The organism is Sphingomonas jatrophae, from assembly GCF_900113315.1.
Classification (GTDB): Bacteria; Pseudomonadota; Alphaproteobacteria; order Sphingomonadales; family Sphingomonadaceae; genus Sphingomonas_P; species Sphingomonas_P jatrophae.
Map to the genome: position 1 here is coordinate 1 of NZ_FOZG01000001.1, position 903,538 is coordinate 903,538.

At 68.4% G+C, this 903,538-nt stretch carries 846 protein-coding genes, 13 tRNA genes, 1 rRNA gene, 1 other RNA gene, 5 pseudogenes and 1 riboswitch (1 of these 867 cut by a window edge); of the genes and pseudogenes, 413 read left to right on the forward strand and 453 right to left on the reverse strand.

From position 1 onward, the window contains the following. Window positions 1–59 precede the first annotated feature (59 nt). Window positions 60–174 (forward strand): 5S ribosomal RNA (gene rrf, locus BM360_RS00005). 98 nt (window positions 175–272) lie between these two features. After that, window positions 273–349: transfer RNA gene (locus BM360_RS00010), tRNA-Met, on the forward strand. A gap of 502 nt (window positions 350–851) precedes the next feature. On the opposite strand, the gene BM360_RS00015 is transcribed toward BM360_RS00010, so the two are convergent. The 4 genes from BM360_RS00015 to BM360_RS00030 form a co-directional block, all read right to left on the reverse strand. Next, a complete protein-coding gene (locus BM360_RS00015) occupies window positions 852–3,503 on the reverse strand; it encodes a M14 family metallopeptidase (RefSeq protein ID WP_242653221.1) in 2,652 nt (883 codons plus the stop codon). 203 nt (window positions 3,504–3,706) lie between these two features. After that, window positions 3,707–4,849, reverse strand: a complete 1,143-nt coding sequence (locus tag BM360_RS00020) for an alkaline phosphatase (RefSeq protein ID WP_093309116.1) — start codon at window positions 4,847–4,849, stop codon at window positions 3,707–3,709. Then, on the reverse strand, window positions 4,846–5,895 hold the full coding sequence (locus BM360_RS00025) for a phytase (protein ID WP_093309119.1): 1,050 nt from the start codon (window positions 5,893–5,895) through the stop codon (window positions 4,846–4,848). The genes BM360_RS00020 and BM360_RS00025 overlap by 4 nt, the downstream gene beginning before the upstream one ends. Then, window positions 5,895–8,822 carry a TonB-dependent receptor gene (locus BM360_RS00030; RefSeq protein ID WP_093309122.1) on the reverse strand — a complete coding sequence of 976 codons (2,928 nt, stop codon included), beginning with the start codon at window positions 8,820–8,822 and terminating at the stop codon, window positions 5,895–5,897. Before BM360_RS00030 ends, BM360_RS00025 begins: the two co-directional genes overlap by 1 nt. 237 nt (window positions 8,823–9,059) lie before the next feature. Here BM360_RS00030 and BM360_RS00035 point away from each other — a divergent pair, with 237 nt between their 5' ends. Beyond that, entirely contained in the window at window positions 9,060–10,508 is a 1,449-nt protein-coding gene (locus BM360_RS00035; RefSeq protein WP_207544509.1) for a glycoside hydrolase 5 family protein, read from the forward strand. A 5-nt stretch (window positions 10,509–10,513) separates the two neighbouring features. Here BM360_RS00035 and BM360_RS00040 read toward each other — a convergent pair whose 3' ends face one another. The 3 genes from BM360_RS00040 to BM360_RS00050 all read right to left on the reverse strand — a co-directional run bounded on the left by BM360_RS00040 (window position 10,514) and on the right by BM360_RS00050 (window position 12,686). Continuing rightward, entirely contained in the window at window positions 10,514–10,930 is a 417-nt protein-coding gene (locus tag BM360_RS00040; protein WP_242653222.1) for an OsmC family protein, read from the reverse strand. 146 nt (window positions 10,931–11,076) lie between these two features. Further along, a complete protein-coding gene (gene msrB / locus BM360_RS00045; RefSeq protein WP_093309127.1) occupies window positions 11,077–11,523 on the reverse strand; it encodes a peptide-methionine (R)-S-oxide reductase MsrB in 447 nt (148 codons plus the stop codon). Between the two features lie 59 nt (window positions 11,524–11,582). Then, a complete protein-coding gene (locus BM360_RS00050; protein ID WP_093309128.1) occupies window positions 11,583–12,686 on the reverse strand; it encodes an L-dopachrome tautomerase-related protein in 1,104 nt (367 codons plus the stop codon). A 204-nt stretch (window positions 12,687–12,890) separates the two neighbouring features. On the opposite strand from BM360_RS00050, the gene BM360_RS00055 reads away from it, so the two are divergent. Both BM360_RS00055 and BM360_RS00060 read left to right on the forward strand, forming a co-directional pair. Continuing rightward, complete coding sequence (locus BM360_RS00055) at window positions 12,891–13,670, forward strand: Crp/Fnr family transcriptional regulator (RefSeq protein ID WP_165611155.1); 780 nt, start codon at window positions 12,891–12,893, stop codon at window positions 13,668–13,670. A 62-nt stretch (window positions 13,671–13,732) separates the two neighbouring features. Further along, window positions 13,733–15,346, forward strand: coding sequence for an FAD-dependent oxidoreductase (locus BM360_RS00060; RefSeq protein WP_093309131.1), 1,614 nt, complete (start codon window positions 13,733–13,735; stop codon window positions 15,344–15,346). 10 nt (window positions 15,347–15,356) lie between these two features. Here BM360_RS00060 and BM360_RS00065 read toward each other — a convergent pair whose 3' ends face one another. The 10 genes from BM360_RS00065 to BM360_RS19405 all read right to left on the reverse strand — a co-directional run bounded on the left by BM360_RS00065 (window position 15,357) and on the right by BM360_RS19405 (window position 25,955). Beyond that, a complete protein-coding gene (locus tag BM360_RS00065) occupies window positions 15,357–16,769 on the reverse strand; it encodes an FAD/NAD(P)-binding protein (protein WP_093309133.1) in 1,413 nt (470 codons plus the stop codon). 32 nt (window positions 16,770–16,801) lie between these two features. Continuing rightward, window positions 16,802–19,195: a DUF3772 domain-containing protein gene (locus BM360_RS00070; RefSeq protein ID WP_093309134.1), complete on the reverse strand. Its 2,394-nt coding sequence runs from the start codon at window positions 19,193–19,195 to the stop codon at window positions 16,802–16,804. 65 nt (window positions 19,196–19,260) lie between these two features. Beyond that, entirely contained in the window at window positions 19,261–20,307 is a 1,047-nt protein-coding gene (locus BM360_RS00075) for a patatin-like phospholipase family protein (RefSeq protein ID WP_093309136.1), read from the reverse strand. A gap of 78 nt (window positions 20,308–20,385) precedes the next feature. Then, window positions 20,386–20,808: a c-type cytochrome gene (locus BM360_RS00080; protein WP_093309137.1), complete on the reverse strand. Its 423-nt coding sequence runs from the start codon at window positions 20,806–20,808 to the stop codon at window positions 20,386–20,388. Next, the gene (locus BM360_RS00085; protein WP_093309139.1) at window positions 20,801–21,679 is read right to left on the reverse strand and encodes a cytochrome c oxidase assembly protein; all 879 of its coding nucleotides are present in this window, start codon (window positions 21,677–21,679) and stop codon (window positions 20,801–20,803) included. The genes BM360_RS00080 and BM360_RS00085 overlap by 8 nt, the downstream gene beginning before the upstream one ends. After that, on the reverse strand, window positions 21,667–21,975 hold the full coding sequence (locus tag BM360_RS00090; protein WP_093309142.1) for a hypothetical protein: 309 nt from the start codon (window positions 21,973–21,975) through the stop codon (window positions 21,667–21,669). Before BM360_RS00090 ends, BM360_RS00085 begins: the two co-directional genes overlap by 13 nt. Continuing rightward, entirely contained in the window at window positions 21,972–22,589 is a 618-nt protein-coding gene (locus BM360_RS00095) for a cytochrome c oxidase subunit 3 (protein WP_093313500.1), read from the reverse strand. The genes BM360_RS00090 and BM360_RS00095 overlap by 4 nt, the downstream gene beginning before the upstream one ends. Beyond that, window positions 22,586–24,469 (reverse strand): cbb3-type cytochrome c oxidase subunit I, encoded by a 1,884-nt coding sequence (locus BM360_RS00100; protein WP_093309143.1) that lies wholly within the window; start codon window positions 24,467–24,469, stop codon window positions 22,586–22,588. Before BM360_RS00100 ends, BM360_RS00095 begins: the two co-directional genes overlap by 4 nt. Beyond that, entirely contained in the window at window positions 24,466–25,455 is a 990-nt protein-coding gene (coxB, locus tag BM360_RS00105) for a cytochrome c oxidase subunit II (RefSeq protein WP_093309145.1), read from the reverse strand. Before coxB ends, BM360_RS00100 begins: the two co-directional genes overlap by 4 nt. After that, entirely contained in the window at window positions 25,452–25,955 is a 504-nt protein-coding gene (locus BM360_RS19405) for a hypothetical protein (RefSeq protein ID WP_165611156.1), read from the reverse strand. The genes coxB and BM360_RS19405 overlap by 4 nt, the downstream gene beginning before the upstream one ends. Before the next feature lie 159 nt (window positions 25,956–26,114). Between BM360_RS19405 and BM360_RS00110 the strand changes: the two genes are divergently transcribed. Then, the gene (locus tag BM360_RS00110) at window positions 26,115–27,662 is read left to right on the forward strand and encodes an MFS transporter (protein WP_165611157.1); all 1,548 of its coding nucleotides are present in this window, start codon (window positions 26,115–26,117) and stop codon (window positions 27,660–27,662) included. 21 nt (window positions 27,663–27,683) lie between these two features. Here BM360_RS00110 and BM360_RS00115 read toward each other — a convergent pair whose 3' ends face one another. After that, window positions 27,684–28,376 (reverse strand): TetR family transcriptional regulator, encoded by a 693-nt coding sequence (locus tag BM360_RS00115; protein WP_093309148.1) that lies wholly within the window; start codon window positions 28,374–28,376, stop codon window positions 27,684–27,686. 50 nt (window positions 28,377–28,426) lie between these two features. Between BM360_RS00115 and BM360_RS00120 the strand changes: the two genes are divergently transcribed. From BM360_RS00120 to BM360_RS00135, 4 genes are read left to right on the forward strand one after another with little or no spacing between them, the layout of a single operon-like run. After that, window positions 28,427–29,599, forward strand: coding sequence for an efflux RND transporter periplasmic adaptor subunit (locus BM360_RS00120; protein WP_093309149.1), 1,173 nt, complete (start codon window positions 28,427–28,429; stop codon window positions 29,597–29,599). A 6-nt stretch (window positions 29,600–29,605) separates the two neighbouring features. Then, entirely contained in the window at window positions 29,606–32,776 is a 3,171-nt protein-coding gene (locus tag BM360_RS00125; RefSeq protein ID WP_093309150.1) for an efflux RND transporter permease subunit, read from the forward strand. After that, window positions 32,776–34,275 carry an efflux transporter outer membrane subunit gene (locus BM360_RS00130; protein WP_093309152.1) on the forward strand — a complete coding sequence of 500 codons (1,500 nt, stop codon included), beginning with the start codon at window positions 32,776–32,778 and terminating at the stop codon, window positions 34,273–34,275. The genes BM360_RS00125 and BM360_RS00130 overlap by 1 nt, the downstream gene beginning before the upstream one ends. Before the next feature lie 56 nt (window positions 34,276–34,331). After that, window positions 34,332–34,607, forward strand: coding sequence for a hypothetical protein (locus BM360_RS00135; RefSeq protein WP_093309154.1), 276 nt, complete (start codon window positions 34,332–34,334; stop codon window positions 34,605–34,607). A gap of 10 nt (window positions 34,608–34,617) precedes the next feature. Here BM360_RS00135 and BM360_RS00140 read toward each other — a convergent pair whose 3' ends face one another. The 3 genes from BM360_RS00140 to BM360_RS00150 all read right to left on the reverse strand — a co-directional run bounded on the left by BM360_RS00140 (window position 34,618) and on the right by BM360_RS00150 (window position 37,717). Further along, the gene (locus BM360_RS00140; RefSeq protein ID WP_242653224.1) at window positions 34,618–35,385 is read right to left on the reverse strand and encodes a methyltransferase; all 768 of its coding nucleotides are present in this window, start codon (window positions 35,383–35,385) and stop codon (window positions 34,618–34,620) included. After that, a complete protein-coding gene (locus BM360_RS00145) occupies window positions 35,382–36,014 on the reverse strand; it encodes an alpha/beta fold hydrolase (protein WP_093309160.1) in 633 nt (210 codons plus the stop codon). The genes BM360_RS00140 and BM360_RS00145 overlap by 4 nt, the downstream gene beginning before the upstream one ends. A gap of 371 nt (window positions 36,015–36,385) precedes the next feature. Further along, complete coding sequence (locus BM360_RS00150; RefSeq protein WP_093309164.1) at window positions 36,386–37,717, reverse strand: MFS transporter; 1,332 nt, start codon at window positions 37,715–37,717, stop codon at window positions 36,386–36,388. A gap of 119 nt (window positions 37,718–37,836) precedes the next feature. Between BM360_RS00150 and cyoA the strand changes: the two genes are divergently transcribed. Genes cyoA through BM360_RS00185 form a run of 7 tightly spaced genes read left to right on the forward strand, consistent with a single transcriptional unit; the run spans window position 37,837 to window position 44,492 of the window. Next, window positions 37,837–38,952, forward strand: coding sequence for a ubiquinol oxidase subunit II (gene cyoA / locus BM360_RS00155; protein WP_093309167.1), 1,116 nt, complete (start codon window positions 37,837–37,839; stop codon window positions 38,950–38,952). 9 nt (window positions 38,953–38,961) lie between these two features. Then, entirely contained in the window at window positions 38,962–40,959 is a 1,998-nt protein-coding gene (gene cyoB, locus BM360_RS00160; RefSeq protein WP_093309170.1) for a cytochrome o ubiquinol oxidase subunit I, read from the forward strand. 3 nt (window positions 40,960–40,962) lie between these two features. Further along, the gene (gene cyoC, locus BM360_RS00165; RefSeq protein ID WP_093309173.1) at window positions 40,963–41,595 is read left to right on the forward strand and encodes a cytochrome o ubiquinol oxidase subunit III; all 633 of its coding nucleotides are present in this window, start codon (window positions 40,963–40,965) and stop codon (window positions 41,593–41,595) included. After that, entirely contained in the window at window positions 41,592–41,981 is a 390-nt protein-coding gene (gene cyoD, locus BM360_RS00170) for a cytochrome o ubiquinol oxidase subunit IV (RefSeq protein WP_093309175.1), read from the forward strand. Before cyoC ends, cyoD begins: the two co-directional genes overlap by 4 nt. Next, window positions 41,981–42,679, forward strand: coding sequence for an SURF1 family protein (locus tag BM360_RS00175; RefSeq protein WP_093309177.1), 699 nt, complete (start codon window positions 41,981–41,983; stop codon window positions 42,677–42,679). Before cyoD ends, BM360_RS00175 begins: the two co-directional genes overlap by 1 nt. Further along, window positions 42,676–43,965: an ATP-binding protein gene (locus BM360_RS00180; RefSeq protein ID WP_093309179.1), complete on the forward strand. Its 1,290-nt coding sequence runs from the start codon at window positions 42,676–42,678 to the stop codon at window positions 43,963–43,965. The genes BM360_RS00175 and BM360_RS00180 overlap by 4 nt, the downstream gene beginning before the upstream one ends. Then, window positions 43,962–44,492: a response regulator transcription factor gene (locus tag BM360_RS00185; protein ID WP_093309181.1), complete on the forward strand. Its 531-nt coding sequence runs from the start codon at window positions 43,962–43,964 to the stop codon at window positions 44,490–44,492. The genes BM360_RS00180 and BM360_RS00185 overlap by 4 nt, the downstream gene beginning before the upstream one ends. 7 nt (window positions 44,493–44,499) lie before the next feature. Here the strand turns inward: BM360_RS00185 and BM360_RS00190 are convergent, their stop codons facing one another. From BM360_RS00190 to hppD, 4 genes are all read right to left on the reverse strand, one after another. Then, entirely contained in the window at window positions 44,500–44,862 is a 363-nt protein-coding gene (locus BM360_RS00190; RefSeq protein WP_093309183.1) for a Rieske (2Fe-2S) protein, read from the reverse strand. Beyond that, complete coding sequence (gene maiA / locus BM360_RS00195) at window positions 44,859–45,494, reverse strand: maleylacetoacetate isomerase (protein ID WP_093309186.1); 636 nt, start codon at window positions 45,492–45,494, stop codon at window positions 44,859–44,861. The genes BM360_RS00190 and maiA overlap by 4 nt, the downstream gene beginning before the upstream one ends. After that, window positions 45,491–46,777, reverse strand: a complete 1,287-nt coding sequence (gene hmgA, locus BM360_RS00200; RefSeq protein ID WP_093309189.1) for a homogentisate 1,2-dioxygenase — start codon at window positions 46,775–46,777, stop codon at window positions 45,491–45,493. The genes maiA and hmgA overlap by 4 nt, the downstream gene beginning before the upstream one ends. Window positions 46,778–46,902: 125 nt before the next feature. Next, entirely contained in the window at window positions 46,903–47,976 is a 1,074-nt protein-coding gene (gene hppD, locus BM360_RS00205; protein WP_093309190.1) for a 4-hydroxyphenylpyruvate dioxygenase, read from the reverse strand. A 74-nt stretch (window positions 47,977–48,050) separates the two neighbouring features. Between hppD and BM360_RS00210 the strand changes: the two genes are divergently transcribed. Further along, window positions 48,051–48,533, forward strand: coding sequence for a MarR family winged helix-turn-helix transcriptional regulator (locus BM360_RS00210; protein WP_093309193.1), 483 nt, complete (start codon window positions 48,051–48,053; stop codon window positions 48,531–48,533). Here the strand turns inward: BM360_RS00210 and BM360_RS00215 are convergent. Continuing rightward, window positions 48,505–49,395 carry a LysR family transcriptional regulator gene (locus BM360_RS00215; protein WP_093309194.1) on the reverse strand — a complete coding sequence of 297 codons (891 nt, stop codon included), beginning with the start codon at window positions 49,393–49,395 and terminating at the stop codon, window positions 48,505–48,507. The genes BM360_RS00210 and BM360_RS00215 overlap by 29 nt on opposite strands. A gap of 98 nt (window positions 49,396–49,493) precedes the next feature. On the opposite strand from BM360_RS00215, the gene BM360_RS00220 reads away from it, so the two are divergent. From BM360_RS00220 to BM360_RS00230, 3 genes are read left to right on the forward strand one after another with little or no spacing between them, the layout of a single operon-like run. Next, window positions 49,494–51,569 carry a malate synthase G gene (locus tag BM360_RS00220; protein WP_093309197.1) on the forward strand — a complete coding sequence of 692 codons (2,076 nt, stop codon included), beginning with the start codon at window positions 49,494–49,496 and terminating at the stop codon, window positions 51,567–51,569. Next, window positions 51,569–52,102 (forward strand): gamma carbonic anhydrase family protein, encoded by a 534-nt coding sequence (locus BM360_RS00225; protein WP_093309200.1) that lies wholly within the window; start codon window positions 51,569–51,571, stop codon window positions 52,100–52,102. The genes BM360_RS00220 and BM360_RS00225 overlap by 1 nt, the downstream gene beginning before the upstream one ends. A gap of 50 nt (window positions 52,103–52,152) precedes the next feature. Continuing rightward, window positions 52,153–54,432: an NADP-dependent malic enzyme gene (locus BM360_RS00230; protein WP_093309202.1), complete on the forward strand. Its 2,280-nt coding sequence runs from the start codon at window positions 52,153–52,155 to the stop codon at window positions 54,430–54,432. Here the strand turns inward: BM360_RS00230 and BM360_RS00235 are convergent. The 13 genes from BM360_RS00235 to BM360_RS00295 all read right to left on the reverse strand — a co-directional run bounded on the left by BM360_RS00235 (window position 54,411) and on the right by BM360_RS00295 (window position 80,053). Continuing rightward, the gene (locus BM360_RS00235) at window positions 54,411–55,967 is read right to left on the reverse strand and encodes a DHA2 family efflux MFS transporter permease subunit (protein ID WP_093309204.1); all 1,557 of its coding nucleotides are present in this window, start codon (window positions 55,965–55,967) and stop codon (window positions 54,411–54,413) included. The two genes, BM360_RS00230 and BM360_RS00235, sit on opposite strands and share 22 nt — an antisense overlap. Before the next feature lie 12 nt (window positions 55,968–55,979). Continuing rightward, window positions 55,980–57,182: an MFS transporter gene (locus BM360_RS00240; RefSeq protein WP_093309205.1), complete on the reverse strand. Its 1,203-nt coding sequence runs from the start codon at window positions 57,180–57,182 to the stop codon at window positions 55,980–55,982. 92 nt (window positions 57,183–57,274) lie between these two features. Next, complete coding sequence (locus BM360_RS00245; RefSeq protein ID WP_242653226.1) at window positions 57,275–57,703, reverse strand: helix-turn-helix domain-containing protein; 429 nt, start codon at window positions 57,701–57,703, stop codon at window positions 57,275–57,277. Window positions 57,704–57,734: 31 nt separating this feature from the next. Continuing rightward, window positions 57,735–58,922 carry a beta-barrel domain-containing protein gene (locus BM360_RS00250; RefSeq protein WP_093309209.1) on the reverse strand — a complete coding sequence of 396 codons (1,188 nt, stop codon included), beginning with the start codon at window positions 58,920–58,922 and terminating at the stop codon, window positions 57,735–57,737. Beyond that, on the reverse strand, window positions 58,919–61,072 hold the full coding sequence (locus BM360_RS00255) for a type I secretion system permease/ATPase (RefSeq protein WP_093309213.1): 2,154 nt from the start codon (window positions 61,070–61,072) through the stop codon (window positions 58,919–58,921). The genes BM360_RS00250 and BM360_RS00255 overlap by 4 nt, the downstream gene beginning before the upstream one ends. Continuing rightward, a complete protein-coding gene (locus BM360_RS00260) occupies window positions 61,069–62,385 on the reverse strand; it encodes a TolC family protein (protein WP_093309216.1) in 1,317 nt (438 codons plus the stop codon). Before BM360_RS00260 ends, BM360_RS00255 begins: the two co-directional genes overlap by 4 nt. Window positions 62,386–62,503: 118 nt before the next feature. Continuing rightward, complete coding sequence (locus tag BM360_RS00265) at window positions 62,504–73,687, reverse strand: BapA/Bap/LapF family large adhesin (RefSeq protein ID WP_093309217.1); 11,184 nt, start codon at window positions 73,685–73,687, stop codon at window positions 62,504–62,506. A gap of 281 nt (window positions 73,688–73,968) precedes the next feature. Then, a complete protein-coding gene (locus BM360_RS00270; RefSeq protein ID WP_093309219.1) occupies window positions 73,969–74,289 on the reverse strand; it encodes a DUF6496 domain-containing protein in 321 nt (106 codons plus the stop codon). Window positions 74,290–74,347: 58 nt separating this feature from the next. Beyond that, window positions 74,348–74,875 (reverse strand): phosphoribosyltransferase, encoded by a 528-nt coding sequence (locus tag BM360_RS00275; RefSeq protein WP_093313502.1) that lies wholly within the window; start codon window positions 74,873–74,875, stop codon window positions 74,348–74,350. A 13-nt stretch (window positions 74,876–74,888) separates the two neighbouring features. Beyond that, window positions 74,889–76,277, reverse strand: coding sequence for a PepSY-associated TM helix domain-containing protein (locus BM360_RS00280; RefSeq protein WP_093309220.1), 1,389 nt, complete (start codon window positions 76,275–76,277; stop codon window positions 74,889–74,891). Between the two features lie 3 nt (window positions 76,278–76,280). Beyond that, window positions 76,281–78,635 carry a TonB-dependent receptor family protein gene (locus BM360_RS00285; RefSeq protein WP_093309222.1) on the reverse strand — a complete coding sequence of 785 codons (2,355 nt, stop codon included), beginning with the start codon at window positions 78,633–78,635 and terminating at the stop codon, window positions 76,281–76,283. 87 nt (window positions 78,636–78,722) lie between these two features. After that, window positions 78,723–79,127 carry a DUF2946 family protein gene (locus BM360_RS00290; protein WP_093309224.1) on the reverse strand — a complete coding sequence of 135 codons (405 nt, stop codon included), beginning with the start codon at window positions 79,125–79,127 and terminating at the stop codon, window positions 78,723–78,725. A 101-nt stretch (window positions 79,128–79,228) separates the two neighbouring features. Then, complete coding sequence (locus BM360_RS00295; RefSeq protein ID WP_093309227.1) at window positions 79,229–80,053, reverse strand: ABC transporter substrate-binding protein; 825 nt, start codon at window positions 80,051–80,053, stop codon at window positions 79,229–79,231. A gap of 95 nt (window positions 80,054–80,148) precedes the next feature. Between BM360_RS00295 and BM360_RS00300 the strand changes: the two genes are divergently transcribed. From BM360_RS00300 to cobS, 6 genes are read left to right on the forward strand one after another with little or no spacing between them, the layout of a single operon-like run. Then, a complete protein-coding gene (locus BM360_RS00300) occupies window positions 80,149–81,141 on the forward strand; it encodes a FecCD family ABC transporter permease (RefSeq protein ID WP_242653227.1) in 993 nt (330 codons plus the stop codon). Next, the gene (locus tag BM360_RS00305) at window positions 81,135–81,896 is read left to right on the forward strand and encodes an ABC transporter ATP-binding protein (RefSeq protein WP_093309233.1); all 762 of its coding nucleotides are present in this window, start codon (window positions 81,135–81,137) and stop codon (window positions 81,894–81,896) included. The genes BM360_RS00300 and BM360_RS00305 overlap by 7 nt, the downstream gene beginning before the upstream one ends. 31 nt (window positions 81,897–81,927) lie before the next feature. Further along, on the forward strand, window positions 81,928–83,880 hold the full coding sequence (locus tag BM360_RS00310) for a TonB-dependent receptor plug domain-containing protein (protein ID WP_093309236.1): 1,953 nt from the start codon (window positions 81,928–81,930) through the stop codon (window positions 83,878–83,880). Next, window positions 83,880–84,290: a DUF1636 domain-containing protein gene (locus tag BM360_RS00315; RefSeq protein WP_093309239.1), complete on the forward strand. Its 411-nt coding sequence runs from the start codon at window positions 83,880–83,882 to the stop codon at window positions 84,288–84,290. Before BM360_RS00310 ends, BM360_RS00315 begins: the two co-directional genes overlap by 1 nt. Window positions 84,291–84,294: 4 nt before the next feature. Next, window positions 84,295–84,849, forward strand: a complete 555-nt coding sequence (locus BM360_RS00320; protein WP_093309241.1) for a histidine phosphatase family protein — start codon at window positions 84,295–84,297, stop codon at window positions 84,847–84,849. Further along, window positions 84,846–85,556: an adenosylcobinamide-GDP ribazoletransferase gene (cobS, locus tag BM360_RS00325; RefSeq protein ID WP_093313504.1), complete on the forward strand. Its 711-nt coding sequence runs from the start codon at window positions 84,846–84,848 to the stop codon at window positions 85,554–85,556. The genes BM360_RS00320 and cobS overlap by 4 nt, the downstream gene beginning before the upstream one ends. Window positions 85,557–85,660: 104 nt before the next feature. Here the strand turns inward: cobS and BM360_RS00330 are convergent, their stop codons facing one another. From BM360_RS00330 to BM360_RS00340, 3 genes are read right to left on the reverse strand one after another with little or no spacing between them, the layout of a single operon-like run. Continuing rightward, window positions 85,661–87,109, reverse strand: coding sequence for a cobyric acid synthase (locus tag BM360_RS00330; protein WP_093309242.1), 1,449 nt, complete (start codon window positions 87,107–87,109; stop codon window positions 85,661–85,663). Then, window positions 87,097–88,035 carry an adenosylcobinamide-phosphate synthase CbiB gene (cbiB, locus tag BM360_RS00335; protein ID WP_093309245.1) on the reverse strand — a complete coding sequence of 313 codons (939 nt, stop codon included), beginning with the start codon at window positions 88,033–88,035 and terminating at the stop codon, window positions 87,097–87,099. Before cbiB ends, BM360_RS00330 begins: the two co-directional genes overlap by 13 nt. Continuing rightward, entirely contained in the window at window positions 88,028–89,020 is a 993-nt protein-coding gene (locus BM360_RS00340; protein WP_093313506.1) for an aminotransferase class I/II-fold pyridoxal phosphate-dependent enzyme, read from the reverse strand. Before BM360_RS00340 ends, cbiB begins: the two co-directional genes overlap by 8 nt. Window positions 89,021–89,119: 99 nt before the next feature. Beyond that, a riboswitch (cobalamin riboswitch) is annotated at window positions 89,120–89,337 on the forward strand. Between the two features lie 194 nt (window positions 89,338–89,531). Here BM360_RS00340 and BM360_RS00345 point away from each other — a divergent pair. The 9 genes from BM360_RS00345 to BM360_RS00385 all read left to right on the forward strand — a co-directional run bounded on the left by BM360_RS00345 (window position 89,532) and on the right by BM360_RS00385 (window position 101,766). Then, window positions 89,532–91,544, forward strand: a complete 2,013-nt coding sequence (locus tag BM360_RS00345; RefSeq protein ID WP_093309247.1) for a TonB-dependent receptor plug domain-containing protein — start codon at window positions 89,532–89,534, stop codon at window positions 91,542–91,544. Next, window positions 91,544–92,392, forward strand: coding sequence for an ABC transporter substrate-binding protein (locus BM360_RS00350; RefSeq protein WP_093309250.1), 849 nt, complete (start codon window positions 91,544–91,546; stop codon window positions 92,390–92,392). Before BM360_RS00345 ends, BM360_RS00350 begins: the two co-directional genes overlap by 1 nt. After that, a complete protein-coding gene (locus BM360_RS00355; RefSeq protein WP_093309252.1) occupies window positions 92,389–93,375 on the forward strand; it encodes a FecCD family ABC transporter permease in 987 nt (328 codons plus the stop codon). Before BM360_RS00350 ends, BM360_RS00355 begins: the two co-directional genes overlap by 4 nt. After that, the gene (locus tag BM360_RS00360) at window positions 93,372–94,139 is read left to right on the forward strand and encodes an ABC transporter ATP-binding protein (RefSeq protein ID WP_093309256.1); all 768 of its coding nucleotides are present in this window, start codon (window positions 93,372–93,374) and stop codon (window positions 94,137–94,139) included. Before BM360_RS00355 ends, BM360_RS00360 begins: the two co-directional genes overlap by 4 nt. An 11-nt stretch (window positions 94,140–94,150) precedes the next feature. Further along, complete coding sequence (locus BM360_RS00365; RefSeq protein WP_093309259.1) at window positions 94,151–95,119, forward strand: DUF6925 family protein; 969 nt, start codon at window positions 94,151–94,153, stop codon at window positions 95,117–95,119. Further along, window positions 95,116–96,147 carry a cobalamin biosynthesis protein CobW gene (gene cobW / locus BM360_RS00370; RefSeq protein WP_093309263.1) on the forward strand — a complete coding sequence of 344 codons (1,032 nt, stop codon included), beginning with the start codon at window positions 95,116–95,118 and terminating at the stop codon, window positions 96,145–96,147. Before BM360_RS00365 ends, cobW begins: the two co-directional genes overlap by 4 nt. Further along, window positions 96,147–100,076 (forward strand): cobaltochelatase subunit CobN, encoded by a 3,930-nt coding sequence (cobN, locus tag BM360_RS00375; protein WP_093309266.1) that lies wholly within the window; start codon window positions 96,147–96,149, stop codon window positions 100,074–100,076. Before cobW ends, cobN begins: the two co-directional genes overlap by 1 nt. Then, complete coding sequence (gene cobO, locus BM360_RS00380; RefSeq protein ID WP_093309267.1) at window positions 100,063–100,659, forward strand: cob(I)yrinic acid a,c-diamide adenosyltransferase; 597 nt, start codon at window positions 100,063–100,065, stop codon at window positions 100,657–100,659. Before cobN ends, cobO begins: the two co-directional genes overlap by 14 nt. 66 nt (window positions 100,660–100,725) lie before the next feature. Continuing rightward, window positions 100,726–101,766, forward strand: coding sequence for a sodium:calcium antiporter (locus tag BM360_RS00385; protein WP_093309269.1), 1,041 nt, complete (start codon window positions 100,726–100,728; stop codon window positions 101,764–101,766). A 17-nt stretch (window positions 101,767–101,783) separates the two neighbouring features. Here BM360_RS00385 and BM360_RS00390 read toward each other — a convergent pair whose 3' ends face one another. Continuing rightward, on the reverse strand, window positions 101,784–102,200 hold the full coding sequence (locus BM360_RS00390; protein WP_093309270.1) for a cupin domain-containing protein: 417 nt from the start codon (window positions 102,198–102,200) through the stop codon (window positions 101,784–101,786). Window positions 102,201–102,402: 202 nt separating this feature from the next. On the opposite strand from BM360_RS00390, the gene BM360_RS00395 reads away from it, so the two are divergent. The 3 genes from BM360_RS00395 to BM360_RS00405 are packed head-to-tail and all read left to right on the forward strand — an operon-like array spanning window position 102,403 to window position 108,394. Beyond that, a complete protein-coding gene (locus tag BM360_RS00395) occupies window positions 102,403–105,834 on the forward strand; it encodes an acyl-[ACP]--phospholipid O-acyltransferase (RefSeq protein ID WP_242653228.1) in 3,432 nt (1,143 codons plus the stop codon). Next, complete coding sequence (locus tag BM360_RS00400; RefSeq protein WP_093309271.1) at window positions 105,831–106,853, forward strand: nitroreductase family protein; 1,023 nt, start codon at window positions 105,831–105,833, stop codon at window positions 106,851–106,853. Before BM360_RS00395 ends, BM360_RS00400 begins: the two co-directional genes overlap by 4 nt. Beyond that, on the forward strand, window positions 106,766–108,394 hold the full coding sequence (locus BM360_RS00405) for a phenylacetate--CoA ligase family protein (RefSeq protein ID WP_131819137.1): 1,629 nt from the start codon (window positions 106,766–106,768) through the stop codon (window positions 108,392–108,394). The genes BM360_RS00400 and BM360_RS00405 overlap by 88 nt, the downstream gene beginning before the upstream one ends. 241 nt (window positions 108,395–108,635) lie before the next feature. On the opposite strand, the gene BM360_RS00410 is transcribed toward BM360_RS00405, so the two are convergent. The 5 genes from BM360_RS00410 to BM360_RS00430 all read right to left on the reverse strand — a co-directional run bounded on the left by BM360_RS00410 (window position 108,636) and on the right by BM360_RS00430 (window position 114,223). Next, on the reverse strand, window positions 108,636–110,714 hold the full coding sequence (locus BM360_RS00410) for a TonB-dependent receptor (RefSeq protein WP_093309274.1): 2,079 nt from the start codon (window positions 110,712–110,714) through the stop codon (window positions 108,636–108,638). A 106-nt stretch (window positions 110,715–110,820) separates the two neighbouring features. Next, window positions 110,821–111,855 (reverse strand): sulfate/molybdate ABC transporter ATP-binding protein, encoded by a 1,035-nt coding sequence (locus BM360_RS00415; RefSeq protein ID WP_093309276.1) that lies wholly within the window; start codon window positions 111,853–111,855, stop codon window positions 110,821–110,823. Between the two features lie 13 nt (window positions 111,856–111,868). Next, on the reverse strand, window positions 111,869–112,729 hold the full coding sequence (gene cysW, locus BM360_RS00420; protein ID WP_093309278.1) for a sulfate ABC transporter permease subunit CysW: 861 nt from the start codon (window positions 112,727–112,729) through the stop codon (window positions 111,869–111,871). Further along, the gene (cysT, locus tag BM360_RS00425) at window positions 112,726–113,529 is read right to left on the reverse strand and encodes a sulfate ABC transporter permease subunit CysT (RefSeq protein ID WP_242653229.1); all 804 of its coding nucleotides are present in this window, start codon (window positions 113,527–113,529) and stop codon (window positions 112,726–112,728) included. Before cysT ends, cysW begins: the two co-directional genes overlap by 4 nt. A 265-nt stretch (window positions 113,530–113,794) precedes the next feature. Continuing rightward, window positions 113,795–114,223, reverse strand: coding sequence for an RrF2 family transcriptional regulator (locus BM360_RS00430; RefSeq protein ID WP_093313510.1), 429 nt, complete (start codon window positions 114,221–114,223; stop codon window positions 113,795–113,797). Window positions 114,224–114,340: 117 nt separating this feature from the next. Between BM360_RS00430 and BM360_RS00435 the strand changes: the two genes are divergently transcribed. From BM360_RS00435 to BM360_RS00470, 9 genes are all read left to right on the forward strand, one after another. Beyond that, window positions 114,341–114,417, forward strand: a tRNA-His gene (locus BM360_RS00435). A gap of 78 nt (window positions 114,418–114,495) precedes the next feature. Beyond that, window positions 114,496–115,548 (forward strand): Glu/Leu/Phe/Val family dehydrogenase, encoded by a 1,053-nt coding sequence (locus BM360_RS00440; RefSeq protein WP_093309284.1) that lies wholly within the window; start codon window positions 114,496–114,498, stop codon window positions 115,546–115,548. Window positions 115,549–115,678: 130 nt separating this feature from the next. Further along, on the forward strand, window positions 115,679–116,398 hold the full coding sequence (gene ccmC / locus BM360_RS00445) for a heme ABC transporter permease CcmC (RefSeq protein ID WP_093309287.1): 720 nt from the start codon (window positions 115,679–115,681) through the stop codon (window positions 116,396–116,398). Next, on the forward strand, window positions 116,398–116,526 hold the full coding sequence (ccmD, locus tag BM360_RS19240) for a heme exporter protein CcmD (RefSeq protein WP_131819138.1): 129 nt from the start codon (window positions 116,398–116,400) through the stop codon (window positions 116,524–116,526). The genes ccmC and ccmD overlap by 1 nt, the downstream gene beginning before the upstream one ends. After that, complete coding sequence (gene ccmE, locus BM360_RS00450) at window positions 116,523–116,978, forward strand: cytochrome c maturation protein CcmE (RefSeq protein WP_093309290.1); 456 nt, start codon at window positions 116,523–116,525, stop codon at window positions 116,976–116,978. Before ccmD ends, ccmE begins: the two co-directional genes overlap by 4 nt. Beyond that, complete coding sequence (locus BM360_RS00455; protein WP_093309293.1) at window positions 116,975–118,894, forward strand: heme lyase CcmF/NrfE family subunit; 1,920 nt, start codon at window positions 116,975–116,977, stop codon at window positions 118,892–118,894. The genes ccmE and BM360_RS00455 overlap by 4 nt, the downstream gene beginning before the upstream one ends. Continuing rightward, window positions 118,885–119,424 carry a redoxin family protein gene (locus tag BM360_RS00460; RefSeq protein ID WP_093309296.1) on the forward strand — a complete coding sequence of 180 codons (540 nt, stop codon included), beginning with the start codon at window positions 118,885–118,887 and terminating at the stop codon, window positions 119,422–119,424. The genes BM360_RS00455 and BM360_RS00460 overlap by 10 nt, the downstream gene beginning before the upstream one ends. Further along, window positions 119,421–119,828: a cytochrome c-type biogenesis protein gene (locus BM360_RS00465; protein WP_093309299.1), complete on the forward strand. Its 408-nt coding sequence runs from the start codon at window positions 119,421–119,423 to the stop codon at window positions 119,826–119,828. The genes BM360_RS00460 and BM360_RS00465 overlap by 4 nt, the downstream gene beginning before the upstream one ends. Then, window positions 119,825–120,541, forward strand: a complete 717-nt coding sequence (locus BM360_RS00470; protein WP_207544510.1) for a tetratricopeptide repeat protein — start codon at window positions 119,825–119,827, stop codon at window positions 120,539–120,541. The genes BM360_RS00465 and BM360_RS00470 overlap by 4 nt, the downstream gene beginning before the upstream one ends. Before the next feature lie 31 nt (window positions 120,542–120,572). Here BM360_RS00470 and BM360_RS00475 read toward each other — a convergent pair whose 3' ends face one another. Both BM360_RS00475 and ald read right to left on the reverse strand, forming a co-directional pair. Next, window positions 120,573–120,785: a DUF3072 domain-containing protein gene (locus tag BM360_RS00475; protein ID WP_093309300.1), complete on the reverse strand. Its 213-nt coding sequence runs from the start codon at window positions 120,783–120,785 to the stop codon at window positions 120,573–120,575. 59 nt (window positions 120,786–120,844) lie between these two features. Beyond that, window positions 120,845–121,939, reverse strand: a complete 1,095-nt coding sequence (gene ald, locus BM360_RS00480) for an alanine dehydrogenase (protein WP_093309302.1) — start codon at window positions 121,937–121,939, stop codon at window positions 120,845–120,847. A 170-nt stretch (window positions 121,940–122,109) separates the two neighbouring features. Here ald and BM360_RS00485 point away from each other — a divergent pair, with 170 nt between their 5' ends. Together BM360_RS00485 and BM360_RS00490 are read left to right on the forward strand one after the other, a co-directional pair. Continuing rightward, entirely contained in the window at window positions 122,110–124,068 is a 1,959-nt protein-coding gene (locus BM360_RS00485; protein ID WP_093309303.1) for a potassium transporter Kup, read from the forward strand. A gap of 137 nt (window positions 124,069–124,205) precedes the next feature. Continuing rightward, window positions 124,206–124,925, forward strand: a complete 720-nt coding sequence (locus BM360_RS00490) for a Crp/Fnr family transcriptional regulator (protein WP_093309305.1) — start codon at window positions 124,206–124,208, stop codon at window positions 124,923–124,925. A gap of 22 nt (window positions 124,926–124,947) precedes the next feature. Here the strand turns inward: BM360_RS00490 and purC are convergent, their stop codons facing one another. Both purC and BM360_RS00500 read right to left on the reverse strand, forming a co-directional pair. Then, window positions 124,948–125,724 (reverse strand): phosphoribosylaminoimidazolesuccinocarboxamide synthase, encoded by a 777-nt coding sequence (purC, locus tag BM360_RS00495; protein WP_093309306.1) that lies wholly within the window; start codon window positions 125,722–125,724, stop codon window positions 124,948–124,950. 104 nt (window positions 125,725–125,828) lie between these two features. Beyond that, entirely contained in the window at window positions 125,829–126,716 is an 888-nt protein-coding gene (locus tag BM360_RS00500) for a DUF4349 domain-containing protein (RefSeq protein WP_093309308.1), read from the reverse strand. A 104-nt stretch (window positions 126,717–126,820) separates the two neighbouring features. Between BM360_RS00500 and BM360_RS00505 the strand changes: the two genes are divergently transcribed. The 6 genes from BM360_RS00505 (at window position 126,821) to BM360_RS00525 (ending at window position 132,407) form a co-directional block, all read left to right on the forward strand. Further along, a complete protein-coding gene (locus tag BM360_RS00505; RefSeq protein ID WP_093309309.1) occupies window positions 126,821–127,027 on the forward strand; it encodes a DUF5818 domain-containing protein in 207 nt (68 codons plus the stop codon). 61 nt (window positions 127,028–127,088) lie between these two features. Continuing rightward, window positions 127,089–127,559, forward strand: coding sequence for a GreA/GreB family elongation factor (locus tag BM360_RS00510; RefSeq protein WP_093309311.1), 471 nt, complete (start codon window positions 127,089–127,091; stop codon window positions 127,557–127,559). Window positions 127,560–127,613: 54 nt separating this feature from the next. After that, window positions 127,614–127,778 carry a hypothetical protein gene (locus tag BM360_RS19410; protein WP_165611153.1) on the forward strand — a complete coding sequence of 55 codons (165 nt, stop codon included), beginning with the start codon at window positions 127,614–127,616 and terminating at the stop codon, window positions 127,776–127,778. A gap of 401 nt (window positions 127,779–128,179) precedes the next feature. After that, window positions 128,180–129,889 (forward strand): MFS transporter, encoded by a 1,710-nt coding sequence (locus tag BM360_RS00515; protein WP_242653230.1) that lies wholly within the window; start codon window positions 128,180–128,182, stop codon window positions 129,887–129,889. Continuing rightward, complete coding sequence (locus BM360_RS00520) at window positions 129,886–131,034, forward strand: HlyD family secretion protein (RefSeq protein ID WP_093309313.1); 1,149 nt, start codon at window positions 129,886–129,888, stop codon at window positions 131,032–131,034. The genes BM360_RS00515 and BM360_RS00520 overlap by 4 nt, the downstream gene beginning before the upstream one ends. After that, a complete protein-coding gene (locus tag BM360_RS00525; protein WP_093309314.1) occupies window positions 131,031–132,407 on the forward strand; it encodes an efflux transporter outer membrane subunit in 1,377 nt (458 codons plus the stop codon). Before BM360_RS00520 ends, BM360_RS00525 begins: the two co-directional genes overlap by 4 nt. Before the next feature lie 3 nt (window positions 132,408–132,410). Here BM360_RS00525 and BM360_RS00530 read toward each other — a convergent pair whose 3' ends face one another. Then, window positions 132,411–132,908, reverse strand: a complete 498-nt coding sequence (locus tag BM360_RS00530; RefSeq protein ID WP_242653231.1) for a RidA family protein — start codon at window positions 132,906–132,908, stop codon at window positions 132,411–132,413. A 153-nt stretch (window positions 132,909–133,061) separates the two neighbouring features. Between BM360_RS00530 and BM360_RS00535 the strand changes: the two genes are divergently transcribed. Further along, a complete protein-coding gene (locus BM360_RS00535; RefSeq protein WP_165611159.1) occupies window positions 133,062–134,501 on the forward strand; it encodes a CYTH and CHAD domain-containing protein in 1,440 nt (479 codons plus the stop codon). A 7-nt stretch (window positions 134,502–134,508) separates the two neighbouring features. On the opposite strand, the gene BM360_RS00540 is transcribed toward BM360_RS00535, so the two are convergent. Further along, window positions 134,509–135,753 (reverse strand): cysteine desulfurase-like protein, encoded by a 1,245-nt coding sequence (locus BM360_RS00540; protein ID WP_093309316.1) that lies wholly within the window; start codon window positions 135,751–135,753, stop codon window positions 134,509–134,511. Window positions 135,754–135,821: 68 nt separating this feature from the next. Here BM360_RS00540 and BM360_RS00545 point away from each other — a divergent pair, with 68 nt between their 5' ends. After that, window positions 135,822–137,678 carry a diguanylate cyclase gene (locus tag BM360_RS00545; RefSeq protein WP_341350571.1) on the forward strand — a complete coding sequence of 619 codons (1,857 nt, stop codon included), beginning with the start codon at window positions 135,822–135,824 and terminating at the stop codon, window positions 137,676–137,678. Window positions 137,679–137,745: 67 nt separating this feature from the next. Further along, window positions 137,746–138,441, forward strand: coding sequence for a glutamine amidotransferase (locus BM360_RS00550; protein WP_093309319.1), 696 nt, complete (start codon window positions 137,746–137,748; stop codon window positions 138,439–138,441). A gap of 60 nt (window positions 138,442–138,501) precedes the next feature. Here the strand turns inward: BM360_RS00550 and BM360_RS00555 are convergent, their stop codons facing one another. Beyond that, window positions 138,502–138,792 (reverse strand): hypothetical protein, encoded by a 291-nt coding sequence (locus BM360_RS00555; protein WP_093309320.1) that lies wholly within the window; start codon window positions 138,790–138,792, stop codon window positions 138,502–138,504. Window positions 138,793–138,948: 156 nt separating this feature from the next. On the opposite strand from BM360_RS00555, the gene BM360_RS00560 reads away from it, so the two are divergent. Beyond that, entirely contained in the window at window positions 138,949–139,422 is a 474-nt protein-coding gene (locus BM360_RS00560) for an SH3 domain-containing protein (RefSeq protein WP_242653232.1), read from the forward strand. Between the two features lie 129 nt (window positions 139,423–139,551). Here the strand turns inward: BM360_RS00560 and BM360_RS00565 are convergent, their stop codons facing one another. Next, the gene (locus BM360_RS00565; protein ID WP_093309323.1) at window positions 139,552–143,001 is read right to left on the reverse strand and encodes a TonB-dependent receptor; all 3,450 of its coding nucleotides are present in this window, start codon (window positions 142,999–143,001) and stop codon (window positions 139,552–139,554) included. Window positions 143,002–143,322: 321 nt separating this feature from the next. Between BM360_RS00565 and BM360_RS00570 the strand changes: the two genes are divergently transcribed. The 16 genes from BM360_RS00570 (at window position 143,323) to gspN (ending at window position 160,231) form a co-directional block, all read left to right on the forward strand. After that, complete coding sequence (locus tag BM360_RS00570; RefSeq protein WP_131819139.1) at window positions 143,323–143,679, forward strand: hypothetical protein; 357 nt, start codon at window positions 143,323–143,325, stop codon at window positions 143,677–143,679. 53 nt (window positions 143,680–143,732) lie between these two features. Next, window positions 143,733–144,497, forward strand: a complete 765-nt coding sequence (locus tag BM360_RS00575) for a prepilin peptidase (RefSeq protein WP_093309326.1) — start codon at window positions 143,733–143,735, stop codon at window positions 144,495–144,497. Window positions 144,498–144,627: 130 nt separating this feature from the next. Beyond that, on the forward strand, window positions 144,628–146,238 hold the full coding sequence (locus tag BM360_RS00580) for a hypothetical protein (protein WP_093309328.1): 1,611 nt from the start codon (window positions 144,628–144,630) through the stop codon (window positions 146,236–146,238). 70 nt (window positions 146,239–146,308) lie between these two features. Continuing rightward, window positions 146,309–149,053, forward strand: a complete 2,745-nt coding sequence (locus BM360_RS00585; protein WP_093309330.1) for a TonB-dependent receptor domain-containing protein — start codon at window positions 146,309–146,311, stop codon at window positions 149,051–149,053. 132 nt (window positions 149,054–149,185) lie between these two features. Further along, on the forward strand, window positions 149,186–149,998 hold the full coding sequence (locus tag BM360_RS00590; protein WP_093309332.1) for a type II secretion system protein N: 813 nt from the start codon (window positions 149,186–149,188) through the stop codon (window positions 149,996–149,998). Further along, complete coding sequence (gene gspD / locus BM360_RS00595; protein ID WP_093309335.1) at window positions 149,995–152,304, forward strand: type II secretion system secretin GspD; 2,310 nt, start codon at window positions 149,995–149,997, stop codon at window positions 152,302–152,304. Before BM360_RS00590 ends, gspD begins: the two co-directional genes overlap by 4 nt. Before the next feature lie 4 nt (window positions 152,305–152,308). Continuing rightward, the gene (gene gspE, locus BM360_RS00600) at window positions 152,309–153,844 is read left to right on the forward strand and encodes a type II secretion system ATPase GspE (RefSeq protein ID WP_093313516.1); all 1,536 of its coding nucleotides are present in this window, start codon (window positions 152,309–152,311) and stop codon (window positions 153,842–153,844) included. A gap of 29 nt (window positions 153,845–153,873) precedes the next feature. Beyond that, window positions 153,874–155,091, forward strand: a complete 1,218-nt coding sequence (gene gspF / locus BM360_RS00605) for a type II secretion system inner membrane protein GspF (RefSeq protein ID WP_093309337.1) — start codon at window positions 153,874–153,876, stop codon at window positions 155,089–155,091. A 6-nt stretch (window positions 155,092–155,097) separates the two neighbouring features. Further along, entirely contained in the window at window positions 155,098–155,556 is a 459-nt protein-coding gene (gene gspG / locus BM360_RS00610) for a type II secretion system major pseudopilin GspG (protein ID WP_093309339.1), read from the forward strand. Between the two features lie 2 nt (window positions 155,557–155,558). After that, the gene (locus BM360_RS00615) at window positions 155,559–156,002 is read left to right on the forward strand and encodes a GspH/FimT family pseudopilin (protein WP_093309340.1); all 444 of its coding nucleotides are present in this window, start codon (window positions 155,559–155,561) and stop codon (window positions 156,000–156,002) included. Then, window positions 155,992–156,396 (forward strand): type II secretion system minor pseudopilin GspI, encoded by a 405-nt coding sequence (gene gspI, locus BM360_RS00620; RefSeq protein WP_093309342.1) that lies wholly within the window; start codon window positions 155,992–155,994, stop codon window positions 156,394–156,396. The genes BM360_RS00615 and gspI overlap by 11 nt, the downstream gene beginning before the upstream one ends. An 8-nt stretch (window positions 156,397–156,404) precedes the next feature. Further along, window positions 156,405–156,992 (forward strand): type II secretion system minor pseudopilin GspJ, encoded by a 588-nt coding sequence (gene gspJ / locus BM360_RS00625; RefSeq protein ID WP_093309343.1) that lies wholly within the window; start codon window positions 156,405–156,407, stop codon window positions 156,990–156,992. Then, window positions 156,989–157,969 carry a type II secretion system minor pseudopilin GspK gene (gspK, locus tag BM360_RS00630; protein ID WP_093309345.1) on the forward strand — a complete coding sequence of 327 codons (981 nt, stop codon included), beginning with the start codon at window positions 156,989–156,991 and terminating at the stop codon, window positions 157,967–157,969. The genes gspJ and gspK overlap by 4 nt, the downstream gene beginning before the upstream one ends. Then, window positions 157,966–159,054, forward strand: coding sequence for a type II secretion system protein GspL (gene gspL / locus BM360_RS00635; protein WP_165611160.1), 1,089 nt, complete (start codon window positions 157,966–157,968; stop codon window positions 159,052–159,054). Before gspK ends, gspL begins: the two co-directional genes overlap by 4 nt. Beyond that, window positions 159,051–159,530 carry a type II secretion system protein GspM gene (gspM, locus tag BM360_RS00640; RefSeq protein WP_093309350.1) on the forward strand — a complete coding sequence of 160 codons (480 nt, stop codon included), beginning with the start codon at window positions 159,051–159,053 and terminating at the stop codon, window positions 159,528–159,530. Before gspL ends, gspM begins: the two co-directional genes overlap by 4 nt. After that, a complete protein-coding gene (gspN, locus tag BM360_RS00645) occupies window positions 159,527–160,231 on the forward strand; it encodes a type II secretion system protein N (RefSeq protein WP_093309355.1) in 705 nt (234 codons plus the stop codon). Before gspM ends, gspN begins: the two co-directional genes overlap by 4 nt. 1 nt (window position 160,232) lies before the next feature. Here the strand turns inward: gspN and BM360_RS00650 are convergent, their stop codons facing one another. Beyond that, window positions 160,233–161,126, reverse strand: a complete 894-nt coding sequence (locus BM360_RS00650; protein ID WP_093309358.1) for an ROK family protein — start codon at window positions 161,124–161,126, stop codon at window positions 160,233–160,235. Next, window positions 161,123–161,602, reverse strand: a complete 480-nt coding sequence (locus BM360_RS00655; protein ID WP_093309362.1) for an Lrp/AsnC family transcriptional regulator — start codon at window positions 161,600–161,602, stop codon at window positions 161,123–161,125. The genes BM360_RS00650 and BM360_RS00655 overlap by 4 nt, the downstream gene beginning before the upstream one ends. Window positions 161,603–161,773: 171 nt before the next feature. Here BM360_RS00655 and BM360_RS00660 point away from each other — a divergent pair, with 171 nt between their 5' ends. The 4 genes from BM360_RS00660 (at window position 161,774) to BM360_RS00675 (ending at window position 165,557) form a co-directional block, all read left to right on the forward strand. Further along, window positions 161,774–163,423, forward strand: coding sequence for a sensor histidine kinase (locus BM360_RS00660; RefSeq protein WP_093309366.1), 1,650 nt, complete (start codon window positions 161,774–161,776; stop codon window positions 163,421–163,423). 15 nt (window positions 163,424–163,438) lie between these two features. Further along, a complete protein-coding gene (locus BM360_RS00665; protein WP_242653233.1) occupies window positions 163,439–164,494 on the forward strand; it encodes a polysaccharide deacetylase family protein in 1,056 nt (351 codons plus the stop codon). 10 nt (window positions 164,495–164,504) lie between these two features. Next, window positions 164,505–164,580 (forward strand) — tRNA-Ile (locus BM360_RS00670). 17 nt (window positions 164,581–164,597) lie between these two features. After that, a complete protein-coding gene (locus BM360_RS00675) occupies window positions 164,598–165,557 on the forward strand; it encodes a cation diffusion facilitator family transporter (protein WP_242653234.1) in 960 nt (319 codons plus the stop codon). A gap of 24 nt (window positions 165,558–165,581) precedes the next feature. Here BM360_RS00675 and lexA read toward each other — a convergent pair whose 3' ends face one another. Genes lexA through BM360_RS00705 form a run of 6 tightly spaced genes read right to left on the reverse strand, consistent with a single transcriptional unit; the run spans window position 165,582 to window position 170,327 of the window. Further along, a complete protein-coding gene (gene lexA, locus BM360_RS00680) occupies window positions 165,582–166,247 on the reverse strand; it encodes a transcriptional repressor LexA (protein ID WP_093309373.1) in 666 nt (221 codons plus the stop codon). Between the two features lie 58 nt (window positions 166,248–166,305). Then, the gene (locus BM360_RS00685) at window positions 166,306–167,487 is read right to left on the reverse strand and encodes a molybdopterin molybdotransferase MoeA (protein ID WP_093309376.1); all 1,182 of its coding nucleotides are present in this window, start codon (window positions 167,485–167,487) and stop codon (window positions 166,306–166,308) included. Continuing rightward, entirely contained in the window at window positions 167,484–167,954 is a 471-nt protein-coding gene (gene moaC / locus BM360_RS00690; RefSeq protein ID WP_093309379.1) for a cyclic pyranopterin monophosphate synthase MoaC, read from the reverse strand. The genes BM360_RS00685 and moaC overlap by 4 nt, the downstream gene beginning before the upstream one ends. Then, window positions 167,951–168,736 (reverse strand): indole-3-glycerol phosphate synthase TrpC, encoded by a 786-nt coding sequence (gene trpC, locus BM360_RS00695; protein WP_093313518.1) that lies wholly within the window; start codon window positions 168,734–168,736, stop codon window positions 167,951–167,953. The genes moaC and trpC overlap by 4 nt, the downstream gene beginning before the upstream one ends. 11 nt (window positions 168,737–168,747) lie before the next feature. Further along, a complete protein-coding gene (gene trpD / locus BM360_RS00700; protein WP_093309383.1) occupies window positions 168,748–169,743 on the reverse strand; it encodes an anthranilate phosphoribosyltransferase in 996 nt (331 codons plus the stop codon). After that, window positions 169,740–170,327 carry an anthranilate synthase component II gene (locus BM360_RS00705; RefSeq protein WP_093313520.1) on the reverse strand — a complete coding sequence of 196 codons (588 nt, stop codon included), beginning with the start codon at window positions 170,325–170,327 and terminating at the stop codon, window positions 169,740–169,742. The genes trpD and BM360_RS00705 overlap by 4 nt, the downstream gene beginning before the upstream one ends. Window positions 170,328–170,441: 114 nt before the next feature. Between BM360_RS00705 and BM360_RS00710 the strand changes: the two genes are divergently transcribed. Beyond that, entirely contained in the window at window positions 170,442–172,052 is a 1,611-nt protein-coding gene (locus tag BM360_RS00710; RefSeq protein WP_093309385.1) for a GGDEF and EAL domain-containing protein, read from the forward strand. A gap of 22 nt (window positions 172,053–172,074) precedes the next feature. Here BM360_RS00710 and trpE read toward each other — a convergent pair whose 3' ends face one another. Further along, window positions 172,075–173,580, reverse strand: a complete 1,506-nt coding sequence (gene trpE, locus BM360_RS00715) for an anthranilate synthase component I (RefSeq protein WP_093309387.1) — start codon at window positions 173,578–173,580, stop codon at window positions 172,075–172,077. Then, window positions 173,577–175,520: a peptidylprolyl isomerase gene (locus tag BM360_RS00720; protein WP_093309389.1), complete on the reverse strand. Its 1,944-nt coding sequence runs from the start codon at window positions 175,518–175,520 to the stop codon at window positions 173,577–173,579. Before BM360_RS00720 ends, trpE begins: the two co-directional genes overlap by 4 nt. A gap of 151 nt (window positions 175,521–175,671) precedes the next feature. Here BM360_RS00720 and tpiA point away from each other — a divergent pair, with 151 nt between their 5' ends. The 3 genes and pseudogenes from tpiA (at window position 175,672) to BM360_RS00735 (ending at window position 179,006) form a co-directional block, all read left to right on the forward strand. Further along, the gene (gene tpiA, locus BM360_RS00725) at window positions 175,672–176,433 is read left to right on the forward strand and encodes a triose-phosphate isomerase (protein ID WP_093309392.1); all 762 of its coding nucleotides are present in this window, start codon (window positions 175,672–175,674) and stop codon (window positions 176,431–176,433) included. A 126-nt stretch (window positions 176,434–176,559) separates the two neighbouring features. Further along, window positions 176,560–176,943 (forward strand): annotated as a pseudogene (secG, locus tag BM360_RS20155) (preprotein translocase subunit SecG); the annotation flags it as partial. Window positions 176,944–177,371: 428 nt separating this feature from the next. Further along, the gene (locus BM360_RS00735) at window positions 177,372–179,006 is read left to right on the forward strand and encodes a CTP synthase (protein WP_093309396.1); all 1,635 of its coding nucleotides are present in this window, start codon (window positions 177,372–177,374) and stop codon (window positions 179,004–179,006) included. 4 nt (window positions 179,007–179,010) lie between these two features. Here BM360_RS00735 and BM360_RS00740 read toward each other — a convergent pair whose 3' ends face one another. Both BM360_RS00740 and BM360_RS19415 read right to left on the reverse strand, forming a co-directional pair. Then, window positions 179,011–179,232 (reverse strand): hypothetical protein, encoded by a 222-nt coding sequence (locus BM360_RS00740; protein ID WP_093309401.1) that lies wholly within the window; start codon window positions 179,230–179,232, stop codon window positions 179,011–179,013. A gap of 173 nt (window positions 179,233–179,405) precedes the next feature. Then, window positions 179,406–179,555, reverse strand: coding sequence for a hypothetical protein (locus BM360_RS19415; protein WP_165611161.1), 150 nt, complete (start codon window positions 179,553–179,555; stop codon window positions 179,406–179,408). Window positions 179,556–179,942: 387 nt separating this feature from the next. Between BM360_RS19415 and proS the strand changes: the two genes are divergently transcribed. The 3 genes from proS to BM360_RS00755 are packed head-to-tail and all read left to right on the forward strand — an operon-like array spanning window position 179,943 to window position 183,170. After that, window positions 179,943–181,259, forward strand: coding sequence for a proline--tRNA ligase (gene proS / locus BM360_RS00745; RefSeq protein WP_093309403.1), 1,317 nt, complete (start codon window positions 179,943–179,945; stop codon window positions 181,257–181,259). Beyond that, on the forward strand, window positions 181,256–182,506 hold the full coding sequence (locus BM360_RS00750; protein ID WP_093309405.1) for a lipoprotein-releasing ABC transporter permease subunit: 1,251 nt from the start codon (window positions 181,256–181,258) through the stop codon (window positions 182,504–182,506). Before proS ends, BM360_RS00750 begins: the two co-directional genes overlap by 4 nt. Further along, the gene (locus tag BM360_RS00755; RefSeq protein ID WP_093309406.1) at window positions 182,499–183,170 is read left to right on the forward strand and encodes an ABC transporter ATP-binding protein; all 672 of its coding nucleotides are present in this window, start codon (window positions 182,499–182,501) and stop codon (window positions 183,168–183,170) included. Before BM360_RS00750 ends, BM360_RS00755 begins: the two co-directional genes overlap by 8 nt. 215 nt (window positions 183,171–183,385) lie before the next feature. Here the strand turns inward: BM360_RS00755 and BM360_RS19245 are convergent, their stop codons facing one another. The 4 genes from BM360_RS19245 to BM360_RS00770 form a co-directional block, all read right to left on the reverse strand. Continuing rightward, window positions 183,386–183,631 (reverse strand): hypothetical protein, encoded by a 246-nt coding sequence (locus tag BM360_RS19245; protein WP_131819140.1) that lies wholly within the window; start codon window positions 183,629–183,631, stop codon window positions 183,386–183,388. Window positions 183,632–183,736: 105 nt separating this feature from the next. After that, window positions 183,737–187,246 carry a DNA polymerase III subunit alpha gene (dnaE, locus tag BM360_RS00760; protein WP_278247378.1) on the reverse strand — a complete coding sequence of 1,170 codons (3,510 nt, stop codon included), beginning with the start codon at window positions 187,244–187,246 and terminating at the stop codon, window positions 183,737–183,739. 45 nt (window positions 187,247–187,291) lie between these two features. Next, a complete protein-coding gene (locus BM360_RS00765) occupies window positions 187,292–187,765 on the reverse strand; it encodes a hypothetical protein (RefSeq protein WP_131819141.1) in 474 nt (157 codons plus the stop codon). Beyond that, window positions 187,762–188,352: a peptidoglycan recognition protein family protein gene (locus BM360_RS00770; protein ID WP_093309411.1), complete on the reverse strand. Its 591-nt coding sequence runs from the start codon at window positions 188,350–188,352 to the stop codon at window positions 187,762–187,764. The genes BM360_RS00765 and BM360_RS00770 overlap by 4 nt, the downstream gene beginning before the upstream one ends. 226 nt (window positions 188,353–188,578) lie before the next feature. On the opposite strand from BM360_RS00770, the pseudogene dinB reads away from it, so the two are divergent. From dinB to BM360_RS00805, 7 genes and pseudogenes are all read left to right on the forward strand, one after another. Next, window positions 188,579–189,688 (forward strand): annotated as a pseudogene (gene dinB / locus BM360_RS00775) (DNA polymerase IV); the annotation flags it as partial. A 262-nt stretch (window positions 189,689–189,950) separates the two neighbouring features. Beyond that, window positions 189,951–190,658: an enoyl-CoA hydratase/isomerase family protein gene (locus BM360_RS00780; protein ID WP_165611162.1), complete on the forward strand. Its 708-nt coding sequence runs from the start codon at window positions 189,951–189,953 to the stop codon at window positions 190,656–190,658. After that, window positions 190,655–191,371, forward strand: a complete 717-nt coding sequence (locus BM360_RS00785; RefSeq protein ID WP_093309415.1) for an N-formylglutamate amidohydrolase — start codon at window positions 190,655–190,657, stop codon at window positions 191,369–191,371. The genes BM360_RS00780 and BM360_RS00785 overlap by 4 nt, the downstream gene beginning before the upstream one ends. Before the next feature lie 53 nt (window positions 191,372–191,424). Then, window positions 191,425–193,146: a dihydroxy-acid dehydratase gene (gene ilvD / locus BM360_RS00790; protein ID WP_093309417.1), complete on the forward strand. Its 1,722-nt coding sequence runs from the start codon at window positions 191,425–191,427 to the stop codon at window positions 193,144–193,146. Next, window positions 193,133–193,510, forward strand: coding sequence for a hypothetical protein (locus tag BM360_RS00795; RefSeq protein ID WP_093309418.1), 378 nt, complete (start codon window positions 193,133–193,135; stop codon window positions 193,508–193,510). The genes ilvD and BM360_RS00795 overlap by 14 nt, the downstream gene beginning before the upstream one ends. Continuing rightward, the gene (locus tag BM360_RS00800) at window positions 193,507–194,871 is read left to right on the forward strand and encodes an NAD(P)H-hydrate dehydratase (RefSeq protein ID WP_278247379.1); all 1,365 of its coding nucleotides are present in this window, start codon (window positions 193,507–193,509) and stop codon (window positions 194,869–194,871) included. Before BM360_RS00795 ends, BM360_RS00800 begins: the two co-directional genes overlap by 4 nt. Continuing rightward, window positions 194,868–196,046, forward strand: coding sequence for a class I SAM-dependent RNA methyltransferase (locus BM360_RS00805; RefSeq protein WP_093313524.1), 1,179 nt, complete (start codon window positions 194,868–194,870; stop codon window positions 196,044–196,046). The genes BM360_RS00800 and BM360_RS00805 overlap by 4 nt, the downstream gene beginning before the upstream one ends. An 18-nt stretch (window positions 196,047–196,064) precedes the next feature. Here BM360_RS00805 and BM360_RS00810 read toward each other — a convergent pair whose 3' ends face one another. The 3 genes from BM360_RS00810 to BM360_RS00820 form a co-directional block, all read right to left on the reverse strand. Further along, window positions 196,065–198,605 carry a TonB-dependent receptor gene (locus tag BM360_RS00810; RefSeq protein ID WP_093309420.1) on the reverse strand — a complete coding sequence of 847 codons (2,541 nt, stop codon included), beginning with the start codon at window positions 198,603–198,605 and terminating at the stop codon, window positions 196,065–196,067. A gap of 29 nt (window positions 198,606–198,634) precedes the next feature. Next, complete coding sequence (locus BM360_RS00815; protein ID WP_093309421.1) at window positions 198,635–199,687, reverse strand: glycosyltransferase family 4 protein; 1,053 nt, start codon at window positions 199,685–199,687, stop codon at window positions 198,635–198,637. A 139-nt stretch (window positions 199,688–199,826) separates the two neighbouring features. After that, window positions 199,827–200,756, reverse strand: a complete 930-nt coding sequence (locus BM360_RS00820; RefSeq protein WP_093309423.1) for a UDP-2,3-diacylglucosamine diphosphatase — start codon at window positions 200,754–200,756, stop codon at window positions 199,827–199,829. Between the two features lie 266 nt (window positions 200,757–201,022). Here BM360_RS00820 and BM360_RS00825 point away from each other — a divergent pair, with 266 nt between their 5' ends. Further along, window positions 201,023–201,679, forward strand: coding sequence for a class I SAM-dependent methyltransferase (locus BM360_RS00825; RefSeq protein WP_093309424.1), 657 nt, complete (start codon window positions 201,023–201,025; stop codon window positions 201,677–201,679). Further along, complete coding sequence (locus BM360_RS00830) at window positions 201,676–202,296, forward strand: hypothetical protein (RefSeq protein WP_242653235.1); 621 nt, start codon at window positions 201,676–201,678, stop codon at window positions 202,294–202,296. The genes BM360_RS00825 and BM360_RS00830 overlap by 4 nt, the downstream gene beginning before the upstream one ends. A 117-nt stretch (window positions 202,297–202,413) precedes the next feature. Here the strand turns inward: BM360_RS00830 and BM360_RS00835 are convergent, their stop codons facing one another. Then, entirely contained in the window at window positions 202,414–204,063 is a 1,650-nt protein-coding gene (locus BM360_RS00835; protein WP_093313528.1) for an aminotransferase class III-fold pyridoxal phosphate-dependent enzyme, read from the reverse strand. A 35-nt stretch (window positions 204,064–204,098) separates the two neighbouring features. Here BM360_RS00835 and asd point away from each other — a divergent pair, with 35 nt between their 5' ends. After that, entirely contained in the window at window positions 204,099–204,959 is an 861-nt protein-coding gene (asd, locus tag BM360_RS00840; protein WP_093309426.1) for an archaetidylserine decarboxylase, read from the forward strand. Between the two features lie 25 nt (window positions 204,960–204,984). On the opposite strand, the gene BM360_RS00845 is transcribed toward asd, so the two are convergent. Continuing rightward, the gene (locus tag BM360_RS00845; RefSeq protein WP_093309427.1) at window positions 204,985–206,646 is read right to left on the reverse strand and encodes an alkaline phosphatase D family protein; all 1,662 of its coding nucleotides are present in this window, start codon (window positions 206,644–206,646) and stop codon (window positions 204,985–204,987) included. 93 nt (window positions 206,647–206,739) lie between these two features. On the opposite strand from BM360_RS00845, the gene BM360_RS00850 reads away from it, so the two are divergent. Next, complete coding sequence (locus tag BM360_RS00850) at window positions 206,740–207,324, forward strand: cysteine hydrolase family protein (protein WP_093309428.1); 585 nt, start codon at window positions 206,740–206,742, stop codon at window positions 207,322–207,324. Window positions 207,325–207,447: 123 nt separating this feature from the next. On the opposite strand, the gene BM360_RS00855 is transcribed toward BM360_RS00850, so the two are convergent. Together BM360_RS00855 and BM360_RS00860 are read right to left on the reverse strand one after the other, a co-directional pair. Continuing rightward, on the reverse strand, window positions 207,448–207,768 hold the full coding sequence (locus BM360_RS00855) for a DUF2218 domain-containing protein (protein ID WP_093309429.1): 321 nt from the start codon (window positions 207,766–207,768) through the stop codon (window positions 207,448–207,450). Window positions 207,769–207,779: 11 nt separating this feature from the next. Next, the gene (locus tag BM360_RS00860; RefSeq protein WP_093309431.1) at window positions 207,780–208,346 is read right to left on the reverse strand and encodes a PadR family transcriptional regulator; all 567 of its coding nucleotides are present in this window, start codon (window positions 208,344–208,346) and stop codon (window positions 207,780–207,782) included. A 116-nt stretch (window positions 208,347–208,462) separates the two neighbouring features. On the opposite strand from BM360_RS00860, the gene BM360_RS00865 reads away from it, so the two are divergent. From BM360_RS00865 to BM360_RS00880, 4 genes are all read left to right on the forward strand, one after another. After that, the gene (locus BM360_RS00865) at window positions 208,463–209,773 is read left to right on the forward strand and encodes a replication-associated recombination protein A (protein ID WP_093309434.1); all 1,311 of its coding nucleotides are present in this window, start codon (window positions 208,463–208,465) and stop codon (window positions 209,771–209,773) included. A gap of 65 nt (window positions 209,774–209,838) precedes the next feature. Continuing rightward, a complete protein-coding gene (locus tag BM360_RS00870; protein WP_093309437.1) occupies window positions 209,839–211,035 on the forward strand; it encodes a toxic anion resistance protein in 1,197 nt (398 codons plus the stop codon). After that, window positions 211,035–211,772 carry a hypothetical protein gene (locus BM360_RS00875; protein ID WP_165611163.1) on the forward strand — a complete coding sequence of 246 codons (738 nt, stop codon included), beginning with the start codon at window positions 211,035–211,037 and terminating at the stop codon, window positions 211,770–211,772. Before BM360_RS00870 ends, BM360_RS00875 begins: the two co-directional genes overlap by 1 nt. A gap of 123 nt (window positions 211,773–211,895) precedes the next feature. Further along, window positions 211,896–213,203 carry an Nramp family divalent metal transporter gene (locus tag BM360_RS00880; RefSeq protein ID WP_242653236.1) on the forward strand — a complete coding sequence of 436 codons (1,308 nt, stop codon included), beginning with the start codon at window positions 211,896–211,898 and terminating at the stop codon, window positions 213,201–213,203. 34 nt (window positions 213,204–213,237) lie between these two features. Here the strand turns inward: BM360_RS00880 and BM360_RS00885 are convergent, their stop codons facing one another. Continuing rightward, on the reverse strand, window positions 213,238–213,423 hold the full coding sequence (locus BM360_RS00885) for a hypothetical protein (RefSeq protein ID WP_093309440.1): 186 nt from the start codon (window positions 213,421–213,423) through the stop codon (window positions 213,238–213,240). Between the two features lie 116 nt (window positions 213,424–213,539). On the opposite strand from BM360_RS00885, the gene BM360_RS00890 reads away from it, so the two are divergent. From BM360_RS00890 to BM360_RS00910, 5 genes are all read left to right on the forward strand, one after another. Beyond that, window positions 213,540–213,896: a hypothetical protein gene (locus tag BM360_RS00890; RefSeq protein ID WP_131819142.1), complete on the forward strand. Its 357-nt coding sequence runs from the start codon at window positions 213,540–213,542 to the stop codon at window positions 213,894–213,896. A gap of 69 nt (window positions 213,897–213,965) precedes the next feature. Next, a complete protein-coding gene (locus BM360_RS00895) occupies window positions 213,966–216,179 on the forward strand; it encodes a putative bifunctional diguanylate cyclase/phosphodiesterase (RefSeq protein ID WP_242653237.1) in 2,214 nt (737 codons plus the stop codon). Window positions 216,180–216,187: 8 nt separating this feature from the next. Continuing rightward, on the forward strand, window positions 216,188–216,877 hold the full coding sequence (locus BM360_RS00900) for a TorF family putative porin (protein ID WP_165611164.1): 690 nt from the start codon (window positions 216,188–216,190) through the stop codon (window positions 216,875–216,877). Continuing rightward, window positions 216,877–219,156, forward strand: a complete 2,280-nt coding sequence (locus tag BM360_RS00905; protein WP_093309449.1) for a TonB-dependent receptor — start codon at window positions 216,877–216,879, stop codon at window positions 219,154–219,156. Before BM360_RS00900 ends, BM360_RS00905 begins: the two co-directional genes overlap by 1 nt. A gap of 142 nt (window positions 219,157–219,298) precedes the next feature. Continuing rightward, entirely contained in the window at window positions 219,299–219,790 is a 492-nt protein-coding gene (locus BM360_RS00910; protein ID WP_131819143.1) for a DUF4440 domain-containing protein, read from the forward strand. Window positions 219,791–219,809: 19 nt separating this feature from the next. Here BM360_RS00910 and BM360_RS00915 read toward each other — a convergent pair whose 3' ends face one another. Together BM360_RS00915 and BM360_RS00920 are read right to left on the reverse strand one after the other, a co-directional pair. Then, window positions 219,810–220,688 (reverse strand): type 1 glutamine amidotransferase, encoded by an 879-nt coding sequence (locus BM360_RS00915; RefSeq protein ID WP_242653238.1) that lies wholly within the window; start codon window positions 220,686–220,688, stop codon window positions 219,810–219,812. Between the two features lie 83 nt (window positions 220,689–220,771). Further along, window positions 220,772–221,686 carry an NAD(P)/FAD-dependent oxidoreductase gene (locus BM360_RS00920; RefSeq protein ID WP_242653239.1) on the reverse strand — a complete coding sequence of 305 codons (915 nt, stop codon included), beginning with the start codon at window positions 221,684–221,686 and terminating at the stop codon, window positions 220,772–220,774. A gap of 147 nt (window positions 221,687–221,833) precedes the next feature. On the opposite strand from BM360_RS00920, the gene BM360_RS00925 reads away from it, so the two are divergent. After that, window positions 221,834–223,918, forward strand: a complete 2,085-nt coding sequence (locus tag BM360_RS00925) for a M3 family metallopeptidase (protein WP_093309455.1) — start codon at window positions 221,834–221,836, stop codon at window positions 223,916–223,918. 48 nt (window positions 223,919–223,966) lie between these two features. Here BM360_RS00925 and BM360_RS00930 read toward each other — a convergent pair whose 3' ends face one another. Both BM360_RS00930 and BM360_RS00935 read right to left on the reverse strand, forming a co-directional pair. Continuing rightward, window positions 223,967–224,344 (reverse strand): MerR family transcriptional regulator, encoded by a 378-nt coding sequence (locus BM360_RS00930; RefSeq protein WP_093309457.1) that lies wholly within the window; start codon window positions 224,342–224,344, stop codon window positions 223,967–223,969. Then, the gene (locus BM360_RS00935) at window positions 224,334–226,007 is read right to left on the reverse strand and encodes a long-chain-fatty-acid--CoA ligase (protein ID WP_093309458.1); all 1,674 of its coding nucleotides are present in this window, start codon (window positions 226,005–226,007) and stop codon (window positions 224,334–224,336) included. Before BM360_RS00935 ends, BM360_RS00930 begins: the two co-directional genes overlap by 11 nt. Before the next feature lie 135 nt (window positions 226,008–226,142). Between BM360_RS00935 and BM360_RS00940 the strand changes: the two genes are divergently transcribed. The 5 genes from BM360_RS00940 to BM360_RS00960 all read left to right on the forward strand — a co-directional run bounded on the left by BM360_RS00940 (window position 226,143) and on the right by BM360_RS00960 (window position 233,645). Beyond that, window positions 226,143–227,279: a thiolase family protein gene (locus tag BM360_RS00940; RefSeq protein WP_093309460.1), complete on the forward strand. Its 1,137-nt coding sequence runs from the start codon at window positions 226,143–226,145 to the stop codon at window positions 227,277–227,279. Window positions 227,280–227,281: 2 nt separating this feature from the next. Next, on the forward strand, window positions 227,282–229,609 hold the full coding sequence (locus BM360_RS00945) for a 3-hydroxyacyl-CoA dehydrogenase/enoyl-CoA hydratase family protein (RefSeq protein ID WP_093309462.1): 2,328 nt from the start codon (window positions 227,282–227,284) through the stop codon (window positions 229,607–229,609). A gap of 13 nt (window positions 229,610–229,622) precedes the next feature. Beyond that, window positions 229,623–231,422 (forward strand): acyl-CoA dehydrogenase C-terminal domain-containing protein, encoded by a 1,800-nt coding sequence (locus BM360_RS00950; protein ID WP_093309464.1) that lies wholly within the window; start codon window positions 229,623–229,625, stop codon window positions 231,420–231,422. A gap of 461 nt (window positions 231,423–231,883) precedes the next feature. Then, complete coding sequence (locus tag BM360_RS00955) at window positions 231,884–232,291, forward strand: DUF2147 domain-containing protein (RefSeq protein ID WP_423228893.1); 408 nt, start codon at window positions 231,884–231,886, stop codon at window positions 232,289–232,291. A gap of 49 nt (window positions 232,292–232,340) precedes the next feature. Next, the gene (locus BM360_RS00960) at window positions 232,341–233,645 is read left to right on the forward strand and encodes an OmpP1/FadL family transporter (RefSeq protein ID WP_093309467.1); all 1,305 of its coding nucleotides are present in this window, start codon (window positions 232,341–232,343) and stop codon (window positions 233,643–233,645) included. Window positions 233,646–233,731: 86 nt separating this feature from the next. Here the strand turns inward: BM360_RS00960 and BM360_RS00965 are convergent, their stop codons facing one another. Genes BM360_RS00965 through BM360_RS00975 form a run of 3 tightly spaced genes read right to left on the reverse strand, consistent with a single transcriptional unit; the run spans window position 233,732 to window position 236,722 of the window. After that, a complete protein-coding gene (locus tag BM360_RS00965; RefSeq protein WP_093309469.1) occupies window positions 233,732–234,937 on the reverse strand; it encodes a BaiN/RdsA family NAD(P)/FAD-dependent oxidoreductase in 1,206 nt (401 codons plus the stop codon). After that, complete coding sequence (locus tag BM360_RS00970; RefSeq protein WP_093309471.1) at window positions 234,909–235,088, reverse strand: hypothetical protein; 180 nt, start codon at window positions 235,086–235,088, stop codon at window positions 234,909–234,911. Before BM360_RS00970 ends, BM360_RS00965 begins: the two co-directional genes overlap by 29 nt. A gap of 17 nt (window positions 235,089–235,105) precedes the next feature. Next, complete coding sequence (locus tag BM360_RS00975) at window positions 235,106–236,722, reverse strand: NAD(P)/FAD-dependent oxidoreductase (RefSeq protein WP_093309473.1); 1,617 nt, start codon at window positions 236,720–236,722, stop codon at window positions 235,106–235,108. A gap of 108 nt (window positions 236,723–236,830) precedes the next feature. Here BM360_RS00975 and BM360_RS00980 point away from each other — a divergent pair, with 108 nt between their 5' ends. Both BM360_RS00980 and yghU read left to right on the forward strand, forming a co-directional pair. Further along, window positions 236,831–237,985, forward strand: coding sequence for an aminotransferase (locus tag BM360_RS00980; RefSeq protein WP_093309475.1), 1,155 nt, complete (start codon window positions 236,831–236,833; stop codon window positions 237,983–237,985). A 20-nt stretch (window positions 237,986–238,005) separates the two neighbouring features. Continuing rightward, window positions 238,006–238,878 (forward strand): glutathione-dependent disulfide-bond oxidoreductase, encoded by an 873-nt coding sequence (gene yghU / locus BM360_RS00985; protein WP_093309477.1) that lies wholly within the window; start codon window positions 238,006–238,008, stop codon window positions 238,876–238,878. A gap of 22 nt (window positions 238,879–238,900) precedes the next feature. Here the strand turns inward: yghU and BM360_RS00990 are convergent, their stop codons facing one another. The 3 genes from BM360_RS00990 to BM360_RS01000 are packed head-to-tail and all read right to left on the reverse strand — an operon-like array spanning window position 238,901 to window position 241,778. Then, window positions 238,901–240,040 carry an inositol-3-phosphate synthase gene (locus BM360_RS00990; RefSeq protein ID WP_093309479.1) on the reverse strand — a complete coding sequence of 380 codons (1,140 nt, stop codon included), beginning with the start codon at window positions 240,038–240,040 and terminating at the stop codon, window positions 238,901–238,903. Further along, window positions 240,040–240,954: a glycosyl hydrolase gene (locus BM360_RS00995; protein WP_093309482.1), complete on the reverse strand. Its 915-nt coding sequence runs from the start codon at window positions 240,952–240,954 to the stop codon at window positions 240,040–240,042. The genes BM360_RS00990 and BM360_RS00995 overlap by 1 nt, the downstream gene beginning before the upstream one ends. Next, window positions 240,951–241,778, reverse strand: a complete 828-nt coding sequence (locus BM360_RS01000) for a TIGR04290 family methyltransferase (protein ID WP_093309484.1) — start codon at window positions 241,776–241,778, stop codon at window positions 240,951–240,953. Before BM360_RS01000 ends, BM360_RS00995 begins: the two co-directional genes overlap by 4 nt. A gap of 172 nt (window positions 241,779–241,950) precedes the next feature. On the opposite strand from BM360_RS01000, the gene BM360_RS01005 reads away from it, so the two are divergent. Genes BM360_RS01005 through BM360_RS01025 form a run of 5 tightly spaced genes read left to right on the forward strand, consistent with a single transcriptional unit; the run spans window position 241,951 to window position 246,114 of the window. Further along, window positions 241,951–242,844, forward strand: a complete 894-nt coding sequence (locus BM360_RS01005; protein WP_242653240.1) for a glycosyltransferase family 9 protein — start codon at window positions 241,951–241,953, stop codon at window positions 242,842–242,844. Then, window positions 242,841–243,251: a DUF6165 family protein gene (locus BM360_RS01010; RefSeq protein ID WP_242653241.1), complete on the forward strand. Its 411-nt coding sequence runs from the start codon at window positions 242,841–242,843 to the stop codon at window positions 243,249–243,251. The genes BM360_RS01005 and BM360_RS01010 overlap by 4 nt, the downstream gene beginning before the upstream one ends. Beyond that, window positions 243,248–244,306 carry a polysaccharide pyruvyl transferase family protein gene (locus BM360_RS01015; RefSeq protein ID WP_093309486.1) on the forward strand — a complete coding sequence of 353 codons (1,059 nt, stop codon included), beginning with the start codon at window positions 243,248–243,250 and terminating at the stop codon, window positions 244,304–244,306. The genes BM360_RS01010 and BM360_RS01015 overlap by 4 nt, the downstream gene beginning before the upstream one ends. After that, window positions 244,303–245,694: a Coenzyme F420 hydrogenase/dehydrogenase, beta subunit C-terminal domain gene (locus tag BM360_RS01020; protein WP_242653242.1), complete on the forward strand. Its 1,392-nt coding sequence runs from the start codon at window positions 244,303–244,305 to the stop codon at window positions 245,692–245,694. Before BM360_RS01015 ends, BM360_RS01020 begins: the two co-directional genes overlap by 4 nt. Before the next feature lie 33 nt (window positions 245,695–245,727). Then, window positions 245,728–246,114, forward strand: coding sequence for a winged helix-turn-helix domain-containing protein (locus tag BM360_RS01025; RefSeq protein ID WP_093309487.1), 387 nt, complete (start codon window positions 245,728–245,730; stop codon window positions 246,112–246,114). Between the two features lie 3 nt (window positions 246,115–246,117). On the opposite strand, the gene BM360_RS01030 is transcribed toward BM360_RS01025, so the two are convergent. Then, window positions 246,118–248,721: a TonB-dependent receptor gene (locus tag BM360_RS01030; protein WP_093309489.1), complete on the reverse strand. Its 2,604-nt coding sequence runs from the start codon at window positions 248,719–248,721 to the stop codon at window positions 246,118–246,120. 96 nt (window positions 248,722–248,817) lie between these two features. Between BM360_RS01030 and cofH the strand changes: the two genes are divergently transcribed. Continuing rightward, window positions 248,818–251,124 (forward strand): 5-amino-6-(D-ribitylamino)uracil--L-tyrosine 4-hydroxyphenyl transferase CofH, encoded by a 2,307-nt coding sequence (gene cofH / locus BM360_RS01035; protein ID WP_479725487.1) that lies wholly within the window; start codon window positions 248,818–248,820, stop codon window positions 251,122–251,124. Between the two features lie 51 nt (window positions 251,125–251,175). Here cofH and BM360_RS01040 read toward each other — a convergent pair whose 3' ends face one another. Together BM360_RS01040 and BM360_RS01045 are read right to left on the reverse strand one after the other, a co-directional pair. Further along, window positions 251,176–252,228, reverse strand: a complete 1,053-nt coding sequence (locus BM360_RS01040) for a 1,9-bis(guanidino)-5-aza-nonane synthase (protein ID WP_093309491.1) — start codon at window positions 252,226–252,228, stop codon at window positions 251,176–251,178. Window positions 252,229–252,362: 134 nt separating this feature from the next. Next, complete coding sequence (locus BM360_RS01045; protein WP_093309493.1) at window positions 252,363–253,589, reverse strand: type III PLP-dependent enzyme domain-containing protein; 1,227 nt, start codon at window positions 253,587–253,589, stop codon at window positions 252,363–252,365. A gap of 175 nt (window positions 253,590–253,764) precedes the next feature. On the opposite strand from BM360_RS01045, the gene BM360_RS01050 reads away from it, so the two are divergent. Continuing rightward, window positions 253,765–254,721: a threonine ammonia-lyase gene (locus tag BM360_RS01050; protein ID WP_165611165.1), complete on the forward strand. Its 957-nt coding sequence runs from the start codon at window positions 253,765–253,767 to the stop codon at window positions 254,719–254,721. Between the two features lie 10 nt (window positions 254,722–254,731). On the opposite strand, the gene BM360_RS01055 is transcribed toward BM360_RS01050, so the two are convergent. Further along, window positions 254,732–255,964, reverse strand: a complete 1,233-nt coding sequence (locus BM360_RS01055; RefSeq protein WP_242653244.1) for an NAD(P)/FAD-dependent oxidoreductase — start codon at window positions 255,962–255,964, stop codon at window positions 254,732–254,734. 116 nt (window positions 255,965–256,080) lie between these two features. Here BM360_RS01055 and BM360_RS01060 point away from each other — a divergent pair, with 116 nt between their 5' ends. Further along, a complete protein-coding gene (locus tag BM360_RS01060; protein ID WP_093309499.1) occupies window positions 256,081–257,256 on the forward strand; it encodes an acyl-CoA dehydrogenase in 1,176 nt (391 codons plus the stop codon). 22 nt (window positions 257,257–257,278) lie between these two features. Then, window positions 257,279–258,283 carry a fumarylacetoacetate hydrolase family protein gene (locus tag BM360_RS01065; protein ID WP_093309501.1) on the forward strand — a complete coding sequence of 335 codons (1,005 nt, stop codon included), beginning with the start codon at window positions 257,279–257,281 and terminating at the stop codon, window positions 258,281–258,283. Window positions 258,284–258,287: 4 nt separating this feature from the next. Here BM360_RS01065 and BM360_RS01070 read toward each other — a convergent pair whose 3' ends face one another. Together BM360_RS01070 and BM360_RS01075 are read right to left on the reverse strand one after the other, a co-directional pair. Beyond that, on the reverse strand, window positions 258,288–259,943 hold the full coding sequence (locus BM360_RS01070) for a hypothetical protein (RefSeq protein ID WP_131819144.1): 1,656 nt from the start codon (window positions 259,941–259,943) through the stop codon (window positions 258,288–258,290). A gap of 13 nt (window positions 259,944–259,956) precedes the next feature. Continuing rightward, complete coding sequence (locus tag BM360_RS01075; protein ID WP_093309505.1) at window positions 259,957–261,723, reverse strand: ABC transporter transmembrane domain-containing protein; 1,767 nt, start codon at window positions 261,721–261,723, stop codon at window positions 259,957–259,959. A 188-nt stretch (window positions 261,724–261,911) separates the two neighbouring features. Between BM360_RS01075 and BM360_RS01080 the strand changes: the two genes are divergently transcribed. Continuing rightward, window positions 261,912–263,135, forward strand: a complete 1,224-nt coding sequence (locus BM360_RS01080) for a polyhydroxyalkanoate depolymerase (RefSeq protein ID WP_093309507.1) — start codon at window positions 261,912–261,914, stop codon at window positions 263,133–263,135. Next, window positions 263,122–264,672 carry a hypothetical protein gene (locus BM360_RS01085; protein ID WP_093309509.1) on the forward strand — a complete coding sequence of 517 codons (1,551 nt, stop codon included), beginning with the start codon at window positions 263,122–263,124 and terminating at the stop codon, window positions 264,670–264,672. Before BM360_RS01080 ends, BM360_RS01085 begins: the two co-directional genes overlap by 14 nt. Window positions 264,673–264,748: 76 nt before the next feature. Here BM360_RS01085 and BM360_RS01090 read toward each other — a convergent pair whose 3' ends face one another. After that, on the reverse strand, window positions 264,749–265,231 hold the full coding sequence (locus BM360_RS01090; protein WP_093309511.1) for a pyridoxamine 5'-phosphate oxidase family protein: 483 nt from the start codon (window positions 265,229–265,231) through the stop codon (window positions 264,749–264,751). 97 nt (window positions 265,232–265,328) lie between these two features. On the opposite strand from BM360_RS01090, the gene BM360_RS01095 reads away from it, so the two are divergent. Beyond that, window positions 265,329–266,492, forward strand: a complete 1,164-nt coding sequence (locus tag BM360_RS01095; protein WP_093313546.1) for a deoxyguanosinetriphosphate triphosphohydrolase — start codon at window positions 265,329–265,331, stop codon at window positions 266,490–266,492. A gap of 7 nt (window positions 266,493–266,499) precedes the next feature. Here the strand turns inward: BM360_RS01095 and BM360_RS01100 are convergent, their stop codons facing one another. Then, window positions 266,500–267,465 carry a TIGR03557 family F420-dependent LLM class oxidoreductase gene (locus BM360_RS01100; RefSeq protein WP_093309513.1) on the reverse strand — a complete coding sequence of 322 codons (966 nt, stop codon included), beginning with the start codon at window positions 267,463–267,465 and terminating at the stop codon, window positions 266,500–266,502. A 148-nt stretch (window positions 267,466–267,613) separates the two neighbouring features. Between BM360_RS01100 and argS the strand changes: the two genes are divergently transcribed. The 8 genes from argS (at window position 267,614) to tatC (ending at window position 273,953) form a co-directional block, all read left to right on the forward strand. After that, on the forward strand, window positions 267,614–269,341 hold the full coding sequence (argS, locus tag BM360_RS01105; protein ID WP_093309515.1) for an arginine--tRNA ligase: 1,728 nt from the start codon (window positions 267,614–267,616) through the stop codon (window positions 269,339–269,341). Next, entirely contained in the window at window positions 269,341–270,111 is a 771-nt protein-coding gene (locus tag BM360_RS01110; RefSeq protein WP_093309517.1) for an SPOR domain-containing protein, read from the forward strand. The genes argS and BM360_RS01110 overlap by 1 nt, the downstream gene beginning before the upstream one ends. A gap of 68 nt (window positions 270,112–270,179) precedes the next feature. Next, window positions 270,180–271,184, forward strand: a complete 1,005-nt coding sequence (gene nagZ / locus BM360_RS01115; protein WP_093309518.1) for a beta-N-acetylhexosaminidase — start codon at window positions 270,180–270,182, stop codon at window positions 271,182–271,184. Between the two features lie 28 nt (window positions 271,185–271,212). Further along, window positions 271,213–271,947 (forward strand): segregation and condensation protein A, encoded by a 735-nt coding sequence (locus tag BM360_RS01120; RefSeq protein ID WP_423228876.1) that lies wholly within the window; start codon window positions 271,213–271,215, stop codon window positions 271,945–271,947. Continuing rightward, a complete protein-coding gene (gene scpB, locus BM360_RS01125) occupies window positions 271,944–272,510 on the forward strand; it encodes an SMC-Scp complex subunit ScpB (RefSeq protein ID WP_093309522.1) in 567 nt (188 codons plus the stop codon). Before BM360_RS01120 ends, scpB begins: the two co-directional genes overlap by 4 nt. 29 nt (window positions 272,511–272,539) lie before the next feature. Continuing rightward, window positions 272,540–272,791, forward strand: coding sequence for a twin-arginine translocase TatA/TatE family subunit (locus BM360_RS01130; protein WP_093309524.1), 252 nt, complete (start codon window positions 272,540–272,542; stop codon window positions 272,789–272,791). A 26-nt stretch (window positions 272,792–272,817) separates the two neighbouring features. Further along, window positions 272,818–273,192 carry a Sec-independent protein translocase protein TatB gene (tatB, locus tag BM360_RS20090; protein WP_093309526.1) on the forward strand — a complete coding sequence of 125 codons (375 nt, stop codon included), beginning with the start codon at window positions 272,818–272,820 and terminating at the stop codon, window positions 273,190–273,192. Further along, the gene (gene tatC / locus BM360_RS01140; RefSeq protein WP_093309528.1) at window positions 273,189–273,953 is read left to right on the forward strand and encodes a twin-arginine translocase subunit TatC; all 765 of its coding nucleotides are present in this window, start codon (window positions 273,189–273,191) and stop codon (window positions 273,951–273,953) included. Before tatB ends, tatC begins: the two co-directional genes overlap by 4 nt. Window positions 273,954–274,013: 60 nt before the next feature. On the opposite strand, the gene BM360_RS01145 is transcribed toward tatC, so the two are convergent. After that, the gene (locus tag BM360_RS01145) at window positions 274,014–274,142 is read right to left on the reverse strand and encodes an entericidin A/B family lipoprotein (RefSeq protein ID WP_093313548.1); all 129 of its coding nucleotides are present in this window, start codon (window positions 274,140–274,142) and stop codon (window positions 274,014–274,016) included. A 24-nt stretch (window positions 274,143–274,166) separates the two neighbouring features. On the opposite strand from BM360_RS01145, the gene BM360_RS19250 reads away from it, so the two are divergent. Next, window positions 274,167–274,676, forward strand: coding sequence for a hypothetical protein (locus BM360_RS19250; RefSeq protein WP_131819145.1), 510 nt, complete (start codon window positions 274,167–274,169; stop codon window positions 274,674–274,676). A 32-nt stretch (window positions 274,677–274,708) separates the two neighbouring features. Here BM360_RS19250 and BM360_RS01155 read toward each other — a convergent pair whose 3' ends face one another. Continuing rightward, window positions 274,709–276,211, reverse strand: coding sequence for a sensor histidine kinase (locus BM360_RS01155; protein WP_093309532.1), 1,503 nt, complete (start codon window positions 276,209–276,211; stop codon window positions 274,709–274,711). 74 nt (window positions 276,212–276,285) lie between these two features. Then, the gene (locus BM360_RS01160; RefSeq protein WP_131819146.1) at window positions 276,286–276,528 is read right to left on the reverse strand and encodes a NepR family anti-sigma factor; all 243 of its coding nucleotides are present in this window, start codon (window positions 276,526–276,528) and stop codon (window positions 276,286–276,288) included. 247 nt (window positions 276,529–276,775) lie between these two features. Here BM360_RS01160 and BM360_RS01165 point away from each other — a divergent pair, with 247 nt between their 5' ends. From BM360_RS01165 to BM360_RS01170, 3 genes are all read left to right on the forward strand, one after another. After that, on the forward strand, window positions 276,776–277,573 hold the full coding sequence (locus BM360_RS01165) for a response regulator (RefSeq protein ID WP_093309535.1): 798 nt from the start codon (window positions 276,776–276,778) through the stop codon (window positions 277,571–277,573). 89 nt (window positions 277,574–277,662) lie between these two features. Further along, entirely contained in the window at window positions 277,663–277,800 is a 138-nt protein-coding gene (locus tag BM360_RS19420) for a hypothetical protein (RefSeq protein WP_207544569.1), read from the forward strand. Between the two features lie 89 nt (window positions 277,801–277,889). Beyond that, on the forward strand, window positions 277,890–278,528 hold the full coding sequence (locus BM360_RS01170) for a sigma-70 family RNA polymerase sigma factor (RefSeq protein WP_093313550.1): 639 nt from the start codon (window positions 277,890–277,892) through the stop codon (window positions 278,526–278,528). 57 nt (window positions 278,529–278,585) lie between these two features. Here the strand turns inward: BM360_RS01170 and BM360_RS19425 are convergent, their stop codons facing one another. After that, window positions 278,586–278,759, reverse strand: coding sequence for a hypothetical protein (locus BM360_RS19425; protein WP_165611167.1), 174 nt, complete (start codon window positions 278,757–278,759; stop codon window positions 278,586–278,588). A gap of 73 nt (window positions 278,760–278,832) precedes the next feature. On the opposite strand from BM360_RS19425, the gene BM360_RS01175 reads away from it, so the two are divergent. The 6 genes from BM360_RS01175 to BM360_RS01200 all read left to right on the forward strand — a co-directional run bounded on the left by BM360_RS01175 (window position 278,833) and on the right by BM360_RS01200 (window position 284,781). Continuing rightward, window positions 278,833–281,520 (forward strand): bifunctional [glutamine synthetase] adenylyltransferase/[glutamine synthetase]-adenylyl-L-tyrosine phosphorylase, encoded by a 2,688-nt coding sequence (locus BM360_RS01175; RefSeq protein WP_093309537.1) that lies wholly within the window; start codon window positions 278,833–278,835, stop codon window positions 281,518–281,520. Next, a complete protein-coding gene (locus BM360_RS01180; RefSeq protein ID WP_093309539.1) occupies window positions 281,514–282,008 on the forward strand; it encodes a peroxiredoxin in 495 nt (164 codons plus the stop codon). The genes BM360_RS01175 and BM360_RS01180 overlap by 7 nt, the downstream gene beginning before the upstream one ends. Before the next feature lie 45 nt (window positions 282,009–282,053). Continuing rightward, a complete protein-coding gene (locus BM360_RS01185; RefSeq protein ID WP_093309541.1) occupies window positions 282,054–282,872 on the forward strand; it encodes a ferritin-like domain-containing protein in 819 nt (272 codons plus the stop codon). A 99-nt stretch (window positions 282,873–282,971) separates the two neighbouring features. Then, window positions 282,972–283,610, forward strand: a complete 639-nt coding sequence (locus BM360_RS01190) for a M23 family metallopeptidase (protein WP_093309543.1) — start codon at window positions 282,972–282,974, stop codon at window positions 283,608–283,610. A 44-nt stretch (window positions 283,611–283,654) separates the two neighbouring features. Further along, on the forward strand, window positions 283,655–283,981 hold the full coding sequence (locus tag BM360_RS01195; protein WP_093309546.1) for a HesB/IscA family protein: 327 nt from the start codon (window positions 283,655–283,657) through the stop codon (window positions 283,979–283,981). 23 nt (window positions 283,982–284,004) lie between these two features. Continuing rightward, on the forward strand, window positions 284,005–284,781 hold the full coding sequence (locus tag BM360_RS01200; protein ID WP_093309548.1) for an exodeoxyribonuclease III: 777 nt from the start codon (window positions 284,005–284,007) through the stop codon (window positions 284,779–284,781). A gap of 42 nt (window positions 284,782–284,823) precedes the next feature. On the opposite strand, the gene wrbA is transcribed toward BM360_RS01200, so the two are convergent. Continuing rightward, window positions 284,824–285,423, reverse strand: a complete 600-nt coding sequence (wrbA, locus tag BM360_RS01205; RefSeq protein WP_093309550.1) for an NAD(P)H:quinone oxidoreductase — start codon at window positions 285,421–285,423, stop codon at window positions 284,824–284,826. A gap of 101 nt (window positions 285,424–285,524) precedes the next feature. Between wrbA and BM360_RS01210 the strand changes: the two genes are divergently transcribed. Further along, complete coding sequence (locus BM360_RS01210) at window positions 285,525–286,454, forward strand: LysR family transcriptional regulator (protein ID WP_093309552.1); 930 nt, start codon at window positions 285,525–285,527, stop codon at window positions 286,452–286,454. 194 nt (window positions 286,455–286,648) lie between these two features. Here BM360_RS01210 and BM360_RS01215 read toward each other — a convergent pair whose 3' ends face one another. The 3 genes from BM360_RS01215 to BM360_RS01225 all read right to left on the reverse strand — a co-directional run bounded on the left by BM360_RS01215 (window position 286,649) and on the right by BM360_RS01225 (window position 291,657). Then, complete coding sequence (locus BM360_RS01215) at window positions 286,649–288,199, reverse strand: 2-isopropylmalate synthase (RefSeq protein ID WP_093309554.1); 1,551 nt, start codon at window positions 288,197–288,199, stop codon at window positions 286,649–286,651. Between the two features lie 267 nt (window positions 288,200–288,466). Then, a complete protein-coding gene (locus BM360_RS01220; protein ID WP_093309557.1) occupies window positions 288,467–290,953 on the reverse strand; it encodes an ABC transporter permease in 2,487 nt (828 codons plus the stop codon). Continuing rightward, on the reverse strand, window positions 290,950–291,657 hold the full coding sequence (locus BM360_RS01225) for an ABC transporter ATP-binding protein (RefSeq protein ID WP_242653245.1): 708 nt from the start codon (window positions 291,655–291,657) through the stop codon (window positions 290,950–290,952). The genes BM360_RS01220 and BM360_RS01225 overlap by 4 nt, the downstream gene beginning before the upstream one ends. 2 nt (window positions 291,658–291,659) lie before the next feature. Between BM360_RS01225 and BM360_RS01230 the strand changes: the two genes are divergently transcribed. Next, entirely contained in the window at window positions 291,660–292,319 is a 660-nt protein-coding gene (locus BM360_RS01230) for an arylesterase (RefSeq protein WP_093309563.1), read from the forward strand. Between the two features lie 125 nt (window positions 292,320–292,444). Further along, on the forward strand, window positions 292,445–292,636 hold the full coding sequence (locus tag BM360_RS01235) for a hypothetical protein (RefSeq protein ID WP_131819147.1): 192 nt from the start codon (window positions 292,445–292,447) through the stop codon (window positions 292,634–292,636). 13 nt (window positions 292,637–292,649) lie between these two features. Here the strand turns inward: BM360_RS01235 and BM360_RS01240 are convergent, their stop codons facing one another. After that, window positions 292,650–292,868, reverse strand: coding sequence for a DUF2171 domain-containing protein (locus BM360_RS01240; protein WP_093309569.1), 219 nt, complete (start codon window positions 292,866–292,868; stop codon window positions 292,650–292,652). Between the two features lie 202 nt (window positions 292,869–293,070). Here BM360_RS01240 and BM360_RS01245 point away from each other — a divergent pair, with 202 nt between their 5' ends. Continuing rightward, the gene (locus BM360_RS01245; protein WP_093309572.1) at window positions 293,071–294,282 is read left to right on the forward strand and encodes a DUF2252 family protein; all 1,212 of its coding nucleotides are present in this window, start codon (window positions 293,071–293,073) and stop codon (window positions 294,280–294,282) included. A gap of 332 nt (window positions 294,283–294,614) precedes the next feature. Here BM360_RS01245 and BM360_RS01250 read toward each other — a convergent pair whose 3' ends face one another. Then, the gene (locus tag BM360_RS01250; protein ID WP_093309574.1) at window positions 294,615–294,827 is read right to left on the reverse strand and encodes a hypothetical protein; all 213 of its coding nucleotides are present in this window, start codon (window positions 294,825–294,827) and stop codon (window positions 294,615–294,617) included. Window positions 294,828–295,179: 352 nt separating this feature from the next. Between BM360_RS01250 and BM360_RS01255 the strand changes: the two genes are divergently transcribed. Continuing rightward, window positions 295,180–296,124 carry a hypothetical protein gene (locus BM360_RS01255; protein ID WP_093309576.1) on the forward strand — a complete coding sequence of 315 codons (945 nt, stop codon included), beginning with the start codon at window positions 295,180–295,182 and terminating at the stop codon, window positions 296,122–296,124. Between the two features lie 288 nt (window positions 296,125–296,412). Here BM360_RS01255 and BM360_RS01260 read toward each other — a convergent pair. Then, a tRNA-Gln gene (locus tag BM360_RS01260) sits at window positions 296,413–296,486 on the reverse strand. A gap of 164 nt (window positions 296,487–296,650) precedes the next feature. On the opposite strand from BM360_RS01260, the gene BM360_RS01265 reads away from it, so the two are divergent. Then, window positions 296,651–297,703, forward strand: a complete 1,053-nt coding sequence (locus tag BM360_RS01265; protein WP_093309577.1) for a Ppx/GppA phosphatase family protein — start codon at window positions 296,651–296,653, stop codon at window positions 297,701–297,703. Window positions 297,704–297,713: 10 nt separating this feature from the next. Further along, window positions 297,714–298,406 carry an RlmE family RNA methyltransferase gene (locus BM360_RS01270; protein ID WP_093309579.1) on the forward strand — a complete coding sequence of 231 codons (693 nt, stop codon included), beginning with the start codon at window positions 297,714–297,716 and terminating at the stop codon, window positions 298,404–298,406. 140 nt (window positions 298,407–298,546) lie between these two features. Here the strand turns inward: BM360_RS01270 and BM360_RS01275 are convergent, their stop codons facing one another. From BM360_RS01275 to BM360_RS01305, 7 genes are all read right to left on the reverse strand, one after another. Continuing rightward, the gene (locus tag BM360_RS01275) at window positions 298,547–299,725 is read right to left on the reverse strand and encodes a glycosyltransferase family 4 protein (RefSeq protein WP_093309580.1); all 1,179 of its coding nucleotides are present in this window, start codon (window positions 299,723–299,725) and stop codon (window positions 298,547–298,549) included. A gap of 51 nt (window positions 299,726–299,776) precedes the next feature. After that, window positions 299,777–299,853, reverse strand: a tRNA-Arg gene (locus BM360_RS01280). Window positions 299,854–299,926: 73 nt separating this feature from the next. After that, complete coding sequence (locus BM360_RS01285) at window positions 299,927–300,316, reverse strand: hypothetical protein (RefSeq protein WP_093309582.1); 390 nt, start codon at window positions 300,314–300,316, stop codon at window positions 299,927–299,929. A 32-nt stretch (window positions 300,317–300,348) separates the two neighbouring features. Continuing rightward, window positions 300,349–301,023, reverse strand: coding sequence for an endonuclease III (gene nth / locus BM360_RS01290; RefSeq protein WP_093309583.1), 675 nt, complete (start codon window positions 301,021–301,023; stop codon window positions 300,349–300,351). Beyond that, entirely contained in the window at window positions 301,020–301,757 is a 738-nt protein-coding gene (gene dapB / locus BM360_RS01295) for a 4-hydroxy-tetrahydrodipicolinate reductase (protein WP_093309585.1), read from the reverse strand. The genes nth and dapB overlap by 4 nt, the downstream gene beginning before the upstream one ends. Further along, complete coding sequence (locus BM360_RS01300; protein ID WP_093309587.1) at window positions 301,754–302,566, reverse strand: DUF72 domain-containing protein; 813 nt, start codon at window positions 302,564–302,566, stop codon at window positions 301,754–301,756. The genes dapB and BM360_RS01300 overlap by 4 nt, the downstream gene beginning before the upstream one ends. 46 nt (window positions 302,567–302,612) lie before the next feature. Continuing rightward, window positions 302,613–302,966, reverse strand: a complete 354-nt coding sequence (locus tag BM360_RS01305; RefSeq protein WP_093309588.1) for a glycine zipper 2TM domain-containing protein — start codon at window positions 302,964–302,966, stop codon at window positions 302,613–302,615. Window positions 302,967–303,109: 143 nt separating this feature from the next. On the opposite strand from BM360_RS01305, the gene fsa reads away from it, so the two are divergent. Together fsa and BM360_RS01315 are read left to right on the forward strand one after the other, a co-directional pair. Next, window positions 303,110–303,763 (forward strand): fructose-6-phosphate aldolase, encoded by a 654-nt coding sequence (gene fsa, locus BM360_RS01310; protein ID WP_093309590.1) that lies wholly within the window; start codon window positions 303,110–303,112, stop codon window positions 303,761–303,763. 29 nt (window positions 303,764–303,792) lie between these two features. Continuing rightward, window positions 303,793–304,698 (forward strand): tyrosine recombinase XerC, encoded by a 906-nt coding sequence (locus BM360_RS01315; protein ID WP_242653247.1) that lies wholly within the window; start codon window positions 303,793–303,795, stop codon window positions 304,696–304,698. Between the two features lie 4 nt (window positions 304,699–304,702). On the opposite strand, the gene BM360_RS01320 is transcribed toward BM360_RS01315, so the two are convergent. The 6 genes from BM360_RS01320 to rsmI all read right to left on the reverse strand — a co-directional run bounded on the left by BM360_RS01320 (window position 304,703) and on the right by rsmI (window position 309,994). Continuing rightward, window positions 304,703–305,299, reverse strand: a complete 597-nt coding sequence (locus BM360_RS01320) for a DedA family protein (RefSeq protein WP_093309591.1) — start codon at window positions 305,297–305,299, stop codon at window positions 304,703–304,705. A 61-nt stretch (window positions 305,300–305,360) separates the two neighbouring features. Continuing rightward, complete coding sequence (locus BM360_RS01325; protein ID WP_093309593.1) at window positions 305,361–307,385, reverse strand: calcium-binding protein; 2,025 nt, start codon at window positions 307,383–307,385, stop codon at window positions 305,361–305,363. A gap of 24 nt (window positions 307,386–307,409) precedes the next feature. Continuing rightward, window positions 307,410–308,384 carry a glutathione synthase gene (gene gshB / locus BM360_RS01330; RefSeq protein WP_093309596.1) on the reverse strand — a complete coding sequence of 325 codons (975 nt, stop codon included), beginning with the start codon at window positions 308,382–308,384 and terminating at the stop codon, window positions 307,410–307,412. Window positions 308,385–308,448: 64 nt separating this feature from the next. Continuing rightward, window positions 308,449–308,820 (reverse strand): YraN family protein, encoded by a 372-nt coding sequence (locus tag BM360_RS01335; RefSeq protein WP_242653248.1) that lies wholly within the window; start codon window positions 308,818–308,820, stop codon window positions 308,449–308,451. Further along, window positions 308,802–309,143 (reverse strand): hypothetical protein, encoded by a 342-nt coding sequence (locus BM360_RS01340; RefSeq protein WP_093309598.1) that lies wholly within the window; start codon window positions 309,141–309,143, stop codon window positions 308,802–308,804. The genes BM360_RS01335 and BM360_RS01340 overlap by 19 nt, the downstream gene beginning before the upstream one ends. Then, window positions 309,140–309,994 carry a 16S rRNA (cytidine(1402)-2'-O)-methyltransferase gene (gene rsmI / locus BM360_RS01345; protein WP_093309601.1) on the reverse strand — a complete coding sequence of 285 codons (855 nt, stop codon included), beginning with the start codon at window positions 309,992–309,994 and terminating at the stop codon, window positions 309,140–309,142. The genes BM360_RS01340 and rsmI overlap by 4 nt, the downstream gene beginning before the upstream one ends. 10 nt (window positions 309,995–310,004) lie before the next feature. Here rsmI and BM360_RS01350 point away from each other — a divergent pair, with 10 nt between their 5' ends. Further along, window positions 310,005–311,195: a penicillin-binding protein activator gene (locus BM360_RS01350; protein ID WP_093313556.1), complete on the forward strand. Its 1,191-nt coding sequence runs from the start codon at window positions 310,005–310,007 to the stop codon at window positions 311,193–311,195. Here BM360_RS01350 and hemW read toward each other — a convergent pair. Further along, window positions 311,192–312,346 (reverse strand): radical SAM family heme chaperone HemW, encoded by a 1,155-nt coding sequence (gene hemW, locus BM360_RS01355; protein ID WP_093309604.1) that lies wholly within the window; start codon window positions 312,344–312,346, stop codon window positions 311,192–311,194. The genes BM360_RS01350 and hemW overlap by 4 nt on opposite strands. A 32-nt stretch (window positions 312,347–312,378) precedes the next feature. Here hemW and BM360_RS01360 point away from each other — a divergent pair, with 32 nt between their 5' ends. After that, on the forward strand, window positions 312,379–312,948 hold the full coding sequence (locus tag BM360_RS01360; RefSeq protein ID WP_093309606.1) for a CAP domain-containing protein: 570 nt from the start codon (window positions 312,379–312,381) through the stop codon (window positions 312,946–312,948). A 10-nt stretch (window positions 312,949–312,958) separates the two neighbouring features. On the opposite strand, the gene rdgB is transcribed toward BM360_RS01360, so the two are convergent. Next, window positions 312,959–313,609 carry an RdgB/HAM1 family non-canonical purine NTP pyrophosphatase gene (gene rdgB / locus BM360_RS01365; protein WP_242653249.1) on the reverse strand — a complete coding sequence of 217 codons (651 nt, stop codon included), beginning with the start codon at window positions 313,607–313,609 and terminating at the stop codon, window positions 312,959–312,961. Next, window positions 313,606–314,322, reverse strand: a complete 717-nt coding sequence (gene rph, locus BM360_RS01370) for a ribonuclease PH (protein WP_093309607.1) — start codon at window positions 314,320–314,322, stop codon at window positions 313,606–313,608. The genes rdgB and rph overlap by 4 nt, the downstream gene beginning before the upstream one ends. A 104-nt stretch (window positions 314,323–314,426) precedes the next feature. Here rph and BM360_RS01375 point away from each other — a divergent pair, with 104 nt between their 5' ends. The 6 genes from BM360_RS01375 to BM360_RS01395 all read left to right on the forward strand — a co-directional run bounded on the left by BM360_RS01375 (window position 314,427) and on the right by BM360_RS01395 (window position 320,606). Continuing rightward, entirely contained in the window at window positions 314,427–315,773 is a 1,347-nt protein-coding gene (locus BM360_RS01375; RefSeq protein WP_131819148.1) for a hypothetical protein, read from the forward strand. A gap of 34 nt (window positions 315,774–315,807) precedes the next feature. Then, entirely contained in the window at window positions 315,808–316,845 is a 1,038-nt protein-coding gene (gene hrcA / locus BM360_RS01380; protein ID WP_093309617.1) for a heat-inducible transcriptional repressor HrcA, read from the forward strand. Further along, entirely contained in the window at window positions 316,842–317,372 is a 531-nt protein-coding gene (gene grpE, locus BM360_RS01385) for a nucleotide exchange factor GrpE (RefSeq protein WP_093309620.1), read from the forward strand. The genes hrcA and grpE overlap by 4 nt, the downstream gene beginning before the upstream one ends. 123 nt (window positions 317,373–317,495) lie before the next feature. Then, window positions 317,496–319,373, forward strand: a complete 1,878-nt coding sequence (locus BM360_RS01390; protein WP_093309624.1) for a hypothetical protein — start codon at window positions 317,496–317,498, stop codon at window positions 319,371–319,373. Between the two features lies 1 nt (window position 319,374). Then, entirely contained in the window at window positions 319,375–320,115 is a 741-nt protein-coding gene (locus tag BM360_RS19430; protein ID WP_165611168.1) for a hypothetical protein, read from the forward strand. Next, a complete protein-coding gene (locus BM360_RS01395) occupies window positions 320,112–320,606 on the forward strand; it encodes a DUF3592 domain-containing protein (RefSeq protein ID WP_165611169.1) in 495 nt (164 codons plus the stop codon). Before BM360_RS19430 ends, BM360_RS01395 begins: the two co-directional genes overlap by 4 nt. Before the next feature lie 25 nt (window positions 320,607–320,631). On the opposite strand, the gene rimO is transcribed toward BM360_RS01395, so the two are convergent. After that, on the reverse strand, window positions 320,632–321,978 hold the full coding sequence (rimO, locus tag BM360_RS01400) for a 30S ribosomal protein S12 methylthiotransferase RimO (RefSeq protein ID WP_093309629.1): 1,347 nt from the start codon (window positions 321,976–321,978) through the stop codon (window positions 320,632–320,634). Between the two features lie 19 nt (window positions 321,979–321,997). Between rimO and BM360_RS01405 the strand changes: the two genes are divergently transcribed. Continuing rightward, window positions 321,998–322,735, forward strand: coding sequence for a glycine-rich domain-containing protein (locus BM360_RS01405; protein ID WP_093309631.1), 738 nt, complete (start codon window positions 321,998–322,000; stop codon window positions 322,733–322,735). 6 nt (window positions 322,736–322,741) lie between these two features. Here BM360_RS01405 and BM360_RS01410 read toward each other — a convergent pair whose 3' ends face one another. From BM360_RS01410 to serS, 4 genes are all read right to left on the reverse strand, one after another. Then, a complete protein-coding gene (locus tag BM360_RS01410) occupies window positions 322,742–323,698 on the reverse strand; it encodes a potassium channel family protein (protein WP_093313560.1) in 957 nt (318 codons plus the stop codon). Window positions 323,699–323,784: 86 nt separating this feature from the next. Then, a complete protein-coding gene (locus BM360_RS01415) occupies window positions 323,785–324,876 on the reverse strand; it encodes a M23 family metallopeptidase (RefSeq protein ID WP_093309634.1) in 1,092 nt (363 codons plus the stop codon). Between the two features lie 50 nt (window positions 324,877–324,926). Beyond that, complete coding sequence (gene surE, locus BM360_RS01420; protein ID WP_093309636.1) at window positions 324,927–325,691, reverse strand: 5'/3'-nucleotidase SurE; 765 nt, start codon at window positions 325,689–325,691, stop codon at window positions 324,927–324,929. Next, entirely contained in the window at window positions 325,691–326,968 is a 1,278-nt protein-coding gene (serS, locus tag BM360_RS01425) for a serine--tRNA ligase (protein WP_093309639.1), read from the reverse strand. The genes surE and serS overlap by 1 nt, the downstream gene beginning before the upstream one ends. Window positions 326,969–327,079: 111 nt before the next feature. On the opposite strand from serS, the gene BM360_RS01430 reads away from it, so the two are divergent. The 5 genes from BM360_RS01430 to BM360_RS01450 all read left to right on the forward strand — a co-directional run bounded on the left by BM360_RS01430 (window position 327,080) and on the right by BM360_RS01450 (window position 330,455). Beyond that, on the forward strand, window positions 327,080–327,526 hold the full coding sequence (locus BM360_RS01430; protein WP_093309641.1) for a host attachment family protein: 447 nt from the start codon (window positions 327,080–327,082) through the stop codon (window positions 327,524–327,526). 95 nt (window positions 327,527–327,621) lie between these two features. After that, window positions 327,622–328,206 carry a hypothetical protein gene (locus BM360_RS01435; protein WP_093309650.1) on the forward strand — a complete coding sequence of 195 codons (585 nt, stop codon included), beginning with the start codon at window positions 327,622–327,624 and terminating at the stop codon, window positions 328,204–328,206. Window positions 328,207–328,371: 165 nt separating this feature from the next. Continuing rightward, window positions 328,372–328,992: a hypothetical protein gene (locus tag BM360_RS19435; RefSeq protein WP_165611170.1), complete on the forward strand. Its 621-nt coding sequence runs from the start codon at window positions 328,372–328,374 to the stop codon at window positions 328,990–328,992. Window positions 328,993–329,494: 502 nt separating this feature from the next. Continuing rightward, the gene (dksA, locus tag BM360_RS01445) at window positions 329,495–329,947 is read left to right on the forward strand and encodes an RNA polymerase-binding protein DksA (protein ID WP_093309657.1); all 453 of its coding nucleotides are present in this window, start codon (window positions 329,495–329,497) and stop codon (window positions 329,945–329,947) included. 142 nt (window positions 329,948–330,089) lie between these two features. Continuing rightward, window positions 330,090–330,455 carry a PilZ domain-containing protein gene (locus BM360_RS01450; RefSeq protein ID WP_131819149.1) on the forward strand — a complete coding sequence of 122 codons (366 nt, stop codon included), beginning with the start codon at window positions 330,090–330,092 and terminating at the stop codon, window positions 330,453–330,455. A gap of 42 nt (window positions 330,456–330,497) precedes the next feature. Here BM360_RS01450 and BM360_RS01455 read toward each other — a convergent pair whose 3' ends face one another. Further along, window positions 330,498–330,650, reverse strand: coding sequence for a DUF465 domain-containing protein (locus tag BM360_RS01455; RefSeq protein ID WP_093309662.1), 153 nt, complete (start codon window positions 330,648–330,650; stop codon window positions 330,498–330,500). Between the two features lie 212 nt (window positions 330,651–330,862). On the opposite strand from BM360_RS01455, the gene BM360_RS01460 reads away from it, so the two are divergent. Then, window positions 330,863–331,060: a YdcH family protein gene (locus BM360_RS01460; RefSeq protein WP_093309664.1), complete on the forward strand. Its 198-nt coding sequence runs from the start codon at window positions 330,863–330,865 to the stop codon at window positions 331,058–331,060. 84 nt (window positions 331,061–331,144) lie between these two features. Here the strand turns inward: BM360_RS01460 and BM360_RS01465 are convergent, their stop codons facing one another. Further along, complete coding sequence (locus tag BM360_RS01465; protein ID WP_093309667.1) at window positions 331,145–331,618, reverse strand: Hsp20 family protein; 474 nt, start codon at window positions 331,616–331,618, stop codon at window positions 331,145–331,147. A 235-nt stretch (window positions 331,619–331,853) separates the two neighbouring features. Between BM360_RS01465 and BM360_RS01470 the strand changes: the two genes are divergently transcribed. After that, window positions 331,854–332,324 (forward strand): DUF1465 family protein, encoded by a 471-nt coding sequence (locus BM360_RS01470; protein ID WP_242653250.1) that lies wholly within the window; start codon window positions 331,854–331,856, stop codon window positions 332,322–332,324. Here BM360_RS01470 and xth read toward each other — a convergent pair. The 3 genes from xth to BM360_RS01485 are packed head-to-tail and all read right to left on the reverse strand — an operon-like array spanning window position 332,321 to window position 334,035. Then, window positions 332,321–333,112, reverse strand: coding sequence for an exodeoxyribonuclease III (gene xth / locus BM360_RS01475; protein WP_093309669.1), 792 nt, complete (start codon window positions 333,110–333,112; stop codon window positions 332,321–332,323). The genes BM360_RS01470 and xth overlap by 4 nt on opposite strands. Beyond that, complete coding sequence (locus BM360_RS01480) at window positions 333,109–333,579, reverse strand: NUDIX domain-containing protein (RefSeq protein WP_093309672.1); 471 nt, start codon at window positions 333,577–333,579, stop codon at window positions 333,109–333,111. Before BM360_RS01480 ends, xth begins: the two co-directional genes overlap by 4 nt. 51 nt (window positions 333,580–333,630) lie before the next feature. After that, on the reverse strand, window positions 333,631–334,035 hold the full coding sequence (locus tag BM360_RS01485; RefSeq protein ID WP_093309676.1) for a hypothetical protein: 405 nt from the start codon (window positions 334,033–334,035) through the stop codon (window positions 333,631–333,633). Between the two features lie 97 nt (window positions 334,036–334,132). On the opposite strand from BM360_RS01485, the gene BM360_RS01490 reads away from it, so the two are divergent. Next, complete coding sequence (locus tag BM360_RS01490; protein WP_131819150.1) at window positions 334,133–334,837, forward strand: HAD family hydrolase; 705 nt, start codon at window positions 334,133–334,135, stop codon at window positions 334,835–334,837. On the opposite strand, the gene BM360_RS01495 is transcribed toward BM360_RS01490, so the two are convergent. The 7 genes from BM360_RS01495 to BM360_RS01525 are packed head-to-tail and all read right to left on the reverse strand — an operon-like array spanning window position 334,777 to window position 342,102. Continuing rightward, entirely contained in the window at window positions 334,777–335,493 is a 717-nt protein-coding gene (locus tag BM360_RS01495; RefSeq protein ID WP_093309684.1) for a dienelactone hydrolase family protein, read from the reverse strand. The genes BM360_RS01490 and BM360_RS01495 overlap by 61 nt on opposite strands. Further along, entirely contained in the window at window positions 335,490–336,557 is a 1,068-nt protein-coding gene (locus tag BM360_RS01500; protein ID WP_093309692.1) for a CgeB family protein, read from the reverse strand. Before BM360_RS01500 ends, BM360_RS01495 begins: the two co-directional genes overlap by 4 nt. Beyond that, a complete protein-coding gene (locus BM360_RS01505; RefSeq protein ID WP_093309695.1) occupies window positions 336,554–337,642 on the reverse strand; it encodes a CgeB family protein in 1,089 nt (362 codons plus the stop codon). Before BM360_RS01505 ends, BM360_RS01500 begins: the two co-directional genes overlap by 4 nt. Further along, window positions 337,639–338,787: a CgeB family protein gene (locus BM360_RS01510; protein ID WP_093309697.1), complete on the reverse strand. Its 1,149-nt coding sequence runs from the start codon at window positions 338,785–338,787 to the stop codon at window positions 337,639–337,641. Before BM360_RS01510 ends, BM360_RS01505 begins: the two co-directional genes overlap by 4 nt. Next, on the reverse strand, window positions 338,784–339,854 hold the full coding sequence (locus BM360_RS01515) for a glycosyltransferase family 4 protein (RefSeq protein ID WP_093313564.1): 1,071 nt from the start codon (window positions 339,852–339,854) through the stop codon (window positions 338,784–338,786). The genes BM360_RS01510 and BM360_RS01515 overlap by 4 nt, the downstream gene beginning before the upstream one ends. Window positions 339,855–339,871: 17 nt before the next feature. Next, complete coding sequence (locus BM360_RS01520) at window positions 339,872–340,942, reverse strand: SDR family NAD(P)-dependent oxidoreductase (RefSeq protein ID WP_093309700.1); 1,071 nt, start codon at window positions 340,940–340,942, stop codon at window positions 339,872–339,874. Beyond that, on the reverse strand, window positions 340,939–342,102 hold the full coding sequence (locus BM360_RS01525) for an NAD-dependent epimerase/dehydratase family protein (RefSeq protein ID WP_242653391.1): 1,164 nt from the start codon (window positions 342,100–342,102) through the stop codon (window positions 340,939–340,941). The genes BM360_RS01520 and BM360_RS01525 overlap by 4 nt, the downstream gene beginning before the upstream one ends. A gap of 156 nt (window positions 342,103–342,258) precedes the next feature. On the opposite strand from BM360_RS01525, the gene BM360_RS01530 reads away from it, so the two are divergent. Genes BM360_RS01530 through gloB form a run of 4 tightly spaced genes read left to right on the forward strand, consistent with a single transcriptional unit; the run spans window position 342,259 to window position 345,617 of the window. Continuing rightward, entirely contained in the window at window positions 342,259–342,855 is a 597-nt protein-coding gene (locus BM360_RS01530) for a histidine phosphatase family protein (RefSeq protein WP_242653251.1), read from the forward strand. Between the two features lie 40 nt (window positions 342,856–342,895). Continuing rightward, on the forward strand, window positions 342,896–343,861 hold the full coding sequence (locus BM360_RS01535) for an MDR/zinc-dependent alcohol dehydrogenase-like family protein (protein WP_207544556.1): 966 nt from the start codon (window positions 342,896–342,898) through the stop codon (window positions 343,859–343,861). Then, a complete protein-coding gene (locus BM360_RS01540) occupies window positions 343,858–344,859 on the forward strand; it encodes a Gfo/Idh/MocA family protein (protein WP_093309706.1) in 1,002 nt (333 codons plus the stop codon). The genes BM360_RS01535 and BM360_RS01540 overlap by 4 nt, the downstream gene beginning before the upstream one ends. Window positions 344,860–344,888: 29 nt before the next feature. Then, entirely contained in the window at window positions 344,889–345,617 is a 729-nt protein-coding gene (gloB, locus tag BM360_RS01545; protein ID WP_093313570.1) for a hydroxyacylglutathione hydrolase, read from the forward strand. Window positions 345,618–345,620: 3 nt separating this feature from the next. Here gloB and BM360_RS01550 read toward each other — a convergent pair whose 3' ends face one another. The 7 genes from BM360_RS01550 to BM360_RS01580 form a co-directional block, all read right to left on the reverse strand. Next, the gene (locus BM360_RS01550) at window positions 345,621–347,246 is read right to left on the reverse strand and encodes an efflux transporter outer membrane subunit (RefSeq protein WP_093309708.1); all 1,626 of its coding nucleotides are present in this window, start codon (window positions 347,244–347,246) and stop codon (window positions 345,621–345,623) included. After that, window positions 347,243–350,551, reverse strand: a complete 3,309-nt coding sequence (locus BM360_RS01555; protein WP_093309711.1) for a multidrug efflux RND transporter permease subunit — start codon at window positions 350,549–350,551, stop codon at window positions 347,243–347,245. The genes BM360_RS01550 and BM360_RS01555 overlap by 4 nt, the downstream gene beginning before the upstream one ends. A 4-nt stretch (window positions 350,552–350,555) precedes the next feature. Beyond that, window positions 350,556–351,761, reverse strand: a complete 1,206-nt coding sequence (locus BM360_RS01560; RefSeq protein WP_093309715.1) for an efflux RND transporter periplasmic adaptor subunit — start codon at window positions 351,759–351,761, stop codon at window positions 350,556–350,558. Window positions 351,762–351,946: 185 nt separating this feature from the next. After that, window positions 351,947–353,020 (reverse strand): PA0069 family radical SAM protein, encoded by a 1,074-nt coding sequence (locus BM360_RS01565; RefSeq protein WP_093309718.1) that lies wholly within the window; start codon window positions 353,018–353,020, stop codon window positions 351,947–351,949. Window positions 353,021–353,088: 68 nt separating this feature from the next. Further along, entirely contained in the window at window positions 353,089–353,616 is a 528-nt protein-coding gene (gene moaB / locus BM360_RS01570) for a molybdenum cofactor biosynthesis protein B (protein WP_093309721.1), read from the reverse strand. A 9-nt stretch (window positions 353,617–353,625) separates the two neighbouring features. Then, a complete protein-coding gene (locus BM360_RS01575) occupies window positions 353,626–355,494 on the reverse strand; it encodes a lytic transglycosylase domain-containing protein (protein ID WP_242653252.1) in 1,869 nt (622 codons plus the stop codon). Then, window positions 355,491–356,204 (reverse strand): uracil-DNA glycosylase family protein, encoded by a 714-nt coding sequence (locus tag BM360_RS01580; RefSeq protein ID WP_242653253.1) that lies wholly within the window; start codon window positions 356,202–356,204, stop codon window positions 355,491–355,493. The genes BM360_RS01575 and BM360_RS01580 overlap by 4 nt, the downstream gene beginning before the upstream one ends. A 140-nt stretch (window positions 356,205–356,344) precedes the next feature. On the opposite strand from BM360_RS01580, the gene BM360_RS01585 reads away from it, so the two are divergent. The 3 genes from BM360_RS01585 (at window position 356,345) to BM360_RS01595 (ending at window position 360,520) form a co-directional block, all read left to right on the forward strand. Then, window positions 356,345–357,991, forward strand: coding sequence for an electron transfer flavoprotein-ubiquinone oxidoreductase (locus BM360_RS01585; RefSeq protein ID WP_093309724.1), 1,647 nt, complete (start codon window positions 356,345–356,347; stop codon window positions 357,989–357,991). A 70-nt stretch (window positions 357,992–358,061) separates the two neighbouring features. Beyond that, on the forward strand, window positions 358,062–359,708 hold the full coding sequence (locus BM360_RS01590; protein ID WP_242653255.1) for a tetratricopeptide repeat protein: 1,647 nt from the start codon (window positions 358,062–358,064) through the stop codon (window positions 359,706–359,708). Beyond that, on the forward strand, window positions 359,705–360,520 hold the full coding sequence (locus BM360_RS01595) for a 4-(cytidine 5'-diphospho)-2-C-methyl-D-erythritol kinase (protein ID WP_242653256.1): 816 nt from the start codon (window positions 359,705–359,707) through the stop codon (window positions 360,518–360,520). The genes BM360_RS01590 and BM360_RS01595 overlap by 4 nt, the downstream gene beginning before the upstream one ends. 202 nt (window positions 360,521–360,722) lie before the next feature. On the opposite strand, the gene BM360_RS01600 is transcribed toward BM360_RS01595, so the two are convergent. From BM360_RS01600 to miaA, 7 genes are all read right to left on the reverse strand, one after another. Next, the gene (locus tag BM360_RS01600) at window positions 360,723–361,172 is read right to left on the reverse strand and encodes a nuclear transport factor 2 family protein (RefSeq protein WP_165611171.1); all 450 of its coding nucleotides are present in this window, start codon (window positions 361,170–361,172) and stop codon (window positions 360,723–360,725) included. 82 nt (window positions 361,173–361,254) lie between these two features. Further along, window positions 361,255–363,396: a penicillin acylase family protein gene (locus BM360_RS01605; RefSeq protein WP_093309731.1), complete on the reverse strand. Its 2,142-nt coding sequence runs from the start codon at window positions 363,394–363,396 to the stop codon at window positions 361,255–361,257. A gap of 158 nt (window positions 363,397–363,554) precedes the next feature. Next, a complete protein-coding gene (locus BM360_RS01610; protein ID WP_093309733.1) occupies window positions 363,555–364,166 on the reverse strand; it encodes a YceI family protein in 612 nt (203 codons plus the stop codon). 110 nt (window positions 364,167–364,276) lie between these two features. Beyond that, on the reverse strand, window positions 364,277–365,296 hold the full coding sequence (gene ilvC, locus BM360_RS01615; protein WP_093309735.1) for a ketol-acid reductoisomerase: 1,020 nt from the start codon (window positions 365,294–365,296) through the stop codon (window positions 364,277–364,279). 117 nt (window positions 365,297–365,413) lie between these two features. After that, window positions 365,414–365,929, reverse strand: a complete 516-nt coding sequence (gene ilvN, locus BM360_RS01620) for an acetolactate synthase small subunit (RefSeq protein ID WP_093309738.1) — start codon at window positions 365,927–365,929, stop codon at window positions 365,414–365,416. Window positions 365,930–366,036: 107 nt separating this feature from the next. Further along, entirely contained in the window at window positions 366,037–367,800 is a 1,764-nt protein-coding gene (locus tag BM360_RS01625) for an acetolactate synthase 3 large subunit (protein ID WP_093309744.1), read from the reverse strand. Window positions 367,801–367,876: 76 nt separating this feature from the next. After that, window positions 367,877–368,815: a tRNA (adenosine(37)-N6)-dimethylallyltransferase MiaA gene (gene miaA, locus BM360_RS01630; protein ID WP_242653257.1), complete on the reverse strand. Its 939-nt coding sequence runs from the start codon at window positions 368,813–368,815 to the stop codon at window positions 367,877–367,879. Between the two features lie 108 nt (window positions 368,816–368,923). Here miaA and serB point away from each other — a divergent pair, with 108 nt between their 5' ends. From serB to BM360_RS01650, 4 genes are all read left to right on the forward strand, one after another. Then, window positions 368,924–369,802, forward strand: a complete 879-nt coding sequence (gene serB / locus BM360_RS01635) for a phosphoserine phosphatase SerB (RefSeq protein WP_093309753.1) — start codon at window positions 368,924–368,926, stop codon at window positions 369,800–369,802. Between the two features lie 79 nt (window positions 369,803–369,881). Then, the gene (locus BM360_RS01640; RefSeq protein ID WP_093313578.1) at window positions 369,882–370,196 is read left to right on the forward strand and encodes an FtsB family cell division protein; all 315 of its coding nucleotides are present in this window, start codon (window positions 369,882–369,884) and stop codon (window positions 370,194–370,196) included. A gap of 108 nt (window positions 370,197–370,304) precedes the next feature. Beyond that, window positions 370,305–371,357 (forward strand): pyruvate dehydrogenase (acetyl-transferring) E1 component subunit alpha, encoded by a 1,053-nt coding sequence (pdhA, locus tag BM360_RS01645; RefSeq protein ID WP_093309755.1) that lies wholly within the window; start codon window positions 370,305–370,307, stop codon window positions 371,355–371,357. Window position 371,358: 1 nt separating this feature from the next. Further along, a complete protein-coding gene (locus BM360_RS01650) occupies window positions 371,359–372,810 on the forward strand; it encodes a pyruvate dehydrogenase complex E1 component subunit beta (protein ID WP_093309758.1) in 1,452 nt (483 codons plus the stop codon). A gap of 39 nt (window positions 372,811–372,849) precedes the next feature. Here the strand turns inward: BM360_RS01650 and BM360_RS01655 are convergent, their stop codons facing one another. From BM360_RS01655 to BM360_RS01665, 3 genes are read right to left on the reverse strand one after another with little or no spacing between them, the layout of a single operon-like run. Beyond that, the gene (locus tag BM360_RS01655; protein WP_131819151.1) at window positions 372,850–373,557 is read right to left on the reverse strand and encodes a TadE/TadG family type IV pilus assembly protein; all 708 of its coding nucleotides are present in this window, start codon (window positions 373,555–373,557) and stop codon (window positions 372,850–372,852) included. Further along, window positions 373,548–374,123, reverse strand: a complete 576-nt coding sequence (locus BM360_RS01660; RefSeq protein WP_093309760.1) for a TadE/TadG family type IV pilus assembly protein — start codon at window positions 374,121–374,123, stop codon at window positions 373,548–373,550. Before BM360_RS01660 ends, BM360_RS01655 begins: the two co-directional genes overlap by 10 nt. Continuing rightward, complete coding sequence (locus BM360_RS01665; RefSeq protein WP_242653258.1) at window positions 374,120–375,838, reverse strand: pilus assembly protein; 1,719 nt, start codon at window positions 375,836–375,838, stop codon at window positions 374,120–374,122. Before BM360_RS01665 ends, BM360_RS01660 begins: the two co-directional genes overlap by 4 nt. A 147-nt stretch (window positions 375,839–375,985) precedes the next feature. Between BM360_RS01665 and BM360_RS01670 the strand changes: the two genes are divergently transcribed. Together BM360_RS01670 and BM360_RS01675 are read left to right on the forward strand one after the other, a co-directional pair. Further along, window positions 375,986–376,591 (forward strand): squalene/phytoene synthase family protein, encoded by a 606-nt coding sequence (locus BM360_RS01670; RefSeq protein ID WP_093309765.1) that lies wholly within the window; start codon window positions 375,986–375,988, stop codon window positions 376,589–376,591. 57 nt (window positions 376,592–376,648) lie between these two features. Continuing rightward, on the forward strand, window positions 376,649–377,104 hold the full coding sequence (locus BM360_RS01675) for an EF-hand domain-containing protein (protein ID WP_093309767.1): 456 nt from the start codon (window positions 376,649–376,651) through the stop codon (window positions 377,102–377,104). A gap of 13 nt (window positions 377,105–377,117) precedes the next feature. Here the strand turns inward: BM360_RS01675 and trmFO are convergent, their stop codons facing one another. Beyond that, window positions 377,118–378,428: a methylenetetrahydrofolate--tRNA-(uracil(54)-C(5))-methyltransferase (FADH(2)-oxidizing) TrmFO gene (trmFO, locus tag BM360_RS01680; RefSeq protein ID WP_093309770.1), complete on the reverse strand. Its 1,311-nt coding sequence runs from the start codon at window positions 378,426–378,428 to the stop codon at window positions 377,118–377,120. Window positions 378,429–378,584: 156 nt separating this feature from the next. Here trmFO and BM360_RS01685 point away from each other — a divergent pair, with 156 nt between their 5' ends. Next, window positions 378,585–380,036 carry a VOC family protein gene (locus BM360_RS01685; RefSeq protein ID WP_165611172.1) on the forward strand — a complete coding sequence of 484 codons (1,452 nt, stop codon included), beginning with the start codon at window positions 378,585–378,587 and terminating at the stop codon, window positions 380,034–380,036. A 54-nt stretch (window positions 380,037–380,090) separates the two neighbouring features. Here BM360_RS01685 and BM360_RS01690 read toward each other — a convergent pair whose 3' ends face one another. The 3 genes from BM360_RS01690 to yaaA all read right to left on the reverse strand — a co-directional run bounded on the left by BM360_RS01690 (window position 380,091) and on the right by yaaA (window position 384,121). Continuing rightward, the gene (locus BM360_RS01690; RefSeq protein WP_093309779.1) at window positions 380,091–380,438 is read right to left on the reverse strand and encodes a DUF952 domain-containing protein; all 348 of its coding nucleotides are present in this window, start codon (window positions 380,436–380,438) and stop codon (window positions 380,091–380,093) included. Next, complete coding sequence (gyrA, locus tag BM360_RS01695; RefSeq protein ID WP_093309782.1) at window positions 380,435–383,212, reverse strand: DNA gyrase subunit A; 2,778 nt, start codon at window positions 383,210–383,212, stop codon at window positions 380,435–380,437. The genes BM360_RS01690 and gyrA overlap by 4 nt, the downstream gene beginning before the upstream one ends. A 138-nt stretch (window positions 383,213–383,350) precedes the next feature. Further along, window positions 383,351–384,121 carry a peroxide stress protein YaaA gene (gene yaaA, locus BM360_RS01700; RefSeq protein ID WP_093309783.1) on the reverse strand — a complete coding sequence of 257 codons (771 nt, stop codon included), beginning with the start codon at window positions 384,119–384,121 and terminating at the stop codon, window positions 383,351–383,353. A gap of 162 nt (window positions 384,122–384,283) precedes the next feature. Here yaaA and BM360_RS01705 point away from each other — a divergent pair, with 162 nt between their 5' ends. Then, the gene (locus tag BM360_RS01705; protein WP_093309787.1) at window positions 384,284–385,534 is read left to right on the forward strand and encodes a tetratricopeptide repeat protein; all 1,251 of its coding nucleotides are present in this window, start codon (window positions 384,284–384,286) and stop codon (window positions 385,532–385,534) included. Between the two features lie 78 nt (window positions 385,535–385,612). On the opposite strand, the gene BM360_RS01710 is transcribed toward BM360_RS01705, so the two are convergent. Continuing rightward, window positions 385,613–387,286, reverse strand: a complete 1,674-nt coding sequence (locus tag BM360_RS01710) for a TadG family pilus assembly protein (RefSeq protein WP_278247382.1) — start codon at window positions 387,284–387,286, stop codon at window positions 385,613–385,615. 4 nt (window positions 387,287–387,290) lie between these two features. After that, window positions 387,291–387,662: a TadE/TadG family type IV pilus assembly protein gene (locus BM360_RS01715; protein WP_242653260.1), complete on the reverse strand. Its 372-nt coding sequence runs from the start codon at window positions 387,660–387,662 to the stop codon at window positions 387,291–387,293. A gap of 277 nt (window positions 387,663–387,939) precedes the next feature. On the opposite strand from BM360_RS01715, the gene BM360_RS01720 reads away from it, so the two are divergent. Continuing rightward, window positions 387,940–388,827, forward strand: a complete 888-nt coding sequence (locus BM360_RS01720; RefSeq protein ID WP_242653261.1) for a PAS domain-containing protein — start codon at window positions 387,940–387,942, stop codon at window positions 388,825–388,827. A 231-nt stretch (window positions 388,828–389,058) separates the two neighbouring features. On the opposite strand, the gene rplI is transcribed toward BM360_RS01720, so the two are convergent. From rplI to rpsF, 3 genes are read right to left on the reverse strand one after another with little or no spacing between them, the layout of a single operon-like run. Continuing rightward, window positions 389,059–389,628, reverse strand: coding sequence for a 50S ribosomal protein L9 (rplI, locus tag BM360_RS01725; protein WP_093309796.1), 570 nt, complete (start codon window positions 389,626–389,628; stop codon window positions 389,059–389,061). A gap of 12 nt (window positions 389,629–389,640) precedes the next feature. Next, window positions 389,641–389,865, reverse strand: a complete 225-nt coding sequence (rpsR, locus tag BM360_RS01730) for a 30S ribosomal protein S18 (protein ID WP_093309798.1) — start codon at window positions 389,863–389,865, stop codon at window positions 389,641–389,643. A 15-nt stretch (window positions 389,866–389,880) separates the two neighbouring features. Next, the gene (gene rpsF / locus BM360_RS01735; RefSeq protein WP_093309801.1) at window positions 389,881–390,333 is read right to left on the reverse strand and encodes a 30S ribosomal protein S6; all 453 of its coding nucleotides are present in this window, start codon (window positions 390,331–390,333) and stop codon (window positions 389,881–389,883) included. 227 nt (window positions 390,334–390,560) lie between these two features. Between rpsF and fabD the strand changes: the two genes are divergently transcribed. The 6 genes from fabD to mltG all read left to right on the forward strand — a co-directional run bounded on the left by fabD (window position 390,561) and on the right by mltG (window position 395,511). Beyond that, the gene (gene fabD / locus BM360_RS01740; RefSeq protein ID WP_093309803.1) at window positions 390,561–391,493 is read left to right on the forward strand and encodes an ACP S-malonyltransferase; all 933 of its coding nucleotides are present in this window, start codon (window positions 390,561–390,563) and stop codon (window positions 391,491–391,493) included. A 37-nt stretch (window positions 391,494–391,530) separates the two neighbouring features. Beyond that, complete coding sequence (locus BM360_RS01745; RefSeq protein WP_093309806.1) at window positions 391,531–391,962, forward strand: GxxExxY protein; 432 nt, start codon at window positions 391,531–391,533, stop codon at window positions 391,960–391,962. Next, window positions 391,962–392,702: a 3-oxoacyl-[acyl-carrier-protein] reductase gene (fabG, locus tag BM360_RS01750; protein WP_093313584.1), complete on the forward strand. Its 741-nt coding sequence runs from the start codon at window positions 391,962–391,964 to the stop codon at window positions 392,700–392,702. The genes BM360_RS01745 and fabG overlap by 1 nt, the downstream gene beginning before the upstream one ends. A gap of 91 nt (window positions 392,703–392,793) precedes the next feature. Next, on the forward strand, window positions 392,794–393,030 hold the full coding sequence (locus BM360_RS01755) for an acyl carrier protein (protein WP_093309812.1): 237 nt from the start codon (window positions 392,794–392,796) through the stop codon (window positions 393,028–393,030). Between the two features lie 133 nt (window positions 393,031–393,163). Continuing rightward, window positions 393,164–394,420: a beta-ketoacyl-ACP synthase II gene (gene fabF, locus BM360_RS01760; protein WP_093309813.1), complete on the forward strand. Its 1,257-nt coding sequence runs from the start codon at window positions 393,164–393,166 to the stop codon at window positions 394,418–394,420. Window positions 394,421–394,500: 80 nt separating this feature from the next. Then, on the forward strand, window positions 394,501–395,511 hold the full coding sequence (gene mltG / locus BM360_RS01765; protein ID WP_093309816.1) for an endolytic transglycosylase MltG: 1,011 nt from the start codon (window positions 394,501–394,503) through the stop codon (window positions 395,509–395,511). Window positions 395,512–395,527: 16 nt separating this feature from the next. On the opposite strand, the gene argC is transcribed toward mltG, so the two are convergent. From argC to BM360_RS01795, 6 genes are all read right to left on the reverse strand, one after another. Next, window positions 395,528–396,454 carry an N-acetyl-gamma-glutamyl-phosphate reductase gene (gene argC, locus BM360_RS01770; RefSeq protein WP_093309818.1) on the reverse strand — a complete coding sequence of 309 codons (927 nt, stop codon included), beginning with the start codon at window positions 396,452–396,454 and terminating at the stop codon, window positions 395,528–395,530. Continuing rightward, on the reverse strand, window positions 396,451–397,368 hold the full coding sequence (locus BM360_RS01775; RefSeq protein ID WP_242653262.1) for a C40 family peptidase: 918 nt from the start codon (window positions 397,366–397,368) through the stop codon (window positions 396,451–396,453). Before BM360_RS01775 ends, argC begins: the two co-directional genes overlap by 4 nt. Beyond that, complete coding sequence (locus tag BM360_RS01780; protein WP_093309820.1) at window positions 397,298–397,624, reverse strand: MarR family transcriptional regulator; 327 nt, start codon at window positions 397,622–397,624, stop codon at window positions 397,298–397,300. Before BM360_RS01780 ends, BM360_RS01775 begins: the two co-directional genes overlap by 71 nt. A gap of 122 nt (window positions 397,625–397,746) precedes the next feature. Beyond that, window positions 397,747–399,132, reverse strand: coding sequence for a leucyl aminopeptidase family protein (locus BM360_RS01785; RefSeq protein ID WP_093309822.1), 1,386 nt, complete (start codon window positions 399,130–399,132; stop codon window positions 397,747–397,749). 66 nt (window positions 399,133–399,198) lie between these two features. Next, on the reverse strand, window positions 399,199–399,486 hold the full coding sequence (locus BM360_RS01790) for a hypothetical protein (RefSeq protein WP_093309825.1): 288 nt from the start codon (window positions 399,484–399,486) through the stop codon (window positions 399,199–399,201). Then, window positions 399,483–399,929, reverse strand: a complete 447-nt coding sequence (locus BM360_RS01795; protein ID WP_242653264.1) for a copper chaperone PCu(A)C — start codon at window positions 399,927–399,929, stop codon at window positions 399,483–399,485. Before BM360_RS01795 ends, BM360_RS01790 begins: the two co-directional genes overlap by 4 nt. Window positions 399,930–400,072: 143 nt before the next feature. Here BM360_RS01795 and dnaK point away from each other — a divergent pair, with 143 nt between their 5' ends. Then, window positions 400,073–401,968, forward strand: coding sequence for a molecular chaperone DnaK (gene dnaK, locus BM360_RS01800; RefSeq protein ID WP_093309829.1), 1,896 nt, complete (start codon window positions 400,073–400,075; stop codon window positions 401,966–401,968). 137 nt (window positions 401,969–402,105) lie between these two features. Next, window positions 402,106–403,227 (forward strand): molecular chaperone DnaJ, encoded by a 1,122-nt coding sequence (dnaJ, locus tag BM360_RS01805; protein ID WP_093309832.1) that lies wholly within the window; start codon window positions 402,106–402,108, stop codon window positions 403,225–403,227. 104 nt (window positions 403,228–403,331) lie between these two features. Here dnaJ and BM360_RS19990 read toward each other — a convergent pair whose 3' ends face one another. Together BM360_RS19990 and purB are read right to left on the reverse strand one after the other, a co-directional pair. After that, window positions 403,332–403,460: a hypothetical protein gene (locus BM360_RS19990; RefSeq protein ID WP_278247383.1), complete on the reverse strand. Its 129-nt coding sequence runs from the start codon at window positions 403,458–403,460 to the stop codon at window positions 403,332–403,334. A 206-nt stretch (window positions 403,461–403,666) separates the two neighbouring features. Next, complete coding sequence (gene purB, locus BM360_RS01810; protein ID WP_093309837.1) at window positions 403,667–404,977, reverse strand: adenylosuccinate lyase; 1,311 nt, start codon at window positions 404,975–404,977, stop codon at window positions 403,667–403,669. 185 nt (window positions 404,978–405,162) lie between these two features. Between purB and BM360_RS01815 the strand changes: the two genes are divergently transcribed. Together BM360_RS01815 and BM360_RS01820 are read left to right on the forward strand one after the other, a co-directional pair. Then, window positions 405,163–405,636, forward strand: coding sequence for a hypothetical protein (locus tag BM360_RS01815; protein ID WP_093309838.1), 474 nt, complete (start codon window positions 405,163–405,165; stop codon window positions 405,634–405,636). Then, the gene (locus BM360_RS01820; protein WP_093309842.1) at window positions 405,633–405,869 is read left to right on the forward strand and encodes a hypothetical protein; all 237 of its coding nucleotides are present in this window, start codon (window positions 405,633–405,635) and stop codon (window positions 405,867–405,869) included. The genes BM360_RS01815 and BM360_RS01820 overlap by 4 nt, the downstream gene beginning before the upstream one ends. 3 nt (window positions 405,870–405,872) lie before the next feature. On the opposite strand, the gene radC is transcribed toward BM360_RS01820, so the two are convergent. Beyond that, entirely contained in the window at window positions 405,873–406,559 is a 687-nt protein-coding gene (radC, locus tag BM360_RS01825) for a RadC family protein (protein ID WP_093309848.1), read from the reverse strand. An 89-nt stretch (window positions 406,560–406,648) separates the two neighbouring features. Between radC and BM360_RS01830 the strand changes: the two genes are divergently transcribed. From BM360_RS01830 to leuB, 13 genes are all read left to right on the forward strand, one after another. Then, window positions 406,649–409,768 (forward strand): intermembrane phospholipid transport YdbH family protein, encoded by a 3,120-nt coding sequence (locus BM360_RS01830; protein ID WP_093309853.1) that lies wholly within the window; start codon window positions 406,649–406,651, stop codon window positions 409,766–409,768. Between the two features lie 26 nt (window positions 409,769–409,794). Then, window positions 409,795–410,004, forward strand: coding sequence for a YnbE family lipoprotein (locus BM360_RS01835; RefSeq protein ID WP_423228877.1), 210 nt, complete (start codon window positions 409,795–409,797; stop codon window positions 410,002–410,004). Further along, window positions 410,004–410,378, forward strand: coding sequence for a YdbL family probable chaperone protein (locus tag BM360_RS01840; protein WP_093309854.1), 375 nt, complete (start codon window positions 410,004–410,006; stop codon window positions 410,376–410,378). The genes BM360_RS01835 and BM360_RS01840 overlap by 1 nt, the downstream gene beginning before the upstream one ends. A gap of 165 nt (window positions 410,379–410,543) precedes the next feature. Beyond that, entirely contained in the window at window positions 410,544–410,861 is a 318-nt protein-coding gene (locus tag BM360_RS01845) for an AtpZ/AtpI family protein (RefSeq protein ID WP_093309858.1), read from the forward strand. Window positions 410,862–410,928: 67 nt separating this feature from the next. Further along, on the forward strand, window positions 410,929–411,702 hold the full coding sequence (locus tag BM360_RS01850; protein ID WP_093313590.1) for a F0F1 ATP synthase subunit A: 774 nt from the start codon (window positions 410,929–410,931) through the stop codon (window positions 411,700–411,702). Window positions 411,703–411,734: 32 nt separating this feature from the next. Further along, window positions 411,735–411,962, forward strand: coding sequence for a F0F1 ATP synthase subunit C (locus tag BM360_RS01855; RefSeq protein WP_093309866.1), 228 nt, complete (start codon window positions 411,735–411,737; stop codon window positions 411,960–411,962). Window positions 411,963–412,023: 61 nt separating this feature from the next. Further along, on the forward strand, window positions 412,024–412,518 hold the full coding sequence (locus BM360_RS01860) for a F0F1 ATP synthase subunit B family protein (RefSeq protein ID WP_093309873.1): 495 nt from the start codon (window positions 412,024–412,026) through the stop codon (window positions 412,516–412,518). Window positions 412,519–412,523: 5 nt separating this feature from the next. Then, window positions 412,524–413,144, forward strand: coding sequence for a F0F1 ATP synthase subunit B family protein (locus tag BM360_RS01865; protein ID WP_093309880.1), 621 nt, complete (start codon window positions 412,524–412,526; stop codon window positions 413,142–413,144). Between the two features lie 461 nt (window positions 413,145–413,605). After that, window positions 413,606–415,522, forward strand: coding sequence for an excinuclease ABC subunit UvrC (gene uvrC, locus BM360_RS01870; RefSeq protein WP_093309883.1), 1,917 nt, complete (start codon window positions 413,606–413,608; stop codon window positions 415,520–415,522). Window positions 415,523–415,599: 77 nt separating this feature from the next. Next, the gene (locus tag BM360_RS19260) at window positions 415,600–416,526 is read left to right on the forward strand and encodes a polysaccharide deacetylase family protein (protein WP_131819153.1); all 927 of its coding nucleotides are present in this window, start codon (window positions 415,600–415,602) and stop codon (window positions 416,524–416,526) included. Beyond that, window positions 416,523–417,422: a GNAT family N-acetyltransferase gene (locus BM360_RS19265; RefSeq protein WP_131819154.1), complete on the forward strand. Its 900-nt coding sequence runs from the start codon at window positions 416,523–416,525 to the stop codon at window positions 417,420–417,422. The genes BM360_RS19260 and BM360_RS19265 overlap by 4 nt, the downstream gene beginning before the upstream one ends. A 31-nt stretch (window positions 417,423–417,453) precedes the next feature. After that, a complete protein-coding gene (gene recO / locus BM360_RS01880) occupies window positions 417,454–418,053 on the forward strand; it encodes a DNA repair protein RecO (RefSeq protein WP_093309886.1) in 600 nt (199 codons plus the stop codon). 59 nt (window positions 418,054–418,112) lie between these two features. After that, on the forward strand, window positions 418,113–419,156 hold the full coding sequence (gene leuB, locus BM360_RS01885; protein WP_093313594.1) for a 3-isopropylmalate dehydrogenase: 1,044 nt from the start codon (window positions 418,113–418,115) through the stop codon (window positions 419,154–419,156). 4 nt (window positions 419,157–419,160) lie between these two features. Here the strand turns inward: leuB and BM360_RS19825 are convergent, their stop codons facing one another. Both BM360_RS19825 and BM360_RS01890 read right to left on the reverse strand, forming a co-directional pair. Continuing rightward, window positions 419,161–419,289 carry a hypothetical protein gene (locus BM360_RS19825; RefSeq protein ID WP_242653265.1) on the reverse strand — a complete coding sequence of 43 codons (129 nt, stop codon included), beginning with the start codon at window positions 419,287–419,289 and terminating at the stop codon, window positions 419,161–419,163. Beyond that, window positions 419,271–419,744: a glutathione S-transferase N-terminal domain-containing protein gene (locus tag BM360_RS01890; protein WP_242653267.1), complete on the reverse strand. Its 474-nt coding sequence runs from the start codon at window positions 419,742–419,744 to the stop codon at window positions 419,271–419,273. The genes BM360_RS19825 and BM360_RS01890 overlap by 19 nt, the downstream gene beginning before the upstream one ends. Window positions 419,745–419,887: 143 nt before the next feature. On the opposite strand from BM360_RS01890, the gene BM360_RS01895 reads away from it, so the two are divergent. Further along, a complete protein-coding gene (locus BM360_RS01895) occupies window positions 419,888–420,106 on the forward strand; it encodes a hypothetical protein (protein ID WP_093309888.1) in 219 nt (72 codons plus the stop codon). Between the two features lie 4 nt (window positions 420,107–420,110). On the opposite strand, the gene BM360_RS01900 is transcribed toward BM360_RS01895, so the two are convergent. Continuing rightward, window positions 420,111–421,379 (reverse strand): MFS transporter, encoded by a 1,269-nt coding sequence (locus BM360_RS01900; protein ID WP_093309891.1) that lies wholly within the window; start codon window positions 421,377–421,379, stop codon window positions 420,111–420,113. Window positions 421,380–421,494: 115 nt separating this feature from the next. Between BM360_RS01900 and BM360_RS01905 the strand changes: the two genes are divergently transcribed. From BM360_RS01905 to BM360_RS01920, 4 genes are read left to right on the forward strand one after another with little or no spacing between them, the layout of a single operon-like run. Then, window positions 421,495–422,073, forward strand: coding sequence for a phosphatase PAP2 family protein (locus BM360_RS01905; RefSeq protein WP_093309893.1), 579 nt, complete (start codon window positions 421,495–421,497; stop codon window positions 422,071–422,073). A 44-nt stretch (window positions 422,074–422,117) separates the two neighbouring features. After that, window positions 422,118–422,687: a CDP-diacylglycerol--glycerol-3-phosphate 3-phosphatidyltransferase gene (gene pgsA, locus BM360_RS01910; RefSeq protein WP_093313596.1), complete on the forward strand. Its 570-nt coding sequence runs from the start codon at window positions 422,118–422,120 to the stop codon at window positions 422,685–422,687. Window positions 422,688–422,692: 5 nt separating this feature from the next. Further along, window positions 422,693–422,953, forward strand: a complete 261-nt coding sequence (moaD, locus tag BM360_RS01915; protein WP_093309896.1) for a molybdopterin converting factor subunit 1 — start codon at window positions 422,693–422,695, stop codon at window positions 422,951–422,953. Continuing rightward, window positions 422,950–423,393, forward strand: coding sequence for a molybdenum cofactor biosynthesis protein MoaE (locus tag BM360_RS01920; RefSeq protein WP_093309898.1), 444 nt, complete (start codon window positions 422,950–422,952; stop codon window positions 423,391–423,393). Before moaD ends, BM360_RS01920 begins: the two co-directional genes overlap by 4 nt. Window positions 423,394–423,397: 4 nt before the next feature. Here the strand turns inward: BM360_RS01920 and BM360_RS01925 are convergent, their stop codons facing one another. Further along, the gene (locus tag BM360_RS01925) at window positions 423,398–424,312 is read right to left on the reverse strand and encodes a hydrogen peroxide-inducible genes activator (RefSeq protein WP_093309904.1); all 915 of its coding nucleotides are present in this window, start codon (window positions 424,310–424,312) and stop codon (window positions 423,398–423,400) included. A 126-nt stretch (window positions 424,313–424,438) separates the two neighbouring features. On the opposite strand from BM360_RS01925, the gene BM360_RS01930 reads away from it, so the two are divergent. From BM360_RS01930 to BM360_RS01950, 5 genes are all read left to right on the forward strand, one after another. Next, on the forward strand, window positions 424,439–424,981 hold the full coding sequence (locus BM360_RS01930; protein ID WP_093309907.1) for a peroxiredoxin: 543 nt from the start codon (window positions 424,439–424,441) through the stop codon (window positions 424,979–424,981). Between the two features lie 139 nt (window positions 424,982–425,120). Next, window positions 425,121–425,642 carry an alkylhydroperoxidase, AhpD family gene (gene ahpD, locus BM360_RS01935; RefSeq protein ID WP_093309909.1) on the forward strand — a complete coding sequence of 174 codons (522 nt, stop codon included), beginning with the start codon at window positions 425,121–425,123 and terminating at the stop codon, window positions 425,640–425,642. Window positions 425,643–425,708: 66 nt separating this feature from the next. Continuing rightward, window positions 425,709–426,020: a DUF3297 family protein gene (locus tag BM360_RS01940; RefSeq protein ID WP_093309911.1), complete on the forward strand. Its 312-nt coding sequence runs from the start codon at window positions 425,709–425,711 to the stop codon at window positions 426,018–426,020. A 51-nt stretch (window positions 426,021–426,071) separates the two neighbouring features. After that, window positions 426,072–426,758, forward strand: coding sequence for a serine O-acetyltransferase EpsC (gene epsC / locus BM360_RS01945; protein ID WP_093309913.1), 687 nt, complete (start codon window positions 426,072–426,074; stop codon window positions 426,756–426,758). A 16-nt stretch (window positions 426,759–426,774) separates the two neighbouring features. Next, window positions 426,775–427,113: a DUF2794 domain-containing protein gene (locus BM360_RS01950; protein WP_093309915.1), complete on the forward strand. Its 339-nt coding sequence runs from the start codon at window positions 426,775–426,777 to the stop codon at window positions 427,111–427,113. A gap of 9 nt (window positions 427,114–427,122) precedes the next feature. Here the strand turns inward: BM360_RS01950 and BM360_RS01955 are convergent, their stop codons facing one another. The 9 genes from BM360_RS01955 to gph form a co-directional block, all read right to left on the reverse strand. Next, window positions 427,123–428,148, reverse strand: coding sequence for a hypothetical protein (locus tag BM360_RS01955; protein ID WP_093309917.1), 1,026 nt, complete (start codon window positions 428,146–428,148; stop codon window positions 427,123–427,125). A gap of 56 nt (window positions 428,149–428,204) precedes the next feature. Then, on the reverse strand, window positions 428,205–428,903 hold the full coding sequence (phoB, locus tag BM360_RS01960) for a phosphate regulon transcriptional regulator PhoB (RefSeq protein ID WP_093313598.1): 699 nt from the start codon (window positions 428,901–428,903) through the stop codon (window positions 428,205–428,207). A 5-nt stretch (window positions 428,904–428,908) separates the two neighbouring features. Further along, window positions 428,909–429,613, reverse strand: a complete 705-nt coding sequence (gene phoU / locus BM360_RS01965) for a phosphate signaling complex protein PhoU (RefSeq protein ID WP_093309922.1) — start codon at window positions 429,611–429,613, stop codon at window positions 428,909–428,911. Between the two features lie 20 nt (window positions 429,614–429,633). After that, window positions 429,634–430,443: a phosphate ABC transporter ATP-binding protein PstB gene (gene pstB, locus BM360_RS01970; protein ID WP_341350572.1), complete on the reverse strand. Its 810-nt coding sequence runs from the start codon at window positions 430,441–430,443 to the stop codon at window positions 429,634–429,636. 5 nt (window positions 430,444–430,448) lie between these two features. Then, complete coding sequence (gene pstA / locus BM360_RS01975; protein WP_093309925.1) at window positions 430,449–431,726, reverse strand: phosphate ABC transporter permease PstA; 1,278 nt, start codon at window positions 431,724–431,726, stop codon at window positions 430,449–430,451. Then, complete coding sequence (gene pstC / locus BM360_RS01980; protein WP_093309927.1) at window positions 431,719–433,086, reverse strand: phosphate ABC transporter permease subunit PstC; 1,368 nt, start codon at window positions 433,084–433,086, stop codon at window positions 431,719–431,721. The genes pstA and pstC overlap by 8 nt, the downstream gene beginning before the upstream one ends. Before the next feature lie 2 nt (window positions 433,087–433,088). After that, the gene (locus BM360_RS01985; RefSeq protein WP_093309930.1) at window positions 433,089–434,120 is read right to left on the reverse strand and encodes a substrate-binding domain-containing protein; all 1,032 of its coding nucleotides are present in this window, start codon (window positions 434,118–434,120) and stop codon (window positions 433,089–433,091) included. Window positions 434,121–434,227: 107 nt separating this feature from the next. Continuing rightward, window positions 434,228–435,409 (reverse strand): ATP-binding protein, encoded by a 1,182-nt coding sequence (locus BM360_RS01990; RefSeq protein ID WP_093309932.1) that lies wholly within the window; start codon window positions 435,407–435,409, stop codon window positions 434,228–434,230. 81 nt (window positions 435,410–435,490) lie between these two features. Beyond that, window positions 435,491–436,171, reverse strand: a complete 681-nt coding sequence (gene gph, locus BM360_RS01995) for a phosphoglycolate phosphatase (protein ID WP_093309935.1) — start codon at window positions 436,169–436,171, stop codon at window positions 435,491–435,493. Between the two features lie 62 nt (window positions 436,172–436,233). On the opposite strand from gph, the gene glmU reads away from it, so the two are divergent. The 7 genes from glmU (at window position 436,234) to BM360_RS02030 (ending at window position 445,633) form a co-directional block, all read left to right on the forward strand. Beyond that, window positions 436,234–437,607, forward strand: coding sequence for a bifunctional UDP-N-acetylglucosamine diphosphorylase/glucosamine-1-phosphate N-acetyltransferase GlmU (gene glmU / locus BM360_RS02000; RefSeq protein ID WP_093309938.1), 1,374 nt, complete (start codon window positions 436,234–436,236; stop codon window positions 437,605–437,607). 7 nt (window positions 437,608–437,614) lie between these two features. Then, complete coding sequence (gene glmS / locus BM360_RS02005) at window positions 437,615–439,438, forward strand: glutamine--fructose-6-phosphate transaminase (isomerizing) (protein ID WP_093309940.1); 1,824 nt, start codon at window positions 437,615–437,617, stop codon at window positions 439,436–439,438. 29 nt (window positions 439,439–439,467) lie between these two features. Continuing rightward, the gene (locus BM360_RS02010) at window positions 439,468–440,577 is read left to right on the forward strand and encodes an S-(hydroxymethyl)glutathione dehydrogenase/class III alcohol dehydrogenase (RefSeq protein WP_093309943.1); all 1,110 of its coding nucleotides are present in this window, start codon (window positions 439,468–439,470) and stop codon (window positions 440,575–440,577) included. Between the two features lie 13 nt (window positions 440,578–440,590). After that, the gene (locus tag BM360_RS02015; protein WP_093309953.1) at window positions 440,591–440,971 is read left to right on the forward strand and encodes a VOC family protein; all 381 of its coding nucleotides are present in this window, start codon (window positions 440,591–440,593) and stop codon (window positions 440,969–440,971) included. A gap of 11 nt (window positions 440,972–440,982) precedes the next feature. After that, entirely contained in the window at window positions 440,983–441,819 is an 837-nt protein-coding gene (gene fghA, locus BM360_RS02020) for an S-formylglutathione hydrolase (RefSeq protein WP_093309960.1), read from the forward strand. A gap of 18 nt (window positions 441,820–441,837) precedes the next feature. Further along, window positions 441,838–442,476 (forward strand): peptidylprolyl isomerase, encoded by a 639-nt coding sequence (locus tag BM360_RS02025; protein ID WP_207544512.1) that lies wholly within the window; start codon window positions 441,838–441,840, stop codon window positions 442,474–442,476. 79 nt (window positions 442,477–442,555) lie between these two features. Then, window positions 442,556–445,633 (forward strand): helicase-related protein, encoded by a 3,078-nt coding sequence (locus BM360_RS02030; protein ID WP_093313602.1) that lies wholly within the window; start codon window positions 442,556–442,558, stop codon window positions 445,631–445,633. Between the two features lie 94 nt (window positions 445,634–445,727). Here BM360_RS02030 and BM360_RS02035 read toward each other — a convergent pair whose 3' ends face one another. Genes BM360_RS02035 through purS form a run of 3 tightly spaced genes read right to left on the reverse strand, consistent with a single transcriptional unit; the run spans window position 445,728 to window position 447,228 of the window. Beyond that, the gene (locus BM360_RS02035; protein WP_093309976.1) at window positions 445,728–446,300 is read right to left on the reverse strand and encodes a peptidase S14; all 573 of its coding nucleotides are present in this window, start codon (window positions 446,298–446,300) and stop codon (window positions 445,728–445,730) included. 35 nt (window positions 446,301–446,335) lie between these two features. Then, window positions 446,336–447,001 (reverse strand): phosphoribosylformylglycinamidine synthase subunit PurQ, encoded by a 666-nt coding sequence (gene purQ / locus BM360_RS02040; RefSeq protein ID WP_093309982.1) that lies wholly within the window; start codon window positions 446,999–447,001, stop codon window positions 446,336–446,338. Beyond that, entirely contained in the window at window positions 446,998–447,228 is a 231-nt protein-coding gene (gene purS, locus BM360_RS02045) for a phosphoribosylformylglycinamidine synthase subunit PurS (protein WP_093309985.1), read from the reverse strand. The genes purQ and purS overlap by 4 nt, the downstream gene beginning before the upstream one ends. A gap of 122 nt (window positions 447,229–447,350) precedes the next feature. Between purS and BM360_RS02050 the strand changes: the two genes are divergently transcribed. From BM360_RS02050 to BM360_RS02060, 3 genes are read left to right on the forward strand one after another with little or no spacing between them, the layout of a single operon-like run. Then, on the forward strand, window positions 447,351–447,911 hold the full coding sequence (locus tag BM360_RS02050; protein ID WP_165611174.1) for a nucleotidyltransferase family protein: 561 nt from the start codon (window positions 447,351–447,353) through the stop codon (window positions 447,909–447,911). Window positions 447,912–447,939: 28 nt separating this feature from the next. Further along, window positions 447,940–448,491: a PRC-barrel domain-containing protein gene (locus BM360_RS02055; RefSeq protein WP_093309989.1), complete on the forward strand. Its 552-nt coding sequence runs from the start codon at window positions 447,940–447,942 to the stop codon at window positions 448,489–448,491. Continuing rightward, a complete protein-coding gene (locus tag BM360_RS02060; protein WP_093309991.1) occupies window positions 448,488–449,006 on the forward strand; it encodes a 2'-5' RNA ligase family protein in 519 nt (172 codons plus the stop codon). Before BM360_RS02055 ends, BM360_RS02060 begins: the two co-directional genes overlap by 4 nt. 16 nt (window positions 449,007–449,022) lie before the next feature. Here the strand turns inward: BM360_RS02060 and BM360_RS02065 are convergent, their stop codons facing one another. Next, entirely contained in the window at window positions 449,023–449,430 is a 408-nt protein-coding gene (locus BM360_RS02065) for a DUF3775 domain-containing protein (RefSeq protein WP_093309993.1), read from the reverse strand. A 141-nt stretch (window positions 449,431–449,571) separates the two neighbouring features. Here BM360_RS02065 and BM360_RS02070 point away from each other — a divergent pair. After that, window positions 449,572–449,648, forward strand: a tRNA-Met gene (locus BM360_RS02070). 241 nt (window positions 449,649–449,889) lie between these two features. Next, window positions 449,890–450,078 carry a hypothetical protein gene (locus BM360_RS19830; RefSeq protein WP_242653268.1) on the forward strand — a complete coding sequence of 63 codons (189 nt, stop codon included), beginning with the start codon at window positions 449,890–449,892 and terminating at the stop codon, window positions 450,076–450,078. Between the two features lie 102 nt (window positions 450,079–450,180). Here BM360_RS19830 and BM360_RS19835 read toward each other — a convergent pair. The 14 genes and pseudogenes from BM360_RS19835 to BM360_RS20095 all read right to left on the reverse strand — a co-directional run. Continuing rightward, window positions 450,181–451,236, reverse strand: a pseudogene (locus BM360_RS19835) (recombinase family protein); the annotation flags it as partial. A 173-nt stretch (window positions 451,237–451,409) separates the two neighbouring features. Further along, a complete protein-coding gene (locus BM360_RS02080; protein ID WP_093309995.1) occupies window positions 451,410–452,285 on the reverse strand; it encodes a hypothetical protein in 876 nt (291 codons plus the stop codon). Further along, on the reverse strand, window positions 452,285–453,148 hold the full coding sequence (locus BM360_RS02085; protein WP_207544513.1) for a phosphoadenosine phosphosulfate reductase domain-containing protein: 864 nt from the start codon (window positions 453,146–453,148) through the stop codon (window positions 452,285–452,287). The genes BM360_RS02080 and BM360_RS02085 overlap by 1 nt, the downstream gene beginning before the upstream one ends. Further along, entirely contained in the window at window positions 453,145–453,642 is a 498-nt protein-coding gene (locus BM360_RS02090) for an ASCH domain-containing protein (protein ID WP_093309997.1), read from the reverse strand. The genes BM360_RS02085 and BM360_RS02090 overlap by 4 nt, the downstream gene beginning before the upstream one ends. Continuing rightward, entirely contained in the window at window positions 453,642–453,932 is a 291-nt protein-coding gene (locus BM360_RS02095) for a DUF2312 domain-containing protein (RefSeq protein ID WP_093310003.1), read from the reverse strand. The genes BM360_RS02090 and BM360_RS02095 overlap by 1 nt, the downstream gene beginning before the upstream one ends. Window positions 453,933–453,944: 12 nt before the next feature. After that, window positions 453,945–454,142, reverse strand: a complete 198-nt coding sequence (locus tag BM360_RS02100) for a hypothetical protein (RefSeq protein WP_093310011.1) — start codon at window positions 454,140–454,142, stop codon at window positions 453,945–453,947. Continuing rightward, window positions 454,139–454,387 carry a hypothetical protein gene (locus tag BM360_RS02105; protein WP_093310018.1) on the reverse strand — a complete coding sequence of 83 codons (249 nt, stop codon included), beginning with the start codon at window positions 454,385–454,387 and terminating at the stop codon, window positions 454,139–454,141. The genes BM360_RS02100 and BM360_RS02105 overlap by 4 nt, the downstream gene beginning before the upstream one ends. Next, the gene (locus BM360_RS02110; RefSeq protein WP_131819156.1) at window positions 454,384–454,806 is read right to left on the reverse strand and encodes a hypothetical protein; all 423 of its coding nucleotides are present in this window, start codon (window positions 454,804–454,806) and stop codon (window positions 454,384–454,386) included. Before BM360_RS02110 ends, BM360_RS02105 begins: the two co-directional genes overlap by 4 nt. After that, window positions 454,796–455,206 (reverse strand): helix-turn-helix domain-containing protein, encoded by a 411-nt coding sequence (locus BM360_RS02115; RefSeq protein ID WP_093310028.1) that lies wholly within the window; start codon window positions 455,204–455,206, stop codon window positions 454,796–454,798. Before BM360_RS02115 ends, BM360_RS02110 begins: the two co-directional genes overlap by 11 nt. Continuing rightward, window positions 455,203–455,343 carry a hypothetical protein gene (locus tag BM360_RS19440; protein ID WP_165611175.1) on the reverse strand — a complete coding sequence of 47 codons (141 nt, stop codon included), beginning with the start codon at window positions 455,341–455,343 and terminating at the stop codon, window positions 455,203–455,205. Before BM360_RS19440 ends, BM360_RS02115 begins: the two co-directional genes overlap by 4 nt. 15 nt (window positions 455,344–455,358) lie before the next feature. Further along, complete coding sequence (locus BM360_RS02120; RefSeq protein WP_242653270.1) at window positions 455,359–458,061, reverse strand: toprim domain-containing protein; 2,703 nt, start codon at window positions 458,059–458,061, stop codon at window positions 455,359–455,361. Beyond that, a complete protein-coding gene (locus BM360_RS02125) occupies window positions 458,058–458,237 on the reverse strand; it encodes a hypothetical protein (protein WP_093310036.1) in 180 nt (59 codons plus the stop codon). Before BM360_RS02125 ends, BM360_RS02120 begins: the two co-directional genes overlap by 4 nt. Window positions 458,238–458,399: 162 nt before the next feature. Further along, on the reverse strand, window positions 458,400–458,882 hold the full coding sequence (locus tag BM360_RS02130) for a hypothetical protein (RefSeq protein WP_093310044.1): 483 nt from the start codon (window positions 458,880–458,882) through the stop codon (window positions 458,400–458,402). After that, entirely contained in the window at window positions 458,879–459,208 is a 330-nt protein-coding gene (locus BM360_RS20095; protein WP_093310050.1) for a transcriptional regulator, read from the reverse strand. Before BM360_RS20095 ends, BM360_RS02130 begins: the two co-directional genes overlap by 4 nt. An 84-nt stretch (window positions 459,209–459,292) precedes the next feature. Here BM360_RS20095 and BM360_RS02140 point away from each other — a divergent pair, with 84 nt between their 5' ends. Continuing rightward, window positions 459,293–459,958: an XRE family transcriptional regulator gene (locus BM360_RS02140; RefSeq protein WP_131819157.1), complete on the forward strand. Its 666-nt coding sequence runs from the start codon at window positions 459,293–459,295 to the stop codon at window positions 459,956–459,958. A 5-nt stretch (window positions 459,959–459,963) separates the two neighbouring features. On the opposite strand, the gene BM360_RS02145 is transcribed toward BM360_RS02140, so the two are convergent. The 21 genes from BM360_RS02145 to BM360_RS02240 form a co-directional block, all read right to left on the reverse strand. Then, entirely contained in the window at window positions 459,964–460,434 is a 471-nt protein-coding gene (locus BM360_RS02145) for a winged helix DNA-binding protein (protein ID WP_242653271.1), read from the reverse strand. Continuing rightward, window positions 460,431–460,958 (reverse strand): JAB domain-containing protein, encoded by a 528-nt coding sequence (locus BM360_RS19445; RefSeq protein ID WP_165611176.1) that lies wholly within the window; start codon window positions 460,956–460,958, stop codon window positions 460,431–460,433. The genes BM360_RS02145 and BM360_RS19445 overlap by 4 nt, the downstream gene beginning before the upstream one ends. A gap of 44 nt (window positions 460,959–461,002) precedes the next feature. Then, window positions 461,003–461,446, reverse strand: a complete 444-nt coding sequence (locus tag BM360_RS19450; RefSeq protein ID WP_165611177.1) for a hypothetical protein — start codon at window positions 461,444–461,446, stop codon at window positions 461,003–461,005. Window positions 461,447–461,494: 48 nt separating this feature from the next. After that, window positions 461,495–461,842, reverse strand: coding sequence for a hypothetical protein (locus BM360_RS02155; protein ID WP_093310059.1), 348 nt, complete (start codon window positions 461,840–461,842; stop codon window positions 461,495–461,497). 53 nt (window positions 461,843–461,895) lie between these two features. Beyond that, complete coding sequence (locus tag BM360_RS02160; protein WP_207544514.1) at window positions 461,896–462,489, reverse strand: helix-turn-helix domain-containing protein; 594 nt, start codon at window positions 462,487–462,489, stop codon at window positions 461,896–461,898. Between the two features lie 411 nt (window positions 462,490–462,900). Further along, a complete protein-coding gene (locus BM360_RS02165) occupies window positions 462,901–463,221 on the reverse strand; it encodes an Ogr/Delta-like zinc finger protein (RefSeq protein WP_093310061.1) in 321 nt (106 codons plus the stop codon). Window positions 463,222–463,293: 72 nt separating this feature from the next. After that, window positions 463,294–464,298, reverse strand: a complete 1,005-nt coding sequence (locus BM360_RS02170; RefSeq protein WP_093310062.1) for a contractile injection system protein, VgrG/Pvc8 family — start codon at window positions 464,296–464,298, stop codon at window positions 463,294–463,296. After that, window positions 464,295–464,693: a phage tail protein gene (locus BM360_RS02175; protein WP_165611178.1), complete on the reverse strand. Its 399-nt coding sequence runs from the start codon at window positions 464,691–464,693 to the stop codon at window positions 464,295–464,297. Before BM360_RS02175 ends, BM360_RS02170 begins: the two co-directional genes overlap by 4 nt. Next, a complete protein-coding gene (locus BM360_RS02180) occupies window positions 464,690–467,155 on the reverse strand; it encodes a phage tail tape measure protein (protein ID WP_242653272.1) in 2,466 nt (821 codons plus the stop codon). The genes BM360_RS02175 and BM360_RS02180 overlap by 4 nt, the downstream gene beginning before the upstream one ends. A 4-nt stretch (window positions 467,156–467,159) precedes the next feature. Continuing rightward, window positions 467,160–467,276: a GpE family phage tail protein gene (locus tag BM360_RS02185; RefSeq protein WP_093310065.1), complete on the reverse strand. Its 117-nt coding sequence runs from the start codon at window positions 467,274–467,276 to the stop codon at window positions 467,160–467,162. A gap of 8 nt (window positions 467,277–467,284) precedes the next feature. Then, the gene (locus BM360_RS02190; RefSeq protein ID WP_093310067.1) at window positions 467,285–467,611 is read right to left on the reverse strand and encodes a phage tail protein; all 327 of its coding nucleotides are present in this window, start codon (window positions 467,609–467,611) and stop codon (window positions 467,285–467,287) included. 32 nt (window positions 467,612–467,643) lie between these two features. Further along, complete coding sequence (locus BM360_RS02195; RefSeq protein ID WP_093310068.1) at window positions 467,644–468,150, reverse strand: phage major tail tube protein; 507 nt, start codon at window positions 468,148–468,150, stop codon at window positions 467,644–467,646. Between the two features lie 42 nt (window positions 468,151–468,192). Continuing rightward, window positions 468,193–469,353, reverse strand: a complete 1,161-nt coding sequence (locus BM360_RS02200) for a phage tail sheath subtilisin-like domain-containing protein (protein WP_093310070.1) — start codon at window positions 469,351–469,353, stop codon at window positions 468,193–468,195. Between the two features lie 14 nt (window positions 469,354–469,367). Further along, window positions 469,368–469,727 (reverse strand): GPW/gp25 family protein, encoded by a 360-nt coding sequence (locus BM360_RS02205; protein ID WP_341350573.1) that lies wholly within the window; start codon window positions 469,725–469,727, stop codon window positions 469,368–469,370. A gap of 5 nt (window positions 469,728–469,732) precedes the next feature. Further along, window positions 469,733–470,284, reverse strand: a complete 552-nt coding sequence (locus BM360_RS02210) for a phage baseplate assembly protein V (protein WP_093310078.1) — start codon at window positions 470,282–470,284, stop codon at window positions 469,733–469,735. Between the two features lie 81 nt (window positions 470,285–470,365). Next, window positions 470,366–472,117, reverse strand: a complete 1,752-nt coding sequence (locus tag BM360_RS02215; RefSeq protein ID WP_131819158.1) for an SGNH/GDSL hydrolase family protein — start codon at window positions 472,115–472,117, stop codon at window positions 470,366–470,368. Beyond that, on the reverse strand, window positions 472,060–472,428 hold the full coding sequence (locus tag BM360_RS02220) for a hypothetical protein (RefSeq protein ID WP_093310084.1): 369 nt from the start codon (window positions 472,426–472,428) through the stop codon (window positions 472,060–472,062). Before BM360_RS02220 ends, BM360_RS02215 begins: the two co-directional genes overlap by 58 nt. Before the next feature lie 18 nt (window positions 472,429–472,446). Further along, window positions 472,447–472,701: a hypothetical protein gene (locus tag BM360_RS02225; RefSeq protein ID WP_093310086.1), complete on the reverse strand. Its 255-nt coding sequence runs from the start codon at window positions 472,699–472,701 to the stop codon at window positions 472,447–472,449. 25 nt (window positions 472,702–472,726) lie between these two features. After that, window positions 472,727–474,583, reverse strand: a complete 1,857-nt coding sequence (locus tag BM360_RS02230; RefSeq protein WP_093310087.1) for a gp53-like domain-containing protein — start codon at window positions 474,581–474,583, stop codon at window positions 472,727–472,729. Window positions 474,584–474,597: 14 nt separating this feature from the next. Beyond that, window positions 474,598–475,146, reverse strand: a complete 549-nt coding sequence (locus BM360_RS02235; protein WP_093310089.1) for a phage tail protein I — start codon at window positions 475,144–475,146, stop codon at window positions 474,598–474,600. Next, on the reverse strand, window positions 475,143–476,042 hold the full coding sequence (locus tag BM360_RS02240) for a baseplate assembly protein (protein WP_093310090.1): 900 nt from the start codon (window positions 476,040–476,042) through the stop codon (window positions 475,143–475,145). The genes BM360_RS02235 and BM360_RS02240 overlap by 4 nt, the downstream gene beginning before the upstream one ends. Before the next feature lie 286 nt (window positions 476,043–476,328). On the opposite strand from BM360_RS02240, the gene BM360_RS02245 reads away from it, so the two are divergent. Continuing rightward, complete coding sequence (locus BM360_RS02245; protein WP_093310092.1) at window positions 476,329–477,414, forward strand: hypothetical protein; 1,086 nt, start codon at window positions 476,329–476,331, stop codon at window positions 477,412–477,414. 102 nt (window positions 477,415–477,516) lie between these two features. Here the strand turns inward: BM360_RS02245 and BM360_RS02250 are convergent, their stop codons facing one another. The 11 genes from BM360_RS02250 to BM360_RS02300 all read right to left on the reverse strand — a co-directional run bounded on the left by BM360_RS02250 (window position 477,517) and on the right by BM360_RS02300 (window position 483,774). After that, complete coding sequence (locus tag BM360_RS02250) at window positions 477,517–478,179, reverse strand: phage virion morphogenesis protein (RefSeq protein ID WP_242653273.1); 663 nt, start codon at window positions 478,177–478,179, stop codon at window positions 477,517–477,519. Further along, complete coding sequence (locus BM360_RS02255) at window positions 478,179–478,658, reverse strand: phage tail protein (protein ID WP_093310095.1); 480 nt, start codon at window positions 478,656–478,658, stop codon at window positions 478,179–478,181. The genes BM360_RS02250 and BM360_RS02255 overlap by 1 nt, the downstream gene beginning before the upstream one ends. A gap of 4 nt (window positions 478,659–478,662) precedes the next feature. After that, window positions 478,663–478,872 carry a hypothetical protein gene (locus tag BM360_RS02260; protein ID WP_242653274.1) on the reverse strand — a complete coding sequence of 70 codons (210 nt, stop codon included), beginning with the start codon at window positions 478,870–478,872 and terminating at the stop codon, window positions 478,663–478,665. 28 nt (window positions 478,873–478,900) lie between these two features. Continuing rightward, window positions 478,901–479,353, reverse strand: coding sequence for a hypothetical protein (locus BM360_RS02265; RefSeq protein ID WP_093310097.1), 453 nt, complete (start codon window positions 479,351–479,353; stop codon window positions 478,901–478,903). Then, complete coding sequence (locus BM360_RS02270; protein WP_242653275.1) at window positions 479,350–479,823, reverse strand: N-acetylmuramoyl-L-alanine amidase; 474 nt, start codon at window positions 479,821–479,823, stop codon at window positions 479,350–479,352. The genes BM360_RS02265 and BM360_RS02270 overlap by 4 nt, the downstream gene beginning before the upstream one ends. Beyond that, window positions 479,823–480,167 carry a hypothetical protein gene (locus BM360_RS02275; RefSeq protein ID WP_093310100.1) on the reverse strand — a complete coding sequence of 115 codons (345 nt, stop codon included), beginning with the start codon at window positions 480,165–480,167 and terminating at the stop codon, window positions 479,823–479,825. Before BM360_RS02275 ends, BM360_RS02270 begins: the two co-directional genes overlap by 1 nt. 2 nt (window positions 480,168–480,169) lie before the next feature. Next, window positions 480,170–480,385 (reverse strand): tail protein X, encoded by a 216-nt coding sequence (locus tag BM360_RS02280; RefSeq protein WP_093310106.1) that lies wholly within the window; start codon window positions 480,383–480,385, stop codon window positions 480,170–480,172. Then, complete coding sequence (locus tag BM360_RS02285; protein WP_093310109.1) at window positions 480,385–480,867, reverse strand: head completion/stabilization protein; 483 nt, start codon at window positions 480,865–480,867, stop codon at window positions 480,385–480,387. Before BM360_RS02285 ends, BM360_RS02280 begins: the two co-directional genes overlap by 1 nt. Before the next feature lie 153 nt (window positions 480,868–481,020). Continuing rightward, window positions 481,021–481,773 (reverse strand): phage terminase small subunit, encoded by a 753-nt coding sequence (gpM, locus tag BM360_RS02290; RefSeq protein WP_093310113.1) that lies wholly within the window; start codon window positions 481,771–481,773, stop codon window positions 481,021–481,023. Between the two features lie 50 nt (window positions 481,774–481,823). After that, the gene (locus BM360_RS02295) at window positions 481,824–482,876 is read right to left on the reverse strand and encodes a phage major capsid protein, P2 family (protein ID WP_093310116.1); all 1,053 of its coding nucleotides are present in this window, start codon (window positions 482,874–482,876) and stop codon (window positions 481,824–481,826) included. A gap of 43 nt (window positions 482,877–482,919) precedes the next feature. Beyond that, window positions 482,920–483,774: a GPO family capsid scaffolding protein gene (locus BM360_RS02300; protein ID WP_093310118.1), complete on the reverse strand. Its 855-nt coding sequence runs from the start codon at window positions 483,772–483,774 to the stop codon at window positions 482,920–482,922. A gap of 162 nt (window positions 483,775–483,936) precedes the next feature. On the opposite strand from BM360_RS02300, the gene BM360_RS02305 reads away from it, so the two are divergent. Continuing rightward, window positions 483,937–485,778, forward strand: a complete 1,842-nt coding sequence (locus BM360_RS02305; protein WP_093310121.1) for a terminase large subunit domain-containing protein — start codon at window positions 483,937–483,939, stop codon at window positions 485,776–485,778. Further along, window positions 485,775–486,836, forward strand: coding sequence for a phage portal protein (locus tag BM360_RS02310; RefSeq protein WP_093310124.1), 1,062 nt, complete (start codon window positions 485,775–485,777; stop codon window positions 486,834–486,836). Before BM360_RS02305 ends, BM360_RS02310 begins: the two co-directional genes overlap by 4 nt. Before the next feature lie 47 nt (window positions 486,837–486,883). On the opposite strand, the gene BM360_RS02315 is transcribed toward BM360_RS02310, so the two are convergent. Then, entirely contained in the window at window positions 486,884–489,175 is a 2,292-nt protein-coding gene (locus BM360_RS02315) for a tetratricopeptide repeat protein (RefSeq protein WP_093310126.1), read from the reverse strand. 58 nt (window positions 489,176–489,233) lie between these two features. Between BM360_RS02315 and BM360_RS02320 the strand changes: the two genes are divergently transcribed. Further along, entirely contained in the window at window positions 489,234–489,791 is a 558-nt protein-coding gene (locus tag BM360_RS02320; RefSeq protein WP_278247410.1) for a GTP cyclohydrolase II, read from the forward strand. Continuing rightward, complete coding sequence (locus tag BM360_RS02325; protein WP_093310136.1) at window positions 489,788–490,759, forward strand: hypothetical protein; 972 nt, start codon at window positions 489,788–489,790, stop codon at window positions 490,757–490,759. The genes BM360_RS02320 and BM360_RS02325 overlap by 4 nt, the downstream gene beginning before the upstream one ends. On the opposite strand, the gene BM360_RS02330 is transcribed toward BM360_RS02325, so the two are convergent. Together BM360_RS02330 and BM360_RS02335 are read right to left on the reverse strand one after the other, a co-directional pair. Next, window positions 490,756–492,090 (reverse strand): hypothetical protein, encoded by a 1,335-nt coding sequence (locus BM360_RS02330; protein WP_131819159.1) that lies wholly within the window; start codon window positions 492,088–492,090, stop codon window positions 490,756–490,758. The genes BM360_RS02325 and BM360_RS02330 overlap by 4 nt on opposite strands. Window positions 492,091–493,306: 1,216 nt before the next feature. Next, entirely contained in the window at window positions 493,307–494,446 is a 1,140-nt protein-coding gene (locus BM360_RS02335; RefSeq protein ID WP_131819160.1) for an acyltransferase family protein, read from the reverse strand. 250 nt (window positions 494,447–494,696) lie between these two features. On the opposite strand from BM360_RS02335, the gene trxB reads away from it, so the two are divergent. After that, window positions 494,697–495,671, forward strand: a complete 975-nt coding sequence (trxB, locus tag BM360_RS02340; protein WP_207544558.1) for a thioredoxin-disulfide reductase — start codon at window positions 494,697–494,699, stop codon at window positions 495,669–495,671. Window positions 495,672–495,678: 7 nt separating this feature from the next. On the opposite strand, the gene BM360_RS02345 is transcribed toward trxB, so the two are convergent. From BM360_RS02345 to BM360_RS02355, 3 genes are read right to left on the reverse strand one after another with little or no spacing between them, the layout of a single operon-like run. After that, window positions 495,679–495,855, reverse strand: a complete 177-nt coding sequence (locus tag BM360_RS02345) for a DUF4169 family protein (protein ID WP_093310154.1) — start codon at window positions 495,853–495,855, stop codon at window positions 495,679–495,681. An 11-nt stretch (window positions 495,856–495,866) separates the two neighbouring features. Continuing rightward, window positions 495,867–496,457 (reverse strand): NADPH-dependent FMN reductase, encoded by a 591-nt coding sequence (locus tag BM360_RS02350; protein ID WP_093310156.1) that lies wholly within the window; start codon window positions 496,455–496,457, stop codon window positions 495,867–495,869. A gap of 59 nt (window positions 496,458–496,516) precedes the next feature. Further along, the gene (locus BM360_RS02355; RefSeq protein WP_093310162.1) at window positions 496,517–498,298 is read right to left on the reverse strand and encodes an ABC-F family ATP-binding cassette domain-containing protein; all 1,782 of its coding nucleotides are present in this window, start codon (window positions 498,296–498,298) and stop codon (window positions 496,517–496,519) included. Between the two features lie 101 nt (window positions 498,299–498,399). Here BM360_RS02355 and BM360_RS02360 point away from each other — a divergent pair, with 101 nt between their 5' ends. The 6 genes from BM360_RS02360 (at window position 498,400) to BM360_RS02385 (ending at window position 503,293) form a co-directional block, all read left to right on the forward strand. Continuing rightward, window positions 498,400–498,738 carry a hypothetical protein gene (locus BM360_RS02360; RefSeq protein ID WP_242653276.1) on the forward strand — a complete coding sequence of 113 codons (339 nt, stop codon included), beginning with the start codon at window positions 498,400–498,402 and terminating at the stop codon, window positions 498,736–498,738. A gap of 104 nt (window positions 498,739–498,842) precedes the next feature. Next, window positions 498,843–499,508, forward strand: coding sequence for a response regulator transcription factor (locus tag BM360_RS02365; protein WP_093310168.1), 666 nt, complete (start codon window positions 498,843–498,845; stop codon window positions 499,506–499,508). Window positions 499,509–499,663: 155 nt separating this feature from the next. Beyond that, a complete protein-coding gene (locus tag BM360_RS02370) occupies window positions 499,664–500,986 on the forward strand; it encodes a sensor histidine kinase (RefSeq protein ID WP_093313620.1) in 1,323 nt (440 codons plus the stop codon). Further along, complete coding sequence (locus BM360_RS02375) at window positions 500,983–501,768, forward strand: hypothetical protein (protein WP_093310171.1); 786 nt, start codon at window positions 500,983–500,985, stop codon at window positions 501,766–501,768. Before BM360_RS02370 ends, BM360_RS02375 begins: the two co-directional genes overlap by 4 nt. Next, on the forward strand, window positions 501,768–502,529 hold the full coding sequence (locus BM360_RS02380) for a hypothetical protein (RefSeq protein ID WP_093310175.1): 762 nt from the start codon (window positions 501,768–501,770) through the stop codon (window positions 502,527–502,529). The genes BM360_RS02375 and BM360_RS02380 overlap by 1 nt, the downstream gene beginning before the upstream one ends. Continuing rightward, window positions 502,529–503,293: a hypothetical protein gene (locus BM360_RS02385; RefSeq protein ID WP_093310178.1), complete on the forward strand. Its 765-nt coding sequence runs from the start codon at window positions 502,529–502,531 to the stop codon at window positions 503,291–503,293. The genes BM360_RS02380 and BM360_RS02385 overlap by 1 nt, the downstream gene beginning before the upstream one ends. Window positions 503,294–503,304: 11 nt before the next feature. Here the strand turns inward: BM360_RS02385 and BM360_RS02390 are convergent, their stop codons facing one another. After that, window positions 503,305–503,589 (reverse strand): chorismate mutase, encoded by a 285-nt coding sequence (locus BM360_RS02390; RefSeq protein ID WP_093313622.1) that lies wholly within the window; start codon window positions 503,587–503,589, stop codon window positions 503,305–503,307. 104 nt (window positions 503,590–503,693) lie between these two features. On the opposite strand from BM360_RS02390, the gene BM360_RS02395 reads away from it, so the two are divergent. The 3 genes from BM360_RS02395 to BM360_RS02405 are packed head-to-tail and all read left to right on the forward strand — an operon-like array spanning window position 503,694 to window position 507,489. Continuing rightward, window positions 503,694–504,710 (forward strand): polyprenyl synthetase family protein, encoded by a 1,017-nt coding sequence (locus BM360_RS02395; RefSeq protein WP_093313624.1) that lies wholly within the window; start codon window positions 503,694–503,696, stop codon window positions 504,708–504,710. Window positions 504,711–504,735: 25 nt separating this feature from the next. After that, a complete protein-coding gene (gene hrpB / locus BM360_RS02400; RefSeq protein WP_242653277.1) occupies window positions 504,736–507,174 on the forward strand; it encodes an ATP-dependent helicase HrpB in 2,439 nt (812 codons plus the stop codon). Window positions 507,175–507,207: 33 nt separating this feature from the next. Then, a complete protein-coding gene (locus tag BM360_RS02405) occupies window positions 507,208–507,489 on the forward strand; it encodes an ETC complex I subunit (RefSeq protein WP_093310183.1) in 282 nt (93 codons plus the stop codon). Window positions 507,490–507,645: 156 nt separating this feature from the next. Here the strand turns inward: BM360_RS02405 and BM360_RS02410 are convergent, their stop codons facing one another. Genes BM360_RS02410 through BM360_RS02425 form a run of 4 tightly spaced genes read right to left on the reverse strand, consistent with a single transcriptional unit; the run spans window position 507,646 to window position 510,345 of the window. Next, window positions 507,646–508,188 (reverse strand): NUDIX hydrolase, encoded by a 543-nt coding sequence (locus BM360_RS02410; RefSeq protein ID WP_093310186.1) that lies wholly within the window; start codon window positions 508,186–508,188, stop codon window positions 507,646–507,648. Continuing rightward, window positions 508,185–508,856 carry a TPM domain-containing protein gene (locus tag BM360_RS02415; RefSeq protein WP_093310189.1) on the reverse strand — a complete coding sequence of 224 codons (672 nt, stop codon included), beginning with the start codon at window positions 508,854–508,856 and terminating at the stop codon, window positions 508,185–508,187. The genes BM360_RS02410 and BM360_RS02415 overlap by 4 nt, the downstream gene beginning before the upstream one ends. Next, entirely contained in the window at window positions 508,856–509,722 is an 867-nt protein-coding gene (locus BM360_RS02420) for a TPM domain-containing protein (protein ID WP_093313626.1), read from the reverse strand. The genes BM360_RS02415 and BM360_RS02420 overlap by 1 nt, the downstream gene beginning before the upstream one ends. A 5-nt stretch (window positions 509,723–509,727) precedes the next feature. Next, a complete protein-coding gene (locus BM360_RS02425) occupies window positions 509,728–510,345 on the reverse strand; it encodes a LemA family protein (protein WP_093310191.1) in 618 nt (205 codons plus the stop codon). A gap of 122 nt (window positions 510,346–510,467) precedes the next feature. Between BM360_RS02425 and mscL the strand changes: the two genes are divergently transcribed. Beyond that, complete coding sequence (gene mscL, locus BM360_RS02430; protein ID WP_093310194.1) at window positions 510,468–510,917, forward strand: large conductance mechanosensitive channel protein MscL; 450 nt, start codon at window positions 510,468–510,470, stop codon at window positions 510,915–510,917. A gap of 9 nt (window positions 510,918–510,926) precedes the next feature. Here mscL and BM360_RS02435 read toward each other — a convergent pair whose 3' ends face one another. Then, the gene (locus BM360_RS02435) at window positions 510,927–511,355 is read right to left on the reverse strand and encodes an RrF2 family transcriptional regulator (RefSeq protein WP_093310196.1); all 429 of its coding nucleotides are present in this window, start codon (window positions 511,353–511,355) and stop codon (window positions 510,927–510,929) included. A gap of 33 nt (window positions 511,356–511,388) precedes the next feature. On the opposite strand from BM360_RS02435, the gene ssrA reads away from it, so the two are divergent. Next, window positions 511,389–511,731: a transfer-messenger RNA gene (gene ssrA / locus BM360_RS02440) on the forward strand. 134 nt (window positions 511,732–511,865) lie between these two features. On the opposite strand, the gene BM360_RS02445 is transcribed toward ssrA, so the two are convergent. Then, the gene (locus tag BM360_RS02445) at window positions 511,866–512,633 is read right to left on the reverse strand and encodes a LytR/AlgR family response regulator transcription factor (protein WP_093313628.1); all 768 of its coding nucleotides are present in this window, start codon (window positions 512,631–512,633) and stop codon (window positions 511,866–511,868) included. A 35-nt stretch (window positions 512,634–512,668) separates the two neighbouring features. Next, the gene (locus BM360_RS02450; RefSeq protein ID WP_165611179.1) at window positions 512,669–513,643 is read right to left on the reverse strand and encodes a sensor histidine kinase; all 975 of its coding nucleotides are present in this window, start codon (window positions 513,641–513,643) and stop codon (window positions 512,669–512,671) included. Window positions 513,644–514,084: 441 nt separating this feature from the next. Here BM360_RS02450 and BM360_RS02455 point away from each other — a divergent pair, with 441 nt between their 5' ends. From BM360_RS02455 to modB, 5 genes are all read left to right on the forward strand, one after another. Beyond that, window positions 514,085–514,666 carry a Crp/Fnr family transcriptional regulator gene (locus BM360_RS02455; protein ID WP_341350574.1) on the forward strand — a complete coding sequence of 194 codons (582 nt, stop codon included), beginning with the start codon at window positions 514,085–514,087 and terminating at the stop codon, window positions 514,664–514,666. Between the two features lie 122 nt (window positions 514,667–514,788). Continuing rightward, on the forward strand, window positions 514,789–515,001 hold the full coding sequence (locus BM360_RS02460; protein WP_093313630.1) for a KTSC domain-containing protein: 213 nt from the start codon (window positions 514,789–514,791) through the stop codon (window positions 514,999–515,001). Between the two features lie 57 nt (window positions 515,002–515,058). Continuing rightward, on the forward strand, window positions 515,059–515,250 hold the full coding sequence (locus BM360_RS02465) for a hypothetical protein (RefSeq protein ID WP_131819161.1): 192 nt from the start codon (window positions 515,059–515,061) through the stop codon (window positions 515,248–515,250). A gap of 156 nt (window positions 515,251–515,406) precedes the next feature. Beyond that, complete coding sequence (modA, locus tag BM360_RS02470; RefSeq protein WP_242653278.1) at window positions 515,407–516,081, forward strand: molybdate ABC transporter substrate-binding protein; 675 nt, start codon at window positions 515,407–515,409, stop codon at window positions 516,079–516,081. Beyond that, complete coding sequence (gene modB, locus BM360_RS02475; protein ID WP_207544515.1) at window positions 516,078–516,755, forward strand: molybdate ABC transporter permease subunit; 678 nt, start codon at window positions 516,078–516,080, stop codon at window positions 516,753–516,755. Before modA ends, modB begins: the two co-directional genes overlap by 4 nt. A gap of 13 nt (window positions 516,756–516,768) precedes the next feature. Here modB and folE read toward each other — a convergent pair whose 3' ends face one another. Beyond that, window positions 516,769–517,386: a GTP cyclohydrolase I FolE gene (folE, locus tag BM360_RS02480; RefSeq protein ID WP_093313634.1), complete on the reverse strand. Its 618-nt coding sequence runs from the start codon at window positions 517,384–517,386 to the stop codon at window positions 516,769–516,771. Window positions 517,387–517,886: 500 nt separating this feature from the next. Here folE and BM360_RS02485 point away from each other — a divergent pair, with 500 nt between their 5' ends. Both BM360_RS02485 and BM360_RS02490 read left to right on the forward strand, forming a co-directional pair. Then, window positions 517,887–521,153, forward strand: a complete 3,267-nt coding sequence (locus BM360_RS02485) for a calcium-binding protein (RefSeq protein ID WP_207544516.1) — start codon at window positions 517,887–517,889, stop codon at window positions 521,151–521,153. A 714-nt stretch (window positions 521,154–521,867) separates the two neighbouring features. Further along, on the forward strand, window positions 521,868–525,386 hold the full coding sequence (locus BM360_RS02490; protein ID WP_131819162.1) for a hypothetical protein: 3,519 nt from the start codon (window positions 521,868–521,870) through the stop codon (window positions 525,384–525,386). A 337-nt stretch (window positions 525,387–525,723) separates the two neighbouring features. Here BM360_RS02490 and BM360_RS02495 read toward each other — a convergent pair. The 3 genes from BM360_RS02495 to moaA all read right to left on the reverse strand — a co-directional run bounded on the left by BM360_RS02495 (window position 525,724) and on the right by moaA (window position 527,663). Continuing rightward, a tRNA-Asn gene (locus BM360_RS02495) sits at window positions 525,724–525,798 on the reverse strand. Between the two features lie 78 nt (window positions 525,799–525,876). Beyond that, window positions 525,877–526,665 (reverse strand): NAD kinase, encoded by a 789-nt coding sequence (locus tag BM360_RS02500; protein ID WP_093310214.1) that lies wholly within the window; start codon window positions 526,663–526,665, stop codon window positions 525,877–525,879. Further along, window positions 526,662–527,663, reverse strand: coding sequence for a GTP 3',8-cyclase MoaA (gene moaA / locus BM360_RS02505; protein WP_093310216.1), 1,002 nt, complete (start codon window positions 527,661–527,663; stop codon window positions 526,662–526,664). The genes BM360_RS02500 and moaA overlap by 4 nt, the downstream gene beginning before the upstream one ends. Window positions 527,664–527,761: 98 nt before the next feature. Here moaA and BM360_RS02510 point away from each other — a divergent pair, with 98 nt between their 5' ends. Then, window positions 527,762–529,798, forward strand: a complete 2,037-nt coding sequence (locus BM360_RS02510; RefSeq protein WP_207544517.1) for a putative bifunctional diguanylate cyclase/phosphodiesterase — start codon at window positions 527,762–527,764, stop codon at window positions 529,796–529,798. A 13-nt stretch (window positions 529,799–529,811) separates the two neighbouring features. Continuing rightward, entirely contained in the window at window positions 529,812–530,234 is a 423-nt protein-coding gene (locus BM360_RS02515) for a hypothetical protein (protein ID WP_093310219.1), read from the forward strand. Here BM360_RS02515 and BM360_RS02520 read toward each other — a convergent pair. From BM360_RS02520 to BM360_RS02530, 3 genes are read right to left on the reverse strand one after another with little or no spacing between them, the layout of a single operon-like run. Further along, the gene (locus tag BM360_RS02520; protein ID WP_093310226.1) at window positions 530,231–531,721 is read right to left on the reverse strand and encodes a hypothetical protein; all 1,491 of its coding nucleotides are present in this window, start codon (window positions 531,719–531,721) and stop codon (window positions 530,231–530,233) included. The genes BM360_RS02515 and BM360_RS02520 overlap by 4 nt on opposite strands. A 51-nt stretch (window positions 531,722–531,772) precedes the next feature. Continuing rightward, window positions 531,773–535,240, reverse strand: coding sequence for a transcription-repair coupling factor (gene mfd, locus BM360_RS02525; RefSeq protein ID WP_242653279.1), 3,468 nt, complete (start codon window positions 535,238–535,240; stop codon window positions 531,773–531,775). Continuing rightward, window positions 535,237–535,503, reverse strand: a complete 267-nt coding sequence (locus tag BM360_RS02530) for an FAD assembly factor SdhE (RefSeq protein ID WP_093313638.1) — start codon at window positions 535,501–535,503, stop codon at window positions 535,237–535,239. Before BM360_RS02530 ends, mfd begins: the two co-directional genes overlap by 4 nt. Window positions 535,504–535,581: 78 nt before the next feature. Here BM360_RS02530 and recG point away from each other — a divergent pair, with 78 nt between their 5' ends. Further along, window positions 535,582–537,639, forward strand: coding sequence for an ATP-dependent DNA helicase RecG (gene recG, locus BM360_RS02535; RefSeq protein ID WP_093310231.1), 2,058 nt, complete (start codon window positions 535,582–535,584; stop codon window positions 537,637–537,639). A 20-nt stretch (window positions 537,640–537,659) separates the two neighbouring features. Beyond that, window positions 537,660–538,109: a DMT family transporter gene (locus BM360_RS02540; RefSeq protein ID WP_093310233.1), complete on the forward strand. Its 450-nt coding sequence runs from the start codon at window positions 537,660–537,662 to the stop codon at window positions 538,107–538,109. 9 nt (window positions 538,110–538,118) lie between these two features. Here the strand turns inward: BM360_RS02540 and tyrS are convergent, their stop codons facing one another. Next, window positions 538,119–539,321 carry a tyrosine--tRNA ligase gene (tyrS, locus tag BM360_RS02545; RefSeq protein ID WP_093310236.1) on the reverse strand — a complete coding sequence of 401 codons (1,203 nt, stop codon included), beginning with the start codon at window positions 539,319–539,321 and terminating at the stop codon, window positions 538,119–538,121. 33 nt (window positions 539,322–539,354) lie between these two features. Between tyrS and BM360_RS02550 the strand changes: the two genes are divergently transcribed. From BM360_RS02550 to BM360_RS19455, 3 genes are all read left to right on the forward strand, one after another. Continuing rightward, window positions 539,355–540,479, forward strand: coding sequence for an anhydro-N-acetylmuramic acid kinase (locus tag BM360_RS02550; protein WP_093310239.1), 1,125 nt, complete (start codon window positions 539,355–539,357; stop codon window positions 540,477–540,479). 32 nt (window positions 540,480–540,511) lie between these two features. Then, entirely contained in the window at window positions 540,512–541,600 is a 1,089-nt protein-coding gene (locus BM360_RS02555) for a catalase family protein (protein ID WP_093310241.1), read from the forward strand. A 132-nt stretch (window positions 541,601–541,732) separates the two neighbouring features. Further along, on the forward strand, window positions 541,733–541,888 hold the full coding sequence (locus BM360_RS19455) for a hypothetical protein (RefSeq protein WP_165611180.1): 156 nt from the start codon (window positions 541,733–541,735) through the stop codon (window positions 541,886–541,888). Between the two features lie 25 nt (window positions 541,889–541,913). On the opposite strand, the gene BM360_RS02560 is transcribed toward BM360_RS19455, so the two are convergent. The 7 genes from BM360_RS02560 to BM360_RS02590 all read right to left on the reverse strand — a co-directional run bounded on the left by BM360_RS02560 (window position 541,914) and on the right by BM360_RS02590 (window position 549,700). Further along, the gene (locus BM360_RS02560) at window positions 541,914–543,092 is read right to left on the reverse strand and encodes a vWA domain-containing protein (protein ID WP_093310244.1); all 1,179 of its coding nucleotides are present in this window, start codon (window positions 543,090–543,092) and stop codon (window positions 541,914–541,916) included. A gap of 6 nt (window positions 543,093–543,098) precedes the next feature. Then, window positions 543,099–543,515: a GFA family protein gene (locus tag BM360_RS02565; RefSeq protein ID WP_207544518.1), complete on the reverse strand. Its 417-nt coding sequence runs from the start codon at window positions 543,513–543,515 to the stop codon at window positions 543,099–543,101. Further along, window positions 543,512–544,354: an AAA family ATPase gene (locus BM360_RS02570; protein WP_093310247.1), complete on the reverse strand. Its 843-nt coding sequence runs from the start codon at window positions 544,352–544,354 to the stop codon at window positions 543,512–543,514. The genes BM360_RS02565 and BM360_RS02570 overlap by 4 nt, the downstream gene beginning before the upstream one ends. A gap of 68 nt (window positions 544,355–544,422) precedes the next feature. Next, the gene (locus BM360_RS02575; protein ID WP_093310250.1) at window positions 544,423–545,073 is read right to left on the reverse strand and encodes a DUF6975 family protein; all 651 of its coding nucleotides are present in this window, start codon (window positions 545,071–545,073) and stop codon (window positions 544,423–544,425) included. A gap of 177 nt (window positions 545,074–545,250) precedes the next feature. Beyond that, on the reverse strand, window positions 545,251–547,305 hold the full coding sequence (rpoD, locus tag BM360_RS02580; RefSeq protein WP_093310252.1) for an RNA polymerase sigma factor RpoD: 2,055 nt from the start codon (window positions 547,303–547,305) through the stop codon (window positions 545,251–545,253). A gap of 20 nt (window positions 547,306–547,325) precedes the next feature. Next, on the reverse strand, window positions 547,326–549,188 hold the full coding sequence (gene dnaG / locus BM360_RS02585; RefSeq protein ID WP_093310255.1) for a DNA primase: 1,863 nt from the start codon (window positions 549,186–549,188) through the stop codon (window positions 547,326–547,328). A 56-nt stretch (window positions 549,189–549,244) separates the two neighbouring features. After that, window positions 549,245–549,700, reverse strand: a complete 456-nt coding sequence (locus BM360_RS02590) for a GatB/YqeY domain-containing protein (protein ID WP_093310258.1) — start codon at window positions 549,698–549,700, stop codon at window positions 549,245–549,247. A gap of 133 nt (window positions 549,701–549,833) precedes the next feature. On the opposite strand from BM360_RS02590, the gene carA reads away from it, so the two are divergent. The 4 genes from carA to BM360_RS02610 all read left to right on the forward strand — a co-directional run bounded on the left by carA (window position 549,834) and on the right by BM360_RS02610 (window position 555,870). After that, entirely contained in the window at window positions 549,834–551,009 is a 1,176-nt protein-coding gene (gene carA / locus BM360_RS02595) for a glutamine-hydrolyzing carbamoyl-phosphate synthase small subunit (protein ID WP_093310261.1), read from the forward strand. Window positions 551,010–551,326: 317 nt separating this feature from the next. Continuing rightward, window positions 551,327–554,659, forward strand: coding sequence for a carbamoyl-phosphate synthase large subunit (gene carB, locus BM360_RS02600; RefSeq protein ID WP_093310263.1), 3,333 nt, complete (start codon window positions 551,327–551,329; stop codon window positions 554,657–554,659). A gap of 82 nt (window positions 554,660–554,741) precedes the next feature. Then, the gene (gene greA, locus BM360_RS02605) at window positions 554,742–555,218 is read left to right on the forward strand and encodes a transcription elongation factor GreA (protein WP_093310266.1); all 477 of its coding nucleotides are present in this window, start codon (window positions 554,742–554,744) and stop codon (window positions 555,216–555,218) included. A gap of 19 nt (window positions 555,219–555,237) precedes the next feature. Next, a complete protein-coding gene (locus tag BM360_RS02610) occupies window positions 555,238–555,870 on the forward strand; it encodes a rhomboid family intramembrane serine protease (protein WP_093310268.1) in 633 nt (210 codons plus the stop codon). Between the two features lie 11 nt (window positions 555,871–555,881). On the opposite strand, the gene BM360_RS02615 is transcribed toward BM360_RS02610, so the two are convergent. The 6 genes from BM360_RS02615 to BM360_RS02640 all read right to left on the reverse strand — a co-directional run bounded on the left by BM360_RS02615 (window position 555,882) and on the right by BM360_RS02640 (window position 559,013). Continuing rightward, window positions 555,882–556,109 carry a DUF4170 domain-containing protein gene (locus BM360_RS02615; protein WP_093310271.1) on the reverse strand — a complete coding sequence of 76 codons (228 nt, stop codon included), beginning with the start codon at window positions 556,107–556,109 and terminating at the stop codon, window positions 555,882–555,884. Between the two features lie 59 nt (window positions 556,110–556,168). After that, window positions 556,169–556,765 (reverse strand): MlaC/ttg2D family ABC transporter substrate-binding protein, encoded by a 597-nt coding sequence (locus tag BM360_RS02620; RefSeq protein WP_093310275.1) that lies wholly within the window; start codon window positions 556,763–556,765, stop codon window positions 556,169–556,171. A gap of 83 nt (window positions 556,766–556,848) precedes the next feature. Further along, on the reverse strand, window positions 556,849–557,367 hold the full coding sequence (locus BM360_RS02625) for a hypothetical protein (protein ID WP_093310283.1): 519 nt from the start codon (window positions 557,365–557,367) through the stop codon (window positions 556,849–556,851). A 10-nt stretch (window positions 557,368–557,377) separates the two neighbouring features. Beyond that, window positions 557,378–557,761 (reverse strand): DUF3618 domain-containing protein, encoded by a 384-nt coding sequence (locus tag BM360_RS02630; RefSeq protein ID WP_093310288.1) that lies wholly within the window; start codon window positions 557,759–557,761, stop codon window positions 557,378–557,380. Further along, on the reverse strand, window positions 557,758–558,108 hold the full coding sequence (locus tag BM360_RS02635; protein ID WP_093310291.1) for a phage holin family protein: 351 nt from the start codon (window positions 558,106–558,108) through the stop codon (window positions 557,758–557,760). Before BM360_RS02635 ends, BM360_RS02630 begins: the two co-directional genes overlap by 4 nt. A gap of 8 nt (window positions 558,109–558,116) precedes the next feature. Then, window positions 558,117–559,013 carry a hypothetical protein gene (locus tag BM360_RS02640; protein ID WP_131819163.1) on the reverse strand — a complete coding sequence of 299 codons (897 nt, stop codon included), beginning with the start codon at window positions 559,011–559,013 and terminating at the stop codon, window positions 558,117–558,119. Between BM360_RS02640 and eno the strand changes: the two genes are divergently transcribed. Further along, the gene (gene eno, locus BM360_RS02645; RefSeq protein ID WP_093310295.1) at window positions 558,961–560,235 is read left to right on the forward strand and encodes a phosphopyruvate hydratase; all 1,275 of its coding nucleotides are present in this window, start codon (window positions 558,961–558,963) and stop codon (window positions 560,233–560,235) included. The genes BM360_RS02640 and eno overlap by 53 nt on opposite strands. A gap of 14 nt (window positions 560,236–560,249) precedes the next feature. Next, complete coding sequence (locus BM360_RS02650) at window positions 560,250–561,017, forward strand: SDR family NAD(P)-dependent oxidoreductase (protein ID WP_093310296.1); 768 nt, start codon at window positions 560,250–560,252, stop codon at window positions 561,015–561,017. A 5-nt stretch (window positions 561,018–561,022) separates the two neighbouring features. On the opposite strand, the gene BM360_RS02655 is transcribed toward BM360_RS02650, so the two are convergent. Together BM360_RS02655 and BM360_RS02660 are read right to left on the reverse strand one after the other, a co-directional pair. After that, entirely contained in the window at window positions 561,023–561,433 is a 411-nt protein-coding gene (locus tag BM360_RS02655; RefSeq protein WP_093310299.1) for a DUF1810 domain-containing protein, read from the reverse strand. Beyond that, window positions 561,433–562,722: an MFS transporter gene (locus BM360_RS02660; RefSeq protein WP_093310306.1), complete on the reverse strand. Its 1,290-nt coding sequence runs from the start codon at window positions 562,720–562,722 to the stop codon at window positions 561,433–561,435. Before BM360_RS02660 ends, BM360_RS02655 begins: the two co-directional genes overlap by 1 nt. A 196-nt stretch (window positions 562,723–562,918) precedes the next feature. Here BM360_RS02660 and hfq point away from each other — a divergent pair, with 196 nt between their 5' ends. The 3 genes from hfq to BM360_RS02675 are packed head-to-tail and all read left to right on the forward strand — an operon-like array spanning window position 562,919 to window position 565,846. Then, window positions 562,919–563,401 (forward strand): RNA chaperone Hfq, encoded by a 483-nt coding sequence (hfq, locus tag BM360_RS02665; RefSeq protein ID WP_093310307.1) that lies wholly within the window; start codon window positions 562,919–562,921, stop codon window positions 563,399–563,401. Continuing rightward, entirely contained in the window at window positions 563,398–564,690 is a 1,293-nt protein-coding gene (gene hflX, locus BM360_RS02670; protein WP_093310310.1) for a GTPase HflX, read from the forward strand. The genes hfq and hflX overlap by 4 nt, the downstream gene beginning before the upstream one ends. Before the next feature lie 43 nt (window positions 564,691–564,733). Continuing rightward, on the forward strand, window positions 564,734–565,846 hold the full coding sequence (locus BM360_RS02675) for a GGDEF domain-containing protein (protein WP_093310317.1): 1,113 nt from the start codon (window positions 564,734–564,736) through the stop codon (window positions 565,844–565,846). A gap of 4 nt (window positions 565,847–565,850) precedes the next feature. On the opposite strand, the gene mazG is transcribed toward BM360_RS02675, so the two are convergent. From mazG to BM360_RS02695, 4 genes are all read right to left on the reverse strand, one after another. After that, entirely contained in the window at window positions 565,851–566,603 is a 753-nt protein-coding gene (gene mazG, locus BM360_RS02680; protein ID WP_242653281.1) for a nucleoside triphosphate pyrophosphohydrolase, read from the reverse strand. Between the two features lie 80 nt (window positions 566,604–566,683). Further along, window positions 566,684–567,289, reverse strand: coding sequence for a retropepsin-like aspartic protease family protein (locus tag BM360_RS02685; protein WP_242653282.1), 606 nt, complete (start codon window positions 567,287–567,289; stop codon window positions 566,684–566,686). Further along, a complete protein-coding gene (locus tag BM360_RS02690) occupies window positions 567,286–568,050 on the reverse strand; it encodes an MBL fold metallo-hydrolase (RefSeq protein WP_093310328.1) in 765 nt (254 codons plus the stop codon). The genes BM360_RS02685 and BM360_RS02690 overlap by 4 nt, the downstream gene beginning before the upstream one ends. Continuing rightward, window positions 568,047–568,823: a TatD family hydrolase gene (locus BM360_RS02695; protein WP_093313644.1), complete on the reverse strand. Its 777-nt coding sequence runs from the start codon at window positions 568,821–568,823 to the stop codon at window positions 568,047–568,049. Before BM360_RS02695 ends, BM360_RS02690 begins: the two co-directional genes overlap by 4 nt. A gap of 102 nt (window positions 568,824–568,925) precedes the next feature. Between BM360_RS02695 and BM360_RS02700 the strand changes: the two genes are divergently transcribed. Continuing rightward, the gene (locus BM360_RS02700) at window positions 568,926–569,369 is read left to right on the forward strand and encodes a hypothetical protein (protein WP_093310330.1); all 444 of its coding nucleotides are present in this window, start codon (window positions 568,926–568,928) and stop codon (window positions 569,367–569,369) included. A 32-nt stretch (window positions 569,370–569,401) separates the two neighbouring features. Next, window positions 569,402–570,256 carry an NYN domain-containing protein gene (locus BM360_RS02705; RefSeq protein ID WP_207544519.1) on the forward strand — a complete coding sequence of 285 codons (855 nt, stop codon included), beginning with the start codon at window positions 569,402–569,404 and terminating at the stop codon, window positions 570,254–570,256. A gap of 40 nt (window positions 570,257–570,296) precedes the next feature. On the opposite strand, the gene ettA is transcribed toward BM360_RS02705, so the two are convergent. Further along, window positions 570,297–571,976, reverse strand: a complete 1,680-nt coding sequence (ettA, locus tag BM360_RS02710) for an energy-dependent translational throttle protein EttA (protein WP_093310335.1) — start codon at window positions 571,974–571,976, stop codon at window positions 570,297–570,299. A gap of 99 nt (window positions 571,977–572,075) precedes the next feature. Here ettA and BM360_RS02715 point away from each other — a divergent pair, with 99 nt between their 5' ends. Together BM360_RS02715 and BM360_RS02720 are read left to right on the forward strand one after the other, a co-directional pair. Further along, on the forward strand, window positions 572,076–573,461 hold the full coding sequence (locus tag BM360_RS02715) for a M20/M25/M40 family metallo-hydrolase (protein WP_093310340.1): 1,386 nt from the start codon (window positions 572,076–572,078) through the stop codon (window positions 573,459–573,461). 12 nt (window positions 573,462–573,473) lie between these two features. Then, window positions 573,474–573,878 (forward strand): GFA family protein, encoded by a 405-nt coding sequence (locus BM360_RS02720; RefSeq protein ID WP_093310345.1) that lies wholly within the window; start codon window positions 573,474–573,476, stop codon window positions 573,876–573,878. A gap of 18 nt (window positions 573,879–573,896) precedes the next feature. Here BM360_RS02720 and BM360_RS02725 read toward each other — a convergent pair whose 3' ends face one another. From BM360_RS02725 to BM360_RS02735, 3 genes are read right to left on the reverse strand one after another with little or no spacing between them, the layout of a single operon-like run. Continuing rightward, window positions 573,897–574,664: a glutaminyl-peptide cyclotransferase gene (locus BM360_RS02725; protein ID WP_093313650.1), complete on the reverse strand. Its 768-nt coding sequence runs from the start codon at window positions 574,662–574,664 to the stop codon at window positions 573,897–573,899. Between the two features lie 41 nt (window positions 574,665–574,705). Continuing rightward, the gene (locus BM360_RS02730) at window positions 574,706–575,986 is read right to left on the reverse strand and encodes a glycoside hydrolase family 130 protein (RefSeq protein WP_242653283.1); all 1,281 of its coding nucleotides are present in this window, start codon (window positions 575,984–575,986) and stop codon (window positions 574,706–574,708) included. Between the two features lie 27 nt (window positions 575,987–576,013). Then, a complete protein-coding gene (locus tag BM360_RS02735) occupies window positions 576,014–578,284 on the reverse strand; it encodes a glycosyltransferase family 4 protein (RefSeq protein WP_093313647.1) in 2,271 nt (756 codons plus the stop codon). 236 nt (window positions 578,285–578,520) lie between these two features. Between BM360_RS02735 and BM360_RS02740 the strand changes: the two genes are divergently transcribed. From BM360_RS02740 to BM360_RS02780, 9 genes are all read left to right on the forward strand, one after another. Then, complete coding sequence (locus BM360_RS02740) at window positions 578,521–578,769, forward strand: hypothetical protein (RefSeq protein ID WP_093310348.1); 249 nt, start codon at window positions 578,521–578,523, stop codon at window positions 578,767–578,769. A gap of 231 nt (window positions 578,770–579,000) precedes the next feature. After that, on the forward strand, window positions 579,001–582,081 hold the full coding sequence (locus tag BM360_RS02745; RefSeq protein ID WP_093310351.1) for a CHAT domain-containing protein: 3,081 nt from the start codon (window positions 579,001–579,003) through the stop codon (window positions 582,079–582,081). After that, complete coding sequence (locus BM360_RS02750; protein WP_093310353.1) at window positions 582,078–584,084, forward strand: adenylate/guanylate cyclase domain-containing protein; 2,007 nt, start codon at window positions 582,078–582,080, stop codon at window positions 584,082–584,084. The genes BM360_RS02745 and BM360_RS02750 overlap by 4 nt, the downstream gene beginning before the upstream one ends. Then, window positions 584,071–584,820, forward strand: coding sequence for a hypothetical protein (locus tag BM360_RS02755; RefSeq protein WP_242653284.1), 750 nt, complete (start codon window positions 584,071–584,073; stop codon window positions 584,818–584,820). The genes BM360_RS02750 and BM360_RS02755 overlap by 14 nt, the downstream gene beginning before the upstream one ends. A gap of 177 nt (window positions 584,821–584,997) precedes the next feature. After that, window positions 584,998–586,836, forward strand: coding sequence for a ShlB/FhaC/HecB family hemolysin secretion/activation protein (locus BM360_RS02760; protein ID WP_242653285.1), 1,839 nt, complete (start codon window positions 584,998–585,000; stop codon window positions 586,834–586,836). Between the two features lie 11 nt (window positions 586,837–586,847). Next, window positions 586,848–596,936: a hypothetical protein gene (locus BM360_RS02765; protein ID WP_131819164.1), complete on the forward strand. Its 10,089-nt coding sequence runs from the start codon at window positions 586,848–586,850 to the stop codon at window positions 596,934–596,936. A 42-nt stretch (window positions 596,937–596,978) separates the two neighbouring features. Continuing rightward, window positions 596,979–598,499, forward strand: a complete 1,521-nt coding sequence (gene cysS / locus BM360_RS02770; RefSeq protein WP_093313654.1) for a cysteine--tRNA ligase — start codon at window positions 596,979–596,981, stop codon at window positions 598,497–598,499. 59 nt (window positions 598,500–598,558) lie between these two features. Then, complete coding sequence (locus BM360_RS02775; protein WP_093310361.1) at window positions 598,559–600,202, forward strand: acetolactate synthase large subunit; 1,644 nt, start codon at window positions 598,559–598,561, stop codon at window positions 600,200–600,202. Between the two features lie 47 nt (window positions 600,203–600,249). Further along, window positions 600,250–601,710 (forward strand): aldehyde dehydrogenase family protein, encoded by a 1,461-nt coding sequence (locus tag BM360_RS02780; RefSeq protein WP_093310364.1) that lies wholly within the window; start codon window positions 600,250–600,252, stop codon window positions 601,708–601,710. A 56-nt stretch (window positions 601,711–601,766) separates the two neighbouring features. Here BM360_RS02780 and BM360_RS02785 read toward each other — a convergent pair whose 3' ends face one another. After that, the gene (locus tag BM360_RS02785; RefSeq protein ID WP_165611181.1) at window positions 601,767–602,456 is read right to left on the reverse strand and encodes a cyclic nucleotide-binding domain-containing protein; all 690 of its coding nucleotides are present in this window, start codon (window positions 602,454–602,456) and stop codon (window positions 601,767–601,769) included. Between the two features lie 188 nt (window positions 602,457–602,644). Continuing rightward, window positions 602,645–603,571, reverse strand: a complete 927-nt coding sequence (locus BM360_RS02790; protein WP_341350576.1) for a phosphodiesterase — start codon at window positions 603,569–603,571, stop codon at window positions 602,645–602,647. A 144-nt stretch (window positions 603,572–603,715) separates the two neighbouring features. On the opposite strand from BM360_RS02790, the gene BM360_RS02795 reads away from it, so the two are divergent. Further along, a complete protein-coding gene (locus BM360_RS02795) occupies window positions 603,716–605,089 on the forward strand; it encodes a class II 3-deoxy-7-phosphoheptulonate synthase (RefSeq protein ID WP_093310378.1) in 1,374 nt (457 codons plus the stop codon). Between the two features lie 68 nt (window positions 605,090–605,157). Continuing rightward, a tRNA-Glu gene (locus BM360_RS02800) sits at window positions 605,158–605,233 on the forward strand. A gap of 54 nt (window positions 605,234–605,287) precedes the next feature. Here BM360_RS02800 and BM360_RS02805 read toward each other — a convergent pair. Both BM360_RS02805 and BM360_RS02810 read right to left on the reverse strand, forming a co-directional pair. Further along, a complete protein-coding gene (locus BM360_RS02805) occupies window positions 605,288–606,604 on the reverse strand; it encodes a chloride channel protein (RefSeq protein WP_093310384.1) in 1,317 nt (438 codons plus the stop codon). Between the two features lie 46 nt (window positions 606,605–606,650). Beyond that, a complete protein-coding gene (locus tag BM360_RS02810; RefSeq protein ID WP_093310390.1) occupies window positions 606,651–607,949 on the reverse strand; it encodes an SLC13 family permease in 1,299 nt (432 codons plus the stop codon). Window positions 607,950–608,157: 208 nt separating this feature from the next. Between BM360_RS02810 and BM360_RS02815 the strand changes: the two genes are divergently transcribed. Further along, window positions 608,158–608,919 carry a hypothetical protein gene (locus BM360_RS02815; protein WP_131819165.1) on the forward strand — a complete coding sequence of 254 codons (762 nt, stop codon included), beginning with the start codon at window positions 608,158–608,160 and terminating at the stop codon, window positions 608,917–608,919. Next, window positions 608,900–609,283: a DUF202 domain-containing protein gene (locus BM360_RS02820; protein WP_093310397.1), complete on the forward strand. Its 384-nt coding sequence runs from the start codon at window positions 608,900–608,902 to the stop codon at window positions 609,281–609,283. The genes BM360_RS02815 and BM360_RS02820 overlap by 20 nt, the downstream gene beginning before the upstream one ends. Before the next feature lie 268 nt (window positions 609,284–609,551). On the opposite strand, the gene BM360_RS02825 is transcribed toward BM360_RS02820, so the two are convergent. Beyond that, a complete protein-coding gene (locus BM360_RS02825; protein ID WP_242653287.1) occupies window positions 609,552–610,592 on the reverse strand; it encodes a calcium:cation antiporter in 1,041 nt (346 codons plus the stop codon). Window positions 610,593–610,764: 172 nt separating this feature from the next. Here BM360_RS02825 and BM360_RS02830 point away from each other — a divergent pair, with 172 nt between their 5' ends. Together BM360_RS02830 and BM360_RS02835 are read left to right on the forward strand one after the other, a co-directional pair. Beyond that, the gene (locus BM360_RS02830; protein ID WP_093310404.1) at window positions 610,765–611,178 is read left to right on the forward strand and encodes a CHRD domain-containing protein; all 414 of its coding nucleotides are present in this window, start codon (window positions 610,765–610,767) and stop codon (window positions 611,176–611,178) included. Window positions 611,179–611,569: 391 nt separating this feature from the next. After that, window positions 611,570–612,268 carry a Crp/Fnr family transcriptional regulator gene (locus BM360_RS02835; protein WP_165611182.1) on the forward strand — a complete coding sequence of 233 codons (699 nt, stop codon included), beginning with the start codon at window positions 611,570–611,572 and terminating at the stop codon, window positions 612,266–612,268. Between the two features lie 64 nt (window positions 612,269–612,332). Here the strand turns inward: BM360_RS02835 and BM360_RS02840 are convergent, their stop codons facing one another. Then, entirely contained in the window at window positions 612,333–615,104 is a 2,772-nt protein-coding gene (locus BM360_RS02840; protein ID WP_093310410.1) for a PAS domain-containing protein, read from the reverse strand. 298 nt (window positions 615,105–615,402) lie between these two features. Here BM360_RS02840 and BM360_RS19460 point away from each other — a divergent pair, with 298 nt between their 5' ends. Continuing rightward, on the forward strand, window positions 615,403–615,576 hold the full coding sequence (locus BM360_RS19460) for a hypothetical protein (protein ID WP_165611183.1): 174 nt from the start codon (window positions 615,403–615,405) through the stop codon (window positions 615,574–615,576). Between the two features lie 11 nt (window positions 615,577–615,587). Here the strand turns inward: BM360_RS19460 and BM360_RS02845 are convergent, their stop codons facing one another. Next, window positions 615,588–616,016, reverse strand: coding sequence for a response regulator (locus BM360_RS02845; protein WP_093310412.1), 429 nt, complete (start codon window positions 616,014–616,016; stop codon window positions 615,588–615,590). Continuing rightward, entirely contained in the window at window positions 616,006–617,037 is a 1,032-nt protein-coding gene (locus tag BM360_RS02850; RefSeq protein ID WP_165611184.1) for a histidine kinase dimerization/phosphoacceptor domain -containing protein, read from the reverse strand. The genes BM360_RS02845 and BM360_RS02850 overlap by 11 nt, the downstream gene beginning before the upstream one ends. A 231-nt stretch (window positions 617,038–617,268) precedes the next feature. Between BM360_RS02850 and BM360_RS02855 the strand changes: the two genes are divergently transcribed. The 6 genes from BM360_RS02855 to BM360_RS02880 all read left to right on the forward strand — a co-directional run bounded on the left by BM360_RS02855 (window position 617,269) and on the right by BM360_RS02880 (window position 620,756). Then, window positions 617,269–617,583: a hypothetical protein gene (locus BM360_RS02855; RefSeq protein ID WP_131819167.1), complete on the forward strand. Its 315-nt coding sequence runs from the start codon at window positions 617,269–617,271 to the stop codon at window positions 617,581–617,583. A gap of 236 nt (window positions 617,584–617,819) precedes the next feature. After that, window positions 617,820–618,353, forward strand: a complete 534-nt coding sequence (locus BM360_RS02860; protein WP_093310423.1) for a response regulator transcription factor — start codon at window positions 617,820–617,822, stop codon at window positions 618,351–618,353. Window positions 618,354–618,412: 59 nt separating this feature from the next. Continuing rightward, on the forward strand, window positions 618,413–618,766 hold the full coding sequence (locus BM360_RS02865; RefSeq protein WP_093310428.1) for a hypothetical protein: 354 nt from the start codon (window positions 618,413–618,415) through the stop codon (window positions 618,764–618,766). A 52-nt stretch (window positions 618,767–618,818) separates the two neighbouring features. After that, window positions 618,819–619,244, forward strand: coding sequence for a hypothetical protein (locus BM360_RS02870; RefSeq protein WP_093310435.1), 426 nt, complete (start codon window positions 618,819–618,821; stop codon window positions 619,242–619,244). Beyond that, window positions 619,169–619,819 (forward strand): JAB domain-containing protein, encoded by a 651-nt coding sequence (locus BM360_RS02875; protein ID WP_093310438.1) that lies wholly within the window; start codon window positions 619,169–619,171, stop codon window positions 619,817–619,819. The genes BM360_RS02870 and BM360_RS02875 overlap by 76 nt, the downstream gene beginning before the upstream one ends. Before the next feature lie 67 nt (window positions 619,820–619,886). After that, window positions 619,887–620,756 (forward strand): PAS domain-containing protein, encoded by an 870-nt coding sequence (locus BM360_RS02880; protein WP_165611185.1) that lies wholly within the window; start codon window positions 619,887–619,889, stop codon window positions 620,754–620,756. A 52-nt stretch (window positions 620,757–620,808) separates the two neighbouring features. Here BM360_RS02880 and BM360_RS19465 read toward each other — a convergent pair whose 3' ends face one another. Continuing rightward, window positions 620,809–620,976 carry a hypothetical protein gene (locus tag BM360_RS19465; protein WP_165611186.1) on the reverse strand — a complete coding sequence of 56 codons (168 nt, stop codon included), beginning with the start codon at window positions 620,974–620,976 and terminating at the stop codon, window positions 620,809–620,811. Between the two features lie 99 nt (window positions 620,977–621,075). Beyond that, entirely contained in the window at window positions 621,076–621,600 is a 525-nt protein-coding gene (locus BM360_RS02885; protein WP_093310449.1) for a hypothetical protein, read from the reverse strand. Between the two features lie 107 nt (window positions 621,601–621,707). On the opposite strand from BM360_RS02885, the gene BM360_RS02890 reads away from it, so the two are divergent. Further along, window positions 621,708–622,544 (forward strand): HpcH/HpaI aldolase/citrate lyase family protein, encoded by an 837-nt coding sequence (locus BM360_RS02890; protein WP_093310455.1) that lies wholly within the window; start codon window positions 621,708–621,710, stop codon window positions 622,542–622,544. Window positions 622,545–622,603: 59 nt separating this feature from the next. Beyond that, window positions 622,604–624,634: a transglycosylase domain-containing protein gene (locus tag BM360_RS02895; RefSeq protein WP_093310458.1), complete on the forward strand. Its 2,031-nt coding sequence runs from the start codon at window positions 622,604–622,606 to the stop codon at window positions 624,632–624,634. A 43-nt stretch (window positions 624,635–624,677) separates the two neighbouring features. Here the strand turns inward: BM360_RS02895 and BM360_RS02900 are convergent, their stop codons facing one another. The 3 genes from BM360_RS02900 to BM360_RS02910 all read right to left on the reverse strand — a co-directional run bounded on the left by BM360_RS02900 (window position 624,678) and on the right by BM360_RS02910 (window position 627,301). After that, the gene (locus BM360_RS02900) at window positions 624,678–625,622 is read right to left on the reverse strand and encodes a DUF808 domain-containing protein (RefSeq protein WP_093310467.1); all 945 of its coding nucleotides are present in this window, start codon (window positions 625,620–625,622) and stop codon (window positions 624,678–624,680) included. Window positions 625,623–625,719: 97 nt separating this feature from the next. Continuing rightward, on the reverse strand, window positions 625,720–625,902 hold the full coding sequence (locus tag BM360_RS02905) for a hypothetical protein (RefSeq protein WP_093310475.1): 183 nt from the start codon (window positions 625,900–625,902) through the stop codon (window positions 625,720–625,722). A 49-nt stretch (window positions 625,903–625,951) separates the two neighbouring features. Continuing rightward, on the reverse strand, window positions 625,952–627,301 hold the full coding sequence (locus BM360_RS02910) for an MATE family efflux transporter (protein WP_093310482.1): 1,350 nt from the start codon (window positions 627,299–627,301) through the stop codon (window positions 625,952–625,954). Window positions 627,302–627,406: 105 nt separating this feature from the next. Between BM360_RS02910 and BM360_RS02915 the strand changes: the two genes are divergently transcribed. Both BM360_RS02915 and BM360_RS02920 read left to right on the forward strand, forming a co-directional pair. Next, the gene (locus BM360_RS02915) at window positions 627,407–628,585 is read left to right on the forward strand and encodes a YihY/virulence factor BrkB family protein (RefSeq protein WP_106407383.1); all 1,179 of its coding nucleotides are present in this window, start codon (window positions 627,407–627,409) and stop codon (window positions 628,583–628,585) included. Then, the gene (locus tag BM360_RS02920) at window positions 628,582–629,523 is read left to right on the forward strand and encodes a methyltransferase (RefSeq protein WP_093310485.1); all 942 of its coding nucleotides are present in this window, start codon (window positions 628,582–628,584) and stop codon (window positions 629,521–629,523) included. The genes BM360_RS02915 and BM360_RS02920 overlap by 4 nt, the downstream gene beginning before the upstream one ends. Here the strand turns inward: BM360_RS02920 and BM360_RS02925 are convergent. After that, a complete protein-coding gene (locus BM360_RS02925; protein ID WP_093310487.1) occupies window positions 629,495–630,733 on the reverse strand; it encodes a dicarboxylate/amino acid:cation symporter in 1,239 nt (412 codons plus the stop codon). The genes BM360_RS02920 and BM360_RS02925 overlap by 29 nt on opposite strands. After that, entirely contained in the window at window positions 630,730–632,361 is a 1,632-nt protein-coding gene (locus BM360_RS02930) for a M28 family metallopeptidase (protein WP_093310495.1), read from the reverse strand. Before BM360_RS02930 ends, BM360_RS02925 begins: the two co-directional genes overlap by 4 nt. A 99-nt stretch (window positions 632,362–632,460) precedes the next feature. Here BM360_RS02930 and BM360_RS02935 point away from each other — a divergent pair, with 99 nt between their 5' ends. Continuing rightward, window positions 632,461–632,982, forward strand: a complete 522-nt coding sequence (locus BM360_RS02935; RefSeq protein WP_093310500.1) for a GNAT family N-acetyltransferase — start codon at window positions 632,461–632,463, stop codon at window positions 632,980–632,982. A gap of 47 nt (window positions 632,983–633,029) precedes the next feature. Beyond that, entirely contained in the window at window positions 633,030–634,052 is a 1,023-nt protein-coding gene (locus tag BM360_RS02940) for an ATP-dependent DNA ligase (protein ID WP_093310506.1), read from the forward strand. A 7-nt stretch (window positions 634,053–634,059) separates the two neighbouring features. On the opposite strand, the gene BM360_RS02945 is transcribed toward BM360_RS02940, so the two are convergent. Beyond that, the gene (locus BM360_RS02945; protein WP_093310512.1) at window positions 634,060–635,289 is read right to left on the reverse strand and encodes a threonine synthase; all 1,230 of its coding nucleotides are present in this window, start codon (window positions 635,287–635,289) and stop codon (window positions 634,060–634,062) included. Window positions 635,290–635,309: 20 nt separating this feature from the next. After that, a complete protein-coding gene (locus tag BM360_RS02950) occupies window positions 635,310–635,504 on the reverse strand; it encodes a hypothetical protein (RefSeq protein WP_093310515.1) in 195 nt (64 codons plus the stop codon). Between the two features lie 140 nt (window positions 635,505–635,644). Here BM360_RS02950 and BM360_RS02955 point away from each other — a divergent pair, with 140 nt between their 5' ends. Then, complete coding sequence (locus tag BM360_RS02955) at window positions 635,645–635,965, forward strand: WYL domain-containing protein (protein WP_242653289.1); 321 nt, start codon at window positions 635,645–635,647, stop codon at window positions 635,963–635,965. A 283-nt stretch (window positions 635,966–636,248) separates the two neighbouring features. Here BM360_RS02955 and ntrX read toward each other — a convergent pair whose 3' ends face one another. From ntrX to dusB, 5 genes are all read right to left on the reverse strand, one after another. Then, window positions 636,249–637,634, reverse strand: a complete 1,386-nt coding sequence (gene ntrX, locus BM360_RS02960; RefSeq protein ID WP_093310522.1) for a nitrogen assimilation response regulator NtrX — start codon at window positions 637,632–637,634, stop codon at window positions 636,249–636,251. Between the two features lies 1 nt (window position 637,635). Then, window positions 637,636–639,900 (reverse strand): sensor histidine kinase, encoded by a 2,265-nt coding sequence (locus BM360_RS02965; RefSeq protein WP_093310525.1) that lies wholly within the window; start codon window positions 639,898–639,900, stop codon window positions 637,636–637,638. 67 nt (window positions 639,901–639,967) lie between these two features. After that, complete coding sequence (gene ntrC, locus BM360_RS02970) at window positions 639,968–641,422, reverse strand: nitrogen regulation protein NR(I) (RefSeq protein ID WP_093310528.1); 1,455 nt, start codon at window positions 641,420–641,422, stop codon at window positions 639,968–639,970. Continuing rightward, on the reverse strand, window positions 641,419–642,507 hold the full coding sequence (locus BM360_RS02975; RefSeq protein WP_242653290.1) for a two-component system sensor histidine kinase NtrB: 1,089 nt from the start codon (window positions 642,505–642,507) through the stop codon (window positions 641,419–641,421). The genes ntrC and BM360_RS02975 overlap by 4 nt, the downstream gene beginning before the upstream one ends. After that, window positions 642,483–643,481, reverse strand: a complete 999-nt coding sequence (gene dusB / locus BM360_RS02980; RefSeq protein ID WP_093310532.1) for a tRNA dihydrouridine synthase DusB — start codon at window positions 643,479–643,481, stop codon at window positions 642,483–642,485. The genes BM360_RS02975 and dusB overlap by 25 nt, the downstream gene beginning before the upstream one ends. An 89-nt stretch (window positions 643,482–643,570) precedes the next feature. Between dusB and BM360_RS02985 the strand changes: the two genes are divergently transcribed. Both BM360_RS02985 and BM360_RS02990 read left to right on the forward strand, forming a co-directional pair. Further along, complete coding sequence (locus tag BM360_RS02985; protein ID WP_093310534.1) at window positions 643,571–644,710, forward strand: bifunctional 2-C-methyl-D-erythritol 4-phosphate cytidylyltransferase/2-C-methyl-D-erythritol 2,4-cyclodiphosphate synthase; 1,140 nt, start codon at window positions 643,571–643,573, stop codon at window positions 644,708–644,710. Continuing rightward, complete coding sequence (locus tag BM360_RS02990) at window positions 644,707–645,219, forward strand: CinA family protein (RefSeq protein ID WP_093310537.1); 513 nt, start codon at window positions 644,707–644,709, stop codon at window positions 645,217–645,219. Before BM360_RS02985 ends, BM360_RS02990 begins: the two co-directional genes overlap by 4 nt. Here BM360_RS02990 and BM360_RS02995 read toward each other — a convergent pair. Together BM360_RS02995 and lipA are read right to left on the reverse strand one after the other, a co-directional pair. After that, window positions 645,165–645,638 (reverse strand): type II toxin-antitoxin system RatA family toxin, encoded by a 474-nt coding sequence (locus tag BM360_RS02995; RefSeq protein ID WP_093310540.1) that lies wholly within the window; start codon window positions 645,636–645,638, stop codon window positions 645,165–645,167. The genes BM360_RS02990 and BM360_RS02995 overlap by 55 nt on opposite strands. Before the next feature lies 1 nt (window position 645,639). Next, window positions 645,640–646,590, reverse strand: coding sequence for a lipoyl synthase (gene lipA / locus BM360_RS03000; protein WP_093313660.1), 951 nt, complete (start codon window positions 646,588–646,590; stop codon window positions 645,640–645,642). 65 nt (window positions 646,591–646,655) lie between these two features. Between lipA and BM360_RS03005 the strand changes: the two genes are divergently transcribed. Beyond that, entirely contained in the window at window positions 646,656–647,291 is a 636-nt protein-coding gene (locus BM360_RS03005; RefSeq protein ID WP_093310544.1) for a carbonic anhydrase, read from the forward strand. 25 nt (window positions 647,292–647,316) lie between these two features. On the opposite strand, the gene metG is transcribed toward BM360_RS03005, so the two are convergent. The 6 genes from metG to BM360_RS03035 form a co-directional block, all read right to left on the reverse strand. After that, the gene (gene metG, locus BM360_RS03010; protein ID WP_093310547.1) at window positions 647,317–648,849 is read right to left on the reverse strand and encodes a methionine--tRNA ligase; all 1,533 of its coding nucleotides are present in this window, start codon (window positions 648,847–648,849) and stop codon (window positions 647,317–647,319) included. A gap of 5 nt (window positions 648,850–648,854) precedes the next feature. Beyond that, window positions 648,855–649,838, reverse strand: a complete 984-nt coding sequence (locus BM360_RS03015; RefSeq protein WP_093310549.1) for a DNA polymerase III subunit delta' — start codon at window positions 649,836–649,838, stop codon at window positions 648,855–648,857. Beyond that, window positions 649,835–650,461, reverse strand: coding sequence for a dTMP kinase (gene tmk / locus BM360_RS03020; protein ID WP_093310552.1), 627 nt, complete (start codon window positions 650,459–650,461; stop codon window positions 649,835–649,837). Before tmk ends, BM360_RS03015 begins: the two co-directional genes overlap by 4 nt. 8 nt (window positions 650,462–650,469) lie before the next feature. After that, the gene (locus tag BM360_RS03025) at window positions 650,470–651,633 is read right to left on the reverse strand and encodes a D-alanyl-D-alanine carboxypeptidase family protein (protein WP_093310555.1); all 1,164 of its coding nucleotides are present in this window, start codon (window positions 651,631–651,633) and stop codon (window positions 650,470–650,472) included. Between the two features lie 91 nt (window positions 651,634–651,724). After that, on the reverse strand, window positions 651,725–652,204 hold the full coding sequence (locus BM360_RS03030; RefSeq protein ID WP_093310557.1) for a septal ring lytic transglycosylase RlpA family protein: 480 nt from the start codon (window positions 652,202–652,204) through the stop codon (window positions 651,725–651,727). A gap of 8 nt (window positions 652,205–652,212) precedes the next feature. Continuing rightward, on the reverse strand, window positions 652,213–653,292 hold the full coding sequence (locus BM360_RS03035) for a lytic murein transglycosylase (protein WP_423228878.1): 1,080 nt from the start codon (window positions 653,290–653,292) through the stop codon (window positions 652,213–652,215). Window positions 653,293–653,342: 50 nt separating this feature from the next. Between BM360_RS03035 and BM360_RS03040 the strand changes: the two genes are divergently transcribed. The 3 genes from BM360_RS03040 to BM360_RS03050 all read left to right on the forward strand — a co-directional run bounded on the left by BM360_RS03040 (window position 653,343) and on the right by BM360_RS03050 (window position 654,875). Next, window positions 653,343–653,432: transfer RNA gene (locus tag BM360_RS03040), tRNA-Ser, on the forward strand. Between the two features lie 83 nt (window positions 653,433–653,515). Continuing rightward, window positions 653,516–653,875, forward strand: a complete 360-nt coding sequence (locus BM360_RS03045) for a hypothetical protein (RefSeq protein ID WP_093310560.1) — start codon at window positions 653,516–653,518, stop codon at window positions 653,873–653,875. Window positions 653,876–653,936: 61 nt separating this feature from the next. Continuing rightward, a complete protein-coding gene (locus tag BM360_RS03050; RefSeq protein ID WP_093310563.1) occupies window positions 653,937–654,875 on the forward strand; it encodes an XdhC family protein in 939 nt (312 codons plus the stop codon). Between the two features lie 86 nt (window positions 654,876–654,961). On the opposite strand, the gene rpmE is transcribed toward BM360_RS03050, so the two are convergent. The 14 genes from rpmE to BM360_RS03125 form a co-directional block, all read right to left on the reverse strand. After that, window positions 654,962–655,195, reverse strand: a complete 234-nt coding sequence (gene rpmE, locus BM360_RS03055) for a 50S ribosomal protein L31 (protein ID WP_093310565.1) — start codon at window positions 655,193–655,195, stop codon at window positions 654,962–654,964. A gap of 113 nt (window positions 655,196–655,308) precedes the next feature. Then, window positions 655,309–655,806, reverse strand: a complete 498-nt coding sequence (gene fabZ, locus BM360_RS03060) for a 3-hydroxyacyl-ACP dehydratase FabZ (protein ID WP_093310568.1) — start codon at window positions 655,804–655,806, stop codon at window positions 655,309–655,311. A gap of 4 nt (window positions 655,807–655,810) precedes the next feature. Then, window positions 655,811–656,422 carry an OmpH family outer membrane protein gene (locus tag BM360_RS03065; protein ID WP_093310571.1) on the reverse strand — a complete coding sequence of 204 codons (612 nt, stop codon included), beginning with the start codon at window positions 656,420–656,422 and terminating at the stop codon, window positions 655,811–655,813. Then, window positions 656,422–659,118: an outer membrane protein assembly factor BamA gene (bamA, locus tag BM360_RS03070; RefSeq protein WP_093310573.1), complete on the reverse strand. Its 2,697-nt coding sequence runs from the start codon at window positions 659,116–659,118 to the stop codon at window positions 656,422–656,424. Before bamA ends, BM360_RS03065 begins: the two co-directional genes overlap by 1 nt. An 85-nt stretch (window positions 659,119–659,203) precedes the next feature. Beyond that, window positions 659,204–660,334, reverse strand: coding sequence for an RIP metalloprotease RseP (rseP, locus tag BM360_RS03075; protein ID WP_242653291.1), 1,131 nt, complete (start codon window positions 660,332–660,334; stop codon window positions 659,204–659,206). Further along, window positions 660,331–661,503: a 1-deoxy-D-xylulose-5-phosphate reductoisomerase gene (locus BM360_RS03080; protein ID WP_093310576.1), complete on the reverse strand. Its 1,173-nt coding sequence runs from the start codon at window positions 661,501–661,503 to the stop codon at window positions 660,331–660,333. Before BM360_RS03080 ends, rseP begins: the two co-directional genes overlap by 4 nt. Before the next feature lie 2 nt (window positions 661,504–661,505). Then, window positions 661,506–662,306: a phosphatidate cytidylyltransferase gene (locus tag BM360_RS03085; protein ID WP_093310579.1), complete on the reverse strand. Its 801-nt coding sequence runs from the start codon at window positions 662,304–662,306 to the stop codon at window positions 661,506–661,508. 14 nt (window positions 662,307–662,320) lie between these two features. Next, window positions 662,321–663,073, reverse strand: a complete 753-nt coding sequence (locus BM360_RS03090; protein ID WP_242653292.1) for an isoprenyl transferase — start codon at window positions 663,071–663,073, stop codon at window positions 662,321–662,323. After that, window positions 663,070–663,627: a ribosome recycling factor gene (frr, locus tag BM360_RS03095; RefSeq protein WP_093310583.1), complete on the reverse strand. Its 558-nt coding sequence runs from the start codon at window positions 663,625–663,627 to the stop codon at window positions 663,070–663,072. Before frr ends, BM360_RS03090 begins: the two co-directional genes overlap by 4 nt. Next, window positions 663,611–664,366: a UMP kinase gene (pyrH, locus tag BM360_RS03100; RefSeq protein ID WP_093310588.1), complete on the reverse strand. Its 756-nt coding sequence runs from the start codon at window positions 664,364–664,366 to the stop codon at window positions 663,611–663,613. Before pyrH ends, frr begins: the two co-directional genes overlap by 17 nt. Before the next feature lie 174 nt (window positions 664,367–664,540). Continuing rightward, the gene (gene tsf / locus BM360_RS03105; protein ID WP_093310595.1) at window positions 664,541–665,494 is read right to left on the reverse strand and encodes a translation elongation factor Ts; all 954 of its coding nucleotides are present in this window, start codon (window positions 665,492–665,494) and stop codon (window positions 664,541–664,543) included. A 113-nt stretch (window positions 665,495–665,607) separates the two neighbouring features. After that, window positions 665,608–666,363: a 30S ribosomal protein S2 gene (rpsB, locus tag BM360_RS03110; protein ID WP_093310598.1), complete on the reverse strand. Its 756-nt coding sequence runs from the start codon at window positions 666,361–666,363 to the stop codon at window positions 665,608–665,610. Between the two features lie 415 nt (window positions 666,364–666,778). Then, entirely contained in the window at window positions 666,779–667,612 is an 834-nt protein-coding gene (locus BM360_RS03120) for a CDP-alcohol phosphatidyltransferase family protein (RefSeq protein ID WP_093310611.1), read from the reverse strand. Then, window positions 667,609–668,340, reverse strand: coding sequence for a phosphatidylserine decarboxylase (locus BM360_RS03125; protein ID WP_093310616.1), 732 nt, complete (start codon window positions 668,338–668,340; stop codon window positions 667,609–667,611). Before BM360_RS03125 ends, BM360_RS03120 begins: the two co-directional genes overlap by 4 nt. 137 nt (window positions 668,341–668,477) lie before the next feature. On the opposite strand from BM360_RS03125, the gene BM360_RS03130 reads away from it, so the two are divergent. From BM360_RS03130 to BM360_RS03140, 3 genes are all read left to right on the forward strand, one after another. After that, window positions 668,478–669,695: an NADP-dependent isocitrate dehydrogenase gene (locus BM360_RS03130; RefSeq protein WP_093310619.1), complete on the forward strand. Its 1,218-nt coding sequence runs from the start codon at window positions 668,478–668,480 to the stop codon at window positions 669,693–669,695. A 94-nt stretch (window positions 669,696–669,789) separates the two neighbouring features. Then, on the forward strand, window positions 669,790–671,403 hold the full coding sequence (locus tag BM360_RS03135; RefSeq protein WP_093310622.1) for a bifunctional GNAT family N-acetyltransferase/carbon-nitrogen hydrolase family protein: 1,614 nt from the start codon (window positions 669,790–669,792) through the stop codon (window positions 671,401–671,403). A 56-nt stretch (window positions 671,404–671,459) separates the two neighbouring features. Then, entirely contained in the window at window positions 671,460–672,161 is a 702-nt protein-coding gene (locus BM360_RS03140) for a L,D-transpeptidase family protein (protein WP_242653293.1), read from the forward strand. 9 nt (window positions 672,162–672,170) lie between these two features. On the opposite strand, the gene BM360_RS19840 is transcribed toward BM360_RS03140, so the two are convergent. From BM360_RS19840 to BM360_RS03155, 3 genes are all read right to left on the reverse strand, one after another. Then, on the reverse strand, window positions 672,171–673,358 hold the full coding sequence (locus tag BM360_RS19840; protein ID WP_242653294.1) for a DsbA family protein: 1,188 nt from the start codon (window positions 673,356–673,358) through the stop codon (window positions 672,171–672,173). Continuing rightward, a complete protein-coding gene (locus BM360_RS03150) occupies window positions 673,355–674,734 on the reverse strand; it encodes a M48 family metalloprotease (RefSeq protein WP_093310625.1) in 1,380 nt (459 codons plus the stop codon). The genes BM360_RS19840 and BM360_RS03150 overlap by 4 nt, the downstream gene beginning before the upstream one ends. Before the next feature lie 79 nt (window positions 674,735–674,813). Further along, window positions 674,814–677,654 (reverse strand): Rne/Rng family ribonuclease, encoded by a 2,841-nt coding sequence (locus BM360_RS03155; RefSeq protein WP_242653295.1) that lies wholly within the window; start codon window positions 677,652–677,654, stop codon window positions 674,814–674,816. 469 nt (window positions 677,655–678,123) lie between these two features. Here BM360_RS03155 and BM360_RS03165 point away from each other — a divergent pair, with 469 nt between their 5' ends. From BM360_RS03165 to metK, 14 genes are all read left to right on the forward strand, one after another. Beyond that, the gene (locus BM360_RS03165; protein WP_423228879.1) at window positions 678,124–679,392 is read left to right on the forward strand and encodes an N-acetylmuramoyl-L-alanine amidase family protein; all 1,269 of its coding nucleotides are present in this window, start codon (window positions 678,124–678,126) and stop codon (window positions 679,390–679,392) included. 66 nt (window positions 679,393–679,458) lie between these two features. Continuing rightward, window positions 679,459–681,948: a penicillin-binding protein 1A gene (locus tag BM360_RS03170; RefSeq protein ID WP_093310631.1), complete on the forward strand. Its 2,490-nt coding sequence runs from the start codon at window positions 679,459–679,461 to the stop codon at window positions 681,946–681,948. A 102-nt stretch (window positions 681,949–682,050) separates the two neighbouring features. Continuing rightward, window positions 682,051–683,178, forward strand: coding sequence for a peptide chain release factor 2 (gene prfB, locus BM360_RS03175; protein ID WP_093310633.1), 1,128 nt, complete (start codon window positions 682,051–682,053; stop codon window positions 683,176–683,178). After that, window positions 683,175–683,882, forward strand: a complete 708-nt coding sequence (locus BM360_RS03180; RefSeq protein WP_093310636.1) for a class I SAM-dependent methyltransferase — start codon at window positions 683,175–683,177, stop codon at window positions 683,880–683,882. Before prfB ends, BM360_RS03180 begins: the two co-directional genes overlap by 4 nt. 27 nt (window positions 683,883–683,909) lie before the next feature. After that, a complete protein-coding gene (locus BM360_RS03185; protein WP_093310639.1) occupies window positions 683,910–684,704 on the forward strand; it encodes a thymidylate synthase in 795 nt (264 codons plus the stop codon). Continuing rightward, window positions 684,701–685,189, forward strand: coding sequence for a dihydrofolate reductase (locus tag BM360_RS03190; protein WP_093310641.1), 489 nt, complete (start codon window positions 684,701–684,703; stop codon window positions 685,187–685,189). Before BM360_RS03185 ends, BM360_RS03190 begins: the two co-directional genes overlap by 4 nt. 66 nt (window positions 685,190–685,255) lie before the next feature. Beyond that, on the forward strand, window positions 685,256–686,188 hold the full coding sequence (locus BM360_RS03195; RefSeq protein ID WP_093310644.1) for a bifunctional riboflavin kinase/FAD synthetase: 933 nt from the start codon (window positions 685,256–685,258) through the stop codon (window positions 686,186–686,188). After that, complete coding sequence (gene ileS, locus BM360_RS03200) at window positions 686,188–689,109, forward strand: isoleucine--tRNA ligase (RefSeq protein ID WP_093310646.1); 2,922 nt, start codon at window positions 686,188–686,190, stop codon at window positions 689,107–689,109. Before BM360_RS03195 ends, ileS begins: the two co-directional genes overlap by 1 nt. Beyond that, complete coding sequence (gene lspA, locus BM360_RS03205) at window positions 689,102–689,614, forward strand: signal peptidase II (RefSeq protein ID WP_093313676.1); 513 nt, start codon at window positions 689,102–689,104, stop codon at window positions 689,612–689,614. Before ileS ends, lspA begins: the two co-directional genes overlap by 8 nt. Then, window positions 689,607–690,026: a DUF3035 domain-containing protein gene (locus BM360_RS03210; RefSeq protein ID WP_093310649.1), complete on the forward strand. Its 420-nt coding sequence runs from the start codon at window positions 689,607–689,609 to the stop codon at window positions 690,024–690,026. The genes lspA and BM360_RS03210 overlap by 8 nt, the downstream gene beginning before the upstream one ends. 96 nt (window positions 690,027–690,122) lie before the next feature. Next, on the forward strand, window positions 690,123–692,159 hold the full coding sequence (locus tag BM360_RS03215; RefSeq protein WP_093310651.1) for an autotransporter assembly complex protein TamA: 2,037 nt from the start codon (window positions 690,123–690,125) through the stop codon (window positions 692,157–692,159). After that, window positions 692,159–696,331, forward strand: coding sequence for a translocation/assembly module TamB domain-containing protein (locus tag BM360_RS03220; RefSeq protein ID WP_093310652.1), 4,173 nt, complete (start codon window positions 692,159–692,161; stop codon window positions 696,329–696,331). The genes BM360_RS03215 and BM360_RS03220 overlap by 1 nt, the downstream gene beginning before the upstream one ends. A 124-nt stretch (window positions 696,332–696,455) precedes the next feature. Beyond that, complete coding sequence (gene lnt / locus BM360_RS03225; RefSeq protein WP_093310655.1) at window positions 696,456–697,973, forward strand: apolipoprotein N-acyltransferase; 1,518 nt, start codon at window positions 696,456–696,458, stop codon at window positions 697,971–697,973. A 56-nt stretch (window positions 697,974–698,029) separates the two neighbouring features. After that, window positions 698,030–699,250 carry a methionine adenosyltransferase gene (gene metK / locus BM360_RS03230; protein WP_093310657.1) on the forward strand — a complete coding sequence of 407 codons (1,221 nt, stop codon included), beginning with the start codon at window positions 698,030–698,032 and terminating at the stop codon, window positions 699,248–699,250. A gap of 42 nt (window positions 699,251–699,292) precedes the next feature. On the opposite strand, the gene BM360_RS03235 is transcribed toward metK, so the two are convergent. After that, complete coding sequence (locus BM360_RS03235; protein WP_093313678.1) at window positions 699,293–701,452, reverse strand: catalase; 2,160 nt, start codon at window positions 701,450–701,452, stop codon at window positions 699,293–699,295. Window positions 701,453–701,603: 151 nt separating this feature from the next. On the opposite strand from BM360_RS03235, the gene trmB reads away from it, so the two are divergent. Further along, window positions 701,604–702,281, forward strand: coding sequence for a tRNA (guanine(46)-N(7))-methyltransferase TrmB (gene trmB / locus BM360_RS03240; protein WP_093313680.1), 678 nt, complete (start codon window positions 701,604–701,606; stop codon window positions 702,279–702,281). A gap of 3 nt (window positions 702,282–702,284) precedes the next feature. On the opposite strand, the gene BM360_RS03245 is transcribed toward trmB, so the two are convergent. From BM360_RS03245 to BM360_RS03260, 4 genes are all read right to left on the reverse strand, one after another. Beyond that, window positions 702,285–702,758 carry a hypothetical protein gene (locus BM360_RS03245; protein ID WP_093310660.1) on the reverse strand — a complete coding sequence of 158 codons (474 nt, stop codon included), beginning with the start codon at window positions 702,756–702,758 and terminating at the stop codon, window positions 702,285–702,287. A 185-nt stretch (window positions 702,759–702,943) separates the two neighbouring features. Continuing rightward, a complete protein-coding gene (locus BM360_RS03250) occupies window positions 702,944–703,183 on the reverse strand; it encodes a hypothetical protein (protein WP_093310661.1) in 240 nt (79 codons plus the stop codon). 121 nt (window positions 703,184–703,304) lie between these two features. Further along, window positions 703,305–703,733, reverse strand: a complete 429-nt coding sequence (locus BM360_RS03255; protein WP_093310664.1) for a hypothetical protein — start codon at window positions 703,731–703,733, stop codon at window positions 703,305–703,307. A gap of 198 nt (window positions 703,734–703,931) precedes the next feature. Further along, window positions 703,932–705,092 (reverse strand): PQQ-dependent sugar dehydrogenase, encoded by a 1,161-nt coding sequence (locus BM360_RS03260; RefSeq protein WP_093310666.1) that lies wholly within the window; start codon window positions 705,090–705,092, stop codon window positions 703,932–703,934. Window positions 705,093–705,287: 195 nt separating this feature from the next. Between BM360_RS03260 and rimP the strand changes: the two genes are divergently transcribed. The 18 genes from rimP to BM360_RS03345 all read left to right on the forward strand — a co-directional run bounded on the left by rimP (window position 705,288) and on the right by BM360_RS03345 (window position 721,062). Next, on the forward strand, window positions 705,288–705,875 hold the full coding sequence (gene rimP / locus BM360_RS03265; protein WP_093313682.1) for a ribosome maturation protein RimP: 588 nt from the start codon (window positions 705,288–705,290) through the stop codon (window positions 705,873–705,875). 2 nt (window positions 705,876–705,877) lie between these two features. Continuing rightward, window positions 705,878–707,485, forward strand: a complete 1,608-nt coding sequence (gene nusA / locus BM360_RS03270) for a transcription termination factor NusA (protein ID WP_093310668.1) — start codon at window positions 705,878–705,880, stop codon at window positions 707,483–707,485. Beyond that, complete coding sequence (locus BM360_RS03275) at window positions 707,485–707,715, forward strand: tautomerase family protein (protein ID WP_093310670.1); 231 nt, start codon at window positions 707,485–707,487, stop codon at window positions 707,713–707,715. The genes nusA and BM360_RS03275 overlap by 1 nt, the downstream gene beginning before the upstream one ends. Beyond that, complete coding sequence (locus tag BM360_RS03280; protein WP_093310673.1) at window positions 707,702–708,445, forward strand: DUF448 domain-containing protein; 744 nt, start codon at window positions 707,702–707,704, stop codon at window positions 708,443–708,445. The genes BM360_RS03275 and BM360_RS03280 overlap by 14 nt, the downstream gene beginning before the upstream one ends. 90 nt (window positions 708,446–708,535) lie before the next feature. Further along, entirely contained in the window at window positions 708,536–711,247 is a 2,712-nt protein-coding gene (gene infB / locus BM360_RS03285; RefSeq protein ID WP_093310675.1) for a translation initiation factor IF-2, read from the forward strand. Further along, window positions 711,248–711,397: a hypothetical protein gene (locus BM360_RS19475; RefSeq protein ID WP_165611188.1), complete on the forward strand. Its 150-nt coding sequence runs from the start codon at window positions 711,248–711,250 to the stop codon at window positions 711,395–711,397. Window positions 711,398–711,400: 3 nt separating this feature from the next. Then, complete coding sequence (gene rbfA, locus BM360_RS03290) at window positions 711,401–711,802, forward strand: 30S ribosome-binding factor RbfA (protein WP_093310677.1); 402 nt, start codon at window positions 711,401–711,403, stop codon at window positions 711,800–711,802. A 45-nt stretch (window positions 711,803–711,847) separates the two neighbouring features. Beyond that, window positions 711,848–712,699: an alpha/beta hydrolase gene (locus BM360_RS03295; protein WP_093310679.1), complete on the forward strand. Its 852-nt coding sequence runs from the start codon at window positions 711,848–711,850 to the stop codon at window positions 712,697–712,699. A gap of 4 nt (window positions 712,700–712,703) precedes the next feature. Further along, window positions 712,704–713,279, forward strand: coding sequence for a thymidine kinase (locus BM360_RS03300; RefSeq protein WP_093310682.1), 576 nt, complete (start codon window positions 712,704–712,706; stop codon window positions 713,277–713,279). Further along, on the forward strand, window positions 713,279–713,824 hold the full coding sequence (locus BM360_RS03305; RefSeq protein ID WP_093310684.1) for a GNAT family N-acetyltransferase: 546 nt from the start codon (window positions 713,279–713,281) through the stop codon (window positions 713,822–713,824). The genes BM360_RS03300 and BM360_RS03305 overlap by 1 nt, the downstream gene beginning before the upstream one ends. Continuing rightward, window positions 713,821–714,324, forward strand: a complete 504-nt coding sequence (locus BM360_RS03310) for an HIT family protein (RefSeq protein WP_093313684.1) — start codon at window positions 713,821–713,823, stop codon at window positions 714,322–714,324. The genes BM360_RS03305 and BM360_RS03310 overlap by 4 nt, the downstream gene beginning before the upstream one ends. Then, entirely contained in the window at window positions 714,321–715,235 is a 915-nt protein-coding gene (gene truB, locus BM360_RS03315) for a tRNA pseudouridine(55) synthase TruB (RefSeq protein ID WP_093310687.1), read from the forward strand. Before BM360_RS03310 ends, truB begins: the two co-directional genes overlap by 4 nt. A gap of 22 nt (window positions 715,236–715,257) precedes the next feature. Continuing rightward, on the forward strand, window positions 715,258–715,527 hold the full coding sequence (gene rpsO / locus BM360_RS03320; RefSeq protein ID WP_093310691.1) for a 30S ribosomal protein S15: 270 nt from the start codon (window positions 715,258–715,260) through the stop codon (window positions 715,525–715,527). A gap of 241 nt (window positions 715,528–715,768) precedes the next feature. Then, entirely contained in the window at window positions 715,769–718,129 is a 2,361-nt protein-coding gene (gene pnp, locus BM360_RS03325; RefSeq protein WP_093310694.1) for a polyribonucleotide nucleotidyltransferase, read from the forward strand. A gap of 182 nt (window positions 718,130–718,311) precedes the next feature. Next, on the forward strand, window positions 718,312–718,836 hold the full coding sequence (locus tag BM360_RS03330; protein WP_131819168.1) for a hypothetical protein: 525 nt from the start codon (window positions 718,312–718,314) through the stop codon (window positions 718,834–718,836). Next, window positions 718,833–719,093, forward strand: coding sequence for a hypothetical protein (locus BM360_RS03335; protein WP_093310699.1), 261 nt, complete (start codon window positions 718,833–718,835; stop codon window positions 719,091–719,093). The genes BM360_RS03330 and BM360_RS03335 overlap by 4 nt, the downstream gene beginning before the upstream one ends. A gap of 68 nt (window positions 719,094–719,161) precedes the next feature. Beyond that, window positions 719,162–720,265, forward strand: a complete 1,104-nt coding sequence (locus BM360_RS03340; protein ID WP_093310701.1) for a sensor histidine kinase — start codon at window positions 719,162–719,164, stop codon at window positions 720,263–720,265. Further along, window positions 720,262–721,062, forward strand: a complete 801-nt coding sequence (locus BM360_RS03345) for a LytR/AlgR family response regulator transcription factor (RefSeq protein WP_093310704.1) — start codon at window positions 720,262–720,264, stop codon at window positions 721,060–721,062. The genes BM360_RS03340 and BM360_RS03345 overlap by 4 nt, the downstream gene beginning before the upstream one ends. Window positions 721,063–721,107: 45 nt before the next feature. Here BM360_RS03345 and msrB (BM360_RS03350) read toward each other — a convergent pair whose 3' ends face one another. The 3 genes from msrB (BM360_RS03350) to BM360_RS03360 are packed head-to-tail and all read right to left on the reverse strand — an operon-like array spanning window position 721,108 to window position 723,813. Continuing rightward, entirely contained in the window at window positions 721,108–721,593 is a 486-nt protein-coding gene (msrB, locus tag BM360_RS03350; RefSeq protein WP_093310709.1) for a peptide-methionine (R)-S-oxide reductase MsrB, read from the reverse strand. Window positions 721,594–721,615: 22 nt separating this feature from the next. Next, window positions 721,616–722,881 (reverse strand): ABC transporter permease, encoded by a 1,266-nt coding sequence (locus BM360_RS03355; RefSeq protein WP_242653297.1) that lies wholly within the window; start codon window positions 722,879–722,881, stop codon window positions 721,616–721,618. After that, window positions 722,878–723,813, reverse strand: coding sequence for an ABC transporter ATP-binding protein (locus BM360_RS03360; protein ID WP_242653298.1), 936 nt, complete (start codon window positions 723,811–723,813; stop codon window positions 722,878–722,880). The genes BM360_RS03355 and BM360_RS03360 overlap by 4 nt, the downstream gene beginning before the upstream one ends. Before the next feature lie 93 nt (window positions 723,814–723,906). Between BM360_RS03360 and queG the strand changes: the two genes are divergently transcribed. Next, window positions 723,907–725,049 carry a tRNA epoxyqueuosine(34) reductase QueG gene (queG, locus tag BM360_RS03365; RefSeq protein ID WP_093310722.1) on the forward strand — a complete coding sequence of 381 codons (1,143 nt, stop codon included), beginning with the start codon at window positions 723,907–723,909 and terminating at the stop codon, window positions 725,047–725,049. A gap of 5 nt (window positions 725,050–725,054) precedes the next feature. On the opposite strand, the gene BM360_RS03370 is transcribed toward queG, so the two are convergent. Together BM360_RS03370 and BM360_RS03375 are read right to left on the reverse strand one after the other, a co-directional pair. Further along, on the reverse strand, window positions 725,055–725,426 hold the full coding sequence (locus BM360_RS03370) for a hypothetical protein (protein ID WP_093310725.1): 372 nt from the start codon (window positions 725,424–725,426) through the stop codon (window positions 725,055–725,057). Then, the gene (locus tag BM360_RS03375) at window positions 725,423–726,115 is read right to left on the reverse strand and encodes an EI24 domain-containing protein (RefSeq protein WP_093313686.1); all 693 of its coding nucleotides are present in this window, start codon (window positions 726,113–726,115) and stop codon (window positions 725,423–725,425) included. The genes BM360_RS03370 and BM360_RS03375 overlap by 4 nt, the downstream gene beginning before the upstream one ends. A 74-nt stretch (window positions 726,116–726,189) precedes the next feature. Between BM360_RS03375 and BM360_RS03380 the strand changes: the two genes are divergently transcribed. Continuing rightward, window positions 726,190–727,185 (forward strand): adenosine kinase, encoded by a 996-nt coding sequence (locus BM360_RS03380; RefSeq protein ID WP_093313688.1) that lies wholly within the window; start codon window positions 726,190–726,192, stop codon window positions 727,183–727,185. A 159-nt stretch (window positions 727,186–727,344) separates the two neighbouring features. On the opposite strand, the gene BM360_RS03385 is transcribed toward BM360_RS03380, so the two are convergent. The 7 genes from BM360_RS03385 to hisB all read right to left on the reverse strand — a co-directional run bounded on the left by BM360_RS03385 (window position 727,345) and on the right by hisB (window position 732,445). Further along, window positions 727,345–728,886, reverse strand: coding sequence for an amino acid permease (locus tag BM360_RS03385; RefSeq protein WP_093310727.1), 1,542 nt, complete (start codon window positions 728,884–728,886; stop codon window positions 727,345–727,347). A 137-nt stretch (window positions 728,887–729,023) separates the two neighbouring features. Continuing rightward, window positions 729,024–729,401 carry a histidine triad nucleotide-binding protein gene (locus BM360_RS03390; RefSeq protein WP_093310730.1) on the reverse strand — a complete coding sequence of 126 codons (378 nt, stop codon included), beginning with the start codon at window positions 729,399–729,401 and terminating at the stop codon, window positions 729,024–729,026. Between the two features lie 40 nt (window positions 729,402–729,441). Continuing rightward, window positions 729,442–729,756, reverse strand: coding sequence for a phosphoribosyl-ATP diphosphatase (locus BM360_RS03395; protein ID WP_093310732.1), 315 nt, complete (start codon window positions 729,754–729,756; stop codon window positions 729,442–729,444). Further along, the gene (hisF, locus tag BM360_RS03400) at window positions 729,753–730,514 is read right to left on the reverse strand and encodes an imidazole glycerol phosphate synthase subunit HisF (protein ID WP_093310734.1); all 762 of its coding nucleotides are present in this window, start codon (window positions 730,512–730,514) and stop codon (window positions 729,753–729,755) included. Before hisF ends, BM360_RS03395 begins: the two co-directional genes overlap by 4 nt. Next, window positions 730,511–731,242, reverse strand: a complete 732-nt coding sequence (gene hisA, locus BM360_RS03405; protein WP_093313692.1) for a 1-(5-phosphoribosyl)-5-[(5-phosphoribosylamino)methylideneamino]imidazole-4-carboxamide isomerase — start codon at window positions 731,240–731,242, stop codon at window positions 730,511–730,513. Before hisA ends, hisF begins: the two co-directional genes overlap by 4 nt. Next, entirely contained in the window at window positions 731,239–731,856 is a 618-nt protein-coding gene (hisH, locus tag BM360_RS03410) for an imidazole glycerol phosphate synthase subunit HisH (RefSeq protein ID WP_242653299.1), read from the reverse strand. The genes hisA and hisH overlap by 4 nt, the downstream gene beginning before the upstream one ends. Continuing rightward, window positions 731,849–732,445 carry an imidazoleglycerol-phosphate dehydratase HisB gene (gene hisB, locus BM360_RS03415; protein WP_093313690.1) on the reverse strand — a complete coding sequence of 199 codons (597 nt, stop codon included), beginning with the start codon at window positions 732,443–732,445 and terminating at the stop codon, window positions 731,849–731,851. Before hisB ends, hisH begins: the two co-directional genes overlap by 8 nt. Window positions 732,446–732,524: 79 nt before the next feature. On the opposite strand from hisB, the gene BM360_RS03420 reads away from it, so the two are divergent. The 4 genes from BM360_RS03420 to BM360_RS03435 are packed head-to-tail and all read left to right on the forward strand — an operon-like array spanning window position 732,525 to window position 734,944. Next, window positions 732,525–733,010, forward strand: coding sequence for an SspB family protein (locus BM360_RS03420; RefSeq protein ID WP_093310739.1), 486 nt, complete (start codon window positions 732,525–732,527; stop codon window positions 733,008–733,010). A 48-nt stretch (window positions 733,011–733,058) separates the two neighbouring features. Continuing rightward, the gene (gene fumC, locus BM360_RS03425; RefSeq protein ID WP_093310741.1) at window positions 733,059–734,450 is read left to right on the forward strand and encodes a class II fumarate hydratase; all 1,392 of its coding nucleotides are present in this window, start codon (window positions 733,059–733,061) and stop codon (window positions 734,448–734,450) included. Window positions 734,451–734,510: 60 nt separating this feature from the next. Further along, window positions 734,511–734,729, forward strand: a complete 219-nt coding sequence (locus tag BM360_RS03430; protein ID WP_093310744.1) for a hypothetical protein — start codon at window positions 734,511–734,513, stop codon at window positions 734,727–734,729. Further along, the gene (locus BM360_RS03435; protein ID WP_093310747.1) at window positions 734,726–734,944 is read left to right on the forward strand and encodes a hypothetical protein; all 219 of its coding nucleotides are present in this window, start codon (window positions 734,726–734,728) and stop codon (window positions 734,942–734,944) included. The genes BM360_RS03430 and BM360_RS03435 overlap by 4 nt, the downstream gene beginning before the upstream one ends. A 52-nt stretch (window positions 734,945–734,996) precedes the next feature. On the opposite strand, the gene BM360_RS03440 is transcribed toward BM360_RS03435, so the two are convergent. Beyond that, window positions 734,997–735,530 (reverse strand): DUF1697 domain-containing protein, encoded by a 534-nt coding sequence (locus BM360_RS03440; protein WP_093310749.1) that lies wholly within the window; start codon window positions 735,528–735,530, stop codon window positions 734,997–734,999. Between the two features lie 45 nt (window positions 735,531–735,575). On the opposite strand from BM360_RS03440, the gene gmk reads away from it, so the two are divergent. Together gmk and BM360_RS03450 are read left to right on the forward strand one after the other, a co-directional pair. Beyond that, window positions 735,576–736,256 (forward strand): guanylate kinase, encoded by a 681-nt coding sequence (gene gmk, locus BM360_RS03445; RefSeq protein ID WP_093310752.1) that lies wholly within the window; start codon window positions 735,576–735,578, stop codon window positions 736,254–736,256. 61 nt (window positions 736,257–736,317) lie between these two features. Continuing rightward, window positions 736,318–736,905: a hypothetical protein gene (locus tag BM360_RS03450; RefSeq protein ID WP_093310753.1), complete on the forward strand. Its 588-nt coding sequence runs from the start codon at window positions 736,318–736,320 to the stop codon at window positions 736,903–736,905. Here the strand turns inward: BM360_RS03450 and BM360_RS03455 are convergent. The 8 genes from BM360_RS03455 to BM360_RS03490 are packed head-to-tail and all read right to left on the reverse strand — an operon-like array spanning window position 736,888 to window position 741,678. Continuing rightward, the gene (locus BM360_RS03455; protein ID WP_093313694.1) at window positions 736,888–737,571 is read right to left on the reverse strand and encodes an ATP12 family chaperone protein; all 684 of its coding nucleotides are present in this window, start codon (window positions 737,569–737,571) and stop codon (window positions 736,888–736,890) included. The genes BM360_RS03450 and BM360_RS03455 overlap by 18 nt on opposite strands. Beyond that, a complete protein-coding gene (locus BM360_RS03460; protein ID WP_093310756.1) occupies window positions 737,568–737,801 on the reverse strand; it encodes a hypothetical protein in 234 nt (77 codons plus the stop codon). The genes BM360_RS03455 and BM360_RS03460 overlap by 4 nt, the downstream gene beginning before the upstream one ends. Beyond that, window positions 737,798–738,463 carry an HAD-IA family hydrolase gene (locus tag BM360_RS03465; RefSeq protein WP_093310758.1) on the reverse strand — a complete coding sequence of 222 codons (666 nt, stop codon included), beginning with the start codon at window positions 738,461–738,463 and terminating at the stop codon, window positions 737,798–737,800. Before BM360_RS03465 ends, BM360_RS03460 begins: the two co-directional genes overlap by 4 nt. Next, complete coding sequence (locus BM360_RS03470; protein WP_131819169.1) at window positions 738,460–739,062, reverse strand: FMN-binding negative transcriptional regulator; 603 nt, start codon at window positions 739,060–739,062, stop codon at window positions 738,460–738,462. Before BM360_RS03470 ends, BM360_RS03465 begins: the two co-directional genes overlap by 4 nt. Beyond that, the gene (locus tag BM360_RS03475) at window positions 739,059–740,144 is read right to left on the reverse strand and encodes an RluA family pseudouridine synthase (RefSeq protein ID WP_093310763.1); all 1,086 of its coding nucleotides are present in this window, start codon (window positions 740,142–740,144) and stop codon (window positions 739,059–739,061) included. The genes BM360_RS03470 and BM360_RS03475 overlap by 4 nt, the downstream gene beginning before the upstream one ends. Beyond that, window positions 740,141–740,509: a fluoride efflux transporter FluC gene (locus BM360_RS03480; protein WP_165611190.1), complete on the reverse strand. Its 369-nt coding sequence runs from the start codon at window positions 740,507–740,509 to the stop codon at window positions 740,141–740,143. Before BM360_RS03480 ends, BM360_RS03475 begins: the two co-directional genes overlap by 4 nt. A gap of 55 nt (window positions 740,510–740,564) precedes the next feature. Further along, a complete protein-coding gene (locus BM360_RS03485) occupies window positions 740,565–741,242 on the reverse strand; it encodes a hypothetical protein (protein ID WP_093310768.1) in 678 nt (225 codons plus the stop codon). Window positions 741,243–741,282: 40 nt separating this feature from the next. Beyond that, complete coding sequence (locus BM360_RS03490) at window positions 741,283–741,678, reverse strand: MAPEG family protein (RefSeq protein ID WP_093310771.1); 396 nt, start codon at window positions 741,676–741,678, stop codon at window positions 741,283–741,285. Between the two features lie 131 nt (window positions 741,679–741,809). Between BM360_RS03490 and BM360_RS19845 the strand changes: the two genes are divergently transcribed. Continuing rightward, window positions 741,810–742,445, forward strand: a complete 636-nt coding sequence (locus tag BM360_RS19845) for a hypothetical protein (RefSeq protein WP_242653300.1) — start codon at window positions 741,810–741,812, stop codon at window positions 742,443–742,445. Window positions 742,446–742,457: 12 nt separating this feature from the next. Here the strand turns inward: BM360_RS19845 and BM360_RS03500 are convergent, their stop codons facing one another. Beyond that, window positions 742,458–743,363, reverse strand: a complete 906-nt coding sequence (locus BM360_RS03500; RefSeq protein ID WP_093310774.1) for a peptidylprolyl isomerase — start codon at window positions 743,361–743,363, stop codon at window positions 742,458–742,460. Window positions 743,364–743,434: 71 nt separating this feature from the next. On the opposite strand from BM360_RS03500, the gene BM360_RS03505 reads away from it, so the two are divergent. Then, window positions 743,435–743,525: transfer RNA gene (locus BM360_RS03505), tRNA-Ser, on the forward strand. Window positions 743,526–743,777: 252 nt separating this feature from the next. Continuing rightward, window positions 743,778–744,332: an HNH endonuclease signature motif containing protein gene (locus BM360_RS03510; RefSeq protein WP_131819170.1), complete on the forward strand. Its 555-nt coding sequence runs from the start codon at window positions 743,778–743,780 to the stop codon at window positions 744,330–744,332. A gap of 516 nt (window positions 744,333–744,848) precedes the next feature. On the opposite strand, the gene BM360_RS03515 is transcribed toward BM360_RS03510, so the two are convergent. Continuing rightward, window positions 744,849–745,313 carry a hypothetical protein gene (locus tag BM360_RS03515; protein ID WP_093310779.1) on the reverse strand — a complete coding sequence of 155 codons (465 nt, stop codon included), beginning with the start codon at window positions 745,311–745,313 and terminating at the stop codon, window positions 744,849–744,851. A gap of 119 nt (window positions 745,314–745,432) precedes the next feature. Between BM360_RS03515 and BM360_RS03520 the strand changes: the two genes are divergently transcribed. Then, window positions 745,433–745,663 carry a helix-turn-helix domain-containing protein gene (locus BM360_RS03520; protein ID WP_093310782.1) on the forward strand — a complete coding sequence of 77 codons (231 nt, stop codon included), beginning with the start codon at window positions 745,433–745,435 and terminating at the stop codon, window positions 745,661–745,663. Between the two features lie 8 nt (window positions 745,664–745,671). Continuing rightward, on the forward strand, window positions 745,672–747,099 hold the full coding sequence (locus BM360_RS03525; protein ID WP_131819171.1) for an RNA-dependent RNA polymerase family protein: 1,428 nt from the start codon (window positions 745,672–745,674) through the stop codon (window positions 747,097–747,099). 652 nt (window positions 747,100–747,751) lie between these two features. Here the strand turns inward: BM360_RS03525 and BM360_RS03535 are convergent. Beyond that, the gene (locus BM360_RS03535) at window positions 747,752–748,318 is read right to left on the reverse strand and encodes a recombinase family protein (RefSeq protein ID WP_093310789.1); all 567 of its coding nucleotides are present in this window, start codon (window positions 748,316–748,318) and stop codon (window positions 747,752–747,754) included. Between the two features lie 312 nt (window positions 748,319–748,630). Between BM360_RS03535 and BM360_RS03540 the strand changes: the two genes are divergently transcribed. Beyond that, window positions 748,631–751,084 (forward strand): P-loop NTPase, encoded by a 2,454-nt coding sequence (locus tag BM360_RS03540; protein WP_131819172.1) that lies wholly within the window; start codon window positions 748,631–748,633, stop codon window positions 751,082–751,084. 278 nt (window positions 751,085–751,362) lie between these two features. Here BM360_RS03540 and BM360_RS03545 read toward each other — a convergent pair whose 3' ends face one another. Next, window positions 751,363–751,806 carry a very short patch repair endonuclease gene (locus tag BM360_RS03545; RefSeq protein WP_093310795.1) on the reverse strand — a complete coding sequence of 148 codons (444 nt, stop codon included), beginning with the start codon at window positions 751,804–751,806 and terminating at the stop codon, window positions 751,363–751,365. 50 nt (window positions 751,807–751,856) lie between these two features. Here BM360_RS03545 and BM360_RS03550 point away from each other — a divergent pair, with 50 nt between their 5' ends. Continuing rightward, a complete protein-coding gene (locus tag BM360_RS03550; RefSeq protein WP_093310798.1) occupies window positions 751,857–752,741 on the forward strand; it encodes a NaeI family type II restriction endonuclease in 885 nt (294 codons plus the stop codon). A 26-nt stretch (window positions 752,742–752,767) separates the two neighbouring features. On the opposite strand, the gene BM360_RS03555 is transcribed toward BM360_RS03550, so the two are convergent. The 3 genes from BM360_RS03555 to BM360_RS03565 form a co-directional block, all read right to left on the reverse strand. After that, entirely contained in the window at window positions 752,768–753,847 is a 1,080-nt protein-coding gene (locus BM360_RS03555) for a DNA cytosine methyltransferase (RefSeq protein WP_093310802.1), read from the reverse strand. A 251-nt stretch (window positions 753,848–754,098) separates the two neighbouring features. Continuing rightward, entirely contained in the window at window positions 754,099–755,715 is a 1,617-nt protein-coding gene (locus BM360_RS03560; protein ID WP_242653398.1) for a DUF6538 domain-containing protein, read from the reverse strand. A 105-nt stretch (window positions 755,716–755,820) separates the two neighbouring features. After that, window positions 755,821–755,910, reverse strand: a tRNA-Ser gene (locus BM360_RS03565). Between the two features lie 113 nt (window positions 755,911–756,023). Here BM360_RS03565 and hspQ point away from each other — a divergent pair. Continuing rightward, window positions 756,024–756,410: a heat shock protein HspQ gene (hspQ, locus tag BM360_RS03570; protein WP_093310807.1), complete on the forward strand. Its 387-nt coding sequence runs from the start codon at window positions 756,024–756,026 to the stop codon at window positions 756,408–756,410. A gap of 39 nt (window positions 756,411–756,449) precedes the next feature. On the opposite strand, the gene gatB is transcribed toward hspQ, so the two are convergent. Then, the gene (gene gatB / locus BM360_RS03575) at window positions 756,450–757,949 is read right to left on the reverse strand and encodes an Asp-tRNA(Asn)/Glu-tRNA(Gln) amidotransferase subunit GatB (RefSeq protein ID WP_093310811.1); all 1,500 of its coding nucleotides are present in this window, start codon (window positions 757,947–757,949) and stop codon (window positions 756,450–756,452) included. A 137-nt stretch (window positions 757,950–758,086) separates the two neighbouring features. Here gatB and BM360_RS03580 point away from each other — a divergent pair, with 137 nt between their 5' ends. After that, window positions 758,087–758,911, forward strand: coding sequence for a regulator of G-protein signaling domain-containing protein (locus BM360_RS03580; protein WP_093310813.1), 825 nt, complete (start codon window positions 758,087–758,089; stop codon window positions 758,909–758,911). 57 nt (window positions 758,912–758,968) lie between these two features. Here the strand turns inward: BM360_RS03580 and gatA are convergent, their stop codons facing one another. Further along, window positions 758,969–760,450, reverse strand: coding sequence for an Asp-tRNA(Asn)/Glu-tRNA(Gln) amidotransferase subunit GatA (gene gatA, locus BM360_RS03585; RefSeq protein WP_093313696.1), 1,482 nt, complete (start codon window positions 760,448–760,450; stop codon window positions 758,969–758,971). A 121-nt stretch (window positions 760,451–760,571) separates the two neighbouring features. Continuing rightward, a complete protein-coding gene (gatC, locus tag BM360_RS03590; RefSeq protein WP_093310816.1) occupies window positions 760,572–760,859 on the reverse strand; it encodes an Asp-tRNA(Asn)/Glu-tRNA(Gln) amidotransferase subunit GatC in 288 nt (95 codons plus the stop codon). Between the two features lie 128 nt (window positions 760,860–760,987). Between gatC and BM360_RS03595 the strand changes: the two genes are divergently transcribed. From BM360_RS03595 to BM360_RS03610, 4 genes are read left to right on the forward strand one after another with little or no spacing between them, the layout of a single operon-like run. Beyond that, the gene (locus tag BM360_RS03595) at window positions 760,988–762,103 is read left to right on the forward strand and encodes a DUF3089 domain-containing protein (protein ID WP_093310820.1); all 1,116 of its coding nucleotides are present in this window, start codon (window positions 760,988–760,990) and stop codon (window positions 762,101–762,103) included. 33 nt (window positions 762,104–762,136) lie between these two features. After that, window positions 762,137–762,607 carry a Holliday junction resolvase RuvX gene (gene ruvX / locus BM360_RS03600; RefSeq protein ID WP_093310823.1) on the forward strand — a complete coding sequence of 157 codons (471 nt, stop codon included), beginning with the start codon at window positions 762,137–762,139 and terminating at the stop codon, window positions 762,605–762,607. After that, complete coding sequence (locus tag BM360_RS03605; protein ID WP_423228884.1) at window positions 762,507–763,568, forward strand: aspartate carbamoyltransferase catalytic subunit; 1,062 nt, start codon at window positions 762,507–762,509, stop codon at window positions 763,566–763,568. Before ruvX ends, BM360_RS03605 begins: the two co-directional genes overlap by 101 nt. Further along, window positions 763,565–764,791, forward strand: coding sequence for a dihydroorotase (locus BM360_RS03610; protein ID WP_093310831.1), 1,227 nt, complete (start codon window positions 763,565–763,567; stop codon window positions 764,789–764,791). The genes BM360_RS03605 and BM360_RS03610 overlap by 4 nt, the downstream gene beginning before the upstream one ends. Before the next feature lie 51 nt (window positions 764,792–764,842). On the opposite strand, the gene BM360_RS03615 is transcribed toward BM360_RS03610, so the two are convergent. Next, complete coding sequence (locus tag BM360_RS03615) at window positions 764,843–765,349, reverse strand: GNAT family N-acetyltransferase (protein WP_165611191.1); 507 nt, start codon at window positions 765,347–765,349, stop codon at window positions 764,843–764,845. Window positions 765,350–765,478: 129 nt separating this feature from the next. Between BM360_RS03615 and BM360_RS03620 the strand changes: the two genes are divergently transcribed. Next, entirely contained in the window at window positions 765,479–766,078 is a 600-nt protein-coding gene (locus tag BM360_RS03620) for a TIGR02466 family protein (protein ID WP_093310844.1), read from the forward strand. Between the two features lie 54 nt (window positions 766,079–766,132). Here the strand turns inward: BM360_RS03620 and BM360_RS03625 are convergent, their stop codons facing one another. The 3 genes from BM360_RS03625 to BM360_RS03635 form a co-directional block, all read right to left on the reverse strand. Further along, the gene (locus BM360_RS03625) at window positions 766,133–767,464 is read right to left on the reverse strand and encodes an SPOR domain-containing protein (RefSeq protein ID WP_093310847.1); all 1,332 of its coding nucleotides are present in this window, start codon (window positions 767,462–767,464) and stop codon (window positions 766,133–766,135) included. A gap of 14 nt (window positions 767,465–767,478) precedes the next feature. Then, window positions 767,479–767,787 (reverse strand): hypothetical protein, encoded by a 309-nt coding sequence (locus BM360_RS03630; RefSeq protein ID WP_242653301.1) that lies wholly within the window; start codon window positions 767,785–767,787, stop codon window positions 767,479–767,481. Window positions 767,788–767,873: 86 nt separating this feature from the next. Continuing rightward, a complete protein-coding gene (locus BM360_RS03635; protein WP_093310864.1) occupies window positions 767,874–768,581 on the reverse strand; it encodes a ParA family protein in 708 nt (235 codons plus the stop codon). Window positions 768,582–768,768: 187 nt separating this feature from the next. Between BM360_RS03635 and BM360_RS03640 the strand changes: the two genes are divergently transcribed. Continuing rightward, window positions 768,769–769,749 carry an SPOR domain-containing protein gene (locus BM360_RS03640; RefSeq protein WP_093310871.1) on the forward strand — a complete coding sequence of 327 codons (981 nt, stop codon included), beginning with the start codon at window positions 768,769–768,771 and terminating at the stop codon, window positions 769,747–769,749. A 4-nt stretch (window positions 769,750–769,753) separates the two neighbouring features. Here the strand turns inward: BM360_RS03640 and BM360_RS03645 are convergent, their stop codons facing one another. From BM360_RS03645 to BM360_RS03715, 17 genes and pseudogenes are all read right to left on the reverse strand, one after another. After that, on the reverse strand, window positions 769,754–771,448 hold the full coding sequence (locus BM360_RS03645; protein WP_131819174.1) for a hypothetical protein: 1,695 nt from the start codon (window positions 771,446–771,448) through the stop codon (window positions 769,754–769,756). A gap of 65 nt (window positions 771,449–771,513) precedes the next feature. Beyond that, window positions 771,514–771,678 (reverse strand): hypothetical protein, encoded by a 165-nt coding sequence (locus tag BM360_RS19480; RefSeq protein ID WP_165611192.1) that lies wholly within the window; start codon window positions 771,676–771,678, stop codon window positions 771,514–771,516. Next, on the reverse strand, window positions 771,675–773,045 hold the full coding sequence (locus BM360_RS03650; protein ID WP_093310881.1) for a hypothetical protein: 1,371 nt from the start codon (window positions 773,043–773,045) through the stop codon (window positions 771,675–771,677). The genes BM360_RS19480 and BM360_RS03650 overlap by 4 nt, the downstream gene beginning before the upstream one ends. Continuing rightward, complete coding sequence (locus BM360_RS03655) at window positions 773,042–773,440, reverse strand: GtrA family protein (RefSeq protein ID WP_165611193.1); 399 nt, start codon at window positions 773,438–773,440, stop codon at window positions 773,042–773,044. Before BM360_RS03655 ends, BM360_RS03650 begins: the two co-directional genes overlap by 4 nt. Window position 773,441: 1 nt before the next feature. Beyond that, window positions 773,442–774,383, reverse strand: a complete 942-nt coding sequence (locus BM360_RS03660) for a glycosyltransferase family 2 protein (protein WP_093310887.1) — start codon at window positions 774,381–774,383, stop codon at window positions 773,442–773,444. Next, window positions 774,380–775,486 carry a GumC domain-containing protein gene (locus BM360_RS03665; RefSeq protein ID WP_093310889.1) on the reverse strand — a complete coding sequence of 369 codons (1,107 nt, stop codon included), beginning with the start codon at window positions 775,484–775,486 and terminating at the stop codon, window positions 774,380–774,382. Before BM360_RS03665 ends, BM360_RS03660 begins: the two co-directional genes overlap by 4 nt. Beyond that, window positions 775,483–777,495 carry an SLBB domain-containing protein gene (locus tag BM360_RS03670; protein ID WP_131819175.1) on the reverse strand — a complete coding sequence of 671 codons (2,013 nt, stop codon included), beginning with the start codon at window positions 777,493–777,495 and terminating at the stop codon, window positions 775,483–775,485. The genes BM360_RS03665 and BM360_RS03670 overlap by 4 nt, the downstream gene beginning before the upstream one ends. Before the next feature lie 135 nt (window positions 777,496–777,630). Then, window positions 777,631–778,635: an NAD-dependent epimerase/dehydratase family protein gene (locus BM360_RS03675; RefSeq protein ID WP_093310895.1), complete on the reverse strand. Its 1,005-nt coding sequence runs from the start codon at window positions 778,633–778,635 to the stop codon at window positions 777,631–777,633. A gap of 10 nt (window positions 778,636–778,645) precedes the next feature. After that, the gene (locus tag BM360_RS03680; protein ID WP_242653302.1) at window positions 778,646–780,385 is read right to left on the reverse strand and encodes a thiamine pyrophosphate-binding protein; all 1,740 of its coding nucleotides are present in this window, start codon (window positions 780,383–780,385) and stop codon (window positions 778,646–778,648) included. Beyond that, complete coding sequence (locus BM360_RS03685; RefSeq protein ID WP_093310897.1) at window positions 780,375–781,085, reverse strand: hypothetical protein; 711 nt, start codon at window positions 781,083–781,085, stop codon at window positions 780,375–780,377. Before BM360_RS03685 ends, BM360_RS03680 begins: the two co-directional genes overlap by 11 nt. A 5-nt stretch (window positions 781,086–781,090) precedes the next feature. After that, entirely contained in the window at window positions 781,091–781,795 is a 705-nt protein-coding gene (locus BM360_RS03690) for an aldolase/citrate lyase family protein (protein WP_165611194.1), read from the reverse strand. 44 nt (window positions 781,796–781,839) lie between these two features. Then, a complete protein-coding gene (gene rfbH / locus BM360_RS03695) occupies window positions 781,840–783,183 on the reverse strand; it encodes a lipopolysaccharide biosynthesis protein RfbH (RefSeq protein ID WP_242653399.1) in 1,344 nt (447 codons plus the stop codon). A 98-nt stretch (window positions 783,184–783,281) separates the two neighbouring features. Further along, entirely contained in the window at window positions 783,282–785,039 is a 1,758-nt protein-coding gene (locus tag BM360_RS03700) for an ArnT family glycosyltransferase (protein ID WP_093310906.1), read from the reverse strand. Continuing rightward, window positions 785,027–786,121 (reverse strand): CDP-glucose 4,6-dehydratase, encoded by a 1,095-nt coding sequence (rfbG, locus tag BM360_RS03705; protein ID WP_093313700.1) that lies wholly within the window; start codon window positions 786,119–786,121, stop codon window positions 785,027–785,029. Before rfbG ends, BM360_RS03700 begins: the two co-directional genes overlap by 13 nt. Next, window positions 786,118–786,885, reverse strand: a complete 768-nt coding sequence (rfbF, locus tag BM360_RS03710; protein WP_093310909.1) for a glucose-1-phosphate cytidylyltransferase — start codon at window positions 786,883–786,885, stop codon at window positions 786,118–786,120. The genes rfbG and rfbF overlap by 4 nt, the downstream gene beginning before the upstream one ends. 171 nt (window positions 786,886–787,056) lie before the next feature. Continuing rightward, window positions 787,057–787,230 (reverse strand): hypothetical protein, encoded by a 174-nt coding sequence (locus tag BM360_RS19485; RefSeq protein WP_165611195.1) that lies wholly within the window; start codon window positions 787,228–787,230, stop codon window positions 787,057–787,059. A gap of 23 nt (window positions 787,231–787,253) precedes the next feature. After that, a pseudogene (locus BM360_RS03715) lies at window positions 787,254–788,845 on the reverse strand (isocitrate lyase). A gap of 140 nt (window positions 788,846–788,985) precedes the next feature. On the opposite strand from BM360_RS03715, the gene BM360_RS03720 reads away from it, so the two are divergent. From BM360_RS03720 to BM360_RS03735, 4 genes are all read left to right on the forward strand, one after another. Then, window positions 788,986–790,392, forward strand: coding sequence for a helix-turn-helix domain-containing protein (locus tag BM360_RS03720; RefSeq protein ID WP_093313702.1), 1,407 nt, complete (start codon window positions 788,986–788,988; stop codon window positions 790,390–790,392). A gap of 96 nt (window positions 790,393–790,488) precedes the next feature. Further along, window positions 790,489–792,201 carry a type I secretion system permease/ATPase gene (locus BM360_RS03725; RefSeq protein WP_093310910.1) on the forward strand — a complete coding sequence of 571 codons (1,713 nt, stop codon included), beginning with the start codon at window positions 790,489–790,491 and terminating at the stop codon, window positions 792,199–792,201. Then, window positions 792,198–793,544: an HlyD family type I secretion periplasmic adaptor subunit gene (locus BM360_RS03730; protein WP_093310912.1), complete on the forward strand. Its 1,347-nt coding sequence runs from the start codon at window positions 792,198–792,200 to the stop codon at window positions 793,542–793,544. The genes BM360_RS03725 and BM360_RS03730 overlap by 4 nt, the downstream gene beginning before the upstream one ends. Before the next feature lie 75 nt (window positions 793,545–793,619). Further along, complete coding sequence (locus BM360_RS03735) at window positions 793,620–794,846, forward strand: metal-dependent hydrolase family protein (protein WP_242653303.1); 1,227 nt, start codon at window positions 793,620–793,622, stop codon at window positions 794,844–794,846. A 44-nt stretch (window positions 794,847–794,890) separates the two neighbouring features. On the opposite strand, the gene BM360_RS03740 is transcribed toward BM360_RS03735, so the two are convergent. The 4 genes from BM360_RS03740 to BM360_RS03755 are packed head-to-tail and all read right to left on the reverse strand — an operon-like array spanning window position 794,891 to window position 801,208. Then, window positions 794,891–796,318: an efflux transporter outer membrane subunit gene (locus tag BM360_RS03740; protein WP_093310918.1), complete on the reverse strand. Its 1,428-nt coding sequence runs from the start codon at window positions 796,316–796,318 to the stop codon at window positions 794,891–794,893. 11 nt (window positions 796,319–796,329) lie between these two features. Beyond that, a complete protein-coding gene (locus BM360_RS03745; protein WP_093310919.1) occupies window positions 796,330–799,503 on the reverse strand; it encodes an efflux RND transporter permease subunit in 3,174 nt (1,057 codons plus the stop codon). Between the two features lie 54 nt (window positions 799,504–799,557). Beyond that, a complete protein-coding gene (locus tag BM360_RS03750) occupies window positions 799,558–800,817 on the reverse strand; it encodes an efflux RND transporter periplasmic adaptor subunit (RefSeq protein ID WP_093313704.1) in 1,260 nt (419 codons plus the stop codon). 25 nt (window positions 800,818–800,842) lie between these two features. Next, entirely contained in the window at window positions 800,843–801,208 is a 366-nt protein-coding gene (locus BM360_RS03755; protein ID WP_093310921.1) for a hypothetical protein, read from the reverse strand. 110 nt (window positions 801,209–801,318) lie between these two features. On the opposite strand from BM360_RS03755, the gene BM360_RS03760 reads away from it, so the two are divergent. The 5 genes from BM360_RS03760 to BM360_RS03780 all read left to right on the forward strand — a co-directional run bounded on the left by BM360_RS03760 (window position 801,319) and on the right by BM360_RS03780 (window position 805,653). Continuing rightward, window positions 801,319–801,933 carry a TetR/AcrR family transcriptional regulator gene (locus BM360_RS03760; protein ID WP_093313706.1) on the forward strand — a complete coding sequence of 205 codons (615 nt, stop codon included), beginning with the start codon at window positions 801,319–801,321 and terminating at the stop codon, window positions 801,931–801,933. 85 nt (window positions 801,934–802,018) lie between these two features. Continuing rightward, window positions 802,019–803,110, forward strand: coding sequence for a sensor histidine kinase (locus tag BM360_RS03765; protein WP_093310923.1), 1,092 nt, complete (start codon window positions 802,019–802,021; stop codon window positions 803,108–803,110). Between the two features lie 120 nt (window positions 803,111–803,230). Next, on the forward strand, window positions 803,231–804,358 hold the full coding sequence (locus tag BM360_RS03770) for a DUF47 family protein (RefSeq protein WP_093310925.1): 1,128 nt from the start codon (window positions 803,231–803,233) through the stop codon (window positions 804,356–804,358). A gap of 10 nt (window positions 804,359–804,368) precedes the next feature. Further along, window positions 804,369–805,382 carry an inorganic phosphate transporter gene (locus tag BM360_RS03775; protein WP_093310927.1) on the forward strand — a complete coding sequence of 338 codons (1,014 nt, stop codon included), beginning with the start codon at window positions 804,369–804,371 and terminating at the stop codon, window positions 805,380–805,382. Between the two features lie 10 nt (window positions 805,383–805,392). Continuing rightward, complete coding sequence (locus tag BM360_RS03780; protein WP_131819176.1) at window positions 805,393–805,653, forward strand: hypothetical protein; 261 nt, start codon at window positions 805,393–805,395, stop codon at window positions 805,651–805,653. Between the two features lie 21 nt (window positions 805,654–805,674). On the opposite strand, the gene BM360_RS03785 is transcribed toward BM360_RS03780, so the two are convergent. The 11 genes from BM360_RS03785 to BM360_RS03835 all read right to left on the reverse strand — a co-directional run bounded on the left by BM360_RS03785 (window position 805,675) and on the right by BM360_RS03835 (window position 812,505). Continuing rightward, window positions 805,675–807,258, reverse strand: a complete 1,584-nt coding sequence (locus tag BM360_RS03785) for a Na+/H+ antiporter (protein ID WP_093310933.1) — start codon at window positions 807,256–807,258, stop codon at window positions 805,675–805,677. Window positions 807,259–807,343: 85 nt separating this feature from the next. After that, window positions 807,344–807,583: a glutaredoxin domain-containing protein gene (locus BM360_RS03790; protein ID WP_242653305.1), complete on the reverse strand. Its 240-nt coding sequence runs from the start codon at window positions 807,581–807,583 to the stop codon at window positions 807,344–807,346. Between the two features lie 5 nt (window positions 807,584–807,588). Then, window positions 807,589–808,140 (reverse strand): hypothetical protein, encoded by a 552-nt coding sequence (locus BM360_RS03795; protein ID WP_207544522.1) that lies wholly within the window; start codon window positions 808,138–808,140, stop codon window positions 807,589–807,591. A 12-nt stretch (window positions 808,141–808,152) separates the two neighbouring features. Further along, the gene (locus BM360_RS03800) at window positions 808,153–809,301 is read right to left on the reverse strand and encodes a zinc-dependent alcohol dehydrogenase (protein WP_093310937.1); all 1,149 of its coding nucleotides are present in this window, start codon (window positions 809,299–809,301) and stop codon (window positions 808,153–808,155) included. Between the two features lie 102 nt (window positions 809,302–809,403). Further along, window positions 809,404–809,859, reverse strand: a complete 456-nt coding sequence (locus tag BM360_RS03805) for a DUF2243 domain-containing protein (protein WP_093310941.1) — start codon at window positions 809,857–809,859, stop codon at window positions 809,404–809,406. Next, window positions 809,856–810,068, reverse strand: coding sequence for a hypothetical protein (locus BM360_RS03810; protein ID WP_093310944.1), 213 nt, complete (start codon window positions 810,066–810,068; stop codon window positions 809,856–809,858). The genes BM360_RS03805 and BM360_RS03810 overlap by 4 nt, the downstream gene beginning before the upstream one ends. Window positions 810,069–810,135: 67 nt before the next feature. Then, window positions 810,136–810,212, reverse strand: a tRNA-Arg gene (locus tag BM360_RS03815). 36 nt (window positions 810,213–810,248) lie between these two features. Next, on the reverse strand, window positions 810,249–810,671 hold the full coding sequence (locus BM360_RS03820; protein ID WP_093310948.1) for a DUF1178 family protein: 423 nt from the start codon (window positions 810,669–810,671) through the stop codon (window positions 810,249–810,251). Then, complete coding sequence (locus BM360_RS03825) at window positions 810,668–811,492, reverse strand: carbon-nitrogen hydrolase family protein (protein WP_093310955.1); 825 nt, start codon at window positions 811,490–811,492, stop codon at window positions 810,668–810,670. The genes BM360_RS03820 and BM360_RS03825 overlap by 4 nt, the downstream gene beginning before the upstream one ends. Next, window positions 811,492–811,749 carry a glutaredoxin 3 gene (grxC, locus tag BM360_RS03830; protein WP_093310960.1) on the reverse strand — a complete coding sequence of 86 codons (258 nt, stop codon included), beginning with the start codon at window positions 811,747–811,749 and terminating at the stop codon, window positions 811,492–811,494. The genes BM360_RS03825 and grxC overlap by 1 nt, the downstream gene beginning before the upstream one ends. Window positions 811,750–811,794: 45 nt before the next feature. Beyond that, window positions 811,795–812,505 carry a ComF family protein gene (locus BM360_RS03835; RefSeq protein WP_093310965.1) on the reverse strand — a complete coding sequence of 237 codons (711 nt, stop codon included), beginning with the start codon at window positions 812,503–812,505 and terminating at the stop codon, window positions 811,795–811,797. 42 nt (window positions 812,506–812,547) lie between these two features. Here BM360_RS03835 and BM360_RS03840 point away from each other — a divergent pair, with 42 nt between their 5' ends. Then, window positions 812,548–813,402: a class I SAM-dependent methyltransferase gene (locus BM360_RS03840; protein WP_093310973.1), complete on the forward strand. Its 855-nt coding sequence runs from the start codon at window positions 812,548–812,550 to the stop codon at window positions 813,400–813,402. Between the two features lie 7 nt (window positions 813,403–813,409). On the opposite strand, the gene BM360_RS03845 is transcribed toward BM360_RS03840, so the two are convergent. After that, on the reverse strand, window positions 813,410–813,808 hold the full coding sequence (locus tag BM360_RS03845) for a (deoxy)nucleoside triphosphate pyrophosphohydrolase (RefSeq protein WP_093310976.1): 399 nt from the start codon (window positions 813,806–813,808) through the stop codon (window positions 813,410–813,412). A gap of 72 nt (window positions 813,809–813,880) precedes the next feature. Here BM360_RS03845 and BM360_RS03850 point away from each other — a divergent pair, with 72 nt between their 5' ends. Next, on the forward strand, window positions 813,881–814,051 hold the full coding sequence (locus BM360_RS03850; RefSeq protein ID WP_093310979.1) for a Flp family type IVb pilin: 171 nt from the start codon (window positions 813,881–813,883) through the stop codon (window positions 814,049–814,051). 130 nt (window positions 814,052–814,181) lie between these two features. Further along, window positions 814,182–814,349 carry a Flp family type IVb pilin gene (locus BM360_RS03855; protein WP_093313708.1) on the forward strand — a complete coding sequence of 56 codons (168 nt, stop codon included), beginning with the start codon at window positions 814,182–814,184 and terminating at the stop codon, window positions 814,347–814,349. An 88-nt stretch (window positions 814,350–814,437) separates the two neighbouring features. Here BM360_RS03855 and BM360_RS03860 read toward each other — a convergent pair whose 3' ends face one another. The 5 genes from BM360_RS03860 to BM360_RS19490 all read right to left on the reverse strand — a co-directional run bounded on the left by BM360_RS03860 (window position 814,438) and on the right by BM360_RS19490 (window position 819,766). After that, window positions 814,438–815,898: a M48 family metalloprotease gene (locus tag BM360_RS03860; protein WP_093310981.1), complete on the reverse strand. Its 1,461-nt coding sequence runs from the start codon at window positions 815,896–815,898 to the stop codon at window positions 814,438–814,440. A gap of 70 nt (window positions 815,899–815,968) precedes the next feature. Next, entirely contained in the window at window positions 815,969–816,910 is a 942-nt protein-coding gene (locus BM360_RS03865; protein ID WP_093310984.1) for an acetyl-CoA carboxylase carboxyltransferase subunit alpha, read from the reverse strand. A 10-nt stretch (window positions 816,911–816,920) separates the two neighbouring features. Further along, window positions 816,921–817,814: a tyrosine recombinase gene (locus tag BM360_RS03870; protein WP_093310988.1), complete on the reverse strand. Its 894-nt coding sequence runs from the start codon at window positions 817,812–817,814 to the stop codon at window positions 816,921–816,923. Window positions 817,815–817,824: 10 nt separating this feature from the next. Then, the gene (locus BM360_RS03875) at window positions 817,825–819,648 is read right to left on the reverse strand and encodes a hypothetical protein (protein WP_093310991.1); all 1,824 of its coding nucleotides are present in this window, start codon (window positions 819,646–819,648) and stop codon (window positions 817,825–817,827) included. Next, a complete protein-coding gene (locus BM360_RS19490) occupies window positions 819,629–819,766 on the reverse strand; it encodes a hypothetical protein (protein ID WP_165611196.1) in 138 nt (45 codons plus the stop codon). The genes BM360_RS03875 and BM360_RS19490 overlap by 20 nt, the downstream gene beginning before the upstream one ends. Before the next feature lie 87 nt (window positions 819,767–819,853). Between BM360_RS19490 and BM360_RS03880 the strand changes: the two genes are divergently transcribed. Genes BM360_RS03880 through BM360_RS03890 form a run of 3 tightly spaced genes read left to right on the forward strand, consistent with a single transcriptional unit; the run spans window position 819,854 to window position 821,683 of the window. After that, entirely contained in the window at window positions 819,854–820,429 is a 576-nt protein-coding gene (locus BM360_RS03880; RefSeq protein WP_093310995.1) for a shikimate kinase, read from the forward strand. Next, window positions 820,426–821,541, forward strand: coding sequence for a 3-dehydroquinate synthase (gene aroB / locus BM360_RS03885; protein ID WP_093310998.1), 1,116 nt, complete (start codon window positions 820,426–820,428; stop codon window positions 821,539–821,541). The genes BM360_RS03880 and aroB overlap by 4 nt, the downstream gene beginning before the upstream one ends. Next, window positions 821,534–821,683, forward strand: a complete 150-nt coding sequence (locus BM360_RS03890) for a DUF2256 domain-containing protein (protein ID WP_093313710.1) — start codon at window positions 821,534–821,536, stop codon at window positions 821,681–821,683. The genes aroB and BM360_RS03890 overlap by 8 nt, the downstream gene beginning before the upstream one ends. Window positions 821,684–821,742: 59 nt before the next feature. Here the strand turns inward: BM360_RS03890 and BM360_RS03895 are convergent, their stop codons facing one another. From BM360_RS03895 to BM360_RS03905, 3 genes are read right to left on the reverse strand one after another with little or no spacing between them, the layout of a single operon-like run. After that, window positions 821,743–822,075 carry a DUF423 domain-containing protein gene (locus BM360_RS03895; protein WP_093311000.1) on the reverse strand — a complete coding sequence of 111 codons (333 nt, stop codon included), beginning with the start codon at window positions 822,073–822,075 and terminating at the stop codon, window positions 821,743–821,745. Continuing rightward, complete coding sequence (locus BM360_RS03900) at window positions 822,072–823,850, reverse strand: cation:proton antiporter domain-containing protein (protein ID WP_093311003.1); 1,779 nt, start codon at window positions 823,848–823,850, stop codon at window positions 822,072–822,074. Before BM360_RS03900 ends, BM360_RS03895 begins: the two co-directional genes overlap by 4 nt. Then, window positions 823,850–824,284 carry an iron-sulfur cluster assembly scaffold protein gene (locus BM360_RS03905; RefSeq protein ID WP_093311006.1) on the reverse strand — a complete coding sequence of 145 codons (435 nt, stop codon included), beginning with the start codon at window positions 824,282–824,284 and terminating at the stop codon, window positions 823,850–823,852. The genes BM360_RS03900 and BM360_RS03905 overlap by 1 nt, the downstream gene beginning before the upstream one ends. A 110-nt stretch (window positions 824,285–824,394) precedes the next feature. Between BM360_RS03905 and BM360_RS19995 the strand changes: the two genes are divergently transcribed. Further along, window positions 824,395–824,520, forward strand: coding sequence for a hypothetical protein (locus tag BM360_RS19995; protein WP_278247388.1), 126 nt, complete (start codon window positions 824,395–824,397; stop codon window positions 824,518–824,520). A 9-nt stretch (window positions 824,521–824,529) separates the two neighbouring features. Here the strand turns inward: BM360_RS19995 and BM360_RS03910 are convergent, their stop codons facing one another. Both BM360_RS03910 and radA read right to left on the reverse strand, forming a co-directional pair. Beyond that, a complete protein-coding gene (locus BM360_RS03910; RefSeq protein ID WP_341350577.1) occupies window positions 824,530–825,087 on the reverse strand; it encodes a CvpA family protein in 558 nt (185 codons plus the stop codon). Window positions 825,088–825,128: 41 nt separating this feature from the next. Further along, window positions 825,129–826,505 (reverse strand): DNA repair protein RadA, encoded by a 1,377-nt coding sequence (gene radA, locus BM360_RS03915; RefSeq protein WP_093311008.1) that lies wholly within the window; start codon window positions 826,503–826,505, stop codon window positions 825,129–825,131. 227 nt (window positions 826,506–826,732) lie between these two features. Between radA and BM360_RS03920 the strand changes: the two genes are divergently transcribed. From BM360_RS03920 to BM360_RS03975, 12 genes are all read left to right on the forward strand, one after another. Further along, window positions 826,733–829,015: a patatin-like protein gene (locus BM360_RS03920; RefSeq protein ID WP_093311011.1), complete on the forward strand. Its 2,283-nt coding sequence runs from the start codon at window positions 826,733–826,735 to the stop codon at window positions 829,013–829,015. A gap of 51 nt (window positions 829,016–829,066) precedes the next feature. Beyond that, complete coding sequence (locus tag BM360_RS03925) at window positions 829,067–829,396, forward strand: lipopolysaccharide assembly protein LapA domain-containing protein (RefSeq protein WP_093311014.1); 330 nt, start codon at window positions 829,067–829,069, stop codon at window positions 829,394–829,396. Beyond that, window positions 829,393–830,067 carry an orotidine-5'-phosphate decarboxylase gene (gene pyrF / locus BM360_RS03930; protein WP_093311016.1) on the forward strand — a complete coding sequence of 225 codons (675 nt, stop codon included), beginning with the start codon at window positions 829,393–829,395 and terminating at the stop codon, window positions 830,065–830,067. Before BM360_RS03925 ends, pyrF begins: the two co-directional genes overlap by 4 nt. A gap of 10 nt (window positions 830,068–830,077) precedes the next feature. Next, window positions 830,078–830,509, forward strand: a complete 432-nt coding sequence (locus BM360_RS03935; protein WP_242653306.1) for a GFA family protein — start codon at window positions 830,078–830,080, stop codon at window positions 830,507–830,509. 57 nt (window positions 830,510–830,566) lie between these two features. Beyond that, window positions 830,567–831,790, forward strand: coding sequence for an MFS transporter (locus tag BM360_RS03940; protein WP_207544524.1), 1,224 nt, complete (start codon window positions 830,567–830,569; stop codon window positions 831,788–831,790). A gap of 9 nt (window positions 831,791–831,799) precedes the next feature. Next, the gene (locus BM360_RS03945) at window positions 831,800–832,441 is read left to right on the forward strand and encodes a phosphoribosylanthranilate isomerase (protein ID WP_093311019.1); all 642 of its coding nucleotides are present in this window, start codon (window positions 831,800–831,802) and stop codon (window positions 832,439–832,441) included. Beyond that, on the forward strand, window positions 832,438–833,667 hold the full coding sequence (trpB, locus tag BM360_RS03950) for a tryptophan synthase subunit beta (protein ID WP_093311022.1): 1,230 nt from the start codon (window positions 832,438–832,440) through the stop codon (window positions 833,665–833,667). Before BM360_RS03945 ends, trpB begins: the two co-directional genes overlap by 4 nt. Then, window positions 833,664–834,488 (forward strand): tryptophan synthase subunit alpha, encoded by an 825-nt coding sequence (trpA, locus tag BM360_RS03955; protein ID WP_093311024.1) that lies wholly within the window; start codon window positions 833,664–833,666, stop codon window positions 834,486–834,488. The genes trpB and trpA overlap by 4 nt, the downstream gene beginning before the upstream one ends. After that, complete coding sequence (gene accD / locus BM360_RS03960; RefSeq protein ID WP_093311027.1) at window positions 834,485–835,339, forward strand: acetyl-CoA carboxylase, carboxyltransferase subunit beta; 855 nt, start codon at window positions 834,485–834,487, stop codon at window positions 835,337–835,339. The genes trpA and accD overlap by 4 nt, the downstream gene beginning before the upstream one ends. Before the next feature lie 38 nt (window positions 835,340–835,377). Continuing rightward, a complete protein-coding gene (locus BM360_RS03965) occupies window positions 835,378–836,709 on the forward strand; it encodes a bifunctional folylpolyglutamate synthase/dihydrofolate synthase (RefSeq protein ID WP_093311030.1) in 1,332 nt (443 codons plus the stop codon). A gap of 86 nt (window positions 836,710–836,795) precedes the next feature. Continuing rightward, window positions 836,796–837,227 carry a DUF6628 family protein gene (locus BM360_RS03970; protein WP_093311032.1) on the forward strand — a complete coding sequence of 144 codons (432 nt, stop codon included), beginning with the start codon at window positions 836,796–836,798 and terminating at the stop codon, window positions 837,225–837,227. A gap of 56 nt (window positions 837,228–837,283) precedes the next feature. After that, window positions 837,284–838,651: a lipopolysaccharide biosynthesis protein gene (locus tag BM360_RS03975; RefSeq protein ID WP_093311040.1), complete on the forward strand. Its 1,368-nt coding sequence runs from the start codon at window positions 837,284–837,286 to the stop codon at window positions 838,649–838,651. 10 nt (window positions 838,652–838,661) lie between these two features. On the opposite strand, the gene BM360_RS03980 is transcribed toward BM360_RS03975, so the two are convergent. From BM360_RS03980 to cpdR, 3 genes are all read right to left on the reverse strand, one after another. Next, the gene (locus tag BM360_RS03980; RefSeq protein ID WP_207544525.1) at window positions 838,662–839,165 is read right to left on the reverse strand and encodes a hypothetical protein; all 504 of its coding nucleotides are present in this window, start codon (window positions 839,163–839,165) and stop codon (window positions 838,662–838,664) included. A 430-nt stretch (window positions 839,166–839,595) separates the two neighbouring features. Next, window positions 839,596–839,670, reverse strand: a tRNA-Val gene (locus BM360_RS03985). Window positions 839,671–839,726: 56 nt separating this feature from the next. Continuing rightward, window positions 839,727–840,101 carry a cell cycle two-component system response regulator CpdR gene (cpdR, locus tag BM360_RS03990; RefSeq protein WP_093311050.1) on the reverse strand — a complete coding sequence of 125 codons (375 nt, stop codon included), beginning with the start codon at window positions 840,099–840,101 and terminating at the stop codon, window positions 839,727–839,729. A gap of 100 nt (window positions 840,102–840,201) precedes the next feature. Here cpdR and BM360_RS03995 point away from each other — a divergent pair, with 100 nt between their 5' ends. After that, window positions 840,202–841,047 (forward strand): N-formylglutamate amidohydrolase, encoded by an 846-nt coding sequence (locus BM360_RS03995; RefSeq protein ID WP_093311053.1) that lies wholly within the window; start codon window positions 840,202–840,204, stop codon window positions 841,045–841,047. Between the two features lie 161 nt (window positions 841,048–841,208). Here BM360_RS03995 and BM360_RS04000 read toward each other — a convergent pair whose 3' ends face one another. The 5 genes from BM360_RS04000 to hemB all read right to left on the reverse strand — a co-directional run bounded on the left by BM360_RS04000 (window position 841,209) and on the right by hemB (window position 847,304). After that, entirely contained in the window at window positions 841,209–841,760 is a 552-nt protein-coding gene (locus BM360_RS04000) for a cytochrome b (RefSeq protein ID WP_093311055.1), read from the reverse strand. Between the two features lie 4 nt (window positions 841,761–841,764). Beyond that, window positions 841,765–842,556: a SapC family protein gene (locus BM360_RS04005; RefSeq protein ID WP_093311058.1), complete on the reverse strand. Its 792-nt coding sequence runs from the start codon at window positions 842,554–842,556 to the stop codon at window positions 841,765–841,767. A 75-nt stretch (window positions 842,557–842,631) separates the two neighbouring features. Further along, window positions 842,632–844,047, reverse strand: coding sequence for an FAD-binding oxidoreductase (locus BM360_RS04010; RefSeq protein WP_093311061.1), 1,416 nt, complete (start codon window positions 844,045–844,047; stop codon window positions 842,632–842,634). A gap of 48 nt (window positions 844,048–844,095) precedes the next feature. Then, window positions 844,096–846,312: a fused MFS/spermidine synthase gene (locus BM360_RS04015; protein WP_341350578.1), complete on the reverse strand. Its 2,217-nt coding sequence runs from the start codon at window positions 846,310–846,312 to the stop codon at window positions 844,096–844,098. Beyond that, a complete protein-coding gene (gene hemB / locus BM360_RS04020; protein ID WP_093311064.1) occupies window positions 846,309–847,304 on the reverse strand; it encodes a porphobilinogen synthase in 996 nt (331 codons plus the stop codon). Before hemB ends, BM360_RS04015 begins: the two co-directional genes overlap by 4 nt. An 88-nt stretch (window positions 847,305–847,392) precedes the next feature. Here hemB and BM360_RS04025 point away from each other — a divergent pair, with 88 nt between their 5' ends. Then, a complete protein-coding gene (locus BM360_RS04025; RefSeq protein WP_093311066.1) occupies window positions 847,393–848,301 on the forward strand; it encodes a diacylglycerol/lipid kinase family protein in 909 nt (302 codons plus the stop codon). Here BM360_RS04025 and BM360_RS04030 read toward each other — a convergent pair. The 14 genes from BM360_RS04030 to BM360_RS04095 form a co-directional block, all read right to left on the reverse strand. Then, window positions 848,298–849,758, reverse strand: coding sequence for an MATE family efflux transporter (locus BM360_RS04030; protein WP_093311069.1), 1,461 nt, complete (start codon window positions 849,756–849,758; stop codon window positions 848,298–848,300). The genes BM360_RS04025 and BM360_RS04030 overlap by 4 nt on opposite strands. A gap of 138 nt (window positions 849,759–849,896) precedes the next feature. Then, the gene (locus BM360_RS04035; protein WP_093311071.1) at window positions 849,897–852,515 is read right to left on the reverse strand and encodes a valine--tRNA ligase; all 2,619 of its coding nucleotides are present in this window, start codon (window positions 852,513–852,515) and stop codon (window positions 849,897–849,899) included. Window positions 852,516–852,584: 69 nt separating this feature from the next. Next, window positions 852,585–854,201, reverse strand: coding sequence for a histidine kinase famiy protein (locus BM360_RS04040; protein ID WP_093311074.1), 1,617 nt, complete (start codon window positions 854,199–854,201; stop codon window positions 852,585–852,587). An 80-nt stretch (window positions 854,202–854,281) separates the two neighbouring features. Beyond that, the gene (locus BM360_RS04045) at window positions 854,282–854,779 is read right to left on the reverse strand and encodes a DUF2497 domain-containing protein (protein ID WP_093311076.1); all 498 of its coding nucleotides are present in this window, start codon (window positions 854,777–854,779) and stop codon (window positions 854,282–854,284) included. Between the two features lie 15 nt (window positions 854,780–854,794). Then, window positions 854,795–856,399, reverse strand: coding sequence for a TolC family outer membrane protein (locus tag BM360_RS04050; RefSeq protein ID WP_242653307.1), 1,605 nt, complete (start codon window positions 856,397–856,399; stop codon window positions 854,795–854,797). Between the two features lie 20 nt (window positions 856,400–856,419). After that, on the reverse strand, window positions 856,420–857,061 hold the full coding sequence (locus BM360_RS04055; RefSeq protein ID WP_242653308.1) for a protein-L-isoaspartate O-methyltransferase family protein: 642 nt from the start codon (window positions 857,059–857,061) through the stop codon (window positions 856,420–856,422). Window positions 857,062–857,215: 154 nt separating this feature from the next. Continuing rightward, window positions 857,216–858,094: an RNA polymerase sigma factor SigJ gene (sigJ, locus tag BM360_RS04060; protein ID WP_423228889.1), complete on the reverse strand. Its 879-nt coding sequence runs from the start codon at window positions 858,092–858,094 to the stop codon at window positions 857,216–857,218. Then, window positions 858,081–858,545, reverse strand: coding sequence for a carboxymuconolactone decarboxylase family protein (locus tag BM360_RS04065; RefSeq protein WP_093313726.1), 465 nt, complete (start codon window positions 858,543–858,545; stop codon window positions 858,081–858,083). The genes sigJ and BM360_RS04065 overlap by 14 nt, the downstream gene beginning before the upstream one ends. Window positions 858,546–858,628: 83 nt before the next feature. Continuing rightward, window positions 858,629–860,017 (reverse strand): alpha,alpha-trehalose-phosphate synthase (UDP-forming), encoded by a 1,389-nt coding sequence (locus BM360_RS04070; protein WP_093313728.1) that lies wholly within the window; start codon window positions 860,015–860,017, stop codon window positions 858,629–858,631. Further along, window positions 860,014–861,795: a glycoside hydrolase family 15 protein gene (locus tag BM360_RS04075; protein WP_093311080.1), complete on the reverse strand. Its 1,782-nt coding sequence runs from the start codon at window positions 861,793–861,795 to the stop codon at window positions 860,014–860,016. Before BM360_RS04075 ends, BM360_RS04070 begins: the two co-directional genes overlap by 4 nt. After that, the gene (otsB, locus tag BM360_RS04080) at window positions 861,792–862,559 is read right to left on the reverse strand and encodes a trehalose-phosphatase (protein ID WP_242653309.1); all 768 of its coding nucleotides are present in this window, start codon (window positions 862,557–862,559) and stop codon (window positions 861,792–861,794) included. The genes BM360_RS04075 and otsB overlap by 4 nt, the downstream gene beginning before the upstream one ends. 78 nt (window positions 862,560–862,637) lie before the next feature. After that, window positions 862,638–863,321, reverse strand: coding sequence for a Fe2+-dependent dioxygenase (locus BM360_RS04085; RefSeq protein ID WP_093311086.1), 684 nt, complete (start codon window positions 863,319–863,321; stop codon window positions 862,638–862,640). 56 nt (window positions 863,322–863,377) lie between these two features. Continuing rightward, complete coding sequence (locus tag BM360_RS04090; RefSeq protein WP_093311089.1) at window positions 863,378–865,771, reverse strand: TonB-dependent receptor; 2,394 nt, start codon at window positions 865,769–865,771, stop codon at window positions 863,378–863,380. A gap of 152 nt (window positions 865,772–865,923) precedes the next feature. After that, complete coding sequence (locus BM360_RS04095) at window positions 865,924–868,650, reverse strand: hypothetical protein (protein WP_093311091.1); 2,727 nt, start codon at window positions 868,648–868,650, stop codon at window positions 865,924–865,926. A gap of 214 nt (window positions 868,651–868,864) precedes the next feature. Here BM360_RS04095 and cobU point away from each other — a divergent pair, with 214 nt between their 5' ends. Continuing rightward, entirely contained in the window at window positions 868,865–869,395 is a 531-nt protein-coding gene (gene cobU, locus BM360_RS04100; protein ID WP_093311094.1) for a bifunctional adenosylcobinamide kinase/adenosylcobinamide-phosphate guanylyltransferase, read from the forward strand. Here cobU and BM360_RS04105 read toward each other — a convergent pair. Next, window positions 869,386–870,042: a sulfite oxidase-like oxidoreductase gene (locus BM360_RS04105; protein ID WP_093313730.1), complete on the reverse strand. Its 657-nt coding sequence runs from the start codon at window positions 870,040–870,042 to the stop codon at window positions 869,386–869,388. The genes cobU and BM360_RS04105 overlap by 10 nt on opposite strands. Before the next feature lie 114 nt (window positions 870,043–870,156). On the opposite strand from BM360_RS04105, the gene BM360_RS04110 reads away from it, so the two are divergent. Further along, entirely contained in the window at window positions 870,157–870,699 is a 543-nt protein-coding gene (locus tag BM360_RS04110; protein WP_093311097.1) for a hemerythrin domain-containing protein, read from the forward strand. A gap of 10 nt (window positions 870,700–870,709) precedes the next feature. After that, window positions 870,710–871,723: a lactonase family protein gene (locus tag BM360_RS04115; protein WP_165611197.1), complete on the forward strand. Its 1,014-nt coding sequence runs from the start codon at window positions 870,710–870,712 to the stop codon at window positions 871,721–871,723. A 4-nt stretch (window positions 871,724–871,727) separates the two neighbouring features. On the opposite strand, the gene BM360_RS04120 is transcribed toward BM360_RS04115, so the two are convergent. Genes BM360_RS04120 through BM360_RS04130 form a run of 3 tightly spaced genes read right to left on the reverse strand, consistent with a single transcriptional unit; the run spans window position 871,728 to window position 877,528 of the window. Further along, on the reverse strand, window positions 871,728–873,143 hold the full coding sequence (locus BM360_RS04120; protein ID WP_093311102.1) for an efflux transporter outer membrane subunit: 1,416 nt from the start codon (window positions 873,141–873,143) through the stop codon (window positions 871,728–871,730). Further along, complete coding sequence (locus tag BM360_RS04125; protein ID WP_093311105.1) at window positions 873,130–874,353, reverse strand: efflux RND transporter periplasmic adaptor subunit; 1,224 nt, start codon at window positions 874,351–874,353, stop codon at window positions 873,130–873,132. The genes BM360_RS04120 and BM360_RS04125 overlap by 14 nt, the downstream gene beginning before the upstream one ends. After that, a complete protein-coding gene (locus BM360_RS04130) occupies window positions 874,346–877,528 on the reverse strand; it encodes an efflux RND transporter permease subunit (RefSeq protein WP_093311107.1) in 3,183 nt (1,060 codons plus the stop codon). Before BM360_RS04130 ends, BM360_RS04125 begins: the two co-directional genes overlap by 8 nt. Window positions 877,529–877,679: 151 nt before the next feature. Here BM360_RS04130 and BM360_RS04135 point away from each other — a divergent pair, with 151 nt between their 5' ends. After that, window positions 877,680–878,582 (forward strand): LysR family transcriptional regulator, encoded by a 903-nt coding sequence (locus BM360_RS04135; protein WP_093311111.1) that lies wholly within the window; start codon window positions 877,680–877,682, stop codon window positions 878,580–878,582. 69 nt (window positions 878,583–878,651) lie between these two features. Continuing rightward, the gene (locus BM360_RS04140; protein ID WP_093311114.1) at window positions 878,652–879,284 is read left to right on the forward strand and encodes a 2-dehydro-3-deoxy-6-phosphogalactonate aldolase; all 633 of its coding nucleotides are present in this window, start codon (window positions 878,652–878,654) and stop codon (window positions 879,282–879,284) included. Window positions 879,285–879,450: 166 nt separating this feature from the next. Here BM360_RS04140 and BM360_RS04145 read toward each other — a convergent pair whose 3' ends face one another. From BM360_RS04145 to BM360_RS04175, 7 genes and pseudogenes are all read right to left on the reverse strand, one after another. Beyond that, entirely contained in the window at window positions 879,451–882,417 is a 2,967-nt protein-coding gene (locus BM360_RS04145; RefSeq protein ID WP_093311116.1) for a TonB-dependent receptor, read from the reverse strand. Window positions 882,418–882,830: 413 nt separating this feature from the next. Then, window positions 882,831–883,841, reverse strand: a pseudogene (locus BM360_RS04150) (glycoside hydrolase family 43 protein); the annotation flags it as partial. Between the two features lie 3 nt (window positions 883,842–883,844). Then, window positions 883,845–884,840, reverse strand: coding sequence for an arabinan endo-1,5-alpha-L-arabinosidase (locus BM360_RS04155; protein WP_093311118.1), 996 nt, complete (start codon window positions 884,838–884,840; stop codon window positions 883,845–883,847). Window positions 884,841–884,872: 32 nt separating this feature from the next. Next, window positions 884,873–886,447: an alpha-N-arabinofuranosidase gene (locus BM360_RS04160; protein ID WP_093311120.1), complete on the reverse strand. Its 1,575-nt coding sequence runs from the start codon at window positions 886,445–886,447 to the stop codon at window positions 884,873–884,875. 12 nt (window positions 886,448–886,459) lie between these two features. Next, window positions 886,460–887,386 carry a Gfo/Idh/MocA family protein gene (locus BM360_RS04165; RefSeq protein WP_093311123.1) on the reverse strand — a complete coding sequence of 309 codons (927 nt, stop codon included), beginning with the start codon at window positions 887,384–887,386 and terminating at the stop codon, window positions 886,460–886,462. 2 nt (window positions 887,387–887,388) lie between these two features. Further along, a complete protein-coding gene (gene araD1 / locus BM360_RS04170; protein WP_093311127.1) occupies window positions 887,389–888,381 on the reverse strand; it encodes an AraD1 family protein in 993 nt (330 codons plus the stop codon). Between the two features lie 61 nt (window positions 888,382–888,442). Next, window positions 888,443–889,996 (reverse strand): aldehyde dehydrogenase (NADP(+)), encoded by a 1,554-nt coding sequence (locus tag BM360_RS04175; protein ID WP_093311130.1) that lies wholly within the window; start codon window positions 889,994–889,996, stop codon window positions 888,443–888,445. Between the two features lie 100 nt (window positions 889,997–890,096). Between BM360_RS04175 and BM360_RS04180 the strand changes: the two genes are divergently transcribed. Then, complete coding sequence (locus BM360_RS04180; RefSeq protein ID WP_093311134.1) at window positions 890,097–890,864, forward strand: FadR/GntR family transcriptional regulator; 768 nt, start codon at window positions 890,097–890,099, stop codon at window positions 890,862–890,864. Window positions 890,865–890,910: 46 nt separating this feature from the next. On the opposite strand, the gene BM360_RS04185 is transcribed toward BM360_RS04180, so the two are convergent. Next, a complete protein-coding gene (locus BM360_RS04185; protein WP_093311137.1) occupies window positions 890,911–892,215 on the reverse strand; it encodes a sugar MFS transporter in 1,305 nt (434 codons plus the stop codon). Window positions 892,216–892,346: 131 nt separating this feature from the next. Here BM360_RS04185 and BM360_RS04190 point away from each other — a divergent pair, with 131 nt between their 5' ends. From BM360_RS04190 to BM360_RS04205, 4 genes are all read left to right on the forward strand, one after another. Next, on the forward strand, window positions 892,347–893,492 hold the full coding sequence (locus BM360_RS04190; RefSeq protein ID WP_093311140.1) for an aldose epimerase family protein: 1,146 nt from the start codon (window positions 892,347–892,349) through the stop codon (window positions 893,490–893,492). A 10-nt stretch (window positions 893,493–893,502) separates the two neighbouring features. Next, on the forward strand, window positions 893,503–895,299 hold the full coding sequence (locus tag BM360_RS04195) for an IlvD/Edd family dehydratase (RefSeq protein WP_093311144.1): 1,797 nt from the start codon (window positions 893,503–893,505) through the stop codon (window positions 895,297–895,299). A 26-nt stretch (window positions 895,300–895,325) separates the two neighbouring features. Then, on the forward strand, window positions 895,326–896,186 hold the full coding sequence (locus BM360_RS04200) for an SMP-30/gluconolactonase/LRE family protein (protein ID WP_093311147.1): 861 nt from the start codon (window positions 895,326–895,328) through the stop codon (window positions 896,184–896,186). 76 nt (window positions 896,187–896,262) lie between these two features. Then, window positions 896,263–897,501 (forward strand): MFS transporter, encoded by a 1,239-nt coding sequence (locus BM360_RS04205; RefSeq protein WP_242653310.1) that lies wholly within the window; start codon window positions 896,263–896,265, stop codon window positions 897,499–897,501. Between the two features lie 6 nt (window positions 897,502–897,507). Here the strand turns inward: BM360_RS04205 and BM360_RS04210 are convergent, their stop codons facing one another. The 4 genes from BM360_RS04210 to BM360_RS04225 form a co-directional block, all read right to left on the reverse strand. Further along, window positions 897,508–897,696 (reverse strand): hypothetical protein, encoded by a 189-nt coding sequence (locus BM360_RS04210; RefSeq protein WP_093311150.1) that lies wholly within the window; start codon window positions 897,694–897,696, stop codon window positions 897,508–897,510. A gap of 130 nt (window positions 897,697–897,826) precedes the next feature. After that, window positions 897,827–899,230, reverse strand: coding sequence for an NAD(P)H-dependent flavin oxidoreductase (locus BM360_RS04215; RefSeq protein WP_093311157.1), 1,404 nt, complete (start codon window positions 899,228–899,230; stop codon window positions 897,827–897,829). Between the two features lie 76 nt (window positions 899,231–899,306). Next, window positions 899,307–900,437, reverse strand: a complete 1,131-nt coding sequence (locus BM360_RS04220; RefSeq protein ID WP_093311163.1) for a glycosyltransferase family 4 protein — start codon at window positions 900,435–900,437, stop codon at window positions 899,307–899,309. Beyond that, entirely contained in the window at window positions 900,434–901,300 is an 867-nt protein-coding gene (locus BM360_RS04225) for an alpha/beta fold hydrolase (protein ID WP_093311171.1), read from the reverse strand. Before BM360_RS04225 ends, BM360_RS04220 begins: the two co-directional genes overlap by 4 nt. A 160-nt stretch (window positions 901,301–901,460) precedes the next feature. Between BM360_RS04225 and astD the strand changes: the two genes are divergently transcribed. Both astD and cobA read left to right on the forward strand, forming a co-directional pair. Further along, window positions 901,461–902,870, forward strand: coding sequence for a succinylglutamate-semialdehyde dehydrogenase (gene astD, locus BM360_RS04230; RefSeq protein ID WP_093311177.1), 1,410 nt, complete (start codon window positions 901,461–901,463; stop codon window positions 902,868–902,870). A 77-nt stretch (window positions 902,871–902,947) separates the two neighbouring features. Further along, window positions 902,948–903,538, forward strand: the 5' portion of a protein-coding gene (cobA, locus tag BM360_RS04235) for a uroporphyrinogen-III C-methyltransferase (protein ID WP_093311184.1). Its footprint extends 198 nt past the window's final position; only the first 591 of its 789 coding nucleotides appear in the window; the start codon lies at window positions 902,948–902,950; its stop codon lies off the right edge, out of view.

Genomic DNA, 903,538 nt, shown 5'->3' on the forward strand with positions numbered 1-903,538 from the left:
AGCTCAAGCATCAGGTGCATCGGTTTCTAGAACATCCTCGACACGCGCCGGCCTCATAGCTTGGTGGCCATAGCGTCCGTGACCCACCCGATCCCATCTCGAACTCGGCCGTGAAACCGGACAGCGCCGATGGTACTATCGCCTAAGTGATGGAAGAGTAGGTCGTCGCCAGGCTTTGACGCCGGCGCGTGGCACAAGGATAGCCCATTCACACGTCTCCTCCCCCAAAAGGGAGGATCCAGCCGCCCGACAAAGGCGGCTGTTCCAGTTGGCGCGGGGTGGAGCAGCCCGGTAGCTCGTCAGGCTCATAACCTGAAGGTCACAGGTTCAAATCCTGTCCCCGCAACCACCGCCACAAAAACGGCCCGGCCCCTACCCAGAGGCCGGGCCGTTTGTGCATCAGGCCCAGGTGGTCGATGACGCGAGCGGGGAGGCTAGGAGAGCTGCGAGCACAGCGTAAATAGTAGACTTCGGGTGCCCTCTCCGAGCTTCGCGCACGAGCGGGCGTATGATTAGAGCCAAGCAGGGCGATGCGCTGATCTGAGGGCAACGCAAACAAGGCGTAGTGCCGGCGGGACACCCCAAGCGGTGGGCGTTCACAGGGTGTCACGATGTCTTATTCGCCGCCTTTCTGCAGATCCGACGCTGAGTTGCTGAGCTCGTGACCCAGCGTATGTTCTAAGGCTGCACCACCCACCTGTCGCCCATGTGGGTAGACCCACTCGCATGTGAGTGACCTGAAAACGGCTCTCCAGCTTAGCTTCCGCTACGATCGGGTCAGTCCTGATCTCTCCTTAGCTCCGACATGCCGGCGGCCCTGCACCGGCAGAACTCCGGTGGAGGGCTGTGGCTTACAGCCCGAAGGTGGGCTTGTTGTAGAGGGCATCAAACAGCAGCTTGTACGTGCCGTGCGCCTGAGCCCGGTGCTGCGGGCGAAAGCCGATCAGGATGACCTCGCCCTTGCCCAGAGAGGCCGAGAGCATCGCGGCTTTGCCCTTGATCAGGTCGTCCCCAACCAGCCATCCGCTTTGCAAAACATCCTGGTCTGCATAGCGGGCAACGACCTGAACCCGCTCGTTGTGCATCTGGGGCGTAACCTCATAGACTTGGCAATCGGCGGTGAAGATGGCGAGCGCCTTGTCGGGCATGCCGAAGGCGAGCGGGTTCTTTGCATCTACCGCCATCCACAAGGTCGATCCTGGTGACCAGAACTCCTTCCCCGTCTTGCCTGCGACGACGTTCTTTACTGGCAGCTTGAACTTCTGGATCGGGAGGTCACCCGCCTGTCCGAAAGTAATCAGCCTGCCGCCAGCCCGGACGAACTCCTCGAGGGCCTTGGTGCCTGCCTCGCCGAAGCCGCTGCGATATTCGGGCGGTGTGCTCTCCAGGTTGCCGGCCTCCCAGCGAATCGGGGTTCCGGACGGAGGTGCTTCGCCGGTCATGTTCGACACGGAGTCCGACGGCAGCACAATCACGTCATACTTCTTGATGAGATTGCCAACCTTCAGGTCGGCATCCATCACGGACGTGTAGGTGAAATCATATTGTTCGAGCAGGAATCGCGTCCAGCCCTCGTCGATGTTGCCACCGCGATAGCGCTTCAGCATGGCTACGCGCGGCTTGGCGAGCGCGTAGCTCGCACCATCTGTCACATTTTCCGCAACGGCGAAGCTGACGCCCGTTGTCGCTGCCACGCCCTGCACGGCTGTGGACGAGACGCCTGAGACGATGAAGTCCCCTGCGCGAGCGTTGCCTGCGGCGGCGGTCACGCGCTTCACGGTTGCGCCGCTTTTCAGCAGCAGGTTGGCGGCGTGAAAGCTGTCGTTGAGCCTGCCGTCGAGCCGCCAGCTGCTGCCGTCAGCCACCGTGCCCGGCACCACCGCCGGCCCCGAGACGCCGACCAGACGTGCGGTGACGGGTTGCGACAGCGGATCGCTCTTAACGCCCATGAACTCGGTCATGGTGTCCGTCCCCATGTCGTAGGGCCGGATCGGTGCGCCGTCCTTGGTACGGGCGTAGCCGTCATCCGGGAACAGGGTCCGGCCGAGCAGGTAGCGGACCAGACCCTGATTGGGCTGGTTCATCGGCACCACATAGCTGCCGGCTGCGTAGGCCTTGCCCTCTTGCGTAAAGCCTTCGGGAGACTGGAAGACGTCCACCTTCTGCAGGAGCAGCGCATTGACCATCTTGCGTGCGGTGAGTGGATCATGCTGCTCCGCGCCGATCACATAGGCCTTCACCTCGGCCTCGGCGCCGCGCTGCACCTGCCGCTTCGCCTTGAAATACATGTTGCGGAGCAACAGCTGACGGTTCTTGGCGGCGAGATCGACGATCGACCATGAGGTCACCAGTTGCTGGTCGACGATGTCCCGAGGCCGCCACCAGCCGCCAAGCCACGGATCGGGCATGTTCATCTGCGGTCGGTTGTCGGGAACGTTGCGCTGGCCGCCCTGCAACTGATCGGGATGGACGTAGAGCGGCGACGCGATGTTCGCGCTGGCGGACTCGCCCAGCATGCCGGCGATGTTGTGGAACGGCGTGATCCAGTGGAAGCCGAAGTGGCCCCAGCCCGAATAGATGGCGCTGCCGATCCCGCCGGGCAGCCTTGCCGCATCGAGGTTATAGGCCATGTGAGACCCAAACCACGTCATCTCACGCCAGACAAGCGGATCTGCACCCGGGCGGATCGGATCGGCATAAGGTGGTATCGAGATGCGTGGCGTATATTGGCCCATCTGATGATGATCCATATAGGCCTGCGGTACCCACTCCCGGTACAGGATCTTGGCGATATTCTGGGACTCGGCCATGTTTAGCATGAAGGCATCACGATTATTGTCGTGGCCGACGTACTTTTGGTACATCCACGGCATCGGGCCGCCTTCGTAAGGCGTGCCGACATATTTCATGTACCAATCGTGGACCATGTCATGCCCATCGGGATTGAGCGACGGCATGATGATGGTGATGACGTTCGCCAGGACGTTCATCATCTCGGGATCGGTGCGCGTCACCATGGCATGGGTGAATTCGACGGCGGTCAGCGATGATCCGATTTCGCTGGAATGGAGATCGTAGGACTGCACGATCACGGCCTTGCCGTTCCTGACGATCTGATCGAGCTCTTCCTGGGCGACCCCGCGTGGATCGGCCAGTTTGGCGTTCATCGCTCGATATTCGTCGAGCCGGACGAGGTTCTCCGGTGCGGAGATGAACAAGGCGAGGTAGGGACGGCCTTCGGTCGACTTGCCGATCTCGACCAGCTTGATGCGGTCACTGGTTGCGGCCAGCCGCTGGTAATAAGCGACCATCTTGGCATAGGGCTCAAGCTTGCGATCGCTGCCCATACGGTGGCCGAACCAGCTTTCGGGCGTCGGCACCTGCGCCTGTGCCCCGGCGGGCACCGCGCCTGCGATCAGCGCGCTGGCTGCGAGCGCGATGGCGATGCTGCGTGATGTTCCTGCCAGCAGACGGGCCGCCCACGATCCGCTGCCTGCGCTCATCCTGTTCCCGACCATGCCCGTCCCCCGTTCAGCTTCCCTACGCCGCTGCTGTCCAGGACCGGTCTGGTCATGAACAGGGAGAAGCGGCGTTGCGCCGTCTGTCTCCGGTTGAGGAGCGTAGGGGGGAGGGGCCTAGTTGGATAGTCGTCAGCGTCTCAGGAAGTCGGGATATTAGCGCTACCATCGGGCATGCCGGACATCGATCAGCGGTCCGGTGTCCATCCATAGGCCTGCATCATCACGTCGAACAATTGCGTGTTCGGCACGAAGCCGTGCAGCTTCTCCGACCCGGGACCGGAGGCGACCGCGACGACCTCCTCGCCCGTATGCGTATCGTCGATGTCGATCAGCGGGTGCGGCCCGGCGGCTGGCTTCTGCGCCGCCGCATATTGCTGAGAGAGCGGCGTCGCGCGCAGGCCGCCGCGCAGCCGCAGGCCGAAGCTGTGATCGGCGACGAACAGGATCAGCGTATCCTTTCCCGCGATCGCGCTGACGCGGCGGATCATGTCGTCCATCTCGACCGCATGGCGCAGCCCGGCCTCGGGATCGTCGGTGTGCATGTCCCACTCGACCATCAGGAAATAGCCCTTCCGGTTCCGGCGGAGGCTGGAGATGGCAGCTTCGACGGTGGGTGTGGGCAGAAAGTCCTGGTCGCGCAGGATTGCCGAGCGCCGCACGTCCGCGGACAGGGCGGTCGGGTCATCGCCATAAAGGTAACCGGCGCGGGCGAACGCTGCAGCCGGGCTCTGCCCGAGCTTGGCGAAGGAGGTTTCGGCGTCTTTCCGGCCCTTGCCCACGAGGATGTCGACGCCGTCACCGAAGCGCGGCGCCAGCAACTGGTGGAAGATGTCGTCCCGGCCGGAGCGTGCCGCAACATGCGCATAGGTGGCCGCGGGCGTCGCGTCCCAGATCGCCTTGTTGGTGATGACGCCGGTGGAAAGACCACGCTGCTCGGCATATTCGAGCACCGTCTTAACCGGGTCCGTGCCCGAACCATCCGCGGTGGGCACGACGGAGACCATCGCGTTGTTGGTCTTCTGCCCGGTCATGATCGCTGTCATGCCCGCGCCGGAATCCGTCACCCAGCGATTGAGGGAAGATGTGTCGGACAAGGCCATGTGCGGCATCGTGTGAATGAACAGCGATTGCGGGCGATCATGCGCGAGGATGCCGGCCGCGTTGAGCGTCGGCAGACCGCCCGCATCGCCCAGGAACAGGATCACGTTGCGCGCCTTCTGCGCTTCCGCAGGGTTGGCGGCGAAGAGAGCGACCGTGCCGAGCAGGGCAGTGATCGCGCGGCGTGCGCAGGTGCGCAGCGAAACCGTGGGACGGACAGGAGGCGTCATTTCAGGTTCAGTGCCTTTGCGATGTCGCCCCAGGCGACCAGCTTGAAGTTCTGGGTGGCGGGCGCGTTGTCACCGTCCTGCGCCACCATCAGGCCGCCGGGGAAGGCGGGGCCGAAATTGCCGGGCATGATCTCGATCCCGTCCGTCTCAGACGTCGCCCCGTAGCGGCCCTGCGCAATGCGGAAGCGCCCGACGGGGGCGAGATCGGGCAGGCGCCACACGGCATAGGCATTATCGCCCTGGCTGGAGCCGATCAGCCAGCCGCCGTTCCGCCCACGTGGCGCGAGCGCGAGCCCCTCGGCATCCGCGACGAGGAAGCGTCCATCGACGCGCGGGCCGGGTATCGGCGCCGGATCCGCTGCGAAATCCGCCGCGAAGCGCCAGATGCCGACATCTTCTTCCGCCACGTAGAGCATGCCGGTGCGATCGTCGGCGACGCAGCCTTCCGATTGCGTGGTGAGACGAAGCGTGCGGACCGGCTGCGCGGTAGCGGTGCTGCCGCTCGCATCGATGCGGAACTGGTCGATGCGGCCATCCTTCATCACCACGAAGGCGAACACGGCCCTGTCGCTCGCCCGTCGCCACAGGCAGAGGCCATAGGCCTCACCGGTGCCCGCCACCGGACTGCCGAGCGGCTGCAACTTTCGGGCAGCGGGATCGAGCCGGTAGAGCGCGATCCGTGCCTGTGCCTCGTCAGACCGGTCGCTCGCCGCGACCAGGATGCCGCGACCGCCTGCCAGCATCACGCCATCGCGCAGATCGACATTGTTGAGCCGCGGCGAAGGCGCGAAATCGAGATGGCGGCCGGCCAGATCATAGAGATGCAGGCCGGCGCGCTTGTCGGTCGCGACGATCAGGCTTTCGGCGGGCCGGCGCGGATTGCGCCAGATCGCCGGATCATCCGCCGCATCCTCCCCCGTGCCGACGGGCGCGGTCTCGGCACGGGCGGTGACGTCCACCGTCCGGTCGGCCGGGAGTGGAGACGAGGATGGGGGCGCCCCCGCGCAGCCGGCGATGAGCAGCGCGAGGACAGGGGAGAGACGCATCAGAAGTTGAACCGGATACCGCCGGTGTATCGACGCCCGAACGTCTCTCGCTCAAGCGTCCGTGCACTGACACCGGCGAAACGGCGGCCGGGGCCGTTCAGCAGATTGGCGAAGTCGGCATAGACTTCAAGGTTCGGTGTGATGGCATAGCGGAGCGAGGCATCGAGCTCGTCGTCACGTGCCCAGAACTCGTCACCGCCGGTGGTGCCCCGGAAGACGCCGTTGGTCACAGCGAAGGCACCGATGGCATCGATCCACTTGGTCCGGTTCTGATAGGAAACACGCGCCGAGAAGCCGTATTTCTCGTAGAACAGGCTGGCGTTCATCACCCACTTCGACGTGCCGGGGAACATCACCTTGCGGCCGTCGGGCGTTTCGGCTTCGCTGTTGTTGTACGTGCCGTTGAGCAGGATGCCGAAGCCGCCCGTCCAGTCCGGCAAACCTAGATCCTGCTGATAGCCCTCGATCTGCTGCTGCAGGGCCGCCTCGAAGCCCCAGATGTAACCGTCGCCGCCATTGGCGATGCCGGAGAAGATGTATTGCGAACGATCGACGCCGTTCAGGTTGAGCGACTCCGAGCCGAACGGGCGTGTCGTGTTGAACAACGTGTCCTTCACGTCCTTGTAGAAGGCGCCGATCGAGAAATAGCCCTGCGGCTGCATATACCATTCGAAGTAGAGATCGACGCCCTTGGCCCGCTCGGGCTCCGCATCCGGATTGCCGCCGGAGATGGTCTGGTTGGCATCGCTGATCGTCAGGTTGGGGCGGAGCTGATCATAATCGGGGCGTGAGGCGCCCGTGTTGAACGAAAGGCGCAGCTTCTTGGTCTGATCCAGATCCCAGTTTAAGTGGAGGCTGGGATAGACGAGCGTCTGGTCACGCGGGATCGATACCAGGCTGGTGGTGGTGTTCACCGTGGCGAAGGCCGTGCTTTGGTTTTTGATATGCTCGACGCGGGCGCCGCCGACGATCGAGCCCCAATCCATCTTGGTCTCGAACATCGCGTAGCCGGCGAAGACTTCCTCACGCACGTTGTAGAAGTTGGCCGTGTTGGCGACATATTGCGCGCCGCCGGCTGCCGCCTGCTCGACCACGTCGATGGCGCGCTGCTTGCTGTGATACTGGAACAGGTAGCCGAGCGGATACTCGCCCTTGTAGGCCGGATTGCCCGGCACGGCGACCGCGGAATAGCTCAGCGGCAGTCCGTAAGGATTGGCACTGGCGCTGACGGGGATGTCCAGCAGCCGCTCGTTCGATTCCTTCTTCCGATTGTCGTATTGCGCGCCGAACAGGAACTTCGTCTCGCCGAACAGATCGGTGTCGTAGCTGAAATCGAGCTTGCCGGTGTAGGCGGTGGTGATGTCCTTGGCCTTCAGGCCGCGGACGCGGGTGAGTGCGTAGCCGGGCACGTCCTCCACCGCAGCGATCGCAGCGCCGCGGCCGAACGTGCCGTCTGCATTGCGGATCGTGCGGAACAGCGAGAAGCGCGGCTTCTGCTTGTCCGTCAGATCATAGTCGATCGTGACGCGGTTGGTGCCCGCAGTCGCGCCCGAGCCGAAGCCGGGACTGTCATAGTTGAGCTGCGCAGGCGCGGAGCGATCGTCGACCGAGCGGGTGTAGTTTCCCCGCCACCGCATCTTCAGCCGACCGAAATCGTGATCGCCGCCGACCGTGTTGGTGAAAACCGATTGGAGATACTCACGCACCAGAACGTTGGCGTTCAGGTCCACACCGTAGACAGTGCCCTGGAAGGGCGTGTTGCCGGTGCATACGTCGGCATAACCCGTCGTGCCCGAACGCGGTACAGGATTGATCGCGCACGCCGCGCTATCCGCCAGGATCGCAGCCGGCGTCGCTCCGCTGGCAAGGCGCGATTCCTGATCGTCCATGTCGACGATATAGTTGTTGCGCAGCTCGTCATCGGTGAAGGCCGAATAGATGGACGACACGAACAGCCGATGGTCCTGCGTCGGCTTCCACTCCAGCTTGCCCGAGGCGGAATAGTTGCGACGGGTCAGCCGATACAACTTGTTCTCGGTCTCGCGGGCCCAGACGCGATCGGCATTGCCCGGTCGGCGGTCCGTGGGGACGACCTCCCAGTCCGTCTCGGCATTGTCCGTCACCATGTCGCGCTGATAATAGCTGCCGGACAGGAGCACGCCGAACTCGCCGGCATCGGTATCCCAGCGGTCGGACACGACCAGCTGCCCCTCATATTCCTGCCGCTTGCCGAGTTCGACATAACCGCCGCCTGCTTTGCCGGCGACGTGGAAGCCGTTATAGTCGAATGCAGAGCGGGTGATGATGTCGACGTTGCCGGCGATGGTCTCGCCGGTCATGTTCGGCGTCACCGCCTTGCGCACGACGATCTGCGAGGCGATCGCCGACGGGATCGAGTCGAAGCGGGCGTCGCGGCCTTCGGGGCTGATGACGTTGATGCCGTCGAACGACAATGTGGTCCAGTTGATCGGTGCGCCGCGCAAGTTGATGTAGCGGGCCTGGCCCTGGTCGCGCTGTACGCCGACGCCGGGCAGGCGGCTGACCGCCTGGGCGACGTTCTGGTCGGGCAGGCGGCCGACAGCGTCCGACGCGATCACGCTGACGAGCGCAGGCGACTCCTTCTGGATGCGGAGCGCCGCGGCGACGGATTCTGCGATCGGGCGCGTGCCGGTGACCACGATCTCGTCTTCCGGGGTGGGAGTGTTCGGCGCGATCGAGGTGGACGCCGCGCTGCTGGCGGCGCTCGGCGTCTTCACCTCGGGCACCGGCCGATCGGACGTGGAGCCCGGAGGCGTTGCCGATGGCGTACCGATGATCTGCGTGGTCGCGGCATGCGCGCCCGACAGGCCGCAGGCGGTGGTGGCGATCAGCAGCGCGCGCAGCGAAGCGCGCCCGGCAACGTGCCGGGCGGCGGGATGGAATGTCATGATGTTGCCCCCAATCGGCCGCGCTTTGCCTCGCCGGCCGTTGTCGCGGCCACTATCCGGGCTCGATGACAGATCGGTTGCGACCGAATGACAGTTTGCCGAGGCGACCGAGTGGCGTTCTGGCCATTCCGGTTACCCCCGCATGCCGCTTCTCTGTCGCGCGTAGGCACTCGTAGAGGGTGTTGTCGCTGGCAGCACGGGCTGTAAGGAGCCGGCCGACAAGTAACGGAAATCTCTATGTATCTCGATCAAGCCGCGTCGCGGGAGATCTGGCCGTCAGTGCTCGGCACGCTCCCCTGGATCGAAGTCGCAAAAGGTTCGAGCTACTTCGCCGACGAGAACGGCCGGGCCTGGACGCCGATAGGCCATAACGATGCGATCAGCTGGCCGGAACTTGCCGGCCTGTTCCGCCGTCGTGATCTGCCCGCAGTCGAACGGCATCTCCGCTGGCTGGTGGATCATGGCGTTACCTGCCTGCGCCTGATGCTCGAATATGCGCAGGTGCGGCACCGCTATATCGAACGGCCGGCCGGGCGCTTCGTGCCTGCGATGGTGCAGCTCTGGGACGATCTGTTCGCGATGTGCGAACGGGTCGGGCTGCGCATCCTGCTCACCCCGGTCGATACGTTCTGGACGTGGCTGCATTGGCGCCACCATCCCTGGAGCCGTGCGAAGGGCGGCCCGTGCGAGCATCCGTCGCAGCTCCTGCTCTGCCCGGCGACACGCGAGGCGATCAAGGCACGGCTGGAGTTTGCGGTCCGGCGCTGGGGTGGATCGGGCGCCTTGTTCGCCTGGGATCTCTGGAACGAGATTCACCCAGCGCAGGCCGGCGACAGTGCCGATTGCTTCGACGAGTTCATCCACGATCTGTCGCAGCATGTCCGGCGGTTGGAGACCGAGCTTTACGGTCGAACCCATTTGCAGACCGTGTCGCTGTTCGGTCCCGAACTGGTGCTCAAGCCGCACCTCGACCTGCGCGGCCCGATCTTCCGCCACCCCGATCTCGATTTCGCGACGATCCACATCTACGCGACAGGCACGATCGACCACCCGCGCGACACCGTGGCGCCGGCGCGCGACATGGGGCGGATCGTGCGCGAATGCCTCGGCGAGATCCGCGATCACCGGCCGTTCCTCGATACCGAGCATGGGCCGATCCACAGCTTCAAGGACAAACATCGCACGCTGAGCGAGCCGTTCGACGACCAGTATTTCCGCCACATGGCATGGGCCCATCTCGCGTCCGGCGGGGCAGGCGGCGGCATGCGCTGGCCGAACCGCCATCCGCACGTCCTGACCGCGGGCATGCGGCGCGCGCAGGCGGCGATGGCGGCCTTCCTGCCGCTGGTCGACTGGACCTGCCTGCGTCCGCGCAACCTCAATGAGGAGACGGCGGCGCCCGGCTTCCACGCCTTTGCGTGCGGAGACGAGCGGCAGCTGATCGCTTGGCTGGTGCGTCGGGGTGGCCGCGATGCCAACGGCATGGTGCCGGCTGACGTGATACCCCGTTCGACCCGCATGTCGCTGCCCTGTGAGGTGGGAGGCACGTGGCGCTATCGCCTGTTCGACACGGTCCTGGGTGTCTGCGGTGACGAGACGGACGTCATTGCGACGGATGGTCGGCTGGACATCCCGTTGGCCGCCGCGGGTGCAGACGTGGCATTGGTTGCAAAGCGCCTGCGCTGACTTGCTCAGTCGGTCGTGGGCTCTGCCAACCGGATTGTCGCGGCATGACGCACCGGGAAGTTCACCGAGCGCGCGATGAAGCACATCGCATGCGCTTTGGCGTGGAGCGCTTCAGCCAAGTCGGGATCGCAGCCGGACGCAATCACCACCTCGGGCCGGAGCAGCACTTCGCTGAACTGCCCGGCACCGCTCGCGTCCTCGATCATCACGCCCTCGGCCTCGTCGCGATAGTGCTCCACAACGATGCCCGCACCGGCGCACAGGCCGAGATACCAGAGCTTGTGGCACGCGGAGAGCGAAGCGAGCAGCAGCTCCTCGGGGTTCCAGCGGGCGGGGTCGCCCCGGAAACTCGGATCGGACGATCCCGCGATCGGCGGCTTACCCGCCGCTTCGATCAGATGCGCACGCGAATAGCCGGCCATGGAACGCGTCCCCGCGCCCTCATTGCCGGTCCATTCAACGGTGACCGAATAACGATGTTCGCGACCAGCCATGCGCCTGACCCCGCTTCACTCCACGGCCGGACGTTATCAGTCCGACCTCCGCGATTGAAGCCGGGAGACGAGGATCAACGCGTCTCAACCTGATCCAGATACGCGCCATAACCCTGCGCCTCCATCTCGCTCTTCGGCACGAAGCGAAGCGAGGCGGAATTGATGCAATAGCGCAGACCGCCGCGATCGCGGGGGCCGTCGTCGAACACGTGACCGAGATGGCTGTCGCCGTGCGTCGAGCGGACTTCCGTGCGGACCATCCCGTGCGTGCGATCGGTCAGCTCCGCGACGTTTGCGGGCTCGATCGGCTTGGTGAAGCTCGGCCAGCCGCAGCCGGACTCATATTTGTCGGACGACGCGAACAGCGGCTCACCCGACACGATGTCGACGTAGATGCCGGCTTCCTTGTTGTAGAGAAGCTCGCCAGTGCCGGGCCGCTCGGTGCCGTTGCGCTGGGTGACGTGGAACTGCTCGGGCGTGAGGCGGGCGATCGCCTCTTCGGACTTCTGATAGCTGGGCATGTTCGGCTCCGGATGTTTCCGGTGAGATGGTCGTGCGGCATGGCCGCGGCAAGGTGCGGCTACTGCACCGGCGCAAAGGAGAATAATTCGGTGCGGATCGAGGGCGGAGCGCCCGGCGTGAACCACTGCGTGTCCTGAATGTGGCTGGCGGTGACGTAGATCCGTCCATCCGGCCCTTCGGCAAACGTGTCCGGCCAGCGCAGCCGCCGATCGGTCAGCACCGTCTCCACCGCCGATCCGTTCAGCCGCTTGATCGAGTAATCCGTCGGTGAGGTGAGATAGAGGACGCCCGCCTTGCTCATCCACAGGCCATCGGCGACATGCGTCTGCGTGACGACGCGGACCGCGGCTGCGCGCTTCTGCTCCTCGACATCCTGCGCCAGCAACGCAGTGTCGATGGCGTAGAGCGTCTTGCCCGTCAGCGCCTGATAATAGAGCGTCTTGCCGTTGTTCGAGATGGCGATGCCATCGGCCGCAAACATCGGCTGGCGCCCGTCCGGACGGCGCAGCGGCTTGCCGTCGAGCGTGACCGTCACCGTCTTGTCAACCTGCGTGGAAGAGTGGCCGTCCAGCGTCCGCCAGCTACGGCCGCTCTCCAGATCGACGACGATGATCGCGCCGCGCGTTCCGCTGTCGGTGATGTATCCGATGCGGCCATCGGGCGAGAAGCGGATGTCATTCAGGTATGTGCCCTGCAATGCCACGGTCTCGGGCACCGGGATGACCTTGCTGACCTTGTTGGTCTTAAGGTCGATCTTCACCAGCTTGGGCGCGCCCGGCAGAATTTTCTCGTTGCCCGGAGCGCCGGGATCGAGCACCCACAGATTGCCTTGCTTATCCGGTACGATCGACTGGACGCAGACAAAATGCTCGCCGACCGGCAGTTCGTTCGCGCGCGCATTGCGCCATGCATTCCACTTCGCGTCCGGATAGGGGCGGAGCGAGCCGTTCGGCAGAACTTCCGCGACCGAGATCGGCGCATCGTCCGTCCAGCGAGGGAAATTGACGAAGCGGCGCCCATCCGCGGCGACCGCGACGCCGGTCACCTGATGGTCGAACCGGGCGATCTGCGTCAGCGGCCCGGTGGCTCGCTGTGCGACGGCGGCACTGCCTGCCAGCGCAGCAAGCGTGGCAAGGCCGAGAAGGTGGCGTGTCTTCATCATCGGATTGCTCCTGTTTGGAGGAGCGCGGCCACGCGATGCGGCTGCACGTGGGGCACAGAACGGCCGCGAGGCCGGCAGGTTCACTCGATCGGAGGCGCGATCACATCGACTTAACCGACCCGCTCTGATGCGACACCGTGCCGGCTGTTGTTCCGCTCGCGAACTGGTCGTGTTACCCCGATGTTTCATAATGGGGGGGCATGGATGAGCGTAATGGAAGGATCGTCGGCGGCGACCGATGCGGCTCGCAATAACGAGAGCCTGGTTCGCCAGGCTGGCATCGGCAATCTTCTGCTGGCGTCGCTCAATCCCGACGACTTCGCTCTGCTTGCACCGCATCTCCAGCGTGTTCAACTTGAGCTGAACTCGGTCATCGCGCAGGCAGGTGCGCCGATCGACACCCTCTTTTTCCCCGAGGCCGGCGTGATCGGCTTCGCGGACGTGCTGAAGGATGGTCAGCGGCTTGCCGTGGCGCTGACCGGGCGTGACGGCTTCGTCGGCTGGCCATTGGTGCTGGGCAATGATCGTTGGCCGCACCAAGCCATCGTCCGAGCGGAGCGTGGCACCGCGCTTCGCATCCGCGCGGCGGATCTGGTGCCGATCCTCGCCGGCAATGAACGGATCCGCACGACCTTGCTGCGCTACGCCAGCAGCCTCGTCGCGCAGATGGCGCGCACCATCGTGTCGAACCTGATCCACCCGGTCGAATGCCGCACGGCGCGCTGGCTGCTCCTCTACCATGATCGCGTGCAGGGCGACGAGATCGCGATCACGCATGAGGAATTGGGCGTGATGCTCGGCGTGCGCCGCTCCAGCATCACCGATGCCCTGCACCAGCTGGAAGGCGCCGGCGCTGTCAGAGGCTATCGCGGCCGCGTGCTGGTGCGGGATCGCGCCCGACTGGAGGCGCTGGCGGGCGAGACCTACGGCTTTGCCGAGGCGGAATATCGCCGCCTGCTCGCGCCGACCGCTGCCCTCGCTTGAGGAGGACAGAGAGTTACGCCTGCGTTATGGACGGATGATCCGGGCGCGGGAGGGCGACACACGTGGAAACGATCGGGCGAGACCTGCGGGAGATGCAACGGACGCCGCTCGCGCCATCGCACGTGGCAGCGTTGCGGGCGGCGGGCACCGTCGAGACCTATCCAGCGGGCACCTTCCTCGCCCGCCCCGGGGAGCCGGCCGACCGCTTCCTCTATGTCGAGGATGGCGAGATCGAGGTGGTGAACGCGATCACGGGTGAGCGGCACCTGCCGTCCACGCTCGGCCCGACGCAGTTCATGGGGGAGATCGCCTTCCTCGACGGCGGAAATTGGACAATGCCGATGCGCGCCGCTCGGGAGACGCGCGTGATCGCGGTGCCACGCGCCGCCATGCTGAAGCTGATGGCCGAGATCCCGGAGATGTCGGACATCGTCATCACCGTCCTGTCCGCGCGGCGCAGACGGCAACTGGACGCGCATGACAGCACTCTGGTGCTGATCGGCGAGGATGAGGATCGGGAGGTCCGCCGTATCGCCGACTTCGCCAGCCGCAACCGCATCCCTTACGCGTCGCTGCCGCTCGGCAGCCCCGAGGCGGACGCCGCCGCGGCGAGCTACTCCACCCCGGCGGGCCGACCGGCGGTGATCTTCGGCCGCGAGCTGATCGACGCGCCGACGCCCGACAAGGTATCCCGCCTGCTCGGCTGCAACCGTGATCTGATCGACGATGAAGCATTCGATGTGCTGATCGTCGGCGGCGGCCCGGCGGGGGTTGCGGCGGGCGTCTATGCCGGTGCCGAGGGGCTACGCGCGCTGGTGGTGGAGGATATCGCCATTGGCGGGCAGGCCGGCACATCCAGCCGCATCGAAAACTACATGGGCTTTCCCACCGGCATCTCGGGCGCCGATCTGGTGTGGCGGGGCGAGGTGCAGGCGATGAAATTCGGCACCCGCTTCGCCATGCCGCGGCGCGTCGCCAAGCTCGAGGTGCTGGCGGAAGGGGGCTTTTGCGCCACGTTCGACAATGGCCAGCGGGTCCGCGCGGGTGCGGTGGTGGTGGCGGCGGGCGTGCAATATCGCCGCCTGCCGATCGATCGTCTGGGCGAGTTCGAGGGGGCGGGCGTCTATTACGCCGCAACCGAGAATGAGGCGCGCTATTGCCGCGGATCGGAGGCGATCGTCATCGGTGGAGGCAATTCGGCGGGGCAGGCGGCGATGCACCTCAGCCGATCCGCCGCGCATGTCCGCCTGCTGGTGCGCGGCGGGTCGCTGGCCTCGTCCATGTCCAGCTACCTGTCGAGCCGGCTGGAGGCCGACCCTGCCGTCACGATCGAATATGGCGCCGAGGTCGTTGCGCTGAGTGGCGCGGATACGCTGGAGGCGGTGACGATCCGCAGTGCTCGAGACGGGCAGGAGCGTGTCGTGGAGAGCTGCGCGATGTTCGTCATGGTCGGCGCCGCGCCGAACACTGGCTGGCTGGCGGACATGGTCGCGCTGGACGACAAGGGCTTCATCCTGACGGGCGATCGTGTCGGCGGCGGATCGCCCTATGCCACCTCGCATCCCGGCATCTTCGCGGTGGGCGATGTGCGCGCGGGCTCGGTGAAACGCGTGGCGTCGTCGGTTGGGGAGGGCTCCGTCGTCATCTCCGCCGTCTGGAGCTTTCTCAACCCCTGACCGGCCGGATCTACAGCCCTTCGCCTTCGACCCAGTGGGCGTTGGACAGGCGGCGCGCGACCGACCAGGTCTGCCGCCGCAGATCGGGCACCGCGACGATCTCCCAGAAGGCACCCCGCGTCATCGGGCCGAGCGCCAGCAACCGCGGATTGGCGCGGCCATTGACGTCGATCGTCTCCGCATTCGCCGTCACATCGATGCCCAGCCGGTGCGGATCGGCCCGGATCTGGCCGGAGGCGAGCAGCAGGCGCAACAGCGGCTCGCGCGTGCGCAGGACATCGCCCTGCGGGCCGGTGCAGTTGATCAGCCGGCGAACGCGAAGGTGACGGGCGGCGGTGAGCCCGCCACGCGGGACGAAGTCGACATCCAGGCCGCCATCCCGCGCCGCGCAGGCGGCGATGCGCCCGCCGGCAATCTCCAGCCGTCCATCGTCGATCAGCGTCTGCAGCCGTTCGGCGACGGCGGGCGCTAGGCGATGGCGATGCACGTCCCACCAGGGCCGCAGATGCCGCAGGAAGCGGCGCTGCTCCTCGACCGGCGCGGCCAGCCACATGCCCTGCGTGTGCGGCCGCAACTCGTCGACCGCCGCACGCCAGCCGATCGCATCGGCCCGGGCACGGACGGTGGCGAGCAGGTCCGCGCCATGACCGGCCGGGCGGGTGGCAAGGGGCTTCGGGACACTATCGGCATGGGCGCGCGGCATCAGCCCGCGCCGCGAAAGCGCAACGATGCGCCCGCCGAAGCCGGCTGAGTCGAGCGTCAGCACCGCATCGACCATCGTCAGGCCGGTGCCGAGGATCAGGACCGTATCGTCGACGCGGAGCCCGGCGGTGAGATCGTCGCTCCACGGATCGGCGGTGTAGAGGTCGGCGGGCAGCGCCGCCCCGTCCACCCCCGGCGGGTGATGCGGCGGCAGGTTGCCCAGCGCCAGCACGGCGGCGTCAGCCGTCAGCGTGGCGCCGCTGTCCATGCCGAGATCGACGCGATCGGGGCGGAGCGACACGTCGGTTGCGCTGTCGTGCAGCAGGGTCAACCGGCCGGGCGCTTTCTCCTGCGTCGTGCGCAGCAGTTCGGCGAGGTAATCGCCATAGTCGCGCCTTGTGGCGAAGCCGCCGGTGGTGCCGTGGCCGCGCGCCGCCAGCCAGCGGACGAAGTGATCGGGCACGTCCGGCAGCGCGCTCATGTTCGCCGCGCGCACGTTCAACAGGTGTGCCGGGTTCGGCGTGGAGTAAGCCACGCCGCGGCCGAACGCGCCGCGCCGCTCGATCAGGGTAACGCGCGGTCCATCGTGCCGCAGCAGGTTGATCGCCTGCAACGTGCCCGAAAAGCCGGCACCGACGATCGCGATATGATCGATCTTCGGCGGCGGCTCGCTCCGCGACGGAAACGGGATGACGCGCGCCGTCGGTCGATCTTCGCTCATGCGCGCCTGTTAGGGCAGGCGATCGGGGCGGCCTAGCCCTTCGATGTAGGGACAGGCGGCGTCGCCGTCTGCCCGGCCGGCAGCGGCAGCGCGACCGGTCCGGCAAGCTCAAGCCGTTGGGGCACGGTGCCGATGTCGATCTTCTCCTCGCCCAGACGGTGCAGCAGCGCGAACAGGATCGCACTGCGCGCGCCATAAGCTGCGCGGGGGCTGGCGACATGGGCGAAGGCGTTGAATGCTACCCGGTTGTCGGCGATGCCGTCGATGAACACGGCCGGCGCCGGCTCCGCCAGCACGTCCGCGTTCGTCGCGAACAGCTCGAGCAGGATCTCGCGCACCCGGTTCGCATCGGCGGTGATCGGCACCGCGAATTGCAGCTGGATACGGCCAAGCGGGCTGGCCAGCGTCTTGTTCAGGACGCTCTTGGTGATGAGTTCGGAATTGGGGACGATCAGCGTCGAGTGATCCGCCAGCTCGATCTCGGTCGATCGCACGCTGATCCGCTTCACATCGCCCTCGTCGGTGCCGATGCGGACGAGATCGCCGATCTTCACCGGCCGCTCCGCGAGCAGGATCAGGCCGGAGACGAAGTTCTGGGTGATCGCCTGAAGACCGAAGCCGATGCCGACCGACAATGCGGAAAGCAGCAGCGCGATCCGCTCCACCCCGATGCCGAGTGAGGCGAGCGCCCATAGCACTGCCAGGCTCAGCCCGACATAGCGGGCGACGAGGCTGACCGAATTGCGCGCGCTGCCGTCCAGCTCGGTCGTCGGCAGATAGCGGCCGTTCAGCCACCGCCCAAACAGCTTGACCAGGGCCAGACCGATGACGAACACGAGGATCGAGCGCAGCAGGCTCCATGGCGAGAGGCTGAGCGCGCCGACGGTGATGCCCTGATTTATAGCGCCGAGCCGGCCGAACAGGGTGCCGATGCTGGTGCCGAACGGATCGAGCATGGTCGCCAGCGCCAGGAGCACCAGCGTCAACCGGATGCCGCCCGAGAGCAGCACGCCGAACTGATCGATCGCCGCGGGGCGGATGCCGACACCGCGGTGCAGCGTCTCGCCAAACCGGCTCTTGGAGGAGAAAACGGTGGTCGCCACGTCGTCGGTGGCGGCGAGCAGCAGGTAGAGCGTGCCCGAAACCACTGCCGCCCACGTCATCGTCCGCACGATGAAGCGGGACAGGCCGACATAGCCGAACAGCAATGCGCCGAGCGCGACCAGCAGCGCGATCCATGCCGCCAGCGACAGGACCGCAACCCCGGCCCGCGCCGGCGCCTCCTCCGACCCCGCCCGCAGGCGGCCGATGGTGAATAATGTGCCGCCGAGCAGAACGATGTAGGCGAGCACCTCGACGATCGCGACCGCGGTGCTGCCGATGGTGCTGGCCCCGGCGGTGCGGGTGAAGGTGTCGAGGCAGGGAACGGCGAGCGCGAGCGCGGAGAGCAGCCAGCTCCATGGGCGCAGCCGCTGCGCGGTCGCATCGTCGATCGACAGCAGCCGCCACGAGGGCTGGCTGCGCAGCAGCAACGTGCCCGCCAGCGAATTGACGAAGGCGCTGACGAACGCCGCCACCACCAGCGTGTCGAGCAGCGGGGCGGCACGCTCGCTCACCATGTCGGACCAGCGCAGGCCCTGCGCGAAGATCAGCGCGGCGAACCCAGGCAGTGCGGTGCCCACCACCACGCGCCACAGCGCATAGGCCGAGCGGCGGACGCGGTGGCCGGGCACGCCCTGCGCGACCATACGGTTCCGCCCGGCGCGCCGCAGCGCCAGACGCGCGGGGAAGAGGAGGAGCAGGGCGACGGCGAGGCCTGCCGCGGCCGGCCACGGCACCTGCCCGCGAAAGCCACGGCCCCATTCGGCGCCGATGTCCGAAAGCAGCCGGGCCCCGCGACCAAGATCGCGCGGCAGGCTCTTCAACAGGCGCGACCAGAAGGCAGGCGAGACGGGGGAGGGGGTGCGCTGCGCGATCCGCTCGCCGATCTGCTCCGCCTGCGCAGCTTCGATCTCGTCGATCAGCTGCTGCGCTTCGATGCCAAGCAGCCGGCCTCGCTTGATCGCACTGTCGAGCCCGGTGCGCTGTTGCGCCAGCAGCGTGCGCTGATTGCGCAGCTCCGGCGTTTCTGCGGCGGCCGCCGGCCCAAGCTCGGCGATCCGCGCGTCGACGAGCGCGAGCTCGGCCTGCAGGCCGGTCGCAACCGCGGCCGCATCGGTCGCAGCGGCGGTTAGTTGCTGGCGGAGCGCGTCGCGTGCGGGCTCGTCCGTCTTGGCTTCCAGCGTCCGGTCCGCCCGCGCGATCTGCGACGCAGCGACGCTGAGGCGCTTGGCTGCCTCGGTCAGCTCCATCGCCGGCTGCGCGGCGAGATGCGCCACAGGCAACAGGAGGAGGAACAGCAACACGGCGCGCAGGCAGGAGATCATCGGCGGACGATAGACGATGTGAGTGCAAGCAGGCGACCGTTCAGAGGCGCATCGTCGTCCCCAGATCACGGCCCGTCGTGGCCGATCCGGTGAACGCGCAGGCCCGCCTCGCTCGACAGCCCGACATCGCACATGCGCCGGAGCAGCCGCGCCGCGTCCCGCGTGCCGACTGCCTGACGATCCCGAAGCGTGGCGCGCGACAGGTCATACGCCTTTTCGGAGCCCGCCTCGTGCGGCAGCGGGCGATAGCTGATGTGAAACAGGTCGGTGCCCGCCACCTCCGGCGCGATCCGTGCCTCGAGCGCACGCTCGCGCACCAGCGCTTCCAGCCGCAGCCGTGTCTGCATCGCGAACAGCAGATCCTGGCTGCGCGCGAGGCTCGCCTCCAGTGAGGTGGGGGCCGCATCGTCAGGCGAGAACAGATCGACGAGGATGACGAGCGGGGTCGATGGCTGGATCCGGTCGCTGGCAAGGAACGGCTCAAGCGGTGCATTCGCCGCAAAGCCGCCGTCCGCCAGCAGCCGCTCGCCCACCTGCATGGGGGAGAAGGCCGGCATCAGCGCGCCGCTCGCCAGGACATGTTCGAGCGCGATGACATCGCCCGCCGCCGTATCGAACAGGACCACCTCGCCGGCCAGCACGTCCGTGGTCGAGATGCACAGGCGGGGCCCTGCGGAGTTCAGGCGCGCGAAGTCGATCCGGTCGGCCAGCAATCGGCGCAGCGGCTCGTTGCTGTAGAGGGCTGGGCAGGGCCCGTCCTCCTCTCGCTCGCCCGGCCAGCGCGGGCGAAACATGTTCGCCACCCCCGCGGTGCGACTAGTCAGCGCGCTGCCCCAGTTGGCGAGGTGGCGCACCCCGCCCGCCGAGGGGAGGAAGGAATTGCCTGTCTCCCGCCCGACCGTGGCCCAGAATGCGTCCAGTGCGGCGATCCGGTCGTCCGGCGGGGTTCCGGCGATCAGCGCCGCCATGATCGCGCCGATCGAGGCCCCGCCGATCGCCTGGATGTCGAGCGTTTCGTCGGCAAGCAACGTCCGCACCGCGCCCGCATGATAGGCGCCGAGCGCGAGACCGCCGCCGAGGATCAGCGTGCAAGGACGTGGGGCGTCGGCCATGGCGTGGTCTCCGGGGCGATGCTTCTGCGGCGGGATGTCGGGGGAACACGCAGGCGCGCCGGGCGATCCCGCAGTGCGTCAATTCTTCGCGTAGAGGTACGCCGCCATGTCGCGCGCGTCTCGCTCGCTCACGCCCTGTTCGGGCATGCCGCTGCCGGGCGAGATGACCTGCGGGTGGATCAACCAGCGCACCATCGCCTCCGGATCGTTGCTCAGGCGACCGGCCAGCGTGGCGCGCCGTGACACCTGCGACAGATCGGGGCCGACCTGTCCGTTTGCCCCATCGATCCCGGCGATCACGTGACAGGCGCCGCAGCCATATCGGCCAATCGCCGCACGACCGGCCTCGACCGAGCCGTGCGTGATCGCTTCCGCGCGGACGCGGTCGGCGTGGCGGGTCTGGAGATAGATCGTCATCCCGCCGATCGCGGCCGCCATCAGCGACAGGGCGATCAGCCCGCCGAGCCAGACGAGGCTGGGGGACAGGCGCCGCTCAGCCATGCGCCGGCCGCAACAGGCGCCGCATGACCAGCAAGGCCGCGCCGGCATGGACGAGGCCGCCCGGCACCCACATCAGCAGCCCGGCAAGCTGCTGGTCCTCCGCTGGCGTCAGGCCGAACGGCGCCAGGCCGAGCCGGGCGTAACCGGCATACCAAGGGCTCGGCGCAAAGGCCATCAACGCACCCAGCGCACCCGATACGATGGAGGTCACGACGAGGCACAAGGCTGCCACACCCGCCGGCGTCCGCCGCCCCAGCATCGCCGTCCAGAAGAACAGCGCGGAGACGAGGAAGGACAGATGCTGCGCCGCATGCCAGCCCTCGCTCGCCAGCGCGAGATCGAACAACGCTGGCGCATGCCACAGCCACAGCGCGGCAGCCTGAAACAGCGTGGCGGTGACAGGCGCCGAGAGGAACAGCCAAGGCATGCGAACGACGTGGCTGCGCGCGAGGGCACCGATGCCGCGCCTCCCGCCGCCCGAAAATGCCCAGAGCATCACCGCCAGCGGCTCGGCCAGCACCATCAGCGGCGCCGCCACCAGCATGATCAACTCATGCTCGAACATGTGCGCGGCGAACGACCGCTCGCCCGCCTCGTGCAGGGGGGACACGAGCGCCGCCGAGAGGATCAGCCATCCGGCGCCGAACAGCCGCGCCCGCCGGACCAACGCCGCGGCGCCGGGGCCGGAGCGCGCCCGCAAGGCACGCCAGCCGACTGCGAACAGGCCTGCGGACAGGAGCAGGGGCGCGAGGATCCACGGGTCGAGCGTCCAGCCCGGCGGCTCGTCATGCGGCCGCCCAGTGTCGTGCGCCGCCGCCACGCTCGCCAGCGCAATCGCGAGCAAGGTGGCAAGCCGCCTCAGCCGACGCATGCGGGCACGATCAAGATGGCGAGTGTCTGAAAGGAGATGGCGAGCGCGAAGATGCCCGCCACTGCCAGTGCCAGCCGCGCAAGCCAGGGATCGGCCAGCTGCCCGCCTGCCGCGCGCGATCGCCACGCCAGCCGTGCGGCAAAGCCGCAGACCGCAAGACTGGCCATGCCCCAGGCGATCCCGATCCCGCTCCGCTGGCAATCCGCGTGGAGCAAGGCGGACAGGCCCTGCTCAAACAGGAACCACGTGACGGGCGGCATGATGAGTGCGGTCCAGGCGCGGTTGCGGATGCTCATACAGCTCTCGGTGCCCAGTAGATCAGCACGTAGACCGGCAGCCAGCAGACGACCACGAAGGTCCAGTAATTGCTGTTATCCTCCACGTCGGCGAACTGATCGTCACCGACCTCATGGGTGAACAGCCATGTGCCAATGACGACGGTGTCCGCCCAGTCGGTGATGACGTGCGTCGTGTGCAGCACGAGCAGGAGCCAGATGACCGAGCCATATGCGTCGCGGTGCCAAGGCACGCCGAGATGCGCGAACTCGAACCCGCGCGGCACCAGCAGGATCAGGCCGATCACCGCCATGGCGAGCACGCCGCGGCGAACACCGGCGACGTCCTTGTTCCGCGCACAGCGCAGCACCCACAGGTTCGGCAAGGCGCTTAGCAGCAGGCCGGCGGTAAACAGGCCGCTCCACAGCAGACCGGGCAGCGCATCGCCTCTCGGTGGCCACGCCGGCGCCTGCGTCATCAGGTAGAGATAGGCCGCAGCGGCCAGCGCGAAGCCGGTGCCTTCGATCAGCATGAAGCCGATATTGCCCCACCAGACGAGGTGGCGCGCGCCGCTCGCACTGGTCGGCAGGCGAGAAAGATCGCCGACGATCTCGATCTCGCGCGGGCCCGTCATGCCTTCGCCTCCGCGGCACCTGCGCGCGGGCGCGTCGGCCAGAACCACGCGGTCAACGCGGCCCCAATCGGCAGAGCGCCGGCAACGATCGCCCAAGGCGTGAAGATGCTGCCGATGAACATCGCCGTGGTGGCGAGCGCGGCGAGCAGCGGTGCGATGGAGGGCGGTGCACTCTTCTGGCGATAAAGCGGTGCCGCGTCCGCGACGGAGGTGACCAGCACCTCGCGCCGATCGAGCGCGAGGCCCTCCATCACCCTCAACGGGCCGTCGCGCCACATCGGCGTCAGGCTATCCACCCGCGGCGTATAGGGAAGGTTCCAGGCTGGCGTCGGGGAGGCGCTTGCCCACTCCAGCGTCGATCCGCCCCACGGATCGGGGCCCGACACGCGCCCGCGCCAATAGCTCCACAGCGCATTGCCGACGAAGACGAGGCCGCCTGCCACCGCGATCGCGCTGCCCGCGGTCGCCACCTGGTTCAGCGTCTCCCAGCCGAGCCCCGCGGGGTAGGTGTAGACGCGGCGCGGCATGCCGAGCAGGCCGAGCAGGTGCATCGGCGCGAAGCCGAGATTGAAGCCGCCGACGATCAGCCAGAAGGCAATCCGCCCCAAACGCTCCGACAGCAGACGTCCGGTCGCTTTCGGGTACCAGTAGCAGAACGCGCCGAAGAGCGGGAACATCGCCCCGCCGACCAGCACGTAGTGGAAATGCGCGACGACGAAGTAGGTGTCCGTCAGCTGCAGATCGAGCGCGGCAGACGCGGTCATGATACCCGACAGGCCGCCGATCACGAAAGTGGCGAGAAAACCGACGACCCACAGCATCGGCGTGTCCAGCCGCGGCCGCCCGCTCCAGATCGTCGCGATCCAGCAGAAGATCTGCATGCCCGCGGGCAGCGCGATCGCCATGCTGGCGGCGGTGTAGAAGTCATTGCCTAGCCGCGGCAGGCCGACGGCGAACATGTGGTGCACCCACAGCCCGAAGGCCAGCGCACCGATCGCCATGATCGACAGCACGATGGCATTGTGCCCGAACAGCGGCCGGCGCGAGAACGTCTCGACGATGGCCGAGACGAAGCCAGTCGCCGGGATGAAGATGATGTAGACCTCCGGGTGGCCGAAGAACCAGAACAGGTGCTGGAACAGCAGCGCATCGCCGCCGCCCGCTGGCGAGAAGAAGTGCGTGGAGACAAGCCGGTCGGCGATCAGCATGCTCGTCACCAGCATGATCGCGGGCATCGACAGGATGGTCATGATTGACGCGATCAGCATCGCCCAGAGGAAAACGGGCATGCGCGCCAGCGTCATGCCCGGCGGCCGCATCTTGAGGATCGTCGCCGCGACGTTCACGGACGCGGCCAGTGCCGCCACCTCGGTGAAGGTGATCATCTGAGCCCAGATGTCAGCCCGGTGGCCGGGCGAGTAGGCTGGGCCTGAGAGGGGCGGATATTCGAACCAGCCGAGATCGGGCGTCACGTCTGCCGCATGTGCCAGCCACAGGGTCAGCACGCCGCCGAGATAGAGCCAGAAGCTGAAGGCGCCCAATCGCGGGAACGCCATGTTGCGCGTGCCCAGCATTAACGGCACCAGCCAGAGCGCCATCGCCTCCATCAGCGGCACGGAGACAAGGAACAGCATCGTCGAGCCGTGCAGCGAAAAGCTCTCATTATAGAGCTGCGGCCCCATGCGGGTGTTTTCGGCGGTCGACAGCTGCCACCGCATGTCGAGCGCGAGCATGCCGGCAAGGAACATCAGCAGCAGCGCGGTGACGACGTAGCGCGCGGCGATCCGCTTGTGATCCACCGTCGTGAGGAAGCCCCACAGTCCGGGCGCATCGCGCCATGTCGCATCGAGTTGCGGGACGCGTTCGAGATCGGCGATCATCGCAGCGTTGTCAGATAGGAGGAGAGGGCGTCCGCATCGGCGGGCCGGAGCGGGACGGCGGGCATGGACGTGCCGGGCTTCAGCGCCTGCGGCTGTGCGATCCAGCCCTGCAGGCCGCCCCGGCTCATCGGCAACGTACCCGCGGCGATGGAGCGGCGGCTGGCGAGATGCGTCAGATCGGGTCCCGCACGCCCCGCAGCAGGCGTGCCGCGCACGGCGTGGCAGATGCCGCACGGGCCGGCGAAGACTGCAGCGCCTTGGGCCGCCCGCGGTCCCGCCGGTGCAGCCGCGGGGCGGCCCTGTTCGGCAAGCCAAGAGTCGAACGTGGTCGCATCCTCCACCTTCACGTCGAGTGCCATGTGCGCGTGCTGCGCGCCGCAGAATTCGGCACATTGGCCGCGGTACCAGCCAGCGCGCCGAGGAGTCAGGTCGAGCAGGTTGCGTCGCCCCGGGATCATGTCGATCTTGCCCGCGACGTTCGGCACCCAGAAGCTGTGGATCACGTCCGCCGAGCCGAGCAGCACGCGCGTCGTGCGGCCGAGTGGCAGGTGCAGTTCGTTCGCGGTTTCGATCCAGCGACCGGCCGCATCGCGATATTCGATCCGCCACCACCATTGATGCCCGGTGACGCGTACCTCCATCGCTGGCTGTGCGCGCGTGGCGAACAGCGCGCGATCGGCGAGGAAGCTGCCGACGATGAGCACGGTCAGGCCGGCCACGATGACGCCCGCCGTCACTCCGAGCCCGCGTCCGAGTGCCGCATCGCTCGGCTCATTGTCACCGGCGGCGGCCGGACGCCGCCGCCACAGGCTCCAGGCGAGGCCACCCAGCACCAGCAGGTAGATCACGCCGCACACCGCCACCATCAGCAGCAACAGGCCATGCAGCGCTGCCGCCTGATCGCCGGCCGGGGCCAGCGGCGACTGGATGCCGCCGCAGCCGGATACGAACACGCAGAGGAGCGAAACTCGGAGAAGTCGCTTCATTGCGGACCTGACCATGTCGCGCCCTGCGGCTCCGCCTTCTGGTCGCGCGCCGTGCGCATCCTCTTCTCCGCCTTATGCGCCGGCAGGTCGCGAACGAAGGCAGTGAGTTGCCACAGCACCTCAACCGGCACGCGGCGATCATAAGCGAGCCTGCCGTGTCTGTCGGCGATTGCGGTGAACAGATCGGCAAAGCCGTCGCCATGTTTCCACTGCGTGTCGCCAAGGTTCAGGACGCCCGTCGCACCTTCGGCATGGCAGCCGCCGCAGCCATACCAGCCGAAATATCGGCCGCCCTGCGCTACCTGGTAGACGTTCGCCTGATAGGCGGGGATGCGCGGATCGGCGTTGCTGATGGGCCGTGTCTGCGGCGCCGTCGGCCCAAGCTGCCGCGCCTCGCTGCTGCACCCGCCGAGCACCGCGACCAGCAGAGGGGCGGCCCAGCATGGTGCTCGCCGGGTCAGCGCGGGGCTGACAGGACCAGGCGGGCGGACGAAGATCATGCCAGAGGTCTAGGGCGCATAATTGCTGCGGAAAAGTCCGGAGCAGCCGATCTTGATCTGCTTGAATCACCTGGAGAATGTTCGCGCCACTCTGCTGCGGTGCGGGATCGCTCCGCCCGCAGGCACGTTGCCCCGCCGACCGTGCACCGAGGGTGGCCCATGACCAGCCTGTCTCCGCAACCCCATGTCAGCGACGAAGATCGTGAGCGCGGGTTGAAGCTGCTCGTCACGGAGGCGGCCTTCTCCGGCGGAGCGGCGGCGCTCACCACCGGCGTGATCCTTACCGCCTTTGCGCTCCACCTGCAGGCCTCCAACGCCATGGTCGGCGTGCTGGCGAGTGCACCTTTCCTTGCGCAACTCCTGCAATTGCCTGCGATCCTGCTTGTCGAGCGGCTGCGCGCGCGCAAGCGGATCTCGGTCTGGTCCAGCGTGGCGGGGCGGCTGACCCTTGCGGCGATGGCGGGCACCGCCTTCTTCACAGGCACGGTGCCGCTGGCGATCTTCCTCGCCGCGCAGATCCTGCTGTGCAGCATGAACGCGATCGGTGGCTGCGCGTGGAATGCGTGGATGCGCGATCTCGCACCCGAGGACCGGCTCGGCCGCGTGTTTGCCCGGCGAACCGCGTGGTTGACGGCGATCAACCTCCTGCTGGGGCTTGCCGCCGCAACCGCGCTCGACATGACGGCCGAAGGTTCACGCGCGCGCGACACGGTGTTCGCCGGCATGTTCGCGGCCGGGTGCGTCACCGGGCTGATCAGCGCGCTGATCGTCGCCGCCATGCCGGAGCCGCTGATGCCGCCATCGCCCGGGCCGGTGCGGCTGTGGCAGTTGCTCCGCCAGCCGCTGCGCGACGCCAACTTCGTCCGGCTGCTCCGCTTCGTCGGCAGCTGGCAGTTCGCGATCAATCTGGCGACGCCGTTCTTCACCGTCTTCATCGTCCGCCAGCTGCGCTTCGATGTCAGCTTCGTGATGGTGCTGAGCGTCGTCAGCCAGGCAGCCAACATCGTGTCTCTGCGCCTCTGGGGCGTGCTGAGCGACCGGCATGCCAACAAGTCGGTGCTGACGGTGTGCGCGCCTGCCTACATCTTCGCCATAGTCGCGATGATCGGCGCGTCGCAGTTCGACAATCGGCTGCTGGTCGCGGGATGGCTGATCCTGCTCCACCTGGTCATGGGGGCGGCAGTCGCCGGGGTGACGCTCGCCTCGACCAACATCGCGCTGAAGTTGTCGCCGAAGGGCTCGGCCACCGCCTATGTCGCGGCGAATGCGATGGTGACCGCGTTGGCGGCGGGGCTGGCGCCGATCCTGGGCGGTCTGTTCGCCGACTTCTTCTCCGCGCGGCGCCTGGAGCTGCTGCTCCGCTGGACGGGGCCGCGCGGCGATCTGGCGCTGCCGGTGCTGCTGACCAGTTGGGATTTCTACTTCCTGATCGCGGGCGCGCTCGGCCTTTATGCCATGCACCGCTTGTCGCTGGTGGCCGAACATGGCGAGATCGAACGGCGGGAAATGGTCAATCAGGTGATTTCCGAAACGCGCCGCACCATCCGCAACATCTCCAGCGTGGCGGGGCTGCGCGCGGCGACAGAGCTGCCCGCATCGCTGCTGCGCGATGCGCGGATCAGGATCCGTCTGGCACGGGCAAGGGCGCGAATCGAGCAGCGCAAGCGCGGCAGCCGCCAGGGCCGCAAGGTGAGCGGCCGGATCTGACCGCCCGCGCGTGCCCTTCGATCAGCCAGTAGAACGCGCGGAGTCGGCTTCAAGCCGATCCAGCTCGTCATCGATGAACTGGATGAACTTGCGTGCGAGCGCATCGTGCCCTTCGCCCGTAAAGCAGATCTGCCGATGCAGCATCGCGCCGCCGACGGTGAAGATCAGCTCGGCCAGCGTATCGCGCGCGGCGGCGCTCTGCTCGCCCGGCGCCAGCATGGTGAGCGCGAGGCGAAGGCTGTCGCGCAGCCGGGTCTGCGCCGCGGCGAGGATGGCGGCGGTGCGGGTGTTGCGCAGCGCGTCTGCGGCGATGTCGGCGAACAGGCGGCGGCCTTCCTCATCCGGCTGGCGGGTGATGAAGCCGGAGATCCAATCGCGCAGCCGGCGCGAGTCGCCGGTTGCGATCGCTTCCGTCAGGTTCGGATCGTCGAGCAATTCGGCAATATCCTGCTCGACGATCGCGGCGATCAGATCCTCCTTGCCGGCGAAATCGCGATAGATCTGGCCGACGAGAACGTCTGACTCGCGTGCGATCTGGGCCACGCCGGTGCCGTGAAAACCCTGCTGGGCGAACAAGCTACGTGCAGCCGCGACGATCCGCGTCCGCCGTTGTTCCGCATTGCGGCGCGGCCCTGGGCCGGTGCGCGCTTGCGCGCCGCTCGTTGTTGATCCCATCCTCTCCTTGACGCCTCCTGACGTTCGCAGTAGCAGCATTGTGAGCGAACGTTCACTCACAAGCAACAGCTAACTTTTTTGGGGTCTCCATGAACCGTTTTCGCCGCTCGGCGCCGATCGCGCTGGCGCTGCTTGCCGCGTGCGGCAAGGGCGGGGAGGGCACGCCGCCGCCGGCCGGGCCGCCCGAGGTCGGAGTCGTGCAGTTGACCCCGCAGGCAGCGACGCTGACCAGCGTGCTGCCGGGCCGGACAGCCGCTTTTGAAACGTCGGAGGTGCGGCCGCAGGTGAGCGGGCTCATCATCGAGCGGCTGTTCCAGGAAGGCGACAGCGTGCGGAAGGGGCAGCCGCTCTACCGCATCGATCCGCAGCCTTATACTGCGCAGGTGGCGAGTGCGCGCGCCGCGCTGGCCCGCGCGCGTGCGGCGATCGCGTCGAGCGCCGCCCTGCAGCGCCGCTACGGCGAACTGGTGCGGATCAACGCCATCGCCCGGCAGGATTTCGAGAATTCGGTGACCGCTGCGCAGCAGGCGCAGGCGGATGTCGCTGCCCAGCGCGCGGCGTTGCGCAGCGCCGAGATCGACGTGGCGCGCACCACCGTCCGCGCGCCGATTTCCGGACGGATCGGCCGCAGTTTGGTCACCACCGGAGCGCTCGCGACGGCGGGCCAGGCAGATGCGCTGACCACCATCCAGCGGCTCGACCCCATCTATGTCGATGTGCCGCAATCCAGCGCCGACCTGCTGCGCCTGCGCCAGCAGCTCTTGCAGGGTGAGCTGGCGCGCGGTGGCAGCGCCGCGCGCGTGCGGCTGCGGCTGGAGGACGGGTCGGTTTATCCGCAGGAGGGTCGGCTGCAGTTCGCCGACGTGACGGTTGATCCCACCACCGGCACGCAGACCATCCGGGCGATCTTCCCCAATCCGCGTGGCCTGCTGCTGCCCGGCATGTATGTCCGCGCCGAACTGGTCGAAGGCGTGCGTTCAGATGCGCTGCTGGTGCCGCAGCGCGCCGTTACGCGTAGCGAGCGGGGCGAGCCGACCGTGCTGGTCGTCGGGCCTGACAACAAGGTCGCGCAGCGCGTGCTCACCGCCCCCCGCACGGTCGGCGATGCGTGGCTGGTCACCGCCGGGCTGAGGCCGGGCGATCGCGTCATCGTGGAAGGCGGCCAGTCCGCCCGGCCGGGAACGTCGGTGCGCGCCGTACCGTGGCGTGGGCCTGCGGCGCCCGCTGCAACCGGCGGGCCAGCCGCGGCTCCGGCCCGGTAAGCCAGCATGGCACGCTTTTTCATCGATCGGCCCATTTTCGCATGGGTCCTCGCCATCCTGTTGATGCTGGCGGGCATTCTCGCCATTCGCAGCCTGCCCATCTCGCAATTCCCGGTCATCGCTCCGCCGGCAGTGGCGATCACGGCGACCTATCCGGGGGCGGACGCGCAGACGCTCGAGAACACGACCACCCAGATCATCGAGCAGCAGCTGAAGGGGATCGACAACCTTCGCTACTTCTCGGCCAATTCCTCGTCCGCGGGCACCGTAACGATCACGGTGACGTTCGAGCAGGGCACCGATCCCGATACCGCGCAGGTGCAGGTGCAGAACAAGCTGCAGGCGGCGATGCCGCTCCTGCCGCAGGAGGTGCAGCAGCAGGGCATCCGCGTGGATAAGTCATCGGCCAGTATCCTGCTGGTCGTCGGCATCTATTCCGAAAATGGGAGCCACACCGGTCTCGACCTCGCCGACATCGTCGCCGCGCGGGTGCTGGATCCGGTCAGCCGCGTGACCGGCGTCGGCCAGACGGAGCTGTTCGGATCGCAATATGCGATGCGCATCTGGGTCGATCCGCTGAAGCTCAACAGCTATCAGCTGACGCTCGACGATGTGTCCACCGCCGTCCGCGCGCAGAATGCGCAGGTCTCCGCAGGCCAGCTCGGCGCGCAGCCGTCCCCGCGCGAGCAGATGCTGAACGCCACCGTGTCGATCCAGTCGCGCCTGCAGACGCCGGAGCAGTTCGGCGCCATCCGGCTGAAGAGCGGGGTCAACGGTTCCGTTGTCCGCCTGTCGGACGTGGCACGGGTGGAACTCGGAGCCGAGACCTATGGCTTCGACCTGAAATATAACGGCAAGCCCGCATCCGGTTTCGCCATCCGTCTTGCGCCGGGTGCGAACGCGCTCGACACGGTGGAGACGGTGAAGGAGCGGATCGCCGAGATCGCGCGGGAATTCCCGTCCGACGTCAAGGTCGTCTATCCGTTCGATGCGACGCCGTTCGTGCGCCTTTCTGTGGAGCAGGTCATCCACACGCTGGTCGAGGCGGTGGTTCTCGTCTTCCTCGTCATGTTCCTGTTCCTGCAGAACTGGCGGGCGACGTTGATCCCGACCATCGCTGTGCCGGTCGTGCTGCTCGGCACGTTCGGCGTGATGGCGCTGGCCGGATACTCGATCAACACGCTGACCTTGTTCGGCATGGTGCTGGCGATCGGTCTGCTGGTCGACGACGCCATCGTCGTCGTCGAGAATGTCGAGCGCCTGATCGTCACCGAGGGGCTGAAGCCTCGCGATGCGGCCCGCAAGTCGATGGACGAGATCAGCGGCGCTCTGATCGGCATCGGCCTCGTCCTGTCGGCCGTGTTCCTGCCGATGGCGTTCTTCGGCGGGTCGACCGGCGTGATCTACCGCCAGTTCTCGGTCACCATCGTGGCTGCGATGATCCTCTCGGTGCTGACCGCGCTGATCCTAACGCCGGCGCTGTGCGCCACCATCCTGAAGCCCCACGATCCGAACAAGGGCCACGGCAACGGCCCGCTTGCCCGCTTCTTCCGCTGGTTCAACGACCGGTTCGATCGCGGCTCGGAGGCCTATGAGCGCGGCGTTAAGGGCACTGCGCGCCGCTGGAAGCGATCGCTGCTCGTCTATCTGCTGATCGTCGGCGGCGTCGGGCTGCTGTTCGCGCGCTTGCCGTCCGGCTTCCTGCCCGATGAGGATCAGGGCATGCTGTTCGCGCTGGTGCAGGGGCCTGCTGGCGCCACCAGCGCGCGGACGGACGCGGCGCTCGACAAGGTGCAGGATCACTTCCTCAAGGATCCGGCGGTCGAATCCATCTTCACGCTGAACGGCTTCAGCTTTGCGGGCGCCGGGCAGAATGCGGGCATCGCCTTCATCCGCCTCAAGGACTTCGAGGAGCGCTCGTCGGCGGACGTGCGCGCGCCGGCGGTGGTCGGCCGCGCGATGCAGGCGCTGGGCAGCTACAAGGATGCGATGATCTTCGCGCTAGTGCCCCCGGCGGTGCAGGAACTCGGCAACGCGACCGGCTTCGACGCGCAGCTGGTCGACAGCGGCGGGATCGGACACGAGCGGCTGCTCGCCATCCGCAACCAGATGCTCGGCATGGCCGCGCAGGACAAACGGCTGGCGCAGGTCCGCCCGCTCAGCCTGGAAGATGCGCCGCAGCTCAAGGTCGAGGTCGATCAGGACAAGGCGCGCGCGCTCGGTCTCGATCTCGCCTCGGTCAACTCCACGCTCGCGACCGCATGGGGTGGCGCCTACGTCAACGACTTCATCGATCGCGGACGGGTGAAGCGCGTCTACCTCCAGGCCGACGCGCCTTACCGGCTGCGACCGGAGGACATGTCCGCCTTCTACGTGCGTGGCACCAGCGGGCAGATGGCGCCCTACAGCGCCTTCTCGACCCAGTCCTGGTCGCTCGCGCCGGTCCAGCTCACCCGCTACAACGGCCAGCCGGCAATGCAGGTGCAGGGCTCGCCCGGCCCGGGCATCAGCACGGGCGGCGCGATGAAGGCGCTGGAGGAGATCCACGCCAAGCTGCCGCCAGGCACCGAGTTGCAATGGACCGGTCTCTCCTTCGAGGAGCGGTTGTCGGGCGGGCAGGCGCCGGCGCTTTACGGTCTGTCGCTGCTGATCGTGTTCCTCTGCCTCGCGGCACTTTATGAGAGCTGGACGGTGCCGATCTCGGTACTGCTGGTCGTGCCGTTGGGCGTCATAGGCGCGCTGCTGGCGGCGGCGATGACGGGGCTGAACAACGACATCTATCTGCAGGTCGGCCTGATCACGACCATCGGCGTATCCGCCAAGAACGCCATCCTGATCGTAGAATTCGCCGAGGAGCGAGTGCTGGGCGGAATGAACCCGTTCGAGGCGGCGGTGGAGGCGGCACGCCTGCGTCTCCGGCCGATCCTGATGACCAGCCTGGCCTTCGTGTTCGGCGTGCTGCCGCTCGCGATCTCGACCGGCGCGGGTGCGGGTGGTCAGAATGCGATCGGCCGCGCGGTGGTCGGCGGCATGCTGACGGCGACGATCTTCGCCATCTTCCTCGTGCCCATGTTCTTCATCCTGGTGCTGCGCCTGTTCGGCAAGGGCGGGGAGGCAAGACCTGCCGTGCATGACGAGCCGGACGGTGAGCCTGCGGTCGAGGGGAGGCGTTCGTGATGGGCAAGTCGATCCTGCCGCTGCTCGCCGGCAGTGCGGTGCTGCTCGCCGGGTGCGATCTCGCGCCCAAATATGTCCGCCCAGCTGGTGCGGTGCCGAGCACGCTGCCGCAGGGCGGCGCCTATCCCGCGCCGCGTGCGGATGGTGCGACGGATATCGCGCTGGTCGGCTGGCGCGACTTCTTCACCGATCCCCGCCTCGTCGGCGTGATCGAGACGGGGCTGGCGAACAATCGTGATCTGCGCGTCGCTGCCGCCAACGTGCTGCAGGCACGCGCCCAATATCGCGTGCAGCGGGCCGATCTGTTTCCGACAGCCACGGTGAACGGCAGCGCCACCTACACCAACAATCTGTTCGGTGCAGCCGGCGCGACGGGCGGGGCAGGAGCCGGCACGGGCGCGGGCACCGGCGTCGGCACAGGGGGCGGGACCGGGGCCGGCGGCGGCGGCGTCGGCGGCAGCTCGTCCGACATCCAGTTCTACTCGGTCAATGCCGGTTTCTCCGCTTTCGAGCTCGACCTGTTCGGTCGCATCCGCAACCTGACCCGCGCAGCGCAGGAGCAGTATCTCGCCAGCGAGGAAGCGGCACGATCGGCCCGGATCAGCCTGATCGCCGAGATCGCCACCGCCTGGACGACGATGGCGGCGGATCAGGACCAGCTGCGCATCGCCCGCGATACGCTGAAAACGTTCCAGGAGACGCTGAACCTCACCCGTGCGCAGTTCCGCATCGGCGTCGCCTCGGAGCTGGAAAGCCGGCAGGCGGAGACCAATTACGAGGCGGCGCGCAACGACGTCGCCGCGCTGACCGCCCGGATCGCGCAGGATCAAAATGCGCTGAACCTGCTCGTCGGAACGACGGTGCCGGCCGAGCAATTGCCTGCCGCCCTCGGCAATGCCGAGGTGACGCGCGATGCCTTGCCGGCGGACCTTTCGTCCACGGTGCTGCTGAAGCGGCCCGACGTGCTTCAGGCGGAGCACCGGCTAATTGCCGAAAACGCCAATATCGGCGCGGCGCGTGCCGCCTTCTTCCCGCAGATCTCGCTGACGGGCACGATCGGGACGATCGGCACGGCGCTTTCCGGCCTGTTCCGCTCGGGCAGCTACACCTACACCGCATCGCCCGCGATCGGCCTGCCGATCTTCGACGGCGGGCGGAACCGGGCCGGGCTGGATTATGCCCGCGCCTCGCAGCAGGCGGCGGTCGCCACCTATGAGCAGACGATCCAGACCGCCTTCCGCGAGGTGGCCGACGCGCTGGCGCAACGCGGCACCATCGTCGAGCAACTGGGCGCGCAGACGCGGCGGGCAGAGGCGGCGCGGGTCGCGGCGCGCCTATCCGATGCGCGCTACCGGGCGGGCGTGGACAGCTTCCTGACGGCGCTGGACGCGCAGCGGACCGCCTATTCGGCAGAGCTGCAACTGGCGACGACGCGGCTGACACGCGCCAACAACCTGATCGAGCTCTATCGCTCGCTTGGTGGCGGATTGCAGCCGTAAGGGGGCTTGCGCGGCGGCGTGGTTGCCATAATCTTCGGTCAAACGGGGAGGATAAGATGGCCAATCTGGACGCATTGCGCGCCGACGATGAGGATAGCGGGGACAAGAGCCTCGTCATCCTGCAGACTTTGCTCTGCCTGCTGCGCGAGAAGAACCTGCTGACGCGGGCGGATATCGAGGATCTGTGCGAGCGGGTCGCGGTTCGCGCCCAAGCCTCCAGCGCGCACGCTTTACCCTGCCGCCGCGACACTGCGGAGGCAGCGGCGGCGGAGATGGCGAAGATCGGCAGCTTCATCGGCTCCACCTATGGTGGCAAGCACCGCCGGATGTGAGCGGGGCGGCCTAGCTGCCGTTCAAGGGCCGGTCGAACCGGCATAGCGCCACTTCATAACGGGCGACGGCACCTGTCGCCTCGAACCGCCGCGTCACGCGCCTAAGCGCCGCGGGGCCGAGCGAGCGGTGGCCGGGGCGGGGCGTGCCGGCGCCGATGGCGCGGACCGAGCGGAGGAACGAAGCCGCGTCGCGATGCGGCTCGACGAAGGTGCGGGGCGTAATCGTGCCGCTCGCTCCCGCCGGCCGGATCGCGCTGAGGTTTTCCAGCGACGGGTAATCGGGCGTGCCCGGGCTCAAACCCTCCTCGGCATGAGCGCGCTGCCACTCGGCAAAGGTGCCCGCCATCAGGGTGGTGACAAGCAGGGTGCCGCCGGGCCGAAGCACGGCCATCAGTCCAGCGAGCGCGCCCGGCAGATCGTCGAACCATTGCGCCGCCAGACTGCTGCACACGAGGTCGAACGCCGCCTCATCCGGCAGATTCAACCGATCCCCCGCGGTAAGGCCGAAGCGAACACCGGGCTGCCCGCCGAGACGCGCCCGAGCGCGGGCGAGCATGCCGTCGGCGATGTCTGTCATCAGCCAGTCGACCCCGTCCAAACGGGGCAGCGCGGCGGCGGCGACGAAACCGGTACCGCATCCGACCTCCAGGATGCGCGCGCCGGATGCGGCAAGCGGGACCAGCGTGTCGGCCAGCCAGCCGGCAACCTCCCGCTGCACCTGCGCATGACGGTCATAGTCGGCTGCCCGGTCGAAGGCGCGGGCGACCGCGTCGTTCACGCCAGACCCTCCGCAAACGCCCGAATGCGCTCGGCGCACCATCGTGGGTGGCTGAGCGGCAGGAGGTGTCCGCCGTCCGGCAGCGTCTCGCGTCGAACGTTTCCCGTCTCGGCGAAGCTATTCTCGCGAAGCTCCGCCGGCAGGATCGGATCCTGTCCACCCTGCAGCAGCAGCACGGGCAGAGCGAGTGCGGCGGAAGCGGTACGCGCGTCGGCATAGCGTAGCAGCCGCAGGTCAGCGCCAAGGCGAGCAGCGTTCAAAGTTTCAGGCGGCGGAGGCGCACCACAGCGTGCCCGAAAGTCGGTGACCACCTCTAACGGGTGTTGGGCAAAGCGCGTGAGCATGCGATCGATGATGCGGGAGGGAACGCCGGGCCGACCGTCCATCGCGGCGAATCGGTCGAAGCCGTTGATGATGACTACGCCGCGGCAGCCGCGCGGCAGAGCTTGGAGAAGGTGCAGTCCGCCGAGCGAATGGCCGACTGCACAGGCGGCTTCCACACTCGGCTCGACCGCTGTTCCGAAGTAGCCACGATCTGCCGCGATGCAGCGAAAACCGTCCAGATGGACGATCATTTGCGTCCAAAACGATCGATCGAAGCCCCAGCCATGCGCCAAAGCTACGAGCATGCGTCGATGCTGGGGGCAGAGCTAGCGAGTGAGGTCCACAACACGCGGCCGCTGTAACCCTGGAATGCGTAGCGCGCCAGCCAACGATCATGCTCACGATTGCAGCTAATGCAGCTGCCTTCTCTCTTGTTGCACTTGCTAAATCGCTCGCTGCGTTGCACAACGCTCCTGCCTTTCAGGCATCCTCTCCTAGACTTTCGGGCTGGCTCTCGGGCTGGCCCTTTTTTTTTTGCGCGCATTCTGCTAATGTTCGCGCGCTGAACCGCCGATAAAAGTACAGAAAATCGGAGCGGAGCCGCCGGTCAGACCGGCAACGGCGGGGCAGCTGGGGGATCGAGGCGCCGGCGCGACTCTCCCCCACTCTCTCCCGATCAGTCCAGCCGGCGGGCCAGTTCCTTGTTGAGGCCGAGCGCGGCCAAGGTCGCCAGCGCGCCCGACAGCAGATAGGCGCCCGCCGCGACGATGCCGTAGGCCTGCGCCAGCACCAGCGCGACCAGCGGCGCGAAGCCGGCTCCGAACAGCCATGCGAGATCGGACGTGATCGCGGCCCCGGTGTAGCGTGCACGCTTCGGAAAGTTGCTCGTCACCGCGCCCGACGACTGGCCGAAGGACAGGCCGAGCAGCAGGAAGCCCGCGCCCATGAACACGATCTCGCCCATCTCCCCGCCTTCGAGCAGCTGCGGTGCGAAGCCCGAAAATACCGCGATGGCCGCTGCGGTATAGCCGAGCACCGATCGCCGTCCGATCCGATCCGCCAGCAGCCCCGATGCGATCATCGCCAGCAGGCAGATCACCGCACCCGCCATCTCGATCATCAGGAAGCGCGTCAGGCTCTGCTGCGTGAACAGCGCCACCCATGAGAGCGGAAATACCGTCACCATGTGGAACAGCGCATAGCTGGCCAGCGGGGCGAACGCGCCGATCACGATGTTGCGCCACTGCGCCTTCAACGTGGCGGGGACGCGCGAGGGGGTGAGCTCTCGGCTGCGGAACATCTCGTCATATTCCGGGGTCACGACGATGCGCAGCCGGGCGAACAGCGCGACAACGTTGATCGCGAAGGCGACGAAGAAGGGATAGCGCCAGCCCCAGTTGATGAAATCCGCCGGGGTGAGCGTACCCAGGAAGAAAGCGAACAGCCCGCTCGCCAGCAGCAGCGCCAGCGGTGCGCCGATCTGCGGCACCATCGCCCACCAGCCGCGCCGCTTGTCGGGCGCATTGAGCGCGAGCAGCGAGGCCAGCCCGTCCCACGTGCCGCCCCACGCGAAACCCTGGCCGATCCGCCCGGCAGCAAGCAGCACCGCCGATGCCGCGCCCACCGTCTGATGGCCCGGCAGGAAGGCGATCGCCACCGTGGACGTGCCGAGCAGCAGCAGCGCCATCGTCAGCTTCGCACCGCGGCCATAGCGCCGATCCAGCGCCATGAAGATCTGCGTGCCGATCGGCCGGGCAAGGAAGGCGAGGGGGAACAGGGAGAAGGACAGGATGGTGGCGGTCAGCCGGTCGAACGTCGGAAAGACCAAAGCCGGAAACACGATCACCGAGGCGAGCGCGTAGACGAAGAAGTCGAAATATTCCGACGTACGGCCGATCACGACGCCGATCGCGATGTCGCCCGGTCGAACATCATGGTCGCCTCGCGCGTTGACGCGGCGTGCATCGCGCTCATGCGGTGCGGAATTGGCGGTGGCGGCCTCGGCCATGATCCCAGACTTTCACGAGTTCGAACGTTCGAACGCTGCTCTACGCCCCTCGGGCGCAGCGGGGGATAGGACAAATTGTCCACTTCCGCCGCGCTGCGGCAAAGCCTAGCTCGGCGACGATGGCTCAGCCTCTCTTCCGTTCGCTCCGCCTGTGGCCGCTGGCGGCCATGCCGCTGCTCGGCGCGTGCAGCACCGTCGTGATGGATCCGGCGGGCGATGTCGCGCGCCAGCAGTCGCACCTGATCCTGTGGGCGACGGGGCTGATGCTGCTCATCATCGTGCCCGTCATGATCCTGACGGTGCTGTTCGCCTGGCGTTACCGCGCGACCAACGAGGATACGGATTACGATCCCGATTGGGACCACTCGACCGGGCTGGAGCTGATCATCTGGTCCGCTCCGCTCGTCATCATCGTTGCGCTCGGCGCCTTGACGTGGGTCGGCACGCACACGCTCGATCCCTATCGCCCGCTTGATCGGCTGGCGGAGGGGCGGCCTCTCACGCCGGCGGTGCGGCCGCTTGAGGTGCAAGTCGTTTCGCTCGACTGGAAATGGCTGTTCATCTACCCCGAACAGGGCATCGCCACGGTGAACGAGCTGGTCGTGCCCGTCGACCGGCCGATCCGCTTCCGCATGACATCCTCCAGCGTGATGAACACCTTCTGGGTGCCGTCCATGGCAGGCATGATCTACACCATGGCCGGCATGGAGACGCGCCTGCACGGCGTGCTCAACCGCACCGGCAAGTTCGAGGGGCGCTCGGGCAATTATAGCGGCGCCGGCTTTTCGGGCATGAGCTTCTGGACCTATGCTGTGCCCGAGACGCGCTTCGCCAGCTGGGCGGCGAACGTGCGGCGCCAGCCGCGACGGCTCGACGTGCCGACCTATCTGAAGCTGGAGCGGCCGAGCGAGCGGGTCCGCCCGATCGGCTTCGGCGGCGTCGATCCGCGGTTGTTCGAGCGGGTGGTGGCGATGTGCGTCCAGCCCGGTACGCCGTGCATGGATATGAGCGGACATGGCATGCAGAAGGGGGTCAACAATCGTGCACCCCGCCCCGGCGAAGCCGAAGGCGCATTAACCCGCGAGCCGCACGAGAAGGGATCGAGCCCGCATCTTTCCGCCCCTCCCGGGCCGGCCCCCGGTGCGCGCGATCCCGGTCACCGTGCCAACCGCAATCTCACCTGGGCGCTGCCGCCGCGCGGTCCCATCGCCCGCGCGTCGCGCGCCGAAGCCTGAGTTCACCCCATGTCCGATACGCTCCTCAAGACGATCTTCGGCCGGCTGACGCTGGAAAGCTTTCCCATCCACGAGCCGATAATCCTCGGCACGTTCATCGTGGTGGCGCTGGGCGGTGTTGCGCTGGTCGCGGCGCTCAGCTGGTTCAAGCTGTGGCGCTATCTTTGGACGGAGTGGTTCACCAGCGTCGATCACAAGAAGATCGGGATCATGTACATGATCCTGGGCACGATCATGCTGCTGCGCGGCTTCTCCGACGCGATCATGATGCGTTTGCAGCAGGCGATGGCGTTCAACAACGACGGCTATCTGAACGCGCATCATTATGATCAGGTGTTCACCGCGCACGGCGTCATCATGATCTTCTTCGTGGCGATGCCGTTCGTCACCGGGCTGATGAACTATGTCGTGCCGTTGCAGATCGGCGCACGGGACGTATCCTTCCCGTTCCTCAACAATTTCAGCTTCTGGATGACGGCGAGCGGGGCCGTGACCGTCATGGCCAGCCTGTTCGTCGGCGAATTCGCCCGCACCGGCTGGCTGGCGATGGCGCCGCTTTCGGGGCTGGATTACTCGCCCGATGTCGGCGTGGATTATTATATCTGGGCCTTGCAGATTGCGGGCGTCGGCACTTTGTTATCCGGCGTCAACCTGCTCTGCACCATCATCAAAATGCGTGCGCCCGGCATGGGCCTGTTCCAGATGCCGGTGTTCACCTGGGCGTCGCTCGTCACCAACGTGCTGATCATCGCCGCCTTCCCGGTGCTGACCGCGGTGCTCGCGATGCTGAGCCTCGATCGCTACGTCGGCACCAACTTCTTCACGAACACGGGTGGCGGCAACCCGATGATGTACGTGAACATGATCTGGATCTGGGGTCACCCGGAAGTCTACATCCTGATCCTGCCCGCGTTCGGCGTCTTCTCCGAGGTGGTGTCGACTTTCTCCAGCAAGCGCCTGTTCGGCTATACGTCGATGATCTACGCGCTGATCGTAATCTGCATCCTCGCCTATCTGGTGTGGCTGCACCACTTCTTCACCATGGGTTCGGGCGCCAGCGTCAACAGCTTCTTCGGCATCACGACGATGATCATCTCGATCCCGACAGGGGCGAAGATCTTCAACTGGCTGTTCACCATGTACCGCGGGCGTATCCGGTTCGAGCTGCCGATGATGTGGGCGATCGCGTTCATGCTCACCTTCGTCATCGGCGGGATGACGGGCGTGCTGCTGGCGGTGCCGCCGGCGGACTTCCAGCTGCACAACTCGCTGTTCCTCGTGGCGCACTTCCACAACGTCATCATCGGTGGCGTGCTGTTCGGGATGTTCGCGGGGATCAATTACTGGTGGCCGAAGGCCTTCGGCTTCAAGCTGGACAAGCGTTGGGGCACGATCAGCTTCTGGTGCTGGGTGGTCGGCTTCTGGGTCGCCTTCACGCCGCTCTATGTGCTCGGCCTGATGGGCGTCACGCGGCGGCTGCGCACCTTCGACGATCCCTCGCTGCAGATCTGGTTCATCATCGCAGGGATTGGCGCTGCGATCATCGCGGCGGGCATCGGCGCCATGCTGATGCAATTCTACGTCTCGATCCGCGACCGCGAGCGGCTGCGCGACACAACGGGCGATCCGTGGGGCGGGCGCACGCTGGAGTGGGCGACCTCGTCGCCGCCGCCGGCCTACAACTTCGCCTTCACCCCCGTCGTCCACGATCTCGACGCCTGGTACGACATGAAGTCGCGCAAGGCATCGCGGCCGACCGAAGGGTTCCGCGCCATTCACATGCCGAAGAACACCGCGACCGGCATCGTCCTGGCGGGCCTGTCCACCGTCTTCAGCCTGTCGATGATCTGGTATATCTGGTGGCTTGCGGCGATATCATTCGCCGGGGTCATCGGCTACGCCATCTTCCACACCTTCAACTATGACCGCGATTTCGACATTCCGGTGGACGACGTGCGCCGCTTCGAAGATGCGCGCACCAAGGCGCTTGCGGCGGCGGAGGTCTGATCGATGAGCGAGCAGACCGCCACGCCGCCCGGCGCGGAAAACCCCGTCTTTTACGACGTCGAGGATCACCCGCATCCGCCGGGCGCCAGCACGATGCTGGGCTTCTGGCTCTACCTGATGAGCGATTGCCTCATCTTCGCAATGCTGTTCGCCGCCTACGGCGTCTATGGCGGCAGCACCGCGGGCGGCCCGACCGCGAAAGAGCTGTTCGATCTGCCATTGGTTGCGGTGAACACCGCGATGCTGCTCTTCTCGTCGATTACCTACGGCTTCGCGATGATCGCGACGGACGAGAAGAAGCAGGGGGCGACGCTCGCCTGGCTGGCGCTGACCGGGCTGTTCGGCGCCGCGTTCATCGGCATCGAGCTGTACGAATTCTCGCACCTGATCCACGAAGGCGCAGGGCCGACGCGCTCGGCCTTCCTGTCCGCCTTCTTCACGCTGGTCGGCACGCACGGCCTGCACGTCACCAGCGGGCTGATCTGGCTCGCCGTCCTGATGGTGCAGGTGGCACGGCGCGGGCTGATCGCGGACAATGTGCGGCGGCTGCAATGCCTGTCGCTGTTCTGGCATTTTCTCGACGTGATCTGGATCGGCGTGTTCACCTTCGTTTACCTGATGGGAGTGCTGCGATGAGCGCGTCGGGCCACCAGACGCAGGGCCATGAGGCGCAGCATGGCGACGATGCGCCGCACGGATCGCGTCGCGGCTATGTGATCGGCTTCCTGCTGTCGGCGGTGCTGACGGCGATTCCGTTCGCGCTGGTGATGGGGGGCGCCTTCACCGACACGCGCATCACCGCGGGCCTGATCACCGTAGCCGCGGCGATCCAGATCGTCGTCCACATGATCTACTTCCTGCACATGAACACGAAGTCCGAGGCGGGCTGGACCGTGATGGCGCTGATCTTCACCGCCATCATCGTCGTCATCGTGATCGCGGGTTCGCTTTGGGTCATGTACAACATGAACGCCAACATGATGCCGCACATGATGACGGAAACGGGCAGCGGCGGCATGTGATGCGGCGCGGCCGCCTGCTCCTTGCCGCCTGCGCTGCGCTCGCGGCGCTCGTGCTGGCGGGGCTGGGCGTCTGGCAGATCGAGCGGCGGGCGTGGAAGCTGGCGCTCATCGAGCGGGTGGACGCGCGGATTGCGGCGCCTGCACGGCCGCTTCCGCCGCCGGCGGCGTGGCCGGCGCTCGCTCAGGACGGTGCCTATCTGCGCGTGCGTTTAGCGGGCGTCTGGAAGCCAGTCCGTCCGGCGCTGGTCAAGGCGGTGACCGATCTCGGCGGCGGCTGGTGGGTGATGAGCCCGCTTCAGACGGCCACTGGAGTGGTGTTGGTCAATCGCGGCTTCGTGCCCGATGCTCTGAAAGGCAGCATCGCGCCGGTGAGCGGACCTGCCGAGATCGAGGGACTGCTGCGGCTTGATGAGCCGGGCGGCGGCTTCCTGCGGCGCAACGATCCGGCCGCGGATCGCTGGTTCTCGCGCGACGTGCGCGCCATCGCGCACGCGCGCGGCGTGAGGGACCCGGCCCCCTTCTTCATCGATGCCAAGGCCGAAGGCCCGGGTTGGCCCCGCGGCGGCCTGACCGTCGTCCGCTTCCGCAACGCGCATCTCGTTTATGCGCTGACGTGGTTCGCGCTGGCGGGGATTGCGGCCGTGTTCGCCTGGGCCGTTGCGCGGCGGCCGCGCGGGGCGCAGGACGGGCGGCGATGACGGGCCTGTCCTTCCTGCCGCCCGAGCCGCTCGACGGCGATGCCCGCGCGCGCAACGTGCGATTGCTGTCGGTGCTGCGTTCGCTGGCGATCGGCGGGCAGCTGGCGACGATCCTGCTCGTGCGGTTCGGCTTCGGCGTGCCCTTGCCGCTGGCGCCGATGATCGCTGCCTTGGCAGTGCTGGTCGCGCTCAACCTGCTGATCGGCACCATCGCCGCGCGCCGCCAGATCGGTGATGCCGCCTTGTTCGCGACGTTGCTGGTCGACGTCATCTGCCTGACGGTGCAGCTTTACCTCAGCGGCGGCGTGACCAACCCGTTCGTCGGCCTCTATCTGCTGCAGGTGGTGATCGCCGCGGTGCTGCTGCCAGCCTGGGCCAGCTGGGCGCTGGTTGCGCTCACGAGCGTGCTGTTCGCCTGGCTCGGCGCGTCGCCCTTCCGCCTGCCGGCCGGGTTCGGCGCGGCGATGTCGCCGCCGCATATCGCCGCCGCGTGGGTCAGCTTCACGCTCGCGGCGATCCTGCTCGTGCTGTTCGTCACGCGCATCGTCCGCAATCTGGCGGAGCGCGAGGCCCGGCTGGCCGATCTGCGCCAGCGTGCGGCGGAGGAGGATCACATTGTCCGCATGGGCCTGCTCGCCAGCGGGGCCGCGCATGAACTGGGCACGCCGCTCGCCTCGATGGCGGTGATGATCGGGGACTGGCGGCACGATCCCGCGCTCAGCGGATCGCCCGCGCTGATGGCGGAGCTGGACGAGATGGCCGGGCAGATCGGCCGCTGCAAGGATATCGTCGGCCAGGTGCTGCTGGCGGCGGGCGAGGTGCGCGGCGATGCCCCGGTCCGCACCACGCTCCGCCACTTCGTGCGGGACGTGGTGGACAATTGGGAGAGCGCCACGACCCCGACTGTCGAGATTGACGACGCGCTGGCGCACGATCCGCCGATCATCGCCGACGAACCGCTGGCCCAGACCATCGTCAACCTGCTCGACAATGCGGCGGAGGCGGGCGCGACGTGCGTCCATGTCAGCCTGCGGCTCGAGGGAGAGACGGTGAGGGTGACGGTGCGCGACGACGGCCGCGGCTTTGCACCCGCCATCCTGCGTGATTTCGGCAAGCCTTATCGCAGCACCAAGACGCGCCACGGCGCCGGCCTCGGCCTGTTCCTCGCCACCAACGTGCTGCGCACGCTGGGCGGGCGCATCGAGGCGCGGGATGCGGCGGGCGGGGGCGGCGAGGTGACGTTGACCTGGCCCTTGTCGGCCGTGGCGGTGGAGTCTGCTTCATGAGCGAGGCACGACGCCTGTTGATCGTGGAGGACGATGCGGTGCTGGCCCGCACGCTCGCCCGCTCGTTCGAGAAACGCGGCTATGCGGTCGAGGTGCTGCATGAGCCGGCCGGGCTGGAGGAGGTCGCCACCCGCTTTCGCCCGACCCGCGCCATCGTCGACCTGCGCCTGGGTGGCGCCTCGGGCCTCGGCTGTATCCGCCAGCTGCACGAACTGAACCCGACGACCCGCATTGTCGTGCTGACCGGTTTCGCCAGCATCGCCACGGCAGTCGAAGCCATCAAGCTGGGCGCAACCAACTATCTCAGCAAGCCCGCCAACAGCGACGACATCGAGGGCGCGTTCGAGAAGGTGGATGGGGATGAGGGCGTCAATCTCACCACCCGGTCCACCTCGATCAAGACGCTGGAGTGGGAGCATATTCACCAGGTGCTGGCGGAAACCGACTTCAACCTGTCGGAGGCCGCCCGCCGCCTCGGGCTTCACCGCCGCACGCTCGCCCGCAAGCTGGAGAAACGGCACATCTGACGGGCGGTCAGGCGGTGACGATCGATCCGTCGATCACTGCGACCGGCCATGGTGTCAGCCATTGGCCGGCACACGGGCCACCTACGCAGAGGCCCCCATCCACGTCGAACAGCGCGCCATGCCAGCTGCACGCGATCAGCTGGCCATCGGGCGTGAGGTAATCGTCCAGCTTCTGCGCCAGCGGCACGCCCATGTGCGGGCACCGGTCGACATAGCCGACCACCGCATCACCGCGCCGCACGACAAAGCCGTGGAAGCGTCCGGCGCGAAGCTGCAACACATAGTTGCGCGCGCTCCCGTCCGCGATGGCGTCCAGCGGCCCCAGCCGCACGCCCGCCGGGGTGGCGGAGAGGCGCGCGTCGGCGCTCATCCGGCGTCCGGCTGCATGTCGGGGTGGGCAGCGGCGACCGCTGGTATTGCCCTGAGCCGTTCGGCCGCGGCGAGGAGATGCGAATAGGGCGTTACGTCCACGCCGAACCGATCGGCCGAATAAAGCTGCGGCACGAGGTAGCAGTCGGCCAACGTCGGCGTATCGCGATAAGCGAAGCCGCCGCCGTGGCGCGCGATCATCGTCTCCAGCGCGGCGAAGCCTTCGCCGATCCAGTGGGCGATCCAGCCATCCACCTGCGCCTGCGTCGCGCTGAGGTCGCCGCGGAGCGCCTTCAGCACGCGAAGATTATTCAGCGGGTGGATGTCGCAGCCGATCACCGCCGCCATCGCCCGCACCGTGGCGCGCGCACCGGGCTCGGGCGGCAGCAGCGGCGGATCGGGATAGCGCTCCTCCAGCCACTCAAGAATGGCCGGGCTCTGCATCAGCACGCCGTCCTCGCTCTCCAGCGCGGGCACGAGGCCTTGGGGTTGGAGCGCGAGATAGTCGGCCGCGCGCTGTTCGCCCGTCCGCAGGTCGTGCGGCACCTGCTCATACGCCAGGCCCTTCAGGTTCAGCGCGATGCGCGTGCGATAGGCGGTGCCCGATCGCCAATAGCCGTGCAGCCGCATCATGCGCCGGGCAGCTCCGCCTTGGCGAAGCCGGACCAGCACTCGTCATAGTCGAGCTGCATCGTCGGCGACTCCACCGCCCAGCGCGTGGGCGCCAGAACGTGCGCGCTCTCGAACATGAACGCCATCGTGCCCTCGATCCGGTGCGGGGCAAGCGGGGCGGAGACCGCCTTGTCATAGCTCGCCCGGTCCGGCCCGTGCCCGTTCATCTGGTTGTGCAGCGAGGCGCCGCCTGGCACGAAGCCGCCTTCCTTGGCGTCATAGGCGCCCACGATCAGGCCCATATACTCGCTCATCACGTTGCGGTGGAACCAGGGCGGGCGGAACGTATCCTCCGCCACCATCCAGCGCGGCGGGAAGATCACGAAATCGCAGTTCGCCGTGCCCGCGCGCTCCGAGGGCGAGGTGAGCACGGTGAAGATGGACGGATCGGGATGGTCGAAGCTGACCGTGTTGATCGTGTTGAACCGCGTCAGATCGTAGCGGCAGGGCGCGAGATTGCCGTGCCACGCGACCACATCGAACGGCGAGTGATCCAGCGTCGTCGTCCACAGCCGGCCCTGAAATTTCTGGACCAGCTCATAAGCGCCGTCGACATCCTCATACGCGGCGACGGGCGTCTCGAAGTCGCGCGGATTGGCGAGGCCGTTGGCGCCGATCGGCCCGAGATCGGGCAGGCGGAACGGGCTCCCGTGGTTCTCGCAGACATAGCCGCGCGCTGGCCCCTCGATCAGCTCGATTCGGAAGCGCACGCCGCGCGGGATGAGCGCGATCTGGAGCGGCGCGGCCTCGATCACGCCCATCTCGCTCACGATCCTGAGTGCACCCTGCTGCGGCACGATCAGCAGCTCGCCATCCGCATCGAAGAAGGCGCGCATCATCGAGACGGTGGCGGCGTAGAAATGGACGGAGATGCCGCTCGCCGCACCGTCGCCATTGCCCGCCTGCGTGACGAGCCCGGCGACGAAATCCACCTCCTGGTCGGGCAGCGGCAGCGGATCCCAGCGCAGCCGGTTGGGGGAGGGGGGCACCTCGTTGAACGGGGCGCCGCGCAGGTGCGGCGCGCCGGCATAGCAAGTGAAGGGCGGATGTGCCGCGCTCGGCCGCAGACGGTAGAGCCACGACCGGCGGTTCTCGGCCCGCGGTGCGGTGAAGGCGGTGCCCGACAGCTGCTCGGCATAAAGGCCGAAGGGCACGCACTGGGGCGAGTTGCGGCCGACCGGCAGCGCGCCAAGGACGGCTTCAGTCGCAAAGTGGTTGAGGAAGCCGGTCTGGTAGGTGGTCACGCTAAGCCTCCCGCCGCGCGTCGGTCGCGGCGAAGCCGCGCCCTATGCGCGGCTCGCGCGCGCCGGCCGGTCGATGGCGCCACCGATGTGCCGCATCCGGGCCGAAGCTTTGCTTCGTCCGCGGATCAGGCATCGACCTGGATCACGCCGCGCCGGATCTGATCCAGCTCAATCGACTCGAACAGCGCCTGGAAATTGCCGTTGCCAAAGCCCTCATTGCCCTTGCGCTGGATGATCTCGAAGAAGATCGGCCCGAACATCGTCTCGGTGAAGATCTGCAGCAGGATGCCCTCGCCGCGCTCGACGCTGCCGTCGACGAGGATGCGGTTGCGCTTCAGCCGCTCCAGATCCTCGCCATGGCCGGGGACGCGCTTGTCGACCAGCTCGTAATAGGTCTCGATCGTGTCCTGCAGGCTGACGCCGCGCTCGCGCAGCTTCTCGACCGTCGTGTAGATGTCGTCCGTGGTCAGGGCGAGGTGCTGGATGCCTTCGCCCTTATATTCGCGGATGAACTCCTCGATCTGGCTCTTGTCGTCCTGGCTCTCGTTCAGCGGAATGCGGATTGCCTTGTCGGGCGCGATCATCGCCTGGCTGAACAGGCCGGTCGCCTGGCCCTTGATGTCGAAATACTTCTGCTCCTCGAACCCGAACAGCGTGCGGTAGAATTCGCTCCACACCCGCATCTGGCCGCGCCGGACATTGTGGGTGAGGTGGTCGAGCAGGTCGAGCCCGACGCTGTTCGCCGCCTCCGCCTCGCGCCAGCCGGGGAACTCGGCCCAGTCGGCGTAGAGGTCCGCGCCGTCCTTGATGAAGTAGAGGTAGGAGCCGCCAATGCCGCGGATCACGGTATCGTCCTCGTCCGTCCGCTCCGCGCCGTGCGCCAGCGCCCAGTCGAGTGCGGCCTGCGGATCGGCGACACGGAATGCCATCGCACTGGCGGAGGGCCCATGCTCCCCGCGGAAGGCGGCGACGCGGCCGGCATCGTCGCGGTTGAGCATCAGGTTGATGCGGCCCTGCTTGTAGCGGGTGATGTTCTTGCGCGGGTGGCGGTGCGTCGGGACGAAGCCCATCGCCTCGAACTGGCGCGCCATCGCCTCAGGGTCGGGCGAGGTGAATTCGACGAACTCGAAGCCGTTGAGGCCGAGCGGGTTCGCCGTCGCCTGCGGCACCTCCGCCGTCTGCTGCCCGATATCTGCCATGCCGACCTCTCCAACTGGTAACAGATGAAACTATGTCGCGATTGCGCGGCGAGTGTCAAATGATACGATCAAGCATGGCAAAGCGTGCCCTCATCCTCGACGAATTCCTGCCGTATCGGCTGTCCTTCACGTCGAACCTCGTCAGCGAGGCGGTGGCGGGCGCCTATATGGCGCTGTTCGACCTGCGCATCCCCGAGTGGCGGGTGATCGCGGTGGCGGCCGAGCATGACGGGATCAGCCAGCAGGAGATCGGCCTTGCCACCCGCATGGACAAGGTGACGGTTAGCCGCGCCGCGATCGCGCTCACCGCGCGGGGGCTGCTGCTGAAGCGCCCGCATCCCGGCGACAAGCGCTCGCACCGGCTGAGCCTGTCGGCGGCGGGGCGCGCGCTTTACGCGCAGGTCGCGCCCAAGGCGCTGGAGCTGGAGGAGCGCATCTTCGCCGCTTTGCCGGAGGGCGAGCTGGACGCCTTCGTCGCGACGCTGCGCAAGATCGACGCGGTGGTGCTGCGGTGGGACGAGGACGCGCTCACCGCTCCCACGGCGCCGGCGGACTGAACGCCTCCGCCAGCAGCGCGGTGAAGGCAGTCACCGCCGCGGGGACGAGCGGCGTACGCGGGTGTACCGCCCAGATGCCGACATCGGCTGAACCCTCGACATCCTCCAGCACGCGGACGAGGCGACCGGCGGCAAGATCCGGCCCAACGTCCCACAGCGAGCGGAGCGCGATGCCGGTGCCGGCCAGCGCGAGCTCGCGCACCACCTCGCTGGAGTTGGTGCCGACGATGCTCTCGCCCTGAACGGTCAGCGGCCGTCCGCCGCGGACGAGCCGCCACGGCAGCTGTCCCTCCGCCGCGAGCAACCGATGCTGCGTCAGGTCGGCAAGGCGGGCGGGCGGGCCATGTTTGGCGAGGTAGGCAGGCGCGGTGCAGAGGATTCGGCGGCTGGTGGCGAGGCGCGTGGCGGCAAGGCTGGGCGGCACAGAAGCGGTGATGCGGATGGCGAGGTCGACCCGCTCCGCCACCAGATCGGTGAAGCCGTCGGACAGGTCCAGCTCGATACGAACATGCGGATGCATGTCGAGGAAGCGCGCGACCAGCGGCGCGACGTGCATCCGGCCGAAGCTGGTCGGTGCCGAAAGGCGAAGCGGTCCCGCAACGGCACGCGTGCGGCCCGCCACCTGCGCCTCCGCATCCGCCGCCGCCGTCAGGATCGCGCTCACCGCCTCGTAGAAGCGCGCGCCCGCCTGCGTCGGCTCCAGCCGACGCGTGGTGCGGCGGATCAGTTGCGCGCCCAGCCGCTCCTCCAGCCGCGCCAGCCGCTTCGACACCATGGCGGGGGACAGGCGGAGCGCGCGTGCCGCAGCGGAGAGGCTGCCGCCCTCGATGATCCGCACGAACAGATCATAATCGCGGTCCACCTGTTCCTCCAGCGATCGACTGCTGTGCCCTTTCCGCGCCTACCGGGCTGCGCTTCTCCGGTCTACATCGACCTGCGGAGACACGAACGAGGGCAGGCATGATCGAGCGCGCCGGATTGAACATCGCGGAACCGCTGGTCCGCTTCGTCGAGGAGCGGGCGCTGCCGGGTACCGGGCTCGATCCTGACGCCTTCTGGGCCGGCGTCACAGCGATCTTTGCGCGCTTCGCGCCGGAAAACGCCGCTTTGCTGGCAATACGCGATGCCTTGCAGGCGCAGATCGATGGTTGGCACGCGGCGAACCCCGCGCCGTTCGATCCAGCCGCCTACCAAGCCTTTCTGCGCGAGATCGGCTATCTCGTCGAGGAGCCGGCACCCTTCACCGTCGCCCCAGGCAGCGTCGATGCGGAGGTGGCGACGATGGCGGGCCCGCAGCTCGTCGTTCCGATCCTGAACGCGCGCTTCCTGCTCAACGCCACCAACGCGCGCTGGGGCAGCCTCTACGACGCGCTCTACGGCACCGATGCGATCCCCGGCACGCCCGCGCCTGGCCGCTATGATCCGCCGCGGGGCCGTGAGGTGATTGCCTGGGCCAAGGCATTCCTCGACGATGCGGTGCCGCTCGCCGACGGATGCTGGGCGGACTTTGCCGGTGGCGATCCGATGCTGGCCGATCCCGCGCAACTGGTCGGCCGCGCGGGCGAGACCCTGCTGTTCCGCCACAACGGCCTGCATATCGAGTTGGTGATCGATCGTGACCACCCGATCGGCCGCGACGATCCCGCCGGGATCGCCGACGTCGTCCTTGAATCGGCGCTCACCACCATCTGCGATCTCGAGGATTCGGTTGCGGCGATTGACGCCGAGGACAAGGTGGCAGCCTATGCCAATTGGCTCGGGCTGATGCAGGGCACGCTCACCGCCAGCTTCGACAAAGGAGGCCGCTCCGTCACGCGCACCCTCGCGCCCGACCGCACCTACACCGCCCCCGACGGCACCGCCTTCGCGCTGCCCGGCCGCAGCCTGCTCTTCGTCCGCAACGTCGGCCATCTGATGACCACGCCTGCGGTGCGGCTGCCGGACGGGACGGAGGCGCCCGAGGGTATCCTGGACGGCATCCTCACCAGCCTGATCGCGCTGCACGACCTGAACGGCGCCCGCACCAACAGCCGCGCTGGCTCGATCTACATCGTCAAGCCGAAGATGCACGGGCCCGACGAGGTCGCCTTCACCGATCGCCTGTTCGACGCAATCGAGGACCTCCTCGGTCTCGACCGCCACACGATCAAGGTCGGCGTGATGGATGAGGAGCGTCGCACCTCTGCAAATCTGGCGGCGTGCATCCATGCGGTGCGGCACCGCATCGTCTTCATCAACACGGGCTTCCTCGATCGCACGGGCGACGAGATGCACACATCGATGCGCGCCGGCCCGATGATCCGGAAGGCGGAGATGAAGGCGTCCGACTGGATCGCCGCTTACGAGGACCGCAACGTCCAGATCGGCCTTGCCTGTGGGCTGTCGGGCAGGGCGCAGATCGGCAAGGGCATGTGGGCCGCGCCCGATCGAATGGCGGACATGCTGGAGCAGAAGATCGCCCATCCGCGCGGCGGCGCCTCCACCGCGTGGGTGCCGAGCCCGACCGCCGCGACGCTCCACGCGACCCACTATCACCGGGTCGACGTGTTCGCCCGCCAGGCGGAGCGCGGGGCCGAGCCCGTGGCATCGCTAGAGCGGCTGCTGAGCCTTCCCCTCGCCACCGGCCGAAACTGGTCGCCGCAGGAGGTTCGTGACGAGCTGGACAACAATGCGCAGGGTATCCTCGGCTATGTCGTCCGCTGGATCGATCAGGGCATCGGCTGCTCCAAGGTGCCGGACATCCACGATGTCGGCCTGATGGAAGACCGCGCCACGCTGCGCATCTCCTCCCAGCATATCGCCAACTGGCTGGCGCACGGCGTCTGCACCGCAGCGGAGATGGAGGCCGCGTTCGATCGGATGGCCGCCAAGGTGGACGCGCAGAATGCGGGCGATCCGCTCTACCGCCCGCTCACGCGTGACAGCCTCGCTTTTCAGGCGGCGCGGGCGCTGGTGTTCGAGGGCGAGCACCAGCCGAATGGCTATACGGAGCCGCTGCTCCACCTTTATCGTGCGCGCGCAAAGCAGGAGGCCTGATGCCGCTCTACGAGATTGACGGGCAGAGCCCGACGCTGCCGCCCGACGGCTCCGCCTGGGTGGCCCCTTCGGCCGATCTGATCGGGGATGTGCGGCTGGGGGAGGGGGCCAGCGTGTGGTTCGGGGCCGCGATCCGGGCGGACAACACGCCCATCCTCATCGGTGCGCGGAGCAACGTGCAGGAGGGCGCCGTCATGCACTCCGATCCCGGCAGCCCGCTGACGTTGGGTGAGGAGGTGACCGTCGGCCATCATGCGACGCTGCACGGCTGCACCGTCGGCAACCGCGTGCTGGTGGGCATGGGGGCGACGATCCTCAACGACGCGGTGATCGGCGACGACTGCCTGGTCGGCGCGGGCGCGCTGGTGACGGAGGGCAAGGTGTTCCCGGCGGGCAGCCTCATCGTCGGTTCGCCCGCGCAGGTGAAGCGCACGCTTTCGCCCGAGGCGATGGCCGCCCTGCGCGCCTCGGCGGCGAGCTATGCGGAGCGCCAGCGCCGCTATGCGACGGGGTTGCGCCGAATCGACCGCTGACCTGTCACTTCGGGGTGGCCAGCGCGCGCCATCGGCCGCAAGAGGCAGGCATGGACGACGATATTCGCAAGGCCGCGCTCGATTATCACCGCCTGCCCCGGCCGGGGAAGCTTTCGGTCGAGGCGACGAAGCGCATGACGACGCAGCGCGACCTCGCGCTCGCCTATTCGCCCGGCGTCGCGGCCCCCTGCCTCGAGATCGCCGCCGATCCCGACAAGGCACGCGATTACACCGCGCGCGGCAATCTGGTCGCCGTGATTTCCAACGGCACGGCGGTGCTCGGCCTCGGCAATATCGGCGCGCTGGCGGGCAAGCCGGTGATGGAGGGCAAGGCCGTCCTGTTCAAGAAGTTCGCCGATATCGACGTGTTCGACATCGAGGTGGACACGCAGGATCCCGACAAGTTCGTCGAGACGGTGGCGCTGCTGGAGCCGACCTTCGGCGGCATCAATCTCGAGGACATCAAGGCGCCGGAATGCTTCGAGATCGAGCGGCGCCTGCGCGAGCGGCTGAACATCCCCGTCTTCCATGACGATCAGCACGGCACCGCCATCGTCGTTGCAGCGGCCGTGCGCAACGCGCTGCTGCTTCAGGGCAAGTCGCTGGGGGAGGTGCGGCTGGTCACCTCGGGGGCGGGCGCCGCGGCGCTGGCCTGCGTCGACCTGCTTGTCTCGATGGGCCTGCCCGTCGCCAACGTGACGCTGACCGACAAGGACGGCGTCGTGCAAGCCGAGCGCGCGGGGATGACGCCCAACATGGCGCGTTATGCCCGGGCGACCAACGCGCGTACCTTGCCCGAGGTGCTGGCGGGTGCCGACATCTTCCTCGGCCTCTCCGCCCCACGCGTGCTGAAGCCCGAATGGCTGGAGATGCTGGCGGACAAGCCGCTGATCCTCGCGCTCGCCAATCCGGAGCCGGAGATCCTGCCCGATCTGGTCAGGGCCGCACGGCCCGACGCCATCGTCGCCACAGGCCGGTCGGATTTCCCGAACCAGGTCAACAACGTCCTCTGCTTCCCCTTCATCTTCCGCGGCGCGCTGGATGCAGGCGCGACCGAGATCAACGAGGCGATGAAGGCCGCCGCCGCCGAGGCGATCGCCGCGCTCGCCCGCCAGCCGGCGCATGAGGCGGTGGCCGCCGCCTATGGCGGTCAGCCGCCCAGCTTCGGCTCCGATTACATCATCCCCGCGCCGTTCGATCCGCGCCTGATCCTCGAAGTCGCGCCCGCCGTCGCCCGCGCGGCGGCGGAGAGCGGGGTCGCGCGCCGCCCGATCGCCGACATTGCCGGATATGCCCGCGCTCTGGAGCAGCGCAGTTTCCGCTCCAGCACGCTGATGCTGCCCGTCTTCGCCGCCGCGCGCCGCGCCACCGCGCGGATCGCCTATGGCGAGGGCGAGGATGAGCGCGTACTGCGTGCCATCCAGTCGGTGGTGGACGAGGGGCTCGGCCGCCCCGTGATCGTCGCCCGTCGGCGGATCGTCGAGCGCAAGCTCGCGGCGCTGTCGCTGCGCTGGCGGCTCGATCAGGATGTCGAGATCGTCGATCCCGAAGAAGGCGGCGACATGCTTCGCGCGCTCGTCGCCCCCTATCAGGCGTTGTCGGGGCGGCGCGGTGCGACGCTGGAGGATGCGCAGCGCCGCATCTACCGCCGCCCGTCCGTCACCGCGGCGATGCTGCTCCACGCCGGCCATGTCGATGCGGCGCTGGTCGGCGGCAACAGCGAGTGGTGGAGCCAGATGCAGCTCGTGCTGCCGATCGTGCCGCGGGCCGAGGGCGTCGACCGCGTCTATGCGCTGTCTGCCGTCATCATCGATGCGGGCACGCTGTTCATCGCCGATACGCACATGATCCCCGATCCGAGCGCGGAGCAGATTGCCGAGTTGACGATGCTGGCCGGCGCGGAGGTGCGCCGCTTCGGGCTGGAGCCGCAGGCGGCTCTGCTCTCTCACAGCAATTACGGCGCCTCGAACAGCGACAGCGCGCGCAAGATGCGGCGCGCGGTGCAGCTGATCCGTGCGCAAAAGCCGGACTTCCGCGTGGATGGTGAGATGCACGCCGATACCGCTTTGTCGCAGCCGCTGCGCGATCGGCTGGTGGCGGACAGCCCGCTGACCGGCTCCGCCAACCTGCTGATCATGCCCAACCTCGATGCCGCCAACATCACGCTCACCGCGCTGCAGGCGGCGGCGAGCGGGCAGGTGGTCGGTCCGCTGCTGCTCGGCCTGTCCAAGCCGCTCCACGTCCTGACACCGGGCATCACCGCCCGCGGCATCGTCAACCTGACGTCCGTGGCGGCGGCGAGCAGCCGTCAGGCAGCGGGCGCCGGCTGAGGCGCCGCTCGCCCGCTCATCTCCGCGCCCGCGGCCGGATCGAAGCGGGCGTTGACGAACACCGCCAGCAGCGAGAGGCCGGTCACCGTCCAGAAGGCGGCCGAGAAGTCGGCGAAGGCCGGCTCCGCCCGTCCATGCGCCGCCATGGAGGCGTGCAACGCTGTCGCGCCGACGCAGATGCCGAGCGAGAGCATCAGCTGCTGGAAGGTCGAATAGAAGCTCGTCGCCGCGCTCATCCGCTCCTTGCCGATCTCGTCATAGGCGATCGTGTTGTAGGCGGTGAACTGGAACGACATGAGGAAGCCGGACAGCACCAGCACGGCGAACACCGCCGGCAGCGGCCAGCCCGGCCGGAAAAGGCCGCACAGTGCATAAGCGCCCGTTCCCAGCACGCCCATGACGATCAGGCTCTGGCGAAAGCCGAAGCGGTGCAGCAGCCGCCGTGCGACGGGCTTCATCCCGAACGAGCCGATCGCGGTGCCCACCGTCATCGCCCCGCTCTGCGCCGGTGACAGGCCGAAGGCGAGCTGCATCATCAGCGGCAGCAGGAAGGGCTGGGCGCCTTGCGTGATGCGCGTCAGCGATCCGCCGATCAGTGATAGACGGAAGGTCGTCACCCGCATCAGCGAAATGTCGAGGATCGGATGCGCCGCGCGCCGGGCGTGCATCAGATACAATCCACCCGCGATCGCGCCGACGCCGATCAGCAGGGCGGCGAAGGCGGCGCCATCCTCCCGGCTCGCCATCTCGAAGCCCGACAGCAGACAGCCGAGTGCGACGGCCGAGAGGAGAAAGCCGGGCAGGTCGAACGGCGCGGAGGACGGCTCGCGCACGTCGGCGATGAAGCGGCCGACCAGCAGGAAGCCGAGGATCCCGATCGGCAGGTTCAGCCAGAAGATCCAGCGCCAGTCCGCATAGCCGACGATGAAGCCGCCGAGCGGCGGCCCCAGGATCGGCCCGATCAGCGCGGGCATGATCAGCCACGACATGGCGGACACCATGTCCCGCTTGGCGACCGAGCGGAGCAGCACGAGCCGCCCGACCGGCAGCATCATCGCGCCGCCGATCCCTTGCACGAAGCGGGCAAGCGTCATCAGCTCCAGCGTTGGCGCCATGCCGCAGGCGAGCGAACCCGCCACGAACAGCAGGATCGCCGCGCGGAACACCGGCTTCGCACCGAACCGGTCCGCGATCGTGCCCGAGGCCGGGATGAAGACGGCGAGGGCGAGGAGATAGGAGGTCAGCGTGACGCTCATTTCCGGCGCGCGGACGCCGAAATCGCGCGCCATCGTGGGCAAGGCGGTGGCCAGCACGGTGGCGTCGAGCGACTCCATGAACATCGCGCAGGCGATGATCAGCGCCACCGTCCGGTAATTGACGCTGGCGCTGCCGCCGGCATGGTCGCCGGTCTGCGCGATGCCGTCCGCCGCCGGCACGATGCCGTCGCGCACCTCGGATGTCACCGAGGCGATGTTGCGCCGGCGCGGGCGCAGGTAGCGGCGCGGATCGAGGCTGTCGGGCAGATGCAGGTTCATCGGGGCCGACCGTTAGGCCGCCGGGCAGAGCTTGTCGCGCGCCGGTGTCCGGCGGCTCGCCAGCAACGCGACCAGCCAGATCGCGAAGCCGCCGAGCGCGAGACCGCAGCCGACCCAGCCGGTCGACGCCCAGCCATAGCCCGCCTGGATCGCCAGCCCGCCCAGCCATGGGCCGAGCGCATTGGCGAAGTTGAACGCGCTGTGGTTCAGCGCCGCGGCCAGCCCCTGCGCGTCCTCCGCCACGTCCATCAGCCGCGTCTGCAGCACGGTGCCGAGCGCACCGCCGAAGCCCACCGCCAGCACCACCGGCAGGATCGTCCACAGCGAATGGACCGCGACCGTGTAGAGCGCCAGCGACGCCGCACTCCACAGCAGCAGCCCGCCTGCCGTCGGCATCAGCGCGCGATCGGCGAAGCGGGGGACGAGCAGATTGCCGAGCGTCATGCCGACGCCGAACACTGCCAGCGCGATCGGCACCGCGGAGGGTCCGACCCGCGTCACCTCCATCAGCGTGGAGGCGAGATAGGTGTAGACGGCGAACAGCCCGCCAAAACCGATCGCGCCGATGCCGAGCGTCAGCCACACCTGCGGCCGCGCCAGCGCGCTCAGTTCACGCAGCGCGCTCGCCTGAGGATCGGGCCGGTCATGCGGCACGACCGCCAGCACCATCGCCACCGTAGCGGCAGCGCAAGCGGCGACCATGCCGAACGCCCAGCGCCAGCCGATCGCCTGACCCAGCCAGTTGGCGAAGGGCACGCCGATGATGGTCGCCACCGTTAGCCCAAGCATCACGCGGCCGACCGCCTGCGTCCGCCGCTCCTGCGGCACCAGCGACGCGGCGACCAGCGCGGCGATGCCGAAATAGGCACCGTGCGGCAGGCCGCTCAGGAACCGGAAGGCGAGCATCCAGCCATAGGTCGGCGCCAGCGCGCTCATGCCGTTGCCCACGGCGAACAGCCCCATCAGGATCACCAGCAGCACGCGTCGCGGCAGCTTGGCACCGAGCACCGCCAGCAGCGGCGCGCCGACGACCACGCCCAGCGCATAGGCGCTGATGACATGACCCGCCGTCGGCGCGTCGATGCCAAGATCGCGGGAGAAGAAGGGCAGCAGGCTCATCGTCGCGAATTCGGTCGTGCCGATCGCGAAGCCGCCGAGCGCGAGCGCGAAGTGGACGAGCCCGACGGGGCGCGGCGCGGGGGCGGGCGAGGGCATGCGGCGATCTCCGGCTTTGCTGCAATGCAGCGTGGCGGAGCTAGGGAGGTGAGCCGCGTGGTTCAAGCATGATGCCGGCCCTGGTTGCGCTTTCAGTCGCGCGGATGATGCGGCCGGAAGGTGGCGGGTCGGGCCGGCGCCTCCCGCGTCGCGGGAGGGTCGAACAGATGCTCCAGCATAGCCGCCATCGACGCCCAGCCCTGCGGCGTCAGCGCGACCCGGACGCGGCGGTGATCGGTGCGATCGACCTGCCGGGTGATGAGCTCCGATCCCTGAAGCCGGTCGATCCGACGCAGTGCGCTGGTCGAGCTTTCGCCCGAGAGCAGGATCAGGTCCTTGACGCAGAGCTGCTGCTTCTGCTCGGCCGCGATGAACAGCTCGAGCATCATGTCCCAGGCCGGATCGACGAACAGCTCACGGGGTCCCAGCTTGCTCATCGCCGCGCGCAGCTGGCGGGCCTGCTTGGCCTTTTCCAGCAGCGACGGATCGGATGGGGACAGGGCGTCTTCACGCGTCGCCATCATGCCCTCCATGCTTGAGCAGTGGGCACGCTCACCGCTCGCGCATCGCTTCGCGGGCGCGGTTGAACGGCTTCACCAGATATTGCAGCACCGTCTTCTCGCCGGTGTGGATATCGGCCGTCGCCACCATGCCCGGGGTGATCGGGAAGCGCCGGCCCGCCTTGTTCACCAGCGTATCCGCCGCGGTGCGGATGAAGACGCGGTAATAATGGATGTCGGGGTTCACCTCGTCCCGGATCGTATCGGGCGAGATGCTGGCGACCTTGCCTTCAAGCCCCCCGAAGATCGCATAATCATAGGCGGTGATCTTCACGCTGGCGCGCTGGCCGGGGTGGATGAAGGCAATGTCGCGCGGGTTGATCCGCGCCTCGATCAGCAGGCGATCATCGAGCGGCACGATCTCCATCAGCTTGCCGTTGGGTGGCACGACGCCACCGATCGTCGACACCTCGATATTCTTCACCACGCCGCGGACGGGCGAGCGCAGCGTCAGCCGCTTCAGCGTGTCGCTGCGGCCCCGCACCACCGGCGCCAGCGCCTCCACCTGCTCGCTGATCTTGGCCAGATCCTGCCGCGCCTCGATCATATATTGCGAGCGCAGATCCGCCTTCTTCAGTGCCAGATCCGCCTGCTGCCGCTTCAGCCGCAGCACCTCGACGCTGCTCGCCGCGCCGACCGAGATGAGCGACTCCCCGATCCGCACCTCGCGTCCGATCAGCGCGAGCGACTGATCCACCAGCGCGATCTGCGAGGCCAGGCTGCTCCGGCGCGTCTGATAAAGGCGCGTCTCGGACGCCTTGATCTCCGGAAAGGCGGCGAGTTCGGGCGAGAAGGTGAGGGGCGTGCCGTTCGCCTCCGCCTGCAATCGCGCCATGCTGGCCAAAGCGGCGCGATACTTGGCCTCGCTCTCCTCCACCGTCGATCCGGCCTGGGTTGGATCGAGCTGGGCGAGCAGCTGGCCGGGCTTGACGATGTCGTCCTGCCGCACCGCCAGCTTCGTCAGGATGCCGCCTTCGAGCGACTGGATCACCTGTTCGCGGCTGGTCGGCACGACGCGGCCGGTGCCCGTCGCCACCTCGTCCAGGCTGGCGAACGCGGCCCACAGGATCAGCGCGGCGAACAGCCCGCCCACGATCCACATCAGGCGCCGGGCGGCGTGCAGGCGGCCATCCGCCTCCTCGCCGAACAGATGATCGTCGGGGATTGCGAGCGCCGTCATGCCGCCTTGCTCCGTCCGGCCTGCATCTTGCGCAGGGCTTCGTCCTTGGGTTCGTCGAGGATGATGGTGCCGCCGTCGATCACGATCACGCGGTCGACCACGTCCAGCACGCGCATCCGGTGCGTCGCGATCACCAGCGTGCGATCCTTGCCCCACGCCTTGAGCTGCTGGAGGAACAATCGCTCCGTCGCCTCGTCCATCGCCGCGGTCGGTTCGTCGAGCAGCGCGACGGTCGGCTGGCGCAGCATGAGGCGGGCAAGCAGCAGCGTCTGCACCTGCCCGCCGGACAGGCCGGCGCCGCCTTCCTGCACCACATGGTCGAGCCCGTCGCGCAGGCGGCGGACGAACTCGATCGCGCCGACCGAGGCGAGCGCCGACACGATCTCGCCATCGCTTGCCGCAGGCGCGCCGAGGGTCAGGTTCTCGCGCAGCGTGCCGTGGAACAGCCGGCTGTTCTGCGTCAGCAGGCCGATGTCGCGGCGCACGTCGGCGGGATCGATCTGGTGCATTGCCAGATCATCGAGCAGCACCTCGCCGGAGAGCGGCTGGAGCATGCCCGACAGCGCCTGCAACAGCGTCGACTTGCCCGCGCCGTTGCGGCCGAGCAGCGCCACCTTCTCGCCCGCCGCAATGTCGAGCGTCGGCACGGTCAGCGCGGCGGGCGCGTTCATGTCGCCATAGCCGAACACGCCCGAGCGGATGGCGAAGCGACCCTGTACGGCCGCCAGGGGCACGCGCTGCTCCGCCTCCGCCGCATCCACCGGCAGCGCCATGATCTGGTTGAGGCTGCCCATGGCCACGCGGGCATGCTGCCACCGCGTCAGCAGCGAGGTGACCTGCGCGGTCGGCGCCATCATGCGCGAGCCGAGCATCGAGGCGGCGACGAGCACGCCCGTCGTGATGTCGCCCGCAATCACCATCGGCGCGCCGACGAAGATGATCGTCGCGTAAACCGCATTCTGGACGTTCTGCGTCCAGACATTGAGGCTGTTGGTCAGCCCGCGCAGGCGCAGCTGCGCCTCCCCCGCGACGGAATTGTAGTGGTTCCACTGCCGCTGAAAGCGCGTCTCGGCCTGCAGGGTCTTGATGTCTTCAAGCCCCTGCACCGCCTCGACCAGCATGGCGTTGCGCAGCGAGGATTCGCGCATCGACTCGGTCGCAAGCCGTCGCAGCCGCGGCTGCGCCAGGATGCCGGGCACCAGCATCAGCACCAGCGCGACGAGCGGCACCAGCGCGAGGATGCCGCCGATATACCACATCAGCCCGACGAACAGCAGGAAGAAGGGCAGGTCCGCCACCGCTGCAATGGTGGTGGAGGTGAGAAGGTCGCGCACCTGATCGAGATCGCGCAGCTGCGCGATGAACGTGCCGGTGGAGGCAGGCCGCGCCCGATTGCGCACGCGCAGCGCATGGCCGAAGACGAGGTCGGAGATGCGCAGGTCCGCCCGCTTGCCCAGCATGTCGACGATGTTGGTGCGCAGGCGCCGCAGCAGGAAATCGAAGCCGAGCGCGATCAGCACGCCGATGAACAGGATCGTCAGCGTCGAATAGGATTGCGCCGGCACGACCCGGTCATAGACCTGCATGGAGAACAGGATGCCGCCGAGGCCGAGGATGTTGGTGATCGTCGAGGCGATCATCACATGACCGTAGCTGCCGGCATCGCGCAGCAGGATGCGGCGCAGCCAATGCTCCTCGAACGGCTTGATATAGGCGTCTACCCGCGCGTCCGGCGCGGAGCGCAAGGGACGCGGCACGACATAGCCGATCGCCGCACGCTCGATCTCCGCCAGCGGCACGCGGCTGCGGCCGGCGTCGCCGGGCAGCGCCAGCTCCGCCATGCCGTCGGCGTCAATGCTGTCGATCAGCGCCAGTTCGTCGTCGGGCAGGCGCACGATGAGCGGCAGCCGCCACACGGTCGGCTTCAGCGCAGCTGCGGCCGCGAACCGGATGGAGAGGCCGCTCGCCCGCGCGATCGCGCGGATGCGGGCATCCTCCGTGCCGCCCGTCTCCCACAGGCCCGCCAGCTTGGCGCGCTGTTCGGAGACGGGCAGGCGGTGCGATCGTGCGACCTGGCCGAGCAGGTCGATCCACGCGCCCACCTGCGGCTTGGGAGTGACGGGCAGGCGGATGGTGACCGGGGCGTTCACAGCGTCACTCCATGGATGGACTGGCCGGTCAGTCCGAAGGACTCGCGTGCACGGCCGGTCAGGAACAGGCAGTCGATCTCCAGCCGGCGCAGATCGTGCGCGGTGTTGACCGCCTCGAAGCGGACCTGATGCAATTCCTGCTCGGCGTTGAGCAGGTCGACTAGCGTGCGCGTGCCCATTTCGAGATATTGCAGGCGGTAAAGCTTGCCCGTCTCGCGCATGCTGGTCTCGCGCGATGACAGCGTATCCACCAGTTGCCGGAGGCTGCCGATCTGCTGCTGCGCCTCGCTGAGCCGCTGGCCGGTGTCGGTCCGTGCCCGCTGCGCCGCCGCTTCCGCCGCATCCAGCGCGAAATTGGCCCCGCGCACGCGGGCGCGGGTGGCATTGCCGCTGAAGATGTTGCTCGAGACGCGGAAGCCGAAATTGTAGATGTTGCGCCCACCGCCCAGCGGCGAGACGAGATCGGTGGAGGCGTCGCCGCCCAGCGCCACGGTGGGATAACGCTCGGCCTGGCTGCGGCGCAGGTCGGCGGAGGCACGCTCCGCGCGCGCGTCCGCGGCCATAACCGCGGGCACGTCGGTCCAGTTTGGGCGCGGTCGTGCGCAACTCTCCATCACCCAGGCCGGCACGTCGGGCGCGACCGATTGCGGTGCTGCATCGCGGTTGAGCAGGAAGGCGAGGTTGCTCGCCCAGCGGCGCTGCTCCGCCTCGATCTGGGTCAGCGTCGCTTGTGCCGCCTCGACGCGCGCCTGCGCCTGCAGCGCGTCCGAGCGGGTCGAGGCGCCCTTGTTGGAGCGATCGGCGACGAGCTGGCTGATCTGCTCGATGCTGGCCAGCTGATCGCGCGCGACGATGCGGAGCGCAGCGGCGCGTTGCAGCTCGATCACCGCATAGCCCGTGTCGCGGATCAACGTGTCCACGGCCAGCAGCAGTTCGGCCCGGCCGATGCGCGTGCCGGCGCGCGCCGCATCGACGGCGCTGCGGACCTTGCCGAAGTCGAACAGCATCTGCTGTGCGCCGACCTGCGGGCGAGGCCGCCAGTCACCCCGCACGCGATTGTCGTAGCCGGAGCCGACACCCGCGCTGACCTGCGGCAGATAGCCGGCCCGCGCGGCATTCACCTCCTCGCCGCGCGCACCCAGAATGCCGGCGGCCTCGGTGACGGCGGGATGCCAGGCGACAGCCTCGCGCGCTGCATCAGGTAACGTGATCGGCCCGTCGCGCGTGGCGGTTGCGGCTGCGCCCGCGGTCGCCGCCAAGGCCACAAGCGCCAGCGCCGATCCTGTCCGGCCGATATCCCTGGGGTTGCCCATACCGTGGCGATCCTCCCTTGTTGCAGGAGCATCTTGCGGCAGGTCAGTTAAGGCGAAGTTGGGCGTAATCAGGCGCTTATCGGCGCCTGATTACGCATTTTACGCAGTCGCGAACCGCTTATCCGACGGGATTTGCGGCCTGTCCGTAACGATCCTGATCGTCCGGCATGACGAGATAGGAGAGCGGATCGGACGGCTCCGGCAGAGCGGCGATGTCCGGCGCGGTGTCATTTGCCGGTGCCGCCGAAGGCTCGGCCGCGGGTGCGGTGTCGCCCTGATCGGCAAGGTAGCGGCTCAGCACCGTCTCCAGATCGCCCTGGCCCTCGAACAGGTCATAGGCGAGCTGACCGGCGGACAGGTCCGCCGAAACCGACGCGTCCGGTGTCGCGACCAGTGCATCAAGCACTACCACGTCGGACTCCGCGCCCGACGACGCGGGGTCGGCGACGAACGCCGTGGCAGTCGGAAGCGTTCCATCCGCCGGCACGTCGATCGTCACGGTCAGTGTCGCGGTGGAAATTGTGCCGTTCGGCTGGACCAGTTGGTAGGTGAACGTGTCCAGCAGATCCGTCGTCGAATAAGGCAGATTGGCAAGCGGCTGGTAGATATAGCCACCGGCCTCGCTGACGGTCAGCGTGCCGTGATCGCCGACCACCGTCAGCGGGCTGTTGCCCACTTCGGCGAAGCCGTTTCCGGTATCCACCCGGATGGTCGCGAATGACGTATTTGCCGTATCGTTCGCCAGCAGGTCGCCCTGCGCGGCAGTGGTCGATGCGACGCTGTACTGGTTGGCGAAGGTGATGGATTCGCTGATGGCAACGGTGGTGCCGTAGGCCGTGCCGAGGATGTTCGTGCTCGATACGCTGTAGGTGTAGGTGCCGGCCGGCAGATCATCCAGGCGGAAGGTGGCGACCGCCGGCGCCAGCGGCAGCGTGGCGAGCGCCGTTTCGGTGATCCGCGCAACCTCCACATTCGCCGCATTTCGGACCGACAGCGTGTAGTTCGGCAGGATGGACAGGTTGCCGCCGCGGGTGGCGGTGATGGTGATATCCGACGTCGTGTTGGATGCGACGACGAAGCTGTCGGAGCCAGACCCGGTCCTGGGCGCGATCGGCAAACCAAGTGCGGTATTGAAGGAGAACTCCGTCGTCGGCGCCACATTGGTGACGACATTCTGGTAGGTCACCCGCGCGACGGCGGCATCATTCGCCGCCAGCGGCGCGCCGGTCACGTCCGGGCTGCCAATGGCGATCGATAGCGTGGCGCTTTCCAGCTCCCCATCCGCGGGGTCGAGCAACGTGTAGGTGAACACGTCGGTCTTGCCGATGGCGGCGGCGTCCGCATTGGGGGTGTAGGTGTAGGTGCCGTCCCGGTCGATCACCAGCCGGCCCCACGCGCCCTGAACCACCGTATCATCGGCGGCCACTGCGGTGGTGACGCCGTTCACCGTCACGCTCGCCACCCGCGTCTGCGGGCTGACGAAGTCGACCACCCCGCCGGGGCCCGCATCGGTGATGACGTTGCCGTCGGTCGCTTGCGGCACGACGCTCGCCACGTCGGTGAAGTCGGAGTCGGTGCCTGCCACGCTGAGCGTGCCGAGCAGGCCGACGCCCGCCGCGCCCTGGAAGGTGAGGAAGGCACGGTAGGTGCCAGGCTCGAACGTCTCTCTTGCGGTCAGATTGCCGTTCAGCAGGCCGAGCTGAAGGAGCGAGACGTCGCCCGGTCCTTCGGCGGCCACCCACTGGCCGTTGACCAGCTGCTGCACGACCACGCTGTAGCCGCTCGCCACGCCGATATTCGCCACCGCGTCATAGGTGAACACCGCATCCAGGCTGTGCCCGGGCAGGACGGTGAACTGGACGTTGGGGATGCCGAGCACCTGCGCGTCGAGATCGACGAGGCCGAGCGAGACGAGCGCGAGGTAGTTCGCCGTCCCGAAGTTCACCGGCGCGGTGAAGGGCACGAGATCGATGCCCGCCGTGTCCGTGTTCGGCTGTGCGACCACGTCGAACGGTGCCGCCACACTGCCCGGGGCGGACTGGTTGCCCGCCCCGTCGCGCAGCGTGACGTCCAGCGTGCCGCCTGCGGCCTGCGGCGGCACGAGGCCGACAGTGAAGCCGCCGCCCGCACCCACCGTGCCGCTGCCGACCAGCGTGCCGGCGCCGTTGCGCACCTCCACCGTCGTGCCTGCTTCGCCGGTGCCGGTCAGGCTGGTGCCGTCGTTGGTGACGGCGAGGCCCGTCGGGGCGGCAGGCGCAGTGATGTCGGGCGCCACGGCGTTGGTCGGTGCGGAAGGATTGCCCGCCGCATCGCGCTGGATCGCGGTCAGCGTCTCGCCATTCGCCTGCGGCGTGGTGAGCGTTGCCGAATAGCCGCCATTCGCGCCGACCAGGGCGGTGCCGAGCACCGCGCCAGCCGCGGTGGTGATGGTGACAGTGGCACCCGCCTCGCCCGTGCCGGTCACGGTGGTCCCATCCGGGCCGACCGCGGCGGTTGGCGCCGCCGGTGCCGTGATGTCGGGCGCGACGACCGGGATGGCGGGCGAGGCATTGCCCGCCGTGTCCGCCTGGGTGACGCCCAGCACCTCGCCATTGCGCTGCGGGGTGGTCAGCGTCGCCGTGTAGCTGCCGTCCGCCGCGACGGTCGCCGTGCCGATCACCGCGCCGCCCGGAGCGGTAACGGTGATCGTGTTGCCGGCGACGCCGGTGCCCACCACCGCCGTGCCGTCGGCCGTGACGCTCGCGGTCGGCACCAGAGGCGCGGTCCCGTCGGGCGCCACCGCGGTGACGGCCGGCGAGACGTTGTTGGCCGCGTCCCGCTGCGTCGCGGTCAGCGTTTCGCCGTCATCCTGCGGCGGCGTGAGCGTGGCGGCATAGGTGCCGTTCGCAGCCACCACCGCGCTGCCGATCACCGCACCGCCTGAGGCGGTGATGGTGACGGTGGCGCCGGGCTCGCCCGTGCCGGTCGCGGTGGCGCCGTTGGCCGAGATGGCGAGCGTCGGTGCGGCGGGCGGGGTTATGTCGGGCGCCTGCACGATCGATGTGGGCGACGTGTTGCCGGCCCCATCCGCCTGCCGCACGCTGACCAGTTCGCCATTCGCCTGCGCCGGGCTGATCGGCGCGGTGAAGCTGCCGTCCGTGCCGACCGTCGTCGTGCCGATGGGCGTGCCCGCGGCATTGGTGACGGTGATAAGGGCGCCAGGCTCACCCGTGCCGCTCACGCTGGTGCCGTCTGCCGACACCGTCGCCACCGGGGCGGCGGGCGCGGTCAGATCGGGCGCGGTGACGGGCACGGTGGGCGATGGATTGCCCGCCGGATCCGCCTGGGAGACGGTCAGCGCCTCGCCGTTCCGCTGCGCCGGGGTGAGCGCAACCGTGTAGCTGCCGTCTGCCGCCACCGTCGTGGTGCCGAGGCCGCCGGCTGGGCCGGTCACGCTGATCGTCGCGCCGGGCTCACCCGTGCCGGTGATGCTTGCGCCGTCGCCGGCGATTGTCGCAGTCGGTGCGGCGGGTGCGGTCAGATCCGGGGCGGTGGCGGAGGCGGTGGGCGAGAGGTTACCGGCGCCATCGCGCTGCGCGATGCCGAGCAGCTCGCCATTCACCTGCACCGGGTTGAGCGGCGCGGTGAAGCTGCCGTTCGCCGCCACCGTCGCCGTGCCGATCACCGTGCCGTCTGGGTCGGTGATGCTGATCGAGGCGCCGGGCTCGCCCGTGCCGGTCAGGCTGGTGCCGTCCGCCGAGACGGTGCCTGCAGGCGCCGCCGGGGCGGTCAGATCGGGTGCGGTGGTGCTGACCGGGGGCGAGACATTGCCCGCCGGATCGGTCTGGGTCGCGCCCAGCACCTCGCCGTTCCGCTGTGCGGGGTCGAGCGGCGCGGTGTAGCTGCCGTTCGCCGCCACCGTGGCGGTGCCGATCGGATTGCCGGCCGGATCGGTGATGACGATTGACGCACCGGGCTCGCCCGTGCCGGTCACCGCCGTGCCGTCCGCATTCACCGTCGCCGTCGGTGCCGCCGGCACGACGAGGTCGGGCGCGGTCGCCGTGGCGGCGGACGAGGGGTTCCCTGCCATATCCTCCTGCGTCGCGCTTACCAGCTCGCCATTCACCTGCGGCGTGGTCAGCGGGGCGGTGTAGCTGCCATCCGGGGCCACCACCGCAGTGCCGATGGGATTGCCCGCCGGATCGGTGATGGTGACGGTGGCGCCTGCCTCACCGGTGCCGGTCGCCGTCGTGCCGTCCGCGCTGATCGCCAGCGTGGGGGCGGCCGGTGCGGTGACGTCGGGCGCCAGGGTGGAGGTGGCGGGAGAGGCATTGCCTGCCGCATCCGCCTGTACCACGCTCAGCGCCTCGCCATTCACCTGCGCCGGCGCGATCGCCGCCGTGTAGCTGCCATTGGCGGCGACGGTGGCGGTACCCAGCACCGTGCCCGCCGCATTGCTGACGGTGACGGTGGCGCCGGGTTCGCCCGTGCCGGTGACGGCGCTGCCGTTGGCGTTCACCGTCGCGACGGGCGCGGCCGGCGCGGTCAGATCGGGTGCGGTGAGCGGGACGGCCGGCGACGGATTGCCCGCCGGGTCGGCCTGCGTTGCCGTCAGCGCCTCGCCATTCACCTGTGGCGGGGTAAGCGGCGCGGTGTAGCTGCCGTCCGCCGCCACCGTCGCGGTGCCGACCGCGGTGCCGCCTGCATCGCGGATGGTGATCGTGGCCCCCGGCTCGCCGCGGCCGGTGACGACGCTGCCATCGGCGTTGATCGCCGCGGTGGGCGTCGCCGGTGCGGTGATGTCGGGCGCGGTGACCGGCGTTGAAGGCGAGTCGTTGCCGGCCGCATCCGCCTGGACCACGCCGAACGTCTGGCCGTTCGCCTGCGCAGGGCTCAGCGCCACCGTATAGGTGCCGTTCGCCGCCACCGTGCCGCTGCCGAGGATTGCGCCGGCCGCATTGGTGACGGTGACGGTGGCACCGGGCTCACCCGTGCCGGTCACCGCGGTGCCGTTCGCATTCACCGCCGCAACAGGCGCGGCTGGCGCGGTTAGATCGGGTGCATTGGCCGTGGCGGTGGGCGACGCATTGCCCGCCGCGTCCGCCTGGCCTGCGGTCAGCACTTCGCCATTGGTCTGCGCCGGCGTCAGCGTGGCGGTGTAGCTGCCGTTCGCCGCGACCGTCGCCGTGCCGAGCACGGTGCCGCCCGCACCGGTGATGGTGATCAGCGCGCCCGGCTCGCCCGTGCCGGTGGCGAAGGTGCCGTTCGCGGCGACCGCGATGGTCGGCGCGGCCGGTGGCGTGATGTCCGGCGCGGCAAGCGGCACGGTGGGCGAGACGTTGCCCGCCGCATCCGCCTGCGTGACGGTCAGCGCGCCGCCATTGGCCTGCGCGGGGACGAGCGGCGCGGTATAGCTGCCGTCACCCGCCACGAGGGCGGTGCCGATGACCGTGCCTGCGGCGTTCCGCACCTGGATGGTGGCGCCCGCCTCGCCCGTGCCCGTCACGCTCGTGCCATTGGCGGCGATGGTGGCGGTGGGGGCAGTCGGTGCCGTGATGTCGGGCGCGGTCGCGGTGGCCGGGGCAGAGTCATTGCCGGCTGCATCGGTCTGGATGACCTGCACCGTGCCGCCATTCGCCTGCGGCGTGGTGAGCGTGACGGAATAGCTGCCGTTCGCCGCGACCGTGCCGGTGCCGAGCGGCACGCCGCCTGCACCCGTCACGCTGATCGTCGCACCCGGCTCACCCGTGCCGACCACGGTTGTGCCGTCGCCGCTGACGGCCGCCGCCGGGATGGCGGGCGGCGTGATGTCGGGGGCGGGTGCGGTCGTTGCGGGGGAGACGTTGCCCGTCGCATCCGCCTGCGTCACGCTCACCGTGCCGCCATTGGCCTGCGCCGGGGTCAGCGTCACCGTGTAGCTGCCGTCGCCGGCGACCGGCGCGCTGCCCAGCACGGTGCCGTCCGCTGCTCGCACGGTGACGGTGGCACCCGCCTCACCGGTGCCCGTCACGGTGGTGCCGTCGGCGCTGACCGTCGCGGCCGGTGCGACCGGCGCGGTGAGATCGGGCGCCGTGATCGCCGTCGCCGGCGATGGATTGCCCGTCGCGTCGGCCTGCAGCGCGGTCAACGGCTGGCCGTTGGTCTGCGGCGGCGTCAGCGTGGCGCTGTAGGCGCCGTTGGCAGCGACCGTCGCCGTGCCGAGCACCGTGTTGGCGGCATCGCGGATGGTGACGGTGGCGCCCGCCTCACCCGTGCCGGTGACGATGCTGCCGGTGGCGTCAATCGTCGCCGTGGGGGCAGCCGGCGCCGTCAGATCGGGAGCGACCGCCGTGGCGGGCGGCGAGATGTCGCCGTCGCCGTCCGTCTGCGTCACGCGCAGCGTCTCGCCGTTGATTCGGGGCGGGGTGAGCGCGACCGAGTAGCTGCCGTCGTCGAGCGCCACGGTCGTGCCGATAACGGTGCCGGTCGCATCCAGCACGCGCACCGTCGCATTGGCCTCGGCCACGCCGGTGACGGCGGTGCCGTCAGCGGAGACTGCAGCGGTCGGGGCAAGCGGATCGGTGTCGGGCACCAGATCGGGGGCGGGCGCGGTCACCGGCGGCGAGACGTTGCCGCTCGGGTCCGTCTGGCGGACCGTCAGCAGCTCGCCATCCGTCTGCGGGGGATTGAGCGTGACCGAGTAGCTGCCGTCCGGCGTCACGACGGTGGTGCCGATGACGACGCCCAGCGGATCGGTGACGGTGATGGTCGCGCCGGCCTCACCGGTGCCGGTCAGCGTCGCGCCGGCCGTGGGCTCGACCGTGGCGGTCGGGGCCGCAGGTGCGGTCAGATCGGGTGCGGTCAGCGAGGTTGCGGCGGAGACGTTGCTCGCGCCGTCCGCCTGGGTGACGGCCAGCACCTGGCTGTTCACCTGCGGCGTGCTCAGCACCACCGAATAGGCGCCTTGCGGATTGACCACCGCCGTGCCGAGCAGCGCACCCCCCGTGCCCCGGACGGTGACGGTGGCACCCACCTCACCCGTGCCGGAGACGATGCTGCCCGTCGCGTCGAGCGTGGCGACCGGCGCGGCCGGCGGCGTGATGTCCGGCGCGGTCAGCGGGATGCCGGGCGAGGTGTTGCCGCCCAGATCGCTCTGCGTCGCGGTCAACGCCTCGCCATTCGCCTGCGCGGGGGTGAGCGTCACCGTGTAGCTTCCATCGGCGGCGACGGTCGTGCTGCCGACGACGGTGCCGGCGGCGTTGGCGATGCGCAACGTCGCGCCGGGTTCGCCCGTACCGGTCACGCTGGTGCCGGTCGCGTTGATCGCCGCGGTCGGCGCAGCCGGTGCGGTGAAGTCGGGCGCGAGCGTGGTCGCTGCGCCCGAGGCGTTGCCTGCGGCATCGCTCTGCGTCGCGCGCAGCAGCTCGCCATTGGTCTGCGGCGGGTTGATCGTCGTGGTGTAGCTGCCGTCGGCGATCACCGTGGCGGTGCCGATCACCGCACCGCCGGGCGCGGTGATGGTGACGGTGGCGCCGGGCTCACCCGTGCCGCTGACGATCGTGCCCGCGCCGTTGACCGTGATGGTCGGCGCGGCCGGTGCCGTGATGTCGGGTGCGGCGACGGTTGCCGCGGGCGAGAGGTTGCCGGCCGTATCGGTCTGCGTAACGGACACGGTGCCGCCATTGGCCTGCGCCGGGCTGAGCGGCACGGTGAAGCTGCCGTCCGCGCCAACGGTGCCGGTGCCGATCACCGTCCCGCCGCTCGTCACGCTGACGGCAGCGCCGGGCTCGCCCGTGCCGGTCACGCTGCTGCCATCGGCGGCGATCGTGACGGCGGGCGCGGCCGGGGCGGTGATGTCGGGTGCAGGGGCGACCGCCGCGGGCGAGGTATTGCCCGCCGCATCGGTCTGCGTGACGGACAGGCTGCCGCCATTGTTCTGCGCCGGGCTGATCGGCGCGCTGTAGGTGCCGTCCCCGGCGATGATGGCGGTGCCGACGATGGCGCCGCCGGCCGTGATGACGGTGACGCGCGCACCGGGTTCACCCGTGCCGCTCACGCTGGTGCCATCCGCCGCGACAGTGGCGACGGGCGCGGCCGGCGCGGTGATGTCGGGCGCGACGACGCTGGTGGCGGGCGACGCATTGCCGCCGCCATCGGTCTGCACGACGGTCAGCGTGCCGCCATTCGCCTGCGCCGGGCTGAGCGGCACGGTGAAGCTGCCATCGCTGCCGACTGTGCCGGTGCCGACGGTGCCGCCCGGGCCCGTGACGGTGACGGTCGCTCCGGCTTCGCCCGTGCCGGTGACGGCTGTGCCGTCTGCCGTGACGGTTGCGACGGGCGCCAGCGGCGCGGTCGTGTCGGGAGCGGGAAGCGTGGTGGCGGGGGAGGGATTGCCCGCCGCATCGGTCTGCACGACGCTGACGGTGCCGCCATTGGCCTGCGCCGGGCTGAGCGGCACGGTGAAGCTGCCGTCCGCCGCCGCCGTTTCGCTGCCCAGCAGCACGCCGGCGGCGTTGCGCACCTCGATCAGCGCGCCGGCCTCACCCGTGCCGGTCACGCTGGTGCCGTCTGCCGCGATCGTCGCGACGGGTGCGGCCGGCGCGGTCAGATCGGGCGCGGTCAGCGAGGTGGCGGGCGAGCCATTGTTCGCCGAATCCGTCTGCGTGACGCTCAGCGCCTCGCCATTCACCGGCGCGGGGCTGAGCGGCGCGGTGTAGCTGCCGTCTGCCGCAACCGTGGCGGTGCCCAGCACCGTGCCGTCGGCCGCGCGCACCGTCACGGTCGCACCTGCTTCGCCCGTGCCGGTCACGCCGGTGCCGTCCGCAGCGATGGTGGCGCTCGGCGCCAGGGGCGCGGTCGTATCCGGCGCGGTGGTGGTGGCGGCCGGGGAGACGTTGCCCGCGGCGTCCGCCTGCGTCACGCTCAGCGTCTCGCCATTGGTTCGCGGCGTGGCGAGCGTGATCGAGTAATTGCCATTCGCATCGACCGGGCCGGAGCCGATCACCGTGCCGGCACCATCACGCACGGTGACGGTCGCGCCGGCCTCACCCGTGCCGCTGACGACGGCGCCGGTGGTGTCGATGGCGGCGGTCGGTGCCGCCGGGGCGGTCAGGTCGGGCGCGATGGCAGTGGTCGCCGGCGACACATCGCCGTCCGGCTGCGTCTGCGTGACACTCAGTGCCTCGCTGTTGATCCGCGGCGGGGTGAGCGCGATCGAATAGCTGCCGTCACCAGCCGCAACGGTGCTGCCAATGAAGCTGCCATCCGCGTTGAACGCGCGCACCGTGGCGCCCGCCTCGGCCGTGCCGGTGATCGCCGTGCCGTCCGCGGTGACGCTGGCGGCGGGGGCCGCCGGCGCGATGCCGTCGCTGGGGATGAGATCGGGCGCGACAGCGGTGGCAGGCGCAGAGATGTTGCCGGCGCCGTCCGTCTGCCGCACGCTCAGCTGCTCGCCATCGATCTGCGGCGGGGACAGCGTGACCGAGAAGGTGCCATCAGCAGCCACCGTGCCGGTGCCGACGATGTCGCCGAACGCATCGGTCACGGTGATCGTCGCACCCGCCTCGCCGGTGCCGGTCAGCGTCGCGCCGGTCGCCTGATCGACCGCTGCCACGGGGGCGGCGGGCGCGGTCAGATCGGGCGCGGTCAGCGCGGTTGCGGGCGAGACGTTGCCCGCGGCGTCGGCCTGCGTGACGGAGAGCGCCTCGCCATTCACCTGCGGCGTGGCCAAGGTGATCGAGAAGGCGCCCTGCGCATCGGCCACGCCGCTGCCCAGCACGGCACCGTTCGTATCCCGAACGGTAACGGTCGCGCCCGCCTCACCCGTCCCGGTGACCACGCTACCTGCCGCGTCGAGCGTCGCGGTGGGGGCGGCGGGCGCAGTCAGGTCGGGGGCGACTGCAGTCGCGGCACCCGAGGCATTGCCCGCGATGTCGGACTGGCGTGCGGTCAGCTGCTCGCCATTCACCTGCGCGGGGGTCAGCGTGGCGGCATAGCTGCCATCCGCCGCCACCGTGGCGGTGCCGATCACCGCGCCTGCAGGGCTGGTGATCGTCACCGTGGCGCCCGGCTCGCCCGTGCCGGTGGCACCGGTTCCGGTCGCGTTGATCGCCAGCGTTGGTGCGGCAGGGGCGGTGATGTCGGGCGCGCTCACCGTCGTGGCGGGCGAGGCGTTGCCGGCCGGGTCGCTCTGCGTGACGGTCAGGTTCCCGCCATTCGCCTGCGGGGTGGTGAGCGTAACGGTGTAGCTGCCGTTTGCGGCAACGGGCGCCGTGCCGATCACCGCGCCGCTTGCATCGCGGACGGAGACGGTCGCGCCGGGCTCACCCGTGCCGGTGACGGTCGTGCCGTTCGCCGCAACCGTCGCGGTCGGTGCGGCGGGGGCGGTGCTGTCGGGCGCGGTGACGGAGGTGGCGGGGGAGACGTTGCCCGCCGGATCGGCCTGCGTGACCGTCAGGCTACCGCCGTTCGTCTGCGGCGTGGTGAGCGGGACGCTGTAGGTGCCGTCCGCGGCGACGACCGCGGTGCCGACGACCGCCCCCGCGCCGTTGCGGATCGTGACCGTCGCACCTGCCTCGCCCGTGCCGCTGACACTTGCGCCATTGGCCGCGATCGTCGCGGTGGGGGCGGCCGGGGCGGTGATGTCCGGCGCGGTGACGGTGGTGACGGGCGAGGCATTGCCCGCCGGATCGGTCTGGACGACGCGGATGGTGCCGCCATTGGCCTGCGCCGGGCTGACGCTGACCGAATAGCTGCCGTTCGCGCCCACGGTTCCGGTGCCGATCGTCGCGCCGTTGCCGTTCGTCACGGTGACGGTGGCACCCGCCTCGCCGGTGCCGGAGATGGTGGTGCCGTTCGCATTCACCGTCGCGGTCGGAGCAGCGGGCGGGGTGCGATCGACCTCGGGCTCGCGATCGCCGCCGCCACCGCCGCCGCCTGCCGCCAGGGCCACGCCGCCGGCCGCCACTGCACCGAGCAGGATCGGCAGCGCCAGCGACGAGCCGCCGCCCGCCGCAGCGGCGCCCGCCAGCAGATTGTCCAGATCCTCGATCAGGGTGAAGCGGCCCGCGCCGACCGCATCGGGATGCGCCAGCCACAGGCTGTTGCCCGGCTCCTGGACGACGAGATCGCTGCCGACGCCGTTCTGGGTCTGGTAGAAATCGGCCAGGCGCACCTGCGTGCCATCGGCCATCCGCACGATCAGGTCATCGCCCTGCCGCTCCAGCGCGCTGATCTGCGTTCGGTCAATGTTCAATCGGACGACGCTGGGCGACTGGAGATCGATGCTGTCGAGAGAAACCTGCGTGGCGTTGCCGGTCGCCTTGTCGATCACTTCAACGTTCATCTTCAAACTCCCCAGCCGCATTGGGCATGACTGCCGACCGCGAAAGCCCGATCCTGTTGCCGGATCGGCGCTGTCTCACGGTATGCAGGCTGAAGTGCCGGGGTTAATGCTCCTATCCGTCCGCTCCGGAAGCGGAATCAATTCGGCTGGAGCGCTGCTATTCTAGGGTTTGTGGGAAAAGAGCGGACATAATCCGTTGCAAACCTGTGGTTCGCGCCCGCCTGAACACGCCGACTTGCAGGAATTACATAAGTGCGGGCAGACTCGCCCGCCCGTTCGGCTCAGCGCTTCAACGCTTCCGCTAGCTCCGCCTTGCTCATCTTCGAGCGACCGGGAATGTCCCGCTTCTTCGCCTGCTCGTAGAGTTGGGCGCGCGTGGGGCCGCTTTCGTCCGCCCGCTCGCGCGCCTTGGTCTGTTTCAGGCGCTTGCGGTTTTCGGCGGGTGTCTGCTGGTTGGAGGCGCCCGCTTCGCTGAGGCCGATGGCGATCGCCTGCTTGCGGCTTTTCACCTTTCGCCCGGCGCTGGTCTCCAGCTCGCCTTCCTTATATTCGTGCAGGACGCGTTCCATCACGTCCTTCTGCGCCTTCGACTGTTTGGCCATGGCTCGCATCCTCGGCAATCCTGCCGGGATCAACCGGCGAGGCTGGCGCCGGTTGCGCTCAGCCGAGCCGTTCGGGCACCGACAGCGCTTCCGCGACGATGGCGGCACGATCCTCCATGGCTTCCCACGGGAAGACGAACCAGCGCTTGTCCGCATGGCGGTCGATCGTCTCGGCGCGGTAGTCCACCGTGGCGGCCGAGCGGGCATTGTCGATCAGCACGGCGAAGCGGATCGCCGCCGCATCCGCCCCTTCCGCCGACAATGCGGTGCGCAGGCCCGCAATGGTGCGCCCGCTGTCGTTGATGTCGTCGACGATCAGCAGGCGCGTGCCCTCCCGGCTCATCGCCGCGAGCGGGCCGATCCGGTCTGCGGCAAAGGCCGCGACGCCTGCCGAGAGATCGACCGACAGCATCGGCCGCCCCAGCCGGTGCGCGAGATAGACAGCCGGCACCAGCCCGCCGCGGCCGACGCCGACGACATAGTCCGGCGCCCACCCGCTCGCCTCGACCGACCGGGCGAGCGTCGCGACCGACGTGGTAAAAGCGTCGTGCGCTATGTCGTGCAGCTGGGGAGCGGTGTCGGTCATCTCGCCGCTGCGGCTAGCCGGTCCGCCCGGCTGCCGCAATCGGCGGGGACAGGCCCAGCCACCGGCTTGCCGCGGGGGAGCGCCGCAGTACCAGCCGCTCGATCAGCAGCACCGCCACCAGCGTCGCGCCGAACAGGGGCAGCAACACGCCGAGCAGCACGATGCCCGCCGCCAGCCCCCAGCCGCCACGACGCCCCGTTACGGCAGGCGGCGCCCCCAGCACCCCGTCCGGCCGCCGCCGCCACCACAGGACCACGCTGCTGACGGAGACGAGCGCGAGGCCGATCGCGGTCAGCAGGTTGAGCAGCTGGTTCAGCCAGCCGAACGCCTGCCCCTCATGGATCGCCACACCCCAGCCAACCAGCCGGTCGACCAGCCGGCGCTGCGCGAAATTCTTGCGGGAGAGGATGGCGCCGGTTGCGCCGTCCAGCGTCAGGTCGGTCCGCAAAGGGCGGTTCGCCGCGTCCGACTTGGCGGTCCAGGGCGCATCCGGTCCGGTGGGCGGCGCGACCAGCACGGGGGCGGCGAGCGCGAGCGGCGTCACTCGGGCGACGATCCGGTCGAGCGGGCCATAGGAGGTGGGTGGGTGCGCCATCGTCATGCCGCCATGTTCGGCATGTTCCCCCATCATCGCACGTGTGCCTGCATCCGCCGCCGCCCGGCTGCGCAGCTCCGCTGTGTGGCCGCTGGACCAATCCTGCTTCGGTGCCTGGCCTTCCACGATCGCACGCACCGTGCCCAGATAGCCGCCCCAGCTCTTCGCCCAGGGCAGGCCCGAGACGAGCAGGAACAGCGCAAAGGCCGAGACCCAGAAGCCGCTGACGCCGTGCAGATCGCGCCAGAAGCGGCGCCCCCGGGCGCCCAGCCGCGGATAGACGACCCCGCCGAGGCCACCACCGCGCGGCCACCACAGGAACAGGCCGGTGACGATCATCACGATCGCCCAAGAGGCCGCCAGCTCGACCAGGTAGGAGCCGGCCGCGCCGGCCAGCAGCTCGCCATGCAGGCGGAAGACGACGCGCATCGGCCGCATGTCCTCATCCACCGTCTTCAGGATGGCGAGCGTTTGCGGGTGGACATAGACGCGCGTTTCCTGCGTGCCCCGTCCGACGATCACCTGCACCGCCTGGGCCGGCGTCTCCGGCAGTTGGTAGCGGTGCAGCACCGATCCCGGCACCGCCCGCACCGCCGCCGCGGCCTGCGCCGCCGCACCGGCGCTGCCGCCCCCTGCGGCGACATGCGCGTAGGGGCGGTCGAGCCACGCCTCCACCTGCGGGCGGAACAGGTAGATGGCGCCGGTGATCGACAGCCACAGCACGAAGGGGATGCAGAACAGGCCGGCATAGAAATGCCAGCGCCAGACAGTCGCGTGCGTCAGCCCGCGTGAGGGGGTTCGCTGCATCGCTCAGAACCTCGTCTTGACGCCGGCGAACAAGGTCCGCGGCTGCCCGGCATAGATGCTGCCCGTGATGTTGCGCAGCACGGCCGCACCATTTTCCTGTCCGGTCGCCGCGACGAAGCTGTTGGCGACGATGCCGGCGGAGCCGACATAGGTCTTGTCGAACAGGTTCTGCACCGAGGCGAACAGGCTGACCCGCGACCACCAGCCGTCGCCGCGAGGCGGATCGTAATGCAGGTTGAGGTTGACCAGAGTGTAGCCCGGCACAGCCAGCGCATTGGCATTGTCGATGTAATAGCGCTCGCGGTACGTCACCTCGGCAAAGCCGCCGAGACCGGCCAGCGGCCCCGCCGGCTGATCGTAAGCGGCGAGCGCATTGACGAAGGTCGGGATCACGCCAGGAATGGCATTGCCCTCCCGGTCGAACAGGCGCGACACGGTGCCGGCGGTCAGCCGCTCCTGAAAGTCGGTGTAATGGTGATCGTTATAGCTGTAGCTCGCCTGCACCCTCGCGCCGGGCAGCGCGCCCGGCAGGGGTTGCCAGTCGACGCCGATCTCGATCCCGCGATGCACCGAACGCGGCACGTTCGACGTATAGGCCTGCAGGTTCACGCCGGCAGACTGGCTAACCAACTCGTTGCGGAACCACTCATAATAGCCGGTGATCTCGGCGCGCAGCGTGTCGCCCAGCGTGATCTCGGCACCTACATCGACGCCGGTGTTTCTCTGTGCCTTGAGCGCGGTGTTGTTGCCGAACACGCCCTCCGGCGTGACGAACAGCTGGCCTGACTGCGGAATGCCGTAGCCGGTGCCGACCCGCGCATGCAGCCGCACCGGATCCAGCGCCTGCCAGACGAGCGCCGCCTCGGGCGCGACGTTCCAGAAGCGCCTGAGCGCCGGCACCAAGGTCTGCGTCGGGCTTGCGCCCAGCGGATAGGCGTAGCTCGTTTGCCGCTGATTGATGATCGAGCGTTCGGCGCCGATCCCTGCCACCAGCCGCAGCTTGGGCGTCAGCTGCACCTCTTCGCGCGCCCGCGCGCCCATGTTGCGCACGTCCCCGAATGTCGTGCTGACCAGCGCACCAAAGCCGTTGCGGCCGGCCGGCGTCTTGTTGAAGCTGAAGCTCTGATTGTCGAGATAATTGTAGAAGAGCTGGACGAAGCTCGTCGCCTCCAGCCCGAGCAGCGTGCCGCGATCGGTCACGTCCGACGTGATGTTATAGCTGTCCAGCGTGCCCTTGAACGGTGTCGCGCTGGTCGGCTGGTTGACGACGCGGCTGTCGAACGTCGCTTGCGTGCGCCACACCGTCGCCGGGCCGAAATCATGCTCGTAGCGGACCCCCGCAATCGTCCGCCGGTCATTGCGCGCGAGATCGCCTTCGGCTGCGGTCTGAGCGATGCGCGCGCCGTTCACGCCATTGGCGAGGACGGAGATCGTGCCGCAGCCCGGCGCGGCCGTGGCCGCCGCCTCGCAGCCGCGCTGATAGGGGTTTGCCAGATACTGGTTGAACGACAGGCGGGTGGAGAGGCGGAACTCGCCTTCGTTGTAGATGACCTTGGCGGCCACCCGGTCCCGCTCGCCGAGCTCGAACGTGCCGTAAGCGTTGATCGTGCCCGTCTCGTAGCCGGTGTGCCCGGTCGCGCCGTCCGCGCGCGCGAAGCTGCCGAACAGGCTGTATTCGTGCGTTGCGCCCGCACCACCCAGCGTCGCGTAGAAATTGGCATAGCCATCCCCGCCGGCATCGAAGCCCGCTTCCAGCCCGTCGATGTCGCGCCCACGCCGCGTGCGGAAGTTGACCGCGCCGCCCAGCGCATAATTGCCGTAGCGCGCGGACGAGGGGCCACGCACCACGTCCACCGCGCCGTACGCATGCGGATCGGTCAGGTCGAAGCGGGCGAGGCCGTCCGGCTGGGTGACGGGGAAATCGTCCTCGAACACCTGAATGTTGCGCGCGCCGAAGCTGTTGCGCGCATTCGATCCGCGGATCGATACGCCTACGTCGCGCGGGCCATTGCCCTGGATCACGGCGACACCCGGCGAGAGCTTGACGATGTCGGCGATCGTCGTCGCCGGCGTGTTGCGGAAGGCGCGGTCGTCCACCGTCGTCACCGTCTGGCCCTGCACCTGCGTCGTCAGCGACAGCGCCTTGGCGGTGACGACTACCTCTGTAGCAGGGGCGGGTGAGGGCGCCCGCACCGGAGCCGCCGCGACGGGCGTATCAAGCGCGCGCAATTGCTCATCAATCAGCGCGCGCTGCCGCAGCAGTTCGGCGCGCCGTGCCTCCGCCCCGTCGCCGACTTGCGCCGACGCGGCCGAGCCGAGCGCCGTCAGGGCGGCGCCCGCAATCATCCATTTCGTCATGTCATGTCCCTGTTGCGCCCGCGCGATCATGCGGGCAGCCGCGTCTCCGGCGGCGTGCGGACCGGCGCTGCCGGTCGGTCTGTCGGGTCAGACGAAGGCGGGTGGCGCGCGCAGAGGCGGACGCAGCCGCGCGCGGAGGCGCGGCGCGGGCGCAGAGGCTGGCCGCAGCGCGATGAGGAAGGCGAACAGCAGGGCCGCCGCCAGCAGCAGCGGATCGGCCGCGCCGAGCGAGGGCATCGACAGGCCGGCAAAGGCGCAGGGCTGCTCCGCCTTGGGGTGCTCGCCCGGTGTCTGCTTGCCGTGATGCATGCCGTGCATGACAGGCTCGGCCTTCACCGGCATCACGCCCGCGCACAGCTCCAGCCGGATGGTCCCGCCGCTGACGACGGGCATGTAGCCCACCGGCACCAGCAGGCGCAGCAGCATCGCGCAGGCGAACAGCGCCGCGGCGAGCGCCCGGTGGCGCAGGATCAGGGCGCGGGCCGCGTGCACGGGTGCCGCTCTAAGGCCGGGCGGGCGAGAAAGGAAGCATCATGCGGCGGCGTAACGATACCGGCGCCGATCCGCTCCGCAACGTAATGCAGATCAAGACGTTAGCCGCGCGTCGCTCGCACCGGCACCGCCGCCACCTGACGCGACAGGCTTGCCGCCGCGCGCACATAAGCGGGGCCGCCGCACACCGTCCACGCCTGTGGCAGCTTCAGCCGCGGCGTGGCGCCCAGCACTGGGTGGTGCAGCATCTCGGTGCCCTGATCGACGACGCGGTCGGTCGCGCTCTCGACGACGAGGAAGTCCGGCCGCGCCAGCGCCATCCGCTCCAACGGCACGCGCGCCAGCGACGAGGCATCCAGCCGCCCGGCCAAGTTGACGAGGCCCGTGCGCCGCATCAGCTCGTCCACCAGCGTGCCCGTGCCCGTCAGGAAGCCGCGCCGCTGGTAATAGGCCGCCACGCGCCCACGCCCCGTTGCCGGGATGCGCGCCAGCTGCGCATCCATCCGCGCGATCAGCGCGGTGCCGCGCTCGGGATGGCCGACCGCCGCCGCCACCTCGCGCACCTGCCGCTTGATGTCGGCATAGCTCTCCGCCGACGGCAGATCGAGCGTGGCGATGTTGCGGCCCTTCAAGCGCGCCATCGTCTCGCGCCGCCGCCCGGGGGTCGCGATCAGCAGATCGGGGCGCAGCGCCAGCACCTCCTCCGCCGTTCCCTTGGAAACGGGCAGCCGCGCCGCCGCCGCCGCGCCCGCCGACATCTGCGGATCACGCGCGAACTGCGTCAGCGCGGCGATCTGCCCCGGATCGGCCAGCGCCAGCAGATACTGGTCGGCACACAGGTTCAGCGACACGATGCGCTGCGGCTTCGGCGGCGGTGCGGCGCCCAGCAGCAGGGCGATCAACGGCAGACAGAGGAAGCGACGCATGATTTAGCCTTTGCATGGCGACGCGATCCTCCGCTAGGGGCCGCCCCGCCCGGGACGCATCTCGCGACGGGCAGGCCGGACGCGAAAGGCGAGGCGTGAACTTATTACGACGCTGGCGCTGGCCGGCGCTGATCCTGCTTGTCATCGTCTCGGCCACGCTGTCGATTGCGGTCGGCAGCGCCGCGATCCCGCCGGGGCGGGCGCTGGCAGCCCTTGCCGGCCATGGTGATCCCGTCGAGCGCGCGATCCTGGTCGAGCTGCGCCTGCCGCGTGCGCTGCTGGGGCTGATGGTTGGCGCGATGCTCGGCCTCGCTGGTGCTGCGCTACAGGGCTATCTGCGCAATCCCCTGGCGGAGCCGTCGGTGCTCGGCGCGTCCAACGGTGCGGCGCTCGGCGCCGTCGTCGCCCTCTATTTCGGACTAGCGGAGCTGCATCCCGCGGTGTTGCCGCTGCTCGCCGTCGCCGGCGCGCTGGTCAGCCTCGTCATCCTGTTTCTGCTGGCGGGCGGGGGCGAGAGCCCGCTCACCCTTATCCTCGCCGGTATCGCCATCTCCACAATGACGCTGGCGGGCATCAGCCTCGCCCTCAATCTCGCGCCCAATCCGTTCGCCGCGATGGAGATTACCAGCTGGCTCCTCGGCAGCCTTGAGGATCGCGCCTTCAGCCATGTGCTGCTCGCCGCGCCGCCGATCGTCATCGGCATGGCGCTGCTGGCGGGGCAGGGGCGCGCACTCGACGCGCTGACGCTGGGCGAGGACGGTGCCGCCGCCCTCGGCGTGGACCTTCGCCGCACGCGCGCGCGGCTGCTGGCGGGCGTCGGCATCGGCGTCGGCGGGGCGGTGGCGGTGTCGGGCTCGATCGGCTTCGTCGGCCTGATCGTGCCGCACCTCATCCGCCCGCTGACCGACCGGAGCCCGTCTGCCGTGCTGTGGCCGAGCGCGCTGGGCGGCGCGGCGCTGCTGTCGCTTGCCGACCTGCTGGTGCGGCTGGTGCCGACCGCCAACGAGCTGAAGCTGGGCGTCGTCACCGCCTTCCTCGGCGTGCCGCTGTTCCTCGTCCACCTGCTCCGCGCGAGGCGCCTGTGGTGAGCCTCGTCGCGGAGGATGTCGGTGTCACGCTCGGCGGGCGCGACGTCGTGCATGGCGTGTCCGCGCGGCTGGAGGGCGGCACTTTGGTCGGCGTGCTGGGGCCGAACGGCGCGGGCAAGTCGACGCTGATCCGCGCACTGGTCGGCCTGCTGCCCGCCCGCGGCCGCGTGCTGCTGGAGGGCGAGCCCGTCGCCGCCATGCCGCGCGCGCAGGTGGCGCGGACCATCGCCTATCTGCCGCAGGGCCAGACCTTGCACTGGCCGCTCGGCGTCGAGCGGCTCGTTGCGCTCGGCCGGCTGCCGCATCTCGGCCCCTTCTCGCGGATCGGCGAGGCGGATCGCGCCGCCGTCGCCCGCGCGATGGATCGGGCCGAGGTCACGCACCTCGCCGATCGCACCGCCACCGAGCTGTCAGGGGGCGAGCGGGCGCGGGTGCTGCTCGCCCGCGCGCTGGCGGTCGAGGCGCCGGTGCTGGTGGCGGACGAACCGCTCGCCAGCCTCGATCCCGAGCATCAGCTGCACGGCATGGAGCTGCTCCGCGGCGAGGCCGCCGCCGGGCGGCTGGTCATCGCGGTGCTGCACGATCTCGGCCTGGCCGCACGCTTCTGCGATCGGCTGCTGGTGATGGATGGCGGCCGGCTGGTGGCCGACGGGCCGCCCGGTGCGGTGCTCACGCCCGCGCTGCTCGCACAGGTCTACCGCGTGGAGGCGGCGTTCGAGGGCGGCGCCGTGATCCCGCTGCGGCGTCTCGGCTGACGCCATTTCTCGCTTTCAATCTGGGGGTTACATGAATCGTCTGGTCTATGCGTTCGGCTGCCTGCTCGCCGCGCCCGCCCTCGCGCAGGAGGCGCCGCGGCCCGATGCCGCCGCGTTGCCGGCGGGGGATGAAGCGGTCGTCATCACCGCCAATCGTGGGCCCGTCGCGGCGGACCGAGTCGTCGCGTCGGTGACGGTGCTGGACAAGGCGGCGATCGACCGGGCGGGCGATCTCTCGGTCGCCGATCTGCTGCTGCGCACGCCCGGCGTGTCCCTCTCGCGCAACGGCGGCTTCGGTACGACGACGCAGCTGCGCATCCGCGGGGCGGAGAGCGAGCAGACGGTGGTGGTGATCGACGGCGTGAAGCTGAACGATCCGGCCTCTGCCGGCGGCGGCTATAATTTCGCCAATCTGCTCACCGGTGACGCCAGCCGGATCGAGGTACTGCGCGGGCCGCAGTCGATCCTGTGGGGCAGCCAGGCGATCGGCGGCGTCGTCAATATCGTCACGCCGTTGCCGGACAAGAAGCTGGAAGGCAGCTTCGACGTGGAGGCAGGCAGCCGCGAGACGGTGAGCGGCCGGGCGGCCCTCGGCGGGCGAACGGGGCCGCTGGCGTGGCGCATCGGCGCGCAGGCCTTTGCGACAGACGGCATCTCCGCAATCGATCCGGCGTTCGGCGGGCGCGAGCGCGACGGCTATCGCAGCCAGAGCGCCACCGGCCGCGCCCTGCTCGATCTCGCGCCCGGCCTCAGCGTCGAGGCGCGCGGCTATTATTCGCATGGCCGGACGGAGATCGACGCCACCACCGGCGACAGCCTCGAATATGGCCTCAACAGAGAATTCGTCGGCTATGCCGGCGTCAATCTCGATCTGCTGGACGGGCGCCTGCGCAACCGCTTCGCCTATGGTTACACCGATACCGACCGCGACAATTACAACCCGACGCGCGCCCGCGCGCAGACGTTCGACAGCGCCGGCCGCACCGAGCGGCTGGAATATCAGGGCAGCCTTGCAATTTCGGACGGCATCGACGCGCTGTTCGGCGTGGAGGATGAGCGCAGCCGCTTCCGCAGCGTCTCGCCCCCTGCCAGCCTCGCCGCGGCGGTGCCGGCGCCCGCGCGCGGGAAAGCCGGCATCACCAGCGTCTACGGCCAGCTCAGCGCGTCGCCGATCGAGGGGCTGACGCTCACCGGCGGTGTCCGCAACGACGATCACAGCCGCTTCGGCAGCCGCACTCTGTTCGCCGGCGGTGCCGTCTGGACGCTGCCGACCGGCACGACGCTCCGCGGCAACTGGTCAGAAGGCTTCAAGGCGCCGACGCTCTACCAGCTCTTCTCCGAATTCGGGAACCGCGCGCTCGCGCCCGAGCGGGCCAAGGGCTGGGAGGCGGGGGCCGAGCAGCGGCTGCTGGATGGCCGCGCCGCCATCGGCGCCACCTATTTCGAACGCCGCTCAAATGACCTCATCATCTTCGCCAGCTGCACCGCCGCCAGCCGCAACCCGCTCTGCCTCGTCCCCGGCAGCACGACGCAGCGCCGTTCGGGCTATTACGAGAATGTCTCGCGGGCCTTTGCGCGAGGGATCGAGGCGAGCGCCAGGTTCGCGCTCGGCGAGCGGCTGACGCTCGACGGCAATTACAGCTGGACGCTGTCCGAGGATTGCTCACCCGGCTCCGCCAATGCCGGCAACCAGTTGCCGCGCCGTCCGCGCCACGCCTGGAATATCGCCGCCAGCTACACGCTGCCCGGCGGCGCCTCCCTGGGCGCGGCGGTGCGCTGGGCGGGCCTGTCCTACGACAATGCCGCCAACACCACGCGTCTGGACGATTACACTCTGGTCGACGTTCGCGCCGAACTGCCGGTGTCGCCGCAACTCCGCCTCTTCGTGCGGGCGGAGAACCTGTTCGACGAGTCCTACCAGACCGTCTATCGCTACAACACGCTGGGTCGCAGCGTCTATGCGGGGTTGAGGGGACGATTCTGATGGCGCTGAAGCCGGGGGCTGCCGGCGCGGCGGTGGTCGCGTGCAACACCTGCCGCTTCTCGGCCCACACGCAGGGCGACGCCGCGGGCGTGCGCGGCGGCGCGCGGCTGGCGGAGGCGCTGCGGGCGGTGCAGGCGTCCGATCCGGCCTATGCCGAGGTGGCGGTGGAGGAGATGCCCTGCCTGTTCGCGTGCAAGGATTATTGCACGATCCACCTGCGTGCGCCCGGCAAGGTCGGCTACGTCCTCGGCCGCTTCACCCCCGATGCGGACGCGGCGCGCGCCATTCTCGATTATGCGCGTGCCTATGCGGCGAGCGAGTGGGGGCAGGTGCCGTTTCGCGAGTGGCCGGAGGGGGTGAAGGGCCACTTCATCACCCGCACGCCGCCGCCGGGCCTGCTCGTCGAATAACCACGTGGGCAGCTTCCCGCTCTACCTGCTGCGCCACGGCGCGCCGCTCACCGAAGGCCGCCTGCTCGGCCATGGCGACGAGCAGGCGAGCCCCGCCGGCATCGCCGCTTGTGCCGCGCAGGCCGAGGGGCTCGGCCCGGTCCGCCTCGTCTCGTCCGATCTCGCCCGCGCGCGCGCCTGCGCCGAGGCGATCGGCACGCCGCAGCTCGATCCGCGCTGGCGCGAGCTCGATTTCGGCGCGTGGGACGGGCTGACCGCGGCGGAGGTGGAGCCTGCCGCGCTCGCCCGCTTCTGGGACGATCCCGATCTCTATCCGCCGCCGGGTGGCGAGGGCTGGTCCGCGCTGGCCGCGCGCGTTGCCGAAGCGGTCGCGGCGCTCCCGGCCGAGCCGACCTTGGTGGTGACTCATGGCGGCGCGATGCGGGCGGCATTGCACGGCCTGTGCGGCCTCTCCCTCGCGCAAACCTGGAGCTTCGAGCTGCCCTGCGCCTCGCTGCTCGCCTTGACCGTATGGGAGGGAAGCCCGCGCCGCGCACAGATTGCCGGGCTGTGGCCGTGAGGCGGCTGGCGCTCGCCTTCGCCTTCCTCACCCGCCTGCCCATGCCGCCCGTTACCCCGCGTGACGGGGATTTCGCCGCGGCGGTGCGGCTCTATCCGCTGGTCGGTGCCGCACTCGGCCTGCTTGTCGCCGGTGCGGGCTGGGCGGGTGCGCAGATCGACCCCTGGCTCGGCGCGCTCGCGGCGCTTGTCGTGTGGGTGTGGCTGACCGGCGCGCTGCACCTCGACGGCCTCGGCGACCTTGCCGACGGTCTCGGCGCGGCGCACGGGAATCGCGATCGGTTGCTGGCGGTGATGGCGGATCCGCACGCCGGCAGCTTCGCGGTGGTCGCGATCACGCTCCAGCTCGCCGCCAAGCTCATCGCGCTCCACCTGCTGCTGCCGCACGGCTGGCCCGCTGTGCTGGCCATCCCCGCCGCCGCGCGGATCGGGCCGCTCGTCTGGGCGCGGCTCCTGCCGCCGCTCAAGGCGGAAGGGCTAGGCGCCGCAATCACCGGTGCGGTGCGCGCGCGCGACCTGATCGGCTGGGGCCTGCTGCTCGCGGCCGCGTGCGTCGCCGTGCCCGCTCTGCTCGCCACGCCACTGCTGATCCTCGGCCTCGCCGCGTGGGTGCGCCGCCGGCTGGGCGGCATGACCGGCGACGTCCATGGGGCAGGAATCGAGCTGACCGAGACGGGCCTGCTGCTCGTCGCCGCCACGCTCGTTTGAAGCGGTTCTCGATCCGGTTGCACCGGATCGGAAGCCGCTCAAGTTAATGTTTGCTCGCCGCAGTCTCCGAGCCGCCAGGCGATTCCACCTGCCTCGAAACCGCTCTAGACGCCCGCAATCGCCAGCAGCGCGTCCACGTCGAGATGGCGCTCCAGCACGTCGGCAATCTCGTCCAGCGCCGCATCGACGTCGGCCGCATGGTCCGGCCCCGCCGCCGCCACCCCGATCCGCGCCAGCCACGCGCGCCGCTGCGCCGCCAGCCCCAGCAGCCCGTGGACGTAGCTGCCCGCCACCAGCCCGTCCGCGCTCATCGCCCCCTCGGGCGTGCCATCGCCCAGGTGGCCGAGCGGCCGCGCCCTATCGGCCCCGCGCGTCTCGCCGAGGTGGATCTCATACCCCGCGAACGGCACGCCCAGCGCGGTCCCCCGCACCTCACGCACCGTCTTGTCGCCACTCAACACCGTCTCCACGTCAAGCAGGCCGAGCCCCGCCTCGCTCCCCGCCGGCCCCTCGATCCCGTGCGGGTCGGCGACGCTGCGGCCGAGCATCTGATAGCCACCGCACAGGCCGAGCACCGGCCGCCCGCGGCGGTGATGCGCGAGGATGTCGATGTCCCAGCCCTGCGCCCGCAGGAAGCGGAGATCGGCGCATGTCGCCTTCGATCCCGCAAGCAGGATCAGCGCGGCCTCCGGGATCGGCTGCCCGGGCGGCACCATCACCAGCTCGACGCCCGGCTCCAGCCGCAGCGGATCGAGATCGTCGAAATTGGCGATGCGCGGCGTGATTGGGCAGGCGATCACCACCTTGCCATGCGCGGCAGCGGCAGGCCGCTCCAGCACCACCGCATCCTCGCTCGGCAGCCGCCGCGCCGCGCCGAGCCACGGCACGAGGCCGAGCGGCGCCCAGCCGGTCCGCTCGGCCACCGCCGCCATGCCGTCGGCGAACAGCGCCGGATCGCCCCGAAACTTGTTGATCAGGAAGCCACGGATCATCGCCGCATCGGCCGGGTCGATCACCGCATGCGTGCCGACCAGCGAGGCGATCACGCCGCCCCGGTCGATATCGCCCGCCAGCACCACCGGCACGCCCGCCGCGCGGGCAAAGCCCATATTGGCGATGTCGCCCGCACGCAGGTTGATCTCGGCCGGCGATCCCGCCCCCTCGACCAGCACGATATCCGCCTGGGCCTCGAGCCGCCCGAAGCTCTCCAGCACCTCCGCCAGCAAGCCGATCCGCCCCTCGCGCCAGTTCGCCGCCGCCAGCGTGCCGCGCACCTGCCCGCGGACGATCAGCTGCGACGTGCGGTCGCCCTGCGGTTTCAGCAGCACCGGGTTCATGTCGACGCTGGGCGCCACCCGCGCCGCCAGCGCCTGCGTCGCCTGCGCGCGGCCGATCTCGCCGCCATCGGCAGTGACGGCGGCGTTGTTGCTCATATTCTGCGGCTTGAACGGCCGAACGGTCAGGCCGCGATTGCTGAGGGCACGGCACAAACCGGCGACCAGCACCGACTTGCCGACGTCCGATCCGGTGCCCTGCAGCATCAGCGCGCCCACGCGACACCTCCCGCGATCAGCGCCAGCAGCCCGCACGCGCGCAGATAGATAGCGAGCGCGCGGCGCAGATCGCCCGCCTGTGCCGGGCGGCTGCCCGCGCCGATCCATGCCTTCGCCTGCACCACCCCATCATAGGCGACCGGCCCCGCTAGCGCGACGCCGAGCGCGCCCGCCATCGCCGCCTCGGGCCAGCCGGCATTGGGCGAGGCGTGCGCCCGGCAATCGCGCCACATCACCCGCCAGCCGCCGCCCCCGGCAAGGCACAGCAGCACGCCCGCAATGCGCGCAGGCGCAATGTTGAGCAGGTCATCCGTCCGCGCCGCCGCCCAGCCGAAGGCGCGCCAGCGCGGCTCCCTGTGGCCGATCAGGCTGTCGGCGGTGTTGATCGCCTTGTACGCCCACAGGCCCGGCAGGCCGAGCAGCAACAGCCAGAACAAGGGCGCGACCACCCCGTCGCAGAAGCTCTCCGCCAGGCTCTCGATCCCCGCCCGCGCCACGCCGCCGGCATCCAACGCCGCCACGTCGCGCCCGACGATCTGCGCCACCGCTGACCGCGCCGCCGCCATGTCGCCCGCATCCAGCGCGATAGCGACGGGCCGGACATGATCGAGCAGGCTCCGTGCCGCCAGCCCCGGCCACGCGAGCAACGCCGCCGCCACCCACCAGCCGGTGCCGAGCAGCGCGCGCGCCGCGGCTTCGAGCAGCAGGCCTGCCAGCACCGCGCCGCCGATCAGGCCGGTGACGGTCGCGACACCCGCCATCCGCCGCGCGCGCTCGCCGCGCTCGGTGCGGTTCCAGCGCCGCTCCGCCCAGCCGATGAAGCGCGCGAAGCCGCCCACCGGATGGCCGACCCGCGCATAGAGCCACGCCGGCCAGCCGAACGACGCCTCCACCGCCAGTGCCGCCAGCGCGACCGGCTCAGCCAAGCGCCGCGTCCAGCCGGCTCATCGCCGCCGCATCGCCGGGCAAGCCGAAGCGCAGCCAGCGCGGCTCGGCCGCAAAGGGGCGGACGAGGATGCCCGCTCCCGCCAGCCGCGCGAACAGCCCGCCCGCATCGTCATGCTCGATCAGCCGGAACAGCGGGCACTCCCCCCGCGCGGTCAGCCCGTGCCGCGCCAGCAGTGCGTCGAGTGCAGCCGCCTGCTCCGCGAGCCAGCTCCTCGTCGCGCCGATCCACGCCGCGTCCGCATAGGCCGCCGTACCCCAAGCGATCGCCTGCGCGGAGACCGGCCAATCCCCCAGCAACCCGCGCAGCCGCACCAGCACCGGCTCCGGCGCGATGACGAAGCCCAGCCGCACCCCCGCCAGCCCGAAGAACTTGCCGAAGGACCGGAACACCACAACCGGCGCATCGGCCCCGATCCGCGCGCCGATGCTCGAACCCGCCGACACGTCGGCAAACGCCTCGTCCACCGCCAGCCAGCCGCCCGCTGCCGCCTGCGCGTGCGCCCGCCGCAGCAGATCGTCCGCCTCCAGCACGCGCCCGTCGGGATTGTTCGGGTTGGCCAGCAGCAGCGTCCCCGCGATGCCGCCGTCCGCTAGCAGCGCCGCCGCCGGTGCCTGTCGCGCCGCAACCTCGACATGCGTGCCATAGCTCGGCCGTGCGCAGACGACCGGGCCGGGCAGGCCGATCGCACGGATCAGCCGCAGCGCCACCTCGCTCCCCGGCACCGCCGCGACCCGCTCCGCCGCCACGCCGAAATGCGCCGCCGCTGCCGCCTCAAGCGTCCGCAGTGCGGCGACGGTCGGCAGCGGACCGGGATCGATGGCCAGATAGGCGGGCGGCACCCACGCCACCGGGTTGATGCCGGTCGACAGGTCTAGCCACGGCCGCGGGGCGTGCGGCCACGCCCGCATCGCATCGTCGAGGCGGCCGCCGTGGCGGCTGAAGTCGGTCGCGGGCCCATCCATGTCGGCCGGCGCCTTAGCCGCCTCTCGCGGCATTGCACAAATCAGTTCCGCCGCGCCCCATGTTCCGCTAGAGGCCGCCGCGGATCGGGTCCGTCCCGGTCCGAGATGATCGCGCCGGTGCCCTCTCGGGGGCTTAAACGGGAATGCGGTGCGGGGGCGTTTCGCCCCTCAATCCGCGGCTGTCCCTGCAACTGTAAGCGGCGAGCATGATGTGCAGGCTCCGGAGCGATCCGGGGCAGCCACTGGGGAAACCTGGGAAGGCGTGCATCAGGCCTTGACCCGCGAGCCAGGAGACCTGCCGGCGTGCGTCGCTCATTGCTTTGGTCCAGGGGATGGCCGGGGCACGGAGAGATTCCGTTCGAGCGACTGAAGCCGCGCGGCCTTGGGGGCTGCAAGCGGCGCCTTGTGTCCGGCGCGCGTCCGCCGGCATGCGGCGCCGCCGGTTCGTCGCACGCCCGCGCCGAACGGCCCCGTCCGCGTCAGTCCGTTCGACGCGTGGGGGTTTTGTTCAGTGAAGTTCGCATCCATCTCGCTGCTGGCGCTCGCCGCCGCCGCGCCCGCCTTTGCCCAAAGCACGCCCGGGTCGCTCGACGCGCCCGACGATCGCGATGTGGTGGTCACCGCGTCGCGTTCGGGCGATGCGGTGCCGGCCAATATGATCGGCTCGTCGGTGACGGTGCTCGATGCCAAGGCGCTGGAAAGCCGCCAGACGCGCGTCCTGTCCGACGTGCTGCGCGATGTGCCCGGCGTTGCGGTCAACCGGACCGGCGGGGTCGGCGGCCAGACGCAGGTCCGCATCCGCGGCTCGGAGGCCAATCACGTCCTCGTCTTCATCGACGGGATCAAGGCCAGCGACCCGTTCTATGGGGAATATGATTTCGGCAATCTGCTCGCCGATGAAAGCGCGCGGGTGGAGGTGCTGCGCGGGCAGCAGAGCGCGCTCTACGGCTCCGACGCGATCGGCGGCGTCATCACCTACACCACGCTGTCGGGCCGCGAGGCGCCGGGCTATACCGCGCGGGTCGAAGGCGGCTCGTTCGGCACCGTCGCGGGCGCGCTCCGCGCCGCCGGGACGCTGGGTGAGACGGCCGATTACGCGCTCTCCGCCACCGGCCTCACCACGGATGGCTTCGCCACCGCCGAGGGCGGCGAGCGCGAGACGGGATCGGACAATGCCGCCGCCTCGGCCAAGCTCAACTGGGATGCAGCACCGAACCTGCGCGTCACCGCAGTCGCGCGCTACAGCTATACCAAGGCCGACACCAACGATCAGGACATTGCAGCGACGTCGCCCGTCGTGCTCGGCTATCCCGTCATCGCCACCGTCGACACGCCCGGCAGCTATTACAAGAACAGCGCCTTTTACGGCCTGCTCAGCGCGCAATTGTCGCTGCTCGACGGCCGCTGGACCAACGCGCTGTCGGCGCAGATCACCGACGCCAATCGCGACGGCTACAACGCCTTCGGCTACAGCTATGGCGATCGCGGCCGGCGCTATCGCGGCAATTTTGTCAGCGCATTCCGCATCGACGGGGGGCGCGCGAAGCATCGCCTGACGCTGGCGGTCGATGGCGAGCGGGAGGAGTTCCGCACGGTCGATCCGTTCGGCTTCGCCTTCACCGGGGAAAGCCACATCGATACGGTCGGCTTCGTCGGCCAATATGATCTGACGGTGGACGATGCGCTGGCCCTCGGCGCGTCGGTGCGGCACGATGTCAACAGCCGCTTCAACGATGCGACGACGTGGCGTGCCACCGCCAGCTACCTGCTGGACAGCGGCACGCGGCTCCGCGGCGCCTACGGCACCGGCGTGAAGGCGCCGACCTCCACCGAGCTGTTCGGCTATTCGGACGGGCAATATATCGGCAACCCCGATCTCCGCCCGGAAAAGTCGCGCGGCTGGGAAGCGGGCGTCGAGCAGAGCCTGATGGATCGGCGGCTCGTCCTCGGCGCCACCTATTTCCGCAACCGCTTCTTCGACCAGATCGAGACGGCCTATGTGTCGGTCGGTGGCCAGTTCCTGACGACCAGCCGCAACAACGATGCCGTGACGAAGCAGCGTGGTGTCGAGACCTACGCCAATCTGCGCGCGGGCGATTTCCGCGTCGATGCCAGCTACACCTATCTGAAGGCGCCGCAGACGCTGCTCGCGCTGGCCGGACCGGCGCCTGCGGGCGGCGGCTTCCAGTCGCCGGTCGTGGTCGGCGGGCAGGCGGTGCGCCGGCCGAAGCATATCGCCAGCCTCAACCTCAGCTACGCGCCGGAGGCCCAGCCTTTCTCCGCCACGCTCACAATCCGCTACAATGGGCGCCAGCGCGACTATGCGTTCAACAGCAGCTTCCAGCGGCTGATCGTCGGGCTGGACGATTATGCGCTGGTCAACCTCGCCGCCACCTACGACCTGACCGAGCGGCTGGAGCTGTTCGGCCGCGTCGAGAACCTGTTCGACGCCGACTATCAGGAGGTGTTCACCTTCCGCACGCCGGGCCGTGCCGCTTATGGCGGCATCCGGGCGCGCTTCTGATGCGCCGCGGGTCGGCGCTTCTGCCGGCCTGTCTCGCCGCCCTCGCGCTTGCCGGGTGCAGCGCGGGGGAGCCGGCGGTGCCGTCGCCCGGCGCACGGCCGCTCCGGGTGATGAGCCTCAACCAGTGCGCCGACCAGCTCGTGCTCGCGCTGCTGCCGCCGGAGCGCATCGCCTCCGTCACGTGGCTGTCGCGCGATGCCGGAACCTCCGCAATGGCGGCAGAGGCGGCGCGCGTGCCCGTCAATCACGGCCAGGCGGAGGAGGTGCTGGCGCAGTCACCCGATCTGGTGATCGCCGGCAGCTTCACCACGCCGGCGCTGCGCGGCATGCTCCGCCGGCTCGGCTATCCGCTGGTCGAGGTCGAGGATGCGGCGAGCTTCGCCGACATCCGCCGCATCACCCGCCAGATCGCCGAGGCGGTTGGGGAGGGCGCGCGCGGCGAGGCGCTGATCGCCGGCATGGACCGCGATCTCGCCGCGCTGGCCCGGCAGCCAACACAGGCCGTCCGCGTCGTGGCGTGGGATCGCAGCGGCTTTGCGGGTGGCGCGGGCACGCTTCAGAAGGCGATCCTCGATGCGGCGGGCGCGCGCAATGTCGCACCCGCGGACGCTCAGCGCCGCCCGGACATGGAAGCGCTCCTTGCCGCGCGCCCGGCGCTGCTGGTGCAGGGCTCCGCCGCACCCGCCGGCGCGAGCCTTGGGGACGACGTGACGAACCACCGCCTCGTCCGCCGCTTGTGGTCGGGGCGCACACTCGGCCTGCCGCAGGCCGCCTATGTCTGCGGCACGCCGGCCATCGCACGCGCGGCGCTCGGTCTGTCGCGGTCGCTGCGGGATCGCACGTCTTGACCGCACGCCTGCTCACCCCCGCGCTCGTGCTGCTGCTGATCGCGCTGGCCTCGACATCGCTGCTCGCCGGCACCGTCTGGCTCACGCCCGCGCAGGCCGCCGCGGCGCTCGTCGATCCGCGGGCCGATCTGGCGCAGCTGGTGATGGTCGAAGTGCGGCTGCCACGGCTGGTGCTGGCGCTGCTCGTCGGCGGCATCCTCGGCCTGTCCGGCGCGGTGTTGCAGGGGCTGCTCCGCAATCCGCTGGCGGAGCCCGGATTGCTCGGCGTCTCCTCGGGCGCGTCGCTAGGTGCGGTGATCGCCATCTATTACGGGTTCGCCGCGGGCTTTACGCTCGCGACGCCGCTGTTCGCGCTGGCGGGGGCGCTGGCAACCGTCGCGGTGGCGCTCGCACTCGGCCGTACGCGCGGCACGCTGTCGCTGATCCTCGCCGGTATCGCCGTGTCGGCGATTGCGGGGGCGGGCGTGAACCTCGCGCTCAACTTCGCGCCCAGCCCTTATGCCGCCTACGAGATCATGACCTGGCTGATGGGCTCGCTGGTCGACCGCAGCTGGGATCATGTCGCTCTCGCCGCCCCCTTCATCCTCGTCGGGAGCGTCCTGCTGTTCGCCACCGCCCGCGCGCTCGACGCGCTGGCGCTCGGCGAGGCGCAGGCGGAAAGCCTCGGCATCCACGTGCGGCGGACCTACCTGCTCGCGCTCGTCGGCACCGCGCTCGGCGTCGGCGCCGCGACGGCGGTGACGGGCGCGATCGGCTTTGTCGGGCTCGTCGCGCCGCATCTCGTCCGCGCCGCCGTCGGCCAGCGGCCGGGCGCGACCCTGCTGCCCGCCACGCTCGCCGGCGCGGCCATCGTGCTCGCCGCCGACATCGCCACGCGGCTGATCCGCACCGGGCCTGAGATCAAGCTCGGCGTGTTCGTCGCCGCGGTGGGTGCGCCCTTCTTCCTGTGGCTGGTGCTGCACGTGCGGCGGACGGGCGCATGATCGACCTTGCGCTGGAGGGCGTCACGCTTCGCCGCGGCGGTCGCACCGTGCTCGACCGGGTGGACCTGCGCTTCCCCGCCGGTCGCCTTACCTGCGTCATCGGCCCCAATGGCGCGGGCAAATCGACTTTGCTCGGCGTCGCCGCCGGCCTGCTTGCGCCGAGCGAAGGGAGCGTCGCGCTCGACGGCACGCCGCTGGCCGGGCTCCCCCGCCGCAGCCTCGCCCGCCGCCGCGCCTTCCTGCCGCAATCGCCCGCGGTCGAGTGGGGCATTCCGGTCGAGCGGGTCGTGGCACTCGGCCTCACCCCGCATCTGCCCGCCTTCGGCGCGCTGCCGGCGGCGTGGCAGGCCCGGATCGACGCCGCGCTCACCCGCTACGATCTCCACCAGCTCCGCCGCCGTCCCGCCACGCAGCTGTCCGGCGGGGAACTGGCGCGCGTCATGCTCGCCCGCGCGACTGTCGGCGATCCCGAACTGCTGATCATCGATGAGCCGACCGCCGGCCTCGATCCGCGCCACGCGCTCGATGCCGCCGCGCGGCTGCGTGCGCTGGCGGACGAGGGCTGCACCGTTCTCGTCGCGCTGCACGATCTCGATCTCGCGCTCCGTATGGCGGACGATGTCGTCGCGGTGAAGGGCGGCCGCGTTCTTGCCGCCGGCCCTGCGCTCGCCATCCTCGACGATGCGGTGCTGAGCGAGCTTTACGATACGCCCGCCCGCGTCATCCATGACAAGCATGGCGCCGCCGTCCGCTTCCTCGCCTGATCGGAGACCCTATGCAGCCCGCCCCCTTCGATCTCATCGCCGATCTCGTCGAGGATGCTGCGTGCGGCTTCAGCATCGCGAGCTTCGGCGTGGCGGGCGAGTTCCTTCGCGACGCGGACGAGCCGGTGGCGCTTCGCCGCGTGTCCGACCGGATCGAGATCTTCACCGCGCGCGGCGGCCTGCGCATCGTCGCCGTCGAACTGGCTGGGCTCGCCTGGGACAGCCTGTCGGCAGATGGCGAGACGTGGGGCCATGCCCTCTCGCTCTGCGTGCCGCGCCCTGCCACGCCGCCCCGCATCGTCCGCGCGCTCGGCCCCGATCTGGACGCGATCCGGGCTGAGGATCGCGATGGCCTGCTGTTCGACATCGGCGTCGGCTGCGGCGCGGTGACGATGGCGGTTCGCACCACGGACGCCACCCTGATCGCGGCGCTTGCCGCAGCGGAGGGGAAGCCGCTCCTCACCGCGCCCGGCCTCGTCGCGACCATGCTGGCGACCCAGCCGCACCGCGTCCTGCTTTCCCCCGCCGGGCGGATCGAGGTGTATCAGCCGATTCCGCCCGCCGACGGCAAGAGCCCCGAAGGCCCGCACACGCACCTGCTGCCGCAGCTGATCGACCGGGATCGACCCCACTCCGCCAACGTGCCCATCCCCGATGGCTGGCAGGCGGCGCTGACCGTCACGCCGCGCTCGCCATGGCGCAGCCCCGCGGGCGAGCGGCACCCTTATGACGCCGCTGCCGATGCTGCCTTCGGCCCGTTGTTCGATCGCTTCGGATCAACCGAGGACAAGGCGGTGGAGCGCGACCTGCTCGCCGCGCTGGAGGACGCGCCGGACTGGTGGCCGGCCGACCGCCGCGGCCGCACCCGCGCGCGCATCCTGCTGCGCCGGCTGCATGCGGCGGGCGATCCCGGCGTCGCTGCGTGGCGCGTCCGGCATGATCGCGCGCCCATCGAACTCGAAGAAGGAGAAGAAGCGTGAAGATCCCTGCCACCGTGATCACCGGCTTCCTCGGTGCCGGCAAGACGACTTTGATCCGTCACCTGCTCCAGAATGCGGGCGGCCGCCGCCTCGCGCTCGTCATCAACGAATTTGGCGATGTCGGCGTCGATGGCGATCTCGTGCGCGGCTGCAATGACGAGGCCTGCCCCGAGGAGGACATTGTCGAGCTGGCGAACGGCTGCATCTGCTGCACCGTGGCCGACGATTTCCTGCCGACCATGCAGAAGCTGCTCGATCGGCCGAACCCGCCCGAACACATCATCATCGAGACGTCGGGGCTCGCTTTGCCGAAGCCGCTGGTCAAGGCGTTCCAGTGGCCCGACATCCGCACGCGCGCGACGGTGGACGGCGTGATCGCGCTGATCGATGCCGATGCGGTCGCCGCGGGGCGCTTCGCCACCGACGAGGCTGCGCTCGCGGCCGCCCGCGCGGCGGACCCGAACCTCGATCATGACAGCCCGCTGGAGGAATTGTTCGAGGAACAGCTCGCCTGCGCCGACATGGTGGTGCTGAACAAGGCGGACCTCGTCTCGCCCGACAGGCTGGCCGATGTGGAGCGGCAGGTGCGGGCCGAGACGCGCGCCGGTGTCGGCATCGTCCGTGCGGATCACGGTGCCGTCGACATCGGCGCGCTGCTCGGCCTGTCCGCCGCCGCGGAGGACGATCTCGCCAGCCGCCCGTCGCACCTCGATGCGGGCGAGGAGCATGACCATGACGATTTCACCAGCTTCGTCTTCTCGGGGGGCGAGGTGGCCGATCCCGTGCGCTTCGCCGCCGGGCTGGAGACGCTGATCGCCGCGCATGACGTGTTGCGGATCAAAGGCATGGTCGCCGTCGCGGGCAAGCCGTCGCGCCTCGTTCTCCAGGCGGTGGGGCCCCGCATCCAGCAGTATTTCGACCGGCCTTGGGCGGCTGGCGAGCCCCGCGCGACCCGCCTCGTCGTCATCGGCCAGACCGGGCTAGACGAGGCGGCGATCCGCGCTGGCCTCGCCGCGCTCATCGGCTGATGCACCTCCTCGCCGCCACCCCCGGCACCGTCTCCAACGGCGATGAGGCGATCGACCTCGATCAGTCACCGGGGGATATCGTGCTGCTCACCGTCGCCGACAGCGATCTCGCCTGCTTCGCACATGCGGCGGCGACGGTGCGGGCGGGGGAGGCGGGGCGGCCGAGCGTGCGGCTGGCGAACCTGCTCCAGCTCAAACACCCTTATTCGGTCGATCTCTATGTCGAGAAGGTGATCGCGCAGGCGAAGTTCGTCTGCGTCGTCCTGCTCGGCGGCAAGAGCTACTGGCCCTATGGCATTGATGAAATCGCCGCTGCCGCGCGTGCCCGCGGCATCGCCTTCGCGGCCATCGCCGACGGGCGCGAGCCCGATCCTGCGCTCGCCACCGCCTCGACGCTGCCCGCGCCTGTCGTGGAGCGGTTGCGCGACTATCTGCGGCAGGGCGGCGTCGCCAATGCCGTCGCTTTCCTGCGCACCGCCGCCCGCACCATCGGCGCGGATCTGGGCGTGCCGGACGATCCGCTGCCGCTGGCGGACGCCGGCCTTTATCTCACCGGAGTCGAGCGGCCGACGCTGGCGGATGTGCGTGCGCGCTGGCTGGCGGGCCGTCCGGTCGTGCTGTTCACCTTCTACCGCGCGCTGGTTGCCGCGGGCACGCTGGAGGCGGTAGATGCGGTGGTCGCCGCGCTCGGAGAGCAGGGCCTCAACGTGGTCGCCGCGCACGTCCGCTCGCTGCGGGAGCCGTTCGCGCAGGATCTGCTCGCCGGGCTGATCGACGCGACCGTGCCCGACGTAATCGTCAACGCCACCGCCTTCGCCGCCTCCACACCCGGCGAGGCGCGTGTGGCCGGCGTGCTCGAGCGTGCCGACTGCCCGATCCTCCAGCTTGCCTTTGCCGGGATCGAGGAGGGCGAGTGGGCCGCCGCCGCGCGCGGGCTCGGCCCTCGCGATCTGGCGATGAACGTCGCGCTGCCCGAGGTGGACGGCCGCATCTTCACCCGCGCCGTCGCCTTCAAGGCGGCCGAGCGGTTCGACGCGCGTACCGAATGCGGCATCGTCGTGCCCCGCGTGCTGCCCGACCGAGTGTCGTTCGTCGCCCGCCTCGCCGCCAACTGGGCCACCCTCCGCCGCCCCCCCGCTGCCGACCGCCGCATCGCGCTGGTGCTGGCCAACTATCCCAATCGCGACGGCCGCATCGGCAACGGCGTGGGCCTCGACACGCCCGCCAGCGCCGCGGCGATCCTCTCCGCGCTGGCGGATGCCGGCTACGATGTCGGAGGCGCTCCGACCGACGGCGCCGCGCTGATGAAGGTCATGCTCGGCGGCGTCACGAACGACCTCTCATCCCTCGACCGTCATCCCGGACTTGTTCCGGGATCCACCGGGCGGCTGGACCCAGCCGCCGCAGGAGATGCCTCACGGTGGATGCCGGACCAAGTCCGGCATGACGAGGCAGCTTTATCGCTCTCAGACTATACCGCCGCCTTCGCCATGCTCCCCGCCACCGTGCAGGGCGCCGTGACCGAGCGCTGGGGTGCCCCCGCAGAGGATCCCTTCGTCCGGGACGGCGCCTTCCGCCTTGCCGTCCACCGCTTCGGCAATATCGCGCTCGCGGTGCAGCCGGCGCGCGGCTACAATCTCGATCCCAAGGGCAGCTACCACGATCCCGCGCTGCCGCCGCCGCACGCTTACCTCGCCTTCCACATCTGGCTGGAGCGCAGCTTCGGCGCGCAGGCGGTGGTGCATGTCGGCAAGCACGGCAATCTCGAATGGCTGCCCGGCAAGGCACTGGCCTTGTCCGAAACCTGCTTTCCCGAGGTCTGCGCCGGGCCGGTTCCGACGCTCTACCCCTTCATCGTCAACGATCCGGGCGAGGGCACGCAGGCCAAGCGGCGCATCGGCGCGGTGATCGTCGACCATTTGACGCCCCCGCTCACGCGCGCGGAAAGCTACGGTCCGCTCAAGCAGCTCGAAGCGCTGGTCGACGAATATTATCTGGCCGCCGGCATGGACCCGCGCCGCATCGACCATCTCCGCCGCGAGATCGTCGCGCTCGCCCGCTCGCAGGGGCTGGATGCCGATGCTGGCATGGTGGGCGAGGGGGAGGACGCGCTCGCCGCGCTCGACAATTATCTGTGCGAGCTGAAGGAGATGCAGATCCGCGACGGCCTGCACATCTTCACCCGTTCGCCCGAGGGCAGCCTCCGCCGCGATCTGCTGCTGGCGCTCGCCCGCACGCCGCGCGGTCATGACGGCGGCGGCCAGGCCTCGCTGCTCCGTGCCATGGCGGACGACCTCGCGCTCGGCTTCGACCCGCTCGACTGCCGCATGGGCGATCGCTGGAACGGGCCGCGGCCCGAGGTGCTGGCGGCGGTGTCAGGCGATCCGTGGCGCACCGCGGGTGATACGGTGGAGCGCCTGGAGCTGCTCGCGGCGGACCTCCTGGACGGTCAACCCAGCCACCCCCGTCATCCCAGCGAAAGCTGGGATCTCCGACTGACGAAGGGCCAGGCCGCACAAGATCCCAGCCTTCGCTGGGATGACGACGAGGGAAGCGGGCTCGGACCGAGAACCACCGCCGTCCTCCACGCCATCGCCACCGATCTCGCCCCCCGCGTCGATGCCTGCGGCTCGGCCGAGCGCTTGGCGCTCCTCGCCGGTCTCGACGGCCGCTTCGTCGCACCCGGCCCCTCCGGCGCCCCGACGCGGGGCCGGCCCGACGTGCTGCCCACCGGCCGCAACTTCTACTCGGTCGATACCCGCGCCGTGCCGACCGCCGTCGCGTGGGATCTCGGCCAACGCTCCGCCGCACTGCTCGTCGCCGACTATCTCCAGCGCGAGGGCGAATATCCGAAAGCGATGGCGCTCTCCGCCTGGGGGACCGCCAACATGCGCACCGGCGGCGACGACATTGCGCAGGCGCTCGCGCTCATGGGCGTGCGGCCGCGCTGGGAATGGACCAGCGGGCGGGTGACCGGCTTCGAGATCATCACGCTGGCGGAGCTCGGCCGCCCGCGCGTCGACGTCACCTTCCGCGTCTCCGGCTTCTTCCGCGATGCCTTCCCCGAACAGATCGACCTGATCGACAGCGCCGCCCGCGCCATCCAGTCTCTCGACGAGCCCGACGAGGACAATCCCGCCGCCGCCCGCGCCCGCGTCGAGGCCGCCACGCTGGTCGCCGAAGGGGCAGACGCCGTCACCGCCGCCCGCCGCGCCGGTGCCCGCGTGTTCGGGTCGAAGCCGGGGGCCTATGGCGCTGGCCTCCAGGCGATGATCGACGAGCGGCTGTGGCAGTCCCGCGCCGATCTGGCGGACGTCTATCTCGAATGGGGCAGCTATGCCTACGGTGCGGGCGTCGAGGGCGCGGCGGAGCGCGAGCTGTTCTCCCGCCGTCTCGCCACCGTCGATGCCGTCGTCCAGAACCAGGACAATCGCGAGCACGACCTGCTCGACAGCGACGATTACTACCAGTTCGAAGGCGGCATCGCGGCCGCGGTCGAGCATCTCTCCGGCCGCGCGCCCCGCGCCTATCACAACGATCACAGCCGCCCCGAACGCCCGCTCGTCCGCACGCTGGAGGATGAGATCGGCCGCGTCGTCCGCGCGCGCGTGACCAATCCCAAGTGGATCGCGGGCGTCATGCGCCACGGCTACAAGGGCGCGTTCGAGATCGCCGCCTCGGTCGATTACCTGTTCGCCTTTGCCGCGACGACGACGGCGGTGAAGGACCACCACTTCGACGCTGTCCACGCCGCCTTCATCGAGGACGAGGCGGTCCGCGCCTTCATGGCGGAGGCGAACCCCGCGGCGCTGCGCGAGACCGCCGCGCGGCTGGCCGAGGCGCTGGCACGCGGGTTATGGCGACCCAGATCGAACAGCGCGGGCGTCCTGCTCGCCGAGCTAGCCGGAGACGCCCATGCGCACCGATGAGGAACATGCCGCCAAGATGGCGAAGAAGAAGGCCGCGCACGATCGCATCGTCGCCGCCAAGCAGGTCGAGAAGGGGCTGCTGATCGTCCACACCGGCAAGGGCAAGGGCAAGACCTCGGCCGCGCTCGGTATGGTCGTCCGCGCGGTCGGCCACGGCAAGAAGGTCGGCGTCGTCCAGTTCGTCAAGGGCGCCATGGCGACGGGCGAGAGCGCGGTGTTCGAGCGGCTGGGCGTCGAGTTCAAGCCGATGGGCGAGGGCTTCACCTGGGACACGCAGGACCGCGCCAAGGACATCGCCTCCGCCCGCAGCGCGTGGGACGAGGTGAAGCGCATGATCGCCGATCCTTCGTACGAGATGGTGCTGGCGGACGAGCTCAACATCGTGCTGCGCTACGATTATCTGCCGCTGGACGAGGTGCTGGAGGTGCTTGGGCGCCGGCCAGAGATGAAGCACGTCATCGTCACCGGCCGCAACGCCCCCGACGCGCTGGTCGAGGCGGCCGATCTCGTCACCGAGATGACGCTGGTGAAGCATCCGTTCCGCGAACAGGGCGTGAAGGCGCAGCCAGGGATCGAATACTGATCCGGGAACGGCGCGCACGGCGAGGGCCGGCTGGAACAAGTGCAGGGCTGATCCCTTCCGGCCCAAATGCCTGATTTCGCCGATCTTCCGCTCTGGGCCATCGTCGCCGTCTTCCTCGGCGCTGCGGCGATGGTGTGGGCGGCGGGCAGCCGTCTGTCGGGCCAGGTCGATGCCATCGCGCGCAAGCTCGGACTCGGGCCTGCCTTTGCCGGGCTGCTGCTGCTCGGTGGCATCACCTCGCTGCCCGAGCTGGCGACGGTCACCACCGCGTCGCTCTCCGGCAATGCGCCGCTCGCGGTCAACAACCTGCTGGGCAGCGCCGCCATCGCCATGCTGCTGCTGGCGATCACCGACATGGTCTATGGCCGCGCCGCGCTGACCAGTGTCGTCGCCAATCCGGCCACGCTGATGCAGGGGGTGCTCGGCACGATGCTGCTCGCTGCCGTCGTGCTGGTGGTGACGACGGGAGACGTCGCGGTCGGCGGCACCGGGCTCGGCACCCTCGCGATCGCCGCCGGCTGCGCCTTCGCCATGCGCATCGTCGCAGGCTTCGAGCAGCGTCAGGTGTGGCAGCCCGCCGACGACGACGTGCCGACCGAGGAGGAGGCGGAGGCGAACGAGGCGGAGCGCCATCCGCTGCCGCGCCTCGTCGCCGTCACTGCAGCGCTGGCCGCCGTCGTCCTGGTGGCGGGCGTCACGCTGGCGAAATCGGCGGACGCTTTCGCCACGCGCACCGGCCTGTCCTCCGGCATCGTCGGCTTCGTGCTGGTCGCGGGCGCCACCTCGCTCCCCGATCTCAGCGCGCTGATCGCCGCTGCCCGCGCCAGGCGCTATGAGCTGGCGGTGGGGGACGTGTTCGGCACCAATCTGTTCAACCTGATGCTGCTGGCGCCGGCGGATGCCCTGTCGTCCGGCCCGCCCGTCTTGTCGGCGGCAGGCACGTTCGAGGCGGTCGGCGCGCTCGTCGCGCTGCTGATGACGGGCGCGTTCACCGTCGGCTTCCTCGAGAGGCGCGACAAGACCATCCTGCGGATGGGCTATGACGCCGCCGTGTCGATCCTGATCTTCGCTGGCGGAATGACGGTGATGGCGCGCTTCGCCAGTTGAAGCGCGCCACCTTGGCCTCAGCGGCCGACCGCTTCCTTCAGCTTCTTCGCCGCGCGTGACACGAAGCCTTCCTCCGCCGCCTCGGCTTCCGCCTTGGTCTTGAAGGCGACGCCTGCGGGCTCGGCCGGCGGCGCGTAGATGGAGTAGAGCTTCAGCGCGCCCGATCCCTTGGCCGTGATGTTGTGCTCCGCCCCCTTCGGGATGACGATCAGGTGGTTCGGGCCGACCTTGGTCTTGGCGCCGTCCACCTCGGCCTGGCCCTCGCCCGAGACGAAGAAGGTCGACTGGTCGGCATTGTGCGTCTCCATGCCGATCTCCTCGCCCGCGGGCAGGTTCATCAGCACGATCTGGATCTTGCTGTCGCGGTAGACCTCCTTCTGGAAGAAGTCGTTCTTCTCCGTCAGCTCAACGATGTCCTTGTTGAAAACCGCCATGTCGTGTCTCCTCAGCATGTTCGGGGGCAGGGACGAACGGCAGGCGAGGGCGTTCCCGTTCCGGGCAGAGAAGCCGGCGCAAGAAAATGAGTGCTGATCAGAAACAATATTGATCATCGATCATTTCTGTGCCACATGCGTCGCATCGCGACAGGGAAGGGCCGAACCCGGCTTTAACCCGTCCTGTTTATGAGGATCGGCCATGTCCGCACCCAGCTTCGGCCTGCTTGCCCGCCGCCGCTTCCTGCCGCTCTTCGCGACGCAGTTCCTCGGCGCCTTCAACGACAATCTGTATCGCTCGGCGATGCTGTTCCTCGTCTCGTTCAGCCTCTATCGCGGCGATGCGGACAAGGCGGCGATGATCGCGGTGATCGCGGGCGGCGTGTTCATCCTGCCTTACTTCCTCTTCTCGTCGCTCGCCGGCCAGCTCGCGGATGCCAGTGACAAGTCGCGCGTGGCGCAGGGCGTGAAGCTGGCCGAGGTGGCGATCATGGCGCTGGGCGCGGGCGCCATCGCTGCCGGTTCGATGCCGCTCCTGTTCCTGACTTTGTTCCTGATGGGCACGCACTCGACCATCTTCGGCCCGGTCAAATATGCGATCCTGCCGCAGCATCTGAACGGTCCGGAGCTGATGGGCGGCACCGGCCTGATCGAGGCGGGCACCTTCCTCGCCATCCTGTCGGGCCAGCTCGCCGGCGGCCTCATCCCGGCCGGGCACGCCACCGCGCTGATGCTCGGCGTCGCGGGGCTCGGCCTCGTCTCAAGCCTGTTCATCCCGTCGGCCAAGCCGGAGGGCGTGCCGCCCCGCATCGATCTCAATCTCGCTCGCGCCTCGGTCCGCATCGTGCGCGAGGCGGGCCGCACCCGCTCGCTCATGCTGGTGATCGGCGGAATCAGCTGGTTCTTCGCGTTGGGCGCCGTGCTGACGCAGCAGTTCGTGCCGCTGGTCGGCCACCTCAACGCCACCGCAGAGGTGGGCGCGCTGTTCCTCGGCTTGTTCTCGGTCGGCGTCGCGGTCGGCTCGATGCTCGTCGGCCGCTGGCTGAAGGGGGAGCTGTCCGCCCGCTACGTCCCCGCCGCCGCGCTCGCCATGGCGCTCGCCACGATCGATCTCGGCCTCACCGTCGCGGGCCTCCGCCCCTGGGCGACGACGGCCGGCGTGCGCGAGTTCGTGCGGGAGCCGGGCAGCTGGCACCTCATCGCCGATCTGCTCGCCATCGCGGTCGCCGGCGGCGTGTTCATCGTGCCCCTCTATGCTCTGCTCCAGACACTGGGCGATCCGGCCACCCGCTCGCGCGATGTGGCGGCGAACAACATCGTCAACGCCGCCGCAATGGTCGTCATCTCCGGCCTCGTCGCCGCGCTGCTGGCGACGGGCGCGGGCTCGGCCACCCTCTTCGTCGTGCTCGGTGTCGTCGGCCTCGCCGTCGCGCTCGCCGCCTGCGTGCTGCTGCCCGAGACGGTGTTCAAGGGCCTGATCCGCGGCCTGCTCCGCCTGTTCTACCGCGTCGAGCTGGTCGGTGCGGAGAACATGCCCGCGGCCGGCACGCGCGCGGTCGTCGTCGTCAACCACGTCTCCTTCCTCGACGGGCTGCTGCTCGGCGCCTTCCTGCCCGGCAAGCCGACCTTCGCCGTCCACACCCGCATCGCGCAGGCCTGGTGGATCAAGCCGTTCCTCAAGCTGTTCGACGCTTTCCCGGTCGATCCGACCAACCCCATGTCCGCCAAGGCGATGGTCAAAGCGGTGCGCGAGGGGCGGACGCTGGTGATCTTCCCCGAAGGCCGCATCACCGTGACGGGCGCGCTGATGAAGGTGTTCGACGGCCCCGGCATGGTCGCCGACAAGGCGGATGCGCCGATCGTCCCCGTCCGGATCGATGGCGCGCAGTTCAGCCCCTTCTCGCGCCTGAAGGGCAAGGTCCGCACGCGCTGGTTTCCCAAGGTCCGCCTAACCGTCCTGCCGCCCCGCCGCTTCGCCATCGACGGCGAGATGAGCGCGCGTGCCCGCCGTGCCATCGCCGGCCGCCGCCTCTATGACGAGATGAGCGCAATGATGTTCGCCACGTCGGACACCGGCCGCACCCTGTTCGCCGCGCTGGCCGATGCCGCCGCGCTCCACGGCCGCGACGCCAAGGTGGTGGAGGACGTCAAGCGCCAGCCGCTCACCTATGGCCGCCTGCTGGCAGGCTCGATCGCGCTTGGCCGCGTGCTGGCGCGCGAAAGCCGGGCAGGCGAGGCGGTCGGCGTGCTGCTGCCCAACGTGTCGGGCGTGGTCGCCACCTTCTTCGCGCTCCAGGCGGAGGGGCGCGTGCCCGCCATGCTCAACTACACGGCCGGGCTCGCCAATATCGACGCCGCCTGCCGCGCGGCCGAGGTGGAGACGATCATCACCGCGCGCGCCTTCGTCGAGCAGGCGAAGCTCGGCGATCTGATCGACGCACTCGGCGCCACCCGGCGCATCCTGTTCCTTGAGGATCTGGCGCCTCGCATCGGCGCCTGGGCGAAGCTCCGCGCGCTGATCGCCAGCCGCCGCGCGCGCGGCCCCGCCGTTTCGCCCGATGCGCCCGCGGTGATCCTCTTCACCAGCGGGTCGGAGGGGTTGCCGAAGGGCGTCGCGCTCAGCCACCGCAATCTGCTCAGCAACTGCCAGCAGCTCGCCGCGCGGATCGATTTCTCGCCGACCGACATTGTGCTGAACGCCTTGCCCGTCTTCCACAGCTTCGGCCTGACCGGCGGCACTTTGCTGCCCGTGCTGAACGGCATCCGCACGTTGCTCTACCCGAGCCCGCTCCACTACCGGATCGTCCCCGCGCTTGCCTACGATGCCAACGCGACGATCCTGTTCGGCACGGACACCTTCCTCGCCGGCTATGCCCGCATGGCGAGCCCCTACGATTTCTACTCGATCCGCTACATCTTCGCCGGTGCCGAGAAGGTGCGCGACACCACGCGCGCCACTTATGCCGAGCGGTTCGGCCTGCGCATCATGGAAGGCTATGGCGCGACCGAGGCGGGCCCCGTCATCGCGGTCAACACGCCGATGCACTTCCGCGCGGGCTCGGTCGGCCGCCTGCTGCCCGCGATCGAGGCGCGGCTTGAACCTGTCCCCGGCATCGACGACGAGGGCGGCACCGTCGGCCGCCTCGCTATCCGCGGTCCGAACGTCATGGCCGGATACTACAAGGCTGACGCGCCCGGCCTGCTCCAGCCGCCCGCCGGGGGCTGGCATGACAGTGGCGACATCGTCCAGATCGATGCCGAGGGCTTCGTCACCATCCGCGGCCGGGCCAAGCGCTTTGCCAAGATTGGCGGCGAGATGGTCTCGCTCCCCGCGGTGGAGGGCTATGCCGCCGCCGTCTGGCCGGGCTTCGACCATGCCGTCGTCACCCGCCCCGATCCGCGAAAAGGCGAGCAGCTGGTCCTGTTCACCACCGCGCCCGGCGCCGATGCCAAGGCGCTGCTCGCCTGGGGCAAGGCCAACGGCATTGCCGAACTCGCGCTGCCCCGCGATGTGCGCCCCGTCCCCGCGCTGCCGGTGCTGGGCACGGGCAAGATCGATTACGTGACTTTGGGCCAGATGGCGGCGGCGGGCACCACTGCCCCGGTGGAGGCGGACGAGGAGGAAGCGGCGTGAGCCCCTGGTCCGCGATCGGCGCCTCTGTCGCCCGCGCGCCCAGCCCGCACAACACGCAGCCCTATCGCCTGCGCGTGCTGGACGATGCGACCGCCGAGATCGTCTTCCTGCCCACCCGCGGCCTGCCGACGGCGGACCCGCACGGCCGCTTCACCTGGCTGACCGCGGGGATCGTCGCGGAGATTGCCAGCATCGCCGCGCACGGCCTCGGCCACGAGCTCGCCGTCGCATGGGATCTCTCCCCCATGTATCCCGGCGGCGACACCGAGACGCCGCAGACCGTCGCCCGCCTGACGCTCACCCCCGCAGGCGCCCCGGTCCCCGATCTCGATCCCGCGCTGATCCTCCAGCGGCAGACCTCGCGCCTGCCTTATGACGGCCGCCCGCTGGCGGCCGGGGTCGTCGCCGAGCTCAAGGTCGAGGCCGCCCGCCACGGCCATGCGTTCGAGGTGCGCAGCGACCCGCAGGCCATCGCCTCCGTCGTCGAGCTCAACAAGCGCGCGCTGTTCCACGATCTCGACGATGACGATCTGCGTACCGAGCTCACCCGCTGGCTCCGCTTCGACGCCCGGGAGGAGGGGCTGACGCGCGACGGCCTGTCCGCCCGCTGCCTCGGTTTCTCGCCCACGCTTCTGCGCAGCTTCTTCCTCCAGCACCGGTTCTGGACGCTGCCGGGGGTCCGCCATGTGGTCGGCCGTGTCTATGGTGCGACGATGCGCGGCATCGGCACGATCGGCTGGCTGCGCGGGCATTATACGTCTAGCGCCGACTGGATTGCCGCCGGGCGGCTGATGATCCGCCTCTGGCTGATCGTCACCCGCGCCGGCTGCGTCTGGCACCCTTATGGTTCGGTCATCACCAGCGAGGCTGCGCGCCGCGCGATGATCGACATGCTCGAATTGCGCCCGGAGCAGGGCGAGGAGGATATGGTATGGCTGCTGTTGCGCCTGGGCACGAGCCCGCGCCCGCCCGAGAGCCTGCGGCTGGACCAAGCCGAAATCCTGCTCTGCGCGCGCTGAAGCGGCTGCTCTATTACCCCGCGGTCGCGGCGGTCTACGCGCTCGACGGGGTGGAGTGGGCGTTGGCGCATATGGGCGGGCTCTATCGCCTGCTGCTCGTGCCGGGCTTCGAGGGCATGCGCTGGCGGCTGGGCATCTGGCGGGCGTGGCGTGCCTTCTATGCGGCGCATGCCCGCGTGCCCGCCTACCGCCATTATATCGACAGCCGCGGCGGCCTGCCCGATATCCATTTCGACCGGAAGGATATCACGCCGCTGCTGGCCGCGGTGCCGGAGATGGACAAGGCCAGCTACGTCAAGGCCTACCTCATTGCCGAGCAGATCGTCGGCGGTCGCCTGCCGCGCCGCGGCGTGATGGTGGACGAATCGAGCGGCTCCTCCGGCACGCCGACCAGCTGGGTGCGGGGCGCCACCGAGCGGCGCATCGTCAGCCGCATGATGCAGCTCAGCTACCGCGATAGCGTCGATCGCGCACGGCCCGTCTTCATCCTCAACGCCTTCGCGCTCGGCGCATGGGCGACGGGCATGAACGTGTCCATCTCGCTCACCGACAGCTCGATCCTGAAATCCACCGGCCCGAACATCGACAAGATCGTCGAGACGATGCTCGAATTCGGCCCCGGCTACCGCTACGTCGTGATGGGCTATCCGCCCTTCCTCAAGACGCTGGCGGACGATCCGCGGATCGATTGGCAGGCCTTCACCGTCGATGCCGGCTATGGCGGGGAGGGGATTTCGGAGGGGCTGCGGACCTATCTGGGCCAGCGCTTCCACCGCGTCGTCGGCAGCTATGGCGCGTCGGACCTCGAGGTGAACATGGCGCTGGAGAGCGACCTCGCCATCCGCCTGCGCCGCGCGATCGGCGAGGATGAGACGCTCAGGAAGTCGCTCATCCGCACCGATTACGGCGTCACGCCGATGATCTTCCAGTATAACCCTCTGGCTTATTACATCGAGACCAACGAGGCGGGCGAACTCGTCGTCACCATGTCGCGCCCGTTCCACATCGCGCCCAAGATCCGCTACAACATCCATGATCGCGGCCACGTGATGCGTTTCCCCGAACTGAAGCGGCGCTTGCTGGCGGCCGGCCGGGACGATCTGCTGAAAGACGTACGGACCGATCTGCCCTTCCTGTTCCTTTACGGCCGGTCGGACATGTCGATCGATTATTATGGCGCGAACGTCACGCCCGACAGCGTGCGCGAGGTGCTCTACGGCATGCCGGCGCTGGCACCCGTGCTCAGCACCTTCCGCCTGCTCTCCTACGAGGACGAGACGACGACCAAGCGGATGGAGATCGCCGTCGAGCTGGTCGAGGGCGCGCCGATGCCGCCCAACCCCGAGATGATCGAGGCGGAAGCATTCGTCCGCCTGACCGAGATCAACGCCGACTTCCTCAACGCCCTCCACCGCACCGCCAGCCCGGACAATCCGCCCCGGCTGACGCTGCACGCCTTCGGCACCGGCCCGTTCGAGGGCGGCCAGCGCAAGCTGAAGAACGAATATGTCGCGAGCGACGTGAGCTACGACAGGCTCTAGGCCGGTCCGTCATGCTGAACTCGTTTCAGCATCCACCGGGAGGCACGACCTGCGGCCCCTGGCCAGACCGCCCGGTGGATCCTGAAACAAGTTCAGGATGACGAGGCGCTAGAGCCGCACCCCCGACCCCAATTCGTCATGCCGGACTCGTTCCGGCATCCACCGTGCGGCGCATCCAGAAGCCGCCAAACCAGTCACCCGTCTCGCCCCAGCGTAAGCGCCGGGGTAACGAAGGACCCCCCTACAGCGAAAACCGGGCCGACAAGCGGAAGTCCCGCCCGGCCAGCGGCGCATAATCCTTCAGGAAGCTGGCGTGCCGCCGCGCCACCACGTCGAACAGGTTGTTCGCCGACAGCGTCAGCGTCGTCGCGCGGTTGCCCGGCAGCGGGTGCCACGCCACCGATGCGTTGACGAGCGTGAAGGACGGCGTCTCCGTCTCGAACGCGCTCACCCGGTCCTGCCGGTCGCTCCACTCCGCCTCGATCCGGCCGACCAGCGCGTCCGACTGCGCCTCGAGCCCGCCGAGCAGGCGGAGAGGCGGGATGCGGGGGGCGGGGCCGACCGAGCGGATGCGCGCCTTCACGTAATCCGCGAGGCCATCCGCCACGAACGTCCAGTCGCCGACTTTCGCCAGATCCAGCGAGCCTTCCACCTCGAAGCCCAGATAGCGCGCGCGGCCCTGCCGCTGCTGGAACACCGGCAGGTCATCCTCGATCTCGCCCGTCTGCGCCTCGTAGATATAGTTCTTGAACCGCGTCCAATAGGCGGACACGTCGAACGTATAGCCCTGCCCACGGCCGCGCAGCGTCGCCTCCAGCCCGTTGCTCCGCTCCTTGCGCAGCGTCGGGTCGCCCACCTCGAACGCCTGCGTGCCGGCATGCGGGCCGTTGGCATAGAGCTCCTCGGTCGATGGCGCGCGCTCGCTATGCGTCGCGTTCAGGCCGATCCGCCAGCCCGGTACCACCGCATAGCTGGCGCCGAGCGAGCCCGAGAAGGTGTCGAACCGGCGGCGGAGATCCGGATTGCCGATCTGCTCGTCCGCGTCCGCCTTCGTCAGCGTATGTTCGTAGCGCGCCCCCGCCTCGGCGCGCCACGCGCCCGCCTCGATCTGCTGGAGCGTGAACAGGCCATATTGTTCGGTCAGGTTGTCGGGCACGAACTTCTCTTCGCCGCGCACCCTGAACTTGCGCCGCAGCGCCTGCGCGCCCACTGCGCCGGACCAGCCCCCGCGCTTGGCCTGGACCAGCTCCAGCCGGCCTTCGCTGCCTTCGCTGAAGAAGCTCGTGCCGATCTCGCCCGTCTCCTCCAGCTCGTCGTGGCGGTAATCGGCATGGCCCGCGCGGAAGCGGACGGCCTGGAGGATGTCGCCGCCCGTATCCACCTCGGCGCGCAGGTCATAGCGGGTCTGGCGCAGATCGATCCGCGGCGCCTCCGCCTCGATGGCTGGGTCGAGCGAGTAGCGGACCGGCACGCCGTAGAGGCTGTCATAACGGGTGACCGATGCGCCGATGTTCACGCCCGGCGCCACATAGGCGAGCGCCCCCGCCACATCCCACGTCCGCGCCGCGCTGTTGGGCAGCTTGCCCTTCAGGTCCGCCAGCTCGGCAATCTCCGGCTCCGCGCTCGCCGCCGCCTGCGCCCGCAGCGGGCGGGAGAGGATGTAGCCGCCCGTGTCGAGATCGTCCGTCTTCAGATAGCTGCCGTCGACATGCAGGACGAGGCCGCCGCCCAGCGGCGCGTCCGCCGCCGCGCCGATCGAGCGCTCGTCCGCCGCACTGGCCAGCGTGCCCAGCGCGTCGACGTGGATCGCCTCGTCGGGCAGGCGGCGCGGGATGCGGCTGTCGATCACGTTGACGACGCCGCCGATGGCGGAGGAGCCGAATAGCAACGCGGTCGGCCCGCGCAGCACCTCGACGCGCTCGGCGGTCAGTGGGTTGATCGCGACGGCATGGTCGACCGACGCAGTCGAGGCGTCGAAGCTGCCGATCCCGTCGGTCAGGATGCGGATGCGGTCCCCCTGAAAGCCGCGCAGCACCGGGCGAGACGCATTCGGCCCGAACGAGGTGGAGGAGACGCCCGGCTGCCGCGCCAGCGTGTCGCCGATGGTCGGGCGCAGCTCCCGCGCCAGATCGGTGCCGGACAGCACCGTCGTGCCCGCCAGCGCCGAGCCCAGTTCGGTCCGCAGCGGCGCGGTGATGACGATCGTCTGCGCCTCCTGCTCGTGGAAGTCGCCCGGTGCCTGCCGGTCGTGCGGCGCGGCGGGGGGCGGGGCCTCGGCGGCGGACAGGCCGAGGAGGGCGGTAGCGAGCAGCAGGGTCAAGGGGCGGGCTCCGGTCGAAAGACCGGCACTGGCTAGCCAGCATGTTACATCATATCAAGCGCTGATGGTGCGATGCGGCGGGACTGTTGCCGAACCGCAACGCGCCTCAACGCCGGTCGGGGAATACCTGCAGGCGCGTCGGTCGCACCGTGATCCGCTCACCCACCGCCGGCGGCTCGCCCGGCAGGTCCAGCTCCAGCGGTGCGTCCAGCCCGTCCAGCGCCGCCTCCACCCGCGTCATGCCGGCGCGCGGGCGGGCGAGCGTCACCGTCGCGCTCAGCGTGCCTTCGCCGCCCAGCGCCGGCTCCACGTCGTGCGGGCGGAAGAACAGCAGGCCCGGCCCGTCCGCCGCATCGCCCGCGTCGAGCAGCGCGCTGCCGAACCGGGCCCGGCCGCGCTCCACCGTCACCGGCAGACGGTTCGATTCGCCGACAAAGTCGAACACGAAGGCGGAGGCGGGCGCGCGGTAGACCGCATCGGGCACCGCCACCTGCTCGATGCGGCCATGGTCCATCACCACCACGCGGTCGGCCAGCTCAAGCGCCTCTTCCTGATCGTGCGTGACGAAGATGGAGGTCAGCCCCATCCGGTCATGCAGCTCGCGCAGCCAGCGGCGCAGTTCTTTCCGCACCTTGGCGTCGAGCGCGCCGAAAGGCTCGTCCAGCAGCAGGATGCGCGGCTCCACCGCCAGCGCCCGCGCCAACGCCACGCGCTGCCGCTGCCCGCCCGACAGCTGCGCCGGATAGCGGCGGCCGAGATCCTTCAGCTGCACCAGCTCCAGCAGCTCTGCCACGCGCCGCTCGATCTCCGCCTTGGCCGGGCGCAGCCGCCGCGGCCGCACTGTCAGGCCGAAGGCGATATTGTCCGCCACCGTCATGTGCTTGAACAAAGCATAATGCTGGAACACGAAGCCGACGCCGCGCTGCGTTACGGGCCGGCCGGTCACGTCCTCGCCGTCGAACAGCACGCGGCCCGTGTCCGCCTGCTCCAGCCCGGCGATGATCCGCAGCAGCGTCGTCTTGCCCGATCCGGACGGCCCCAGCAGCGCGAGGAACTCGCCCGGGCGCGCTTCCAGCTCGATCGGCTGCAGCGCGGTGAAGCTGCCGAAGCTCTTGCTGACGCCCTCGACCGTAATGCCCATCAGTGCCCCATGCTCAATGACCCTGGCCGCGCAGGTCGTAGCGCCATTCCAGCACGCTCTTCAGCACCAGCGTGACCAGCGCCAGCCCGGCCAGCAGCGACGCGGTGGCGAAGGCGGCGACGAAATTATATTCGTTGTAGAGGATCTCGACGTGCAGCGGCAGCGTGTTGGTCTCGCCCCGGATGTGGCCCGAGACGACCGACACCGCACCGAACTCTCCCATCGCCCGCGCATTGCACAGCAGCACGCCGTAGAGCAGCCCCCAGCGAATGTTCGGCAGCGTCACGCGGAAGAACGTGCTGAAGCCCGATGCACCGAGCGACCGCGCCGCCTCTTCGTCGTCGCGGCCCTGCTCGGCCATCAGCGGGATCAGCTCGCGCGCGACGAAGGGGAAGGTGACGAAAACGGTCGCCAGTACGATGCCGGGCACCGCGAACACGATCTGGATGCCATGATCCCGCAGGAACGGCCCGAACCAGCCGTTCGCCCCGAAGATCAATATGTAGATCAGCCCGGCGACGACGGGCGAGACGGAGAAGGGCAGGTCGATCAGCGTGACCAGCAGGCCCTTGCCGCGAAAGTCGAACTTGGTGATCGCCCATGCCGCCGCCACGCCGAATACGCAGTTGAGCGGCACGCTGATCGCCGCCACCATCAGCGTCAGCCGCATCGCCGCGCGCGCATCCGGCTCCGCCAACGCCTCGGCGAAGGCGGCGGCGCCGCGGCGGAACGCCTCGGAAAAGACCGCCAGCAGCGGCAGAGCGAGGAAGATCAGCAGGAAGCCGAGCGCGGCACCGATCAGCAGCCGCCGCGCCCAGGCGGGCTCGCTCGTCGCATCCGCACTGTGCGGCACGGGTTTGGCTTCCTCGATCATCCCTGCATCCGCTTGCGCGTGGCGATCTGGAGCAGGTTGATCGCCAGCAGCATCGCGAAGGACGCGACCAGCATCACGCAGGCGATCGCCGTCGCGCCGGCATAATCATATTGCTCCAGCTGCGTGATGATCAGCAGCGGCGCGATCTCGCTCTCATAAGGCATGTTGCCGGCGATGAAGATGACGGAGCCATATTCGCCGATGCCGCGGGCGAAGGCGAGGGCGAAGCCGGTCAGCAGCGCGGGCGCGATCGCCGGCAGCACGACGCGGCGGAACGTGGTCACGCGGCTGGCACCCAGCGAGGCGGAGGCTTCCTCCACGTCGCGCCCGAGATCCGCCAGCACCGGCTCCACCGAGCGGACGACGAACGGCAGGCCGATGAAGACGAGCGCGATAACCACGCCCGCCGGCGTATAAGCGAGCTTCAGGCCGAGCGGCGCGAGAAACTGCCCGATCCAGCCATTGGACGAATAGAGCGCCGTCAGCGCGATGCCCGCGACCGCCGTCGGCAGCGCGAAGGGCAGATCGACCATGGCGGAGACGATCCGCTTCAGCGGAAAGTCATAGCGCACCAGCACCCACGCGATCAGCAGGCCGAACACCGCATTCACCGCCGCGGCCAGCGCCGATGCGCCGAAGCTCAGCCGGTAGGCCGCCAGCGCGCGCGGCGCCAAGGCCGTCTCGACGATGGCGGACGGCTCCGCCAGCGTGCGCACGAACACCGCCGACAGCGGGATCAGCACGATCAGCGACAGATACAGGATGGTGAAGCCGAGGCTCAGCCCGAAGCCTGGAATCACGGATCGTCGGGCGGAGCGCATCGCCGCGGGCATTAGCGGGTGAGGCTGCGGGGGGAAGGCAAGAAATATTCACCACCGGCGAAGTGGAGAATGGGTAAGCCAGAGCGCAGGCCGCTCGCCACCGCGTCTCCCGTCATCCTGAACTCGTTTCAGGATCCACCGAGCGCCAGGCCAACCGGCCGCTGATTCAGCCGTCCGGTAGATGCCCAAACAAGTTCAGCATGACGAGACCTGCGAAAGCCAGGCCAACCGGCCGTGCCGAACCTCAGTCGTCCAGCGCCGCCACTGGCACCCGCTCCGCCAGGCTAATCCGGTCGAGGATGTTCGCCGTCTCGTCGCGCACCTGCAGCATCACGTCGCGCAGGCGGCACTCCGCCTCGTCGACGCAATTCTCGCACGGGCGATGGTTCATCCGGCTGGCGCAGGGCACCAGCGCCAGGCTGCCACGAGTCAGCCGGACGATATCGCCATAGGTGATCGTGTCGGGCTCACGCGCGAGCCAGTATCCGCCTTCCTTGCCGCGTAGCGTCTCCACCAGCCCGGCCCGCTTCATCTCCGACAGGATCACCGTCAGGAACTTGGCCGGAATGTTCTGCGCGCGCGATATCTCGCCCAGCTGGACGGGGCCCTGGCCGAAGCGGTCGGCCAGGTGCTGGAGCGCGCGAGTGGCGTAACGGGTGCGTTGGGATAGCACGCCCGCCATTTGGGGCGGGCGGAGCGATGGTGCAACCTTTTCTCAATCCGGCAAATAGGAAAGCTTGCCGCCTTGACGAAGCGCCCGCCTCGGCGCAAAGGGCGCCCCTCGCGCATGGCGGTCGTAGCTCAGTTGGTTAGAGCATCGGTTTGTGGTACCGAGGGTCGCGGGTTCAAGTCCCGTCGTCCGCCCCACGCGCTTCCCGGCTGGTAATCCGCGCAAGATAATATTATTGCGCGGCTCCGTAATTTCCGAACAGCCGGAGCCCTGACATGACTGCCCCCTGGACCTTGCCGGATTTCGACGACCATGAGGGCGTCCACATCTTCCGCGATGCCGCGACCGGGCTGACCGGCATCGTCGGCGTCCACTCGACCACGCTCGGGCCGGCGCTCGGCGGCACGCGCTTCTGGCATTATCCGACGCCCGAGGACGCCGTGGTCGATGCACTGCGCCTGTCACGCGGCATGAGCTACAAGAATGCGATGGCGGGCCTGCCGCTCGGCGGCGGCAAGGCGGTCATCCTCGCCGGTCCCGATCGCCGCACCCGCCCCGAACAGCTCGCCGCCTTTGCCCGCGCGATCGAATCGCTCGGCGGCCGCTATGTCACCGCGCAGGATGTCGGCCTCACGCAGGACGACATGGCGACGCTCGCCGAACACACACGCTTCATCTGCGGCCAGCCGGGTGCCGAGAAGGGGATGGCCGGCGGCGATTCGGGTCCGCCCACCGCGCTCGGCGTCTATCTCGGCCTGCGCGCCGCCATTGCCCGTGCGCTCGGCAAGGACGATCCGCGCGGCGTTCACGTCGCGATCCAGGGCGTCGGTTCGGTCGGCGGCAATCTCGCCCGCCGGCTCGCCGCCGATGGCGCGCGGCTGACGCTCGCCGACGTCTATCCCGATCGTGCGCAGTCGCTCGCAGCGGAATTGGGGGCGGAGGCCGTCCCGGCGGAGGCGATCCTCGCCGTCGATGCCGATGTGGTCAGCCCCTGCGCGCTCGGCGCGGTGCTGAACGAGGGCAGCATCGCCGCGATGAAGGCGCGCGTGGTTGCCGGCGCCGCCAACAACCAGCTCGCCACCGCGGAGGATGCGGCCCGACTGCACGCCCGCGGCATCCTCTATGCGCCCGATTACGTGATCAACGCGGGCGGCGTGATCAACGTCGGCCTGCAATATCTCGGCGGCAATACCATGGCCGATGTCGAGGCCCGCATCGCGCAGATTCCCGCGCGGCTTGAGCAGGTCTGGGCCGAGAGCGCGGTCGAGGATCGTCCCGCCGCCGAGGTGGCCGACGACATCGCCCGCCGCCTCATCGGCCGCGCCTGATGTAGGGCGACCCGTCCGACAGGCGTCCTACAAGGGCGCCTGTCGGAAAAGGGCCTCTGTGTGTCAACTTCGTCAACTTAAGCCGACGCTTCCACCCGGGGCCTTCACCCTTTAAGGGCGGCCTCGGCCCATGCACGCTTTCGCCAATCCCGCCCGCTTCCTCCGCATCGCGCGCCCGCTGACGCCCTGGCTCGGCTGGAGCGGCGCGCTACTGGTCGCCGTGGCGCTCGGGGCTGGCCTCACCGTCACGCCGCCCGATTACCTCCAGGGCGAGAGCGTCCGCATCCTCTACGTCCACGTCCCCTCGGCATGGCTCGGCATGGCGGGCTGGAGCGGGATCGCGGTCGCCAGCCTGATGCAGCTCGTCTGGCGCCACCCGCTCGCCGCCATCGCCGCCCGCGCCGTCGCCGCGCCCGGCGCGCTGTTCGCGGCCATCTGCCTTGTTACCGGCTCGATCTGGGGGCGGCCGACCTGGGGCACGTGGTGGGAATGGGACGGCCGGCTCACCTCCATGCTGGTGCTGTTCTTCCTCTACCTCGCCTATCTCGCGCTCGCCGCCGCCGAAGACGATCAGGGCCCCGGCGAGCGCCGCCTCAGCGCCATCTTCGGCCTGACCGGCGCCGCCATCCTGCCTGTCATCCACTATTCGGTGCTGTGGTGGCGCAGCCTGCATCAGAGGCCGTCCATCGGCATCAAGGGCTCGTCGATCGACGGCTCGATCCTATGGCCGCTCCCCATCGCGCTGCTCGGCTTCACCCTGCTGTTCGCCGCCATCGTGCTGATGCGGATGCGGGCGGCGCTGGCCCACGCCAAGGTCGAGGCGCGGCTGCGCCGGCTGGCGGCGGCCTGATGAACCATTGGCCCTTCATCCTCGCCGCTTACGGCATCGCGGTCGCAGCCACGCTGGCGCTGACGATCGCCAGCTATGTCGCGATGCGCCGGGCGGAGGCGCGGGCGGACGCGCTCGGCCGGCGATGAAGGCGAAGAACCAGCGGCTCACGCTGGCGCTGCTGGCGCTGGCGGCGATCGTCGGCGCAGCCCTGCTCGCCGCCTCGGCGCTGCGTGACCAGGCCGCCTATTTCTACACGCCCGCCGACGCGCGCCGCCTTGGCGTCGAGCCCGGACGATCGGTCCGGCTCGGCGGCATGGTGGAGGGCGGCTCGATCCGGCGCTCTCCGGATGGCGTCACCATCGCCTTCACCGTCACCGACGGGCAGGCGACCGTTCCCGTCTCCTTTCGCGGCATCGTGCCCGATCTGTTCAAGGAACGCAGCGGCGTCGTCGCCGAGGGGCATTTCACGCCGACCGGCAGCTTCGTCGCCGACACGATCCTCGCCAAGCATGACGAGCGCTACATGCCACCCCAGGTCGCCGGTGCGATGCACGAATCGGACAGCCTCGACACGGACGCCAAGGTCCGCGCCAAGTGACCGCGGAACTCGGCCTTGCCGCTCTGTGGCTCGCCGCCGCACTGGCGCTGCTTCAGCTCGCTCTGGCAGCGATGGCGCTGGCAGGGCGGGAGGAGTTGCTGAATGGTGTCCGCCCGGTTGCGGTGGTGCAGGCTGTGCTCGCTCTGCTCGCCTTTGCCGTGCTGATCCGCCTGTTCGTGGTGGTGGATCTCTCGGTCGAGCTGGTCGCGCTCAATGACGCCTCGACCAAGCCCTTGTTGTATCGCTTTGCCGGCGCATGGGGAAACCACGAAGGCTCGATGCTGATGTGGGTGGCGATCCTCGGACTGTCGGGGGCGTGCGTAGCGCTGCTCGAGCGGCGCCTGCCTGAACGGACGCTCGTCGCGACGCTCGGCACGCAGGCGGCGATCGGTCTCGGCTTCTACGCTTTCCTGCTGTTCGCCTCCAATCCGTTCCAGCGGCTGGTGCCCGCGCCGGCGGAGGGGCAGGGGCTCAACCCGCTGCTGCAGGATCCCGGCCTCGCCTTCCATCCGCCGACGCTTTACCTCGGCTATGTCGGCCTCTCGATCGCCTTCTCCTTTGCGTGCGGCGCGCTGCTGACCCGCCAGGTCGATGCCGCGCTCGCCCGTGCGATGCGGCCGTGGGTGCTGGGGGCATGGGTGTTCCTGACGCTCGGCATCACCGCCGGCAGCTACTGGGCTTATTATGAGCTCGGGTGGGGCGGCTGGTGGTTCTGGGATCCGGTGGAGAATGCGTCGCTGATGCCGTGGCTGGCGGCGACGGCGTTGCTCCACTCGGTCGCGGTGTTGGCCACCCGTGACTCGCTCAGGGCGTGGACTGTGATGCTGGCGGTGGTCGCCTTTTCCATGTCGATGATCGGCACCTTCCTTGTCCGCTCGGGCATCCTGACGAGCGTGCATGCCTTTGCCGTCGATCCGCGGCGGGGCGCGTTCATTCTCGTCCTGCTGGCGCTGTATATCGGCGGCGCGCTCGCCTTGTTCGCTGCGCGGGCGGGCACCGTGCAGGAGGGGCGGACGTTCGAGCCGGTGAGCCGCGAAGGATCGCTGGTCGCGAACAACCTGCTGCTCTCCGCCATTCTCGGCATCGTGCTGGTCGGCACGCTCTATCCGCTCCTGGCAGAGGCGGTCACGGGTGAGAAGCTGTCCGTCGGGCCGCCTTACTTCAACGCGGCGGCCGGGCCGCTCGCCTTGCTGCTGGTCACGATCATGGTGGCGGGGCCGTTGCTGCGCTGGCGGCGGGACCGACTGGCGGCTCTTGGGCGGCGGGTGGCGCTGCCAGCAGGGCTGGCGCTGGCGGCGCTGATCGCGCTGCTGGTTGCGGCGCCGGGCGTGCGGCTGCTGCCGCTGCTCGGGCTGGTGCTGGCGGCGGGCGTGGCGCTTGGTTCGCTCGCGCCGCTCTGGGGCCGCAATCTGCGGCGCACGCCCATGTTTACGTGGGGCATGGTGATCGGCCATCTCGGTGTCGCCGTCGCGCTGGCCGGAATGGCGAGCGAGAGTGCCTTCACGCGTGAGACGCTGGTGGCGCTGGCACCAGGGCAAACCGCGCAAGTCGGTCCCTGGCGCATCCGCTTCGACGCGGTCGAGCCGATTGCCGGTCCGAACTGGACCGCGCTGGAGGCGACCTTGCAGGCGGATCGCGGCGGTGCGCCGCTGCTGCTCAAACCCCAAGCGCGCTTCTTCCCGTCGCCCCCGACCGAGACCAGCGAGGCCGCGATTGCGACGCGCTGGGATGGGCAGCTCTATACCGTGATCGGCAAGGGGGACGAGGCCGGGCGCTGGCAGCTGCGGCTGTGGTGGAAGCCGTTCGTGACCCTCATCTGGCTGGGCGGCGCGCTGATCGCAGTCGGCGGCGTGCTGTCGCTGCTGGGCCGGGTCCGGCGCGAACGGCGTGCGGCGGAGCGGCTGGCATGGCTTTGAAAACGATCCGCTGGCTGCTGTGGGTGCCGCTCATCCTATTCGTCGGATTTGTCGCCCTGGTGGCGAGCGGGCTGGTGACGCCATCGACCCACGAGATCCGCTCGCAGCTGATCGGCAAGCCGCTGCCTGACTTTGCCCTGCCGCCAGCTTTGCCTGCTAAGCCGGGGCTGGCGCGCGTCGAGCTGGGCCAGGGCAAGCCGCGGCTTGTCAACATCTTCGCCAGCTGGTGCGTGCCCTGCGCCACTGAAAGCGCGCAACTTGCTACGCTGAAGCGGGCGGGCGTGGAGATTGACGGCATCGCCATCCGTGACCGTCCCGAGGATCTGACGCGCTTCCTCGGCCGCTACGGCGATCCTTACGCACGGATCGGCGCGGACCGCGATTCGTCGGTGCAGATGGCGCTCGGCTCGTCAGGCGTGCCGGAGACGTTCGTCATCGACGGCGCGGGTGTGATCCGGCTGCAGCATGTCGGCGAGATCCGGCCCGAGCATGTCGCCGGCATCCTCGCCGCGGTCGAGGCGGCGAAGTGAAGCGGGCGGCCCTGCTCCTGTTGCTGACGGTGCCTGGCGCCGCGCTGGCGGATTCGGCGATGCCGGCCGCCGCACTCGCCGATACGCAGCTGCCTGATCCGGCGCAGGAGCGGCAGGCCAAGGCGTTGATGGAGACGCTGCGCTGCCTTGTCTGTCAGGGACAGTCGATCGCGGACTCGGATGCGGAGCTGGCCGGTGACATGCGCGCGCTGGTGCGGCGCCGGATCGCAGCGGGGGAGAAGCCGGAGGCCATTCGGGAATGGCTGGTCGCCCGCTACGGCGCGTGGGTGAGCTATCAGCCGCCGCTCGATGCGGTGACGTGGCCGTTGTGGGCGCTCCCCTTGCTTCTGCTGGTGGGCGGTGCGTGGCTGGCGCGCGGTCGTTTCCGACGGCGGCGTGCATGATCGCCTGGTTGCCCCCGCTGCTACTGGCAGCAGCGGCGTTGCTCGCGCTGTGGCGGCTCGGTCGGTTGCCGCGCGGCAGCGTCCAGCTTGCCGGTGCGGCGCTGTTCTTCGGCATCGCCGGCTATGCGTGGCAGGGCTCACCGGGCCTGCCCGGGCGTCCGACGCCCGCCCGTGCGTCGCCCCGCATGGAGGACGACCTCCTCACCACGACGCGTGGCACGATCACCGAGAAGATGGGTGGTGACGCGCAGGTGCTGGACACGGCCGCGGCCTTTCACCGGCAGGGTCTCGACGCTTATTCGGTCGGCATCCTTAAGGGGGCGATCTCCCGCCGGCCGCGGTCGGCGGAGTTGTGGCTCGGCCTCGGCAATGCGCTGATCCATCATGCCGGCGGCATGTTGTCTCCCGCTGCCGCCTTTGCGCTTGATCGCGCGCGGGCTCTGGACCCGAAACATCCCGGGCCGGACTTCCTGTCAGGTTTCGCGCTGATCGCCGGGGGCCAGGTCGAAGAAGGGGCGGCGCTCTGGCGGGCGCTGATCGCCCGCGCGCCGGAAGGGGCGCGCTGGCGCAACGAGGTGGCGGGTCGGCTTGCGATGCTGGAGTCAATCGCGCCGCAAGCGCGTCCCATCGAACGGCAGGCGACGGACGCGGCTGCCGGATCGCCCGAAGTTACCGGCATGGACCCGCTGCGTCCGCCAGCCGACAGGCGCTGACCCGCCGCGGGCAGGTCAGCGCTCCGCTGTGTTATTTGCCTCGGCCGGTTTCCTCCTGAAGCGCGTCGATGCGCTTGGAGGCCTCGGCCTTGCTCAGGTCCTCGTCAAACTCCTCATGCGCCTCTTCGCTCAGAGTCTTGAGGTAGCTGGCCTGCGCGCCGGTCATCGGCTCGTCACCGGTGGTCCAGTCATCCGGATCCTTGACGGCGTTCGAGGTCGGGTGGCTCTTCGGATTGTCGGTCATGATGCGCTCCTTCGCGGGTTGGAACGCATCATGTTCCCGACCTGTTCCCTTGTGCCCGCTCAGTTGAGCGGCAGGTCGAGCGCGTCCGCGACCGCCTTGTGGCGGATCTTGCCGTCGGAGACATTGAGGCCCGCAGCCAGATGCGGGTCCGCCGCCATCGCCGCTTCTGCCCCCAGGTTGGCGAGCTTGAGCGCAAAGGGCAGGGTGGCGTTGTTCAGCGCGAAGGCGGAGGTGCGCGCCACGGCGCCCGGCATGTTGGCCACGCAATAGTGGATGATGCCGTCCACCTCGAACACGGGGTCGGCGTGCGTCGTCGGGTGCGACGTCTCGAAGCAGCCGCCCTGATCGATCGCGATGTCGACCAGCACGCTGCCGCGCTTCATCGTCTTCAGCATCTCGCGCGTGACGAGCTTGGGCGCAGCGGCGCCCGGCACCAGCACCGCACCGATCACCAGATGCGCGCGCTCCACCGCCGCGGCGATCGCCGCCTTGGAGGCATAAGCCGTCTTGATCTGGTTGGAGAAGAACATGTCCAGCTCAGCCAGACGGGCGTTGTTGATGTCGTAGATCGTCACGTCCGCGCGCATGCCGACGGCCATCTGCGCCGCGTTGATGCCCGACACGCCGCCGCCCAGGATCGCCACCTTCGCCGGCGCCACGCCCGGCACGCCGCCCAGCAGCACGCCGCGGCCGCCCTGCTCCTTCTCCAGATAGTGCGCGCCGACCTGGACAGACATGCGCCCTGCGACCTCGGACATTGGCCGCAGCAGCGGCAGCGAGCCATCGCGTGCGGTGACGGTCTCATAAGCGATGCAGGTGGCGCCCGACTTCATCAGCCCTTCCGCCTGCGGCTTGTCGGCCGCGAGGTGGAGGTAGGTGAACAGCAGGTGCCGCGGCTCCAGCAGCGCGATCTCCTGCGGCTGCGGCTCCTTCACCTTAACGATCATGTCGGCAGCGGCGAAGACCGAAGCCGCATCCGGCAGGATCCTGGCGCCCGCTGCGATATAATCCTCATCGGTGAAGTCGATCCCAGAACCGGCGCCGGTCTCCACCACCACCTCGTGCCCGGCCGCCGCCAGCTCCGCGACGGATGGGGGCGTCAGGCCGACGCGATATTCGTGGTTCTTGATTTCCTTGGGAACGCCGATGCGCATGAACGAGCCTCCTCGGGCCAAATGTCTGATTGTCGCGCGGTTTAGCGAAGAGCTTTCGGCTTGTCGCGCCCCCACGGGGCGTGTTGCGGCGTCCCGGGGGAGGTGCTAGGCGCCGGCGGCCGCTCGGGGGGCGGTTCAACCATGGACGGATCGTCGATGCGGCGGCCCTTATGCTCGACCGGCGGCTCACGTTGAGCGTCGGCATCAACGGCGAAGCGACGGAAACGCCGCCCAATCCCCATGGCGGCCATCACGGCCCTGCCGAGGGGTTGCTGAAGCTGTCGCTCGGCGCGATCGGCGTCGTCTTCGGCGATATCGGCACCAGCCCGCTCTACGCCTTCCGCGAGACGTTCGCCGGACACCACCGGCTGGTGCCGGACGAGTTGCACGTGCTGGGCGTGCTCAGCCTCATCTTCTGGTCGATGATGTTGGTGGTGACGTTGAAGTACGTCACCATCATCATGCGCGCCGACAACAAGGGCGAGGGGGGCAGCCTGGCGCTGCTCGCGCTGATCAACCGCACCGCGCAGAACAAGCGCTGGACGAAGGGGATCGTGCTGCTCGGCGTGTTCGCCACGGCCCTGTTCTACGGCGACAGCATCATCACGCCGGCCATGTCGGTGCTGTCCGCGGTGGAAGGGCTGACCGTCGTCGAATCGCGCTTCGGCCCGCTGGTGCTGCCGATCGCCGTCGGCATCCTGATCGGCCTGTTCATGATCCAGAGCCACGGGACGGCCAAGGTCGGCCTGCTGTTCGGGCCGGTGATGCTGATCTATTTCGTCACGCTCGCGGTGCTGGGGCTCGTCCACATCGCCGCATCGCCGTGGATCCTGACGGCGCTCAATCCCTGGCATGCAGTGCTGTTCTTCGCCGACAACCCGCTCGCCGCCTTCCTAGCGATGGGCTCGGTCGTGCTGGCGGTGACCGGGGCGGAGGCGCTTTACGCCGACATGGGCCATTTCGGCCGCCAGCCGATCCGGCTGTCGTGGATGGCGTTCGTGCTGCCGTCGCTGATGCTGAACTATCTGGGGCAGGGGGCGATGATCCTCGGCCTGCCGGCGGATGTCGCGCTCAAGGTGATCGAGAATCCGTTCTTCCTTCTGGCGCCCGAGCAGTTTCGCCTGCCGCTGGTGATCCTCGCGACCGCGGCGACGGTGATCGCCAGCCAGGCCGTGATCTCGGGCGCCTTCTCCGTCACGCAGCAGGCGATCCAGCTCGGCTTCATCCCGCGGCTGCGCATCACCCACACTTCGGCCGGCGCGATCGGACAGATCTACATCCCGGTGATGAACTGGGGTTTGATGGTGCTGGTGATCCTGCTCGTGCTGAGCTTCCGCACCTCGTCGAACCTCGCGGCCGCCTATGGCATCGCCGTGTCGGGTGCGATGCTGATCGACACGGTGCTGATCGCCGTCGTGCTCGTCTACATGTGGAAGTGGAGCAAGCTGGCGGCGGGTGCGCTGGTGGCCGTCTTCGCGGTGGTGGACCTCGCTTATTTCGGGGCCAACCTGACCAAGGTGCCCGATGGCGGCTGGTTCCCGCTGCTGATCGGCCTCATCGCCTTCACGCTGCTGACCACATGGGCGCGCGGGCGATCGCTGATGATCGAGCGGATGCGCGAATCCGCAATGCCGATCGCGGTCTTCGTCAAATCCGCTGCGAGCTCGGCGACGCGCGTGCCGGGCACGGCGGTGTTCATGACGAGCGCGGCGGACGGTGTGCCGCACGCGCTGCTCCACAATCTCAAGCACAACAAGGTGCTGCACGAGCGGATCGTGCTGCTGACCGTGCAGATCGAGGACGTGCCTTATTCGGACGCGGATCGGCGCATCAAGCTGGTCGACCTGGGCCAGGGCTTCTGGCGGATGATCGTCCGCTATGGCTTCATGGAGGAGCCGGACGTGCCCGCCGCGCTTGCCGGCGCGACCGAGTGCGGCCCGGTGTTCAAGATGATGGATACGAGCTTCTTCCTCGCGCGCCAGACGCTGCTCGCCTCGTCACGGCCCGGCATGGCGATCTGGCGCGAGAAGCTGTTCGCGTGGATGCTGCGCAATGCGGAATCGGCGATGGAGTTCTTCAAGCTGCCGACGAACCGCGTGGTCGAGCTGGGTAGTCAGGTCGAGATTTGACCCTTTGTTGCGGTGGCGCAACTTGCGCTGATATACGGCGTTCGCCGAACCATGCCTGATCTCTGCATCGCATCGCAAACCAACGCGCAAGCCGCGCACGCCCGATCAACTGCCGCTAGCTGCGCAGGGCGCCTGGCATGATCGAGCGACACCTGATGAAGCTGCGCGCTCGCGACCAGATCGGCGTGGCCGAGGAGGCGGCGTTACGCGCCTTGCCGCGCGAGGTGATCGACGTGCCCGCGCGCAGGACGCTGATCCGGGCGGGCGAGGTGGTGCGGGACAGTACGCTCCTGCTCGACGGGCTGATGTGCCGGTACAAGGATCTGTCCGATGGACAGCGGCAGCTGACCGAACTGCATGTGGCAGGCGATTTCGTCGATTTGCACAGCTTCACGCTCAAGCGGCTGGACCACAGCATCATGACGCTGACGCCCTGCCGCGTCGCCCATGTGCCGCATGCACGTCTGGCGGAGCTGACGGAGCGCTTTCCGCACCTGACGCGCCTCTACTGGCACTCGACGAACCTCGACGCCGCGATCCATCGCGAGTGGGAGTTGTCGCTCGGCCGGCGCAGCGCGGTGCAGCGGCTCGCGGCTCTGTTCTGCGAGCTGTACGTGCGGCTGAAGGTGGTCGGGCTCGCGGCCGATCTGCGCTACGATCTGGCGCTGACCCAGGCCGATATCGGCGAGGCGATGGGCCTGACCGCCGTGCACGTGAACCGCACGCTGCGCGAACTGCGGGAGCGCAAGCTGCTCAGGTTCCGCTCGGGCAACGTGACCATCGTCGACTATGACAAGCTCGCCCGGCTCGGCGAGTTCGACATTGCCTATCTGTATCTGGAGTCGTTTCCGACCTGAGCCGCGCCACCGCGGCCCGCCGTCACTTGCCGCGGTTCTTGCGATGCTTTTCGAGATCCAGCACCGTGTCGGTTCCCTCGGGCAGCAGGCCGAGCCGACGCGCCACCTCCTGATAGGCCTCCACCTCGCCGCCGAGATCGCGGCGGAAGCGGTCCTTGTCCAGCTTCTCGCCCGAGGTCATGTCCCACAGGCGGCAGCCGTCCGGGCTGATCTCGTCGGCCAGGATGATGCGGCCGTAATCATTGTCCCAGATCCGGCCGAACTCCAGCTTGAAGTCGACCAGCCGGATGCCGATGCCGGCGAACAGGCCGCACATGAAGTCGTTCACGCGGATCGCCATGTCGGCGATGTCGTGCATCTCCTCCTGGCTGGCCCAGCCGAAGCAGGCGATATGCTCGTCCGCGACCATCGGGTCGCCCAGCGCATCGTCCTTGTAATAATATTCGATGATCGTGCGAGGGAGCTGCGTGCCCTCCTCGATCCCCAGCCGCTTGCTGAGCGAGCCCGCCGCGACGTTGCGCACCACCACCTCGATCGGCACGATCTCGACCTGGCGGATCAGCTGCTCGCGCATGTTGAGGCGGCGGATGAAGTGGGTCGGCACGCCGATCGCGCCGAGCAGCGTGAAGATATGCTCGGAGATGCGGTTGTTCAGCACCCCCTTGCCGTTGATCGTGCCCTTCTTCTGAGCGTTGAAGGCGGTCGCATCATCCTTGAAGTACTGGATGAGCGTGCCGGGCTCCGGACCCTCGTAGAGGATCTTGGCCTTGCCTTCGTAGATCTGGCGGCGGCGAGACATGGCGGCGGCCTTTCGGGCGTCAAAAGAGCAGCGCCCCGTACGCGGCATCGGGTGGATGCGCGGGCGGGGCGATGCCGGGGGCATAGCGGGTGCGGCGCGGGTTTTCAATCGGCCGCTGGGGCGTCGCCTGTCCCCCGCCGGCGCAGGCGAGGTGCGAGGACGCGGAATGCGGCCCAGCCGATCAGCAGCAGCAGCGCCCAAGGCAGCAGCGTCGCCACCAGGACGATCATCACCGCCAGCCCATCGACGATGTTGGCGCCCGCACGATCAAGGGCGACGAGCAGCGATGAGCGATCCTCGAAGCCGGGCACCAGCCGGCCGGAGCCGTAGTTGAAGGTGACGGGCGTGCGGGCCAGCGCTTCCTGGCCCTCAGCGCGATCGCGGGCGAGGGACCGCAATTGATCGCGCAGCTCGGACAACCGCTGCGCATCCGTGATGCGGGCGGGATCGCGCGGGGGGCGGCTGGTCTGCTGGCGCTCCAGCCGGGCTGCCTCCGCTTCGAGATCGGCCGCGGTGCGGCCGCCGTCCGCAAGGCGCTGGCCGACATCCTCGCCGGTGATCTCGCTCTCCACCAGCATGCCCTCGGCCTTGGTCACCTCGGCAACGCCTGCCTTGCCGAAGGCACGTGCATCGGCGGGCGCGAGCTTGAACGAGAGTCGCGCCTCGACATCGTCGGCGCTGCGCACGCGGTAGAGCATGCCGGTGATCCGGCAGCGGCTGACGCCCATCGCCTCGCATGCCTGTGCGTGCCGCTCCTGCACCGCGCCGATCCGGGCTGCCGGCAAGCGGAAGGCGTAGCGATAGTTGAACGCGACGCCCGGGGCTGCGGTGACGTTGACGTCGGGCGCCATGTCGGTGGCGGTGGCACGCGCGCTGGGTGCCGCCTCCATCTGCTGCTGCGTGCTTTCGAACCGATCTTCCTGCTCCGCCGGCTTGCTGCAGCCGGCGAGAAGAAGCGTGCTCGCGATGGTGAGCGTGATCCAGCGAGACATTGCGTGGCTTCCCCCCTGATGCCGTTGCAGCTTTCCACCGGAGCAGGACCGGTGCAAGCGGCTGACCCATGTTGTTGGCCCCGCAACGGGCAGAACATAAGGTCATGCATGTGACGATTGGCGAGCGGATCGACGAGACGGGCACCCTGCTGCGGGATGGCGGCGGCTTCGTGCTGCGCCGCGATTCGGGCGGACGATGGGCGCTCGATCTGCACCGCGTCCCGGTCGACCATGTCGAGAAGCGCGTCCGCGTGCGCGGCGTGCATGTGGGCGGCGGCGTGATCGATGTGGACGGGGTCGCCCCCGCCTGAACGGGCCGTCCGCTGGACCGCATGCACCATCTGCCCCATGCAGGCGCAAAGGAGACAGTCTTTGAGCGTAGCGTTCCGCCGCGAAAGCGACGAGGAGCATAAGGAACCCCGGTTCGAACTGCCCATCCCGCCAGGCCCGAACCTTGTCACACGGCGCGGTCTGGCGCTGACCGAAGCGAAGGTCGCCGAATTGGAAGCGGCTCTTGCAGCCGCCCCGGAGGCGGAGCGCGAGGATGTGGCACGCACCCTGCGCTACTGGCGGACGCGCAAGGCGACGGCGCAGCTGGCGCCCGACCCGGCGGGCGACGAGGCCGCCTTCGGCACGCGCGTCTTCTTCCGGCATGATGCCAAGGTCCGCACCGTCGAAATCGTCGGTGACGACGAAGCCGAACCGGCGGAGGGGCGCATCGCCTTCTCGGCGCCACTGGCCCGTGCGCTGATCGGCGTGGCGCCGGGCGAGCGGGCGCGCTTCGGGGGACGCGACGATGCGATCGAGGTGTTGAGCGTAGACCCGCTTGAACCGCTGATTTGAGGACAGGCAGGTCTGCCATGTTCCGTTCACCATCTTGGCGTAATCGGACAAGCGATGGATCAGGATCGTTATCGCAAGATCGGCCTTGCCGCGGTGGTGCTGCTCGCGCCCGGCGGCTTCATCCTGGGGGCGGGGCTGGCCGCCCAGTATCTTCGCCGCCGCCAGCAGGAGCGACGCGCCCGTGACGCGGCGGCGGCGGAGGCCGATCCGACGGTCTGACCGTGCCGCGCAATGCGCTCCATGGCTCCAGGCTTCTACGTCAGCGGCCGTTAGGCGGCGGAATGACGAAATCGGCATCGCCGCGGAGCGAGGGCCACATGCCGATCTGGAAGCGCTGCTTGGCGGCGCAGGCATTCACGGCTGCAAAACTCGAAAGGACCGTCGCGCGGGACGGGCGACACGGCAGGTCGCACCCGGTGCTGCGGCGTGGCAAGGGTGCGGCCCATGTTGGTAAACGGATAGGCCGCAGCCGGCGCAGTTGTGAACAGGGTGAGCTAGTCGACCGTGGATGCGATCAGGGTTTTCCAGCGCATGATCTTCTCCTCAACTGTTAAAACCGGTAATCCGCCGCGCTCGTCGGGCGGCGATCAGGAGTTAAGCACCGTTCAGTCGAACTCAAAGTGAACAGCGATCAGAACCATGCGGACTGGAGGGGGGGACGTCGGTTCGGCGCCGGGCGCCTGCTCGATCCGGTGCGTCGCTTCCTTGCAGAAGAGCAGTGGGAGTTCGCTGCGCATGAGCGGCCGGCGATGCCCGGCTCCCCAGGATCGCCCGAGCATCACGTCCGGCTGCGGATCGCGTTCGCGGCGGTCGGGGTGCTGCTGGGGCTCACCGGCGGGCTCGGCAATGCGCTGGTGGCGGTCAATACGACGGCGTTGCAGGGAGCGCTCGGCCTCGATCCGGCAGAGATTGCCTGGCTGCCGACCGCTTATGTGATGACCAATGCGTCCATAAACCTGCTGCTGATCAAGTTCCGCCAGCAGTTCGGCTTGCGTCCGTTCGCGATGATCTTCCTCATTCTCTATGCGCTGCTCACGCTGGCGCACCTGTTCATCCACGGTCTCGGGTCCGCCATCGCCGTGCGCGCCGCCAGCGGCATGGCGGCGGCTGCACTGTCCTCGCTGGCGCTCTATTACATGATGCAGGCCCTGCCTGCTGCGTGGCGGCTGAAGGCGATCGTCATCGGCATCGGCATACCGCAATGTGCGACGCCGCTCGCCCGCTTGTTCTCGCCCGAGCTGCTGGCCATGTCGCAGTGGCAGACGCTCTATCTGTTTGAGCTTGGCCTGGCGCTGCTGTCGCTCGCCGCGGTCAGCCTGCTCAGACTCCCGCCGACCGAGCGGCGACCTGCCTTCGAGCCGCTGGATTTCGTCACCTTCGTGCTGTTCGCGCTGGGTGTGGGCCTGCTCGCCGCGGTGCTGGGGGAGGGCCGGATCGTCTGGTGGCGGGAGGCGCGCTGGATCGGCTGGTCATTGGCGGCGTCGATCCCGCTGCTCGCGGGCGCGCTGCTGATCGAGCATAACCGGGCCAATCCGTTGCTCAACACGCGCTGGCTGGCGAGTGCGGACATCATCCGCTTCACTGTCGTAACGGTGATGGCGCGCATCGTGCTGTCGGAGCAGACCTTCGGCGCGGTCGGCCTGATGACCGCGCTGGGGCAGACCAATGACCAGCTGGTGCCGCTGTTTGCATTGATCTTCGTGGCGTCGGTGGCGGGCGTGGTCGCCAGCGCGGTGACGCTCGATCCGGCGAAGCTGACCCAATCGGTCATGCTCTCCATCGGGCTGGTCGCGGTGGCCGCCTTCTTTGATTCCTTCTCCACCAGCCTGACGCGCCCGCCCGAACTCTACGTCACGCAGATCATCATCGCCTTTGCGGCGACCTTCTTCCTCGGCCCGTCTCTGCTGTTCGGCATGACGCGGGCGCTGCAGCAGGGCACCGGCCACGTCATCAGCTTCATTGCGCTGTTCGGCATCATCAACGCGCTGGGCGGGCTCGGCGGCACGGCGCTGCTCGGCACCTATCAGGTGGTGCGCGAAAGGGCGCACAGCGCGACCATCACGCAGGCGATCGACCCGACCGACCCGATCGTCACGCAGCGGATCGGTGCCGGAACGGGCGCGGTTGGCCGCGTGATCGGTGATCCGGCGCTGGCGCGGGCGGAGGGCGCCGTGCTGCTCGGCCAGGCGGCGACCCGCGAGGCCAACGTGCTCGCCTATAACGACGTCTTCCGTCTGGTCTCTGCACTGGCAGCGGCGACCACCTTCTATCTCGGCTTCCTGATCTGGCGGCGCAAACGCCGCGAACGCCGTGCTATGGGGCTGCAATGACTGACGTACGCACCCCTTCTCCAGTCGCTGCCGGGCCTGTCACCGAGGAGCGCGCGGCGGAGCAGGCTGCGGCACCGCTCGGCTCGGGGTGGCGGCCGCCGCGGCCGGGGCGTGGCACGGTGCTGGTGGTGGCGCTGCTGGTGCTGGGCGGCATCGCCGCAGTGCTGGCGGCGTGGCGCCTGCCGCCGTTCGGGTCCGCCATCCAGTCGACCGACAACGCCTATGTGCGCGGCCGCACCACCGTCATAAGCCCCCAAGTGAGCGGGTATGTCGTCGCGGTTGCGGTGCGCGATTTCGAGCAGGTGCGACGGGGCCAACCGCTCGTCCGCATCGATCCGCGCATCTACATGCAACGGGTCGAACAGGCGCGCGCGCAGATCGCCAGCAGCGAGGCGACGCTCGAGAATAGCGAGCAGGCGGCGCGCTCCCGCGCGGCGAGCCTTGAGGCGCAGGACGCGGCAGTGGCCAATGCCCGCGCCCAGCTGATGCGCGCAGAGGCGGATATGCGGCGTGTCGAGGATCTCGTGACCGATCGGTCCGTGTCGCTGCGCGAGCGTGACCAGACGCTTGCCGCGCTACGTCAGGCGCAGGCACAGCTGCAGCAGGCGCAGGCGGCGCGCGAGATCGCCCGGCAGGATATCCGGACGGTGGAGGTGGGCCGTGGCGGCCAGCGTGCCGGCGTGTCGGGCGCCGTCGCGGCTGCGCGGCTGGCGGAGATCGACCTGGCCAACACGCTCGTCCGCGCACCCGAGGCGGGCCGGCTGAGCGAGGTGGGCGTGCGGCTCGGTCAGTATGTCACCGCGGGATCGCAGCTGATGTTCCTGGTGCCGCCAGAGACCTGGGTGATCGCGAACTTCAAGGAAGCGCAGACCGCGCGCATGGCAGTCGGCCAGAAGGCCAGCTTCACTGTCGATGCGCTCGCCAATGCACGCCTGACCGGGCGGGTGGAGCGTATCTCGCCCGCCGCAGGGTCCGAATTCGCCGTGCTGAAGCCGGACAACGCCACGGGCAACTTCACCAAGGTGGCGCAGCGTATCGCGGTGCGCATCCGGGTCGATCCGGGACAGCCGCTGGCGGAGAGGCTGCGGCCGGGAATGTCGGTGCAGGCGCATGTCGACACGAGCGGCGCATCGGCCCCGCGGTGAGGCGCAGTGCGATCCTTATCACCGCGATCGTCATCGCGGGCTGCGCCGGCGACCGGCCGCCATTGCCGCCGGCCAGTGCGGTAGCGCCGCCGAATGGATGGCGCACCGATCTCGGCCCCGGCGCGCCGATCGCGGCAGATTGGTGGTCGGCCTTCGGCGATTCCGTGCTGACCCAGCTGGTCGCGCGCGGACTGGCGAACAATGTCGATATCGCGGTCGCGGCCGAGCGGGTGGAGGAAGCACGGGCACAGCAGCGATTGGCCGAGGCGCAGCGGCAGCCGGGCCTCACCGCCGGTGCGCCGCTGACCGAGGCCCGCGCGCTGAACGCGTTCGGCGTGCCTGCCGTCAACACCGGCTTTCAGCCGGCTCTTCAGGCGAGCTACGACCTCGATCTGTTCGGACGGTTGCGCCAGGCGAGCCGCGCCGCCCGCGCCCAGCTGCTGGCGAGCGAGGGTGCGGCCGATGCGGTGCGGCTGGCTGTCGCGAGTGGCATCGCCTCAGCCTATATCACGCTGCGCGGGCTGGATGCGCGGCTTGCGGTGGCGCGGGAGACGTTGTCGGCGCGGGCCGAGGGCCTGCGCATCGCGCGCCGGCGGGCGGATGCAGGCTATACCTCGGCACTGGAGTTGCATCAGTCGGAGGCGGAATATCGCGCGGCGCAGCAGCTGGTGCCGCAGCTGGAGCTGGCCATTTCACGGCAGGAAAATGCGCTCAGCCTGCTGATCGGCGATCCTCCTGCGGGCATCGGCCGCGGCCTGCCGCTTGCCCGGCTGCGCACGCCCGCAATCCCGGACGGTCTTCCGGCCGACCTGTTGCGGCGGCGCCCCGATCTGTTCCAGGCCGAACAGACGCTGGTTGCCGCGGATCGCACGCTGGACAGCGCCCGCGCCGCGCTGCTGCCTAGCGTCAGCCTGACGGGCTCGGCCGGGCTGGTGCTGTCGACCGCTTTGTCCGATCCCGTCGGCGTGTTCTCGCTCGGCGGCAGCGTCCTTGCGCCGATCTTCGATGCCGGGCGCCTGCGAGCGCAGGTGGATGCAGCGGAGGCGCGGCGTGACCAGGCCGCCTTCAGCTACCGCCGCTCTGCACTGACCGCGTTCCGCGAGGTGGAGGATAGCCTGGCCGGTGTCCGCCGATCGGGTGAGCAGGCGCGCGCGCTGATCGGCCAGCGTGATGCGCTGGCGGCGGCACTGCGCAACGCCACCAACCGGTATCGCGCGGGTTATTCTTCCTATCTGGAGCAGCTCGACGCGCAACGTGGCCTGCTATCGGCCGAACTGGGCGCGATCCAGGCCGAAACCGACCGGCTGAGTTCCTACGTCGCGCTTTATCAGGCGATGGGCGGCGGCTGGCGCGGGGCAGCACCCGCGCCCTGACGGTTATTTCGTCTTGGCCGCCGTCGCTTCGATCTCGATCAGATATTCCGGAGCCGCCAGCGCGGCGACCTGCACGGTGGATCGCGCCACAAGGTTTGGATTGTCGCCGGTTCCGAAGAACAGGCGATATGCATCGTTGAACCCGGCGAAATCCATCCGTCCGCCGAGCTTCGGATCGCCGACGGCATAGACGGTCAGCTTGATCACGTCCGAAAGGGCATAGCCGCGCGCTGCGAGCAGGCGCTGGATCTTGTTGAACACGGAGATCGCCTGCGTCTTGGTGTCGCCGAAAGCGGGAGCCGTTGATTGCTGCGTGCTAGCGGCTGCGATCGGGTCGGCGACCTGCCCGGAAAGGTAAAGGGTCTCGGCACCGGCGGGTACGGTTACGCCCTGCAGAATGATCGCGGGTTTCGGACCCGGAGGTGCGGCGTGGCGGAGGATCTGCGCCGCGGACGGACTGGCGGTGAGGGCGAGCACGGACAGGGCGGCAAGGCGCTTCATCAACAATCTCCAGGGCAGGTGCCTCAGCATCTCCATCCTCGCAGCGCGTGGCAAGCTCGGATCAGCGAGCTGCCGCAACCGCGGCTTGGTGGGGCGTGCGGCACCAGCCCGGCCCAGCCGCGTTGCTCTTCTACGGATCGAAGGAAACAGCTGTTGGACGAGCCCCGCGAAATCGAACTGAAGCTGGACATTGCGGAGGCAGACCTCGCCGCCGCGCGTGACCTGTTCGGTGGAGGGGCAGACGTGGTGCGGCAGTGTTCGACCTATTATGACACACCCGACGGCGCCTTGGCTGCCGAGGGCGTGTCGCTGCGCGTGCGGGAGGCGAAGGGCCGGTTCGTCCAGACCGTGAAGACCGAGGGCGGTCGTGCCGCGGGCCTGTTCGCTCGGCCTGAGTGGGAGTGCGCGCTCGACACAGCGGACGTGCGCGTGGGCGCGGATACGCCGCTTCCCGCCTTGCTGGGCGCGGCAGTCGGAAGCATCGCGCCCCGCTTCACGGTGGAGAATGAGCGGCAGACCTGGCAGGCGGAGGTGAGCGGATCCGTTGTCGAGGTGGTGCTGGATCGGGCAACGATCATGGCGGGTCAATGCCGGCAAACCTTCGCCGAGATCGAGCTTGAGCTGAAGCAGGGCAGCGTCGATGCATTGTTCCGCATCGCACGGCGGATTGAGGCGGTGGCACCTGTCCGGATCGGCGTGCTGAGCAAGGCGGATCGCGGCGCCCGTCTGCGGGCGGGTCCGCCCGGCGGCGTGAAGGCGGAGCCCGTCATGGTCAACAAGGACGGCACCGCACTGGCCGCATTCCGCCGGGTCGCACAGGCATGTATGCGCCACTATCGCCTGAACGAGATGGTGCTGATCGAGCGGCGCGACGCCCATGCGCTGCATCAGGCCCGCGTCGCGCTGCGGCGGCTGCGCTCCGCCTTCACCGTGTGGAAGCGACTTCTGCCGGCCGAGGCAGCGGAGGCTCATGCAGCGGACCTGCGCTGGCTTGCCGCCGTGCTGGGCAATGCGCGCAACCTCGACGTGCTGATCGAGCGCGTCCCCACCGGTGCGCTGCGCGAGCGGATCGCTGCCGCGCGCGAAGCCTCCTATGACGAGGTTCAGGCCGTCCTCGCCTCCGGGCGGATCCGCGCGGTCATGCTCGATCTCGCCGAGTGGCTTGCAGTCGGACTGGACGGTGTGGAGGAGGGGCCACCCACTGCCGAATTTGCGGCCGAAGCGCTCTCGCGCTGGCGGCGACGGGTCAAGCGGGATGGGCGCAATCTGGCGAAGGCGGACGACGAGACGCGGCATGAGCTGCGCAAGGACGCCAAGAAGCTGCGTTACACCGCCGAATTCTTCGCCAGCCTGTTCGCTGAGGGCAAAGTGGCGAAACGGCGCAAGCGGTTCCTTGAGCGGCTGGAGGTGCTGCAGGATGAGCTCGGCGCGCTCAACGATCTCGCCACCGCCCCGGAGGTGTTCGCCGATCTTGGGCTGACCCAGACCGAGCTGGCCGACGCCTTGCCCGACGATGCCCGCAAGCCGCGCCACATCGCGCGCGCCGCCGCGGCGATGGACGACCTGATCGACACGCGCCCATTCTGGCGCTGACGCGGCATCAGGGGCGAGGGAGGGCCTGCAAGGCGGCGATCAGCCGGTCGACCTCCTCGGCGTCGCTGTAATGGCACAGGCCGACGCGCACGAGCCCACCCGCATCCTCCAGCCCGAGGCGCCTCAGGGCCTCGACCGCATAGAAGTGCCCGGACCAGGCGAAAATGCCCTCGCGCGCAAGGTACGCCGCGATGTCGTCCGGGTGGTGGCTCGCCATGGTGAAGGAGAAGGTTGGCACACGTCCTTGCATCGACGGCGGACCCCACAGCTTTAGCCCTTCGATCGTCGCGAAACCTTGCAGCAGCCGCTCCCCGAGGACCTGCTCATAGGCGAGACACCCATCCATGGCGGCGACCAACCGGTCGCGGCGTGTCCCGCCCGGCGTCGGCGAGAGGGTTTCGCCCAGCCACTCGAGATAGTCGATCGTGCCCAGCACGCCCGCCTGCCCCTCGAACGAGGGGGTACCCGTCTCGAACCGGTGTGCGCCCGCGGTCCCGGCCGGGCGCACCTTATAGGCCTCCACGCGCTCCGCCACCGACCGGTCGGCCCACAGCACCCCCTGATGCGGGCCGAAGAACTTGTAGGGCGAGCAGGCAAGGAAATCGCAGCCAAGCGCGCGCACGTCCGTCGCCACATGCGGTACCGATTGAACCGCATCGACATAGATCAGCGCGTCCGATCCCGCCCGCACCATCGCCACTGCCGCCGCGACATCGTTGAGTGTGCCGAGCATGTTGCTGGCACCACCCAGCGCCACCAGCCGGGTCTTCGGGCCAAGCAATCCGGGCAGCCTGTCGAGCCGCAGCCGGCCAGACGCCGGATCGAAGTCCAGCCAGCGGACCGTCACGCCGCGATCCCTTGCTGCCAGCAGCCAGGGCGCGACATTGGCGTCGTGATCGAGCCGGGTGAGCACAAGCTCGTCCCCCTCCTGCCATCCGCTCGCCAGCGCGCGCGACACGGCGAAGGTGAGCGAGGTCATGTTCGGGCCGAAGGCGATCTCGTCCTCCGTTCCGCCCAGCAGATCCGCCACCGCGGCGTGCGCGGCCGCGCTCAGCGCGTCCGTCTCGATCGAGGAAGCGAAGGCGCCACCGGCGTTTGCGGTGCCGCCGTGCAGATGAGCCACCATCCGCTCGATAGCCGGCCTGCAGACCTGCGTGCCGCCGGGTGCGTCGAAATAGACGCGGGCGCCGGCCGGGTGGGGAACGGACAATGCGGGAAAGTGCGCGCGCACTTGCTCGATAGGGAAGCTCATACGTCGGAGTGTTGCCGCATGCGGGCGGCAAGACAAGCCGATGTGGCGGGATGCTTCACGTCGTTAACGTGGCCGTAGCGCCTCCACGCTACGCCGATCCGATGCGCCTCGCGACGATCACCAACTGGGCCTATGGCGCCACTGTCCTGCTCACGCTGGCCGGTGGCGCGACCATGCTGCTGGCGGCTGACGCGCAGCGGGAGGAGCGTGCCGCGGTCGAGCAGCGCCACCGCCTCGATACGGTCAGCGCGGCGCTCGGCCGCGAGATCCTCACGGCAAGTGAGCTGGCGCGGGATTACGCGGTCGGGGGCGATCCGCAGGATCTGGCCATGTTCCGCGACGAGACGGCGCGGGCCGAACGGATCGAGCGCAACGTCGCCCACATCACCGACCTCGGCGCCACGCACGAGGAGCTGCGCGCGCTGCGCGAGGCTGTCGGCTGGAGCGAAAGGCTGTTGGTGGAGCAGCGCGAGGCGGTCGCCGCTCGTATGGCGGGCGACGGGGCAGGCGCGGTCGAGCGGCTGTTCGGCGCCCGCTACGAGCGCGCGCTGGACCGCGCCGAGCAGCTGATCGGCCAGTTCCAATATCGTCTCGACGAGCGCACCGATCTGTCCGTCAGGGAAGCGGGCCGCTGGGCGGAATATTGGCGCCGGACGGCCGAGGCGGTGCTGGCGCTCACCGGCTTGTTGTTCCTCGGCGTGCTCTACTTCGTGTTCAAGAAGCGCGTGCTGACTCCGGTGGTGCGCCTCAGCGATGTGGTGAACCGGCTGGCCGCACAGGATTATCGCGCCGAGCCGCCCGATTATGATCAGATCGACGAGATTGGCGACATGGCCCAGGCGCTTCGCGTGTTCCGCGAGACCGGGCTCGAGCGCCAGCGGCTGGAGGCGGAGCGCGATCGGGATCGCGCCATCCGCGATCTGCTGTCGCGCATGACGCAGCGGATGCAGGGCTGTGACACGCTGGACGAGCTGACCGCCGTGGTCCGCCGCTTCGCCCCCGACATCGCGCCGGAGCTGGCAGGTGAGCTGTTCCTGCGCGACGAGACGAGCCGCGCGATGGTGTCGGCCGTCAGGTGGAACGGCCCTCGCGGCACCTCGGCGGACTTTCCGTCGCTCGCATGCTGGGCGTTGAAGCGCGGTCTGCCCCACCGGCCGGTCGGTGGCGTTATCGACATGCCCTGCGCCCACATCGTGCAGCAGGATGGTGAGGCCGTGCGCGACACCTTGTGCCTACCTCTGGTGGCACAGCAGGAGATGCTCGGCCTGCTTTACTTCGAGCCCGCCGGAGGGGCGGCACTGTCCGAACTGAGCGCGGTCTACCTCGACATGCTGGCGGAAACGGTGGCGCTCGCCATCGCCAACCTCAGGCTGCGGGAGGCGCTTCGCGCGCAAGCGCTGATCGATCCGCTGACCGGGCTCGCCAATCGTCGCCGGCTCGAGGCCGAACTGCGGCGCGATGGCGAGCGAGCGGCACCGCCTGAAGGGACGCTGGCGTGCCTGATGATCGATGTCGACCATTTCAAGCGGTTCAACGACGATCATGGCCACGACGCTGGCGACGCGGTGCTGATGGCCGTCGGACGCTGCCTCGCTGCCAACGCCCGCCGCAACGACCTCGCGGTGCGCTATGGCGGGGAGGAGTTCCTCATGCTGCTGCCCGGCCTTGAAGCGGCTGAGGCGGAACGCTGTGCCGAGCGGCTGCGCCGGGAAGTCGCGGCGCTGCCGCTGTCGCATGAGGGGCGGCAACTGCCGTCGATCACGCTGTCGATCGGGGTTGCCGTGACCACCGCAGCGACAGCTTCGGAGGGATTGATCCGGCGTGCCGACGCTGCGCTGCTGCAAGCCAAGGCGGACGGGCGCAACCGTGTCAGGCTGGGGCGTAGCGACGCGGCGGATCTGACCGCGAGTGCTGCGACTGGCTGACGGGCTTCGCGGCCTCCAAGTTTTTGCTGCGTGCCTCCGCGCAGGCCGCGCCGCTAGCATTCGGGGCATGAAACGAGGCCTGATCGTCCGTCACACGCCCTATGAGGGCATTGCAGGGTTCCGGCAGCCGATCGAAGCGGCCGGCTACGTGCTGGACCGGGTCGACGTATCCGACTGTGCGTTCCGCGAGACCGATTTCCTCGCGCCCGACCTGCTGCTGATGATGGGTGGGCCAATGGGCGTCTATGAGCGGCACGCTTATCCCTGGATCGACTGTGAGGTGGACCGGCTGGCCGAACGGCTGGCGCGCGGGCTGCCGACGCTGGGCGTGTGCCTCGGCGCTCAGATGATCGCGGCGTCGCTGGGGTCGAATGTGTTCGCCGGTCCAACCAAGGAAGTCGGCTTCGCGCCGGTGATGTTGACCGCTGCCGGACAGGCCTCGCCGCTGCGGCACATTGCGGGCGTGCCTGTGCTGCACTGGCATGGCGATACGTTCGACCTGCCGGAAGGCGTCGAATTGCTGGCCTCGACCGAGCGCTATGCACATCAGGCATTCCGCAAGGGGCCGACGCTGCTGGCGCTGCAATGCCATGCCGAAATGGGGCTCGACCCACGCTTTGAGGCGTGGCTGGCGGGCGCGGACGAATATGTTGCCGAGGGCGGCACCGATCCGGCGTCGTTGCGAGCCGCGCATGCGGCGCTGGGTGCGCAGGCGGTCGCGGCGGGGCGGCGGATGATCGTGGAGTGGCTGGCGGGGCTCTAGGTAAAAGAAGAGCCCGCCGGATCGCTCCGGCGGGCTCGTGCGACCCGATGCGGGATCGGCTTAGCGGCGGTAGTTCCGCCGGCCCCGCTTATCGAGATAATAGCGGCGGCCATTGCCGTCGCGGTAGTACTTGCGGTTCTTGGAGAGCGCGGTGATCGCGGCACCGCCGGCCGCACCGATCAGCGCGCCGTCACCGGTGGAGACGCCCGGGATGATCGCGCCGCCAAGCGCGCCCGCGCCCGCGCCGATCGCGGTGCCCTTGAGGATCTGGCCAGCGCTCTGCGCATAAGCCGGCGCGCCGGCACCCAGCGAGGCGATCAGCGCAGCGCCGATGAGATGAGCCTTCTTCATATATCCGTCCCTTCGAAGCAGATTAGCGAGGGTTGAACGGTGGCGCCCGGAGCCGGTTCCTTTCGGAGCCGTTGTTGTTTTCGGTTCAGCTTTGCCAGCGGCGTGGCGGGCGCTAAGCAGCGCGCCCACACCGCCCAACCGAGGAGACGCCGCCGCATGCGCCGCGCCATGATCGCCCTGCCGCTGCTGTTGATCGCCGCCGGCGCCGTCGCCCAGGCTCCGCGTCCGCTGCCTTACTGGGCTGCGCTGGCCGCGGGCGATGCGATGATGCGGACGGGGCCGGGCAAGGAGTATCCGGCGGTGTGGCGCTACCGCCGGGTCGGACTGCCGCTCAAGGTGGTCGCGGTGCATACCAGCTGGCGCAAGGTGCGCGAGATGGATGGTACCGAGGGCTGGATGGCATCCGTGCTGCTGACCGAGGACCGGACCGCGATGGTGACGGGCGAGGTGCGCTCGCTCAGGGCAGCGCCGGACGACGCGGCCAAGGTGCTGTGGCGGGCGGAGCCGGGCGTGGTCGGGCGGGTGAGCCAGTGCCGCAGCGGCTGGTGCCGGCTGGACGTGCGCGGGCGGGCGGGCTTCGTCGAGGCGAGCGGCCTGTGGGGCGTGGATGCGGGCGAGACGGTGGAGTAACCGCGGTCTTAAGTTGACGAAGTTGACACTCAGACGACCTATTCCGACATCGTTCCGGACATGAAACAAAGCCCCGCCGCTCGGATGAGCGACGGGGCTTTTTGCTGCCCGGGAGGGCGGCGCTCCCTCTTAGAAGGTGAAGCGCACGCCGACGCGGATCGAGTAGAGCGACTGGTTGACGTAGACCTGATCGGTCGGCGTCGTGAACTCGCTCGTGCCACCCAGCGGCGAATAGCGATACTGGAGGCAAGGCTGCGCCGCAGTGGTCGCAACCGCGCCGCCCGGTGCCGCGGTGCCGGCAGGCGTCGCATTGCCGGCGGTGGTCAGGCACTGCACCTGGGTAACGGCAGCGTTGTACGGGAAGACGTACTCGCGCAGCTGACCCCACTTCTTGTTGATGAAGTTGGTGAAGTTCTCGATGTCCGCGAACACCTGGAGGCGGCTGTCGCCGAGGCCCGTCGGGATTTCCTGCGCAAGGTGCAGATCGAGGCGCGTGAACCACTTGGAGTTGAAGGCGTTACGCGGCGCAACCTTGCCGCGATACTTCTTCAGCCCCGACGCATCGATGAAGTTGTTGAGCGCCGCGCCATAAGCCGCACTGCTATACTGAACCAGCGGATCGTTCGTGCCGGTCGGCACGTACATCAGGTAGCGGTTGCCCGCCGTGCCCGTGGCCGTGCTGCGGCCGGTGACGCCGAACACTGCCGAGCGGTTCGCACCGAAATCCTGGAACGTATAGCTGTATGGACGACCGATACGGGTCTCGCCGAACAGGCCGATCGAGGTCTTGTAATCCCCGAAGAAGGCGTGATCGAAGTTCGCGCCGTACTTGAAGAAGTACTTAACCTCGTCGTTCGACGTGCCATAGGCAACGTTGTTCGGATCGACGAACGCACCGTTGGAGTAGTTGGAGCCGGCCGTCGACGAGGTCGCCGGGGCCTGATCCTTCACGTCCTGATAGGTGAAGCTGCCGTTGATGTTCAGGCCGAAATCCCACGACTTGTCGAAGCGGGCGACCGCGACGTAGCTGCGGCCCTTCTTCGTGTTGGTCAACAGGATGTCGGTGTTGGTGTTGGTGCTGCCGGCACCGTCGATCAGGTTCTGGTAACGCTGACGGCCATCGGGCGTCAGCGCATTGGCACCCGTCAGGATCGGCTGCGAGCGGATGTCGGTGAAGTAAACCTGATTGCGGACCTTGGAGTAGAAGAAGTCCGCACCGAACGTCCAGCCATCGCCCAGCGCACCGAAGTCGAACGTATATTCGCCCGACAGCGTGGCGCGCCACTGGGATGGCAGCTTGAAGTTCGGATCGAGGGCGTTGACCGTCGAGGCCGACGACACCGAGGCATTGCGCAGCGTGTCATTGACCGCAGCGGCGATGCTGGTGCCCGTGACGCCGTTCAGCGCCGCATTGCCGACCGCGACGTTGCTGGTGGCACCACTGTAGGTGTCAGTGCCGACCGCCGCACGGTTGATCGAGATCGAGTTGGTCAGGACGCCCGTGTTGGAGAAGCTGTTGGAGATATAGACGTCGGGCGTGCCGCCGCCGAAGATGCCGCCGCCGCCGCGGATGCTGAGCCGCGGGGTGGGGCGCCAATCGAAGCCGACGCGCGGCTGGAAGAGATCCAGGCCGGAGATGTTGGCATTGTTGCCGCCAATGCCACGCAGATCGCCATTGACGTAGCGGGCCGGACCGTAGCGGCCGAGGAAGGCGTTGCTGAGCGCCGGCAGCGAATCCATGCTGTAGAGATCGTAGCGCATGCCGTAGCTGACGTTCAGCGTCGGGGTCAGCTTCACGCTATCCATGATGCCGAAGGTGAAGCTCATGTAGCTGAACTTCGCGGCGGCGTCGTCCGGCACCAGCGACGGGATCGCGTTGCCATAGCCGAACGTGCTGGCACGCCGGTTCTGGAAGTCGGTGATCGAGTCGAAATAATAGTTGCCGGCGCTGTTCTGCAGGAACGAGTTGAACACGTCGACGTGCTGCACTTCCGAGAAGATGCGCAGATCGTGATCGTTCATCGTCAGGCGCGCCTGGACGACGCCGCCCCACGTCTCGGTGGTCAGCTGGTTGGTCTGGCGCGAGCTGTCCGGACCGAAGGAGACGACGGGCGCGGTGCCCTGGCCCGTCGGAATGCCGGTGTTTTCGCAACCCGTGGCCGAGCCGCCCGACACTTCGTTCAGGCAGACGCGGAACTGCGCAAAGCCGCGGCCGAGGACCGGATCCTGAATGCGCTTGTAGTTCTTGTAGAAGCCGCGCGCTTCGGTCGAGAAGGTGTCCGACCAGTCGGAGTTGAGCTGGACGACGCCGGTGTAGAGCTCGTTGCCCTGGATGTAGGCGTTGGAAGCGAGGCCGAGGCCCGGGCTGCCGGTGGTGATCGACGAGAAGGTGTTGTTGAGCAGGTTCTGCCCATCCTTCGCGTAGGTGCCGGTGATCGACAGGCGCTGCGTATCGGACAGGTTGGCATCAAGGCGGCCGACGACGCGGTCGTCCTTGTCGCCCAGGCTGCGCAGCACGCCGCCCGTGTCATAGCCGTAGACGCTCTGCGCGATCTGCGACACGCGATCGACCTGCGCCTGGCTCAGGTTGGGGATCGCGGTGCCGGCATTGTTGTCGACGGGGCCTTCCGGGATCGGACGGCCGCCGCGCAGGCGCTCGCCCGCGATCATGAAGAACAGCTTGTCCTTGATGATCGGGCCGGACAGCTCGGCGCCGTAATTCTCGACCTTGAAGTTCGGGATGTTCGTGCGGCCGGTGGGGATGCCGGGGCCACGCTTCGTCTCGTCGCCGACGAACTCGTCGCCAGAGCGCGCATAGAAGCCGGTGCCGTGGAACTCGTTGGTGCCGGACTTCAGCAGGACGTTGATGACGCCGCCCTGGAAGTTGCCCTCGCGCACGTCATAGGGCGCGACGCGTGCCTGGAACTGACCGATAGCATCGAACGGCACGGGCGACCGGCGCGACGGCAGACCATCCGGGTTGAGGCCGAAATTGTCGGTGATCGGCACGCCGTCGACGGTGAAGCGATTGTAGCGCGCATTCTGACCGGCGAACGAAATCGCGCGGCCGCCCGTGGGCGAGTCGTCAAGGCGGGCGAACGGATCGCGGCGCGCCAGATCGCGGACGTCGCGGTTGAGCGAGGCGACGTTGGCGATCTGCGCTGCGTTCAGCACGGTTGCCGGGCCCTGGCTGACCGAACGGGCATTGGGCAGTCGGGCGGCGGTAACGACCACCTCGGGCGCAGCCTCGCCACCGGCGGTGAGTTCAACCGGAAGCTGGAAGTTCTGACCGGCGACGGTCTCGATGTCGGTCACCGACGCATTGGGGAAGCCCGCAGCGTTGACGTTGACGGTGTAGCCACCACCCGCGCGCAGGCCGGTCGCGTTGAAGTTACCGCTCGCGTCCGAGGTGGTCGTGGTGCGCGTTCCGGTCGCGGCATTGAGGATCTCGATCGTCGCGCCGGCCACCGGCGCACCGTTCGCCGTCACCGTCCCCTGGATGGTGGACGTGGTTTCCTGGGCGTAGGCCGCCGAGGTGGCGAGCGCGGCGACGGCGCAGCCGATGAACAGATTCCGCATTGTTTCCAAGTCCCCTGCTTGAACCGGGTGCTTCGGCCCGATCCCGTCCGGCTCCCTTGTTCGGCAGCGCAGACAAGAACATGACCGAAATATTGCAAAATTATTGCGACATCCGCCCTGTGGCGGCGCAGCATGTGGCGGCCCCTAGGCGAGGTGTCGCGGCCTGCCAAGCGGCCGGAAAAGAATCGTTTTTCTGTTGCTGCAATGCAGCACCGGGGCGTCTGGCGGCAGTTGCGACGGCTTCAACCGGCTCTTGCGCCTATGTCATCCAGGTGTAACACTTCTCGCTAGAGTAGGAAGTTTTGAGTCGAGGAGATGGTCATGCGGAAGGGCTTGGGAACAATTTTCGGTTCGTGTCTTGTTCTCCTCACCGGCGCCGCGGTCGCGCAGCCGGCGGAGGACTATGCGCCTGGCGCCCTCGCGCTCAGCGCGATGGAACGCCAGGACTGGGCCGCGGCGGAACGCGCGCTGACCAGCGGATCGGCCAAGGATGCGGGCCAGCTGATCAACCTGGGCGAGGTCTATTACCGGAGCGGTCGCCCGACCCAGGCCGCGGCTGCCTGGCGCGCGGCCGCAGAGGCCAAGCCCGTGCTGGTCTATACGCGGGACGGCCGTGTCGTCTCCACCGCCGATCTGGCGCGCGAGGCTCTGGCGCGGCGGGAGCTGGGGGGGCGCTGAGCGCCGCCTGATCCGCGCTTGATCGCAGGGGGCAGGCGGGCGATGCGGCGGGCATGGCCCTGCACCCGCTTTCCCCTCTCGGCGCCCTGCTCGGGGCGGTGCTCGGCCTGATCGTCGGCAGCTTCCTCGCGACCGTCGCGCGGAGGGCGGGGGAGGGGCGATCCGCGATGCGCGGGCGCTCCGCCTGCGACCGATGTGACGCGACCCTGCGGGCGGCCGAGCTGGTGCCGGTCGTCAGCTGGGCGTTGCAGCGGGGGCGCTGCCGGCGGTGCGGCGTGCGCATCGATCCGATCCACCCGGCCGTGGAGCTTGCCGCGGCGCTGGCTGGCGCGCTGGCGCTCGGCGTTTCGCCTGATGCCGTGGGCATCAGCGGCGCGGTGTTCGGCTGGGGCCTGATCCTGCTTGCCGCGCTCGACCTGCGCCATTTCTGGCTGCCCAATCGGGGGACGCTGCCGCTCGCCGTGCTGGGCCTGGGCGCGAGTGCTGCGGGCGGGGTGGGATTGACCGACCGGCTGATCGGGCTGGCTGTCGGCTATGCCGGGCTGGAGGCGGTGCGTCTGCTTTACGCGCGGGTGCGCGGGCGCGCGGGGCTGGGTGGGGGCGATCCCAAGCTGTTCGGTGCGATCGGCGCATGGCTCGGCTGGGCGGCGCTGCCGGGCGTGCTGCTCGGTGCCGGACTGTTGGGGCTTGGCGTGGCGCTCGTCCTGCGGGTGCGGGGACATGCCGTGGGAGCGACGACGCGGCTGCCCTTCGGCGCGCTGCTGGCGCCCGCTGGCTTTGCGGCCTGGCTGTTCGCAGCCGCAGCAACCCGGCTGTGACCGTCACGAAACCGTAACGGCATAGTCCCCGACATGTCACATCATTCAAACGCAGCCGTCACGAAGCGCGCCTAGTCCGCCCCTCGACCGAACCCGGCGCCGTCGCGACCGGGGCAAAAGGGGATCAGCTATGCGCCTTCGTTCCGTCCTGCTCATGGGCAGCGCTGCCATGATGCTGTCGCTGGCAGGTTGCGGTGCCGACGACGTCGCCTCGCCCGGCGAGGGAACGATCGTCACCCCGCCGCCGACGAGCACCTCCTCCGGCGGCACGACGACGCCGCCCCCCAGCGGCAGCACCGGCGGCGGCGCGGCCTCGGCCTGCCCGTCGGGCACGATCGATCGCAACACGATCACCAACTCGACCAGCAACACGACATGGCGCAACTGCGAGATCTCCGGCCGCATCACCGCGGACACGACGATCCAGAAGCTGCCGGGCGTGATCTACTCGCTCTCCGGCCCGGTCAACGTCGGCACCGACGTTGGCGGTGACGGCAATGCGGCGGGCGGCCAGCGCGTGACGCTGACGGTTCAGCCGGGCGTGGTGATCTTCGCCAGCGCAGGCAATGACTATCTGATCGTCAATCGTGGCTCGCGCATCAACGCGGTGGGCACCGCCAATTCGCCGATCATCTTCACCGCGCGCCAGAATGTCGAGGGCAGCGCGACCGACAGCAGCCAGGGCCTGTGGGGCGGCGTCATCCTGCTCGGCCGTGCGCCCATCTCCAACTGCCAGACGGCGGGCACCGCCGGCGGCAGCGCGGGCTGCCAGCAGATCGTTGAGGGCACGACCAGCTCGCTCTATGGCGGCAACGTGCCGACCGACAACAGCGGCACGATGCAATATGTGCAGATCCGCTATTCGGGTTTCTCCATCGCGCCCGGCAACGAGCTGCAAGGCCTGACCACGGGCGGCGTTGGCTCGGCCACGACGCTCGACCACATCCAGATCCACAACAGCTCGGATGACGGCGTCGAGTTCTTCGGCGGCCGTCAGAATGCGAAGTACCTCGTGTTCACCGGCACCGACGATGACGCGATCGACACCGATCTCGGCTATCGCGGCACGATCCAGTTCGTGATCGCCGTCCAGCGCGACGCCTCGAACGGCGATTCGATGATCGAGGCGGACTCCGCCGATGGCGCCGAGGAGGCGACCCCGCGGCAATATACCCGCGTGTCGAACGCCACGTTCGTGCAGCGCTCCACCGCGCAGGGCCTCAACGCCATCCTGCTCCGCGGCGGCACCGATTATGCGCTGCTAAACAGCATCGTCGTGGGCCCGTCGAGCTGCATCGACATCGACAATGGCGGCGGCTCCGATCCGACGCCTTACACGACCCGCGACGCCGATGCATCGAAGCAGGAGATGGGCCCGCCCGTCTTCCGCTCGGTCGTCCTGTCCTGCACCACCGCGCCGTTCCGTGCGGACGGCAACGAGGCGATCGTCGCAACGATCTTCGGCACCGGCACCAACAATAACAACTCGACCTACACGTCGACGCTGACCAACGTGTTCGTCAACGGCGCCAACGAGACGGCGGTGGCCGCGACCGATCCGACCACGTTCAACGCGGACATGATCGGCGGCGAGAACACCAGCGCGCCGAACCGCCTGACCGCCGTCAGCTACATCGGTGCGGTGCGGAACAGCACCGACACCTGGTATGCGCCGTGGGCGTGCAGCCCGGGCTATGTCAGCTTCGGCACCGCGGCCTGCACCGCCATCCCGACCAACTGATGCGCGCCAGCCGCCGCGGCCACGTGTCGCGGCGGCTGACTAACCGGACGACGGCAGGGGGCCGAACATCATGAAACCGATCGCTTTCGGGAGCGCGCTGCTCCTGTCCACTGCCCTCTGCGCGCCTGCGGCCTGGGCGCAATCCGGCCCGAGCGCCGGCCAGGTGAGCCCGCCGTCCAGCCCGGCAGGTGGCGTCACGCCGCCGGGCACCGAGGCGGGCGCCCCCGCCAGCAGCGACACGGCCGAAGAGCAGGTCGAGATCTCGACCCCGGGTGCCGACGCGACGACCGAGATCGTCGTCACCGGCCGCTATATCCCGCAGCCGGTGCGCTCCACGCCGCAGGTTGTCTCCGTCCTGTCGACGGCCGACATCGCACGCACGGGCGAGGGCGACATCGCCGGCGCGCTCGGCCGCCTGCCAGGCCTGTCGGTCGTCGGCAACGGCTTCGTCTATGTCCGTGGCCTGGGCGACCGTTACTCGCTCGCGCTGCTGAACGGCCTCCAGCTGCCGTCGCCCGAGCCGCTGCGCCGCGCCATCCCGCTCGACATCTTCCCGACCAGCGTGGTCGCGAGCGCCGTCGTGCAGAAGAGCTATTCGGCCAACTTCCCCGGCGAGTTCGGCGGCGGTGTCGTCAACCTGACGACGCCTGCGGTGCCGGCCGAGAATTTCCTCAACATTGGCATCGGCGGTTCGGTCGACGTCGAGACCACCGCCAAGCTCGGCTACACCTATGAGGGTGGCGATCTCGACTGGCTGGGCTTCGACGACGGCACACGCAAGGTGCCCGCCGGCATCCGCGCCGCGACGACCGGTGGCGGCCGGCCGCTGACCACCGCCAATTACACGGCGCGCCAGCTGCAGGACATCACCGCCAGCCTGAACAATGCCGAGACGACGCTGCTCCAGCGCAACCGGGACATCCCGGCGAACTTCTCGGCGGACATGAATTTCGGCTTCCACAAGGAAGTGGGCAGCGATGCCGAGTTCGGCATCTTCGGCTCGGCCAGCTACGGCAACACCTTCCGCACGCGCGACATCCGCCAGCAGGTATCGACCAGCGTCGACCTGTCGTCGCTCGTCTCCGACTTCAAGACGATCATCACCGATCAGCGGACCGTCGTCAGCGGACTGCTGGGCATGGGCCTGAACTTCGGCGACAACAAGATCCGCTGGACCAACCTGTTCATCCGCGACACGGTAAAGCAGGGGCGCCTGAGCGCCGGCTATGACACCAGCGTGACCGGCGCCGATCCGGTGCCCAATCCGGATTTCACCGGCACGCCGCCGATCCTCGTCCAGAACACCTTCTGGTTCGCGCGGCAGCTGTTCGACACGCAGGCGGTGGGCGAGTTCAAGTTCGACGACCTGTCGGTGGACGTGCGCGGCGGCTATGCCAACACCAAGCGCAAATCGCCCTACGAGCGCGAATTCCTCTACGTCTACAACCCGACCGTCCGCGATTACACCAACAACCTGTCGGGCGGCGGCGGTTCGGCGAGCGTCGCCTTCTCCGACCTGAACGAGGATGCGTATAGCGGCGGCATCGACTTCGGCTACAAGCTGCCGACCGAGCGGCCGATCACGCTGTCCGCCGGCTATGCGTTCAACAAGAATGAGCGCACCTCGTCGCGTTACGACTTCGCCTATCGTACCGTCTCCGGCGCGTCGCTGCCGAGCGCGGTGGCGCAGGAACGGCCGGATTATCTGACGTCGGACTACAACGTCTACACCTACGGCGTGTCGCTGGTGGACCAGTCCGGCTTTGCCGGCAGCGCCGCCTATGACGCATCGCTGCGCGTGCATGCGGGCTACGGCCAGATCATCGCGGAGCCGACCGACGGTGTGCGGATCACCGCGGGCGTCCGTTACGAGGATGCGCGCCAAATTGTGACGCCGCTCGGCGACGACCTGCCGACGCGGCTGAGCAAGAGCTACTGGCTGCCCGCGGGCACGATCACCTGGAACTTCATGGACGATGCGCAGCTGCGCCTGTCCGCCTCCAAGACGATCGCGCGGCCGCAATTCCGTGAGCTGGCGCGGCAGATCTTCCAGGATTTCGAGTCCGACCGTTCGTTCACCGGCAACCCGCTGCTGACGGACACGCAGCTCTACAATGGCGAAGCGCGGCTGGAATATTATCCTGGCCGCAACGAGATCCTGTCGATCGGCGGCTTCTACAAGCGGCTGAAGAACCCGATCGAGCAGCTGGCCTTCGTGATCGGCGGCGGCGGCTTGCGCACCAGCTTCTCCAACGCGCCCGAGGCGGACCTCTATGGCGGCGAGGTGGAAGCGACCAAGTTCTTCACGATCGGTGAGAGCGGCTTCTTCACCTCGCGCCGCCTGCGCGTGTCGGCCAATTACACCTACACGCAATCGAAGGTGAAGGCGGACGACTCGCTGGTGATCAACCCGATCGACCTCAATCCGATCGCGGCCAGCACCCTGTTCCGTAACGGATCGCCGCTGACCGGCCAGTCGGACCATCTGGCGAACGGCCAGATCGGCTTCGAATCCAGCGATCACCTGTCGCAGCAGACGCTGCTGGTGAATTACGCGTCCCCGCGCGTCACCAATCGCGGCCCGGTGCAGGACGGCCGCACGCCGGACATCAAGGAGAAGCCCGGCATCACGCTCGACCTGGTCCTGCGCGAGGAAGCACAGTTCCTCGGCCTGCCCGTCGAGTTCAAGGCGGAAGGGCGCAACCTGCTCAACCGGAAGTACAAGGAATATCAGGCGAACGGCGAGCGGCGCGTGGATGTGAACCGCTACCAGCTCGGCCGGGTCTTCTCGCTGTCGGCGACGGCGAAGTTCTGAAGGCTGCACCCGTCGTCGCCCGGGCGGCGATGACGGGTGTGCGACGGCGGCGCGGCGCCATTGTCATAAAAGTCCTGTCCGCTGTCATGCAGCTGTCATAAGGACGCTCCAGGGACTCCGCGTGGGTGGGACATGCGTTTAACTCTTGATCCGCGGGCGCGGGCGCTCCTCGCGCGCGTGCCGCGGACCCGGCTGGTCGCGGTGCCGGAGCTTCTGCTGCTGGGGGTGCTTGCCCTCCAGGCGGCGCGGCTGGCGTGGGCGGTGGTGACACCGGTCGGGCCGGTGGGCGACTGGCGGCCGGTGCTGCCCGTCGAAGGTGCGGCCGTGCGGCCGGACGGCTTCGATCCCTTCTTCCGCCTGGTCGGGGAGACCGCACCGGCAGTGGTCACCTCGGCCAATCTCAAGCTGTTCGGCGTGCGTGCCGATATGGTCAGCGGGCGCGGCGCGGCGATCCTGCAATTGCCGGACGGCACGCAGGCGAGCTTCGTGGTGGGCGACGAGGTGCTGCCGGGCGTCCGGCTGGACGCGGTGCGGCTGGACGGCGTGACGCTGCTGCGCGGCGGTGCGCGCGAGCAATTGTTCCTCGACCAGTCGGTCGCCCCTTCGCCAACCGTCGTTGCGGCACCGCCCGCGGGGGCGCCGCCGATCGTCAGTACGGTGGCCCCGCCGCCCTCATCCGCGCCGATCCAGAGCGCGGTGTCGGCCAGCCCGCGCGTGCAGGACGGGCGGATCACCGGCTTCACGCTCGCGCCGAACGGCGATGGCGCCGCCTTCCGCGCGGCGGGGCTGGAGCCGGGCGACGTGCTGCTGCGCGTCAACGGCCAGCCGGTGGGCGAGGGCGGCGCGGGATCGCTGCCGGGGCTACTGGCTGCCGGTAACGCCACGATCGAGGTGGATCGCGGCGGCCGCACCGTCACCCTCTCCATCCCGGCGCCGGCGCGATGAGGCGCGCCATCCTTCTCGCCGGCCTGCTCGCCGCGGCGAGCCCGCTCATGGCGCAGCAGGTGCTGAACCTTCGCGATGCCGACATTCGCGCGTTCATCCAGGATGCCAGCCGCGTCACCGGCCGCACCTTCATCATCGACCCGCAGGTGCAGGGCAAGGTATCGGTGGTGAGCGACCGGCCGCTCAGCCGCACCGAATATCTCGAAGTGTTCCTCTCGACGCTGCGCGCCAACGGCTATGTCGCGGTGCCGGCGGCCGGCGGCGCGTTCCGCGTGCAACCGGCGAACGGCGCGGCCGCGGCGGCGGGGCGCGTCGGGACGGGACGAGCGAGCGCGAACAGCTTTGCGACCGAGGTGTTCCGCCTCCAGACGATCGATGCGCAGAGCGCGGTGGACACGATCCGCCCGCTGGTCGGCCCCGGCGGTTCGGTGACGGCGAGCCGGACGGGCAATGCCGTCGTCGTCGCGGACTATGCCGATAACCTCCGCCGCATCCGCGACGTGCTGTCGCGCATCGACCGCGACAGTGCGGCGACGCGCGTGGTGCCGCTGCGCAATGCCGGCGCGCGCGAGATTGCAGGGTCGCTCCAGCAGCTGGTCGGCACGAGCGGACAGGGCGGCCCGGCGGCGTCGGTGGTGGCGATCGACAGCAGCAACGCCATCGCGCTCCGGGGCGATTCCTCCACCGTCGCGCGGCTGGCGCGGATCGCGGAGGAGCTGGACCGGCGGGCAGAGAATGGTGCGGAGATCCGCGTCATCTTCCTGCGCCATGCCGAGGCGGAGAAGCTGGTGCCGGTGCTTCAGCAACTGGTCGGCCAGGCGGTGACGGCGACACCCGCCGCCGTCGGCGGATCGGGGGCAGGGCCGGCCGGCCCGGGGCAGGCTTCGGGCGCGGGCGCGTCGCAGCCGGTATCGACGCCGTCGGTCAGTGTCTCCACGGGCGGATCGCCGCAGCGGGGCACGCCGGTGATTGCGCGCTACGAGGGCGCCAATGCGGTGATCATCGCTGCGCCGTCCGACGTGCAGCGGACGCTGGGCGAGGTGGTCCGCCAGCTGGATACGCGCCGTGAGCAGGTGCTGGTCGAGGCGATCATCGTCGAGATCGGCGATGTCGCGGCCAAGGCGCTGGGCGTGCAATATCTGCTGGGCGGCCTGCCGGGATCGGGCGTGCCCTTCGCCGCGACCAATTATTCCAACGCCGCGCCCAACCTGCTGACCATCGCCGGCGCGATCGGCGCGCGCGAGCTGGCGACGACGACGACGGTGGTGAACGGCACCACCGTCACCACGACGACCAACAACCAGCTGTCGGACAATCTGGCGCAGCAGGCGGTCAACTCGATCCTGGGTGCTGGCGGATCGTTCGCGGGCTTTGCCGGCAAGCTCGGATCGAACGCCATCTTCGGCGCGATCATCAACGCGGTGAAATCGGACAACAAGTCCAACCTCCTGTCCACGCCGTCGATCATGACGCTGGACAATCAGGAGGCGAAGATCCTCGTCGGCCAGGAAATCCCGATCACGACCGGGCAGGCGCTCTCCAACAATTTCGACAATGCCTTCCGCACCGTGCAGCGCGAGAATGTCGGCATCAGCCTGGAGGTGAAACCGCAGATCAATGCGGGCGGCGCGATCAACCTCGCGATCAAGCAGGAAGTGTCGTCCATCGCCGGGCCGGTCGGCGGCGAGTTCAACGACCTGATCCTGAACAAGCGCCAGATCGAGACGGTGGTGACGGTGGACGATGGCGAGATCGTCGCGCTGGGCGGCCTGCTCGACGACAATGAGCGGCGGACGATCGAGAAGATCCCGTTCCTCGGCGACATTCCGGGCCTCGGCGTGCTGTTCCGGTCGAAGGCGCGGAGCCGTTCCAAGACGAACCTGATGGTGTTCATCCGCCCGACGATCCTGCGCACCAGCGCCGACAGCCGCGAGGTGGCGGAGCGGCGCTACGGCTATGCCCGCGCACAGCAATTGCAGCAGCGGCCCGACGTCGAGCCGAGCCTCGACGAGATGGTGCGCGACTATATGGGTGCAGCCCCGCCGGTGCCCGCGGTGCCGCTGCCCGGATCGACTCCGCCCGCCGTCGCGCCCGCGCCGGTCGTGGCGGGGCCGCAGGTGGTGACGCCGGGCGTCGTGCCGGTGCCCGCTTTGCCCGATGCGGGAACGATCCAGGTGCCGGTGCTGCCCTCCACGCCGCCCGCGCAGGCGGTGCCGCAGCAGCAGATCATCGTGCCGCGCGTCTCCACGTCGAGCGAGCGGGTGACGCTGCCGAGTGCGACGCCCGCGCCGGCGCGGCGACGGTGACGCCATGAGGATCGCGCGCGGCGACGAGGCGCTGATCGTGCCGCAGCCGGGCGATCCGGCGCCGCCGCCGCCGGCTCTCGCGCCTGCTGCCATCCCCTACGCCTTCGCGCGCCGCTTCGGCGTGGCGCTGATCGAGGAGGGCGAGGGGCTGAGCGTCGCGCTGCGCGAGGGTGAGAGCGCCAAGCCGCTGATCGAGCTCAGGCGCCTGTTCGGCCGTCCGTTCGCGGTGGAGCGGGTGGCGGCGGAGCGGTTCGACCGCATCCTGTCCGAACGCTATGCCGTCGATGGGCGCGCGACCGCGGACACGCTGGGGCTGGCGGACGATCTCTCGCTGCTGGCGACCGACCTGCCGACCGCGGACGACCTGCTCGACACCGCCGACGATGCCCCCGCCATCCGCCTGATCAACGGCATCATCGCTGATGCGGCGCGCCACGGCGTGTCGGACATCCATGTCGAGCCCTATGAGAGCGGCCTCGTCGTGCGGATGCGGATGGACGGCGTGCTGCGCGAGACATTGCGCATGCCGGCGCATGTCGCGCCCGTCGTGGTCAGCCGGATCAAGGTGATGGCGCGGCTGGACATTGCCGAGCGGCGCCTGCCGCAGGACGGGCGCATCGGCCTGACGCTGGGCGGCAAACTGCTCGACGTGCGCGTCTCGACGCTGCCGAGCCGCGCGGGCGAGCGGGTGGTGCTGCGCATCCTCGACAAGGAGAATGCGGGCATCACGCTCGACGGGCTGGGCATGCCGGCGGCGGTGGAGCGGATGTTCCGTACGGCCATGGCGGAACCGAACGGCATCGTCCTCGTCACCGGGCCAACGGGCTCCGGCAAGACGACCAGCCTTTATGCGGGCCTGCGCCTGCTGAACGACGGCAGCCGCAACATCCTGACGGTCGAAGATCCGGTCGAATATGCGGTGGAGGGCGTCGGCCAGACGCAGGTCAACGCCAAAGTCGGCCTCGATTTCGCAACGGGCCTGCGCGCCATCCTGCGGCAGGATCCGGACGTCGTGATGGTGGGCGAGATCCGCGACCGCGAGACGGCCGACATCGCGGTGCAGGCGTCGCTGACGGGCCATCTCGTCCTCTCCACCGTCCACACCAACGACGCGATCGGCGCGATCACGCGGCTGCGCGACATGAAGGTGGAGCCATTCCTGCTCGCCTCCACGCTCCGCGGCGTGATCGCGCAGCGGCTGGTGCGGCGGTTGTGCCCGCATTGCCGGACGGCGGAGCCGGCGGACGCGGCGACGCGCGACCTGCTCGGGCTGGAGGAAGGCGCGGTCGTCTACCACGCGCATGGCTGCGAGCGGTGCGGCAATGGCGGCTATCGCGGGCGCGTCGGCGTGTTCGAGGCGGTGCGCGTCGACGACACGATCCGCCGGCTGATCAACGCGGGTGCCGACGAGAGCCAGATCGCCGCCCACGCCTTTGCAACGACGCCGACGCTGACCCAGGCGGTGCGGCAGCTGGTGCAGGATGGCGTGACCACGCCTGAGGAGGCGGTGCGCGTGGCGCGGGCGGACGCCGATGGCTGAGGCCCTGCGGTGCGGCGGGCGGCGGCGCCGTGGCTGACTATGACTATCTGGCGCTGGACGTCGCCGGGCGCGAGCGGCGCGGCCAGGTGCGCGGCGAGAGCGTCGAGGAGGCGCGGACCGCGCTCGCCCGGCGCAAGCTCTATCCGGTGCGCGTCGAGCCGGCGCGCTCGGCGGGCGAGCCGCTGGTCGCGCGCGGGCTGCACTGGCGGCGGACGCTGAGTGCCAAGCAGCTGACCTTGTTCACCCGCCAGCTGGCGACTTTGGGGCAGGTCACGCCGCTGGAAGAGGCGCTGCGCACCATTGCCCGGCAGACGGAGAATGCGACCGCGCGGGCGATCCTAAACCGCGTCCATGCCGGCGTGGTCGAAGGGCGGCGCCTGTCCGATGCGATGGCGCGCGAGGAAGCGAGCTTCCCGCCGCTTTACCGGGCGATGGTGTCGGCAGGCGAGGCATCGGGCACGCTGCCGGCGATCCTCGAACGGCTGGCCAATCTGCTGGAGCGGCAGGCGCAGGTCCGCTCCAAGGTGTTCACCGCGCTCGCTTACCCGGCGGTGCTGAGCGTCGTCGCCATCGCGGTCGTGATCGCGCTGATGCTGTTCGTGGTGCCCAAGGTGGTCGAGCAGTTCGACGATGTCGGGCAGACGCTGCCGCTGATCACGCGCATCGTCATCGGCCTGTCCGCCTTCCTGCGCGATTGGGGCTGGGCGCTGGCGCTGGTGGTGGCGGGAGCGCTGTTTGCGGGCTGGCGGATGCTGAAGGATGAGCGGCTGCGGCTGCGTTTCGACCGGCGACTGCTGCGCCTGCCGCTGTTCGGCCGGCTGATCCGCGATCTCAACGCCGCGCGGCTCGCCCGCACGCTGGCGACGATGGTGGCGAGCCGGCTGCCGCTGATGGAGGGGCTGAGCCTGACCACGGCGACGGTGCGCAACCGCGCGCTCAGGCAGGCATCGCTCGATCTCGTCGAGTCGATCCGCGGCGGGGGCAGCCTGTCGGCGGCGCTGCGGCGCACCGCCCTGTTCCCGCCGCTGCTCGTCACCATGGCGGCATCGGGTGAGGCGAGCGGGCGGCTGGACACGATGCTGGAGCGCGCCGCCGACTATATGGACCGCGAGTTCGACGCCTTTACCGCGACCGCGCTCAGCCTGTTGGAACCCGCCATCATCGTCATCATGGGCGTGGCGGTGGCGTTCATCGTTCTCTCGATCCTGCTGCCGATCCTGCAGCTCGACACCCTTGCCGGAGCCTGAAGAGTGATGCGTCTGTTCCGCCGCCATGCCCGACCGATCCGCCCGAAGCGGCCGCAGGAGGAAGGGTTCACGCTGATCGAGCTGATGGTCGTGATCGTCATCCTCGGCCTGCTGACCACGATCGTCGTCATCAACGTGCTGCCCAGCCAGGACAAGGCGCGCGTGGAGAAGGCCAAGGCCGACGTGGCGCTGATCGAGCAGGGGCTGGAAATGTACCGCCTCGACAATCTCGATTACCCGACCGACGCACAGGGCCTCGCCGCGCTGACGAGCCCGCCCGCGGGCGCGCAGGCGGGTCGCTACCGCGCGGGCGGCTATATCAAGCGGCTGCCCGAGGATCCGTGGGGGCGGCCGTACAACTACGCGAAGCCCGGCCGACACGGCACGTTCGACGTGTGGAGCCACGGCGCGGACGGGCGCGAGGGCGGCGAGGGCGACGACGCCGACGTCGGCAACTGGAAGTAGGCATGGCGCCGCGCCGCCATGACGAAGCCGGCTTCACCCTGGTGGAGCTGATGGTCGTGCTCGTCATCATGGCGCTGTCGAGTGCGGCGGTGCTGTTCATGCTGCCCGATCCGCGCGGCGGCGTGCGGGCGGATGCGGAACGCTTCGCCGCGCGGGTGCGGGCGGCGCAGGACGGCGCGATCCTGAGCGGGCGGCCCGTGGCGCTGACGCTGTCGCGCGCCGGCTATCGCTTCGACGAGCGGGTGCGTGGGCGCTGGGCTGCGCCGAGCGAACGTGCCCTGGCGTCGCGAACCTGGGGTGAGGGCGTGACTGCGGCGGTCGGCGGCGAGGGGCGCGTGTTGTTCGACCCGACCGGCGCGGTGGAGCCGCTGGCGCTGACGCTGGCGCGCGAGGATGAGCGCATCGCGGTGCGCATCGAGGGGGACGGGCGCGTCCATGTCGGCTGAGGCGCCCGAGGAAGGCTTCAAGCGTGTCGAGCGTTCCGCCGAACACGGCTTCACGCTGATCGAGACGCTGGTGGCGCTGGCGGTGTTCGCCATCGCCGCGCTGGCGTTGCTGCGGCTGGAGGGGGCGACGGTGGCGACCGCAGCGCGGCTGCAGGAGCGGCAGATCGGCCAGCTGGTTGCGCGCGGCGTCGGCTATGCCGCGCTGACCGATCCGCAGCCGCCCGTCCCCGGCAGCGAGGCGGGTGAGGCGGAGAATGGCGGACGCAGCTGGCGCTGGACACGGACGGTCAGCCGCATGGCAGGCGGGAGTGCGCTGCGCATCGATGTGGCGGTGACCGATGCGGACGGGCGGAGTGCGGGCGCGCTGGCGCTGGTGCGGGGCGCGGGCCGTTGACGAGGAGGATGCACGAGGAGGCCGGCTTCACGCTGGTCGAGATGCTGGTCGCGCTCGCTTTGTTCGGGCTGATCGCGGCGGCGGGCGTCGGGCTGCTCGGCTTCGGCGTGCGAGCGCAGGCGGCGGCGGGTGAGCGGATGGACGACGATGCCGCGCTCCGCCGGGTCGACGCGCTGCTGACCGCGGACCTCGTGCAGGCGGTGCCGCGGATCACGCGCGGGACCGACGGGCGGCCGCTCAACGCCTTTGTCGGCGATGGCGGGGCGGGCGTGGCGCTGGGTCTGGTCCGCGGCGGGTGGAGCAATCCCGACGGGCAGCCACGCGCATCGCTGCAGAAGGTGGCGTGGGAGGTGCGGGACGGCTCGCTGACACGCACGGCGTGGCCGATGCTCGATGGCGCGGCGCCGGGCGCGGCGGTGGCGGTGGTGCGCGGGGTCACCGGCCTGTCGATCCGCTACCGCCAGGCGGACGGCGCTTGGCGCGAGCGGTGGGACGCGCTGCGGCCGACGGACATGCCGCGGCTGGTGGAGCTGACGTTGACTATCGAGGCGCGCGCACCGGTCACGCTCTCCTATCTCGTGGGGACGGGCGCATGACGCCGCGGCCCGGAGAGGAAGGCGCCGCCTTGCTGGCGGTGCTGATGCTGGTGGCGGTGCTCGGCGCGCTGACCGCCACCGCGCTCGACCGGCTGGGGCTGGCGACGCGCCTCGCGGCGAACGGCGCGGCGGCGGAGCAGGCGCGTGGGCTGGCGCTGGGCGCGGAGGCTTTGGCGCTGACGCAGGTCGGGCGGCTGGCCGATCCGCGTCTCGACCGGACGATGGCCGGTGACTGGACGCAGCGGCCCTACCGCATTGCAGTGGCGGGCGGCGCGATCGTCGCGCGGATGGCGGACGGGGGCAATTGCTTCAATCTCAACAGCCTCGTCTCGGGCAATGCGGGGCTCGGCCTTGCCGCACGGCCGGTCGGGGCACAGCAATTCTCCGCGCTGATGCAGGCGCTGGGCGTGCCGCAGGCGGAGGCGGAGGCGGTTGCCGCTGCCGCGACCGACTGGATCGACAGCGACACCGCGCCGCTGCCGCTGGGTGCGGAGGATGATGCCTATAACCGCCTCGCCGTGCCGTACCGCACCGCCAACACGCTGATGGCCGATCCTTCCGAGCTGCGCGCGGTGGCGGGGGTGACGCCCGCGCTCTACGCGACGCTGCGACCGTATCTCTGCGCGCTGCCCGTGGCCGAGCTGTCGCCGATCAACGTCAATACGCTGGAGCCCGATCAGGCGCCGCTCGTCGCGATGCTGCTGCCGGGCGTGCTCACCGTGGGAGCGGCGCGGGCGATCCTGGCGACGCGCCCGCCGGCGGGGTGGAGCGATGCCAGCCAGTTCTGGGCCGGGCCGGCGCTGGGCGGGCAGACGCCGCTCGGCGAGGTGCAGGCGCAGACGCAGGTGCGCACGCGCTATGTCCGCGCGCGGCTGGACGTGCGCGTGGGCGGTGCGGAAATCGAGGAGACGGTGCTGATCGACGCGCGCGGCACACCCGCCCGCATCCTCGCGCGCAGCTGGGGGGAGGAGGCGTGACCCTGCTCGTCTGGCCCGCGACGGGGGACAGCGCGGCGGCATGGTGGCGGCTGGGCGAGGAAGGCCGTATCGCGCGCGGGCACGATCTGGCGGACGTGGCGGCGATGCCGGGCGAGCGGGTGGTGCTGGTGGCGCCGGGCTCGGCCGTGGCGCTGCACTGGATCGAGCTGCCGGCGCTCGCCCCCAATCAGGCGCGGGCGGCCGCCCGGCTGGCCGCGGCGGAGATCGTCGCCGCGCCGCTCGACACGCTGCACGTCGCGGTGGCTGCGGGCGGGGAAGGCCTGCGGCCGATGGCGGTGGTCGAGGCCGGGCTGATGGCAGGCTGGCTGGCGCAGGCCGCGGCGGCAGGGCTGGAGCCCGATCACGTCGTGCCCGAGCCGCTGTTGCTGCCTTTGCCCGACGAGGAACCGGCGGAGCTGCACTGGCCGCGCGACGGCAGGGTCGTCGTGCGGGGGATGACGAGCGGCCATGTCGCCGAGCCGGAGCTGGCGGCTTTGCTGGCCGAGGGATCGGTGCGGTTGCTTGACGACGACGCCGTGGCGGACGGGCTCGCTTTGCGGCTCGATCCACCGGCGCTGGATCTGCGGCAGGGGGCGTTTGCGCGGCGCTGGCGGCTGGGCGTGGACTGGCGGCTGGCGCGGCGGCTGGCAGGGCTGGTCGGCCTGATCCTGCTCGTCACGCTCGCGATCCAGCTGGTCAGGATCGCGCGCTACGAAGCCGCGGCGATCGGAGCCGAGACACGCGCCGAGGCGGCGGCACGCTCCGCTTTGCCGCGGGCAACGCGCATCGTCGACCCCGCGGCGCAGCTCGACCGGCGGCTGGCGGATCTGCGCGGCGGCGGGCTCGGCTTCTCCACCATGGCGGTGCTGCTCTCCGCGGCGGTGCGAGACACGGGGGGCGTGGAATTGACCGCACTGGCCTTCGATGACGACGGCCGGCTGACCGCGACGGTGGCGGCGCCGGGCACGGTGGAGGTGGACGCGCTGGTCGCGCGGCTGGCGGCGGCTGGGCTGGATGCGCGCGCCTCCGCGCCGCGGCCGGGCGGCGATCGCCCGCTCGCCGATCTGACGGTGACGGTGCGATGACGGGGCGGGAAAAGCTGGTCGCCTGGTGGCGGGCGCGTTCGGGCCGCGAGCAGCGGCTGCTGCTGGTGATGGGCGGGCTTGCGGCGGTGCTGCTCGTCTGGCTGCTGGTGGTGCGGCCGGTGGGCGACTGGCTGGCCGATGCGCGGCGCCGTGCCGCCGAGGCGGAGATTGCCGCGGCTCAGGCCGAGGCGCAGGCGGAGACGATCCGCCGGATCGAGCGCAGCGTGCCGCGCCGCACCGGGCAGCCGCTCCCGGCACGGATCGCCGCCATGGCGGAGCGCGACGGGCTGGCGCTGACCAATGTGCGGCCGGAGGGCGACGGCGTCGCCTTCGCGGTGGCCGCGGTGCGGCCACCCGTCCTGCTCGCCTGGATCGCGCGGATGGAGGCGGAGGGGCTGGTGATCGAGCGCTTCGCCGCGCGGGGCAATCCGGATCGCACGGTGGCGGCCGAGATCGCGGTGAGGGGGCGGCGATGAGGCTGCGCCTGCCGCTCGGCCGCCGTGCCCTGTTCGCGGCGGCCGCGATCCTGCTGCTGGTGCCGACCATGCCCGCGCGCACCGTCGCGGGTCTGCTGGGGCTCGGCTCGCTCGGCTTTGCCGCACGCGACGTGGAGGGCAGCGTCTGGTCCGCGCGCGCGAGCGAGGCGCAGCTGGGCGGCCTGCCCTTGGGTGATCTGCGCGTCCGGCTCGATCCCTGGCCGCTGTTCGTCGGTCACGCGCGGCTGGCGCTGGAGGGGGCTGGCGATGCGCGCGGCAGCGTAACGGTGGCGCGGCACCTCACCGGCTTCAGCGTGAGCGGCTGGCGCCTGCCGACCGGTGGCCGCTTCGCTCCGGTGCCCGTCTCCGCCCTCACGCTGGAGGCAATGCGCGCGCGCTTCCAGGATGGCTTGTGCGATTTCGCCGAGGGCACTGCGCGGGTGGAGTTGAGCGGCGACCCTTACGGCGTCGGCCTGCCAGCGACACTTTCCGGGCCAGCGCGCTGCGATGCGGGTGTGCTGAGCCTCGATCTGGCGGGAGGCGGCGGCGAGCGGCTGCTGCTCGCCTTCCCCGCGCCGGGGCAGTTCCGCGCGACGCTGTCGCTCAGGCCGGGCGATCCGGCGCTGGCGGCGAAGCTGGCGGCGGCGGGCTTCGCCGCGGGGCCGAACGGCCTGCAGCTGAGCGTGGCGGGCAGCTGGTAGTCTAGGCGAGGCCCACGGCATCCAGCGCGAGGGCGACGGCGCCGAGGGGACCGGCATCGTCGCCGAGTGCGGGTGGCACGATGATCCGGTCGAGCGCGGCGGCGTCGACCTCGTCGAGATAGGAAGCGAGCTTGGCCGCGGTGGCCGCGCGCACGCGCGGCAGCAGATGCGGCACGCCGGCACCCACGCCTCCGCCGATCAGGATGCGCTGCGGCGAGGCGGTGAGCAGCAGGATCGCCATCGCTTCCGCCAGCGCATCGGAAACGAAGCCCCAGGCGTCATGATCGGCATCCAGCTCGCTCGCCGGTGCGCCCGCGCGCGCGGCGATGGCGGGGCCGGCGGCGAGCCCTTCGAGGCAATCGCCGTGGAACGGGCAGATGCCGGGAAATGAATCGCCCTCCACGCGGCGGACGCGCAAGTGGCCGACCTCCGGATGGAGCAGGCCGTGGAGCGGGCGGCCGCCCGCCATCAGGCCGACGCCGATGCCGGTGCCGACCGTCATGTAGGCGGCGGTGTCGCACCCCTGCGCGGCGCCCCAGCGCGCCTCCGCCAGCACCGCGCCGTTGACGTCGGTATCGAAGCCGAGAGGCAGGCCGAGCCCGGCAAAGGCGCCGCGCACGTCCGCATCGGCCCAGCCGGGCTTGGGCGTAGCGGCAATCCGGCCATAGCCGGTGCGGGCAGGATCGAGCCGCAGCGGGCCGAAGCTGGCAAGGCCGATCGCCGCCACCGCCTCTGCCGCCGCCCAGCGCGCGGCCTGCTCCAACAGCGCGCCCAGCGTCTCGGCCGGCGTGGTCGTCGGCACGCGTACGCGCTCGACAATGTCGCGGCCGCGCGCCAGCACGGCGATGCCCTTGGTTCCGCCAAGCTCGATCCCGATCGTGACCGGCCCGCTCACAGCATGTCGACCGGGACGCCCGCCTGATCCTTGGAGGTGCGGATGATGAGCGAGGTCTTGACGCTGGCGACGTTGGGCGCGGTCGTCAGCTTGGAGGTGAGGAAGGCCTGGAACGCCTGAAGATCGTGCGCGACGATCTTCAGGATGAAGTCGATCTCGCCGTTCAGCATGTGGCATTCACGAACCTCGGGCAGCGCCGCCACATGCCCTTCGAACGCGCGGAGATCATCCTCCGCCTGGCTGCGCAACGAGACGAGCGCGAAGACCATGATGCCATAGCCCAGCGCACCGGCATTCAGCTTCGCATGATAGCTTTCGATCACGCCCGATTCCTCGAGCGAGCGGACGCGGCGGAGGCACGGCGGCGCGGTGAGGCCGGCGCGGCGCGCCAGCTCCACATTGGTCATCCGCCCATCCTCCTGCAGGGAGGACAGAATGGTGCGATCAATCCCATCCAGCGGCACGCGAACGGCCATGCGAAATCCTTCAAGAGTCGTTCAGAGGACTATAAGATTCTTTCGTCACTAGGCAATTGTCCCACAACGGAACGGGCCGTCCGCGAAATCGTGGCGGACCTTCCGCGGTGCCCTGTGGCACGGTACAGCGTTGGCGGCGCGGCAAGGACAACCGTGCCAAGGGGTTCCGCTTTGCGCTACGACGACATGCTCGCCACGCTTCTGCGTCAGCCGCTCGACACGCGCGCGGCGCGCGTCACGGCGTGGCGGCAGGCGGTGGACATGCTGGCGCAAGGGCGCGGCGGCACGCTGACCGATCACGCCTTCGATATGCTGCGTCACCTGCGCGGCGACGTGCCCGCCGAGGTGCGGCGCGAGGCGGCGGGCAGCATCGTCGGCCGCAGCGTGCCCGCGAGCCTCGTCCGCCTGTTCGCCGAGGAGCCGCCCGCCATCGCGGCGCCCGCGCTTGCCGGGGCGCGGCTGGCGCCGGAGGAGTGGGTGGCGCTGCTCCCTGATCTTGGGCCGACCGCGCGGGGCTTCGTCCGCAACCGGCGCGATCTGGCGCCGTCGGTGGTGCAGGCGCTGGAGGCGTTCGGCGCGCACGATCTGGCGCTGGACGGGCCGGTTTCCCTGCCGGCGGAGGCGCCTGCCGAGATACCGGTCGCGCCGCCAGCGGAGCCGCCGGTCGCGCCTGCTGCCGATCCGGTGCCCGATCCCACACCCGGGCCGGCGCAGATCAGCGAGGTTCTCGGGCGGATCGAGGCGTTCCGCGCCCGCCGCAGCGAGCCGCCGCCCGCGCCGACCGTGCCCGACAGCTTCCGCTTCGAGACGGACGGCATGGGCGAGATCGTGTGGACCGACGCCCCGTTCCGCGGCGGCCTGATCGGCGAGACGATCGCGCGCGCGGCGGGGCGCGACGGCGTGGGCGTGGATGGTCATGCCGCGGGCGCGTTCCGCCGGCGGGCTCCATTCCGCGATGCGCGGCTGGCGCTGGAGGAAGGCGCGCCGTTCGGCGGTGCGTGGCGCATCTCCGCCGTGCCCGCCTTCGACGAGGCGAGCGGCCGCTTCACCGGCTATCGCGGCGTCGCCCGCCGGCCGCGTGCGGACGAGAGCGCGGAGCCGCTGGATGGCGGCGCCTTTGCCGGCTTCCACCCGGATTCGCTGCGCCAGCTGGTGCATGAGCTGCGCACCCCGATCAACGCGATCATCGGCTTTGCCGAGCTGATCGAGCGGCAGCTGCTGGGCCCGGCGGGCAGCAATTATCGCGAGCGCGCGGGCGAGATCGTCGGCGAAGGGCAGCGGCTGCTCGACGCGGTCGAGGATCTGGACGCCGCGGCGAAGATGGCGGGCCGCCGCTGGACGCTGGATGAAGGCGCGGTGGAAGGCGCTGCGCTGGTCACGCGGCTGGCGGACGAGATCGGTGCCCCCGCGCGGGCGCGCGGCGTGACGCTGACCGTGGAGACGGCCGCTTTGCCGCCGATCGCCGCCGATCCGCCCGCGGTGGAGCGCATGATCGCGCGGCTGCTGCAATCGGTGCTCGCGGTGGCGGCGCCCGGTGAGACGATGGCGCTGACCTTGCGTGCGGCGGATGGCGGGGCGGAGCTGAGCGTCACACGGCCGGCGCTGCTGAGCGGGCGGGACGAGCGCACCCTGCTCGATCCCGGCTATGCGCCCGATGGCGACTGGCCCGATGCTCCGCTGCTCGGGCTCGGCTTCGCGCTCAGGCTGGTGCGGAACCTAGCAAGCGGGGCGCGCGGCGCGCTCGATATCCAGCCCGATCGCTTCCGGTTGCGCCTGCCGGTGCGGCGCGATAGCGCAGGGGCCGGAACGGGCCGGGGCTGATCCCTCACGCGCCCGATGATCGGGGGAGCGGCATCGGGCATGGAGCGGGCAGGGGGAGAGGCCGGTGCTCGGCTCGACCGACCCGCGCCTGCCGGCGCCCGCGTTCGCTTTCCCGACAGTTTCGGCCGGCGCTTCGCCATCTTCGCGGATGCGGAGGAGGAGTTCGACTGGTCGCAGCCCTTCTCGCGCGAGGCTGTCGCCACCACGGCGGTTGCGGCTCTACCGGAGGGGACGCGGCGGCTGAACGCGGCGGGGGTAGTGCCGACCTATCTGGCCGATTATCCGATCGCCAACGATCCCCGCTCCGCCGCGATCGTCGCGGAGCTGGCGGCGGCGGGGGCGTGCGATGTCGGTGTGCAACTCCACCCCTGGGTGACGCCGCCGTTCGACGAGGTGGTAAGCGCGCGCAACAGCTTCGCCGGCAATCTGCCGCCGGCGCTGGAGGCCGCCAAGCTGCGCGCGACGACGGAGCGGGTGGCGGAGGCGACGGGCGTTCGGCCGATCGTCTACCGCGCGGGCCGCTACGGCGTCGGACCGTCCAGCGTGGCGGCGATCCGCGCGGCGGGGCACCGGCTGGACGTGTCGGTGCGGCCATTATTCGACTATTCGGCGGAGGGCGGCCCGGATTTCCGCGCCGCTACGCCCGATCCGTGGTGGGCGGCGGAGGATCTGCTGGAGGCGCCGCTCGGTGTCACCCTCGTCGGTGCGCTGCGGCGGTGGGGGCGGCTGCCGCACTCGGCCGCGGCACGGGCATTGCTCGCGAGGACGGGCCTGCTGGCGCGCGTGGCGCTGACGCCCGAGGGAACGCCGATCGCTGCGGCGTGCGCGGCGGTGCAGGCGATGCTGGCGGATGGTGCGCGCTTCCTCAGCTTTTCCTTCCACACGCCGTCGCTCGCGCCAGGGCATACGCCCTACGTGCGCGACGCCGCGGGCCTGGCACGCTTCTGGAGATGGTGGGACGCGATGTTCGACCTGCTCGCACGCGAAGGTGTGACCGCGGTGCGCCCCGACGAGCTGATTGCCGCCGCGGAGGCGGGGCGCGACTTGTCAGCGGGTGGCACGCCGCGCTAGGCGAAGCGCGGGGCCTGTAGCTCAATGGTTAGAGCTGGCCGCTCATAACGGCTAGGTTGCGGGTTCGAGTCCTGCCGGGCCCACCAAATGCATGAGGTGCCGATTGGGGGATGGTCATCATCATGCCCATGGCGGCGGCCACGGGCACCATGCGCACGGCCATGGCGGGCATGGCCACGCGCACGGACACGGTGCCGACGCGCATGGCCGCGCCTTCGCGGTCGGCATCGCGCTGAACATCGCGTTCGTCGTCGCGGAGGCGGCGGCGGGGCTGCTGGCCAATTCGATGGCGCTGCTGGCGGATGCGGGCCACAATCTGTCCGACGTGCTGGGACTGGCGGTGGCGTGGGGCGCGACCCTGCTCGCCCGCCGGCCGCCGAGCGCGCGCTTCACCTATGGCCTGCGCGGCTCCTCGATCCTCGCCGCCTTGTTCAATGGGCTGGTGCTGGTGCTGGCATGCGGCGGCATCATGTGGGAGGCGATGAGGCGGCTCGGCGATCCGCCGCAGATCGCCGGGCCGCTGGTGATGGTGGTGGCGGCGATCGGCATCGCGATCAATCTGGCGACCGCACTCATGTTCGCGCGCGGGGCGAAGGGCGACATCAACCTGCAGGGCGCCTTCCTGCACATGGCCGCGGATGCGGCGGTTTCCGCCGGCGTCGTTGCGGCCGGCGCGCTGACCCTGTGGACCGGCGCGGCGTGGATCGATCCGGTGACCAGCCTCGTCATCGTCGCGATCATCCTGGCGGGCACGTGGGGGCTGCTGCGCGAGGCGACGACCCTGGCGCTGGCCGGCGTGCCGCGCGCGATCGATCCGGAGCGGGTGGAGGCGCTGCTGGCCAGGCTGCCGGGCGTCGTGCGCGTTCATCATCTCCATATCTGGCCGCTCAGCACGACCGAAGCGGCGCTGACCGCCCATCTGGTGATGCCCAGCGGCGCTGACGACGGGTTCCTGCACGATGCCGCCGAACAGCTGCAGGCGAAGTGCGGCATCGCCCACGCGACGTTGCAGGTGGAGCGGGGCAGCCGCGAACATCACGGCTGCGGCGGTGCCGCTGGCTGAACCAGGCGAGCCCGCGCTGTTCGCTCAATAGCGGCGCAGCAGCCCGGCGAGGCGACCCTGGACGCGGATCTGATCGGGGGCGAAGCGCTGCGCCGTATAGGCGCGGTTGGCCGGATCGAGCCGGATCATCGCCCCTTCCCGGCGGAAATATTTGAGCGTCGCCTCGCTATCCTCGATCAGCGCAACGACGATCTCACCCTCGCGCGCCTGTTCGGTACGGCGGATCAGCGCATAATCGCCGTCGAGGATGCCCGCCTCCACCATCGAGTCCCCGGCGACCTCGAGCGCATAATGCTCGCCCGGCCCCAGCAGGGCGGATGGGACGGCGAGCGTCGTCTGCCCCTCCAACGCCTCGATCGGCACGCCCGCGGCGATACGGCCGTGCAGCGGGATCTCAAGGATATCGTTGGCGGCGGTCGGCACGACCGGGGCGGGCGGGGGCGACGATGCCTTCGACTTGGGCGCGGACTGCGCCAGTTCGGGCATGCGCAGCACCTCGAGCGCGCGCGCGCGATTGGGCAGGCGGCGGATGAAACTGCGTTCCTCCAGCGCGGAGATCAGGCGATGGACGCCCGACTTGGAGCGCAGATCGAGCGCCTCCTTCATCTCCTCGAACGAGGGAGACACGCCGGTCTCCGCCAACCGGTCGTTGATGAAGCAGAGCAGCTCATGTTGCTTGCGCGTCAGCATCGCGGATCCCCGATCTTCGGAACGAACGCGGAACGTGTAGGGAACGCGAATCGGCGTGTCAAGCGATTGGCAGCACGTCCACCACATCGCCAGGCCGGGCGGCGGGCGCGTGGCGCGGTCGGACGATCAGCACATCCGCCTGCGCCAGCGTCGCCAGCCCCGCGCTGTCCTGACCGGACAGCGGTGCGACACGATCGCCCTCGGTCCGGCCGCGGAGATATTCGGCGCGGATGCCGGTGGCGGGCAGCGGCGCGGCAAGCGTCATCGGCCGTGTCGAGGCCGGGGCAGGCTCACCCGTCATCCGAGCGACGAGGGGCAACAGGAACAGGCGCGCGGTGACGAAGGCGCTGACAGGGTTGCCGGGCAGGCCGAGCACGATCGCGCCGTCGAGCATGCCTGCCATCAGCGGCTTGCCCGGCTTCATCGCGATCCGCCAGAAGTCGATGGCCGCGCCCGCCTGCACCAGCGCGGGCCGCACCAGATCATGGTCTCCCACCGAAGCGCCGCCGGTGGTCACGAGCACATCGGCGCCCGCCGCCTCCTCGAACGCGCGGGCCAGCGGGGCGAGGCGATCCGGCACGATGCCGCGATCCTCCGCATCGGCGGCATGGGGGGCGAGCAGGGCGGCGAGCATCGGGGCGTTGGAGGCGGGCAGGTCCAGCCCGTGGGTCGGTGCACCGACGGGCACGAGCTCGTTGCCGGTCGACAGCAGGGCGACGCGCGCGCGTCGGCGGACGGGGAGCGTGCCGTGGCCGCCCATCGCCGCGAGCGCGAGGTGCGCAGGGCCGAGCCGGGTGCCGGCGGTGAGCAATGGCGCGGCCGCGGCGAAGTCCGACCCGGCAGGGCGGACGTGCGCGCCAGGGCGAGGCGGCCCCTCGCCGGTGAGGCGCACGGCGGTGCCCTCCGCTTCGATCTCTTCCTGCACGACGACGGTATCCGCGCCCGCGGGCAGCGGCGCACCGGTGAAGATGCGCATGGCCTCGCCGGGTGCCAGCGCGCGATCGGGCAGGCGGCCGGGCGTGCTCTCGCCGGCAAGCGTCCAGGGGCCGGGCAGCTCGGCGAAGCGGATGGCGTAGCCGTCCATGGCGGACAGGTCTGCCGCGGGTTGCACGCGCGCGGCGGCGACGTCCGCGGCCAGCGTGCGGCCGAGGCAGGCGGCCAGCGGCGCGGGCTCGACCGGCAGGGGCGTCCCGAGCGCGAGGATGCGGGTGAGCGCCTCCTCGACCGGCAGCAGGCTCATGCCGCGCGCCAGTCGCCCGAGCGGCCGCCCGACTTGGCGAGCAGGCGGATGCCGCCGATCGCCATCCCGCGATCGAGCGCCTTAGCCATGTCGTAGACGGTGAGCAGGGCGACGGACACGGCGGTCAGCGCCTCCATCTCGACGCCGGTCGGGCCGGTGGTGCGCACGGTGGCGCTGGCCGACACGCCGTCCGCCTCGACCGTCAGGTCGAGCGTGACGCCGGCGATGGCGATCGGGTGGCAGAGCGGCACGAGGTCGCTCGTCCGCTTGGCCGCCATGATTCCCGCTACACGGGAGACGGCGATCACGTCGCCCTTCTTCACCGATCCCGCGCGGATCGCCTCGGCGGCCTCCGCGGTCATCGCGATGCGGCCGACCGCGGTCGCTTCCCGCGTCGTATCCGCCTTGGCCGAGACGTCGACCATGCGCGCGGCGCCGTCCGCGTCGAGATGGGTCAGGCCGGTCATGCCAGCAGCCGGCGGGTGGCGGCTTCGAGATCGGGCTCGCGCATCAGCGTCTCGCCGACCAGCGCGCAGCGGATGCCGGCGGCGTGCAGCCGGGCGAGATCGGCGGCGTCGCGGATCCCGCTTTCCGCCACCAGCGTGACATCGCCGGGCACGAGTGCCGCCAGCCGTTCGGTGCGGCCGAGATCGACGGAGAAGTCGCGCAGATCGCGATTGTTGACGCCGATCAGGCGCGAGCGGAGGCGCAGCGCCCGCTCCAGCTCCGCCTCGTCATGCACCTCGATCAGCACGTCCATGCCGTGATCGAGCGCGGCGGCCTCGATCTCGTGCACCAGCCCGTCGTCCAGCGCGGCCATGATGACGAGGATCGCATCGGCACCCAGCGCACGCGCCTCGGCCGACTGCCAAGGGTCGACCATGAAGTCCTTGCGCAGGCAGGGCAGGCTCACCTCGATCCGTGCCGCGACGAGATAATCGTCGGAGCCCTGGAAATAGGGCTCGTCGGTCAGGATCGAGAGGCAGGCGGCGCCGCCCGCCTGATAGGCGCGGGCATGGGCGGCCGGATCGAAATCGGCGCGGATCAGCCCCTTGGAAGGGGAGGCCTTCTTGATCTCGGCAATCAGTGCCGTGCCGGCCTTGGCCTTTTCGCGCAGCGCCGCGTGGAAGCCGCGCGCAGGAAAGGCGGCGCGGGCCATGCGATCAATCTCGGCCGGGCGGATCACCGCCTTGCGGGTCGCGACATGCTCGCGCTTGGTTGCGCAGATTTCGGCGAGGCGGTCGGTCATCGAAGCACTCATCAGAAGGCGATCCAGCAATCGAGCAGCGCCTTGGCGAGGCCGCGGTCGATCGCTTCGGCGGCCTCCTCCACGCCCTCCTGCCAGTCGGCGGCGTGGCCCGCGACGATCAGCGCGGCGGCGGCGTTGAGCAGCACCGCGTCACGATAGGCGGAAGGCTCGCCCAGCAGCAGCTCGCGCAGGCGCGCGGCGTTGAACGCGGCATCGCCGCCGCGGATCGCATCGAGCGGATGACGCTCCAGCCCCAGCGTCTCGGGCGCGACCGTCTCATCCGCGCGCCCGGCGGCATCGAGGCGAATGACGCGGCTGGGCCCGGCGATGGACAGTTCGTCGAGGCTTTCCTCGCCCGAGACGAGCATCGCCCGCTCGATGCCGAGCAGCTGCATCGCGCCGGCGACTGTATCGAGATAATCGACGCGGGCGATGCCGACGAGCTGGCGCGTGACGCGTGCGGGATTGGCGAGCGGGCCGATCAGGTTGAAGATCGTCCGCCGGCCGATCGCGCGGCGGACAGGCGCGAGGCGGGCGAGCGCGGGATGGTGCTTCTGCGCGAACAGGAAACAGAGGCCCAGATCGGCGAGGCTCTCCTCCGCCCGCGCCGACGCACGGTCGAGATCGAGGCCCAGCGCCTCCAGCGTGTCGGCAGCGCCCGCCTTGGACGAAGCGGCGCGATTGCCATGCTTGGCCACCGGCACGCCGCAGGCGGCGACGACGATGGCGACGGCGGTCGAGATGTTGAGGCTGTGCGCGCCGTCGCCGCCGGTGCCGCAGACGTCGATCGCACCCGGCGGCGCCTGCACCTCGATCATCCGTTCGCGCAGCGCCCGCGCGGCGGCGGCGATCTCGACCGACGTCTCCTCGCGCAGCGTCAGGCCGAGCAGGAAGGCGTGGACCTCCTCATCCCCCGCACGCCCGTCGAGCATGTCGGCAAATGCCTGGTGCGCGGTGGCATGGTCCAGCGGGCTCGCCGGATCGGGGAGCAGCGCCAGCGTCGTCACGCGAGGCTCTTCACCGGCAGGCCGGCGACGCGAAGGAAGTTGGCGAGCAGATCGTGGCCATGCTCGGTGGCGATGCTCTCCGGATGGAACTGCACGCCGTGGATCGGCAGCGTCTCATGCGCGAGGCCCATCACCGTGCCGTCGGCGGTGCGCGCGGTGACGCGGAGCGCGGGCGGCACATTCTCCACCGTCAGCGAGTGATAGCGCGTGGCGGTGAAGGGGGTCGGCAGGCCTTCGAACAGGCCGGTGCCGTCATGCTCGACCGGCGATGTCTTGCCGTGCATCAGCTGGCCTGCGCGCACGACGCGGCCGCCGAAATGCTGGCCGATCGCCTGATGGCCGAGGCAGACGCCCATCAGCGGGCGCGCCTCCGCCGCGCAGGCCGCCACCAGATCGAGCGAGATGCCCGCTTCGTTCGGCGTGCAGGGGCCGGGCGAGATGAGGAAACCCCTGGCCCCGCTGCTCAGCGCCTGGCCGACCGAGAGCGCATCGTTGCGCACCACCTCAACCTCGGCCCCCAGCTCGCGCAGGTAGTGGACGAGGTTCCAGGTGAAGCTGTCGTAATTGTCGATGACGAGGATCATGTCCGGCTGCTTTCCCACAGCGCGGCGGCGGCGTCCACGCCTTGTTCGACGGAGATGGCGCTGCTCGGCGCTTAAGCAACCTCCTGTCAATATTTGATATGTGATGATCTCGGCATGGATGCCCTGCTTCGCCGCTCGGTTGACGCCCTGCCGGCGCTTGTCGCCACGCTGGACGAGAGCCTCCGCTTCGAGGCGGCCAATGCCGCCCATGGTTATTGGCTCGGCGTCGCCCCGGCATCGCTGATCGGCCGCCCGGCGCAGGAGGTGTTCGGCCCGGCGCTATGGCCGCTGGTGGAGCCCGGCGTGCTCAGGGCGCTGGCGGGGGACTTCGCCGACATCGAGGTGGAGCTGCCGCCCGCCTTCGCGCTCCGCTGGGCGCGAATCATGATCACGCCCGAACGCGGCGCCGGGGGGCAGATCGTGCGGCTGCACGTGCTCGTCACCGATCTCAGCCGGCAGCGCGCGATGCTGCGGAAGCTCGAGCGGACGGAGGCGACGTTCAACGCCGCCTTCGCCGCATCCGCCATCGGCAAGGCGCTGGTCGAGCCCGACGGCAAGATCGCGCAGGCCAATCCGGCCTTTGCGCGGATGCTGGGGCTTCAGGTGAGCGACATCGTCGGCCGGCACTTCAAGGATTTCACCCACCCCGACGACATCGGCGACGACACGGATCGCTTCGCCGCGCTGAAACGCGGGGAGATTGACAGCTACTCGCTCGAAAAACGCTACATCGCGGCCGATGGCTCGCCCGTGGACACGCTGCTGACGGTGGCGGTGGTCCGCGACCGGGACGGTGAGGCCGCCTTCTTCGTCTCCGAGATCAGCGACCTGCGCGAGCAGAAGCTGGCCGAGCAGGCGGTGCGCGAGCGGAGCGCCCAGCTCGCGCTGGCGATGGAGTTGGTCGACGGCGGCGTGTGGCAGCACAATCTGGCGACCGGCACGGTGCAGCTGTCGGCGGGGCTGGCGCGCGCGCTCGAGCTGCCGCCCGACCGCGCGGTCGCCTATTCCAGCCTGCTCGATCGGCTTCACCCCGAAGATCGCGCGCGGCTGGAGGGCAAGGACATGCTGACCTATCGCGACACGCCGGGCACCGCGGTGTTCCGCATGCGCGTGGCCGGCTGCAAATGGCGCTGGCTGCGATCGCGCCGGCAGCTCGTGCGCAACGATCGGGGCGAGCCGGTGAGCGTGCTGGGCATCATCTTCGACGTGACGGAGGAGCGTCAGCGCGAGGAGCGGCTGTCGCGACAGGCCTCGACCGATCCGCTGACCGGCGTGCTCAACCGGCGCGGTTTCGATACGGCGCTGTCGCCTGCCTTGCGGGAGGCGGGCGCGCCGCCCGCGCTTCTGCTGGTCGATCTCGACCGGTTCAAGCCGATCAACGACACGTACGGCCATGACATGGGTGATCGCGTGCTGCGCGAAGTGGTGCGGCGGCTGCGCCAGTCGGTGCGCTCACGCGACATCGTCGCGCGGCTGGGCGGCGACGAATTCGCCGTGCTGCTGCCGCGGATCGACATCGCATCGGCAGAGCAGGCGGCGCAGCGCATCGTCACGACGCTGGCCGAGCCGATCGAGCTCGGCAGCGTGGTGGTGCATACGGGCGCGAGCGTCGGCGTGGCGATCGCCGAGCCGCAGGACGACGCCCCATCCATCCTGCGACGGGCGGATGAGGCGCTCTATGCGGTGAAGCGGAGCGGCCGGGGCAATTGGCGGATGGCCGCCTGAGGACGGGCGGCCGCGCGGGCGGTTACTGGCCGAAACCGGGCGCTGCGGCGCGGGCCACGGCCTCGCGTGCGGCGGCGAACAGTGCGCCGGCCTTGTGGCGGCACTCGGCAGCCTCCGCGGCGGGATCGCTGTCGGCGACGATGCCGGCACCTGCCTGGACGTGCATCATGCCGTCCTTCACGACCGCGGTGCGCAGCACAATGCAGCTGTCCATCGATCCATCGGGCGAGAAATAGCCGACGCCTCCCGCATAGGCGCCGCGCGTCTCCGGCTCCAGCTCGGCGATGATCTCGCACGCGCGGACCTTGGGCGCGCCCGAGACGGTGCCGGCGGGGAATCCGGCGAACAGCGCGTCGAGCGCGTCTCTCGCCGGATCGAGCCTGCCGACCACGTTCGACACGATGTGCATGACGTGGCTGTAGAACTCGACGGTGAAGCGCTCCGTCACGGCGACCGAACCCGCCTCCGCCACCCGGCCGACATCGTTGCGGCCGAGATCGAGCAGCATCAGATGCTCCGCCCGCTCCTTGGGATCGGCGAGCAGTTCGCTCCGGTGCGCCTCGTCCTCGCGTGCATTGCGCCCGCGCGGGCGGGTGCCGGCGATGGGCCGGATCGTCACCTCGCCGTCGCGCGCGCGGACGAGGATTTCGGGACTGGAGCCGGTGATGGCGAAGCCCGGCAGGTCGAGATGGTAGAGGAAGGGCGACGGGTTGATCCGCCGCAATGCCCGGTAGAGATCGAAGGGCGGCAGCGGGAAGGGCGCGGTGAAGCGCTGCGCCAGCACGACCTGGAAGATGTCGCCCGCGGCGATATAATCCTTCGCCTGCGCGACCATCGCGGCATATCGCGCGGAGTCGAGGCAGGGCTGCGGCTCGGGCGGAGCCGCCGGTGCGGTGGCCTGAGCGCGCGGGCGTGGCGCGGCGAGGCGTGCCATCGCCGCCTCCAGCCGCTCCACCGCATCGCCGACCACATCGCCCGATGCCTCCGGCCAGACGGGGGCGACCAGATGGAGCAGGTCGGCCAGCCGATCGAAGACGAGGATCGTCGTCGGCCGGACGAAGATCATGTCGGGCAGGTCGAGCGGATTGGGCGCGGGGCGGGGCAGCGTCTCGACCAGCCCGATCGTCTCATAGGCGAAATAGCCGACGAGGCAGGCGAGGGCGGGCGGCAGCCCCTCGGGCACGTCCATCCGGCACCGCTCGACCAGCGTGCGGAGCGCGGCGAGCGCGCCGCCGGGCAGAGGCTGGAACGCATCGCGGTCGGTCAACCAGCGGGTGTTCAGCTCGGCGCTATCCCCCTGCGCGCGGAAGACGAGATCGGGGGCGAGGCCGAGCAGCGAGTAGCGGCCGCGCGTGGCGCCGCCCTCGACCGATTCGAGCAGGAAATCGCCCCGTCCGGGCTCGATCAGGGCGAGCGCGGCGGAAACCGGCGTTTCCGTGTCCGCGACGATGGTGCGCCAGACGAGCGCCGGCCGACCCGCGGCCAGCGCCTCGCGTGCGGCGCGGTCCGCCGCCCCGCCGTCGCTCACCGCGCCGCCTGGCCGCTGGCAAGCTCCGCCCGGACGCGGGCGATCGCCGCGGGATCACGCGTCGTCTTCAGCTGCTGCCCGGCGGCGCGGACGAACTGCTGGGCATATTCCTCACCCAGCGCGCGCGAGAACTGGCTTTGCGTCGCGGCGATCAGCTGCGGCACGCGGCGCGCATCGCCCGGCTCGATCTTCGCCACGTAGGAGACGAACCAGCCCTGGCCCTGCGGCGCGGCGACGAGGCCGGCGCGGCCCTGCGGCAGGCTGAACATCAGGGCGAGCGGCGGCGGCATCTGCTGGTTGGCGCGCGCCAGATCCGCCTGGCGGCCACCCGCGGGCTCAGGCGGGGGCAGCTTCAGCCCGGTCGCGGCGAAGGCCTGCGCCAGCGGCGTGCCGGCATTGGCCTTGGCGACGATCCCCTGCGCGACCTGGCGTGCCCGCCGGGCGGCCTTGTCCCGCGCCACGTCGCGCAGCACGACGGGGCGGATCACCTTCAGCGGCACCGGCGCGGCGGGCAGCACGCGATCCACCTTGAGCAGCACGCTGGGCTGACCCTGACCAAGCGACTCGAGCGTCGGATCCTCGTCGGCCGCAGCCTGGAAGCCGGCCTTCAGCATCGCCGCCAGTTCGGGCGGGGCGCGGTAGTTGGGATCGTCCGGCGACAGGCCGTTCAGTGCCACGGCGGGCGAGGTCTGTGCGGTCAGGCCACGTGCCTTCACCACCTCATCGAAGGTGGAGCCGCCGGCGATCGCATCGTCGACCCCGGCCACCAGATCGGCAAAGCCTTCCTCGGCCTTCTGCTTGGCGAGGCTGGCGGCGATCTCGCTCCGCACCGCGGCGAGCGGGCGCGCGGCGTTGCGCTGGATCGCCTCCACCTGGATGACGTGCCAGCCGAGCGGCGAGCGGACGGGATCGCTGACCTGACCCTCGCCCAGCGCGAACGCCGCGGTGGCGGCGGCGGGGCTGGCAAGCGCGGCGAAAGCCTCGCGCGTCTGCTTGCCGACCTCGGTGTCCGCCGGGCCGAAGCCCGCGGCCTGCGCCGCCGCGGCGAAGCTCTGCCCGCCGGCGATCTTGGCCTTCAGCGCGCGGGCGGCGGCCTCCGCCGGAAGGATCACCTGGCGGAGCGTGCGCGTCTCGCTGGCGGCATAGCTCGACGCATTGGCCTTGTAGAATGCGGCGATCTCGGCCTCGCTCGGCGCGGCAGGCTTCACCTGCGTGGGCGAGACGAGCGCGTAGCGGAACACCCGCCGCTCCGGCAGCGAATAGGTGGCGATATGCTTGGCATACCATTCGGCCACTTCCTGCTCGCTCGGCGCCGCGCCGGGGGTGAGTGCGGCCGGCACGAAGCCGACGAGACCGTCGCGCCGCTCCAGCAGCAGCGAGGCATAAGGCAGGACGAAGCCCTGCGACACGCCGGCACCACCCGAAATCGGTGCCACGAGCTGGCGGCGGATGGCATCGCCGGCAAATTCGCGGCGCACCTCCGCCTCGCTGGCGCGCTGGCGGGCGATCGCCTGGCGGAACAGATTCTCGTCGAACTTGCCGGTCGGCCCGCGGAAGGCGGCGATGCTGGAAATGTCGCCATCCACCATCCGGCGGCTGGCGACGAAGCCATGTTCGCGCGCCCACGCCTCCAGCGTGCGGCTGGCGACGATCTGATCGACCAGCTGGTCGAAATCGCCCGACTGAATGAAGCGACCCATGTCGATGTCGGGATTGCGCTGCTGCGCCAGCTGCAGCTGCCGCTGCGCCGCCTGCGCCACTTCCGGCGCGGTGACCGACAGGTCGCCCATCCGCGCCACGCTGTCGCCGGCCGCGCCGCCGGCACCCGCGCCCATGCCGGCGGGCGTGCCGATGCCCGTCACCACAACCGCGATCGCGATGAAGCCGAGCAGGCCGAGCACAATCCAGGATCGGAACGCACGGCGGAAGAAGGCGAGCATCGGCGGGATCGTTCCGGAAGCTGGGAGAAGGAAAGCGCCGCCTTTAAGCCGCCCGGCCCGAGGCGACAAGCATCGGGGCGCACGCAGGTTGGCAAGCGCCGCGCGGCTGCTTAGGGCGGCTCAGCGGAAATATGTAGAATAAGGGGCGGACATGGCGCGTCGCAGGCTGGTCGCGGGCAATTGGAAAATGAACGGCAGCCTGGCTGCGCTGGCGGAGGTCGGCACCATCGCCGAGGCGGCGGCGCGTGCCACGGCCGTGGATGTCGCGATCTGCCCGCCGTTCACGTTGCTCGGCGCCGCGGTGGCGGCGGGCAAGGGCCTGCCCATCGGCGCGCAGGATTGCCATCAGTCGGCCAGCGGCGCGCACACCGGCTGCGTCTCTGCCCAGATGGTGGCGGAGACGGGCGCGACGCTCGTCATCGTCGGCCATAGCGAGCGGCGGCAGGATCAGGGCGAGACGGACGGGCAGGTCCGCGCCAAGGCGGCGGCGGCGATGGCGGCGGGCCTGATCGCCATCGTCTGCGTCGGCGAGACGGAGGCGGAGCGCGATAGCGGTGCCGCGGTGCAGGTGGTGGAGGCGCAGCTGCACGGCTCCATCCCGCTGCGCGCCAAGGCCTCGCAGATCGTCGTCGCCTATGAGCCCGTCTGGGCGATCGGCACCGGCCGCACGCCGAGCGTGTTTGAAGTGACCGAGATGCACGCCGCGATCCGCGCCAAGCTGACCGGCCTGTTGTGGAGCGAGGGGGAGGCGGTGCGCATCCTCTATGGCGGATCGGTGAAGGCCGAGAATGCGCGCGAACTGCTGCGCGTCGAGAATGTCGACGGCGCGCTGGTCGGCGGCGCGAGCCTGACCGCGGCGCAGTTCGTGCCGATCATCGAAGCGGCGAACGACCTCGCGCAATCCGTCTGGTGAGCCATGCGCCGGCCGCGCCGTCACGGGTGCGGCCGATCCGCGACGTTGAAGCCGTGCCCTTGATCCGATAGAGGCGCGCCACACATTCGCGCCGGCCGTGGGCGGCCGCCGACCAGAAAGCCTGTCATGCTCTTCACTTTCCTTCTCGTCATCCACGCGCTGATCGCGGCCGCGCTGGTCGGCGTCATCCTGATGCAGCGCTCGGAAGGCGGCGGCCTCGGCATGGGCGGCAGCCCCACCGGTTTGATGAGCGCACGCGGTGCCGCGGACTTCCTGACGCGGACGACGACGATCCTCGCGGCGATCTTCGTCGTCATGTCGATCGGCCTTGCCGCACTCGCCTCCGTGCAGAATCGCCCGCGCACGATCGACAGCTCGCTGGCGCGGACCCCCGCGGCCGGTGTGCCGCCGCTCGCGCCCGCCGCACCCGCAGCGGTGCCCGGCGCGGTGCCGTTCGAGGGCGATCCCGTCGCCGGTGCCGCCACGGCCGTGCCGAGCAGCGCGCCTGCGCCCGCCCCGACGCCCGCGGCCACGCCTGCGCCGGCCGCCGAGCCGAAGGCGGAGACGCCGCGCCGCCGCGAAGCCGCGACCACCACGGGCGCGCCGAACAGCTCGCTGGCCGCGCCTGCGCGGACCGAGCGGAGCAGCACCTCCGCCGCGCCTGCACGGACCGAGCGCAGCACCCCGCCGGCAGCGGAGCCCAAGGTCGATTCGACCCCGGCGCCTGCCATCCCGGTGATCACGCCGCCCGGCGTGCCCGCCGCGACGACGGGCAACAGCAGCACGCCGCAATAAGCCGCCGCCCCGGCGAGGCTGCCAGGGCGCGCTTCCTCCACCGTCGGCACCCTTGCTCCGGCCCCGGGCCGGGGCACGGATGCCCTTGTTGTTGCGACGGCCACCTTTCCGGCCCGCCACCTAATCGCTAAGGCCCGACTCCCATGACGCGGTTCATCTTCATCACCGGCGGCGTGGTCTCCTCGCTGGGCAAGGGCCTCATGGCCGCCAGCCTCGCCGCTCTCCTCCAGGCGCGCGGCTACACCGTGCGGATTCGCAAGTTCGATCCCTATCTGAACGTCGATCCGGGGACGATGAGCCCCTATCAGCATGGCGAAGTCTATGTGACGGACGACGGCGCCGAGACGGATCTCGACCTCGGCCATTATGAGCGCTTCACCGGCGTGCCGAGCCGCCAGTCTGACAATGTGACGAGCGGGCGCATCTACCAGACGATCATCGCCAAGGAGCGGCGCGGCGATTATCTCGGCGCGACGGTGCAGGTGATCCCGCACGTGACCGACGCGATTAAGGCATTCGCCGTGGCCGAGACGGACGGGCTCGATTTCGTGCTGTGCGAGATTGGCGGCACCGTCGGCGACATCGAGTCGCTGCCGTTCATGGAGGCGATCCGCCAGCTCAGGAACGATCTCGGACGCGAGCGGACGGCGTTCGTTCACCTGACGCTCGTTCCCTATATCGCCGCCGCGGGCGAGCTGAAGACCAAGCCGACGCAGCACAGCGTCCGCGATCTGACCGCGCTCGGTATCCAGCCCGACGTGCTGGTCTGCCGGTGCGAGCGGCCGCTGCCGGAGAGCGACCGGGCGAAGATCGCCCTGTTCTGCAACGTCCGCCAGTCCGCGGTCATCCCGGCGCTGGATGCCAAGACGATCTACGGCGTGCCGCTGCAATATCATGCCGAGGGGCTGGACCGCGCGGTTCTGGAGGCGTTCGCGCTGCCGGCCGAGGGCTCGCCCGATCTGACCCGGTGGGATCGGATCACCGAGCGGCTGGGCAATCCCGAGGGCGAGGTGACGATCGGCGTCGTCGGGAAATATGTCGGCCTGGCGGATGCCTACAAGTCATTGAACGAGGCGCTCGTCCATGGTGGCATCGCCAACAGGGTAAAGGTCAACATCCGCTGGCTCGACGCCGAGATGTTCGAGGGCGACAGCGACGAACTGGCGCAGCAGCTCGAGCCGCTGCACGGCGTGCTGGTGCCGGGCGGCTTCGGCGAGCGTGGCAGCGAGGGCAAGATCGCCAGCGTCCGCTTCGCGCGGGAGCGGAAGGTGCCGTTCTTCGGCATCTGCCTCGGCATGCAGATGGCGTGCATCGAAGGCGCGCGGAATACCGCGGGCATCGGCGGCGCCTCCACCACCGAATTCGGCCCGACGGACGAGCCGGTCGTCGGCCTGATCACCGAATGGATGGGCAAGGAAGGGCTGGAGCAGCGCGCGGCGGAGGGCGACCTCGGCGGCACGATGCGGCTGGGCGCCTATGATGCGGCGCTGTCCGGCAACAGCGTCGTGGCCTCCATCTATGGCGGCACCGCCATCTCCGAACGCCATCGTCATCGCTACGAAGTCAACGTCCACTACAAGGACGCGCTGGAGCAGGGCGGGCTCGTCTTCTCCGGCATGAGCCCCGATGGTCGGCTCCCCGAGATCGTGGAGCGGCCCGATCACCCGTGGTTCGTCGGCGTGCAGTTCCACCCGGAGCTGAAGTCCAAGCCGTTCGATCCGCATCCCTTGTTCAAGAGCTTCGTCGAGGCGGCGGTGAAGCAGAGCCGGCTGGTCTGAGGATCTAGCCGCCGTTCAGCTGACGAACGAGCCGCTCCGTTTCGTTGAGCGCGGCGGCGCCCTCGGCGGCTTCATCGGCGGCGTTGCTTGCGTTCACGGCGGCGTTGGCCGGGGCGTCGGGCTTCTGATCGTTGGCCACGTCCACCGCGAACCAGACGATTCCGGCGGACCAGAGCAGCGCCACCCAGCGGCTGCGGAAGATGGAGCGGGTGCGGACTGGGATCATCGCGTGACGCTAAGCCGGACGCTGATACTCTCTGCCGTCATCCTGAACTTGCTTCAGGATCCACTCTTCCGCCTGACCAGCAGCGCGGGGCGAAGACCGCCCGGTGGATGCTGAAACGAGTCCAGCATGACGAACGCGGGGGGCGAACCCATCGCTCGCCCCCGCGCTTCATCCTACGGCCCTTCGACGAACGGATCGCCACCCGCACCCGGATCCAGCACGGGATCGGTCGGCGTGGGCGGAATGGGATCGGTCGGCGACGGCACGGGCACGTCGACCGGCGATTCGTTCGGGATTTCGGGCGTCGGGGGCTGGCTGGCCATGGCGGCGTCTCCTGTGCGGTTCGGGAGGTCAACGCACCGCACGCAATCGGGAGCCGCACAAAAGCGAACGCCCGGACCGTTTCCGATCCGGGCGCCCGCGTGACGATTGCTCGTCAGCCCCCTGACTTGTTTGCCGGACCCTCCGAACGGGCAACCCCCCGATCACCCGTGGGATCCAGCCTCCCCGAACCATGGCCTGCGCCTTGTGTCCGCAAGGAGAGGCGTAAGGGATTGTTGCAGTCTTGTCATCGTGCCGTAGCGTCAGGCACGCCGAATGACGCAAGCTGTGGATTCCCGGCAACAGCGCGCCCAAGCGGACGCTTCCGCCGCGGGGCTTCCCGTTCTACAGACGGGCCTCCTTTTCCTCCATGGACGTGTCCGAACCGCATGCGCCTGTCCCGCTATGTCCTGCCCGTCCTCAAGGAATCGCCTGCTGACGCCCAGATCGTCAGCCACAAGCTGATGCTGCGCGCCGGCCTCATCCGCCAGCAGGCGGCGGGCATCTATGCCTGGCTGCCGCTGGGCCTGCGCGTGCTGAAGAAGATCGAGGCGATCGTGCGCGAGGAGCAGGACCGCGCCGGCGCGGTCGAGCTGCTGATGCCGACGCTGCAATCGGCCGAGCTGTGGCGTCAGTCCGGCCGCTACGATGCCTATGGCCCCGAGATGCTGCGCATCAAGGATCGGCACGACCGCGAGATGCTGTACGGCCCGACCAACGAGGAAATGGTCACCGCCATCTTCCGCGACACGGCGAGGAGCTACCGCGATCTGCCGCGCACGCTCTACCACATCCAGTGGAAGTTCCGGGACGAGGTGCGGCCCCGCTTCGGCGTGATGCGCGGGCGCGAATTCCTGATGAAGGATGCCTATTCGTTCGACATGGACGAAGCCGGCGCACGGCACAGCTACAACCGCATGTTCGTCGCCTATCTGAACACCTTCGCGCGGATGGGCCTTCGCGCCATTCCGATGCAGGCGGATACCGGCCCGATCGGCGGCGATCTCAGCCACGAGTTCATCGTGCTGGCGCCGACCGGCGAAAGCGACGTCTTCTACCACGCCAATTGGGAACGGCCGGCCGAGCTGTCGGCGGTCGACTTCGACGACGTAGCGGGCCTCCAGACGATCGTCTCCGGCTACACCGCCGATTATGCCGCCACCGACGAGAAGCGTGATGAGGCACGCGAAGCGGAGGCGGGTGAGGCGCTGCGCCAGTCGCGCGGGGTCGAGGTCGGCCACATCTTCTATTTCGGCACAAAATATTCGGCGTCGATGGGGCTGAAGGTGCAGGCGCAGGGCGGCGAAGAGGTTGTGCCGCACATGGGCAGCTACGGCATCGGCGTGTCCCGGCTGATGGGCGCAATCATCGAGGCGGGCCATGACGACAAGGGCATCATCTGGCCCGATGCGGTGGCGCCCTTCCCGGTCGGCCTCGTCAACATGCGCGTCGACGATGCGGCCTGCACCGCGGCGGCGGACGCGCTCTATGCGCAGCTGCAGGCAGCCGGCGTCGAGGTGCTCTACGACGACCGGGACGAGCGGGGCGGCGCCAAGTTCGCGACGATGGACCTGATCGGCCTGCCCTGGCAGATCATCGTCGGGCCGAAGGGCGTCGCGGCGGGCACGGTGGAGCTGAAGCGCCGCGCCACGGGCGAGAAGGTGGATGTGGCCACGGCCGATGTCGTCGCGCGGGTAGCTGGATGATCCTGTCCCGCTACGAGCGGATGGTGGCCAAGCGCTACCTTCTGCCCGGCCGCGGCGAGGCGTTCATCTTCGTCGTCGCCTCCATCGCGCTCGGCGCAGTGGCGATCGGCGTGATGGCGCTGATCGTCGTGATGAGCGTGATGAACGGCTTTCGCGCCGAGCTGTTCGACAAGATCGTCGGGCTGAACGGTCATGCCGTGGTGAAGGGCTATGGCGGGCGGCTGCCGGACTGGCGCGACATCGTGCGCGAGGCACGCGCGACACCCGGCGTCACCTCCGCCACCCCGCTGATCGAGCAGCCGCTGATGGCGAGCTACAACGGCCGGGTGGAAGGCGTGCTCGTCCGCGGCATGTTGCCGGCCGATATCCGCATGAACCCGGTGCTGCGGGGCAAGGTGGTCGGCGGCGATCTCGCGCGTGTGGCGCCGGGATCGGAGACGGTGGCGATCGGCGCGCGGCTGGCGGAGACGCTCGGCGCGCAGGTGGGCAGCCAGATCAGCCTGATCAGCCCCGAGGGGCAGACGACTCCGTTCGGCACGGTGCCGCGCATCGTCAGCTACACGGTCGGCGCGATCTTCGAGGTCGGCGTCTACGATTATGACAAGGCATTCGTGATCCTGCCGATGCAGGATGCGCAGACCTTGCTGATGCTGGGCGACGCGGTCGGCATGGTCGAGATCGATACGGTGGATGCGGACCGCGTCGGCCAGATCCTCGCGCCGCTCGGGCAGAAGGTGCGCGGGCAGGGCGAGATTGCGGACTGGCGGACGATGAATGCCAGCCTGTTCGAGGCGCTGGCGGTCGAGCGCGTGGTGATGTTCGTCGTCCTGTCGCTCATTATCCTCGTCGCTGCGTTCAACATCCTGTCGTCGCTCATCATGCTGGTCCGCGCCAAGACGCGCGACATCGCCATCCTTCGGACGATGGGCGCGACGCGCGGCGCGATGCTGCGCATCTTCATGACGGTGGGCGTCACGATCGGCGTACTCGGCACGGGGCTGGGCCTCGTCCTCGGCCTCATCATCCTGCGCTTCCGCCAGCCGATCGTCGGCGCCATCCAATATGCGACGGGGCAGAATCTGTGGGATCCGTCGATCCGCTTCATCACCGAGCTGCCGGCCAAGACCGACCCGGTCGAGGTGGTGACGATCGTCGCGCTCGCGGTCGGATCGTCGATCCTGTTCACCCTCTATCCCGCGCGGCGGGCCGCTTCGACCGATCCGGTGCAGGTGCTGCGTTATGAATGAGGTTCTCGGCACCACCGCTCTGACGCGTGCCTTCGCGCAGGGCGGGCAGAAGATCGAGGTGCTGCGCGGCGTCGACATGTCGATTGCAGAGGGCGAGATCGTGGCGCTGCTGGGCCCCTCAGGCTCGGGCAAGTCGACCTTGTTGCAGGCGGTCGGGCTGCTGGAGGGCGGCTATGGCGGCTCGATCCGGATTGCGGGCGAGGAGGCGGCGCAGCTCGACGATGGCGGGCGCACGCGGCTGCGGCGCGAGGCGCTGGGCTTCGTCTATCAGTTCCACCATCTGCTGCCCGACTTCTCGGCGGAGGAGAATGTCGTCCTGCCGCAGCTCGTCCGCGGTCGCAGCCCGGTCGAGGCGCAGGAGCGCGCGGTGGGGCTGCTCGACGCGCTCGGCTTGGCCCATCGGCGCGAGCACCGGCCGAGCCAGCTGTCGGGCGGTGAGCAGCAGCGCGTGGCCGTCGCCCGAGCGCTGGCGAACAGGCCGGTGCTGGTGCTGGCGGACGAGCCGACCGGCAACCTCGACGAGGCGACGGCGGACGTGGTGCTGGCCGAGTTCCTCCGGCTTGTCCGGGGGGAGGGCGCGGCGGCCCTCGTCGCCACGCATAACGAGCGGCTGGCGTCGCGCATGGACCGCGTCGTCCGCCTGCATGAGGGCGTGCTGGGCTGAGGCTCAGCCGACCAGCGCGGAAACCAGTGCGACCGCGCCGACGGCGTTGATCAGCAGGCCGGCGGTCAAGCGGACGGGGTCGAGGCGAAGGCCGGCGGCCTGTTCAAGCGTGGACATGGGTAAGCTCCTGATGGTGACTTACCAGATAGGCGAAGCGCTGGTGCGATCCAGCGAAGCGTGCCGATAGGAGTGATCGACAGCACCGCTCGTCCCGCTCAGCCGCTCGCCTCCGCCTCGCGCACGCGGCTCATCGCACCGCAGGCATGATCGATCAGGCGGGCCGCATGGGCAATATCGGGCGTGATCAGCGCAACGGCGAGACGTTCCATCGCAAGGCGCCGATTGCGTTCAGCCTGCTGTTCAAGCGCCGCCCCCAAATTCTCTGTAAATTGCATGGAAGGTTGGACGTCCGGGCGCGAAGCGTCGTTCCCGTCTGGATTGGCTAACATCATGTTCACCATTGTGCCCCTCGCCATTCCGACTGACCGGATTGGCGGCGTCACAATGCGGTAACTTGCGTAATTTGCCGAGTGGCTGAGCGATGAGTTGCCCTGCCGCTGCGCCGGTCAGCCCGCGCGGGCGAGGCGTGGCGGATCGGCTGCGCGCAGGCGCACCGCGCGCACGCCCGCGACCCGCTCGATCCGCGCCGCCACCTCCGCGTCGAGCAGCAGATCGCCCGCCAGGCGCAGCCGCGCCTCGCCGCCATCCGGCAGCACCGCCATCAGCAGCAGCTCACCCCGCCCGCCGCCGGCATCGCGCAGCATCGCGGCGAGCGCGGGCAGCGCCTCCGGTGCCTCGGCCTCCACCTCCATCACCAGCCGGGCGGAGGAGGCGAGCTCCTCCAGCGGGCGGGCGCCGCGGATGGTGACGCGGGGCGTCTCCTCGCCGGGCCGGCGATCCAGCTCCACCGTCAGCAGCGCACAGGCCCCGGTGCGCGCCGCCGCCTCCACATCCTCGCACACCAGATCGTCGAAGCAGGTGGCGATATACTGGCCGCTCGCATCCGAGCAGGTCGCCATCATGTAGCGGCGGCCTTTGGCGGAGGTGCGCCAGCGCGCCTCCTCGACCAATGCGGACATGGTGACGGTGGGGCGCGGCAGCGGCCGGCCCTTGTCGTCGCGGCCGGGATCGGCGGAAACGGGCAGGGTGAGCACCTGCGCATAGTTGCGCGCATTCTGCCCCGCGGCGAGGTGGCGGAAGCGGTCCGTCGGATGTGCCGAGAAATAGAAGCCGAACGCCTCCTTCTCCGCCGCCATCCGCTCGGCCAGGCTCCAGCTGCCCTGTGGCAGGCGGATCGCCGCCAGCCCCGCGCTGCCCGCCTCACCGAACAGGCCACCCTGACCGCTGGTGCGCGATTCGTGCGCCGCGGCGGCGTGGGCGAGGATCGTCTCGGCGCCTGCGAACACACAGGCCCGCTCGGGCGCGAGCGCATCGAACGCGCCCGCCGCGGCCAGCGCCTCGATCTGCCGGCGATTGACGATGCGCGGATCGATGCGCGCGGCGAAATCGTCGAGATCGGCGAAGGGGCCGGCGGCGGTCCGTTCGGCGACGAGCCGCTCCATCGCCGCCTCGCCCACGCCTTTCAGCGCTCCGAGGCCGTAGCGCACCTCACCGTCCTGCACGGTGAACTCGGCCAGCGATCCGTTGACGCAAGGCGCCCGGCATACGACGCCGGCGCGGCGCATATCCTCCGCCCAGATGGCCAGCTTGTCGGTCAGCGCGATGTCGTAGCACATCGATGCCGCAAAGAATTCGGGCTTGTGATGCGCCTTCAGCCACGCGGTCTGGTAGGCGAGCAGGGCGTAAGCGGCAGCGTGGCTCTTGTTGAAGCCGTAACCCGCGAACTTGTCGATCAAGTCGAACAGCTCGTTCGCCTTGGCCTCCGAAATGTCCTTCTCGGCACAGCCCGAGACGAAGCGTGCGCGCTGCGCATCCATCTCCGCCTTGATCTTCTTGCCCATCGCGCGGCGCAGCAGATCCGCCTCGCCCAGCGAATAGCCGGCAAGGATCTGCGCCGCCTGCATCACCTGTTCCTGATAGACGAAGATGCCGTAGGTCTCGGCCAGGATGCCTTCGAGCAGGGGGTGCGGATAGGCGATCTCCGCCCGGCCGTTCTTGCGGTCGCCGAACAGCGGGATGTTGTCCATCGGGCCGGGCCGATAGAGCGAGACGAGCGCGACGATGTCGCCGAAATTGGTCGGGCGGACGGCGGAGAGCGTGCGGCGCATGCCCTCCGATTCCAGCTGGAACACGCCCACCGTGTCGCCGCGCTGGAGCAGGGCGTAGACGTCCGGATCGTCCCAGCCGAGCGTGTCGAGATCGATCGTGACGCCGCGCCCGGCCAGCAGCTGCACCGCCTTCTGCAACACGGACAGCGTCTTCAGGCCGAGGAAGTCGAACTTGACGAGCCCCGCGCCCTCGACATGCTTCATGTCGAACTGGGTAACGGGCATGTCCGACCGCGGATCGCGGTAGAGCGGCACCAGCCGGTCGAGCGGGCGATCGCCGATCACGACGCCCGCCGCGTGGGTGGAGCTGTGGCGCGGCAGCCCCTCCAGCTTCATCGCCAGATCGAACAGGCGCTTCACCTGCGCGTCCGATTTCACCTCATGCGCCAGCTCGGACACGCCGTTCAGCGCGCGGTCCAGTGTCCAGGGATCGGTCGGATGATTGGGGACGAGCTTGGCGAGGCGATCGACCTGACCGTAGCTCATCTGGAGGACACGGCCCGTATCCTTCAGCACCGCGCGCGCCTTCAGCCGCCCGAAGGTGATGATCTGCGCCACCTGGCCGCGGCCATATTTCTGCTGGACGTAGCGGATCACCTCCTCGCGCCGCGTTTCGCAGAAATCGATGTCGAAGTCGGGCATCGACACGCGCTCGGGATTGAGGAAGCGTTCGAACAGCAGGCCGAGCTTCATCGGATCGAGGTCCGTGATCGTCAGCGCCCAGGCGACAACCGAGCCCGCGCCCGATCCGCGGCCGGGGCCGACAGGGATGCCCTGCGCCTTGGCCCACTTGATGAAGTCGGCGACGATCAGGAAATAGCCGGGGAAACCCATGCCGACGATGACGTCGAGCTCGAACTTCAGTCGTGCGAAATAATCGGGGAAGGCGGCCTCGATCTCTGCCGCGGTCCGCTCCGCATCCGCATAGCGGGCCAGCCGCGCGACCAGCCCGGCATGCGCATCCGCGCGCAGCATTGCCGCCTCGCCGTCGCGGTCGCCGGCAAGGCTGGGCAGGATCGGCTTGCGGCTGGGCGCGGCGAAGGCGCAGCGCTGGGCCACGACGGCGGTGTTGGCCAGCGCCTCGGGCAGATCGGCGAACAGCGCCGCCATGGCGTCGGCCGGTTTCAGCCACCCGTCGGGCGAGGAGCGCGCGCGCTCCGGCTGGTCGACATAGGCCGAGCCCGCAATGCACAGCATGGCATCATGCGCCGCGTGGAAGCCGGGTTCGGGATAGGCGGCCGGGTTGGTCGCCACCAGTGGCAGATCGCGGGCATAAGCCAGGTCGATCAGCGCGCTTTCCGCGGCCGTCTCGTCCGCCTCGCCGCGGCGAGCCAGCTCGATATAGAGACGCTGCGGGAACAGCGCCTCCAGCCGGTCGAGATAGGCCGTCGCCGCGCGCGCCTGGCCCGCCGCCAGCAGCCGCGTCACCGCGCCGTCGCCGGCCCCCGTCAGGCAGATCAGCCCCTCCGTCCGCCCGTCCAGCGCCTCCAGCGTGACGTGCGCGTCCTGCTCCACCGGCCGATCGAGATGCGCGGCGGAGACCAAGCGGCAGAGATTGTCGTAGCCGACGGCGTTCTGCGCGTAGAGCGGCAGCCAGTCGACGCTGACCGGCTTGCCCTCCGGCGTGCCCGGCCGCGCAATGCCGAGCAGCGCCGCGACGATGGGCTGCACGCCCTCCTTCTTCGCCGCATCGGAAAAGCCCATCGCGGCGTAGAGCCCGTTGCGATCGGTGATCGCCGCGGCAGGAAAGCCCAGCTTGCGCGCCTGCTTGGCCAGCGCCGTCGGATCGATCGCGCCTTCCAGCATCGTGTAGGCAGACAGGATGCGGAGGGGTATGAACAGGGTCACACAACCGTAATAGGGCGCCGCCGGTGAGTCGGCTAGCGGCGTGGGTCAGCGTGCCTTTCGCGCGCGCCGGATGAGGTCGCGCGCCGTGTCCGCCGTCTCGGCGTCTACCTCGTCGAACTTCGGCGAGCGGCAGGACAGGCAGTAGAAATAGCGCGCCGGCCGCCCCGCAATGGTGAGCATGCCGCGCCGGGCGAGATCGATCGTCCAGCGCCCCCGGCGTCCGTCCGCGAGCCGCACGGTGCCCGCCGCATGGCAGCGCGACATGTCGAGATCGTGGACATAGGCCTGCTGGTCGACCGGATCGGCATCGCGGAAATAGCCGCGCACCTCGGCCGGCGTCAGGCGGAAGCGGCGGCAATAGGCCGCGCTCTCGTCGCCACTCACCGCCGCGGAGCGCGCGCCGTTGCGCTGGATGGTGACAGCGGTGACCCTCGGCAGCCCGCTGGCGGCGAGGACCGGCTGGAGCGGCAGCACGGCGAGCGTCAGCGCCGCGGCGGCATGGCGGATCGTCACGCTCACCACCGCGCCGTGCTCGCCTCGGAGGGGGTCTTCTGCGAGACGGTGGGATGACGGAAGATCTCGGTGCGATTGATCTTCAGCTGCTCGCACAGGCCATCGATCAGCCAAACCAGCATTCGGTTCTGCTCCGCGGTCACCGATTCATACTGCGCCTCGGCTTGCCCGGCGACAAGCACTGCGCGGCCGACCAGCTCGATGCCGATGCTGTCGCGATTGTCGGGATAGCGGGCGGGCACGTCCTTGGCCGCTTCGTGCCGGTTACGCGTGGTTGGAGACATGGCGTTGATCTGCGCGGCCTCGCGCGGGGCACAGGCATGCTCCGCCACGCAGCGCGAGCGCAGCTTGCCGACATGGTTGCAGCGCTGGTGAACGGAGGCGGTCTGATAGGTCGTGCCGTCCTTGTCGATCAGGAAGTGCGCGCCCGTCGAGCTGTTCTGATAGCTCGCCAGCGAAGAGGCGGCGGTGGATGATCCGGTCTGGTGGACGATGATGCCGCGCACCGTCGGCATCGGCCCGCGCTCCAGCAGGGGGCGCCGCTCCAGCTTCACCTGATCGTCGATCACCATGCCTTCGGGGTTTATCAGCATCCAGATGCTCCCATGCCCATGGATCTAACCGGCCCGCCGCTCTGCCGGGCCGTCCGTCTCTATCCCGGCCTTCACCCAGCTTGCTACCAGCCGATGAACGGATCATGGCGCACGCTGTCAGCCGTGCCTGCTATGCGACGAGAGGTTGCGCGTCGGGCACCGCAGGCGAGTTTCGCGGTTTGTTCTTGCGCCGGATGGCGGAACGGGCGATCCTGACCGGCACCGCATGGCGGCCCGAACGAAGCCGTGGAACCCTCGACACCGCCCTCCCATGTCCGCGCTCCGTAAGATCATCCATGTCGATATGGACGCCTTCTTCGCCTCGGTGGAGCAGCGTGACGATCCGGCCCTGCGCGGCCGCCCGGTGGCGGTGGGCGGCGGCGGGCAGCGCGGCGTGGTGGCGGCGGCAAGCTACGAGGCGCGCGCGTTCGGCGTGCGCTCCGCCATGCCGGGCATCACCGCGCGGCGGCGCTGCCCCGATCTGGTGTTCGCGCGGCCGCGGTTCGAGGTCTATCGCCAGGTGTCGCAGCAGATCCGCGCCATCTTCCTCGACTATACCGATCTGGTCGAGCCGCTGTCGCTGGACGAGGCCTATCTCGACGTAACGGAAAATCGCCGTGGCCTGTCCTCCGCTACTGCGACGGCGGAGGAGATCCGCGCCCGCATCCGCGCGGAAACGGGCCTGACGGCGAGCGCGGGCGTGTCCTACAACAAGCTGCTCGCCAAGCTCGCGTCGGATCAGCGGAAGCCCGATGGCCTGTTCGTCGTGCCGCCGGGGCAGGGCGCCACCTTCGTCGCGGGGCTGGAGATCGGCCGGCTGCACGGCATCGGCCCGCGCACCGCGGAAAAGCTGCACGCGCTCGGCATCCGCACGGGGGCGGATCTCGCCCGCGCCGATCTCGCCTTTCTGACGGCGCGGTTCGGCAAGGCGGGCGGCTGGTTCCATCGCATCGCACGCGGCGAGGATGAGCGGCGCGTCTCGTCGAACCGCGAGCGCAAGTCCTCCGGATCGGAACGCACCTTCAGCGAGGACGTGACCGATTGGGCAGGGATGGAGGCGGGCGTGCGCGCGCAGGCGGCGTCGGTGTGGCAGTGGGTCGAGCGGACCGGCATTTCCGGGCGCACCGTCACGCTGAAGGTGAAATATCAGGATTTCCGCCAGATCACCCGCGCCCGCACGCTGCGCGCCACCGTCGCCAGCGAGGCGGCGCTGGCCGAGGTGGCGCTGAGCCTCGCCCGCGGCGTCATGCCGCTGCGGGCGGGCGTGCGTCTGATCGGCGTCACGCTCTCGCACCTCGAGGCGCGCGACACTGCCGAGCCGGAGCTAGCCCTGCTCCCGCTCGTTCAGCCAGGCGGAGGTGACCCCATGACCGATCCCCTGAACACAGGCCCGATGAACCCCGGCGATGCTGCGCCCGAAGGCACGCCAAATACGGGCGAGAATGTCTGCCCGGTGTGCGGCGGCGACGGCAAGGTGGATGGCGAGACGTGCCACAACTGCAACGGGCTGGGCACGGTTATCGTCGGCATCAGCGGCGGCTAGGCGTCGCCCGATGGGGGGTGGTGACAGAGACTGCCCCACCGTGCAGAGCGGTGCGATGTTCACATGGCAAGCGGCGGGCGGCATCGCCCGGATCGTCATCGACCGGCCGGCGGCGCGCAATGCCGTGACGCTGGCGGGCTGGGCAGAACTCGGCCGGGTCGTGGCGCAGGTTGCGGCGGAGCGGCCCGCGGCGGTGATCCTCCACGCGCGGTCGGGTCCGGCCTTCTGCGCGGGGGCCGATCTGGACGAGCTGGCCCGGCTGGCCGAGGATCGTGAGGGGCGGGCCGTGTTCCACCGCGCGATGGCGGATGCGTTCGCGGCGCTGGCGGCCTTGCCGATGCCGACAGTGGCGGCGATCGACGGGCCTTGCCATGGCGCGGGCGTCGCGCTGGCCATGGCGTGCGATCTGCGGCTGGCCGGCACCGCCGCGCGCTTCTCAATCCCGCCCGCCAGGCTCGGCATCCTCTACCCGCCCGCCGACGTCGCGCGGCTGACGGCACTCGTCGGGCGAGCCCACGCCATCCGCCTGCTCGCGACGGGCGCAACCATCGACGCGGAGGAGGCGGCGCGGATCGGCCTCGTCGACATGATCGCTCCGGATCCTCTCAGGGAGGCGGAGGCGATGGCGGGCGCGATTGCCGCGAACGACTGGGAAAGCGTGAACAAGCTCAAACACATGGTCGATGGTGCTGAGGAGTCGTTCGAGGATGGCCTCGGCTCTCCCGCCTTTGCCGTCTGGGCCAAGGCGAGGATCGCGCGATGAGTGAGGGGTGGCAGCTTATCGGCCAGCCGTCAGCCGGCGGCGTGCTGATCGTCGTGGACCATGCGTCGAACCATGTGCCGGCGGATATCGATCTCGGCATCGATCCCGCGCTGCTGAACGAGCATGTCGCCATCGATATCGGCGTGGCGCCGCTTGCCGCTGCGCTGTGCAATCGCCTGGGCTGCGCGGCGCTGCTGGGCGGCGTCTCGCGGCTGGTGATCGATCTCAACCGGGAGGAGGATGCCGCCGGGCTGATCCCGCTGGTCAGCGACGGACACGCCATCGCCGGTAATGAAGGGGTGGACCGGACGGCGCGGATCGCGCGCTTTTGGCAGCCTTATCACGATGCGCTCACCACCACGATCGCCGCGGCGCGCCCGGCCATGCTCGTCTCGCTGCACAGCTTCACACCGCGTCTGAAGAGCAGCGACGAACCGCGTCCATGGCAGGTGGGCGTGCTCTACAACCAGGATGCACGCGCCGCCCGCATCGCCATCCCGCTGCTGGAGGCGGCGGGCATCGTGACCGGGGACAACCAACCTTATTCGGGCACGGTCCTGAACGCGACGATGAACCGGCATGGCGAGGCGAACGGCCTGCCTTATCTCGGCCTTGAGGTGCGACAGGATCTGATTGGAGACGCCACCGGTGTAGAGCAATGGTGTGCCACGCTGGCCCCGATCATTGCGAAAGTTGCGGCAGCGTTCCATTGACCCCCACCGGCTAACCCGCGAAAGCGGCGCCGATCGAACAATGGATTGACGCAATGACCGAGCGTTTCGACAAGTCGCGCCTGCCCAGCCGCCACGTCTCGGTCGGGCCCGAACGTGCGCCGCACCGCAGCTATTATTACGCGATGAGCCTGACCGAGGAGGAGATTGCCCGGCCGTTCGTGGCGGTGGCCAGCGCGGGCAATGACAGCGCGCCCTGCAACACCACGCTGGATGCGCAGGCGGATGTCTGCCGTGAGGGGGTGATCGCGGGCGGTGGCATGCCGCGGCGGTTCAACACGATCACCGTCACCGACGGCATCGCCATGGGCCACCAAGGCATGAAGTCCTCGCTGGTCAGCCGAGAGGTCATCGCCGACTCGGTCGAGCTCTCCGTCCGCGGCCACTGCTATGACGCGCTGGTCGGCTTTGCGGGCTGCGACAAGAGCCTGCCGGGCATGATGATGGCGATGCTGCGCCTGAACGTGCCGTCCATCTTCGTCTATGGCGGCTCGATCCTGCCCGGCCGGTTCGACGGGCGCGACGTGACCGTCGTCGACGTGTTCGAGGTGGTCGGTCGCTATGCCGCGCAGGCCTGCCCGATCGAGGAGGTGCATGCGCTGGAGAAGGTCGCCTGCCCGGGCCACGGCGCGTGCGGCGGCCAGTTCACCGCCAACACGATGGCCTGCGTCGGCGAGGCCATCGGATTGTCCCTGCCGAACAGCAACATGGTGCCGGCCCCTTATACGTCGCGCGAACAGATTGCCCATGCGGCGGGCGTGCAGGTGATGGAGCTGATCGCCCGCAACCTCAGGCCGCGTGACATCTGCACGCGCCAAGCCTTTGAGAATGCAGCCCGGATCGTCGCGGCGACTGGCGGCTCGACCAACGGCGCGCTGCACCTGCCCGCAATGGCGAACGAGGCGGGGATCGCGTTCGATCTGTTCGACGTGGCCGAGATCTTCAAGACCACGCCTTACTGTGCCGACCTGAAGCCGGGCGGCAAATATGTCGCCAAGGACATGCATGAGGCAGGCGGCGTCTACATGCTGATGAAGACGTTGCTCGCCGAAGGCCTGCTCCATGGCGACTGCATGACCGTCACCGGCCGCACGCTCGCCGAGAATATCGACCGCGTGACGTGGAACCCCGACCAGAAGGTGATCTACGATGCGCGGACGCCGATCACGCCGACCGGCGGCGTCGTCGGCCTGCGCGGCAGCCTCGCGCCCGATGGTGCCATCGTGAAGGTCGCGGGCATGCACCGCCTCCAGTTCGAAGGGCCGGCGCGCGTGTTCGACTGTGAGGAGGATACGTTCGCCGCGGTCGAGGCGCGCGACATCGCCGAAGGCTCCGTCATCGTCATCCGCTATGAGGGTCCAAAGGGCGGGCCCGGCATGCGCGAGATGCTGTCCACCACCGCCGCGCTCTACGGCCAGGGCATGGGCGAAAAGGTGGCGCTGATCACCGACGGACGCTTCTCCGGTGCGACGCGCGGCTTCTGCATCGGCCATGTCGGTCCCGAAGCGGCGGAGTGCGGCCCGATCGCGCTGGTCGAGGACGGCGACACGATCCGCATCGATGCGGAGGCGGGTACGATCGACCTCCTCGTCGACGAGGCCGTGCTGGCCGAGCGCCGCAAGAGCTGGGTGCCGCGCACGACGGACTATAATTCCGGCGCATTGTGGCGCTATGCGCGTAATGTCGGCCCGGCCTGGCAAGGCGCGGTGACCCATCCCGGCGCGCGCGCGGAGACCCATGTTTATGCGGATATCTAGTTCGGTCGCGCTCCTCCTGCTCGCCGCCGCCTGTTCGGGCGAGACGCCGGAGGCGAGCGGCCCGGCCGCGGTCGCGGCGGACAAGGGCAAGGTGCTGTGCGCGACCGGCGGTGCGGGGGATTTCTCGCGCGAATGCACAATGGAGCGCGTCGCCGGCCCGGAGGGGCTGGTGCTGACGATCCGCAATCCGGACGGCGGCTTTCGCAAGCTGCTCGTCACGCGCGACGGACGCGGCGTGGTCGCTGCCGACGGCGCGGAGGCGGCGGTCGTCAAGGTGAGCGGCTCGCGTGAGATCGAGGTGACGGTCGGCGGCGACCGTTATCGCCTGCCCGCAACCGTCAAGGGCAAGCCGCTGCGCCCGTGAGCGATCCCATCCTGACCGCGGCGGAAATGCGGGCCGCGGAAGCGGCCGTCATCGCCGCGGGGACCAGCGTCGACACGCTGATGGCGCGGGCCGGTGCCGCCGTGGCGGAGGCGGCGTGGCGCTTTGCCGGGGGCTGCCCCACGCTGATCCTGTGCGGCCCGGGCAACAATGGCGGCGACGGCTATGTCGCAGCGCGGCGGCTGCGCGCGCGCGGCGTTTCGGTGCACGTCGCCGCGTGGGCACCGCCGCGTACCGATGCGGCCCGCGCTGCGCGTGCGGCGTGGGACGGCCCGGTCGTGCCGTTGGAAGACGCGCCCGCCGCGCCGCTGCTGATCGACGCGCTGTTCGGCACCGGCCTCACCCGGCCGCTCGACGATGCGATTGCGGCTCCGCTCGACCGGCTGGCCGCGGGCGCGGCGTTGCGGCTGGCGGTCGATCTGCCGAGCGGCGTCGGCAGCGACGATGGCGCGGTGCTCGGCCCGGTGCCGCGCTTCGACCTGACGCTGGCGCTCGGCAGCCTCAAGCCCGCGCATCTGCTCCAGCCCGCCGCCGCGCTGATGGGGCGGGTGGCGGTGGCGGATATCGGCGTGCCCGCGCCCGGCGCGACGATGCATCGGATCGCCCGGCCGCTGCTGCCGGAGCCGGGCCCCGCCGATCACAAATATAGCCGCGGCATGGTCGCGGTGGTGCCCGGCGCGATGCCGGGCGCGGCCCTGCTGGCGGCGGGCGCGGCGCAGCGCGCGGGCGCTGGCTATGTGCTGCTGGCCGATGAGGGAGCGGGTGGAGCGGACGCGCTGGTGCGGCGCCGCTGGTCGCCCGACCTGCTGACCGACGCGCGGATCGGCGCCATCGTTGTCGGGCCGGGGCTCGGCCGCGATGATGATGCGCGGGCGCGACTGGAGGCGGCGCTTGCCGCGGGACGGCCGCTCGTGCTCGATGCCGATGCGCTGGCGCTGCTCCGCGATCGCCTGCCGCTCGAGGCTCCGGCGGTGCTGACGCCGCATGAGGGTGAGTTCGCCCGGCTGTTCGGCGACATGCCCGGCAGCAAGATCGAGCGCGCGCGCGCTGCTGCAAGGCGGGCCGGCGCGGTCGTGCTGCTGAAGGGGGCCGACAGCGTGGTCGCCGCGCCCGATAGCCGTATCGGCATCGCCCCACCCGCACCTGGCTGGCTGGCCAGCGCGGGGACGGGGGACGTGCTGGCGGGGGCAATCGGTGCGATGCTGGCCGGCGGGCTGCCGCCGTTCGAGGCGGCGTGTGCCGGCCTGTGGCTGCACGGCGATGCCGCGCGGCGGGCCGGCCCGGCGCTGATCGCCGACGATCTCGTCACGCACCTCGCGGCTGCCAGAGGAGCGTGCGCATGAACATCCTGAGACTGGCGGCGCGTGGCGACGGCGTGGCGGAAGATGGCAGCCACTGGCCGCTGACCGCGCCCGGCGACACGATCGTCGATGGCGTCGCCGTGGCCGGGCCGCACCGCATCGTGCCGCCATGCCGTCATTTCCCGCGCTGCGGCGGCTGCCAGATCCAGCAGGTGGATGACGAGGCCTATCGCGCCTTCCTGGTCGAGCGGGTGGGCGGCGCGCTCGCCTCGCAGCGTCTCTCCGCCGAGATCCGCGCGCCGCACCTCTCCCCGCCAAACTCGCGCCGCCGCGCCACCTTGCACGCGCAGCGCATGGGCAAGGCGGTGCTGCTCGGCTTCCGTGAGGAGAAGAGCCACGCCATCGTCGACATGCGCGAATGCCACATCCTCGCGCCCGCTCTGTTCGCCCTCGTCGCGCCGCTGCGCCAGCTGCTCGGCCAGCTCCTGCCGTCGAAGGGTGTCGCGTCCGTCTCGCTGACGCTGGCGGATCAGGGTGTCGATGCGAGCATCGGCCCGGTCAGGGCGGAGGGGCTCGCCGCGGCGGAGGCGCTGACCGATTTCGCGCAGGCGCATGGCCTCGCTCGCCTGTCGCTCGACGAAGGCTATGGCGCGGAGCCGCGGTGGGAGCCGGCGGGCGTGACGGTCACGCTCGGCGGCGTACAGGTGCCGCTGCCCGTCGGTGCGTTCCTCCAGGCCACGGCGGATGGCGAGGCGGCTCTGGTCGCGGGCGTGCGCGAGGCGGTCGGCGATGCGGCGACGGTGGCGGATCTGTTTGCGGGCCTCGGCACCTTCGCGCTGGCGCTCGGCGGCAAGGTGCTGGCGGTGGAAGGCGCACGCGATGCGGCACTGGCGCTGCGCACCGCGGCAGGGCGGGTGCAGCGGCCCGTGCTGGTCGAGCATCGCGACCTGTTCCGCCGCCCGCTCGATGCCAAGGAGCTCGGCCGCTTCGACGCGGTGGTGCTCGATCCGCCGCGGGCGGGCGCCAAGGAGCAGATGCCCGCACTCGCCGCCTCGGGGATCGGCCGCATCGCTTACGTGTCGTGCAACCCCGCCACCTTCGCGCGCGACGCGCGGACCTTGGTGGATGCCGGCTGGCGGCTGGCCTGGGTGCGCCCGGTCGGCCAGTTCCGCTGGTCGATCCATGTCGAGCTGGTCGCCGCGTTCGATCGCGGCTGACCACCTCGGGTCCGGGGCTCAGCGCGCCCCGAACCGGATCGTCGCGCTGACCCCGTAATAGCGCGGATCGCCCGCGATGAAGGTGGGCAGGCCGAGTGCGTCGCCGGTGTTGCCCGCGTCCTTGGTATATTTCTTGTCGAACGCATTCTCGACGAACGCCTCGATCCGCCAGCCGCCATCCTCCGGGCCATAGCCGAGGCGGGCATTGACCAGCGCGAAGCCCTTCTGCGTCTCGTCGCGGATCAGGTCGGCAACGAGGGCAGCCGGCGGCTGCTGCAGCGCGGGCAGGTCATTGTCGTCGTCGAAATAGACGCGGCTCTGATACGTCGCGCTCGGCGCGAAGCTGATCCGCCCGCCGCCGAGCGGCTGCGACAGGATCACGCCCAGGGCCGCCGAATGATCGGGCGACAGGCGGAAGCGGTTGCCGTCGCGCACGCCCGCCTTCAGCCGGCTGTGGTTGTAGGCGTAGCTGGCATAGACGGTCAGCGCATCGCTCGGCACATAGCGCGCCTGGCCCTCGAAGCCGTAGCTTTCCGCCTTCCCCGCATTGGTGGTGATGACCTGCGTGCCCTGCTGCACGGTCGTCTGGAAGTTCCTGTAATCGTAGTAGAAGACGGCGCCGTCGAGCAACAGGGTGCGTGCCGCCAGCGCCGTCTTGAACCCGGCTTCGTAGCTGTCCACCCGCTCGTTCGGTAGCAGGTTGAAACGTGTCGCGCCGAACGGGGCCGCCGGGCTGCTCGCCGCCAGCACGCGCGGGCGACGGCCGCGGGCATAGGTGGCGTAGAGGCTGGCATCCTCGGTTGCGGCATAGCGCGCGGTCAGGCGCCAGGAGAAGCCGTCATCCTTCAGGGTCGCGGTGTCCACCGCGCCGTTCGCCGCGGTCGGCTGGGCGCCGAGCCCGAACAGCGGCACCGGATAGGCGGCAGACGGCGGGATCGTCGCAGCCCCTGGCACCGCCAGCGCGCCGAGCAGCGCGGCCCGCGTGGCGGCGGGCTGCGAAAGCGCGCCGATCAGTCCGCCCAGCACCGAGCGCCCGTTCAGCACCGACGCGGTGTAGCGCGAACGCTTGTCGTCATGCGTGTAGCGCAGGCCCGCCCCAAGCTCGAACCGCTCGCCCAATTTGTAGGTAACGTCGCCGAAGATATCGAAGGCGGTGGTGCGGCTCGAATTGGTGCTCGTCTCATAGTGGGCGGGCTTCAGGTTGGCGGCGATCGCCTGTGCCTGCGCGGCGGGCAGCGCCACGCCCGATGCCGCGGCAATGCCCTGCAGCAGCGCGCCGGTGAAGGCGGTGGAGGCGAAGGTGGCGGCGGGCGCCGGATCGGTCCCGGGGCGGGCGGCGCTCGGCCCGCTGAGGCGCCCGGCCAAACGGGCGAGCAGCGCGCGCTCGTCGAACTGCGCCGGCGTGCGCTGCGATCCCGTCTCGCGGAAGTAGCTGCCGCCGACAAAGGCGGTGATCGGCCCCTCCTCGAAGCTCAGCCGCAATTCCTGGCTGGTCTGCTTGCCGCGCGCATCTTCCGCCGCGGTCAGGATCGGCAGCGATAGGCCGTCCGCGTCGAAGGTCTCCAGCGCGTCGAACTCGCGATAGGCGGTGATCGAGGTGAGCGCGACGGTGTCGCTGAAGGCATAGCGCGCAATGCCGGTGAAGCCCCACACCTCGCGGTCGAGCCCCAGGCGCCGGCCATCCTCGAAGCCCGCACCCGGCGCCAGCGCCGCGCCGCTGTTGCGCCCGCGCGTGCCGATCACGGTGCCCGTCGTCGGATCGGTCGGCGTGAAGGCGATCGACTTGAAGGCGGTGCCGTTCGGCGTGTCCTTCTGGTAATTGCCGATCAGGTCGAAGGTCAGCTTCTCCCGCTCGACATGGAAGCTGCCGCGGATCGCGCCAGTGTCGGCCGAGTTAAAGTCGGGCCCGCCCAGCAGATTCTCGACATAGCCGTCGCGCTTGCGATAGCGCCCGGAGACGCGCAGCGCCGTGCCCTCGGCCAGCGGCACGTTGAGCATGCCCTCGGCGATATACTGGTCGTAATTGCCATAGTCGGCGCGGGCCATGCCGTAGAAGCCGTCCGGATCGGCCTTGTTCTGGACGATGTTGACCGCGCCGATCAGCGCGCCCCGCCCGTAGAGCGTCGATTGCGGGCCCTTGGACACCTCCACCCGCTCCACGTCGAACAGCTCGACATAGGAGCCGCGCGACTTGGAGATGGAGACGCCATCCTGGAAGACGGATACGCGCGGTTCGTTGAACGCGCTGCCACTGTCGGAGGTGATGCCGCGCATCACGAAGCCCGGATTGTTGGGCGACTGGTTCTGCACCTCGAACCCGGGGATGAAGCGCGAGAATTCCTCGAAATCCTCGACGCCCAGCCGGCTCAGCTCGTTGCCGGTCAGCGCGCTGACGGCGATCGGCACCTCGACCGGATCCTGCTCGCGCAGCTGCGCGGTGACGACGATCTCGTCCGCGCTGCCGCCCTCCACCGATGGCGCCGCATTCTGGCCCCAGGCGGGCGCTGCGGCGAGCGCAAGGAAGCTGGCGGCGCAGAGCGCCGCGCGACGGACCGTCATGTGAGAACCCCTCTTGATCTTCGGCGGCGCTAGGCGCGGGCGATTACCATTCGGTTGCGCGGATGCGACAGCTTCGTGTCGGTCGGCGCGAGGCCGGCGAGGAACTGCGCGGTGCATGCATCCCAGCCGAAATTCGCGGCGAAGGCAGGGCAGGCGGCACGGTCCAGCATCAGCGCGCCGGCGATCGCGCTGCCGAGATCCTTGTCGAGCACGCCGACCGCGCTGTCGCCGACGATGTCGAGCGGGCCCGGCACCGGATAGGCCGCGATCGGCAGCCCGCTCGCCAGCGCCTCCAGCAGGACGAGGCCGAACGTGTCGGTGCGGCTTGGGAAGACGAACAGGTCGGCGGCAGCATAAGCGGCGGCGAGCGCATCGCCGTGCAGCGCACCGGTGAAGGTGACGCCGGGGAAGCGGCGCGCAAGGTCGGCGCGGGCAGGCCCGTCGCCCACCACCACCTTGCTGCCGGGCGCGTCGGCGGCGAGGAACGCCTCGACATTCTTCTCCACCGCCACCCGGCCGACATAGAGCAGCACCGGGCCGGGCAGCGCCGCCAGATCGGGCAGGGGCTCCACGTCGGGCGAGAAGCGCGCGAGATCGACGCCGCGTGACCAGCGGTGCGTCTGCGGCAGGCCGTGCGCGGCCAGCTGCCGCTCCAGCGTGGCGGTCGCGGCGAAGACGCGCGCGGCGGGGGCGTGGAAGCGCCGCACCGCCGGCCAGAACAGCGACGGCGGCAGGCCGGTGCGCATGGCGAGATAATCGGGAAAGTGCGTGTGGAAGGAGGTGGTGAAGGGCAGCCCCTCGCGCCGGCACCAGCGCCGCGCCGCCCAGCCGAGCGGCCCTTCGGTCGCGATATGCACCGCATCGGGCGCGAACCTTGCCAGCATGGCGGCAACCCCGCGGCCGGCACCCAGCGCCAGCCTTATCTCCGGATAGGAGGGGCAGGGGATGGTGCGGAAGCGATCGGGGGTGATCGTCTCGACGACATGGCCGCCGCTGCGAAGCTGCGCGACGGTGGTGGACAGCGTGCGGACGACGCCGTTCACCTGCGGGCTCCACGCATCGCTGACGAGGGCGATCTTCATCTGCTTCCTATCCAGCGGAGAGTACCGGCGTCGGTAAGAAATGCGATAAGCCGTTCGTGCTGAGCCTGTCGAAGCACTGTCCTTGCCCGCGACGAAGAAGGACGACCCTTCGACAAGCTCAGGGCGAACGGGGGTGCGGTTATGCCTCCACCACCGCCAGCTTCGGCCGCGCGCGCGCCGCGGACGCCTCAAGCCGTACCTGCTCGGCCCAGTCGATGATCTCCATCGTGCCGTCGAAATGCTCCACCAGCGCGGTGCAGCTCTCCACCCAGTCGCCGTCATTATAGTAAGTGATGTCGCCGAACTGACGGATCTCGGCGGAATGGATGTGGCCGCAGACGACGCCGTCGACGCCGCGCTCGCGCGCGGCATGCGCCACAACTTCCTCATAACGGCCGATGAACTGCACCGCATTCTTGACGCGCTTCTTCAGGTGCGCCGCCAGCGACCAGTAAGGCAGGCCGAAGCGCCGCCGCACCCAGTTCACCGCCGAATTGGTCTTGAGCAGGAAGACGTAGGCGCTGTCGCCAAGAAAGGCGAGCCAGCGGGCGTAGAGCATGATGCTGTCGAACTCGTCGCCATGGATCACCAGCAGGCGCCGGCCGTCCGCGGTGACGTGGATGTCTTCGGACAGAAGCTCGATCCCGCCGAATTCAAGGCCCGCATAATCGCGGAAGATCTCGTCATGATTGCCGGGGACGAAGACGACGCGCGTGCCGTTCTTCGCCTGCTTCAGCAGGCAGCGGACGATGTCGTTATGCCGCGCCGGCCAGTACCAGCCCTTCTTCAGCTGCCAGCCGTCGACGATGTCGCCCGCCAGATACAGCGTCTCGCAATCCGTCTGGCGCAGGAAGTCGTAGAGCAGGTCGGCATTGCAGCCGGGCGTGCCGAGATGAATGTCGGAGATCCAGACGGTGCGGTAGCGCGTCCGCCGCGGCGCCTCGCTCGATCCGTCGTCGCCATCGGCGAGCCAGGCCGGCAGGCGGCGGGCAAGCTGCGCTGCGGCGGTGCGGGAACGCGGACCGGGCGCCTCGCGCGCTTCGATCGGAAAGTTCGGCAAGGATGCCATGAGCCCGGCCTCCCTCAAGTGGTGGGGCGTCGCCGACCCCCGTCGGCCATCCGCCGACTAGTCTGCGGTCAAGAAGATCCTGTTGCGTTGGCATGACAATGTTTTGACATTCAGAGAGAACAGCAACTTATCGGTCATCGTCTTTGAACTGAAACAACTCGCCGTCATGTGTGACTTGTTCGTCATGAACCGTTGGAGCGAAGACTCCATCGGGACGGGCAACTCATCTCTTCGAGAGCTTGGCCTCGTCAGGCAGGAAGCGTGTCATGGCATTAGTGATGCAGACGCAGCAGGTGGCCAGCGCCTATGATCGCTGGACCCCGGTTTACGACATGGTGTTCGGGCCCGTCTTCCGGCAGGGCCGCGCCGCCGCGGTGCGCGCGGCGGAGCGGATCGGCGGGCGCATCCTCGAAGTGGGGGTCGGCACCGGCCTCTCGCTGCCCTCCTACGGGGCGGAGAGCCGCGTCGTCGGCATCGACATCTCGGAGGGCATGCTCACCAAGGCGCGCCGCCGCGCCGCCCGCCTGCCGCAGGTGGAAGCCATCGAGGTCGGCGATGCGGAGCGGCTGTCCTATGCCGACAACAGCTTCGACGTGGTCGTCGCGCAATATGTCGTCAGCGCCGTGCCCAACCCGCAGGCGGCGCTCGATGAATTCGCCCGCGTCGTGCGGCCGGGTGGGGAGATCGTCATCACCACGCGCGTCGGCGCGGAACAGGGCGTGCGCGTGCATATCGAAAAGGCGCTGATGCCGCTCACCAGCCGGCTCGGCTTCCGCACCGATTTCCCCTTCGCGCTCTACACCGACTGGGCGGCGCACCGTTCGGACGTGACGCTGGTCGAACGCCGCGCGCTGAAGCCGCTCGGCCATTTCTCTCTCGTCCGCTTCGTCAAGCAGGACATGAGCGCGAGGGCCGCGGCATGAGCGAGGATGCGATGGACGCGCAGAAGAAGAAGTTCCGCGAACATCTGGCGGAGCAGCGCTGGGACGATCACCGTTTCTATCACCACAGCCTGGTCAACCAGAGCCTGCACATGCTCAGCGCATGCACCTTCGTCGTCGCCTACGCGCTCGCCTTCCACGATATCGCGCTCGCCAGCCTGCTCGGCTGGCTGGTCGCGATGACGAGCCGGCAGTGCGGCCACTTCTTCTTCGAGCCCAAGGGCTATGACGCGGAGAACGGCGTCACCCACGAATATAAGGAAGAGGTGAAGGTCGGCTACAATCTCGCGCGCAAATGGGTGTTCATGGGCCTGTGGGCGGCCAGCCCGCTGCTGCTCGTGCTCAGCCCGTCCTTGTTCGGGCTGGTCGAGCCGCACCATAACGTCGCCGACTTCGCGCGCCATGTCGGCCATCTCTGGCTCGGGCTCGGGGTTGCAGGCCTGCTGTTCCGCGTCGGTCAGCTGGCGCACCAGCAGGATATGATGACCGGCATCGTCTGGGCGACCAAGATCGTCACCGATCCGTTTAACGACATCAAGCTCTACCACCGCGCCCCGCTCCGCCTGCTCAAGGGCGAGCGGATCGCGCACGCGGGCTGAGCCGTCACGCCCCAGCCGTTCGTGCTGAGCGCAGTCGAAGCACCGTTCTTTCTTGCCACTGGTCTGAAGAAAGAACGGCCCTTCGACTAGGCTCAGGGCGAACGGTTCAGAGCGGTCTTACCGCCCCAGCCGCGCCTTCACCGTCTCGCCCAGGATGCGGCGGCTGACGCGCTTGTCGCTGGCGCCGTCTGCCGTCCACCACCAGCCGTCCGCCTGCATCGCGCGCGCCGCCGCGACGAAGGCATCGCCCACCGCGTCCATGTCCGCATCGCTGTAATCGAGGCTGAAGATGAAGCGGCCGGTGCCGACCCAGCTGAGCGCCACGCCCTCGGCGCGGAGGTAATATTGCAGCATCCAGTTATAGCGCGAGGGCACACGGTGCAGCATCGTCCAGATCGTGGACAAGGCATCGATCCCGAGCGGTGCGCCGGCCTCCGCCAGCCGCGCCTCCAGCGCCGCCGCCCGGCCCGCCCAGCGCGCGTCGAGCCCGTCGTAGAGGGCGCGGCCCTCATCGCCCTCCCACCGCCGCAGGAAGGCGTCCATCGCCGCCATGACGTATGGGTTGGCGTTGAACGTGCCGCGCGCGAAATTGAGGTCGGCGGGCCTGTCGTCGCGGTAGCGCTTCATCAGCTCGGCGCGGCCGCACAGCACGCCGACGGGCAGGCCGCCGCCCAGCGTCTTGCCATAGGTCACCATGTCGGGCGCGATGCCGAAATATTCCGCCGCACCGCGGGGGGCGAGGCGGAAGCCGGTGAACACGTCGTCCAGGATCAGCACGATCCCGTTCGCCCGGCAGACCGCCGCCAGTTTCTCCAGCCACGCGGCATAATCCGCCCGCGCGACCGACTTCGCCCGACGCCCCGCCACCAAGGTGCCGTCGGACGGGGCTGCGGCATTGGGATGCAGCGCCTGCAGCGGGTTGACCAGCACGCAGGCAACGTCCTTGCGCCGCGCCAGCACGCCCAGGCTCCGCTCGGACATCTCGGCCAGCGTCAGCGTGCGGTCGGCCGGGATCGGGTTGCCGGGGCCGGGCTGCACGTCGCCCCACCAGCCATGATAGGCGCCGGCGAAGCGCACCAGCCGCGGCCGGCCGGTATGATAGCGGGCGAGGCGCACCGCCTGCATCACCGCCTCCGTGCCGGACATGTGGAAGCTCACCTCGTCCAGCCCCGAGATCGCCTTCAGCCGCGCGATATTGGCCGCCACCACCGGATGATATTGGCCGAGCACGCCGCCCAAGGGACCCGCCAGCTCGACCGCCTCCGCCACGCACGCCTTGTACGTCTCTTGCCCGAACAGGTTGACGCCGTAGCTGCCCGTCAGATCCCAGAAGGCATTGCCGTCGAGGTCGATCAGGCGATTGCCCTCGGAACGCTCGAGGAACGCGCCGACGCCGAGATGCTCGCGCACCGTGCGGCTGAACGGGAAGGGGACGCGGTAGCTGGCGGTGAATTGCAGGTCGGAGAGGCCCACGCGCGCCTCCGCCGTCAGTGCGCGGCTCCTGGGGAAACGCTCGGCATAGAGCGCCGCCAGCCGCTCGAACCCCGCCCGGCGGCGCGCGACCACGTCGTCCGGCGCCCCATCCGCGCGGAAGAAGACGTCGCCCGACAGGTCGTAATAAGGCAGCAGCCCGGCGACGCGCTTGGCCATGCGCGGATGGCCGGCGAGCGAGGCGTGCTTGGCGCGGCTCAGCCGCAGCCGTGCGGGCGCGCGGGCGAGGAGGGTGGCGGCACCGGCGGCCGCGATACCGGCGAGAAGGGGAAGCATGATGACCGTCGAAAGCGGCAAGCGGTGACGCCGTGATGACACCGCGCAAAGTCTTCGCGAAGCTGGCCGCCCATGAGGAGCTGAACTTCCTCCTGACCAACCGCCTGCCGCGCCGCGCCGCCACCAACTTCATGGGCTGGTTCAGCAAGATCGAGGCGGCGCCCGTTCGCGCGGCCTCCATCGCGGCTTGGCGCTTCTTCTGCGATGTCGACATGGCCGACGCGGCGGAGCCCCGCTATCGCAGCCTCCACCACGCCTTCACCCGCGCGCTGGTGCCGGGTGCGCGGACGTTCGATCCCGATCCGGACGTGGTCGCGTCTCCCTGCGACGCCATCGTCGGCGCGTGCGGGCGCGTCGAGGATGGCCGGCTCCACCAGATCAAGGGCTTCCCCTACCGGCTGGAGCATCTCGTCGGCGATGCGGCCGCGCCTTACGCGGACGGCACCTACGTCACGCTGCGGCTGACCGCGGGCATGTATCACCGCTTCCACGCCCCTGCCGATCTCGTCGTCGAGGAGGTGGAATATCGCTCGGGCGATACCTGGAACGTCAACCCGATCGCGCTCAAGCGCATCGAGGCGCTCTACACCCGCAATGAACGCGCGATCCTGCGCGTGCGGCTGGCGGACGGGCCCGAGCGGTTGCTGCTCGTCCCCGTCGCCGCGATCCTCGTCGCCGGCATCCGCCTCCACTTCCTCGATACCGAGCGGCTGCTCCGCGACGGCGGCCCGCGCCGGGTGGCCTGTGCGGCCGAGGTGAAGCGTGGGCAGGAGATGGGCTGGTTCGAGCATGGCTCGACCATCATCGTCTTCGCACCCCCCGGCTTTGCGCTGACGGACGGAGTGGGGGAGGGCCGCCGCATCCGCGCGGGCGAGGCGCTGATGCGGCGGACCTAAGCGGCGGAGCGGCCGGGCGAGCGCCTCAGCCCAGCCGCTTCAGCCGCGCGCCCTTCGCAGCCGCCCCCGCCTCATAGCGCGCGATCGTCCGCACCTCGTAAGGCTTGGCGAGGATGGTCGAGACCGCAAAATACTCCGCCCGTGCGGCGTCACGATCGATCGTCAGCAGCACGAAGCCCTTTGCCCGCTGGTCGCAGAACGCCACCTCGTCGCCCGCCTGCTCCAGCAAGGGGCCGAGCGGCAGCTGCGGCAGCTCGTCGCCCACTGATGGGCTGCTGATCGCCGACGTGCCGAACTCCGCCGCCACCAGCGTGCCGCCATCATCGAACAGGTCGTTCGCCCAGAAGGCGTGGCTGTCGCCCGACAGGACGATGGGCCGCGACCCCGCTTCCCGGAAGCTGGCATAAAGCCGCTCGCGCGCCGCCGGATAGCCGTCCCACGCGTCCAAATTGTAGGGCACGCCCGCTTTGTATCCGGCCAGCTGCGCCACCACCGCGCCGCGCACCGCGTCGGGCAGCGCCGCCATCGCAGCCGCCGCCTTCTCCGGCCCGATCATGCGGTCGAGCTGCGGCCCCGGCACGCGCGCCATCACCACCTGGTTGCCGATCACCTGCCACGGCGTGCCCGCCTTCACCGACGCCGTCAGCGTGTCCGCCACCCACGCCCGCTGCGGCTCGCCCAGCAGCTCGCGGTCGGGGCGGTTGCGCTCGGCCAGCACGGCGGCGAAGTCGGTCGTGCCCGCGCCCTGATGCTTGAACGCCACCTGCTCGGACCGTGCCAGCAGCCGCGTCTCCACCATCAGCAGCGTGGCGAGATCGCCATATTGGAAGCTGCGGTTGATCGCCTCCCACGGCTTGCCGGGCGCCGGATCGCGGATCGGCATCCACTCGAAATAGGCCTGCATCGCCGCCGCCTTGCGCGCCTTCCAGTCACCCTCGGTCGCGGGCTGGTGGTTCTGCGCGCCGCTCAGCCAGCCGTCATTGGCGACCTCGTGATCGTCCCACACCGCGATCATCGCCGCGCGCGCATGCGCCGCCTGCAGATCGGGGTCGAGCTTGTAGCAGGCGTGCCGCTGCCGATAGTCGGCGAGGCTGACGATCTCGCGATCGGGCTGCACCTCGCGGCCCAGCTTGCGTGCGGTCTTCTCGCCATAACCGGCCGTGTCATATTCGTAGATGTAGTCGCCCAGATGCAGCACGGCATCGAGCCGCGGCAGCTTGGCAATCGCATCATAGGCGTTGAACAGCCCGCCGCCGTAGAGCTGGCAGGAGACGACCGCGAACACCGCATCCGGCGTCGCGCCGACCGGCAGCGTGCGGAAGCGCCCGCTGGGGGAGGCGGTGCCATCCTCCGCCTCGAAGCGATACCAATAGTCGCGGCCGGGCTTCAGCCCCTCCGGCTCCACCTTCACCGTGAAGTCGCGCGCCGGCCGCGCCTCGGCCCACCCCGTCGCGACCGGCTGACCGCCTTCGCGCTCGCTCACGCTCCAGCGCACCGGAACGGCGGCATTGTGCGTAGGATCGGCCGGCGTCACGCGCGTCCACAGGATCGCGCCGCCCGCCGTCGGATCGCCGGCGGCGACGCCGTGGCGGAACGTCACCCCCACCGCCTTCGCGTCCGCCCCGATCACCGGCAGCGCCGCGCCCGCGCCGAACAAACCCAATGCGCCCCGCCGACTGACGTCCATCAATGCCTCCCGCTCGTATCGGGCCTAGTAGGGAGGGCATGTGACAGGCCGGCGGCACCGACCGCCTGCGCGAGGAGAGACGGATTGAGCGAGATGGCCCAGCAGATCGAGCAGGCGGCGGGCTCCACCGCGCTGCTGATCGTCGATATGATGAACGCGCTCGATTTCGACGGCGCGGACCGGCTGAAGCCTGCCGCGCTCGCCGCCGCCCGCGCCACGCTCCGCTTGCGGGACGAGGCCGATGCGCAGGGCGTGCCGGTCGTCTACATCAACGACAATTACGGCTACTGGCACAGCGAACAGTCGCGCATCGTCGATCATGTCGAACAGGCGGACGGGCGCGAGCTGGTCGAACTGCTCCGCCCGCGGGACACCGACTATTTCATCATCAAGCCGCAATTTTCCGGCTTCTACGCGACCAACCTGCCCGTGCTGCTGCCGAAGCTCGGCGCCAGCCGCATCGTGCTGACAGGCCTCGCCGCCGACATCTGCGTGCTGTTCACCGCGGCGGACGCGCACATGCGCGAATATGATCTGTGGGTGCCGGGTGACACCGTCGCCAGCGCCGATTCCCAACGCACCCGCTGGGCGCTCGACATCATGGCACAGAGCATGAAGGCGGAGACGCGCACCACCGAGGAGCTACAGCTGAAGGACTGGCTCGCCCAGGCGGACTGAACTCGCTCCCCCTAAGTCCGTCATGCTGAACTCGTTTCAGCATCCACCGCAAGGCACATCCAGCCGCCGCAGGAGCTGGCCGCACGGTGGATCCTGAAACAAGTTCAGGATGACGAGTCCCCCTCAGGCCGCCGCCCACTCGAACTTCAACGGCGCCTCTCGAAACGCGAAGCGATCGAGATGCTCCGCCAGCACGCGCTTGAGCGTGTCCAGCTGCGCCGCCTCGCTCGCCTCGATGCGGCAGACCAGCATGTCCGGCTCCGCCGTCATCGTCGCCACGCCGTCCCCGGCGTAGTTGCCCGCGCGCCCCTCCGCCGGGAAGGTCACGCGGCCCTGTTCGGGCGTGAACTCCACCGCCAGATTGTGCGCCCAATGCTTGCACAGCTGCTGGAGATAGCGGCTGCCATGCTCGGTCGGCACGCGGGCCTCGGCTGCGGTCGTCATCCCGTCCTCCCTCAAAGCCGTTCGATCTTCTGCGCGGCGGCATCGATGATCGCCGCCGCCTCCAGCAGCACCGCATCGTCCGCATCCTCGCGGCCCAGCCGATGCTCCAGCACCGCGCGCAGATTGTGCATCGCCCGGCGGATCGGCGCGCCGTCGGTACGCCGCTGGCGCGAGGCGAGCGCCTCGATCCGCTCGGTCAGCGCCGCCAGCACCTCGGCATTGGCGGCAAGGTTCGCCTCGCCCTCTGCCGTCACGGCAAAGGCCTTGCGCGAGGCCGGGCCCGGCCGCTCCTCGATCAGTCCCATGTCGCCCAGCATCGTCAGGCTGGGATAGACCACGCCGGGGCTGGGGGCATAAGCGCCGCCCGTCCGCTCCTCCAGTGCGCGGATCAGGTCATAGCCGTGGCGCGGGCTCTCCGCGATCAGCTTCAGCAGCACCAGCCGCAGCTCGCCGCCGTCGAACAGCCGCCGCCGCCCATGATGATGGTGCGCGCCCTGCCGGCCGCCGCCACGGCCGCCCCGCTCGCCGCCGAGGCCCGGACCACCCGTCCAGGCATCATAGCCCATTCCGAACCGCATTACTTTACTCCGATATATCTTGCCTGTTACGTGCAGATATATCGCAGAAGCTTTCGGATGCAAGCCATTGGCGTGACTTTCGTGACCTTTGACCCGAAATCGCCTATCTGCCCGCCATGGACGATCTCTTCGCCGCGCCCGCCGACGCTCCCGTGCCGCCCGCCGCCGCGCCGCTGGCCGAGCGGCTCCGCCCGCGGTCGTTGGCCGAGGTGATCGGGCAGGGGCATCTGACCGGCCCGGACGGCGCGATCGGCCGGATGGTGGCGGCGGGGCGGCTCTCCTCGATGATCCTGTGGGGCCCGCCCGGCACCGGCAAGACGACCATCGCCCGCCTGCTCGCCGATGCGGTCGGGCTGCGCTACCAGGCGATCAGCGCGGTCTTCTCCGGCGTCGCCGACCTGAAGAAGCTGTTCGCCGAGGCGCGCAGCCACGCCCGCGCCGGCACGCGCACGCTGCTGTTCGTGGATGAGATCCACCGCTTCAACCGCGCACAGCAGGATGGCTTCCTGCCCTATGTCGAGGACGGCACCGTCATCCTCGTCGGCGCGACGACCGAGAACCCCTCGTTCGAGCTCAACGCCGCTCTGCTCAGCCGCGCGCAGGTGCTGATCCTCAACCGGCTGGATGCGACTGCGCTCGGCACCCTGCTCGACCGGGCCGAGGCGGTCGAGGGCCGCCCCTTGCCGCTCACCGCCCCCGCGCGCGACGCATTGGTCGCCAGCGCCGATGGTGACGGCCGCTTCCTGCTCAACCAGGTCGAGACCTTGTTCTCGATTCGAGTGCCCGAGCCGCTCGACCCCGCCGGCCTCGCCGCGCTGCTCCACCGCCGCGTCGCGGTCTACGACAAGGATCGCGAGGGGCATTACAACCTCATCTCCGCGCTCCACAAATCGCTCCGCGGCTCCGATCCGCAGGCTGCGCTCTATTATCTCGCGCGCATGCTGACCGCGGGGGAGGAGCCGCTCTACGTGCTCCGCCGCCTCGTCCGCTTCGCCAGCGAGGATATCGGCCTCGCCGATCCGCAGGCGCTGGTGCAGTGCCTCGCCGCCAAGGACAGCTACGACTTCCTCGGCTCGCCCGAGGGGGAACTCGCCATCGTCCAGGCCTGCCTCTATCTCGCGACGGCACCCAAATCGAACGCCGCCTATGTCGCGCAGAAGGCGGCGTGGCGCTCGGCCAGGGAGACGGGCTCGCTGATGCCGCCCAAGTCGATCCTCAACAAGCCGACCAGGCTGATGGCGAGCCTCGGCTACGGCCGCGACTATGCCTATGATCATGACCGTGACGACGCCTTCTCCGGCCAGGATTACTGGCCCGAGGAGATGACCGCGCAGCGTTTCTACGAACCGTCGCCGCGCGGTTTCGAGGCCAAGCTGCAGGAACGGCTGGCGCATTGGGATCGGCTGAGACGCGAGCGCAACGGCTGACAGGGCCGCGCTTGAACCCGGCCGCATCCTCCGCCATCTTGCACCGTGTTAGGGAGACAGCACACATGGCCACGACGGCGACGAAGACGGACGATCTGCTGACGCTCACCCCTCCGGCCCCCGTCGCCCCGCTCGCGCCCGAAAAGGCGGTGGGCCTCGTGCCGCTCGACGACGGCCAGCGCAGCAAGCTGGAGGAAAAGGCGGACGCCTTCATCGCCGATCTGGTCGCGCAGGACGCCAACAGCCCGGAGTTCGGCCAGCGCGTCGATCAGCTGACCAACATGGGCCGTCGCGAAATTGCCGAGGCGTCGGGCCAGTCCAATCGCTTCCTCGACCGGCCCGTCCGCGCGATGGATCAGGAAAGCGGCGTCGGCGCCGATCTGGCGGAGCTGCGCCGCACCATCGAGGATCTCGATCCCAAGGGGCAGGGCAACCTCATGGAGCCGAAGAAGCTGTTCGGCATCCTGCCGTTCGGCAACAAGATGCGCGACTATTTCGACAGCTATAAGTCCGCGCAGAGCCACATCTCCGCGATCCTCAGCCGCCTCGCCAACGGCAAGGACGAGCTGCTGAAGGACAATGCCGCGATCGATGTCGAGCGGCAGAACCTCTGGGCCGCGATGCAGCGGCTGGAGCAGATGATTCACATCGCCAAGACGCTCGATGCGCGGCTCGAGCAGAAGGCGCTCGATCTCGATGCGACCGATCCCGCCAAGGCCAAGGCGATCCGCGAGAGCGCCTTGTTCTACATCCGTCAGCGCGCGCAGGATCTGCTGACCCAGATGGCGGTGACGGTGCAGGGCTATCTCGCGCTCGATCTGGTCAAGAAGAACAATGTCGAGCTGGTGAAAGGCGTCGATCGCGCCTCCACCACCACCGTCTCGGCGTTGCGCACCGCGGTTACGGTCGCGCAGGCGCTGACCAACCAGAAGCTCGTCCTCCAGCAGATCACCGCGCTCAACACGACGACCGCGAACATCATCGATTCCACCGGCGAACTGCTGCGCAGCCAGACGGGCGAGATCCACCGCCAGGCCGCCGCCTCGACCATCCCGATCGAGACGCTCCAGCGCGCCTTCCAGAACATCTACACGACGATGGACGAGATCGACCGCTTCAAGGGCGAGGCGCTCAGCAGCATGAAGCAGACGGTCAACCTGCTCACCAGCGAGGTCGAGAAGTCGCGCGGCTATATCGCGCGGGCCGAGGGCGCGGCGCAGGGCAGCGCCAAGTCGGCCGAGCCGTTCCGGCTGGAGGATTGATGCGCGATCTCGAACGCGTGACCAACGAGGCGGCGAACCTCCTCGCCAGCAAGGCGGGCGACATGCTCCACCGCCTCTCGCCCGAAGGCCGTCGCATGCGCGAGCGGGCCAAGGCGCGGCGGCGGGCGGCGATGATGCGCGGCTTCCGCCGGCTGCTGCTCGCCTGGGCGGCGGTGGTGATCGGGGCGATGGCTTATGGCATCATCGTCGCGCCGCTCGGGGTGACGGGCGTGATGGCGGTGGCGGCGTTGCTGCTGCTCGCCACCGTCGCGGTGCTCGCCATGTCGAGCACCCCCGCCGAGACGCCGGTCAGCCTCGCGCAGGCGGATCTCCCGTTGCTGCCGTCGCGCACCGAGGCATGGCTGGTCAGCGAGCGGCCCGCGCTGCCCGCTCCCGCCGCGCGGCTGAGCGACGGCATCGGCCTCCGGCTGGAGGCGCTCGCGCCGCAGCTCCAGCGGCTCGACCCTGCCGATCCCGCGGCGCATGCGGTGCGCAAGCTCATCGCCGAGGATCTGCCGGAGCTCGTCGAAGGCTATAAGCGCGTCCCCGAATCCCTGCGCACCCAGGCCCGAGACGGTCGCCAGAGCCCGGACCAGCAGCTGACCGAGGGTCTGCGCGTCGTCGACGAAGAGCTGAAGCGCATGTGCGAACAGCTCGCCTCCGGCGAACTCGACAAGCTCGCCGTCCAGGGCCGCTACCTCGAACTCAAATATCGCGACGCCGACCGGCTGGGCTGAGCTGGGTCGGTCACCCAAGTACTGACGATCGGAAGCACGTTCCCTGACCTCCTCATGCGGCCTTGATCCTCAATGATTTACCGGTAGGCGGTCCGCAGCAATCCCCGCTCCGAGAGGCCGACCTTGGATCCCGCTGTCCGCGAACCTCTCGAAGCCGACACGCAGGTCCATGCGCCGCCGCCGCCGGCCGGCATGATGAAGCTCGTCGGCGCGGGCGTGGTGACGGGGGCGGCGGACGACGATCCCTCCGCCATCGGCACCTATGCCAGTGCGGGGGCCAAGTTCGGGCTCGGCTTTCTGTGGATCGCGCCCGTCCTGCTGCCGATGATGTATGTCGTCACTTATCTGTCCGCCAAGATCGGGCAGGTCTACGGCAAGGGCCTGTTCGCCTGCATCCGCGATCAGTTCCCGCGCTGGGTGCTGGTGCCGATGGTGACGCTCGCCATCATCGGCAACGTGATCGAGGCGGCGGCGGATCTGGGCGGCATCGGTGCGGCGGTGAACCTGCTGGTGCCGATCCCCGTGCCGCTGATCGTCGTCGCGGCGGCCGGCCTCATCTTCCTGCTGCAGTATCTCGGCTCCTACACGCTGATCCGCCGGATTTTCCGCTGGCTGGCGCTGATCCTGTTCGCCTATGTCGCCGCCGCGATCCTGGCACGGCCCGATCCGCTCGAGATCCTCCGCGCGACGTTCGTGCCGCGCATTCAGTTCACGGCCGAGTTCGTCGCGCTCGTCGTCGCGTGCATCGGCACGTCGCTCTCCGCCTATGTCTATACCTGGCAGTCGAACCAGGAGGTTGAGGAGCAGATCGCCATCGGCCGCCGCCGGCTGTGGCAGCGCAAGGGCGCGACCCGGCAGGAGATGAAGGCGACCAGCCGCGACGTGCTGACCGGCATGATCTTCTCCAACGTGATCCTCTACTTCATCATCATGTCGACCGGGCTGACCCTGCACCCGGCCGGCCAGACCGAGATCGACACCGCCGCCCAGGCTGCCGCGGCGCTGGAGCCGCTGGCGGGGGCAGGGGCAAAATGGCTGTTCGCCGCGGGCATCATCGGCGTCGGGTTCCTCGCCGTGCCGATCATGACGACCGGCGCCGCCTATGACGTGGTGCAGGGCCTCGGGCGGGAGGGGAGCCTGCAGGATCGGCCGAGCCGGAATCGGCTGTTCTACGGCGTCATCGCCCTCGTCACGGTGGTGGCGGCGGGCATGAACTTCCTCGGGCTCAATCCCATGAAGATGCTGGTTTGGTCCGGCATCGTCCAGGGCTTCCTCGTGCCGCCGCTTCTGTTCCTGATGATGCTGCTGACCAACAGCCGGAAGGTGGTGGGCGCCCGAACGAACGGACGCTGGACGAACGCGCTCGGCTGGGCGACCACGCTGATCACCTTTCTGTGCACCGCAACGCTCGTGCTCACCTGGATCTGGTGAGGCTCGCGATCGAGCCCTGACCGCTCAGGCTCGCTTACTCCTCGTCCGGAAGGTCGGCGCCCAGCTTGGCGGCCATCCGGCGCACCTCCTCGTCGCTCGGCGGCTCGGGCAGGTCTTGGCCAGGTGCGAGCGCGTCGTCGGGGATGCCGGGCGCGGTGCCGGCGATATTCTCGTCGATCGCGCGCTCATTGGCGCCGTCGGTGATCTTCTCGCGGGTCATGTTCGCTCTCCTTGTCAGGCAGATAAACTCGCGGGGACCGCCCGATGTTGCAGCCGCTTGTGCGCGTGCAACCGATGCGCCGCCCGCCGATTATCGCGGAAAAGGGAGATCAAACGATGCGGTCATGGACGATGGTGGCGGCAGCGCTGTTGGCGGCGGGGTGCGGCGGGGCTGACGATCCGGTGGTGATCGACGGCAGCAGCCAGGAGGCGTTCGAGCAGACGCTCGCCGCGGCCAAGCGCGACGTCGGCCCGAGCGATCGCCTGAAGGTGGAGGCGGCGCTGGCCGAATATCGCGCGCGCATCTTTGCCAAGGCGGACAATCGGCAGGAGTTCCAGCGCCTCTACCGCGCCGGCCTGGACGGACTGACCGTGCCCGCCATCGCCGCCCAGTTCGACAAGGATGTGGACCGCGTCGGCGGCAAGGCGGCGGACGCCATCTTCGACGCCAAGCGGGCGCTGAAAGGCGGTTAAGCCACAAACAGGCTTGCCCGCGGGCGTCGGCGAAAACGCTCATTAAGCATTGCATGTCATTGCAAATGCATGACTCGCACCGGGAATGTGCCGCACGCTGATAGTGCCGGCCAGCGCTACTTCCTGATGATCGTGCTGCCCGCATTCGGCGCGCTGGCGGTTGTCGCGGCGTTGGTCGCGGGGCTCATCCTGCTCTCGGCGCAGGAGGCGGACCGCGCCGCGGGCGAACGGGACCGGCACGTCATCGCCAGCTCGCTCCGCCAGGGAATCGAGCGGACCGCGCACGATCAGGAAGGCGGCACGGTGTGGGACGACGCGGTCGTCAACACGCGCGATCCCGCCGCCAACCAGCTCTGGATCGACATGAATGTCGGCGTCTGGATGCACACCTATTTCGGGCACGATCAGGCCTATCTGATCGATCCCGATGATCGCCCGGTCTACGCGATGAGCGGTGGGCACAAGCGGCCCGTTGCGAGCTTTGCCGAGGTGTCCGGCGTCGCCCGCCCGCTCATCGCGCAACTCCGGGCGAAAATGCGCGTGGGGCAGCGGCCGCCAGCTGGGGAGCGCTCGCTGACACCGGGCGCGATCGATCTCGGCCTGGTGGCGGGGCACCCCGCGATCGTCAGCGTCAAGCCGATCGTCAGCGATACGGGCCTGATCCGCCAGACACCGGGCAAGGAGCCGCTTCACATCAGCGTCCGCTATGTCGACGGCTCGTTCCTCACCGATCTCGCCCGCGCCAACAGCCTTGAAGGCGCGCGCTTCCTGGAACAGCCGCCGCGGGATCGGGCGCTCGCCGCGGTTCCGCTGCGCAATGCGCGGGGCACGCCGCTCGGCTATGTCGCGTGGCGGGCCTTCCGGCCAGGCGCGTCGATGGTGTCGCGGATCACGCCGCCGATGCTGCTGGCACTGGCGCTGGCGATCGCCACCCTGGTCGCGATCCTGCGTCATGTCCGCCGCAACCGGCTGGCCCTTGAGGCCAGCGAGGCGCAGGCGCACCATCTCGCCTTCCACGATACGCTGACGGGCCTGCCCAACCGCGCCCGCTTCGACGAACGGCTTGCCGCCGAATTGTCGCGCGTCCGCTCGGGCGCGGGGTCGGTCGCTCTGCTGTGTCTCGATCTCGATGGCTTCAAGAACGTCAACGACACGCTCGGCCACCCCGCAGGTGACGAGCTGATCCGCCAGGTCGGCGCCCGCCTCAGCGCCACGATGCGCGGCACCGATCTCGTCGCCCGCCTCGGCGGGGACGAGTTCAGCATCGTCCAGACGGGCAATCCATCGGTGGTTGATACCGAAATCCTGTGCATGCGCATCGTCGAGGCGATCAGCGAGCCGTTCGACATCGCCGGCAGCCAGGTGCGCGTCGGCGTCAGCATCGGCGTCGCGATCGGGCCGGAGCAGGCGAGCGAGGCCAGCGAGCTGTCCCGCAAGGCTGACATCGCGCTCTATGAGGCCAAGCGGCAGGGCAAAGGCCGCTATCTCCACTTCGCCGAGCCGATGGACCTCTCCATCCGTCGCCGCAGCGCCATCGAGGCCGGCCTGCGCGAGGCGCTCGCCACCGAGGGCCAGCTGGAGGTCTATTACCAGCCGCTTTATTCGTCGCGCACCCGCGCGATGAAGGGGGCGGAGGCGCTCGTCCGCTGGCACCATCCGTCGCTCGGCACCGTCTCGCCCGCCATCTTCGTGCCGATCGCTGAATCGACCAACCTGATCGCGCCGCTTGGCGAGTGGGTGATGGAGGAGGCGTGCCGTGCCGCCGCCGCCTGGCCGCTGCGGCTGCTGTCGGTGAACGTGTCCGCAGTCCAGCTGCGCGATCCCGATTTCGCGGACAAGGTGTTCGCGATTCTCGATCGCACCGGCTTCGATCCGCACCGGCTTGAAGTCGAGGTGACGGAGACCAGCTTCATCGAGAATGCGAGGCACTGCCGGCCCAACCTCCAGGCGTTGCGCGCCCGCGGGGTGAAGATCGCACTGGACGATTTCGGCACCGGCTATTCGTCGCTCACCCATCTCCAGCAATTCGACGTGGACCGGATCAAGATCGACCGGTCCTTCGTCAACGCCATCCAGTCGGCGGACGCGGGCAGCCCGATCATCCGCGCCATCCTCGATCTCGCCGATGCGAGCGGGCTCGACGTGACGGCGGAAGGTGTCGAGACGCAGGCACAAAGCGAGTTCCTGACGCAGGCGGGCTGCGATGCGCTGCAAGGCTATCTGCTCGCCCGACCGATGCCGAAGGAGGCGATTGCCGCCCTGTTCGCCGATGCCGCGACCTGATCGGGATGGTGTCATTCGGATCCGAAGCGCGGCATTGCGCTGCGCCTGCGCGCCTGTCGCGCACCGCCTGGTGCCTGTCGGCAGCCGCCATCGCCCCGCTCACGCCGGCGATGGCGCAGGTGGAGACGAGCGGCGCGGTCTCGCTCGTCAGCCAGTATCGCTATCGCGGTGAGCGGCAGGCGCCCGGGCCCGATCTGCAGGCGGAGTTCGAGGCTGCCTTCGCCTCCGGCTGGTCGGTCGACTTCTGGGGCTCCACGCTCGGCCGCCCATCGCTCAAGCGGCTTGAGCTGGACCTCAGCGCCGGCCGCACCGTCCGCCGCGGTGCGACCAGCATCGGGCTGTTCGCCGATGTCGTCGGCTATACGGAAGGGCAGGGCAGCTATGTGCAGGCCCGCGCGCAAGCCACCCAATCGCTCGGCAAGGGCATCGTCGAGCTTGAGCTGTCGAGCGCGCCGCAGGGCGGCAGGACCGCATCCTTCCTCTATTCTGGCGTGACCGCCAGCCACCCGATCACCCCCGCGCTCACCGCCACCGGCCATGCCGGCCTCGATGTCGGCGCGCATGGCCGTGCCGATTGGGCGCTGGCCGGCGCCTGGCAGCGCGGCCCCATGCTGCTCACGCTCTCCGCCACCGCAACGTCCAGCCGCCAGCGCGGCCGTCGCCCCGCGCTGGTCCTGTCTCTCGCCCGGAATTTCTAATGACCCCGCCCCGCTCCACCGCACTCATCCTTCTCGCCGCCCTCGCCGCCGCTCCCGTGCATGCCGCCGCAGCGGGCGAGCAGAGCCTCGAGATCGTCGTCACCGCGCAGCGCCGCAGCGAGACCGCGCTCTCCGTTCCCGCGGCGATCACCGCGTTCGATCAGAGCTTCCTCGACAGGACCGAGCTGGACGACATCAAGGATCTCGTTACCTTCACGCCCGGCTTCTCCGGAAATTCGAATGACAGCTTCATCGACGGGCTCGCCGTGCGCGGCATCGCGTCGAGCGATTACGGGATCGGCGGAGATCCCTCGATCGGCATCTTCAAGGACGGCGTCTATCAGGGACGTACGGGCGCCGCCGTCACCTCGGTCTTCGATCTGGAGCGGGCGGAGGCGCTGCGCGGCCCCCAGGGCTTCCTGTTCGGCCGCAACGCCATTTCCGGCGCGATCAGCGTCATCACTAACAAGCCGTCGACCGATGCTACCTCCGGCCACCTTTATCTTGGCTATGGCGAGGTCGACCGGAAGGAGGGCGAAGTCGCGCTCAACCTGCCGCTCGGCGGCGCCTTTGCGCTGCGCCTTGCCGGCTATGCGACCGATTTTGACGGCTGGGTCGATAACGCCAACACCCCCGGCAACGACCGCATCATGGGCGGCAACAAGCAAGCGGGCCGCGTGTCGCTGCTCTATGCGGGCGAGGGCGTCCGCGCGGCCCTGATCGGCGAGCATGAGCGCCGCCGACTGGACGGCACGCCGTACCGCGCCTCCAACAACGACCGCGAGGTGCTCGATTATCTGAGCGAGGCGCTGGGAGAGCCGGTGGTGGTCCGCGGCGGGCCCGGTGACGTCGACACCGATCTGATCCGCCCGCAGGATCGCGGCAATGTCAGCAGCGCCAGCCTGCTGATCGACGCCGATCTGCCCTTCGCCACGCTGAACGCGATCAGCGCGTGGCGCCGGCACCGTTTCTTCTATTCGGAGGATTATGACGGCACCGCGCTGCCGCTCGGCAATTACACGCAGGCACAACGCGGCACCTATCTCAGCCAGGAGGTGCGGCTGGTGTCGCCCGATGCCGGCGCCTTCACCTGGTCCGCCGGCCTCTCCGGTTATCGCGAGACGGTCCGCGCCCGTTTCACCAACGAGGCGGGGGAGGATGCGGTGTGCCGCGCCGGCTTTGGCTATGCCGACTGCGATGCGCTGACGCAGGATCTCTACGGGGTGGGCTATGTGCCCGCGTCCGGCGGGCTGCTGGTCGACGTCAACGATGCACGCTCGCGCAACACCGGCCTGTCTGGCTTTGCCGACCTCAACTATCGTCCCGCACGCGCGATCCAGCTCGGCGCGGGCCTGCGCTACAGCTGGGATCGCAAGCGCTTCACGCTCGATGTGCTGCCCTCCGCCAGGACGCTCGGCAATATCTGGACCTTTCCCTATTTCACCGAGGGTCCGGTCCGGGATGCCCGCAGCTGGTCCGGTCTCACGCCGCGTGTCTATGCGCGCTGGACGCCGCGGGCCGATCTCAGCCTCTACGCCAGCGTCATGCGCGGCTACAAAGCGGGCGGCTATGGCAGCTTCACCGTCGATGCGCCGTCGCCGATCGAGGATTATGGCGCCGTTCCCGCCGGTACGCGGCCTGACGCGTTCGCGCCTGAGACGATCTGGAGCAAGGAGGCCGGCATCAAGGGCTTCGCTTTCGATCGCCTGCTGTCGTTCGACGTCACCGCCTTCCACTACATCTACCGCAATCTCCAGACCGTCTTCTTCGACACCGACACGCGGACGCAGCAGGTGATCAATGTCGGCCGTGTGCGCGGGCAGGGGGTGGAGGCGGCGCTGGGCCTCCGCCTAGGCCGACGCTTCGACGTCTCCGGCAACGTGACGTGGACGGACACGAAGAAGAGCGGCGACCGCGATTGCACGTCTCGCGATTGCGGCGGCCTGCTCAACCCGCGCTGGGCGAGCAGCGGCATCGCCACGTTCCACCAGCCGCTACCGCTCGGCGAGGCCTATCTCCAAGGCGAGTGGAGCTACCAGGGCCATCGCCGCGAAAGCTATGACTGGCGCGGCATCACCCGCCGCCCTGCCTACACCGAGGTCAACCTCCGCCTCGGCCTGCGCTCGGACAAGGGGTGGGAGCTGATCCTCTACGTCCAGAACCTGCTCGATCAACGCCGCTACCGTGGCGTCGAAAATGGCGGCGACCTCACCCCCGCGACGGTCTGGGGCGTCACCCAGCCGCGCAATGTCGGCGTGGACTTGCGGACGCGGTTCTAGTGAGTTGGGCCCCGGGTGAACGGCAAAGGCGTGTCGAAAGCGGGCACGGGATCAGCGCCTGACACAGCCGCGTCCCGCCACGACCGCTATACGCACGCCCGCGTTCGTGCGAGCCTGTCCAAGACCCTCGGGAGTGCGCGCCATGAACGTCCGACCGCTGATCGCTTGCCTGTTGCCCGCCGCCTTGTCGCTTTCCACGCCAGCGGCCGCCGCGTGGCGGCCCGGCAGCCCGGATGTTGCCGCGGCGGCCAAGGACGCGCGCATCGCCGCGGCACTCGCGGCGGTCGACCGGATCGACCAAGCCGCGGTGGACGGCGATCCGGCCGCCTTCGCTGCGCTGCTGGATGACGACCTTGCCGTCAACAATCCTCAAAACGGCGTGTCGGTGCGCGGGGTGACGGGCAGGCGGAGTGCTGCGGGCCAGATCAGCTATTCGCGCTACGATCGCGTCATCGACTATGCTGGCCTCCGCGGCGACATGGTGCTGCTGATGGGGGAGGAGATCGTCATCCCCAAGGCGCAGGACGGCCCGGCGCCGCGCGCGGTGCACCGCCGCTTCACCGATCTCTGGCGCCCTCTACCCGCGGGCTGGAGACTGACAGCGCGACAGGCGACGATCATCCCGCGCCCCTGAGCTTCCGGTCTGGCCGCCCTCAGGCGGGCACCCGAACAGCCCCGTCCCGCACCCGGCGCGAACGGGTCGGCAGCACCAGTCGCTCCAGGAAGTTGGCGATCTCGCGCGATCGCCGGTCTGGGTCCGTCACCTCGCGGTCGAGGCCCAGCCGCCACAGCAGGTCCGTCCGCTCGGGCTCGTTATGCAGTTGGCGCAGCAGCGCAGCATGCGTCCCGATCACGCCCGCGGACGGCGCCAGCCGGTGCTCGACGAGGTCGTCCGCCTGCCGCTCCAACGCGCCGGCAATCTCGAACAGGCTGATCTCGGGATGATATTGCACGCCCCAGAAGACGCCGTCGCCCGAGCAGATCTCCGCCGCCTGCACCCGCGTGACCGCGTTGGAGGCGAGCAGCACCGCACCGTCGGGCAGCTCCGCCACCTCGTCGGTATGGACCGCCGGCGCGTCGAAGGCGGGCGGCCGCCCGGCGAGCAGCGGGTGGCGCGCGCCCTCCGCGGTGGCATAGATGCGTCGCGCAAAGCCCGCCTCGCGCCGCGGCTCCATCGCGCGCACCTTGCCGCCTGCCGCCACGGTCGCAAGCTGGAGCCCCGCGCAGGACCCGAAGGCCGGCAGCCCCGCGTCATACACCGCCCGCATGAACTCGACCGCGCCACGCGTCTCCGGCACATCCTCATAGAGATGGATCGGCGATCCGGTGAGCAGCACCCCGTCGAACGATGCCAGATCGTCGCCGCCCGGCAGCTCGCACTCGCCATCCGCGGGCCACACGCGGGCAAAACTAGCATTCGGCACGATGTGGCGGAGCAGCGCCTCGAATGTCTCGCCCGAACTGCGGCCGACGCTCTTGCGCCGCTTGCGCCGGGCGTCCTCCGGCTCGCTCTCCGCGATCAGGAGGCGCAACGGCTCTGAAATCATCCGCTTACTCACATCTGGATGCCGCCGCTAACGAGCCGCCCGGTCGCAAGGGTGCATCGCCGCCCGGCTTACCGGACGAGCGCCCGCTTTTTCGCGAGGTCGTTGCGGATCGTCGTCGCCGCCACGCCCGCTTCGCCCATGGCATGGCTGATCTGGTCCAGCCCCTTGGCGACGTCGCCGGCGGCGTAGAGGCCGGGGATGCTGGTCCGCTGGTGATCGTCGACGACGAGGCAGCCGTCCCGGCTCGCCTCCGCGCCCAGATCCAGCGCCAGCTCCGACCGGATGACCGAGCCGAGCGCCGGATAGACCGAGTCGAAGCGGAGCGCCCCCTCGGGCGTCGCCACGACGATCTCCTGCCCGTCGATGCGCAGCGGCGCGCATGGCCCATCCACTGTCGAGATGCCGAGATCGAACAGCCGCTGCCGCTCCTCCTCGCTCAGCGCATGTTCGGCATCGGGGGAGATCAAGGTCACGTCGCGGGTGTACATGCGGATGAACACCGCCTCGTTATAGCCGTGGCTCTCCGTGCCGATCACGCCGACGCGCTTGTCCGTCACCTCATAGCCGTCGCAGATCGGGCAATAGCGCAGCAGCCCGCGCTGGAGCGCCAGATCGTGGATCTCCGGCGCGATCCGCGGGCGATTGTTGACCACGCCCGTCGCCAGCAGCACCGATCGCGCACGGATGCGCTCCTCGCCGACCAGCGCCTCGAACAGGTCGTCCTCTCGCGTCAGCGTCTCGACAAGCCCGTCGGTCACGATCGCGCCGAATTCCGCCGCTTGTTCGCGCATCAGGCGGAGCAGCTCCGTGCCGGCGATGCCGCCGGGATAGCCCGAATGATTGTGCGTCCGCGGGATCAGCGCCGCACGGCTGCGGCCCGCATCGACGATCCGCAGGCTCAGGCGGAAGCGCGCGAGATAGATTGATGCGGTCAGCCCGGCGGGGCCCGCACCGACGACGAGGCAGTCCACAGCTTCGCTCAAGGCCCGCTCTCCGGATAGGCAGCGAACCGCCAAAGCGCGCTGCTCCGCCGGTGGTTCCGCCATCATCTCCACGCCTTAGCCGCGCCCGCTTGCTCGACAACAGCCGCCGCCTGCCGCTAACGACCGCGCCATAGAAGAGGATTTTCCATGCGTCGTTTCGTCTTGTTGTCCGCCGCCGCCTTCGTTGCGGCGCCTGCGCTCGCCGCCAATCCGTTCGCCGAACAGAGCACTTTGCCCTATCAGGCGCCGCCGTTCGACCGGATCGCCGACACCGATTACCAGCCCGCGATCGAGCAGGGCATCGCGCAGAGCCTCGCCGAGGTGCGCCGCATCGCCGACAATCCGGAGGCGCCCACGTTCGACAACACGATCGTCGCGATGGAGCGGCAGGGCCGCATGCTCGCGCGCGCGCAGGCGGCGTTCGGCCAGGTGACGCAGGCGAACACCAACCCCGCGCTGCAGAAGGCGCAGGCCGCGCTCGCGCCCAAGCTCGCCGCCTATCAGGACGCGATCTATCTCGATGCCAAGCTGTTCGCGCGGATCAAGACGCTGAACGACCGCGCGTCCTCGCTGAAGCTCGATGCCGAGCAGGCGATGCTGCTCGACGATTATTATCGCAAGTTCGTCCGCGCCGGTGCGCAGCTCTCCGCCGCGGATCAGGCGAGCTTGCGCGATCTCAACAAGCAGATCGCCGCGCTCGGCATCACCTTCCGCCAGCGCCTGCTCGCCGCCACCAAGGCGGGCGCGCTCGTGCTCGACCGGCCGGAGCAGCTTGCCGGCCTGACGCCCGCCGAAGTGGAGGCCGCCGCGCGCGACGCAAAGGATCGCGGGCTTGCGGGCAAATACGTCCTGCCGCTCCAGAATACGACCAACCAGCCCGCGCTGCAGTCACTCACCGATCGTGCGACGCGCGAGGCGCTGTTCCGCCAGAGCTGGAACCGCGCGTCCAAGGGCGACGCTAATGACACTCGGGCGACGGTGGCGCAGTTGAACCAGCTCCACACGCGCAAGGCGAACCTGCTCGGCTTCCCGACCTACGCCGCTTACTCGCTGGCCGAGCAGATGGCGAAGACCCCGGCAACGGCGCAGACGTTCATGGTCGATCTCGACGCGCCCGTCGCCGCCGCGCAGGCGCGCGAGCTTGCCGACATTCAGGCCGCCGCCGGCAGCACGCCGGTCGAGGCATGGGACTGGGATTTCTACGCGGAGAAGGTGCGCAAGGCCAAGTATGACCTGAACGAGGCCGAGACCAAGCCCTATCTTGAAATCTGGAACGTGCTGGAAAACGGTGTCTTCTACGCCGCCAACCAGATGTACGGCCTGTCGTTCAAGCGCCGCACCGACATCCCCACCTACCACCCGGACATTCGCGTCTACGAGGTATTCGAGGAGAACGGTCAGCCGCTCGGCCTTGCCTACTTCGACTATTGGAAGCGCGACAACAAGTCCGGCGGCGCGTGGATGAACAGCTTCGTGCCGCAGGCCCGGCTGTTCGGGACGAAGCCCGTCATCTCCAACACCGCCAACTTCACCAAGCCGGCGGACGGCCAGCCCGCGCTCGTGACCTTCGACGACGTGCGCACCATGTTCCATGAATTCGGCCACGGCCTGCACGGCCTGTTCGCCAACCAGACCTATCCGACGCTGTCGGGCACCGCGGTGGCGCGTGACTTCGTCGAGTTCCCATCGCAGTTCAACGAGCATTGGGCGCTGGAGCCACGCGTGCTGGCGAATTACGCCAAGCATCACCAGACGGGCGCGCCGATGCCGCAGGCGCTGGTGGACAAGATCAAGCGCGCCGAGCATTTCAACCAGGGCTATGCCACGGGCGAGAACCTTGCCGCTGCGCAGCTCGACATGGCGTGGCACGTGCTGCCCGCATCCGCCGGCCGCCAGGATGTCGATGCGTTCGAGGCCAAGGCGCTTGCCGCCACCCGGCTCGACGTCCGCCACGTGCCGCCGCGTTATCGCACCAGCTACTTCAACCACGTCTGGGGCTCCGGCTATGCGGCCGGCTATTACGCCTATCTCTGGACGGACATGATCGAGGAGAATGTCCACGACTGGTTCAAGGCCAATGGCGGCATGACTCGCGCCAACGGCCAGCGCCTGCGCGATCTCATCCTCTCACGCGGCCATACGCAGGATTACAACACCATGTTCCGCGCGATGGTCGGCCACGATCCGCAGGTCGCCCCGCTGCTCCGCAGCCGCGGGCTGACGGCCAAGTAGGCTGGAGGGAAGGGCGGACGGGACGAGCCATCCCGTCCGCCCTTACCCTCACGGGATGCGCCGCACGGCCTCGCTCTCGATCAGGCGCAGTTCCTCCAGCGTCTGCCGCAGCGCCGCTTCCTGCTTCTCCAGCTCCTCGATCCGCTCGCGGCATCGCCCCGCCAGCGCGCGCATCTGCTCGATATGCTGCGGGTCGGCGTCGTAGAGGTCGAGGAAGTCCTTGATGTCGCGCAGCGAAAAGCCGAGCCTCTTGCCGCGCAGGATCAGCTGCATCCGCGCCGCCTCGCGCTTGGTATAGATGCGCGTGGTGCCGACGCGGCGGGGCTCGATCAGCCCGCGATCCTCGTAGAAACGCAGCGTGCGCGGCGTGATGCCGAGGCTGGCGGCGAGATCCTGGATCCCGCTCAGCTCGCCCTCAGCCTGCATCGACCAGCGCGCTCCTCTCCGCCCGGATCCGCTCCTCCTCGACCAGTTCCTTTTTGGAGAGCTTGCCGATCAGCGTCTTGGGCAGCGTCTCGCGGATCTCGATCTCGCGCGGCAGCTCGATCTTGCTGATCTTGTCGCGCAGGAACTCGCGCAACGCGTCCGGCGTCACCGTGGCATCGGGCGTCAGCGTGACGAACGCCTTGGGGGCCTGCCCGCGATATTCGTCGGGAATGCCGATCACGACCACTTCGCGCACCTCGGGATGCTCATACAGCGCATCCTCGATCACGCGCGGATAGACATTGTATCCGCTGCACAGGATCACGTCCTTGATCCGGTCGACGATGAACAGATAGCCGTCCTCGTCCAGATGGCCGATGTCGCCGGTGCGCAGCGCCCCGTCGGTGAACACCGCCTCCGTCTCCGCCGGCTTGTTCCAGTAACCGCTCATCACCTGCGGCCCGCGCGCGCAGATCTCGCCATTCTCGCCCAGCGCCAGCAGCGTCGTCGGGTTGGCCGGATCGCGTATCTCGATCGTCGTACCGGGGAAGGGCTGTCCGGCCGAGCCGCGCTTCTTCAGCCCGTCCAGCGGATTGCAGGTGATGATGGGCGACGCCTCCGACAGGCCATAGCCTTCCATCAACGTCGCGCCGGTCGTCGCCTCGAACGCCTGCGCCACCTCAGGCGGCAGGGGCGCGCCGCCGGAGATGCAGGCGCGGATGTCGGACAGGTCCACCTTCTGCGTGGCGGCGACACCCGCGATCGCGTTGTAGATGGTCGGCACCGCGGGGAAATAGGTCGGCCGCGTGCGCTCGATCGTCTTCAGCACCTGCTTCAGGTCGAACCGGGGCAGCAGGATCATCTCCGCACCCACGCGGATCGCGAAGGTCAGCACCGTCGTCAGCGCGAAGACGTGGAACAGCGGCAGCACGCCCAGCACGCGCTCCTGCTGCGGCTGCTCGCCACCGACATGGATTACCTGCGCATCCGCATTGGAGACGAGATTGGCGTGGCTCAGCATCGCCGCCTTGGGCGTCCCCGTGGTGCCGCCGGTATATTGCAGCACCGCCACCTCGTGCGGATCGACCGCGACCGGGGAAGCGTGGCCATGCTCCGCCACCAGCTGCGCGAAGCGAAGATGGCGGGGCCCGCGCGGCGCACGCGCAATGTCCTTCCGTTTCACCACATCATAGGCGACGCGCTTCAACAGCGGCAGCGTGCGCGCGATCGGGCAGGTAATGACATGGCGCAGGTTCAGCCGCTCGGCCACCTTGGTCACGCGCGCATGGATTTCGGGCAGGTCGCAGGTGGCGATGATCTCCGCGCCTGAATCGCGCAGCAGATGCTCCAGCTCACGCTCGACGTAGAGCGGGTTAACGTTCACCACCACGCCGCCGATACGCAGCGTCGCGAAGAACAGCACCGGATAATAGATCAGGTTGGGCAGGCAGAGCGCAACGCGCGAGCCCTTGGTGACGCCCAGCGCCTGCAACCCTGCGGCGGCCGCCTCCACCTGCTCGGCCAGTGCGCCATAGCGCGTGATCCGGCCCATGAAGTCCACCGCCGGCCGCTCGGGAAAACGCTTCACCGTCGCGTCGAGCAGGTCCGTCAGCAATCGCGGCTGGAACTCGAACGCCGCGCCGTTCGCCTTTCCGCTGGTCATCCACTCTCCTCGCTCTTTTTTGCTGCGCCGCCCGGTTGTCGTGCCGCGCAGCATACCTTATACCTTGACGTATAGGTTAGCTATCGCACCTTAGGGTCATTCCGCAAGGGCCAGAGCGGCAAACGAGAGGATCGCATGACGAACGTAGTGATCGCGGGCTATGCCCGGTCGCCCTTCCACCTCGCCGGCAAGGGCGCGCTCGCCCGCGTGCGGCCCGACGATCTCGCCGCGCAGACGATCCGCGGCCTGCTGGAGCGGACCAAGGTGGATCCGGCCGAGATCGAGGACATCATTCTCGGTTGCGCCTTCCCTGAGGGTGAGCAAGGGCTTAACGTCGCACGCCTGATCGGGTTGCTTGCCGATCTGCCGATTTCGGTCGCCGGCATGACGGTGAACCGCTTCTGCGGCTCATCGATGAGTGCGATCCACATCGCCATGGGTCAGATCGCCATCGGCGCGGGCGAGGCGTTCATCTGCGCGGGTATCGAATCGATGAGCCGCGTTCCGATGAGCGGCTTCAACCCGCTGCCCAACCCCACGCTCGCCGCGAAGAATGCCGGCGCCTACATGGGCATGGGTCAGACGGCCGAGAACGTCGCCGAGCGTTACCAGATCACCCGCGCCGAGCAGGAGGCGTTCGCGGTCAAGAGCCAGCAGAAGGCGGCTGCCGCGCGCGACGGCGGCAAGCTGTCGGACGAGATCGTGCCGATCCAGACCAAGGCCGGCACCGTCAGCGAGGATGGCACGCTGCGCCCCGACACGACCGAGCAGGGCCTGTCCGGTTTGAAGCCCGCCTTCGACCAAAACGGCACGGTCACCGCCGGCACCTCGTCGCCGCTGACCGACGGCGCCTCCGCCGTGCTGGTCTGCTCGGAGGAGTTCGCCACGCGTCATGGCCTCAAGATCCTCGCCCGCATCCGCGCCGTCGCGGTCGCCGGATGCGAGGCGGAGGTGATGGGCCTGGGTCCGATCAACGCCACGCAGAAGGCGCTGGAGCGCGCGGGGCTGAGCGCGGGTGACCTCGACATCGTCGAGATCAACGAGGCCTTTGCCAGCCAGGCGATCGCCTGCATCCGCGATCTCGGCCTCAAGGAAGAGACGATCAACGTCGATGGGGGCGCCATCGCCATCGGCCACCCGCTCGGCGCCACCGGTGCGCGCATCGTCGGCAAGGCCGCGGCGCTGCTGGAGCGCGAGGGCAAGCGCTACGCGCTCGCCACCCAGTGCATCGGCGGCGGGCAGGGCATCGCCACCATCCTGGAGCGCGCATGACCATGGCTGACACGATCAAAAAGGTGTGCGTGATCGGCGCCGGCACGATGGGTGCCGGCATCGCCGCACAGGTGGCCAATGCCGGCGTGCCGGTGCTGCTGCTCGATATCGTGCCCAAGGACGGCACGGATCGCGACGCCATTGCGAAGGGTGCGGTGGCCAGGATGCTCAAGACCGAGCCGGCGCCGTTCATGTCGGCGTCTGCGGCCAAGCTGGTCGAGACGGGCAACATCGACGATCACCTGGGTCGCGTCGCCGAGTGCGACTGGATCTGCGAGGCGGTGATCGAGCGGCTCGACATCAAGCAGGCGCTCTATGCCAAGCTCGAGACGCTGAAGAAGCCGGGCGCCGCGGTGTCGTCCAACACCTCCACCATCCCGCTCGGCCATCTGGTCGAGGGGCGGTCGGAGCAGTTCCGCCGCGATTTCCTCATCACCCACTTCTTCAATCCGCCGCGCTACATGCGCCTGATCGAGATCGTCTCCGCGCCCGAGACCGATCCGGCGGTGATCGCCAAGGTCGAGTCGTTCGTTGACCGCCAGCTCGGCAAGCGCATCGTCCGCGCCAAGGATACGCCCGGCTTCATCGCCAACCGTATCGGCACCTACTGGCTGGCGCACGCGATCAACGCGGCAATGGATCAGGGGCTCACCGTCGAGGAGGCGGACCAGATTGGCGGCCGCCCGATGGGCGTACCCAAGACGGGCATCTTCGGCCTCGTCGATCTCGTCGGCGTCGACCTGATGCCGCTCCTGTCCAAGAGCCTTTCGTCCACGTTGCCGGAAGGCGACGCCTATTTCGAGACGATCCGGCCGATGCCGCTGATCGACCGGATGATCGCGGAGGGCTTCACCGGCCGCAAGGGCAAGGGCGGCTTCTACCGGCTCGACAAGGGTGCCGATGGCAAGCGCACCAAGCAGTCGCTCGATCTCGCCAGCGGTGAATATCGCGCCGAGCAGAAGCCCGCACCGCTGCCCCGCGCCGCGCAAAAGGATCTCGCCGCGCTCGTTGCAGTGCCCGGCAAGGTCGGCACCTATGCCTGGTCCGTCCTCGGCCATGTGCTCAGCTACGCCGCGTCGCTCGTCGGCACGATCTCGGACGATATCGTCGGCATCGATGATGCAATGAAGCTCGGCTACAACTGGCGCTACGGCCCGTTCGAGCTGATCGACCTGCTCGGCCCCGGCAAGCTCGCCGAGCGTCTCCGCGCCGAGGGCCGCCCCGTGCCCCCAATCCTCGACACGGCGGGGGACAAACCCTTCTACCGCGTCGAGAACGGCCAGCGTCAGTATCTCACGATCGACGGCGCCTATGCCGACGTCGTCCGCGCCGAGGGCGTGCTGCTGCTGGAGGACATCAAGCTTCGCGCGCAGCCGCTGCTCAAGACGGCCTCTGCCGCGCTGTGGGACATCGGTGACGGCGTCGTCTGCATCGAGTTCACCGGCAAGATGAACGCGCTCGACGAGCCGGTCGTGCAGCTCATCCAGCAGGCGATCCCGCTGGTGAAGGCGCAGTACAAGGCCGTTGTCGTCTATAACGAGGGGTCGAACTTCTCGGCCGGCGCCAATCTCGGCCTCGCCATGTTCGCGGTCAACATCGCGGCGTGGAGCGAGATCGAACGGCTGATCGCCGGCGGCCAGCAGGCGTTCAAGGCGCTGAAATATGCGCCTTTCCCGGTGGTCGCGGCGCCTGCGGGCCTGGCGCTCGGCGGCGGGTGCGAGGTGTGCCTCAACGCCGATGCGGTGCAGGCGCATGCCGAGACCTATATGGGCCTGGTCGAAACGGGCGTCGGCCTCGTCCCCGGCTGGGGCGGCAATGGCGAACTGCTGGATCGCATCGTCAAGGCGCCCGGCATGCCCAAGGGGCCGATGCCGGCGGTCGCCAAGGCGTTCGAGACGATCTCGACCGCGCAGGTCTCCAAGTCCGCCGCACAGGCGCGCGAACTCATGTTCCTGCGCCCCTCGGATGGCATCACCATGAACCGCGATCGCCTGCTCGCCGATGCCAAGGCCAAGGCGCTCGCCCTCGTCGACGGCTATGCCGCGCCGGAGAAGCCCACCTTCCGCCTGCCGGGCGAAAGCGGGCGCGTCGGCCTCGCCATGGCGGTTCGGGACTTCCAGAAGAAGGGCATGGCGACCGACTATGACGGCGTCGTCGCCGAACGGCTCGGCCAGGTGCTGACCGGCGGCGAGGCCGATCTGGTCGACATCGTCACCGAAGACCAGCTGCTCGCGCTGGAGCGCAAGATGTTCATCGCGAGCGTCAAGGACAGCCGCACGCAGGCCCGGGTCGAGCATATGCTCGAAACCGGCAAGCCGCTGCGCAACTGAGCGGAGAGAGAAGATGGTTCAGGTCTATCGCGCGCCCCTGCGCGACATGCGCTTCGTCCTCCACGAACTGTTCGCGGACGACGATTTCGGCAATCTGCCGGGCTTCGAGGAATATACCCCCGATCTCTACGACGCGATCCTGGAGGAGGCCGCGCGCCTCACGCAGGACGTGCTGCTGCCGCTGAATGCCAGCGGCGATCTGGAAGGCGCTACTTACGAGAACGGCGTCGTCCGCACGCCCGCCGGGTTCAAGGAAGCCTATAACACGTTCCGCGACGGCGGCTGGGCGGCGCTCGCCTCGCCGGCCGAGTGGGGCGGGCAGGGGCTGCCCGAGTCGGTCAACAAGCTGGTCGAGGAGATGACCTGCTCGGCCAACCTGTCGTTCAGCCTCTATCCCGGCCTGACGCACGGCGCGACCACCGCCATGCTCGATCACGCCTCGGACGAACTGAAGCAGGCCTATCTGCCGAAGATGGTGTCGGGCGAATGGTCGGGCACGATGTGCCTGACGGAGCCGCATTGCGGCACCGATCTGGGCATGCTGCGCACCCGGGCGGAGCCGCAGGGCGACGGCAGCTACAAGGTGTCGGGCGAGAAGATCTTCATCTCGGCCGGCGACCATGACCTGACCGACAACGTCATCCACCTCGTCCTCGCGCGCCTGCCCGATGCGCCGAAGGGCGTGAAGGGGATCAGCCTGTTCCTAGTGCCCAAGTTCCTGCCCAAGGATGACGGCTCGGTCGGGCCGCGCAACGGCGTGCAGGTGGCCGGCATCGAGCACAAGATGGGCCTCAAGGCATCGGCCACCTGCCAGATGGTGTTCGACGATGCGACCGGCTGGCTGGTCGGGGAGCCGAACAAGGGCCTCGCCGCGATGTTCACGATGATGAACACGGAGCGCGTCTCGGTCGGCATACAGGGCTTGGGCGTCGGCGAGATCGCCTATCAGTCCGCTGTCGCCTACGCCAAGGAACGCCTGCAGGGCCGTGCGCTCAGCGGCCCGGCGCGTCCCGATCTCGCCGCCGATCCGATCATCGTCCATCCCGACGTGCGCCGCATGCTGATGACGATGCGCGTCTATGCCGAGGGCAGCCGCGCACTCGGCCAGTGGGTGTCGCGCGCGCTCGATGCGGAAAAGCATGCGACCGATCCGGAGATGAAGGCGCGCGCCACCGCCTTCGTCGCGCTGATGACGCCCGTCGTGAAGGCGCTGTTCACCGATCTCGCGTCGGAATCGGCCAACCTCGCGGTGCAGACCTATGGCGGCCACGGCTATATCCGCGACCACGGGGTCGAGCAGTTCGTCCGCGACGCGCGCATCGCCCAGATCTACGAGGGCACCAACGGCGTCCAGGCGCTCGATCTCGTCGGCCGCAAGATGTCCGCGAAGATGGGGGCGAACATGCGCCCCTTCTTCCACGCCGCCTCCCGCCTGATCGAGGATATGGCGAACGTCGAGGACAAGGCGCTGAAGGCGTGGCACGGCGCCTATCAACAGGCGTTCGGCGCGCTCCAGATGACCACCGGGCTGATCGCGCAGAAGGCGCTCAAGGATCCGGAGGAGGCGGGCGCCGCGGCGACCGATTATCTGCGGATGCTCGGCCTCGTCGCCATGGGCTACACCTTCCTCAAGGCGGCGGGCATCGCCAAGGCGAAGCTGGCCGAGGGCGTCGAGGATGCGGCTTTCTACGAAGCGAAGCTGGCCACGGCCAACTTCTTCTTCGATCGCATCCTGCCGCAGGTGACGGCCGGCTTCCTCACCATCAAGTCGGGCAAGCGCTCGGTTATGGCGCTGGACGTCGAGGCGTTCTGAGCCACACCGTGCGTTCGCGTTGAGCCACAATCTCCGTTCGTGCTGAGCCACAGCCCCCGTTTGTGCGAAGCCACAGCCACCGTTTGTGCGGAGCCGCAGCCCCGTTCGTGCTGAGCTTGTCGAAGCATCGTCCTTCTCCCTCGCTTGCGAAAGAAGTACGGTCCTTCGACAGGCTCAGGGCGAACGGGACGACCTGTTGCTGACGAAGCCGGAGAAAGCCGCGCACACGTTCGGCCATGACAATCCAAAGTCGTGCCCTGTCGGCAACACCTCCGGGCGGATCGCCGCCAGCCCACCTGATGCCGGGAACGCAATCCTCCGCTCGGTCGCTCGTGCAAGGCTTGAACATGCCCGCGCGAAGGATTAGCCCCCGCTCAGCCTTCCCTATGCGTCAACCCCTCGACGCTTAGGGTATAAATGACAAACAGGGCTTCAGCCCGCCCCCTCAAGGAGAGAGCATGATGGTCGCCTTCACGCTTGCCCTCGCACTCGCCGCCGCAGGCCAGCCCGCGGATGCGGTGATCGGCCGCTGGAAGACGGGAAACCGCAACGGCGTCGTCCAGATCGATCGCTGCGGCAATTCCGTCTGCGGCCGGCTCGTCACGTCAGACGGCATCCGCACCAACCCCGCGCTGACCGACGCCAACAACAGCGATGCATCGCTGCGCAATCGCCCGCTCAAGGGCGTGTCGCTGCTGTCCGGCTTCAAGGCCGAAGGCGGCGGCGTGTGGAACGGCGGCAAGATCTACAATCCAGAGGACGGCAAGACCTACACCGCCAAGCTGACGCCGTCGGGCGACACGCTGAAGGTGCGTGGCTGCGTCTTCGTGCCGCTCTGCAAGACCCAGACGTGGACGCGCCTCCGCTGAGCGGGGCCGGCCCATTTTCCAAACGCTCCTGCCTGACCGAGGAAGCTCGATGACTCTCCGTTCCAAATCGCTTCTGTTCGCCGCCGCCTTCGGCGGCCTCGTCGCCACCTCCGGCGTCGCCAACGCCAACGCCTTCTACCTTCAGGCGCAGAATGCCCGCGGCGCCGGCCGCGCCTTTTCGGGCGAGGCGGCCGATACCGGCGCCGCCTCGCTATGGTGGAACCCGGCGGCGATCGGCGGCATGACGACGGGCGAAGCGACGCTCGGCGCCACCGGCATTATCCCGCGCGGCCGCGTCGTCGATACCGGCACCACCATCCGCCGCCCGACCAACACCGGCTTCGTGCCCGTCGGTGGCGATGGCATCGCCCGCAATCCGATCAACAAGGGCGTGCTGCCCAGCGGCGCGGTCGCCTATCCGCTGACCGACCGCATCGCCATCGGCGTTTCGGTCACCTCGCCGTTCAGCTTCACCACCAACTATGATGACGATAGCTGGACCCGCTACAGCGCGGACCGCACCAAGCTGCGCACCATCGACATCCAGCCCTCGCTCGGTGTCGCCGTCACCGATTGGCTGCGCCTCGGCGGCGCGGTGAACATCGAATATTCGGATGCCAGCCTCAGCAACGCGCTGCCCAACGTCGCGGCGACGCTGCCGGACGGCGAACAGCGGCTGAAGGGCGATGGCTGGGATTTCGGCTATTCGGTCGGCGGCCAGATCCACTCGGGCGATCAGTTCACCTTCGGCGTCAGCTACAAGTCGTCGATCAAGCACAAGTTGAAGGGTGACGTGACGATCAGCGGCCTGCTCGGGCCGCTCGCCGCGCAGAACCGCGTCGTCGATGCCACCGCCACCTTCCGCACGCCCTGGCAGCTCATCTTCTCGGGCCGCGGGAAGGTCAGCGATCAGCTGACGCTGAACGCGCAGGTGATCCGCTTTGGCTGGAACAAGTTCGACGCGATCCGCCTTGGCGCACCGCTCAACACCGCGATCCCCGAGGATTATCGCAACACGTGGAGCTATGCCGGTGGTCTCGACTATCAGCTCCATCCCAAGATCACGCTGCGCGCCGGCGTCCAGCACGCGCTGACCCCGACGCGGGACGGCAACCGCGATGCGCGCGTGCCGGATGCGAACCGCTGGATCTATGCGGCGGGCAGCAGCTACCAGATGACGCCCAACTTCGCGCTCGACTTTGGCGTCAACTATGCCGACTTCAAGAACGAGACGATCGACCGCGTGACCGCGGCCTATGCCGGCACCGCCGCGCAGACGCCGATCCTCACCTCCGGCGTGCTCCGCAAGGCGAGTGCGTGGGAAATCGCGGTGGGCGGCCGCCTGACCTTCTGATCCTCGTCCGACAGGGTGGGGCCGATCCGGTCCTACCCTGTCGGAAAAGGCCGTCTGAGTGTCACCTTTGTCAACCTAAGGCGCTGTCACAGCGCCTGCGCCGCCGCCCAGCCGCTCGCCCAGGCCCACTGGAAGTTGTATCCGCCCAGCCATCCGGTCACGTCCACCGCCTCGCCGATCACGTGCAGCCCCGGCACCCGCCTCGCCTCCAGCGTCTGCGACGACAGCTCCGCCGTGCTCACCCCGCCGACCGTCACTTCCGCCTTGGCATAACCCTCGGTCCCGTTCGGCCGCAGCCGCCAGTCGCTCAAGCGCCGTCCCGCCTCGGCCAGCTTCGCATCGCTGAGGTTCGCCAGCTCGCCCGTCAGCGCCAGCCGCTCCGCCAGCGTCTCCGCCAGCCTCGCCGGCAGCGCAGCCGCCAGCACCGACCTGACGGTCGCCCGCGGGCTGCTCCGCTTCGCCTCCGCCAGCCATCCCGCGCTCCGGTCCGGCAGGAAGTCGATCGCCACCGCCTCGCCGTGCCGCCAGTAAGACGACACCTGCAGGATCGCCGGCCCCGACAGCCCGCGGTGCGTGAACAAGGCCGCCTCGCGGAACGCCGCCTTGCCCGCGCCCGCGACCACCTCGGTCGCGACACCCGCCAGATCGCGGAACAGCGCCTCCTCACCGCTTAAGGTCAGTGGCACCAGCGCCGGCCGCGGCTCCACCACCTTCAGCTTGAACTGCCGCGCCAGATCGTAGGCGAAGCCCGTCGCCCCCAGCTTCGGAATGGACGGCCCACCCGTCGCCACCACCAGCCGCGGCGCGCTCACCGCCCGCGTGCCGAAGCCGATGCGATACTGCCCTTCACCATGCTCCACCGCCCGGATCGCACTCCCAAGCGCGATCTCCACGCCGCCTTGCGCACACTCGTCCAGCAGCATGTCGACGATCTGCCGCGCAGACCCATCGCAGAACAGCTGCCCCAGCGTCTTCTCGTGCCAGGCGATGCCATGCCGCTCGACCAGCGCGAGGAAATCCGCCGGCGTATAGCGGGCGAGTGCCGAGCGGGCGAAATGCGGGTTGGCGGAGACGAACCGATCCGGCGCGGTGTCGACATTGGTGAAGTTGCACCGCCCGCCACCCGAAATGACGATCTTGGCGCCCGCCTGCCGGTTATGATCGATCACCAGCACCCGTCGCCCGCGCTGCCCCGCCACGGCGGCGCACATCAGCCCCGCCGCACCGGCGCCCAGCACGATCGCGTCGTAAGTGTCGGCCAATTCAGTGCAGCTTGGCGATGCTGAGCCCATCCAGCTTCGCGCGTTCCTTCACCGATTCCTCGCTGCGCGTCAGCGCCTTGGCGATGGCCTTCAGCGCCATGCCCTTCTTGGCCAACGTGTGAAGCTTTTGGATCTCGTCCTGCTTCCACGGCTGGCGATGTCGTTCGAACTTCTCGGCCATAATGATCCTCCTGTTGCTCAAGCAGCGGTCATGCGCAGCGCCACCGCCTCGGCCACCTTGATGCCGTCGATCGCCGCCGACAGGATGCCGCCCGCATAGCCCGCCCCTTCGCCGGCCGGATACAGGCCGGCGACGTTCAGGCTCTGGAAGTCGCGACCGCGCGTGATGCGGATGGGGGAGGAGGTGCGCGTCTCCACGCCTGTCATCACCGCGTCCGGGTGGTCGTAATTGGCGATCTGCCGCCCGAACACCGGCAGCGCCTCGCGGAATGCGTCCAGCACGAAGCGTGGCAGGCACTCGGCCAGATCGGTCGGCCGCGTGCCCGGCTTGTAGGAGGGTGTGACGGTGCCGAGCGCGGTTGAGGCGCGCCCGGCCAGCAGGTCGCCGACCGTCTGCACCGGGGCTGCATAGTCCGACCCGCCCGCCACGAACGCCTTGGCCTCCAATTCACGCTGCAAGTCGATGCCGGCGAGCGGATGGCCGGGATAGTCGCGCGCCGGATCGATGCCGACGACGAGTCCCGAATTGGCATTGAACTCGGCGCGGGAATATTGGCTCATGCCGTTGGTCACGACGCGGCCCGGCTCGGACGTTGCCGCCACCACGCGCCCGCCCGGGCACATGCAGAAGCTGTAGACCGTCCGCCCGTTCGTGCAATGGTGCGACAGCGTATAGGCGGCCGCGCCGAGATCGGGGTGTCCCGCACAGGACCCGAACCGCGCGCGGTCGATCCAGCTTTGCGGATGCTCGATGCGGACGCCGATGGAGAAGGGCTTGGCCTCCACATGCACGCCGCGTCTGTGCAGCATGGCGAAGGTGTCGCGCGCGCTATGACCGACGGCGAGCACGACGTGGCTCGCCGCCAGCCGCTCGCCCGTGGACAGGTGCAGGGCGTGGAGTTGGTGCGTGCCGTCGGTCCGCGTCTCCAATTCGACATCCTCGACGCGCGTGCCGAACCGATATTCGCCGCCCAGCGCCTCGACCGTGCGGCGCATGCTCTCGACCATCGTCACCAGCCGGAAGGTGCCGATATGCGGGTGCGCCTCGGTCAGGATCTCGGGCGGGGCGCCCGCGGCGACGAACTCGGTCAGCACCTTGCGGCCGAGGTGGCGCGGATCCTTGATCTGGCTCCACAATTTGCCGTCGGAGAAGGTGCCGGCACCGCCCTCGCCGAACTGGACGTTGGATTCGGGCGTCAGCTCGCCGCGGCGCCAAAGCCCCCACGTATCCTTCGTCCGTTCGCGCACCACCTTGCCACGGTCGAGGATGATCGGGCGAAAGCCCATCTGCGCGAGGATCAGCCCGGCGAACAGCCCGCACGGCCCCGCACCGATTACCACCGGGCGCGGCGATCCGGCAGGGGCCTGCGCAACGAAGCGATATCCGGTATCGGGCGTCGTCCGCACGTTCGGATCGCCGTCGAAACGCGCAAGGACGCCAGCCTCGTCACGCACAGCGATGTCGACGCTGTAGACCATCATGATCGCCGACTTGCGTCGCGCATCGTTCGCCCGCCGCGCGATCGTGAGTTCGAGCAGGTCCTCCGCGTCGATGCCGAGGCGCGCGCACACCGCAGGCGTCAGCGCCTCTGGCGGGTGGCCGAGAGGCAGTCTCAATTCTGACAAGCGAAGCATCCCCCGCACATAGGCATGACGCCGCGCTTTGGGCAGTCCCCCGCGACGCCCCTTGTTGCCGCCGCCGCTGCCGCCGATAGGGAGAACGCCACGATGGGAGCCCGGCGGATGAACCCGCTCTACGCCAACATGCGAACCTCGATCTTCGAGGAGATCTCGCTGCTCGCGCGGGCGGCGGGCGCGATCAACCTGGGGCAGGGCTTTCCAGATTGGGATGGGCCGCTCCCTGTCCGGGAAGCGGCGGCGGCGGCGCTGATCGACGGGCAGAATCAGTACCCGCCATCCTCTGGCCTACCGGCGCTGCGCACCGCGATTGCAGAGCATCACGCCCGCTTCCACGGCCTCGCCGTCGAGCCGGAACACGTCCTTGTCACCTCGGGCGCCACCGAGGCGCTCGCGGCGGCGATCCTCGCGCTTCTGGAGCCCGGCGACGAGGCCATCCTGCTCCAGCCCTGCTACGATGCCTACGCACCGCTCGTTCGTCGCGCGGGTGCTGTACCGTGCTTCGTCACGCTGCAACCGCCCGGCTGGCGGCTGGACGTGAACGCGATCGAGCGGGCGATCGGGCCCCGCACCCGGATTGTCATCCTCAACAATCCGCTCAACCCCGCCGCCCGCGTGTTCACCCGCGCGGAGCTGGAGGCGTTTGCGGCGCTCTGCATCCGCCACGATCTGATCGCGCTGTGCGACGAGGTGTGGGAGCATGTGCTGTTCGATGGCCGGGTGCATGTGCCGCTGGCCGGCTTGCCGGGGATGGCGGAGCGGACGGTGAAGGTCAGCTCGGCGGGCAAAATCTTCTCGATGACCGGGTGGAAGGTCGGCTGGATCGTCGCGCCGCCGGACCTGCTGGGTCCCATTACCCGCGCGCACCAATATCTCACCTTCGTCACCCCGCCCGCGCTCCAGCTGGGCGTCGCGGCGGGGCTGGCGCTGCCGGGTGCGGTGTTCGCCGAGATGCGCGATCGCTGCGCAGGCGCGCGCGACCGGCTGGCGGGCACGCTAACCGACGCCGGCTACGCCCTGCTGCCGAGCGAGGGGAGCTATTTCCTTTGCGTTGATCTCGCGGCGTCCGGCATCAGCGAGGATGATCGATCGCTGTGCCTGCGCCTCATCGCCGATCATGGTGTCGCAGCCATCCCGCTCTCCGCCTTCTACGAGCAGGATGCGCCCCGCCAGCTGATCCGCCTGTGCTTCGCCAAGGATGACGCAATCCTCGACGAAGCGGCGGGACGCCTTGCACGCGCCCGCGCCGCGCTTAGCTGAGGGGCAGATCGGAGACCGACATGACCGAAGAGACCTATACTCCGTCCAAGGTATGGCAGTGGACCAAGCCCAATGGCGGCGCCTTCGCCAACATCAACCGGCCGACCGCGGGCGCGACGCACGACAAGGAACTGCCCGTCGGCCGCCACCCGCTTCAACTCTACTCGCTCGCCACGCCCAACGGGCAGAAGGTGACGATCCTGCTCGAGGAGCTGCTCGCCCTCGGCCATGCGGGGGCGGAGTATGACGCCTGGCTGATCCGCATCAACGAGGGCGACCAGTTCGGCAGCGGCTTCGTCGCGGCCAATCCCAATTCCAAGATCCCGGCGCTGGTCGATCGCAGCGGGCCGCAGCCGGTGCGCGTGTTCGAATCGGGCGCGATCCTGACCTATCTGGCGGAAAAGTTCGGCGCCTTCCTGCCGACCGACAGCGCGGCGCGGGCGGAGTGCTTGTCCTGGCTGTTCTGGCAGATGGGCAGCGCGCCCTATATCGGCGGCGGCTTTGGCCACTTCTACGCCTATGCACCGATCAAAATCGAATATGCCATCGATCGCTTCGCGCTGGAGGCGAAGCGCCAGCTCGACGTGCTCGACCAGCAACTGGCCGAGCGTCGCTTCATCGCCGGCGACGAGTACACGATCGCCGATATCGCCATCTGGCCCTGGTATGGCGGGCTGGTGCTCGGCACCGCTTACGAAGCGGGCGAGTTCCTGTCGGTTCACGAATATCGCAACGTGCTCCGCTGGGCGGAGGAGATCGGCGCGCGGCCGGCGGTGAAGCGCGGCCGCATGGTCAATCGCGCCTTCGGACCGCTTGATGAGCAGCTCCGTGAGCGCCACGATGCCAGCGACTTCGAGACGCGCACGCAGGACAGGCTCGAAGCTGCCAGCTGAGCGGGCGGGTGTGCCCGGCCGCTCAGGCGCGGCCGGGTAGCGCCTCCGCCGGCAAGGCACCGTTGCCGATCCATGCCTCGAGCGCATCATGCGCCTGATCGTCGCTCGTCTGCTCCAGCGGGTGCTTGCAGAAGAAGGTCGATGCCGCCAGCACCGGCCCGCCCTCGCCACGATCGCGCGCCAGCGCGGCGCAGCGGATCATGTCGATCGCCACGCCTGCGCTGTTGGGGCTGTCCTCCACGGATAGGCGCAGCTCCAGGTTCATCGGCACGCCGCCGAACAGCCGCCCCTCCATGCGGATGAAGGCGACCTTGTTGTCCTTCTGCCACGCGACATAATCGGACGGTCCGATGTGGACGTTCTCGTCCTCCAGCCGCTCCGCCGCGACCGACTGCACCGCCTCCGTCTTGCTGAGCTTCTTGGAGGCGAGGCGGCTGCGCGCGCTCATGTTGAGGAAGTCGGTGTTGCCGCCGGTGTTCAGCTGATACGTCCGGTCGAGCGCGGCGCCGCGCTTGGCGAACAGGTCGGTCAGCACGCGGTGGACGATGGTGGCGCCGATCTGTGCCTTGATGTCGTCGCCGACGATCGGCACCCCGGCGGCACGGAACCGCTCCGCCCAAGCCGGATCGCTGCCGATGAAGACGGGGATGGCGTTGACGAAGGCGACGCCTGCTTCCAGCGCGCAGTCCGCATAGAACTCTGTCGCGGCCTGGCTGCCGACCGGCAGATAGTTCACCATCACGTCGACATCCGCCTCCCGCAGCGCCGCCACCACTGCCGCGCGGTCGGGCTGCTCGGCCTCCGCCACGCGGAAGCTGCGCTCGGCCGGATGGTCGAGCATGTGATCGGCGACGCCGTCCAGCACCGGCCCCATGGCAACGACGGCGCCGGTCGACTCCACCTCGGGGCAGAAGATGGCCGTGTTGTTCGGCTGCGCGAAAATCGCCTCGGCGACATCACGACCCACCTTGCGCGGATCGACGTCCCACGCGGCGACAACGCGGATGTCGGACGGACGATAGCCGCCGATCTCGGCATGGAGCAGCCCGGTCAGGTCGTTCGACCCGCGCGCGTAGAAGCTGAGGCCCTGGACCAGCGACGAGGCGCAATTGCCGACGCCCGCAATGGCGAGGCGGATCGGGCGCGAAGGGGGCGCGAGCATCAGGCCGCCACCGTCGCAGTGGCGCGCGCGGGCGCATAACGTTCGATCATCTGCGCGCAGAAATCCGCAAAGGCCTGCGGCTCGACCGCGGCGGAGGTGTGGTGCGGCATCACGCCGAGATGCTCGGGCGTGAAGCAGAAGGTGACGGTGGTGTCGAACTCGGCCAGCGCCTCCATCTGCCGATCGAACCAGTCGAGCGCATTGGGGCGGAAGCTGTCGGCCCAGCTGAGGCCGGTGCGCAGCTTCTTGGTGCCGAGCCGGCGCATCCACTGCACCGCATCGTCCAGCCGCGGATCCTCGAAGTGGAACCACTGCATCAGGCCCATTTCACCCGCCACCTTGGCATAATCGTCCAGCGCCGGCTTCGGCGTGCCATCCGGCCGGATCAGGCCCATGTAGAAATGGCGGTAATAAGAGGAGCCCTCCGCCTCGCGGTGCCGCGTCTCCGCGCCCCACGCCATCGGCAGGTCAAACAGCGAATACCAGAAGATGCGCGGCACCCGACCGATCAGCAGCTCGGCGGTGCGATTGAGGCCGAAGACCTGCACCTCTTCCGCGCCGAACGAGCCGACGCCGACCTCGGTCACCCACACCGGCTTGTCCGTCACCGCCTCGATCTCGGCGATCTTCTGCGGCCAGTCATGGATCGGCCAAAGGTTCCAGTCGAGCGGGAAGCCATGCACCGCGATCACGTCGACCGCATCGAGCGCACCATGGCCCTCGACGCGCTGCAGCCATGTCGCGTCGATCGGGCTCATCCCGCCCAGCACGCGCGTCATCTCCGGGTTCACGGCCTTGATCGCATTGCCCGCGCGGATCACCATGTCGGCATAGCGCGACCAGTCCGGATCGATCGCGGGATCCCAGTGCGACTTGTTGTTCGGCTCATTCCAGATCATCGCCGCTTCGATCACGCAACATCCCCTTTTGCCGGCGTCTTCGCCGGATACACGGCCATCGTCCCCGCCAGATGGTGGTAGGGGATGGGCGCCACACGGCAGAGGAAAACCTCCTCCTCCGGATTGCTTTCGATCTCGAACCCGGCGGCGCGCAGCATGGCGGCGCTGCCCGCGCGGTTGGGTGCCCACCAATTGGTCCAGTCATCGGCGTATTTCCGCTCGATGAAGTGCATCTTGGGGTAACCGGGTTCGCTGAAATAGGCAGGCTTGCGGAAGCTGCCCGGCTCGAAGAACGGGTGGTTCTCGGGCACGTCGGCGATGTCGGGCGATCCCTGCTGCATCGTCTGGAACAGCATTCGGTCGCCGGCCACATGCTCGCGGATCAGGTCCAGCGCGAGCAGCGGGTGCCGCAGGTGGTAGAGCACGCCCATGAAGATCACGAGGTCGAACTTCTCGCCGAGCGCCCCCACGTCGTAAACGGAAAGGTTGCGGAACTCGACATCCTTGAAGCCCAACACCTCGGTGGCGAGCCGTGCCTGCGCGAGGTAGCGATCGTCCGAATCGATGCCGACGACGCGGCCCGCGCCGCGGCGCTTCATCTCGACCGAGTAGAAGCCGGCATTGCACCCGATATCCAGCACGCTGCCGCCTGCAAGATCAGCGGGCAGCGCATCCGCGAAGCTGGCGAATTTCGCTCGCGGATAATCGCCGAGGAAGTGGTCCGGCGCGGTCTGAACCCCGTTCAGGTCGAGATTGTGGAACCAGGGGCCGAGCGCATCGATACGGGAGCGCAGATCCGCGGCGCCGCCCTGCGCCACGCTCCCTTCGGCCTGCTGCATCCTGATCCCTTCACGTCCGCGCGACCACCGCGGCCGCCTGTCCGGAACGCATCTAGCCGCTTGCGCGGGCTTGTCACGTCCGGCCAAACGGCACAGCTACATTGCTGTTCCCACAAACGAAAGAGGTGCGGTGCCGGAACAACCGAGACGGTGCCGCATTTGCGCGTGTCGAATGACCACACCTGCCGACAGCTGGACCGAAGCGATGCGGGCGGGGCGGTTCGACGAGGCCTGGGCCATGTCGGAACGTGACGTGGCGCTCCGCGACCCGGCGCTGCGCGACGATCCCAGCGTCGATTATCATCTGCGCTGGGTCTGGGACGGACGGCCGTTCGACAATCGCGATGTGCTCGTCCGCTGCTATCACGGCCTCGGCGACACCATCCAGTTCGCCCGCTACCTGCCGGCACTGGCAGAGCGCGCCAGGTCGGTGCGGGTGGAGGTGCAGCCGCGGTTGCTGCCGCTGCTATCACAAACTCCCGGCGTCACCTTCCACCCGTTCGACGTCGCAAACCCGCTGCCGCCGGTGGAGTGCGACATCGAGATTACCGAACTCGCCTTCGCCCTCCGCCTGTCGCCGCTCGACGTGCCCGCGCCGTACCTCTCGGTCGCACCCGCCGCGCTGCCCTCTGGCACCATCGGCCTGTGCTACAGCGCCGGCGGCTGGGACAAGGAGCGCTGGGTGCCGCCCGCTCTGCTGGCGCCGCTGTGCGAAGGGCGTCGCTGCCTCTCGCTGGTGGCGGAGCCCGCGCCGCTGCCGATCGCCAATCCGGAGGGCTGCCCGTTCGACTTCGCCGAGACGGCCGCCCTTGTGGCGGGCTGCGCTCTCGTCATCACCGTCGACACGATGATCGCGCACCTTGCCGGCGCGCTCGGCCGGCCGACCTGGCTGATGCTAAAGTCCGATCCGGACTGGCGCTGGTCCCCGCACGATCGGCGAAGTCCTTGGTATGACAGCATGCGTCTTTACGCGCAGCCGCAGGCAGGCGATTGGGAGCATGTGGTGGATCGCGTCGCTCGCGATCTCGCCCGCCTCTATCCTGCTCAAGCGAAAGGCTCGCGTTGATCGCCGAAACTCCCCTCGTCCCCGTCTCCTGGGGCGAGCTGCTCGACAAGGTGACGATCCTCGAGATCAAGCGCGCGCGGCTGACCTCTGCTGAGGCGCGCGCGAATGTCGAGCGCGAGCATCGCCTGCTGCACGCCGCCGCTGCCCCCGCGCTCGCCGCGGAGGGGATCGCCGCGCTGATGGACGACCTGCGCGGCGTCAACGAGACGCTCTGGGAGATCGAGGATGCGATCCGCGAGGAGGAGGCGGCCGGACGCTTCGGCGATGCCTTCATCCGTCTTGCCCGCTCGGTCTACCAGCAGAATGACCGCCGGGCCGCGGTGAAGCGCGCGATCAACGACAGGCTCGGCTCCGAACTGGTCGAGGAGAAGAGCTACAAGGGGCAGAAGGCGGTCGCCCAGGCATGACACGCCGCATCGGGGTCCTCACTTACCATCGCTCCTTCAACTACGGCTCCTACTGGCAGGCGCGCTGTCTGGTCGAAGGATTGCGCGCGATGGGCCACGACGCGGAACTGCTCGATCATGCGGATCGCGATGTCGAGTGGAGGGAAGCACGCTGCCTGCTCCAGCCGACGCTGCCCGAGCCGACGCGCCGTCAGGATTTCGCCGCCTACAAGCGCAAGGGCCGCCGCCTGATCGAGGCGATGGATCGCCTGCCGCTCTCCCCCCGCTTTCCGCTGCACGCGCCCGATCAGGCGCCAGCCTATGACGCGGTCGTGGTCGGCAGCGACGAGGTGTGGAACTTCCGCCACCCCTGGTATGGCGGCACGCCGCTCTTCTTCGGTGACGGGCTGCGGGCCGACCGGCTGGTCGCCTACGCCGCCAGCATCGGCAATCACGATGCCAGCGACGGCATGCGCGAAGACTATGCCGAGCGGCTGACCCGCTTCGCCGCCATCTCGGTGCGGGACGACAATTCGCGTGCGTTGGTGCAAGCGGGGCTGGGGATCGATCCGCCGCTTGTGCTCGACCCCGTCCTGCAGTTTCCGCCCGTTATTGCCCAAGGCGAAGAGGCTGAGCCGTATGTGCTGATCTACGGCCACGGCTTCCCCGACTGGCTGTCGGCGGCGCTGCGGCACCGGCGCGGGGCAGGGGGCATGCGGATGGTCAGCGTCGGCTATCGTAACGACTGTGCTGACGAGCAGCGGATCGACGCTGGCCCGATCGAGTTCGCCGAGCTGGTCGCAGGCGCATCGGCCGTCGTCACCAACTTCTTCCATGGCTGCGTCTTTGCGTTGTTGAACAACAAGCCGCTGGTCACCGCGCCGAGCGCCTACCGCTTCAACAAGGTGCGCGATCTCGCCGCCAAGCTGGGAGCGCAGCGGCACATTGTCGGCGAGGACGCGTCCGCAACCATGCTGACAGAGCGGCTGGCGACTCCACCCGATCCCGCCATTACCGCTCGCATCGCCGAGTTGCGGGCAAGCTCCACCGAGTTTCTCCGCGCGGCACTGGCGTGACCCGCGCTGAGACCGTCAGCCCGCACGACATCGTCCGCTCGGGTCTCTGCATTGGCTGCGGCAGCTGCGCCGCCGATCGCAGCGATGCGCGCATGGCGTGGGATGGCTACGGCCAGTTGAAGCCGAAAGGCCCGGCCGACTGGTATCGAACGCCCGACGCCACCTTCTCCGCCCGCTGCCCCTTCTCGCCGCAAGCGGAGGATGAGGACAGCATCGCTGCACGCCGCTTCCCCGCGGCCCCCGCACGCGACACGGCGCTCGGCAGCTATGAGGGCGCGTATGTCGGGCATGTCGCCGACGGCGCGTTCCGGGCGGAGGGAAGCTCGGGCGGCATGGTCAGCTGGGTCGCAGCGGAGTTGCTCGGCAGCGGGCGGGTGGATGCGGTCGCGCATGTCGCGCCGCAGGGCGATCCGGATCGCGACGGCTTCTTCGCCTATCGCCTGTCGCGCAGCGTCGCGGAGATCCGCGGTGGCGCCAAGTCGCGTTACTATCCGATCGAGCTGTCCGGCGTGATCCGCGCGATCCGCGAGACGCCGGGCCGCTATGCGGTGGTCGGAGTGCCGTGCTTCATCAAGGCGATCAACCTGCTCCGCGCGACCGATCCGGTGATCGCCGAGCGCGTGACGCACACGCTCGGCCTGTTCTGCGGGCACATGAAGAGCGCGCGGCTGGTCGAGAGCTTCGCCTGGCAGCTGGGCAAGCGGATCGAGCAGGTGCAGGCGGTCGATTACCGGATCAAGGACGAGGGCCGTCCGGCCAATTGGTATCGCGCGCACCTCGAGCTCAAGGATGGGGGCGTCGCGGCGCAGGATTGGTGGCATCTCGTCGATGGCGATTGGGGCGCGGGATTCTTTCAGAACAGCGCGTGCAATGCCTGCGACGACGTGATGGCCGAGACGGCAGACATCGCCTTTGGCGACGCGTGGGTGGAGCCTTATTCGTCCGATGGCCGCGGGACCAACGTCGTCGTCGTCCGCTCACCCGAGATGATGGCGATGGTGGAGACGGCGCGCGGGGACGGGCGGCTGGCACTGGAGGGCGTCGATGCCGCCTTCATCGCGAATACGCAGGCCGCGGGCCTTCGCCATCGGCGGGAAGGGCTGGCCTATCGGCTCAGCTGGATGCGGTTTGCCGGCGTTCGGCCGCGCAAGCGGTTGCGGCCGGGCGCCGGCGCTCTGCCGGCGCGGCGGCGGCTCGTCTATCGCACGCGCTACTGGATCGCGAAGACCAGCCACCGCCTGTTCGCACTTGCCCGCCGGGTGGACCGCCCACCCGTCTACACGCGCTGGGCCAAGGCCGCGTTGACCTTCTACTCCGGCATCACCTGGTCGCACGGCCGCATCGGCAAGCTGGCCGACCGGATCGAGCAGCGCTTCCGCAAGGGCTGACACGCCGCAGCTCGCCTATGCTAAGCCGTCACCATGCGCATCGGCCCGCTGAAACTGAAGCTCCAGCTCGTCTGCGGCGATGGCTTTGCCATGGGGCCGGGCAAGGCGGACCTGCTGGATTCGATCGAGCGCGAGGGGTCGATCTCCGGCGCCGGCCGCGTGCTTGGCATGAGCTATCGTCGCACCTGGCTGCTTGTGGACGAGATGAACCGCTGCTTCACTGGGCGGCTGGTGGAAACGCTGCCCGGCGGCGGGCGTGAACGCGGCGCGCGCCTGACCGAATGCGGGCGAACGGTGTTGGCGCTCTACCGCGATCTCGAACGTGCAACCGCAGAGGCAGCGGACGGCGACAGCTATCACCGGCTCGCCGCCCTCCTGCTCGACGAGCCACGACCTGCCAGGCCTGACCCAGCCGCCTGAGCGTCAGAAGCGGAAGCCGATCTGCCCGCCCCACATGCGGGGGCTGAGCGGCAGGCATTGCAACACGCCACTCGTCCCCGCGACGCCGAACGTGCCGTTCGGAGCGGAGTTGAGCACGCCCTGCGGCTCGGGCACGCACGCCTTCTTGCCGAAGACGTTGTTGACGAAGGCGGCCAGCTCCACCTTGCTGCCGGCCACGTCGGTCAGCGCTACGCGCGCGTTCGACAGGGGATAAGCGGACGTGCGCTGCGCCGGATTGAAGGCGCGCAGATCCGCCTCGAACAGGCTCTGCCAGTAGGTGCGCCAGCTCAGCTCCACCGGCCCAGTGCGGTAGACCGCGCTGCCCGACAGCTGCCACTTGGGCAGCGGAAAGCGCGTGCCGGAGAGGTTCACGCTCCCCGTCGGCCGGAGATAACCGGCCGGCGGCTCGAAGCTGTAATCGGTATAGCGGGCGTCCAAGAAGCTGCCGCCCGTCTCAAGCGTCAGCCCGCGCGCGGGGCGGGCCGCCAGCGTCCACTCCAGCCCGCGTACGCGCGCGGCACGCGCGTTCAGCGTCACCGCATCGTTGGTCGCGCCGAGGCACTGGCCGCCATCGAACACGCCTTGCGTGCAGGCGCTGCCGCCGGGGCCGGTTGCAAGCGTGACATTGGGCAAGGTCGCCTGGATCTGGATGTCGCGGTAGCGCGTCCAGTAACCGGCAATGGTCGTGCGCAGCGGCACGCCGGCCAGCTCGAAATCGGATTTAAGTCCCAGCTCCACGTCCAGCACCCGCTCGGGCCGGGCGGTTATGACGGCGGGGTTGATCGCCGCGCTGTTGATCGCGCCCGAACGATAGCCGGTCCGCGCGGTGACGTAGGCCAGTGTCCGATCCGCCAGATCATGATCGAGCGCCAGCGTGAAGGTCGGCTTGCGGAAGGTGCGGCGCACCTCGGCCGAACACTGGTCGAGCGGCAGCAGCCGCCCGCCCGTGTCCGTCAGCGCGCAGGCATTGGTGATCCCCGGATAGGCGATGCCGAACAGGGTGTAGGTGGCCGGATCGAAGATGCCGCCGCGCACCGTCGCATTGGTTGCAGGGGAGGCGGGGAAGCGCTGTGTGCGCGTCTGCAGCCGGGCGAAGCGCCGGTCGATCGTGTAGCGGGCGCCCGCGGTCAACCGCGTATCCGGCCGCACCCGCCACGTCGCCTGCGCATAGGCGGCATAGCTGGTGTTGCGCGCATCGTTGCGGGTGGCGTCCGTATAGGTGATCTGCCGTCCCGCCACGGGTGCCGGGCTGATGCCACTCGGCAGAAACAGGTAGAGCTGATCGCCATCGTTCGGGCTCGTCTCGCGGAAGCCGAACAGGCCGGCGGTCCAGTCCACCCGATCGCCGGCCAGCTTGCCGTTCAGCGTCAGCTCCGCCTGCGATGAGCGGTAGCGCGGCGTTTCGTAGAGGAAGACGTTGGTGACGTAAGGCAGGCCGCGGTTCTGCGATGAGCCGCGTGTGGCGAAGTTTCGCCGCGCTACCAGCAGCCGCGCCTCGGTCCCGCCGATCCTTCCCGTCGCCTCGGCCGACAGCGTCGAGTAGCGGCCCTTGTTGCGATTGGAGATCGCCTGCTCGGTTGTCCAGAAGCCCGCACGCGCCGCGCGATCGACCGAGCTGAGCAGCGCATTATAGGCTGTCGGCGCGGTGCTGACGGTGCGCCCTTGCGGGAAGTCGGCGAAATAGGGCGTGATCTGCCGGCCGAGCAGGTCGGTGAAGCCGGTGCAGGTGCCGGGGATGTTGCAGATGGACGGCCGGTTGCCCGCCGCATTCACCGATCCGACGAAATAGCCCAACGTGTGATAGGAAACGCCGGTATAATCCTCCTCGTTCTCCTTGGCACGGAGCAGCAGTGTAAAGTCCGGGTCTGGCGACCATTTCAGCGCGGCCTGGCCGGCATAGCGTCGCAGCCCCATGGACGGCGTGTCGTTGCGCGCGCCGCTCACCGGATCGGCGTAGAGGTTCCTGAGATAGCCCGTCTGCCGGGCGAATGCGCCCGCGACGCGCAGCGCCAGCGTGGGCGAGAGCGGCAGGTTGAGCGCGCCCTGCAACTCGCGCCGGCCGTAATCGCCGAGGGTCGCGCGGGCGTAGCCGCCGATCTCCGCTTCCGGCGCCCGCGTTTCATAGAGGATCGCGCCGCCTGTCGAGTTGCGGCCGATCAGCGTCCCCTGCGGGCCCTTCAGCACCTCCACCCGCGCCACGTCGAACAAAGTGCCCGTCAGCCCGACCGGCCGCGCCTGATAGACCCCGTCGACGTAGACCGCGGTGGACGTATCGAATTGCAGCCCGGTCGAAGGGAAGTTCTGCTGCCCCCGGATCGTGATGTTGATCGTGTCCTGCCGGAACAGCGACGGTGCGATGTAGAGCGACGGCGAGGTGTAGCGCAGATCCTCCAGCGTGCGGATGTCGAGCCGGTTGACCGATTCGGCATCGTAGCTGTCGATCGACAAGGGAACCTGCGCCTGCATCTCGGCCCGGCGGCGCGCGGTAACGATGACGTCGCGAAAGGCGGGCCGCGTGACCTGCGCCAGTGCGGGTTCCCCGGCAAGGATGAAGGCCAGGGCGAACAGACTGGTACGGATCGGCATCGCGCCCCTCTGCCGCAGGTCAGCGGCCAACGAAAGGCGCGGCGCTTGCAAATCGTGGGTCAGGCTTCGACAAGGGCGGCCAGCGATAAGGAGAGGCTGGTGACGGGCACGGGACTCGATCAGGAGCGTGCGGCGATCCTCGATGCGTCGCTGGAGACGCTGCTGGAGCGCGCGGAGGCGATGACGGTTGCGGGGTATGGCGCGCTCGTCACCTATTCACGCAAGGTGTTCATCCCGCTGACGAAACTCTGCCGCGACGTGTGCCGCTATTGCACGTTCGCGGAGACGCCGGGTGCTCGCCCCGCTTATCTGTCCCGCGACGAGGTGCTGGCGATCGCCCGTGCCGGCGTGGCGGCCGGGTGTCGCGAAGCGCTGTTCACCCTCGGGGATGCCCCGGAAGCCCGCTACGCCGCCGCACGCGACGCGCTCGCCAGCCTCGGCCACGCGACCACGCTCTCCTATCTGGGGGAGATGGCGGCGGCGGTGCTGGAGGAAACGGGCCTGCTGCCGCACCTCAATCCGGGGCTGATGACCGACGCGGATTACGCCGCACTGCGCCCGGTCGCCGCCTCGATGGGGCTGATGCTGGAGACCACGGCCGCGCACCTTGGCGACAAGGGCGGGCCGCATCACGGCTGTACCACCAAGGTGCCGGCCGCGCGTCTGGAGGCGATGGAGGCGGCCGGGCGCGCCCGCGTGCCGTTCACCACCGGGCTGCTGATCGGCATAGGCGAGACGCGGGAGGAGCGGCTCGATGCGCTCGCGGCCATCCGCGACAGCCACCATCGGCATGGCCACATCCAGGAAGTCATCATCCAGAATTTTCGGGCGAAACCGGATACGAAGATGGCCGCGGTCGAGGATGCCAGTCTCGACGATCATCTCTGGACCATCGCTGCGGCGCGCCTGATGCTAGGGCCGGACATGACGATCCAGGCGCCGCCCAACCTCCATGCGCCGGATGCGCTCGGCCGCCTGTTGCGGGCCGGGGTGAATGACTGGGGCGGTGTCTCCCCGGTCACGCCCGATCACGTCAACCCGGAGGCACCCTGGCCGCATCTCGATGCGCTGGCGGAGGCAACCGCCGCTGCCGGGCGCACGCTCCGCGAACGGCTGGCGATCGGTCCTGCTCTCGCGCAGACGCCCGAGCGCTGGCTGGAGCCTGCGCTTGCCAAGGTGGTGCGCCGCTCGGTCGATGCCCGCGGCCTGCCGGTGCGCGACGGCTGGCATGCGGGCAGTTCGGCGGCGATGCCCGGATTGGTCGGCGGCGGCCGCACGATCGTCTCCGACGCGATCGACACGCTGTGCACGCGGGCCGCGTCGGGCGAGCGGCTGGATGAAAGCGAGATCGTCCGTCTGTTCGAAGCGGATGGGGCCGACGCAGCGCGCGTGGCCGCGGCGGCCGATGCCCTCCGGCAACAGGTGGTCGGCGATACGGTCACCTACGTCGTCAATCGCAACATCAATTACACCAACATCTGCCTGTATCGCTGCGGCTTCTGCGCTTTTTCAAAGGGCACCGCGAAGGCGCTGCGCGGCCCGGCTTACCGCCTCGATCTGGACGAAGTCGCCCGCCGCGCGGCAGAAGCGGAGGCGCGCGGTGCGAGCGAGGTGTGCCTGCAAGGAGGCATCCATCCGGATTATGACGGCGAGACCTATCTGTCGGTCCTTCGCGCCGTGCGGGAAGCGGCGCCCTCGCTCCACATCCACGCTTTTTCGCCGCTCGAGGTGACGCATGGCGCACAGACGCTCGGCCTGTCGCTCGACGCGTTCCTTGCCCGGCTGAAGGAGGCAGGCCTCTCGACGCTGCCGGGCACCGCGGCCGAGATTCTCGACGACGATGTCCGCGCGGTGATCTGCCCGGACAAGGTGAACACCGCCGAATGGCTGGCGGTGATGCGCAGCGCGCACGCGCTCGGGCTTCGCTCGACCGCGACGATCATGTTCGGCCATGTCGAGCGCTATGCCGACTGGGCGCGCCACCTGCTGCGCGTGCGCGATCTTCAGGCGGAAACGGGTGGTTTCACCGAGTTCGTGCCGCTGCCGTTCGTCCATGTCGAGGCGCCCATCTGGCGGCGCGGGCAGGCGCGCTCCGGCCCCTCGGCGCGGGAGGCGTTGCTGATGCATGCGGTGGCGCGGCTGGTGCTCAATCCGCTGATCCCGAACATTCAGGCAAGCTGGGTGAAGCTGGGCGAGACCGGATCGATCGCGGCGCTCGGTGCGGGCGTCAACGATCTCGGCGGCGTCCTGATGGACGAGTCGATCACGCGCGCCGCGGGTGGCGAAAATGGCCAATGCTGGGATGAGGCGCGGATGGCGCAGGTCGCCGCAAGGGCAGGGCGGCCGCTTCGTCGCCGCACGACGCTTTACGGCATGGCCGAACCCGCGCTGGTCGAGGGCTGAACGAAAAGCGCCGCCGCGGAGCGTTGATGCTCCGCGGCGGCTTGGTCGGGCTTACTTGAACAGCTTGGCCCAGGCGCGCTTCTCGCGGCCCTTCCAGTGCCCGCGGTGGTACGCGTCGGAGGTCAGCAGCGGGATCACCGAGCCCGCTTCCGCAAACACCATCTGCTCGATGCCGGTGTTCACCTTGCCCCAGCTCGCCGCTTCCTGAAGCGTGGAGGAGGAGCAGGCGCCGTCACGCACGTCGGCGACGGTGATCTGCACCGCGTACTTGTGCACTGCCACGTCCTCATGGCCGAGGATCTCGGCGCAGACGACCGTGTCCTGGATGAAGTTCTTGGGCACGCCACCACCGATCATCAGCAGGCCGGTGGTGCCGGCCTTGATCTTGATCTCCGTCAGCTCGCGGAAGTCGGCGATCGAGTCGATGGTCAGGTAGGGACGCCCCTCCTTCATCGCGTCGACCTGGTGCTTCACGAGGCCGAAGCCGGCGCTCGAGTCAGTGAAGGCCGGGCAGAAGATCGGCACATCATGCTCGTAGGCGAGCTTGACGAGGCTGTTCTCCTTCTTGCCATGCTCGACGAGATACTTGCCCATCTCGCGGATGAACGCGCGCGACGAATAGGCCTTGGGCTCCAGCGTCTCGGCGATCTCGAAGATCGTGTGGTCGACGTTCTGGAGATCTTCCTCGTCGATATACGTGTCGTAGATGCGGTCGATGTAGAGCGAGCGCAGCGTGTCGTCGTCGGGGATTTCGAGCGCCTGATAATGCTTGTGGCCGAGGCCCTCGAAGAAATCCATGTCGACGATGGTCGCGCCGGTCGCGACGATGCCATCGACCATGCCGGAGCGGACCAGCTCGGCGTAAGCATCCATGCAGCCGGCGGCGGAGGTGGAGCCCGCAATCACCAGGAAGATGGTGCAGTCCTTGTCGGCCAGCATGTCGTTGTAGATGCGCGTCGCCCGCGCGAGATCGCGCGAGGTGAAGCTCATCTTGCCCATCGCGTCGATGATCGGGCGCGCGTCGAACGAACGGATGTCGACATGCTCGACCTGGGTGGAGAGCAGTTCGGCCTTGCGCGTGTCGTTGATCTGGGTGTAGGTCATCAAGCTCTCTTGCTCAAAGGAACCGGCGTCGTTCGCGGGGACGCGGAAACCCGAAAGCCGGCGCCGGACAGGCCGGAACGCCGAAAGGCGGCTCCCACCATATAGGCGGGAGCCGGATTTCTAACAGAGGTGGGTTACAGCGTGACGACGTTGCTGGGCGTCGGCTCGGCTTCCTGCGCGGGCAGGTAGACGCTCGCCATCGGCTCGTCGCTGACGATCACCGGCGCGGCGGCGGTGAAGCCGTTGAAGCCGGTGCGCATCGCGCAGCCATAGGCACCGAGCATGCCGATCTCGATATAGTCGCCCGCCTTCACGTCCGCGGGGAGCATGAAGGGACCGGCCATATGATCCATGTCGTCGCAGGTCGGACCGTAGAAGCTGAACGCCAGCGGCTTCGTGTCCGAGGCCTCTTCGCGCAGCAGCGTCACCGGGAAACGCCAGCCGACATGCGCCGCATCGAACAGCGCACCGTACGCGCCGTCGTTGATGTACAGCTCATCGCCACGCCGCTTTTCCACGCGCACGACGAGGCTGGCATATTCGGCGCACAACGCACGGCCCGGCTCGCACCACAGCTCCGCCGAATAGCTGATCGGCAGCTCCTCGAACGCAGCGTGGATCGCGTCGAAATAGGCCTCGAGCGGCGGCGGCTCCATGCCGGGGTAGGTGGAGGGGAAACCCCCGCCCACGTCCACCACGTCCACCGTCACGCCCGCACCCACGATCGCCTGCCGCACGCGGCCCATCGCCTGGAGATAGGCGGTCGGGCTCATCGCCTGCGAACCGACGTGGAAGCAGATGCCGAGCGCATCCGCCGCCTGCCGCGCTGCGATCAGCACCGGCGCCGCATCGCGCGGATCGACGCCAAACTTCGAGGCGAGGCTCAGCTTCGAGTGGTCGGACGCCACGCGCAGCCGCACGCAGAGCGTGAGATCGGTCGCGCCATCGGTCGCGCGGACGATCTTCTCCAGCTCCTCCAGCGTGTCGAGCGAGAAGACGCGGACGCCGTGCGTGTGATACGCCTCGGCAATCGCCTCCTCGGCCTTGACCGGATGCATGAAGCAGAGAGTCGCGTCCGGCAGCGTCGTCGCCACCAGCCGCACCTCGGCGATCGAGGCCACATCATAATGCGTGATCCCGCTGTCCCACAGCAGGGTCAGCAGCTCCGGCGACGGGTTCGCCTTCACCGCATACATGGCGGTGCCGCGAAACTTCTCGACGAAGAAGCGCGCCGCACGCCGGGCGGCATGCGGGCGGACGAGCGTCACCGGCTGGACCGGGCGATCGTTGGCGATGTCTTGACCCACTCGGGCCTCGACGGGGGCGGCAGCTAGCCCCAGCGCGCGATGGTCGTTGTGCAATTCAAGGGACCTCCGATGCGCGGGGCGAACCCGCGGCTTACAGTTCAACAACACTGCCTTGCGGTGGAAGTCCCATGGGGCAGCGGAGCGCGCACATAGGGACGCTGGGCGACCATGTAAAGTTGCATTTCGATGGCAGTTGCGACGAACCGAAACTCGTGGGACGGGGGGTGCCATGACGTCGACCAAACCCCTGAAAACCCCCAGTCGGGCCGGTGTGCTGGCCGCGGCCGATCGCGTCCGCGGAGTCGTGGCGGAGACCCCTCTGCTGGCTTTGCCCGGCTCTGGCGATCACGTCCGCCTCAAGGCCGAATCACTCCAGCATGGTGGCGCGTTCAAGCTGCGCGGCGCTTACAACCGGCTGGCGCAGGTGTCGCCGGCCGATCGCCCGCGCGGCGTCGTCGCTTTCTCGTCCGGCAATCATGCGCAGGGCGTCGCGCGGGCCGCCGCTTGGCTTGGCATGCCGGCGACGATCGTCATGCCGGCAGACGCACCGGGGGTGAAAGTGGCGGGCACGCGCGCGCTCGGCGCCGAGATCGTCTTCTATGATCGCGCGACCGAAAGCCGCGAGGGGATCGCCGCGCGACTCGCGGAGACGCGGGATGCCGTGCTGTTGCCGTCGTTCGACGATGTCGATGTGATCGAGGGGCAGGGCACGGCGGGGCTGGAGGCGGAGGCGGCGTGGCCCGGTATCGCCCGCGTGCTGGTGCCCTGCGGTGGGGGCGGACTCGCCGCCGGGATCGCACTGGCACTGCCGGAGGCGGAGGTGATCGTGGTCGAGCCCGAGGGCTGGGACGACATGACCCGCTCGCTCTCTGTCGGCGAGATCGTCGAGGTTGGGCCCAACCCGCCCGCGACCGCATGCGACGCGCTCCAGACGATCCGCGTCTCGCCGCTCACATTCGGCGCGCTGCATGCTGCAAAAGCGCGCGGGGTTGCCGTAAGCGAAGCGGAAATCGCCGAGGCGCAGCGCTTCGCCTTCGCCATGGGGCTGGTGGTGGAGCCGGGCGGCGCGGTCGCGCTGGCGGCCTGGCTAGCGGGCAAGGTGGCGGGTGACGGGCGGCAGACGTTGATCGTCGCGTCCGGCAGCAATGTCGATCCGGCCGCCTTTGCGCGTGTGCTGCTGGCCTGATCGCTGACGATCAGGCCGCCGCCATCTCCTTCAGCGGCACGCTGGCATCCGCCAGCTTCTCCGCCGGCAGCGTCGCGCCGGACAGCACAAGCGCGCGGCCCTGCACATAATCTTTGACCGCGTTGACGCAGTCGAGCGCGATCACGCGGCCGCCCTTCAGATAGACGATCGAGAAGCTGCGTGAGCCGATGTCGCCGCGCACCACCGCCTCGTCGTGGCCGGTGGACAGACCCACCGTCTGCAGGCGAAGATCATACTGGTTCGACCAGAACCACGGCACCGCATGGTAGCGCGCCGGTGCGCCGGTCAGCGCCTTGGCCACCAACGTCGCCTGATCGTTGGCGTTCTGCACCGACTCGAGCCGGATGTGCGCGCCCTCGGCAAAGTCGTTGTCGTGCGCCGCGCAGTCGCCGATCGCATAGATGTCCGGCAGCGACGTGCGGCAATGCTCGTCCACGTCGACGCCATTGCCGCCCTTGGCTCCCGCCGCCAGCAGCGGCTCCACCGCGGGGATGATGCCGATGCCGACGATCACCATCTCGCATTCCAGGATCTCGCCGCCTGCCAGCCGCACGCCGCAGGCGCGCATGTCGCGCTCCTCGATGCACTCGACGACGACACCCAGCCGCACGTCGACGCCGTGGGCGCGGTGCTCCGCCTCGTAAAAACGGCTCAACGGCTCGCCCGCCACGCGCGCCAGCACACGCGGCAGCGCCTCCAGCACGGTCACATGCTTGCCGAACTTGGCGAGCACCGCCGCCGCCTCCAGCCCGATATAACCACCGCCGACGACGCAGACCCGGCTGACGCCGTCCAGCTCGCCCATCATCTTGTCGACGTCCGCACGGGTACGCACGCCATGCACGCCGATGAGGTCATGGCCCGAGCAGGTCAGCCGCCGGGGCGAGCCGCCGGTTGCCCAGATCAACGTGCCGTAACCGATGGTGCCGCCATCGGCTGTCGTCACGCTGTGCGCCTCGGGATCGACGCTCATCACGCGGCGGCCGAGCAGCATGTCGACCTGCTTGTCGGCCCAGAAGGCGGCCGGGCGGATCAGGATCCGCTCGAACGTCTTCTCCTTGGAAAAATAATCCTTGGAGAGGGGCGGGCGCTCGTATGGCAGTTCGGGCTCGTCCCCGACGATCGCGATGCTGCCGGCAAACTTGTTCTGCCGCAGCGCGACCGCCGCCTGCGCGCCGCCATGGCCGGCACCGACGATCAGGATGTCGTAGCGTTCGTCCACCTGGCAGTCCTCTTCCCCGTCTCGGCCGTGGCGGTAAGCCGAACGGTGCCGGATTTGCAAGCGGGGGCGGGGCGGGGCTAGGTCGGGGGCATCACCCATGCCCCTCGGGAGCAATCATGATCCGGTTCGACTGGAACGACCCTTTCCTCCTTGATGAGCAGCTGACGGACGAGGAGCGGATGATCCGCGATACCGCCCGCGATTATGCCCAGAATCAGCTCCAGCCGCGCGTCGGTGCCGCCTTCCAGCGCGAGGAGACCGACCCGGCCATCTTTCAGGAGATGGGTGCGCTCGGCCTGCTCGGCGTCACCATTCCGGAAGCGGAGGGCGGCGCGGGTGCCTCCTACGTCGCCTATGGCCTTGTGGCCCGGGAGGTGGAGCGTGTCGATTCGGGCTACCGCTCGATGATGAGCGTGCAATCCAGCCTCGTCATGCACCCGATCCACGCCTTCGGCTCGGAGGCGCAGCGCGCGCGTTACCTGCCGAAGCTGGCAGCGGGCACCTCGATCGGCAGCTTCGGCCTGACCGAGCCGGACGCGGGTTCCGATCCCGGCGGCATGACGACGCGCGCGCGGGCGGTGGACGGCGGCTACGTCCTCTCGGGCACCAAGACGTGGATCACCAACGCGCCGATCGCCGACGTGTTCGTCATCTGGGCGAAGTCCGACGCGCATGGCGGCGCGATCCGCGGCTTCGTGCTGGAGCGGGGCATGAAGGGGCTCACCACGCCGCGGATCGAGAACAAGCTGTCGCTGCGCGCCTCCGTCACCGGGCAGGTGGTGATGGACGAGGTGGAGCTTGGCGCCGACGCGCTGCTGCCGGAGGGGCAGGGGCTGAAGGCACCGTTCGATTGCCTCAACCGCGCGCGCTACGGCATCAGCTGGGGCGCGCTCGGCGCCGCCGAATTCTGCTTCCACGCCGCCCGCCAATATGGCCTCGACCGGCACCAGTTCGGCCGGCCGCTCGCCCAGACGCAGCTGTTTCAGCGCAAGCTGGCCGACATGGCGAGCGAGATCGCGATGGGCCTCCAGGCGAGCCTGCGCGTCGGCCGCCTGTTCGATGAGGGCCGCTACGCCCCCGAGATGGTCTCGATCGTCAAGCGCAGCAATGTCGGCCGTGCCCTCGATATCGCGCGCACTGCGCGCGACATGCATGGCGGCAACGGCATTTCGGGCGATTATGGCGTCATGCGCCACCTGATGAACCTCGAGACGGTGAACACTTATGAGGGCACCGCCGACGTTCACGCGCTGATCCTGGGCCGGGCGATCACCGGCCTGGCGGCATTCTGACGACACAAGAAGGAGAGGCGCAATGAAGCTGGGAACCTTGGCCGGCGATGGCCGCGACGGGCGGCTGGTGGTGGTCAGCCGCGATCTCGCCTGGTGCGCCGATGCGCGGCACATCGCGCCGACTTTGCAGGCGGCACTGGACGATTGGGACCGCGTGGCCCCGCTGCTCGAGTCGCTCAGCGTCGATCTGGCGCATGAGGCCATCCCGATGATGCGCTTCCATGAGCGGCAGGCACTGTCGCCGCTGCCGCGCGCTTATCAATGGGCGGATGGATCGGCCTATGTGAACCATGTCGAGCTGGTGCGCCGCGCACGCGGGGCGGAGCTGCCGGAAAGCTTCTGGACCGACCCGCTGATGTATCAGGGTGCGTCCGACGGCTTCCTCGCCCCCCGCGCCGCCATCCCGCTCGCCGACGAGGCTTGGGGCTGCGATCTTGAGGCGGAGGTCGCCGTCGTGACGGGTGACGTGCCCGCCGGTGCCTCGCGCGACGAAGCGCTCGGCGCGATCCGGCTGGTCGGCCTCGTCAACGACGTTTCGCTCAGGAATCTGATCCCGGCGGAGCTCGCCAAGGGCTTCGGCTTCGTCCAGTCCAAGCCCGCCTCCGCGCTGTCTCCCGTGCTGGTCACGCCGGACGAGCTGGGCGACTGGTGGCAGGACGGCAAGCTACACCGCACGCTCAAGGTCGACCTGAACGGCGCGCCGCTCGGCCGCGCGGATGCCGGCGAGGACATGACGTTCGATTTCGGCACGCTCGTCGCCCACCTCGCCAAGACGCGCGACGTGGCGGCGGGCAGCGTCGTCGGCTCGGGCACCGTGTCGAACCGCGATGCGGATGGCGGACCCGGGCGGCCGGTGCAGGACGGCGGCCTCGGCTATAGCTGCCTCGCTGAACAGCGCATGATCGAGACGATCCGCTCCGGCGCACCCGTCACCCCCTTCCTCAAGAAGGGCGACACCGTGCGCATCTGGATGGATGACGATCACGGCCATCCGATCTTCGGCACGATCGAGCAGACCGTCGGCTGACCCCCTACAGCCCGAACATCGTCAGCACGGCATCGATCAGCCCTTCGATGCCGTGCCGCACCTCTCCGCCGCGCCGCCCGGCAAGCGGCGCCTCCTCCGCGACGAGGATGCCGCCGCCCGCCGCCACCCGATCCTTCAGCAGCGGCTCGCGGCCGAGGAAATAGGGCCAGAACGTCTCCGCCCGCGTGACCGAATAAGCGAGGTCGGCGGAGAAGCCGACGAGCTGCTCCTGCCCGAACACTCGGCCCGCCTCCGCCTGCTCCACCCGCACGCCGCGCCCACCCTTCACCACCAGCCGCACCGGCCCGTGGAAGAGAACGTAGCGCAGCTGCAACGTCAGCCACGCATGCAGCGAGCCAAGCCGCCAGCGCGTCTCCACCCGCAGCGGCTGATCGATCGGCTGCGCCACTGCTGCCAGAGCGCGCGGATGCAGCACCAGCGCGGCGCCTGCGGGCAGATCGAGCAGCAGCACCTCGGCAAAGGGGTCGCGCACCGCGGAGACGGTGGTCAGCTCTCCATCGCCGCGGATGCGGGTCAGGAAGGCGAGCCCGGCGGCAAGGCTGGTTAGCGGGTGCCGCGGATCGAGCAGCCAGCGGGTGCGCTTGGTGCCGGCATGGCTGCTTGTCTGGAGATAATCCTGCCGGACCATCAGTTCCTCACCCGTCGCCAGGCGCACGCCGACAGACGGGGCCGACGGGCCGGGCAGCGTTATGCTGGCACCACGCTCCATAAGACGGATGGCGGGGCGTCGCGCGGCGAGCGGCGCCACGACGAAGAAGCAGAACAGCCGGATCAGATACGGCGTGGCGACGATCAGCAGGAAGGCGCCCGCCGCCTGCACCGCCACGCTCCGCAGCCGGTTCGTCTCCGCCCAGGCCGAGGCGCGCTGAAGCAGATTGTCGCTCAGCGCCTTGGCCCGCACCTTTGCCAGTGTGCGATACCGTGCGAGCGCCTCGCCGGAGATCGCTGCGGCGCGGCGGCGTGCGGCGGCGATGCCCTGCTGGGTCGCGATCAACGCGCGCGCGTCCCGCGCCGCCGCGCGGTGGGCCGCCAGCGCACCCGTGATCCGCGCGCGCTGTAGCGCGATCTCGCGCCGCTGGAGCAGATTGGGCACGTAATCGCCGTTCAGCGTCGCCAGGCGGGCCTGCGCATCCCGCACGATCGCCGCCGCCACCCGCATCGTGGCGGCATGACGGCGCAGCGCATCGGCCAGCGGCTCGCCCGGCCGCCTTGCATCGAGGCTTGTGCGCAGGGCCACGAGCGTCTCGATCTCGCGCGTCAGGGCGGCGGTGGTCAGGCACTTGCGGCGGTTGTCGATCACCCCCGCGGCGCCACGCGTCAGCAACGCCGGCAGATCCGCGCCGCACGCGCTCGCCAGCGGGGCGCGGGCCTGCTCGGCTGCGGCAATGCGTGTGTCGAGTGCTTCGCGGCCGAGCCGATGATAGGCAAGGCTCTCCGCCTCGGCGCGCGCCGCAATGTCACGGGCAAAGCCTTCCAGCGCCGGTCCGCCTGCCGCCATCGCGGCTGCGCTCTCCCGCAGCCCCGCCAGGCTCTCGAACGATGGCCGCGTCGCGCGGTAGATGAGCAGCGCGGCGACCAGTGCCACGAACAGGATGGATCGGCGCAGGACCCAGCCGGCCAGACGCCTGATCGCGGTCATGCGCTGCGCCGGATCAAGCCGCCTCGTCGAACTGCAGCCGCGCCAGCCGCGCATAAAGGCCGCCGGCCGCGACCAGATCGGCGTGGCGCCCCTGCTCGACGATCCGACCGCCATCCATCACGATGATCCGGTCCGCCGCGCGGACCGTAGCGAGGCGGTGGGCGATGACGATGGTGGTCCGCGTCTGCATCAAACGCGCCAGTGCATCCTGCACCAGTCGCTCGCTCTCCGCATCCAGCGCGCTTGTCGCCTCGTCCAGCAGCAGCAAAGGCGCGTCACGCAGCAGCGCGCGGGCGATGGCGACACGCTGCCGCTGACCTCCGGACAGACGCGCGCCGCCCTCGCCCAGATAGGTGTCGAGCCCCTCCGGCAGCGCACGCAGGAAGTCGGCCGCGTTCGCCGCCTCCGCCGCCGCCCATAAGGCCGCATCGTCCGCCTCCCAGCGGCCGTAGCGCAGATTGTCTCGGGCGGAGGCGGCGAAGATCACCGTCTCCTGCGGCACCAGTGCGATGCGCGCGCGGATCGCCGCGGGATCGGCCAGTGGCAGCGCCACGCCGTCCAGCCGCACGGCGCCGCCCTCCGGATCGTAGAATCGCTCGGCCAGCTGGAACAGGGTGGACTTGCCCGCACCCGAAGGGCCGACCACCGCCACCGTCTCACCGGGCGCGACGCTCAGGCTGAAATCCTCCAGCGCCAGCGTGTCGGGGCGCGTCGGATAGCGGAAGCGCACAGTCTCGAACGCGATGGCGCCCGTGGCGGGTAGCGGCAGCGCGACCGGGGAGGCTGGCGCAGCGATCTCGGGCTCCTCGGCCAGCAGCTCGGCCAGCCGGCCGGCGGCACCCGCACCGCGGATCAGGTCGCCCCACACTTCGGCCAGCGCGCCGAATGCGCCCGCCACGATCACGCCCGTCAGCATGAAGGCGCCGAGCGTGCCGCCCGACATCCGCCCCGCCGCGACATCGCGCGCGCCCTCCCACATCACCAATGTGATCGACCCGAAGATGAGCAGCATGACGACGACCGTCATCGCGCCGCGCAGCAGGATACGCTGGCGGGCGGTCGCGAAGCTGCGCTCCACCGCTTCGGCGAAGCGCGTGCCCTCACGGCCTTCCTGGCCGAAGGCCTGCACGATCCGCATCGCGCCCAGCACCTCGGAGACGAGGCTTCCCAGCTCCGCCACGCGGTCCTGGCTGGACCGCGACAGCTTGCGCAGCCGTCGTCCCATCAACCCGATCGGCAGGATGACCAATGGAATGACCAGCAGCAGGATCGCCGTCAGCTTCGGCGCGCTGGCAAACAGATAGCCGATGCCGCCCACCGCCAGCACCGCATTGCGCAGCGCGATCGAAACGGTGGAGCCGACAATCTGTTCGATGATCGCCGTGTCGGAGGTGATGCGCGACGCGATCTCCGACGGGCGATTCTCCTCGAAGAAGCGCGGCGCCAGCCGCAGCAGGTTCGCCTGTACCGCGGCGCGAATGTCCGCCACCACCCGCTCACCCAGCCAGGACACGAAGAAGAAGCGCAGGCCCGATGCGATCGCCAGCACCACGACGATCATCAGCAGGTAGCGGAAATAGGGCGCCATGTCCGTGCCGCCGGCGGCGAAACCCTGGTCGATGATGCGCTGCAATCGCTGCGGCACGGCGAGCGTCGCCAGCGCCGCCACCAGCAGCGAGGCGCAGGCCGCCGCGATATGGCCGGGATAGCGGGCAGCGAAGCGCCATACGAGCGAGAGGCTCGCCAGACGGCGCGGCGGGGCGGGCGGGGTGGCTGGCATGATGCCCGCGCCGCCTAGAACAAAGTCGCGCCCGGCGGAACCACCCGCGGGCTACGCGGCGACGGTCGGGCGCTGCATCGCAGCAACATGTCGCACCCGATCCGCTCACGCGTGCGTTAACATGGGTGACTTGATCGCAATCGCGGTGCATCCACATGGGTCGCACACGCGCTGGATGGGACGCATTTATGCTCTACGACGCTTACGAAATGCAGCGATCGCTCCTCGCGGGGGCGAGCGCGATGGCGTCTTTCGGCGTCAACTGGATGTCCAGCCCGGCCAATCCGATGTCCTATACCCGCATGGGCCCGCTCGTCGCCTCGGGGCTGGACGTGTTCGCCCATGCCGCCGCGCCCCGGGGCAAGCCCGCTTTCGGCTTCACCTCGACTGTGGTGGACGGCCGCGAGGTCGCGGTGACGGAGGAGGTCGTCCTGAAGCTGCCGTTCGGCCAGCTCAAGCACTTCCGCCGCGAGGGTGTGGAAGGCGGCGCCAAGCTGCTGATCGTCGCCCCCATGTCCGGCCACTTCGCAACGCTGCTGCGCGGCACGGTGGAGCGTATGCTGCCCCGCCACGACGTCTACATCACGGATTGGCGCGATGCGAAGCTGGTGCCGCTGTCGGACGGGCTGTTCACGCTCGACGATTATGTCGATTACCTGATCGAGTTCCTCCACCACATCGGGCCCGACACGCACATGCTGGCGGTCTGCCAGCCGTCCGTGCCCGCCTATGCCGCCGCCGCGCTGATGAGTGCGGACAAGGATCCCTGCCGCCCCGCCACGCTGACGATGATGGGCGGCCCGATCGACACGCGCGAGGCGCCGACGACGGTCAACACCGTGGCGACGCAGCGACCGTTCGCGTGGTTCGAGCACAATGTCATTGCGACGGTGCCCTTCTACTATCCGGGCGGTGGCCGGCGGGTTTATCCGGGCTTCCTGCAGCTGTCGGGCTTCATGGCGATGAACCTCGGCAACCATCTGGTCAGCCACTGGAGCATGTTCCGCCACCTCGTTTCGGGCGATGAGGAGAGCGCGGCGGGCACCAAGGCGTTCTACGACGAATATCGCGCCGTCGCGGATATGGACGCGGCCTTCTATCTCCAGACGATCGACGTCGTGTTCCAGCGTCACCTGCTGCCCAAGGGCGAGATGATGCATCGCGGGCGCCGCGTCGATCCGGCGGCGATCACCGATGTCGGCCTGCTCGCCATCGAGGGGGAGCGCGATGACATCTCCGGTCTCGGCCAGACCAAGGCGGCGCTGACGCTCGCCACCGCGCTGCCGGAGGAGCACCGCAAATATTATATGGCGGAAGGCGTCGGCCATTATGGCATCTTCAACGGCCGTCGCTGGCGCGAAGTGATCGCGCCGGTTGTCGAGGATTGGATCGCCGCGCATGCGTCACGTTAAGGCGCTGCTGATCGCGGGCGCCGCGCTGGCGCCGACGTTTGCCGCCGCGGTCCCGATCCGCTCCACGCCCAGTCTGCCGATCCCCGCGCCTGCCGCGGGCGACATGCGGGCGACGCTGCGGTCCGCGCTGGAACGGGCACAGGCGGGCGACTGCGCCGGTGCGCTCGGCCTGCTCGATCCGCTGGTCGCGGGCTTACAGCCGGGACCGGATCGCACCGGTGTGCAGCTGCTCAGGCTGCCCTGCCTTGCCGCGGCCGGTCGGGCGTCCGACGCGCAGGCGGCGCAGACGGAGCTTGCCGCCGCGGTGCCCGACAATGCGCTGGTACGCAGCTACGGCGTCATGCTGGCCGCGGTCGGCGGGCGCTTCGCCGAGGCCGCGCAGAAGCTTGAGGCCATTGCCACCGAACAGCCCAAGGCGCTCGAGCTGGTCAGCGGTGCCAGCTGGGGCGGCATCGCGCAGAAGCTGACCGAGGCACGCGAGACGCGGCTGCGCGGTCGTGTCTCCGTCGCGCTCGCCCGCGCGGCGTGGGAACCGGCCGACCGCCCGGACATGAAGGACGGCGTCGCGCAGGATGCGATCCGCACGCTCCTCGCCGACAAGCAGGCCAGCGAGGCGGAGCTGCTGCTTGCCCGCATCGACACGCCCGAGCTGCTTGCCGAGATGGCGACCGAGCGGGCTTATGCGCCGCTCTGGCCGGCGATCGAGGCGCGCATGGGTGCGGCCCAGGGGCAAGTGGTCGATCGCTTCGCCGCTGCAAGGCTCGACGCCTTCGCCCGTGCCGACGATCCGCGTGCACGGCGTGATGCGGTGCGCGCCTTCGTCCTGCTCGGCCGGCTCGATGATGCGATCGAACTCGCGGTGCCGGTGAAGGTCGATACCGGCATGGACGACGACGATATCGCCACCGTGCGCTATCAGGCGCAGGCGATGGCCGCCAAGGGACAGCGGCCCGCCGCCATTGCTCGCTTGGAGGCGTTCGCCGCGCTCGATCTCGCGCAGATGCCACGGGCGGCGTCGGGCCTGATCCAGCTGGCCGAGATGCTGGACGAGGCGGATCGGCCCGCCGATGCGCTCCGCGTTGCGCAGGCGGCGATGACGGGCGGCAAGGCCGCGCTCAGCCCCTGGGGCATGGCCTGGTTGCGCCGGACCGAGGTCTGCGCGCTTTCCGCGCTGAAGCGCCCGGAGGCCGCGGCCAAGGCGGATGCGCTCGCCGCCTCCGCCAAGGAGAATGAGGCGGCGGCCGTCGAAGGGCTGCTCTGCGCGGGGCGGATGGACGATGCCGCGCGGATCGCGGTCGCCACTCTATCCAGCAGCGAAGGCGCCGCGCGCATCGTGGACCAGTTCCAGCCGAGCGGCTCGCTCTGGGCGGCCGCACCGTCGCGACTGCGCTCGCTCTGGGTTCCGCTGCTCGCGCGTGCGGACGTGAAGGCTGCGTTCGACAAGACAGGCCGCATTCTGCCCAAAGCCTATTGGCCCGCCCCGACGCCGCGGCCCATCCCGCGCGCCGGCGGCCAATCCCGCGCGCCCACCGCCTGATCGCGGCGAAGCCCGCACAAAGAAAAACCCCGGGCCGTGCAGGCCCGGGGTCTTGGTTCCCGATAGGTATCCCGCGTTACAGCGAGACGTCCGCCACACGGTCCTGATAATCGGCATTGGGGTTCTTCCCCAGCAACCGCTTGATCGCAGCGCCGATGGTGGATCCGTTCAGCCAGATCTGCGCATGCTCGCCGTCGAGGCGCAGCAGCGTCAGCTTCGGATCATTGCGGCCATGCTCGAACCACGCGGCGATCTGCGGATTCCACAGCCGATCGATCGTGGCGTCGTTATTGTCGATGGTCAGGTTGCCGTGAACGGTCGCGAACACGTCATGGCCCTTGGACGAATAGGCCGCGATCGAGCGGTGCGATTCGGTCAGCGCCTCGACGAGGCCGTTGTCCTTGGTGGTGAAGAAGTAGAGCGGGCCGCCATCCTCTTCCCACACCGCAGTCATCGGCTGGGCATGCCCGTCGCGCGCGCCATCGAGGCCGAGCATGACGAAGGGGCTGGCCTTCAGCTCCTTCCAGAACCGTGCTTCGATCGTGGCGTCGTCTGCCATCTCGGACTCTCCTCTGTTAAGATCGCTTCGGAAGCGCGCGAACCGGCGCTCGGTTCCGCTCGACAGGGTGGAGACGGGCGGGCAAGGCGTGGTCCGCATGAACCCTGCGCCTTTCGCGTCCGATCCGCTGCGCAGTCGCGGTCGCCTGCATGACGAGCCCGGCCGGCCCACCCGGGGCCCGCGCAACCCGTTCCAGCGCGACCGTGACCGCATCATCCACTCGATCGCCTTCCGTCGCCTGCGCGGCAAGACGCAGGTCTTTCTTGCGCCCGATGGCGATCACGTCCGCGTCCGGCTGACACACAGCCTTGAGGTGGCGCAGATCGGCCGCACCATCGCCCGCGCGCTGGGGCTGGACGAGGATTTGACGGAGGCGCTCTGCCTCGCCCACGACATCGGCCACCCGCCGTTCGGCCACGCCGGCGAGGATGCGTTGCAGGCGGCGACCCAGGAGGCAGGCGGGTTCGATCACAACGCGCACACGCTACGCGTCCTCACGCATGTGGAGACGCCCTATCCGCTGTGGCAGGGTCTCAATCTCAGCTGGGAGACGCTGGAAGGCCTCGCCAAGCATAATGGCCCGGTCGCGCAGCCGCCCTGGGCGCTCGCCACGGTCGATGCCGAATGGCCGCTGGCGCTGGCCGAGTGGCCTTCGCTCGAGGCGCAGGTCGCCGCGCTGGCCGACGATATCGCCTATGACAATCACGACATTGACGATGGCCTGCGCGCGGGGCTCATCTCGCTCGATCAGGTACTGGCGCAGCCGTTGGTGGCGGAAGGATGGCGCGCGGTCGAGGCGCGGCTGCCCGGCGTTCCCCGGCCGCGGTTGATCGCCGAGCTTGTGCGCGAGCAGATCGGGCGCATGGTCAACGATCTGCTCGACGAGACGCGTCGCCGGCTGGCGGAGGCGCAGCCAGGATCGGTCGACGAGGTACGGGCCGCGGGACGCCCGCTGGTCGGCTTCTCGCCCGCATTCGCGACCGCCGAGCGCGACTTCAAGCGCTTCATGTATGCCAGTCTCTACCACCACCCGGAGCAGCTTGCCGCCGCCGATCAGGCGCGGGGCATCCTCGCGCGGCTGATCGCCGCCTATCTGGCCGATCCGGCGCTGCTGCCGGAGGAGTGGCGTGCGCGACTGCCCGCGGACGAGCCATGGCGCACCCGCCACATCGCCGATTTCGTCGCGGGGATGACGGATCGCTACGCCATCGCCCGCCACCGCGAGGTCGTTGGCCCGACGGAGCTGCCGCCGGGCGTCTGATTGCGGATCAGCCGAGCTTGGCCAGTGCTGGCTTCAACTCACGCTCGAAGAAGCGGAGGAAGCCCGCCTGCTCGCTGCCGGGGCAGCTCAGCACGATGTGGTTGAACCCGGCATCGATATATTTCTTCACCGCCTCGACATGCTTCTCGACATCCGGCCCCGCGGCGATCGACTCCTTCAGGTCTTCCGGACGGACATGGGCCGTCGCCGCCTCGAAACCCGCGACGGTCGGCAACTCGGAATTGACCGCCCAGCCGAGCGCCGAGAAGCGGAAGCGGTCGTGCGCGATTCGCAGGCCTTCCTCCTCGTCGCTCGCCCACGCGGTCAGCGCCTCGGCATAAGCGGGGAAGGGGCCGCTGCTCGCCTTGGCGAAATCGTCGATCAGCTCCGAATTCGCCTCGGTCGCCATAATGCCGTCGGCCTTCTCGGCGGCCAGCTCTACCGAGCGTGGGCCGCTCACCCCGACGACAATGGGAATGGGCCGATCCGGCAGGTCGTACAGCTCGGCATGGTTGACCACGTAATAGGGGCCGACATGCGTGTGGACGCCGCCCGACCAGAGCGTCCGGAAGATGTCGATCGCCTCGGCCAGCATCTCGTGCCGCTCGGGGATCGCCGGCCAACGCTCGCCCACGACATGTTCGTTGAGCGCCTCGCCCGCGCCAACCGCCAGCGTGAAGCGGTTGTCGGACATCAACGCCACCGTGGCCGCCGCCTGCGCGATGATGGCCGGATGATAGCGGATGATCGGGCAGGTCAGGCCCGTCGCGATGCCGATCGTGGAGGTGGCGTGTGCGATCGCACCCAGCACGCTCCAGGCGAAGGGCGCATGGCCCTGGCTCTCCAGCCAGGGGTGGAAATGGTCGGAGATTGAGAGGAAGTCGAACCCGGCCGCCTCCGCCGCCACCGCATTCTCGACGAGCGCCTTCGGGCCGTGCTCCTCCGTCATCAGCTTATAGCCGAACCGCACCATTGCTGCCTCCATCCGTGGGTTCGGTGGAAATGCCGCACGACGCCGAACGATCCTGACCGATGCGTGTCTCGCCCGCGGTCCGGTCCGCCGCGGAGACGAACCGCGCCGCAGCTTGGATTCGCGCCATTTTTGCCTAAAGCCCGCGGGCATGACGCTCTATCCCCGCTTCGCCGACGCCATCGGCACGATTCTCGACACGCTCGCCGCTGCCGGCTCGATCCCTGGCGGGCTGGATCGCCGCAACGTGACGGTGGAGCCGCCGCGCGATCCCACGCACGGCGATCTCGCCACCAATGCCGCGATGGTGCTCAGCAAGGCGGCGGGCATGAAGCCGCGGGATCTGGCGCAGCTCATCGTGCCGCAGCTGACAGCGCTGGACGACGTGGCGGGCGCGGAGATTGCCGGGCCCGGCTTCATCAACATCCGCCTGACCGACGCGGCATGGGATGCGGAGCTGCGCGCCATCGTCGCGGCGGGTGAAGCCTATGGCCGCTCGTCCATCGGCACGGGACAGACGGTCAACGTCGAATATGTCTCGGCCAATCCGACCGGACCGATGCACATGGGCCATTGCCGCGGCGCAGTGGTTGGGGATGCGCTGGCCAGCCTGCTCGAACATGCCGGTTACCGCGTGATCCGGGAATATTACGTCAACGATGCCGGCGCGCAGGTCGATGTCCTCGCCCGCTCGGCCCACGTCCGCTACCGCGAAGCGCTGGGCGAGGACGTGACGGTGCCCGAGGGCCTCTATCCGGGCGAGTATCTGAAGCCCGTAGGCCAGGCGCTCGCCGCGGAGTTTGGCGACAAATATGTCGGCGCGCCGGAGGGCGAGTGGCTCGTCCTGTTCCGGACCCGTGCGGTCGCCGCGATGATGGACATGATCCGCGCCGATCTTGCTCTGCTCGGCATCCATCACGACGTTTTCGCCTCCGAGGCCAAGGTGCAGCAGGACGGCCGCGTCATCGCCGCGCTCGATCGATTGCGCGGCGAAGGGCTGGTCTACGAAGGCACTCTCGAGCCTCCAAAGGGCGAGCTCCCCGACGACTGGGAGCCGACCGAGATGACCCTGTTCCGCGCGACCGCGTTCGGCGACGACAGCGACCGGCCGGTGCGCAAGGCGGATGGCGGCTTCACCTATTTCGGCAACGATCTCGCCTACCATGCGCAGAAGGCGGAGACGGCGGATGCGCTGATCGACATCTGGGGCGCCGACCATGCCGGCACGGTGAAGCGCATTCAGGCGGCGGTGAAGGCGCTGACCGGCGGCGCCAAGCCGTTCGACATCAAGCTGGTCCAGATGGTCCGCCTGCTGCGCAATGGCGAGCCGGTGAAGATGTCCAAGCGTTCGGGCAATTTCGTGACCCTCGCCGAGGTGGTGGAGGAGGTCGGCAAGGATGTCGTCCGCTTCACCATGCTGACGCGGCGGGCCGATGCGCAAATGGACTTCGACTTCGCCAAGGTGGTCGAGGCGTCGAAGGACAATCCCGTCTTCTACGTCCAATATGCTCATGCGCGCATTCGCTCGCTGCACCGGCGCGCAGGCGAAGCGGGCATTGCGCTGCCGGCCGAGGCCGATCCGACGCTGCTCGATGCGGACGAGCGCGCGCTTGTGAAGCTCGCCGCGCAATTTCCGCGCACGGTGGAGGCGGCTGCCGCGACTCGTGAGCCGCACCGCATCGCTTTCTACCTCCACGATCTCGCCGCCGCCTTCCACGCGCAGTGGAACAAGGGCAATGACGATCCGGAACGCCGGTTTTTGGTGGTTAACGACCCTGAAAGAACTGGCGCGCGACTATATCTGGCGGACGCGATCGGGCAGATCGTGCGCAATGGGCTCGGCATCATGGGGGTTGCCGCAGTCGAGGAGATGGCGTGATGTCGGATATCGGCCGGGGCGTGCAGCCGGGGAACGAGGATCGCCTGCCATGGCTCGAGGCGGTTGACGACGAGGCGGAGCCGCGCGGCCCCGGTGCCGGCCGGCTGGTCGCCGCGGTGATCGTCGCGCTGGCGATCATCGGCCTGGTCGTCGGCGGCATCTTCTGGCTGCGCGATCGACCTGCTGACGGTGCGGACGGCGAACTGATCGCCGCACCCGACGGCGCCTACAAGACCAAGCCCGGCGATGCCGGCGGCATGAAGGTGGAAGGGCAGGGCGACACCAGCTACGCCGCCTCCGAGGGCGCGGATACGGACGGCGCGATTGACCTGACCAAGCTGCCCGAGACGCCGGTCACCGAAGACAGGGCCGTCACGCAGGCGGATGCCGCCGCGGCCAAGCCGCCGACGCCTGCCGCGACTCCGCCGGCTCCCGCCGCAACCGCCAAGATCGCCGCCGCTCCTGCACCCGTGCCCGCCGCGCCCAAGGCAGCTGCGCCTGCACCGGTCGCTGCACCGGCCAAGCCGCAGGCACCGGTCACGGGCGGGACGATCCAGCTCGGGGCGTTCGGCTCCGAGGCGAAGGCGAATGCCGCGTGGAAGACCATGTCCAAGCGCTTCGGCTTCCTCGCCGGCCTGACGCCCACCGTCACGCCCGTCGCAGTCGGCGAGAAGACCTTCTACCGTCTTCGCGTCGCCGCCGGTGCGCAGGCCGGCACGATCTGCGGCAAGCTGACCGTCGCCGGGGAGACGTGCGCGCGGATCGGATAAGCAAGCGGGCGCTCCGGTGAGGAGCGTCCCCTTCCATCCGCCCCTTCGCCTCGCGTAGACCACCCGGCATGACCCCGCTGATCCTCGGCCTTGCCGGACCCGCCCTGACCGACGCCGAGCGCGCCTTCTTCCGCTCGGTCGATCCCGCCGGCTTCATCCTGTTCCGCCGCAACTGCGTCGATCCCGAACAGCTGCGCGCGCTCACGGATGGCTTGCGCGATCTCTCCGGCCGCGCGGACGTGCCGATCCTGATCGATCAGGAAGGTGGCCGCGTCGCCCGCCTGCGCCCGCCGCACTGGCCGGAATTCCCGACCGGCGAGGCCTTCGCCCGCCTCTACGACATCGCGCCCATGTCGGCGATCGAGGCAGCGCGCGCCAATGCCCGTGCGCTCGCCGCCACGCTCGCGGCAATCGGCATCAACGTCGATTGCCTGCCGCTGCTCGACGTGCGCCAGCCTGGCGGCCACGACATCATCGGTGATCGTGCGCTGGGCGATGAGCCGCTCCGCGTCGCCGCGCTCGGCCGAGCTACGCTGGAGGGTCTGCGCGAGGGGGGTGTCGTCGGCGTCGTCAAGCACATGCCCGGCCATGGCCGCGCCACGGCGGACAGCCATCTCGAACTGCCTCTGGTCGATGCCGACGAGGCCGCGCTGGAAACCGATCTCGCTCCCTTTGCGCGCCTGCGCACCGCGCCGATGGGGATGACCGCCCATGTCGTCTACACGGCATGGGACGCGGATCGCTGCGCCAGCCTGTCGCCACGCGTGATCGGTGACGTCATCCGCGGTCGCATCGGCTTCGACGGGCTGCTCATGTCCGACGATCTCGGCATGAACGCGCTGAGCGGCGGCTTCGGCGACCGTGCGGCGGGTGTCCTCGCCGCCGGGTGCGACGTCGCGCTCCACTGCTCGGGCGACATGGCCGAGATGGAGGCGGTCGCGGGCGCGGTGGGGACCATTCCTGCCGACGCACGCCGCCGCCTCGACGCGGCGATGGCGACGATCGCCGCGGCACCCCGTGCCGACTATGCCGAGGCGATCGCCCAGCGCGACGCGCTGCTGGCCCTCGCCTGAGCCGGTCACGCCCGCTACCCTGCGGCCCGTGTCCGATCCCGCGCCAGAAACCCTCACCGTCTCGCTCGATGCGTGGGAGGGGCCGCTCGATCTGCTCCTCGCGCTCGCCCGCGAGCAGAAGGTCGATCTGCGCGAAATCTCGATCCTCCAGCTGGTCGATCAGTATCTCGACTGGCTCCGCTCCGCCGAGAGCCTCAAGCTGGAGGTTGCCGCAGACTGGCTGGTGATGGCGGCATGGCTCGCTTACCTGAAATCGGCCCTGCTGCTGCCCAAGGACCCCGAGGCCGATCCCGATCCGGAGTTGCTTGCGCTCCGCCTCCAACGCCGCCTGCAACAGCTCGACGCCATGCGCGAGGCCGGTGCCCGGCTGATGGCGCGCGACAGGCTCGGCCGCGATGTCTTTCCACGCGGCGCGCCGGAGGGCTTGCGGCTCGTCCGCCGGCCACAATGGCAGGCGAGCCTGTTCGATCTGATCGCAGCCTATGGAGCAGTGCGCGCGCGCTCGGCGCCCGTGCTGCACGTCGTCGCACGGCGGCCGGTGATGACGCTGGACATGGCGCTCGCCCGGCTGGAAGCGATGCTGGGCACCGGCGTCGACAATGCGACGCTGGTCAGCCTGCTGCCGCCCGGCGGCGATCCGGCGTGGCGCCGCTCCGCGCTCGCCTCCAGCTTCGTCGCGATGCTGGAACTGGCGCGGCAGGGCCGCCTCGCCTTCGCGCAGGAGGAGGCGTTCGCCCCCCTGCGCGTCGGCAGCGTCGCATGACCCCCGACGATCCTGCCCGCGCGGTCGAGGCGGCGCTGTTCGCCGCCGAGGCGCCGATGACGGTGGATGCGCTGGCGCAGGCGACCGGTGTTGCCGATGTGTCCGCTGCGCTTGTCCGCATTCAGCACGATTATGCCGACCGCGGCATCACCCTCGTCGAGTTTGGCGGGCGTTGGCGCTTCCAGACCGCAGCGGATCTCGCCCACATCCTGCGTCGCGAGCGGGAGGAGCCGCGCCGCCTGTCCCGCGCAGGCGTCGAGACGCTCGCCATCGTCGCCTATCACGAGCCGGTCAGCCGCGCCGAGATCGAGGCGATCCGCGGCGTGGCAGTGGCGAAAGGCACGCTGGATACGCTGATCGAGGCAGGCTGGGTCCGCCCCGCCGGTCGCCGCGAGGTGCCGGGCCGGCCGCTCACCTACGCGACGACGCCCGGCTTCCTCGATCATTTCGGCCTCGCCAGCCGCCGCGATCTGCCCGGTCTCGACGAACTCCGCGCCGCCGGCCTGCTCGATCCGCTCGATGCGATCACGAGCGAGGTGGAAAGCGGCGGCGATGCGGCCTAGATAGGGCGCAAGCCAAGGAGTGAGACGTCATGGGCCTGTCGCTGCCGCATATCCTGATCTTCGCGGTCGTCGCGATCCTGCTGCTGGGTGGCGGGCGCTTCTCCAGCATGATGGGCGATGTTGCCAAGGGCGTGAAGCAGTTCAAGAAGGGCATGGCGGAGGACGACGACGAGCCTGCGCCCGCCAAGCCGGCCGCGCGCCTGCAGGCGCAGCCGCCGCTCGATCCGCAGGCGGGGGATGCCACGCTGCAGCCGATGAAGGACGATCGGCCGAACGCCTGATCCGCCGACCGCCCGGTTCCTGATCCATGTTCGACGTCGCCCCGACTGAGCTGCTGCTCGTCGCCGTGGTCGCCCTTGTGGTGATCGGGCCGAAGGATCTGCCGAATGCTATGCGCTTCGTCGGCCGCTGGGTCGCGAAGGCGCAGGGTGTCGCGCGCCACTTCCGCTCGGGGATCGACGAGATGGTCCGCCAGGCGGAGCTGGAGGAGATGGAGCGCAAATGGGCCGCGGAGAATGAGCGGATCATGCGCGAGCATCCGGTGGAGCCCGACCCGTCCGTGCGTGAGCCGGTGATGGAGTCACTGCCTGCTCCGGCGCCGCACGTTCAGGAGGCTCCCGCGGGGGCCGTTCCCATCGATGCCGGGCGCGCCGCCGCTGATCCGGCAGAGCCGCGCGCGTGAAGGATATCGACGAGACCCGTGCGCCGCTGCTCGAGCATCTTGTCGAGCTGCGCCGGCGCCTGTTGTGGAGCTTCGCCGCTCTCGCTGGCGCCTTTGGCCTCAGCCTCTATTTTGCCCGGCCGATCTTCGCCTTCCTGGTCCAGCCGCTGATCCGCGCGGGGCAGACGCGGCTGATCTACACCGATATCTTCGAGGCCTTTTTCAACGAGATAAAGGTCTCCTTCTTCGCCGCGATCATGCTCGCTTTCCCGGTGATGGCGACGCAGCTGTGGCGTTTCGTCGCGCCCGGCCTTTATGCGAGCGAGAAGCGCGCTTTCCTGCCGTTCCTGCTGCTCACGCCCGTGCTGTTCCTCAGCGGCGCGGCGCTGGCTTATTACGTTGCCATGCCGATCGCGCTCCACTTCCTGCTCGGCTACGAAGGCAATGTCGGCGGCGTGCACCAGGAAGCGCTGCCGGCGATCGGCAATTATCTCAGCTTCGTGACGAAGTTCCTGTTCGGCTTCGGCGTCGCCTTCCTGCTGCCGGTGCTGCTGATGCTGCTGGAGCGTGCGGGGCTGGTCACGCGCGATCAGCTCAAGAAGGGTCGCCGCTACGCGATAGTCGCGGCCTTCGGCATCGCTGCGGTGCTGACGCCGCCCGACGTCTTCTCGCAGCTGCTGCTCGCAATCCCGCTCGTCATCCTCTACGAATTCGCGCTGATCGCCATCTGGTTCACCGAGCGCCGCCGTGCGCGAGAGCAGGCGCTGACCACCGCATCGTGATAAAAGAAAAGGGCTCCCGCGTCGCCGCGGGAGCCCTTCGATCCGATCAGTCGGGCGGACTTACTTCGCCGCGTCGGAGACCGCCTCACCCGCCGAGGAGACGTCCTTGCCGGCGCCCGCAACGGTGTTGCACGCCGAAACCATCAGCCCGCCGGTGACGAGGGCGAGGGCGAGAAACTTGCGAACCATAGCTGCGCTCCTGATAAGTCCACGGTGTCCAATGACGGACCCGCGCTGCTCAATGTCCTGCAAGCAGAGTTGTTCCGCCAACGCATCGGCTTGATCGGACGGCGATGTGGGGTGCCCCAAAAAGAATTCGGGCCCGGAAACGCCGCCGGGGGGAGGATCGGCGTTTCCGGGCCCGCTGGGTTGGATAGCGAGAGCGGGGGGGCAAAAGGTCACTATCCGAATGTAAGAACACGCAAGCGGGCGGGCGGTTCCGGAGCCGCTTCGCACTTTTTTGCGGGCCTGCTGTTTTTTTTGAGAAGCCCGGCAACCGCCGCCGCCGGTCGCGCGCTCGTCCGGGTGAAAGGAGCCTTCTGCATGGCCAAGCCCCCCGAAAGCCCGTCACACAGCGATCTCACCGGCGTGAACCGTGACGGTCGCGTAAATGCGCCAAAGCGCGAGCCCGATCGCGATGATGCGGAGCGGCTGGCAACCGCCAACCAGGATAATCGCGCCAAGCCGCCAAGCGAAAGCGGCACCGGCGCCAGCGGAGACTGAAGTCCGAAGGCGGCGGCTGCGTGCCGCCGCCGTCACACGTGCGCGCTGATCTCGACGGAGAAACGGCCCTCTATCGGATCGCGATTGAGCGGTGCGCGCAGCTGACGGCCCAGGCCGGTGATCACCCGATCAAACCGCTCGGCGCTTGGATGTTGCCGGCAGGCCTCGTCGCGCAGCGCCTCCGCCTGCACCGAGAGGGTCGCGCGCCCGTCGCGTTCGGCGGGGCACAGCACCACGGCGATGCGGCCGGTCGGATCACAGGTCATCGCCAGCTCGACAATCTCGGTGATCAGGAAAGCGATCGGCACCGCCACGTCCTGTGTGGCATAGAGCGGCGCCAGATCCAACGTGATCGCCAGATGGCTGGCCGACGCCGGCGCGGTGGCGCGTAGATTGGCCGCCAGTTCGCCGATCAGCGCGCGCAACCCGACGCCGCGGTTTTCCTCAAGCTCGGCATAGTGATTGCGGTGCACCACCGCGAGTGCATCCACCCGCCGCTGGATCGAAGCATAGGCGTCGGCGACCGCCGGCTCGGACACGCCGCGGGCATGCAGGTTGATCAGGCTGGCGACGACCTGGAGATTGTTCTTGACCCGGTGATGCACCTCCCGCGTCAGCTTCGTCTGTCGGGCGAGGCCTTCCTCCAGTTCATGCTCGTGCGTGGCCAGCTGTTCGGTCACGCGCTGGAAGGCGGCGCCAAGGCCGCGTATCTCGGTCGCCGGCGTGGCGAGGACCGGCAGGACCAGCGGCCCATCGGTCGTACGATAATCGCCGATAGCGGCCTGCAATTGCAGCAGCGGCTGGATCAGCAGGCGATTGACCACCGCCCAGCCGATGATCGCGGCAGCCAGCCACATCAGCAGCGGCAGCAAGGTCAGCAGCAGCTCGACTGCGCTGGTCTGCAGGTCCGTCAGGGTCAGTTCGAGCTGCACCTGCCCGCCAGCCACCGGCGACGACACGGTGATCGCCGGACCCACGCCACTATTGTCGCCGGCAAGCAGGATCGCATTGCCGCCCTCACGCAGCACCATGCGATGCTGGCCGACCAGCGCCACCGGTCGAGTGATATCCGTCAGCGCCGCCACCGCGATTTCCCCGACGCCGAACGGCGCGCCCTGCGCCACCCGCGCCTCGAACCGCAGCCGCCGCTCGGCCGGCAGCAGCCTGACCTCAGTCGCGAAGATCTGTTCGGGCGCGAGCGCGGGTGCGGCGGAGAAGCCGGCCGTGCGGCAGAGCATTCGGCCGCGTGGGTCGAACAGCGCGAAATCCACCGGCAGGCGCTGCGATCGACGGAGCGCGTCCAGCCGCTGACGGCATTGTTCGGGATCGACCGTGGTTTGGCCAAGCTCGGTCGTCGCCGTCCGCAGCTCGAGCGACTCGCGGGCGACCGCGGAGGACAATTGCTGTGCGGCAGTGGCAGCGAGCGCGCGTGCATCCGCCTCGCGCCGGAGCCGGTTCGTTTGCGCCGATTCAAGCGAGGCGAATACAGCGATCAGCCCCAAAGGCAGCAACGCCGCCGTCAGGATCAACAGCATCCGAATCCCGGTCGATAGACGCGGGCCGGTGTGCCGGTCGCGAGAAACAGTCTGGGTCGCGGGCACGATGCCCGTCAGCTGAGCTTGCCCAGCAGGTCAAGCATTTCCTGTGGGATATCCTCGTTGACCGCCTGGGTGTAGACGTTGCGCAGCGTCTGGCCCAGCCCACCCTCGCGGGGGCGCACAGGCGCTGCCTTGCGCTTTGCCGGCTTGGCCGCGCTCTTCTTCTCGTCGTCGCCCACCAACTCGATCGTCCCCTCGCTCACACCTCGAATCGCCGCACCGGGTGGGCGGACGTGAATAACGCCGGCGGTCACGAACCCCCTGCCACGCCCGCCCTAAAGCGGTCATTAGCAACATACGGATAATTTGCCGTCGCGGCCGTGGAAACAAAATTGTCGAACGTTGGTTCCGAGTTCGGGAGCGGGGCGATAAAACATGCCTCGCAGCTTCATCATGCCGGCCGGTGCCGGGTGGGCCATGCCTGCCGGTGCCGGTCGGCATATGGACGATTTGCCGTGCGTCGTATCGGCGCGCAGGATTTTTCGAGGAGTAGTGCCCCAGATGTCGCTCGGCCAGGAACTCGCCCCGCACCTTCCCTTCCTGCGCCGCTATGCGCGCGCGCTCACCGGGAGCCAGCAGCACGGCGACGCCTATGTGCGTGCGGCGCTGGAGGCGATCGTCGCTGCTCCCGGCGATTTCCCGCGCGATGTCGACGCGCGGCTCGGCCTGTATCGCACCTTCCAGCGCATCTGGAGCTCGACCAACGACGACGAGCAGAGCGATGCCGATCCCGTGAGCGACGGCACCGAGGCGATCGCGCAGGCGCGTCTGGCGCGGATCACGCCGCGTTCGCGCCAGGCCTTGCTGCTGACCGCGATGGAAGGCTTCACGCCCGAGGACGCGGCCTATCTGATCGAGGGCACGCCCGACGAGGTCGAGGCGCTCGTCGCCGATGCGCTGGCCGAGATCGAGCGGCAGACGCGCGCGGACGTGCTGATCATCGAGGATGAGCCGATCATCGCGATGGATCTGGAAACCATCGTGCGCGATCTCGGCCACTCGGTGAACGGCGTCGCCGTCACGCGGGACGAGGCGGTGTCGCAGGCGCTGGCACAGCGGCCGACGCTTGTCCTCGCCGACATCCAGCTGGCCGACGACAGCTCGGGTATCGATGCGGTGAAGGACATCTTGGCCGAGTTCTCCGTGCCGGTCATCTTCATCACCGCCTTCCCCGAGCGGCTGCTGACCGGCGAGCGGCCGGAGCCGACATTCCTGATTACCAAGCCGTTCCAGCGCTCCACCGTGAAGGCGGCGATCAGTCAGGCGCTCTTCTTCGACAGCACGACCGTTCCCGCCTGAGCCGGCAGCGGCACCACGGCGCGCGGGATGGAACCGCCCGCGCGCAGGGGGCGTTCGTGACGGGATTGCATCGAATGAAGGGGCAGCCCGTGGCACAGGAAGAAGTTCATCTGAACCAGGATCGGGCGCGCGCCGGGGCGACGCCCAAGATGACGCGCTACATTCTCGGCATCTCGCTGCCGCTGATCGTTATCGCCTTCCTCATCATCCTGTTCGTCTACCGGTGAACGAAGTGTCCGGGGCGGTCCTCGCAATCGCTCCGAGACCGTCCTATGTAGGGGAGGCGGGCAGGGTACCGCCGCTTGGGAGCAGTCCAATTTCCGACACAGACGACCAGGATGGCGAGATCGTCGCGCCTGCGGCCGAACCCGTTCCGCTGCCCGATGCCGAGTTCAAGGACGAGCTGGCACGGGTGATCCCGCACCTGCGCGCCTTCGGCCGCTCGTTGTCAGGCAATCGCGATCTGGCCGACGATCTGGTGCAGGAAACCCTGCTCAAGGCGTGGGCCGCGCGCCGCCGCTTCCAGGCGGGCACCAACATGCGCGCTTGGACCTTCATCATCCTGCGCAACCTGTTCCTCAGCCAGATGCGCCGCGCGCGCTTCAAGGGTGAATGGGACGAGATCACCGCATCCAAGCTGCTCGCCGCGCCGGCCAGCCAGGATCGCCATGTCGAACTGGGCGACATGCAGCGTGCACTCATGCACCTGCCGGCGCCGCAGCGTGAGGCGCTTATCCTCGTCGGCGCTGGCGGCTTCGCCTATGAGGAAGCGGCCGAAATCTGTGGCTGCGCCGTCGGCACGATCAAGAGCCGCGTCGCGCGTGGCCGGGTCGCGCTGGAGGCGCTGTTGTCGGAGGGCAAGCTGCCGCCGCGCCGAGATCATGAGGCGGAGCCCGGCAAGACGGCGCTCCAATCCATTATGGGTGAAGTTGACGAGCTCAGCCGCTCGCGTTGATAGAAAAAGGGGCCGCGATCGACTTCGCGGCCCCTTTTTCGTTTGTCTGCACCGGCGTCAGCGAAGCCGGGTGAGCATGTCCACGATATCAGCCGGCAGATCGTGCCCGCGCGGCAGATAGGCGGTGCGCAACGCATCACCGACGCCTTGGTGCGGGGCAGGTGCCGGAACGCGCATCGTCGCTTTCACGTTTCCGCCTCCTTCGCCACCTTGTTGGTTGATCCACATCATAAACGTCCAACGCCGCATCGGGCGGCGGGTTTCCTTCCTTTCTCGCTCGTAACGGCTGCACTCGGAGCGTGTCGTGGCGGTAACACTTAGTGAACGAGAGATTGATGCCGCGCTCGATCGTGTGCAGCGGGACGCGCCCTTCCTCCGCCGCCTCGCCAATCAGCGGCCGGAGATCGTCACTGCGCTGCGGTCGGGCGGTTTGGCTGCTGCACAGGCAGCGGCCTTGTCCGAGGCAGAAGAGCCAGTCGCCCGACGGCTGCGGCGGCAGCGCGCAGGTGTCGCACTGGCCGTGGCTCTGGCGGACCTGGCCGGCATCGCCTCGCTTGAAGACGTGTGCGGCGCTTTATCGCACTTCGCCGATCATGCTCTCGACGCCGCGATCCGCGCTGCCATCGAGGAGCGGGGGCATGAGCCGGCGGGCTTCGCCGCGCTTGCATTGGGCAAGCATGGCAGCGGGGAGCTGAACTACTCCTCCGACATCGATCCCATCCTGATCTTCGACCGCGACGCCCTGCCGCGCCGCCCGCGTGAGGAGCCGGTGGAGGCGGCGGTGCGGATCGCCCGACGCGTGGTGGAGTTGCTCCAGTCGCGCGATGGCGACGGCTATGTCTTTCGCGTCGATCTCCGTCTGAGGCCCTCGCCCGAGGCGACGCCGCTCGCGCTGCCCTATGAAGCTGCCATCGGCTATTATGAGTCGAGCGCGCTTCCCTGGGAGCGGGCGGCGTTCATTCGGGCACGCGCCTGCGCCGGCGATGTGGGGCTGAGCACACGCTTCCTCGATGCGGTGCGGCCGTTCGTCTGGCGCCGGGCGCTCGATTTCGGCGCGATCCGTGAGATCCGCGGCATTTCCCGCCGTATCCGCGATCACCATTCGCGCGGGCAGCGCTTCGGCCCCGGCTATGATCTCAAACGGGGCAGGGGCGGCATTCGCGAGGTCGAGTTCTTCGCCCAGATCCACCAGCTTATCTTCGGCGGTCGTGACCCCTCTCTCCGCGCGCCTGCCACGCTCGCCGCACTCGGTGCGCTGGCCACGGCCGGCCGGATCGATGCAGGCGAGGCCGCGGATCTTGGCGAGGCCTATCGCCTGTTCCGCACCATCGAGCATCGTCTGCAGATGGTCGACGATCAGCAGACGCACAGTCTGCCGCGGGATGCGGCCGCGCTGGATGGGGTTGCGCGGCTTCACGGCGTGGCCGACGGGGCCGCTTTGCTGGCGCTGCTGCGCGGGCCGGTGGAGCGGGTCGGCACCATCTACGATGCGCTCGACGATGGCGGCGCCGCCGGCCTGCCCGAGGCGCCCGACGCACTGGAGGAGTCGCTGGCAGCCGCTGGCTTCGCCGATCCCGCAGCGGCGCGCGCGCGAATCGAGGCGTGGCGAGGGGCTGGCCCGCGTGCGCTGCGGGGCGCGACAGCCCGAGCGACGATGGAAGCGATGCTGCCCGGCCTCATCGGCGCGCTCGGCCGGGCGGCCGATCCCGGCACCGCGCTGCTCCGCTTCGATGCGCTGCTGCAAGGCCTGCCGAGCGCGATCAACCTGTTCCGCCTGCTCGAGGCGCAGCCCGCGCTCGCCCGGTTACTGGGCGACATCCTCGCGCATGCACCGACACTCGCCGAGGCGCTCGGCCGGCGGCCGGCCCTGCTCGACGGGCTGATCGACGCCAGCGCGCTGGCCTGCGCCCCCGAGACACCCGCTCTCCTTGAGGAGTTTGCGGCCGGAGAGCGCGGCGACGACTATCAGGCGCTGCTCGATCGCGTCCGCCAGCTGGTCGGCGAACGGCGGTTCGCGCTCGGTGTCCAGCTCGTCGCGGGCACCTGCGATCCGCTAACGGTCGCGGAGGGCTATGCCCGCGTGGCCGAGGCCGCGCTGCTCACGCTCACCCGCGCCACCGTCGCGGAGTTCGAGCGGGCGCATGGCCGCGTACCCGGAGGGGAGCTGGTCGTCCTGGCGCTCGGCCGGCTGGGCGGCGGGGCGCTCACCCACGCATCCGATCTCGATCTGATCTACCTCTTCACCGGCGATCATCTGGCGGAATCGGACGGTGCCCGGCCGCTCGGCGCCACGCTTTACTTCAACCGGCTGGCGCAGCGCGTCTCGGCGGCGCTCAGCGTGCCGACGCCGTCTGGATCGCTCTACGAGGTGGATACGCGGCTGCGCCCCTCGGGCATGCAGGGGCCGCTCGCCAGTTCCACTGCCAGCTTCGCGCACTATCAGCGCAGCGGCGCGTGGACGTGGGAGCATATGGCGCTCACCCGCGCACGCGTCGTCTTCGGCGGAGAGGCGGCGCGCGCCGAGGTCGAGGCGATCATCGCGGACACGCTGCGTGCCCCGCGGGACTGTGCCAAGCTGCTCGAAGACGCGCGGCGGATGCGCGGCGACGTCGCCCGGCACAAGCCGCCGGCGGGCGAGTTCGACGTCAAGCTCGTGCCCGGCGGCCTCGTCGATGCCGAGTTTGCGGTGCATGTCCGCCAGCTGTGCCGCCACATCGGCCTGTCGCCGCGGCTGCGCACCGCTGCCGCCGCACTGGCGGAGGCGGGGCTGCTGGGCGCCCGCTTCGCCGCGGATCACGCCTTTCTCACCCGGCTGCTCGTCACGTTGCGGCTGGTGAGCCCCGGCGGGGAGGAGCCGCCGCCCGCCAGCCGCGCCCTTGTCGCGCGGGCGTGCGGGCAGGAGAGTTGGGATGCGACGCTTGCGGCCTATGCCGCCGCACGGCAGGAGGTCGCCGCCGCATGGGCGGCAAGCGAGGAGGTGCTGGCATGCTGAACGAAGGCGACATGGCTCCGGAGGTCACGCTGACCACGCCCGACGGCGGCGCGCTGCCGCTCTCCTCGATGCGCGGCCACATCCTCGTCCTGTATTTCTATCCCAAGGACGATACGTCCGGCTGCACCAAGGAAGCGCAGGACTTTTCCGAGCTGAAGGCCGCGTTCGAGATGGAGGGCGCCTACATCCTCGGCGTGTCCAAGGATCCGCCCGCCAGCAAGACCAAGTTCATCGACAAATATGCGCTGCGCCACACACTCGCCTCCGACACCGAAGGCGCGGCGTGCGAAGCGTTCGGCACCTGGGTCGAGAAGAGCATGTATGGCCGCAAATATATGGGGATCGATCGGGCGACCTTCCTGATCGATCCCGAAGGCCGCGTCGTGAAGGCGTGGCGCAAGGTGAAGGTGCCCGGCCATGCCGATGCGGTGCTGAAGGCGGTCCGTGCGCTCAAGACGGCGGAGCAGAACACCACCTACCAGGCCTGACACGCTCGCTTGCGTCTCGCCCCCGCTGCCGCCAAGGGCGCGCGGGTGAGCCAAGCAGACACCGTGGCGCAGGCGGCGCGCGCCATTCTCCTCATCGCCGATCCCGCAGCCAAGGTGATGGCAGCGCGCGCCGCCGCGCGGGCGTGGCGCCTCGGCCGGCTTGTGCCCGCCTTTGATGTCGCCATGCCCGAGCGGCCGGCGCGCCCTGCCGTGCCCGAGCTGCTCCCGCCGAACCGGATGCCGAAGCGCGGGCGTGCCGGCAGCCTCGCTAGCCGGATCGCGCTGCTGCACGCGCTGGCGCATATCGAGTTCGTCGCCGTCGATCTCGCCGTCGATCTGATCGGCCGGTTTGGCGCCGTGTTCCGGCGCACCTTCCTCGACGACTGGTTCCGGGTGGCGGCGGAGGAGGCGATGCACTTCGCACTGCTCGACCGGCGGCTGCGCGCGCTCGGCAGCTTCTACGGCGCACTCCCTGCGCATGACGGCTTGTGGGAGGCGGCGGCGGAAACCGCGCACGATGCGCTCGCCCGGCTGGCAATCGTCCCGCTGGTGCTGGAGGCGCGCGGCCTCGACGTGACGCCGCAGACGGTGGACCGGCTGCGCGCCGCCGGGGACGAGCGATCCGCCGCCATCCTGACGCGCATCGCGATGGACGAGGTGCGCCACGTCGCCGCCGGCATGCGCTGGTATCTGCATGCCTGCGTGGCAGAAGGCGCCGACCCGCAAACGCGTTGGCAAATGCTTGTCCGGAAGCATTTTCGCGGCACGCTTAAGCCGCCGTTCAACGATTCAGCGCGCGGCCAAGCCGGTTTGACGCCGAACTGGTATGCGCCGCTTGCCCTTGTGGAACCGGCAGGACAGTAAACGGGGGTCAGCGCGGGAGGGGCAATTCCAACGCCGACACGAGCTTACGCCGCGGTCCGCCAGGTCCGCGCCAACGTCATCCGCGTGCCGGGGTGCTGAATGTCGTCCACCGTTTCCAACATCCGTTCTGCTGTCCGGTTCCTTGCGCTCGGCACCGCCGCGCTGCTCGCCGCCGCCCCGGCGATGGCCGGGACTGCCGATCCCACGTTCGAGGCGCTGTTCAATCAGTGGAAGTCATCCGACCGGCTGGGCGGCCGCGCCGTCTCGGTCCCGTCGGAGAAGCCGGTCAACGGCGTGTCCTTCACGTCGGGCTTCGGCGTCCGCTCCGATCCGTTCCGCGGGTCCGCGGCGATGCATGCCGGCGTCGATCTGGCAGGCGCGATCGGCACGCCGATCTACGCAACTGCTGATGGCGTGGTGAACTGGGCCAATTGGCGCGGCGGCTACGGCAATCTGGTCGAGGTCAATCATGGCCGCGGCATCGTCACCCGCTACGGCCACCTGTCGCAGATCATCGTCCATCCCGGCCAGCGCGTCCGCCGTGGCGAACTGATCGCCCGCATGGGCTCGACCGGGCGTTCGACCGGCAGCCACCTCCATTACGAGGTCCGTATCGACGGGCGCGCGGTCAACCCGATTCCCTATCTCCAGACGGCGGATTATGTCGCCAACCTCCAGAAGCGTGGCACCTCGACGCAGGTCGCGCTGGGCGGCCCCGAGGTTCCGGAAGAGGATTGAGCCTTCGTGTTGCGGGCGTACCGCGGCGCGCCTATCTTGAGCGCATGAGCGAGATCGATCTCACGCCCGCCGCCGCCGCCCGCGTGGCCGCGATCGCGACCAAGCAGAGCCGCCCACCGATCCTGCGCCTGTCGGTCGACGGCGGTGGATGCGCCGGCTTCTCCTATCGCTTCGGCTTTGCCGACGGGATCGAGGCGGATGACATTCGCGCCGAACGCGATGGCACCACCTTGGTCGTCGATCCGATCAGCCTCGATCTCGTCCGTGGCAGCGCCGTCGACTATGTCGATAACATGGGTGGCGCGAGCTTTCGCGTTACCAACCCCAACGCCGCATCGGGCTGCGGCTGCGGTTCCAGCTTCTCGATCTGACGCCGCGCCGCTAAGCGAGTGGCATGAGGATCGCGACCTTCAACATCAACGGCATCCGCGCGCGCATGCCGCGCCTGCTCGAATGGCTGGAGGAGACGCAGCCGGACGTCGCCTGCCTGCAGGAGATCAAGATCTCCGACGATCTGTTCCCCGCCGCCGAGCTGGAGGCGGTGGGATACAAGGCGATCTGGCATGGCCAGAAGGGGTTCAACGGCGTCGCCATCCTGTCGCGGGGCGAGGCTCCGGTCGAGCGGCGGCGCGGCCTGCCGGACGATCCCGATCCGACGCACAGCCGCTATCTCGAAGCGGAGGTGGGCGGCGTGATCGTCGCCTCCATCTATCTGCCCAATGGGAATCCGGTGCCGGGTCCGAAGTTCGACTACAAGCTCGCCTGGTTCGATCGGCTGATCGATCATGCCGCCAATCTGCTGGCCAGCGAGGCACCCGTTGTGCTGGCAGGCGACTATAACGTCATCCCCACCAACACGCATGACGACACCTTCTCCGTCCGCGCGATGAGCGCCGATGCGCTGCTCCAGCCCGAAAGCCAGGCGGCGTTCCGCCGTCTCCGCCATCAGGGCTGGACCGACGCGATTCGTACCCGCCACCCGCAGGGGCCGGTCTATACCTTCTGGGATTATCAGGCGGGCGCCTGGGCGCGCGATGCGGGTTTTCGCATCGATCATCTGATGCTCAGCCCCACCGCCGCCGACCGGCTGGTCGACGCGCAGGTCGACAAGCCCTTCCGCGACCGCGAGAAGGCGAGCGACCACGCGCCCGTGTGGGTGCGGCTGAGCTGATCCGGCTAGCCGCCCCGGCGCGCGCCGGGGCGGGCAGGCCGATCACCCCACCAGCTTGGCGGTCACCTCCGCCACATGCCGGCCCTGATGGCGCGCGGCCTCCAGTTCCTCCTCATGCACCGCCCGGCTGCCATCGCCCGCCGCGATCGTCGTCGCGCCATAGGGCGATCCGCCGCGCACCTCATCCACGCCCAGCATCGGCTTGAACGTGTAGGGCAGGCCGACGATCGTCATGCCGAAATGCAGCAGGTTGGTGATGATGGAGAACAAAGTCGTCTCTTGCCCGCCATGCTGGCTGGCGGTGGAGGTGAATGCCGCGCCGACCTTGCCGACCAGCTTGTCCTGCGCCCACAGGCCGCCCGTCTGATCGAGGAACGCCGCCATCTGCGACGGCATGCGGCCATAACGCGTGCCCGCACCGATGATGATCGCATCATAGTCGGCCAGTTCCGCGGGCTTGGCGATCTCGGCGGGCTGATCCAGCTTGAAGTGGGAGGAGCGGGCAACCTCTTCGGGCACCGTCTCCGGCACGCGCTTCACGACCACGTCGGCGCCTGCGCCACGCGCGCCCTCGGCGACGGCATAGGCCATCGTTTCGACATGACCGTAGGCGGAATGATAGAGGACGAGGATCTTCGGCACGGGCTGTCTCCCTGAAGGGCTCTGCTCGGCATCCTAGATAGCGGCTGGCGTCCGGCGCAGAAGAGGATATGATCGAAACGCATCGTTTCGGATCCTAGCCCATGCCGCACCTCCCCGATCTGGAAGCCTGGGCGGTGTTCGCCCGCGTGGCGGAGCAATCGAGCTTTGCCGGGGCCGCGCGCACGCTCGGGCTCAGCAAGGCGACCGTATCGAAGGCGGTCGCGCGGCTGGAGGCGCGGCTCGGGACGCCGCTGATCCACCGCACCTCGCGCCGGCTGGCGCTGACCGACGCCGGCCGCCTCGCGCTCGAACCGGCGCAGCGGATGCTGGCGGCAGGCGAGGCGGCGGAGGACTCGCTTGCCGATTGTGGCGAGCGGCCGCGCGGGCAGGTGCGGCTGGCCGCGCCCATGTCGTTCGGCATCGCGCATCTCGGCCCCGTGCTGGCCGAGTTCCTCGCCGAATATCCCGACATCTCGGTCGATCTGCGGCTGAGCGACGCGCGCACCGACCTGATCGGTGAGGGGATCGATCTGGCGCTCCGCATCGGCGTGCTGGAGGATAGCAGCCTGAAGGCGCGCCGCCTGTTCACCGTGCGCGCGCCGCTCGTCGCCGCACCCTCATGGATCGAGCGGCACGGTCGCCCGGCACATCCGCGCGACCTCGAACGTTGCCCGGCGATCATCTACACGCATGTCGCGCAGCCGACCCGCTGGCGCTTCCTCCACCCGGATGAGGGGGAGGCGGTGATCGAGGTGTCAGGCCGGATGCGCGTCGACAATGGCGATGTCGTCATGCCCGCCTTGCTCGCCGGCATCGGCATGGCGCGACAGCCTGAATTTCTTGCCTGGGAGGCGCTGCGCGACGGGCGGCTGGAGGAGCTGTTGCCGGAGTGGAGCTTTCCCGTGCCCGGCGGCCTTCATCTCGTCTCGCCGCCCGGCTCGATCCGTCCGGCCCGCGTGCAGGCGCTCGCCGAATGGCTGGCCAAGGCGTTCCTGCGCAAACCCTGGGCCTATGCTGAAGGGCCGGAATGACGGCGGGGGCGCTGCCGGGGTCGTCAGCTCGGCGTCGCCAGCCCCTTGGTGCTCGGCTTCGCCGCGATGGTCTTCTTGACCTCCTTCTTCGGCTTGCGCGCTTCCTTGTTGCTCTTGACCTGACCCTTGGCCATCGCTCGCTCTCCGCTTCGTGAGGTTGCGGAAGGTGGCAGCGCCACCCTCCGCACGCAAGCTCAACCCGCGGCGGCCTCGACCGGTGCCCGGCCGCGCTTTACCATCAGCTTGTTGAGCGCATTCACATAGGCGCGCACGCCTGCCACCAAGGTATCGTGATGTGCCCCGCGGCCGCGCGCGGTGCGGCCCGCCTCGGACAGCAGCACGCTCGTCTCCGCCTGCGCATCGGTGCCGCCGGTGACGGCATGGACCTCGTAGCGCTCCAGCGCCGCATCGGCATGCGGCACCAGCGCGCGCACCGCCGCGAACAAGGCGTCGATCGGCCCGGTCCCCCGCGTCGTCGCGGTCTGCGACACGCCGTCGATGCTGAGCGTCAGGATTGCGCGCGCGGGGCCCGTGCCGCAGTGGATCTCCACTTCCTCCACCTGGATGCGGTCATGGCCGCGCAGCACCTCGTCATCGACTAGCGCGAGGATGTCCTCGTCGAAGATCGCCTTCTTGGCGTCGGCCAGTTCCTTGAAGCGGGCGAACGCGTCCTGAAACGCGTTGTCGCCCAGTTCGTAGCCCAGCTCCTCCAGCTTCTGGCGGAAGGCGGCGCGGCCCGAATGCTTGCCCATGACGAGGCTGGATTTGGTCAGGCCGACGCTTTCGGGCGTCATGATCTCGTAGGTGGAGCTGTCCTTCAGCATCCCATCCTGATGGATGCCGCTCTCGTGCGCGAAGGCGTTGGCGCCGACGATCGCCTTGTTCGGCTGCACCTGGAAGCCGGTGATGCCGGAGACGAGACGACTGGCGCGGGTGATCTCGGTCGCGACGATGTTGGTGCGGAACGGCATGACGTCATGGCGCACCTTCATCGCCATCGCGATCTCCTCGATTGCGGCATTGCCCGCGCGCTCGCCGATGCCGTTGATGGTCGATTCCACCTGCCGCGCGCCCGCCGCGATCGCCGCCAGCGTGTTGGCGACGCCGAGGCCCAAATCGTTATGACAATGCGTCGAGAAGACCGCCTGATCCGCGTTCGGCACGCGCGCGATCACGTCGCGGAACATCGCGGCATAGGTTTCGGGCGTGGCATAGCCGACCGTGTCGGGCAGATTGATCGTCCGTGCGCCCGCGCGAATTGCGGTCTCCACCGCACGGCAGAGGAAGTCGGGCTCGCTCCGCGTCGCATCTTCGGCCGACCATTCGACATCGGGGCAGAGCGAGCGGGCGAGCGCGACGGTGCGCTCGATCGCCGCGATCGTTTCCTCGGGCGTCTTGTTCAGCTTCACCTTCATGTGCAGCGGGGAGGTGGCGATGAAGGTGTGGATGCGCGGGCGGCGGGCATGGCGCACCGCCTCCCAGGCGCGTTCGATATCGGCATTGGCGGCGCGCGCGAGGCTGGCGACGGTCGCCCGCTCGCACTGGCGGGAGACTTCGCTTACCGCCTCGAAATCGCCGGGTGAGGCGATGGCGAAGCCCGCCTCGATAATGTCGACGCCGAGCGCCTCCAGCTGCGCTGCGACCTGCAATTTCTCCTCGAGGTTCATCGAGCAGCCGGGCGATTGTTCGCCATCGCGCAGGGTTGTGTCGAAGATCAGGACGGTGTCGGTGGTGCGGTCGGTCACGGGCGGCGCTCCTCGTCGCGCTTGGTTCCTGTCGGGGTGTCTGGTCCCTTAGGCGTCCGTGGGTGCGCCGCATCCTCGCGCGCAAAATCCCCTCCGCGCCTAAGGGCGCGTAAGTCGAAGCAGGAGAAGGCTGCGGACCGCGATCATGGCGGGTGCTTACCTCCACTTCGCCAGCGAAGTCCAGTGCACGCGCGAAAACGCCAATAAGTGTCCATAGCACGCAACATTATTGCTCGGTACGAACATCGGTCCCAATTGGAAACGAGCTTACAGCCGCCTCAACGCCTCCGCCGGACGTGCGCGCAGCACGCTCAGGCTCCCGGCCAGTCCGATGCCCACCGTCGTCGCTACCGCTGCCGCCACGGTCAGGGCGATCGTCCCCCAGGCCGGTGCCCATGGCAGCTCCAGCACATGGACGACGACATACCAGCCGCCGGCCGTGCCGATCGCCAGCGCGACGATGGTCAGGATCGCGGACAGAAGCGCATATTCCATCGCCTGCGCTGCCAGCAGCTGTCGCCGCGTGCCGCCGACCAGCTTCAGGATCACGCTGTCATAGCGCCGCGCATCCGTCGCCGCCGCCACCGCGCCGACCAGCACGGCGATGCCCGCCGCCACCGTCACGCCCGCCGCCACCCGGATCGCCAGCGCCAGTTGGCCGAGCAGCTCGCCCACCTTGCCGATCACGTCACCCACCCGGATCAGCGTGACGGACGGGAGCGCCGCCGCCACGCCGCGCGCGACCGCCCCGTCGCGTCCGGCAGGGGAATAGACGCTCGCCAGCAGGCTGTGCGGCGCTTCCTGGATGTAGCCCGGCGAGAAGACGATGGCGAAGTTGAGGCCGAGCCCGCCCCAGTCGATCCGCCGCAGCGCCGCCACCCGTGCGGGCACCTCGACCCCAAGCACCGAGACGGTGAGCATGTCGCCCACCTTCAGCCCCAGCGCCGCTGCCGCCCGATCCTCGATCGAGACGAGCGGGGGGCCGCGATAATCCGCCGGCCACCAGCGCCCCGCCACCACCTCGTTGCGCGGCGGCACCGCGGCGGACCAGGTCAGCGTCCGATCCCCGCGCAGCACCCAGCTGTCCGCCGTCGCCCCGCGCAGCCGCGCCACCGGCACGCCCTTCAGCGCGCTGATCGATCCACGGAGCGACGGCACCATCTCGATTCCCGCACCCGGCGCTGCCGCCGCTACCGCCCGGCGGAAGGCGGCGGCGTCCGCCGGCTGGAGATCGACGGCGAAGAAGCGCGGTGCCTTCTCGGGCGCGCCCTTCGCCAGCTCCGCCGACAGGCTCGTGTCGATGGCGGCGATCGCGACGAACAGGGAAAAGCCGAGCCCCAGCGCCACCACCAGCCGATCCGTCTGCGCGCCCGGGCGGTGCAGATTGCCCAGCGCCAGCCGCAGCAACGGTCGCCGCGGCCGGGGCAGGCGCGCCAGCCCCGCGCGGACCGCCAACCCTACGCCCCACAGCAGCAGGATCAGCCCCGCCGCCGCCGCGACGAAGCCCGCCGCCAGCGCCCGGTCGCTCGCGGTCAGCACGGCGAGCGCGACCAGCAGGGCGACGATCACCGCCATCGCCATGAGCAGCCGCAGCGACGGACGCGCGGCGGAGCCGACCGGCCCGCGCAGCAGCCGCGCGGCGGGCACCGCCCGCGCCCGTGCCAGCGCCGGCAGCGCGAACAGCAAGGCGACGAGCACGGCCAGCCCCGCGGCACTTGCCAGCGGCACGGGATAGAGCGCCAGCCGCGGCGGCACCGGCAAGGCGGCGCCCGCCGCCCACGCGACGATCCACGGCACCGCGGCTCCCAGCGCGAGTCCGCCCGCCACACCGCCGGCAACGACGAGGCCCAGCTCGGCCAGGATCATCACCGCGACAATTCGGGACGTGGCGCCGAGCACCTTCAACGTGGCGATGATCCGAGTCTTGCCCGCCAGATAGGCCGCGACGCCGCTGCCGACCCCAACGCCCGCGATGACCAGCGCGGCCAATCCGACCAGCAGCAGGAACTGTCCCAGCTGCGCGATGCCGCGCCGCACGCCGGAGGCTGCCGCCTCGCTCGTCCGCGCCGTCCAGCCGGCACCGGGGAAGCGCGCGACCAGCCTGTCGCCGGTCCGCTTCGCCGCCTCCGGTTGCGCCAGCCGCACGCGGTAACGGCTCTCATACAGGCTGCCGGGCTGGACCAGCCCGGTCGCCTCCAGCCCCGCCTGATCGACGATAACGGGCAACCCCAGCGCGAACCCGGCGCCCAGCCGGTCCGGCTCCGCGGCGATCAGGCCGATGATGCGCAGCCGCGCCGCGCCGATGGTCAGGCTTTGGCCAACGCGGACGCCCAGCCGCTCCGCCAGCGCAGGCGCGATCGCCACCTGCCGGCCGTGCGGACGCGGCGCCAGCGCGCCGGGCATCAGCCGGAAGCGGCCGATCAGCGGCCAGCGATCGTCCACCCCGCGCAGGTCGATCAGCGCCGGCGCACCCCCCGCACTCGCCATCGCGCGCATCGAGACGACTTCGGACAGGCGACCCGCTTGCGCGAACACGGCCGTCTCCTCAACGCTGGCGCGGCGCTGCGAGACGCGCAGCTCCACATCGCCGCCCAGCATCTCGCGCCCCTGCGCATCCAGCGCCCCCGTCAGGCTGGCAGCGAGGCTGCCGATGCCGGCGAGTGCGGCGGTGCCGAGAAACAGGCACAGTGCCAGCAGCGCCAGACCGCGGCCGCCGCGCCTCAGGTCGCGGAGCGCGAGCCGCCAGGCGATCACGCGCGCGGCCGGTCGGCGACGATGCGACCGTCCGCCAGCTCGATCACGCGGCCGCAGCGTGCGGCCAGCGACGGATCGTGCGTGATGACGAACAGGGTCGCGCCGCTCGCCTCCGCCCGGGCGAAGATCAGGTCCATGATGGCATGGCCGTTGCGCGTGTCGAGATTGCCGGTCGGCTCGTCGGCGAACAGCAGAGCAGGGGCGGTGACCAGTGCGCGGGCGATCGCAACGCGCTGCTGCTCCCCACCCGAAAGCTGTGCGGGATAATGGCCGGTGCGATGCGCGAGGCCGACCGCCGCCAGCTCCGCCTCCGCCCGCGCAAAGGCGTCGCCATCGCCGGCAAGCTCCAGCGGCACGGCGACATTCTCCAGCGCGGTCATCGTCGGCAGCAGGTGGAAGGCCTGCAGCACGATGCCGATGCGCCCGCGCCGCGCCGTCGCCAGCGCATCCTCGCTCAGCGCTGCGAAATCGAGACCGTCGACCCGCACCTCGCCCGCGCTCGCCTGCTCAAGCCCCGCGAGCACCGCCATCAGCGAGGATTTGCCCGAGCCCGAAGGCCCGAGCAGCGCCACCGTCTCGCCCGCGCCGACATCGAGATCGATGCCACGCAGGATCTCGACGCGCGCGGGCGGTTGCCCGAGCGACAGGCGGAGGTTCCGCGCGACGATCAGCGCGTTATGCTGGGGTGGTGTGGAGAGGGTCACGGATGATGCGATATGGATGGTCTCGGTGCCTTGTCCACCTCGGCTTGGTTGCAGCGTTGCTGTTCGGCGCACCGGCTGGCGCATCGCGCGAGCGGCCGCTGGTCTGGGCCTATGGCGACAGCCTCGTCGCGGGCTATGGCCTGCCGCCTGCGCAGGGCTTCACCGCGCAGTTGCAGGCGGCGCTGCGCCGGGCAGGCGTCGCCGCCACGGTGCGCAACGGCGGTGTCGCGGGAGACACGACCGCGCAGGCCCGCGCGCGCCTGCTGTGGGGCCTGCGCGGCCTGCGGGCGCAGCCCGATCTGGTGATCGTGGAGCTGGGCGCGAACGACATGTTGCGCGGCCTGCCGCCCGCGCAGGCCCGCACCAACCTCGACGCGATCCTGACCGAGCTGCGCCGCCGGCGTATCCCCGTGCTCCTCGCTGGCATGCGCGCCGCACCCAATCTCGGTGCCGCCTATGCCCGCGAGTTCGAGGGCGCCTATCCCGCGCTCGCCCGCAAGCATGGTACGGCGCTCTACCCCTTCTTCCTCGACGGCAGCGCCGGGCGGCGTGAGCTGACCCAGGCTGATGGGCTTCATCCAAACGCGCGCGGCGTGGCCGTGATCGTCGCGCGAATGCTGCCGCAGGTTCGCGCTGCCCTGCGGCAGGCGGGCGGCCGCTGAGGCAAGAGGCAGTTCCGCGACGGCCGCCAATAAGCCGCAATCCGGCCCTGCCGTAACGTCAGCCCGCTTTCCTGCGGGCCCGAACTGCGCCCAGGCTCGTTCACCCGGCACAACGGAGGATGAGCATGACCGATCCAGAACGCTCATTCGGGTTTGCCGGGCGGTATCTGCTCCTCCTGATCATCGCCGCGCTGGTCGCACTGCTTGCGGTCGCGATCTACGGCGCGCGAGAGGCGCCTGAGGCGAAGCGCGGTGAGCTGGGGCCGCTGAGCGACGATCCCTCCCGCAAGGATGCCGCGCCGCCAGTCGCACGCTGACGGCGGCCGGAACCTACGCCTGGGACGCGTCCGCCGCGGTTGCGGTCAGCGTCACGGTGTTGCCCTTGATGTCCTGGACGAGCCCGGCGGACACATAATGATGCTCGCCGTCCGGGCTGCCGGCCTTGGTCAGCTTGATCCGGTCGCCCTCCAGACTGTCGACGACGCCGACATGCACGCCGTCGCTGCCGACGATTTCCATGTGCGATTTGATGATGTTGGCCTCGGGCATATCCGCTCTCCTGTGGGTACGTGACGGGCAACGCGCCACCGGCGGGATCGGGATCATGCCGCAAAGCCGGGCAGGGCGCTTGGGCCGGACTTGAGGACGTCGGCCGAGCCGATTGAGCGAACCCGCGGTGCTCCCGATCTTGCCGCGACATAGTTCGACACAAATCTTCCTAACCTGCGTTTATGTCTCCCTATCCGGGAGAATGCACCTGCCCAGCCCTGCCGCCGACAACCGGCTTGCGGTCCTGACCGCCGTTCGATCCCTCAAGATGGCGCGTTCCGCCCATGCCTACGTGCGCGGCAATACGGCCAAGTTCTACGAATGGCTGGCCGCGTCGCCGGCGGCTCGTCGCGTGCCCGTGGGGCCGCCGGTTTGGATCTGCGGGGATTGCCACCTCGGCAATCTTGGACCGATCACCGACGGCGATGGAAGTCTCGCGATCCAGATCCGCGATCTCGATCAGGCGGTCATCGGCAACCCCGCGCACGATCTCATCCGCCTCGGCCTGTCGCTTGCGACCGCGGCGCGTGGCTCAGACCTGCCCGGCGTCGCGACCGCGCGGATGATCGAGCAGATGGTCGAGGGCTATGCCGCCGCCATGCGCGACCCGGAGCGCGGCGATGCGGGTCCCGAGCCCGATGCGGTGCGCAGCGTCCGCCGCCGTGCCCACGCCCGCCGCTGGCGCCACCTCGCCCGCGAACGGCTCGACACGACCGAGCCGAAGATCCCGTTCGGCAAGAAGTTCTGGCGGCTGGAGCAGGCGGAGCACGACGCCATCCGCGCCGTATTCGAGGAGCCGGCGGTCGCCTCCCTTGTCCTGTCGCTCGACCACAAGGATGCCGAGCGGCGGCTGCGCGTCGTCGATGCCGCTTACTGGATGAAGGGGTGCAGTTCGCTCGGTCTCTTGCGCTTCGCGGCGCTGGTTGGCCTGCAGAACGTGAAGGGCCGCTCCGATTATGCGCTGATCGACATGAAGGAGGCCGTCGCCCCGATCGCGCCCGCGGCGAGAGGCGCGAAGATGCCGGCCGACAATGCCGAGCGGGTCGTCACCGCGGCACGAGCTCTCTCTCCCCATCTCGGCGATCGCATGATGCCCGTGCACATGCTCGACCGATCACTGTTCATCCGCGAGCTCGCGCCGCAGGACCTCAAGCTTGAGGTCGGCCAGTTCAGCGAGCGGCAGGCAGCCAAGGCGGCCCACTATCTCGCCTTCGTCGTCGGCAAGGCACACGCCCGCCAGATGGACGATGCCACGCGCAAGGACTGGTCCCGCATGCTCGAAGCCGACCGCCGCAGCGCCATCGATGCGCCGAGCTGGCTATGGGAAAGCGTGGTCTCGTTGGCGGGCAGCCACGAGGCGGGCTACCTCAACCATTGCCGCGAATATGCGATCGGAGCGTCGCAGGCGGCGTGAGAGGCTGGCGTGACAACGCCGGTGTCTCGTGCGTCAAGGCAAGATCGTTCAGCTGCAAAGGAGCCTCCGCTCGCACACGGCAAGCGGAGGCCCAGAGCCCCGCCGGAGGGGTCGCATCCTCGGCTTCGACCCGCTTTCGCGGGTGCGCCCTCCTAGCCGGCTCGGCAGGTGGACGAGGTGACGACGGGCACACCCGATCAGAATGACGTACGAATGCTCGCCAGCTCCGTGCGGACGGCTGGACGCCTGCCGGACCACACCGTGAAGTGGTTTCAACGGCCCGACAAAAGGCTCTTGCGCAGCGCCTGATCCCGCAGGGCGGGCCAAGGCAGTTACTGCACTGTTGCATCCGCCACCGCTGCGGTGCCGATGGCGCCACGGCGCTGCGCCACCGCCGACTGATCTGATTCACGGCCGGTCAACGTGGTGCGATCGCCCTGGGCAGCGGCAGGCACCTTGTTCTCTAGGTAGCTGGCAGCAAGGGCGAAGCACAGGATGATGAGGCCGATCGCGCCGTAACCCAAATAGGATCGGCCCTTGTTCATCTTCTTAACCTCATGCTGACTGGATCGGCCACGCTGAACGCGCTCAGGGCATGTCGGGTCCGGAAAGGTGTGCGTGACCGGGACAGGTCAGCTCCACCGACGGCCCGCTCGATCATCCTACCCCCAACAGGCTGAGGCGCGTTCACGATTGCCTCGACCTCGATGACAATTTGCTTGCCGCTGGCAGCCGCCATCACGTCCCTTTCAGCCACGCGTGCAGGACAGAGTGCAGGCGGCAGCCGGGCATGACCTCGTCCTTAGCGGCTCGCCGCGGGCGGGCGCTGCTCCGCCTTGCCGAGCCGCTGCGGCGTGCTAATCTGATCATCCTGTTCTTCAAAGCGGGAGGCGGCACGTGGCGGATTTCTTCAACAAGGCCAAAACGGAATATGCGACGCTGAAGAAGACCCTTGAGGGTTATGTCACTGCACTGGAAAAGCTGGAGAATAACAACGGCTACCAACTGCGGCTGGCGACCGAGGCGGGGGACGAGATCAGCCGCAGGATCGAGGTGCTGCGCGGCCAGGGGACCGACGGCGACACGATCGGCGATTTCGACCGGGACAAGGACGTCAAGGCTTCGCTGGCAGCGATCAAGGATGCCACCAGCAAGAGCGACAGCTACGTCAAGGAATTCGCCAAGACGATCGCGCTTACCAAGATGGTCCAAGTCGATTTCGAAGATCTGGCAAAACGCTGCGACAAGGAAGTGGCCGATCGCACGAAGAAGAAGGATCGCAAGGTGCTGGCGATCGACTCCAAGTCGCTACCGCTGATCGAGGAACTGGCTGACAAGGCGCGCGCGAAGGGCAAGTCGGTCGACCGCGACGTGGTCAAGGCGTTCAAGCCGATCAGCCCGCCCGATGCAAAGCAGGTCATCGCCGAAGCGGTGAAGAACGCCAAGGACGTCGCCGCCAAGGACAATGCGGAGATGGGTGATCGCAGCCTGCAGGATAAGCGCGTGTTCGGTAAGCGGCGCGATCAGGCGCTCGGCGCCTGCGCTGCGACGATCAAGGCGTGCAAGATCTCCGACAATGCGGTCAAGGCAGGCAACATGTCCGAGGCGAAGAAGGCGATCGTCGAGGCCAACAACCAGATGAAGATCGTCATGCTGCATACCAAGCATTACACCGACCTGATGAAATCGGTGCAGCCCGGGCTGAGGCGTATCTACGAGAATGATGCGAAATATGCTCACATCATGCCCGGCATCAAGGCGATGCAGCGCGAGGCCCTGGAGGCGGGAAAAGCGCTGAAGGCATCGGCGGAGAAGGTGAAGGCGGCCAAGCAGCCCGCCTGATCCACGGTGCACGGGTGGGCGGCGCGCCGCCCACCCGCGCGCGGCACGATCAACGCCGTCGCGCCATCCCGTCAGGCCTGTTCAGATGCCGGACCGTGTGGACCTGCACGAGCACATGACGGGGACAAGCAGCGGGATAACGCCGCCACCCACTCTCCGCGCGCGACGACCACGCGACCCCTCAGGCTCTGACCGCCACCAATCACCGCGTCGGGTAGGCTTTACGATGGAGCGATTCGGCTGGCTGGGATGAAAGCCGGGCTCTCACAGCAGCCAATCTCAACCGGCTGGATGCCCCGTGAGGATTCGAACCTCAATTGACGGAGTCAGAGTCCGTAGTCTTACCTTTAGACGACGGGGCATCGGCCGGGAGCGCGCGAGATAGAAGGGCGCTCGGGGCCTGTCAACGGCGCTGAGCAGCCCTTGTGCTCGTCGCGCCCCTTGCCGCAGCGGCGTGGCGCCGATAGGCTTCGATCCAAGTCCCGCCGGCCGGTTGCCGGACGGTTTTGAAGAATTGGGGTTCCGCATGGCGCAGCGCGCGGACATGGCGGCGCCGGCGCCGCTTGCCGGCGCCCGGGCGCCCGATCCGGCGAACGGACGGCCGGGGCGGCACGGCGCGCGCACCTATGCCGCGCTGGATCTCGGCACCAACAATTGTCGCCTGCTGATCGCGCGGCCCGAGGGCGACGGCTTCGTCGTCGTCGATGCCTTTTCGCGCATCGTCCGTCTGGGCGAAGGGCTCGCCGCCAGCGGCCGCCTGTCCGATGCGGCGATGGACCGCGCCGTCTCCGCTCTGTCGGTCTGCGCGGACAAGCTGCGCCGCCGTCATGTCAGCCTCGTGCGCTCGGTTGCGACCGAGGCGTGCCGCCGCGCCACCAACGGCGGCGAGTTCGTCCGCCGCGTCTATGACGAAACGGGCATCGCGCTCGAGGTCATCACCGCCGAGCAGGAGGCGCGGCTGGCCGTCCTCGGCTGCCACGCGCTGCTGGAGCCGGGGGAGGGGCCCGCGCTGGTGTTCGACATTGGCGGCGGCTCGACCGAGCTCGTCCTGCTCGATACCGCGCATGCCACGCCGAAGGTGGTCGACTGGTTCTCCGCGCCGTGGGGCGTCGTCTCGCTGACCGAGAGCGAGCCGCACGACGTGCGCGACAAGGTGGCATGCGGCGCCGCCTACGATCGGATGCGCGCGCGCGTGCGGCAGGCCTTCACCGCCTTTGCCGAACGCGCGCTGCCTCCCGGCGATCGCCCGCGCCGGCTGCTCGGCACGTCGGGCACGGTGACGACGCTCGCCAGCCTTCACCTCGATCTGCCCTGCTATGACAGGCGCGCGGTGGATGGGCTGATCGTGCCCGCGGCGGCGATGCGCGGCATCTCCACCCGCCTGTCCGGCATGACCGTGCCCGAGCGGGCGACGCTGCCGTGCATCGGACAGGAGCGCGCCGATCTCGTCGTCGCCGGCTGTGCGATCCTTGAGACGATCCTCGATCTCTGGCCCGCCGACCGGCTGGGCGTGGCCGATCGCGGCATCCGCGAAGGCATTCTCCGCTCGCTCATGGCGCGCGACCGACTGATTCGATGAGGCATGACGCATGAGTAGAGGCGGATCGGGCGGGCGCACCCGCGTGCTCACCGCGCGCGGGCGCACCGCGGCATCGACGCGCTGGCTGGAGCGTCAGCTCAACGATCCCTATGTCCGCCGCGCCAAGGCGGAGGGCTATCGCAGCCGCGCCGCCTACAAGCTGCTGGAGCTGGACGAGCGGTTCGGCCTGCTCAAGGGGGTGGATCGCGTCATCGATCTCGGCGTGGCGCCGGGCGGTTGGGCGCAGGTGGTCAAACGGCGGCGCTCGCAGGCGACGGTGGTCGGGATCGATCTGCTGCCGGTCGATCCGATCGAGGGCGTGACGTTGTTCCAGCTCGACTTCATGGACGATCGCGCGCCCGAACTGCTCTCAGAGGCGCTGGGCGGCCCGGCCGATCTGGTGATGTCGGATATGGCGGCGAACACCGTCGGCCATCCACAAACGGATCATCTCCGCACCATGGGCCTGGTGGAGGCGGGCGTGGAGTTTGCCTGCGAGGTGCTGCGCCCGGGCGGCGCGTTCGTCGCAAAGGTGCTGGCAGGGGGCGCGGATGCCGGCCTCGTCGCGCAGCTGAAGCGCGCCTTCACCACCGTCAAGCATGCCAAGCCGCCCGCCAGCCGCAAGGATTCGAGCGAGTGGTATGTCATCGCGCAGGGGTTCAAGGGCCGCGCTGCTCCGCCGAAGACGGACACGACCGACTAAGGCTGGCTTTGTAGGATCGGACCCGCTAAGAACCGGATAGGTTCTTTCTCAGGTCAGCACGTCGCGCCTTCGGCCGCTGTCAGCGTGTCGGAAAAGGGCGTCTGAGTGTCAACTTTGTCAACTTAACGTCTGTCCGCGCGTCAGCCGAACGGCCCGCGCGGCGGCTGCGCCCCCGTCGAGCGATGGCGGATGATGCGGAGATAGGAGTCGACCAGCGCCTGGTTCACCTCGTCCCAGCCGTATCGGTCGCTCAGCCGCAGCCCCGCTTCTCCCGCTGACCGGCGCGCGTCGGTGTCCTCGATATAGCGCTGGATCGCATCGGCGAACGAGCCGATCGCGCCGGGCGCGACCAGCTGTCCGGTAACGCCCTCGCGCACCAGGCTGGCGCTGCCGGTTGCACGCGCGGCGACGACGGGCAGGCCCGATGCCATCGCCTCCAGCGTGACGTTGCCGAACGTCTCGGTGACGGATGGGTTGAAGAACAGGTCGGCGGAGGCGAGCGCGCGGCCGAGATCGGGGCCCATCTGGTGGCCGACGAACGCGGCATCGGGCAGCCGCTTCTCGAACCAGTCGCGTGCCGGCCCTTCGCCGACCACGAGCACGCGGTGCTTCACGCCGCGGCGTCGCAGCGTCTCCACCGTGTCGGAGAAGACATCGAGGCCCTTCTCCATTACCAGCCGGCCGAGATAGCCGATCGCCACCTCATCATCGGCGATGCCGTGGCTGCGCCGCCATTCCATATCGCGGCGCGACGGACTGAAGATCTCCTTGTCGACGCCGCGCGTCCAGATGCCAACGTCGTAGCTCATCCGCTGCTCGCGCAGCAGCTGCGCCATCGATTCGGAGGGCGCGAAGATCGCATCACAGCGGCGGTAGAAGCGGCGGAGCAGCGCCAGCACCAGCGGCTCGAGGAAGGTCAGGCCGTAATAGCGCGGATAGGTCTCGAACCGTGTGTGGACCGAGGCGACCACCGGTAGATCATGGTTGCGCGCCCAGCTGATCGCGCGATGCCCCAGCACTTCCGGGCTCGCCACATGGACCATGTTCGGCGCGAACTGCTTGAGATCGCGGCGGGCGCTGAGCGGCAGGCCGACGGGCGCACGATATTCCGCGCGCCCCGGCAGCGGGATGGCCGGGATATTGATGACCTTGCCGACCGACGGGAAGGCCGGCTTCTCCGTTCGGGGCGAGTAGATACGCACCGAGGCGCCGCGCTTCAGCAGGTAGCCGACCAGCCGGTTGAGCGCCTGGTTCGCGCCGTCGCGCACGTAATTGTAGTTGCCGGTGAACAGCGCGACGCGCAGATCGGTCACGTCCATGGGGGCGGGTGGTCCCTGTTCTCTCGCCCGATGGGGATCGGCACAGAAAAATGGCGCACCCGAAGGGATTCGAACCCCTGGCCTCTGCCTTCGGAGGGCAGCGCTCTATCCAGCTGAGCTACGGGTGCAGGCCGGAGCGGGGCGGTTAGCAAAAGGGGCGCGCCACCGCCAGCGCGTTTTTGCACCTCGACCAGCTTGGCCTCAGCGCTTCACGCCGCTGACCTGCTGGAACTTGCCCAGGCCGCAGCTCGGACCAGGCCGCAGCCCGCCGCCGACATTGTCAATCACCGTGATGATGTCGACGCTGCACAGCTGGCTGAGCGAGGTACGGTAGGAAAAGGCGCGCTGAAAGCCGAGGCGCGGACAGCTGCGCGGCAGCGTGTTCCGGAACACGCGGTTGTTGTTCATCACGAAGTCGATCACCGAATCCGATCGAACGCGCGTGTCGCGGATCTGGCGGATCTGCACGCAGTCGACCGGCGCACCGATCGGTCTGGCGGCGGCGAGCGCCTCCCGATCCGCCTTGCCGGGCGCGGCAGCGGTCGGAACGGCGATCAGGGCGAGGGCGGCGGCGAGGGACAGGCGGACCATGGCGTAACCTCCGGCCCCGCCGCCACAGGCGATCAGGCGGCGGGTTCGGTCGGAACGCGTTGCGCGCGCTTCGGCTCCGGCGTCTTCGGCTTGTAGCGGCAGAGATCGACCACCGGGCAACGCCAGCATTCGGGCGTTCGCGCCTTGCAGATGTAGCGGCCGTGCAGGATCAGCCAGTGGTGTGCGTGGAGGCGGAAGGGGGCAGGCGTCGCCTTCTCCAGCTTCAGCTCCACCGCCAGCGGCGTCTTGCCGGGGGCGAGGCCGGTGCGGTTGCCGACGCGGAAGATGTGCGTGTCCACCGCGATCGTCGCCTCGCCGAAGGCGACGTTCAGCACCACGTTCGCCGTCTTGCGGCCCACCCCCGGCAGCGCTTCCAATGCCTCGCGGCTACGCGGCACCTCGCCGCCATGCAGGTCGATCAGCGCACGGGAGAGCGCGATGACGTTCTTGGCCTTGGTATTGAACAGGCCGATCGTCTTGATGTGCCCACGCACCCGCTCCTCGCCGAGCGCGAGCATCTTCTCGGGCGTATCGGCCAGGTCGAACAGCGCGCCGGTGGCCTTGTTGACCGACACGTCGGTCGCCTGGGCCGAGAGCGCGACCGCGACGAGCAGCGTGAACGGATTGCGCCAGGCAAGCTCCGTCTCGGGCGCGGGGTTCGCCTCCGCCAGCCGCCGGTAGAATTCGAACGTGTCCGCCTTGTTCACAGGCCGAGCACGTCGCCCATCGTGTAACGCCCGGCAGGGCGCCCCGCGAGCCACAGCGCCGCGCGCACGGCGCCGCGCGCGAAGATGCCGCGATTCTCGGCCCGGTGGCCAAGCTCGATCCGCTCGCCCTCGGTCGCCAGCACGACCATGTGATCGCCCGCCACCGATCCGCCGCGCAGCGCCGCGAAGCCGATGCTGCCGGGGGTACGCAGCCCTGTCCGCTCGGTCGTCACGTCCGCAAGATCGATCCCGCGCCCCCCCGCCGCCGCTTGGCCGAGCAGGAGCGCAGTGCCGGACGGTGCATCGACCTTGTGCCGGTGATGCATTTCGACCACCTCGATGTCCCAATCTTCGCCGAGCGCCTGCGCCGCCTGCTGAACGAGGCGGGCGAGCAGGTTGACGCCGAGCGAGGTGTTCGCGGCCTGAAGGATGGGGATATCTGCCGCCGCTTCATCGATCAGCGCGTGATGCTCGGCCGCGAGACCAGTCGTGCCGATCACGATCGGGCGGTTGGCCGTGCGCGCGGCCTCGAGATGTCCGGCGAGCGCAGATGGCGCCGAGAAATCGACGAGCACGTCGCAATCGCGCGCGAGCGCCAAAGCATCCTCATGCGACCCGATTACCACGCCGTCGCGGTCCACACCGCCGGCGATTGTCGCACCCGCGGTGGGTGCCGCATCGGCAATGGCGCGGCCCATGCGTCCGGCAGCGCCGAGCAACCCGATCCGTGTCATGCCCGTCCCACCCGCTCGATCAGCGCCTGCGCAGCGGCAGGCGCGCGCTCCTTGGCGCCGTTGATGAAGAAAAGGAAAGTCTCGCGCGGCATGGACGGTGCGGGTGCGGGATCGACATAGGCGAGCCCCGCCGGCGTTTCCCCCGCCGCCCAGCCACGAGCGACTGTCGCCCAGTGATCGAGCTCGGCCGCCGGGTAGCCGGTTTCCACGTCCGCCTGTGCGGCCTGAAGGCGCGCGTAAGCGAAATCGCCGGTCAGATCGGCGAACTGCGGAAACTTGGCATCGGCGAAGACGATCGCGACACCGGCCGCGCGTGCCATCGCAATGAAGGCGGGATCGCGGAAGCTCTCATGCCGCGGCTCGATCGCATGGCGCAGTTTCACGCCCTTGTGCGTCGCGGGCAGAAGGCGGAGGAACGCGCCGAAATCGTCCGGGTCGAACTGCTTGGTGGCCATGAACTGCCACAGGATAGGGCCGAGCTTCGGGCCCAACTCGGTCAGGCCGCTGTCGAGGAAGGTGGCAATGCCTTCGCCCGCATCCGCCAGCACGCGGCGGTTGGTGCAGAAACGCGACGCCTTGACCGAGAAGACGAAGTCATCCGGCGCGGCCGCCGCCCACTTGGCATAGGAAGCGGGCGTGGCGAGACGGTGGTAGGTGCCCTCGATCTCAAGTCCGGTCAGCACCGAACAGGCATGGCCCAGCTCGTCCGCCTGCCTCAGCTTGGGCGGATAGAAGACGCCCCCCCGCCACGGCGCATAGGTCCAGCCGCCAATGCCGATGCGGATGGGGGCGGATACGGGTGCGGCCATGCCCGCCGCTTGGCAGAGCATGGCCGCATTGTGAAGGCCGCGTCGATCAGCAGCGACGCCCGTCCGACTTGTCGATCGCGCGACCGGCAAGGGCACCGACGCCGGCGCCAAGGATCGTGCCGAGCGTGCGATCGCCCCGGCCCGCAATCTGGTTGCCGAGCAGGCCGCCCGCGATGCCGCCGATGGCGAGACCGCCATTGCCCTTATCGTAGCAACGCTGGCGACCATAATAACGGCGGTTGTTGTAGTGGCGCCGGCCGCGATAGCCGGCCTGCTGGAACAGGCCGTCATTGCCGCCCTGCTGCCATGTGGCGCGGGCGGGTGCCCAGCTCTGCGCGGGGGCGATGGCGGGGGTCGCGGCGGCGAGCGCTGCGGCGGCGAGGGTGAGGGACTTCATCATGGCAGTTACTCCCTGTCCGGTTGACCACACCCTTTTCGCCGAGTCGCGTTGAGCCGTGCCTGAATGTCGCGTTGGCTGCCGTTCAGGGTCGTTAACTGTGCGGCACGACGCTATAGGGCCGGCCAACCACATAGGAGCCGGCCATGAAGTTTTTCGTCGACACCGCGGACACCGCCGAGATCACCGAGCTTGCCGCGACCGGCCTGCTCGACGGCGTGACCACCAATCCCTCGCTGATCCAGAAGGCGGGCCGCGACTTCATCGAGGTGGTGCGTGAAATCTGCGGCATCGTGCCCGGCCCGGTCTCCGCCGAGGTGGTGGCACTCGATCATGACGGCATGATGCGGGAGGCGGAGATCCTGCGGAAGGTCGCCGACAATGTCTGCATCAAGGTGCCGCTGACGATCGATGGCCTGAAGACGTGCAAGGCGCTCAGCAGCGATGGCACGATGGTCAACGTCACGCTCTGCTTCTCGGCCAATCAGGCGCTGCTGGCGGCAAAGGCCGGCGCGAGTTTCATCTCGCCATTCGTCGGGCGGCATGACGATGTCGGCTTCGACGGAATGCAGCTGATCGCCGACATCCGCACAATCTACGACAATTACGATTTCGGCACCGAGATCCTCGTCGCCAGCGTCCGCCACCCGGTGCACGTGCTGGAAAGCGCCAAGATCGGCGCCGACGTGATGACCGCGCCGCCCGCGGTGATCCGCGCGCTGTTCAATCATCCGCTGACCGAGAAGGGTATCCAGGGCTTTCTGGCGGATTGGGCCAAGACCGGTCAGAAGATCGGCTGAGGCGCAGGCGCGTCCTAGGCGAACGCGACATGCTGCACGATCATCCCGCGCGGATGCTGGCCGACGATTGGGGGCGGCATCTGGCGCGGGACCGGCGACGGTCGGCGCACACGGTGCGTGCCTATGTCGCCACGGCGCACCGGCTGATCGTGTTCCTCGGCCATCATCGCGGCGCGCTGGTGGATGCAGCCATGCTCGGCACATTGGAGGCGGCCGACCTTCGTGCCTTCCTGGCAGCGCGGCGGAATGAAGGGCTCGGCAACAGTTCGGCCGCGCGCGAGCTTTCGGCGGCGCGCGGCTTCGTGGCTTTTGCCGGCGGCGGCACGGCCGCCGTGCCGCGCCTGCGTGGCCCACGGGTCAAGCGGGGCGTACCGCGGCCGGTGGCGCCGGCGGATGTGGTGGGTCTCGCGGATCTCGTCTCCGATGCGCAGGACGAACCGTGGATTGCGGCGCGCGACCGGGCGGTGCTGCTGCTGCTCTACGGTGCCGGGCTCCGCGTCGGGGAGGCCATGGCGCTGACCGGCGCGGCTTTGCCGCTGGGCGAGACGCTGGTCGTCACGGGCAAGCGCGCGAAGACGCGCATCGTGCCGCTGATCGCGCCGGTGCGGGCTGCGATCGAAGCCTATCTCGCGCTCTGCCCTTGGCCAGCCGGGCGGGGTTTGCCCCTGTTCAGGGGCGCCAAGGGCGGTCCGTTGTCGGCCGATCTGGTCCGCCGCGCGGTGCGGTTGGCGCGTGCGCAGCTGGGGCTGGACGCGCGCACGACGCCGCATGCGCTCCGGCACAGTTTCGCCACGCACCTGCTCGGCCGGGGCGCGGATCTGCGCGCGTTACAGGAGCTGCTCGGCCATGCCAGCCTGTCGTCGACGCAGGTCTACACCGCGGTCGATGCGGCGCATCTGCTCGACGTCTATCGCGCGGCGCATCCCCGCGGTTGAAGCGTCAGGCTTTCCGCCACCGGATCACGCGCCACACATAGACGACCAGCAGCGCGACCAGGATGCCGTTCGAGATCGGGCCGAGCCAGCGATCGATGTCGCCGTAACGCTCGCCAAGGGCATGCCCGGCATAAGCAAGCGCCGCCGTCCAGCCGGTGGTGCCAAGCGTCGACCAGACCAGAAACGACGCCAGCGGCATCTCGAACAGGCCCGCCGGGATCGACACGAGCGAGCGGACGGTGGGCACCAGCCGGCCGAGGCAGACGAACCAGCGGTTCCAGCGATCGAAGAAGCGGTCCGCGCGGTCCACCTCCTTCTCCTGCAAGGTCAGCCAGCGGCCATGCCGGCGGACGAGGCGCTTGAACCGATCCACACCCAGTCGCCGCGCGACCAGATACCAGGCCAGATTCCCGATCATCGCGCCGATCACGCCCGCCGCGATGGCCCCAGGCAGCGACAATTCGCCCTTGCCCGCCTGAACGCCAGCGAAGGACATGATGATCTCCGATGGGACGGGCGGGAAGATCGTCTCCAGCAGCATCAGGCCGGCGACCGCCAGATAGCCGCCATCGCGGATGAGAGTGCCGATCCAGTCGCCCATCGCCGTCCTTCCGCTGCGTCCGCAGGTAAGCGGGAGAGAGCGCGCGTGGTTCCCCGGGCGATCAGGCGAGCGTGAAGTCGCCCGCGGAGAGGAGCGGATTGCCAATGAACCGCGCGATCAGCAGCGCCGCTACGATCCCGTTTCCGTCCGGGTCGTAGAAGAGGCCGCCAACACCCGCGTTGTAGATGACGTGATCGTCTGCATCGAGCGCGCGGGTGCCGAGGCGGAAGTTCTCCGCGCCAAGCGCCGCGCCGAGCGGCTCGTCTGCAAAGGCGGAGAAGATGCTGCGATCGAGCTGCACGCGATCCTCGCCGAGGGTGAAGTCGAGCACCGTGTCGCGCTCGGCCGCGGTCTCAAGTGTGTCGAACACGAACACGTCGGTGCCTGCGCCGCCGCGCAGAGAATCCGATCCGGTGCCGCCGGACAGGTAATCGATGCCGTCGCCACCCTCGATCGTGTCGTTGCCTGCATCCCCGATCAGCAAGTTGTTGCCCGCATTGCCGAAGATCTGGTCCGCGCCGATGCTGCCGTAGCCGTAGACGTCGGCACTGCCGGTCAGGCGCAGCCGCTCGACATTCTGCGGGAGAGCGAAGCCGACGCTCGACACGATCATGTCAAAGCCCCCGTCGACGTCCTCGTGGATCATCGGCAGGCCGGCGCTCACATCCTCCACATAATAGACGTCCGGACCGGTGCCGCCAGTCGCCTCGTCACCGCTGCCGAGCCCGTAGAACTGGTCGTAACCGTCACCGCCGAACAACAGGTCTGCGCCCGCGCCCGCGCGCAGGATGTCGTTGCCGGCGCCTGCGTCGATATAGTTGCTGAAGCCGCCGCCCAGTTCGTCATTGCCGGCGCTGCCCTCGAAACGAAAGCTCTCGAAGCCGGAGAACAGGTTCTTGCCCACCAGCATGGTGCCGTCTGCACGAACGGTGGCGCGCGCTCCCGGGAAAGCGGCGAGGCTGAGCGTGAGGTGATCCGCGCCGAGGCCACCATCCATCTGCACCTGCGCGCCTGCGACGAACGCGGCACCATCGATCGTGACCAGATCGACGCCGTCCGCTAGCGTCACCGAAAGCTTCTCGATCCCAGCCAGATCGACGCCATTGTAGCGGCTGATCGTGCCGGCGAAGCCGCCGGTGCCATCGCTATGCAGCTCGGTCTCCCAGAACCGGTTGGTGCCGGAGAGGTCGATACGCGCATAATCGTAACCGGCCCCGCCATCGATGGTAATGCCGTTCGGACGCAACAAGGTGAAGCTGTCGGCGCCGCTGCCGCTCGCGACGGAGGAGCCCGCCGAGTCGATCAGACGAACAAAATCGTTGCCGCTGCCCAGTCGCGCGTCAATCGTCTCGATGCCCGCGGCGTAGCTGCGATCCTGGATGAAGGGCGTATCGTACAATCCATTCTGGACGACGCTGACGCCCTCGGTGGTCGCCGCATAGTCTATGACCCAGATGTCGCGGCCGGCGCCGCCATCGATGCGATCACGCCCGCCGCGAGTGACGATCGTGTCGTCGCCCGCGCCGCTGGCGATGTTGCTTGTGCCCGCACCCACCTCAATCACGTCCGCACCGCCTGCGGTTGCGATTGCGTTTGTGCCGCCGTCGACCCGCACCTCGTAGGATTCAAATCCGTTGAAGGTAGAGCCGAAGCTGTTTGTGACCCCGCCGGATGCTCCCACCTTGAAGGTCACGTTCGACAATGCCGTGGCGAGCAGGCTCAACCTGTCATAGCTGCCGCCGCCTGCATCGATGGCAAGGCTGCGGCCTGCCACCGGTCCGGTGATCGTGGCATAGAACCAGTCGTCGCGAGCACCGAGCCTCGCCTCGATACGCTCGACCCGAGAGAAGGAGACGACGTCGTCGCTGACGCGCGACTGGATGGTGCCGGACCAGCCCTCCGCATCGAGCGTCACGTGCGACGGAAAGCGCGCGCGCACGAGATTGCCCGCGCTGAAGTCGACCAGCAACCGGTCGTTTCCCGCGCCGCCGTCGACCGTGTCGAAGCCGCCGCCCGGACGGATGACGTCGTCCAGCGGCGTGCCCGCCAGTGTGTCGTCGCCAGCCGTTCCGGTGATGTCCGCCATGAGCCTGCTCCCCCGTGCGGCGGATTAGGCCGCGTGCGTACCTGCCGCAAGCGCCGCCACCTTGGCCTCGATCGCGTCCCAGATCAGGGCGGGCGTGTCGGTGCCGTTGAAGCGATCGATCGCGACGATGCCGGTGGGAGAGGTGACGTTGATCTCGGTCAGATGCCCGGCGATCACGTCGATGCCGACGAACAGCAGGCCACGCCGCGCCAGTTCCGGCCCCAGCTTCGCGCAGATCTCCAGCTCGCGAGCGGTCAGGTCGGTCGCTGCGCCGGAACCGCCGACCGCCAGGTTCGAGCGGATCTCGCCTTGCTTAGGCAGGCGGTTTACCGCGCCGGTCGGCTTGCCGTCGACCAGCACGATCCGCTTGTCCCCCAGCCGCACGTCGGGCAGGAAAGCCTGCACCATGAACGGTTCGCGCCACACCTGCCCGAACAATTCGGTGAGCGCGGCGAGGTTCGCATCGGCGCGGCCGACATGGAACACGGCGGAGCCCGCATTGCCGTAAAGCGGCTTGATCACGATCTCGCCATGCTCGGCATGGAAGGCGCGCGCATCCTCCAGCCGCCGGGTGATCAGCGTCGGCGGCATGAACTCGGCATAATCGAGCACGAACAGCTTTTCAGGCGCGTTCCTGACCGATGCCGGATCGTTCACCACCAGCGTCTGATGCGCGATCCGCTCGAGCAGGTGGGTGGCCGTGATGTAGGCGAGATCGAACGGCGGATCCTGACGCATCAGGATCACGTCTGCCTCTGTGCCCAGGTCTAGCATCTGCGGCTCGCCGTCCCAGGTGAAATGGTTCCCCACCTCGGCCCGCACCGTCAGCGCGCGTGCAGGTGCCGTGACGCGGCCGTCGCGGTAGCTGAGGTCACCCGCCTGATAGTGGAACAGCCGGTGCCCGCGCTTCTGCGCACCGAGCATGATCGCGAAGGTGGAATCGCCTGCGATGTTGATCGTCTCGATCGGGTCCATCTGGACGGCCACGGTGAGGGACATGTGCGGCAAACTCCTGCCCATGAGCTTCGAGCGGAGCGGGGGTTAGGCGTTCCGGCCGGGTCTGTCACCCGATCCAGGCATTCTCGATATGCCGGATTGCCTCCCCCGGTGCGACAAGCAGCACGTCGACGCGGATATCCTGCCCCTCACCGGCAAAACGCGGCGCCAGCACCTCGGCCGCGGCGGCCACGCGGGACAGGCGGGCGGCGTCGATGGCATGATCCAGCTCCGCTGCCGTCGCGCGCGTCTTGACCTCGACGAAGGCGATCAGTCCCGGTCGGCCGGCGACCAGATCGACCTCACCCGCCTTGGTCCGCACGCGCCGCGCGAGGATTTCCCAGCCGGCGCGTTCGAGGAACCGGGCCGCCGCATCCTCGCCCAGCCGCCCGCGCCGCTCGGCAGCGAGGCGGCGCGGGCTTACCGGCAGCGGCGCCACTCCACCTGTTCGCCGTCGATGTCGGTCAAGCGCAGCCGATCGGGCGCGATCCGCTGCAGCCGGCTGACGCGTGAGGCGCCGCCGGTCGGCTCGCCTTCCGCATCATAGGGCCATTCGGTCAGCTTGCCCGCGGTCAGCCGCCAGACGCCGCCTTCCTGCATCGAGGCATAACTGCCGTCCGCCCGCCAGCTGCGGGCTTCCTCTCCGGCGCACGCTTCCGCATCCTGCGCGGAGGCATCGCTGACGGGCACCCAGCGGCCTGCCAGCCATGCGGGGGTGGGAGCAGGCTGCGCCACGGCGGCGAGCAGCAAGGCAAGGATCATTCGGCGTCTCCCTTCATGGTCATCGCCTTGGCGTAGAGCTCGGGACGGGGGACGCCAGTGACGCGGGACACTTCCGCCGCCGCCTTGCTGGCCGGCAGGCGGGAGAGCGCGTCGCGGAGCAGGGTCTCGACATCCTCCTCGTCCGGGGGCGGGGCGGCACCGGGCGGGGCAATGACGATCACGATCTCGCCCTTGGGCGTCGTCTCCGCATAACGCTCGGCGAGCATAGAAAGCGGCGCGCAGACGGCTTCCTCATAGGCCTTGCTGATCTCGCGCGTCACCGCCGCGTCCCGATCGCCAAGACCTTCGGCCAGCGCGGTCAGCGCGGCGTGCAGGCGGGGACCGCTTTCATAGAAGATGAGGGTCGTGCGCACCGCGGCCACCTCGGCAATCGTGGCGGCGCGGGCGCCCTGCTTGGCGGGCAGGAAGCCCATGAACAGGAACCGGTCCGTCGGCAGGCCGGCCAGGGTCAGGGCGGCGATCGCGGCGCAGGGACCGGGGATGGTCGTCACCGCATGGCCGGCGGCCCGGGCATCACGGACCAGCTTGAAGCCCGGATCGGAGATGAGCGGCGTGCCGGCGTCGGACACCAGGGCGATCGCCTGCGTGCCTAGCCGCTCGATCAGGCCGGGGCGCACCTGATCGGCATTGTGATCGTGATAGGGCATCATCGGCCGCTTGGCGCCGATGTGGCGGAGCAGCTTGGCGGTGACGCGGCTGTCCTCCACCGCCAGCACATCGGCACGGGCGAGAATGTCGGCAGCGCGTGGGCTGAGATCGGCCAAGTTGCCGATCGGCGTCGCGACGATATAGAGGCCGGGCGATAGCCCGCCCGCGGTCGAGGTCGGCATGGAGGATGACATGGCAGACCCGCACGGCTCACCGCAACCGCGTATCTCCTTCGGCAGGCGTGGCGCGCTTGCCGGCGCGCTGTCGCTCATGGCGCTGGCGGGCTGTACCACCGTCGTGCCGCGCGGCGCCCCCCCGCCGGACCGCGCGCCGCCGCCCGGACGGCCGCAGCCGACGCAGCCCGGTCAGCTGCCGAGCGATGCGCAGCGCCACCGCGTCGCGCTGCTCGTGCCGCTGTCCGGCGGCAATGCGGGTGTGGGCCAGTCCATAGCCAATGCCGCCACCATGGCGCTGCTCGACACGGGTGGCACGAAGGTGCGCATCACCACCTACGATACGGCGCTGGGTGCGGGGGCAGCGGCGGCGCGGGCGCTGGCGGATGGCAATCGCCTGATCCTCGGACCGCTGCTGGCGGAGGATGTGCGTGCAGTGGCGCCTGCCGCGCGGGCGGCGGGCGTACCGGTGATCGCCTTCTCCAACGACGCCTCGGTCGCGGGCAACGGCACCTATCTGATGGGCTTCTCTCCCGCTCAGTCGATCGAGCGGGTGGTGGCCTATGCGCGCTCGCGCGGCATGACCCGCTTTGCAGGTTTGGTGCCCGGCGGCATCTACGGCCGCACCGCTTCCGCCGTGCTGATCCGCGCGGTGGAGCAGGCGGGCGGCAGCGTCGCGGCGATGCAGACCTATGAGCGGCAGCCGCAGGCCATCGCTGCTGCCGTCGCGCGGCTGGGCCGCGAACCTTATGACGCCGTGCTGATCGCCGATGGCGCACGCGTGGCGATCCAGGCGGCGCCGCTGGTCCGGCGTGGCGGCGGCGCGAAGGCAAAGCTCCTCGGCACCGAATTGTGGGAGACGGATCCGGCCATGGCGACGTCGGCGGCGCTGAACGGCGCTTGGTTCGCCAGCGTTTCGGACACGATGTACCGCCAGCTCTCGACCAAATATCGCGCCCGCTACGGCAAGGGACCATATCGGCTGGCGAGCCTCGGCTATGATGCGGTGCTGCTGACGGTACGCATCGCCAGCGAGTGGCGGGTCGGCACGCCATTCCCAGCGCGGGAGCTGACCGAATCCGGTGGCTTTGCCGGGGTGGACGGGGCCTTCCGATTCCGCCGTGACGGCATCGCCGAACGCGCGCTGGAGGTGAACGAGGTTGGCGGCGGCAAGGTCAGCACCGTGTCGCCCGCACCACGCGGCTTCTAGGCGAGCAACTCGCCGATCACGGCATTCAGCACCGGCATGCCGGCGGCGGTGACGATCAGCCGCGTGCCCTCCCGCCGCACGAGGCCAAGCGACTGCAGACGCGCAGCCTTGGTCTCGTCGAGCGGGGCGGCGGCGCCTGCGGTGGCGGCGATCGCGGCGAGATCGGCGCCTTCCGTCAGCCGCAGGCCCATCATCAGCGCCTCGGTCGCACGTTCTTTGGAGTCGAGCAGGGTTTCCTCTTGCAATCCATGCCCCTGCGCATCGACCCGCGTCAGCCAGTTTTCCGGCTTGCGATGCCGCACGGTGGCGACCCGCCCGCGCCGCCCATGGGCGCCGGGGCCGATCCCGGCATAATCCTGCCCCCGCCAGTAGACGAGGTTGTGCCGGCTCTCTTCACCCAGACGGGCGTGGTTCGACACCTCATAGGCGGGCAGGCCGGCGGCCTCCGTCATCGCGCGGGTCATTGCGAACAGGTCGGCGGCGACATCCTCGTCGGGGATCGTCAGAAGGCCCTTGGCGGCGAGCGTGGCGAAGCGCGTGCCCGGCTCAACCGTCAGCTGATAGAGCGAAAGATGCCCGGTGCCGAAGGCAAGCGCGCGGGCAAGCTCCGCCTCCCACGCCGCAAGCGACTGATCCGGCCGCGCATAGATCAGGTCGAAACTGACCCGGCGGAAGCTCGCCTGTGCGGTGTCGAGCGCTGCCAGTCCTTCCGCCAGTCCATGGGCGCGGCCGAGGAAGCGTAGCGCGGTGTCGTCGAGCGCCTGTAGACCGAGGCTGACGCGATTGACCCCGGCAGCGGCGAGATCGGCAAAGCGCGCCGCTTCGACCGAGGAGGGATTGGCCTCCAGCGTGATCTCAGCACCGGGCAGCAGCCCGAATCGCGCGTCCGCCGCCTCGATCAGAGCCGCCACCGTGGCGGGCGGCATCAGCGACGGCGTTCCGCCACCGAAGAAGATCGAGCCGAGCTTGCGGCCGGGCAGCATCGACGATTCATACGCAAGATCCGCAAGAAGCGATTTCTGCCAGAGCTGCTGATCTACGGAAGTCCTGACATGACTGTTAAAGTCACAGTAAGGACATTTAAGGACGCAGAACGGCCAGTGAATGTATAAGGCTAGCGGCGCTTCGGGTTGAACTGACGGCGCGGTCATGGGCGGCTCGGGCGAGTGTTTGCGAGGCGCATATGGCGAGTGGAAATGTCGGGCGAAAGCTGGCGGCGGCGGTGGTGCTGGTCGTGCTCACCACGGCGGCGGCCCCGGTCCGATTGATCGAGTGGCGCACGGCGTGGCCGCAGGCGCCCCGCGCGCCCGAGACGATGCGCTCTGCCATGCTGGAGGGGCACAATCGCGCCCGGGCAGAGCTGGGCCAGCCGGCGCTGGAATGGGATGAGCGCCTGGCGCGTGATGCAGACGCCTATGCGCTCGACCTCGCCCGTACCAACCGGTTCGAGCATGCTGCGCAGGACGGCTGGAACCCGCAGGGCGAGAATCTGTGGCGCGGTACGCGCGGTGCGTTCCGGTTCGAGGAAATGGTCGGTCACTGGATCTCGGAACGGCGCAACTGGAAGCGCGGGCGGACGCCCGATTTCTCGCTTACCGGGCAGTGGGGCGACGTCGGCCATTACACGCAGATCGTCTGGCGCGGCACCAAGCGCGTCGGCTGCGGCATCGCGACAGGTGCACAGGCCGACGTGCTGGTCTGCCGCTATTGGCCCGCCGGCAACGTCATGGGCGTGGACGGGCTGACGAGCTGACGCCCGCGTCTCAGAACAGCGCGGCGACAAGCTTGCGGAACGCATCGGCGCGGTGGCTGACGCTGTGCTTGAGATCGGGGTCCAGCTCCCCGAAGGTCGCGGAATCGCCGTTGCGGACGAACATCGGATCATAGCCGAAGCCGCGATCGCCCCGCGGCGGCCAGGCCAGCATGCCGTCGACCCGGCCCTCGAACGTCTCGATGTGCCCGTCGGGCCAGCAGAGCGACAGGGCGCAGACGAAATGCGCGTCACGCCCCGCATCGGGCCCGCGCTCCGCCAGCCGATCGTGGACGCGCTGCATGGCGACGGCGAAATCCTTGCTCTCGCCGGCCCAGCGGGCGGAGAAGATGCCGGGATCTCCGCCGAGCGCCTCGACGCACAGCCCCGAGTCATCGGCCAGCGAAGGCAGGCCGGACAAATCGGCCGCTTCCCGGGCCTTCAGCTCGGCATTGGCGGCGAAGGTGGTGCCCGTCTCCTCGGGTTCGGGCAGGCCGAGCGCGCCGGCAGACACCGTCTCGATCCCGAACGGGGCGAGCAGCGCACCGATCTCGCGCACTTTGCCGGGATTGTGCGTGGCGAGGACGAGCTTGCCCCGGCTAAGCTTGCGGTGCGGCACCGGATCGGGGCCGCTATCGTCGTCGCGCGCCAGTTCCTCGCTCACCGGCCGGTCGCCTTGCGCTGCGCCGCGAAGATCTCGCCGCAGCCGATCCGGGCGAGCCGCAGGAGACGCAGGAGCGCTTCCTCGTCGAACGTCGCGCCTTCGGCGGTGGCCTGCACCTCGGCGATACGGCCATCGCCGGTCAGCACGAAATTGGCGTCGGCATGCGCGTTCGAATCCTCGATATAGTCGAGGTCGAGCACGGCATTGCCCTCGTGGATGCCGCAGGAGATGGCGCCGACCTGGGCGAGGATCGGATCCTCGGTGATGTCACCGGAGGCGATCAGCTTGTCGACCGCCAGGCGCAGTGCCACCCACGCGCCCGAAATTGCCGCGGTGCGCGTGCCGCCATCGGCCTGGATCACGTCGCAATCGAGCGTGATCTGCCGCTCGCCCAGGAGCGTAAGGTCGGTCACCGCGCGGAGCGACCGGCCGATCAGCCGCTGGATCTCCTGCGTGCGGCCGGATTGCTTGCCCTTGGCCGCCTCACGGCTGCCGCGCGTGTGCGTGGCGCGGGGCAGCATGCCATATTCGGCGGTGACCCAGCCCTTGCCCTTGCCGCGCAGAAACGGTGGCACCCGCTCTTCCAGCGAAGCGGTGACGAGCACGCGCGTCTCGCCGAACGAGATCAGCGCCGAGCCTTCTGCGTGACGGGTGAATCCGGTTTCGATGCTGATCGCGCGCATCTGATCGGGAGCGCGGCCGGATGGGCGCATGAGGCAAGCCTTGAAGAGAGGGTCTGAAGTCGCCGCCTTAGCCCCGGCACCTGCCGAGGGGAAGCGTTCACGGCATCTTAGCGGGGATGTGCGATGGGCGCGGCATGGCCAAGGCGATCTCCCTCACGCGGCACTTGGGCGGCAGGATTGCCGCGCTGCTTCTGTCGGCGCTGCTGCTCATGTGGGTGGCGCTGGCGAACGGCTATCCGCTGCTGTTCTCGGACAGCGGCACCTATTTGCGGATCGGCACGGAGCTCTATTTCCCGAACGATCGGCCGGTCACCTACGGGCTGATGCTGCTGCCGTTCGTCCGCGTCGGCGGCGTGTGGCTGGCGGTTGCGGCGCAATGTCTGGCCGCAGCGTGGCTGATCGGCCGGCTGCTGACGGTGGTTGGCATCCGGGGAGCCTGGATGCTGCCGGCGGTGGTCGCAATGCTTTGCGCCGGCACGAGCCTGCCCTGGTTCACCGGCCAGCTGATGCCCGATGTGCTGACCGGTTTGGGCGGACTGATCGTCCTGCTGATCGTTTGCGGCTGGGATGGGCTGGCGCGGTGGGAGCGGGTGGCGCTGCCGCTGGCGCTGGCGGGCTGCGTGGCGGCGCATCTCAGCCATCTGCCGATCTTCGCCGCGACCGCCGTGGCGGCCGGCCTGCCGCGCTGGCGCCGTCCGGTCGGGGCGGGTGCGGCGCTGGTGGCGGTGATGTTCGGCCTGCTGGTCGTTTGCAGCTTCAATCTGGTGGGCGCGGGCCGGTTCGTGCCGTCCCTGCAGAGCGACGCCTTCCTGCTCGCCAAATTGCTCGATCAGCGAATGGCGCAGGCGCCGCTTGCCGAGGCGTGCGCGCAAGGCGAGCTGCCGCGATTGTGCAGCGCTCGCAAGCGGTTCGATCGTCAGGACGACCCGATGCCGGGGCAGAGCTGGCTATGGGCGCTGGACACGCCCCGTGTCGCGCTGGCCGCTGCGGACGAGCAGGCGCTCGCGGCGGAGGAGAAGGCGCTCGTCGGCCGCACGCTGAGTGCGCGATCCGGTGAGATCATCCCGATGGCGATCGCCAGCACCGCCCGCCAACTCGTTACCGCGCGGACGGGTGACGGCATCCAATATTGGGGACCGGAGATGCAGGTGCAGCAGCAGGTCGCCGCACTCGGCGACAGCGCCGCCTTTGCCGCGTCGCGCCAGCAAAACGGCAGGCTCGGCGGCATGGGCCGCGGATTGCATCTGCCCGTGGCGCTGCTCTCCGCGCTGCTGGTCTTAGTTCTGGCATGGGCGGCGTGGCGGCGGCGGGATCCGTTTGCGGGCGGGCTGATCCTCGGCACGATCGTGCTGGTAGTCGCCAATGCGGCGGTCTGCGGCATCCTCTCCGGCGTGTTCGACCGCTACCAATCGCGCATCATCTGGGTGCTGCCGTTGATCGCGATGGTGCTGCTGGTGCGGCAGCGCCGCGCGGCGGATTGAGCGGCCGGCCGCGACGCCCTACATTCCGGCGGCAATGACGACGCCGCCGATCAGCGAACTGACGACCCGCGCCCGCGAGGTGTTCCGCGTGGTGGTGGAGGGATATCTCGGCACGGGCCAACCGGTCGGCTCGCGCACCATCTCGCGCCTGGCGGGGCTCAGCCTCTCGCCCGCCTCGATCCGCAACGTGATGCAGGATCTGGTGGAACTCGGCCTACTGGAAAGCCCGCATACGAGCGCCGGCCGCGTCCCCACCGAACAGGGGCTGCGCCTGTTCGTCGACGGCATGATGCAGGCGACGGCGCCCAGCGCCGAGGAGCAGGCGCAGATCGAATCGCGCGTGCGTGGACCGGTCGAGGACGCGCTGGCGGCGGCCTCCGCCACCCTGTCAGGCCTCTCGGCCTGCGCCGGCATCGTGCTGGTGCCCGCACGCGAACCGGTGCTGCGTCAATTCGCCTTCGTCCCGCTCTCGCCCAACCAGGCGATCGCCGTTCTGGTGGGGGCGGACGGGACGGTGGAGAATCGCGTCGTCGATCTCCCGCCCGGCATCTCGCCTGCCGCGCTGACGGAGGCGGCGAATTACATCAACGCCCGGCTGGCCGGCCGCACGCTGCGCGAGGCCGAGGCGCTGCTGCATAGCGAGATCGATCGCGGGCAGGCGGCGCTGGATGCTGCAGCGGCCGAACTGATCGGCCGTGGTCTCGCCCGTTGGTCCGAGGATGGGGCGAGCCGACCGGTGCTGATCGTCCGCGGCGCCGCCAATCTGATCGACCCTGCCGCGGCCGCCGATCTGGAGCGGGTGCGCCAGCTGCTCGACGAGATCGAGGGCAAGGCCGAAATTGCCCGCCTGCTCGATTCCGCGCGGCTCGGCCGAGGCATGAAGATCTTCATCGGTTCCGAAAACAAGCTGTTCTCGCTGTCCGGCTCGTCCGTCATCGCCGCGCCCTATCGCGGCGGGGACGGTCAGGTGGTCGGCGTGGTCGGCGTGATCGGACCGACGCGGTTGAACTATGCCCGGGTCGTGCCCATGGTGGATTTCACCGCACAGGCACTGACGAGATTAATGGCATGACCGACGATACCGAGATCAAGACCCCGGAGAACGAGGCCGAAACGCCCGAGACGCAGGCGGAGGCGCCCGCCACCGCCCGGCTGGAGGCGGAGCTGGAGAAGCTGCGCCAGGACGTGCTCTACGCCCAGGCGGAGACGCAGAATGTCCGCCGCCGGCTGGAGCGCGAAAAGGCGGATGCGACCGCTTATGCCTCCACCAAGTTCGCCCGCGACATGCTGTCCGTGGCCGACAACCTGTCCCGCGCGCTTGCCGCCATTCCGGCGGAGCTGCGCGAGGATGAGAAGATGAAGGGCCTCGTCACCGGCCTCGACGCCACCGGGCGGGAGCTGGACAACGTGTTCAGCCGGCACGGCGTGACGAAGATCGAGGCGATGGGCCAGAAGCTCGACCCCAATCGCCATCAGGCGATGGTGGAGCTGCCGTCCGACCAGGAGCCCGGCACCATCGTGCAGGAGATGCAGGCCGGCTACATGTTGCGCGATCGCCTGCTGCGGCCCGCTCTGGTGGGCGTCGCGCGCGAGGGCTGAAGCCGACGCCCGGCATCGGCCTGTGATGCCAGGCACTGACGGGGCCTGTCCCTCTGCCGCAAGGCACTTGCATCCGCCCGGGTGACCTCCGATGGTCCACCCCGGCGGTGCGCGAGGGGGATCATGGCCCGGCCGATAGACATTCACCTGCCCGGCGGGACGATCCTGCTGACGCCGCCAGGGCTGCTGCCCGATCGCCTGATCGGCAGCAAGTTCGCCGTCCGAGATGGACGCGCGCTGATCCGGCTGCGCGCGAGCGCGACAGGGCTGTCCGATCTCCGCCGTGCGTTCCACCTGCTCGGGCTGCACGTCGATCCCCGGTTTGCGGGCGATCTGGGCCTGATCGGTGCGCTAGAGCAGGCGGTCGCCCGCCGCCGTCTCGACCTCCACTGGTTGCCCGAAGACTGCGCCGGCGAGGTGACGCCGCGCGCCGACCTGCGGGACCGCGTTCCCCGTCATGTGCGTGACTGGTTCGCCGCCGAGAAGGTGCGCGAAGCGCTGACCCGCGCGCGTCCGCGGATGCGGCGCAAATATGATCGCCTGATGGAGCAACTGCTCGAGCCCAAGCACCTGGTTGTCGCGCTGCCGCTGATCCTCGATCTAGCCGAGCCCAAGGGCGGCGGCGAGCTGCTGGCATTCGCCTTCTCGGCCGGTCGCTGGGAAGGGCCGACTGCGATGGAGGCGCTGGCCAAGGCCACGGCCGAGTGCATCGTTGCCGATGACGAACGCATGCTGGAGCGGGCGGCGGATGCCTATGCCGACGCGCTGACCGCCCTTGATTCGCTGGTGCTCGGCCGCTTCGTCGCCCGGCTGGGCACCAAGGGCATCCAGCCCAACGCTCCGCCGGTCGAGAGCAAGATCAAGGCCGCAGCCGCTCGCCCCGCGCCGCGCCCGGCGCCGGTCAGAGTGGAGCCGAAGCCGGCAGCCAAGCCCGCGCAGAAGGCGTCGATCGCAACCGAGCCGACGCCGGAGCCCAAGAAGGCCCCTGCTGCGGAGCCGGCGTGCCGCCTGACGAGCATGAAGCTGACCTGCGAGCATGGTCGCACGGCCGGTGCGGAGAAGATCCTTGAGGTGGTGCCCAAATCCACCGCTTCGATCGGCGACAAGATCACCAGCCGGATGACGATGGCGGGCGGGTGCGGCAGCCATCCGTCCTACGCGATCGACGGCTTCTTCACCTACCGTGGCAAGGGCGCGACGTTCGACTTCCTTGCCAAGACCTTCGATGCGTCCATCCGTGGGCTGTTCTCGTTGAAGAACGTCACGCCCCACACCTACTCGGTTTCAGGCAACGCGTGCGCAGGCGGGGACACCTACCAGGTGCGCGCCTATCCGCCCGGCCAGATCTCCGGCAAGTTCGACGTCAGCGGCTTCGTCGAGCGGATTGCCGACGCGCTGAAATACCTGCCGATGGCACCCGATTCGCCACTGAAGCTCCTGCGCGGCGCGATCACCTATGCCGGCGCCTGGAAGGAAGACGAAGGTAGCTGGAAGGCCTTCTACGAGATGTCGGTGGGCGGCGGCTACGATCCGCTGGTCGGGCTGGTGTATGACGGCCCGGTCTATCCGGTGACGCTCGTGCCCGGCTTCATGAGCAAGTGGGGCGTCGAGGCGGGCCTATTCTGGGATATCGCGCTGGGCGTCGGCCTCAGCGTGACAGCTGTGGGCAAATATTGGCCGCACGACAACAAGACCGCCTGGAACGATCTGAAGGTGGAAGGCGGCGGTGCTGCGAGCGGCGGCTTCTCCCTCAGGCTCGAATTGTGCAGCCCCAAAGTAGTCAAGGCAGCGATCAAGGGCACGATCGGCGTGGAGGCGAAGGCGAGCTCCACGTCCACGCGCAACAGCCCGAACATCGAACTGGAGTTCAACATGCAGTTCACCGGGGCGAAGGGCATCATCACCCTGGCGGCCGCTTTCGAGCTGCTCGAGTGGAACCGCGAGTTCCAGCTGCTCCAGCCACGCCCGCTGTTCGATCCTCCCTTGAAGAAGACCCTCTGACATGGCCGATGCCGTTCAACTGATCGTCGATGCTGACGTGGCCGGGCTGCAGGCCCGGCTTGTCTTCAACGATGCATGGGAAGAGATTGTCGACGGTGCCGAGCGGACCCGTTTCGCGGCACGTCTCGGCTCCTGGGCGCAGCCCGGGCCGAACCGGCTGGTCGTCCAGTGGCGCCCGCTTGCGGCACCCTCGGCGGCGCCGCCGGTCCTCATGGTCCAGCTGCGCAAGGCGACGCCCGCGGCGAGCGAGACGCTCGCCCGGTTCGAGCGCACGGCCGAGGCTCCGACCACGGGTGCGACGCAATTGGACATCGCGTTCGAGCCGGTCCAGCACTGGGCATGGCTGGATGCCGAGCGGCGTGCCGCGCTGACGCCTGACGACCGGGCGGAGATCACCGCGCTCATGCGGCGCCTCTACGATGCGCTGGTCGCCCGCAGCGTGCCTGCGCTCACGGATCTGCTGCGCCACTCCATCAGCGAACAGGCGGTCGCGCACGGAGGCACGCCCGAGGACATGATCGCCGACTTCGAGGAATCCATGGGCGAGCGGATGGACGAGCGCTGGCAGGTGCGCCCGGTCGATCCGAATGCACTGGCGATGACGCCGAAAGGGGAGGGGCGCCTCGTCCATGTCACCGGAGCCGGCGGCGCGCCCGCGCTTGCCGCCATGTCCGGCCGTGGGCCGTGGTTCCTGTCGCCCTATGTCGCGCGGATCGGAGGCGTGTGGCAGATCGTAAGGTGACCTGGCTGAGCTATGCGGCCGCTCTGTCCCTCGGCCTCGCGCTGATCGCGGGCGGGTTCGGCGCGTTCGTCTACTCGCTGGAACGGCGCGTAGCGGCATTTCCAACCGTGCCCGGCCGGATCATCGCCAGCGAAGTCGTCCGCCGGGGCATGCACGACAGCAATCCGGGCAAGAGCTCACCCGTGCGCCAGCGCTGGGTGCTCGATGCGCGTTATGCCTACCGCGTCGACGGCCGGGATTATGTCGGCACGCGCCTTTCGAGCCGGGTGCTCATGGCGTCTGCGGAAGGGGACACGCCCGCGCCCGACTGGTTGCGCGCGCGTGCTGCCGACTATCCGCCGGGCCGCGAGGTCATTGTCCGCTATCGACCCGGTCAGCCGGACGACGCCGTGATCGAGATCGACATGTCGGCCTCACGCCTGCTGTTCAGCATCGCCGGCGGAGCACTGGCGCTGGCCGCCCTGCTGGCGATCGCAAGGCGGTTCGTCTGAACCGTCGGTGGGCGAACGGCTGCGCCTAGCGCGCCGATCCCACCGGCACGCCGTAGAGGTCGTGCTCGTCCGCATCCTCGACCTCGACGGCGACGATGTCGCCGACCGAGAGATGCCCCGCATCGCGCAGCTGGACCTCACCGTCGATCTCGGGCGCGTCCGCCTGCGAGCGGCCAGTCGCGCCGCCCGACTCCGCATCGACGGCGTCGATAATGACCTCCAGCGTGCGGCCGATCTTGGCCTGGAGTTTGGCCGCCGATATGGCGGCGGTGCGCTCCATCAGGCGAGCGTAACGCTCTTCCTTGATCTCCTCGGGCACCGGATCGGGCAACGCATTGGCGGGCGCGCCTGCGACCGGCTCGAAGCGGAACGCGCCGACGCGGTCGAGCTGCGCCTCGTCCAGCCAATCCAGCAGATATTCGAAATCCGCCTCGGTCTCGCCCGGGAAGCCGACCACGAAGGAGGAGCGGATCGCGATATCGGGGCAGATCGCCCGCCAGCCCCGCAGCCGTTCAAGCACCTTGGCCTCGTTCGCCGGCCGCTTCATCGCGCGCAGCACATTGGGCGCGGCATGCTGGAAGGGGATGTCGAGATAGGGCAGCACCAGTCCTTCCGCCATCAGCGGCACGACCTGGTCGACGTGCGGATAGGGATAGACGTAGTGGAGCCGCACCCATGGCGCGATCCGGCCCAGCTCCCGCGCCAGATCGGTCATGTGCGGGCGCACCTCGCGGCCCTGCCACAGGCGCGGTTCGTTGCGGATGTCGATGCCGTAAGCGGACGTATCCTGGCTGATGACGAGCAGCTCGCGCGTGCCCGCGGCCACCAGCTTCTCCGCCTCGCGCAGGATGGCATCGGGCCGGCGGCTGACCAGATCGCCGCGGATCGACGGGATGATGCAGAAGGAGCAGCGGTGATTGCAGCCCTCCGAGATCTTCAGATAGCTGTAGTGCCGCGGCGTCAGCTTCAGGTCCCGCTCCGGCACCAGGTCCAGAAAAGGCGAGGGCGGCACCGGCGCCGCCTCGTGCACCGCGCCGACGACGCTTTCATATTGATGTGCGCCGCTGATCGCGAGCACCTGAGGGAAACGCGCGCGGATCGCTGCAGCCTCGTCCCCCATGCAGCCGGTGACGATGACGCGGCCATTCTCCGCGATCGCCTCGCCGATCGCCTCCAGGCTCTCCTCCTTGGCGGAGTCGAGAAATCCGCACGTATTTACCAGCACGACATCGGCGCCGGCATAATCGGGCGACATGGCATAGCCGTCCGCGCGCAGCTTGGTCAGGATGCGCTCGCTGTCGACGAGGTTCTTCGGACAGCCGAGCGAGACCATGCCCACGCGGGGCGGGGAGGGGAGGACGGTTTCGGTCATGGATCGCGCGCAAATAGGGATGAATGCGGCGAAAGTCACCCACCGGCGCTCCTATCGCGACGATCCGGTCTGGCAGGCGCTGGCGGCGATGCGGATCGGGCCGGCGGGCGCCGCTCTCGGCTTCAGCGAGCGGCTGGCGCGGGAGAATGGCTGGAGCGCCAGCGAGGCGGATCGCGTGATGGGCGAGTATCGCCGCTTCCTCTACCTTGCGGCAAATGGACCCGTGACGCCATCGGACGCGGTGGATCAGGCGTGGCACCTGCACCTCTCCTACTCGCGCCATTACTGGGATGAACTTTGCGGTCGCATCCTGCGCCGCCCGCTGCATCACGGCCCAACCGAAGGCGGGACGGCGGAGGCCGCGCGCTATCACGATCGCTATGTCGCGACGCTCGCCGCTTACCAGGCGACGTTCGGCGGGGTGGCGCCCGCGGACATATGGCCGACGCCTGCGGACCGGTTCGCTGTTCGCGGTCGCCGGGTGGACATGGCGACCCATTGGGTCGTGCCGCGGCCGACGTCTCGCATGATCGCAGCGCTGGCCGTGTTGCCGTTGCTTGCGGCCTGTACGCAGGGTGCCTCTGATTGGCTGTTCTGGGGCATTGTCGCGGTTGTGCTGGCCGCTTGGTTGAACGGGTCGAAGCGGCGCAAGGCTCGTAGCGGAAAGCGCGACGCTGGCGGGTGCGCTGGCGGAAGCTGCGGCAGCGACGGCGATGGTGGCGACGGCTGCGGCGGTGGCTGCGGCGGAGGTGACTAAGCGGCTCTATCCCGGCTGCCGGTTGGGGCAGATCTCGACGATCAGGTCGCCCGCGGCCAGCGACTGTGCTTCTGCCTCCCAGAAGCCGTGCGGGGCACCGTCGCGATAGATGCGCACGCCCAAGCCGGTGCGGATGGCGGACAGCGGCTTGCCCACCTCATCCTCCGCCACCGTCCGCTCGTGCAGCGCCACCGGCCCGCCCACTGCAACCAGATCGCCGACATAATCGGCCAGGTGCCGCCCGCGCGTCGAGCCGGCGAGCAGCAGCCCGGCGAAGCTGGCGGGATTGATGACGGTGTCCGCACCCGCCTGGTGCGCCAGCGGCTCATTGTCCTCGGACCGGATCACGACGCTGATCGGCACGTCGGGGGCAAGGCCGCGCGCGGTGAGAACGATCAGGATCGAGGTGTCGTCGCGGCCGGCCGAGACGATGATCGCGCTCGCCCGGTCGATCGCCACCGCCTCCAGCGTGGCATTGCGGGTGGCATCGCCGTGCAGGATGGCGGCGCCGCACGCCTCCGCCTCGACCAGCGCTGCATCGTCGCAGTCGATCACCACGATCCGCTCGGCCGGAGTGCCGCGGCGGATGAGCTCGCGCACGGCCTCAGCGCCGCTCACGCCATAGCCCGCGACGACGACATGGCCGGTCAGCCGGCGCTGGATCAGGCTCATGCGGAAACGCTCCCATGTGTGGCGCAGAACGAAGCTGTAGGCGGTGCCAAGAAAGATCAGCCAGAGGAACAGGCGCACCGGCGTCACGACGAACGTGTCGAACATGCGGGCGCGATCGGTGACGGGGATGATGTCGCCGAAACCCACCGTCGTGACGGTGATCATCGTGAAATAGAGAACGTCGGTAAAGCTCACCGAGCCGTCGACATTGTCCTTCAGGCCTTCCCGGTCGAACCAGTGCACCGCCAGCACCAGCCCGATCAGCGAAAGCGCGAGGCCGACGCGGAACATCAGCGAGGCCCAGGCGGGCAGCCGCCCACGCCGCCGCAGCGCGAGATGGTCGCGGCTCGGCAGCGAGGTGCGGCGCTCCGGCAAGGTCAGCTGCGTTTCGGCAGCTGGTCCAGCGGGTTGACCGGCTTGCGGCCCTGCCGGATCTCGAAATGCAGTTGCGGCTCGCGCGCGCTGCCCGTCTCACCGGCGCGGGCGATCACCTGACCGCGCTTCACCTGCTGCCCGCGCGTGACCAGCAGCTCCTGTGCATGCGCATAGGTGGTGATCCAGCCACCGCCGTGCTTGAGCAGTATCAGCCCGCCGAACAGGGCGATCTCGCTCCCCACATAAGCGACGACGCCGTCCGCCGATGCGCGGATCGGCGTGCCGGCGGGCACCGCGATGTTGATGCCCTCATTCACCCGTCCGCCGCCCTGCGGGCCGAAGCGCGACAGGAGCGGCCCGCTGAGCGGCCAGTCGAAGCGCCCGGCAAAGCGGGTCGGCTGCGCGACCGGCACCGTCGCGGGCACCGATTTGCGCGCCGTGGCGACGGGCGCTGCCGGCTTTGCGTTGGCGGCGAGCGCGGGCTCGGAGCCGGTGATGATGTCGTCGATGTCGAGCCTAAACGCGGCGGCGCGCTGTTCCAGCGTGCTCTCACCCGGCGGCGGCCGGGTCGGCAGCAGCAGCCGCTGGCCGGAGCGGAGCACGAAAGGCTCCTCCAGCCCGTTCGCGGCCACGATGCGCGACCATTCGATGCCGTAAGCCCGCGCGATGGCGATGCCCGTCTCGCCGGAACGGACGAGGTGATAGCGGCCGCCGGGGATTGCGAGCACCTGGCTGCTGCGGATGACGAAGGGCGGCGCCAGCCCGTTGGCGCGGGCGATGGCTTCGGCGCTGGCCCCGGTGCGATCGGCAATCCCGCTCAGCGTATCGCCGGACCGCACCGTATAGCGTTGCTCGGCCACGTCGCGCGCATCGGCGGTCGCCGCGCGCGCAGTCCAGGCCGGGCGGGGCTTGGCCACTTGCGGCGGGGTGGTGGCGATATCGGGATCGCGCCGCGGCCGGTCCGCTTCCTCGTCCTCCTGCCGTGTTTCGGGCGCCGGTTGGTCCGACGGTTCGGCATAGCGCCCGGGGGCATCGGGCCGTGCGCCCGGAATGCACCCGCCAAGAAGCAGCAGCAGGGGCAGGAGGCGGCGCATCGTTGCGGGTCTAGCTCAATGCCACGCGCGCGCAAGCGGGGCCGGACGCCTCAGTCCCACGCCCCGTCCCACGCCTGCATCGAGGGGCCATGGGTCAGGTTGAGGTGGAGCGGCGTCACGCTGATCCATCCATCCGCGGTGACGGAGAGGTCGGTCTCGCCGGTGCCCTTGTGCGGCATCTGGCCGAAGGCGAACCAGAAATAGGGGAAGCCGCGCGGATCGGTCCGCTGCTCGACCTTGAGCCGACCGTAATCGCGCAGACCCTGCGGCACCACGCGCACACCCCTCACCGCGCTAGCCGGGAGCGCGGGGAAGTTGACGTTAACGAGCGTACCGGGGGCAGGCGGCCGCTCGACCAGCGGCCGCAGCACGCGTTCGGCCCAAGCCTCCGCCGCGTCGAACGACACCGAATCGCCCATGCCCTGCCGGGCATAAACCTGGCTGAGCGCTATCGCGGGAATGCCGGCGAGCGCGCCCTCCATCGCGGCCGACACGGTGCCCGAATAGGTGACATCCTCGCCCAGGTTCGCGCCGCGGTTGATGCCGGACAGGATCAGGTCGGGCGGGCTGTCCTTCATCAGCAGCGCCAGCGCCATCATCACCGAGTCAGTCGGCGTGCCCAGCACCGCATGACGCCGCTCACCCAGACGCCGCACCCGCAAGGGGCGGGTGAGGGTGAGCGAGTGGCCCGTGCCGGATTGCTCCTCCGCGGGGGCCACCACCCACACTTCGTCGGCGAGGCGAAGCGCGACCTGCTCGAGCAGCGCGATGCCGCGCGCATTCACGCCATCGTCGTTGGTGACGAGGATGCGCATCAGGCGGGCTCCAGCACCGAAAGGTTACCGAGGCGGGGCCGCAGCACCTCAGGCACCACGACCGATCCATCCGCCTGCTGGTAATTCTCCAGCACCGCCACGAGCGTCCGGCCGACCGCCAGCCCGGACCCGTTCAAGGTATGCACGAAGCGCGTCGCCTTGCTCCCATCCGGCCGGAAGCGCGCATTCATGCGCCGTGCCTGGAAGTCGGTGCAGGTGGAGCAGGAGCTGATCTCGCGGTAGCGCCCTTGCCCCGGCAGCCACACTTCGAGATCGTAGGTGCGCGCGGCGGAGAAGCCCATGTCGCCGGTGCACAGTTTCATGCGGCGGAACGGCAGGCCGAGCCGCGTCAGGATGTCCTCGGCACAGGCGGTCATCCGTTCATGCTCCGCCTCCGATTGCTCGGGTGGCACGATCGAGACCATCTCCACCTTGTCGAACTGGTGCTGGCGGATGAGGCCGCGCGTATCGCGCCCGGCCGCGCCCGCTTCCGAGCGGAAGCAGGGCGTCAGCGCGGTGAAGCGGAGCGGCAGCGCACCTTCGTCGAGGATCTTGCCGGCGACGATGTTCGTCAGGCTCACTTCCGCGGTCGAGATCAGCCACCGGCCGTCGGTCGTGCGGAACAGGTCTTCGGCGAACTTCGGCAGCTGACCCGTGCCGAACATCGCCTCGTCTCGCACCAAGAGCGGCGGCACGACCTCCTCGAAGCCATGCACCGCGGTCAACGTGTCGAGCATATACTGGCCGAGCGCGCGGGCGAGCCGGGCGACGGGGCCGCGTAGCAGCGTGAACCGCGCGCCGGCCAGCGCCACGCCCGTCTCGAAATCGAGACCCAGCGCCGGGCCGAACGCATCATGTTCACGCGGCTGGAAGGCGAAATCGGGTCGCGTGCCGCGTTCATGGACCAGCACATTGTCGTCCTCGTCCGCGCCATCGGGCACGTCCGCGAGAGGCAGGTTCGGGATGGCGGCGAGGGCCGCATTCAGCTCCGCATCGAGCGTGCGCTCCTCCGCCTCGAGCGCGGGCAGCCGCTCCTTGAGCGTGGCGACCTCCGCCATCAGCGCCTGCGCGGTCGCCTCGTCCTTCGATGCCTTGGCCGCGCCGATGGCCTTTGATGCCTCGTTGCGGCGAGCCTGCGCGGTCTGCGCCTCAGCAATGCAGGCGCGGCGCCGGGCGTCGAGCGCGACCAATGCGTCGGATTGCGGAGAGGCGCCGCGACGCGCCAGCGCGGCGTCGAAAGTGGCGGGATCGTCACGGATGGCGCGGATATCGTGCATGGCGCGGGGCTATGGCGGGGGCGGGGCCGCTCCGCAACCGGATCGCGCATTCGCAACCCTCCTTCGCTTCGATGCGTTGGCCCGGCGAAACGAACGAGAAGGAGAGCGCTTATGCGCGTGCCGCCAAACAGCCTCGTCGTCGTCGCCGACGGCCGAAAGCTGCTGTTCCTCCGCAACGAGGGGGATGCCGAGCACCCAAATCTCTCTGTGGTGAAGAAGACGGAGCAGGACAATCCGTCCGACTATGACCAGAAGACCGACACGGCCGGGCAGAAGCCGGGCGGCGGCGGACCCGGCGGCTCGACCTCGGGTGAGGCGGATTTCCACCAACTGGAGGAAGATCGCTTTGCCGCGCACACCGCCGATCTGCTGCGCAGTCGTGCGCTGAGCGGCGACTTCGAGGATCTGATCATCGTCGCGCCGCCCAAAACGCTGGGGGAGCTGCGCAAGCATTATCACGTTGAGGTCGAGAAACGGCTGCGTGGTGAGCTTGCCAAGGATCTCACCGGCCACCCGGTCGACGATATCGAGCGGCATCTGATCGACGCCACGCTCTGATCTGTTCACCGCGGCCGACCACCGGTTGGCCGCGCTTCAGCCCCTATTCATTTCGGGCACACTATATCCGCATCTCAGCAATCGGGAGTAACGCCATGAAGACGCTCATCCTTTTTGCCGGTTCTGCCCTCCTTGCGGCCGCCCCGGCGCTGGCCCAGTCGGGCGCAGCCGCCAGCGCGCCGCCGGCGGCGGGTGGCGGCACCACGCAATCCTCGACCACTGCGGCTCCGGCCAGCGTGACGGTCGGCGCGAAGGTATCCGACACCAAGGGCGGCCAGGTCGGTACGATCAGCGCCGTCAACGGGAACCTCGCCACGCTCGATACCGGCACGAACAAGGTCGCGCTGCCGACCAGCAGCTTCGCTAACGGCACGGATGGCCTGCTGATCGCGATGACCAAGGCGGAAGTCGACGCTGCGGCGAACGGCGCTGCCGAGAAGGCGAAGGCCGATCTCGCCGCATCGCTGAAGCCTGGCACGCAGGTGTCCGACACCAAGGGCGGCGTCGCCGGCACGATCGAGGCGGCGGACGCGCAGTTCGTCACCGTGGCGACCGCGAACAGCAAGGTGAAGCTGCCCGTGACTGCCTTTGCCGCGGGCGCGAACGGCCCGGTGATCGCGATGACCGCGGCCGAGCTGGATGCCGCTGCCAAGGGCGCGGCCCCCGGCGGCGGTCGCTGATCCGCAACGCCGCCCGGCATCGCCCGGGCGGCGACGCAAATAGAAAAGGGGCCTCCGGCAGATGCTGGAGGCCCCTTTTTTTGTGCCGCGAAAATTGCCTATTTGCTGCGGGTAAGCCGCTTGCGTGCAACGAGGGCAGCTGCCGCGGTCCCGAACAGGAGCACCATGGGCGGTGCGGGCACGGGCGTAGGCTCGTCGGGATTGTCAGGCTTTGGTGGCTTCGGCCCATGGCTGGAGCTGCCGAAGCTCGACGACGAGCTGGTGCTGGTCGACGTGCTGGTAGAGGACGAGGTCGAGGAAGACGTGCTGCTCGAGGTCGAGCTGGACGTCGCGCCGCTCGACGTGGAGGTCGAGGTCGCGCCACTGGAGGTGGACGACGAGGTCGCGCCGCTCGACGTCGACGTTGCGCCGCTCGACGTTGAGGTCGCACCGCTGGAGGTGGAGGTCGAGCCGCCGCTGGAGGAGGAGGTGGACGCGACGAACCAGCCGCCGCTGCCGCCCCCGCCACCACCGCCGCCGAAGAAGCCACCGCCGAAGAAGCCGCCGCCGCCGAAACCGCCGCCGCCGCCGATCACCGCCGGCGCGACCCCGCCGCCGCCGACTGCCATCGGCATCATCTCCGCCATCGCCGGCTGCGGCGCGGGGGTGACGATGGTGGTCGAGGTGCCGGGCGCGCACGTGGTCGAGACGGTGCGCGTCACCACCGTGCGCTTGTGGACCCTCGGCTTTGCGGCCGCTACGCGGCGCACCGGAGCCGGACCCTTCTTGGTGATCACGCGTGTATAGCCACGCGGGGGCTTCTCGGCCCAGTGCACCGCCCCTCCGCCGACGATCGCGCCGCCTGCTGCGCAGGCGCAAAGTTTCGCCAAGGCTACCCTGACCGACATTGTTCTTCACTTTCGCCAGTTGACCGTGGAAGCCTCGCCCCTCCCGAGGACGCTTCTCCGCACTGCCTGTAACTCAGCAAATGCAGAACAAGCTGTTAAGGGCAAGCGGGTTAACTAATTTCAGCCGTCACAAAGGGCTCGGCACCCGCAGATTTACTGTCTCCGCGGGTTGGATGTGCCACACCGGGACAATGCTCAGCCGCCCTCGAACCAGGCATGGTTAAACCGCCCGGGGTGCGCGGTTGAAACAAATTCCGAACACAGCACGAGATTCGCGGCATCAAGGCCGGTGGTGCGCTTGTGCGGGTCCCGACGCGACGATATAGGCGCGCCGGGGCTGTTCGGCTCATGCCGTCCCGGGAGAGGACGGCCCGCCGGGCGGTGGGTGAGCGGAGAGTGGGATGGCGACGGCGTATAGTGACGTGACGGATCCCGATTCAGGAACAACCACGGACGAAGGCTATCGGCCCAGTTCGGATGAGCCGTTCATGAATCCTCGGCAGCAGGCCTATTTCCGGCGCAAGCTGCTCGACTGGAAGGACGCCATTCGCCGCGAGGCGAAGGAAACGCTTGCGCAGCTCCAGACGGATTCGCTGCGGGAGCCGGACATCACCGACCGTGCATCGAGCGAGACTGACTGGTCGATCGAGCTTCGGACGCGCGATCGCCAGCGCAAGCTGATCAGCAAGATCGATGCGGCGCTGCGGCGGATCGACGAGGGCGAATATGGCTATTGCGAGGTGACGGGCGAGCCGATCTCGCTCGGTCGCCTGGAGGCCCGGCCGATCGCCACGATGACCGTCGAGGCGCAGGAGCGGCACGAGCGTAACGAAAAGGTCTCCCGCGAGGAATAGCCCTTAACGCTTTGGCGATCCTTGCCCGTCAGACTGCGCCCGCCGCAAGCGGCGGCCAGACGGTGAAGGATGCAGGGCAGTGGACGCGGGGTTCGATCCGGAACGGCAAGGCGGTGTCTCCTCGCAGTCGGGGCGAGGCGCCATGCGGAACGCAATGTTCCTCCAGACGGATCTGCGCCGCGCCGAGAGCGACGCCGACGGGGAGGGCGCCGCATCGCAGACGCTGCGCGTTCGCAATCTTTCGGCGGGCGGGCTGATGGTCGAAACCGATGTGGGGACGTCCTTCGCGCGGGGCGAGCGCGTGATCCTGACCCTGCGCAATATCGGCGAGGTGCCGGCGCGCATTGCGTGGACCGATGGGCAGCGCGTGGGGATCTCGTTCGATCGGCCGATCGATCCGGCCACCGTCCGCAAGATGCCGGTCAAGTCGCCGGGTGCCGGAATGCAGCTGATCCGGCCGGTGTCACCCCGATCGCGGCGTCCCGGGCTGAAGACCGGGCCAGCCTGAAGCCGGCCCGCGCCGCCCGGGCGCCGCGGGGGACAGGCGCGATCAGTTGCGCAGCATGTCCTTCAGCTTCAGCTTCTGCTTCTTGAGCTCTGCGACGAGGCCGCTGTCCGGATTGGGTCGGCGGATTTCCTCCGCCAGCCGCGCATCCAGGCCGGCATGCTTGTTGACCAATGCATTCGCATGAGAATCAACCATCGAGCGGTGCTCCTTTCGTCTATCTCCGTCCTCAAGACGTCTGTGTTCCCGCGACATCCGCGGGAGTCAGGAGTTAATCACTGCCCGGCCGAATTGTCCCCCTGCTTTTGTGGTCGCGCGACGAGTAACCACCGGCACGCGACGAGCGGCTGACGCTTGAGGCGGAGCCCTCGCCTCGCTTAAGATCGCCAGGAGGGCAGGAGACGCGCGATATGGACGATGGCGGGATCGCGCGGCGCGTGGAGGCGCTGAAGCAGGAGCATCGCGACATGGACGACGCCCTGGCGGCGCTGACAGCCATGCCGCACCGTGACGATCTCCAGATTGCCCGGCTGAAGCGGCGCAAGCTGCGGCTGCGCGATGAGATCGGCCTGCTCGAGGACCAGATCATCCCCGATATCATCGCCTGACCGGCGCGCTCGTCTCACACGCATGAAAAGGGCGGCGCTCCCTTCAGGAACGCCGCCCTTCAATCGCCCGCTGGGCGCTGGCGCTTACGCGGCCTGGCGCGCGGGTTCCGCCTCGATCACCTGCGGAGCGGCGGCTGCGTCGCTGCCGATGGCGATCTTGCGGGGCTTCTTGTGCTCGGGCACCTCGCGCACGAGGTCGATGTCGAGCAGCCCGTCATGATAATGGGCACCCGTCACCTTGATCGTGTCGGCGAGCTGGAAGCGACGCTCGAACGCGCGCTTCGCGATGCCGCGATGGATGAACTGGCGCTCGCCGGCGTCCGCCTCGGCCGCCTTGCCGGAGACGATCAACATGGTCTCCTGCACGGTCAGGTCGAGCTCGTCGCGGCCGAAGCCTGCGACCGCCATCGAGATGCGGTAGGCGCCGTCGCCCGTCTTCTCGATGTTATAGGGTGGGTAGGCATCGGCATCGCCGCGGGTCGCGAAATCGACCAGGCGGTTCAGGTTCTCGAAGCCCACGGAAGAGCGCAGCAGGGGCGCGAAGTCGAGGGTACGCATCACTCTCATCTCCTTCAAAGGCAGTTGAGCATGGTCGGTCCGCGGAAATCCGCCGGACCGCATCCTGCCGCCCCCAAATGGGCGACGGCGTCGGATAGCCAACCAGATGGGATCGTTAGAGCGGTTTTCAAGAGGCCGCATGCGCGCGGGGCGCAGATGAATTTGCTGTCACAATGGCGCCGTTCACCCTTTTTGCCGATAGGCCGCATCGGCCGCTTCTGGCAAAGCGAACGTCATGGAAACCAATGTTGCAGCGCTAGCGGAATCGCGGATGACGGCGCGGCTGGTCGCCTCGCTCTACACCGAGGCGATGCTGCTGGCGGACGAGACGCGCTCCTACTTCGACGAAGCCGGCCGTGAGGATCGTGACCTGCTGCCGCCTTTGCAGCGAGTGCTGTTCTCCTGCGAGTCGCTGAAGGTGACGACGCGCCTGATGCACGTCGTTGCCTGGCTGTTGACGCGGCGCGCGGTCGAGAGTGGGGAGATGAGCCTGGCGCAGGCGCGCGCGCCTGGCCGCAAGCTCGGGCCCGCAGCGGAGAGCGATCCGGGCTCGGTCGAGGTGCTGCCGCCGGTCGCGCAAGACCTGATTGAGGCCAGCTGCGATCTCTATGCCCGCGTCGCCCGGCTCGAGCAGGAAATTGATCAGCCATCGCCCAAGGCGAGCCCGGCACGCTCCCTCCTGTCGCGGCTGGAGAACGCCTTTTAACGGCGAGACCGGCCCGGCGGCTTGAGCTCGATCCAGACGGGCGCGTGGTCGCTGCTCTTGTCCCAACCGCGCACATGCGCATCGACTCCGGCTCCGCTGAGGCGTGAGCGGAGTGCCGGACTGACCAGCAGGTGATCGATCCGCAGCCCGGCGTTGCGACCCCAGGCGTTCCGAAAATAGTCCCAGAAAGTGTAAATCGTCTCGTCGGGATGGAGCGTGCGAAGTGCGTCGGTCCAGCCCTGCGCCAATAAGCGCCGATAGGCGTTGCGCACTTCCGGCGCGAACAGTGCGTCGTCACGCCATCGCTCGGGCTTGTAGACGTCGCGATCCTCGGGGATCACGTTGAAGTCGCCAGCCAGAACCGCAGGCACGCCCGCGGCGATCAGCGTGGCCGCGTGATCGATCAGCCGATCGAACCACGCAAGCTTGTAATTGAACTTGGGGCCGGGCCGCGGATTGCCGTTCGGCAGATAGAGCCCTCCCAGCAGCACGCCATCGACCGCCGCTTCGATATAGCGACTCTGGGCGGGATCAGGATCGTCGGGCAGGCCACGGCGGGTTTCCACCGCTTCGCCCCCGCGCGTCAGCAGGGCGACGCCGTTCCACCGCGGCTGACCCTGCCATAAAGCGCGGTAGCCGGCCTCGGCCAGCGCATCTTCGGGGAACTTGTCCTGCGGAGCCTTCAGCTCCTGCAGGCAGACCGCGTCAGGTTGCGTCTCCTCCAGCCAGCGTAGCAGCACCGGCAGCCGGCCGTTAATGCCGTTGACGTTGTAGGTGGCGATCCTCACGCGGCAGCGGCAAGCGCGGCGAGACGGTTCAGAAATGGACGCTGGCTGGGCAGCATCATCGCATCCGCCTCCGCCAGAGAAAACCAGCGCACCGCATCCACCTCGGGAAAATACTCGATCTGGCCGCTGCGTGGCGGCCATTCGAGTGGAAAGCGATTGCCTGCAAGCATCTGCGGATCGAAGCTGCCTTCGAGTGCGAACGCCTCCACCTGCTTGCCACCTGCCTGCCGGACGGAGCCGAGCGGCACGAGTTCGCCGGAAAGCGCGGCGCCAAGCTCCTCATGAGCCTCGCGCAGCGCCGCCTCCTCGGCAGTCTCGCCCGCTTCGATGCGGCCTTTCGGCAGCTGCCACGCGCCCTGATCCCGGCTGCGCCAATAAGGGCCGCCGGGATGGGCGAGCAGCACTTCAAGCCCGGCCGTGCCGCGCCGCCAGAGCAGGATGCCGGCGCTGGGCGGCGGCGTGGTCATCGTGTCTCTCCTCCGCGTCCACAAGCGGTCGCGACCCGGGGAGGTTCCGGCTCAGCGCTTGGCCACACGCTTGTACGGCACGAACTTGTCCAGCCCGACGAAGCCGCGCGGAAAGCGTGACGCACGGTCGACCAGCTGGATCGTATCGAGGCTGCACAGCTGGCTGAGCGAGGTGGAGGTGACGAGAATATCATCGTCGTCCAGCTGGTCGGCGCCGATCCGTGGGCGATTGACGTAGATCGTGCCGCCCGCGCCGGACTTGTAGATGATCGCCTGACCGTCGATGATCTGGCTGGAGCGGGCGGAGGTGAACGGAATGCAGTTGACCGGCTCGCCGGCGACGCGCCCTTCGAGCGCCTTCGCCAGCTTATCCTCGGGGGAGAGGCGGGCCGCACTGACAGGGCTGACGGCAGCGGCAAGCGCGAGGCCGGCTGCCACGAATGACTTGATCCTCATGATCGATGGTCCTGTTCGGGTTTGTGTTGCATCTTTGCCACGGTGCTCGTGAACCGGAGCTGACGGATCGATTATTCCCGCTAAACGCTTGATCTTCATGAGCGATGCACTCCCCCGCGCGATCTTGTTCGATGTCGACGGAACCCTGGTCGACAGCAATCGGCAGCATATCGAAGCCTGGGGGCGCGTCTTTGCCGATGCGGGCTTTGACATTCCGCCGGAGCGGATCGCGCCCGAAATCGGCAAGGGCGGCGACCAGCTCGTTCCCACCCTGCTGCCCACCCTGGGCGAAGAGCAGCAGCAGGCGCTCCAAACAGCCCATGGTGAGCTGTTCAAGGCGCAGTATCTCCGCGGCATCGCGCCGCTGCCGGGCGCTCGGACGCTGCTGGAGAGGGCGCGCGAGGCGGGGATGACGGTCGTGCTGGCCACCTCCTCGGGAGCGGACCAGCTCGACCACTATGTCGGTCTGCTGGGCAGCACCCTGATCGACGAGGCGACGAGTTCGGACGATGCCGGCCGGTCAAAGCCGGCGCCGGACATCTTCAGCGCGGCGCTGGCGAAGGCGGGCGTTCCTGCGGCGGCGGCCCGTGTCGTCGGCGATTCGCGGTGGGACATGGTGGCAGCGTGGAAGTGCGGGATCGTGCCCGTGGCATTGCTGACCGGAGGCTTCCCGGCACCGGTTCTGGTGGAGGCAGGCGCCGCCGCGGTCTATGCCGATCCGGCAGCGCTCGCCGCCGGCTTCTACGCCTCGCCGCTGGCAAATGCGGTGTCGAGGAAGCCCAGCAGCGCCGACCAGGACTGAGCCTCTGCCGCGGCGTCATACGCCATCCGCGGATCGCCGAGCTGCTCGACATCGACATTGGTGAAGCTGTGCAGTGCCCGGCCATAGACGATCAGCTGCCAGTCCGCTCCTGCTGCCATCATCTCCTGCTGGAACGCGGTGACATCTTCCGGCGGAACGAGCGGGTCGAGCGCGCCGGTGCAGGCGAGGATCTTTGTGTGCACCTCACCCGCCTGGGCAGGCGCCGCAGTGGTCAGCAAGCCGTGGAAGCTGGCGACCGCCGCCAGTTCTGCGCCGCTTCGCGCCAGCTCCAGCACCGCGCTGCCGCCGAAGCAGTAACCCATGGCCGCGGCGCGGGCAGGGGGCAGCCCCGTTTCGGCCAGCATCGCATCCAGACCCGCGCGCACTCGCCGACGGAACAGGGCGGGATCGGCGCGGAAGCGCTGCACCGCGGCCATCATGTCGTCGCCTGCGAGCACGCGACCATGGCCGTGCAGGTCGGCAGCGAAGACGGCATAGCCCTGCTCCGCCAGCAAGGCGGCATGGCGGCGGACATTGCCGCCGATCCCGTCTGCCTCATGCGCCACCAGCATGGCGCGGCCGTTTGCCGGACCGACCGGCTCCCACCGCTCGCCGATCAGCGGCAGATCGCCATCGCTGTAGGTAAAAGCCGTCATTCGGCCGCCTCCGCCCGTGTCGTCGCCGCCTCCGTCAGGTGCGCCTCCAACTCGGCAGCGCGGTGCGCGGCGGTATGCGCCTCCAGCACCCGCGTGCGCGCGGCCTCGCCCATGGCATCGGCATCGCTGGAGAGCGCTGACAGCACCTGCTCGCCACCGGGCGCAAGGATGATCTCGCGATCGGGCCGGAACAGCGTCTCGATCCCGTCCCACAGGTCCGAGATGATCGGCGTACCGCACGCACCCGCCTCGAACAGGCGCACGGATGGGGACCAGCCGGCAGCGATCATGTCGGCCCGCGTCACGTTCAGCGTGAAGCGGGACGCGGAGTAGAAGGCGGCATGGTCGGCGGGCGGGCAATGCTCGATCCGGTCGACATTGGCCGGCCAGTCGATGTCGGCCGGATATTGCGGACCGGCGACGACGAAGCGCAGGTCGGGGCGGGCGCGTGCTGGCTCGACCAGCAGGCGCTCGAGCGTCGGCTGGCGATCGGGCGAATAGGTGCCGAGATAGGAGAGATCCCACCTCTTGGCTTCGCCGGTCGGCCGGTAGAGATCGGGATCGACCGAGCAGTAAAGCGCCCGTGCGGCCGGCGAGCCATAGTCCCGCTCGATCCGTCGCAGCGTGGGGCCACCGGTGAAGGAGAGATAGACGTCGTAGCCGGGGATCACCTCGGGCGATAGATATTCGAAGTCCCCTCGCTCCAGCTTCGCCAGCGTTACGGGCGTGTCGATGTCGTAGAAGGCAGTAACGCCGCCCGCCATCTCCTGCACCAGTCGCGCGACGGCGACACCCTCCGGCACATAGGAGCCGACGATCACCCCGTCCGCCTGCGCGATCTCGTCGCGCCAGCCCTCCAGCGCGGCCAGGTCCCCGTAGAAGGCGAGGCGGCAATAGTCAGGATCGGTGCAGTCGCGCTGGTTGGCATACCAGGGCACATCGCGTTCCAGGAACAGGATGTCGTGGCCGCGGGCGGCAAAGGCCTTGAGCAGCGCGCGAAACGTGGTCGCGTGGCCATTGCCCCACGAGGAGGACAGCGAAAGGCCGAGGACGACGAGCTTCATGCCGCTTCCCGTGCCTGCGCCGCACGTTCACGCAGTAGCAGGTCGACCTGCTCGCCGCGCAACGTGTAGGTGTGATCCCTCAGCACGCGGGCGAGCGCCGCCTCGCCGATCGCCTTAGCCCGCTCGGGCGTGAGCGCCGCGAGGTGCTCGGCCACGTCCTGCCCGTCCCGCGCGACGAGCACTTCCTCATCGGGCGTCAGGAACAGCTCGATGCCTTCCCATGCGTCCGTGATGAGGCAAGCGGCAGCGCCCGCCGCCTCGAAAACGCGGGTGGCGGGCGAGAAGCCGACATGCGCCATCGAGTCGCGCGCCACGTTGAGCACGGCGGCGGGGGTGCAATTGAAGGCGTTATGCTCGGCCGTATAGACGTGGCCGCGGTGGCGGACGTTGCCGGGCATCGCCTTCGTCTCCCAGCCATTGCCGCCGATCAGGAAGCTGCGTCCGGGCAGAGCCGCGGCGGGGCGAAGGAAGAACTCCTCCACCCGTGCCTCGCGGTCGGGCAGGCGATTGCCGAGGAAGGCGAGGTCGCAGGCGAAGCGTTCGTCCGGCGGCACCGGGAAATGCGTCGTGGGATCGAGCGCGTTGTAGACCGGCACGCAGGTGGCGGCGCCGAAGCCCTCATAGGCGGAGACGACCGGCGGGCCGCCGCCATAGGTCAGCACCATGTCCAGCTGCGGCAGGGCGGCGCGGACGGGATGATCCGGATCGCTGCGCATCTCGTCCAGCGTGGCGGCGGCGTCGACATCCCAGAACAGCTTCAGCGCATACGGCGCGGCGCGTGCGATCACGCCTTCCAGCAACTCGCGATCATAGACGCCGACGCCATTGGCCTTGACCACGATGTCGGCATCCCCCGCCTCGGCGAGCACCGAGGCAAGGCCCGCATCCGTCGCCGGATAGACGACCGAGCGACACCATTCCGGCGGATCGATGTCGCGGTGCTGTTGCCTGTCGAAGGCGTCGGGCTCGTAGAAGGTGATGTCGTGCCCGCGTGCGGCGAGATCGCGCAGGATGCCGCGATAATAGGTCGCCGCCCCGTTCCAGTAGGAGGAGAGCAGGCTGGAGCCGTAGAAGGCGATCTTCAAGATGCGGTTCCTTGCAGTTCTTCGCTTAGGCGCGGGCCGAGTCCGCCCGCCGTCGGTGTCGTGGAAAGTGTTTCGACGATGCCCAGCAGTTCATCGACGCGGTGCGCGCAGCTGTGCCGCGCGCGGATCGTCTCCAGCCCGCTGGCGATCAGGCTGGCGCGAAGGTCCGCATCGTCGCGGATCGCCGCCAGCGCATCGGCCATGGCCGCGCCGTCCTTCACCATCAGGAAATCCTGGCCGACGCGGAACAGTCCTTCCGCATCTTCCCACGGTGCGGAGACGAGCGGCAGCCCGCAGGCCAGCGCCTCGAACACGCGAATGGTCGGGATGCCGGGCAGGATGGTGGTGTAATAACGCCGCGGCACGTGGACGGTGGCGAGATGGCGCGCGAAGATGGTCGGCGCGGCGGCATTGGGTGCCCAGCCATGATAGCGCGCACCATGGCCTGCCAGCATTGCCTTGGCCTCGTCTGGATAACGCACGCCGTAGATGTCGAGCGGCAAGCCAGCCGCAGCCGCGGGCTGGAAGAGGAAATCCTCGAGCTCCTGCGTCCGCTCGCCGTCGCCCCAGTTGCCGATCCAGACGAGGCCGTTCCGGTCCTGCTCCTCCGCCGGTGGGTGGAACAGGCGCGTGTCGGCGGCCTCATGCCACGTCCAGACGCGCGTGCCCCAGCCCCAGCGCCGATAGACTTCGGACAGCGTCTCGCCGAACGCCAGCACGCCGTCATAGCCGGAGAGATCGAACGCGCGGATCGCCTCCGGGTCGCTGACGGCGCGGTGGTGAGTATCATGGAACAGCAGCTTGAAGCGTCCGCCCGCGGCCCGCAGCCGGGCGATGGCGGCGACCAGGGCCGGCTCGTTCCATTCGTGCACGATGACGAGGTCGGCATCGTCAACCAGTTCCGCCGCATCGGTCGCCGGATCGAAGATTTCGGAGCCGAGTTCGGGATAGGCGGTGCGATAGGCGTTCAGCCCGGCCTCGCCCGCATCGGCCATGAGGTTGGTCAGGCTCCAGCTGTCAACCGGCTCCAGCGCGCGGACGGCGTGGCCACGCGCATGCAGCTCGCGCAGCACGCCGCGGAGGAAGTGGGCATTGCCGTGGTTCCAGCAGGAGGCGAGGCTGTGCGTGAAATAGGCGATCTTCATGCCGCTGCCCTCGAGTGCGGGCCGAGCAGGCGCGCGTAGAGCGCGGCCATGCCTTCGGCCATCTTGCCCGGCGTGAACTTCTGCGCCCGCCGGCGCGCCAGATCGCCCTGCACCAGTCGCGCAGGCACGTCGCCGAGCAGGCCTTCGAGCGCCTGCGCAAACCCGTCCGCATCGAGCGGATCGACGAAGCGAGCCGCGCCGTCCCATAGTTCGCGGTGCGTGGGGATGTCGGACAGGACCAGCGCACAGCCGGCCATTGCCGCCTCCAGCACCGCCAATCCGAAGGGTTCGTAGCGTGCCGCGGAGGCGAATACCGGACGCGCGCCGATGCAGCCCGCGATCACCGCCTCATCGACGGAGCCGAGGCCGAGAAGATGGCGGAGCTCAATCCGCTCCCCATTCGGGCCGACCGTGGCGCCCGCCGCCTTGAACGGCACTCCCAGAAGGGCAGCGGCTCGGTCGAGTGTGGCGACATTCTTCGCCCGGTCCCACAAACGGCCGCAGGTGAAGGCGAAATCGTGCGGGCCCCCGCCACTGCCGCCGAGCGGGGTACGACCATTATGCACGACCACGGGTTCCGCAATCCCGTAAGCGGCGGCCACTGCGCGCGCGTGCGAGGCAGAGGGAGCGACGACGGCATCAGCGGTGGTGAGGCCACGACGGACGAGATCTGTCTGCCACGCGAAGCTGTCCGGCGCAGGCCCGGTCTCGACCGCGCGCCACCATGTATCGACGCAGCTGTGCGACACTGCGATGCGGGGCACACGCCCGCGTGGCGCTGCGGCGAAAGCTGGCTGGTTGAGCTGCAGCAGGTCGACGCCCTCGCTCTCCGCCAGGGCGGTGATCGCCTGACCCGTTGCGAGAACCTCATCCGCATCACCCGCCAGCCAGTCGAGCGTCAGGCCCGTTTCGATCAGCGTCGCGCCGGCTTCCTCTGCCTCACGCCGCTGCACGTCGGTAGGGGCGGGGCCAAGCAGCGCCAGCCGCGTCTGCCAACCGAGTGGGCGCAAAGAGGTCGCCAGCTCGATCGCATATTGCCAGACGCCGCCGACGGCGTCGGCGGTCATCAACACGTGCCGGGTGGTCACTCCGCGGCTTCCGCCGTCGCGAACCGCCTTTCCAGCCCGCGCGCCTCGGCCAGCCAGTCCGCCAGCGCGGCGACGCCATCCCGCCAGGAGCGCTTGGGCGCGAGACCCAGCGCCGACTCGGCCGAACGCGTATCCGCAACGAAATAGCGCTGGTCGCCCGCGCGCCAATCATCGAACTGCAGGTCAACAGGACGGCCGAGCAGGTCGCCCATATAGGCGATCAGTGCGCGGAGCGAGACGGCATTATCCGGCCCGCCCCCTAAGTTGAACGCGCGCCCCGAAACCGTGTCGATGCGCTGCCAGGCTGCGAGGTAAGCGTCCACCGCGTCGCCCACGTCGAGTATGTCGCGCACCTGATAGCCGTCACCGTAGAGCGTGATCGGCGTGCCTTCGAGCGCGCGGATCAGGAAATGGGCGACCCAACCCTGATCCTCCGTGCCCATCTGGCGCTGCCCATATATGCAACTCATCCGCAGCACCGCGGTGCGCAGGCCGAAGCTGCGGGCATAATCGAGCACATACTGGTCGGCCGCGCCCTTCGACACGCCGTAGGGCGTGTGGAAGTCGAGCGGGCGCGCCTCGCTGATGCCGTGCGCGCGCACCTCGGCATCCTCGGGAACGTAGCGATCGCCTTCCAATGCAAAGGGAATGTCGGCGAGATCGCCATAGACCTTGTTGGTCGAGGCGAAGATGATCGGCGCCTCGCCGCCCTGTGCACGCACCGCCTCGAGCAGGTTCAGCGTGCCTTCGAGGTTGATCGTGAAATCGTCGCGCGGATCGACCAGGCTCGTCGTCACCGCGACCTGTGCCGCCATGTGGAAGACGGCCTGCGACCGCGCGACCGCATCCGACAGCAGCGCGCCATCGCGCACGTCACCCCGGACGAACTCGATCCGCTCGCCATGGCTGGTGCGCAGCCAATCTAGATTGTCCTCCACCCCGGCACGGGTGAGCGCATCATAGACGATCACGCGGCGACCGTCGCGCGCCAGCCGGTCGGCGATGTTGCTGCCGATGAAGCCTGCCCCCCCGGTGACGAGAACAGGGCGCTCGTCGCGCCCGCTCACGCCACCAGCCCCCGGGCCTCGAGCTCGGCGCGCATTTCGGACACGCGATCCTTCGCGGTCTGTTGCGCCACCCAGCCGGCCAGCTCTGCCAGCCCGGCCTCGAAATCCTGCTTGGCCTCGAAACCGAGCCGCTCGGCCGCCAGCGTCGTGTCGCAGAAGCAATGGCGGATGTCGCCGATCCGCGCCTTGCCGACGACTTCGGCCGACAAGTCGTTCCGCCCCATCGCGCGCGCAAGCGAGTCCGCCACGTCGCGGACCGAACGATCCTTGCCGGAGCCGATGTTGAAGGTGCCGCCGGCCGCCTGCGGCAGGAACAGCGCTTCGGCAAAGGCCCGCGCCACGTCCGACACATGGACGAAATCGCGCCGCTGCTCGCCATCCTCGAAGATCAGCGGTGCCTGGCCGTTGAGGAAGCGCGAGGCGAAGATCGCCAGCACGCCCGTATAAGGGTTGGAGAGCGCCTGGCCGGGGCCGTAGACGTTGAACAGCCGCAGGCACACGCCTTCCATGCCATAGGGCGCCGCCATGATGTGGGTCGTGCGCTCCTGCACATATTTGTTGAGCGCATAGATGGAGGAGAGAGCAGGGCGCTTCCACTCGGGCGTGGGCACGGGCTGCAAGGGGCGGCCCTGCGCATCCACCGGCTCCCACTGCGACAGACCGTCTCGCAGATTCGGGCGGTCCGCATCCTGCACCAGACCGCCGTCCGCATCGCGGTACAGGCCCTCGCCATAGATGCTCATCGACGATGCGGTGACGACGCGGCGCACGGGCGCATCGATCAGCGCCTCAAACAGCACGGCGGTGCCGACATCGTTGGTCGAGGTGTAGCGCTCCACCTCATACATTGACTGGCCGACGCCCACCTCGGCCGCGAGATGGACGACGCTGTCGACGCCCTGCAACGCCTTGCGCACCACATCCTTGTTGCGCACGTCGCCGCGCACCAGCTCGGCTTCGGGATCGAGCATGGCGGCGCCGTCCGTCTCGCCGTGGACCTGTTCGATCAGGCTGTCGAGGACGCGGACCTTGTGCCCGCGGGCGAGAAGTTCCTTTGTGACGGAACGGCCGATGAAGCCGGCGCCGCCGGTAACGAGAATCTGTTCGATTGCCCCCTCCCCGTGGAAGCGTGTGGAACGCCGTGAGCTCCTTGCGTCGATCCAGGACCGACAGCCCGGCCACTCGACACCCCGCGGATTTCACGGCATCTGCTGGGAAGAAAGCATCTTCTTCTTCTTTGTTCCAGCACGTCGTTGCTCTGCCGATATTTTTTTCCGCATGGCCGCCGGGCTTGCGGGGGCGGGGCGCGGGCGGGCATGGCCGCGCTCGTGAGCGCGATCATCCTTCTTGCCCGGCACGGCACCCATGCCGAGGTCGGCCATGTGCTGAGCGGCAGGTCCGAAATCGGGTTGAGCGAGACGGGCGCGGCCGAGGCGGAACGGCTCGCCACCCGCCTGGCGGCGACGCCGCTCGATGGTATCTGCGCCAGCCCGCGTCGGCGAACGCAGGAGACAGCGATGGCGGTGTCGGCACGCACCGGCCTTCCTGTCCAGTCCGCCCCGGCGCTCGACGAAATCGATTTCGGCACATGGACAGGTCGTGCGTTCGCCGAACTTGATGGAGATCCCGCATGGCACGATTGGAATGCGCGCCGCGGCAGCGCCGCAGTGCCCGGCGGCGAGACGATGGCGCAGGCGGTAGCGCGCGTCCGCGCCTTTGTGGAGGCGACGGCGGTGCAGGGCGGCACCATGCTCTACGTCAGCCACTGCGACGTCATCCGCGGCCTCGTCTCCGACCTGATGGGCTGGAGCCTGGACCGCTTGCTCGACTTCGACTGCAATCCCGCCTCGCTCACCACCTTGTCGCTCGACAGCGGCCATGCGCGGCTGATCGCGCTCAACGAGCGGCCGTGAGCGGCGGACCTGACAACCTGATGAGCGGAGCGTGACGGGAATGACGACGATGCGTGCGGCGGTGTTGGCCGCGCCCGGCGACATGCGGATGGAGACGGTGGCCGTGCCGGAGCCCGGCGAGGGTGAGGTGCGCGTGCGGATCGAAGGGTGCGGCGTCTGCGCGTCCAACCTCGAGCCGTGGGGCGGCCTGCCCTGGCTCAGCTATCCGCTGGAGGCAGGCGGTCTCGGTCATGAAGGCTGGGGACGGATCGATGCCGTGGGGTCAGGCGTGGACGGGCTGGCTGTGGGCGACCGCGTCGCCATGCTGTCCGGCCATAGCTTTGCGGCCTACGACATCGCCCGCGCCGATGCGCTGGTAAAGCTGCCGCCCGAGCTGGACGGCAAGCCCTTTCCGGGTGAGCCGCTGTCCTGCGCGTTCAACATCTTCCGGCGCAGCGACATCCGCGCCGGCCAGACCGTCGCGATCGTCGGCATCGGCTTTCTCGGCGCCATCCTTACCAAGCTGGCGAGCGACGCCGGCGCGCGCGTGATCGCCATCTCGCGCCGCGAAAGCTCGCTGGAGCTGGCGCGGGCATGGGGGGCGGCCGAGACGATCCCGATGGACGATCATTGGGCAATCATCGAACGCGTGCGCGCGCTTACCGAAGACCGCTTCTGCGAGCGGGTGATCGAGGCCGTCGGCAAGCAGTGGCCGCTCGATCTGGCGGCGGAACTGATCGGCTTCGGCGGACGGCTGGTCATCGCCGGCTATCACCAGGACGGTCCGCGCCAGGTGAACATGCAGGCGTGGAACTGGAAGGGCATCGACGTGATCAACGCGCATGAGCGCGACCCCGCCGTGTGCCTCGCGGGCCTACGGGAAGCGGTGGATGCGGTGGCGAGCGGCCGGCTCGATCCCACGCCGCTCTACACGCACCATTACCCGCTTGAGCGGGTGGGCGAGGCACTGGATGCCACGCGCGACAAGCCGGACGGCTTCGTCAAGGCACTGGTGACGGTGGAATGAGCGGTCCGGTACGCCAGCCACGGCTCGGCTTCCTCGGCGTCGGCTGGATCGGGCGCAACCGGATGGAGGCGATGCTCGCCACCGGTGCCGTCGCCGCCGCTGCCATCTGTGAGCCATCCGACGAGATGGCGGCCGAAGCACTCGCGCTCGCCCCCGGGGCGGAGCGGGTGGACTCGTTCGACGAAATGCTGGCGCTCGGCCTCGATGGCGTGGTGATCGCGACGCCCTCCGCGCTCCATGCCGCCCAATCCATCGCAGCGCTGGAGTCGGGCGCGGCCGTGTTCTGCCAGAAACCGCTTGGCCGCGATGCGGGCGAGGCCGCGGCGGTGGTTTCTGCGGCACGAGCAGCGGATCGTCTGCTCGGCGTCGATTTTTCCTATCGCCACACCGCCGGCATGGCCGCGATCGCGCCGCTGGTGCAGGCCGGATCCCTTGGCCGCCTGCAGGCGATCGATCTCGTCTTCCACAACGCTTACGGCCCGGACAAGCCGTGGTTCTACGATCGCGCGCAGTCGGGCGGCGGCTGCGTGATGGATCTGGGCGTCCACCTCGTCGATCTGGCATTGTGGGCGACGGGCTTTCCCGCGCTGCAAGGCGAGGTGCAGGCCAGCCTGTTCGCGGGTGGTGCGCCGATCCCGCGCGACGCGCAGGCGGTGGAGGATCTCGCGCTCGCATCCTTCACGCTGGACGGGGGTATCGCCGTGCGGCTGGCCTGTTCGTGGCGGCTGCATGCCGGCCGGCCAGCGGAGATTTCCGCTGCTTTCTACGGCACGGAGGGCGGGGCAGCGCTGCGCAATGTCGACGGCTCCTTCTACGATTTCACCGCCGAACGCTTCCGCGGCACCGAGCGGGAGGTGCTTGCCTCACCGCCTGACACCTGGGGCGGGCGGGCCGGGGCGGACTGGGCGCTGCGCCTCGCCGCCGATTCGCGGTTCGATTCGGCGGCCGAGCGGCTGGTCGACGTGGCGGCGGTGCTTGACCGCATCTACGGCCGATGACCATCGTCGCGCCGGCAGAGGAGGGATCGATGCTTGAGATCGTGCGGGTGCCCGTGCTCGACGATAATTACGTCTGGCTGGCGCATGATCCGGCGAGCGCGGAAACGGTGGTGATCGATCCCGCCGTCGCGGAGCCGGTGCTTGAGGCGGCGGCGGAGCGCGGCTGGCGCATCGGCCAGATCTGGAACACGCACTGGCATCCCGATCATGTCGGCGGCAATGCCGCGATCAAGGCGACGACCGGCTGCACGATCACCGGCCCCGCCGGGGAAGCGGGCAAGATCCCCGGCCTCGACCATGCGGTGGACGAGGGCGATACCGTCCGCATCGGCGAGCTTGAGGCACAGGTGCTGGCGGTGCCGGCGCACACGGCCGGACATATCGCCTATCACCTGCCACAAGCGCAGGCGGCGTTCGTCGGCGATACGCTGTTCGCCATGGGCTGCGGCCGGCTGTTCGAGGGCGATGCCGGGCAGATGTTCGCCAACATGGCGCGGCTCGCCACGCTGCCCGATGACACCCGGGTCTATTGCGCCCACGAATATAGCCAGTCGAATGCGCGCTTCGCGGTCGTCGCCTTGCCGCACGATCAGGCGATCCGCGCCCGCGCGACCGAGATCGATGCCGCCCGGGCGCGGGGGGAGGCGACGGTGCCAACCACCATCGCTGCCGAGCGCGCGACCAACCCGTTCATGCGTGCTGAAACGGTGGAAGAACTCGCCCGTCTGCGGGCGGCAAAGGACGCCTTTCTCGGCTGAGCGTCAGCGTTGTGGCGCGCTGCGGGGCGGGTCCTCCGGGCTCAGCGGCACCGGGCCGCCCGGCGTTGCGTCCAGCGTCTGGTCGCCGCCAAGCGTGCGGTAGAGCGAGACGAGATTGCTGGCTCGCGTCAGCTCGGTCGAGGCGAGCGTCCGCTGCGCGGAGTAGAGCGAGCGCTGCGCATCGAGGCTGGACAGGAAGGTGTCGATGCCGCCGCGATAGCGCGCCTGCGTCAGCTGGAACGTATCCAGCGCGGCATCGCGGAAGCGACGCTGGGCGGCGAGTTCGTCGGCGATCGTGCCGCGCCTTGCCAATGCGTCCGAAACCTCACGGAAGGCGCTCTGCACGGCACGCTCGTAGGTGGCGAGCGCGGCATCGCGCTGCGCCTCGCTGTAGCGGACGTTGGCGACCCCCGCACCCGCCCGGAAGATCGAGTAGCGCGCTTGCGGCGATACCGACCAGCTGAACGAATCGCTGCTGAACATCGACGACAAGGCCGTGGACGCGAAGCCGAGCACGCCGGTGAGCGAGATGGTCGGGAATAGCGCCGCCCGCGCCGCGCCGATCTCCGCATTCACTGCGCGCAGCTCATATTCGGCCTGAACCACGTCGGGCCGCCGCAGCAGGATGGTAGAGTCCAGCCCGGCCGGCAGCTCTCCGACGGTCGCCGCCGCTTCCTCAATCGACGCGGGCAGGAGGGCGGGGTCGACCGGCGCGCCGACGAGCAGCTGGAGCAGATTGGCATCCTGCGCCAAGGCCGTACGCTGCGTGGCGAGATCGGCCTGTGCGGTAGCGAGGATTTGCTCCGCCTGACGCAAATCGGTGCGCGGCGCGACACCGCCATTCAGCCGCGCCCGCGTCAGCCGCACGCTGTCCTCGGCGGAGCGGGCCGTATCCTCGGCGATTCGCATGAGCGTGCGATCTGCCGCGTAGGTCAGCCACGCATCCGCCAGATCGCCGACAAGCGTCAGCCGCGTTGCGCGCGCAGCGGCCTCTTGTCCGAAATAACGGCGTTGCGCCGCGTCGGTGAGCGAGCGGATACGACCGAACAGGTCGATCTCCCAGTTCGTGATCCCGCCTTGCAGCGAATAGACGCTGCGGCTTGATCCGCCGGTGCTGACCACGCCGCCGCCTGTACCCGCACCGACACCCGTGCCGGTGCCGGTGCCTGCACCCGTGCCCGTACCACCCGTTCCGGTGCCCGTGCCGACCCCGCCATTGCCGACGCCCGTGCCCGTCCCGACGCCCGTGCCGCTGCCGAGCCCGCCGCCCGTGCGGATGCTGGTGGCGCCCCCGCTGCGGGCGCGGGTGAAGCTTCCGGTCACGCCCACTTCGGGGAACAGGTCCGCCCGCTGGATGCGGTAGAGGGCACGAGCGGACGCGATGTTGGCGGCCGCGATGCGAAGGTCGCGATTGTTCGCCAGCGCCTGTTCGACGATGCGCTGCAGGCGCTGATCACGGAAAACGGCACGCCACGACACGCTCGGCAAAGCCGCTTCCTGCTGGCGGAGGTAGGCATCTCCGACCGGCCACGAAGGCGGCACGGGAAGGGCCGGGCGCTCGAGCTTTGGCTCCATCGTACAGCTGGTGAGCGCCGCCGCGGCAAGCAGGAGGGTGATGCGGCGGCTCATGCGGGCGCTCCCGGTGCGGGCAGCAGCGGCGGATCGCCATCGCCCGGCGGGGGCAGTCGTGGAGTATCGCCGTCGCTGTCGCCGTGCGGGCCGTGCGGCTTGTCGCCACGTCCGCCGCCCTGATGGCCGGTTGGGCGGCCGCGCAGCTTGGCGATCCCGTCGCGAACGCCGCGGCGGACCAGCACAAAGAAGAGCGGGATGTAGAAGATGGCGAGAATCGTCGCCGTGAGCATGCCGCCGATCACCGAGGTGCCGATGGCGATGCGGCTGTTGGCGCCGGCGCCGGTCGAGATTGCGAGCGGCAGCACGCCGAAGATGAAGGCGAGGCTCGTCATCAGGATCGGCCGCAGGCGGATACGCGCCGCGGTGAGCGCCGCATCGATCACGCGCGCACCCTTGCGCTCCTCCTGCTCGGCAAACTCGATCATCAGGATGGCGTTCTTCGCCGCCAGCCCCATCGTCGTCAGCAGCCCGATCTGGAGATAGACGTCATTCTCCAGCCCGCGCAGCGTCACAAAGCAGATCGCGCCGACGAGGCCGAGGGGGATGACCAGCAGCACCGCGATCGGGATCGACCAGCTTTCATAGAGGGCGGCGAGACACAGGAACACGACCAGCAGCGACAGGCCATAGAGCAAAGGCGCTTGCCCCGCGGACAGCCGCTCCTGATAGGATAGGCCGGACCAGGCCACCTGCGTGCCGGGCAATTGGCGTGCGAGCGCCTCGATCCGCTCCATCGCCTCGCCCGAGCTGTAGCCTGCCGCAGCCTGGCCCTGAAACTCATAGGACGGCAGGCCATTGAAGCGCGACAGCGTCACCGGCGCCTGCGCCCAGCTGCTCCGCGCAAAGGAGGTGAAGGGCGCCATCTGTCCCGACGATCCGCGCACGAACCATTGCGACAGGTTCTCGGGCACCATCCGGTATGGCGCGTCGCCCTGCACGAAGACGCGCTTCACGCGTCCGCGATCGACGAAGTCGTTGACGTAGCGACCGCCCCACGCGGTCGACAGCGTGGTGTTCACGTCCGACTGGGTCAGCCCCAGCGCAGCGAGTTTCTGCTGGTCGAAGTCGACACGTAGCGTTCCGACGTCGGGCAGTTCGGTCAGCCGCACCGAGGCGAGTGCGGGTTCGCTGCGCGCCTTTGCAAGCAGCTGGTCGCGCAGCTGCTGGAACTTGAGGAGCGGCATGCCGCTGCTGTTCTGCAGCTCCATGGTGAAGCCGTTCGACTGGCCAAGGCCGCGGACCGCCGGCGGCACCAGCGCGAACACCTGTGCGTCGCGCAGGCCGGCGAAGGCAGCCGAGGCACGACGGGTGATCGCGTCGGCGGCATTCTCCTTGCCCTTGCGCTCCGCCCAGTCCGTCAGGTTGATGAAGCCATTGCCCGTATTCTGCCCGCTCGGCCCACCGCCGCCGCCGCCGGCAACCGCGAAGACGGACGCGACGTTCGCCTTTTCGTATTTGAGGAAATAATCCTCAACCGCGCGCTGCACTTCCTGCGTCCGATTGATCGTCGCGCCTGCGGGCAGCTGGAAGCTGACATTGGCGCTGCCCTGATCCTCGGTCGGCAGGAAGCCCGTCGGCAGCCGCAGGAACAGCACGGCGAGCAGCGCGCACGTCGCCACGTAGATGGCGAGGAACAGCCACTTGCGATCCACGACCTTCCGCGTCGCTTCGACATAGCGCTCGGTGCCGCGCTCGAAGCGGTCGTTGAACCAGTGCGTCGCGCGTCCGGCCACATGCGCTACCCGCGGCAGGCGCCGTTCGAGGAACGAAGCGGCGGCGCCGCCTTCCCCCGATTCATTGCGTGGCTTCAGCAGGTGCGCGGTCAGCGCCGGGCTGAGGATCAGCGCGACCAGCACCGACAGCACCATCGCCGACACGATGGTGATCGAGAATTGCCGGTAGATCACGCCGGTGGACCCGCCGAAGAAGGCCATCGGCAGGAACACGGCCGAGAGCACCAGCGCAATCGCGACCAACGCGACCTGGATCTCCTTCATCGACTGGATCGTCGCGTCTCGCGGGCTCATGCCCGGATTCTCTTCGAGTAATCGCTCGACATTCTCGACGACGACGATGGCATCATCGACCAGGAGGCCGATCGCCAGCACCAGCCCGAACAAGGTCAGCGTGTTGATCGAGAAGCCGGCGAGATAGAACACGCCGAACGTCCCCAGTAGCACCACCGGCACCGCAATCGCCGGGATTAGCGTGGCGCGCCAGCTCTGGAGGAAGACGAACATGACGATGACGACGAGGATGATCGCCTCGATCAGCGTCTTCACCACCTCCTCGATCGACAGCTTGATGAAGGCGGTGGTGTCGCTGGCGAAGATGACCTTCAGCCCGGCCGGAAAAGCCTTGGCGGAGCGGTTGATCTCCGCCTTGACCAGTTCGGCCGTCTTCAGCGCGTCGGCGCCGGGTGCCAGCAGCACGGCGATGCCCGCGCCGGGATGCTGGTTGGTCCGGATCACCGCATTGTAGTTTTCCGAGCCGAGTTCGATCCGAGCAACGTCGCCCAGCCGGACGGTCGCGCCGCTCGGCAGCGTCTTCAGCACGATGTCGCGGAACTGCTGCGGCGTCTGCAGCCGCGACAGCGAGGTGACGGTGGCGCTGAGATACTGGTCGGACGGGGCGGGCGGCGCACCCAGTTCGCCGGCCGCCACCTCGGTATTCTGGTTCTGGATGGCCGTCACGACATCGCCCGGGATCAGCGCATAGGAAGCGAGCCGATCGGGGTTCAGCCAGATCCGCATCGCATATTGCGAACCGAACACGTTGGTATCACCAACGCCCGGAATACGACCGAGCGGATCCTGGAAGTTGGAGGTGAGATAGTCGGACACGTCGCGCGACGTCATCCGGTCCGTCTCGTCATAAACGCCCGCGATCAGCAGGAAGTCCGGGTTGGACTTGCGGACGACGAGGCCCTGCTGCTGCACTTGCTGCGGCAGGCGCGAGACGGTCTGCTGGACCTGGTTCTGCACCTGGACCTGCGCGATGTCGGGATCGGTCCCCTTCTCGAACGTGACGTTGATCGTCACCGTGCCGCGCGATGAGGATGACGAGCTGAAATAGATCAGTCCGTCGATGCCGGTGAGCGATTGCTCGATCACCTGCGTTACGGAATTCTGGATCGTCTCGGCCGAGGCGCCCGGATACGTGGCACGCACCGACACCTGCGGCGGCGCGACGTCAGGATATTGAGCGATGGGCAGCGCCTGGATGGCGCCGACGCCCGCCAGCATGACGATGATCGCCAGCACCCATGCGAAGATGGGGCGATCGATGAAGATCCTGGACATAAGGTCAGCCCGCCTTGGGCGCGCCGCCCGCCTTGTCGCCCGCTTTCTCCATCTGCTCCTTGCTGGGCGGCGCCACGCGCTGCGGCGCATTCGCCGGCACGGGGATGATCGGCCCACCCGGGCGCAGATTGGCCGTACCCTGCACGATCACCCGATCGCCGACCTTGAGCCCTTGCGTCACGACCCAGTAGCGGCCTTGCGTCCGCTCTGCGACGACACCCCGCTGCACCGCCTTGTTGGCGGGCCCGACCAGCCACAGCGTCGCGCCGCCTTTCGCATCGCGTGCAACCGCCTCCTGCGGCACCAGGAAGGCGCCGCGATCAATCCCCTGGGCGAAGCCTGCACGCACAAACATGCCGGGATAGAGCAGCCCATCCGGATTGGGGAAGCGGGCGCGCAGCGTCACCGTGCCGGTGCTGGTGTTCACCATCACTTCGGAAAATTGGACGGTGCCGGTGCGGCCATAGTCGCTGCCGTCCTCCAGCGTGAGTCGGACCTGAGCCTGCGTCGGCGAAACGCCGCCGGATGCCAAAGCCCGGCGAAGCGCCAGCAGCTCGGCGGCGGATTGCTGAATGTCGACGAAGATGGGATCGAGCCGCTGGATCACAGCCAACGGATCCGTCTGGCTTGCGGTGACGAGCGCGCCCACCGTGAACAGCGATCGTCCGATCCGCCCGGTGATCGGCGCCGGCACGTTGGTGAAGCGCAGGTTGATCCGTGCCGTTTCCAGCTGCGCGCGGGTCTGCGCGACGCTGGCGGTCGCCTGACGCGCGGAGGCGACCGCGTTGGTATAATCCTGCTGGCTGATCGCCTGCTGCTGCGCGAGCGGGCGATAGCGTTCGGCGAGGATCTGCGCCGCCTCGCGATTGGCCTGCGCGCTGGATACGTTGGCCCGTGCCTCGTTCACCGCCGCCGAATAAAGGCGAGGGTCGATCTGGTAGAGCGTCTGCCCCTGGCGGACGAGCGCGCCTTCCTCGAACATGCGGCGGCGGATGAGGCCGGTGACCTGCGGCCGCACCTCCGCCGTTTCATAGGCGACGACACGTCCGGCAAGCTCGGTGGTCAGCGGCACGCTGGTCTGTTGCATGACGACGAAGCCGACCTGCTTGGGCCCCTGCGCACCCGGACCGCCGCGACCGCCGCCGCCCTTCTGCTCTGCCTCTTCCGACCCGCCGCACCCGGCAAGCGTGACGAGCAACAGGCCAGCCATCCAGCCGGCACGGTGATTTCGCTGATAGACGCCCAAGACTTGTCTGCACTCCACGGCGCTGGCGTCCCCGCAGGCCGCATGCGTCGCGGCCTGACGCGCAGGGGAGGCATTTGGTTGCAGCCGCCGATTAGTTTCTTTTCTGATCGGTAACAACAAGCGAGATATTTCAATCCCGCGAACTTGTTTCAGAAGAGGTCGAGCTGGGGCGAGGGGGCGCGCGGCGGGCTGAACAGATCGCGATGAAGCTCGATCTTCTGCCGATTGAGCCCGAGCTTTGCGCACGTCTTGCCGAAGCGCTGGCGCATCAGCTCCGCCCATGGTCCGGCGCCCTGCATGCGGGTAAAGAAGCGCGGATCATTCTCGCGGCCTTCCCGCAGCGAACGGATGATCGCCATCACCTTGGCCGCGCGGTCCGGGTGATGCGCATCGAGCCAGGCACGAAATAACGGCGCCACTTCGTGCGGCAGGCGCACCGGGATGAAGAAGGCGCGGCGCGCGCCCGCCTCCGCCGCGGCCGTCAGGATGGCTTCCATCTCGTGATCGGTGACGGCGGGGATCACCGGTGCGATCGAGACGTGCACCGGCACGCCCGCATCCGCCAACGCCCGGACTGCCGCCATCCGCTTCAACGGGTGCGGCGCGCGCGGCTCCAGCGTGCGGGCGGTGAGCGGGTCGAGCGACGTGATCGAGATCGCGACTGAGACGAGGCCGAGCGCCGCCATGGGCTGCAGGATGTCGAGATCGCGCACCACCCTGTCCGACTTGGTGGTGATCGTCACCGGATGGCGGGTCTCCTTCAGCACCTCCAGCACGGCACGGGTCAGGCCGAAACGCGCTTCGATCGGCTGGTAGGGATCGGTGTTGGTGCCCAGCGCCAGCGGCTGGCATGTGTAGCCGGGCCTGGCGAGCTCGGTGCGCAGCAGCGTCGCCGCATCCGGCTTGGCGAAAAGCCGAGTCTCAAAGTCCAGCCCGGGCGACAGGTCATGATAGGCATGGGTCGGCCGTGCGAAGCAGTAGACGCAGCCATGTTCGCAACCGGCATAATTGTTGATCGAGCGATCGAACGGCACGTCGGGCGAGCGATTGTAGGAGATGATCGTCCGCGCCTTGATCGTGCCGACTTGCGTCCGCGGCTTCGACGAAGGCCCGTCAATCTCGTCCTGCGCGTCCAGCCAGTCGCCGTCTGCCTCGCGCACGGGCAGGTTGAAGCGGCTGCTGACCGCATTCTCGGTTGCGCCTCTTCCTCCGATCTTCGGCATGGCGCATGAGAACACAGCGGGAACAGAAATGCAAGTAAGCTCGGGTTTGGCTCAGCCGCGCAGCACGCCTACCGTTCGGTCAAGCGCGGCATCAGCTCGACGAAGTTGCAGGGGCGGTGCCGAGAATCGAGCTGGTCGCGCAGGATGCCGTCCCACCCGTCGATCACCGCGCCGGTGGAGCCTGGCAGCGCGAACAAGTAGGTGCCGCGCGCCACGCCCGCGCAGGCACGGCTCTGGATCGTCGATGTGCCGATCGACTTGTAGCTGAGCCAGCGGAACAACTCGCCAAAGCCTTCTATCGGCTTCTCCCATGTCGCCGCGAACGCCTCCGGAGTGACGTCACGGCCGGTGACGCCGGTGCCTCCAGTCGAGATCACGACATCGATGGCGGGATCGTCGATCCAGCTATCCAGTTGCTTGCGGATCGCCGCAACATCATCCCGCACGATCGCTCGCGCCGCCACGCTGTGACCCGCGGCCTCGATCCGGGCGGCCAGCGTGTCGCCCGATCGATCGTCCGCGGCCGTGCGCGTGTCGGATACGGTGAGCACCGCGATACGCACGGGCAGAAAGGTGCGGCTCTCGTCGATGGGCATCCTGTTCGCCTATTCGGCGCTTGCCGTCGCGCCCACGCCACCCAGACGCAGCGCCGACTTGCCCGGCAGGCCGGGGAAGCGCGGCCACATGCCCTGGGCGATCGCCTTGAGGCTGGCTGCCGCCGCACCGCTGGTGCGCTGGTACATCCAGTAGTTGCGAAGCACGATGGCGACATAGGCGCGCGTCTCGGCAAACGGGATCGCCTCGATGAACAGCAGCGGATCGGCCGCGTTGCGGCTCCGCTCGTTCCACTTGGCGACGTTGCCCGGCCCGGCATTGTAGGCGGCGATCACCTTCGGCAGCAGGCCACCGCAGATCCCCCCGTCGCGCAGCTGCTCCAGATAGGATTGGCCATATTCGAGGTTGAAGGCGGGATCGGTCATGCGGCTGCGATCCGACGGCTCACCCTTGCGGCGCGCGACGAGATCGACCGTGCCGGGCATCAGCTGCATCAGCCCGCGCGCCCCTGCCGGGCTGGTGGCATCGATGCGGAAGCGCGACTCCTGGAGGGCGTGAGCGTAGATCAGCGCCTTGTCGACGCGCCAACCCTTGGCCGGGGTCCAGCCCGGTTGCGGATAGCGCGCAGCGAGGCTGGGGCTGGTACCAGCGGGGCCGTTCTGGGCTAGCCATACCTGTGTCGCCGGCAGATCAAGCCGCGCCGCGAGATGGATCAGCGTCTCGTGATCCTGCACCCGGCCGATCCGGGCCTGGTGACGCAGCAGTTCGTCAGCCAGTCCACGCTCGCCCACTTCGGCCAGCGCGACAGCGGTGCGCAGGTTCGAGACCGCCTCGATCCGGGACCAGTCGGCCCCGGCGAGATCCACCGGCGCCGGAGGCGCCGGCGGCGTGGTGCCGAGCGCCGCCGTCGCGACGAGGCCGTAGAAAGTCTCGCTCATGCGCGCGGCGGACCGGAGTTTCGCCTGCACCAGTTGCGGCCGCTGACAGGCGGTGTCGGCCCGGGCGGACCAGAACAGGCCGGCGGCGATCGTCTCGCCGTCGCGCCCGCGCCTGGACACCTGATCGAATGCGCGGCCGGCGGCATCGCAATCCTGCGAGCGCCATGCGGCAAGACCGGCCACCCAGTCGGCCTGCACGGCCCAGTCGCCGCTGCCCGCCTGTGCGCGGGCGGCAAGCCGTCGTGCGCCGGCGTCGTCGCCTGCCTGGAAGAAGGCCCAGGCGAGCCGCTGCTGCCATTCCGTCCGTGCTTCGGACGACAGATCGACAGCTGCATCCAGCGCCGCCTCCGCATCGGCGAGGCGATCCTCCTTCAGCATCGGCTGCACGAGAGAAGCCAGTGCCGCTGCGGCGGCGTCCTCACGCACCGAGCGAGCTGACGAGCGTTTGCTCGCGCCTGCCAGCCGGACGAGATCGCGCGGCGTGACAATCGCGGGCAGGCTGGTGACGCCGCGCTTCCGCGCCATTGCGGCCAGCTGCTGCGCCTCTGGCAGATCGGGACCCGCGGCAATGGCCTGTACGATGCGATCCGGCTCGGCGCGGGGGCTGTTCTTCGCGAGGATCAGTTCGGCCCGAACAACCGCGTGGAGCGGACCATCACCCATGCCGTCGAGGCGTGCCGCAGCCCCGCTCCAATCCTCCGCCCGCATGGCAGCGAAGATCGCGCGGTAATTGTCGCGCTGTTCGGGTGTCAGCAGCGCTGGCAGCCGGCGCGATACGCTCACCGCGGGGGTGGGGCGGGCGGGGGGCAAGGCGGGGGTGGCGGTCAGGCCCGCTGGCGCCGTGGTGCCGACGATGGCCGCTGCCGAAACGCTGGTGCGTGCCTGCATGGCGAAGCCGGCGGGCAGGGTCGTGTCCGCCGCGACGGCAGGCGCCGCCAGCAGCGAGGAAAAAGCGGCGATGGCGAATGGCGCCTTGGTCATGCGTCAAACTCCGCGATCAGCAACCGCAAGTCCGCCCAGGCATCGGCCTTGCAGGCCGGGTGCGCGAGCAGGAAGCGCGGGTGGAAAGTGGCGATGGCCGTTACCGTGCCCGCCGCGTGGTTAACAATATGCTTACGGCCGCGCGCCGCCGGCCATTCCAAGCCGAACGTCTCCACTGCGCCCTGGCCGAGCAACAGCAGCACGCGGGGTGCCGCAAGCGAGACGTGGTGTCGTGCCGCCGCCAGCGCCTGTGCGCGCACCGGCTCCGCCAGCCGCCCGCCCGCGGGCCGGGCCGGACACAGGGTTGCGAGATAGGCGCTCTCCCGCCCGCGGCCGATCGCGCGCAGCATGCCGTCGAGCAGTTTGCCGGCCTTGCCGCCGAGCGCTTCGGTCGGCGCATCCATCTCCGGCATGTCTGCCAGCAGCATCAGCCCGGCACTCGCATCACCCTCCGGCGCAGCGCGGCGGGGCGGCAGGCCAGGGAAGGCGACGGGCGTGGCGATCCATGCGGCAAAGGAAGAGAGCGTATCGGGTAAGACTGCTCCACGCGCGGCGGCAGTCGGGACACCGGCTGCATCGGCCATTGGTGCCAAGGGCGCCCGTGCAGCCGGCGCGCGCGTGAGCCAGTCGCGCGGCAGATCATCGACCAGAACGTCGACCCCTGCTTCCGCCCACCAGCGCAAAGTCGCCGCGGCGTGCGCCATGTCCATAGTAAAACCCCGCTACCCCACCCACATAGACTCGATGGTTGACGCGGCGGTCAATCCGGGGGAACGGCTTTAGCGGACCACCCGGGGCGCGGACGCGACGAAGCGGCCCACCACGCAGGATGAGGGAAGAGAAGCGGATCATGTCCGAACGGGAATCGATGGCCTATGACGTGGTGATCGTCGGCGGCGGGCCGGCGGGCCTGGCGGCGTCGATCCGTCTCAAACAACTTGCCGATGCGGACGGGCGCGAACTGTCCGTCTGCGTGCTGGAAAAGGGGTCGGAGATCGGCGCCCACATCCTGTCGGGTGCGGTGATCGATCCAGTGGCGCTCGAGGAGCTGTTCCCCGGCTGGGCCGAGATGGACACGCCGCTCACCGTTCCCGTGGTTGAAAACCATCACTGGATCCTGTCCGAGGGCGGCAAGAGCGAGATGCCGCACTGGATGATGCCCCCGTTCATGAACAACAAGGGCACGTTCACCTGCTCGCTCGGCAATCTGTGCCGCTGGATGGCGGGGCAGGCGGAGGCGCTCGGCGTCGAGATCTTCCCCGGCTTCGCCGCGGCCGAGGTGCTGTTCAACGAGGATGGCAGCGTGCGTGGTGTCGCCACCGGTGACATGGGCATCGCGCGGGACGGCACGAAGAAGCCCGACTACCAGCCCGGCATGGAGCTGCATGCCAAATACACCTTCTTCGCCGAGGGCGCTCGCGGCCACCTGACAAAGGAGCTGAAGCGCATCTTCGATCTGGAGGCGAACTGCCAGCCGCAGGTCTATGGCATCGGCCTGAAGGAGCTGTGGGACGTGGATCCCGAGAAGCATGTCCCCGGCCGCGTCATCCACACGCAGGGCTGGCCGCTCACCGATGCATGGGGCGGCGGCTTCATCTATCATCAGGCGAACAACCAGGTCGCCATCGGCTACGTCGTGGCGCTGAGCTACGCCAATCCGCATCTCTCGCCTTTTGAGGAGTTCCAGCGTTGGAAGCAGCATCCGGCGATCCGCCCACTGCTGGAAGGCGGCAAGCGCGTGTCCTACGGCGCGCGCGTGATCAATGAGGGCGGCTGGCAGTCCGTGCCGAAGCTGACCTTCCCGGGCGGCGCGCTGATCGGCTGCTCGGCGGGCTTCGTCAACGTGCCGCGGATCAAGGGCAGCCACACGGCGATGAAGTCGGGCATGCTGGCGGCGGAGGCCGCATTCGATGCAGTGCGCGCCGAGCGTCAGGCTGATGAGCTGACCAGCTACAGCGACGCGCTGCACAACAGCTGGATCGCAAAGGAGTTGAAGAAGGTCCGCAACGCCGAGCCGTTCGTCGCCAAGTTCGGCGGCGATGTCGGCACGCTGCTGGCGGGTGGCGACATGTGGCTGCGCCAGCTCGGCATCAACCTGCCGCTGACGCTGAAGCATCACCGCGACAGCGAGCAGCTGCGCCCCGCGTCCGACTTCAAGAAGCCGGTCTATCCGAAGCCGGACGGCGTCATCTCGTTCGATCGCCTCTCCTCGGTGTTCATGTCCAACGTGAACCATGAGGAGGATCAGCCGATCCATCTGACGCTGAAGGATGCGTCGGTGCCGACGAGCATCAACCTGCCCGTCTATGACGGTCCTGAGTCGCGCTACTGCCCCGCTGGCGTCTACGAATATGTCGAGGAGGGCGGCGCGCCGCGGCTGCAGATCAACGCGCAGAATTGCGTCCACTGCAAGACGTGCGACATCAAGGACCCGACGCAGAACATCAACTGGGTGGTGCCGGAAGGCGGCGGCGGCCCCAATTATCCGAACATGTGAGCATCCATGGCTCCGGGCGAACGGCCCGGAGCCATTGCTCCATGTGGCGATGCCGCATAGGCTCGGCCGCATGACCCGTCTTGCCGCGTTGCTGCCGCTCCTCCTGCTCGCATCGCCGGCGAGGGCGAGCCTTCCCGAGGAGCAGGCGGTGCGCGCCTATGTGCGGGCGCGGGCTGCCGATGCTGGCGGCGACCTGTCCTTCGCCGCGCGCAGCTATGCCGATGCGCTGGCGGCACAGCCGGGCGACCCCACGCTGGCATTGCGTGCCTTCCGTCAGGCGATGGCAGCGGGGGATCGGCGGCTGGCGCTCGATGCGGCGCGGATGCTCGAGGTACAGGGCAAGCTGACGCCCGACGGGCGGCTGCTGCTGGTGGCAGAAGCCTTCACCGCCAAGGACTGGAAGCGCGCTGCTGCCGGGATCGCGCAGGTCGAGCAGGATCGCGCCTTTGCCTTCCTCGCGCCCGTGCTCCGCGGCTGGCTCACGCTGGGGCAGGGGAGAGGCGATCCCCTGGCGCCGTTGCAGGCGGAAGCCGCCGGCGCATCGCCCTACGCGGCGGAGCATCGTGCCTTCCTGCTGCTCGCCACCCGTCGCTATGATGAGGGGCTCGCCGCGCTGCGCACGCAGCTGGGCCAGCCATCCGGGCGGACGGTGCGGCTGAAGCTGGCGGCTGCCGCCACGCTCCAGCGGCGGGGCAAGGACAAGCTGGCGGCTACGCTGCTCGATGGCGACGATCCGGCGCTCGGCTATGCCCGTGCGCGGGTGGCGGCGCGGCGGGATCTGCCCGCGCCCGTGCTGACGCCCGCGGAAGGGCTGGCCGAGCTGTTCGCGCGCCTCTCCGTCGACATCAACCGGGAGCGGGTGACGCCGCTTGCGCTCACGATGGCGCGGCTGGCGACTTTCCTTGCGCCCGACAATGCCGAGACATGGCTGGCCACGGCCGAGCTGCTGGCAGCGGCGGACATGCCGCAGGCGGGCCTCTCCGCGCTGGGGCACATCGCGCCCGACGATCCGTTCGTCGAGGCGGCGCGGGTCGCGCGGTTCCAGCTGCTGGTGCGGCAGGGCGCGCAGGCGCAGGCCTTGACCGAAGCGCAGGCGGTGGTCGCGCGGGCGGATGCGACCAGCGCCGACTGGGTTCGCGTGGGCGACATCCTGTCGGAGCTCGACCGGCACGGCGAGGCGGCGGAGGCCTATGGCCGCGCCCTCACCATCGCGGAAGCGAGGCCGGAGGAGAAGGACGCGCTGTGGACCTTCTATCTGCTGCGCGGCGGCGCGCTGGAGCAGGCGAAGAACTGGGCGGCGGCCAAGCCCGACCTGGAGCGGGCGGCTGCGCTGGCACCGGAGCAGCCGGTGGTGCTCAACTATCTCGGCTATGCGCAGCTTGAGCGGCGGGAGAACCTCGATACGGCGGAGACGCTGATCGCGCGAGCGGCGCGGCTGAAGCCTGACGATGCTTCGATCACCGATTCGCTCGGCTGGGCCTATTATGTGCGCGGCAAGATCCCCGCGGCGGTGCGGACGCTGGAGCAGGCGGTGTCGGCGGAGCCGGGCGATGCGACGATGAACGAGCATCTCGGCGACGCCTATTGGACGGCAGGACGGCGCGTGGAGGCGCGTTATGCATGGCGGGCGGCGCTGGTTTCCGCGGCGGACGATGCCGCCAAGCGCATCCGCCAGAAGATCGATGCGGGCCTGACCACGGCGTCGGCGGCACCGTGACGCCTGTGATCGAGACGGCCTATGCCAAGCTCAACCTCGCGCTGCATGTCCGCAGGCGGCGGGAGGACGGCTATCATGAGCTGGAGACGCTGTTCGCCTTTGCAAAGGATGGCGATACGCTGAGCGCCACCATGGCAGACACGATCCGGCTGGAGGTGGTCGGGCCGTTCGCGGCGGCGATCGCGGGATCGAACCTCGTGCTCCGCGCCGCGGAGGCGCTGGCGGAGGTGGCGGGCGCGGGGCATGGCGCGCATCTCGTCCTGACCAAGAACCTGCCGGTTGCGGCCGGCATCGGCGGGGGCTCGGCGGACGCGGCGGCGGCGTTGCGGCTGTTGGCGCGGCTGTGGGGTGTGGACCCGGCGGACGAGCGGATCGGCGCAATCGCGGCAAGCCTTGGCGCGGACGTGCCCGCCTGCCTGCGATCCGAGACGGCGTTCGGCACGGGCAAGGGCGAGGCGCTGGCTGAGGTGCCGCTCGATCTCGCCGGCACGCCCGCCCTGCTGGTCAATCCGCGCGTGCCTCTGTCGACCGGGCCGGTGTTCGCGGGCTGGGACGGCATGGATCGCGGGCCGCTCGATCCAGCACGTTCCTTGCACGACGGCCGCAACGACCTGGAGCCGCCCGCCCGCGCGCTGGTGCCGGAGATTGGCGCGGTGCTGGACCTGCTGGGGCGGCAGCCGGGTGTGACGCTCGCCCGCATGTCGGGCTCGGGTGCGACCTGCTTCGCCTTGTTCGACGATGCCGAGGCGATGGCGGCGGCCGAGCGGGCGATGCCGGCGGGCTGGTGGACGCTGGCGACGACATTGCGCTGAGCCGCGCTGGCGCGCTTAAGTTGACAAAGTTGACACTCAGAGGCTCTTTTCCGACCTGTGTAGGACGGGCCGTCTGCGGCTCGTTCGCCGTAAGATGTTCGTGAAGCCGGCACGATGCACCGGCATGAGAATGAGCCGGAGCGGTTCGTAGCTGGCCATTTCCGACATTGCCAGCCCGTCCGCGGAAGCGGCGGGGTGCTGATCAGCGAGCCTCGGCGATCGTTGCCTGGCGGGCGATCAGCTGCCAGCCCTGGCTGCGTTTCGCCCACACATCGGTGAACGGCCGCATGACCTGCTTGCCGGCGCCAGGCCCCTTGATCGGGACCATCGTGTCATAGCCCATGATCACCGTCACCTCGGGCTTCTGGCCGACATAGGTGATGTGCTTGCGGAAGCCCTTATAGTCGAGGAAGTCCTGCTCCATCACGGCGATCACCTGCTCGCGACCGAGAACTTCGTTGTTCGGCGAATTGACGACGAAATCCTCCGCCCACACGCTGCGCACGCCCGCGGCGTCGTGCGCCATCATCGCCTTGCCTAGCCTCCCGTAAGCGGCGCCAATCTCCGGTGGCATGCGGACGCCGGGCGTGGGCTGGGCTGCGGCGGGCGTGGCCATGACAGCTGCTGCGAGCAGGGCGATCGTCTTGCGCATGGAGCCGTTCCTCGTTCGTGAGCCGAAGGCAGGATGCGTCGGCTGCGCGGGCGCGACAATGACCGGGATCACCGCGCCGGCTTCACTCCCCCGGTCGATATCGCCGCTCGACATGCCCGGCGAGTTCGTCGGGCCAGAAGTAGACGGAGCGGAGGCGGCCCGCCGCATAACGGTCGATCTGGTCGGCGAAGTGCGGCGAGGCGGGGTTGCCGCTCTGGCCGCCGGCCATGACCGCCCAGGCGCGGACACGCGGACCGAACTCCACCACCGCGACGAAGCTGTTGCCGACATTGCCGTACCAGCGCTTCGTATTGGGGTAGGTCTTCGACCCGAAGGCGGCGAGCGAGCCCCAGCGCGAGGCGGTGAAGGGCACGGGCGTGCTGGGTTGCGCATCGTCGAAGCGGGGGCGGATGGCCGGATCGATCCGCTGAAAGCGGTTGATCGCGCCCCAGGGCGTGCGCCAGCTGCCGAAATCGCGGGTGAGCGTGGCGACGGCGGCGTCGAGCGCGGCGAGGCGGGCGGCGGGGGTGAGCGGGATCCGCTCGGGCGTGCGCGTCGTCAACCAGTCGGCGGGCAGCTCGGCCTGATGGCGGCGCCAGAGCTCGTCGCCCCAGAAGATGGCGAGTGCGGTCGGGATCGAGTCGGCGCTCCACCGGCGATCCCAGGCGCGTAGCGTGCGGATCGGCTCGGCTAGCGCGGCGCGACGCAGATCGGCGGGCGGCAGCGCGTCCCATGCGGCGACGAGCCATGGGACCAGCGTCTCGAAGGCGGGCAGCGCCGGATCGTAGGCGGCGGCGATCAGCGTCTCGGGCGTCCAGTCGCGCCGGCCCTCGAGCAGGCGATCCGCGTGGAGGCCGCGCGCATTCTGGCCTGTCTGATCCATGTAGCGGGGGAAGCGCGCCTCGACCGGGCTGTCCGGCCCTGATGTCCACCAGGGACCATTGTTGGTGTTGAACGCCCAGCCGGTGCGCGGACGAAGCACGTTGGGCAGGGTGCCGGTGGCGTGCAGCGCACCCCAGGCGGTTGCCGGATCGCTGCCGTCGACGGCCTTCGTGTAATCGAAGCGATCATCGCGGACGGGCGTGAACTGGGGGCGGAGATAGGCGATCTCGCCCTTCGCGTCGGCGAACAGCGTGTCGTTGGAGCTGTTCGCCTGCCGCTCGGCGACCTGCATGTAGCTGGTCAGGTCGGTCGCGCGGGTGCGCAGCCAGCTTTGTTCGAGTGCCGGCACCGGCTTCCACATCATCGCGGCGGCGATCCACTTGCCGCCGCGATCCGCCACGATGGGGCCATGGCGGGTGGCGAAGGTGGTGAAGGTGCGTGCGGCCGCCGTGCCGTCCGGCATCCGATAGTTGAGCGTGATCGTGCGGGTGGTGACGGGTAGCGACCGGGTGCCGAAGCGGTAGCGGCGTTCGCTTCCGCGCGTCTCGATCGTCTCGGCAAACTCGTCCACCGCGTCGACCGTTGAGGAGGTGTGCATCCAGCCGGCCTTCGCGTTGAAGCCCTGATAGATGAAGAACTGCCCCCAGGTGGACGCGCCATAGGCGTTGAGGCCGGCATCGCTCGTCATCTGCAATTCGGAGCGGAAGTAGAAGCTGGTGTGCGGATTGATGAGCAGCAGCGCGCGGCCGTTCTTCGTGTTTGCGGGCGCGATGGCGATGCCGTTGGAGCCGTCGGGCTCCGCCGGCCAGGGATCGCGTGCGGCGGCGATGCGCTTGGGTGGACGGCCGTAGAAGGCGGCGAGTGCATCGAGATCGATCTTCTCGATATCGCCGCCGATGCTGCCTTCGGTGAAGGAGAGCGCCATCCACGGCTCGAACCGGGTGAGGGCCTTGGGTTTCACTTCGGGGTGCGTAGCGAGATAGAAGTTGAGGCCAGCCGCCCAGCTGTCCATCAGCGCGCGGAGCCAGGCCGGGCTTGCGCGATATTGCGCCTTCAGCGAGGCCGGATCGGCGAACAGGCGCTGGCGCAGGTCCGCCCACAGCGCGCCCTCGCCCTCGGCCTCGGCGGTGCGGCCGAGTGCCGTCAGGTAGTTGGCTTCGATGCGGGGGAAGTCGTCCTCGGCCTGCGCATAGACCGCGCCGAAGACCGCATCCGCATCGCTGCGGCCGTGGACGTGGGCGATGCCCCAGTCGTCGCGCGTGATGGTGACGCGTGCGGCCTGCGCGCGGAGGCGGGGGAGTTCGGAGGGTGCAGCGGTGGCGAGGAGGGCGGCAAGGAGCATGGCGGCGACGCTAGGTGCGTGCTTGGATGCCGTCCACCGTCGTCATGCTGAACCTGTCTCAGCATCCACCGGGCCGCACACCCCAAAGCGCGAGGCGGCACGCCCGGTGGACCCCGGAACAAGTCCGGGGTGACGACGGATGGGGGAGGGTGCGGCGCTTACTTTTTCTCGAACGCCACGGTGATCTTGAGCGGCACGACATCGGAGACGAGGCCGACGCCATAGCTGACGCCGAAATCGGACCGCTTGATGCTGGTGGTCGCCTCGAAGCCGACGTTGAGCGCCTTGGGCGGCATCATGCCGTTCCCGGCGCCGGTGAACTTGGCGTCGAGCACGACCGGCCTGGTCACGCCCTTGAGCGTCAGATTGCCCGCGATCTTCGCGGTCGTGCCCGAGACGGTGACGCGGGTGGACTTGAACGTGGCGGTGGGGAACTTGGCCGCGTCGAAGAAGTCGGGCGTCTTGAGGTGGCCGGTCAGCTTGTCGCTCGTGGTGGCGATGCCGTCCATCGGCACGGTGATCTCGACCGAGGCGGCGTTCGGCTTGGCCGGATCCAGCACCAGCGTGCCGGTGGCGCCGCCGAAGATGCCCCAATAGCTGTTGAAGCCGAGATGGTTGACGGTGAACAGGATCTGCGTGTGGCCGCTGTCGACCGTGTAGGTGCCGGCGGTGACACGCTTGGCGTCGGGCGCGCCGGGGGGCGAGGTCGGCGCCTGGGCGAGAACGGGCGCGGCGAGCGCGAGAAGGGTGGCGGCAAGCACGAGGCGCATGGATCAGGCTCCCTGTTCGTTTCGGAGCTGACGCTACGCGTCTCGTGTGACGGGCGGAAGGGTGGGCGATCGAAACGGTTCGTTTCCGGCACCCGCCCTCCCGCTTTCGCTCAGTTCTTCGCCTTGTCGACCAGCTTGTTCTTGGCGATCCACGGCATCATCGCGCGCAACTGGCTGCCGACCTGCTCGATCGGGTGGGCGGCGGCGAGCTTGCGCGCGGCCTTCAGCTCGGGCTGGCCGGCGCGATTGTCGAGCACGAAGCGGGAGACGAAGCGGCCCTGCTGGATGTCCTCCAGCACGCGCTTCATCTCCGCCTTTGTCTCCGCCGTGATGAGGCGCGGGCCGGTGGTGATGTCGCCATATTCGGCGGTGTTGCTGATCGAATAGCGCATGTTGGCGATGCCGCCTTCATACATCAGGTCGACGATCAGCTTCACCTCGTGGAGGCATTCGAAATAGGCCATTTCGGGGGCGTAGCCGGCCTCGGTCAGCGTCTCGAACCCGGCCTGGATGAGGTGGGTGAGGCCGCCGCACAGCACCGCCTGCTCGCCGAACAGATCGGTCTCGCATTCCTCGCGGAAGGTCGTCTCGATCACGCCCGAGCGGCCCCCGCCGACGGCGGAGGCGTAGGACAGGGCGACGTCGTGGGCGTTGCCGGACGCGTCCTGGTGGATCGCGATCAGGCAGGGCACGCCGCCGCCGCGCTGATATTCCGAGCGGACGGTGTGGCCGGGGCCCTTCGGCGCGATCATGAACACGTCGAGATCGGCGCGCGGCTCGATCAGGCCGAAGTGGATGTTGAGGCCGTGCGCGAAGGCGAGCGCGGCGCCCTCCCGCATGTTGGCGTGGAGATCGTCGGCGTAGATCGCCGCCTGATGCTCGTCGGGGGCGAGGACCATGACGATGTCGGCCCACCTGGCGGCGTCCGCATTGGTCAGGACCTTGAAGCCGGCGCCCTCCGCCTTCTGCGCGGTGGCGGAGCCGGGGCGAAGTGCGATGGCGACCTCGGCCACGCCCGAATCCTTGAGGTTCTGCGCGTGGGCGTGCCCCTGCGAGCCATAGCCGATGATGGCGACCTTCTTGCCCTTGATCAGGCCGATATCGGCGTCGGAGTCGTAGTAAACGCGCATGAATTGCTTCCTTTTCTCGACGTCATGCCAGCGCAGGCTGGCATCTCGCGAGGGAGCGCCCGGCCGTGCGAGGCCCCAGCTTCCGCTGGGGCGACGGTTGATGGTGATGGTGGTTGATCAGAGCGGGTCTTTCCCCCGCGCGATGGCGGCGACGCCGGTGCGCGCGACCTCGACGAGGCCGACTTCGCGCATCAGCTCGGTGAACTTGTCGATCTTCTCGGGCCCGCCGGTGACTTCGAAGATGAAGGACGCGGTGGTCGCATCGACGACGCGGGCGCGGTAGACCTCAGCCAGGCGCAACGCCTCGATGCGGTGATCGCCGGTGCCCGCCACCTTCACCAGAGCCATCTCCCGCGCGACGTGCGGGCCGGTATCGGTGAGGTCGACGACGCGGTGGACGGGCACCAGCCGGTCGAGCTGGGCGATGATCTGCTCGATCGTGGCGGGCGCGCCCGAGGTGACGATCGTGATGCGGCTGACGCTGGCATCCTCCGTCACGTCGGCGACGGTCAGGCTCTCGATATTGTAGCCGCGCGCGGAGAACATGCCCGCGATCCGCGCGAGGATGCCGGCTTCGTTGTCGACGGTGACGGCGAGCGTGTGGCGCTCGGCGGCTTCGGGGCGGATGTGCATGGCTGTCCTGGTCCGTCATGCCAGCGCAGGCTGGCATCTTCTTGAGGCTGTGCCTAGTCGATCGAGGTCCCGGCTTTCGCCGGGACTTCGGCTCTCGTGCAGCGTCGCTACACGAGAGCCTTGGCCTCGTCGTCCATCTCGCCCGATACCTCGTTGGCGTGGAGGATCATCTCCGTGTGGGCAGCGCCGCTCGGGATCATGGGGAAGCAGTTCGCCAGCTTGGCGACGCGGCAGTCAACCATAACCGGGCCGTCGGCGCGGAGCATCGCCTCGATGCCGTCATCCAGCTCGTCCGGCCGTTCGATCCGGATGCCGCCCCAGCCATAGGCCTCCGCCAGCTTCACGAAATCGGGCAGCGAGTCCGAATAGCTCTGCGAATGGCGGCCGGCATAGGTGAGATCCTGCCACTGGCGGACCATGCCCATATATTCGTTGTTGAGGATGAATACCTTGACCGGCAGGCGATATTGCGTGGCGGTCGCCATCTCCTGAATGTTCATCTGGATCGATGCCTCGCCGGCGATGTCGATCACCAGCGCATCCGGAAAGCCGATCTGCGCGCCGATCGCGGCCGGCAGGCCATAGCCCATCGTGCCGAGGCCGCCGCTGGTCAGCCATTTGTTCGGCGCCTCGAAGCCGAAATGCTGTGCGGCCCACATCTGGTGCTGGCCGACCTCCGTCGTGATGATCGGCGCGCGGTGCTTCGTCGCCTCCCACAGGCGGCGGATGGCGTGCTGCGGCATGATCTCCGTCGCGGAAGACGGGAAGCCGAGCGACTTCTTCGCGCGCCATTCGTCGAGCCGGGCGAACCAGGGCGTCAGATCCTGCGCGGGATATTGGCGCGCCTTCCACAGGCGGACCATGTCTTCCATCACGCGGCCGACATCGCCGACAAGGCCGAGTTCGACGCGGACATTCTTGTTGATCGATGAGCGATCGATGTCGACGTGGATCTTGCGCGCACGCGGCGCGAAGGCATCGAGGCGGCCGGTGACGCGATCGTCGAAGCGCGCGCCGAGGTTCACGATCAGGTCCGCCTCGCTCATGGCGAGGTTCGCCTCATAGGTGCCGTGCATGCCGAGCATGCCGAGCCATGCGGGGTGGGAGGCGGGGAAGGCGCCGAGGCCCATCAGCGTCGAGGTGACGGGCGCACCGGTCAGCCGCTGCAGCTCGCGCAGCATCTGCGCGGCGCCCGGCCCCGAATTGATGATGCCGCCGCCTGTGTAGAAGACGGGCCGCTCGGCCGCTGCCAGCATCTCGACCGCGGTCTCGACCGCTGCCGGATCGGCCTTGATCTGCGGGCGATAGCTCTTGTGCGTCGTCGTGGCGGTGGGCCGGCGATAGGGGGCGGAGGCGACCTGGACGTCCTTGGGCAGATCGATGACGACCGGGCCGGGGCGGCCGGAGGTGGCGATGTGGAATGCCTCGTGGACGACGTCGCCGAGCTTCGCCGGATCCTTCACCAGATAATTATGCTTGGTGCAGTGGCGGGTGATGCCGATCGTGTCGCATTCCTGGAAGGCGTCCGTGCCGATCAGCGCGGTCGGCACCTGGCCCGTGATGATGACGAGCGGGATCGAATCCATCATCGCGTCGGCGATGCCCGTGACGGCGTTGGTCGCACCCGGGCCCGAGGTGACGAGGACGACGCCCGGCTTGCCCGTGGCGCGGGCATAGCCCTCCGCCGCGTGGACCGCGCCGCCTTCCTGGCGGACGAGGATGTGGCGGATGGCGCGGCGGCCTTCCGGCTGACGGAACAGCGCATCGTAGATCGGCAGGACGGCGCCGCCCGGATAGCCGAACACCACCTCGACGCCGAGATCCGTCAATGCCTGGATCAGCATGTCGGCGCCGGTCATCTCATTGGCCATGGCATCTCATTCCCGTGCAGCTGCACCGCCCCGGCAGGATGCTGCGGAGCGTGACGGGGCGGATAGGCAGAGGAAACTAACGCGTCAACAGGCTATTGAGCAATATTATTGCGTGATGGTTGATGGTGACTTCATCGAGTGGCTCGTGCAGGCGGGGCCATTCGGCGGGCGGCTGATGGGCGAACCAGGTGGTTTGCCGCTTGGCATATTGGCGACTGGCGGCGACGGCGCGCTCCACCGCCGCCTCCAGCGTCAGCTCGCCGCGGAGATGCGCGGCAAGCTCGGCCACACCGATGGCGCGCATGGCGGGCAGGGCAGGGTCGAGGCGGCGGGCGGTGAGCGCCGCCACCTCGTCGAGCGCGCCATCACGCAACATCGTGTCGAACCGGGTGGCGATCCGCGCGCGCAACCAGTCGCGCGGAGGCAGCAGGACAAGGGGCACGAGCCGGATTTCGTCGGCGATGCCGCCGGTGCGTGCGGCCTGCCAATCCGCCAGCGGGCGGCCGGTGGCGCGGACCACCTCCAGCGCGCGGGCGACGCGGGTGGTGTCGCTGGCGCGCAGGCGCGCGGCGGCGGCGGGGTCTTCCTGCGCGAGCGCGGCATGCGCCTCCGCCACGGGGAGGGCGCGGACGGCGGCGCGGATTGCAGGGTCGATCTCCGGCACCGGGGCGATGCCGTCGAGCAGCGTCCGGATGTAGAGGCCGGTGCCGCCGACGAGGATGGGGGGAGAGCCGGTGGCGTGGGCGGACGCGATCGCCGCCCTCGCCTCGGCCGCCCACGCGGCGGCGCTCGCCGGATCGGCCGCGTCGCGCGTGCCATAGAGGCGGTGCGGCGCGCGCGCTTCTTCCTCCACGCTCGGGCGGGCGGAGAGGAGGCGCAGGTCGCGGTAGAGCTGCGAGGCGTCGGCGTTGATGACGGTGCCGCCGGTCGCCTCCGCCAGCGCGAGGGCGAGGGCGGATTTGCCGCTGGCGGTGGGCCCGGCGATGAGGGCGAGGGGAGGAAGGTGCGCGTTCAATTCGTTCGCCCTGAGCTTGTCGAAGGGCCGTTCTTTCTCCATCCGCGCGGGAAAGGAAGGGCAGGGCTTCGACAGGCTCAGCCCGAACGGGTTTGGAGATCGAGAGCCGTGTTCATTGCGACCCTGGTGGCGGCCGATAGGCTGTCCTCCGACGATCTTCAGGAGGCGCAGGCGGCGCTGGCGCTCGCAGGGTGCGCGCCGGTGGATGCGGCGTGGCTGGACGAGGGCCAGGCCGCAGACCTGTTCTTCAACCTCGACCCCGCTGGCGCGCGGGCGGCGCTGGCGGATGCCGGCCAGCGCGTGGACGTGATCGTGCAGCCCGCCGCGCATCGCCGCAAGCGGCTGCTGGTCGCCGACATGGATTCGACCATGATCGAGATCGAATGCATCGACGAGCTGGCCGACTATGCCGGGATCAAGCCGCAGGTGGCCGAGGTGACCGAGCGGGCGATGCGCGGCGAGCTGGATTTCGAGGCGGCGCTGGATGCGCGCGTCGCGCTGCTGAAGGGCATGGAGGCCAGCGTGCTGGATCGCTGCCATGCCGAGCGGGTGCGGATCATGGCGGGCGCCAGGCCGCTCATCCGGACGATGCGGGCGAACGGCGCGCGGTGCGTGCTCGTCTCGGGCGGCTTCACCCACTTCGCCGACCGGGTTGCGGCGGAGATCGGCTTCGACCGGGCGCTCTCCAACGTGCTTGAGCTGGGGGACGGGCGACTGACGGGCACCGTCTCGCGCCCGATCGTCGGCGCACAGACCAAGCGTGAGACGCTGCTGGCAGAAGCGGCGGCGCTGGGGCTGTCGGCGCAGGAGACGATGGCGGTGGGCGACGGCGCCAACGACGTGCCGATGATCGAGGTGGCGGGGCTGGGCGTCGCCTATCACGGCAAGGAAAAGGTGCGTGCCGCGGCGGACGCCTGCGTGGTGCATGGTGACTTGTCGGTGCTGCTCTATGCGCAGGGTTATAAGTGCGCCGAGTGGGCGGACTGAGCACAGTCGGCATATTGTTTTGCGGAACCGGCGCGACGCTCTTGCGTCGTGAGTCGGACCCGTGTTCAACAGGATCGTCATGGCCCGCGTTCGCCCCAACCTGAACCTGATCCGGCAGGCCGCTGCGCCCGCGGCGGCGATGCTGGTGATCGGTTATTTCGCCTTCTCCGCGGTGGCAGGGGCGAATGGCATCCTCTCGCTCGGCGACTATCGCCGCCAGCTCGCCGCCAAGCAGGTGGAGCTGACGCGCGTGCAGGGGCATGTGGCGCAGTTGCAGCACCGCGTGCAGCTGCTCGACACGCGCCGCGGAGCCGATCCCGATTATGTCGACGAACTCGTCCGCGCGCGCACCGGCCAGATGCGCGACGACGAAGTGGTGCTGCCCATCCGCTGAGCCGTGGCGTGCGGCGGGTGACCGCCGGACCCCGATCCCAGCCGCTGCGTTGCGATCCCTGCCGCTCCCCTATAGGAGGAGGGCAACCCGCCCGCAGGAGCACATAAGTTGGCCCGCAAAGCACAGCCCGCCGCCCCCGCCGCTCAGCCGGCCGCACCCAATCGTGAACGGCCGGCCGAGCCCGAACGCTATCAGGCATCGCGCGAGGAGCTGCTGGAATATTACCGCCAGATGCTGCTGATCCGCCGCTTCGAGGAGAAGGCGGGCCAGCTCTACGGTCTCGGCCTGATCGGCGGCTTCTGCCACCTCTATATCGGGCAGGAAGCGGTCGCCGTCGGCCTGCAATCGGCGCTGGAGGTGGGCAAGGATTCGGTGATCACCGGCTATCGCGATCACGGCCACATGCTCGCCTACGGCATCGACCCGAAGGTGATCATGGCGGAGCTGACCGGGCGTGCCGCCGGCATCTCCAAGGGCAAGGGCGGCTCGATGCACATGTTCTCCGTGGACCATAAGTTCTACGGCGGGCACGGCATCGTCGGCGCGCAGGTGTCGCTCGGCGCGGGGCTCGGCTTCTCTCACAAATACAAGGGGGATGGCGGCGTGTGCCTCGCCTATTTCGGCGACGGCGCGGCCAACCAGGGCCAGGTCTATGAGAGCTTCAACATGGCGGAGCTCTGGAAGCTGCCGATCATCTTCGTGATCGAGAACAACCAGTACGCCATGGGCACCAGCGTGAACCGCGCGTCGGCCGAGGACCAGCTCTATCGCCGCGGCGAGAGCTTCCGCATCCCCGGCATCCAGGTGGACGGCATGGACGTGCTGGCGGTGCGGGGCGCGGCCGAGCGGGCGCTGGAATGGACGCGCGGCGGCAAGGGGCCGATCCTGCTCGAGCTCAAGACCTATCGCTATCGCGGCCATTCCATGTCCGATCCGGCCAAATATCGCTCGCGCGACGAGGTGCAGGCGGTGCGCGAGAAATCGGATCCGATCGAGGGCCTGAAGAAGGCCTTCGCCGAGGCCGGCATCACCGATGACGAGATCAAGGCCATCGACAAGGAGATCAAGGCGGTGGTGAACGAGGCGGCCGACTTTGCCGAGCAATCGCCCGAGCCCGATCTCTCCGAACTTCACACCGACGTGCTGGTGGGCAGCTACTGACATGACGATCGAACTCAAGATGCCCGCGCTCTCCCCGACGATGGAGGAGGGCACGATCGCCAAATGGCTGGTGAAAGAGGGGGATGCGGTGAAATCCGGCGACATCCTCGCCGAGATCGAGACCGACAAGGCCACCATGGAATATGAGGCGGTGGACGAGGGCACGATCACGTCGCTGCTCGTCGCCGAGGGGACGGACGGCGTGAAGGTCGGCACCGTCATCGCCACGCTGGCCGAAGAAGGCGAGGATGCGCCCGCACCTGCTGAGGCGCCCAAGGAGGCGAAGCCGCGCGACGAAGCGCCGGCCGATGCCGCGCAGAAGACGGGCGAGGCCGTCCAGCAGCCGAGCGACCAGAAGACCGAGCCGGAGAAGGAGTCGCAGTCCGAGGTCAAGCAGATGGAGACGGGCGCGCGCGATCTCGTCGCGGCGGCTGAGGCGGGCGGCGAAGGCGATGTCGACGCGGATGGCCCGACCGAGACGATGACCGTCCGCGAGGCGCTGCGCGACGCGATGGCCGAAGAGATGCGCGCGGACGATCGCGTTTTCGTGATCGGCGAGGAAGTCGCGCAGTATCAGGGTGCCTACAAGGTGACCCAGGGCCTGCTCGACGAGTTCGGTGAGAAGCGGGTGATCGACACGCCGATCACCGAATATGGCTTTGCCGGCGTCGGCACCGGAGCGGCGATGGGCGGCCTGCGCCCGATCGTCGAGTTCATGACGTTCAACTTCGCCATGCAGGCGATCGACCACATCATCAACTCGGCCGCCAAGACCAACTATATGTCGGGCGGGCAGATGCGCTGCCCGATCGTGTTCCGCGGGCCGAACGGTGCAGCGGCGCGCGTGGCGGCGCAGCACAGCCAGAATTTCGCACCCTGGTATGCCAGCGTCCCCGGCCTGATCGTGATCGCGCCTTATTCGGCGGCGGACGCGAAGGGGCTGCTGAAGGCGGCGATCCGCTGCGAGGATCCGGTCGTGTTCCTCGAGAACGAGCTGCTCTACGGCCACAGCTTCGAGGTGCCGACCGCGGAGGATTACGTCCTGCCGATCGGCAAGGCGCGGATCGCGCGCCCGGGCAAGGACGTGACTTTGGTCAGCTATTCGATCGGTGTCGGACTGGCGCTGGATGCGGCCAAGTCGCTGGCGGACGAGGGCATCGATGCGGAGGTGATCGACCTGCGCACGCTCCGCCCGCTCGACAAGGCGACCGTGCTGGAGAGCCTGAGGAAGACGAACCGCATGGTCGTCGTCGAGGAGGGCTGGCCGACCTGCTCGATCGCGTCCGAAGTTATGGCGATCTGCATGGACGAGGGCTTCGACGATCTCGACGCGCCGGTGAAGCGCGTGACCAACATCGACGTGCCGATGCCCTATGCCGCCAACCTGGAGAAGGCGGCGCTGGTGAAGGTGGGCGACGTGATCGCCGCAGCGAAGGCGGTCTGCTACCGCTGATCCGGCGGCTGCTGCCCCGGCCCGGTGCCGGGGTGGCGGTCAGGCGGCGTATTTGCCGCAGGTCGACATCTGCGTGGCGGTCAGGCTGGCGCGGTTGAGCGTCTGGTTGACGCGCTGACGCACGTTGAACGCGCCCGTGTAGCGCATGCGGCGCGTGCCCAGGAAGCGGTTCGCCACGAGCGGCTGATAGTCGTAGACGACCTCGACCAGCATCGTCGCGGTGCCCTGCGCCGTAGCAATCTGGTTGCCTGTGGGACCGAGCTGGGTGGCGGTCCATTTCAGCGACGATGCGCCGTAATCAGTTGGCGCCTTGGTGCTATCGGTGAAGCTGGTGATCTTGGCACCGGTTGAGCTCATCGGCTCGCCGTAGGTGGACTCAACCTGCAATGCGCCGGAGCAACGCTGCCAACGCATCCACTGCTTGCCATCGGACGTCGCCTCGACATCGGACAGGATGATGCGGCCGTTGGCGGCAAAATCGATGTTGCGGCCGACGAACTTGGCGCCGGCGAACAGTTCGTTAATGTCGATCTCGTCAATCTCGTCGCGGACGCGGGCGGCATTGTCGGCGGTTGTGGCCGCGATCTGGCTGATGCGCAGATTGGCGATGGCGAAATGCGCGACCTCGATGCCGCCAAGCCCGAGCGTCAGCAGTACGGGCAGCGAAATCGCCCATTCGATCAGCGCAAGGCCGCTGCGATCGGCAGCCAGCGCGCGGAGGGTGCGTGCGGTGTGCTTCACGGGCATGGGATGGGCGAGGGCAGCTGCGCCTGCGCGCCATAGGGTTGGTTGCGCAGCACCGTGTTGGCGGTGACCGTCTCCGTGCTGGACCAGCCCATGAACCGGGCGAGCGGCACCAGACGCGGGAACTTGAGCGTCACCGTATAGAAGACGATGTCGTCCGAGCCGCCGAGGCCGGTATTGCCGGAGTTCGAGCCGTTGTCCCACATCCCGTTCTTGTTTTCGTCGATATAGGTCTCACCGACTTCGCACACGCCGTTGCGGTTCTCGTCCTCCGACTTGGCGACGCCGGAGAACTGGAAGTAGCTCGCCTTGTCGATGTCGGGCGGATAGACTTTCGAGAAGAGCTTGACCTGGCTCTTCACGAAATCGTCGATCTGCGTCGGGGTCTTGTCACCGATGGTGGCGAGGCGTGCGGCGCGGTGCAGCGTGCCTTCCAGCACCGCCTGCGCATACATGCGGTAGCCGAAATCGAACAGGACGAGCAACGTCAGGCACAGCGGCAGGATGACGAAGCCCATCTCGACGATGGTCGCGCCGCGCGTGTCGCGGCGCAGCTTGCGACCGATCATTGGGTGAGCCTCAGCGCGCCGATATTCTTGCCGATCTCGACGAATTTATCGTTCAGCTCCTGCTGGTTAGCGGAGGTGGACGCCTGCCCTTTGTTGGCGCAGTTGCTCAACGAAGAATCCAGTGCTGCGTCAAACGCCACGACCCAAACCGAAATTCCACGAGACTTCGCGAGCGTGCACAACAGGTTAAAGCGGTTCTTGTGCCGTGCGAGCTGATCAGTCTGGTTTGAAGACGATCCACCCGGCGTTGCCCGCGCATCGTAACGCTCAACTCCGTACGTCGAATACAGCGTATCATAGCCTGTCGAGAACACGCCATCCGTCATGAAAATTAGGTACTTGCTGACGGGCATACCGCCGTAAGTAGAGGGATTGTCCGCGGAAAAGACGCCAGCTGCTGACAGCATACGGATACCCCAGACCATGCCGTTGTCATGGTAAGTGCCGCCGTCAGGCTGCAAAGTATTAAGATAGTTCGACAGATCGCTTTTTGCCCAAACCTGCAAACGTTTCGCTTCGGCTGGACAAGCCCACTGAGGCTTCTGAGGCTCTCCGCCGAGGCTAGTGTTGGTTGTAGGCGGGACGTATTCGACCTCCGGCCAATAGGGCTTCCATTGAGAGGTGATGTCGCCGGAGCTTGGAACCCTGTCGATATCGAGATCATAGGCGCTGGTGGGAATAGAAGTGGCTGTTGAAGACATACGCGTTGTCGCACGCTCTTCGATGCACCCCTGCCAAGTGACCTTCGTGTTGGTGCCTGGCGCGCGCGTTGGATCCAGCACGGCAGTGCCAGGAACCGAACTGGTCTGGGTAGAAGAACCAGTCGCATAGGACGACAGGTCATGCTCTATCGGCATATAGTTCCAGTTGGGCGATGCCGTGTCGCCACTTCCGGCACTTGCAGCGTTGGTGTCGTTCCATGTGCAAGTGCCATACCAATCGCGACTTCCCCCCAAAGAAATGCATTGAGATGACGTCTTGTACGTTGAATGGCGGTAAGAGCCGGCGAACTGGCGTGACTGATAGGTCCACTTGGTGTTCGTCACGTTGTTCACGCTCGCACCGCGCAGCAGTCGGCCAACGTTGATCGAGGAGGCGTAGGGCACCACCGCGTAGCGCAGTCGCAGGTTTACACCTTCGAGTTGAGTCTGGATCGGTCTCAGCGTGTCATAGAAGTTGAGCACTGCTTTCCGAAGGGCAACGATCTTAATGTCCGTGTCTGTAGAACTGGCTTTATCCGCCATGGAACCAGTAACGTCGAGAACAAGAACCACATCGGTGTTCACGAAGTCGAGCCTAGCGTTGCAGGCGACCGAGATCGGCAGATAGGGAAAGCCGAAGATCTTCATAACGGTCAGCGGCATTTGGGTGGCCGCGGTAACTGTGACCGTGCTGTTGGGCGCGCTGCCGACGACGGGCTCGAAGCCGCGCGCACCGAACCAAGCGGTGCCGTCCTTGTCCTTCTCGCCCGTCGGGAAGTTGAACTTGAAGAATTTCAACGCCTCGGCCCGGACCGTGTCATCCACCGTGCCGTTGGTCATGGCGCGGCGGCCGGCCAGCGCGCCGGCGTCGCAGGCCTGCTGAAGGCGGGTGTGCGCCATGTAGGTGCGTGACAGATCGATGCCCGAGCCGATCATGGCGAGCAGCGGCAGGATCGCGGCGCCGACGATCGCCAGCGTGTTGCCGCGACGATCGCGCACCAGCCGGGCGAGCATCGCCCAAGACCTCCACCCACGCCGTGCCTTGCCCGCCATCCGATATGGTCCTCTCGCGCCCGAACGGCGCCCACCCACGCCGGCCTTGCGGCGGACGCCTCGACATCCGAATAACAGGCGGTGGTTAAGCGAAGGTTTGCCGGGGACGTGCAGGATCCCGAGATTGAGTTGGCGCTGCTGCATGCGCCGGCGGACGCGCGCGATGATCTCGCGGCGTTGTTCGCGCTGGATGCGCGCATGCGCCAGATCGTGATCGGAGCGCGTGAACCGATGCTGGCGGCGATCAAGCTCGTCTGGTGGCGCGAGCGGATCGAGGCGCTTCCCGAGGCTCCGGCGGGGGAGCCGCTGCTGGCGGCGCTGGCCGAGGCTGTACGCGCGGGCATGCCGGCGGAGGCGGTGGCGGGCATCGTCGCGGGTTGGGAGGATGTGCTGGCCGAGGATGTCACCGCCGGTCACGCGGCGCGCGGGGCGGCCTTGTTCCGGGCGGCGGCGGCGCGGCTGGGCGGGCCTATGCCGGACGGTCTCGAGGCGGGTGGGGCGGCATGGGCGCTGGTCGACGCCGCGCGCCATGGTGCCGAGACGCTGTCCGCCGCGCAGGGGCAGTCGCGGGCGCCGCGCTGGCCGGGGAGGCTGAGGGCGCTGGGCATGCTGGCCCGGCTGGCGGAGCAGGATGCGGCGGGCGGGCGGCCCGCGCCGCAGGCGACGCCGGGCCGCTCCGCGCGGATGATCTGGCACCGGCTGACGGGTCGCTGAGCGGCTTTCCGTCGGGCGGAGGGTTGGCTAGCGTTGCGGCCGAGGGGAGACGGGCGGATGTGGCGCTATCTGGTGGGGCTTGCAGGCGGGGTGATCGCGATGGGCGGCGGGCTGCTGCTGACGCGCGGGGGTGCGCAACCGCCAGCGACGATCCCGCCCCCGCCCGCCGCCAGCGGGGCGAGCGCCGCTGCCGAACCCGCGTCCGAGCCGCTGCCCGAGGCGACCGAGCGGACGCGCGAGGAGAAGCGCTTCGCCCGCTACGACAAGGACAAGGACGGGGCGATCCTCAGGGCCGAATATCTGGCGGCGCGGCGCAAGGCCTATGACAAGCTCGACCGCAACCATGACGGGCGGCTCGACTTCGAGGAATATGCCGTGAAGACGAGCGAGCGTTTCGCCAAGGCGGATGCGGACCGATCCGGCCAGCTGACGGCGGCAGAGTTCGCCACCACGCGGGTGGCGCGCACGCCCAGGCGCGCGGCGCCGTGCCCGCCGGTCGCTCAGGACGACTGACCGGAGCGCCTGATCAGGCGGCGGTCAGCCAAGTCGCCAGATCGTCGCGGGCACGGGCCGTCAGCACGGCGCGACGATCCGCCTTCTTGCGGCCCTCGACCGGCGGAAACAGGCCGAAATTGACGTTCATCGGCTGGAACGTATCCGCCTTGGCGCCGCCCGTGACATGGCCCAGCAACGCGCCGAGCGCGGTGGTGCCCGGCGGCGGCAGCGCGGTGGTGCCGGCGAGGTCCGCCACCGCGAAGCGGCCGGCGAGCAGGCCGACGGCGGCGCTTTCGACATAGCCCTCACACCCGGTAATCTGCCCGGCGAAGCGAACCGCGGGGCGGGACCGGAGGCGGAGCGTCGCATCCAGCAGCCGCGGCGATTGCAGGAAGGTGTTGCGGTGCAAGCCGCCCAACCGGGCGAACTCAGCCTTTTCCAATCCCGGAATGGTGCGGAACAGGCGGACCTGCTCGGCATGCTTCAGCTTGGTCTGGAAGCCGACCATGTTCCACAAGGTGCCCAGCGCATTATCCTGCCGCAGCTGCACGACGGCATAGGGCCAGCGGCCGGTGCGCGGATCATCCAGCCCCATCGGCTTCATCGGGCCGTGGCGCAGCGTCTCGTGTCCGCGGGAGGCCATCACTTCGATCGGCATGCAGCCCTCGAAATAAGGCGTGTTGCGCTCCCACTCCTTGAACTCGGTCTTCTCCGCGGCGAGCAGGCCTTCGACGAAGGCGTGATATTCGTCGCGGTTCATCGGGCAGTTGAGGTAATCTTTGCCGCCGCCCTTGTCCCAGCGCGACTGGAACCAGGCGATGCCGGTATCCACCGTCTCGCGGTGCACGATGGGTGCGATGGCGTCGAAAAAGGCCAGCGCATCCTCGCCCGTCTCGGCGGCGATGGCAGCGGCGAGCGGAGCGGCGGTGAGCGGACCGGTGGCGACGATGACGGGGCCGTCCGGCAGCACGTCCACGCGCTCGCGCACCAGCTCGATCAACGGATGCGCTTCGATCGCCTGCGTGACGCCGGCCGCGAAGCCGTCACGATCGACGGCCAGGGCCGAGCCGGCGGGCAGACGGTGCGTATCCGCCTGCGCGAGGATCAGCGATCCGGCGGCGCGCATCTCGGCATGGAGCAGGCCGACGGCGTTGTTGTCGGCATCGTCCGAGCGGAAACTGTTGGAGCAGACCAGCTCCGCCAGCGAGTCGGTGTGGTGCGCGGGGGTGGCTTCGACGCCGCGCATTTCGGACAGGCGCACGCGGTAGCCGGCCTGCGCCAGCTGCCACGCCGCCTCCGACCCGGCGAGCCCGCCGCCGATGACATGGATGTGATGAGACATGCCTGTCCGCTTAGCCGCGTGGCGCGGGCAAGGGCAATCATCTCGCCCGTCCAACGCCCCCGCCGCGGTGCCGTGCGTCACAAAAGAGATCGTGCTGGACCGCTAGTCAGCGCGCACGCTAGCCTGCCCGTCGGGGGCAGATCGGAGGGGTGGCTTATGATCGAGCATGTGACGATCCACGTCGAGGACCTGGACGAGGCGCGCGGCTTCTATGAGGCCTTGCTGGCGCCGCTCGGCTATGAGGTGACGCGGCGTGTGTCCGACCATGATGACGGTCCGCGCATCGCCTTCGGTCGCGATCGCCGCGCGCAGCTGTGGCTGGTCGAGGAGAGCATGGCGCATGAGGGGCTGGTGATCGCGCTCACCGCTGACGACGAAGCCGCAGTCGATGCCTTCCGCTCCGCCGCCGAGGATGCAGGCGCGGACGACGTGTCCGAGGCGGAAACCGATCACGCGGGGAAGTATGCCGCCAGCGCCAAGGATGCGAACGGCAACCGCATCGTTGCGGTGGCCGGTGGCGCCGGGCGGGGGATGATCGACCATGTGCAGCTGGTCGTCAGCGATTTCGGCCGCACGCTGCGCTTCTACGAACAGCTGCTCGAACCGCTCGAAGTGTCGCTGGTCGCGCGGGAGCTGGATCATGAGGATGGCCCGCGCGTCGCCTTCGGCCAGGGCGGCGAGCCGAGCCTGTGGCTGACCGAGGAAGGCGATCCGCAGTCAAGTGTCGCGATCGGCTTCTCCGCCGCGAACAAGCGGCAGGTGGACGAGTTTTACGTCAACGCCAAGGATGCCGGCGGGCGCAAGATCCAGGCGGCCGGCGTGCGCGATGAGGTCGGCCCCGATTACTACGTCGCGGGGGCGAGCGATCCCGACAACAACCGGATCGAGGCGGTGCATGACGGCGAGCATGGCCTCGCTCCCGTCGCCGCGGTGAAGACGGGCGGCGACAAGCTGGCCGAGGCCGCGGCGCTGCAGCGCTGGGAAGCGGAGCGGGCGCAGGCCAAGGCGGCCGAGATGGCGGAGGCGGAGGCACGGTCCGGCCGCGGCTTCGCCAGCCTCTCGACCACGCCGGTGACGATGGCGGCGATGCCGAAGAAGGCGGCGCCCAAGGCGGAGGAGGCCGACGAGGAGGAAGAGGATCTGCTCGCAGGGCTTGGCGACGATGCCGAAGGCGATGCGGACGATCTCGATCTGGCGGCGCTCGGTCTCGACGACGATGAGGGCGAGAAGGCCGCGTCGGGCGATGATGGCGAGATCGACTGGGCAGCCCTCGGCCTGGATGATGACGAGACCTCGACCGACAAGGCCGAGACGACGGCAGGCGACGATGACGAAATCGATTGGGCCGCTCTCGGCCTCGACGATGACGATAGCTCGACCGAAAAGGCTGAGACCGCCGCCGGCGACGATGACGAGATCGACTGGGCGGCGCTCGGCCTTGACGATGACGATGCGGAGACCAGCGCGTCGAGCGATGACGAGGAGCTGGATTTGAGCGCGCTCGGCCTCGACGACGAGGAAGAGGAGGCGCCGAAGCCTGCGGCCAAGCCGGCCAAGAAGGAGATCAGCAAGTCCGCCATGGGCATGGATTTCGGCGGCAAGCTCTAGCGGCAGCGGGGAACGCCGCGCCGTCTCCGGGGCGCGACGTTCCTCGACTGCGTCTCAGACCGCCATCAATGCCAGGGTGAGCGCCCGCTGGTCGGGATCGTCGGGCAGCGGACGCTCGTCCTGCACCCAGTTCCGGTCCAGCGCGGCGTAGAAGTGCGGGTAGCAGGCGCGGTCCTGCGCCATTTCCCATTTCAGCCGCTTATCCTCCGGGATGGTGAGCGCGACGACGTGCAGGCCGGTGCGGCCGTCGAACCAGCGCTGCACCACGCCCGCCACCTGATCGCCCGCGCACAGGTGAATATAGCCGTCGCGGCGATCGAGCTCGCTGCCGGCGAACTGCCCGTCGCGGTCGAAGGCCGCCCACTCGTCCGCAGTCATCACCTTGTAGAGCGGCGACTTCATTCGTCGTCCTCCACCCCGCCGGCGCGATCTTCCTGACCGTCCGACAAATCGTCGCCGATGGTGGCGCCGTCCTCGGGAGCGACCTCGGGCGGCGTTTCGAGCAGGTTGGCCTCGGCCTCCTCCTCGCTCTCCTCGATCCGCGCGGCGGCGACGACATGCTCGTCCTTCGCGACGTTGAACAGGCGCACACCGGCCGATCCACGGCCGACAACGCGCGTGTCGCCGACCGACTGGCGGATCAGCTTGGCCTGATCGGTGACGAGCATCAGCTGCTCGCCATTGTGCGCCGGGAAGGAGGCGACGACCGGCCCGTTGCGGCCGAGATTGTCGATATTGGTGATGCCCTGACCGCCACGGCCGGAGCGGCGATATTCATAGGCCGAGCTGCGCTTGCCATAGCCATTGGCGCAGACGGTGAGGATGAACTCCTCCGCCTCCTGCATCGCAGCGACGGTGGCTTCGTCGAGGATTGCCTCGCGCCCTTCCTTCCAGGGGGCGGCGCGAAGATATTTGTCGCGCTGCTCGGTGTCGAACGGCGTGCCGCGCAGGATCGACAGCGAGATCACCTCGTCGTCGCCCAGCAGCCGGATGCCGCGGACGCCCGCCGAGGTGCGGCTCTGGAACTCGCGCACGTCGGTCGCGGCGAAGCGGATCGCCTTGCCGCCGCGCGTCGCCAGCAGCACGTCGTCCTCCTCGGTCAGCAGCGAGACGCCGATCAGGCGATCGGACGCATCCTCCCCCTCGTCGTCCGTGCCGAAGCGCATCGCGATCTTGCCCGCGCGCGGCACGTTGGTGAAGGCATCCATCGAATTGCGCCGCACCAATCCCTTGGCAGTGGCGAACATGATGTGAAGCTTGCCCCAATCCGCCTCGTCTTCCGGCAGCGGCAGCACGGTGGAGATCGTCTCGCCGTCTGCCAGCGGCAGCAGGTTGACCATCGGCCGGCCGCGCGCCTGCGGGGCACCTTCGGGCAGGCGCCACACCTTCATGCGATAGACCTTGCCCGCGGTGGAGAAGAACAGCACCGGCGTGTGCGTGGACGTGACGAAGAGGCGCGTGACCGCATCCTCCTCCTTCGTGCCCATGCCGGCGCGACCCTTGCCGCCCCGCTTCTGCGCGCGAAAGGCATCGAGCGGCGTGCGCTTGATGTATCCGCCGAGGGTGACGGTGACGACCATCTCCTCGCGCTCGATCAGATCCTCGTCGTCGATGTCGTCGCCAGGCGGGGCGATCAGCGTCTTGCGCGGGGTGGCGAAATCGCGCTCGATCGCGTCGATCTCCTCCACCATCACCTCGTAGAGGCGGGCGCGGTTGCCGAGGATCTCCAGCAGTTCGCCGATGGTGCCGGCCAGCTGCTTCAACTCGTCGCCGATCTCGTCTCGGCCGAGCGCCGTCAGACGGTGCAGGCGCAGATCGAGGATGGCGCGCACCTGCGTGTCGGACAGACGATAGGTGTCGCCCTCGACGTCGCTCTCGATCGCCTCGACGAGACGGATGTAGGGCAGGATCTCGCCGATCGGCCATTCGCGGGCGAGCAGGGCCGCACGCGCCTCGGCGGGCGAGGCGGAACCGCGGATGATGCGCACCACCTCGTCGAGGTTAGTGACGGCGACGACGAGGCCGAGCAAGATGTGCGCCCGCTCACGCGCTTTCAGCAGCTCATATTTGCTGCGGCGGGTGATCACCTCCTCGCGGAAGCGGACGAACGCCTCGATGATGTCGCGCAGCGACAGGAGCTCGGGCCGGCCGCCACGAATGGCGAGCATGTTGGCCGGGAAGCTCGACTGCGCCGGCGTGTGCCGCCACAGCTGGTTGAGCACCACGTCGGCGGTGGCATCGCGCTTCAGGTCGATGACGATGCGGACGCCTTCGCGATTCGATTCATCGCGAATGTCGCTGACGCCTTCGATCCGCTTTTCCTTGGCGGCCTCGGCAATCTTCTCGACCAGGCCGGACTTGCCGACCTGATAGGGAATGGAGGTGAGCACGATCGAGCGCCGGTCACGCCGCTCCTCCACCTCCCAGGTGGAGCGCATGATGATCGAGCCACGCCCCGTGTGATAGGCGCTGCGCGCGCCGCCGGTGCCGAGGATCGTCGCGCCGGTCGGGAAATCGGGGCCGGGGACGATCTGGTGCAGCTCGTCCACCGTGACCGCGGGGTTGGCGATATAGGCTTTGCAGGCGCGCAGCACCTCGCCCAGATTGTGCGGCGGCACGTTGGTGGCCATGCCGACGGCGATGCCGCCCGCGCCGTTGACCAGCAGGTTGGGGAAGCGCGCCGGCAGCACCGTCGGCTCTTCCCGCGAGCCATCGTAATTGGCGGTGAAATCGACCGTGTCCTTGTCGATATCCTCCAGCAGCGTCATCGCCACCTTCGCCAGCCGTGCTTCGGTGTAGCGCATGGAGGCGGGCGGATCGGGATCCATCGAGCCGAAATTGCCCTGGCCGTCGATCAGCGGCACGCGCATCGACCAGTCCTGGGCGAGGCGGGCGAGGGCATCGTAGATCGAGCTGTCGCCGTGCGGGTGGTAATTGCCCATCACGTCGCCGACGATCTTGGCCGACTTGCGGTAAGGGCGGCCAGGGACGAAGCCGCCTTCCTGGCTGGCGAACAGGATGCGGCGGTGCACCGGCTTCAGCCCGTCGCGCACGTCGGGCAGCGCGCGCGCGACGATCACCGACATGGCGTAATCGAGATAGCTGGCCTTCATCTCCTCGACGATGGAGATGGGCGAAATGTCGCTGCGGCCGTCGATCGGCGGTGTGGTGGCCAAGAGGGAATCCGTTGTGGTGAGGGGATGATCGCGCCGCGCGCGCGTCCGTCATCTAATCATCCCGCCCCCGGAACGCCAGTCTCGCGTGCGCGTGCGTGCGCGCGCGAGACTATAATGTAAGGGGAAGCAGGGGTGGGGTCAGGCCTTGGCGGGCGGGGCGATCCGCTGGAAGCGCCACGTGTCGCCGTCCTCGCCCGCAAAGGCATAGCCGTCGCTGTCGAAGCCCTTGAGCGCTTCCGCGTCGGTCAACCGATGTTCGCAGATGTAGCGCGCCATCATGCCGCGGGCGCGCTTGGCGGCGAAACTGTTGAAGCGCAGTCCCTTGGGGCCTTCCTCCCGGAAGTCGATCGTGAGGATGCGGGCACCGGCGGGGGGATGCGCGCCGATCGCCTGCCAATATTCCTGGCTGGCGAGGTTGATCACCGTGTCGGTGCCCTCCGTCGCCAGCTCGCGCGCCAGCGCGTCGGACAGGCGGCGGCCCCACCAGGCGTAGAGATCCTTCGCGCGGCCCGGCGCCCACGGCGTGCCCATCTCCAGCCGATAGGGGCGGATCGCATCGAGCGGGCGGAGCAGGCCATAGAGGCCGGAGAGGATGCGGACATGATCCTGCGCGAAGGCAATGGCGTGCGGATCGAGCGAGCGCGCCTCGAGCCCGAGATAGACATCGCCGTTGAACGCGTAGAGCGCGGCGCGCTGCTCCGCCTCGCCGAAGCCTTTGTAGCGATCGGCATTCAGCGTCGCGAGCTTGGGGCTGATGTGCATCAGCGCACCCAGCTTCTTCGGCCCGAGCTTCGCGGCGGCGGCGGCCAGCGTCTCCGCCTCGGCGGCGAAGCGCGGCTCGCTCGGCTCATGCGGGGGCGTCGGCTTGGTGAAGTCGAGCGTCTTGGCGGGGGAAAGGAGCGCTATCATGATTGCAGCCCGCCTAGCGCACGGGAGCCGGGCGGTTCAATCGGCGTTCAGCGCGCATGCGGCAGGACATGACCGTTATGCTTGTGCGGTTTGGCCGCGCGGATTAACCGTGCGCCGCAGATCCGGCGGCCATCGGACCGCCGCAGAGGAGGCTTGAAGCGAATGAAGACCTTGTCGACGTCCCTGCTCGCACTGGCGCTCGCCTGCGGGGGTGCTGCCATCGTGGCGGTTCCTGCCGCCGCGGCGAAGAAGGAAGAGGCCAAGGCGCCCAGCTACAATCTCAGCAAGCCGGTGCGCGAGGCGATCGTCGCCGCGCAGGCCGCGATCCAGGCGAACGATGCCGCGACCGCGCAGGCGAAGATCGCCGAGGCCAAGGCCGCAGCGAAGACGGATGACGACCGGTTCGTCGCCGCCTCTACCCTGCTCGACCTGTCGCGCGTGACTAAGGACGAGAAGCAGGAGCAGGAGGCACTCGACGGCCTGCTCGCCGGCAACCGTCTGGCGCCCGCGCAGCGCACGCAGGTGCTGGTGCTGTCCGGCCAGCGCGCGCTCCAGGCGAACCAGACCGCGCGTGCCGAGCAGTTGCTGGCGGAGGCGATTCAGCTGGCGCCGAACAATCAGGATGCCGTTGCGCTGCTGGCCGAGACCAAGGTGAAGGCGGGCAAGCCGGCCGAGGGTCTCGCCATCTTCCAGCAGTCGATCGCCGCGGCGAAGCAGTCTGGCACGAAGCTGCCGAAGAATTGGTATGATCGCGCCGTCAACATCGCCTACTCGGCCAAGCTGCCACAGCAGGCGGAGGCGCTGACCCAGGAGTGGCTGATCGCCTATCCGACCAAGGACACGTGGCGCGACTCGCTGGTCATCTGGCGCGATCTCAACAAGATCGATGCCGACACGCAGCTCGACCTGATGCGCCTGCAGCGCGCGGCCGGCGCGATGAAGGGCGCGGGCGACTTCGGTGAATATGTCGACGCGACCTACAACAAGAACCCCGGTGAAGCGAAGGCCGTGCTCGACGAGGGCGTTCGGGCCGGCGCGATCAATCTGACCGCGAACAAGAGCCTGGGTGAGATCAACACGCTGGTCGGGCAGCGCATGGGCGCGGACAAGGCCTCGCTCGGCAAGAGCGCGGCCGACGCCAAGGGTGCGAAGGGCACGGCCCGCCTCGCCCAGAACGTCGCCGACGGTTATCTCGGCTACGGCCAGTGGCAGGAAGCGGCTGACATGTACCGGGTGGCGCTGACGAAGCCCGGCATCGACGCGAACCTCATCAACACCCGCCTCGGCATGGCGCTGTTCCGCGCCGGCGACAAGGCAGGTGCGACCGAGGCGTGGAGCAAGGTGACGGGGCCGCGCGCCGGCCTGGTCAAGTATTGGACGATCCTGATGAACCAGGGGCCGGCCACCGCCTGATCGGCAGCCGCTTTAGCGGACAGGAAGGGGCGGCGGAGCTTCAGGCTCTGCCGCCCTTTTCGTTTGCTCATGCGAGGCTCAGGCGACCAGCGCCGCAGCGCTGCACCGCACGCCGTCGATACGGACGTCTGCGGAGCCGATGTGGATGCCGAGCAGGCCGGTAAGCGAGTCGATCACGCCATCCAGCACAGGGGCGGCCGGCGTCAGCACGAGCCCGACGAGCGATGTCACCGATGAGACGCTGATCCCGAGCCCAAGCAGGCTGACGTTCAGGGCCATGTTCCGGACAAGCGAAGTGACGAGCCCGTTCACCACCTCACCCGAATCGATTGTGCGGATGGTCCTGCGCGCCACTTGGTCGCCGGTGAAGTCGACCCGCTTCCAACCGCTGCCCGTCAGGTTCACGCGCGCCTGCCCCGTAACCGAAAGGAACAGCGCCGAGGCGATGCGCGCAGGCGATTCGGTCAGCGCGGTGCGATGATCGTTCAGCGATGCGGTCCGCACCTCGGCGATCGAGACGTGGCCGAGCGAGGGCTGCACGTCGAGTGAGGCGGTGCGTGCGCCGGTGCGGGGATCGCAGGCGACCGCTGCCAGTTTCGCCTGCGCTTCGGCCAGCTCGACATAAACCGGCAGACGCACCGCGCCGACGCCCAGCAGCGACAGGCCGCCGGGCAGGAGCGTACTCTCGACGAACAAACGTGTCTGGGACGTACGGATGATCGGCTGGCCCGAGGGCGTGACAGCCAGCCATGGCGAGCTTGCCGCGCGCTCGCCGGTGGCGACATGGACGGTCGTTTTCGCCAGACCCGGCACATCGGCGCCGAGATCGAGTTGCAGCTGGCGCGTGCCGTTGGAGAGCTCCAGCGCGCCGCGCATCAGATCGAAGGCGGAGACGCGGATCGCCTGACCCGAGGCAGCGCGATCCTGGCCTCCGATGGGTCCGAGGTCGATCAGCTTGCCGAGCGGCGTGGCATCCCCGCTGATCCCGGCCGAGACGACCTTGCGGACGACGGTGGCGGCAGCGGTGCCGCCACCCTGATCCAGAGCGGTGGCGAGCGCCCCCAGCACGCGTGGGGCCGCCACCTGCGTCTTCAGCACCGTGTCGAACGAGACTGCCTGCAATCCGGCACTGGTCCGCAGCGCACCGAGGAAGGCAAAGAGATCGACGTCGGCGCCGAGCAGCGCGTTATAGTCCATCGCGGTGAGCGAAACCTCGGAGCCGGTCAGGCCGCTCAGCAGCGCGTTCGCGATACCCCCGCTCACGCCGGCAAGGCGCGACCCGATTGAGAATGCGGCGACGCGGGTACGTGCGGCGGTGGCGGAGCGGGTAATGGTGATCGTGCGGCGTCCAAGCGTCGCCACACCGAAATAGAGCGGTGTCTGCGACTGGATCGTCACGCGGGCGGCGTTCTGGTTCGCCGGCTGGGCGACGAACCGGTTGTTCACCGTCAGGGTCGGGTCCGCGCGGTAGAGGCCGGTCTGCAGGCTGAGCGTATAAGCGCGGGACCAGCCATTTGCGGCGATGGCGGCGCGGGCCGATGCGTCTGCCGTGTCCAGCTCCGCAGCCGCGGACAGTGCGGCTGCATCGGCAATGCCCTGGAGCTTGCGCGTCTCCTGATAGATGGCGCCGAGATCGACAGCGAAGGCAAGCGCGGCGATCGCGCTGGTCATGATGCCTGCTGTCAGGATCGTCGTGGCGCCGCGTCGGTCCCGCCCCAGCCGGCCGAGTGAGCGACCTGCCTCGAAGCGCACGCCGTCAGAGCCCGCCCAGTCGCACCGCCGCCGACCGGCGGATCAGCGCCGCGGGCATGGGCACCAGGCCCAGCCGGAAGAATGCCTCGGATGAGGCATCATAGCCGACCCGGACTGTGATCGTCTCCGATGCCTCGGACACTTCCACGGTGGCGCGATCCGGCGCGATACCCGCCTGGCCAGACAGGCCGTCGCGCACCGTCGTGCGGGCGAGCGACGCGCGCTCGCTGGCGGTCAGGCCGGCCAGCGATGCGCGGGCCGCATCGTTGGCGACCTGCTGCAGCGCGTGCCCGCGCCAGAAGTAACCGCCATAAGCGATGATCCCGAGCAGGATCATCAGCAACAGGGGCGCAACCAGGGCGAATTCCGTCAGCACCGCCCCGCGACGGTCCCGAACGATGCTCCCGCGGAGCGGAGAGCTCTCCGACTTTGCAACCATATCTGCCGACCTCCGATCTCGGCAGGGTCAGGATCGCGGGATAGTCTTACGACGAACATAGTTTAGATTTTTTTCGAAACGTGCATTTTCAGGTGGAATAAGCAACGATCATGCAGCACGGTGGCAACAAGGTGGGGGACAGGAAAGCTTTGTAGGCCAATAGGTTGCGAGCGCAGGCTTACATAAGTTACACATAATGGGACAGGAGGACAGGGTGGCTTCGCAAAGTGCAATCGTCGTCTCCTCTGCGGATTTCGTGCGCCGGTTCGGCGCCTGGCAGGACCGGGCGAGCACCGATCCGATCTTCGTCACGCATCATGGGCGACGGCGACACGTCATGCTGTCCATGCCTGCCTACGAAGCGATGCTGGCGGCAGCCGAGGGCGGCACAACCCCGGACGGCGACCGGCTGAAGCTGGAGACACTGGTCGCGCAGCTGGACGCCTGCTTCATTGCGCTGGACGCGGAACTGACCGTGACCTCGATGAACCCGGCCGCGGTCGCCTTCTTCGGCGTGGCGCAGGCAGCGATCGTCGGGCGCCCGTTGGGTGACGAACTGCCAGAGCTGGAGCGGTCGGTGGTGCGCGCCCATCTCGGGCGTACGCTCGCCTCGGGCGAGGTCGCCGCGTTCGAGATGCCGGCGATCAGCCATCCGGGCGAGTGGCTGCGCTGCTCGGTGTTTCCGTTCGGCTCGGGCGTCGCCTGCCTGTTGCGCAACGTCACGAGCGAACACAACGCTCATGCCGTTGATCAGTGGAAGTCGGCGCTGACCGAGGCGATGATGGCGGCGGGCGGCATCGGCCTCGGCATGCTCAGCCTGCGCGGCACGTTCAGCTTCGTCGGCACGCAGCTGGCGGAATTTGCCGGCTTCTCGCCGCAGGCGCTGGAGCAGGTGCGTTTGACCGATATCCTGCCGCTCAGCCGACGGGTCGAGGCTGCCAGCCACGTCGAATCGGTGCTGAACGGCCGCGAGGCGCGCGGCTTCGATACCGCGCTGCTGGTCAACAAGGGCGGGGAGCGGCCGGTGCGGATCGGCCTGGCACCGCTGCGTGGGGATTATGCCATCGATGGCGCGATGGTGGTCGTCACTGTCATTCACTGACGGGTTGCACGTCATCCCAGCGAATGCTGGGATCTTCCTGAGGCTTGGCAAGCGCTTGGCCGCAAGAGACCCCGGCTTCCGCTGGGATGACGATTGAGGTTCGAAAAGAAGCGGGCGCTCGCCTGTCGCTCTGATGTCCCGACAATGAGAAAGGGCCGCCCGGATCGCTCCGGACGGCCCTTTTTATCGTCTTTGCCAGGCGGAAGACCCGAAGGCCTCCCGCACCGGACCTCAGTCGTCGGAAGCGATCTCGCCCGGCTCGGCGTTCGGATCGTAATCCTCGGTGAAGCCGGCTTCGTCACGCTCGAACATCTGCGCCATGACGTCGACGCCCTGCGCCTGCATCTCGGCCTCTTCGGGCGAGCGGGCGATGTTCACCTTGATCGTGACGGCCACCTCCGGATGGAGCTGCACCTTCACCTCGTTCAGGCCGATCGCCTTGATCGGCTTGTCGAGCACGATCTGGCTCTTCAGGATCTTGGTGCCGTCCGCCTCGAGCAGCTCCGCCAGATCGCGCGCGGACACCGAGCCGTAGAGCTGGCCGGTGTTCGACGCCTGACGGATGAGCGTCAGCGTCTTGCCATCGATGCCCTTCGAGTCCGCAATCGCGGTCTCGCGGCGCTTGGCGTTGTCCGCCTCGATCTGCGCACGGTTCAGCTCGAACACGCGCTTGTTCGCTTCGTTGGCGCGCAGCGCCTTCTTGCGGGGCAGGAGATAGTTGCGCGCGAAGCCGTTCTTCACGGTGACGACGTCACCGATCTGACCGAGCTTCTCGACGCGCTCCAGCAGAATCACGTCCATGTCGGGCGCTCCTTACTTGACGATGTAGGGCAGGAGCCCGAGGTGCCGGGCGCGCTTGATCGCCTGGGCGAGCTCACGCTGCTTCTTGGCCGAAACCGCGGTGATGCGGCTGGGCACGATCTTGCCGCGCTCGGACACGAAGCCCTGCAGCAGGCGGACATCCTTGTAATCGATCTTCGGCGCTTCCTTGCCCGAGAACGGGCAGGACTTGCGGCGGCGGAAGAAGGGACGAGCCATCTTTCTCTAAACTCCTCAGGCCGCGTCGCGGTCGGCGCGGGGGCCACGATCGTCGCCGTCGCGGCGCGGGCCGCGATCGTCGTCACGGCGCGGGCCGCGATCACCGCGATCCCGGTCGCCGCGGCCACCACGCTCGCGGTCACGCTCGTTGCGGCGCATCATCGCCGACGGGCCGGCCTCATGCTCGTCCACGCGGACGGTCATGTAGCGGATCACGTCTTCGTTGATCGCGGTCTGGCGCTCCAGTTCGGCGACCACGCCCGCGGGCGCGTCGATCTCGAGCATCACGTAATGCGCCTTGCGGTTCTTCTGGATCCGGTAGGCGAGGCCACGCAGCCCCCAGGTCTCGGTCTTGACGACGCGACCCTGTCCTTCCGTCACGATCCGGGTGGCGGTTTCCGCCAGTGCGTCCACCTGCGCCTGTGCCAGATCCTGGCGCGCAAGGAACACATGCTCGTAAAGAGCCATGTCTTCTCATCTCCTTGCCGATCGCTGACGTGGCCCCATGCCACGCCCCTCCGGCTGTCGTCCCAAGCTGTCGTCTCAGACTAGAGCCCGAAAACGAGCCGGGGCGGAGAGCGCATGGCTCCCGCCCCGGATCAGCCGCACATACACGAATGCCGGCGCGGGGCAAGGGTTGCCGTGGCGGGAGCGACCGCCTAACCGCCCGCGCTTGGAATGTCAGGGAGGATCGGGTGCGCGCTTTCATCTTTCCGGGGCAGGGCAGCCAGGCGATCGGCATGGGCCAGACGCTGGCCGGCGCCAGTGCGGCCGCCCGCGCGGTGTTCGAGGAGGTGGACGACACGCTCGGCCAGCACCTCTCGCGGCTGATGGTCGAAGGGCCCGAGGCGGAGCTGACCCTGACGGAGAATGCCCAGCCCGCGATCATGGCCAACGCCATCGCCACCTTGCGGGTACTGGAGGAGGGCGGCGTGCGGCTGGCCGACAAGGCAGCCTATGTCGCGGGCCACTCGCTCGGTGAATATAGCGCCCTGTGCGCGGCCGAGGCGCTCGATCTCGCCACCACCGCACGGCTGCTGAAGCTGCGGGGCCAGGCGATGCAGGCGGCGGTGCCGGTGGGGCAGGGCGCGATGGCGGCGCTGCTCGGTGTCGATTATGACGCTGCGCGCTCGATCTGTGCGGACGCGGCCGAGGGCGAGGTGTGCGAGGCGGCGAACGACAATGGCGGCGGGCAGGTCGTCATTTCGGGCGACAAGGCCGCGGTCGAGCGGGCGATGGTGCTGGCCAAGGCACGCGGCGCCAAGCGCGCGCTGCCGCTGCCCGTCTCCGCGCCGTTCCATTGCGAGCTGATGGCGCCGGCCGCAACGGCCATGGAGAAGGCGCTGGCCGAGGCGGATGTGCGTGCGCCGCTGGTGCCGGTGTTCGCCAACGTCACTGCCGCGGCCGTCTCGAATCCGGATGCGATCCGCGCCTTGCTGGTCGAGCAGGTGACGGGCACCGTCCGCTGGCGCGAGAGCGTCGAGGCGATGGTGGCGGCGGGCGTGACCGAGTTCGTCGAGTTCGGCGCCAAGGTGCTCGGCCCCATGGTCAAGCGCATCGCCCCCGACGCGACCGCGACCAGCGTGGTGACGATGGCCGACATCGAGGCCCTGGCGGCGCGGCTCTGAGGTCGTTGTTCACGCAGAGGCGCGAAGGCGCAGAGACGTGCAAGAGCGGGATCCGCTGAGCGGAGCGGTCGTCGATGCAGCACTTCACGTGCATCGCGCGCTCGGGCCGGGGCTGTTGGAGAGCGTCTACGAGATGGTTCTTGCAGCTCGACTGGAGCGGGCCGGGCACCGTGTCGAACGGCAGAAGGCCGTCTCGTTCGAGTTTGACGGCATGCGGTTCGACAATGCCTTCCGCATCGACCTCCTCGTCGACGATCGCCTGCTTGTGGAGATCAAGTCGGTGGAGCGGCTCAACGCCGCTCATGCCAAGCAGCTGTTGACCTATCTCCGCTTGACTGGGCAACCGGTCGGGCTGCTCATCAACTTCGCCGGCGAGACACTCAAGGAAGGGCTGAAGCGGGTTGTGAACGATTACAGACCCTCTGCGCCTCCGCGCCTCTGCGTGAACCAGAACAAGGATCTAGAATGATGTTCGACCTTTCAGGCATGACCGCGCTCGTCACCGGCGCGTCCGGCGGCTTGGGTTCCGCGATCGCGGCGGCGCTGGCGGGGCAGGGCGCGCGGGTGGCGCTTTCGGGCACGCGCGTCGAGGCGCTGGAGCAGGTGGCGGGCGGGCTGGCCGGTGATCCGGTGCTGCTGCCGTGCAACCTGTCCGACAGCGCGGCGGTGGATGCGCTGGTTCCGCAGGCGGTGGCGGCGCTCGGCGGCAAGCTCGACATCCTCGTCAACAATGCCGGCATCACGCGCGACAATCTCGCCATGCGGATGAAGGACGAGGAATGGTCCCAGGTCATCCAGGTCAATCTGGAGGCCGCGTTCCGCCTCATCCGCGCCGCCGCCAAGCCGATGATGAAGGCGCGGTTCGGCCGCATCGTCTCGATCACCTCGGTGGTCGGCGTCACCGGCAATCCGGGGCAGGCGAACTATGCCGCGTCGAAGGCGGGCCTGATCGGGATGAGCAAGGCGCTGGCGCAGGAACTGGCCAGCCGTTCGATCACGGTCAACTGCGTCGCGCCCGGCTTCATCGCCTCGCCGATGACGGATGCGCTCAACGAAACGCAGACGGGCGCCATTCTGGCGAAGATCCCGGCCGGCGCCCTCGGTCAGGGGGGCGACATCGGCGCCGCGGTCGCCTATCTCGCCAGTCGCGAAGCCGGTTATGTCACGGGTCAGACGTTGCACGTCAACGGCGGCATGGCCATGATCTGACCGGATCCATTTTCCCGGCAAGCGAGTTGCTTGCCAGCCTCCCGCCCCCTCGCTAGGGCGGCGCCAACAGCCTGAAGGAAGGGTGAAGAACATGAGCGAGACCGCCGAGCGCGTGAAGAAGATCGTCGTCGAGCACCTCGGCGTCGAAGCCGACAAGGTGACCGAGGATGCGAGCTTCATCGACGATCTGGGCGCGGACAGCCTCGACATCGTCGAGCTGGTGATGGCGTTCGAGGAAGAGTTCGGCGTGGAGATCCCCGACGACGCGGCCGAGAAGATCGGCACCGTCAAGGACGCGATCAACTATATCGAGACCAACAAGGGCTGATCGAGCCCGTCGGCCCTGTCCTCGACCAGAGCAGGACAGGGCTTCGGGCACCGCCGAAACAGTGTCGTCGGTGCCTGTGACAGGCTCAGCCCGGACGGGTTGGGCCTGTCTTGCATTGTGAGGAGAGTGATTCATGCGCCGTGTCGTCGTCACCGGACTGGGCCTCGTCACCCCGCTCGGAGCGGACGTCGAGACCGCATGGGCGAACATCCTTGCCGGCAAGAGCGGCGCGGGGCCGATCACGCGCTTTGACGCGTCCGATCAGAAGTGCCGCATCGCCTGCGAGGTGAAGCCGAAGGATCATGAATATGGCTTCGATGCGGGCAAGCGCGTCGACCACAAGATCCAGCGGCAGGTCGATCCGTTCATCGTCTATGGCATCGACGCCGCCGGCCAGGCGCTTGAGGATGCCGGCCTGACCGAGATGAGCGAGGCCGAGCGGCTGCGCGCAGGCTGCTCGATCGGCTCGGGCATCGGCGGCCTGCCGGGGATCGAAAGCGAGTCGCTGGTCTGCCGCGACAAGGGGCCGACGCGCGTGTCGCCGCACTTCGTTCACGGCCGTCTAATCAACCTGATCTCGGGTCAGGTCTCGATCAAATACGGCCTGATGGGCCCGAACCACGCGGTCGTCACCGCCTGCTCGACCGGCGCGCACGCGATCGGCGACGCGGCACGCATGATCGCGATGGACGATGCCGACGTGATGCTGGCGGGCGGTGCCGAGGGCGCGATCTGCCCGCTCGGCATTGCCGGCTTCGCGCAGGCCAAGGCGCTCAGCACGCGCAACGACGAGCCCGAGCGGGCAAGCCGACCCTATGATCGCGACCGCGACGGTTTCGTCATGGGCGAGGGGGCGGGCGTGGTCTGCCTTGAGGAATATGAGCATGCCAAGGCGCGCGGCGCGAAGATCTATGCCGAGGTGATCGGCTATGGCCTGTCGGGCGATGCCTATCACGTCACCGCGCCGCATCCGGAGGGTTCGGGCGCCTATAGGTCGATGGAGATGGCGCTGCGCAAGGCGGGCCTGACCCCGGCCGACATCGATTACATCAACGCGCACGGCACCTCGACGCCGATGGGCGACGAGCTGGAGTTGGGCGCGGTGCGCCGCCTGTTCGGCGATGCGCTGGATGGCGTATCCATGTCGTCGACCAAGTCGGCCATCGGACACCTGCTTGGCGGCGCGGGCGCGGTGGAAGCGATCTTCTGCATCCTCGCAATGCGCGACCAGATCGTCCCGCCGACGCTGAACCTCGACAATCCGAGCGAGGCGTGCATCGGCGTCGATCTGGTGCCGCATACGGCCAAGAAGCGGACGGTGAAGGCGGTGCTGAACAATTCGTTCGGCTTCGGCGGCACCAACGCCTCGCTGGTGATGCGGGCGCTGTAGGCGGACACAGGCGCCCCGGCGTCTGCCGGGGTGGTTTCTCATCGGCCGTGGCGTCGGGCCCGGCTTCGTTCGGGTGACGGATGGCGACGCGACGGAAGCGGGGCAGGAGCGGGCGATCCCGCGCGTTGATCGGGCTGCTGATCGTGCTCGCCGTCGTGGCTAGCTTCATCGTCTGGCAGCGGCGGTCCACCACCTCATGGACGCAGGCCGGCCCCTCCGCCAAGGCGATCGACGTTACCGTACCCGAGGGCGCGACGCTCGCCGCCGCTGCGCGTGCGCTGGAGAAAGCGGGTGCGATCCCCTCCACCACGCGCTTCCTGCGCGATGCGCGCCGCTTCGGCGGAGACGAGCCGATCAAGGCGGGCGATTACGAGGTGCCGCCGCGCGCGAGCGAGAAGGACGTTCTCGCGCTACTGCAATCGGGCAAGACGGTGCAGCGCCTCGTGACGATCCCCGAAGGCATGCCCGCGGTGCTGGTGCGCGAGCGGCTGATGGCTCAACCGCTGCTGACGGGCGACGTGCCCGTGCCGGCGGAAGGATCGGTGTTGCCCGACAGCTACTCGTTTGAGAAGGGCGAGAGCCGCGCCGCGGTGCTGAAGCGGATGCAGGCGGCGATGACGCGCACGCTCGACCAGCTATGGAAGACGCGCACGCCTGCGAGCGTCGTCCAGTCCAAGCACGATGCCCTGACGCTTGCGGCGATCGTCGAGAAGGAGACGGCCAAGGCGTCCGAGCGGCGGACGGTGGCGGCGGTTTATTCCAACCGGCTGCGGCAGGGCATGAAGCTGCAGGCCGACCCGACGGTGATCTACCCGATCACGCAAGGGCGACCGCTCGGCCGCCGTATCCGCCGGTCCGAGCTGAACGCGGTCAACGGCTACAACACCTACGCCAAGGCGGGCCTGCCGCAGGGGCCGATCGCCAATCCGGGCAAGGAGTCGATTGCGGCGGTACTGGATCCGGCACCGTCCAAGGCGCTCTACTTCGTTGCCGATGGCACGGGCGGCCACGTCTTCGCGTCCACGCTGGCCGAGCACAACGCCAACGTACAGAAATGGTATGCGCTGCGGCGGCAGCGCGGGGAGATGTAGGAGCGGAACGCCGCTCCTAGAGGCGCAAGCCCTCCGTTTCCGGCAGGCCGGCGAGCAGGTTGACGCTCTGCACCGCCGCACCGGCCGCGCCCTTGCCGAGATTGTCGAGCGCGGCGACCAACCGGACCTGTCCCGCCGCTTCGTTGGCGAAGACGAACAGGTCGAGCCGGTCGGTGCCGGCGCATTGCTCGATCGTCAGCGCATCGCGCGGTGCGGTCTCGACATGGATGAGCGGGCAGCCGCGATAGCTGTCGGCAATCGCCTCGCGCACCGCCGCGACGGTCACCGTGCCGGGCAGCGCATGCAGGTGCAGTGCAATCTCGACCAGCATGCCGCGATAGGTGCGTGCGACCGCCGGCATGAAGATCGGCGCATGGTCCAGCCCGGCATGTGTCTGCATCTCGGGCACATGCTTGTGCGCAAGCGTGAGGCCATAGGCACGGAAGGCGGTGTCCGCCGCACCGCTCTCGAAGTCGGCGATCATCGCCTTGCCGCCACCCGAATAGCCGGACACCGCATTGACCGAGACGGGCGTGGCGGCGGGCAGCAGCCCGGCACGCACCAGCGGCCGGATCAGCGCCAGGAAGCCCGTGGGATAACAGCCGGGGTTGGAGATCCGCGTGGCGGCCGCAATCTCGCGCGCACGCCGCGGCTCCAGCTCGGGGAAGCCGTAGGTCCAGCCCTCGGCGACGCGGTGGGCGGAGGAGGCATCGACGATCCGCACCGCCGGATTTTCGATCAGCGCAACGGCCTCGCGCGCCGCATCGTCGGGCAGGCAGAGGATGACGATATCCGCGGCGTTCAGCGCGTCCCGGCGTGCGGCCGCATCCTTGCGCTGCGCCTCGGGCAAAGTGACGAGTTCGAGGCCGGCGCGCCCGGCGAGGCGATCGCGAATCTCGAGACCGGTGGTGCCGACGGCGCCGTCGATGAACACGCGGCTCACAGCGTGAGCCTCCGCCGCGCGACGATCGCCGACCCGCGGGCGACCACGGCTTCGAGATCCTCAACGGACACGACCATCGCATGTGCGTTGGCGTGGATGATCGAGCGTTCGTCCAGCATCAGCCCTACGTGCCCCGGAAAGAAGACGATGTCGTTACGCTGAAGCGTCTCACTGTCGGCAATCGGCTGACCGATCGAGTCGCGCTGCTGATCGCTGTCGCGCGGGACTACGAGGCCGCTCAGGCCAAGCGCAAGTTGGATAAGGCCCGAACAATCGATACCGAAGCCCGAGCGCCCGCCCCAGCGGTATGGCGTCCCGAGCAGCTTGGTCGCGACCGCAGCCGGATCTTGGTGCCACTCGCCCAAGGCGCGCACATGGCGATGGTGGAGAAAGCCGTCATCCACCCGGAGGAAATCGCCCTCGAACTCACCCGCCACGCGCGCACCGATGGGCAGCGTCCCGGTGACCGGCGCCTTGATGTCGGGAGCGGCGAAAACAAGGGCCGTCCGCGCCTTGATGAAATGGGTCGGTGCCGCGTCGTGGCCGAGGGCGGATGCCGGAACATAGCCGACATAATGGTCGTCGAGGCTGTAGCCCCAGGCCCAGCCGCCGCTCTCATCAAGCAAGGCGAAGCCATCGCCCAAGCGCAGTTCGGAGACTGCGCGCGAGCCTCCCGCAGGCTCCGCCGTCATCGCGACGGTGGGAACGCAGCAGCGGCGCTCAATCGGGCAAGCATAATGCGGCGCGAACAGCCGGCCGGCCAGCGCCACATCGGCAATGTCGCTGCGAACCGCGTTGACCCGCCGGTCGACCGCCTGGGTCGGCCCGGCGAGCCTGAACCGATCAGCCGATCGCGACGCGCGGTCCGCCGCGCCGGGGTTCTTCGCCTTCGATAAGATGTCCGAACCCCTCAAGAAACGCCGTCCCCGTCTCGGTGCGCGCGACAAAAACGTTGCGCCGGTCGGCGTCGTCCCGCTCGCGGCGCAGATAGCCGAGCGTGCCGAGCGTATTCAAGGCGCGGGTGACGACCGGCTTGGAAACGCCGAGCAACCGCGCCAGTCCACGCACGGTGTGCGGGCCGGGCGTGAGATAGACTGACAGAAGCAAGGCCATCTGGCGATTGGTCAAATCGGGTTTGCCCGAGCGGACATAGCCGACCAAGGTACGCATCCAGCCGAACAGGGCATTATCGGGCACGATTTCGCTCCGCCTACTAGCCCCCTCTCCGGGGTTCTCTTGTGGCTGAAAACACGTGGGAAGCCCGATCGTTTCATGGTTGATGCGAAGTGTTTTCAGCTGCCGAAACGACTCTCCAGTAATGACCATGCCGCCCGCAGGCCGAGTGCCTCGCCGCCTTTGGGCCTGCCCGGCTTGGCCGCGGGACGCCAGGCGAACGTATCGAGATGCGCCCATGGCACGCCGCTCTCGACGAACCGTTCGAGGAACAGCGCTGCCGTCACCGCGCCGGCCTGCCCGCCCTCACCGGCATTGTTCAGGTCAGCAATGCCGGATTTCAGCATGTCGCGATATCCGGACCAGAGCGGCAGCCGCCACAGCGGGTCGCCGGTCCGCGTGCCGGCCGCGAGCAGATCGGCGGCAAGCGCCTCGTCGTTGCAGAACAAGGCCGGCAGATCGGGCCCGAGTGCGACGCGCGCGGCACCGGTCAGGGTGGCGAAGTCGATTATCAGCTCGGGCTTGGCCTCGCACGCGTGGGTCAGCGCGTCGGCGAGGATCAGCCGACCCTCGGCATCGGTGTTGCCAATCTCGACGGTGATGCCCTTGCGGGAGGTGAGGACGTCGCCGGGGCGGAAGGCCTCGGCCGAAATCGCATTTTCGACCGCGGGGATCAGCAGGTGCAGCCGGACCGGCAGCTTCGCCTGCATCACCAGCCGGGCCAGCGCGAGGGCGTGGGCGGCGCCCCCCATGTCCTTTTTCATCAGCAGCATGGAGGCGCCTGGCTTGATGTCGAGCCCGCCCGAATCGAAGCACACGCCCTTGCCGACGATGGCGATCCGGGGATGGGCGGGATCGCCCCACTCAAGCTCGATCAGCCGCGGCGCCCGTCCGCGCGCCGCCGCAAGGCCGACCGCGTGGACCATGGGATAGCCGGTGGCGAGCGCGTCGCCCTGTGTCACGGTGAAGTTGGCGCCGCACTCGTTGGCGATCGCCTCCGCCGCGGTGGCGAGTTCGGCCGGACCCATGTCGGCGGCGGGCGTATCGACCAGGTCGCGCACCAGCGCGACGGCCTGCGCCAGCCGGACCGCCGCATCGATCCGGGCGGGATCGCCGCTCAGCAGCACGCGCTGCGGCTGCGGCTCGGGCTCGGAGCGGTATCGGTCGAAGCGGTGCTGTGCGAGCAGCCAGCCGAGCGCTGCGTAGCCCGGTGTACCCTCGGCCAGCCGATAGGTGCCGGCGGGCAGGCGCTCGGCCGCTGCGGCAATGTCCCACGGTCCCTGCTCTTCCGATAGCGCGATTACTGCGGACCAATCCTCCGGCTTGGCGCCCGGCACCAGCGCGAACTGCCCCGGCTTGGCGGCAAAGCGGGCCGCGGCCAGCGCACTGCGCACCCGCTCTGGCTGGCCCGACCGCCAGACCTCATGGTCGGCGGCGCTGATGCGGTGGAGAAGGTGGGCCGGCTGGCCGCGATCGGGCTGAAGGAGAGCGGAAAAGTCGGTCATGCGGCTCCGGGCGATGAGGGTCCGATACGTCTAACGCCGATGCGGGCCAAACGGGCGCGGGCGCCTTCAGTAGAAGGTCGGCAGATGCCCGAGCTCGTCGAACACGCTGAAGCCGGTGACGCGCTTACACAGCTTGTCCACCAGATACATCGCATAGCCGCCGGGCAGGAAGCAGAGGCAGATCGAGACGACCTGGGCGAAATCATATTCCTTTGCCGGCACGATCGCGGTGATCAGCGGCGAGATCAGGAGGTAGAAGGGCGCGGCCACGGCGATGCCTGCCGCCGTCTCCAGCACGAAGAACAGGATCAGGCCGAGGCAGCCTAGCGGGCCGATGCGCCGCCCGCCGCTCACGGTGCCGGATCTCCTGCGCCGATCACCTGCGCCTCGGCCTCGACGCGTGATCCGTCGGCGAAGCGGAAGGAAAGCGGCATGCGCCCGCCCGGCTGCACCTCCGGCTTGATGCCGAAGATCATGGCGTGATTGCCGCCCGGCCGGAACGGCACCGGCGCACCGGGCGGCACGTTCACCTGTGTGAGAGGCCGCATCCCGGACATGCCTGCCATGCCGCCCGCGCCCATGGATTCGTGCAGCTCGATCCGCGCCGCCGACGTGCTCTCCACCGCGACGAGGCGGGTGGGCGCCTTGCCGCCGGTGAGCGTGAAATAGCCCGCACCCGGCCGCCCCGCGATGGCGGGGAGGCGGACCCAGGCATCCTCTACCGATACCACATCCAAGCCGGAACGCCCGGAGCAGGCGGCGACAAGCAGCAGGGCGAGCGGAACCAGTCGCTTCATCATGCGAAGGCGTAGCTTGGGACGCGCCTTGCAGCAAGCCAGAGCCCCCCTATATCGCCCCCGTAATTGGTTCCGGCAGCCGGTTTGCCTCTCGGGGGAGCAGGCGCCGGGTCCGTCTCATTTCAGGGGCTTCGAGAGGACATATGGCTAAAGTCATCGGTATCGACCTGGGCACCACCAACAGCTGCGTCGCCGTGATGGAAGGCGGCAAGCCGAAGGTAATCGAGAATGCGGAAGGCGCGCGCACCACGCCGTCGATCGTCGCATTCGCGAAGGATGGTGAGCGGCTGATCGGTCAGCCCGCCAAGCGCCAGGCGGTCACCAACCCCAACAACACGATCTTCGCGGTGAAGCGCCTGATCGGCCGCCGCTTCGACGATCCGATCACCAAGAAGGACACCGAGCTGGTGCCTTACGAGATCGCGCGCGGCCCGAATGGCGACGCGTGGGTGAAGGCGGGCGGCAAGGATTATTCGCCCTCGCAGATCTCGGCGTTCACGCTGCAGAAGATGAAGGAAACGGCCGAGGCCTATCTCGGCGAGACGGTGACGCAGGCCGTTATCACCGTGCCCGCTTACTTCAACGACGCGCAGCGCCAGGCAACCAAGGATGCCGGCCAGATCGCCGGCCTCGAAGTGCTGCGCATCATCAACGAGCCGACGGCCGCGGCGCTCGCCTACGGGCTCGACAAGGACAACAACAAGACCATCGCGGTCTATGACCTTGGCGGCGGCACGTTCGACATCTCGATCCTCGAGATCGGCGACGGCGTGTTCGAGGTGAAGGCCACCAACGGCGATACCTTCCTGGGCGGCGAGGATTTCGACAGCAAGATCGTCGAATATCTGGCGCAGAGCTTCCAGAAGGAAGAGGGCATCGACCTCACCAAGGATCGGCTTGCGCTGCAGCGGCTGAAGGAAGCGGCCGAGAAGGCGAAGATCGAGCTGTCGTCGGCGGCGACGACCGAGGTCAACCTGCCCTTCATCACCGCCGACCAGAACGGCCCGAAGCACCTCGTCAAGCCGATCAGCCGCGCCGATCTGGAGCGTCTTGTGGACGACCTGATCAAGCGCTCGATCGAGCCCGTGCGCAAGGCGCTGGCCGACGCCAATCTGAAGGCGGACCAGATCGACGAGGTCGTCCTCGTCGGCGGCATGACGCGCATGCCCAAGGTGCGCGAGGCGGTGAAGGCCTTCTTCGGCAAGGACCCGCACACCGGGGTGAACCCCGACGAGGTGGTCGCCATGGGCGCCGCCATCCAGGCGGGCGTGCTGCAGGGCGACGTCAAGGACGTGCTGCTGCTCGACGTGACGCCGCTGTCGCTGGGCATCGAGACGCTGGGTGGCGTGTTCACCCGCATGATCGATCGCAACACGACGATCCCGACCAAGAAGTCGCAGACCTACTCGACGGCCGATGATAATCAGAATGCCGTGACGATCCGCGTCTTCCAGGGCGAGCGTGAGATGGCGGCCGACAACAAGCTGCTCGGCCAGTTCGACCTCATCGGCATCCCGCCGGCGCCGCGCGGCGTGCCGCAGATCGAGGTGACGTTCGACATCGACGCGAACGGCATCGTCAACGTCCACGCCAAGGACAAGGGCACCGGCAAGGAGCAGCAGATCAAGATCCAGGCCTCGGGCGGCCTCAGCGATGCCGATATCGACAAGATGGTGCGCGACGCCGAGCAGTTCGCCGAGGAGGACAAGAAGCGTCGCGCGGGCGCCGAGGCGAAGAACAACGCCGAGAGCCTGATCCACACCACCGAGCGCCAGCTGTCCGAGCATGGCGACAAGGTGGACGCGAGCCTCAAGTCCGAGATCGAGAGCGCGATTGCGGACGCCAAGTCGGCGGTCGAGGGCGGCGATCCTGACACCATGCAGGAGAAGGCGCAGGCGCTGGCCCAGGTCGCGATGAAGCTCGGCCAGGCGATCTACGAGAAGGAGCAGGCGAACGCCGCCTCTCCGGACGCGGGTGCCGCGCCGAAGAATGACGACGTGGTCGACGCCGAATTCTCGGAAGTCGACGAGACGAAGTAAGGTGAATGGGAGGGGCGGCAAGCGGCTGCCCCTCCCGTCATGCCGGCGAAGGCTGGCAACTCTTGAGGTTGGGCGAGACGTCGAGAGGCCCCAGCCTGCGCTGGGGCGACGGCTCCGGGGAACTTGCGGCATGAGCCATGTTTGACGGCGACTATTACGAGCTGCTCGAGGTGGAGCGCACCGCGGACGACAAGACGATCAAGTCGTCCTACCGCCGCCTCGCCATGCAGTGCCATCCGGATCGCAACCCCGGTTGCAAGGATTCGGAAGCCAAGTTCAAGGCCATTTCCGAGGCCTATGACTGCCTGAAGGACCCGCAGAAGCGCGCCGCTTACGATCGCTACGGCAAGGCTGCCTTCCAGAATGGCGGCCCCGGCGCGGGTGCACAGGGCTTCGAAGGCTTCTCGGACATTTTCGAGAACATCTTCGGCGAGTTCATGGGCGGCGGCGGAGGGCGCGGCGGCGCGCAGCAGAGCCGCCGCGGCGCGGACCTGCGCTACGATATCGAGATCACGCTCGAAGACGCCTTCGCCGGCAAGCAGGAGACGATCCGCATCGACGTCGCCGCGCCGTGCGAGCCCTGTCAGGGCAGCGGCGCGAAGCCGGGCACTGCGGCGCGCACCTGCCCGACCTGTCGCGGCCACGGCAAGGTGCGTGCGCAGCAGGGCTTCTTCGTGGTCGAGCGGACCTGCCCTTCCTGCCACGGCGCCGGCCAGGTCGTCGCGGAGCCCTGCGAGGCGTGCCGTGGCGAGGGCCGGATCGAGAAGGAGAAATCGCTCGACGTCCGGATCCCGCCCGGTGTCGACGAAGGCACGCGCATCCGCCTGACCGGCGAGGGCGAGGCCGGTGCTCGAGGCGCACCTCCGGGCGATCTCTACATCTTCGTGCACATGGCGCGGCATGCCCTGTTCCAGCGCGAGGGTACCACGCTGTTCGCGCGTTGCCCCGTGTCGATCACCACCGCGGCGCTCGGCGGTAGCATCACCGTGCCCGGCCTCGACAAGACGGCGCATGAGATCCGCATTCCCGCGGGCATCCAGAGCGGCAAGCAGCTCCGCCAGCGCGGAGCGGGCATGCCGGTGCTGAACGGCCGCGGCACGGGAGATCTCGTCGTGCAGGTCGAGGTGGAGACGCCGACCAAGCTGACCGCGCGGCAGAAGGAATTGCTGGAGGAGTTTCGCGAGCTGGAAACGGGCGAGCAGAGCCCGGAAACCAGCGGCTTCTTCGCCAAGCTGAAGGGCATGTGGGGCGGGGAGTAAGCCGCCCCCCCCGCCGACAGCTGAACGGCGGCGATTGCATCATCTGAAACTCGGGAGCCCTTCGTTCCGGTCGGCATCGCAGCCGGCCGGAACGTGTCTCGGGCTCAGTAGGTCGTGACGACCAGACCGACGGCGACGACTTGCGCCGCCACGGCAATGAGCATCGAGACGGCGGCTTCGAAGCCCCGCATCTTCATGCTCCTGTGACAACCGGCAAGGCCGGGCAGCGCCATGCTGCGCTGCACAACGGCATGTAAGATTATTTCTCTACCGCGCAACTTACATTAGCGAGGTGAATGATTGCGTCTGACGCAATCGATCTGCTGCCGTCATGTTCGACTTGTTTCTGCATCCACCTATGAGTTGTGCCCGCTGCCTTGTCGGTCAAGTGCAGACGCACCGTGGATGCTGAAACAAGTTCAGCATGACGAAGAAGAACCTAGAGCTCCCCGAAAACCCGTTCGAAGATCGTGTCCACCTGAGCGAAGTGGTAGCCGAGATCGAACTTGTCCTCGAGCTCGGCGTCGCTGAGCGTCACCTCGGGGTCGGCCTTGAGCAGCTCCAGCAGCGACAGCGCGCCGTCGCTCTCCCACACCTTCATCGCGTTGCGCTGCACCAGCCGGTAGGCGTCCTCGCGGCTGACCCCTGCCTGCGTCAATGCCAGCAGCACGCGCTGCGAATGGACGAGCCCGCCCATACGATCGAGATTGCGCTGCATCCGCTCAGGATAGACGACCAGCTTCTCGACGACGCCGGTCAGCCGGCCGAGCGCGAAATCGAGCGTGATCGTCGCATCCGGGCCGATATAGCGCTCCACGGACGAGTGGCTGATGTCGCGCTCATGCCACAGCGCCACATTCTCCAGCGCCGGCGTGACATAGCCGCGGACCATGCGGGCGAGGCCGGTGAGGTTCTCGGTCAGCACCGGATTGCGCTTGTGCGGCATCGCCGACGAGCCCTTCTGACCGGGGGAGAAATATTCCTCCGCCTCCAGCACCTCGGTACGCTGCAGGTGGCGCACCTCGGTCGCCAGCCGCTCGATCGAAGAGGCGATCACCCCGAGCGTCGCGAAGAACATGGCGTGCCGATCCCGCGGGATGACCTGCGTCGAGACCGGCTCCACGCTCAGCCCCAGCTTGGCGGCGACATGCGCCTCCACCCGCGGATCGATGTTGGCGAAGGTGCCGACGGCGCCGCTGATCGCGCAGGTGGCGATGTCCGCCCGCGCGGCGACGAGGCGCGCGCGGCAGCGGTCGAACTCGGCATAAGCCTGCGCCAGCTTGAGGCCAAAGGTGGTCGGCTCGGCATGGATGCCGTGGCTGCGGCCGATCGTCGGCGTGTGGCGATGCTCCATCGCGCGCGTGCGCAGCGCCGCGAGCAGCGCGTCGAGATCGGCCAGCAGCAGATCGGAGGCGCGCGCCAGCTGCACCGCAAGGCAGGTGTCGAGCACGTCGGACGAGGTCATGCCCTGGTGCATGAAGCGCGCCTCGTCGCCGACCTGCTCCGCCACCCAGGTGAGAAAGGCGATCACGTCATGCTTGGTCACCGCTTCGATCGCGTCGATCGCGGCGACGTCGATTGCCGGGTTGGTCGCCCACCATGCCCAGAGCGCGTCTGCCGCGGACTTCGGCACGACGCCCAGCTCCGCCAGCGCCTCGGTAGCATGCGCCTCGATCTCGAACCAGATGCGGAAGCGCGCCTCGGGCTCCCAGATCGCAGTCATGGCAGGGCGGGCGTAGCGGGGGACCATGGCAGGCTCCGGATAGGTGTCTCTGAGTCGGCGCGGCGGATAGCGGCTGCGGGAGAGGGGGGCAAACGCGCGCGCTGCGGCCAAGCGCCTTTGCGAAAGCCATGCGACCGAATCGCCGGTGAAACGTTCACCCCGCCGCAACCCGGCTTATCGACTGCCGGGGCGTGTCCGGTGGGGAGATGCGGATGGCTGAGATTGCGCGACGGCTGACGACCGGCGAGCTTCGCTATGCGGTCGAGATCTTCGGATCGTCGATCGATTATACCAAGGTGCTGGTCCACAACACCGAGGCCTATTTCTTCCAGCCGAGCGACACCGCGATCACGCCCAATGGCGAGATCTATTTCCCGCAGGAAAGCTACAAGCCGGATTTCTCGCTGAAGCTGACCGATGCGGCGTGGCTGATCCATGAGCTGGCGCATGTCTGGCAGCACCAGCGCGGCATGTGGGTGCGCACGCGCGGCATGCTCAACCGGACCTATGATTATGGCGATCTCGCCACCGCGACGCGATCCTTCCTGAGTTATGGCATCGAGCAGCAGGCGTCGATCGTGGGCGATTATTTCCGCCTGCGCCACGGCCTCGGGCCGACGCGGGGGCAGGGGCCCATCTCCGCTTACGAGGCCTTGATCCCGTTCCTGCCGGGGAGGCGCCGGTGAAGAATTTCGCACTCGGCCTCGTCGCCAGCCTGCTGTCGGCCGCTTACTGGTGGATCGTTTTCACCATCGTCTATGCCCACGCGCTGTTCGCGGGCGATCGCAACCCGGCCGCGCCGCCGCCCGCCGATGCGGACGTCATGACGCGCAGCGTGACGACGATCGTGATCGGCGTGCTGCTCTATGCGGTGCTCGCGATGCTCTGGCAGCGCATGACCGTGCGCTGGCGGCGCTGAGCGTCAGATCAGCCCCTGCGCGCGCAGGCTGACATGCCCCTCACCCGCGACGATGACATGATCGTGCACGGCGATGCCGAGCGGCCGACCCGCGTCGATCACGGCGCGGGTCAGCTGGATGTCCTGCTTGGAGGGAGAAGGATCGCCTGACGGGTGGTTGTGGACGAGGATCAGCGCGGCTGAGCCGAGGTCCATTGCGCGACGGATCACCTCGCGGACATAGACCGCTGCCTGGTCGATCGTGCCTTCGTGGACCAGTTCGTCCCGAATCAGCACATTCTTGCTGTTGAGGTGCAGCACGCGCACCCGCTCGACCGAGCGGTGCGCCATGTCGGCCCGCAGATAGTCGATCAGCGCGGTCCAGCTCGCCAGCGCGGGCCGTCCGACGACCCGCGAGGCGAGCAGGCGGAGCGCGGCGGCCTCCGCAATCTTGATCGACGCCGCCGCACCTTCGGACAGGCCACCCTGCCGAACCAGCGCCTCCGGCTCGGCCGAGAGCAAAGCCCCGATCGAGCCGAATTCGCGCAGCAGCGCCTTGGCGAGCGGCTTCGTGTCACGGCGCGGAATGGCGAGCGCGAGGAGATATTCGACCAACTCATGATCGAGCAGCGCGTCGGGTCCGCCCTCGAACAGCCGCGTGCGCAGCCGCGCGCGGTGCCCGGTTCCGTCTTCGCTCGGCTTGTCCCCCATGCACCCACCTGTCTAAGGTCGTGCCAGCGCGGCGGCAATGCCGTGGGACCGATCGTCCCTTCGGGCGTTGCGGTGGGCGCGAGGTGGGTTTGGACGCAGCCGAAACGAACGACATCGAGGTGCGGCGGCACGGTCGCTGGCGGCTGATCGCTGCCGGGCTGTTCGCGCTGCTCGCTCTCGCGCTGGCGGCTTTGTGGTCGCAGCGCAAGCCGATCGCCACCGGCTTCGTCGATCGTGCGCTGCGGGAGCGCGGCGTGCCCGCCCGCTATCGCATTGCCGGGCTGAACGTGCGCGAGCAGCGGCTGGTGGACGTCTCCATCGGCGATCCCGCCCGCCCGGATCTGACCGCCGACGAAGTGATCCTGCGTTTGTCGCTCGGCCTTTCCGGCCCGAAGCTGGAGGCGGTGCAGGCACGCGGGGTGCGGCTGTACGGCAAGGTCGTCGATGGGCGCGTGTCGCTCGGTGCGATCGACCGGCTGCTGCCGGCGTCCGACGGCAGCCCTTTCGTGCTGCCGGAGTTGGACGTGGATCTGCGGGACGCGCGGATGCGGCTGGAGACGCCGGCGGGCCCGCTCGGCCTCGCGCTCGATGGGCGAGGGCGGCTGGACGATGGCTTCCGCGGATCGCTCGCGCTCGTCTCGCGCGACCTGAAGGTGGCCGGTTGCCGCAGCGAGGGCGCGACCGCCTTTCTCAACGTGACGATCAGCGATCGCCAGCCGTCGGTCGATGGGCCCGTTCGTGTGCCGTCGCTCGATTGCGGCGGCACCAGGGTATCGGGTGCGCAGGCGGCGGTGGACCTGCGGCTTTCCCCCGCGCTCGACCGGTGGGACGGCGGCGGCCAGATCGAGCTGGCGCGATTCTCCGGCGCGGGCGTTTCCAGCGAGGTTATCAGCGGCCGCATCGGCGTGTCCGGCGGGGCGCGCGGCACCGAAGGCGAGGTCCAGATCCAGGCGGCGCGAAGCTCGACGCGCGGCATCGGCATGCGCAATGCGGCATTTGCCGGGCGCTACCGCGTGGGCAGCGGGCAGGTGCAGCTGGATGGCCAGGTTTCCACCCTCGACGCCGCACTCGATCCGGCCGCACGGCGGTCGCTGGCCGGATGGGGCGGAGCGGCGGCGGGCAGTCCGGTCGGCCCGCTCGCCCAAGGTCTCGCCGTTGCCGCCGACCGGGCGGCGGCTGAGTTCTCCGCACAGGCGAAGCTGGCGCTGGTCACAGGCGGCGGCCGCGGGCGCATCCTGCTGAGCGATCTCACGCTCGCCGCACGGAGTGGTGCGCGGATTGCGGGCGACGGGCTGCGCGCGGGCGTCGTCTGGCCGGCCGGTGGCTTCCGGATGGACGGCGCGCTTACCTTCGGCGGTGGCGGTCTGCCGGCCGGCCGAGTCGCGCTGCGGCAGGCGCCCGGCGGTGGACCGTTCAGCGGGGAAGCGACGATTGCGCCCTACGCAGCCGGCGATGCCCGCTTGGCGCTCGCGCCCGTCCGCTTCACCCAGGAAGGTGGGGCGACGCGTATCTCGACCGCGATCCGGCTGGACGGTCCGCTTGGCGACGGGCGGGTCGAGGGGCTGACGTTGCCGCTGATCGGGCGACTGGGTGCGCGGGGCGGCTTTACGCTGAACGACGCCTGTGCGCCGCTCGGCTGGTCGCGGTTGCGGATTTCGGGCGCGGTGGCGGGGCCGACGCGGCTGCGGCTTTGCCCTTCCGGACGGGCCCTGCTGTGGCAGGCGCCGCGCGGCGGAGTCCAGGGCGGCGGGGAGATACCCGGCCCGCGGCTGACCGGTACGCTCGGCGGGTCGCCGCTGTCGCTTGCCGCCACGCGCCTGCGCTTCGATGTAGGGCGCCCGGGTTTCACGGCGGACGCATTGGCGGTGCGGCTTGGCGCGCCCGAGCGGCAGAGCAGGCTGGACGTCGCGCAGTTGACGGGCATCGCCGACCGGCGGGGCTTCGCCGGCCGCTTTGCGGGGCTTGGCGGGCAGATCGGCGCGGTGCCGCTGATCCTGTCGGACGGGCAGGGCCCGTGGCGGCTGGCGGGCGGCGTGCTCGATCTCGGCGGCACCCTATCTGTCCGCGACGCAGCAGATCCGGCGCGGTTCGAGCCGCTGGCGGCGGACGGCGTGACGCTGCGGCTGGCGGGCGGACAGATAAAGGCGAACGGCACGTTGCGGGCGCCCGCCGATTCGACCCGCATTGGCGAAGTGACGATCCGCCACGATCTGTCGCGCGGCGCCGGCCATGCCACGCTGGACGTGCCGGGCATCACCTTCACCGAAGCGCTCCAGCCCGAGCGCCTGACCCGGCTGACGCTCGGCGTGATCGCCAACGTCCGCGGCACGCTGGCCGGACGCGGCGAGATCGACTGGACCGCTGATGGCGTCACCTCCACCGGACGCTTCGGCACCGAGGCGATCGATCTCGCTGCTGCCTTCGGGCCGGTGAAGGGACTGAAGGGCGAGATCGTCTTCACCGATCTGCTCGGCCTCGTCTCCGCCCCCGATCAGGTCGCGACGGTGACCGAGATCAATCCCGGCATCGCGGTGCGCGACGGCACGATCCGCTACAGACTGCTGCCTGATCAGCAGGTCGCCATCACCAGCGGGCGCTGGCCGTTCTCGGGTGGCGAATTGCTGCTGGAGCCGACCACGCTCGATTTCGGTCGACCGTCCGTGCGGCGGATGACCTTCCGCGTGGTCGGCATGGATGCGGCCAAGTTCGTCGAGCAATTCGATTTCAAGAACATCGCGGTGACGGGCGTGTTCGATGGCACGCTGCCGATCGCCTTCGGCGCCGATGGCGGGCGAATCGAACGTGGGCGGCTGGCGGTGCGGCAGGGCGGCGGCACGCTCGCTTATGTCGGCGAGATATCGAACGAGGATCTCGGCATGTTCGGCAGCCTCGCCTTCGATGCCCTCAAGCGGATGCGCTACGATCGGCTGGCGATCGAGCTGGACGGATCGCTGGATGGCGAGATCGTCAGCCGGGTGCTGTTCGACGGCACGAACGAGACGCCGAAGGAAGCGGTGCGCAAGAACGGCCTGCTCAGCCAGTTCTCGAACCTGCCGTTCCGCTTCAACATCACCATTAGGGCGCCGTTCCGCGGCCTGCTCAACTCCGCCCGCGCGCTCAACGACCCGCGCGGCCTGATCGAGCAGGCACGCACGCCCGTGACGCCGCTGCCGGGCTCCAGCCCGGCCGCCCCGGTTCAGCCGCGATAAAGCAAGGACATGCGATGAGACGAGCCATGTTGACGACGGGACGTGCCGGTGCGACGCCTGCGGCCATGCGCTTGATCCCCGCGGGCGCGGCCTGCCTGCTGGCGGGCTGCATCTCGGTGAAGGCGCCGGAGAAGCCGATCGAGATCAACCTCAACGTCAACATCCGGCAGGAGGTGGTGGTCAGCCTCCGCCGCGACGTGCAGGATTTGGACAAGCAATTTCCGGGAGTGTTCTGATGACGCGGTTCAGCTTTGGCTTGGCGGTGGCTGCGGTCGCGCTGGCGGCCGGCGCTGCATGGGCGCAGGACGATGGCGCGATCGCCGCGGCGAAGTCCGCCGGCATCGTCGGCGAGCAGGCGGACGGCTATCTCGGCTTCGCCAAGGCCGCGCCCGCCGACGTCAAGGCGGCGGTGGATGCCGTCAACATCAAGCGCCGCCAGATCTATACCGACATTGCCGGGCGGCAGGGCGCGACCGTGCAGGAAGTGGCCGCCGCGCGCGGCTGCGATCAGCTGGCCAAGCGCGTCGCGGCCGGCCAGCCCTACAATGCCGGTGCGGGCTGGCAGGTGAAGGGTGCGGGCCCGATCGCGCTGCCGGCCGTCTGCGGCTGAACCGCCCACGGGCAGACGCCTGTGTGAACCGGGGGTTAGCGCCATCGCTTGACGTGCCCGAAACCCGTTCGTAAGGGGACCGCGCCTTGGCGGGATCGCTCGCCTCCAGCCGCGTACCCGCCCCGATGCCCTCCGCTCAGGAGGGTGAGGCAAGGGGATGCGCGAATGGAGAGTGACGATTCCGGGCAAGTCCCTTCGGCAGCGGATCCCCGCCTCCGGTCGCTTGATGAGCGGCTGAAGGCGGCCGCCGATGCCGAGGCGGTCAGGACCGGACAGGCACGCGTCGACGCCAATCGGGGTTATTCCCAAGGCAATCGCGTGTTGGCGGAATTGATCGCGGGGCTTGGCGGCGGTGCGCTGGTCGGCTGGACGCTCGATCACTTTCTCGGCACCACCCCATGGTTTCTGCTCGCGCTGCTCTTCCTCGGAGTGGCAGCTGCGTTCAGGAGCATCATCAGGATTTCGAACGAGCGTCCGGAGTAGACCCGGGCGCTCGGCGCGCAAATAGGGGCAAGGGACAGCGGTGGCGGAAGGCGGCAAGATCGACCCGATGCACCAGTTCACGGTGGAGCCGCTGTTCGGCACCACCAACTGGAGCCTTGGAGGCTATAACATCGCCTTCACCAACTCCGCTTTGTGGATGGTGCTGGCGCTGCTCGCGCTGTGGGTCTTCATGATCGGCGGCATGCGCAAGCAGCTGGTGCCCGGCCGCTGGCAGGCCGCGGTCGAGGGGCTGACCGGCTTCGTCGACAACATGCTGGCCTCGAACGTGGGCAAGGAAGGCCGGCGCTTCGTGCCGCTCGTCTTCACGCTGTTCAGCTTCATCCTCATGGCCAACCTCCTCGGCCTGCTGCCGATCGGCATCTTCCGGCCGCTGGCGCCCGGCCTCCACCCCTTCGCCTCGACGAGCCACTTCACGCTGACCGGCGTGCTGGCGCTGCTCTCGTTCGGCACGGTGCTGGTGGTCGGCTTCGCCCGTCACGGCTTCCACTTCTTCTCACTGTTCGTGCCGCACGGCACGCCCTGGTGGCTGATGTGGCTGATCCCGCCGGTCGAGTTCTTCTCGTTCATGGTCCGCCCGTTCAGCCTCGCGCTGCGACTGTTCGTGGCGATGACGGCGGGACACATCCTGCTCGAAGTGCTGGCCGGCTTCGTCGTCCAGTCGGGCAGTTCGGGCCTGCTGTGGGGCACGATCGTCGGCCTGCCGACCTTCCTGCTGATGATCGGCATCTCCGCGCTCGAGCTGCTGGTCTGCGTGATCCAGGCCTATGTGTTCGCGCTGCTCACGTCGCTTTACCTGAACGACGCGGTCAATCTTCACTGATTTCAACATACTACGGATAGGGAGTAAGTTTCATGGACGCAGAAGCCGCAAAGCTGCTGGGCGCCGGTTTGGCCGCCATCGGTGCCGGTCTGGCCGCACTCGGCGTGGGCAACGTGTTCGCCAAGTTCCTCGAGGGCGCGCTGCGCAACCCGTCGGCTGCCGACAGCCAGCAGGGCCGCCTGTTCATCGGCTTCGCCGCCGCCGAGCTTCTCGGCCTGCTCTCGTTCGTCATCGCGGTGCTGCTGATCTTCGTCGCCTGATGTCTGCCGGCGGGCTTTCGGGCCCGCCGCGGTTTCGAGTGACGAGGACAAGAGGAACGCCATGCCCCAGATCGCGCAGCTAGCGGCGACCTATTCGTCCCAGATCTTCTGGATGGCGGTGGTCTTCGGGCTGATCTACTTCGGGATCGGCAAGGCGATGCTGCCTGGCATCGCCGCGACGGTCGATCAGCGCGACCAGCGCATTGCCGGCGATCTCGCCGCGGCGGCAGCGGCCCGCTCCGCTGCGGACACGACCGAGGCGGATTATCGCGCCCGCATGGATGCGGCGCGGGCGCAGGCGGTGCAGGCAACGGGCGAGGCCAAGGCTGCGGCGGCGCGTGCCAGTGAGGCGCGGGTCAAGGCGGCGGATGCCGAGCTGGACGCCAAGGCGGAAGCGGCATCGGCGCGGTTGCGCGAGCAGCAGGCGGCAGCGGTCGCCGGGATCGAGGAAGTCGCGGCGGAGGCGGCGCAGGCGATCGTCGCCCGCGTCTCCGGCATCGAGGTCGATCGCGTGCAGGCGCAGGGTGCGGTGCGGACCGCACTGGCGCAGGGCTGAGCTTCATGGCTGAGAACGGATCGGCGATCGTGGCGCACAATCTCGAAAATGCGGACAAGGCGCAGGGCCTCCAGCCCAACGCCCATGTCGGCGCGGCGACGACCGCGGGTGAGCACAACATCCATGCCGAGCCAACGGTGCTCGGCTGGGATGCGACCGGTTGGGTCGCGGTCGCCATGACCGTCCTGATCCTCATCCTGATCGTCAAGCGCGTACCGGCAGTGATCGGTGCTGCGCTCGACAAGCAGATTGCGGGCATCCGCGCCAGCCTCGACGATGCGGCGCGCCTGCGTGCCGATGCCGAGGCGCTGAAGGCGGAATATGCCAAGAAGGCGGCGGATGCCGCACGGGAGGCGGACGAGATCGTCGCCCACGCACGTGAGGAAGCGGCCGGGATCGTCGCGCAGGCGGAAGCAGATGCCGCCGACCTGATCGCCCGCCGCGGCCGCATGGCCGAGGACAAGATCGCGGCGGCCGAGCGTGCGGCAGTTGCCGAGGTTCGCGCCAAGGCGGCGGATGCGGCCGGCAAGGCGGCGGCTCTGCTGATTGCCGAGCGGCATGGCGCAGACGCGGACCGTGCGCTGATCGACCGCACCATCTCCGGTATCGGCCCGCGCCTGAACTGATCTGCGCTGGCCGGCACAACGGTTGAAATGAAGAGGCGCAGGGAAGGTTAGGCCTTCTCTGCGCCTCTTCGTATCTGGCGCCCGATCCTCAACGCCAGCCGCACAGCTGCGCGACTATGGCTTGGCTGGTGGCACCCCGCCGATGCAGACTGCGCGCTAGACATGCGCATTTCTGAGTGATCGATGCGTCGCGCCCCGGGTTGGCGCCTGGGTCGGCAGGTCGGCGCGGTGCTGACGAGCTGGCGCCTTCGCGGGCAGCCCCCTCCATGGTGCTGCCTTGCGCGATGGTGCCAATGATGCCGCCCCAGTCCAAGCCTTCCCGCGGCGGCTGGCAGCAGCAGCGTGAGCAGGACGCGGGTGATGTCTGGATCGGCATGGCGCATCTCCCTTGCGGTGAGATGCATCTGGGTCGCGCGCGCTCCGCCCTAGCGCACGGACTCCCGGACTCCTAAATCGCTCTTGTGACACCGCCCGACCGCTTCAACGAAGAACAAGCCACCTTTGCCGTTCGCGGCAGCGACGCGCCCGATCTCGAGGCGGGCGTCGCCGCGATCCGCAACGTGCTGAAGACCTTGCCGGTGCGGCCGGGCGTCTATCGGATGCAGGATGCGCGCGGCGAGGTGCTCTATGTGGGCAAGGCGCGCGCGCTTAAGAACCGTGTCGCCAACTATACTCAGGTCGCCCGCCTGCCGCGCCGCATCAGCCGCATGGTCGCGCAGACGCGCTCCATGACGATCGTCACGACCAATACCGAGGCCGAGGCGCTGCTGCTGGAGGCGCAGCTGATCAAGCGCTTCCGCCCGCCCTACAACGTGCTGCTGCGCGACGACAAAAGCTTCCCCTTCATCCTCCTCCGCGCCGATCACGCCTTTCCCCGTGTCCAGCTGCATCGCGGCGCGCGACGCGCCAAGGGGGAGTATTACGGCCCGTTCGCCGGCGCCGGGCAGGTACGGCTGACGCTGAACGCCTTGCAGAAGCTGTTCCTGCTCCGCTCCTGCACCGACGGCTTCTTCAACAATCGCGCGCGGCCGTGCCTGCTGCACCAGATCAAGCGCTGCTCCGCACCTTGCGTCGGGCGTATCTCCGAACCCGATTATGCTGAGCTGCTCGACGACGCCAAGGCGTTCCTCGGCGGCAAGTCGACGCAGGTGCAGAAGAAGCTCGGCGCGGCGATGGCGGAGGCGGCGGAGAAGCAGGATTATGAGCTGGCCGCCGTCTATCGCGATCGGCTGAAGGCGCTCACCTTCATCCAGGGCACGCAGGCGATCAACGCTGAGGGCGTCGGCGATGCGGACATCTTCGCCTTTGCGGAGAAGGAGGGGCATGTCGGCATCCAGGCCTTCTTCATCCGCGGCGGGCAGAATTGGGGGCACCGCGCCTTCTTCCCCGCCCACGTCTCCGACGTGCCCGCGGACGAGGTGCTGACCGGCTTCCTGATGCAATTCTACGAGGATGTGCCGCCCAGCCGGCTTATCCTGCTCGACCGCGATCTGGCCGAGCGTGAACTTGTCGAGGCGGCCTTGTCCGAGCGGGCGGGGCGCAAGGTGTCGATCGAGCGGCCGCAGCGGGGCGACCGTCGCCGCCTGATGGAGCAGGCCTGCCGCAATGCGGTCGAGGCGCTCGACCGGCGGCTGGCTGAATCGACGACGCAGAACCGCACGCTTCAGCAGGTGGCCGATCTGTTCGAGCTGCCCGGCCCGCCGAACCGCATCGAGGTGTATGACAACAGCCACATCATGGGCACCAACATGGTCGGCGCGATGATCGTCGCGGGGCCGGAGGGGTTCCGCAAGGGCCAGTATCGCAAGTTCAACATCAAGCGCCCGGAGACCGCGCCGGGGGACGACTTCGCCATGATGCGCGAGGTGCTGGAGCGCCGCTTCCACCGGCTGGAGACGGAGGATCCGGATCGCACCTCGGGCGAATGGCCCGATCTGCTGCTGATCGACGGCGGCAAGGGGCAGGTCTCCGCCGTCTATAAGGTGATGGAGGAGATGGGCGTGCACGACATTCCCGTCGTCGGCATCTCCAAGGGTCCTGATCGCAATGCCGGGCGCGAGCATTTCCACATGCCCGACGGCCGCGAATCGATGCTGCCGATGAACTCGCCGGTGCTGTTCTATCTCCAGCGGCTCCGTGACGAGGCGCATCGCTTTGCCATCGGCACGCACCGGGCCAAGCGGGCCAAGGCGCTGGTGACGAGTCCGCTCGACGAGGTGCCGGGCATCGGCCCGGCGCGAAAGAAAGCGCTGCTGATGCATTTCGGCACGGCGAAGGCGGTGAAGGGCGCGGCGCTGGAGGACCTGCAAAAGGCGCCCGGCGTGTCGGCCGCGACCGCCCGTGCCGTCTACGATCATTTCCATCCGGGCGCGCGCTGACCGCATCTCTGCTTGAGTGGGTCGTCCGGCGCCCCGCTCTTTACCTTTGCTTCGTCTCCGCGGAGTAAGGCGCGGCCATGCCGACGCGCGTGCTCCTCACCGTCGATACCGAGCTGCGCTGGCAGCCGGACCCGCGGCGCGGGTGGGAGGAGTCGTTCGCCCGTTCCTACGATCCGGCGGGTGTCGGCGTGCCGTGGCAGCTTGGGCGGCTGGCGGCGCATGGCCTGTCTGCCTGCTTCTTCGTCGATCCGATGCCCGCCGCGCGCTGGGGCGCCGAGCCGATCCGGCGGATGATCGCGCCGATCCTCGAGGCGGGGCAGGAGGTGCAACTCCACCTCCACCCGCAATGGGAGGAGGGGGCCCCCGCCTTCGAGCTGACCGATCTGCCGGAGGACGATCAGCGCCGCCTTATCGCCACCGCGCGCGATCACCTGATCGCCGCCGGAGCGCCTGCACCGATCGCCTTCCGCGCGGGCAGCTATGCCGCCGACGATGCGACGCTGCGCGCGCTGGCCAGTCTCGGCTTCCGCTACGACAGCAGCCACAATGGCAGTCACCAGCCCTGGCCGAGCGCGGTGGCGCTTCCCAATTGGCTGGCTACGCCGACGCGGCACGAGGGCATTATCGAGGTGCCGGTGAGCCTGATCGAGGAGGGCTCGAAGCTGCGCCACCTTCAGCTCTGCGCCGTCTCCGCCGACGAGATGCGTGCCGCCATTCTCCATGCGGCGGAGGCGGATCACCCGCTCGTCACCATCGTCAGCCATTCGTTCGAGCTGGCCGGGCGAAGCGGCGTACGGCCGAACACCACCCATGTCCGCCGGTTCGAGGCGCTGTGCAGCACGCTCGCCGATCTCGCGGCGGTCGCGCCGACGACGCGGTTCGATGCGCTGGGCGATCTGCCGCTCGACGTGCCGGCGCGCGCCTTCTCGCCCGGCTCGAAGCGTCGCTTCCGGCGGGTGGCGGAGCAGGTCTGGTCCAATCTGGTCGACGAGCGGCGGCGGTGAGCGCCGTGGCGCGGGTGCCGCTGCGCTTCCAGGTGGGCGCGCGCACCCTCTTCTCCATTCCGCGCCGGCTGGTGCGCGTCAGTCTCGATCTGGCGCAGGCGGAGGCTGGCCATGTGCCCGCACTCCCGCCGCTCGCCCTGGGGCAGGACGGCTATCTCGTCACCTCCCTGGCCGAGGATGCGCTGGAGCGGCTGCCCGCGGGCAATCTCGCCCGGATCGTCCGGCAGCGTTACGTTCGCCGCTATGCCGCGCTGGATCGCGGCTTCGATGCCTGGGCGGCGCAGCTGTCGGGCAAGAGCCGCTCCACGCTGCTACGCAAGGAACGCAAGCTGGCGGGCCATGAGGGCGGGACGGTGGACCTGCGCGCCTTCGCCAGCCCCGACGAAATCGCCGCCTTCTTCCCCATCGCGCGGGCCGTTTCTGCCGCCAGCTATCAGGAAAAGCTGCTCGACGCGGGCCTGCCCGACGATCTGCCCGCCATGCTGCGGCTCGCCGCGGCGGATCAGGTGCGCGCCTTCCTGCTGTTCGTGCGCGGCGAGCCGGCCGCCTATCTGTATCTGCCAGCGGACGGGCGCACCCTGATCTACGCCTATCTCGGCTTCGATCCGCGCTTCGCCGATTGGTCGGTCGGCAGCGTGCTCCAGCTCGGCGCGATGCGGCTGCTGGCGGCGGAGGGGCGGTTCGATCGGCTCGACTTCACCGAGGGCGAGGGGCAGCACAAGCGGCTGTTCGCCACCGACGGCGTCGCCTGCTGCGATCTGCTGCTGCTGCGCCGCACGCCGGCGAACCTTGCCGCGGCCGGCGCGCTCCAGGGCTTCGATCGCGGGGTCGCCTGGGTTAAGCAGGCGGCGACGCACCCCCGCGTCGCCGCGCTCGCCAAGCGGGTGCGGCGCTAGCCTCCGCGCGGGAGGCTCGGTAATCGGGCCCATGCACCTCGCCACCGAAGCGATCGTCTGCGCGGCTTTGCCCCATGGCGAGCATGGCACGATTGCGCGGCTGCTGACGCCGGAGGACGGCCTGCAACCCGGCTATGTCCGCGGCGGCCGATCGCGGCGGCTGCGCCCCGTGCTGCTGCCCGGCAACATCGTTGCGGCCGACTATCGCGCGCGGAGCGAGACGCAGCTGGCGGCGCTGACCGTCGAGCTGGTGCACAGCCGCGCACCTTTGCTGGCCGAGCCGCTGCCGGCCGCCGCGATCGATTGGTCGACCGCGCTCGTGGCCGCCGCGCTGCCGGAGGGTCAGCCTTATCCTGCCATCCATGCCGGGCTGGACGGGCTGTTGGCCGCGATCGAGGCGGCACCGGCGGCGCGGGGCTGGGCCGGGGGGCTGGTGCGGTTCGAGGCGCTGCTGCTCTCGGCACTCGGCTATGGCGGCGGCGTGCCCGGGCCGATCCGCGGTTGGCCCGCTCTGTTCGAGGCGTTGCGGGCGACGGGCGACCGGCTGGCGCGCGACGTGCTGCCCGATCGCCGCCACGCCGTGCTGGCGGCACGCGAGCGGTTGATCACGCGGCTGCGGCACGCCGCCTGAGGCTTGCCCCCGCGCCCGCGCCCCGGCATGTCGCACCCGCTGACGCGAGGGGGATGCGCATGCTGGTTGCACTGCTGCCCGGGGACGGGATCGGGCCTGAGGTTCTGGTGGAGGCGCGCCGCGTGCTCGACGCGGTGCTAGGCGATGCCATCACCTATGAGGAGGCTCCTGTCGGTGGCGCCGCCTACCACGCAGCGGGCCATCCGCTGCCGGACGCGACGCTCAATCTCGCCCGCCGGGCCGATGCGATCCTATTCGGCGCGGTCGGCGATCCGGCCTGCGACAGCCTGGAGCGCGCGCTCCGCCCCGAGCAGGCGATCCTGGGGCTGCGCCGCGCGCTCGGCCTGTTCGCCAATCTGCGCCCGGCCAAGCTGTTCGCCGAGCTGGCCGACGCCTCCGCGCTCCGCCCGGAAATTGCGCGCGCGATCGATCTCGTCATCGTGCGCGAGCTGACCGGCGACGTCTATTTCGGCGAGAAGGGCCGGCGCGAGACGGCGGACGGCCTGCGTCAGGGCTATGACGTCATGGCCTATGACGAGGCGGAGGTGCGCCGCATCGCCCGCATCGGCTTCGAGACTGCGCGCAAGCGGCAGCGCCGGCTGACCTCGGTCGACAAGGCCAACGTGCTGGAAACGTCGCAACTGTGGCGCGACGTGATGATCGAGGTCGCGGCCGACTATCCCGATGTCGCGCTCGATCACCTTTATGTCGACAATGCCGCCATGCAGCTGGTGCGCGCACCCGGCCAATTTGACGTGATCGTCACCGGCAATCTGTTCGGCGACATCCTGTCCGATCAGGCGTCGATGTGCGTCGGCTCCATCGGGCTGCTGCCGTCCGCCTCGCTCGATGAGCGCGGCAAGGGATTGTATGAGCCGATCCACGGCTCCGCCCCGGACATTGCGGGGCAGGGCAAGGCCAATCCGCTCGCCGCCATCCTGTCCGCGGCGATGATGCTGCGCCACTCGCTCGGCCGTGCCGCGGACGCCGACCGGATCGAGGCGGCGGTGGCGGCCGCGTTGGCGGGCGGTGCGCGCACCGGCGATCTGGGCGGCACCGCCAGCACGCGCGCCATGGCGGATGCGGTGCTGGCGGCGCTCTGACGCGTCAGACCTGCGGCACCGCCATCCCGCGCTGCACTGCCGGCCGGCTGCCCACCGCGGCCAGCCAGCGGGCGATGGAGGGATGGCGCGTCGTGGGATCGTCCAGCACGTCGGCTAGCATCTCGAACGCCACCTTGGTCCAGGCGTAGCTGGCGACGTCGGCGATCGAGTAGGCATCGCCCGCAAGTAGGGCACTGAGTCCAGCCGCCCCGCCATCACTTTCAGCAGCCGCTTGGACTCGTCGGTGAACCGCTCGATGGCGAGCGGGGCCTTGTCGGGCGAGCGCTTGGCGAAGAAGTTGAGCTGGCCGAGCATCGGCCCGAGCCCTCCCACCTGCCACGCCAGCCATTTCAGCGCCTTCCACCGCTGGGGCCCGCTCGGCGCGAGCAACTGTCCGCTCTTGTCGGCCAGATAGGTCAGGATCGCGGCCGATTCGAAGATGGCGAGGGGGCCGCCCGGCGCGTCATGATCGACGATCGCGGGGATCTTGTTGTTGGGGCTGATCGCCAGGAAGTCCGGCGCGAACTGCTCGTCCTTGCCGATGTTCACCGGCTTCACCTCGTAAGCGAGGCCGATTTCCTCCAGCATGATCGAGGCCTTGCGGCCGTTCGGCGTTATCTACGTGTAGAGCGTGATCATTGGTCTCTCCCCATGTGCCAAGGTGAGACGGCAACGGCGTTAATCGTGGATCGGGCAAGACGAAACGGTGAACGCCGCGTTAAGACCTGCCTATGGACCACGCACAGCCGCACTTCGCCCCGCTCACCGCAACGATGATCCGCCGCCCCGCGGTCGCGATCTCCGTGCCGATGGACGCGGCCATCATGATCCCACCCGCGCGCGCGCTCGTGCCCGTCATCGCGGAGCCGTTCCTGTCGCCCAGCGACATCCGGCTGTTCATAATGACTTACGTGATCGGGCTGATCCTGTTCCTGAGTTGGCTGGCCTGATCGCTCAATCGCAAGCGCGGTGCAGCATCCGCGCGAGCGCCGCCGCCCCGATCGACATGACGGCGACCAGCAGCATCGTCTGCGCGACGGTGACGCCGACATGGACGAGCCCGGCGAGGATCACGGTCGATCCCACCATCGCGCCTGAATTGACGATGTTGTTCGCTGCCACCGTTCGCGCCGTCTGGTCCTTCGGCACGCTGGTGGTGAGAAAGGCGTAGAGCGGAACGACGAAGATGCCGCCGAAGACGGCCACGCCGAACAAGTCGAACAGCACGCGTTCCGCCCGCGGCATGACGATGAATTCGGACCATTCCAGCAGGCGACCCCCACCGGCGGCAGGCCAGCCGCTTACGGTCCACCACAGGTCGAGCAGGAACAGCCCCATCACCAGCGCCGCCGCTGGCGACCAGCGGGCGGAGACCTTGCCCGCCAGGAGCTTGTTGATCACCACCGATCCGATCGCGACGCCGACCGAGAAGATGGCGAGGAAGAGCGTCGCCACTTCCTTGTCCGATCCCAGCACGTTCTTCACCAGCGGCGGGAATTGCGCGGCCAGGATCGCGCCCTGCGCCCAGAAGAAGCTGATCGAGACGATGGCGAGAAACAGGTGGCGCACGTGCATCGTCGCCGAGATGAGCGCGATGGAGGATCGGATGATGCGGAAGTCGATGATCCGCTCGTGCGGCTCGGGCGGGGCAGGGGGCACCTGCGTCGCGAGCAGGCGGCCGATGATCGCGGTCACGACCACCATCGCCGCCGCCGCGTGCGGCGACACCAGCCCGCCGACGATCGTGCCGATCAGCACCGCACCATAGGTCGTCGCCTCGACGAGGCCGGTGCCGCCCAGCACCTCGTCCGGCTCCAGATGCTGCGGCAGGATCGCATATTTGATCGGGCCGAAGAAGGTCGAGTGGACGCCCATCGCGAACAGAGCGGTCAGCATCAGCGGGATGCTGTGCAGCAGCAGGCCGGCCGCGCCGCCCACCATGATCACGATCTCGGCCGATTTGACGAAGCGGATGATCCGCGTCTTGTCGATCGAATCCGCCAGCTGCCCCGACAGGGTGGAGAAGAGGAAGAAGGGCAGGATGAACAGCCCACCCGCCACCGCGGAGAAGAACAGCTCCTGCTCGGGATCGTTGTAGATGGTGAAGGTGACCAGGATCACCATCGCCGTCTTGAACAGGTTGTCGTTGAAGGCGTTCAGGAATTGGGTGAGGAAGAGCGGCAGGAAACGGCGCTGGCCGAGGAGCCGGACGGTGGATTGCATGCCGTGGGGGGCATCCGCTGTTGCGTGGACGGCCGTCTCATAGCGGTCCCCGGCAGGCGGCGATAGCCCGGCCGGGCCGCGCAACCATCCGGCCCGCGAAACGCTTGATCCGGCGATGGACATTCCCGACGCCGCGCAGGACGCCACTCCGATCGAGCGTGCCGACGTGCGCGTCGCGCAGGCCGCCGCGTGCGCGCGGGAACACCCGCTGGTCCGCGCCGGTGGCAAGCTGAGCGAGCTGGCGGACCAGCCGCCGCTCATCGCCATCTCCGCCGCAACGCTGGCCGCCGGGCTGCTGCTGCGCCGGCCGCGGCTGGCGCGGGCAGGCGCGCGGATGCTGGCCAGCCACCTGCTCGCCACCGCCGCCAAGACGGTCATCAAGAACCGCGTCGATCGCACCCGTCCCAACCTGCTGGTGGAGGAAGGCCGCTACGAAATGGCGTCGGGGGAGACGCCGGGGAAGGAGATGCGGTCCTTTCCGTCGGGCCACACCGCCGGCATCGTCGCCGTCACCCGTGCGCTGACGCGCGACTATCCGGAGAGCAGCCTGCCGGGCGCGCTCGTCTCGGTGGCGGTGGCGGCGGTGCAGGTGCCGCGCTGCGCCCATTATCCGAGCGATCTTGCCGCAGGTGCGCTGATCGGCGTCGCGGCGGAGGCGGCGGTGGACCGCGCCGCGCGCCTGCTGCCGCCATGACGGCGGGTTCCGCCGCGCGTCGTTCCGATATACGGATGGCGGCGATGCTGACGCTGCCCAACATCCTGACCCTGTCGCGCATCTTCGCGGTGCCGATCCTTGTCTTCCTGCTGTGGCGGCCCGGCTGGGCGGATTATGCGCTCGCCTTCGGCCTCTACGTGCTGATGGGCGTGACCGATTATTTCGACGGCTATCTCGCGCGCGCGCAGGGCGCGGTGAGCAAGCTGGGCGTGTTCCTCGATCCGATCGCGGACAAGATCATGGTCGCCGCGGTGATCGTGATGCTCGTCGCCTTCCCCAGCCTCGCGACCGGCCAGCCGCTGGTGCAGGGCTGGCACGTCATCGCTGCGCTGATCATCCTGCTGCGCGAGATGGCGGTGTCGGGTCTGCGCGAATTCCTCGCCGGTTTGCAGGTATCGCTGCCCGTGTCGAAGCTGGCCAAGTGGAAGACGACCTTCCAGCTTGTCTCGCTCGGCGCAATCATTCTTGGCGGTGCGCTGCCGCAGGCGGCGTGGATCGGCCTGGTCGGTCTTGCCAGCCTGTGGGCGGCGGCGGTGCTGACGCTGATCACCGGGTGGGATTATCTGCGCGTCGGCATCCGGCACATGGATTGAGGGCCATGGCGACGCTCAGTCTCCTCTATTTCGCCCGCGTGCGTGAGGCGATCGGGCTGGATGGAGAGGCGGTCGACGTGCCCGCGGACGTGACCACGGTGGCGGACCTGGCGGCATGGCTCGCCGCGCGTGGCTCGGGCTATGCCGATGCCTTTGCCGATCTCACCCGCCTGCGCGCCGCGATCGACGATCGCTTCGTCGCGCTCGATGCGCCGATCGCCGGCGCGCGCGAGGTCGCGCTGTTTCCGCCGGTGACGGGCGGATGATCGCCGACATCCGCGTGCAGGAGGCGCCGTTCGATCCGGGTGCCGAGCTGCTTGCGCTTGAGGCACTCGGCGGCGGCGCCGTCGCCAGCTTTACCGGCATCGTTCGTGGCGGCGACGGGCTGGAGGCGCTGGTGCTCGAGCATCACCCGACCATGACGATGAAGGCGATCCGCGTCATCTGCGAGACGGCCGCGGCGCGCTGGCCGCTGCTCGGGATCGTGGCGATCCACCGTGTCGGCCCGCTCAGCGTGGGCGAGCGGATCGTGCTCGTCGCCGCCGCATCCCCGCACCGCGCCGCCGCGCTGGAGGCGACTGCGTTCCTGATCGACTGGCTGAAGACGCGCGCGCCCTTTTGGAAGCAGGAGCGGTTCGCCGACGGCCGCACCTCTTGGGTGGAGGCCCGCGCCGAGGATGACGCGGCCGCCGCCCGCTGGGACTGAGCCGTCAGGCCACCTTCGCCGCGCGCTCCTCGCGGAACAGGTCCGCCAGCAGCTTGAACTCCTTCTCGCGCGGGCTGTTCTTGCGCCAGACGAGCGCGATCTGTCGGCTGGGATGATCCGCATCGAGCGGGCGGGCGACGATGGCGGTGTGATCGAGAATGCCCGCATCCAGCGCCATTTTCGGCAGCAGAGTCGTGCCCAGCCCGTTTGCCACCATCTGCACCAACGTGTGCAGCGACGTGCCCATCATCGCCGCCTCGGCGCGCAGCTCCGGCCGGTTGCACGCGGCCAGCGCATGATCCTTCAGGCAGTGGCCGTCTTCCAGCAGCAGCAGGTGCCGCTCGTCGATCGCATCGGGCGTCACCCGGGCGGGCGTCTGCGCCCCGTCCTTGGCCGGGAAGGCGACATAGAGCCGGTCGTCGAACAGCTCGGCCACATCCACGTCGCCGCAGCTGTAGGGCAGGGCCAGCAGCACGCAGTCGGTATGGCCGCGGTGGAGCGAGTCGCAGGCGGCGGTGCTCGTCTCCTCCCTGAGATACAGCTTCAGGTCGGGCCAGCGCTCGCGCAGCTTGGGCAGCAGGCGGGGCAGCAGGAAGGGCGCGATCGTGGGGATGACGCCCATGCGCAGATCGCCCGACAGCGGCTTGCCCGCCGCCCGCGCCAGATCGCCCAGCTCCTCCGCCTCGCGCAGTACGCGCCGCGCCTTGTCGGCGATGCGGCTGCCGAGCGGGGTGAAGCGGACGACGCGTCGCGTGCGCTCGACCAGCGTCACGCCGATCAGCGACTCCAGTTCGCGAATGCCGGCTGACAGCGTGGATTGCGTGACGAAGCAGGCATCAGCGGCGCGGCCGAAGTGGCCGCTATCCTGCAGGGCGACGAGATATTGCAGCTGCTTCAGCGTGGGCAGGTAGGTGCTCATTCATCGCCTCATCCGATCACGTCCGACCGAATAATCAATTTGTCCGTTGAACGCTAGACTGCCACATGACGCGTGCACGAACTGCTCTGCGGTTCACCGCTACGCCTTCAAACAGGAGATTCAAACATGCTCACCGTTGGCGACAAGTTCCCCGCCTTCACGCTCCCGGTCCAGCAGGGCGTCTCCGCACTGCCCGCCGGCGAGACGATCGACACCGGCGCCACCAACGGCCGCTGGAAGGTCGTGTTCTTCTGGCCGAAGGACTTCACCTTCATCTGCCCGACCGAGATCATCGGCTATGGCGAGCTGAAGCAGGATCTCGACGATCGTGATGCGGACCTGATCGGCGCATCGACCGACACCGATTTCGTCCACTTCGCGTGGCGCAAGTCGGACGAGCGCCTGGCCAACTGCGATTTCCCGTGGATCGCCGACAACCAGAAGAAGCTCGCCAACGCGCTCGGCATCGTCGATGCGGAAGCGGGCGTCGCCTACCGCGCGACCTTCATCGTCGACCCGCACAACGTGATTCAGCACGTAACGGTGAACGGCCTCAACCAGGGCCGTAACCCCGCCGAGGCGATCCGCGTGCTCGACGCGCTGCAGACCGACGAGCTGTGCCCCTGCAACTGGCAGCAGGGCGAAGAGGTGCTGAAGCCCGCCGCCTGACCCCTGGGCGTCGCTTAGGGCTCGCATAAGGGGCGCGGGGGTTCAGGCTCCCGCGCCCCTTTCATTTTCCACCAGCATGGTGCCGCCCGGCGAAGTCGCGGAGGTCGGACAGGCTGGTGTTCAGATCAGGAGATCCCCCATGTCCCTCAAGGCCTTTGCCGATTCGCTGCCCGATTACGCCAAGGATATCCGCCTCAACGTCGGCTCGCTGCTCAACGATGCGGCGCTTGGCGATCAGCGCAAATATGGTCTGCTCCTCGCCTGCGCGCATGGCTCCGGCTACAAGCCGCTGGTCGAGGCGGCCGAGGCGGAAGCCGCCGGCAAGCTTTCGCCCGAGGCGGCCAATGCGGCGCGTGCAGCGGCGGCGGTGATGGCGATGAACAACGTCTATTATCGCTTCGTCCACCTCGCCTCGAACAAGGAATATGGCCAGCTGCCGGCCAAGCTGCGGATGAACGTCATCGGCAATCCCGGCATCGACAAGGTCGACTTCGAGCTGTTCAGCCTCGCCGTCTCCGCCCAGAATGGCTGCGGCATGTGCATCGACAGCCACGAGAAGGTGCTGAAGGGTCACGGCGTCAATGCCGAGACGATCCAGGCCGCTGCCCGCATCGGCGCGGTGATGACCGCTGCCGCCACCGTTCACGCGACCAAGATCTGATCCGGCCCGCCGTCATCCCCGCTGCCCGGGGATGACGGCGGCGGACAGGCACGTTAAGGGCGCGGCATGACCGACACGCCCCCCGATCGCCTTTCCACCAACCCGCGCAGCCCGCATTTCGACGCGGATCTGCTGATGCGCGGCATCGGCATCCGCTTCAACGGCCAGGAAAAGACCAACGTCGACGAATATTGCGTCAGCGAAGGCTGGGTGAAGCTGGCCGCGGGCCGCTCGCGCGATCGTCACGGCAATCCGATGACGGTGACGATGAAGGGCAGTGTCGAGCCTTATTTCCGTGACATCGCCGATCAGGATGGGGCTGACGCCGCCGAAGCGAAGCCCGCCGATGGGGAACCTGCGGCCGACACTGGCGCTTGATCGGGCGCACGCCTATCTCTTCACTTCACGTTGTCTGACGCGGAGAACGCCATGTTCGCCCGGCTCGTCGCCTATCTCGATTCGATCAAGGCGCGCGATCCGGCGCCGCGCTCCCGTTGGGAGATCCTGCTCTATCCCGGCCTGCTCGCGGTCGGCATGCACCGCCTCGCGCACTGGCTGTTCGAGGCGGAGCTGTGGTTCTGCGCGCGCTTCATCAACCATCTCGCGCGCCTGCTGACGGGCATCGACATTCACCCGGGCGCCAAGATCGGCCGGAACCTGTTCATCGACCATGGCTTCGTCGTCATCGGCGAGACGGCCGAGATCGGCGACAATGTCACCATCTACCAGGGTGCGACGCTCGGCGGCACCAATCCGACCAACGGCATGGGCGGCAAGCGTCACCCCACGCTGGAAGATGGCGTGATCCTCAGCCTTGGCGCTGCAATCTTGGGCCCCGTGACGGTCGGCGCGGGCGCGCGGATCGGCGCAAATGCGGTCGTCACCAAGGATGTCGCGCCCGGTGCGGTGATGATCGGCATTCCGGCCAAGCCGATGCCGGTCGCCGCGGAGGACAAGCAGCGCTTCACACCCTATGGCACGCCGTGCTGCGACAATGCCGACCCTGCGGTCGCCCGGCTGGAGGCGATGCGCTGCGAGGTGGAGCGGCTGCGCGGCCAATTGTCCCAGCTGATCGAGGAGCGCGCAGCCGAGGTGCGTGAGCGGGACGCGGGTTGATCGGGCGGCTGCGCTGATGGGTGTCGTCACGCCCTTTCCCGGGCGGCCGCCTCTGCAGGTTGCCTTCGACCGGCAAGAGCTTGCGCGCATCCTCGATCTCTACGGCCGCATGGTCGCTGCCGGCCATTGGCGCGATTATGCGATCGAGCTGGGGCGCGACGCGGCCAGCTTCTCGGCCTTTCGCCGTGCCACCGAACGGCCGGAATATCGCATCGAGAAGCGGCCAGCACTGCGGTCCCGCCAGGGGCAATGGGCATTGATCGGCGAGATCGGTGCGGTGCTGAAGCGCGGACATGAGCTCGGGCCGGTGCTGGCGCCGGTCGAGCGGCGGCTGCTCAAGCTCGTCAGTGACTGATCCGGCGCCTCACGCCTTGGCGGGCCGGTCCACCACCGGCAGCCGTTCGCGAAGCTCTCGCGGCAGCGCGGCCAGCACCTTCGACCGCACGCTGTGCCAGAAGGCGGAGAGCAGCAGCAGCGCCGATCCGATGATCAAGGCGGTGAAGGCAAGGTTGAGGCTGACTGCACCGAATTCGCGGAACAGCGTGCTCATCGCGTAGATGACGTAGGCGAGTGCAGAGACCATCAGCGCGCGCCGATCGATCGCCAGCGCGACGATGCCGAGCCCCACATAGAGCAGCAGCACCGCCACCGCCTCGCCGGGCGTTGCCCGCCCGCCGAGCAGCCCCAGCAGCGAGAAGATCGGGTGGACGATCAGCGGCGCCGCCAGCAGGTGCAGCCAGAAGGCGATGTCCGACCGGCGCGTCGTGCGCGTGCGATCGCTCATGTCCCACCACATGGCGACGGCGAAGGCAGCGAGCCCGCAGACGAGCAGCAGCGGGATTATCGCGGCGCGAGCTTCCGGCACGGTCGACAGCAGCAGCGACAGCGTCATGGCGACGAGGGCGGCGACGCCCGCCGCAACGGTGATCGGCACGTGGAAGCGTCGCCAATGCGCCCACACCGCGGCCGCCGTGATCGCCAGCGCCACCGCCGCCGCCCGCGCCTCTTCGCTCCGCCCGCCCCATTTCGGCGTGAGGCCGTAGACGGTCAGGAACACGCCGCCGGCAAAGGCCAGCAGCAGCAGGATCGAGGGCAGAGCCATCCGCCGCTGCAGCGTGAAATATTCGGCCAGCCCCCAGGCCGCGACCGCTACCGGCAACCCGGCGAACGGCCCCGCAACGCTGCCGACCAGCCAGGCCAGTGCGCCCAGCATCAGGGTGGCGGCAATGGAGACGAAGATGTCGTTGAAGCCGGTGAGGAAGCGGAACTGCTCCTCGTCCACCGCCGCCGGCATCGCGCGAGCGACGGCATGCGCCCGGAACGCCGCCGCCGCCGCCGGGCTCAGCACGCCCGCGGCCACCGCGGAGTCCAGATCGGCATCGCTATACATCACCGCCCCCTTCAAGGGGCAAAGCCTAGCCCGACTGTGTTAGTCCGGCAATACGCTCAGGCGACGCCCTCCGCATCCAGCGCATAGCCGGCGGAGCGGACGGTGCGGATGATGTCGGGTCGGCCGTCGAGGTTGATCGCCTTGCGCAGCCGCCGGATATGCACGTCCACCGTGCGCGGCTCGATCTCCGCATCGCGGCCCCACACGCTGTCGAGCAGCCGCTCGCGCGAGAAGACGCGGCCGGGATGTTCGAGGAAGTGCTTGAGCAGGCGGAACTCGGTCGGACCCAGCGGCACCGCCGATCCGTCGCGGCGGACGCGGTGAGTCGAGACGTCCATCTCGATATCCGAATAGCTCAGACGCTCGCCCGCCAGCGCCGGCCGCACGCGGCGCAGCACCGCGCCGACACGCGCCACCAGCTCGCGCGGGGAGAAGGGCTTCGTCACGTAATCGTCGGCGCCCGTCTCCAGGCCGCGCACGCGATCTTCTTCCTCGTGGCGTGCCGTCAGCATGATGATCGGCACGTTGGCGGTATCGGGCATGCGGCGAAGGCGGCGGCATACCTCGATCCCCGACAGCCCTTCAATCATCCAGTCGAGCAGGACGAGATCGGGCGGGCATTCCGCGGCGAGCAGCAAGGCCTCCTCACCGTCGGGCGTGTGATCGATCTCGAACTCCTCGCGCTTGAAATGCCAGACGAGCAGCTCGGCAAGCGCGGCATCATCCTCGACCAGGAGCAAACGGGCGCGGGCCATGGCGTTCAATTCTCCGTCGTAACCGAATTGGCACCGCGTGATCGTTCGGCCATCTGGCGGCCGGTGGCGGCGAAATAGACCATCTCGGCGACATTGGTGGCGTGATCACCGATGCGCTCGAGGTTCTTGGCGATGAACAGCAGGTGGGTGGACGCGGTGATGGTGTGGGGGTTTTCCATCATGTGCGTCAGCAGCGTGCGGAACACCGAATTGTAGAAATCGTCCACCGCCCGGTCACGCCGGCAAACCTCCACGGCCTGCTCCGCATCGCGCTTGGCGAAGGCATCGAGCACCTCGCGCAGCATCTCGGAGACGAGCCGACCCATGGCGGGCAGGATCGACAGTGGTTCGATCCCCTTGGCGTCCTGCAGCACGGTCACGCGCTTGGCGATGTTCTTGGCATAATCGCCCATCCGCTCGACCACGCCGGCGATCTTCATCGCCGCCAGCACCTCGCGCAGATCGTCCGCCATGGGCGCGCGGAGCGCCAGCAGGCGCACCACCTGCCGCTCGATCTCCGCTTCCAGCGCGTCGATCTTCTTGTCGTCCTCGACGATGCGCGCGGCGGCATCGAGGTCGCGGCGGACGAGCGCTTCCAGCGAGTCGGTCACCGCCGCCTCCGCCCGTCCGCCCATTTCGGAGACGAGCGCGCGGAGCGTGCGAAGGTCGTCGTCGAATGCCTTGACCGTGTGTCCGGTGGTGGTCGCCATGACGCGATACTCTCCTTCACTCAGCCGTAGCGGCCGGTGATATAATCCTTGGTCCGCGTTTCGCGCGGATTGGTGAAGATCTCGGACGTGTCGCCATATTCGACGAGCGTCCCGAGGTGGAAGAAGGCGGTGCGCTGGCTGACGCGCGCCGCCTGCTGCATGTTGTGCGTGACGATGACGATGGCGTAGCGGCCGCGCAGCTCGTGGATCAGTTCCTCGATCTTGGCGGTGGCGATCGGATCGAGCGCGCTGCACGGCTCGTCCATCAGGATCACCTCCGGCTCGACCGCGATGGCGCGGGCGATGCACAGCCGCTGCTGTTGGCCGCCCGACATGGCGGTGCCGCTCTCCGAGAGGCGATCCTTGACCTCGTCCCAAAGGCCCGCGCGGCGCAGCGACTTTTCGACGATCGCGTCCATGTCCGCCTTGCCCGAGGCGAGGCCGTGGATGCGGGGGCCGTAAGCCACGTTCTCGTAGATCGACTTGGGAAACGGGTTCGGCTTCTGGAACACCATGCCGACGCGGGCGCGCAGCTGCACCACGTCCATCTCGGGGGAGTAGATGTCGTCGCCGTCCAGTGTGATCTCGCCGGTCACGCGGGCGGACGAGACGGTGTCGTTCATCCGGTTGAGCGTGCGGAGAAAAGTCGATTTGCCGCAGCCCGAGGGGCCGATGAAGGCGGTGACATTCTCCATGCCGACGTCGATCGACACATTCTTGATCGCCTGCTTGGCGCCATAGAAGACGTCGACGTTCCGCGCCTCCATCTTGGGCGGATCGTTGCTGGCGCGCTGGCCTGCGGCCATGTCGTTGAGCGAATGGTCTGCCATATATCCTACCAGCGGCGTTCGAACTTGTTGCGGAGCCAGATCGCCACCCCGTTCATGGCGAGCAGGAAGGCGAGCAGCACGATGATCGCGGCCGACGTCTTCTCGACGAAGCCGCGGCTCACCTCGTCCGACCAGAGGAAGATCTGGACGGGGAGGACGGAGGCGGGAGCAGTGGCGCCGGTCGGCGGGCTGGCGACGAAGGCGCGCATGCCGATCATCAGCAGCGGCGCCGTCTCACCCAGCGCGCGCGCCATGCCGATGATCGTGCCCGTCAGGATGCCGGGCAAAGCGAGGGGCAGCACATGGTGGAACACCACCTGCACGCGGCTTGCCCCGATGCCGAGCGCCGCGTCGCGGATCGACGGCGGCACCGCCTTGATCGCGTTCCGTCCCGCAATGACGATGACGGGCATCGTCATCAGCGCCAGCGTGAGGCCGCCCACCAGGGGCGCGGAGCGGGGCAGGTGCATGGTGTTGAGGAAGACGGCGAGGCCGAGCAGGCCGAAGATGATCGACGGCACCGCCGCCAGATTGTTGATCGACACCTCGATCAGGTCGGTCCAGCGGTTCTTCGCGGCATATTCCTCGAGGTAGAGCGCCGAGAGCACGCCGATGGGGAAGGCGAGCAGCAACGTCACGGCCATGGTGATGAGCGATCCCTTGAACGCGCCCCAGATGCCGACCAGCGTCGGATCGGTGGAATCGGCGCCGCTCAGGAACGGCCAGTTGAAGGCGGTGCGGATGCGCCCGGCCTGTTTCAGCCGCGCCTGATCCTCCACCTCGCCGCCGCCCTGGCCCTTGGTGGCCAGGTCGATGCCGGTCGAGGCGGGGATCCAGATCTCCGCCGTGCGGCCGAGGATCGCCGGATCCCTCTCGATCGCGTCGCGCACCGACAGCCACGATCCGTCGGACAGCATCCGCGGGCCGCGGGGGCCGAACGCCGCCTCCGCCGCACGGCTGGTCGCCGCATCGATATCGCCCGTCACCGCGCCGCCCGGCCCCGTGACGAGGCCGGAGGTGCGGAAGTCCACCGGCAGCAGGATCTCCGTCCGCGTGAAGCCGCGCCAGCCCTGGCCGATCATCGACACGAGCAGGAAGGCGAGGAACGCGACGGACAGCAGCACCGCACCCAGCGCCAGCAGGCGGAAGCGCCGTTCCGCGGCATAGCGGCGGCGGATGCGACCCTGCATCGCGCCCGTCTTCCAGTCGGTCGGCACGCGCTCCACCGGCGCATCCGCCTGCGGAACGTGCGTCACCTGGGCGATGCCGACGCTGCTATTCATAGGCTTCCCGATATTTCTTCACGACGCGCAGCGCGACGATGTTGAGCAGCAAGGTGACGATGAACAGCACGAGGCCGAGCGCGAAGGCGGCGAGCGTCTTGGCGCTGTCGAACTCCTGATCGCCGGTCAGCAGCTGGACGATCTGCGTCGTCACCGTCGTCACGCTGGAGAAGGGGTTTGCGGTCAGGTTGGCGGCGAGGCCCGCGGCCATCACGACGATCATCGTCTCGCCAATCGCCCGGCTGACGGCGAGCAGCACGCCGCCGACCACGCCCGGCAAAGCGGCGGGCACCAGCACGCGGCGGATCGTCTCGGATGTGGTCGCGCCCATCGCCAGGCTGCCGTCGCGCATCGATTGCGGCACCGCGGCGATGCTGTCGTCCGCCATCGACGAGACGAACGGGATGATCATCACGCCCATGACGAGGCCCGCCGCCAGCGCGCTCTCGGACGAGGCACCGGGAATGCCCAGCGTCGCGGCAAAGCCGCGGATCGCGGGGGCGACGGTCAGCGCGGCGAAATAGCCGTAGACGACCGTCGGCACGCCGGCGAGCACCTCCAGGATCGGCTTCAGCCAGCGCCGTGCGGCAGGCGGCGCATATTGCGTCAGGTAGATGGCTGAGAGCAGGCCGAGCGGGATCGCCACCAGCATCGCGATGATCGCGCCGATGAAGATCGTGCCCCAGAAGAGCGGCACCGCACCGAACGTGCCCTCGTCGCCGCTCTGCGGGCTCCACAATGTGCCGAACAGGAAGTCGAGCGGGGAGACACGCGAGAAGAAGCGCAGGCTCTCGAACAAGAGCGACGCGACGATGCCGAGCGTCGTCAGGATGGCGATCAGCGAGGCGCCGAGCAGCGCGCCCATTACGATCCGCTCCACCCGCGTCCGTGCGCGGAAGCGGGGCGACAGCCGCGTCCACGCCCATGCGCCGCCGGCAAAGGCCAGCAGGGCGGCTAGCGCCAGCCCGATCATCCCGTAACGCGTCGCCGCAGCGCCCCACACCGACGCCAGCGAGGCGGCGAGCGGGTGCAGCTCCGGCATCGTCTGGCCGGCGGACAGCGCGCGGGCCTGGGACAGGATGGCGGCGCGCTCCATCGGAAAGGCGGGCAGAGCGGACGCGGCAGGCGCACGCAGCACCTCGTTCAGCGTCAGCCCGGGCACGACGGCGGCCCACACGGCGAGGAAGATCAAGGCGGGCGCGGCCGCCCAGATGGCGACGAACCAGCCATGCTGCGACGGCAGCGAATGCGCGCGCGCCGCTCCGGTCGCGCGCGGGAAGGCGGCGGCCTTGGCCCGCCCGGCGAACCAGCCGGCCACCGCCAGCGCGAGGATGACGAGGAGGATGAAGCCCGGCGTCACGATCAGCTCACCGTCTTTGGATCGAGCGGGGTCAGCTTCGCCGCCACCGCCGCATTGCGCGCCTGCACGTCGGCAGGCGCGGTGATCAGGCCGCGCCGCGCGAGATAGCCGTCATGCCCCCACGCCTTGGCATATTCGGCGACGAACGCCTTCAGGCCCGGAATGGCGTTCAGGTGCGCGCCCTTGACGTAGATGAACAGCGGCCGTGCCCCCGGATAGCGGAAGTTCGCGATCGTCTCGTAGCTCGGCTGCACGCCTTGCAGCGGAATGCCGTGCACGCGATCCTTGTTTTCCTCGAGGAAGCTGTAGCCGAACACGCCGACCGCATCGGGGTTCGCCGCCAGCTTCTGCACGATCAGGTTGTCATTCTCGCCCGCCTCCACATAGGCGCCGTCCTCGCGCACCTTGGTGCAGGTGCTGCGATACGCCTTCTCGTCACGCGTCTTGAGCGCCGCCATCGCCGGATCGCTCGCGCAGCCTTTCTCGAGGATCAGCTCCGCCAGCGCGTCGCGCGTGCCGGAGGTGGGCGGCGGGCCATAGACGACGATGGGCACGTTCGGCAGCGCGGGATCGATGTCAGACCAGCGCCGCGCGGTCTGCGGTTTGCCGTAGGGCGTGGCGGCGAGCGCCTCGTAGACCTGCCGCTCGGTCAGCGCGAACTTCGGCCCGTTCACCGCCTCCCCCAGCGCGATCCCGTCGATCCCGATCTGCACCTCGACGATCTCGCTCACGCCGTTGCGCTGGCAATCCTCGAGCTCGGATTTCTTGATCCGGCGCGATGCGTCCTCGATGTCGGGATATTGCGGGCCAAGGCCGGCGCAGAACAGCTTCATGCCCGCGCCCGTCCCGGTGGATTCGACGATGGGTGCGCGCAGGCCCGGATTCTTACGGGCGAACGCCTCGGCAACGGCGGTGGTGAACGGGTAGACGGTGGACGAGCCGACGACGCGGATCTGATCCCGCGCCTCGCCGATCCCGCCTCCACAGGCACCGAGCGCGAGCAACGCCGCGCCCGCGAGACCACGCCTCACCATGCCTGAGGATCACCTTCGCTTCACGGGCCCGTCTGGCCCCCGAGCGGGGCGCTAGAGCCGTTCAGTCGCGCTCATGTGACGCTTGCGTGACGCTTTCGTGACAGCGCTCAGGCCTGCGTTGCCGGCAGCAGCACCGTAACGGTCGTGCCCTGGCCCTGCTTGCTCTGGATTTCCAGCCGCCCGCGATGGCGCTCGACGATGTGCTTGACGATGGCAAGGCCGAGGCCGGTGCCCCCCAACGCCCGGCTGCGTCCCGCATCGACCCGGTAGAAACGCTCGGTCAAGCGTGGGATATGCTCCTCGGGAATGCCGTCGCCCTCGTCGGCGATGGTCAGGCGCAACATGCCGCCGCCGCCGCGCACGCCGACGGTGACGGCAGAGCCGGCGCGGCCATATTTCAGGGCATTGCCGATCAGGTTGTGCAGCAGCTGGGTCAGCTGGATGCGATCGCCAGTGACCGCGGGGGCATCGTCCGCCAGCTCCACCACGATCCGCCCGCCATCCTCGCCCCGGCCGGTCAGCGTCGCGCGGCGCACCTCCTCGACCAGCTGGCCGACATCGACCTGCGTCTGCGGCGGCGAATGCTTTTCCGCCTCGATGCGCGACAGCGACATGAGATCGTCCACCAGCCGCTGCATCCGCCGCGCCTCGCCCAACATGATCTTCAGGAAGCGCGCGCGGGTCGGCCCGTCCTCCGCCGCATTGGCGTCCTCCAGCGTCTCGATGAAGCCGAGCAGGGTGGAGAGCGGCGTGCGCAGCTCGTGGCTGGCATTGGCGACGAAATCGACACGCGCCCGCTCCGCCGCGTGCAGATTCGACCGGTCCGCCAGGCGGACAAGGCGCGTGGCGGGGCCGAGCGGGTGGACCGTCAGCTCCCATCGCCGGTCGCCTTCCCCCAGGCCGACGAGCAGGATCGCATCGGTCCGGTCGCTACGGCCGAGGATGCGCTCTGCCGCCGCCGGGTGGCGGATGGCGACGCGCACATCCTCATCGGCGATATGCCCGCCCAGCACGCGCTCCGCCGCGGGATTGGCATGCGCCACGCGTCCGGCATCCACCAGCAGCAGCGGATCGTCGATCGCGTCGAGCACGCTGGCGATGGGGGGTGCGGTCTCGCGCTCGTCGGCCTCCTGCGGCTGCACCGGGGCCTCCACCGGCTTGAGGCTGACGGCCAGGACGAGCACGAAGCCGAGCAGCGCGGCGGGCAAGGTCGCGGGGATAGGGCCGCCGAGCAGCCATGTCGCCGCCGCGCCCGCCACCGCCACTGCCGCCGCCGTCAGCCAGCGCATCCCTCATCCCCCTTGCCCGACACGCGGTTGTGCAGCTTTGCCGTTACGCTTCCTTGACGGCTAGAGGGCAAGCGCGCCGCTTCATCCGGGCACCGCCGCACCGAGCGCTTCCAGCGCCGGGATCAGCTCGTCGAAATGATCGATCAGCACGGTCGCATCCAGCTCCTCGACCGGCCGGTCCGAAAAGCCGAAGGTGACCGCGACGCAGGGCAGCCCCGCCGCCTGCGCGGTGAGCGTGTCCGTGATCGAATCGCCGATGAACGCCGCGCGACCGCCGCCCGCCTGAGCGATCGCCTTGAACAGGGGCGCGGGATCGGGCTTGCGCACCGGCAGCGTATCGCCGCCGACCAGAGCGGCGAAGCGATCCTGCCAGCCGAGCGCGTCGATCAGCGTGCGGCTGAGCGATTCGAGCTTGTTGGTGCAGATAGCCAGCTTCACGCCCCGCGTGGCCAGCATATCCAGCGCACGCTCCAGCCCATCGAACGGGCGGGTGCGGTCGGCGATATGCGCCTCATAATAGTCTAGAAAGATCGGAAAGCCGCGCTCCACCAGCGCCTCGTCGCCGCCGCCCGTCGCCGCCAGCCCCTTGGTCAGCAGCGCGCGCGCGCCGTGCCCCACCATGTGCCGCACCGCCTCCGCCGAGACGGGCGGGCGGCCCAGCTCGCCCAGTGCATGGTTCAGCGCGGCGGTGAGGTCGGGCGCGCTGTCGACCAGCGTGCCGTCGAGGTCGAAAGCGACCACGTCGAAGGGGAAGTTCGTCATGGCCGCACGCTGTGACGCCCGCGTTATGGAAGATGCAAGCGGTTCGTGGCAGAGGGGCGCCGATGTCCAGCCAGACCAATCCCGTCTTGCCCCCCTTCGCCGCCGTCATCCTCGCCGCAGGCAAGGGCACGCGGATGAAGAGCGATCGGCACAAGGTGCTGCACGCCATTGCCGGCCGACCGATGCTCGGCCACCTGCTCGCCAGCGTCGATGCGCTCGGGCCGGCAGCAAAGGTGGTCGTCGTCGGGTCGGGGCGCGAGCAGGTCGAGGCCTATGTCGGCCCTGAGGTCGCGGTGGCGGTGCAGGAGCCGCAGCTCGGCACCGCCCACGCCGTCCAGCAGGCGGAGGCGGCGCTCGGCGGCTTCGATGGCGCGGTTGTGGTGCTCTATGGCGACGTGCCGCTGGTGCCGGCCGACACGATCGCGCGAATGCTGACACGGCTGGGCGCGGCGGATCGCCCCGGCGTGGTCGTCCTCGGCTTCCGCCCGGCGGATACGCTGTCCTACGGTCGCATTCTCGCCGACGCGGACGGGCGCATCGCCAAGATGGTCGAGCACAAGGATGCGACCGACGCGGAGCGCGCGGTGGACCTGTGCAACTCCGGCCTGCTCGCAGCCCGGGCGCGGGATCTGTGGCGCTGGCTGGGCCAGGTCGGCAATGCCAATGCCGCGGGCGAATATTATCTGCCCGACATCGTCGGCATCGCCGCGGGCGAAGGCCGCGCCGCGGTGGTGATCGAGACCGCACCGTCCGAAGTGGCGGGCGTCAACAGCCGGGCGGAACTGGCCGGGATGGAGGCGGCGTGGCAGGCGGAGCGGCGGCTGCGCGCCATGGCGGACGGCGCGACCCTGATCGCGCCCGAGACGGTGTGGTTCAGCCACGACACGCAGATCGGCCGCGACGTGACGATCCAACCGAACGTCGTCTTCGGTCCCGGCGCGACGGTCGCGGATGGCGTCACCATTCACGCCTTCAGCCATATCGAGGGTGCGACGATCGCGCCCGGTGCCGAGATCGGCCCCTATGCCCGCCTGCGTCCGGGGGCGGAGATCGGCGCGGATGCCAAGGTCGGCAATTTCGTCGAGATCAAGAAGGCGCGGCTGGGGCAGGGGGCCAAGGCCAACCACTTGAGCTATATCGGCGATGCGGAGGTCGGTGCGAAGGCGAACATCGGCGCGGGCACGATCACCTGCAACTATGATGGCTTCCTGAAATATCGCACGCAGATCGGCGCGGGCGCGTTCATCGGCTCCAACAGCGCGCTGGTGGCACCGGTGACGATCGGCGACGGCGCCATCGTCGCCGCAGGATCGGTGGTGACACAGGACGTGCCGGCCGACGCGCTCGGCGTCGCGCGCGGGCGGCAGGAAGTGCGGCCCGGCTGGGCGGCGCGCTTCCGCAAGGCGATGGCAGAGCGCAAGAAGACGAAGGGCTGAACGGACCATGTGCGGCATCATCGGCATCGTCGGGCGCGAGGAAGTGGCGGAGCGGCTGCTCGATGGCCTGCGCCGGCTGGAATATCGCGGCTATGATTCGGCGGGCATAGCCACCGTCCACGACGGCGCGATCGACCGCCGCCGCGCCGAGGGCAAGCTGACCAACCTGTCGCGCGTCCTTGCCGCCGATCCGCTGGCGGGCGAGGTCGGCATCGCGCACACGCGCTGGGCGACGCACGGTGCGCCCACCACCGCCAACGCGCATCCGCACGCCACCGCCGAAATCGCCGTCGTCCACAACGGCATCATCGAGAACTTCAAGCCGCTCCGCGAGGAGCTGGCCGCGCGCGGCCGCGTGTTCGAGAGCCAGACGGATACCGAGGTCGTCGCCCACCTCGTCTCCGAGCAAATCGAGGCGGGGGACAGCCCGCAGGATGCGGTGCGCGCGACGCTCAAGCGCCTGCACGGCGCCTTCGCGCTTGCCGTCCTGTTCCGCGAGCATCCCGGCCTGCTGATCGGCGCGCGGCTCGGCTCGCCGCTGGTCGTCGGGCATGGCGATGGCGAGACCTATCTCGGCTCCGACGCGCTCGCGCTGGCACCCCTCACGCAGCGCATCTCCTATCTGGAGGAGGGCGACTGGGTCGTCGTCACGGCGGATGGCGCGCAGGTCTATGATCGGGACGACCAGCCGGTCGAGCGGCCGATCACAGTCTCGGGCCTGACCGGGGAGCTCGTCTCCAAGGGCAATCACCGCCACTATATGCTCAAGGAGATTTACGAGCAGCCGATCGTCGTCGCGCAGACGCTCCGCTCCTATCTCAAGCGGCTCGACGAAGAGATTTCGCTGCCCATCCCCGAGTTCGACCTGTCCTCGATCCGGCGCGTCACCATCGTCGCGTGCGGCACCTCCTTCTACGCCGGCATGGTGGCGAAATACTGGTTCGAGCAGTTCGCCCGCGTCCCCGTCGATCTCGATGTCGCCTCCGAATTCCGTTACCGCGCGCCGGTGCTGGAGGAGGGCGGCCTCGCTCTCTTCATCAGCCAGTCGGGCGAGACGGCGGATACGCTGGCGGCCCTCCGCCATGCCCGCGCCGAGGGGCAGAAGATTGCCGTCGTCGTCAACGTGCCGACCTCGTCCATGGCGCGCGAGGCGGACCTGCTGCTGCCGACGCATGCCGGGCCGGAGATCGGCGTCGCCTCCACCAAGGCGTTCACCTGCCAGCTTGCGGTGCTGGCTGCACTCGCCGCCAATCTGGCGCAGGCCAAGGGGCGTCTCACCCGCGCGGAGGAACGCGAGCTGGTCCGCCATCTCGGCGAGGCACCCGCCGCGATCAACGCCGCACTCGCCTATGACGAGGAGATCCAGCTCGTCGCCCAGCGCATCGCCGCGGCGCGCGACGTGCTCTACCTCGGCCGCGGGCCGGATTACGCGCTGGCGCTGGAAGGCGCGCTCAAGCTGAAGGAGATTAGCTACATCCACGCCGAAGGCTATGCCGCGGGCGAGATGAAGCACGGCCCGATCGCGCTGATCGACGAGGCGGTACCGGTCATCGTCCTCGCCCCCTCCGGTCCGCTGTTCGATAAGACCGTGTCGAACATGCAGGAGGTGCAGGCGCGCGGCGGCAAGGTGGTGCTGATCTCCGACTATGACGGCATCGCCGCGGCGGGCGACGATTGCATCGCCCGCATCACGATGCCCAAGGTGCACCCGCTGATCGCGCCGCTCGTCTATGCGGTGCCGGTGCAACTGCTCGCCTATCACGTCGCCGTCGCCAAGGGCACGGACGTGGATCAGCCGCGCAATCTGGCGAAGTCGGTCACGGTGGAGTAGCGGGGGCGCGAGCCCAGGAGACCGCCCCCATGAAGACCCGTGCCGCCGTCGCGTTCGAGGCGAAGCAGCCGCTCGAGATCGTCGAGCTCGATCTCGACGGACCGCGTGCTGGCGAGGTGCTGGTCGAGATCAAGGCGACCGGCATCTGCCACACCGATGCCTATACGCTCGACGGGCTGGACAGTGAGGGGCTGTTCCCCTCCATCCTCGGGCACGAGGGCGCAGGGATCGTGCGCGAGGTGGGCGCGGGCGTCACCAGCGTGGCGCCGGGCGATCACGTCATCCCGCTCTACACGCCCGAATGCCGCCAGTGTAAGTCGTGCCTGAGCGGGAAGACCAACCTGTGCACCGCCATCCGTGCGACCCAGGGCAAGGGCCTGATGCCCGACGGCACGACCCGGTTCAGCTACAAGGGCCAGCCCATCCATCATTATATGGGCTGCTCCACCTTCTCGAACTTCACGGTGCTGCCCGAGATTGCGGTGGCCAAGATTCGTGAGGACGCACCCTTCCAGTCGAGCTGCTACATCGGCTGCGGCGTGACGACGGGCGTCGGCGCGGTGGTCAAGACCGCGAAGGTGGAGCCCGGCGCCAACTGCATCGTCTTCGGCCTCGGCGGCATCGGTCTCAACGTCATCCAAGGCCTGCGCATGGTCGGCGCGGACCGGATCGTCGGCGTCGACCTGAACGACAGCAAGGAGGAATGGGGCCGCCGCTTTGGCATGACGCACTTCGTCAATCCAAAGAAGGTGGAGGGCGATCTGCTCGCCCACCTGATCCAGCTGACCGACGGCGGCGCGGACTATACGTTCGACTGCACCGGCAACACCGACGTGATGCGCACCGCGCTTGAGGCGTGCCACCGCGGCTGGGGCGAATCGATCATCATCGGCGTGGCGGAAGCGGGCAAGGAAATCGCCACGCGGCCCTTCCAGCTCGTCACCGGGCGCGTGTGGAAAGGGTCGGCCTTTGGCGGCGCCAAGGGCCGGACGGACGTTCCGCGCATCGTCGACTGGTACATGAACGGCAAGATCGAGATCGACCCGATGATCACGCACGTTCTCACGCTGGACGAGATCAACAAGGGCTTTGAACTGATGCATGCGGGCGCCAGCATCCGCAGCGTCGTGGTTTACTGAGGAGGGGGAAAACATGTTCAGTCACGTGATGGTCGGCGCCAACGATATCGCGCAGTCGCGCGCCTTCTACGATGCAGTGCTCGGCGCCATGGGCGCGCCCGCCGGCTTCGAGGACGATCTCGGCCGCGTCTTCTGGGCGACGCCCACCGGCGTGTTCGCGATCAGCCGCCCGATCAACGGCGAGGCGGCCTGCGGCGCGAACGGCGGCACCGTCGGCTTCGCGATGTCCAGCCCCGAGCAGGCGGATGCGTGGCACGCCGCCGGCGTCGCATCGGGCGGCACCACGTGCGAGGACGCGCCCGGCTGGCGTGAGAGCGCCATGGGCCGGATGTATCTCGCCTATCTGCGCGATCCGGCCGGCAACAAGCTCTGCGCCCTCCACCGCCCGGCATGAGCGACGCGGCGATGGAGCGGGTCTCCGCCTGGAAGGCGCATGGCGGCAGCCAGCAGGTCTGGCGTCACCAGTCGGTGGCGACGGGCACGCAGATGACCTTCTCGCTCTATCTGCCGCCGCAGTCCGAGGCCGGGTCGGTGCCGCTCGTCTGGTACCTGTCCGGCCTCACCTGCACCCACGCGAACGTGACGGAGAAGGGCGAGTATCGCCGCGCCTGCGCCGAGCTCGGCCTCGCCTTCATCGCCCCCGATACGAGCCCGCGCGGCGCGGGTGTGCCCGACGATCCGGAGGGTGCGTTCGATTTCGGCTGGGGCGCGGGCTTCTATGTCGATGCGACGGAGGCGCCCTGGTCGGCCAATTACCGCATGTGGAGCTACGTCACGGACGAGTTGCCGCGCCTCGTTCTGGAGCACTTCCCGGTGGAGCCGGCAGCACAGGCGATCATGGGCCATTCCATGGGCGGTCACGGTGCGCTCACCGCCGCGCTGCGCCATCCCGGCCGCTATCGTTCCGTCTCCGCGCTCGCGCCGATCGTCGCCCCCTCGCAGGTGCCGTTCGGCACCAAGGCGCTCGCCGGCTATCTCGGCCCCGATCGCGCCGCCTGGCGTGCTCACGACAGCGTCGCGCTGATCGAGGATGGTGCGCAGCTGCCCGACCTGCTGGTCGATCAGGGGGCCGCGGACGAGTTCGTCGATGCGCAGCTCCGCCCCGATCTGCTGAAGGCGGCGTGCGACGCGGCGGGCATACCGCTCACGCTCCGCATGCAACCGGGCTACGATCACAGCTATTATTTCGTATCGACCTTCATGGCCGATCACATCCGCTGGCATGCCGAGCGGCTGGGCTGACGCGAAAGGATTTCAGCGATGTTGGCAATGCTCCTCGCCGCACTCGCACAGGCAGCCGCATTCGCTGCCGCACCGGCGCCCGCGCCTGTGACGACGCCCGCACCGGCACCGCCTGCACCCGCGCCTCAGCCCGCGCTCGTCAAGGTCGCGCTCACCACCGCGCAGGGGCGTATCGTGCTCGCGCTGGAGAAGGAGCGCGCGCCGGTCACCACGGCCAACTTCCTCCGCTACGTCGATGCCAAACGTTATGATGGCATCAGCTTCTACCGCGCGGTGAAGGTGCAGCCGGGCTACGGCCTTGTTCAGGGCGGCGTGTGGAAGGACGGCAAGCGCCTGTTCCCCGCCATCGCGCATGAGCCGACGACCAGGACCGGCCTCAGCCACACCGATGGCGCCATCTCCATGGGCCGCAACGCGCCCGGCACCGCGACGGGCGATTTCTTCATCGTCGTCGGCGGCTTCCCCTCGATGGATGCCGATCCCAAAGCGCCCGGCGACAATCAGGGGTTCGCCGTCTTCGGCCGCGTCGTCGAGGGGATGGACCTCGTGCGCACCCTGCTTGAGTCGCCGACCTCGGCGGATGCGGGCGATGGCGTGATGAAGGGGCAGATCATCGCTCAGCCGGTGAAGATCCTCACCGCCCGCCGGATCGACTGACGGAACGGCCGACGCCCCGGCCGGGTTGAGCCCCCTCTGAACGTCAAGGGGGATGAATTTGACCGACGCCGATCAGCCGATGCCCGTGGCCGTGGTGGCGACGCGGCTCGCCGATGCGCTGGCGCAGGGCGATCTGATCTACGTCGCGGCGGACGAGCTTCGCGCCGAACTGGTCGCCGCCGCCCTCCGCATCGCTGCGCCTTCGGCCGAGATCGCGCATCTCCCCTCGTCGGATGCGCTGCCCGGTGATCCGCACCCCGCCTCGGCCGCCAATGCCGGCAAGCGCGTGGCTGCGCTCCACTGCCTGCGCCGCCTCCAGCAGGAGAAGGATCGGCCCGCCATCGCGCTCGTCACCACCGCGGAAGCGGCCGCGCGGCTTTACCCGTCGCCGGATGCCTTCGCCCCCGCGCCGCCCCGCATCGCGCCCGGTGACAGCGCCGAGCGGCTGGAACAGACGCTGTCCGAGCTCGGCTACCGCCCGGATGAGCGGGTGGACGAACCCGGCGAGATGGCGGTGCGCGGGCAGGTGATCGATCTGTTCCCCGCCGATGTCGCGCTGCCGATCCGCATCGCGGTGGAGGAGGGGCGGATCACCGCCATCCGCGCCTACGATCCCGCCACGCAGCTCGGCACCGCCGAGCTGCCGGATCTAGAGATCGGTCGTGTTGAGGAACCCGCGCTTGGCAGCGCCCCCGTGCCGCTGTTCGATCATCTTCCAGGCGCGCGGCTGGCGCTCGATCCCGGTGTGGAGAAGCGCCGCGCCCGCTTCCGCACGCTGGCGGAGGAGGCCAAGGCGCTGCGCGAGGCGGTGGACGACACCGCGTGGAAAGCCGCGATGAAGGCGAAGCGCATCTCGCTCGACGAGGGCGTGTCCGATCTTCTGCCGCGCTTCGTCGAGAACAAGGCGCCCCTCCGCGCGCTGGCCAAGCTCGTCAAGGAAGCGGGCGAACGCGTCGTCCTGATGGGCAGTGCGCGCGATCTGCGCTTCCTCGCGCCGCGCGTCGGGCGATCGCTGAAGGCGAGCGGCGAGGCGGTGGCGGATTGGGCGGCCGCCCGCGCGGGCGATGCGCCGCTGTCGCTGCTCGCACTTCCGGCGGATCGCGGCTGGCAGGAAGAGGGGCTGATCGCCGTTGCCGCCGCCGATCTGCTCGGCAGCCGCGCCGTGCTCGATCCCGACCAGCCGGGCCCGTCCGGTCCGCTCCGCGACGCGCAGGGAGAGATCGGGCCGGGCGACGTCGTCGTGCACGAGGATCATGGCCTCGCGCAGGTGATCGGGCTGGAGCCTCTGGCTGACGGCGGGGACGCCATCATCCTCGAACATGCCGAGGGCGCGCGCCGCCTCGTGCCGGTCGCGCAAGGGGATCGCCTGTGGCGCTACGGCGCCGAGGCGGAGGCGGTGACGCTCGACCGGCTTGACGGCGCCAGCTGGCGCAAGCGGCGCGGCGTCATCGATGCCGCAGTGGCCGAAAGCGCCAAGGCGCTGGCGGAGCTCGCCGCCGAGCGGCTGGAGCGCGAGGCGCCCGTGCTGGAGGCGGATCCCGCCCAATATGAGCGGTTCGCCGCCGGCTTCCCCTTCCACGAAACGGCGGATCAGGCGCGTGCGATCGAGGCGGTCCGCACCGATCTTGCCGCGGGACGGCCGATGGACCGGCTGGTCGTCGGCGACGTCGGCTATGGCAAGACGGAGGTGGCCCTTCGCGCCGCCGCGGTCGCTGCGCTCGCCGGGCACCAGGTCGCGCTCGCAGCACCCACGACCGTGCTCGTCCGCCAGCATCTGGAGAGTTTTAAGCGCCGCTTCGCGCGCGTCGGCATCGAGGTGGCGGGCCTGTCGCGCCTGTCCACTCCGGCGGAGCGCAAGGCGGTCAAGGCAGGCCTGGCGGACGGCTCGATCCGCGTCGTGATCGGCACCGGTGCGCTTGCGGGCAAGGGCGTCGAGTACAAGAACCTCGCGCTTGTCGTGATTGATGAGGAGCAGCGCTTCGGTGCGGCCGACAAGGCGAAGCTGCGCGATCTCGGCGCCGGTCACGTCCTGTCGCTCAGCGCCACGCCGATCCCGCGCACGCTGCAGATGGCATTGGTCGGGCTGCAACAGGTCTGCGTCATCGCCACGCCGCCTGCGCGCCGCCAGCCGATCCGCACCGCCATTGGCGAGTGGGACGAGACGGCGGTGCGCACCGCGCTGCTCCGCGAGAAGGCGCGCGGCGGGCAGGCGTTCGTCGTCGTGCCGCGGATCAACGACATGGAGCCGATGGCCAAGCGCCTGCGCAAGCTGGTGCCCGATCTCACCGTTGTCGAGGCGCATGGCAAGCTTCCCGCCGCGGAGCTGGACGAGGCGATGGTCCGCTTCGCCGAGGGCGATGGCGACGTGCTGCTCGCCACCAACATCATCGAGGCGGGGCTGGACGTGCCGCGCGCGAATACGATGATCGTCGGCCATGCCGATCGCTTCGGCCTGGCGCAGCTGCACCAGCTGCGTGGTCGTGTCGGCCGCGGCGCGCGGCGCGGGCAGGTGCTGCTGTTCACCGAGCCCGGCCATGCCATTGCGGACGCCACCGCGCGTCGCCTGCGCACGCTCCAGGCATTCGACCGGCTGGGGGCTGGCTTTGCCATCAGCGCGCGCGATCTCGATCTGCGCGGGGCGGGCGATCTCGTCGGCGATGCGCAGGCGGGGCACATGAAGCTGATCGGCGTCGATCTCTACCAGCGCCTGCTCGAAGGCGCGCTCCGGCAGGCGCGCGGCGAGACGGTCGACCGCTGGACGCCCGAGCTGGAACTCGGCGCCACCGGCCGGCTGCCCGAGACGTGGATCCCGGAGGAGGAGGTGCGCGTCGGCCTCTACGTTCGTCTGGCTCGGATCGAGGCGGAGGACGCGCTCGACGCCTTCGAGTCGGAACTGGCCGACCGCTTCGGGCCTTTGCCCGACGAGGCGGCGACGCTGATCGCCGCCACGCGCATCCGTCTGCTCGCCCGCGCGTCCGAAGTCGCCCGCATCGATGCCGGGCCCGGCGCCATCGCGCTGACCATGCGCGGCAAGGCCGAACCGGGGATCGAGGGCCTGACCGAAAAGAACGGCCGCTGGCTGCTCGCCGAACGCATCGAGGAGCCAGCCGCGCGCATGGAGCGCGTGCGTACGCTGCTCGAGGAGATAGGCGCGTAGGGCGGCGTTACTCAGGTCGCCCTATTCCGATCGGTTCCGCAACCGTTGCCCCGCCTGAGACCCATTCGGACGCGCTAAGCGGCCACCTAGCTGTTCAGAGCACCGCTTCGACCAAACCCAGCGCCTTCGCTTCCTGCGCCTCGACATACCAGTTGGTCGGCGCCCGCTGGATCACCTCCTCCAGCGTCACGCTGGAGCCCTGAACGAGGTTGGCGAAGCCTTCCTCCTGCATCGCTATCGACGCCTTGAGCTCGTTCACCGCGGCCTCGGCGGTCGCTAGGCACTTGGTCAGCGGCCCGCGCAGCTCGACATCCTTCGACATCTTGCGCTCATGGATCATCAGCCGGCTGCCCCGCGTCAGAAAGCGGTTCTGTCGAGCGAAGAAGCTCATGAAGGTCACGCCGGCGGAATAGACCACCGCCTTGCCGAGGAACACGAATCGCCGCTGCGCCGCCTCCAGATCGCTGTGGAAGCGGATGTCCTCGCCCATCATCCGCGCAACCTCCGGATCGCCGCCCAGGGTCGATAGCTCGCACACCACCAGCCCCTCCGCCGGCGCGGCGGCAAGCTGGTCGCGGAAGCTGCGATACATTTCATAGTCGACGTCGCCGGACAGCAGCACGGCGGGGTCGCGGAAGTCCGCGGCGGTGAGGGTCTGGTCAGTCATGGCCGCGCGAACGCCGCGCCGCCCGGAACGATCCGTCAGCCGACCGTTTCGAGCAGCCCCTCGAACAGCCGCCGCCCGTCGGTGCGGCCATGCGCCGGATCCACCACGCGCTCGGGGTGCGGCATCAGGCCGAGCACGTTGCCCGCCTCGTTGAAAATGCCGGCAATGTTCCGCGCCGACCCGTTGACCGGCTCGCCGTAGCGGAACGCCACGCGGCCCTCGCCCTCAAGCCGGTCGAGCGTTTCCGCATCCGCGCTGTAATTGCCGTCATGGTGCGCGACGGGAACCATGATCTCCTCACCGGCCGAATAGCGGCTGGTGAAAGCGGTCTGCGCATTCTCGACCTTCAGCGGCACCGTGCGGCAGACGAAGTTCAGCCCCGCATTGCGCATCAGCGCCCCCGGCAGCAGCCCCGCCTCGGTCAGGATCTGGAAGCCGTTGCAGACCCCCAGTACCGGCACGCCGCGCCCCGCCGCATCCACGACCGCACGCATGATCGGCGAACGCGCCGCCATCGCGCCCGAGCGCAGATAATCGCCGTAGGAGAAGCCGCCCGGCACTGCGATCAGGCCAACGCCCTCCGGTAGCTCCGTCTCGCCATGCCAGACCATGGTGGGCGCCGTGCCGGTCACGTCCCGCAGCGCCACCGCCAGATCGCGGTCGCAGTTGGAGCCGGGAAAGACGAGGACGGCCGACTTCACAGCCGTTCGATCCGATAATTCTCGATCACCGTATTGGCGAGCAGCTGGCGGCACATCGCGTCGAGCGTGGCGTCATCCGTGCCGTCCGCCACCTCCAGCTCGATCAGCTTGCCCTGGCGCACGTCCTCAACGTCGGCGAAGCCGAGCCCTTCCAGCGCGTGCTGGATCGCCTTGCCCTGCGGGTCGAGCACGCCGGGCTTGAGAGTGACGAAGATGCGCGCCTTCATGGAGCCTCGGAACGGTGATGGGGTTTTCCGGCCCTATGCCCCCCTGTGACGCGGGGGGCAACCGCTTGCGGACAGACGCGAGATTGCCGACACCGCTCGGCAGCAACAACGGAGGGAAAGGCATGCGGGCAGCCATCGTGCTGGCGGCAGGCTCATCGCGTCGCTGGGGCGCGGAGAACAAGCTTATGGCTCGGATCGGCGGCAGGCCCCTGGTCTGCCACGCCGTGGCCGCCGCCCGGCAGGCGCCTGTCGGTCGCATCCTCGTCGTGACGGGACGGCAAAGCGGGCGCGTGGCGGCCGCCGTGCGCGGGCCGCGTGTGACGGTGGTCCGTGCACGCGATCATGCCACGGGGTTGAGCGCCAGCGTGCGTGCAGGATTGGCGGCGCTCAGGCCGTGCGAGACGTCGGTCTTCATCTTCCTTGGCGACATGCCGCGTGTTCCGCCATTCCTTGCCGAGCGCCTCGCCCGTGCGCTCCGTATCCGCGACTCAGGCGTGCGCCCCACGTCGCGTGGGGTTCCCGGTCATCCTGTGCTGCTGCGCCGTCCGGACCGTACCGAACTCGCGCAGCTGCACGGGGATCGCGGTCTGGCCCCTCTGCTACGCGGATTGCGGACGATCCCGGGGCCGCGCAGCGCGATCATCGACATCGACCGCCGAACTGATCGCGCCAAGCTGCGTTGAGCGCGGACCTTCACCGAAAGGACTGCGAATGGAAGAGCTTGCCGGCTGGATCGCGCCCGCCGCGACGATGATTGCCGCCATGATGACGGCCGCCAATCTCGGCGCCCGCTTCACCGGCTGGGGCTTCGTCGTCTTCCTTGTCGGTGCGATCGCGTGGGTGATCGTCGGCTGGACGAGCGACCAGCAGAACCTGCTCCTATCCAACGCTTTCCTGGCAGTGGTCAACGTGGTCGGCATCTGGCGCTGGCTTGGCCGCAAGGCGCGCTTCGACGATGCCGCGGAGGCGGCGGAGCGGCAGAGCGAGGAGGCGGATGGGGATGACCTGTTCGCCGCGTCCAAGTTCGACGGGATGGAGGTGGTGGGGCGCGACGGCGCGGTGATCGCGCATGTCGTCGACGCACTGGCGCAGTGCCGTGGCGGCAAGATCACCTACCTGCTGGTGCGCGAAGGCGGTGTAGTCGGCGTGGGCGAGACGATCCGACAGCTCGGTTGGGACAAGGTGCGCGTCCACGGCAAGCGGATCGAGACGGGGCTGGACTCCGCCTCGCTCGCCACGCTCCCCTTGGCCGACGCCGCGTGACCGCGGCTACTGCGACGGCGCCGATCATCGTCACCGCGCTGCTCGGCCCTGACGACTTCGCCTGGTTCGACGGTCTGCGCCAGCGCCATTTCCCGCCCGAGCGGAATCATCTCTCGGCACATCTGACGATGTTTCATCATCTGCCGCCGTCGATCGGCGACGAACTGGACCGGCGACTAGCGCAGGCTGTGCGTGCGCCGGCGCCTGCTGCGACGCTGGCGTCGGTCATGAAACTCGGTCGCGGGACGGCCTTCCGCATCGACAGCCCCGATCTGGCTGCCATCCGCTCCGATCTGGCGCATGCGTTTGCGGATTGCCTCACGCCTCAGGATGCCGGGGGCTGGCGCGCGCACGTCACGATTCAGAACAAGGTCGAGCCCCGCGAAGCGGCGGCGCTGTACGCGAACCTGATGAAGGGGTTTTGTCCGCGGCCTGTCCGCATCGCCGGCCTTGCGAGCTGGTGGTATCGCGGCGGACCGTGGGAGCTCCGCGCGCGCTTCGCCTTCCGGGGCTGACGCGCGCGGGCCTGTGTCAGTCGATCTGGCCGATCCCGGCGCAGCTGAGATCGAAGGCAGCGAGGCCGGCCTCGAGATAGCCGGCGAGCATCGGCATCTCCATCAGCTGCTCCACCGCAGGCTCCGCATCCGGATCGTTCGCCGCTTCGAGCGCGTCGGCCCACTCCGAGGCGTCGTAAGTGCCACGACCCACCATGGCGAGCGCCAGCACCTCGGCGATCTGATCGTCGGCAAGCTCTTCGAGCAGCGCCTCGATCTCCTCCTCGACCGCCTCGTTCGCCTCGTCGTCGAGGCTGGCGAACTCGTCGTCGGCGTCGTTGGGATCATCCTCCTCGTCCGCGGTCAGGCCCGGCACCTGCGCTTCCATCTCGCGCGCACGGATAATGAGACGACACACCGTCTCGAGCGAAATCGTAAGTTCCAAAGCGGCCTCCTGTCCCTGCCCCAAGGGGTCCAGATCGCTCCGCCGAACGTGATTTGCGGACACAGGTTCCGTGATGCTTGCACACGGTTGACCATGTGCCCGCCGCTGCATATAGGGCGCCGCCTGCCCGCAGGCATCTGTGGCGGAGTAGCTCAGTCGGTTAGAGCAGCGGAATCATAATCCGCGTGTCGGGGGTTCGAGTCCCTCCTCCGCTACCACTTGAATAGTCCGGGGTCGGGCTGTCTGGGCGGGCTTCCCCATCGCTAGTCCCAGCACGTCGTTGAGCGAACCGGCGCCTTCGATCGCTAGTCCGTCTTCGTCGGCGTCGTTGGGCGTGATCGTTACCTTCTCGAGCAACGAGCGCAGGAGAGGCATCGCCGTCGCGCGGCCCTCCGCGCCCGAGGCGAGTGCCTGGCCGAGCTGGTCGACCCGCTTGCGGTATGCGTCGACGATATGCGGGTGCAGCGCGATCACCGGCTCGGCTTCGAACTCGGCGACCAGCTGCTCGGCACGTTCGCGATCGGCACGTCGTGCGGCGAGTGCTTCGCGCACCTCGGAGAAGTCGGCTGCACCGTCGGCGATCGCGTCGACCAGGCGCGCAATGGCGACCTTTGCCTCGTTTACGCGCCGCTCGGCTTCTGCTCGTGAGCCGAGCCGCTCGGCGCGGCGCTTGGTACGGCGATCGTGATATTCACGGACGGCGAGGCTGAGTGCCTCGGGCGAGAGCAGGTGTCGGCGCAGGCCTCCAATAATCCGCGACTCGAGCCGCTCAGTGCTGATCCGGCGACCATTGTCGCAGGTGCCGGCGTCCTTGTGGCGCACGCAGCCCCAGCGATCGCGTGAGAGGATCGTGACGTTGCCGCCGCAGTTGCCGCAAACAACCAGCCCCGACAGGAGGTGCTTGGCGCGGGGCTGCTGTCTGAAGCTGACGCCTTCGCGCGCGTCGCGCCATCGCTGCACGGCTTCCCACGTGGCCTCGTCCACGATCCTGAGGTGCGGAAGATCCTGCGTCACCCACTCCGAGGGCGGGTTGATCCGCGAGATCCGCTTTCGGCTGATCGGATCGCGCACCATGCGGACGCGGTTGAAGATATACCGCCCGGCATAGGCCGGATTGTGCAGGATGCCGTTCTGCCGCGACCGGGAGCCGACGATGGTCGTGGGGCGCCACTCGCCACCGCTGGCGGTCGGCACGCCTTCGGCGTTCAGCTTGTGCGCGATCGCTCGCGGCGAAATGCCTGCCAGGAACTCGCGGTAGATCCGGCGCACGATGACGGCCTGCGCTTCGTCGACCTCGCGTTCGCCACGCCGCAGCTCGCCGCGCTCATCGAGGCCGGTGACAACGCGATAGCCGTAGGACAGACCGCCTGGGATATGGCCGGTCGCTACGCGCCCACGCTGGCCGCGGCGGATCTTGTCGCCGAGATCCTTGAGGAAGAGGGCGTTCATCGTGCCCTTGAGGCCGATGTGCAGCTCGTTGATCTCGCCTTCCGACAGCGTGATGATGCGGACGCCGGCGAACTCGAGCCGCTGGTAGATGGAGGCGATATCGGCCTGGTTGCGCGATATGCGGTCGATCGCTTCGGTCAGCATGATGTCCAGCTCGCGGCGATCGGCCGCTTCGAGCAGGGCGTTCAAGCCAGGGCGGGTGTTGCTGGTGCCGGAGATCGCGAGATCGGAGTAGACGCCTGCGATCTCCCAGCCTTCGCGGTCAGCGCGCTCGCGGCAGAGCCGAGCCTGATCCTCGGCCGAGCTTTCGGACTGCCGGTCGGTGCTGAAGCGGGCGTAGATGGCTGCTCGGATCACGATTCACTTTCTCGGCCGATTCCTCGCGCGCAATGTCCTCGTCCGCGAGATCGCGGGCAAGCGCGCGCACGAGATCGGCGATCAGCGGGTTCACCCGGCCGCGGCGATGCTTAGGGAAGGCGCGGGGGTACGCTTCGGGAACCAGGAGACAGGCGCAAGGAGCAGCTTGGCGCTCATACGTGGCCGCACGCGCCGCGGGATTGTAGGAGGGCGGCATGGCGCGAACGTGGCTCGACCTGACCGACTGGCATAATGGCGCCTCCGTCCGCGTGCGGGTGCAGCGCGCGCTCGTGGTGGAGCTGGTCGGCGCCGAGCTGTCCGACGCGGCGTTCGCCGACTGGATCGGCGAGCGATCCAACCGGCTGATCGCCGCCGGCGTGCGGAAGGCCGCCGGCGGCTCCACCTGGCTGATCGAGCTGGGGCGCGAGGATCTCGCCTAGCAGCGCGGGCGCGGGCGCCGGCGGCGCCGGCTGCGTGATCTGGCGGGGAACGATGGCGAAGCGGCTGACCGTGACGCGGTGGCCGTCCGCAAACTCCACCTCGACCGATTGCACCTTGCCGCGGCCGACGACGCGGCAGGTCTCGCCATGCCGATCGAGCAGCCGGGCGAGCATGTGCCAGTAGAAGGGCAGCGTCGGCTCAGGCGCCCGGCGCGGCTCGGCCGGGCCGATCGGCAGCGGGAACAGCTCGAGGTTGCGGCGCTCCTCGACGCGGCGTTGCGACGCGGTCCACATTGCCTGCGCGACGTGATCCTCGAGATCGTAGGCGAGGTGGCAGTCCTGGCACATGGCGAGCAGGTTGGCGGGATCCTCATTGCCCGGCGCGCGATCGAGGTGGGCGACGGTCAGCACGACGGGCGAGGTGGTGACCGGGTGCGGCTGGCCGTGGTGGGCGGCACAGCGCGCGGCCGGCGCGCCGTAGCCGCGGTGATGGGCGCCGCATTGGCCGGTGCACTCGCAGCGGCCCTGCGCGCGGTCCTCGCGGATGGAGCGACTGATCTCCGGCCAGTCCGCCGGGTAGCGCTCGCGGAGTTCGGGGCGGATCGGCATCAGGCGGCCTCTGCGCACCACGTGCCGCACTCGGCATCCATCTCGGGATCGGCGTGGAACAACCCGCCCGCGAACAGATCGGGTTGTGTCCGAACGTCACGGATCAGCTCGGCATAGCTATACTCAGTGACGAAGCGACCTTTGCCTGGCCCTTGCTCCATATCGCTCCACCATTGAAGCGTGCCCGGTGCCGTCCGTTCGATCTCCCACAGCTTCGGCCGGGCCTTGAGGAAGCATCCGTCGCAGTTGCCTTCAAAGGGCAGCAGCTGAAGGTCGAAATCTTGAGCGCGCCAGAATGCCCGCACGTCGCGGTTCGACACCTTGGCGTCGTCGAGCGGGAGCGCCACTGTCCACCGCTCTTTGTTCGGCGCCCGCGACTTCGCCACGCGGTGCCCTTCATCGTGGCGAAGACCTACGACGTTGGTCCAATGCTCATAGCCCCGCGATTGCATGAACCATTTCATCACGCGCACCTTCAGCTCCGAGGTGCAGAAGCGCGTCACAGCATTGGGCGTGTATCCTTTGACGCGGATCAGATCAGCGAACGGCTTACCGTCGCGGCTCGCGCTGTTGTAGCCGACCTCCTCGAACCGTTTGTCAAACGGGATGACGTTGCCGGCATCGTCTTTCGTGCGCCGAGTTCGCCACTCGAGCCAATGGATCGGCACGCCCCAGCGCACCTGACACTCGTGAACAAAGCGGAGGGTCTCCTCGCGCTCCTTGCCAGTGTTCGCGAACACCACATGGATGTCGGGCGCAAAGGCGCCACCAGCCGTATCTAGCATCTGCTTGAGCATGTAAGCCGACGTGCGGCCACCGCTGAAGCTAATCAGCCCCGGGCCTTCGATGCAGTAGCGGTTCACGCCGCCTCTCCCGCGAACTCGTTGACCGGCCACGTCCACAGCCCGCGGCCGCCGCGCATCGGCACCGGCTCGGGCCAAACCTCGACGTCGGACAGGGGCCAGCCCCAATTCGAATGCTCGAGCCGGTCGCTATCGACGGGGAAGCCGAGATCGCCGGCGGGCTTCGGCTCGCCGAGGATGGCGGTGCCGAGCCCGGCGCCGAGCGGCAGGACGGACGGGTCCGCCCAAGCGCGCAGCAGCAGCTCGAGCGCGATCGGGATGTCGAGGCCTGTGGGGCTGGTGATGCGCTGACCGGCGAGGTACTTCCGTCCCTCGTCGATCAGCGCCATGCGCAGCTGCGCGATCTCGATCCGCTCGTGCGGGCGCATGCCGGCATGGATGACGATGCGCTGGCCGACGACGGTGCCGCAGCGGTGGTGCGAGCGCCACTCGATCGGCTTGGCGCCCGCCATGATGAGCGAAGCCCATGGCTGCCAGATGGTGAGCGCCCGCATCACGCCATGCCCAGGGCAGAGCGATAGGTCTCGAGCAGCGCGTCGCGTTCGTCGCGGGCGTTCTTCTCCATTTTGCGGAGCTTCACCAGCTCGCGCATCGTTCTGGCGTCGAAGCCCTGGGATTTGGCCTCGGCGTAGACGTCGTTGATGTCGTCGGACATGCTCTTCCGCTCTTCCTCGAGCCGCTCGATGCGTTCGATGAAGAGGCGGAGCTGATCGGCGGCGACGTTGGTCGGGGCCTCGGTAGTGGTGGTGCTGTCTGCGGCGAGGCTGGTCTGTGCGTCGGGCATGGTAACTCCTGGTCAGCGCGGCAGATCGGCGGGCACGCCGAAGCCGGGGATGGTGGTTTCAGGCGGGAAGACGGTGGCGAGGCCGCAGCCGATCGCGCCGGCGGCGACGTAGATCGCGAGCAGGACGGCCGCTGATCGCGTGTCCCGTCGAACGTGGCGGCAGCGCGGGCACGAGCATCCGGGCTGGTGCGACGGGCGCGCGCGGATCATCGCGTCGCCTCGGCGGCGATCGCGGCGTCATTCGCCTCGACAGCGAGGATCAGGAAGGCGGCCGCGTCGAGCGCGAAGCCGCGCTTGTTGTCGGCGCTGGTGGTGCGGAGCGCCTGCTGCGCGCGCTGTTTGCCGAGATCGAGCAGCTGGCAGGGGAACAGGTCGCCACGCTCGATGCGGAGCGCATCGAGGCGATCGAGCATGTCGTGCCCGGCGGGCGTGACGCCTTGGCGAAAGTCGGTCATGCCGCCCTCCGCGTGGTGCGGCGCTCAGCCTTTTCCTTGCAGGCGGTGCAGGTGCCGTCCTCTTCGTGGCGGCATTCGGCACCGTCGCGCGTGGTGCAGGGCGTCCAGACGCTGCAGGCGCAGCCGGTGCAGAGCGTCGGGTGATGGTCGACGGGATCTTCGCAGAGCTGGCGATAGATCTCGATGTCGATCGGGAAGCCGCGGCGGTTCACCGTCTCGAGCAGGTAGAGCTTCAGTCGGACGCCGGGCGATTCCCAAATGCGCAGGTTGCGCTCGACGTCGGCACGATGCTCTGGAACGTCGTCGAGGCGGCGGGCCAGCTCGGGAATGGAGACGCCGGCGGCCTCGCGGCGGAGGCGGATGAAGTCCCACGGCATCATCGCCGGCTTGAGGCCGGGCAGGATCGGTTCATGCTTCACGGGCGGACCTTTCGGGCTGGGTGGCGGCCGCCGCGGCGATGCGGGCGGCGCAGTGGGTGCAGAGGCTCGGGTCGATGTCTGACCAGGCGCAGGGGCCGGCGACCTCGTCGTCGCAGGGATCACACCAGCTGCAGGCGCAGATCCGGCAAAGCTGGGGCGCGTGGCCGCCGAGCAGCAGGAAGCGGTAGGTGTGATGGTCGAACGCAAAGGCGCCGCGCAGCTGGTTGAGCAGCAGGCCGGAAGGCTCGACCTCGTCCTGCTCGATGCGGGCTATCAGCGATGCGAGCGGGCCTTCATTGGCCGTGTGCGTCGCCAGCATCGTCGCCACGTCGGCGATCGACAGGCCGGCGGCGGCGCGGCGGCGGGTGAGATAGCCGCCGGCGGTGAGCGGCGCCGTCATCGCCGGTCCTTCATGACGATCGCGACCAGGACGACGATCGTCACCGGCGCGAGGACGATGGCGATCGCGACGATCGCGACGGTGCGGCCGAGGCGACGTGGCGGGGCAGGTGACGGGGCAGGCGACAGGGTCGGCATGAGTCATGCTCCTGGTCAGCGGGAGGGGGAGGCGGCGGGGCGCTCGAAGATCCAGCAGTGCTTCGACTTGCCATTCGAGCCGTTGACGGTGCCGAGCCGCACGAACTTGCGGCTCTTCGATGTCTTGAGGTTGCGCAGCAGCTCGGCGTGCGACGGGATCTGCCAGCGGCGGTCGGCGCAGCGTTGCTCGAAGTCGCCGAGGCTGATCGCGATCATCCGTGGATCACGGTGCAGGTTGATCGGGTGTTCGCAGCCGTTCGTCTCGTAGGATTCGAGATCGTCGAACCGCTCCCAGAAGAGGGCGACGTCGGGATGCTCGTTGTCGACTGCGAGCTGCCGCTCGGCCGCCATCTGGCGGATCAGCGCGGTGGTGCGCTGGTGCTGCTCGTCGGTGAGCGGCACGAGCATCCGCATTGCGTCCAGCATCGCGAGCAGCTGGCCGTGGGTCTTGGCGAGCCGGTTGGTGCGGACGGCACGCTCGGCAAGCAGCGCCTGCTCGTGCATGGCGAACGCCTGGGTGAAGCGCTGCAGCACCTGCTGTTCCTGGCGGGCGGCGGCGATGATGAAGCCCGACAGCTTCTCGATCGGCCATTGCTCAAGCCGCTCGGCCGACGTCTTCGTCGCCTCGCTCCACCCGGCCATGTCGAAGCCGAGCGACATAATCCGCTCGAGGATGGCGCGGGAGGCGGCGACGGGCTCGTTCTGCTCGATGACGATCGCGCCGCGGAAGGGCGGCTCGAAGGTCTCCATGCCGCCATTCTTGACGCCGCGGGCACGGACGGTGCGGCCGTTATAGGCCGTCTTCAGCTCCTCCCACTCAAAGCGGCGGGCGTGGCTGGCATCCTCGTGGCGATCTCCCTCGATCAGCACGACGGGCAGGTTGCCGACCTTGCCGAGGTTGCGCGCCATGGCGGCGGGCGTCGCCTTGGCGGGGTCGAAGCCCTCGTAATTCTCGCGGCCGAGCAGCTTCCACAGGAACTCGACCAGCGTGGTCTTACCGGAGCCGGGCAGGCCGTGCATTTCGAGGAAGGGGAAGCTCTTCTGATCGCGGCGGATCTGCTCGGCGAACAGCGATGCGAAGAAGAAGGTCAGGACGACGACGCCCTTGGCGCCGTAAGCGGTCCAGAGATCCTTGATCCAGTTGGTGTCGAGCTGATCGGGATCATAGTCGATGGTCAGCAGGCGCTCGGACGTGCCGAGCTTGATCGCGAGCTTGCCGATCTCGAAGAAGTCGTCGCCGTTCGGCCGGTAGACGCGGCCATCCTTCACCGCGAGATCGCCGAAGACGTAGCAGCCGTGGTCGCGGCTATATCCGGTAAAGCCGAGGGGCTGGACGTCGGCAATCCGCACCGTCTGCCGCTGCATGATGCGGTCCAGCTGGTGCTGGCCGCCGGTCCAGATCGCGCCGGTGCCGATGGCGAACAGGCGCTTCTTGAACTCGGCGGCGGTCATCAGTGCGGTGGCGCTGAAGCCGCCCTTCACGCTCGGACGGTCGCTCGGGAAGTCGACGCTGAGGAAGTAGCACGTCTCGTCGGTCGCCTCGTCTCGCTGGCGATAGAGCGTGCGGAAGGCGCAGTTGGCGATCTCCTCGATCGACAGTCCAGCCTGCTCGGCTTCGCGGCGGATCTTGGAGATCTGCTCGGGATCGGGATCCTCGACCTTGCGGCGGATCGAGTTGAGCCCCTCGGTGACCGCTTCCTCGACGGCGGCGGCGTTGTAGCTCGCCCAGAAGGTGCGGTTGCGGAACGTGAAGTGGAAGCTGCCGAGCCGGTGACGATCGCGGATCAGCGTCGCCTTCTCGACCGGGCTGGCGGCGATCAGCACGTCGCCGTTCCACAGGTAGGTGGTGCGGTCCTGCTCGCCGAGGCGATCGCGCACGAGCAGATCGTTCCAGTCGAGCTTCGCGCCGTCCTCGCCATCCTCGCGCGCCTGCGCGGCGCTGCAGGTCCAGCCTTCCTTGCGCGCCCGCTCGACGAACTGGCGGGTGTAGCGGGCGCCCGCGGGGCCGAGATCGAAGGCCCAGATCAGCTTGGGGAGCGGGCGCGCGCTGTCGGCGCATGCCTTTCGCAGCTCGGCCAGCGCCTTCTCGGGATAGACGTTCGCCGACATGGCGGAGACGGCGCGCTGCCCGGCCTGCTCGAGTGCGAGCGCGTCGAAGATGCCTTCCGCGATCCAGATCGTCTCGGCCGCGGCGAGATCGGCGAAGGTGACGTCGGGCCGCTGCCACCAGTGCCCCGCCCATGGCCGCTCGTAAGCGAAGCGCGCCTTGCGATCGAAGCGGCCGGCATTGTCGATCAGCCGTTCCCACCAGCTGCCGTTCGGCAAGGGAAAGCGGACGGTGGCGGAACCGATGTTCCGCTCACGGTCGAAATAATGCTCCTGGCTGTAGTGGCCGCGGAGCCCGCGCAGGTCGAGGTGGCGCGCCTGCGACAGGTAGGCGTCGGCCGCGGCGGTGGGATCCTGCGGCGTGACTTTGTAGCGTGTGGAGAAGGTCTCGAAGATCTCGGGATAGCGCTCGCGCGTCGTTGCTTCCCAGCCGTAATTGTCGGCACGGCCGCAGCGCAGCAGCACGGGATTGTCTCGGCGGGTGAAGACCTCGCGCTTGCCGCATTGCGGGCACTTGCCCTGCTGCAGCCAGTCGCCCTGCTCGCGCTTCCACGCGAAGTCCGCCTTCAGCAGCGGCAGCAGGTCGCGGATGATGTCGGGGCGCATCGTCATCGGCGGGCAGCCGATCCGGTGGCGGACAGCTGGCGGGCGGCGGAGGTGAGATCGGCGAGTGCCAGACCCAGCTCGCGCGCGGTCTCACCGCCAACCGCGAGGCGCAGGCGACGGAGCCTTGACGCCTGGCTGGCGACCTGGACGCGGATGCGGTCAATTTCCTGTTGCGGTGACATGGAGACCTTGAGGCAAGCGGAGGGCGTGCCCGGCAGCAGGGTGCGGCCGGGTGGGTTCGGTCAGGTGCGGGTGGCGGCGGTCAGCCGGTCAGGTGGGGGGCGCGGCCTTCGGCAGCGGACCCTGATTGTCATTCGCCGGCGGCGGATGGGCGATCTTGTCGGTCACGAGCTGTCCCCCCTGGTTGGCCCATTGTGGCCGGCGGCGGCGCGCAGGTGCGGCAGCACGCCGGCAAGCTCGCTATGCGCTTCCTCCACCTCGCGCTCGGCGACGATGAAGTCGGCGGCGGTGGCGCCCGGCGCAGTGGCGGCAACCAGCGCCGCCTCGGCGTCCGCATTGGCGCGGATGACGTCGATCGCATGACGGCGCAGCGCGTCGGTGCAGGCGCGGACGGCGACGCTGTCCGCTTCCACGCGCAGGGCGTAGCATTCGAGCAGCGGGGCGCCGTCGCCGCCGGCGGCGATCCAGGCGCTGTCGAGCGCGAGGGCGGCGTCCAGACGCACGCGGCCGGGGATGTCCCGCTCGGACCAGGAGCGAACAGTGCGCTCGCTGGCGCCGGTGATCTGGGCGCAGCTGGCCCAGCCGATCAGGCTGGCGATGCGAGCGAGCGCATTCTCGAAGGTGAGAGGCTGCAGCGGCTTGGTCATGCCTTTGCTCCGCCTGCGTGCTGCAATCTGGCGCTTCGAACGCATGGGACGACCGGAGCGCCGTCCCCTACGTGTTGTTCGGCCGGGGAGGGGCAGACCTGTCGGGCTGGATGCGGGGGATAAATGTCAGGGCGGAGATTGTGACGGGAAACGCCGGTGTTCTCCTCCAGAACGAGCACGTCCTCAGCGCGACATCCCTTTTTTGCGCGGAGGCGTTGGTGGATTGCGGATTGGCTCACGCCGGTGAGGCGGCCAGCAGCAGATTGACCGTCGGCGATCCGGACTGCCTTCTCGAATGCCTCGGCGGGTGTCAGCAGCGCTTCCATGCCTGCGACCTAACAGAACACTTATAGCCTTAGCAACCTGCAAACTTGCATGGACCGCTATAAGCAACCTTTTAGGGTGCGAGCGTGATCGGACCTCGCATCCAAGAGCGCCTTACCCAGCTAGGCATGTCCCAATCTGAACTCGCGCGTCGTGCCGGCTTGACCCAGTCTGCCATCAACGGCCTGATCCGGGGCGCTGCTCGAGGGACAAAGCATCTACACGTCATCGCGCGCGAGCTGCAGACGACGCCAGCTTACCTCGCCGGCGAGACCGAGGATCCAAACCTCGATGCTACGCCGCGTCCAACTTCAGCGGACATTGCCAACCAGCTGGACTCCGTGCTGGTGCCGGTGGCCAGCGAGGAGTTCACGCTTGGCGGGGGCGGCGAGGTGGAAGAGAGCGCCATCGTCGATCACGTCCCGTTCGCGCGCAAATGGCTGCGTGATCATGGCGTGACCCGGTTCGATCAGCTGCTGCTGGTGCCGACCTCGGGCGATTCGATGGTGCCGACGATCAGCGACGGCGACATGCTTCTCGTGGATCGCGCACGGGTTGAGGTGCGGCAACCTGACTTGGTCTGGTGCTTCCTCGTCGCCGGGCAAGGTTTGGTGAAGCGCCTTCGGCGGGAGCCAAAAGGCGGCTTCTCTGTCGTGTCGGACAATGCGGCGATCTACGCGCCATATTCCGTCGCCGAAGACGACGTGACGATCGTCGGGCAGGTGATCTCGGCGCTTAAGTGGCGGCTTTGAAGCCGCTATCCCATTAGGACGCGCTCGACTGCTTTCCGCGCCTTGTCCGTCAGCTGTAGGTGACAGACCCGGCGGTCGTGTGGATCGTCCTCCCGCAGTACGTAGCCACGCTTCTCAAGTACTCTGATCCAGCGCAGCGCGGTGGTGGAGGGTACTCTGGCTGCGATGCAGAGTGAGCTGACCCGCACCGGCTTTCCGGTGCTCTCCGACGCATAAAGATCGAGGAGCATGTCCCATGCCGGATCGGCGAACAGGCCAGGATCATCGAACACCCGATCGCGCAGATCGCGCCCCCTGATCGCGCGCTCTGCCCGCGCACGAAGCGCTGCGCCCGGGGTTGGTGGCTCCATCGCTTTCTGGCCGCGTGGTTCGGGTGCGCCGCGTGCTTCGAACTGCTTAAGGGCGCGGACCGCTTCCATGTTGGCCGACAGGGCAGCCTCGACGACGCGCCGAATATCCGGAATGTGCGGGCTCATAGGACACCCATTTCCCGCATGGAACGCCATCCTTTTCGTGAGACGATGATGTGGTCGTGAAAGGTGATGCTGAGCGCCAGCGCACCTCGGGCGAGGGCCTCGGTCAGGGCGCGATCATCCTTGCTCGGGTCTAGCCCTCCTCCCGGATGATTGTGTCCGACGATGAAGGCTGCCGCGCCGACCTCAAGCGCCCGCTTGCAGATCTCGCGGGGGTAGAGAGCGACCTGGTCCACGGTGCCTTCGGCCACGATCTCCGCGGCGAGCAGCCCGTTGGCTCCGTCAAGAAATAGGACGGCCACGCGCTCCGTTGGGCCGAACGCAAGAAGCGCCCGCAGGAAGTCGATAGTGGCGGTGTACGTCGAGAGGACTGGCCGACTGGCGATGTCTGCCTCAAGGCAGCGGAGCATCGCAGATCGGACGTTTCCGACGATCTGTCCTACGCCATCAACTGATCCGGCAACCCGCTGAACCTCCTTCGGATCGGCCGCGAGTACTTCCGGCAGCGAGCGATATCGTTCAAGCAAGCGCGCCGCGCAGTCATCCGCGACATCGGCAGCTACGGGCCGGATCAGGTCCGCCAGGACGGATCGACACCGCGTTTCGCCAGCCGAACCTGATGTCGGATCGTTCCAGCGATGATCGCGACCATGACGATCCAGGTGGAAAGGCCGGTCAGCAGTGCGTAGGTGAAAGGTGAGATTGCGTGCACGGACGCGTTGGCCAAATGGCCGATTACCGCCGCCAGCTGTGCGCCGCATGCGCAGAGTGTCCATTGCCGTGAGGCCTTCAGGCTGAGCCACAGCAGGGCCGCGAACAGCCCAACGTCGATCAGGAACAAGGGAAGGTGCAGCGTGCCGAAGCTGGTGCGCGGATCGCCATTGAACATGAAGTTCAGTAGCGAAGCCGCGAGCACCATGCCCGCTCCCGCCCGCTCGGGCGCGGCGCCCCATCGTCCCGCAGAGGCGATCACAATGAAGACGAGCGCCCAGTTGGCGAGCAGGAGCGTGAACATTGCACCCGTCTTGATCGCAGGATCGCTCCCGGATCAAGCGCTTACCGGTTACGCAGCCTCGAGCTCCCGCGGGCTCCGCGGCTCGGGCGTGCCCGGCTCCGGCTTCTGGCCACCCGAGCCGGCATATTCCGGTACACCGACCTGACCGGCCACGTCCTGCAGTCGCTCGTGCAACTCGACGAGCTTTGCCCGCGCGGCGAGTTGCAACTGGATCGCCTCCCCAGCGCAAACGAGCGCTTCGTGACCGACAAACGCCGGTGCACGAGAGGCCACCCGCGCCTCCGCCATGGTAGCGATGAAATGCGCCGTCTTGGCCAGGTGCCGATCATGGCTGAACTCAACGGCCCAGATATCGTGCGCCATCACGTTGGCGAGCGGTCGAACGTCACGAGACATAGCTTCCCCCTTGCGCCGGGATGGCGGCGCAGCATGCATCGATGATGTGCAGGTCAGGTCGCGCCGAGCGCGATCTTCTCGATGGTCGTTACCCCAAGGTAGAGGACGACTGCGATTGCCAGCACGAGCGGAATGCCGAGCGTCCATGCGAGGATGAGCAACAGATTTCGGTGTAGTCCATCCGTCCCCCGCGTGGCCCTCTCAGCCGAGCCGGAAATCGGCTCCACCATCATGCTCATTGCGCCTTCGAACATCGCCGACGGCTCGCGAAGCACTGTGGTGGTAACCGCAGACGGCTGCAGCTCAGGCAGTTCGTCTGACATCGGAGTTGCAGGAAAAAACCGTTCAGGAGCAAGGCGTTCGAGTTCAGGGGGTAAGACCTGAATCTGTTCAGGGGTGGCATTTGAAGCCTCGAAAGCGAGGAGCGCCTGACCTGCTGCGACGCTTCTGCCGAGCCCGAGCTTGGCCCGCGCCTCGTACAGCCCTTGCTGTACGGTACGGTACGAAAGGTCGAGCTCGCGGCCGATCTCCTTGGCCGTCTGACCCGTGGCCGCGGCGCGCAATAGCTCGCGTTCGCGGGGTGTCAGCTTATCGTAAGCGCTCGCATCCATGCCGACCTGATGGCTGGCCGAATCGAACTGGCGCAAGCATGCCTAACGTGCGTTAACCACTGGGGTCATCTGGCGTTTGCCGGCCCGCAGCGGGCCTTTGCACGTCGGCTCAGGCACAGTGCTGGGCCTCAACCCCACCGCCACCACACCCATAAAGTCACTATGGCGGCGAGCCCGAGCCCCTGCTCTAGCCAGAACTGGCATGACGGACGTCTCGACTTTCTGTCAGGCCTCCGTTGGTCCCAGACCATCCTGTTCCCCCCGTTTGCTCCGCGTATCAGCGGTGTAGCTGGGCCGCTTCGGCCCAGTCCACAAACGCCTCGGGGCGATTGGGAAGCGCGGGGCGCTCGTCCTTAGGGAAAGCTGAGGCGCCGCTAAGACCGCCTTAGCAGGACAGCGGCTCAGGTCATTACGATACCGGTACAAGCCGGCCAGACCAGCCTGTCTTCAGCCGATCTCGCGCGTGAGCAGATCATTGTCGGCGCGCAGAGCGACTACCTGCACCTCATCATTCGCTGGTCGGCGTTGGCCAAGCGGGTATGCCGCGGAGACCGGCAGCACGATGGAGGGGTTCGGGCGAAGGCTGGGCGTGATCGTCCGCACCACTGAGAATTGCGCTACAAAGCGGTGCCCGCAGTCGTCGTTGCGACAGCGTAGCCAGACATCGCGGATGCAAGGCGTGACCTTCTCACTCGATCGAACCTCGGCGCGGCTGCCGCAATGCGGACAATCGATCGCAGGGAAACGCGGCTTCGAAGCCCCCTTCATAATTCCTCCTTCGTCCGCGCGCAGCGGAACAAAACATGGCTACCACAGTTGTGGTTGGTCCGCCACAAGTCCTCAGGTGGTTTCGAGCTTGATCCGGCTCGACAGGCCGCCTGTTCCGTCCAGCGTGTGAGACACTTCGGCCACAAGCCAGCTGCGCGCATCGATCTCAGGCTTGAAGCCGCGGACATTGACCTTCCGCTCGGGGTAGATGTCCGGTCGGCCGTAAGCCGGGGTGAGATCGAGCGAGGCGGGCTGCCGCCTGGATCGTGACAGCGCCGCATCGGCTGCGGCGCGGGCGGCGCGTTCGGTCGGGTAGACGCGGGACAGGTGGCGCGCACCGCCTTCCTCGCCTGCGATGACCGTCTTCTTCGTCGCCGCGCCGCGATCGTGCCAGCTGGCGGAGACGCCGGCGACGTCCCCACGCTTTTCGAGGCGGTAGCTGTGGGTGTCGCCTTCGCCGCGCGCGAAGGTCAGCGCGGGTATGGCCTTCCCCGAGCTGGTCACTCCCGCGCCGACCCGGGCGAAGATCAACGAGCCGCGCTTCACGGTCGCAACCGCATCATATTCGCGTCCCAGGCGGCGCAGCAGCGCCATGTCGCTCTCGCGGCTCTGGTGCAGCGTCGGCAGAGCAACCGAAGCGAGCGCGGCAGCGCAGCGCGGCTCAAGGCCGTTGCGGGCGGCGACCATCTTCACGACGGCGCCGATCGTCGTGTCGCGCCAGCTCTGCTCGCGGCGCGTCACGATCCTGCTGGTGAAGTCCGCGGAGCTGGCGCGCAGCGTGATGACGTCGGGCGGCCCGCCATGCTCTACCTCGTCCACCTTGAAGCTGCCCTTGTCGACCAGCCCGACCGGCACGTCGCTGCCCCGCAGCCAGCCGATCTGGACATGCAGCAGCTTGCCGGGGGAGGGCAGAGCGAAGCGGCCGTCGGTATCCTCGATCACGATCTCGAGGCGGTCGGCCTCGTCGCCGCGGCGCTCGGTCAGGGTGAGCGCCTCGAGGCGCGGCCGCAGGCGATCGGTCAGGTCGACGCCGTCGAGGGTCACCCGGTAGTCGGCGTGCGGCAGAACGTAGCTCACGGGGCAGGCTCCTCGGGCACGTCGACGCGGAGCAGGTCGATGCCGAAGTCGATCGTCAGCGCCCGTCCGTCCGCGAGGATGTGGCGATGCCGCTCGTCGATGGCGAGTATAACGAAGGTGCCCCAGACGCGGCCCGCGCCGTCCAGCAGCGGCCAGGCGGTGCCGGTGCCCGCCATGTCGCGCAGCTGGTCGATCGAGGCGTCGCCGTCCTGCAGCTCGGCGACGGCGGTGCCCGAGAGGGTGACTGTCTCTTCGCCCGGCCCGACGAACTGCACCGCATCGCGCGCGCCGACGCGAGGCGCACGCGCATGGCGCCAGTCGGCGCGGCGCTGCAGCTCGTCATGCACGAGCGTCGGCACCGAGAAGAGAAACAGGCCGAGCGACATGAGGATCATCCGCGATCGCTCCAATCCGGCTGGTCGGCGTAGGAGGCCCGCCTGTCGGCCGCCTCCAGCTTCTTCAGCTCCTCGAACATCGCCCGCGCTTCCGCGCGCGCATCCTTCACGCCTGGTGCGGCGTGATAGTTGAAGACGATCGTGCCGCTGGCGGCGGGCGGCGGCGCAGCGGCTCGGGAGGCCGCGCCTCGCATGCCGGTCGGCCCGGCTGAAGCGTTCCCAGCCGCGATCGCCGGAACGGCCGCGCCGATCGCCATGGCGGCCGTCACCTCGCGGGACAGGCGCTGGATACGGCGAACCGGTACCGAGGCGCCTCCGTCGATCCCCTGCGACAATCCTTGCATCATGAAGCCGCCGAAGCTGGCGAAGACACGGCTTGGCGAGTGGATGCCGAGCTTGGCCTTGAACCAGCCGGCGGCCGCGCTCGCGGCGTTGACGATCGTCGACTTAAGCGCTCCCAGCATGCCGGTGATCCCGCGGATCAGGCCGCGGATCATGTTGCCCCCTGCTTCGGTCAGCTTGGCGGGCACCTGGATGCCGAACATGGCAAGCAGCGCCGCGATGCCGCGCCACATCAGGCCGAGCGGCGACCAGTTGACCAGCACCGCGGCGAGCGCCCCGAAGCCTTGCGTCGCGACGATGTAGATTGCGGTCCCGAGCGCCGCGATGCCTGCGGCGATCAGGGCGACTGTGCCGATGATCGGCAGCAGACCAATGGACGCGACGCCTCCCGCCACGCCGAGTGCGACCATGCCGGCATTGACGATCGCGAGTGGCGCCATGATGCCGGCGGCCACGATGGCACCGAGCCCGAGCAGGCCGAAGAGCACGGCCAGCCCGCCGGCGAGGATCATCGCCGCTTTCGTCAGGCGCGGGTGCTGGGCGCTGAAGGCCGCCAGCCAGCTCGCGCCGGCGGAGAGCCGCTGAACCAGCGCGTTCACGGTCGGCAGCAGCGCGGCGCCGAGCGTCACCTTCAGCACCTCGGCGTTCACCGCCAGCTGCCGGCTCTGCTCGGCGGAATCGCGCATGCGCTCGGCGAAGTCGGCATCGACCGTGCCGGTGGCACCGAGGGCGTCCGCGCGGATCTGGCGATAGAGCGCCATGTTCGCCATCAGCGGGCGGAGCGCCTGCTGCACCTGCATGTCGCCGAACAGGGCGGAAAGCCTGGCGCCGTCGCCGCCGGTCGCCTTCTGCGTGAGCCTGACCAGCTCCTCGATCGGGCTGCGGCCCTCCGCCACGGCACGCTTCAGCGCCTTCGGAATGTCGATGCCGAACTTGGCGAAGTTCTTGATCGTGTCGCCGCTGGTCGCCTTGGCGAGCAGGTTCTGCAGGTTGTTCGCCGCGGTCGCGCTGTCGCCGGCGCCCTTGCGTGTGATCTGCAGCGCGGCGGCGAGATCGGCGACGACGGGCAGACCCTTGGCGCCGAGCCCCTGCATCGAGGCGGTCAGCTCGGGAAAGTGCGCCGCCATGTCCTTCACCTCGAAGGCACCGCGCTTGCCCGCCGTCGCCATGATGTCGAGCGCCCGGCCCGTGTCCTGGGTGTCGACCCTCAGGTTGTCATGCGCGGCGAAGCTGGCGTTCGCCAGATCGGCAATCTCGGCCTTGTAGGCGGTGGCGGCGCGGCCGATCGGACGCATCATGGCGACGGCATCGGGCACGGTGGCGCCGAGGCCGCTCAGCGTATCCACGCCGGCCTGCATGGCGGCGGGCAGCTGGTTCGCATCCCGCGCCGCGCGCAGCAGGCCGCGGCCGAGCTGCTCGGACTTGGAGCGCAGCAGATCCGCCTTCTGCCCGATGTCGGACATGACGGACTCATATTCCTGCGCCGCCTTCACCGAGCCGGTGACCGGACGCGAGAGGGCAAAGCCGGTGCCGATCGCGGCGGCGCCGCCGGCGGCGAGGCCGGCTGCGCGTGCTTGGGTGCGGTCGAACGCTGCGCGGCCGGCAGCGAAGCGACGCGCGCGATCATCGGCGATCGCCAGGCGACGGCTCTGCTCTTCGAACTCGCGACTGGTGCGGGCAGCCGCGTCGCGGAGCTCGCGTTCGTGGCGCACCAGGTTGCGCGTGCTGATGCCGGCGGCGTCGAGGCGGGTGCGGAACTCCTGCAGCTGGCTCAGCTCCTGGTCGCGCTGACGGGTGAGCGCCTGCGATTCGCGCCTGGCGCGCTCGAGATCCCGGCTCATCTGGCGGTTGGGCTTTTCGGCCGCGGCGATCGCGCGGGCGAGCTGGCCGACCTTCGTCTGCGCCGCCTCGCTCGCGCGCTCGGTATCGCGCAGGCCGGTCTTCAGCTGGCGGAAGCCCTGCAGGTCCGCCTGCGCGCGCTCGATCTCCTTCAGCCGGTCGCGCGTGACCTTGAGCGCCTGGCCCGCCTTGGTCGAGCCGCCGGCGATGTCGCGCAAGGGGCGGGTGACCTTGTCGGCTGCCTGCAGCAGCATGCGAATGCGCAGATCGCGATCGGCCACGCGGTTACTCCTCGGCGCCGGCGCGCTTCGCCGCCTCGGCGCGCCAGCTCATCAGCTCGGGCAGGGGCATCGGGTCCATGGCGGCGGGCGGCCAGTGGAAGACGACGGCGATGTCGGCCATCGCCGCCTCTACTCGGTTGGGGAGACCGCCTGCTTCGCGGCCTTCGGCAGCAAAAAATCCATAACCTCGCCGCCGAACTGCATCAGATCGGAGAGTGCCCAGGCCGCGCCCTTGACGATCACGGGGGTGGTGATGCGCGGCGCCAGCTTCTCGAGCGTTTCGACATCGAGCTGCGACAGCGACAGCAGGGTCATGCCGCGCAGCTCGCCGGAGCCGGGCTTGCGCACGACGATCTCGGTGCCGGCTTCGAACAGCACCTTGCCGGAGAGGGTGACGTCTTCATCGAGGGTGAAGCTGCGCGCGGCCGGCGCTGCAGGGGAAGTGGGTTCGGTCATGGTCGGCTCCTGGTGCGGTCAGGGGATGAGGGTCAGACGCCAAGGATGGCGCGGCGCTCGGCCATGCGATCGTTGCCGTCGACGATCAGCACCATGTTGAGCGGATCCACCTCGATGACGGTCGAGCCATTCCAGTCGAGGCGGTAATAGGCGCAGCTCGTCTTGACCTTGAACTCGCCGCCCTCGCCGATCTTCTGCTCGCCCGCCTCGATCTCCTCGTGGCGGCCGCGTACGATCACCTCGACCGCGGTCTTCTCGCCGGTGTCGTCGGCCTCGTAGACGCCGACGAAGCGCAGCAGCAGGCCATCCACGCGCGGCTCGGCATATTGCGCGAGAACGTCGCGGAGCGGCCCGCCGGCGGTCCATTCGAGATCCAGCGCCTCGCCGCCCATGTCGATCTTGACCGGGCTGTCCATGCCGGCGCCGCGCCACTCCTCGAGCTTGCGGGTGAGCTTGGGCAGGGTCGCGGCGTTGACTTCGCCGAGATAGTTGCCGCCTTCGTTGAACAGCAGCAGATCCTTGAGCTTGCGGGGCAGCATGGGTCAGGTCTCCGGGGGAAAGGGCAGGGAGGGGCGCGCGCGTCAGGCCGCGGTCGCCAGCTCGGCGAAGTTGGCGAAATACTGATCGGTCAGCGTCTGCCGCAGCAGCAGCGCCTCGAGCGGCGGCACGGGCGTGAAGTCGTAGTCGATCCGCAGCCGGCCGAGCCGCAGCTCGGAGGTGGAGTTGTTGGCGGGCACGAACTTCGCCTTCGCGCCGAGCAGCCGGCCCTGGTTGCGGAGCGTGTCGAGACGCGCGTTGATCTTCTCGACGATGTCCTTGGCGAGGCTCGGCGTCAGCGGTTTGTCGACCGCCCAGATCAGCCCGGCGGCGATCTCGTCGATCAGCACGTGCGCGGTGCGCGTCGCGCTCTCGAAGATGTAACCGCTCTCCTCGGCCGCGGTCGTGCGGTTGCCCCAGAAGCGGAAGGCGCCATTCACCGAGACGATGACGGTCAGGTTGGCCGCGTTGAGCACGTTGGCCTGGGTGAATTCGTCCTGGAAGTCGAAGCCGATCGGGCGGGTCACGCCGACGATGCCCGCGATCGGCACGTTGGACAGCGTCTTGTGCCAGCCCTGCTCCTGATCGATCCGGGCGCGGAGACCGAGCGCAGTCGCGACGCCGCTGACCGTCACCAGGTCGCCCGACCGCGACAGATCGCCGACGATCAACATCAGGTTACGGCGGTCGAAGTTGCTGGCATAGGCGATCAGCGCCGCATCGTTGGCGCCGGTCGCGGCCGCATAGACGAAGGCGCGCAGCTTCTCGCCAACGACCGCGAGGGCGTCGGCGACCGCCGCGGTGTCGAGGCCGGGTGCGCCGAGGATCCGCGGCTTGATGCCGCAGATCGCCTGCGCATCGCGCAGCGCCTGCATGCCCACGCGGCCGCTGGTCGCAGCCGGATCGCCGATCACGGCCGCGGCGGTCGCGGCAGCATCAGCGCCAGGCGCCACGCGCACCACCACCACCGGGCAGCGGACCTGTGCGGCGATGTCGCGGAGCGCGGACACGAGCGTCCCCGTATCGCCGGCCTTTTCGATCCCTGCGGCCGCCTCGATCAGACGGACAGGCGTGTTGAGCGGGAAGGCGGCGGCGTCGGCGTCGGGCGCGGTCGCGACGATGCCGATTACCGAGGTGGAGATCGGGACGATCGAGGTGGCGAGGTCGGTGGCCTCGGTGGTCTGGATGCCGTGAATATAGGCCATGAGCGATCGGTCCTTCAGGCGGGGAGGACGCCGCTCGCGACGAGCGGCACGGTGAGCTGGGTGCGGGCGTTCACCGCGGCGACGTCGGTGCGGCGGCCTTCTATGCCGAGCAGGACGGCGCCCGGCCTGTCGCCGGCGGTGAGGGTGAAGCGGGAGACGCGGAGCCGCGGCTCCCACGCGAGCAGCGCGATGGCCGCGGCGGCGAAGAGCCGCAGGCGCCCGGCGGCATTCGCCGGCTGGTCGATCAGCTCGGGCACGAGCGAGCCATAGTCGCGGCGGCCGATGCGGGTGCCGATCGGCGTCATCAGCACGTCGGCGATCGACTGGCGAAGGTGGTCGGCACCAGCGAGCGCGCGGCCGGTTCCGGCATTCATGCCGATCATTCCGGCTTGCCCGACTTGGCGGAGCCGGCCTGCACCTGGCCGTGGACGTGATCCTTGAGGCTGATGCCGGCACCCTTCACGTCGCCGGCGAACGTCGCCTTGTCGTCGGTGGTGAGCGCGCCGGTGATATGGACCGGGCCGTCCAGCGTGATGCCGCCTGGCGCGGCGATCGTCGCGGTCGCGCCTGCAGGCAGGGTGACATCGAGGCGGTGTCCCGCGGGATCGTAGCTGATGCTGGCGCCATCATCGAAGAGCAGCAACGCGATCGCCTCGGAAGCGGGGGCAGGACGGGCATCGGAGAAAATGCCGCCGAGAACGATGCCCGCCTCGGTGTCGCCCTCAGGCGAGAAGACGATGACCTGCTCGCCGACGCTGGGCGGCAGCCAGGCGCGGATCGCACCGGCGCGGGCCGCCGCCCAGGGCAGGTCGTTGGTCAGGATATCGCCGATCTTCACGCAGCAAGTCCCGGCGGCGAGATCGATGCTCGCAACGGTGCCCAGGCGGCAGATGTCGCCGATCAGGCGCTGAAGGTCGGCGGGATCGCTCATGGCGAGCGACCATGATGGGATATACCCGAACTCGCGCGGCCGCCGCCTTGTAGAGACGCACTCTACAAGGCGGAGCCGGATCTATGCGGCGAGGCGCTCGGCCTCGTTATCGTTCGCGGGAAGGCGGGGCATGTCGAGATTGAAGCCGATCGGCAGCGACATGATCTTGTCGATGGCAGGCTTGGCCGCGGCCGCGGCACGGGCGTGGCCTTCGGTTGCCGGGTGCAGGCCGTCGACTGCCAGACCGCGATAGATGCGGAACGTGGTGGTCGCATCCGGCGAGAGCGGCATCGAATTGGAACAGGTGATGACCGTCGCGGTGTTGTAGGCGACGACGCAGATCTGCCCGGCCGCGGTGCCGCCGGTCGTGTGGACGACGTAGCCGCGCAGCGCATTTACGCCGTAAGCCTTGGCCGTAGAGATGACCGACGACGTCGAGCCGCCCGTCGCCGTTCCGCTGTCGAGGATGCCGCCGGGTGCCGCCATCCAGAAGCCACCGTTGAGCGTCAGCGCGCCGCTCGCATCCACCTCGACGCCGGCGGCAGGATCGACGACATAGGCCCGCCCGGCGGACGGGATGCTGGCCACCTGAGCGTTTGCCTGGGCGACGAAGCCGTTGGCGCTCGTGTCCCGCAACCAGCTGTTGACGGCAGCTCGCACGGCTTCGTTCCCGGTGACCGTCTGTCCTGCCACGTCGAACCAGCCATTCGTGCTGGTGGTGTAGGGCAGGATCGTCGCCTTGATGAACGCCTGCCCCTGGCGCTGGAAGCGCAGGGCGGAGGCGAGGATGCTGGCCTTCACGGTCGCAAGGCTGTCCGCCGCGTTGATGTCGTTGGTGCCGTATTCATCGAGGATTGCGGTTGCGAAACGCGCGATCGGCATGCGCGCCATGAAGCCGCGAGCGGTCAGGGTGTCGCGTTCCTTCTCGCCGGCGATGCCGAGCTGGCCACCCGGCCAGCCGGCCAAAGCACGGGCGACCCAGCCAAGGCCGTTGGGAATGTAATCGTGCGAGCCGACGCTGATGCTGTCGCCGATGCCGATGATGGAAGGCGCGATCTTCCCGCTTACGCATCGGCCGAGCATCAGCGAAGACGTGTAGCCGGCCACCGTGTTGTTCGTGACGTTGTTGAAGAGCACGCTATCGTTTGCGTTCGCACCCTCCCCGGTATTCTCGCCCCACATGGCCGTGCCGCCACGCGCGATCTGCGACCGCGGGATCGTGCCCGAGGCAGCGGTTGCCGTGGTCACGCCCGTCCGCTCGTAGAAGGTCGCTCCTGCTGCGACCGAGACAGGCACCTCGTCAACGATCAGGGATCCACGGCGCGACAGCGTGAAGACTTCGAGGCCGCGGCCCTGCACATAGAGCGGCGGGTTCGTCGCCTGATCGGTGACCGTGCCCTTGGGCTCGATCGCCACCTTGATCATCAGATCCTGGCTGGTGTTGCTTTCCACGCCGGCGGCGGGCGCCCAATGCGAGAAGAGCGGCGCGACAGACGTGAGTTCGCAGCCCGTCAGGTTCGTGTGGGCGATGCGCTGCGTCATGCCGAAGGTGCCGCCAGTCGCAGTCGCGCCGAGGCCAGCCCCGAAGTCAGCCTTGACCCGGCTGACGATCGAGAAGCCGCCCGTGCGTGCGAAGTGCTTGCTCTGGGTTGGCGCAGACAGAGCGGTGGAAGCAAGGCCGGCGGCGTCCCGCGCCGATTGCGCCAGTGCCGGCGTTCCCAGGGCAAGCTGAGCCAGGATGGCCAGACCGGCACCGATATGTGCAAGGCGGCGCATCAGTTGCTCCCCCGGATGACGACGGAGGGATTGCTGGCGTTGCCGGTCTTGGCCCATTTCAGCAGCGCGAAGCCGCTGAAGCCGTAGGTGCCGTCTGCGGTGATGACGTCACCGGTCTCGAAGGCGTGGCTCACCCACTTCGGCGCCACATAGGTGCCGCCCTCGACGAGGGACCGCGTGATGCTGATCGAGTCGCCGCCGGAGAGGCCCGAAACCTGCACCTCCACGTCGCGGTAAGCGCGCATGTCCTGCGGCACGGCGCCATTGCCCCATGCCAGCGGGTCGAGGCACGCAGGCACGGTCTCGACGAGCAGCGCTCGCCCGCCGCTGCTGCGATCGCGCAGCCGCTTTTCCTTCTCGGTCGCCATCTTCGTCTCTCCTCGGGATCAGGCCTCGACCGCCGCGCCTGGCGCAGCGTCGTCGTCAGCGGGGGCGGGCGGGTTGGTGATGGCGCCGGCGGCAATCTTCACGGCGACGCCCGAGGCGACTGCCTCCACGCGCGCTGCGGTCGCTTCGGCATCGTAGGCGCCGTCGCCATCGTGGCAGGCGTTCACCTCGCGCTGATGCACGACGCCGGCATGGGTGAAGGTGACGCCTACCGTCCGACGCGCAGCGTCGTAGGGGGCGATCTCAGTCTGCATGGGGGATGCTCCTCATCGGGGTCACTCAGAAGCCGACGGCGAAGAAGGTGCAGGCGGAGCTGGTGCCGTCCGCGTTGAAGGCCTGGAAGCCGGCGGCCGAGATCGTGTCGGCCAGCACGGTGGTGAAATTGTCCTGCGCGCCCGCGTCGGAGATCCCGCCACTGACCACGGCCGAGAAGCAGGCGTTCGGGAACGGCGTCGGAAAGGCGACACTGGCGCCACTGTTCGCCGGCGCGTTGAAGCGGCCCCACTGCAGGATCAGCCCGCCCGGCAGCGCCACATAGCCATTTTGCTGCAGCGAGCCGGTGAAGGCATCGGCAATGTCGCTTGCACCGTGGGTGTGGCTCGCGCTGGCGAAGCTGGAGGCATGGAGCCCGTCGAGCAGATCAGCGTCGAGCCCGGAACCGGAGCCGTCGTTGCTGGCCGCCCACATCAAGCCATCCCCCACGTAGCCGTTGCCCGTGGGGACGATCAGGTTTCCGCCTACCGTGAGGTGAGTGGTGACGTAGGCGTTGTAATTGCCGTCGATGCCGATCGCCGGCTGAGCTTTGTCGTTCCGCTTCGCGCCCCAGGAGAAGCCATCACCGATCCCGCCGACCGTGTAGAGGACGGTGCCGGGCCGGTGGCAGATCAGCTGACCGACGTCACCAGTGCTCGAAGCCTCGACGCTCGGAGCGGTGATCGCGCCAGTGAAGGCCGTGCCCGCCACGCTCGCGAAGCTAGTGCTGTCCCGGCCGTCGAGCAGATCGGCATCGAGCCCGGATCCCGACCCATCATTGCCGGCGTGCCAAACCGTGTTCCCGCTATAGCTGATGCCGCCGGCGGCGTTGAAGCTCATCCAGCCCCACTGCCCCTGACCGTCCGGCGTGCGGATCTGCAGGATCGCCTGACCGGACGCCGCATTGCCGCGCAGCGCGATGCCGCCGCTCGTGCCGTCGTTTGGCGTGCTGGCGTAGACCTGGTCGCGGACGTTCACCGACCCGAGCACTTGGCCGCCGTCGCGGTTGAACGGGGTGAAGCCGAGGCGGCCGACAATGTCGGTGTAGTAGCTGCCGTGTTGGCCATCGAGCAGATCGGCGTCGAGCGCGCTGCCGGCGCCGTCATTGCCGGCGTGCCAGACGGTGTTCGCGTTCCACTTGAAGCTGCCGGCGGCGGTGAAGGCCATCCAACCCCACTGACCCTGCCCATCGGGGGTCAGGATCTGCAGGATCGCTTCGCCGGAAACGGGATTGCCGCGCAGACGGACGCCGCCCGTGCTGCCCGCGTTTGGCGTGGTCGCGACGATCGGCTGATTGAAGGTGACGGCGCCGGTGAAGGTCGCGCCGTCGAGCCGCGCATAAGAAGCGAGCCGTGCCGTCATGGCTCCCGAGAGCGTCTTCGGCGTGACGGCACGCTGCGTGTCCGTGCCGGCGGTTGTCTCGGTCTGCGTCGCCAGCTCGAGCACGCCCGCGACCGTCTCCGTCGCCGGCGGGCTGATGAAGGTCGCGTCGCCGAAGGTGATCGCGTCCGCGTCGATGTCGTCGAACTTGACGTCGATCGCGAGCATCATGTCCGCCTGAGCGGACTTCTCGATGATCGGCCCGGCCTGCCCGTAGGCAGCGAACAGCGTGCCATCGGCGAGGTAGAGGCCGAACGAGCGAACGGTGTAGCTGTCGGGGCTCGTGTCCTGCACCAGGACGTGCATCGTGTCGTCGGCGACGTCGGTGCCCGAGAAGGTGGCGATACGCTTCACCTCGCCCGGCAGCGTCGTGCTGGCGGCGCTCGGCGCCGACGCAAGCGGCGAGAAGCCGACGTGCGAAAGCAGCACCGGCAGCGTGCCGGTGTTATGCGCGTTGACCAGGGCGGCGCGACCGACGGAGGTGATGACGAGGATCAGGGCCATGCGGGCGCTCCGGTTCAGGCTGCCGCCGGCGCGGCGAGCTGCACGCGCGCGAAGGTGAGGGCGCGGGCCGCGCCGATGACGCCGACCTTCGCGGTCGCGGCGAGTGCCTGGGTGAAGGTGAAGTGCGAGCGGAGCGGCTTGGTGCGGCGGATGTCGCTGATGACCTGGTCGACATAGGCGGCGGTCGCAGGCTCACCGCCCTCGCCGTTCAGCGAGAGGACGAGCGCGAAGGTGTGCGGCGCCATCCGCGGCTCGGCCTGCCACCACTCGCGCACCACCACGTGGGCACCGTAGGCGGCGACCACGTCCGCAACCGAGCCGGCCGTGCCCTTGCGACGCTGGATGGCGATCGCGCGGCGAATGCGCTCGCGCTTCACCCATTCCGGCCAGTCGGTCGACCAGACGTCGATGGACAGCGCCCAGGCAAGGTAGGGCAGCAGCTGGACGGGGCAGGTGTCGGGGTTCCAGAGCGTGCGGAGCGGCACCGGCACATCGGAGATCCGCGCCGTGGCGGCCTCGAGCGCGCGCTCGAAGCGGGTGGCGTTGGGCGGCAACAGGCTCATTCGCCGGTGCCCACGATCGTCAGGGTGAGCGCCGTGCGCCACGCCGCCTGCTCGCCCGATACAACGATATCGGCAGCCGGAGCGGTGAGGGCGACGTTCTGGACGCCCTCGACGTGGAGCGCGGCGAAGATGCCCGAGCGCGTGACGTCGTAACCGAGCCGGTGGCTGCGCGCGCAATAGTCTTCGAGCTGCGCCTGCGCCTCTGCCAGCACGATCGCGGCATCGGGCCCGTCGAAGACGGTGATCGCTGCGTCGACCGAGTAGGTCACGATCTCTGCCGACTGCACAGTGACGGCATCCGTCAGGGGACGGCGGGTGTCGGCCGAGAGGTATGCATCGACGGCTGCGACCAGCTCGGCGTCAGCGGCGCCACTGCCGGTGCGCGACAGCACCGTGACCAGCACCTCGCCCGGTGCCGGGCTGGTGGCGGTCGCGTCCAGCACGTCAGGATCAGCGGAGAGCGCGTGAAAGAGGTAGGCGCCCTCAGGGCCAGCCACCGAATAACCCTCGGGTGCGAGCGTGATGCGACGGCGGAGCGCAGTGTCGCTCTCGTAGGTCGGATCGATGCCCTGCTGCGCGTCACCTTCGGCGATCAGCAGGCGGGAGACGCCGAACAGCGCGCCGAGATTGTCGAGGTTGGCGCCGGTTGCGAACGCGAGCATGTTGCCGCGGCCCGCGTCGTTGCAGTCGGCGCGGATCAGCAGCTCGCGGTAGGCGACCACCTCGAGGATCTTGATGGCGGGATCGGACTCGAGGAACGCGTCGAACTCGGGCAGCAGCTCGTGCAGCTGCTGGCGCATCGCCGTGAGGATCTGCTCAAACGAGAGCTGCTCGACGATCGTCGGCGCGGGCAGGCGCGACAGATCGACAGCGATGAAGGTCGAGGCGGCGGACATCCCGTCGCTTGTCGCGGGCGAAGGGGCGGGAGCGCCACGAAGCCGCCTTGTAGAGACGCACTCTACAAGGCGAGCGTCACCCGTCTCGAATGTCCGCTAACGCCCAATGTCAGCCGCTCCCGCAGCTCAGCCGAGCCCGATTGCGGACAATCGTTGAGCCTGCCAGACTATCGGCTAACCGATGACCCTGACCTCATGCGGGTGTTGGAGAAACGAGCTGGCCGCCGAGCGCTGATACCGGGATGGTAAGCAAGCGGACCGTCTTCAAGATTGGATCGGTAGGACCATGACCATCGAACGGCACAGCCGCGCGCGGAAGATCGAGCTCGGCCAGAAGCTGCTGGGCCGCCGGAAGGTATACCTCGACACTCGCTATTGGATCATCCTCCGAGAGACCGCGGCCGCTCGTCGGACCGACGCCGCCTCCCGCAAGCTGCTGCATTTCCTTCGTCGGGGCGTGAACGCCGGCCGCCTAGTCTGCCCGATAAGCGCTGACCTCTTCATGGAGCTCACGAAGCAGGCAAACACGCCAACGCGCCGGCAGGCCACTGCGCGCCTCATCGACGAACTAAGCCTCGGCGTAACGTCCATGGATCCGCAGACCCTGCTCGCGACGGAGGTACACCGGTTCCTATCGTCAGCACTTCACGGATCGGAGGCTGTGCATCCGATGCAGGAGCTCATCTGGACCAAGGTCGCCTACGCGCTTGGCGACATGCATCCAAAGCTTGACGGGCTGCCCCCGGAAGATGAACTCGAGTTGCAGAAGCGAGTCTTTGACCATCTCTGGGAGATGCCGCTGTCGGACCTTGTAGCCGGCATGGATAACGGCGCGGAACTGCACTGCGATTTTACCGAGCTCACCGACGATACGAACGCCCGAAATCAGGAGCATCGTAACGAGCTACGCAGCTACGAGAACGCCTACGACGTCGAGCTCCGTGGCGCCGTCGAGGTGGTTGGGGAGATCGCGGCGGACATCATCACCGAGATGCAGGCGCGGACGACAGGCAGTCGCCCGGACCCGAGCCCAGAGCAGCATGCCGCGTCAGTCAACATGTGCCGCAACCTCCTCTATCACGCCGTTAAGCGACCCGAGTATCGCGCCGCGATGCGCACGCTTCATGTGAAAGCGTCCATCCATGCAGCGATGCGGTGGGACAAAAAACGGCTGTTCAAGGCCAACGATTGGCACGACTTCGGGCATGCTACGATCGCGCTTACATACTGTGATGCATTCCTCACCGAAGGTCCGCTCCACCACCTCGTCACCTCCCGCGGAACCGGCCTGGAGGAGATCAACGGCTGCCGCGTGGCGTCCTCCGTCGACGATGCGTTAGCGATCGTCCGGAGACTTGTGGCAGACGGCTGACGATCGCCACAGGGTAGCTGCCGGCCGGCGACGTTTGAACAAAGAGCCGCTTAGGTCACCTCAGCGTCCGAGAGCGGCCGGGCCGCTGCCCACCATTAGCGGTCATCGAGCCGCGACGTGCTCGAGCAGGAGATCGAGGATCCGCGCTCGCTCGGCTTCTGTGAGACCGACCAGCGTGCGCCGCGCATAGCGGACTGGTTTGACCTTCGGGGAAGGACGATCAAGGCCGCCGTCCTGGTGGATGCGAGCGATCTCGGCCGCGCGACCGGCAAATCCGATCCATGCCTCGGCGTCGGTCGCGCCGGAGCGGAGGAAGCGGCCGCTGCGCAGCTTTCGGAACATGGCGGCGTTGCGGATGCGGCCCTTGCGGCGCAGCTTGCCGCTGCTCTTGTTCCGGTCGGTCGCATCGATCGGCAGGAACTGATCGACACGATCCCAGCGGAAGCTGCGCACAGCGCGGGCCTCGATGTCGAACCCCGTCAGCATGTCACCCTGCCGCAGCCAGCTCTTCATGAAGACCACGCGCGGCTCCGCCGCGCCCCTGGGATAGAGGAAGCGGACCGCGTACGCGCCGAGCTTAGGATCGTCGCGGACGCGTCGCGGCGAGAAGGCGGCGCCGGAAGGATCCTGCTGCCGAGCAATGCGTGCGGACTGCGTTGAACGGATCTCGCGCGCGATCGCGCGCAGCGTCCGCCGGCGCTCGCCGGGGCCGAGCCGGCGCAGCAGCTGGCCGGCGAGCTGCTCGATTTCGGCCAGATCGTCCATCAGGGCGCGACCAGCTCGGGCCCGGCCAAGCCCTCGCGCAGCACGACGCCGCAGACGCCCTCGAAGTGATCGCCGTCGTCGAGCGGCATGGGCCGATCTAGATAGGTCACCTCGAAGCCGCCGGCGTCGCGCGCGACGACGCGCACCCGCTCACTGAGATCGAGCTGCAGCGAGACGTCCTTCGCGCCTGTTTCGAGTAGCTCGGCCTCGAAGGTGAAGGGATCGCTGTCGCGCCGCTTGAGGAGGTCGGGCTGATGCTGTGCGATCCATGCGAGGACGGGCACGAACAGCGCGTTATCGTCGCCGGCGTAATCCTGCACGACGACGTTCGCGGTGTAGCGATATTCGAACGACAGCGAGCGCCCGGCGAGGCTGAGGATCTGCCCCTTGTCGACGAAAACGGACAGACGTCCCGGATCTTCCTTGAGACCGGGTACCAGGTAGAGCAGCAGATCGCGCAGGCTGTCGGGCTTCTTCATCGGATCAGTCCGCCGGTGTCGCGCAGTGCGCGTCCGGATCGTGCCAGTCGACCAGCCGATCGAGCCGGGCGGCATTGGCGGCGAAGGCGCCGGCGAGCGCGATCAGCGCCACCCGGAGCGGGGCAGGCAGGATTGCGACGGCATCTTCGGGTAGCGGCGCCGGGCGATCGGCGCAGCCGCGCAGATCCGGCGGCGGCGCTTTGTCGATCGTCACCGCAACCGCCGAGGGCGGCGCCGGCCGATCAACGTGGGCGCAGCCCGGCAGTGCGGTTGAGAGCAGCAATCCAGTCGCGACCCACGCGATCATCCGTGACCTGGGCATTGGCGGCCTCCATCTGGGCAGTAGCGGTGCGGGCAGCATCGGCGGCGGCCCGAGCGACGCGGGCATCTGCCGCGGCGCTGTTAGCGCGGCTCCGCTCGGCCGTGGCGAGCGCCTCGGCGGTGGCCTCGGCGGCCTCCGCCTTGAAGCGGGCGAGCGCCTGCACCGCGGTGAAGCATTCCGCGCCGCGCTTGCCCTTGGCCGGCATCAGCTCGGCGCCCGCGGCGGCGCACATCTTGTCGCCCCACGCGAGCAGCCGCGCGCGATCGGCGCGGGCTTCCGCGCCCCAGGCGTAAAGGGCTGCGCCAATCGCAGCGACGGCGAGCAGCAGCAACCAGCTGCGGTGACGCGCGAGGAGCGCGATCAGGGCGGTCACAGTCCGATCCCCCGCAGCCAGGCCGCCACGTCGAAGCACGGGCATGCCTTCAGCCACTCGTGCGGCTCGATCTTGCCGTCACGGTCGCGGTCGGGCGACCAGTCGCGGTGCCCACGGACGATCAGCCTCGGGAATCGCGCGCGATACTCGCGCACCAGGCGCTCCATCGTCGCCAGCTGTGCCGGCGTGCGCGTGTCCTTCGGCCTGCCCGCCTTGTCGACGCCGCCGACGTAGCAGATGCCGATATTGCCGGTATTCGCGCCGCCGGTGTGCGCACCGCGCTGATCGTCCCGCAGCGTCCGCACCGCGGTGCCGTCCAGCTCTATGACCCAGTGATAGCTAGGCTGGCCGAACTTGGCCTTGTCCCAGGCGGTGACCGCGCCTGCCTTGTCGTCGCGGCCCTCAGGCGTCGCGGCGCAGTGCAGCGTCAAGTAGCGCAGCGCCTGCGCGTTCATCCAGGCGATCGCCATCACGCGCCCTTCCGGGCAAGCCAGGTCTTCACCAGATCCGGCAGGGTGGCGAAGATGTCGGCGCCGCCCGCGATGAAGCGGGGCGTCGCCTTGAAGGCGATCATGCCGATGACGAAGCCGATCGACTGGCGCACGAAGTCGTCGAAGGCGAGCCACGCCTGCAGGCCAAGGCCGACATAGTAGGAGACGAGGATCCCGCTGACATAGGCAAGGAGGCGATCGCGCCAGGCGAGTCCGCGTTCGTGGATCTGCGCGACCAGGCTGCCGAAGGCCGCGGGCGCGAGCGCCCCCAGCATCTTGCCGACCGCATCGGCCGCATCGTGGAGAAGGGTTTCGATCGACATGGTCAATCCCAGAGCTGGATGAGGGGGAGTTCGCGCGCGGCGGGCACGACGATGGCGGGGACCGACACGGGCGTGCCGATCGGCAGGAGGGGCCCGAGGGCAGCGAGGCCGGGGTTGCCCGCCAGCACCGGCCCGAGATCTTCGGGCCCGAGGCCGCGCTCGCGGGCGAGCAGGCCGTCCAGCGCGTCGCCTTCGCGCGCGTGGAGCGTGTCGGCCATCAGATCAGCTCGACATCGGTGCGGCTGACGCCCAGCATGTCGCGGATCGCGTGCAGCGCATCGCGGCGCAGCTCGCCTGGTGTCTGATCGAGATCGGCGACCTGGCGCTGACCGGCGCCGGTCAGGTCCGTGTCGCGCTGCCGCTCCACCAGCTCGGCCTTGGCATAGGCGCCGATCGCGCGCCGGTAGAGGATGACCAGCTCGCTTTCGTCGCCCAGCTCGTCGGCGGGTACGGCGGCAAGGCTGGCATGGCCGGCGGCCTCGTGCCCGGCACGCCAGGAGCGCAGCTCCCGGTGGACGGTGACCATGGCGCCGAGCAGCGCTTCGCGCAGCCGCGATGACGTCACTGCGTCACGCACCCGCAGCTGCTCGCGGATGCTGCCCGGATCGATGTCGGGCCACCAGCCGCCGGCGATCTTCGGCTCTGCCGCCGGCGCGGGCGGGACGATGACGGTCGGACAGCCGACGATGGTGGTGGACATGCGCGGTTCCTTCCTCGCCCCGGTTTTCGGGGGTGGGGACCGGGTCAGACGGCGGCCCTCAGGCCGAAGCCCCTCCCGCGTCGCGCGATCCGCCCCCGAGCGCCGGGGGGCGAGCTACGTTCACCGGCGTTGCCGCCGGCGAAGCTGGTCTGATCAACCGGCGGCGCCGGTCTCTTCGTTGTCGGTTGCGGTCGCGGCGAGCTTCGCCGCCCGCTTGATCTTGTCCTCCACGCCGACGCGGGCGTGCAGCCGCTCGGCGCGTTCGAAGGCGGCGACGGCGAGCGCCGCGCGGGCGGGCGCCGCGTCGGCGTCCCCCGTCTCGGCCTGCCGCTGCAGCTCCATGCCGATCGCCTTGACCAGCTTGGCGCGGGCTTCGTCGGGCATGTCGTGCCCGGCGGTCAGCTCGGCGATGCGCTCCAGGACGTCGAGATCGAAGGCGTCACCGCGGCCGAGCGAGGCGAGCGCGGCTTCGGCGATCTCCTCGAGGATCAGCGTGCCCGCCGTGCGCTCGTAGCGCGCAGGCAGCGCGATCCCGTGCCGCAGCACATGCTCGGCGAGCGGCAGCGCGCCGACAAAGTCGCCGACGTCGATGCGCCAGATCATGATGGTGGGCAGCACCTGTTCGGTGGTGCCCGCGCCCGCCTGCTCGGCGCCGGCGACCAGGCCGTCGACCCAGGCGGCATATTCCGGCAGCAGGTCGCGCTTGGTCTCGATCTTCCGCTCGCGCGACTGGATCTGCTTCAGGCGGCGAAGATCATGGGTGAGGCGGAGCGCCATCTGCTCCGCCGCCGCGGCGGCTGGGCCGTTCGCGGCGGCGGGCAGGGCGAGCCCACCCTCGACCGAAGAGGGGTCCGCCGCGGTCATTTGTGCCAGGATGCGCTCCCGGTGACGTCGAGCGAGGCTCATTGCGGATCTCTTGTGAGGGCGGGCTACAGGGGCGGGGCGTCGGCCGGCGATCAGGCCGGCTTCTTGCCCATGACGACGTTTTCGACGAGCGCGCACATGCCGTAGTCCTCGACGACATAGGCTTCGTTGACGCTCTCGTAATTCTCGATCTGGTCGAGCGCGGGCTCGTCCTTGACCAGGCGGCGACGCGAGCCGTTCTGGACGTAGATCGACAGGTTATCGAGGCGGGTGATGAGGATGCTGTTCGCGGGGAAGAACGGCACCACCACCGCGCGCTTGCCGCCGATCTGCTTGGGCAGCGTCAGGATGCGATCGCGCGCCTCCATCTCGGTCGCCGTGTTGGACGCGGCCTCGATGATGTTGGCGTACTTGTCCTGCAGCAGGTTGCGGCCGACGATCACCACCAGGTCGGTATCGTCACGATTCCACTCGTCGAGCAGCTCGATCGCGTCGAACACGAGCGCGTCGAGGTTGACGTAATCGCGCTTCGTTTCATCATCGACCGGGTCGACATAGATCGCTTTGGTGGCGTCGGGCGTCAGGTCGCCGTCATTCAGCACGCGGGCGGGCGCGAAGGTGCGGATCTTGTAGAGCCAGCCCTTGTTGACGTCCTGCAGCAGCGGGTTGGCGGCGCGGTCGGTCTGCACGGCCACCGACGTGCCGTTCCAGCCGATCATGATCCGGTCGCGGCCCTGCTGCTTCAGGATGACATCGCGGACGAGCTGCTGGAACTCGGGCCGGTGCGCCCAAGCATCGAGCTTCGCATACTTGATCGCGTGATCGAAGTTGGTCTGCTCGCAGCGGTAGCGCCCGAGATCCGTGCTGTCGGTCGGATCGGTCGGCGTGCGGCGGTTGCCGGCGGCCGTGTTGGTGCGGCTGGCGAGCGGCCGCGTGATGCCGATGCCGACCTTGTCGCCTTCCTGCTGATCGACCGGCACCACCTGGATCTGGCTGAGGAAGCCACTCGACTGCTGGATCCGCTCCTCGAGCTTCTGCTCGACCGCGGGCGCGACGGTGAACTTCTCGGCCGCGGACGGCACCGAGTTGAGCAGCGCGATCGCGCTCACGTAGGAATGGAAGAGGGCGCGGGTGGCGTTACGCATGGGGGCTTGCTCCGGGGCGAGGGCAGGTGTGGTTCGAGGCGGCTCAGCAGTCGGTGGCGTACTTCGACGCCTCGGCACCGGTCGCCGGCGGTCGAGTGCCGCCCGGCTGCTCGGTGCTGCCGAGCTGCGTCTTCAGCGTGCCGAGTTCCGTGCGGAGCACGCCAACGTCGGTGTCGAGCTTGGTGGAGAGCGCAGTGACGCCGGCACCGAGCAGGCGGATGCCCTCGGCGAGCTGGGCGAAGTTGTCGTTGGCAGGCGGCGTGGCCGGCGGCGTGCCGGCGGGTGCGGGCGCCACCGGAGTGGCGGGGGCCGGCGTGCTGGTGGTGAAGCGCTCGAAGAACGTCTTCATGGCCGCGAACGCGCCGGTTGCGGCATCCGGCTCGGCCTGCTCAAGCTCGAAGGCGAACTCGACCGATGCCGAGATCAGGCTGTCAGGCTTGCTCTTGAAGCCGTCGATCATCGGCTTGGCCGCCGAGAAGGCGAGCATCTCGGTGCCGAGGCTCGCGGGATTGTCGGTGACGGCAAGGCCGACCAGGCCGGCCTTGCCGGTGGCGGCGAAGTTCGGCGCGATCTCGACCGAGCTGAACAGCTTCTGCCCGGCGCGGTTGATCTCGACCAGCTGATCGTTGACATCGAACTGCGCGTAGAGCGCGCGGCGGGTCTGCGACTTGCCGTCGAGCTGAAGCGCGAAATCCTCGGCCTTCACCGCGACGATCGAGCCGTAGGCGTTGAACGGCTTGTCGGGGCTGAAGCCGCGCAGATGCTCGCAGTTGATGCGGGCGGTGTAGGTCTCGGGATTGTAGCCGGCGGCCATCTGGTCGATCCAGTCGCGCTCGATCACGCGGCCGTCGGTGGTGGCGCCCTCGACGGCGACGCGGAAGAACTTGGTCTTGGCCATGCGGGTCGGTCCCTCGGATCGGTTCGGCTGCCGGGCAGCTGGTGACGGCCGCGAAAAGGGACTGAGGGCGCGATCTTCTCAAGCGAACCGCCTTGTAGAGACGCACTCTACAAGGCGGGGCGCTCCGGGCCGGGCAGCGCGCGTGGCTAAGTCGCGCCCGCAATGGACGTCCTGCCGCTCCCCCCGAAGATCGATGCGCGCCGCGAGGCTCGCAGCCTGTTCTGGCGTGGGTGGGGCGTGACGGAGATCGCCGCCGAGCTGCCGCTGCGCGCGATCATGGGCGAGGACGGCAAGGCGGTGCCCCGCGCTACGATCGAAAGCTGGAAACAGCGGGAGGCCTGGGAAAACGCCCCGATGATCCGGCGGCTCGAGGACAGCCTCGAGGTGCGCTATCAGGCGCTGCTCGCCAAGGACAAGCTGACCGGCGCCGACCTGACGCTGCTCGACGCGCTCGGCCGCCAGGTGGCGACGCTCGCCAAGATCCGTCGCTACGAAGCGCCCGGCGGGCACGAGGGCGATCTCAACGAGAAGGTCGCCAACCGGAACGCCGCGCCGAAGAAGAAGGCGAAGCCGAACCACTTCACCGCCGACCAGGTCGCCGAGCTGCGGCGGATCTTCGAGAGCGAGCTGTTCGGCTACCAGGAAGACTGGCTCGCCAGCTCATCGCTCCGCACGCGCATGATCCTGAAGTCGCGCCAGATCGGCGCGACCTGGTACTTCGCCCGCGAGGCGCTGATCGACGCGCTCGAGACCGGGCGCAACCAGATCTTCCTGTCCGCCTCCAAGGCACAGGCGCACATCTTCCGCGGCTACATCGTCCAGTTCGCCAAGCGGGTCGGCGTCGACCTGAAGGGCGACCCGATCATCCTGACGTCGGAGCTGATCCCCGAGGACGAGCCCGCGGCCGAGCTGCACTTCCTCGGCACGAACGCCCGCACCGCGCAGGGCTATCACGGCAATTTCTACTTTGACGAATTCTTCTGGGTCTACGGCTTCGAGGAGCTGAACAAGGTCGCCAGCGGCATGGCGATGCACAAGAAGTGGCGTCGCACCTACTTCTCGACGCCATCGACCATCCGCCACCAGGCGCATCCATACTGGACGGGCGAGCGCCGCAACCGCCGGGTCAAGAAGGCTGACCGAATCGAGATCGACGTCAGTCATGAGGCGCTGAAGGCGGGCCGGCTGTGTGAGGACGGTGTATGGCGGCAGATCGTCACGATCGAGGATGCCGAGGCCGCCGGCTGCGACCTGTTCAACCTCGACGAGCTGCGCATTGAATATGCGCCCGACGAGTTCGCCAACCTGCTGCTGTGCCAGTTCGTCGACGACAGCCTGTCGGCCTTCAAGTTCAACGAGCTGGTCGCCGCGGGCTGCGACAGCCTGGTCGAGTGGGCCGACTTCAATCCGGATGCCAAGCGCCCGTTCGGCAACCGCGAGGTGTGGGCCGGCTACGATCCGCAGGAGAGCGAGGACGGCGACAATGCCGGCTTCATCATCGCCGCGCCGCCGACGAAGCCCGGCGGCACGTTCCGGCTGCTCGAGAAGCATTCGCTCCGCGGGCTCGACTTCGAGCAGCAGGCGCTGTTCATCCGCACCATCCTCGCGCGCTACAATTGCACCTACCTCGGCGTGGATGCGACCGGCATCGGCGCGGCCGTGTTCCAGCTGCTCGGCAAGGCGGACAGCAACGGCAATGTGGCCGTCCGCGGCCTGACCAAGATCGAATATTCGCTCGAGACGAAGGCCACCATGGTGATGAAGGCGCAGAACCTGCTGCGCCGCGGCCGTGTCCAGTGGGATGCGGGCTGGCTCGACGTCGTCTCATCCTTTCTGTCGATCAAGAAGGCGCTGACCGGCAGCGGCCGCGCGATCACCTTCAAGGCGGGGCGCTCCGAGGCGGACGGCCACGCTGACCTCGCCTGGGCGGCCATGCACATCTTCGCGAACGAGCCGCTCGACGGCCAGGCCAGGCAGCAGACCAGCATGGAGATCTTCGAATGAGCAGGGCAGGGCGCGCGCGGCGTATGTCGCAGCGGGAGGCCGCGAGCGCGGCCGCGGGCGCGATCGTCGCGGCGAACGATCCAGGCCGCGCGATTGAGACCTTTGCGTTCGGGGATCCCGAGCCGGTGCTCAACCGGCGCGAGCTGCTCGACATGCTCGAATGCTGGCACAACGGGCGGTGGTATGAGCCGCCGGTGCCGGTCGACGGGCTGGCGCGCGCGTTCCGCGCATCGCCGCATCACAGCTCGGCGATCCTGCTGAAGCGCAATCTGGTCACATCGGCGCTGATCCCCACGCCGTGGCTGTCACGATCGACGTTCGGCAAGGCGCTGCAGGATTATCTGGTTTTCGGCAACGGCTACCTCGAGCGGCGCGACAGCGTGCTCGGCACGCCCCTGCGGCTTGATTATTCGCCGGCAAAGTTCACTCGTCGCGGGGTGGAGGCAGGGTCTTTCTTCTACGTGCCCGGCGGCCGCAGCGAGACCGAGTTCAAGCGCGGCTCAGTGATCCAGACGGCGCAGCCCGACATCAACCAGGAGATCTACGGCGTCCCGGAATATCTCAGCGCCCTGCAGTCGGCGCTGCTGAACGAGGCCGCCACGCTCTTCCGCCGCCGCTATTACCTGAACGGCAGCCACGCCGGCTACATTCTCTACGCCACGGGTGACATCGACCAGGGCGACACGGACAAGCTGAAGGCGGCGCTCCGCGCGTCAAAGGGGCCGGGCAATTTCCGCAACCTGTTCGTCCATGCGCCGAACGGCAAGGATGGCAGCCTGAAGATCCTGCCGATCGCCGAGGCGGGCGCGAAAGACGAGTTCCTCGGCATCAAGAATGCGACTCGCGATGACGTGTTGGCTGCGCACCGGGTGCCGCCGTCGCTGCTCGGCATCGTGCCGGCGCAGGGCTCGACGACGGGCAACCCGCTGCAGGCGATGCAGATGTTCTGGGAACTCGAGATCGTGCCGCTGATGCTGCCCTGGCTCGAGATCAACGATCGCCTGGGCGTGCCCGCCGTCGCGTTTGAAGAGCGGGAGTTCGCGCCTGGTGCGACTTGACCGTTGTCACGGAGCCCTCACGCTCGCCACTGGGCGGGCGAGAACGCTTAGATAGGTAGGGCGTGCGGCAAGCTTCCTTTGTCACGCGTCTCTCGTAGGTAGCTCTCCGGCCAACCGATCCCGAGCCGGCGGTACCGCCCCAAAACAGCGTCATCGTCGACTACGTTGCCCGATAGTACGTCAGCGAGAGCCCCAATGAGCGCGACGTGCGCGGTCTCGAGTGGATGCTCGAACGTCGGATCTTCCACTAAGGACCTTGCCACTCTGAGTGACGTCTCGGCTTGGGCGATGTCGCCGGACTGCAGGTGCGCGCTCGCCTCCCCCAGCCAAGACCACAATTCGCTGTCGCGGTTCCCAGTGGCGCTTCCGAAATCGATAGCCTGGTGGTAGTGCGCGAGGGCGGTATGCTCGTCTCTGGCGTGACGCAGCGCCTCTCCGAGCGCTAGGTGTGCGTTCCCAATAGATCTGGCGTCGCCTTGAGCATTCGCCATTTCCAATCCCTCACTAGCAAGACGGACCGCCTCTGCCACGTCGCCGGTCTTCGCCAGCGACCTAGCAAGCGACCGGTAAATCGCGGCCTGGCCGGCTTCGTCGGCGTGGGCCAGCAGCGTCCGAAGTCGCTCGGTTGAAGCGCGAACCCCATCCTCGTCCATTACGTCGCGCAGAGCGGTATTCAGGATCAGCTCGCGTTCAAGTTGAACGTCGGCGGCTGAGGGCGCCTGCCTAATGAGCTTATCCGATAGCGACCAGACCAGACCGTATCGATTGAGGCGGAGCGCGAGTTTCATGCGCAGCAAGTCTGCGGCGTTGCGCAGCGGCGTCCCCGCTGAAGCCTGCAGTTCAACGGCGCGCAGGGGCTCGTGGACCGCGGCGTACCTACCAAGGTCCAGCTGGAGACGCGCAGCCTGAAGAGCGTGCTCGATCACGCCGCTGCTGAGGGTCTCGGCTCCCGGCGCCGCCCGCCAGGACGTTGTGAGAAGCAACAAGCTGTCATCCTGCGCTCCATGCTCCGCCAGGCTAGTCGCCAGCTTGGCGATGTTTTCGCCCGATTGCCGCTCAACGAGCCGCGGCGCGACGAGGGACAGCAGCCCGCCCGTCAACTCACCGCTCGTGAAGCCGGCATGCTCAAACGCTTTGTACCACACTTCCTTCAATTCGTCGCGCCGTCGAACGCCTATGCCGCTGAGCCAGCTGATTGCATAGCTTGAATGGACGAACCGTGTCCTGTGACCGACATGCCGGATCAGACTGGCTCCGTAGAGCTCGTCGATAGCAGATCGGCTATCGATGCTGGCCACATCGGCGACGGCCTCAAGGAACGTGCGTGGAACGGCGACGTCGCCAGGAAGGAGCGACATTAGGTCGCCCAACAAGTGCGCAGCAGGCGTCAGCGAACGGCGCCGTGCTGCCTGCAGCTCATCGAAGTCGGGTACGCGGGGAGCGCCGCGGCCGGACAGCACCGCATACAGAAGCTCCGCAAGGTATGCAGGACGACCGCCGCGGGATCGTTGGATCAGGTCGTCAACTGTCGATGCGTCAGCCGCGCGCCCGATCACATCCTCGTGCCATCGCGCGATCTCGTCTCGGCCCAGTTCGGGTATGCTATGAACGTCGCCGTTGGCTGCTTTGATCGCGGGCACCATGGCCCCGCGCCAATCGCTTGGCGGCTCCCGCTCAGAGTTGACCAGGATCAGCAACCTGCAGCTTTCGGGCTTCCGGCGCATCAGCACACGAAGGAACTCGCGTGCCGAGGTCTCCAGAAGCTCATACTCGTCGATGACGATGCAGAGCGGATTGCCAAGATCAGCCACGAACTGCAGGTACTCGACGATGAGCGCCCGCCGGTTCGCGGTGGCAGCCTCCGCCAGCTTGACGTAAGGTTCAGGCTCCGCGTCGATCCCCGTCAGAAAGTCCGTGAGAGCCTCCACGGTTTTCTCCGCCTTGTCCAAGCCTGCGGCCTTGGCGATGTCCTGCACCATAGCGCCGCCTATACGGCGCATGCTCGGCACCAGCCGACCAAGGAACCCTTGTGCCTTCTCGCCAAAACCTTGGAAATCGACTCGTGGCACGGCGCGGAGCTGCTCGCAAAGGCTACCGACGAGCAGCTCCTCGGTGGCTGCAATGCCGCCGTCGATAAATAGCGGGCTTGGACCTCGCTCCTTTTGGCAAAGCCGAGCAAATTGGTAGCCGAACTCGGACTTTCCAGCTCCTGTCACCCCTTCAAGTCCGATGATCGTGCAACCTGCCTCCAGATCGGCCATAAGCTCATTGGCAAACGCGTCGCGGCCCCAAAGGCGGGGCCGGTCCATGCGATAAAGGGTGACGGGATTGGCGGACATAGCGAGCGAATCGACCGGTAGCGGTTCTGACTGCGAATGGCCGCAAATTTCTGACCTTGTGCCGGTCGCGGTTCCGACCGCTCACGGCATGGTCTACGCACAACTGGCGAATGTCGGTGCCGAGAACCTGCTCGTGATTAGCAGCGGCAAGAGGGTCGCTCTGCCCGTGGTGCGGTTCCACTCTTCCTGCGCCTTCGGTGAGGCTATCGGCGCGACCGACTGCGACTGCGGCGTTCAGCTCGAAGCAGCGATAGCGGCGATCGCGCGCGAAGGCGGCGTGGTGACCTACGCCTGGGAAGAGGGGCGTGGCATCGGCATTGCGGGAAAGATGGCTGCGTTGGCGCTCCAGCAGGCGGAGGGACTCGACACCGCCGAGGCGTTCGGCAGGCTCGGACATGAACCCGAGCCGCGCGACTTCGACAACCACGTGGCCGCCTTGCGCCGTATGTTCGATGGCGCAGCCGTAAGGCTGGCGTCCGCAAACCCCGCGAAGGAGGCTGCCTTGTTCAGGGCTGGCATCGAGGTGAGGGAGCGGATCAAGCTCTCCGTGCCGTTGACCGAGGAGCGCGCTGCCTACGTAGCCGGAAAGGTGTTGGCCCTCGGCCACCATCCATGAGCCTCGATCGCGCTCTCGATGGTGTCCCGTTCGCCATCGACAAGTTCAGGTGCCTTGAGGCGGCACGGATGCTTGCCAAGTTCAAACCCGATGAGGAGCACTTTCCGTGGTCTCTGGCGACGCCCATCGCGCAAGTCGCGTTCAAGACACTCTTCGTGTCGATCTGCCACCGGATGAACTGGGACGTCCTCCAGTCCGCCCTGGCGGAATGGATGCTTCCTGACACGGACAGGAGGCTTGCAGAATTTGCTGCGACATCGCCCAAACAGATACGTGAGCTCCTCGCAACGTACGCCCGGCAGGAACGTGTGCTTCCGCATCAGCGGGCCAGCATGCTGCGCGACACGGCGACAACGCTGTTAGAGCTCTCCCAGTCCGATGGCCCGATCCGACGGCTCCTGAAGCAGCCTCACCTTGAGGGGGCCGACGGTTTCTATGCGCAGTTCGGCCGTATTGCGGCGTTTCAGGGCGATCCCCTCGAGAAAAAACTCCGCGTGCTAGCTCACGATCTCCACCGTGAAGGTATCATGCGTTTTAGCGATCCGCAGAATCTGCGGCCCGCGGTGGAGTACCACCTCTTACGGCTCTATCTTCGGACAGGTCGTGTCTTCCCCACACGTCCTGCTGTCGTCGAGGCGTTGACAGGAGAACCGCGGCCGGCGCGGCGGCGCCTGGTCATGCTACTCAGGGAAACGGTGGACCAAGCGATGCGTGATTGTGCGCAGTATGCAGGTTTGGACGTCGCCACGCTCAACTACCTGGAGTGGCAGCTCGCGCGCACAATTTGCATTTCGGAACTCGGTCCCGAATGGCATCCGCATTGTGTGAACGCACCAGCGCAGGAACTGCCGCATGATGTGGCTCGGCTCGTTGCCGGTCCGTGTCCTTACGGGCAGTCTTGCCGAACGCTAGGCGATCGTGGGTACGAGTGGTTCAACGAGCCACAGTTCGAGAAGGCAATCTACTAAACTTTTGAGAGCAGGATGACGGTCTCCGCGAGCTGCGGCTTTGGCAGCGCGGCGCGGGTATGAGGGCTCAACCGCGACATTGAGTTGCGTACCTTGAACCGCTCGACGCCAACTAGATCCAAGCCATGGATCTGAGCGATATCGCCAAGCAAGTCGGCGACGGGCACGAGGATTTCCTTGTAAAAGGTATCCTGTACCACCAGCAGCGCTATGCCCTTTGGCGCGAGCCAGCCGGCGAAGCGTGCTAAGGCTCGCGACATGTCTTCGAAGTAGTAGCGAAATCCCTTCGCATAGTAGCGCTCTGAGGCGTAGCTGCGGTGCGTCCTCACGCGCTCTATGAGCATTTCGACCGAGCGCGGCAGCTCAACTCCGGCGTGATCGCCACGGATTAAGGGCGTGCCAATCTGAATCTCGCGAAGGCGGCGCTCGATGTCCCGGTCGCCTGCCAGCAACAGCTCCGCCGCTGGCAAGTAGTGGCGGATGTAGTCGGTGCGATTGGGGTAGGGAGGCGAGGTCACGATCGCGTCAACGCCGCCCTCGGCCCAGTCGAGGTCCGCCACGTCGCGGTTCGACAGCCGAACGGACATCCCTTCTGCGCGCGACGGCAGCTGCGCGGCATAGTCGCAAAGCGAGCAGATCGCGGCTTCGACGGCGCTCTCGAAATCGCCGTCGATTACCGCGCCGCCCCCGGCACGCTTCGTCCAGGTCGGATTGGAGCCGCGCAGCCGCTTGTGCATCGAAATGCGGGCGATCGAAAGAATATGGAGGCAGCACAATCCAAACTGGGCTTCCTCGGTGGAGGGATCCAATAGGCAATCGACTACCGTTTGGCCGCGCGGCAGCAAGGCATTTACGGCGGATCGGAAGCGGCTCTCGTCATCGGCGCCCCGGCTCTCTGGAACGAGTGACCGCACGGTTTGGGTGGCCCGCTCCAGCTCCGCAATCGTCGCCGTGCGCACGCAGCACGACGCCACGGCGAATGGGTTCAAGTCGTTTAAGACGAGATCCACCGGATAAACCCGGGCGGCTTCGCCGAGCGTGCCCATGCCGGCAAACGGATCGGCGATGCGCGTGTGGCCGCGAGACAGGCACTCCTTCAACGCGAAGGAGGCGAACTCGGTCGAGAACGCCGTGTACAGGCTCGCGAGCCGGCCGAACGAGGCCTTGTCAGCCGGGCTCGGCTTAGGGTTGGGGCACCCCTCAAGGAGCCCGCGCGTGCGTTCGCCAAACAGGTCGGGATCAGCTGGAGCCAGTCTCATGCTCTGATCATAGCATGGGTTCGGAGGATTGCCGTACTGCGCTAACGCCGATCGGCAGGAGATTTGGTCCATCAGTCGTCCTTGCCCCGGAGCGTCCGGACTTCGCTCGTAACGTTGATGCACGCGCGGGGCTGCCCTCAGTCAGCAGCTAAGGCCAGCGGCGCAACATCGCTACGCCCCCTCTCTGAACCGCCGCTACCCCGAAACGCGCGCTTTTCCCCCCGCCTCGCCCGCGGTCTTTTCGTGTCGCTTTTGATGCACCCGCCAGCTCCAGCTCCTCCAAGGGTTTTCGCGCACTCCGCGCTGAGCTGAGACCAGCCCGAACGGTGATGCGGATTGATGCAGCTAGGCGGCATGTCACCCGGCACGCCGCTGCGGTACTTCGGAGAGGTTCGCGACCTCCTCTAAGGTGCGCGCGCGAGCCTGACGGACCCTGATGCTCGCATCGATCAGAGGTGTGGCGTCGACAGCCTGGACCCACGCCGGCACGATCAACCAAACCTTCCCGCGCCGATCCCGCTGACCGTTCTTCGTCGCGAGCGCATCGTCAAATGCCTCGGCCTGCCATCGTCGCCAAGGGCCAGCTGGCCGAGCGAAGACCATCAGCCGAAATCGGCGTCCCGCGTCGCGACGCAGACGCATCTCCTCCCGTCGATCCAGTCCAACTCCGCCACTCGCCATATCCACATCCCGCGACTCGACAGATAACGGGATGAGAACAAGACGAGAACAATCCTACGAGTCAAAGGCTCGTAGCCGATAGGGATAAGTGCTCCACAACTTCAACCCAGCTTGTGGATAACTCGCGATCTCTGAACCGGGCCGCCGTCGCCGTCGCCTGCACCGAAGTGCCGCTGAGAGGGTATGCGGGAAAGGTCTAACATCCCTCACCCGGCGCTGAATTCCAGCGTAAGTACCTGATTAAACGTGATTCGACCAGTTAGGTCGATAACCTCACCGCCCCTTACCGAACCGAACAAGCGACCTAACATCCGCAGAAATCCGCCATTCTTAAAAGCCAGAATGTTAGGTTTTCATCATCTAACCTGATTAGGTCGAGGTGAGGCGTTGAGTTAGGCCGAAATTGGCAGATTTCCGCCATTGTTAGGCATGTTAGGTTTTTCCCGGAACCGGCCTCAGGGGCAGCGGCGGCGTCAAGGCATACCGCTTCCCGGACGGTTATGCTGCTCCAGCAGGCGTTCGCTACGCTCGGAAGGTTCGGAGGTGACTGCGCAAGCGGTAGCGCTCCTCCGCTACCACATCTCGAATTTGACGCGATACGACGGACCTACTCCGCTTCGACGCGCTTTGGCGGTTTCAGCCGGCTCATCGCGTACCCAATTGGCGTCCAGCGAATCCCCGCTCCCGCGCGCGCTTCATACTGCTTGATAAACCTGCGCAGTTCATGTGCCGGCTTTTCGACAAAGTGCCAAGACAGTGCGGCAGCGATTAGTGAGGCAGGGACGGCCAGCACAAGATTGATATACCACTGCTGCACGGCAGGCCCGATCGACATGAAACCCTGCTGGATCGCATAGCCGTACACGAACAAGCCGTAGGAGTAATCCGTCCCGCTCAGCAGCTTGAGCTTGCGTGGATTGCAGAGGCCCAGATAGGTTGTCGCATAGGCCATCGGAAGGGGCGCGAAGAGATCCCCAACCAGTGGAAAAGACGTCAGCACTAGGATGAGGCAGACGGAGAAGAGGCACAGCTTGCCGCTCCAAGGCACCCGATCGCGGTTCAGGAAAAGGGCGAGCCCGGCGAGAAAGGTGATTACGATCAGGTACGCAGGCAATCCGGTGGGAGCGCGACCTGGATCAAGACGCACGAAGAACAGCACGGAGGCGGATGCCCAGAGAATCACGATCGCGAGGACAAGCAGCCGGGGATGACGGGCGAAGCCGAGGATGGCGAGGCCACTCAGCGTGATGTAGCAGCCAAGTTCCCAGGGTAACGTCCACAACTGGCCGTTAACCGCTAGCGACTTTGGATTGTCCAGGAACACGCCCGGCAAGACGTAGCTGACGTGCCCGCTAATGCCGGCCAGAAACCTGAAGAAGAGTTCGTCACTGAAGTAGCGAGCTGGCGACAGATCTGTAAGCAACGGTCCCATTACCAAGGCGGCGAGTAGCGCATAGACAGCCAGCGCGGGGTAGATGCGGATCACACGGAGTCCGAGAAAGCCTGCGATGGTCTTCGATCGCTCAAGTGAACCAGCGACGAGGAAGCCGCTAATCGCAAAGAAGCAGGGGACGATCGATGTCGGCAGGGGGCGCCAGATGCTGTTCTGAATGGCGTCTTGCGCGGCCGTGCCATAACTGGTTACGACCGAGTGCCAGCAGATCACAGCGAGTGATACGATCAGCCGCATGTAGTCAAAGCCGCTAGGACGGCCGTCGACCTCACGTAGTCGTTCTTCGATCGTCACTTATCATCCCCATCGTCCCGGCGCGAAGTTGCGATGGGATGCTGGCTAGCATCGCCGATGCCGTTGCTCTCTGGCTGACACGTTCGAAACGGATCATTGGATGTGCGAGGCGGCTGATCGCCCGCGCCGATGCCGCTGACCGTCATTGCTCATCACGGCCGCGTTGCGCAAACGGGCGTTGGCACCCTATCTGACCCGCAACGAACCGATCACGCGAAAGGCCGCCATGTCCGCCGACGTCCACACCAAGATGCTGATCCTCGGCTCCGGCCCGGCGGGTCTGTCCGCTGCCATCTATGGCGCGCGGGCGGGGCTGGCGCCGATCGTGGTGCAGGGGGTGCAGCCCGGCGGTCAGCTGACCACCACCACCGATGTCGAGAATTATCCCGGCTTTCGTGAGGTGATCCAGGGCCCCTGGCTGATGGAGGAGATGCAGGCGCAGGCGGAGCATGTCGGCGCACGCATGCTGTGGGACACGATCGTCGATGTCGATGTGTCGACGCGGCCTTTCCGTCTCACGGGCGATGGCGGCACGGTTTACGTCGCCGAGACGCTGGTGATCGCCACGGGTGCGCAAGCGAAGTGGCTGGGCCTGGAGAGCGAGCAGCGGCTGCGCGGGCAGGGCGTGTCCGCCTGTGCGACATGCGACGGCTTCTTCTACCGCGGCAAGAAGGTGGCGGTGATCGGGGGCGGCAACACCGCGGTGGAAGAGGCCCTATACCTGACCAATCACTCGCCGGACGTGACGCTGATCCACCGCCGCGACTCGCTGCGCGCCGAGAAGATCCTGCAGGAGCGGCTGTTCGCGCATCCGAACATCAAGGTGCTGTGGAACACCGTCGTCGACGAGTTCGTCGCGGGGGAGGGCACTGCGGGGCTCGTCGCGCTCCAGCTGCGCGATCGTGAGAGCGGCGAGACGCATCGCCTCGACGTGGATGGCGCGTTCACCGCCATCGGCCACTCACCAGCGACCGAGCTGTTCCGCGGTAAGCTGGACCTGGACGATGACGGCTATCTGCTGGTCGAGCCGGGCACCGCGCGGACGGCTATCCCGGGCGTGTTCGCGTGCGGCGACGTGATGGACAAGATCTATCGTCAGGCGATCACGGCGGCCGGAACAGGCTGCATGGCCGCACTCGATGCGGAGCGGTTCCTCGCGGCGGTAGCGCATCCCGCACGCGAGGCTGCGGCGGCCGGGCATGAGGAGAAGATCGGGGCCTGGTAGGCCTCGGTCACTCCTCGCGCTTGGCGCCGTCCAGGAGTTGCTCGGTTCGGTCGCGTGCCTGAGCTTCGGCGGCCTTCTCCGCTTTGGTGCGGCCGTGCTTGGCGCGGTTCTCCGCTGCGACGGTCTTCGCCTCAATGCGCTGCTTTGCCTTGCGCGCCGTGCGCAGGTTGATGATTTCGGCCACCGGCTCTCGCCTCAGTAGGGCGGATCGCGCCGCTCGCGCTGTTCGCGGGCGGCTTCCGTCCACCATGACAGGTCGTCGGCGAATCGGGTGAAGGCGCGATCGAGCGACTTGCCCGCATCCCCGACCGGGCGCCCCTCTGCATCGAGCGTCTGGGTGATCGGGCCGACAGTGAGCGTGCTGGGCACGACGACCATGCCCATTTCAGACAGCGGGCCATGCCACGCACTGTTCGCGCGCGCGCCCGCAAGGCGTCCGGCGGAGTAGCTAGCGACGGCGGCCGGGCGCCAGAACCATTCCTCGAGGAAATGGTCGGTGAGGTTCTTCAGCCCCGGTTGCATCCCCCAATTATATTCGCCCGCGACAAACACGAAGGCGTCGGCGGTGCGGATCTTCTGCGCCAGCGCCGCCATTGCCGGCGGCGCTTCGCCCCGGGGATATTCCTTGTACATGCGGTCCAGCATCGGCAGGCCGACCGCCTTGGCGTCGATCAGATCCGCCACCGCACCCCGCTCACCCAGCCGGCGGACGAGATAGTCGGCCAAGCGAATGCCCGTGCGATCGGAACGATACGATCCGTAGAGGACGAGAATGTGATCAGCCATGCCGGATCATACCCGGCCCTGCTGCGGATGCCAAAAGCGCATGGTGCCGGTCTGATCCATCAGCCGCCCAGCGACTCGGCTTTCTCGGCAAGCTCCAGCCAGCGCAGCTCAGCCTCCTCCTTGCGCCGCCGTGCTGTTTCGATCGCGACTGTCAGGCCCGCAAAGCGCGCGGGATCGCGCGTGTACAGTGCCGGATCGGCAAGCGCTGCTTCGTCGGCGCGAATCGATGCTTCGATCTTCTCGATCTCCGTAGGCAGCAGATCGAGATCGCGCTGATCCTTGTAGGTCAGCTTGTTCGCCTTGGCGGCTGGCTTCGGCGTCTCGGGCTTCGTGCCCCCGGAACGCTTCGCCTCTGCCGGCCGCGCGCGCTTGCGCTCCCAATCCGCGTAGCCGCCGGCGACGATATCCACCTTGCCCGATCCGTCGAGACCGAGCGTCAGCGTTACGGTGCGATCGAGAAAGTCGCGATCGTGGCTGACGAGGAGGACAGTGCCGTCATAATCGGCGATCACCTCCTGCAGAAGATCGAGGGTTTCCATGTCGAGATCGTTGGTCGGCTCATCCAGCACGAGCAGGTTGGACGGGCGAGCAAACTCGCGCGCCAGCAGCACGCGCGATCGCTCACCGCCGGACAGCGCCTCCACCCGCGCTTCGGCGACGGCGGGATCGAACAGGAACTCCTTGAGATAGCCGTGGACGTGCTTCTTGACGCCACGGACCTCGATCCAGTCGCCACCCTCCGCCAGAACTTCGCGTACCGTCTTGCCGGGCGTCAGCAGGCGGCGCTGCTGGTCGATGACGACGCTGTCCAGCGTCTTGGCGAGCTTGATCTCACCCTCGTCGGGTGCCGTTTCACCGGTGAGCAGGCGCAGCAGGGTGGTTTTGCCCGCGCCGTTCGCGCCGACGATGCCGATGCGGTCGCCACGCTGGATGCGCAGCGTGAAGTCCTTGATCACCGTCCGCTCGCCGAAGCGCTTGGTGACGGCCTTAGCTTCGATCACCGAGCGGGTGCGCACGTCGTCCGTGGCGATGCCGAGGTTCGCGGTGCCGGCGGGGCCGATCATCGAGGCGCGGGCGGCACGCATCTCGATCAGCTTGGTCAGGCGGCCCTGGTTGCGCCGCCGCCGGCCGGTCACGCCACGCTGCAGCCAATGCTCTTCCAGCTTCAGCCGAGCATCCAGTTTCTCGGCCGCGCGCTCGTCCTCGGCGGCGACCTGCTCCGCCCAGGCCTCGAAGCCGCCATAACCGACCTCTGCCCGTCGGATGCGGCCACGATCCAGCCACAGGGTCGAGCGGGTCAGCCTGGTGAGGAAGGTGCGATCGTGGCTGATCACGACAAAGGCGCCGCCGAAGCGGGCAAGCCAATTCTCCACCCACTCGATGGCGGCGAGATCGAGGTGGTTGGTCGGCTCATCCAGCAGCAGCACGTCCGGCTCCATCGCCAGCGCGCGCGCGATGGCAGCCCGGCGACGCTCGCCACCGGACGCACTCGCCGCCTCCCGGCCGAGATCGAGTCCGATCTGGTCGGCGATCGACTCAACCACATAGGCCGGCGGCGCATCGGCACCCGCCGTCGCATAGTCGCGCAGCGTCGCATGACCGGCGAAGTCGGGCTCCTGCTCGAGCAGCACCACCTTGGCGCCGGGCACCACCGTGCGCCGGCCTTCATCCGCATCGATGATGCTGGCGAGCAGCTTCAGCAGCGTCGTCTTGCCTGCCCCGTTGCGGCCGATCAGCGCCAATCGGTCACGCGGGTGGATGAAGATGTCGAGATTGCGGAACAGCCAGCCCGATCCCTGGATGAGACCGAGTTGTTCATAAGCGAGGATGGGTGCGGCCATGCGGCCGAGCTAGGCGTTACCGCCCGGCTTGTGAAGTCGCGCGGTATCTGTGCCACAGTGCGGCAGAATAGCCCCGCCGCCGAGCATTCACGGCCTGTTCAATGGCTTGGGCCTATGCCAACGCCACCATGCCGATGAACAGATTCCTGCCCGCCGCGCTGATCGCCGCCACGCTGGCGCTGCCGTTCGCGGCAGATGCGCAGCCCGAGCGCCGCCGCCGGTCCGATCAGAACTTCGCCTACGACCAGACCCGGCGTGGCGAGATCAAGCCGCTGCGCGAGATCGAGAACCGTGTGCTGCCGCGCATGGGCGGCGCACGTTATCTGGGGCCGGAGCTGTACGATGATCGCTATCGGCTGAAGTTCATGTCCAAGGGCTCGGTGATCTGGGTAGACGTTGATCCCCGCACGGGTGCCATCATCGGTCGCGCGGGCGACTGAGAGACGCGCTCAGGCTTATCAGCTCACCCGTTCCTCCTCTTCCCGTTGAGCAGCGCCGCTGCTTCGCGTAATCGGCGCGTTCGGACCTGAGGAGAGCGAGTTCCATGCGCGTTTTGATCGTCGAGGACGAGCCCAATCTCGGCCGCCAGCTGCGGGCCACGCTGGAAGGCGCGGGCTATGCGGTGGATCTCGCGACGGATGGCGAGGATGGGCATTTTCTCGGCTCCACCGAGAGCTACGACGCGATCGTGCTGGATCTGGGCCTGCCCGAGATTGACGGCCTGACCGTGCTCGATCGCTGGCGGCGCGAAGGCAAGGAGACGCCGGTGCTGGTGCTCACCGCGCGCGACAGCTGGTCGGACAAGGTGGCCGGGCTGGATGCGGGCGCGGACGATTACCTCGCCAAGCCGTTCCAGACGGAGGAGCTGATCGCCCGCCTGCGCGCGCTGATCCGCCGCGCTGCGGGCAACGCCTCGTCTGAGCTGATCGCCGGCGACGTGCGGCTCGACACGCGCAGCGGCAAGGTGACTTTGGCCGGTGAGCCGGTGAAGCTGACCGCGCAGGAATATAAGCTGCTCAGCTACCTGATGCACCACAAGGGCAAGGTGGTGAGCCGGACCGAGCTGATCGAGCATATCTACGATCAGGATTTCGACCGCGATTCGAACACGATCGAGGTGTTCGTCACGCGCATCCGCAAGAAGCTGGGTCAGGACGTTATCACCACCATCCGCGGCCTCGGCTACTCGCTCGACGACCCGGCGCGCTGAGCGGGTAGGCCGTGGCGACGAACGACCCGCCCGCGGCGGACGCCTGGTGGCGTATTCCCGGCAACATGCTGCGCATGATGGTCGGGCGGCCGATGCGGGTCGGAGCGGACCGGCCCGATGCCGGCCAGCGCAGCAGCGGCTCGCTGACGCGCCGCATGTTCGGGATTGCGGCGCTGTGGATCGGGCTGATGCTGTTCGGCGGCGGCTTCGCGCTGGACCGCGTTCTCAAGGACGCGATCACGCGCAATTTCGACGGCCAGCTCGAATATGTGATGTCTGCCATGATCGCGAGCGCCGAGATCGATCCCATTGGCGAGGTGCGCTTCAACCGGGCGCTCGGGGACCAGCGCTTCCTCGAGCCTTATTCCGGGCTCTATTACCAAATCAGCGGCAGCGGACATGAGCCGTTCCGCTCGCGCTCGTTGTGGGATCAGGCGCTCAAGGTGGAACCGCGCCACCACGATCCCGACCAGCATGTCTACGACAGCAAGGAGTTGGGCGGTGAGCCGCTGCGCATCCTGGAGCGGGATGCCAAGCTGCCCGGATCATCCGTGTCGTGGCGCTTCCAGGTGGCGCAGAGCCGCGCCGGGCTGGATGAGCAGATCGCCATCCTCCGCCAGACGCTGGTCCGATCTTTCGCGCTGCTGGCGCTCGGCCTGCTGATCATGTCCGCCTTGCAGGCGACGGTCGGCCTGTGGCCGCTGCGCAAGATCCGGCGCGCGATCGGCCGGGTGAAGTCGGGCGAGATCAGCCGGGTCGACGATCGGCTGCCGCTCGAGGTGGCACCGATGGTGGAGGAGTTGAACGACCTCCTCGCGCACAATGAGCGGCAGGGCGAGGAGGCGCGGGCGCATGCCGGCAATCTCGCCCATGCGTTGAAGACGCCGCTCACCGTCATCATGAACGAGGCAACCGCGCGGTCGCCCGATCTGGAAGCCACCGTGATCCGCGAGGCGACGACGATGCGCCGCCAGGTGGACCATCACCTCGCCCGCGCCCGCGCGGTCGGCCGGCGGGGTGCGGCGCAGAGCTTCGCCGAGGTGTGGGCGAGCCTCAAGGCGGTCGAGCGCGCCGTGTCGCGCCTGCACCGCCACGTCACGATCGACCTTGCCGGCGACAAGGCGGCCGCCGTCCACGTCGAGCGTCAGGACTTGGACGAGATGATCGGCAATCTGATGGAGAATGCCGCGAAATATGGTGGAAGCCGCGTGTTCGTGACCGTCGAGCGAGCGGCTTCGGGCTTCGTCGACATCGTCGTCGAGGATGACGGCCCGGGCATCCCGGCGGCCGAACGCGACACGCTCTTCAAGCGAGGCGCCCGGCTGGATACGGGCAAGCCCGGCACCGGCCTCGGCCTCGCCATCGTGCGTGACGTCGTGGAGATCTATGGCGGCACGATCGCGCTTGAGGAAAGCGAGGATCTCGGTGGTCTGGCCGCACGGCTGCGGCTGCCGGCGGCAGCGCAGCGGCCGGCATGACCGTGATCGCCTCTGCCGCGCATGCGCTCCGCCTTGCCGTGGCGGCGCTGGTCGCCCGGCCGGGGCTGATCCTGCTGTTCGTCGCGGTGCAGACGGGTTCCAACCTGATGCGGTTCTGGCTTGGCCGGGTGGAAGCGTTGGGCGGGCCCGGGATGCTGATGGGCGCGGTCGGCTGGCTGTTCCTGATCGCGCGCACCTTCGTCACGCAGTGGCTTCATGTCGCGGCCGCACGGCTGATCGACGATCGCACCGTCGGCTTGCGGCAGGCCTTCGTCGTCGCCGGCTCACAGGCCATGTGGTTTCATGGCCTCATCCTTGTCTCGCTTGCGGCATTCCTCGTCCGCCTCTGGCTGACCCAAGCGTCTGGCGGCTTCTTCGCGCCCGCCGGGAGGCTCTGGGACATCCGCGAGTTGGTCCTGATGGAGGCCGGCTTTCTCTTCACCTATGCCGTCTTCCTGCCGCTCATTCCCGGCTATTTCGCATCCGTGCTCGGATATGGCGGTGAGCCGACCTTGCGCGGCAGCCTGCGGGCCGCCCGCGGCCACGTGCTGACGGCGCTCGGCGCGGCGATGCTGCTGGCGCTGCCGCCCGCCTTGCTTCGTCGCGCGCTGCTCGGCCTGCTGGATGACGGCGGCGTCAGCGGCGTGTTGCTGACGGCGCTCCTGGATGCGGGGCTTACGGTGGTGCTGATGATGCTTGCGACCGGCGTCTACTGGGGGCTCTACCGCGACTCGCTTGAGGGCGCGCGCGGCCGCGTTCGCGCGGCTGAGGCGGCGCGGTGATGCGCAGCGCGGGCCGGCCATTGCCCGCGCTGATGTCCGATGCGGCTGGTGCGCTGTCGCTCGCCTTTGCGGGCTTGCTCGCCCGCCCGCTGATGTTCCTCGTCTTCCTCGCCATTCTTGCGGCAGCCAACCTCATGCGCTTCTGGATCGGCGTGCAGGGCGGAAGCGATACGGCCGCCATCGTTCGGGCCGCGGGATGGCTGTTCCTGATCGTGCGCACGTTCGTGAACCTGTGGCTGCATGTGGCGACGATGCGGGTGCTCGATCAGCCGCAGCTGCCGTGGCGGGACGCCTTCCGGGTGGAGCCGATCGCCGCGGGATGGCTGCACCTGATTGCCGCCGCTTCCCTGCTCACCATTGGTATCCGCCTGTGGCTGGGGCAGGGCGCGGGTGGCCTGTTCGTGCCGGCGGTGATGACCGGGGGCACGGCCATCGGCATCGCAGTGGGGCTGGGCCTCACCTACTTCATCTTCCTGCCGCTCCAGCCGGGTTTCGCCCGCGTTCTGCTGCGACGCGAGCCGACCCCGGTGCGGTGGTCCCTGGCGGCGATCCGCGGCCAGTATCTGTACAATTGGGCGCTGGTGATGCTGATCTGCTATCCACCGGCGCTGGCTCGCATGCTCGCCTTCGGTGGCTTGAAGGCGGAAAGTGCCACGTCGATGATCGCGACGGCGTTGATCGATGGCGCCATGTCCGTGCTGCTGATGCTGCTCGCGACCTCTGTCTACCTCGGCGCGTATCGGCGCGCGGAGGCACGGTGATGGCGAGCGTCGGCGCTTCGCTGTTATCGATCCGAGGCGACATGGTGGCGGCGCTGACGATGGTCGCCAGGGTGCTGCGGCGGCGCCCTTTGGTGTTTGCCATCTTCCTGCCCATCCTGATCCTGGCTAATCCGTTCCGCCTCTGGGTGGCGGCGAACATGTCTGCCAATGTGACGCTCCTGCGCACCGCGGGCTGGCTGTTCCTGATCGTGCGAACGTTCGTGCATCTTTGGCTGCACGTGGCGACGACGCGCCTGCTGGATCAGCCGACGATCGGTTGGCGCGCCGCCTTCGCGGTGCCGCCAGTCGCGGCGGGCTGGTTTCACCTCGTAGCCGGGCTGTCGCTCGCCACGGTGGCGATCCGGCTGCTCGTCGGCCAAGGCGTTTCGGGCGGCTTCGTACCGGCAGTGCAGACCGGGGGCACGGTGATCGACACCGCGTTCGGCCTCAGCCTGGCCTATCTGCTGTTCCTGCTGGTTGAGCCCGGCTTCATCCGGGTGCTGCTGCGCGGGGAGGCGACGTCGCTTCGGTGGTCGCTCGGCGCGATCCGCGGGCAATATCTGCGCTGCTATGCGGTGCTGATGATCATCGCCTACCCGCCGGCGCTGGCCCGCGCGATGGCCTTTGGCGGCGTGCGGCAGGATGGGCCGCCTGCCGCGCTGCTGGTTGCGCTGGTCGACGGGGCCATGTCGGTGCTCCTGATGCTGCTCGCCTGCTCGGTCTACCTCATGGCCTTCCGCCGCGCCGAGGCGCATCAGGGCTGAAGGGCTATCAGTCAGGCGCCGTCGCGCACCCGTTCATGGTGGCGGATCACTTCGCGGATGATGAAGCGCAGGAACGCCTCGGAAAAGTCGGGATCCAGCCGCGCATCCTCCGCCAGCCGGCGCAGCCGCGCGATCTGCTTCTCCTCACGGTCGGGATCGGCCGGCGGCAGGCCCGATGTCGCCTTGTAGCGGCCGACCGCCTGCGTCACCTTGAAGCGTTCGGCGAGCAACAGCACAAGGGCGGCATCGATATTGTCGATGCTCTCGCGATAGCCGCGCAGCGTCTCGTCTGTCATCACGTCCCTCCCGTCGCCCGGGGGGAGCCTTTGGGCGGAACCGGGCCTGCCATGCAAGACCTACCCTTGCCATCCGCGTGCGCACCCGCCACATCGCGCCGCAGATGACCGCCCAGATCCTCCCGCTCGGCCAGGCGCGGCCCCAGCCCACGCTCGATCCGATGATGGCGCTGGTCGCCACAGACCTCGGCCGCGTGAACGAGGTGATCCTCGCGCGCATGCAATCCGAAGTGCCTCTTATTCCGGAGCTTGCCGGCCACCTGATCGCGGGCGGTGGCAAGCGGATGCGGCCGATGCTTACGCTCGCCTGCGCCCGGCTGCTGGATTATGCGGGGGAGCGGCACCACAAGCTGGCGGCCGCGGTGGAGTTCATCCACACCGCCACGCTGCTGCACGACGACGTGGTCGATGGATCGAGCCAGCGCCGCGGTCGACGCACTGCGAACATCATTTGGGGCAATCCGCCCAGTGTGCTGGTCGGCGATTTCCTGTTCTCTCGCGCGTTCGAGTTGATGACGGAGGACGGCTCGGTCCGCGTCCTGCGCATCCTGGCCAATGCCAGCGCTGTCATCGCGGAGGGCGAGGTGGATCAGCTCACCGCCCAGCGCCGGATCGAGACGAGCGAGGATCGTTACCTCCACATCATCGGCTCGAAGACGGCGGCGCTGTTCGCCGCTGCCTGCCGCATCGCTGCTGTGGTGGCGGAGCGGAGCGAGGATGTGGAGCTGGCACTCGACGCCTATGGCCGCAATCTCGGCATCGCGTTTCAGCTGGTCGACGATGCGATCGACTACGCCTCGGACGGCGCGACGATGGGCAAGGATGCGGGTGACGATTTCCGCGATGGCAAAGTGACCTTGCCGGTGATCCTCGCTCATGCCCGCGGGTCGGATGAGGAGCGGCGCTTCTGGCGTGACGCCATCGAGGGTCGGCGCGTGTCGGACGATGATCTGGCCCATGCCAAGCAGCTGCTCGAGCGGACCGGGGCGCTTGCCGACACGCTCGTCCGGGCGCGGCACTATGCCGCCCGCGCGATTGATTCGCTGGCGGGGATCGGTGGTGCCAAGGCGCGCGCGGCTCTGGCCGAAGCTGCCGAGTTCGCGGTCGCACGCGCTTATTGATCTCCCCGTGGGTGGGCGAGCTATCGTGAGCGATCTGCCCATCCATGCCGTCCTGCCGGAGCTGCTCGCAGCGCTTCGCACCGGCTCCAACGCAGTCCTCGTCGCACCGCCCGGTGCGGGCAAGACGACGGCGGTCGCTCCTGCACTGCTGGCAGAGCCATGGTGCGGGGGTGAGATCTTGCTCCTTTCGCCCCGGCGGATCGCGGCGCGGGCGGCGGCCGAGCGGATGGCAGCCGCGGCGGGTGAGCCGGTCGGCCGCACCTTCGGTTATGCCACGCGCCTGGACAGTCGCCGTTCCGCTGCCACGCGCGTCACAGTGCTGACCGAAGGGATCTTCCGCAGCCGTATCCAGGCCGATCCCGAACTGGCCGGCGTGGCCGCCGTGCTGTTCGACGAAGTGCATGAGCGCAGCCTCGACGGTGACTTCGGACTGGCGCTGGCGCTCGATGCGCAAGGGGCGCTCAGGCCCGATCTGCGCCTGCTGGCGATGTCCGCCACGTTGGATGGAGCTCGCTTCGCCGCATTGATGCAGGGCGCGCCGGTGATCGAGAGCGAGGGGCGGAGCCACCCGCTGGAGCTGCGTCATCTCGGCCGGACGGCGGAAGCACGGATCGAGGATGCGATGGCGGCGGCGATCCGCCGCGCCTTGGCGGAGGAGGAGGGCGGGCTGCTCGCCTTCCTGCCGGGCTTGGCGGAGATCGAGCGGACGGCGGAGCGTCTCGGCGGCCTGCCGTCCGAACTCGTGCTGCACCGGCTGCATGGCACGCTCGATCCGGCGGCGCAGCGAGCGGCGATCGCACCGGCCCCGCCGGGCACGCGCAAGCTGGTCCTTGCAACCAGCATCGCCGAGACCAGCCTGACGCTCGACGGCGTGCGCATCGTGGTCGACAGCGGGCTGGCGCGCCGGCCGCGCTATGATCGGGCGGCCGGCGTCACCCGACTTGTCACCGAGCGGGCGAGCCAGGCGGCCGTGGCGCAGCGGGCGGGCCGGGCAGGGCGGCAGGCCCCTGGTGTCGCCTACCGGCTGTGGGAGGCGGCAGCCACGGCCGGGCTGCCGCGCTTCGACCCGCCCGAGATCCTTGAGGCGGACCTGTCCGGCCTGCTGCTCGACTGCGCGCTGTGGGGCGTCGCCGACCCGTCGGCGCTCGCCTGGATCGATCCGCCGCCTGCCGCGTCAGTGAACGAGGCGAGGACTCGACTGGCCGGACTCGGTGCGCTGGACGGCGACGGGCGGCCGACGCCGCATGGACGGGCGCTGGCGGCGCTGCCGCTGCCGCCGCGGCTGGCGCACATGCTGCTGAGCGCGAACGATCGGATGCTGGCAGCGGAGGTGGCGGTGCTGCTCGGCGAACGGGGTCTGGGCGGGCAGGATGCGGACCTCGAGGTGCGCCTGCGACGCTGGCGGCAGGAGCGGGGCGGGCGGGCCGAGGCGGCACGCGGGCTGGCGCGGCGCTGGGCGGCACTGGCCGGCAAGGGCGAGGGTGGGGCCGAATCGGTCGGCGCCTGTCTGGCGCGGGGCCTCCCGGACCGGCTGGCGAAGCGCCGTGGGCCTTCGGGTGAGGAGTGGGCTTCGGTCGGGGGGCGTGGCTACCGCCTGGACGCGGCCTCCTCCCTTGCGCGGGCCGAGTGGCTGGCGGTTGCCGAGGTGCAGGGATCGGCTGTGGGAGCCCGCATCCTGGCGGCGGCGCCGCTCGAAGAAGCGGAGGTGGAGCGCCTGTTTGCCGACCGCATCGAGACGGTGCGCACCGCCCGTTTCGATCCGGCGACCGGCGGCGTGCAGCCGATGCGGGAGCGGCGGCTCGGAGCGATCAGGCTGTCGCGCGGGCCGGATGCGGAGGCGGACCGGGCCAGCATCGCGGCGGCGCTGGTCGAAGGCGTGCGGACGCATGGGCTGGCCCTGCTGCCTTGGGGTGAGGCCGCGGAGGGGCTGCGGCAGCGGGCCGCCTATGCCGCCAAGGGCGGAGCGGAGTTGGCCGACCTGTCGGACGACGCGCTGCTGGCACAACTCGACGAGTGGTTGCCGCCGCTGGTCGAGGGCAGGCGGCGACTGGATGCGATCCCGCCGGGCGAGCTGCACGCGGCGCTGGAGGCTCTGCTCGGCTGGGACGGGGGGCAGGCCCTGGATCGGCTGGCGCCCGCCAGCTTCCGCTCGCCCGCGGGCAGCACGCATGCCATCGATTATGCCGCGGAGGGCGGGCCGGCGGTGGAGCTGCGCGTGCAGGCGCTGTTCGGGCTGGACCGGCATCCGACGATCGGCGGTGGGCGCGTGCCGTTGGTGCTGCGCCTGACCTCGCCCGCGGGACGCCCGATTCAGACCACGCGCGACCTGCCGGGCTTCTGGGCGGGCAGCTGGGCGGCGGTCGCCAAGGAGATGCGCGGGCGCTATCCCCGGCACCCGTGGCCGGACGATCCGGCCGCGGCCGATCCGACGCTTCGCACCAAGAAGGCCACCGCGCGCTCTTGACGGAGCGGCCGCGCGCCATAGAGGCTCAACGCCATGACCGACGCCCGCATCTACCAGACGGACAAGAACGCCATGCAATCCGGCCGGGCCCGCGCCGGCCGCTGGGTGCTGGAATATGAGCCGACCGGACCGAAGCAGGTCGATCCGCTGACCGGCTGGGCCGGTTCCGGCTTCACGCGCGAGCAGCTGCGGCTGGAGTTCCCGACGCTCGAGGCGGCTCAGGCCTATGCCGAGCGCGAAGGGCTGACGGCGCGGGTGACCGCAGCGGGAGAGCGCAAGCTGAAGCTGCAGAGCTACGCCGACAACTTCAAGTGAGGCGCGGACGCCTCGCTTAAGTTGACAAAGTTTACACTCAGAAGGCCTTTTCCTACAGGCAGGCTGTGGGACGAGGTTAGTCCTGTGTTGAGAAAGAACCGTATCGGTTCGTAGCGGCTGCAATCCTACCGGGCAAGGCGGGTGAGGCGCTGTGCCTTACGCCTCTGCTCCACCGCGCAGATAATCTGCCGCGAGCAGCAGGAGCAGCTTGACGTCGAGCTTCACGCCCGCCGCGGCCTTCGCCTCGACGAAGGTGCGGACGTCTGCCAGTGGGACGCGGTGGACGACGATGTCCTCGCCCGCCACGCCGCCGCCATCGCCGACCTTCTCCAGCCCGTCCGCGCGGACGAGCGAGAATTCCTCCGACACCATGCCGGGCGACGAGGCGAAGCGCTGGAGGATGCGGACGGAGGCGGGCCGGTAGCCGGTCTCCTCCTCAAGTTCGCGCGCGGCGGCGATCTCGATCGCCTCACCCTCTTCCTCGTCGCCGACGAGGCCTGCCGGGAGTTCGAGGCACATCGCCTGCAAGGGCACGCGATATTGCTCGACCAGCAGGACGTGACCGTCATGCACCGCGAGGATCACCGCGGCATGCACGCCGCGCGTGCGGCCGACATATTCCCACTTCCCCCGTCGCTTCGCGACGATGAAGCGGCCGCGCCACATCTCTTCCTCGGGCGTGTCGGGTTCGTGGCTCATAGCTCGATCAACCTGTCGGGCAGCTCCTGCGGATCGCTGCCGGTGTGGGGAAAGTGCTGGGCGAGAAGCGTGCCCGTAGCGGCGACGCAGGCGGCGAGCCCTTCACCCGGACGGCCTGCGCGCACCTCGTCGATCAAAGCAGCCATGGCATCGCCCCACGCCTCGGGCGCGACACGAGCGGCGATGGCCTCGTCGGCGACGATCTCGGCCTGGTGCTCGGCAAGGCTGAGATAAACGAGGACGCCGGTGCGGCTGGCGGTGCGTGCCTCGATCGCGGCGCGGAACAAGGCGACGGCGCGGGCGCGGACGCGCGCGGCCCGGACAGCGCGCGGGGTCAGCGCCATGCGCAGCGGCTGCCAGGCGAGCAGCAGCCGGACGCCGAGCAGGACCAGCGCCATGGCGGCGAGCAGGAGGGTGAGGAGGGTGCCGGGCGCCCAGACCGCATCCCAATCGCCCGCCACTGCGCTGAGCAGCGGCACGCCGTGGCCGGGCACCGCGGCAAGGACGGCGGGGACGAGCAGCATCGCCAGCACCGCCCAGAGCAGGGCGACATCGCCGTAACTGTCCGACTGCGGTGCGACCATGGCGACAATCTCGCCATCGGTCTGCCGTTCGGCCGCGGTGACCGCGGCGGAGACGAGCGCGTGATCCTGAGGGGTAAGCCGCATCACCAACTGCCTGACGCGCCGCCGCCGCCGAACGAGCCGCCGCCGCCGCCGGTGAAGCCACCGCCGCCCCAGCCGCCACCACCGGACGATCCCCAATCGGAGCCGCCCCCACCCCAGCCGGACGAGCCGCCGCCCCAGCCGCCGCCAAGGCCCGGACCCCAGATGACGATGGGTCCGCCGCCACGACGTCGATAGCGCCGGCCACCGCCGCCGCCTCCGCCACCTCCGCCCCGGCGAAACAGGGTGAGCAGGACGAAGCCGAGGATGAGCGCCCAGATGATGAAGGAGGCACCACTGCCGCCGCTCCGCTGACCGGCCGCTGCGCCGCCATGCTGGCGATCAAACTCCGCCTCAGCCTTGGCGACCTTGTCGCGCGCGAGATCGTCGGGCTGGCGGAGCTGCGCGATCACCGCATCGGCGCCCGCCACCATCGCGCCTGACACGTCCTTGCGCTCCAGCCGGGGCATCATCTCGGTGTTGATGATGACGCTGGAGAGCGCGTCGGTCAGCACCGGCTCCAGCCCGTAGCCCACTTCGATCCGCGGCCCCCGCTCGCCGGGCGGGTTGCCGGGGGCGACCCACAGCAGCACGCCATTGTCCGCGCCCTTGAGGCCAATGCCCCAGGCGCGGGCGAGGCGATTGCCGTAATCCGCCTTGTCATAGCCGTCGGTCGTCGGGATCGTGGCGACGACGAACTGTCGCTTGGTGTCGCGCTGCAACGCCTCCAGCCGCTGGCGGAGCGCCGCCTCGGCCGTATCGTCGATCACGTTCGCCTGATCGACGACGAGGCCGGTGAACTTGGGGAAGGTCTGCGCCGCGGCCGGTGCGGCGACGAGCAGCGCCGGCAGGAGGAACGCGGCGCGCATCAAGGTCAGCGCGTTGCCGCGGGCGCTGCGGCCGGGAAGCTGACCTTGGGCGCGCTCTCCGCCCCGGCGGTGGTTGCCTGGAAGGGCGCCATCGGCTGCGCGCCGTGGAAGACCTTCGCACCGATCGCATCGGGGAAGGTGCGGATGCGGGTGTTATAGGCCTGCACCGCCTCGTTATAGTCGCGGCGGGCGATGGTGATGCGGTTCTCCGTCCCTTCCAGCTGCGATTGCAGCGCGAGGAAGTTGGTGTTCGACTTCAGCTCGGGATATTTCTCGACCACCACCATCAGGCGGGAGAGCGCGCTGCCGAGCGCGCCCTGCGCCTCGCCGAAGCGTTGCAGTGCGGCCGGATCGTTGAGCTGGGCGGGCGTGATGTTGGTCTGCGTTGCGCGGGCGCGGGCTTCAGTGACGCCGACCAGCACGTCCTTTTCCTGCGCGGCATAGCCCTGCACGGTGGCGACGAGATTGGGGATGAGATCGGCGCGGCGCTGATATTCGTTCTGCACGTCCGCCCAGCGCGCCTTGGCCGCTTCCTCGGCGGTGGGCACGCTGTTCAGCCCGCAGGCGGAGACCGCGAGCAGCAGCGCAGGCGCCAGCGCCTTCAGCCGGAACAGGACGGACATGGACACCCCCTTGAAACGAACGGCGGCAATCTAGGATGCGGTTGCGCGAACGGCAATCGCCGCCGGACTTGATCCGGATCAGTGAAGGCGGGAGAAAGGACGGCGCTTAGGGGAGGGCAAGGATGCTGAAGGAGTTCAAGGCGTTCATCGCGCGGGGCAACGTGCTGGATCTGGCGGTGGCGGTGATCATCGGCGCGGCGTTCGGCAAGATCGTCTCCAGCCTGACGGACGACATCATCATGCCGATCATCGGCAAGATTGCAGGCGGGCTGGATTTCTCCGGCTATTTCCTGCGCCTGGGGCCGGTACCCGAGACGTTCAAGGGATCGCCCAGCAGCTATGCCGACCTGAAGGCGGCCGGGGTGCCGTTGCTGGGCTACGGCCAGTTCGTCACCGTGGCGGTGCAGTTCCTGATCGTCGCGTTCGTCATCTTCATGCTGGTCCGCGCGGTGAACCGCACGCTGAACCGCGACAAGGTGCAGGAGGCTGCCGCCCCGCCGCCGCCGGAGCCCGCCGACCTCGTCCTGCTGCGCGAAATCCGCGACGAGCTGAGGCGGCGTCCGGGCGCCTGAGCCGTCCCTTCAGGCGGCGGCGAGATCCTCGGCGGTCGCATCCGCAAGGCTGGTGCCGTCGAGGATGCGCGCGGTCTGATCGCGGACGACCAGCATCGCACGGCGGATCGCGCAGCTTGCCTCGTCCCGGCAATCGGCGCAGCGTCGATAGGCGGTGCGGCTGACGCATGGGACGAGCGCGAGCGGCCCTTCGATCACGCGGATGATGTCGCCAAGCGAAATGAGGTGGGGCGCGCGCGCTAGACGGAAGCCGCCTGCCTTGCCGCGATAGCTGATGACGAGTTCGGCCTGCCGCAGATCGGCGAGGATCACCTCGAGAAACTTGCGCGGCACCTGCGCATCACTGGCCAGGCGCGTGACGGAAATGGGGTGCGCGTCGGCCGCGGAGGCGAGCGACACCATCGCACGCAACGCATAGCGGGACCGGCGGGTGAGCATGGCCGCCAGATGGGGTGGGCAGGGCCGATCGGCAAGCTTGCGCCGGCTGCGCGGGCGCCTATATCGGAACGTGCCGGCTCCGGCCGGCTATGGCAATAAATGGCAGCGTGTAAGGCGCAGCGGACCCGGGGGCGGTACCCGGCGGCTCCACCAGAAGGATCGCTTTCAGCGGTGCTCCTGACGGGGCCGAACTAGGATCGACGTGCGGACGAGCATTCTGTTTTTGCCCGGGCTGAGTAACCCGTAAAAGGCTCAAAACCACAAGTGCCAACGACAACGAGGCGCTCGCGATTGCGGCCTAACCCGGTCCTAACGGACTAGGTTAGTTTCGACAAAAGCGCGGTTCGGGCCGCACCGGGCAACAGAAGCGGACACCGGCGGTACGGGGAGCACCGAGCAACAGAAGCTCCCCACTTTCCCCATGGCAGCGTGCCCCCAGCAGTAGCCGGGATCTCGTGTGGTGGCCCTCACCACCCAGAGATGCCAGCATTTGCTGGCACGACGGCGTAGCTATAGCCCTAGCGCGCTTTCCAGCGTGTCGGCATAGTTCGGGCCGACCTGCACCACCGCACCATCCTTCAGCACCAGCGTGGTCGTTCGGTTCGCGCGCTTGATCTCGCTCACCTGATCCGGCCGGACGAAGGCGGAGCGGTGGACGCGGATCAGCGGCGTGCCGGCCAGCTTCTGCTCCAGCGCGCTCATCGTCGCGCGGAGCATGTGGCTGCGCGTGTCGGTGTGGAGCAGCACGTAATCGCGCGCCGCCTCGATCCAGGTGATCGAATCGACCGGTACGCGGCGGAGCCCATGCCGCTCGGGCACCCAGAATTCGGCCTCCTCGGAGGGGGGCGGGGGCGAGCCGAGGCTGCGCAGCTGCGCATTCTCCGCCTCCAGCGTGCCCGCGCGCTCCGCCGCCTCGCGGATCGAGCGGCGGCGGCGCGCCCGCTCCACGGCCTGCCGGAGGCGGTCGAAGCGGACGGGCTTCAGCAGATAGTCGGCAGCGTCCACCTCGAAGGCGTCGGGCGCATAATGTTCGTGCGCGGTGACGAAGACCAGCTCCGGCCGCGGCTCGACATCGATCGAAGCGGCGGTGGACAGGCCGTTGCGCCCCGGCATCTGCACGTCGAGGATGACGAGATCGGGGGTCAGCGCCTTGATCGAGGCCAAGGCCTCGTCCCCGTCCTGCGCGCGACCCACCACCTCGACGCCTTCGACATCGGCGAACAGGGTTTCCAGGCGATCAATCGCCAGCTGCTCGTCGTCGACCAGCAGCACCCGCATGTCGGCTCCCCCCACGTGTCCCTGTCCCTCGTTCGTCATGCCCGGAGCGCCACGTCAGCGAAGCTGAGCGGCAGCCGCAGCACAACCCTGTACCCTGCGCCAGTGGACCCCGATTCCAGCGACGCGCGCGAATCGTAGAGGACGTTCAACCTCCGGCGAACATTATTCAAGCCTACGCCGGTGCTGACGCGCTGGTCTTGCGAGATCAGCCCTTCGCCATCATCCTCTACTTGCAACCGAAGCCGACCTTTCTCCTCGGACGCCTCGACGCAAATCGTGGCGCCGCGACGGGATGGGCCGACGGCATATTTCACTGCATTCTCCGCCAAGGGCTGGAGGATGAAGCTCGGCACCATGGCGCCGTAGAGCGTGGGCGGGCACGTCACCTCGAAACGCAGCCGCTCACCGAAGCGCACCCGCTCGATATCGAGATAGGCGGCGAGCGTTTCCAGCTCGTCCTGCAACGTCACCTGCCCCTGCGGATCGGCGGCGAGGCTGGCGCGGAGGAATTCGGACAGGCGCGCGACCGTCTCCTCCGCCGCCTCGGATCGCTTGGTGACGATCAGGCTGGAAATGCTGTTCAGCGTATTGAACAGGAAGTGCGGATTGAGCTGGAAACGGAGCGCGGCGAGCTGCGCCTGGTTGGACGCCGCCTGCGCCTCGGCCAGTTCGCGCTCCTGCGCGTGGGCGAGCGCGGTCGACATGATCAGGCCGATGCCCGTGACGTAGAGCGCGTAGATGAAGACGTAATTGCCGAACTTCTCGATGATGCGCTGGATCTCGAAGGCGGGCATCGGAAAGCCCATCAGAGTCTCGCGCCCGAGATCGACGATGACCGAATCGAGCAGGGCATGGATCCACGCCATGCCGGCGGCGGCGATCGCGGCATCGAAGATGCGCAGCCACAGCGGCCATTCCCGGATTGCCCGCATCAGCAGGAACAGCGGCAGCGACAAAGCCAGCCCGACGGAGACCGCGGCGGCGATGATCGGATAGCCCTGCCAGGCCATGTGCCCATCGTCGGCGAAACTCGGGATCAGAAAGGTCAGATAAGTGAAGAACCATAGGCCGCAGGTCAGCCAGAGACTCTGTCGTGCCCCGATTTCGTCCGCGCGCAATGCCGTTCCGCCCCTCGATCCCGACCTTTCAGGCATCGCCTGTGACGGGCACCATAGACTGGATCCGAAAAGGGTTCATGCCCGCGCCGTCGCACCGTGCGTCGTCTTCGTCGACGCGCGCGCGCCGGGACGCGCCCCCTTCGCAATGGCCGAAGAGTGTGAGACAAGGCGCGGCGCGCCGCCGTTTCGGGCAGGCGCACCGCCGTTCCGCAGGGGGCTAAAATGGCGCTTACGTCAGCTGAACTGGCGGATCTTCTTCCGCCGCACTCCGTATTTTCGTGCTGCTCGGAGAGCGAGCTGGCACGGCTTCTTTCGCTGTCGACGCTGCAGTCGATGAAGTCGGGCGAAACCATCCTGGAGCAAGGTGAGGAGGGCGATGCGATGCTCATCCTGCTTGAAGGGGTGGCGCGCGTCTCGATGGTGACGTCCAACGGACGCGAGATCATCCTCGATTATGCCGAGCCCGGCGCGGTGCTGGGCGAAATCGCCGTGCTGGACGGCGAGCCGCGCACCGCATCGGCGACGGCGCTGTGGAAGGGGCGCGTGCTGCGCATCAAGCAGCGCGCCTTCCTCGAATTCGTCGAGGGGCATCCCAAGGTTGCGATGGCGCTGCTGCGCGACATGGCGCGGCGCCTGCGCGAGAGCGATGCGACGATCGAGACGGACCGCGCCTTCGCCACCGGGCCGCGCCTTGCCCGCTTTCTCAAGCGGCTGACCGACAGCAAGGCGAACGGCCACAAGCTGGCGGGGGATCTCAGCCAGTCGGAGCTCGGCAATTTCGTGGGCATCAGCCGCGAGAACATCAACCGCCAGCTCTCCGTCTGGGCAGGCGCCGGGGTGATCGAACTGGCGCAAGGGCGCATCCGCATCCTCAATGGCGATTACCTGGCGCAGATTGCCGAAGCGGCGGAATAGCTCTCATTTACCGCGCGCGACTCGGGTGGGCGTGAAAGCGACTCGGGTCGGCTCAGGGGGCGGAACGGTGATTCTGCGAGCACGTCCAGCGGCTTATGCTGGGTGTCAGGCTGAAATCGTCGATGCTGGACCGTGCCGTCTATGACGAGGATGCGGCGACGCTGAGCCTTTGGTTTCGCGGGCGCGGCAAATATGTCTATTCGGGCGTGCCGCGCGCCGTGTTCGAAGCGCTTGCGGCGGCACAATCGGCCGGACGGTACTTCAACGAGGCAATCAAGGGTCGCTTCGAGGGGCGGTTCGACCCTGCCCGCCGGAGATTTCGCCCGCAAGCATGACGCGAGGCACCGTTCCGGCATCGGCGCGTTTGAGTTTCTCTCTTTCGGGTGGATGTGATGTCGGAGCGCGACCGGTTCGTAGCGGTAAGCTTGCTAACGCAGCGGGATCTCGACCGGTGGGGGAACAGCCTGCGCAACGTCTATCCCCTGGGCAATCCGGACGACTTCAGCGAACTGTTGCGGCGGATCGATGCCGCCGACGCCGATCATCGCAGCGCGGGTTCGACAGGATCGGATCGGCAGAACTGAGGCGCGGAGCCGCATTCGACACCTTGCTGGCGCGCGCAGGGCGGAGCCGATAGGGCGGAGCCTGTCCGTATCCCCGCCGGAGCCACCGATCTGCCGCGCTTCCTGATCCTGCTCTCGCTCCTGCTGGCCGGTGCGCCGGCGTCTGCAGCCCCGACGGTGCTGGCGGCGATCAGCCTGCGCGAGGGGATGACGCAGGCGGCGGCCGCGTGGGTGCGGCAGGGGCATGAGCCGCCGCGTCTCGTCTTCGCCGGCACGCCGGCGCTGGCGCGGCAGATTGCGGCAGGTGCGCCTGCGGATCTGTTCGTATCGGCGGACGAGGCCTGGGCGGACCGGCTGCAAGGGCAAAGGCGGCTGCGGCCGGGCACCCGCGCGACCTTCCTCGCCAACCGGCTGGCGGTGGCCGTGCCGCGCGGTCGCGCGCCGCTGCGGCGGATGGATGACCTGAGCTGGCTCGTCGGAACTGGACGGCTTGCACTCGCGGCACCGGAAAGCGTGCCTGCGGGGCGATATGCCAAGGCCGCTCTGGAGCGCGCTGGCTTGTGGCGCGGACTGGCGTCACGTGTCGTGCGGGCGGACGACGTACGAGGCGCGCTCGCGCTGGTGGCACGCGGTGCGGCGGCGGCGGCGATCGTCTATGCGACGGACATCGCCGTCGAGCCGCGCGTGCGCAGCGCCGGGCTGGTGCCCGCGCGGCTGACCCCGCCGGTCCGCTACGTCATCGCCATCCCGACTGCAGCGCGCGATCCGGACGCGGCGGCGTTCCGCGCCTTCCTCCTGTCTCCGGCCGGGCGCGCGCCCTTCCTGCGCGCCGGCTTCCTGCCGCCCCGGTGAGCCCGGACGCTGCCATCTGGGTGATCGTGGCGCTCAGCCTCAAGGTGGCGGCGGCGGCGACCATCGTGCTGCTGCCGGTCGCGTGGGGGCTGGCGTGGGTGCTGGCGCACAAGCGAGGCCGCGGGGTGCTGCTGCTCGACGCTTTGATCCACCTGCCGCTCGTCCTGCCGCCAGTCGTGGTGGGCTACGTGCTGCTGATCCTGTTCGCGCCCGCCGGGCCGCTGGGGCGCCTGCTGGACGCGATTGGCGTCAAGCCGCCATTGTTCAGCTGGGAGGGCGCGGCGATCGCCAGCGCGGTGATGGCGCTCCCGCTGGCGGTGCGATCTATTCGCCTGTCGCTGGAGGCGATCGAGCCCGAGGTGGACGAGAGCGCGCGGCTGCTGGGCGCGGGCACGCTGAAGCGCATCCTGCGCATCGCCTTGCCGCTCAGCCTGCCCGGCCTGCTCGCGGCGGCAGTGCTGGCCTTTGCCCGCGCGCTGGGTGAGTTCGGCGCGACGATCACCTTCGTCGCCGCGGTGCCAGGGGAGACGCTGACCCTGCCGCTTGCCATCCACGCCGCCTTGCAGGAGCCGGACGGCGAGCCGCTGGCGTGGCGGCTGTCGCTTTTCTCCGCGGCGCTGTCACTGGGCGCGCTGATCGGTGCGGACCTGATCGCACGACGGCTGCGGCGCTAAGGCGAGCCGCCGGTCAATAGCCCATCAGCTTGAGCACTTCCTGCCGCGAGCGCTCATCCTCGCGGAAGACGCCCATCATCCGGCTGGTCGTCATGGCGACACCCGGCGTGCGGACGCCGCGTGCCGTCATGCAGGCGTGGCTCGCCTCGATCACCACCGCGACGCCGTGAGGGTGGAGATGCTCCCAGATGCAGTCCGCCACCTGCGCGGTCAGGCGTTCCTGCACCTGGAGGCGACGCGCAAAGCCGTGCAGCACGCGCGCGAGCTTGGAGATGCCGACGACCCGCATATTGGGCAAATAAGCGATGGCGGCCTTGCCGATGATCGGCGCCATGTGGTGTTCGCAGTGCGACTGGAAGGGGATGTCCTTCAGCAGCACGATCTCGTCATAGCCGCCGACCTCGTCGAACGTGCGGCTGAGGTGGTGCGACGGATCCTCGCCATAGCCCTGGCAATATTCCTTCCACGCGCGCGCGACGCGCTTGGGCGTATCGAGCAGGCCCTCGCGCTCGGGATCGTCGCCCGTCCAGCGCAGGATGGTGCGGAACGCCTCCACCACATGGTCGGGCACCACGATCTTCCCGTCGGGGCCGCGCGGCGCGTCGATGCTGTCGGTGGCGAGTTCGCTCATGGCCATCCTTTCCCTGTTGCCGAAGTGGGGAGTGCCGCAGTCGGCTTCCACTTTCCGGAACGCAGCTATGTCGCGCGCAGAGGGCGGCGGCAAGCGGAGGCGGCCGTCTGGGTCGATCGTTACGCACTGGCGGGATCAGGTGCCGATCCGTGGCGTACCGGTGCGGTCGTCTGGCTGGATGGACTGACGCACCTGCGTTCACGGCGCAATTCGACAAGACTGTGAACGGCAGAGCGGCAGGAGTGCCCTTTCAGAAGCGCGCGCCTGACAATGCTGGGCTTTCTCCGCGATAAACTGAGCCGCGCTGAATCAGAACGCCAGCCCAAGCCGCTTGCGTCGAGGCTGACGAGGTTGCGTGGTTGCCAGTGTCCAAGCCCTATCGTAGCAGCAAGGAGGGGTTCAGGAAGCGTGAACGCTTTCCTGATGCGGAGGGGGTTTCAATGGTCGACGTTATTGCCGGGAACAGGTTCGCCAGCGGTTCGGAAGTCGATGTAGGCAGCGTGGGCCAATCGCCCTACAGCGTCGATCTCGCGACCTTGGCATCAGGCACTGTCATTAGCGTCTGGCAAGATACGCAAGGCATCTATGCCAGCCGCTACACCAGCAGTGGAGCGGCAATTGGTCCCGAAGTGCTGATTGCGGCGGGAGGGCGTCAGTCGACCGTGGTCGGCCTCGCCGACGGGAGCTATGCCGTAGCTTGGCTTGAGGACGTGCCGAGCCCGTCGGGGTACAACGGGTCCAAGGCGTTCGTGCGCGTGTTCGATGCGGACGGTGTGGCGCTGTCGCAGCCAACGCTCATGTCGTCTATTTCTTACGGTTCACAATCCAACCTCATGCTGGTTGCGCTTGAAAACGGTGGGTTTGTCGGCGGCTGGTGCGTCAGCGCATCCGCAAGCGCAGTGCGGACGTTCGATGGCGGCGGTACGCCGCTGAACGAGGATGCCTTCACGTCCTCCAGCATGGCTTCAAGCGCGGCCGCGGTTTCGCTTGCGGACGGCCGTGTGCTCGTCGCCACCTCGACTATCTTCTCGCCCGCTAGCATCGAACTCCGTGCCTATGATCCCACGACCGGCGTGGTCGAACAGCAGGCAATCGGGCAGCGGACCCCCGCGCCGGGCGCTTATTTCAGCTACCCGTCTCTGACGCGGCTTGCCTCGGGCGAAATCGTGGTCTCCTGGCTGGAGATTTTGCAATCAAGCGCCATCGTGCGAGGCGAGGTGTTGACCGCAACCGGTGGGCCGACAAACCGCAGTTTCGCAGTTTCGGGAACATCTTCCATCTTGCCGACCGTGGCAGCGCTGGACGACGGTGGCTTCGTGCTGACCTACAGCGGCTCGTCACAGAGTGGCGCGACGGTATACGGTCAGGTTTTCGACGATGCCGCTGCAAAGGTCGGCGATGCGTTCACCTTCAACGCGCCGGGTGACGTAGACGTGCGCAATGCGACAGTCGCCTCGATCGGCGCCGGCGACTTCGTGGTGAGCTGGGAATATCGTACAGGCGGTAACCTCTTCGATGCGTCGCTGCGCTTCTACTATGACAGCACCGAAGGGACGAACGCAGGCGAGACACTGACCGGTTCGCCCGCGATCGACATCCTGCTTGGTCTTGGTGGTGATGACACGCTGAACGGTCTCGGAGGCGACGACTTCCTGAACGGCGGCGCGGGTGCGGACGTGCTCAATGGTGGCGAGGGCTCCGACACGGCGATCTTTGACGATAGCGACGCGGCTGTCTCGATCGACTTGTCGACCGGCAAGACGAGCGGCGGCACCGCAGCTGGCGACACGCTGAACAGTATCGAGAACGTGGTCGGATCGGCTTTTGCGGATCGGCTGGTCGGTGATTCGGGTTCGAACCGACTTGAGGGTGGTGCCGGCGACGATGTGCTGATCGGATTGGGCGGCGACGACACGCTCGATGGCGGCGCTGGCAATGACGTGCTGATCGGGCGTGGGGGCGGCGACACGCTCGATGGTGGCGCGGGAACGGACACGGCCGACTATTCGGCGAGCGCGACGGGCGTCGTCGTGGTTCTGCAGGGCACGCAGCGTGAGGGCGGCGACGCTCAAGGCGACGTGCTGATCGACATCGAAAACCTGCGCGGGTCGGCGTTCAACGACGTGCTCGTCGGAACCAACGGCGTGAACGTGCTGGAGGGGCTGGCCGGTGACGATATCCTGAATGGCGGCGTCAATGCCGACACGCTGAACGGCGGCGAGGGTAGCGACGAGGCCAATTATGCCGGCAGCGCCAATGCGGTGCGGGTGAACCTGGCGACCGGGCAAGCGGCGGGCGGCGACGCGCAGGGAGACACGCTGATCTCCATCGAGAACCTGCGAGGTTCGAACGGCGGCGACACGCTGACCGGCGATGCGCGGGCAAACCGGCTGCTCGGCCTTGCCGGCGACGATGTGCTCACCGGCGGTGCCGGGGACGATCTGCTGGTCGGCGGAGAGGGCAGCGACGTGGCGGTGTTCGGCGTGGCGAGCGGCGCGGCCAGCCTGCGCTTCGCCGATGACGGCGCGTTGATCGTCACCTCGGCCGAGGGCACCGACACGCTGCGCGAGATCGAGACGCTGCGGTTCACCGATCGTAGCATTGCCATCGCTGCGTTCGGCGCGATCAACACGACCTACCAGCGCTATGGCGGTCGTGCAGCCACGGACGGCGAGCTTAGCTATTGGGGAGGCCAGATCGCCTCAGGCGCAACCGTCGGCGACGTGCGCGGCGCGATCCTCGCCGATCCGCTCAGCGCGCGCGCAATCGAGGGCAGCTATCGGGAGTTGTTTGGCCGTGCCCCGTCGGACGCGGAGGTGGCGACTTGGCGCAAAATGTTTGGAGGCGAAGCGGATCTCGTCACGCTGCGCAGCGTGATTCTCTCCGACGCGGCGGGTATCGCGTATACGAACGCTGCGATCGACCGCCTCTATAGCGACTATGGCGGTCGTGCGGCGGCGTCGGGCGAGATTGATTTCTGGCGCGGGCAGTTGGCGAGCGGGACCACGCTTGCCGACGTCCGCGAGGTCTTGATCGGCGACGCGCTCGGCGCGAACATGATCAACGAAACCTATCTCGACCTGTTCGGCCGCGCTGCGGGTACCGACGAAATCGCGGTATGGCAGGGCATCCTCAGGGACGGTGCGGAGCCGAGCGCCCTGCGGAACGCCATTCTTTCCGATCCCGCAGGACGTGCGCATACCGCGGGGATGATCGCCGACATCTATACCGATCTCGGCGGCCGCGCATCGACGGCAGCCGAGACCGAGGTGTGGATCGGCCTGATCCGGGGCGGCGCGAACTATGACACACTGCGCAGTGCCGTCCTCGACGATGGCGTCCTTGGCCGCCATGTCTCCGAGACGATCGACACATACTACCGCGACTATTTCGGCCGTGCAGCAGATGCCGGAGAGGTGGACGCCTGGCGCGGCATCTTCCGCAACGGCGCGGGAACCGACACGCTGCTGGAGACGCTGTTCACTCACCCCGATGCCTCGGCAGGCGGCGTCGTGCGGGCAGGTGGCACAGCCGCGGCAGACACCTTCCGACTCGGCTCGTCCGAGCATCTGCTGATCGAGGGCTTCGATCCCGCAGCCGACCTCCTCGACCTGCGCGGCTCCGCGCTGGCGAACGTTGATCCGCTGCTGGGCGCACGCGAGGTGACCAGCCTCGACGGCCGTATCGACGTGCTGCTCGGCGGCGGCGACGTGCTGCTCACCGGCATCCAGCTGAGCCAGCTCTCAGCAGGAGACTTCCTGGTGTGAACTGAGCCTAGCCGCCTATGGCCAAGCGCTTCCGCATGACCACCAAGCAGGCGATGCTTGCCGATTGTGGTGATGTGGAAGCGTGGTGCGGGCCTTGGCTCCGTGTTCCGGTAGGTCGCCAGACACGCGTCTTTCTCGTTCCCGCGCGCGCGTTGTCAGTTGGGGACTGAAGATTGCGATTCCTCGACTCACAACGGGGGGTACGACCGACGACGAAGTCAGCTGATCAAGCTACTCTTCCGCCGCAAGCTGGTCGGAGTAGCCGACTACGGTGCCCGAGTAGCTTAGCCTCGATACCGGGAACGAGGCTGCCGCGCGGTGGCAGATCTTCACCCGCACACGGCGCGACCCTCGCCAGTTTGGCGAGATCAACTATGTCGCGATTATCAACTGCCGCTCCTAGCACACGGCCGAGGATTGCGACGCCTACCTTGAGGCGCGGCGGGCGTGCGACACGCCGCCACAACCGACGAAAAACGTGAGCCTGCGCAGGATTGGCAGCCATGCTGATGGGCGGCCTACCGGGGCGTTTATGGTGGGGCGAGCGGGGCTGCTCGCTGCGCGACGACTCCGATAGCGATCCTCTGAGAACTTCAAGCGGCTGGGCCTGTCCATGTCCGCGCCATCCCCTGATCGGGGGATGACGCAAACCGCGGCCCTGCTTCATCAACAGGTGAGTCACGCCCGTCGTGGGTGGCGCAAGGGAGAGCGTCCGTGCACATCATCAACCAGTTCGAAGTTGCCCTTGACAGCGGCCAAGACGGTACGGCTTCGCGCCTCGTTGGGCTTGATAATGGCAATTACGCCGTGGTGTGGCAGGACGGTGCGACTATCCAAGCGCGGATCGTCGATGCGAATGGGCGACCGATCCTAGGGGAACCGGTCGAGCGCGTTATAACGGTAGCAACCAATGCGAGCGGAGCTACGATCGCGTCGGTAGTGGGCGGCGGCTTCATCATCGCCTGGGATCAGGACGGTGCGGGCGTACGCGCGCAGACTTACAATTACATCGGCCTGCCGGTTGGTGAAACTGTCAAGCTGCCAGGCGCAGCGGGCGAGCGGACGTTCGATGCTGCCATCAGCAGGGATCATGCCGGCCACGTGCTCATCTATCAGGAGACAGAAGAGGCCGGCCGGTTTTCACTTCTGAAAGCGCAAGTTATCGGGACCAACGGCACGCTGTTGGAGAACCGAACACTGGTGCCGCTCTCGCAGACGATCGACAATACGACCGTATATGGCCCCGTCCTCTCTGCGGTGGAGAGCGTCGGCACCGGCTACGCCGTCGCATGGCACGGCAACATCATCAATCAGCCACTCACCCGACTGGATTATGTCCAGACCTTCACGGATACCGGCGCCGCTACCTCTCCACTCAGGATCGACTTCAAGGCAGCGGACATCGCGGCATTGGCAGACGGCAGTTATGTGGTTGTCGGAACTGCACTGGATACGCCTGACAGCGCTGCCGATCACAACGTCGTCGCACAACGCTTCAGCGGCGCGACCGGGCAAGCGCTGGGCGAGCGGGTGATTGTCAACACGCGCACTGCGGGGTCGCAGAACGCTCCTTCCGTGACCGCTCTGACGGACGGAAGCGGCGGCTTTGTCGTCGCGTGGAGCGACGACAACCTGGGCCAAGCGCAGACCTTCGATGCAGACATGGGCAAGGTTGGCGGTGAATTCCGGGTGACGAGCAGAGGGGGAGTGTCCGACATCGCCGCGGATGCGCTTGGCGGATTCATGGCCGTCTGGAATGGCAAAGATCCGTTGCTCAACGAAGATCGTGAGGGACTGCGGGGTCAGACTTACCGGCCCGCGCCGGCGATCACCAACGGTGCCGATGTGCTGACCACGCAGCGCGAGACTGACGATGTGATCAACGCGCTGGGCGGCAGTGACACGATCTTTGCCAGCAGCGGCGTGGACCGGATCGACGGCGGCGCAGGCAACGATGTGCTGCGCATCGTGCTGGGAGATCGCAACCTGTTCGACACCTCGACCCCCGGCGGCGTCTATCAATTCAGGAACGGGGCGTTCATCAACTCGGACAGCACGAAGATCGACACCAGCTTCGTGAACGTCGAGCGGCTGGTGATCGACTTCCGTGGCGAACGTGCTGAGGGCAATCAGGTAGATGCTCTCGCGGCACCCACTGGCGTGCAGCTGACACTTGTGATGGGCGACGGCTATGATCAGATCCGCGGCAGCGCTGGTAACGACCTTGTCTATATGGGTCTAGGCGGCGGGACTTTCGACGGCCAGCAGGGCAACAATCAGGTTGTCGTTTCCATATCGGCCGTGGGCGGAACGGCAACGGTGAGTAACCAAGATGGCAATGCGGTCGTCACGCAGGCAGGTGTCGCCACCACTGTCTGGGATGTGGATGAGCTGGTTGTCGGCGATTATGGGGATACATTCGGCCACGTCATCGACGCATCTGCAATCAACACGGACGATCCTGGGGTCTATGTCAACTTCTTGATCCTGGCCGATGGTCGCGGCAACGACACCTTGATAGGCGGTCGAGGTGCTGACATCTTTGCCGGCATCAACAGTTCGAGCGGTCGTGACACTTACACCGGCGGCGGCGGTGCCGACTTATATGACTTCACCTTCGCCGTCGCGGGCCTCGATGGTACGACAATCACCGACTTCGATCTCGACGATACCATCGACCTTGGCGCAAACACTGCGGAGCTGAACACCGACGGCGTGCTTGCGGATCGGTTCATCGGCACTGCGGCGTTCACGGGAGTTGCCGGCGAATATCGCTTCGAGGCGGGCGGCGGACAAACGCTGGTGCAGGTGGACACGAATGGTGATCGTGTCGCCGACGGCACGCTGACCATCGCGAACGGCGTCTTTCAGCTCACGGCCGTGACGGATGATTATGGGTCGAACAATGCACTGCGCGCTGTGGCGAACAGCGCCTATGCTCCGATCGACGGTGCTTACCGTGCTCTTGGCGGTCGGCCGGCGAGCAGTAGCGATCTGGCTTATTGGACGAGTGCGCTCGCTTCTGGTGCTACGATCGCTGACGTTCGTTCGGCGATCATCAACGATGCATTGGGGGCTCAAGCGATCGCCTCGGTCTACCAGCAAGGCCTCGGTCGCATGCCGAGCGATGGCGAAATCGCTTACTGGCGGAACGCATTCCTGTCCGGTTCCGACCTTTCCACACTGCGGGAAGCAGTCGCTGGCGCGGCCGTCGAGCAAGCGCGTGTCGACCGGTCGATTGACGCTCTCTACCAGGCATTTGGCGGTCAGCATGCGAGCGCGAGCGACCTCAGCTACTGGCGCGGGCAGCTAGCGTCGGGCACAACGCTCGATGGTGTGCGGAACGCCATCGTCGACGATCAGCTTGGCGCACTGGGGATTGCTGAGGATTATCGTGATTTCCTCGCCAGAGATCCTTTAGCCGAAGAAATCGCCTACTGGCGCGGGGCATACAAGGCAGGCACGCCGGCAGCCGCGCTCAATGCCGCCATCCTCGACTCGGACGAGGGCGTGGCGCGCGCCGACATGGGTGTCGACGTGCTCTATCGTGACTTCGGCGGGCGGGCGGCTAGGGCGGCCGAGCTGGACGTATGGCGCGGCGCTATCCGTAACGGCGCCAACCTCGACGATATCCGCGACGTCATCGTCGAGGATGCTCTAGGCGCGCAGGCGATCAATACGACCTATCGCACCTATATGGGGCGGACCGCCACAAACGGTGAGATCGAGGTTTGGCAGGATCTGTTCAAGGCGGACGCGCCGGCCGCTTCGTTGCGCCAAGCGATCCTCGGCACGGAAGAAGGCGCGCAGCACAGCGCCGGCACCATCCGCTCGATGTACGAGGATTATTTCGGGCGTGCCGCGGAGGCGAGCGAAGTAGCTGTTTGGCTTGACATGTTCCGCAACGGCGTCGTGCCGGACACGTTGCTCGACACCTTGTTTACCCATCCGGACGCACGCGGCCAGGTAACGACACTCACTGCACAGGTTGGGGCAGAGACCCTGACGCTCGGCAAAAACGATCTGTACGCGGTCAATGGCTTCAACCCCGCGGAAGACACGCTCGACCTGCGCAGTTGGGGGTATTCCGGCGTGAATCCGCTCGCTGACGCGCGCGAGATTGTTTCACTTTCCGGGCGGACCGATGTGTTGCTCGGGACGGACCCGGATCATCAAATCCTGCTGACCGGACTGAGTCTGTCGCTGCTCTCGACCTCGGACTTTCTGGTGTAAGCGAGACAGCGGGTGCGCGGCGACGCAGCCATTGCGGTCGCCGTCTGTTGCGCACTCGCCTCTACTTAGCCGACGGGGTCACCCCGGGTGCCGCCCGACGATCCGGCGAGTCGCTGTCGTCACGGTTGGTCGGCTGAGCGGGTCATCCCGCACCCCGAGCGGGTGATCTCAGATAGAATGGTGAAGCGCTTGGTTCGGAAGCCATGCTATTGCTGAAGTTGGAGGCTCACCCCACCGCTGGCTACTACCGGCCACACCCCTGAAATGGGTCGACTGGGAGAACGCTTCGCTTACGTTCCCAAATGCCTAGCCTCACCAAGCACTTAGCTTGGCAGGCTGGCTCCCCGGGCAGGATTCGAACCTGCGACCATTCGATTAACAGTCGAATGCTCTACCGCTGAGCTACCGAGGAACGCCGTGTCGCCGAAGCGAGGCGCGCCTATGCCGCCCTTCGCCGCCGGATGCAAGCGGGACGGTAAACCTTTTTCACTCAAACGGCGAATTGCTCCATCGCGATGCGATCGTCGAGCGCGTGTTCGGGATCGAACATCAAGGTGAGCTGGGTGGAGCGGTCGATCGCGACGCTGACGGTGGCGACATCGCGAACCTCGCGCTGGTCCGCCACGGCGGAAACCGGGCGCTTCACCGGCTCCAGCACACGGAAGCTGATCCGCGTCCGCTCGGGCAGGATAGCGCCGCGCCAGCGGCGGGGCCGGAAGGGACTGATCGGGGTGAGCGCCAGCATCTCGGAGCCGAGCGGCAGGATGGGCCCGTGCGCGGAAAGATTGTAGGCGGTGGAGCCCGCAGGCGTGGCGACGAGGATTCCGTCGCACACCAGCTCCGCCAGCACGACGCGCTTGTTGACGCAGACTTCCAGTTTCGCCGTCTCACGCGTCTCGCGCAGCAGGCTGACCTCGTTGATCGCGGGATGCTCGATCTTCTCGCCGCCGACGGTTTCGACCTCCATGCGCAGCGGCGACACGGTGAAGCGCCGCGCGCGGGCGATGCGGAGTTCCAGCAGGTCGGGCGACCATTCGTTCATCAGGAAGCCGACGGTGCCGAGGTTCATGCCGTAGATGGGCAGGATGCGGCGGCGATCGAGCATCTGGTGGAGCGTCTGGAGCAGGAAGCCGTCGCCGCCGAGGACGACGACGATGTCCGCCTGCGCGATATCGACCCATTCGTGGCGCTGGCGCAGCTCGGTCGCGGCGCTTTGCGCAGCCGGCGTGGGCGAGGCCACGAGCGCGAGCCGGATTTCACCGGCATCGAGATTGCTCATCCGCCGGTGACGCTCATGTGACGGCTGACCGCGGGTGCCGCATCGCGCGTGTCGATGCGGAAATCGTGGCGGAGCGGCTTCACCGCCATCGCACTGTCGAGCAGTGCATCGAGCGCAGGGCGGCCGCCGCTGCGCAGCGCCGCCTTGAGGTCCACCTGCTCATCATGGCCCAGGCAGAGGTAGAGCGTGCCCGAGGCGCTGACGCGGACGCGGTTGCAGGTGGCGCAGAAGTTGCCGGTGAGCGGCGTGATGAGGCCGAGCTTCGCGCCAAGCTCCTCCACCCGCCAGTAGCGGGCGGGGCCGCCGCTCGTCTCCGCCAGCGGGGTCAGCGTGTATCGTGCGGCGAGAGCGGCCTGCACGCGGTCGAGCGGCAGATAGCGGTCGGTGCGATCCTCCTCGACGAGGCCGAGCGGCATCGTCTCGATGATCGTCAGGTCGAAGCTTTCGCTTGCGCACCAGCGGAGCATCGGCTCGATCTCGTCCTCGTTCAGCCCGGCGAGCGCGACCATGTTGATCTTGACGCGCAGACCCGCGGCCTTCGCGGCGGCCATGCCGTCGAGCACCTTGTCGACATCGCCCCAGCGGGTGACGTGGCGGAAGCGATCGGGATCGCGGCTGTCGAGGCTGACGTTGATCCGCCGCACGCCTGCATCGAACAAGGACGGTGCGTAGCGATCCAGATTGGTGGCGTTGGTGGTGAGCGTGAGTTCGTCCAGACCATCGCCCAGCCGGCGGCCGATGCTGCGCGCGAGCAGATCGACGCCGCGACGGACGAGCGGTTCGCCACCGGTCAGGCGGATCTTGGTGACGCCGCGATCGATGAACGCGTCGGCGACCTCGGCCAACTCCTCAATCGACAGGACCTGCTCACGCGGCAGGAAGGTCATCGCCTCGGCCATGCAATAGCGGCAGCGAAGGTCGCACCGATCCGTCACCGACAGGCGGAGATAGGTGATCCGGCGCCCGAAAGCGTCGATCAGGGGGGCGGCAGCGGCCATCGTCCCGAGAGCTAGTGTGCCCGGCCTGCCGCCGCAAGCGCGCTTCGGATCAGACGGAGGCTTGCCAGCGTGCGGCGGCCCCGCTCTACACAGGTGGAATGATCCGCGCCGATGCGCCTTCCTCCCGCGGCACGCCGCTGTTCGTGCTGTCGTTCGGCGCGCGCGACGCGCTGGCGCATGCGGCGGCGCGTGGCGGCTGGCGCACGGTGGCGGCGCGGCGGCGCGAGCAGGTGGAGCGGCGGTATCTGGCCAGTGGCGCGGCGATCGCGGTGGTCGACCTGCGCGGCGCCATCGTCGAGGGGCTGGAGGCGCTGCGGCGGCTGGCGCCGTTGGCAGCGGCGCATGGCGGCGTGCTGCTGGCGCTGACCGACGCGGGCGATCAGGCCCGCCTGTCCGACGTGGTGGATGCGGGAGCGACCCTGTTCCTTTCCGACCCGTTTGACGACGACGCGCTGGCGCAGGCGCTGCGGCTGGCGCAGCGACTGGTGGAGCGGCTGGCCGGCGGGCGCGAGCCCGTGCGCACCACGCTGATCGCGGCCGAGGCACAAGGCTGGCGCTGGAAGCCGGGTGCCCGCGCGGTGAGGCTGAGCCCGGCGCTGGGCGAGCGGCTGGGGCTGACGGGCGAGGAGGTGCCGCTCGGCACGCTGCTGCGGCGCATGGGGCGGCCGGGGCGCCGTGCGGCGCGCGAGACGGTGCGCCGCCTGCTCGTCACCGGGCGGCATGGCGCCTTCGCTCATGATGGCGAGACGGGTGACCGGATCGTCCACCATCTCGACCTGGACGAGAGCGTGGGCGAGGTGGCCGGCTGGATCGAGGATCTCGACGTCGATGCGGTGCCGAGCCGCCCGCCGGCCCGCGATCCTTTGACCGGCCTCGCCAATGCGGCGGCGGCGGAGGCGTGGGCGGCGGCACGGCTGGCGGAGGGAAGCGGCTGCGTGCTGCTGATGCTGTCGGTCAGCCGGTTCGACATGATCAATGCGGCATTCGGGCGCGAGGCGGGGGATGCCCTGCTGCAGGGCGTGGCGCGGCGCATTGTGCGGTTGGCGGGGCGGGCGGCGCGCGAGCGGCTGGTCGCGCGATTGGCGGGGGCGGATTATCTGATCGGGCTGGCCGCGCCGGCGAGTGCGGAGGAGGCCGAGTTCCTCGCCGCACGGCTGACCGAAGCGATCGCGCAGCCGTTCGTCGCGCAGGATCATCTGGTGACGCTGAGCGCACGCATCGGCATCGCGGCGGCGGGCGCGGACGAGCGCGATGCGCCTGCCTTGCTGCGGCGGGCTGCCTCCGCCCTCGCCGAGGCGCGGGCGGGCGATACGGCGGTGGCGATCCGTGATGGCGCGAGTGCTGCGGCGGCCGAGCGCGATCGACGGCTGGAAGTGGACCTTCGTCGTGCGCTGGACGCGGACGAGATCACCATCCTGTTCCAGCCGCAGGTGGAGGTGACGCGCGGGCGCATCGTCGGCGCCGAAGCGCTGGCGCGCTGGCACCATCCGCGCCTGGGCATGCTGGGCGCGGCCGAGCTGTTTGCGGCAGCGTCCCGCTCCGACTATCTCCTCGAACTGTCCGCCCATGTGCAGCGGCGCGCGGTGGAGGAGGCGGCGCGCTGGCCCAAGCGGCTGGACGGCTGCCGCATCGCCATCAACGTCGCGGCGGAGGATATGGCGCAGCCGGGCTTTGCCGACCGCTTCGCGGCGATGGTGGATGCGGGTGGGCTGGACCGGGGCCGCGTGACGCTGGAGATTACCGAGACGGGGCTGATCGAGGATCTCGGCCGCGCGGCGACTTTGCTGGCGGCGCTGCGGGCGCAGGGCTTCCGCGTGGCGCTCGATGATTTCGGGACGGGTTATTCCAGCCTGGCCTATCTGAAGGCCCTGCCGCTCGACTACCTCAAGATCGACAAAAGGCTGTCGGACGACATCGTCGGCTCCGCGCGGGACCGGGTGGTGGTGCGCTCCGTCATCGACATGGCGCGCTCGCTGGGCCTCACGGTGATCGCCGAGGGCGTGGAGACGGAGCCGCAGCTGGCCTTGCTGGCGGCGGAGGGCTGCACCTTGTATCAGGGGTATCTGTGCGCGCCGCCGCTCGGCTCCGCCGCCTTTGCGCGGCTGGTGGCACGCGCGGGGACGGAACGGGCATGACGGGGGATCAGGCATGACGGTCGACCGGATGAACCTGACGGGCGCCTGGTTCGGCAGCTTCTCCTATCTCGGCACGACGCAGGCCGACGTGAGCTTCATCGCGACGATCGAGGAGGTGGCGGGCCTCGTCACCGGCGAGACGAGCGAGCATACCGACGTGGCGGGGCTGCAGGTGGAGCTGAAGGCGATCCTGCGTGGATCGCGCGAGGGCGCCGACGTGTCCTTCATCAAGGCCTATGACGGCGCCGGCATGGCGGCGCATGCGGTGGAGTATCGCGGCACGCTGTCGGACGACGGCAAGCGGGTGAGCGGCGCGTGGGAGATGGAAGGCGTAATGGGCGGCTTCGAGATGCACCGCGAGATCGTCGATGTGGCGGCGGAAGAGGTGCTGGAGGCGGAGGCGCCGCTGGAGTTCGAGGGCCTGCTGGAGCGCTAACGCCGAGGCTGCCAGCAGGCGATCACCGCAAGCGGGCCGGTGCCGTAATCGCGGCAGGTGAAGCGCGGATCGGTGCGCGGAATGACGTTCGGATGACGGGCGCCGAGCGTGCCGGGGCGGCCCGCGTCATAGACCCACAGGATGGCGTCGTCCGGCCGGTTCGCAAGGCGTGTGAGCAGGCGGTTGGGGTCGCCCTCGCGAAGTGGTGGGGCGAGAACCTCGACGGGATGGCCAGCGCGCGCAAGAAAGAAGCCGGCCACGGCGCGCGGGAGCGACCGATCGGGGGGGGCGACGCCGGGGCCGTCGAACAGGGCGACGAGGCGGCGGGGCCGGGCGGTGGCGATCGCCTCCGACGCGACCTCGATGCTTTCCGCATGCGTGCGATCGGCCGGGATCGCCAGCCGGGCTCCGGCTTCCGCAAGTGCGAGCAGTAGGAAGGCGCCGAGCAGCAGCAGCGGCGCATAGGGCCAGCGCCGCCGCACGCCTGCCGCCCATAGAGCGAGGCCGAACAGGATGGGCGGCATGCACGGCAATACGTAGCGCGGCGAGAAGCTTGGGCGGAGCAGCGCGAGCATGGCGATCAAGGCCAGTGCCGCCGCGCCGGTGAGCGCGACCTGCACGTCCGTTCGCATGAAGACGCGGGGTGCACGGAGCAGACTGACCATTATCGCCGCCGCAAGCGCATAGGCCAGAGCGGGAAGGCCGAGCGCCGCGGCCGGCAGCATCGTCGCAAGGTCGGCGAGGCGGGTCGGCGGGTACCAGTTTCCACCGGGCGCGGTGAACATACGGAGCGTCGGCAGGTGCCACGCCATCCAGGCGAGCATAGGCACGAAGACGAGCAGAGCCGGCCAGCATCGCCATGCCGCGCGGCCGCGGGTCAGGATCAGCAGGCCCTGTACCGCACTGACCGGCAGCGTGTAATAGTGGGTCAGCCCGCCTAGCGCGGCGAGGCCGGCCCAGCCCCACGCACGGCGGTGGGTCGGTGCGCGGATCAGCGCGGCAAGCGCGATCGTCTGCGCGGTGCCGATCAGCAGCAGCGGGGCATAAGGCCGCGCTTCGCTGGCGAAGATGGAGCCGGGCAGCCAGACCGCGGTCAGGCCCGCCCACAGCAGGCGGACGGTGCGATCCGGATGGCCTCGCCACAGGATCAGGAGCGGTGTGCCGACCGCCGCGGCGAGCGCGGGGGCGCGGAGCGCCAGATCGCCCGTGCCGGCGAGCTTCGCCCAGGCCCAGGCGGAGCCGTAGAAAGCAGGGCCGCTCATTTCGGCAAGGCAGAAGCGGATCAGCGTCGGCACGTCCGGCGCGGCGGCGATCGCCCCGGTCCAGCTCTCGTCGAGCGAGAGCAGGCGATCGAGACCAACGCCGAGCTTGCGCGCGGTGCCGAGCAGCAGCGCCAGCGCCACCGCCCAGACGAGCGCACGACCGTCCGTCAGCGCGCCGCCGAACGGGGGTGCGCCGCGGCGGGCGGGAAGGACGGCGCTGACCATCCCGGCACGCTAGCTGAGGAAGGTTAACCCGCCGTCATCCGATGCGCCCGTTCAGGCCGCGACCTTGGCCAGCCCCTTGCTGAGTTGCAGCGCGCCGTTAAGCCGCGCCTTGGGATCGGCCCAGGCGCGCGAGATGACGAGCTTGTTGTCGGGCCGGAGCTTCGCCACGCCGCCCAGACGCTCGACATAGCCGAGCAGGCCGGGGACGTTGGGGAACTGATCCTGCCAGAAGCTGACCAGCGCGCCGCGGGGGCCGACATCGAGCTTGGCGATGCATGCCTTGCGGCAATTGAGCTTCGTCTCGATGATCGACAGCAGGTTGGCGGTCGGCTCGGGCAGCGGGCCGAAACGGTCGATCAGCTCGGCGGCAAACGCTTCGATGCCCTGCCGGTCCTCCACCTCGTTCATGCGTCGGTAGAGGCCCATGCGCAGATCGAGATCGGGGACGTAATCGTCGGGGATCAGGATTGGCGCATCGACCGTGATCTGGGGCGAGAATTCCTTGGCGCGGGCGTTGGCCGCGGCCACGAGACCGCCCGCCTTGGCCTCGACGATCGCGTCCTCCAGCATCGACTGGTAGAGCTCGAAGCCGACTTCCTTGATGTGGCCCGACTGCTCGTCGCCGAGCAGGTTGCCGGCGCCGCGAATGTCGAGATCGTGGCTGGCGAGCTGGAAGCCGGCGCCGAGCGTGTCGAGGTTCGACAGGACGTGGAGGCGCTTCTCCGCCGTCTCGGTGATGCCGCCCTTCGCCGGTGTCGTCAGATAAGCGTAAGCCCGCGTCTTGGACCGTCCGACGCGTCCGCGGATCTGGTAGAGCTGCGCGAGGCCGAAGCGGTCGGCACGGTGGACGATCATCGTGTTGGCCGACGGAATGTCGAGGCCGCTCTCGATGATGGTGGTCGAGACGAGCACCTCGAACTTGCGATCGTAGAAGGCGGACATCCGCTCCTCGACCTCGCCCGCCGCCATCTGGCCGTGCGCGACGACGTAGCGGATTTCGGGCACTTCCTTCCGCAGGAACTCCTCGATGTCGGGCAGGTCGGCGATGCGGGGCGTGACGAAGAAGCTCTGCCCGCCGCGATAATGTTCGCGCAGCAGCGCCTCGCGGATCACGACCGGATCCCACGGCATGACGTAGGTGCGCACCGCGAGGCGATCGACCGGCGGCGTCTGGATGACCGACAGCTCGCGCAGGCCCGACATCGCCATCTGCAGCGTGCGGGGGATCGGCGTCGCGGTCAGCGTGAGCTGGTGGACGTCGGTCTTGAGCGCCTTCAGCCGCTCCTTGTGGGTGACGCCGAAGCGCTGTTCCTCGTCGACGATGACGAGGCCGAGGCGCTTGAACTCGATGCCCTTGGCAAGGATGGCGTGCGTGCCGACGACGATGTCGATCGAGCCGTTGGCGAGGCCCTCCTTGGTCCGCTTCATCTCGGCCGCAGGAACAAGGCGGGAGAGACGCCCGATTTCGAGCGGGAAGCCCTTGAACCGTTCGACGAAATTGGCGTGGTGCTGGCGGGCGAGCAAAGTCGTCGGGCAGACGATCGCAACCTGAAGGCCTGCCATGGCGGCGACGAACGCGCCGCGCAGCGCCACTTCCGTCTTGCCGAAGCCGACATCGCCGCAGACGAGGCGGTCCATCGGGCGGCCTGCGCCAAGATCCTCGATGACGTCGCCGATGGCGCGATCCTGGTCGTCCGTCTCGGTATAGGGGAAGCGATCGACGAAGGCAGGATAGCCGCCGGCGTCGGGCTCGGCCGCGGGTGCTTCGCGCAGCGCGCGTTCGGCGGCGACGGCGATCAGCTCACCCGCAATCTCGCGGATGCGCTCCTTCATCCGCGCCTTGCGCGCCTGCCAGCCCGCGCCGCCCAGCTTGTCGAGCGAGGCGCCTTCCTCCGCGCCGTAGCGGGAGAGCACTTCGAGATTCTCGACCGGCACATAGAGCTTGTCGCCGCCGGCATAGCTGAGCTGCACGCAATCGTGCGGCGCCTTGCCGACGGGGATCTGCGTCAGCCCCTCATAGCGGCCGATGCCATGTTCGGTGTGGACGACGAGATCGCCGGGCGAGAGCGTGGCGAGTTCGGCCAGGAAAGCGTCGGCCGACTTGCGGCGCTTGGCCCGGCGGACGAGCCGATCGCCGAGCATGTCCTGCTCGGTCAGCAGGACTACCTCCGGCGCGGTGAAGCCGCGGTCGAGCGGCAGGACGACAAGCGCGACGGCGCCCTTGGGCACGCCCAATGCCTCCTGCCACGTCTCGACCTTGATCAGCCGGTCGAGCCCATGGTCGACGAGGAGGCCGCCCAGCCGCTCGCGCGAGCCCGCCGAATAGCTGGCGAGGACGCGCTTGCGCCCCGCCTTTGCCTCGGCGGCGAGGTGATCGACGACCGCCTCGTAGATGTTGCCGCCCTTCGCGCGCTCGGGCGCGAAATCGCGCGGGCCGTCAACGGCGAAGTCGATGACTTTCGCCGAATCGGGCTCGTGGAAGGTGGACAGGCGGTGGACGGGGCGATCCGCCGTGATCCGCGCCCATTCGCTGTCGGCCAGATAGAGCGAGCGCGGATCGAGCGGGCGATAGCTGCCGGGCTCGGCCGACTGCGCCGCCTTCCGGTTCCTGTGGTAATCGGCGATGGTGTCGAACCGCTCGGCGGCGGATTCATCGGCATGCGCGTCGCGGACGATCAGGTCGTCGGGCGAGAGATGGTCGAACAGGGTTGCCAGTTTCTCTTCGAGCAGCGGCAGCCAATGCTCCATGCCCGCCAGCCGCCGCCCCTCGCTCACCGCCTGGTAAAGCGGATCGCCCGTGGCGGTAGCGCCAAAGATCTCGCGGTAGCGGCCGCGGAACCGCTTGATCGACTCCTCGTCCAGCAGCGCCTCGGAGGCGGGGAGGAGGGTGAGCCCGTCGATGCGGCCGATGGTGCGCTGGTCGGCGGGATCGAACTCGCGCACGCTCTCGATTTCGTCGCCGAAGAAATCGAGGCGGATGCCGCGCTCCGACCCGGCGGGCAGCAGATCGACGAGGCCGCCGCGCACGGCATAGTCGCCCGCGTCGTGCACCGTTTCCGACCGCTGGTAGCCGTTCGATTGGAGCAGGGTGCTCAGCCGATCGCGGTCGATCCGCTCACCGGGGGCGAGGCGGGCAACGAGCTGGCGGATGCGGAAGGGGGTGAGCGTGCGCTGGCTGGCGGCGTTGACGGTGGTGACGAGCAATTGCGCGCCGGCCCCCTTGCCCTGGAGGCGGTGCAACGTCGCCATCCGCTCCGACATGGAGCGGAGCGACGGCGAGGCGCGGTCGTAGGGCAGGCAATCCCACGCGGGAAAGATCAGCACTTCCAGCTCGGGCGCGAAGAAGGCGGCCGCCTCCGCCACGGCGCGCATCGCCTGCTCGTCCGATGCGATCAGCACGGCACGCCCCTTGGCGGCGCGGGCGAGATCGGCGGCGAGCCACGGCAGGAAACCCTGCGGCACGCCCGCGAGCGTCAGCTGCTCGCCGGCCTTGAGGATGCGGGAAAGGTCTGCCGTCACCGGCCCACCGTGATGTAATCGAGCCGGCGCAGGCGATCCATCATCGGCCCGTGCCATTCGGCGGGCACGGGCGTGACGCCGATGGCCCACGCCATGATGTCGACGTCCTGTTCCTCGATGAACGTCTCGAACCAGTCGATCTCGGCATCGCTCCACGTCGCGCTCTGCGCATCGAAGAAGCCGCCGACGAGCATGTCGGCCTCCCGGGTGCCGCGGTGCCAGGCGCGGAAGCGCAGGCGCTTGAGGCGGTTCTCGCGGTCCATGAACGTCGGCTCCGAAATGCGGACAAGCCGGCGGGCGCTGGCGGGCGCGCGTCGGCTGCGGTAGCGGCGCATCTAGTCATGCGTCCCGATATTCTCAATCCGCTGTTCGCCGAGGTGGAGGCGCTGAAGGGCGTCGGCGCCGCCTTGAGCAAGCCGCTCCACCGGCTGGGCATCCGCCGCGTGATCGACACGCTGTTCCATCTGCCGACCGGCTGGATCGACCGGCGGCACCTGGCCGATCTCGACGGGGCGGAGCCGGGACGGCAGGTGGTGCTGAGCGTGACGCCGGCCGAATATCGCGGCGGCGGCTCCCCACGCGCGCCGATGCGGGTGCGGGCGACGGACGATGCGGGCAACAACCTGTTGCTCGTCTTCTTCGGCAAGGGCGGGTGGGCGCGCAAGCTGTTGCCTCTGGGCGAGCGGCGCGCGGTGGCCGGTAAGGTCGAGGCGTACGATCAGTACCTTCAGATCGTGCATCCTGACGTCATGACGCCAGAGGAAGCCGCGGCGCTGCCAGCGCGCGAGCCGGTCTATCCGCTGGCGGAGGGGCTGGCGGGCAAGAAGATGCAGGCGCTGGCCATGCAGGCGCTGGCGCGCGCGCCGGAGCTGCCCGAATGGATCGAGCCCTCACTGCTGGCGAAGCGCGGCTGGCCGTCGTGGCGCGAGGCGATGGCGCGCATCCATGCCGATCCGGCGGACGGCATGGCGCGGGCGCGAGCGGGCTATGACGAGCTGTTCGCCAACCAGCTGGCGCTGACGCTGGTGCGCGCCTCCACCCGCGCGCGGCGGGGCGTGCCGCTGGAGGGCGACGGCCGGCTGCGGGGCGCGCTGAAACTGCCTTATGCGCCGACGGGCGCGCAGGCGCGGGCAACGGCCGAGATCCTGGCCGACATGGCGCAGGTGCGGCCGATGATCCGGCTGCTGCAGGGCGATGTCGGCGCGGGCAAGACGCTGGTCGCGACTTTCGCCATGCTGGCGGCGGTGGAGGGAGGGGCGCAGGCGGCGCTGCTCGCCCCGACCGAGATCCTCGCGCGCCAGCATTATGCCACGCTGAGTCGCACGCTGACCGGCATCGGCGTCAATGTCGCCATCCTGACCAGCCGCGAGAAGGGGCGTGCCCGTGAATCGACCCTGATGGGGCTGGCGGACGGCAGCATCGACATCCTGATCGGCACACACAGCATCTTTCAGGAGACGGTCAGCTACAAAAGGCTCGGCCTCGTCGTGGTGGACGAGCAGCATCGCTTCGGCGTGGCGCAGCGCATGATGTTGCAGGCAAAGGCGGAGCGGCCGCCGCACGTGCTGGTGATGACTGCAACGCCGATCCCGCGCACGCTGACGCTGACGCAATATGGCGAGATGGACGTCAGCCGGCTGGATGAGCTGCCGCCCGGCCGCCAGCCGATCGAGACGCTGGTGATGGGCGACGAGAAGATGGCGCAGGTGGTCGACGGGCTCGGCCGCCATATTGAAGGCGGGGGGCAGGCCTATTGGGTCTGCCCGCTAGTCGAGGAGACGGAGAGCGGGGACATGGCCGCGGCGGAGAGCAGGGCGGCGGTGCTGCGGGAGCGGTTCGGCGACAGGATCGGTCTCGTCCACGGCCGCATGAAGGGGCCGGACAAGGATGCCGTCATGGAGGCGTTCGCCGCCGGCCGCATCGCCGTGCTGGTGGCGACGACGGTGATCGAGGTGGGCGTGGACGTGCCCAACGCGACGCTGATCGTGATCGAGGGCGCGGACCGCTTCGGCCTGGCCCAGCTGCACCAGCTGCGCGGGCGCGTGGGGCGGGGCGGGGGCCTGTCGCGCTGCCTGTTGCTCAGGGGAAGCAGCCTGTCGGAGACGGCGCGCGCGCGCCTGGCGCTGATGCGGGATACGACCGACGGCTTCCTGATCGCGGAGAAGGATCTGGAGCTGCGGGGTGCGGGCGAGATCCTCGGCACGCGGCAATCGGGCGAGGCGGCGTTCCGGCTGGTGCCGCCCGAGATGCTGGCGGAGGGGCTGGCGACCGCGACCGACGATGCGCGCCTGCTGATCGAGAGGGATGGCGGGCTGGAAGGGCCACGGGGTGCTGCGGCGCGCATCTGCCTCTATCTATTCGAGCGGGATGCGGCGGTCGGCCTCTTGCGGTCGGGCTGAGGCGCGGGCAGGCAGACGGCATGACGCCACAGATCCTCGTGCCCATGGTGCTGCTGCTGTTGGCGGGGATGCTTAATTCGGTGCAGGGGCCGACCAACGCGCTGCTGGCGCGGGGTGGCGGATCCGTGCTGACGGCAGCGCTGGTGTCCTTCCTCGTCGGCACGAGCCTGCTGCTGGCAGCGTGGATCGTGCTGCGACCGCAGGCGAACTGGGCGGCGATGCGCGCGCTGCCGCCTTATGCGTGGATCGGCGGCCTGTATGGCGCCATCTATGTCGCGGCGTTTGCTTTCGCGACGCCGAGGCTCGGCATCGCCGCCGCGATCGTCATCGCCTCGCTCGGGCAACTGGGCGCGGCGCTGGCAATCGACCATTTTGCGCTGCTCGGCGTGCCGCGCGATCCGATCCGGCTGACCAAGGCACTAGGCGTGCTGCTGGTCGTCGCCGGGATCGGGCTGGTGCGGTGGAAGTGAAGCCGCTCCCTAGCGGCCCACCAGCACATGCCGCTTCTTGCCGAGCGAGAGGCGGCGGTCGGCGGTGAGGTCGAGCGGGGTGTCCAGGCCGGCGGGCTCGCCATCGAGGCGAACGGCGCCTTCCTCCAGCTTGCGGCGGGCCTCCTTCTTCGAGGGCGCGAGGCCGCTGGCGATGAGCGCATCGATCAAGGTCGCGCCCTCGAGCATGGCATAGCGCGGCAGATCGGCGGTCGCGGCACCGCCGAACGCGGCGGCGGCGGCGGCGGCGGCGCGCTCGGCAGCGTCGCGGCCACGGCAGAGCGCAGTGGCCTCATCCGCCAGCCGCTTCTTGGCGGCGTTGATATCGCCCGCTGCCAGCGCCTCGATCTCATCGAGCGGCACGTCGGTGAACAGCTTGAGGAAGCGCGCGACATCGCCATCATGCGTGTTGCGCCAGAACTGCCAGTAATCGAAATCGGGCAGCGCATCGGCATTCAGCCACACCGCGCCAGCCATCGTCTTGCCCATCTTGCCGCCGTCCGCGGTGGTGATGAGCGGCGTCGTCAGGCCGTGCACCTCGGTGCCGTCCATCCGGCGGGCAAGCTCCACGCCGTTGACGATGTTGCCCCACTGATCCGACCCGCCCATCTGGAGGCGCACGCCCGCGCGGCGCGACAGCTCCATGAAATCGTAGGCCTGCAGGATCATGTAGTTGAATTCGAGGAAGGAGAGCGACTGCTCCCGGTCCAGCCGCAGCCGCACCGAATCGAAGCTGAGCATCCGGTTGACCGAGAAATGCTGCCCGACCTCGCGCAGGAACGGGATGTACTCGAGGGCGTCGAGCCACTCGGCATTGTCGACCATCACCGCATCGGTCGGCCCGTCGCCGAACGTCAGGAAGCGTTCGAACACGGTTCGGATCGAGGCTATGTTGGCAGCGATCGTGTCGCCCGTCATCAGCTTGCGCGCCTCGTCCTTGAAGCTCGGATCGCCGATCTTGCCGGTGCCGCCGCCCATCAGCACGACGGGCTTGTGCCCCGCCTGCTGCATGCGGCGCAGCATCATGATCTGCACGAGGCTGCCGACGTGGAGCGACGGTGCGGTGGGATCGAAGCCGATATAGCCGGGCACGATCTGCCGCGCGGCCAAGGCATCCAGCCCCGCGGCGTCGGTCGCCTGATGGATGTAGCCGCGGCTGTCGAGTAGGCGGAGGAGATCGGACTGATAGGTCATGGCGGCCGCGCGCCTAGCATGGCGGGAGGATGAATGGATAGCGTGCTGGCGGTGGGATTGATGTCGGGAACGTCGCTGGACGGGATCGACGCGGCGCTGATCGAGACGGACGGAGAAGGCATCGCCCGGCCGATCGCCTTCCGCAGCGACGCTTATTCGGATGCGGCGCGCGCGCAATTGCGCGAGGCTTGCGCGCTGGCGCTTCTGAAGGAAAGGCCGCGGCCGACGCCTGAGATCGAGGCGGCAGCCGAGATGCTGACGCGACGCCATGCATTGAGCGTGCGGCAGTTGCTGAACGATGCGGGCGTGGCGGGTAGCCAGGTGCGCGTCGTCGGCTTTCACGGGCAGACGGTGGCGCACCGGCCGGATCGCGGCTGGACTTGGCAGATCGGCGACGGGCAGGCGCTGGCCGACGCGCTCGGCACCCCCGTGGTGTTCGATTTCCGCTCCGCCGACGTGGCGGCGGGTGGGCAGGGGGCGCCGCTGCTGCCGGTCTATCACGCGGCGATCGCCGCGCGGCTGGAGCGACCGCTGGCGATCCTCAATCTCGGCGGCGTCGGCAATCTGACCTTCATCGGCGCGGACGGCGCGCCCATCGCGTTCGACACCGGACCCGCCAATGCGCTGATCGACGACTGGATGATGGCGGAGGCAGGGCGGCCGTTCGACATGGGCGGCAGCTTCGCCGGCACGGGCCACGTGGATGAAGGCGTGCTACGCGACATGATGGATCTGCCCTGGTTCGATCTGCCGCCGCCCAAATCGCTCGACCGCGCAGATTTCACCGCACAGCCGGTCCGCGGGCTGGCGCCGGCGGACGGGGCGGCGACGCTGACGGCGTTCACCGCCGCCACGGTCGCGCAGGCGCTGACCCTGCTCCCGGTACGCCCGCGGCGGCTGATCGTCGCTGGCGGAGGGCGGCACAACGCCACGCTGATGCGGATGCTGGGCGAGCGGACGGGGATCGTACCGGAGCCGATCGACGCACTCGGCCTGAACGGCGATGCGACCGAGGCGGAGGGCTTCGCCTATATGGCGGTACGACACCTGGCCGGGCTGCCGATCAGCTTTCCGGGTACGACGGGCGTGCCGACGCCGATGACGGGCGGCAGCCTGCGTACGCCAGCGGGCGGAACGGCGCAGAGGAGCGGCGGTTAACCCGCCTTAACTCTGCCCACGAGGTCTGAACCATGGCTGCCCCCGTCCGCTACACGCCCGACGTCGAGACCATCGCGCCGGATGAGGCCGAGACGCAGGCGGGGCTGGATCAGGCGATGACGGAGATCCTCGAGACAACCTCGAAGGATTATGGCCGCGCGGTGCGCAGCGTTCACGCCAAGGGGCATGCGCTGCTGAAGGGCAGGCTGATCGTCGCGGAGGGTCTGCCGCCGGAGTTGGCGCAGGGTCTGTTCGCGCAAGGCGGCGAGCATGAGGCGATCCTGCGCTTCTCGACAAATGCGGGTGACATCCTCGACGACAGCATCAGCCTGCCGCGGGGCCTCGCGCTCAAGGTGCTGGACGTGGAGGGCGAGCGGCTGCCTGGATCGGAGGGGGACCGTACGCAGGACTTCATCCTCGTCAACGCGCCCGCCTTCGGCGCGCCCGAGCCCAAAGCGTTCCTCGGCAATCTGAAGCTGCTGGCCAAGACGACCGACAAGGCGGAGTGGGCCAAAAAGGCGCTGTCCGCGACGCTGCGTACGATCGAGGCGGGCGTGGAGGCACTGGGCGGCAAGAGCGCGCTGCTCAACCAGATGGGCGGCGCGCAGCAGGTTCATCCGCTGGGTGAGACCTACTGGACGCAGGTGCCGTTCCGCTATGGCGATCACATCGCCAAGCTGCAGCTGGTGCCGGTGTCGCGCGAGCTGACGGAGGTGAGCGGCATGACGATCAACGCCGCCGGACGCCCCGACGCGCTGCGCGAAGACATCAACGAGACGATCGTCGAGCATGGCGGCGTGTGGGAGCTGCGCGTGCAGCTGTGCGTCGATCTGGACGCGATGCCGGTCGAGGATGCGTCCAAGGAGTGGGATGCCGAGGCGAGCCCCTATCGCACCGTCGCGCGGCTGGAGGTGCCGGCGCAGCTCGGCTGGCAGACGGGGGCGAGCGAGCAGGCGGAAGGCGCGCTGTCGTTCAGCGTCTGGCACGGCCTGGCGGCACATCGGCCGCTTGGCGGGATCAACCGGATGCGCAAGCAGACCTACGAGCTTTCCGCCGGCTACCGCGCGCGGTTCAACGGCTGTCCCATCCATGAGCCGGCGACGCTCGCCGACGTGGGCTGACACGGTTAATCACGCATCTGCAACCTTTCGGCGGTTTCCGCGCGCGAACCGGCAATACGAGGTGGGACTCGCCTGCGCGCCGCCGTTAAAGCTTCGACTCGGCAGGGGGATCTGCCGGGGTGGAGCGGGCGAATGGAATCGGATCGGCGCTATTATGCGCGCCGTGCCGCGCAGGAGGCGCTGGCCGCAGAGCGGGCGGTGACGGATGCCGCGCGGGCGCGACGGCTCATGCTTGCCGCGAATTATCGGGCACGGCTGGACGCGCTGGAGCGGGTGGCGATCGTCTGACCTTCAGGGTTGGCGGACCCGGTGCTTAGCGCTTGCGCGTGAGCGCGCGCATCGCCTCGTCCAGCCCATCGAGCGTCAGCGGATACATGCGATCCCCCATCAGGCGGCGGATCAGCGCGGTCGATTGCGAGTAGCCCCACTGCGCCTCGGGCGTGGGGTTGAGCCATGCCGCGGCGGGATAGACGCGCGTCAGCCGCTCCATCCAGACGGCGCCGGCTTCCTCGTTCATATGCTCGACCGAGCCGCCGGGATGCGTGATCTCGTAGGGGCTCATCGCCGCGTCGCCGACGAACACCAGCTTATAATCGTGGCCGAACTTGTGCAGCACGTCCCATGTCGGCGTACGCTCGGCATAGCGGCGGCGATTGTCCTTCCACACGCCCTCATAGACGCAATTGTGGAAGTAGAAGAATTCCAGATGCTTGAATTCCGCCGTGGCGGCGGAAAACAGCTCCTCGCAGATGCGGATGAACGGATCCATCGACCCGCCGACATCGAGGAACAGCAGCAGCTTGACCGCATTATGCCGCTCCGGCCGCATCCGGACGTCGAGCCAACCCTGACGCGCGGTGCCGTCGATCGTGCCTTCGAGGTCGAGCTCATCCGCAGCGCCCGCGCGCGCGAAGCGGCGCAGGCGGCGTAGCGCCACCTTGATATTGCGGGTGCCGAGCGCACGGGTCGAGTCGAGGTTCTGGAACTCGCGCTTGTCCCACACCTTGATCGCGCGCTTGTGGCGACTTTCGCCCCCGATGCGGACACCCTCCGGATTGTAGCCGCCGTTGCCGAAGGGCGAGGTGCCGCCGGTCCCGATCCACTTGTTGCCGCCCTGATGACGGCCCTTCTGTTCCTCGAGCCGCTGCTTCAGCGTCTCCATGATCTTGTCCCAGTCGCCCAGCGACTTGACCTTCGCCATCTCTTCGGGGCTGAGAAACTTTTCGGCGACGGCCTTCAGCCACTCCTCGGGCAGCTCGGCCGTGGCGTCACCTGATCCCCCCTCGAGCCCGCGGAAGACCTTGGCGAAGACCTGGTCGAACCGGTCGATCAGCCCCTCGTCCTTCACGTAGGTGGCGCGCGCGAGATAATAGAAGTCCTCCGGCCGCCGCTCGATCACCTCACGGTCGAGCGCCTCGAGCAGGACGAGATGCTCCTTCATGCCGGCGGGGATGCCGGCGGCGCGCAGCGCGTCGAGGAAGCTGAGCAGCATGGCGGCTCAGTCGACCGGTGGAACCTGCGCGGAGTGCGCGGGGATCGTCTCGCTGATGCAGGCCCAGGCGGGCGCCGCGTCCGTCCAGATCGTCATCTGCGGGGCGAGATCGTCCCGCTCATCGAACGCGCCGACACGGATGACGGCGAGGTGCGGGCGGCTCTCGGCGGCGCTGAACAGGGGCGTGCCGCAGGCGGGGCAGAAGCCGCGGCGCATGCGATTGCCGCTGTCGGCCACGCTGTCGTGCCAGCGCACCTCACCGGTGGTGGTCACCTTGTCGGCTGGAAAGGCGGCGTTGACCGTGGCGCTGCCGGCGCCCAGCGCCTGGCAGAGGCGGCACCAGCAGGTGCGTACAACCAGCGGATCGGCATCCACTTCGATCCGCACCGCGCCGCAGAGGCAGCCGCCCGTCCGCAAGGTCACTGCCCACGCCGGGCGAGGAAGGCGAGCCGTTCGAACAACATCACGTCCTGCTCGTTCTTCAGGAGCGCGCCGTGGAGCGGCGGGATGGCCTTGCGCGCATCGCGGGTCTGGAGGACGTCGAGCGGCATGTCCTCGGCGAGCAGCAGCTTCAGCCAGTCGATCAGCTCGCTGGTGGACGGCTTCTTCTTCAGGCCGGGCACGTCGCGCACCTCGTAGAAGATGTCGAGCGCGCGGGCGACGAGCGTCTTCTGGATGCCGGGGAAGTGGACGTCGACGATCGCCTGCATCGTCTCCCGGTCGGGAAAGCGAATATAGTGGAAGAAGCAGCGGCGCAGGAATGCGTCCGGCAAGTCCTTCTCATTGTTCGACGTGATGACGACGATCGGCCGCTCCTTGGCCGCGACCGTCTGGCCCGTCTCGTAGACGTCGAACGCCATTCGATCGAGTTCCTGGAGGAGATCGTTCGGGAACTCGATGTCGGCCTTGTCGATCTCGTCGATCAGCAGGACAGGCAGCTGCGGCGCTGTGAACGCCTCCCACAATTTGCCGCGGCGGATATAGTTGGCGATGTCATCCACGCGCGGATCGCCGAGCTGGCCGTCGCGCAGGCGCGCCACCGCATCATATTCGTAGAGGCCCTGCTGCGCCTTCGTCGTTGACTTGACGTTCCAGGTGATCAGCGGTGCATCCGCCGCGCGGGCAATCTGCTCGGCCAGCACCGTCTTGCCCGTGCCCGGCTCGCCCTTGACGAGGAGCGGGCGCCGCAGCGTCACCGCGGCGTTGACCGCCACCTTGAGGTCGTCCGTCGCGACATAATCGCCGGTGCCTTCGAAGCGCACGCCGTCCTCCCGCTGTTTCGCCGGATCGGCGATGCGGGCGCGGGCGGCTCAGGTCAAGCCGGGAGCGGTCAGACGCGGCGGGCGGCAGCGCGGGCTTCCAGCACGTCCCACAAGCCGCGATGCTGGACGAGCAGCTGGCGCGCACCGAAGCTGACAGCCCGAGCCCGCACCGGATCAGCGCAAGCCTCAAGCGCAACCGCCTGCGCCGCACCGGCCGGTAGGATCGGCCGCTCGACCGGCACGCCGAAGCGGAGCGACGCCGCATCCAGAACGGCCCGCACTGCCGCCCAGTCGAGCGCCAGCGCCAGCGCGGCGCCAAGCGCGCAACCCTGCCGATCCGAGCGGGCGAGCATCTCGATCGCGTGGCAATGACCGACGATGGCGGCCTCACTCTCCGCATGGCCGGGCGTGCTGGGCAGCGGCCCCGCCGCCACGGCAAGCCGGTGGAGAAACGCGCGCTCGGCCGCGAAATCGGCGGCGGAGTCGAACAGCCAGACGGCGGCCGAGCCCGTCGACTTCATGCCGGCATGATCGAACAAGCTTGGGTGGCGGCCATGCAGCATCAGTACATGATGCGCGGCATCTGCCAGGTCGCGCGGATGCCCCTCTGCGGCCAGCGCGGTCGGCCAGCGATGACCGGCGCTGCCGCCGTCTGCAACAAGGGGCCCGAGCGTGTCCGGGAGGCTGGCTCCCGCGGCGCGAACGGCGTCCATATCCATTAAAAGCCACTCCCCGGATGCGGTGCCCTCACGCGCAAGCCTTGCAACCGCGGGAGTAACCGTTGCCCGTAGGAACAGGGTGAACGGATCGTTTATTCAATATGTGTGGAACCGGCGATCCGCTGCCATCCGGACGTCAAACCGGCCCCGGAGCGTGCTCCGAGGCCGGGAGGCGGCTTACTGGTCGAGGAAACTGCGCATCTTGCGCGAGCGGGAGGGATGCTTCAGCTTGCGCAGCGCCTTGGCCTCGATCTGACGGATGCGCTCGCGCGTCACGCTGAACTGCTGGCCGACCTCCTCCAGCGTGTGATCGGTGTTCATGCCGATGCCGAAGCGCATGCGCAGCACGCGCTCCTCACGCGGGGTGAGCGAGGCGAGGACGCGAGTGACCGTTTCCTTGAGGTTCGCCTGGATCGCGGCATCCACGGGGATGACGGCGTTCTTGTCCTCGATGAAGTCGCCCAGATGGCTGTCCTCCTCGTCGCCGATCGGCGTCTCGAGGCTGATCGGCTCCTTGGCGATCTTCATCACCTTGCGGACCTTTTCGAGCGGCATGGATAGCCGCTCGGCCAGTTCCTCGGGCGTCGGCTCGCGGCCGATCTCGTGAAGGATCTGACGGCTGGTGCGCACCAGCTTGTTGATCGTCTCGATCATGTGGACCGGGATACGAATGGTCCGCGCCTGGTCCGCGATCGAGCGGGTGATCGCCTGCCGGATCCACCACGTCGCATAGGTGCTGAACTTGTAGCCGCGGCGATATTCGAACTTATCGACCGCCTTCATCAGGCCGATATTGCCCTCCTGGATCAAATCCAGGAACTGCAGGCCGCGGTTGGTGTACTTCTTGGCGATCGAGATGACGAGGCGCAGATTGGCCTCCACCATCTCCTTCTTGGCAATCCGCGCCTCGCGCTCGCCCTTCTGCACCATGTTGACGATGCGGCGGAACTCGCTGAGCGCCATGCCGGTCGCCTGGCCGATCTCGCCCACCTCCACACGGATGCGCTCGACCGGCTCCGCCTCGGCGGCGGCGAAGGCAGCCCACTTCTTGTCGATCCCGCGGACGCGATCGATCCAGCCTTCCTCGGTCTCATGATCGACATAGGCGTCGAGGAACGCCTTGCGCGGCACCTTGTGGCGCTCGGCCAGACGCAGCATCTGGCCGCCGAGCGCGGTCAGGCGGCGGTTGAAGCTGTAGAGCTGATCGACGAGGAACTCGATCTTCTGGCCGTGGAACTGGACGCTCTCCACCTCCGCCGTCAGTTCCTCGCGGAGCTTCTGATACTTGCGCTCCTCCGACGCCGGGAAATCGTCGCCCACGCCAAGCGCCGAAAGGCGCGCAGCCTGGACCTTGCCGAACTTCTTGTAGAGCGCAGTGATGTTGGCGAACTTCTCGAGCGCCATCGGCTTGAGCTGCTCTTCCATCTGCGCGAGGCTGAGCGTGTTATCCTCATCCTCGTCGTCGGACGGGCGCGGCGCACGACGCTCGGTCAGCTCGTCATCCTCGTCGGCGGAGGCTTCTTCCTTGACGTCCTCCTCCTCCTTGTAGGCCGGGCCTGCGGCGGAGGCGCTGATCTCACCCGAATCGTCGTCCTCGGCCGCCTCGACCTGCTCGGCCGACGGGCCCTTGGACAGCATGGCGTCGAGATCGAGGATCTCGCGCAGCTGCATCGTGCCTTCATTAAGCTGGGTCGACCAGTCGATGATCGCGTTGAAGGTGATCGGCGATTCGCACAGGCCGAGGATCATCGTGTCGCGGCCGGCCTCGATCCGCTTGGCGATGGCGATCTCGCCCTCGCGTGACAGGAGCTCGACCGCACCCATCTCGCGCAAATACATGCGGACGGGATCGTCGGTGCGATCGACCGTCTCCTTCTTGGTCGAGGCGGCGAGAACCGGGACCGCCTCGCCCTCGTCGACACCGACGACTTCCTCGGGCGAGTCGTCATCGGACTGCTGCGCCTCGCCGTCCTCGCCGGCATCCTCATTCTCGACGATATTAACGCCCATCTCGTTGAGCGCGGCCATCACGTCCTCGATCTGCTCGGAGGACATCTGATCCTGCGGCAGCGCCTCGTTGAGCTGATCGTAGGTGATGTAGCCGCGCTTCTTGGCGCGCGCGATCAGCTTCTTGAGGGTCGCCTCGTTGAGGTCGATCAGCGGCGCCTCGCCGTCGGCGCCATTGCCGTTTCCACCTGCCGCCGGTGCTGCCGCCACGTTCGCCTTCGCCATGCGTTTCGCCGTCCCGTCCTTCAAATCGCTTCGCCCGAGGCCTGTTCCGCCATCTGCTCGTGCAGATCGCGCAAACCCGCCCGGAGTGGGCCGCGGGCCGCCTCGATGGCGTCCCACTCACTGCCGTCATCCGCTATCGCCGCCCGATCGAGCTCCGCCAACTGATCGCTCATCTCACGCTCCCCACACAGGAGCGAGATCAGCGCGTCAAGCTGACTCACCGCCTCATCCGCATCGCAGGTGCGCGCGGTGAAGCGATAACGCAGGTCGCTCACGTCGGCGAAGCGCAGCAGTTCGGGCATGACCGCCGTTCCCAATATGGCCTCGACCGCGTCGACATCAAGATTGGGGTGGCGAAACGTCGCGTCTACAAGCACTTGCCGCCAGCGTCTCAGATCGGGATCGTCGATCCGGATGCAGGCGATATCTTCCGCCCGGCGCGTCAGCGTGCGCGGATGGCGGCTGAGCCCGAGCAGCAGCGCACGGACAGTGCGGCGCGGCAGTTCCTCCGCCGGATTGCCGCCCGTGCGGTGGATGGCGCCGGCGATGGCGCGCAGCTCCGTCTTCTTCCAGCCGAATTCCTCGAAGAACAATTCGCGGAAGGTGCGGCGGAATTCCTCCGCGACGAGGCGGTCCGCGCAGGTTCCGGCAAGCTCGTCCAGCTTCGCCCGCAGGCCTGCGCGCAGCTCCGGTCGGGTGAGATCGACCTGATCGCGCTCTGCCTCGTAAAGCAACGTGGCAAGGGGCACAGGCGCATCGAGCAGCGCTTCCATCGCCTCCGGGCCGCCGCTGCGGACGAGATCGTCGGGATCCTGCCCCTCGGGCAGCAAGGCGAAGGCGAGGGCCTTGCCGGGGCGGAGCAGCGGCAGGGCACGCTGGGCCGCGCGGACGGCGGCCCTGCGGCCCGCCTTGTCGCCGTCGAAGCAGAGGATCGGCTCGTCCACCAGCCGCCACAGCCTCTCGAGCTGGTGCTCGGTGAGCGCGGTGCCGAGCGGCGCGACCGCCTCGCGGATGCCTGCCTGGTCGAGCGCGATCACGTCGAGATAGCCCTCGACCACGAGCAGGCGACCCGAACGGCGGCTCGCCGGACCCGCGCGGTCGAGATTGAACAGGGTGCGGCCCTTGTCGAACAGGGGCGTCTCGGGCGAGTTCAGATATTTCGGCTCGCCATCGCCGAGGATGCGGCCGCCGAACGCGATGGCGCGGCCCTTGGCATCGCGGATCGGGATCATTAGCCGGCCGCGGAAGCGATCGTAGCGCTCCTTGCCCTCCACTTCAATGACGAGGCCCGCTTCGACCAGCCGGTCCTCGCCCGCCTCCGCCAGCGCGGCCTTCAGCTTGCCGCGGCTGTCGGGCGCGAAGCCGATGCCGAAGGCGGCGCGCGCCTCGGCACCGATGCCGCGCTTGTCGAGGTAGGCGCGTGCGCCCGCGCCGTCGATGCCGCCAAGCTGCTGGCGGAACCAGGCCGCCGCCTGCTCGACAACCTCACCCAGCGAGGCCTCGCGCTCCGCCTGCGCACGGGCTGCGGGCGTAGGGGCGGGCAGTTCGAGCCCGGCCGCGTCCGCGAGCTCCTTCACCGCATCCATGAAGGCAAGGCCACGCGCCTCGGTGAGGAAGCGGATGGCGTCACCGTGCGCGCCGCAGCCGAAGCAGTGATAGAAGGCCTTCTGATCGTTGACCCAGAAGGAGGGCGTCTTTTCCTGATGGAACGGGCAGCAGGCCTTGTGCTCGTTCCCGGCCTTTTGCAGCTTCACCGTGCGGCCGATCAGGCCGGACAGCGATGTGCGGGCACGCAGTTCGTCAAGGAAAGCGGGCGACAGCAACGCGAACCCACCCCCGCCGCGGCGGGGGGCTTGGTTCGGCGATGGTGCGGCGCGGGCCATGCGCGATTATACGGTTAGCACCGATCGAAGCCGCAAGCGACTCCGATTGCCATGGATCAGCCGGCCAGCCGCGCCTTCACCAGCGCGCTCGCCTTGCTCATGTCCATCTTGCCGGCGTGGCGCGCCTTCACCTCGGCCATGACGCGGCCCATGTCCTTGACCGACGCGGCGCCGATCTCGGTCGCGATCGCATCGATCGCGGCCTTGGCTTCGTCCTCGCTCATCTGCTGCGGCAGAAAGCGCTCGATCACCGCGACCTCGGCTTCCTCGGCCGCGGCCAGCTCCTCGCGATTGCCCTTGCGATACAGGTCGATCGATTCGCGGCGCTGCTTGATCATCTTCTGCAGCACCTCGGTGACGACCACGTCGTCATCGGCGGGGGCGGCGGCGGTGCGCAGTTCGATGTCGCGATTCTTGATCGCGGCCTGGATCAGCCGGGTTGCGGCGACGGTGCCCTTGTCGCCCGCCTTCATCGCGGCGATCTGCGCCGCCTTCACATCGTCCCGGATCATGCTCGCCTCTGAACCAAAGCGAGGCGTCTAGCCCGATCCATCCATCATGAACAGACGTTGACCCCCGAGGGAACCGGGTCTAGCGGGCGGCGCTTAGCGACATCGCCAGCCCGAACAGGAGTGCCCGCCCGACATGGCCGACGCCACGCCCTCACGCACGCCCCCCGAAGGCGCGACCGGTTGTCTCGCGCTGGCGAATGGCGACGTCCTGTGGGGCCGCGGCTTCGGCGCGGAAGGCGCGGCGGTCGGCGAGGTGTGCTTCAACACCGCGATGACGGGCTATCAGGAGGTGATGACCGATCCCTCCTATGCCGGGCAGATCATCACCTTCACCTTCCCGCACATCGGCAATGTCGGCGCGAACCCGGATGACGTGGAGGGGCTGAACCCGCACGCGCTCGGCTGCATCGTGCGCGAGGACGTGACCGACCCGTCGAACTTCCGCGCCACGCACCGCTTTGACGGGTGGCTGCGCAATAACGGGCGCATCGGCCTGGCCGGCATCGACACGCGTGCGCTGACCCGCGCGATCCGCGTTCAGGGAGCGCCGAACGGCGTCATCGCGCATGCGAGCGACGGCCGTTTCGACGTCGATGCGTTGATCGAGCAGGCGCGCACCTGGCCGGGGCTGGAGGGGATGGACCTCGCCAAGCAGGTGTCCTCGACCCAAAGCTACAAGTGGGAGGACGGGCTGTGGAGCGCGGGCGAAGGCTATGCCACGCACGCCGCCAACCCGGATGGTCCGCACGTCGTCGCCATCGATTTCGGCCTGAAGCGCAACATCCTGCGCAACCTTGTTGCGGCAGGCGCGCGCTTGACGGTGGTGCCGGCGACCGCGACGTTCGACGAGGTGATGGCGCATCAGCCCGACGGCGTGTTCCTGTCCAACGGCCCGGGCGATCCCGCGGCGACGGGTGCTTACGCGGTGCCGGTGATCCGCGAGCTGCTCGCCATCTCCAAGCCGATCTTCGGCATCTGCCTCGGCCACCAGCTGCTCGGGTTGGCGGTCGGCGGCAAGACTTCGAAGATGCACCAGGGCCACCGCGGCGCGAACCATCCGGTGAAGCGCACTGACGACGGCCGCGTCGAGATCACCAGCATGAACCACGGCTTCGCGGTCGAGACGGAAAGCCTGCCCGCTAATGTCGAGCCGACGCATTTCTCGCTGTTCGACGGATCGCTTGCAGGTCTGCGGCTGACGGACAAGCCGGCGTTCAGCGTGCAATATCATCCGGAGGCGAGCCCGGGTCCGCAGGACAGCCACTATCTGTTCGAGCAGTTTGTGAGCCAGTTGGAGCGGGGCGTATGATCGACCAGCCGCCTCCACCACCTCCGATCATTAGCATCCGCACAGATCAATGTCCTGCAATCGCGGCAGTGGAAGGTCTTTCTGCGAGTCCCTGCCTGCTGAGTGTCACGGGTGAGCCGACCGCCATCAATGCGGCACACGCCGCTCTGACAAAGGAAGGATGGAACGTCCTGAGCGGCGCCCCAGAGTCGCGCGGCATGGCCGTGGTCCTCGCGGGCTCTCGCGCAGAACAAGTTGTGTCCTTGTGGAAAAGGCTCGCTGATGGGGCATACGGGCCGCTCACGGCCGTCGACCCCGCCTTCAAGAAGTAGGTAAATATGCCCCGCCGCACCGACATCTCCTCCATCCTCATCGTCGGCGCCGGCCCGATCGTCATCGGGCAGGCGGCGGAGTTCGATTATTCGGGCGCGCAGGCATGCAAGGCGCTGCGCGAGGACGGGTTCAGGATCATCCTGATCAACTCCAATCCCGCGACGATCATGACCGATCCGGACATGGCCGACGCCACCTATATCGAGCCGATCACGCCCGAGATCGTCGCCAAGATCATCGAGAAGGAGCGCCCCGACGCGATCCTGCCGACGATGGGGGGCCAGACCGCGCTCAACACCGCGCTGGCGCTGTTCCGCGACGGCACGCTCGACAAGTTCGGCGTCAAGATGATCGGCGCGGATGCCGACGCGATCGACAAGGCGGAGGATCGCCAGCGCTTCCGCGATGCGATGGACAAGATCGGGCTGGAAAGCCCGCGCTCCGCCACTGCGCACACGCTGGACGAGGCGCTTGCTGCGCTGGAACAGGTCGGCCTGCCCGCGATCATCCGGCCGTCCTTCACCATGGGAGGGCAGGGCGGCGGCATCGCCTATAATCGCGAGGAATTCACCCAGATCGTCACGTCGGGCCTCGACCTGTCGCCGACGACCGAGGTGCTGGTCGAGGAATCCGTCCTCGGCTGGAAGGAATATGAGATGGAGGTCGTGCGCGATCGCAACGACAATGCCATCATCATCTGCTCGATCGAGAATGTCGATCCGATGGGCGTCCATACGGGCGATTCCATCACCGTCGCGCCAGCGCTGACGCTGACCGACAAGGAATATCAGATCATGCGCAACGCGAGCATTGCGGTGCTGCGGGAAATCGGCGTCGAAACAGGCGGTTCCAACGTCCAGTTCGCAGTCAATCCGAAGGATGGCCGCCTGGTCGTCATCGAGATGAACCCGCGTGTGTCCCGCTCCTCGGCGCTCGCCTCCAAGGCGACGGGCTTTCCCATCGCCAAGGTCGCGGCCAAGCTTGCGGTCGGCTACACGCTGGACGAGATCGACAACGACATCACCGGCGCGACGCCCGCCAGCTTCGAGCCGACGATCGATTACGTTGTCACCAAGATCCCGCGCTTCGCCTTCGAGAAGTTTGCAGGCGCCGAGCCGCTGCTGTCGACCAGCATGAAGAGCGTCGGCGAAGTGATGGCGATCGGGCGCAATTTCCACGAATCGCTGCAGAAGGCTCTGCGCGGGCTGGAGACGGGCCTGACCGGCCTCGATCCGGTCGAGGCGCTGAAGGGCGCGGATCGCGACACGATCCTCGCCGCGCTCTCCCGCGCCACGCCCGACCGGTTGCTCCTCGCGGCGCAGGCGCTGCGTGAAGGCTTCACCATCGAGGACGTGTGCGGCACCGCGCATTACGATCCCTGGTTCGTCGAGCGGATGGCCGAGATCGTAGCGGCCGAGGAGCGGGTCTGCCGCGAGGGGCTGCCGCAGGACGCGGCGGGCATGCGCCGGCTGAAGGCGATGGGCTTTTCCGACAAGCGGCTGGCAAAACTGGCGCTGTCGTCGGCGAACCTGCGCGGCGCCGAACCGGCCGATGCGCGCGGCTCGGGCCTGATCCACGATGTCGTCAAGGCGATGACCGGCGGCGTGACCGAGCGCGAGGTGCGCGCGCTGCGCCACAAGCTCGGCGTGCGGCCGGTGTTCAAGCGAATCGACACCTGCGCGGCCGAGTTCGACGCCAAGACGCCGTACATGTACTCGACCTACGAGGCGCCGGCCTTCGGTGAGCCCGAGAATGAGGCGCTACCGAGCGACCGCAAAAAGGTCGTCATCCTCGGTGGCGGGCCGAACCGGATCGGGCAGGGGATCGAGTTCGATTATTGCTGCTGCCACGCCTGCTTCGCGCTGGCGGATGCGGGCTATGAGACGATCATGGTGAACTGCAATCCGGAGACGGTGAGCACCGACTACGACACGTCCGACCGCCTTTATTTCGAGCCGCTGACCGCCGAGGACGTGCTGGAGATCCTGGAGCTCGAGCAATCCAGCGGCACGCTCGCCGGCGTTATCGTCCAGTTCGGCGGACAGACCCCGCTGAAGCTGGCGCAGGAGCTGGCGGATGCGGGCATTCCGATCCTAGGCACCAGCCCCGACGCGATTGACCTTGCCGAGGACCGCGAGCGTTTCGCCGCGCTGGTCGAGAAGCTGGGTCTCCGCCAGCCCGCCAACGGCATCGCGCGCAGCCGGGACGAGGCGATCGCGGTGGCGGAGCGCATCGGCTATCCCGTGCTGATGCGCCCTTCCTACGTGCTTGGCGGCCGCGCGATGGAGATTGTCGACGGGCCCGACCGGCTCGACGCCTACATCCAAACGGCGGTGCAGGTGTCCGGCTCGTCCCCGGTGCTGATCGATCAGTATCTCCGCGATGCGACCGAGGTGGACGTGGACGCGCTGTGCGACGGCAGCGAAGTCGTCGTCGCAGGCGTGATGCAGCATATCGAGGAAGCGGGCGTCCACTCGGGCGATAGCGCCTGCTCGCTGCCGCCGCACAGCCTCTCGCCGGAGATCGTGGCAGAGATCGAGCGGCAGACGCGTGAACTGGCCTTCGCGCTCGGCGTCCGTGGGTTGATGAACGTGCAATATGCGGTGAAGGACGGGCTGGTCTACCTCATCGAGGTCAATCCGCGCGCGAGCCGCACCGTGCCGTTCGTCGCCAAGGCGATCGGCCACCCGGTCGCGAAGATCGCCGCGCGGGTGATGGCGGGCGAGACGCTGGCCAGCCTGCCGGCGATCGACCGTGCTGTCGATCATGTCGCGGTGAAGGAAGCGGTATTCCCCTTCGCGCGCTTCCCCGGTGTCGATCCGGTGCTCAGCCCCGAGATGAAGAGCACTGGCGAAGTGATGGGAATAGATCGCGATTTCGCCACCGCCTTCGGCAAGTCGCAGCTGGGTGCGGGCACGGTGCTGCCGAAGCAGGGCTGCGCCTTCGTGTCGGTGAAGGATGGCGACAAGGACATGGTGGTGCCCGCAGTCCGCGAGCTTCTGGACCAGGGCTTCGAAGTGATCGCGACCACCGGCACCGCCCGCCATCTGGCTGCGGCCGGGCTGACCGTTGGCACCGTCAACAAGGTGGCGCAGGGGCGGCCGCACATCGTCGATCGCATCAAGGATGGCGGCGTGCAGCTGATCCTCAACACGACCGAGGGCCGCCAGTCGCTGCGCGATTCCGCTTCCATCCGGGCTGCGGCGCTGCAACAGCGCATTCCGTCGTTCACCACCGCCGCTGCCGGTGTCGCTGCCGTATCGGCGATCGGCGCGATGGCCGCGCGCAGCCTTGAAGTGCGCCCGCTCCAATCCTATCATTCACGGTCCGCCGACTGATCCTAGCCGGTGGCGGACCTAAATGCGGCCTCGCTCGTTTGGGGCCGCTTGACTTGTATTTGCGCGAAGGACGACTGCACGCATGGCGACCGCCGAGAAGCTGCCGATGCTGGAACTTGGCCAGCGCATGCTCAACGAGCAGCTCGCGACGCTGAAGGCCGAGCGGCCACAGGTGATCGACGCGATCGAGGAAGCCCGCGCGCACGGCGATCTTTCAGAGAACGCCGAATATCATGCCGCCAAGGAGCGCCAGGGCCAGATCGAGGCGATGATCGCCGACATCGAGGACAAGCTTTCGCGCGCGATGGTGATCGATCCGACGACGCTGTCGGGCGACCGGATCGTGTTCGGCGCGACCGTCACGTTGCTCGACGACGAGGACAAGCCGGTCACCTACCAGATCGTCGGCCAGACCGAGGCGGACGCGAAGACGGGGCGAATCAGCTACAACAGTCCGCTTGGTCGCGCGCTGATCGGCAAGAGCGTGGATGACGAGGTCGAGGTGACGGTGCCGTCGGGCGACCGCTACTATGTCGTCTCGAAGATCGAGTTCATCTGACCTCAAGCCGGTCACTCCGGTGAAGTTGCCGCCCGCGCGGGCGACTGTAGCGATCGCCGGGCTGACTGCGGTCGCTTACCCCATCTCTACACTGGCGTCGCCCGGCCTCATCGCATTGCTTGCGGGGCTGGTCCCCGCACGGCTCAGCGGTGTCGAGGTGCCCGGCGCGGTGCCGGCATGGCTGACGCCGCTGACAGCCACTTTGCTGCATGGCGGCGTCGTCCACCTCGCTATGAACCTTCTGATGCTTGGCTTCTGCGGGCGGTTGATCGAGCCGGCCGTGGGGGCGCGCGGCGTGGTGCTGCTTTACGTTGTCGGCGCCTATGCTGCGGGCGCGGCGCAGTGGGCGTGGTCGCCGTTCGATATGACGCCGATGGTTGGCGCCAGCGGTGCGATCTCGGCCGTGCTGGCGACCTACGCGCTGCTGTACGGCGAGCGCCGGCTGACGCTGCGCAACGCCGGTCTGACCCGCTGGGCCAACGTCGCCTGGCTGGCAGCGGCCTGGATCGGCATCAATCTGCTGGTTGGCGTGGCAACGCGCGATAGCGGCATGTCGGTTGCCGTCCCCGCCCATATCGGCGGGTTTGTCGCGGGGCTGCTGCTGACGCGGCCGCTGTTGAGCTGGAGGTTTGGAAGGACGCGGCGGCACTAAACCGCCGAGACCTATTCTGCCTTGGGCTCCAGCTCCGGCTCGAGCAGCCGATGGAGGTGGACGACGACGTAGCGCATTTCCGCATCGTCGACGGTGCGCTGCGCGGCGCCGCGCCATGCGTCCTCGGCTGCCTTATAATCTGCAAAGATACCGACAATGTCGAGCGCGGCAGGGTCGACGAAGTCGAGCCCCTGCGGATTGTGTACACGGCCGCCGAAAACGAGATGAAGCTTGCTCATGCGCGCCACATAAGGGTTTGGCGCGCCCCGGGCCAGACCCGACGCGCGCCGATCGATGCTTAGCCGCGCTTCTTCATCATGGCGATGAGCGCGTCGAAGCCCTGACGCTGGATCACGGCGTCGAAATCGGCCGCCTGCGCGAGCGCGAGGTTGATGCCGCCGACCGTCAGGTTGCTGACCTTGTAGCCGCTACCGACGCGGTCCACCGTCCACGTCGCGGGGATCGGACGGGCGCCCGGGCGCGTCACGGTGGTCATCACCTGTGCCGAAGCGCCGGCGGGAACGGTGCGCACCACCTTCAGGTCCGCATCGCGATACTGCGCGAGGCGATCCGCATAGGTGCCGATGATGAAGTTCGGCAGCGCCGCCTTGTAGGCTGCGCGCTGGGCCGGGGTGATCTTCGCGGACCAGCGGCGGATCAGCCGATCACCCAGCGCATCCACCGCGAAGTGCTGCGACAGGAGGGTGCGGAACTGCGTCCGCGCAGCAGCCTTGTTGCCGCCGCGCAGTGCGCCGAAACCCTCGTCCGCCAGCGTATCGATGAAGCGGCCGGGATCGCTCGCATCCACCGCCGCGGCAGCCGGCGTGGCGGCTAGGCCCAGCGGCAGCGGGAGCAGCAGGGCGGCGAGAGCGGCACGGGCAGGAAAGGTCTTCACGTCTTGTCGTCTCCGATACGGAAAGGCGCGGGGCAGCGTTTGGCTGCCCCTGCCGCACCGGCGTTGAACCGGTGCTGAACCCTTTAGGCCGGCTTCTTCACGGCCTGCAGCGCCGCGCCGCCGGCCGCACCTGCCGCTTTGCTGGCGCCGTCGAGCAGTTTCTCGACCTGTGCCTGTATTGCCTCGCGGTTGAAGCCCGCTTCGTCGAATGATGCAAAGCCTGCTTCCTTGGCGGCACTCACCGCCTCGCGCGCGGCATCGCTGAGGCGGGCGCCGAGCGGACCGAGCAGCTGCGCTTCCTTCTGCGTGCGCGGCAGCAGCGCGCCGGCGATCAGGCCGGCGGCGATGCCACCGGCGAGTGCGGCAAGCGGATTAGCCTCAACACCCTGCGCCGCTGTGCGGCCGGCGGAGCCGACGCTTTCACGAGCACTGCTGTAGATGTCGCCGGCCTTCTGAGCGGCGGTAGACAGCGTGTCACCGGCGGCATCGCGTGCGCTGGCCAGCGTTTCGCTGGCGGTGTCGAGCGCGGCGTGGGCGGTCTCGCTCACCTTCTCGCGCGCCGCGGCGAGGCGGCCGCTGTCCTGGTCCTGGTTGGTGGTCATGCGGATCTCCTCAAGCGGGGTTGCTGCCGCCGACGACGACGGTCAGCGGGGGATGGGCAGGGGCGGTGAGCGCCGTCGTGACAGTGCCGGGAGGCGGAACGGATTTGCGCGGCTTGCGCCGGAACAGGCTCTTGAGGCCGCGCAGCAGCGGCCGGTGCGCCAGCAGCGCCAGTCCACCCGCAGCGATGCCGGCAGCGGCACCGGGCCGCTCGCGGGCAAACTCGACGCCACGTTCCGCCAGATCCTCGCCGCGGTCTCGCGCCACGTCCATCGCGTTGCGTGCCATCTCCCGCGGCGACAGGCGGGTCTGCAGCTCGTGCAGCGTGGCGGCAAAGTCCGCGCGAGCGGCCTCCGCTTCCTTGCGGGCGGCGGTTACGGTGTTCGGCGCGGTCATTCGAGCGGAGCCTTGGCTGCGGTGGCGAGGCTGCCGAGCGCCACGCGCACGAGGATGTAGGCCAAAACGAGCGTGATCACCGCGGCGGCGGCATAGCCGCCCGGCGGGGCCAGCCACCAGGCGAGCAGCTCACCGAGCGCCTGCACGAGGACGATCACCGCGGCGAGAACGAGCAGCACCGCGCCGCCGAGCAGGCCAACCGCCAGCTTGGACCGATTGACGCGGGCCTTGACCGTCGCCAGCTGAAGATTGACCTCGGCGCGGGCGTAACGCTTGCCGTCGTCGACCAGCCGGCCCAGCAAGGTGCCGAGGCCAGCCTGATCGAGATCATCGGAGGGCGCGAGCATGTCCCGGATCAGGCCCGATCGCCTGACGATGCAGGCGTGAAGGTGACATCGTTGTCGGCGCCGGTCGACGTGCTCGTCCCGGTGTCGAGGCCGGCCTTGATCACCCGCGCGAGGACGAAGCCGAGTGCGGCGGCCGCGCCGATCGCGATGCCCGGGCTCTTCTTCACGGCATCGCGCGCCTGCTCGAACAGCTCGTCGACGTCCTTTTCGTCGATGGTCGAAGCGAAGCCGCCCAGCGTCTGCGACATCTGGCGGGCATAGCCGCTATATTGCGGCCCGACCTTTTCCTCGACCTGATCGGCGGCATCTTCGAGCATCTTGGCGAAGCCCTGGATGGTCTCGCTCGCCTTGTCTTTGCCGCCGACCGCGTAGGCGCGCAGCTTGTCCGTGGCCTGACCCTTGAAGTCCTGCGCCTTCTGGCTCGCCTGATCGCGTGCGTTGCGCAGCGTGTCGCCGGCCGCGCCGGCAGCACCGCCCGACCCGGCCGTAGTGCCGGACGTGGCGCCACCGGATGCGCTGCCGCCCGTGCTGCTGCTCTCGCCGCCAGGCGTCGTCGTGGCCGTCGCCTGATCCGCTTCGGCACCGGAGTCCATCGGCGCAGCAACAGTGGCGTCGATGCTGCCCACCGTGTCGTCAATCTCCGTGCCGGAGTCGTCGATCACCGAGTCGGTGCCTTCGGGAAGCGGGGTGGTTGCCATGGCGCTCGATCCTTCGCGATGGAGATTTCGTGTCGCGTCCTCAACATCCTGCCCTTCGCGGCGTTCCATCGCGCCTTCCGATATTTGCCACCGCCCCGAGCGGCCGATAGGAGCCGCCCGCGAGACCCAATCGACCAAGAAGGAACCCAGCCGAATGACCGCGATCGTCGATGTCCACGCCCGCCAGATTCTCGACAGCCGCGGCAATCCCACGGTCGAAGTGGACGTGACCCTGGAGGATGGCAGCTTCGGCCGCGCCGCGGTGCCGTCGGGCGCATCGACCGGCGCGCATGAGGCGGTGGAGCTGCGCGACGGCGACAAGGATCGCTGGATGGGGAAGGGCGTCGGCAAGGCGGTCGACGCGGTGAATGGCGAACTGGCGAACGAGATCGAGGGGCTGGACGCCGAGGATCAGGCCGAGATCGATGCGGTAATGATCGAGCTGGACGGCACCGAGAATAAGAGTCGGCTGGGCGCGAACGCGATCCTGGGCGTCAGCCTGGCGGTGGCGAAGGCCGCGGCGGATGCGCGCGGGCTGCCGCTCTATCGCTATGTCGGCGGCGTTTCGGCGAACGTGCTGCCGGTGCCGATGATGAACATCATCAACGGCGGCATGCATGCCGACAATCCGATCGACTTCCAGGAGTTCATGGTCATGCCGGTCGGCGCGGACTCGATGGTCGAGGCGCTCCGCTGCGGGACGGAGATCTTCCACACGCTGAAGAAGGCGCTGCACGATCGCGGCATGGCGACGTCAGTTGGCGACGAGGGCGGCTTCGCGCCGAACCTCGCCTCTGCGCCCGATGCGCTCGATTTCATCATGTCGGCGGTCGAGAAGGCGGGCTACCGGCCCGGCGAGGACGTGATGCTGGCGCTCGACTGTGCGGCGACCGAGTTCTTCAAGAACGGCGTCTACGATTTCGCGGGCGAGGGCGTGAAGCGCTCGCCCGCCGAGATGGCAGCCTATCTGGCGGACCTGTGCGCCCGCTATCCGATCCTGTCGATCGAGGACGGCATGGGTGAGGACGATTTCGAGGGCTGGAAGCTGCTGACGGATCAGCTGGGCGGCAAGGTGCAGCTGGTCGGCGACGACCTGTTCGTCACCAACCCGGCGCGGCTGGCGCAGGGCATCCAGGATGGCCTCGCCAACTCGCTGCTGGTCAAGGTCAACCAGATCGGCACGCTGAGCGAGACGCTGGAGGCGGTCAGCATGGCGCAGCGCGCGGGCTATACCGCGGTCATGTCGCACCGCTCGGGCGAGACGGAGGACTATACCATCGCCGACCTCGCCGTCGCCACCAACTGCGGCCAGATCAAGACGGGCAGCCTCGCGCGGTCGGACCGGCTGGCGAAGTATAACCAGCTGATCCGCATCGAGGAGGAACTGGGCGGCATCGCCCGCTACGCCGGCACCGACGTGCTGCGCTGAGGAGACCGGGCGGCGTGAGCAAGCTCTTCGACCTGAGCGGCCGCGCCGCCATCGTCACCGGCTCGACCCGCGGGATCGGCCGCGCCATCGCCGAGGCACTGGTGGAGCAGGGCGCACACGTCGCCATTTCCAGCCGGAAGCAGGCGGCGTGCGACCAAGTGGCGAGCGAGCTTAACGCCCGGCATGGCGAGGGCAGGGCGATCGGCGTGGCAGCCTCGCTCGGCTCCAAGGACGAGTTGCAGGCGCTGGTCGATCGTACGCGCGACGCGTTCGGGCAGATCGACATCCTTGTCTGCAACGCGGCCAGCAACCCGTATTTCGGTTCGCTGAGCGGCATTTCGGACGACCGCTTCCGCAAGATCCTCGACAACAACATCCTCGCCAATCACTGGCTGATCCAGATGGTGCTGCCCGAGATGGTGGAGCGGCGGGCAGGATCGGTGATCCTGATCTCGTCCATCGCCGGTCTGAAGGGATCGCAAACGATCGGCGCCTATGGCGTCTCGAAGGCCGCCGACCTCCAGCTGGTGCGCAACTATGCGCAGGAGAATGGCCGTCACAACGTGCGCTTCAACGCGATCGCGCCCGGGCTGATCAAGACGGACTTCGCCAAGGCGCTGTGGGACGATCCCGAGCAAAGGCGCGCGTTGATCGGCGATCTGCCCATGGACCGGGTTGGCGAGCCGGAGGAGATTGCCGGGGCGGCGGTGTTCCTCGCATCGGACGCCGCTTCCTACATGACGGGGCAGGCCATCATCATCGACGGCGGCGCGACGAGCTGAGCCGCTTACGGCCGAACGAGCCGGAGCGTCGCTTCATCCGGCCCGTCGAACCAGCGGGCGAGCGCGTCCTCGATTGCAGCACCCCCGCCCGCTTCGGCGAACAACGTGAGCGAGGAACGCAGCTTCAGCGCGTCGACCGATCCGAAGACGTGCGTGGCGTCGGGGCGGGGTAGGGCGGCGAGCGCCTCGACGCACGCGCGCAGCCGCTCCCCCAGCAGCGGATGCGCGAGATATGCGCGCGCCTCTTCAAGATCAGCGATGGCGTAGAAGCGCGCCGTCTCGCTGCGACCAAGCCCGGCGATCTGCGGAAAGACGAACCACATCCAGTGGCTGCGTTTCGTGCCGGCACGGATCTCCTCGAACGGCGTGGGCCAGATCGCATCCTGTGCGGTGACGAAGCGGTCAAGCCCGGCCATCAATCCTCCAGGATGCGGCTGTGCGTCCGCGTATCTCGCATGCGCAGGTAGACGATCAAAGATGCGGCGATCATCGCGGTGACATACCAGTAGAAGCCCCGCTCGTTCCCCGCCTGCTTGAACCAGAGCGCCACCGTCTCGGCGGTGCCGCCGAACGCCATGTTGGCGAGTGCATAGGGCAGGGCGACACCCAGTGCGCGGATGTGCGCGGGGAACAGCTCCGCCTTCACCACCGCGTTGATCGAGGTGTAGCCGGTGACGATCAGCAAAGCGGCCATCACCAGCAGCCCGGCGGTCCACGGATCGCGCACCTGCTCCAGCGCGGAGAAGATTGGGTAGGTGAACAGCACGCCCGCCACGCCGAACCCGATCATCAGCGGCTTGCGCCCGATCCGGTCGCTCAAAGCGCCGGCGAGCGGCTGGACCAGCATGAACAGGAACAAGGTGGCGCCGTTGATCGCAGAGGCGGTCTGCCGATCGAACCCCGACGTGTTGACCAGGAACTTCTGCATGTAGATCGAGTAGGCGTAGAAGGCGAGCGTGCCACCGGCGGTGAGCAGCATCACCGTGCCCGTCTCGCGCGGGTGATGGCGGATGAGCGCCCAGAAGCCGGCAGGCGGCGCCCCCGCGGCCTTCGCGTTGGCGAAGCTCTCCGTCTCGGCAAGCCCCCGGCGGATACGGAAGACAACGAGGGCGAGGACGCCGCCGATCACGAACGGGATGCGCCAGCCCCACGCATCCAGCGCCGCCTCGCTCAGCACCGTCTGGAGCAGCAGCAGCACGCAGATGGCGAGCAACTGGCCGGAGATCAGCGTGACATATTGGAAGGACGAGTAGAAACCGCGGTGCCGCGCACCCGCCATCTCGGAAAGATAGGTGGCACTGGCGCCATATTCGCCGCCGACCGAAAGGCCCTGAAGCAGCCGCGCGACGACCAGCAGCGCCGGTGCCGCCAGGCCGATCGTGGCATAGCCGGGCGTCGCCGCAATGATCAGCGAGCCCAGGCACATCAGCGTGACGGACAGGGTCAGCCCGGCCTTGCGCCCGTGCCGATCGGCGTAGATGCCCATGATCCAAGCGCCCACCGGCCGCATGACGAAGCCGACCGCGAACACCGCCGCTGCGCTGAGCAGCTGGGCGGTGCGATCCTCGGCCGGGAAGAAGTGTGGCGCGAAATAGAGGGTGAAGGCGGAATAGACATACCAGTCGAACCACTCGACCAGATTGCCCGCCGATCCGCCGACGATGGAGCGCAGCCGCTGCCGCGGATCGATGCCGGTCATTGTCATGCAGCCTCCCCCGAGAGCTGCCGTTCTTGCGAGGTCGCGGGCGGGGACGCAATCCATGTCAGCGGTGATCCGCTTGCCGCACCGATGGACAAGGGTTAGCTTCTACCCGCTCCCTGCAACCGGCAGGGGCGGCGCGACGTTCCGGGTGGGGCGCGCGTGCGGACTACGACCCGCCAAGATAGAAGGGCCGCATCATATGGCCGACAAGGTCAACAATCTTCAGGATATTTTCCTGAACTCGCTTCGCAAGTCGAAGACGCCGGTGACGATGTTCCTCGTCAAGGGTGTGAAGCTGCAGGGCATCATCACCTGGTTCGACAATTTTTCCGTGCTGCTGCGCCGCGACGGGCAGAGCCAGCTTATCTACAAGCACGCAATTTCCACCGTCATGCCGTCGCATCCGATGGACCTCGGCGATGTCGAGAAGTCGTTCGAGGAAAAGAAGGCGACGCTGCTGCAGGAGATCTTCCTGACCGCCGTGCGGCGGGAGCGGGAGCCGGTGACGATGTTCCTCGTCAATGGCGTGATGCTGCAGGGCGAGATCGCGGCGTTCGACCTGTTCTGCCTGCTGCTGCGGCGCGACGGCATGAGCCAGCTGGTCTACAAGCATGCAATCTCCACCGTCCAGCCGCAGCGCCCGGTGCGCCTGCAAGGCGTGGACGAAGAGGATGCGGCTTGAGCGGTTTTCAGCGCGAGGGAGATGATTTCGCCCGCGGCGCGAAGGCCATCGTCGCGTTGCCCGATCAGGGTGGCGCGGCGCGCTCGGTCGATGCGCGATTGGACGAGGCGGCTGGCCTTGCCGAGGCGATCGGCATCGACGTGGTCGAGAAGGTCTCGTTCAAGCTCCGCCAGCCGAAGCCCGCCACCCTGTTCGGATCGGGCCAGGTGGAAAGCCTCGCCACCGCGGCGCGGGCGCAGGAGGCGGAGCTGCTGATCGTCGATGCGCCGCTGTCGCCCATCCAGCAGCGCAATCTGGAGAAAGCGGTCGAGACCAAGGTGATCGATCGCACCGGCCTGATCCTCGAAATTTTCGGCGAGCGGGCGGCGACGGCCGAGGGCCGCCTCCAGGTCGAACTCGCGCATCTCGACTATCAGGCGGGCCGGCTGGTGCGCAGCTGGACCCACCTCGAGCGGCAGCGCGGCGGCTTCGGTTTCCTCGGCGGCCCCGGCGAGACGCAGATCGAGGCGGATCGCCGCATGATCCGCGATCGAATGGCGAAGCTGCGGCGCGAGCTGGAGCAGGTCAGCCGCACGCGCGGGCTGCACCGTGCGCGGCGGCAGCGGGCGCCCTGGCCGGTCGTCGCGTTGGTCGGCTACACCAATGCGGGCAAGTCAACGCTGTTCAATCGCCTGACCGGGGCTGACGTCATGGCGGAGAACCTGCTTTTCGCCACGCTCGATCCGACGATGCGGCAGATCAGCCTGCCGGGGCTCGACAAGGCGATCCTGTCCGACACGGTGGGCTTCGTCTCCGACCTGCCGACGCAGCTCGTCGCCGCCTTCCGCGCCACCTTGGAGGAGGTGACCGCGGCGGACCTGATCCTGCACGTCCGCGACATCGGCCACCCCGATACCGAGGCGCAGGCCGAGGATGTGGCGCATGTGCTGGAAGAGATCGGCGTCGGCGGGCCTGAGGGCGCACCCATTTTGGAGGTGTGGAACAAGGTCGACGCGCTCGATGAGGAAGGCCGCACCCGCGTGCTGACCGAAGCGACGCTGGGGGAGGGCGTGATCGCCGTTTCCGCCTTGTCGGGGGAGGGGATCGAGACGCTTCGTACGATCGTCGGCCGCCGGCTGACCGAGGGTGCGCGGCTGCGCAGCGTCCGGGTGGGGGCGGCGGACGGTGCCTCCATCGCCTGGCTTCACCAGCATGGCGAGGTGGTCAACCAGACCGTCGAAGACGATCAGTTGACCATCGCGGTGCGGATGACCGAGCCGGAGTGGCAGCGTTTCCTCGCGCGCGACTGAGCGGCTTTACCAGCGATAAACCTTGTCGGTCTAACCGGGCGCGATGGGGATTGCACATCAGCGTTGGGGCTCACGGCTGCTCGATCGACTGATCGCCTCCGATCAGCCCGACGAGATTCGGGCGCAGCTGCTCCAGACGGTGCTGCAACGGCGTCCGGCGCTGATCCTGTCCTCCACGGCGATCGGCCTGATGAGCCTGAGCGCGGCGTTGCTGCTGCGCAATCCCTGGGCGATCGGCTGGCTGGCGCTGGATCTGCTGCTGATCGGTTATCGCCTGTTCCTGTCGATCCGCTACGAGCCGGCAGACGCGCCCGCGCCGGAATGGGAGGTGCGGCGTGTCATGGGGCTGAGCCTGGCCATATTCGGCCTGCTCGGGATCGGCGCCTTCTTCTGCTTCCGCTCGGGCGCGCCGCTGCTGGCGCTGATCGGTACGATTTCGGTGATGGGGCTGGTTGGCGGGCTGGTCTCGCGCTGGGCGGCATTTCCTCGGCTGGGTCTGGCTACCATGGCGGCGGTCGGGCTGCTGGCGGCTGCCGGTCTCGCCACGGCGCCCGATCCGGCGATCCGGCCGGCGGCCCTGCAATTGCTGCTGATCGTCGCGGGCACCGCAGCGCTGACCGTCCAGAATCACCGCACGCTGCTGGCGATGCTGCTCGCACGCGCTGAGGCGGCGCGACTGGCCGCGACGGATGCGCTGACCCGTCTGCCGAACCGCGCGCAACTGGTGGAAACGCTCCGCTCACGTTGTGATGCGCCGGGGGCGTTCGCTCTGCTGTTCCTGGATCTCGACGGCTTCAAAAGCGTGAACGATCGGGATGGCCATGCCGCTGGCGATGCGATGTTGCAGGCGGTCGGCGCTGCACTGGCTCAGGTGGAGGGCGGGGCGGCGCACCGCATCGGCGGCGACGAGTTCGTGCTGATCGTACCGGGCGGCGCGACCGAGGCCGGGCTCGTCGCCGCACGCACGAGCGAGGCGGTGAGCGTGGCGGGGCAGGGCCGCATTGGCGCGAGCATCGGCGTGGCGTTGGCGCCAGAGGACGGGCGCGATCCGGATCGGCTGATGACCCGCGCGGACCACGCGCTCTATGTCGCCAAGCGGGCCGGCCGCGGCCGCACGCGTTTCTGGCGCGAGGTAATGCTGGAACGCGTCGCCTGAGCGATCAACGCTCGGTCCGCTTGACCCGGTCCCACAAGGCGTCCTGCTCGGCCAGCGGCTTGCGTGCGAAGTCGGAGTCGAGCGCCTCCATTCCACGGAAACGCCGCTCGAACTTGGCGGACGCGTCGCGCAGCGCCGCTTCGGGCTCTACGCCGAGATGGCGGGCCCAGTTGACCGCGGCGAACAGAAGGTCGCCCACTTCCTCGTGCCGTCCCGCCGCGTCTGCCGCCGTGTCGACCTCCTCCATCTCCTCGATCAGCTTGGCGCGCGGGCCGGACGCATCCGGCCAGTCGAAGCCGACGCGCGCGGCACGCTTCTGCAGCTTCTCCGCCCGGGCAAGCGCGGGCAGAGCCAGCGCGACACCGGCGAGCGCGCTCGGATCGGACCGGCCCGCGCGCTCGGCCGCCTTAATTGCCTCCCAGCCGGCCGAAGTCCCATCGCCGAAGATGTGCGGGTGGCGGCGCTCCATCTTGTCGGCAATCGCGTTCGCCACATCGGCGAAGGCGAAGGCACCGGCTTCTTGCGCCATGCGCGCGTGGAAAACGACCTGGAGCAGCAGATCGCCAAGCTCGTCGCGCAAATCCGCCAGATCGCCGCGCGCACACGCGTCGGCGACCTCATAGGCTTCCTCGATGGTGTACGGCGCGATGGACGCGAAATCCTGCGCGCGGTCCCATTCGCAGCCGGTCTCCGGATCGCGCAGCCGCGCCATGATCGCGAGCAGGCGATCCAGCGCCATGGCAGGATTGCGCGTCATCGGGTCACTCCCGGGTTCTGGCCGCTCAGAGGTCGAGCGCCAATAGACTGATAATACGCATTATGTAAACGCCGGCTGTTTCATGGCGTGAGAACGAGGACACCTTCCTCCACGCCCCACCGCTTGAGCCCGGACAGGAAATTCATGCCGAGAACGTCCAGATCGCCAAACGCGGTTGCGGTGACCGCCGGCAAGCCGCGCTGTGTGATCGGTCCGACCACCAGTTCCGTCACGCGCACGCGCTCCGCCGCGACATCGCCATTGGCGGTTCGCAGATAGATCGGCAGACCACCCGTCCGCTTCAGCTTGGCTGCTTCCACAGTCCGCGCCGACAACGCCGTCGTCGTCGCGCCGCTGTCGATCAGAAAGCGCACGGGTGCGCCGTCGACCGTGCCGCGCACCCAATAATGACCGTCTGCGGCAAGCCGGACACGGAGCGTGCCGCCGCTGACGGTGCCAGAGGCCGGATCTGCCGCCACCAGCGCACGCCGACCCAGATCGGCAAGATCGGGTCGCCAGGCGAACAGCAAGGCCACACCGCCAAAGATCGCTACCCAGGCCACGACCATTCGGATCGCCGGCCCAAGCGGCACCCGCCGCGCAGCCAGCGAGCTGCCGACCAGTACGAGGCACAATAGGATGCCAACCGCGGCCGCACCGTCGTTGGAGGTGATCGGCTGTATCACAACGCGATCTCCTGCCCGTCATAACCGGGCTCCACACCCGCCGGCAGCGAGGCAGCGAGCGCGGCATAATCCATCGATTGATCCATATGGGTGAGAACTGCGCGGGAGGGCCGAACGCTTTCGATCCAGCCGAGTACCTGTGCCAGATGCGGATGCGTCGGGTGCGGACGCGTTCTCAAGGCATCGACCACCCAGAGGTCGACACCTTTATAAAGAGCATGCATGTCGCTCGTCATCATGTTGAAATCGGTCGCATAAGCGATACTTCGCCCACCTGCGGCAAAGCGCAGCCCGGCCGAGCTGATCGCGCCGTGCGGCTGGTCGGCCACGGCGACCTCGATGTCGCCGATGACGACGCGATCGGGCAAGGGCTCGATCGTCGCGATCGGTGGATACCCCTCCTTGCCAGCGAAGGCGTAGGAGAATTTGACGGTCAATCCTTCCAACGTCGCCGGACGTGCCAGTCCGCGCACGGGTGCGCCGCGGGCATGGAATAGCTGTCGAATATCGTCGATGCCGTGACAGTGGTCAGCATGGTCGTGCGTCCAGATGACCGCATCGACGGCGGTGACCTGCGCATCCAATAGCTGTTCGCGCAGATCCGGACCCGTATCGACGAGAATGCGGGTCGTCCCGGTCTCGACAAGGATGGACACGCGCCGTCGGCGATTGCGCGGATTGGCAGGATCGCAGTCGCCCCAATCATTGCCGATCCGCGGCACGCCGGAAGAGGTGCCGCAACCGAGGATGCGGACCTTCACGCCGCCGCCTTGGCGAACAGAGCGAAAAAATTGCCACGGGTCGACTCTGCCAGCTCATCGACAGAAGTACCGCGCAGACGCGCCAGAAAGGCCGCCGTGTCTGCGACGTAGGCGGGTTCGCACGTCTTGCCGCGGTTCGGCACGGGCGCGAGGAAGGGTGCGTCCGTTTCAATCAACAGGCGATCTTCGGGGATAGTGGCAGCGACTGCCTGCAAGTCTTTGGCATTCTTGAACGTAACGATGCCGGAAAGCGAGATATAGAAGCCGAGATCGAGCGCGGTTCGGGCGAAGTCGGCGCTGGCGGTGAAGCAGTGGATCACGCCGGGATAGGTGCCCTGCCCCATCTCATCCCGCAGGATGGCAGCAGTATCCGCCTCGGCATCGCGCGTGTGGACGATCAGCGGCAAGCCCGTTTCCCGCGACGCGGCGATATGGGCGCGGAAGCTCGCCTGCTGACGCTCACGGTCGCTATGATCGTAATAGTAATCGAGACCGGTCTCGCCGATCGCCACCACGCGGGGGTGCGCCGCGGCGGCGATGAGCTTGGCCGCGTCGATCTCGGGATGTGCATCCGCCTCGTGCGGATGGATGCCGACAGAGGCCCACACGCCCGCTTCCCGGTCCGCCGTGCCGACGACATCGCCCCACTCCCGCTCGCGCGTGGAGATGTTGAGCATCGTGTCGACCCCGCGGGCGCGCGCGGCGGCAAGCACCTCGGACTGGCGCTCGGCGAGCCCGGCATAGTTCAGGTGGCAGTGACTGTCGGCGAACATGGTCACGAAATAGGGGCTCCCCGCCTCCACGTCACCCGGCTTGGAACGGTTCGCGCACCCATGCCGTTCGTTCGCGAGATGTAACAGCTATGGAGCCGCCCGATGCGCCTCAGCATGATCCCGTTCGCGATGCTCGCCGTCGTCAGCGTTCCCGCCTTGTCACAGACCAGCGTGCCGCCGAACGGACCGACATCGCCGACGCGCGAGCTGCCGTATGACCGAGGCTATGACAAGCCATCGGCCCGCGCCGATGCCGTCAACGCGGCCGAAGCGCCCGTGACGGCGGACCTGAACACCGCCGTGAACGGGGCGACCGTTCAGCGCGACGCTGCGGCCGAAGCACAATATCGCGCCGACCGCGACGCCTATATGGTCGCTCTCGCCCGCCACGATCGGGCGGTGAACCGCAGCGACGCCCGCTACGCCCGCCAGCAGATCGCTTATGCCGACGCGATGGCGGCGTGGCGCGAACAGGTACGCGCCTGCAAGAAGGGTTATCGACGTGCCTGCGATGCGCCGGCGCCGAACGTCGCCGACTTCTACTGAAGCGGCTGGACGCAGGCGGCGGCGCAGGGTCTATGGCGCAGATGGACAAGCCCTCCTCCCGCAACGTCGCGCTGCTGATCGACGCCGACAACGCATCGTTCCGGTCGATCGACCCGGTGCTCACCGTGCTGGCAGAGCTCGGCACGGTGAACATCCGCCGCGTTTACGGCAACTGGAGCAAGCCCGGGCTGACATCCTGGGCGAAGATGACGCTGCGCCACGCGATCGAGCCCTATCAGCAGTTCGATCTGACGAAGGGCAAGAACGCGACCGACATGAAGATGACCATCGACGCGATGGATTTGCTCTTCTCCGGTCGCGTGGACGGCTTCGGCATCATGTCGTCGGACAGCGATTTCACGCCGCTGGTGATGCGGATCAAGCAGCAGGGCGTGCCCGTCTACGGCTTCGGTACCGCGAAAACGCCGGAACCCTTCCGCCAGGCCTGCACCCGCTTCATCGACGTCGCCGCGATCGCGCCGGCGGAGCCCGGCGAACCGGCCGCGGACGTGGCGGAGAAGCCCGCCGCGCCGCCCAAGCCGCGCCGGACGCGCAAGTCAGCCGGCGCGGCAGCGGCGACGGCCTCGGCCGAGCCTGAAGAGGATGCGGACATCCCCCTGCCCGCCGACATGCTGGTCCCGATCAGCCCGCGCGTGCGCCCGCTGGATGCGGAGCTGCTGAAGCTCCTGGTCGACGCCTACAATGCGTCGAAGCGGGACGACCGCGGCTGGGCCAGCCTGTCCGCCATGGGGCAGCTTGCGGGCAATCGCTCCAGCTTCGACGTCCGCAACTACGGCTACAGCCGTCTGGCGGACTTGATGAAGGCGATCCCGAACTTCCAGACGGAACAGCGCGAGGGCAACACCTTCGTCAAGCGGCTGCGGTAATCGGCGCACGCAGCGCCGCCGATTACCGCAGCAACAAGGGTTAGCGCGTCAGCTTCTTGTAAGCGCCCGCACCCGGCCGATCCGCAGCGTCGCCGAGGCGGCGGCGCTTGTCTTCCTCGTACGATTCGAAGTTGCCCTCGAACCATTCGACATGGCCGTCGCCCTCGAACGCGAGGATGTGCGTGGCGAGACGGTCGAGGAAGAAGCGATCGTGGCTGATGACCACGGCGCAGCCTGCGAAATTCTCGATCGCTTCCTCCAGCGCCCCCAGTGTCTCGACGTCGAGATCGTTGGTCGGCTCGTCGAGGAACAGCACGTTGCCGCCCCGCTTCAGCATCTTGGCGATATGGACGCGGTTGCGCTCACCGCCCGAAAGCTTGCCGACATTCTTCTGCTGGTCCGCGCCCTTGAAGTTGAACGCGCCGACGTAAGCGCGGGTCGACATGTCGTGGCCGTTGACCTTCACATAGTCGTGACCTTCGGACACTTCTTCCCAGACGTTCTTCTTGGGATCGAGATGGTCGCGGCTCTGGTCGACATAGCCCATCCGCACGGTGGTGCCGATGCCGACCTCGCCGGTGTCCGGCGTCTCCTGTCCGGTGAGGATCTTGAACAGCGTCGACTTGCCCGCGCCGTTCGGGCCGATGACGCCGACGATGCCGCCGGCCGGCAGGGTGAAGGACAGGTTCTCGAACAAGCGCTTGTCGCCGAACGACTTGGAGACGTTCTCCACCTCGATCACCTTGCCGCCCAGCCGCTCGGGCACCTGGATGACGATCTGCGCCTTGCCGGGCGCGCGGTTCTGCTGCGCCTCGACCAGCTGGTCGAACTTGGCGATACGCGCCTTGGACTTGGTCTGGCGGCCCTTAGGCCCCTGCCGGATCCACTCCAGCTCGTTGCGGATGGCGGTCTGCCGGCCGCTCTCCTCGCGCTCCTCCTGCTCCAGCCGCTTGGCCTTCTTTTCCAGGTAGGTCGAGTAATTGCCTTCGTAGGGGAAGTACTTGCCGCGATCGATCTCGAGGATCCAGCCGACGACATTGTCGAGGAAGTAGCGATCGTGCGTGATCATCAAGACCGCGCCCGGATACTCCTTCAGATGGTTTTCCAGCCAGTTGACGCTCTCGGCATCGAGATGGTTGGTCGGCTCGTCCAGCAGCAGGATGGAGGGCTTCTGGATCAGCAGGCGGGTCAGCGCAATGCGCCGCTTCTCACCGCCCGACAGGCTCGTCACCGGCCAGTCGCCGGGCGGGCAGCGCAGCGCTTCCATCGCGATCTCGAGTTGGTTGTCCAGCGTCCAGCCATCGACGGCGTCGATCTTCTCCTGGAGCGTACCCATCTCCTCCATCAGCGCGTCGAAGTCGGTATCGTCCTTCGGATCGCCCATTTCGGCCGAGATGGCGTTGAAGCGATCGACCATGTCGGCCACATCGCGCGCGCCGTCCTTGACGTTCTCCAGCACCGTCTTGTTGGGATCGAGCTCCGGCTCCTGCGCGAGATAGCCGACGGTGACGTTCTCGCCCGCCCATGCCTCGCCCGAGAAATCCTTGTCGATCCCGGCCATGATCTTCATGAGCGTCGACTTGCCGGCGCCGTTCGGGCCGACAATGCCGATCTTGGCCCCATGATAGAATTGCAGGCTGATCTTGTTCAGCACCGGCTTGGGCGCGCCGGGGAAGGTTTTGGTCATGTCCTTCATCACGAAGGCGTATTGGGCGGCCACGTGTATCTCCGGGAACAGATAGAAGCGGGAATGTCGGCGCGCGATGTAGGGGCTCGCGCGGGCGTTGGCAAACAGCGTGCGGAGCGTTAGCCCAAGGGCATGAGAGCCCTCCTCCCCCTCGCCGCCCTGATCGCCACCGCCGCAGCCGCAGTGCCGCCGCTGCCGACCGGCCCGGATGTGAACGCGCTCCGCGATGCGGCGCTGAAGGACGAACTGGCGTGGGAGCTGACCGAGGCGCTGACGACCGAGGTCGGGCCGCGTGCGGCGGGCAGCGCGGCGGAGGCGCGCGCGCGTGACTGGGCGGTCGCGCGGCTGACGGCGCTCGGCTTCAAGAACGTCCGGGTCGAGCCTTTCCCGATCAACGGCTGGGTCCGCGGCGAGGAGCGTGCGGAGGTCCTTGCGCCCTTTCCTCAGCCGCTCACCATCACCGCGCTCGGCAACAGCGGTGCAACTCCGGCCGCGGGCTTTACCGGTGAAGTGATCGGCTTCTCCAGCCTTGAGGCGCTGGAGGCGGCGCCGGCCTCGGCGGTTAAGGGCAAGATCGTCTTCGTCACGCATCGCATGGCCGCGATGCAGGATGGATCGAGCTACGGCCCCGTCGGCCGCATCCGTCGGCAGGGACCGACCATCGCCTCGCGCAAGGGCGCTGCGGCGATCCTGATCCGCTCGATCGGCACCGACCGACATCGCAACCCGCACACCGGATCGCAGGATTGGGGCGAGGGCGCGAAGCCGATCCCGGCGGCGGCCCTGTCCGTGCCGGATGCGGAGCAGCTGGAACGCGTGCTCGCCCGTGCAGGGGCGCCGGTGCGGCTGAAGCTGACGGTGACGCCGCGTTTCGTCGGCAAGCGCACCTCCGGCAACGTGATCGCCGAAGTGCCGGGCTACGATCCCTCGGCCGGGATCGTGCTGGTGGGTGGCCATCTCGACAGCTGGGATCTCGGCACCGGCGCCATAGACGACGCGGCGGGCGTCGCGATCACCGCCGCCGCGGCGAAGCGGATCATGGATGCCGGCCAGCCGCGCCGCACCATCCGCGTCGTGTGGTTCGGAGCGGAGGAGATCGGGCTTGTCGGCGGCAGGGCCTATCTGGCGGCGCACCGCGGCGACAAGCACGCTGCCATCGCCGAATCGGATTTCGGGGCGGACCGCGTGTGGCGGCTGGACGCGAAGGTGAGCGCTGCGGGCGTGCCGGTCGCGGCGCGGCTCGCGCAGGCGCTGGCGCCGCTTGGGATCGTTGCGGGCGCCACCGACGCGGCGAGCGGATCGGACATCGGCCCGCTCTCCGCAACCGGCGTGCCGACGTTCGAGCTGCAGCAGGACGGCACGCGCTATTTCGATCTGCACCACACGCCGGACGACACGCTCGACAAGATTGACCCTAAGCAACTGCAGCAGAATGTGGCGGCGTGGACGACCCTGCTGGCGATCGTGGCGAACGACGCGACCGAACTCGGGCCGGTGCCGCCGACGGCAGCCCACTAAAGGGGAGCGGACATGACGGAGACGGTGACGGGTGGCTGCCGCTGCGGCGCGGTACGCTACGAAGCAGAGGGAGCGCCGGAGCATCACGCTCTATGCCATTGCGAGGATTGCCGACGGAGCGCGGGCGCGCCGGTGGTCGGCTGGCTCGCCTTCAAACGCGCGCAGGTGCGGGTCACCGGTTCGCCGACGACGTTCCAGCCCTCGGCCGATGTCGTTCGCCAGTTCTGCGGCGCGTGCGGCACAGGCCTGTTCTACATCAACGAGGCGGTGCTGCCCGGCCTGATCGACATTCAGTCGGCCACGCTAGACGATGCGGCATCGATGCCCCCCGGCGCCCACATCCAGGTGGCCGAGCGGCTTCCCTGGATGACGGACCTGGACGCGCTGCCGGCGTTCGAGCGTTATCCCGGCATGTGAGCGCCTGACGGGCGATCGTCAGCGCTCGCCGGCGGGCTCCAGCCTGATTTCATAGAGTTGCGGCCAGTTCTTGCCCGTGACGTAGAGCCGGCCGCGCTTGCCGTCCCACGCAATCCCGTTGGCGACCATGTCGGTATATGGCCCGGCGGCAGGCCGGCTAAGACCGGACAGGTCGATCCAGCCGACGACCTTGCCCGTGGCGGGGCTGATGCGGGCGACGAGATCGGTCTGCCAGACGTTGGCCAGGATCTCGCCGCGGACCAGCTCCAGCTCGTTCAGGTTGCGCAAGGGGCGCCCCTCGGCGGTGACGGTCAGGCGACGCCGTTCCGCAAGTGTTTTCGGATCGAGGAAGCGCAATGTCGGCGTGCCATCTGACATCACGACGTCAGCGCCCAGCCGCGTCATGCCCCAGCCCTCGCCGGGGTAGCGGAACTGACCGAGCTTGCGGAACCCGTCGAGCGACCAGCGGAAGCCGATGCCGCTCCGCCAGGTCAGGCTGAGGATCTCGTTGCCGGCATCGACGATGCCCTCGCCGAACAAGGCCGGCGGAATGGCGGCGCGGCGCAAAACCTTGCCATCGCTCAACCGGACTTCGCGGATGTCCGAGCGACCTTCGAGGCCCGTGCTTTCGAACAAACGGCCGTCACGAATGAACAGCCCTTCGGTGAAGGCGTCCGGATCGTGCGGATAGGCTTTCACCACCACGGCCTTGGCTACCGGCAGCCGCGCGGCACCCGGTGCGGCGACAAGGGTGAGGGCAAGAGCGAGGCTGCGGAGCGCGATCATGGCGCCCGTCTTACCCACCACCCTGCCCGCCGTCACGCGGCTCAGCGCATCGAGGCGATCAGACCGGCGATGGGAACGAAGGCGAAGGCGACCGAGCTGTCCGCGACGCCGTAGGGCACGAACAGCAGATCGCCGTGCCGCATCGCCCCGCAGGTGTAGACGACATTCGGCACATAGCCCTCGCGATCCTCGTCGATCGGGGAGAGCACCGGCTGCGTCGTGCGGCCGATCACCTTGCCGGGATCATCCTTGTCGAGCAGCACCGCGCCAATGGAATATTTGCGCATCGCGCCGACGCCGTGGGTCAGCAGCAGCCAACCCTCGTCCAGTTCGATGGGCGAACCGCAATTGCCCATTTGCACCATTTCCCACGGATATTCGGGCGTGACGAGCAGATCGCCCTCACCCCACTGATCCAGCCGGTCGGAGCGGATCAGGAAGACATTTTCGCCATCTTGCCGGCCGATCATCAGATACTGGCCGCCGACCTTCCGCGGAAACAGCGCCATGCCCTTGTTGCGCGATGCCGGGCCGCCCATCGGCCCGAGCGTGAACGCACGGAAATCACGCGTGCGGAGCAGTTCGGATCGGATCGTGCTGCCCGAATAGGCCGTGTAGGTGCCGAGCCACTCATAGGAGCCGTCGTCATGCTGGAAGCGGACGAGGCGGAGATCCTCCAGCCCGTTGCGCTGCGACGCGGTGATCGGGAACAGCACGGTTCCCGACAGCGAGCTGTCACGGTTGCGATGCACCTCGACGGCGCCGGCCTCCAGCTCGCGCGCGCTGTCGGCAGCGGTCGCGAAGGGTGGTTCGGGCATCAGTTCGAAAACAGGGCCCGGACCCAGGATGCCCTCGCGGAAGGCGACGGACGAGATGTGTCCCTCCCCCACCGCGCGCAGCGACATGGCGATCCGCGTCGCCCCCTCGCTCAGCCCCGACTGGTCGGGATGGGCGACGATCGACGGGTTCATCAAAGCGGCCGCCGCGTAGCTATATTCGTGGCAGAAGTAAGCGCCGATCAGCTGCTGCTTGATCGGCGAGATGCTTGCGCCATCCAGCCCGAGCGCCGTCTCGATCACCGCATAGCGCGCATTGAAGACGTTGCGGGTCTGCCAATGCCGCGCCTCGAAGTCGCGCAGCACGAGCTCGAGCTCAGCCTCCGCGGTGCCCTCGTCCATGGCGAGGACTGAGTCGGCGATGCGCCGCACCCGGCCGGGGCGGCCGGGCGTTGCCGATGGCTCGATCGCGATATGGAACGGGCGCACCACCACCCGAGACGCATCGGCCTGCAACCGCAGGGGTGCGTGAATAACGTCGAACAAACACCCCTCCGCCCGGACGGAACTCGCTCAGCCGGCTGCGCTCTCGCGCAGCGGCTCCGCACTCACTCGTGCCGTGATCTTCGCAGCGGCGCAACAGGCGAACTGGAAGGCAAGCACCGATTCGGCACCCTGGTTCAGGTTCGCGCGGTCACTCATCAGCCCGTCATAGCAGCCGCCGTCGCCGAACGTGGCCATGGGAAGACCGAGGTCGTTCTCCCCGACATACCAGGCATAAGCGGTCATCGCGGTGTCGAGCCAGCGCGCATCGCCGGTCGCCTCATGCGCGGTCAGCGCGGCATCGATCGTCGCCCAGGCCTCCAACGGCTGCTGGTCCCAGGGAAGCGAGACATCCTGCCGGCGGCCGAAGCTCTCGGTACCCACGGCACGGAACTGGCCGGCATCGTTGCGCTGGACGCCGTCCAGCCAGTCGAGCGCCTCGATCCCGTCCGCCACCATGTCGGGTCGATCGAGCCGGTGACCGGCGCGGATCAGCGCCTCGGCAAGACGAGCATTGTCGTAAGACAGCCAGTGCTCGAACCAGCGCCAACCATCCTCCCGATTGTTCCGGTAGAGCGCATGCAGACGCTCGCCGAAATCGCGCACGAGGCTGAGCGCAAGCGTGTGGCCGGCATGCTCCTCCAGCAGGGCATCGGCGCCGAAGAGCGAGAAGGCCCAGCTGCGCGGATGCGTCAGCGCCAGGCTGTGCGGCGCCACCTGATCGAACAGGTGCAGCGCCCAGCGGCGCAGCTCCGGCCGCCGAGCCTTCGCTGCGGTGTCGCCGATCGCCCACAGCGAACGGCCGAAACTGTCCTCGGAGCCGACCTCCTCAAGCCAGCTGCGATCGAAGGCCATGAAGTTGCGGAAGCGGCCGGCCGTGCCGTTCCAGGCATGCTGGACGAATGCGGCATAGATGGTCGCAAGCGCGTCTGCCCGCCCGGCCTGCTCGCCGTCGAGACGGTGCATCAGCATCAGCGCACGGCAGTTATCATCGACGCAGTAACCGTGGTTGCGATCCGGCACGGCGAAAATCGAGTGCTGGATCATGCCACAGCCATCGGTCAGCCGCTCGACACCGCCCATGTCGGGAGCGATGAGGCTGGGCCGGTGCTGGCGGGGCGCGATGCGCACCGGGCGGCGCGCAACGGCATCGCGGAAGATGGTCATGTAGGCGTGGGCCAGCTTTTCCCACGTCATCTCGCGCCCGGCATCCCAGGCCCGGCGACGATAGGTGTCGAGCTTGGCGCGATGGGCCAGCAGATCGCCGATCGTCTGCGCAAAACCGACGCTGTCGCCGAACGGCACCAGCAGCCCCGTGCCATCGCCCAGCAGCTCCACTGCATGCCAGTAGGGTGTCGAGACGACCGGCTTCCCCATCGCTACCGCGTAGGACAGCGTCCCGCTCGTGATCTGGGCCTCATTCAGATAGGGCGTAACGTAGACGTCGGCGGCTTCGAGATGATCGAGCAACTCGTCCTGGGCGACGAACCCGTCGATGAAACGAAGGTGCTGCGCAACGCCCAGCTCCTCCGCCAGCGCGGCCAAGCTCTCGCGATACGCCTCGCCTTCACGCGCAACGAGGTGCGGGTGCGTGGCGCCGAGGACGACATAGAGTGCGTCCGGCTGCCGCGCGACGATGCCGGGCAAGGCCCGGATCATCGTCTCGATCCCCTTGTTGGGGGACAGCAGGCCGAAGGTGAGCAGGACGGTGTGGCCGGACAAGCCGAAGCGCGCCTTCATCGCGGCGGTCGTCTTGAACGGCCGGTCTGGCACGCCGTGCGGCACCACCGCGATGCGATCGGGCGAAAGGCCGTGCACGCGGGCAAGAATGTCCCGCCCCTTCTGCGCCATGACGATCAGGCGCGACGCACGCCGCGCCAGCGCGTCCAGCACGGTGCGCTGATCGACGTCAGGGTTCTCAAGCACCGTATGCAGCACCACGACGACCGGAAGGTCGACCCGGTCGAGCAGGCGGAGGAGAAGATTGCCGGCATTGCCGCCGAAAATGCCATATTCGTGTTGCACGACGAGCACATCGGCGCCGCTGTCGTTGATCCGCCGCGCGGCCGCCCGGTATTCCTCCAGCTCGCCCTGCGCGATCGTGCAGACAACATCCTGCGGATACTCATAGCCTTCGCCACGGTCGTTCATCGCATAGATGTCGACCGGAATGTCGGGGTAGGCCGCGACCAGTGCGGCGCGCGTGTCGGCCGTGAAGGTCGCTATGCCACAGAGTCGCGGGGGAAAATTGCCGATCATCGCGATCCGGCGGACCGATCCCGCTTGCTGCGCTTGCGTCATATCCATCCTTTGCCCGAACCGGCCGGCTTTTTGGAACGAGGGCCGACCTCACCCGAACAGGACAATGTTCATCGCCGCGAAAGGTTGCACTGCACCATGGTGCGTCGCACCGGAAACAAGGTGGGCCAGCCATACCGGCACCGTTTTCTACGTTGACGGAAGAGATGTCCGTGTTAACGGGCGCCGCTGGGACGGCGTTCGGGCCGCGCCCTCGATTTGCGAATGGAGCAGCACGAATGAAGAAGCTTGGCCTTGTTCTCGTCGCCGCCGGCCTGATGACCGTGGCCGCGTGCAACAAACCCGAAACCCCGGCCGAGAACGCCGCTGAGGCGAATGCCTCCGCGCTCGAGAACAGCGCCGACGCGCTCGAAGAGGCCGCGGACAACGCGACCAACGAGTCGACTGAAGCGGCGCTCGAGAATGCGGCGGACAACCTGCATTCGGCGGCCGACAACGCCGAGGACGCTGCCGACAACGCGCAGTAAGACTTAACGTTCGTCCGAACGGACGAGCGCGAAGCAACGGGCGCCCTCCCGATCCGGGAGCGGCGCCCGATCTGTTTTGGGCTGCTACCAAATGCCCCGCCCGCTCACCGACGAAGATGCGGATCGGCGCGACGAGTGTGACATGCGCCATATGGCTGCGGCGCGCCGGGCGGTTAATGATCCGCCGGCGAGTCGGCGGTTGCTGCCGAACTCTGCGATGAGGGGGCAGGAATGGCCGTGCGGCGGTGGCTAACGATCCTTTGCACGGCATCGGCGCTGGCGGGCGCACCTGCGCTTGCAGCCGAGCGCCCGAGCCTGGCCGACAGCTTCGGCATCGGCGATCCCGGCGGCGTGCTGTGCCAGGTGCAGGCGCGCGGCGCCGATCCTGCGATCAAGACGATGTTCGATCGCGCGTGGACCCTGGTGTGCCGCGATGCTGCCGCTCCTGTCGGCCGTGTCTATGCCTTGCGGCAGGGCAAGGAAGATCCCCGCGCGCGGCTAGCGGCTCTGCGGGGCGAGACGGCAACGTGCCATTCATCGGCGGCGGCTTCGCTGGATGGTCTGGCAGAAGCGGAGCAGGCCGCTTGCCGCATGAGCCGCGGAGATGTGGGTTACCGCGTCTACACGGTTGCACGCGGGCGAACGCTCTACGCGGTCGAGGGACTGGAGGCCTATGATCCGGCGCTGAAGCTGGCGCTGCGCTCCATCGTCGAGGATCGCGTGGTGCCGGGCATGATCGCGGTCGCCGCCACCAATGCCGCCGATGCCGCCGCTTTCGCGCGCGTTCAGGCGGGCAATCTCGACCTCGAGAGCGCGCTGGCCGAGGGCTATCGCCGCAACAATAGCGGCAACTACGCCGAATCGGCCGAGTTCTTCGACACGCTGCTTCAGCGGACGGGCAGCGAGGCGGACCGGCGGCGGAACGGCGAGTATCTGATCAACCGCGCATTGCAGAAATCGAACATGGGCGACTTTGCCGAGGCGGAGTCGCTGTTCGCGCAGGCCGAAGCCCTGCCGACGAGCGATCCGGTGCAACTGCGGCTGCGGCGCAACTTCAAGGCGCTGCATCTCGTTACTCGTCGCCGGCTCGCCGAAGCGCAGGCGGTGCTGGCGCGCCCGCTCGCCGCGTCCGCGACTGCCACGGCGCTGCCCGACACCATACCCGAGGATGCCGCGGCCGAGATCAACAACGGCGCGCCACTCGCCCGCCAGCTCGGCGTCACCGAGAATGTGGCGCTGAGCCCGGCGGAGAAGGCGGCCATCCTCGATGCGCAGGCACGCCAGGTGAGCGGCACGGTGCTGCGCCTGCAGGGCCGCAATACGGAAGCCGAATCGGCGTTCGACGCCACGCTGAGCCAATTGTCTTCAGTGCGGCAGGGCCGTGTCGTCTCCATTGCCCGGCTGCGTGCGCAAACGCTGGCGGAGAAGGCGGCCGTCCGCGAGGCCGCGGGGGATCGGGCCGGGGCGGAGGCGCTGCTGCGGCAGGCGATCGCGTTGCTCGATCTCGAATATCCCGGCTCTGCGGCGTTGAATGGCGGCAAGGCGCGGCTCGCGGCTTTTCTCGCCAGAACCGGCCAGGTGCCGGCCGCGCTGGGCCTGTACCGAGAGGTCGTCGTCGGGCTGGCTACGGCTGGCGGCACGACCGGGGGCACCCTGCTCGCCCCCTATTTCGCGCTGCTGGTGCGCGAATTGCCGTCGAATCCGGCGCTGACGGCCGACTTCTTCCTGGCGGCCGAAACGCTCGTTCGCCCGGGTGTCGCGGATACGCAGGCGGTGCTGGCACGCGAATTGTCCGGCGGCAGCGACGAGGCGGCGCGGCTGTTCCGCCAATCCGTCACGCTCGCCCGCGATGTGGAGCGCAGCCGGGTTGAGCTCGCCCGCCTCGCCGCTCTGCCCGCACTGCCGCGGGAGGCGCAGGAGCGGATGACGGCACTGCGTGCCGAGATCGATGCGCTCGGCCAGGATCAGCTGGCCACGCAGGCGAAGCTGGCCGCCTTCCCGCGCTACAACGTCGTGGCTGGCACGCCGCTGACGCTGGATGAGCTGCGCGCGGTGCTGCGGCCGGACGAGGCCTATGTGAAGCTCGCCGCGGTCGGCGACGCGGTCTACGGGATGCTGGTGACGCCGGGCGGCGCGACGGCCTGGCAGGCGGGCATCGGCGCCACCGCGCTCGACAAGGCGGTGAGCACCCTCCGCGACTCCATCGTCAAGCAGCAGAGTGGCGAATTGCTCACCTTCCCGTTCGACGTGGCCGCCGCGCGCAAGCTCTATGTCGACCTGTTCACGCCCGTCGAGGCGCAGGTCGGCGCCGCCAAGCATATCGTGTTCGAGCCGGACGGCGCCATGCTGCGGCTGCCGCTCTCGCTGCTGATCGGGGAACAGGCGGGCGTCGACGCCTATGCCGCGCGGCAGAAGGCCAAGGGTGCGGACGAGTTCGACTTCCGCGGTGTCGCCTGGCTCGGCCGCCGCGCCGATATCTCGACCGCGGTCTCCGCCCGCGGCTTCCGTGACGTGCGCCGCCTGCCGCCCTCTGCCGCGCGGCGCGACTATATCGGCTTCGGCCAGAATGCGCCGGTCTCCGCCTTTGCGCGGGTGAACGGCCTCGCGCCGGCCAATGCTGCGCCGGGTGCGGCGGATTGCGCCTGGCCCCTGACCCAGTGGGAGCGGCCGATCGCCGCGACCGAGTTGCAAGCGGCCAGCCTGATGCTGGGCGCGGGCCGCTCCACGGTGGTCACGGGGGCTGCGTTCAGCGACGATGCGGTGAAAGCGCGCCCCGACCTGTCGGACTATCGCATCGTCCATTTCGCGACCCATGGCCTCGTCACCGCGCCGCGGCCGCAATGCCCTGCCCGCCCCGCCCTGCTCACCTCGTTCGGCGGACAGGGTTCTGACGGCTTGCTATCCTTTGCCGAGATCTTCGATCTGCGGATGGATGCCGACCTCGTCATTCTGTCCGCCTGCGATACGGCGGGCGAGGCGACTGTTTCCGCCACGCGCGAGACGGGCGTGACCTCCGGTGGCGGCACGGCGCTGGACGGGCTGGTTCGGGCCTTCGTCGGTGCGGGCGGGCGCTCGGTGCTGGCAACGCACTGGCCGACGCCCGACGATTATAAGGCGACCGAGCGGCTGATCGGCGCGCTGTTCCAGGCAAGCGAAGGCACGTCGGTGGCGCAGGCGCTGCAGCAGGGCCAAGTCGCGCTGATGGACCAGGCGGAGACCTCGCACCCCTTCTACTGGGCGAGCTTCGCCGTGATCGGCGACGGCGCCCAGCCGGTCCGCCGCGCGCAGCAGGTGGCGAGCGCGCCGCAGTGAGCCTGCCCGACGGGCGCGAGGCGGCGATCCGCCGGACCGTCCGCCAGATCGGCCCTGCCCGGCTGGCGCTGGCCTGCGGCGTGTTGCTGCTCGCCTTTGCGGTGGCGCGGGCCGGCTGGTCGATGCCGCTCTTCGGCGATGCCGAACGCCTGCTTTACGACGCTCGCGCCTTCGTGGCGGCGCCCCGCGTGCCACAGGATGAACGCATCCTGCTCGTCCCCTATACGGATGAGACGCTGGCGGCGACCGGCAAGCGATCGCCCGTCGATCGCGCGATCCTTGCACGTGCGCTGACTGCACTCGACAGCCTCGGCGCGCGTGCGATCGGCATCGACATCCTGATCGATCAGGCGCAGCCGGAGGACGCGGAGTTGATCGATGCGTTCCGCCGGATGCGCACGCCCACTTATCTAGCGTTCGCCACCAACGCGACGAGCCCCGATTATGTGCGCCCGTGGCAGGAAGCGTTCCTGCGCGACTTCCTCAGACGCATCGGCAATCCTGCGGTGCGCCCTGCCGCCATCCGGATCGTGCCCGACGATGACGGCACGATGCGTCATTGGCCGGTGCCGGCGGGCGGACTGCCGCCGCTGATGGCGGACGCCCTGGTCGGCGGGGCGAGCGAGCCGGCAACCCGCGGCGCGATCCGTTATCGGCTGCCGGCCGATCCGCAACGCCCCGTCTTCGCCGCGCTGCCGATCGATCTGCTTGCGACGCCGGGTGCCGCGGCGCTGCTGCGCCAGCAGGTGGCGGGGCGCATCGTGCTGATCGGCGGAGACATCAGCGATGTGGATCGCTTCACCGTGCCCGCCAGCCGCTACCCCGATGCGACCGGGCGGACGGGCGCGACGATGGCCGGGCTCGAGGTCCATGCCAGCCTGCTGGCGCAGCGGCTCGACGCGGCGTGGGACCGCCCGCTGTCGGGCTGGCTGCTCACCCTCGCTGCGCTCGCCATCGTTGCAGCGGCGGCAGCGACCGCACTGACGGGGCTGCGGCCGCCCTGGTCGGTCTTGCTGCTGGGCGGAGAGCTGTGCCTCATCGCGCTGCTGCCGTTCGTGCTGCAATATGCCGGCGTCGCGACGGATCGCCTGCCCGCCTTCGGCTGGCTGGTTGGCTGGACCATCGCTTATGCCGGCGCGGCGGCGGCGGCGCGGGCAGTGACGGCGGACCAGCGCCGCTTCGCGCAATCCGCCCTCGGCCGATACCTGCCGCGCGATATCGCCGACGAGATCATGCGCGATCCGGCAAGCGTCTCCCTGCACGGCGAGAAGCGGGAGATCTACGCGCTGTTCACCGATCTGGAGGGCTTCACCAAGCTGGCGCATGCCATTCCTCCGGAAACGGTGGCGCGCCTGCTGAACCGCTACCTCGATCTTCTGTCCGAAACGGTGCTGAAACACGGCGGCACGATCGACAAGTTCGTCGGCGATGCCATCGTCGCCTTCTGGGGCGCCCCCCTCGCCCGTCCCGACGATGGCGAGCGCGCGGCGCAGGCGGCGCTCGCCATGGCGCATGCGGGCGAACGCTTCCGCCGGGAGGCGCCGGAAGGCACGCCGCCGATCGGCTGCACGCGCGTCGGCCTGCATCGCGGCGAGGCGATCGTCGGCAATTTCGGCGGGGAAGGCCGCCTGCAATATACCGCGCTCGGAGACAGCATGAACCTGGCGGCGCGGCTGGAGGCGGCGAACAAGCAGCTCTCCACCTGCGCGCTGGTCAGCGGGCCGGCGGTGGCGGGCGTCACCGGCACGCGCTTTCGCCCGATGGGGCGGATCAGCGTGCGCGGGCGATCGACCCCGATCGAGGTGCACGAGCCGTTGATCGACGGCGATGACGGTCATGTGACCCCCCTCACAGACTTGCTCGCCTGCTTCGATCAGGGAGACAGGAACGCGCTCCTCCAGCTGGAGGCGCTTGCGGGCACGCGGCCGGACGATGCAGCGCTCGCCAATTTGGTTTATCGTCTAGGCCAGGTCGGCCCGGGAGGAAGCTTTGTCTTGCAGTGACTGGATCGTGCGCGGCGCGTCGCTCGCGTTGGCGCTGGCCGCGCCCGCCGGGGCGACGGCGTCGACTTTGGTGGTCCGCTCGACCGGGCCGTCGGCCAAGCTGTTCCCGCCGGGCAAGCCGCTGGCGGATACGGCGCAGTTCGAGCTGAAGGCGAATGACAGCGTGACCCTGCTTGATGCGCACGGCACGCGCACGCTGGCGGGCCCGGGCAGCTTCACCGCCTCTTCCCCGCCCAACGCCTCGGCACCGGGTATCACCAGCCGGGTCGCAGCGCTCGCCGATGCAGGTGGCGTGCGGCGCGCGCGGATCGGTGCGGTGCGCGGCGCGGTTCCGGCCGATCCCGCCAAGGCGCCGAACGTCTGGTATGTCGATTCGACGCACAGCGCGACGGTGTGCGTGGCGGACGCCGGCACCCTGACCCTGTGGCGCCCGGCCGGAGCGGCGGCGGAACTCACCGTGAGCGGCCCCAAGGGCGAGGCGAAGCTGCCCTTTGCCGAGGGGCAGACCACGATGGCATGGCCGGCCAACCTGCCGGTGCTGGATGGATCCCGCTACACGCTCGCATGGGGCGGCGGGGCGGCGCCGGTGTCGCTCGACTTCGCGGTGGTCGGGCCGCGGCCGGACGCGCTGGATGGCGTGGCCGCACTGCTGATCCGGCGCGGGTGCCAGCGCCAGCTCGACATGTTGATCGAAACGGTGGCGGTGCCCGCCCCGTCGACGAGCACGCCGGGCTGAGCGACCAAGCTGCGCCCCCCGCGATTGAGCGGGCGCGGGCCGGCTGGTAGCCAATCGGCAACAGGGTCAATGGCCGCGCAGGCATTTGCGGGGCGACGATAAAGCGAGGCCGGACGCAAGGTCCGCTGAAAGGATCAGGCGGCGCGCATGCGCGACCGTCAACGAAGGGGGACGTCCGTGATCGTGGCCGAGGCAACCGACCCTGTGCGTGCAACCCCGCGGCGACGCCTTGCCGGCCATGCTCCGCTCGGCGCGGCGCTGCTCGCGCTTGTCGGCCTGCCGGCGGCTGCAGGGGCGCAGACAGCAGCACCCGCCGTGCCGACGCGCGAAGAGGTAAACCGCATCCCGACCGGCCCCACGGCGCAGCAGCCGTCCCGGCTGAGTGTCGAGGGCGGCGTGGAGCGTGCCCCCTGCCCGCTCGCGCAGGAGCGGTTTGCCGGCGTCACCATCACCGTCAACGACGTGGTGTTCGATAATCTCAAGATCGTCGATCCCGCGACGCTTGCCTCCGCCTGGGAAGCCTATCGTGGCAAGACGGTGCCGATCGCGACGGTCTGCGAGATTCGCGATGCGGCTGCCACCATCCTGCGTCGCCAGGGCTATCTCGCCGCGGTGCAGGTGCCGCCGCAACGGATCGAGAACGGCGTCGTCCACTTCGACGTGCTGATGGCCAAGCTGGTGGCGGTGCAGGTGCGCGGCAATCCCGGCAAGTCCGAGGCGCTGATCGCCGCCTACCTCCGCCGCCTGACAGAGGAGCCGGTGTTCAACGAGCAGACCGCCGCGCGCTATCTGCTGCTGGCACGCGACATTCCGGGCTATGACGTGCGGCTGACGCTCAAGCCGGCGAACGGCGCACCCGGCGAGGTGATCGGTGAGGTGGCGGTGGTGCGCACGCCAGTCGCCCTCGACGTCAACGTGCAGAACTACGGATCGCGCGACGTCGGCCGGTTCGGCGGGCTGATCCGCGGTGAGGCCTATGACCTGCTCGGCCTGGGGGATCGCCTGACGCTCGGCTATTTCGGTACGGCCGACTTCAAGGAGCAGAACGTGCTCCAGGCCGGCTACGACATCCGTCTTGGCGGTGAGGGACTGACGCTCGGCGGACGCTTCACCTATGCCTGGACACGGCCCGATCCCGACATCGTCGGCGGCAGGCTGAAGGCGGAGACGATGGTCGCGGGGGCCGAGCTGTCCTACCCCTTCGTCCGGCGCGAGGCGGGGACGCTCCGCGGCGCGCTCGGCTTCGAAGCGATCAATCAGGACGTGCGGCTCGCCGGTATCGATCTGACGCGCGATCGCATCCGGGCCGCTTATGCACGGGCCGATTTCGACCTGATGGATGCGGGCTCGATCCGCAGCACTGCGGGCTATTCCTCGGCCGAACCGCGCTGGCGGCTTGCGGGGTCGCTGGAGGTGCGCAAGGGGCTCGGCATCCTCGGCGCGAGCGACGGCTGCGGCGCGCCGCCTTACACCGCCTGCCTGACCGCGGGGGCGGTGCCGCTCAGCCGGGTGGAGGGACGTCCGCAGGCGGCGTTGGTCCGCTTCTCGGGCGTGGGTGAGGTGCGGCCGGTGCCCAACATCGCCTTCGTGCTGGCACCGCGCGCGCAATATTCGTCCAGGCCGCTCCTTTCCTACGAGGAATTCTCGGGCGGCAACTACACGGTCGGGCGCGGCTATGATCCCGGCTCGATCCTCGGCGATCGCGGCATCGGCTTCCAATCCGAACTGCGCATCGGCCGCGCCGTGCCGACCGCGCGCGACGCGTTCGCGGTACAGCCCTACGGCTTCTTCGATGCGGCTTGGGTGTGGAACCGCCGGCAACCCGTCGCGCCACTGGAGCGTGATCCACAGCGGCTATTCTCCGCCGGCATCGGCGCCCGCGTCGCTTACGGCGACCGTGCCCGGCTCGACGTGACGCTGGCCACCCCGCTCGAGAAGATCAACGGATCGGATCGCCGCGGCGACGTGCGGCTGCTCGTCTCGCTGACGACGCGTCTGCTCCCCTGGACCCGGTGATGGAGGCCCCGATGGCACGCAAGCTGAACATCCGCCGACCCCTGCTCGCCGGCTGTGCGCCGCTCGCGCTGGCGCTTGCCGCAATGGGGCAGCCCGCAGTGGCGCAGTCGTACCTCGGCAACGTCACCGGCACGGTGAACGCCAGCGTCAGCACGGCGGCGAACCGCACGACGGTGACCGTCACCGGCACCAAGGCGATCGTCGACTGGACCGCGACAGGCCCGACGACCGACAATGCGGTGACGTGGAACGGTGCCGGCGGGCCGGTGCGCCAGAACACGGTGACTTTCCAGGAAGCGGGCACCGAGACGGTGTTCCAGGGTCCCGGGCAGGATTATACCGTGCTCAACCGGATCAATCCGGGCGCGGACGGCCGTGCCGTCGTGCTGAACGGCGTCACCAGCAGCTATCTGCGCGGCGAAGGTGGCCCGCGTGGCGGTGCGGTGTGGTTCTACAGCCCCGGCGGCATCGTCATCGGCCCGAACGGGCGGTTCGATGTCGGCAGCCTGCTGCTCACCGCCAATCGGCCGAACTTCGATCCCGCGACCCCCGGCGCGGGCACGATCAGCCTTGGCGCGCCGGAAATTGCGGGCGCAAGCGTGACCGTCCAGCCCGGCGCACAGATCAACCTGTCCGAGGCGGGCAGCTATCTCGCGATGGTGGCGCCCCGCGTGCGGATGGGCGGCAGCGCGACGGTCAACGGCTCCGTCGCCTATGTCGCGGCGGACGCGGCGGACATCACGATCAACGGCGGCCTGTTCGACATCGACGTGTCGCAGGGCACGAGCGCGACGGGCAGCGATGCCGTGCTGGAGCATAGCGGGTCCACCACCGGCCCCGCGGGCACGAACCGCGGCATCTTCATGGTCGCAGTGCCACGCAACGATGCGGTGACGATGCTGGTCAGCGGCACGGCCGGCTATGCCGCTGCGACGGACACGAGCGTGCAGAACGGCATCGTGGTCCTTTCCGCCGGCAGCGGTGCGCAGCTGGTCGAACAGAGCGGCGGTGTCGCCGCGCGCTTCGACACGCCGTCGTCCCCCCTTGGCGCGTCCATAGCCATGCGAGCCGGGACGTTCAGCTCCGACGTATCCGCCAATGCGAGTGGCGGCGTTATTGCTCGCGCTGGCGATGACGCGGCGTCCACGAGCGATACGCTGCGCTTCGACCGCACTGTCGAGCTGCGTGCGGCGCAGTCGATCGCTCTGTCGGCCGAGGATGGTGCTTCGCTGACGGTGGGCCGCGCGCTGACTTTGACGCGGCCCGGCGACCAGTCGGACGGCGCGCGGGATCTTGCCTTGCGGATCGATGCCACCGGCGGCGGCGTGGTCAGCATTGGCGGGGCCACGCGAATGGACGCGTCCACCAGCGTCAGCCCCACCGCGCTCGTCCATGTCGGCGCGCAGAGCGGTGGCCGGGTGACGCTTGGCGGCGGGCTCGTCGCCGATGCGAGCGTCAGCGGCACGAGCAGCGTCACCGGCGGCCGGGCGGAGATCGTCGCGACTGGCGGCTCCGTCGCGATCACCGGCGGCACGACGCGGATCACCGTGAACGGCTCTGCCGATGGCACCGGCAACGCGGCGACCGGCGGCACCGCGGTGCTGAGCGCGACGGACGGGTCGATCCGCATCGGCCAGTCGCTCGACATACAGGCGCAGGGCAGCTCCTCTGCGGGCGCGGGCACGGGCGGGCAGATCGATCTTGCGGTCGGCGGCACCGGCACCCTGCCGGACGGCGTCACGCGCGAACTCGCGCTGCCGAGTGCTTATCTGTCGGCCTATGGCTATGGCGGCGGAGGTGCGACCGGCACCGGCGGCACCATCACGCTTGCCGCGGCGAGCGGTACGCTCTCCGCAGGCTCGCTGACGGCTGAGGCGATTGGCCAGGGCGGCGGCGGCACCTCTGCACGCGGTAGTGGCGCGGTGGGCGGCACCGGTGGCACCGGTTTCGGTGGGCGCGTGTCGGTGACCGGCACCGGCGGCACGCTGGATTTCGACAGCCTCAACCTTTCCGTTGACGCCTTCGGCGGCAGCGGCGGCGATATCGAGAGCGGCTATGGCAACGGCATCGGCGGCGTCGGCGGTTCCGCCACCGCGGGCACCACGCTGATCGACGTAGCCGCCGGCGCGCTGACCGCCGACGCGCTCAGCCAGTCGGCCTATGGCCGAGGCGGCTTCGGTGGCTACGGCGGCTATGACGGTGAGACCGGCGTCACGGGTACGGCCGGCAACGGCGGCAACGGCACAGGCGGCCAGACGAGCCTCCGCATCGGCAGCGGCGGCAGCATGAACGTCACCGGCGCCTATGGCTCGCTCGACCTCTCGGCGGCCGGACAGGGCGGCAATGCCGGCTACAGCTATCCGGACCCCGCGGTGGCCGGCGTCGGCCAGGGCGGTCGCACGCTGTTGACGGTGGAAGATGGCGGCCAGCTCACCGCCACCACGCTCCGTATCGGTGCGGACGCCTATAGCTCCTTCGACGGTGGCGAGGGCGGTCTGCCTGCATCCGTAGGCGGCGGCAGCGCGCAGATGCTGGTGCAGGGCGGCGGCCGGGCGGACATCGGCGCGCTGACCGTGTCGGCACAAGCGCTCTCCGGCGGACCGCGCAGGGGCGGCAGCGCCGGCGTGACGGTGGCCGGCGGCACGCTGACCATCGCCAACAGCCTCTCGATCGATGCGGATGCCGGCGAGTTCGATCCGGCCGTGCCGATGTTCGCGCCTCGCGCCGCGCCGCCGGCAACGGGGCCGCAGGATGCGCAGGGTGGCGATGCACGGCTGACGGTCGGGCCGGACAGCAGCTTCACCGTCGCACCCGACGCCACCTTCGCGTTGAGCGCGGACGCAGCTTCGACCGGCAATGGCGACACGAGCGGCAATGCCGTCGGCGGCACCGCGGTGCTGCGCTTCGATGGCGTGACGCAGGCTCTCCCGGCCGGCCTGACGGTCAGCGCCCGCGCGCGCAGCGAAGCGGCGACCACGCCGGGCGGCGCCTATGGCGGCACCGCGCGGCTGGAACTGGCCGGCGGCGCCACGCTGACCGTGCCCGGCGCGACCTCGATTCTGGCGGACGCGGTGAGCGGGAGTGGCGCTGTTGCGGCACTTGCGCAGGGCGGCACGGCGGAGGTGCTGGCGGACGGCGGCACGCTGATCGCGCAGGCGCCTTTGCTGATCGCCGCGCGCGGCACGGGTGGCGAAGCACTGGGCGGCGGCGCCGCATCGGCTGGCCAGGGCGGCACGGCGGCGCTCACGCTGCGGAATGGCGGCGAGGTGCGCGCACCCTCGCTGACCATCAGCGCCGCGGGTGTCGGCGGGGCGAGCCTGGCAACGTCCGACACGCCCGAGCGGGGCATCTCTGGCGACGGCACCGGCGGAACCGTGCGGCTGGATGCGGACTCCGGGCGCATCGAAGTAGCCGGCGCGACCCTGCTCGACGCCGACGGGCGCGGCGGTGCGAACGCCACGGCGGGAACGGCCGGCGCAGGCATCGGCGGCACGGTTTCGCTGACCACGGGCGCGGCCGCTCTGGCGCTCGCGCAAACCGACATCTTCGCGCGGGGCATCGGCGGCTCGATCACAGCGAACGCTTATGGTGCGGGTGGCATCGGGGGCGATGGCCGCGGCGGAACGATCTCGTCGGCTGTCGGCGCGGGCGGCATGACTGCGACCGCGATCACCCTCGACGCGCGCGGTCTGGGCGCTGTCGGTGGCGCGGCGACGCCCGGAACACCGGGCGGCCCCTATGATGCGGGAGCCGGCGGCAACGCGACCGGCGGCTCGGCCAGCCTGCTCACGGAGGGCGTGGTCAGCGCTCAGTCGCTGATCGTGCTCGCGGGCGCAAACGGGGGCGACGGCGGTGCGAACAGCGCTGGGGGACGTGTCGGACGGGGGGGCGACGCCGACGCCTCCACTGCCCTGGCACAGACCGGCACCATCGGTGGCCAGATCCTCGTCACGACCCTGTCGCTCGATGCCGGCGCGCAGGGTGGCAGCGTGCCGGCGGATGCGGCGGCAGGCGACGTGCGCAACACCGCCGGTATCGCCCGCGGCGGCACCGCGCGGCTGAGTGGAGCCGGCGGCGCGATCACGGCTGCTGGCGTGAGCCTGGCCGCCAATGCGGCGGGCGGCAGCGGCACCGCTGCCGGCGGCGGCGCATCGGGGGGTACGGCCGAACTGGTCGGCGCGGCCACGTTCGGGATTGCTCGCCTGTCGCTGAGCGGCAACGCACTCGGCGGTACCAGCAGCGCTGCCGGCGGTGGCGCCGGCGCGGCGGGCGCGGCTCGCATCGCGCTGACCGGAGGCACGCTGAACGTGTCCGAAAGCATCGCGATCAACGCGGTCGGTACGGGTGGTACTGGTGGAACGTCGCCTGGCGCTGCCGGCGGCAGCGGCACCGGTGGTGCGGTGGAGCTCAGCACGTCCGGCGGCGCAGTCGTCACCACCACCCCGGCCCTTACCCTAGACGGGCGCGGCGTCGGCGGCGTTGGCAACGGTGGTGGCTCTGCCGGCGGCGGCCGCGGTGTCGTCCGCGCGAGCGGTGGCGCGATCCGGATTGGCGGTGCGCTCAATGTTGATGTCGGCGCGGGCGGCGGTGGCACCCGGTCGGGTGCTGCCGGCTCCGCCAAGGGCGGCACGATCGACGTCGTGGTAGCTGCCGATGGCGCGACACCGGGCGAGCTACGCACCAGTTCGCTCAGCCTTGTCGCAGGCGGCACAGGCGGCACCCGCTCCTCCGGCACCAGCCAGCTGACAGGCGGCTCGGGTGCCGGCGGTACGGTGACGGTGAGCGCGACCGGCGGCACCCTCGCCGGAGGAACCGGCACCACCATCGACGTCAGCGGCCGCGGCGGTCGCGGTTTCGGCTTCCGCGGTGGCGCCGGACAGGGCGGCACGGCGACGGTGACGAACGCGGCGGGCACGCTCGATCTTGGCAACCTGAGCATCGATGCGAGCGGCTATGGCGGCGGCATCATCGAAGTCGGCTATGGCAGCTCACCACTCGGCGGCGATGGCGGCAGCGGCAGCGGTGGCGTCGTGCTGGTCGATGCAAGCGGTGGTCAGATCCGGGCGGGAAGCGTCAGCCTGCGGGCGGTCGGGTCGGGCGGCGATGGCCAGACGTCCGGCGGCAACGGCAATGGTGCGGGCGGCAGCGGCGGTGCGGCGACTGGCGGCAGCGTGACCATGCGCGCGGGCGGCGGCGGGGGCGTCTCCACCCGCTTCGTCCAGGCGGACGTGTCCGCCGCAGCAGGCGACGGTGCCGACGGCGATGTCGGCGGCAATGGCGGCAGCGCGACGGCAGGCACGGCCGCGATGGCGGTGGCGCAGGGGGGCACGTTCAGCTCGACCGGCCTCTACGTGGCGACAACCGCGGTGGGCGGCGACGGCGGATCCGCGATCAGCCGGCTTGGCGGCATGGGCAATGGCGGCGCCGGCGGCACTGGCGGCGCAGCGACCGGAGGTATCGTGCGGTTCACAGCCGACGGTGGGGCCTTGCCACTGACGACGGTCAACCTCTTCACCGCCGCCATCGGTGGTGCAGGCGGCGATGGCGCCCGCGGCGGACGCGGCGGCGCGGGCGGCCGTGGTGGCGATGCGACGGGCAGCACCGTGGCGATCGCCGCTTTGAATGGCGGTACGCTGTCGATCGACGGCGGTGAGGGGGCAGGCTCCATCCTGTTCCTCGACAATTATGCGCGTGCCGGCAGCGGCGGATCGGGCGGCGACGGCACCCAGTTCGGCGACACCGGCGGGGTCGGCGGCAGCGGCGGCAACGCACTCGGCGGCCTGATCGACGTGAGCGCAGCGGGCGGTACGGTGACGCTCGGCGCGATTGATTTCTCCGCATCGGCCGACGGCGGCTCCGCCCGCCCGGGTGGCACCGGCGCGCCGCAACCGTCAGGCCCCGGTGTGACTGCGGCTTACGGCGTGGCCGGTGGCGGCGCAGGCGGCACCATCCGCTTCACCGCACGCGACGTGGCCGGGCAACCGGCCGGCGTCATCACGGTTGGCACGGCACAGCTGAGCGCCATCGGACAGGCAGGCACCGATGCCAACGGCTATGGTGCGGGCGGGTTGACCGGGCATATCGCGATCCTGAACGAACGCAGCGGTGCCGATGGCGGGGCGATCCGCTTCGGCCAGACGAACGTTTGGACGGTCGGCCAGGACGATGGCACCCCTGCCCTCGACGTGCTGGCGGGCAATGGCGAAGTCAGCTTCGAGCAGCTGGACGCGCAGGTGGCCGGCAGCATCCGTCTCCGCGCCGTAGGCGCTGCCAGCATCCTCTCGGCCAAGAGCGTCAACCTCCAGGCCGATGGCGTCATCAGCGCCACGCACGCACAGCCGTCCGCAGGCCCCGTGCCGACGCTGCGCGCATCCAGCGTGTCCATGACCAGTTCGACCGGTATCGATCTTCAGCCGGGCAGCCGGATCGTGGCCGACAGCCGCATCGCGCTCACCTCGTTCGGCTTCACCAATGCCGACGCGCTGTTCGCGGGCAACCGGATCGACATCAACTCGCTCGGCAACGTGCGGGTCGGCACCGCAATCGCCGATGCGCCTGCCTTTGACGGCGAAAGCGTGGTCGAGGGCGGCCGCGTCGTCATCGTCGCGGGGAGCGCCGGGCAGTTCGACTTCGTGCCCCAGCCGCTGGCGGATGCCAGCATCACCGTGACCGGTCTCGTCTCCGGCGCCGCCTCGGCCGAGCTGACCGCGGGACGGGACGTGATCGTCGAGGCGGGGGGCGAGGTGCGCTCGGCCAATCTGGTCACGATCGATGCGGGCGACGATATCCTGATCCGCTCGGGTGGACGCGTGTCCGGCGCCACCGATCCGCTCTTCGCGTTCGATCCCGAGTTCGAGACCGGCATCGCCGATGCCGGCGTGCGGCTGACCGCCGGACGGCAGCAGGTCGGCTATGACAAGCCGGCGGGTGAAGTGGCGTCGATCCTGATCGATGGTGCGGTGTCGGCCGGGTCACGCGCGCTGGTGATCGGCGCCGGAGCGGTTCGCGCATCGCAGCCGCTGGCGGCGCGCAGCCTGATCGTCTCGATCGATAATGCTCCCGTCGGCGACGCGGTGCCGCAGGACGATGGCGGCCAACTGAGCGGCGACTGCCTGGAGGGCAGCGTCTGCCTCGATCGCGTGCTGACCGCGCGGACCCTGCTGATCGGCGGCCTGAGCGGCGATGGCGAGCTGCCGACCCGCGTCCGCATCGCCGGCGGCTTCGACAATCGGCAGACGGTGATCCGGACGCGCGGCGATCTGACGCTGGCCGGAAACGACAGCTATGGCGGGTCGGAGCTGTTCCGCCTGCAATCGCTCGAAGGGCGTGTCAGCGCCGGTGCAGGGGCGGTGCTGCGGGGCGGCGGCGTCGCCATCGATGGTGGCGAGGGCCGGCCGGGCGGTTTCACGATCCTGGCGGCGCAGGGCATCGAGGCGGCGGGCGCCACCTTCGATTCGACGGACGATCTCGGGCTCTTCGTCGGCACGGGCGATCTGCGTGTCGGCACGTTGCGTACTGCCGGCCGGGTCAACACGCTGGCCGAGGACGGCAGCGTGCGGCTGGCGGGGCAGATCGACGTGCCCGGCGCGGTCGTCATCGACACCTTGCTTTCGGTCGGCGCGGGCGACGCGATCGTCACCGCAAATGGCGGCGATGCACGGGTAGCGCGGGCCGAGACGGCGAATGGCAGTGCGGTCCGCATCCGTGCGACGCAGACGGCGGCACTCGGCAGCGCGGGCGGCAGCGGCAGCGATCCGCAGGAGATCCGGGTGGACGGCCGCACCGTCGAAGCAGGTGGCCTGACGGCGGCCGGCGCCATCGCGCTGACGGCGAGCGACGGCGCGGTGACCGCAGGCCCGTTGCGGGCGCGCAGCGGCGATGTGCGGCTGAACGCCACGGGGCTCGTCCAGGCGGCCGCCGTGGAGGCTGGCGGCACGGTGCTGGTGCGCGGTGCCAGTGCCGATCTCGGAACGCTGACAGGCGGCACGGTCGATGTCGCGACAGCGGGAGCGCTGACCAGCGGCGCGGTGCAGGCAGGCGGCGCGGTGACGCTGATCGCGGAGGCTGGGCCGGTGCGCAGTGGCGCGCTGAGCGGTGGCTTGACCGTGACGGTGGAGAGCCGTGCGGGCTCCGCCACCCTCGGCGACGTGACTGCAGGTACGGGAGCGGCGCTGGCGGCACGCGGCGGTGACCTGACGGTCGGCACCGTGAGGACGCGGAGCGGCGACGCTCGGCTTGAGGCATCGGGCGGCGTGCGTGGCGGCGGACTGGCAGTCGCGGGCAGCGCGATCGTAATGGCCGGTGGTGCGCTTGCGCTCGATGGCGCGACAAGTGCCGGCGGGGCGATGGCGCTCACGGCGGAGAGTATCGCGCTCCGTGGCGGTGTCAGCGCCGGGTCGCTCGACGCGACGGCTCAGAACGGCCTGACCTTCACGACGGTCGATACGGCGGGGGCGGCCAGCATGACCTCGCGTGGCGGGAACCTGACAGGCAGTCGGGTCACCAGTGGCGGACCGGTCACGCTGGCGGCCGGAGGCGCGATGACGCTCGATCGGGTGGTCGGCGGCGGAGACGTGTCGCTGACGGCGGGCGGCGACCTGCTGGTGCGAGAGGATCTGCGTGCCGGCGGCGTGGCGCGGGCGAGTGGCGGGAGCGTGACGCTCAACGCAGGCGGTCCGCTGACGCTCGCCAGCCTCGTGGCGACGCGCGGCGATGCGACGGTTAACGCGACGGGTGATCTCGCCATCTCGGGGGCTCGTGCCGGCGGGTCGATCCTGCTTGCGAGCAGCGGCGGGGCGGTCACGCTGGCGGACGCATCGACGGAGCCAGCGGGCACCGGCGCGGCACGCGGCGACATCCGCGTGACCGCCGCGACCGATGCGACGCTGAGCGGCAACGTCGCTGCCCGCGATGATCTGGTCGTCTCGGCCGGTCGCGTGGCGCGATTGAACGGGCAGGCGCTCGGTCGCACGGTCTCGATCGCGTCGGCGGATGTGGCGATCGGCACGGCCGCACGGATCGGCCGCGGTGCCGACACGGCCGAGGTGCGCTTCATCAACAGCGGCAGCGGCATGACCGCCATCGGCAGCGGCGTGACCGGCAGTTATGCGCTGGAGACAGCGGAACTGCAGACGGTGGCGGCACAGACGCTGCGGGTGACAGCACCGGGCGAGATCGCGATCGGTTCGGCAACCCTGACCGGATCGGCAGGCAGCTCGGCAGCGCGGCTCTATGGCGGCAATGCGGCGCTGATCGTCGAGACGCCAGGCCGGATCGCGGTGAGCGGCGCGCTGGTGCTGGCGTCGGCTGGTGCGAACGATCTGCTGTCGCTGGCTGCGGGCACGCGGCTCGACATCACGGCGCCGGGCGCATCGTTGGACGCGGGCAGCGGGCGGCTGCTGCTTGCCGGACAGTCCATCTTCGCCGGCACGCCGGGTGCCGCCGCGGATGTGACCGCCGCGGCCGGCACCGATGCGCGCGATGCGCGGCTGGGCCAGGCGGACTTCCAGGTGCCCGGCGGCTATCTGCGCGCCAACGCGATCGAGTTCCGCTTCGGCTCCGGCCTGTTCGTGCAGAATAGCGGCACGGCAGGCGATCTCGGCTCGGCGGCGCGCGCCGGGTTCGTCGCGAACAGCGTGACGCTGACTGCGCTGCAAGCGGGCGCCACGGTGGTGGTCAACGGCCGGGTTGCCGATGCGGGCGGGGCGGCGGTGATCCCGCGGCTGACGATCCGTGGACAGGGCACGCAGGCGGCATTGCTCGATCCTCGATCGACCGCGAATGGCTGCCTGATCGCAGGCGGCGGCTGCCGCTTCGACGCGGTGGACACGCCCTTCGTGCAACCGCCGCTCTTCCCGGTGCAGGACACGATCGGTGAGGCGCTCAACCCGGTCGACGATCCGGTCACGGGCGGGCTGATCCGCATCGTCGAGCCGCTGATCCAGACGGGCGAGTTTACCGGCTATGGCTTCGCTCCGCCGATCGACGAGCCCGTGACCAGCACCGGCAATGACGATCTCTGGACGGGCGAGCCGAACAATTGCGTGGCGGGATCCGGCGATCCGCGCTGCCCGATCCCGACGGAGGGCGTGACGCCGTAAGGCTTGCCCTCCGCCGCCTTCCCCGCGAAAGCGGAGCGGATCATGACGCACGCCCCTGCCCCGCTCGCCTTGTTCAACAGCCTGACCCGGTCGGTCGAGCCGTTCACGCCGATCCAGCCGGGGCTGGCGCGGCTATATTCGTGCGGCCCGACCGTCTATAACTATGCGCACCTCGGCAACCTGCGCGCCTATGTGTTCACCGATACGCTGCGGCGGACGCTGAACTGGAAGGGCCTGGCCACCAACCACGTCATCAACATCACCGACGTCGGTCACCTGACGTCGGACGCGGATGCCGGCGACGACAAGCTTGAAGCGGCGGCAAGCAGTACGGGGCGCGACATCTGGGAGATTGCGGCGCACTATACCGCGGCGTTCAAGGGCGATCTCGCACGGCTCAACATTCTGGCGCCGACGCTCTGGTCGGTCGCGACGGATCACATTCAGGACATGATCGCCTTCGCCCGCGCGATCGAGGCGCATGGCGCGGCCTATCCGCTGGAGAGCGGCCTCTATTTCGATGTCTCCAAGGTGCCCGATTATGGCGCACTGGCCGGCACCCGGCCGGACGAGACGGTGGCACGTATCGCAGATGTGGCGGGCAAGCGGCAGGCGGCCGATTTCGCGCTGTGGCGCCGCTCTGCGGCCGGTGAGACGCGGCAAATGGAATGGGCAAGCCCGTGGGGCCCCGGCGCACCGGGCTGGCATCTCGAATGCTCGGTCATGAGCATGAAGTATCTGGGCGCGCAGTTCGATATTCACACTGGCGGGATCGATCACCGCGAGATTCATCACCCCAACGAAATCGCGCAGAATCAGGCGTTCACCTGCACGTCGGCAACCGGCGCCAACTGGTGGATGCACAACAATTTCCTGGTCGAACGATCGGGCAAGATGTCCAAATCGTCGGGTGCGTTCCTGACGCTGCAATCGGTGGTGGACCGGGGCGTGCACCCCCTCGCCTACCGGCTGCTGTGCCTTGGCGCGCATTACCGGTCCGAGCTGGATTACTCGCCCGAGACGTTGGGTGCGGCGCTCACCCGGCTGCGGCGGATCGCCAGCGCGGTGGCGGGCTTGCGCGCGCAGGTGGGCGCGGCTGCGTGGATGCGGCCGCTGGCGGATGCGGCCGCGAGCCGCGGGGCGGCCTTCGATTATCAGCGCGGTGTCGTGGAGGAACGGCTCGGTCAGGGCGGTGCCGATCTGCTCGCTCAGTTCGATGCGGCGATCAGTGCCGACCTGATGACCCCGCAGGCCTTGCCGCTGCTCGAAGCCGCGCTCGCGGCGAAGGGGCTGAGCGCGGAGACGCGGCTGCGCGTGGCGCTGTCGATGGATCTGGTTCTCGGGCTGGACCTGCTGAACCTTGATCGTGCCCGCCTTTCGGTCCGCCCCGCAGACGCTGGCCTATCCGACGATGAAGCCGCATCTCTGTTCGCGGCGCGGCTGGATGCGCGTGCCGCCAAGGACTGGGCTCGCTCGGATACGCTGCGTGACGAACTCGCGGCGGGCGGCGTTGAAGTGATGGACGGCGCGGGTAGCGGCTGGGAGTGGCGAGCCAGGTTGTGACAGGAAAGTCGCCGCGCGTGCTACTATTGAGCTAAGTTCCGTGTACGGGAGAAAGTGGCATGAAGGCGTCGGATCTATTCGTGCAGTGCCTGGAAGCGGAGGGCGTCACCCACGTCTTCGGCGTGCCGGGCGAAGAGAATCTCGACCTGCTCGATTCGCTCAGCCGTTCCGACAAGATCGAGCTGATCCTGACGCGGCATGAGCAGGGCGCCGGCTTCATGGCCGCGACCTACGGCCGCCACACTGGCAAGGCGGGCGTCTGCCTCTCGACGCTCGGGCCGGGCGCGACCAACCTCGTCACCGCGGCGGCCTATGCGCAGCTGGGCGGCATGCCGATGATGATGATCACCGGGCAGAAGCCGATCAAGAAATCCAAGCAGGGCCGCTTCCAGATCCTCGACGTGGTCGACATGATGCGGCCGATTACGAAGTTCACCCACCAGCTCGCCAGCGCCGACAACATTCCGAGCCGCGTCCGCGAATCCTTCCGACTTGCCGAGGAAGAAAAACCCGGCGCCACGCACATCGAGTTTCCGGAGGATATCGCCGAGGAGCAGACCGACGCGAGCCCGCTCCAGATCTCCATCGCCCGCCGCCCCTCCGCCGAGGAGAAGGCGGTTCGTGCCGCAGTGCGCAAGATCGAGGCGGCGCGCAGCCCGGTGCTCGTCATCGGTGCCGGCGGCAACCGCAAGCTGACCGGGCGGATGCTGCTCCAGTTCGTCGAGAAGACGGGCATCCCCTTCCTCACGACCCAGCTCGGCAAGGGCGTGATCGACGAGTGTCACCCCAAGTTCCTCGGCTGCGCGGCGCTCTCCGCCGGCGATTTCGTCCACCGCGCGCTCGATGCGGCGGATCTGATCGTCAACGTTGGGCATGACGTGATCGAGAAGCCGCCCTTCTTCATGAAGAATGGCGGCGTCGAGGTGATCCACGTCTCGACCCGCTCGGCCGAGGTCGATCCGGTTTATTTCCCGCAGGTCGAGGTGATCGGCGACATCGGCAATGCCATTTGGCAGATGAAGGAGGAAATCGTCCCCTCCCCCGCTTGGACCTTCGAGCGGATGGCCGCGTCGCGCGCAGCCGAGGTGAAGCATACGGCCGAGCTGGAGACGGATGATCGTTTCCCGATCTTCCCGCCTTATCTGGTCCGCCAGGTGCGCAGCGCAATGCCGGCCGACGGGATCATCTGCCTCGACAACGGCATCTACAAGATCTGGTTCGCGCGCAATTATCCGGCGCGGATGCACAACACCGTGCTGCTGGACAATGCGCTCGCCACGATGGGGGCGGGCCTGCCCTCCGCCATGGCTTCCGCCATGGTCTATCCCGATCGGAAGGTGCTGGCGGTCTGCGGCGACGGCGGCTTCATGATGAACAGCCAGGAGATGGAGACCGCGGTCCGTTTGGGCCTCAACGTCACCGTGCTGATCCTGAACGACGGCAGCTACGGCATGATCCGCTGGAAGCAGGTGAATATGGGCTTCAAGGATTGGGGCCTGACCTATGGCAATCCGGATTTCGTCAGATATGCCGAGGCTTACGGCGCCAGAGGCTACCGTGTGGAAAGCGCGGCACACCTGCCTGAGCTCCTGCGCCAGACGCTGGACGAGCCGGGCGTCAAGCTGATCGACTGTCCGGTCGACTATGCCGACAACGACCGGATCCTCAATCACGAGTTGAAGACGCTGGCCGCAGCGGCCTGATCCAGACGCTGGATCGTTCACGCGCCGCATTAAATCGAGGGTGACCCATGCCGCAGCTGAAGTCCGAATATCCGCTCTACCTTGCCAACGAGGCGCAGCAGCCGAACACCGATCTCGAGGTGACCGACAAGTTCACCGGTGAAGTGGCGACGCGGGTTGCCATGGCGGATGCAGCAACCATCGATGCGGGCATCGCCGCGGCGGTCGAGGCGGCGGAGCCGATGGCGCGGATGCCGGCTTATGAGCGGCAGAAGGTGCTGAACCACTGCGTCCAGCGCTTCACCGAACGCGCGGACGAGCTGGCTTTTGCTTTGTGCGTCGAGGCGGGCAAGCCGATCAAGGACAGCCGCGGCGAAGTCGGCCGCCTGATCGACACGTTCCGCATCGCCGCTGAGGAGAGCGTGCGGATGACGGGCGAGGTGCAGCCGCTCGACATCTCCCCGCGGGCAAAAGGCTATCAGGGCATCTGGAAGCGCGTGCCAATCGGGCCGTGCAGCTTCATTTCGCCCTTCAATTTCCCGCTGAACCTGGCCGCGCACAAGATCGCACCCGCGCTCGCGGTCGGATGCCCCTTCGTCATGAAGCCGGCCAGCCGCACGCCGCTCGGTGCGATCATCATGGGCGAGGTGATGGCGGAGACGGACCTGCCGAAAGGCGCCTTCTCGATCCTGCCCGCGCACCGCGACGGGGCCGACCTGTTCACCACCGATGACCGGCTGAAGCTGCTCTCTTTCACCGGCTCGCCGGACGTGGGCTGGGCGTTGAAGGCGAAGTCCGGCAAGAAGAAGCTGGTGCTGGAGCTGGGCGGCAACGCCGCGGTGATCGTCGATGCGGACGCGGATCTGGAGGATGCGGCGGAGCGGACGATCTTCGGCGCCTTCTACCAGTCCGGTCAGAGCTGCATCGGCGTGCAGCGCATCCTCGTCCACACATCCATCTACGATCGCTTCCGCGACATGCTGGTGGCGCGCACGAAGAAGCTCATCGCCGGCAACCCGCATGACGAGAATGTGTTCATCGGCCCGATGATCTCGGAGGGCGAGGCGAAGCGGCTCGACTCGTGGGTTCAGGAGGCGGTCGCCGCGGGCGCGACCCTGCTGTGCGGCGGCAAGCGCGAGGGCGCAATGCTCGAGGCGACTTTGCTCGAGAATGTCGGGCGCGACATCAACCTTAACATCGAGGAAGCGTTCGGCCCGGTCGCCTTCTTCGAGAAGTTCTCGACGTGGGACCAGGCGGTGGAGATCGTCAACGACAGCAAGTTCGGCCTGCAGGCGGGCGTGTTCACGCGCGACATTTTCAAGGTGCTCGACGCGTGGGACCGGCTGGAAGTAGGCGGCGTCGTGATCAACGACGTGCCGAGCTACCGCGTCGACAACATGCCTTATGGCGGCGTCAAGGATAGCGGGCTTGGCCGCGAGGGCATCCGCTTCGCGATGGAGGACATGACCGAGATCCGCAATCTCGTCATCCGCCGTCATGGCCGTGAACTGGGCGGCCTCGTCCAGTAACGAAGGCCGGCCGGGTGAGCGTTTAGTCTACCCGGCCGGAAATCTGCCGATGAACCTCACGCAGCGGCTGCGGTGAGGTTCTTCGTGGCCGAGCGAGACTGGTTGGACGAGCGCAGCTTCTCCGCCATCGCGCCGGCAAAGCTGTTTTCCAGCGCAGTGCGGATGTCCGGATTTTCCGAGAGGAAGCGGCGCAGGGACACCGCCGGCACGCACCAAAAGCGGGCAGGTTGATCGAGCGAGACGGTGGCCGTCGCGCCCGTCTCGTCCAGCACCGTCACTTCGCCGATCAGGGTCGGCGATTTCAGCGTGGCGATCCACATGCCGAGGCTCGTCACCTCGGCCGTTCCTTCGGACAGGTAGAAGAGGTGGCTGACGGGTTCGTTCTCGCGCGTCAGGCTTTCGCCGGCCTTGCCGTCGATCCAGATGCCCTGATCCATCAGGTGCCGCGCCTGCCGCTTGTCGAGCGCGCTGAACACGGAAGCCGCCATGCGCGCTTCCTCGTCGCTGAAGCGCAGCCGCCGATCGCGCAGGAAGATCAGCGCGAGGTGAAACAGATTGACCGCGAGCAGGCCGGCGAGGAGCACCGCGCCGATCATCCCGCCGCCCGCGCCGACCCAGCCGGCCAGCCCCGAGAAGGCTGCAAGGGCAAGGCCACCGCGCAGTACCAGCCTCTTTTCGAAGCAGGTGGCCGCGACGAGGATGATGCCGCCGACGACGAGCAATGCGGGCAGAGGCTCGCTATTCATGCCGACCATTGCAGCTGCCTGTCACAGAGCCTCCCTGGGCCACCCCGACGGGTGCGCCGAAGCCCGGCTTGTCGCATGCGCTCCCAGCCAAGCCAAGCATGCCGGTCGCGCGTTACGCCGGCTCCGTCGATAACGCCGCCACAACGGTTGCGATCCTTCGTGGCAGGCCGGCGCGGGACGAACATGCGTCAGGCAGGCCGTTCGGCCATGATGCCCCGCACCATCATGCGGAGCTTCTCGTCGTAACGCGCGAGCACCGCGGGCACGTCCGCATCGGCGAAGTGGGTGACGAGCGAACGCCCGTTCCACCAATGCAGTGCGAGTGCCGGCGGCGTATCGACGATGAGCGCACGATCGTCGGGACGGGATGGATCGACCGGCGCCAGCGTCAATGCCAGCTGCGGCGCGGCCGACGGGCAGACCGCGAATGGCGCCCCGCCGAAGCCGGTGACCATCGGCCTATGTATATGCCCGGCGACCATGCCGACGATATTCTCAGCGCCGGCGATCGCGCCACGCAGCCGCGCGACCCATGGCGCATCGTCATGCGTCGTCATCCAACCGATCCCCGTCTCGAACGGAGGGTGATGCAGCATGATCAGCGTCGGCCGCGTGCGATCCTCCGCAAGCCGCGCGGAGAGCCATGCGGCCCGCCGCGCGCAGAAGGAACCACCATGTCGCCCCTCCTCAAGCGTATCGAGCACCAGCAGCCGCAAACGTCCCAGATCCACGGCATACTGCACGAAGCCGTCCTCATCCGCCTCCGTCTCCGGAAACATGGCGCGAAAGGCGGCACGATCGTCATGGTTGCCGAGGCAGAAGTGGATCGGCATGGCCAGTGGCTCGAGCGCCTGGCGGAGCGCGCGGTAGGATGCGGCATCCCCCTTGTCGACCAGATCGCCGCTGACGAGCAGTGCATCCGGCGCTCGATCCAACCGGGCGATATGCGCCACCAGCTGGTCCAATCGCCGGCGGTTCGGCTCATCCGCGCCGCCGCCGGCGAAGCCGATATGCGTATCCGTGATCTGCGCCAGAAGCATCGTGCGCGTACCGACTCCGCTGAGCCGGCGGGGCGTGCCGGCGGCCATCGCTTCTCCGGATGTCGTGCGGTACATGCAACCTGCTTATGTCGCGCAGCACAGCGCACCTGTGATCGGCTGCACAGCCGTGGCAACGCCGCCCCGATCCCCGCCCCCGCCGGCTGGCGGTTGCCAATCGGTCCTGTCGGGCGCAATGCCCGCGGGGTGAAAGGACAGGAAATGGCCGCAAACTGGACCCCCGATAGCTGGCAGACGCATGAGGCGCGCCAGTTGCCCGACTATGACGACAAGGCGGCGCTTGCCGCGGCGGAGGCCGAGCTGGGCCATTATCCGCCGCTCGTCTTTGCGGGTGAGGCGCGCGCGCTGACCGAGGATCTCGCGCGCGTCTCAGCGGGTGAGGGCTTCCTGCTTCAGGGCGGCGATTGCGCGGAGAGCTTCGCGGAGTTCCACCCCGACAACATTCGCGACACCTTCCGGGTCATCCTCCAGATGGCGGTGATCCTCACCTTCTCGTCCAAGCTGCCGATCGTGAAGCTGGGGCGCATGGCGGGCCAGTTCGCAAAGCCGCGTTCCGCCAATCTCGAGGCGCAGGACGGGCGCGAGCTGCCAAGCTATCGCGGCGACATCGTCAACGACATCGCGTTCGACGATGGCGCCCGTCGCCCCGATCCGAACCGCATGATCCGCGCCTACAGCCAGTCGGCGGCGACGCTCAACCTGCTGCGTGCGTTCAGCCAGGGCGGCTATGCCAATCTCGCGCAGGTGCATCGCTGGACGCTCGACTTCATGGGCCGCAGCCCGTGGGCGGCGCAATATCAGCAGCTGGCCGACCGGATCGGCGAGGCGCTCGACTTCATGGCGGCGTGCGGGATCAGCCCCGAGACGGTACCGCAGCTGAAGGGCACCAGCTTCTACACCAGCCACGAGGCGCTCCTGCTTCCCTACGAGCAGGCGCTGACGCGGCGCGATTCGCTGACGGGCGACTGGTACGGCCTGTCCGCTCACTTCCTCTGGATCGGTGATCGCACGCGCTTCGAGGGTTCGTCGCACGTCGAATATCTGCGCGGCATCGGCAATCCGATCGGCATGAAGTGCGGCCCCAGCCTTGAGCCGGACGCGCTGCTCCGCCTGCTCGACACGCTGAACCCCGGTCGCGTGCCCGGCCGTATGACGCTGATCACGCGCTACGGCCACGACAAGATCGAGGCGCACCTGCCGAAGCTCGTCCGCGCCGTGAAGCGCGAGGGGCATCCGGTGGTGTGGAGCTGCGATCCGATGCACGGCAACGTCGTCAAGGCGGCGAACGGTTACAAGACGCGCCCGTTCGACCGCATCCTGGCGGAAGTGCGCGGCTTCTTCGCGGTCCACCGCGCGGAGGGCACGCACGGCGGCGGCATCCACTGCGAGATGACCGGCCAGAACGTCACCGAATGCACCGGCGGCGCCTCGGCCGTGACCGAGCAGAGCCTTGCGGACCGCTATCACACCCACTGCGATCCGCGCCTCAATGCGGACCAGTCGATCGAGCTCGCCTTCCTGCTCGCCGAAATGCTCAATCAGGAAATGCGCGAGCGCCAGGCGGAAGCGGCGTAAGCGGATGAGCGGCGGGAAGGCTTGACGCCGCCCGCCGCCGCCCATAAGAGCGCCCCTCCACCGCGCACGGCCCCTTCGTCTAGCGGTCTAGGACGTCGCCCTCTCACGGCGAAAACACGGGTTCGAGTCCCGTAGGGGTCACCAGCCACATCAGTGGCTCGGCTGTTCGACAACAGCCTTCGGCAATGACCCGCGCTGCTACAGCGTGCTCGATGCCGGCAGATAACGCTGGGCCAATCCATGATAGAGCCGCTCGCGGGAGATCAACGAGGCGGTGGCCTCTGCGATCAATGCAGCGGCGAGCAGCGGCAGCATCAGGCCCCGGCTTCCCGTCGTCTCGGCGATGATGATGACCGAAGTGAGAGGCGCACGCACGACGCCGGTGAAATAGGCGACCATGCCAAGGAGGATCACGGCTCCCCCTGGCTGTTCGGGAAAGAGCGCATGCACGGCGTTGCCTAGCCCCGCCCCGGTGGCGAGCGTCGGTGCGAAGATGCCGCCGGGCAGGCCCGCGGCAGCGGTTGCAAGCGTGGCGGCGAACTTTGCGGGGCCGAACCAGAGCGGGGTGTGGCTGCCATCGATGATCCCTCGCGCTGCCTCGTAGCCGGTGCCCCAGGTCAGGCCGGTCATGATGCCGATCGCCGCGACGACGAGGCCGCATCCCGCTGCGAACAGCACGGGGCGCCCGCGGGACAGAGCGCGGGCGCCTCCTCGAACGAGCCACAGCATCGCGCGCGAGAACAGAGCGCCGGCGACACCGCCGCTGACGCCCGCAATCGGCGCCAGCAGGATGGTTGAGCGGACCGGAAGCGTCTGCCCGACGACGCCGAAATAGACATAGTCGCCAGCAAGGCCGAGGCTGATCATGCCCGCGATCAGCACCGCCGTCATGACAAGCAACGTCATGCGCTGCTCATAGGTGGCCGCGAGCTCCTCGATGGCGAAGGCGACGCCGGCAAGCGGTGTGTTGAAGGCGGCGGCCACACCTGCGGCGGCCCCTGCCACCAGAACCGAGGACCGGACCGGCACGCGCAGGATCCGATGTGCATAGGCCATCACCGCAGCGCCGACCTGAACCGTCGGTCCTTCGCGCCCGACCGACGCGCCGGATGCGAGCGCTCCTGCCGTCAGCGCGACCTTGGTGAGCGCCGTCCGGGCGGAGGCCAGCTCGTTCGTCGCTGCCTCAGGATCGGCCTTGGCGGCGATGATCTGCGGGATGCCCGATCCGCCTGCCGCAGGCGCCAATCGCCCGGTCAGCCAGGCGATGGCGGCATAAGCCAAGGGTGTGACCAACAGTGGCAGCCACCACGCCGCGCCATGGACCCGATCGAAGGCGCGGGATGCGGCATCCGCCAGTCGCGCGAAGAGGATCGCGGCAAGCCCGACTGCAACGGCTCCGCCGAAGATGGCGGCACGGCGACGCCAGGCGGGTGCGGCAGGCCCATGGCGGCGAAACAGCACCCTGCCCTTGCGCACCTGCCGCTGAAGGCGAACTCTTCCGGGCGGGCGATCCATGAAGGCGGTCTAGAGCCGCAACCAGATCACGCAACCACCTGCCCGTTCAAAAGGGGAAGACGGCGTGAATGGCTACGATCCCGACCGCGAAGGTGATGAGGTTGAGCGGCAGGCCGACCCGGACGAAGTCCATGTAGCGGTAACCGCCCATCTGATAGACGATGACGTTGGTCTGATAACCGAACGGCGTTGCGAAGGCGGCGCTGCCGGCCATCATCACCGCGACGATGAATGGCCGCGGGCTCACCCCGAGGCTGTCGGCCAGCGCGACCGCAATCGGCGTCACCAGCACCGCGACCGTCGCGTTCGACAGCAGCTCCGTGAGCACCAGTGTCAGTCCGTAGAGGATGATGAGGGCCACGATCGGCGACAGCCCGTTCAGCCCGCTGACCAGCGTGCTCGTGGCGGCGCTGGCAAGGCCGCTCTCATCCATGGCGATGCCCAGAACCACCATGCCGGCGATGAGAATAAGGACCTGCGGCCGCAAACCGCCATAGGCCTCATCGGCCGAGATGACGCGCAGCAGGATCAGTAGGACCGCGCCGGCAAAGGCCGATGCGGCGATGGGTGTCACCTCCAGCGCCGCCAGCGCCACCACGCCGACAAAGGTGGCGAGCGCGATCGCCGCCTTCACTGGCTGGAGCGGGCGCCGCTCGGCGAACAGCTCCGCATCGCCCACTTGCGCGCTGGGGACGTCCGCCGGGTCGATCGGTTCGGACGATGCTGGCGGGGCCGGTGCACCCAGCAGCCTGCCGGAGAAGAGAAAGATGTAGAGCGCCCCTGCAAGCGCGATCGGCAGTCCGACCGGCGTCACCTCGAACAGGCCGAAGCGCGGCTGCCCTGCGGCTCGTGCCATGTCGTCGACAAGCAGATTGGTGGAGGTGCCGATCAGCGTGCAGCAGCCCGTCAGCACGGTGATGTAGGAGAGCGGCATCAGATAGCGCCGCGGGGAAAGGCCGAGCGTCCTGGCAACGTCGCGGATCACGGGCGCTCCGAGAACCACGATCGGGGTCGAGTTCATGAAGGCCGAGATGCAGCCGATCACCGCCAGCAGCAGCCAAAGCCCGGTCGCCCCCGTTCGCCGGCACATCGCCACCCCCGCGCCGATCGCACGATCCAGCAGGCCCGACAGCTCCAGCGCGTAGGCGATCACGAACAGCGAGGCGAGCGCGATGATCGCCGGGCTGGCGAACGCCCCCTGCACCTCCACCGGGCGCACCACGCCGCTCACCAGCAGGGCCGCAGCGCCGGAAAGCGCGACGACATCGGCACGAACCTTGTCCCAGATGAGGGCTGCAACCACGGCGACCAGCACCAGCAGCGTCAGGATCTGATCGAACGTCACGCGTCTCGGCCCTGTCTCGCTTCCGCCGCCGCCTCGGTCAGTCAGCTATGGAGCATTCTGCCGATCTTGCTAGTGTCGAGCCATGCGCGAGCCGAGCCCACGCACCAGCCGCCTGGCGATTGCCGGCGCCCTCGCAACGCTGATCGTTGTCGGCGGCAGCGGCTTCCTGCTCGGCCGCAGGACCGCGCCCGCTCCGGTGCCGATCGTCATGCCCGCGCCGCAGCCTGCACCGCCGCCGCGCGTGGAGCCGCCAGCCGAGCGCATCGTCCAGCGCGCCGACATCGTTGGCCTTGCCGATGCGGCGGCGGATGCGGCGGCGTCCGGCGCGCAGCTTCCCGCCACCGCCACCGGACTGGTCGGCAAACGCTTCGAGCTCGTGCTGCCTTTCGGATGCGACGGCCCGACGCCTGAAGGATCGAGCGCGTCGCTGCAATGGCGCTACGACGCGGCGGCATCTGCGCTGCGGATCAAGGCCGTGCCGACCGCATGGGCAAAGGCGGAGTGGTGGCAGACGCCTCCTGATACGGTCGAGGCAATGGAGGGGTTCTGGATCGAACGCCCCTGGTCTTCTTCCACCGCCTGCCCTGCGGCGCCGGCAATCTCCACGGCACCGGGGAGCGATGCTTTTACTCTGCCCGGCCAAACCCTCGGGATCGTGCAGCTGATCGGGGCGGGCGCGTCGAGGCAGCTTGTCCGCGATGGCAAGCCCTACGAAGCCGTGGTTCGCGTGGCCCCCGATGCGGTGAACCTGAGCCAGGGCCTGCGCCTGCATCTTGCGGGCCGCATCGGAGGCTTCCCGGACGGACAGCCTACGCGCTGCGTACAATCGGGCGGGCGCGAGCAGCGCCCCGTCTGTCTGGTGGCAGCAGCGATCGAGAAGATCGAGATTCGTAACCCGGCGTCTGGTGAGACACTCGCCGTCTGGGAGCCGACCGCCGATGCGCGCGCCGATGTCCGCCCGGATGAATGAGCGGACCGGGCTTGCGGAGGATCGTACGAACCTCGCCGAGGACCGGACGGTGCTGGCGCATGAACGGAGCTTCGCCGGCTGGCTTCGCACGGGCATGGCCTCGGTCGGCATCGCGCTAGGCTTCAACGCGTTGTTCCGCGCGGTCGAACCGCAATGGGTATCGAAGCTGATCGCCACCGCCTTCCTGGGCGTCGCGGCCTTCATCTTCCTCTCGGCCGAGCGCCGCGCCTGCACGATCATGGACAGGCTGGAGACGCACAAGGTGGCAGCCTTGAAGCCGGTGCGGATGCGCCTGCTCGCCTGGACGCTGACCGGGGCAACCGCAGCGCTCGCAGCCGTGATCTGGATCTTGCTGGAGCCTTGAGGCGGCGGAGAGGAAGGCGAAATTAATAGGTAATCAGAGATCGCCAGAGAGGCGGCACGGATCACGAGATAAGCGCTGCCGAACACCAGCCGAGCCGCTGCGCCGAGCCTGAGAGGATCGGTGAGCATGGCAGGCCTTAGACCGGCGACCGAGCGTTCTGCCAGCGGAGGTCGAGAGATCATCGCTTCGGCGGAAGGCACGCGGTCAAGGTCGGGGCACCGGCGCGCTCATGAGGATGGAGACGGGCAACCTCTGCTTCGAGCGTTAGTCACGGCACGACAGTGGTGAACAGGTAGACGGCGAAGATCACCAGATGCACGACGCCCTGCAGCACGGTCGTCCTCCCAGTGCCGAGCGTCAGGGTTGAGACGATGAGCGTCAGCACCAGCAACACCGTGCTCTTGGTGTCCAGGCCGAGTGCAATCGGCAGACCCGCCAACAGTGACAGCCCGGCCACCGCGGGGATTGTCAGCCCGATCGTTGCCAGCGCAGATCCGAGGCCGAGGTTCAGGCTCGTTTGAAGTCGATTGGCGACCGATGCCCGCACCGCGGCCACGCTTTCCGGCATCAGCACCAAGGCGGCGATGATGACACCGACAGCGGCTTGGGGCGCACCGGCCGCTTCCACGCCAGCCTCGATCGGCGGCGCAAGCTTCTTGGCCAGGATTACCACCGCGCCAAGACAGGCAAGCAGGCAACCAAATGACAGCCAAGCGGCCCGGTTCGTAGGCGGAGCGGCATGGACCTCATGGTCGCCCGCGACATGCTTATCGGGAAGAAAATAGTCGCGGTGCGCCACCGTTTGCACCGCGATAAACGTCGCGTAGAGCAGGAATGAGACGACAGCCACGAAGCCGAGTTGCGAAGCGGAGTAGACCGGCCCCGGCTCGCTCAGGGTGAAGTTCGGCAGGACCAGCGTCAGCACCGTCAGGGCGCACAACGTCGCAAGCGCGGCGCTCACCCCGGTTTGCTGGAACACCTGCTCCCTGTGACGCAACGCGCCCACAAATATGCAGATGCCTACCAGGCCATTCAGGATGATCATGACCGCGGCGAACACGGTATCGCGGGCCAGGGTGGCCGCGCCCTCCTCCGCTGCGCTCATCAATGTCACGATGAGCCCCAGCTCGATCACCGTCACCGCCACAGCCAGCACGAGAGTGCCGAAGGGTTCGCCGATGCGATGGGCAATCAATTCGGCATGGTGGACTGCGGCCAGGACCGCTCCGATCAGAATGACCGCTACGGCCGCAACCGGAATCTTCACGCCGAGGCTGGCAGCGATCAAGATCCAGGCTGCGGCCGGCATGGCAACGGCCCACTGTCGGAGGATGTTTTGCATAGTTGTGACTAATGGGCATTCCGCAGCGCGGCGCTACCCCCTTAGGTCGGCATGGCGGTTGTAACGGTTGCTCGAAAGCTTCTCTTGACGCTCGGCGTCGAAGCGCGCTTGTTCAGACAACACCGGAGGAGAAAGCCCGATGCGTGCCGTTTACATGCTGCTTGCCATCGGCAGCGCGGCCCCGGCAATCGCCGCTCCAGACGTGCTCAAGGCAACAATGACCGGAGCGTCCGAGGTGCCCGGGCCCGGAGCCGACAAGGGCACCGGCACCGCGAAAATCAACCTCAACGCTGAGGCAGGACAGGTCTGCTACACGCTGAAGACCAAGGGGACGGATACGCCCACGATGGCGCACATCCACAAGGGTGCCGTCGGTGTCGCAGGTCCGCCGGTGGTGCCGCTCGATGCTCCGGGCAAGGGAACGTCCAAGGGCTGCGTGAGCGCCGACGCTGGCGTGATCAGCGCCATCCTCGCGGCTCCGTCCGACTATTATGTCAACGTTCACAGCGCTGCGTTCCCGAAAGGCGCCGTGCGCGGCCAACTCGGTAAATAGCTGGGCGATCAAGCTCGAACATGACGCCCTGGATGCGTGTGCCTCCCCATCGACAGCGGATCCAGGCGCTGGACCGTTTGACGAGCGGGTAAGGCAGTCTCGCATGTGCTACAGCTTGGTATGAAGGCTGTCGCACTCGCCCGGCAACTTGCGGCTGCACCGCTCCTCATGCGCATGTTCAAGCTGGCGAACACTGTGGCACGTCCTGCAGCCGTCTGACGCTCTGACGATGAGCCGGTCCGCGTGCAATGGCGCGCGCACAACGATCTCGCGCCGGCAACTCCTATCATATGTTAAAGACGGCACGCCCGCCGATGTGCGTTGAAGGGGCTCGTTCCAGAGGTATCCCGAAGTGCCCCACCCCTCCAACAGGTCAGCCATGGAGCTATTCGTGCGGCGCCTCGCCGCTCATTCCGATCTGGATGCGGAGGAGCGGGATGCGGTGCTGCAATTGCCGGTGCAGCTTCTCGAGGTTCGATCCAACGTCGACTTCGTGCGTTTGGGTGAGCAGATCGACCATGCCTGCCTGGTGGCGGAAGGGCTGGTCGGCAAGTTCGGCCAGACGGAGGATGGCAGACGGCAGATCGTCTCGGTCCACATCCCCGGCGAGATGGCGGATCTCTCGTCGCTGATGATGCCGCAGGCGGCGACGGCATTGAATTCGCTATCTTCGACAACCATCCTCCGCGTTGCGCACAAGGATCTGCGGGCCTTGGGGCTGCGCTATCCGTCGATCGCCACCGCCTTCTGGCGAAGCAGCGTCCTGGATGGCGCGATTGTCGCTCAGTGGCTGGTGAATGTCGGCCGGCGTGATGCGAGGGCGCGGCTGGCGCATCTGTTCTGCGAAATGGCGGTCCGTTATCGCCTGCTCGATCAGTCCGATGGGCGGCGTTATACCCTACCCATGACGCAGGAGCAGCTCGGCGATGCTTTGGGCCTGACCTCCGTCCATGTGAACCGGACGCTTCAGCACCTTCGGGAGGAGAAACTCCTTCGGGTCGAGCGGAGCGCGGTCACGATCATGGATTGGAAGGCACTCGTGCGCGCCGGCGAGTTCGACACGCTCTACCTGCAAAGGCCTGACTTATAACATTGCGCCCGCCGAACAGGGCTATCCGCATCGGCTTGTGTCTCCGATCAAAGGCGTGCTGCTATCAGCTATCGGGTGTCGTCTGCAGATGAACGTCGGTCTGCAGGATGCTCGCACGTTCTATCAGCGGCACCTCAAGCTCGCAGACGATCCCGCCGGGGCGCAGATTGAGCGAGCCGCGGCCTTGCAGCTCATAGGGAATGCGCCGCGTGATCAGCTCGGTGCCGAAGCCCTGCCGCCGGGGCGCGGACTGCACGACGTGGACCCCCTCCTCGATCCAACGCAGCAAAAGCCAGCGCTGGCCGGCGCGTTGCTCCTCGTGCCAGTGGATCGTCACGAGCCCTTCGCTGCCGGATAGAGCGCCGTACTTAACTGCGTTGGTCGCAAGCTCGTGGACCGCCAGCGTCAGCACCTCCGCTACTTTCGGCGGCAAGGCGACGGGCGGGCCGTCCAGAACGACACTGTCGCGCCGCGCCGCCTGCGCCGTCAGTTCGTCCAGGATGAGCAGTTCGAGATCGACGCCCGCGCCCGCGCCTCTCGTCAGCAGCACCTGCGTCCGCGCAAGCGCGTCTATGCGCCCCTCCAGATGCTGGATGAACTCCTCGGCGGATTGGCCGGGTTCGTGCGTTCGCCGGATCAGGGACCGGATCACGGCCAGGATGTTGCGCACCCGGTGCTGCAGCTCGGCCAAGAGCGTCTGCTGGCGATCCTCCCACAGGCGCCGGTCGGTCACGTCGATCATGGCGCCGACCATGCGGGTGGGCTCTTCCCGTTCGTCGTAGAAGAAGCGTCCACGCGCCGACAGCCAGTGCACGGTCTGGTCGGGATGGAGTGAGCGGAATTCATGCGCGTAATCGGTGCGTTCGTGCATCGATGTCCTGAGCGCGGCCTGTGCCGCGCTGCGATCATCGGGATGGACCCGTTCCAGCCACCTCTCGTAGCTCGGCTTCACCTCGCCAACTTCATACCCTTCCATGCGGAAATGCTCGTCGGACCAAGTCGTCTCGCCGGTGCGGACATCCCAGTCCCACATACCGATCTTGCCGACCTCGACGGCGCTGCGCAGTCGCTCCTCGCTCCGCTCAAGGGCATGCTGTGCCTGCTTGATGTGGGTGATGTCCTCGCCGATGCCCCCGATCCGCTCGACGCGCCCGTCCGCCGTGCGGATCGGGAAGTCGGTATCGCGCAGCCAGCGCATCTCACCATCCGGGCGGCGCACGCGATATTCGAAGGTGATCGATTCGCCGCGGCGCACCCGGTCGATCTCCGCAGTGACTCGGGCGCGGTCCTCCTCGACGACCAGGTCGAGCCATTGCGTGAGGCCGCGGCCGGCCAGCACCTGCTCGACCTTTAAGCCATAGATCGCCTCGAACGCGGGCGTGAGGTAGGTCCACTGAAGGGTATCGGCATCCCGTATCCAGAGGACGTTCTGTGAGGCCTCGCCGAACTCGCGAAGGCGTTCCTCGCTCTCCCGCAACGCTTCGGCCGTCCGCTTCAACACGTCGATGTCGCTGATGACACCGACTTGCCCGGTGATCTCGCCATGCTCGTTCCTGATCGGAACGGAAGACACGCTCGTCCAGATCTCGCGACCGTCATCGTCACGATAGAGCATCTCGATGCCGGGGACGACCGTCTCCCCGCGGCTCGACCGCGATCCCGGAAATTCACTTGGTGGGATCAGCCGACGGTCTGCGTCCCATGCCCGCCATCGGTCGCCTCGTTCGGGATCGCGCGACGGGATGGTGCCGTTCGGCAGAAAGCGACGGAGATTCGCGTTGGTCAACAGCGTCGTGCCGTCGCGGTCCGCTACGTGAACCCCGACCGGCAAAGCCTCGAACACGGCGGCCAGTCGCGCCTCGCTCTCGTGCAGCCTCGCGCGAGCCACCTCTTCATTAAGGCGCAGGACCTCCATCTGGCTCGCCTTCCAAGCGGTGATGTCCTTGGTGGTCGTCGCCACCCCATCGTCGAGCTTCACGACGGTCTGGAGAAACCAGCCATCGAACTGCTCATGCACGTAATGTCGTTCATTCTGCTGCGTTATGCCGGTTTCCGTCACCTGCTTGAACGTGTCGAAAATGCCTTCCCGCACGACGCCTGGATTTTTCTCGAGCAGGCGCTCGCCTCGCACCTCGCCATATCGGCTCTCAGAGGCGTGGTTGTTAAGAAGCCATTCGAAATCGACAATTTCGCCAGCATCATCCCTCAGCGCACGAAACACCTGGATCATGTCTGTAGACGCATCCATCGTCGCTCGGAGCAGATCGCGATGTTCTGCCAGTTCGCGTGTCCGCACGCGGATCTGAAAGGCGCTGGCGGCAAATTGCGAAAGGTTCGTCAGCAGACGCTTGTCCTCCCTGTCGAACCTGCGACCGCCCTCATGTGAGACGACCCACAATGTGCCGATCGGTCTTGCGTCCAGATGAAACGGCACCAGAAGCGTTTCCGCAACTTCCGGCTCGACTGGCGGGCCGGAGAAAACCAGATCAGGCCGCTCGAACAGCAACACCTCGTTCCTGGCGATCACCACCCCGCACGGGCTGGCGCTGATCGGCAATTCAGAGTCTCGGAAGTGAGCCCAAATGCCGGACAGTGCATCCCAGCGAAAATGATCGCCTTCCAACAGGCTGATACCGGCAGACGGGGCAATGCCGTGCGCGACGATGCAATCGGTCAGCTTCTGAAGCACTTCACTCGGGCGCTCGGCAGTTTCCCGCGCCAGCGTGGCCAGGATCGCAGCTTCCATCTTCCAATCGGGCGCGCGGGACGGTCGAGACAGCAGCTGTTCCGTGATGATCACGTCATCAACGCTGGGCTGATTGGGTTGCTCGCGCATCCAGCTACAACGCACGAACAGCGAAGAGGGGCAAGCGCCACTGGTTCCGTTCGCGTGCGTGCCGCCGTCCCGCCCTCTCACTCGCTAACTGCTGCCCTTCTCGTTCAGCAACCCTGTGATCGCGCTTCGCATCCGGCTGCCCGCGTCAAGAAAAACCGTTCTCCTGAAACAGGTTAATGCCGGCGGTTCCATAATCATTAGGATCGCACCTGTCCGGGGGAGAACAGGCCATGAGGGAAGACGCGGGGACTTTAGCAGGGTTGTTGCTCTTTGGCCCCGTGCCAGTCGGAGGCAAGCGATGAGCCAGGATGACGATCGCCGCTCCTTTCATCAGAAGCGGGCGACCGAGGAATTCGATCGGGCCATCCGCACCTCCAACATGGAGGCTTCGCGCGCCCACATGAAGTTGTCAGCGCTGCACTTCGAAGCGGCGAGCGAGACTCACGCTGCCCTGCGACGCACCGACGACTGACCCACGGCAGCTTACCGGTATAGCGTGAGGGCCGTCGGTGCGAGGTCGGGGCTCGCACCGCCCGCGATCTCGAATGCGGCCAGAACGGACGCGTTCAGGCTTGCCGTGTGGAACGGCTTGCTGATGCATCCCACCACCAATCGGTGGGCCGCACTGGGCGGGCAATTGCCGCTGAGATAGACGACGGGGATCCCGCGCCTGCCCAGCTCGATTGCGGCATCCACCCCGCTGTCGCCATTCGCCAGGCGGACATCGCACAGTGCGAAGTCCACATGGTGCGCATCGGCCAGATCGAGTGCGCTGGCGACGTCCTCGGCGATCCCGACGATGACGTGGCCGTGAAGCGCCAGCGCATCCTCGACCATCATTGCGATCAGCGCTTCATCCTCGACGATCAGCAGGTTCAGCGAACGAGACGGCACGTTCAGCCTATCGTTCATCCGATCTCACCGGCAAGGTGATCGTCACCGCTCCAGCGTCACTCGCGGCGCTGGCGCTCAGCTGGCGCAGGAACGCCCTCTGAAAGCGACCACCCAGCAGATCCGCCTGCATATTCAACCCCTTCACAATCACATCCACTGTCGCCGTGCTGGCATCTCCAACGATCTCGATCGAGGCTGGTTCTCCTGACGGGCAACCGAGCGTCAGGATCGTGTGGATCAGCAGCGCGAAGGCGACACCCTGCTCGATCGGCAACGTCGTCCGGGGTGCGCCAATCACGCGAACGGTGCTGGTCTTCAGGCCGGTGCTGACTGCACGCAAAAGCTCCGCCACCTCCACCGTGCGCAGGTCGTCCGCCGCGTAGATCGGACGGTGCGCCGCGGCGATCACCTCGATGCGGTCGCCCACCCGTGCCAGCGCCGCGGCACAGGCGCGGTCGGCTTCCGAGGCCGCCTCCAGTCGAACCATGCTGACCGCGAGCTGCAGGGCGTTGCGGACACGGTGATTGAGTTCGTTGAGCAGCCGCTCGCGTTGCTCGATGCCAGCGCGCAGATCCTGCTCAAGCTGCAAGCGGTGCTTCGCCAGCGCGACGTAGTGGCACAATGTGTGAAGCAGGCTGATCTCGTCATCGCTGAACCGGTCCGCCCAGCGCCGCCCGAAGCCCAGCGTGCCGATCAGCTCGCCGCCATAAACCAGCGGGGTGCAGGCATAGGCATCGAGGCCGACTTGCTTGACGAAGGCGACGAGCGGATCGTCCGACGCCTGAACGCCAGTCACATGGTAGCGACGGCGTTCGCGTGCCGCGCAGCCGCAGACCGCCTGACCGAGCGCCAGCTCCGCGCCGGCCGCCGCCTGTTCCTCGGTGAGCCCCGCATGCGCTTCCAGCACAAGGCGGTCCTGCTCCAACCGGTAGTTGAAGAAGACGTCGAGCCGCAGCTCGGATCGGATCAGTGCGAACAGCTCATCCACCATCCGGGCGGAATCGTCTGCCGCCAGCAGCCGCTCCGCCGCTTCCGCCATGATCTTGAGGTGAAGCCGCGGCAGATCGGGATCGACCGACGGGCCTTCGACCGGGATAATCGCGTGCTGGCTGGGCGCATGCTCTTCCATAAGGTGGGTTTGGCCCACTGCCCCGCTGCTCGCAACGGCGGAGACTGTAACGTTTTACCTCGATCAGTGTGATTCTTCACGTGTCGGGTTTACAGGCGCAGGATGAGCCAGAGCCGCCTGCCCCCAGCCAAGAAGCTCGCTTTGCTCCGCAGCATGCGGACCGTCACAACCTACGCCTTCCCTCCTGTCCGCGATGAGACCTTCGAGCCGTTGGTCGAGGCGCTGGATCACCCGTGGGTGCCAAACGTCTCGGCATTTCGTTGGGACGAGCCGAAGGATACGGCCGCAACCCCCGAAGATCGTAACCCCTCGACCGAACATCAGCCGAAGGGTGCGGCGGCGAATCCGAGCGACAGGCTCGATCGCCGCGATGAAGATGTCACCGACCGTCAGCGCCAGAGGAACAAGGGTGGTGCGGAGAAGCCGGAGCACGGCAAAAGCCGCGATAGCGCGTGAGCGCTCTCAAACTCCAGGAACGCCGCTGACGTGATTGCGGCCCCGCCGCTTGAAGGACGATCGCTCCGCTAGTCGATGATGCCCCCCGAACCGGGGGAGGGGATCCCCCGAGGCACATGGCGCCGAGAGCTCGTCTCGCGCCTGCCAGCGGCGCCCCGCACCGGCTTGACGAGCGAAAAACGGGCGAAAAGCTCAGCTTTGTTGAGCCTGACGCGCTGACAGGTTAACCGGGTCCGGTGACGGGCCCGCGCTACGATCAACTGACCCCCCGGCAGCGTGAATGCCTGCGCCTAGCCTATTACCGCCTGCGCTATCAGGAGATCGCGCATGAGCTGGGCCTCTCCCCCGAGACGGTGAAGACCTATTTGCGGCAGGCGCGCGAGGCGCTTGGCGCATCCTCCACCCTTGCCGCCGCCCAGATCCTCTCCGAGCGGGAGGGTGTCCCACCCCCCCCTAAAGGTGGATACCCTGCAATGGGGATCGCTCCGCCGCCGCCGATCCGCGAGAAAAAGCCATCGGCGGTCGAAGCGACGGAACGGCTGTCGATGCGGGAGGAGCGGCTGGTTTTCGAACCGTCTGTCTTCACCCACCCTGCCCCTCCGTCACCCACTTTCAGGGTAGCCGCGGAACATGGCAGACAGAGACTAAGGCAACTCGACGGGTGGGGCCGGATCGTCACCTCGATCGTGCTCACCCTGCTTCTGGCGCTTGCGGTGATCGTCGGAACCGCGGTGCTGACCGATCTCAGCCGGTTCTGGCTGGACCGGTAATCCGAACAACCACGCAATCAGGGGACGCGCATCGGCAAGCGGTGCGCGGCAGGTGAAACATGTCCGATCGACTGATGATGCTCGACGCCGCCGTTCAGGAACTCGGGGACGATTTCAAGCAGTTCGAGCTGCAGATGGAACAGCTGCTGATGGCGGGCAACGCGCTCGGCATCAAGATCGCGCAGAAGCGGATCGAGCTCGGCATCGCCGCCCCCTACACGCAGGACATGGTGGCCGGTGTGCAGAGCGCGGTTGCGACCGTCGCCAAGGCACGGGGCGAGTTCGTCGGCGGGCATCTCGCCGCGCTGGTGATGAAGAAGCGCCTGGCCAAGCGCGTCACCTCGTGGGGTGACTGCTGCGAAGCGCCGCCGCTGCCCAGCGGCCGCGTGGTGACGCTGCGCGAAGTCGCCTGAATCGACGCGATCATGGTTGACCGGTCGCGGTAAGACGCGCGACCGGTCGGTCATGCTCCGCATCCAGGCATTCCTGCTTCTCTTCGTCGTCACCATTGTCATCGCTCTCCTGAAAGGGAGCCGCGAGGAGCGCGCCACCGCGTGCATCCTCGTCGGCGCGGCGGTGGCGACGGGATTGGTCATGCAGCCGCTGCCCAGCAGAGGCGTCACCTTCGATCTGGGCGTGTTCCTGGTCGATCTGACGACCTGGCTGCTGCTCGTGGCGCTGATGTGTCGATCGGATCGCTTGTGGCTTATTTTGATGGTCGCGCTGCAAAACGCGGTGTTGCTATTTCACGCGATGAAGGCCGTCGCGCCGGACATTCTCGCGCGCTTCTATTGGGATTACACCGCGGGCTGGAGTTGGGCGATGCTGCTGCTGTTGCTCGCCTCGACGGTGAGGACGATGCGAGCGCGGCGAACGACGCCGACCTGCTGACCGACCTGCTCGCGCCGCTCGGCGGCGACGAGGCGCGGGCAGAGGCGGACCGCCTGCTGCATCGGTACGGCACGCTCGCCCGGGTTCTCGACGCGGTCGCGCAGGACGGCTGCGGCCGACGCCCGGCGGAGACGGTCCGCCTTCTCTCGGCCCACCGCCGCGCGATGCTCCACGTCCTCGCCAGTGAGATGGTCGAGCGGCCGCTGCTCGGCAGCACCGCCGCGATCGGGCGCTATCTTCTCGCGCGGCTGGGCGGCGCGGTTGCCGAGCAGCTGTGGGTCCTCCACCTCGATGCCAAGCTGCGGCTGATCGGCAGCCCCACCGTCTTCCTCGGCTGCGTGGACGAGGTGCCGATCTTCCCGCGCGAGATCGCACGGCGCTCACTCGATCTCGGTGCGACGGGCGTGGTGCTGGCGCACAATCATCCATCCGGAGATCTTTCGGCCAGCGAGCAGGACCGCGCCTCCACCGCGCGGATGCGGGACATCCTTGCCGGTCTCGCCATCGAACTGCACGACCACCTGATCGTCTCCCGATCCGGCTGGATGAGCATGCGCTCGGCAGGTCTGCTGTGATCCGCCGGCCTTCGCCTTACCTCGTACCTTCATCGCATTGGGCTGATCTATGAGCCGGCAAGCAGCCGTGAGCGTCACATCGGCGGATTTCGTCCGTCGCTTCGGGACATGGCAGGATCGGGCCAAGAACGAGACGATCTTCGTCACCCACCATGGCCGGTGCAAGCACGTCATGCTGTCGCTGGCCACGTATGAAGAGCTGGTCGCGGAACAGCGCGGTCAGGTCAGCGCAGCGAGCGACAGCGCGCGGCTGGAGACGATGATCACGCAGCTGGACGGCGGCTTCGTGGCACTCGACAAGGAGATGGTCGTCACCGAGATCAATCCGGCCGCCTGCCTGTTCTTCCGCGTGACGCGCCCCGCGGTGCTCGGCCGTGCGCTGGGCGAGGAACTGCCCGAACTGCAGCATTCGGTGGTGCGCGCGCATCTCGCCCGCGCGGTCGCGGCGGGGGAGGTCACCAGTTGCGAGCTGCCCGCCGTCAGCCATCCGGGTGAGTGGCTCCGCTGCACGGTCTTCCCTTATGGGGAGGGGGCCGCCTGCCTGCTGCGCAACATCACCAGCGATCAGCACGCCCGCACGAACTTCCAGCATCAGGAGGCGCTAAACCAGGCGCTGCACGCAACCGGCCAGATCGCCTGCGCGAGGCTGAGCGTGCGCGGCACCTTCACCTTCGTCGAGCCGGATTTCGCCGCGATGGTCGGCCTGGTGCCGGAAGCGCTCGAACAGGTGCGGCTGACCGACATCCTGCCGGTCGCGCGCCGGTCACAGGCGGCGAGCCACCTTGATGCGGTGCTGGGCGGCGGGGCGCCGCACGGCTTCGATACCGTGCTGCTGGTCAACGACGCAGCCGAACTGCCGGTCAGGATCGGCCTCGCGCCGCTTCGTCGCGGCCATGCGATCGATGGCGCGACGGTGGTGGCGCGGTCGCTCCGCTGAGCCGGTCGGCCCGCCTGGCGCTCGTATGCCGGGCGGGCCGTGCACGGCTCGGTCAGCGCGTGCGCATCGGCTCCGGCGATTGGCCGTCGAGCGGCTCGTGCAGCACTTCGGGCAGGCGATCGGACGGGACGATGCCGCGGTCGCGCCGCATCCAGGCAAACAGGAAGGATGCCGCCACGACCAGAGTTATGAAGATGACGAGGTTTACCCGAACGTCCATCGCTGTTTCCCTCAACTGCACGCCGCCCCCGGCACCTCAGCCTAGCGCGCAAGACCTTAACGATTTGCTGCGCGGCTGGGCGACAGGCTCCGCTCCCGCCTAGCTCTCCCACGCATTGAACGCGTCGGCATAGGCCTGCGCCGCGGCATCTCGGGCATGCTCCAGGTCCGTCCGCTTGCGCTCATGCGCATCGTCCAGCGCCTGCCGCTCGCGGGCCAGCGCCGCTTCCCGTTCGGCGATCTCCCGGCGAGCTCTTACATGGCGCTCATCCGCCTCGGCTAACGCCGCTTCCGCACGCTCCAAGGCGTCGCGGCTGGGACGCGGCGCGGAACGGGCGCGCGGTTTGGCGGACGGCCTGCTCTTTCCCCTCGCCTTGGCCGGGGGGTCGGGCGGAAGTGCGGCGATCTGCTCGGCCTCTGTGCCGCGAAGACGCCGGATCACCTCGCCGGGACGCGCCAGCGGCTCGGCCGTCAGTGCCGGATCGGTGACGATCTCGGCCGCGCCGCGGGCGAACAGATCCTTGTCGCTGCCCCATGCCTCCAGCGCCGCCTTCTTGGTCCGCGCGGCGACATAGGCATCGTGGAAGCCGATCGGCGTGCGATAGACTTTCAGCGCGCGCGCCATGCCACTTCCCTCCGCGTCCGCTGCTGCAAACCCCGGTAACGGCGGCGGGATCCGAGCCAGCATTGGCGGCGCTTGCGTCGCACCGGCCCGCCCGCCACAAGCGGGCCATGATCCGCCCTCGCCGCTCGATGCTCTATGTCCCTGGTGACAAGCCGCGCGCCCTTGAAAAGGCGCGCACCCTTCCCGTCGACGGCCTGATCCTCGACCTGGAGGATGCGGTCGCGCCCGAGAACAAGGCCGTGGCACGCGAGACAGTGGCCGCAGCGCTGAACGGCGGAGGCTATGGCGAACGCGAATGCCTGCTCCGCCTGAGCGACCCAACCAGCGAGGTCGATCTCGCACTGGCCGACGCGTTGCCGCTCGACGGCATCGTGCTGCCGAAGGTCGAGACCCCGGAGACGGTCCGTCTCGCCGCGGCGCGCACGCGTCACCCGATCTGGTGCATGATCGAGACGCCGCTCGGCGTGCTGAATGCCGGGGCGATTGCCGGCGCCTTTCGCGTGGGAGGCTTGATCGCGGGCACCAACGATCTCGCCAAGGCTCTCCACGCACGCCACGTGCCGGATCGCGCGCCGCTGCTGCCGTCGCTCGGCATGATCCTGCTGGCCGCGCGCGCGCATGATGTCGCCGCGCTCGACGGCGTGCATCTTGATCTGGACGACGCCGCGGGGTTCGAGGCGAGTTGCCGCCAGGGTGTCGACATGGGCTTCGACGGAAAGACGCTGGTCCACCCGTCCACGATCGAGCCGGCCAATCGCCTGTTCGCCCCTCCGCCCGAGGAGGTTGCCGCCGCCCGCCGCATCGTTGCGGGCTGGGCCGAGGCGCGGGCGCAGGGTCTCGGCGTTGCCCGGATCGACGGCCGCATGGTCGAGCAGTTGCACGTGGACGAGGCGGAACGGCTCATCGCGCTCGCCGACGCCATTGCCGCGCGGGCAAGCGCCTGAACGGACCGCCCCGCCGCAGTCTCTTCCCCCGTTCCGTCTTAGCGCTATAAGACACCCGCATGTTCGAGCCGCAGCGCGACCTTCCCGAGCCGTCCAATCCGGCCGTGCCGCCGGTCATCGTCGAGCCTGCCGCGCCGCCGCCGCCACCCCGCCGCCGGCCATGGTGGCCGCGCGCCGTCGCCGCGGCCCTTCTGCTGCTGTTCGTCGCGGCGGCGTGGCTCGCCATCACCGCGCCGCTGTCGCGCTCGCTCCGCCCGACGGCGCCGCCCTCCGTCACCCTGCTGGCGGCGGACGGCACGCCGATCGCCCGGAAGGGCGCGATTATCGACCGGATGGTGGATGTCGGCACCCTGCCCGATCATGTCGGCAACGCCTTCGTCGCGATTGAGGATCGCCGCTTCTATTCGCACTGGGGCATCGATCCCCGCGGCATCCTGCGCGCCGCCTGGTCGAACATGCGGGCGGGCGGCGTGGTGGAGGGTGGCAGCACGATCACCCAGCAGCTCGGCAAGGTCGCCTTCCTCGACTCCGACCGGACGATGGCGCGCAAGCTGCGCGAAGCGATGATCGCCGTCTGGCTGGAGCTCTGGCTGACCAAGCGCGAGATCCTGTCGCGCTATCTCTCGAACGTCTATTTCGGCGACAACGTCTATGGCCTGCGCGCCGCCGCGCAGCATTATTTCAGCAAATCGCCGGAGAAGCTGAGCGTCAGCGAGTCAGCGATGCTCGCCGGGCTGATGAAGGCGCCGTCGCGTCTCGCCCCTTCCACCAACCTGTCCGGCGCCCGCGCCCGGCAGAAGCTCGTCGTCGCCGCGATGGCGCGTGAAGGCTTCCTGACCGAGCGTGAGGCACGCGCCGCCAGGCCTGCGCGGCTGCGTCTGCGGCGCATCCGGACGTTGCCGACCGGCACTTACTTCGCCGACTGGGCGATGCCTGCCGCGCGGGACAAGGCCGGCGCCGTCTATGCCGAGCAGACGGTGCGCACCACGCTCGATTCCCGCATCCAGAAGGCGGCGGTGCGCGCGGTCAATCGAGCCGCACTCGGCCAGGCGCAGGTCGCCATCGTCGCGATGCGGCCGGACGGCCGGGTCGTCGCGATGGTCGGCGGGCGCGACTACAAGGCAAGCTCGTTCAATCGCGCCACGCAGGCACGTCGCCAGCCCGGCTCCACCTTCAAGCTGTTCGTCTATCTCGCCGCGCTGCGCGCCGGCATGACGCCGGACGACATGGTTGAGGACGAAAAGGTCACGGTCGATGGCTGGACGCCGGAGAATAACGACCGGCGCTATCGCGGTGCGATCACGCTGCGCCGGGCCTTCGCGCTCAGCAGCAATGTCGCGGCGGTGCGGCTGGCCGAGCAGGTCGGGCGCGACCGGGTGATGAAGGCCGCACGCGATCTCGGCATCCGCAGCCCGCTGACGGAGCGGCCCAGCGTGTCGCTCGGCACGTCGGGCGTGACGCTGATCGAGCTGACCGCCGCTTATGCCGCGGTCGCCGCCGGCAATTATCCGGTGCTGCCGCAAGGTCTGCCCCCCGCCGAGGCGGCGGAGCGCGGCTGGCTGCAAAGCCTGTGGGATCGGCGCCACCGCCTTTCCACGCGTGAGCGGGACATGCTGCTCGATCTGCTCGCCGCCACGGTGCGCGAGGGCACCGGCCGCGCCGCCGCGCTGGCCGAGCCGAGCTTCGGCAAGACGGGCACCACGCAGGACCACCGCGATGCCATCTTCGTCGGCTTCGCCGGCGATCTCGTGACCGGCGTCTGGGTCGGCCGCGACGACAACAAGCCGATCCCCGGCATGACCGGCGGCACCCTGCCCGCGCGCATCTGGCGCGACTTCATGGCGGAGGCGATCGGCAGCCGCCCGCTCGCGCGCCCCAAGCCCGTGGTCGATCCCGAGCCCGACGTGACGGAGCTCGGCGATCTCAACATCTCGACCGACTTCGGCGGCATGTCCTTCGATCTCGGCGTCGGCGAGGACGGCCTCGACATCCGCGCCCGCCCGAGCGCGCCCGGAGACGAGGCGCTGCCGCCGGTCGACGACGCGGCGCCGCCGCCCCGCGCCGAGGACGAGATCGAAGAGGAATATTGATCCGGCCACCACCGCCCTTTGGCGGAGCGCCGGACGCCGTCTCTCAGTGAGCGCCCTTGCCGCGCATCTTGTGCACCTGGTGAACGATCAGCGCGATCACGCCGCCGACAATCAGCCCGAGAATGCCGGAGCCGAGCGCGGTGACGATCCATTCCACGGCGCCATGCGCCGCCGGCACCGCGTGGCTGGCGCTTTCAGCGGCATGGTGGATGACATGCTCGGGCCCCGCGACGCCCAGTTGCGCGAGGCCGTGGACGAGGATGCCACCCCCCACCCAGATCATCGCCGCGGTGCCGACGACGGAGAGCACCGCCATCACCTTCGGCATGCCCTTCACCAGCCCGCGGCCGATCGCCTGCACGGCTGCACTCCTGCGCTTGGCCAGGTTCAGGCCGATATCGTCCATCTTCACGATCAGCGCCACGACGCCGTAGACGCCCGCCGTGATCGCGATGGCGACGAGGATCAGCACCACCGCCTGCGTCAGGATCGGCCGATCCGCCACGTCGGCCAGCGCGATCGCCATGATCTCGCCCGACAGGATCAGGTCGGTGCGTATCGCACCGGAAACCTTGCTCGCCTCCAGTTCCTCCGGTGTGGCGGCAGCGTCCGCCACCTCCTCGTGCACCTTGCCGGAAACCGCCTCGATAACCTTCTCCGCCCCTTCGAAGCAGAGGAAGGCGCCGCCCGCCATCAGGATCGGCGTGATCGCCCACGGCGCAAAGGCGGAAAGCAACAGCCCGGCCGGTAGCAGGAACAGCAGCTTGTTGCGGATCGAGCCGAGCGCGATCTTGCCGATGATCGGCAATTCGCGCTGCGGGCTCAGCCCCATGACGTAGCGCGGGGTGACGGCGGTATCGTCCACCACCACGCCGACGGCCTTGCTGCCCGCCTTGGATGCGGCAGCGCCGACATCGTCGAGCGAGGCCGCCGCCAATTTGGTGATACCGGCAATGTCGTCGAGCAGGGCTACGAGGCCGGAGGGCATAAAGGTCCTTGTCGCGCGAGGCTTGGGAGTTATCGCCTAGCCCTGTTTCATCGTCCTGCTCAAGCGGGCACCGATCCGGGCACCTGTCGGCCTGATCTCAGTCGCGGTCGATCGACGCTCCCTTGTCGTCGCCGAAGCCTGCGTCCCTCATGGCACGATCTTCCGCCTCGGCCCGCTCGCGTGCGGCCAGCGGCGTATCGGGATCGCCCGCTTGCGGATCGACGCCGCCTTTCGCCTGCGCGCCCGGGCGGCCGCCGCGATTCTGCTCCTGATCCGACATTAGCGATCTCCTTCACCGGGGAGAAAGGCTCGGCCCGCCTACCTGTTCCTCAAGCCGCCGCAGTCCGCCGCCGCCAGCGCCCCCACAGCAGCACCGCCACCACCGCCAGCCCGCTCGCCAGCCCCAACCAGACACCCACGCCGGCAAGCCCCACCGGGAAGGCGAGCAACGCGCCGAGCCCCAGCCCGACGCCCCAATAGCCGACGGCCGCGATCAGCATCGGCACACGCGTATCCTGAAGCCCGCGCAGCATCCCGGCGAGGATCGCCTGCGCCGCATCGACCAGCTGGAACAGCGCCGCAACCCGCAGGAACGCGATCGCCAGCGCCGCCGCCGCGGCGTTGGCCGGATCTGCCAGATCAAGGAATCCCGCGATCAGCGGCCGTGGCGCCAGTGCCAGCACCAGCGCGGTCACCGTCGCAAAGCCGAGGCCCGCCACCAACGCCACCGCCCCCGCACGCTTCACGCCGGCAAGGTCCTGCCGTCCCTGCGCGAAGCCGACTCGCACCGTGGCGGCGCGTCCGATGCCCATCGGCACCATGAATACCAGCGAGGCGATCTGGATCGCCACCGCATGCGCCGCCAACGCTGCCCCGCCGATCAGGCCCATCAGGAACACCGCCGCGTTGAACACGCTGACTTCCAGCAGCAACGTCACTGCGATCGGCAGCCCCACGCTCCAGACGGTGCGCAGCCGCGCCCAATCCGGCACCCAGAAGCGGCCGAACAGGTGATAGCGGCGGAACCGTCGGTCGAGCGTCACCACCGCAACCATGCCGAAAGCCATGAAGCCCGACGAGAACACGCCTGCTAAACCTGCGCCGAGCAGCCCCAGCGCGGGCAGGCCGGCATGGCCGAAGATCATCGCCCAGCCCGCCACCACATTGACCGGGATCGCCGCCGCGGTGACGACCAGCCCCCACAAGGGCCGCTCCAGCGCCGCGACGAAGTTGTCGAGCGTCAGGAATGTCAGATAGAGCGGCAGCGCCCACATCAGCCCACGCAGCAGCCGCCCTGCATCTGCCGCCAGCGCCGGCTCCTGCCCCAGCAGCAGCAACAGCGCCTCGCCGTGCCAGAGGAGCAACCATAGCGGGATCGTCACCATGCCCCCCGACCACAGCGTCTGCCGCACCGTCCGGCGGATATCGCGCACCGCGTGCAGCCGTCGTCCGCGCTCGCTCGCCACCAGCGGCGCCGCCGCCGCGGTCAGACCCAGGCCGAAGACGATGCAGGGCGTATAGAGCGCCAACGCCAGCGCGCCCGCCGCCACGGCGCGCACATTGACGCGGCCGAGCAGCAGCAGGTCGGTGGCTGCGATCGCCGACCAGGCGAGGTTGCCCGCCACCAGCGGCAACGCCAGCGCGGCCAGCGCGCGTGCTTCCGCCTTCCACCCCGTCATTCCACCTCTCCCGCCGGGGCTCTTGAGGCGAGAAGGGCTTGAGACGCAATCATCTTTCCGCAGGCGTATCGGAACGCCGCTTTGTCAGGCTCGTTCATCGCTGCCATGCCTACCGCTGCAGACTCGCCGTTTTCCCTCCATCGCACCGACTGGAAAGCAGTGCTGCTGCGGACGTGGAAGGAGGCGGGCGAGGACAATGTCGGCCTCGTCGCCGCGGGCGTCGCCTTTTACGGCTTCCTCGCGCTCGTCCCGCTCGTCACCGCCGTGGTCCTGATCTACGGGCTGGTGGTGGAGCCGGCGCAGGTCCGCGAGGATCTGATGCAGCTCTTCTCGATCATGCCGGGCGACATCGCCAAGGTGATCGCCACGCCGATGGTGGACAGCGTGCAGGCGTCCGATCGCAGCAAGGGCTGGGGCCTCGTCATCGCGCTCGGCGTCGCGCTGTTCGGCGCCCGCAACGGCGCGGGAGCGATCGTCACTGCGCTGAACATCGCCTACGAGGAGAATGAAACGCGCGGCTTCGTCCGGCTCAACCTGCTCGCACTCGCCGTCACGGGTGCGGCGGCGGTGCTGGCGATCGTCGCGGCGGGCGCGATCGCCGCGCTCGGCCACCTCGATGCGCTGCTGCCGCAGCTTGGCGGCATCGGCCTCGTCTTCGGCAAGGCTTCGACCTACATCGTCCTCGGGCTGCTCGGGGCCGGCATGGCGGCGACGCTCTACCGTTTCGCGCCCGATCGGCAGGCCGCACGCTGGCAGTGGCTGACGCCGGGATCGATCTTCTCCGCGCTCGGCTGGCTGGTTCTGACGCTCGGCTTCGGCCTCTACGTCGCCAATTTCGGCAATTACGATGCCACCTACGGCTCGCTTGGCGCGGTCGTCGTGCTGCTCACCTGGCTCTATCTGTCGAGCTACGTCCTGCTGCTCGGGGCCGAGCTGAACGCCGAGCTGGAGCATCAGACCGCCAGCGACACCACGACCGGCGCTCCCGTGCCGCTCGGTCGCCGCGGGGCGTGGGTGGCGGATCATGTCGCGGACTCGACCATGGCCGGCCCACCGGCACCCCAGCCTGCACGCCGCCCGGCCGCAGCCCGGGCGAACAAGCCGGCGCGTTGGGCCGCGCCCGTCGTCGTCGCGGGCCTGCTGCTCGGCCAACGTAACGGCACCGCGCGCTATGCCGGCCGGGCGATTGCGCTGGCAGCGTTGATCGCTCGCTTCAACCGGCCCCGCAGACCTGCAGCGGCAGGCCCCCTGCCCTCCGCGCGACCTCAGTCAGGAACGCCATGACCCATCATCCCGATTCCTCTCTGGGTGAGTTGCTCACCGCGCTCAAGGCACGCAATTACCGCTTCGTCACGCCGACCCCGGCGACGCACGCCCGCATCGTCGCGCGGCCGGATCGCCGCGAGGCGCGCAGCCTCGCCGACGTGCTCGGCTGGAGCCTGCCCTTCGCCCCCGACCTGCTCGACGCCGACATCCGCCGGCTGCTCGATGCGGCAGGCGCGCTGGAGGAAGCGGAGGGCGGCCTGCTCCGCTCCTGCTACCGCGTCTCGTCGCTGCACGATCAGCTCTACATCCACTCCGCTTTCCCGACGGATGCGGAGGATTCGGTCTTCTTCGGCCCGGACAGCTATCGCTTCGCCGATGCGATCGTCGCGGAGCTGGAGGGCTGCCCCCGGCGTCACGGCGCGCAGATCGTCGATATCGGCACGGGCGCAGGCGTCGGTGCGATCGTCACCGCCACCCGCTGCCCGGATGCATCGGTGGTGATGACCGACGTGAACCCGCGCGCGCTCCGCCTCGCCCGCATCAATGCGCGCGCGGCCGGAGTCGAGGCACAGCCGCTGCTCGGCGCCGACCTGACCGGGGTGGAGGGCGAGATCGACGTCGCGCTCGCCAATCCACCCTACATCATCGACGAGGCGGGCCGCACCTATCGTGACGGCGGCGGCATGCACGGCGGCGAGGTGTCGCTCGACATGGCCAGGATGGCGCTGCCCCGCCTCGCGCCGGGCGGCCGCTTCCTGCTCTACACCGGCAGCGCCATCGTGCGCGGTGAGGATGAGCTGCATCAGGCGCTTATCGCGCTCGCCGGCGATCACGGCATGTCGCTCCGCTACCGCGAGATCGATCCCGACGTGTTCGGCGAGGAACTGGAGACGGAGGCCTACGCCGACGTCGACCGGATCGCGCTGGTCACGGCCGTGGTGACGCGGCCGGACTGACCGGCGCGTTCCGCCCGACAATTGCCGCCGCCGCGATGTCACCGGTGACGTTGCCGAGCGTGCGGAACAGATCGGGCAGGCTCTCCACCGCCAGCAGCAGCGGCAGCAGGCCGACCGGCACACCCGCCGCGACGCACACCGGCGCGATCGTCGCGAAGAAGCTCACCTGCGCCGGCAGTCCGACCGCCGCCACGCTGACGGTCGCTGCGACCAGCACCAGCGCCGCCACCGTGCCTGCCGCCAACGACACGCCGTGGACGTGCGCGAGATAGACCGTCACCGCCACGTTCGCCGCCGCGCTCGCCACCCGGAACACCGCGACCGCAAGCGGCAGCACGACCGCGGACGCCGCCTCGCTCACCCCCAGCGCACCCACCGCCTGGAACATCGCCGGCAAAGTGGCGAGAGAGGACTGCGTGCTCACCGCCACGGCCTGCGCCGGCGCCGCCGCCCGCAGGAACGCCAGCGGCCCCCGTCCGCCGAGCAGCGCCCCCGCCAACAGCGCGAGCAACGTGACGCCAAGACAGCATGCCGCCACGGTGATAACGTAGTGCGCCAGCACGCCGAGCGCCCCGCCCGCGGTGCTCGTCCCCACCTGCAAGGCCAGCGCGAACACGCCGAGCGGCGCCACCCACAGCACCCAGCCGACGATCACCAGCATCGCATCCACCAGCCCGCGCATCGGCGCCAGCAGCCCCTCCCGCCGATCCGGCGCGATGCGCGATGCGGCAAGGGCGAAGATCAGCGTGAACAGCACCAGCGGCGTGATCGCCGTCTCCGCCGCCGCCGCGATCGGATTGGTCGGCAGCAGTCCGGTCAGCCAGTCGCCCGCGGGGGCCAGCGCCGGCACGTCCCCGCTCGGCCGCAGCGATGCCGCTGCCTTCGGCACCGGCCAGACGCCCAGCAGCATCGTCGCGATGCCAGCCGAGGCCGCGCAGGCGATCACCAGCCCGACCGCGAACAGGATCAGCGTGCGAAAGGCGATGCCCCCCGCCGCCGCCTGCCCCGCCGCACCGGCAATACCGGTCAGGATCAGGCCGAACAGCAGCGGCACGACCGTCATCGTCAGCGCATCGAGCCACAGCTTGCCGACCGGCTTCGCCACGGCCACCGCCGCCTCTGCAGCACCCGGCCAGCGTGGCAGCAAGGCGCCGACCAGCAGCCCGAGCGCCAACCCCCCAAGGATGCGGAGGGCGGCGTAGCGGCTCAGCGCCGTTGCCCCTTGCTGGCGTCACGGGCGGCGCGGAACTCGCTATCCGCGCTCCACTCCGGCCAGTCGCGCGAGTCCGCCAGCGTGCGGCCGACGGAATAGACAAGCTTCAGGTCCGGCAGCACGCCCCCCATGTCCCAGTCGGCCGACCATTCGTCGGATGGCTGGTGGTAGCTCTCTTTGGTGAAGGCAGCGCTCAGCGCCTCGCCCCGCGCCTTGCCGCCCTGCACCAGATCATGCCCCGGCTCGAACGACACCGCCGGCACGCCGCGCTTGGCGAAGGGGAAGTGGTCAGAGCGGTAATAATGGCCGGCCTCGGGCAGCGGATCGGGCGAATAGGCACGGCCCTCCGCCTTGCCCTCGGCGATCAGACGATCAAGCACACCGTTCTTGGCCGATCCCGAGGTCGAGAAATCCCTGGCCGCACCGGCACCGACCAGCATGTCGAGGTTCAGCACGCCCGCCGTGGTCGCCAGCGGGAAGACCGGGTTGGCGGCATAATATTCGGAGCCGAGCAGCCCCTTCTCCTCCGCCGTCACCGCCAGGAACGCGACCGAGCGGTCCGTCCGCGGTGCCTTGGCATAGGCACGCGCCAGCTCCAGCACCATGGCGATGCCCGACGCATTGTCGCGCGCGCCGTTGTAGATACGGTCGCCCTTCGCATCCGGTGCGCCGACGCCGAGATGATCCCAGTGTCCCGAATAGATCACCGTCTCCTGCGGGTGCTTCGTGCCCGGCAGCATGCCGACGACGTTCTTGGACACGATCTGCTCGGGCTTCACCTGGTAGCGCGCGGTCAGCGTCGCCTTCAGCGGCACCGGCTTGAAATCACGCTTCCGCGCCGCCGCCTTCATCGCCTCCAGATCGAGGCCGCTCGCCTTGAACAGCTCGGCCGCCAGATCGCGCTGGATCCAGCCCTCCATCGCCGCGTGCGACAACTTTGGGTCACTCCGCACGATATCGAACATCGTGTTCGTGTTGGAATTCTTCACCGTCGGCCAGCCGTAGGAGGCAGGTGCATATTCGTGGATCACGAGAACGCCCGCCGCACCCTGCCGCGCGCCTTCCTCATATTTGTAGGTCCAGCGGCCATAATAGGTCATCGCCTTGCCGCCGAAATCGCCTTCGCCGCCCTCGAAATCGGGATCGTTGACGAGCACGACCATGATCTTGCCCTTGAGGTCGACGCCCTTAAAGTCGTCCCACTGCCGCTCGGGCGCCTTTACGCCATAGCCGACGAAGACCAGCGGCGCGCCCGCAATGCTCACCTCACTCTGCCCCGTCAGCGCGGCGCGGACGGCAATCTCCTCGCCCTGCGTCAGCGTGCGCGCACGGCCATCGACTGACAGCGACAGGGCCGGTGCGCCGACGATATTGGATTTCAGCAGCGGCACGTCCTGTGTCCACGCGCCCTTGTTGCCCGGCTGCAGGCCCGCGGCCTTCATCTGCGCGACGATGTAATCGACCGTCTTCGTCTCGCCCGCTGTCGCCGGCCCCCGCCCCTCGAACGCATCGCTCGCCAGCGTGCGGATGTCCTGCGTCACCCGGCCGATGTCGAATGCGGGCGGCGGCGAGGCCGCGGCGGTGGTGAGCAGAGCAACGAGCGCGAGCGGCAGGGCGTTCTTCATGCAGTCTCCGAAACTTGTTGGCGCCGGGTCTAGGCTTGTCACGGGCGCGTTGGAAAGCCCCGGCTTGTCTGCCGCCGCCGCTCGCGCCAAACCGGCGGCATGGTTCCCACCCTTACGACCGCGCGGTTGCTGCTCGATGCCCACCGCGAGGCTGATCTCGACGCCGCCGCCGCGCTCTGGGCCGATCCCGCGGTCGTGCGCCACATTGGTGGTCGCCCGTTCACGCGCGAGGAGGTGTGGCACCGGCTGCAACGCTATGTCGGCCACTGGTCGCTTAAGGGCTATGGCCTGTGGGCGGTGCGGCTGCGCGAGAGCGGACGCTTCGTCGGAGAGGTGGGGTTCGCCGATTTCAAGCGCCCGCTGACCCCGCCGATCGAGATCGCCCCGGAGGCCGGCTGGGTGATGGCCACCGAAACGCATGGGTCGGGCATTGCCAATGAGGCGCTCACCGCCGCGCTCGGCTGGGCTGACAGCCGTGCGCTCGGCACCATCTCCGCACTGATCGCGCCGGAGAATGTGGCATCGCTCCGGCTGGCGGCGCGCCACGGCTTCGCCGGGGATCGCCGCGTCACCTATCACGGGCGCATCTCGCTGCTGCTGACGCGGCCCGGCGGCGGCTGAGCCCTGACCGGCAACGACTCCGCCCTTCGCGGATTGTCGGCAGGGCCATGACCTTCCCGCTCGATCCCGCGCTCGCACCAATGGAGGCGAAGCTCGTCGCCAGCCTGCCCGACGAGGATGGCTGGCAGTTCGAACCCAAGTGGGACGGCTTCCGCTGCCTCGCATACCGGGCCGGGCCCGTGGTCGAGCTCATGTCGAAATCGGGCAAGCCGCTCACCCGCTACTTTCCGGAGGTCGCCGCGATGCTCGGCCGGTTGCGCTCGGACAGATTCGTGCTCGACGGCGAACTGCTAATCCCGCTCGGCGAAACTTTGTCCTTCGACGCGCTCCAGGCCCGGCTGCATCCGGCCGAGAGCCGCATCCGCCGGCTGGCCGCGGAAACGCCGGCGCAGTTGATGCTGTTCGATTGCCTCGCGACCGGCGATGAAGCCCTGCTCGAATTGCCCTTGGCCCTGCGCCGCACTGCCCTGGAGCGGCTGCACGCGCGCGAGGCGGAGGCGTCGCTGCTCCTCTCTCCCGCCGTGGTCGAACGATCGCAGGCGGATGCGTGGCTCGCCCGCAGCGGCGGCGCGCTCGACGGAGTCGTCGCCAAGCGGCTGGATCAGGCTTACACGCCGGGCGAGCGGACGATGCTCAAGGTGAAACAGCATCGCAGCGCCGACTGTGTCGTCGGCGGCTTCCGTTACGGTGCGGCCGGCGGCGAGGTCGCCTCGCTGCTGCTCGGCCTCTACGGGGAGGACGGGCTGCTCCACTATGTCGGCTTCACCTCAGGCCTTCCCGCCGCCGAGCGCCCCGCCCTCACCCGCAGGTTGGAGGGCATTCCCGGCAGCGGCTTCACCGGCAAGGCGCCCGGCGGGCCCAGCCGATGGACGCGTGGGGAGACGCATGAGTGGCGCCCGCTCGCGCCCGAGCTGGTCGTCGAGGTCCGCTACGATCAGGTAACGGGCGGCCGCTTCCGCCACGGCACGCGCCTGCTCCGCTGGCGACCGGACAAGCGCCCCGACCAGTGCCGCACCGATCAGCTCATCCACGAGCTGAAACCGGTCGCCCTGATGGAGGTGATCGCCTGAGCGGCGCTTAAAGCCTGTCCCACTCGATCGGCTGCGTCCGGTCGAGCCAGTTGGGCGCTTCCGGCATCGGGTATTTCAGGCCCGTGGCGCAGTTGAACAGCACCACTTCCTCATCCGCGCTCACCAGCCCCTCGGCCCGCGCACGGCGATAGGCGGCAAGCGTCGCCCCACCCTCCGGGCAGAGCAGCAGCCCATCCTGGCGCGCGCAGTCTGCCACCGCTGCCAGCGTGTCCGCATCCTCGACGGCCAGCGCACGGCCACCGCTCTCGCGCACCGCCCGCAGGATCAGGAAATCGCCCACCGCCTTCGGCACGCGGATGCCCGCTGCAACGGTGTGCGCGCCTTCCCAGCGCTCGGCATGCTCCACGCCGTCCTCGAACGCCTTGACGATGGGCGCGCAGCCCGCCGCCTGCACCGCATACATGCGCGGCCGCTTGGAGCCGATCCAACCCAGCTTCTCGAGCTCGTCAAAGCTCTTCCACATGCCGATCAGGCCCGTGCCCCCGCCCGTCGGATAGAAGATGGCGTCCGGCATGCGCCAGCCGAGCTGGAGCGCGAGTTCCAGCCCCATCGTCTTCTTGCCCTCAATCCGGTAAGGCTCTTTCAGGGTCGAGAAGTCGAACCAGCGGCCCTGCTTGGCGCCCTCCGCGACGATCGCACCGCACTCGTCGATCAGCCCATTGACGCGCCACACGCGTGCACCTTGCATCGCGATCTCGCGGACGTTCACCTCCGGCGTGTCCTCGGGGCAGAAGACAATCGTCTCGATCCCCACGCGGCTGGCATAAGCGGCCAACGCCGCGCCGGCATTGCCGTTCGTCGGCATGGCGATCCGCTTGATGCCGAGTGCCTTGGCCATCGCCACCGCCATGACGAGGCCGCGCGCCTTGAACGATCCGGTCGGCAGCCGGCCCTCATCCTTCACCAGCACGTGCGGGCCGCCGCTCACCGGGATCGGAACCAGCGGCGTCTCCACCTCACCCAGGCTCACCACGTCGGCGACGTGGCGCACGGGGAGGAGTTCACGCCAGCGCCACAGGCCCGCCGGGCGCGCCGTCATTTCCTCGCGCGACACCGCGGCGCGGATGCCATCGAGATCGTACCGCACCAGCAGCGGCCGCCCGGCGCCCGACAGGCCGTGCACCTGATCCGCGGGGTAGGTCTCCCCCGAGATCGAACAGTCGAGATGCGTGACGAAGCTCGGCCGCTCGTCGGTGAGGTTGATATCGATGCTCATGCCGCGCCTCTAGGCCCGCTTCAGCCCTCGTGGAAGTCGCTCCAGGCGATCACGTCATCCGCGGTTTGCAGCCAGAGCACCTGCTGATCCTCGACCGGCATCGCCGCCGCGGCCGCGCTAGCCTCTGCCAGCGAACCATAGAGCACGGTTTGCGCAAACCCGTCATCGTCCAACCGGTAAAGCCGAACCGGTCGATCATCGGCAACGTTACGCATCGTTTAACTCTCCTGCTGCACCGCAGTGCCAAACGCAAACAGGCTCGCCTGCAACTTCGCTCCTCTCCATAGGTTGAAGCAGCGGGAACAATGAGCTACGCCATGCTGCAATGCACCAAACAGCTGCAACGATCGAGCGTGTGACCGAACCCGACGCCTCACCAACCCGCCTCATCATGGAGGCGATCGCCCGTCGCGTGCGGCTTGCCGCCACCTACAACGGAACCGCTTCCATTCTCGCTCCGCACGTCCTCTACACCCGCGCCGGCGAGTTGTACCTGGGTGCCGTGGTGATGGAGCGGAACGGCCTGCCGCCGCGTGAGCCGAAACTCGGCATCTTCAAGCTCGATGGCATGTCGGCGCTGGCGTTGGTCGAGCAGGCGTTCGAGCCCGATCGCACGCTCTACGATCCGCGCGATCCCCGCTTCTCCGAGACGACGGTCTTCGCCGTCGAATTCTGATCCTGTTCCAGCCGGCTGATCGCCGGACTGACAGGAAAAGCGTTTGTTGATCGACATTTCAGGCTGGAAACACGGCGTCAGGCGTGCATTCTTTCGTTAACGCGGAAGGAGAGACGCGCCATGAACAACGTCCACGGGGCTAAGCTCTGGTTCGAAGGTCTGGGTCTGGTGCTTGGCGGTGCAGCCGTCAGCGTCGGCCTGTATCAGGCGATTGGCTATTGCATGGCCTGCTTCTGAGGCCGTGACGCCCGCCGCCTGACCTAGCAGACGGGCGCAACGCCGATCATTCGCCTTCGTCGCGGTTATCCGCGAGGCCGAGGCTCTTGAGCTTGCGGTGGAGCGCCGATCGCTCCATCCCGATGAACGTCGCAGTCCGGCTGATATTGCCCGAAAAGCGACGGATCTGGACGCGCAGATATTCGCGCTCGAACGTCTCCCGCGCTTCCCGCAGCGGCGTCCCCATGATCGAACGCGCGGCCTCGCCCGGTGCCAGCTTCACCTGATCCGACAGCACCTCCGGCGGCAACATGTCGATGTCGATCACGCGCAGCCGGTCGCCCGGCGCCAGGATGATCGTCCGCTCCACCACGTTGCGCAGTTGGCGGACATTGCCCGGCCATTCGTAGCTTTGCAGCGCGGCGATCGCCTCTTCTGAGACGGCGGGCGTCGGTACGCGCCGTTCCGCCGCATAACGGGCGACGAAATGCTCGACCAACGCGGGAATGTCTTCGCGTCGCTCCGCCAGTGGAGGCAGGTGCACAGGCACCACGTTCAGCCGGTAATAGAGGTCCTCGCGGAACCGCCCGGCCGCGATCTCACCCTGCAAGGCGCGCGATGTCGCGGAAACGACGCGAACATCGACCTTCACCGTTCGCGTACCACCCACGCGGGTGAAGCTCTGATCCGTCAGCACGCGCAGGATCTTGGCCTGCGTCGTCAGCGGCATGTCCGCGATTTCGTCGAGGAACAGGGTGCCGCCATGCGCCTGCTCGAGCATGCCCGGGCGCGCCAGCTGGCCGCCCTCCTCCACCCCGAACAGCTCCTCCTCCACCCGCTCGGGCGTCATCCGCGCGGCGGAGACGACCACGAACGGGGCGCTCGCCCTCGGGCTCCAGATGTGCAGCAGCCGCGCGGCAACTTCCTTGCCGACGCCGGCCGGGCCGCTCACCAGCACGCGGCTGCCGGTTGCGGCGACGCGCTTCAGCGTCGCGCGCACGGTGTTGATCGCCGCGGAGGCACCGGTCAGCTCCTCATCCTGGCCGAACTGCGCACGAAGCGACGCATTCTCGCGCCGCAGCCGCTCGGTCTCCGTCGCGCGAGCGACCAGCAGCAACAACTGCTCCGCCTGGAACGGCTTCTCGATGAAGTCGGCAGCACCACGCCGCACCGCTGCAACCGCCGTGTCGATATTGCCGTGGCCGGAAATGACCAGCACCGGCAGGCTCGGGTCGCGACGCTTGATCTCGTCCAGCAGCTCCAGCCCGTCCAGGCGCGAGTTGCGGAGGAACACGTCCAGCAGCGCAAGGCTCGGCCGCCGTTCCGCCAGTGCCGCCAATGCGGAGTCGGCGTCCGCCGCGCTGCGCGTCGTGTAGCCTTCATCCTCCAGCACGCCCGCGACGAGCTCGCGAATGTCCTGCTCGTCATCCACAACCAAGACTTCAAGTGCCATGTCAGGCGCCCTTCATGCGGGTGAGTTCGGGGAGCGACGCGTCATCCTCGCGTTCGGCCGACGCCGCCTCGGCAAGCGGAGCGAGCGCGTCGGGATCGAAGGACAGGCGGACCAGCGTGCCGCCGCCCGCGCGGTCGGCAAAGGCGATGGTGCCGCCATGTTCCTCGACGATGCGCTTGACGATGGCAAGGCCGAGGCCCGTGCCGCGTGCGCGTGTGGTCATATAGGGTTCGGTCAGCCGGTCGCGCTCGGCGGGAAGGCCGATCCCGTCGTCGGATGTGTCGATGACGAGGCGGCGGGGGCTGCCCTCGCCGCCCTCCAGCACGATCCGCATCGCCACTTGCCCCGCCGGCTCGGGCTTCGCCTCGATCGCCTCGACCGCATTCTTGACGATGTTGGTCAGCGCTTGCCCAAGCTGGCGGCGATCGCTGACGAGGATGGGCGAGGGATCGGGCGCATCGAGCAGGAAGCGCACGCGTGGATGCGCCACCTCATGCAGGAACAGCACCTGCCGCGCGACATCGGCGATCGGCTCGGGCCGGAATTGCGGCTTTGGCATGCGCGCGAAGGCGGAGAATTCGTCCACCATGCGGCGCAGATCGCCCACCTGCCGCACGACCGTCTGAGTCAGCCGCTCGAATGTCGCCGGATCGCTGGTGATCTCCTTGCCATAGCGGCGCTGGAGCCGTTCCGCGGCGAGCTGGATCGGGGTGAGCGGGTTCTTGATCTCGTGCGCGATGCGCCGCGCCACGTCGGACCAGGCCGCGCGCCGCTGATCCGCCAGCTGCTGGGTGATATCGTCGAGTGTGATGACCAGCCGATCCTCGGCGTGGACCGAACGGACGGCGATCGTCCGCGGCTCGCCCTCGCGGACGATCTGCACCACCGTCTCGCGTTCGCGCCCTGCCAGCGCCGCCTCGAGCTCGGGCGCGAGATCGTGCAGCGGGCGGCCGACCGCGGTGTCGCAGCCGAGCAACGCCTCGGCCGAGCGGTTGATGGTGCGCACCATCCCGTCACTGTCGACCGACACGACACCCGCGGTGACGCCTTCGAACACCGCCTCGATCAGCGTGCGGCGACTCTCCGCCTCGGCATTGGCGGAGACGAGCGCACCGGTCTGCTCCTCCAGTCGGCGGGTCATGCGGTTGAACGCGGCCGCCAGCGCGCCGACCTCACCCGCCGCACGGCCGATCGAGACACGCGCGGACAGGTCACCGCCGCCCACCCGCCGCGCCGCGCCGACGAGATCCGCCACCGGCCGCACCAGCCGGTCGGCGACGGACAACGCCACGACGATCGCCACGCCGACGATCAGCAGCGAGACGAGGAACAAGGCGAGATTGAAGCGCAGCTGCAGCGCGCGCGAGCGGTCGAGCAGCCGGTTATAGTCGCCCAGCGCCGTCTGCGCGGCCGCTGCCTGCCGCAGCACCAGCGGGTTGGCCACGCGTGCGACATAGAGATAGAGCTGCGCCCGCCGGTCGAGCAGCACCACCGCCTCCACCCGGTCTCCCGCCTCGGTGGTGACGCGCTCGCTGCCCTGCTGCAGCATCGGCAACGCCGCCACCGGCACGCGCGCTTCCAGCGGGCGCGGGTCGAGATTGGCGCCGATCACCAGCCGCATCACCTTGTCGCCGCCGACCGAGATGATCGCTGCCTGATCGAGCAGCCGGAACGCCACCTGCTGCGCAAAATAGGTACTGATCCGCGGATCGCCGATCTGCGCCTCCCTGAGCGCGTTGCGCAGGTCGAACGCCATCGTCCGGCTTTCCAGCGCGAGCCGCTGCTTGCTCTCGTCGACATAGGCCTGGGTCACGCGATCGGCATTTTCGAGCACCGCGCGCGCCCGGTCCGAGAACCAGAATTCATTGGAATATTGGAACAACAGCGACGCGAAGATCACCACCAGCAGCGTCGGCACTGCTGCGATGATCGAGAACAAGGCGACCAGGCGGACGTGCAGGCGCCCGCCCCGCCCGATCCCCGAATCAACAGCGCGCCGGATCGCCACGCGCCGGGCGATCAGCACCATCAGCGCCATGGCCGGCACCAGGTTGGCGATCAGCAGCAGCGCCACCATCGGCGGCGTCATCAGCTTGGCTTGGTCCCCCGAGCGCGTGACGAACGCCCAGGTGGCGATGGCGATGCCCAGCAGCGTGCCGAGGGTCAGCCACTCCAGCGCGGCCAGCAAACGCCGCTGGCCGAGCAGGAAGAACCGCCGCCGCCAGCGCGTGCTATGTCGGGCACCAGGCGCGATCCGTGACGTCATCGTTGCGACGCTACCACATCGTTGCGGGTCGGACACATGCCTTGCGCCCATCTGTCCGACGCTTTTGTCAGGCGTTTCGTCGCAGCTCTGCCGGATCGAGCCCACGTTCGGACAGCTTCTTGCGTAGCGTGTTGCGATTGATCCCGAGCAACCTTGCCGCGCGCAGCTGGTTGCCGCGGGCCGCCGCCAGGGAAAGCCGCAGCAGCGGGCGCTCCACCTCCGCCAGCACCGCATCGTAGAGGCCGTCGGGCGGCAGATCGCGGCCATGCGCAGCGAACAGTCGGGTGAGGTGCGCTTCCACCGCCTGCGCAAGATCCGTCTCACCCGCAAGCGCCTGTGGCTCCGCTGCACGGCGGCGCGCGGGATCGAGCTGCGCCTCCACAACGCTTGCGGTCACCACCTCCTCACGCGTCAGCGCGGCAAGCCGGCGCATGAGGTTCTCGAGCTCGCGGACGTTGCCCGGCCAGGGATGGCGCCTGAGCCGCTCCACCGCCGCAAGGTCGAGCGACTTGCGCGGCAGGCCCTCCGCCGCTGCGCGATCGAGAAAATGACGCGCCAGCTCGCCAATGTCCTCGCCACGGTCGCGCAGCGCCGGCAGACGGACGGGCACGACGGCGAGGCGGTAATAAAGATCCTCGCGGAAGGCATGATCGGCGACGAGCGCCGGCAGATCCTTGTTGGTCGCAGCGATGATCCGCACGTCCACCTTGATCGATCGCTGCCCGCCGACGGGCGAAACCTCGCCCGATTGCAGCACGCGCAGCAGCCGCGTCTGCGCCTCCGCCGGCATGTCGCCAATCTCGTCGAGGAACAGCGTGCCGCCCTGCGCCTGCTCGAACCGGCCGGCGGTGCGCTGGCCGGCCCCCGTGAAGGCGCCCCGCTCGTGCCCGAACAACTCGCTCTCGATCAGTTCGCGCGGGATTGCGGCCATGTTGATCGCAACGAACGGCCGTGCCTGCCTTGTGCCGAGATCGTGGATGGCACGTGCGACCAATTCCTTGCCCGTGCCCGACTCACCCAGGATCAGCACCGACAGGTCGTTGCCGATCACCCGCGCGATGGTGCGATACACCTCCTGCATCGGCGGCGAGCGGCCGATCAGCGGCAGTTCGTCGCCCGTCGTTGCCGCCGCTTCGGGTCCAGCTTCCGCACCACCCATTGCGATGGCATCGCCGACAGCGCGGCCAAGCTCGGTCAGGTCGAACGGCTTGGGCAGATATTCGAATGCGCCCTGCTCGGTCGCACGAACCGCCGTGGCCAGCGTATTCTGCGCGGACAGGACGATCACGGGCATGGCGGGATGGTCCGCAATCAAGGCAGGCACCGCATCCAGGCCATTGCCGTCCGGCAGCACCACGTCGGTCAGCAGCACCTGCGGCTTGAACGCGGCGAGCTTCGCCCGTCCCTCGCGCAGCGACGCCGCGGTTTCCACCTCATGCCCCTCACGGCGCAACGCCTCGCGCACCACCGTGCGGATGGCGGCATCGTCGTCGATCAGCAGGACGCGCCCGGTGCGGCTCATGCGCGCGCCAGCAGCAGGCGGAACAGGGTGCGCGGCGGATCGCCCTCGCGCGCATATTCGATCATGCCGCCGCAATCGGTCACCAGCTTGTCGACCAGCGCAAGGCCGAGGCCGCCGCCCGTGCGCTTGGTCGTGACGAACGGCTCGAACAGGTGGTCCGCCAGGTCGGGCGGCGCGCCCGGTCCCTCGTCGATCACGCACACCTCGATCGGCAATGAGCGCCGGGTGCCGTCAGGCCCCATCACCCGGGCCACGCCATGGCGATAGGCGGTGGTCAGCACGATCTCGCCGGGTGTCTCCATCGCCTCCGCCGCATTCTTCAGCAGGTTCAGCATGACCTGAATAAGCGAATCGCGGTGCCCGATCACCGCCGGCAGCGACGGATCGTAGAGCTCGCGGATGGTGAAGCCCTCGGCAAACCCGTTCAGCGCAACGTCACGGGCATGGGCCAGCACGGCATGGATGTTCTGGGGCTCCAGCCTCAGCGGGCGTGTATCCGTGAACCCCTCCATTCGGTCGATCAGTGCGGCGATCCGGTCCACTTCGTCGCGGATCAGGCGGGTGAGCGAGCCGTCGCCGCCCCCCTCCAGCAGCTGCGCCGCACCGCGGATGGACGAGAGCGGGTTCTTGATCTCATGCGCCAGCATCGCCGCCGCGCCGACCGCGCTGCGCTTGGGGCCGTCCCGATCGGCGCGACGGCCGGCGGGATGGGCGGGGCTGCGGCCATGGATCATCACCACGCGCCAGCCCGGCCGATCCGGCAAGGGCGCCGCGGTCACATCCGCTTCCTGCCGCCGCCCGCCGGGCAGCGACAGGACGAGATCATAAGCGGCGAACGGCGCATCCTGAGGAACCACCGCCAGGCGATGGCCGAGCAGCGTCTCCACCATCCGCCCCCTCATCGCGCTGCGGGCGAGATTGAGGAAGCCTTCGGCAGCGGCATTGGCATCCGCCACGCAGCCCTCTTCATCCAGCAGCAGCAGCGGTGTCGGCATGGCGGCGATCAGATCAGCCGCGCCCGCCGCATCCGCCGTCGCCGCGGCGCGTCGCCGAAAGGTGATCAGGCGGCCGCCCGCGTGCGCCAAGGCGCATAGAAGGCGTCGAGCATGGCCAGCACCCGCTCGGGGTCGGGCTCCTGATTTACGGCGTTGCGGAAGTCGGCCGAGCCGTGCAGCCCCTTGGTGTACCAGCCGATATGCTTGCGAGCCATGTTCACGCCGGTTTCCCGGCCGTACAGTTCGAGCATCGCATGATAGTGGCTGACGATCGTCTCATACTGCTCGTGGAGACTGGGATCGGCCCGCCGCTCGCCCGTCGCGAACCAGCGCATCACCTGGCCCAGCAGCCAAGGCCGCCCATAGGCACCGCGGCCGATCATCACGCCGTCCGCGCCCGATTGCTCCAGCGCCGACTCGGCATCCTCGATGCCGCAGATGTCGCCGTTGACGATCACCGGGATCGACACCGCATCCTTGACCCGCCGGACGAACGCCCAGTCGGCAGACCCCTTGTACATCTGGTTCCGAGTGCGGCCGTGCACTGTCACCATGCGGCACCCGAGATCCTCCGCGATCCGCGCCAGTTCGGGCGCGTTGAGGTTGGCATGATCCCAGCCCATCCGCATCTTCAGCGTGACGGGCACGGACACCGCTTTGACGACGCCCTCGACGATCGCCGCCGCATTCTTCAGGTCGCGCATCAGCGCGGAGCCGGCATCGCCGTTCGTCACCTTGCGGACGGGACAGCCCATGTTGATGTCGATGATCGCGGCGCCGCGATCCTCCGCCAGCTTCGCCGCCTCGCCCATCTCATGCGGCGTGCAGCCGACCAGCTGCATCGACACGGGATCCTCGACCGGATCCCACAACAGCTTCTGGATCGATTGGCGTGTCTCGCGGATCGCCGCCTGGCTGGCGATCATCTCGGTCACGTTCAGGCCTGAGCCGAAGCGGCGGACGAGCGTGCGGAACGGCCGATCGGTCACGCCCGTCATGGGCGCGAGGATCACCGGCTGCTCGATCCGCACGGGACCGATCTGAAGGGGCTTCAAGCGAGACATGATAGATCAGTTTGCCTAATTCTTAAGCAGCTCCACCTAAGCCTTCTCCCCCTTCCCCGCAAGCCGCCGCTGGGCTAGTCGGCCGCCTTATGCGTAATGTCGCCCTGATCGTCGCCGCCGGAGCAGGCGTGCGCCTCGGCGGCGAGGTGCCGAAGCAATATCGTGAGGTGGCGGGCAAGACGCTGCTCGTGCATGCCATCGATGCGCTCGCCGCTCATCCATCGATCGATGCGGTGCAGGTGGTGATCGGCGCCGGCCAGGAGGCGCTCTATGCTGCGGCGGTGGGCGATCGCATGCTCCCTCCGCCGGTCCTCGGTGGCGAGACGCGGCGGCAATCGGTTGCGAACGGATTGGCGGCGATCACCGCAGACCGCATCCTCGTCCACGATGCCGCGCGCCCCGACGTGCCAACCGAAGTGATCGACCGCCTGCTCGCCGCGCTGGACGACCATGACGGCGCCATCCCCGTTCTGCCCATCGCCGATACGCTCGCGCGCGACGCGGGCGTGCTGGGCGAGACGGTGCCGCGCGACGGCCTCGTCCGCGTGCAGACACCGCAGGCGTTCACCGCCGTCGCCCTGCGTCGGGCCCATGCCGAATGGCCGGGCGATGCCACCGACGACGCGCAGATGGTGCGCGCGGTCGGCGGTCGCGTGGCGCTGGTTGCGGGCGACACGCGCCTGGAAAAGATCACCTTTGCGGAGGATGTCATCGCGCTCGAACGCCGCCTTTCGCCGCCGCTCGTCTCGCGCACGGGGCTCGGCTTCGATGTCCATGCGTTCGAGCCGGGCGACCATGTCATGCTGGGCGGCGTCCGCGTGGCCCACGATGCCGCGCTCGCCGGTCATTCCGACGCGGACGTCGTGCTGCATGCCATAGTCGATGCACTGCTCGGCGCGGTCGGCGCCGGCGACATCGGCCAGCATTTCCCGCCGAGCGACATGCGTTGGAAGGGCGCCGACTCGACCGCCTTCGCCCGCCACGCCGTCTCGCTCGTCGCCGCCGCAGGTGGGCGGATCGACCATGTCGACGTGACCGTCATCTGCGAGCGGCCGAAAGTCGGCCCCCATCGCGACGCCATTCGCGCTTCGGTTGCGGCTGCCCTCGACGTTCCGACGGCGCGCGTCAGCATCAAGGCCACCACCACCGAAGGGCTCGGCTTCACCGGCCGGCGCGAGGGCATTGCCGCGCAGGCGGTCGCCACGGTCAGGGTTCCGGAGACGATATGAGCAATCTCACCCCCGAACTGATCGAGGCGGCACGCCGCGTGATCGAGGCCAATCGCACCGCCGGTCGCCGCGTCGCGCTGGCGGAAAGCTGCACCGGCGGCCTTGTCACCGCCGCGTTGACCGAGGTGCCCGGCTCCTCCGACGTGCTCGACGCAGGGTTCGTCACCTATTCGAACGAGGCCAAGCGCTCGATGCTGGGTGTGGCCGGCGACGTGCTGGAAACCTTTGGCGCAGTGTCGATTGCGACCGCCTGGGGTATGGCGCGCGGCGCGATCGAGCGCAGCCAGGCGGATGTGGCGGTGGCGATCACCGGCATCGCAGGGCCCGGCGGCGGCACCGAGAAGAAGCCTGTCGGCACCGTCGTCTTCGCCCGCGCGCTGAAGGGTGCCGATCCAGACAGCATCGTTGCCGATGCCCGCATGTTCGAAGATCGCGGGCGCGAGTCGATCCGGCTTCAGGCCGCGCTTTGTGCGCTCGAGCTGCTGATCCCCGGCTCACCCGGCCCGTAGAGCGCCGCTGCCCGCGCTTCGAACGCGCCGATCATGCGCCTCAGCGCCATGCCGAACATCTGCCCGGCGACGGCCTCGAAGATGCGGCTCTTGAACGCGAAATCGACGCAGAACTCCACCGCCGTGCCACCCTCGACCCGGCGGAACTTCCAATCGTTGCTCAGATGCTCCAGCGGCCCGTCGACATATTCGACATGGATGTGGTTGGGCCGCTCCTTGTGGACGCGCGAGGTGAACCGCTCGCGGAGCGCCTTGAAGCCGACCACCACGTCCGCCACCATTTCCGTCGCGCTGTCCGAACGCACCCGCACCGCCGCCACCCACGGCAGGAACTCCTTGTAGCGGGCGACATCGGCGACGAGATCGAACAGCTGCTCAGGCGTATAGGGAAGGATACGGGTCTCGGCGTGACGCGGCATCTCAGGCAGGCACCACGGTCTTGAGCAGGCCGGCGCGGGCAAGCTGCGCCTCGCGCGCCGCCTTCAGCTTCGCGAAATCATCGCCAGCGTGGTAGGACGATCGCGTCAGCGGGCTGGAGGCGACCAGCAGGAATCCCTTCGCCCGCGCGATCGCCGCATAAGCGGAGAAGGTCTGCGGCGAGACGAACTCCTCCACCTTGGCATGCTTCGGCGTCGGCTGAAGATACTGGCCCAGCGTCAGGAAATCGATGCCGGCCGAGCGCATGTCGTCCATCACCTGATGGACCTCCATGCGTGCCTCACCCAAGCCCATCATCATGCCCGACTTGGTGAAGATCGACGGATCGAGGCGCTTCACCTGCTCCAGCAGGCGCAGCGACGCATAATAGCGCGCACCGGGCCGGATCGTCGGATAGAGCCTCGGCACCGTCTCCAGATTGTGATTGTAGACGTCGGGCCGCGCAGCGACGATCGCCTCGACTGCGGCCTCGTGCTTGTTGCGGAAGTCGGGCGTCAGGATCTCGATCGTGGTCGTCGGCGTGGTCCGCCGCAGCGCCTCGATCACTCGGACGAACTGGCTCGCACCGCCGTCCGCCAGATCGTCGCGGTCGACCGACGTGACGACGATATGCTCGAGCCCCAGCTCCGCCGCCGCATCGGCAACATGCTGCGGCTCCTTCATGTCGACTGCGCGCGGCATACCGGTCTTCACGTTGCAGAAGGCGCAGGCGCGGGTGCAGGTGTCACCCAGGATCATCACGGTCGCGTGCTTCTTGGTCCAGCACTCGCCGATGTTCGGGCAGGCCGCTTCCTCGCACACCGTGGCAAGGTTCAGGCGCCGCATCAGCGCCTTGGTGTCGTTATAGGCTTGCCCGATCGGCGCCTTGACCCGGATCCAGTCGGGCTTGCGGGTGCGGGCGCGCAGCGGCGGCGTAGCAGCGATCTCGGTCATGTGCCGCAGATAGTCGGTCAAGGGCGCGCTTGCCACCCCCGAGCGGGAAACGTAACAACGGCGACATGACTGACTTCTCCGGCATGATCGACGGGTATCGCCGCTTCCGCGCAGGCGATTGGGCAGCACAGCGCGCGCGCTGGGCGGAGCTGGCGCAGGGCCAGTCCCCCAAGGTGATGATCGTTTCCTGCTCGGACAGTCGGGTCGATCCCGCCACGGTGTTCGATGCGTCGCCCGGCGAAATGTTCGTTGTCCGCAACGTCGCCAATCTTGTGCCGCCTTATGAGCCCGACTCGGCGCGCCACGGCGTGTCGGCGGCGCTAGAATTCGCGGTCACGCAGCTTGAAGTGTCGGAGCTTGTCGTAATGGGCCACGGCAAGTGCGGCGGTGTCCACGCGGCGCTTACCGGCGCGTTCGCCGACAAGGCGCCGGGCGAAGGCGGCTTCATCGCCAACTGGATCACCCTGCTCGACGATGCGCGTGCCAAGGTGATGGCGGAGCATGGCACCGGTCCCGAGGCGGTCCACGCGCTCGAGCTGGAGTGCGTGAAGACCAGCCTCACCAACCTTCGCACTTTCCCTTGGGTGGCGGAGCGAGAGGCGGACGGGCGGCTTGCGCTGCGCGGCGCTTATTTCGCCATCGCCGACGGCGTGCTGCACGTGCTGGACGAGCAGACGGGCGAGTTCAGCCCGGCTGTCTGACCGCAACGGGCCGGACGGTGCCGGCTCAGTCCTTGTCCACCCAGCGCGGGAATACGCCCTGCGGTGCGGGCAGCGTGATGCCCGGCTGGAGCGGCGTCTCCAACGCGGCAAAATCCCGCGCCTCGACAGGCTGGCCAAGCTGGTCGAGCAGCGCATCCGCGCTCGCCGGGATCGCCCAGCGGACGAGGATCGCCAGCTGCCGCACCGCCTCGGCCGCCACATACAGGACCCGATCCGCACGCGCGGGATCGCTCTTGCGTAGCGTCCACGGCGCTTGCTCGGCGAAATAGACGTTGGCTGCGGCCACTCCGCCCCAGATGGCCGACAAAGCATTGTGGATCGCAAGGTCGCCCATTGCACGGCCTGCCTCGTCGGCAGCGCTCCTGAGGGCCGCCAGCAACGCCTCGTCCTCTGCAGTCGCTGCGCTGCCCTCCGGCACCGCGCCGCCGCAATTCTTGGCAATCATCGACAGGCAGCGCTGCGCCAGGTTGCCGAGCCCGTTGGCGAGATCGGCATTGGATCGCGTGACGATCGCCTCATGGCTGTAGCTGCCATCCTGCCCGAAACTCACCTCGCGCAGCAGGAAGTAGCGGAGCTGGTCCACGCCGTAGGTCCGCGCCATCTCCAGCGGATCGACGACGTTGCCGACCGATTTCGACATCTTCTCACCGCGGTTCAGCAGGAAACCGTGGCCAAACACTGCCTTGGGCAGCGGCAGGCCCGCCGACATCAGGAAGGCCGGCCAGTAGACCGCGTGGAAGCGGACGATGTCCTTGCCGATGACGTGCAGATCGGCCGGCCAGAACCGCTCGTACGTAGCTGGTACACCTGGATAACCGACACCGGTCAGATAATTCGTGAGAGCATCCACCCAGACATACATGACATGCCCCGGCGATCCCGGTACGGGCACGCCCCAATCGAAGCTGGTGCGTGAGATGGAGAGGTCGGAAAGCCCGCCGCGAACGAACGCCATCACTTCATTACGCCGCCCTTCCGGACGGATGAAGCCGGGGTTCGCCTCATAATGTTCGATCAGCCGATCCGCATAAGCGGAGAGGCGGAAGAACCAGCTTTCCTCCACCGTCCACACCACCGGCGTGCCCTGCGAAGAGAGCTTGGCTCCGCCCTCCCCTTCGATCAGCTCGTCCTCACCGTAGAAGGCCTCGTCGCGAACCGAATACCAACCCTCATAGCGGCCGAGATAGATATCACCCCGCTCGCGCATCGCCTCCCACAGCGCCTGACTAGCGGCATAATGGGCAGGCTCAGTGGTCCGGATGAAACGATCGAACGAGATGTTCAGTGTCTCGTCCATCTCTCTGAACGCGCTCGACATCTCGTCTGCCAGCGCACGTACCTCGATGCCGCGGTCACGCGCCGTCTGCGCCATTTTCAGGCCATGCTCGTCCGTGCCGCTCATGAAGAAGACGTCGTCGCCCGAGAGGCGACGGTACCGCGCGATGGCGTCTGTTGCGATCGCTTCGTAAGCGTGGCCGATATGCGGCCGTCCGTTCGGATAGCTGATCGCGGTGGTGATGTAGAACGGCTTGCCCATAGCGCTCAGGCTTTAGCGGGCGCGCGCTCCGGAGCAAGGGCGGCGGCGATGCCTGCCAGTTCGACGACGGTCGCCTGCGGATCGAGCGACAGGCGCGGTGCGATCGACGCAATCTCGCGCGCGCGGCTCCAAGCGTCGAGCGCGGTCGACAGCCGCTCCCCCGTGGCGCGACGGGCATGGGCCGCGATGCGCTGCGGCAGGCGCTGCAGGAACAGTTCGTAGCGGGCCTGAGCGCTCTTGAGCGCAAGCGCCTTGCCAAGCGCCACACGCTCCCCGCCTGTCGGATCGCCACCGGCGATCAGCGCATCCACAGCCCTGTCCAGTGCGGCGACGTCCAGCCCGGCGAGCGCCAGCGCACGTCCCGGCGCGCCCTCGCCCGCCCGCACCAGGGCTGCCCGTTCGTCCGCATCAAGATGGGGCGCGACCGCGGCCAGCGCGGAGGTCATCGCATCGTCGTCCAAAGCCGAGAAGCGCAGCAGCCGACAGCGCGAACGAATGGTCGGGAGCAGACGCGCGGGCGCATGGCTGACCAGCAGGAACAGCGCGCCTTGCGGCGGCTCCTCCAGGTTTTTCAGCAGCGCATTGGCGGCGGGCGCCTCGAGATCGTCGATCGCATCGATCACCACGATGCGCCGCTCGGAAAAGCTGCCTGCGCTGGCAAACAGGCGGGAAAGTCCGCGCACCTGATCGACCGTGATCGAACGCGCGCGATCCCCCTTGTCGCGCTCCAGCCGCTCCAGCCGCATCAGATCGGGATGGCTCCCCGCCGCGATCAGCCGCGCGGTCGGATGGTTGTCCGGCAGATCGAGGCCGGGTGCCGATACGAACGGGCCCGCCGCGTCCGCCAGCAGCCGCGCTGCTGCACGATCGGCAAAGGTCGCCTTGCCGACGCCCTGCGGCCCGGCGAGCAGCCAGGCATGGTGCAGCCGCCCTGCCCCGGCCGCGTCGCGCAGCGCGGCGATGTTGGCGTCATGTCCCCACAGGGTCACAGCAGATCCATTAGTGCGATCATCAGCCGATCGGTCACCATCTCCGGCGTGCCCGCCGCCTCGACAAGCGAGACTCGCTCGGGCTCGGCCGCGGCGATGCGCCGGAACGTCTCCGCAACGCGCGCATGGAAGTGCTGGTCACGTCCGCCAATCCGGTCGGATCGGCCGCCGTCCCGCGCAGCCTCACGCCCGCGCGCCTCGCCGGGCGGCAGATCAAGCACGAGGGTCCGATCGGGAAGCACCCCCTCGCTGCCGATGCCATGCAGCGTTAGAATAGCCTCGTCCCCGATGCCGTCGGCGCCGCCCTGGTAGGCGCGCGAGCTGTCGAGGAAGCGGTCGCACACCACCCAGGCACCACGTTCCAGTGCAGGGCGGATCGTGCGCGCGACATGATCGGCGCGCGCGGCCGCGAACAGCAGCGCCTCCGCGCGTGCGCCCCACCGCTCGCTCTCGCCCGTCAGCAACAGGCCGCGGATCGCCTCCGCCCCGTCGCTGCCGCCGGGCTCGCGCGTCAGGACCACCTCGCGTCCGGTGTCGGCGATCGCCTGTGCCAGGCGTGGTGCCTGCGTGGACTTGCCCACGCCCTCGCCACCCTCAAGGCTGATGAAGCGCCCGCGCGTCACGCCCGTGATCAGGCCAGACCGAACAGCCAGCGCAGGCCAGCCATCACCCGGCCGAAGAAACCGGCTGTCTCCACCGCGTCACCCGCCACCAGCGGCAGGCGCTGCGGCGGCATGTCGGGCAGCGTGACGACCAGATCGGCGACATGAGCGCCCTTGGCGATGGGCGCTTTGAGCGGCCCTTGATAGACGACCTCGGTCTTCAGGTCCGTGCCCAGCCCCGCCGGCACCGTCACCGAAAGATCGCGCGGCGCGACAAGGCTCACTTCGCGGGCATCGCCCTGCTGCACTTCCGCCGTCTGCACGCGCGCGCCGGCCTTCGCCAGCGGCTTGGCCGACCATGCGCTGAAGCCCCAGTTCATGAAGGCGACGGATTGCTCTATCCGCTGGTTGGACGAGGTCAGCCCCGCCAGAACCATCACCAGCCGGCGGCCATTCTGCGCCGCCGAGCCGGTGAAGCCATAGCCGGCCTCCTCGGTATGCCCCGTCTTCAGGCCGTCCGCGCCGTCAACCCGGCCGAGCAGCGGATCGCGATTCGCCTGCGTGATGTCCGCGCCCGAGCCCAGCGTCTTGCCCCAGGTGAACTCGCGCTTGGAGTAGAATTCCTTGTACATGGCGGGGAAGCGCTCGATCGTCGCGGCGGCCAGCTTGGCCAGATCGCGCGCGGTGACGAAGGTGCGGCCCTCATCCGGCCAGCCGTTCGAATTGCCGAATTGCGAGTTGGTCAGCCCCAGCTCCTGCGCGCGCCGGTTCATCAGCGCGACGAAGGCGGGCTCGGTGCCGGAAATGCCCTCGGCCAGCACCACGCAGGCGTCGTTCCCGGACAGGGTGACGATGCCGTAGAGCAGATTGCGCACGCTCACCTGTTCGCCAGGCGACAGGAACATGGTCGATCCCGCCTGCGGGCCGTGCCAGCGCCGCCACGTTTCCGGCCGCACCGTGATCATCTTGTCGAGGCTGAGCTCGCCCTTCTTCACCAGATCGAAGGCGACATAGACGGTCATCATCTTCGCCATCGACGCGGGCGGCATCCGCCGGTCCGCATCCTTGGCGAACAGGATGGCGCCAGAGGACAGATCCTCCATGAAGGCGACGGGCGCGGGCGTATTGAACGGCGGCACCGCAGCGGCGAGTGGGGCGGCAACGGCAACGAGGGCAAGGAGCAGACGCTTCATCGGGCTTCCCGGATCAGAGTGCGCGCCTTCTAGTCCCGCGCGGGAGCCGGCCTCAAGCACTCATCGCATCTGCTGACACCAGGGCTGCGGATCAGCCGCCCGATCGCAGCCGCCGCCGCTCGCTCTCCGATGGATAGACGCGGCGGACGCGGACGCGGGCAATCCCATCCCGCTTGATGCCGAGGCGGCGTGCGGCGGTCTCGGACAGGTCGATGATCCGCCCCTCGGCAAATGGACCCCGGTCGTTGACGCGGACCGTGAGCTTGCGCCCGGTCTCCAACACGGTCACCTCGACATAGGAAGGCAGCGGCAAGGTCTTGTGCGCCGCCGCCGTCATGCGGCCGTCCCGCCGCTCGCCATTGGCGGTCAGGCGACCGCTCTCTCCGCCGTACCAGGAGGCGAGGCCCGTCTCATCGTAGTCGCGATCATCGCGCGGGTAATATGTGCGCCCACGCACCTGATAGGGCTTGCCGATCTTGACGACAGCGTCCGACACGGGTCGCGCCCGCTCCCGTCCGCCGCAGCCCGACAGGAGCAGGATCAGCGTCGCGACGGCAAGGCGCCCGCGCATGACGCCGCTCAGCGCGCCACCTCGTCCGCCAGCAAGCCGACCGACAGCGCGTAGAAGTTGGAGCAGTTATAGTCGAGGATCGCGCGATAGTTCGTCGTCAGCAGATAGGCGGTGCGGCCGGGACCGTCCGGCTCGATCAAGGCCGCCAGTTCGTCGTTCGCCGGCACCGGCCACGTCAGCGGCTGCACGCCGAGCGCGCGCCACTCACCCACGGTCAGCCAACGGCTGTGGCGCGCGTGGACACGCGGGCAACGCGGCGATTGCAGCCGCGGCGTGAAGGCGGCACGATCCACCGTCTCGGGCACACGCACCGCAACGCCCCAGGGCACGCCCGGCTTCCAACCCGCATTCACCAGATAATTGCCGATGGAGGCGAGCGCGTCCGTCTCGTTCGTCCAGATATCTCGCCGCCCATCGCCGTCGCCATCGACGGCCAGCCGCAACACCATGGAGGGCAGGAACTGCGGATAACCGGTCGCGCCCGCCCAACTGCCCTTCAACCGGCTGCGCGGCACGCCCTGGTCGATCAGCTTGAGCGCGGCGATCAGCTCGGCGGTGAACAGCTCTCGTCGCCGCCCTTCATAGGCCAGCGTCGCAAGGCTGCGGATCGTGTCAAAATTGCCCGAGTAGCTGCCATAGCCAGTTTCGTGACCGTAGATGGCGAGCGCGATCGACTCGGGCACGCCCGTCTGCGCCTCGATCCGTTGCAGGCGCGGGCGCAGTGACTGATAACGCGAGCGACCGGTGTTGATCCGCACGCTGTCGACATGCTTGGCCTTGTAGGGCGCGAAATCCAGCGTCGGCGAGGGCGCCTGATTGGCCCCGCCGCCCGGCTGCGCACGATCGAAGCGGATCACACGCTCGTTCGGCGTCAAGCCGGCGGTTTCTCGATCGAACGTGGTCGGCGAAACGCCCGCGGCAATTGCCCGAGCGCGGATCGAGGCGAGAAACGCATTGAAGGCGGGATTGCCAATCTCGGCCGGCGCAGCCTCTACAGGCGTGACGCCGGCATCCTCCGGCTGCGCCGCACCGGCACCGGAAGACAGCGTGAGGAGGAGTGCGAGGGCGGGAAGCAGATTACGGATCACGCAAGCCACCTTGGCACAGCCGCGCTCGCTGGCCTAGAGCGGTTCGGCGCGGAGAGATGGCCGAGTGGTTTAAGGCAGCGGTCTTGAAAACCGCCGTGGGTTCACGCTCACCGTGGGTTCGAATCCCACTCTCTCCGCCAACCTGCCCTCCTCACCGCACAGCGGAGCCAAGCCGGCTTTGCCTCGTTCTGTTGCACCCGCCCGGCAGAACAAGGAGCGCACGATGGACATTCCCTGGGACAATGAAGCCAGCCTGATGCGGGTCGTGCCGTTCGAGACGGCCGAGCCGATGGAGGAGCTCGTCGCCCGCGGTACGCTGCACGAGCTCGTCGGCCAGGTGCTCGAAATGCCTGCGGACGCCCAGCGCAATCTGCTGCTGCGCGCCTCGGGGCCAGACTGGACCGAGGAATATGACTCGCAGACGATCCGCGAACTCGCCGCTCGCCCCGAATATACCAGCGCTCACGGCGCATTCGACACCGCCGATCTGCCACGTGACCAACGGCCGCCGGAGACGGGCCCGGACCACGGGCTCTCGTCCGGTCAGGTCGGCGGGCCGACCGGCGTGCATCCGAACACCTGACACGGGCTGGCGCCGCTCCTCACGCTCCGCCAAGGGAGCGGCACAGCATCGGAGCCCGATCATGACCACGCCAGCCGCCGAACTCGACCGACTCGTCGCTTCCGCGCGCAGCTGGCGCGGAGACGGGATGGCGATCGCCACCGTGGTCTCCACCTGGGGCTCGGCGCCGCGGCCCAAGGGCAGCCACATGCTGGTGCATGCGGACGGCCGGTTCGAAGGCTCGGTTTCGGGCGGCTGTGTGGAGAATGAGATCCTCGCCGCCGCCGCGGACGCGATCGAGACGGGCACAAGCCGCCTTCTCGACTTCACCGTCGCGGATGACGCTGCGTGGGAAGCGCACCTGCCGTGTGGTGGTGCGATCAGCGTGCTGGTCCAACCCGTTGCACCGCAGGGCTACCCTCCGTTTCTCTTCGACGTGCTGGCCGCAGCCCGCGCAGGCGGACGGGCGCTGACCGTCACCACCGATCTGGCGAGCGGGGAGAGCCGGGCAGAGGATGCACCCGGCACCGGACGCTTCGTCAATCGCTATGCCCCTGCGCGCCGGCTGCTGATCGTCGGTGCGGTGCAGATCGCGCAGGCACTTGCCGGTTTCGCCGCCTCGCTCGACGCAACGGCGACCGTGATCGATCCGCGCGAGCGCTTTCTCACGGCAGAGCGCTTCCCCGGGGTGGCGCTCGACAGCCGCTGGCCGGATGACGCCATCGCCGCGGCCGATCCGGGTGCCGAGACGGCGGTGGTGACGCTCAGCCACGATCCCAAGATCGACGATCCCGCGCTGATCGCCGCACTGGCCGCGCCAACGGGCTATGTCGCCGCGCTCGGATCGCGCCGCAGCCATGCTGCGCGATTGGACCGGCTGCGCGCAGCGGGCGTGAGCGAGAGCGATCTCGCACGGATCGACGGTCCGGCCGGGCTCGACATCGGCGCGCTCGGACCGGCGGAGATCGCGCTTTCCATCGCTGCCGGGATGGTCCGCAGCTTCAGGACACGCGATCGCTGACAAGACGAAGCCCACCCGCCGCGGTTTGCGGCGGATGGGCTGCATCGTCACGGCTCCCCTTGCCCGTCGGGCAAGGGGCGAACCGCTTACTTCTTGCCGGTGAGGCTGAGCCCGCCGAAACGCTTGTTGAAGCGCGCCACCTGGCCACCCTGGTCGAGCAGCTGCGACTTGCCGCCGGTCCAGGCCGGGTGCACCGTCGGATCGATGTCGAGCTGCAGCGTGTCGCCGTCATTGCCCCAGGTGGAGCGCGTCTCGAACACGGTGCCGTCGGTCATCTGAACCTTGATGCGGTTCAGCTTGGGGTGGATGTCAGCCTTCATAATCTGTCTCCGTGACATGGCCGGTTCCGACCGGCCGGGAGGCGCCTCGATCAGCGCGAAGGCGCGCGCATAGCTGCGCGGCCCGGGTTTGGCAATAAGGTGACCGAGGCCGCTCAGGCGGGTCGGTCAGCCACCATCGCGGTGCAATTGGCCTGCGCCACGACCTTGCCGTCCACCAGCGCACGGCCGGTGAACTTGCAGACCGTCGCCCGGCGCTGCGTGATGGTGACTTCAAGCCGCATCAGCACGCCCGGCTCCACGGGGGCGCGGAACTTCGCTTCCTCGATCCCCATGAAGTAGAACAGCTTGCCCTCTTCATCGCCGCCCATAGACTTGAGCGCGAGGATGCCCGCGGCCTGCGCCAGCGCCTCGACGATCAGCACGCCGGGCATGATCGGGCGGCCCGGAAAGTGGCCCTGGAAGAACGGCTCGTTGATCGACACCGCCTTGGTGGCGACGATCGACTCGCCGGGAACGAGGCTCTCGACCCGGTCAACCAGCAGCATGGGATAGCGATGCGGCAGCGCCGCCATCACCTGCCGGATGTCCAGCGGGCCGATGGCGGCGTCGGTTGCAGCGGGCACCGCGGCGTCGTCCCCTGCGACGCCCATCAGCTCAGCGGCCCTTCGGCGCAGCAGCCGCCGTCGCCGCAGTCGGCTGGCCCGGCTGCCAGTTGGCCGGCGGCGTGGTGGAGACGGTGCGCACCATCGCGTTCAGCTGGGTCGTCACGTCGGCGGTCAGGTCGTTGGTCGGGTTCACCGCCATCACCGCCTGCGGGCTGACGACGATGCCGACGCGCTTGGCGTTCATCGCCGCCTTCACCGCATCGTCCAGCTTCTCCTCGACCTGCGCCTGCGCGAAGGCGAGCGGGCGCTGGAACGGCTGCGCGAGCGGGGCGAGCTGCTGCTGCAGCGCGGCCTCACGGGTCTGGAAGGCCTGGATCTTGGACTGGAGCGTCGCGGGCGGCGTATTGCCGGCGCGTTGCAGGCTCTGGATCTCCGTCTGCAGCGGCTGCAGTTCGGTGGCGGCAGCCTGGCGGCGCTGCGTGAAGGTGTCGATTTGCGCCTTGTACTGCGTCTGGATCTGCGTCTGCGCGGTCTTCAGCGCGGTCACGTCCGCCACGGCCTTGCCGAGGTCGACAGTGGCAACGGCACCGACCTGCGCCATCGCAGGAACGGCAATCGTGGCAGCGGCGGCAAGCGCCAGCATCTTGATCGTCTTGGTCATCAGAACTGGGTTCCCACGTTGAAGGTGAACAGCTTGGTATTGTCGCCCGGCTCCTTCAAGAGCGCCTTGGCGATGTCGACGCGCAACGGACCGAAAGGCGAATTCCAGTTGACGCCAAAGCCGACCGAAAGGCGCGGCTTGGGCGTATCGCCGAGGTAGAACTCGCGGAACGGCGCTGCGATCTGGCCGGTATAGTTGGTGGTGCCTGCCGGGCATCCGGTCGCGGGGCGATCGGATACGGCCGAGCTGCTGCTGTTGACGCACTGAAGCTGGCCGTTCACGCCCAGAATGTCGCGCGTCAGCCGCGGATCGCCCTCGGGATAATTGTCGACGATCGGGTTTTTGAGCCCGAACACCGCACCCGCATCGACGAAGATCGACGGCCGCAGCCCGAGTTCACGCGCGCCGGAGCCCAGTGGCACTTCCAGCTCGAGGTGGCCGAGGTAGTAAGCGCGGCCACCCAGCGCGTCGTCCTGGTCGTTCTTGGCAGGCAGGAAATCACCCGCCGTAGCCGTCGTCGTGTCGTAATAGCGGCGAACGACGCGCGGACCCACACCACGAATGCCAAAGCCCCGCAATTGCGGCTGCCCAAGCATGAAGCGGTCGGTCAGTCGGATCTTCTCGATCGAATTGCCGAGCGGATCTGTCCGCGTATTCTCAAGGCTGTGAATGTAGCCGCCTTCACCGCGGACGGAGAAGATGAAGCCGCTGCCGAGACTCCAATATTTGGCCGCTTCGGCACGTGCGCGGACATACTTCACCGTGCCGCCAAGACCTGCCACGTCCGCACTAAGCAGCGCACGCTGGCCGGCCGACGGGCGAACGCGGTTGTTGAGATTGTCGAACACAAGGCTGGCGCCGATCGACGAAGTCGTCCGATTGCCGATCGCGTCGCACAGGTAACGGCCGGCGAGCAGGATGTCGCACTGACCGTTATAGTAATAGGTATCCTTGTCGAGCGACACGTCATCGAGGCTGAGGCCGTAGCGCAGTGCGAGGCTGACATATTCGGTCAGCGGCACGCCCGCACGGATCTGGAAGCCCGTGGTCACCTGCTGGTAGGTGGTATTGCGATCGCCGTTCGACAGATAGTTGAACGAGTTGTAATCCCGGCGGAAGATGTCGCCGCCCACCGCGATGTTCTTGTCGAACAGATAAGGCTCGGTGAAGCCCAGCTCCACCGACTTCGAGTAGGTCGAATAGTTCACGCCGGCGCGGACGATCTGGCCCTTGCCCATGAAGTTGCGCTGCTGGATCGACAGGTCGACGATGAACTTCTCCAGACTGGAGAAGCCCGCCGACACCTGCAGCTCACCCGTGGATTTCTCCTCCAGGTTCGCCTCCAGCACAACGCGGTCCGGCGCGGAGCCGGGCTTCTGCTCGATCTCCAGCTTGTCCTGGAAGAAGCCGAGCGACTGGATGCGATCCCGCGAGCGCTTGACGCGGAAGGTGTTGAACGCGTCGCCCTCGGACAGACGGAACTCGCGACGCACAACCTTGTCGCGCGTCACCGTGTTGCCGTTGATGTCCACCCGCTCGACATATTTGCGGGGGCTGTCCTGAATGCGGAAGGTGACGCTCATCGTCAGCTCTTCCTTGTCGCGGTCGAAGTCGGGCGACACGTCGGGCGTGTAGCCGAGGAGACCGGTCGCCTCGGTCAGGCGATCGACCGTGTCCTCGATCTGCTTGGCGTTGTACCAATCGCCCTTTTTCATCAGCAGCAGCGGCTTGAAGTCCGCTGCCTTGATGTCGCGGATGTCGCTCTCGAGATCGACGTCGCCGAACTTGTAGCGCTTACCTTCCTCCACCACGTAGGTGATGATGAAGTCGCGCTTGTCGGGCGTCAGTTCGGCCACAGCCGAGACGACGCGGAAATCCGCGTAGCCGTTCGTCAGATAATATTGGCGCAGCTTCTGCTGGTCGTAGGACAGCCGGTCCGGATCGTAGCTGGTGCCGGAGGAGAAGATCTTCGTCAGCCCGCTTTCCTTGGTGGCCATCTGGCCACGCAGCTCGCTGTCGGAGAACTTCTCGTTGCCGATGATGTTGATGCGGCGAACGCGCGATTTCGCGCCCTCGCTGATCTCGAAGATGACATCCACGCGGTTCTGGTCCAGCGCGACCATCTTGGGCTCGACAGTGGCGGCGAAACGACCCTGACGGCGATACAGCTCGACGATGCGCGCCACGTCGGCCCGCACCTTGGAGCGCGTGAAGATCTGTCGCGGCGCCAGCCGGATTTCAGGGCGGATCTTGTCCTCTTTCAGGCGCTTATTGCCTTCGAGGACGACACGGTTGATCACCGGGTTTTCGCGAACCTGAATGGTCAGGTTGCCCTGCCCGTCGTCGCGTACCTGCACGTCCGCGAACAGCTCGGTCGCGTAGAGATCCTTGAGCGCCTGATCGCCCGCTTCACGGGTGTAGACGTCGCCGGGCTTCAGCTTGATGTAGGAGCGGACCGTATCCGCCTCCAGCCGCTGCGATCCGCTCACCGTGATCGACTTGATTCGCTCGCCAGCCGGCTGCGCTGCCGCTGTCGGGGTTGCCGCTGGCGTCGCCGGTGCCGGGCGTGCCGCGGGCCGCCCCCGGGCAGGCGCGGCTGCTGGCTGGGAGAGCGCCGGTGCGCCCGCGCCCAGGATGGTACCGATAAGCAGGCCGCGCGCCACGCGCGAGGCCTGAAGTCCCTTGCAATCGATCACCCGCGTCCCGCCCTTGCCGCCGCCCGTTACCGTGATAGCGCCGGGTTCCCCGCTCCGGCCGTCTTACCGCCCTGCCCCAAGCGGGTCAGCCGATCAAGCCGGCAAGCCGCGTCCACAGGCCTAAGTTGCCCAAGTCGTTGATCGTCACGAACACCATGAACGCCATCAGCACCGCCAGCCCCGAACGGAAGGCCCATTCGGTCGCCTGCGGACCGACCGGCCGACGCCGCACCGCTTCCACCGCGTAGAAGAAGAGGTGGCCACCATCCAGCAACGGAATTGGCAGGAGATTGATGAACCCCAGATTGATCGAGATCATCGTCATGAAGATGATGAAGTCGAACCACCCCATCGTGGCGACCTGCCCGGAGAATTTGGCGATCTGAAGCGGACCGCCCAGCTCGCTGACCGAGCGGCGGCCGGTGACGATCTGGACGATCGTGTCCACCATCATCCGTACGATCGCGACCGTCTGCCGGACAGCAGCGCCCGGCAGCTCATGCCATGCCAGCGGCACGATGGTCCGCCCGGCGGGGCTCACGCCGATGCGGCCGATGCGGAACTCGTTGCCGAAATTGTCCCGCTCAAGATCGACCCGCGGGGTCATGCGCAGGTGGATCTGGCGGCCGTTGCGCCAGATATCGACCGGCACCGCCTCTCCGGCGCGGATGCGGACGATGTCGGAGATGTCCTCGAACCGATCGACGGACTGGCCGGCGACCATGCTGATCCGGTCCCCAGGCACGATGCCGGCGGCGGCCGCCGGCGATCCCGGCTGCACCGCGGCGATGACTGCAGGCGTCCGCGGCTCACCCGAGACGGCGAACACCGCCATGAAAACGATGATGGCGAAGAGGAAGTTCGTCACGGGCCCCGCCGCGACGATCAGGAAGCGCTGCCATACCGGCTTCGCCTGGAAGGTGCCCGCCCGCTCCTCCGGCGACATGGCGAGCCACTCGGCCGTCGGCGCGCTGGCCGGGTTCATGTCACCCGCAAACTTTACGTAACCACCGAGCGGCAGCGCCGCGACCTTCCAGCGCGTACCCCGCTTGTCCGTCCAGCCGACAATCTCCCGGCCGAAGCCGATCGAGAAGGCATCCGCCTTCACGCCGAACCACCGACCGACAAGATAATGGCCGAGCTCGTGCAGGAAGATCAGAGGGCCGATGACGGCGAAGAAGGCAAGGATCGTCCACAGGATACCGGGCTGGGTCACGCCACCATCGTCTCCAGCGCCCCGCGAGCCACTTCCCGCGCCCGGGCGTCGATCCCTAATACCTCATTAAGCGTTCCGGGTGCGGGCGGATCGTAGCGCTCGAGCGTCTTAAGCACGATTTCGGTGATATCGAGAAAACCGGCCCGCCCCTCCAGGAATGCGGCGACCGCGACCTCGTTCGCGGCATTGAGAATGGCCGGCTTCGCCCCGCCCGCCGCCATCGCATCGCGCGTGAGCGTCAGCGCGGGGAAGCGCACCGGATCGGGCGCCTCGAAGTCCAGCCGACCGAGCGCTGCAAAGTCCAGCCCGGTGCAAGGCGTCGCCATGCGTTCAGGCCAGGCCAAGGTGTAGGAGATGGGCACCCGCATGTCGGGCAGGCCAAGTTGCGCCAGCACCGATCCGTCGATCGTCTCGACCATCGAGTGGATCACCGATTGCGGATGGACGACGATCTCGAACCGGTCGAGCGGCACCGGGAACAGGTGCGCCGCCTCGATCAGCTCCAGCCCCTTGTTCATCAGCGTCGCCGAGTCGACCGAGATCTTGGTGCCCATGGACCAGTTCGGATGCTTCACCGCCTGCGCCGGCGTCATGCCGCGCATCGCCTCGCGATCCATCGTCCGAAACGGCCCGCCGCTCGCGGTCAGCAAGATGCGGCGCACGCGCTCGGGAGCGTCATGCGGGAAACACTGGAAGATGGCGTTATGCTCGCTGTCGACCGGCAGCAGGGTCGCGCCATGCGCGCGCGCCGCTGCCGTCATCAGCGCACCGGCGGAAACCAGCGCCTCCTTGTTGGCGAGGGCTACCGTCCGCCCCCCTTCCAGCGCCGCCATCGTCGGCGCAAGCCCGGCGCAGCCGACGATGGCGGCCATCGTCCAGTCCGCGCCCATGCGCGCGGCCTCGACAAGAGCCTCCGGGCCGGCACCGGTGGCGATGCCGCTGCCTGCGAGCGCGTCTGCCAATTCCGGGCCGCACGCCACATCCGCAACCGCGGCGAACCGCGCCCGCGTCCGGCGGGCCGCATCCGCAAGCTCCGCGACATTGCGGTGCGCGGTTAAAGCGACGACGTCATACCGCTCGGGCTCGCGCTCGATCAGATCCAGCGTGGACGCGCCGATCGATCCGGTCGCGCCGAGGATGGTCACGCTGCGTGCGCCTGCGCCCGCCATGGTCAAAGTGCATGCCCCGCGATCAGCGCGGCGACCAGCGCCGCCACCGGCACCAGCCCATCCGCACGGTCCAGCACGCCGCCATGCCCAGGCAGGATGCGCCCGCTATCCTTCACGCCGGCACGGCGTTTCAGCCAGCTTTCAAAGAGGTCGCCCATCTGCGCCAGCACCGCCATTACGCCGCCAAGCCCGAGAAATGCCGCCGGCAGCCGTCCTGCCACTGCGAGCGCCGCACCCAGCACCAGCGCCGCGACAGCACCACCGAGCAGACCCGCCCATGTCTTGCTGGGGCTGAGCCGCGGTGCCAGCTTCGGCCCGCCGATGGCGCGACCGGCGAAATAGGCGCCCGTATCCGTCGCCGCCACCACCGCCAGCACCCACAGCGCCAGCCAAAAACCGCCGGGCAGTGTCCTCAGATAGAGTAGTCCGATCGCGGGAAGCCCGACATAGGCCAGCCCCGAACCCAGCCGCACGCTGCCCAGCGCCAGCGCAACCACGATCGCCGCGCTCGCCAGCAGCGCCACGGCATCGCGGTTGGGCCCGAACAGCGCGGGCGTCGCCGCGAACAGCGCCAGGACATAAAGCAGCACGGCAACACGGGTGCGGCCCATCGGCGCGTGCATCAGCCCCGCCCATTCCGCCAGCATCGCGGCGGATACGGCCACGACGAACAGCCAGAACGGCCAGCCGCCCAGCGCGAGCAGCACCAGCGCCACCACCACCATCACAACACCCGCCAGCGCGCGCCGGCCGAGATCGGTCCGCCGCGCCGCAGCCGCCGCGCCCGCAACGCGCCGGATCATGCCCGTGCCTTCATTCAGAGCCCGCCATAACGCCGCTCACGCCGCGCATAATCGGCCAGGGCCGCTTCCAGCGCGGTGCGATCGAAATCGGGCCACAGCGTATCGACGAAGATGAGCTCTGCATAAGCCGCCTGCCACAGCAGGAAGTTGGACAGGCGCTTCTCGCCCGACGTGCGGATCATCAGATCGAGCGGCGGCAGACCGGCGGTGGACAGCCGGGCCTCCATCGCCGAGGCATCGATCGCCGCCGGTTCGATGCGACCGGCGGCAGCATCCGTCGCCAGCGCCCGTGCAGCCTCCACCAGCTCGTCCTGCGCGCCATAGTTCAGCGCCACCGCGAGGATCATGCCCTCGTTGCTGGCCGTGCGCGCCACCGCACCCTCGATCATCTCGCGCAGCTCGGGGTCGAACCGGCCGAGATCGCCGAGGATGCGCAATTGCACGCCGCCTTGCGCCAGCTCCTCCAGCTCCGCCAGCAGATACCGGCGGAGCAGTCCCATCAGGTCGGCAATCTCGCTCTGCGGGCGCCGCCAATTCTCTGAGGAAAAGGCATATAGCGTCAGTGCCTCGACGCCGATCTCGCCGGCCGCGCGCACAACCTTGCGTACGGCATCCACGCCCGCCCGGTGCCCGGCGACACGCGGCAACAGCCGCTTCTTCGCCCAGCGGCCATTGCCGTCCATGATGATCGCCACATGGCGCGGCAGGCCACCGCGGGCAGCGCTCGCGATCGCCCCGGCTGCCGCGCTGGCCCGCGCGGCGCTCACTTGCCCAGGATTTCCTTTTCCTTGGCGCTCGACGCCTGGTCGATCTCGGCGATGGTCGAGTCGGTGAGCTTCTGCACCTCCGCCTCGCGGCGCTTGCGCTCGTCCTCGCTGATCTCGCCCTTCTTCTCGTCGGCCTTCAGCTGGTCGTTGCCGTCGCGACGGACGTTGCGCACCGCGATGCGGGCCGCCTCGGCATATTTGGAGGCGAGCTTGGCCAACTCCTTGCGACGCTCCTCCGTCAGATCCGGGATCGGCAGGCGCAGCGTGGTGCCGTCCACGATCGGGTTCAGGCCGAGGCCTGCCGAGCGGATCGCCTTGTCGGTCGGGCCGACATTCGCCTTGTCCCACACCTGCACCGAGATCAGCCGCGGTTCCGGCACGGACACCGTCGCCACCTGGTTGATCGGCATGTGCGCGCCATAGACTTCGACCGTCACCGGATCGAGGAGCGACACGGTAGCACGGCCGGTGCGCAGGCCCGACAGGTCGCCCTTCAGCGACTCGACCGCGCCCGCCATGCGCCGCTCCAGGTCGGCCTTATTGAACTGGGGCATGGCTCATTTCCTCCGTCTGCGCGTGGTTGCTGACGATCGTGGCAACGCCCTCACCGGCGAGAACGCGGGCGAGATTGCCCTGCTCGCGGATGTTGAACACCACGATCGGAATGTCGTTATCGCGGCACAGCGCGATCGCCGACGCGTCCATCACGCGCAGGTCGTCGCTGAGCACGCGGCTGAAACTGATCTCGTCAAAGCGCTTGGCCGTCGGCACCTTCTTCGGGTCCGCATCATAGACGCCGTCCACGGACGTGCCCTTCAGCAGCGCATCGCACTTCATTTCGGCAGCACGCAGCGCGGCACCGCTGTCGGTCGTGAAATAGGGTGAGCCGACACCCGCGGCGAAGATCACCACCCGGCCCCTTTCCATGTGCCGCTGTGCACGGCGGCGAATGAACGGCTCGCATACCGTGTCCATCGGAATAGCGGACTGGACCCGCGTGTCGACGCCAATCGACTCAAGCGCATTCTGCACGGCGAGCGCGTTCATCACCGTCGCCAGCATGCCCATGTAATCGGCCGTCGCCCGGTCGGTGAAGCCCTTTGCCGCAGCGGACAGGCCGCGGAAGATGTTGCCGCCGCCGACGACGATGCACAGCTCGTGATCGCGGGCGACGCCCGCAATCTCCTGCGCGACACGCGCGACCGTCTCGGGATCAATGCCGAACTGGCCCGGGCCCATCAGCACCTCGCCCGACAGCTTCAGGAGGATGCGATTGAGGCGGAGGCGGGGCATGGCGGGGGCCTTAAAGCGGGGCGGATGAATTGTGAAGCGGTGCGCGACGGCTTGGCTGTGCACCGGGCATAAGAAACCCCGTTCGACCTGAGCCTGGCCGGGTGCCACCCTCCCGACAGGAGAGCGGCCCGTGACAAGGCTGAGGCCGAACGGGGTATCAGAACGCGGTGGCGCTTACTGCGCCGATGCCGGCTCCTTGGCGCCGATGCCGGAAGCGGCAGCGACTTCCGCGGCGAAGTCGGACGTTTCCTTCTGGATGCCTTCACCCAGCTGGAAGCGCACATAATCGACCAGCGCGATCGAGCCACCCGCGTCCTTCGCCGCCTTGGCGACGACGTCGGAGATCTTGGTCTTGTTGTCCATGACGAACAGCTGGCTGACAAGCGCGCTTTCCTTGCGGAACTTCGCGACCGCGCCTTCCACCATCTTCTCGATAATGTTGGCCGGCTTGCCGCTCTCGGCAGCCTTCTCCGCAGCGATGGCGCGCTCACGCTCCACCATCGCCTCGTCCAGGCCTTCCTCATGCAGCGCGAGCGGGCTGGCGGCAGCGATGTGCATCGCCAGCTGCTTGCCGAGCGCCTCGATCGCGTCCTTGGGCGCATCGCCCTCGAGCGCGACGAGCACGCCGATCTTGCCCATGCCCGGCGAGACCGCATTGTGGACGTAGGAGACGACCGCGCCCTGCGACACCGCCACCGTCTTCGCGCGGCGAAGCTGCTGGTTCTCGCCAATCGTCGCGACGTTCGCGGTCAGCTTGTCCGCAACACTGCCCTCGCCGCCCGGATAGGCGGCCGACTTCAGCGTCTCGACATCGTCGCCGGTGGTCAGCGCAACCTGCGTGACGGTGCGGACGAAATCCTGGAACTGATCGTTCTTGGACACGAAGTCGGTCTCGGAATTGACCTCGACCGCGGCGCCCTTCAGCCCCTCGACCGCAACGCCGACGAGGCCCTCAGCCGCGGTGCGGCCGGACTTCTTGGCGGCAGTGGCCAGGCCCTTAGTGCGCAGCCAGTCAACTGCGGCCTCCATGTCGCCGCCGGTCTCGGTCAGCGCCTTCTTGCAATCCATCATGCCCGCGCCGGACCGCTCGCGCAGATCCTTCACGGCCGCAGCGGTGATCTCCGCCATAGCATGCTCCTTAAGATGTGGACGTCGCCCCAGCGCCAAGCTGGGGCCTCTGTCGGTGGCGGGCAACGCCGGCCGAAAGAGATGCCAGCCTTCGCTGGCACGACGGTTACAGTTTAGGCGTTCAGCGCCGCTTCCGGCAGCGGATCGGCAGAGGCGCCGAGATCCTCGCCGCGGGCCATGCGTCCACCCTGGTTGCCGCGCGTCGCCGCATCGGCCACCGCATCGCAATACAGGCGGATGGCACGCGCCGCGTCGTCGTTCGCCGGGATCGGGAAGGCGATGCCGTCGGGCGAGACGTTCGAATCAAGGATCGCCACGACCGGGATCCCCAGCGTGTTGGCTTCCTTGATCGCCAGCTCTTCCTTGTTGGCATCGATCACGAACATGATGTCCGGAATGCCGCCCATGTCGCGGATGCCGCCGAGCGAAAGCTCGAACTTGTCCCGCTCGCGGGTGAGCTGCAGCACTTCCTTCTTGGTCAGGCCGTGCGTGTCGCCCGAAAGCTGCTCTTCCAACGCCTTGTAGCGCTTGATCGAGCCGGAGATCGTCTTCCAGTTGGTCAGCATGCCGCCGAGCCAGCGATGGTTGACGAAATGCTGGCCGGAGCGACGCGCCGCCTCGGCGATCGGCTCCTGCGCCTGGCGCTTGGTGCCGACGAACAGCACCTTGCCGCCGGCGGCGACGGTGCCATTGATGAAGTCCAGCGCGCGCGCCATCAGCGGAACGGTCTGGCTCAGATCGATGATGTGGATGCCGTTGCGCTCGCCGAAGATGTAGGGCTTCATCTTCGGGTTCCAGCGGTGCGTCTGGTGGCCGAAGTGCGCGCCTGCGTCCAAAAGCTCGTGCATCGAGACGGTCGGTGCCGCCATGGGATAGTCTCCTTCCGGTTGATCCTCGTCGCAGCAGGAACCGGCTTGGTCGCCGGCACCGGGCTATGTCGCCACGACTGTGGAATGCCCCGTTTCGGCGGGGCCGTCGCGCAACTAGTCGCAATCTCTGCACAAATCAAGGCTTGACGCCGGAACATTAAGAGAACAGATGGAACCTGCAACGTTCAGGCGCATTCAGGCCACGTTCCATCGCCATCACGTCAGATGCGCGTCGGAGATGGGGCCAGTCCGGAGGGAAACATGGTTGTGTTGGCGTCCACTTTCTTTTTCGCGGTTGCCGCGGGATCGCTCTGGCTGATGATCGCCATGTTCTCGGCGAACGGCGCCGCGATCGTCCGCGCACTCCGCATGCAGGCTCAGCCCGACGTGCGGCCGACCCCGCCGGCCGCTCGCGTCACGCGGGTTCGCCGCTCGATCCGGACGCGTTCGGCCGTGGCACCGGCGCAGTGGCGCGCTGCCGCCTGACCTTGGCATAGCCGCGCATCCCGAGCGGGATCAGCGCGGCATAGACGACCACCAGCGCCGTTAACGTGGTCCAGGGCGCGGTGATGAGGGCACCGAAGACCATCGCGATCGCGACAAGCAGTCCGAACCGGATGCCGCGCCGCAGCCGCAGCGCACCCCAGCTATAGGTCGCCACACTGGAGACCATCAGGAGGGCGACGATCGCCATCCACGGCGCCACCACCCAGGCCTCCCGAAACGTGCCGAGGCCTGTCCACAGCCAGAGGTAAACGGGCAGCAGCGCCATTCCCGCCGCCGCGGGCGCTGGCACGCCCGTCAGGAAGCCGGCCGACTTGTGCGGCTGCTCGCTCGCGTCGATCTGCGCGTTGAAGCGGGCGAGCCGCAGCGCGCAGCACACGCCATGCGCCAGCGCAAACAGCCAGCCCCATCGCGGCGCGTGCTGAAGCGACCACAGGAACATGATCAAGGCCGGCGCCACGCCGAATGCGATCACGTCCGACAGCGAATCGAGCTCGGCGCCGAACCGGCTCTCGCCCTTCAACAAGCGCGCGATCCGTCCATCGAGGCCGTCGAGAACGCCCGCCCCGATCACGCAGGCGATCGCCTTCTCCCAATCCTCGATACCGCCGCCGCCCGCGGCCGAGATGGCGAATCGCACCCCGGTCAGTCCGCAGCACAGGGCCAAAGCTGTCACCGCATTCGGTGCCAGCGCACGCAGGGGGATGCCGCGCCGTTCGCGCCGCGCTCGTGTCGTCTGTGTCATTGCGGAATGGAGCGCACAGGCTCCGCCTCACCGAGCCGGCCGATGATCGTCTCGCCCGCCAGCACGCGCTGGCCCAGCGTGACCTTGGGGGCGGTGCCCGCGGGCAGATACACGTCCACCCGGCTACCGAAGCGGATCAGCCCGATCCGCTGCCCGGCGGCAACCATGTCCCCTTCCTTGACGAACGGCACGATCCGCCGCGCCACCAGACCGGCAATTTGGGTGAAGCCCACCGCGATTCCGTTCGCGCCTTCCACCACCAGATGCTGCCGCTCATTCTCCTCGCTGGCCTTGTCGAGGTCGGCGTTGAGGAACCTGCCGGAGATATAGACCACCCGCCGCACCGTGCCGGTGATCGGCGATCGATTGATGTGTACGTCGAACACCGACATGAAGATCGACACGCGGGTATAACGCCCGTCGGGCAGCCCGCCTTCGCCCACCATTTCCCGCGGCGCCGGCACATCGGCGATCATCGTCACCAGGCCGTCAGCGGGCGAGATGATGAGATCGGCACCCTGCGGCACCGCGCGGACCGGATCGCGGAAGAAAGCCGCCACCCAGATCGTCAGTCCGACCATCAGGAACGCCAGCTCGTCCCAAATGGCGAACATGACGAGCGTCGCCGCCGCCGAGACCAGGACGAAGATGCGCCCTTTCGGGTGAACCGAGGGAAAGCGCCACTTGACGTTGGTCGTAACCACGTCGGGCTTGTCGAGTGATGCCATGGCCGGCCTTGTAGGTGCGGGGTCGCGGACTGACAATCGCAAGCGCGGCGCCGTGGTTCCGCCCATTGATCGTGGCCCTGCCCTCCCCTAAGCCCCGCCCACCTTATCCTCACACGGAAGCGGGAGCGCGGAGCGGAATGGCCAAGATCAAGGTGAACACCCCCGTCGTCGAGCTGGACGGCGACGAGATGACCCGTATCATCTGGCAATGGATCCGCGAGCGGCTGATCCTCCCCTACCTCGACGTCGATCTGAAATATTACGATCTGTCCGTCGAGAATCGCGATGCCACGAACGATCAGGTGACGATCGATTCCGCCAACGCGATCAAGCAATATGGCGTCGGCGTTAAGTGCGCGACGATCACCCCCGACGAGGCACGCGTCGAGGAATTCAAGCTCAAGAAGATGTGGAAGTCGCCGAACGGCACGATCCGCAACATTCTCGGCGGCGTCGTTTTCCGCGAGCCGATCGTCATCTCCAACGTCCCCCGTCTGATCCCCGGCTGGACGGACCCGATCGTCGTCGGCCGCCACGCCTTCGGCGACCAGTATCGCGCGACCGACTTCAAGGTGCCCGGCCCCGGCAAGCTCACCATCAAGTGGGTCGGCGAGGACGGCCAGGAGATCGAGCACGAGGTGTTCGACTTCCCGTCGGCCGGCGTTGCCATGGGCATGTACAACCTCGACGAATCGATCCGCGATTTCGCGCGCGCCAGCCTGAACTACGGTCTGACGCTCGGCTGGCCGGTCTACCTGTCGACCAAGAACACCATCCTCAAGGCCTATGACGGCCGCTTCAAGGACATCTTCGAGGAGGTCTATCAGGCCGAGTTCGCGGACAAGTTCAAGGCGGCGGGCATCGTCTACGAGCATCGCCTGATCGACGACATGGTCGCCTCCGCGCTCAAGTGGAGCGGCAAGTTCGTCTGGGCGTGCAAGAATTACGATGGCGACGTGCAGTCGGATCAGGTGGCACAGGGCTTCGGCTCGCTCGGCCTGATGACCTCCGTGCTGCTCTCGCCCGACGGCAAGACGGTGGAAGCGGAAGCCGCCCACGGCACGGTCACGCGCCACTACCGCATGCACCAGCAGGGCAAGTCGACCTCGACCAACCCGATCGCGTCCATCTTCGCGTGGACCGGCGGCCTCAAGTTCCGCGGTCGCTTCGACGGAACGCCCGAGGTGACGCAGTTTGCCGAAACGCTCGAGCGGGTCTGCATCGAGACGGTCGAGAACGGCCACATGACGAAGGACCTCGCCATCCTGATCGGCCCCGATCAGCCCTGGATGACGACCGAGCAGTTCTTCGAGCAGATCGTCGAGAACCTCGACAAGGCGATGGCGAACGCCTGAGCCGGCTGCCGTTCGTGCCGGGCGACACCCGGCACGAACGGCGCCTTCCATCGCGATCGGGAACCCTGCGCGGCGCGCTCCGTTCGCATGCGGAATGACCCGCACCACCGCTCGCCGCCGCCTCGAGGTTCGCCCCGCCACGCCCAAGGATGCCGCCGGCATCGCCGCGCTGGCCCGCCGGGTCTATCCCGAGTTCGATCCCTACACGCCCGCGATGATCCGGGCGCAGATCAACAATTACCCTGACGGACAATTCGTCGCGCTCTACGACGGCAAGCCTGTCGGCTACTGCGCGTCCAGCCGGGTCGACGAGGCGGTCGCCTTCGCCGCGCACGACTGGGAGGCGATCAGCGGCAACGGGCTCGGCACGCGCCACGATCCGACCGGCGACTGGCTCTACGGGTTCGAGATGGCGGTCGATCCGACGCAGCGCGGTCTGCGGATTGGTCAGCGGCTCTACGAGGCGCGTCGCGCGCTGGCCGAGCAGCTGGAGCTGAAGGGCATCGTCTTCGCCGGCCGCATGCCCGGCTTCGCCCGCGCAAAGCGGTCGGTGAAGACGCCAGGCGCCTATCTCGATGCGGTCCGCACCGGCAAGCTGCGCGATCCGGTGATCGGCTTCCAGATCAACAACGGGTTTGAGCCGTCGGGCTTGCTCGCCCGCTACCTGCCCGAGGACAAGGCGTCGGGCGGCAACGCCGTGCTGATGGTGTGGCGCAACCCCTATGTCGATCCGAACGAGGAGCCACGCTTCCGCGTCCCACGCGGGATCGAAAGCGTGCGCCTCGCCACCGTGCAGTTCCAGGCGCGAGCCGTCGCCAACTTCGAGGAGTTCGTCAAGAACGTCGAATATTTCGTTGATGTCGCGGCGGATTATCGTGCCGACTTCGTCGTCTTTCCCGAGCTGTTCAGCCTGTCGCTCCTCTCGTTCGAGGATCGCGCGCTCAGCCCCACGGAGGCGATCGACAAGCTGACCGAGCACCGCGCGCCCCTGGTGGAGGCGCTCAGCCACATGGCGCTCAGCTACAATATCAACATCATCGGCGGCTCGCACCCGACGCGCACCGACGATGGCGAGATCCAGAACGTCGCCTATGTCTGCCTGCGCGACGGGTCGGTTCACGCGCAGGAAAAGATCCATCCTACCCCGAACGAGCGCCATTGGTGGAACATCAAGGGCGGCGACACGATCGAGGCCATCCAGACCGACTGCGGCCCGATCGGTGTGTTGATCTGCTATGACAGCGAATTTCCGGAGCTCGCCCGCAGGCTGGCAGATGAGGGCGCCCGCATCCTGTTCGTGCCCTTCTGCACCGACAGCCGGCAGGGTTATCTGCGCGTGCGTTACTGCTGCCAGGCGCGCGCGGTGGAGAATCAGTGCTTCGTCGTGATGTCCGGCAATGTCGGCAACCTGCCCGGTGTCGATAATATGGACATCCAATATGCGCAGAGCGGCATCCTGACGCCGTGCGACTTCCCCTTCGCTCGTGACGGCATCGCGGCGGAGGCGAGCGAGAATGTCGAGACGCTGACGATCAGCGACGTGAACCTCGCGGATCTTACCTGGGCGCGCGCAGAAGGCACCGTGCGCAACCTCTCCGATCGCCGCTTCGATCTCTACAATATCGACTGGAACAGGGCTCCTGTCGGCGATCCCACCCGCCCGAGCGCTCCTCCGCCTGCGGGCGGCAAGGGGCCGGGCGGCGGCTGAGGCAGGCGCTCCTGTCCTTTGCGGATCGTCAACGCTTCGGCGATAAGGCGCTCATCATGGCCGATACCCCGATCGACAGGAAGTGGCTGATGGCGGGCGCGGCGCTCGCCGGCACGGCGATGCTGACGATCGTCGCGCTTGCCATGCGCGGCATGGTGCCCGCGACAAGTGCGCCAGCGCCCAAACCGGCGCCGCCCGTGGTCAAGTCCGCGCTTCCCGCGCCGCCGCCGCCGCCCGCAGCAACCGTACCCGCCGCCAAGCCGGCCGCTGCCGCATCTGTCGGTGCTCCCGCCGACCCGACCACCTTCGTGCTCCGCCGCGTGCTGCCGGTTGCCGGACCGTTCCGCCACGGCGACTGGCTGTGGGACGACAAGGGGGTGCCGGCCGGACCGATCGTCATCACCGTCGATCTCGAGGCGGAGACGCTCTCGATCTTTCGGGACGGGTATGAGATCGGCACGGCCGTGATCCTCTACGGTGCCGACTACAAGCCGACACCCCTCGGCACCTATCCGATCACGCAAAAGGATGCGGACCACCGCTCCAATCTCTACGGCGGCGCGCCCATGCCCTTCATGCTGCGCCTGACCAATGACGGCATCTCGATCCACGGCAGCGACGTGGCGCTGGGCGCGGCGACGCATGGCTGTATCGGCGTGCCGACGCCGTTTGCGCGCAAGCTGTTCGCTGCCGTGAAGCTCGGCGATCCCGTGATCGTGACCCGGGGCCGCCGCATCGAGGCGGCACCGTCTGCCTGACGCGCAGGCTCAGCGGCCAGCGCGTGCCTTGGCGATGGCGGCCTTCAACGCGTCATAGCCGACGGCGCCGCCGAGCAGCTGGTTTCCGACGATGAAGGTCGGCGTGCCCGTAATGCCGAGCGTCTGCCCGAGTGCGAGGTTGGTCTCCACCTCTGCCCGCGTATCCGGCCCCTGCACGTCGGCATTCACCTGCGCGGCATCCAGCCCGGCCTTCGCCCGCGCCTCACCCAAGGCACCGGCAGACAGGCGCGGCCCCGAATAAAGCGCACGGTGGAAGGCGAGGAACTTGCCCTGCTTGGCGGCAGACAGGCTCACCCGCGCTGCCTCGTCGCTCGCCTCGCCGAGCACCGGCAGCTCACGGAACACCACCTTGAGTCCACGATCCTCGGCGAGCAGCCGGTCGATATCCTTCACGCTCTGCCGGCAGAAGCCGCAAGCATAGTCGAAGAACTCGACCAGCGTGACATCCCCGTTCGGGTTACCGGCCCACGCACCTTCAAACGGTGTCTCGATTGCCCTGCGCTGGCTGACGATCGCACCCGCTTCCTCGCGTGCACGCAGCTTGGCGATTGCCTGCGGGATGATCTCCGGATGTTCCAGCAGGTAATCGTGGACGATGCCCTCGATTCGGGCACGCTCCGGATCAGCCGCCTGGCCCAGCCCCGCAATCAGCAACGCCCCCGCGAACAGCCCGCCAAGCCCAGCCATCGTCATCCTCTCCCTTTCGGGCAGCGCCCGCCACCATATGCCGACCGGCACCTTTTCGGCCGGCGGACGTGCGCCACCGGCCTGCGCCACCTCGGCGGGTGGCAGGCGCATCGGCGCGGGCTGCTCGGGCAAGTCGCCGAACAAGGGTGCAGGCGCAGCCGGTCGGCGTGGGCGCGGCGGCTCGGTCTGGCTCAGCTCGCCTTCGGGCAGGCCGTCGCGCGCCAGCATCGCCGCCATGACCGGATCAGGCTTCGGCGGCGCGGGCGTGGGCGGCGGTGTCAGGCGATCCCGCGCGCGCTCGATCAACGGAGCGACCCGCTCCGCAGCACCGCGCGCCAGCGCTGCGCCATCCCGCCGGGCGATCGTCGCCGCGCTCCCGACGCGGCGGTCGAGCTCCAGTCGCTCGATCCATGCACGCGTGCGCTGCCACGCTGCGGCAGCACGCGCGCGCGCAGCTCCGAGGCGCTCCTCCACCGCCGGCCCGTTCACTTCCTCTTACGCTCCTGCTCCACCGCGGTGCGGGCCGTCATCGCGATATCCTGCGCGCGAATCCAGTCCGGCGTGCCCTCGGGGATGCCGCGCAGCGCGGCCTCGGCACTGCTGAGCGCGAGTGGCGCCTGCCCCTCAAGGCTGTAGCGTTCGGCCGTGGCGAGCGCCGCCCGCGGCTGATCGCCCTCCCGATCATAGACGATGCCCAGCTGATACCAGGCGAACGGGTTCTGCACATCGCGCGCGACGGAAACCTTCAGCACCTGCTTGGCCTCGGCAAAGTTGGCCTGATCCTCCGTCGCGATCAGCGCGTGGCCGAGCAGCGCGCCGATCATCGGGTTGTTGCGCGATTGCGTTACCGCTTCGCGCAGCGGCGGGATGGCCTCGCGCGGTTTGCCTGACTCCAGCAGGATCTGCCCCTGCAGCTCCCGGTAGTAAGCGTCGTGCGGCGCCAGCTTGGTCAGCGCCGCGACTTCTGCGACCGCCTTGTCCGGATAAGCCGCACGATGCCATGCATAAGCACGGGCATAATGCGCCTCGACCGACTGATCGCTCTCCGGATAGCGGTTCAGCACGATCTTCGGCTCTTCCATATAGCCGTAGAGCTTGGCCTTCACCCGATCCAGCCGCGCCTGAAGCACCGGATCCTGCGGCTTGCTCCAGTAAGGGGAGCGCGAAAGGTCGCCTTCCAGCGTCGTCTGCCGGTCGGCAGAGAGAGGGTGAGTCTGCGCGAAAGGATCGATGTCCGCATAGGTCGGTGCCATGCGGAACTCCTCCTTCTTCAGCTTGCCGAAAAAGGAAATCATGCCCTTGCCGCTCAGCTGCGCCTTGTTGAGCGTGGTGACGGCAAACGCATCCGCGCTCGCCTCCTGCGTCCGGCTGAAGGCGAGATATTTGCCGAGCGCGGCCTGCTGCCCGGCCATCATCGCCGCCATGCCGGCGCTGCCTGCACCCGCCGCCAGCGCGGCCAGGCCGACGAGCAGCGACAGAACCGAGATCTTGGAGGGACCGGCCGTGCCCTGCGACAGCACCGCATGGCCGCCGACGACGTGGCCCAGCTCGTGCGCGATGACGCCCTGCACCTCGCCCGGCGTATCAGCCGCCAGCAGCAGGCCGGCATTGATGTAGACGACCTGCCCGCCGGCCACGAAGGCGTTGATCTGCCGATCGCCGATCAGGACGACGCGGACATTGCCCGGCTGAAGCCCCGCCGCGGCAACCAGCGGGCGCGCCATGTCGTCGAGCAGCGCTTCGGTTTCCGCGTCGCGCAGCATCGATTGCGCAGCGGCCGGGGCGGTGGCGGCGAACAGCATCGCCGTCGCCGCCACCGCCATCACCACTTTGCGCCAGCCGGCGCGCAGGCCCGGCGGAGTCATCCGTTCAACATCCACGACCCGTCAGGTCGCGCTGTACGGCTGAACCCGCGGTGAAGCCCGCGCGCCGACATGGCGGCGCTCAGGCGCCGAACGTCCGCTGCCACCAGCCGCGGCGGGGCGGTGCACCCGCCTCCTCCGCATCGCCGCTGGCCTGCGCGTCGGCGGCAGGCTGCGCATCAGGCGTCGCCACCTCCTCAGCCGGCGCAACCGCGACGGGCTCGGGTGCGGGCGCCTCCACAGCAGCTTCTGCCGGCGCAGTATCCGCCTTGCGACGACGCGTGCGCTTGGCCGGCGTCGCGGCGGGCTCTGCCTCTGCGGCAGCGGGCTCCGGCGTCGCTGCCGCGGGCGCTTCGGCGTCAGCCTTGCGCTTGCGCGTCCGCTTCGGCTTCTCCGGTGCTGCCGCTTCCGCCGGCTGCTCGACCGGAGCCGCGGCGAGAGCCGCATCCGCCGCCAACGGCTCATCCGCCGGCAGCGCCGCTACCTCGGCAACCGGCTCCGCTGCACGCGCGCGCGGACGACGACGAGCACGCGGCGCCGGTTCAGCCGGGGGAGCCTCTGCAGCGACCTCGACGGCCTCCGGCGCGGCCGCGACCGGCTCGGCCTCGGGCGCAGGCTCGGCTGCGACGACTGGCTCCGGCTCAACGGCCGGCGGGGCCGCTTCCTCGTTCAGCGCCTGCGCGTCGGCCTCGGCTGCCGGTTCGGAGTCACCCGCGGCAACCGCCCCGCCGTCACGCCGACGACCGCGACGGCCGCGGCGACCGCGCCGGCGACGGCCCTCGCCTTCATCGGTGCCCGGCTCATCGCCCGCTGCCGTCTCCGGCTGGACCTCGGCTTCACCTGCCTCGTCGGCCGCCTCGGCATCCACCTCGGCCTCGCCCGCCTGCTCGCTCTCGGCGATGTCGGCGCCCAGTTCGCCTTCCTCGCGGCGCCCGCCACGGCGACGACGACGACGGCGGCGACGGCCACCCCTATCCTCGCCCTCATCGCGACGGTCGGAGCGTTCGCGCGGCGCTTCGTCCTCGGCGACGAGCTCTTCCTCGTCCTCCTCGACCTCGTCCTCGACCTCTTCGACGTAATCGTCCTCGAAGTCGTCGACCGGCGGTGCGACCGGCAGGCGCGGTGCGGCGATCGGCGGCGGACCGCCGGCCTCAACCGTCATGCGCGCACCTTCCATCGAGCCGTCGGGCAGGATCTCGATGGAGACGCCATAGCGCTCCTCGATCTCCGCCAGCTCGCCGCGCTTGCGGTTGAGCACATAGAAGGCCGCTTCCTGGCTGGCGCGCAGGCGCAGCTGGCTGCCGCGGCCGCGTGCGGCCTCCTCCTCCAGCATACGCAGCGCCGACAGGCCCGCCGACGATGCGGTGCGGACCAGGCCGGTGCCCTCGCAGTGCGGACAGGTGCGCGTGGATGCTTCGAGCACGCCGGTGCGCAGCCGCTGGCGGCTCATCTCGAACAGACCGAAGGACGAGATGCGGCCGACCTGGATGCGGGCGCGATCGTTCTTCAGCGCCTCCTTCATCGCGCGCTCGACCTTCCGGTTGTTCGAGTTCGACTCCATGTCGATGAAGTCGATCACGACCAGCCCGGCCATGTCGCGCAGCCGCAGCTGGCGCGCGATTTCGTGCGCGGCCTCGAGGTTCGTCGAAAGCGCGGTCTGCTCGATATTATGCTCGCGCGTGGACCGGCCCGAGTTGATGTCGATGGAGACGAGCGCCTCGGTCGGGTTGATGACGATATAGCCACCCGATTTCAGCTGCACGACGGGCTGATACATCGCCGCCAGCTGATCCTCGACCCCGCCCCGCTGGAACAGCGGCACGGTGTCGATGTAGCACTTCACCTTCTTCACCGCCGCCGGCATCAGCAGCTTCATATACTGGCGGGCCTGGCGATAGCCTTCCTCGCCCTCGACGATCACCTCGTCGATATCCTTGTTGTAGATGTCGCGGATGGCACGCTTGATCAGGTCGCTATCGCCATAGATCAGCGCCGGCGCGGCCGAGCCCATCGTCGTCTCGCGGATCTCGTCCCACAGGCGGGCGAGATAATCGAAGTCGCGCTTGATCTCGTTCTTGGTGCGCTGAAGGCCTGCGGTGCGGACAATGCAGCCCATGGTGGAGGGCAGCGCCAGCTCCGCCATGATCGACTTCAGCCGCTTGCGATCCGCGCCGTTCGAGATCTTCCGGCTGATGCCGCCACCATGCGACGTGTTCGGCATCAGCACGCAGTAACGGCCGGCGAGGCTGAGATAGGTGGTCAGCGCCGCGCCCTTGTTGCCGCGCTCTTCCTTGACAACCTGCACCAGCAGCACCTGCCGTCGGCGGATCACGTCCTGGATCTTGTAGCGGCGGCGCAGGTTCATCCGCTTCTGGCGGAGATTCTCGACGGCATGGTCGTCACCGCCGACCGACTGCTTCTTGCGGGGGCGAGGCGCCTCTTCCTCGCCTTCGTCGACTTCGTCCTCGTCGCCCTCATCGGCATGGACATCAACCGGACGCGGCGCGACGCCCTCGTCTTCGTCGTTGAAGTCACTGTCGTCGCCGGCATCATCGGCGTGGAAGCCGTCGGCATCACCCTCGGCGTCGTCCTCGTCGTCATGCTCGGAAGCGCGCAGCCGCTCCTCCTCGGCGGCATGCTCCGCTTCCTCGCGCAGCAGGGCTTCGCGGTCTTCCTTCGGGATCTGATAGTAATCGGGGTGGATTTCGGAGAACGCCAGGAAGCCGTGGCGATTGCCGCCATAGTCGACGAACGCCGCCTGCAGCGACGGCTCGACCCGCGTCACCTTGGCGAGATAGATGTTCCCCTTGAGCTGCTTGCGCTCGGCGGATTCGAAATCAAACTCCTCGATCCGGCTCCCCTTGACGACGGCCACGCGGGTTTCCTCCCGGTGGCGCGCGTCGATCAGCATGCGCATGGTCATTTATGTGTCTCCGGGCGCGGGCCGCGCGCATCATCGGCGGCCTGGCGCGAGTGATCGGGCCCGGCGCGGCGATCGCCGGCGTCGTCCCGTGGGTGATGTTAAGTGCGTCCGCCCGGGCCCCATGCGCGGCGCCGTGCGCCGCGGGGAAGCTCCCGCACGACAGCGCGCGAACCAAATCGCGGCTTGTCGAACGGAAGGAAACTAGGGCCATGCGAGCGTCAACCTGAGCGAGGCCGGATCCGGGATCGGTCGGCCGTTCGGCGCTTGCGCTGCCGATGATCGCTGAGGATCAAGAGATGCGCCGCTTGCCGGACTTGATGCAGGTAGCATCGCCCGTCTCCCCCCGCAAGCGGCGGCCCCGCCTCCGTAACAAAGCTAACCGCGCATTTACCGTGCGGCTTTACCGCAACTTGGCAGCCGCTGATCCACACGGCTGTCCATGGGGTTTGATTTCCAGAGCGGTGGGTGAATGACAATTTTCCGCTGGACCGGCCGGCACACCCGGCGGCAGGAACGCACGATGGGTTGCGCGCTTGCATGCCTCACTGCGATGCTGGGTTTGTCACCGCTCGATGCGGCCACGATCCGCAGCGTCGATCTGGGCGACAATGCCATAACGCTCCGCTTCGACGACGCGGTCGAGGGTGCCTCCGCCTTCCTGCTCGATGGGCCGCAGCGGCTGGCAGTGGACGTGCGCGGCGCGACGCCGATGGCGGGCGCGGCCTCCGGGGGCATGGTGGCACAGACCCGCATGGCGTCGCGCAACGGGGCGGCGCGCGTGGTGTTCGATCTGGCCACGCCCGCGCTTGTCACCGGTGGCGCCTTCGCAGCGGACGGCCGCTCGCTCACCCTGCTTCTTTCGCCGACGGACGCGCGCGCCTTTGCCCGCGCGGCCAATGGACGGCCGCAATCCTATGTCGTGCCCGCAGGCTTCCGCACCCGTCCGCCCGCGGGCGGTGACCGGGCGAGCGTCACCGTGCCGCTCGATCCGCCGCAGCCCTTTGTCGCCCCGCCGACGCCCCGCATCGTCGGTGCGCGCGCGGATCGGCCGCTCGTCGTGATCGATGCCGGCCATGGCGGCCACGATCCGGGTTCCACCTCGGTGCTCGGCGGCCGCAAGGAAAAGGACGCCGCGCTCGCCATTGCCAAGGCCGTGCGGGACGAGCTGGTCGCCTCGGGCCGCGTCCGCGTTGCGATGACGCGGGAGGATGACCGCTTCATCGTGCTGGGCGAGCGGCGCGAGATCGCCCGCCGGCTGAAGGCGGACCTGTTCATCTCGATCCACGCGGATAGCGCACCCAATTCCGCCGAGGCGCGGGGTGCCACCATCTACACATTGTCAGAAGTCGCGTCCGACCGCGTCGCTGCCCGGCTGGCGGCGCGCGAGAACCGGGCGGACGTGCTGAACGGCGTCAATCTGGGCGCCGAGACGAGCGACGTGTCCTCGATCCTCGTCGACTTGACGCAGCGCGAGACGATGAACGTCTCCTCCGCCTTTGCCGATCTGCTCCAGCGCGAGATGTCGCCGCTGGTGCAGTTCAAGTCGGGCTATCACCGGTTTGCGGGCCTGATCGTGCTGAAGGCGCCGGACGTGCCCTCCGTGCTGCTCGAGACGGGCTACATGTCCAACATCGACGACTCGAAGAAGCTGTTCTCGCGCGAGGGGCAGAAAGACATCGCGGTGGGCGTGCGCCGTGCCGTGATCGCGCACTTTGCCCGGCGAATGGCGTCGCGCTGATCCTGCGCAAGCGACCGCGCCGGCGGCTGGCATAACCGCGGCAACCTGCTAGAGCCGCGCGCGATTATGGTGGATCAGGCCCGCACACCCCGCACGTCCCTGCTGCGCGGCAACCCTCTCGCCCCGCTTCGCGCCGCCTTCAGCCGCCGCTGGGTGCGCTGGATTGCGATCCTGCTGGGCTTCGTCATGCTCGGTTGGCTGGTCGTGTGGCTGCTGTTCGCGCGCAACCTGCCCTCTGCCGAGAGCCTTCTCGCCTATGAGCCGCCGCTGCCGACGAATGTGCGCGACATCGATGGCGCGCCTTTCCACTCCTATGCGCGTGAGCGGCGGGTGGAGCTGGCGTTCGATGAATTCCCGCCCATCCTGATCCAGGCATTCCTCTCGGCCGAGGACAAGACCTTCTTCACGCACAGCGGCATCGACTTTCCCGGCCTTGCCGGCGCGGTCATCGATTATGTCAGCAAGCTGGGCAGCGGCCAGCGCGCCAAGGGCGGCTCCACCATCACCCAGCAGGTGGCCAAGAACCTGCTGGTGGGCGATGAATATTCGGTCAGCCGCAAGGTGCGTGAGGCGATCCTCGCCTACAAGATCGAGCGGACGCTGACCAAGCAGCAGATCCTCGAACTCTATCTCAACCAGATCTTTCTCGGCCGGAACGCCTATGGGGTACAGTCCGCCGCGCGCGCTTATTTCGACAAGGACGTCGGCGATCTGACGCTGCCCGAGGCCGCCTACCTCGCCATTCTGCCCAAGGCGCCGTCCAACTACACACCCGACCGGCATGAGAACCGCGCTCTGGAGCGGCGCAACTACGTGCTTCGCGAGATGCTGGCCAATGGCTACATTACCCCGGCGCAGCGCGACGCCGCCTCCGCCGCCCCGCTCGGCACCGTACCGCGCGCGCGACCTGCGGCGCGCCCGATCGGCGGCTATTTCCTCGAGGAGGTTCGCCGACAGCTGATCGACCAGTTCGGCGAGACGGCTGAGGACGGCCCCTATTCCGTCTATTCCGGCGGGTTGTGGGTGCGCACTTCGCTGTCCCCCTCGGCGCAGCGCGCAGCGGAGACGGCGCTGAGGGCCGGTCTGATGCGCTATGAAAGCGGGCGCGGCTGGCGCGGGCGGATCACCAAGATCGATCCGGGCGACGGCTGGCGCGGCCGCCTCGTCGCGGCGAATGTCGGCACTGGCTATGGCGACTGGCGGGCCGCCGTCGTCCTCTCGCGCGAGGGCAACGTCGCGGAGATCGGGCTGACCGACGGCACCACCGGCCGCCTGCCCGCCTGGGGCGCCGCCATGCCGAAGCGCGGCACCGCCACCGCGGCCTTCCGCTTCCTCAATCCCGGCGACGTCATCGTCGTGAAGCGCGAAGGAAGCGATTACCTCCTCCGCTCGGTCCCGCTCGTCTCGGGTGCGTTTGTGGCGGAGGATCCGCACAACGGTCGGGTGCTGGCGATGCAGGGCGGCTGGGACGAACGCGGCGGTGCGTTCAACCGGGCGACGCAGGCGCTCCGCCAGCCGGGGTCCAGCTTCAAGCCGTTCGTCTATGCCGCCGCGCTGGAAAACGGCCTGACGCCCGCATCGATCATCGTCGACGGCCCGTTCTGCGTCTATCAGTCCGCGCGGCTCGGCAACAAATGCTTCCGCAACTTCTCAGGCGCCAATGCCGGGCCGCAGACGATGCGCTGGGGCGTCGAGCAGTCCCGAAACCTGATGACGGTGCGCGCCGCCAGTCAGACGGGCATGGACAAGGTGGTCAAGGTTGCCAAGGCGATGGGGATCGGTGATTATCCCGCCTATCTCGGCGTCGCGCTGGGCGCTGGCGAGACGACGGTGCTGCGCATGGTCAACGGCTATGCCATGCTGGCCAACCAGGGGCGTGAGCTGAAGCCTACGCTGATCGACTATGTCCAGAACCGCGCCGGCAAGGTGATCTTCCGCGCCGATACGCGCCCCTGCGACGGCTGCCGTGCGAAGGATTGGGACGGCAAGCCGATGCCGCGTCCGCCGCATCGAACGAAGCAGGCGATCGACGCCATCTCCGCCTATCAGATGGTCCACATCCTCGAAGGTGTCGTCCAGCGCGGCACCGCCACGGTGCTGCGCGATCTCGGCCGGCCGCTCTTCGGCAAGACGGGCACGTCGACCGGCCCCACCAACGTGTGGTTTGTCGGTGGCTCGGCCGATCTGATCGCGGGCGTCTATCTCGGCTATGATCAACCCCGTCCGCTCGGCGGCTATGCGCAGGGGGGCACCGTCGCGGCCCCGATCTTCCGTCAGTTCGCGCAGGAGGCGATGAAGGACATGCCGGTCGTTCCCTTCGCCGCCCCCCCGGGCGTCCGCATGGTGCGGATCGACCGTCGTTCCGGCCGGCGGGTCTATGGTGGCTGGCCGACCTCGGACCCGAAATCCGCGATCATCTGGGAAGCGTTCAAGCCGGAGAGCGAGCCGCGCCGTGCCGTCCGGCGTGAGGAAATTGTTCGCCGTGCCGCCCCCCGCAAGGCCGCGGAGCGGCCGCGTGACGCCGATTTCCTGCAACGCGAAGGCGGGATCTACTGATCGCCTGAGCCGTGTTGCGGGCAAGCGGTGCGGGCGATCGCCCGCGCCGCTTGCCCCTTGTGACGCCAGCGCCTAATTGCCCGCTTCCGCAGGAGAAGCAGAATGCGCGCCGAAGCGCAGGCCCATGTCGACAAGATCAACCAGGCGCTCGCGCTGGTCCGCCGGTTCCTCGATTGGGATCGCGCCCTCCGCCGCCTTGATCAGCTGAATAACCGCGTCGAGGATCCGACGCTCTGGAACGACCCCAAGGCCGCGCAGGAGGTGATGCGCGAGCGTCGCCGGCTCGACGAGTCGATCGGTGCCGCGAACGCCATCCAGCGTGAGCTTGATGATACGACCGAGCTGATGGAAATGGCCGAGGCGGAAGGCGATGCCGCCCTGGTCGACGAAGCGGTCGCCAGCCTCGCCGCATTGGCCGAGCGCGCGGAGCGCGACAAGGTCGCCGCGTTGCTGGCCGGCGAGGCGGACGCGAACAACGCCTATATCGAGGTGAATGCCGGCGCTGGCGGCACCGAAAGCCAGGACTGGGCCGAGATGCTCCAGCGCATGTATACGCGCTGGGCCGAGCGGCGCGGCCTGAAGGTGGAGCTGATCGATCAGCATGCCGGCGAGCAGGCGGGTATCAAGTCCGCCACCCTGCTGCTCAAGGGCGAGAACGCCTACGGCTATGCCAAGACGGAGAGCGGCGTTCACCGCCTCGTCCGCATCTCGCCCTATGACAGCGCGGCACGGCGCCACACCAGCTTCTCGTCCGTCTGGGTCTATCCCGAGGTGGATGATGACATCGATATCGAGGTGAACGAGAGCGAGCTGCGCATCGACACCTATCGGGCGTCGGGCGCGGGCGGTCAGCACATCAACACGACCGATTCGGCGGTGCGCATCACGCACATCCCGACGAACATCGTCGTCCAGTGTCAGAATCAGCGCTCGCAGCACAAGAACCGCGCCGAAGCGATGAAGCAGCTGAAAGCCCGGCTGTACGAGGCCGAGCTCCAGAAGCGCGAGGCTGAGGCCAACGCCACCGCCGCGAACAAGACGGACATCGGCTGGGGCCACCAGATCCGCAGCTACGTGCTCCAGCCCTATCAGCTGGTGAAGGATCTGCGCACCGGCGTCACCTCCACGGCCCCTGCCGAGGTGCTCGACGGCGCGCTCGATCCCTTCATGGCGGCGGCCCTGTCGCAGCGCGTGACCGGCGAAAAGGTGGACGTCGAGGACGTCGAGTGACACGCAGGCTCGGCCTGCCGGCGCTGCTGCTGCTCGCGGCGTGCGGGGCCTCGCCCGACAAGGCAGCGAGGCCGCGGGACACCGACTTTCCGGTGCCTGCACGCGCCGTCGCACCGATCGTCTCCGATCGCTGGTCCAGCGAGGAGGCGCGCGATCGGCTGAGCGAGGCGGGCGCGGTAATGGATCGCGCCGGTATCCTGCCCGGAATGACGGTCGCGGATATCGGTGCGGGCGAAGGTTATTACACCGTCCGCCTCGCCGCGCGCGTCGGCCCGGACGGCCGGGTACTAGCCGAGGACATTGTGCCCGCGGTGCGCGACCGGCTGGCCGCCCGCGTGGATCGCGAGCGGCTGGACAATGTCAGCGTCCGCCTCGGCACGCCCGAGGATCCGAAGCTGCCGCCTGACAGCTTCGATCGCGTGCTGATGGTGCACATGTATCACGAGATCGCCGCGCCCTACGAATTCCTCTGGAACGTGCGCCCGTCGCTCCGGAAGGGCGGCCGCCTGATCATCGTCGATCAGGATCGCGACACCGTGCACCACGGCACCCCACCGCGGCTGCTCGACTGCGAGCTGGCGGCGGTCGGTTACGTCCGGGTCGATCGCATGAAGATGCCGTCCGCCGGCGGCTACCTGGCTGCTTACGAGGCGCGCGGACCGCGGCCCGAGCCGGATGCGATCCGTCCCTGCACCGGGCTATAAGCTGCGCTCGACTCGACGGAGGGCCTCTTGCGCCAATATCTCGACCTCATGGCGCTGATCCTCGATCGGGGTGCTGCGCAGCAGGATCGCACCGGCGTCGGCACGCGCTCGATCTTCGGCCACCAGATGCGCTTCGATCTGTCCGCGGGCTTCCCGCTGCTGACCACCAAGAAGCTGCACCTGCGCTCGATCATCGTCGAGCTGCTGTGGTTCCTGCGCGGCGATACCAACGTCCGGTGGCTGCACGAACGCAAGGTCTCGATCTGGGACGAGTGGGCCGACGAGAATGGCGATCTCGGCCCCGTCTACGGCAAGCAGTGGCGCGCTTGGGCGACAGCCGACGACCGCCATGTCGACCAGATCGCCGAGCTGGTGGCGCTGATCCGCCGCGACCCCGGCTCGCGCCGCCAGATCGTCACCGCCTGGAACCCGGGCGAGCTGCACGCCATGGCGCTCAGCCCCTGTCATTGCCTGTTCCAGACCTACGTGGCGAACGGCCGCCTGTCGCTCCAGCTCTATCAGCGCTCGGCCGACGTGTTCCTCGGCGTGCCGTTCAACATCGCGAGCTACGCGCTGCTGACGCACATGCTCGCCCAGCAATGCGATCTGGAGCCCGGCGACTTCATCTGGACGGGCGGCGATTGCCACCTCTACGCCAACCATCTCGAGCAGGCTTCGCTCCAGCTGAACCGCACGCCCGGCCCCCTGCCCCGCTTGGTGCTGCGCCGCCGCCCGGCGACGATCTTCGACTATGAGCCCGAGGATTTCGTGACCGAAGATTATGTCGCCCAGCCGCACATCAAGGCGCCGGTGGCCGTATGAACGAAGGTGCGGGCGCGACACCCGAGATTGTCTTTGTCGTCGCACGCGGCGATAATGGGGTGATCGGCCAGGATGGCGCCCTGCCGTGGCACATCCCCGAGGACCTCAAGCACTTCAAGCAGCTGACCATGGGCAAGCCGATGCTGATGGGCCGTCGCACGTTCGACAGCCTGCCCGGCGTGCTCCCCGGTCGGCGCCATCTCGTCCTGACGCGCGACAATACGTGGCACGCAGAGGGCGCGGAGCCGGTCCATGACGTGGACGCCGCGCTCGCCCTGTGCGCTGATGCCCCCGAACTGATGGTGATCGGCGGTGCGGAAATCTTCGCGCTGCTGATGGACCGTGCCCGGCGCATTGAGCTGACCGAGGTCCACCGCTCGCCGACCGGCGACGTGAAGATGCCGCCGCTCGGGCCCGGCTGGCGCGTGGCGGATCGCGAGATGGGCGGGCCCGACATCGATTTCGTCACTTTGGTGCGCGACTGAGCCCCGCCGCCGCCGCACCGCGCCGCCATTGCCCCCCTCCTCACGCCCCCTTATAGGCCCGCGATCATGGAGCGGCTGACAAGCGACCGCCCGGTGCCGGAGCATCTGCGCGGCGGCGTGGTCGCGCTTGGCAATTTCGACGGCTTTCATCGTGGTCACCAGGCGGTGGCGGCGCGCGCCCGTGCGCTTGCGCGCGAACAGGGCCGCCCGCTGCTGATCGCCACCTTTGATCCGCACCCCGTCCGCTACTTCCGGCCGGATGTGCCACCCTTCGCCATCACTACGCTTGAGCAGCGAGCGCAGCTGTTCGCGGCGGCGGGGGCGGACGCAATGCTGGTATTCCGCTTCGACGCCGCGCTCGCCGCCATCTCGCCCGAGACGTTCGTCGCCGGGCGGCTGGTCGCGGAGGCAGGCGCCGCAGTGGTGGTGACGGGCCGCGACTTCACCTTCGGCAAGGATCGGGCGGGCGATGTCGCGGCGCTTGCCACCTTTGGCGCGCGGCACGGCCTTGCCACTCACGTCGTCGATCCGGTGGCGGACGGCACCGCCGCCATCTCGTCCAGCCGCATCCGTGCGGCGCTGCGCGACGGCGACTGCGAGACCGCGACGGCGCTGCTCACCCGCCCCTTCGCGATCGAGGGCATCGTCCAGCATGGCGACAAGCTCGGCCGCACAATCGGCTATCCCACCGCCAACATCGTGCTGGGTGATTATCTCCGCCCCGCTTACGGCATCTATGCGGTGCAAGGGCTGCTGCCCGACGGACGCATTGTGGATGGAGCGGCGAACCTCGGCATCCGCCCGAGCTTCGATCCACCGAAAGAATTGCTGGAGCCCTATTTCTTCGATTACTCCGGCGATCTCTATGGGCACCGGATCGAGGTGCAGCTCGTCTCCTTCATCCGCCCCGAAGCCAAGTTCGACGGGCTCGACGCCCTGGTCGCGCAGATGGACGCCGATTGCGCCGAGGCGCGCCGTCGTCTAGCCGCCTCCGCCTGATGACCGACAGCAAGCAAGCCGACGACTGGCGCTCGACCGTCTTCCTGCCGAAGACCGATTTTCCCATGAAAGCGGGCCTTGCGCAGAAGGAGCCCGCCATCCTCGCCCGCTGGGCGGCGGACGATCTCTACGGCCGCCTCCGCCGCGAGCGCGCCGGGCGCGAGCGGTTCATCCTCCACGATGGCCCGCCCTATGCCAATGGCGATATCCACATGGGCCACGCCATGAACAAGGTGCTGAAGGACATCATCGTCCGCAGCCAGACCCTGCTCGGCAAGGATGCGCCCTACGTCCCCGGCTGGGACTGCCACGGCCTGCCGATCGAGTGGAAGGTCGAGGAGGCTTACCGCGCCAAGAAGCTGAACAAGGACGAGGTCGATCCCGTCCAGTTCCGCGCCGAATGCCGCGCCTATGCCGAGAAGTGGGTCGGCATTCAGCGCGAGCAGTTCAAGCGCCTGGGCGCGATGGGCGACTGGGACGACCCCTACCTCACCATGACGTTCGAGGCCGAGGCGACGATCGCGGGCGAGCTGCTGAAGTTCGCCGAGAGCGGCCAGCTTTATCGCGGCGCGAAGCCCGTCATGTGGTCCCCCGTGGAGAAGACCGCGCTGGCCGAGGCCGAGGTCGAATATGAGGACATCACCTCGACCCAGATCGACGTGGCGTTCGAGATCGTCGAGAGCCCCATCCCCGAGCTGGTCGGCGCGCATGCGGTGATCTGGACGACGACGCCGTGGACGATCCCGGTCAACCAGGCGATCGCCTATGGGCCGGACGTGGAGTACGTGCTCCTCGCCGATGGTAGCCGGCGCTATCTCGTCGCGCAGCGGCTCGCTCAAGAGTTTGCCCGTCGTGCTGGCCTCGGTTTCGATGATGTTACGAGCTACTTGGATGACATGATCGCGGCTGGCGGGCGGTTCTATACCGCTGCCGACCTCGCCGGCACCGTCGCCCGTCACCCGATGCACGAACTCGGCGGCTTCTTCGCCCGCCCGCGCCCGTTCCTGCCCGGCGACTTCGTCACCACCGATGCCGGCACGGGCCTCGTCCACATGGCGCCCGATCATGGCGAGGACGATTTCGAGCTGTGCAAGGCGAACGGCCTCGAGCCCGTCTTCGCGGTCGAGGGCGACGGCAAGTATCGCGCAGACTGGGCGTGGCTCGGTGGTCAGGGCTCGGTCATCAACCCGAAGTTCAATGCGCCGGACGGCCCGATCTGCTCGGCATTGCGCGAGACGGGCGCGCTGCTCGCCGCCTCGGCCGACTATCGCCACAGCTATCCGCACTCGTGGCGCTCCAAGGCCAAGGTCATCTTCCGCGCCACGCCGCAATGGTTCATCGGCATGGACCGCGGCATCTCACAGCACCTGCCGGGGGCAGGTGCTGGAGCCGCGGTCGGCTCGCAAGGCGAGCCGTCGGCCCTCTCTGATTCGGGCAACGCGCCCACCCTTCGCGGCCTCGCGCTCGACGCGATCGAGCGGACGCGCTGGGTGCCGGCCAAGTCGCGCAACCGCATCGAGGCGATGGTCGCCGGCCGCCCCGATTGGGTGATCTCGCGCCAGCGCGCCTGGGGCGTGCCCATCGCCCTCTACGTGAACCGGCAGACGGGCGACTATCTGCGCGATCCCGCCGTCAACGCGCGCATCCTCGAGGCCTTCCGTGCAGGCGGCGCAGACGCTTGGTACACGGCAGACCATCAGGCGCTGCTGGGGGACGCCTATGATGCCGCAGCCTACGAGCCGGTCAGCGACATTCTCGACGTCTGGTTCGACAGCGGCTCCACCCACGCCTTCGTCATCGAGGGCCGCTACGGCGCCGGCACGCGCGCGAACCTCTATGTCGAGGGCTCCGACCAACATCGCGGCTGGTTCCAGTCCTCGCTGCTGGAGAGCTGCGGCACGCGCGGTCGCGCGCCCTATGACGCGGTGCTGACGCACGGCTTCGCGCTCGACGGCCAGGGGCGCAAGATGTCCAAGTCTGTCGGCAACGTCGTCGATCCGCTTAAGGTGATGGAGACAAGCGGCGCGGACATCCTCCGCCTGTGGGTCGCCTCAACCGACTACGCCGAGGACGTGCGCATCGGCCAGGAGGTGCTGAACACCACTGGCGACGCCTATCGCAAGCTGCGCAACAGCTTTCGCTATCTGCTCGGCGCGCTGGCCGGCTTCGACGAGGCCGAGCGTATGCCTGCGGCGGAGATGCCCGAGCTCGAACGCTACATACTGGCGCGCCTGGCGGAGCTGGACCGGACGCTCAAGGAAGCAGTGGAAGGGTTTGAGTTCACGCGTTATTCGTCGGCGCTGGTGGATTTCGTCAACGGCGATCTGTCCGCCTTCTTCTTCGACATCCGCAAGGACAGCCTCTACTGCGACGGGTCTGCCGATCCGAAACGGCGCGCCTATCGCACCGTGCTCGACACGCTGTTCCACGCGCTCGTTCGCTATGCCGCACCCATCCTCTGCTTTACCGCCGAGGAAGCCTGGAGCGCCCGCTTCCCGGATGCTGGCTCCGTCCATCTGCTCGAATGGCTCGCCGTCGACCCGTCCTGGGCGAACGAGGATCTGCTCGTCCGCTGGGCGCGTCTGCGCGAGATCCGGGGGGCGATGACTGCCGCGATCGAGCCGCTTCGTCGCGAGAAGTTCGTCGGCTCCAGCCTTGAGGCGGACGTTACCCTGCTCGCTTACGATCCGGCCGATCTGCCGCTGATTGAGGCCGCGAACATGGCCGAGATCGGTATTGTGGCAAAGGTGCAGGTCCAGCCCGCCGATCCGGTCGAGGACGCGGCCGGTATCTGCGCCGAGGTCGCCAAGACCGAGTGGGACAAGTGTGGTCGCTGCTGGCGTCACCTGCCCGAGGTCGAGGTCGAAGGTGCGCTGTGTGATCGGTGCAGCGATGTCGTCGGAGCGCATGCGCATGGCTGAGGCGCACGCCCGGCACTTCCGCATGGGGCTGATCGTCGCGGGCCTGGTCTTCCTGCTCGATCAGGCGATCAAATGGGCGATCGTCGGCCCGCTGGCGCTTCGCGAGCGATTGGTGATCGAGATGCTGCCCATCTTCGATCTGCGCTGGGTGGAGAATCGCGGCGTATCGATGGGCTTTCTCACGGCCGATACCGCGCTCGCCCGCTGGCTGCTTGTGGGCATGACGGGGCTAATCGCGACAGGTGTTACAATCTGGCTCTATCGTGAGCGCAACCGGACGGACGCGACCGCGTTGGGGCTGGTGCTCGGCGGCGCGCTCGGCAACATCCTTGATCGGGTGCGGTTCGGCTATGTGGCCGACTTTCTCGATCTGCACTTCGGTAACTTCCGACCCTTTTTGGTCTTCAACGTGGCCGATGCGGCGATTAGCATCGGCGTCCTGCTGCTCGTGCTCCGCGCGCTCCTGACGCGCGAGTCCGGCAAATCGGAGAAAGTGAATGCGTAAGCTCGGCCCCGTCATCGTCATCGCGCTGGCGGCGCTTTCGCTCGGCGGCTGCGGCCGTGCCGGCGGCGGCGTGTTCGGCAACAAGGGCCCGGACGAGTTCCAGGTCGCGCGCCGCGCCCCGCTCGTCATCCCGCCCGATTTCGCGATGCGCCCGCCGCGTCCCGGCGCGCCGCGTCCGCAGGAAGCCGATTCGAGCACGCAGGCGCTGAACGCCCTGTTCGGCGGGCAGCAGCGGGTCAGCGGGGGCGAGGCGGCGCTGCTCAACTCGGCCGGTCGCCCGGGTGAGCCCGGCATGCGCTCCGAGGCAGGCGACCCCGACACGACGGTCGTCAACAAGGGCGCCACCACGCGCGACATCCTCAACGCACCCGTCGGCGCCGGCCAGGAAGCGTCCGCCTCTACCCCGCAATAAATTCCTGCGGTTAACGGCACCGCAACGCGTTCCATGCGTTGCGGGGTTGTGGGAGGGTACCGGCGCAGGGCGGAACCCACGGCCGGGGACGTGTTGATGGGGGTTTTCGACGGCAGGCTCGGATCGGCGCTCGTCGCCGCCGTTGCGCTTGTGCCCCTGACAAGTGCCGCAGCCTTCCGCGCGCAGCTGGAGCAGCCTGCAGCGGCCGAAGTCGACCCGTTCGACGATCCTGTCTTTCAGCAATCGTTGCCGCCGCTCGATGCCACGGCACCGGTCGCGCCAGCGCCCCTGCCCGCCACGCCGCCTGTCGATCCGGCGCTCGCCGAGCCGCTGCCGCCGCTCGCCACGTTTGACGCGACCCCACCGGCTACACCCGCCCAATCCGCCGGTGCGGGCGAGACGCCCAAGATCCCGTACCGCACCGAAGTGACGGGGCTGAAGGACATCGGCCTCGACGACGAATATCGCGCGCTCTCCGCGCTGGCGAAGGACAAGCGCGCCGACAATGCCGCGCAGGTCGGCGCGCGGGCGGACGAGGATGTGAAGCTGATCGGCCGCTTGCTGCGCTCGCAGGGCTATTATGATGGCGTCGCCACCGCCAAGATCGCGCCGATCGACCAGGAGGGCGTCATCCGCGTCACGCTGACGGCTACGCCTGGTGCCCGCTACTCGCTCGGCAAGATCGCGATCACAGGTGCGGAGCCCGAGCCGACCAAGCTCGCCTATGACGCACTCGCGCTCAGCGAAGGCGCGCCGATCGTCGCTGCCGAGATTGAAGGCGCGGAGGCGCGGGTCGCGCTGCGCCTGCCCGAACAGGGCTTCCCGTTCGCCGAAGTGGGCGAGCGCGACATCCTGCTCGACGACGCCACGCACCGCGGTGACTATACGCTGCCGCTCACCAGCGGGCCGAAGGCGCGCTTTGGCGGGCTGCGGACCGAAGGCGATCCGGTGTTCGGGCTCGACCACCTCGCCATCTTTCCGCGCTTCAAGGCGGGCGACCTCTACGACAGTCGCCAGACGGACGATCTCCGCCAGGCGCTGATCGGCACCAGCCTGTTCTCCACCATCGCGGTCGAGCCGGTGCGCACCGGCACGCTCAATCCGGACGGCACCGAGCAGGTCGACCTTCTTGTCCGCCAGACCAAGGGGCCGTGGCGGAGCCTCGCCGCCTCTGCCGGCTACGGCACCGGCGAAGGTGCGACGGTGACTGGCAGCTGGACGCACCGAAACCTGTTCCCGCCCGAAGGCGCGCTTACAGTTGCGGCGACCGCGGGCACGCTCCAGCAGAACGTCTCGGTGCTGTTCCGCCGGTCCAATGCCGGCCAGCGCGATCGCAGCTTTACCGCGGGCGCGTCGGTCGCACGCCAGCGATTCGCGGCTTACGATGCGGAGACGGTGCAGCTGAACGCGGCGCTCGCCCGCCAGTCGACGCCGATCTGGCAGAAGCGCTGGACATGGTCGGTCGGCACCGAACTGGTCGCCACGCGCGAGGACCGCTTTGCCACGGCGACGCAGGCCCGCAACAACAGCACCTACTTCATCGTCGCCGTGCCGGCGCAGCTCGGCTTCGACTCCTCCGACAGCCTGCTCGATCCCACGCGCGGTTTCCGCGTCACCGGCCGCATCAGCCCGGAGGCACAGAAGCGTTCCGGCGGCGGCTTCGACGGCTATGCCCGCCTGCTGCTGGAGGGCAGCACCTATTATCCGGTGATGGACAATCTGGTGATCGCCGGTCGCGCGCGCGTCGGCTCGATCATGGGGGCGAGCCGCGATTCGATCGCGCCGTCGCGGCGCCTCTACGCCGGCGGCGGCGGCTCGGTGCGCGGCTTCGGCTTCCAGGAACTCGGCCCCAAGGACATCAACGATGATCCGATCGGCGGTCGCTCGCTGACCGAATTCGCGCTGGAGGCGCGCTACCGCTTCGGCAATTACGGCATCGTGCCCTTCATCGACGCCGGTCGTGTGGGGGAAGGCTCGACACCCAGCATCTCCGACATGCGCTACGGTGTCGGCATCGGCGGGCGATATTACACCAATTTCGGTCCGCTCCGCGTCGATGTCGCCATGCCGATCGATCGCCAGCCGGGCGAGAGCAAGATCGCACTCTACCTCTCCATCGGTCAGGCCTTCTGATGCTGCGCAAGGTCGCCCGCGGCATCGCCATCGCGCTTGCCAGCCTCGTCCTGCTGCTGGCGCTGGCTCTGTGGTTCATCGATACCGCGCCCGGCCGCGCCTTCGTCGTGCGCCAGCTCAACGCCTTTTCGACCCAGTCGGGCATGGTCTTCCATGTCGATCGGATCGACGGCTCGCTTTACGGCCGCATGCGCCTGATCGGCTTCGAAGTGCGCGATCCTCGCGGGGCCTTCCTCGTAGCGCCCACCGCGTCACTCGACTGGCGGCCCTTCGCTTATGCCCGCGGCCGCATCGACGTCCGCTCGCTCGAATCGCCCGAAGTGCGCCTGCTGCGCATGCCGCAGCTGAAGCCCACGCCGAGTGACCCGAATGCGCCGCTGCTGCCCGACATCGATCTGTCGATCGGCAAACTGAAGGTCGACCGGCTGGTCGTGGAGCGGCCGATCACCGGCCGCCGCCACATCGTCCGCATCGCCGGCGCCGCCGACATTGCCGATGGGCGCGCCCGCATCACCGCCGACGCGGATACGTTGGTCGCGCCGCAAGTCGCAGGCGGCGACCGGCTGCGGCTGCGGCTGGATGCGGTGCCCGAGCAGAACCGCCTGTTCCTAGACGTGAAGCTTGCAGCGCCCGTCGGCGGGCTGGTCGACAGCTATGCCAAGCTCGGCAAGCCACTCGCTCTGTCCGTCGGCGGCAGCGGCGATTGGGCAAGCTGGGCAGGCCGCGCGCGCGCCACGCTTGCCGGTGCTCCGCTCGCCGATCTTGCCGTCACGGCACGGCAGGGCAGCTTCACCGTTCGCGGCGATGCCCGCCCGGGTGTCGCGTTGACGGGCCCAGCCGCTCGGTTGGTCGAGCCGGTGCTCGCGCTCGACATCGCCGGTACGCTGGGTGAGCGGAAGGTGCAGTTCTCCCGCATCGCTGCCCGCTCCGCCGCAGCCGAGGTGCAGGCGGCGGGACTCGTCGATCTCGGCACCAGCCAGTTCGGCGGCTTTCGCGTCGAGGGTCGCCTGCTTCGTCCCGGTGCGATCGCCGACAATCTCACCGGCCGCAATCTCGCCTTCGCCGCCACGCTCGATGGACCGATGGCGACGCCTGTCGTGCAATATCGCCTGAGCGCCGCCGCGCTCGCGTTCGGCACCACCGGGGTCGAGGGTGTTGAGGCCAGCGGCCGGGCGGTGATCGATGCCGATCGCATCCGCATCCCGGTGGCCGCGCGCGTGCGCCGCATCACCGGGCTGAACGCAGCCGCGGGCGGCCTGCTCGAGAATGTCGCGGTGAATGGCGATCTTGCTTACTCGGCAGGCCGGCTGATCTCGGACAATCTGCGCATCCGCTCCTCGCGGATCGATGCCACCGCCATCGTCGTCGCCGATTTCGGGAAGGGCCGCTACACCGGCGCGCTGAAGGGGCGGGTCAACGATTATCGCATCGACGGCATCGGCCGCATCGCGCTGCAGACGGATGCGGAGCTGTTCGCCGGCCCACGCGGCGGCTTCGGCATCCGCGGCTGGGTGCGCGCCAACACGCGCACACTCGACAATGAGAGCGTGCGCACCTTCCTCGGCGGCAATGCGCAGGTCTATGCCGATTTCCTGTTCGACGAGAATGGCGTTGCCAGCGTCCGCCGGCTGAGCGTCACCGCGCCCGGCTTTCGCCTGAATGGCGGCACAGCACGCTACGACACGGCCACCGGTCGCCTCGCCGCCAACCTGATCGGCGTGTCGCGTGCCTACGGACCGATCTCGGTTGTCGCCGCGGGCACGCTCGACAACCTGCGCGTCAACCTCAAGGCGGCGCGGCCGAATGTCGGCGTGCCGCTGACCGACGTGGATGTCGAACTCGTCGGCGGCAGCGCGCGCGGCTATCAGGTTCGCGCGCGGGGCGGCTCGCCTTACGGCCCCTTCTCCGCCGACCTGCTCGTCCGCACCTCGCCGCGCATCAGCGTCGACATACGCGACGGCCGCTTCGCCGGGATCAGCTTCCGCGGCTCCGTCGCGGCGACGGCTGCCGGGCCCTATGCCGGCGCCGTCACGCTCGCCGGCTCCGGCCTGAACGGCCGCGTCCGCCTCGGCGCGGCCGGTCGTTACCAGCGGGCCGACTTCGACCTCACCGCCGCGGCCGCGCGCATCCCGATGCAGCCGCCTATCACTGTCGGCAGCGGCACGATCCGCGGCTCTGCCATCCTCTACCCCGCCGGGCCGGCGGTGATCGCTGATGCGAACCTGCGCGACATTCGCCACGGCACGCTGCTGGTCAGCGGCCTGCGCGCCAAGGTGAATTTTACGAATGGCCGCGGCACCGTTCAGATGGCAGCCGCGGGTGAAAGCGGCGTGCCGTTCAGCGTCCAGGCGCAGGCCGCGCTAACCCCGGGCCGCGTCGTCGCCAATCTGCGCGGCGTCGTGAACGATGTAGCGTTCCGGCTCGCCCAGCCAGCAATTGCGACCAAGCAGGGCGCCGATTGGCTGCTCGCCCCCACCCTGCTGGTCGTGCCGCAGGGCCAAGTGCGCCTTGCCGGCCGCTATGGCGCTGCGGGCATCTCTGGCCGCGCCGACCTCGACGGCATGGACCTCGCCATCGTCGAGGCGTTCGTTCCCGGGCTCGGCGTCGGCGGCAAGGTGTCGGGCGGCATCACCGTAGCGACGGGTGGCAACGTGCCAACCGTGGACGCGCGGCTCACGATCGCCAACCTCACCCGCACGGCGGCCTATGTCGTGTCGCAGCCGGTCGACGTCGCCCTGCTCGCCCGCCTGTCCGATGCGGGGGGTGAAGCGCGCGCCGTTGTCCGCCGTAATGGAGTGGCAGTTGGCCGGTTGCAGGCGCGGCTGGCACCGTTCGGTGCGGGTGCGTCGCTGTCGCAGCGCCTCCTCTCCGCACCGCTTGCCGGCGGCATCCGTTACAACGGCCCGGCCGAGGTGCTGTGGACGCTGACCGGTATCGCGGGGCAGACCGTCACCGGACCCGTCGCGGTCGCTGCCGATTTCGGCGGGCGTGCGGATCGGCCGACGCTGACCGGTGTCGTCCGCTCCTCTACGCTCCGCTACGAGAACCAGGCCTACGGCACCGTCCTGTCCAACATCGCCATCGATGGCCGCTTCACCCAATCCCGGCTGGAGATCGCCTCGCTCACCGCTCGCGCCGGTCGCGGCAGCGTGACTGCGCAAGGCTCGGTCGGGCTTGATGCGGCGAGCGGCTTCCCCATCGATCTGCGCGCGACCCTCGACGACGCACAGCTTGCCCGGTCCGACGCGCTTGCCGCCACCGTCTCGGGCACGGTCGCTGTCAGCAACAGCCGTGCGAACGGCGCGCTGATCCGTGGCGACCTGCGCATCCCCGAGGCGCGCTACGAGATCATTCGCCAGGGCGCCGCCGAGGTGCCCGAGTTGACCGGGGTCCGCCGCAAGACGACGCCCAAGCCCCGCCCCGGCAGCGCCACAGGGACAGGCACGGTGCCGAGCAACTGGAAGCTGGACATCCGCGTGCGCGCCGACAACCGCATCTACGTCTCCGGCATGGGGCTGGAGGCGGAGTGGGCGACCGATCTGCGCGTCGGCGGCACCGCCACCACACCGCGCGTCACCGGCAAGCTGGAAGTGGTGCGCGGCACGTACAGCTTTGCCGGCCGCCGCTTCGATCTGGCCAATACGGGCGAGGTGACGTTCGACGGCGGCGTGCTGACCAACCCGCAGCTGAACATCTCGGCGACGACGAGCGTGGAGGGTGTCACCGCCACGATCAACATCGGCGGCCGCGCGCAGAATCCGCAGATCACGTTCACCTCCACGCCGACGCTGCCGCAGGACGAGGTGCTGTCCCGCCTGCTGTTCGGCCAGTCGGTGACGAACCTGTCGCCGACGCAGGCGCTCCAGCTCGCCGCCGCGCTCAATTCGCTGCGTGGGTCGGGCGGCGGGCTCAACCCGCTTGGCAAGCTGCGCTCGGCGACGGGCATCGACCGGCTACGCATCCTCGGTGCGGACAAGACGGCTGGGCGCGGCACCGCGCTCGCTGCCGGGCAATATATCTCCAACGACATCTATGTGGAGATCATCACCGACGCGCGCGGCTTCACCGCAACGCAGCTGGAGATCGCGCTGTCCAAGAGCCTCAGCCTGCTCTCCTCGGTCAGCAGCTTCGGTGGGCAGAGCGTGAACCTGAAGTACGGCAAGGATTATTGAGGCGAGCTAGGATGGGTGCGGCACCGTTCGCCGCTCCGCCCGCCTCAGCGTTGCGATGCCCGTCACCAGCAACGTCGCCCGGGGCGCTTGCGCGCGTCATCCGTCGCACCTAGCTCCCGCAGCCATGATCCTCCGCCTTCGTCCGCGGCATGTCCGCCTGCTTTCGCTCGCACTCGGCCTCGTCTCCGCGACGGGCTTTGCGCCGTGGCATCTGTGGCTCGCCACGCTGCTGGCGGTCGCCGGCTGGATGGGCTTCGTCCGTGCGGCGCCGCGCCTCCGCGATGCCGCCTTGGTCGGATGGCTGTTCGGGCTCGGCCAGTTCGTGCTCGGGTTGAACTGGATCGCCACCGCTTTCACCTATCAGGCAGCGATGCCCGCCTGGCTCGGCTGGGTCGCGGTGGTGCTGCTGTCGCTCTACCTCGCCGTCTATCCGATGTTCGCAGCGATGCTCGCGTGGCGATACCGGGCGAACGGGCCTGCCTTCATTCTAGCCTTCGCCGCTGCCTGGATCGCGACCGAGTGGCTCCGCGCAACGATGTTCACCGGTTTCGCCTGGAACCCGCTTGGCGTGATCGTGATGGGTACAGGCGCGCTCGACCTTGAAGTCGCTGGCCGGCTGGCGCGCCTGGTCGGCACCTATGGCCTGTCCGGGCTGATCCTGCTTTGGGCGGGCGCGGCACTGCTAGCGACCCGGCACCGGCTGAGGCTGGCCGCCGTGCTGCTCGTTCCGCTGCTATTGATCCGCTTCGTGCCGTGGCCGAGCGCACCCGCCGCAGCGCCGACCGCGCCCGAATTGCGCATCGTCCAGCCCAAAATCGGCCAGCAGGACAAATGGGATCAGGCCGCGCAATCCGCCAACTTCGCGCGCTTGGCTGGCCTCAGCCGCAAGGTCGGCACCAACCCGCGCCTGCTGCTCTGGCCCGAGGCGGCAGTGCCCGACTATCTCGAGGAGGAGCCGTGGGCCCGCGCGCGCCTCGCCCGTTTGCTAGGGCCGCGAGATCTGCTGCTCACCGGCGGATCGGCGCTGGTCTATGATCGGACGGGCAAGCTGGTTGCCGCGCGGAACAGCCTGTTCGCGCTGGATCCGCAGGCGCGCCTGATCGGCCGCTATGACAAGGCTCACCTTGTGCCGTATGGCGAATATCTGCCGATGCGGCCGCTCCTCTCTGCCATCGGCCTGTCACGGCTGGCGCCGGGCGATCTCGATTTCCTGCCCGGCCCCGGTGCGCAGTCTATCGACCTGCCCGGGTTCGGCCGCGTGGGCGTGCAGATCTGTTACGAGATGATCTTCTCCGGCCGCGTCGTGGATGCCGCGCGGCGCCCGTCTTTCCTGTTCAACCCGTCCAACGATGCATGGTTCGGTGCGTGGGGACCGCCGCAGCATCTCGCCCAGGCGCGGCTGCGTGCTGTCGAGGAGGGATTGCCTGTGGTTCGCGCAACGCCGACCGGCATTTCCGCAGTGATCGACGCCGACGGTCGCCTGCTTGATGCGCTGCCATGGCGGCAGGCAGGGGTGATCGACGCGCTGCTGCCCCCGCCGCTCACGCCCACCTTGTTCGCGCGCTTCGGCAATGCGCTGCCCCTGCTCCTCTCGCTGATGCTGGCCGTCGCGGCGATTGCGTGCCGCCGCATCCGCCGCTAAGGGCGGTCATAAGCATATAACCAAGTCTTTATATCCACACGAAGCGAAGGGCGGCCATGCGCGAATCGTACCTGTTCACCTCCGAGAGCGTCTCCGAGGGCCACCCCGACAAGGTTGCCGATCAGATATCGGATGCGGTGGTCGATCTCTTCCTCGCCAAGGATCCGCAGGCGCGCGTCGCGTGCGAGACGCTGACCACCACCAACAAGGTGGTGCTGGCGGGCGAGATCCGCGGTCGCGGCATTTATGAGGATGGTCAGTGGGCCGAGGGCGTGCTCGACGAGATCGAGGCGGCGGTGCGCCATACGGTGAAGCGCATCGGCTATGAGCAGGACGGTTTCCATTGGCAGACGTTCGACTTCTCGAACAATCTGCACGGCCAGTCCGCCCACATCGCGCAGGGCGTGGATGAGAGCGGCAACAAGGACGAGGGCGCGGGCGATCAGGGCATCATGTTCGGTTACGCGACCGACGAGACGCCCGATTTCCTCCCCGCCACGCTCTATTACTCGCACCGCATCCTCGAGCGGATGGCGCAGGACCGGCACGGCAAGGTCGTCCCCTTCCTCGAGCCCGATGCCAAGAGCCAGGTGACGCTCGCCTACGAGAATGGCGTGCCTGTCCGCGCGACGGCGCTGGTCGTCTCCACGCAGCATGCGCTCGGCTATTATGACGATGGCAGCGAGGGTTCGGACGCGGCCAAGTATAAGGAACTGCGCGACTATGTCGTCGGCGTGTTCCACGACGTGCTGCCGCAGGGCTTCATCACCGACGAGACCAAGATCTACGTCAACCCGACCGGCCGTTTCGAGATCGGCGGGCCGGACGGCGATGCGGGCCTGACCGGCCGCAAGATCATCGTCGACACCTATGGCGGCGCGGCCCCGCACGGCGGCGGCGCGTTCAGCGGCAAGGATCCGACCAAGGTCGATCGCTCCGCGGCCTATGTCGCCCGCTACATGGCGAAGAACGTCGTGGCGGCGGGCCTGGCGAAGCGCTGCACCATCCAGCTCAGCTATGCCATCGGCATCGCCGAGCCGCTCAGCCTCTATGTCGACCTGCACGAGACCGGCACTGTCGATGCCGCCAAGATCGAGGCGGTGCTGCCGACGCTCGTCAAGCTGACGCCCAAGGGCATCCGTGAGCATCTTCAGCTCAACAAGCCGATCTATCAGCAGACCGCCAGCTACGGCCATTTCGGCCGCAAGGCGGATGGTGACGCGTTCACTTGGGAGCGGACCGACCTCGTCGATCAGCTCAAGGCCGCCATCGCCTGATCCGCACGGAGGCCCCGGCCGTCAGCCGGGGCCTCCTGCCCTTCACGCGGGCGTCGCCGGCGGGTTCACGCCGTCCGCGTCCAGATCCACTTCCATCTCGCGCGCCCAGTAGCGCACGTCGCGGCAGGCGGTGACGAACGCCTTGGCATCCTTCGCCTTGGCCAGCTCGACGAAGCCGCCGTCGAAGTCCGCCTCCAGGATGCCGCCCTTGGCGAAGAGCGGCTTGGATGCCTCGGTATAGGCGATGAACTTCAGGTGCCCGAAGGCGTCGCGCACGAAATCCTGCGCGGCCGCATCGCGCGCCAGCTTCGTCGCACCTTCGGCCGACAGCAGCACGGCTACCGCATCGTAGAGCACCGACGGCCCGCCATCGATCTTCTGGCGCGCTTCCAGCAGCGTGCCATCATTCAGTATCGCGCCGCCGACATGGGGTGCGATGATCTCGAACAGCGCCTTTTCCGCTTCAATCGCGGCGGTCAGGCCCGTCACCAGCTTCGCATCGGTACCGTCGGCGACAAGAATGCCGATCTTGCGCCCCTCGAACGAGGCGTTCTTGCGCTTGACGATCGACAGCGCGTCGGACGCCGGCAGGTCGGTGCGCGTCGGCTGTGCGGCCGGCGCGGGCTCGGGCATTGCCGGAAGGCGCAGGCCGATCGCGACGGTGTTGGCCAGCCCCTCATCGATGTTGCGCAGGTGCGCCACCATCCGCTGGCGAATGTCCAGGCGCTCGCACTTCGAAAGCTCGAACGTCAGCGCGTCCCCGATATGCTTCTGCTCGATCGGCGTCTGGCTTATGTAGAACAGGCGTGCTTGGCTGTAATGGTCCGAGAAGGTGTCGGAGCGCACCTTCAGCTTCTGACCTTCGACATGGGCCGGATAATGCTTGTAGCCGGTCTCCGGATTCTCGCGCGGCCCCTGTCCCCAGCTGTTCGGCTCATAATTCACGCGCCCCTTCGGGTTGCGCATGTTCATGTGGCCGTCCTGATGGTAATTGTTCACCGGCACGCGCGGCGCATTGATCGGAATGTGCGTGAAGTTGGGCGATCCCAGCCGCTTGAGCTGTGTGTCCAGATACGAGAAATTTCGGCCGTGCAGCAGCGGATCGTCGGAGAAGGCGATGCCCGGCACGATGTTCTGCGTGCAGAATGCCACTTGCTCGGTTTCATGAAAGAAGTTGTCGACGAGCCGGTCGAGCGTGAAGGTGCCGATCTTTCGCACCGGCACGATCTCTTCGGGCACGATCTTGGTCGAATCGAGATGATCGAAGTCGAACGAGGCGGCCTGCTCCTCGTCGAACAGCTGCACGCCCAGATCCCATTGCGGAAAGGCGCCGTTCTCGATCGAATCCCACAGGTCGCGGCGGTGGAAATCGGGATCGTTGCCGCTGATCTTGACGGCTTCGTTCCACAGCACTGATTGCAGGCCCAGCTTCGGCTTGAAGTGGAACTTGACGAAGGTGGAGCGCCCCTCCGCATCGATCAGGCGGAAGCTGTGGACGCCGAAGCCTTCCATGAAGCGGAAGGAGCGCGGCAGCGTCCGGTCCGACATCGTCCACATGATCATGTGCATCGATTCGGGCGTGAGCGAGATATAGTCCCAGAAGTTGTCGTGCGCCGTCTGCGCCTGCGGCCATTCACGGTCGGGCGCGGGCTTGCCGGCGTGGATCAGGTCGGGAAACTTGATCGCATCCTGGATGAAGAAGACCGGGATGTTGTTGGCGACGATGTCCCAATTGCCTTCCTGCGTGTAGAACTTCACGGCGAAGCCGCGCACGTCGCGCGCCAGATCGCGCGAGCCCTTGTTGCCGAGCACGGTGGAGAAGCGCACGAACATCGGCACCTTCTCGCCCACCTCGGTCAGCACGCGCGCGGTGGTATATTCGGAGAGGCTCTCGCTCAGCTCGAACGTGCCGTGCGCGCCGTAGCCGCGTGCATGGACGACGCGTTCGGGAATCCGCTCATGGTCGAAGCGGAAGATCTTCTCGCGATAGTGGAAATCCTCCAGCAGCACGGGCCCGCGCGGGCCAGCCTTCAGCTGGTTCTGGTTGTCGGCGATGGCGACGCCCTGGTCCGAGGTCAGAGTCGGCAGATCGCCGCTTGCCAGCTGGTGCGTCTCGCCGCCCATGCCCGTGACGGTGCGCACGTCACCTGTCGGCACTTGCGCTTCGGCCCCCTTGTTGTTCGCCCGCGACTTGCCCGCCATCATCCGCTCCTTCAGCCCGAATAAGGCGTCTTAACGGCCGGCGACGGCGCAAGTCCCACATGGATCAGCTTTTTTTCGCTGATGCAGATCAGTCGGCAGCCCTGAAAGGCGCTTCATGGCGCTGCGATGGAAAGTGGCTATAGGCATGCGGATGAACGATCCGACGACTATCCGCCGCCTTTACGGCCGGCGTCAGGGCCACGCGTTGCGCCAGGGTCAGGCCGAGCTGGTCGAGCGCCTCCTGCCCGAAGTCGGAGTACCCGAAGGGCCGCTCGACGCCGTGCGCCTGTTCGGCGACGAACGCCCGCTGGCGCTGGAGATCGGCTTCGGCGCGGGCGAGCATCTTGCGGGCCAGGCTGCGCTGCACCCTGGCCACGGCTTCATCGGGTGCGAGCCGTTCCTCAACGGCGTCGTCGGCGCGCTCGGCCATATCGAGCGGGACGGCCTGACCAACGTCCGCCTGCACATGGGCGATGCGCTCGACGTGCTCGAGCGGTTGCCCGATGGCGGTCTCGACATGGCCTGGCTGCTCCACCCGGACCCCTGGCCCAAGGCACGCCACGCCAAGCGGCGTTTCATGAACGATGGCCCGATCGCGCTCATCGCACGCAAGCTCCGGCCGGGCGGGCGCTTTCGCTTCGGCACGGATCATCCGGTCTATTGCCGTTGGGCGATGATGGTGATGGGCCGCTCGCCCGATTTCGAGTGGCAGGTGGAGAGCAAGGCGGATTTCCTCACCCGTCCCGCCGATTGGCCGCAGACCCGCTACGAGGCCAAGGCACGCCGCCTCGGCCACGAGGTGTGGTATTTCGAGTATCTCCGCCGCTGATCCTCAGGCGCCGTCCCGCATCATCCGCGCCTGATCGGTCAGGATCAGGTCGCGCGGCAGCGCGCGGAGCAGGTCGCGCGCACGGTCCGCATCGGCGAGGTCGGCGGACAGCACCTGCCGGCTCTGCCGCGCGTGGAAGGACAGGCGACGCCCCGAGATCCGCCGTGGCGCCCCCACCCGCGCGACATCCTCGAACCGCCACAACGCCGGTTTCAGGATCTTGAAACGCACGCCCTCGTCCGTGATGGCGAATTCAGGGCTGGCATTGTTGGTCGAATAGCCGCCGAGCAGCGGAATGTTGCGGTCGAGCGTCAGCGCGCGCACCGGCACGTCCAACGCGCCATCGGTCAGATGCGAGGGCGGCGCCTCCGATCGGGCACGCTGGCGGGCGACGATGCGCCACGCCAGCAGCGACGACAGCGGGATCACCATGACGATCATGGCCACGATGAAGATAGTCAGCGTCGTCTCGTCCATGCCGTCCCCCGTTGATCTGGCGGCGATAAGGCTGGACGGAAGGACGTGCGGTGATGCGCATCACGGGGTCGGCAACGCTCGCAAACCGCGCAGCCGCAAGGTCTGCGTCGGGAGAGTCGGTAGACAGCAGTCGCACCATGACCACGTGACTACCGATCACCCCGGCCCTACTCGGCAAGATGCGCTCAGTTGATCGTCCGGAACCTGCCAGCCAGTCGCGCCGCCCGGGCATGCTGCCGCGCCAGCTTCAGGTAACGCTCGCTGCTCGGCCCGCCCGGCTCGTGCGACTTACAGTTGCGCAGATAGGCGAGATATTCGTGCGTCTCGGAGAATGTTAGGCCGGCGAGCACCTCGCGGCCACGCTCGTCCTTCTGCACCGCGCGCGTCTGTTGCAGATAGGTACGATAATCATCTGGAATCGGCATGACACCACCACCAGGAAGTCTCATAACGGCCATATCATAGCCGAACCTGTTGGTAAGCCAAGGCATTCCGAAGGAGAATGCTGGTGAAATCGGCGAGCCGTTTGATCGCGACTAGAACTGCTCAGGCCAGCTCCTTAAGCCTGATCGTGCCGTGGCGGAGCGCGAGCGGATAGATAATCATGTTCTCCAGCCGAAGCCGTTCCTGTCCCTGGGCCAGGATGTACCTGGTATCCTCGGAGAAGGCCTTCCAATCCTGCCTGATGGTGTCGACTGTCCAAGTCTCGAAATAGGCACGCCAGTCACGCGCCATTTCTATCACCAGGGCCTGTAGATCGAGATTCTCGCCGAGATCACGCTGTTGCGCGAGCTCGATCAGGGGACGATAGACGTTGTTCTGCTCGAACGCGCGATGCTCTTTTATCTGCACAGTGAACTGGTACAGGATCAAAGCCGCCAGCTCGGCATCGGGCTCTCCGCTTGCAACGAGAAGCAGCGCCCGGGACATCCGCTCCAGCTCATCATGCTCACGCATCAATCGCTCAAAGCTCATCCAGGCTTCTCCCGCGGAAAACCTCTTCTATACGCGAGCCGAGCTAAGGTTAACAACTTCCAACGGCGCCACGATGCGGCCGAGCGGGTCCTCGATTGCAGGCGCGGCGCATGAAGCCCGGCCACGTGGGAGAGCAAGCCGCCCCTGCTCTCCCGCCCATTGTATCGGTTTCCCGAGTTCACCCGGCAGATGCGCTACTCACTTCGCCCTTGTCAGTCGCAGCAGCCGTCCGCCGGATCCACGGCCGCCATCTTCCAGCAGCCAGATCGCGCCATCCGGGCCCTGCTCCACGTCGCGGATGCGTGCGCCCATCAACCATTGATCGCCCTTGCGTGCCTCTGTGCCGTTCAGGTCGACACGGATCAGCGCCTGCGACGAAAGGCCGCCGATGAAGGCATCGCCACGCCATTCGGGGAACATCGCGCCCGAATAGATCATCAGCCCGCCCGGCGAGATCACCGGATTCCACCAGACCTTGGGCGCCTCATAGCCGTCGCCCGGCTTGTGATCGGGAATATCGCGGCCGTCATAGTGGCTGCCGTTCGACACGGCGGGATAGCCGTAATTGCGGTTGGGCAGGATCAGGTTCACCTCATCCCCACCCTTGGGCCCCATCTCCTGCTCCCACAGATTGCCCGCGCTGTCGAAGGCGAGGCCCAGCAGGTTGCGGTGGCCGTAGCTCCACACCTCGGGCGCGAAACCCTTGGCGGCCAGCGGGTTGCCTAGCGCCGGCTTGCCGTCCAGGGTCAGCCGCAGCACCTTGCCCAGCGTGGCCTTAGGATCCTGCGCCGGATCGAACTTCTGCCGCTCGCCATTGGTGAAGAACAAATACTTGCCGTCGGGCGAGAAAGCGATGCGGCCGGAATAGTGGCCATCCCCCTCCACGAACGGGCGGGCGCGGAACAGCTCGGTTACGTCCTCCAGCCGCGGGCCGCTCTTGGCGTCTTCAGCGAAGCGCCCGCGCCACAGCACCACGCCCTTGCCGCCCTCCCCCGCAACAGACCCCGAGAAATAGACCAGCTTGCTGGTGGCGAAATCCGGCGCCAACACCACGTCCATCAGCGCGCCCTGCCCGGCGCTGTCGATCTTCGGAATACCGGCGAGGGGCATGGTCGCGGTGACGCTGTTCGACCCCTTGGCGATGATGACGAGCAGCATCCGCCCGTCCTTCTCCGTCACCAGCGCACGGCCGTCCGGCAGGAAGGTCATCGCCCACGGGCTGTCGAGATCGGCAACGGGGGTGACCGCGAACGGCTTCCCTTCCGAGATGTCAGTGCCCGGCTGCGCTGAGGCGGGCCCATCGGCGCTCCCGCAGGCGGCGAGCGCGAGGGCGGCAAAGGCGGCGGGCGGCAGGCGCATCGGGGTCACTCCGTGGATGAGATCGAACGCGCCTGATCGCACGCCCTGTGCCAAGGCGCCATGCCCCGCTTCGCCCCCTTGCCGCGTGCCCGTGTTCCGGCTATATCCCCCTTGCTTCTCGACATCGGAAACCTTGCCGAGGTCGGCGCCACCGGCGCCGACGCGGGGGGCGCATATCTTGAGTCGGAGACGCGCTTGGCGGATATCGCCGCATTGGAACGCCTGATCGAGCCCGAGGCGCAGGCCCTCGGCCTCAGCCTCGTGCGTGTGGCGATGTTCGGCGGCAAGTCCGATCCGACGTTGCAGGTGATGGCGGAGCGGCCGGACACGCGCCAGCTCGACATCGCCGATTGCGAGGCGCTCAGCCGCCGCATCTCCGACGTGCTCGACGAGCATGATCCGATCGAGGAGGCCTATCGGCTGGAGGTCTCCTCCCCCGGCATCGATCGCCCGCTCACCCGCTCGCAGGATTATGCCGACTGGGCCGGGTTCGATGCGCGCGTGAAGCTCAGCGAGACGATCGAGGGCCGCAAGCAGATCGACGGCAAGCTGCTCGGCCTCGCCGATGGCACCGTCACCATGCAGATCCGGGCGAAGGACAAGAGCCTTCAGCCCTTCGCCTTCCCGCTGGCCTTCGTTGCCTCAGCCAAGCTCTTGCTCACCGACGAGCTCATCCGGGCGACCGCCCCACTCGACGCCGCCGGTGCCGAGGAAGAAGAAATCGAAGACGCCATGCTCGACGCCGAAGGCGTCGACCAAGAACTCGAAGAAGGACAGGATTGACGATGGCTACCGCCATTTCCGCCAACAAGGCCGAGCTGCTCGCCATTGCAGATGCGGTCGCGCGTGAGAAGCTGATCGATCGCGGCATCGTCATCGAGGCGATGGAGGATGCGATCCAGCGCGCCGCCAAGGCCCGCTACGGCGCCGAGAACGACATCCGCGCCAAGATCGACCCCAAGGGCGGCGACCTGCGCCTGTGGCGCGTCGTCGAGGTCGTCGAGGAGGTGGAGAATTACTTCACCCAGGTCTCCTCGACCGAGGCCGCCAAGCTCCAGAAGGATGCTAAGGTCGGCGACTTCATCGTCGATCCGCTGCCCAATTTCGAGTTCGGCCGCATCGCCGCGCAGGCCGCCAAGCAGGTCATCTTCCAGAAGGTGCGCGACGCCGAGCGCGAGCGCCAGTATGACGAGTTCAAGGACCGTGCGGGCGAGATCATCACCGGCGTCGTCAAGCGGGTCGAGTTCGGTCACATCGTCGTCGATCTGGGCCGCGCCGAGGGCGTCATCCGCCGCGACCAGCAGATTCCGCGCGAAGTCGTCCGCGTCGGCGATCGCGTCCGCTCGCTGATCCTGCGCGTCGTGCGCGAGAATCGTGGGCCGCAGATCTTCCTCAGCCGCGCGCATCCGGACTTCATGAAGAAGCTGTTCGCGCAGGAAGTCCCCGAGATTTACGACGGCGTCATCGAGATCAAGGCCGCCGCACGCGATCCGGGCAGCCGCGCCAAGATCGGTGTGATCAGCCATGACGGCGGCATCGATCCGGTCGGCGCGTGCGTCGGCATGAAGGGCAGCCGCGTGCAGGCCGTCGTGCAGGAGATGCAGGGCGAGAAGATCGACATCATCCCCTGGTCGCCCGACACCGCGACGTTCGTCGTCAACGCGCTCCAGCCAGCCACGGTCAGCCGCGTCGTGATCGACGAGGAAGAGGAGCGGATCGAGGTGGTCGTCCCTGACGATCAGCTCTCGCTCGCCATCGGCCGCCGCGGTCAGAACGTCCGCCTCGCCAGCCAGCTGACCGGCAAGGCGATCGACATCCTGACCGAGGCCGACGCCTCCGAGAAGCGCCAGAAGGAGTTCGTCGAGCGCTCCGAGACGTTCCAGAACGAGCTGGACGTGGATGAGACGCTCGCCCAGCTGCTCGTCGCCGAGGGCTTCACCTCGCTCGACGAGGTCGCCTATGTCGAGCTCGACGAGGTCGCCTCGATCGAGGGCCTCGACGACGAGATCGCGCAGGAGCTCCAGTCCCGCGCGCAGGAAGCGCTCGACCGGCGCGAGGCCGCCAATCGCGAGCTGCGCACGTCGCTCGGCGTCGAGGATGCTCTGGCGGAGCTACCGCACCTGACCGAAGCGATGCTCGTCACGCTCGGCAAGGCGGGTATCAAGACGCTCGACGATCTCGCCGATCTCGCCACGGACGAGCTGATCGCCAAGAAGCGGGCCGAGCCGCGTCGCCGTGCCGAGAACGCAGCGCCGCAGCGCTCGCGCCCTGAGGACAAGGGCGGCATCCTCGCCGAATATGGCCTGAACGAGGAACAGGGAAACGAGATCATCATGGCGGCGCGCGCCCACTGGTTCGAGGACGATGCCTCGGCCGAGGAGGCGCAGGGCTGATGCCGTTCGTCGACATCCGCCTGGCGGGCAGCATCACGCGCGATCAGAAAGCGGCGCTCGTCGCGGATGTCACCCGTTCGCTGGTCGAGCGGCTGGGCAAGAACCCGGCTGCGGTGCAGGTCAACATTCAGGAGCTCCCGACCGAGAATTACGGTTCGGGCGGCATCCTGATCGCGGATCGCGCATCCGCCTCCACGCAGGAGGTCGCACCCGCGGATGGCACACGATGAGATCCTGCTCGATCTGACCGACGAGGGCGATGCGCCACCTGCAAAGGTGGCGCACACGCCCGAGCGTACCTGCATCATCACGCGCGAGAAGGGCGCGCGCGACGCGCTCATTCGCCTCGCGCTCGCCCCCGACGGCAGCGTCGCGCCCGATGTGCGCGCGCGTGCGCCAGGACGCGGCGCGTGGATCGGCGCGGATCGCGCCACGCTCGAGCGCGCCATCGCCAAGGGCAAGCTGAAGGGCGCGCTGGCGCGTGCCTTCAAGGGCGCGCCGCTCACCATTCCCGCCGACCTGCCCGATCGGATCGAGCAGGCGCTCGCCCGCGCCACGCTCGACCGGCTGGGGCTGGAGGCGCGTGCCGGCACGCTGCTGACCGGCAGCGACAGGATCTCGGATGCTGCTCGCAAGGGACAGGTTTCGCTGCTGCTGCATGCCGACGATGCGGCAGAGGACGGCAACCGCAAGCTCGACCAGGCGTGGCGAGTCGGCCTCGATCGCGAGGGCGAGGCGGTGCGGGGGCTCGTAATTCCCGCAAGCCGTTCCATATTGTCGATGGCGGTCGGACGTGAGAATGTGGTACATATCGCGTTGACTGCGCCGGCCGCGGCTGCGCGCGTCTCCGAGACGCTGCGCCGCTGGTGCGGGTTTATTGGACGAGACGGAGGCGAGGCGCCTTGCGAAGCCGGTTCGCAGGGCACATCGGCGCTTCGGAGAGGCGACGGGCCGGGGTGATCCCCGCAACCCGATGCCGATGGAATGAGACGAACGACGGGGCCGGCAGCGCCTGCCCGTCCCACGACTGAAGGGTGTGCAAGCGACCTTATGAGCGATAACGACAAGCCGAAGCTGGGTATGCGCGCGCCCCTGGGCCTGAACAAGCGGACCGTTGAGGTCGGCAAGGTCAAGCAGAGCTTCTCCCACGGCCGGTCCAACACCGTGATCGTGGAAACCAAGAAGGCACGCACGCTGCGCAAGCCGGGCGATCCCGCGCCCGCGCCGGCGAACGAGCCCGTCGTTGCGCCCGAGCCGGTCGCCGCGGCGCCCGCACCTGCGCCGGCCCCGGCAGCGGCAGCGGCAGCGGCTGCGCCTACGCCAGCCCCCACTCCCACGCCGGCGCCTGCCCCGGCAGCGGCGCGCCCCGCGCCTGCGCCTGCGCCGGTGGCCGCACGCCCGGCTGCGCCTGCACCGCGCCCCATGCCGACCCGCGCACTCACGCCGCTCGAGCGGCGCGAGCAGCAGGAGCGTCTGCTGCGCGAGGCGGAGGAAGCGCGCATGACCGCGCTGGCCGAGGCGCGCAGCCGTGAGGAGCGCCTGAAGGTCGAGGCGGCCGAGGAAGAGCGCCGCCGTGCCGAGGAAAATCGCCGCGCCGAGGAGGCTAAGGCGAACGAGCCGGCTCAGCCTGCGGTCGAAGAAGCCAAGGCCGCGCCTGCGGCGGAGCCCGCTGCTGCACCGGCCACTGCCGAGGCGCCTGCTGCCGCCACGACGGCGGAGCCCGCCGCGGCTGCCGGCGACGCACCGGCCGGCGAGGCGCGCCGCACCGACGGCTTCCCGCCGCCGCGCCGGTTCACCCCCGTCGTGCCCGTCCGCCGTCCGGAGCCGCCCAAGCCTGCGCAGCGCGACCGCAAGGGCGATGACCGGCGCCAGTCGGGCAAGCTCACCGTCACCAAGGCGCTGAACGACGGCGATGCCGGCGGCGCCCGTGCCCGCAGCCTCGCCGCGCTGAAGCGTGCGCGTGAGAAGGACAAGCGCGCCCATGCCGGCGGCGGCGTGCAGGCCAAGCAGGTCCGCGACGTGGCGGTGCCCGAGACGATCACCGTTGGTGAACTCGCCAACCGCATGGCCGAGCGCGGTGCCGATCTGGTGAAGGCGCTGTTCAAGATGGGCATGCCCGTGACCATCAACGCCACGATCGATCAGGACACGGCCGAGCTGCTGGTGACGGAATTCGGCCACAACATCCGCCGCGTCAGCGACAGCGATGTCGATCTCGTCACCACCGACGATGTCGATGCGGCGGAGACGCTGCAGCCGCGCCCGCCGGTCGTCACGATCATGGGCCATGTCGATCACGGCAAGACCAGCCTGCTCGATGCGCTGCGCGGCACCGATGTCGTCTCGGGCGAAGCCGGCGGCATCACCCAGCATATCGGCGCCTACCAGGTGACGCAGAAGGACGGGTCGAAGATCACCTTCCTCGACACGCCCGGCCACGAAGCCTTCTCCGAGATGCGTGCGCGCGGCGCCAACGTGACCGACATCGTCGTGATCGTGGTGGCGGGCGACGACGGCATCCGGCCGCAGACGATCGAGGCGATCAACCACACCAAGGCGGCCGGCGTGCCGATGATCGTGGCGATCAACAAGATGGACAAGCCGGGCAGCAACGCCCAGCGCGTTCGCGAGGCGCTGCTGCAATATGACGTCCAGGTCGAGAGCATGGGCGGCGACGTGCAGGAGGTCGAGGTTTCGGCGCTGAAGCGCACCGGGCTCGACGACCTGATCGAGAAGATCCAGCTCCAGGCCGAACTGCTCGAGCTCACCGCCAACCCCGATCGCCAGGCCGAGGGCACGGTGGTCGAGGCGCAGCTCGACAAGGGCCGCGGCCCGGTCGCGACGGTGCTCGTCAACCGTGGCACGCTGCGCGTCGGCGACATCTTCGTCGTCGGGGCCGAGAGCGGCAAGGTCCGCGCGATGGTCGACGACAAGGGCAAGCAGATCAAGGAAGCCGGCCCGTCCATGCCGGTCGAGGTGCTCGGCATGTCCGGCGTGCCGCATGCGGCGGATCAGCTGTCCGTCGTCGATACGGAATCGCGCGCTCGTGAGATCGCGGCCTATCGTGCGGGTGTCATCCAGCAGAAGCGCACCACCGCGGCGCCCGCGTCGCTCGAGTCGATGTTCTCGGCTCTGCGCGACAAGCAGGCCAGCCAGTATCCGGTGGTCGTGAAGGCGGACGCGCAGGGCTCGGTCGAGGCGATCCTCGGCTCGCTCGCCAAGATCGGCAACGCCGACATTCAGGTGCGCATCCTGCACTCGGGCGTCGGCGGCATCACCGAGAGCGACGTGACGCTGGCGGCCGCCTCCAAGGCGCCCATCATCGGTTTCAACGTCCGCGCCAACGCCAAGGCGCGCGAGATCGCCACCCGCGATCAGGTCGCGCTGAAATACTATGACGTCATCTACGACCTGCTCGACGAGATCAGGGCGGCGATGGCTGGCCAGCTCGGGCCCGAATATTTTGAGACGGTGGTCGGTCGTGCCGAGGTGCGCGAGGTCTTCTCCGCGGGCAAGCATGGCCGCGCAGCGGGTCTTCTCGTCACCGAGGGGTACATCAAGAAGGACCTGCGCGCTCGCCTCACCCGCGACGACGTCATCGTCTACAACGGCAAGATCGCCTCGCTGCGTCGCTTCAAGGACGACGTGGCCGAGGTCCGCGCCGGCCTCGAATGCGGTGTCACGCTGGAAGGCTCGATCGACGTCAAGGCGGGCGACTATCTCGAGACGTTCGAGGTCGAGGAACGCGCTCGGACGCTGTAATTGGGCAAGCCGAAGGAGCGCGGGCTGCATCCCGTCCGTGACTTCTTCGGCGGCCTGTTCGAAGCGATGGGCTGCGTCGGAGAGGGCTGTCTCGCCTTCACCGTCCTGATCGCTCTTGCCGCCCCGGCTACCCTTCTGCTGCTGAGATAGACGATGCGCCGCAACGAAACCCCTGAGGGCAAGTCCGTCCGCCTGCTGCGCGTGGGCGAGCAGGTCCGCCATGCGCTGTCCGACGTGCTGATGCGCGGCGATGTGCATGACGAGACGCTCGCCTCGCACACCGTTTCGGTCACCGAGGTGCGCATGTCGCCCGACCTGCGCCACGCCACTGCCTTCGTGAAGCCGCTGCTCGGCGAGGACGAGGCGGTGGTGCTCAAGGCGCTGCGCACCAATACCGCCTATCTGCAGTCCGAAGTCGCCCGCCGGGTGAACCTCAAATATGCCGCCCGGCTGAAGTTCGTCGCCGACGAGAGCTTCGAGGAAGGCGGCCATATCGATCGCCTGCTGCGGGATCCCCGCATCGCCCGCGATCTCGAAGGCGACGCGGAGGGATAAGCCCTCCGCTTGTCTCCGCTACGGTCCGCCGCCAGAACGGCGCGCATGCCCATCGCCCCGCTCGCCGCCTTGCTGCTCGCCGCCACCTCGCCCCCTGCCGCGGCGACGGCAGATCCGCCGCGCGATGCGGTGCATCCGGCAACCATGGCCGCCTTCGTTATCCCGGCGCAGGACGGCGCGATGAATGCGGTCCTCTATCGCGCCGCTGGTGCCGGTCCGCATCCGATGCTGCTGTTGCTCCACGGCTTTCCCGGTAACGAGCAGAACCTCGATCTGGGCCAGGCCGCGCGCCGTGCCGGCTGGAGCGTGCTGACGCTCCACTATCGTGGCAGCTGGGGCAGCCCCGGCCGCTTCACCTTCGCGGGCGCAGCCGATGATGCGCGCACCGCCATCGCCTTTCTTCGAGCCAATGCCGAGCGCTACGGCATCGATCCGCGGCGAATGGCGGTCGCCGGACACAGCATGGGCGGCATGATGGCCGCCCGCGCCGCCGCGGACGACAAGGCTTTGCTCGGCGCCTTCCTGATCGATCCGTGGGATATGGCCGGCTCCGCCCGCTTCTACCGGTCGGATGCCGCCGCCCGGCAGGACTTCATCGACAACGAGCTGCGTGGCGACCTGCCGCCGCTCGCGGGGACCAGCGAGGCGGCGCTGCTGGCCGAGCTGGACGCCACCGGTCCGCGGCTCGACCTGCCGGTCACGATCCGCGAGATCGGACGCCGGCCGGTCGCGATGGTTTACGCGGAACGCGGCAATGGCACGGATCAGGCGCGCTCCATCTCGCGTGCCGCCGGCCTCCCCACACCGCCCGTACTGCCGACCGACCACAGCTTCTCGGACATGCGGATCGCCCTCGCGACCCGCCTCGTCGAGTGGCTGGCGACGCTGCCGCGCTGACCTTATGGCCAAGCTCTATTTCTATTATTCCGCGATGAACGCGGGCAAATCGACCGTGCTGCTCCAGTCGGACTTCAACTATCGCGAACGCGGCATGGAGACGATGCTGTGGACCGCGGCGCTGGACGACCGTTTCGGCGAGCCGCGCATCGCCTCGCGCATCGGCCTGTCCGCGCCGGCGCACCTGTTCGCGCCGGACACCGACCTGTTCGCTGCCATCGCTGCCGAACTCGGCACGCGCCCCCTCGCCTGCGTGCTGGTCGACGAGGCGCAATGGCTGAGCAGCGATCAGGTTCGCGGTCTTGCGGCCGTGTGTGACCGGCTCAACGTGCCGGTCCTCACCTACGGCCTTCGCACCGATTTTCAGGGCGAGCTGTTCCCCGGTTCGGCGGCCCTACTGGCGCTGGCGGACAAGCTGGTCGAGCTCAAGACCGTTTGCCATTGCGGTGCCAAGGCGACGATGAACCTCCGGCTCGATGCAGGCGGACGGCCGGTGCGGGAGGGCGCGCAGGTCGAGGCCGGCGGCAATGACCGCTATGTCGCCATGTGCCGCCGGCACTTCACCGAGGCGCTCGCCTGATGCTCGATGTCGCTCGCCTGCATGTGCCGCTTCGGGACGGCACTGTCCGCCTCGAGCCTCTGACGGAACGCCACCGCGACGCACTTCGTGAAGCCTGCGCGGCGGATGCGGCGATCTGGGAGATCTATCTCAACAGCTGGGCGTTGGACTGCTTCGACGTGACCTTCGATGCCCTGCTCGCCAACCCGGCGCGCCAGCCCTTCGCCATAGTCGAGGATGGCAAGCTGGTCGGCATGACCGCGTGGATCAACGCCGAGCCACGGCACCGCACGGTCGAGCTGGGCAACACCTATCTCGCGCCTGCCGCTCGCGGCACCGGACTGAATGGCCGGGTCAAGCGGCTGTTGCTCGATCACGGCTTCGCACTGGGCCTTCTGCGCGTTCAGTTCGTCATCGATGTGCGCAACGAACGCAGCCAGGCCGCAGTGCTGAAGCTGGGCGCTCGCCCGGAAGGCGTGATCCGCAACCATTATGTCACGTGGACGGGCCACAGGCGCAGTTCCGCCTTGTTCTCGATCGTCGCCGGGGAGTGGCCGCACGCATGATGCTGACCGCATTGCTTCTGCTCGCGGCGGCGCCGCTGGAACCCGGCGTTGAGGCCGATCCGGAGCCGAGCATACCCCTTTCCGGCCAATATGATCCGCAGAATGCGTTCGCCCGCATCATTCGTGGCGAGCTGCCGGTGGCAAAGGTCTATGAGGACCGTCACCTGCTCGCCTTCATGGATCGTGCGCCGATCAGCGCTGGCCATGTGCTGATCATCTCCAAGACGGCGAAGGCGCGCACCCTGCTCGATCTGCCCGACCGCGATCTGCGCCGCATCCTGAAGCTGGCACGCCGGGTGGGCCGGGCGGAGATTGACGGCCTCGGCGCTGCCGGCTTCCGGCTGATCCAGAACAATGGCTATGGCCAGAGCGTGCCGCACTTCCACCTGCACGTCGTGCCGCGTTATCCGGGTGCGGCATTCAATTACGCCAAGGATCGTGCACAGGGGCTCGATCAGCTGGAGCCCGTCGCCGCCCGCATCCGTGGGGCGCTGCGGTGAGCGGTCCCTCCCTTCACGGCTGGCTGATCCTCGACAAGCCGCTGGGCCTCGGCTCCACGCAGGCGGTGAGCGCAGTCAAGCGGGCGCTCCGCGAAGGCGGCGATGCCAAGGCGAAGGTCGGCCACGGCGGAACGCTCGATCCGCTCGCCTCCGGCGTACTGCCGGTCGCTCTGGGCGAGGCGACGAAGCTGGCCGGGCGGATGCTGGATGCGGACAAGCTCTACGCCTTCACCATTGGCTTCGGAGTGGAGACGGATACGCTCGATGGCGAGGGACGCGCCGTCGCGCTCTCGCCCGTCATGCCGACGCTGGCCGAGGTGGAGGCAGTGCTGCCGCGCTTCACCGGCGCGATCGCGCAGGTGCCGCCTGCTTATTCGGCGCTGAAGGTGGATGGCGAGCGGGCCTATGATCGCGCACGCGCCGGCGAGGCGGTGGAGATGGTCTCGCGGCAGGTAACGGTCCACGCGCTGACCCTTCAGCCGGACGCGGCGGAGCGCGAAACACCCCTTCCCGCTGTCACGCTCCTTGCCCATGTGTCGAAGGGCACCTACATTCGGAGTCTGGCCCGCGACATTGCGGTGGCGCTCGGCACGGTCGGGCACGTGACCATGTTGCGCCGGCTGAAGGCCGGGCCTTTCACCCTCGCCGCGGCAATTTCGCTGGACAAGTTGGCCGAGCTTGCTACGGCGCGCTCGCTTGAAAACTCTCTCCTGCCGTTGACGGCGGGGCTGGACGGCATCCCGGCCCTTGCTCTCACCCCCGATCAGGCAGGGGCGCTCCGCCAGGGGCGCAAGCTGATCGGGACGCTCGCGACACCCGGGCTCAACCTTGCGATGGACGGCCTCGTGCCGGTCGCTCTGGTGGAGCGGGACGGACCGGAGGTCCGTGTGGTGCGCGGCTTCAACCTGTGAACGATGCCGTGGAAAGACAGACATGACCATCACTGCCGAGCGCAAGGAAGCGCTGATCAAGGACAATGCCCGCGCCGAGGGCGACACCGGCTCCCCCGAGGTGCAGGTCGCCATCCTCACCGAGCGGATCGTCAACCTGACCGAGCACTTCAAGAGCCACGCGAAGGACAACCATTCGCGCCGCGGCCTGCTGATGCTCGTCAACAAGCGCCGCAGCCTGCTCGATTACCTTCGCAAAAAGGACGGCGCGCGCTACACCGCGCTGATCGCGAAGCTGGGTCTGCGCAAGTAACCCGAAGGGCGCCCTCGCGGCGCCCTTCTTGTTTTTCACTCCCGCCACCCCGGACCTGTTCCGGGGTCCACCGTCCGGCACCTCCGCAGGCATTTGGCCTTGCCGTGACCTGGATGTCGGAACAAGTCCGGCAAGGCGCCGACCAGGAGACGGGACGAGATGTCCCACACCGCCGCGGGCGGTTCGACCCGCGAGATGAGGCCCCGACAGGCATCCGGCCCGTCGGAGTGAAGGAAACGATATGTTCGATATCAAGAAGCAGGAAGTCCAGTGGGGCAATGCCACGCTGACGCTGGAGACGGGCCGCGTTGCCCGCCAGGCCGATGGCGCGGTGATCGCGACGCTCGGCGAGACCGTGGTGCTCTGCGCCGTCACTGCCGCGCGTTCGGTGAAGGACGGACAGGACTTCTTCCCGCTCACCGTTCATTATCAGGAGAAGTATAGCGCTGCGGGTCGCATCCCCGGCGGCTTCTTCAAGCGCGAGCGCGGCGCGACCGAGAAGGAGACGCTGACCAGCCGTCTCATCGATCGCCCGATCCGCCCCCTCTTCCCCGAGGGCTTCTATAACGAGATCAACGTTATCGCTCAGGTGCTGAGCTATGACGGCGAGAACGAGCCCGACATCCTCGCGATGGTCGCCGCCTCCGCCGCGCTCACGCTTTCTGGCGTCCCGTTCATGGGTCCGATCGGCGCTGCCCGCGTCGGCTACCAGGATGGCGAATATATCCTCAACCCGACGCTGGAGCAGGTGAAGGAAGGCGAGCTCGATCTCGTCGTCGCCGCCACCCAGGACGCGGTGATGATGGTCGAATCCGAAGCCAAGGAGCTTTCGGAAGAGGTCATGCTCGGCGCCGTCGTGTTCGCGCACGAGCAGAGCCGCAAGGTGATCGACGCGATCATCGGCCTGGCGGAGAAGGCTGCCAAGGATCCGTGGGAACTGCCCTCGCTTGACGAGAGCGAGCTCAAGGCGACCGTCAAGGGCCTGCTCGGCGACGGGCTGACCAAGGCTTACAAGAACACCGGCAAGGCCGATCGCGTCGCCGCCATCGCGGAAGCGAAGAAGGCGCTGCACGAGCACTTCAAGGATGCCGACGCCGCGACGCGCCTGAAGGCGAACAAGCTCGGGAAGAAGGTGGAGGCGGAGATCGTCCGCACCGCCATCCTGAAGGAAGGCCGCCGCATCGACGGCCGCGATACGAAGACGGTCCGTCCGATCGACGCGATGGTCCACTTCCTGCCGCGCACCCACGGCTCGGCGCTGTTCACCCGCGGCGAGACGCAGGCGATCGTGTCAACCACGCTCGGCACCAAGGATGCCGAGCAGATGATCGACGGGCTGAACGGCCTGTCCTACGAGCATTTCATGCTGCACTATAACTTCCCGCCCTATTCGGTCGGCGAAGTCGGCCGCTTCGGTGCGCCGGGGCGGCGTGAGGTCGGCCACGGCAAGCTCGCCTGGCGCGCGCTGCGCCCCGTGCTGCCGACGAAGGAAGAGTTCCCCTACACCATCCGCGTCCTGTCCGACATCACCGAGAGCAATGGCTCCTCGTCGATGGCGACCGTATGCGGCGGTTCGCTGGCGATGATGGATGCGGGGGTGCCGCTGAAGCGCCCCGTGTCCGGCATCGCGATGGGCCTGATCCTCGAAGGCAAGGACTTCGCCGTGATCTCCGACATCCTCGGCGACGAGGATCACCTCGGCGACATGGATTTCAAGGTGGCCGGCACGTCCGAGGGCATCACCAGCCTGCAGATGGACATCAAGGTCGCCGGGATCACGGAGGAGATCATGAAGGTCGCGCTCGCGCAGGCGAATGAGGGCCGCGCCCACATTCTCGGCGAGATGGCCAAGGCGCTCGACCACACCCGGACCGAGCTGTCGGCGCACGCGCCGCGGATCGAGACGATGTCGGTCCCCAAGGAGAAGATCCGCGACATCATCGGCACCGGCGGCAAGGTGATCCGCGAGATCGTCGCGCAGACCGGCGCGAAGGTCGACATCGACGACGACGGCACCGTCAAGATCAGCTCGGCCGACAACGCCAAGATCGAGGCCGCCAAGGCCTGGATCCAGGGCATCGTCGCCGAGGCCGAAGTCGGCAAGATCTACAACGGCAAGGTCGTCAACCTCGTCGATTTCGGCGCGTTCGTGAACTTCATGGGCGGAAAGGACGGTCTCGTCCACGTCTCCGAAATCCGCAACGAGCGGGTCGAGAAGGTCGCCGACGTCCTGAAGGAAGGCCAGGAGGTCAAGGTCAAGGTCCTCGAGATCGATCCGCGCGGTAAGGTTCGCCTGTCGATGCGCGTCGTCGATCAGGAGACCGGCGCCGAGCTGGAGGACAATCGTCCGGCCCGCGAACCGCGCGAGCCGCGCGGCGATCGTGGTCCGCGCCGCGATGGTGAGGGCCGTGGCCCCCGCCGCGATGGTGGTGACCGTGGTCCGCGCCGCGAGGGCGGTGATCGTGGCTCCCGCCGTGATGGCGGCGACCGCGGTCCGCGCGGCGAAGGGGGCGATCGTCCCCGTCGTGAGCGCTCGCCGAGCGAGGACGGCCCCGAGCCCGATTTCGCACCGGCCTTCCTGACCCGCAGCGACGACGACTGATCGTCGCCGATCAGGGCTTTTGAACGGAGGGGCTCGCAGCGATGCGGGCCCCTTCTTTCGTTTACGCGGGAGCCTTCTCGCGGACGCGGAGTTCAGACGCCCAGCGAAGAGGGTGGGAAAACAAGATGGCACTTCCGCCGGCGACAGGCCCCGGTCCCTTCAGGCGGGTGCCGGATGCCGAATTGCGCAAGATCTTCTATCTTGAGCCGACACGCACCTACCTTTTCGAGATCATCCCCATCAACACATCGCCTCCGCCCGGCACGGATGATCCCAGAGTGACTGCGTTGCTGCGGCGGATGCTCTACCTTCGCGTTCTTCATCCGCCCATGCTCCGGCAACTCGCCGAAGATGCGCGCGCGTTGCTGGCCGAGCGGCAGATGATCGCGATTGCGGCCAAGCTGCTCAGTCTCATGCGGGACGTGTTCAACAGCCCCTGGGCCTTCCCCGCGCTGATGCAGAACAAGGATATCATCGCCTATCGCAGCGCCTTCAGCGGCGTGGTGGATGTCACGGGCGTGACAGCCAACGTAACCGGCTCCACCCCTGCAGCTTACGCGCTGTCGTTCCTCAGCCGCTTTGCCGGCACCGCGGTCGGGCACGGCGTGTACATGGCATCGCTGACGAACCGTCATTATGATTATTACCTGCAGAAGATGAACGCCGAACTGCAGCTGCGCGGCGTCAACACGGCCTTGCTGCCATGAACGCGCGGATCGCAGTCTCGGTGCTGCTCGCAGCCGCCAACCTCGCGGCCGCACTGTGGATCATCCAGCGCTATGGCGTCGGCTCGGGCGCGACCTTCCTCGCGATCATTGCCGCGGTGATCGTGAGCGCGATCGTTCAACGCCTGCGGTTCGGCCGGGAGACCGGATGGCGGGCGCGGTTCGACCCGGTCGTGGTCCTAGGATTTCTCATCGGCTTCGATCTGGTGCTGGCGATCGCCATCGCGGTGCGCGGCTAGAATTCCGCTCGCATCGGTGCTGCCTGACTAGCCTTCATCCCGGCGGCGAAACAGGCTAGACGCTCCGGATGGCGCTCAACCCGTTCGGCTCCCAGCCGTTCTTCGACGACAAGAACCGCGCCTTCTGGATCCTCCAGTCGGTCGGCTGGACAGGCTATTTTACCCTGCGTGCGCTGGGCGGCATCGCCAATGCGATGGGGCTGCTCTACATCATCCCCACTGCGCTCGCGACGGCGACAGGCTATTCGCTGACGTTGTTGATGGCCTCCGCCTATCGCCGGCTGATCCGCCAGCGGCCGATCGTCACCTGGACGGTCTCGATCGGCATCCTGATCCTCGCCGCCGCGATCTTCTCCACGATCGAGACATGGGCGCACGCCACCTTCTACCGTCCGGGCTCGATGCCTGAAGGGGTGCAGTTTTTCGGCGCGATCCTGCTCGATTTCGCGCTGCTCGCCGCATGGTCGGCGCTCTATTACGCGATCAATTTCTATCTCCAGCTCGAGCGCCAGTCGGACCAGCTCAGCCGCCTGGAATCTCAGGCATCCACCGCACAGCTGGCCATGCTCCGCTATCAGCTGAACCCCCACTTCCTGTTCAACACGCTGAACAGCATCTCGACTCTAGTCCTGCTCAAGCAGACCGAGCGGGCCAACGTCATGCTGTCGCGCCTCTCCTCCTTCCTGCGCTACACGCTGGTGAACGATCTCGGCTCGGAGGTGACGCTGGCGCAGGAGGTCGAGACGCTGAAGCTCTATCTCGAGATCGAGAAGATGCGGTTCGAGGAGCGGTTGCGGCCCAGTTTCGAGATCGAGCCTGCCGCCACCATGGGGCTGCTGCCCTCCCTCCTGCTCCAGCCGCTGGTCGAGAACTCGATCAAATATGCCGTGACGCCCAAGGAGGAGGGTGCGCGGATCGCCGTCTCCGCACGCCTGATCGGCGACCGCCTTCAGATCACCGTCACCGATGACGGCCCGGGGTTGAACGAGGGCAACGCACGCGCCACCTCCACGGCGGAAGGGACGGGCGTCGGTCTGGCGAACATCCGGGACAGGCTGGCGCAGGCCTATGGCACGGATCATCGCTTCGATGTTCAAACCAGTGCAGGAAGCGGGTTCGGCGTCGTCATCGAGATCCCGTTCCGAACGACATTGACCAAGGAAGCTGCATGACGATCCGCACCATCCTCGTCGACGACGAGCCGCTCGCCATCCAGGGGCTTCAGCTCCGGCTTGAGGCGCATGACGACGTGGAGATCATCGAAACCTGCCTGAACGGCCGCGAGGCGATCCGGGCGATCAAGACGCACAAGCCCGATCTCGTCTTTCTCGACATCCAGATGCCCGGCTTTGACGGCTTTTCCGTCATCCAGGGGTTGATGGAGGTGGAGCCGCCGCTGTTCGTCTTCGTCACCGCCTATCAGGATCACGCCATCCGCGCCTTCGAAGCGGATGCGGTGGATTATCTGATGAAGCCGGTCGAGACGGATCGGCTGGCCGACACGCTGGACCGCGTGCGTCAGCGCCTTGCCGCCCGGCGCAGCCAGGAGGAAGCCGGCCGCCTGAAGGAAGTGCTGGCCGAGGTCGCGCCCGACGCTGTCGAGCAGATGGGCGACGGCAGCGAGGCGCCCTCCTCCAACCGCTTCGAGAAACTCATCAACATCAAGGATCGCGGGCAGATCTTCCGCGTGGACGTCGACACGATCGAGCGGATCGACGCGGCCGGCGATTACATGTGCATCTACACCGCCGACAACACGCTGATCCTGCGTGAGACGATGAAGGATCTGGAAAAGCGGCTCGATCCGCGGCGCTTCCAGCGCGTCCACCGCTCCACCATCGTCAACCTCGACCTGGTGAAAGAGGTGAAGCCGCACACGAACGGGGAGTGTTTCCTCGTTCTCGGCTCCGGCGCGCAGGTGAAGGTCAGTCGTAGCTACCGCGACGTGGTGGCGCGTTTCGTCCACTGATCGGACGCTGCCGGGCCGCTCGCGCCCGGCATCCTGCGGTCAAGGTCAGGCCGCGGCGACGAACCGCATCGCCACGCCGTTCATGCAGTAGCGCAGACCCGTCGGCTTCGGCCCGTCCTCGAACACATGGCCGAGATGCCCGCCGCAGCGCGCGCAGTGCACCTCGGTACGGGGATAGCCGATCAGCCGATCGGTCCGCGTGCCGACCGCCTGCGGCAGCGGCCGCCAGAAGCTCGGCCAGCCGGTGCCGCTGTCGAACTTGGTCGTGCTGGCGAACAGGCGGTGCATGCAGCCGGCGCAGACGAAGGTGCCGCGGCGATGCTCACCGTTCAGCGGGCTGGAGAAGGGCCGCTCGGTCGCCTCGCGGCGGAGGGTCGCATAAGCGGCGGGCGACAGGCGCTTGCGCCACTCCGCATCGGGCAGTGTGACCGGGAAGCGCTCGGCCGGCGCCGCTCCACCGCGTGCGCTCCAGATGCCCAGGCCAAGCGCGCCCGCGCCAATGCCGCCCAGCAGGGCCCGTCTCGTCACCATATCCACTCCAGAACCTCTTGGTTCAGCCGGATATGGGGGCGCTCCGCCGTCGCCGGAAGAGGCGCGCGAACAGGCTCGGCGGGCCGGACTTGAGCACGCTGACACGGAACCAGCGCGCAGTCAGCCGGATCGTCAGCGCGACCCAGGCAGCCTGCCACAGGATGGCAAGCAGATGCGGCCAGAGCGTCGGTTGCCCGGCAGCGCGCGCCAGCATGGCGTAGGGCGAACTCCACGGCAGGATCGCCGCGGCAAGCGCAAGCGGCCCATCGGGATCGTTCACCGCCGCGCTGGCGAAAGCGACGAGGCCGAGTTGCGCCATGGTCAACGGCATCGACATGGTCTGCACCTCGCGCACCGAATTCGCCTGCGCGCCGATGCCGAGGAACACCGCACCGATCAGCAGATAGGTGGCAGCGAAATAGATCAGGCCGAGCGCGAGATAGATCGGCCAGCCGACCGCCGGCGGCGGGATCACAGCGGGACCGGCAAAGGCGATCAGCGCCAGCGCCGCCGCGCCGCCCCAAACCGCGATGCCGGTCAAGGACAGGCCGAGCATGGCAACCAGCTTGCCGAAGAAGATGCCGTCCACCGGCACCGCCGCGGTCAACACCTCGATCACCTTGTTCGATTTCTCCTCGACCATGTTCGACAGCATCATGCCGGTGAGCAGCAGCGTCAGGAACATCAGCACGACCTGGCCGATGCGGGCCACGAGCGAGCGCGCGCGCGCGTCGCTGCCCGCCGCGGCATCCACCGGCCGCTCAGTCAGGGTCACGGGCTCCTCGAACGCAGCTGCCGCGTCGCCATCGGGAAAGAGACGAGCGAGGCTCAGGCTGCGCGTGCGATCCAAGAGCAGGCCCACCTCGCCGCGCAGATCCCGCAACACGCCTCGCGGTCCGGTCAGAACCGGCTTCTCCAGCGTACCCGACAGCACCGCCGAGGACCGCCGTACATTGTCCGCCAGCAACGCGCGGGCCTGCACCTCGCCCTCTCCCGCCGGCTTGACCAGCCGGAGCTGCGGCAAGGCGCCCTCGCCCAGCCGTTCCGCGATCAGCACGCGCGCGCGCACCAGCCCGTTCGCCTCGTCGGCCGGCAGGATCACCGCTATCGTCGGAGGTCCGGTCTCCTTGTCGACGTTCGCGCCGACCGCTCCGAACAGGCCGCCGGCCAGCAGCGGCAGCAACGGTCCGATGAGGAAGAACAGGAAGGTGCGGGACCAGACGCTGGCCACATAATCGCGCCGCGCGATCACCATGGCGGCGCGCAGGCTGTCCATCCGCCCCGTCATGGCCGCACCTCCTCATCCTCACGCATCGTGTCCGCTGCCGCCTGCCCGGCGATGGCGACGAACGCATCGTGCAGGCCGGGTCGCTCGATGGCGAGCGTCTCGATACCCGCATGGCCCTCGATCAATGCATGCAGCAGTGGCTCGATGCCGGTCTCCGGCAGCTCGAACAGCCACAGGCCGCCCTCGCGATGCGCATCCGCGGGCAGCGCCGCGCGCCAAGGTCCGTCCTCACTGCGCGTGCCGAGACGGACCTGCGGCCGCAGCCGCCCCCGTGCATCGGCCACCGATCCCTCGAACCGAACCCGACCGCCCGCGATGATCGCGATCCGCTCGCACAGCCGCTCGGCATGGGCGATGACATGGGTGGAAAAGAGCACCGTTGCCCCGCCCTCAGCCTGAGCGCGGATCAGACCTTCGAGCCGCCCCTGATTGAGCGCGTCGAGACCGGAAAAGGGCTCGTCCAGCACGATCAGCCGCGGCTGATGCACGATGGTGCCGAGGAGCTGGACCGTCTGCGCCATGCCCTTGGAGAGCGAGCGGATCGGCTTACCGGCCCACTCACCCAGCCCTGCCTCGCCCAGCAAGGTCGTGGCGCGGCGGCGACCTTCCTTCAGCGGCAGGCCACGCAAGGCGCCCATGAAGGCGATCGCTTCCTGACACGGCATGGACGGATAAAGGCCGCGTTCTTCGGGCAGATAGCCGACACGCGGTGCCGCGCGGAGCGGCTGCGCCTCGCCCAGCAGCGTGCGATGCCCCTCGTCAGGGTCGATGATGCCGAGCAGCATGCGCAAGGTGGTCGTCTTGCCGGCGCCGTTCGGGCCGAGCACGCCGTAGATGGCACCTTCCGGCACGGCGATGTCGATGCCATCCACGGCGCGGCGGCCGCCGAAGCTTTTGACGAGGCCGCGCGCTTCGATCGCCAATCGGGTCACCTCTGCCCTCATCCGTCATTCCCGCGCGCCAGAGAATCCATTACCGGGCGCAATGCAAATCGATCCCCGCGCCAGCGGGCATGACGGCAAAGCATGAACTATTCGCTCACGGATCGCTTGAAGGCGGAGGCCGCGCGGCTCGGCTTCGTTGCGTGCGGCATCGCACCAGCCGATGCGATGCCGCAGGCTGCCGCTCGGCTGCGGGAGTGGCTGGCAAGCGGCGCACATGGCGAGATGCTGTGGATGGAAGCACGCGAGAGTGAGCGCGCATCCCCGACCGGGCTCTGGCCGGACGTGCGCTCAGTGGTGATGCTGGGCATGAGCTACGCGCCAGCCACCGATCCGCGACTGCTGGAAAGTGAACTCGCGATAGGCCGCTTCGCCGCGTATGCGCAGGGGCAGGACTATCATGACATCGTCAAGAAGGCGCTGAAGGCACTCGCCCGTTGGCTGGTGGCGGAGGCACCCGACACTGCGCTCAAGGTGTTCGTCGATACGGCACCTGTGATGGAGAAGCCGCTGGCGGAGGCCGCCGGGCTCGGCTGGCAGGGCAAGCACAGCAACCTCGTTTCGCGGGAGCATGGGTCCTGGCTGCTGCTCGGCGCACTGATGACGACGCTCGATCTCGCGCCCGATGCGCCCGCACGGACGACGTGTGGCTCCTGCTCGGCCTGCTTGGATGCCTGTCCGACGAATGCCTTCCCCGCGCCGTTCCGGCTCGATGCGCGGCGCTGCATCTCCTATCTGACGATCGAGGCCAAAGGACCGATCCCGCGCGAACATCGCCGATCCATCGGCAACCGCGTCTATGGTTGTGACGATTGTCTGGCCGCCTGCCCCTGGAACAAGTTTGCCGCCGGGGCCGCCGCAAACCGCGCCTTCCTGCCCCGCGCGGAGCTGACCGCGCCTGCAATCGCCGACCTGCTTGAACTTGACGACGCGGCGTTCCGGCAGGTGTTTTCGGGATCGCCGATCAAACGGATCGGCCGCGACCGGATGGTGCGGAACGCACTGACCGCCGCGGGCAATAGCGGAGATGGCGCGCTGGTGGGGCGGGTCGCGGCCCTGCTGGACGATGCATCGCCCCTTGTCCGCGGGGCCGCGGTCTGGGCGTTGGGGCAGTTGGCTCCGCAGCGGCTTAGCGCCGAAGCATGGCGCTCGGGCGAGGAGACGGACGCCGAGGTTCAGGCGGAATGGGCTGCGGCGGGCCTCGACGGCTCTCCCCCAAGCGCCTGACGCGCTCAGCGTGCCTCGCTGCGACGGCTCAGCGCGGCGACACAGCTTGCCCGGTCGAAGTCGTCGCCCTTGGGGGTCCGCGCATCGACCCACTTCACCACCGCCTCACGACCATTGGCCGGGGTATAGAGATAGGCATCGAGCACGCACGCGGCGCCGGCAAACTGGAGCTTGCGTGCCCCCGGCTCGCGCACGTCCTGATCCGGATCGCCGAACAAGGCGGTCAGCGCACGTGCATCCCGGCCGAGCACGCCTTCAAGGCCACGGGCGGGCAGAGCGGGCGCCGGTGTCGACGCGACCGGCGCGGCGGGCCGCGGCGTCGTGGCGCAGGCGGATACGAGCAGCAGAGCGGACAGGCTCAGGATACGCGGCGTCATGCACGGCTCCGATGAAAGAAGTGGGTCGCCATCGCAGCACCCAGCACGGGCGCGAGCAGATTGACGAAGGGGATCAGGAACAAGGCGGCGACACCGAGCCCGAGCAGGAACCTTGCCGCTCGCGTCCGCTGCCGCCACGAGGCACGCGCGGGCGGATCGAGATGGCGCACCGCCACCATGTCGCTCAGGTCACGGCCGAGCGCGTAGCCGTTCACCACCAGCCCGAGCACCAGCACGCCGACCCCCGTGACCAGCAGGATCAGGTAAAGTGGCAGCGCCAGCAGGTTGAGCAGCACCAGCCGCCCCGCCGAGGCGAGCCCGAGCGCCGCCAGCTCGCCCCAGCCCACCGAGCGCGCCGTGGCCGCCGCGGCAGGATAGTGGCGCATCTCTACCACTTCGACGATGCGGTCCGAAAAGAGCGAGACCACGCCGATCGCCACCGCGGGAAACAGGAACCACAAGGCGGCAAGGCTGAGGAGCAGCGCGGTCAGACTACCTTCAACGCCATCAAACTGGCACTCGCCAAGCCAGCCTACCCACGCGCATGGGTCTGCTCCGTCGAGCGCGGCGCCCAGTGCGCCCCCTGCGGCCGCGAACAGCGCCAGCGTGATCGCCAACGAGACAAGCAGCACGCGCAGGATGCGCGGATCGCCGAGCTGCGCGAGCGAGAGGACCAGGGCACGGGCCATTGCGCGCTTATTGCCACCCTGCCCGCCCGCGTCTAGGCGCGGGCGCATTCTTGGCCGACCTTCCGGAGATCCGCGTGACCGAACCCACTCTCGACATCCTGGCGCTGGGCAATGCCATCGTCGACGTGCTGGCGCGTGTGGACGACGCCCTCATCGAGGCGGAGGGGATGACCAAGGGCTCGATGCGACTGATCGATGCCGCCGATGCATCGCGCCTCTATGCCGCCATGCCGGCCGGGCGCGAGATTTCGGGTGGGTCGGCGGCGAACACGCTGGCGGGCGCGGCGGCGCTTGGCGCGCGGTGCGCCTTTGTCGGCCGCGTCGCGCCGGACCAGCTGGGCGAGGTGTTCGCGCATGACATTCGCGCACAGGGCGTTGCCTACACGACGCCGGTCGGCCCGATCGATCCGCCGACCGCCCGCTGCCTGATCCTCGTGACCGAATGCGGCGAGCGGACCATGAACACCTATCTGGGCGCAGCCCAGTTCCTGCCGCCAGAGGATCTCGACGAGGCGCAGGTCGCCTCCGCCGCGATCCTGCTACTCGAAGGTTATCTGTGGGATCCGGCCGAGCCGCGTGCCGCGATGCGGCGGGCGGTGCGCGTCGCCAAGGCGGCGGGGCGCAAGGTGGCCCTGGGTGTGTCGGCGGTCTTCTGCATCCTGAACCACCGCGGCGACTTCCTCGCGCTGATCGAGGCGGGCGACGTCGACATCCTGTTCGCGAATGAGGAAGAGGTGCTGGCGCTGGCCGGCACCGCGACGTTCGACGAGGGCGTCGAGTTCCTCCGTCAGCGGGTGCCGCTCCTGGTCGCAACGCGCGGTGCCGACGGTGCGATCGCGGTGCGCGGGGACGAGCGGGCGACCTGTGCTGCCGAGCCGGTCGAGCGGGTCGTCGATACGACGGGTGCGGGCGATCTGTTCTCGGCGGGCTTCCTCGCCGGGTTGGTGCAGGAGCGCAGCCTTGAGGATTGCCTGACCATGGGTGCGGTCGCCGCGGCGGAGGTGATCGGCCATTTCGGTGCGCGGCCGGAGGCGGATCTGAAGGCGCTCGTCGCAAAGCGGCTGGGCTGATGCCGCCGGCTTAAGTTGACGAAGTTGACACTTAGAGGCCCTATTCCGACAGGATAGGGCCGGACCGGGCACATAGAAAAAGGACGGCGTTTCCGCCGTCCTTTTTTGTTGCCTGCCGTTCGGGCGAGACGGGCGCCGCACGGCAGCGCCCTCCGGACCTCAGTGCAGCGGCCGGGACGTTTCCGGCTGCATCGACGGATCATCCACCACATCGACGATGCCGCGACCGACATGGCTGCGCGAGCGGCTGTAGAGGAAGTAGATCAGCAGGCCGCCCGCGCCCCAGATGAGCGGGAAGACCTTCGCCATCATCGGCAGTGAATAATAGAGGTAGACGCAGCCGACGACCGCCAGCGTGCCGACGACATAGACGGCGGGCGTGCGGAACGGGCGATGACGCGTCGGATCGGTGCGGCGGAGCACCATGACCGAAGCCGCCACCATCGCGAAGGCAAACAGGGTGCCGCCGTTGGACACATCCGCCAGGCGACCAACCGGCAGGAAGGCCGCCGCGAGCATGACGACGAGGCCCGTGACGATCGTCATCACGTGCGGCGTGCGGAAGCGCGGGTGGATCGAGGCGAGCTTGGCCGGCAGCAGCCCGTCGCGGGCCATGGCGAAGAAGACGCGGATCTGACCGAACATCATCATCAGGACGACGGACGGAAGCGCGAGGAAGGCGGCGAGACCGATCAGATTGCCGACCTTCACCCAGCCATTCTCGCGCAGCACGTGGGCCAGCGCCTCACGCGAGCAGGACAGCGGCTCCTGACCAATGCCGGCGAGTTCGGCGCAGCGCGCGGTGAGCTGCGACGTGCCGGGTGCGAGCAGCGTGCCCGCGGCATCGCGCACCGGCTGCGCGAAGGCGACATTGTCGGTGGCGCCGATCGCACCCGCGGCAACCAGCAGGTAGAAGATGGTGCAGAAGACAAGGCTGCCGATCAGGCCGATCGGCACGTTGCGCTGCGGGTCGCGCGTCTCTTCCGCGGCGGTGGAGACCGCGTCGAAGCCGACATAGGCGAAGAAGATCGACGCCGCGGCGCCGGCCATGCCGCCGATGCCGGTCGGAAACAGCGGCTGGAAATGGTCCATCCGGATGACGGGGATCGACAGCGCGACGAACAAGGTCAGCGCCGCCACCTTGATCACCACCAGCGCGGCATTGACCCGCGCGCTCTCGGTCGTGCCGACCACGAGCAGCCAGGTGACGAGACCCGCGATCACGATCGCCGGCAGATTGACGATGCCGCCCGCGCTCGGCCCGTTCGCCAGCGCGTCGGGAATGTGGATGCCGAGCGAATTATCCAGCAGGCCGACGAGATAGCCCGACCAGCCGACCGCCACCGCGCTCGCGCCGATGGCATATTCGAGCACCAGCGCCCAGCCGACCATCCACGCCAGCAGCTCACCCATCACCGCATAGGTGTAGGTGTAGGCGGAGCCGGCGACCGGCACCATCGAGGCGAGTTCGGAATAGCAGAGCGCGGCGACCGCGCAGACGAAGCCGGCCAGCACGAAGGACAGCATCATGGCGGGGCCGGCCTTTTGCGCGGCCTCGCTCGTCAACACGAAGATGCCGGTGCCGATCACCGCGCCGATGCCGAGCATCGTCAGCTGGAAAGCGCCGAGCGAGCGGTGCAGCCCCTTCTTCTCGGCAGTGGCAAGGATGGCGTCCAGCGACTTGACGCGCCCAAAGATCATGCACTCATCCCTCTCGCGGAGCGCGCAGCCCCCCGCCGCGCGCCCTAATTCTAATCAGCGGAGCCTAGAGCCAATTCCGCCCGACGCAATAGTGTTGCGCGATAACCCTTCTGGTTCAAGCGCATGCTGTCCGCGGCTCAGTCCACCAGCATGTGATGGAATTGCTGGCCGCCGAACAGGTGGACGTGGAGATGCGGCACCATCTGGTGGCCGTGCTGCCCGACATTGACGAGCAGGCGATAGCCGGGCGTGGGCAAGCCCTGCTCCCGCGCGACATGCCCGACCGCGCGAACGAAGCCCACAATCTCCGCCTCGCCTGCCTTGGCGGCGAAATCGTCCCAGCCGACATAGCGGCCTTTCGGGATGACGAGGATGTGGATCGGCGCCTGCGGAGCGATGTCGTGGAAGGCGAGCGCGAACTCGTCCTCATAGACCTTCTTGCAGGGCAGCTCGCCGCGCAGGATTTGGGCGAAGATGTTGGTGTCGTCGTAAGGCGCAGTGGCATCGACGGGCATCAGGCTCTCCCTCGTTCTAGAACGCGCCAGCGATCCGGGATCAGCCGCGCGCCGCCTTCTCGACATGGCCGGACACGCCCTCGCGGCGATCCAGCTCGGCCAGCACGTCGGCCAGCGCCACATCCCGCTCAGCCAGCAGCACCATCAGGTGGAACAGCAGGTCCGCCGCCTCCGACGTGAGCTTGGCAGGATCCTCGGCGAGAGCGGCGATGACGGTTTCGACCGCCTCCTCGCCCAGTTTCTGCGCGCATTTGCCCGTGCCCTTGGCCAGCAGCGCGGCGACATAGGAGGCGGACGGATCCGCGCCCTTGCGGGAGGCGATCACGGCCTCCAGCCGCTCCAGCGTGCCGCTCATGCGCGCACCGCAAGGCCGGCGGCGCGCAGCGCCGCACGCGCTTCTCCGACCGTGTGCTGGCCGAAGTGGAAGATGGAGGCGGCCAGCACCGCGCTGGCATGGCCATCGCGCACACCGGCGACGAGATGGTCGAGAGTGCCGACGCCGCCGCTCGCCACCAGAGGCACGTCCACCGCATCGGCGATGGCCCGGCAGAGCGCGAGATCATAGCCGTCGCGCGTGCCGTCCCGGTCCATCGAGGTGACGAGCAGTTCGCCCGCGCCGAGGCGCGCGAGCGTGATGGCATGTTCGACCGCGTCGATCCCCGTCGCGCGGCGGCCACCATGGGTGAAGACCTCCCAGCGCCCCTCGCCCACCGCGCGCGCATCGACCGCGCCGACGACGCACTGGGCGCCGAACCGCTCGGCAATCTCACCGACCAGAGCCGGCCGGGCGACCGCGGCGCTGTTCACCGCGACCTTGTCGGCGCCCGCCAGCAGCAGCGCGCGCGCATCCTCGACCGAGCGGACCCCCCCGCCGACCGTCAAAGGCATGAAGCAGACCGCGGCGGTGCGCTCGACCACGTCGAGAATGGTGCCGCGGGCTTCATGGCTGGCGCCGATATCGAGGAAGCAAAGCTCGTCCGCGCCGGCGGCGTCATAGAGGCGTGCCTGCTCGACCGGATCGCCCGCATCGGCGAGATCGACGAAGTTGACGCCCTTCACCACGCGCCCGCCCGCCACGTCGAGGCACGGGATGATGCGCGTACGAACCGTCACGCGCGGCCGATCCTGAGGGCTGCGGCGAGATCGAGGCGTCCGTCATAGAGGGCGCGGCCGGTGATGACGCCTTCGATGCCCTCGGAGGCGTGACGGGCGAGCTCGAGAATGTCGCCGAGGCCGCTGACGCCGCCGCTGGCAATGACGGGAATCGTCGTACGCCGGGCGAGCGCGATGGTGGCGTCGATGTTGCACCCCTTCATCAGCCCGTCGCGGCCGACGTCGGTGAACAGCAGCGATGCGACGCCGGCATCCTGGAAGCGGGCCGCCAGATCGGCGGCAGGCACGTCGGACACCTCGGCCCAGCCGCGCGTCGCGACCATGCCGCCGCGTGCATCCACCGCGACGACGATGCGGCCCGGAGCGGCGGCGGCGGCTTCGCGGACCAGATCGGGGTTTTCCAGCGCGGCGGTGCCGAGCACGACCCGCTCGACGCCGAGCTCCAGCCAGCGATCGATGCCGGCGCGGTCGCGGATGCCGCCGCCCAGCTGCACCTTGTGCGGGAAGGCCGCGAGGATGCTGCGCACGGCATCGGCATTGCGCGCCTCACCGGCGAATGCGCCGTCGAGATCGACGACATGGACCCAGTCCGCGCCCGCCGCGGCGAAGCGGCGCGCCTGTTCGGCGGGATCGTCGGCATAGACGGTGGCGCGATCCATGTCGCCCTCGGCCAGCCGGACCACCTGCCCGTCCTTGAGGTCGATTGCGGGAAAGATCGTCAGGCTCACGGCCGCCACTCCAGAAATCGGGCGAGCATGGCGAGGCCGTAGGCCTGGCTCTTCTCGGGATGGAATTGAACGCCGGCGATGTTGTCGCGGCCGACTGCGGCGACGACGGGACCGGCATGATCGGTCCACGCGAGCACCTCGGTGGGATCGCGGGCATCGAAGGCAAAACTGTGGAGGAAATAGGCCTCACCGGGCGGGAGCAGAGCGTGGCCGCGCGTCGGCGCCACGTCGTTCCAGCCCATGTGCGGCACCTTGGCGGTGGCGGTGGGCTTCAGCGGACGAACGGTGCCGCCGATCCAGCCGAGGCCGGCATGCTCGCCATATTCCTCGCCGACATCGGCCAGCATCTGCATGCCGACGCAGATGCCGAGGAATGGCGCGCCGCCCTGCACCACCCGCTCGCCGAGCGCATCGGCCATGCCGGGGATCGCCTGCAGCGCATCCATGCAGGCGGCGAAGGCGCCGACGCCGGGCAGGACGATCCGCTCGGCAGACCGGACCGCCTCCGGATCGGCCGTCACCTCGACCTGGTCGGCCCCGGCGGCCCGGAGCGCATTCTCGACCGAGCGGAGATTGCCTGCGCCGAGATCGATCAACGCCAGCCGCTCACGCACCGCCGAGCGTCCCCTTGGTCGAGGGGATCGCATCCGCCTTGCGCGGGTCGATCTCCACCGCCTGGCGGAGCGCGCGGGCGACCGCCTTGAAGATGCTCTCGACGATATGGTGGTTGTTGCGACCGTAGAGCGTCTCGACGTGGAGCGTGAGGCCCGCGGTCTGTGCCAGCGAGTGGAAGAAATGCTCGAACATCTCGGTGTCCATCTCGCCGAGCCGGTGCTGGCTGAACTCCGAGCGCCAGACGAGATAGGGGCGGCCGGAGATGTCGACGGAGGCGCGACTCAGCGTCTCGTCCATCGGCGCGTAGGCGGTGCCGTAGCGGGTGATGCCGCGGCGATCGCCCAGCGCCTTGGCCAGCGCCTCGCCGATGGCGAGCGCGCTGTCCTCGGTCGTGTGGTGCGCATCGATGTGGAGATCGCCCGCCACCTTCAGGTCGATGTCGATCAGCGAGTGGCGCGACAGCTGCTCCACCATATGATCGAGAAAGCCGATGCCGGTGGACACGGAGTAAACTCCCGTGCCGTCGAGATCGAGCGTCACCGACACGTCGGTTTCGCTGGTTTTCCGGTTGACGCTGGCGCTCCGCATGATGGGCCGCGCTATAACGGCGCTGATCCCGAGCGCAACGCGCTTGACCGTTCGCGCGGTCGCGTCCACTTGGACGAGGATGAACGATACGACGCCCGACAGCCTGATTCCGTACGACGAGATCGTGCAGGACGCGCTGCGCGCGGTGGTGGGCCGCGTCCTCGGCGAGGTCGAGAAGAATGGCGGCCTGCCGGGCGAGCATCATTTCTACATCACGTTCAAGACGCGCGCGCCGGGCGTGAACATCCCCCAGCACCTGCTGGAGCGGTTCCCCGACGAGATGACGATCGTCATCCAGAACCGCTACTGGGATTTGCGCGTGCTGCCGGCGACGTTCGAGGTGGGCCTGTCGTTCAATCAGGTGCCGGCGAAGCTGCACATCCCGTTCGCCGCAATCACCGGCTTCGTCGATCCGGCCGTCAATTTCGCGCTCCAGTTCCAAGTCGCCAATGCCGAGGATGCGGACGCACCGGAGCATAGCGAGGCGGAGAACGATGCGCCGCTGGCCGAGCCGATCGAAGACGGCTCCAACGTCGTGTCGGTGGATTTCACCCGCAAGAAGTAGACCCGTCAGGCCGGGCAACCCCGCCGTCGCCCGTCCGTTGACGGCGGCATGAGCGACACCCGCACCGAAACCGACAGCTTCGGCCCGATCGAAGTTCCCGCCTCCGCTTACTGGGGCGCGCAGACGCAGCGATCGATCGAGAATTTCCCGTTCGGCGCGACCGAGCGGATGCCCGTCGGCATCGTCCACGCGCTCGCCATCGTCAAGCAGGCGGCGGCGCGGGTGAACCGGCGGCATGGGCTGGCGGCTGAGAAGGCGGACGCAATCGAGCAGGCGGCGGCCGAGGTGGCGGCCGGCCGGCATGACGACCAGTTCCCGCTGGTCATCTGGCAGACCGGCTCCGGCACGCAATCGAACATGAACGCCAATGAGGTGATTGCGGGACGCGCCAACGAGATCCTGACGGGCAAGCGCGGCGGCAAGTCCCCCGTTCATCCCAATGACGACGTCAATCGCGGTCAATCCTCCAACGACAGCTTTCCGACCGCGCTCCACATCGCCGCGGCACTGGCCACGCGCGACCGGCTGCTGCCCGCGCTCGAGCGGCTCGAGACCGCGCTGCTGGCGAAGGCAGAGGCCTGGGGGCACATCGTCAAGATCGGGCGCACCCACTTGCAGGATGCGACGCCGCTGACGCTCGGCGACGAGGCGTCAGGCTGGTATGCGCAGCTGCGGCTGGCGCGCACCCGGATCGCGCCGATGATCGAGCATGGCGTGGCGAAGCTGGCGCAGGGTGGCACGGCCGTCGGCACCGGGCTCAATGCTCCGCCGGGCTTTGCGGAGGATTTCGCGCGGGAAGCGGCGGCGATCACCGGTTTCGCCTTCGAGACCGCGCCGAACAAGTACGAAGCGCTGGCGAGCCATGACACGCTGGTCGATCTGTCCGGGCGGTTCAACACGCTGGCGGTGGCGCTGACCAAGATCGCCAACGACATTCGCCTGCTCGGCTCCGGCCCGCGCTGTGGCCTGGGCGAGCTGAAGCTGCCGGAGAATGAGCCGGGCAGCTCGATCATGCCGGGCAAAGTCAATCCGACGCAGGCCGAGATGTTGACGATGGTTGCCGCGCAGGTGATCGGCAACCATCTCGCGATCACCGTCGGCGGGCTACAGGGGCATTTGGAGCTGAATGTGTTCAAGCCGCTGATCGGCGCGAATATCCTGCGCTCGATCCACCTGCTGAGCGTCGGCATGGAAAGCTTCGCCGAGCGCTGCGTCGACGGGATGGAGGCGGACGAGGCGCGGATCGGGCAGCTGCTCGACCGGTCGCTGATGCTGGTGACAGCGCTGGCGCCCGAGATCGGCTATGACAATGCCGCCAAGATCGCCAAGCATGCGCATCATGAAGGCCTGACGTTGAAGGAGGCGGGCCTGGCCCTCGGCCTCGTCGATGAGGCGACGTTCGACCGCGTGGTCCGGCCCGAAGCGATGCTGGGCCGTTAGGTCCGGAACAAGCCGCGCCTTCCCGCGCTTTCGTTGCGATGTCGTGATGAGGAGAGTGCAGTGGGTGCGACCACCATCGGCGCGCTGATCGGCGGCGCCGTCGACAGCATGAGCGGCGACGACGATGAAAGCTGGGATGGCGCGCTGAAGGGGGCGATCATCGCCAACGTAGCGAAGGTCGTGCTGCCGATGGCGTTCACCTACGCGGTCGGCTGGGCCGTGCTGCGCGGCACCGGTCTCATCGTGGATCGAGCCTTCAACCAAGGAGAGTTCAAATGATCAGCCGTATCGTGGGAGCGCTTGTCGGGCGTGAGATCGATCGCCGCGACGGCCGCGGCGGCGTCAAGGGTGCGCTGCTGGGCATGGGCGCGGTCGGCCTGCTGCGCCGCATGGGCCCGCTCGGAATGGTGCTGGGCGGCGGCTATGTCGCGAAGAAGGCGATGGATCGCCGTCGTGCCGAGCGCGCCGGGCAGATGGGCCGCTCGACCTACTGAGCCAGGCTTTTCCGCCGGAGAAGAGGGCCGCGGCGGGATGCCCCCCGCGGCCTTATTCTTGCGCCATCGCCAGCAGCTTGAGCACGGTGTTCCAGTTGCGCGCCGTGACGGTCGATCCGGCGGCCTTGTCCAGCGCGGTCGGTGTCAGGCGGCTGCGCGCGACGCCATCGCCATAATCGATCCACAGTCCCCCGCCCGCCTGCGCGAGCGCCTCATGCGATGCAAGGCGGGGCTGGAGCGTGGCGGCCGTGTCGGGCGCCAGTGGGCGCTTCGACAAACAGAGGTGCAGCAGGTTCGGCCGATCGCGTGCGGCATCCGGCAGCGGATTGGCCGCGGCGAGTTCCGACCAGGAGGCTGCGGTGCGCACGATCGCCTGCACCGTCACACCCATGTCGCGTGCGACCGCGCGCTCCACCCGGATCTCCACCGCCTCTCCGTCGCCGTCCGCATCGACGAGGATGTTGCCGCTGGCGATGTAGCTGCGGACATTGGCGAAGCCCTCGGCCGCGAGGCAGGCGCGCGCTTCCGCCATCGGCAGCTTGATGCCCGCATTGATCGAGCGGAACAGGACAATGAAGCGATCCATCGTGCCCACGTTGACGCCAGCCCGCACTTCGCCGCAAGTGCCGACATGACCGCCGCCGTCGACACGCCCGCCATCCCGCCCCGCCGTCAGCCGCACGCGACCGAGCTGGAGCGCCGCGGCCTGCTGTTCGTCCTGTCCTCGCCGTCCGGGGCGGGCAAATCGACCATCGCGCGCAAGCTGCTGGAGGCCGATCCGTCGATCGCCATGTCCGTCTCCGCCACCACCCGACCGATGCGGCCGGGCGAGCAGGACGGGGTGGACTATCATTTCGTCGATGTGCCGACGTTCAAGCAGATGGCGGCGGACGGCGCGTTCCTCGAATGGGCGCACGTCTTCGATCATCGCTACGGTACGCCGCGCGCACCCGTGGACGCGATGCTGGCGAGCGGGCGCGACGTGCTGTTCGACATCGACTGGCAGGGCGCGCAGCAGCTGTTCCAGCAGGCGGGCGGCGACGTCGTCCGCGTCTTCATCCTGCCGCCCTCCGTCGATGAGCTTGGCCGACGCCTGGCGCGCCGCGGCACCGATTCGGCGGAGGTCGTCGCCAGCCGCATGGCGCGCGCGGCGAGCGAGATCAGCCACTGGGATGGCTATGACTATGTGCTGATCAACGACGATGTGGAGCGCTGCTTCGCGCAGGTGCGGTTGATCCTCCGCGCCGAGCGGCTGAAGCGTAGCCGCCAGACCGGCCTGATCGGATTCGCCCGCAAGCTGATGGGCGGCTGAGCCGGCGGAACGCGCCCCCCTTGCCGCAGGTTGATGCCCGCGCAACGGACAGGGTGGACCCATGGCGAGGAACTATATTGGCGGCTTGATCGGCGGGGTTGCCGGAGGGCTGGTCCTCTACCTTGTCGGCTTCATCTTCTGGGGCACGCCGCTGTCCGCGCTGGCTTATTCCAGCATCGACGATGCGGGCAGCGCCTCGCTCCGCGCCGCTTTGGCGCAGACGCTGACGGCGTCGGGCACGGGCACCTACATCATCCCCAATCCGGCGACCGATCAGGGCACCGTATTGTTCGGACAGGGGCCGATCGCGACCGTCCACTTCAACACGTCAGGCTTTCCGGTGATCGACACCAGTTCGCTCGTCGCGGGGCTGTTCCTGGCGCTGTTCACCGGCGTGCTGATCGCCGCGGCACTCCGCGTGATCGCGCCGCGGGTGACGGACTTCCCGTCACGCGCGCGGGTGGCGGTGCTGTTCGCGCTGGCGATCAGCCTGTATCTCGATCTCGGCCAGCCAATCCTCAACCATTATGGGCCGGGCTATTTCATCTACACCTTCCTGGGCGATTTCCTCGGGCTCGCGGCTGCCGGGCTGGTGATCGCGCGCTTCTTCCTGCCGCGCGCCGCCGCATCGTCAGTCGAGCAGGTCTAGGAAGCGCGCGGCGGCGAGGAAGTCGGCGCGGCGGGCGGCGCGGGCGGCGGCGGCGAGGCTGTCCTCGCCCCAGCGCTCGACCTGCCAGAGCTCGTCCACATGCGTTGCATCGAAGGCGGTCTCGGCGCTGACCGCCCGCTCGGCCACGGCAAGCGCCGCGATGAGCGAGCCCGCAATCGTGACGAGCGGGGACAGGCCGGCGAGGACGAACGGATCCCGGACGCGGACCGCCTCGCTCAAGCGGGTGATCGTCGCTTCGGGTTGCGGGCGATGGATGATCCCGGTGGTCGGCGTGAAATGCACGTCGAAGCGGGTGCGTGCCCAATCGAGCAGCGGATCCCACGCCTCGGCCTGCGCAGCGACCAGCCCGGCGGGCGTATCGGCACGGTAGAGCAGCACGTCGCTCTCGCCATAAGCGGCAAGCCCGGCCGCGAAGGTCGCCGGATCGGGCGCCACACGGTCGATCGCGGCGTTGGCGAGGCCGGTGAGCGGCATCGCGCGAGGGTCCACCTCCGTCTCTTGCGCGTCCCATTCGTCGCGGATCGCCTCTGCCAATCGGGCCGACGGCACAGCCAGCGGCGCACGTGCCGGCGTTCGCACAGGGCGGCCATCGAGCAGGATGGCGCCGCCCTCTCCGACGGTCGCCGCTTTCCAGAAGCGCTTCATGGCTGCGGCGGCGTCCGCCACCGGCGGATCAGGATGCGGGGCAGCACGAGCGACTCGAAGAAGCCGAGCGCGAACAGCAGCCCGCCGACCAGCGCATTGCCGCCCTTGTCGAGCACGTCGCCATACCAGATCCACAAGCCGATCAGCATGATGAACACGCCCGACGCTTTGATCGCCGAGATGATGGTGAAGCGCACCCGGGCCAGCGCCGCCTGTTGCTCCAACGTCATGCCGTCACCCTCACATATGCAGCGCAGAGCGCGGGAAGCTCAGCCGGATCAATGACGATCGCGTCCGCGCCGGCGGCGAGCAGCTCTTCCGCCGGATGGCAGCCCCAGGCGACGCCGATCGCCGCCGCGCCCGCAGCCTTGGCCGCCTGCATGTCGTAACTGGTATCGCCGATCATGACCGTCGTCTCCGATGCGGCGCCTGCCTCCGCCATCGCTCCCAGCACCATCGCGGGATGCGGCTTGGAGGGATGGCGATCCGCCGTCTGGAGCGTGACGAAGCGTTCCCGGATGCCATGCCCGGCCAGGCACAGGCCGAGCCCGCGATCCGACTTGCCCGTCGCCACGCCGAGCAGCCAGCCGTCGCCCTCCAACGCCGCGAGGGCATGCGCGACGCCGTCGAACAACGGCTCCTCCACTAGACCCTCCTGCCGCAGTGCCCAGAAGGCGCGCTTGTAGCTGTCCGCCAGCTCGACATGATCGGGGTGGGCCGGGGCGAGCTGGGCTACCGCCTCGACCAGGCTGAGGCCGATGATCCTCCGCGTCTCCGCCCGGTCCGGCGCGGGGAGTGCGTGGGCGACGAAGGCGCGCTCCATCGCCGCACAGATCGTCGCGGCACTGTCCACCATGGTGCCGTCGCAGTCGAACAGAGCCAGCCGGTTCAAGCGACCACCTCCATCGCCGCGGCCAGTGCGGGCAGGTTCATGGCGATTGCACCCTCCCGGATCGCTGCGCGGTCCACGGCCGACTTGTTCTGACTCAGCTTCTCGGTCGTGCGGACATCGTCGACAGCCAGCTCGAAGCCCTCGATCGCGCGGAGGAGGCGCCGCTCGGCATCGGCACCCAGCTTCGACCGCGTCCACGGCCGGTCGCTCGCCAAGGGCTCGTGCGTCGCGGCGAGCCGATCCATCTGGGCGAGCATCGCAGCAGCGTCGAGCGGCGCGAGCACCCCCTCCAGCTCCACCGCGACGTAGTTCCACGTCGGCACCTGATCGGTCGGGTCGGCATACCAGCTGGGCGTCACATAGCCGTCCGCGGCGACCACGCTGGCCAGCGCACGCGCGCCCGCCAGATGGCGGTGGATGCGGTTGGCGCGCGCGACATGGAAGCGGAACGCCCGCGCCCCCGCGCGCGCCAGCGGCACATGCGCCACCATCGGGCCGTCGGCGGTCGCGACGAACAGGTGCGCGAAGCCGACACGCTCGACCAGCGCGAGCGCGGCATCGTCATCGGCCATGCGGAACCGCGGATCGGGATGGCTCACCCGCGCCCCCTGCCCCGCCGCTCTCCCCGGCGTTCCTTGCGCCGATCCTTGGCGGCAGCGGCGACCGCGCGGCGCTGCCCCTCCACCGTGTCGCGCGCCTTCACATCGTCGATGGGCAGATTGGCCAGAGCCGGATCGAAGCCGAGCGTGACGATGCTCTCCGCGAAATGCGCCGGCGGCTCGGCCGTCACGTCGAGCAGGTGCCCCTCGGGATGCTCCACCCGCAGGCGGCGGGCGTGGAGATGCATCTTGCGGCTGATGCCACCCGTCAGGAACGCCTCCTGCCCGCCATATTTACCGTCGCCGACGATCGGATGCCCGATCGCTGCCATGTGGACGCGCAGCTGGTGGGTGCGGCCGGTATGCGGCTGAAGCTCGACCCAGGCGGCGCGGTTACCGACGCGATCGATCACGCGGTAGCGCGTGCGCGCGGCGGCGCCCTCCTTCTCGTCGACATACATCTTCTCGCCGCCGGTGCCCGGCTGCTTGGCGATGGGCAGCTCGATCATGCCGTCGTCGATCGACGGCACGCCGACCACCAGCGCCCAATAGACCTTCCGCGCGGTGCGGCTGGAAAAGGTCTTGGCGAAATGGCCGGCGGCATTGGCGGACCGCGCGAGCAGCAGCACGCCCGACGTATCCTTGTCGAGCCGGTGGACGAGCTTGGGCCGCCCCTCCGCCTCGAAGCGGAGCGCGTCGAGCAGGCCGTCGACGTGCCGGTCCGTCTTGGTGCCGCCCTGCGTGGCGAGGCCGGGCGGCTTGTTCAGCACGATTGCGGCGCGATCACGATGGATCACCATGCTCTGCGCCAGCTCCGCATCCTCCGGGCTGACCGGCCTGGGCGCGCGCGCGGCCTTGGGCTTGGGCTCGGCCGGCGGCTCATCGGGCGGCACGCGGATCGCCTGCCCCACCTCGATCCGATCGCCGGGCGCAACGCGCGCGCCATCCAGCCGCAGCTGCCCGGTACGTGCCCAGCGCGCGACCAGCGCGAAGCTGATGTCAGGCAGATGCCGCTTGAACCAGCGATCCAGCCGGATGCCGCCATCCTCCTCGGCGACGACGAAGGTGCGAACCTCGTTCATACGCTGCGCGCCATCCACAGGCCGACCGGCAGCAGCAGGATCGTGCCGACCACCGATGCGACGCTGTAGCCGAGCGCGGAAAGCGGCGCGTCGCGCCACAGCGTCACCGCATCCAGGGCGAAGGCGGAGAAGGTGGTGAAGCCGCCGAGCACGCCGACGCCGAGAAACAGGCGCGCGCCCTCCCCGCCATCACCGCGCGCAAGGCTGCCGACGAGCAGACCCATGAGCAGACCGCCCGACAGGTTCACCGCCAGCGTGCCCCAGGGAAAGCCGGTGCCGGTCACGGCCGCGAGCAGCCGGCCGACGAGATAGCGCGCGCCCGCGCCGAGCGCGCCGCCGCTCATGACAAGGAATAAGGATGGCATTCTGCGCTATGTAGCGAGGCGGGCACCAATTCGCCAGCACGCCCGCATGCGGGCGTCAGCCGCCGCCGCTCACCACGATGTTGACGGCGCTGCCGCCCCGCTGCGGCGTGATCGCGACATAAGCGGCGGCGCCATCCGGCCGCTCCCCGGCCACCACCTCGTCACCCCCGCGACGGACATGGCCCGCGGCATAGCCCGCCGCCCGGGTGCGCGCGAGATAGAAGGCGACCAGGGTCGGCGCAGGCGCCGCGCTGGCATAGCTGACGACGCGCGTGCCGCAGCCCGGTGCATCGTTGCCGGCCGCCTCGTCCACCGCGGCATCACGGAACAGCGGCACGCCCGCCGGCAGCCGGTTCGCCCACACCTGGCTGTAGGCAAGGCCCGCATAGCAGCCGGCAGCGCCCTCCCCGCCATGCTGCTCCGCCATCTCGCCGAGCGTCGGACGCTCATTGCAGGCAGCTTCGGCCGCGGGTTCCGCGGCAGGCGGGATCGGCGCCTGGGGCAGCGAATCGGGGCTGCGGAGGGCATGATCGTTGGCATGCTGGGCAAGCGCCGGATCGACCATGATCTGGTCCTCCAGCGCGGCGGTGAGCGCAGGATCGGTCTGGTTCGCCGCATTGCCGATCAGCTCGCTGTCGAGCGCGTCGACTTCCTCGGCCTTGCGACCGCATCCGCCGAGCGCAAGCGCCACCGCAAGGGCGAGCAGGGATCGCGAGATATGGGGCGCAGCCATCGATGCTGCCCTAGCGCCGCGATGGTTAAGGATGCGTTCGTCAGCTCGCGAGCAGACGGTAGAGGATCATCACCAGCCCGACCAACGAGATGATGAACACGATCGAGCGAACCACCGGCACGCCCGCCGCATAGAGCGGCAGATAGATCACCCGTCCCCAGAACCAGATATGCGCACCCAGCGCGGTCGTCCCGTCCAGCCGGTTCGCCACCGTCGCGGCGAGCACCGCGCCGATGAAGATGGGCAGCGTCTCATAATAATTGGCCTGCGCGCGCATCAGCCGGCCGACCAGCGGCTGCGGGGCTGGCAACACCTCGTCCCGCGCGCCGGTGTTCCACTTGGCGCCATATTGCCGCGTCTTGAAATGACCGGCGACGAAGATGTGGACGAGCGCCAGCACCAGTGCCCATCCGAGCAGAACGAGTTCGATCCGCATGCCTGTCCTCCCCTGATTTCCCGAGGCGTAGCAAAGCGTTCGCCGGTGTCCAGCCGACCGGCTGCCGACGGTCAGCACCCATTCATCGCGTGTGGCGTTAAGCTCTTGGCAAGAGACAGGAGATTCGCACCATGTTGATGTTGCGCAAGCTCGCGCTGGGCGGTCTAGCCGCCGCGGCGGCGGCATTGGGTGGCTGCACCGATTACGGCTACGGCTATGGCGGCGTGAACGTCGGCTATGGTGCGCCCGGCTATTATGACGATTACGCTTATGGCTATGGTCCGGCTTATGGCCGGCTTGGCTATGGCTGGTATGACGGCTTCTATTATCCGGGCACCGGCTATTACGTCTATGATCGCGGTGGTCGGCGCTCGCGCTGGAATGACGGCCAGCGACGTTACTGGGAGAGCCGGCGCCAGGCCTTCGCCAACGACCCCGCCCGCCGTGCCTTCCGCCAGGATCGATACCAAGCCCGTGGCGACTTCCGCCGCGAGCGGCGCGACGACCGGCGCGCACTCCGGTCCGGCACGGTGACGCCCGAGGCATTCCGTGCCGACCGGCAGGCCGATCGCCAGGCGTTCCGCGCGCAACGCCAGGCCGCCCGCGAGGCCTTCCGCGCGCAGCGCCCCGCCGGCGCCCAGCCCAGCTTCCGCGGCTATCGCGGCGGCGACGGCCAGCGGGGGTTTCGCGGCGGCGCCGGCGGTGGCGGCCAGCGCATGTTCCGCGGTGGCGGCGGTGGCGGGCGATCGCGCGGGCCGCAGCAGTAAGCGACCGGTGGACTAGCGCGCCGGCACGCGCCGCGCCGGCGGCAGCGCGTTGCAGATGTCGAGCGCGCCCGCCGGGCGAATGAAGAAGCTGTCCTTGCGATTGGCCCGAGTGGTCAGCCAGGCGTCGAGATCGGGCGTGCCCGCACGCATGATCTCGACGGCCGGGCGCTCCTTGGCCGGCAGATCGGCTGCAAGCCGCACCCGGGTCACCCCGATCCGCTGCGCCGGCTGCTCGTAGAAGCCCAGCGCGCCGGTCCCGCGCGGCAATGCGGCGAGATGCTCCATGCCCTCCACCACGCGCCCGACCACCGCGATGTTGCGGTCGAGATGGCGCGGCGCCTGGCCGATCACCGCGTAGAGCTCGGCGCCGCTGCCTGTATCGGGCGCCTCGTTGCGGCCGACGCCGACCATCCCGTAGCAATGCGGCAGCCACGCCGCGCCACCCTCTACGGCAACCGGCCAGGTGCCGACATGGCCGACCTGCCGGGCAAAGACATCGCGGTAAGGCATCGGCCTGAAGTCGAGCCCGGCCAGAGGCCGCTCATAGGCCATCGCGACGGGTAGCTTGAGCGTGGGTGGCAGCGGCTTCTTCTCGGTCGCATCGCCCCACTGCACGACATAATTGTCCTGCACGCGGTTGATGCTCGTGCCATCCCACCACCGCGCCATGGCGAGCGCGCGGATGTTGCGGACGTGGGCTGGCGCGAAGTCGGGCGCCAGCGCGATCAGCACGGTCGCCCCATTTGCGAGATCCATGACCAGCAACGCATCGTCAGGCACCCGCGCCCAGGCGGATGCAGGCGCCGCCGCCACGATCTCGGCGGAGCTGCGCGCCGGCGCGGGAGCAGCCGCGGGCTGGGCGGCGGCCTGGAAAGCCAGCAATGCGGCGAGCGGGAGAGCGACGCTGTTCATGCGCATCGTCTGCCATGTCACGACGCCTTGCGGAAGCCGCGCGGCTCTTCTAGGGGATCGCGCTTCCAGCGATATGCGGAGCGGTGGCCGAGTGGTCGAAGGCGCTCGCCTGGAAAGTGAGTATACGGCAAAACCGTATCGAGGGTTCGAATCCCTCCCGCTCCGCCACTTACGCCCGTGCTGCCGATAGCCCGCTGACGAGCGGCAAACTCAGATTTCCAGCCAGCTTCAGAGGAACGGCGTGCGCCGCGCCGGGGCGCGCTCTCAGCGATACAATTTAGGGCTGGCGGAGAGGGTGGGACACTCAACATCCGGCATAAGAAATAACTAGATCAACATCTTAGATGTAACCGTGACACTCTCTTTGTAGCTATTTTTGTAGCACGAGAGCGCCCAGCAGGCGGACTGGCGTGAGAGGGCATGCGTGCTTATGCCTCACCCATGCGGATAAAGAGCATAGCCAGCCACCTGCGTCCCTACGTGATGCTCGCGAGGCGGCGAACCACGATCAACCATGCATTCGCCGCAGCCGTCGCCCCATTCGATACCTACGACGAAGTGACTGTCGCTAGGGCCATGTTGGTGTTGGGAATGGATCCCGGTCGCGATCTCGACTGCGCCTACTGCGGCGAGCCCGCCGAAACGTGGGATCACATTCACGCGACGGTGCGAAACAGCCGGTTCAGCGGGTATGGGCATCGGCTCGGCAACCTGCTTCCCTGTTGCAAGCCGTGCAATTCCAAAAAGGGGAGCAAGGCGTGGGATGCGCATCTTCGCTCCCTACCGATGGCGGACGATCTTCGAGCCGAGCGGGAAAGCGCGATAGCTGCGTTCATTGATCTGTATGGGTATCCCGAATTCACCGAGACGGACACACCGGATCATCAGCGGATTGAGGCAATCCGCCTACAAGTGCTTGACCTTCTCACCGAAGGAGACGCGATCGCAGCCCGTATTAGAAATGCCTCAAAGTAACCGGAAGGTCCTTTGGGAACAGTTATTTAGGACAAGTACCTATCTCTTAACTACTACGATATTCACACCTTCGCCTACCAGCCACGACGAGCAGATGACGTCCCCACCCGCGCTCATCTACGGATGCTCACGGGAAAAGTGGTGCTCGAAACTCGTCGCCCTCTTCACAGGCAGCCCCGAACGCGTGGCACAATGCCCCCTTTGCTACCACCGCCGCCCCATAAGGCGACCTCTGTGCCTCCCCTAGCGCTCGGCGATAACCTTGCGAGCGTGAACTGCGTTTTGACATACACTGAGCGTCCGGCCGCAAATGCGCTGGCATTCACGTCATGGTGCCAAAGCGCACTGACGACGCACAGGGTAAGATCATCTGGGCTCTTCTCGGACGCCCCTTCCCAAAACGGCTGCCCGTGCATGATCGCCAGCAAGCCCTCTGTAGCCGGATCAATTGGAGGAGCGTCGTACTTAGAGGGCGATTGTGCCAGCAAGGCGACGGCGAGCAATATCAAAGCCATGTTACAGGCCCGCCCCAGCCCGCGACACCAAGGGAGCATATTGCAGCTCGCAGAACGCCAGATTAGATGAAATCAGGACGACGCGATTGCCACTGGGCTTGTCGGCCCACATTCTTCGCTGGACCGATCCGCCCTCGTACTCGACGGGTTCGTCATACTTTGCCGTCAGATCACGCTGTAACTCACGGCACGCAGCATCATCGTGTTGGGACATGGTGACGCGGGTGAGACCGGTGCCATCGAACCAGTAGCTGACCGCGAACTTGAAACTACCTGCCGCGTAGTCGCCGACCACCTCCCGCGTGGCGTCCCCTTGCGCCGAGGCGTCACCTTCTCCCTTCCGCGCCATGCCGTTGCTGACGGTAATGACCTGGGTGGGGGTCATCCCCCATTTCGTAAACTGCCAGTGCGCCTGTGCCGGAACCGAAGCTGATACGGCAGCAACGGCGATGAGCCACTTCTTCATGCGTCCCCCAAATGCGTCCAAATGCATTCCATGGTCTACATGGTCAGCAAGGCCGGTCCAACACCGATGTAGACCATGAGCTGTCGTCCCAAGAGCGACATTATGATCGAAGCTCACCGATGGACATTCGGCTGCGCTTCGGGAGGAACGTGAAGGCGTTGCGCAAGGCGACCGGACTGTCGCAGGACGAGTTTGCAGATAGGGCGTCGATCCACAGAACGTACATGAGTGGAATTGAGCGGGGTAAGCGCGCACCGACGATCATCGTCGTCGAGCAACTGGCGCTGGCCCTCGGCGTGCAACCGGGTGCGCTGTTCGCTGACGACAACAGCCCGCCAGACCAGGCTTGAAGGTCAGCGTGGCAATCATCCGCTCCCAAGTGGTACCTTGGCCGTTGCACCGGACCTCAGGCCGCACCGAGCACCCTGCTGCCCACCCACAGCATCTCACCGCTTTCGAGCGGTTTCGAGCAGCGAACCCTGACTTTCTCCAGCGCCTCGCTTCGGATGCGGAGCACCGCACCCGTCAGCTTGCCCGGCTTGGTATTCTTCCGCGGAGCGAGCAGCGCGATCACGTTCGCAAGCTGCTCCGCGACCGCAAGCTACACCGGCTCTACGCCTACCACGCCCTTCGCCAATCCCGGCGGCTGAAAAACGCCACTCCCGAGACCGTCATGGAGCTGGCAACCAATTTCAACGCCTTTGCGCCCGTTCGTCACGAGCCATTTGCCCTGCGGCTGGTTTACAAGGGCAATGGCAGACGTTGGGTCCACGATTTCGGACCACGCCGCCGGATGCACCAGAAGCTGGTGGCTGACATCCTGCGGCAGATACATCCTCCCCGGCGAGCGCAGACGCTGTTCAACGGGGGGATGCCGGTGGCCAGGATGGCCATCGCGGCGGCCTATCGCGACGGTGGCTTCACTCACGGCGTGGAGGTCGACATCGTTCGCTTCTACGACAGCGTGCGGCACCCCGCGTTGGCCGATCTCCTGCGGCCGTTGCCGACGCCTGTCGTCGAGCACGTGGTCTGGGACGTCGCAATGCGTGATGATCCTAGTCCCTACGCCGTGATTGGCACCATGCCTGCCCCTACCCCCAGCGTGTTGACGGGGCTTTCTCTGGGTTCCGCTACGTCTCCCATCGTGGGTGAAAAGATCGTGGCCGAGTTGCTGGCGCGAGCCGGTGAGACGGAGACGATCACCTATGCCGACAATCTGTTCGTCATGGGACGCTCACACGGCGAGGTGTTAGCGCGCATAGACCGCATCAGGGAAAGCGTGACCTCATGGTCCGACGTCGGCTCGCTGGGGCTTAGGGAGGGCGCGTCGTTCGGGTACGATCTCACCCAACCGTTCGAGTTTTTGCGGCAGGAAGGGGTGGCCACCGGACATGGATTGGAATGGAGGCCGGGCGCGGAGCAACGGGCGCGATACCAACTCGGCGATAGCGAACAACACTTGACCGCCGAGCAGATCGCGGCGGCGGAACAGCGGGTCCGCCACTGGCGGCGATCATACGGAGACTGGCCCGAAGGCGATGCGCAGGAAGCCATCTATCTTGCCGAACTCGCGGCACGTCGCTTCTACAACGACGGTAACGCATCTAACCGCACCGCCGCGGTCCATGCGGTGATCGTTGCATGGCTGGCAACCGGCCAAGACCGCGACTGGTGGGAACTCCTGCCGGATGGCGGCAACGCGTCAGACAACAGGCGCAGAGCGCTGGTGGAGGAACTGCGACGTTGGATCGCTGCCGCCTTAGCTGGCACATCAGTCGCAGCGTAGCCACCGACCCGAGCGGCTACGACCTGTATTCTATTGCAATGCGCATAGCGTCGGCGCGGGATAACTCGATCATGCTGATCTCCCGCGCCCAATCGGCAGAGGCCCCCGCGACGGCGAGCAGCTCCCTCCATCGCGCCGGATGTCGGAAGCGACGATGCAGGCAGAAATGACATCCCTGGCAAACAGCTCGCACCTTCATGGGACGGAAGTAAATCTCAGCGTGGAGGTGCAGCCGCTGCCCGCGATTGCAGATCGTGCACGATGAAGGCCGGACAAGCCAGCCTCGCACCTCCGCGAGACGCACTCGTTGCCACGCCGCAACCCGCTCATATCCGGTTGCCCCATTATATGGACCGGGGATTGCCCACCCCCAACGTGGCAACTGTGCTCCCGCAGCAATCTCGTGGGATACGCGCAGTTCCAACGCAACATCTGGCGGCATCACAACCGCCGGAGTAGCCGTCTCACTACCCATCCAGCGAAGCCTGTATGTCGGCGACCTTCCAACGCAGTTCGCAAGCCCTAATGTCGATCCGGGCGACAAACGCGGCGGTAGCGTCCGGCGAAGGCATCGTGGACAAACCTTCCAAGGCTACGGCGTGGAGGTTGTCGAGCATGGCGGTTGGATCGGAAAACAAGTTTGTCACCGCGTTCATGCAGATGCATCTTCTGCAAGCAGCCGATACACGGATGCCCGTCCGACGTTCAGCTTCGCGGCTATTTCCGACGCTCCAAGCCCAGCGGCCCGCAGATCGCGCATTTGCGCCAGCTTGGCGCGCGCAGTAGGTGCGCGGCCACGATAGCGACCATCCGCCTTCGCCTTGGCGATGCCAGCACGTTGCCTCTCCAGCATGGTGGTGCGCTCCCACTCTGCGACGGCACCGAACATAGTCAGAAGCATTCGGCCGGTCGGAGACTTCGTGTCCACCTCGGACCCGCCGAAGTCGAGAACCCGCAACGATACGCCCTTTCGCTCTAGCAGGGCGACGATGCCGAGCAGGTCTGTCGTGGACCGGGCAAGCCGATCCAACCGGGTGACCACCAGCGTGTCACCCTCACGAACGAAATCGAGCGCAGCGTCGAGTTCTTCGCGGACGGCAACGGATGACACTCGCTCTGCGAACAGGCGGTTGCAACCCGTTGCAAGAAGCTTCGCCTCCTGCGCCTCGAAACCGGCGACCTGTTCCGCCGTGCTCGTCCTGACATAGCCGATCTGCATCGAGCCTTACTCCATCCGTTCCCGGCAGCCTAGCCGAGCGGTGATCGACGTCCAGAACGGAGTGAGAACGACGCGGGCCATCGTGACGGTCTCACCCGCGTCTCACGGGGCCTTGGAAGCAGCGAGAAGGCGTCTCACTGACCCGAGTTGCACCGATGTGAGACATCAGCGCAGCCTTCGCATCGGTCTCATTGGGGCAAGGCGTTGTGATACCCTACGCCACCACGAGCGGCTGCCTTCAAGAGGCAGCGGTACAAGTTAAGCCGATTGACGTCGAACTGCCTGGCTGCAATTCAGCGCTGGGAGAATGTGATGTTCAGCAGCGAGCAGAATGAACGCTTGATCCGCGACGTTCGCACTGGGAGGTATAGCCTCCTTGTGGGCGCAGGTGCCAGCTACGGAGGGTTCAATCGGGATGGCATCCCACTTCCTCTAGGAGGAACGTACGCGGCGGAGCTTGCCGATCACAAAAAAGTGCCGACCAGCACTCCTCTCCAGCGTGTGTTCGCTCTTCTCGGAGAAGACGAAAGGCAAACTTTGGTCATTGACCGATTTAGCGGCTGTACACCTAGCGACGCGTTAAAGGCTCTACCCTCATTCGTTTGGAAGCGGGTATTCTCACTCAACATCGATGATGCGCTCCAAGCTGCATATGAGACACCCAAGCGCTTACAGGACCAGATTACGCGAAATTACCGAGACGCTTATGAGGATGACCCAAGTCTCGCGTCGGTTCCAATCATCCATTTGCATGGCTGGGTCGGAAAAGCGGAGGATGGATTTATCTTCTCCAGAGATGAGTACCTCCGACAGTTACATCATCATAACCCTTGGATGGTTGTTCTCGCAGAGAGCCTACCTGTTGACCCTTTCATCATCATGGGGACAGCACTCGACGAGTTCGACCTGGAATACTACATGTCCATGCGCACTCCCACAACAGCCAGACCAGATCGCGGTCCGTCGATCTTGGTTACAACGAGCGATAACGCTATAACGCGGCATGACTGTGCGAAATACGGGCTCGAACTGTTCCTGGGAACGTCGACGGATTTTATGTTGGCTCTAAATAGATTAGTAGCTGATCGACCAACGCCCATCGGGTTAATACCTGAGACCTCAAGGGCGCTGTTTCCAGCTACCCTCTCTGCAAAGGATCTAGCTACCTTTGCTACTGATTTCACCCGCGTTCCGTCTGCCGCGGAGCCTAACATCGATGACCCGAGCTTTCTTCTTGGACGCGCCCCCTCTTGGAGCGACCTTGTATCGCAGCTTGATGTTGCACGCGAGCAGACCAGTGCAATTGTAACTCTCGTCCAAAATCTTCTAGTTGCAGAGAAAGATCGCCCATCTCTCGTTTATTTGAAAGATGATCCCGGTGGAGGAAAGACGACAATCCTCCGCCGACTGGCTTTTGAATTTTCGAGATTGAGCGTTCCCGTTTTGATATGCTCGGCGCTTGGCCGAATAGAGCCAAAGTTCACGGCATCAATGATCGATCTGATCGATGGCCCATTGGTGATTATCGTTGATAACTTCGCGGATCAGGTTCATTCGATTGCTGATACGATCCAGATACTAGAAAAGACTGATCTAGTGTTTGTAGCGGCTGAACGCGTGTACCGGGATCGTTACATCATGCAGGCACTTCACGGTGTGTCTGTCACTCGGCGTAACGGTCTACGCCTCGTACAACGTGAAACTGATGCGCTTTTTCAAAACTACTCGGATGCAGGCTTCCTCGGTGACCGCAGCGCTCCTCGCGATATAGATCGTTTTTCAGGCGCGCTAACTTCAGAGCCGATAGCTGTAGCATGCTGCCGGATTATGAATGATTTTCGGCCGCTCGATGGCATTATTCGCAGCTTACTTGAGCAGCATAACTCAACCGAAAAGAAGCGCTACCTCATCGCTGCTCTCGCACAATTTTGTATCAATGGGGGTCTCCGTGAAAGCATTCTTGTCTCAGCCTCTGGGGCAATCGGTCTCACGAACCAACTTCGAAGCAGTCACCACCTTCCACTGGCTGTAACCGAAGAGGTCGGTGGCAGCAGGTTTATCGCACCCCTGAATGCCACCATCGGACAGCGCGCGCTAACGATTGTGGCTACTGATAACATAGAGCTCCTGTTAGACGTCTTTATCGCTCTTGCTAACAGCATTGCGCCACGTGTGAACCGGGCTGCGATCCGGCGACGCTCACCGGAGGCGCGTTTAGCAGGGCGACTTTTTGACTTCGACGAAGTGGCTGAAAAGTTTCTAGGGCCATCCGCACGGAAGTTCTATGCGGCTGTTCAAGAGAGGTTTAAATGGAACTCTCGGTACTGGGAGCAGGTTGCACTGCTCCATCTTGCACAGTTTCAAGCTAAGCAGCCCTCGTCCGAGGGATGGGAGCAGCTGGACCTCGCGGTTCGTCACGCGAGGCACGCAGTCGTGGTTGAGAGACACCCTTTGACACTAACGACTTTAGGGAAGGTGCTGCTCGCGCAAATGGCTGCTCCTGAAGGTTCTGCTCCGGCCTCATTCACGGACGCGTTCCGAGAATTGGACGACGCTATCATCCTTGAGCAGCGATGGCTTCGGTCAAACGCGCAGCCCTATGTCGTGCTATTTAGGGGTACACGAGACTATTTGAGCATGGGCCTCAGGCTCAGCAGCTCGCAGATAAACAAGCTCAATGAGCATGCGAAGTACGCTCGCAGCACCTTCTCAGACGATGACGATCTGATGAGGCTTATCACCGATGCTGAAGCAGCAAGTAGGTAAGCATCGTGGATCGACATGGGAGAAGCCTCGTTTAGATGAGGTACCCTTTTATGCTCGAGGGGTCCCAGTTCTCGTAATCAAACGAACCTCTTTATGTCGTGCCAGTACGCAGTCCATCCGGCTTGGGGGGCGTCAATAAAGCGGTGACGAAAGGGCTGACGGCGGACGGCTCGTCACTCGAGTGACGTAGCACTCTCCAGTCGTCAGTCAAGTTAACTGGAGCGGGATCATCGAGTATCCGTGTGACGTGCCACTCCAAAGGGCTTTATCTGCCAACATCAAGGCATGGTAATGCACTTATCCTCCTGCTTTACGTTTTGAGCTGAAATAATCAGTCGCTGCTCGATAAGCTGACGATCTTTAATCTCGCATTCCCAAATCGTAAGTACTCGCCATCCGAGTGCGATCAGCGCAACTTCATGTTGTGCGTCTCGTCTGACAGTCGCTTCGAACTTAGCTAACCAAAATGTCTCCCGAGTTTTGGGTGTGGTGGCTCTCGAGCAACCTTTATGCCGATGCCAGAAGCAGCCATGAACGAAAATCGCAACTTTGTGCCGAGGCAGCACTAGGTCGGGCGTACCCGGAAGATCACGACGATGCAGGCGGAAACGGAGCCCGAGCCGATGTGCGATCTTGCGAACCTGCACCTCTGGGCCGGTGTTTGCGCCCTTAACACGACCCATGTTGGCGCTTCGAGCTTCCGGGCTCAGATGGTCTGCCATGCAGGCTCCTTACCAGTTGGCGGCGAAAAGGTAGTCTGGCAAAGTGGCGCATGGCTGTAGCACCGATAAGCCGGGTTCATCCTGGTCACCCCGATCATAATGTGCTGGCGGCATTGGCCGCGGACATCTGGCAGAGGGTTCCAGATCGCCTCGACGTAGAGCTCGGTGAGCGTGCTCTTGACGCGGTAGAATTCGTGCTTGATCCAGTCAGAACCGGGCGGACCCGCTTAAGTGAGCTCGACAATGTTGAGAAGACCTTTGTGGGTTTGAAGATCGAGCATTTCATTCGAGATCTTCTTGATGCGCCAAAGGGGGTGCGCGATCTCGTGCTTGGTGGCTATGACGTTGATGTGAAGAACACCGTGGGCGACAGTTGGTGCTGGATGATCCCTCCGGAGACGATCCGAGAGCAGGGGCCTTGCCTGCTTATCGCGTCAAATGAGCATCAGCGGCGAAGTTGGATGGGTCTAATTCTCGCTCGTGCCGAGTACCTCGGCGCGCCCAATAGAGATATGAAGCGACGCATTAACTCCAATGCGTTCAGCAATATCTTGTGGCTTGCGAACGGCGTCGAGTGGCCGCCAAACCGTTGGACAGGGCTGGATATGGTGCGCTTTCGCCAGCTTAGGAAATTAAAGGTAAGCGGCGCACACAGGGCGGCAGCCTTTTTCAGCGAGAACCTCGGACGCCCTATTCATCGCCGAGTAGTTATGGCTCTCTTGCATGATCAACTTGACCCGATGAAAAGGCTGCGTGGAAATGCTGGGGCAAAGGACATCCTAAAGCCGCAAGGGATAGCTTTGCTTTCTGGCAACTACTTCAACCCAGTGCTCCAGCAATTAGGGTTGCCTCGGATTGGAAATGACGAACATATGGCGGTCAAGGCGAGTACGCCGAAACAGATCGGAGTTCTTCGAGCGGTAGGTCAGCTCTAGGAGGTGTCGTAAGGCGTCGGGCTTTTCTATGCGGCTACTTTTGACTGAACTTCGTTCAACAGATCGCGAACAACCTGTGCGATTGCGCTTGCAAGAGCCGGTGGCACTGCATTTCCTATCTGTTTAGCAATCTCTGTCTTGCTACCGACGAATACAAAGTCATCTGGGAAGCCCATCAGTCTCGCCGCTTCTCGATGCGTAATCGGACGATGCTGCTCAGGATGCAGATAGCGCCCCTTCTCCGGCTTGAAGAACTCCGTGCGGATAGTAACCGAGGGACGATGCCACCACAGACGACCAAACAAGTCGGTTCCTCCCGACTTCTTTCTGATCCAACACTGAGGTGTGATCTCTGGAGCAACCCGTTGCAAGTCAAAGCGGTTGCCTCCGGCAGGCACCGCCTTATACCGTGCAACGCTCTTTGCGGTTGGGTTCCGACCAAAATGCAGGTTGAAGGGGGAGGCTATGGAGCGCGGCTCGGTCCCGACTGGAGCAGGAAGGTCACCGATGGCGTCCCTCACTGTTCTCCAAGCGGGGAGGTTCGACCGACGGTCCGGCGAAGCATGTGTAGGCAGAGGAGGAAAGACGGGGCTTGATGCCCCTGCCGAACGCCAGCCCAGAATGACGGTTCGCTTGCGGGTCTGAGGCGCTCCATAATCTGCTGCCTGCAGCACACCGCTAACCGTCTCGAAGCCGAGGTCGCGGGCTCGCATGGTGATTAATTCGTGCTCTGGAGAGCCGCGTAGCTCTGCCACATTCTCGATAACGAAGACCCTTGCGCCGCTCTGCTCAACCACATCCATAAATGGCTGCCACAAGGCACGACGCGCATCGCCGTCACGGCGCTTGTTCAGCAGGCTGAACCCCTGGCATGGTGGTCCACCGATAACAACATCAGCAACGGGGACCGAACCGCCATCCCTGATCCATGCGTCGATGTCAGTGCATGAGACATGACCACCGAAGTTGGCCGCAAACGTCTTCGTCGCTGCCAAATCGTTATCTACGGACCATACGCTCTCGAACCCTCCACCGAAGCGCGGATCGGTGAAGCCAAGGGTCATACCGCCCGCACCGGCGAAGAGGTCGATTATGCGAAATGACATGCCTGCTCCGTTGGCACGGTATGAAACAGCCCGAAGAACGCTGCAACGCTTATCCGCCTTCTCCAAACCAAGCAATTATGTTCCGCCTATGTTCTCGTCAAGCAAGTTCGAAAAAGCAGTTGCCTTCCGGAAGTGCGGAGGCAATCTGCAGTTTACAGCGCTTTCGCAAGCCATTCTGTTCTAAAGGGCGATCCTGCGCCAGTTTACAAGCAAGTGCCGCAGAAATCCGCGAAATTCACCAGCTTGGGAAGCTACCGCTGCGCCTCGAACTCGGCCGTCACCTCATACCTCGGCAAAAGCTCGATCTCTCTCCGCATCGCCGCTGGCGATACGTCTCCGTATCCTTCGCCCTCGGTTCGCGGCGCATGGCCTTGGATGCGGTCTCTAACCTCCGGGTCCATCCGGACGTTGCGGCTTACCGTCTTAAAACGATGCCGCCAGCCGTGATTGGGTTGTACGTTGGGATCAGCGACACCGATCTCTCGCACCCAATGGGCAAGGTACTCGCCTACCTTCTTCGAGTGGGGATTTCCCTCCGATCCTCCGCGCTGCCGTCCCGGATTGAAGAAGAGGTAGCTTGGGTTCGCCGCTGCCACGTCAAGGAAGCCTTGGTCTATCAAATGTGGATGGAGGGCCACCGTGCGAGCCATCGACGTTTTTATCCTCCCGGCCTCCGGCGTGATGTGGATCGTCCAAACGCCGTCAACCTCGACGACATCCTTGCCGCGAAGCTGAGTGATCTCGTTCACCCGCGCCCCGGTATAGGCGCATAGCCACGGTACCCAGCGCCGCGCCAGTGCACGTTCAGGCGAGAGGCGAGGCGGCGGCGGCGTGAGCGTTGCAGCAAGGATCGTCCTCGCCTCGTCATTGTTCAGCCCGCGCTCGCGCTGGTGGACGCGCTTTGCCCCTCGGACACGTGCGGTAGATGCGGGATTTGTAGCCAGCCTACGGTTCTCTACCGCCCAGCGGAACGTGGTTTTCAACGCCGAGAGGTAAGTCTCACCAACAGTCTTAGCGCTCAACCCTGTACCGCACTTGCCAGCCTTGTGCAGCAAATGATCCTTCCACGCGATAACGTCTTCCGGCGTGACCTTGGTCGCATCGTCATGGCCGGAGAATGCCACGAAGGCGGACAGTTGCCGCCGCCATGCCTTCACCGTCGCTGGCGCGGGTTCCCGCTCGCGTGCATAGCCGTCGAACAAAGCGAGGATGGAGATCGGCGTCTGGGAATGACGTTCCCGCTGGCGCTCCTCATCAAGCCGATAACGCTCGGGAGAGAAAGTCTCGTCTAGCACTCGAACCGGATCGCCATTGACCTCCTGTTGGAAGCGTTGGGCCGCCTCGATCTGCCCTCGGCTCACCAGCTTCGTCAGCCGCCGGTGCAACGGGTTGCCAGCCGCGATCCGCCATCTGAACCGCTCGGTCAACGTTTCGACGATCCAATCGGTCATCATCACGTTTTCGCCGCCTATGCGAGCCCCGCCAGCAGCGCTCCGTGCAAGCGCCTCATAATCTCGCGTCAGCGCACCAGCGCGCTGCTCATCGTCGACGGTATCCGCCTCCTGAGCCAACCTGCCGACGCGCTCGGCTAACCATTCCCGAACGCCTTCCTCAATCTCCTGAACGCTAGGTTCGTGCGTCCGTTCGAGCACTTCGGTCGGCGACCGGACGCCGGTAGCGGCCGACAACAAATTTTCGAACTTTGCCAGCTCACGAAAGAGCAGGTGTCGTGCTTCCGCGAGGCTCCCTGTGCCAAGTGATGTTTGAACCTCCCGACGCCCGCCGAATGCGCCGCGCGCGCGCTCAGGTACGCCACGCCGAAACACGAGCTGCTCTCCTCTACGGTAGAGGTAACGATGCCCCTTCACACGCCGCAAGACCTGCCCCTTTTGTAGCAGATTTTATGGCAAGCATTCCCGCAGAAACACTGCAAATCAAGGCCTTTGAGCCATCTCAGCAGCTTGACGAGGAATTGGCGGAGAGGGTGGGATTCGAACCCACGGTACCCGTGAAGGCACAACGGTTTTCGAGACCGTCCCAATCGACCACTCTGGCACCTCTCCGCAAGGTCGGCGCGCGGCGTCGGGGACGCCGGGTCAGGGGGGCGCTCCTAGCCAAGCTTTTGCGACTTGCCAAGGGCGCTTGTCCAACTCGGGCGATGCCCTAAATTGATGGCATGACCGAGACCCACGCCACCCCCCGCCGTGCCCTGGCCGAGCCTGCCCTCGCGGCGCCGGCGATCGCGCATGCGCGCTTCGCCATCGGCGATGTGGTCCGCCATCGTCACTTCGCATTCCGCGGCGTGATCTTCGACGTGGATCCCGTTTTTGCGAACACGGACGAATGGTATGAGGCCATTCCGCTCGACATGCGGCCGCGCAAGGACCAGCCCTTCTACCACCTGCTCGCGGAAAACGCCGAATCGAGCTACGTCGCCTATGTCAGCCAGCAGAATCTGGAGCATGACGAGAGTGACGAGCCGGTCGATCATCCGGCGCTGGGCGGGCTGTTCGACGGCTATGCCGACGGGCGCTACGCCCTCCGGCGCGAGCATCGCCACTGATCGGCGGGGCGCCCCTTAACAGGGCGCCCCACGGCCGGATCAGCCTGCGAGGGCCTTTTTCAGCAGATCGTTGACGACGGCCGGGTTCGCCTTGCCGCCCATCGCCTTCATCGTCTGCCCGACGAAGAAGCCGAACAATTTGTCCTTGCCGCCGCGATAATCGGCGACCTTGTCGGCATTGGCGGCCATGACCTTGGCGATCTCCGCCTCGATCGCGCCGGTGTCGCTGGTCTGCTTGAGGCCGCGATCCTCGACGATCTTCGCGGGATCGTCGCCGGTTTCCAGCATGATCTCGAACACCTGCTTGGCGAGCGTGCCGGACAGCGTGCCGTCCGCCACCAGCGCAAGCAGCTCGGCCCCCTGCCCTGCGCTGACCGGTGAATCCTCGATGTCCCGGCCGAGGCGGTTCAGCGCGCCGAACAGGTCGGAGACGAACCAGTTGGACGCGGCCTTGGCCACCTCGGGCTCGGGCTTGCCCTGCCGCGCGGCAGCCTCGGCCAGCAGGGTCTCGAACCAGCGGGCGTTGGCCACATCGGCGAGGATCACCTCGGCATTGCCCGGCGCGAGGCCGAGTACGTCGCGGTAGCGCGTGGCCTTTACGTCAGGCAGCTCGGGTAGCGACGCGCGGCATTCCTCGAGGAACAGGTCGTCCAATTCCAGTGGCAGCAGGTCCGGATCGGGGAAATAGCGGTAATCGTGCGCATCCTCCTTGGAGCGCATCGACCGTGTCTCGCCCTTGTCCGGATCGAACAGGCGCGTTTCCTGAACGATGCTGCCGCCCGCCTCCAGCACATCGATCTGGCGACGCGCCTCGCCCTCGATCGCCTGCATGACGAAGCGGACCGAGTTGACGTTCTTCGTCTCGGTGCGCGTGCCGAACGGGTCGCCGGGCTTGCGGACGGAGACGTTGACGTCCGCGCGCATGGAGCCTTCCTCCATATTGCCGTCGCACGAGCCGACGTAGCGGAGGATGGCGCGCAGCTTGCGCAGATAGGCGCCGGCCTCCGCTGGCGAGCGCATGTCGGGGCGGCTGACGATCTCCATCAGTGCGACGCCCGAGCGATTGAGATCGACGTAGGAGCGCGTCGGATGCTGATCGTGCATCAGCTTGCCGGCATCCTGCTCGACATGGATGCGCTCGATGCCGATCACCTTGTCGCCCGCATCGGTCTGGATGGCGAGCGACCCTTCGCCGACGATCGGGTGATAGAGCTGGCTGATCTGATAACCCTGCGGCAGATCGGCATAGAAGTAGTTCTTGCGATCGAACCGGCTCCAGCGGTTGATCTGCGCGTCGATCGCCATGCCGGTGCGGACCGCCTGCCGGATGCACTCGCGGTTGGGCACGGGCAGCATCCCCGGCATCGCCGCATCGACCAGGCTGACATTGGCGTTCGGCTCCGCCCCGAAGGCGGTGGAGGCGCCGGAGAACAGCTTGGCGTTGGAGGTGATCTGGGCGTGGACCTCAAGCCCGATGACGACCTCCCACGCGCCGGTGGCGCCTTCGATACGGTAAGGGGCGGGGCTGGCGTCGGGCATGATCTCGGGTCCGCTAGATTGGCAACACATCCCCTCTACACAAGCAAGCGGCCCGCGACAGCAGGGTTGAGTGATTGCGCGCACATCGGAGGCGGCCGCACGCGCTAGAGACAGGGGCGCAACGAGGGAGGATCACCGTGGCTAAGACGCAGACGATCAGCACGGCCAAGACGATCAAGGATGTCGACAAGGCGCTCGCCTCAGCCACGAAAGCCGTCTCGATGCTCGGCATCAAGATCGCGTTCCGCAAGCCCGACATGAACAAGCTCGCTTTGGCGATGAAGGATGACGAGGAGGCCGAGGTGCAGCTGATCGAGGACGGCCCGAACATCAAGGTCGCGATCGCGGCGGGCAACTACAAGAGCGTGCTCGGCATCCACAATGTGCTGGCCGAGAAGGATCTGGAGAAGCTCGCCGCGACGCTGCGCAGCCTGCAGAAGCAGGGGTTCGGCTCGTTCAAGAAGGAGCTGGCCGAGGTCGAGAAGAAGCTGAAGGGCCCCGACCAGAAGGTGGTCGACAAGCTGGACAAGGAAGCCGGTGCGCTCCGCAAGGTGATCGCGGCGCTCCAAGCGGAACGTGCCGCCATGGCCAAGATGGGCTTTCAGGACATCATGAAGGACAGCAAGCGCAAGAAGGAGTTCGAAGCGCACCTGAAAAAGGAGATGGCGTTCGAGAGCGTGGAATTCCTGCGCGACATCAACAAGGACGCCGAATATCTCAAGAAGACCTATATCGGCGACAAGGCGACCAACCAGATCAACATCAACAGCGCGACCGTGAAGAAGATCATGGCGGGCGCACATCCGAAGATCGCGGGCCCCGAGATCATCAAGCTGCTCGATGGTGACAATGTGCCTCGCTACCGCAAGTCGGTCACGGACGCGCTCGATGCCACGATGAAGGCGAAACAGGTGGATCTGGACAAGCTGAACAAGGCGCTCGGCCAAGCCCTGAACAGCTGAGACACTCGCCTGGCCGGGGCTGCTCTCTTCAACAGAGAGCGCCGCGGCCTGGCGAGATCACCACCAGCGATTCGCGCGCGTGGTAAAGCCGGCGCGTTCCTCGATCGCAAGGCCGGCATCCAGCACGCCCTGTTCGTCGAGCGGGCGCCCGATGATCTGCAGGCCGAGCGGCAAGCCTTGCGCGTCGAGCCCGCCCGGCACGCTCATCGCCGGAAGGCCGGCGAGCGATGATGGGACGGTGAACACGTCATTGAGATACATGGCGAGCGGATCGGCCGACTTCTCACCCAGCGCGAAGGCGGCGGAGGGCGCCGTGGGGGTGAGCAGGAGGTCGCACTTGCCCCAAGCCTCCTCGAAATCGCGCGCGATCAGCGCGCGCACGCGCTGCGCCTTTGTGTAGTAGGCGTCGTAGAAACCCGCCGACAGCACGTAGGTGCCGATCATGATGCGGCGCTTCACCTCAGCGCCGAAGCCGTGCGCGCGGGTGGCGGCATACATGTCCTGCAGGTTCGCGCCCTCGGGCAGGTCACGCAGGCCGTAGCGCACGCCATCATAGCGGGCGAGGTTGGACGACGCTTCCGCCGGTGCGATGATGTAGTAGGTCGGCAGGGCGTGGCGGGTGTGCGGCAGCGACACCTCGACGATCTCGGCGCCCGCATCGCGGGCCCAGTCTATGCCCTTCTGCCACAGCGCCTCGATCTCGGCGGGCATGCCGTCGACGCGATATTCCTTGGGAATGCCGATGCGTTTGCCCTTGAGATCGGGCGACAATGATTTTTCCCAGGCGGGCACAGCCTCGTCGAGCGAGGTCGAATCCTTCGGGTCGAAGCCTGCCATCGTTTCCAGCAGGATCGCGCAATCGCGCACCGTCTGCGCCATCGGCCCCGCCTGATCGAGCGACGAGGCGAAGGCGATCACGCCGTAGCGCGAGCAGCGGCCGTAGGTCGGCTTGATGCCGGAAATGCCGGTAAAGGCAGCGGGCTGACGGATCGAGCCGCCGGTGTCGGTGCCGGTCGCGCCGGGCGCCATCCGCGCGGCGACAGCAGCGGACGAGCCGCCCGACGAGCCGCCTGGCGCCAGCGCGGCATTGCCACCATCGTTGCGACGCCACGGGCTGAGGACGTTGCCGAATGCACTCGTCTCGTTCGACGACCCCATGGCGAACTGGTCGAGGTTGAGCTTGCCCAGCATCCCCGCGCCCGCGCCGAACAGCTTGGACGTGATCGTTGAATCATAGGTCGGCACGAAGCCGTCGAGGATGCCGGAGGCCGCCGTAGTGGCGTAGCCTGCGGTGCAGAACAGATCCTTGATGCCGAGCGGCACGCCGGACAGCGGCTTCAGATCACCCGAGGCGCGATCCGCATCCGCCTTGTCCGCGGCGGCCAGCGCATGGTCCGGCGTTTCGACCAGGAAGGCGTTCAGAGGACGGCCGGAGACTACCGCGGCGTTGAACGCCTCCGCCGTCTCGCGGGCGGAGAAGCTGCCGGCGCGGAAGCCGTCGCGCAGATCGGAGATGGTGAGGGCGGTGAGATCGGTCATGCTGCTCATCGGGCTGAAACCTCACCGTTCGGGCTGAGCCTGTTAAAGCCCTGCTCTTCTTCGGCGCGGAAAGAGGAAGAACTGAGCTTCCGCAAGCTCAGCACGAACGGAGCGGTGGCGATCACTCGATCACCTTGGGAACCGCGAAAAAGCCGTGTTCCGCCTGCGGCGCATTGGCGAGCACCTTGTCGCGGATGCCGCCGTCGGTGACGACGTCGTCACGCAGTCGCTGGCGATTGGGGATGACGGAGGCCATCGGCTCCACCCCCGTCGTATCGACACCGCCGAGTTGCTCGACCCAATCGAGGATGTTGTTGAGCTCGGGCACCAGCGCCTCCACCTCGGCGTCGGTGACGGCGATACGGGCGAGACTGGCAATCTTGCGGACGGTGATGGCATCGACGGACATGCCCCGCGGCTAGCAGAGGGGTTGATGGCCATGCAACCACCTCCTGTGCCGCATGGACACGGGCGGCGGGGCCGCTATTCCCGCTGGAACCCTTCAGGGTTATGCTGCATTGCACAAAGGAGAGCCGGTTGGCGGCGCGTCGCTTCCTCTATGTCATTGCGGGATTGGTCATGCTGACGCTTGCCGCGGCTATCGGATGGAACCTGTTTCAGGACCAGCTGATGCGCGCCGCCTTCGTGCCGTCGGCACCGTTCAAGCCGCTGCCCGATGCCGGTGCGCCCGATTATGCGACGCCTGCCGCGTGGCTGTCACGCCCGGATCTGGCCGACGATCCCTCGCGCTGGACACCTGCCGGCGTGACCGCAGCGACGAAACCGCAGGTTGCCGTCTTCTACCTCTCGCCGACCACTTATCTCAGTCGCGCGCAGTGGAATGCGCCGCTGAACGATGCCGGTGCCAATGATCGGCTGCGCCTGTTCGCCTCGACGCAGGCGAGCGCGTTCAACGGCGTCGGTGCGGTCTGGGCGCCGCGCTATCGGCAGGCCTCCATCGGCGCCTTCCTGACGACGGACGGCAATGCCCAGCGCGCGCTGGAATTCGCCTATGCCGACGTGCTGCGCGCCTGGGATGCGTTCGTCGCTGCGGTGCCCGAGGATCGTCTGATCCTGCTGGCGGGGCACAGCCAGGGGTCGCTCCACCTCGTCCACCTGCTGCGGGATCGCATCGCAGGCTCGGCCGTCGCGAAGCGGATCGTGGCGGTCTACGCGCCGGGCTGGCCGATCTCGATCGAGGCGGATCTGCCCGCGCTCGGCCTGCCCGGATGTGCCGGGCCGGGGCAGCCGGGCTGCATCGTCGCGTGGCAGAGCTTTGCCGAGCCGGCGGACACGCGCCAGATTCGCGCCATCTATGACGCGACCACGGGCATGACCGGGCGGCCGCGGCGGGGCACCGCAATGCTCTGCGTCAACCCGCTGACCGGCGCGCCCGCAACCGCCGCGCTGCCCGGAGCCAATCTCGGCGCGCTGGTGCCGCGTGCCAATCTGGACGGCGCCGATCTGGTAACGGGCCGCGTGCCGGCGCGGTGCGATCCCTCGGGCTTCCTGATGATCGGCGGGGAGCCGCAGGGCTTCGGCCGCTACGTGCTGCCGGGCCGCAACTATCACGTGTTCGACTATATGCTGTTCTGGGCGAACATTCGCGCGGACGCCGCGGCCCGCACGGCGGCGTTCCTGGCGCGCGGCTAGACGGAGCGGGCTGGCGCGCGCAAGGACGCCGCCATGCCCGTCCTGTCCCTTCCCGACTTTCGCGATCTCCTGCCCCAGGGCGGGCGGCTGGCGGGACTGGATGTGGGCACCAAGACGATCGGCGTGGCGCTGTGCGACGCGGGTTGGACCATCGCATCGCCTGCGGGAACGATCGTGCGGGTGAAGTTCTCGGTCGACCGGGCGAAGCTCAAGGCCATCCTCGATGCGCAATCGGTGCGGGGCATCGTCATCGGCCTGCCGCTCAATCTCGACGGCAGCGATTCGCCGCGAACGCAGTCCGTTCGCCAGTTCGCGCGCAATATCGAGCCGCTCGGCCTGCCGATGCTATTGTGGGACGAGCGCTGGTCCACCGCGGCGGTAACGCGCACGCTGATCGCGGCCGATGCCAGTCGTGCGCGGCGGGCGGAGCTGGTCGACAAATTGGCCGCCGCCTACATCCTGCAGGGCGCCATCGACGGACTGGCCTTCGGCGGCTCGCTTTGATAGCCGCCGCCCCGTGAGCGCCTCCCCCTTTCCCCACCGCCACCTGCTCGGCCTCGCCGGGCTTCACCCGTGGGAGATCACCTATCTGCTGGACGAGGCGGAGCAGTGGGTGACGCTGAACCGGGGCACCGCTAAGCATGACGGGCGTCTTGCCGGCCTGACGCAGATGAACGCCTTCTTCGAGGCGTCGACGCGCACCTTGCTGTCGTTCGAGGTGGCGGGCAAACGGCTGGGTGCGGACGTCGTCAACATGGCGGTCGCGCAATCGAGCGTGAAGAAGGGCGAGACGCTGATCGACACCGCGATCACGCTCAACGCCATGCGCGCCGACGTCATGGTGATCCGCCACGACCGCTCGGGCGCGGTGCACCTGATCGCGGACAAGGTGAACTGCCCGGTGCTGAATGCCGGCGATGGGCGGCACGAACATCCGACGCAGGGGCTGCTCGACGCGCTGACGATCCGGCGGCGGAAGGGTCGGATCGAGGGGCTGGTGGTCGCGATCTGCGGCGACGTGCTGCACAGCCGCGTCGCGCGCTCCAACATCCATGCGCTGACGACGCTGGGCGCGGAGGTGCGCGTGGTCGGCCCGCCGACCCTGCTGCCGGCCGGGGTCGAGCGGATGGGGGCACAGCGCTTCACCGACTTCGATGCCGGGCTGGACGGCGCTGACGTCGTGATGATGCTGCGCGTGCAGCGCGAGCGGATGGACGGCGCGCTCGTCCCCTCCGCTCGCGAGTTCCATGCGCTTTACGGCCTGACCCACAAACGGGTGGAACGCGCCGCGCCCGATGCTCTGGTGATGCATCCGGGGCCGATGAACCGTGGGGTGGAGATCGACTCGGCGGTTGCGGACGATCCGGTGCGCTCGGCGATCACCGAGCAGGTGGAGATGGGCGTGGCGGTGCGAATGGCGTGCCTTGACGTGCTGACGCGCGAGCGGCGGGGGATCGCCGCATGAGGCCGCTGGCGATCCTTGGCGGGCGACTGGTCGACCCGCGCGCCGGGTCGGTGCAGCCGGGCAATCTGCTGATCGTCGACCGGCGGATCGCGGCGGTGGGCGACTTCGATGTGCCGGCCGAGGCCGAGCGGATCGACGCGAGCGGGCTGCTGGTGACACCCGGGCTGGTCGACGTCGGCAGCTTCGCCATCGACCTGCCCGCCTTCGTCGCGGGCGGGATTACGCGTGCGGCGCTGATGCCCGATCAGTCGCCGCCGCTCGATCATGCAGCCCTCGTCCAGCGGGCGGCGCAGGCGGGCAAGCCCGACGTGTGGGTCCATCCCATCGCGGCGGGAACCAAGGCGCTTGCGGGGCGCGAGCTGGCCGAGATCGGTCTGATGCGCGCGGCGGGTGCCGTCGCGGTGGCGACCGGGCGTGGCTGGATCGCTGACTCCGGCGTGATGCTGCGGTTGCTCGGCTATGCGAGTGCGCTTGACCTGCCGGTGATCGCGCATGCCGAGGATGGCAGCCTGACCGCAGGCGCCGTGGCGACCGATGGGGAGACTGCGACGCGGCTCGGCCTGCCTGCCGCCCCCGCGGCGGCCGAGGCGATGGCGGTGGCGCGCGACCTTATGTTGGCCGAGGAGGCGGGCGCGGCGATCCACTTTCGCCAGATCACCACCGCGCGCGCCTTCGATCTCGTCCGCGCCGCCAAGCGCCGCGGCGTCCGCGTGACGTGCGGGATCACGCCGGCGCATCTGTTCCTCTCCGATCAGGCGATCGGGCCCTTCCGCACCTTCGCCCGCCTCTCCCCGCCGCTGCGCGAGGAAGCCGACCGACTGGCCGCGATCGAGGCGGTGCGGGACGGGACGGTGGACCTGATCTGCTCCGGCCACGATCCGCAAGGGCCCGAGGCCAAGCGGCTGCCGTTCGCCGATGCGGAGCCTGGCATGGCGGGCGCGGCGACGCTGCTGACGCTCAGCCTCGCGCTGGTGCGCGACGGGGTGATCGCCCTGCCCCGCCTGTTCGACCTGCTCTCCACCGCCCCGGCACGGCTGCTCGGCCTGCCGGGTGGCGGGCTGGACGTGGGTGATGAGGCCGACCTGCTGCTGGTGGACGAAGGCGCGCCGTGGCGGATCGACTCGGATCGGATGGCGGGCGCTGCCGGCAACACGCCGTTCGATGCGTTGCCGGTGCAGGGCCGCGTGGTGCGCACGATCAAGGGTGGCGTGGCATTGAATTGAGGCCGCAGGAGGAGGCGAGCGTATCTTCTATCCGGCTGACGCCTTTTACCTTCACTCGCGCGTGCGCTGATAAAGATCGCTGTCGGCCTCGCCGCCAAAGCCGCGCTCGATCAGACGGAAACCATGCTTCGTCAGAAGAGCCACCGAGGCGCTGTTCGACGGATCAACGGTCGCCGATACCGGATCGATCGCCCGGGATGTTGCGAAATCGACCAAGGCGCGCACGATCTCGGATCCGAAGCCTCGCCGCCAATGCGCCGCCATGAGGCCATAGATTATCTGCTCAGGCCCGTCCGCTGGACGAGCGAAGCCCGCCCAGCCGATCAGTTGACCGCTCGATCGCTCGATCACTGCGCCGGTCCCATAGCCATAGCGCGCGAGATTGGCCCGGGAGTTCGTGACCCAAAGAGCGGCGTCATCTCCCGACAAGGCCTGCCCATCCCCGACGAAGCGGGAGACCTGTGGATCCGCAAGGATCGCGACAAGGCCCGCCGCATCAGCGAACTCAAACGGGCGGATCGTCAGTCGCGCGGTCTCAACGACACTGTTCTGGATCATGACGGCGGCATTATCATGTGGGCATATCTCCTCGATCTGGCAGCGGCGCCCCAATCTCTGCTTTGCCGCATATGGCCTCGGCATCAGGCCGCCGTTGGCAAGCCCCTCGCCTCCTCCTATCCCCGCTGCATGACGACCCGCCGCCTCTTCGCCACGCTCTTTTCAGAGAGCGCGCTCGACGATCCCGCTTTGCTGGAGGAGCTGGCGCACAGCTGCCGCGCGCTGGCCGAGGATGACCGCGCCGGTCGCGCCTGGTCGAAGGAGAAGGGCTATCGCGGCTATACCTCCTACGCCTCGCTCAACGATCTGCCGCAGCGCGATCCGATCTTTGCCGATCTGGTGCGGGTGTTGAACCGCCACGTCGCGGCGTTCGCCAAGGAATGCGCGTTCGATCTTGCCCGGCCGCTGAAGCTGGACAGCCTGTGGGTCAACGTCATGAAGCGGGGCGGCGTCCATTCGGGCCACATCCACCCGCACAGTGCGATCTCTGGCACGCTGTATGTCGAGGTGCCGCCGGGCTCGGGCGCGCTGAAGCTGGAGGATCCGCGGCTGGCGATGCTGATGAGCGCACCGCTCCGCCGGCCCGACGCGAGCGCCGACCTGCAGCCCTTTGTCTATGCCGAGCCGACGCCCGGCGCGATCTTCCTTTGGGAAAGCTGGCTGCGGCACGAGGTGATGCCGAGCGACGCGAAGGACGCGCGCATCTCGATCAGCTTCAACTATCGGTGAAAGGCGGGCGCCGCCCTCGTCAGTGAACTCGCCGTCCGCCGCACCCGAGCGGCTTCAGCGCGCCGCCACCTGCACCGCCTTCTTGCGCGCGGCCATCTGCACCGGCGCTTCGCCCGCTGCCGCGCGAACAAAGCAGGGGTTGCCGGTGGCGCGGATGCTTGCGCACAGCTGGACAGCCTGCATCCGCGTTGCGAAGCCGCCCAGCGTCAGGCGCGTCAGTGTGCCGCTCGCCTGCTGGACGGGCGCGTGGGATGGCGTAAAGCCGGCGAGCAGGCGCATCCGGCTGCTCAGCTTCTCCCAAGCCGTATCGATCGGCGTGGCGCGCGAAAAGGCGCCGAGCTGGACGACCCACTGACCGCCACGCTGCGCGGCAGGCTTGGCGAAACTGGTGTGGTTGGCAAGCACCAGCGGCGGTCGGTCCGGCGATGCCACCGCGCTGCGAACAATGCCTTCCGGCGCGCGGATCAGCGGCGGCACCTCAGGCGCGGATGGCGCGTAGAAGACCGGCTCGGGTGCGGGCGGCGGTGGAGCGGCGGCGGCAATCTCCACCGGTTCGTCAAGAGCAGCCGGCGCGGCGACCGGATCGGCCGCCGCCAGAGTCGTGACGGGCTCCGCCGGTGCGGCGGCGAGGCGTGTCTCGGCTGGCGCAAGCGCGAGGCGGGTCGGCTGACCGGGATCGGCCGCCGGCGTCACCTTCAGCAGCGCGGCGACGCGTGCATCGGCCCCGGACGAGCGGGTCAGCGCCGCCCACTGGCGGATGCGGGCATCCACGTCGGCCGGTGACAGATCCTGCGCCGCCATCGCCTGCGCGCGCGTCCACTCGCCGGCCAGCGCATAAGCGAGCGCGAGATTCTGGCGGGTCTTGGCGTCGGCGCCAGGCGCCCGCGCCGCGCCTTCCAGCAGCGTGATCGACTGCGACGCATCGCCCGCAAGCGCGAAGGCCAGGCCGCGATCGGCATCGGGCACCCTGCCCGCAGCCTCGGTCAGCGTTGTGCGGGCGGTCTCCGCCTGTCCCGTCGCGATCTGCGAGAGCGCCAGGCTCAGCCGTGCGCGGCCGAGGTCCGGATCGAGCGCGAGCGCGTCGCCGAAGCTGGTCGCCGCCGAGGCGAAGCGGCCTGCGGCGAGATAGGCCTGGCCGAGCAACTGACGGTAGCGCGCGTCATTGGGGACAAGAGCCACCGCCGTCTCGGCATCGGCCACGGCGGGCTTTTGCGCCGCAAGGGCCGCTTCGGCACGGGCAGCAGCCTTGGCCGCGCCCTTCGCCGCCTTCGGCAGCGACGAGGAGGCTGCCATCGGTCGCGCGTCGCCCGCCGGCTTGCAGCCGATGGCGCACACCGCGAGCACGAGCCCGGAGGCGGCGAATCTGGAGAGCGTGCAGGTCTTCATGGAACCCCCGGAGTCTAGTCTTTGCGGCCACGCCCACGGCGGGCCTTTGGCAGCGCGGCCGCGACCGGCGCCGTTGCGAGCATGGCGTCGAGCGCCTCGGTGACAAATGCCTGCGCCGACTGCCCGCGCACCGCGCAGGCAAGGCGCAAGGCCAGATGGCGGGCGGGATCGAGGCGCAGCGTGAACGCCTTGCGTCCGGCAACCGGCGCCGCCTCCTCGCGGGCCAAAGCGAGCCGCTCTGCGATCTCGGCCTGCTGGCGGGCAGGTTCGTTGGGCATCTGGCCCAGATCGTTCCAGCCGAGATCGTCGCCGGTCAGCTCCACCGCCAATCGCATTGCGGGACGTGCCTCTCCCTTCCGGGCGAGCAGCCCGGAGGTGAGCGCGGCAAAGCGAGGCTCGCCAGCGGGCTTCACTGCACCACCACGCGCCGACCGAAGCCGCCCGCTGCGCGCCCATGCGGCACGCCGCCCGGCACGGTGAAGACGGTGCGGCGAAAATTCTTCTCCAGCCGATCGGAGACATAGGCCCACAGCGCCTCGATCTCCTGCGTCGATTTGGAGCGGGCATCCGCCTCCATGACGGTGCGGCCGTCGATCATCGATGCGGCGAAATCGGTGCGGTGATGGACGATGATGGGGGCGACGGTGCCATGATGCGACAGCGCCACGGCGGCCTCGTGCGTGATCCGCGCCTTGGGCGTGGCGGCGTTGACGACGAACAGCAGCGGCTTGCCCGCGCGTTCGCACAGATCGACCGTTCCGCCCACCGCGCGCAGATCGTGCGGGCTGGGTCGCGTGGGGATGAGGATCAGCTCCGCCACGTTGATCACGCTCTGGATCGCCATGGTGATGGCGGGCGGCGTATCGATGATGGCGAGGCGGAAGCCCTCGCGGCGCAGCACCTCCAGATCGGCGGCAAGGCGGGCGACGGTGGTCTGGGCGAAGGCTGGCGTTTCATCGCGCCGCTCATTCCACCAATCGGCCAGGCTCGCCTGTGGATCGATGTCGATCAGCACGACCGGTCCGGCGCCGGCCCGCTCAGCCTGCACGGCGAGATGACCCGACAAGGTCGTCTTGCCCGAACCGCCTTTCTGCGATGACAAGGCCAATATGCGCATCCACCGCCCCCGGTCCGGATCCATCCGTTCGGCGAAGAAGATGCACGAGCACGGCTAACAACCGGTAAACGCCGGTTCGCTGCCGCGCAGATTGCGGTGCGTTACGGATAACATGTCGTTAAACCCTTGTGCGTTACGCCTAAGACGCGCCAGACCGCGGCCCGCCGCCGATCACGGGATTCCAGAAATGACGTTTGCGCCGACACTTATCCTTATCGCCGCTGCTGCCGCGGCCGTGCCGCCGGTCAAACAAGGGGTCGATGCGTGGCAGGCGGGCGATTACCAGAAGGCCGTCAAGGCGTGGACGGACCCTGCCGCCGCCGGCGACGCGGACGCACAGTTCAACCTGGCGCAAGCCTACAAGCTCGGCCGGGGCGTGCCGCTCGATCTGCGGCAAGCGGAGGCCTGGTACCGAAAGGCCGCCGATCAGGGGCATCGGCAGGCCGGCGCGATGCTCGGGCTGATCATGTTCCAGAATGGCGACCGCAAAGGCGCGCTGCCATGGATCCAGAAAGCGGCGGACGCCGGTGATCCCCGCGCGCAATATGTCTACGGCACCGCCCTGTTCAACGGTGACGAGACGGTGCGAGATTACCCGCGCGCTTATGCGCTGATGACCAAGGCAGCAGCAGCCGGTCTGCCGCAGGCGCAGGCGAGCCTGAAGCAAATGGACCAGTTCATCCCGTTGCCCGATCGGCAGAAGGGTTTGGCAGCGGCCAAGCTGATCGGCAGCGCGCCGACGGCGACCGCGGCCACCGCTCCTGCCCCGCGCCCGGCGCCGGTGCGCGCAACCGCGCTGCCGCCATCGCGGGTGGCAGAGGCAGGTGCTGCGCCTTCTGTTCCTAACGTCACCAAGACGGTGCCCACGTCCAAGCCGGCGGCTATGGCCGCTTCGAGGCCGGCCGCGGTGCAGCAGACGAAGGCGATTGGAACCCCGGCGAGCGGCGGCAAATGGCGCATCCAGCTGGGTGCCTTTTCCGATGCGGCGGCGGCGCGCGGGGCATGGTCGACGGTGTCAGGCAAGGCGGGACTGAGCCGCCTGTCCCCTTCCTACGTCAAAGCGGGAGCAGTGACGCGCCTCCAGGCTGGGCCGTTCTCCACCCGCGCCGCCGCCACGCAGGCGTGCAAAGCTTCTGGTGTTACCGGCTGCTTTCCCGTGGGCGGCTGACCCCCTAGTCCGTGACGCCGGAGAGCACGTTTCCGGCCGAGGCGAAGGTCGGGCTGCGGCGAGCATCCGTGCCGTTAAACCACACCTTGTTGGCCGGATTAGGCGGTCCGAACGAGTCCGGATCCACCGCGGTCGGATCGACATGGCAGTGCCTGCTGCCCGGACCCAGGCTGATCCCGCCGCGAAACGAGGGGCCACCAGCGCCGATCACCACCGGCCGTACGATGCTGCGCACCAGCGCGCCGCAGGTGATTGCGAATTCCGGGCTGGTCTTGCCCACATTGTTGATCTGCGGCTCCAGCACGAGCCCGCTCGCCTCGGTGACGACGACCGGCTTGCTGGCCTGGTGAAGCTTGGTGCCCTGCAGCCTGACTCCGCGGGTGCGTGACAGCCAGACCGATCCGTTGCGGAAATCGCCGTGGATCTGGCCCCCCGTCATCGTCACGAGCCCTGCACCGTCGAAGATCGCCACACCACGATCCCCGCCCGCGCCAGCGGCGTATATGTAGAGGTCGAGGATCTCGATCGACGCGCCCGACGTCATATCCAGATCGATGCTGATCCCAGTGCCCGAACAGCCATCCAGGATCGCATTGCGGATGTGAAGATCGACCGTCTGCCCTGGATTCCGGAAGCCTGCCGCATCGAAAATCATACCCGAGGCGATGCCGGCGGATTCGAACTGGTCGATGAAGCTATCGACGAACGCGCCTTGTGCGATCAGCCCGGCCGAGCCTTTGCCGCCGGAGCCCTGTCCAACGGCGAGGCAGCGGTTCATGTATAGCGATGCATTGCCGCCGGCGAAGCCGAAGCTGATCCGTCCATCGAGGAAGAAGCCGGCATAAATGTCGTTCGCTCGTGTCGCGCTCGACCGAGTGCGGATCGATAGACAGTCGTCCAGCTTCGAATAGACGATGCCGCCGATATAAAAGCCTAGGCAGCTTTCGCGGCTGATCACGTCACGCGCGGTGACGCGCTCCACATGTGCGATGCGCAGGCCCGCAGGGCTGCGGCGGAGATCTCCGCTGGGGTGCGGCGCGGGATCACCGTCGCGGATCAGTGTGACATTGCGGATGTGGATTTCGCGTGGGTAGCGGCTGTGATCGTGCGACGGCTGCTCGAACGTACCGATCAGCACGATATCGTCGCGCTGGACACCCGGTGCCTGCTGGCTGAGCACGATGCGCGTGCCCTGCCCCTGCTCTGCGGCTTCTCCCTGCACGCCCTGCACCGTCCGCCAGCTCTGCGCCAGGCGCAGCGTGCGCTTGTTGAAATAATCGGCTTGGGAGAGCTGCGTGACGGGGCACAGCGCGTAGCAGGCCTCAATCGCGGGTGCGCAATCCACCGCGCCATTGTTAGGGATCGCGCCGAACCATTCGGGGCGGCCGTGCACGCCATCCCAAAGGCGGACATAATGGCCGCCCGAGGTGGGCACGAACAGGCCTTCCAACGGGTCGCTCACGGGCGGCGGCCCGGAAGCTGCGCGAAACCAGCCTTCTCGTCCTGCCTCCGAAAGGTAGATCAACGCACCCACCGGCGGCAGGGTCAATCGGCGGAGCTGTTCGAGCGTCGGCAAGCTCAGAGTGCCCGCCTGAGGCACAGGCTGGCTCGTCGCAGTGCCCGGTGCGGACGATCCCACGGCGCCGAGGCTCGTCATCGCCGCCGCGCCCAACACCGCACGGCGTGGCAGTTCAACCATGTCTCTCTCCGATGCACAGTCCCTGCCTGACCCGAACGTCCCGCCGGGCGAACCGTTGCTGTGGATCAGCCGGTGGAGAGGCGGAAAGCACCCGCGAAATAGAGCACGATCGCGATAACGATAGACACAAGCGCGCAGACAACGATCATGTCCCAAATATCGCGCGCATGCCGGTTGCGTGCGTTCCGCTTCGCAGGGCTGGGATCCTCGGGAGAGGCGAACGGCATCACGCTGTCTCCGTATTCGGCGCGCCGCCGGTAAGCAGCGGCAAATCGCGGCGGAAGCGCCAGCGGTCCTTCCAACCCTGCGTGCGGATGTCGCGCCACACCGCTCGCATCGTGGTGCAAGACAGCGAAGCAGCGATCAGCAGAATCAAGGCCGGTCGCAGGAAGGGGCCAATCGCCATGTGATAGGTGTAGAAGACTGGCCCGCTATTCAGGAATCCGCCTTGAAGGACGGTGAACAGCCGACCCAGATAGATGTCGCCTGACAGGGAGACGATATAGGCAGTGACGATCGCGATGCGGATGCCGCGGCCGCCGCGCCACGGCTCAAAGAACGTCAGCAACGTGATTAGTGCTTGGACATAGCCTCCCGCTTCCGAAGTGATCATCGCGATGCACCCGGCAAGGTTCACCAGCCGGTAGGTGGGCACCACTTCGGGTCGAAGCCACGCCGCGACGAAGGCAAGCACGATGAGGCCCTGCACCGAATGGGTGAGGAGCGGCAGCAGCATGGCGCCGAGTTCGACCAGATCGGACCCGCCGAGCTCGAGAATCGGAAAGCTCTGGCTGGTCAGCAGCGAGACGACCGGGACGTAGGTTGTCGCATACCACAGGTCGAGGAAGCTGGACGGTTGCGAAGTCGCACCCGCCCAAGCAACGAGGTTGGTGATGATCTCCTTCGGCGTGCCCGCGCCCACCATCGCCCAGGTGGCGACGTAGACGGCAATGACCGACAGCGTCGCCCCTTCGAACCAGCGCCACCGCCGACGCACCGCATAAGCGAACAGGGTGCCCACAAGGTAGATCTTGAAGTTGATCGACATGCCGACGAACAGCATGCGCAGCCGCGCACTTTTCAAGAGCGGGCCGTGGCCAAGCAGATAGCAAGTGTAGCACGCCATCAGCAGATTGCCGCGTTCCAGCGCGTCCAGCATCGGCATGCCGGCGCAGACCACGAAAGAGCGGAATAGCGCGGTGCGGCGGTCGATTTTTAAGAAGGTCAGCCCGGTCAGGAAGATGTTGAGCACGAACCAGCCGTGCATCGTGAACCGGCCCCAAAGATCACAATCGCGCGAGTACCAGCCCTCGTTTGCGACGTAACACGGACCCCACGTCAGTGGCTTGAGGTAGACGAACGAAATCGGTGGATAGAGCGTCGCCCAGGCATCGTATGCGCCGGGATTGTGCGCCCAGAAGGCGGTGTTGAACCAGTCCATCCACACGTCGAACGATTGGTAGAAGAAGGGCTGCGGCAGGCCGCCGCGCACCAACAGCAACGCGATCGCGTAGCCGCCAGTAAGCAGCACGGCGAGGGCCAGCAGCGGCTCGATCCAGCGGTTCGCGCCGTCGTCGGGGAGCCAGCCCGTCTTCACTGAGCCACCTTGCGCATGAAGACGACGTGCTTGAGCGCGAAATAGTTGATCAGCGAGGCGAAAAGGGTAGCGAGCGCGCCCGCGGCATAGGGCGATCGGATGAATAGGTCGAAGAAGGCGAGCAACGCCAAGTTCACCAGGTAATTGACGAGGTAAGCGAGGATGTAGCGGCCCGTTGACGCCTGCGCATCACGGAAGACGTGCTTACTGTAGGTCAGGTAGTTGAAGCACACGCCCGCTATCTGCGCGATGATCTGCGCCACATAGAGGTCGAGACCTAGCCAGACGAGCAGCGCGTAGGTGCCGAAGCCGAAGGCGGTGTTGACCAGCGCGGCCTGATAGAAACGGAACAGCTCCGCAAAGCGGCGCAGGCCGGTAGGCAGGGCAAGACCCACCTCACGCCTCGTCGGTGAAGTTGATGCGCTCACGCTCAATGACCAGCGGGGTTCGTCGCGTCCGTTCCGAGATCAGCCGGATCTGGTCGCCCATCAGCCCCAGGAAGATGAACAGGCCGCCGACCTGAGCCTGCGCGATCGCGCCAACGATCCATGGCCACACCCGCCCGCCGAGCACGCCGGCAACGATCCCGGCCACCAGCAGCAGCAGGCTCGCCATGAGCATCAGCGCGCCAATGTGCAGCGGCACTCGCAACAGCCGCTTCGACATTCCCGCAAGACTGGATAGCGCGAACTCAAGGAGTGCGAAGAAGTTGTTGTTGGAAACGCCGCCCGCGCGTTCGGGACGAATATAGGAGATGGTGTCGACGCTGTAGCCGGTCTCGACCAGCATGCCGCGGAAGAAGGGCTCCGGCTCCTGAATCTTCGCGACCGCCTGAACCACACGGCGATCATATAGCCCGAAGCCGGTGGCGTTCGGAATGATCGGATAGTCGCCGAACGTCGCCGCAGCCCAATAGGAGAAACGCCGGACGAGCCCCAGCTGGACCGAAGACTTTTCCGATTGGCGGACGCCTAGCACGATGTCGAAGCCCGAGCGCCAGCGTTCGACAAAGCGCGGCAGCAGTTCAGGCGGGTCCTGGAAATCAGCGCACATGTTGATCACCGCCCGGCCACGCGCCTGATAGATGCCGTGGGTCGGCGATCGCATTTGTCCGAAATTGCGCGCGTTGACGATCAACTTGACGCGTGGATCACGCGCGCAGAGATCTTTCAGCAGTTCCACGGTGCGGTCGTCGGAATGATTGTCGATGAAGATCAGCTCAAACGTGTCGCCGATGCGCTCCATCTCGCCGATCACCGCCGCAGCGATCGGCAACGCATTCTCTTCCTCGTTCCGCGTCGGGATGACGACGGAGAAAACCGGATCCGCTTGGCTCATCGCGCCGGGCTCAGGTTGCGCCGCGGATCGCCGAGTGGGGGGCGCATGAGATAGAATTCCATCGCACCCGCCAGCAGGACAATGAGAATGAAGAGGCCTGCCGGTATAGTGCGGAACTGCCGCGCACTGTCGACATAAGGCTCTTCGAGCACACGCACGCTGCTCGTCGAAGTCAGATCCTCGACAGCCGCGCCCTCAAGATAACGCCGATAGCCCTCATAGAGACCGCGCGCGATGTTGAGCTCACGCTCAAGATCCTGCACCTGCGTCGACTGCACCACGACACGATTGACCGAGTCCGGATCGTTGGCGTCAAGACTTTGCGCCTCGGCAAGCTGGCGGCGGATCGCCTGAATTTCGGCGATGATCCGGCGGACCGACATATTCTCGTCCGTCGCGAAAGCGCGGGCAGCGTTCAGCTCGACCTCGCGCGCCTTCAGTTCAGCCTGAAGCGTAGGAATGCGCGCACCGATGGCGCCGATCGAAGGCCCGGGCTGCGAGTAGCGCGTGCGGCGGCGGAAGCTGTCATAAGCCGCCTGCGCGCGATCCAGCCGCTGACGCGACGAGCGGACCAGGTTGACCAGCACATCACGCTTGTAGGCGGTCTGATTGCGCGCAATGCGAGCCAGCTGGAACCGAGTAGCCTGCGTAAAACTGCGCACCAAATCGAGGCCAAGTTTCGCATCGGTCAGCTTGGACTCAACCTGAATGATGCCACCGCGGAGCGACCGGATCTCAACGTTGGACACCAGCCACCGATCGATCGCCAGTGGATCGCTCATGTTGAGCCGCTTCGGCAGATCCAGATCTGCCGCGACAGCCCGGCGAACGCCCTGAGAGCGCGCGACCTTGAGGCTGATCTCCACCGCCGCCTGCGAACCGAACACGCTTGCGCCCGCACCGAGCTGTCCCAGCGCGCCCTGCAAGCCCAGGCTCGACGGATCCGTCGGAGTGAGCGAGGAGGCGGTGCGATACAGCCGTGGGAACAATGCCAGCACGGCAAAGATCACCGCCAGGACGAATAAAATCGCCCGACGCCGCCAAGGATTGGCAAACCATGAACTCACGGTGAGATTGCCGATGATCGAGCGCGGCGGCGTCACTGTGAGACCGCAACGACGGTGGCGGCGGTCAGACCCATCTGGAACACCAATGAACTGAACTGCAGGATGCGTGAGAGCAAGGAGGATGACTGGCTGCGCACGGGCACGAAGATCACGTCCCCCGGATAGACGTAGCTGCGCAGCGCGCCGCGCTTGGCTGAAATAACGTCACCGCTGGCGCGGACGACGAAGATCTGGCCGCGATCGGCCGCCCGCAGCGCGCCGCCGGCACGATCGATATAATCGCGGACGCGGACCGGCTGCGTGCCCTCGATCAGGAACGAGGCAGGCCGCTGTACCGCGCCGAATACGCCCACTGTCGTCGGACGCGCCGGGATGAAGATCCGGTCGCTATTCTCCAGCAGCAGCTCGCCTGGCAGTCGCGTGTCGGCGATCCCGACGTTCATCACGACACGCCCATCCGGCTCCACCCGACGGAGCCGTTCCAAAACCGCCTGTGCAGCCGCGAGCTGCTGCGCACGCACACCGGCATCAGTGGTGGTGTCGCTGGTCAGCGGCGCGGAGGTGAGCGTCAACTCGAACTGTTCCAGCGCCTCCCGATAGCTTTGCCGCTGCTGCTGCTGAACCGATTGGCGCTCAAGCTTGGTGCCGTAGATGAACGCGCGCGATGTTGTTCCACCCGCCACCGCAAGCACCTGCTCAAGCCTGGTGTTGGCCGGCACGTAGTAATTGCCCGGCTTGTTCACCTCGCCCTCGATTCGAACGACCACCGACTGACGCTCCAGCGGTCGCGTCAGCGTGCCGCTCGACAAAACCTGCACGATGTCGCCGCCTTCCACCGGGGTGGACGCGAGTTGTTGCCGCGACACTTCCGAAGCGCCGATAGTGTCCTTGTTCGACAAGCGGTTCAGGATGACGCGGCTCTGATCTGCGAGGACGCCGGGATTACCCGCATAGCGCAACAGCGCGTCTAGCGACTCTCCTGGCTTGGCTTCGTAAATCGCCTCTGAGTTCACGCTGCCGCTGATTGCCACCTGCGGGCCAACCGCGGGGATGAACAGCACGTCCTCGTTCTGAAGCGTGACGTCCTTCGACTTGTCGCCGCCGCGGATGAAGTCATACAGATCGAACGAGGAGACGAGCTGGCCGTCGCGATACAGCATCACGGAACGGAAGCTGCCGCCGGCCGAAGGGCCGCCGGCGGCGAGTACCGCATTCACCATCGTCGACAGGCTGCTGACCGTGTACGCGCCGGGGTTGTTCGCGAACCCGGTGACATAGACGCGCACGCCGCGCAGCCGCGTGACGGTCGCCACGACGCGGAAATCGACATATTGCCGGCCGACTGCAGCGCTGATCGCATCACGCAGGCCAGAATAAGGCAGACCGGCAACGCGGATCGCGCCCACACGCGGAATGAAGATGCGTCCGTTGGTATCGATCTCGGCGTCGATCCGCCCTTCGATCGAACCCGTCAGGCCGACGAATATGCGGTCGCCGGGCTGGAGAATGTAGCCGGGCGGCACGGTGGCAGTCGCCGCGGTGGCGAAATCGCGCGAGCCGGGAACGAGAAGATCCGCGCCAAAGCGCGGCAGCGCCCGGCCGATCGCGCGTTCGACATAGGTCTCGAACTCGCTCGGCGGGGCCGGGCGGCGGGTCTGGGTCTCGGTCGCGGTCTGCTCACCAGATCGGCGATCGCGCAATAAGGAACCGCGGCTCGTCCGCTCGTCGCCATCCTGACTGATCAGGGACTCGCGATCAGTGATCTCTACCGGCTCAAGCCGCGTGGCCGCCTGCTGCGCACTCGCATTGGCAGCCTGAGCGGCGACCGCCGCCTGCGCCTGTGCCTGTGCCTGAGAGCTGTAAGGATCAAGCGGCGAGCCTGCCGGCGTGGAACGATCCGGCTGCTGGTAGAAGGATTGCGCGTAAAGTGACGCAGGTGTCGCCGCGACCATCGCCGCAAGTGCGCTCCAGCCGCTTGTCACCGCCAGCACACGGCGGGTCCGCCCGGCCCGGGGCACGCCGGGACGGATCGACTGGGGTTCCACGGTAAAGCTGCCTGCCACTGAAAGAACTCTCGTTTAAGGAACGCTAGGCGAGCCCACTCCATAAGAGCGAGCTCACCAGGAGCCCGGCCCGACCGAGATAGGGCATTGCCCCCCTGCGCGCGCCTTTCGTTCCTGTTATCTGCCTTTGCCACTATCAGAAGCACCGGCCGCCGCAAGCGGCTCCGCACTGCCGACGCGGCGAACGACATCGTCAATCGCGCTCTCCAGATCGTAGGCGAGCGCGAGGCCCAGCGCCTCGCGCGCCTTGGCAATCGAAGGAACGTAGCGATCCTCGCCCGGCTCACTCCACGCGGGCACCAGTGCCGGGACACCACAACGCCGCGCGACCGCCTCCGCCGCATCGCCCATCGTCACCGCTTCATCGGATCCAACATTCCAGGTCGGACAATGCAAATCCGCCGCGGCGGCGATAGTGAGAAGCCACACCACCAGATCGTCCGCATGCATGTAGCTGCGGTAAACGGGCTTCCGAGCATTCACCCGGACAGGACGGCCGGCAAGGCCATCGGCGAGGAAATTACCGATTGCGAAATGTTGGTCGCGCGGCAGATGAACGCCGACGAACGCGAAGCAGCGCGCGACGGAGGTCCGAATGCCATGTTCCCCGAGCGCCGCGATGCGCGCCTCCGCCAGCCGCTTCGCCTCGGCATAATCGCGCTTGTAGGCGACAAGGCCGCTCGCCTCGCCCGGGTCGAACGTCTCGGGCAGGAGATCAAGTTCTGGCGGCTGCTGACCGTAGACCGCGCCCGAGCTGGTGTAGATGATGCGGCTGTCCGCATGGCAGGCGCGCGCGATCCGGGCGTAATTGTCGATCGCGGCGAGGATGTTCGCCCGTTCACCGAGCGGATCGTCGATATAGCGTTGTGCGTCCGTCGTACTTGCCGCGTGGATGACGTAATCGGCAAAGGGCAGCGACGCCGCAGTGCCGACATCGGCGTTGATCAGCTCAACCCCTGCCCCTACCAGCGACGGATGCGTGACACTCAGCCGCGATGCAGACCGCGCGACAACCAGAATGCGGTCAATCGCCCAGGGTGCGAGGAAACCTCGGGCGAAGGCATCCAGGATCGATTTCCCGAAGAAGCCCGATCCTCCGATGACCATCAGCGACCGGGACATGTCGTGTTCCTTAAAGGCTTGCGAGATAGTCGATTTCCGGGCTCATCCGGTCGATCGGATTGGACGCCATCGAGCCGGTTTCAGTTATGCGGCTGCTGATTTTCGGAAAGTAGGTCTGCTCCGGATCGATCGGCACGATGAACGCGGCCGGCCCAGGGGCGGACATGAGTTCCTGGAACCGAGCGTCGCTCTCGAAATCAAGTGGCAGCGCCAGCACCGGCACGTCCCATGCGTTGAACACCCGCTCCCAATCGGGCAGCCCCAGGCCCGACGGGCGATCACAGCCGAGATACTTGCCATTAAAGTAGCTGCGCTGCGTCATGCGGATCGAGGCATGGCCCTGATCGTGGAAGATGAAGATCTTCAGATCGCACTGGTTGATCGCCAGCGTGCCGAGTTCTTGGATATTCTGCGCAAAGCCGCCGTCGCCCTCGATCAGGATCGTGCGACGCCCGCCCCCCGCAATTGCGGCACCGATCGCACCCGACAAGCCGTAACCCATCGAAGCGAGCGACTTGTTGGTCAGCATCCGCTGGCCCCAGCGCTGCTTGTAGAGCTGCATCGAAAGCGTGAAGGCACTGCCGCTGGAACAAGGCACGATCAGGTCATCGGGCCGCGTCAGCGCTTCAAGCCGCAGGATGAAGTCGTAAGGCGAGATGTAATGTTCGCCCGTCTTGTTGACATCCTCCACCCGAGGCACCGCGGCACGGATCGCGCGCGCCTGATCAAGCCAGTCGGGCTTGGCCGGCAGCTCGTGCGCGAGCAGCCGGACGAGAAAATCGTCCGCGTCTACGGCAAGCTTCACATCGGTGCGCGGATGCCCCTTGTCGAGTTCCGCCTGATCGATGTCGACGTGAACGATCTTCGCGTCGCGGCCGAACTCCTCCCAGGCAAACCCCGTCTGCTGCAGGCCGAGGCGTGTGCCGACAGCCAGGATCAGATCCGAGCGCTGGATCACGATATTCGCGCTACGCTGGCCCCAGGTATTCGGCCGACCGAGGTAGAAGGGATCCTCCCCACCCACACGGTCCGCACCGTTATACGTGGTCATGGTAGGAACTTGCAGCGCGCCGAGCCGCCCCCGCAGCCGTTCGGCGGTCGCGTAGGAGACACCCCCGCCGATCAGCAGGATCGGCCGCTCGGCTTCTGCATAAAGCGTCGCCACTTCGTCAATCTGAACGTCGGTCGCGGTGGCTAGCGAGGGCGGCACGATGGCCGGCAGCGCCTCTTCCTCGACGGTCGCCGCCTGCACGTCGAGCGGCATTTCCAGGAAGACGGGCCCCTTGCGCGGCTCCCAGCTGGGAGCAACGATCTCGAGGAACTCGGCCGCCGACACCGGCGCGAGCATGCGGCGCGATACCTTGGTGGTCGAGCGCATCAGCTCGACACCATTGACTTCCTGGATGCCGCGGCCGCGCACAGTGCCGTGCGACAAGTCGCTCGTCTTCACCTGCCCGCCAATGACCAGCAATTCGCGGCTCTCGAGCCAAGCCCCCGAAACGGCGGTGACGATGTTGGTGAGCCCGGGACCCGTCGTCACCAGCGCGAGCGCCTTGGCGGGTGCCGCGATCTCATTGAAATATTCGGCGGCGATGCCGGCGGCAACTTCGTGCACCACCGGAACGCCTTTAAGGAACCGGTCAAGGCTCTCCGTCAGGTGCATGATGTTCCCACCACCAACGAAGAAGTAATGCGTATAGCCAGCCGCCTTCAGCCAGGCACCGATCTGGTCGCTATACTTAATCGGCATCGCGCCCTCCCGAGAGCTTGAGCAGCGAGGAGATGATCGTGATCACCTGATGCTGACTCAAACTGTCGATCTTTTCCTTATCATAGCCCCAACTGGCATGGAGCGGCAGATGCACCTTGCCGTCGAACGGCTCAAGGTGCGCATTCATATCGTCGACGTAGACGATGAAATACTCACCCTTTTTCAGCCAACCCTGCGCTTCAGCCACCTTGATCTTGGAGCCGAGCGTGCGGATGTCCTCCTGTCCGAAGATGGGAAGCACATCCGCATCGTAGAATTGTAGCGTTTGGCGGATCGACTCCACATTGCGCGTCGAGAGGACGGCGAAGCGATCCGGATGCTCCAGCAACAGCGGGCGCAAAAGGAAGAAAAAGTCGTAGGGCGACATGACCTTCGGCCATTCAGGATCACCCATCAACTCGGCTCGGGCCGCGAAGAAATCGCGCGAGAAGTTCCAGTCTTCCGGTCCAGGCAGCTCGGCTGGAAGCTTAGCCGGGTCGCGTATCACCCGATCCCGATCGTAGAGCCTGTTATACTGCCAAGCGTCGGTAACGACAGCCCTGAACTCGAGGAACTCCTCGAAGCTCACATCGTCTCGATAGCCGCTGCGGTCCGCGATGGCGCGGTTGCAGACGGTAAAGGCCTCGAAAGCGCTGTTGAACAGGACGCCGTCGAAATCCAGAACGAACTTGACCTCCACAGAGCTTACAGCCGCTCGCGGATCTGCGTGGCGCGCTTGGTCGCCTTGCCGAGCGCCGACTCCATCGGGCCGGTGCGCAGGTCGAGTAACTCAAGCTCCGCAGCGATCGCGGCCTCCAGCGTCCCATCCTGAACGAAGTCGGACGACTTCATGATAACCTTGCGCGTCTCGACATAATCGACCAGCCCGGCCAGTTCCGCGTCCTCGCGCAGCAGGTGCAGCGTCTTGACGTTGACGCTGCCGCCCATCGTGACGTGTCGGCCACGGGCACGCGCCGCTTTTGCGACAACCTTGACCATCTCGATCGTGCGCGGGCTGTCGACACCCTCACCGCCGTAGGAGGCCGTCAGGTCGGACCGTCCGATTGTGACGTCGGTCAGGTGGCTGCCAGCATCGAGGATCTCCTCGATGCGATCGACGGCAGTGATCGTCTCGATCGTGACGCCAATATGCTTGAAGTGACCCGCGGGCAGCGCATCGCGATACTTGCTCATCGCGAAGCCGCTCTCGATCATCGGCGCGACGAGACTCGTGACACCAAGGCGACGCAGGTAGTCGATATCGGACTTCGCCTCGCAACCGCCGATCTTCACGAGATAGTCCAGGCCACGCCGCGCGGCGAAGATTACTTCGACCGCGATTTCCTCACGGCTCAGGCCCTCCGCCTCGAACTCGCCCTTGAGGGACGCAAAGCGACCATAATCAGACACGACAAACCCCTTCACGTTCCAAGCCTTCCGGTGCGTCGTCCCGCTCAGCGGCGGACGAAGCGCGTGATCGTATCGGCAACATAATCGACATGCTCCGCCCCGATCCCGGGGAACAGGCCGATCCAGAAGGTCCGCTCCGTGATGATGTCGGCGTTGGTGAGATCGCCCACCACACGATAGTCGCGCCCGATCATGTACGGCTGGCGCAGCAGGTTGCCGCCGAACAGCAGACGGGTGCCGATCTTCTTGTCGTTCAGGTGCATCACCAGCTCATCGCGCGTGAACTTCAGGCCCTCGCGCAGGGTGAGCAGGAACCCGAACCAGCTGGGATCGCTGTTGGGCGTCGCTTCCGGAAGAATGAAGAACTCTTCAAGCGGCTTCAGCGCTTCGACGAGAAGGCGGAAGTTGCGGCGACGCGCCTCGACGAACTCATCGAGCCGGTCAAGCTGACTGACGCCGACCGCGGCCTGCATGTCGGTGATCTTCAGATTGTAGCCGACATGGCTATAGGTGTATTTGTGATCGTAGCCGGCGGGCAGGTTGCCGAGCTTGTGGCCGAAACGCTTGCCGCAGGTATTGTCCTGACCCGGCTCGCACCAGCAGTCACGGCCCCAGTCGCGCATCGTCTCGATCAGACGCTTGAGGACAGGCGACTTGGTGAATACGGCGCCGCCCTCACCCATCGTGATATGATGCGCGGGGTAGAAGCTCAGCGTGCCGATATCGCCGAAGGTACCCACGCCCTGGCCGTTATAGGTAGCGCCCAGAGCATCGCAGCAATCCTCGACAACCCACAGGTTGTGGCGCTTCGCGACATCCATCACGACACCGAGATCGAACGGATTACCAAGCGTGTGAGCGACCATGATGGCGCGCGTTTTGTCGCTGATCGCCGCCTCGATCATGTCAGGCTTGATGTTGTAGGTCGGGATGTCGATGTCGACGAATACCGGCTTCAGACCGTACTGAATCGACGGGTTCACCGTTGTCGGAAATCCCGTGGCGCAGGTGATCACCTCATCGCCCGGCTTCAGCGCGCGCTTGCGCAGCATCGGCGAGCAGAGCGACGACAAAGCCAGCAGGTTGGCGGACGACCCCGAATTGGTGGTCAGCGCGAACTTGGTGCCGAGGCGCTTAGCCAGCTTCGGCTCGAACTCGGCGTTGAAGCGCCCAGTCGTCAGCCAGAAATCGAGCGACGAGTCGACAAGACTGCGCATGTCGGCTTCGCCATAGACCTTGCCAGAGACCGGAACCGCGCTCTCGCCCGGAACGAAGTCCTTTGGAGCATGAAACGAGCGAGCATATTGTCCGACAAGATCAAGGATCAGTTCGCGAAGGGCGGGTTCGGCAAGGCCGTCGGCGCTCTTCAGCAAGTCCGCGGCGAGCACATCAGAGGTCAACTTTCGTCCCTTCTCAACAGGTTGGCGGGTCCGACATGCCGTCGGCTCGATCTGCCGCGCCTCAAGGCTGGCTTCCATGGCGATTGCTACCCCGCCTTGTCAACTCTACCCACCTTGAGGCTTAATGGTGGGTTTGAAGCCGTGCGGGGCCGCAGCCCCAAGCGGACGACCCGCACCGTCGGACCGCCCACCAAGCCGGGCGCGGGGCGCACCGTCAGCAGTAGACGTCCGCCGGCAGCGAGCGCCTCATATCGCGAGATTTCGGCCGCATAACGGGCGCCTTCGCCGCGGTATCGATCATAATCAGTGAAGATGGCGAAGTCAGCCCGACAGCTTTCCAAACGCGCCGGATTGATCGTGCCAATGTCGACGATCGAGCGGTTGCCGCGCATCTGATACACGGCCGCGGTGCGGATGCGCTGGCGGGCGGCGAGCTTCGGATCGAGGCAGCCAGCATCTCCCGCCGGGTAACGAAACTCCCACGGCTGGCGGATCAGATCGAACGCGAAATGCTCGATCAGCACGGTGCTGCCGGGCGGCGCATGCTGCTTCAGCCAGGCAGAGGCTATGGCGCGTGTGTCGCTCTGCAACTCGCGCGCCTGCGCCGCTGCACGTCCTGCCATGGGCAGCAGCACCGCCACCGCCAGCACAACCGTGATTGACACACGGGCACGGACCGACGGCACGGCATCGACCATGCGCCACAAGCCGATTGCAGCCAAAATAGCGCAGAACGGAAGTCCGGCGACGATCCACCGCGGCCAAATCAGCTGCTGCGAGGAGATGCCGACGAGAAAGGCCAGCATGATCGGCAGCACCACCGCCGCAGGCGCGCCGCCGCGCTGCACGGCTGTGACGACACCGACGCCGATTAACGCAATACCCAACACGCCGAACGAGCCGCGCAGCGGATGCGTCACATACCAGAGCAGGTTGGACGGTAGGCTGCCCCCCGTCGATCCCAGATGCTGCGGCTTCGCCTCGCCCCCTAGATTCGACAACAAGGTCGCGTGATCGAGCACGAGATAGGGGGAGACGAGCAGCAGCGTAACGACGCCGGTGGCAATGCCCGCCACCAGCCACGTGGCCTGCCGCCTTGCCTCGGCGCGACCATCCTGCACGATCCGCAGCACACAGGCGCCGCCGATCCCAGCCATCACCGCCGCCGCTGGCCATTTGGTCGCGCAAGCGACTCCGAGCCAAACTCCTGCGAGCAGATAGGCGCGCAACCGTCCGGTTTGCGATGCCGTGGTCGCAGCCAGCGCGCTGAGCAGCATGAAGGCGCTCGCCTGAATATCGGTGCGCACGATCTGCGACAGGCTGATGTGCAGCGGATTGAGTGCGACGAGAGCCGCCGCCAACAGCCCCACGCGGTGATCCGCCACGCGCCGCCCGAGCAGATAGGTGAGCAGCACGCCTGCAACGCCGAACGCCACAATCATCAGCCGCGCGGGCACCACCACCAGCGAAGGATCGGTGTAGAGCGCCCGGCCAAAGCCGCGCACGTCAGCGAAGCGGCCGGTGAGGATGCCGAAGCCGATCACCCCCGCTTCAATAAGCGCCAGTAGATAGATGGTGACGGTGCCGGGATGGCCGAACCAGCCCGGATTAAGCGTCCGCTCGCTCAGCAGTTTGAGCCCGGTGATGAGGAAAAAGCCTTCATCGGGATCGTAGAGCGCCGGCAGCCCGAATTGCACGCCGACCAGCCGGATCGCCAGCGCCGCCGACAGGATTCCGGCCAACACCGATGCCACGCCCCATTCCCGGTGTGCGGCACCGCGCGAGCGCGGCACATCGAACAGGGGCCAGATCGTGCGGCGGTGGGAAGACGTCAGATCGCCCATGCGCGGGTACGATCCGCCACTTCGCGGTAGGCAGCGATCTGGCGCAGCGTTGCGGCGCGGGCATCCTCGCCGCCATCTACCGAGCGGTGCCAATCGACAATCGCATCGAGGGCTTGGGGAAGGTTCATCGCCGGGCGCCAGCCGAGCTCGTTGCGCGCCTTCGAGCAATCAAGCTTGAGCAATGTCGCCTCGTGCGGCTGCGGGCCTTCGGGCTTGTCCCACGCATCGACGGGCAGGCCCCATCGCTCGAGCATCCGCTCGACGATCCAGCCGACGGGGCGGGTGTCGTCGTCGGCAGGGCCGAAATTCCAGCCGGTCGCGACCGAAGCGTCGCCAGCGAGCAATCGCTCGGCAATGACGATGTAGCCGCCGAGCGCCTCCATGACGTGCTGCCACGGGCGCACGGAACCGGGCGAGCGGATCAGCGGACGTTGACCGGCGGCAAGCGCGCGGACGATGTCGGGAATCAGCCGGTCGAGCGCCCAGTCGGCACCACCGATCACATTGCCCGCGCGCACCGAGGCGATGAGCGGGCCGGACGGATCGGAGAAATACGAACGGCGATAGGCGGAGACGACGAGTTCAGACGCGCCCTTGCTGGCGCTGTAGGGATCGTGGCCGCCCATCGGATCATTCTCGCGATAGGGCCACACCCACTCGCGATTTTCGTAGCACTTGTCGCTGGTTACGCAGATCACCGCGCGAACCGAAGGCGTACGCCGCACCGCGTCCAGCAGGTGCGCGGTGCCCATCACGTTGGTCGCGAACGTCTCGACCGGCTCCGAGTAGGACAGGCGGACGAGCGGCTGCGCAGCGAGGTGCAGCACGAGTTCCGGCTGCGCCTCGGCCATGGCGGCTTCGAGCGCGGCCAGGTCGCGGATGTCGCCATCGATGTGGCGGATTAGCTCGCCGACGCGAGCTTCCTCAAACAGACTGGGCTGGGTCGGCGCAGGCAGCGCATAGCCGGTGATCTCGGCGCCGAGCTCAGCCAGCCACAACGCCAGCCAACTCCCCTTGAAGCCCGTGTCACCTGTCAGGAAAACCCGGCGGCCCCGCCAGCCGGCCTCGCCGCGGACGCTCACCAGCGCTTCCACGGCGCACCGGCCTGCCACAGTTCCTCGAGATGGATCTTGTCGCGCAGCGTATCCATCGGCTGCCAGAAGCCGTCATGACGGAAGCCCATCAGGTCCCCCGTCGCGGCGAGCGTTTCCAGCGGCGCCTGTTCCCAGATCGTCTCCGGGCCGTCGACCAGATCGAGCACGGACGGATCGGCAACGAAGAAGCCGCCGTTGATCAGACCGCCGTCGCCCGCCGGCTTCTCGCGAAAGCCAGTCACCGCCGTGCCGTCGATCTCGAGCGCGCCGAAGCGCCCCGGCGGCGCCACCATCGTGACGGTGGCGCGCTTGCCATGGGCATTGTGGAAGTCGATCAGCGCACCCACGTCGATGTCGGAGACACCATCACCATAGGTGAAGCAGAACGGCTCCCCTTCCGTCAGATAAGGGCGGATCGCTTTCAATCGGCCGCCGGTCATCGTCTCGGGCCCGGTTTCGACGAGCGTGATGCGCCAGGGCTCGCTGCGGCGCTGATGAATCTCCGTCCGGTTCTCGCGCAGATCGATGGTGACATCGGCGGTGTGCAGGAAGTAGTTCGCGAAATACTCCTTGATCATATACCCCTTATAACCCAGGCATACGATGAAGTCGTTCACGCCAAACGACGAATAGATTTTCATGATGTGCCAGATGATCGGCTTGCCGCCGATTTCCACCATGGGCTTCGGGCGAAGCGATGTTTCTTCGCCGAGCCGGGTACCCAGACCCCCGGCCAAGATCACTGCGCGCATGAAAATCCCCTAATCCGGCGGCGGGCATTGGGCGGGTGCGCGATGAGTGTCAAGCGGCACGGAAGTGTCGGCCGCGCTCAATAAACACGGGGGCGTCGCCGCCCTTGCCGGCGGGCAAAGGGCGGCGCGCATCCTCTCCGTCTATATCTGTTCAGCAGGCCGGTTAGGTGCTCAGCCGAAGCGACCCAGCCGATGGTAGAGATTGCTGAACTTGACGCTGTCCGGCGCATCCTCGTTGGCGCGAAGGTAAGCGAGCACGGCTGTCTTCAACAGGCCGAAATCCTCGTTGGAGAAGACCGGGCGGGCGCGCGCTGGCTCGGGGGAGATGGTGGCTTTGTTGGTCACCTCTTGATCCTTTGAAGGTCCGGTCAGGCGAACTGGTTCATCGTGTTGTGGAGGCCGCCGGCCTTGAGCGCGGCCTCGCCGGAAAAATATTCTTTGTGGTCGTCGCCGATGTCGGAGCCCGACATGTTCTGGTGGCGAACGCAGGCAATCCCCTCGCGAATTTCCTTGCGCTGCACGCCGGCGACGTAGCCGAGCATCCCAGCCGCGCCGAAATACTCCTTTGACAGAGCATCGGTGGAGAGCGCGGCGGTGTGATAGGTCGGCAGGGTGATGAGGTGATGGAAGATCCCGGCTCGCTTGGCCGCTTCACTCTGGAAATTGCGGATTCTCTCGTCGGCTTCCCTGGCCAGATCGGTGGCGTCATAGATGACCTCATCAGTGCCGGACGCTCATATGCCGAAACGTCCCGCCCCTCCGCAGCCCAAGCATCGTACACCTGCTGGCGGAAGTTCAGCGTCCAGTTGAAGCTGGGCGAGTTGTTATAGACCAGCTTGGCGTCCGGCACGACCGCGCGAATCCGGTCCACCATGGATGCGATCTGCTCGATGTGCGGCTTCTCCGTCTCGATCCACAGCAAGTCGGCGCCGTTCTGGAGCGCGGTGATGCAATCCAGAACGCAGCGATCCGCCCCGGTGCCCTCACGGAACTGAAACAGGTTTGACGGCAGCCGCTTCGGCCGCATCAGCCGTCCGTCGCGCTCAATCACGACGTCGCCGCGCAGGGTGGATAGGTCCGTCACCTCTTCGCAGTCGAGGAAGGCGTTATACTGGTCGCCAATGTCGCCGGCCTCGCGACTGAAAGCGATCTGCTTGGTCAGGCTCGCGCCCAGCGAGTCGGTGCGGGCGACGATGATGCCGTTCTCGACTCCGAGTTCGAGAAAGGCATACCGGCATGCGCGGATCTTGGCGAGGAAGTCCTCGTGCGGCACCGTCACTTTGCCGTCCTGATGACCGCACTGCTTCTCGTCCGACACCTGGTTCTCGATCTGCAGCGCGCAGGCGCCTGCCTCGATCATCTTTTTCGCCAGCAGATAGGTGGCCTCGGCATTGCCGAAGCCCGCGTCGATGTCGGCGATGATCGGCACGACGTGGCTCTCATAGGTGTCGACCCGCTCGAGCAGATCGCCTTCTTTGGCCGTGTCGCCGGCTGCACGTGCAGCGTCGATCTCGCGGAAGATCATGCCCAGTTCGCGCGCATCGGCCTGGCGGAGGAAGGTGTAGAGTTCCTCGATCAGCGCAGGAACGCTCGTCTTCTCGTGCATCGACTGATCGGGCAACGGCCCGAACCCGGACCGCAGCGCGGCGACCATCCAGCCCGACAGATAAAGGTACCGCCCCTTGGTGGTGCCGAAATGCTTCTTGATCGAGATGATCTTTTGCTGACCGATGAAGCCGTGCCAGCAGCCGAGCGATTGGGTGTAGGCGGCCGGATCGGCATCGAAAGCGGCCATGTCGGCGCGCATCACCTTGGCGGTGTGGCGCGCGATATCGAGACCCGATTGGAAGCGGTTCTGCAGGCGCATCCGCGCGACCGCCTCGGCATCGATCCCGCGCCACGGCGCGCCCGCACTGTCGATCGTGGCGGCGGCGGCGGCGAGATGGTGTTCGTAGCGCATGACCTGATCCCAAGCGTTGATGTTGCACAGGCGTTAACGTCGTGAACCCCGCCGCTGACAGGGAGCGCGCTGTCGAGTTGTGGAACTTGACAAAACACTGCTGTAAAGCTGTGGAGCATTGACATTCGGAGATGGTCGACATGGCGCAGGAGCGCGCTGCCTATATGGGCCCTCGCCTGCGCCGGCTGCGCCGCGATCTCGGCCTGACGCAGCCCGGCATGGCGGCCGACCTTGGCGTCTCCGTCTCTTACGTCTCCCTGCTCGAGAGCAATCAACGGCCGCTCACCGCGGACATGCTGCTAAGGCTCGCGCGCACCTACAAGGTCGATCTTGCCGACTTTGCCGGGGACGGCGGTGCCGAGCTGGCCGGGCGCTTACAGTCAGTGCTGAAGGATCCGCTGTTCGCCGACATCGATCTGCCCGCTTTGCAGGCGGCGGATGTCTCAACCAACTTCCCCGGCATCACCGAAGCGTTCCTGCGCCTGCACGACGCCTACCGTGCCGAGCAGCAGGCGCTGGCAGACCGTCGCGCCGATCCGGGCGCAAGCGCGGGGCCGGCCGACGCGGTCGTCGAGGTCCGTCGATTTCTTGCGGTCAAGCGCAACTGCTTCCCCGCACTGGATGAGGCCGCCGAGCGGATTGCGGAAGCGGTAGCGCAGCATGACAGCGTAGCCGCCTATCTCACGGTGCGGCACCGCTTGCGGGTCCGGCCTCTGCCTCGTGAGGTCATGGCGGGCATGGTGCGGCGGCACGATCCGCACAGCGGCACCATCTTCCTCGACGAAACGCTCGACCGCGAGAGCCGCGCCTTTCAGCTTGCACTCCAGCTCGCCTATCTGGAACTCGCCCCCGCGCTGGATCAGGCGCTGGGCGGCGCCGGCCCGCCCGCCAGTGGTAATGGCCGGCGGCTCGCGCGCCGTGCGCTGGCCAACCATGCCGCCGCCGCCATCCTGATGCCCTATGCCGCTTTTGCCCGCGCGGTGGAGGACAAACGCTACGACGTCGAGGCGCTCGGCCGTCAGTTCGGCACCAGTTTCGAGCAGGTGGCGCACCGGCTGACCACGCTCCAGAAGCCGGGGCAGGAGCGCGTGCCCTTCTTCTTCCTCCGTGTCGATCCGGCGGGCAATATTTCCAAGCGGCTGGACGGCGCGGGCTTTTCCTTCGCCAGCCATGGCGGCGGCTGCCCGCTCTGGTCGGTCCACCACGTCTTCCGCACGCCCGGCGAGGTGGTGACGCAGTGGTTCGAGCTGCCGGACGGCCAGCGCTTCTTCTCGATCGCGCGCACCGTCGTCGCAGGCGGAGGGGCGCATGGCGCGGCGCGACTCACCCGCGCTGTCGCGCTCGGCTGCGCTGCCGAACATGCCTCGCGGCTCGTCTATGCCGCCGCACCCGGCCAGCCCGCGCCGACCCCGATCGGCATTGGCTGCACCCTCTGCCAGCGTGACAGCTGCCCCGCCCGCTCGCTGCCGCCGATCGGCCGGCAGATCCTGCCGGACGACCACCACCGCCGCCACGCCCCCTTCGGCTTCGCCGACGTGTCGGCCTGATGCAGATACTCTGAAACAAGACCAGCTTTCCCTTGGGAATGGCACGGTGTTTCAGCTAAATGCCGGCCTGTGACAGCAAACGCTCCCACCAGTCCGATGCGCGCCGCCTTCGCGCGGTGCCGCCGCCACGTCGCCGCGGCGGCGGGGTTCAGCGCGCTCGTGAACCTGCTCTACATCGCGCCGACGCTCTACATGCTGCAGGTCTATGACCGTGTGGTGCCGACACAGGGCGAGCTGACGCTCCTCTTCCTCACCTTGATCCTGTTGTTCGGGCTGGTCACGCTATCGCTGCTCGATCGGGTCCGCTCGCGCCTGCTGGTGCGTGCGGGCGTCCTGCTTGATGCGGTGCTCGCCCCTACCCTGCTGGACGCGACGCTGCGCCGCCCGGACGCGCCGACCGCCCGCGCCGCGCTGCGTGAATTCGACGCGCTGCGGGTCACGCTGACGGGGCCCGGCATCCTTGCGCTGTTCGACGCGCCGTGGACGCCGATCTACGTGCTGCTCTGCTTCCTGATCCACCCTTGGCTCGGCGTGCTGGCACTGGTCGGCGGTGGCGTGCTGGCGGCGATCGCCTGGCGCAACGAGCGGGCGACACGCGGCGCGCTGGAAAAGGCACAGTCGGCCGCGACGGGCGCCTACGCCGCGCAGGAGGCGTTGCTCGGCGGGGCCGATGCCGTGCGCGCGTTGGGCATGCGGCGGGCGATGGTGTCGCGTCAGCTGCGCGCACGCGAAGCGATGATGACGCAGCAGACCGATGCGGGTTTCGCGGCGGGCAATTATCTCACCGCATCGAAATTCGTCCGCCTTGCGCTACAGAGTCTCGCGCTCGGCACCGGCGCGCTGCTGGCGATCGACAACAAGATTTCGGGCGGTGCGATCTTCGCCGCCTCCTTCCTGATCGCGCGGGCTTTGTCGCCGATCGAACAGCTGATCGGCAGCTGGCGGAGCCTCGTGCTGGCGCGTGACAGCTGGCTGCGGCTGGATCGCCTGCTCGCCGGATCGGTGGTGACGGCGGAGCCGACGCGCCTTCCCGCGCCCCGCGGCGATCTGGTCGTCGAAGGCGTCACGCTGTTCAACGACACGCGCGATGGCACGATCCTCAGCGACATCTCGCTGCGCATCGCGGCGGGCGAGGTGGTGGCAATCGTGGGGCCGAGCGGCGCGGGAAAATCGACATTGGCGCGGATCGTCGCGGCAGCCTCGGTAGCGGATCGGGGGCTGGTGCGGCTGGACGGGGCGGCGCTGGGCGACTGGGATCCGGAGCAGCTGGCACGCCACATCGGCTATCTGCCGCAGGAACCTTCGCTGTTTGCCGGTACGATCAAGGAGAATATTGCGCGGTTCCGCGGTGAGCTGGGCGAGGATGCGGCCGAGCTGGACGCCGCGGTGATTGCCGCTGCAGAGATGGCGCGCGCGCGCGAGCTGATCCAGCATCTGAAGGGCGGCTTCGACTATACGTTGAGGCCGGGCGGCGGCGGTTTGTCCGCGGGTCAGGCGCAGCGTGTGGCACTGGCCCGTGCGATGTTCGGCGATCCCGCCTTGCTGGTGCTGGACGAGCCCAACGCCCATCTCGACTCCGAGGGCGATCAGGCGCTCGTCGCCGCGATCGACCACTATAAGAAGCAAGGGCATACGGTGCTGATCGTCAGCCACAAGCTGAGCATTCTGCCGGTCGTCGACAAGCTCGTGGTGATGCGCGGCGGGCGGGTCGAGCTGTTCGGCCCGCGTGACGAGGTGCTGGCCAAGATCGCGCCGCCGCGGCCACGACCGGTCGGTGCACCGGTCGGACAACAGGTGGCGAACGCATGACGAGCCTTCTGGCCGAGCCGCTTCCCGCCGCCGCTGCAATCGGCAATCCGGGGCGCGACATCCGCAATGGCGGGCTGATCGCCGCCCTGTTCTTCGTCCTGTTTCTCGGCTGGGCGGCCTTTTTCCGGCTGGATGCGGCGGCGCATGCGCCCGGCACGCTGGTCGTCTCCGGCCAGCGGCAGTCGGTGCAGCATCGCGATGGCGGTGTCGTCGGCAAGATCTTCGTCCGCGAGGGGCAGCGCGTCCGTCGCGGGCAGCTGCTCATCAGCCTTGCCGCGCCGGAGGTCCGTGCGAGCGAGCGGGCGCTCGCCTCGCAGGCCATCCGGCTGCTGGCGCAGCGCTCGCGGCTGCGCGCCGAACAACTCGGCGAGGCGCGGGTCACCCCGCCCGCGGAGTTCGCGACGCTGATGGAGGAGGACCGCGCCGAGGCGGCGCTGGTGCTGCGGCTCCAACAGACCGAACTCAACGCCCGTCGCGCGACGCTCTCCGCTCAGCGCGACGCGCTCCAGCAGCGCAGCGCGCAATCTGGCGAACAGGGCCGCGGTTATGGCGAGCAGATGGTCTCCGCGCGCGAGCAGATCCGCATCCTCGACGCGCAGCTCGCCGCTCTCAAGCCCGTCGCCGAGAAGGGCTTCGTCTCGCAGACGCGCCTGCGCGAATTGGAGCGGATGCGTGCCGAGCTGGAGGGCGAGCGAGGGCAATATTCAGCCAGTGTCGCGCAGACGCGCGAGGCCGCGCGCGAAAGCCAGATCCAGCGGCTGGAGGCGGAGCGGTCTTTCCGTGAGCGCACCGTGTCCGAACTGCGCGACGTCGAGACGCAGCTCGGCGACGTGCTGCCGAAGCTGGCTGCCGCACGCGAGCAGCTGGCGCGAACTGAGATCCGAGCGCCGGCCACCGGGGCCGTCGTCGGCCTGTCCATCTTCACGCCCGGCGGCGTGATCGCGGCGGGGCAGAAGCTGATGGATGTCGTGCCCGAGCGGACGCCGCTCCGCGTGCAGGCGCGCATCTCCCCAGACGATGCGGACGATCTGCGCGTCGGCCTGCAGACGCGCGTTCGCTTCCCCAGCCTGCACGAGCGCGACCTGCCCGACCTGAAAGGCTGGCTGAGCCGGGTGTCGGCCGACAGCTTCACCGACGAGAAGACGGGCATCACCTACTTCACCGCCGAGGTCACCGTTCCGCCCGAACAGCTGCGCGTGCTGAACGATTATCGCGGCAAGGACTTCCAATTGCGCCCCGGCATGCCTGCCGACGTGCTGATCCCGCTACGTGAGCGGACCGCGCTGGATTATGCGCTCGAGCCGCTGATCGGTGCCTTCTGGGGCTCGTTCCGCGAGCATTGAGGCCTGCGCGGGCGTAGTCCGAGCGATTGGGGGGTGAAATTGCCGATGCGACGTGGCGCGATGATAACGGCGGCAATGCTAGCCTGTGCGGCGCCCGCAGCGGAGGCGGCCACACTGCTGCTCAAACCGGCGCGCGTATTCGACGGCGTCGATCCGCGGCCGCACGAAGGCTGGCAGGTGCTGGTGGAGGGTGACCGGATCACCGCCGCCGGCCCGGCGCTCGCCGCACCGGCGGGCGCGGAGGTGATTGAGCTGCCGGGTGCCACTTTGATGCCGGGCATGATCGAGGGGCACGGTCACCTGTTCCTCCACCCCTACAACGAAACGCCGTGGACCGATCAGGTGCTGCACGAGCCGCTGGCGCTGCGCACCGCGCGGGCAGTGGCGCAGGCGGTGGCGACGCTGAAGGCGGGCTTCACCACCGAGCGCGATCTCGGCACGGAGGGCGCGGGCTATGCCGACGTCGGCCTCCGCCAAGCGATCGACAAGGGCATCGTGCCGGGCCCGCGCATGCTCGTCGCGACCAAGGCGATCGTCGCACGCGGCGCTTATGGCCCCAAGGGGTTCGAACCCGGCGTGGAGATACCGCAAGGCGCGCAGGAAGTCAGCGGCGTCGACGAGATCGTCGCGGCAGTGCGCGAGCAGATCGGTGCGGGTGCCGATGTGGTTAAGCTCTACGCCGACTATCACTTCCAACCCGGTGAGCCGAGCCGCCCAACCCTGTCGCAACAGGAAATCTCAGCCGCGGTGGCAACGGCGCATGATGCCGGCCGGCCAGTTGCCGTCCATGCGGCCACGGCGGAAGGGATGCGACGCTCCATCGCCGCTGGTGTCGATACGCTCGAACATGGCTATGGCGGCACGGCCGAGCTGTTCCGTGCCATGCGGGACAAGGACATCGCCTTCTGCCCCACCCTCGCCGCCTCCGATGCGGTCTCCCGCTATCGCGGCTGGCAGGGTGCGGAGCCCGCACCCGAAGCCGTGGCGGAGAGCCGCCGCGCCTTCGCCCTGGCGCGTGCGGCGGGCACGCCGATCTGCATGGGTGGCGATGTCGGCGTCTATGCGCATGGCGACAATGCGCGCGAGATGGTGCTGATGCAGGCGGCTGGGATGCAGGCGGCACAGGTGATGATCGCGGCAACTTCCGGCAACGCCCGCTATTTCGGTCAGGCTGCGCGGCTGGGCAGCGTCAAGCCGGGCCTGCTGGCGGATCTGGTCGCGGTGGACGGCGATCCCACGCGCGACGTGACGGCCGTGAAGAAGGTGCGGCTGGTGGTGAAGGGCGGCGTTGTGGTGCGGTAAGCGGTTTCCCGTCATCCCAGCGGAAGCCGGGGTGACGGGTCCGTTCAGCGCGCTGCCAGCACCGGCTCCGGCGCGGTCTGCCAGCCGCCGCCGAGTGCACGGAACAGATCGACCTGCGCATCCGCCACCGCCGCATCGGACGCCGCCAGATCGCCTTCCGCCAGCGCCGAGGTCCGCTCCGCATCCAGCACGACGAGGAAGTCGGCGCGCCCTTCCCGCAGTTGCGCGCGGGTGATCGTCGCCGCGGTGCGCGCCTGCGCGGCGGCATCGCTGAGCGCCTGCTGCCGCTGAAGCGCCGCGCTGTAGCGAGCAAGCGCCGTCTCCGTCTCCTGAAGCGCGGTCAGCACCGTCTGGTCGAAGCGGGCGAGCTCGCCGCGTGCGGCCGCATCCGCCTGGGCGATGCGGGCGCGGTTCGCCTCCTGGTTCGGAAAGGCCCAGCTGAGCAGCGGGCCGAGCAGCCAGCGGAACGGCCCGCCGGTGAACATGTCACCCAGCGACGTGCTAGTCGATCCGATCGAGCCGCCCAGCGAGATGGTTGGATAGAGCGCGGCGGTCGCCACCCCGATGCGCGCGGTCTGCGCCGCCAGCCGCCGCTCCGCCTCGCGAATGTCGGGGCGCCGCGCCAGCAGTCCGCGCCCGTCGCCGACCGGGATCGGCTGTGCGAGGCGGAGCGTGGTGGTGCGTTGCGTCGCCTCGACCGGCAGGTCGGCCGGCGTGCGGCCGGTGAGCGTGGCGAGGCGGAACAGGGCGGCGGCACGATCGGCGCGGAGCGGCGGCAGCGTGGCGCGCTGCTGATCGCGCAGGGCGCTCGCGCGGCTGACATCGAGCCGGCTCGACCGACCGGCCTCGAAGCGCTTGCCGGTCAGTGTCACCGTGCGGTCGAGCAGGCCGAGCGTACGCTCCGCTACTGCCAGCCGCTCGGCCGAGGAGACCGCATCGGCATAAGCGCGGGCAGTTTCGGCAGCCACGGCTACCCGCGTCGCGTCGAGCGCGCCCCGGGCGGCCTCCGCATCGCCTCGCGCCGCCTCAATCGAGCGGGTGACGCGGCCGAACAGGTCGAGCTCGTAGGAGACGCTGAGGCCCGCATCGTAGATCACGTCCTCGCGCTTCAGGCCCGGCACCTGCTGCTGGCCGAGGATGCGGCGGCCATATTGCGCGCTGGCGTCGATCCCCGTCTGCGGCAGGCGGCCGGCGCGCTGCTCGCGCAGCACCGCCCGCGCCTGCGCGAGATTGGCGATCGCGACGGCGACGTCCTTGTTGGCGACGAGCGCGTCGGCGACCAGCCGGTCGAGCACAGGATCGGCATAAAGCCGCCACCACTCGCCCTCGGGCTCCGCCGCGGTGACGGCGGCGGATTGGCCGATGAACGGCTGCGCCGCGCTGCCGGCAGTCTGCGGCGCCTTGTAGTCGGGCCCGACGGCACAACCGGCAAGGGCAGTGGCGGCCAGCAGGATGCTGAGCGGACGGGTCATGGCAGGAGCCCTCATTCGGCCGGGACCGCGGCCGGCGCCTGGGTGCCGCCGCGGTTGCGGCGGAAGCGCTCGGCCAGCGTGCGGCAGGCGACGTAGAAGATCGGCGTGAAGACGAGGCCGAAGAAGGTGACGCCGAGCATGCCGGAGAAGACGGCGGTGCCGAGCGCCTGGCGCAGTTCCGCACCCGGGCCGCTCGCGATCACCAGCGGCACCACGCCGAGGATGAAGGCGAAGCTGGTCATCAGGATTGGCCGCAACCGCTGCTGCGCGGCGTGGACCACGGCATCGACGATGCCCCTGCCCTCATCCTCGCCCTGCTTGGCGAATTCGACGATCAGGATGGCGTTCTTGGCGGCCAGACCGATCAGCACGATCAGGCCGATCTGCGTCAGCACGTTATTGTCCATCCCACGCAGGTTCACGCCGATCATCGCCGCCAGCAGCGTCATGGGCACGATCAGGATGATCGCCAGCGGCAGCATCAGGCTTTCGAACTGGGCGGCCAGCACGAGGAAGACGAACAGGGTGGCGGCAGCGAACACGATGATCGCCGCGTTGCCCGCCATCTTCTGCTGGTAGGCGACCTCGGTCCACTCGGTGGTGACACCCTGCGGCAGGTTGGCCGTCAGCCGCTCCATCGCCGCGATCGCCTCGCCCGACGAGTGGCCGGGCTTCAGATCACCCTCGATGTCGATCGCGGGATAGAGGTTGTAGCGGATGGCGCGGTAGGGGCCGGCCCGGTCCTCGAACTTTGCCACCGAGCCCACCGGCACCATCGCGCCGGAGGCCGAGCGCGTCTTCAGCAGCGACACGTCTGCCGCATCGTCGCGGAATGGCAGATCCGCCTGTGCGGTCACGCGGAAAGTGCGGCCGAGCAGGTTGAAATCGTTGACGTAGGCCGAGCCGAGATAGACCTGCAGCGCTTCGAACACGCGGCTCGGGTTCACGCCCAGCATGTCGGCCTTCGCCCGGTCGATATCGGCATAAAGGCGGGGCGCCGCGGCCTCGAATTTGGTGTGGACCATGGCGAGCGCCGGATCCTTGTTCGCCTCGCCGATGATGCCCCAGGCGATCTTGTTCAGCTCGCCATAGCCTTTGCCCGCACGGTCCTGGAGCATCAGCTTGAAGCCGCCGCCCGTGCCGATGCCGCGGATCAGCGGCGGCGGGATGACGAAGACGCGGCCGGCATTGATCCCGCCGGCAATCTTCTGCGCTGCACCGAAGATGTCGTGCTCGGTCTGCCCGCCATGCTTGGCCCGCTCCTCGAACGAGTCGAACACGAGGAAGGCGGCCGCAGCATTCGAGGCCTGCGTGCCGGACGGCGCGTGGAAGCCGGTCAGCATCACGGCGCCCTTCACGCCGGGGATTTTCATCATCTTGTCGGCGGTCTCGCGCAGCACCTTGTCCGTCTGCGCAAGCGAGGTGCCCGGCGGCGTGAAGGTGGCGGCGAGGATGTAACCCTGATCCTGCGTCGGCACGAAGCCGACCGGCGTCGCGCTGAAGGCGAACACGGCGGCGACGAGCAGGCCGGCATAGCTGAACAACATCGTCTTCGGCCGAGCCAGCAGCCGGCGCGTGGTCGCCGCATACCAAGCGCTCAGCCGGTCGAACCCGGCATTGAAGCGCCGGCCGCCTTCCTGCACCAGCCGCTGCCAGCGGTTGCCGGTCGCCTCCTCATGCTTCGGACGCAGCAGGATAGCGGCGAGCGCGGGCGAGAGGGTGAGCGATAGGACCAGCGAGATGATCGTCGCCGACGCGATGGTGACGGCGAATTGGCGATAGAATTGCCCGGTCAGCCCGGTCAGGAACATCGTCGGCACGAACACCGCGCACAGCACCAGCACGATCGCGATCAGCGCCGTCGACACCTCGTCCATCGACTTGTGCGCGGCCTCGCGCGGGGTGAGCCCCGCCTCCAGGTTCCGCTCGACATTCTCGACCACGACGATCGCGTCATCGACCACGATGCCGATCGCCAGCACCAGCCCGAAAAGTGACAGGTTGTTCAGGCTGAACCCCGCCGCCGCCAGCACCGCGAACGTGCCGGTGAGCGACACCGGGATCGCCAGCACCGGAATGATCGCCGCCCGCCAGCTCTGCAGGAAGACGAGGATGACGATGACGACGAGGATCACCGCCTCGAACAAAGTGTGCTGCACAGCCTTGACGGATTCGCGGATGAACTCGGTCGGGTTGTAGATGACGCGATATTCGAGCCCGGCGGGGAAGCGCTTGGACATCGTGTCGATCTCGGCCAGCACTGCATCCGCCGCGGCGAGCGCGTTGGACCCGGGCCGCTGGAAGACGGCGATGCCGAGCGACTGCTGTCCCGACAGGTAGGTGTTGACGCCATAATCCTCGGCGCCGAGCTCCACCCGCGCCACATCGCGCAGGCGGGTCAGGCGGCCCTCGGCATCCGTCTTGATGACGATATTCTCGAACTGCTCGGGGCTGGTCAGCCGGCCCTGCGTCTCGACGTTTAGCTCGTAGGCGGGTGCGGACGTCTCGGGCGGGCGGCCGATCGCGCCGGCGGCGACCTGGACGTTCTGCGAGCGGAGCGCCTCGACGATCTCGCCCGCGGTCATGTTGCGCGAAGCGGCACGGCCCGGATCGATCCACACGCGCATCGCGAAATCGCGCGCGCCGAAGATGCGCACTTCGCCCACGCCGTCGAGGCGGGCGAGCCGGTCCTTCATCTGGGTCAGCGCATAATTGGAGATGTAGGCGCGATCGAGCACGTTGCCCGGCGAGACGAGGTTGGCGACCAGCAGGAAGTCGGGCGCGGTCTTGCGCGTCACGACACCCTGGCGGCGCACCTCCTCGGGCAGGCGCGGCTCGGCCTGCGCGACGCGGTTCTGCACCAGCACCTGCGCCTCATCGAGATCGGTGCCGAGCTTGAACGTGACGGTGATCGTCAGCCGCCCGTCGCCGGTGGACTGCGAAGACACGTAGAGCATGTTGTCGACGCCGTTGATCTCCTGCTCCAGCGGCGCAGCGACGGTATCGGCGATCGTCTCGGACGAGGCGCCGGGATAGGTGGCGCTGACCGTCACGGTCGGCGGTACCACATCGGGATATTGCGACACGGGCAGGCCGAAATAGGCGAGCGCGCCGATGATGGTGATGACGACCGCGATCACGCCCGCAAAGATCGGGCGTTCGATAAAGGTATGGCTCAGGCGCATGGCTCTGCCCCCTTCTTGATATGTGGGCCCGCCGCGAACGGCGGGCATGCGCCGTCAGCGGGCGGCGAGCGTCGCCTGGGAGGCGGCGGGGCCGCTGGCGGGTGTGTCCGGTGCTTCGGGTGCTGCCTCGATCCGGCCGGCCGTGGCGGATACGGGCGCGCCCGGCTGCGCATTCTGCGTGCCGCTGATGATTACCCGGTCGGTCGGCTTCAGGCCGCCGCGGATGACGCGGAGACCCGCGACCAGTGGACCGGCCGTGACGGGCTTGGCGACCGCCTTGCCGCCCTCGACGACGAACACCGTCTTGCGGCCGATATCGGTGACGACCGCAGCGTCGGGCACCAGCAACGCCTGCGCATAGCCGCCCTCGCCCATCCGCATGTTGCCGAACATGCCGGGGGTGAGGAAATAATCCGGATTGCGGATCACCGCCCGCCCGCGGATCGTGCCCGAGCCGCGATCGATCGCATTGTCGACGAAATCGACGCGCCCCTGCCAGCGATAACCGGTCTCGTCCTGCAGGCGGACCTGCACCTCGGCGGCACCCTGCTTGGCGCGGCGCTGCTTGAGGTAGAGCGCCTCGGAACCGTCGAACGCGAAGTAGATCGGATCAAGCGCGTTGATCGTCGTCAGCACGGTCGCGCTCGACGCACTGTCGCCGGAGACGAGATTGCCGATATCGACCCGCCGGTCCGAGATGCGGCCCGAAATGGGCGCGCGGACCTGCGTGAACTCGACATCAAGGCGCCGTGCTTCGACCTGCGCGCGCGCGGCGGCGAGTGCTGCCACGGCGGACTGGGCACGGGCGCGAAGCGAATCCACCTCCTCGGCGCTGACCGCCTGATCGGCGACGAGACGCTCGGCCCGCTTCAGCTCGCTCCGCGCAAGTGCGAGTGCGGTGACAGCCGACTGGGCACGCGCCTGCGCCTCGCGTAGCGATGCGACGAACGGCCGCGGATCGATGGTGAAGAGCAGCTGGCCCTTGCGGACGACATCGCCATCCTTGAACCGGATCGACTCCAGCGCGCCGGACACGCGGGGTCGGATCTCCACCGCCTGGCTCGCCTCGAAGCGGCCGACATAATCGTCCCATTCGGCCACCTGGCGGACGAGCGGCGCACTGACCGTCACCGATGGCGGCGGCGGCGGGGCGGCCACGGGATCGCCGCTCGTCAGCCGATAGGCGCCGAACAGCAACAGGCCGCCGGCGGGCAGCGCCAGCCATGCCAGGCGCCGGCGGCGCGCTCTGGTCTCGCTCGCAACGCCGGTCGGCGTGCCGCCCGCCGGATCGCCCTTCACATCGGATAGGTACATGATGCCGCTCCCTCCCCGGCTGCGCTCAACCGCGCGCGCCGGATCGCGGCCGACCGCCAAGATAGCCGGTCAGCCCCCAAGCCTGCCCCGCCGTGTATCCGGCGGCGACAAGCGCCTCGACATCCTCCCTGCCCATCAAGTCCCGGTGGTAGCGCGCCTTCGATGCGAAGCGGCGCAGCGCCTCCAGGTGCGGATCGGCCAGCGGGCGAGCCGGCTCGATCCCGAACAACACGCCGAGCGTCCGGCCGAGCCAGCCGCCGCGCCGCCGTTCCCGTGCGACATCGACCTGCTCACCGAGCCCGATGGCCCGCAACTCCACGGGTGAGAAGCGCACCGCCTCCGCCACGTCGGCTGCCGCGCCACCCCATGATTCGAACGCCATATACGCCATGGCGCGCACTCCTGTCCTGAAAAATGTAACTGAACGGTACGTCCTTGAAGCGCACGTACCGATCGGTTACATCCTGGTCAATCCCGAGGGAGCGCCGGATCATTGCGGTGGTGAAAAAAGTTCTTTGCAGCGATCAAGCTTGTGGCGGCGACCGGAAGGGCGCGGCCGCCCGTGTATTTGAAGCGGCTCGGGATCTGTTCTACCGGCGCGGCATCCGCGCGGTCGGCGTGGACGAGATCGTCAGCCAGGCCGGCGTGACGAAGCCAAGCCTTTATCGTGCCTTCGCTTCCAAGGACGATCTTGTGGCCGCCTGCCTGACGGAAAGCGCGCGTGGCAGCACGGCCGATCTCGACGCGCTCCTGGCAGAGCTGCCGGACGATCCGGAGGCGCAGCTGCGCGCCATCGTCCGCCACTTCGCCCGCAAGATCGCCGATCCCGGCTTCCGCGGATGCCCCCTCAGCAACACCGCGGTCGAGTTCCCCGAGCCCGGCCATCCCGGCCGCGCCGTGCTGGAGACGTGCAAGGCAAATCTGCGCGGCCGAATGGTCGGCATTGCGCGTGGTCTGCCGCAGGTGGACGCGGAGACGCTGGCCGACGGGCTGATCCTGCTGATCGAGGGGGCGATGGCTAGCCACCATATCTTCGGCAGCCAGGGGCCGAGCGGCTCGCTGATCGCATGCGGCGATCAGTTGATCAGCTCGCACCTCGTCCGCACACCCGCCTGAGCGAAGGAGTCTAGACCGGCGCCGCGTGCGTCCGGGCATAGGCGCGCCCCGCAAGCCCGGCTAGAGCGGGCGCCGGGGGTTCTCGATGCGGGTCAGCTTGTTGGATCGGGACGCGCGCACCGCGGCACTGATCACCTATGCCATCTGGTATCTGGTGTGGCTGACCTATGCCGCGTCCGAACTGATCGCCGGGCGCACCGCCTTCCTGGCCGAGGCACCAGCCGACATCGTCGCCGTGTTCGCCGTCGCCACCATCGCCTACGGCCTCTACCCGCTGACGCAGCTGACCGGTGGCTACAAAGGCTATGGCCGCTGGGCGCTGCTGTTCGGCGCGGTGTTCGCGGCCGCTTTCCTGCAATCGCTGGTCAATCTCGCCGAGAACCTCGCGCTCGGCGTGGTACCGTCGCTGGACGAAGCGCATCACGCCGCCATTCGCGAGCGGTTCGCGCGCAACTTCCGGGACCATGTCTATCTCTGCTTCGCCAACTTCGCGACGCTGGCGGTCTTGGTCGAGCTGCGCCGCAAGAATGCGGTCGAGGTGCGCGCCGCGCGCGCCGAGGCGGCGGTGGAGCATGCCCGGCTGGTCGCGCTGCGATTGCAGCTCAATCCACACTTCCTGTTCAACGCGCTGAACGCCCTTTCCTCTCTCGTCGTGCTCAAGCGGACGGAAGAGGCGGAGGAGATGCTGGAACGGCTGGTGGACTTCCTCCGCGCCAGCCTTGCCGCCGATCCGGACGAGATGGTGCCGCTGGAGGATGAGGCCGCAGCCATCGACGCCTATCTGGCGATCGAGGCGGTGCGTTTCGGCGATCGCATGCTGGTCGAAATGGTACTGGCGCCGCAGACGGAACGCGCCGCGGTGCCCAGCTTCATCCTCCAGCCGCTCGTCGAGAATGCGGTGAAATATGGCGTCGCACGGTCCCGCCGGCCGGTGACGGTGCGGTTGCAGGCGCGGGGCGAGGATGGGTGGCTGATCCTCTCCGTCGACGACGACGGCGACGATCTCCCGCCCGTCCCCGCCCCGGCCGAGAAGCGCGGCGGCATGGGCGTCGGCCTCGCCAACGTCCGTGCGCGACTGGCGGCGCTTTATGGCGGCACCGCATCGTTCGAGAAGGACCGGATCGACGGTCGCTATACGGTCACGCTGCGCCTGCCGCTCCGCATCCTGCCGGATTGAGGCCGCTTGCATTCGCTTTGCGAACGCCGCGCGCCCCGCTATCAGCGCGCGCGGTGAAGCAGCGTCTTCGCCTGACATATCCGCGTGTTGAAGACGCACTAGGCCCACGCTTACCGAGTGATGCTCATCCGCCAGATCGCCGCCCTGCCCTATCGCTCCATCGATCCGCTGCCCGGCGGCGTGGTCCAGGTCATGCTCGTCACCTCGCGAGGCACGAAGCGCTGGGTGATCCCGAAGGGCAATCAGCCGGCAGGCCTGGCGCCGCACGCGGCGGCCGGCATGGAGGCGGAAGAGGAAGCGGGTGTGTGCGGGCCGGTCTGCCCGACCCCGCTCGGCTCCTTCCGCTATCGCAAGCGGCGGGGCAGCGGCGCATCGCTGATGGTCGATGTCGACGTCTTCCCGCTGGCGGTGACGCGCGAGATGCCGACGTGGAAGGAACAGCATGAGCGCGAGCGGCGCTGGTTCACGCTGGCCGAGGCGGCCGAGGCGGTGGACGAGCCCGATCTGCGCGCCATGATCCGATCTTTCAGCGCCTCCGGTTTCCGCGCCGCGGCCAAGCGCACCGCCATTTCAAACGTAATGCGCCACACGGGAGTCGCTTCGATGTTCGGCTGGTTTCAGCGCCTGTTGCCCCGCACGGGCAACTTCTTCGATCTGTTCGAGGCGCACTCGCAGACCGTGCTGGCCGCCGCCAACGCGCTGGCCCGCGTGCTGGACGAAGGCTCCGCCCAGGCCGAGCATATCCGCGAGGTGATCGAGCGTGAGCAGGACGCCGACAACATCACCCGCGACGTTCTGCTGGACGTCCGCAAGACCTTCCTGACGCCGTTCGATCGCGGCGCCATCACCAGCCTGATCGGTGCGCTGGACGACGCGGTGGACGAAATGCACGCGGCCGCCAACGCGATCAGCATCTACGAGGTGCGCAGCTTCGCACCGGAGATGCGGGATCTCGCCGGCATCGTCATCGATGCCGCCCGCCTGACCGCGGAGGCGATGCCGCTGCTGCGCGAGGTGGCACGCAATGGCGGCCGACTGCACGAGCTGACCGAGCGTGTCGTGCGGCTGGAGGGCCAGGCGGACGAGATCCAGGCGGCGGGGCTGAAGAAGAGCTTTCTCCAGCATGGCGCCGCCGATTCGATGCGCTTTACGGTGGAGCGCGAGATCTACAAGCATCTGGAAAGCGTGGTGAACGCCTTCGAGGACGTGGCCAACGAGATTGACGGCATCGTCATCGATCACGCCTGATCGCGATCCCATGCACGAACTCGCATTCCCGCTGCTGGTCGGCCTCATCGCCGTCGCGCTGGCCTTCGACTATCTGAACGGGCTGCACGATGCGGCCAACTCCATCGCCACTGTCGTCGCCACCCGCCTGTTGAGCCCGGTGCAGGCGGTGCTGTTCGCCGCGGTGTTCAACTTCGCCGCCTATTTCCTCACCATCGCCTTCCCCAGCCTGCACGCGGTTGCCGAGACGATCGGCAAGGGGCTGATCGATCAGCAGCTGGTGACGCCCGCCGTGGTGTTCGGCGCGCTGATCGGGGCGATGACGTGGAACGTGCTGACCTGGCTGAAGGGCATCCCCTCCTCCAGCAGCCATGCGCTGGTCGGCGGGCTGATCGGCTCGGGCGTCGCGCATGCGGGCCTCAGCGGCATCCAGTGGGGCGGGCTGAACAAGACGCTGATCGCCATCGTCCTTTCCCCCACGCTCGGCATGATCCTCGCCATGGCGATCATGCTCGTGTCCAGCTGGGCGCTGCACCGCGTCAGCGCATCCCGCGCAGAGCGGTCCTTCCGCGTGCTCCACCTCATCTCGTCGGCCGCTTACTCGCTCAGCCACGGCCTGAACGATGCGCAGAAGACGATGGGGATCATCACCGTCCTGCTCTATTCGACCGGCTATCTCACCGGCCCGTTCTCGGTTCCGCACTGGGTGGCGATCAGCTGCTATGTCGCGATCGCGCTGGGCACGATGACGGGCGGGTGGAAGATCATCGAGACGATGGGATCGCGCATCACCAAGCTGTCGCAGCACCAGGGGTTCTCCGCATCGCTCGGCGGCTCGATCATGCTGTTCACCGCCTCCGCGCTCGGTATTCCGGTCTCGACCACGCACACGATCACCGGCAGCATCATCGGCGCGGGCGTGGCGCGACGTGCGTCGGCTGTCCGCTGGGGCGTGGCGCAGAGCGTCGTAACCGCGTGGATCATCACGATCCCCGCTTCCGCTGCGGTCGGCGCCCTGTTCTACTGGCTGACGACCCTGTTCTGAGGAGGCGGTGGTGCGGCTGGACACGACGACACCGATGATGACGGCGCGCTCGCTCCGGAAAGCCAAGCCGGAGGTGCAGCGCGCCCGGCTGAGCCTGCGAGCCGGGCGCGTCGGCGTGAGCGCCAGCGTGAAGGTGACGCCCAGCGGTTTGCTGTCGATCGGTGCGCTCGTCTCCGGCGTGCTGCTGTCGACCGCGGTGCTGGTCCGCGTATCTACGCGAGAGGCGAAGCGTGAGCCCCAGCGCGACCCTGATGTACCGCGACTGACCTAAGCGTCAGCGACCCCGGGGCGATCAGCCCTTGGCGGACACTGCCGCAAGCTCCTCGAGATCGAGGTCGCGCTCGAGATCGTGCAGCGTCGCATCGTCGATCTGCCCCGCACGGTGCAGCCTGACCAGCTCTGCCCGGCCTGCGTCCACCGCGGCGATCACCGTATCGAAGTGGCTGGCGATTGCATGCGCGCGCTCCTCGTCCGTGCCCTCGAACTTGGCCGACGCCGTGGCGCGCGTGCGATAGCGGGCGAGAAGCTGCGGATGGATCAGTTTGCCGTCCGCGTCATAGGCATGCTTCTCGACGGCCACGAACTGCGCCTTGAACATCGCGTTTTCGGCGGCATGCAGGTCGAGCGGCGGTGCCGCACGGTCGTCCTCGGGTGGCTGGGCAAGCCGGATGAGCAGGCCGAGCGACGTGCCCTGCAACAGCACGGTCACGGCGATCACCGCGAAGGCGGTGACCAGCATCAGATCGCGCTGCGGCATCTCGGCCGGCAGCGACAGGGCCACCGCCAGCGTCACCACGCCGCGCATTCCGGCCCAGCTCATTACCAGCGACGCGCGGGCACCGAGCGGGCATGCCCTGGTCCAGCCGGCGCGCCGCAGCATCGTCACCCCCGCATCCACGCCGAACACCCACAGGAAGCGCGCGACGAGCACCGCCAGGACGATCAGCGCCACCGGTCCGGCCATCTGCTCGACCACGACGGAGATGCCGCCGACACGCTCCAGCACGCCCCGCAGCGAGAAGCCGATCAGCATGAACACTGCCGCCTCCAGCAGAAAGACGAGCGATTGCCAGAAGGCCACCGCACGGAGCCGCACGCCCGCGCCGAACACGACATGCTGGAACCAGCCGCAGGTCAGCCCCGCGGCCACGGTGGCGATCACGCCTGACACGTGCAGCATCTCGCCTGCGATATAGGCGCTCCAGCAGACGAGAACGGTTGCGACGATCATCAGCGAATCGTCGCCGAGCCGGCGCAGCAGCAGCACCCACAGCCCGCCGATCGCGCCACCGACCAGCAGCCCGCCGAGGACCAGGAGGACAAAGCTGCCCCCCGCCTCGACCAGGCTGAAGCTGCCGGTCAGCACTGCCGCCACGGCGAAGCGGAACAGGACGAGCCCCGCGGCATCGTTCAGCAGGCTCTCGCCTTCCAGCAGCGTCATCAGCCGTCGTGGCAGGCGCACACGCTGCAGCACCGCCCGCGCCGAGACCGCATCGGGCGGGGACAGCACCGCGCCGAGCGCGACGCAGGCGGCAAAGGGCAGGTCCGGCATCAGCAGCTTGGCGACGATGGCGACAGCGAAGGCGGTAAACACCACCGCACCGACCGCAAGCGACAGGATGCCCGCCATATGCCGCTTGAACGGCGCGAGCGCGGTGTACCAGGCGCCGTCCATCAGGAGCGGCGGCAGGAACAGCACCAGTACCAGTTCCGGATCGATCGCAACCGACGGCAGTCCCGGCAGGAAAGCAAGCGCGCTGCCGCCGACCAGCAGGGCAGCCGCCGGCGGCAGGTTGAGGCGGTGAGCCAGATAGTGGAGCGCCAACACCGCCAGGAACATCCCGACGATCAGCTCGAACAACTCCGCCGGGTGCATGCGCCGCCTTGCCTGAACGCGTGTGGACCACCGTTCTTGCCAGGAGAGCGCAACAGGTCAACGCCGCGGATACGCAGCCCGCGGATCAGCCGCGAGCGAGATAGCCCTCGAGATCGGCGCTGCCGCCGATCCGCTCACCATCGATAAAGATCTGCGGGGTCGTTGCCACGCCCTGCTCCTCCTCGAAGCGATCGACCTCCTCACGGGACGAGAGGATGTGCTCCTCCACCTCGTAGCCTGCATCCTCCAGCATCGCCTTGGCGCGAACGCCGAAGGGACAGACATGATCGGGCAGGACCATGCGGTAGAGGGTGGCGGTGCGCACGCCGCTCACTGCGCGCGCTCCGCTGCGGCTTCGGCGGCGAGCGAGTGCGGCCCGGCGACCTCCTCGTCGCGGCGCTGCTTGGAACGACGCGACCAGAGGAAAAGCCCGGCACCGAGTGCGACGGCGATCCCGGCCTTCTTCGCCACGCCTTTCTGGTTGTGCTGCCATTCCGACTTCCAGCCGAGCTCGGCCGGGATGTTCGGCACCTTGCCCTTGGCAAGATCCTCGACCACCCCCTCGACGACGTTCAGCCGATCCGCACCCATCAGCATCAGCCAGTGCCACCAATCCGACTCGCTCCGGCGAAAGGCCACTCGCCGGATCATGCCGCTGAGGCCCGCCGGCGGCGTGGAGGTGCCGACCACGGCGGGCAGCCGATTATGCTCGATCGAGCGCAGGATCTCGACCTTGGGATGCTGCTGGGTCGGCCGCTCCCACGTCAGTCCCCGATCCTGCTGATGCTCGATGTGCCGCATCGGATAGGTCGGGTCGTTCTCCGGATCGGCATCCACGCCCCAGCCGGGGATTGCGGCGGTATCGACAAGCGCCTTGGTCATGTCCGGTCTCCCTCAGGCGGCATTGGGAATGAGCACGGGCTTGATGCAGCCGTCGAGCTTGGAAGAGAAGATGTGGTAGGCGTCGGCCACATGCTCCAGCGGAACGCGGTGGGTGATCATCGCCTTGGGGTTGATCCGGCCTTCCTTGATATGCTCGATCAGCCGCGGCAGCAGCCGCTTTACCGATGCCTGGTTGGCGCGGATCGTGATGCCCTTGTTCACGACGTTGCCGATCGGGATCATGTTGCCGGTCGGGCCGTAGACGCCGACGATCGAGACGATCCCGCCCTTCTTCACCGAGTTGATCGCCCAGTGGAGCGCGATGGCATTGCCCGCCTCCAGCTTAAGCTTCGTGCCGAACAGCCATTGCAAGCCGTTGCCGACGGCATCGCCGCCAACCGCGTCGATGCACACGTCGGCGCCGAGCGAGTCCGTCTGCTTCTTGAGGAAGACGACCATGTCGTCGATCTCGCGCAGGTTGTAGACCTCGGCGTGCGCGAAGTGCCGCGCGAAATCGAGCCGGTACTCCTGGCTGTCGATCACGATCACACGGCCTGCCCCGAACAGCCAGGCCGATTTGGCCGCCATCAGGCCGACGGGGCCGGCGCCGAACACCACCACCGTGTCGCCGCGCTTGATGCCGCCCATCTCGGCCGCCTGATAACCGGTCGGCACGACGTCGGTCAGCAATACCGCGTCGTCCGGATCCATCCAGTCGGGGATCACCGTGGGCCCGACATCGGCATAGGGCACGCGGACATATTGCGCCTGTCCGCCGTCATAGCCGCCCGCCGTATGCGAATAGCCGAAGATGCCGCCGACCGCCGTAGCCTGCGCGTTGCTCTCGTGGCAATTGCCGAACAGCTCCTGTTGGCAGAAGTGGCATTTGCCGCAGCCAATGTTGAACGGCACCAGCACGTGATCGCCGACCTTGAGGTTGCGCACCTCGGGGCCGACCTGCTCCACCACGCCGCAGAATTCATGACCGAACGTCATGCCGACGCGCGTGTCGGGCACCATGCCGTGATAGAGGTGCAGGTCCGATCCGCAGATGCAGGATCGCGTCACCCGCACGATCGCATCCTCCGGATGGAGGATGACGGGCATCGGCTTCTCGTCGGCGCGGACGCGATATGGTCCCCGGTAGTTCATCGCCAGCATCGTTGAGGTCCTCGCTCAGCCGGGCGGAGGCCGACCATGGCCGGCACCCCGAGACGCCCTAGAAACGCCACCTTGTGCAAAGTGTTGCAGGGACAGGGAAACTCACTGCCGCGCCCGCGCCACGGTCCATCCGCCCAGCAGCATCGCTGCGCCCCAGAGCAGGAAAACATGGTCCCAAATCGACAGGCCCATCGGCTCATAGACGTGGTGCAGTTGCAGCAGATGATGGTCGATCGCGCCCTCGACCAGGTTGAACAGCCCCCAGCCCATCAGCGCCGCGCCGCCGAGCAGCCGGCCACCCATGTCCGCATCCCGCATCCGTCCGGCGCGCCAGAGCAGCAGGATGCCGATGGCGGTGATGATCCACACGCCTGCGTGGAAGATGCCGTCCCACACCATGTTCACCTTGGCGCCGACATAATCGGTATTGGCGATGCGCGCGGACAGCATGTTGTGCAGCTGCAGGATCTGATGGAGCAGGATCCCGTCGACGAACCCGCCCATGCCGATGCCGAGCGCCAGTCCGGCGGACAGTAGCGGGCGATGGCGGCGGATCATGCCCGCTCCCGCGCAACCGCGGCGATGATCGCCAGCAAGAGCAGCAGCGGAATTGCGGTGACGCACAGGTTCCAAGCCAGATCGGGCGCGACCAACCGCGCCCGGATCGCCTCCGCCGCATCGGACCGGCACAAGGTGCATGCGGCCGCCGGCAGAGGCGTGAGCGCCAACGGCACCAGCAGTGCACGCAGAGGGATGGTCCGGGCCATGGTGCCGAGACGCTGGCGGCATCCCGCGGGTTCCCGAGCGGCCGAAGAACGCTGGTCCGCGTTTGACTGGTGGCCCCGGAGGGACTCGAACCCCCGACCTGCGGTTTAGGAAACCGTCGCTCTATCCGGCTGAGCTACGGAGCCACTCCGCCCGCGCGTTAGGCGGCCGGGCGCGGCCGGTCAATTATCCGTGCCGGGCGGCCGTACCGGCAGCGGTAATGGGGCGACGGGCACGCCATCCTCCACCAGCGCGCGCGCCTCGGCGAGCGATGCCTGGCCGTGGATCGTGCGGTGCGGTGTCGCGCCCTCATGCATCGCGCGCGCCTCCGCAGCGAAGCGCGGGCCGACATAGTCGGAACCCTCGAGCGCCTTGGCCTGTGCCTTGGCAAGTGCGCCAAGCACCGCCTTCACCGTCGCGGCGGATGGCGCCTGATTGCCCTTGGCCGCCACGCGCGGCGCCATGACCGCCTTTTCTACTCCGCCCGCACCGCACATCGGACAGCTGACGAGGCCGCGGGCGCGCTGATGCTCGTAATCGTCGGAGGAGCCGAACCAGCCCTCGAAGACATGGCCCTGCGCGCAGGCCAGATCGAACAGGATCATGCCCGCGTGACCGCCGGCACCGGGCGGCGATGCCGGATCGCCGGCACGTGCGCACGCACCGCCGCCATCCGCGCGGGATCGAGCTCCACGAAGCCGAGGCCGGGCGCACTGCCCATGTCCAGCAGCGGCTCACCCCAGGGATCGACGGCGAGGCTGTGGCCATATGTCTCGCGTCCGTCCGCGTGGCGGCCGGTCTGCGCCGCAGCGACGACGAACACGCCCGCCTCGATTGCACGGGCGCGCAGCAGCACGTGCCAGTGCGCCGCGCCCGTCGGCACGGTGAAGGCCGCGGGCACCGAGAGGATCGTCGCACCCGCATCGGTCAAAGCGCGAAACAGATCAGGAAAGCGCAGATCGTAGCAGATCGACAGACCGAGCCCTCCCCACGGCGTCTCGACCACCGTCGCGCCTGTGCCGGGAGCGTAAGCCGCCGATTCGCGCCAGCTCTCGCCACTTTCCAGATCCACGTCGAACAGATGCAGCTTGTCGTAGCGGGCGCGGATGCCGCCGCTATCGTCGATCACGAAGCCGCGATTCACCAGCCGCCCTTCCGATCCGCCGGTCAGCGCGAGCGAGCCGAGATGCACCCAGAGGCCCGCCTTCGCCGCCGCATCGCGCACTGCGGCGAGGACGCGGTCCTCACCCTCCTCTACAAGATGCGCGGCGGCACGCGTGCGATCCCGGTCGAGCAGGCCCGACATTTCGGGGGTGAACAGCATGTCCGCCCCCTCGCCCTTCGCGCGCGCGACCGCATCGGCCAGCTCGCGCGCGGAGGCGGCGGGATCGATCCCCGTCGTGGTCTGGACAAGTGCGGCGCGCATCAGGCGGCGAGCAGCGGATCCAGCTTGCCCGCACGCTCGAGCGCGGCAAGATCATCCGAACCGCCCACATGCGTGTCGCCTATGAACACCTGCGGCACCGTCGTGCGACCGTTGGAGCGCGCCAGCATCTCGGTCCGCTTCGGCCCGCCCAGGCTGATGTCATGTTCCTCGAACTGAACGCCCTTCTTGCCGAGCAGCGCCTTGGCGCGCGTGCAATAGGGGCAGAACTGCTTGGTATAGATCTCGACCTTGGGCATTCACGGTCCTTTCGTCCGGTGAGGTGTGGCGCGGGGGCCGCGCTGTCAATGTTCTGAACGCATGTCGGGCAGAACGCGTGCCCAGCAGATCAGACGCACCTCCGAAGCACCCGCTGCCTTCAACGCGCGGGCGCATGCCTCCGCCGTCGCGCCGCTGGTGCAGACATCGTCGACTAGCAGGATGCGCGCTCCCGCGGCCTTACCGCTCGGCGCCACTTCAAACGCGTTGCGGACGGCACGGGCGCGTGCCGCCGCGCCAAGCCCGCGCAGCTTCGGCGTGGCCCGCGTCCGGCGCAGCAGATCGATGGCGACGGGCAGACCCGCACGCCGGCCGAGATCGCGGGCGATGAATGCCGACTGATTGAAGCCGCGCGACCACAGCCGCCAGCGGTGCAGCGGCACCGGCACCAGCAGCCAGCCCGGCTCAGCCAGCCGCAGCATCGCCGCACCCATCGTCCGCGCAACGCCCGGCCGTCCGCCATATTTCAGCCGCAGCGCCAGCGCGCGCGCGATCGGGCCGTAGGCCACCGCCGCGGAAACACCGTCGAGCACGTCACCTCCGCAACAGCCCGGCTCCATCGGCTCGCCACATCGGACGCAGGCGACGCCTGAGAGGAATTGCAGCGATTGCCAGCAGCCGGCGCAGAAACGATGATCCTCCGGCGTCACCGCTCCGCAACCGGGGCAGCGCGGCGGCAGCGCATAAGCGACGACGCTGCGGACGAGCAGACCGGCGGCGGCAGCGACGGGGGGCATGTCGCGCTTGTCGGGCGGGCGAGGCTCCGGCACAAGCCCGGCGTGGCCGTTCCCCAGATCTTCGACCGCGCTCGCCGGCGCCTTCGCCGCGACCGCGCCGCCCGTCGCTTCCCCGCGCACCGTTTTTTGATCGACCATATCGAGGATGAGCTGATCGACCGGCTGGACGCGGTTCGCCGCGATTTCACCCGCGCGCTGGTCATCGGCGCGCATGACGGCCGCCTGCCAGACCTGCTGCGCGCAAAGGGCATGGCGGTCGACGCGCTGGATGCCGGACCTGCCTTCGCCGCAAGCAACGGAACGACGCCGGTGGAGGAAGACGCGCTCGGCGGCGGCGTCGCCAGCTATGACCTCGTCCTGTCGGCCGGCGTACTCGACCAGGTGGCCGACCTGCCGGGCGCGCTGATCCAGATCCGCCGCGCACTGGCACCGGACGGTCTGTTCCTCGGCGGCTTCGTCGGTGCGGGTTCGCTGCCCCGGCTGCGGACAGCGATGGCGGCAGCCGACGCGCTGGCCGGTGCGGCCGCCGCGCGCATCCACCCCCAGATCGACGTGCGCACGGCGGGTGACCTGCTCGGCCGTGCCGGATTTGCCTTGCAGGTGGCGGACGGGCTGCCGCTCGATGTCCGCTATCCCAGCCTCACCGGGCTGATCGCCGATTTGCGCGGGATGGGGGCGACGAACCTCCTCGCCGGGCCGGTCCACCCGCTGCCGCGCGACGGCTATGCCGCCGCCGCTGCCAGCTTCGCAGCCGCCGCGGACGCGGACGGACGGACGACCGAGCGGTTCGAACTTGTCTTCCTGACCGGCTGGTCCCCCGCCGAGTCGCAGCCCAAGCCCGCCCGTCGCGGCAGCGCCACCACGTCGCTGACCGACGTTCTGAAGGCGAAGGTCTGACCCTTACCTAGACGAGCGCTTCAAGCAGTCCGATGAGCGGCTTGTCCGCAGGTGGCATCGCCAAGCCGTGCAGCTCGACGGGCCGCACCCAGCGCAGCCCGTCCGCATCGAGCGGCTGCGGCGTGCCGCGCCATTTGCGGCAGACGTAAAGCAGCAGCAGCAGGTGCCGATCGCCCAAAGGCTCGCTGGCGAACGGCCCGGGCGCAAGGCACGCCTGCTCCACCTCGATGCCGAGTTCTTCACGCAATTCCCGGATCAGCGCCGCCTCGGGCGTCTCATCCTTTTCCACCTTGCCCCCAGGAAACTCCCACAGCCCCGCCATGCTGCGCTGGGCGGAGCGGCGTTGCACGAGCACCCGCCCGTCCGGGTCGATCAGCGCAACCGCCACAACCAGCAACATCGTCATCTGCAAACCTTTGTTAAGCGCGTTCCCATATCCTCGCACCAGCGGGACGTGTGTCTGCCAAGGGGAATGAGGATGTTCGACCGCCTGAGCAAGTTGCTCCGCGATCGACGCGGCGCAACCGCGATCGAATATGGCCTCATCCTCGCTCTGTGCGTGCTGATGTTGATGGCGGCGCTGCGCGCGATGGCGATCACGACCACCGGCATGTGGAATTCGGTCGCCGAGAACGTCTCGAAAGCGTGATTTTCAGGCTTTCGCCATTAAATCTTTTCTAACTCCTCCCGCCTAAATCCGTCCTTGCTGATCCACGTCAGATGCCGGGGGCAGCCGGGTGAATGGAACGACCGAAGCTTCGGAACCGAGGAGAATGAATATGCAGTATGTTCGCAAGATGCTGAAGGACACCAAGGGCGCGACCGCGATCGAGTATGGCCTGATTGCTGCGCTGATCGCCGTTGCCGCGATCACCGCCATGTCCACGCTCGGCAAGACGCTGACCAACACCTTCACGAACGTCTCGAACAACATGAAGTCGTCGTAAGACGCTTCACGTCTTCTGACGCGAAAGAACGGGCGGCGGAGCGAACGGGCTCCGCCGCCCGAACTGTTTTGGGAGCCGTCGCGGGCCCTCAGCCCGCAACCACCAGCTTCACCTTCGCGCCCGCGCGCACCTGCTCGCCTGAAGTAAGCGCGTTGAGCACGCGAAACCGTTCCTCCTTCAGATCCGGATAAGCCATCCGGGCCGACAGGCTGGCGACATTATCCCGCGGGCCGACCGTGACCACCTGGATGCGACGGCCGCGAATCGCCCTGGCCTCCGCCTCGGTCAGCCGGGCAAAGCTCTGCACCATCGGCGAGAACGGCCCGAGGCCGCTGCCGGCGGGCGTCAGCAGCAGGAAGTGATAGGCGCTGTCGGCCGAGACCTGATAGGCCACAACCGTCACGTCCACCTGGCCGCTCTGCGTGTTCGCCCGCGCCGTCGCCGTCGCTGCATCGAACCCGGCGATCCTGGTGCGCTGCACACGGCTGGCGTCGACACCCTGCCCGCCGGTCAGCTTGGCGAACACGGCGGCGACATAAGCGTCCAGCCCGGTCCCGAGCCGACCGCCGGAAAATTGACCTTGCCCGCCGCTGCCGCTGATCGACACCGCATCGCTGCCGTTCGCCAGCGCGAAGCCCGCAGGCGCGGTGAAGCGCAGACGCAGATCGGGATGGCGGAAGGTGCGCCCGTCGACGATGCCCTGACGCGGATCATCGTCATAGACCGCGCCGTCCAGCGCCGCGAGGAAGGCGTCGCGACTGCGATTGCCCTGCCCCGCCCGGCCCGTCTTGGCAGCGACGTTCAGCGCCTGCGCCACGCGGGCGCCCGGCTCCGGATGGGTGCTGGCCCAGGCGGGCAGCGCGTTCGCACTCTTGCCGGCTGCACGCGCATCGAGATTCGTCTGCGCTTGAAGCGAGGCGAGCACCGACGACATGGCCGACGGATCATAACCCGCGCCGACGAGATAGCGGATGCCGAGCGCGTCCGCCTCGGTCTCCTGGCTGCGGCTGTAGCGCAGCGTCAGCAGCTGGGCGCCGGTGCCGATGCCGCGGCCGATTAGCTCGCCGAAGCCGCTATTGCCGAGGAACGCGCCCGCCGCCGCCTGCGCCAGCGCACCGAAGATCGAATTCCGCTGCGCCGCCGCCTGCCGCTTGGCCGAGTGGCGTGCGGCGACGTGGCCGACTTCGTGCCCCAGCACGCCGGCCAGCTCCGCCTCGTCATTCATCAGGCCCATCAGCTGGCGCGTGACGTAGACGTAGCCGCCGGGAATGGCGAAAGCGTTGTTCACAGGCGAGTTCAGCAGCGCGATGGTGAAGTCGCTCTGGCTGTTGGACAGGCCCGACTGGACCGCGATGCGCCGGCCGACCCCGGTGACGTAGGTCGCCTGCTTGCCCGGATAAAGGCCGCCATATTCGGCCAGCAGTTGCGGATTCGCCTTGGCGCCCTCCGCCTTGTCGCTGGCGGAAATGCTCTGAAGCTCCTGCGCGACGCCGAGTCCCGCGCCGCTCAGCAGCACCCCGAACGCAGCCCAGACCGCAACCTTCTTCACCCGAACCTCCCTGTCGATCCGGCTGCGGAACGGCTCCTGGGGCGGGTGGTTCCTGTCGTCGTGCGGCGGATCAGCCGATGGCGAGGAACTTGGCGCGGCGGGCCTGGCGCAACGCGTCCGGCGTTTCTGTGGCGAGTGCGTCCAGCTCCTCACCCAACGCCTGCTCCAGCGCGGCGATCGCGCCGACGCGATCACGGTGCGCGCCGCCGAGCGGCTCGGCCACGATCCGGTCGATCACGTCCAGCTTCTTCAGATCTTGCGCCGTCACCTTCATCGCCTCGGCCGCATCCGCCGCCTTGTCGCTGGTGCGCCACAGGATCGAGGCACAGCCCTCAGGCGAGATGACCGAATAGACCGCATGCTCGAACATCAGCACGCGATTGGCCGCCGCCAGCGCGACCGCACCGCCCGAGCCGCCCTCGCCCACCACCGCCGCGATCAACGGAACGCCGACCGCAAGGCACGTCTCGGTCGAACGGGCGATCGCCTCGGCCTGCCCGCGCTCCTCCGCCTGGATGCCGGGGAAAGCCCCCGACGTGTCGACCAAGGTGACGACGGGCAGGCGGAACCGGTCGGCCAATTCCATCAGCCGGATCGCCTTGCGATAGCCCTCGGGCTTGGCCATCCCGAAATTGTGCCGCAGCCGGCTGGCCGTATCGTCACCTTTTTCGTGGCCGATCACCATGCAGCGGCGCCCGCCGATCCGGCCGAGACCGCCGATGATCGCCTTGTCATCGGCGAAGGCGCGATCGCCAGCCAGCGGCATGAAGTCGGCGACGAAGCCGGCGATATAGTCCTTGAGGTGCGGGCGCGCCGGATGGCGGGCCACCTGCGTCTTCTGCCAAGGCGTCAGGCGCGCATAGGTCGCCTTCAGCTGCGCTTCGGCCTTCGCCTCCAGCCGCGCGACTTCCGCGGAAATGTCGATCGCGCCCTGATCGGCGGTTTCGCGCAACTGGGCGACGCGCTCGGCGAGCTCGGCCAGCGGCTTTTCGAAGTCGAGGTAGGTTATCACCGGCGCGCGCCTAGGCCGCGTCGCCCGCGCCGTCAACGAGCGGGTGACGGCTGTTGACCAGCTCGACCAGCCGACGTGTCTCGACATGGGTATAGATCTGGGTCGTGCCGATGTCTGCGTGGCCCAGCATCGCCTGCAGGGCACGCAGATCCGCGCCGCCTTCCAACAGGTGCGTGGCGAAGGCGTGGCGCAGCACGTGCGGGCTGATCCGCTCAGGCGCCACGCCCGCTGCGGCGGCGAGCGCGCGGACCAACTGGAACAGGCGGACGCGGCTGAGATGCTTCTTGCCACTCGGGAACAGCCACGGGCTGTCCGCCGGCACATGGGCACGCCACGCAGCGGCCGCCGCCATCGCGCGGGCAGACAATGGCACCAGCCGCTCGCGCCCGCCCTTGCCGCGAAGGATCAGGTAGGGCTGGTCCGTCCGGATCGCCCCGCGCGGAAGGGAGACAAGCTCGGACGCGCGCAGGCCCGAGCCGTAGAGCAGCTCCAGCAATGCCGAAAGGCGCAGGGTGAGCGACGACGGCTCCAGCGTCAGTCGCCGCTCGATCTCGGCGAACAGCCGGTCCATGTCGTCATGGCTGAGCGTGCGGGGCAGCGGCCGCGCGGCGCCGGGGCGCGGCAGCGCAGCCGATGGGTCGTCCGTGCGGAACCCCTCGTCCTGCAGGAAAGCGAAGAACCGCCGCAGCGCCGCCGCCTTCCGCGCGACAGTGGCGCGGGCAAGCGAGTCCCACCCATCCGCCAGCCGCCGCAGTGCCGCCTCGTCGGCGTCGCCCAGCCGGCCTTCGAGCGCCGCAGACGCGCCTTTCAGATCGGTGCGATAGGCCAGCAGCGTGTTACGCGCGGCTCCGGCCTCGGCGGCCAGCATTTCCGCGAAACGATCGATCAGCGCGGCATCGCTCATCGCCGGATCATCACGCGCGCGTGATCGCTTCCGCGGCGATCATCCGTGCCTCGCCCTCCAGCCCGACCCGACGCAGCGCCGCGATCAGCTGGTAGAAGTGGCCGGGCGGCACGCCGCGCCAGTCGCTCGTCTGCAAGGCTGCGGCAGCGAGCAGCGCTACCGTGCCCGTCTGCCCGGCACGAACCGCCGCCTCCAGGGCCTTGCCCCATCGATCCGTCACGCCCAGCGTGAAGCCCGCTTCCTGCGCGGCAGTGGCCGCCTGCGCCGGATTCAGCCGGTCCAGCCCGGCGAGCGCCGCGATCAGCAGCGGCCCCTTGGCCGCCCGCTCACCCGACTGCGCCCCCGCCCACGCCAGCGCGCGATCCGACGCCACGTCAACGGGCGCCGGAGCACCGACGACGAGCAGCGCCCAGCCATCCTCACCATCGCCTCGCCCAGCGGCGATGCTGCTCCAGCGCGCAGCGGCCCGGTCCAGCCCGGCCGTCAGCATCGCCGCGATCAGCGTGGACGCGTCGTCGCCATAATCGTCGCTGGGCGCCACGCGGGCAGCCGCGCGCGCGGTCAGGATCAGCCCGGCATAGCGGTCACGCGGCTCCTCCGCCTTCCACAAGTCGCGCAGCGCACCGATGCGGGCATCGCCATCCGCACCCGCATAGGCGACGCGCAGGCGGCCAGCAGGGCTGTCCTGAATGGCGGTCGGGTCCGTTCGGTCGGCGATCAGGCCGTAAAGATCGACCAGGCCCGCATTCGACACCACGCCCATCGCTGCCGCAGCCCGCATGGCGGGCAGGCGCACCTCGGGCGCGATCATCGGCGACCGGGCCGACCAGGCGAGCACATGGGGCCCGCTTCCGTCGATCAGCGCTGCCGGGATGGCGACGCCCGTGGCCGTGGCGAGACCGAAGCGCCAGCTGGTCAGCTTGTCCACGCCCGTCCACTCGATGTTGACCGAGCGGCGGCCGGAGCTCGCCCCCGCAACCTTCTCCGCGAGCAGAAGATCGATACCGCGGGCGATACGCTTGGCCCGAACCCGATCCAGCAGGGCTGCCGCCGTGCCGCCTTCGCCGGACAGAGCGGCGCACATGCCGCGCGCCATCGGCCAGAGCGGTTCGGTGCTGGCCGCTTCTCCCTTGTCGACCAGCGGGCAGAGCGCCGCGGGATCGCCGTTCGCCAGCGCCACCTGGGCGGTCACGGCGAGCAGCTTGGGCGATTGCCGGTCGATATCCATGCGGTCGACCAGCATGCGCGCGGCATCCGCCTCACCCATGCGCAGCAACAGCCACGCGCGCTCGGCCACCCAATCGGGCGCGGAAACGCCGCGCGGCGTCGGCGCGTCGGTCAGCAGCGCGCGTCGGAGCAGGATCGACGCCCAGCGGGAGGCGAGCGGCGCATCCATCCGCCGCATCAGGGTGGCGAGGAAGCGCCCGTCGGCCCGGCCGAACGCGGCATAGCCAAGCCCCGGTGGCCCCGAGAACAGGCCGACATGGTCCGCCGGGCGACGGGCATGCTCAGGCAGGTCATAGTTGAGGAGCGCTTCTTCCTCGGGCGTCAGCTCGGGCTCGGCCTCCTCGGCCTCCGGCTCGATGCCAAGCTCACGCGCCAGCGCGGCATCGTCCGCCGCCAGCGTTGCGGCGGAAGGCGGCGTGTTGAGCGGGAGGACGGGCGTGTCGCCCGAGGGCACGGATGCGGGCGGCTGGCTCTGCGAGGGCGGCGGCACCGGATCGCCGAAGCCGGGCGGCAGCAGCGACTCGGGGGCCTGCTGCTGCGCGACCGCTGCCGCTGCGAGCGCGAGCAAGGCGCCCGCGGCGGCCAGCCTAGCGCGGCTGCGCTTCATTCAGCATCGCCTTGCGCACCGTCGTCGGCGCGACCTCCGTGTCGACGGTGGAGAGCGCGATCATCGCCATCAGGATGGCCACGATGATGGCGATGAGGATCAGCAGCGGACGCGGCATGGCACTCTCTGAACGGACGCCGCCCGAAGGCAGCCTTGGGTGCGGGCTTTTGCCGGGCGCGCGCGCTTGTGTATAGCCCTGCAACGAATGTCGAACATCCCCGCCCCTGCCCAGGCCGCCGACGCTGCGCCCGCCCGCCGCACGGGCCGGCCAGCGCGCGCTATCGTGCTGGTCGGCCTGATGGGGGTGGGCAAATCGACGGTCGGCAAGCGGCTGGCCGCACGTCTGCGCCTGCCCTTCGTCGATGCGGATAGCGAGATCGAGGCCGCGGCGGGCTGCTCCATCACCGAGATCTTCGCCCGCTTTGGCGAGCCCGCGTTCCGCGATGGCGAGCGGCGCGTGATCGCGCGGCTGATCGACGGCACGCCGAAGGTGATCGCCACCGGCGGCGGCGCCTTCATGCAGGAAGAAACGCGCGCCCTGATCCTGGAGCGAGCGACCGCCGTCTGGCTTGATGCGGACATCGACGTGCTGGCCGAGCGGGTGAAGCGCCGCGATGGCAGCCGTCCCTTGCTGGCGAACAGCCCGGACGTGCGCGCCACTTTGTCGGATCTCGCCCGCGTGCGAAACCCTGTCTATGCGCAGGCCCCGATCCGCGTGCGTTCGCAGCCACTGCCGCACGAGGCGACTGTCGAACAGATCCTGAGGGCATTGGGCCGATGAGCGAGACCGTGCGGGTGGCGCTGGGCGCGCGCAGCTACGACATTCTGATCGAGGCCGGGGCGCTCGACCGCGCCGGTGCCCTGCTCCTGCCTTTTGCCAAGCGCGGCCGGCTGGTGATCGTCACCGACGCCCATGTCGCCGAGACGCAGCTGCCGCGCCTCGCGGAGGCGCTCGCAAGCGAGGGGATCGTGCAGGAGACGATCATCCTGCCGCCCGGAGAAGGCACCAAGAGCTGGGCCGTGCTGGCGGAGCTGACCGACCGGCTGCTGGCACTCGGGATCGAGCGGAGCGACCATGTCGTGGCGCTCGGCGGAGGCGTGATCGGCGATCTGGTCGGCTTCGCAGCGTCGATCCTGAAGCGCGGCTGCGGGTTCGTGCAGGTGCCGACGACGCTGCTGGCGCAGGTCGACAGCTCGGTCGGGGGCAAGACCGCGATCAACTCGGCCGCGGGCAAGAATCTCGTCGGAGCGTTCCATCAGCCGTCGTTCGTGCTGATCGACCCGACGGTGCTCGACACCCTGCCGCCGCGGGAGGTGGCCGCGGGCTATGCCGAGGTCGTCAAATACGGCCTGATCGACGATGCCGACTTTTTCGCGTGGTGCGAGGCGAATGGCCCTGCGCTGCTGGCGGGCGACCCTGCCGCACGCGACCGTGCCATCGCCCGATCGGTCGGCGCGAAGGCGCGGATCGTGGCGGCGGACGAGCGGGAGACGCAGGATTTGCGCGCGCTGCTCAACCTTGGCCATACGTTCGGCCATGCGCTGGAGGCGGAGACGGGCTTTTCCGACCGACTGCTCCACGGAGAAGGCGTGGCCGTCGGCATGGCATTGGCCTTCGCCTATTCGGCGCGGCGCGGGCTGTGCCCGGCGAGCGATGCCGCGCAGGTCGCGGCGCATCTGCGCGCCGTCGGCCTCCCCGCCAGCCTGGAGGAGGCAGGCGTCCGCGCCCCGGGCGAGGTGCTGGTCGGCCACATGCTCCACGACAAGAAGATGAGCAGCGGCACCCTGCCCTTCCTGCTCGCACGTGGCATCGGCCAGACGTTCGTCGCCAAAGATGTCGACCTCGCCGACGTTGCCGCCTTCCTTGATGAGCAGGCGCACGCTCTTGCCTAATGGGGTCAAGAAGGCGAACCTGCCGAGCAAGGATTGCCTCGCCTGCGGACGCCCGTTCACGTGGCGCAAGAAGTGGGAGCGGGACTGGGAGCAGGTGAAATACTGCTCGGATGCCTGCCGGAAGAAGGGTGCGGCGGCTTAGACCTGCTCACCCGCCGGCAGCCTTCGCTGACGACAGAGAAGGTGGGCATCAGCCTGAAGCTATCCTCGCAAGCTCACCCACGCCAGCCACAGCCAGCCCGCGATCAGCGCAGCACCGCCGAGCGGCGTCACCGCCCCCAACCAGCGGGGCAGCCCCAGCGCCATCAGGTAGAGCGTGCCGGCAAAGACGATGCCGCCGCCCACGAACAGCCACCCCGCCCCGCGCGCGCCGAATGATGCCGCGGCAAGCGCGGCGAGGACGTGGATGAGCTGATATTCGGCTCCGGTGCGCAGCCACTCCGCGGCCTTGCCCTCGGCCCCATGAGCACCGAACGCCCCCGCGGCGACCGCGACCGCCCCGCACAGGGCGGCCGCCGCGACGAGGGCGCTCATGCCGCATCCCCCGCGTCAGGCGTGCGGCCGGGCATGAACATCATGTCGCGCGCAGCACCGAGGTCGCCCGAGCGCTTCTGCTCCTTCAAACGCAGCCGGTCCCGCTCCCGATAGGTCTTCTCCACGCGGTCAATCTCCTCCGCCTCGGTGCCCAGTGCCTCCAGAGTCTTGCGGCCCATCAGCACCGCGCTCTCGAACACCTCGCGCACCGTGCCGGCCAGCGGCAGCTTGTGCCAGCGCATCAGCGTGCGCCGGTCAAACGCGCGGACCAGGATTGCGGCCTGACGGAACGTCTCGCCCACCAGTTTCAGTTCCTCCGCGGTCGGCCCCTCGCCGTCGATGCAGAAAATGATCGCGCGCGCCTCGGCAGCGCCTGCCTGTCGTAGCAGGTCGATGCGCAGCCCGTCGCCATAATAGATCTTGGCGCCGAAGCGGGCGGCCACGTCGATCTGCTCGGGCGCCCGCTCGATCACCGTGACGCTGACGCTGCTGGCCGTCAGCATCTGCGCAACCGTCTGCCCGAAGCGTCCATAGCCGACGAGGATGGCACTGGCCGGCATCGCCGCGGAGGGGCCCTCCAGATCGTCCCGCTCGGGCCCGGTACCCTCGCGGTTGAACCGGCGGGAGAGCGCCATGAGGAACGGTGTCGTCGCCATCGAAAGGGTGACGATCGCGCCGAACAGGCTCGCCGCCTCCGGCGCGATCAGTTGCGCTGCCGCCGCCTGGCCGAACAGGACGAAGGCAAACTCACCACCCTGGCTGAGCAGCAGGCCGAGCGCGAGCGCCGGCCGCCGGTCCATCCCGAACAGGAGGGCGATGCCGAACATCGCCAGCGTTTTCACCGCCACGACCGCCAGCGCGAGGCCGACGACGAACAATGGCCGCTGCAGGACCACGTTGAGGTCGAGCAGCATCCCCACGGCGACGAAGAACAAGCCGAGCAGAATGGTGCGGAACGGATCGACATCCGCCTCAATCTCGTGCCGGTACGGCGAATCGGCCAGCATCACGCCCGCGATGAAGGCGCCAAGCGCGGTCGAAAGGTGCAGTGCCTGCATCACCAGCGCCGCCGCCAGCACCGTGAACAGGCCGGCGGCGATGAACAGCTCCCGCTCGCCCAGATTGCCGATCAGGCGGAACAGCGGCGTGATGAGATAGCGGCCCGCCAGCACCAGCCCGGCGACAGCGCCAACCGTATAAAGGCCGAGCAGCCAGCCCGGCGGCGCGGAGGGGTCGGCCGGCGCACGGCTCAAAGCGGCAATGATCGTGATGAGCGGCACGATCGACAGATCCTGGAATAGCAGGATCGAGAAGGTTCGCTCACCGAATGGTGTGTTGAGCCGCCCCGCCGATTGCAGCATCGGCAGCACCTGCGCGGTAGAGGACAGCGCCAGCGGCAGGCCAAGTGCCAGCGCAGCAGCCGGCGAGAAGCCCGCAACGGTCCAGATCACCGCGCTGAGGACGAGCCCGCAGGCGACGACCTGCGCGGCGCCCAGCCCGAAGATGTCGCGCCGCAGCCGCCACAATCGCGCGGGATGCAGCTCCAACCCGACAAGAAAGAGGAGGAGGACGATGCCGAGCTCGGCAATGCCCAGCTTGCTCTCCGCCCCATCGACGAGGTGGAGCCCCTGCGGGCCAATGGCGATGCCCGCGACCAGATAACCCAACGTGGCGCCGAGGCCGAGCCGGCGGAACAGCAGCACGCAGACGAGCGCGGCGGCGAGCATGACCACGCCGTCCTGCAGCATCGGCACGGCGGCGTGCGTCTGCTCCATCAGGCGGCGGTCGCGCGGGCCTGTGCCGCGGCTTCGGCCACCGCCTCGAAGGCCAGGCGGATCGAGGCATGGCGCGCCTTGTGCGGCCGGGCGGGCGCGAACAGGTCGAGCCCGGGCCACTCGCCCGGATCGTCCCGCTCCCCCGCCAGGAAGGCCGAAAGGGCGTCGCGGGCCGCGGCCAGCTCCTCGGGGGTGCGACCGACCGCATGCTCGCCCATCAAGGCGGCCGAGGCCTGGCCGAGCGCGCAGGCGCGGACCAGTTGGCCGAGCTCCGCCACCCGCCCTTCAGCGTCCATCCGCACGTCCACCGTCACGCGGCTGCCGCAGACGGGCGAGCGCTTCTCCACCGTGGCGTCGGCCGGATCGAGCCGGTCGACATGCGGGATGGAGGTGGCGAGGCGGAGGATCTGCTGGTTGTAGAGCGGGGCCGACATGCGCGCCCATCTAGGCATGTCGGACCGGGAGCGTAACCCCCGTCGCGTGGGCCTGCGCTTTGGTCGAGCCTCGCTGCCCTTGCCTGGTCGGCAGCGTTACAGGCCGCGGCATGACAAGGATCCGCCTTCCCGTCGCCGTCGCGACTGCCGCCGCCTCAGCGCTGATGCCGGCCGGCCTGGCGGACGCGCTGACCTACCTCGTCATCCGCATGCGCGCACAGCGGCGCTGCTGCTGAGCGGACCGCTCAACGCGCCGCCTCGCTGCTGTTCCCGTCGGCCGCCTTCTCCGCCTGCACCGCCTGTGACCGACGCCGGCCGAGATAGTCGACGACGGCATTGCCGCTGGCATTGAGCAGCGGATAAGTCCGCGAATCGCGCAGCCAAGCAGGGCGCGGAGCGGAGGCGCCGTTCCAGCCATCCACCACCAGGGTCGCCAGCAGGAACAGCAACGTCGCGGCCAGCAGCCCCTTCAGCATGCCGAAGCCGACGCCCAGCGCGCGATCCACCGGCCCGACGATCGACTGGCGCGTGCGCCGCCCGAGCGACGTGGCGATGACCTTCCCCCCGATAAAGGTCGCCCCGAACAGCAGCGCGAAGGCGAGCACCGCCGCCCCCGAACGCGTGCCGACCACATCCTCGAGCAGCCCCGTCGCCGGCGTATGAAGAAACTTCAGCGCGAGGATGCCCGCCACCCAGGCGAACAGCGACAGCACCTCCGTGACGAAGCCGCGCACGAGCCCGAGCGCCGCGCCGCCGCCGACGAGGATCAGCGTGACGATGTCGAGCGCGGTCAGGCCGGCCATGCGCCTGTATCGATCGGGTGCGGGTCCATCACGCGCATGAGCTAGGCACGGCCGAGCAGATGGTCAACGAGGCCGCCGAGCGAGGCGAAACCCGACGCCGCCATGCCGCCCGCCTTCCCCTCTGCGGCGGAGGCGGGGACCAGCGCCCGCTCGAACCCGAGCTTGGCTGCTTCCTTGAGGCGGAGCGGGGCGTGGGCGACGGGGCGCAGTTCGCTCGACAAGGCGACCTCGCCGAACGCGATCGTGTCCGCCGGGATCGGCCGCTCCGACAAAGCCGAGACGAGCGCCGCCGCGACCGCCAGGTCCGCTGCCGGATCGACCACGCGATAGCCGCCGGCGACGTTCAGATAGACCTCCGCCGTGGAGAAGGAGAGGCCGCAGCGTGCCTCCAGCACCGCCAGGATCATCGCCAGCCGCCCGGAATCCCAACCGACCACCGCACGCCTCGGCGTCGCGCCGCTGGCCAGCCGCACCACCAGCGCCTGGATCTCGACCAGCACGCCGCGCGTGCCCTCCATCGCCGGGAACACGATCGCGCCCGATACCGCCTCGCCGCGCTGCGTCAGGAACAAGGCCGAAGGGTTCGCCACCTCGCTGAGGCCTGCCGCCTCCATGGCGAAGACGCCGATCTCCTCCGTGCCGCCGAAGCGGTTCTTGATGGCGCGCAGGATACGATATTGATGGCTCCGCTCGCCCTCGAATGACAGCACCGTGTCGACCATATGCTCCAGTACGCGCGGGCCGGCGATCGAGCCGTCCTTGGTGACGTGGCCGACGAGGACGAGCGCGGTGCCGTGATCCTTGGCGTAGCGGATCAGCTCATGTGCGGAGGCGCGGACCTGGCTGACGGTGCCGGGCGCCCCCTCGATCAGGTCCGAATGCATCGTCTGGATCGAGTCGATCACCAGCAGAGCGGGTGCGGTGCCCGTCTCCAGCGTGGTCAGGATGTCGCGCACGGAGGTCGCGGCGGCGAGCTTCACGGGTGCGGAGCCGAGGCCCAGCCGGCGTGCGCGCAGCCGCACCTGATCCGCCGCCTCCTCGCCCGAGACATAGGCGACGGAGAGGCCGGCGTTAACGATGCGGGCGGCGGCCTGAAGCAGCAGGGTCGACTTGCCGATGCCGGGATCGCCGCCGATCAGCGTGGCGGATCCTGCGACCATGCCGCCGCCGAGCGCGCGGTCCAGCTCGGCGATGCCGGTCGGCATGCGGGGCGGCAGAGGCACATCGTCGTCCAGCCCGGACAGCTGGATGGCGCGCCCGCCGCCGCGCAGATTGTGCTTGGCCGAGAAGGGCGTGGCGGGCGCCGAGGCTTCCTCCACCAGCGTGTTCCAATCGAGGCAATCGGCGCATTGGCCCTGCCACTTGGACGCGACGGAGCCGCACGCCTGGCAGACATAACGCTTCTGCGGCTTCGCCATCAGCGCGCCCCCGCCCCGCTTAAGTTGACAAAGGTGACACTCAGCGACCCTTTTCCGACATAGGCCAGGGCAGCCCCCATCCTACGGGCGGAGCGGCTTTTCGGCTTGCAGCAAAGCGAACGGAAGAGGAACATAGGCCTTCCCTTGCCAGACCCGTTCCGACAAGGGAAGCCATGTCGGGCCGAGCGGCGTTGAGGCTGGATGGAGCGAGAGGGACCGCAGCGCGCGTGAGGGAGAAGGAACTGCGGCTCGCGCTCGTCTGCTACGGCGGGATCAGCCTTGCCGTCTACATGCATGGCGTGACCAAGGAGGTGTGGCGGCTGGTGCGTGCGAGCCGCGCCTTCCATGCCGGCGAGGCCGCGGGCGACGGCAGCGAGGCCATCTATCGTGCGCTGCTGGAGGCGGTGGAGCAGGCCGGCGACACGCGCCTGCGCGTGCTGGCCGACATTATCGCGGGGGCGAGCGCGGGCGGGATCAACGGCGTGTTCCTGGCGCAGGCCATCGCCACCGGCCAGTCGCTGGAGCCGCTGACGCAATTGTGGCTGGAGACGGCGGATGTCGAGCGGCTGCTGACCGCGCCCGCCACCGGCATCAAGAGCGCAACGAAGCTGCTCGCCCGGCCGCTGGCGCGATGGGCGGCGGCACGCAGCGAGACGATCGAGGCGGATGTCGACCCTGCGGTGCAGGAGGAGGTGCGCGCGAAACTGGCGCGGTTCATGTCCGCCACCTGGTTCCAGCCGCCGTTCGACGGCACGGGCTTCACCGCTCTGCTGCTGGATGCCTTCGAGGCGATGGCGGCGGCGCCCGCGGGCAAGCCGCTGATTCCGCCCGGCCAGCCGCTCGACCTGTTCGTCACCGTTACCGACTTCCAGGGCCATCCCGAACGGCTGCGGCTGCATTCGCCGCCGGAAGTGGTGGAGACCGAGCATCGGCTGGTGATCGGCTTTTCCGGGCGGGCCGGCGAACTCGGCCACATGGCGGAGCTGACCTTTGCCGCGCGTGCCACCGCCAGCTTCCCCGGCGCCTTCCCGCCGTTCACCGTGGCGGAACTGGACGGCGTGCTGGGCACGCGCGGGCGCGAGTGGCCGAGCCGGACGGCGTTCCTCGCCCGCGCACTGCCGCGGCAGGCGGCGGCGGGCGCAGCAGAGCGGGCGGTGCTGATCGACGGATCGGTGCTGGCCAACGCGCCCTTCCGCCCCGCCATCGAGGCGCTGCGCAACCGCCCGGCGCACCGCGAGGTGGAGCGGCGCTTCGTCTATATCGACCCGAAGCCCGGGCAGCGCAGCGTGCGGCTGAACGAGGGGGGCGACGCGGCGCCCGGTTACTTCCAGACGATCTTCGGCGCACTCAGCGACATCCCGCGCGAACAGCCGATCCGCGACGCGCTGGAGGCGATCGAAACCCGCAACCAGCGGATCGCGCGCACCCGCGCCACCGTGGCTGCCATCCGCCCGCAGGTGGAGGCAGCGGTGGCCGATGCGCTGGGCGGCACCTTCTTCCTCGACTCGCCGACGCCCGGACGGCTGGCGTCGTGGCGGCTGAAGGCGAATGCGGCGGCGGCACGGGCGGCCGGCTTCGCCTATGCGGGCTATGGTCAGCTGAAGCTCGCGGGCGTGATCGAGGATGCGGCGGCGCTGCTGGCGGCACTGGGCGGGCGCGCCGGGCGGCCGGCCGAGCGGATCGCGGAGGCCTTGTGGACGCACCTTTCGGCCGATGGCCTGGCGGAGCGGCTGGCGACGGGGGCATCCGACGCGCAGGCAATCGCCTTCTTCCGCGCGCACGATCTCGGCTTCCGCATCCGCCGCCTGCGCGCACTCGCCCGGCGGGTGGACGAACTGGATGCCCCGACGAGTGACGATGCCGCGATGGAGGCGGTGCGCGTCGCCATCTTCGCCAGCCTCGGCCGCTATCTGGAGCGCGAGGGGCGCGACTGGTTCGATGCGGACTGCGCCGCCGCCGCGGGTCGCGTGCTGAGCGATCCGGGCGCGGCGCTGGAGGCCGTGGCGGCGCAGCGCGATCTGAAGCCCATTGACGATGCCGCGGACGCGGCGCTGGCCATGGCGCTGTCCGGGCTGGACCGGGCGGAGCGGCGGATGCTGCTGCTCGCCTATCTGGGCTTTCCGTTCGAGGACATTGCCACCCTGCCGCTGCTGGCGGGCGTCGGCCGCGATGAGTTCAACCCGGTGCAGGTCGACCGGATCAGCCCGGACGATGCCGCCACCATCCGCAGCGGCGGCGCAGAGGCAACGCTGAAGGGCATCAAGTTCAACAGCTTCGGGGCCTTCTTTGCCAGGGCATATCGGGAGAACGATTATCTCTGGGGTCGGCTGCACGGCGCGGAACGGCTGATCGACATCGTCGTCTCCGCCTTGCCTCGCGGCGTTCGCCTGCCCCCCGGCAAGGTGGCGGCGCTGAAACAGGCGGCGTTCCGCGCCGTGCTGGCGGAGGAGCGCGAACGGCTGGGCGCGGTGCCGGATCTGATCGCCGCGCTGGAGGGCGAGGTGGGATGAGCGCGCCTCAGCCTCTAGTCACCCGCCGCGCCCTCCCTTAAGACCCGGGCCATGCAGTTCCTGCGCACCTTGTTCTGGGTGGTCCTGTCCGTGATCGCGGTGGTCTTTGCCACGCGCAACTGGACGACGGTGCCCGTCAACCTGTGGGGCGGCCTCGTCGCCGATGTGAAGCTGCCGGTGCTGCTGGGCGGCGCGTTCCTGCTCGGGCTGGTGCCGCCGTTCGTCCTCTATCGTGCGACCCGCTGGCAATTGCGGCGCCGGCTGGATCAGGCGCAGCGCACCATCGCCGCGCAGGGCGAGGTGGCGGCGACGCCGCCCGCGCCGGTGATCGCCCCTGTCGAGGCGCAGCCGCTACCGCCGCAAACGCCGGTGGTGCCATGACGCGCCCGATCTACGTCGCGCTCGACACGCCCGATCTGGCGGCCGCGAAGGCGATTGCGGAGAAGGTGCGCCACCATGTGGGCGGCGTGAAGCTGGGCCTCGAATTCTTCGTCGCCAACGGTCATCACGGCGTGCGCGAGATTGCGGCGCTGGGCCTGCCAATCTTCCTCGACCTGAAATTGCACGACATCCCGAACACGGTTGCCAAGGCGGTGCAGGCGCTCCGCGGGCTCGATCCGGCGATCCTGACTGTCCACGCCAGCGGCGGGCGGGCGATGATGGAGGATGCCAAGGCGGCGGCCCCGGCGGGCACCAAGGTGGTCGCGGTGACGGTGCTGACCTCGCTCGACGGCGACGATCTCGCGGCGATCGGCGTCAACGGCGATCCGCAGGCGCAGGTGGCGCGGCTGGTGGCATTGGCGCGCGAGGCGGGGCTCGACGGGATCGTCTGCTCGGGCAACGAGGTGGCGGCGGCGAAGCGGGCCTGGCCGGGCGGACTGTTCGTCGTGCCGGGCGTGCGGCCGGCGGGCGCCGATGCGGGGGACCAGAAGCGGATGATGACGCCCGCGCAGGCACGCCATGCCGGCGCGTCGGTGCTGGTGATCGGCCGCCCGATCACCGCCGCGGCCGACCCTGCCGAGGCGGCGCGCGCGATCGAATCGACCCTGTGAGCGGCGGGCGTTGAGCCTGCCCGATCCGGACGCGCCGCTCTCCGGCGGCTGCCACTGCGGCGCGATCCGCTTCACCGTGCGGCTGGCGGGCGGATGGAGCGAGGCGCGGCGGTGCAACTGCTCAATGTGCGCGATGCGCGGCGCAGTGACGGTAACGGCTCCGCTTGCGGGACTGGAAATAACGCACGGCGCCGACCGGATCGCCACCTACCGGTTCAACACGGGCGTGGCGGAGCATCATTTCTGCCCGGACTGCGGCATCTACACGCATCACCGCCGCCGCTCCAACCCCGACGAATTCGGCGTCAACGTGGCGTGCCTGGACGGGGTGAGCCCGTTCGACTTCGCCGCGGTGCCGGTGAGCGACGGAGCCCACCATGTGAGCGACACGGGCGTGGAGCGGTGGGCCGGCATGCTGCGGTTCGAGGCGGCGGCCAGATAGCAAGCACGAGGCGTTCGGGCTAAGCCGCGCGCCCGTTCAGCCTTTCAGGGTAGACGCATGGCCCTCCTCCCCCGCTTCGACAGCCGTGCGGTGCCGCTGGTGCTGGTGGCGGTGCTGATCGACGCGATCGGCTTCGGCATCGTCATGCCCGTCCTGCCCGATCTGGTGGTGCAGCTCGGCCATGTCGATCTGGCCGCCGCGGCGCGGATCTCCGGCTGGCTGCTGGCGGTGTTTGCCGGGGCGCAGTTCTTTGCCGGGCCAGTGCTGGGCAATCTGGCCGATGCTTATGGCCGCCGACCGGTGTTGATCCTGTCGATGGCGGCCTTCTCCATCGATTATGCGCTGATGGCCGCTGCCCCCACCTTGCTGTGGCTGTTCGTCGGCCGGCTGGTGGCGGGCGTTGCCGGCGCGACGCACGGGCCGGCGGGTGCGGTGATCGCTGACGTCACGTTGCCGGATCGCCGGTCCGCCGCCTTCGGCCTGCTGTCCGCGGCCTTCGGGCTCGGCTTCATCCTCGGGCCGGCGCTTGGCGGGCTGGTGGCGCCGCTCGGGCCGCGCGCGCCCTTCGTCGTGGCGGCGGTGTGCGCCGGGGTGAACGCCGTCGTGATGCTGCTCTTCCTGCCGGAAACGCTGGAGCCCGCGCATCGCCGCCCCTTCCGCCTGCGCGACGCGCATGTGATCGAGAGCTTCCGGCCGCTGTTCAACGCGGGACCTGCCGCGCCGCTGATCATCGCCTGGTTCCTGTGGCAGCTGGGCGGCGTCGTCTATCCGGCAACGTGGAGCTTCTGGGCCGCGATCACGCTCGGCTGGGATGCAACGGCGATCGGCTGGTCGCTCGCTTATGTCGGCTTCATGCAGGTGCTGGTGCAGCTACTGCTGACCGACCGGGCCGTGCGGCGATTGGGCGAAAAGCGTGCCGCCGCGTTCGGAATGGGCTGCGCGGCGGCGACCTTGCTGGCTTATGCCTTCACCACTCAAGGGTGGCAGGTCTACGCCTTTTTCGTCGTCGGGGCGCTCGGCGCGCTCGCCTATCCGGCGATGAGCGGGCTGGTGACGCGGCTGGTCGGCGCGGACCGGCAGGGCGCGCTTCAGGGTGGTCTTGCCAGCGTCAACAGCGTGGCGGCGATCGCCGGGCCGGTGATCGCGGCACAGGCGCTGGCAACGGGCACGCGCCACGGCTTTGCCGGCACGGCGTTCCTGGTGGCGGGCGTGCTGCTCGGCCTCTCGACGCTGCTGATCGCAATGCTGCGCACGCGACAAGAGCCTTCTGCCGCCGTATAGCGCCGCGCCATGGTGACAGCGAAAATCTGCGGGATCTCGACGGCCGAGACGCTGGATGCGGCAATTGCCGGCGGGGCGAGCCATGTCGGCTTCGTCTTCTTCCCCAAGAGCCCGCGCAACGTGTCATTTGAGCAGGCGAAGGCATTAGCAGCGCGTACGCCTTCTCACGTCAAGACGGTCGGGCTGTTCGTGGACAATGAGGATGACCGCTTCGTCGATGAGGCGGTGCATTGGGCTGAGTTGGATGTGCTCCAGTTGCATGGCAACGAGTCGCCGGCCCGCACGGCGCATCTCCGCCGCTTCGCCGGTGTTGAGCTGTGGAAGGCGGTGCCGGTCCGCACCCGCGCCGACCTCACCGTGGCCGCAAGCTATCGCGACGCCGCCGATCGCATCGTCTACGACGCCAAGCCGCCGGTCGGCGCGGACCTGCCGGGGGGCAATGGCCTGCGGTTTGACTGGAAGCTGCTCGATGGCTTCGCCCATCCCTTGCCGTGGGTGCTGTCGGGCGGGCTGGATGCGGCCAATGTGGCCGATGCGGTCGGCATTACCGGCGCCCGGCTGGTCGACGTGTCGTCGGGGGTCGAGGACAGGCCCGGCGTCAAGTCGGTGGACAAGATCGCCGCCTTCCTTCAATCGGTCGCCCGCTTATGAACGTTCCGAACAGCTTCCGCGCCCTGCCTGACGACACAGGGCATTTCGGTGAATTTGGCGGCCGCTACGTGGCGGAAACGCTGATGCCGCTGATCCTCTCGCTCGAGCGCGAATATCGCGCCGCGCAGGCCGATCGCGCATTCGCCGAAGAGCTGGACTATCTGCTCAACCATTATGTCGGCCGGCCGAGCCCGCTTTACTATGCCGAGCGGCTGACCGAGGCGCTGCGCGCCAGCGCGGAGCCGGGCATGGGCGCGAAAGTCTATCTGAAGCGCGACGAGCTGAACCATACCGGCGCGCACAAGATCAACAATTGCATCGGCCAGATCCTGCTCGCGCGGCGCATGGGCAAGACGCGGATCATCGCGGAGACGGGCGCGGGCCAGCACGGCGTCGCGACCGCGACGGTGGCGGCGCGCTTCGGCCTGCCCTGCACCATCTTCATGGGTGCCAAGGACGTCGAGCGGCAGCAGCCGAATGTGTTCCGGATGAAGCTGTTAGGCGCGGAGATTCGCAGCGTTTCTTCAGGTGCGCAGACGCTGAAGGATGCGATGAACGAGGCGCTGCGCGATTGGGTCGCGAACGTCCACGACACCTTCTATATTATCGGCACCGCCGCCGGCCCGCATCCCTACCCGGAGCTGGTGCGCGATTTCCAATCGGTGATCGGGCGCGAGGCGAAGGAGCAGATCCTCGCCGCCGAGGGGCGCCTGCCCGACCTGCTGGTCGCGGCGATCGGCGGCGGATCGAATGCGATCGGCCTGTTCCACCCGTTCCTCGACGATCCGGACGTGCGGATGCTCGGCGTCGAGGCGGCGGGGCATGGGCTGGACAAGCAGCATGCGGCCAGCCTCGCCGGCGGCTCTCCCGGGGTGCTCCACGGCAACCGCACCTATCTGCTGCAGGACGAGGATGGGCAGATCGCCGAGGCGCACTCGATCTCGGCCGGGCTCGACTATCCGGGCATCGGGCCGGAGCATAGCTGGCTGAAGGAGATCGGCCGGGTCGACTATACCGCCGTGACGGACACGGACGCGCTGGATGCCTTCCAGCTGCTCTGCCGGACGGAGGGCATCATCCCTGCGCTGGAGCCTTCGCACGCGCTGGCGGCCGTCGCACGCGTCGCCAAGGAGATGCCGGCCGAGCAGATCATCGTCGCCAACCTGTGCGGGCGCGGTGACAAGGACATCTTCACCGTCGCACACGCTCTCGGGGTGGCGATATGAGCCGCCTGGCTGAAACGTTCGCGCGCACGCGGGGCGAGGGCCGGGCCGCGCTCGTCACCTTCGTCACCGGCGGCGATCCGGTGCCCGCAGCGACACCGGCAATCCTCGACGCGCTGGTCGACGGCGGCGCCGACGTGATCGAGCTGGGCATGCCGTTCACCGATCCGATGGCGGACGGGCCGGCGATCCAGCTGGCCAATCTCCGCTCGCTCGGCGCGGGAACGACGACTGCCAAGTTGCTGGAAATTGCCCACGACTTTCGTGCGCGCCATCCGTCCGTGCCGCTGGTGCTGATGGGCTATGCCAATCCGATGCTGCGGCGCGGGGCGGAGTGGTTTGCGGCAGCCTGCGCCGAAGCCGGCATTGACGGGATCATCTGCGTCGACGTGCCGCCCGAGGAAGATGCGGTGATGGGCCCTGCCCTGCGCGCGCAGGGCATCGACTTCGTCCGGCTGGCGACTCCGACCACGGACGAGGCGCGTCTGCCCGCGGTGCTGGAGGGGGCGTCGGGCTTCCTTTACTACGTCTCCGTCGCGGGAATCACCGGGTTGCAGCAGGCGACGCAGGGCTCGATCGAAGGCGCGGTGGCCCGCATCCGGGCGGCCACGGACCTGCCGATCGCCGTCGGCTTCGGCGTGCGCACGCCCAATCAGGCGGCGGCGGTCGCGCGGGTGGCGGATGGCGTCGTGGTCGGCTCGGCCATCGTCGAGGCGGTTGCGGCGGCTGGCGCCAGGGGCGAGCCGCCAGCCGACGCAGTTCGCTCCATTGTCAAAGGGTTAAGCGCTGCGGTTCGCAGCGCGCGGCAGGATCAGGCAGCATGAGCTGGATCGACAGCGTTCGCAACGCGCTGCCCTTCGTGGCCAAGCGCGACACACCCGAGGATCTCTGGCTGAAATGCCCGAGCTGCGGGCAGATGGTGTTTCGCAAGGAATATGAGGAGAACCTCTCCGTCTGTCCGAAGTGCGGCCACCATGGCCGGATCGGGCCGGCGGCGCGGTTCGACCAGATCTTCGACAGCGGCATCCACGTGCCGATCGCGGCGCCGCAGGTGCGCGAGGATCCGCTCAAGTTCCGCGACAGCAAGGCCTATACCGCCCGCCTGAAGGCGGCGCGCGCCGCCACCGGCGAGGGCGATGCGCTGCTGAATGCGCGCGGCACGATCGAGGGGCTGCCCGCAGTCGTCGGCGTGCAGGATTTCGCCTTCATGGGCGGATCGATGGGCATGGCGGTGGGCGCCGCCTTCGTCGCCGGCGCGCATGCCGCGATCGAGGCGCGCTGCCCGTACATCATGTTCACCGCAGCGGGTGGCGCGCGGATGCAGGAGGGCATCCTGTCGCTCATGCAGATGCCGCGGACGACGGTGGCGATCGCGCAGCTGCGCGAGGCAGGCCTGCCCTACATCGTCGTGATGACCGATCCGACGACGGGCGGCGTCACTGCCAGCTACGCGATGCTGGGGGACGTTCAGCTGGCCGAGCCGGGTGCGCTGATCGGCTTCGCCGGCCAGCGCGTGATCGAATCGACCATTCGCGAGAAATTGCCCGAAGGCTTCCAGCGGGCGGAGTATCTGCTGGAACATGGCATGCTCGACATGGTGGTGCCGCGCCACCGGCTGAAGGCGGAGCTGGCGCGGCTGATCGGCTATCTCGCGCCCGACGCGGCGGCAGCGTAGACAAGCAGCCCTCTTCCGCCCGGAAGAGGGAGAGCCCGATGCCCGATTTCGCCGTCTCGTCCGATCCAGAGGTACAGGCGCAGCTCGACCGACTGGGCGCGCTGTCGCCCGGCGCCGACGTGCTGGGGCTGGACCGCATCTCGCGCCTGCTCGACCGGCTGGGCAATCCGGAGCGGTCGCTGCCGCCCGTCTTCCATGTCGCAGGCACCAACGGCAAGGGATCGACCTGTGCCTATCTGCGCGCGGCGCTGGAGGCGGCGGGGCACAAGGTCCATGTTTATACCAGCCCGCACCTCGTCCGCTTCAACGAGCGTATCCGCCTGGGCGGGCGGCTGATCGAGGATGCCGTGCTGGCGGCACTGCTGGCCGAGGTGCTGGACGTGGCCGATGGAATCGGCCCGAGCTTCTTCGAGGTGACGACCACGGCCGCCTTCCTCGCCTTTTCGCGAACGCCCGCGGCGGCCTGCGTGATCGAAGTGGGCCTTGGCGGGCGGCTGGATGCGACCAACGTGATCGCCAAGCCTGCGATTACCGGCATCGCGCAGCTCGGGCTGGATCATCAGGCGTTCCTGGGCGATTCGCTGCCCGGCATCGCGGCGGAGAAAGCGGGCATCGCCAAGGCCGACGTGCCGCTGGTGACCTTGCACTATCCCGCCGCCTTGCTCGACCGGATCGGCCAGGTGGTGCGTGGCGTGGGCGCGACGTGGCTTGCCAAGGGTGGTGGCTGGGACGTGGCCGCCTATCGCGGCAAGCTGCATTACCAGGATGCGACCGGCGCGCTGGAACTGCCGCTGCCGCGGCTGGCGGGCGCGCATCAGGTGATGAATGCGGGGCTGGCCATCGCGATGCTGCGCCACCAGCAGGCGGTCACGGTGCCGCCCTCCGCCATCCGCGCGGCGATGGGCTGGGCGGAATGGCCCGCCCGCTTGCAGTTGCTGGCCGAGGGACCGTTGCCGGCGAAGCTGCCGCAAGGCGCCACTTTGTGGCTGGATGGCGGGCACAACCCCGCCGCTGCGCGTGCGCTGGCCGATCATTTCCGCAAGCAGTCGGCTGGGCGCCCCCTGCACATCGTCATGGGGCTGCTCGCCAACAAGGATGCGGCGGGCGTGCTGGCCCCCTTCGCCGGATCGGGCGCGACGCTGCATCCCGTGCCGGTGCCCGGCCACGCCCATCACGCGCCGGAAGACCTTGCCCGCATGGCGGCGGACACGGGGTTGCGGACTGCGGCGGCCGCGGCCGACGTGCCCGCGGCGCTGGATGCCATTGCCGTGACCCTCGACCCTGCGGCGCCCGCACCTGTCGTACTGGTGGCAGGATCGCTCTATTTGGCGGGTGCGGTGCTGGCGGCGAACGGCACCTTGCCGGACTGACGGGACGAAAGGCCGTCTCGATCAGTCTTATTGAGATTGACTTGCAATAGCGGGTGCGCTTCACTCTCCCCGAGAGGAGACATTGCATGTCCAGCCCGTCCGCCGACCACGGTACGCTCGTTCCCCATCCCCTGCCCGAGAAGCCCGCGGCGCGGCTGCTGCTCTTCGCGGTGCGGCGGATGGCGGCGGGCGGCCTCAACGATGCGCAGGCGGCGCATGCGATGATGACAGGCTTCGGCCTAGGCTTTCGCCGCCCGCTGGTGCTGCTACGCGCACTGATGCTCGAAATCTCGCGCGCGGCGGAGCGGCGGCTGGTGCTGGCGCCCTGCTGCTGTCCGCGCACCACCGGTGACGAGGCGGCGCTGCTGGAGGCTGTACGGCTGAGCGCGGTGGAGAGCAGCCAGGTGGCCCATGCCGCCATGGCGAAGCTGCTGGCGATCCGCTGCGCGACCGGCGCCTATTCCGCGGCACTGGCGCTGGCGGCGGCTTGCGAGGATCTCGGCCGGCCGGTCGCCTGATCCACGACACAGGGGCGGTTTTCCTGCGGCGCGGCAGTCGCTAAGCGCCGCGCACAATGACATCCCCCTCGCCCCATGTTCCGAGCCGCGGCATCCTGGCCCGTGCAGCGCGCAACGCCGGCATGCTGCTGGGCGGCAAAGGCGCGGCGGGGGTCATGCAGCTCGGCACCTTCGCGCTGGCCGCGCGCGGGCTCGGCCTCGAAGGCTTCGGGACGTTTTCGGTCCTGATCGCACAGGTGATGGTGCTGACCGGGCTGGCCGCGTTCGATACGAATCAGGCGATCATACGCTACGGTGTCGGCCATCTCGCCAGCGGTGATCGGCCGGCGATCCAGGGCTTGTTCAAGGCGGGCACGTTGCTCGATTTCGGCGCGGCCACATTGGCAGCGCTGGCGACGATCCTCATCGCGCCGTTCATCGGCCGGCGGCTGGGCTGGGGTCCGGACCTGATCCTGATGGCGCAGTGCATCGCGCCGCTCTCCTTCGCCAATGCCTATTCGACACCCAAAGGCATGCTGCGCCTGTTCAACCGGTTCGACCTGCTCACCGCTTATGCGGTGGTGACGCCGGCGATGCGGCTGATCCTCATCGGGGTGCTGACGCTGCTGCATCTGGGGCTCGGCTGGTATCTCGCCGCGTGGCTGGTGGCAGGCATGTGCGGTGAGGTGACCGTGCTCTGGATGGCGTGGCGCGAGGCGCATCGGCGAGAGCTGCTCGGCGGGCTGACCCGCAGCCTGCGCGCGCTGTCGGCGCAGAATCCCGGTGTGTGGCGCTTCTCCATCGTGTCCAACCTGCACAGTTCGCTGTCGATGATCCCGACCCAGCTCGCGGTCGTGCTGGTCGGATGGAAACTGGGCGAGGCGGCCGCCGGCCTGTTCCGCATCGCGCGCGAGACGGGCACGGGCATGATGAAGCCGGTCGATCTGGTGAACCAGGCCGTCTATCCGGACATGACACGGCTGGTGCAGGCGGGCAGCTGGCGCCGGCTGACGCGAACGGCGGTGCGCGCCGGGCTGGCGGCAGGCGCGATCGGCGCGGCGCTGACGGCGGCGATCTGGCTGGCGGGAGACACGATCGTCTCGGCCACGTTCGGCAAGGCTTATGTCGGGGCCACGCCGGTGCTGATCGCGGTGTGCGCGGCGACCTCGCTGCGCGTGCTTGCCTTCGCCGCCGATCCGGTGATGTACGCCTTCGGTCGCCCGAGCGTGCCGCTGCGCATCGCGGCGGTCTCCAGCGGGTTGTTCGTGCTGCTCATGCTGTGGCGGCTGCCTTTAGACGGGCTGATCGGCGCCGGCTGGGCTTTCATGGGAATGAGCGTGGTCGGCGCGCTGCTCTCGACCGTCTTTGCGGTGCGGATGGTGCGGCGGGCGGCGACCGGCAAAGCCGAGGTGCCGCGCGAACCGGTGGAGAGCGTCGCGGACTGACGCGCCAGGATCAACCGAGCGGCGGCTCGACCAGAACCTGCTGGATGCCCTTGATCTTCTGCTTGAGCTTGCGGATGCCGGTGCGCGGGCGGCGGCTGTTGTGCGCGTGGGACCATTCGGCGGAAGCGGCCTGCACGTCGCCCTCCGCACCGATGCGGCGGCAGAAGGCCGGGAACCAGGCGGCCGCCTCTTCCAGCCGGACGCTCATCGTCATCGACTTGTCCTTGAGGAAGGCGGCGATGCTTGCTTCTACCGTATCGACGAAATCCTCCGCCGCCGCGCGACGGCTGTGCCGGCCGGCGCGCAGCACGCCATTGAGATAGGCGGGCATGATGCCACCGACGGCGGCCCAGCGCTCCGCATAGCTGGCCACCACCTTCTCGCGATCCCGGGTTAGATGGACGTAGAAGGCATCATCTCCGTAGATCGCGTCCAGGCGGCCGAGATGCCACGCCAACCGATTGTCCGCTTCGATATGATCGGCCGGGTAGGCGAACTTGTCCGCACCGATCATCTTGACGCGGGTCTCATGGCCCGCCGAGTAGTTGCTGAAGTGCGAGCAAGCCTGAACGAACGTCCTCGAGCCGCAACGGCCGGTGCACAGGACGAAGATGTTCAAGCGCTGGTCCCCTTGCCGAGCAAAGTGCTGCGGCAGGGATGCCGCCACAGCGTTGCTCAAGCATGTCCGGAATGGACCGAAGTTTTGCGTATTTTCCGTGGCGTCGCTAACACCTTGCAATGCGCAGGAACTTCAAGGCGCACGTTCCCACGTCCTCGTCATCCGCCCGGCGGCGATTAGCGAGAGCGTTCTGGCCAGGCTGCCGGTGACGATCCGGAGCGCAGCCTTCCTCACGTCTTGGTCACGACTAATCGACGGCCGCTTGCTGGGCCATCAAACGCGCAAGAAAAAGGCCGCTACCCCAGGGGGATAACGGCCTTTTCCGTGGTGGGCGTGGCAAGGATTGAACTTGCGACCCCTGCGATGTCAACACAGTGCTCTACCACTGAGCTACACGCCCTCCGGGGAGGCGCGTCCCTAGCCGGGTTGCGGCAGGGCTGCAAGCCCCTGATGCGGTCAAATGTCGGCTGCGCTGCCGATCTCGAACATGCGGTCCACTTCGTTCACCAGATCGCGCAGATGAAACGGCTTGGACAGGACACGCGCATTGGGGGGCGTGGCCCCGTCCTTCAGCGCGACGGCGGCAAAGCCGGTGATGAACATGACGCGCATCTGCGGCGCGAGCGCGGCTGCGCGCTGGGCCAGCTCGATCCCGTCCATCTCCGGCATAACGATGTCGGTGAGCAGCAGATCGAACGTCTCGCGTTCCAGATACGGCAGCGCAGCGGTGCCGCGATCCACCGCCACGACATCGTAGCCGACCCTCTCCAGCGCCCGCGCGAGATATTCGCGCATCGTGCCGTCGTCCTCCGCCAGAAGGATCCGCACCATCCCCAAAAGCCCCTTGCGCCCCGCGTCCGTCATGTGGGCCAACTATGCGCAGAGGCTTTAAGATTTTCCAGCAGCCGCGACGCTGCTACATTGTCGCTGGATGCCGCCTGCCGCGCCTTTCATCCGCTTCGGCCCTGCCGATCCGGTTTCGCCGGTGATCGTGGCGGTGCCGCACGCCGGACGCGTCTACCCGCCGGCCCTGCTGCGGGCCGCACGGCTGCCGCTCGACCTGCTCGAGATGCTTGAAGATCGCCATGCCGACCGGCTGGCGAGCGAAATTGTGGCGGGCGGCGCGACGGTGTTCGTCGCGACGATGGCCCGCGCGTGGATCGATCTGAACCGCGGACCCGGCGATCTCGACCCCGCCATGGTTTCCCCGCCCCCGCCTGGTCTGGTCGCGGGCCCACGCGCGCGCGGCGGGCTCGGCCTGATCCCGCGGCGGGTGGCGGGCTTTGGCGAGGTCTATGGCCGCCCACTGGCGGCGGAGGACGTGTCCGAGCGGCTGGCTGCGGTGCATGGGTCGTGGCACGATGCACTCGCCGAGACGCTGGCAGCGGCGCGGCGGAGGTTCGGCGTGGCCCTGCTGCTAGATCTGCACTCGATGCCGCCCCTGCCGGGCCATGCCGCACCCACCCTGGTCATCGGCGACCGGCATCGCACCAGCGCAGCGCCGCATCATGTCGCCACCGCGTTGCGCGCGGCCCGCGAGGCCGGCGGCGGGCGCGTGGCGCTGAATGCCCCTTATGCAGGGGGCCACACGCTTGAGCGGCACGGGCGGCCGGGATCAGGCATTCACGCCATCCAGTTGGAACTGTGCCGCAGCCTCTACCTCGATCCGGCGCGCCGTTCGCCCGGGCCCGGCCTGCCCGCCGCGACGCGGCTGGTGGGGCGCATCTGGGAGGCGCTGGATGCGGATCTGCGCGGCGTGGCGCTGGCCGCGGAGTAGCCGCACAGAAAAAAGCCACCCCGTGCATACGCACGGAGTGGCCAAGGTTCAGGGAGGAGCGCGCCGAAGCGCGCTAATGCGGGGCCGCGAAAGGGGGGCACGACCGCCGCACGCCTTAAACTTAGTAAAGCGTTGCGCGGTTGCAACCCCATCCGAAAAAATTAACTGCGCGAATGTTCGCGCTGGCCCGGCAGCATGCGGCTGAGAACCGAGTCGCGATCGACGAACTGGTGCTTCAGCGCGCCGGCGATATGCAGCAGGACGAGCGCCACCATCGGCCACTTGAGCAGCTCGTGCAGCGAATGGGCCGGGCCGCCGATCGCCGATCCCTGCGGCGCGATATAAGGCAGATCGAACAGGAAGAACCAGCTGAGCGGCCGACGCGTGTCGCCTGCCGAGACCATGATCCAGCCCGACAGCGGAATGGCGATCAGCAGGACGTAGAAGGCGATGTGGACGAAGGCGGCAAGGCCGCGCTGCCAACCGGGCATCTCCGCCACCGGCGGCCGGCGGTGCGTCAGGCGCCAGCAGAGCAGGCCCAGGCTGAGGACCAGCACGGTGATGCCGATCGCCTTGTGCAGCGGCATGGCCGGAATGCCCTTGAAGGCGTCCGTCGCGATGCCGAGCACGAGATTGACGATGACCAGCAGGGCGATCGACCAGTGGAGCGCGATCGCGATCCCCGGATAGCGGCCAGGCGCCCTGCTGCCCAAGGGATCAGGCCCCGACCGGCTCGTTCGCGGCGGGCGCGAGCGGCACGGGCGACGGGCCCTTGCCCTGGCGCTGCTGCCGGGCGAACAGATCCTGCACCCGCGCGAGCGAGAAAAGGTGCGCGTAGATGAGCGGCATCGCGCCCGACTGGATCAGCCGGCGGGCGACATCGCCGCGCAGATCGCGCAGCGCATCCTCGCTGACCATCTGGAAGCCGCGATAGACGAAGGGCTGCGCGCCCTCCGGCTGGATCGTCACCTCGCCATCGATCAGCAGCTTCAGATCCTGCAGTTCCTTGACGAAGGCCTGCGTGCGCTGGCCAGCTGTCTCGAACTGCTCGCAGAAGGTGAGAATGTTGCGGGTCGCCTGGCTCGGCTCGGTGCCGTCGAACAGCGTCTCGCCCTCATGCTCGCCAACCGCATCGGCGGTGGGATCGAAGCAGAGCGTCAGCTCGTCACGATCCTGGAAGAGCTTGGCGAGCATGAACGGATAGCGGCGGATGTAGGCGGGCAGATAGCCGTCCTCGTCCAGCGTCTTGCCCTCGGCGTCGAAGAAGGTGTTCACGCCTTCGTTCAGGCCCGTCAGCGCGAGCGGCACCGGGTTCGGCCCGGTCGAGAAGACGATCGGGTAGAAACGCTGCGCCAGGCCGAATTCCTCGGCGGTGAGCGGCACGGCATGGGTGTCGGTCGCGAACTCGCCACCGATCATCCGCAGCTTCATCTGCCCATGGACGTTGCTGGATAGCGGTTCCAGCCGCTTGTAGAACAGGGGCAGGTCCGACTGGGGCGCGCTGGCCATGGAACTTCGCTCCGACTTGGGATTTTTGAATGGTTCGTCCTGCGTCTATTGCGCGGCCACGCCCAAGTCCAGCGACTAAGCCTGAGGCGGCGGCACCAGCTTGCCCGGATTCATGATGCCGAGCGGATCGAGCGCGGCCTTGATCGCACGAACGGCAGCCAGCCGCGCCGAGCCGGCGGTGCGCGCGAACTCGGCGAGCTTCAACTGGCCGATGCCATGTTCCGCCGAGATCGAGCCGCCGGCCGCGCCGACCAGATCGTGGACGAAGGCGGACACTTCGTCCCCCTGCCCCACGAGCCACGCCGCGCCGTCCGATGCGGCGGGCGCGCGGACGTTGAAGTGGACGTTGCCGTCGCCGAGATGACCGAAGGCGATCACCCGTGTGCCGGGAAAGCGCGCCTCGGTGGCCGCGCGGGCCGACGCGATGAAGCCCGGCATGGCGGCGACGGGGACGGAGACGTCATGCTTGGCGGCGACACCGTCGGCACGCTCCGCCTCGGAAATGCTTTCGCGCAGCTTCCACAACGCGTCCGCCTGTGCGCCGCTCGCCGCGACGATGGCATCGGCGACGACGCCATCCGCTGCCGCATCCGCGAGCGCCGCCTCGATCCTCGATCCGAGCGGTGGTTCGGCAGAGACGGCGGTCGCCTCCACCAGCACGTGCCAGGCATGTTCGCCAGCCAGCGGCGCGCGCGTGCCGGGGATGTGGGCAAGCACCAGCGCCAGCGCGTTGGCGGGCACCAGCTCGAAGCTTTCAACGGCGTCGCCGGTCGCCGCTTCCAGCCGGCGGAGCAGCGTCAGCGCCGATCCTGCATCGGGCAGGCCGACCCATGCGACGACACGCTGCGCCACTGCGGGGACAAGGCGGAGCGCCGCGGCGGTGACGATGCCGAGCGTGCCTTCCGCACCCGCAAACAGCTGGCGCAGATCATAGCCGCGATTATCCTTGCGGAGCCCAGACAGACCTTCGAACAGGCTACCGTCGGGCAGCACCGCCTCGATCCCCAGCAGCAATGCGCGCATCGGGCCGAAGCGCAGCACCTGCGTGCCGCCGGCGTTGGTGGAGACCAGCCCGCCGACGGTGGCCGAACCCTTGGCCGCCAGCGACAGCGGGAAACGGCGGCCCGCCGCCTCCGCCGCATCATGGACAGTCTGGAGCGTCACGCCCGCCTCCGCCACCAGCAGATCGTCTTCGGCGGAAATGCTGCGGATGCGTGCCATGCGACGGGTGGAGAGGATCAGCGCGTCACCATCGGCAGACGGCGTGGCGCCGGCGACCATCGAGGTGTTGCCGCCCTGCGGTACGATCGGCACCCGGTTCGCCACGGCCCAGCGCGCCACCGCCGCGGCTTCCTGCGTGCTGGCGGGGGAGACGAGCGCGCGCGCGCGGCCGGTGCGGCGGCCACGCCAGTCCGTCAGCCAAGGTGCCATGTCGACCGGATCGTCGGTAAAGCCCTTGGGTCCGAGGATGGCGCGCAGATCGTCCGTCATGGGCGCGATATAGGCTGCGGAGCAGGTGACGTCATGGCACCATGCCGCTCAGCGGCGCAGCACGGGCAGGATGCTGGCATAATCGTCCGTCCAGCCGCGGATGCCGGGTTTGGGGCGCAGACGCGTCCAGCCGCCGACGCGCCGGCCATCATCGGTGGTCAGGCGGTCGAGCACCTCCGTGCGGCGGGTGAGCGCCACCCAGACCGAGCGGCCCGCCCCCTCCTCTGCCGAGATCGCGCTCGGCACATAATCGCGCACCGCCCCTGCCCAGCCGCCCTCCGCCGCGGCGGCCGCGACGATCGGCTCGAGATCGAGATAGCGATTGGAGATGTGGACCAGCAGCAGGCCATCCTGCGCCAGCACGCGGCCATAGACGGCAAAGGCCTCGGCGGTGAGCAGGTGCATGGGCACCGCATCCGACGAGAAGGCATCGACCGCGAGCAGGTTGAGCGCGTGCGGCGGCTGCGCGGCGAGCGACAGGCGCGCATCGCCCAGCACGATCGCGGCCTTGGGCGCACAGCGTGACAGGAAGGTGAAGCGCGCCGGATCGGTGGCGATGCGGACGATGGCGGGGTCGATCTCGAAGAAGGTCCAGCGCTCGCCCGGCCGTGCGTAGCAGGCGAGCGTGCCCGTCCCCAGCCCGACGACGCCGACCGACGCCTTCGGCCCATAGAGTGCAGGCACGAAGCGCAGAGCGATGCCGACGCCGGACGAGGGCGCATAATAGCTGATCGGCCATGTCTGCTCGTTGGGCGCGGTGCGCTGGACGCCGTGCAGCGTGGTGCCGGAGATCAGTTCACGCCGGTCGCCGCGATCGGCGACGGTGTAGACGCCGAACCAGCTGCGCGTACGCACCCGTCCGTCCGCACTGATCACCAGCGCGCGCCAGCCACCCGTCGCCAGCATCAGCGACAGCGCGAGCAGGATCGACAGCGTGCGCCGCCCGCTCGCCGCCAGCAGCCCCGCAGCGAGCAGAATCGCCGCACCGATGGCAAGCGGCCCGCCCGCCTCTGACGCCGCACCGACGATGCCGAGCCCCGCCCCCACGATCGCCAGCACGGTGGCCACGCGGTCCGGCAGTCGCAGCCACGGCCGCTCGAGGCCGAGCGCGGCAGCGGCGAGGATCAGGATCGGCCCCTCATAGCCCCAGTCGAACAGCATCGGCGCGACAACCGCGCAGAACAGGCCGCCAAGCGCGCCGCCGACCGCCAGCGCCAGATAATAGAGCGTCAGCCGCGCGGGGGCCGGCCGCAGCAGGTAGACGCGCCGGTGCAGCGCCGTCGCCGCGACGAACAGGAAGATGAGCGCGGCCGCGATCGCCCACATGGCGGTCGCCGCGCCATAGGCGAAGGCCGTCGCCGCACCCGCCGCCAGCGCCAGCGGCAACAGCGCGGCGATGCGATCGGCCAGGCGGCCGGGGGCGAAAGCAAGGACGAAGCTGAGCAGATACAGGCCGAGCGGGACGACCCACAGCAGCGGCATCGCCACCAGATCGGTGCCGAGATGCGTCGAGGTGGACAGGATCAGGCCCGACGGCACCGCCGCCAGCGCCATCCACAGCAGCACCCGGCGAACCCCGATCCGCTCGTCCGCGCCCTCCATCCGGGCCGCAGGCGGAAGATGGCGCGGCAGGCGCAGGGCGCAGGCGGCCGCGAGCAGCGCGAGCAGGGCGAAGCCGCCGCTCCACACCCAGCGCTGTGTGGCGACCGTCAGCAGCGGCTCCATGAACATCGGATAGGCAATCAGCCCGGCGAAGCTGCCGAGGTTCGACGCGGCATAGAGCGGGAACGGATCCGCCTGCGGCGCTGCCAGCGCGAACCAGCGCTGCATCAATGGCGCCTGCGCGGCGACGACCAGGAACAAGGGCCCGATGCCGGCAAGAAACAGGCCCGGCACCCACCAGACCGGATCGGCCCCCGCGGGCATCCCGCCTGCGCCGAGCCCGATCGGCAGCCACAGCGCTGCGACTAGGAAGGCGAGCAGGTGCAGCGCCGCCTGCGTGCGCGGCGCAAGCCGGGCGAGGCCGTGCGCCCAGGCATAGCCGCCGAGCAGCAGCGCCTGATAGACCAGCATGGCCGACGTCCACACCGCCGGCGCACCCCCCAGCCGCGGCAGCGCGATGCGGGCAACCAGCGGCTGCAGCAGGAACAGCAGGAAGGAGCCGGTGAGCAAGGTCAGCACGAACAGCGGCCGCACGCCGGCTGGCGTCTCACCGCCGCCCGGCGCCCAGCGGGCATCCGCCTCCGAAGCTGAAATGTCCGTCACGCTCCCAGCAGGCGTGCGGCGTGGGCGGCGTGATAGGTCAGCACGCCCGAGCAGCCGGCGCGCTTGAACGCGGTCAGCGTTTCCAGCACCAGGGGGTCGCGCTCACCCATGCCGGCCGCAACCGCCGCCTCGATCATCGCATATTCGCCGCTCACCTGATAGGCGAAGACCGGCACCTCGAACCGCTCCTTCACGCGGCGGACAATGTCGAGATAGGGCAGCCCCGGCTTCACCATCACCGTATCCGCGCCCTCGGCGAGATCGAGCGCGACCTCACGCAACGCCTCCTCGGCATTGGCATAATCCATCTGATAGCCGCGCTTGTCCCCCTTCAGCAGCCCGCGCGAGCCGACCGCATCGCGGAACGGGCCGTAGAAGGCCGAGGCATATTTCGCGGCATAGGCCATGATCTGGACATTGTGATGCCCGTCCGCCTCCAGAGCGGTGCGGATTGCGGCGACGCGGCCATCCATCATGTCCGACGGCGCGACGATGTCCGATCCTGCCGCGGCCTGCACGCGCGCCTGCTCGACCAGCATGGCGCTGGTCACGTCGTTCAGCACATAGCCGGCCGCATCGACGATGCCGTCATGGCCGTGGCTGGTATAGGGATCGAGTGCCACGTCCGTCAGCACGCCCACTTCGGGCACCGCCTCCTTGGCGGCGCGGATGGCACGGCACATCAGATTGTCCGGGTTCACCGCCTCACGCGCATCCTCGCTGCGCAAGGCCGGTGGCGTGTTGGGAAACAGGGCCACGCAGGGTATGCCGAGATCGCGCGCCTCGCGCACGCGATCGACGAAGCGATCGACAGACCAGCGCGAAACGCCGGGCAGCGTGGCGATCGGCTCCTCCACCCCCTGTCCGTCGGAGACGAACAGGGGCCAGATCAGATCGGCCGGCGTCAGCACCGTTTCGGCGACGAGGGCGCGGCTCCAGGCGGCGGCGCGCGTGCGGCGGAGGCGCAGCGCGGGGAAGGCGGCAAGGCTCATGCCCCTGCCCTAGCCCGCCTGTGCGGCGAGCGGAAGAATGCGAACAGCCCGGCATGCAGCCGTTTCGCGGGCGGATCGTTGCGCGTTCATGTCCAGACCCCTTCCGAAGCGCGCCGCGCTGATCGTCAACGCCAAGTCGCGGAAGGGGCAGGATCTGTTCCGCGACGCCTGCACCAAGCTGAAGGCGGCGGGCGTGGAGATCACCTGCGCGCACGCGCTGGAGGATCCATCGCACCTGCCCGAAAAGGTGCGCGAGGTGGTGGCGGACGGGGCGCAGATGGTGATCGTCGGCGGGGGTGACGGATCGCTGTCCTGCTCGGTCGATCATCTCGTCGGCAAGGATACGGTGTTCGCGCTGCTGCCGCTCGGCACCGCCAACAGCTTTGCCCGCACGCTCGGCATACCGCTCACCCTGGACGGTGCGATCGACGTGATCGCGAACGGGGTGCGGCGGCGGATCGATCTCGGCATGATCGACGGCGATTATTTCGCCAATTGCGCGTCCATCGGCCTCGCGCCCCTGATCGCGGAGACGGTGCCGCACCGGCTGAAGCGCTGGCTCGGCCGGCCCGGCTATCTCACCTGGGCGGCGTGGAAGTTCGTCGGCTTTCGGCCGTTCCGCCTGACCGTCGGCGAGGGCGATTCTGCCGAGACGATGGACGCGGTGGAGGTGCGGATCGCCAACGGCTCCTATCATGGCGGTACCGAACTGGTTGAGGATGCCGACGTCGATACGGGCGAGATCGTCGTCCAGGTGGTGCTGGGCAACGCCAAGCACCGGCTGCTGACCAGCTGGGGCGCCAGCCTGATGAAGCTGCGCTGGCGGCGCCAGACGGTGCGTGAGTTCCACGGCAAGGCGCTGCGCATCTCGACCGAGCCGAAGCTGCCCATCTCGATCGATGGCGAGATCCTGGCCGAAACGCCCGTCACCGCGAAGATCGCGGCGGGTGTGATCGAGGTGGCGGCACCGCGGCCGGATGCCGCGGCGAAGCGCTAGCCCGCCGGCCCCTCACGGCCGCACGCTTCCGCATCGGCGAGCGCGCGTTCCTCCGCCTCGACGGCATGGAGGGGGGCCGCCATCCGCGCCTCGCGCCAGCGGCCGCGGCGGAAATAGAGCGCCGTCAACGTCAGCATCGCCACCGACCCGGCCGGAAAGCTCCACCACACCGCATCGATGCCGAGCTGCGCACGGCCGAGCAGCGCGATGGCGAAGCGGACGGGGAAGAGGCCGACCAGCATGATGACGAGCGGCGCCGTGACGACACCATTGGCGCGCATCGTGGCATTGAGGACGAGGGTGGCGCCGAACAGGATGAAGCCCCAGCCTGCGATCAGATGGATGCGCGCCGCGATCGGCACCGCCTGGCTGTCCGCACCGAGGAACAGGCCGACCGCCTGCCGATCGACCAGCACGATCGCCAGCACCAGCGCGCCGGTCATTGCGAGATTGGCGATGATGCCGGCGCGGGTGATCCGGTCGACCCGGCTCCACAGCCCCGCGCCGATATTCTGCGCCGCCATCGCGGAGACTGCCGCGCCAATCGCCATCGCCGGCATCTGCACATAGGACCAGAGCTGGTTGATCGCGCCGTAAGCGGCGGTCGTCACGACGCCGTCGCGGTTCACCAGCCCGATCATCGTCAGCGCGGACACCGACATGACGATCATCTGCAATCCCATCGGCACGCCCTTGGTGACGAGCGTGCGGACGAGCACGGGATCGGGCCGGAGATAGCGCCACTCCGCCCCGCGCAACCGGATCGGCAGATCGCGCAGGTAGATAGCTGCCAGCAGCGCCGCGAGGCTGAGATATGTGGCGATCAGGTTCGCCAGCGCACTGCCCGCAATCCCCAGGCGAGGCGCGGGGCCAAGGCCGAGGATCAGCACGGGGTTCAGGCTCATGTCGATCACCACGGACAGGCCCATGAACCAGAGCGGCGTCACGGCATCGCCGAAGCCGCGCAGACCCATCATCAACAGCACCAGCATGAAGGAGCCGGGCAGCCCGAGGAACAGCACGCGCAGATAGGCGAGCGCCAGCGGCTGCACCCCCTCCGGCGTGGCGAGCAGACGCAACAGCGCGGGCGCGGTGAACCAGCCGACGACCGAGACGAGGATGGCACCGGCGACGAACAGGCCCGAGATCGTGCCCATTACTCGCCGTGCGCCGTCCAGCTCCCGCGCGCCGACACGCTGGCCGATCAGCACCGTCGCCGCCATGCCGAAGCCGAACACGGCGGAGACGAGCAGGAACATGACGAGGTTCGCATTGACCGTCGCCGCCAGCGCGCCTTCACCGAGGAAGCGGCCGATCCAGATGGCGTTCACCGAGCCGTTCAGCGTTTGCAGCACGTTGGACGCAAGCGTCGGCAGTGCGAAGGCGATCAGCGTGCGCGTGATCGGCCCGCTGGTGAGATCACGCGCGGTGCGGCGGGGCGGTGCGGTCTCGGGCATGGCGCTTCCCCTTGACGTCACCCCGGATGTGTTCCGGAGTCCACCGGGCAGCATGTCCAGCGGCCGGCTGGCTTGGCGCAGCGCGAAGACCCGAGCAAGCCTGCTTAGGGCATGGCGGGATTGCCGAGACGGCGACGACTAACCCAGCCGCGCCAGCGCCGCCTCCAGCCGCTCCGCCTCTGCTGCGCGGGCGGCGTGATCCTCGCGCGCCTTGGCGACCGCATCGGGCTTCGCCTTCTCGACAAAGGCGGGGTTGCCGAGCCGCTTGGCCAGCGCGTCCCGCTCCTTGGCCGCCGCCTCGATCGCCTTGGCAAGTCGAGCGCGTTCGGCGGCGAGATCGATCACGCCTTCGAGCGGCAGGATGATCGTCGCCTCGTCCACCACCATCTGCGCCGCGCCGCCGGCGGGCGCCGGCGCATCGGAGAAGTCGACGCGGGCAAGCCGGGCCAGCGCCGCCGACTGGCGGGCGGCCCGCGCGAGCGTATCGGGCGACGCATCGCGCAGGTGCGCGGTGAGGCGTGCTCCCGGTACCACGCCAAGCTCGTTCCGGGCTCCACGGATCGCGGAGACGGCGCGGATCAGCCAGTCGACCTCCGCCGCCGCTTCCGGGTCGATCGCGCGCGCATCCGCCATCGGCCAGTGGCCGACGATCAGATCGTGCGGGCGATTCGCCAACGCGTGCCACAACTCTTCCGTGACGAAGGGCATGAACGGGTGGAGCATGACGAGGATCTGATCGAGCACCCAGCCGGCGACCGCCTTGGTCTCCTCGTCGATCGCACCCTTGATCAGCTCCAGATACCAGTCGCAGAAGCGGCTCCAGGTGAACTGGTAGATGGCGTTGGCTGCCTCGTCGAAACGCAGGTCCGCCAGAGCAAGATCGAGCGCCTGCACGGTGCGGATCGTCTCCGCCACGATCCAGCGATTGACCGGCAGCGTGGCCGCGGGCGGCTCCAGCGTGGTCGATCCGCCGATGCCGTTGGCCTGCGCGAAGCGGGCGGCATTCCACAGCTTGGTCGTGAAATTGCGATAGCCCTCGACGCGCGTCTCATCGAGCTTGATGTCGCGTCCCTGGCTCTCCATCGCCGCCAGCGTGAAGCGCAGCGCATCGGCGCCGTAGCGGTCGATCAGGCCGAGCGGATCGACGGTGTTGCCCTTGGACTTGGACATTTTCGACCCGTCCGGCGCGCGGACGAGGCCGTGAAGGTAGAGCGTCTTCCATGGCGCCTCCTTCATGAAGTGCAGCCCCTGCATCGCCATGCGCGCATCCCAGAAGAACAGGATGTCGAAGCCGGAGACGAGCACGTCGTTCGGGTAATGCTTGCGCAGGAGCGCGGTGTCGTCCGGCCAGCCGAGCGTGCCGAACGGCCACAGCGCGGACGAGAACCACGTGTCGAGCACGTCGCTGTCACGCGTCAGCTTCCTGTTGCCGGCCTGCGCCTGCGCCTCGGCCTCGCTCTCGGCGACATAGACGCCGCCTTCTTCGTCATACCAGGCGGGGATGCGGTGGCCCCACCAGAGCTGGCGGCTGACGCACCAGGGCTGGATGTTCTCCAGCCACTGATACCAGGTCTTCTTCCACGTCTCCGGCACGACGCGGATGGTGCCGTCGCGCACCGCCTCCAGCGCCGGACGGCTAAGCGTCTTGGCATCGACATACCATTGATCGGTCAGCCACGGCTCGATCACCGCGCCGGAGCGGTCGCCGAACGGCTGGCCGATCACGCGATCCTCGACGCGGAGCAGACTGCCCTCAGCCTCCAGCCGCTCGACGATCCGCTTGCGCGCCTCGAACCCGTCGAGGCCGATCAGCTCGTCCGGGATCAGGCCGTCGGCGGTCTGGATCACCGCCGCCTTGGCATCGAGCATGTTGAGCATGTCGCGCGCCTCGATGCCGGCGCGGCGGCCGACCTCGAAGTCGTTGAAATCATGCCCCGGCGTGATCTTCACCGCGCCCGAGCCGAGTTCGGGATCGGCATGCTCGTCCGCGACGATCGGGATCAGGCGGCCGGTGATCGGCAGGCGCACACGACGTCCGACGAGGTGGGTGTAACGCGCATCCTCCGGATGGACCGCGACCGCCATGTCGGCCAGCATCGTCTCGGGCCGCGTCGTCGCGACCTGGATCGCGCCCGATCCATCCTCCAGGGGATAGCTCAGATGCCAGAACTTGCCCGCGACTTCGCGGGTTTCGACTTCCAGGTCGGAAATGGCGGTGCCGAGACCGGGATCCCAGTTGACCAGGCGCTTGTCGCGGTAGAGCAGGCCCTGACGGTGCAGCTCGACGAACACCTTGAGGACGGCGCGGCTGAAGCCCTCGTCCATGGTGAAGCGCTCGTTCGCCCAGTCGCAGCTGGCGCCCAGCCGGCGGAGCTGGCGGGTAATGGTGCCGCCGCTCTCGGCCTTCCATTCCCAGACCTTGTCGACGAACTGCTCGCGGGTGAGATCGGTGCGCTTCTCGCCTCGCTCCGCCATCTGCCGCTCGACCACCATCTGCGTGGCGATGCCGGCATGGTCGGTACCGACGACCCACAAGGCATCGCGCCCCTTCAGCCGCGCATGGCGGATGAGGATATCCTGCAGCGTGTTGTCGAGCGCATGGCCGATGTGCAGCGAGCCAGTGACGTTCGGCGGCGGGATGACGATCGTGTACGGCTCGGCATCCGGGCGCTCGGGGCGGAAGCGGCCCTGCTCCTCCCAATGCGCATACCAGCGTGCTTCGATGGCGGCGGGGTCGAAGGTTTTCTCGATCGTCATGGCCGCGGGGCTTAGCGGGGCGCGCGCGGAAGGTGAACCCGTCCGTCGCCCCGCTCCGTCCCTACTGGGTCAACTGACCCCGGTCGGCCCGTCGAGGATCTGGCGGACGCGCTGGATGAGATCCTGCCGGCGATAGGGCTTGTGCAGCACGTCGAACTCCTCCGTCGCCTCGGCGGAGGCATCGAGTGCGCTATCGGCATAGCCGGTGGTCAGCAGGATCTTGCATTTCGGGCGGCGGCGGCGGACTTCGCGCGCGAGCACCACGCCGTTCATGCCGCCGGGCATGACGATGTCGGTGAACAGCAGGTCGATCGGCTCGCCCCGCTCCACCACGTCGAGCGCGGCGCGGGCATCGTTGGCGACGGTGACGCGGTAACCGAAATCGCTCAGGATCGTCTCACCCAATAAGGCGACATCCTCCTGATCCTCGACCAGCAGGATCGATTCGCTGCCCGGCTGCTGATCGCGGCGGCGCGACGTCTGCGTGCTGTCGTTGCCGTCTGCGCGAGGGAAGAGCAGCGTGACGGTGGTGCCCTTGCCTTCGGTGCTGTCGATCGACACGCCGCCGCCCGACTGCTTCATGAAGCCGTAGACCATCGACAGACCGAGCCCGGTGCCCTTGCCCACTTCCTTGGTGGTGAAGAACGGCTCGAACACCTTGGCGAGAATGTCCGCCGGGATGCCGGCGCCATCATCCTCGACGGAGAGGGCGACATAGTCGCCCGGCTGGGTACCGCTGGGGCGATGGCCACCCTGCTCGACGCGCCGGTTCTCGGTGCGGATGGTGATCCGGCCGCCGTCGGGCATCGCATCGCGCGCGTTGATCAGGATGTTGAGCAGCGCCATCTCGGCCTGCACCGCATCGACGCGGGCATTGGCGAGGCCCTCGCCGAGATCGTAGCGCACCTCGATCGCGCCGCCGCTCAACGTCCGCTCGATCAGCGAGCGGAAGCCTTCGACCAGCGCGTTCAGGTTGACGATGCGCCCCTTCAGGTCCTGCTTGCGGGCAAAGGCGAGCAGCTGCTGCGTGAGCGTCGCGCCACGCGAGGCCGCCTTGGCGATCGCCTCCACCGCGCGGCCGACGCGCGGTTCGCCCTGAACCGTCGGATTGGCCTGGAGCAGATCGACATAGCCGACGATGACTTGCAGCAGATTGTTGAAATCGTGCGCGATGCCGCCCGTCAGCTGGCCGACCGCCTCCATCTTCTGCGCCTGCCGCAGCGCATTTTCGGCATCGCGGCGGCGGGAAATGTCCAACTGGCTGGCGAAGAAGAAAGCGAGGCTACCGTCGGAGGCATAGACGGGCGAGATGAACAGCGCATTCCAGAAGGTGGAGCCGTTCTTGCGATAGTTCAGCACCTCCACCGAGACTTCGCGCCGCGCCTCGATCCCTTCGCGAACTTCGGCGATCGTCGCGCGATCGGTGTCCGGCCCCTGAAGGAAGCGGCAATTCTGGCCGACAATCTCCTCCATCGCATAGCCCGTCATCGACGAGAAAGCGTTGTTGCAGAAGATGATCGGGTTATCCGGCAGCGCGGGATCGGTGACGATCATCGGCATGCGCGTCGTCTCCACCGCGGCGAAGAAGATGTCGCGCCCATCGCGTTGCGCGAAGGCGGAGCCCTTGCCGTCGATCGTGGGAGGGGGGCCGCCCTCGGCGCCCGTCTCGGTATCGTTGGATGACATCAGCGCCTAACGGCTCCACCCCGCCTTGGTTGCTGCGCCGTGATAGATTGGGACAGCAATGTCAGCAGCCTGCCGCCGCCTCAGAGCTGCCGCCCGGTGATGCGCGCAATCTCCCGGGCGACGAGGCCTTCGACCATCTCCGGCAGCCGCGCGTCGAGCCATTCCTTGAGCATCGGCCGCAACATCTCGCGCACCAGCCCTTCCAGCGTATTGTCCCGCGCCGGCTCGGCAGCGGGAGACACGATCAGTGCGGAGAGCGCCGCCAGCGACAGGCGGCTGGCGGATGCGGCCTGCTCGGAGACGAGCTCGGGCGCCGCCGGTGCGGGCGCCTCGGCCACAGGAGGTGGAACCAGCCTTGGTCCGGATGGCGGCGGAGCCTGCGTCACGGGTGCGGGTGCGACCGGTTCGGTCAGCTCGAGCACCTCGTCCATCGTCGCCGAACCGGCCGGGGGCACTTCGACCGGGCCACGCCGCAACCGCGCGGGCGGCGCCGTGGCGGCGGCCCCGTCATCGGCGATGATGCGCTTGATGGAGGCAAGGATGTCCTCCATCGAAGGTTCGCGGGCGAGATCGGCCATGGACAAAACCATGCCCTAGGATCGGGGCGTTGTCACGTGGCTGCGCGTGCCCGGCGGCTGCGCCACCGGCGGCGTCACCGGCGGCTGCACGCCTGGGCGCAGGTTCGGCGCGGTGGCGGGCGGCGCGGCGGGCGATGTCGTGGCGGCGGGCGCATCCAGACGGTTGCGCGGGGCGGTGGCGGCGCGGTTCTGCTCCACCGTCACCTGCGTCGGCGACGGCACGCCGAGCGTGGTCGCGGCGACCGGCTGCGGCTCGGGATCCTTCGCCCAGTCGTTGATCGAGTTCCGCACGCGGCGATAATTGACGGTCGGATCGTAGAGCGGCCCACCGTCGAGCCCGAGATCCTTAGCCTCCGCCTTGCCCAGCGATGCGAGCAGTGCGAAGCCGGCGACATAGGCGTCACGCCGCGCGGCGACGAGCTGGACGCGGCTGTTCAGCAGTTCCTGCTCGGCATTCAGCACATCGAGCACGTTGCGCGTGCCCACGCTGTTCTCCGCCCGCACACCTTCCAGCGCCAGCTCGTTCGCGGCGACCGCCTGTTCGGACGAGGTGATCACCGCCTGCGCGGCAGTCCATAGCGAGTAATTGGTGCGCGCCTGCGCCACCACGTCGCGCTCGACAAAGGTCGTCTGCTCCAGCGTCTGGCTCTGGATCGCCTGCGCCTGCCGCACGCGCGCGCCGGGCAGGCCGCCCTGGAACAAGGGCAGGTTCACGCCGACGCTGAGCGTTGCGGAGCGCTGGTAATTGGGTGGCGACTGGATCAGGCCGCCGCCGCCGATCGAGTTCAGATAGTTGACGTAATTGCCCGACGCATTGGCCGTCACGCGCGGCAGGCGGAGCGATTCGGCCACGCGGACATCGAGCGCGGCGGCGCGGCTGGTGGCGCGGGCCTGCGACAGAGCGGGGTTGTTCGACACGGCCACGTCCACCGCATCGTCGGGCGTCGCCGGAAACGCGGGCAGCGGCGGCGGCGCATCCAGCGTGGCAGGCGCGGTGCCGACGACACGGAGATAATTCTCGCGGCTGGCATCAAGCTGCGCCAGTGCGGACTGAAGCTGGCTCTGCGCAATGGCGAGGCGCGCCTGGCTCTGCGCCACGTCGGTGCGGGTGAGATCGCCGACCTCGAACCGGTCCTGCGCTGCCTGCACGTTCGTCTGCAGCACGCGGACGTTGCCGCGGTTCAGCTCGACGATCGCCTCGTCGCGGATCACGTTCATGTAGGCCGAGACGGTCTCGACGAACACGCCCGCTTCGGTCGAGCGGAGATTGGCGCGGCCCGCCTCGACGCGTGCGTCGGCGGCGCGGATGCCGTTGCGCACCTGACCGCCCGAATAGATCGGCACGCCGATGGAGAGGCCGGCGCTGGCCGCACGCCGCGGTGCGACGATGTTGTTCGTCGCCTGAAGCGCGAATTCCTGGAAGCTGGCGTCCACACCCGCCTGCGGCAGACCCGCAGCGCGCGCGATCGGCACGCCCTCGTCGGTCGCGCGCTGCTGGGCACGCGCCGCAGTCAGGCTGGGATTGCCCTGATAGACCTGCACCAGGGCCTCACGCAGCGTGACAGCCTGTGCCGATGTGGTGGCCAGCGCGGCGCCGGCCAGAAGAATGGCGATCCGCACGCTGCCCCCCACGCGCAGGTTCAGAAGGTAAAGCTGCGCGGGCGCGCGAAGCCGGGCAAGGCCGGCACGTCCGCATCGGCAAAGCTTGAATAGCCGATGCCCTCGCCCCCACGAACGCCGACGGACAGGCGGACGACGCCCGAACGGATCAGCGGCACGGCGATGCGCCCGCCTTCGGCCAGCTGGGCGACCAGCGTATGAGGCACCTCCTCCACCGCACCGTCGATCAGGATCAGGTCATAGGGCGCGCCCGCCGCCCAGCCTTCGGTGAGCGGACCTTCGACCCGCTGGACCTTGTCGATCGCCGGAACGCCGGCAGGCGCAACGCCCGCCTCCTCCAGCGCGACGACGGAGGCGACCAGCTGCGCCAGCACCGCCGCCGAATAGCCGCCCCCGGCGCCGACCACGAGCGCGCGATCCTCCGCCTGCAGGCGGGCCTCGGTCAGCAGCCGGCCGAGCATCATTGCCGGCATCAGCGCACGGCCAGGAGCCAGCGGGATCGCGCGATCGGAATAGGCCAGCCGGCGCCATTCCTCGGGAACGAACGCCTCACGCGGCGCCACGCTCATGGCGGCGATCACGCGCGGATCGTTGACGGCGTTGGGCCGCAGCTGGCTCGCCACCATCGCGCGGCGGAGCGTTTCAAAGGATGTCTCGGTCACGGCCGCCCTCGTCGCACAGACTGTCTTGGATTGGCAACACACCCGGGGGGTGCGTTCGTCGTCTAGTGCAGGGCGTTCGTCGAGGAAAGCCGCTGTTGGCCCATCCTGGCGGCGCGGGAGGGCTTTCGCGCGCCGCCGTGGCCCGCTTGCACGCTCAGACGCCCTCCACTGCCGCGGCGATGTGGCGCAGCTTGTCCGGGTTGCGGACGATGTAGATGGCGGCGATGCGGCCGTCGCGCAGCTCCAGCGCGGTGGTCTGGAGCACGCCGCCACGCTCCCGGCTGATATAGCCGGGCAGACCGTCGATCGGCTGCACGCGGATCAGCTCGGCCGCCCCATCGCTCCGCTCAGCGCGCTTGGCGTAGAGGCGCAGCGCCCGCTCCACGCCGACGATCGGATTGAGGAAGGCGATCACCCGCCCGCCGCCATCGGACCGGATCGTCACGTCGTCTGCCAGCATGGCACTCAACGCGGCGACATCGCCCCGCTCGGCCGCGCCGAAGAAGGCGCGGGCGATCCGGTCCGCCTCCGCTGCGGGCACCGCGAAGCGGGGGCGGGCCTCTCGCACATGGCGGCGCGCACGCACGGCAAGCTGGCGCACCGCCGCCGCATCGCGCCCGAGCGTCTCCGCCACCTCGCCCAGCGCGACGTCGAACACATCGTGCAGGAGGAAGGCGGCGCGCTCCAGCGGAGACAATCGCTCAAGCGCCATCATCAGCGTGAGCGTGAGCGTGTCGGCCACATCCTCGTCCGGCTCGGCCGCACCGACCAGCGGCTCGGGCAGCCATGCACCGACATAGATTTCACGCCGTGCCCGGGCGGACTTCATCCGATCGAGGCAGAGGCGCGTGACGATGCGGGTGAGGAAGGCGGCGGGATCGTCCACCGCCTCCTCACGGCTTGCCCAGCGGAGCCACGCATCCTGCACCACATCCTCCGCCTCCGCGAACGAGCCGAGCATGCGGTAGGCGAGCCGATTCAGCCGCCGCCGCTCCCGCTCGAAAGCGGCAAGCCGGGGGTCAGGCAGCGGCAAGCTCGGCCTCTGCCGGGTGGGCGGCACGGAAGCCGACCTGCAGCCGGTTCCACGTGTTGATCGCACCGATGACGAAGGTCAGCCACACCTGCTCCGCCTCGCCGAACTGATCCTGCAGCGCGGCATAGTCCGCATCCGGCGCGCCGGTCTCGGCCACGCGGGTCAGCGTCTCCGCCCAGCCGAGCGCAGCGCGCTCCCGCGGCGAATAGAAGGTCGATTCGCGCCATGCCGGCAGCATATGGAGGTGCATCTCCGGCACGCCCGCGCGGCGCAAGACAGTGCTGTGCATGTGGATGCAGAAGGCACAGCCGTTGATCTGCGACACGCGCAGGCGAACCAGCTCGAGCAGGTTCGGATCGAGCCCGCTGCCAGCGAAGCTGTGTTCGAGCGCGGTCATCGCCTTGATCGCGGCGGGGGCGAGCGCGTGGGTGTTGCGGATACGCGGGGTCATGCCGTCCTCCATGGGGTTGTACCCTCATGACGAGACGACACGCACGACTGTGACATGGCGAGGAATTTTTATCCAACGCCCGCTCAGGCGGGTGTCGCTTCCGATGCCATCAGCGCGTCGGTGAAGCGTTGACGCCACCAGCCGACATCTTCGCTCAGCACATTGTCCATCATCTTGCGCCAGCGGCGCTGGCGCTCGTCCAGCGGCATGCGCAAGGCGAGCAGGATGGCGTCAGACAATTCCTCCGCGCTGTAGGGATTGACCAGCACCGCCTCCGTCAGCTGCGCGGCCGCACCGGCGAAGCGGGAGAGGATGAGGACACCGGGATCGTCGGGATCCTGCGCGGCGACATATTCCTTGGCGACCAGGTTCATCCCGTCGCGCAGCGGCGTCACCATCCCGATCCGTGCGGCGCGATAGACACCCGCCAGCACATCGCGCGAATAGCCCTGGTTCACGTACCGGATCGGCGTCCAATCGAGATCGGCGTAGGCGCCGTTGATCCGGCCCGACAGGCTGTCCAGCCCGGCGCGGATCTTCTGATAGCTCGCAACCTCGCCGCGTGACGGCGGCGCGATCTGGAGCAGGAAAACCTCTTTTCGCTCCTCCGGATGGTCACGCAGGAAGCGCTCGTAGCCGAGGAACCTCTCCTCCAGCCCCTTGGAATAATCGAGCCGGTCGACACCGATGATCATGTCGCGGCCGACCGCGCTGTCGCGCATCTGGCGGTGCGCCAGCCGCGCACGCGGTGATTTGCTGGCGGCGACGAACTCCGCAGCGTCGATGCCGATCGGGCAGACGATCACGCGGATGGTGCGGTCACCCAGCCGGATCACGCCATCGGGCTCGATCACCGCGCCCATCTCGGCGCCGACGAAATCCTCGAACGAGCTCAGCCATTCCTGCGTGTGGAAGCCGACCACGTCATAGGCGAACAGCGTGCGGACGAGGTCCGCCGCCTCGGGCAGGGTGTAGAGCAGCCGCCGCGGCGGCCACGGGATGTGGAGGAAGAAGCCCATGCGGTTGGCGGCGCCACGGCGGCGCAGCCCCTCGCCAAGCGGCAGAAGGTGATAATCCTGCACCCACAGCACGTCGGCCGGATCGATCAGCGGCGTCAGCGTGTCGGCAAAGCGCTCGTTCACCCGCTCATAGCCGCCGGCAAATTCGCGCTCATATTCGGCCAGATCGATGCGGTAGTGGAAGAGCGGCCACAGCGTGCGATTGGCGTAGCCGTTATAATATTCGTCGACGTCCTGCTCCTCCAGGTCGATCGTGGCGGTGGTGACGCCCTGCTCGCGCTGGAAGTTGATGTGGCCGGTAAACTGGTCCGTCACTTCGCCCGACCAGCCGAACCAGATGCCGCCATTCTCCCGCAGCGCTGCATGCAGCGCCACGGCCAACCCGCCGCCCGACGCGGTGTGGCCTGCCTTCGGCGTGGTGACGCGATTGGAGACGACGATCAGCCGGCTCATCGAACGGCCGTCCACGGGCGGCTGAGCAGGGCGGCGCAGTTGATCATGCCGACCAGCGAATAGGTCTGCGGGTAATTGCCCCACAACTCCCCGGTCACCGGATCGATATCTTCGGAGAGCAGCCCGGCGGCGGTGCGGCGTGCCAGCATCTCCTCGAACAAGGCGCGCGCATCGTCGACCCGGCCGGTGACGTGCAGCGCCTCGATCAGCCAGAAGGTGCAGACGTTGAAGGCAGTCTTGGGCAACCCGAAATCGTCCTCCGTCGCATAGCGCAGCATGTGCGAGCCGCGCCTGAGCCCTTCCTCCACCGCAGCAAGCGTGCCCTGGAAGCGGGGATCGTCGGGGGACAGGAATCTTAGGTCAAGCAACTGGATCAAGCTGGCATCGAGATCGTCGCCCGAGAAGGTCGCCGACATGCGGTTCGTCTCGGGCCGCCAGGCCGAGGTGAGGATCACCTCGCGGATCTTGGTCGCGCGTTCCGCCCAGTATGCGCGGCGATCCTCTAGCCCGAGCACCTGCGCCGCATTGGCCAGCCGGTCGCACGCCGCCCAGCACATGGCGGAGGAATAAGTGTGGACGCTCTGCCGCGTGCGCAGCTCCCACAGGCCGGCATCCGCCTTGTCGTGAAAGGCCCAGGCACGCTCGCCCACCCGCTCCAGCGACTTGAAGTCTTCGAGCCCGGCCATGCGATAGAGCCGCTGGTCGAAGAAGGCGTGGACGGCGCACAGCACGATCTGGCCATAGGCGTCGTGCTGCACCTGTTCGTAGGCTTGGTTGCCGACCCGCACCGGGCCCATGCCACGATAGCCGGGCAGATCAGGTGCGACGCGCTCTTCCAGCGTCGCCTCGCCCAGCACGCCGTAGAGCGGCTGGATGTGACCGCCGTTCGATTCATCGACGATGTTGCGCAGGTAGCTGAGATACCCTTCCAGCACGTCGAGCGCGCCCAGCCGGTTGAGCGCCTGCACCGTATAATAAGCGTCGCGCACCCAGCAGTAGCGATAATCCCAGTTTCGCTGCGAGTCGGCATGTTCGGGGATGGAGGTGGTCAGCGCCGCGACGATGGCGCCGGTTTCCTCATGCTGGCACAGCTTCAGTGTGATGGCCGAGCGGATTACCACATCCTGCCATTCGAGCGGGATGGCGAGGCCGCGCACCCAATGCTGCCATTCGCGCACCGTATCGGCCAGCATCTGATCCAGCGTGGCGGCGATATCGCCGGAAAAGCCTTCGTCCGGGCCGAGGAAGAAGTGGAGCGGCCGCTCGACGCGGAACGGACGCTCCGTCTCCACCATGCCGACCGGCGCAGTGGTGGAAAGGCGGAGCGTCATCGTGTCGGATGGGAAGCGTATGTGGTTGGAGCCGCCCGTATCCGATGCGCACGAACCGCCCCATCCGCAGGTCGGCCGCAACCGCACGCGGACGCGCGGGCTGCCCGCGACGGGGCGGACAATGCGGACAAACGCCACAGGGCGATATGCCCGGCCGAGGCGCTGGAAGCGCGGGCAGAAGTCGATCACCTCGATGGCATTGCCGCTGGCATCGGTGTGGCGGCTGACGAGGATCGGCGTGTTGCGCAGATAGGATTGCGCGACAGTCTCGCCGTCTTCCAGCTCGATCGACCAATAGCCATGCTCGGGCGCGTCGCCGCCGACCAGCGCGGAAAAGAGCGGATCGCCATCCACCCGTGGCACGCAGGCCCAAGTGAAGCGGCCCGCCCGATCGACCAGCGCGGACACTTGGCAATTGCCGATCGGCCAGAGATCCACGCCGCTCATGCGCCCGCCTCCTCGGCTGCCAAGCCCAGCCAGTCGAGTACGGCGGCCACGTCGGCGAGGCGGAAGGTCGCCGCTGTTTCCCGCTCAGCGCCGACCAGCACCCCCGCACCACCAAGTTCGGCAGCGGCGCGGAAGCCGTCCTCGTCGGTCACGTCGTCCCCGATGAAGATGGGCCGCGTGCCGGCCATGCGCGGATCGGCGAGGAAGGCGCGGATGGCGCTGCCCTTGTCGGCGTCGTCAGCGCGCAGCTCGATCACCATCTTGCCGGGCTGGAGCGTGCGACCGGGGCCGAGCAGCGTTTCGGCAAAGGCGCGCACCGCGCGGGCGTGATCGGGAGCCTCACGGTAATGCAGGCCGATGCCGAACGGCTTGCGCTCGACCAGCACGCCCGGATGATCGCGGCCGAAGCGCTCCGCCGCGTCCAGCACTTCGCCGACCCAGCCGGGCGACGCCGACGGCGCGGCGGCATCGCCCGCCCAACGCAGCTCCGCCCCATGGCTGCCGCCGATGGTGAGATCTAGGCCGGAGAAGAAGTCCGCCAGCTCGCCCACCGCCCGTCCGCTGACAAGGGCAAGGCGGCCGTTCAACGCCTCTGCAAGCCGGGGCAGTAGCTGCTGCAGCTTAGGATCGGGCGCAACCGCATCCGGCCGCGGCGCGATTTCCGCCAGCGTGCCGTCGAAATCCAGGAACAGGCTGGCGCCGCGCAACAGCGTGGCAGGTGGCGCTACCAACGGCGCGCAGGTCGGTTCGGTCAGGGTGCCCACTCCCATCCTACGGATAACAGCCCCGATCGTTCCGGTTCCAACGACGAACCGGTTGCGGTGCAGCATGAGCGGCGCGGGTCAGGCGTCAGCCCAGCGCCGCAGGAGATTGTGGTAAATGCCGGTCAGCCCGATCACCGTCTTGTCGGTGTGGCTGCGATCGGCGGCGAGCGTCTGCACCGCCTGATCGAGATCGAACAAGGTCTGCCGCTCGCCATCGTCGCGGACCATCGACTGGATCCAGAAGAAGCTGGCGACGCGCGCGCCCCGCGTCACCGGCGCCACACGGTGAAGCGACGAGGCCGGATAGAGGATCATGTGGCCGGCCGGCAGCTTCACGGCCTGCGCACCGAAATGCCCCTCCACGATCAGCTCGCCGCCGTCATAGGCGTCGGGTGCTTCAAGGAAGATGGTGGCGGACAGATCGGTGCGAACGCGCAGATCGGTGCCGCGGCGGATGCGCACCGCGCTGTCGATATGCGTCCCGAATGCCTGCCCGCCGCCATAGCGGTTGAACAGCGGTGGATAGACCTTGAGCGGCAGCGCGGCCGCGATGAACAAAGGCGATCGGTTGAGCGCCTCCAGCACGATCCGCCCGGCCTCCTGCGCGGCCGCGCTGCCCTCGGGCAATTGCTCGTTCCGCTTGGCCAGCGCCGACTGGTGCCCGGAGGTGACGTTGCCGTCCACCCACTCGGCCGTGTCGATCAGCCCGCGGATGCGGGCCAGTTCGTCCGCATCGAGCAGGTCGGGAATCGGAAGCATCATGCGCTTGTGCCTAGACGGCGGGGGCAGGCAGGAGAAGCGCCCGCCCCGGCCCGCCCTTACATCTTCACGTTCAGCGTCAGCACCGCCGAGCGGGCATCGCCCGGCGTCGCCCAGCCATTGTTGCGGATGCGCGTGAAATACAGCTTGTTGCCGATGTTCTTGACGTTCAGCTGCACGCCGATGTTGCGGGTGAAGTCATAGGCCAGATAGCCCTGGTGGGTCAGCCAGTCGTCGGAGCGGATCGCCGCGGTGGTCGGCGTTGCCGCCGTCAGCAGGAAGCCGTCCTGATAGGTCAGGCCGTAGCCGACCGTCAGGCCGAACGGCAGGCGATAGGTGGTGAACAGGCTGCCCGAATGCTTCGGCGTCTGCGGCAGGAACTGGTCACCACCCGGATTGGGGTTGGCGGGCGTGTTGGTGCAGCTGCCGGTGCCGGGATTGGCGAGGCAGTTGTCCGACACCGACTGGAGCAGCTTGGCCTTCAGGTAGGTGTAGTTGGCCGTCACCGTCCACGCCGGCGTGATCGCGCCCGACGCACCCAGCGCGATGCCGTCGACGCGCGACTTGCCGTCGAGCTGCTGGTCCGGCACCGTTGGGTCGCCCGAGACGACGGCATATTTGTCGCGCTCGTTGCGGAAGGCAGAGGCCGTCAGCAGCAGGCCGCCGTCGAACACCTCGGCCTTGGCGCCGATCTCGTAATTCTTGGCCGATTCCGGGCTGATGTTGCAGGTGGTGTTGACCACGCCCGGTGCCGCGGCCGTGCACGAACCGTTGACCGAGTTGCGCGACGGGGTCCTCGAATTGCCATAGGCGATGTAGAGGCTGACCGGCTCGACCGGCTTGTAGTTGAGGCCGACGCGGTAGGAGAACAAGGTGTCCGCGTTCTTCGCCGTCGCGCCGACCGTCCGCTGCCCGAGCGTCGCGGCGGCGGTGGACAGCGTGTCGCTCCGGTTGTTGCCGCTGTTGCGCTCGACGCGGGCGCCCGCGCTCAGCTCGAACCGGCCGAGCTTCATCGTATCGAACAGATAGGCGGCGACGTTGGTCTGCTCGGCCACCGTCGCGCTGGTCGGGATGAAGTTGATCGGGCCGCCATAGGTGTTGCTGCCGTAGGTGAAGTTCGGGTTGGCGGGCCCGGGCACGATCTCGTTCGGGTTGGCGATGTTGATCAGCGGCAGCCGGGTGTAGAAGGCCGAGCCGTTGGCGTTGCGCAGCACGTTGCCGGTCAGCAGGTCGTACCGCTCCCACGTCGCCGCGCCGCCCAGATCGATCGTGTGCTCGATGGGTCCGGTGCTGAACACCGCCTTCAGATCGATCTGGTCGAACAGCAGCTGGTTGCGCGTGTCGCGCGTGTTTCCGCGCGGACCGGTCGGGTAATAATAGCCGGCCGGGACGACGACGTTGTTCGGCGCGGCGGTGGTGCCGATGTTGACGGTGCAGGCGGCCCCCGTCGGCGTGCGGCCGGTCGCGGCGAGGCAATAGGTGCCCTGCGGCGGATTGACCCGCGTCTGCTGCTGCGAATCCTGCCAGCGCGCGAGATTGCGGATCGACACCGTGTCGCTGAACGCATGTTCGAAGATGGCAGTCAGCTGATCGACGTTGATCCGCTGCTTGTCGACATCGCGGAAGCCGAAATAGTCGCTGCGGCTGACACCCGGCACACGCCCGCCATTATAATAGGGCACGCCATATTGGGGGATATTGTCATCCTCCTGATGGTTGAACTGCAGCGTCAGGCTGGTCGGTCCGTCGATGCCGATGGTGAGCGACGGCGCGATGCCCCAGCGCTTGTAATTCTCGACGTCGCGGCCCGGTATGTCGTTCTTGTGCCACATGCCGTTCAGGCGCACCGCGACGATGTCACTCACGCGGCGGTTGAGATCCACGGTTGCGCGGTAATAATCGTCCGTGCCGATGCCCGCCGTCGCGATATAGGCGTCGTCCGCCTTCGGCCGCTTGGTCACGATGTTGATGTTGCCGCCGGTCGAGCCCGCGCCCGAAATCACCGAGTTGGCGCCGTTGGTCACCTCGATCTGCTCGAGATTGTAGCTGTCGGTGCGGGTGATCTGCGCGCTGTCGCGCACGCCGTCGATCGTGATGTCGTTGCTGGCGCTGTAGCCGCGGAAGGTGATGTTGTCGCCGGGGCCGGTGCCGCCCTCGCCTGCGCCGAAGGTGATGCCCGGCACGGTGGAGAGCACGTCGCGCAGCGTCAGCAGATTCTGCTGCTCGATCACCTCGTTGGTCAGCACGGTGATCGTCTGCGGCGTATCGCGCACGGGGCGCGTGGCCTTCGGCGTCTCCTGACGGCGGCCCTTCTCCTCCAGCACGGTGCTGCGGACGACGACGCCTTCGAGTTCGGCGCCCTGTTCGCCCGGCTGCTGCTGCGCGACAACGCCCGTCAACGGCGCGACACAGGACAGCGCGAGGAACGAGCCCCGCGCCAAAGCGCTCTTCATCGGTTTTGCCCCTTACCCTGATCTAACGGGTGATCAGCTATTGCGAGCCGTTCGCAGTGTCAATGCAACTCAATCGCAATAAGGAGCTGGTGCGTGACCGAGCGACCGCTCGATCGCGCGTATTCAGGCCGCTGCATTCCGCAGATAGCTTGTCAGAAGAACAACTTACGAACGCTGAGCGTCACCGCGCGGCCCAGCGGGTCGAGATAGCCGGGCTGGTAGCTGACCGGCGTCGTTCCGGCAGAATCGCGCACCCGCAGCCGCTCGTTGAGCAGGTTGGAGACATTGAGGCTCACCCGCATGCCGCGGAGAAACGGATGCTCGCGCGCCAGCGATTCGATGCTGCCGAGATTGGCGAACAACCGCACGCCCACCGTGGTCAGGTCGGAGAAGCGAAGCAGCTCGCCACCATTGACGCCGCCCGCCACCTGCGTCGCGGCCTGCCAATTGGCATTGACCCGCAGGCCGAGGCCGTTGCGCGTAATGCCGGTCTGCGCCTCAATCTCGTGCCGCGGCTGCCCGCCGGAAGAGGCGATCGCATCCTCGCCCAGCAGGTCGAGCAGCGGACCGCCGGGCGCGATCAGCAGCTCATCCTTGATGTGCCACGTGTGATAGATCGCCGCCTGCACACGCGTGCCGCGACCGCCGGGGCCGCCGCCGAACCCGCCGAAGCCGCGTCCACCCGGCCGGCCACCGGGCCCCGCCCCCGTTTCACGCGGCCGCGGCTCGCCACCCGGCGCGGCAGCCTGATCGCCCGGCCTGCCTTGACCGCCCGGCGGCAGCATGTCCCGCCAGGAGCGGCCGCCCTCCCCGTCGCGGCGCGGCGGCGGCGCGGACACCTGCTTGGAGAAGTTGAAGCCCCAGCGCAGTTCCGACCGCTTCGACCAGGCGAAGTTGATCGGCCGGCTGTCGATCCGCAGCAGCCGGCCCGCGGCATCGCGGGTAAAGCGATCCGGGAAGGCCGCCTCGATCGCGGCAGTGGCCGTCGGGAAACCGGCGATCGGATTGTCCACCTTGCTGCGGACGAAATTGCCGGTCAGCGACAGGTCACCCCGCGGGATGGTGACCGGCCGCAGCGTGACGCCGAGCTTGAACACCTTGCGCTCATCCGCTGCCAGCGCCGGATTGCCGCCGGTCAGCCGCACGATCTCCGCCGTCTCGCCCCGGACGAAATCGAACACGCGGACGCCCGCCGTCGAGATGGTCGGATCACCCAGCTGGCGAATGGTGGGCGCGCCCTCGTCGAGATTGTAGGAGGCGATCAGGCTCACCTGCCGGATGGGCGACCAGGTCGTGCCGATCCCCATGGTGCGCAGCGTGCCGAAATCCGACACGCGCTCGAACCCCAGATTGAGGTTGGCCGACAGTTCGCCCAGCGCCGCCAGCGTGCCGCGCTTGCGGCTGGCGATCGGCAGGTCGAGGCTGGCCTGGCTCGATACGCTGTTGCGTGACAGATCCGTCTCGCTGCGAATGCCTGAGCGCACCGCGCTGCCATCGAGGTCGCTCAGCGTGCCGCCGATGCGCAGCGTCGCGGTCGCCGCACCCGCGGGCAGGCGGAAGGGCGTGCCGGTAACGATGCCCTGCACCTCCCCGGTGGATCCGGTGGAGCGCGCGCGATCGGTGAGCAGCGTGACACCACTGAGCGGCGCGAAGGGGTTGAGCGCGGGATCACGCGCTGCCACGCCCGCCTGGAGCGCGGTCAGGTCGAACCCGGTCTCGGTCCGCGTGCGCACCGTGTCGCGATCGTAGGTGCCGGTCACCGTCCAGTTCCAGCCGCCCTTGATCTGCCCGGTCAGCGTGGTGCCGAGATGGCCCGACCAGGTGCGCGAACGCTGGGCGAGCGGGTCATATTCGTCGAGATAGCGGAACAGCGTCGTGTCCCCCGCAAATGGCGAGAACGGGCCCCCGGCCGGCAGCGTCAGACGCGCCCGCGCCAGGCCCTGGGCGCTCTGCGTATCGCTGTAGGTCAGCGTGCCGTTCAGGCTCGCGCCGACGCTGCCGAGGATGGTCCGTGCCAGCACCCCGTTCAGCGTCACCGTATCGCTGCCCGCCAGCAGCGTGCGATAGGGCGTCGTTTCCGTCACGCGCGGCGCGTTGGCGAAGGCGGACAGCGGCTGCGCTCCACCGGCCGCAGCGGTCGGCACGCCCAGCACCGTCGCGCTGCCCAGCCGCGGATCGACCGCGGCGCCCGGAACCGCGGAGGTGAGGTTGCCGATCGTATCGAACGGCTGGCTGGCCGCCTCACCCACCAGATCGCGTTCGCTCTCGTAGAGCGGGGTGGCGCGATCGTACCGGAGCGACAGGTTCTGCCGCGTGCCGTCGCGGATGCGGAGCAGGCCGGCGTCGCCGCGCTGCGTGCTGCGGCCGCCCTCGGTGGCGAGGCCGCCCTGCCCTTCCACCGTCACCGCCCGGAAACGGCGGCGCAGCACCACGTTGACCACCTTCTGCGTCGGCCGGTAGCCATATTTCAGCGCCACCTCCTCGGGCAGGATCTCCACGCGCTGGATCGCCTCGGTCGGGATGTCGCGGATCTCGGCAAAGCCGGAGATGCGACGGCCACCCAGCAGCACCACCGGCCCCTCGCCGCCACGCCCCTGTACGCTGCCCGTCTGCGGCGCGAGTTCGGCCAGCAGCTCGCTCAGCGAGCTAACACCGTAGGAGCGGATGTCCGCCCCGTTCAGCGTCACTTCCGGCGCGATGTCGCCGACGACGCTGCCTTCGGGCTTGCGACCGGTGACGACCACCTCCTCGGCCATCTCCTCGGCACCGCCACCCGCTTCCTCCGGCATGGGCTGCCCGGCCAGGTCGGGCGCCTGCGCCGCGGCGAGCGCGGAGGCGGAGCAGAGCAAGGCGGCGGCAAGAGCGTGCAAGCGGGACATGGACTTCCTGTCTGGCGGGGCTGACCGCGCCCCCTTTTGGCCCGGCGCGATCCGGCTAAAGCGCAGGCCCTGCTGCAAGATGTTGGTTTCGACACATAAGCGTCAGGGCCGTAACGGTTCCGTCGCGGCCGCGCCTTTGCGGCCGTCTACCAAGCAAGATAAACCCCGCCTCCGCACCTCTACGCGCGGCCACCGCCACGCGCTATGCGGCGGCATGACGAACACGTCCCGCACCCTCCTCGTCCTCGGCGGCGCCCGTTCGGGCAAGAGCCGCCATGCGCAGCGGCTGGCGGAAGCGGGTGGCGGCGCGCGGCTCTTCTTCGCCACGGCGCAGGCCTATGACGACGAGATGCGCGAGCGGATCGCGCGCCACCAGGCGGATCGCAATGCGAGCTGGACGACGGTGGAGGCGCCGATCGACCTGCCTGCTGCGATGCGCGCGGAGGATGCGGGCGGCCGCGTGCTGCTCGTCGACTGCCTGACGCTGTGGCTGTCCAACCTGCTGCTGGCCGACGCGGATCTTGAAGCCGCTGGAGACGATCTGATCGCAGCGGTGGAGCAGGCGCAGGCGCGCATCATCCTCGTCTCCAACGAAGTCGGCTTCGGCATCGTGCCGGACAATGCGCTCGCCCGCCGCTTCCGCGATGCGGCCGGCCGGCTCAACCAGCGGCTCGCCGCGGCATGCGATGCAGTGGATCTGGTGGTCGCCGGCCTGCCGCTGCGGCTGAAGGGTGGTCAGCTATAGCGTTCCTCGGCCCACGGATCACCGCGCATGTGGTAGCCGTTGACCTCCCAGAAACCGGGCCGATCGGCGCCGAGCAGCTCGATCGCGCTGATCCACTTGGCGCTTTTCCAGAAATAGAGGTGCGGGATCACCAGCCGCGCCGGGCCGCCATGCTCGCGCGTGAGCGGACGGCCCTGCCAGCCATGCGCCAGCAGTGCGTCTTCGGCGGCGAAGTCAGCCAGGGGAACGTTGGTGGTGTAGCCGTCATATCCGTGCAGCAGCGCGTGCGTCGCCTCATCCCTCGGGCCGACCAGATCGAGCAGGGTACGCGTCGACACGCCCGCCCAGTCGTTATCGTACCGGGACCAGCTGGTGACGCAGTGGATGTCGCTGCGGGATTTCACCTGCGGCAGCGCCATCAGCCCCGCCCAGTCGAGCGTCACCGGTCGTTCCACCATGCCGCCGATCTTCAGACGCCATCGTTCGTGCGAGACATCGGGCTGGCGACCGAGATCGAGCACGGGCCAGTTCTTGACGAGGTGCTGGCCGGGGGGCAGCCGCTCGCCGGCCGCGCGCACCGGAGCCTGCGCGAGAAAGCGCCCCTCTTGCGCCCATTTCTGCTTGGTGCGGGTCAGCTTGCTGTCGGGCGGGGGCGCGGCTTCGTCCATCTGCGGCTCCTCTGGCGGCACGGCGCCGTAACGGCATTTTCGTAGGTAAAGCGGGAACTTGCGCGCGCGCCAAGCACTGATTCCGACATCACGAGCAAGACTGGAGAGCAGGCGATGTCGTTTATGGACAGGGTGATCGGCGCGCTGACGCCGCCCGAAAGCGACGAGACGCGCATGGAAGCCCGCGCCAGCGCGCGCCGGCAGGCGATCGGCGGCGACTGGCTGGCGCTCGTCCTCGATCACCATGAGCAAATCGAAGCGGCGTTCGCGGCGGTGAAGGCTGCACCCGACGCCTCCAGCGCGCGGGCCGAGCAGAAGAAGTTGGCGCTGCTGCTCAACGGCCACGCCATGGCCGAGGAAGCGGTGCTCTATCCCGAGATGGCGGACAGCGGCCACAAGGGCCATGCCGGCATGGCCTATGAAGAACAGGCGATGACCAAGGTGCAGCTGGCGCTGCTCGACAAGCTGGAGCCGCTGACCAAGGATTATTACGACAAGCTCGAGCATATCCGCGGTGCCGTCACCCACCACATGTATCAGGAAGAGAGCAGCTGGTTCCTCGACCTGAAGCGCGAGGTTCCGGGCAGCCGTCAGGCGGTGCTGGCCGATCGCTACAAGGAAGAGGTGCACCGCTACGCCCCCGATCTGCTCGCCTGAGCGGACCCCCGTGGCGGAGGGCGGCTGCGCGCTGCTCGTCGGCACCTATGACCGGCTGGGCGGCAGCGGCGTGGTGCCGCTGACGCTGACTGCCGACGACCGGCTAATCGTAGGCGAGCCGATGTCGCAGGCGCGGAATGCTTCCTGGTGGGTGCCCGCTGGCGACCTGATCCTTGCCGTGGACGAGCAGGATCAGGGCGAGATCGCCGCCTTCGCCACAGCCGATTGGGAGCCGCGCTTCCGGCGGTCGTCAGGCGGTGCCGCGCCGTGCCATCTTGCCTTCGATCCCGCCACACGCAAGCTCGCCGTCGCCAATTACGAGAGCGGAAGCGTCACGCTGTTCCGGCTGGACGAGGCGGGCCGACCCACCCGCCTCGGCATGGCCTTGCTCACTGGCCATGGGCCGCATGCCGAGCGACAGGCCGGCCCGCATGCGCACTGGGTCGGCTTCGCCGATAGCGGGCGGCGGTTGCATCTGGTCGACCTTGGGGCGGATCGCATCCTATCCTTTACTGTCGATCCGGAGCGCGGCCTTGGCCAGCCCGCAACCGCATGGCATGCGCCGGCCGGGTCGGGGCCGCGGCACCTGGCCTTCCTGCCCGGCACCGATCTGGCCGTCCTCGCCAGCGAACTCGCCTCCACGCTGACGATGCTCCGCCGCACCGGTCCGGACGGCTATGAGGCCGTGCAGACGCTCACCAGCCTCCCGCCGGATGCGGGCGAGAGCCTGATTGGCGCCATCCTCACCACCGAAGCGGGCGATCGCATCCACGTCAGCAATCGCGGGCATGACAGCATCGCGACCTTTGCGCTGGAGGGCGGGCAGCTCCGGCTGCTCGGCCATGTGCCGAGCGGGGGCGCCATGCCCCGCCACCTGCTGCTGCTCAAGGAACGCGCCCGCCTGCTCGCCGCCAACGAGGAAGGGGGTGGCGTCACCCTGTTCGCGGTCGGGCCGGACGGGACGCTGCGCTCCCTGCCCGCACGCGCGGACATAGCGGGCCCGGTCTTTCTGGACCGCGCCTGACGCCTCAGCCCGCTACCGCGCCGAAACCGCCGCCCAGCGCCCGCACCAGCGCGACGGCCGCCTGCAACCGGCTGGTCTGCAACAGGATCGCACTCCGCTCGGCATCGAGCGCCGCGGTCTGCGCCGTGACCACTTCGAGATAGTCCGACGCGCCATCGCGGTAACGGACGAGCGCCAGCGCCTCGGTACGCGCCGCCGCACTTGCCGCCGCGCGCTGGTCGACCGAGGCCTGGGCCAGCAGACGCGCCGCGGCGATCGCATCCTCCACCTCACGGAAGGCCGTCAGCACCGTGCCGCGATACTCTGCCGCCGCCTCGTCAAATTGCGCCCGGCTGATCCGCACCTGCGCGCGCCGCCGTCCGCCATCGAACAACGCGAGCACCGCCTGCGCAGGCCCCAGCGCCCAGAAGGTTGCCGGATTGCTGAGCAGCGCGCCGCTGGTCGCGTCGAAGCCCGCCGCGCCGCCGAGCGTGAGTGTCGGGAAGAAGGCTGCGCGCGCCACGCCGATCCGGGCATTGGCGGCGAAGATGCGCCGCTCCGCTTGCGCAACGTCGGGCCGGCGCTGGAGCAGTTCGGACGGGAGGCCCGGCGGCACCAGCGGCGGCGGCGCCAGCCCGTCCCGCGCAGCGAGGCTGAAGCTGGATGGCACCTCGCCCACCAGCGCGGCGATCTGATGCTCCAGTGCGGCGCGGCGATTGACCACCTCCGCGATCCGGGCACGCGCATCGGACAGCAATGTCTGCGCGCGGCTGACGTCCAAGCCGCTGGCGATGCCGCCGTCGTGGCGCGTGACGGTGAGCTGATGCGCGCGGGCGAAGGCCGAGACGGTGCGATCGAGCAAGGCGCGCTCGGCATCGAGACCGCGGAGCCTGACATAAGCATCCGCCAGCTGCGCCTGCAGGCTCAGCCGCACGTCCGCCAGATCGGCCGCGCTTGCCTGCGCGTCCGCGCGTGCGGCCCGCACCGAGTTGCGGATGCGGCCCCACAGATCGACCTCGTAGGCGAGCTGCGCGCCCACGGTGAACTCGTTGAAGGTCGCACTGCTGCCCGCCAGCGGCCGCCGCGCGGACAGCCGGTCCCGCTCGGCCGACGCAGCGGCGCTGACCTGTGGGGCGAGATCGGCCGCCTCCACCCCGACCTGCGCACGCGCCTGTTCGTAGCGGGCGAGCGCGGCGGCCAGCGTGGGGCTCGCCCGCTCCACGCGCGCCTCAAGCGCGTCGAGCACCGGATCGTCGAACAGCCGCCACCATGCGCCGCCACCCGCCGCCTGCGGCCGCGCGGGCGCCCAGCCCGCGGGCACAACCGGCGCGGCTTCCTTATAGTCGGCCGGAACAGCGGTGATGGGCGGGCGATAGTCGGGTGCGGCAGAGCAACCCGCCAGCGCGATCAGCGCGGCGGCCGCGACGTCACGCCTTGCCATTGCCCGCCTTCGGCTGGGCCGTATCATCCTTCGGCGCGGGGGCGGCCTGCACCCGATCCCCGGTCTGGACCGCATCCGGCGGCATGTCGATCACGCGGTCACGAGGGGTCAGGCCCGAGCCGACCTCGATCTGGCGGCCGAGATCGCGTGCGATCGTTACCCGCTTGATCGTCACGCGGCCGCCCGCATCGACGGTGGCAACGCTGGTGCCGTCGCCACCGAACATGAGCGCGCTCGACGGAATGCGCAGCGTGCCCGCCTGCGCTGCCAGCGGGAAGCTGACCTGTGCGAAGGCGCCCGGCTTCAGCGCGCCGTCGCCATTGCCGGTCTGCAGCTCGACCAGCATCGCGCCCGAGGCATTGTCGACCGCCCCGGCCGAACGGGTCAGCACCGCATCGAAGGCGCGGCCGGGATATTCCGGCAAGGTGAGCGCCGCGTGCATCCCCTTGTGGATCTGTCCCGAATAGCCCTGCGGCACGCGCACGTAGATCCGCACGCGGTGCGCATCGGAGACGGTGAACAAGGGCTGGGCCGCGCTGGTGCCCGATACGACGAGCGCACCGATCTGCGCCGAGCGGCTGGTGACGATGCCCGCAAACGGCGCACGCAACTGGGTGAAGCCTTTCAGCGCCTCCAGCCGGCGAACATTGGCGAGGCTGGCATTGGCGACCGCGGTGCGCGCGCGGTAGTCGGCGGCGCGCTCATCCGCCTCCTGCTGCGACACGGCGTCCGCCTTGAGCAGGTTCGCCCAGCGCTTGGAAGTCGTGCCTGCGAGCGCCTGCTGCGCCAGCGTGGTCTGATAGTCGGCACGCGCCTGCGCCAGCTGCTGGTCGAGATCGGGCGCGTCAAGGATGGCGAGCGGCTGGCCGGCGCGGACATGATCGCCAATGTCCGCCAGCCAGCGGCGCAGATAGCCATTGGTGCGCGCATAGATCGCTGCGCTGTTATAGGCCTGGATCGCGCCCGGCAGCACGAGATCGCTGTGCGCGCCAGCGGTCTCGGGCAGCACATAAGCGACGGTCATCGTGCCGGCCTGCGCCGCCTCACCGGCAAGATGCCGGTCGTTCGAGTAGCGCGAGGCGATGCCCCAGCCCGCGATAGCCAGCGCTGCGATGCCGACACCGAGGCCGATGCGCTTCAACCCGCGCAGTTCGCGGCGGTCCGCCTCGTCGTCGGGCGGGAGTGTGTCGTGGGTGGCAGGCTCAGGCATAAGCGAGGTCGAGATCCCGGGCGGGCGGCGCGGTGCGCCTCTTGCGGTGGAGATAGCTGAACACGGTCGGCACGAAGAACAGGGTCGCGATCGTGGCGACGATCAGGCCGCCGATCACCGCCCGGCCGAGCGGCGCATTCTGCTCGCCTCCCTCGCCCAGGCCGATCGCCATCGGCAGCATGCCGATGATCATGGCGAGCGCGGTCATCAGCACCGGGCGGAAGCGGACCATGCCCGCCTCCATCGCCGCCTGCGCCGCATCGCCCAGCTCCGCCAGCCGCTCGCGCGCGAAGCTGACGACGAGGATCGAATTGGCGGTGGCCACGCCCATGCACATGATCGCCCCCGTCAGCGCGGGGACCGACAGCGTGGTGCCCGTCAGGAACAGGATCCACACGATGCCCGCCAGCGCACCCGGCAGCGCGGTGATGATGATGAAGGGATCGAGCCAGCTCTGGAAGTTGACGACGATCAGCAGGTAGATCAGCAGCACCGCGCCGATCAGGCCGAAGCCGAGGCCGGAGAAGGCCGTGTTCATCGTCTGATACTGGCCGCGCAGCGTCACGGTCGTGCCCTTCGGCTTGTCCTTGTCGAAACGGTCGATCACCTTCTGCACGTCCGCCGCCACCGCGCCGAGATCGCGGTCCTGCGGGGCTGCATAGATGTCGAGCACGGGCATGATGTTATAGTGGCTGACCACCGGATTGGTGTTGGTCCGGTAGATGCGGCCGAGCCCCCCCAGCACCTGCGTCGCGGCATTGGCGCCTGACACCGGCACCGCCGACAGCGCGTTCAGCGAACCCAGCTGATATTCGGGCGTCTGCGCCACGACCGGGTAGGAGACGCCATTTTCCGGATTGAGGAAAAAGACGGGTGCGGTCTGCGACGTGCCGGCGAGCGAACTGGCCAGGCTGTTGGTCACATCCCGCTCGGTCAGCCCATATTGGCCGATGCGCGTGCGATCGATGTCGACGTTGAGCTGCGGATAGCGCGCGGTCTGCTGAAGCCGCACGTCGGCGAGGCCGGGCACGCGGCGGAGTTCGCGCAGCAGCCGCTCGGCAAAAGCAGCGTTGGCGACGGCGTTCTTGCCGGCGATCTGCACGTCGATCGGCGACGGCGCGCCGAAGTTCAGGATCTGGCTGGTGATATCCGCCGGCAGCATCGAGAAGGTGACGCCGGGAAAACTCTTCGGCAGCTCCCGCCGCAGCATCGCGACATGCTCCGAGGTCGGGCGATGATGCTCGGCAAGCGAGATCAGGATATCGCCGTCCTGCGGACCGATCGTGCCGCTGTTGTTGTAGACGGTGTTCAGGGCGGAGACCGGCAGGCCGATATTGTCGGCCATCCGCGCAACTTCACCCGGCCCCAGCAGCACGCGGATGCGCCGCTCGATTCGGTCGAAGATGGCGGCGCTCTCCTCGATCCGCGAGCCGACGGGCGCACGCACGTGCAGCGTGATCTGTCCCGCATCGACTGCCGGGAAGAAGTTGCGGCCGAGGAACGGCACCAGCAGCAGCGACAGCAGCACCACCGCGACGAAGCCCGCCATGAACGGTCGCCGCCGCCCGATCGCGAGCCCCAGCCAGCGGCCATAGCGGGCACGCACCCGCTCGAACCGCACTTCGAACGCGCGCTGGAAGCGGACGAGCGGATTGCGGGAGGGCGGCGCGGCGTGAACGTCCTCGCCCGGCTTGTGCGGCTTGAGCAGATACATCGCCATCGTCGGCACCAGCGTGCGCGACAGGATGAACGATGCGATCATCGCGAACACGACGGACAGCGCCATCGGCACGAACAGGAAGCCGGCGACGCCGGGCAGCGCGAACATCGGCACGAACACGATGCAGATGCACAGCAGCGACACGAAAGCGGGCGTCACGATCTGCGCCGCACCGTCGAGGATCGCCTGGACGACGCCTTTCCCCTGCTCGAGATGCCAGTTGATATTCTCGATGGTGACGGTCGCATCATCGACGAGGATGCCTACGGCGAGCGCCAGCCCGCCCAGCGTCATCACGTTCAGCGTTTGCCCGAACGCCGCCAGCGCGGCGACCGCGGCCAGCACCGCCAGCGGGATCGACAGCGCGATGATGACGGTGGACCGCCACGAGCCGAGGAACAGCAGGATCATCAGGCTGGTCAACGCCGCGGCGATCGCGCCTTCCTTGACCACGCCGGAGACCGCCGCCTCGACGAACAGGGACTGATCGCCGATCGGCTCGATCTTCAGCGAGGCGGGCAATCCGGCTGCAAGGTCCGGAATGCGATCCTTGATCCCCTGGATGATCGCCAGCGTGGAGGTGGCGCCGTTCTTCAGGATCGTCAGCAGCACCGATCGGTGGCCATCGACATGCACAACGTTGGTCTGCGGCGCGGAGCCGTCACGGACGTGGGCGACATCGCGCATGTAGATGGTGGCGCCGTTGACCACCTTGACCGGCAGATCGTTCAGCGCCTCGACCGAGCTGGGCGCGTTGTTCAGCTTGACGCTGTACTGGAAGCTGCCGATCTTGGCGAAGCCGGCCGGGTTGATCTGGTTCTGCGCGGCGATCGCGGCCCCGACATCCTGAGCGGACAGGCCGCGCGCCTGAAGCGCGTTCGGATCGATATCGATCTGCACCTGCCGCTGCCGCCCGCCCGAGGGAAACGGGATCGCGGCACCGGGCACAGTGACGAGCTGTGGCCGCATCTGGTTCTGCCCGATGTCGAACAGCTGCTGCTCGTTCAGGCCCGGCCCGGTCACCGCCAGCTGCACGATCGGCACCGTCGATGCGCTGTAATTGAGGATCAGCGGCGGGGTGACGCCGGGCGGCAGCTGACGCAGCACCGTCTGGCTGACGGAGGTGACCTGCGCCGTCGCGGTGCGCACGTCCGCATTCGGTTGAAGAAACACCTTCACCACGCCGATGCCCTGGAGCGACTGGCTCTCGACATGTTCGATATCGTTGACGGTCGTGGTCAGCACCCGCTCGTACGGCGTGATGATGCGGCCTGCCATCTCCTCGGGAGCCAGACCGGAATATTGCCAGGCCACCGCGATCACCGGCACGCGGATCTCGGGAAAGATGTCGACGGGGGTGCGCAACGCCGCGCCGATGCCTACCATCAGGATCAGCGCCGCCATGACGATGAAGGTCAGCGGCCGCGTCAGCGCGATCTTGACGATGTTGAGCATCGCTGGAGCCATCCCCGAGCCCGACCGCGGCGAGGACCGCCGGAGCCGCATGCAGCGAAGGCGACTCCGCTGCACTGCAAAAAGTGTAACGAACGTTGTCTCAGTTCAAATATATGATACGGCAGGATCGATATCTTTTGCGACCTGATCGATGGAACTGCGCCACCTCCGCTACTTCGTCCGCGTTGCCGAGGAACGGCATTTCGGTCGCGCCGCTGCCGATCTCGGCATCTCGCAACCGCCGCTCAGCCAGCAGATCCGCGCGCTCGAGGAGGAACTGGGCGTGCCGCTGCTCGAGCGGACCAGCCGCCGTGTGGAGCTGACCGAAGCTGGCCGCCTGTTCCTGCCCGAGGCACGCGCCACGCTGGCGCAGGCGGCGCATGCCGCCGACGTTGCACGGCGGGCGCTGGCGGGAGAGATCGGCACGCTGGCCGTCGCCTTCTCAAGCTCGGTCCCGTTCGTGCCTGTGGTCGGCCGCGCGCTCGCAGGGTTCCGGCGCGATCACCCGGCCATCCACCTGACTTTGGCCGAGCTGCCGCGCGACGATCAGTTCGACCAACTCGCCACCCGCGCGATCGACCTCGGCTTCGTTCGCGGCTTCGAGCCCTTGCCGCTGCCGCCGCTCCTTTCCGCCATCCTGATCGGGGAGGAGCCGCTACTGGTCGCTATCCCGACTGACCATGCGCTGGCGCAAGAGGATCGACCGCTCGGCGCGGCCGATCTCGCCGGTCTGCCGGTGGTGCAATATCAGGCGGCGGCGGGCGCGGGCTTCACCGATCACCTCTCCGCCATTTTCCGCCGTCGCGGGCTCGATCTGCATGTCGCGCAGGAGGTGGGTGGCCTTGCCAGCCTGATCGGCCTCGTCGCCGCGGGCATCGGCATCGCCCTCCTCCCCCGCTCGCTCGGCACGCTCAAGGCGGACGGGCTGACGTGGCGGCCCTTCGATGAGCCGGGCGCGCTCAGCCGCCTGTGGCTTGTCCATCATCAGCAATGGCCGAAGACCGCGCGCCTGTTCGCCGCATTGCTGAGCGCTGGTGCGGAGCAGGATGAATAGCGCAACCGCATGGCGATAGCCGGAATCGTCGGGTAAGTCGGCCCCCGCCCTGCCGCCGGAGACCTCAGAATGACCGCTGCCGATCGTTTCAACGCGCTGCTGCGCGAATGCCCGCTCGTCGCAATCCTGCGCGGGCTGACGCCGGCGGAGGCGATCCCCGTTGCCGATGCGCTGCGGGACGCAGGGATCCGCATCCTCGAAGTGCCGCTCAACTCGCCCGATCCGCTCGCCAGCATCGCCGCGATCGCCGAGCGCCATGGCGACGCGCTGCTGGTCGGTGCGGGCACCGTGTTGGAGGTGGAGGATGTCGCACGCGTGGCGGCGGCGGGCGGGCAGCTGATCGTCTCGCCGTCCATCGACGAGGCGGTGATTGCGGCAACGGTTGCGGCCGGCCTGGTCTCGGCACCCGGCTATTTCACGCCAACCGAGGCATTCCGCGCGCTGAAGGCGGGCGCGCATGCGCTGAAGCTGTTCCCGGCGGAAGCGGCATCGCCCGCCGTCGTCAAGGCGCAACGGGCGGTGCTGCCGCGCGTGCCGCTGCTCGTCGTCGGCGGCATCCAGCCGGACACGATGGCGCCTTATCTGGCGGCCGGCGCGGACGGCTTCGGGCTTGGCTCCGGCCTCTACAAGCCAGGCCTCTCCGCTGCCGAGGTGGGCAGCCGCGCGCGCGCTTTCGTGGCCACGCTGGCGGCGCTCGGCTGAACGGCGGTCGAGTTCAATCCATCAACAACGCCGAGCGGCAGGAAGGCCGACGGTGGCGACGGCAGCGGAGGGAGGGCTGCCGAGGGTTGCGCCACCGCCGGCGCGAGCGCCACCGATGCTCCGACGCACGAGGGGAGTGCGCGACGGAGACACCGGGGCGACCGCATCAGTCGAGCGCGTAGCGAACGCCGAGCGCGAAGGTGCGGGCGAGGAGAACGGTGCCGAGATTGTAACGCTCGAACCCGCCCTTATCCTCGAATTTGTAATATTCCTGCTGCTTGGTCTTGGTCAGGTTCACCGCATCGAAGGTGACGCCCATCCGATCCGTGACGTTGAGCGTCAACTGGAAGTCCAGGCTCTTGTCCGGCCGGCGCCACACGCCGATCGGATTGGCGAACAGCCGCGCTTCGTTCCGCTGCAGGAAGGCCTTGCGCCAAACATAAGACAGGCGCGCGCCGACCGGGCCGCGGTCATAGGCGGCCGTCACGTTGTACGAGAAGTCCGATACGCCGAAGAAGTCGGTCTTGGTCTCGCCCGTGACGTTTCCATTGATGTCGACCAGCGGGATGTTCTGCGACGACTTCAGGAAGGTGAACGACCCTTGCGCGCCCAGCCCCTTGAGGATGCCGGGCAGCCAGCGCGGGAACAGGGTGAAGCCCACCTCCGCCCCCTTCAGCACGCCGTCTGACGCATTTTCGGGCCGGGTGGTGAGGAAGCGATTGGTGTTCAGGCCGGTGCCGTTGACGTTGACCAACGAGGTGATCGGCACGACCAGCCCCTGGATCTCGCGCCGGAACAGCGTGCCGTACACCGCCATGTCGCGATCGAAATACCACTCCAGGCCAAGGTCGAAATTCTTCGAGCGCGTCGGCTGTAGCGCGGGGTTGCCGCGCGTTCCGGTGCCGTAGCCGACCTGCGTCAGGTCGCCCGTTAGCGTATAGTTCGGGTTGAGATCGCCAAAGGCGGCGCGGCGCAGCGTCTCGCCATAATTGAAGCGCACGCGCACGCCGTCGAACGGCTCGTAGCGCAGCGTCACGCTCGGCAGGAACTTGTGCGTGCCGACCGATCCATTGGTGGTCGTGCCGGCGAACCGATCGGTGAAGGTGACGTCCGTATCCACATCGACGTAGCGGACACCGAACTGGCCGTTGAGCGGCCGGCCGAAGACCGACAGCTGCGTGTCTGCCTGCAGGTAGGCAGCCATGTTGACCTCGTTCACCCGGAAGACCGGGATGAAGTTGAAGTCGTCGCTCAGCCGGATGTTGTTGGTGACGGGCAGCCGCGACAGATAGAGCTGACGGACGGCATCGGCATTCGCCGCATTGGCATAGCCGTTGGGCGCGACCCACGAGCTGGGGATATCCGCCCGCCCGTCGAAGAAGCCCTTGTTGGTATACTGGAACTTTGGGTCTAGCGTGGCGAAGTTCACGCCCAGCACGCCCGCATCCGCGGTGCGGGAGAAGGAGCGTGCGCTGCGATCGTCATAACGAATGCCGCCCTTGATCTGGCGGAGGAAGCCGTCGTCCCACTTGTATTCGGCGTCGAGATGCAGCGTGTAGGCACCACCCTTGGTGATGTCGCCATTGTCGTACAGCTCACCAACCGTCCAGCTGGACGGCTGTGCCAGCAGGGCATCGTCGGCGAAGTGGTAGGAGGGAACGCCACCCGCGGCGTTGAAGTCGACATCGATCCGGTTCGCCACGCGGGTGAGCCGCTGGGCAAAAAACGTCGTCTCGTTCTTGCTGGTCTGGCGTGACAAGTCGGCGGTGATCTTGCCGCCCTCGCCCACGTCCCATTTGCCGTTCAGCGCGTAGACGAAGCCATCGGTCTTGCTCGAACCATAGTCGCCGCTCTGGAAGCCGAAAACATTGTAGGCGTTGCGCGCCTTGACGATGTTGGAGCCTTCGTAAAGCTCGACCTGGGTCGGTGCGGGATCCCAGAAATCGACGAAGCTGAACTGCAGGCTGTTATAGGTGGTGCCGCGGAAGCCCGAGTAGAACACCTCAGCCGTGTAGACGGAGCTGTCGTTCGGCGCCCATTGCAGTGCGGCGTTGACTGACGGCCGCTCGCGCTTGCCGCGCAGATCGGACGAGAAGATAGCGTCCCGCGACAGCAGATAGGGCGTCGCCACGCCGTTGACGAGCATCGTCGAGCCGGCGGTGTCGGCCAGGCCCGCGTCCGTGCCCACCTGCCACTCGCCCGCGCCCGGGCCGCGGATGAACGCGCCTGTGATCGGGTCGGTCGCCGCCGGGAAGATGCGCTGATACGGCAACAGGCCGCTGCCCGCTGGCGGCGTCGCAGTGGCGAACGGCACCTGCGCACCGGCAGTCACCGCCATGTTGCGATACTTCGTGCGCGTATAGCTGCCGTTGATCAGGATGCCGATGTCACCGATGCCGGTTTCCCAGCGATTGCTGACCAGCGCCGAGACGTTCGGGTTATACGTATCCGCCTGCTCGTTGTAGATGCCGCGGGCGAGGCCGGAGATGGCGAAACCGTCGAAATCGAATGGCCGGCGGGTGAAGACGTCGATCTGGCCGGCGATGCCCGTCTCGATCTGCTCGGCGGCGCGGGTCTTGTAGACATCGACCCGCTTGACGAGGTTGGCGGGGATGTCCTGAAGGCTGAACGACTGCCCGGTGGTGGTAAAGATGTTACGGCCGTTCAGCGTGGTCAGCGCATCGGGCAGGCCGCGGATGGAGATCGCCGCCGCCTCGCCGCCGGTGCGGTCGGTAACCTGGATGCCAGTGACGCGCTGGAGCGCCTCGATCACGTTGTTGTCGGGCAGCTTGCCGACATCCTCGGCGACGATCGAATCGACCACCTGCACCGCGTCGCGCTTGACGTTGAGCGCACCGACGATCGATGCGCGCACGCCCGTCACGACGATCTCGTCGGCAGCGGGTGCATGCGCGCTTGCCGCAGAGCCGCCGGCGGCGGCATCGCTGACGTTGCCGCCCACCTGGCCCTCGGCAACCGAGTTGGTGCTGCGCGCGGGCGTACCGTCCGAGGCCGTCTCGGCCTGGTCCTTCGGCACGCCGCCCGTAGCCGGCGGCGTCTGCGCCCATGCCGGCGCGGCAGCCAGGAAGGAGAGCGCCGAAACGGAGCCCAAAATCGTCGCCTTCAACCTCATCACACCCCTCCCAAGACGCCGTTCGAACGCGGCATTAGTCGGACATTTGCTACGCCGCGCCCCTGCGCCAGACAAGTGGCAATTGCAACAGATTTGCATGACCACCGTCACAAAGGGAGCGCGCATCCTTTCAGATGTGCCTCGAACGCAACGCACCGGGCACCAGATTACTACGACAAGGGGAGCGGCTTACGGAGCGTCGGACGGACCTGCTCGCAGCAGCGTTCACTTCACCAGCTGAGGGTGCGCAGAGGATCGCGCCTGACGAGCGCCGACAGCCGCAGCCAAGCGAGCGCGCGGTCGCAGGGGCTGATCCCTGTCGCTCAGCGACTCCAGCTACCTTCAGAATCCGCCAGCGTCATCGCTGACGAAGCTGGCGGCATGCCCAATTCAGTCGACCCGGCTCACACCCGCCCGTTGGCGCGCGGCACGCCGAAATCGGGCACGCCATCCGCCTTGTAGCCGAAGGGCTGGACGCGCGTGTGGCGGTTGGGATCGAACAGGGGATCGCCCTTGATCTCCTTATAGTCGCGCGCATGATAGACGAGCATGTCGCGCCCGCGCTCGTCCACCGTGAAGCTGTTGTGGCCAGGGCCGTAGATGCGGTTCGCCTCCGATGTCTGGAAGACGGGCGTCGGCGATTTCATCCAGCTCTTCGGGTCCATGATGTCCGCATCGTCGCGCGCGGTCAGCATGCCCATGCAGTAACGCGCGTCGGTGGCGCTGGCAGAATAGGTGATGAACAGCCGGCCGTTGCGCGCCAGCAGGGCCGGCGCCTCCGCCACCTTGAAGCCCTGCACCTCCCACGCCAGTTCGGGCACGGTCAGCCGCGCAGGCTTGGCCGCCAGCGTCAGCGGGGTCGCCATCGGCGCCAGATAGAGGTTGGAGTTGGTCTCGATCCCCGGCTCCCGCTGCGCCCAGCAGAAGTAGCGCTGGCCGCGGTGGACGAAGCTGGTCGAATCGAGGTTGAAGCTGTCCCACGGCGTTTGGAACTGGCCGAGCTCGGACCAGCCGCCCGCCATCGGATCGGCCCCGTCGCACGCCACCGCATAGGTGCGGATGCGGAACACGTCCTCGCCGCCGCCGCTCGGGCCGGCGGCGAAATACATGATCCAGCGATTGTCGATCAGGTGCAGCTCGGGCGCCCAGATGAAGCCCGACAACGGCCCGCTGGCCTGATGCCGCCACAGCACCCGCTCCTGCGCGGTGGCGAGGCCGGCGAGCGTCTTCGCCCGGCGCAGCACCAGCCGGTCATATTCGGGGACGGAGCCGGTCATGTAATACCAGCCGTCCGTGTGGCGGAAGATCTGCGCGTCGGCGCGCTGGCGGACGAGCGGGTTGCTCAAGCCGGTCTGGCGCGCGCTGCGGGCGAGCGCGGGGGTGGCCACGGCTCCGGCGAGGAACAGGCGGCGGTCGATCATCATGGGTCAGTCCTCCAGCACGGGCCAGCCGTCCGCACCCCAGCGGATCGGGGCGATGCGCAGCGTCGGCGCGCCTTTGTTCTCGCGGTCGTAAGCGTGCCACACGACATAGTCGGTGCCGTCCTTGTCGCGCATCACGCCGGCATGGCCGGGTCCGCGCCAGCGCTGCTTCTCGGGCAAATCGGCGCGGATGAAGATGGTGCCCTGCCCGTTCATCAGGGGGCTGCCGTCCTTGCCCACATAGGGCCCGGTGATCGCCTTCGATCGCCCGACGACGGTATAGTAGGTGCTCTGCGCGCCCTTGCAGCAATAATCGTAGCTAACGATCAGCCAGTAATAGCCGCCGCGATCGATGATGAACGGTGCCTCCACCGGCGCCGGGCCACCTGCCGGTGCCGGCCGCCTCGCAAGCGAGACAGGATGCCTGGCGTCGAGCGGCTTGCCCGTCTTCGCATCGAGCGCGAACAGCTTGATCCCCGACCAGAAGCTGCCGAGCGCCAGCCAGTGCCTGCCGTCGCGATCACGCACGAAGTTCGGATCGATCGCGTTGTAATCGTCGCCCGGCATCGACTGGACAACCAGCCCCTCGTCCCGCCAGCCATAATTGGGCGAGGCGCGGTCGAGCGTCTTGCTGGTGGCGAGCCCGATGGCGGAGCGGTTCGATCCGAAGGTCGAGACCGAATAATAGAGCCGGTAGCGCCCGTTCACGAAGCTGATGTCGGGCGCCCACATGTCGCGCGCGCCCGGCACCGCCTTCGTCGCCCAATCGGGCAGCTTGTCGAGCGGCTTGGGCGCCGCCTTCCACGTGACGAGATCGGTCGAGGTCTTTGCCGACAGGCCGGTCGAGAAGGCGTAATAGGTATCGCCCTCTCGGATCATCACCGGATCGTGCGTCGGCGCGATGTCGCCGGTCAGGCGGTCGTTGAGCGAGCCGCCCGGCGGCGCGGCCTGCACGCAGGCCGCCATCACCACTCCCAGCGCAGCGAACAGTGCTTTGCGCATCTTCCTCTCCCCCTTGTGGCGGTGACCGCGCGTCAGCGCAGCTCCAGCATCACCACGGCCTTGGGCGGCAGCGTGACGTTGAGCGTGCCGTTCGCCACGCTGGCGCCGGTGAACGCCACCGGCCGCACCGTCTGCGGCGCCTCAAAGCTGTTGAGCGAGGTGATCGCCGGGGCGGTCAGGATCTGGCCGGTCGCGGTGGTGGCAGTCACGCCCGCCAGCGTCGTCGTCACTGTCGCGGGCTGGTTCGGATCGAGATTGGCCAGCGCGACGCGCACCACGCCATCCTTGCCGCGAACCGCGGAGGCGGACACGGCGGGCATCGACCACTTGTCCTTGGCATACCAGCGCGAGTTGACCTCGATCGGCAGCACGGTGCCATCCATGTAGGGCTTGTACATGGCGAAGACGTGGTAGGTCGGCGTCAGGACCATCTTGGCGCCGTCGGTCAGCACCATCGCCTGCAGCACATTCACCATCTGCGCGATGGCGGTCATCTTCACGCGGTCGGCATGCTTGGCGAAGATGTTGAGGTGGATCGCGGCGACCAGCGCGTCCCGCAGCGTGTTCTGCTGGCGCAGGAAGCCGGGGTTGGTGCCCGGATCGCCGGCATACCAGGTGCCCCACTCGTCCACCGCCAGCCACACGCGCTTGTTCGGATCATATTTGTCCATGATCGCGCTGTGCTTGGTGATCAGCTCGTCGATGCGGTTCGCCTCAAACAGGGTCTCGGCCCAGCCCGCCTCGTCGAAGTCGATAGCGGACGCGCGCGGCGGCCATCCACCAGGGATGGTGTAATAATGCAGCGACAGCGCGTCGACCTGACCGGCGGCTTGCGCGATCATCGTTTCCGTCCACTTGTAATCGTCGACGTTAGCGCCCGCAGCGATCTTCAGGATACGCGTGCCGGCCGGTGCCTTGATGAAGGTGGCGTAGCGGCGCGTCTCGTCCGCGGCGAACTCCGCGCGCATGTTGCCGCCGCAGCCCCACAGCTCGTTGCCGACGCCGAAATAGGGCACATTCCACGGCGCCTTGCGCCCATTCTTCGCACGCTCGTCCGCCAGGCTGCCGGCGGGCGCGGTCATATATTCGACCCACTCCGCCATCTCGCGTGGTGTGCCGTTGCCGACGTTGCCCGCGACATAAGCCTCTGCGCCAAGCAGCTCCGTCAGGTCGAAGAATTCGTGCGTGCCGACGGTGTTCGGCTCGGTCACGCCGCCCCAGTGGGTGTTGATCTTGACCGGGCGCTTGGCCCGCGCGCCGATCCCCTCGCGCCAGTGATATTCGTCGGCGAAGCAGCCGCCTGGCCAGCGCACCACCGGCACGTTCAGGCCCTTCAGCGCGCCGACCACGTCGTTGCGGAAGCCGCGCGTGTTTGGGATTTTGCTGTTTTGGCCGACCCACAGGCCGCCATAGATGCCATTGCCGAGATGCTCGGCGAATTGCGTGAAGATGCGCCGATCATACGTCGGGCCTGGCCTGTCGCCATGGATCGTTGCGCTCGCGCCCTCCGTTGGTGGGGTCTGCGCTTTGTAGGGCGCGGGCGGCGTCTGCGCGACCGCCGCCGTGCCCAGCAGCATTGCCGCCGCTGCGCTCAGAAACCTCGTCATCTATCCTCTCCCTTATTCTTCGAACGCCTCGACCTGCTCGCGCTTGCCCCTCAGGAAAGCGTCGGCGACGAGGCGCAACGGATCGGTGTCCACGTCGCTGCGACCGGTGCGGATCAGCGTGGAAAAGCGGGCGTAGAGCCCGGCATATTCGCGGTCCTCGCTGTGCGTGGTGCCGCTCGGGAGCGTCAGCACCGCGCCGCCGCGGGACAGCTTCAGCGTGCCCGCGTCCGTCTCGACGATGATGTCCCAGCTTTGCGGGCCGGTCTGGCGCCAATCGAGATCCATGTGGATCGGCGCGCCCGCCGTGTCGCAGAAGGCGAGATCGGCGGCGATCGGCGCAGCGCGATTGGCCGGCAGCATCAGGGTCGCGGCCTTCAGGAAGAAGGGCCGCGGCAGGATGTGCGTGGCGATGGACAGCGCGTTGATGCCGGGATCGAACACGCCAAGGCCGCCCGGCTCCCAGATCCACGCCTGGCCGGGGTGCCACACGCGCACATCCTCGCGCCAGATGATCGACACCTGCTTGACCGTGCGATCGGACAGCCATGCCCGCGCCGGTGCGACCCCCGCGGCAAAGCGCGAATGCCAGCCGGCGAACAGGCTCGCCCCCACCCGCTCGGCCCGCGCCTCCAGCGCCGCGACCTCCGCCAGCGTCGCGCCCGGCGGCTTTTCGAGAAAGACGTGGACGCCGCGCTTCAGCGCCCCGGCCGCCAGCTCGTAGCGAACCTGCGGCGGGGTGCAGAGCGCCACCGCATCCACCGGCGGCCCTTCCGCCAGCAGCGCGTCGAGGCTCTTGTGGTGCGGCACGCCGGCAACGCCCGGATCGTGCGGGCTGACCGTGGCGGCGAGGCTGAATCCGCTGTCGCCGGCAATGGCGGGAAGGTGCTGGTCGCGGGCGATCTTGCCCATGCCGACCACGGCGATGCGCACGGGATCCATGTTCAAAGCGCCTTCACCGTGACGGGCTGCTCCGCCGCACGCGTTAGCGGATTGCGCAGCGGCAACGTGAACGGCGCCGCCTCGATCTCGAACGCGTCGCCCACCTGCGTCCGGATGCCGTCGGCAAAGGACAGGGTCGCCGTGCCGAAGAAGTGGACGTGGATGTCGCCGGGCCGGCGGAACTGGGCATATTTGAAATGGTGTTGCTCAAGATTGGCCAGCGTGTGCGACATGTTCGCCTCGCCCGACAGGAACGGCTTCTCCCAGAGCACCGCGCCGTCCCGCAGGATGCGGCTCGCCCCCTCGATATGCTCGGGAGGCTCGCCCACCAGCAGCTCGGCGCCCAGCGCCGCCTGGCGCAGCTTGGAATGGGCGAGCCACAGATAGTTGTGCCGCTCGGTTACGTGATCGGAGAATTCGTTGGCGAGGCACAGGCCGATACGGTGCGGCGTGCCGTCAGGCCCGATCAGGTAAATGCCGGCCAGCTCCGGCTCCTCGCCGCCATCCTGCGCGAAAGCGGGCATTTCGAGCGTCTCACCCGGCCCACGCAGCGCGGAGCCATCGCCCTTGTAGAACCATTCCGGCTGCTGGCCGATCTCGCCCGCCGCCGGCTTGCCGCCCTCGACGCCCTCAAGGAACATCTTCATCGAGTCGGTCAGCGCTTCTTTGTCGGCCGCCGCCCGGTGCATCTTGTCGCGTCCCTCGGCCGATCCGAGATGCGTCAGGCCTGTGCCCGCCAGCAGGATGCGCGACGGCTCGTCATGGTCGATCGGCGCGATCAGACGACCGGCCGCCAGCTCCGCCGCGACCTCGACGGTGGCGCCCTGCCCCGCCGAACGGACCTGCGTGGCGAGATCGGTGCCGGCGGCGATGGCCTGCTCCGCAAGGGCGCGGATGGTCGTCGCGCCGGGCACGAAGGCGGCGGCATCGCCATCCGCCGCGATCACCGAACGGGTGCCGTTATCGGCGCGATGCTGCAACAGGCGCAGGGCCATAGATCCTCTCCGGGAAAGCCGGGATGCCGCCGCTGCGGTCACCCCGGAAACAAGGGGTTGTTCAGGCGGGCTTGCCGTCGACCAGCCGCGGCGCAGTGCCGGCGGCATCGTCGCGCAGCTCGGCCGGCAGCAGATCGGGCAGGAGGTTCTGGTAGGAAACGGGCCGCAGGAAGCGATCGATCGCCATGCTGCCGACCGACGTGGTGCGCCCGTCCGACGTGGCCGGGAACGGCCCGCCATGCACCATCGCGTGCGTCACCTCGACACCGGTCGGCCAGCCGTTCGCGAGGATGCGGCCTGCCTTGCGCTCCAGGATCGGAACGAGGCGCGCAGCGAAGTCGACGTCACCGGCATCCATCTGGATCGTCGCCGTCAGCTGGCCTTCCGACGCCTTGAGCACGCGGTGCAGCGCTGCCTCGTCACGGCAGCGGACGAGCAGCGACGAGGCACCGAACACCTCGTGGCCGAGCGACTCGTCGGCGAGGAACGCCTCCGCGTCGGTGGCGAAGAAGGCGGCGCGCCCGCAGGTAATCCCCTCGCCCACGTCGCCGCGGCCGATCGTCTCGACGTGCTTGTGACCGGACAGCGCGGTCACGCCCGCTTCGTAGGCGGCGTGGATGCCCTTGGTCAGCATGGTGGTCGGCTTCGCGCCACCAAGCGCGGTGCGAGCGGTATCGACGAAGGCGTCGAGCCCCTCACCCTCGATGGCGAGGACGAGGCCGGGGTTGGTGCAGAACTGCCCCGCCCCCATCGTCAGCGATCCGACGAAGGCGGTGCCGAGATCCGCCGCGCGCGCCTTCAGTGCCTCCGGGCAGAGGATGACGGGGTTGATGCTCGACATCTCGGCATAGACCGGGATCGGCACGTCCCGCGCCTGCGCCAGCCGGACGAGCGCGAGCCCGCCGCCGCGCGATCCGGTGAAGCCGACCGCGGCGATGCGTGGGTCCTTGACCAGCGCCTCGCCGAGATCGTTGCCCGGCCCGACGAGGTGGCCGAACACGCCCTCGGGCATGCCCGTCTTCTCCGCCGCGCGCAGGATGGCAGCAGCAACGAGAGCGCCCGTCGCCGGATGCGCCGGATGCCCCTTCACGACGACGGGGCACCCCGCCGCCAGTGCCGAGGCGGTGTCGCCACCGGCAGTGGAGAAAGCGAGCGGGAAGTTGGACGCCCCGAACACTGCGACGGGGCCGATCGGCACCATGCGCAGCCGCAGATCGGGCCGCGGCAGCGGCTGACGCTCAGGCAGCGCCGGATCGACGCGCAGGCCGAGATATCCGCCCTCGCGGACGACGCCGGCGAACAGCTTGAGCTGGCCGACAGTGCGCCCGCGCTCGCCCTCCAGCCGGGCGCGCGGCAGGCCGCTCTCGCGCATGGCGGTGACGATCAGCTCGTCGCCGATCGCGACGATCTCATCGCCGATCGCGTCGAGGAAGGCGGCCCGCGCCTCGCGGTCGAGGGCGCGATAGGCGTCGAACGCGACCTCGGCCGCGGCGCAGGCGGCGTCGACATCGGCAGGGCCATGCGTGGCGAACGGCGCACCGAACGCTTCGCCGGTCGCGGCATCGATGGATTGGAACGGGTGGGCTGCCGGCGCAGGCATGGTCTCGACCGTCATCGCGCGTCTCCTTGATTACTCCGACATATGACAGCAAGCTGGCGAGCGCAACGATTTAGCTTCCCTCAGGCGGCACTCGGCTGATACGTCGCCAACCGGAATGAAAGTGGACACAGACGAGAGCCAGAGCGGCCCCGCCGATGCAGAGGCGCCCGCGCCCCGCAGCCCGCGTGGCACCGGACGGCGTCTGCACGGCGCCATTGCGCACAAGCTGGGCGTGGCGATCATGTCCGGGGAATATGCGCCGGGCGATACGCTGTCCGGCGAGGTCGCCTTCTCCGAGGCGCTTGATGTGTCGCGCAGCGCCTATCGCGAGGCGGTGCAGGTTCTCGCCGCCAAGGGGCTGGTGGAAAGCCGTCCGAAGGCTGGCACGCGCGTGCTGCCCCGCTCGCGCTGGAACCTGCTCGATCCCGACGTGCTCGCCTGGGCCTTTTCCGGTGAGCCCGACCGCCACTTCGTCCGCAGCCTGTTCGAGTTGCGCGCGGTGGTCGAGCCCGCCGCCGCCCGCTTCGCCGCGGAACGCCGCAGCCGCGACGACCTGAAGGCGATGAAGGATGCGCTTGCGCTGATGCGCCGCCACACGCTGGCGACGGACGCGGGCCGTGCCGCCGATCGCGATTTCCACGATGCGATCCTGCGCGCCACCCGCAACGATGCGATGGTGGTGCTGAGCGCCAGCATCGGTGCCGCGGTGAACTGGACGACGCAGTATAAGCAGCGCGCCCGCGCCCTGCCCCGCAATCCGATCCCCGATCATGCGAAGGTCTATGACGCCATCGCGGGGGGCGACGGCGAAGCGGCGGCGAGCGCGATGCGCGTGCTGGTCGATCTCGCGCTCGAGGATACAGCCAGCGCGATGGAGGGGTGAGGATCGTCGCTCACCCCGCCATGCCGACCAAATAGTCCGACGCCTCTTACCCGACGTGCGGCTCCGTGACCGCTCCGGTCGGCTTCGCGCCCCAAACCGCATAGAACAGCACGTAAAGCTCGCACGCCGCCGTCAGCAGGAACGAGGTCTGCAGGCCGACCGTGTCCGCCAGCCAGCCCTGCACCACCACCAGCGCACCACCCGCAATCGCCATGATCAGCAGGCCCGATCCTTCCTCGGTGAGCGGGCCGAGACCACGGATGCCGAGCGTGAAGATGGTCGGGAACATGATGGAGTGGAACAGCCCGACGAGGATCAGCGCCCACATCGCCGTCGGCCCGCTCGCGAACACCGTCACCAGCATGACGACGAACGCGCCGATCGAGCAGAAGGCCAGCACCTTCTCCGCCGACACACGCTGCATTACCGCCGAGCCGACGAAACGGCCGACCATCATCCCGCCCCACAGCAGGGTGAGATAACGGCCCGCACGCTCGGCGGTCAGGTTAGCGATATCGGGCTGGCTGACGAAATTGACGAACAGGTTGGCGACTCCGATCTCCGCGATCAGGTAGATGAAGATCGCCGGCACGCCGAAGACGAGGTTGCGATGCTTCCACAGCGAATGGTTGCGCCGCTCCTCCTTGGCCAGCCGCTGCGTCGCCGCGCCCATGGCTGGCAGCGGGAAACGGGCGATCACCACCGCGAGCACGACCAGCACCGCCGCCACCAGGACGTAGGGCAGGATCACCGACTGCGCATCGGCCAGCCGCTCCGCCTGCGTCAGCACCGTGCCCGCCTCCGCCGTCCCGCCCTTGGAGCGGCCGAGGATCAGATAGGCCCCGAACAGGGGCGCCAGCATCGTGCCGGCCGAGTTCATCGCCTGCACCAGGTTCAGCCGCGACGACGCCGTCTCGGGCGATCCGATCACCGCGACATAAGGGTTTGCCGCCACCTGCAGCGTCGTGATGCCGCTGGCGATGACGAACAGCATGGCCAGCGTCACGCCGTAGGACGGCAGGCTCGCCGCCGCCACCATGCCGAGCGAGCCCGCCGCCATGACGAGCAGACCGACCACCAGCGACTTCTGGTAGCCGATCCGCTCGATCAGCTTGGCCGCGGGAATGGAGGCGACGAAATAGGCGATGAACCATACGCTCTCGATCAGCGTCGTCTGGGTATAGTTCAGGTCGAACACGCTGCGCAGATGCGGCAGCAGCGTGTTGTTGATGACGGTGATGAAGCCCCACATGAAGAACAGGCTGGCCAGCAGCGTCAGCGCGGATCGGTAGCGGCCGGGCTCATAGGCTGCGGCAGGGCTTATGCTGGTGGATGCGATCGGTGCGGCCATGTTCACCCTTCTCCCGCAGGCTGCGACCATGCGGACGATGCCGTCCCGCAGCCGCTTGCCCTTCTTCTTTTTGTCCGACTATATAGCGGCACAAGGCGCGTCAACGGCGCCCGGGCCGAAAAGGATGAGGCATGCGGAAGGTGCGGAACGGGGGCGCGGCGCTTGCGCTGGTCATGGCGATGGGGATGGCGATGCCGGCTGCTGCTGCCACGGTGACGCGCGCGCCTGCAGGCGCGCTCAGCAACGGTACCGCGATCGAGGCGATCACGCTCAAGAACGAAGCGGGCATCTCCGCGCGCATCCTCACCTATGGCGCCACGCTCCAGTCGCTCATCGCGCCCGACCGCGCCGGCCGTCCGGCCGACGTGCTGCTCGGCTATGACGATCTCGCCTCCTACGAGCAGCACCCGAATTATTTCGGCGTCACCGTCGGCCGCTACGCCAATCGCATCGCCGGCGCGCGCTTCAGCCTGGACGGCAAGAGCTACCAGCTGCCGGCGAACGACAAGACCAATTCGCTCCATGGCGGCGGCAAGGGCTTCGACAAGCAGCCCTGGCGCGTGGTCTCGACCAAGGATGGCGCGAGCGCCAGCGTGGTCCTCGCGCTGACCAGCCCCGATGGCGATGCGGGCTATCCCGGCAAGCTCGACGTCACCGTCACCTACTCGCTCGACGAGGCGGGCGCGCTGACCATCGCCTTCGATGCGAAGACGACCAAGCCGACCGTGGTCAACATGACCAATCATGCCATCTTCAACCTCGGCGGCGAGGGATCGCCGCTCGGCGCCACCTACCAACGGCTGACCATCCCGGCGACCACCTATACGCCGGTCGACGACAAGCTGATCCCGACTGGAGAGCGCCGCCCCGTCGCCGGCAGCGTGTTCGATTTCCGGAGCGGCCGCGTAATCGCCGACGGCATCCGCGACGGTCGCAACCAGCAGATCCGCTATGGCCAAGGCTATGATCACAACTTCGCGCTCGACAAGGGGCTGACCAAGCAGCCCGGCCTCGCCGCGCGGCTGGAGGATCCGGCGTCGGGCCGCGTCCTCGAAGTGCTCACGACCGAACCGGGCGTGCAATTCTATACCGGCAACTTCCTCGACGGCACGTATCTCGGCAAGGGCGGCCACCTTTACCGCATGGGCGACGGCATCGCGCTGGAACCGCAGAAGTTTCCGGATGCGCCCAACCAGCCCGACTTCATCTCCGCACGTGTGGATCCCGGCAAGCCCTATCGGCACGTCATGATCTACCGCCTGTCCACGCTTCGCTGACGGACCTTTCATGACCGAGATCGCCAAGCCCAAGCTGCGCTCGCGCGCCTGGTTCGACAATCCTGCCAATATCGACATGACCGCGCTCTATCTCGAGCGCTATCTCAACTTCGGCATCACGCTGGAGGAACTGCGCTCGGGCCGGCCGATCATCGGCATCGCGCAGACCGGCAGCGATCTCTCCCCCTGCAACCGCCACCATCTCGTGCTTGCGGAGCGGCTGCGCGACGGCATTCGCGAGATGGGCGGCATTCCGCTCGAATTTCCGGTTCACCCAATCCAGGAAACCGGCAAGCGCCCGACTGCGGGGCTGGACCGCAATCTCTCCTATCTCGGCCTCGTCGAGGTGCTTTACGGCTACCCGCTCGACGGCGTGGTGCTGACGATCGGCTGCGACAAGACGACCCCTGCCTGCCTGATGGCGGCGGCGACGGTGAACATCCCCGCCATCGCGCTGTCGGTCGGCCCGATGCTGAACGGTTGGCACAAGGGCGAGCGCACCGGCTCGGGCACGATCGTCTGGAAGGCGCGGCAGATGCTGGCGGCCGGCGAGATCGACGATGCCGAGTTCATCAAGCTGGTCGCCAGCTCCGCACCCTCGACCGGCTATTGCAACACGATGGGCACGGCGACGACGATGAACTCGCTGGCCGAGGCGCTGGGCATGTCGCTGCCCGGCTCCGCGGCGATCCCCGCCCCTTACCGGGACCGCCAGGAAAGCGCCTATTGGACGGGCCGCCGCATCGTCGAGATGGTGGCAGAGGATCTGAAGCCGTCGGACATCCTGACGCTGGATGCGTTCCACAATGCCATCGTCGTCAATTCGGCCATTGGCGGATCGACCAACGCGCCCATCCACCTCGCCGCGCTCGCCCGCCATGTCGGCGTCGATCTGCCGCTGAAAGATTGGGAGACGCACGGTCACAAGGTGCCTCTGCTCGTCAATCTGCAGCCCGCGGGCGAGTATCTGGGGGAGGATTACTACCGGGCCGGCGGCGTGCCCGCGGTTGTCGCACAGCTGATGAAGCAGGCGCTGATCCGCGAGGACGCGCTGACGGTCAACGGCCGAACCATCGGCGACAATTGCCGGGGCGCGAAGGTGGAGGACGAGAAGGTCATTCGCCCGTTCGATCAGCCGCTCAAAAGCGATGCGGGCTTCATCGTTCTGACCGGCAATCTCTTCGACGCCGCGATCATGAAGACCAGCGTGATCTCCGACGAGTTCCGCCAACGCTATCTGTCCAACCCGGACGATCCGGACGCCTTCGAGGGCCCAGCCATCGTGTTCGACGGGCCCGAGGATTATCATCACCGCATCGACGATCCGTCGCTCGGCATCACCACCAGCACCTTGATGTTCATGCGTGGCGCGGGGCCGATCGGCTATCCGGGCGCGGCCGAGGTCGTGAACATGCGCCCGCCCGCCTACCTCATCACCGAGGGTGTCCATGCCCTGCCCTGCATCGGCGACGGGCGGCAGTCGGGCACCAGCGGCTCGCCCTCAATCCTCAACGCCAGCCCCGAGGCCGCGGCCAATGGCGGCCTTGCACTGCTGCAGACCGGTGATCGCGTGCGGATCGATCTGCGCAAGGGCCGCGTCGACGTGCTGATCGCCGACGAGGAACTGACCGAGCGCCGCCGTGCGCTGATGCAGGCCGGCGGCTACGCCTATCCCGCCTCGCAGACGCCGTGGCAGGAGATCCAGCGATCGGTCGTCGGCCAGCTCGACACGGGAGCGATTTTGGAAGGCGCGGAAAAGTATCAGCGCCTTGCCCAGACCGCCGGCGTGCCGCGCGACAATCACTGACGACAGGCAAAGGGCAAGGAGCAACCATGACGGGCTGGCGCATCGTTCCGCGCGGCGGCCAGCGCGACACGCTGGGCGAAGGCACAGTGTGGTCGGCGCGGGAGGGGGCGCTCTACTGGGTCGATATCCTCGCCCCCGCGCTCAACCGGCTGGTGCTCGCAACCGGCAACGTCACGCGCTGGCCTATGCCCGAGCCGCTCGGCTGGGTGGTGGAGCGCACCGGCGGCGGCTTCATCGCCGGCTTACAGAGCGGGTTTGCCGAGCTGGATCTCGATCCCGTGCGCATCCGCCCCATCGCCGATCCCGAGCCGCACCTGCCGGGCAATCGCATGAATGACGGCAAGGCGGACGCGCATGGTGCCATCTGGTGCGGCACGATGGACATGGCGGAGGCGGCCGACACGGGCGCGCTCTACCGCTTCGGCCCCGATCGGCAGATCGGGCGCGCCGACAGCGGCTATGGCGTGCCGAACGGACCCGCTTTCTCCACCGACGGGCGCTGGCTCTACCATAGCGATACCGCGCGCCGCACCGTGTTCCGCTTCCCGCGTCTCGATGCGGCGCGGCTGGGCGCGCGCGAGACATTCATCACCTTCGCCGAGGAGGACGGTCATCCTGACGGCATGACCGTGGATGCGCAGGATCATCTCTGGATCGCGCACTGGGGCGGCTCACGCGTCAGCCGCTTTCGGCCGGACGGCACGCTCGACCGCGCCATCGCACTGCCGGCACGACAGATCACCAACTTGGCCTTCTGCGGCGACGCGCTCGACCGGTTGATCGTCTCCAGCGCCGCCATCGGCCTGCCCGACAGCGACGTGGATGGCGCGCTGTTCGAAGTGGATGCCGGTGTCCGAGGCTGCGCGCCGGGCCTCTTCGCCGGCTAGAGGCTTCGGGCCTGACGGTCGACCCAAGCCTGCCCTTGTTGTCGGCGGCGCCCGCACGCTGCAAAGCGAGGCCGCCATGAGCATGACAGACACGCAGGCCACTGTCGGCCACGCACGCGGCAGCAGCGCCTATCGGCGGCTGACGCTGGCCATGCTGTTCGCCGGCTTCTCCACCTTCTCGCTGCTCTACGCGGTGCAGCCGCTGCTGCCGTTGCTTGCACAAGATTATGCGTTGAGTGCCGAGGCTGCGTCGCTTGCCATTTCGCTCGCCACCGGGCCGCTCGCCGTCGGCATACTTGTGGCAGGTGCGCTGAGCGATCGGCTCGGCCGGCGTCCTTTGATGGTGTTCGCCATGCTCGCCGCCGGCGTGCTGACGCTCGCAGCCGCGTTCGCGCCCGGCTGGCACGCCTTGCTCGCGCTGCGGCTGCTGACCGGGATCGCGCTGGCGGGCGTGCCCGCGGTCGCCATGGCCTATGTCGCGGAGGAGGTGGACGCCGCCTCCATCGGTGCGGCGATGGGGCTCTATATCGGCGGCAGCGCGCTCGGCGGCATGGCCGGACGGCTGGTCGCCAGCCTCGCCGCCGATGTGGCCGGCTGGCGCTGGGCGATCGGTGCCGTCGGCCTGGCGGGCATCGTCATGGCAGAGGCCTTCCGCCGCCTGGCGCCGCCCTCCCGCCGCTTCGTTCCGCGCCGCGGCGGTCACCTTCGCGGCGCGCTCCGCCTGTTCCGCGATCGCGGACTTGTCCTGCTCTATGCCGAGGCGTTCGTCCTGATGGGCGTGTTCATCACGCTCTACAATTATGCGGGCTTTCGCCTGCTCGCGCCGCCTTATGGGCTCAGCCACGCGGCGGTCGGCGCGGTGTTCCTGCTCTATGTGCTGGGCTCGGCCAGTTCCGCCTGGTTCGGCGCACTGGCCGGCAGGCTCGGCCGCCGTCACGTCTTCTGGGTGCCGGTACTGATCCTGATCGCCGGCACCGCACTCACCGCGGCACGGCCGCTCGCGCTGGTGGTGGCGGGGATCGGCGTGGCGACGATCGGCTTCTTCGGCGCCCATTCGATCGCCAGCGCGTGGGTCGGGCGCCGGGGCATCGCCAATCGCGGGCAGGCCTCCGCCTTCTACCTGTTCTTCTATTATCTGGGATCGAGCCTGCTCGGCTCGGCCGGCGGGATCGCCTGGACGAAGGCCGGCTGGCCCGGCGTCACATTGTTCTGCCTCGCGCTCGGGCTCATCGCAGCCGCAGGTGCCGCCGCGCTCGCACGCGTGCCGCCTCTGCCCGTCGCCGATCCCGATCCGCCACCGCCCGTAGAGGCTTGAGGCGGGTCAGGCCGCGGCGGCTTCTCCGCTCCACCGCACGCCGCGCGGCTCAACGAAGCTCGTCTCGAGCGACGCTGCGCGCGCCCTTGCCTCTGCCGCGTACACGCGCAGCAGCGGCGCCACGTCGAGCATCGCGAACCTGATCGCGCCCGCATCGAGCCACGCCGCTTGCTGCCGGAATTCCTTTGCCGTCATTTCATCCTCTCCTGCCCTGACTTAAACAGAGCAGGCGCGAACTTGATGCAGGTAAAGTGGGTTAGAGGAATCTTGCCCGCGGTCCAGACAATCGGTTGATTTTACGTAACCATCGATCGCCCGGCAGCGATCAATCGCCCGTCAGGATGCGGTCCACCAGCTGCTTCACCGTGGGTACGAACCCATTGGAATAGAACGGATCCTGCTTGAACTTGTAGGCGGCGTGGCCCGCGAACATCAGATTGTCGTTGATCGGGCCGCCATGCGCGATGTCCTGCAGCGTCTTCTGAATACAGAAACTGCGCGGATCGGCCAGCCGCCCGGTGGAATTGCCTTCCGTATCCGCCCATGACGAGAACAGGCACTGGCTGAGGCAGCCCATGCAATCCGCCTGATCCTTGCGGATGATGCCCTTCTCCTCTTCGGTGACGAAGACGAGCGTGTTGTCCGGCGTCTTCAGCGCGCTGGTGAAGCCGAGGCCGAACCATTCGCGGGCGCGCATCAGATCACCCTTGGTGACCCAGAAGTTCTTGCCCTTCACGCCCACGTCGAGCTGGTACTGGTGGTCGCCCGCCGCCTCGCCGGAAAAGGCGATCTGCCGCTCGGACCGCGCCTCCAGGTTGCGGAGGAACGGGTTGCGCACCGCCGACGAATAGAAGCCGGTGGGCGAGAAGCGGTGGAGCAGGATGTCACCCTCGTCCAGGCGGGTCAGCTCGTCCTTCCACGCCTGCGGGATCGGGCTTTCCTGCGTCAGCAGCGGCCTTGTGCCGAACTGGAAGGCGATCTGGCCGAGTTCGGGATTGTTGATCCACTCGTTCCAGTCACGCAGGTGCCACACGCCGCCTGCCATGATGATCGGCACGCTGTCGGGCAGGCCGCCCTCGCGCATCGTCTCGCGCAGTGCCTTGACGCGGGGATAGGGATCCTCGGGCTTAAGCGGGTCCTCGGCGTTGGACAGGCCGTTATGCCCGCCCGCGCGCCACGGATCCTCGTAGACGACGCCGGCCAGCCACTCCGCCGCCTTGGAATAAGCGCGTTTCCACAGCGCGCGGAAGGCGCGGCCGGAAGAAACGATGGGCAGGTAATGGACGCCGTAGGAGGCGGCGATCTCGCTCAGCTTGTAGGGCATGCCCGCGCCGCAGGTGACACCCGCGACCAGCCCACGCGTCCGCTCCAGCACGCCGTGCAGCACGCGTTGCGCGCCGCCCATCTCCCACAGCACGTTGATGTTGATGGCGCCCTTCCCGTTCGAGATGTCGAAGGCGCGGCGCACCTGCTCGACCGCGCCGTCAATGGCATATTGGACGAGTTCGTCATGCCGCTCGCGCCGGGTCAGCGCGCGATAGACTTGCGGGATGATCTTGCCTTCGGGATCGTAGCTGTCGGCATTCACCGCGGACACGGTGCCGATGCCGCCCGCCGCAGCCCACGCACCCGATGACATATGGTTCGTCGCCGCGACGCCCTTGCCGCCCTCGATCAGCGGCCAAACCTCGCGCCCGCCATAGTTGATCGGCGAAAGACCCTTGAACACCCGAACAATCCTCCGAACCGCGCCCAGTCCACGCGCATGCCCGCGCGCCTTAAGGCATCGTCGCGGTAAAAGCGCGTCAAAAAGCGGAAGGGTCCAGCGCGCCCGGCCGGCCGGCCGCACCCGCATAGAGCGCGGCATAGGCCGCGATCATCCCGCGCTCGTCATAGTGCGTGCGCGCACGTTCGCGGTTGGACGCACCGACCTGGCGGCGGAGCGCCGGATCGCCGACCAGCTTCGCCAATGCCTCGTTCAGCTGATGATCCGAGTTCGTGACGAACGCCCGGTTCGGCCGCGTCACCATCTCGGCCACGTCGCCGACATCGGTGGACAGGATCGGCAGCCCGGCGGCCATGCCTTCGATGACCGAGATCGGCTGTTGCTCGCTCAGCGACGTCAGCGCGAGGATGTCGAAGTGGCCGACGACGCGGGCGGGCTCCGGCAGGAAGCCGGGCATCAGCACGCGATCCGTCACGCCCAGCCGCGCCGCCTCCGCCTCGATCGCGGCCCGTTCCGGCCCTTCGCCGACGATGACGAGCCGGACCTCCGCAAACGGCGCGATAAGCCGCACCAGCCGCGGCAAATCCTTGACGCCGCGAAGCCCCGCCAGCGTGCCCACCACCACCTCGCCATCGCGGCGCACGAAGCCGGGGATCGCCTGAGGATCGGGCCCGTCGGCATAACGCTCGGTCGGGATGCCGTTGGCGATGCGCCGCACCCGCGACGCCGGCTGCCGCCACACCGATTGGGCGATCCGCTCCAGCGTGAAGGACGGCACCACCACCGCCGCCGCCGTGCCCAGCCCCAGGCGGCGAAACCAGACGCGCTTGGCCTTCTGTCCATCCGCCTCGTCGGCGTTGAAGCCGTCCTCGTGATGGATCAGCGGCGCGCCGCCGAACAGCCGCCGCGCCATGACGGCATCCATCGAGCCCCAATTATAGGTCAGCACCAGATCGAAGCCGCGCATGTAGCGAGACAGCCGGCGATAGCGCGCGATCCCCGGCAGCCCTGCCAGCGAAGGCGCATCCTGCGGGAAGTCGACGCGCACGTGCCGGTCGATCGCGTCGCGGGCGCCGAACTGGTCGGTCGCGCTCAGGATCACATGCTCGGCCTGCGGCCCCCAGGCGTTCATCAGCCGCACGGCGCGCGCTTCCTTGCCGCCGAGCGCGAAGGTGGAATGGCAGTGGAGGATGCGCAGCGGCGCGGTCACCGCGCCTCCACCCGCTCCAGCAGCCGGGCGATCGCCTCGCGCACCATCGGCTCGTCCAGCGTCGGGGTGTGGCCCGCATCGGGCACCTCCACCGTCTCCATCTGCGGCAGCCGCCGCTCCATCTCGCGCACCGTGTCGCTGCTGAGCAGGTCGGTCAGCGCGCCGCGCACCAGCAGCACCGGCGTGCCCTTCAGGCTGTCGAACGCGGGCCAGAGATCAACCCCCGCCTCTCCGCCCGGCAGGCGGAACGGCTCGGCGATCTTCATGTCATAGTCGAACACGATGCGGCCGGCAGGCGTCAGCCGGCACAGCCGCTTGGCCTGCGCCAGCCATTGCTCGATGTCCCACTTGGGATGCGCCACCGCCTGCACCTCGGCCACCGCCCGTGCAGCATGGAGCCACGTCGGATAGCTGGACGACTTGCCGACATAGGTGCGGATGCGCGCCAGCCCGCCCGGCATCAGCGCCGGCCCGATGTCGTTCAGCAGCGCGCCGGCAATGCGCTCCGCCCCGGTGGCGGAGAGCAGCATGGTCAGGATGCCGCCGAGCGACGTCCCGAACAGCACGAAGCGCGGCAGCGCCAACTCAGCAACCAGCGCCTCGACGTCCTGGAGATAGGTGAGCGGCGTGTAGCTGAGCGGATCCTTGGCATAACCGCTCTCGCCGCGCCCGCGCAGGTCCACCGCGATCACGCGCCACCCTGCGGACGACAGGTCGCTGGCAATCTCGTGGAAATCGCGCGCATTGCGTGTCAGCCCGGGCAGACAGATGATCGGCGGACGGGCAGCATCGCCGGGATAGTCGCGATAGTGCAGCCGCACCCCGTCGTTGGACCACCAGTAACCGTCGGCCCACGTCGTCATGCCTGCATGCCCTCCACAGCCCGCCCCATATCGCGTCATGCCCGCTTCCGCACAACCGTCTCGGCCCTGCAACTCGAACACCGTTGATCGTAGCCACCTCGGCAACTGACGATCACGGTGACGTTGCGAATTTCGCACGCCCGCGCCACAACCCGCGGCGATGGCCTCTCTCGTCTCTCACGAACCCGCGACCGGCGCCTTGCTGTGGCAGGGCGACCCCTCGGACGTGCCCGCCGAGGTGGCGCGCGTCTGTGCTGCGTGGCCGCTCTGGGCGGCGCGCCCGCTCACCGTGCGGATCGAGACGATGCGCCGCTTCGCCAACGTCGTCCGCGGCCGCATGGATCGCTTCGCCGACCTGATCGCGCGCGAGACGGGCAAGCCCTTGTGGGAGGCACGCACCGAGGTCGAGAGCGTCATCGGTAAGGTCGAGATCTCGATCGCGGCCTATACCGACCGCACGTCGCAGAAGCGGCTGGAGGGCGCGCTCGGCGCCCGCACCGCGGTCCGCCACAAGCCACATGGCGTGCTGGCGGTGCTGGGACCGTTCAACTTCCCCGCGCATCTGCCGAACGGCCATATCGTGCCGGCGCTGCTCGCCGGCAACGGCGTGCTGTTCAAGCCGTCGGAGAAGACGCCGGCGGTCGGCGCCGAGTTGGTCGCCTGCCTGCATGAGGCGGGCGTGCCCGAGGATGTGTTGCGTGTCGTCCAGGGCGGGCCGGATACCGGCAAGGCGCTGGCCGAGCATCCCAACGTCTCCGGCCTGCTGTTCACCGGCTCCGCCCGCGCCGGCCTCGCGCTCCACCGCGCCTTCGCCGAAACGCCGCAGAAGATCCTCGCGCTCGAGCTTGGCGGCAACAACCCGATCGTGGCGTGGGACACGCCCGATCTTTACGCCGCCGCCGTTACCGTCGTGCAATCCGCTTTCCTCTCCGCCGGCCAGCGCTGCACCGGTGCGCGCCGGCTGATCGTCCGCGATGGCGCGCATGAGCCGCTGCTGGATCAGATCGGCCGGTTGATTGATCGCCTCATCGTCGATCATCCCCACGCCACCCCAGCCCCGTTCATGGGCTGCGTGATCGACAATGATGCGGCAGACGCGGTGCAGGAGGCCTTTCTGGCCCTGCTGTTCAAGGGCGGTCAGCCGCTCAAGCAGCTCGCGCGCCCGCAAGCCGGCCTGCCGTTCCTCACGCCCGCGATGATCGACGTGACCAACGTGCGCGAGCGGCCCGACGCCGAGATCTTCGGCCCCGTCCTCCAGGTGATCCGCGTTCCCGATTTCGATGCTGCGCTCGCCGAAGCCAATGCCACGCGCTACGGCCTGTGCGCCTCGTTGCTCAGCAACACGCCCGATCTTTACGACCGCTTCTGGGCCAATGTCCGCGCCGGCGTGATCAATTGGAACCGGCCCACCAACGGCGCCCCCTCCACCGCGCCGTTCGGCGGCGTCGGCCTGTCGGGCAATCACCGCCCCTCGGCTTATTATGCGGCGGACTATTGCGCCTATCCGGTCACCTCGTCGGAGGCGGAGCTGATCCGCGGCAGCATCGGCATCGGCCTGCGCGACGACTGAGGCCGCCAAACTTCCGCTTCCGTCCGCCCAAGCATCCTTCGATTGCACGGGGCCGGGCGGCGGCCCATCTCCCCGCCATGGTAAGCCTCCTCGATCCAGACGCGCGCGGCCGCGTCATCCTCGTCGGTGCGGGGCCGGGTGATCCCGGGCTGCTGACGGTCCGCGCAGTGGATGCGCTGCGCGTCGCCGATGTCGTGGTGCATGACGGCCTGGTCGATCCGCGCGTGCTCGATCTCGCGCCTGCCGATGCGCAGCGTATCTCGGTCGCCAAGCAGCGCAGCCGCCACACGCTGCCGCAGGAGGCGATCAACGCGCTGATCGTGGCGCACGTCCGCGCCGGCTCCATCGTCGTGCGGCTGAAGGGCGGCGATCCGTTCGTCTTCGGCCGCGGCGGCGAGGAGGTCGAAGCGGTGCGCGCCGCCGGCTTGCCGGTCGAGGTGATCCCCGGCGTTTCCGCCGCGCTCGGCTGTGCGGCCGAGGCGATGTTGCCGCTCACCCACCGCGACTGGTCGAGCGCGGTCAGCTTCGTCGCGGGCCAGTGCAAGGGCCTGAGCGAGCAGGACTGGACCGGCCTTGCCGGCAAGGGCCGCACGCTCGTCATCTACATGGGCATCGCTTCGGGTGCGTCGATCGCCGAGAAGCTGATGGCCGATGGCCTCGCCCCCGAT

Excerpts from the sequence above, each read along its gene's own strand:
- BM360_RS00015 (WP_242653221.1), bottom strand. The coding sequence starts at position 3,503 with ATGAGCGCAGGCAGCGGATCGTGGGCGGCCCGTCTGCTGGCAGGAACA.
- BM360_RS00020 (WP_093309116.1), bottom strand. The coding sequence starts at position 4,849 with ATGACGCCTCCTGTCCGTCCCACGGTTTCGCTGCGCACCTGCGCACGC.
- BM360_RS00025 (WP_093309119.1), bottom strand. The coding sequence starts at position 5,895 with ATGCGTCTCTCCCCTGTCCTCGCGCTGCTCATCGCCGGCTGCGCGGGG.
- BM360_RS00030 (WP_093309122.1), bottom strand. The coding sequence starts at position 8,822 with ATGACATTCCATCCCGCCGCCCGGCACGTTGCCGGGCGCGCTTCGCTG.
- BM360_RS00035 (WP_207544509.1), top strand. The coding sequence starts at position 9,060 with ATGTATCTCGATCAAGCCGCGTCGCGGGAGATCTGGCCGTCAGTGCTC.
- BM360_RS00040 (WP_242653222.1), bottom strand. The coding sequence starts at position 10,930 with ATGGCCGGCTATTCGCGTGCGCATCTGATCGAAGCGGCGGGTAAGCCG.
- msrB (WP_093309127.1), bottom strand. The coding sequence starts at position 11,523 with ATGCCCAGCTATCAGAAGTCCGAAGAGGCGATCGCCCGCCTCACGCCC.
- BM360_RS00050 (WP_093309128.1), bottom strand. The coding sequence starts at position 12,686 with ATGATGAAGACACGCCACCTTCTCGGCCTTGCCACGCTTGCTGCGCTG.
- BM360_RS00055 (WP_165611155.1), top strand. The coding sequence starts at position 12,891 with ATGAGCGTAATGGAAGGATCGTCGGCGGCGACCGATGCGGCTCGCAAT.
- BM360_RS00065 (WP_093309133.1), bottom strand. The coding sequence starts at position 16,769 with ATGAGCGAAGATCGACCGACGGCGCGCGTCATCCCGTTTCCGTCGCGG.
- BM360_RS00070 (WP_093309134.1), bottom strand. The coding sequence starts at position 19,195 with ATGATCTCCTGCCTGCGCGCCGTGTTGCTGTTCCTCCTCCTGTTGCCT.
- BM360_RS00075 (WP_093309136.1), bottom strand. The coding sequence starts at position 20,307 with ATGGCCGACGCCCCACGTCCTTGCACGCTGATCCTCGGCGGCGGTCTC.
- BM360_RS00080 (WP_093309137.1), bottom strand. The coding sequence starts at position 20,808 with ATGGCTGAGCGGCGCCTGTCCCCCAGCCTCGTCTGGCTCGGCGGGCTG.
- BM360_RS00085 (WP_093309139.1), bottom strand. The coding sequence starts at position 21,679 with ATGCGTCGGCTGAGGCGGCTTGCCACCTTGCTCGCGATTGCGCTGGCG.
- BM360_RS00090 (WP_093309142.1), bottom strand. The coding sequence starts at position 21,975 with ATGAGCATCCGCAACCGCGCCTGGACCGCACTCATCATGCCGCCCGTC.
- BM360_RS00095 (WP_093313500.1), bottom strand. The coding sequence starts at position 22,589 with ATGACGGGCCCGCGCGAGATCGAGATCGTCGGCGATCTTTCTCGCCTG.
- BM360_RS00100 (WP_093309143.1), bottom strand. The coding sequence starts at position 24,469 with ATGATCGCCGATCTCGAACGCGTCCCGCAACTCGATGCGACATGGCGC.
- coxB (WP_093309145.1), bottom strand. The coding sequence starts at position 25,455 with ATGAAGCGACTTCTCCGAGTTTCGCTCCTCTGCGTGTTCGTATCCGGC.
- BM360_RS19405 (WP_165611156.1), bottom strand. The coding sequence starts at position 25,955 with ATGATCTTCGTCCGCCCGCCTGGTCCTGTCAGCCCCGCGCTGACCCGG.
- BM360_RS00110 (WP_165611157.1), top strand. The coding sequence starts at position 26,115 with ATGACCAGCCTGTCTCCGCAACCCCATGTCAGCGACGAAGATCGTGAG.
- BM360_RS00115 (WP_093309148.1), bottom strand. The coding sequence starts at position 28,376 with ATGCTGCTACTGCGAACGTCAGGAGGCGTCAAGGAGAGGATGGGATCA.
- BM360_RS00120 (WP_093309149.1), top strand. The coding sequence starts at position 28,427 with ATGAACCGTTTTCGCCGCTCGGCGCCGATCGCGCTGGCGCTGCTTGCC.
- BM360_RS00125 (WP_093309150.1), top strand. The coding sequence starts at position 29,606 with ATGGCACGCTTTTTCATCGATCGGCCCATTTTCGCATGGGTCCTCGCC.
- BM360_RS00130 (WP_093309152.1), top strand. The coding sequence starts at position 32,776 with ATGGGCAAGTCGATCCTGCCGCTGCTCGCCGGCAGTGCGGTGCTGCTC.
- BM360_RS00135 (WP_093309154.1), top strand. The coding sequence starts at position 34,332 with ATGGCCAATCTGGACGCATTGCGCGCCGACGATGAGGATAGCGGGGAC.
- BM360_RS00145 (WP_093309160.1), bottom strand. The coding sequence starts at position 36,014 with ATGCTCGTAGCTTTGGCGCATGGCTGGGGCTTCGATCGATCGTTTTGG.
- BM360_RS00150 (WP_093309164.1), bottom strand. The coding sequence starts at position 37,717 with ATGGCCGAGGCCGCCACCGCCAATTCCGCACCGCATGAGCGCGATGCA.
- cyoA (WP_093309167.1), top strand. The coding sequence starts at position 37,837 with ATGGCTCAGCCTCTCTTCCGTTCGCTCCGCCTGTGGCCGCTGGCGGCC.
- cyoB (WP_093309170.1), top strand. The coding sequence starts at position 38,962 with ATGTCCGATACGCTCCTCAAGACGATCTTCGGCCGGCTGACGCTGGAA.
- cyoC (WP_093309173.1), top strand. The coding sequence starts at position 40,963 with ATGAGCGAGCAGACCGCCACGCCGCCCGGCGCGGAAAACCCCGTCTTT.
- cyoD (WP_093309175.1), top strand. The coding sequence starts at position 41,592 with ATGAGCGCGTCGGGCCACCAGACGCAGGGCCATGAGGCGCAGCATGGC.
- BM360_RS00175 (WP_093309177.1), top strand. The coding sequence starts at position 41,981 with ATGCGGCGCGGCCGCCTGCTCCTTGCCGCCTGCGCTGCGCTCGCGGCG.
- BM360_RS00180 (WP_093309179.1), top strand. The coding sequence starts at position 42,676 with ATGACGGGCCTGTCCTTCCTGCCGCCCGAGCCGCTCGACGGCGATGCC.
- BM360_RS00185 (WP_093309181.1), top strand. The coding sequence starts at position 43,962 with ATGAGCGAGGCACGACGCCTGTTGATCGTGGAGGACGATGCGGTGCTG.
- BM360_RS00190 (WP_093309183.1), bottom strand. The coding sequence starts at position 44,862 with ATGAGCGCCGACGCGCGCCTCTCCGCCACCCCGGCGGGCGTGCGGCTG.
- maiA (WP_093309186.1), bottom strand. The coding sequence starts at position 45,494 with ATGATGCGGCTGCACGGCTATTGGCGATCGGGCACCGCCTATCGCACG.
- hppD (WP_093309190.1), bottom strand. The coding sequence starts at position 47,976 with ATGGCAGATATCGGGCAGCAGACGGCGGAGGTGCCGCAGGCGACGGCG.
- BM360_RS00210 (WP_093309193.1), top strand. The coding sequence starts at position 48,051 with ATGGCAAAGCGTGCCCTCATCCTCGACGAATTCCTGCCGTATCGGCTG.
- BM360_RS00220 (WP_093309197.1), top strand. The coding sequence starts at position 49,494 with ATGATCGAGCGCGCCGGATTGAACATCGCGGAACCGCTGGTCCGCTTC.
- BM360_RS00225 (WP_093309200.1), top strand. The coding sequence starts at position 51,569 with ATGCCGCTCTACGAGATTGACGGGCAGAGCCCGACGCTGCCGCCCGAC.
- BM360_RS00230 (WP_093309202.1), top strand. The coding sequence starts at position 52,153 with ATGGACGACGATATTCGCAAGGCCGCGCTCGATTATCACCGCCTGCCC.
- BM360_RS00235 (WP_093309204.1), bottom strand. The coding sequence starts at position 55,967 with ATGAACCTGCATCTGCCCGACAGCCTCGATCCGCGCCGCTACCTGCGC.
- BM360_RS00240 (WP_093309205.1), bottom strand. The coding sequence starts at position 57,182 with ATGCCCTCGCCCGCCCCCGCGCCGCGCCCCGTCGGGCTCGTCCACTTC.
- BM360_RS00245 (WP_242653226.1), bottom strand. The coding sequence starts at position 57,703 with ATGGCGACGCGTGAAGACGCCCTGTCCCCATCCGATCCGTCGCTGCTG.
- BM360_RS00250 (WP_093309209.1), bottom strand. The coding sequence starts at position 58,922 with ATGACGGCGCTCGCAATCCCCGACGATCATCTGTTCGGCGAGGAGGCG.
- BM360_RS00260 (WP_093309216.1), bottom strand. The coding sequence starts at position 62,385 with ATGGGCAACCCCAGGGATATCGGCCGGACAGGATCGGCGCTGGCGCTT.
- BM360_RS00265 (WP_093309217.1), bottom strand. The coding sequence starts at position 73,687 with ATGAACGTTGAAGTGATCGACAAGGCGACCGGCAACGCCACGCAGGTT.
- BM360_RS00270 (WP_093309219.1), bottom strand. The coding sequence starts at position 74,289 with ATGGCCAAACAGTCGAAGGCGCAGAAGGACGTGATGGAACGCGTCCTG.
- BM360_RS00275 (WP_093313502.1), bottom strand. The coding sequence starts at position 74,875 with ATGACCGACACCGCTCCCCAGCTGCACGACATAGCGCACGACGCTTTT.
- BM360_RS00280 (WP_093309220.1), bottom strand. The coding sequence starts at position 76,277 with ATGCAGCGAACCCCCTCACGCGGGCTGACGCACGCGACTGTCTGGCGC.
- BM360_RS00285 (WP_093309222.1), bottom strand. The coding sequence starts at position 78,635 with ATGACGAAATGGATGATTGCGGGCGCCGCCCTGACGGCGCTCGGCTCG.
- BM360_RS00295 (WP_093309227.1), bottom strand. The coding sequence starts at position 80,053 with ATGCGTCGCTTCCTCTGTCTGCCGTTGATCGCCCTGCTGCTGGGCGCC.
- BM360_RS00310 (WP_093309236.1), top strand. The coding sequence starts at position 81,928 with ATGAATCGTCTGGTCTATGCGTTCGGCTGCCTGCTCGCCGCGCCCGCC.
- BM360_RS00315 (WP_093309239.1), top strand. The coding sequence starts at position 83,880 with ATGGCGCTGAAGCCGGGGGCTGCCGGCGCGGCGGTGGTCGCGTGCAAC.
- BM360_RS00340 (WP_093313506.1), bottom strand. The coding sequence starts at position 89,020 with ATGGATGGGCCCGCGACCGACTTCAGCCGCCACGGCGGCCGCCTCGAC.
- BM360_RS00350 (WP_093309250.1), top strand. The coding sequence starts at position 91,544 with ATGCGCCGCGGGTCGGCGCTTCTGCCGGCCTGTCTCGCCGCCCTCGCG.
- BM360_RS00360 (WP_093309256.1), top strand. The coding sequence starts at position 93,372 with ATGATCGACCTTGCGCTGGAGGGCGTCACGCTTCGCCGCGGCGGTCGC.
- BM360_RS00365 (WP_093309259.1), top strand. The coding sequence starts at position 94,151 with ATGCAGCCCGCCCCCTTCGATCTCATCGCCGATCTCGTCGAGGATGCT.
- cobN (WP_093309266.1), top strand. The coding sequence starts at position 96,147 with ATGCACCTCCTCGCCGCCACCCCCGGCACCGTCTCCAACGGCGATGAG.
- cobO (WP_093309267.1), top strand. The coding sequence starts at position 100,063 with ATGCGCACCGATGAGGAACATGCCGCCAAGATGGCGAAGAAGAAGGCC.
- BM360_RS00385 (WP_093309269.1), top strand. The coding sequence starts at position 100,726 with ATGCCTGATTTCGCCGATCTTCCGCTCTGGGCCATCGTCGCCGTCTTC.
- BM360_RS00390 (WP_093309270.1), bottom strand. The coding sequence starts at position 102,200 with ATGGCGGTTTTCAACAAGGACATCGTTGAGCTGACGGAGAAGAACGAC.
- BM360_RS00395 (WP_242653228.1), top strand. The coding sequence starts at position 102,403 with ATGTCCGCACCCAGCTTCGGCCTGCTTGCCCGCCGCCGCTTCCTGCCG.
- BM360_RS00405 (WP_131819137.1), top strand. The coding sequence starts at position 106,766 with ATGGCTGCTGTTGCGCCTGGGCACGAGCCCGCGCCCGCCCGAGAGCCT.
- BM360_RS00415 (WP_093309276.1), bottom strand. The coding sequence starts at position 111,855 with ATGGGCATTACGGTCGAGGGCGTCAGCAAGAGCTTCGGCAGCTTCACC.
- cysW (WP_093309278.1), bottom strand. The coding sequence starts at position 112,729 with ATGATCGAGGAAGCCAAACCCGTGCCGCACAGTGCGGATGCGACGAGC.
- BM360_RS00440 (WP_093309284.1), top strand. The coding sequence starts at position 114,496 with ATGACTGCCCCCTGGACCTTGCCGGATTTCGACGACCATGAGGGCGTC.
- ccmC (WP_093309287.1), top strand. The coding sequence starts at position 115,679 with ATGCACGCTTTCGCCAATCCCGCCCGCTTCCTCCGCATCGCGCGCCCG.
- ccmD (WP_131819138.1), top strand. The coding sequence starts at position 116,398 with ATGAACCATTGGCCCTTCATCCTCGCCGCTTACGGCATCGCGGTCGCA.
- ccmE (WP_093309290.1), top strand. The coding sequence starts at position 116,523 with ATGAAGGCGAAGAACCAGCGGCTCACGCTGGCGCTGCTGGCGCTGGCG.
- BM360_RS00460 (WP_093309296.1), top strand. The coding sequence starts at position 118,885 with ATGGCTTTGAAAACGATCCGCTGGCTGCTGTGGGTGCCGCTCATCCTA.
- BM360_RS00470 (WP_207544510.1), top strand. The coding sequence starts at position 119,825 with ATGATCGCCTGGTTGCCCCCGCTGCTACTGGCAGCAGCGGCGTTGCTC.
- BM360_RS00475 (WP_093309300.1), bottom strand. The coding sequence starts at position 120,785 with ATGACCGACAATCCGAAGAGCCACCCGACCTCGAACGCCGTCAAGGAT.
- ald (WP_093309302.1), bottom strand. The coding sequence starts at position 121,939 with ATGCGCATCGGCGTTCCCAAGGAAATCAAGAACCACGAATATCGCGTC.
- BM360_RS00485 (WP_093309303.1), top strand. The coding sequence starts at position 122,110 with ATGCTCGACCGGCGGCTCACGTTGAGCGTCGGCATCAACGGCGAAGCG.
- BM360_RS00490 (WP_093309305.1), top strand. The coding sequence starts at position 124,206 with ATGATCGAGCGACACCTGATGAAGCTGCGCGCTCGCGACCAGATCGGC.
- purC (WP_093309306.1), bottom strand. The coding sequence starts at position 125,724 with ATGTCTCGCCGCCGCCAGATCTACGAAGGCAAGGCCAAGATCCTCTAC.
- BM360_RS00500 (WP_093309308.1), bottom strand. The coding sequence starts at position 126,716 with ATGTCTCGCTGGATCACGCTCACCATCGCGAGCACGCTTCTTCTCGCC.
- BM360_RS00505 (WP_093309309.1), top strand. The coding sequence starts at position 126,821 with ATGCATGTGACGATTGGCGAGCGGATCGACGAGACGGGCACCCTGCTG.
- BM360_RS19410 (WP_165611153.1), top strand. The coding sequence starts at position 127,614 with ATGGATCAGGATCGTTATCGCAAGATCGGCCTTGCCGCGGTGGTGCTG.
- BM360_RS00520 (WP_093309313.1), top strand. The coding sequence starts at position 129,886 with ATGACTGACGTACGCACCCCTTCTCCAGTCGCTGCCGGGCCTGTCACC.
- BM360_RS00530 (WP_242653231.1), bottom strand. The coding sequence starts at position 132,908 with ATGAAGCGCCTTGCCGCCCTGTCCGTGCTCGCCCTCACCGCCAGTCCG.
- BM360_RS00540 (WP_093309316.1), bottom strand. The coding sequence starts at position 135,753 with ATGAGCTTCCCTATCGAGCAAGTGCGCGCGCACTTTCCCGCATTGTCC.
- BM360_RS00550 (WP_093309319.1), top strand. The coding sequence starts at position 137,746 with ATGAAACGAGGCCTGATCGTCCGTCACACGCCCTATGAGGGCATTGCA.
- BM360_RS00555 (WP_093309320.1), bottom strand. The coding sequence starts at position 138,792 with ATGAAGAAGGCTCATCTCATCGGCGCTGCGCTGATCGCCTCGCTGGGT.
- BM360_RS00560 (WP_242653232.1), top strand. The coding sequence starts at position 138,949 with ATGCGCCGCGCCATGATCGCCCTGCCGCTGCTGTTGATCGCCGCCGGC.
- BM360_RS00565 (WP_093309323.1), bottom strand. The coding sequence starts at position 143,001 with ATGCGGAATCTGTTCATCGGCTGCGCCGTCGCCGCGCTCGCCACCTCG.
- BM360_RS00570 (WP_131819139.1), top strand. The coding sequence starts at position 143,323 with ATGCGGAAGGGCTTGGGAACAATTTTCGGTTCGTGTCTTGTTCTCCTC.
- BM360_RS00575 (WP_093309326.1), top strand. The coding sequence starts at position 143,733 with ATGGCCCTGCACCCGCTTTCCCCTCTCGGCGCCCTGCTCGGGGCGGTG.
- BM360_RS00580 (WP_093309328.1), top strand. The coding sequence starts at position 144,628 with ATGCGCCTTCGTTCCGTCCTGCTCATGGGCAGCGCTGCCATGATGCTG.
- BM360_RS00585 (WP_093309330.1), top strand. The coding sequence starts at position 146,309 with ATGAAACCGATCGCTTTCGGGAGCGCGCTGCTCCTGTCCACTGCCCTC.
- BM360_RS00590 (WP_093309332.1), top strand. The coding sequence starts at position 149,186 with ATGCGTTTAACTCTTGATCCGCGGGCGCGGGCGCTCCTCGCGCGCGTG.
- gspD (WP_093309335.1), top strand. The coding sequence starts at position 149,995 with ATGAGGCGCGCCATCCTTCTCGCCGGCCTGCTCGCCGCGGCGAGCCCG.
- gspE (WP_093313516.1), top strand. The coding sequence starts at position 152,309 with ATGAGGATCGCGCGCGGCGACGAGGCGCTGATCGTGCCGCAGCCGGGC.
- gspG (WP_093309339.1), top strand. The coding sequence starts at position 155,098 with ATGCGTCTGTTCCGCCGCCATGCCCGACCGATCCGCCCGAAGCGGCCG.
- BM360_RS00615 (WP_093309340.1), top strand. The coding sequence starts at position 155,559 with ATGGCGCCGCGCCGCCATGACGAAGCCGGCTTCACCCTGGTGGAGCTG.
- gspI (WP_093309342.1), top strand. The coding sequence starts at position 155,992 with ATGTCGGCTGAGGCGCCCGAGGAAGGCTTCAAGCGTGTCGAGCGTTCC.
- gspJ (WP_093309343.1), top strand. The coding sequence starts at position 156,405 with ATGCACGAGGAGGCCGGCTTCACGCTGGTCGAGATGCTGGTCGCGCTC.
- gspK (WP_093309345.1), top strand. The coding sequence starts at position 156,989 with ATGACGCCGCGGCCCGGAGAGGAAGGCGCCGCCTTGCTGGCGGTGCTG.
- gspM (WP_093309350.1), top strand. The coding sequence starts at position 159,051 with ATGACGGGGCGGGAAAAGCTGGTCGCCTGGTGGCGGGCGCGTTCGGGC.
- gspN (WP_093309355.1), top strand. The coding sequence starts at position 159,527 with ATGAGGCTGCGCCTGCCGCTCGGCCGCCGTGCCCTGTTCGCGGCGGCC.
- BM360_RS00655 (WP_093309362.1), bottom strand. The coding sequence starts at position 161,602 with ATGGCCGTTCGCGTGCCGCTGGATGGGATTGATCGCACCATTCTGTCC.
- BM360_RS00665 (WP_242653233.1), top strand. The coding sequence starts at position 163,439 with ATGATCGGGGGAGCGGCATCGGGCATGGAGCGGGCAGGGGGAGAGGCC.
- lexA (WP_093309373.1), bottom strand. The coding sequence starts at position 166,247 with ATGCTGACGCGCAAGCAACATGAGCTGCTCTGCTTCATCAACGACCGG.
- BM360_RS00685 (WP_093309376.1), bottom strand. The coding sequence starts at position 167,487 with ATGAGCCTGCTGCCGGTCGAGGAGGCGCTCACCCGCATCCTCGCGCTC.
- moaC (WP_093309379.1), bottom strand. The coding sequence starts at position 167,954 with ATGACCGGCCTGACCCATCTCGACGCGGACGGCGCCGCGCGCATGGTC.
- trpC (WP_093313518.1), bottom strand. The coding sequence starts at position 168,736 with ATGACCGACCGCCTCGCCGAAATCTGCGCAACCAAGCGCGAGCATGTC.
- BM360_RS00705 (WP_093313520.1), bottom strand. The coding sequence starts at position 170,327 with ATGATCCTCGTCATCGACAATTACGACAGCTTCACCTGGAACCTCGTC.
- BM360_RS00710 (WP_093309385.1), top strand. The coding sequence starts at position 170,442 with ATGGATGCCCTGCTTCGCCGCTCGGTTGACGCCCTGCCGGCGCTTGTC.
- BM360_RS00720 (WP_093309389.1), bottom strand. The coding sequence starts at position 175,520 with ATGCTCGCCTTCTTCCGCCGTGCGTTCCGATCCTGGATTGTGCTCGGC.
- tpiA (WP_093309392.1), top strand. The coding sequence starts at position 175,672 with ATGGCGCGTCGCAGGCTGGTCGCGGGCAATTGGAAAATGAACGGCAGC.
- BM360_RS00735 (WP_093309396.1), top strand. The coding sequence starts at position 177,372 with ATGACGCGGTTCATCTTCATCACCGGCGGCGTGGTCTCCTCGCTGGGC.
- BM360_RS00740 (WP_093309401.1), bottom strand. The coding sequence starts at position 179,232 with ATGATCCCAGTCCGCACCCGCTCCATCTTCCGCAGCCGCTGGGTGGCG.
- BM360_RS19415 (WP_165611161.1), bottom strand. The coding sequence starts at position 179,555 with ATGGCCAGCCAGCCCCCGACGCCCGAAATCCCGAACGAATCGCCGGTC.
- proS (WP_093309403.1), top strand. The coding sequence starts at position 179,943 with ATGCGCCTGTCCCGCTATGTCCTGCCCGTCCTCAAGGAATCGCCTGCT.
- BM360_RS00750 (WP_093309405.1), top strand. The coding sequence starts at position 181,256 with ATGATCCTGTCCCGCTACGAGCGGATGGTGGCCAAGCGCTACCTTCTG.
- BM360_RS00755 (WP_093309406.1), top strand. The coding sequence starts at position 182,499 with ATGAATGAGGTTCTCGGCACCACCGCTCTGACGCGTGCCTTCGCGCAG.
- BM360_RS19245 (WP_131819140.1), bottom strand. The coding sequence starts at position 183,631 with ATGGTGAACATGATGTTAGCCAATCCAGACGGGAACGACGCTTCGCGC.
- BM360_RS00770 (WP_093309411.1), bottom strand. The coding sequence starts at position 188,352 with ATGCTGATAAACCCCGAAGGCATGGTGATCGACGATCAGGTGAAGCTG.
- BM360_RS00780 (WP_165611162.1), top strand. The coding sequence starts at position 189,951 with ATGTTCACATGGCAAGCGGCGGGCGGCATCGCCCGGATCGTCATCGAC.
- BM360_RS00785 (WP_093309415.1), top strand. The coding sequence starts at position 190,655 with ATGAGTGAGGGGTGGCAGCTTATCGGCCAGCCGTCAGCCGGCGGCGTG.
- ilvD (WP_093309417.1), top strand. The coding sequence starts at position 191,425 with ATGACCGAGCGTTTCGACAAGTCGCGCCTGCCCAGCCGCCACGTCTCG.
- BM360_RS00795 (WP_093309418.1), top strand. The coding sequence starts at position 193,133 with ATGCGGATATCTAGTTCGGTCGCGCTCCTCCTGCTCGCCGCCGCCTGT.
- BM360_RS00805 (WP_093313524.1), top strand. The coding sequence starts at position 194,868 with ATGAACATCCTGAGACTGGCGGCGCGTGGCGACGGCGTGGCGGAAGAT.
- BM360_RS00810 (WP_093309420.1), bottom strand. The coding sequence starts at position 198,605 with ATGACGGTCCGTCGCGCGGCGCTCTGCGCCGCCAGCTTCCTTGCGCTC.
- BM360_RS00815 (WP_093309421.1), bottom strand. The coding sequence starts at position 199,687 with ATGAAGATCGCCCTCGTCAGCGATGCGTGGAGCCCGCAGGTGAACGGC.
- BM360_RS00820 (WP_093309423.1), bottom strand. The coding sequence starts at position 200,756 with ATGGCATCCTTGCCGAACTTTCCGATCGAAGCGCGCGAGGCGCCCGGT.
- BM360_RS00825 (WP_093309424.1), top strand. The coding sequence starts at position 201,023 with ATGGCATTAGTGATGCAGACGCAGCAGGTGGCCAGCGCCTATGATCGC.
- BM360_RS00830 (WP_242653235.1), top strand. The coding sequence starts at position 201,676 with ATGAGCGAGGATGCGATGGACGCGCAGAAGAAGAAGTTCCGCGAACAT.
- BM360_RS00835 (WP_093313528.1), bottom strand. The coding sequence starts at position 204,063 with ATGCTTCCCCTTCTCGCCGGTATCGCGGCCGCCGGTGCCGCCACCCTC.
- asd (WP_093309426.1), top strand. The coding sequence starts at position 204,099 with ATGACACCGCGCAAAGTCTTCGCGAAGCTGGCCGCCCATGAGGAGCTG.
- BM360_RS00845 (WP_093309427.1), bottom strand. The coding sequence starts at position 206,646 with ATGGACGTCAGTCGGCGGGGCGCATTGGGTTTGTTCGGCGCGGGCGCG.
- BM360_RS00850 (WP_093309428.1), top strand. The coding sequence starts at position 206,740 with ATGGCCCAGCAGATCGAGCAGGCGGCGGGCTCCACCGCGCTGCTGATC.
- BM360_RS00855 (WP_093309429.1), bottom strand. The coding sequence starts at position 207,768 with ATGACGACCGCAGCCGAGGCCCGCGTGCCGACCGAGCATGGCAGCCGC.
- BM360_RS00860 (WP_093309431.1), bottom strand. The coding sequence starts at position 208,346 with ATGCGGTTCGGAATGGGCTATGATGCCTGGACGGGTGGTCCGGGCCTC.
- BM360_RS00865 (WP_093309434.1), top strand. The coding sequence starts at position 208,463 with ATGGACGATCTCTTCGCCGCGCCCGCCGACGCTCCCGTGCCGCCCGCC.
- BM360_RS00870 (WP_093309437.1), top strand. The coding sequence starts at position 209,839 with ATGGCCACGACGGCGACGAAGACGGACGATCTGCTGACGCTCACCCCT.
- BM360_RS00875 (WP_165611163.1), top strand. The coding sequence starts at position 211,035 with ATGCGCGATCTCGAACGCGTGACCAACGAGGCGGCGAACCTCCTCGCC.
- BM360_RS00885 (WP_093309440.1), bottom strand. The coding sequence starts at position 213,423 with ATGACCCGCGAGAAGATCACCGACGGCGCCAATGAGCGCGCGATCGAC.
- BM360_RS00890 (WP_131819142.1), top strand. The coding sequence starts at position 213,540 with ATGCGGTCATGGACGATGGTGGCGGCAGCGCTGTTGGCGGCGGGGTGC.
- BM360_RS00895 (WP_242653237.1), top strand. The coding sequence starts at position 213,966 with ATGACTCGCACCGGGAATGTGCCGCACGCTGATAGTGCCGGCCAGCGC.
- BM360_RS00905 (WP_093309449.1), top strand. The coding sequence starts at position 216,877 with ATGACCCCGCCCCGCTCCACCGCACTCATCCTTCTCGCCGCCCTCGCC.
- BM360_RS00910 (WP_131819143.1), top strand. The coding sequence starts at position 219,299 with ATGAACGTCCGACCGCTGATCGCTTGCCTGTTGCCCGCCGCCTTGTCG.
- BM360_RS00925 (WP_093309455.1), top strand. The coding sequence starts at position 221,834 with ATGCGTCGTTTCGTCTTGTTGTCCGCCGCCGCCTTCGTTGCGGCGCCT.
- BM360_RS00930 (WP_093309457.1), bottom strand. The coding sequence starts at position 224,344 with ATGCAGGCTGAGGGCGAGCTGAGCGGGATCCAGGATCTCGCCGCCAGC.
- BM360_RS00935 (WP_093309458.1), bottom strand. The coding sequence starts at position 226,007 with ATGACCAGCGGAAAGGCGAACGGCGCGGCGTTCGAGTTCCAGCCGCGA.
- BM360_RS00940 (WP_093309460.1), top strand. The coding sequence starts at position 226,143 with ATGACGAACGTAGTGATCGCGGGCTATGCCCGGTCGCCCTTCCACCTC.
- BM360_RS00945 (WP_093309462.1), top strand. The coding sequence starts at position 227,282 with ATGGCTGACACGATCAAAAAGGTGTGCGTGATCGGCGCCGGCACGATG.
- BM360_RS00950 (WP_093309464.1), top strand. The coding sequence starts at position 229,623 with ATGGTTCAGGTCTATCGCGCGCCCCTGCGCGACATGCGCTTCGTCCTC.
- BM360_RS00955 (WP_423228893.1), top strand. The coding sequence starts at position 231,884 with ATGGTCGCCTTCACGCTTGCCCTCGCACTCGCCGCCGCAGGCCAGCCC.
- BM360_RS00960 (WP_093309467.1), top strand. The coding sequence starts at position 232,341 with ATGACTCTCCGTTCCAAATCGCTTCTGTTCGCCGCCGCCTTCGGCGGC.
- BM360_RS00965 (WP_093309469.1), bottom strand. The coding sequence starts at position 234,937 with ATGGGCTCAGCATCGCCAAGCTGCACTGAATTGGCCGACACTTACGAC.
- BM360_RS00970 (WP_093309471.1), bottom strand. The coding sequence starts at position 235,088 with ATGGCCGAGAAGTTCGAACGACATCGCCAGCCGTGGAAGCAGGACGAG.
- BM360_RS00975 (WP_093309473.1), bottom strand. The coding sequence starts at position 236,722 with ATGCTTCGCTTGTCAGAATTGAGACTGCCTCTCGGCCACCCGCCAGAG.
- BM360_RS00980 (WP_093309475.1), top strand. The coding sequence starts at position 236,831 with ATGAACCCGCTCTACGCCAACATGCGAACCTCGATCTTCGAGGAGATC.
- yghU (WP_093309477.1), top strand. The coding sequence starts at position 238,006 with ATGACCGAAGAGACCTATACTCCGTCCAAGGTATGGCAGTGGACCAAG.
- BM360_RS00990 (WP_093309479.1), bottom strand. The coding sequence starts at position 240,040 with ATGCTCGCGCCCCCTTCGCGCCCGATCCGCCTCGCCATTGCGGGCGTC.
- BM360_RS01000 (WP_093309484.1), bottom strand. The coding sequence starts at position 241,778 with ATGCAGCAGGCCGAAGGGAGCGTGGCGCAGGGCGGCGCCGCGGATCTG.
- BM360_RS01005 (WP_242653240.1), top strand. The coding sequence starts at position 241,951 with ATGACCACACCTGCCGACAGCTGGACCGAAGCGATGCGGGCGGGGCGG.
- BM360_RS01015 (WP_093309486.1), top strand. The coding sequence starts at position 243,248 with ATGACACGCCGCATCGGGGTCCTCACTTACCATCGCTCCTTCAACTAC.
- BM360_RS01025 (WP_093309487.1), top strand. The coding sequence starts at position 245,728 with ATGCGCATCGGCCCGCTGAAACTGAAGCTCCAGCTCGTCTGCGGCGAT.
- BM360_RS01030 (WP_093309489.1), bottom strand. The coding sequence starts at position 248,721 with ATGCCGATCCGTACCAGTCTGTTCGCCCTGGCCTTCATCCTTGCCGGG.
- BM360_RS01040 (WP_093309491.1), bottom strand. The coding sequence starts at position 252,228 with ATGACCTACACCCAGATCAACGACACGCGCAAGGCCGAACTGCTCTCC.
- BM360_RS01050 (WP_165611165.1), top strand. The coding sequence starts at position 253,765 with ATGACGTCGACCAAACCCCTGAAAACCCCCAGTCGGGCCGGTGTGCTG.
- BM360_RS01060 (WP_093309499.1), top strand. The coding sequence starts at position 256,081 with ATGATCCGGTTCGACTGGAACGACCCTTTCCTCCTTGATGAGCAGCTG.
- BM360_RS01065 (WP_093309501.1), top strand. The coding sequence starts at position 257,279 with ATGAAGCTGGGAACCTTGGCCGGCGATGGCCGCGACGGGCGGCTGGTG.
- BM360_RS01070 (WP_131819144.1), bottom strand. The coding sequence starts at position 259,943 with ATGACCGCGATCAGGCGTCTGGCCGGCTGGGTCCTGCGCCGATCCATC.
- BM360_RS01075 (WP_093309505.1), bottom strand. The coding sequence starts at position 261,723 with ATGCCAGCCACCCCGCCCGCCCCGCCGCGCCGTCTGGCGAGCCTCTCG.
- BM360_RS01080 (WP_093309507.1), top strand. The coding sequence starts at position 261,912 with ATGCTCTACGACGCTTACGAAATGCAGCGATCGCTCCTCGCGGGGGCG.
- BM360_RS01085 (WP_093309509.1), top strand. The coding sequence starts at position 263,122 with ATGCGTCACGTTAAGGCGCTGCTGATCGCGGGCGCCGCGCTGGCGCCG.
- BM360_RS01090 (WP_093309511.1), bottom strand. The coding sequence starts at position 265,231 with ATGGCAGACGACGCCACGATCGAAGCACGGTTCTGGAAGGAGCTGAAG.
- BM360_RS01095 (WP_093313546.1), top strand. The coding sequence starts at position 265,329 with ATGAACCCTGCGCCTTTCGCGTCCGATCCGCTGCGCAGTCGCGGTCGC.
- BM360_RS01100 (WP_093309513.1), bottom strand. The coding sequence starts at position 267,465 with ATGGTGCGGTTCGGCTATAAGCTGATGACGGAGGAGCACGGCCCGAAG.
- argS (WP_093309515.1), top strand. The coding sequence starts at position 267,614 with ATGACGCTCTATCCCCGCTTCGCCGACGCCATCGGCACGATTCTCGAC.
- BM360_RS01110 (WP_093309517.1), top strand. The coding sequence starts at position 269,341 with ATGTCGGATATCGGCCGGGGCGTGCAGCCGGGGAACGAGGATCGCCTG.
- nagZ (WP_093309518.1), top strand. The coding sequence starts at position 270,180 with ATGACCCCGCTGATCCTCGGCCTTGCCGGACCCGCCCTGACCGACGCC.
- scpB (WP_093309522.1), top strand. The coding sequence starts at position 271,944 with ATGACCCCCGACGATCCTGCCCGCGCGGTCGAGGCGGCGCTGTTCGCC.
- BM360_RS01130 (WP_093309524.1), top strand. The coding sequence starts at position 272,540 with ATGGGCCTGTCGCTGCCGCATATCCTGATCTTCGCGGTCGTCGCGATC.
- tatB (WP_093309526.1), top strand. The coding sequence starts at position 272,818 with ATGTTCGACGTCGCCCCGACTGAGCTGCTGCTCGTCGCCGTGGTCGCC.
- BM360_RS01145 (WP_093313548.1), bottom strand. The coding sequence starts at position 274,142 with ATGGTTCGCAAGTTTCTCGCCCTCGCCCTCGTCACCGGCGGGCTGATG.
- BM360_RS01155 (WP_093309532.1), bottom strand. The coding sequence starts at position 276,211 with ATGCTGTTGATCCTGACGGCGGCGTTGCTGCCTTTGGGGCTGATCGCT.
- BM360_RS01165 (WP_093309535.1), top strand. The coding sequence starts at position 276,776 with ATGTCGCTCGGCCAGGAACTCGCCCCGCACCTTCCCTTCCTGCGCCGC.
- BM360_RS19425 (WP_165611167.1), bottom strand. The coding sequence starts at position 278,759 with ATGATGTGGATCAACCAACAAGGTGGCGAAGGAGGCGGAAACGTGAAA.
- BM360_RS01180 (WP_093309539.1), top strand. The coding sequence starts at position 281,514 with ATGCTGAACGAAGGCGACATGGCTCCGGAGGTCACGCTGACCACGCCC.
- BM360_RS01190 (WP_093309543.1), top strand. The coding sequence starts at position 282,972 with ATGTCGTCCACCGTTTCCAACATCCGTTCTGCTGTCCGGTTCCTTGCG.
- BM360_RS01195 (WP_093309546.1), top strand. The coding sequence starts at position 283,655 with ATGAGCGAGATCGATCTCACGCCCGCCGCCGCCGCCCGCGTGGCCGCG.
- BM360_RS01200 (WP_093309548.1), top strand. The coding sequence starts at position 284,005 with ATGAGGATCGCGACCTTCAACATCAACGGCATCCGCGCGCGCATGCCG.
- BM360_RS01210 (WP_093309552.1), top strand. The coding sequence starts at position 285,525 with ATGCCGCACCTCCCCGATCTGGAAGCCTGGGCGGTGTTCGCCCGCGTG.
- BM360_RS01230 (WP_093309563.1), top strand. The coding sequence starts at position 291,660 with ATGATGCGATATGGATGGTCTCGGTGCCTTGTCCACCTCGGCTTGGTT.
- BM360_RS01235 (WP_131819147.1), top strand. The coding sequence starts at position 292,445 with ATGACCGATCCAGAACGCTCATTCGGGTTTGCCGGGCGGTATCTGCTC.
- BM360_RS01240 (WP_093309569.1), bottom strand. The coding sequence starts at position 292,868 with ATGCCCGAGGCCAACATCATCAAATCGCACATGGAAATCGTCGGCAGC.
- BM360_RS01245 (WP_093309572.1), top strand. The coding sequence starts at position 293,071 with ATGCACCTGCCCAGCCCTGCCGCCGACAACCGGCTTGCGGTCCTGACC.
- BM360_RS01250 (WP_093309574.1), bottom strand. The coding sequence starts at position 294,827 with ATGAACAAGGGCCGATCCTATTTGGGTTACGGCGCGATCGGCCTCATC.
- BM360_RS01265 (WP_093309577.1), top strand. The coding sequence starts at position 296,651 with ATGGCGCAGCGCGCGGACATGGCGGCGCCGGCGCCGCTTGCCGGCGCC.
- BM360_RS01270 (WP_093309579.1), top strand. The coding sequence starts at position 297,714 with ATGAGTAGAGGCGGATCGGGCGGGCGCACCCGCGTGCTCACCGCGCGC.
- BM360_RS01275 (WP_093309580.1), bottom strand. The coding sequence starts at position 299,725 with ATGGACGTGACCGATCTGCGCGTCGCGCTGTTCACCGGCAACTACAAT.
- BM360_RS01285 (WP_093309582.1), bottom strand. The coding sequence starts at position 300,316 with ATGGTCCGCCTGTCCCTCGCCGCCGCCCTCGCCCTGATCGCCGTTCCG.
- dapB (WP_093309585.1), bottom strand. The coding sequence starts at position 301,757 with ATGACACGGATCGGGTTGCTCGGCGCTGCCGGACGCATGGGCCGCGCC.
- BM360_RS01300 (WP_093309587.1), bottom strand. The coding sequence starts at position 302,566 with ATGGCCGCACCCGTATCCGCCCCCATCCGCATCGGCATTGGCGGCTGG.
- BM360_RS01305 (WP_093309588.1), bottom strand. The coding sequence starts at position 302,966 with ATGATGAAGTCCCTCACCCTCGCCGCCGCAGCGCTCGCCGCCGCGACC.
- fsa (WP_093309590.1), top strand. The coding sequence starts at position 303,110 with ATGAAGTTTTTCGTCGACACCGCGGACACCGCCGAGATCACCGAGCTT.
- BM360_RS01315 (WP_242653247.1), top strand. The coding sequence starts at position 303,793 with ATGCTGCACGATCATCCCGCGCGGATGCTGGCCGACGATTGGGGGCGG.
- BM360_RS01320 (WP_093309591.1), bottom strand. The coding sequence starts at position 305,299 with ATGGGCGACTGGATCGGCACTCTCATCCGCGATGGCGGCTATCTGGCG.
- BM360_RS01325 (WP_093309593.1), bottom strand. The coding sequence starts at position 307,385 with ATGGCGGACATCACCGGAACGGCTGGCGACGACACACTGGCGGGCACG.
- gshB (WP_093309596.1), bottom strand. The coding sequence starts at position 308,384 with ATGTCCCTCACCGTGGCCGTCCAGATGGACCCGATCGAGACGATCAAC.
- BM360_RS01340 (WP_093309598.1), bottom strand. The coding sequence starts at position 309,143 with ATGATCCTTGCCTTGCTGCTCGCCGCCGTGGCGCAGCCTGCTCCCACC.
- rsmI (WP_093309601.1), bottom strand. The coding sequence starts at position 309,994 with ATGCCGACCTCGACCGCGGGCGGGCTATCGCCCGGCCTCTATATCGTC.
- BM360_RS01350 (WP_093313556.1), top strand. The coding sequence starts at position 310,005 with ATGGCAGACCCGCACGGCTCACCGCAACCGCGTATCTCCTTCGGCAGG.
- hemW (WP_093309604.1), bottom strand. The coding sequence starts at position 312,346 with ATGACCGCGCCGTCAGTTCAACCCGAAGCGCCGCTAGCCTTATACATT.
- BM360_RS01360 (WP_093309606.1), top strand. The coding sequence starts at position 312,379 with ATGGCGAGTGGAAATGTCGGGCGAAAGCTGGCGGCGGCGGTGGTGCTG.
- rph (WP_093309607.1), bottom strand. The coding sequence starts at position 314,322 with ATGCGCCCATCCGGCCGCGCTCCCGATCAGATGCGCGCGATCAGCATC.
- BM360_RS01375 (WP_131819148.1), top strand. The coding sequence starts at position 314,427 with ATGGCCAAGGCGATCTCCCTCACGCGGCACTTGGGCGGCAGGATTGCC.
- hrcA (WP_093309617.1), top strand. The coding sequence starts at position 315,808 with ATGACGACGCCGCCGATCAGCGAACTGACGACCCGCGCCCGCGAGGTG.
- grpE (WP_093309620.1), top strand. The coding sequence starts at position 316,842 with ATGACCGACGATACCGAGATCAAGACCCCGGAGAACGAGGCCGAAACG.
- BM360_RS01390 (WP_093309624.1), top strand. The coding sequence starts at position 317,496 with ATGGCCCGGCCGATAGACATTCACCTGCCCGGCGGGACGATCCTGCTG.
- BM360_RS19430 (WP_165611168.1), top strand. The coding sequence starts at position 319,375 with ATGGCCGATGCCGTTCAACTGATCGTCGATGCTGACGTGGCCGGGCTG.
- rimO (WP_093309629.1), bottom strand. The coding sequence starts at position 321,978 with ATGACCGAAACCGTCCTCCCCTCCCCGCCCCGCGTGGGCATGGTCTCG.
- BM360_RS01405 (WP_093309631.1), top strand. The coding sequence starts at position 321,998 with ATGAATGCGGCGAAAGTCACCCACCGGCGCTCCTATCGCGACGATCCG.
- BM360_RS01410 (WP_093313560.1), bottom strand. The coding sequence starts at position 323,698 with ATGTTCCGCGTCGGCCTCGCGCTTTCGCTGATCGGGCTGGTGCTGGCG.
- BM360_RS01415 (WP_093309634.1), bottom strand. The coding sequence starts at position 324,876 with ATGCGCCGCCTCCTGCCCCTGCTGCTGCTTCTTGGCGGGTGCATTCCG.
- surE (WP_093309636.1), bottom strand. The coding sequence starts at position 325,691 with ATGCGCATCCTCGTCACCAACGACGATGGCGTGAATGCGCGCGGCATC.
- serS (WP_093309639.1), bottom strand. The coding sequence starts at position 326,968 with ATGCACGATATCCGCGCCATCCGTGACGATCCCGCCACTTTCGACGCC.
- BM360_RS01430 (WP_093309641.1), top strand. The coding sequence starts at position 327,080 with ATGCGCGTGCCGCCAAACAGCCTCGTCGTCGTCGCCGACGGCCGAAAG.
- BM360_RS01435 (WP_093309650.1), top strand. The coding sequence starts at position 327,622 with ATGAAGACGCTCATCCTTTTTGCCGGTTCTGCCCTCCTTGCGGCCGCC.
- BM360_RS19435 (WP_165611170.1), top strand. The coding sequence starts at position 328,372 with ATGGGCGGTGCGGGCACGGGCGTAGGCTCGTCGGGATTGTCAGGCTTT.
- dksA (WP_093309657.1), top strand. The coding sequence starts at position 329,495 with ATGGCGACGGCGTATAGTGACGTGACGGATCCCGATTCAGGAACAACC.
- BM360_RS01450 (WP_131819149.1), top strand. The coding sequence starts at position 330,090 with ATGCGGAACGCAATGTTCCTCCAGACGGATCTGCGCCGCGCCGAGAGC.
- BM360_RS01455 (WP_093309662.1), bottom strand. The coding sequence starts at position 330,650 with ATGGTTGATTCTCATGCGAATGCATTGGTCAACAAGCATGCCGGCCTG.
- BM360_RS01460 (WP_093309664.1), top strand. The coding sequence starts at position 330,863 with ATGGACGATGGCGGGATCGCGCGGCGCGTGGAGGCGCTGAAGCAGGAG.
- BM360_RS01465 (WP_093309667.1), bottom strand. The coding sequence starts at position 331,618 with ATGCGTACCCTCGACTTCGCGCCCCTGCTGCGCTCTTCCGTGGGCTTC.
- BM360_RS01470 (WP_242653250.1), top strand. The coding sequence starts at position 331,854 with ATGGAAACCAATGTTGCAGCGCTAGCGGAATCGCGGATGACGGCGCGG.
- BM360_RS01480 (WP_093309672.1), bottom strand. The coding sequence starts at position 333,579 with ATGACCACGCCGCCGCCCAGCGCCGGCATCCTGCTCTGGCGGCGCGGC.
- BM360_RS01485 (WP_093309676.1), bottom strand. The coding sequence starts at position 334,035 with ATGAGGATCAAGTCATTCGTGGCAGCCGGCCTCGCGCTTGCCGCTGCC.
- BM360_RS01490 (WP_131819150.1), top strand. The coding sequence starts at position 334,133 with ATGAGCGATGCACTCCCCCGCGCGATCTTGTTCGATGTCGACGGAACC.
- BM360_RS01495 (WP_093309684.1), bottom strand. The coding sequence starts at position 335,493 with ATGACGGCTTTTACCTACAGCGATGGCGATCTGCCGCTGATCGGCGAG.
- BM360_RS01500 (WP_093309692.1), bottom strand. The coding sequence starts at position 336,557 with ATGAAGCTCGTCGTCCTCGGCCTTTCGCTGTCCTCCTCGTGGGGCAAT.
- BM360_RS01510 (WP_093309697.1), bottom strand. The coding sequence starts at position 338,787 with ATGAAGATCGCCTATTTCACGCACAGCCTCGCCTCCTGCTGGAACCAC.
- BM360_RS01515 (WP_093313564.1), bottom strand. The coding sequence starts at position 339,854 with ATGACCGCCGACGCCGTCGGCGGCGTCTGGCAATATGCGATCGAGCTG.
- BM360_RS01530 (WP_242653251.1), top strand. The coding sequence starts at position 342,259 with ATGGCCGCGCTCGTGAGCGCGATCATCCTTCTTGCCCGGCACGGCACC.
- BM360_RS01535 (WP_207544556.1), top strand. The coding sequence starts at position 342,896 with ATGACGACGATGCGTGCGGCGGTGTTGGCCGCGCCCGGCGACATGCGG.
- BM360_RS01540 (WP_093309706.1), top strand. The coding sequence starts at position 343,858 with ATGAGCGGTCCGGTACGCCAGCCACGGCTCGGCTTCCTCGGCGTCGGC.
- gloB (WP_093313570.1), top strand. The coding sequence starts at position 344,889 with ATGCTTGAGATCGTGCGGGTGCCCGTGCTCGACGATAATTACGTCTGG.
- BM360_RS01550 (WP_093309708.1), bottom strand. The coding sequence starts at position 347,246 with ATGAGCCGCCGCATCACCCTCCTGCTTGCCGCGGCGGCGCTCACCAGC.
- BM360_RS01555 (WP_093309711.1), bottom strand. The coding sequence starts at position 350,551 with ATGTCCAGGATCTTCATCGATCGCCCCATCTTCGCATGGGTGCTGGCG.
- BM360_RS01560 (WP_093309715.1), bottom strand. The coding sequence starts at position 351,761 with ATGGCTGGCCTGTTGCTCGTCACGCTTGCCGGGTGCGGCGGGTCGGAA.
- BM360_RS01565 (WP_093309718.1), bottom strand. The coding sequence starts at position 353,020 with ATGCCGAAGATCGGAGGAAGAGGCGCAACCGAGAATGCGGTCAGCAGC.
- moaB (WP_093309721.1), bottom strand. The coding sequence starts at position 353,616 with ATGCCCATCGACGAGAGCCGCACCTTTCTGCCCGTGCGTATCGCGGTG.
- BM360_RS01575 (WP_242653252.1), bottom strand. The coding sequence starts at position 355,494 with ATGACCAAGGCGCCATTCGCCATCGCCGCTTTTTCCTCGCTGCTGGCG.
- BM360_RS01580 (WP_242653253.1), bottom strand. The coding sequence starts at position 356,204 with ATGGACATGGCGCACGCCGCGGCGACTTTGCGCTGGTGGGCGGAAGCA.
- BM360_RS01585 (WP_093309724.1), top strand. The coding sequence starts at position 356,345 with ATGTCCGAACGGGAATCGATGGCCTATGACGTGGTGATCGTCGGCGGC.
- BM360_RS01590 (WP_242653255.1), top strand. The coding sequence starts at position 358,062 with ATGACCCGTCTTGCCGCGTTGCTGCCGCTCCTCCTGCTCGCATCGCCG.
- BM360_RS01600 (WP_165611171.1), bottom strand. The coding sequence starts at position 361,172 with ATGCGCAAGACGATCGCCCTGCTCGCAGCAGCTGTCATGGCCACGCCC.
- BM360_RS01605 (WP_093309731.1), bottom strand. The coding sequence starts at position 363,396 with ATGCTCCTTGCCGCCCTCCTCGCCACCGCTGCACCCTCCGAACTCCCC.
- BM360_RS01610 (WP_093309733.1), bottom strand. The coding sequence starts at position 364,166 with ATGCGCCTCGTGCTTGCCGCCACCCTTCTCGCGCTCGCCGCGCCCGTT.
- ilvC (WP_093309735.1), bottom strand. The coding sequence starts at position 365,296 with ATGCGCGTTTACTACGACTCCGACGCCGATATCGGCCTGATCAAGGGC.
- ilvN (WP_093309738.1), bottom strand. The coding sequence starts at position 365,929 with ATGCACATCCGCCCCGAAGCCGCCGAGCGCCACACGCTCGCCGTCACC.
- BM360_RS01625 (WP_093309744.1), bottom strand. The coding sequence starts at position 367,800 with ATGGCCAATGAGATGACCGGCGCCGACATGCTGATCCAGGCATTGACG.
- BM360_RS01640 (WP_093313578.1), top strand. The coding sequence starts at position 369,882 with ATGGCCCGCGTTCGCCCCAACCTGAACCTGATCCGGCAGGCCGCTGCG.
- BM360_RS01650 (WP_093309758.1), top strand. The coding sequence starts at position 371,359 with ATGACGATCGAACTCAAGATGCCCGCGCTCTCCCCGACGATGGAGGAG.
- BM360_RS01655 (WP_131819151.1), bottom strand. The coding sequence starts at position 373,557 with ATGCCCGTGAAGCACACCGCACGCACCCTCCGCGCGCTGGCTGCCGAT.
- BM360_RS01660 (WP_093309760.1), bottom strand. The coding sequence starts at position 374,123 with ATGATCGGTCGCAAGCTGCGCCGCGACACGCGCGGCGCGACCATCGTC.
- BM360_RS01665 (WP_242653258.1), bottom strand. The coding sequence starts at position 375,838 with ATGCTCGCCCGGCTGGTGCGCGATCGTCGCGGCAACACGCTGGCGATC.
- BM360_RS01675 (WP_093309767.1), top strand. The coding sequence starts at position 376,649 with ATGTGGCGCTATCTGGTGGGGCTTGCAGGCGGGGTGATCGCGATGGGC.
- trmFO (WP_093309770.1), bottom strand. The coding sequence starts at position 378,428 with ATGTCTCATCACATCCATGTCATCGGCGGCGGGCTCGCCGGGTCGGAG.
- BM360_RS01685 (WP_165611172.1), top strand. The coding sequence starts at position 378,585 with ATGATCGAGCATGTGACGATCCACGTCGAGGACCTGGACGAGGCGCGC.
- BM360_RS01690 (WP_093309779.1), bottom strand. The coding sequence starts at position 380,438 with ATGAAGTCGCCGCTCTACAAGGTGATGACTGCGGACGAGTGGGCGGCC.
- yaaA (WP_093309783.1), bottom strand. The coding sequence starts at position 384,121 with ATGATAGCGCTCCTTTCCCCCGCCAAGACGCTCGACTTCACCAAGCCG.
- BM360_RS01705 (WP_093309787.1), top strand. The coding sequence starts at position 384,284 with ATGAAGACCTTGTCGACGTCCCTGCTCGCACTGGCGCTCGCCTGCGGG.
- rplI (WP_093309796.1), bottom strand. The coding sequence starts at position 389,628 with ATGGACGTGATTCTGCTGGAGCGCGTCGAGAAGCTCGGTCAGATCGGT.
- rpsR (WP_093309798.1), bottom strand. The coding sequence starts at position 389,865 with ATGGCTCGTCCCTTCTTCCGCCGCCGCAAGTCCTGCCCGTTCTCGGGC.
- rpsF (WP_093309801.1), bottom strand. The coding sequence starts at position 390,333 with ATGGCTCTTTACGAGCATGTGTTCCTTGCGCGCCAGGATCTGGCACAG.
- fabG (WP_093313584.1), top strand. The coding sequence starts at position 391,962 with ATGTTCGACCTTTCAGGCATGACCGCGCTCGTCACCGGCGCGTCCGGC.
- BM360_RS01755 (WP_093309812.1), top strand. The coding sequence starts at position 392,794 with ATGAGCGAGACCGCCGAGCGCGTGAAGAAGATCGTCGTCGAGCACCTC.
- fabF (WP_093309813.1), top strand. The coding sequence starts at position 393,164 with ATGCGCCGTGTCGTCGTCACCGGACTGGGCCTCGTCACCCCGCTCGGA.
- mltG (WP_093309816.1), top strand. The coding sequence starts at position 394,501 with ATGGCGACGCGACGGAAGCGGGGCAGGAGCGGGCGATCCCGCGCGTTG.
- BM360_RS01780 (WP_093309820.1), bottom strand. The coding sequence starts at position 397,624 with ATGCGTACCTTGGTCGGCTATGTCCGCTCGGGCAAACCCGATTTGACC.
- BM360_RS01785 (WP_093309822.1), bottom strand. The coding sequence starts at position 399,132 with ATGACCGACTTTTCCGCTCTCCTTCAGCCCGATCGCGGCCAGCCGGCC.
- BM360_RS01795 (WP_242653264.1), bottom strand. The coding sequence starts at position 399,929 with ATGAAGCGACTGGTTCCGCTCGCCCTGCTGCTTGTCGCCGCCTGCTCC.
- dnaK (WP_093309829.1), top strand. The coding sequence starts at position 400,073 with ATGGCTAAAGTCATCGGTATCGACCTGGGCACCACCAACAGCTGCGTC.
- dnaJ (WP_093309832.1), top strand. The coding sequence starts at position 402,106 with ATGTTTGACGGCGACTATTACGAGCTGCTCGAGGTGGAGCGCACCGCG.
- BM360_RS19990 (WP_278247383.1), bottom strand. The coding sequence starts at position 403,460 with ATGGCGCTGCCCGGCCTTGCCGGTTGTCACAGGAGCATGAAGATGCGG.
- purB (WP_093309837.1), bottom strand. The coding sequence starts at position 404,977 with ATGGTCCCCCGCTACGCCCGCCCTGCCATGACTGCGATCTGGGAGCCC.
- BM360_RS01815 (WP_093309838.1), top strand. The coding sequence starts at position 405,163 with ATGGCTGAGATTGCGCGACGGCTGACGACCGGCGAGCTTCGCTATGCG.
- radC (WP_093309848.1), bottom strand. The coding sequence starts at position 406,559 with ATGGGGGACAAGCCGAGCGAAGACGGAACCGGGCACCGCGCGCGGCTG.
- BM360_RS01835 (WP_423228877.1), top strand. The coding sequence starts at position 409,795 with ATGTTGACGACGGGACGTGCCGGTGCGACGCCTGCGGCCATGCGCTTG.
- BM360_RS01840 (WP_093309854.1), top strand. The coding sequence starts at position 410,004 with ATGACGCGGTTCAGCTTTGGCTTGGCGGTGGCTGCGGTCGCGCTGGCG.
- BM360_RS01845 (WP_093309858.1), top strand. The coding sequence starts at position 410,544 with ATGGAGAGTGACGATTCCGGGCAAGTCCCTTCGGCAGCGGATCCCCGC.
- BM360_RS01850 (WP_093313590.1), top strand. The coding sequence starts at position 410,929 with ATGCACCAGTTCACGGTGGAGCCGCTGTTCGGCACCACCAACTGGAGC.
- BM360_RS01855 (WP_093309866.1), top strand. The coding sequence starts at position 411,735 with ATGGACGCAGAAGCCGCAAAGCTGCTGGGCGCCGGTTTGGCCGCCATC.
- BM360_RS01860 (WP_093309873.1), top strand. The coding sequence starts at position 412,024 with ATGCCCCAGATCGCGCAGCTAGCGGCGACCTATTCGTCCCAGATCTTC.
- BM360_RS01865 (WP_093309880.1), top strand. The coding sequence starts at position 412,524 with ATGGCTGAGAACGGATCGGCGATCGTGGCGCACAATCTCGAAAATGCG.
- BM360_RS19260 (WP_131819153.1), top strand. The coding sequence starts at position 415,600 with ATGCCGACGCGCGTGCTCCTCACCGTCGATACCGAGCTGCGCTGGCAG.
- recO (WP_093309886.1), top strand. The coding sequence starts at position 417,454 with ATGCACCTCGCCACCGAAGCGATCGTCTGCGCGGCTTTGCCCCATGGC.
- leuB (WP_093313594.1), top strand. The coding sequence starts at position 418,113 with ATGCTGGTTGCACTGCTGCCCGGGGACGGGATCGGGCCTGAGGTTCTG.
- BM360_RS01890 (WP_242653267.1), bottom strand. The coding sequence starts at position 419,744 with ATGCTGGAGGAAATCGGCCTCGCTTACGAGGTGAAGCCGGTGAACATC.
- BM360_RS01895 (WP_093309888.1), top strand. The coding sequence starts at position 419,888 with ATGGACCACGCACAGCCGCACTTCGCCCCGCTCACCGCAACGATGATC.
- BM360_RS01900 (WP_093309891.1), bottom strand. The coding sequence starts at position 421,379 with ATGCAATCCACCGTCCGGCTCCTCGGCCAGCGCCGTTTCCTGCCGCTC.
- BM360_RS01905 (WP_093309893.1), top strand. The coding sequence starts at position 421,495 with ATGGACATTCCCGACGCCGCGCAGGACGCCACTCCGATCGAGCGTGCC.
- pgsA (WP_093313596.1), top strand. The coding sequence starts at position 422,118 with ATGCTGACGCTGCCCAACATCCTGACCCTGTCGCGCATCTTCGCGGTG.
- moaD (WP_093309896.1), top strand. The coding sequence starts at position 422,693 with ATGGCGACGCTCAGTCTCCTCTATTTCGCCCGCGTGCGTGAGGCGATC.
- BM360_RS01920 (WP_093309898.1), top strand. The coding sequence starts at position 422,950 with ATGATCGCCGACATCCGCGTGCAGGAGGCGCCGTTCGATCCGGGTGCC.
- BM360_RS01925 (WP_093309904.1), bottom strand. The coding sequence starts at position 424,312 with ATGAGCACCTACCTGCCCACGCTGAAGCAGCTGCAATATCTCGTCGCC.
- BM360_RS01930 (WP_093309907.1), top strand. The coding sequence starts at position 424,439 with ATGCTCACCGTTGGCGACAAGTTCCCCGCCTTCACGCTCCCGGTCCAG.
- ahpD (WP_093309909.1), top strand. The coding sequence starts at position 425,121 with ATGTCCCTCAAGGCCTTTGCCGATTCGCTGCCCGATTACGCCAAGGAT.
- BM360_RS01940 (WP_093309911.1), top strand. The coding sequence starts at position 425,709 with ATGACCGACACGCCCCCCGATCGCCTTTCCACCAACCCGCGCAGCCCG.
- epsC (WP_093309913.1), top strand. The coding sequence starts at position 426,072 with ATGTTCGCCCGGCTCGTCGCCTATCTCGATTCGATCAAGGCGCGCGAT.
- BM360_RS01950 (WP_093309915.1), top strand. The coding sequence starts at position 426,775 with ATGGGTGTCGTCACGCCCTTTCCCGGGCGGCCGCCTCTGCAGGTTGCC.
- BM360_RS01955 (WP_093309917.1), bottom strand. The coding sequence starts at position 428,148 with ATGTATAGCGATGCCGATCTGGACTCCGCGGTGGCCGCGGGCGTGCTG.
- phoB (WP_093313598.1), bottom strand. The coding sequence starts at position 428,903 with ATGGCCCGCGCCCGTTTGCTCCTGGTCGAGGATGATGCCGCGCTTGCC.
- phoU (WP_093309922.1), bottom strand. The coding sequence starts at position 429,613 with ATGGCGACCACCACCGGACACACGGTCAAGGCATTCGACGACGACCTT.
- pstB (WP_341350572.1), bottom strand. The coding sequence starts at position 430,443 with ATGGCAGACCATTCGCTCAACGACATGGCCGCAGGCCAGCGCGCCAGC.
- pstA (WP_093309925.1), bottom strand. The coding sequence starts at position 431,726 with ATGAATAGCAGCGTCGGCATCGCCCAGGTGACGCACGTTCCGCAGGCG.
- BM360_RS01985 (WP_093309930.1), bottom strand. The coding sequence starts at position 434,120 with ATGGTGAGGCGTGGTCTCGCGGGCGCGGCGTTGCTCGCGCTCGGTGCC.
- BM360_RS01990 (WP_093309932.1), bottom strand. The coding sequence starts at position 435,409 with ATGCGCTGGCTGACGGCGGCGGCAGTGGCGGTGGCGGGCGCGGCGGCG.
- gph (WP_093309935.1), bottom strand. The coding sequence starts at position 436,171 with ATGACGAACTTCCCCTTCGACGTGGTCGCTTTCGACCTCGACGGCACG.
- glmU (WP_093309938.1), top strand. The coding sequence starts at position 436,234 with ATGTCCAGCCAGACCAATCCCGTCTTGCCCCCCTTCGCCGCCGTCATC.
- glmS (WP_093309940.1), top strand. The coding sequence starts at position 437,615 with ATGTGCGGCATCATCGGCATCGTCGGGCGCGAGGAAGTGGCGGAGCGG.
- BM360_RS02010 (WP_093309943.1), top strand. The coding sequence starts at position 439,468 with ATGAAGACCCGTGCCGCCGTCGCGTTCGAGGCGAAGCAGCCGCTCGAG.
- BM360_RS02015 (WP_093309953.1), top strand. The coding sequence starts at position 440,591 with ATGTTCAGTCACGTGATGGTCGGCGCCAACGATATCGCGCAGTCGCGC.
- fghA (WP_093309960.1), top strand. The coding sequence starts at position 440,983 with ATGGAGCGGGTCTCCGCCTGGAAGGCGCATGGCGGCAGCCAGCAGGTC.
- BM360_RS02025 (WP_207544512.1), top strand. The coding sequence starts at position 441,838 with ATGTTGGCAATGCTCCTCGCCGCACTCGCACAGGCAGCCGCATTCGCT.
- BM360_RS02030 (WP_093313602.1), top strand. The coding sequence starts at position 442,556 with ATGCCCGTGGCCGTGGTGGCGACGCGGCTCGCCGATGCGCTGGCGCAG.
- BM360_RS02035 (WP_093309976.1), bottom strand. The coding sequence starts at position 446,300 with ATGACTGACCAGACCCTCACCGCCGCGGACTTCCGCGACCCCGCCGTG.
- purS (WP_093309985.1), bottom strand. The coding sequence starts at position 447,228 with ATGAAGGCGCGCATCTTCGTCACTCTCAAGCCCGGCGTGCTCGACCCG.
- BM360_RS02050 (WP_165611174.1), top strand. The coding sequence starts at position 447,351 with ATGCGGGCAGCCATCGTGCTGGCGGCAGGCTCATCGCGTCGCTGGGGC.
- BM360_RS02055 (WP_093309989.1), top strand. The coding sequence starts at position 447,940 with ATGGAAGAGCTTGCCGGCTGGATCGCGCCCGCCGCGACGATGATTGCC.
- BM360_RS02080 (WP_093309995.1), bottom strand. The coding sequence starts at position 452,285 with ATGCCGATCCGCCCCGAACTCCGCGAGCGCTACCCGGCGGACTGGCCG.
- BM360_RS02090 (WP_093309997.1), bottom strand. The coding sequence starts at position 453,642 with ATGCGGGCGCTCACCATCTGGCAGCCATGGGCTTCGCTCATCATGGCG.
- BM360_RS02095 (WP_093310003.1), bottom strand. The coding sequence starts at position 453,932 with ATGCCCGACGCACAGACCAGCCTCGCCGCAGACAGCACCACCACTACC.
- BM360_RS02100 (WP_093310011.1), bottom strand. The coding sequence starts at position 454,142 with ATGATCCGCGCGCGCCCGTCGCACCAGCCCGGATGCTCGTGCCCGCGC.
- BM360_RS02105 (WP_093310018.1), bottom strand. The coding sequence starts at position 454,387 with ATGACCGACTTTCGCCAAGGCGTCACGCCCGCCGGGCACGACATGCTC.
- BM360_RS02115 (WP_093310028.1), bottom strand. The coding sequence starts at position 455,206 with ATGACGGCGCCGCTCACCGCCGGCGGCTATCTCACCCGCCGCCGCGCC.
- BM360_RS19440 (WP_165611175.1), bottom strand. The coding sequence starts at position 455,343 with ATGCCGACCCTGTCGCCTGCCCCGTCACCTGCCCCGCCACGTCGCCTC.
- BM360_RS02120 (WP_242653270.1), bottom strand. The coding sequence starts at position 458,061 with ATGACGATGCGCCCCGACATCATCCGCGACCTGCTGCCGCTGCTGAAG.
- BM360_RS02125 (WP_093310036.1), bottom strand. The coding sequence starts at position 458,237 with ATGTCACCGCAACAGGAAATTGACCGCATCCGCGTCCAGGTCGCCAGC.
- BM360_RS02130 (WP_093310044.1), bottom strand. The coding sequence starts at position 458,882 with ATGACCAAGCCGCTGCAGCCTCTCACCTTCGAGAATGCGCTCGCTCGC.
- BM360_RS20095 (WP_093310050.1), bottom strand. The coding sequence starts at position 459,208 with ATGGAAGCGCTGCTGACACCCGCCGAGGCATTCGAGAAGGCAGTCCGG.
- BM360_RS02145 (WP_242653271.1), bottom strand. The coding sequence starts at position 460,434 with ATGAGCCCGCACATTCCGGATATTCGGCGCGTCGTCGAGGCTGCCCTG.
- BM360_RS19450 (WP_165611177.1), bottom strand. The coding sequence starts at position 461,446 with ATGTTCACGCTCCTGCTCGCCAACTGGGCGCTCGTCTTCATTGTGATC.
- BM360_RS02155 (WP_093310059.1), bottom strand. The coding sequence starts at position 461,842 with ATGTCTCGTGACGTTCGACCGCTCGCCAACGTGATGGCGCACGATATC.
- BM360_RS02165 (WP_093310061.1), bottom strand. The coding sequence starts at position 463,221 with ATGAAGGGGGCTTCGAAGCCGCGTTTCCCTGCGATCGATTGTCCGCAT.
- BM360_RS02175 (WP_165611178.1), bottom strand. The coding sequence starts at position 464,693 with ATGATCCTCATGTCGCTCGGCCTGTTTCTCTTCTCGGTGCCGACGCTC.
- BM360_RS02185 (WP_093310065.1), bottom strand. The coding sequence starts at position 467,276 with ATGGCCGACATCGCCGTCGTCTTCCACTGGCCGCCCGCCGCCATGGAC.
- BM360_RS02190 (WP_093310067.1), bottom strand. The coding sequence starts at position 467,611 with ATGACCGAACCCACTTCCCCTGCAGCGCCGGCCGCGCGCAGCTTCACC.
- BM360_RS02195 (WP_093310068.1), bottom strand. The coding sequence starts at position 468,150 with ATGCTGCCCCGCAAGCTCAAGGATCTGCTGCTGTTCAACGAAGGCGGC.
- BM360_RS02200 (WP_093310070.1), bottom strand. The coding sequence starts at position 469,353 with ATGGCCTATATTCACGGCATCCAGACCACCGAGGCCACCGACCTCGCC.
- BM360_RS02205 (WP_341350573.1), bottom strand. The coding sequence starts at position 469,727 with ATGAATGCCGGAACCGGCCGCGCGCTCGCTGGTGCCGACCACCTTCGC.
- BM360_RS02210 (WP_093310078.1), bottom strand. The coding sequence starts at position 470,284 with ATGAGCGATCCCGCCGACCTTCAGCGCCTGATCGGCGACATCTGCCGC.
- BM360_RS02215 (WP_131819158.1), bottom strand. The coding sequence starts at position 472,117 with ATGGGCCAAGACCGGCAACGCCAGCAATCCCTCCGTCGTCATCCGGGG.
- BM360_RS02220 (WP_093310084.1), bottom strand. The coding sequence starts at position 472,428 with ATGGCGACCGAGAAGGAAAAGCGGCTGCGCGATCGCAGCAGCGGCGGG.
- BM360_RS02225 (WP_093310086.1), bottom strand. The coding sequence starts at position 472,701 with ATGCAGACTGAGATCGCCCCCTACGACGCTGCGCGTCGGACGGTAGGC.
- BM360_RS02230 (WP_093310087.1), bottom strand. The coding sequence starts at position 474,583 with ATGGCCCTGATCCTCGTCATCACCTCCGTCGGTCGCGCCGCCCTGGTC.
- BM360_RS02235 (WP_093310089.1), bottom strand. The coding sequence starts at position 475,146 with ATGAGCCTGTTGCCGCCCAACGCCACCCGCTTCGAGCGCGCGCTCGAG.
- BM360_RS02240 (WP_093310090.1), bottom strand. The coding sequence starts at position 476,042 with ATGTCCGCCGCCTCGACCTTCATCGCTGTCGATCTGTCGCGCCTGCCC.
- BM360_RS02245 (WP_093310092.1), top strand. The coding sequence starts at position 476,329 with ATGACCATCGAACGGCACAGCCGCGCGCGGAAGATCGAGCTCGGCCAG.
- BM360_RS02250 (WP_242653273.1), bottom strand. The coding sequence starts at position 478,179 with ATGGACGATCTGGCCGAAATCGAGCAGCTCGCCGGCCAGCTGCTGCGC.
- BM360_RS02255 (WP_093310095.1), bottom strand. The coding sequence starts at position 478,658 with ATGAAGAAGCCCGACAGCCTGCGCGATCTGCTGCTCTACCTGGTACCC.
- BM360_RS02270 (WP_242653275.1), bottom strand. The coding sequence starts at position 479,823 with ATGGCGATCGCCTGGATGAACGCGCAGGCGCTGCGCTACTTGACGCTG.
- BM360_RS02275 (WP_093310100.1), bottom strand. The coding sequence starts at position 480,167 with ATGTCGATCGAAACCCTTCTCCACGATGCGGCCGATGCGGTCGGCAAG.
- BM360_RS02280 (WP_093310106.1), bottom strand. The coding sequence starts at position 480,385 with ATGGCCGACACGCTCCACGCGCGCGAAGGCGACGCGCTGGACGGCCTG.
- BM360_RS02285 (WP_093310109.1), bottom strand. The coding sequence starts at position 480,867 with ATGTCCACCACCATCGTCGGCTGTCCGACCGTCATCGTCCCGCCCGCG.
- gpM (WP_093310113.1), bottom strand. The coding sequence starts at position 481,773 with ATGAGCCTCGCTCGACGTCACCGGGAGCGCATCCTGGCACAAATGACC.
- BM360_RS02295 (WP_093310116.1), bottom strand. The coding sequence starts at position 482,876 with ATGCGTAACGCCACCCGCGCCCTCTTCCATTCCTACGTGAGCGCGATC.
- BM360_RS02300 (WP_093310118.1), bottom strand. The coding sequence starts at position 483,774 with ATGGCCAAGACCAAGTTCTTCCGCGTCGCCGTCGAGGGCGCCACCACC.
- BM360_RS02305 (WP_093310121.1), top strand. The coding sequence starts at position 483,937 with ATGGACGTCCTGCCGCTCCCCCCGAAGATCGATGCGCGCCGCGAGGCT.
- BM360_RS02310 (WP_093310124.1), top strand. The coding sequence starts at position 485,775 with ATGAGCAGGGCAGGGCGCGCGCGGCGTATGTCGCAGCGGGAGGCCGCG.
- BM360_RS02315 (WP_093310126.1), bottom strand. The coding sequence starts at position 489,175 with ATGTCCGCCAATCCCGTCACCCTTTATCGCATGGACCGGCCCCGCCTT.
- BM360_RS02325 (WP_093310136.1), top strand. The coding sequence starts at position 489,788 with ATGAGCCTCGATCGCGCTCTCGATGGTGTCCCGTTCGCCATCGACAAG.
- BM360_RS02330 (WP_131819159.1), bottom strand. The coding sequence starts at position 492,090 with ATGGACCAAATCTCCTGCCGATCGGCGTTAGCGCAGTACGGCAATCCT.
- trxB (WP_207544558.1), top strand. The coding sequence starts at position 494,697 with ATGCTGATCCTCGGCTCCGGCCCGGCGGGTCTGTCCGCTGCCATCTAT.
- BM360_RS02350 (WP_093310156.1), bottom strand. The coding sequence starts at position 496,457 with ATGGCTGATCACATTCTCGTCCTCTACGGATCGTATCGTTCCGATCGC.
- BM360_RS02355 (WP_093310162.1), bottom strand. The coding sequence starts at position 498,298 with ATGGCCGCACCCATCCTCGCTTATGAACAACTCGGTCTCATCCAGGGA.
- BM360_RS02360 (WP_242653276.1), top strand. The coding sequence starts at position 498,400 with ATGGCTTGGGCCTATGCCAACGCCACCATGCCGATGAACAGATTCCTG.
- BM360_RS02365 (WP_093310168.1), top strand. The coding sequence starts at position 498,843 with ATGCGCGTTTTGATCGTCGAGGACGAGCCCAATCTCGGCCGCCAGCTG.
- BM360_RS02370 (WP_093313620.1), top strand. The coding sequence starts at position 499,664 with ATGTTCGGGATTGCGGCGCTGTGGATCGGGCTGATGCTGTTCGGCGGC.
- BM360_RS02375 (WP_093310171.1), top strand. The coding sequence starts at position 500,983 with ATGACCGTGATCGCCTCTGCCGCGCATGCGCTCCGCCTTGCCGTGGCG.
- BM360_RS02380 (WP_093310175.1), top strand. The coding sequence starts at position 501,768 with ATGCGCAGCGCGGGCCGGCCATTGCCCGCGCTGATGTCCGATGCGGCT.
- BM360_RS02385 (WP_093310178.1), top strand. The coding sequence starts at position 502,529 with ATGGCGAGCGTCGGCGCTTCGCTGTTATCGATCCGAGGCGACATGGTG.
- BM360_RS02390 (WP_093313622.1), bottom strand. The coding sequence starts at position 503,589 with ATGACAGACGAGACGCTGCGCGGCTATCGCGAGAGCATCGACAATATC.
- BM360_RS02395 (WP_093313624.1), top strand. The coding sequence starts at position 503,694 with ATGACCGCCCAGATCCTCCCGCTCGGCCAGGCGCGGCCCCAGCCCACG.
- BM360_RS02405 (WP_093310183.1), top strand. The coding sequence starts at position 507,208 with ATGACCGACGCCCGCATCTACCAGACGGACAAGAACGCCATGCAATCC.
- BM360_RS02410 (WP_093310186.1), bottom strand. The coding sequence starts at position 508,188 with ATGAGCCACGAACCCGACACGCCCGAGGAAGAGATGTGGCGCGGCCGC.
- BM360_RS02415 (WP_093310189.1), bottom strand. The coding sequence starts at position 508,856 with ATGCGGCTTACCCCTCAGGATCACGCGCTCGTCTCCGCCGCGGTCACC.
- BM360_RS02420 (WP_093313626.1), bottom strand. The coding sequence starts at position 509,722 with ATGCGCGCCGCGTTCCTCCTGCCGGCGCTGCTCGTCGCCGCACCGGCC.
- BM360_RS02425 (WP_093310191.1), bottom strand. The coding sequence starts at position 510,345 with ATGTCCGTCCTGTTCCGGCTGAAGGCGCTGGCGCCTGCGCTGCTGCTC.
- mscL (WP_093310194.1), top strand. The coding sequence starts at position 510,468 with ATGCTGAAGGAGTTCAAGGCGTTCATCGCGCGGGGCAACGTGCTGGAT.
- BM360_RS02435 (WP_093310196.1), bottom strand. The coding sequence starts at position 511,355 with ATGCTCACCCGCCGGTCCCGCTATGCGTTGCGTGCGATGGTGTCGCTC.
- BM360_RS02445 (WP_093313628.1), bottom strand. The coding sequence starts at position 512,633 with ATGCGGGTGCTGCTGGTCGACGACGAGCAGCTGGCGATTGATCGCCTG.
- BM360_RS02450 (WP_165611179.1), bottom strand. The coding sequence starts at position 513,643 with ATGGCCTGGCAGGGCTATCCGATCATCGCCGCCGCGGTCTCCGTCGGG.
- BM360_RS02455 (WP_341350574.1), top strand. The coding sequence starts at position 514,085 with ATGAAGTCGGGCGAAACCATCCTGGAGCAAGGTGAGGAGGGCGATGCG.
- BM360_RS02460 (WP_093313630.1), top strand. The coding sequence starts at position 514,789 with ATGCTGGACCGTGCCGTCTATGACGAGGATGCGGCGACGCTGAGCCTT.
- BM360_RS02465 (WP_131819161.1), top strand. The coding sequence starts at position 515,059 with ATGTCGGAGCGCGACCGGTTCGTAGCGGTAAGCTTGCTAACGCAGCGG.
- folE (WP_093313634.1), bottom strand. The coding sequence starts at position 517,386 with ATGAGCGAACTCGCCACCGACAGCATCGACGCGCCGCGCGGCCCCGAC.
- BM360_RS02500 (WP_093310214.1), bottom strand. The coding sequence starts at position 526,665 with ATGAGCAATCTCGATGCCGGTGAAATCCGGCTCGCGCTCGTGGCCTCG.
- moaA (WP_093310216.1), bottom strand. The coding sequence starts at position 527,663 with ATGGCCGCTGCCGCCCCCCTGATCGACGCTTTCGGGCGCCGGATCACC.
- BM360_RS02510 (WP_207544517.1), top strand. The coding sequence starts at position 527,762 with ATGATCCGCGCCGATGCGCCTTCCTCCCGCGGCACGCCGCTGTTCGTG.
- BM360_RS02515 (WP_093310219.1), top strand. The coding sequence starts at position 529,812 with ATGACGGTCGACCGGATGAACCTGACGGGCGCCTGGTTCGGCAGCTTC.
- BM360_RS02520 (WP_093310226.1), bottom strand. The coding sequence starts at position 531,721 with ATGGTCAGCGCCGTCCTTCCCGCCCGCCGCGGCGCACCCCCGTTCGGC.
- BM360_RS02530 (WP_093313638.1), bottom strand. The coding sequence starts at position 535,503 with ATGGACCGCGAGAACCGCCTCAAGCGCCTGCGCTTCCGCGCCTGGCAC.
- recG (WP_093310231.1), top strand. The coding sequence starts at position 535,582 with ATGCGTCCCGATATTCTCAATCCGCTGTTCGCCGAGGTGGAGGCGCTG.
- BM360_RS02540 (WP_093310233.1), top strand. The coding sequence starts at position 537,660 with ATGACGCCACAGATCCTCGTGCCCATGGTGCTGCTGCTGTTGGCGGGG.
- tyrS (WP_093310236.1), bottom strand. The coding sequence starts at position 539,321 with ATGACCTATCAGTCCGATCTCCTCCGCCTACTCGACAGCCGCGGCTAC.
- BM360_RS02550 (WP_093310239.1), top strand. The coding sequence starts at position 539,355 with ATGGATAGCGTGCTGGCGGTGGGATTGATGTCGGGAACGTCGCTGGAC.
- BM360_RS02555 (WP_093310241.1), top strand. The coding sequence starts at position 540,512 with ATGGCTGCCCCCGTCCGCTACACGCCCGACGTCGAGACCATCGCGCCG.
- BM360_RS19455 (WP_165611180.1), top strand. The coding sequence starts at position 541,733 with ATGGAATCGGATCGGCGCTATTATGCGCGCCGTGCCGCGCAGGAGGCG.
- BM360_RS02560 (WP_093310244.1), bottom strand. The coding sequence starts at position 543,092 with ATGCTGCTCAGCTTCCTCGACGCGCTGCGCGCCGCCGGCATCCCCGCC.
- BM360_RS02575 (WP_093310250.1), bottom strand. The coding sequence starts at position 545,073 with ATGGATATGGACGCCGTTCGCGCCGCGGGAGCCAGCCTCCCGGACACG.
- rpoD (WP_093310252.1), bottom strand. The coding sequence starts at position 547,305 with ATGGCGAAGGCGAACGTGGCGGCAGCACCGGCGGCAGGTGGAAACGGC.
- dnaG (WP_093310255.1), bottom strand. The coding sequence starts at position 549,188 with ATGGCCCGCGCCGCACCATCGCCGAACCAAGCCCCCCGCCGCGGCGGG.
- BM360_RS02590 (WP_093310258.1), bottom strand. The coding sequence starts at position 549,700 with ATGATCCGGGACGATGTGAAGGCGGCGCAGATCGCCGCGATGAAGGCG.
- carA (WP_093310261.1), top strand. The coding sequence starts at position 549,834 with ATGGCCGACGCCACGCCCTCACGCACGCCCCCCGAAGGCGCGACCGGT.
- carB (WP_093310263.1), top strand. The coding sequence starts at position 551,327 with ATGCCCCGCCGCACCGACATCTCCTCCATCCTCATCGTCGGCGCCGGC.
- greA (WP_093310266.1), top strand. The coding sequence starts at position 554,742 with ATGGCGACCGCCGAGAAGCTGCCGATGCTGGAACTTGGCCAGCGCATG.
- BM360_RS02615 (WP_093310271.1), bottom strand. The coding sequence starts at position 556,109 with ATGAGCAAGCTTCATCTCGTTTTCGGCGGCCGTGTACACAATCCGCAG.
- BM360_RS02625 (WP_093310283.1), bottom strand. The coding sequence starts at position 557,367 with ATGACCACCAACCAGGACCAGGACAGCGGCCGCCTCGCCGCGGCGCGC.
- BM360_RS02630 (WP_093310288.1), bottom strand. The coding sequence starts at position 557,761 with ATGACCGCGCCGAACACCGTAACCGCCGCCCGCAAGGAAGCGGAGGCC.
- BM360_RS02635 (WP_093310291.1), bottom strand. The coding sequence starts at position 558,108 with ATGCTCGCGCCCTCCGATGATCTCGATCAGGCTGGCCTCGGCACCTTG.
- eno (WP_093310295.1), top strand. The coding sequence starts at position 558,961 with ATGACCGCGATCGTCGATGTCCACGCCCGCCAGATTCTCGACAGCCGC.
- BM360_RS02655 (WP_093310299.1), bottom strand. The coding sequence starts at position 561,433 with ATGGCCGGGCTTGACCGCTTCGTCACCGCACAGGATGCGATCTGGCCC.
- BM360_RS02660 (WP_093310306.1), bottom strand. The coding sequence starts at position 562,722 with ATGACAATGACCGGCATCGATCCGCGGCAGCGGCTGCGCTCCATCGTC.
- hfq (WP_093310307.1), top strand. The coding sequence starts at position 562,919 with ATGGCCGACAAGGTCAACAATCTTCAGGATATTTTCCTGAACTCGCTT.
- BM360_RS02675 (WP_093310317.1), top strand. The coding sequence starts at position 564,734 with ATGGGGATTGCACATCAGCGTTGGGGCTCACGGCTGCTCGATCGACTG.
- mazG (WP_242653281.1), bottom strand. The coding sequence starts at position 566,603 with ATGACGCGCAATCCTGCCATGGCGCTGGATCGCCTGCTCGCGATCATG.
- BM360_RS02695 (WP_093313644.1), bottom strand. The coding sequence starts at position 568,823 with ATGTTCGCCGACAGTCACTGCCACCTGAACTATGCCGGGCTCGCCGAG.
- BM360_RS02700 (WP_093310330.1), top strand. The coding sequence starts at position 568,926 with ATGCGCCTCAGCATGATCCCGTTCGCGATGCTCGCCGTCGTCAGCGTT.
- BM360_RS02705 (WP_207544519.1), top strand. The coding sequence starts at position 569,402 with ATGGCGCAGATGGACAAGCCCTCCTCCCGCAACGTCGCGCTGCTGATC.
- BM360_RS02715 (WP_093310340.1), top strand. The coding sequence starts at position 572,076 with ATGAGAGCCCTCCTCCCCCTCGCCGCCCTGATCGCCACCGCCGCAGCC.
- BM360_RS02720 (WP_093310345.1), top strand. The coding sequence starts at position 573,474 with ATGACGGAGACGGTGACGGGTGGCTGCCGCTGCGGCGCGGTACGCTAC.
- BM360_RS02725 (WP_093313650.1), bottom strand. The coding sequence starts at position 574,664 with ATGATCGCGCTCCGCAGCCTCGCTCTTGCCCTCACCCTTGTCGCCGCA.
- BM360_RS02735 (WP_093313647.1), bottom strand. The coding sequence starts at position 578,284 with ATGACGCAAGCGCAGCAAGCGGGATCGGTCCGCCGGATCGCGATGATC.
- BM360_RS02740 (WP_093310348.1), top strand. The coding sequence starts at position 578,521 with ATGAAGAAGCTTGGCCTTGTTCTCGTCGCCGCCGGCCTGATGACCGTG.
- BM360_RS02745 (WP_093310351.1), top strand. The coding sequence starts at position 579,001 with ATGGCCGTGCGGCGGTGGCTAACGATCCTTTGCACGGCATCGGCGCTG.
- BM360_RS02765 (WP_131819164.1), top strand. The coding sequence starts at position 586,848 with ATGGCACGCAAGCTGAACATCCGCCGACCCCTGCTCGCCGGCTGTGCG.
- cysS (WP_093313654.1), top strand. The coding sequence starts at position 596,979 with ATGACGCACGCCCCTGCCCCGCTCGCCTTGTTCAACAGCCTGACCCGG.
- BM360_RS02775 (WP_093310361.1), top strand. The coding sequence starts at position 598,559 with ATGAAGGCGTCGGATCTATTCGTGCAGTGCCTGGAAGCGGAGGGCGTC.
- BM360_RS02780 (WP_093310364.1), top strand. The coding sequence starts at position 600,250 with ATGCCGCAGCTGAAGTCCGAATATCCGCTCTACCTTGCCAACGAGGCG.
- BM360_RS02785 (WP_165611181.1), bottom strand. The coding sequence starts at position 602,456 with ATGAATAGCGAGCCTCTGCCCGCATTGCTCGTCGTCGGCGGCATCATC.
- BM360_RS02790 (WP_341350576.1), bottom strand. The coding sequence starts at position 603,571 with ATGTACCGCACGACATCCGGAGAAGCGATGGCCGCCGGCACGCCCCGC.
- BM360_RS02795 (WP_093310378.1), top strand. The coding sequence starts at position 603,716 with ATGGCCGCAAACTGGACCCCCGATAGCTGGCAGACGCATGAGGCGCGC.
- BM360_RS02805 (WP_093310384.1), bottom strand. The coding sequence starts at position 606,604 with ATGGATCGCCCGCCCGGAAGAGTTCGCCTTCAGCGGCAGGTGCGCAAG.
- BM360_RS02815 (WP_131819165.1), top strand. The coding sequence starts at position 608,158 with ATGCCCGCGCCGCAGCCTGCACCGCCGCCGCGCGTGGAGCCGCCAGCC.
- BM360_RS02820 (WP_093310397.1), top strand. The coding sequence starts at position 608,900 with ATGTCCGCCCGGATGAATGAGCGGACCGGGCTTGCGGAGGATCGTACG.
- BM360_RS02825 (WP_242653287.1), bottom strand. The coding sequence starts at position 610,592 with ATGCCGGCCGCAGCCTGGATCTTGATCGCTGCCAGCCTCGGCGTGAAG.
- BM360_RS02830 (WP_093310404.1), top strand. The coding sequence starts at position 610,765 with ATGCGTGCCGTTTACATGCTGCTTGCCATCGGCAGCGCGGCCCCGGCA.
- BM360_RS02840 (WP_093310410.1), bottom strand. The coding sequence starts at position 615,104 with ATGCGCGAGCAACCCAATCAGCCCAGCGTTGATGACGTGATCATCACG.
- BM360_RS19460 (WP_165611183.1), top strand. The coding sequence starts at position 615,403 with ATGAGCCAGGATGACGATCGCCGCTCCTTTCATCAGAAGCGGGCGACC.
- BM360_RS02845 (WP_093310412.1), bottom strand. The coding sequence starts at position 616,016 with ATGAACGATAGGCTGAACGTGCCGTCTCGTTCGCTGAACCTGCTGATC.
- BM360_RS02850 (WP_165611184.1), bottom strand. The coding sequence starts at position 617,037 with ATGGCGGAAGCGGCGGAGCGGCTGCTGGCGGCAGACGATTCCGCCCGG.
- BM360_RS02865 (WP_093310428.1), top strand. The coding sequence starts at position 618,413 with ATGTCCGATCGACTGATGATGCTCGACGCCGCCGTTCAGGAACTCGGG.
- BM360_RS02870 (WP_093310435.1), top strand. The coding sequence starts at position 618,819 with ATGCTCCGCATCCAGGCATTCCTGCTTCTCTTCGTCGTCACCATTGTC.
- BM360_RS19465 (WP_165611186.1), bottom strand. The coding sequence starts at position 620,976 with ATGGACGTTCGGGTAAACCTCGTCATCTTCATAACTCTGGTCGTGGCG.
- BM360_RS02885 (WP_093310449.1), bottom strand. The coding sequence starts at position 621,600 with ATGGCGCGCGCGCTGAAAGTCTATCGCACGCCGATCGGCTTCCACGAT.
- BM360_RS02890 (WP_093310455.1), top strand. The coding sequence starts at position 621,708 with ATGATCCGCCCTCGCCGCTCGATGCTCTATGTCCCTGGTGACAAGCCG.
- BM360_RS02895 (WP_093310458.1), top strand. The coding sequence starts at position 622,604 with ATGTTCGAGCCGCAGCGCGACCTTCCCGAGCCGTCCAATCCGGCCGTG.
- BM360_RS02900 (WP_093310467.1), bottom strand. The coding sequence starts at position 625,622 with ATGCCCTCCGGCCTCGTAGCCCTGCTCGACGACATTGCCGGTATCACC.
- BM360_RS02905 (WP_093310475.1), bottom strand. The coding sequence starts at position 625,902 with ATGTCGGATCAGGAGCAGAATCGCGGCGGCCGCCCGGGCGCGCAGGCG.
- BM360_RS02910 (WP_093310482.1), bottom strand. The coding sequence starts at position 627,301 with ATGACGGGGTGGAAGGCGGAAGCACGCGCGCTGGCCGCGCTGGCGTTG.
- BM360_RS02915 (WP_106407383.1), top strand. The coding sequence starts at position 627,407 with ATGCCTACCGCTGCAGACTCGCCGTTTTCCCTCCATCGCACCGACTGG.
- BM360_RS02920 (WP_093310485.1), top strand. The coding sequence starts at position 628,582 with ATGACCCATCATCCCGATTCCTCTCTGGGTGAGTTGCTCACCGCGCTC.
- BM360_RS02930 (WP_093310495.1), bottom strand. The coding sequence starts at position 632,361 with ATGAAGAACGCCCTGCCGCTCGCGCTCGTTGCTCTGCTCACCACCGCC.
- BM360_RS02935 (WP_093310500.1), top strand. The coding sequence starts at position 632,461 with ATGGTTCCCACCCTTACGACCGCGCGGTTGCTGCTCGATGCCCACCGC.
- BM360_RS02940 (WP_093310506.1), top strand. The coding sequence starts at position 633,030 with ATGACCTTCCCGCTCGATCCCGCGCTCGCACCAATGGAGGCGAAGCTC.
- BM360_RS02945 (WP_093310512.1), bottom strand. The coding sequence starts at position 635,289 with ATGAGCATCGATATCAACCTCACCGACGAGCGGCCGAGCTTCGTCACG.
- BM360_RS02950 (WP_093310515.1), bottom strand. The coding sequence starts at position 635,504 with ATGCGTAACGTTGCCGATGATCGACCGGTTCGGCTTTACCGGTTGGAC.
- ntrX (WP_093310522.1), bottom strand. The coding sequence starts at position 637,634 with ATGGCACTTGAAGTCTTGGTTGTGGATGACGAGCAGGACATTCGCGAG.
- BM360_RS02965 (WP_093310525.1), bottom strand. The coding sequence starts at position 639,900 with ATGACGTCACGGATCGCGCCTGGTGCCCGACATAGCACGCGCTGGCGG.
- ntrC (WP_093310528.1), bottom strand. The coding sequence starts at position 641,422 with ATGAGCCGCACCGGGCGCGTCCTGCTGATCGACGACGATGCCGCCATC.
- dusB (WP_093310532.1), bottom strand. The coding sequence starts at position 643,481 with ATGTCTCGCTTGAAGCCCCTTCAGATCGGTCCCGTGCGGATCGAGCAG.
- BM360_RS02985 (WP_093310534.1), top strand. The coding sequence starts at position 643,571 with ATGCGTAATGTCGCCCTGATCGTCGCCGCCGGAGCAGGCGTGCGCCTC.
- BM360_RS02990 (WP_093310537.1), top strand. The coding sequence starts at position 644,707 with ATGAGCAATCTCACCCCCGAACTGATCGAGGCGGCACGCCGCGTGATC.
- BM360_RS02995 (WP_093310540.1), bottom strand. The coding sequence starts at position 645,638 with ATGCCGCGTCACGCCGAGACCCGTATCCTTCCCTATACGCCTGAGCAG.
- lipA (WP_093313660.1), bottom strand. The coding sequence starts at position 646,590 with ATGACCGAGATCGCTGCTACGCCGCCGCTGCGCGCCCGCACCCGCAAG.
- BM360_RS03005 (WP_093310544.1), top strand. The coding sequence starts at position 646,656 with ATGACTGACTTCTCCGGCATGATCGACGGGTATCGCCGCTTCCGCGCA.
- metG (WP_093310547.1), bottom strand. The coding sequence starts at position 648,849 with ATGGGCAAGCCGTTCTACATCACCACCGCGATCAGCTATCCGAACGGA.
- BM360_RS03025 (WP_093310555.1), bottom strand. The coding sequence starts at position 651,633 with ATGAAGCGTCTGCTCCTTGCCCTCGTTGCCGTTGCCGCCCCACTCGCC.
- BM360_RS03030 (WP_093310557.1), bottom strand. The coding sequence starts at position 652,204 with ATGCGCGGGCGCCTTGCCGTCGCGACGCTGATCCTGCTCCTGTCGGGC.
- BM360_RS03045 (WP_093310560.1), top strand. The coding sequence starts at position 653,516 with ATGGACATTCCCTGGGACAATGAAGCCAGCCTGATGCGGGTCGTGCCG.
- BM360_RS03050 (WP_093310563.1), top strand. The coding sequence starts at position 653,937 with ATGACCACGCCAGCCGCCGAACTCGACCGACTCGTCGCTTCCGCGCGC.
- rpmE (WP_093310565.1), bottom strand. The coding sequence starts at position 655,195 with ATGAAGGCTGACATCCACCCCAAGCTGAACCGCATCAAGGTTCAGATG.
- fabZ (WP_093310568.1), bottom strand. The coding sequence starts at position 655,806 with ATGGGCGTCGCAGGGGACGACGCCGCGGTGCCCGCTGCAACCGACGCC.
- BM360_RS03065 (WP_093310571.1), bottom strand. The coding sequence starts at position 656,422 with ATGACCAAGACGATCAAGATGCTGGCGCTTGCCGCCGCTGCCACGATT.
- BM360_RS03080 (WP_093310576.1), bottom strand. The coding sequence starts at position 661,503 with ATGGCGGGCGCAGGCGCACGCAGCGTGACCATCCTCGGCGCGACCGGA.
- BM360_RS03085 (WP_093310579.1), bottom strand. The coding sequence starts at position 662,306 with ATGATCCGGCGCGTTGCGGGCGCGGCGGCTGCGGCGCGGCGGACCGAT.
- frr (WP_093310583.1), bottom strand. The coding sequence starts at position 663,627 with ATGCCCCAGTTCAATAAGGCCGACCTGGAGCGGCGCATGGCGGGCGCG.
- pyrH (WP_093310588.1), bottom strand. The coding sequence starts at position 664,366 with ATGCCCCGCCTCCGCCTCAATCGCATCCTCCTGAAGCTGTCGGGCGAG.
- tsf (WP_093310595.1), bottom strand. The coding sequence starts at position 665,494 with ATGGCGGAGATCACCGCTGCGGCCGTGAAGGATCTGCGCGAGCGGTCC.
- rpsB (WP_093310598.1), bottom strand. The coding sequence starts at position 666,363 with ATGGCGGCACCGACCGTCTCGATGCACGAGCTTTTGGACGCAGGCGCG.
- BM360_RS03120 (WP_093310611.1), bottom strand. The coding sequence starts at position 667,612 with ATGACACAGACGACACGAGCGCGGCGCGAACGGCGCGGCATCCCCCTG.
- BM360_RS03125 (WP_093310616.1), bottom strand. The coding sequence starts at position 668,340 with ATGGCATCACTCGACAAGCCCGACGTGGTTACGACCAACGTCAAGTGG.
- BM360_RS03130 (WP_093310619.1), top strand. The coding sequence starts at position 668,478 with ATGGCCAAGATCAAGGTGAACACCCCCGTCGTCGAGCTGGACGGCGAC.
- BM360_RS03135 (WP_093310622.1), top strand. The coding sequence starts at position 669,790 with ATGACCCGCACCACCGCTCGCCGCCGCCTCGAGGTTCGCCCCGCCACG.
- BM360_RS03140 (WP_242653293.1), top strand. The coding sequence starts at position 671,460 with ATGGCCGATACCCCGATCGACAGGAAGTGGCTGATGGCGGGCGCGGCG.
- BM360_RS03150 (WP_093310625.1), bottom strand. The coding sequence starts at position 674,734 with ATGACTCCGCCGGGCCTGCGCGCCGGCTGGCGCAAAGTGGTGATGGCG.
- BM360_RS03155 (WP_242653295.1), bottom strand. The coding sequence starts at position 677,654 with ATGACCATGCGCATGCTGATCGACGCGCGCCACCGGGAGGAAACCCGC.
- BM360_RS03165 (WP_423228879.1), top strand. The coding sequence starts at position 678,124 with ATGACAATTTTCCGCTGGACCGGCCGGCACACCCGGCGGCAGGAACGC.
- BM360_RS03170 (WP_093310631.1), top strand. The coding sequence starts at position 679,459 with ATGGTGGATCAGGCCCGCACACCCCGCACGTCCCTGCTGCGCGGCAAC.
- prfB (WP_093310633.1), top strand. The coding sequence starts at position 682,051 with ATGCGCGCCGAAGCGCAGGCCCATGTCGACAAGATCAACCAGGCGCTC.
- BM360_RS03190 (WP_093310641.1), top strand. The coding sequence starts at position 684,701 with ATGAACGAAGGTGCGGGCGCGACACCCGAGATTGTCTTTGTCGTCGCA.
- BM360_RS03195 (WP_093310644.1), top strand. The coding sequence starts at position 685,256 with ATGGAGCGGCTGACAAGCGACCGCCCGGTGCCGGAGCATCTGCGCGGC.
- ileS (WP_093310646.1), top strand. The coding sequence starts at position 686,188 with ATGACCGACAGCAAGCAAGCCGACGACTGGCGCTCGACCGTCTTCCTG.
- lspA (WP_093313676.1), top strand. The coding sequence starts at position 689,102 with ATGGCTGAGGCGCACGCCCGGCACTTCCGCATGGGGCTGATCGTCGCG.
- BM360_RS03210 (WP_093310649.1), top strand. The coding sequence starts at position 689,607 with ATGCGTAAGCTCGGCCCCGTCATCGTCATCGCGCTGGCGGCGCTTTCG.
- BM360_RS03215 (WP_093310651.1), top strand. The coding sequence starts at position 690,123 with ATGGGGGTTTTCGACGGCAGGCTCGGATCGGCGCTCGTCGCCGCCGTT.
- BM360_RS03220 (WP_093310652.1), top strand. The coding sequence starts at position 692,159 with ATGCTGCGCAAGGTCGCCCGCGGCATCGCCATCGCGCTTGCCAGCCTC.
- lnt (WP_093310655.1), top strand. The coding sequence starts at position 696,456 with ATGATCCTCCGCCTTCGTCCGCGGCATGTCCGCCTGCTTTCGCTCGCA.
- metK (WP_093310657.1), top strand. The coding sequence starts at position 698,030 with ATGCGCGAATCGTACCTGTTCACCTCCGAGAGCGTCTCCGAGGGCCAC.
- BM360_RS03235 (WP_093313678.1), bottom strand. The coding sequence starts at position 701,452 with ATGGCGGGCAAGTCGCGGGCGAACAACAAGGGGGCCGAAGCGCAAGTG.
- trmB (WP_093313680.1), top strand. The coding sequence starts at position 701,604 with ATGAACGATCCGACGACTATCCGCCGCCTTTACGGCCGGCGTCAGGGC.
- BM360_RS03245 (WP_093310660.1), bottom strand. The coding sequence starts at position 702,758 with ATGGACGAGACGACGCTGACTATCTTCATCGTGGCCATGATCGTCATG.
- BM360_RS03250 (WP_093310661.1), bottom strand. The coding sequence starts at position 703,183 with ATGCCGATTCCAGATGATTATCGTACCTATCTGCAACAGACGCGCGCG.
- BM360_RS03255 (WP_093310664.1), bottom strand. The coding sequence starts at position 703,733 with ATGAGCTTTGAGCGATTGATGCGTGAGCATGATGAGCTGGAGCGGATG.
- BM360_RS03260 (WP_093310666.1), bottom strand. The coding sequence starts at position 705,092 with ATGCGCCTGCCGCCCGCCGCCTTTGCCGCCCTCGCGCTCGCCGCCTGC.
- nusA (WP_093310668.1), top strand. The coding sequence starts at position 705,878 with ATGGCTACCGCCATTTCCGCCAACAAGGCCGAGCTGCTCGCCATTGCA.
- BM360_RS03275 (WP_093310670.1), top strand. The coding sequence starts at position 707,485 with ATGCCGTTCGTCGACATCCGCCTGGCGGGCAGCATCACGCGCGATCAG.
- BM360_RS03280 (WP_093310673.1), top strand. The coding sequence starts at position 707,702 with ATGGCACACGATGAGATCCTGCTCGATCTGACCGACGAGGGCGATGCG.
- infB (WP_093310675.1), top strand. The coding sequence starts at position 708,536 with ATGAGCGATAACGACAAGCCGAAGCTGGGTATGCGCGCGCCCCTGGGC.
- rbfA (WP_093310677.1), top strand. The coding sequence starts at position 711,401 with ATGCGCCGCAACGAAACCCCTGAGGGCAAGTCCGTCCGCCTGCTGCGC.
- BM360_RS03295 (WP_093310679.1), top strand. The coding sequence starts at position 711,848 with ATGCCCATCGCCCCGCTCGCCGCCTTGCTGCTCGCCGCCACCTCGCCC.
- BM360_RS03300 (WP_093310682.1), top strand. The coding sequence starts at position 712,704 with ATGGCCAAGCTCTATTTCTATTATTCCGCGATGAACGCGGGCAAATCG.
- BM360_RS03305 (WP_093310684.1), top strand. The coding sequence starts at position 713,279 with ATGCTCGATGTCGCTCGCCTGCATGTGCCGCTTCGGGACGGCACTGTC.
- BM360_RS03310 (WP_093313684.1), top strand. The coding sequence starts at position 713,821 with ATGATGCTGACCGCATTGCTTCTGCTCGCGGCGGCGCCGCTGGAACCC.
- rpsO (WP_093310691.1), top strand. The coding sequence starts at position 715,258 with ATGACCATCACTGCCGAGCGCAAGGAAGCGCTGATCAAGGACAATGCC.
- pnp (WP_093310694.1), top strand. The coding sequence starts at position 715,769 with ATGTTCGATATCAAGAAGCAGGAAGTCCAGTGGGGCAATGCCACGCTG.
- BM360_RS03335 (WP_093310699.1), top strand. The coding sequence starts at position 718,833 with ATGAACGCGCGGATCGCAGTCTCGGTGCTGCTCGCAGCCGCCAACCTC.
- BM360_RS03340 (WP_093310701.1), top strand. The coding sequence starts at position 719,162 with ATGGCGCTCAACCCGTTCGGCTCCCAGCCGTTCTTCGACGACAAGAAC.
- BM360_RS03345 (WP_093310704.1), top strand. The coding sequence starts at position 720,262 with ATGACGATCCGCACCATCCTCGTCGACGACGAGCCGCTCGCCATCCAG.
- msrB (WP_093310709.1), bottom strand. The coding sequence starts at position 721,593 with ATGGTGACGAGACGGGCCCTGCTGGGCGGCATTGGCGCGGGCGCGCTT.
- BM360_RS03355 (WP_242653297.1), bottom strand. The coding sequence starts at position 722,881 with ATGACGGGGCGGATGGACAGCCTGCGCGCCGCCATGGTGATCGCGCGG.
- queG (WP_093310722.1), top strand. The coding sequence starts at position 723,907 with ATGAACTATTCGCTCACGGATCGCTTGAAGGCGGAGGCCGCGCGGCTC.
- BM360_RS03370 (WP_093310725.1), bottom strand. The coding sequence starts at position 725,426 with ATGACGCCGCGTATCCTGAGCCTGTCCGCTCTGCTGCTCGTATCCGCC.
- BM360_RS03375 (WP_093313686.1), bottom strand. The coding sequence starts at position 726,115 with ATGGCCCGTGCCCTGGTCCTCTCGCTCGCGCAGCTCGGCGATCCGCGC.
- BM360_RS03385 (WP_093310727.1), bottom strand. The coding sequence starts at position 728,886 with ATGATCTTTGGGCGCGTCAAGTCGCTGGACGCCATCCTTGCCACTGCC.
- BM360_RS03390 (WP_093310730.1), bottom strand. The coding sequence starts at position 729,401 with ATGCCCGTCGATGCCACTGCGCCTTACGACGACACCAACATCTTCGCC.
- BM360_RS03395 (WP_093310732.1), bottom strand. The coding sequence starts at position 729,756 with ATGAGCGGCACGCTGGAGCGGCTGGAGGCCGTGATCGCCTCCCGCAAG.
- hisB (WP_093313690.1), bottom strand. The coding sequence starts at position 732,445 with ATGCGGAGCGCCAGCGTCAACCGGAAAACCAGCGAAACCGACGTGTCG.
- BM360_RS03420 (WP_093310739.1), top strand. The coding sequence starts at position 732,525 with ATGAACGATACGACGCCCGACAGCCTGATTCCGTACGACGAGATCGTG.
- fumC (WP_093310741.1), top strand. The coding sequence starts at position 733,059 with ATGAGCGACACCCGCACCGAAACCGACAGCTTCGGCCCGATCGAAGTT.
- BM360_RS03435 (WP_093310747.1), top strand. The coding sequence starts at position 734,726 with ATGATCAGCCGTATCGTGGGAGCGCTTGTCGGGCGTGAGATCGATCGC.
- BM360_RS03440 (WP_093310749.1), bottom strand. The coding sequence starts at position 735,530 with ATGGATCGCTTCATTGTCCTGTTCCGCTCGATCAATGCGGGCATCAAG.
- gmk (WP_093310752.1), top strand. The coding sequence starts at position 735,576 with ATGACCGCCGCCGTCGACACGCCCGCCATCCCGCCCCGCCGTCAGCCG.
- BM360_RS03450 (WP_093310753.1), top strand. The coding sequence starts at position 736,318 with ATGGCGAGGAACTATATTGGCGGCTTGATCGGCGGGGTTGCCGGAGGG.
- BM360_RS03455 (WP_093313694.1), bottom strand. The coding sequence starts at position 737,571 with ATGAAGCGCTTCTGGAAAGCGGCGACCGTCGGAGAGGGCGGCGCCATC.
- BM360_RS03460 (WP_093310756.1), bottom strand. The coding sequence starts at position 737,801 with ATGACGTTGGAGCAACAGGCGGCGCTGGCCCGGGTGCGCTTCACCATC.
- BM360_RS03475 (WP_093310763.1), bottom strand. The coding sequence starts at position 740,144 with ATGAACGAGGTTCGCACCTTCGTCGTCGCCGAGGAGGATGGCGGCATC.
- BM360_RS03480 (WP_165611190.1), bottom strand. The coding sequence starts at position 740,509 with ATGCCATCCTTATTCCTTGTCATGAGCGGCGGCGCGCTCGGCGCGGGC.
- BM360_RS03485 (WP_093310768.1), bottom strand. The coding sequence starts at position 741,242 with ATGGCTGCGCCCCATATCTCGCGATCCCTGCTCGCCCTTGCGGTGGCG.
- BM360_RS03490 (WP_093310771.1), bottom strand. The coding sequence starts at position 741,678 with ATGCGGATCGAACTCGTTCTGCTCGGATGGGCACTGGTGCTGGCGCTC.
- BM360_RS19845 (WP_242653300.1), top strand. The coding sequence starts at position 741,810 with ATGTTGATGTTGCGCAAGCTCGCGCTGGGCGGTCTAGCCGCCGCGGCG.
- BM360_RS03500 (WP_093310774.1), bottom strand. The coding sequence starts at position 743,363 with ATGCGCATGAACAGCGTCGCTCTCCCGCTCGCCGCATTGCTGGCTTTC.
- BM360_RS03510 (WP_131819170.1), top strand. The coding sequence starts at position 743,778 with ATGCGTGCTTATGCCTCACCCATGCGGATAAAGAGCATAGCCAGCCAC.
- BM360_RS03515 (WP_093310779.1), bottom strand. The coding sequence starts at position 745,313 with ATGAAGAAGTGGCTCATCGCCGTTGCTGCCGTATCAGCTTCGGTTCCG.
- BM360_RS03520 (WP_093310782.1), top strand. The coding sequence starts at position 745,433 with ATGGACATTCGGCTGCGCTTCGGGAGGAACGTGAAGGCGTTGCGCAAG.
- BM360_RS03535 (WP_093310789.1), bottom strand. The coding sequence starts at position 748,318 with ATGCAGATCGGCTATGTCAGGACGAGCACGGCGGAACAGGTCGCCGGT.
- BM360_RS03540 (WP_131819172.1), top strand. The coding sequence starts at position 748,631 with ATGTTCAGCAGCGAGCAGAATGAACGCTTGATCCGCGACGTTCGCACT.
- BM360_RS03545 (WP_093310795.1), bottom strand. The coding sequence starts at position 751,806 with ATGGCAGACCATCTGAGCCCGGAAGCTCGAAGCGCCAACATGGGTCGT.
- BM360_RS03550 (WP_093310798.1), top strand. The coding sequence starts at position 751,857 with ATGGCTGTAGCACCGATAAGCCGGGTTCATCCTGGTCACCCCGATCAT.
- BM360_RS03555 (WP_093310802.1), bottom strand. The coding sequence starts at position 753,847 with ATGTCATTTCGCATAATCGACCTCTTCGCCGGTGCGGGCGGTATGACC.
- hspQ (WP_093310807.1), top strand. The coding sequence starts at position 756,024 with ATGACCGAGACCCACGCCACCCCCCGCCGTGCCCTGGCCGAGCCTGCC.
- gatB (WP_093310811.1), bottom strand. The coding sequence starts at position 757,949 with ATGCCCGACGCCAGCCCCGCCCCTTACCGTATCGAAGGCGCCACCGGC.
- gatA (WP_093313696.1), bottom strand. The coding sequence starts at position 760,450 with ATGACCGATCTCACCGCCCTCACCATCTCCGATCTGCGCGACGGCTTC.
- gatC (WP_093310816.1), bottom strand. The coding sequence starts at position 760,859 with ATGTCCGTCGATGCCATCACCGTCCGCAAGATTGCCAGTCTCGCCCGT.
- ruvX (WP_093310823.1), top strand. The coding sequence starts at position 762,137 with ATGCCCGTCCTGTCCCTTCCCGACTTTCGCGATCTCCTGCCCCAGGGC.
- BM360_RS03605 (WP_423228884.1), top strand. The coding sequence starts at position 762,507 with ATGCCAGTCGTGCGCGGCGGGCGGAGCTGGTCGACAAATTGGCCGCCG.
- BM360_RS03610 (WP_093310831.1), top strand. The coding sequence starts at position 763,565 with ATGAGGCCGCTGGCGATCCTTGGCGGGCGACTGGTCGACCCGCGCGCC.
- BM360_RS03615 (WP_165611191.1), bottom strand. The coding sequence starts at position 765,349 with ATGATCCAGAACAGTGTCGTTGAGACCGCGCGACTGACGATCCGCCCG.
- BM360_RS03620 (WP_093310844.1), top strand. The coding sequence starts at position 765,479 with ATGACGACCCGCCGCCTCTTCGCCACGCTCTTTTCAGAGAGCGCGCTC.
- BM360_RS03625 (WP_093310847.1), bottom strand. The coding sequence starts at position 767,464 with ATGAAGACCTGCACGCTCTCCAGATTCGCCGCCTCCGGGCTCGTGCTC.
- BM360_RS03635 (WP_093310864.1), bottom strand. The coding sequence starts at position 768,581 with ATGCGCATATTGGCCTTGTCATCGCAGAAAGGCGGTTCGGGCAAGACG.
- BM360_RS03640 (WP_093310871.1), top strand. The coding sequence starts at position 768,769 with ATGACGTTTGCGCCGACACTTATCCTTATCGCCGCTGCTGCCGCGGCC.
- BM360_RS03645 (WP_131819174.1), bottom strand. The coding sequence starts at position 771,448 with ATGGTTGAACTGCCACGCCGTGCGGTGTTGGGCGCGGCGGCGATGACG.
- BM360_RS03660 (WP_093310887.1), bottom strand. The coding sequence starts at position 774,383 with ATGAGCCAAGCGGATCCGGTTTTCTCCGTCGTCATCCCGACGCGGAAC.
- BM360_RS03675 (WP_093310895.1), bottom strand. The coding sequence starts at position 778,635 with ATGTCCCGGTCGCTGATGGTCATCGGAGGATCGGGCTTCTTCGGGAAA.
- BM360_RS03680 (WP_242653302.1), bottom strand. The coding sequence starts at position 780,385 with ATGCCGATTAAGTATAGCGACCAGATCGGTGCCTGGCTGAAGGCGGCT.
- BM360_RS03700 (WP_093310906.1), bottom strand. The coding sequence starts at position 785,039 with ATGGGCGATCTGACGTCTTCCCACCGCCGCACGATCTGGCCCCTGTTC.
- rfbF (WP_093310909.1), bottom strand. The coding sequence starts at position 786,885 with ATGCGCGCAGTGATCTTGGCCGGGGGTCTGGGTACCCGGCTCGGCGAA.
- BM360_RS03720 (WP_093313702.1), top strand. The coding sequence starts at position 788,986 with ATGGCGCAGGAGCGCGCTGCCTATATGGGCCCTCGCCTGCGCCGGCTG.
- BM360_RS03725 (WP_093310910.1), top strand. The coding sequence starts at position 790,489 with ATGCGCGCCGCCTTCGCGCGGTGCCGCCGCCACGTCGCCGCGGCGGCG.
- BM360_RS03730 (WP_093310912.1), top strand. The coding sequence starts at position 792,198 with ATGACGAGCCTTCTGGCCGAGCCGCTTCCCGCCGCCGCTGCAATCGGC.
- BM360_RS03735 (WP_242653303.1), top strand. The coding sequence starts at position 793,620 with ATGCTAGCCTGTGCGGCGCCCGCAGCGGAGGCGGCCACACTGCTGCTC.
- BM360_RS03740 (WP_093310918.1), bottom strand. The coding sequence starts at position 796,318 with ATGACCCGTCCGCTCAGCATCCTGCTGGCCGCCACTGCCCTTGCCGGT.
- BM360_RS03745 (WP_093310919.1), bottom strand. The coding sequence starts at position 799,503 with ATGCGCCTGAGCCATACCTTTATCGAACGCCCGATCTTTGCGGGCGTG.
- BM360_RS03750 (WP_093313704.1), bottom strand. The coding sequence starts at position 800,817 with ATGTACCTATCCGATGTGAAGGGCGATCCGGCGGGCGGCACGCCGACC.
- BM360_RS03755 (WP_093310921.1), bottom strand. The coding sequence starts at position 801,208 with ATGGCGTATATGGCGTTCGAATCATGGGGTGGCGCGGCAGCCGACGTG.
- BM360_RS03765 (WP_093310923.1), top strand. The coding sequence starts at position 802,019 with ATGCGGGTCAGCTTGTTGGATCGGGACGCGCGCACCGCGGCACTGATC.
- BM360_RS03770 (WP_093310925.1), top strand. The coding sequence starts at position 803,231 with ATGCTCATCCGCCAGATCGCCGCCCTGCCCTATCGCTCCATCGATCCG.
- BM360_RS03775 (WP_093310927.1), top strand. The coding sequence starts at position 804,369 with ATGCACGAACTCGCATTCCCGCTGCTGGTCGGCCTCATCGCCGTCGCG.
- BM360_RS03785 (WP_093310933.1), bottom strand. The coding sequence starts at position 807,258 with ATGCACCCGGCGGAGTTGTTCGAGCTGATCGTCGGGATGTTCCTGGCG.
- BM360_RS03795 (WP_207544522.1), bottom strand. The coding sequence starts at position 808,140 with ATGACCAAGGCGCTTGTCGATACCGCCGCAATCCCCGGCTGGGGCGTG.
- BM360_RS03800 (WP_093310937.1), bottom strand. The coding sequence starts at position 809,301 with ATGCTGGCGATGAACTACCGGGGACCATATCGCGTCCGCGCCGACGAG.
- BM360_RS03805 (WP_093310941.1), bottom strand. The coding sequence starts at position 809,859 with ATGATCCGCCGCCATCGCCCGCTACTGTCCGCCGGACTGGCGCTCGGC.
- BM360_RS03810 (WP_093310944.1), bottom strand. The coding sequence starts at position 810,068 with ATGGCCCGGACCATCCCTCTGCGTGCACTGCTGGTGCCGTTGGCGCTC.
- BM360_RS03820 (WP_093310948.1), bottom strand. The coding sequence starts at position 810,671 with ATGATCCTGTTCGATCTGGCCTGCGCGCAGGGCCATGTCTTCGAGGGC.
- BM360_RS03825 (WP_093310955.1), bottom strand. The coding sequence starts at position 811,492 with ATGCGCGCCGCACTTGTCCAGACCACGACGGGGATCGATCCCGCCGCC.
- grxC (WP_093310960.1), bottom strand. The coding sequence starts at position 811,749 with ATGCCCAAGGTCGAGATCTATACCAAGCAGTTCTGCCCCTATTGCACG.
- BM360_RS03835 (WP_093310965.1), bottom strand. The coding sequence starts at position 812,505 with ATGCCCCCCGTCGCTGCCGCCGCCGGTCTGCTCGTCCGCAGCGTCGTC.
- BM360_RS03845 (WP_093310976.1), bottom strand. The coding sequence starts at position 813,808 with ATGACGATGTTGCTGGTTGTGGCGGTTGCGCTGATCGACCCGGACGGG.
- BM360_RS03850 (WP_093310979.1), top strand. The coding sequence starts at position 813,881 with ATGTTCGACCGCCTGAGCAAGTTGCTCCGCGATCGACGCGGCGCAACC.
- BM360_RS03855 (WP_093313708.1), top strand. The coding sequence starts at position 814,182 with ATGCAGTATGTTCGCAAGATGCTGAAGGACACCAAGGGCGCGACCGCG.
- BM360_RS03870 (WP_093310988.1), bottom strand. The coding sequence starts at position 817,814 with ATGAGCGATGCCGCGCTGATCGATCGTTTCGCGGAAATGCTGGCCGCC.
- BM360_RS03875 (WP_093310991.1), bottom strand. The coding sequence starts at position 819,648 with ATGAAGCGCAGCCGCGCTAGGCTGGCCGCCGCGGGCGCCTTGCTCGCG.
- BM360_RS19490 (WP_165611196.1), bottom strand. The coding sequence starts at position 819,766 with ATGCCGCGTCCGCTGCTGATCCTCATCGCCATCATCGTGGCCATCCTG.
- BM360_RS03880 (WP_093310995.1), top strand. The coding sequence starts at position 819,854 with ATGTCGAACATCCCCGCCCCTGCCCAGGCCGCCGACGCTGCGCCCGCC.
- aroB (WP_093310998.1), top strand. The coding sequence starts at position 820,426 with ATGAGCGAGACCGTGCGGGTGGCGCTGGGCGCGCGCAGCTACGACATT.
- BM360_RS03895 (WP_093311000.1), bottom strand. The coding sequence starts at position 822,075 with ATGAGCGCCCTCGTCGCGGCGGCCGCCCTGTGCGGGGCGGTCGCGGTC.
- BM360_RS03900 (WP_093311003.1), bottom strand. The coding sequence starts at position 823,850 with ATGGAGCAGACGCACGCCGCCGTGCCGATGCTGCAGGACGGCGTGGTC.
- BM360_RS03905 (WP_093311006.1), bottom strand. The coding sequence starts at position 824,284 with ATGTCGGCCCCGCTCTACAACCAGCAGATCCTCCGCCTCGCCACCTCC.
- BM360_RS19995 (WP_278247388.1), top strand. The coding sequence starts at position 824,395 with ATGACAAGGATCCGCCTTCCCGTCGCCGTCGCGACTGCCGCCGCCTCA.
- BM360_RS03910 (WP_341350577.1), bottom strand. The coding sequence starts at position 825,087 with ATGGCCGGCCTGACCGCGCTCGACATCGTCACGCTGATCCTCGTCGGC.
- radA (WP_093311008.1), bottom strand. The coding sequence starts at position 826,505 with ATGGCGAAGCCGCAGAAGCGTTATGTCTGCCAGGCGTGCGGCTCCGTC.
- BM360_RS03925 (WP_093311014.1), top strand. The coding sequence starts at position 829,067 with ATGCAGTTCCTGCGCACCTTGTTCTGGGTGGTCCTGTCCGTGATCGCG.
- pyrF (WP_093311016.1), top strand. The coding sequence starts at position 829,393 with ATGACGCGCCCGATCTACGTCGCGCTCGACACGCCCGATCTGGCGGCC.
- BM360_RS03940 (WP_207544524.1), top strand. The coding sequence starts at position 830,567 with ATGGCCCTCCTCCCCCGCTTCGACAGCCGTGCGGTGCCGCTGGTGCTG.
- BM360_RS03945 (WP_093311019.1), top strand. The coding sequence starts at position 831,800 with ATGGTGACAGCGAAAATCTGCGGGATCTCGACGGCCGAGACGCTGGAT.
- trpB (WP_093311022.1), top strand. The coding sequence starts at position 832,438 with ATGAACGTTCCGAACAGCTTCCGCGCCCTGCCTGACGACACAGGGCAT.
- trpA (WP_093311024.1), top strand. The coding sequence starts at position 833,664 with ATGAGCCGCCTGGCTGAAACGTTCGCGCGCACGCGGGGCGAGGGCCGG.
- accD (WP_093311027.1), top strand. The coding sequence starts at position 834,485 with ATGAGCTGGATCGACAGCGTTCGCAACGCGCTGCCCTTCGTGGCCAAG.
- BM360_RS03965 (WP_093311030.1), top strand. The coding sequence starts at position 835,378 with ATGCCCGATTTCGCCGTCTCGTCCGATCCAGAGGTACAGGCGCAGCTC.
- BM360_RS03970 (WP_093311032.1), top strand. The coding sequence starts at position 836,796 with ATGTCCAGCCCGTCCGCCGACCACGGTACGCTCGTTCCCCATCCCCTG.
- BM360_RS03975 (WP_093311040.1), top strand. The coding sequence starts at position 837,284 with ATGACATCCCCCTCGCCCCATGTTCCGAGCCGCGGCATCCTGGCCCGT.
- BM360_RS03980 (WP_207544525.1), bottom strand. The coding sequence starts at position 839,165 with ATGATCGGTGCGGACAAGTTCGCCTACCCGGCCGATCATATCGAAGCG.
- cpdR (WP_093311050.1), bottom strand. The coding sequence starts at position 840,101 with ATGGTGCGGATCCTTCTGGCGGAGGACGACGGCACGATGCGCGAATAT.
- BM360_RS03995 (WP_093311053.1), top strand. The coding sequence starts at position 840,202 with ATGCCGCCTGCCGCGCCTTTCATCCGCTTCGGCCCTGCCGATCCGGTT.
- BM360_RS04005 (WP_093311058.1), bottom strand. The coding sequence starts at position 842,556 with ATGGCCAGCGCGCCCCAGTCGGACCTGCCCCTGTTCTACAAGCGGCTG.
- BM360_RS04010 (WP_093311061.1), bottom strand. The coding sequence starts at position 844,047 with ATGACGGACGATCTGCGCGCCATCCTCGGACCCAAGGGCTTTACCGAC.
- hemB (WP_093311064.1), bottom strand. The coding sequence starts at position 847,304 with ATGAGCCTTGCCGCCTTCCCCGCGCTGCGCCTCCGCCGCACGCGCGCC.
- BM360_RS04025 (WP_093311066.1), top strand. The coding sequence starts at position 847,393 with ATGTCCAGACCCCTTCCGAAGCGCGCCGCGCTGATCGTCAACGCCAAG.
- BM360_RS04030 (WP_093311069.1), bottom strand. The coding sequence starts at position 849,758 with ATGCCCGAGACCGCACCGCCCCGCCGCACCGCGCGTGATCTCACCAGC.
- BM360_RS04035 (WP_093311071.1), bottom strand. The coding sequence starts at position 852,515 with ATGACGATCGAGAAAACCTTCGACCCCGCCGCCATCGAAGCACGCTGG.
- BM360_RS04040 (WP_093311074.1), bottom strand. The coding sequence starts at position 854,201 with ATGTCATCCAACGATACCGAGACGGGCGCCGAGGGCGGCCCCCCTCCC.
- BM360_RS04045 (WP_093311076.1), bottom strand. The coding sequence starts at position 854,779 with ATGGCCGATCTCGCCCGCGAACCTTCGATGGAGGACATCCTTGCCTCC.
- BM360_RS04065 (WP_093313726.1), bottom strand. The coding sequence starts at position 858,545 with ATGACCCCGCGTATCCGCAACACCCACGCGCTCGCCCCCGCCGCGATC.
- BM360_RS04070 (WP_093313728.1), bottom strand. The coding sequence starts at position 860,017 with ATGAGCCGGCTGATCGTCGTCTCCAATCGCGTCACCACGCCGAAGGCA.
- BM360_RS04075 (WP_093311080.1), bottom strand. The coding sequence starts at position 861,795 with ATGAGCGGCGTGGATCTCTGGCCGATCGGCAATTGCCAAGTGTCCGCG.
- BM360_RS04085 (WP_093311086.1), bottom strand. The coding sequence starts at position 863,321 with ATGATGCTTCCGATTCCCGACCTGCTCGATGCGGACGAACTGGCCCGC.
- BM360_RS04090 (WP_093311089.1), bottom strand. The coding sequence starts at position 865,771 with ATGAAGAGCGCTTTGGCGCGGGGCTCGTTCCTCGCGCTGTCCTGTGTC.
- BM360_RS04095 (WP_093311091.1), bottom strand. The coding sequence starts at position 868,650 with ATGTCCCGCTTGCACGCTCTTGCCGCCGCCTTGCTCTGCTCCGCCTCC.
- cobU (WP_093311094.1), top strand. The coding sequence starts at position 868,865 with ATGACGAACACGTCCCGCACCCTCCTCGTCCTCGGCGGCGCCCGTTCG.
- BM360_RS04105 (WP_093313730.1), bottom strand. The coding sequence starts at position 870,042 with ATGGACGAAGCCGCGCCCCCGCCCGACAGCAAGCTGACCCGCACCAAG.
- BM360_RS04110 (WP_093311097.1), top strand. The coding sequence starts at position 870,157 with ATGTCGTTTATGGACAGGGTGATCGGCGCGCTGACGCCGCCCGAAAGC.
- BM360_RS04120 (WP_093311102.1), bottom strand. The coding sequence starts at position 873,143 with ATGGCAAGGCGTGACGTCGCGGCCGCCGCGCTGATCGCGCTGGCGGGT.
- BM360_RS04125 (WP_093311105.1), bottom strand. The coding sequence starts at position 874,353 with ATGCCTGAGCCTGCCACCCACGACACACTCCCGCCCGACGACGAGGCG.
- BM360_RS04130 (WP_093311107.1), bottom strand. The coding sequence starts at position 877,528 with ATGCTCAACATCGTCAAGATCGCGCTGACGCGGCCGCTGACCTTCATC.
- BM360_RS04135 (WP_093311111.1), top strand. The coding sequence starts at position 877,680 with ATGGAACTGCGCCACCTCCGCTACTTCGTCCGCGTTGCCGAGGAACGG.
- BM360_RS04140 (WP_093311114.1), top strand. The coding sequence starts at position 878,652 with ATGACCGCTGCCGATCGTTTCAACGCGCTGCTGCGCGAATGCCCGCTC.
- BM360_RS04145 (WP_093311116.1), bottom strand. The coding sequence starts at position 882,417 with ATGAGGTTGAAGGCGACGATTTTGGGCTCCGTTTCGGCGCTCTCCTTC.
- BM360_RS04155 (WP_093311118.1), bottom strand. The coding sequence starts at position 884,840 with ATGCGCAAAGCACTGTTCGCTGCGCTGGGAGTGGTGATGGCGGCCTGC.
- BM360_RS04160 (WP_093311120.1), bottom strand. The coding sequence starts at position 886,447 with ATGACGAGGTTTCTGAGCGCAGCGGCGGCAATGCTGCTGGGCACGGCG.
- BM360_RS04165 (WP_093311123.1), bottom strand. The coding sequence starts at position 887,386 with ATGGATCCCGTGCGCATCGCCGTGGTCGGCATGGGCAAGATCGCCCGC.
- araD1 (WP_093311127.1), bottom strand. The coding sequence starts at position 888,381 with ATGGCCCTGCGCCTGTTGCAGCATCGCGCCGATAACGGCACCCGTTCG.
- BM360_RS04175 (WP_093311130.1), bottom strand. The coding sequence starts at position 889,996 with ATGACGGTCGAGACCATGCCTGCGCCGGCAGCCCACCCGTTCCAATCC.
- BM360_RS04180 (WP_093311134.1), top strand. The coding sequence starts at position 890,097 with ATGAAAGTGGACACAGACGAGAGCCAGAGCGGCCCCGCCGATGCAGAG.
- BM360_RS04185 (WP_093311137.1), bottom strand. The coding sequence starts at position 892,215 with ATGGCCGCACCGATCGCATCCACCAGCATAAGCCCTGCCGCAGCCTAT.
- BM360_RS04190 (WP_093311140.1), top strand. The coding sequence starts at position 892,347 with ATGCGGAAGGTGCGGAACGGGGGCGCGGCGCTTGCGCTGGTCATGGCG.
- BM360_RS04195 (WP_093311144.1), top strand. The coding sequence starts at position 893,503 with ATGACCGAGATCGCCAAGCCCAAGCTGCGCTCGCGCGCCTGGTTCGAC.
- BM360_RS04200 (WP_093311147.1), top strand. The coding sequence starts at position 895,326 with ATGACGGGCTGGCGCATCGTTCCGCGCGGCGGCCAGCGCGACACGCTG.
- BM360_RS04205 (WP_242653310.1), top strand. The coding sequence starts at position 896,263 with ATGAGCATGACAGACACGCAGGCCACTGTCGGCCACGCACGCGGCAGC.
- BM360_RS04210 (WP_093311150.1), bottom strand. The coding sequence starts at position 897,696 with ATGACGGCAAAGGAATTCCGGCAGCAAGCGGCGTGGCTCGATGCGGGC.
- BM360_RS04225 (WP_093311171.1), bottom strand. The coding sequence starts at position 901,300 with ATGACGACGTGGGCCGACGGTTACTGGTGGTCCAACGACGGGGTGCGG.
- astD (WP_093311177.1), top strand. The coding sequence starts at position 901,461 with ATGGCCTCTCTCGTCTCTCACGAACCCGCGACCGGCGCCTTGCTGTGG.